The following is a 922,746-nucleotide window of genomic DNA, read 5'->3' on the forward strand; positions in this document are numbered from 1 at the left end:
GGAAAAAGATGACACGCTTTTAGCTTGGAAGGCCGCATATGACATCATTGCAAATATTTTTATCACGATTGAAGCAGAAATGATGGAGGTGAATGTAAAGCAACCAGGTGGATGGGCAGATGTGAAGCCGTTTGTGATAAAGAAAAAGGTACAGGAATCTCCAGCGCTGATCTCCTTTTACTTAGTACCAGAAGATGAATCAGAGCTGCCAATGTTTGAAGCAGGTCAATATATGACGGTTCAGGCAGATATGCCAGGTGAGGCTTATATGTGTAGCAGACAATACAGCTTATCAGATCCGCATCATCCATCTTATTACCGCATCACAGTGAAGCGCGATGGTCATGTGTCTACATTTTTGCATGATGAAATGGAAGAAGGAGACGTTCTTCAAGTGAGTATGCCGCAGGGAATGTTCTGCTTGCAAGAAGCCACAAAAGAGCCTGTTTATTTCATTAGTGCTGGTTCTGGAGTCACGCCAATGATCGGTTTATTGAAAACAGCAGCGCAAAACAGCCATCCATTTACAATGATTCATGCAGATCGATTAGAGGATGTCACCGCTTTTGAAAATGAATTTGAAAGCGTTCTAGCATCAGCTCCGCATGGCCGCATCATCTTATGTAATGAACAATTTGCGCAGTCTGGTAAGGGTGAGCTTGTTGAAAAGGCAGCTTCCCGCATTGACCGTCCATTCCTTCAATCAGTGGTTGGAGAAGGGAAAGGCCAATTTTATCTATGCGGTTCCCCGGTGTTTACACAGGAGATGATTCATATACTAAAAGAGCTGGGAATTCCAGAACAGAATATACATTTCGAGTCATTCGGCGGGCAATCCACGAAAGAAATGGAAGTCGTCTAAACGAATGGCGGAACATCATGTTTTTTTAGATGCGCTCATATAGTAGGGATAAGTCCGATGAGGAGGGATGGTTTCCTTGAGCGTATCAGAAAAACGTCTTTTACAAAGAGCCATTGATGAAATTACAGAAATTGCAGAAGGATTTGGTCTAGATTTTTATCCGATGAGGTATGAAATCTGTCCCGCGGAAATTATTTATACGTTCGGTGCATACGGAATGCCAACACGATTCAGCCACTGGAGCTTTGGTAAACAATTTCATAAAATGAAGCTTCATTATGATTTAGGATTAAGCAAAATTTATGAGCTAGTCATCAATTCAAATCCTTGCTACGCCTTTCTACTTGATAACAACACGCTTGTTCAAAATAAATTAATTGTGGCTCATGTACTGGCACACTGTGATTTCTTCAAAAATAATTGCCGTTTTCAAAACACAAAACGAGACATGGTAGAAAGCATGTCAGCAGCGGCAGAGCGGATCAAGGAATATGAGCATCTTCATGGAACAAAAGAAGTTGAATCCTTTTTAGACGCCGTATTGGCTCTTCAGGAGCATATTGATCCGTCTCTTGTTCGTTCAAAACTAAGCTGGAATATCGGCGATGAAGAAGAATATGAAGATGACCAACCAAAGCGTCAGACGCCGTATGATGATTTGTGGGGAATGGATGAGCCGAAAATACGTGAGAAAAAGAAAATCGCCAAGCCATTTCCGCCAAAGCCGGAAAAAGATATTTTACTTTTTATTGAGGCGCACTCCCGGGAGTTAGAGGCGTGGCAGCGCGACGTCCTCACGATGCTGAGGGAGGAAATGCTCTATTTTTGGCCGCAGCTAGAAACAAAGATTATGAATGAAGGCTGGGCATCGTATTGGCATCAGCGGATTATGCGAGAGCTTGATTTAGATTCAAGTGAATCGATCGAGTTTGCCAAATTAAATGCTGGCGTGGTGCAGCCGTCAAAAACAGGCATCAATCCTTACTATTTAGGTTTGAAGATTTTTGAAGATATCGAAGAGCGCTATGACAACCCATGTGAAGAATTAAAAAAAGCAGGGGTGACAGAAGGATCGGGCCGCAGCAAAATGTTTGAAGTAAGGGAGATTGAATCAGATATTTCCTTCATTCGAAATTACTTAACAAAAGACCTTGTGATGAGAGAAGATTTGTACTTGTTTCAAAAACAAGGGAGAGATTATAAAGTCATCGATAAAGAATGGAAGGCTGTTCGTGATCAGCTAGTCAGCATGAGGGTCAATGGCGGCTTTCCTTATTTGACCGTGATGGATGGCGACTATTTAAAAAACAATGAACTCTATATTAAACATTGGTATGAGGGCATTGAACTAGATCTGAAATACTTAGAAAAAGTACTCCCATATTTGTATCAGCTATGGGGAAGAAGTGTGCATATCGAATCCATTCTTGAAGGAAAAGAAGTCATGTTTTCGTATGATGGAAAAGGAGTCCACAGAAAATATCTCGCATAAAAAAACAAAAAAAGATGTCTCTTAGCAGACATCTTTTTTGCCAGTTTTATTGGTTTTTCAGCAGTTTGAAAATGTGTTTTGCTTGATCGGTGTTTTCCATCAGACCTTTTAGCTTTTGGCTTGTTGGGCCATACGCAAAGAATGGCACTTCATCGCCCGTATGACCTGATGTGGTCCAGCCTGTATGTGATCTCACGTTGATCACTTCTTCAATCGCATCATCAATTTTAAGAGCATCCTTTGTTTCAGCGGCCTTTTGAATGGAGGCCATTTCTTCTTTTGTGAAATCAAGATCGATATATTGTTTCAGCGCTGATTCAACAGGCATGCCACTGACGATTTTGTTTGCGATAAAATCAGGGGTCTTTTTCGCTGCTTTTACCGGTTTGTAATCCCAGCTGCCTGAGCCGTCTGCCCCAAAGGAAAGTCCGCCAGTTGAATGATCGGCAGTGGTGATGACTAACGTATTTTTATCCTTTTTTGCAAAACGAATCGCTTCTTCAAATGCTTTTTCAAAATCCTTCATTTCACTCATGGCACTCACAATATCATGATCATGTCCTGCCCAGTCAATTTGGCTGCCTTCCACCATAAGGAAAAATCCATTTTTGTTTTTAGACAGCTGTTTAATGGCTGAAGATGTCATGTCTTGCAGGGAAGGGGTCTTTTTATCACGATCAATCGCTTTATCAAGACCGCCATCAGCAAAAATGCCTAACACCTTTTGGTTTTTGTTTTTTTGTAAGGCATCTTTATTGGTGACATAATCATATCCGGCTTGTTTAAATTCCTTCGTTAAATCACGATCCTTTCGGACAAAATCGACGAGACCTCCGCCAAGCATGACATCGACTGTATGCTGTTTACCGATTTTTTCATCGAAGAAATCATCAGCGATGGCTGCTGTGTTTTTTCTCGATACATCGTGAGCCGCATACGCAGCAGGGGTGGCATTTGTTAATTCAGAGGTCACGACAAGTCCCGTAGATTTTCCCTTCCGTTTTGCTTCTTCTAGAACTGTTTTTAATTTTTTCCCGTTTTTATTGACACCGATCGCATTGTTGTAAGTCTTTTTACCAGTTGCCATAGCTGTACCAGCTGCGGCAGAATCAGTGATATTGCTTTTTGAGTCGTTAGGGTATGTTTTGTGCATGCCAGTGAGGTAAGGGTCAAACGCTGTTCGCTTTGAAAGGTCTCCGTTGTGCTTAAATGAACGGTAAGTTGAAAGATACGGTGTTCCCATGCCATCCCCGATCAGCACGATCACATTTTGCACGTCATTTTTTGGCTTCTTTTTAGCCTCTGCTTTGTCAGCTTGTCCAAATTCAATTCCTGAAAAAATGCCAATCGATAGCACAGATGCTGCCGCCACTGCAGCGATTTTCGTTTTCGAGCTTTTCAACACACTCATTCATTTTGCCTCCTCAATGTTTATGTATCGCTCTTACGTTTACAATGGTAGAGCAGAATTGTGGATTCCCATTTACAGGATCGTAAAGTTCCCTTTAAAATTGTAAAGGCCCACTTTACATAGAATGAGCCAAAAAGAGAAATGAATGTATCATTTATCCATGACAAGATGCGTTTATTTTGTCATGATTGTGTAATGAAAATGAAATATAAAGAACCCTAAAAAAAAATAAATTTTGCCGAATTAATAAGCATAATGTCGTAGGAAGTCAAGACTATTTCTTCTGGTATTTGATCCTTATAATAGTAAGTAGATAAAAATTCGGATCTCGATAGATACATACAGGAGGAACAAATGAAAAAACAATTGATCACAGCTGCAAGTGCAGTTTTACTTGGGACGACATTATTTGCCGGAGCTGCCTCAGCACAATCAGTAAAAGTTCAAAAAGGTGACTCTCTTTCTGTTCTAGCGAAAAAATACAAAACAAGCGTGAGCAAGATTAAATCAGACAATAAGCTGAAATCTAACACGATATTTGTTGGACAAACGTTAAAAGTAAATGGTACTGCCGCAAAAAAAATAACGAAAACATCAAAAACAACAACAAAAGTAAAAGCGGCGTCAGCCACAGCCACTCATAAAGTTGTGAAAGGTGATACATTATCTAAAATCGGCAAAAAGTACGGCATGACTGTAAAAGAGCTGAAATCGTTAAATAAACTCAAAACAAACCTGATCAAAATTGGGCAAAAGCTAAAGGTCAAAAAGACGTCTAAAAAAGTGAAAACAACACCTGTTAAAGAAAAAACAGTTTCTGCTTCTTCTTTAAACACGTCTAAGCTTGTTGCGGATGCTAAAGCGCACAATGGCACACCATATAGATGGGGTGGAACGACACCAAAGGGCTTTGATTGCAGCGGGTTTATGTGGTATATCATTAACAAACAAAAAAAGATTTCAAGACAAACAACTGAAGGTTTTTGGGGATCAATGAAAAGCGTATCAACTCCAAAGGTTGGCGATTTTGTGTTCTTTACAACATATAAATCGGGTCCATCTCACATGGGTGTCTACATTGGGAACAACAAGTTTATTCATGCTGCTTCCGATGGTGTGACGATCAGTGATATGAATTCAAGCTACTGGAAGCCGATTTACCTTGGAGCGAAAACTTTTGTAAACTAATTTATTTTAAGAGACTGCTGATGAAGCAGTCTCAGATTGTTGACAAAGTGCTAAAATGATCTTTATTTTAGCACTTTGTCTTCTTTTCAGCGTGATAGAAAACCTTTGCAGTCCTAGGAAGGACGAGTACTGGCGCGGAGCGAATTTGACATTCGTGAGCACCAGCACGCAGGACTGACAACGAATGCGAGGGTTTGTCTACACGCTGAGACTGCTGATGAAGCAGTCTTTTTTATTTGCGCTGTAGACTTAAGAACATAAATCGATATTCAAAAAAGCCCGTGCGACTTGGCATTAGTCAAGTAACTCGGGCTTTTCATTTTGAGAACGGCTTAAAAGCCTAATTGAAGATCGACATCGATCGATACGATGGCATAGACACAAAGAATGACAAAGATATTCAGAACGACACCAAGGAACCCAGGGCCCGTACGGCCTTTTTTAATGAACAGTTCAATAATGCCAAATGGAACTGCGGCCATTGCAAAAGGAAGCATCTGAAAAGAATAAAATGTCACATTACTGATAATGGCGAGGTTCAGCATGAGCAGAGATAATATCGCTGTACCGACAGAAATCCAGCCAAATACATTATGCTCTTTAAAAATTCTTACCAATTCCATAATTCCACCTCGCTCACTTTTGCCGTTTTAATGCGTTTTGTCTTCACGAATTTCTCGATTTCTTTCGAAGGACCTGTGATCACAGAGCCATAAATCGTGACACCATTTTGATTGATATAGCGTATGCGGTTTGACAGATCCAGTTCAGATCTGCCAGAGATCGTTTTTGCCCAGGTTGGGTGCTGATTGACATAAGTAAGGGCATCTTTAAATTGATCTACCTCTGTTTTTGATGTGTGCTGAAGCTCTTTTAAGAATTCAGAGTCTCTCCCAGGAAAGCCAATTGGCCGCTGATTCTCGCTTAATGAATCCTCTGTTTTAATCGCATTCCAGAGCACTTTCATATCATATTTTTTAGCAAAGGAATAAACGTCCTTTGGTGTATACGCTTTGTCATAGGAGACATACACTTCACTGACTGTTCCTTCAGGAAGCTTGTCTAAAGTAGTGAGTGTTTGTTTTTTTGATGCATCTGCCTGAGTAGAAGGATGGGTAAAGAAATCCTCCGTATCGCGTGCGCTGTCACCATAATATGAGATGGTAGGCTGCTTTAATTTATCGAAAAACATCTCGATTTGCTCACTGCCAATGGCTTCTGTTTTATTGCCAATTTGTTTTTGCAGCTTCAATTCGGTGTTCATTCCAAAAAGCTTGACTTGGCCTTTTAAATCCTTCATATCAATCGCCACGTTTGGTTTCGTCAAAGCGACTGTTACAGCGGCTGTTTCCATGAAGTGATTCCCTTTGCTCTCTGCTCCGCCAACGCCGTAGTATAGATAACTTCCTAATGTACAAAGCGGTAAAATAATAAGTGTAGAGATGACAGCAAGTACAGAAATACGTAAATAAGACTTTCTTTTTCCGTATTGCAAGATGGCTTTTTGCTTTTCAGGACTGATGGAAAAATCGGTCCAATCCGAGTCGTTCAGTTCCTGACTTAAGCGTTTTTCGTTTTCTTCAAGCTCTTCTTCAAACGCTATCATTTCTTCCTCGTTCATCTCACCATTATTATATTGTTCCCATCGCTTGTTAAACTCTTCATTCATCATTAACACCTCTGTTGTAAAGTGCTTTTAGGCGCTGCCTTGCACGAAATAAAACACTTTTAAAATTTGCTTCAGTAATATTCATGACCTTGGATGCTTCCTTGTAATTCAGTTCTTTTAAATAATACAATGTCAACGCTTCCTTGTAGTTATCTGGAAGCTGTTCCAAATACATGTTGAGGACTTCTTTTATTTCAACCTGTTCAGCAGGGCTTTGTACAGACGTTTGTAAAAGGCCGCCAATAAGATCATCCGATATGGTCACTTCTTTTTTATGTTTCCTGACATAATCAATAAAAGCATTTCGTGCCACCTGAAATAACCAAGGTTTCACTTTGCTATGGTCGTAGGAATGAATATGTATATAAGCACGCATAAAGGTTTCCTGCAATAAGTCTTCTGCCAAATGTTTGTCTTTTGTCATGGAGAGCAGAAACCTGTAAACATCGTTCATATACATTTGATAAATTTCATCGATCGTCACTGATTTTTCTCCCCTCTATGTTATACACGCATAAGAAAGGCATAAAGTTGCACGAAACTTCTCAATACCGTACAATACTCATTTCTTTCGCCGAATCAAAATCATTTCTCCTTATCATAGCGAAATTTGCGTCATTTATAAAGCATTTTCAATAGAACAAATCAGGAAAAAACCTTAAAAAACGACAAAATTGGACACAATTCCTCTTCTATTCTCTCCTAAAACCATAGACCTGAATACAGAAAGAACGATGATTTAGAAAGAAAAATGATGTGATGGTTTGGCTGTTTCATGAAAATTTTAGTACCAGGTAATAAAAAATTTGTTATAATAGAAACAAATCCTTCATTCTTCAAACAAAGGAAGTGCACTATGTATAAATTTTCAGGCTATACCATTAAAGTAGTATTTACTCTCCGAGGCGGAATCAAAGTATATCAAAAAGAGAATCTGCCAACGGATCGGGGATTTGTCATTGCATGTACACATGAGGGTTTTGTGGATGTTCTTGCATTAGGCGCAGGAATTCTTCCGTTTGAGATCCACTACATGGCGAAAAAAGAATTGTTTGCAAACAAATGGATCGGTGGATTTTTAAAGAAGATTCATGCCTTTCCAGTTGATCGAGAGAATCCTGGGCCAAGCAGTATTAAAACGCCCATTAAATTATTAAAAGAGGGAAAGATCGTCGGGATTTTTCCAAGCGGAACACGTACAACAGAGGATGTACCTTTAAAAAGAGGTGCGGTTACTATTGCACAGCTCGGTAAAGCGCCAATCGTTCCAGCAGCGTACAAAGGACCGTCCAATGCGAAAAGTCTTTTCAAAAAGGGGAAAATGCGCTTAATTATTGGTGAACCGATTGAGCAGTCAGAATTTGAGCATCTGCCGCCAAAAGAACGATTAGGTGCCATGACGGAAGTATTAAACACGAGAATTAAAGAACTTGAAGCTCAATTAATGGAAAAGGCATAAGAAAAACGACCGCTTGCTTTGGCAAGGGTCGTTTTTTTTCTTAAGAAGCGCCTTCTTCAGCGGCTTCTGCTAATTGTTCATTTAACTTTTTGACCTCGATATATACCACATGGTGTCCATCGACTTCATTAATGATAAATTCATAGCCTTGCTCACGAATGGTGTCATTTTTCTCAACTTCATATTTCTGAGTAAGGAACCAGCCGCCGATCGTATCGACTTCTTCGTTATCAAGCTGCGTACCTAAGAGCAGGTTGACTTGGTCCACTAGAACCTTTCCATCAAAGATGTAATGGTCTTCTCCAAGTTTACGCACTTCGTTGATTTCATCCATATCGAATTCATCACGAATTTCACCGACGATTTCTTCAAGGATGTCTTCTACAGTCACAAGACCAGCTGTACCGCCGTATTCATCTGATAAAATCGCCATGTGTACACGTTCACGCTGCATTTTGAGCAATAAATCATGTACAGGAACGGTTTCAATCACATGAATAATTGGATTGACAAACTTTTCGATCGTATCACTTGTAGAACACTCACCGCTAATGCATGCAGTAAGAACCTCTTTAATGTTCAGAACACCAATCATATTATCTTTATCGCCATCTTCAATTGGATAACGTGTATATTTCTCTACCTTGGTCACCTTCAGCATTTCCTCAATGGTAATATCATGAGGGAAGCTGACAACTTCGGTACGAGGAATCATAATTTCTTTCGCCAGACGGTCATCAAATTCAAAAATTTTATTTACATATTTGAATTCAGACTGGTTAATTTCGCCGCTTTTATAGCTCTCTGATAAAATAATCCGCAATTCTTCTTCAGAGTGCGCCATGTCATGCTCAGAAACTTGCTGAAGACCGAACGCTTTTGTTAACAAACGAGCAGATCCATTTAATACCCAGATAAACGGGAACATCACTTTGTAAAAAATCATGAGCGGTCTAGCAAAGAGAAGAGATACTTGCTCCGCCTTTTGAATGGCGAGTGTTTTTGGTGCAAGTTCTCCAACCACAACGTGTAAAAACGTCATAATACTAAACGCAATAATAAAAGTGACAATAGAACTAGCTGATTGAGGAATGGACAGCTCTACAAATAGTGGAGCAAGCATGTGCGCAATTGTTTCTTCCCCTAACCAACCAATACCAAGGGCGGTAATGGTAATACCGAGCTGACAGGCCGACAGATACTCATCAAGGTGAGTCGTGACATGCTTGACAGCAACTGCTGTTTTATTACCTTCTGCGATTAACTGATCAATTCTTGAGCTTCTTAAGCGAATGATCGCAAACTCTGATGCAACGAAAAATGCGGTTAAAGCTATAAGCAAAGCAACTATAAGTAAATTAACTATGTCCAATTAAGGCCTTCGTTCTGACTTTGAGAACGAAGGTAACACCTCCTGTTTAGTAAAAATTTTAACTTAACAGCAGTAAAAATGATTGGACAGCCGTCATCTTCTCAGGTGTAAGCTGCTCTTTTAATTTTTCACGTTGTTCTGGTTGAAGCTGCTTACAACGTACCAAAATGCGGTCCATATGCTCGTTCATCCGATCGATATCAGATGTTAAATGGACAAGTTCATCAGGATCTTCCTTTTGAGAAGGGAATTGTTCATCTAATCTGGATTTGATGTCAGAAAGAGCCAATCTCTGCTGTTTGCAAAGAACGATTAATTGTAATCGTTTTAAAGCATGTTCATCGTAATAACGATAATTTGAGCAAGATCTAACAGGCGCAAGCAACCCTAGATTTGTATAATAATCTACAGTACGTTTCGTCACCTGTGCAATCTGTGCTAGTTCACCAATACGATACTTTTTCTCAGCCCCATCTGAACATCTCCTCCTAACCGTCACGTTATAGTTTATGAAAATAGTTTAATATAATTCTAGCCTGAAATACAAGTTAATTGTTCATATTTCCTGCCGATATGAAGAGGAGAAAGGGATTTCTCAGTCTAAATTGTCCTGTCAAATTTAACATAGTGATACAGGAATTTTCAGATTATTTATGGTAAGATAAAATGAAGACCGTTTCATATATATGTAGAGAAGCGGATTTATACGTGAACCGGAGGTGGTTAAGTGGGGCCCTCAATATAGTCTTATTTAATCAGTTAACCGTTTTGCAAAACATAACATCATCAATCAGGAGGTGACTCCTTGTTCTTCTAAGAAAGAGCAAGGTTAAATGGACGATATTGTTAATCTGAGTATAGTCGGTGTTTTGATTGCTTTAACAGCTTTCTTTGTTGCATCTGAATTTGCCATAGTAAAGGCAAGAAGCTCAAGAATTGATCAGCTTGTTGCCGAAGGGTCTAAAAAGGCCATCGTGGCGAAAAAGGTGACATCAAGGCTGGATGAATATTTGTCAGCCTGTCAGCTCGGTATTACAGTGACATCCCTTGGTTTAGGGTGGATTGGTAAGCCAGCTGTAAAAGAACTTTTGGTTCGAGGTTTCGGTTTGACAAACATTCCTGATTCAGCAATCAGCCTGATCTCAGCAACACTTGCGTTCTCTATTATTACCTTTTTGCATGTAGTCGTCGGTGAGCTTGCACCAAAAACACTGGCGATTCAAAAGGCGGAAAAAATGACGCTCTGGCTGTCAGGCCCGCTGCATGCATTTTATATCCTAATGTTCCCTTTCATTTATGTGTTAAACGGGTCAGCCCGTGTTCTAACCAAAATGATGGGCATCGATATGGGGTCTGAAAAAGAACAATCCCATTCTGAAGAGGAATTAAAGATTTTATTATCTGAGAGCTTAAAAAATGGGGAAATCAACCCATCAGAATATAATTATATGAACAAAATTTTCGACTTTGATAATCGAATTGCCAGAGAAATCATGGTCCCGCGGAGAGAAATTTGTGCCATTCCAGAAGATATGCCGCTGGATGAAATCCTCTCCATCATGACGCAGGAGAAGTATACACGCTTTCCTGTGTTTTCAGGAGATAAAGACCATGTCATCGGCATGCTGAACAAAAAGCAGCTCTTTGCAGATCTTGTGTATCAAGGAGAAAAAGATCAACTGAAGATTCAAGATTATATATATCCAGTGATTGAAGTCATTGACACGATTCCTATTCAAGAGCTTCTTGTCAAGATGCAGCGCGATCGAATGCATATGGCGATTTTAACCGACGAATATGGCGGAACGTCTGGACTTGTCACAACAGAAGATATTTTAGAAGAGATTGTTGGCGATATTCGAGATGAATTCGATGAAGATGAGCAGCCGGTTATTCAAAAAAGAGCCGATCATCATTATGTTTTAGATGGCAAAGTCAGATTAGATGAAGTTCAAGATTTGATCGAAATGTCATATCATGATGAAGAAATTGATACAATAGGCGGGTTAATCTTAAATGAGAACATTGATATCCGAGAAGGACAATCCATTTATCTTGATGATATTCGGATGAAGGTCTTGGAGATGGATGGACGCTATGTGAAAAAGATCGACCTAAAGAAAGGCGTCACATCATCAGAAAAAGGAAATACACGCACAGGGCTTGATATAAAAGAGCCGCTGTTAGTAAATGAAATGACCTTGAGCGAAAAATAAGCTCAAGGTTTTTTTAGGTATTTAGTCTCTTCTTACGAATGCTCGTTCGGGTTATAATGAGAACAAACGTTCGATAGAGGGGGATGGATATGCTTTGGTATGAAACAGCCAGTATCACGGAGAAAAAAACCTCAATGAAACGAATTGAGTTTCATTTGAAGAATTTCAAAAATTACCAGGCAGCGATTTTAAATATCGAAAGACAGCTTGAAAAAAGAAATCCGCATCATTTGGATCACATGACACGGAAGAAGTTAGAAGAGCAAAAAAATCAGTATGAACTCATCGTTGCTTGTATTGAAACAGCACTAAAAGAGTTGGATGAGATAGAGAAGCAGCTCATCGATTACAAATACTTTCGTGATTGGCGGATGGCCAAGTGTGCGATGGAAATCGGCTACAGTGAGAAAACTCTCTTTTTAATGAAGCGCCAGCTTATGGATCAATTGCTCATTAGCTTAGCTGCGATCACCAATATTTAAAAAAGGTGTTGTCCTATTTGATAGAACGCAGTAAAGAGACAGAAAGACCCGATGATTGTCGTCACTAAGTAGACAGCAAGTTTTCCGATTTGCCGCTGCTGTAGCATGGTCGCAGACTCTACACTAAACGTAGAGAATGTTGTAAAGCCACCGAAAAAACCTGTTCCAATGATCACAAGCAGCGGATGATTAGCAGTCACGGCACCTGTCAGTATACCTAAACCGGCAGCACCTAATAAGTTGATGAGAATAATACTGTACGGGAAACGAGCATGAGACTTAGTTTTATGTATCGATTGGCTAATCAAAAAACGAAGGACGCTGCCAATCCCGCCGGCAATAGCTGTATATAAAACGATCATTTATCTGCCTCCTCTCTGCTGCTTATTTTGATGAAAGAGTCGTTGAGCTAGCATTAGTCCACATAAGGCAGCCGCTACTCCTGCAATGACTGAGAGCAGGATGTAGATCACACTTGAAGTGAATTGCCCGGTCTGTAATAAAAGAATCGTTTCTTTAGAAAAAGTGGACATTGTCGTAAAACCTCCGCAAAATCCTGTTCCGATCAAAGCGGCAAGATATTTTTTTCTCTTTTGGAACATAAAATATCCTGTTGAAAGACCAAGAAGCAGACTGCCTGTCACGTTTTCGATTAGCGTTGCATAGGGGAATGTTTGGCTGACGATCAATTGGCTTAGTTCATATCTGCAAAGTGTCCCAATCAGTCCACCAATAAATACGGCAAGATACGCTTTCATTTACATCATTTCTCCTTTAGAAAAAATAGCGGATGATCCGTCACCACACCATCAACGGGATATTTTTTAATCCGATCGGCTGTTTTTTGATCTTTCACAGTCCATATAAACACATCCATCCCGAATGTGTGGATGCGGTCTATCCACCATCTATTGATCATCGTTTTTTTCATATTAAGACAATTTGCAAACGAGCTGTATGCCGTTAACTTTCTTTTCGTCAGTTTAAATGCATTAGGCTTTATAATCAAAGCTGTTCGAAGAGAAGGGGCGAAAGCTTTGATTCTTTGCAGTGCATGATCGTCAAAAGATTGAATCATGATATGACGAGAATAGGCAAACCGATTGATGATGCGGGCAACTGCCTTTTCAATTCCTATCTGCCGTTTTGGGTGTTTGATCTCGATCAATATCCCGATCCGCTGGCTGTATCTTTCAAAAATTTCGTGTAATGTTGGAATTCGTTCATTTGTGTACTGTTGGTCAAACCAGCTTCCTGCGTCCAGTTTTTTCAACTGATCGAGTGTATAGCTTTTGACTAAGCCGTTCCCGTTCGTCGTTCGGTCAACTGTATCATCATGGATCACGACGACGTGCTGGTCCAATGTGAGCTGTACATCTAATTCAATATAATCTGCACCCTGCTGAACAGCTAAATCAAATGCAGCAATTGTATTTTCTGGGGCAGCGCTTGATGACCCTCTATGCGCAATAATATACACATGCTCCAGCTCCCTGACTTAAGTTCTGGTCTTATCATATCAAATGCTTTACCGTTTTTCCTTCTTTACTATATGGACGAAAGAAGAGCTGTATGTAATGGTGAATTGGATTGCTAAGAAAGTATGAGAATACAAATGTAAAAAGTTGCAGGAATATCCCAAGCCATGATTGAGTAAATCTGAAGTACATCAATTTTTTCTTCGATCAATTTTGTCCAAATCGTCAGCGTTCGCCAAAATATTAGTGCTTTCGTCATGTTGACTGAAAATTCTGATGTTTTATAATGATGAAAAGGAGGCGAGATGATTGGGTAAAGGGAGAATTAGAGTGGAAGAACGTATTAAGGTCGAAACGGATGCTGAAATGTTTAAAGCGACTCTCCTTGATCAGGCTCAGAAGAAAAAGTAGTTTGCTGCCCGTCGATATGTCTCTAGCCAAAATTTCATAATTGAACATCATGCCTCGGGACTGATCCCGAGGCTTTTTATTTAGAGGTCAGACATTTATGTGAGGACATAAACGAAGGTTATATTATAAACTAGAGAGGATTGTTTTAAAGGAGAGAGACAAACATGATTACACAAAAATGGATGGATACATATTTTACAGTAGATGTTGCGATCCAAATCGGTATTAGCCTTTGTATTTTATTGCTTTTTTTATTGCTTCGGAAAGTATTTACGAAGTACTTATTTCATCTTCTCTTTAGGCTGACCAATCGGTCTAAAACGGAGGTCATTAACCAAATTGTTGTGGCATTCGAAAAGCCAGCCAGACTGTTTTTTGTCGCACTTGGGTTATATTTTGCGTTAAGACAGGCACCATACTTTGAGCATCATATGGATGTCATCGTCAAATTATATAGATCCTCCATTATATTGATGCTGACATGGGGGCTTTGTAATCTAACAGCAGCTTCTTCTTTCTTATTTCAAAAAGTAAATTCGAAATTTGAATTAGAAATGGATGATATTTTAGCGCCGTTTTTATCAAAGGTGCTTCGTTTCATTATTATTGCACTAAGTATTAGTGTCATTGCACAGGAATTTAATTATGATGTAAATGGACTTGTGGCAGGTCTTGGTCTAGGGGGTCTAGCCTTTGCGCTTGCTGCACAGGATACGGTGGCGAACTTTTTTGGAGGGGTCGTCATCATTACAGAGAAGCCTTTTACAATGGGCGACTTTGTGGAGACACCAAGTGTTCTTGGGACTGTCGAGGACATTACATTTCGAAGTACAAAATTTAGAACACCTGCTGAAGCTGTCGTGACAGTTCCGAATTCTACACTTTCAAAGGAACCAATCACGAACTGGACGAGAATGAATAAACGCCAAATTACGTTTTCCGTACGTGTATCCTACAATACACCAAAGGAAAATCTGGACCATTGTATCAAACGTCTCAAACAAATGCTTTATGAGCATGATGGGGTGCACAAGGAGACAATCATGGTGAATCTCGATGTACTGGCAGACAGTTATTTGAATTTATTTTTTAACTTTTACACAAACACGACGGCATGGGCTGAAAACCTGAATATCAAACAGGACATTAACTACCGTATTATGGATATCTTCCATGAAGAAGGTGTAGAATTTGCCTTCCCTGGACAGACCATTTACATGAAACAAAAAGGTGAAAAACAGCCGAGTGAATAAAGGAGGAAGGATGCGTGGATCAAACAAAGGTGGCAGTGCTAAGAGAGAAATTAACGCAGGCTTCACATATAATGGTGCTTTCAGGTGCGGGGATGAGCACGGAATCAGGTATTCCCGATTTTAGATCAACGGGCGGCTTATGGACTGAAGACACCGCTCGCATGGAAGCGATGAGCCGCTCCTACTTTTTATCAAACCCTTATCAATTCTGGCCGAAATTCAAGGAATTGTTTCAGATGAAAATGAGCGGGGAGTACGAGCCGAATAGCGGGCATACCTTCTTAGCAAGCCTTGAAAAACAAGGAAAACTTGTAGAGATTTTTACCCAAAATATTGATGGCCTGCATAAAAAAGCAGGAAGCCAGCATGTATATGAACTTCACGGCTCCATTCAAACAGCTACTTGTCCATCATGCCAAGCGACATATGAATTGCCTTATTTATTACAAGAAGAAGTGCCTGTATGTCTAAAGGTTTCCTCAGACGGACGGACATGTGGGCAAGTGCTGAAAACAGATGTTGTCCTTTTTGGAGACAGGGTTAAACATTTTGATCAAGTAGAGAAATCACTTCAGGAAGCGGACCTTCTGCTCGTCATGGGAACCTCCCTAGAAGTAGCGCCAGCAAGGTATATTCCTGAAGATGCGGCTCAAAATCCTTCCATCTTCAAGGTGATGATGAATTTGAGTGAAACAGAATACGATCCACTGTTTGATCTTGTCTTTCATGAGCGAATTGGTGATCTCGTGAAAGCTTTATAAATCATCAAAAAACCCGCATCCAATAGGTGCGGGTTTTTCTTTATTGCTGCAGCGGCTCCATTGTTTCATCTAGGACTTCAAATGTATAGCCCTTTGCTTTTAGCTGTGTGAGCAAACTGTTTAAGTATTTTGCTGTCGCTGGCTGATCGTGCATTAAGATGATCTTTGGTTCCTTTGGATGTTTTGTCTCTAGCACTTGCAGCTGATTCAATACTTCTGGTACATATTTTGAGCTTTTATATTTCCAGTCAAGACTGTCAATTGTCCAATCCCAGTAGATAAAGCCTTTTTGTTTTAAACGTGCTTTTTGCTGATCGGTTAAATTTGGGGCGCTGCCATAAGGTGTTCTCACAAGGTGTGTATACTCTCCTGTGACAGAAGCCAAAATGCGCTGATCTTCCTTCATCTCATTGACGGGAGAATCACTTTTTTGATAAAAGCGTTTCACATCGTGTGTGATCCCATGAAGCCCTAACTGATGACCTTCTTGATGAAGTCTTTTCACAGCGGCCGGATGTTCCTTAATCTGCGGCCCAAGCATGAAGAATGTAGCCTTTACTTGATGCGCCTTGAGCACATCTAAAAGCTGGTTTGATGTCGCTGACGGACCATCATCAAAGGTTAAAAAGATCGTTTGATCCGTTACGTGTTTGTTTGGGTTGATCTTAAAATGTGCATCTAATGTTTTCGTAGAATCATCTTTTGCTTTCAGACTTGTGCTTGTGTCTCGGAATTGACTGCTCGCAGACATTTTAGCCGGCTGGTCTGCTGCCTGCATATTGGTTTTAGATATATCCCAAATAAAAAAGAGGATCAGTGACAGAATCACTAAACCAATCGCCTTTGAGAGCAGCATCGTGTTTGAAGGTGTCTGTTTTTTCGTAACCCGTTGCATTTCAATCGCTCCAATAAATCAAAAATTTGTGTCGAATCATGTAGTAGATTCTGTCTTTTTTCATTGTTTTTTGTCGTGTTCATATGGAGTAAGTATACAGGAAAAAAGAGCCTATGAATATAGAAGATGCTAAAAAATTGGAATCTTTTTGGTTATGAGTCTATGTTTGTTACAATAAAAAGTTGACCATTTACCATGATGTGAAATAATTCTGAATAATCATTGAAACGTACCTATTTATCCGCTAAGATAGCATCAGATTCAACCATTAATGCGAAGCGAAGGGGAGATTCCGTATGAAAGTATTGTATAATGACGATTTCATTGAAAAAAAGGATGCACATGTGGATATTGAAGACAGAGGCTATCAATTTGGTGACGGCGTCTATGAGGTCATCCGTGTATACAATGGGAATTTGTTTACATTAAAAGAGCATACAGAGCGTCTGTTCAAGAGTGCAAAAGAAATCGGCATTCATCTTCAAGGTGCAGTATCAGATATGGAAGAAAAGTTAAAACAGCTCGTCACCCATAACCAATTAACAGATGGCGGTGTGTATATTCAAGTCACGCGGGGCGTCGCACCTCGTAAACATCAATATGGCAATTCTCTCACTCCTCAAATCACAGCATATACGTTCCAGGTGAAAAAGCCTGTTCATGAGCAGACAGCTGGTGCAAAGGCTATATTATCTGAGGACCTTCGCTGGTTAAGATGTGATATTAAAAGCTTAAATCTTTTATATAATGTCATGGAAAAACAGAAAGCATCTGAAGCTGGTGCGTTTGAAGCCATTCTGATTAGAGACGGTTTTGTGACAGAGGGTACTTCCTCGAATGTATATGCCATCATTGATGGCGTGATTCGCACACATCCCGCAAACAATTTTATTCTAAACGGTATTACCCGTAGAAAGCTTCTTGAAGTATGTGATGAAGAGGGATGCAGCGTTGAAGAAACGCGTATAAGTAAAGAAGAGCTGCTGCGCGCGCAGGAAATCTTCATCAGCTCGACGACGGCTGAAGTCATTCCGATTGTTGAAATTGATGGTCAGCCAGTAGGGGAAGGCGTTCCAGGAGAGTTAACAAAGCGTGTACAGGAAGGCTTCCAGCAAAAAATTAAACAGGAAAGTGAAGCATCGATTTCTTCATAAATAAAAAGAGGCTGTAAACAAATGTTTACAGCCTTCTGTGATTCTTTTATTTTACAATAAGCACAGGTATATCTGATTTTGATGATAACTTTTCACTTACACTGCCAAAGAGCATTTTTTTCAATCTGCTTTGGTCACGTGCTCCCATGACGATGAGGTCTGCTGATATGTCTTCAGCATATTCGATAATCGCTTCCGCTGGTTCCCCCTCAACAATTTCAATCGCAGCTTCAAACTGCTCCTCATTTAAAAGCATTCTTGCTTCTGCAACGACCTCTTCTGTATGATCTTCAAAAATCAAGGGACTTTGTTGTTCATCATGAGGTACATACACAGGGGGTGTTTGAAGGTCTGCCATGCCGCCGCCGATATAAGCTCCGCCAGTCATTGGGCGCGGTGCATCAAACACCTGTCTGCTTGATTTGCCATCATGTGCATAGGCAACGGTCAGCTTGGCATTCAAGGTTTTGGCTAAAGCGATTGCCTTTTTTAATGCTTTCTTACTGTCTTCATGTCCATCAAACGCAACGACCATCCGATCAGCTTGAAACAATGTCCTCATTCCTTTCAAAAGGAGTCTTTACACTCATGGTATACCCGTTATCTGAAAAAGATACACATGAAGGCGGTGAACTTTTTGTTAGAAAATTTCATTTATTGAAAAATATTTATTGACAAAATGGTGACAGCCACTATAAGATAAAAAAAGATTCAAGAGCCAAAAGGAGGAAATGTCATGTGCAACATCATTGGAAGAATGAAATCAAACTGCATGAATGGGTTGATTCACGTGACAATTACACCTTCATTGGTCATTGAAAAGGGACTCGTATGTTCCAATTGATCGGATGAATCAAGGCGTATGTTGCGTATTTGTCAACATGCGCCTTTTTACATGACGAAAAGAGGCGTACCAGATTGCTGGTTGCCTCTTTTTTTGTTGTATTCATTTCGCATTTCGAAATAAAGGGATGGAGATCAACAAGTAAATGAAGAGGAGTGAAAGCATGTGAACATGCCAAAAACAAGACAAATGACAAAAACCAAAAAAACAATTCAAGGTGACAGCCAAGAAAATCTAGAAAGCGGCTAGCTTTAAAAGGAGAGACAAACATGTTTTCAGTATTTACGAAATTAGACTGGTTCTTCAAACAAGAGTGGAGGCGTTATACGATCGCCATTACGCTCCTGCTCATTGTGAATGTGCTTGAAATGCTGCCGCCAAGATATCTTGGGCAGGCAGTGGATGACATTCGTTCTGGTCAATTTACAACATCTAGTATGATGTTTTATGTAGCCATTTTTTTCTTGCTAGGTGTCGTCGTCTATACACTGACATATTTTTGGATGTATCAGTTATTTGGCGGCGCAAATGTCATGGAGCGTGTAATGCGCGGGAAACTCATGCGTCACTTACTTAAGATGACACCTACCTTTTATGAAAAGAAAAAAACAGGTAACTTAATGGCATTAGGTACAAACGATTTGAATGCTGTAGCTTTAACGACAGGTTTTGGCGTTCTGACATTGGTGGATTCCACTGCTTATATGCTGATGATCTTTTTTACGATGGGTCTGACGATTAGCTGGAAATTAACTTTAATGGCGATTATCCCTATGCCGCTGATGGCGCTTTTGATTGCGTATTATGGCAGCAAGATTCATGATCGCTTTACAGTTGCTCAAGATGCATTTGGTGATATGAACGACCGCGTGCTTGAATCAGTCGCAGGCGTCCGGGTCATCCGGTCTTTTGTACAGGAGAAACAAGACGTCGAACGCTTTCGTCAAATGACTGATGATGTATTTCAAAAAAATATGAGAGTGGCGGTCATTGATTCATTGTTTGAGCCGACAGTGAAATTACTTGTCGGTGTCAGCTACTTAATAGGAATTGGCTACGGAGCCTATCTTGTATTCCAAAGTGATTTAACCATTGGTGAGCTTGTCGCTTTTAACGTCTATCTTGGGATGATGATCTGGCCAATGTTTGCGATCGGCGAGTTGATTAATATTATGCAAAGAGGAAATGCGTCGTTAGACCGGTTGAATCATACACTCAGCTACAAGCCGGATGTCACAGACGCTTCTCAGCCAAAAACGTTACAAGAGCCTGGCGATATTCAGTTTGACCGCGTGACATTTAGGTATCCAACTTCCCCTAAAGATAATTTAATTGATGTGTCCTTTACGATTCGAAAGGGGCAGACGATCGGAATTACAGGCAAAACAGGAAGCGGTAAAACGACTATCGTAAAACAGCTTCTGCGCCAGTATCCAACAGGTGATGGTCAAATCCTGCTATCAGGAGTCCCAATCCAAGAGATCGAATTGGATCAGCTATTTCAATGGATCGGATACGTACCGCAGGATCATATTCTTTTTTCTAAAAGTGTAGAAGAGAATATGCGTTTTGGTCATCGAGACGCAAAACAAAATGAATTAGCACAAGCGATCAAAGATGCTTATTTTGAAAAAGATTTACGTCTTTTGCCTGAGGGTCTCGAAACCATGGTCGGAGAAAAAGGTGTGGCGCTGTCAGGTGGACAAAAGCAGCGAATTTCCATTGCACGCGCTTTATTAATAGATCCCGACATTTTAATACTGGATGACTCGCTTTCTGCGGTAGATGCAAAAACAGAAACCGCTATTTTAGAAAATTTAAGGCAAAATCGTCATGGAAAAACGACGTTTATTACGACTCATCGTCTATCAGCTGTTGAGCATGCAGATCTCATACTTGTCATGGAAGAAGGACGCATCGTCCAAAAGGGAACTCACGAAGAGCTTATTCAGCAAGATGGATGGTACAAAGAACAATTTCTGCGTCAGCAGCTGACAAACCAGCTGGAAGGAGGGGATGAGGCATGACAACAGGAAGAAGACTCCTTGCCTACGCACTCCTTTATAAGAAAGTACTGTCTGTTGCCTTGATCTTTCTCATCATTGCAGTAGGTGCTGAACTGACAGGACCATTTATTGGGAAGAAAATGATTGATGATCATATTTTAGGCGTAGAAAAGCCTTATGTCGAGGTCAATGAAAAAACAGACAAAACCGTTTATTACCAGGGAAATAACTATATACGAAGCGATCGATTAGACAGTGATATGGAATCCGGAAAACAAATCAATGTGGTGCAGGTCGGATTCGGTTACTATTTTGTGAATGAGCCGATTCGTTTTGATGGAAACCGAAAGATATCGGGAGATCAGCTTACCATTGAAAATGGAAACGAGCGCGAGACCTATCAAGTACAGCGTTTATCGAAAGAGGAAATTTTCTCTTTTTATGAGCCGGAAATCAGTGGTTTGGTGCAGCTTGTTCTATTTTATCTAGGGCTTCTCGTTATTGCGATTTTCTTTCAATATGCGCAGCATTATCTGTTACAGCGAATAGCCAACCGAATTATTCAAAAAATGAGGGTTGATGTATTTGAGCATATTCAAACACTGCCTATCCGGTATTTTGATAATTTACCTGCTGGAAAGGTCGTAGCGAGGATCACCAATGACACAGAAACCATTCGTGATTTATATGTGACAGTCCTCGCCAATTTCGTGACGAGTGCGATTTACATGATTGGGATTTATATTGCCATGTTTTTATTAAATGTGAAGCTGGCACTCATTTGTTTAGTGGCGGTACCGATTATTTTCCTATGGTCAATGACTTACAGAAAGTTTGCATCGGTGTACAACCACCGCATTCGTTCGATCATTAGTGACATCAATGCCAAGCTAAATGAAGCCATTCAAGGGATGACCATTATTCAAGCGTTTCGTCATGAAAAAGTGACGAAAGAGGAATTTGATGAGCTGAACAACAATCACTTTCGATATCAGCGAAAGATGCTCCATTTAAATTCACTTCTTTCGCATAACTTAGTTAACCTGCTTCGGAATTTAGCCTATGTGGCACTCATTTGGTATTTTGGCGGTGCGTCCTTAAGTGCGACGGGGATTGTGTCGATTGGTGTGCTCTATGCGTTTGTCGATTATTTAAATCGATTATTTCAGCCGATTACAGGCATTGTGAACCAATTCTCGAGATTGGAATTAGCACTGGTTTCCTCGGAAAGGGTTTTCCGATTATTGGATGAGCCAGGAACAACAGTGGAAGAACCCGTTCAGAAGGAAATGGAAGGACACGTTCAGTTCCAAGATGTCACCTTTGCTTATAATGAAGGGAAAAATGTATTAAAGAACATTACGTTCGAGGCCAAAAAAGGCCAGACGGTTGCACTTGTGGGGCATACTGGTTCTGGGAAAAGCTCGATCATGAACTTACTGCTGCGTTTTTATGACATTCAGCAAGGAGACATTCTCATTGATGGAGAAAGCATTTATCGCCAGTCCCGGCAAACGTTGCGGAAACAAATGGGCATTGTCCTTCAAGACCCGTATTTATTTTCCGGAACGATTGCATCCAATGTCAGCTTAGGAAATGAAGACATTAAAAGAGAAACGATTGAAGCATCATTAAAACAAGTAGGCGCAGTAGAGTTATTGAAGCATCTGCCAGAAGGATTTGATGAACCGGTCGTTGAAAAGGGAACTACTCTTTCCTCAGGGGAACGTCAGTTAATTTCATTTGCTCGTGCACTAGCGTACGATCCAGCGATCTTAATTTTAGATGAAGCCACCGCAAACATTGATACAGAAACAGAAGCGATCATTCAGCGAGCGCTTGATGTCGTCAAAGAAGGACGAACAACTTTTGTCATTGCTCACCGATTATCCACCATTAAGAAAGCCGATATGATTTTGGTTTTAGAAAAAGGGGAGATTGTCGAGCGGGGTAGTCATGATCAACTCATGCAGCAAGAAGGGCTATATGCGCAAATGTACGAACTGCAAAAAGGTGCTGTGGCAAACAGCTGATGAATTACAAAAAGAGCCTATTCATTATGAATGAGGCTCTTTTTATTTGCATAAAAAAGTCGAGAAATCGTTTTAGACCTCGATCTTTACTCGTTATGCGACATTAGTAAGCAATGCCGACGCGTTGATGTACAAATTCCTTCGAATTTAACTGCTGATATAAAAAGTGTGCGGTATCTTCAACTGAAATTTTCTTTCCATCTATAGGGAGAAAATCTTTCTCATAGCGATATGACCGTGTCACTTCTCCGTCTGGTAAATAGGTTGGACAAATAATGGTCCAATCTAAATCAGTCGATTGAAGGAGTTCAAACGCTTTGGCATGCTCCTTAGCTGCTCGGGAAGTGGTCCGCCTTGATTCATTTGTTTCAAAACGGTAAAGTTCCGGCTGCTGCCTTGCCTTTAAAATACCTGCTGTACCTATTGTAATAATTCTTGATGTATTTGATTGCTTCATGGCTTGTACGATATGTTCCATTGAAACAGATAATGTATCATCACCATCTGTCGATAGACAGCTCACAACAATATCTGCTCCTTTGATCGTCTCAAGCACATCTTCTCGATTTCTTGAATTGCCGGTGACTTGAAACATACCCGCAAGCATTTCTTCTCGGTTTGTCCGAATCAATGAACGAACTATGTAACGATCATCTACTTGAACGAAACGAAGAAATGCTTGTCCTACACGTCCATGAGCACCGAAAAGAGCTATTTTCATCTGTTCGATCCCTCCACTACATACTATAAGTGAAAAGAACCCAAAATGGTACAACTTTTATGTGATGCTTTTTTTATAAAGATGAAAGGACCGAATACTATGAGCATATTCACATAATAGAGAGATACCTACGAATTGTAGAAGTTCAAAGTTCATACCGGAAATAATGTCCATGAAGATCCGCTCCTTTCTACTCCATGATATGAGCTGGAAAGGAGATTGGTGAGGGGGAATAACAAAAAAAGAAGACACCTTAAGAGGTGCCTTCTATGATCCAGATATGAAATTAAGCTTTTGTTCCACCCATGTGTTGTTGAGCGTAAGACACAAGACGTTTTGTGATTTCTCCACCAACTGAACCGTTAGCACGAGCTGTAGTTTCTGCTCCAAGGTTAACGCCAAATTCAGAAGCGATTTCGTATTTCATTTGATCGATTGCTTGCTCTGCTCCAGGAACTAGTAATTGATTTGAACTATTAGAATTAGCCATGATGTGAATCTCCTTTTTGTATATGATTTTTTATGGTTGGGTTTGCTGGAATCGCACCAGCGAAATGATCAAGTCATTTGCCACTTGGCGAAACCCAATGCAGTAACTTCTTTGTACTAAGTATTATGGTGATTTCCGAAAAAAACATACGAGAAAAGTACATGGTAAATGTTGTTCAACATGCAAAAAAGCCATCACTCAATCATGAGTGATGGCACTGCATATATCTCTTTATTCAGCGGAACGAATGCGGAGCTCCGTATCCGAATCAAAGAAGTGGGCTTTGTTCATATCGATGGCAAGAGGTATAGATTGTCCGGCCTGAACATCGGTACGAGAATCAACACGTGCAATAAAAGACTGACCATCGAGAGAAGAGTAAAGCATCGTTTCTGCTCCCATTAATTCAGCAACTTCTACGTTGGCATCGATCTTTGTGCCCTCAGATGCTTCAATAAACACGGGTTCATCATGAAAATCTTCTGGTCTGATCCCGAGGATGATATCTTTTCCGATATAACCTTGGCTGCGTAATACCTTCATCTTTCCTTCTGGTACACGTATATGCGTTTTTCCAACTGCAATGGCACCGTCAGAGAGCTTTCCTGTAAAAAAATTCATCGCAGGAGAGCCAATGAATCCACCTACAAATACATTCTCTGGATTTTCATATACATCCTTCGGCGCTCCAACCTGCTGAATAAAGCCATCTTTCATTACAACAAGACGAGTAGCCATTGTCATAGCTTCAGTCTGGTCATGTGTGACATAGATAAATGTCGTTTGCAGACGCTGATGAAGCTTAGATATTTCAGCACGCATTTGAACGCGGAGTTTTGCATCTAAATTAGAAAGCGGCTCATCCAAAAGAAAGACCTTTGCATCACGCACAATTGCTCTCCCAAGTGCAACACGCTGTCTTTGACCTCCAGACAGTGCTTTTGGTTTCCTGTCTAAATATTGCTCAAGGCCTAATATTTTAGCGGCATTTCGAACCCGCTCATCAATTTCTGCTTTCGGGAACTTCCGTAGCTTTAATCCAAAAGCCATATTATCGTATACATTCATGTGAGGGTATAATGCATAGTTTTGGAAAACCATTGCGATATCCCGGTCTTTTGGTGCTACATCATTCATCCGTTTTCCGTCTAAAAGAAAATCCCCTTGTGAAATCTCTTCAAGTCCTGCAATCATGCGAAGGGTTGTTGATTTTCCGCACCCAGATGGACCAACAAATACAACAAATTCTTTATCTTCTATATGTAGATTAAAGTTGTCTACTGCTGTTACCTTGTTATCATACACTTTATAAATTTGATTGAGCATCATTTCAGCCATAGATGATAACCTCCCCATTTACTTATTGAAAGCGCTTTACTTGTAAATAAAGTGTATAAAATGGGGAAGCGTCTGTAAATGGACAACGTGCACAACATCTCATTTTCATTTTTGGGCAGGGTGCTCATGTCACTGAATGTGATGAAAGGTCGAGAAGATTCATCATAAAATAGACGGCAGATGCTTCTGGAAAATGTCGTATATCAATTCCTGTTCGCTCAATAAATTTATCAATTCGATATTGAAGGCTGTTTCTGTGAACATATAAAGCTTTTGCTGCCTTAGATGCATTTAAGTTACATTGCATATAAGTCATGAGGGTACGGTAAACGTCCCGATCAAGGACCGCCTCTTTAAAAGCATCTGAAATAGCATGAGAGAGGGCGGATTCATCATAACGTAAGAGTGAGGGTAGACATTGATAAATTGTGCAAATCCCTGACCTAGGCTTAGCTCGCTGCATATGGCCCAAGACAAGCTGCTGTTCTTTTAACAATTTCTTCTGTAAATGTTCATTTGGCAAATGGAGCTGTCCTTGTAAAAAGACTGAGTCTGTTAAAAAGTCACTTGTAATGGCTAGAGACAAATCATATAGCAGCTCTAATTGACTATTTTCTGATGTAGCGTTTGTTTGAATCAGCATCGCTGTATGAGCGCCTGTCCAAATGAAATGAGTTTGTTCGAGGCTGTGGACCACAGCCTCTTTTATTTGCTGCCTTTGTTCTGCTTGATGTGACATTTTAAAATAATATACACGGACGGGGTGCTGAACAGTTAGTGGTTTGTTATCAAAAAGATAGCTGTACCATTTTTGTTCATCCTCAGTCTGCTTTGTGTGAGAAAGATCAATTGGTGTAAGGAAAGTATTGAGAAGAAGTGTTTCTCTAGCTGTAAGCTTTGATTTGTCTACTCCAAATAATTCGCCTTCGTCTGTTTGATACCAAAGAATTTGATGATCATCTGTAGGGGAGCTGATGATATGCTCTCCGTAAACAAGCTTTAATTTTTCTAACATGGCGAAGCTCCTTAAACAGTTTAATCATAGACATGGAATAGCATTAATTCGTGGATTTCTTCTTTTAATGTTGGTTCGACTTCATGGGGCGGAAGCTGAGAGCCCCATTCAATATCACCTGTTTTGTGGTAGATGCCTTCGTAGTGCGCACCATTGTGAAAAAAGGATATTTTCCAGCCTGGCAATTGTGCTTTTTTAAAGAGAGGTTTCCATTGAAAATGAGAAATCATATCATCATTGCCTCCTTGCTTTTATTGATGAAACAATAAATAAACACGACAATACGGAAACAACCTTGAACTTGATTTTATTGTATCTCATCTGATGAAAAGAGCATAGGAAAAGCATAGATTTCATAGCACCCTCACTTTAAAACGAAAAACAGTCAGTAGACGTTTGTATGGTCTGTAGTTGTTGAGGTCGTTTGTGAAAGGTAAGATGCGTAATCCATGATTCTTTTGCCGATCAGCCTTTCTGAGTTTCGCAATGAGACATGCTGGAAAACCTCGCGGCCAGGGCGAGAATTGGCTTCAAACATCCAGATAGCTCCTGTCTGATCAATACCTAAATCAAAACCGATTTCACCAATATGACCGGACATTTTTTCATCAATTACCTGACTAAGCGTGATGGCCGTATAAGAAAGCTGCTCTAAGATTTTGAAACGCTTCTTCTTTTCTGGAAAAACATCATAAAGTGTTCTCACGGAGCCACCATGTGAATGGTGAGTCGTGACGGTGTGATTGCCAGAAATTTTTGCTGCTGCTGCTGTGACTGTCCAATGACCGTACTTATTTTTATTGGTATGGACTCTAAAATCCATTGGTTGATTGTCTATTTGAAGAAGTGCAATGCCTTGTTGAGCCATAAAGTCTTGAACTGCGTGATCTTTCCGGAGATTGGTCACGAAATCCTCTAATGAGTCATATGGAACAGCTCTTCCTTGATTTGAGCATACAATGATTCCATGAGCCTTCTTGTTTAATTGATAAATATCGTCGCCGTGACTGCCGTTTGACGGTTTTAAGTAAATGACCTGATGTAGATGGAGGAGTGTTTCTATTTTATTTAGAGCGTCCACCGGGTCCAATTGTATGGAATGTGGAAGAAAAGGACATGTTTTTTCATCTGTTAACAGTTGTTCATGAATATCCCATTTGTTAAAAAAATGAGGGTTGAACCAAGGAATATCATAGTCTTGAGTGAGTTTGCGTTTTGTTTCTTGAATGAATGCTGACTGAGCAGCCTTTCTACTTGGAAGACGGTCGTAAATGACTGAAGGCAGGGGCATCTGTTTTTTAACCCATGTTTGCTGTTGGTACAACAATCCTTCTACCATTCCTTTATCCCAATCAATAGAATGAGTACCAAAAAGATAGGCAAAACCGGCATGTTGTTTGAAAGAGCGCAGCAGTTTGATAAAAAAGTCTGATCTCGTTCCGAGTGGCTGCGTGCTTTGCTCAAAACCTGCGGTGAAAATACCAAGCAGTGGCCCTAAAAACAGGGTATGATCAATGGCGATCACATCAGCTTTTGATTGATAAGGAATTCGTAAATCTCTATATAGATCTTCTGATAATAAAATTTTCTTCGGATGTTGATGATAGGAAACGGTGAATTCATCTATTAAACGGGAACCTAAAGCAAGAGAATAGATCGCCTCCTGCTGTTTAAAACGGACGGGAAGATGAATTGTTTTTTCACTTGTGGGATGAGGAGCGATGATGCAGCGATTTTTGTTCATAAGATACCTCCTTCGGTTGAGACTTCATTGATTGGGCATGTGCAAGAATGGTACGAATCAAATAATTTTCCTTGTCAGGATAAGCTTTTAAAAAAGCGGATCGCCCTGGTTTTGATCTTATATTTGATATGAAAAGCCTGCCTTCACTTGTATGGAGTAAGTCTACAGCGAATTCAAAGCAATGGGAAAGGGTTTTATCTATATATGCTGGCAGAGATGCTTGAATGGATGCAATATCATCTAAAAGAAGTTCTTTGATGTGCGGCTGCAAGGTGTTTAGATAGTGATGAAAGCCTATCATGGCTGCTGATTTTTGTGTAATGCTTAAATGACTATTTTCTGTAGGTGATTTTGTGTGAATTCCTATGCGATTCCACTGGTTTTGTGAATCTTTCATCAGGAAAATCCTTATTTCATTGAATAAAAAGTCTTTTTCATCACTCGTTTGAAAAAATTGAAGGAAATATCGGCCTACATATTTTTTACACCAGCGCTCTATATCTGATGGACGCGAAAATGTGATGACTTGCTCGGGACTTAGCTGAACAGTGAAAGTGTTGTCTTTTAAGAAAATGAAGTAAGTAGATGCTGCATGGTGTTGAGAGAGCGGCTGCATTTTACAATAACCGTCTTTACTTAACATGCTGAGAAGGTCTGATGTCTTTTTTAATAATGAGCAGACAGGTAAATATGGCTGTAAAGCAGGGAGAAGGCGGAGCTGCTCGAATAGCATCATTTTATTTGAAATACCTGTATTCAAAAAATCTGTTTTCGGATACTTTTTCAGCCAATCCATGATTGGTTTTGCTTTTTTAGATTGTGCGTCATGCTTGTAAAGGCATCGATCGTAAATCAAGTCAGGAATCTCAAATTCTGCTGCGACGAATCCATGACCATTCGTATATGTTTGACCTTGTATCAAATTTGAAGCCGGCTTTAAATCAAGTGGTGTAAAACGGACAACCTTTAAACCATAAGCAGGGGCAGCTTTGGCTAGCCCACGTGTGAATGCCTCTTCATACTTCGGTGAAAGGGTCACAATACCTAATGTTGATGTCATTAAAAAACACCTTCTTTTCAACTTCTTTTTTTACCAGCAGAAAAACACTTTTTTATGATTTTACATAAAGATTGCGCTCCTTTATCATTACGACAGATCGATTGATCATATGTCTAGCAGCATGCTTCATTTGCTTGGGAACTTGACAACAACTATAATACGTATAGGTTAAAACAATAAACATCGGGTGTTATTTGAAAGGTTGATGACGACTTTGAATATATTCACAACGTTTATCTTTATGATTGTGATAGGCGCAGTCATTGGAGCAGCAACAAACCATCTTGCGATTAAAATGCTTTTTCGCCCTTATAAGCCGTATTACTTATTCGGGAAACAGCTTCCTTTTACACCAGGGCTCATTCCGAAAAGAAGAGACGAAGTAGCCAAGCAGGTTGGTGTCATGGTGATGGAGCATTTGCTCACGCCAGAAGGTATTCAAAAGCGATTTGAATCATCGGAGGCAAAGCAAGAAATCTTACATACAGTCCATCGATATATTGACAAAGGCGCTGAAATGGAGATAACAGTGCTATCTTTGCTTGAAAGCTTCGGCGTATCACAGGCTGACGTCAAAGCAGATGAATGGATCCATGAGTGGTCTGATCATAAGCTCAATTCACTACTTGAAAATTATAATGAGCAAACTTTATCTGAATTGCTTCCGCTAGATGTGGAAAACAAAATATCTTCAAAAATTCCAGATGCAGCAGATTATATTTTAAAGAGAGGGATTCATTATTTTGAAAGTGAGGAAGGAAAATCAAGACTCGGTAATATGATTGATGATTTCTTAAAAGAAAGAGGAATGCTCGGCAGTATGGTCCAAATGTTTCTAGGAAATTCAAGCTTAATTGATCGGGTACATCCTGAAATCATCAAATTTTTAAGAAACGCAGAGACAAAAAGGTTTTTATCAGATTTGCTTGTTCAAGAATGGGACAAGGTGAAGCAGTTCTCTCTACATGAGCTTGATGAAAGATGGAATGTGAAGGAACTTATGTTTAGCGTGAAAAACCAATTGCTTTCTCAGTTCTCAACAAAGCTGATATTAGACAAACCAGTTGGTGCATATGTCAGTGCTGTAGCGGATGATCTTAAAACACACGTTGCACCAGTACTGATTCAAAAGGGGATCAGTGCGGCATCAAATGTTTTAGAGGATCTGCTTGCAAAGCTGCAATTTGAAGACATCATTCGTGAACAAATTGAACTTTTCCCGCTAGAAAAAATGGAAGAGCTTGTCGTCAGTATTTCCAATAAGGAGCTCAAGATGATTACATTCTTAGGCGGTCTTTTAGGCGGATTGATCGGTGCAATCCAAGCAATCTTTGTCACGCTATTTTAAGACAGACTAGAGAAATTTTGATGAATTCATTGTATATATGTGAAACGAAAGCCATAGTTTGTTATAGTGGAGTGGTGTCCGCCGATCATATCGGTGATAACGGATAGAAAGGAGACATAACATGTCTGTAAATGTTTATGATGTTGCATATGACCTTGAAAAAGCACTGCGTCATAGCGAAGAATATTCAACTTTAAAAAATCTTTATGATGAGGTAAACGCGGATGAATCCTCTAAAAGAATGTTCGATAACTTCCGTGACATTCAAGTAAACCTTCAACAAAAACAAATGACTGGTCAAGAGATCACACAAGAAGAAGTGGAGCAAGCTCAAAAAACAGTGGCACTTGTTCAACAGCACGATAAAATCTCGCAGTTGATGGAAGCAGAACAACGTGTGAGTGTTCTCATCGGAGAATTAAATAAAGTGATCATGAAGCCTCTTGAAGAGCTTTATGGGAATCCAGAAGAAAATTAATGAAAAGGGCGATGATATTCGCCCTTTTTTTATTTCACATGTTCCCTGCCCAACTTTTCAAAAAAAGGTTGTCGAAGCTCATAAATTTTGCGATAATACTTATATTGAAAGTGCTTTCAAATGAGCGCTCTCATGGGACAATTGGGTGCGTTTCACTTGGGATTTATGGCGATTAGCCAAACGAGAGAGAAGCGCTTCTGGGAGAAACACAAAGCATAAGGGGATCTGATATAAGCAATGCTTTGGTGTGTGAATGATAAGGGGATCATGGGGAGCTTCATCACCTCATTGTGACGCATCCAAACCATACATAAAAAAAAGCCTAGGGGTAGGCTTTTTTTATTTGCAAAAGATTCATAACACACAGGGCTCTTTCAACTGCATGTTCTAAAGCACCAAGCTAGGGCATATCCTCATCGTAAGTACAGTCATCAAGAAGGGGGATGCCTCAGTGTCAAAAAAACTACTTGCACTCAATATAGATAGAACGTTACTTCGTTCCAATGGAAAAATCCATTCCGCTACAAAAGAAGCTGTGGAATACGTGAAGAAAAAAGGGGTTTACGTGACGCTTGTCACCAACCGGCATTTTCGTTCCGCACAAAAAATTGCCAAGGCGTTGAAGATTCCAACGTCAACCCTTGTAACGCATAGTGGTGCATTTATCGCGAATAAACTCGATGAGCCGCTTCATGTGAAGAAACTAACGGAAGAAAAAACATTTAATCTTGTACAAATTCTTGAAAGCTTTGATTGTAATGTTCGCTTGCTGCATGAAAAATTCTCGATTGGCAACCGGAAAAAAACGCAGTCACAGCTGATGGGAAAGACGTTGATTCATCCATCTGATCCAATTTTCTATCCCGTGCAATTTGTTGAATCGCTAAGTGATATGCTGATGGATGAACCGGTCAGTACACCAGTGATTGAAGTATATTCAACGGCAGAGCTGCAGCCTGAAATTCACCGAACCATTCAACAAGCTTTTCCATCTGTCGATCTTATTCGGATCAGTGATGAGAAAATGAATATTGTATGCAAAGGCGTATCGAAAGAAGTGGGGCTTTCTCTTTTGACCTCAGCATTAGATTTGACTTTAGAAGATACGGTGGTCATTGGGCAGGGAACAGATGACATCGCAATGCTTGAATTGGCTGGTTTAGGCGTTGCGATGGGAAATGCACCTCATTCTGTTAAGCGTAAAGCCGATTGGGTGACACGTTCGCACGATGAACAGGGAGTCGCTTATATGATCAAAGAATACTTTAGAATGCAGCAAAGAGAAGGATTCTTACATCAATTCGATATTAAACGATAATATAGGCGAAGGCCCTGTCAATCAAGAAATGGCAGGGCCTTCAACTGTTCCAGTCATTGCTTTTCCTACATAGATTTTGTAAAATGAAACAAGTTTGAAGATAAAGGTGATACGATGCGAATTTTAATTAAAGGGCTGTCAGATGAACGATTTCATCGCCCGCTTGTCAATATAGCCAATTTATTTGAAGAAGATAGTGAAGTGCTGTTTGATCCAGATGAATTGCATGATGGACTAGTCATGGAGTTTAGCTGGAAAGAAGAAAATGGCATAGTGGAGGCATCTGGTCACATCGCTGGATTAGACATCACTAGTCGTTTTTCGCGAGACGTCCCAGAGGGCTTGAATGACAAGGAGCGCTGGAAGCAAATCAAAAACACAGTGCTGTCTGTTTATTTACATCTGCTTCAGGAGCACACAGGAATGACGCAAAAGTGGGGTATTCTCACAGGGATACGTCCTACAAAATTACTTCATAAGATGCTGAGAGAAGGTATGACAAAGGAAGATGCGCATGCCGCGTTAAAGCGTGATTATTTGATTCATGATGAAAAAATCAATTTGATGCAGGAGATTGTTGATCGTCAGCTTCAAGCGATTCCTGACCTGTATGACCTTCAGCAGGAAGTAAGTATTTATATTGGTATTCCTTTCTGCCCAACAAAATGCGCTTATTGCACGTTTCCTGCTTATGCGATTAAAGGACAAGCTGGAAGAGTGGGAACGTTTTTGTTTGGTCTGCATTATGAGATGCAAAAAATTGGTACTTGGCTAAAAGAACATGGGATCAAAGTGACGACTGTTTATTTTGGCGGAGGTACGCCGACGAGTATCACTGCAGAAGAAATGGATTTGCTGTATGAAGAAATGTATCGCTCGTTCCCTGATGTGAAACATATACGGGAAGTGACTGTCGAAGCAGGACGTCCTGATACGATTTCGCCTGATAAGCTAGAGGTGCTAAACCGATATCATATTGACCGGATTAGTATCAATCCACAATCGTATGAGAATGAAACACTGAAAGCCATTGGCCGGCACCATAGTGTAGAAGAAACGATTGAAAAGTATCACTTATCAAGACAGTATGGCATGAATAATATTAATATGGACTTAATTATTGGTTTGCCGGGAGAAGGGCTAAAGGAATTCCAGCATTCCTTGCAACAGACTGAAGAACTTAAGCCTGAATCTTTAACTGTGCATACGCTCTCCTTTAAAAGAGCGTCTGAGATGACGCGCAATAAGGACAAATATCAAGTAGCTGACCGAGAAGAGATCACACGTATGATGGATGAAGCGGTCGCTTGGACGAAAGCACATGACTATCATCCTTATTATTTATATAGACAAAAAAACATCTTAGGAAACCTTGAAAATGTCGGGTATTCATTAGATGGACAGGAAAGTTTGTATAATATCATTATTATGGAAGAAGTGCAGACAATCATTGGGATTGGATGCGGTGCTGCTAGTAAGTTTATTGATCCACGTTCAGGAAAAATTACGCAATATGCCAATCCAAAAGATCCAAAATCATATAATGACCGTTATGAACACTATACTGAAGAGAAAATTCAGTTTCTTGAGTCATTATTTGTTCCTCATGTTTAAACACTGCGGTGACGCAGTGTTTTTTTCATTTGTAAAAGGGTATATAAGTGATAAAAAGTTAAAGCAGGTGTACATATGATTGATGTGATCGGAATTGGGATTGGGCCTGCCAATTTAGGTTTGGCGGCTTTGTTAGCGGAGTATGAAGATGTTTCATGCTGTTTTTTTGAACAGGAGACTGAATTTGCCTGGCATCCTGGTATGCTGATCAAAGGAACGGATTTACAAGTCTCCTTTTTAGCTGATCTTGTGACGATGGCGAATCCAAGGAGCAGATATACATTTTTAAATTATTTACATGAATCAAATAGACTTCACCGGTTCTATACATTTGAACAGTTTGACATTCCGCGAAGAGAATTCAATGAGTATTTGTCATGGGTCGCAGGTGAATTAGATAGCTGTCAATTTGGCATGAAGGTAGAGGAAGTGACGGACTGCCAAGGTGGTTATCTTGTGAAAGTCCGGCGATTGAAGGATGGATCGCTTTCTGAGTATCAGGCAAAGCATGTCGTGCTCGGAACAGGGAGCAAACCGATGATTCCTGTCGATGTGCCTGCTGCTGCACTGCCATATGTGACCCATAGCAGCCGGTATTTAGAACAACAGAAAGAACTTCATGAAGCTGAGGCGGTGACGGTCATTGGCTCTGGGCAGAGTGCAGCCGAAATCTTCTTAGACCTGCTTCAGCATCAGAAGAAAGGGCAACAGCTATCTTGGTTTACGCGATCTAGTGAATTTAGAGAGCTGGAGACGGCTGAGCTTGGTCAGGAGCTGTTTACACCAAAGTACGTTGAATATTTCCATTCGCTTCCTTATGAAGAACGAATGAACACATTACCTAGGCTGACTGGATTAAGAAATGGGATAGATGCATCGACACTCTCACGCATTTATCAGGAATTGTATCATCGGTCTGTTTCAGGCGAAGAGCCATCTGTGATTATTCAGCCAATGACCGAGCTTGAAGCCATACAGGTGGAGGAGAATCAGTCCCTGAAGCTACACCTAAAGCAGTGGCAGTTAAAGAAAAAAAAGAATATAACAGTAGATCGTGCCGTATTGGCTACAGGGTATACACCGAATATCCCGGCATGGTTTAGTGCGTATGAACCTTTAATTGAATGGGAAAGTGAAGAGCATTTTAAAGTGACAGAAGACTTCAGGCTTGTGTTCAAAGACAAGCGTCCGCATCATTTCTTTACATTCACGCACCTAGATCACTCTCATGGAACAGCGGCGACCAATTTAAAACTATCCACCTACCGCAACCAGAAAGTGATTCAAACCATTCGCGGGGTCAAAGAAGCGCCAGTTAAGCAAGAAACAGCCTTTCAGCAATTTGAATAAGAGATAAAAAGGGCCCCAAGCATAGGGCCCTTTTTCATTAGATTCGTTTCTTTTTTCACTTTTGGCTTTTCTGTTTGCCATTTGAACACTTTGTTCAGAATTTGATAAATTCGCTTAGATTCCTTCGTCACTAGTGGACCTAATATCGCAAGAATTAAGACGTACAATGCAGCAAATGGCTTTAAGGTAGCGGCAAGTCCGCCCGCAATACTCCCAGGAAGATCATTTTCTTTCATATTCATTTTATCCCTCCAAATATGTAGGTTGTGATTTTCATATCGTAATACGGATGAAATAAAATGAATCATTATGGATCATTTGATTGACACATAATGGGGATCGCACACTTTATTTTCAAAAAACGTAGATCAATCGATAACGCAGCTGATGGAGCAGGCTTTAGAGGGAAAACCTTTGAATCAGCCAGTGATAATCTGTCCTTTAATAGAATAGAAGAGGCATATTTTTTGAAAATAGAGGTGTTTTCACAGCGTGTATTTCTTCATCGGAGATGGATGGAGAAATAAGACTAGGTGTGCTCGTTTCTGCTTGTGTAGCAAAAACGACATTTGAAAAAGGAGAAAACATGACGATGAAACTAACCAATATGAATAGGGAACGCCTTATCAGCCATCCTCCCCCTTTCATCATCAATTTCTTTCCTCATTTACTATATAAAAATATATTTTTTGTTTCAACAATTATGCTTATTTTGGTATCAACTGATCTTGAAATTTTTTACGCAGAGGAAAAGGGATTATTCGGGTTGAAATGGAAGTAAGTTGTGTGTTTAAAAGAAAAGGGGGATGCATGATGACATATATCAATTGTCAGCTAGACGGGGATATTTTTGAAATCGTTTTCAACAGACCAGATGCTTACAATTCATTTCATGTGGACATGTTTGCTGAATTCAAAGAGGCATGTGATGCGGCGGAGGAAAGTAGTGCAAAAGTCGTTGTGATCAAGGGTGTGGGAAAAGGATTTTCAGCAGGCGGAGATATTGGCATGATGCTGAAGCAGGAAAATGAAGAAGATTTCCATCGTGTGATGGATCTGATCGAGGGGATTACGCTTTCTCTTGCCGGTATGAAAAAAGTGACGATTGCTCTTGTCCACGGGTCAGCGGCAGGCCTTGCTTTTAGCTTTGCTTTAAGCTGTGACTACTTGTTTATGCATCAAGATGCAAAGCTCGCAATGAATTTTAATGGAGTAGGCTTAATACCAGATGGCGGAGGACACTTTTCCCTTACAAAAAGAGTCAGTGAACAAACCGCGAAACAATTGATTTGGAGCGGACAAAAGCTTCCTGCTGAAGAAGCGCTAAAGCTGGGCCTTGCAGACGGCGTGTTTCAAGAGGAAGTCGATGCGTATCAAAAGGTATGTGTGAAGCCGTTTATGAACATGCCGCTTCAAGCATTTATCGAGACAAAGCTAATCTATTTCCAGCAGTCAGAATCACAGCTATTAGCCGTTCTTCAAAAGGAGAGGGCAGCACAGGCAAGGCTGAGGCAAAGCCATGATCATAAGGAAGGCATTCAGGCCTTTTTAGAAAAAAGACGACCTGTGTTCCAGAATGTATAAACGGATGTGATGCCGGCGAATGCCGGCTTTTTTAACGTTCAAATAAAAGTAGCTTGCCTGCATCATCAACGAGCCGATGAGAATGCTTCGTGTATTGCTGTTCGATTAAGCGATGGCGACCTAATTCCTTTGCCTTTTCATCACTATCCGTTGTGATTTTTTCATTTAATAAAGTCTCACCCGATGGGTCAAATACAGTTAAAAAGTATGTCTTCTCCATTCCTCATCTTCCTTTCCTCTACTTGTCTATGTAATTAAACAAGGAATAAGATAAAACCTCTTTTTTAGCCCTTAAAAATGTGTTTTTTAGAATGAGAGTGATAGAACGTGCATTCGCAAAAATGGCATGATAAAATATGGACAATGACAGTATCGGACAAGGAGATAGACGTTTGACTAAGCTCACCTTTATTCATGCCGCAGATTTACATTTAGACAGTCCATTTGCAGGAATGTCGAATATCCCTAGCTTACCCTTTAAGCGGCTCAAAGAAAGTACATTTCAAAGTGCGAAGAATATGTTTGATCTCGCCATTGCTCGAGCAGTAGACTTTGTGCTGCTGAGTGGAGATTTATTTGACGAATCCAACCGTAGCCTGAAAGCACAGCTGTTTTTAAGAAATCAGTTTCTAAGACTGCAAACTCAAGGGATTGAAGTCTTTATTATTTATGGTAATCATGATCATTTAGGCGGTGAATGGACACCGATTGAGTGGCCTGAGAATGTGCACGTTTTTTCAACCAGTACCCCAAATGAGCAATCCTACTATAGAGGAGATCAGCTTGTCGCAAGTATTTATGGATTTAGCTACAAGGAGCGTGCTGTCTATGAAAATATGACCTCACATTACGTCAAAACGACAGATGCTGCCTTTCACATTGCGATGCTTCACGGTACATTAGCTGGACAAGAAGGTCATGACGCGTATGCACCTTTTCAGCTTGAGCAGCTCGTTTCCCGAGATTTCGATTATTGGGCGCTTGGACATATACATAAGAGAGCCCTTCTGCATGAAGACCCGTTGGTTATTTACCCTGGTAACATGCAGGGCAGACATATAAAAGAAACAGGAGAGAAAGGCTGTTACGTTGTTCAACTCTCCGAGGATTCTGCGACAGCAGAATTTATGAGCTGTGCGGATGTGATGTTTGAGACACTTGCAATAGACATCACAGAGACGGTTCATATGACGGATCTTGTGATACTTGTGGATAACAAAATCAGTGAACTGAAAAAAGATGGCGTCCCTCATTTTGTAAAAATTGAATTGACGGGTGAGGCTCCTCCTTACTTTGAGCATACGCAGATTGAGTTGCTTGAGGAGCTCATGACCGTTCTTCATGAACAGGAGGAAGATGAAGATGTATTCGTTTGGGTGATCTCGATTGATTGCCGAACAAATGAGGATGTCGCCTATCCAGAAGATTCTTTTTTAAAGGAACTCACTGCTGAAATTTCACAGTTTGAGGCATATGAAGAGCTTCTATCACCGATCAAGCGTCACCCAACCTATAGAAAGTCAGGCAAAACTCTCACAAAAGAGGATGAAGTGGATATAAAAGAAGAAGCACAAAGGCTGCTGACAGAACAGCTAAAGCAATTATGAGAAAAGGAGAGGCACAATGAAAATACGTTCACTCCATATCGCCCATTTTGGGAAATTTTCAAATCGGACCTTTCACTTTTCTGATGACGGTTTTCAGCTAGTTTACGGCCTGAATGAATCGGGGAAAACGACATTGAAAACGTTTATTGAATCGATGTTATTTGGTTTTCCGAAAAACAAGATGTACAAGACGAAACAGGGTTCTTTTTATGGTGGTTCCCTCACTTGCCAAGATGACGAGTTAGGCGTTATTCACATTGAGAGAACATCCGACCGCGGTGGTCAAGCACAGGTGTTTTTACCGAATGGTGAAGTGAAAGACGAAGCTTTTCTACAGACACTTTTAAAGGGAACGGATCGCAGATTATATCAATCAATCTATTCATTTGATGTGTTCGGACTGCAAAATGTCCAAGCCTTAAATCAGGATCAGATAGGCGAATTTCTACTTTTCTCAAGTTTATTTGGCTCAGATGCAGCCACCAAGATGGATAGCAGGCTGCTAAAGCAGCAGGAGCAGCTGTTTAAACCAAATGGCCGCAAGCCTGAATTAAACCAGCAGCTTGATCATTTAAAAGAGCTGACAGGTCAGCTGAAACAAGCGAGATTGATAGAAGGTAGCTATACCGAAAAGAAACGGGAGCAATCTGAATTAACGGAGACGATCGAAAAGCTTCAAAATGAAATGAAGCAAGCAGGAGAACAGCTTCAGAAACTGACTGAATCCATTCAAGTGTATCCCATGATTGAGAAAAAAGTGGACTTGAAAAAGGAATTAGCCCGCTATCCAGACCGGGTCAAGCGTTTTAGAGCAGAAACAGAGCATGAGCTGGATAAACTAGAATCACATCTTCACCCGAAAAAGGCTCAATTGACTGCACTGAAACAGAAGTTAGAACATTTGCAAACCTCACTCGTACAAGTTCAACCGCTCTATGACAAGGATACCTTAATGGAGATGAAACGAGTTGTAGATGAAGCATCTAATGCTGAGCTTGTGAAAAAGCGCATAGCAGGGTGTCGAGCAAACCGTGATTCATTGAAACAAAAAATCGACGAAGCGGTAGCAAAGCTAAAGTGGGAGCGCCCGATAAAGCTCGAACAAATCGACGATTCGCTTGAATTTGAGTGGGAATTAAAGGAGACTGTCACTCAATACGTCCGTCTCATGGACAGAAAGGCGCAGTTAGATGAACGATTTGATCACGTAAGACATGAGCTGGACGAAGCAGAAGCCGCTTTAAAGGGATTAAAGGAACAGCAAGTGAGACTGCACGGAACAGAAGATGATGCGAAGGGGACAAGAACGAAAAAGAAACCGATTCATTCCCGGTCGTGGTTATTCCGAGGCTTGATCGCATTTGATGTGGTGTTTCTGTGTGTTCTATTCTTTTTAACAGAGTGGTGGATCACGCTCTTGTTTGCGGGATTTTCTGTTTTTCTCTTTTTTGTCATTTACTCATTCAGTCAAATGCGCCCTATGAAACAAAGAAGCGGCGAAGACGCCTTAGATTCCTTTCAAGTGCAGGCAGCTTCAGCTGAAACACTTATGAGGCAGAAGGAGCTGCTGTACGAAAGAATCATCCGGCAATATGAAGACTGGGAGCTAGAGCTAGAGCCTGTCCAGCAGCAAGTAGAGGAAAAGAAGAGACAGCTTGGCTTGTCGTCTGAGCTTTCTTTCCTAGTAGAGGCCTTCCATATTCTAAAACAATTAAAAATGAATACAGCGGCATATGAGGAGCTTCAGCGTGAAATAGATATGCTCTCCGATAAGCAATCAGTTTATGAGCGCAAGGTTTCAGCGTTAAGCAGTCTCCTTCAAAATAAGGAAGGAACTATTCAGGAGAATATTTCAGCCTTTCAAGAGATATTGAAAGATGAGGCGAAAAGAGAAAAAGAACGCCAGACATTACATGTATCCATTCAACATGCGATGCAGCAGCTCTCGACACTAGAAGGTGAAATTCAATATTACGAAAAACAAACTGACGAGCTTTTTCGTCAAGTAGAAGCAGAGTCCAAAGAAGATTACCAAGTGCTTTCTCATCTATCGAAAGAATACCGGAAACGGCTTTCTGAGCTGCAGCAGCTGAATCAAGAGCTTCATAGAAGCGGTTGTTTTGATGAGGAAGAATGGATTGTTCATAAAGGACTACCTCTCCTTGAGGAGGAGTATGCAGAAGCAAAGCAGCACCTTCATGACGTTCAATTGAATGCGGAGAATATGGAAAAGCGTTTAGCAGAACTAGCGGTGGAAATCCGGCAAATAGAAGCTTCTGGAACAGTGTCTGATTTGACTCATCAGCTTGCCGCAGAGCAGGAGCATGCGAAGCACCTTGCAAAAAAATGGGCGGCCATTCAGCTTGTCCGCTCCGTCATACGAGAAAAATTGAATGAGCATAAAGAAACAAGGCTGCCTGCATTGCTTCAAACAGCCTCTAGTTTTATTCAACCGTTAACAAATGATCGTTATGAAGCGATTTTATTTTCACCTGAAGATGACTTGCTCATGGTGAAAAGAATGGATGGACGAATATTCCGTCCTGAGGAGCTTTCACAGGCAACGTGTGAACAGATCTATCTGGCGATTCGTTTTGCGCTTGCTTTGTCTCATCAGCAAGATTGTCAGCTTCCGTTTATGATGGATGACAGCTTTGTTCATTTCGATCACGTTCGTCTAGGCAGAGTGCTGGAGATGATGGACGAGCTCACACGTTTTGAAACACAGCTGTTTTATTTCACCTGTCATGAGCATATGAAGCAAGCAGCAGAAGATGGACAGGTTACGAGTTTAGTTGTTGAATGATTGACAAATAATGACTTATGTTATACTTATATGAGCAGAAACATGGAAGGAGCTTTTATTGAATGGCTAAAGGGATCATGACCTATGATGTCGGCGAACAAGTTGACCTGCATTTATTAATTAAATCATCTACTAAAGGGATTGCGAGTAATGGCAAACCATTTTTAACGTTAATTCTTCAAGATCAAAGTGGAGATATTGAGGCGAAACTATGGGATGCGAAGCAGAATGATGAACAAACCTATGCCGCACAAACCATTGTGAAGGTAGTAGGCGATATTCATCATTATCGCGGGAGGAATCAGCTGAAACTTAGGAATATACGCCCTGTTGCTGAAAATGAGCAAATTCGAATCGATGATTTTCTCGAAACAGCTCCTATTCCAAAACATGATATGATGGATACGATTATGCAATATATCTTTGATATGAAAAACCCTAATATACAGCGTGTCACAAGACATTTGCTGAAAAAATATGGACAGGAATTCGCTGACTATCCAGCAGCGACAAAAAACCATCACGAATTTGTCTCTGGTCTTGCTTATCACGTGGTGTCTATGCTGCATTTGGCTAAATCAATTGTGGATCTATATCCATCACTAGATCGAGATCTTTTATATTCAGGCATCATTCTTCATGATTTAGGAAAAGTCAAAGAGCTTTCAGGCCCAGTCTCAACCACCTATACGGTGGAAGGCAATTTAATTGGTCATATTTCGATTATGGTGACAGAAATTGCGAAAGCTGCTGAAGAGCTTGGCATTGATTCAGAAGAAATTCTGATTCTACAGCACTTAGTACTAAGTCATCACGGCAAAGGAGAGTGGGGCAGCCCGAAACCACCAATGGTGAAGGAAGCCGAAATTCTCCACTATATTGATAATTTAGATGCGAAGATGAATATGATGGATCGTGCGCTTGAGCATGTGAAGCCAGGAGAATATACAGAACGTATTTTTGCGCTAGAGAATCGTTCATTTTATAAACCAACCTTTCACGAATAACCATGTCAAAACGTCCGCTTATGCGGGCGTTTTTTTCATAACTTGTCTTCTTCTCGCATAAGCATGTAACACAAAGGAAGAGAGCTGTTCTGAAAAAAAGGAGGCGATGAAAAAATGTTGTTTTTTCCATGGTGGGTGTATGCATGTATCATTGGCATTATTTTCTGTGCGTATAAATTAATGACAACGGCCAAAGAGGAGCAAGAGATTGATCAATCCTTTATTGAAAAGGAAGGAGAAATTTTTATCGAGCGAATGGAGCAAGAAAGAGAGCGCAGACGACAGGGGCAGCAAATGAAAAGATCCCAAGATACGGCGGCACAAGAAGATCACTCGATTGCTTAATCAGGTGATATAAAAATCCCTCTGCCCGATCACGGCAGAGGGGTTTTTTGTGATTATTGGTTTTGTTGTGGTTGTTGATTTTGTGCGGGTTGTTGAGACTTTTCTTTGAATGTGTTTTCAAGTTCTTTATCTTTTACTTTCACATCGGCATCTTTCACCAATTTGTTTAAGATCGTTTGGATTTCATTTGTGTCTGCTTGTTTTTGATTAAGTAGTTCTTTTTTCAAGTCTGCTTTCATGTCATCGTATTTACCGCGTTCTTCGGTCTTTTTAATGATATGGTAGCCGAATTGTGATTTCACTGGTTTGCTGATTTCATTCACTTTTAGTTTGAATGCAGCTTTACTGAAGTTCTCGTCCATTTGACCTTCTTTTGCGAACCAGCCTACATCGCCGCCTTGTGCAGCTGAAGCGGTATCAGTTGAATATTCAGACACAACAGCATCCCATTTTTCACCTTTATCTAATTTCTTTTCCACTTCGTCAGCTGTTTTCTTATCAGCTACTAAAATGTGGCTTGCGCGGATTTTCCCTTTTAGGTCATCGTAATACGCTTTTACTTCTTTATCAGTGATTTTGATGTTAGCTTTGGCAGCCTTTTGAGTCAGCAGCTCATATTTCACTTGATCTTTGATGTAATCTTTTCCGAATTCATCTTGAAGTTGTTTTAAACGATCTTCACCAAGTGTCTTTTTATATTCTTCCATTTTCTTATCAATTTCTTTATCAGATACTTTGTATTTGTCAGCAAGAACCTTTTGTTGAACAAGTAGATTTAAAGCATCTCCACCTGCTTGTTTCTTAAGAGTCGTATAAAGCTCTTCTTTTGTGACATCTCCTGATTTTGTTGTTGCGATGACATCTTTATCACCGCTACTGCATGCGCCAAGAGTTAAAACACTAACTGCTGTTACAGCTGCTAAAGCCATTTTTTTCATTCAAAAAACACTCCTAATCTTTCCAATTTATTTATCATTGCTTGTATCATAACATATTGTGACACGCTGTAAAAAGAAATGCAAATGGGAGGGCATTCGTCTAGTCAAAAATTTGCGCGCTACATACACATATAGTGATCACAAAAAGGAGGCTGAATTATATGGGAGCAGGATATTCTAATGGGTTTGCTTTATTGGTCGTGCTATTCATTTTGCTGATCATCGTTGGTGCAGCATATCTTTATTAATTAAATCGCTGTGACAGAAAGGAGCCGTCCTGCCATGCGTGCGGGCGGGCGGTTCTTTTTTCAAACGATGACAGGTGCCTAAACGTTTTCAATTTTATAGCATACACTGAGCTTAGAACAGAGGAAGAACTGGCAGGAGGTGTTTTTTACATGGGAGGAGAAGTCTTCGCTGGCGGTTTTGCACTAGTCGTCGTGTTATTCATCTTATTGATCATTATCGGTGCATCTTGGATTTGCTAATTAATGAATATACACAAAAAGCTGCCCTCAAACTGGCAGCTTTTGCTTTGATCTTAAATAGATATGGTAATTTCAACAAATGATGAGATCAGTAAGATCAGTATCGATACATTGATAAAGCGAAACACCTTATCTTGCCGTTCTTCAGGAATCTCTCTGACAAGGCATAATGTATTAGTAAGCCTGTTTATTGAATACACAATAAACGCGGCAAAGACGATGAAGTAAAATAAAACTATCGGAGATCCCCCCTCTCTATGCTATTCCCATACTACATTACCAAATTTTTTATGAAAAAGATAGAAGTTGGCTTTAAAAACCTCATGATGAGGATGTTTGGTCAACTAAAATATCAAACTCGTCTTGGGCTTGATCGATGATGCAGGATTTAGGTGCTTTGAGCAGTTTCCATGCAAATAAAAAGTCAGGCAAACAATAGCCTGCATGAATACTTGCGATGATGATAAAATAGTGTGCATACATTGGAAACGCCACACCTAACACAAAGTAAACCGGTGAAATCACACAAAATGGACTGAGAAGTGAATAAAGCATGATGTTCTTTGGTACACGCTGCCAGCAATTGCGTTTAAATAGCGTCATTTTTTTCTTGTTTTTCATCACTGGGATCAAGTGAACCACGCGGTGGACAAGCAATGTCACAAGTAAAAGCATCGCAAAAAGCGGTGCGTTGTGACTGCTTAGTCTCGTTTCAGGATGAGTCAGTTGAAAACATAAAAAAGCCGTAATGAAAAAAAGTATAGCAAGACTTATGGCTGAAATCAGCAGTCTTGTATAACCATAATCCTTTTCAAGATTAATGGTTTTCCAACAATTCATTTTTCATCCTTCCAATCTTAAAAAACTAATTGAATATCTCAAGATAATTTACTCTTCCTGAGGATAAAAATCAATGGTTTTCATGAAAAAAAATAAAATGTTGTGTTCACATGGAATAAAGAGAGGAAACTTTGGATTTTTCAAGAAAAAAAGACAGAAGAGGGAGGTTCGTCTCTTTCGTCAATGAGTAATTTCGGCTAGAATAGAAAGACTAAGAGAAAGAGGGAACGTACATGAGTATTGAGGAACGAATGAGCCAGCTCGAATATTATATGGAACTTTTGCTGATGGCGACCGATATGAGCCGTTATCCATATTATGCATTATTGATCAGGCAGCGGGTATCGAAAGAAGAGGCGCAGGAAATTGAGCGTATTTGTGCTGAGCTTTCAGAGGAAATGGACAAGCAAAAAGCACAAGGCTACGTCATGTTTGACGATATGCTTGCGCTTTTTGCAGGACAGTTAATTGAAAAGCTGGATGTGCATGAGACGATATTTGCATTGCGTGATCAAGGGCTGTTTCAGCCGTTAATGAATGAATTTATAAAGATCATTAAACAATTTGATTTGCTTTATTAGCCGCTTTTTCTGCTGCATCAGCTGAGTCTTCAAGTTCCTCAGACTTTTTCGTGACTTTTCCTCGCTCATTCAAAAAGTCCTTCTCAATGTTTGAAAACGATTTCTCAAAAATCTCCATGAAGTCCTCACCATAGATGTTTCGAATAATACTCATCATTTCTAAAATCTCAGGGAACTTTCCGTAAATGTCATGAAGCGGCTGTGCGCCTTTGACAATACCAGTTCTTGCCGGGTCATAATCTTCGAGTAGTTTATGGAATGTCTCTTCGCCTTTTGGCGTTAGCTCAATATACGTATTGCGTTTATCGTTTAACTTTTTAGAAAATTTTAAAAATCCTCGTTCCTCGAGTTTCTTGGAGAAGTTAAACGCGGTTGATACGTGCATGACGCCAAACTTTGCAATTTCTGATATTGAAGCTCCTTTTAATTGATACGCAATCCACAAAATATGATGTTCATTGATATTTAGGTTATACGGTTTGATCCACTGCTGCCAGTCCTTTTCAATGGATTTCCAAAGAGCTTTGCTCAATTGGGCCATTCTTTGACTGAATAAAAGTGCTTCTTTTACATCGAAAGGCTGTTCCGAATGATTCATCCATTTCACCTACTTCTCTTTTTCTTGTAATTCTATTATGCCAATAAAATAAAGATTAATAAAGCTGAAAATTCAAGAATTTTTAAAACTCATGAAAAACATTGACAAAATAACCTTTTTTCAACAAAAAAAGTGCGGGATACGCACCCCGCACACTTTTGTAAACGAATATTTTTTCTTGAGTATATTAGTTTTGTAAGGTTTTCTCCAGTTGCTTGAGCTTTTCCTCAATTTCCTGAATTTCCTTTTGCAAATCCTGCTGATGAGGCTTGATTTCTTCACGCCATTGCTGAATCGATGTTTGTAATTCAGTTCCGACTTCTTTAATGACCTCTGCGCTTTCTTTTGCTGTTTCAACAATTTGCTCTTTTAAAGCTTGTCCATCTCTTTTTAATCTTGTCAGCGTATCTTCGAATTTGTCATAGCCATCTTTCATCTTTCCGCGCACATCTCTGCCAGAAGAGGGAGTCGTCAGGAGCACTGCCGCACCTCCGAGGAGACCGCCTACAACTAATCCTGTTAATAAAGAACGTCCACTAGCCATTCAAATCACCTCTAGTCAAATTTTACACATTCGCATGTTCTCTCTGAGCTGACGATCAGCTTCATTGAACTTCCATACATAGCTTGCTTTATTTTAGCATACTTTTGAAGAAAAGGGAGGGGAGAAGGTTGTCTGTCTTTCTGTTCGTTTTTACGTGTATCGGTGTCGTTTTTACAGGTGGTTCTATTCATTATGCAAGACAGCTGGGGTATGCAGGGTCTTATCCACCAAAACATGTATTAAAGCAAAAAGCACTTGTGTGTGCGGCAGGTGCAGGAATTTCGCTCCTCATTTTGCTGCTGACCCTTTTTCTTTTATAAAAGCATGAAAAAAACCTCTTCATCTATTATGAAGAGGTTCGATTATTTGTTAAGCAACTTCTATCATTCTTGCACGTCTGAGAATGGACTGAGCAATTGGGAAGACAAATACCATGGCAATGGTATTAATCACGGCTGCTGGCAGGACGACGCCTACAAGAAGTGCCGGTAATGCAGCTGGCAGTCCAGTGATCAGTAATGCGGCAGAGAGGAAAATCACGCCGGATACGATGGTTCCAATCGCAGTTAATACAGCGGTCAGCACTACTTTGTTCTTTATCTTCATGCAAGATAAGAAAAGGGCTAAGAAGATAAAGGCTGTCACTGGTTTATCAATCATATTTGGAATTTGTCCGCCTGGGAAACCCGTTGTTAATGCAGAAATGGCGCCTGTTACGAGGGCAATAACCACTACATGCTGTACCTTTGGGAAAAGGATGATGCTTAAAAACATCATGACCAGCATCATATCAGGTTTCATTCCGAAAAAGATGGGCGGGAAAATCGTATGCAAAACAGCTCCCATTGCTGCAAGCAATGACATAATGACTAATTCTTTTGTTTTCATTTCTATGCTCTCCTCTGCTAAGCTCTTAGAACTCTCCAATAATATGGCTCATCATTTATTGCAAGAGTCATCACTTTATATTTCTCGTTATTATAACAAATTTATTTCTCTATAGAAAAGCTTTTTCACTCATTTTCTTGCTGGAACTTTTTCATAAAGTCCGCAAGCTTTTGGCAGTCTTCAATCGATACCGCATTGTAAATAGATGCTCTGCATCCACCGACAGAACGGTGGCCGGCAAGTCCAACCATTTGTTCCTGCTTTGCTTTCTCTACAAAGGAAGCAGTGAGCGCATCATCACGAAGGGTAAATGTGACATTCATATGCGACCGGCTGTCAGTGCGTGCGTGCCCTTTGTAAAAACCGCCGCTTTGATCAATTGTGTCGTAGAGAATGCCTGCTTTTTGTTCATTGCGTTTTTCCGCTGCTTCTACGCCGCCAGCCTGTTTAACATGCTCAAGGACAAGAGACAGCATATAAATCGCAAAAGTCGGTGGTGTGTGATAAAGAGAGCCAGCTTTTGCGTGTGTTGAATATTTTAATATTTTCGGTGTGCTGCTTTTCTCTTTTTCTAATAAACGTTTGCGCGCGATCACAATCGTGATACCAGAAGGCCCTAAGTTTTTTTGTGCCCCAGCATAAATGAGATCAAATTGAGAAACATCGATTTTTTTGCTGAGAATATCACTGGACATATCCGCAATGAGCGGTAATGATGTACCAGGGAACGTTTTCCACTGAGTGCCGAAGATCGTATTGTTTGATGTGATGTGTAAGTAAGCGCCATCTGTTAAACCGGAGGCATCTACTTCTGGAATATACGAGTAGTTGTCGTCTTCACTTGAAGCAAACACAGATGTTTCACCAAACCCTTTTGCTTCTGATAATGCTTTTTCTGACCAAGCGCCAGTTTGAATGAAATGAGCCGTTTCGCCTTCATGTAAGAAGTTCATAGGAATCATCGCAAATTGAAGGCTAGCTCCGCCCTGTAAAAAGAGGACTTCGTAATCTTCAGGAATGTCCATCAGTTCCACCAACAGTGCTTTTGCCTTATTGTGGACTTCTTCATATTCACCGCTGCGATGAGACAGCTCCATCACAGACATCCCAGTTTGTTTAAAATCAACAAGTTCTTCCTGTGCTTTTTCAAGCACTTCTAGCGGCAGTGCCGCCGGACCAGCATTAAAATTCGTCGTTCGCTTCATCACAATCTCTCCCTATTTCTCGCGTTAATGGATCAAAAGATAAAACCATCCTATCACAAATTTGAAGCAATTGGACAAAAAATTTGAATCGTTTTAAATATCTTACTATTAAGAAATGAAGGGGATAAAAAGGGGTGGAAATGAGAAAAACCTCATCTATTAAGATGAGGTAAGGCGCGTGTGGATGGCAGAAGAAATCTCTTTTAAATCCTCTGACGTGTATTGATCTTGATGTGATTTCCATACGGCACCAAAGCCATCGCCTTTGCCGTAGCGCGGAATGATATGCATATGGTAATGGAACACAGATTGTCCGGCTTTTTCGCCGTTGTTGTTTAAAAGGTTTAATCCAATGGGTTCAAATTCCTGTTTGATGGCTCTTGCAATTTTCGGAATCGCTTGGAAGTAGTGATTAGACACTTCTGGTGTCATTTCGTAGATGTTTTCTTTATGTATTTTTGGGATTACAAGGGTATGCCCTTTTGTTACTTGGCTAATATCTAGAAAAGCCAATACATGCTCGTCTTCATATACTTTTGCACATGGAATGTCTCCATCAATGATCTTGCAAAAAATACAATCGCTCACGTCATGTCACTCCTCATTCATTTTCCTTCATCGTATCACAAAAATGAGCAAAAAAGAAAACAGGACAAGCGAACTCCTTTGGTCGCTCATCCTGCTCCTGCAGAAGAAATGCTGATGCTTTCATTCGATATGCCTTTTGAATTCTCTATTTACTGAAATAAAGAATTCATATGCCTGCTATTTCTGCCGTAAACACCTCATTTGACGTTTTGGTTTGTCGTATACATATTGTATAGGACACAAAAATCAAGAATCAGTGAAGCAAAACAGAAGCTAAGGTTTTTAGATGAAAAACCAACTTGTCATGCGGTTCTTTGCCTTTAACAAACACCTCATTTACTTATTGGTCATCAAGTTCATTTCTTCTACATACATTATGATGACCAAGATGCCTATTTTTTATTCTTGACTTGTCTATAGGTAAACATTTCAAATTACCTTTCGTTTTTGTTACTATAAAGGAAAAACGAAAGAAAGGAACGAATTCATGTCCCTTCTCACTGTAAAAGATGTAACGGGTGGATATACGAAGAATCCCGTTCTAAAAAATATCTCATTTGAATTAGAAAGAAATCAAATCGTCGGTCTCATCGGCTTAAACGGGGCGGGGAAAAGCACAACCATTCGCCATATCATCGGACTCATGAAACCGCATAAAGGTGTTATTGAATTGAATGGACGAACCCTTCAAGATGATCAAGAGGCGTATCGTTCGCAATTTACGTTTATTCCAGAAACACCTGTATTATATGAAGAATTAACTTTAAAAGAGCATTTAGAGCTGACAGCGATGGCTTACGGACTGTCAAAGGAACAATTAGATGAGCGTCTGCCGTCATTGCTGAAAGAATTTCGAATGGAGAAACGTTTGAAGTGGTTCCCTGCTCATTTTTCAAAAGGAATGAAACAGAAGGTCATGATTATGTGTGCGTTTCTTGTTGAACCGGAACTGTATATCATCGATGAACCGTTCTTAGGGCTTGATCCTCTTGCGATTAATGCACTGCTTGAACGGATGAATGCTGCAAAGAAAAACGGCGCTAGTGTCCTGATGTCAACGCATATCTTGGCGACAGCTGAACGCTATTGTGATTCCTTTATTATTTTGCACGAAGGGGAAATTAGAGCGAAAGGAACACTGACAGAGCTGAGAGAACAGTTCAATATGAGAGATGCAACACTCGATGATCTTTATTTGGAATTAACAAAGGAAGAAAGCTATGAGTAAAACGACGCAAAGCATTTGGAAATCCCGGTTAGCGGAACACATACAAGATACAAGAAAATATTTAAAATACATGTTCAATGATCATCTTGTCATTGTGCTCATTTTTTTCCTTGCAGGCGGAGCGAGCTGGTATAGTAACTGGCTCAAACAAATTCCAGCTCATTTTCCTTCCTACTGGGTCATGGCAGTTGTTTTCTCATTGGTGCTGACAAGCTCTTACGTGCGGACGTTGATCAAAGAAGCAGATCTCGTGTTTTTGCTTCCTTTGGAAGGGAAGATAGAGCCTTATTTAAAACAAGCTTTTAACTTTAGCTTCATTTCTCAGCTGTTTCCTCTCATTGCCGTATCTATTGTTGCACTTCCGCTTTATTCGGCGGTGTCTTCAGGCGGCATCAAGATGTATGTGCTTATATTGGCGCAAATGATTTTGATTAAGGGTCTGAATACAGCGATTCAATGGAGAATGACGTATTTTCAAGGAAAACAGATGAGATGGCTTGATGCAGTCCTTCGTTTTCTATTGAATATGATTTTAATCTATACCGTTTTACAGGCATCTTATGCAATCGCAATCGTTTTTTATCTCATCTATGGTGTCTATCTCGTTTACTTAACCAATGCAGTCAAAAAGCAGCCTTTTCAATGGGAATTGCATATTTCTGACGAATTAAAACGAAAACAGCGTTTTTATCGTTTGGCCAATTTATTTACAGATGTGCCTCATTTAAAGAAACAGGTGAAAAGAAGAGCTTATATGGACTGGCTTTTACAGTTTGTTCCGTATGACCAGCGTAAAACTTTTTCTTATATGTATGTGAGGGCGTTTGTACGCTCAAATGACTATTTTGGTCTCGTTTTTAGATTAACGGCCGTGTTTGTCCTGATTATTTTGTATACAGGTGCAGCAGGCTGGGTGGGCGCGCTGCTTGTCTTGTTCACCGTGTTCATCACAGGTGTCCAGCTTGTGCCGTTAACGAAGCACTTTGCCCATCTTTCATTACAGGCACTTTATCCTGTTGCTCAGCAAGAAAAGGATCGGAGCTTTTTTGTTCTCGTCCGTAACGTGCTCATCATCCAATCGATATTGCTGAGCTGTTCAGTACTACCGGCAGGAGGATGGCAGGGAAGTGGACTTGCCCTTCTGATTTCACTGGCATTTGTGCTTGTCCTCTTCAAGCCTTACGTACTCAGTCGATTAAAAAAGATGCGATAAGCAGAGATATGTTTCTGACAGCGGGCGTATGATGACATCAAGGAGGGGACCGGATGAATGCAGCTGAACGGGAGTTATATGAAGAAGCCATTCTTTTTCAAACGCGTTTTTTAAGAAAACCTTCAAAGATCGAACGGTTTTCAAAAGGAGTTCAGCAGCAGGTGAACCGCCGAATCCCTGCCAGGTTTCATCAAGTCATCACAAGTGCGGTCAAAACAATGGTTGAATCCACCGTATCAGGATCTCACTTCACTTCATTTTCAGTCATTGATGAGCAATTATCCATCATTGAGCGAAATGAACTGGCAAAGGAGAAAGTGAAGTACTATCAAAAAGCAGCTACGATCGAAGGAATTGGAACAGGTGCAGGTGGTATTTTGCTCGGTATGGCAGACTTTCCGCTGTTGCTTAGCATCAAGATGAAATGTCTTTATGAACTGGCATGTATTTATGGCTTTGATTTGTCTCAAAAAGAGGAAAGACTCTTTTTGCTCTGTATATTTCAACTCGCCTTTTCTGGTAGTACACATCGTCAAAAAATGATGAGCATCATTGATGATTGGGAAACGAGCCGTGAGAAAATGGATTGGTACAGCTTTCAGCAGGAGTATCGAGATTACATTGACCTAGTGAAGCTGTTTCAATTAATGCCGATTGTCGGAGCCGCTGTTGGCGGTGTGGCAAATCATCATCTGACAGGACAGCTCGGAGATGTCGCTCGTCATGTGTTTCACTTACGGGTGTTGAAAGAAATGAAATAGAAAAGCCGCTGTTTGCCAGCGGCTTCAGCGTGTAGACAAACCCTCGCATTCGTTGTCAGGTCTGCGCGCTTGGTGCTCACGAATATTAAATTCGCTCCGCGCCAGTGCTCGCCCTTCCTAGACTGCAAAGGTTTTCTATCACACTGAAAAGAAGACAAAGGGCTAAAACCCTTTGTCTTTAATCTAGAGCCGCTGTTTGCCAGCGGCTTTTTTTATTCATCGTAGGAAAGGACAGCACGGGCGAGTACCTTTGCTGCGATAGGCATTGCTTTTTCGTTGATATCAAACTTCGGGTGGTGATGGGGATACGCGTCTTCGCTGTTTTCAGGCATAGCGCCTGTGTAAAAGAAGGTACCAGGGACATGCTGAAGGTAGTAAGCAAAATCTTCTCCGCCCATTTGGGTTTCCGCTTCTTTTACTTCTGTGACACCATCTGTTTGTTTTGCGATGTCAGCAATATATTCAGTTGGCTTTGGATGATTTTTGACAGCAGGATATCCTCTCACATATTCATATGTGTAGCCGGCATCATGCATGTCGCACACCCCTTTTACGACCTGTTCAATTTCTCGTTCGATGGTGTGTCGTGCACTTTCTTCAAAGGACCGTGCAGTACCAGTCAAAACTGCAGAATCTGCAATGACGTTAAAAGCATTCTCTGCTACAAAACCTCCAACAGATACAACAGCAGAATCAACTGGATTGACTTTACGGGCAACGACTTGCTGCAAGTTTGTGACGATTTGTGAACCGATAAGTACAGCATCTTTCGTTAAGTGAGGCTGGGCGCCGTGTCCGCCTTTCCCCTGAACTCGGATAGAGAAGCGGTCGGCAGCTGCCATAAAGTTTCCGCTTTTATAAAGAACCGTGCCACAAGGCTCTGGAGACCAAAGATGCGTCCCGAATATGACATCGACATCGTCTAAGCAGCCATCTTCGATCATTGGTTTTGCACCGCCTGGCGCATATTCTTCCGCATGCTGATGAATGAGGACGATTTTCCCTTTTAATTGATCACGGTGCTCATTCAAAATTTTCGCTAAGACAAGTAGTGTCGCTGTGTGTCCATCGTGCCCGCAGGCATGCATCACACCGGGCTTTGTCGATTTGTAAGGCACTTCCTTTTCATCATGGATAGGAAGTGCATCGAAATCAGCCCTGAGGGCAATCGTCGGCCCCGAAGAAGCTCCTTCGATAAAGGCGAGTACACCATGGCCGCCCACCTGTGTACGTGTTGGTATATGTAATCTGTCATAGTAGCTGGCGATGAAAGCGGCTGTTTCTTCTTCCTGGAAAGAAAGTTCAGGATTCATGTGGAGATGGCGTCTAATTTCAACCATTTCCTCATAATGTTCATCAAGACATTCATTGATGCTTTTTTGTAAAGTGGATATTGTCATTGATTTGAAAACCTCCTTCATGCTCTTTTACTGATTGTATGGTAATTGTTAGAATCTTTCAACAGAAGAGAATGTCGTATGCGCATCAAAAGGTCATTTTACATAAAAGTCGAAGGTGCTATGAAGCGGAGAAAGGGAGGAATTGTATTGGGGAGCTGTCCAAATTGTTCAAAAGCGTTTTCTTTCGTTGAAAAGTTTCATTTATCACATACGAAAATGATGATGTGTCCAAGCTGTCGGCATCAAATCAAAGAAACCTTTGTATCAAAAATGATTTTTTTCATGATCTGTTTGATTCCGCTATTGGTGATGCTCATTCAATTGAAAGGGGCTTCACCTATGCTGAAGTGGCCGATCTTATTAGGATGGATCCTATTGAATTTCTATGTACTTCAGCCGATCATTCATCGGTACGAGCTGACATCACGACGATAAAATGAAGAGCCCAGCGATTGGGCTTTTTTTCATAAAAAAAGGAAGTGCTGAAAGCAGCACTTCCTTAATTGTCTGTAACGGCATGATAGGATGTGAGATAAGCAGGACGAGAGAAGATGGAGCCAGTATCATCGTTTGGCTGAAAGAATGCTTCTGATTCTTGAAAGTCTTCAAATAAGTCCTCTGATTCCCAGAGTGTCATAATCAAATACACTTCTTCATCTTTTTTCGGTCTTAAAACACGAAGAGCCTGGAAGCCCCGCTGATGTTCTGAAATGTTCGTCTTCTTCTGAAAAGTAGATTCAAACAGTGCTCTGCTTTCAAGCTTCACAGGGATATGATTCAAGGTGACGAAGCCAGGTTGGACTAGCTCACCTTTCGCATAAATCACATCATAGGCATGAGGGGCTTTAAAAACAGTCTCGCCCTCCGTCTCATGGAAAAGAGCTGCTTGTTCTTTTCCGACCATATAAAGCAGATTTTCCTGATCGTGTTTCTTTGCGATTTTATGCAAGAAATCTGCTGTTCCATAGGTTATATAGACATTCATCTAAACCGCCTCCCGCTTGATAGTATAACAAAAGAATGATATATAATTCTTTGGTAGTCAATCCATAAAACATATTATGAAGCAATACATCCCATACTATCCGTATAAAGGAATGAGGTGACCTAATTTGAAGAAAAAGAAGATAATCATTCCATTAGTCATTGCAGGAAGTACAATCGTACTCTCATTTATTGGCTATCTGACCATTTTATTTTTAGGACATTATGTCATAGATGAAAAGAAGCTTGTATTTCACGCTTCATCCCAAATCATTGATCGGAATGGAAAAGAACTCACAAGTATGTATTCAGAAAACCGGGACCCTGTGTCAATAAAGGATGTACCTGATAAAGTAGCAAAAGCCTTTGTGTCTGTCGAGGACAAGCGGTTTTATGAGCATCATGGAATTGATGCGCAGTCAATTTCAAGGGCGGTTTATCGAGATATATTAGCAGGTGGAAAGGTAGAGGGCGGCAGTACAATTACTCAGCAGCTCGCAAAAAATATTTTTCTCACAAATGACAAAACCTTTCTGCGAAAAACAAAAGAAGTCATCATTGCAATTAATTTAGAAAGAGATTATTCAAAGGATAAGCTGCTCGAAATGTATTTGAATCAGCTTTACTTCGGTCATGGCGTCTACGGTATCCAAGCAGCAGCCAATTATTACTTTAGTAAAGATGTGAAAGATTTAACGGTCAGCGAAGGGGCTACACTCGCTGCGATGCCAAAGGCGCCGTCTACTTACTCGCCTGTTTTACACCCTGATAAAAATAAACAAAGACGGGACACGATTCTTAACTTAATGAATGAGCAAGGATATTTATCATCAACAGAAACAGTAGAAGCAAAAGGGAGAACACTAGGCATTCATTTAAAAAAGAAATCAGAAACGCCTTGGGTCGATAGCTATGTCGATCTTATCATTAAGGAAGCAGAATCAGAGTATGCCATTTCACATGAACAATTGCTTCAAGGTGGTTATACCATAACAGTTCCGATTGATATGAATCTGCAAAAGGTCACCTACGATGCGATGAAAAACAACCGTTATTTCCCGGGAAAAAGCGGTTCTCCTGAAAGCAGTGCCATCTTTATTGATAATGAGTCAGGCGGAGTAAAAGCAGCAATTGGAGGACGAGAATATCAAGCGAGGGGTTATAACAGGGTGACCGCTGTTAGACAGCCTGGATCTGTTTTCAAGCCAATCGCGGTATATGGACCTGCGCTGCAGGAGAAAAAATTCCGACCTTATTCCCTGCTTGAAGACGAAGAAAAAAGCTATGACGGTTATTCACCAAAGAATTACGATGGACAGTATGAAGGCAAGGTCACGATGGTGGAGGCCCTCATGAAAAGTAAGAATACAGCAGCGGTGTGGACATTAAGCCAGCTAGGTATTGATACTTCAAAAACATATCTCGAGAAAATGGGAATCGATATTTCGGATCAAGGACTTGCCATGGCGCTTGGCGGTTTAGAAAAAGGGGTTTCTCCACTTCAAATCGCAGGAGCTTTCCACACATTTGCAAACGAAGGCGTATATCAAAAGCCTTTCTTCATTCAGAAAATCACCAATGATGAAGGAGAAACGGTAGAGAAAAATCGTAGTAAGCCAGAACGAGTGTTTAGCGTGCAGAATGCTTGGAATATGACAAGAATGCTGCAGCAAGTCGTCAAAGGCGGAACAGCCCAGAGCGGTTCATATGCTGGAGATTTAGCAGGTAAAACTGGCACAACCACATATTCAGGTGTGAAGGGTGCAACAAAAGATGCTTGGTTTACCGGCTATACGCCAAGTACAACGGGTGCGATTTGGATGGGGTATGACAAAACCGATAACAGTCACTATTTAACTGGCGGAAGTCAATACCCAGTGCAGCTGTTTAAGGATATTTTAACGGCAGCCCAAATAACGAATGAAACGTTTAAAAAACCAGAGGGGATTAAAGAACTTCAAGCACCAATTCATTTAGAAGGACTTTCTGGATTTGAAGCCCGCTATGTGTTTAAAATCAAAGGATTGTTTACATTAGAGCTGTCTTGGGAGAAGCAAGAGGATAAACGCGTTGAATACCGTATTTATGAAAAGAGGAATGGAAACGAGACGCTGATCGATTCAGTGACAGGCGTAGGCAGCTACACAATGCCGTATGCCAATGTGTTTTCAGATGCGGAGTATAAGGTGGTTCCATATAATACCCAAACGCAAGAAGAAGGAGAAGGCAGTCCATATGTCAAGCCAGAGGCTTTTGGACGTTAATATTCGGCGATTTTTTGAACAATGAGCCGGTTTAGTATACCGTGCCTTGAAAAAGCGGTATAGTAAAAGCAGTGTTTGAGCCTTATACAAAGAGAGTGTAAGGCGAAAGGTGGAATGAAAGGTAATGGGAAAAACGAAGGCTTTTAATGACACGTTCTTAAAGGCGTGCAAAGGGGAAAAAACAGACCATGTACCAGTTTGGTATATGAGGCAGGCAGGACGCTCACAGCCTGAATATCGTGCCCTTAAAGAAAAGTACGGGCTATTTGAAATTACGCATCAGCCAGAGCTATGTGCTTATGTAACACGACTTCCTGTAGAACAATATGGTGTAGATGCCGCGATTTTATATAAAGATATTATGACCCCGCTTCCAGCTATTGGAGTGGACGTTGAAATTAAAAATGGCATTGGACCTGTCATTGATTCACCGATTCGGACAAAAGCAGATATCGAACGTCTTGGGGAACTTCATCCTGAAGAAGACCTGCCATATGTGCTTGACACCATTCAGCTTTTAACGAAGGAGCAGCTGAATGTACCGCTCATCGGTTTTGCTGGTGCACCATTTACGATGGCTAGCTATATGATTGAAGGCGGTCCATCTAAAAACTATCATAAAACAAAAGCGCTCATGTACAGTGAGCCTGAGACATGGATGCTGCTCATGAACAAATTAGCTGATATGACGATCACGTACATACGCGCGCAGGTAAAAGCAGGGGTCAGTGCGTTTCAAATCTTCGACTCATGGGTGGGCGCTTTAAATGCAGCGGATTACCGGACATTCATTAAACCTGTCATGCAGCGAATTTTCACAGAGTTGAAGAGTGAAAATGTACCAATGATCATGTACGGAGTTGGTGCAAGCCATCTTGTGAAAGATTGGCATGACCTGCCGCTAGACGTCGTTGGACTTGATTGGCGTATGAGTGTAGACGAAGCGCGAAAAGAAGGGCTCACAAAAACGTTACAAGGAAATCTTGATCCAACGATCTTACTTTCTCCTTGGGAAGTCATTGAAGAAAGAGCAAAAGACATATTAGATCAAGGGATGAAATCAGATCACTTCATCTTTAACCTAGGTCATGGGGTATTTCCAGATGTTTCACCAGATACGTTAAAGAAGCTGACCGATTTTATTCACGACTATTCAGCTACACATAAAAAATCATCCATCTAAACTATTTCAATTGATCTGAAGGAGTGTTGGTTGTGGAGAAAAAGAAAATGGGGCTTCTTGTCATGGCATATGGCACCCCATATAAAGAAGAAGACATTGAGCGTTATTATACACATATTCGTAGAGGCAGAAAGCCGGAGCCGGAAATGCTGCAAGATTTAAAGGATCGCTACAAGGCAATCGGCGGTATTTCTCCTTTATCAAAAATTACAGAGCAGCAGGCACATGGTTTGTGTGATCACTTGAATGACATTCAAGACGACATTGAATTTCATGTGTACATTGGCTTAAAACATATCGAGCCTTTCATAGAGGATGCAGTTGCTGACATGCACAAGGACGGCATGACAGAAGCTGTGAGTATCGTTTTAGCGCCGCATTTCTCTACCTTTAGTGTGAAATCATATAACAAACGTGCACAAGATGAGGCAGACAAGCTTGGCAATCTACAGATTACGTCTGTTGAAAGCTGGTACGATGAGCCGAAGTTTGTGGACTATTGGGTGAAGCAAGTGAAGGATACGTATGCATCCATGAGTCAAGAGGAAAGAGATTCCGCGGTACTTATTGTGTCTGCACACAGCCTTCCTGAAAAAATTATTGCAGCAGGAGATCCATATCCTGATCAGCTCGCACAATCTGCCAAAATGATTGCAGAAGGTGCGGGAATTGAACACTATGAAATTGGCTGGCAAAGTGAAGGCAATACGCCGGATCCATGGCTTGGACCAGACGTACAAGACTTAACGCGGGACTTATTTGAACAAAAAGGCTATCAAACATTCGTGTATGTGCCTGTTGGTTTTGTCGCTGATCATCTTGAAGTGTTATACGACAACGATTATGAATGTAAAGTCGTCACAGATGAAATTGGTGCAGCCTACTATCGTCCAGAAATGCCAAATGCGAAACCAGCATTTATTGATGCTCTGGCAACAGTCGTATTAAAGAAGCTTGACGAAAGCAAGTAATCATATAAAAGAAGGCGATCCTATGCATGACAATCAAAAACACCTTGTCATCATTGGCGGTGGCATCACTGGTTTAGCCGCCGCCTTCTATTTGGAAAAGGAAGTCGAAGAAAAAGGTCTTCCGATTCAAATATCACTTATTGAAGCGAGCCCTAGGCTAGGTGGAAAAATACAAACATTATATAAAGACGGCTACATCATTGAACGTGGACCTGATTCATTTTTAGAAAGAAAGGTCAGTGGGCCGCAGCTTGCAAAGGATGTCGGTCTGTCCGATCAGCTCGTCAATAATGAAACTGGGCAAGCGTATGTACTGGTCAATGAAAAGCTTCACCCGATGCCAAAAGGTGCTGTTATGGGCATTCCAACTCAAATCAGCCCATTTATTACAACTGGTCTTTTTTCAGTTGCGGGAAAAGCAAGAGCGGCGATGGATTTCGTGTTGCCAAAAAGCAAGCAGACCGAAGATCAGTCGCTTGGTGAATTTTTTAGAAGACGTGTGGGTGATGAGGTCGTTGAGAATTTAATTGAACCGCTTCTATCAGGCATTTATGCAGGGGATATTGACCGCCTGAGCTTAATGTCCACCTTCCCGCAATTTTATCAAACAGAACAGCAGCATCGCAGTTTGATTCTTGGGATGAAAAAATCACAGCAGCATGCGAAAGCGCAGCAGGTGACTGCGAAAAAACAAGGACAGTTCCAAACGATCAATCAAGGGTTGCAGTCGCTTGTGGAAGCAGTAGAAAGTAAGCTCAAGCTGACAAAGGTGTATAAAGGGACAAAAGTAAAACAGATTGAAAAAACGGATGGAGGCTATGGTGTGCAATTAGACAGCGGTCAAACGCTTTTTGCCGATTCAGCCATTGTCACGACGCCGCATCAATCGATTTATTCCATGTTTCCTAAAGAAGCAGGGCTAGAGTATTTGCATGACATGACCTCTACTTCTGTTGCAACAGTAGCACTCGGTTTTAAAGAAGAGGATGTTCATAATGAATATGACGGCACTGGTTTTGTTATCTCAAGAAACAGTGATTTCTCTATTACGGCCTGTACGTGGACAAACAAAAAGTGGCCGCATACCGCTCCGAAAGGAAAAACGCTATTGCGTGCGTATGTCGGAAAAGCTGGTGACGAATCGATTGTCGAGCAGTCAGACAGTCAAATCGTCAGCATCGTGCTAGAAGATTTAAAGAAAATCATGGATATTAAAGCAGATCCAGAATTGACGACAGTGACTCGCTGGAAGACAAGTATGCCGCAATATCACGTCGGTCATCAGAAAGCTATTTCGAACATGCGAGAAACGTTTAAGCAATCATATCCTGGTGTTTATATCACAGGTGCTGCTTTTGAAGGTGTTGGAATCCCTGATTGTATTGATCAAGGAAAAGCCGCCATCTCAGAGGCTTTATCGTACCTATTTTCATAAAAAAACAACTCCCTTTTCTGTCATGGAAAGGGAGTTTTTCATGTTCGAATCATTCAAAAAGAGTTGGGAATCATAAATGTGAACAAAGTTGTTGCATCTGGGGAAAAGGATATGGTATATTACTTTCTGTACTTAATGACCAAAACGTTCAAATAGTCATTTCGGGAGTGAGATCATGAGTGTTGATAGGAGACAAATGATTTTAGATGGTGCGACGAAAGCATTTACTCAATTCGGGTATAAAGCGACCACAATGGACCTTGTGGCAAAGCTTGCCAACGTCGGAAAAGGAACCATTTATACATTTTTCAAAAACAAAGAAGAGTTGTTTGATGAAATTTTCACATCCCTTTTACTAGAGATGAGGAAAATTGCGGATGAGGCAATTGATGAGAAGAATAGTTTCTCTGAAAACCTTCACTTAGCACTCTTTGCAATTTTAGAATTTCGAAAAAACCACCAGCTCACAATTAAGATTTTTCAGGAAAATGCAGAGCTTGGCACGTCAGCGGTCAAGGAAATGATCGAAAAAATGGAGCAGATGATCATTCGCTATATCAAAATGAAAGTGCAAGAAGCGATGGATAAAGGCGACATTAAGCCTTGTGATCCTGAATTGACTGCATTTGTGATGGTGAAACTATATATTGCACTGATTTTTGATTGGGAAAAGCGATACGAGCCTTTAACAAAAGAAGAGGTAGCCGAATCGCTGGAGCTTTATGTCTTAAAAGGACTATCTGCAACAACATAATTTTTTTGAGTTCAAATGACCAAATTTTATATTTAGTCATTCATCTATGGGAGGAAAACAGCAATGAATTTAATTCGGAATCAATGGAAGGACATTGTAACGAGCAAAAAACTACTGATCCCGATTTTAGCTGTCTTATTTATTCCGCTGATTTACAGTGGTGTATTTTTAAAAGCATACTGGGACCCTTATGGTACAGTTGATCAATTGCCTGTAGCGGTTGTCAACTTGGATGAAGGCAGTCATTATGACGGGAAAACCCTTCAAGTCGGCGATGATTTAGTAAAGGAATTAAAGAAAAACGATAATTTCAAATGGAACTTTGTCGATAGTCATGAAAAGGCTATAAAAGGATTAAATAACGAGGACTATTACCTCGTGGTGGAAATACCAAAGAATTTCTCGAAAAATGCAAGTACAGTGCTAGATAAACATCCGAAAAAATCGAATCTGAAATATTATACGAATCCAGGCGCCAACTATGCGGCGTCACAAATTGCGAATAATGCCATTATCAAATTAAAAGATTCGGTTTCAAAAGAAGTCACAAAAAATTACGCCGAGGTCATCTTTGATAACTTCAAAACGATTGCAAAAGGATTAGATCAAGCAAGCGATGGCGCGAAGAAAATTGATGACGGAACAAAAAGCGCAAAAGATGGCAGTACGAAATTAAAAGACAACTTAGCCAAATTGGCTGAAGGTACGTTAACCTATAGCGAAGGTGTTCATCAGTTCGCAGGGAAAATGGGTGAACTGAACACAGGCATACAGTCTCTAGACAGTGGGCTTGGTCAGCTCCTAACAGGCTATCAAACCATTGATCAGAAATTTGGAGAGCTTGGTACAGGAATTGATACATTAACCGAAGGATTAAACACAAGCCGAGAAGGACATCAGCAGCTCGCTTCTAAAATGCCGCAATTCACAGCAGGCATTGAGCAGCTAAACAACAAAGCCCAATCCTTTTCGGAAAAAATTGCAGCAGTAGAAAAAGTCTTGTCGTCACCAGAATTAGCGAATTTAGAGAAGATGGCGCCTAAACTCGATCAGGTGAAAGAAGACGCAAAAACGTTCAGTACAAAACTTGCTTCATTAAAAGAAGCACTATCAAATCGAGATGCTAAAGTAAAAAGCATTATCCAAAACAGCTCTATGACAGATGATGAGAAAAAGGCGGCAATGGATCAGCTGAACAGTCTGCCTAAAATCGAACTGCCTGATCTGTCTGGACTCGAACAAAGCTTAGCGGCCTTGCAGGAACTGCCTGATGCAAGTGAGGTTCAACAAGCAGTTGCATCTGCAAAAGCGCAGCTGCAGCAAATCAAACAGCTGCCAGAGAAAACAGAACAGCTGTACACATCTACAGTTGCGATACAAAATGCGATCGACCAAATGACGTCTGGTACGAATAAATTGTATCAAGGTGCACTGAAGCTTCAAACAGGTCAAGGCCAATTACAAGATGGCCTGCAAACAGCAAATGGAAAGCTTGATACAGCGAAAAGCGGTGCGGATAAGCTTGCGAATGGATCAAGCCAGCTGAGCGCAGCGTTAAATAAGCTGGAAAGTGGTTCAACAAATATCCAAAGCAATACATCTAAGCTTGCCGAAGGCTCAAAATCGCTTGATAAAGGATTGGGAGATTTAAAAAGCGGTACAGGTAAGCTGTCCAATAAATTGAAAAGCGCTGCAGATGATACAGGTGAAATTGATGCGGGGCAAGACAATTACAATATGATTGCTAGCCCAGTTAAAACAGAAAATGATACAGCGAAGAAGATTGATAATTATGGAACAGGGCTCACGCCTTATATTTTATCCATGGGACTCTTTGTTGGGGCTCTAATGCTCACCGTCGTATTCCCAATGAAAGACCCTGCTGGCCGCCCTAGAAATGCGTTTGAATGGTTTGTCAGCAAATATAGCGTGCTTCTACTTGTGGGTATCCTTCAAGCAGTCATTGCAAGTACGATGCTCATCTTTGGGCTTGGTCTTGAGGTGGAAAGCCTCTGGCGCTTCTATCTCTTTGCGATCGTCGTCAGTCTGACATTCTTAGCGATTATTCAGCTGCTAGCAACAACAATGGGGAACCCAGGACGCTTCATTGCCGTCATTATCTTAGTTCTTCAGCTCGCAGCAAGTGCTGGTACATTCCCGCTTGAGCTTGTGCCGAAGTTCTTCCAAGTCATTCATAGTCTGCTTCCAATGACGTATACAATCAATGGATTTAGAACGATCATTGCAAGCGGTGATGACAGCTATTTATGGCACCAAGCAGCGATTCTCGGTACAGTTGCGATCATCATGATGGCGGCAACAACTGCATACTTTGCTTGGAACGTAAGAAAAATGAAACAAGACGAAGCTTAATCAATGAATCCTTTCTCTTGATAGAGGAAGGATTTTTGATTTGAAATTAGACATCTTGAACCCGAAGCGATATATTTTAATGGAAGGAATTGCTTTCACACAAAGGAGGAAATGCCGAATGACTACTGAAGTAAACGAAACCGTTCAGCTAATTCAAAAGCTCGTATCGATCCCAAGTCCGTCAGGGAATACAGAAAAGGTGATCGGCTTTGTTGAACGCTTTTTACAAGATGTAAATATTGAGACAAAACGAAATCGTAAGGGCGGCTTAATTGCTACTATTAAAGGAACTGATGACAAGGAACACCGCATGCTGACAGCACATGTCGATACGCTCGGTGCAATGGTAAAGGAAATTAAATCAAATGGACGGCTTCGTCTTGCACTCATTGGAGGCTTTCAATATAACTCAATTGAAGGCGAATATTGTGAAATTGAAACAGCAACAGGTCATACATACACAGGTACTATTCTTATGCATCAAACGTCCGTTCATGTCTATGCGGATGCTGGAAAAGCAAAACGAAACCAAGAAAATATGGAGATTCGTCTCGATGAAAAGGTGAAAAATGCAGACGATGTCAAAGCACTTGGGATTCAAGTAGGGGACTTTATCTCATTTGATCCTAGAGTGGAAGTGACTTCATCAGGTTTTATTAAATCAAGACACCTTGATGACAAGGCAAGTGTAGCGCTTTTGCTACGACTCATCCACCGCATTCAAAAGGAAAATATCACACTGCCGCATACGACGCACTTCTTAATTTCCAATAATGAAGAGATTGGCTACGGCGGTAACTCCAATATTCCAGAAGAAACGGTGGAATATCTTGCTGTCGATATGGGAGCGATCGGCGATGGTCAATCAACAGATGAATACAGCGTGTCTATTTGTGTGAAGGACTCAAGCGGTCCTTATCATTATGGATTACGCAAGCATTTAGCTGCATTAGCAGAAGAGAACAACATAGATTACCGTTTAGATATTTACCCTTATTACGGCTCTGATGCATCAGCAGCGATTCGAGCAGGGCATGATATCATTCATGGACTGATTGGTCCAGGGATCGATTCCTCGCATGCTTTTGAACGAACGCATGAAGATTCCCTTGTCCATACAGCGAATCTTCTTTATCACTACGTGCAATCATCCTTAATCACAGTATAAAAAAAGAACCCCATTTATCGGGGTTCTTTTTCATTAGCTTGAAAGCTGTGTCGGTTCAGGTACATCTTGTCCAGTCATCACGCGATGTCCTTTTTCAGGGTCATATTGCCCTTCCCATTTAGACATCACAACAGCTGCAAGTGCATTTCCTGTTAAGTTAACAACTGTTCGCGCCATATCCATGATACGATCCACACCTGCAATAAATGCAAGACCTTCAGCAGGAACACCAATCGTTCCTAATGTGGCGAGTAATACAACAAAGGACGTACCAGGAACGGCAGCCATTCCTTTAGATGTCACCATCAGCACAAGAACAAGTGTGAGCTGCTGGACGATCGTGAGGTCAATGCCGTATACCTGTGCAAGGAAAAGCGCAGCAATCGCTTGATACAAGACGGAGCCGTCCAGGTTAAACGTATAACCGATTGGGATAACAAAAGAAACAATTCCCTTCGGACATCCAATGCGCTCCATTTTATCCATGACTCTTGGTAAAACTGTTTCAGAGCTTGATGTACTAAAGGCAAGAAGCATTTCGTCTTTCATGTAAGCAAGAAATCTGAAAATATTGACGCCAATCATCTTTCCAATAATTCCGAATACAACGATAAGGAAGAGAGCGAGCGCAAAATAAACAAGACCTACAAGCTTACCTAATGAAATAAGAGATTCAAGACCAAATTTTGATACAGTCACGCCAATGAGTGCGAAGACACCAAATGGTGCAGCTTTCATCACAACATTGACGACATGGAACATGGCGTGTGATACACCTTCAAAGAAGGCGAGCACTGGTTTGCCGCGTTCACCAATGGCAGAAACGCCAAGAGCAAATAGCACAGTGAAGAAAATAATCGCAAGCAAATCACCTTCCGCCAATGATTGGAAGAAGTTCGTTGGAACGATATGAAGGAACGTATCAGCAACTGATTTGCTGCTTTGCTCTTTTTCCGTTTCAACATACTGGCTAATATCTTGTTTTTCCGTATTTCCAAAGTCAACGCCTGCACCAGGTTGAACAAAGTTAGCAAGCACAAGACCAAGGATAATCGCAAATGTTGTGATAATTTCAAAATAAAGAATGGTTCTAAAACCAAGCTTCCCTACCTTTTTACCATCACCGGCACCTGCAACTCCTAAAATTAAGCTAGATACGACAATTGGTATAACAATCATCTTAATGAGTCTTAAGAAGAAGTCTCCAATTGGTTTTAAATAAGTCTCAACGCCTGGGTTACCGAAAAAGATTGCCCCAACAACGACACCGAGAATAAGACCGATTAGGATTTGTGTCGCTAATCCAAATTTTAATTTTTTCATAGATTTCCTCCCTAGCATATTCATTAAAGGAATATTCCCATCATATTAAGTTTTAATATATGAAATAAAGTATAACTAAAATTAAAGAGGTTCGTCCACGATTAGATTATATTAAGAAAATACAAAATTGTTTGAAAAAATGAACATTTAGAACCTCCTTTATTGATTCAAGTCAATAAAAAGTGCCTTCGGAACTAAAACTCATCAGATGAAAATACTAAAAAACCCTTTTAGGACAAGGGTTTTACCTTTTTACCTATTTTTCAGAAAAAATAAAAAGCACTTTTGACTCCAACTGACGACGGAGGAAAAAAGTGCTTTTTAATTCAATTTATTACCTTATTTAAGATAACTTACTTGTGAGCATTCCTCACATTCATTACCGTAACACTCGTGTTGTTCCATTAAATCATTTCCACATTTTGTGCATTTTTTTGAAGGCAAATTTCTAAAAAATTCTGTGATTTTTCCTAGCATTTGTCATCCTCCAATACGTTTTGTTGCTATTATTGTATTATAACAGATTAATAATTGTCAATCTGTTTTGTAACAATAGGCAAGAAGAATGCTTTTTTTATGAAAAATGGGTATATTGTAAGAAGGGGATTTTTAGAAAAGGAGGGAAAAATGACGATGAAATTAACTGTCATTGGATGCTACGGAGGATTCCCGGCCGCTGGTGAAGCGACGTCAGGGTATCTTTTTGAATCAGATGGCTTTCGTCTACTTGTAGACTGCGGAAGCGGTGTTCTTTCCAAACTGCAGCAATACATAGATATAGAAGAACTAGATGCTGTTCTCCTTTCTCATTATCACCACGATCATATTGCAGATATCGGACCACTCCAATATGCGAAGCTAGTGGGATATCATTTAGGAAAAAGCAGCGGTCCGCTTCCGATCTATGGACATACAGGTAATCAAGAAGCATTTGGGCGGCTTGCGGATGATGTACATACTAAGGCAAAGGCTTATCAGCCAGAAGAGGGTATTCAAATTGGTCCATTTCAAATTGATTTTTTGAAAACGGTTCATCCGGCAGAATGCTATGCGATGAGAATTCAGGCGGGGGATGCTGTGGTGGTGTATACAGCAGACTCAAGTTATCAGGAGGCATTTATCCCATTTAGCAAGGATGCAGATCTACTGATTGCTGAAAGCAATTTTTACGCTGGACAGGATGGATCGAGTGCAGGACATATGAATAGTACAGAGGTGGGCAAGCTTGCAAAGGAAGCAAATGTTGGAGAATTGATCATCACCCACCTGCCCCATTTTGGTCGTCATAAAGACCTAGTCAATGAAGCACAGGCGTTATATACTGGCAATATACAGCTTGCCCATTCAGGGCTTAGATGGAACAAGGAAGGAAGATAGAGATGCTGTTTATCGATAACGAACAACATTATGATCCAATGATTAATTTGGCAATTGAAGAATATTGCTTAAAATATTTAGACCCAGAAGAAACGTACTTGCTGTTCTATATTAACCAGCCGTCGATTATTATAGGAAAGAACCAAAATACAATAGAAGAAATCAACACGAAGTATGTGGAAGACAACGGCATCAAAGTTGTCCGCCGCCTGTCCGGTGGTGGCGCAGTTTACCATGACAAAGGAAACTTAAACTTCAGCTTTATCACAAAAGACGATGGGGACAGCTTCCATAATTTTAAAAAGTTTACGGAGCCAGTCATCCAAGCGCTTGAAAAGCTAGGCGTCAAAGCTGAATTAAGTGGCAGAAATGACATCATGGCAGAAGGTCGAAAAATTTCTGGAAATGCCCAGTTCGCAACACGAGGACGTATTTTCAGCCATGGCACGCTGCTATTTGATTCAGAAATTGAACATGTTGTTTCGGCTTTAAATGTGAAAAAAGAAAAGATTGAATCAAAAGGCATTAAATCCATTAGGAGCAGGGTTGCCAATATTAGTGAATTAATGGATCAAAAGATGACAACAGAAGAATTTAGAAAAATTCTGTTAAGCTACATTTTCGATACGAATGGGGATGTTCCTCAATATCAGTTGACTGAGCAGGATTGGGAAAAGATTCACGAGATTTCCCGGGATCGATATCAAAAATGGGAATGGAACTACGGCCGTTCACCGAAATTTAATTTACAGCATTCTAAAAGATTCTCAGCAGGCTCCATTGATCTTCGATTAGAAGTGAAAAAAGGGATGATCCAGGACTGCAAGATCTTTGGTGATTTCTTCGGTGTAGGGGATATTGCTGATATTGAAAAAAGACTCATTGGGCAACAATATGATCGCAAAACGATCAGCGACGTATTAGAAGATATGGACATGCGCCACTACTTCGGCAATGTATCAAAAGAGGATTTTCTTGATTTGATTTATTAAGAGGGACAAGCACGGCTAGAGATAGCGGTGCTTTTTTGATTGAAAGAATTGAAAGCGATTTACATTTGATCTTGTGGATTTTTTCGATTGTCTATTATAATAGAAAGGAGGAATGTTTGGCCATAAAATGAATGGTTATTCATTCATTGATGACATGTAAGGGGTGGGAGAATGGATTTGATCAAAAATCTAGAGCAGACGGCGATGACGAAAGGAGAAGATATCGCACTGATCTTTGAAGGAAATCAGTGGACCTATCGAGAGCTCATGACAAGTATCGAGCGCTTTGCAGATGGATTAGTGGGCGAAGGATTTCAAGCCGGGGATCATATCGCGCTTATTTTAGGAAATTCACCGCATTTTGTCATTTCTTTTTTTGGTGCTTTAAAAGCCGGGCTTGTCGTAGTACCAATCAATCCAACATACACGCCTAGTGAAATTGGCTATATGCTGATTACAGGTGATGTAAAAGGCATTGTTGCCCCTGAACAACTGCTACCAGTGTACGAGCAAGTGTATGAACAGCTTCCGTCTATTGAACGGGTGATTATTTGTGCAGAAAATGAATCTGCGTGCAGATCAAGTTTTAAGGAAGTATCAGATCAACTTGTCTTCTTTGGAAAGCTTGTGTCTGGTCATTCGAAAGAGAACGTGCATCCATCTATTCATCAGGACGATACGGCAGTTATTTTATTTACATCTGGCACGACAGGAAAACCAAAGGGTGCGATGCTGACTCATTTCAACCTGTATTCAAATGCCAGAGACGTTGCTGAGTACCTATCCATTGATGAAAAGGACAAGGTGATCGCCGCATTGCCGATGTTCCACGTATTTTGTTTAACGGTTTGTATGAATGCACCATTGATTCATGGCGCGACCATCTATGTCCTGCCGCATTTCAGCCCATCAGAGCTTTTGCGTATGATGGAAAAAGAGAAGCCAACGTTATTTGTTGGTGTTCCAACTATGTATAACTATTTGTACCGCCAGGAAGGGCATGAGAAAGCAATGTCCTCTGTGAGGATTTGTATATCAGGCGGTGCCTCAATGCCTGTTGCTTTACTTCACGGTTTTGAGAAAAAATTTGGTGTCACGGTGCTGGAGGGTTACGGATTATCAGAGGCTTCCCCAGTAACTGCATTCAATCCTCTTGATGGAAAAAGAAAACCCGGTTCAGTCGGGACCGACATTATGAATGTGAAGAATAAGATTGTGAATGAACTGGGAGAAGAAGTCGGTCCAAATGAAGTCGGAGAGCTCATAGCAAAAGGACCCAACATTATGAAAGGCTATTATCAAATGCCAGAAGATACTGAAGCTGCACTAAGAGACGGATGGCTGTACACCGGTGATTTAGCAAGAAGAGATGAAGAAGGATACATTTATATTGTCGATCGGAAAAAGGATATGATTCTTGTTGGCGGTTATAATGTGTATCCAAGAGAAGTAGAAGAAGTGCTTTATCAACATGAAGCTGTAGCAGAAGCCGTTGTCATCGGTGTGCCAGATCCGAACACCGGAGAGGCTGTCGTCTGTTACATTTCCCCCAAGAAACATGCTCACATCGATCAAGAAGACATCATCACACATTGTTCACGCTTTTTAGCGAAATATAAGCAGCCCCAAACGATCCATTTCATAGATGATATTCCAAAGAACACAACAGGTAAAATTTTAAGAAGAGCACTAAAGGAAAAGTATCAAGCAGAGGAAAGTAAATAAGAAAAGGGGGTCTCTTATGAAGAGACTCCCTTAGTGTGCTAAGGTTCTATCACGCTGATAAGAAGACAAAGGGATAAAATAAAATTTCAGCCCTTTAGAATGGCTTCTTTTAACTGTTTCTGAAAAGAATTAGACTGTTTTTGATTCAGCTCATAATAAGTCCCATCTACTAAAAAAACGACCTGTGAACGGTTTGTCCAAAGCTGAAAGGTGGTGCCGTTTGTTCGGCCGTACATCACCTTGGCGATATAATCTGGTTTCTTTAAATTTTTCTTGAGATGATTGCTTGTTTGTTTGCCTTTGTTTAATTCTTCTATTAAGTCTTCTGCTGTGTCCTTATCATCTATTTCATAAGAAGTGGACTCGTTTTCAGATGAAAGGAGCAATTTTTCAGCTCGATTCTCATCAAAGATTTCGCTCGTCCGGCTGAATACATAAAAGAAGGTAATAAGTAAAAGTCCAAAGATCACAACTCCTGCAAGGATTTTCTTCATTTCGATCCTCCAACTCTCTATTTTATATGTAGCATCTCCGATTTTCGAGTAGCATAATCATTTTTTTCGTGAAAGCTTTTTCAGATAGGGCATGCTATGATGGAGCCACATGAGACAGGTTCTAAACAAAATAATGGATGATTAGAATAGAGAGAGGGATGGAAAGGAGGCTGACATGTGCGAGTACGTAAATGGGTAGCTCTTGCAACGGTAGCATACATATTGTACGGTCTTTTTATTTATTCTTATTTGTTTCTATTTGGGGATGCAGCGGTTCCTGATAGTGTAAAAGGAACAAGTGCAGATCCGCATACCTTTATGACAAGCCATGAGCTTGTCATCAGCGAGAATTTCTCGAGATTACGTAACTTACTATTTTTCATGACAATTCCATTAGATTGGTATGTCTTTTTTCTTCTGCTCATTTCAGGGTTTTCACGAAAATTAGAAGAATGGAGCCTGGCAGCAGCTCGTTTCACATTTTTAAGTAAACTTGTATATGTGTTTGTGCTATCGCTTTTGACAATGCTGATCTCATTTCCCATTAAGTGGATTGGTTATCAGCTGTCTTTGCACTACGGAGTATCTGCTCAAAGTACGGCAAGCTGGTTGAAAGATCAAATTCTAGATTTCTGGATTCAATATCCGCTTCTTGCTCTATGTGCAATTGTATTCTTTTGGCTTATTCAAAAAAGAAGAAAGCGCTGGTGGCTGTATGCCTGGTGTTTGACAGTTCCATTCACGCTATTTCTCTTCTTTATACAGCCGGTCGTCATTGATCCGTTATATAACAATTTTTATCCACTAAAGGATCAAGCTCTTGAGAACAAGATCTTAACACTTGCAGACAAAGCTCATATCCCGGCAGGTCATGTATATGAGGTCAATATGTCTGAGAAAACGAACACGATGAATGCTTATGTCACAGGAATTGGTGAAAATAAGCGTATTGTGTTATGGGATACGACACTGCAAAAGCTGAAAGATCGCGAAATTTTATTTATCATGGCACATGAAATGGGACATTACGTCATGAAGCATGTCTATATAGGATTAGCAGGATATCTAGTACTGTCACTTGCGGGATTTTTTGCGATCGACCGTCTCTATTTTTATTTCTATCGTAAAGGAGCAGTTCTATTTCGGCTGAGGGAGCCGCGCGACATCGCTGCTCTTCCGATTCTTCTCATGATTGTATCGATGCTGTCATTTGCAGCATCACCTTTTACAAATGCAGTTTCAAGACATCAAGAACGTGCAGCTGATGAGTATGCGCTAAACCTGACAAAAGACGGAGAGGCAGGGGTGACGTCTTTTCAAAAGCTTGCAAAATCAGGGCTGTCTCAGGTGAATCCGCCACTTTTAGTGAAGGTCTTCCGCTACGGGCACCCAACTATGATGGAGAGAATCATGGAAATGGAAAAAGCAGCGGAAAAAGAGGAAACGTCGAGGAAGCAATAAATAAAAAAATCCGGCTGTATTAGCCGGATTTTATTTATTGTTTAGTTAGAAGCCGCTTGAACGTTGATTAACCCTTTTCCGTAATAGAAGGAGTTACCAAGCGGTGTTGCTGTGTTTTCTAAGCGCTGGCGAACCTGAGAAGTTGATAGATTCGGGTACTTAGAAAGGATAAGCGCTGCTGCTCCTGCTACATGAGGAGACGCCATAGACGTTCCAGTATAAGATGTGTATCCACTGCTTGGTACTGTACTTAAAATAGAAGTACCAGGTGCAGAAACATCTAATTCAGGACCTGCGCTAGAAGACGAATTTCTGACATTGTTGCTGTTTACATTGGCAACGGCAATGGTAGAATCATATTTTGCTGGATAGCCAACTGTACTAGTAGAACCAGTGGAACCTGAGTTACCTGCAGCCGCCACAACAACGACTCCGCGGTTATTCGCTGTATCAACGGCATTTTTAAGCGCTGTTGAACCATTTGGTCCGCCTAAGCTCATGTTGATGACATCCATATTATTGGCTACTGCCCATTCAATACCGCTAATGATCCAGCTATATTGTCCGTCGCCATAGCGGTCTAATACTTTAACAGCATATAGGGAAGCACTTGGAGCGACCCCAAGAACACCAATTGTGTTATCAAGGGCAGCAATGGTTCCGGCTACGTGAGTTCCATGTGATTGAAAGTCTTGGGTGGCATTTGGCTCTGAAGGGACGAAGCTGGCACCGCCTGCAACATTTAAGTCAGGGTGTGCAGCGTGGATGCCCGTATCAAGGACAGCTACTTTGACATTAGCCCCTTTATAACCTTGAGCGTGTACAGCTGGAGCTTTGATTTGAGGGATTCCATAAGGGACGGTTTGTGCATATGCTTCTGCTTTGTGGTCTTCTTCTACGTAAGCAATGCTAGGGTCATGTTCAAGTTTTTTTGCGGCTTGTTCGGACATCTTTACTTGTGCGGCATTAATGAGACGATATTGCTTTTCTAGTTTTCCACCATTTTGAGTGACGGCTTGTTTCTTAGAGCTGTTTGTAGTGGCAGAGGCTTTAAAGCCAACAATATAGCTCTTTTCACTATCTGACTTTGAGACCGTCTCGGCATTTGCCATGGAGCCTCCAAACCCTGCTGAAAACAGAAGAGGGACAGCCAATAAAACACTTGTCATCACATTTTTCTTTTTCACGCACAATCCACATCCCTTTTTTCTTATTTCAGAATAATCATCCGTAGTCTATAAGAATGATCCGTTTGACTATTCTGTATATTCAGTTTAAGGGAAGTAGGCAAATAAGAGTAGACCCGAATTTTTGTGAAAGTCCTAGCGAAAATTGGGGAATTAAGTCACTTGGAAATGATGGTAAAATATGTTTATACTACTATTTCAGCGGCTATCTATTAAAAAGGAAATGTGCTTTTTTTCTTATGATCCATTTTCGGAGAAATATTCGATACCCGAAAAGCCTTAAAATAGGTAGAAACGTCTAGCATCTATTTCGAATTTCGATATAAAAAAATACTATTTTATCATTGTTTTTGTCATTTAAAAAGAACCTGTTTACATAACAGGTTCTTTAAGTAGGAGAGGATTGAGTTAAATGGCTGACCACGTTGTAATCAAGCACCTTCCATTTACCATCTTTCCATTCCACATAATTTAAGCAAGCATTGACGAGCCTCGTGTTCTCAAGACCAAGATGTTCATCCGCTAAGGTGGTGAGTAAAGCATGGATGGCAGCGCCGTGTGCCACGATCAGGACTTGTTGATTCGGATAGGCTGCTCTAACTTTCTCAATGCCTTCTACCATTCGATCTTGAATCGCTTCAAGCGGCTCCATATTTGGATACTGTTTATCTGGAAAAAGCTTTTGGCGCTCCTCAAATGACATGCCTTCAGCATCGCCATAATCACGCTCAATGAAATCATCCATGATGACAAGAGGCGCATCTATATGTTTTAAAATCAAGTGTGCTGTTTCTTTTGCCCTTGTGAGTGGACTGGAAATGACAACATCCCAATGGGCATCCTTCAAATAAAGACCCGTTTGTTCAGCCTGCCATTTACCAGTATCATTTAAAGGGATATCTGTTCGTCCTTGAATTCGTTTCGCTGCATTCCAATCTGTTTCCCCGTGCCTGACTAGGCAAATTGTTGTCAATCAAATCCCGCCTTTTCTATCTTTTCTTCTATTATACTAAAGCAGAAGAAAAAAGACTGGATTAGCGATTTGTGAGACTTGTTAAGGATTCGACTGAGCTGGCAACTTGAGAAACCGTTTGTTTGACTTCCTTCAATTCGTTCAGGAAGGTTTGAAGGTCTATTTCAATTTTTCCATTTTGATTTTTGCTTAAGTTCATGCTGCTGACGATATCATCGAAGAGCGAATTGATTTGAGTCATTTTTTCTTTACTATCTGTCACGAGTAAATTCACGTCCCCAATGTGCTGAGACACAATGGAGATTTGTGAATTGGTATTGTTGACGAGTTCAGATACGGTTGAAACCGTTTTCTTTGTGTCCTCTGATAATTTACGAACCTCGTTTGCGACGACAGCAAAGCCTTTTCCGTGTTCGCCTGCTCGTGCAGATTCGATGGAAGCATTTAAAGATAACAAGTTCGTCTGCTCTGCAATGCCTGTGACAATCCCAAAGATTTGTTCAATCTGTTTGGCGATTTCTTCTAAACGCTTAATTTCTGTTTCAATCTTTGTCATGCTGCCATCAATTTGGTTCATTTGTGTTTGTTGAATCTCTAATTCTTTTTTACCGCCAATCGATTTTTCCTCGACCTGTGCTGAAATTTGTGTGCCAGCTTGCGACATGTCTGCCATCTCATCAGATTTTGATACAAGCTTGTCCACGGCATTTGTTGTGTTTGAGAAGAGAGAAGCAAGTGAATTTGATGTTTCTGTGATTTTTGTATGGAGCTCCTGCTGCTGCTGTTCTGCTTCATCACGAATTTTAGAATATTCATTTTGGAATGTATCAAGGACAAGCTGCTGCTCTAAATTTAAGATTTTTGTCGTCGCTTTGACTGCTGTCTGATATTCTTTGAAATCTTGGATATGCTGAGCAAATAAATCCATAATTGATAGCAGAAGGTCCTGGAATGCAGCCATATACCACTTAGGCTGGAGGCCAATCCGTAAATGAACTTGCGCAATTTTAATTCGTTTTGCCACATAGGCTTCATCAACCACACCTGCAAACATTTCACTAATATGAATGCGGAGTGTTTTTTTCAAACGGTCGACAGAACTATTATCTTGAATGATATGCATCAAGGAAGATTCGACTTCTAAATTTTTATAAAATTTATCAACGATACGTGCAATATCCTCCTGAACAATTGGATTGAGCTGTTTTAGAATAAATAGGTCATGCTGCGTCAGGTCTATCATTTTAATTTGTTTCGCGATATCCGTATTGTCCGAAAAGTTGATACGTTTTATCCCATCATCCTGCTGTGTGAAAAAAGCAGTGTTTTTTCTTTTCGTCTCTTTTTTAAATAACAATGTTTTTGTCCCCCTATAATCATCACAAATTATCAGACTTTATATTATCTATCGGATAATATTGGATTTTTTAAAGGGGATCAGTAAAATTTTACTGTTCTTTATAAGACCTTTTTAGTGGTTTCTTTGCTGGGCCTTCTACTACCTCTCCAGTAATGGAGAAACGTGAACCGTGACACGGGCAATCCCAAGTGCGGTCGCTATTATTCCAAGCGACTTCACAGCCTAGGTGAGTACACGTTGTATCGACAAGAAAGATATTCCCATCCTCTGATTTAAAGGCGCCGCATTTTTTATGCTCGTACGATACAATGCCGCCTTCACCTGGCTTTAAATCATCAATGGTTTGATCGGTTCGTTTTAATTTACCACTGATCAGCTTGGCAGCGACATTGCTGTTTTCTTTAACGAAATCTTTGACGAAAGAATCAGAAACAGGTCTTGATGGCGTAAAAATGGATTCGTATGGATTCGATTTTCCTTCAATCAAATCACCGATAAGAGTAGCTGCCGCGTGGCTTGTCGTCATGCCCCATTTTCTAAAACCGGTCGCAACGAAGATATTTTGATGGTGCTTGGTTAGGCGGCCAATGTAAGGGATTTGATCCATTGTGACCATATCGTGTGTCGACCAGCGATACAGCACCTCTTCAATTCCAAGGGTAGCGTCTCCAAACCTTTCTAGTCCTTCATAGTGAGCAGATTCATCCCCGCCTTGTCCAGTTTTATGACCTTCTCCTCCGATGAGAACGACTTCCTCACCATGCCATTCTGTCGTTCTTAAAGAATGAGCAGGCTGGTCGATCCCTAAGTACATTCCATCTGGGAGCGGCTTCGTTGTTTTGGCTGCTACCACATAAGATTGCTCTGGGTGAATGCGCGTGAAATAAAGTCCCTTTCCATCATAAAAAGGAAAGTGCGAACAGGATATGATATAGCGGCCTGTCAGGTGATGGTCGTCTTTTGTGACGACAGCAGGGCGGTTTCCTTCTTTTACGTCAACAGCAGTTGTCTGTTCATAAATACGTACACCACGCTCTAGGAGCTGGTCAATGAGTGCATTGAGATAATGAAGGGGATGGAACTGTGCCTGCTGCGTCATTGCTAGGGCAGCCTTGATGTCAGCATCAAAAGGAAGCGCTGTTTTCCATCCCCGATCAATCCCAAGCTGTTTGTAGGCATCTAATTCCTTTTTTAATTTTTTTACACCGCTTTCTTCCTTTGTATAAAGGTACGCATCTTTGACTTCTAGCTGACAATCGATGTCGTACTTTTGGACGCGAGCTTGAATTAGCTCTTTTGCTTTCTCATTTGCTTCTACATACAAACGGGCTTTGGGCATACCAATTTGCTGGATCAGCTCATGGTAGTAAACATCGTGCTGTGAGGTAATCTTAGCTGTCGTATGTCCGGTCGTACCTTGCAGCAGTTGATCAGCATCAATGATGATGACATCCAGCCCGCGTTCTGTCATTTCAAACGCGGTAGCGATACCGGTAATACCACCGCCAACAATGATGACATCTGCTGTGAGATCCTCATCTACTGTAGGAAAAGAATGCTTTTGACTATCCGCTATCCATAACGATTTTGCCTGTTCCAATCCTTTATGTTCTTGCTCCATACTGTCGCCTCCAGTTAGTGACTTGTTGTGTATAATTTTTCCACAATGAAGAAAATCATACATTTGAAAGGAAACTAGTCTGGCATACATAAAAAAATAGCCAACACATAAAAATAAACAAGATAAAAGGAAGGAGTGGTCAGACGTGTCAACAAAGCAGCCGAAGAAACCATTGCCGCCTCAGCATCAAAGTGAGCGTCCAGGTCTTGAATACAAAATGAATCCAAGGCCTGTTTTTGATCGAGAGATGCCGGATAAAAAATTAGCAGGGAAAACAGCCATTGTGACAGGTGGAGACAGCGGGATCGGAAGAGCAGTCTCGGTCTTATTTGCGAAGGAAGGCGCCAATGTCGCCATTGTTTACTTGAGTGAGCACCGCGATGCAGAGGAAACGAAGGACTATATTGAAAAGGGGGGAGGTCGCGTCATTTTAATTGCAGGTGATTTAGGAGATGAGTCGTTTTCAAATGAGGTCGTCAAAAAAACGAAGGATGCTTTCGGTTCCATTGATATTTTGGTGAACAATGCCGGGGAACAGCATCCGCAAAAAAGCATTGAACAGATTACCTCACATCAGCTTCTTCGAACATTTCAAACGAATATTTTTGCCATGTTTTACTTAACAAAAGCGGTACTTCCTCATTTAAAAAAAGGAAGCAGTATCATTAATACCACATCTGTCACAGCCTATAAAGGTCATGAAACCTTAATTGACTATTCATCTACAAAAGGGGCAGTCGTGACATTTACGAGATCATTATCTTTATCGCTCATTAAGCAAGGGATTAGAGTGAATGGGGTAGCCCCGGGACCCATTTGGACACCCCTCATTCCATCGACCTTTACGGAAAAGGAAGTCTCTGAATTTGGCGGAGATGTTCCAATGGAGCGTCCTGGTGAGCCAGTAGAGCTTGCGCCGAGCTATTTATTTTTAGCGAGCGAAGACTCCTCTTATATAAATGGACAAATCCTGCATGTCAATGGCGGAACCATTTTAAATGGATAAACAAAAAACTTGCGGTAAAGAGACGAGTTGCTGCCCTCTTTGCCGCAAGTAAAATCATCATGATTAATGTAAGCAGTGTTCTGCATATTGAGCTGACAGGTCGTTGAATCGTTTTTCATCACGCTGATCCAGTGCCTTATCAATCTCTTCTCTAAGGAAGGTTAAGCGCTGTTTATAAAGCGCCTCATCTAAAACCATTTGAATATAGATGTCTAAAATCGTCACGCCGTTTTCTTCGGTTTTTTGGGTGTTGCGGGACTTCATGAGCTCAGCATACGTTTTTTTCTCTTTCATAAAGAATCCCCCCGATGCCTTTTTTATAGTATATGGATTGGCGAAGAAAAAATCAACAAGAATTTATAATTTTTAGACAATTTATTTTTGAGCGAAATCGACACCTCTTGTCCAATCGACACGATGTGATATATCTTAAAAAAGGCTTTTCGATAGATCGAATGGACTAAATAATACGATAAAAAAATGATTTTTAATAAATTTTGAAAAAATCCTGTCGTTTCTTATATGTTGGTGATAGATTAATAGTATCTAAAATAACCAAAAATTAACACAGGAGGAAATGAAGTGTCAGGAATTAGTGAAACACCTTTAGATTCATACGTCATTAATCAAACAACAATGGCGATCCTTCCGGTTGAAGAAGGAAAAAGAGTATATTCAAAAGTCATAGAAAGAGAGACAAGCTTTTACGTTGAATTAAAACCTCTGCAAATTATTGAACGCAGCTGCCGATTCTTCGGCTCAAGCTATGCAGGCAGAAAAGCGGGAACATATGAAGTAACAGGAATATCCCACAAGCCTCCCATTGTGATTGACTCATCCAATCATCTGTATTTCTTCCCAACCTATTCATCCAACCGTCCTCAGTGCGGCTGGATCTCCCACAAATACATTCATACCTTCCAGGAATCATCCCTCGGAGACACGGTGGTCATCTTTACAAATGAGCAAACCGTCAAACTCGATGTCTCATATAAGTCATTTGAGAGTCAGGTGCACAGAACAGCGTATCTCCGAACGAAATTTCAAGATCGCCTTGATGGTGGTCTTCCTAAAAAACAAGAATTTATGCTGTATCCAAAGGAACAACAGCTCAACCTTGTATACGATTTTATATTAAGGGAGCTTCGGAACAGATATTAACTAAAACCAGCGGCAGCCCAGCCGCTGGACTCCTTATGTTTAGCATATCGTCTTACTTTCTCGAAGAAAAAAACATTGATAATTATATAACAAATTATATAATTTAAGTACAACGTATAAAATTTTATATAATGAGCGACAGAAAAGGGGATATGATGATGACTTATGATGAACTAGATACACCGGCGCTATTAATTGATAAACAGGTGATGATGGAGAATCTAGCTGCTATGCAGCAATATGCGGACCGTCAGCAAGTCAAACTGCGTCCTCATACGAAAACACATAAAACACCTAGTCTTGCGAAGGTGCAGGAGGAGATGGGCGCATCTGGCTTAACTGTAGCGAAAGTAGGGGAAGCAGAAGTGATGGCGGCGCATGGGCTAACAGATATCTTTATCGCCAATCAAATTGTAGGTGAGACAAAGCTGAAGCGAATTCGAAAGCTGGCAGAGTCGATACACATTTCATTTGGAATAGATTGTGTAGAGCATGTGCATCAAATTGAAGATGTCTTTCGTGGAGCAGAGAAAAAAGCGGAGGTTTTAATTGAGATAGAGGTTGGAGAAGAGAGGTCTGGTGTCATTGAAGAGAGTGATTTCCGTCAAATCTTGCAGGCGATAAAAACATGTGAGTTCGTTCATTTAAAAGGGATTTTTTCTCATGATGGTCATACATACAAGGCGGAAAGTAAAGCGCATTGTCAGACATTATATGAAGACGCTGTGAATCGAACGCTTCGATTTGCACAGATTGCAAAAGAATCAGGCATGCTGCTAGAGGTAGTGAGCATAGGATCAACACCACCGTTCTTATTTCAATTTGATATTCCAAAGGGAGTGACCGAAATCCGCCCAGGCACATACATCTTCATGGATGCCTCTCAGTCCAATGTGATCGGCACTTTTTCACATTGTGCAGCAGCCGTCCTGACGACAGTCATTAGTAAGCCAACAAATACTCGTGTCATTACAGATGTTGGAGCCAAAGGGCTCACGGCTCAAACCCGTACAAAAGGGCTGACGAAAACAAAGGGACTAGGCAAGGTAAAAGACTTTGATGATGTATTTGTTTCCAGTGTATTTGATGAGCATGCCATCATTTATCACGAAGGCTTCCGTCAGACTGTCCAGATCGGTGAGAAGGTGCAAATCATTCCAAATCATATTTGTCCCGCTGTCAATCTTCATGAAAAAGCCTATCTCATCCAAGATGGTGAAGTAGTCGAAGAGCTTGACATTGCTTGTAAAGGTAAACTTCAATAAATCAACAGGACAAGGCGACTTCGTTGGGGCATCATTATGATGACACGACAACATCCACCATGCACATGAATTTGTTGAAACCAAATCCATATATCCAGTCGTCTATTGAGTGTGTATCGGTAGACTGTCCACCAAATGACAGAGAAATGTGGATCCTTAGACGTATTTTCAAGCAATTATTCATAAATCACAGAAGTGACACGAGCCGTCTGTTACAATAAAAGAAATCATTTCTTGCAAAGTGTTCGTATGTGGTAAAGGCTCCTCCTATTTTGACCGATATGAACGAATGGGAATAAGAAATGGAGGCTCTGTATGAAAAAACAATCGCAATTGCTGCTGCTATTCACCTTGATAGTGACCTTACTAGCAGCCTGTCAGCAAGCAGGTCAATCGCCTTCAAAACAAGACACAAAAGAAGCTGCGTATGAACAATGGGTTCAGCGTTATATGGATGAGTTAAATGAAGCTTATGAAAACATGACCGACCAATTTATTTCAGATGGACAGGGAAAGATCCAAGTAAATAAAAAATTGAAAAAGGCGACGAAAGCCTTTGATCGTGTGATTCAAAAGGGGCTTGCTCATCAAGAAATTCCAGCCGCTTATCAAAAGGCAGATGAACAATTAAAGACAGGTCTTCATTCATTTGAAAAAGGAATTGGTCAGGTGGAGCAGCTATTAAAGCGCCCAGATCAAGAAAAGCTGTTTATTTCCGCTACTCATCATCTACAAGATGGATTGCAGAGGGCAGCTGCATTTATTGAAGAAGTCGGCCGCATTCAGCAATCAACGTAAAAAGCTTGGAAGGCGGACTTCCAGGCTTTTTTTACATATAAAGTATTTGCTTTAAGCGGCGCACACCTTCTTGAATCATGTTTTCGTCCGTACAGGCGAAGCCTAGCAGTAATCCCTTTCGATTGCTCTCAAAACAATAAGGACTTAATGGATAAATGCCAATGCCTGCTGCTTTTGCTGCCTCAATACTGCCTTTTTCGTCAAAGTCTGGCGCTCCTTCTAAAAAGACATGAAGACCCGTATCTGTTCCATAAATATGAAAGTGCTTGTCAAATTGTTGTGTTAAAAGGGCACCCATCATGGCAGCCTGTCTTTTTTTATATAGCTGTCTCATTCGCCTGACATATCGCGTGAATTCTCCTTCTCTGAAAAAAGAGGCGAGTGTGATCTGTTCCATAATGGGCAGCTGTCTTTGAATGAGTGATTGCAAGGAAGCGATTTCTTTTATGACCGCTTTGGAGCCGATAATGGCAGCAAGGCGGATGCCGGGTGCCAGCACTTTGGAGAAGCTTAAGATATAAATCACATGGTCGGGTGCATCTGAAAATAATGAAGGAAGCGGTCCGCCATGATAACGATAATCTCCATCAAAATCATCTTCCAGTATATAAGACTGATGACTGACAGCAAATTTTAGCAGTTGCTGCCTTCTGCTCACACTCATACATACACCGGTTGGACGCTGATGGGAGGGCGTCACCGCAATCAGCTTTGTTCTTCGTGGTAATGTATTCACCATAATTCCTTCGTCATCGACGGGCGCGGGATAAATGTTCATTTCACGATGCATAAAGGAAAGCCTTGCTCCAGGAAAGCCTGGATCTTCAACAGCTACTGTATCGCCTTTTTTAAGCAATACCTGTGAAATCAAATCAATGGCTTGCTGCGTGCCACCTGTTAACACGATTTGATCCTCCTCTACATCAATGCCGCGTTCTACAGATAAGTATTGGCGTATTTCTGAACGTACTTCCCATAGGCCATGCGGGGAGGAATAGCCCCAATCTTTCATCTCTAATCGCTGTAATGCTTTCATGAGCGAGCGTTTCCATATGTTTTGAAAATGTTCTTCGATAGCAGGTTCTTGATGACGAAAATCAATATCAAGCTTCTCATGGAATTGATTGGCCGACAGCCAGTGGTTCATTTGTTTCTCCGCCTCTTGAAAGTGTGGTCTTACCGGAAGAGGAAAAGGCTGCTCACCTTGATGGGGAGTAGAGGCTGCATAGTGGTCACTCGAAATGACCTTCGTACCGCCTCTTCTAGATGTGCTGACATATCCTCTTGCCAGCAGTTCATCATAAGCAAGCTGTATAGTTGATCTTGATACATTGAGCTCCTGTGCTAATACGCGTGTCGGTGTTAACTGATCATGAGGATGCAGTTTTTTGGAATGAATTTGTTGAATGATCCCAGTCACGATTTGCTGCCAGAGCGGTGTAGTACTTGAGCGGTCTAAATAAATATACATCGGACACCTTCTCTCATTGTCACATATAACATGATGATGACACGGAAATATGGAGTGGTCAATAGCATCATTTTTGGATATAGAAAGTAAGCCAAAAGGTGTGTACACTGTTCTCATATGCTTATGACTAGAGGAGAGAGTGAAATGATCCCCGCATCTAAAGAAGAAACAGAACACTTATCCATCATTCCATTTATATTCGTTTTATTTGGTCTTTTTATGATTACAACCGCAGTGAATTTGCAGGTGCCCCTTTATACGTTGTATGCCGAACAAGCAGGGTATGGAAAGGCGGCGACAGCCCTTGTATTTGCTGCATATGTCTTCGGACTGATTCCAGTCTTGCTTTTTCTTGGCGGAATTTCTGACCGGGCTGGACGCAAACCGGTTTTATTGGTCGCACTTAGTTTTTCGTTATGTGCTACCTTATTGATGATCGTACATCCTACCATACAGATGCTCTTTGCGGCCCGGCTGCTGCAAGGGGTGGGGCTTGGCCTGAGTGTTGGCACATGCACTGCTTATTTGATTGCTTTATATCCAGAAAAATCAAGCTGGATTCCAACTTTTATTGCGTTATGCAGTTCGGTTGGCTTTGGGGGCGGTGCTCTTTTTACGGCACTTCTTTCTTTTCAGTATGTGACGCTTGCGCCGCTTAGTTATTGGATTGTGATGGGCTTTTTAATCCTAACGATCGTGGGTGTCTTCTTTTTCGTTCCGCCTGTACAAGGAGATGCAGATAAACCGATGATGAACATGCCAACATTTCCAAAAGGAACAATGCCAGCGAATGCAGCGATTGCTGTCGCGTGGTCAGTGTGCGGCCTTGTGATTTCGGTTTTGCCAGCACAGCTTAAATTGAATGGATATGAATTATGGGTAGGACCGGCACTGTTTTTGATTAATATGGCAGGTGTCCTGATGCAGCCTTTTGTTCGCAAAATGAATAGCACAGCAGCGCTCCTTGCCGGATTTATCTGTCTTCCATGTGGATACGGTCTCTTGCTATTTGGAGCAAATAGTGGATCCATCATTCTTGTGCTTGCCGGAACGATGCTTGCGGGTACTGCCTGCTATGGATTTACTTATTTAGGCGGTCTTCAGCTTATTGTCGAGCGGGGAAAAAAGGAGGCAGCTAGAGCCGTTGCCGGGTTTTATTTGTTTGCCTATTTAGGTCTGGGTCTTCCAAGTGTTTTTGTCGGGCTCTTCGCTGATCTGTTCGGAACTCAGATGGTGTTAACTGTCTTTTTCTTGGTCGTTTTGGCAGCTTGTCTCATCCTTTTGATGTCAAGTGTCAGACAGAAACAAAAGTGAGGAGTCTTGCTTTCTCTTTTGCCTTCCATTCGTTTAAAATAAAGGCATGAGAGGGGAAGATGACATGAAAAAAGTGCAGCTGGACGGCGCGTCGTGCAGGTCGCAAGAAGAGCTTCATGACCAACTAAAAAAAGTTTTACACCTTCCTGACTATTACGGGAAAAATCTTGATGCTCTATGGGACTGTTTGACAGGAGAAGTAAATCTGCCAGTAGAGCTGACATGGGTGAATTTTGACACGAGCAAGGATGCTCTTGGCGAGTATGCAGAAAGCGTAAAGCAGTTATTTCAAGAAGCAGAAGAGGAATTGAAGGGACAATTTCAAGTGAGTATTCAATAACGATGAAAAAGCAGCCGACATTAGAGGCTGCTTTTTTCTGAATTTTCTCCTGCAATGATATGAATGTAGACAATGCTAACTATGCGAAATCATTTAAAAAGAACACTACCGGCAGATTAAAAGATTGAGTTATCTGAGTTTTAAAAGTTTTTCATTGTGGGTTCATAAAAATATGTTGCGTGCAGGAAACTTTCGTTAAAATATGTTATAGTGGAACCTACATTGATAGACTAAGATAGAGTGAGGGTTCGGAAAGGATGAAGGAGAAAACAAGATCAAAAAGAAGGCTGAGACCTTGGGTGAAAGTCGTGCTGTTTATCATGGCATTTGTCATGGTGATGGCAATATCTGTGACAGGATATGCCTACTATAAAATTTCAAAAGCGTCGAATAAGGCGCAAGTGTCATTAGAAAGAGGAGACACCTCGCAAAAGCGTGTGAAAGCTTTTGATCCAGGAAAGGACAGCTTCTCGGTCCTGCTGCTTGGAATTGACAGCCGTCCAGGTGAAACGGTAGACGAAGCAAGAAGTGATGCGGTCTTACTGGCGGCTGTGAACCGAACAGAGAAAACCATCAAGCTCCTCAGTATTCCTCGTGATTCTTATGTAGATATTCCGGGAAGAGGATATGATAAAATCGCCCACGCCCATGCGTTTGGGAGTGCAGATTTGTCAGTCAAAACGGTCGAAAACCTGTTGAACATTCCTGTAGACTATGTGATTTCAGGGAACTTTAAGGCGTTTCAAGACATTGTAGATGAGCTAAACGGAATTGACGTAACGATTGAAGATGAAGGTATCGCAAAACAAATGGAAAAGGATTCAAAAGGGAAAGTTCATGTGCAAACAGGAACACATACGTTAAATGGTGAAGAAGCATTAGCCTTTGTGAGAACAAGAAAGGCAGACAGTGACCTTATGCGCGGGAAGCGCCAAATGGAAGCACTTCAAGCCATCTTTGAAAAATCTAAATCCATTTCTTCGATCCCATCCTATGACAACATCATTGATACACTTGGTGACAATGTTTCAACCAATCTGTCCATGAAGCAGTTTATCGGTCTTTTCCCGTTATTGAGCTCATTGACATCAGTAGATACCATTCAGCTAAAGGGTCATGATTATCAGCCTGGGAATGTGTATTACTTTGAGTTAGATGGCGCTGGATTAGAAGAAGTGAGAACAGAGCTGAGAGAACAGCTTGAATTATCATAAATAAGAAGGAGCCTGCCGCTGTGGCAGGCTTTTTGCTTTGAATGGGGAAGCGCGACAATGAAGCCAATTCAATTCGCTTGATGAAGAAAATACCGAGTCAGTAGTTCCTCTACCCGGTGACGTATACGTGGATTAAAGTATTTATGTTTTTCTTCATAGCCATCCATGATAAATAGATACGTTGTAAATCCTTCATCGTGTTCGATTTGCTGTACCTTCATTTTTTCTTTACGTAAATGCTGCTTTAGTTCATAAAGTGCTTTCTGTGCTTCCTTTAAGGCGGAGGTCACAAGCTGAATGTATGGTTCATTTAGTTTAAATGTTTGATGTTGTTTTAAGTGAGTCAAATCACGATTGAGGATGGAGACGACCATTGGAAGAAAGATGGCCTGTTCCATCATCTGAAGCTGTATTCTTGATAGTCTCGTCATGTCCAAGCCTGCTTTCTTTCTTTATAGAACACATGTTCTTATTTATTATACCGAATGAGTCAAATAATCTCAAGGGGGGGGGATTCATTTGTATATTTTTATGTTTTCCATGTAAAATGAAAAGTAGACAAACCTTGAAGGAGTCAAACAAGTTGACATCATTTCTTTCCCTATTTACTCACGAAAATATCACATCATTTTTTGAGAGCTACAAAGCCTTTGGACCGATTGTGGCCATATTGCTCCCTTTAATAGAAGCATTTCTTCCGTTTTTACCACTCGTTGCGTTTGCTGTAGCGAATGCAAATGCATTCGGCCTTTGGGAAGGATTTTTATTGACCTGGATTGGCGCAAGTGCAGGGTCTATTCTTGTCTTTTTACTGATCAGAAAGTTTGGACAGATGAGAATGCTCAACTTTATCAGCAGGCATCCTTCCATTAAAAAATTGATGCTTTGGGTGGAGAAGCGGGGATTTGGTCCATTATTTATTTTACTTTGCTTTCCTTTCACACCCTCTGCTGCCGTCAATGTTGTAGCAGGTTTATCAAGAATTAGCTTTTGGCAATTCTCATTAGCTACTTTATCTGGTAAGTGTGTCATGCTTTTTATCATTAGTTTTATTGGTTATGACCTCTCTGCTTTAGTTAAGAATCCGTTAAGAAGTATTTTTGCGGTTCTAGTTATTGCAGTATTATGGTATGTTGGAAAGAGAGTAGAAAATAGGTTAAACATTCGAATGAGTAAACGTGAGGACAAAGGAGGCTCTTAATGAAAAAGAAGCCATTGCTATGGTTGATGATTATTACAGGCATCGTCTTATTGTTCCAAGTCAAGAATTTCATGTTTGTCACATATAAAGTAGAAGGGGTTAGTATGGACCCAACTTTTACAGATGGAACAGAATTATTAATCAATAAGTTCTCGCCAAAACTCACGAAAATTAGCCGGTTTGATTATGTATTATTTCACGGACCTAAAAATCAAATCTTGATCAAGCGGGTCATTGGACTCCCAGGAGAAACGATCAAGTATGAAGATGATCAGTTATTTGTCGATGGTGAAAAAAAGAAGGAACCTTATTTAAAAAAGCAGAAACAACATAAAATGGGGAACGTTCTGACAGGGGATTTTCAGCTGAAAGCCATCACAGGAGACGATAAAATCAAAAACAATCATTACTTTGTGGTCGGAGATAACCGAATACATAGCTTCGACAGCCGGCATTTTGGCACCATTTCAAAGGATCAAGTTGTCGGTGTTAAAAGAAATACCAGCGAATAAAAAAAGGCGCTCTGCACATGCAAAGCGTCTCTTTTTATTTTGCGGCTTTATAATCAGGCTGCCTTTTTGCCCATACGTGATGTAAGAAGCGGAAAAACGGTGGCAGCATTGCAATGACGAGAATAATTCTGACGACTTGTACAGCCACAACAAAGGTAGAATCCTCGTGCAGTGTGACTGCTGTTGTTGCCATCTCTGCAATACCGCCAGGCGAAAAAGCAAGAATGGCTGTAATGACAGAAATACCTGTGATCTCAGCGATGGCAATAGAGCTGAGGACAGTCGCAGCAATTAGCCCAGCTGAGCTGACGACAGCCACAATGAGAGTGTTTTTTAGCCCGACAAACATTTCTTTATTCATTTTTGAACCGATGGTTGCACCTAGAAATACTTGAGACGCAATGTTCGCTTGTGCCGGCCAATAAGGAATCAAATCATAACCTATGAGTGCGCCCGCACCAACTTGAAGAGCTGCGACGCCTAGCATGCTGCCGATCAGCCAAGGAGCAGGGAAATGAAGACGAACTGCTAGGCGTGACATGAGCCAGGCACCTAAAATAAGCGCAGCGGTCCAAGAGATGTTTGAAAGGGTGAAAACACCCGAAGAAAAAGCGCTCCCTTGCGTAACTACAGCCACATCCGCTTGGTTTTTTGTATTTAAATAAAACACTGTAAATGGGATAGTGAGTACAACCATTAATACACGTATCGTTTGCACGAGACTCACAACAGCTGTATTGGCTCCCACCTCTTGGGCAATGCCCGGCATAGCGGATAAACCGCCGGGGGCAGTTCCGACAAAGCTTGTCAGCATATCTGTTTTGCTCAGCTTCCATAAGACAAAGCCTGAGAGCATCGCCAGTAGAATAGAAAAGACGAGCATGAAACTCACAGGGAGCCAATTTTCAGCGAAAATGTGAAGGACCTTCATATTCATTTTCTGTCCGAGTTCGATTCCGAGAATGAATTGACCAAGGAGCAGCCATCTGCTGTGAATACGTAAGGTGCTAGTTCCTTTACGCTGAAACAGGGTGGGGCGGCGCATAGCAATAAAAGCTGCGGTGATTAATGTACCTACCATCCAGCCAATGGACATACCTGTTAAAGACAAAAGAAATCCACCTAAACCGCTTATCGCAATGAGAATGAGATCGGTTCGAAGGCTGTTTCCTTGTTTCATCACATGTAAACCTTCTTCCTATATGTTTGTTCAGTAAGTGAAATGTTGTTAACTTCACTATAATACAAAAGTCTCTATAAATAAAATACGAATTTTTTCACTATTTTCATAAGATTATCTTATCACTAAATGATTAGTACATTTTTATAAAGAAAGATATCATTTTTACCAAAAACAAAGTCTATATACAACGATTTTCCCCTATTTATGTTATCGGTTGACTATCATTTTCAATTACACTACAATGCTTAGTGTGAGGTGATAACATGAAAATTCCTTCTTTTAAATATAATGAAAAGGGATTGAATCGTTTTTTTGGTCCTTTAGAGGGAAGAATTATGGAGATCCTTTATGAAGGTGAGGATATGCCGATTAAAGAGGTCCAGCAAAAGCTGTCAGATGAGAAGCCGATTAATTTCAACACCGTGATGACTGTGCTTAACCGAAAAAGGAATTGTGGAGAAAAAAACAAAAGGGCGCTCATCTATTTATAATCCTATTTTAACAAAAGAAGAATTTCTAAATGAGCAAACAAAATGGATTACACAAGGATTGATGGATGATTTCGGTCCACTGGCAGTGAATCATATGGTGGATGCGATTGAAAGTGCTGATCCTGAATTACTCAAAGTACTAGAAGCACGGCTAGCATCTAAAAAAGAGGAGCAGCAAAATGAATAAAATGAAGTCGAGTCTGCTGTTTTCAGGCGGTATATTGATTGGTTTAGCCATTTTTTATCAGATGGGGTATTACGTGCTTTCAAGCTTTTTTGGCTGGAATCAAGCATATAACCTGATCCATGTATGCCAGTCTGTGCTCGAATTCTATGGATTCACTCCTTTAAAATACTTTCTGGATGCCTTAGTCCTCTACACATTGGGTTTTGCGATTTTTTATATGACGAAACAAATCAAAAAGTACATTCAATTCAAGCAAAATCTGATGCTTGCAGTCGATCACCAGTCGACCGAATCTTTATCTGAGAAATATGCTAATGACATCATCGTGTTTCATTGTCATGAACCGATTGCTTTTGCAATGGGGATGCTTCACCCAAAGGTTTATTTATCAACAGCTCTCATGGACATGCTGGATGAAGAAGAGATTGACGCTGTAGTTCATCACGAATTGCATCACAAATACAGCTATGATCCTTTAAAGGCTTTCATGTTCTCAATGCTCACAAAAGTCATTTGGTACATTCCAGTGTTAAAGCATATGAGACAAAGCTACTCTGTTTTTCGTGAAGTGATTGCAGATGACTATGCCATTCAGAAGACAGGCACTGAGCTTGGAGTAGGGCAGGCCCTTTTGAAACTGGTTAAAAAAAGAACCCAGTTTCAAAAACAAACAAAGTTTGCGGTGTCCTTTGGGGATCGGGCATTGAATTTAAGAATACAAAAAATCTTAAATCCAACTTACAATATTCCTTTTAATGTACCAATGATTCCAATCGTCACTTCAGCCATTCTGATGGTGATCTTGATGATTATGCTCAACCTTAATTACTAATTTTTTACTTATTAACATTACATTATGTAGTGTAAAAACAGGAGGAAATCACTATATGAAAACAAATCAAGAAATAGGAACACTTTTTGTACGCGTTATTTTAGGTATTATTTTCTTTTTACATGGGCTTCAGGCATATCAAGGAGGGCTGGGAGGCACAGCAGCATTCTTCGGACAAATCGGTGTACCTGAATTTATGGCATATATTGTAAAGACAATTGAGCTAGTCGGTGGTATTGCCTTGATTTTAGGTCTAGGAACACGTATTTTCGCAGCATTATTTGTACCAATTATGGCTGTAGCGATTATCACTGTTGGTTTTTCTAAAGGATTTGTTGGTGGCTATGAATTTGAACTTTCGCTGCTCGTCATGGCGCTTTATTTGACTCTTAGCGGCAGTAAGCTGTTGTCAATTGATGGGATACTCAAGCATCAGCAGCAAAGCAATGAAGCAAAATTTCATTAAAAGATCATGAAAAAACTCCTTCTGCTATTTTGGGCAGAGGAGTTTTTTAATGGTCAAATTCTCATTTTCTCGTTTGAAAATAAGGAAGGGATGTGAGGCTTTGCTACATTTAGCGCTTTCTTTAATAGATTGAATGAACGAAAAATCGATTTCATTTTTTGACGGAACATACGATCTCCTATTAAAATAGGACTATCTATGATACATGGTGCGTTAAAAGATATAAAAACCATACAGCATGCTGCTGCTCATCTTGAGCGATACGTTTCATTAGCTCTTTTGTTCCTTGATCCCGGACATAGTCTGATACGCTTAAGTAAAAATCGACCGTTTTTTGTTCATCTTTAAAGGCAAACATAAGTCCTTCTCTGAATTGGTCTGGACAAGGTTCTGTTACGCTTGGTTTGTGGTTTTTACCTGTTAAAGAATAATATAGCTTTGAAAATAGTTGATAGTGTCTGACTTCATCCTGGCGTATTTCTTGAATGATCTTTTTTGCTTCAGGATTTTTTGCCTTTTGGGCAAGTTTTTCGTAGCATTGGATCGCAGAATACTCACCATTAATCGCTTTCTCAAGGTCTGAAATGATCCTTGTGTTTTGGCGCATGTCATAAGGCGAGTAGTCATAGTAACCGTAATACATGATATTGCCAGCCTCCTTTTAGTTCATGATGGTTTATGATATGAAAAGAGTGAGGAAAGGTGCCTATGTCTTTTTTCAGAAAGGAGAATGGGAACGTGATCGGAAAATAGCTATTTACCTTTAATTTCGCTAGAATATGAGTACATAAGAAAGGTGTTGTGGAACGTGGAGATTCAGTTTTTAGCAGGCAGATCGGGGAGTGGAAAAACGACTGCAATCTTAGAGGAAATCAAAGAACAGCTTCGACTTGATCCGTTGGGTCCGCCAATCATTTTTTTAGTCCCGGATCAAATGACATTTTTAATGGAATATGAGCTTGCGAAAACGTCTGAAGCTGGTGGAATGATCAGAGCTAAAGTATTTAGTTTCACTCGTCTTGCTTGGTCGATTTTACAGCAGACTGGTGGAGCGAATCGGCAATTTGTGACAAGCACAGGAATTCAAATGCTTTTAAGAAAAGTGATTGAAGAGCAGAAAGACAAGTTTAAAGTATTCAAAAAAGCGAGTGATAAGCCGGGGTTTGTGGAGCAAATCGAAAAAACGATGGCTGAATTCAAAAGATACTGTATGCTGCCAGAGGATATTGAGAAGATTTCAGCGTCTAGCATGCATTCAGAGTATACAGAAGAAAGACGGGCAGCCGAAAAATTGCATGATCTCCATGTTCTTTATCAGCAGATGGAGCAGCATTTACAAGATGAATATGTGCACTCAGAAGACTATTTGACTCTTCTTTCCCAGCAAATTCCTTCAGCTGAAGAAATAAAAGGAGCACACATCTATATAGATGGTTTTTATCAATTTACACCGCAGCAGCTTCTTGTCATCGAACAGCTCTTGCTGTATGCAGCAAAAATAACTGCGGCTTTCACAGTAGATCGATCCTATCATGATAGGCAGCCAAATGAACTTGATTTATTTCGTATGACAGGTAAAACGTATTTCCAGCTCTATCAGCTTGCTAAAGAGTGCGGAGCTGACATTTCTGAAAATATTTTTGAAAGAAATCATCGGCACCTTTATACACCAGATCTTGCTTATTTAGAACACCAATATGAGCATCGGCCCGTTCAGCCATATCAGGAAAACACCCCTCATCTCACAGTGTCTAAAAGTGCAAATAAACGAGCTGAAATTGAGGGAGTAGCGAGAGATATCCTTGATTTAGTGAGAGAAAAAGGACTCAGACTGCGAGATATCTCGATTGTAGCACGGCATGTAGATGACTATAAAGATACGTTAAAAGAGGTTTTTCGAGATTACGATATTCCTTTTTTTATTGATGGAAATGAATCGATGCAGTATCATCCGCTCATTGAATTAATTCGTTCGAGCTTGGATGTCATAAAAGGAAATTGGCGGTATGAAGCGGTATTTCGCTGCGTGAAAACAGAGTTCTTATTTCCGCTTGAAATCACTAAGAACAAAGCGAGAGAGCAGGCAGATCAGCTTGAAAACTATTGCATTGCTTATGGTGTAAAAGGAGAGCGCTGGACAAACGGTTCCCGGTTTCATTACAGGCGTTTCCAATCATTAGATGAGGATTTCGGACAAACAGATCAAGAAATTGAAATGGAACAAATGCTAAATGACGTCAAAGAATGGATCGCGTCCCCGCTTTACCAGTTGCAGAAAAGGCTCAAAAAAGCGCAAAAGGTAAGGGACATGGTAGAGGCTGTCTATGTCTTTTTAGAAGAGATACAAGTACCAGATAAGCTTGAAAAAGCGAGGCTTGAGGCTGAAGAAGCAGGTCGATTAGCTGAAGCAATGCAGCACGGGCAAGTATGGGATGCGGTGATTCAATTAATGGATGAATTTGTTGACATGCTAGGTGACGAAGAGCTCTCATTTCCCTTATTCCAACAGATGATAGATACAGGGTTAGCTTCTCTAAAATTCGCTTTGATTCCGCCTTCACTCGACCAAGTATTTATTGGAAGTATGGATTTATCCAGAATGTATCAAGTGAAGTGTACGTTTATCATTGGTGTAAATGATGGCGTTATTCCCGCACGTCCCTCTGATGAGAGTGTATTGTCTGAGGATGACCGAGAATGGTTAAAACGAGCAGGAGCAGAGCTAGCAGAGACAGGAAAGGAACGGCTGCTAGATGAGCAATTTTTAATTTACCAAGCGTTATCAAGTCCATCCCATCATTTGTATCTATCCTATGCGGCTTCTGATGCAGAAGGACGTTCTCTATTGCCTTCGACACTCATCAAGTATTGCCAAGAGCTTATGCCAAATCATCAGCAGGCTCTTTATGTGTTAGATCCAGAACAGCTGGAAGACGATGAGCAATTAAAATTTGTAGCGAATGAGCATGTTTCGTTGTCGTATACCATCTCACAGCTGCAGCAATGGCTCAATCAATATCCCATCAGCGGTGTATGGTGGAGTGTCTATAACTACTTAATGACATCTCCTCATCGGGATGTATCAAAAAACATCATGTCAAGCTTGTTCTTTACAAATCGAGCGAAGCCATTAAAGCCTAATGTCACAAAAGAGCTTTACGGTGACCATATTCAGGGCAGTGTTTCAAGAATGGAGAAGTTCAATGCGTGTGCATTCTCTCACTTTGCTTCCCACGGTTTAAAACTAAAGGATCGACAATTTTACAAATTGGAAGCACCCGATATCGGCCAATTGTTTCACTCGGCTTTGAAGCATATTTCAGATACGCTAGTTGAACAAAAAAAGGATTGGAAAAACCTAACGAAGGAAGATTGTGTCACCTATTCAAGACATGCAATCGAACAGCTTGCTCCGCGTCTTCAAAAGGAAATTCTATTAAGCTCTAATCGGCATGCTTATATTAAAGAAAAGCTTCAGAAAATCTTGATTCGAGTCTCTTCTATATTAAGTGAACATGCCAAATTGAGTGGATTTTCTCCGGTAGGGCTTGAGTTAGGTTTTGGAGGTCAAGGGCCTTTGCCGCCGTTTACTTTTCAATTAAAGAATGGCTGCACGATGGAGCTTGTCGGAAGGATTGACAGGGTAGATAAGGCAGAAGGTTCAAAAGGGCTGCTTTTAAGAATCGTCGATTACAAATCCAGTGAGAAAGGTCTTGACCTAGCAGAAGTATACTATGGTCTTGCCTTGCAAATGCTCACATACTTAGACCTAACCATTACGTATTCGAAAGAGTGGCTCGGCGTAGAAGCAACGCCTGCTGGCATTTTATATTTCCATATTCATGATCCGCTCATTCAAGCACCGATTCCACTTGCAGAGGATGAAATTGAGCAGGAAATCTTCAAGAAATTTAAAATGAAGGGTTTATTGCTTGAAGATGTGGAAGCAGTAAAGCTAATGGATCAAACGCTTGATTCAGGTAGATCGCAAGTCATTCAAGCCGGTTTGAAAAAGGATGGGTCTTTCCGTTCTGATTCGGCAGTTTTAAGTGAAGATCATTTCCATATACTCACACAACACGTTCGGCGCACATTTGAAGAAGCAGGCGAAAGAATTACAAATGGAGAGGTCGCAATTAATCCATATAAATTAAAGGATCAAACACCTTGCCGCTTTTGTTCATTCAAGTCTATTTGCCAATTCGATGAATCAATAGAAGATAATGATTTTAGGGTGCTCACCTCTGAAAAGGATGATGTTGTGATAGAACGGATCAAAAAAGAAGGGGATCAGTATGCAAATACCAAAACCGAATAACAGTACGTGGACGGATGACCAGTGGGAAGCCATCGTTTCAGAAGGACAAGATATCTTGGTTGCGGCGGCGGCAGGGTCAGGTAAAACAGCTGTTTTGGTTGAACGCCTGATTCGAAAAATGACCCGGCCTGAACATCCAGTTGATGTGGATCGTCTGCTCGTTGTGACTTTCACAAATGCTTCTGCGGCAGAGATGAAGCATCGGATCACAGAAGCACTTGAAAAAGAATTAGCCAAAAACCCTGGGTCTCTTCATATGAGAAGGCAGCTGTCCCTCATGAATCGAGCCAATATTTCAACCTTGCACTCCTTTTGCTTGCAGGTTTTGCGCACCTTTTACTATGAAATTGATCTTGATCCAGGCTTTCGTTTGGCTGACCAAACAGAAGGAGAATTATTAGGAGATGAAGTGTTAGACGAACTGTTTGAGGATGAATATAAGGCTGGAAAGCCATCATTCTTTGAATTGGTTGATCGTTATACATCTGACCGTCACGACTTAGATTTGCAATGGCTCGTGAAGAGAATTTATGAGTTTTCGAGATCTCATCCTTCTCCGGAGCAATGGATGCGGGCATTTCTTTCACTTTATGATGTAGATGCTCAAACAAAAGTAGAAGAATTACCGTTTTATCCATATATCAAAGAAGATCTTTCTCTCGTTCTCCGGAGCTGCCAGGAGCTGCTTGAACGAGCTCTTTCGCTATCAAAAGAACCGGGCGGCCCAGCACCGAGAGCAGAGAATTTTATAGATGATTTAGAGCAAGTCAATGAATTAATCCGTCATCAAGATGATTTTGAGAAGCTTTATGAGCTTTTGCCGAACGTCAATTTTAAAAGGCTCAAAACGTGCAAAGGGGACGAATATGACCCTGCTCTCTTAGAAAAATCCACAGATGCACGTAATCAAGCAAAAAAACAATTAGAAAAACTAAAAGATGAATACTTCATGCGCAGTCCTGCCCAACATTTAAAAAGCTTAGCTGAAATGAAGCCAGTTGTGGAGACGCTTGTAGAGCTTGTGATCCAATTTGGTGAGCGTTTCGAAAGAGCGAAGCAGGAAAAGTCAATTGTCGACTTTTCGGATTTAGAGCACTATTGCTTACGCATTTTAGCGGAGCAGGATGCAGAAGGACATTTGATCGAAACAGAAGCTGCCAAATACTATCAACAGCAGTTTGAAGAAGTGCTCGTTGATGAATACCAGGATACAAACCTTGTACAAGAAACGATTTTAAAGCTTGTATCTAAGGGGAAACATTCTGCAGAGGGCAATCTGTTTATGGTTGGTGATGTAAAGCAGTCAATTTATCGTTTTAGGCTGGCAGAGCCTATGCTCTTTTTAAACAAATATAAACACTTTCAACCAGACGGCAAAGAAACAGGGAAGAGAATCGATTTAAATAAAAACTTCCGTAGCCGTTCAGATGTTTTAGATAGTACGAACTTTTTGTTCAAGCAGCTGATGGGGGAAACAGTGGGAGAAATTGAATATGATGAACAAGCTGAATTAAAGCTTGGAGCGAGTTATCCAGAAAGCAAAGATACAACGACAGAAATGCTTCTTGTCCACTTAGATCAGCAGGAAGCAGAAACCGGCGAAGAGCGAGAAGAGCTCGAGACCGTCCAATTTGAAGCGAGAATCATTGCTAAAAAAATAAAAGAATTAGTGGAGCAGCCATTTCAAGTGTACGATGCAAAGCAGCAAATGACCCGTAATTTGCAGTATCGTGACATTGTCATTTTGCTTCGGTCTATGCCTTGGGCTCCACAAATGATGGAGGAATTAAAGAAGCAGGGAATCCCTGTATATGCGAATCTTTCCTCTGGTTATTTTGAAGCAACAGAGGTGTCTGTCATTCTTTCATTGTTAAAAGTCATCGATAATCCATATCAGGATATCCCGCTTGCTGCTGTTTTAAGATCACCTATTGTTCATTTAGACGAAAATGAATTGGCTCTGATTCGAACGAGTGATAAAAAAGGCACGTATTATGATGCTGTAAAGGCATTCATGAGTGTGACGCATTCTGATCACCCTACATGCAAAAAACTAGAGCGATTTTTCCAATTACTGCGCAAGTGGCGTGATTTTTCTATCAATCATTCGGTGGCAGAATTAATTTGGGAAGTCTACCGTGATACGCAGTATCTTGATTATGTTGGCGGAATGCCTGGAGGTAAGCAGCGACAGGCAAATCTTCGTGCCCTTTATGACCGGGCTAAGCAATACGAAAAAGCTGCCTTTAGAGGGCTATTCCGATTCCTTCGTTTTATTGAAAGAATGCAGGAGCGTGGGGATGATCTTGGTGCAGCAAAAACGTTCAGTGAAACAGAGGACGTTGTGCGCATGATGACGATCCACAGCAGTAAAGGATTAGAATTTCCAGTCGTCTTTACCGCAGGGCTCGGCAGAAACTTTAATATGATGGACTTAAACCAGTCTTATTTACTTGATAAAGAACTAGGCTTTGGAAGCAAGTACATCCATCCTGAGCTGAGAATTAGTTATGCGACATTACCGCTTGTGGCGATGAAAAAAAAGATGAGAACAGAGTTGTTATCTGAAGAATTAAGGGTCCTATATGTAGCGCTCACAAGGGCTAAAGAAAAATTATTTCTAGTCGGCTCTGTCAAAAATCAGGTGAAAGCATTAAGCAAATGGCAAAATGCCGCAACCGGAGAAGAGTGGCTGCTCCCTGATTTTGAACGGTATCAATCGAAAACATACTTAGATTTCATTGGCCCTGCCCTTATCCGTCATCAAGCGATGTCATCTGTTTTAGAAGAAACAGGAGATATTGTTCTTTCGCATCCGTCTACATTCACTATCTCATTTACGCAAGCTTCTGATCTTTTAAAGGAAGATATGTCACTTGAAAAAAAGGAGCAAGACGAGATTGTACAAGCATTGATCGATGGTCTACCTGTTGAAGGATATGGTGATGCTGATGAGAAGGTGGCAGAGAGACTCTCATGGAAATATCCGTATCTAGCGGCCTCGCAAGTCGGCACAAAGCAGTCTGTTTCCGAGATAAAAAGAATGAAAGAAATACAGGATGAGTACAGTGTTCCTTCTTCTATTCGAAAAGCTCGTGCAACATTGTATGACCGGCCAGCTTTCATGAAGAAGAAAACACTCACTGCCGCAGAACAAGGCACCGCAATGCATACAGTGATGCAGCATATCCCGCTTCCTTCTGAGGAGCCCTATGATGAATCACGTATAGGACACCTGCTCGAATCCTTACAGCAGCGAGACTTGCTAACAGATGAGCAGATCCAGTCAATTAATCAAGAAGGAATTGCTGCTTTCTTCTCTACTTCAATTGGTCAAAAATTGCTAAAAGCGGACTGGGTGAAACGAGAGGTGTCATTTAGTTTGGTGTTACCTGTTAAAGAGGTATACAGTCATATTGATACTGAGGGAGAGCCTGTTCTGATTCAAGGAATGATTGACTGTTTATTTGAAACAGATGGAAAGCTATATTTACTAGATTATAAAACTGATAGAGTACAAGGCAGATATACAGTTGACGCTGCTGAACCGATCTTGAAAAAGCGTTATGAAACCCAAATAGCGTTATATGCAAAAGCTGTAGAGCGTTTGACAAACAGAACATTAGAGGAGAAAATTCTCTATTTCTTCGATGGGAATTTAGAAATCTCTTTATAAATGGTTCGGAATGAGAGGTGAATCACATGAGGATTCTGCATACAGCGGATTGGCATTTAGGGAAAACCCTTGAAGGTCGAAGCCGGCTTGATGAGCAAGCACAGTTTTTAGATGAACTGTATCAAATCGTGAAAGACGAACACATTGATGTCATTGTGATGGCCGGTGATGCCTTTGATACAGTGAATCCGCCTGCTAGAGCAGAGCAGCTTTTTTATGAAAGTCTATCTGCCTTATCTGATAAAGGAAAACGGCAGGTAGTGGTCATTTCAGGCAACCACGATAATCCGGATCGCTTATCAGCTGCATCTCCTTTAACAAATGATCAAGGGATTCATTTAATTGGATATCCGACAAATGACATCATCCGTGTCGATGTTCCTTCTGCGGATGAACGTTTATCCATTGCAGCACTCGCTTATCCGTCTGAGGCGAGACTAAATGAGGTGCTAGCTGAAACATTTGAAGAGAAATTGCTTCGTGATCATTACAATTTAAAGATTCAACAAGCGTTTCAACATTTAAGTACTCAATTTCAACCGGATACAGTCAATATGGCAACAAGCCACATTTATGTGGCAGGAGGAAGTCAAACAGATTCAGAAAGACCGATTGAAGTAGGCGGCGCCTATACCGTTGCGGCTGAAAGCCTGCCAGAAGCAGCTTGCTATGTTGCACTTGGTCATTTGCACAGGCCGCAAACGATCAAACGTGCCAAAACGATTGCTCGTTATTCTGGATCACCTCTTGCTTATAGCTTTTCTGAATCAGGCTACGCCAAATCAGTCACAATTGTAGAGGCAAAACCGAATGAAAAAGCGAGCTGGAAAGAAGTGTTTTTATCAAGCGGAAAACCACTTATGAAATGGAAGGCGACTGAGGGACTGAGTCAAGTGTACGAGTGGCTGGATGAAAAACGGGATCTTCAGGCGTGGATTGATCTAGAGATTCATTTAACAGACCAGCTCTCTATTGAAGAGATTCATCAGCTCCGAAAGCAGCATAACGGGTTTGTTCACATTCGTCCAAAGTTCAAAGAACTACAGCAAATAGAAGAGCAAAAGCAAGTGGAAAAACTCTCGATCGAAGAGAGGTTCGTGAAGTTTTATGAGCGCCAGACAGGTGGCGGTCTGCCTGATGAAAAAACAGTCAAACTGTTTTTAGAGCTAGCCAATGATATGCAAGAGGAGGAAGCGACTTGAAGCCGATTACGCTGACCATTAAAGGACTTCATAGCTTCAGAGAAGAACAAATAATTGACTTTAGCTCATTATGTGATGCGGGTGTGTTTGGCATATTTGGACCGACAGGAAGTGGAAAGTCTTCCATATTAGACGCCATGACACTGGCACTCTATGGCAAAGTGGAGCGTGCGTTAAATAATACACATGGTATTTTGAACCAAGCGGAAGAAAAGCTGTCGGTTTCCTTTACATTTGCTTTGCAAAAGGAACACCACATTTCTTATAAAGTTGAACGTGCTTTCAAACGAGCGGATGAAATGAAAGTCAGAACGACATTATGCCGCCTAATTGAAATCGGTGATACGCAGACAGTTCTCGCAGATAAAGCGAGTGAGGTGAATCGTAAAGTAGAAGAACTACTCGGATTAACCATTGATGACTTTACCCGTGCGGTTGTCTTACCTCAAGGGAAGTTTGCAGAATTTCTCTCCCTCAAAGGGGCAGACAGACGTCAAATGCTTCAGCGGTTGTTTAACTTGGAGAAATATGGAGATCAACTCGTCAAGCGATTGCGTGCAAAGGCTCAAAAGCATTATGGGCAAAAAAATGAACTGCTAGCTGAACTGAATGGTTTAGGAGAAGCTGGTCCAGAGGCGCTGGCAAAAGCAAAGGAAGCAGCTGAGCAGGCAAAGGCTATTTTTCATGAGAAAAAACAAGCGCGGGACGAAGCGTTCACTGCTTTTACAAAGGCGCAAGCGATCTGGCAGTATCAAAAGGAACAAGAAGCTTACGAGACTGAACAAAACAAGCTGAATTTACTGGCACCATCAATAGAAGAGAAAAAGACGAAGCTCCATATCGCAGAGCAGGCAGAGACGCTAAAGCCCTATGCGGATGCATTGACAAAGGCTGAAAAACAGCTTTCTCAAGCATCGAAAGAGAAAGAGGAAGCAGAAAAGCAGCTGCTGCATCAACGAACGATCTATGATCAAATGGCGCGGGAGTATGAGCAAGCCCGGCAAAAGAAAATAGAGACAGAGCCAGACCTTCTCCAAAAGAAAGAACAGCTGATTCAGCTAAAAGAAATTGAACGTAAAAAAGAGGCAGCTTTTCAGGAAAAGACGAGCATAGAGCGCCAAAAAAATGAAAAAGCGCAGCAGCTCCTCCAAAAGAAGAAAGAAGCGGAGAATCTCCAATCTCTATTAGAGCGTGCACTAACGAAACAAACACAGCTGAAGCATGAGCTGGAGCAGTTACAAGTATCAGTTAAAGAACGCAAAAGTGTACAGGATGCTTTACGTTTAAGTGAAAATGTTGAAAGAATAAACCTCAGCATTCAAAAGGAAAAGCAAAGGCTGGAGGAGCTCAACAAGCGAGCCTCACAGACATCAGAAGCATATGAAAAGCTTCAAAAGCAGCAAAACGACCATCATGAAAAAATAGACCAATCGTTTCAAGCAATTGAACACCTCTATTTTTATGTATGTGAACTCGAACGAGCTCTGACAGAATGGAGTCAAAAAGAACAACAACAGAAACTCGAAAAATTAAAGCAGCGTGATGCGGTAAGGGCGGCAGAATTAAGAAAAGAATTAGCGGCAGAGCTAGTAGAAGGTGAGCCATGTCCGGTTTGTGGCTCAATTCATCATGATCCAAAGGCTTTGGAATCCAAGGACCATGAAGAAACCGTGGCACAAGTCGATGAAGTCATTCAACGGATGGACAAAGAGCTCAAGCAGGCAGAAGAGTATGGGAGAGACATGTATGCCGCAAAGCAGCTCCTCGAAACGCATGCCAATCAATTAGTGAAACAATTCGCTTTCTTATCTCAGAAAGCCCATGGGGCGGAAGTCGCTGCAGCAGTAGAAAAAACGGTACAAAATCCGCAGTCTTTGCAGGGTCTGGTGCAAGAATGGAAAGGCATAAAACAGGATACTCAAGAAGTTGAACATAAACGAGCTCGTTTAATGGATGAAACGCATGATCAAGTAGCAGAGATGAGCAAGATAAAAGAGCAAATGACTTTTGAACAGCAGCGCATCGAAGAATTAGAGGTGCTGATCAAAGAGTTTGATGCTGAGCTTTCAGAGCAAACGACTCAATTTGAACAGACCTTCCCGCATCTTACATTGAATCAAGTACAAGAAATGCAAAAGCAAATCGATGAAAAGGACCAACAAGCGGAAGGCTATAAAGAACGTATTGAGAAAAGCATTACGTTTTTGGAAGAAAAACAGCTAGCAAAAGAGCAGCTGCAGACAGTGATATACAATGTCGAGAAAGAACTTGATAAACTAGCGCATCAGTTAGAAAGTCAGCAGCAGCTTATCCAACAATATGAAACAGATTTAGGCCGATATCCATTAAAAGCTGCCTCTATTTCTGATGAACTTATAGAGGTTGAACACACCCTTTCTCTTCTTAATGAGAAAGAGCAGCAATCGTACAAGCAATTGCAGTACGCGCAGCAGTTGTTTAGTGAAGCGCAAAGTCATTTTTCAAGCAGTGAGCGTCAGCTTCAAGAGGCGAACAGGCGAAAACAAGAAGCAGACGCAGCATGGGAAAAAGAAGCAGCATCTTCTCCTTTTCATATGCCGCAGGAAATTGAGTCTGTTTCAATGGAACAGCCAGTACGTCAATCGGTCAAACAGGAAATTGAGGAGTTTGAGGATAAAAGAAAGGAATGTGCCGCAAACTTAAAGCGAATTTCTGAATTACTGAAAGAAGAGTCACTGGATGAAAAGCAGTGGACGGACATTCAGCACAGAAAAGCTGCAGCTGAAAAAGCATTGGAAGAAGCGACAGCAATGAGTGGGTCCGCACATGAACACCTGCGTGTGATTGAAGAGAATCATCAGCGCTTTGCAAGTATTCACGAACGATTGGAAGCACTGCAGGAAGAAATTGATCGCCTTGATAAACTGCAAACTGTTTTTAAAGGGAATACGTTTGTTGAATTTTTAGCAGAAGAACAGCTGGAAAGTGTCAGTCGTGATGCATCCGCCCGCTTAGGTATGTTGACGAGACAAAGATATGCGATTGAGGTCGACTCAGAAGGCGGCTTTGTTATGCGTGATGATGCAAATGGAGGTGTCAGGCGTCCTGTGTCCAGCTTGTCCGGCGGGGAAACTTTCTTGACATCGCTGGCGCTGGCGCTTGCTCTTTCTGCACAAATTCAGCTGAGAGGTGAATTCCCGCTGCAATTCTTTTTCCTTGATGAAGGATTCGGTACGCTCGATCAAGACTTGCTTGATACGGTCATTACCGCATTAGAGAAGCTACAGTCTCACAATTTAGCAGTTGGTGTTATTAGCCACGTGGAAGAATTGAAAATGAGACTACCGAAGAAACTGATTGTCCATCCAGCAGATCCAAGCGGGAAAGGGACAACGGTCTCAATGGAATTAATGTAAATGTTGAGGTGATAACAGGGTGGCAAAGCAAACCATTGGATTATGTGAGCTGTGCGGAAGACAACATGTCCTGCTTACAGAACACCACTTAACACCAAGAGAAGAAGGTGGGGCATTTTTACCGACTGCCTTCCTGTGTATCCCCTGCCATAAACAAGTGCATGCTCTCTTTACAAACCAGGAGCTTGCCGCACGCTTGAATACACTTGATGCACTAAGGCAGGATGAAAAGCTTGCATCGTACATCAAATGGATTCGAAAACAGCCGGCAAGCAAGCTGGTTAAAACAAAAAAATCGAGACAACGCAGAAAAAAATAAGCATAAAAAGCGCTCCTCTCAATGAAATGCCTTTAGAGGAGCTGCTTTATGCATTGCCTACCATATTCTGATCATTTAAGTCAGGATCCACATAGTTGGTGGCGCTAATGCCATTATTTAATATCAAGAAATCTCCGGTATTCCCCGCTCCAGAGCCTAAAGCAGATTTTGATGAACTCTTAGGCGACAGATAGAATGAATCACCGACGTTTACGACGCCTCCAGAAATAGAGTTAATGTAAATGGGTCCGACAATTGCTGGCATAATCGACATCCTTTATTCGAAGTCATATCACCATCATATGCGTAGGTAGGTCCACTTGTGAGTTTGGCGGACTTTCGTCGTTGCTAAATAACTCTCGAATATGCTTCACTCTTGCAACGCCATTCATTCCACATGTAGAGCCAATTTGAAACACAGAAGAGGAAGACACCCCTTCTACATGTATTGAAGAAACTTTAATCACAGGCTTCTCGTGATAAAAAGCTGTTCTGACAGATCGTTCCGGCAGCATCAATGGAATCGGCTCAAAATATACTTCAAATTCTTTCGCATTTAAGTTTTCTGCTTCATAGCCATAAAACAAACTAAGCGTCCGTTGAACAGCTAACACCTTGACCTTCGGGCATAGCTCCTGTGTATCACCAATTTGAACGACACTCGAAATCCCGACAGAATTCACCTTCGAGAACTTCACTTGAGATGTGCGCTTAATCATTATCGAGGTGCCAGAGGAACAAACGGGCCAATGATCAAAGATTCTGGCGGTGTATCAAAAATGGAGGATAATTGTACATGATCTGTGTCCCCGATGATAAATAGGGAAGAGGACGAAACCCCAACTACTTTAATGCTTCCGGTCTCGATGTTGCGGTTGACGACTGTGAAATTCATCCGTTTTCCTCTCCTTTCGTTTCATTTGGAATATGGGCTAAGAAGTGCTCAATCGCTCGTTTAACATCATGCTTCACATATTCAGCAATTTGCTCTGAACGCTGCAGCGGAGTCATATCTTCCCGGTGCGGGAGCTGTCCTGCATAGTATTTGATTCTGCTGTCAATTTGTTTTCGGATGTCCTCAATGATGTGGTGTTTGTTGCTTTCATCCAGGGACCCTTCATATCGCTGTTCTAGCTCTTCAAGAAGTTCTGGCGCTTCTTCATTTAAGAATGCGTCGACAAGCTGGCGTGTTTGATTGAAAAATTGATCAGCCGTTTCTTGCTGCATCATTCCAATGCCCGGGGTTGTTGTTTGGCCCACTTCAAAGTTTTGAACACTGTTTGGATCAGATGGATTGAGGCCGATATTCAGCGTACCTTCCAGCCGCTCGATTTTCAGTTGATCAAATTGATAATCAATCCGTTCAATCGTCGTTGTCGGTTTATCCTTGATCATTTGCATTTCCTGCTGAAGTTCGTTAAGCCTTTTTTCAAGCATCATGATTTGTTGTGTTTGTTTTTGAATGATGCCATATACTTGTGAAGCGTTGCTTTGATAGTCATACATTGACATACACCTCCGGGGATTGCAGATGAACTTAAGTTGTTGGTGACTGAAGCGGTACAAAAGGTGCTGTGCTTGCGCCTTGGGATTCTTCAATTCCTTGTGTGCCTGCTGCGGCAGGTGCTGCTTCTACGTAGCTGCCCGTGTTATACAGATTAGAAAGAGCTTTAATTGAACCAGCGCTCCCAATTTGCAGCACAGAGGAGTTACTGACAGACTCTACACGCAAATAATTAATTTGTATCGCTTGATTAATATAGAAGTTCAACGGATTCTCACTCCTTACAAGTTACCAACAAGCGGTTGATCAATGACATCACTGTCGTACGTATTTGTCACACTTTTATAGTTGCTAATGCGCAATTGATCACCAGTGTTAAAACTGCCTGCGCCAGCAAACGTTTTAACCTGACTATTTGGAGAAATGGTGATGCAGTCTCCAACATGAACGACTCCGCTCGTTCCGACGGCATTTACTTTAAAGGCTCCAACAATAGCCGGCATAGCGGTGCACATCCTTTATAAAAATAAGGCACTTTGTTTTTGGGCGTTTCACCATAGCTTATGATGGGTCTTTTAATGTGTGATTGTCTTTTTGAAAGCTTTTGATGAGAGGAATGAGGTGTATGGTTTACCCTTGTTTAGAGCATTCATTCGAGGTGTATTTGATGCCTTTATTTAAGAGTGTGTCAAGCTCTTGACTGCACCTGATGGTTTCTTCGGCATTCATCCCGAATTTTTTTGCGGTCTCAATTAAATGTAATCTTTTTTGTTCAATTTCATAATTGATCATAACGGACGCCAACTCTCACATTTTTTATCAAATAGAAGGATATGGTTAGTATACCCTATTTTTCTATAAAAAAAGTTGTTTCGTCAATATGAGTAATAAAGTGACAAAATTCGAAAGCGTCCTTACGTGCCATCTCTCTCTTTTCTTATTTCATTCTGTAAATAACGTCGTCTTTTGTTGATATACTGCCGGATGACCTCTCGTTCTGATTGTAGGATGTCTTTTCGGTCTCTCGTATAAGGATCATCTCCAATTCGGTTCTCAATAGAAGCATGCCATTTCTCAATGATTGGACAAAGCCGGTCTTCTAAAAAATGTGTATCGAGTACATGCTGAAAAAGCGTGTAATAGGCTCTCTTAAACGAAGGGATATCTAGTAATCTAGCAGTTAAAGTATTAAAGCCGCTTACTGGAATATAATCAAAAGCCATTTCTTCTCCATGAATGTCACGGCCCCATGTCGCATCATAATCCCAAGGAAGTACTTGGAATCTGCCTTGTTCATTCACATAAAGAGCGTAGTTATGGACAAAGCCGTCAAAGTTTTGTGTGCACACGACACCAATGAGCCAGCGGAAATACTGGGTCACATCTAGGTATTGCTCAATCTTTTCTGCAAATATGTCATCTTTCGCTGTGTTGAGAAAATAAATAAATTCGCTCAGCTGCTGGTCATGTTCAGAAGTCCCCGTTTTTTTCTCGTACCCGAGGAGAAGGTGTTTTTTTGGCTTTTTATCAAACGAACTTAAAAGGGAGAAGTTGGCGTCGTCATCGACTGCATAATAAATGCCGCCTCCTGAAAGCTGCCTTTTCTGAAAAAAGTGCTCATCGACGGATTCTATTTTTAAATAAATGCCTTCTTTTCTTCCGTTTATAGTGAGAAACACATGAGACGCAGCCGGGCTTAGCACACCTATCTGCTCGAAGAAATAAAAGGACAGCCTGTTTCGGATAAACGAAGGGTCATTGTACTCCGCATTTAAATGAAAGATGGATTCGCCTTGTCTTTGCTTTGGCTTACGATATTCAATTTGATAGGACTTTTTTTTCAGCTTTCTAATGTGAGACCCGCGGTATGAAGCGTAAATATGTGATTTGATCTGGCCGGTTTTCAAAATGGCTTCAACAGGTTCGTCGTTCCATATGTCTTTTCTTAATTCAATCAGGTCCTTTGGATGAATCCAAATATCCATTTGCTTTAAAGGTTCTGTAGTCATGCGTTCATCATCCTCCTATGCTCTTCTTTACGATATGAAAATGAAGGAATGTCCTGTACCCGTTTGTTAGGTATTCATGGAGTTTTAAAAGAAAGGGGCATCCGCCAAGAACACTTGTCTACCCAGTCTCGTAATATAAAGCAGAGAAGATAAACAGCTTGATCTGTTTGTTTTGTCAAAGTATAGACTGGAAGGGGAATCGTTCGTGAGCACATTTGATCATTCACATATTGAACATGCAGTGGATTCACTTCGAAGTGAAGGACGTGATCATCACTTAGATCGTGAGCCAGAATCGAGACGATCGCATAAGTCAGCTCGTTCTCGTCATTCAAATCGCGGTCATTGGTTCTTTGGCGGTGGTGGACGCCGTAAATCATGTCGCAGTAAAAAAAGCTACAGAAGCTATCGCTCAAAGAAAAGCTATCGTTCAAAGAAAAGCATGAAGAGTAAAAAATCATGTAAAAGCAAAAAATCTTACAGAAGCAAAAAGAGCGAACCGAAAAAGTCACATCGCAGTAAACACAGATCCCATCATAAGAAAAGCTGCCGCAAGTCATGTCGCAGTAAACACAGATCCCATCATAAGAAGAGCTGCCGCAAGTCACATCGCAGCAAACACAGATCCCATCATAAGAAGAGCTGCCGCAAGTCACATCGCAGCAAACACAGATCCCATCATAAGAAAAGCTGCCGTAAGTCACATCGCAGCCATCGATCGAAACGTTCTCATCATCATAGACGCAGTCACTCTAGTCAAAGAGGTGGAAAGAAAAAGCATCATTCCCAAAATAGAGGAAATGTTGATCGCAAATGGGACCAAGGGAACATGTGGGAGTATCGCCGCTACCGCTAAACATCAGATCATCTTTTTTGAAACCCTTTTTAAAAGAGAGTATGATAAAAAAGGGTTTTTTTTATTTCATAGAGAAATAAAATGAGACATCATCACTTAGCGAAATGAAGATTGTGAGGGGAAGACATGAAGTTTTTTACAGGTGAGATACATAGCAGGATGTTTATTGGGGTGGTCATTGATGATGAATGGGTCATGGACGTCAAAAAGGCAGAAGTCAAATTATTTGAGCTTGAGACACTGCCAAACTCTTTAGCTGAATGTATTCATATGGGGGACAAGTTTGTTGAGCATGTCAAACAGCTCCTTGACTGGGCTGAGAAAAAAGAAGAGGATCGCGGTTCTTATGTATATCCGCTGTCGGACGTGAAACTCCATGCGCCGATTCCAAAGCCAGCTAAAAACATCATGTGTGTTGGAAAGAATTATCAAGATCATGTCATGGAGATGGGAAGTGCAGCGGATATTCCTAAAGATGTGATGATCTTTACAAAGGCACCTACTTCAGTCGTTGGACATGAAGCGGATATCCACCTTCATGAAGATGTGACGAGTGAACTGGATTATGAAGGGGAGCTTGCGATCGTGATGGGCAAATCAGGGAAGAATATTGCACCTGAAGAGGTCCGCGATTATCTATTTGGTTACACCATTTTAAATGACGTAACGGCAAGAGATTTACAGAAAAAACACAAACAATTTTTCATAGGTAAAAGCTTAGATACAACCTGCCCGATAGGACCTTATATTGTGCATAAGTCAATGATCGAGGATCATGGCGCGCTCCATGTGGAAACAAAGATAAATGGAGAGGTTCGTCAGTCTGCCAGTACGGAATTGATGATCTTCGCCATCGAGGATATTGTCTCCACTCTTTCAAAAGGGATGACACTAGAAGCGGGTGACATCATTGCAACGGGAACACCTTCTGGGGTTGGCAAAGGCTTTGAACCGCCTAAATTTTTAGTTTCAGGGGATCGAATCGACATCACCATTGAACCGATTGGGACGCTATCAAATCGCGTCAAATAAAGAGTGAGATGACACAGGATTGTCGCTTTGTGTTCGACTTATTTCGTGGTACGATGAGAAGGTAATTGTTCTGATAAAGGGGGAAATAACAGATGGGAACGCATTTACATATTACAGCATGGGTGCTAGGAATTATTTTATTCTTCGTGGCCTTTGCTCTAGCAGGTAAAAACGACAAAGGTGCTAAAATTGTGCACATGATTGTCAGACTATTGTACTTGATCATTATCGCCACAGGCGTAGAGCTGTATGTTCGCACAGGAATGAAGATTCCAGGTTTCGGTGGCGAGTATATCGGTAAAATGATTTTCGGTATCCTTGTGATCGGCTTCATGGAAATGGTTCTTGTACGCAAGAAAAAAGGAAAATCGGTGACTGGTGTATTGATTGGTTTTATCGTACTCGCGATTGTGACCATTCTTCTCGGTTTACGTCTGCCGATTGGTTTTCATATCTTTTAACATAAAAAGGACATTGCTTATACGAAGCAGTGTCCTTTTTATATGCCTTCAAATTGCGAAACTGACCGGTGACCGTCAGAAGTGGTCCATTCAAAACGAATTTGACCTGCGGCGGAGTCGTGGTGACATTGAAGGGCAAGTGATTGTGTATCTGTCGAAAACTGAAAGAAAGAAACTCGTTGAAAAGAATGAAAGGAAGAGAAAACACAATCGTAGACAGAAAAGCCAAGCTGCTCTACCTGTGCAATGATTTCATAAAAGACGTTTTCAGGAACGAACATCAGGAGGTCAAGCCATCCTTTGGCAAGTGATGCTGTATATTGAATCACTTCACCGCCTCGTACTTCTAACAGCTGTCCACTTTCATGAAGGATCATGGAGCCGAGCAGTTCCCCTTTTGTCCACCTGTCATTATCCTTCAAACAGATCATCGTGCTTTGAAGACTTTCTGGTAGCATGATTTCTCCTTCTTCATCTTCAATCAGACAATGCCCGTTTTCAATGAGTAAATACCCGCTACACCATCTTCGGCTGCAACGTTCAAGCTGCTTCATTCGTTTTTCCATTTGCAAAAGCTCCTTTCCTCTTTCTTTTCTTACCAAATCATGCTTGTCCTATACGCCAGAGAAAAAAAGGACAAATCAACTATCAAGGAGACGATGCATAAACTAAGAAAGGCTGAATGAGAACACTTGAGGAAAAACGGATGGGAGCTGATGATGATGTGTGGAATAACAGGCTGGGCAGACTTTAAAAAGCAGCTCATCCAACAGGATCATGTAATCAATCAAATGACAGATACATTATCTAAAAGAGGGCCAGACGATACAAATACGTGGAAAAGTGAGCACGTTCTATTTGGACATAAAAGGTTAGCGGTTGTAGATGTAGAAGGCGGAAAGCAGCCGATGACATATACACATCAAAACCATGCTTATACCGTTGTATACAATGGAGAGCTCTATAACACAGAGGATATAAGAAAAGAATTGTTAAAAAGAGGCCACCGCTTTCTTGGGCATTCTGATACAGAGGTACTTCTTCACGCCTACACAGAATGGAAGGAAGAGTGTGTGACCCATTTTAATGGTATTTTTGCATTTGTGATTTGGGATAGTGAGCGTGAATTATTATTTGCAGGGAGAGACCGGCTCGGCGTCAAGCCATTTTTCTATACAGAACGTCATCATTCCTTTTTATTTGGTTCAGAAATCAAAGCGCTTCTTGCTCACCCTGATATGAAAGCAAAAGTCGATCATGAGGGATTATCGGAGATCTTTGGCTTAGGACCGTCTAGAACACCAGGGCAAGGAGTGTTTAAAGGGGTAAAAGAGCTAAGACCTGCTCATGCCTTGACCTTTTCAAAAGGCGGACTGCGTGTGTGGAGATACTGGAATGTCGAAAGCAAGGCGCATACGGACTCACTTGATGACACCGCACAGCACGTCAAGGATCTCTTTACAGATGCCGTCACAAGGCAGCTCGTCTCTGATGTGCCTGTATGTACATTTTTATCGGGTGGCGTCGATTCGAGTGCCATTACTGCCATTGCCGCTAAGCACTTTGAGAAAATAGGGAAAGCACCGCTTCATACGTATTCTGTTGACTACGAAGGGAATGATCAATTCTTTGAAGCAAGTCAATTCCAGCCGAATGCGGACGGTCCATGGATTGACCGCATGACCAAGGCGTTTCAAACGAATCATCACAGCTGCATCATTGGACAACAGGAGCTGGCTGCTTATTTAAAGGAAGCGGTTGAGGTCCGAGACTTACCGGGTATGGCAGATATTGATTCTTCCTTGCTTTGGTTCTGTCGAGAAATTAAAAAGGACTTTGTTGTGGGTTTGTCAGGTGAATGTGCGGATGAAATTTTTGGAGGTTATCCTTGGTTCCATACCGCAAATGAAACGAATGGTTTTCCTTGGATGAGATCGACGGAAGCTAGAACGCAGCTCTTACAAGACTCGTGGCAAAAGAAGCTGTCACTAAAAGAATATGCACAAAGCAAATATGAAGAAACCGTGGCGGAAACGCCTCTTTTAGATGGAGAAACTGGAGTAGATAAAGCCCGGAGAGAACTTTTTTACTTAAATATGGTTTGGTTTATGACAACGCTGCTAGATCGAAAAGACCGAATGAGTATGGGGGCGAGTCTTGAGGTACGTGTGCCATTTGCGGACCATCGTCTTGTCGAATATGTGTGGAATATTCCTTGGGAAATGAAAATGCATGGAAATCGTGAAAAAGGGGTTTTAAGGAAAGCATTAGAGGGAATTTTACCGAATGAAGTGCTTTATCGCAAGAAGAGTCCTTATCCGAAAACACATCATCCAGCTTATACCCAGGCTGTGAAAGAGATGTTAACAGATTGCCTTGCGCAAAAAGATTCTGTTCTTCACGAATTTCTAGATCCGAATCAATTAAAGCAGCTCATTGAAACGGAAGGAGCTTCCTTTCAAGTCCCTTGGTATGGCCAGCTTATGAAGGGCCCGCAATTAATCGCTCATCTGGCGCAAATTCATCATTGGTTTGAGACGTATCGAATTGATATAGAAGCGTAATAAAGGGTCGGCTTTCTTACATTTGTTGAAGGGAAGCCGGCTTTTTTTGATACATAATATGAGGCGAATAGAGCACATCGAAAGTTGATCTAATCTTTCTAATTTGTATAATTAACTTAAAGTGAATTAATTTGGAGGAAAAAGGATAATGAAAATCATTGTGATCGGAGCAGGACCAGGGGGACTTGCGGCAGCTATGATGCTTCAAAGCAAAGGACATGATGTTCATGTTTACGAAAAACAGCCCTTTGTTGGCGGACGTAACTCTAAGTTTCAACTGGGTGATTTCACGTTTGATACGGGTCCTACCTTTCTCAGCATGATTCATATTGCAGAGGAGCTGTTCGCCTTTGCTGGTAAAAATCTGTATGACTATATTGATGTGATTGAGTTAAAAGAAATGTATAGATTGATTTTTCAAGACGATCAGCTAGATATGATACGAGATCGTGATGAAATGTATAGACGGTTAGAAGCCTTTGCACCTGGAGAGGGCGAAGGGTATAGACGATTTATGAACGATACGAAGCGCAAAATGGATCGGCTGACACCTATTTTACAAAGTAAAATGGATCGTTTTCATCATTATTTGCGTCCAAAGGTGCTCAAAGCACTTCCGCAGCTTTCATTGAATAAGAGTTTATATGATGTGCTGTCAGATTATTTCTCAAACGAATCAGTGAAATATGCCTTTACATTTCAATCAAAGTATTTAGGCATGTCACCGTGGGAGTGCCCTGGTGCTTTCTCCATTCTATCATTTATGGAGCATGACACAGGTGTGTTCCATCCGAAGGGCGGGGTCAATCAGCTGTCAGAAGCGATGGCAAAAGTGGCGATTGAAGCTGGAGCAACGATTCATCTGTCATCTGGCGTCGAAAAACTGCTGACAGAAGGCAGGGAAGTAAAAGGCATTCGCTTAGAATCTGGGGAAGAAATACAGGCAGATGAAGTTGTCGTAAATGGAGACTTTGCACATGTGATGACAAAACTTGTAGAGCCAGGACTTTTAAAGAAATATAGCGAGAAAAAATTAAAAAAGAAAAAATTCTCATGCTCCACCTTTATGCTTTATTTAGGATTAGATACCATGTATGAGGAGCCGCATCATACCATCGTTTTTTCTGATGATTATGCTCAATTCGTCAAAGGCATTACGAAAACATTTGAGCTGCCAGATGATCCATCTATTTATATTCAAAATGCTAGCGTCACAGATGACTCACTTGCGCCAAAAGGAAAGTCCGCCCTTTATGTGCTGGCACCCGTTGCCAACAATCAAAGCGATATTGACTGGGAAGCACATCAAGATGAATTCAGAGAACTTGTGCTGGATACACTGGAGCGAAAAACCGGTTTTAAGAATGTAAGGCAGCATATAGAAGTCGAGCGGATGATCACACCGAAGCAATGGGAGGAAGACCTTTACGTATACGAAGGAGCCACATTTAACCTTGGTCACCAGCTGACGCAGATGATGGTTCTTAGGCCGCACAATGAATTTGATGAATTGGATCATTGCTGGCTTGTAGGAGGAGGAACGCACCCAGGAAGCGGACTGCCGACCATTTTAGAATCAGCACGTATCACGACAAATGCGATTCTTTCAAAGGAGAAAAATACGCACAAAACATTGCCGCAAGAAGAAAAGGGGAGCGCCTCATGAAAAAACATATATTGATTGCAGGTGGCGGTATTGGTGGGATGATCTCAGCACTTTATTTAAAAAAAGCGGGACATGATGTCACGCTTGTCGAAAAAAACGAGCGACTTGGCGGAAGACTTGCTTTTGTACGTGAGAAAGGATATAAAGTAGATGAAGGTCCGACCATTGTCCTACTTCCAGATATGTTAAAAGGTATTTTACATGAGGTAGGAATTGACGAAGCATCTCTTGATCTTTTGCAGCTTGATCCGCTGTATACGATTCAATTTCAAGATGGAACCTCCTACACGAAGTACTCTGATGCACTTCGTCAGCTAGAGGAAATCAGACGTGTATTTCCAAAGGAAGATCAAGGATTTCTAAGGTTTATGGAAGAAATGACAGACCGGTTTCAAGAAGGACAGCAAGCCTTTCTAGAGAAATCATTTCATGAAAAGCGTACATTTTTTACAAAAGCAAACATGAAGATTTTAATGAAATTAAAGGCGTATCGCACGGTTCAAAGTGCCCTGAAAAAGTATTTCTCAGACGAACGCCTGCGAGATGCATATGCACTTCAAACCCTCTATGTCGGAGGAAATCCATATGAAGCATCTGCTATATATTCGCTTGTTTCATATAGTGAGCACGCACATGGAATCTACTATTTAAAAGGCGGCTATGCGAGTTTAGTAGATATATTGGAAGGGCAGCTCATGAAAATGGGTGTGCATGTGAGAAAAAATGTCGAAGTCACGGAGCTAGAGTTTGATGGGAAGCGCGTGGTTAAAGCAAAAGTCAGTGACGCCCATATAGCAGCTGATGCCTTTGTCATCAACGGAGATTATCCAGCTGCGTTAAAACAGCTTGGTTTAGACGAACAAGATCGGCGAAAATACGTGCCGTCCTCTGGCTGTGTAATGGTGTATCTCGGGTTAAACAAAATGTACCATGATGCGCCTGTGCATCAATTCTTTATGGGCGAACACTTTGATCAGCATATGAAAGAGGTTTTTCAAACGAAGACGATCCCTCAAGATCCGTCGTTTTATACATTTAATCCATCGATCATTGATCCATCTCTTGCCCCGGAAGGCTGTAGTGTTTTATATATGCTGATTCCCGTTCCCTCAGGAGATCATATCAACTGGGAAGAGGAGACAGATTTTGTAGAGCAAATGGTGGATCGTCTCGAGAAAAGAGGCTTTCCAAGATTGCGAGAATCGATTGTATGGAAAAAAGTCAGAACACCAAATGATTCTTTGCGAGAAGGATTGTTTGAAGGCGGCAGCTTTGGACTTGCGCCTAACTTATTTCAATCAGGTGTGTTCCGCCCGCAAGTGAAGGCAGCTGAGACGGGCAATCTTTATGCGGTAGGTGCTTCCATCCATCCTGGTGGCGGAGTGCCGATCGTGATGCAAAGTGCGAAGCTGATGGCGTCTGTGCTGTTAAAAGATTTGAATGACAGAAAGGAAGTGAAACTAAGTGGTTGATGTACAAACAGCATTGAAATTGTGTGAGGAGACCATTCAAACCCATTCCAACACGTTTTACCGTGCCTTTTCCATGCTGCCTAAAAAGAAACGACAGGCCGTCTGGGCTGTGTATTCCTTTTGCCGGAAAGCAGATGATATTGTAGATGAGTCACCCTCACCAAAAGAGGAGCTTGCCTCCTTTCGAGAGACGTTTGATCGATTTTTACAAGGTGAGGTAGATCGGAATGATCCGATGTGGGTGGCGCTAGCACATACATTTCAAGAGTTTCGTATGGATGAAGCACCGTTCCATGACTTGCTCCAAGGTCAGAAGATGGACTTAGAGCAGCATCGATATGAAACGTTAGATGAATTGCTTATTTATTCCTACCATGTTGCTAGTACCGTTGGACTTATGCTGCTTCCTATTATTGCACCGCGTAAAAAAGAACAGCTGAAAGAAGCAGCGATTTCATTAGGGATTGCCATGCAGCTGACCAATATTCTTCGTGACATTGGCGAGGATAAGGCTGAAAGAGACCGCATTTATTTGCCAAAGCAAGTCATGGATCAATTCGGATATACAGAGCAAGAATTGCAAGAAGGCATTATCAATCAAGCATTTCAGCACGTATGGGAGTACATTGCCTTTGAGGCAGAGGCATACTACGAGGAGTTTTTTGACCATCTTCATGAATTCCCGCTCTATTCACGTATACCAGTGAAAGCAGCTGCTCACTTTTATAAAGCCATTTTAGATAAAACAAGAGAAAATGAATACCGCGTGTTTACACAGCGATCATTTATTTCAAACCAAGAAAAAGAACTTATTTTAGAAGATATTACGTAAAAAAGGACTGCACCCGCAGTCCTTTTTATGTGGAAGAAAAGCGATGCTCTGTCCAAACTCTTGAACGCCACCGCCTATACATAAAGATGCCTCTTACCCATTCATCCACGATAAAAGAAATCCAAATCCCAATGAGGCCCATTTCAAGCTGAATGCCTAACAAGTAAGCGATCGGAAGCCCGATGCCCCACATTGAAATCATCGCCATATACACTGGAAACTTCGCGTCGCCAGCAGCCCGCAAGGAATTAATAATGACCATATTAAAAGAACGGCCCGGTTCCAAAATAATGGTCAAAAGGAGGAGGGTGGCGGCGGTTTGAATGATCTCGCTGTTGCTAGTAAAGAAAGCAAGCAAATGCGTCGATGATAAAGATAAAGCAGTGGAAGAAAGAAGGGAGATGCCAATGGCCCAGTATAAGCTTTTCATGCATCTGTGATAGGCAGCATCGAATTCCTTCGCCCCAATATGGCGCCCAATTAAAATTTGTGTCCCTTGGCTAATGGCTGCACCAAATAGCATAATGAACATCATGACATTTTGAGTATAAACCTTTGCAGCTAATGCCTGCGTCCCCATGAATGTAATAAACAGTGTAATGATCATTTGAGAGCCGTTATAAGAAAGCTGCTCTCCAGCAGAAGGAATGCCGATTTTCAGCAACTTTTTTAAATATGTCCGCTGGATGTGAAACATCTTCTTCAGTGAAAAGCGTAATCCAATTCGGCGCCGTACAATGAGGATCATGGCCATTAATCCGATCAATCGAGCGAGTGAGGTCGAAAAAGCGACCCCCATGACACCTAATACAGGGAAACCAAACGGACCAAAAATCACCAAATAGTTACCGGCAACGTTTAACAAGTTCATTCCGATAGTGACATACATCGTATCTCTTGTATATCCGTAGCTTTTTAAAATAGCACTATACGTCATAATGAGCGCTTGAATAAAAGAAAGCAGCCCGACAATTTGTAAAAATATAGTCGCATCCGGCATGAGCTCACTTGATAGGCCCATCAGGTGTAAAATGGGAACAGCTAATACAAACATGAGAAGACTAATGACAAAGCTAATCAGGAAATTGGTTCCTAGTGAGACATAGGCGACTTGAGTCGCTTCCTGCTTTCGGCTCGCTCCTAAAAGCTGCGCAATCACAATCGTCGTTCCAGTTGTAATGAAGCTGAACATGACAATCAATAAATTCAGGAGCTGATTGCTTACACCAACTGCTGCAACACTATTATCGGAATATTGGCTGAGCATGAGGGTATCCGCGCTTCCCATCAGCATATATAAAGAGATTTCAATAAAAATAGGCCAAGTTAATGCAAATAATGAAGGGTGGTTTTTCTTCCCCCTAGCTTGAATCTTTTGAATTGGTAGTGATTGAGGTTTCATCAATCAACCTCCTTTCGTATAAATCCGATTTATAGTGTACCTTGCATCGACTATAATAAGAAGAGATGAAACCGAAACTTATTGGAGAAATCCGACTTCATAAGGGGATGAATATGAATCGATTTATTACATTTACTGTACCGCCGTTCCCGGTTTATATCGCTTCAGGCAAAGGCGTATTTCATCAAGGAGAAAGACATATTTCTAGAACCTTCACCGTGTTTGATCTTCTTTATGTCACAAGAGGGCAGCTATGGATCACAGAGGACAGAAAGGCTCATCACGTAAAAGAAGGAGAATATATCATTCTCTCACCTGGCTTGTCGCATGGCGGACACCTGCCATGCGAAGAAGATACGCACTATGAGTGGCTGCATTTCTCAATTGATCCATATGAGCTGACGAATCGGCCGAGAGAACACTGGTTTGATATGAAACAAAATCAAGCCACCTTTGAAAAGCCGGCAACATATGAATTTAGCCTGCCCCGTAAAGGAAAAGTGAAAGGAAGAAATGTATTAGAAAAGCACCTTGCACAGATGCGGGCCCTAAATGATGACGCGTCTGAACTGCCGCTGAAAAAACAGCTTCAGTTTGAAGAACTGCTCATTCATTTACAAAAAGAAGCATTTCATATTCCAAGTGCAAAGGAGAATGTCGCCTCAGAAGTGGTTCATTATCTTGAGCGTCACTTTATGAAGAAACTGCAAATGGAGGAGCTTGCAGAGAAGCTGCACTATCACCCTGATTACATGACAAGGTGTATGCAGACGGTGTATGGACTCACGCCAAACCAATATATCAATCGTCTCAAGGTCGAAAAAGCCAAAAGCATGCTTGCCTCAACGAATGATAAAATCGCAGCGATTGCTGATCACGTAGGCATTGATGATCCTACTTATTTTTCTAAGCTGTTTCGGCAAAACGAAGGCATGACGCCTATCGAGTACCGTCATCTTGCAAAAAGAACGACAAAGTAAAGGAACGTGAACAGATGAAAAGGGAAAAACAAAAGCTTGTGAACATACGACCATTAAACGAAGCTGATTTAGAGTTGGTATGGCATTTAAGATTCAAAGCACCAGACCAGTCCTATCGAGAGTGGAACGCCCCATATTTTCATGAACACGAAATCCCGCTTGCTGCTTTTAAAAAACGATACTTACAGGATACATCCATTCCGCCAAAGCTATATGGTATTGAAATAGACGGCGAAATCAAAGGCACCGTGTCATATTATTGGGAGAATGAACGTACACGGTGGCTTGAATGCGGCATTCTCATTTATGATTCGCGCTTTTGGAGCGGTGGCGTTGGGACAAAGGCATTAAGTCTATGGACTGATAAGTTATTTACACACATTGATATTCCTCGAATTGGTCTTACTACATGGTCGGGAAATGAACGGATGATGCGGTGCGCAGAGAAATGCGGGTTTATCCTTGAGGGAAGACTGCGAAAGGTCCGTTACTACCAAGGAGAGTATTATGATTCGATGCGTTACGGGATGCTGAGAGAGGAATGGCAAAGCCTTCTGCAACATTCAACTGAATAATTCCTTTTCTTTTTAGTACAAAAGTAACGTATGATTGAATAAACTAAAAAAGAAGGGTGACGAATGAGTTGCGCTGGATTACCGGATGGTTTGTGTCGATTATAGTGGCCGTTTACCTATTTGTAGATGCGCCTAAACATGGGAAGAATAAATGGCTGTGGGCGATTTTAGGCCTTTTATTCGGGCTCTTTACATTTGGAATATACCTGATCAAAACAGGAAGAAAAGGATTGGGCTGGACGGTTCTGATCGTGTCCATTATCATTTATTCTATTTTCATTCTAGTCTATGTCTTTTACTTCTTATTGCTGATGATCGGATACTCAAACGCATAATAGAAAGCACACGTGTACATAAGGAGGAGTTTGAACGTGAGACTTACAGGGTTATTCGTTTCACTTGCTGTTTCCATTTATTTATGGTTTGATGCGCCAAAGCATGATAAAGACAAATGGCTGTGGGCCATTTTAGGTGTCTTATTTAGTACGATCGTTCTCGGTATTTATTTGATCAAGACAGAGAGGAAGGGACTTGGCTGGACCATTCTTATTTTAACGATTTTGTTTTACCTCATGCTGCTCGTCTCTGTTTTGATCGGTATCATTCTTTTTTATCAGGTGGGTCCTTCATGATGAAGGGCTTTTTTCTTTTACCTTTTGCGCTGGCACACCTGCAATAACAATTTTCTCCTCGTGAAAGGAACGGTTTACCACAGCATTTGCTCCGATGGAAATATGATCTGCAATATAGATATCCCCAAACAGCTTAGCACCTGGGCCAATCCATACATGATCCCCAATGGTTGGTACATCTTTTTCATGATGATTCTGACCAATATTCACCCCTTGATGAATATCACAAAATGCCCCAATTTTTGCATGTTTGTTCACAATTAAGAGACCCGTATGATTGATTCTAAGACCGGGACCGAAGACACCAATCGGAATATCAAAGCCAAGCTGCATGCCTTTCTTTTTATGTAAATAGCGATAGAACCATTTGCGAAGTTCAGCACCGCTATTAGAATAGTATTCATATTTTCGTAAAATCCTTTGATATTTCCATATATCATCCCCAAACCACTTAGGTCGTTTGCGCTTAATGGCTAATGCTTTCTTGTCCTGAGCTAAGTAGTGGTGGAGATCATGCTTTGTTAAAATCATCAGATCCCTCTCCATTCCCTTTTGTTTCAGAGAAATTATACCATTATAACCATTTATATCAATATAGAATGACGTTTCTTTTTTTCCTTTTCTACATCACTTTCATCCACTTTCCCATATAAAATAAGTGCTTTGTCATGAATAAAACAAAAGAACCAGGAAGAATGATTTGTAATTTTTTTCTACATTATTTCGTCTCACGCGTTTATTCTCCCTATAGCAGTAGAGGTTTGTCAAAATGACACGAAATTACTCGTTAAATAGAGAATATAGCATTCATATGCTTTTAGAATCATCTTTTTGAATACAATTGACTTTCATATCTCACATCCTCTAGGCTAGTAAATGAAAATGATAATCTTTATCAATTGGAGGAGTGTTTTATTATGTCCATCAAAACCGTTTCTAAAAATCAGCAATTTTTAGAGCAGCAAAGTCAAAGAGAATCGAATGCAAGGTCTTATCCGAGACGGTTCCCATTAGCCATGCAAAAAGCCGAGGGTATGATCGTGACAGATGCGGATGGCAGAGAGTTTTATGACTGCCTGGCAGGCGCAGGAACACTTGCACTTGGTCACAATCATCCAGTTGTTATAGATGCAATTGAACGTATGCTTCATGAAAAAAGACCGTTGCATACGCTGGACATAACCTCAGAAATTAAAGAAGAATTTGTGAATGAAATTTTTTCTCACTTGCCAGAAGAGTTTGCAAAAAGAGCCAAAATTCAATTTTGTGGACCAACTGGTGGTGACGCCATAGAAGCAGCAATTAAATTAGTCAAAACAGCGACAGGGAATCGAAGCATTCTATCTTTCCATGGTGCGTATCACGGTGCGACACATGCCACGATGTCATTAAGCGGGAATTTATCTCCAAAGGAAAGAGTACAAGGGTTAATACCTGATGTTCATTTTATGCCTTACCCATATGAATATCGCTGCCCATTTGGAATTGGTGGGAAGAATTCGCACCGCATTTCAAGTTCGTATATTGAGCGCGTATTAAATGATCCTGAAAGTGGTATTCTTCCGCCAGCAGGTATGATCTTTGAAGCAGTGCAGGGCGAGGGGGGCTCCATTCCAGCATCGATTGAATGGATGAAAGAAATGAGAAGAATCACAAAAGAAAAAGGGATCCCACTCATTATTGATGAGGTTCAATCAGGCATCGGCCGAACAGGGAAGATGTTTGCCTTTGAACATGCAGGAATTGTACCTGACGTTATTGTGCTGTCAAAAGCCATTGGTGGAAGCCTGCCGCTTTCAGTTGTGATTTATGATCAAGATTTAGATCAATGGAATCCAGGTGCACACATCGGGACATTTAGAGGGAATCAAATGGCGATGGCTGCTGGAACTGCTACGCTTAAATTTATCAAAGAAACCAACCTGCTTGATCATGTAGAACAGTTAGGAGATCGTATGCAGGCGCATCTAAAAGACATCCAAAAACAAGTCCCTGCTCTCGGTGATGTTCGAGGGAGAGGCTTAATGATTGGCGTTGAAGTAGTCAATCCAAATGAGAAACAGGATGTGGACGGAAGCTATCCAGCGAATCCAGAGCTGGCCAGTCTTATTCAAAAGAATTGCTTCGACAAAGGCTTAATTGTGGAGACAGGAGGCCGTTTCGGAAGTGTTATTCGATTCTTGCCACCACTCATTATGACAGAAGAACAGCTTGAAAAAGTCATCGCTATTTTTAAAGAGGCCGTGTACGATGCAATCAACTAAGGCTTCAGTGGATTCATTATTTATCAATCAAAGCCAGCTTGGAAGAGAGTCCTTCCAAGCGGCTCTTCATACATCTATCGACAGCTTACTGGATCAATGGCAAAAAGACACAGGACCATACAGTGGAATATTGCCTGGGAAATTAGCGGATAGTGTCGAATCGCTATTCCGATTTCAACCGTCTGGTGAATCCATTGAATCCGTCTTTCAAGATATAAAAGAACATCTTTTGCCGCATTTGATTGATGTATCGCATCCTAAATGCTTGGCACATCTGCATTGTCCACCGCTTATTCCTGCACTTGCCGCAGAGGTGATGGTAAGTTCCTTTAACCAATCAATGGATTCCTTTGATCAAAGCGGTATTGCTTCTTTGGTTGAGGAAGAAATTCTCAAGTGGCTATGTGCGAAGTTTTCTTATGGCAGCCTAGCAGATGGGACATTTACAAGCGGTGGAACCCAATCTAACTACATGGGGCTGCTTCTAGCGAGAGATGCCTTTTGTGAAAACACATGGCAGTGGAATGTTCAGCAGAAAGGCTTACCAAGTGAATCTCACCGCATGAGAATCCTTTGCTCGAAGAATGCTCACTTCACTGTGAAAAAATCTGCATCCCAGTTAGGTTTAGGAGAGCAGGCAGTCGTACTAGTCGAGACAGATGAGCATCATCGAATGGATCTCAATGATTTGAAAAAGAAGCTGGCTGAGTTGAAGGAGCAGAACTTGCTGCCTTTTGCGGTAGTAGCCACTTGCGGGACAACGGATTTTGGCAGTATTGACCCAGTTCGAGAGGTATATGACCTCGTCAAGCCATACGGTCTTTGGATTCACGCAGATGCTGCCTACGGCGGAGCACTTGTATTAAGCGAAACCTACCGTAAGAAGTTAGACGGTATTGAGCTTGCTGATTCAATCACGATTGACTTTCACAAACAATTTTATCAGCCGATATCCTGCGGGGCATTTTTGCTAAAGGATAAAAGACATTTTGGTTTGATCAATTATCATGCCGATTATCTTAATCCAAAGGAAGACGAGCTCGATGGTATTCTACATCTCGTCAATAAATCTGTCCAAACGACGCGCCGGTTTGATGCTCTGAAATTACTTCTTTCTCTTCGTTTAATTGGAGAAGAAGGCTTTGGAGAAATCATTGACCATACCATTCATTTTGCAAAGGATGTGGCCGCGCTTATTGAGAGAAATGATGACCTTGAAGTGATCAATCCTGAGCCAGAAATCAATGCAGTTGTGTTCCGATTTAAGGATGACGATCAAACAGATGACATCAATAAAATCATTCATCGGACATTATTCAAAACAGGAACTGCTGTCATTGCGAAAACAGTGGTGAATGACCGAACATGCTTAAAATTCACTTTGTTAAATCCGAGAACGACAATCACACATATTGAGGAAATCCTTTCTGACATCGTTGATATCGGGATCGCTCATATTCAATCCGGGAGGGTACTACGTTGAGTCAATATAAACAAATGGCTGAAAATGCAACCATGCAAAGCTTTTTAAACTGTTTTTTACGCGAAACAGGAATCGATCGATCTGCAAAAAAAGAGGTGAGAGCAGATGGCTCGCTTGTCTTCATCGCAAAACTAGCAAAACAAGATCTAGAGCTTGTGATTCCGATCCGATATGTTTCATCTGTTGGCCGCCATCTCTTTGATTTTCCGATTCGCTTTCGCCCGCAAGGCAGTGAACAAGAGGGCGCAATCGTCGATTACACGACACTTGTTGCTTTATGTTCAAAGGAGCTTCTCATTGAATATGGCCGTACAGATGCAGAGGATGAATTCATGCTTCGCATCATTTTAAGCTGCCGAAATATTGAACGGTTCTTAAAGGAGCGAGAAAGTGATCGAGCCGCTCTTTCTGAAGCCGATTTTGAGTATATCGAGGCTGAGCAGTCACTTCTCCTTGGTCATTTAACGCATCCTACCCCAAAAAGCAGACAAGGAATGACAGAGGAGGAGGAAGCGATCTATTCTCCTGAGCTGAAAGGGGCTTTCCAGCTTCATTACTTTAAAGCGCATCATTCGATTGTGCTTCAGGATTCGTCAATTACACAGTCTGCGGCAAGCCTCATGCTAGAGGAGCTCTTGCGCCAGGTACCAGCAGAAAAAGAGAGACTGAATACGTTAGTAGAAAACGGAGAATATGTGCTCATTCCGATTCACCCGCTTCAAGTGAAGGTGGTTATGGAGAAAGCGTTCGTGAACCGTTATATAGAGGAAGGGAAACTCACTTATTTAGGACCGATCGGTTCTGAATACACAGCGACCTCATCCTTCAGAACCGTCTATCAAAAGGATTCTGCTTACATGCTCAAATTCTCTGTTCCTGTGAAAATTACAAACTCCTTACGTGTCAATAAACAAAAGGAACTGGATCGCGGAGTAGAGATGTCGCGCATTTTAAAAACAGAATTAGGCGTTTCTCTATACGACAAATTCTCTGGATTCCGGGTCATTGAAGATCCTGCCTATTTATCTATTCAAGGAGAAGAGGCGGAATCTGGCTTTGAAGTAGTCATTCGTCAAAATCCATTTTTACATCGTGAAAAAGGGGCAAGCTTAATTGCTGGATTATGTCAGGATCATGCGTATGGTGGAAAATCGCGATTAGCAGGGATCATTCATGACCTTGCAGACGCAGAAGGCCGATCACCGGAGGCTGTGAGCCAAGATTGGTTTAAGCAATATTTAACCATTTCGTTAGAACCGATGCTCTGGCTGTTTGAAACGTATGGTCTTGCACTGGAAGCCCATCAGCAAAACGCTGTTGTGCAAATGAAGGGTGGTTACCCGAACACCTTCTATTATCGTGACAACCAAGGCTACTATTATAGTGAATCGAAAAAGGATAAACTCGCAAATCTTGTCCAAAACCTGAGCGTGAGAAGTGAAACGATTTGTGCAGATGAGGTAGCCGTTGAGAGACTGCGTTATTATTTCTTCTTTAATCATTTATTTGGTCTCATTAACGGCTTTGGTACAGAAGGTCTGGCGAAAGAAGAAGCCTTGCTCGCACTTGTGAGAGACACATTGCTCGCTCATGAGGAAACATACGGTGCATCTGAGCTGACAAACAGCCTTCTGCGCTCAAAAGAACTGCCTTCAAAAGCGAATTTGCTGACACGGTTTGAAGATATGGATGAACTGACAGGATCTCTGGAAACACAGTCTCGTTACACAGCTGTCTTGAATCCGCTCTTTTTACATAAGGAGGCGCTGATTGGATGAGGGATCGTATTAAGTTTATTCGCGCTGAATATGAAAGAGATGTCCGGCTTGTCCACAGGTGGATGCAAGAGGAGTATGTTCACCCATTTTGGCATTTGAATATTCCGTTCCCTGCTTTTGAAAAGCATTTTTATCAGGCGGTTCATGATCCGCATCAAACCCTTTATTTAGGCACAATTGATGGGACGCCAATGAGTTATTTTGAGGCATACAACGTCAAAGGTGATGTCATTGAATCTTACTATCAGCCTTCTCCGCATGATCAAGGAATCCATCTATTAATAGGGGAGCCGGATTATGTAGGAAAAGGTTTTGCGGCCCCGCTGCTTCAGGCCATGACAGCATTTCAATTTGAGCAGAATAAACGAACAGAAAAAGTTGTCGCTGAGCCGGATATTCGCAATGAAAAAATGATCCATGTATTTGAAAAATGCGGATTTGAACGTGTAAAACCAGTCAATTTACCCGATAAAACAGGTCTTTTAATGTTTTGTGATCGAGAACGATTCGAAAGGATGTATAACCATGACGCGGTTCAACAAGCAAAATGATGTAGTGGATGTAATAGGGATCGGCATTGGCCCGTTTAACTTAGGACTTGCCGCATTATCTGAAGAGGTAAATGAAATTGACGCTTTGTTTTTTGAAAGAAGTGAAGCCTTTCATTGGCACCCAGGGATGCTCATTGAGGGGACGACACTGCAAGTTCCCTTTTTAGCGGACCTTGTCAGTATGGCAGATGTGAAAAGTAAATATAGCTTTCTTAACTATTTACAGGAACAAAATCGTTTGTATTCATTTTACTTTCTAGAAGATTTTCATATCCCGCGCAAGGAATATAGTCATTATTGCCGCTGGGTCGCAGACCAGTTAGACTCTTGCCGATTTGGCATGAACGTCGAATCTGTCTCATTGATCGAGAAAGCAGGAGAAAAGCGATATGAAGTGCATGTGCGTCATGTGAAAGACCAAACGGTAGAGGTGTTTGAAAGTAAGCATCTCGTCTTAGGGATTGGTACACAGCCGGCGATACCAGCATCGCTCCAGCCAGCTTTAGGAGAGAAAGTTTTTCATTCTGCTGACTATTTAAAACGAAAGAAAGAAGGCTGTTTCAAAGGGAAATCTGTGACAGTGATCGGCTCTGGTCAAAGTGCGGCAGAAGTGTTCTATGATATTTTATCAGATGATGAGGCGAAGGATATTCACTGGTTCACACGCTCTAAAGGATTTTTCCCAATGGAATATTCAAACCTTGGTCTTGAATATTTCTCTCCAGATTATATTGATTTCTTTTATGAGCTTCCGCAAACAAAAAAGGATGCGTTGTTAAAGCAGCAAGATTTGCTGTATAAGGGCATCAGCTCTGCAATGATCCGTGATATTTATCATTTGCTTTATGAACGTTCTGCCTGCGGAGAGCAGTTGAACACAGTGCTTCAAGCAATGACGGAGGTCAACTTGATTGAGGAAACAGCTCGCGGCTTGTCCCTTTCATGCACGCAATGGGTCAAAGAGGACACCTTTACCCACGAGACAGATATTGTCGTACTGGCGACGGGCTATCAATCGGTACTGCCCCCGTTTATCAATCCAATTTCTCATCACATTCAATGGGACGATCAAGGACGGTTCCAAGTCGAACGTGAATATCGCTTAAAAACGAATACAATGGGTGAAAATGATATTTTTGTCCAAAATGCAGAGCTTCATACACATGGGGTTGGCGCTCCAGATTTAGGACTTGGCGCTTACCGAAACAGTGTGATTATCAATGAACTTGCTCGTCAAACCGTGTATCCACTTTATCAAAAGCACGTCTTCCAGACATTTGGTACACATAAGAACGTCAACACATTTGAAGAAATCAAAGGTTAAGGAGGATGAAGCGATGAGTGTACAAGATGAATTGAAAAAAGCGGTGAATCCGGCTGCTTGGAAAAAGGCAAACCAGCGAATGGTGGCAAAAATGCTGTCTGAATACATGTATGAGGATATGCTTCATCCCGTGCAGCTAGATCATAAGGATGGCATTGCTCAGTATGAATTAATCATTCACGAACATAAGAAATATCGCTATCTTGCAAAACCTCGTTTGTTTGATAGTTTTGATACAATTGCTGAATCAATCGAGTGCTGTCAAGACGGAAAATGGTCAAAGGATGTCAGTGCCATTGTGTTTTTACTAGACATTCAGCCGCTCATTCCAATGTCTTCTGACACAACAGGACACCTTATAAAAGAGCTTCATCACACCCTGTTAGCAGATGTACATTTGCTGTCGAAAAAAGCACTTCGTGCGGATGAACTGACAGATACTGATTATGCATGGATTGAAGGAGAAATGACAGGCCATCCTTGGATTGTGTATAACAAAGGACGCATTGGGTTCAGTTATGATGACTACCTAGCCTATGCACCTGAAAGGCAAGAAAGTGTGCAGCTGTCTTGGATTGCTGTTCACCGGGACCTTGCGACATTCCATGCAGTCGATCATGAAAACTATGAGCAGGTAATTGCCAAAGAGTTAGATGAAGTCACGATCCGTCAATTTCACCGCGTGCTAAAGGATGAAGGATTGATTGCAGCTGATTATTATTTGATGCCTGTTCATAAATGGCAGTGGACACATATGATTATTCAGCATTTCCCAGAAGATTTGGCGTTGCGCCGGATTGTGTATGTAGGAGAGGGACTGGATCAATATATCCCGCAGCAGTCGATCAGAACCTTTACGAACATCTCAAATAAAGGCAAGCATCATATTAAACTGCCAATGAGCATTTTAAATACACTCGTGTACCGAGGACTTCCGTCAGAACGGACAGTCATTGCCCCTCGCATTACAGCACATATTAAAGGGATCGCGGATCAAGATTCATTTTTATCTGATGTCTGCCGCGTGATATTACCTGGTGAGAATGCAAGTATTAATGTCGATCATCCTTACTATAGCAAACTGCCTGGTGCGCCGTATCAATATCTTGAAATGCTCGGTGTGATTTTTAGAGAAAGCATTTACTCGTACTTAGATGAAGGAGAGACCCCTGTTACACTTGCGGCACTCACCTATGAGGATCATGAAGGTGAGCCATATGTGAAACAGCTGATTGAAAAATCAGGTCTCTCAGCTAAAGAGTGGATGGCGAAATTTTTCCATGTGGTCATGCCGCCGCTGCTGCATTTTATGTATCAATACGGCACCGTCTTTTCACCGCACGGACAAAATACGATTCTTGTGTTAAAAGATCATCAGCCTCATCGTTTGGCGATCAAAGATTTCGTTGACGATGTGAACATTAGTGATCAGCCGCTGCCTGAATTGGCTTCTTTAGGAGACGATTTAAAAGAAGTACTGCGGAGTGAACCGCCGGAAGGCTTAGTGCAGTTTATCTTTACAGGATTGTTTATTTGTAACCTGCGTTACGTATCAAATGTGTTAGACAATCATCAGCTGTTAGATGAAGCGACACTTTGGCGCTTGCTTGCCGAAGAAATTCAGCAGTATCAAAAGCAATTCCCACAGCTGAAGGATCGTTTTGAACTATTTGATCTCTTCCAGCCGAAGCTGACAAAGCTGTGCTTAAATCGTAATCGAATGATTGATTATGGGTATGGAGATGGAGATGACCGCCCGCATGCATCAGAGCATGGAAAGGTCACAAATGCTCTCGCGCATGTGCTTTCGTCCGCCTGTGAGAAGTAATAGAAAAGCTGTAGACATCAAGTGTCTACAGCTCAGCGTGTAGACAAACCCTCGCATTCTTTGTCAGTCCTGTGCGCTGGTGCTCACGAATTGCAAATTCGCTCCGCGCCAGTGCTCGGCCTTCCTAGACTTCAAAGGTTTTCAATCACGCTGAAAAGAAGACAAAGGGCTAAAATAAAGATCATTTTAGCCCTTTGTCAACAATCTGAAGCTGTAGACATCAAGTGTCTACAGCTTTTTATATTTTACGAAAATGCTTGAGAGGCAAGGAAATAAAGAAGGGCGGGATCGTTCAGCTTTTCTTTTCCGCGAATCATCATAAAATGAGCTTTGTTTGTTTTCGTAAAACCTGCTTCAACAAGTGATTCATGGAGGCGCTCAGCTGTTTCCTCCTGCATATCTAAACGAATCGGACCCGAATAAGACGAAATGAGCGAACGAATCAGCGAGAGAGCTGTAAGTTCATCATTTGCTGTAAGCGGACCAATCATTAAATTGGCAGGTGTTTCAACGCCAAACGCAAAGCCAGTTGTGTCGTGATGTTCATTTTGTGCAATGATACGCCGTGCTGCTCGGTTCATCCGGTTTTTTATAAAGCTTGATCGATTTGTGCCTGCGCCTTTTTCATCTAGTGCTTCAATACACGGAAGGTGCGATTCATCGGCAGGAGACAGGTGGATGTCATCTGACACACGAAGCGCTTCTGGGTTTGGGTTTTGCGCTTTGTAAGTCGTAATGTAACCAGCCGTGTGAAACCCGATTTTTTCGTAAACTGGCCGCCCTTGGACAGTAGCGGTTAAAACGACAGGAATGCTTTGATCACATTGATCTAGCAGGGTGTCAATCATTTTCCTTGCAAGACCTAAGCCGCGATGTGTCTCAGATACAATGACAGCACCAATTGACGCCATTCGATCATATTGGAAAAGTCCTGCACATGAGATGACTTGTCCATCCGCTGTTGAAAAACCTGTGAAATATCCATTTGTTAAAAGAGATGTGAGCTCTTCCGCATTGTAATCAGGCCAGTCTACCTCTTGAGACAATGCGATAAGATCTGGTATGTCATCGAGTGTTAATGCTCGTTGAACAACGTTTGTCATGACGCGCAACTCCTTCTTAGCTGAATTCATCTATGTGTATCGTACCATAAGAAGGTATAGTGTAAAGTTTATCTAATTTTCCCAGCAAAAAAGAACCTCCAGTTTCGGAGGTTCTGCATTAATGAACATTAAAATATCGAGCTTCAGGATGAGAAACGACGATCGCTGAAACAGATGCTTCAGGTTCCATCATAAATCCTTCTGTTAGATGGATGCCGATTTTTTCAGGCTGAAGCAGCTTGAACAGCTTTTCTTGGTCTTCAAGATTTGGACAGGCGGGATAACCAAAGGAATAGCGCTGCCCTTGATATTTCGCTTGGAATCGTTTTTCCATTGTGAAATCGACTGGGTCAGGAAAGCCCCATTTGTCACGAATCACTTGGTGGGTTCTTTCGGCTAATCCTTCTGCAAGCTCAAGCGCAAGAGCTTGAACTGCATGCATTTTTAAATAATCTCCTTCTTGCTTAAAGTGCTGTGCGACTTCACGTATACGCGCTCCGGCTGTGACGGCAAATAAGGCAATATAATCTTTCTCCCTTTCACCGCTTCCCCGCACATAATCAGAAATGGAGCGGTACGGAAGCTTCTCCTGTCTTGGAAATTGGAATGTTTCAATGATACGGTCAGGCGCTTCGGGATCATAAATATGCAGATCATTTCCGTTTGAACTAGCAGGATAAAATTGATAAACAAATGCAGGGGCAAACCAGTTTTTCTCTCTGCCTTCGTTTAGAAGGTCTGTGACAAGCTGCTTTAATTCCAATGCTTTTGGATGCTGCTGCGCTAACAATGTTTTGACCTTTCCTTTTAACCCAAGGTGGTGGCCAATGAGCATTTGTTCATTTACATAAGGCATAATATGATGCAGGTCGATGTCCCTTACATAATGACGTGCCGTATTTTCTGGCGTGAAAATAGGTGCATCAGGGAGTGCCGCACGTTTTTCTAGTAATTCAATGACAGCTTGTGGCTGCTTTGTTTCTTTCTTTTTGAAAGGTGCCACAGGCTCTTCGTCGGGCTTAATTTGAAACTGAAGAGGATTTGCTTTTAACTCATTGGCTAAAGATAAGCCGTCCATCGCATCTTTTGCGTAAAGAACCGGTCCGTCATAATGAGGCGAAATCTTCATTTTCGTAAATTTCCGAGAAAGTGCAGCGCCACCGACCAAAATGGGCACGGAAATATTCGCCTTTTGTAAATCCTGAGCGGTGAGTACCATTTGCTGGGCTGACTTCACAAGCAATCCTGATAATCCAATCATATCTGGCTTTTCCTTTTGCACAGCTTCGATCAATGTTTGTGGTGTCACCTTGATCCCGAGATCGACCACTTGAAAGCCGTTATTACTCAAAATGATGTCGACAAGGTTTTTTCCAATATCATGGACATCTCCTTTTACAGTGGCAAGTAGAATCTTACCTTTTCCGTTTGCATGCTGCTTTTCCATATATTGCTCGAGATACGATACAGATGCCTTCATGACCTCTGCCGATTGAAGCACTTCCGCCACAATCAGTTCGTTTTGATTGAAAAGACGTCCAACCTCAGCCATTCCCTGCATTAACGGACCATTGATGATATGAAGTGGTGATTCAAATTGCTCTAGAGCAAGGGATAAATCATCGATAAGTCCTTCTTTTGTTCCTTCGACGACGTAGAGTGCTAGCCTTTCATCAAGTGATAAGGAGACCTTTGGTTTTTTCTCCGTTTTCTTTTTGCCTCGGTAAAATTGGGTGAATTCAGCAAGGGTTTGATCATTTGTTTCATAGAGCAGTGTTTCAGCCAGCTTAATTTCTTCCTTTGGAATGGAAGCGAAGCGTTCAAGCTTTTCTGTATTCACGATGGCGTAATCAAGTCCTGCTTGGACGCAGTGATACAAGTAGACGGCATTCAAAATTTCTCTCCCAAGAGGCGGGAGTCCAAAAGACACGTTGCTGATGCCTAAAATCGTCAAGCACTCAGGCAGGTTTTCCTTGATCATTTTGATGCCTTTGATCGTTTCTTCGGCAGCGCCAATATACTGCTCGTCTCCAGTGCCTACTGGAAAGACAAGTGGATCAAAAATGATGTCACTTGCGGGAATGCCATATTTCTTCGTTAATAGATCATGAGAGCGTACGGCAATCTCCAGCTTTCGTTCTGCTGTTACAGCCATCCCTGTTTCATCGATCGTGCCGACAACAAGTGCACCGCCGTATAGCTTCACAAGTGGAAGAATTTCTTCGAAGCGTTCTTCGCCATCCTCAAGGTTAATGGAATTGATGATGGCTTTCCCTTGGGAATATGTGAGCGCTTTTTCGATCACGTGTTTATCCGTTGAATCAATGACAAAAGGGGCTTTGACTTTTTTCATAGCCTCTTGTAAAAAGCCTTCCATGTCAGCCGCCTCCTCGCGATCTGGATCAGCGAGACACACATCAATCACGTGAGCGCCGTTTTTTACCTGTGCACGAGCAATTTCTGATGCTTCTTCAAACTTTTGTTCCGCAATGAGTCGTTTGAATTTGCGTGAACCAATCACGTTGGTTCGTTCTCCTACAAAAAGAGGGCGCATTGACTCCTCATATATCAGAGGCTCAATTCCTGAGACGGTATGCTGAGACGATTCATGCGCAATGTGACGCGGCTGAATCGTTCGTACTTCATCTGACAATGCCTGTATATGTGCAGGTGTTGTTCCGCAGCAGCCGCCAACAATATTTAACCAGCCTTCCTTGGCAAAGGCGGAAATTTTTTTAGCAAGTGAAGCAGGGGATTCATGATATTGACCTTCTTCATCTGGTAGACCAGCATTTGGATAGCAGCTAACCGCTGACTTGGCGATGGAGGAGAGCGTGCGGATATGGTCTGTCATGAATTCAGGACCCGTCGCACAGTTCAGGCCGACACTCATTGGTTTCATATGCTCAAGAGAGATATAAAAGGCTTCAATATCCTGACCAGCGAGGGTAGTGCCCATCGGTTCAATCGTACCCGATACCATTAGAGGCAACTCAATACCTGTCTGCTGGAAGGCTTCCTGAATGCCTTTGAAACCAGCTTTTACATTCAGCATGTCTTGACTTGTTTCTAAAAGAAGGGCATCACATTTGCCATCAATCAGGGCGCGGGCCTGCTCTTCATAGTTTCTGACGAGCTCATCGAAGGTTGTGCCGCCTGTCACAGATAATGTTTTCGTAGTGGGACCCATCGCACCTACAACAAATCGGGGCTGCTCCGGCGTGGAGAAACGGTCAGCTTCGTCCTTTGCCAGCTGGGCAGCCCGTATATTGAGTTCATAGGCAAGGTGGCCAAGCCCGTATTCGTCAAGGACGAGCTTTGTAGCCCCGAACGTATTCGTTTCAATGAGGTCGGCGCTTGCCTCAAGGTATTCTCTATGAATCGCGCGGATGATGTGAGGGGCTGTCACATTTAAATACTCGTTACAGCCCTCATACTCTTCTCCGCCAAAGTCTTCTGCTGTGAGATTGGCATTTTGAATCATGGTCCCCATTGCACCATCAAGGACGAGGATGCGTTTCTTAAGCTGTTCAGTGATAGTTGACATGGGTGTTTGACTCCTTTTCTTTCTGATGAATGTAGGTGGTTAGTTCTGCTGTTAAGTCTGATCGAAGGAAAGGGGTAATTAAATAAATGCCGTTAAACAATTCGCAGGCTGTATCTAATAAAGAGCGGGCAATCGCTAAGCCTTCTGCTCGCTGCTTCTCTTTATCCTCACCAGCCTTGGCCATAATGTCACGAATGGAATCAGATAATTTGATGCCTGGAATTTCATGATGAATAAACTCCGCATTTCGGCTGCTTGTTAACGGCATAACGCCAATATAAATCGGCTTATCTAAATGACGGCTCTCCTCATGAATTTTCACAAGCTGTTCCTCAGAATAAACAGGCTGTGAAATAAAATAATCAGCACCGTATTCGATTTTTTTCTCAAGACGTTTGACCGCTTTATCAATGTGACGAACATTTGGATTAAACGCGCCAGCTACTGAAAAATTGGTCTTTTTGCCAAGCGGCTTCCCTGAGAAAGAAAGGCCTTCGTTAAACTGCTTAATCAGCCGAATCAAATCAAAGGAGGTTAAATCATAAACCGACGTTGCACCTGGAAAATCTCCAATCTTAGAAGGGTCGCCTGTAATGGCTAAAATATCAGTTAAACCAAGGGTGTCGAGACCCATCAAATGGGACTGAAGCCCAATCAAATTACGATCACGGCACGTGATATGGACGAGTGAACGCATATCAAGCTGCTGTTTCAATAATGCCCCGCAAGCCACATTGCTAATGCGCGGGGTCGCAAGAGAATTATCGGCTAATGTCAAGGCATCAATGCCTGCATTCTTTAACTCATTTGCCGCGACGAGGAATTTTTCGAAGTTCAGCTTCTTCGGCGGATCAAGCTCTACAATAATCGTCCGTTTTTTCGTAGCGAGCTCATCAAGACCTGGTTCAGTCCGCTGATCTTGAATCGAAATGATTTCTTCTTTTAATACTTTCACTTCTTTTTCAGTGATCGGGGCTAAATCCTTGACCGCTTCAGCCATTGCGTGAATATGCTGAGGCGTTGTTCCGCAGCAGCCGCCGATAATACGTGCGCCTTGATTTCTAAATTCAAGTGCACTTTTTCGAAAATAATCGTTATCTGTATCATAGACGAGTCTGCCTTCTTCAAGAGAGGGAAGACTGCTGTTGGGATAGACTGATAAATGGGAATTTTCTAAAATTGGAACGCCTTCGAGTGCCTGAATCATATGATAAGGGCCAAGCCGGCAGTTGATGCCAACGACGTCTGCGCCAAGAGAGGACAATTCAGATAAACCATCCTTGAGCGGTGTTCCATCCTGCAACACACCTTGTTCATGCATGGAGACGTTCATGACAATCGGGAGAGTCGTTTCTTTTCGTGCAATTTGGAGAACGGCCTTCGCTTCTTCCATGTCATAATACGTTTCTAGCAATAATCCATCGGGCTGCTCATTTAATAGAATGTACAGCTGCTCTCTAAAGCTTCGTTTAATTTCTTCAATTGTATAGGCATTTTTGTTAAACGTTCGAATGCCGCCGATCGTTCCAAGGACATAAGCAGAGCCGGCGGCTGTTTTTGCGATTTGTACCGCCTTTGTATTGATGCGCTTTGTTTCTTCCTCTAAGCCGTAGCGGGATAGTTTAATATAATTTGCGCCGTACGTATTTGTTTGAATGATGTCCGCACCAGCCTGCACATATGCTTCGTGCACGCGCCTTACTTCATCTTCTTTCGATAAATTTAATTCTTCAAAGCAGCGGTCAATGCCGTAAGAGTATAAAAGTGTTCCCATTGCACCGTCAGCAATCAGTACGCGGTTTTGTAAGTCTTGTAATAGGCCCATTGGTTTCCTCCTTATTTTTATGTAACAAAAAAAGCCTTCTGATAAGAAGAAGACTTTTTGGCTGTATCGTAATTCTTCTTCTTATCTTCCAAGCAGTTGCTTGCTGGATTTAGCACCTTGGTCATAGAAAATATATTTCTACTACACCGGTTGCTGAGGCTTCACAGGGCCAGTCCCTCTGCCTCTCTTGATAAGAAAGCGATATGAACATGTCAATAAATTGAACTTCCATCCACTGTATCGAAAAAATCGGAAATAATCAATGGAAAATTTGAAATTTATCGAAAATTTATAAATTGAACGTCAATCGGTAAATCTGCCTTGCGCATAAGTGAAATAACCTCTTGTAAATCATCTTTATTTTTTCCTGTTACACGCACTTGGTCATCTTGAAACTGTGACTTCACTTTGATGCCGGATTGCTTAATGAGTGCATTGATCTTTTTGGCGTTGTCTTGATCAATTCCGCTGATCAGCTTCGCGCGCTGGCGTACGGTTCCGCCAAGGGCATGCTCGGTTTTTCCGTAGTCGATGTTTTTAGTTGGAACATTTCGTTTGATCAGCTTTGACACAAGTACATCTTTTAGCTGCTCCAGCTTAAAATCATCATCAGAGATGAGCACGAGCTCCTCTTTTTCAAGAGAAATATCACTTTTACTTCCTTTAAAATCATAACGGTTTTTAATTTCCTTCAGCGCTGCTTGAACGGCGTTTTGCACCTCAGGCAGTTCAACCTTTGATACAATGTCAAATGAGCTTTCTTTTGCCATAACACATGACCTCCATGGATAGATATTGCGTCTATTTTATCATGCAACGTGGAGAAGAAGAAACTTTATCAAAGAGATGAGTCAAAGAGTTCTGCCAGCAGCGGTATAAATCGCGTTCGGTTTGACCACTTTAGCTAACAGAACTAGAGATGTTCATGTGAGGAGAAGTATAGTAGAATAAAGTGAATCAAAAGATGAACGAACGCTCTTTTATGAGCAGATAGGAAGGAAGAGAACATGAGACCAGGTGAGCAACTGACCTTGCAAATAGAGAACGAGATGGAATACGGCTACTTTTTGACAGATGGTGAAGATTCGGTCCTCTTGCACCGCAGTGAAATGACAGAAGATATTGGTGACCAAGATGAAGTAGAGGTCTACTTATACGTAGATCATGAAGAAAGACTAGCTGCGACGATGAAAATACCGACAATCAATGCGCATACATATGGCTGGGTAGAAGTCGTAGACGTCCTAGAAGACATGGGCGCATTTGTGGATGTCGGGCTTTCAAAGGATGCACTTGTTGCAACAGAACATCTACCGCCTTTTGAGGAAGCATGGCCGAAAAAAGGAGACAAACTTTACTGTATGCTGAAAGTCACAAGCTACGGCAGAATGTTCGCAAAGCCAGCCACTGAAGATGTGATCAGTGAATTGTTTACAGAGGCACCTGAAACCTTAATGAACAAAGAAATCACTGGTACGATTTATCGCTTAATTGCGACAGGCTCGTTTATGCTGACAGATACAGGCGTGCGAGGGTTTATCCACCGCACGGAACGAAAGGAAGAACCAAGATTAGGATCGACCGTGACAGGACGCGTCATTGCAGTGAAAGAGGATGGGACCGTGAACGTTTCTCTGCTTCCTAGAAAACAGGAAGCGTTATCTGTCGATGCAGAAGAAATTTTAACCTATATGAGAACGAGAAATGGTGCCATGCCTTATGGAGACAAAAGTGATCCAGAAGACATCCGTGAACGATTCCAAATGAGCAAGGCAGCCTTTAAACGAGCATTAGGTCATTTGATGAAAAACGGCCTAGTCTACCAAAAAGAGGGCTGGACATATGAGAAAAAATGAGCAGCGTGAAAGAGAACCCTAACCTCATGGGTTTTCATATCACACTGAAATGAAGAAAAAGGGATAAAATCATCATGGTTTTATCCCTTTTTTTATATTTGTGATAAATAATGGGTTTTTTAGTGAAAAAAGTCATGAAAAAAGCTGAAAAACCTTCACTTAATCATTGAAACAACGCCTCTCAAATCCGATAAGAAAGGAGTAAGGATGACAAAAGGAGTGTGTGTTTGGATGAAAGTGAAAATTTCATTGCTTCTGTTGGTAGCCGTGCTTATGGTGCTCGCCGCATGCAGCAATCAACAAGGGGAACCACCAGCATCAAATGCGAAGCATATTGGCGTTATGCTCACAGATGATGGTCTTGGTGATCAATCATTTAACGATTCATCGTTTAAAGGATTAGAAAAAGCACGTGATGACCTAGGTATTGAATTTGATTATAGAGAAATTGCAGAAACCGATACATATGAAAAAGGACTGACCGAGCTTGTAAAAGCTGGCAATGATCTCGTCATCGGGGTAGGCTTTAGTATGCAAGAAGACTTAGAAAAAGTCGCAAAGAAATATCCGAAGAAGCACTTTTTGCTCATCGATGCCGTATCTGAGCTGAAAAATGTGACCTCCGTGACGTTTAAAGAAGAGCAAGGCAGCTATTTAGCGGGCGCACTTGCTGCAATGACAACGAAAAGTGATGTCATTGGATTTGTTGGCGGTGTCGATGCGGAGTTGATCCATCGTTTTGAAAAAGGGTTCCAAAAAGGCGCCAAATCAGTGAATCCGAACATCAAGATCTTATCCACCTATGCTAATACGTTTAGTGATGCGGACAAAGGCAGTAAAATAGCCAAAGGCATGATCAAAAAGAAAGCAGACGTTTTATATGCCGCAGCTGGCTATACAGGTGTCGGTGTATTAAAAGAAGCGCAAGCGCAGGGCAAATATGCCATTGGTGTAGATAGTGATCAGTACTACACCGCTGAAAAAGCGGTGATTTCGTCCATGGTAAAAAAAGTCGATGAAGTGGTCTATCAATTCAGCGAACAGCTTGTCAAGAGCAATCAAATCAAAAATGGGCATGTTATCTACGACTTAAACAATGACGGAATCGATATGGCAAGAATTCGGGTGCTCAAAGATGCTGAAACATTGACCAAAAAAGTAAATGAACTGAAGCAGCAATTGCTAAAAGATGAGGGGGACGCATCATGAGCTTGCGCATCAAAATTTTACTCAACTCACTCGTCTCACTTCTTTTAGCAGTTGGCGTCATCGCCTTTATCATTGTCAGTATGACAAAGATCCAATCATCAAATGAAACAGAAGTTCAAGCCTTATTAAATGTTCAAAAAACGAAGGCAAGCTTTGAAAGCGTCGAACAAACCATGACCAATTATTCAATGACTCTTTCTGATGAACAGCTAGAGGTTGTTCAAACCGGTATTTCTACAGCAAAAAAACAGCTGCAAACGTTAAACAAACACGCAGGAAATATAAATAAAGATGAATTAACAAGGTTAAATTCAAAATATGACACGTGGACTAAGGAAGCAAATAATGCCATTGGTGAAAAAAACGCATCGGATGCAAGACGGGTCGCTGCAAGAATTGATGGTGTTTTAAACGACATCCATACAATGAATAAAAGAGCAGAAGAAGCATATAAACAAAATCTAGAGAATACAGCGGATAATGTGCAATGGATCATCACAAGTGCACTCGTCGCAGCTCTCACACTGATTGTCATTGCTGTCTTTTTAAATATTGGATTAACAAGATCCATCGTGACACCGATTAAATCACTTTCCTACCGAGCGAAGCAGATCGCAGAAGGCAACCTTGCTGTCGAGCGAATGGACATTCAGCGTAAGGATGAAATCGGCGGCTTGAATGAATCCTTTAATCAAATGACAGATCAACTGATTAGTTTGATTAAAGAAATCAGTAATGTCTCAAGTCAAGTAGAGACATTCTCGATCCAATTAGATGATGAAAACAAAAAGCTGATGGAATCTGCAAATCAAGTATCTGTCTCGACAGACGAAATGGCAAATGGGTCACAGGCCATTTCAGAGGATCTCCAGCATGGCGTTAGCTTGATTGAAAAGATGGATCAGCATGGACGTAAAAATTCCGAACGTTCACAAACAGTCATCCAAAGTACAGGGGATGCGATAGAAGCAGTGGAAAGTGGAAAGCACACGTTAACAGAAACCAAAACGGCGATTGAAAAAAATACACATGCCACAAGGCAAATCGAGCAGTCGGCAGGAGAATTCACGCAATATGCTAGCGGGATCTCGGCTATGGCCAAAACAGTTTCTGACATTGCGGATCAGACAAACTTACTTTCGCTAAATGCAGCGATTGAAGCGGCAAGAGCAGGTGAGGCTGGAAAAGGCTTTGCCGTTGTAGCAGATGAAATTCGTAAGCTAGCCGACGAATCATCTAACGCTACAAGACAAATCTTTGATATGGTCAGTCATATTGAAAGAGGCATTCAATCCATTAGTCAAACTGTTAAAGAAGGAGTCAAGCTTTCACTTCAACAGCAGGATGCGATGGACAAAACCTCACACTCCTTTGAAGATATAGAAACAAAAGCGCAGCACATTAAACGAGAAATGGCGGTCTTAAATGACCAAATTGTTCAATCAACAGAGCTTGGCGGACAAGTACTCAACTCGATTGAAAATATTAGTGCGGTTGTAGAAGAAACAGCAGCTGGCAGTGAAGAAATTTCTGCCTCGGCCAATGAACAGCTGCAATCTTTCCATCAAATGAACAAACAGGTAGAAGAACTGATGAGTATGACGGCAAGGTTAAATGAAACCGTCCACCGTTTTAAACTTTCATAAGTCATAAGAAAAGCACCCTTCCCGTGATGTGTCAGGGAAGGGTGCTTTTTATGATGGTTTGCCTGTAAAGAAGATGGCAAGCGTACCTGGGCCTGAATGGGACCCAACAGCTGCGCCGACAATCTGAATATCAATTTCTTTTGGATGAAATTCGGCTTCAATCAATTGTCTCATGTCTTCTGCAAGTGCAGGATCATCACCATGACTAATGCCAACAGTTTGATTTGACCAATCCGTTCCACGTTCTTTCATCAATTCAATAATGCGTTTCAACAGCTTTTTACGTCCGCGGATTTTCTCAAGGGGGATGAGCTTTCCATCCTCGACGTGTAAAATGGGCTTAATACTCAATAAACCGCCAACAAATGCGGACGCTTTACTAATTCTTCCGCCTCTTGCTAAATACGATAAATCGTCTACAGTAAAAATATGTTGTAAAGATTCGCAAAAATGCTTTACAGACGTTTCAATTTCTTGTATTGTATTTCCGTCAATGGCAAGTGATTGAGCGTGTTTGACAGCAAGCCCATAGCCGAGTGAAGCACATTTAGAATCAATGATTCGTAAATCAAAATCAGGGTATTCTTCCTTCACTTCGTTTGCCATCATCACAGCGGTTTGATATGTACCAGAAAGCTCTGATGAAAAGGCAACATAGATTGCAGATGTATGGGTTTGTGCGAGAGAAACAAAGGCTTCTTTGATTCGGTTTGGTGAAGCTTGTGACGTTTTTGGGCTGGCACCTTGTCTCATCGCATCAAATACTTGTTTTGGTTCAATGGTGACCAAATCTTCAAATTCCTGCTCGCCAAGCAATACACGGAGCGGAATAACCGTCATGTTATGTTCATCATAATAAGAAAGAGGCAGATCAGCAGCACTGTCTGCTATGATATGAACAGTCATCAAAATCCCTTCTTTCTAAAAAAATCAGCCATATTTTACAACTTTTTAGCCTAACTATATCACAGAAATCAACTTTTCGTGTTCAAATTCTAAATTTTAGGGAAAACCATAGAGAGAATGGTAAGTGGAGGAATGACAATATGTTCATCGGAGAAGCAAAAAAACTCATTGTCGTCGTCATTGGTGCACTGCTCAATGCGATTGGACTGAATTTATTTTTAATCCCAGCTGATGTATACGCGAGTGGGTTTACAGGGGTAGCCCAGCTGTTATCCAGCTTAATGGATCAATATGCGCCATTTTATGTATCCACAGGGATTCTATTATTTATTTTAAATATTCCAGTCGGCATTTTAGGCTGGATGAAAGTGGGCCGTTCCTTTACGTTTTACAGCATCATCAGTGTGGCACTGACGACCATTTTCCTCGGCATCTTACCAGAAACGAGTGTTTCACATGATATTTTACTAAATGCTGTGTTTGGCGGCGTGATATCCGCAGTAGGGATTGGGATCACGCTCAAATTCGGGGCATCGACAGGCGGACTCGACATCATAGCCATGATCTTAGCGAAGTGGAAGGATAAACCAGTCGGTACGTATTTCTTCATTTTAAATGGTATCATCATTTTTACAGCAGGATTATTACAAGGTTGGGAGAAAGCATTATATACCCTTGTCACATTGTATGTGACCACAAGGGTCATTGATGCCATCCATACAAGACATGAGAAGCTGACCGCGATGATTGTGACGAAGAAGGCTGATGAAATCAAGGAAGCCATTTATGGAAAAATGGTCAGAGGTATTACGACTGTACCTGCAAAGGGAGCTTTTACCAATGAGCCAAAAGAAATGATGGTGATCGTCATTACAAGGTATGAGCTGTATGAACTTGAACAAATTATTAAAGAAGTCGATCCAAAAGCCTTTACAAATATTGTGCAAACAACTAATATTCTTGGATTTTTCAGACGAGATTAAAAGGTGGGTAGCGAATGAAAAAAGGGTTGGTGCTTCTTCTCGTTGTATTGATTTTAACCGCTTGTGGACAACAAAAAAAGGATGAACCAAACAAGGAGGTATCAGGTCAAATGGGAGAAAAAACGGTTGTACTCACAGTAGACCCCGTCCAGAAAGGTTCTTCGGTTCAATTTAACATGTCACTGAAAAATGAATCAGATCGAGATATTGAATTTACCTTTAACACAAGCCAGAAATTCGAACTCAGTGTGTATGATGAAAACGGAAATGAACAATACCGCTACTCAAAAGACCGTATGTTCACTCAGGCCATCCAATCATTTGTACTACAGAAAGGCGAAGCCTATGATTTTCAAGATACGTGGTCAAATGGTGTCAAGCCGGGAACGTATGAAGCGGTCGTCACATTTAAAGGAAAAGCAGAAGGGCTGAAGCAAATCACGGAAAAGAAAACGTTCCAAGTGAAATAAGTGCTTTCAGCGTGTAGACAAACCCTCGCATTCGTTGTCAGGTCTGCGCTCCGGTGCTCACGAATGTCAAATTCGCTCCGCTCCTCGCCCTTCCTAGGGCTGCAAAGGTTTTCATGTCACGCTGAAAAAAAGACAAAGGGCTAAAATAAAGATCATTTTAGCCCCTTGTCAACAATCTAAAAGCTGTCCAGTGATGGACAGCTTCTTTTATGTTAGAGATCATCTAGCAAGTCTTGGAAGGTATGCAGCTGGTTTCTTTCTGCATCTGTCGAATTGGCAAATGCAGATGATACGGCATTTTTGGCTCGTTTGACCGCCTGTTGACGCTCTAACCCAGATGGAAATGAAGAAGTAAGGGCTTCTTCAGTAAATGATTTGGCTTGATCAAAAAGTTCGTTTCTCACAATGAACCTCCAGAAGCATCAGTCTTCATGTTTTCTCTGCCAGACGCTTCTTCAAGCGTAGAACGATAAGGAAAACGTGCGTCATGCAGACTGATTGAATCTTTACCTTGTTGTATAAAGCGTTTCGATTTGCTTCTTTTACCCATTCGGAATCCGCCCCTTTACACAAGCTGACAGGACAACCTGTCTAAAGGTAGTATGCCCGCTTCCATCTGCTATGTATGAATGGAAAAATTAAAGCGAGAAGTAATTCGTTAGAAACTTTGCAATTCCATCTTGTTCGTTTGTATCAGTGACTTCATTTGAAACACGTTTCACGGCATCGATTCCGTTGCCCATAGCCACACCGCATCCAGCAAATTCAAGCATTTCTAAATCATTGTCTTCATCTCCGAATGCCACAATCCGCTCCTGTGGAACGCCGTAATAATCACTGATCTTTTGCAGTCCAACGGCCTTGTTCATGCCTGTTTTAATGATCTCAATCACGTGCCACGGGGCAGCCCATCGCCTATGATCAATCACTTCTGCATGAACATCTGATAAATAGCTTCGAATGGCTCCGACGTCCTCTTCTTTTGCGTGAATTAACACGCTCGTCACATTCTCTCCGAGGTTGTCCCGAAGGTCTCCAACAGTAACTTTATTTGCATTCATATTAAATATATCAATGAGCTTCTCATCATGATAATGGAAATACAAATCGTCTAACACTTCAGCAAGCACATTGTGTACTTTATACTCCTCACTAATGTCTACAAGCTGTTTAACGACTTGAAGATCAAGTGACGTATGAAATCTTCCCCATTTTTCATCAAGAGGATGATGGACAAACGCTCCATTAAAATTCACAATGGGTGAATCAAGCTGTAATTGCTGATAATAAGGAGAGCTGGAACGAAATGGCCGTCCGGTTGAAATACAGACATGATGCCCGCTGTCTTTCACTTTTTGAATGACGTCAAGTGTGTGTGTAGAGATGGTTTTATCATCTTTTAATAACGTGCCATCCAGGTCAAGTGCGATTAGATAAGGTTGAGTCTCCATAAAATCTCCTTTGATCTGTAAGTGATAGGAGGCAATTCTTGCGGCGCCTCTATCTATAGTGTATCTTTATCACATCTTTGTTGTCTACATGTTAAAATAAACAAAGACGGGAATGATAAAGGAGGATTCATAGGCTGTGATCACCATTGATGAGCAAATTGCGCGCGATATTCCATTTTTACATATCGTAAAAGCTGAAAATAAAAACAAACCGCTGCCGCTTGTATTTTTTATACACGGATTTACAAGTGCACGCGAGCACAACTTACACTTCGCCTTTCATTTGGCGGAAAAAGGCATGAGAGTGATTTTGCCTGACTGTGCTTATCATGGTGTAAGATCAGAAAACCTCAGCTTAGAGGAACTGGCGTCAAGGTTCTGGGAAATTGTCCTGAACGAAATACGTGAAATCGATATACTCAAAACATATTTTCAAGAAAAACAATTGATTGAAGCCGATCTGATCGGTGTTGCAGGTACTTCCATGGGCGGCATCACGACCTTTGGTGCACTCGCCAAGCATGATTGGATTAAAGCGGCAGTTAGCTTGATGGGCAGTCCGAAATATACGACATTCCTACAAGCACAAATCATGAACATGCGGAACAAAGGGTTGATGAAAGACATTACAGACGAAGAGGTTCATCAGCAATTAGACGCGCTGCGTCCTTATGATTTAACGCTGCAAACAGATCGATTAAACAAAAGACCGCTGTTATTCTGGCATGCAGAAAACGATCCAGTTGTCCCTTACCGGCATGCAAAAGCTCTTTATGACGAGTTAGCAGCAACCCAATATAAAGAAGATCCGCACCTGATTCGTTTTATTACAGATGGACAAGCTGGCCATAAGGTCTCAAGACAGGCAATGTTTGAAACGATTGACTGGTTTGTGACACATCTGAAAAGCACAAACGTTTAGTCAAAAGAAAAAGTACGTTATACTAATGGAAAAGGAGTGGATATCATGGATGAAGCATTGAAAGAAAATATTTTAGGCGCCCTAGAACAGGTGATTGACCCTGAGCTGAATGTCGACATCGTCAACCTTGGACTTGTCTATGATGTCGATCTTGATGAGAATGGAAAAGCGGATATCACGATGACCTTAACATCAATGGGGTGTCCCCTTGCACCAGTTATCGTGGATGAAGTGAAAAAAGCATTAAGTGATCTTCCAGAAGTGAAAGAAACAGAAGTTCACATCGTATGGAATCCGCCTTGGACACGAGACAAAATGTCAAGATACGCAAAAATCGCGCTCGGTATTCAATAAGCACAAATGAAAATGCCTGGTATGAGTTGAACTCATGCCAGGTTTTTTTATGAAAAAATAAGGTGGAGGAAGAGAATGGATTGATATAATGGGTGTAATATGACAGATCGGAGTACCTCATAATGAAACTAAAATGGTTATGGATTGTTCTTTTAATGGGATACGCTGCTGCATTTTTTACATCAATCACCATCCGCGAGGAGCAAGCACACAAAAAACAAGATCTTGAGGCGTTTACAGATGTCAGTCATCTCATGCCCATTAAAATAAAAAAAGTCGTTCAAGGTAAAGAAATAGATACTTTAAAAGAAGTAGTAGAAGAAGCGAAAGTAAAAAACCTGCCGATATCCATTGCCGGCAAACAGCATAGCATGGGCGGCCATACGTATTATGAAAATGGCATCGTGCTCGATATGACAGAATTCCGCCAAATTTTAGCATTTGATAAAAAAAAGAAAACCATCTGTGTCCAAAGCGGCGCTACATGGGATGATATACAAAGATATGTCAACCCATATGGTCTTGCAGTGAAGGTCATGCAATCACAGAATATCTTTACGATTGGCGGTTCCCTCAGTGCAAACGCACATGGACGTGACATTCGCTACGGATCACTCATTGACACCGTTCGTTCTTTCAGGCTGCTTAAGGCAGATGGGGAGATCGTTACAGTGAAGCCGGGCGATGATTTGTTTACTGCCGTGATTGGCGGATATGGTTTGTTCGGCGTCATTTTAGATGTTGAGCTTTCGTTAACGAGAGATGAATTATACAAAATGGAGACAACCTCTCTAGATTATCGCGAATACAGTGATTATTTTCAAAAACATGTCAAACAAAATAAACAAGTACGCATGCATCTTGCCAGAATTTCAACAGCGAAAACAAACTTTTTGAAAGAGATGTATGTGACGAATTATTCCCTCACTTCACAACAAGAGATCGAATCATATCAAGAGCTGAAAGAGGATCAACTCGTTATGCCACTAAAATTTATGCTCGGTCTTTCAAGAAGGTTTGATATGGGGAAAGATCTGCTATGGAATTTGCAAAAGAAGTATTTCAAAAGTCAAAATGATCAGCTGATCACAAGAAATAATGTGATGCGCTCAGATTCTGCTTTTTTAGACTATGAAAATGAGTCAGACACAGATGTACTGCAGGAATATTTCGTCCCAGTCGACCGCTTTCGTGCGTATATCGATGACATGAGAAGCTATTTACAACAGGAAGAATTGAATTTAATGAACATCACAATACGCTACGTACAAAAAAATGAAAAAGCGGATCTCTCATATGCGAAAGAAGATATGTTTGCCCTTGTTCTTTTAGTGAATTATGGTTTTAAGAAAGAAGAGAAGGCAGAAGCAGAGCGGATCATCCGGCAAATGACAGATATCACGCTACGGCACCATGGAAGCTATTACTTACCGTACATGCCTTATCAAACGAAGGTACAAATGAAACAGGCGTATCCTAAAACGGATGTGTTCTTCCAAAAGAAAAAGCAAGCAGATCCGGACGGCAGGTTTATCAATTACTTTTATGAAAGGTACAATACACAATGAATGCAAAAGCAATGAAATGGTTCGTCTACTCACAAAGTCTGCTGTTTTTCGCCAGCAGTTTGATTTTCCCTTTTTACATTCTTTTTATTAAAAATGTTGGATCAAGCTACTCTCAGTTTGGTCTTGCCTATGGCCTGTTTGGTTTAAGCGGAGCGTTTATTCATTTACTTTTAGGGAAACTGCCCGAAACCACCGATAGGCGGCTCTTTTTGATTATTCATTCGTTCGGTATGGCATTTCTTTTGCTGCTATTTCCGCATATAACAGAAGTCGCGCAAGTGTATATGATTCAGCTGGCACTTGGTGCACTAGGCGGCTTTCAAAAGCACGGGGAAAAACTCATCGTTACGGAACTGACAACAGAGAATAAAAGAATGAAGGAGGTCGGCCGCTATCATTTTTGGACAGCTCTTTTTTCATCGATAGCAATTATGCTTGGCGGCCTGTTTGCAGATTTCTTCACCGTTTACTTCATTTTTTATGCAAGCTCTATCATATATTTATGCAGTGCTCTCATGATCATCTTGATGAAATATGAAAGATAAATCCGCATATCTCACGTAGATATGTGGATTTTTTTATGAAAAAAAATGAAAAGAAATATTAAATATACAATTGAATTAATTTTTATACATGTTATAATGTTAAATAATTTCACAAAGATCAAGAGGGTGTATTGACGTTGAAAATAGGTATTATAGGTGCTACGGGATACGGTGGTGCGGAATTAGTTCGTATCTTCAAGCAACATCCACACGTGGATGAATGTATATTGTATTCATCGAGTGGTGATGGGCAATTATACAGTCAATCTTATCCGCATCTAACAACGATTACTGATCAAACATTAAAAGCCATTGATCCTGCTGCCATTGTGCGAGAAACAGATGCTGTGTTTTTAGCGACACCAGCAGGCGTATCAAGTGAACTCACACCGAAGCTCATGAACCAAGGAGTGCCTATCATTGATTTATCAGGTGATTTGCGCATTCAAGACGGTGCAACCTATGAAGCTTGGTATAAACGAAGGGCAGCTGATCAAGCATCTGTTCAACAAGCTGTGTACGGGTTATCTGAATTGAATCGTGAAACGATTGAGCAGGCTGAAGTTATTGCAAATCCAGGGTGCTTCCCTACCGCAGTTCTTCTCGGTTTAGCACCGCTGATGAAACAGAATCTAATCGATGAATCTATGATCATCATAGATGCAAAAACAGGAGTGTCCGGTGCAGGACGATCTGCCTCACTTGGAACGCATTTTTCAGAGCTAAACGACAACTTCAAAATTTATAAGGTAAATGAACATCAACATACACCTGAAATAGAGCAAATATTAAGAGAATGGAATCCGCACACGGCGAATATCACATTTTCAACGCACCTTGTCCCGATGACAAGGGGGATTATGGCGACGATGTATACCCAGCTGAAATCAGATATCACAAAAGAGGAATTGATGAAGCATATGAAAGGCTTTTATGAAGATTCCTATTTTGTCAGAGTGAGAGATCACGGGGTGTATCCGCAAACAAGGGAAGTATACGGCAGTAATTTCTGTGACATTGGCTTTCATTTAGATGAACGTACAGGCAGACTCACGATTGTGTCTGTGATCGACAATCTCATGAAGGGTGCAGCCGGCCAAGCGGTTCAAAACTTCAACATCATCAAAGGCTTAGATGAAGAGGCGGGCCTCACAATGACACCTCTCTATCCATAAGAACAGGGGAGACAACAAACATGATCGAATTGAATGAAAAAAGCATTGTTAAAATAGACGGTGACGTATCATCACCAAAAGGCTTTGAAGCAAAGGGGATTCATATTGGATTACGTTATTCAAAAAAAGACCTCGGACTGATCGTCAGTGAAGTGCCGGCAGCGAGTGCAGCGGTATACACACAAAGTCACTTTCAAGCTGCGCCTCTACAAGTCACTCAGAAAAGCTTAAAAAAGACAGGGCAATTAAAAGGGGTCATTGTCAATAGTGCTATCGCCAATGCATGTACCGGTGAGCAAGGTTTAAAGGACGCATACGAAATGCAGGCAGCCTGCGCAGATATGTTAGGGGTAGAACCTGATTACATTGCTGTTTCTTCTACTGGTGTCATTGGAGAGTGTCTGGATATGGATAAAATTAAAAAAGGCATCACTCAGCTGAAAGAAGCAAAAGCAGGAAATGGTCATTTTGAAGAGGCAATCTTAACGACAGATACAGTCATTAAAAACACAACATACACCCTGACGATAAACGGCAAAGAGATTCTCATTTCAGGTGCAGCGAAGGGCTCAGGTATGATTCATCCAAATATGGCAACAATGCTTGGCTTCGTGACAACGGATGCAAATGTCGAACAAGACGCTCTGCAAAATGCACTGCGTGATATTACCGATGTGACCTTTAATCAAATTACTGTCGACGGAGAAACATCGACAAACGATATGGTACTCGTGATGGCAAATGGCATGGCAGAAAATGATGTGCTAAATGAAGAGCATCCAGAATGGCCATTGTTCAAAGAAGGATTAAAGCTAGCTTGTGAGGATCTTGCCAAAGAGATTGCTAGAGACGGAGAAGGTGCAACGAAATTAATTGAAGCGCAAGTCGCTGGCGCTAAAAATCATTTAGAAGCCGGCATCATAGCGAAGAAAATCGTCGGTTCAAGTCTAGTGAAAACAGCCGTATACGGCACCGACGCCAACTGGGGGCGTATCATTGGAGCGATTGGCCATAGCGCAGCGTCCGTCACACCACAAGAGGTAGAAGTGTATTTAGGTGGACAATGTCTGTTTAAACATAATGAACCGCAGCCATTCTCAGAAGAGGAAGCAAAAGCGTATTTAGAGCAGGATGAGATCACGATTTTGATTCAAATGAATGAGGGGAATGGTCAGGCAGCGGCATGGGGCTGTGACCTTACCTATGATTATGTGAAAATTAACGCGAGCTATCGCACATAATGAAGGAGATAGACATGGATAAAACGATCGTATTCAAGTGTGGAGGCAGTGTCATTCGAGAACTTTCAGATACCTTTTACGAAAATGTCCGCTCACTTCAAGCTGCTGGGTTTAAGCTGGCTATCGTCCATGGCGGAGGCCCTGAAATCACTAGCATGCTGCAAAAATTAGAAGTGAAAACAGAATTTGTTGACGGGCAGCGCAAAACAACGAAGCCGGTATTAGAGGTAGCCGAAATGGTCCTCTCGGGAACGGTCAATAAATACTTTGTGTCAGAGCTCGCAAAGCATGATATCTCATCTGTCGGCGTGTCTGGGAAAGATGGTCAGATGCTTGTCGCTGATTTTCTTAATCAAGACGTGTACGGGTACGTTGGTGAAATCAAAGAAGTGCATCCAGAGATGGCAGAAGCATTAATGGAAAAACAATTTATTCCTGTGATTGCACCACTGTCTATGACAGAGGAATGCCAAACGTTAAACGTAAACGCTGATTTAGCAGCATCAGCTGTCGCAGGAGCGATGAAAGCTGATAAGCTCATGTTTGTTACAGATGTGGAAGGCATTTTAAAAAATGGCGAGCTATTAGATGTCGTCACCGAACAAGAAGCTCTCACGCTCATTGATGAAGGCATTATTTCCGGGGGAATGATTCCAAAAGTGCAATCCGCTTTGAGTGCTTTATCAAGAGATGTGGATGAAGTCATGATCGTCAATGGCAAAGGCAGTATCTTTACAGGGGAAACCTTTAAAGGAACAAGAATTGTGAAGGAAAAGGAGGCGGTCCTGTGAGTCATCTCTTTCAAACTTATGGACGGTGGAATGTTGAAATTAAAGAGGCAGCAGGTTCTTGGGCATTCGATACAAATGGGAAAAAATATTTAGACTTTATACAAGGCATTGCGGTCACAAATCTCGGTCATAATCACCCAAAGGTCAATCAAGCCATCAAGAAGCAGCTTGATCACGTCTGGCATGTATCGAATCTATTTGAAAATGGGCTGCAGGAAAAAGCAGCAGAAAAGCTGGCTGCAAACAGTTCAGGGGATCTCGTGTTTTTCTGTAATAGCGGAGCTGAGGCAAATGAAGGTGCAATCAAATTAGCGCGTAAAGCAACAGGGAAAACAAATATTGTGACTTTTTTGCACTCTTTTCATGGGCGCACGTATGCTGGTATGGCTGCTACAGGTCAAGATAAAATCAAAACGGGCTTTGGCCCTATGCTGGAAGGCTTTCATTATGTACCGTTTAATGACCCAGACGCTATTGCTGCATGTGAAGTCGATGATGTGGCAGCGGTGATGCTTGAGGTTGTGCAAGGAGAAGGTGGCGTAAATCCAGCGACAACAGAATTTCTAGAAGCTGTTCAAGCGTTTTGCCAAAAGCATGAAGCACTTCTGATCGTAGATGAGATTCAAACGGGTATTGGACGTACAGGAACAGCATTTGCATACGAACAGACGGGACTTGATCCTGATATTATCTCTTCTGCTAAAGGATTAGGAAATGGCTTCCCAGTCGGTGCAGTCATCGGGAAAAAGGCTTTAGGAGACGCATTCTCACCAGGTTCACATGGAACAACTTTTGGTGGCAATATGCTTGCCATGGCTGCTGTGAATGCAACACTCGATGTCATTTTCAAAGATGAGTTTCTGACAGAAGTCAAAGAAAAAGGCGCTTATCTGCTAGAAAAACTACAAGATCTGAAACAACTGAATATCGTAAAAGAAGTACGCGGAAAAGGATTGATGGCAGGGGTTGAATGTCATCAGCCAGTCGGAGATTATATCACAGCTCTGAGAGAACAGGGGTTGCTAGTACTTCCAGCTGGTCCGAATGTGATTCGGTTATTGCCTCCGCTGAATGTAGAAAAAGCAGAAATAGATCAAGCAATAGAAGCGATGACTCATGTTTTAGCAAATGAAACAGTGACGGTATAAATTTTTTTGCATCTAAACGCATAAAAATGCATCTATATTACTAATTATTCAATTTGGGGTGACACAAGCATGAAAGGTTATTTAAATTTAGAAGATGGAGCCTCTTTTGAAGGAGATCTGACAGGAGAAGCTGGCATGACAGGTGAAGTGGTTTTCTTTACAGGGATGACAGGTTACCAAGAGGTGCTCACAGACCCTTCCTATAAGGGACAAATCATTGTTTTCACATATCCACTCATCGGAAATTATGGCATTAATCATGAAGACTTTGAGAGCAAAAAACCACAAGTGAAAGCTGTCGTTGTGTATGAAGCAGCGGATCATTTCTCTCACCATCTTGCAGCGGTTAGCTTAAAAGATTATTTACAGAAGTGGAACATTCCGCTTCTGACTCATACCGATACACGTGCAGTCGTGCAAAACATCCGGGCAAATGGGACGATGAACGCTGTGATCAGTGTAGACGAAAACGAAACACCGCCGGCCATGAAACAAGACAATGTGATCGCACAGGTGACAGAGGATGAAATCTACACTCAAGGCAGCGGCGAGGAACATGTAGCGCTTATTGATTTTGGCTTTAAAAAATCAATAGCAGATTCGCTTGAAGCGCGCGGCTGTAAAGTAACCGTCATTCCGTACAAACAGCTGGAAAAGGTGTTTGAAATGAAGCCAGATGCGGTCCTGCTATCGAATGGACCTGGAGATCCCAAAACAATGAAGCCATATTTAAAAACCATTCATGACATCATGATGACCTTCCCGACACTTGGAATCTGCTTAGGTCATCAATTAATCGCTCTTGCACTTGGCGGGGATACGTATAAGCTTCCATTTGGCCACCGCGGGGCGAATCACCCTGTACAAGATACAGAATCCAAACGTGTTTTCATGACAAGTCAGAATCACAGCTATGTGGTGAATGAAAAAAGCATGAATGACAAAGAAGTGGACGTGAAATTCCTTCATGTTAATGATGGATCTGTCGAAGGATTCATTCATAAAGAGAAGCTCATTATGTCAGTTCAATTTCATCCAGAAGCACACCCAGGTCCTGCTGAAAGTGAATGGGTATTCGATGATTTTATTGAGAAAGTGAAACAAGCAAGGAGAGAAGTTGCACATGCCTAAAGATCAAAGCATACAAACCATTCTAGTCATCGGGTCTGGTCCAATCATCATTGGTCAGGCAGCTGAATTTGATTACTCAGGAACACAAGGATGTATGGCCCTAAAAGAAGAGGGCTACAAAGTGATTTTAGTGAATAACAATCCAGCAACCATTATGACAGACGAATCATTTGCTGATGAAATCTATTTTGAACCGCTTTCAGTTGATTCAGTGACAAGAATCATCGAAAAGGAAAAACCAGATGGTCTTTTAGCCAACCTTGGCGGACAGACCGCTTTAAACCTTGCTGTCGAGCTCGAAAAAGCCGGTGTGCTGAAAAAGCACGGGGTAACCCTGCTCGGAACGTCAGTTGAAACAATTGAAAACGGTGAAGATCGAGAGAAATTCCGTGCTCTCATGAAGCAGTTGAACGAACCTGTGCCAGATAGTGAAATTGTGGATAATGCAAAGGATGCCCTTCAATTTGCAAAAGAAGTAGGCTTCCCAGTCATTCTAAGACCAGCATACACACTTGGCGGTAAGGGCGGCGGAATTGCTTTAACAGAAGAAGCGTTTAAACCGCTCATTGAAGGAGCCCTTTTAGCGAGCCCGATTCATCAGTGTTTAGTTGAAAAAAGCATTGCGGGCTTTAAAGAAGTCGAATATGAGGTCATGAGAGACCGTCAAAATACGTGTATTACGGTTTGTAATATGGAAAATATCGATCCAGTTGGTGTGCATACAGGAGATTCGATTGTCGTTGCACCTTCGCAAACATTAACAGACCAGGATTATCAAATGCTTCGTTCAGCAAGCCTGAAAATCATTTCAGCACTCGATGTAGTCGGGGGATGCAACATCCAATTCGCCCTTGATCCACTCAGTAAAGAATACTTTGTCATTGAGGTGAATCCGCGGGTTAGTCGTTCATCTGCTCTTGCCTCAAAAGCAACGGGCTATCCGATTGCTAAAATGGCAGCAAAGCTTGCGGTAGGCTATACACTAGACGAACTGAAAAACCCGCTCACAGGCACAACTTATGCTAGTTTTGAGCCGGCACTCGATTATGTCGTCGTGAAATTCCCGCGCTGGCCGTTTGATAAATTTAAACAGGCAGATCGGCAATTAGGTACAAAAATGAAGGCGACTGGCGAAGTCATGGCGATTGACCGTAATTTAGAGTCAGCCATCCAAAAAGCGGTCGCCTCTCTTGAAATCAAAACAAAGGGTTTCCACCTGTCAGAATTGAAAGATCAATCGACTGAACAACTATTTGAGCTTGTCAAAACACCAGACGATCGACGTTTCTTTGCTGTCATGGAACTTCTTTCAAGACAGGAAACGGTTGAAGCGATCCATCAAGCGACGAAAATCGATCTATTCTTCTTACATGTATTCAACAATATGATCACGCTCGAACAGGAATTGAAGAACCATGAAGGAACGCTCTCCAAAGACATCTTGAAAAAGGTAAAGGAAAAGGGCTTCCTTGATGAAACGATTGCTCTTCTAACAGGCAATAGTGAAGAGGCTATTAGACAGCTTCGTCAAGAATATGGCATTACGGCTTCATTTAAGATTGTCGACACATGTGCAGCGGAATTTGATGCAAAAACGAACTACTTCTATTCCACATACTTTGGCAAAAGTGATGGAGAGCATCAAGAGAAAACAAAACAGCGTGCACTCATCATTGGCTCTGGTCCAATTCGAATTGGGCAAGGAGTCGAGTTTGACTATAGTGCGGTGCATGGCGTTCTTACCCTGCAAAAGCTTGGCTTTGAAACGATCATGATGAACAACAATCCAGAGACGGTCAGTACGGATTATGAAATCGCAGATCGTTTATATTTTGAGCCCATTACATTAGAGCACATCTTAAACGTTGTGGAAGCAGAGCAAATTGATTTCGTCATCGTTCAATTTGGCGGACAGACTGCCATCAATGTAGCAGAAGGCTTAGAAAAAGCGGGCATTACGTTGTTAGGTACATCCTTTGACACGCTAGATGCGCTGGAAGATCGTGATCTGTTCTATCAGCTTCTTGATGAACTGAACCTACCTCATGCAAAAGGAAATACAGCTCATTCAAAAGAAGAAGCGCTCACGCATGCTAACAGCATCGGTTACCCTGTGTTAATTCGCCCATCGTATGTCATTGGCGGAATGGGAATGATTGTTGTCCAGTCAGAAGCGCATTTGACGTCACTACTTGATCAGCCAGATCATTTGCCGTATCCAATTTTAATTGATGAGTATGTCACTGGAAAAGAAGTTGAAGTGGATCTGATTTCTGACGGAAAAACGACCTTCATCCCAACGATCGTGGAGCATATTGAGAAAGCAGGCGTCCATTCAGGTGACAGCTTTGCCATCTTACCAAGTGTCTCCATCAGCGAGGACATCAAACAGCAGGTGCATATTGCGTCCGAACAAATAGCGAAGAAATTAGCGTTTAAGGGCATTATGAATATCCAATTTGTGATCAAAGGGGATCAGGCGCTTGTACTAGAGGTGAATCCGCGGGCGAGCCGGACCGTTCCAGTTGTCAGCAAGGTGATGGGCATTGACATGATTCCACTTGCGACTCAATTACTAGCTGGTGCAACGCTTGAAGAACTGAACCCAGTAACGAAAAACAAAGGGGGAACAGCGGTCAAATTCCCAGTCTTCTCATCACATGCCATTCAAGATATTGACTTAAAGCTGACACCTGAAATGAAAGCGACAGGAGAAGGAATGTGTGTAGGCAAAAACGCCGAAAGCGCCTTGAAAAAAGTGTTTGCGTCGATCTGGCATCAGAAAGGTAGCCTCTTTATAAAAGGCAGTGAACAATTGGTAGATGAAGCAAAACATGCAGGCTTTGACGTCTGGACGGACAGCTTTGACACTTGGCTGCAAAACGAAGATAAATCCCTTCATATCCATTTAGGCGAAGATGAAGAGGCAAAAGAGCAACGCGTAAAAGCACTCACACACGGCGTCCAAGTTCTAACAGAATATGAAACAGTTCAAGCATTCCTGCAAGGAAAAAATGGAGATGTATCACCAGTATCGCTCCAAGAATTATACAAAAAGGAAGTGACGGCATGAGTCAAGTTGACGTGCAACCGACATTATACGGAAAAGACTTTTTATCATTAAAAGATTTCTCAATCAATGACATTGCTTATTTAATTGAAAAAGCGGAAGAAATGAAACAAAACCCATACCAAGATTTATTCAAAGGGAAAACGTTAGCGATGATCTTTGAAAAATCGTCAACTAGAACCCGCGTGTCGTTTGAAGCGGGAATGACGCAGCTTGGGGGACATGCGCTCTTCCTCAGCTCAAATGATTTGCAAATCGGCAGAGGAGAAACGATCAGTGATACAGCGCAGGTGCTGTCTGGCTATGTAGACGGCATTATGATTCGAACCTTTGAACATGAGAAGGTCGAGGAGCTGGCACAATACGCGTCCATTCCTGTCATCAATGGACTGACTGACTACTCCCATCCATGCCAGGCACTTGCTGATTTATTGACGATAAAAGAAGCAAAAGGAACATTAAAAGGAATCAAAGTCGCCTACATCGGTGACGGAAATAACGTAGCTCACTCCTTGATGGTTGGCTGTGCGCAGCTAGGCTGTGATATTGCAGTTGCATCACCAAAAGGCTATGAACCACTTCAAGAAGTAACAGACACAGCACGTGAGTTTGCAAAACAATCAGGCGCAGAAGTCATCGTTACGACAGACCCTGTCGCTGCTGTCCAAAATGCAGATGTCATTTATTCCGATGTGTTTACAAGCATGGGGCAGGAAGCAGAAACAGAGAAACGCCTTGCTGAATTTAAAGAATATCAAGTCAATGACGCACTAATGCGTCATGCAGCAAAGGATTATATTTTCCTTCATTGTCTCCCGGCACACCGCGGAGAAGAAGTGACAGCAGACATTATTGACGGACCGCACTCAAAAGTATTTCAGCAGGCAGAAAACCGCCTGCATGTTCAAAAAGCATTAATCAAAGAGCTCATGTATCAACAAACCAAATAAATGAAAAGCATCCCTGACTCGTAGGAGCAGGGACTTTTTGCATAAAGGATTGGAGAAGCAAGTCACGGGACATAATAACATCATCGAGAAAGGAGGATGGAAATGGGTCAGCAGCATCAGTTTAAATCAGGGAATAAAGCACCAAATAATGGTGTGTATGTCGAGATCGGTGAAACCGGCAGTATGGTGAAAGATCCTTTAAAGATTAAGCTTCAAGCAGGCGACGTCTTTCCGGATAACTCGAACCATAACCGTGTTTGGACCTATCAGAGAAAGCCATAAGCAATTGACTAAGAGTCGGCTGGAATAAGTCTTTAGAGGCATGTGTCATGCCTCTTTTTTCTTTATAATAAAAAACAATTAAGTTCAAATTTTCAAATAAATAGTATGAATAAAAGAGAATTTAAGGTAAAATATGTAAGTGAGATTAACTAGTTGAAAGGATTTGTGTGATGGAAAAGATGAATCTCAGTGAAAGTGTTTGGAATAAACGCTTCACCTCATTATTCATATCAAGACTCATTAAAAACACAGGAGAAAGTTTTGCTTTTACATCCGTCCTTTGGCTATTGATTTTGAGAGGGGATGGAGCGCTCGGTACAGGACTTCTCCTAGCAGTAACCGTACTTCCTTCATCTTTGCTAGCCCCAATACTAGGACCTCTTATGAAAAAGCACCATTTGTCTAAATGGATGTTCGCTTCAGACGTCGTTCGAGCAACCATTGTACTCATTATTCCGCTACTGCATTTTTCGCATCTATTGCCATTATGGTTATTGATCTCATTAATGGTTATTCAATCGGCAACAGGTGCAGCGTATAACCCAGCCTCGGTGGCGATTTTACCGCAGATTGTACCGAAGCATCTGATTCAAAAAGCAAATGCCATCCTGCAATCTTCTTTTGAAATTGTCGCACTTGCAGCAGTCATGGTCGCTGGTCTCTTAGTCAAATTAATCGGACCTGCAGATACCCTGCTCATCACCACTGCCTTATTCATCATATCCGGCCTGTTTATTATCGGTGTTAAATTAAAGAAAACCGCTGAAGACAAAGCAGCAGGTATAAAACAAGCAAAGAATACATATTTTTATAACTTAAAAAGAGGGTTTCTCGTCGTCAAAAATCATCACATTTTATTTGCACTGACGCTGTATTGTATTTTAATGAATGTCGCTGCAGCTCCGTGGCAGGCACTATCTGCTGTATACGTAGCAGAAGCATTGCAAAGCGATTCTATGGTGTATTCCATTTTAAGAGGTGTTGCTGCAGTCGGCGCGTTTATGATGGGCTTTGCTCTGGCGAAGATAAAAATTAAGAGATTTGGTTTGTTCTTTATTGTCGCTGGTATGATTGAAGGAGCTGCGTTCTTTATCACAGGGATGAGTACATGGCTGCCAGTCGTTCTACTAGCTTCCTTTATATTCGGTGCCGCCGTTAGTGCGATCAATGTACCGGAAATGGTCATTATTCAAACGTCTGTCGACCAAGATGATCAGCCGCAAGTATACGCGGTGATCAATGCTTCATCAAATGTTTTCCTCCCGTTTGCAGCTGTCGTATCAGGCGTTCTGGCAGAAAGATTTGGAGCGGGACCTGTCATTGCTGGCGGCGGGGTCCTTGAAATTTTATCAGGTATCGCGATCTTCCTGTTTACAGGGCTTGCGAAAAGCCATTTGACAGCAGACAAACAGAAGTCCGAAACCGTCGAGGTGTAATCAATAAAAAACCCCCTGTAGCTGCAGGGGGTTTTAGCGTACCGCTTTTCAAGCAAAAAGAAAAAGAGCTAAAATCAAGATCATTTTAGCTCTTTCTCGCATTCATCTCTTACGTATTAAGAGTGTTTTGTTGAACTTTCCGTTTCTTTCATTGGACTTACTTCAGCAAAGATGAATAAAATAACCGTAAACACCACTGCAAGAATAGAAGTCAAAGTAAAGTCATAAGCAGCGCCATTCATCGAAGCAACGATGTAACCAGCCATATGTGTCAGCAGAAAAGTCCAAATGAGGGTGATAATATAATGCATAATCCCACCGTCCTTTATGTAACAATCTATTAATTATCATACCATAGATACGAGTGAGGGGAAAAGACTGTTTTAGCCTTTATGTGACCATTTTTAGACCTTCTTCTATAAAAATAAAAAGAATTCTTCTGTCATTAGGGGATTTCCTTATTCCTACAAGAGTTGTTGTTCATATGATAGAAAGCAGAATCACTGAAAGGAGGCTGGCCATATGGGTGTAAGCGAACGGTTTTTCCAGCTTGGTTCCCAGTGGAACGTCATTCACCTTCCTCAAAAACCAAATGGCTTTGGCATTCTTATCCTCGGTGACCGAAATCACTTTGTGCAGGAAAATACATCATTCTGGCTTCAGCACTATGGAAGAAACCAGCTTTTAACTGCCTTAAAGGATGAAGGATATACATTGTTTAATAGTCATCTTCATGGGAATCACTGGGGATGCGAAGATGCTGTTTTTAGTACAAAGCAGCTCGTTCATCACACATTAAAACAAGAAATATTAAACCGGGAAATTCATGTGCTGGCAGAGGGGATGGGTGCACTCGTTGCTATGAGCCTTGCTGAAGAGATGCCAGAAGTGCTAAGATCCATTGCGATGGTGAATCCATGTCTGCATCTCTATGCACAACGGGAAAGAGAAAAGGAACACAAATTCTTTTATAAACAGCTAATCAAAGAATTAGCGAAGAGCTACGGCTGCTCTGAAAAGGAAGCGGAAACGTATCCGCTCCCAGCTTGCCCTGTTCATTCTGCTCATGTACCGATTCACATATGGCAAAGACTAAACGGTGCACCCTATGCATATGAACTGCATGCAAAGCCTTTTATTGATCAGCACATGAAGAATCCAGAGCATTGTCAGATCGATCTCACCTTGCATATGTTTGATCATCCGAGAAGAATCTTTCAATCCATTCACAAGTTTTATAAATCGCATGAAAGAGAATTGTGATGAATAGGATGATAACAGCCCTTCATGGAAAGGGCTCTTCTTTTTATTCGATAAGCTAAAAAAGGGGACATGGACATGGAGACAGGACTGATCATAGGGGCAGATGAATTTTTTGGCCTAGCGCTGTGTGAATATATGATGAAAGAGGGCATTCAAATGGATATCACATGCCCTCATGAGCAAACAGAAGAGCAAAAGAGGTTATTAGAAGAACGAATGATGTGGCTTGGCAGAAATGATCTTTTCCGTGTCATTGACCTTCAGGATGGGAAAGACACGTATGATCTGATCTTTATTCAATCAGAAGAACCAGATAAAAGACAGGAAGACTTGAAAGCGGCGCATGGCATGTACCAGGTTCTTTACGAAAAAAACGAAGACGAATCATCCAATCAGAAAGTGCCGGTTGTTATTCTTCCTCGTATGTTTGGACCATGGACACTTGATAAAGAAAGAACGAAGCGTGATGAGGCATTTTTTGTAGAAGATGTAGCAAGGGATTTGTTCAAGTGGGCATCAGGCTCTGAACAAAGACAGGAAATAACACATGAATTGAAGGTAGAAAGACAAACAGATGACAAACAAGCAGAAGAAATGATGGCAGAATGGAAAAGACAAAACTCAACATTTTTCGACAAAAAGCAAGAATGATCTTCCATCTTATCTTTTTTCAGTATAAAATAAACCTATATTTAACATACAGGTTCATGCCTGCATGTGGCAAAGGGAGTTGAACATGGCATGAAGTATCAGCGGCTTGTCATGATCTTTTCGTTCCTTCTCCTATTATCTGCCTGCTCACAGGCACCTTTAAAAGGACAGATTGAGAAGGTGGGTTTACTCGTCCCCGATACAATTAATGATCAAGTTTGGGGAACGAAAGGTTATAAAGGCTTATTAAATATTCAATCAACATTTGGTGTAGATGTTTATTATAAGGAAGGAATGGTCGACAAAGAGAAAATCGTTGATGCCATTGAAGAATTTCACAAAAAAGGAGTCAATTTGATTATTGGCCATGGCAGTGAATACAGCGAAATTTTCAACATCATTAGTGAAGATTATCCGAAAACACAATTTATCACGGTAAATGGAAACAAGCCTCAGGCGGATAATGTTGCGAATGTGACGTTTAAAGGTGAAGCGATGGGCTTTTTTGGAGGCATGACAGCAGCACATATGTCAAAATCAAAAAAGATTGGTATTCTTGCTACATATGATTGGCAAAGCGAAGTAGACGGCTTTATTAAAGGTGCAAAATATCAAGATGAACATGTACAAGTGCTTGCCGAGTTTGTTGAAAACTGGGATGATGCGGACAAAGCCGTGGAGCTCTATCAAAAATTGAAAAAACAGGGCGTAGATGTTGTATATCCAGCAGGTGATGGTTATAATATCCCTGTCATTGAACAAATCAAAGCCGATAATTTATCAGCGATCGGATATGTCACCGATCAATCCAACCTCGGCAGCCATACCGTCTTAACAAGCACAGTCCAGCATGTGGATAAAGCGTATAGTATTATTGCGAAGAAATTTAATGAAGGCAAGCTAAATGCACAAGGTGAGTACTCCTTTGACTTTAAAGAAGGAGTGATCGAAATGGGGAAATTTAGTTCCACCATTGACCGTGCTTTTTTGAAAGACATTGAAAGTGATATTGCGTCTTACAAAAAAACTGGCAAACTGCCAAATGAAAAGTGAGGATCAGGCGATGCAGCACGAAAAATCGATGGAGTTTTTACAAATTGCCATGAAGTATTTTCCGCAGGCAAAAGAAGAATTAGATAAAGCAGGTATTCAGCTTGAGCCCGAAGCTCTTCAGCCGCTTTTATCATTGTTTACATCTGTTATGCAAGAGGCATATGAGCTTGGAAAAGCAGATGCAGAATCAGAAAAAGCCACAGAATAGTGGCTTTTTTTTATGATAATTTTTTCTTGAAGGCACTAATCATAGGGCCAACATCTTTAAACACAGGCTTCAGCTCATCGATCGAGTTCATAATGTTCCCAATTTGGTTCATGACATGCATGTAGTCAATGGACTCTTCACTTGAAGTTGTCTCCACGCGTTCCTCCTTTGCTTCTTTCTTGCTTTTCTCCTTTTCAAGCGGCTGTCCAAACATCATAGCCGAAAAAATATCTTTTTGCGCCATATCAAATGCTCCTTTCTACTATTGGTATATCAATAATCTATGAAAAAAGTGAGAGGAAAGGTTAGACGTTTGTATTGCCAAGGAGAAAAAAATAAGTTAAAATTAGTACCAGATACTAATATAAGATCACAATATCACATGCTCGTATGAGTAAAAGGAGTCTTATTCAATGAATGCTGGAATTATTGGCCTTGGCCGCTATATACCTGAAAAAGTGTTAACAAATCTTGATTTAGAAAAAATGGTTGAAACTTCTGACGAATGGATTCGTACTAGAACAGGTATAGAAGAAAGAAGAATTGCTTCTGATGATGTCAATACATCACATATGGCGCTTGCTGCTGCAAAAAAAGCATTAGCTGACGCAAATGTAGCTGCAGAAGATATCGATATGATTCTTGTGGCGACAGTCACGCCAGATCAATCATTTCCGACAGTCGCTTGTATGATTCAAGAGCAGCTCGGTGCACATAAAGCATGTGCAATGGATATTAGCGCTGCGTGTGCTGGCTTTATGTATGGGCTTGTTACTGGAAAACAATTTATCGAATCAGGTACGTTCAAGCACGTGCTCGTCGTTGGCGTTGAAAAACTTTCTCGCATTACCGACTGGGATGACCGCAATACTGCTGTTCTGTTTGGAGATGGAGCAGGTGCTGCTGTGTTAGGAGAGGTCAGCGAAGGGAAAGGAATTCTCTCATTTGAGCTTGGAGCCGATGGAAGAGGCGGTAAGCACTTGTACTTAGATGAAAAAGATCATACAATCATGAATGGACGAGAAGTATTTAAATTTGCTGTAAGACAAATGGGCGAGTCAAGCGTAAACGTCATCGAAAAAGCTGGACTATCAAAAGAAGACGTTGACTTCTTGATCCCGCATCAAGCAAATATTCGCATTATGGAAGCAGCCCGCGAACGCCTAGAGCTGCCAGTTGAAAAAATGTCGAAGACAGTCCATAAATATGGAAACACATCAGCAGCATCCATTCCGATTTCACTATGTGAAGAAATCGAAGCCGGAAAAATTCATGACGGCGATGTGATTGTAATGGTAGGTTTTGGTGGCGGATTAACGTGGGGCGCAATCGCTATGCGATGGGGCCGATAAAAGAGTGAGGTGCACAAATTAATGGATAAAAAACGAGTAGTTGTTACAGGATTGGGTGCTTTGACACCTCTTGGCAACGATGTAGAATCAACATGGAAAAATGCTTTAGCAGGTGTATCAGGAGTTGGACCAATCACACGTGTCGACTCAAGTGAATATACAGCAAAAGTGGCTGCAGAATTAAAAGATTTTAACATTGAAGATTACATGGAGAAAAAAGAAGCACGAAAAATGGCACGCTTCACACAATATGCAGTCGTTGCTGCTCAAAAGGCGCTAGAAGATTCACGTCTTGAAATCACAGATGAAATCGCACCGCGTGTTGGTGTATGGGTTGGATCTGGTATTGGCGGACTTGAAACATTTGAAGAGCAGTTTGAAGTGTATTCAAATAAAGGGGCAAGACGCGTAAGCCCGTTCTTCGTTCCAATGATGATTCCAGATATGGCAACAGGCCAAATTTCAATTGCACTTGGCGCAAAAGGGGTTAACTCTTGTACTGTAACAGCATGTGCAACAGGAACAAACTCAATTGGTGATGCATTTAAAGTCATTCAGCGCGGAGATGCAGATGCGATGATCACAGGCGGAACAGAAGCGCCGTTAACAAAAATGTCGTTTGCTGGCTTCTGTGCGAACAAAGCTCTTTCGACAAATCCTGATCCAGAGACAGCAAGCCGTCCATTTGACAAAAACCGTGACGGATTTGTGATGGGTGAGGGTGCAGGGATTGTCGTTCTTGAAGAACTTGAGCATGCATTAAAACGTGGCGCGACGATTTATGCAGAAATTGTTGGATATGGATCAACTGGAGATGCGTATCATATTACAGCACCGGCTCCAAACGGAGAAGGCGGCGTACGCGCAATGAAAGAAGCGATTCGAGATGCTGGTTTGTCTGTGGAAGAAATTGATTATATCAATGCCCACGGAACAAGCACACCGTACAATGATAAATTTGAAACAATGGCGATTAAAGAAGTGTTCGGAGAGCATGCGAATCAGCTTGCGATCAGTTCGACAAAATCGATGACAGGTCACTTACTTGGCGCAGCAGGTGGAGTAGAAGCTATTTTCTCTGTGCTTGCGATTAAAGACAGCGTTATTCCTCCAACCATTAACCTTGTAACACCGGATGAAGAATGTGATCTTGATTATGTGGCAAATGAAGCACGTTCAAAAGAAGTACAAGTGGCTCTAAGTAACTCACTTGGCTTTGGCGGACATAATGCGACAATTATCTTTAAAAAATACGAAGCGTAATATTTCCTAAGAAGGCGGCGATCTATAATCAGATCGCCGCTTTTTTGCATATGATGAAAATGGAGGTGTTTAGCAGTATGGGTCTAGTCAATACACAATATCTCATTCATCAATCTTCATCATTTCAGGAGCTTGCGTCGCGTTTTGTTCCTTATTTTAAAGGGGCGGAGGAAAAAGAATGGTCCTCTATTCTCTCCCACCTGCAGCATCACGGCATGATTCGGTCTTTTCGATCATGCAAAGACATGATCGAAAAGCTCAAAGAAAAAGGGTACTTCCAGCTCGTCATGAAAGAATACCGGGCGCTGCAAAAGCAGTGGAAAGGCCCTGACATTCCAGTCTTTATTTTGCCAGTCAATGAGAGCAGTAGAGAAATTAGAGAGCAATTTTATTATCAATCCGGCATGGCATTTGACGACAAGGTCTTTTTGTTTTTGTCGCCAAATACCCCGAAAGAACGCATCGGTACATTGCTGACTCATGAATATCACCATGTATGCAGGTTACATTTTCTCACGAAAGAAGAAAAAGATTTTACATTCCTTGATACAATCATGATGGAAGGGCTTGCTGAATATGCTGTGTATCATAGATACGGAGAAAGCTATACAGCCAAATGGACCACTCTCTATGACGAAACGCAGCTTCAGCGTATGTATCAGAAATGGGTATCCAGTCATCTTGATCAAAAAGTGCAGGATGACGAAAGACTGATACAGAACCTCCTTTATGGAAAAGGGAACTACCCCAAAATGCTTGGTTACGCCACTGGGTTTTATATCGTGAAAAAGTATTTCAGCGAACACAGAATCAGCGATGAGTCTATGATTGCAGAGCCGTCCGAAACTTTTTTAAAGGCGATAGACTCATAAAGTGAATGATTCACATAAAAAGAGACATATTACAAATTTACTAAATTCTTCTTGATTTCGTCATAACAATGTAGTAATATACAAATATAAATTTTGATAATTCTTTTTATTCGAAAAAGATGAAATTTTTAGATTTTGTTCTATTGATTGATGGTGAAAGGGGCGAATACATGACCACGCTGCTTGAAGTGCAGAACTTAAAAACCTATTTTTTTAGAAAAAAAGAAGCGATACCTGCTGTAGATGGCGTTGATTTCAGTATCAACAAAGGAGAAACTGTCGCATTAGTCGGTGAGTCTGGATCTGGTAAAAGCATTACGTCCTTATCCATTATGGGCTTGATTAACGGCACTGGTGGAAAAATTATGGACGGTTCCATCAAGCTAGATGGCAAGGATCTCGTTACATATGGTGAAAAGGAATTATGCAGCATTCGTGGTAATGACGTATCGATGATCTTTCAGGAACCCATGACCTCACTTAATCCCGTCCTAACCATCGGGGAACAAATAACAGAAATCCTCATCTATCACAAAAAACTTTCAAAAAAAGAAGCGACGAAAAAAGCGATTGACCTGCTGAAGCTTGTTGGTTTTTCCAGACCGGAACAAATCATCAAAGATTACCCGCACCGTTTATCAGGCGGCATGCGGCAAAGAGTGATGATTGCCATTGCGCTAAGCTGTGATCCGAAGCTCCTCATTGCAGATGAACCGACAACTGCCCTAGATGTTACGATTCAAGCCCAGGTGCTCACATTGATGAAAGATTTATGCACGACATTTGGTACATCGATTCTCCTCATCACTCATGATCTAGGTGTCGTGTCTGAAGTGGCAGATCGAGTCATTGTCATGTACTGCGGACAGGTTGTTGAAAATGGGACCGTCGAAGAATTATTTGATCAGCCGCTGCATCCTTACACAGAAGGGCTGCTTGAATCGATTCCTGTCATTGACGGAGACATACAGCCGCTAACAGCAATAAAAGGGAATGTCCCTGCACCAGATCAGCTTCCAGCCGGCTGCCGCTTTGCTCCTAGATGCCCGCAAGTGAAGGAGCGCTGCCTAGGTGAACTGCCTAAGCTGAGGACTTTTGAAAATGGCAGAAGCGTCAGATGCTTCTTATATGAGGAGGCAGACCAAACATGACCCTTGCTCAAAATCAACCACATGCAACAGATCTAATAGAGAAAGAAACCATACTTGAACTGAAACAAATCAAAAAACATTTTCCGATTAAAGCAGGCGTCTTTCAGAAGAAAGTCGGTGCAGTCAAAGCTGTTGACGGCATAGATTTGAAGATTTATAAAGGTGAAACGTTAGGGATAGTGGGGGAATCAGGATGCGGTAAATCAACATTAGGCCGGACCATGATTCGTTTATATGAACCAACTGACGGTCAAATCCTTTTTAAAGGGCAAGATATCTCCCGTGTATCAGAATTAAAGCTAAGACAATCAACACGAAAAAACATCCAAATGGTTTTTCAAGATCCCTTTGCATCACTCAACCCTAGAAAAACACTTCGAAGCATCATCAAAGAACCCTACAAAACACACCACTTATATTCCTTAAAAGAAAGAAATGAAAAAGTAGAACAGCTTTTATCAAAGGTGGGTCTTCATCCAAGCTTTGCAAATCGCTATCCCCACGAATTTTCTGGCGGGCAGAGGCAGAGAATCGGCATCGCTCGTGCGCTTGCCATGAATCCCGAAATGATCATCGCAGATGAGCCGGTCTCAGCACTCGATGTATCCATTCAGGCGCAGGTGATTAACCTGATGGAGGAGCTTCAGGAGGAATTTGACCTGACCTATCTATTTATCTCTCACGACTTAAGTGTGGTCAGGCACATTAGTGATCGAGTCGGCGTGATGTATCTCGGCAAAATGATGGAGCTTGCTGATAAGCACAGCCTGTACGATGAACCGCTCCATCCATATACACAGGCATTGCTTTCTTCTGTCCCTGTTACCCGTAAAAAAGGTCAGATCAAAAGAGAACGGATCGTGCTTCAAGGCGATCTGCCAAGTCCTGCAAATCCGCCAAAAGGGTGCGTATTTCACACAAGATGCCCGCATGCGAAACAAATCTGTAAAGAAACAATACCAGCATTTCAAGAATTAAAACCAAACCACTTCGTTGCCTGTCACCTCTACGACACTTAATCGGCTTGCATGATTTCATCTTTGAGAGGGGGGATGAAGCGGCATCTGTCGTCATTTCTAAAAAAGGATAGGGGGAATTGTATATGAAAGGTAGAAATAGAAAATCCATATTGATTAGTTTACTGCTGATCTTCACGCTCATGCTTGCGGCTTGCTCTAGTGGAAATAAAACCTCTGGAGACAGTGAAAAGAAATCCACCGGTAAACCTGTACAGGGCGGAGATCTTGTTATCGGTTCTATTGCAGAACCAACATTATTTAATTCGTTGTATTCAACAGATGTGGCTAGCTCTGATATTGAAGAAAGAATCTACAGCTTTTTACTTCAAACTGATGGAAAGCTGAACCCTCAGCTATCACTCGCAGAAGATATTAAAGAATCTGATGACGGGAAGCAGTTTGATGTGACCATTAAAAAAGGCGTAAAGTTTCATGATGGAGAAGAATTGACAGCTGATGATGTTGTGTTTACATACAGCATTCCGATCAATAAGGACTACAACGGGGAGCGCGGATCAGGCTTTGAAGTATTAGATTCTGTTAAAAAGACAGGAGATTACTCAATCGAATTCAAGCTAAATAAAAAAGATCCTTATTTCTATAATGTCACACTAGGAAGCTATGGCATTTTGCCTAAGCATATTTTAGGTGATGTGCCTGTAAAGGATCTCGGTGAAAATGAATTTAACCGAAAAAAACCAATTGGTTCAGGTCCATTTAAATTTGCCGAGTGGAAAGAAGGCGACTACGTGAAATTAGAAGCCTTTGACGATTATTGGGATGGACGTCCATATCTTGATACCGTCACGATTAAAACCATTCCTGATCAGAACGCAGCAATTGCCCAGCTTTCAGCAGGTGATATTGATTTCTTTGCTGTACCGGGAGCAGAGCTGCAAACGGCTGAAAAAGTCAACAACATTAAAATTGAATCTGATCTAGGGCTCAATTATTCATACATTGGCTGGAACCAGAAAAATGATCTGTTTAAAAGTAAAAAGGTCCGTCAAGCGCTGACACATGCCATTGATCGTCAAACGATTGTTGATCAAGTGTTAGATGGAGACGGCAAAGTAGCCAACATTCCAGAAAGTCCGCTGTCATGGAACTATCCGAAGAATGAAAGTGTTCCAGTATTTGAGTTTGATCAAGAAAAAGCGAAAAAGATGCTGAAAGAAGAGGGTTGGGAGGATACAGATGGAGATGGCTATCTTGATAAGGACGGTAAAAAATTCTCCTTTGTCATAAAGACCAACCAAGGAAACAAAGTCCGTGAAGATATTGCTGTCGTTGTCCAGCAGCAGCTCAAAGAAATTGGTGTGGAAGCGAAGCCGCAAATTGTGGAATTCAGTGCACTCATTGAGCAGACGACACCGCCTAAGTGGGATTATGATGCGCTGCTGCTCGGCTGGAGCCTTGCCACATTCCCTGATCAATTCAGCATCTTCCACTCAAGCCAGTCAGAAAAAGGCTTGAATAACATCTGGTATAAAAATAAAGAGGTCGATAAGCTGTTAGTAGATGCCAAGAATTTAAGCGATCGAAAAGAATATTCAAAGGCATATGAAAAAATTTATGAATTGATCGCAGAAGATCAGCCATATACGTTCCTTTATTATGCCAACTCACATCGCGCGATGCCATCTAATCTCCAAGGCTACTCTTACCACCCGAAAGATGAGTATTACAAAATCGAGAAATGGTGGATTGAACAGTAGGCTGCTAGTGAAAAAGGGGAGGGTTCTCCCCTTTCAGCGTGAAGACACCAAAAAAGACAGAGGGCTAAAATAAAGACCATTTTAGCCCTTTTTCATCACAGTATGGCGATCCGATGAAAAAGGAGTTGTGCATATGGTTACATATATCATTAGAAGGACACTGCTTTCCATTCCCATCTTATTTGGGATTACCATTTTGTCCTTCGCCATTATGAAAGCAGCACCAGGCGATCCGATGTCACTTATGATGGACCCAACCATTAGTGCGGCAGACCGGGAAGCTTTTATTGATAAGTACGGCTTGAACGACCCTGAATATATGCAGTATATGAAATGGCTTGGCAATATGCTTCAAGGTGACTTTGGCACCTCTATTGTTAAAAAGGGAACGCCTGTGGCTGATTTGATTTTTGCCCGGCTGCCAAATACCCTCATCCTCATGATCTTTTCTACATTAGTTGCCCTGATCATCGCCATCCCATTCGGTGTTCTTTCAGCAAAACGTCCATATACAAAGCTAGACTATGGCATTACATTTACATCTTTTATCGGACTGGCTATTCCGAACTTTTGGTTTGGACTCATTCTAATAATGGTTTTATCTGTGAATTTAGGATGGTTCCCGACAGGCGGCGTCTCTACCTTAAACGCCGATTTTAATGTATTTGACCGGCTTCATCACATCATTTTACCAGCCTTTGTTTTAGCAACCGCTGATATGGCAGGGCTCACCCGGTACACAAGGTCGAGTATGCTTGATGTCATGAGGCAGGATTACATTCGAACCGCAAGAGCGAAAGGCTTTCGAGAAAACAAAGTCATTTTCAAGCACGGGTTAAGAAACGGTCTTATGCCTGTCATTACAATTTTTGGATTGATGATACCATCCTTTATTGGTGGTGCAGTCGTGGTGGAACAAATTTTCACTTGGCCAGGGCTTGGAAAGCTGTTCATTGATTCTGCCTTTTCGAGAGATTATCCGGTCATTATGGCGATGACTGTTATTTCCGCAGTGCTCGTGGTGGTTGGAAATTTAATTGCGGATATTCTCTATGCGATCGTTGATCCGCGTATTGAATATTAGAAGGGAGCTGAAGCACAATTGGCACAGCCTAATATGGGAACACCTCCTGTTGATCTCAAATTAAAGGAGGGTCTTCCGCCAAAGCCAGAGACGATGCTGCGTTTATTTTGCGAGAAATTTTTCAAAAATAAATTGGCGGTTGCCGGCTCCGTGATCTTATTGGTCATTATCTTTTCAGCCATTTTCGCTCCTGTGATTGCCCCTTACGCACCAGAGCAGCAAGATTTATTAAAACGGCTCCAGCCGCCAAGTGTTGAGCATTTGATGGGAACTGACAAGTTTGGCAGAGATATTTTCTCAAGGGTGCTTTATGGCGCGAGGGTGTCTTTGTTAGTCGGTTTCGTTTCGGTGGTCGGTGCGATTACCATTGGCACTGTGGTCGGAGCGGTAGCGGGGTATTTCAAAGGATTTGTTGATTCCTTGTTAATGAGATTTGTGGATGTCGTGTTGTCGATTCCCGACATTTTTCTCTTGATCACGCTCGTTACTATTTTCAAACCGGGCATTGATAAATTGATTTTAATCTTTGCTTTGACCGGATGGACCACAACCGCGAGACTGATCCGTAGTGAATTTTTATCACTGCGAACAAGAGAATTCGTACTCGCAGCAAGAACCATTGGAACGAAAAACCATGTCATCATCTTTTCGCATATTTTACCGAACTGTATCGGTCCTATTATTGTGTCAGCTACATTAAAAGTCGGTTCCGTCATTTTAGCCGAATCAACGCTGAGCTATCTAGGGTTTGGCATACAGCCGCCAACAGCGAGCTGGGGCAACATGCTGCAAGATGCACAAAACTTCTCGATTATGGTGCAAGCGTGGTGGTATCCGCTCTTCCCAGGTTTACTGATATTGCTGACCGTTTTATGCTTTAATTTCTTAGGAGATGGGCTGAGAGATGCGCTTGATCCTAAAAAGTTAAAGTAATGCCTCATTTTTATGACAAGATGAAAGGGACTCTGCGGCACCCTTTCTTTTCTTTATGTCATAAAGAAAAGCATGCCATCATTCACTCCGCTTGAAGTTTAATAAAGTTGGAATAATTTCTCTATCCCTTGCCCATACTGTGGACAACAGTTTTTATAAAGTGAGGGATTGGTTATGTTATTTCTTCATGACGTATGGGTGAATTGGTTTGAAGGGGAAGAAAATGGCTACAATGTGTGTCATTTTCATGAGTGGCGCAAGGAGGACAGTGTGGAGCTGTTAGATCAAGTACCTTTACTCAAGGTGCAGAGTCCTTTGTATGATTACATAGAGAATGATCTTTCAGAACTGCCGAAGACGCTGCTAGAATCTGTTTTTGAGAAATCATATATTCGAAAAAATCATGAACGGCGTAAATTAGAATATTGCTTTGTGGTGACAGACGGCATACGAATTATTGCTGTGGATACGATTGGGTATTCCATTCCTGTGAGGAAAAGCCGCTTAATCCCAAGGCAGGAGCAATTGGTGTATGAAATGGTGAAGGATGTGAAGGCTGAGGAATATGAATTCTCGCAGGACAGTCTTGAGTCGGCGAAGGAGTATCACATTTTGTCTTTGCCGCCGCAGCACATCAGCGGATTAACGAGAAAAGAAAGACAGCTGAAGCAGCTAATGTTTATGGCGCTTGATCAATTAAAAGGTCTTCAAAACAGGGCGGAGATTGCGTATTGGTATACGGAATGGAATCCGCGCATGTACAATCAAATCAAACGAATGTCATTCGAAGAGATTTGGAACATGCTTTACAATGAAACCATTGATGGATGGTCAGAGAATCATTTAGCATTTTGTGAAAAAATGATTAAGGGACAGCCGTTTTTTGAAAAGCTTTGGGAAATGGAAAACGAATCAAAGGTGAATTAGAAAAAGCTTGCAGCGTGATGTGCTGCAAGCTTTTTTATTTGCGCTTTCTACCTAGACCCATTGCATTCTCCATTTTTTTCAGCATTTTGTTTGCTGCGCGGTTTGCTTTTTCAGCACCTTCGTCAAGAATGCGGTCAAGCTCGTCTGACTCAATGAGTTCATAGTATCGATCTTGAATTGGTTTTAAAGCATCAACAACGACGTTCGCAAGATCTCCCTTAAACTCACCATACCCTTTGCCCTCATACTTTTGCTCAAGCTCTGCAATCGATATGTTACCTAATACAGAGTAAATCGTCAGCAAGTTGGCGATACCAGGCTTGTTTTCTTTGTCGTACTTAACGATGCCTTCTGAATCAGTGACAGCACTTTTGATTTTCTTTTCAAGCTGCTTTGGTTCATCTAATAAGGTAATGAAGGATTTTTGGTTCGGATCGGATTTGCTCATCTTTTTCACCGGATCTGCTAAAGACATAATCCGAGCGCCTTCTTTTGGAATCTTCACTTCAGGTACGGTGAAGATGTCATTGTATTTGCGGTTAAAACGTTCAGCAAGCGTTCTAGTCAATTCAAGATGCTGCTTTTGATCTTCTCCGACAGGGACTAAATCAGTACCATATAATAAGATATCGCCAGCCATTAATGGGGGATACGTTAATAGTCCTGAAACAACCGCTTCCTTACCAGCGGATTTGTCCTTAAATTGGGTCATTCTTTCTAATTCCCCAATATAAGCAACACATTGCAGCATCCATCCTGCCTGGGCGTGAGCAGGTACCTCTGATTGGATAAACAATGTCGCCTTTTCTGGATCAAGTCCAACTGCTAAATAAAGAGCTGCTAAGCTTCTAATATTTTGGCGAAGGGCTAGCCTGTCCTGACTCACCGTAATCGCATGCTGGTCGACTACACAAAAATAGCCGTGATAATCATGCTGCAAATCGACAAATTGCTTCATCGCTCCAATATAGTTCCCCAATGTGACCGAACCACTCGGCTGAATGCCTGAAAAAATTGTCTTCTTTGTCATACTAAAACCTCTTTTCTTCAATATAAAAAGGCCCACCCGTCACTTTTCAACAGAAAAGGGACGAATGAACCGTGGTACCACCCTTGTTATTTCACATGGAAATCACTCAAGACGTTGATATCGGAGACTGCTCCGTCTAAGCCTACTTACTTTCAAAAGTGTTCGGTTAGCTGCTCCAAAGCCCATTCCATACATGCCATTATCTGCTCGCACCGGCCGCAGACTCTCTGTAAATGGTGAATATATGTACTCTTCTTTTTCATCGCAACAGTATGTCTATCTATTATAAAGGATGACCATAAAAAAGTCACGAAGCCCTCATGTGACCTTCTCAGCATGTCGTTTGACACTTAAAATTTTAGATAAAATACCAATTATCTGTCAGAATTTTTTAAAAAAGGATGATTAATTATATGTATAAAACATTATTCCTGCTGAATTTGTTAAATTATTTTAATCAATTTCCGCTTTAATTTGTTGAAGTGATTGAGACTTTAGTTTATAAAAATCCCTCTTTATCCCCATTTACGTTTTTTAAAAATATATGAAATTGATATTGCGATAAATTATTCTATTCATTATAATTAATTTGTTCACACGTTTGTGCTAGGCTCTTTACATAGTGAAAATTCAGAAAAAACAAAAGAAATAGAAAGTAAGCTATTTAGGGACTTTTTTACGCTATTTCTTAAATCTGAATCTCATCTTCTATCGAGACCTTTGAACTAAAACATATTATAAGGGGGAATACAGTTGAAAAAGCGTTGGTCTGTAGTTACTTTAATGCTTATTTTCACACTTGTATTAAGCGCTTGTGGTTTCAGCGGAAACAAATCAGGCGACAGCACGAGCAGTTCTGGAGAGGCTAAAACAACACTAAATGTGAATATCTCCACTGAGCCTTTTTCTCTACATCCGGGATTGGCAAATGATTCAACTTCAGGAAGTGTCATCCGTCAGACTTTTGAGGGATTAACAAGAATTAACGCCGAAGGTAAGCCAGAAAATGCAATGGCTTCTGATATCAAAACAAGTGCTGATGGTAAAACATACACATTCACACTTCGTGATGCGAAATGGTCTAATGGTGACCCTGTCACAGCTAAAGATTTCGAATATGCTTGGAAATGGGCATTAGATCCTAAAAATGAATCTCAATATGCTTACCAGCTTTACTATATTAAAGGTGCTGAAGCAGCGAACAAAGGGAAAGCGAAAGTTGCTGATGTTGGTATTAAAGCAAAAGATGACAAAACGCTTGTAGTTGAGCTAGAGAACCCAACACCGTTCTTTACTGAACTAACTGCATTCTATACGTATATGCCAGTCAACAAAAAAGTGGCTGAAAAGAATAAAAACTGGTTCACAAATGCTGGTGAAAACTACGTATCTAACGGGCCATTTGTTCTTTCTCAATGGAAACATGGCGGTTCTATCACGCTTGAAAAGAACAATGAATACTGGGATAAAGATACTGTGAAATTGAAAAAGATTAACATGTCTATGATCAAAGACACAAACACTGAGCTTAGCATGTTCAAAAAAGGCGAGCTTGACTGGGCTGGTTCACCAACTGGAAGCCTTCCAACTGAGTCTTTAAAAACATTGAAAAAAGAAGGCGGTCTTAAAATCCAAACGATCGCTGGTATTTATAACTACAAATTCAACACAGAAGTAAAACCTTTAAACAATGCTAACATCCGTAAGGCCCTTGCATACTCAATCAACCGTCAAGCGATCGTTGACAAAATTACGCAAGGTGAACAAGTTCCAGCTATGGCAATCGTTCCACCAACAATGGAAGGATTCACTGATAACAAAACTGGCTACTTTAAAGATCACGATGTAGATACTGCTAAAAAACTTCTTGAAAAAGGTGCGAAAGAATTAGGTTATAAGTCTGTTTCTGATCTTCCAGCATTGAAACTTTCTTACAACACAGATGAAGGCCACCAAAAGATTGCACAAGCAATTCAAGAAATGTGGAAAAAAGATTTAGGTGTGAAAGTTGAACTTGATAACTCTGAGTGGAACGTATACATCGACAAAATCCACAGCGGAGATTACCAAATCGGACGTATGGGCTGGTTAGGTGACTTCAACGATCCAGTGAACTTCCTTGAGCTTTACAAAGATAAAGACGGTGGAAACAACGACACTGGATGGGAAAGCAAAGAGTACAAACAATTGTTGAATGATTCTGCGAAAGAAACAGATAAAACGAAGCGTGAAGAAATGCTGAAAAAAGCAGAAGAAATCATCATCAACGATATGCCTATAGCACCAATTTACTTCTACACTCAGCTTTGGGTACAAGATCCAAAACTTAAAGGTGTCGTCGTATCTGGACTAGGTGATGTTCAATACAAATGGGCACATTTCGAAAAGTAAGAGTTATAATGTAAGAGATCTACGGCAAGGATCTTAAGGTATATGGAGGATGTCTCTCCATATACCTTTCTTGCTGATTAGAGAAAATGTTGTAAAATCATGGAGGTGCAATTCCGTTGCTTAAATATATCGGTAAGCGATTAATATATATTTTAATCACACTGTTTGTTATTGTAACTGCAACTTTCTTTCTCATGCAGGCAGCACCGGGTGGTCCATTCTCTGGTGAGAAGAAACTTCCTGCTGAAATTGAAGCAAACCTAAACGAGCACTACGGGTTGGACAAGCCCTTATTTGTTCAATATGTAAGCTACTTAGGTTCAGTTGCAAAATTAGATTTTGGTCCCTCATTTAAATATAAAGGACAAACTGTAAATGACTTAATCAGTTCTGGATTCCCCGTTTCCTTTACCCTCGGAATTGAGGCAATTCTCCTCGCATTAGCATTTGGTGTATTGTTTGGGGTCCTTGCAGCGCTCTATCATAACAAGTGGCAAGACTATACGATTGCCATTTTAACGATCTTTGGAATTTCAGTTCCAAGTTTCATTTTAGCTGCGCTACTACAATATGTATTTGCATCTGAGGCAAGCGTTATAGCGATTTTCCCAGTTGCAGGATGGGAGTCTTGGGCCAGCACCGTACTACCTTCTATTGCACTTTCCTTCATGCCTATGGCATTTATCGCTAGACTTGCACGGTCAAGTATGCTTGAAGTGCTAAACAGTGACTACATTAGAACGGCTAGAGCGAAAGGATTAACGAAATCAGCTGTGACGATCAAACACGCGATTCGAAACGCATTGTTACCTGTCATTACTTACATGGGACCAATGGCTGCTTCAGTTTTAACAGGTAGTTTTGTCGTGGAGAAGATTTTCGGTATTCCTGGATTAGGCTCTCACTTTGTCACAAGTATTACAAACCGTGATTACACCGTCATCATGGGTGTCACAGTCTTCTACAGTATTATTCTATTAATCAGTATTCTAGTCGTTGACGTCCTTTACGGTATTATCGATCCTAGAATTAAACTGACGAAGGCGAAGAAAGGGGTCTAACACATGGAAGAGATGAGAAAAGATTTATTTGTTCCTGCGACAGCTGACGCAGCAGAATCCGAAAAAATTTCTAAACCTAGTCTATCTTTATGGAAGGATGCTATGCTTCGCTTCCGTGCAAATAAACTTGCGATGGTAGGACTTACAATTATTTTTATTGTTGTGATGCTGGCGATCTTCGTTCCGGTGTTTTCTAAATATGATTACTCTACGACAGATTTGCTTAATGCAGATCAGCCGCCTTCAAAAGAGCACTGGTTTGGTACAGATGATTTAGGACGTGACATGTTTGTCCGTACATGGGTCGGGGCAAGAATTTCGATCTTCATTGGTCTTGCTGCTGCGGTACTTGACGTGATCATCGGGATTATCTGGGGAAGTATTGCTGCATTCAAAGGCGGCCGTACAGATGAAGTGATGATGCGTATTGCTGACGTTTTATGGGCAATTCCAACACTACTAATGGTCATCTTAATGATGGTTGTTCTGCCAAAAGGATTATTAACGATTATCCTCGCCATGACAGTCGTAGGCTGGATAAACATGGCACGTATCGTTCGGGGACAGGTTTTACAATTGAAGAGTCAAGAGTACGTTCTTGCCGCACAAACATTAGGTGCGAAAACATCTAGACTTTTATTTAAACACTTGATTCCAAACTCAATGGGACCAATTCTTGTGACCATGACATTAACCATTCCTTCTGCTATTTTCACAGAGGCATTCTTAAGCTATCTAGGACTTGGTGTACCTCAGCCATTAGCGAGCTGGGGAACAATGGCGTCTGACGGAATTCCAGCCATGACGTACTACCCGTGGAGATTATGGTTCCCAGCCGCATTTATCTGTATTACAATGTTTGGTTTTAACGTGGTTGGAGACGGACTAAGAGACGCTTTAGATCCGAAGTTGCGTAAATAAGGAGTGATTAGGATGGAACGTGAACGTATTCTAGAGGTGAAAGACCTTGCAATCTCATTTAAAACATATGGTGGAGAGGTTCAAGCCATTCGTGGTGTGAACTTCCACTTAAATAAAGGCGAGACACTTGCTATTGTAGGTGAATCTGGCTCTGGTAAAAGTGTGACATCACAGGCCATCATGAGATTAATTCCGATGCCGCCGGGTTATTTCAAGCGCGGACAGATCCTGTTTGATGGGCAAGATATTGTCAAGAAAACTGAAAAACAAATGCAAAACATTCGAGGAAAAGACATCTCAATGATCTTCCAAGATCCGATGACTTCCTTGAACCCAACGATGAAGGTCGGGAAACAAATTACAGAAGTGCTGTTCAAGCACGAACAAATTTCAAAAGAAGCGGCTGAAAAAAGAGCCATTGAATTACTGGAGCTTGTTGGAATTGCAATGCCTGAAAAAAGAATCAAACAATACCCACACGAATTTAGTGGCGGGATGAGACAAAGGGTTGTTATTGCGATGGCACTCGCAGCAGATCCAAAGCTATTGATTGCCGATGAGCCGACAACAGCTCTAGATGTAACAATTCAGGCGCAAATTTTAGAATTAATGAAAGAAATTCAGCAAAAGGTTGAAACGTCAATTATCTTTATTACGCATGATCTAGGTGTTGTCGCCAACGTCGCTGATCGTGTAGCTGTTATGTATGCAGGTCAAATTGTGGAGACAGGAACTGTTGATGAAATTTTCTACAATCCACAACATCCGTATACATGGGGACTATTGGCATCAATGCCAAGCCTAGACACAGATGGCGGAGCTGAAGGAAAGCTGACTGCGATCCCAGGAACACCGCCAGATCTGACAAACCCGCCGAAAGGAGATGCATTTGCACTCCGAAGCGATTATGCAATGAAAATTGACTTTGAACAAGAACCGCCAATGTTCAAAGTATCAGATACGCATTATGTGAAATCATGGCTACTTCATCCAAATGCACCTAAAGTTGAACCGCCTGCTGCTGTAAAGGCGAGAATGCGTGAACTAGAAGGTAGCTACGAAAAACCTGTATTAGTAAAAGAGGGTGAATAGCATGGCAGAAAAATTGTTAGAAATCAAAAATTTAAAGCAGCATTTCCATACAGCAAGAGGAACCGTGAAAGCAGTTGACGGCGTTTCATTTGATATTTACAAAGGTGAAACACTAGGTCTTGTAGGTGAGTCTGGATGTGGTAAATCCACTACGGGCCGATCTATCATTAGACTTTATGATGCGACAGATGGCGAGGTTCTTTATAAAGGGGAAAATGTACACGGGAAGAAATCAAGACAAAAAATGCTTGAGTTCAACCGTCAAATGCAGATGATCTTCCAAGATCCATATGCCTCACTGAACCCTAGAATGACAGTCCTTGATATCATTGCAGAAGGCATTGACATTCATGGCCTTGCGAAAACAAAGCAAGCGCGTAAAGAGCGTGTGTACCAGTTGCTTGAAACCGTTGGATTGAACAAAGGGCATGCAAACAGATATCCGCATGAATTCTCTGGTGGTCAAAGGCAGCGTATCGGAATTGCCCGTGCATTAGCAGTTGAGCCAGATTTTATCATTGCCGATGAACCAATCTCTGCATTAGATGTGTCGATTCAAGCGCAGGTCGTTAACTTAATGAAAGAACTGCAAGAAGAAAAAGGCTTAACGTATTTATTCATTGCCCATGACCTGTCCATGGTAAAATACATCAGCGATCGAATTGGTGTGATGTATTTCGGGAAATTGGTAGAGCTGGCACCAGCGAATGAATTATACGAAAACCCGCTTCATCCATATACAAAATCATTACTATCTGCGATTCCGCTTCCAGATCCAGATTATGAGCGTAACCGCAAGCGAATCAAGTATGATCCTTCCGTTCACAAAGGAACAAACACTGATTTCCGTGAAGTGAAGCCAGGTCACTTTGTGAGCTGCACAGAGGAAGAATTCAAAGAGCTTCAGGCAAAACAATCATAAGAAGGAAGGAGCACTGCTAAGTCAGTGCTTCTTTTTTTTATTTTACAAAAAAACGAGATGATGGTAATTTCTAGTTAACAATAAGCGGGTTCTAGGAGGAAATCAGATGTCGATATGGAAGACATTTCGCTATTCATTCTTTCACTTTCTCATTGTATTCATGCTTTTTTCAACGTCTTTTTTGAGAAAGCCAAATGGAGGACAGTGGATGCTCATATTTATGGTGCTCATTGGCATTGCGTCTTTTTCCGTGGAATATATGCTTCACCGGAAATTAAGCAATCAGAAAGAGGAAGCACGTCGCAGGAAGTATTTTTATTTCATCATGTTTCAAACTGGGATGACACTCATCCTGTTTGTCTGTTTTCAATTACTCATGAATCGTTCGATGTAAAACTTTTTTCTGTTGTTTGAAAAAAAGTGAAACTAGAGGAGACTTTGCTGCGTCTTACTAGTACAGGCGTTTAAATAGCAGGAAATCGGGAATATCTAAGGAAGTGGTTCTTAACGATATCATAAGGAGCGGATCCATGAATTGGTATGAAAAGCTCAGTGAATACTTCCCGATAGAAGAAATGAAGTCAAAAGAGCATATGGAAGCTTTATTAAAGGAAAGAAGTGATGTTTATCATAAGGAGGAAGGACCTCATCATGTGATGATGTACGCCGAATTTGATAATTTCATCTTTATTGATTATTTATTTGTTTCCAGAGATGCAAGAGGTGAAGGCCTCGGATCAAAGCTCATTCATAAGCTGAAGAAAAAAAAGAAACCGATCTTGCTTGAGGTTGAGCCTGTAGTTGAAGATGATGCAGATACTGCAAAACGCCTAAAGTTTTACCAAAGAGAGCACTTCAAGCATGCAGAATCAATCGGTTATAAACGCAGGTCACTTGCAACAAATGAAGTGAACCGCATGGAAATCCTTTATTGGTCGCCTCTTACAGATAATGAGGAAGAAATGATGGAGGCTATGAGGAAGACCTATGAACGAATCCATACGTATAAAGACGAAGAATGGTATGGGCAGTCGTATGAGGATGTTGATGATGTATTGAAGGTCATTGAAAATAGAAAACAAAAAAATATTTTCGATCATCTCGACTAAATGAGAATGTTCAGACATCAAGCAACACCACAAAATGAATGAAATTGTCTAGTTTTTGTCACAAAAATTGCAAGAAAATCTGTTCACACTTACTTTTTTATAGTATAATCACTATAAAGATTACTTATTTAGAACAATTTTAATTTAAGAATACAGATCAATATTCATTCTACAAATTGAGGAGTGAAGATTTATGGTAACATTATACACATCACCAAGCTGTACATCATGTAGAAAAGCAAGAGCGTGGTTAGAAGAGCACAATATTCCGTATCAAGAGAGAAACATCTTTTCAGAGCCTCTTTCAATCGATGAAATCAAAGAAATTCTTCGAATGACTGAAGACGGTACAGATGAAATTATCTCAACACGTTCAAAAGTATTCCAAAAGCTAAATGTGAATGTTGAGACAATGCCTCTTCAACAATTGTATAAACTAATCAATGAGCATCCAGGTCTATTAAGACGACCAATTATATTGGATGAAAAAAGACTACAAGTTGGCTACAATGAAGATGAAATTAGACGTTTCCTTCCAAGAACGGTTCGTACATTCCAACTAAGAGAAGCTCAGCGACTTGCTAACTAATAGAAAAAACGAAAAGCTGCCGATCATTTGGCAGCTTTTTTTATTTGTTTTCAGCCGTTTGTTCGTAAAACAGGCTGGCTAAAATGACCATGACGACTGTTAAAAACGGAAGCATCAATTCAAGAGTCGCATGCTGAGCCATAAATTCATTCAATTTCACATCACGAACAATCATTTCACCGCCAGTAAAAGCCAAAAGAGCACTTCCTCCGTATAATAGATACGGAAATTTGGTGAAAGCGGCATGAATCAGCTTACTTCCCCAAATAATAATCGGTACTGAAATCATCAGGCCAAAAGCGGTCAGCAGCATGTTGCCTTTCGCCGCTCCTGCAACTGCAATCACATTATCAAGTGACATAAAGAGGTCGGCAATCACAATGGTCTGAACCGCACGCCAAAGGGAGCCGCTGCTTTTAATGCGAATCGATTCTTTCTTTTGTTCAATTAACAAATTGTATCCTATATAAAGGAGAAAAAGTCCGCCGATAAATTGCAAATAAGGGATGGTCAATAAATAAACTGCGGCACCTGTCATTGTTATTCTCATCAGCACTGCCAAAAGTGTGCCGATCCATATGGCTTTATTGCGTTTGTCATTTGACAAGCTACGGCTAGCCATCGCAATGATCAACGCATTATCTCCGCCTAAAATTAGATCGATGCCAATAATCATCAGTAAGGATATGATCCACTCTGTTTCCATCCATTTCACCTCATGTCTAATAGAGCTCGTACAACCAATATATGAAGACAATTCAAATATATGTTTCTGTAAGTTTTCTCTGCAAAAAATGCGTTTTTATTTCTTTTATTCATGTTTTATCATAAAATAGACAGTACGAAGCAATACCTCAATTCTTTAAAAGGTTAACATGTAGACGGAACGGGTAAAGTGTAGTAAAGTACTATTAATTGGGAGCTTGTATGTCCCTTCAACATCTTATATAGAAGGGAAGGTTGGCAAAATGGAAATTGAAAGAATTAATGAACATACAGTGAAATTTTATATTTCCTACGGTGATATTGAAGACCGCGGATTTGACCGTGAAGAGATTTGGTATAATCGTGAACGCAGTGAAGAGCTGTTTTGGGAAGTAATGGACGAAGTGCACGAAGAAGAAGAATTTGCAGTTGAGGGACCGCTTTGGATTCAAGTGCAGGCACTTGACAAAGGTCTTGAAATTGTCGTGACGAAAGCCCAACTTTCTAAAGATGGACAAAAGCTCGAATTGCCGATTCCAGAAGATAAAAAAGATCAAACAGATGAAGAAAGTCTAGACGCACTGCTTGATGATTTTCAAAAAGAAGAGCAGGATCAAGAAGACGATAATGAGAAGGACAAAAAACTTCAACTTCAATTTGTGTTGAAAATGGATGACTTTGAAGATTTGATTGCACTTTCTCAATTAAATATGCAGGATTTTACCACAAGTTTATATTCGTTTGAAAACCGTTATTATCTATATGTTGACTTCCACGAGGATTTGTCAGATGAGCAAGTGGAGAATAAGCTCAGCATTTTGCTTGAATATGCTCATGAATCAGTGGTCAGCATTTACAGACTGAAAGAATATGGTCAGCTGATTATCGAAGGTAATGCCCTTGAAACGATTCAACAGCACTTCTCGTAACCAACAAAAGTCGATTTCTATAGAGGAATCGGCTTTTTTATCTGAATGAATAGGTAAATAAAGAGATCGGCAAGGAGAAAATGAAATGAGAAATTTAGTCAAAGTTCTATTTTTTCTTATCATTACGATAGGTGCTTATTTAGTCATTCAATTAATTGCCGGTGATTTAGCGGTAAGTGTATTAAGTTCTGTCAGTGTTCTATTCACTTTATCGATTATCTTCATCGGGTTTGTCATATTCTTGGAGAACCGGAATCCATCTCAAACGATAACGTGGCTTGTCCTGCTTGGCAGCTTTCCGTTATTCGGCTTTTTGTTCTATATTTTCTTTGGACGCAATATCAAAAAGCGCCGGTTGTTTGAAAAGAAAGCCATCCTGGACGAACAGTTAATCCAGGAAGATGAACATATTCATAGAGAAGCGATTGAGAAAATGACGCATATGGGTGATCATCAGCAGCTCTTATTTAAGCTGGCCCACAGACTTGGACATACCCCTATTACGTATCGCACGTCCTCTAAAGTCCTGACGAATGGAGAAGAAACATTCTCTCATATTTTTGAAGAAATCAAAAAGGCGACACATCACATTCATTTAGAATATTATATTCTCCGCCACGATGACCTTGGACAAGAATTAAAAGATATTCTCATTGATAAAGCGAAAAATGGCGTGATTGTCCGCTTTTTATATGACGATGTAGGGAGTTTAAAGCTCTCTCGTCAATATATTGCTGACCTCGAAAAGGCTGGCGTTCAGATCGTTCCATTTTTACCAGTGAGGCTGCCTCTGTTAAATAATAAAATCAATTTCCGAAATCACCGAAAAATTGTCGTGATTGATGGAGAAGTTGGATTTGTTGGCGGGCTGAACATTGGAGACGAATATATGGGTAGAAGCAGACAATATGGATTTTGGCGTGACACCCATTTGATGATTAAGGGTGAAGCTGTTCGTGACCTGCAGCAGATTTTCATGCAGGATTGGTACTATATGACGAATGAAAGATGCGCAGGTGTGGACTACTTTAAAGATTTCAGCCACCTTGAAAGCACAACACAAGGCGTACAAATGATCGCTGGCGGACCTGATAAACAGTGGGAGGTCATTAAAAATCTCTTTTTCTCCATGATTATCTCTGCCAAAAAGTCTATTTGGATCGCTTCACCATATTTTGTGCCAGATGATGATATTTTGTCTGCACTGAAAATTGCTGCATTAAGCGGAGTAGACGTACGGATTATTGCACCGAAGAATCCAGATAAACGGATCGTCTTCCATGCGTCCCGTTCATACTTCCCGGAGCTTTTAGAAGCAGGGGCAAAGGTGTATGAATATGATCAAGGCTTTATGCATAGTAAATTTATCATTGTGGATAGTGAGCTGGCTTCGATAGGAACGGCCAACATGGATATGAGAAGCTTTCATTTGAATTTTGAAGTGAATGCCTTCCTCTATAAAACGAAAAGCACTGAGAAGCTCGTGAACGACTTCTTAGGTGATTTAGAGCAGTCGCACGAGATTGTCCCAGAAGAATTTGCAAAGAGACCGTTAAGGGTAAGGCTCTTTGAATCAACAGCAAGATTATTATCGCCATTACTATAAAGATTGTATTTTCCCCCTTTTTTATGAGGGGGTTTTTTCATTTTCCTCAGGAAAACAACAGTAAAATTATATTTTCACACAACAAAAGTTCATTTTACCTATTCGCTCTCTTATAGATGAAAAAGCTATAATACGGTCAACAAAGACTAAGGGGCGAGCTGAATGAATACAGCGATCATGGATAATGGAAAACTTATTCGAATTACACATCACTTATCTAAAAACAGGTTGGAGCATGTCAGGACGACGTGCAAATTTTACTGCCCTGAATGCAGGGAAGAAGTGCAATTAAAGCTTGGTGAACAACGTGTCTATCATTTTGCACATAAACAGCTCACTGCATGTCCACTAGCCTCAGGCGAAACGGCTTATCATCAGGCGGGAAAAGAAGCCATGATGAATTGGCTTCAGCGGCTTGGGCATAAACCGGTGCTTGAAAAGTATGTGTCAAAGGTTCATCAGCGTCCTGACGTGGCCGTCTCTATTGGAGGAACAAGCTATGCAATCGAATATCAATGTTCAAATATTTCACGGCAAGAGCTCCGTAAAAGGACAGCAGGACTCCGTCAAGCAGGGCACTTCCCTATATGGATCATAGGAGCAAATCGTTTAAAGCGAATATCTGCCCAGCTCTTTTCCTTCTCCTCCATTCATTGGGGAATGCTAAGGGAATCACAGAAAGGAAGTCTGATTTTTTATTGTCCGCTACAGAATCGATTCATCCATCTTGCTCAATTCCTTGTATTTCAACCAACAAAAATATGTGCCGCTATGACTGTCAGATCGCCAACAGCATACTGCAAACTTTCGGATATTCTATCGCCGCCCTCAAGCAAGCGTCAAGTCTACAAACAATGGCTAAAATGTATACAGCAATTTAGGCAGCGGCCTCCTCGCATTTTATCAAATGAAAGCAAACGGTTAAGGGACATTTTTTATGAGCATCATCAAACAGTTTTTCCTTTTCTGCCAACTGAATTATTTATCCCGCTGAAAGAAGCGTATATCTTCACAAGTCCCGTTTACGTCTGGCAGGGGTGTCTATATGATTGGATGATAAGAAAAAAAGGAAGCAGTCCAGTGACGATTCAACTGCTGATGAAAGAAATCAAGCGGGCTATCGAGATGAAAGAAGTAAAGCTTCGTTATGGCGATGTTTCAATAGAAGAAATAAAAGAGGTCATCACATCATATGTTCATGCGCTTGTCAGACAAGGGTTTTTGCGCATGACGAAAGAGGGTAATTATGAAGTAGCGTCAAAACAAATGCCGATACAAACAGTAGATGAAGCGTTCAAACGAGATGCTTTCTTATTTCATTAGCATGTTTCATGTCCACTTTGATCATGATAAGAAAAAGGTGGTGCTGCGATTGAATAGAAAGAAACGCTTTTTTCTCATTTTTTTAGTCTGTTTGGTATTTATTTCTGCATATGATTTGACAAATATAGTTCAAAACAAAGAAGATAAATACAACACCAATTTCTTTCACTTTCCGAAAGGTTGGTTCAACACAACTTATGCAAGGGGGATTCATATGACTTCACAAAGCAATAACAACCATTTACCGGACAGAAGCGAAGTAAAAGAAGAAAACAAATGGCGACTTGAAGATATTTTTGAAAGCGTCGATGCATGGAATAAGGAATTTGAAGCGGTCAAAAAAGAAATTCCTAAGCTCGCCCAATTTAAAGGCAAGCTCGCTCATTCTGCTGATGTACTGTATGAAGCCCTAACCTTTCAGGATCAGCTTTCTGAAAAGCTTGGTAAGCTTTATACATATGCGCACATGAAATACGATGAGGATACAACAAACTCATCATTTCAAGCGCTGAATGATAAAGCATCGAATTTATTTACACAGATTTCTAGTACCTCTGCTTATATTGTTCCAGAGATTTTGTCGATTCAAGAAGATAAATTGCAGCAGTTTATCTTGGAAAAAGAAGAATTAAAACTGTATTCTCATGCTCTTGAAGAAATTAATAAAGAACGTCCGCATATTCTAAGTGAGGAGCAAGAGGCCTTATTAGCTGAGGCATCTGAACCTCTCTCAACTTCATCTACTACTTTTAGTATGTTTAACAATGCTGATATTTCGTTCCCTTCTGTAAAGGATGAAGATGGGGAAGAAAAGAAAATTACCCACGGCAACTTTATTACATTTTTAAATAGTGATGACCGTGAAGTGAGAAAGAATGCCTTTAAAGCTGTGTATAAAACGTACGATCAGTATAAAAACACGCTTGCTTCGACACTAAGTGGCTCGATTAAAAAGGATAATTTTTATGCAAAAGTTCGAAATTATAAATCGGCAAGAGAATCAGCACTATCTCGAAACAGTATTCCAGAAGAAGTATATGACAATCTAATTGATACCGTTCATCAATATTTACCGTTACTACACCGCTATATTGAATTGCGTAAAAAGGTGTTAAAGCTTGATGAAGTGCACAATTATGACTTGTATACGCCACTTGTAAAAGATGCTGGAATGAAGCTAACCTACGATGAAGCAAAGGATTATATGCTAAAAGGGTTAGCACCATTAGGAGAAGAATATGTCTCTGTGTTAAAAGAGGGGCTCAATAATCGCTGGGTAGACGTTTATGAAAATAAAGGGAAACGTAGCGGTGCGTATTCATCTGGAAGCTATGGCACAAATCCATATATCCTCATGAACTGGCAAAATAATATTGATAATTTATTTACACTGGCTCATGAATTTGGGCACTCTGTCCACAGCTACTATACAAGAAAACACCAGCCATATCCGTATGGAAACTACAGCATCTTTGTAGCTGAAGTAGCTTCCACGACAAACGAGGCGTTACTTGGCGAATATTTGTTGAATCATCTAGATGATAAAAAGCAGCGTTTGTATGTGCTGAATCACTTGTTAGAAGGATTTAGAGGAACGGTATTCAGACAGACGATGTTTGCTGAGTTTGAGCATCTCATTCATGTGAAAGCACAAGAAGGAGAGGCTTTAACGCCAGAATTCATGACGAACCTTTATTACGACCTGAATAAGAAGTATTTTGGAGACGGCATGGTTGTGGATAAAGAAATCGGATTAGAATGGACGAGAATCCCTCACTTCTACTACAACTATTATGTCTATCAATATGCAACAGGCTATAGTGCTGCACAGGCATTAAGCAAGCAAATCTTAGAAGAAGGAAAACCTGCGGTGGAGCGCTACACAGACTTCCTTAAAGCAGGAAGCTCTGATTACCCAATTAATGTGCTGAAAAAAGCAGGTGTTGATATGGCTTCCAAAGAACCAATCGAAGCAGCATGTCAATTGTTCGAAGAAAAATTAAAAGAAATGGAAGAGCTCATCTCTAAAACGGGTGAGTAATGAAAAGGCTTCTGTCAGACGTGTGAGTGCAAACTCATCTTTTGACAGGAGTTTTTTTCACAAAAAAGACCTCTTCACATGTAGAGGCCGTTCATTATCATCAACCTTTAAATCCTTTAAAGGTCTTCCGGTGGTTCATTCGATAAAGTGTAAAAAGTATTGTAGCAAATAAGAGTGGCGATGTGAGATAAAGAGGAAGCATTTTCATTAAGCCTAATATGTTTAAAAAGAAACATAAGCCAATGGAAACAAGTCCAATGGTTGTGCTGCGCATGCAGATCCCTCCATTTTTTCGTTACTTTCACTATATGAAAGTGACAACCCTCTTATGTTTTGTGACAAAAATATGAACATATAGTATATCTGTTGTCATAAGTCGACAAAATTTGATATACTAAAGATGTGAAATTAATCACATACAAACATTACCCCTTTGTTTGACCGTGAAAAATTTCTCCCATCCCCTTTGTTGTCGTTAAGACATAGTGAAACCGCGCTTATCCCGGCGCGGTTTCTTCGTGGTTTAAAAAAGAACAAATGTTCCTTTTGAGGTAAAGAAAAAACATGGGTCAGCACCCATGTTCATTCTCACAGCGATAGACATTAAGATCTGAATGATGATCATCTTCTTTATAGCGCCAAAACATTTCTTGATGCACTTGTACACGTTCGACTTTTTTAGCGAAAGCCAGCTTTTTCATTTCTCGTTCAACTTCATCAAGTGTCAGGTCATAAACAACCGCAATCTCTTTAGCAGATGCAAATTGAAAGTAAGCAATAAACCATTCAATTGGAGGCCGTTCTGAAGGGGTTGGTTTTTCACCAATCATTTCAAAAAGGATTTCCTCGTATACATCATAAGAGTACGCACCTGAAATTTTTAATCCTTCATCTCCGTTTACTGTATTAAAAAAGGCAAAGGTCGGAAGCTCAGACACGTCCATTTCAGCGGCAATTTTCATATCACATTTTAGTGCTTTGACAGCACTTTGAGAATGAATATCGCGCTGGAATTCCTCGATGTCTAGTCCAGCGCTTTTTGCATTTTTTAGCAGTACATGTTCACTTGTTACATCTTGCTGATGGCAAAAAAGTGATTCTTGAATGAGACGCAGAAATTTCATTCCGCATTTTCTGCCTTGAAGTTCAGCCGCTTTTAATGCAAGCGAGGCGAGATACGGTGAAGTCACAATTTGTTCAGACAGCATTTGTTCTTTTTTGGTCTGAGTTTTGGTCGCAAATTTCCCCCATGCTTCGGTCAGTAAATGCTTCTTTCGTTTTCGATTCAATGCATTAATACTAGAGCTTGTCACCGTTCGTAAAGTGAAAAAACGACCGTACTTCATTTTTAATTTTTTAATGGATGGCTCTAATAACCAGCAGTCTGGACTTAGAGGGTCAATGAATACATAGATTTCAATCGGCTTTTGAGGATGTCCGTGACAGTGTGAGAAATATTGATCGTGCGTATTGCAGCTCAAGATCGTCCATCCTTTTCAGGTGTTTGATTGACCATATGACGAGCCGTTAAAGAAAGTCGCTCAAATAAAAAGTCACGAATATCGCCGGTTAATCCTACTTGATCCATCGCATCCTCCATGCATTCAAGCCATGCGTCAGCCCGCTCCTCAGTAATCGGAAAAGGGAGATGTCTCGCCCGTAGCATAGGGTGGCCATGCTCCTCTGTATAAAGCGAGGGTCCGCCTAAATATTGCGTTAAAAACTGTTTTTGTTTTCTTGCTGTTTCTTTTAAGTCATCCGGGAAAATAGGATGAAGCAAAGGATGACACTTTACATTTTCATAAAAAGTATCAACAAGTTGCGATAGAAGTTCCTCTCCAACCGCTTCGTAAGGTGCGTTAAACGATTGTACCATGTTGACTACTCCTTTTACTCGTAGTTAATAGGATGAAGCGCCCTATTGTGAATTCATTTATTTCAAAAGTGATATTCAGTTTTTTCTATTTTAATGTTTCTATTCTTGTACTTATTTTAACAACCTCATCTCAATTCCACAAACAAACCGCTTTGGTCTATTGGAAATAAGGGGAGAGTCGGGTTCCGTGATCAATTGACCATATCATAACACATTCAGTCAAAAAAGGGTGAAAAGCGACATACAAAAAACCGAAGAGGTTATTCTCTTCGGTTTAAGCGAAATATTGTGCTGTGATTTTCTTTACATAATTTTGTGTTTCTTTAAATGGTGGAATGCCGCCGTATTTATCAACATTTCCTGAGCCTGCATTATAAGCAGCTAAGGCGAGTGATACATTTCCATTATATTTCTGAAGCATTTGTTTGATATACTTCGTGCCGCCTTCGATGTTCTGAGCCGCATCAAAGGCATTATTCACGCCAAGTGATTTAGCTGTAGATGGCATAAGCTGCATAAGGCCAAGCGCGCCTGCATGGCTGACCGCATTCGTACGATAGCCAGATTCTTGCTTAATGACCGCATGAATTAGCTTTTCTGGAACACCATGTTTTTGAGCCATTTGTGACACAATTTGATTAATTTCCTTTGATGATGAGCCGCTTGAAACAGCCTTTTGAAGCGGCGGCGTGTAGCTGTTGTTTAAGACATTCCCAATACCATTTGCTGTATTCAATTGAGCGTCATTCGCATATGAAGGTTGAGCTTGAAGCTGCTCACCGCCAGCGATAGCAGATAAGTATGGGTTTGTACGCGCGTATTGCGTGTTCGGAGCCGTTGATGGGTCCGTTCCCATAAATGCAGAAATTGAAAGCGGCAGACGTGATAATTCTGATCCGCCTAAAAAATCTTGCAGCAGCGACTGAAATGAAGCTTGAGCATTCGATTCTTGGCCGCCCGGCATTTGCGTTTGTCCAGGGTCTGATTGTAACGTTTTAAGCGCTTGGAGCTGCATAAAGGATTGAAGTTGATTGACGTTCATCATGTTCCTCCTTCAAGGAATTCATCTATTCTGTGTTTTCATTTTCTCTTCATAAAAACGTACGACTTTGTTTTTCGTGTTTCGTACAGGGATTTGGAATTGTTGGAGCAATGCGGAGAATGCGGCTTGTCCGATTTCCAGGTCGCTCACTTCAAATTCAAGTTCATAGTCCTCTACTGTTAAATATCGGCTGTGATCCAAAACAATTAAGCCTTCTTTGATCATTTTTTCAGCTCTTGACGTTTCAAGTGAACCAAAATACACAATTTGATCCTTTTGAATGTTCAAATGATCTAGCCTGTCAGCCACTTCACCTTTTGGTAGCTGAAAATCGTCAAGGCTTGAAGGAGGAGCGATCGTTTGGTGGGTTTCGAGCAAGCCTATTTCGTGTGGTTCCTTTAACGTGAGAACCCACTGACCGTTTCTTTCTCTCATTCTTAATGCAGCGAATTGAGATTTTATATCAAATTGAGGTGTATCAAAGTAATGGTTGGTTTGCGTGTGAAAATCCGAATCCTTCAATTGAAAATGTTGTTTCAACTGTTCAAATTCTTCTTTCATTAACAATTGCTTTAGTTCTATTTCAATTTCCTGTGCCATTTTGACATCAACCTTTCATTTAGAGGAAATATGATTATTGTACATGAAGTATGTTCATCATGTAAAAGACTGTTTTTATCTATTATTTCTCTTTCCGCATGTGCCAAAATCAATGAATAATTACGTGAAAGGATCATTTATAAGAAGAAAATAGGTTTTTCTCAATAAGTTCGGTTTATCAATATTGAACTTGATATGATAAAATAAAGCTGTACTTTGTTGTAAAGGAGATCATGATGCAAAACCGAATTGAAATCGCAGAAGCAACTTTAAAAGAAGACAGGCTGATTTTGACGACCAAGTCAGAAGAGCAAATCCAAAAAGCAAAAGCATCAGGACAAATGCTTGTTGATTCTGATCACTTTGCGTTCGTTTACATACTTGAAAACGAGGAGTCCTTTTCATATCTTATCTTAGGGAAACATACATGGACTCCATTAAAAGAAGCAATGAATCTTGACATCCCTGTCTATTTGACAGCGGGAGGACATTCGTTAGAACTCATTCAGCTTCATCAAGAATTACATTATTTAATCGACAATATTAAAGACAATGCCAATTACGGAGATATGGAAGAGAAAGTGAAGAGCACATTCCTCTGAAATAATTAGGTATATGGAATTGGGGGAAGTTTCATGGACAAAAAACAATGGGATCAATTCCTCGCACCGTATAAACAAGCAGTCGAAGAATTAAAAGTGAAACTAAAAGGCATTCGAAAGCTGTATGAATTCGAGGATGACCATTCACCAGTAGAATTTGTTACAGGCCGAGTGAAACCTGTTGCCAGCATATTAGAAAAGGCAAAGCGTAAAAACATCCCAATGCATGAAATCGAAACGATGCAGGATATTGCTGGGCTTCGCATTATGTGCCAGTTTGTAGAAGACATACAAGTCGTGAAAAAAATGCTCCAGTCACGAAAAGACTTCGTGGTTGTTGATAAACGCGACTATATTGCAGAGCATAAAGAAAGCGGATACCGTTCGTACCACCTTGTTGTGTTATATCCGCTGCAAACGATTAATGGAGAGAAGCAGCTCCTCGTCGAAATCCAAATTCGTACACTTGCGATGAATTTTTGGGCGACCATTGAGCATTCTCTGAATTATAAATATAGCGGGAATATCCCGGAGAAAGTCAAGCTGCGCCTTCAAAGAGCTTCCGAGGCAGCATCTCTTCTTGATGATGAGATGTCTGAAATTAGAGGGGAAATTCAAGAAGCACAAGTGGCATTTTCCCGGAAAAAGAAAAACGATAGCTGAGCCTGTGCTTGATCAAATATGATGCTGCCCTCTCATAGCAGCAAGGTGGAAAAGGAGAAGAATTCATGAAATTTGCAGTTTCTTCGAAAGGGAATTCTGTATCTGACACACTCAAAAGTAAAATTCAGACCTACTTATTGGATTTCGGGATGGAACTCAATGAAGAGGAACCCGATCTTGTCATTACGGTTGGTGGAGACGGCACCCTTCTTTATGCGTTTCACCGTTATAGCGACCGTCTGAATGAAACAGCTTTTGTCGGTGTTCATACAGGTCATCTTGGTTTTTATGCTGACTGGGTGCCAAGTGAAATTGAAAAACTCGTTTTAGCTATTGCGAAAACCCCTTATCACATTGTGGAATATCCGATCTTAGAAGTCATTGTCAGATACAACGATGGCGGCAGAGAAGAGAAATATTTAGCCATGAATGAATGTACGATTAAAAGTATGGAAGGGACACTTGTGGCAGATGTTGAAATTAGGGGTCAGCTGTTTGAAACATTCAGAGGTGACGGTCTTTGTCTGTCTACGCCGTCTGGCAGTACAGCCTATAATAAAGCACTTGGGGGCGCCATTATTCATCCTTCCATTAGAGCCATTCAGCTGGCAGAAATGGCTTCAATCAACAACAGAGTGTTTCGAACGGTCGGTTCGCCGCTTATTTTACCAGACCACCATACTTGTGTCATTAAACCGAGGAATGATGTCGATTTTCAGGTAACCATTGATCATTTGACGCTGCTTCATAAGGACGTCAAATCCATTCAATGCCGGGTAGCAGACGAGAATGTCCGCTTTGCCCGATTTAGACCATTTCCGTTTTGGAAAAGGGTGCAAGATTCCTTTATCGGAAAAGGTGAATAAGAAAGAGGTCGTTCTCGCTGGAATACTTTACACTAAACAAAACCATGACAGCCAAAGAAGAAGGGCAGCTTTTAAAGGATTATTTAATAGATCTTGGTATTTCGAAAAGAATGCTGACAGATATTAAATTTGATGGCGGTGATCTTCTCATTAATGGGGAGCATGTGACTGTGAGATACAAGCTGCATAACGGAGACAGGCTTACCATTTTATTCCCAGAAGAAAAAGTGAGTGAAGGGCTAAAGCCTGCTCCGATTCCGCTTGATATTTTATTTGAGGATGATCACGTCCTTGTGCTGAATAAAAAGCCATATATCCCGTCCATTCCTTCTCGGGAGCACCCAGAGCACAGTATTGCGAATGGATTGCTGCATCATTATGCAGAGCAGTCTGTTCGGCTGACGGTTCATTTAGTGAACCGCCTTGATCGTGATACATCAGGCGTCATGCTTGTCGCCAAGCATCGCTTTGCCCACAGTCTTTTATCAAAAGCGCAGAAAAGTGGAGCGGTCAAACGAACATACAGGGCGTTTACACATGGCATGATCAGAGAAAAGCATGGAACCATTCGTGCAAAAATTGCCCGAAAAGGGGATAGTATCATTGAGCGAATGGTCAATGAGACTGGACAGGAAGCTGTGACGCATTTTACAGTGCGAGCGGTGGACGCTGAGTTGAACATGTCAGATGTGAGGCTAACACTTGAAACGGGGAGAACCCATCAAATTCGTGTTCATATGCAGTATCTTGGTTACCCGCTCATCGGAGATACGTTATATGGCGGAACGAATGAGCGAATGAACCGGCAGGCACTGCATAGTGAGACTCTTGTTTTTCCTCATCCGATGACTGGGGAGGAAATGACATTCTCGGCTCCGCTCCCTGAAGACATGAAATCATTGCTGCTTTAAATAGAGAAACCCGGCTACCTGCAAGCGCAGGACCGGGTTTTTTTATGATGTGAAATGCTGAAACCTTGAATCGTCATAAGGCATAGAGGAAGGAACAGAAACCGTTTCAAGCTCAGGATATTTAAGGGCAGACAGCCGGTGGCCAAATACACAGCCTGTATCAATGTTGACAGTTCTGCCAACGAATCGCGGTTCTTTCACTGGTGTATGTCCGTAGACAATCCATGGTTTTCCGCGATATTCCTTTGCCCAATCCTTCCGCACAGGTCGCCCATCCGGCCACGTTTCTCCTGTGACTGCGCCAAATAATAGATAGGATCGCATCTGTTTGTTCGGCTTTCTTCCAATGTCCTTTTCCTTCATCGCTGCGTGAGCAATCATCAGTTCATCAGGAATAAGTACATCGTAAAGCGGAGCCTTCTCAAATAGCTGCTTAAATTCATGTGACAATTTGGTTTGTTCATGAAGGGGCAGCTTTTTTATTTCGTTCACTGTGGTTTCAATGCCATGAAGTAATTTCACCGGATTTCCTTTTAAATAGCGATAAAGCTTAAAGCAATGGTTGCCAGGTACGTAGCGGATCGCGCCGTGTGCGTAGGCATGAATGACAAATCGCATGACATCTACTGACTGAGGTCCTCGATCTGTTAAATCACCGACAAGTGCTAGCGTTCTCTTATCAGGATGGACGGGTAATCCATGTTTGAATTCGTATCCTAGTTTGTGTATGAGGGCAAGCAGCTCTTCGTAGCAGCCGTGGATATCACCAATGATATCAAATTTCATAAGATTTCCTCCTGATTTTTCTCATCCATTCATCGGGGTTAAAGAAGTTTGAATTTTAGAACATATAACGAATGGCTTTCTTTTCATTTAGGCAATTGTTAGAATCAATGCTTTAACGTAAACCTTAAAAGATTAAACATCAATGTTAGGAGGCTTTAGCCAATGGAGCATACATCTGTTTCATCACTCGTTGTCGTTATTATTGTCGCCTTTTTCACCCCACTTTTATTGCACCGATTTAAGCTGACCATTCCGGTCGTTGTTGCTGAAATCATCATGGGGCTCATCATTGGAAAAAGCGGTCTTCAACTGGTAGTTGAACATGATGCATGGTTAGATACGTTATCCATGCTCGGTTTTATTTTTCTGATGTTTTTAAGTGGACTTGAAATAGATTTTTCTTCTTTCGAGTCAAAGAAGAAAGCACGAGAACTACCAAATGGTCTAAAAGAACCGAATACGTTTAAAGCAGCCACTATTGTTTTTCTTGGCGTATTTAGTATTTCTTTTATTCTGTCCTATGCGTTTGTCCTTGCAGGGTTTATCCAAAATGCCTTTTTAATGACGCTCATTATATCGACGATCTCATTAGGGGTAGTGGTTCCCACCTTAAAAGAGGAAAAATTGATGCAGACGAATATCGGTCAAATCATCTTGCTTGTCGCTGTCATTGCGGATTTGGTGACGATGATTTTACTTGCTGTATTTTCCTCCATTTATGGCGATGGTACAGGGAATATGTGGCTTCTGCTCTTATTATTTGCTGCGGGCATCCTTCTTTATTTATTTGGCCGCGTATTTAAGACAAAGTCAATTTTTCAGTCCATGTCAAAAGGGACCGTGCAAATTGGGACAAGGGCGATCTTTACTCTCATTATAGTCTTAGTTGCTTTATCTGAATCACTCGGTGCTGAAAATATTCTTGGGGCGTTTTTAGCGGGCGTACTTGTGTCCCTTCTTTCGCCGAATAAAGAGCTTGTCCAGCAGCTGGATTCATTTGGCTACGGATTTTTGATCCCCATCTTCTTTGTGATGGTCGGAGTGGATTTGAATATATGGGCACTGTTCAAGGACCCAAACATTATGATCATGATCCCGCTGCTATTTATTGCATTACTGATTAGTAAACTCATCCCGATTCTTTATTTGAAAAAATGGTATGACATGAAAAAAGTGATCGGCTCTGGCTTTTTATTAACATCGACATTATCACTCGTCATTGCAGCTGCGACGATCGGGGAGCGGCTCGGAGTCATTGATCATAAAATGTCCGGCGCGCTAATTTTAGTCGCGATACTCACGAGTATTTTAACGCCAGTTTGGTTTAAAGCACTGTTTAAAAAAGAACAAGCTGTGAGCCATAAAAAACGTGTGACCTTTATTGGTGCAAATCAGCTGACCTTACCTGTCACACTCGATTTACATCAGGATGAATATGATATTCGAATTTTGCATGTCTTTCAAGAAAATAAAGAAGCGATGCTCGCCGACACCATCTTTGAAGTCGAATCAATTGAAGAGTACGACGATGAGACGCTGCGAAAGGCAGGCGTTGGCCAGGAGGATGTCCTCGTCGTCGCAACAGGCAGTGAGACGAAAAATAAGGAAATTGCTTTATTTGCAAAGGAAGAAGGAGCAAAACAAGTCATTGCGAGTGTGAGCAAAGCTGAGGCAGAGCTAACATTGAAGGAAGCGGGCATTGATACGTTTTCTAATTTCCTATCATCTAAAACGGTGCTAAGAGCCTTGATTGAAGCACCGGATGCGATTCGATTATTAACAAATGAGGATACTTCCTTGTATCAAATTCAAATGAACAATCATCGCTACCACAATGTCATGCTGAGGGAATTTCCGTTTACCGGCGATTTGGTCTTTGTCCGTATTTTCAGAGGGATAGACAGCTTAGTACCACATGGAGATACGACGCTTAGAAGTGGTGACCGTGTGCTTGTGTCGGGCTCTCGTGAGTATGTAGCAGGACTTAGAGCCCAATTAGAGTGAGAATGAACCCTTGACCAATGAACAATTCCTGATTAAGATAGAAGTACAACATCATATATTTGATCCACTAGGGGAGTCCTTTAAAAGGGCTGAGATAAAAGTATCGACTTTTAGACCCTCATTACCTGAACAGGTTCATACCTGCGTAGGGAAGTGGTGCGGTTTTTGATTATGCTTTTTACAAATTCCAAGCCACTTTCCATACGGAAAGTGGCTTTTTTATATGGAAAAACAGGAGGAGAGAAACATGACATTTTCAACTGAATGTAAAGAAGCAGCAGCACCATGGTGGAATGGAAGCTTTACACACCCCTTTGTGAAAGGGATTGGCGATGGCACGCTGTCACTCGATCGTTTCACGTATTATGTGATGCAAGATTCATATTATTTAACTCATTTTGCAAAGGTGCAAGCATATGGAGCGGCAATTAGTGAGGACTTACATACGACGGGCAGAATGGCGTATCATGCGCAGGGAACGTATGAAGCAGAGCTGTCGCTGCATAGAAAGTTTACAGAGCTTTTAGAGATTTCAGATGAAGCCATCGAGAACTTTAAGCCTTCTCCCACTGCATATGCGTATACGTCTCATATGTACCGATCTGTGAAAAGCGGACGATTCGAAGAGATATTAGCTGCGTTATTGCCGTGCTACTGGCTTTATTATGAGGTGGGTGAAAAGCTGAAACAAACCACACCTGACCATCCGATTTATCAGGAATGGATTTTGACATATGGAGGGGATTGGTTTAAGGAACTTGTCTTTGAACAAGTCAACCGCTTTGATGAACTAGCCGAAAAAGCACCAGAACATGTACGGGCCAATATGAAAGAAAATTTTGTGATTTCAAGCTATTACGAATACCATTTCTGGGAGATGGCGTATCAAAAAGAAATGTGGCAAACAGCATGCTTAGATGGGGTTGGTGCAAATGGAACTCCACGCAGTGACAAATGATTCGCTTCCTGCGGGTGAGCTGATCAAACAAATAAAAAACATTGCACCTGAAGTGGATTTTATTCATATCCGGGAACGGTCTAAAACAGCAAGTGAGCTTGTTGATCTCGTGAAAGGTCTCCTTTTAGAAGGTGTACCGAAAGAGAAGCTCATCATCAACGACAGAGTAGACGTTGCACTGCTCACCAATATTCACCGGGTACATCTCCCGGGCCATAGCTTTTCGCCAAAAGAGCTGCGGCAAAAATTCCCTCATCTTCATGCGGGCGTCTCTGTTCATTCGATTGAAGAAGGGAAAGCAGCTGAGAAAAATGGAGCAGAGTATGTCATATTTGGGCACGTATATGACACCACTTGTAAACCAGGACTTCAGGCAAGAGGCGTACAGCTTGTGAAAGAACTGACATCTCTACTATCTATTCCAGTCGTGGCAATCGGTGGTGTGACACCTGACCGCATTCCAGAATTGAGACACGCGAATGTGAAAGGGATTGCTGTCATGTCTGGAATTTTTACTCATCATCAGCCGCGCAAGATGGCACAAGCATTTTCTAAACAAGTAAAGGAGCATCCTTATGAAGAAGCATTATGATGTGGCAATCATTGGTGGTGGAATCATAGGGATGTCCATTGCCTATCACCTTGCAAAAGCAGGAAAGCAGGTCGTCTTATTTGAGGCGAATGAGGTAGGGAAGCAAACGACAAGTGCGGCTGCTGGGATGCTTGGTGCACATGCTGAAGGAGAGGGTCATGAGGATATTTTTTTTCAAGTAGGCAGAGCAAGCCAGGCATTGTACGAAAAGTTAAAAGTCGATCTACAGCATGAATCTGGCATTGATATTCGAACATCAGCGGGCGGTATCATGAAGGTAGCCTTTACCGAAGAGGAGAAACAAGCACTTTGCCGGATGCAGCATTTGTCTTCATTTGAGTGGATGGACGCAGGCAGCGTAAAAAAATGCATGCCTCAAATGGCAGAGAATATCCTAGGAGCAGGTTTGATTAAAGAGGATGTTCATGTCGAACCTTATGCGGTATGCCGAGCATTTTGGCAGGCGGCGGTCAGGTACGGGGCAGAAGTGAAAGAGTGTACACCCGTGATCGAAGTGAAGCGGGAGAAAGAAGCGTTAGCAATTAGAACAACGATGGGAACATTCACATGTGATGAACTAACTGTAGCAAGTGGTGTATGGTCTGGCCATTTTTTTGAAGAGCTTGGATTATCTCATTCTCTTTATCCAGTAAAAGGGGAATGTGTGTCTGTATGGAATCATGGTCCAGCACTCCAACACACCATTTACCATGATCATTGTTACATCGTTCAACGAGATAGCGGCAAACTGATCGTTGGCGCAACGATGAAGCCAAACGAGTGGCAAACTGTTCCAACGCTTGGCGGTATCGAAGCTGTTATTCAAAAGGCGTCACAGCTGATGCCTTCGATCAAGGAGATGCCGATTGATCAGTGCTGGGCTGGCCTTCGTCCGGCGACAAGCGACCAGCATCCCTACATCGGAAGACATCCAGAAGATCGGCGTATTCTTTTTGCTGCTGGTCATTACAGAAATGGTATTTTACTTGCTCCGATTACTGGAAAGATCATTCGCGACCTGATATTAGGTGAACCGGTCAAAAAAGAATGGCTTCACGCATTTCGTATTGACCGAAAGGAGGCACTGTTTGTATGAAAATTCAATTGAATGGCAGAATCGTTGATTTCGATCAAGAGAATGGAACGATCTATGACCTGCTATCAGACTATCAGCTTGAAAATCGAGTAGTGATTGTGGAAAAGAACCAAGAAATTATTGATAAAGAAGCGTTTCAACAAGTGAAAATTCAACCTAATGACACGATCGAAATCGTTCACTTTGTAGGAGGAGGATGACAACATGCTGCATATTGGCGGAAAAACATTCACATCTAGATTATTACTTGGTACAGGGAAGTATCCATCATTTGAAGTTCAAAAAGAAGCCGTGAACGTATCAGAAGCAGAAATATTAACCTTTGCTGTGAGAAGAATGAACATTTTCGAAGCATCTCAGCCAAACTTTTTGGAGCAGCTTGATTTATCAAAATATACGCTGCTTCCGAATACAGCTGGTGCTAGTACAGCGGAAGAGGCAGTTCGTATTGCTCGATTAGCGAAGGCTTCTGGACTGTGTGACATGATCAAGGTAGAAGTCATTGGCTGCTCAAGGTCTCTTCTGCCAGATCCAGTCGAAACGTTAAAAGCATCCGAAATGCTACTCGAAGAAGGATTTATCGTGCTGCCATATACATCTGATGATGTGGTACTGGCAAGAAAATTAGAAGAGCTTGGTGTCCATGCCATCATGCCAGGTGCTTCGCCGATTGGTTCAGGGCAAGGCTTACTAAACCCTCTGAATCTCTCATTTATTATCGAGCAGGCAAAGGTACCGGTGATTATTGATGCTGGTGTAGGCTCTCCAAAGGATGCGGCTTATGCGATGGAGCTAGGGGCTGACGCTGTATTACTGAACACCGCTGTGTCAGGTGCAAAGGACCCTGTGAAAATGGCAAAAGCCATGAAGCTGGCGATTGAATCAGGAAGGCTAGGCTTCGAGGCGGGACGTATTCCTTTGAAAAACTACGGGACAGCAAGCAGTCCGCAGGAAGGAATGCTGGCATTTTGAGCACACGTTATTCACGCCAAGAGCTCTTTCAGCCAATTGGCACAGAGGGACAAAAGCGGTTAAATGACTCAAAGGCCGTCATTATTGGCGCAGGAGCGCTTGGAACAGCTAGTGCGGAAATGCTCGTTCGTGCTGGCGTTGGATCTGTCACCATTTTGGATCGAGATTATATTGAATGGAGTAACCTTCAGCGTCAGCTGCTTTACACAGAGCAAGATGTGCAGGATCGGCTGCCAAAGGCCGTGGCGGCTGAAAATAGACTCAAACAGATAAATAGTGACGTGCAGGTCAAAGGAATCGTCGTCGATGTGACCGCTGAACAGATTGATGAACTAGTCAGCGGCGCTTCAATTATTGTCGATGCAGCGGATAATTTTGAGGTGAGAATGATCGCTAATGATGCTGCTGTCAAACATCAAATTCCATTCCTTTATGGAGCTTGCGTTGCCAGCTATGGTATTCAATTTACTGTCATTCCTGGGGAAACACCGTGTTTACACTGCCTGCTTGAACATTTACCCGCACAAGGCATGACATGTGATACAGCCGGTATCATTAGTCCAGTTGTGCAGCAGGTCGCATCATATCAAGTGGCAGATGCCCTGAAGTGTTTAACAGGTCATCAAGTGACGCCAATTTTAAGATCCTTTGATTTATGGACCAATGAGCGGTCTGACATCCGATCAACCAGCTCTTTAAAGAAGAAGCAATGTCCAAGCTGCGGACTGAAGACATATCCTTTTCTCTCCTATGACAAGAGAGCGAAAGCAGATGTACTATGCGGCCGCAATACGGTCCAAATCCGCAGTGCAGCCGAAACCCCGCCGCCATTAAACGAAGTGGCTCTTCGGTTAAAGAAAGCAGGGATGGATGTCCTTGAAAATCCGTATTTGCTTTCCTGTCAAAAGGATGAATATAAGCTTGTCTTATTTAAAGACGGCAGAGCTCTTGTCCATGGCACAAATGATATGGCAAAAGCAAGAACCATTTATCATCAATGGATTGGCTAATGAGAGGTGTGATGAAATGACGATCAAAAAAGCATTCACAATTGCAGGTTCTGATTCTGGCGGCGGAGCAGGCATTCAAGCTGATTTAAAAACCTTTCAGGAGCTCGGTGTGTTCGGAATGTCTGCGATCACAGCGATTACAGCACAAAACACACTAGGTGTTCACGGAGTATATCCGCTTTCAAACGAGGCGTTAGAAAGTCAAATTGATGCAGTGGCAGAGGATTTACTGCCAGATGCCGTCAAAACAGGAATGCTGTGGAGCGCAGACATGATCAGGATAGTTGCTGATAAAACGGTTCAATATGACATGAAGCTCATTGTCGATCCAGTGATGATCGCAAAAGGAGGCGCTTCTTTATTAAATGAAGATGCGGTCTCAGCGTTGAAAACACACTTGCTGCCTGTCAGCTATGCCGTAACGCCGAATCTCCCTGAAGCAGAAGTACTGACAGGCATGCATATTCAGACAAAAGAGGATCGCTATCTAGCAGCGGAGCGTTTATATGAGCTTGGTACGAAACATGTCGTGATCAAAGGCGGTCACGGTCCATCTGGCGGGAAGATTACAGACCTATTGTATGATGGAAAAGGCTTTATAGAAGTCACAAACGAACACATTGATACCCCGCATACACATGGCACAGGCTGCACGTTTGCAGCGGCATTAACAGCTGAAATTGCGAAAGGATCCTCCATGAGGGAGGCTTTTGACACAGCAGAAATCTTTGTCCATGAAGCCATCAAGTTCCCTTTGAATATTGGGGCTGGACACGGACCTACCAACCATTTTGCTTATCAGCAAAACCGGCTCAAACGATGAGAGAATCGAACCGTCTTCATTTGCGAGGACGGTTTTTTGATGAAAAAGAAACTTTCTTTCTGCGGAAATTGTCATTCTCTCATGATCTGTGATAATATTATGATCAGGTACTAATACTATGTCTTGAAAAAATAGGAGGCTTTATTACATATGAACTTTTCTTTAGAAGGCCGTAATATCGTGGTAATGGGTGTTGCCAATAAACGAAGCATCGCTTGGGGAATTGCCCGCTCACTTCACGAAGCTGGAGCTCGTTTGATTTTTACTTATGTTGGAGATCGTCTTGCTGAATCTGTAAAAGAACTTGCAAGCACACTTGAGCGCGATGATTCAATCATTCTTCCATGTGACGTGACAAGTGACGAAGAAATCGAAAAATGTTTCGCTACAATTAAAGAAAAAGTACAAGTCATTCATGGCGTTGCGCATGCGATTGCATTTGCAAACAAGGAAGAGCTTGTCGGTGAATACTTAAACACGAACCGTGAAGGTTTCCTTTTGGCGCACAACATTAGTGCATACTCTTTAACAGCTGTAGCAAAAGCAGCACGTCCATTGATGACAGAAGGTGGAAGCATTGTCACGCTTACATACCTAGGCGGAGAGCGTGTGGTTTCTAACTACAACGTAATGGGTGTAGCAAAAGCAGCACTTGAAGCAAGTGTGAAATACTTAGCAGCTGATTTAGGCGCAGAAGGTATCCGTGTGAATAGTATTTCTGCTGGTCCAATTCGTACGCTGTCTGCAAAAGGCATCAGTGGTTTTAATACCATTCTGAAGGATATTGAAGAGCGTGCACCGCTTCGCCGTACAACGACTCCTGAAGAAGTTGGCGATACAGCTCTATTCTTATTCAGTGATCTATCACGCGGCATGACAGGTGAGAATCTGCATGTTGATTCTGGCTTCCATATCATTGCTCGCTAACCAATTAAATGATTTGCAGCATACCGAATAAGGGTATGCTGTTTTTTTATTTTTCTTCTGATTTGAGGCGTCCGCTCATATATATAAGGAATGAATCATTCGGGAGGGATTAGTATGTCAAATAAAGGTGATGAGAACCAGAAGCCACTTATGTATATTGTTCAGCCGAGCTATGATGAATCAATGCCGGCCATGCAAAATATTGTGAGAAAGCGAAAGAAATCAGAAAAACCACAAGAAAGTCCTAAGAGTGAAAAAGATGTGATCGAAGAAAGTATACACGAGGAACCCGTGGCTCAAGAAATCGAGAAGAAAAAAGAAGCCGAGCCGCCTGCGCGTCAGCAAGAGCAAAACATGATGAGAGAAGCAGAGCTTACCCAAGAAGAAGACATCACAAAAGAACCAGAGCTTACTCAAAAAAAAGACATCACAAAAGAACCAGAGCTTATACAAGAACGAAAACCTCAGCGAGAAGAGGAGAAGCCGCCAGAAGGCGTTTTTCATGAAACAAAAGAAGAACCTAGAAGAAAACGAGTGAAAAAGCCTTTAAGTCAGATGAGCATTGACGAAAAAGTCGATTTTCTCACAAGCCTGCCTCATAATATGCCAAGAGCCCTTTGCCTAATTGAAGCTGATGGTAAAACATATAGAGGGATTATCATGGATCGAAAAGAAGATACAGTGGTCATTCGAACAGCGGGCGGGGGAAATCCAGTTGAATTAGCAATAGATGAAATTTCCTCGATTCATCCGCTTGGCTTTTAACGAATAAAAAAAGTCCCATAGAGGGACTTTTTTTGTTAGCAGTTACGGTTGATGAGTCGTGGATTTAAGCACTCGATTGCGCAGAAGCAGTCAAGATCTACTTCAATGCAATACTTCGATTTTTCTAATCGGAACACATCACATACGGAATCTTTATCTGTAAAATCTAAAATATGACGGTCTTTGTCAAATGCGATAAGCAAGCTGAGTGTTGCGCAGTGATCACAGATATGTTCGACTCTGAAAAATGCAGTGCTGAAGCAAGGGCCTGCATCTACTTCTCCGACGTTTCCGAATGCGACGAATGGTTTTGATTTGGATGTAAAGAGAACAAACGGGACAGTGTCACCTAATGAATGAGATGAAGAAAGGAGATTACTGTAACAGCTAGTCGGGCATTCTTCTTCGACGGCATTTTGTAAGTCGTTAATGTTTTCAACAGCCTCTGCTACACAGCTCCATGAATGTTTGCGGCTCATATTCAACCCTCCTATACTAGGAATTTTGTTTGAGTGTTTGAGCACTGTCATCATCTACAAGCTATCTTTGCCGGCTGATACTTCTACTTTCAATCAATGCGGCAGCGGCAGCTCTTATGCTGACTGCTCCGCATGATTGACTGTCATTCGTAAGGAAGGGGATGCTTTGACTCATGACAAGTTAGATCAACGGCCGGTTGATTTAGCCGTGGTGATGATGCTTTTTATCTTTCGATGGCATGACTCTGTCGACAAGCTCTGGGTTTAAGCATTGGATTGCGCAGAAGCAGTTTAGATCAACCTCAATACAAAAGTCCGTTTTCTCTAAACCAAAGAAGTCAGGGTCACAAGGGTGACACACGCTTAGCGTATGTCCGTGTACATCAACAGGTCTTAATACAGATAACGTAGCACAGCAGTCGTGTAATTTTTCAACCCGGAAGAAAATGGATTCGAAGCATTGGCAATCGTCAACAAATCCTCCAATGTTTCCGAAAGTAGAGAACAATCCGCCCTTTTTATCGAAAAGTAAAAACGGAATCGTATCTTTTCCAGAAACGGTTGGGCTTAATAAATTACTGTAGCAGCTCGTAGGACATTTATCTTCTACGGCTTCCTGCTCTGCTAAAATCTTATCAACCGCATCGCATACACAGTTTTCATCATGTCGGCCATGGTGTTTTCCGCAGCTCATGGATTTCAGCTCCTTTAACAAGGTATTTGACTTTAGTCCTTAACAACATATGTATGCGCCCTCTAGTTGGTGTGGGTAAATGACCATTTATATTTGTTGTATTTTTATAAAAGGAAAAGCAGAGCTTTTCGCTCTGCTTTTGGACATTAGAGGATACCGATTGCAACGATTAGCGCAGCTAAAATTTGTACAAGCGCTTGAACTGAAACTGCTACATCTGCATCGACTGTTGTAACACTTACATCTCGAGAATTTTCAATGACAAGTTTTTGACGGTTTGCTTGTTTAGATGACGTTAACTGTACTAGATCTTGTGCGATTTCATCAGCTAAGTCATTGTCAGCAATCGAAATGTTAATAATTGCAACTAAGGCCAGCTGTATCGCTACTTGAATAGAAACTGCGATTTGAGCATCAACTGTAGAAACATTGATATCGCAAGAATCCCTAATAATGATGACTTCTTCTGAAATTTGCTTATTTTGCGAAAATTGCTCCGCTATTTGTAAAACGTTTTCGTCATCATCACAATGGTCATGACATACAGGCTTTCTATCGAAGTGATGGTGGTGTTCTTGATGTGTACAGTTGCGATCAAGTGCTACCCATGAATAAGGTTTTGATTCCATATTCTCTTCCTCCTCTCGTTTACTTTATTAAATGCGAAATATTGATTTTGGATTGAGGCAAATACCTTGATATAAGCACCCATTTTTATTCATTGTTGTTTTATTCAGTCTCCTTTCGCTGATGAATACGATGTCTCAATGTGTTTGTTCTTTTTCCACGCCTAGTTTTTGAATCAGTTGCTTCTGGTTGTTGAGCAACTTGAGTTTCTTCTTGACGTTTTTTTTCTTTCTGTGATTCAACAAAATCATTTGCCTTCTTTTGAAGGTCTTCAACTAATTTTAAAATATTTCTTTTTTGTTCATCATCTAAAGGGCGTCTATTTTCTGCTGTAATGTTGTACTTATTTAAAACATCACTGACAAGCAGGCTGGTTAAAGGGTCTACATTTGTATCAATATTGTAATCTTGTTTTTTATTATTTTCAGACAAGCTATTTCACCTCTTTCATACATGATGTTAGAAAAAGAAAGGGTCAAAGAATGCCGGCTTCAACTAAGAGTACATTCAATGTTTGAGTGAGAATTTGGACGGAGTTCATAATGGATGCATCAGTTAATGTAATCGTGATGTTATGGCAATTGATGATTTGAATCACAGTTTTCTTTTGGACTGTCACTTGTTGTGTGGCTAAAATCTGATCTGTGATATCTGCAGCCAATTCATCGTCTGGTACAAGAAGCTGGATTAAAAGAGTAATGATTGTCGTTACGGTCGCTTGAAGGGAGAGTGCGGCTGTTACATCTGTTTTATGAATTGTGACATTTTCGGAATCTTTGATCTCAATGAAATCATCATAATTGCTGATTAATTCGTTTAACAGTTGTGTGTATAATAAATCAGCACTTTCTTCAATAGACAATACTTTCACTCCTTTCTTATCTATACATTATTTAATGCAGCAGAGGCTCAAGGTGGAATCGGAAAGTGTGAAAAAGTACAACCCAATTTTATTTCTGCTCGATTCATCATGGCGGTCTTTCTTTTTGCATATATAAAGAAAGGACGCAAAAAAGAAGAAAGAAGGAGGTGGAGGCTCCTGAGCGGTGCTTTGTCATTTGTCGTGTTTGCCCTCGCATCCTTTAGACTGACGAGGCTCATTGTGTTTGATACCATTACTGCTCCTTTCCGCCGTTTATTTCATGAAGAACAAGAAGAGGTCAATGAACAAGGTGAAGTAGAGACATATATCATCATTAAAGGTAAAGGGCTGCGGTCTTGGGTAGGAGAGCTGTTAAGCTGTTATTGGTGTACTGGCATGTGGTGCACTGCTGCTTTACTTCTGATATACATATTATTTCCTGTCATTAGCATGTGGCTTAATTTACTATTAGCGATTGCCGCAGCAGCAGGCATTATTGAAGCGATCGTCTCAAAGCTGGTGAAATAAACAGGCATTCTGATCAGACACGCTTTTAAAAAATGCATATACTATCATGGAATAGGAAAGGAAGGGTTGCGATGAAACCAACTGAAACGCCGTCACATACGCTTCAAGGTTATCCAGCGCAGTCAAATCAACAATCTGTTTATACGAAGAAAATTAAAAAAGCAGGCTGCGGCTGTGGAAACAAAAAGAAACCTCAATAAAGGAAAAACAAAAGCCGGATTTATCCGGTTTTTTTGTTGCCCTTTTTTTGAGTGATGCATATGTAAGAGAGAAGGGGTGACCAGAATGGATGCATTCGAACAATTAATCGGTTCCTTGTTCACTAACCCCCATGATGGGAAAGAGCAAGCGCATGAAAAGGTTGAAATGGATCTAACGGATAAAGCGAAGGATCTTGAGGAGCATTTAAAAGCATTTGGCGTGAAAATGGATGCTTTTGCGAAAGAAACAGAAGCATTCATGATACGTCATGGAGAGGCAGATTACGTCTTTAAACAGCAGAAATAAAAATTCCGCACTTTTTTATGTGATCGTCCAAACCATTTGTTGTATTTTTCATATTTTGTAAGGGAGAAGAGGAGGTGCTTATATATGAGTTGTTACGGTTACGGTGGCGGTTCTTGCGGCGGCTACGGCGGAGGTTATGGCGGCGGATATGGATCAACATTTGTTCTTGTCGTTGTGCTTTTCATCCTTCTAATCATCGTTGGTGCTTCTTTCTTTAACTAAACAGTAAGAAGGTGAGGGAAGCAATAGGGGAGCCTTTTGCTTTCCTTTCTCTTTGGGCAAACAAGGCTTTAGGATAGGCACATATCTCGCCTATTATCATATAGTAAGGTGATTACTCCACAAAGAGGAGGCAAATGAATGGATAATAAATTCTTTAAAAGCGTTGAAAATAAAACGGGTGTGAATATGAACGATGTTTTTAAGCTTGCAGGTTCTTTGCAAAATGCCAACTTTAAAGATGAAGCAACGGTTCGAGGCGTCATTAAAAAAGTAGCGCAGCTTGCGAATAAACGTGTACCGAAAGAAATGGAAGACAAAATCGTTCAATCGATTACAAGTGGAAAAGAAAAGCTTGATTTCAATACCATCGCTAAAATGATGAACAACAAAAAATAAACAACAGGCTCTCCGCTTAGAGGGGGGCCTGTTGTTTTTCTGCGAATAATTCTCGGTTTTTCTTTAGAAGGGGATACAAAAAGCGCGAGCGATGAGCGGTTTTTCCTCGTCTAAATGATGGAACCGATAGATAAAGAGATTGTTCAGCTCTTGTCATAGCCACGTATAATAAACGGCGCTCTTCTTCCAAGGCTTCTTCTTCACCGTTTCTGAGTTCATCGAGTGAGAAATCATGAGGCAGTGCTCCGTCGACAACGCAAGTGATGTACACCGTTTGGAATTCCAGTCCCTTTGCACGGTGAATCGTCATGAGCTGAACACCTGGTTCGTCTGTTTTTTCCTTTTCGGCAGACTTCATATGTTCGGCGTGTGCGAGAAAGGCTTCAATCGTTTCAAAGCGTTTGGCGGCGGTTTTTACATCTCGTACATCATCAGCCCCTTTTTCAAGTACATTCGTATCATTCACTCGTTTTTTTAAGTAATCACCAAGTCCCATCTTTTGTTCAATAAACGCCACAGCGTCAGACGGCTTTAAATTTCGTAACGTGCGGAACAGAGGAACAATGGATTGCAGCTTTTTCTGTTGAAACGGCTGAATATCTGTTAGTTTTCCGAGTGCGTCGACCATTGAACAATCTTCCGTGATGGTCAGTGCCTTCATTGTGTTTAAGGTCTGCTGCTTTAAAAAGAAAACCGGAAGCAGCTGTTTCATAGCAGCCACATCATCAGCATCCTGACTTAAAGAGAGAAAGGCGAGAAGAACCCGAACAATTCGTCTGCTGTAGAAGGCTTTGACACCAGATTCCGTCTCATACGGAATCGCGGATTGATGCAGACGCTCATAAATCGCGCGGCCTCCCGTATTGGTGCGAAAGAGCACGCAGATATCACTAGGCTTTGCGCCGTTTTTGATTTTCTCCTGAATGTCTGCCACGATCATGGTCGCTTCCTCTTCCTCGTCATATGGATAAAAGAGCGTAGGTGGGATTGTCTCCGAACGGACGGCTTTTAACGTTTTCTCATAACGATGCTGATTTTTCTTAATAATGGCATCCGCACTTGCGACAATTGTATGATGCGACCGGTAATTGGCATGTAAGTGGACAATCTGAGCCGAAGGGTAGTCCCGTTTGAATTCAAGAATGAAAGCAGGGTTACTGCCCCTAAACGCATAAATGGCTTGATCATCATCACCGACACAAAATAGCTGCTCAGTTTCTCCAGCTAATAGCTGAATCAATTGATATTGAACTGGATTTATATCCTGAAATTCATCCACCAAAATATACTTGAACCGTTCTTGATATCGTTTCAGTAGTTCAGGCTGTTCTGTCAGCATGTGCAAGCAGGCAATGGCCATGTCATCAAAGTCAAATTGCTGATTGTCTTGTTTTTGCTGTTCATAAGATTGATAGATCGTCCACATGTGTTTTTCTTTTTCATCCTTCAAATCAGGAAGCTCGCCTGGTAAAAAAGCATTTTTCCAAAAGCCGATCGATTGCAGGACTTGATCGGTAGGGTAGTTTTTTTCATCTAGTCCTTCATTCATGATGGCTTTCCGAATGTACTGTTCCTTCTGCCAATCAAACTTGATCAGGTGCTGGCCGTTCCATTTGTTTGCGTCATCGTGAAGCAGCATTTTATAAAAAAGACTGTGGAAAGTGCCTGTCACCACTTGGCTTGCTTGTGATGGGTGAAGCTGATATTGCTTGCGCAGTCTTTCTTTCATTTCACTGCTGGCTTTTGTGGTGAAAGTCACGAGTAAGATATGGTGAGCAGGAATATGATGATGTGACATGAGATAAGCCGCTCTTGCTGTCAGGACTCTTGTTTTCCCGCTGCCAGCGCCAGCCAGCACTAGCATCGGACCGTCTTTATGTGTGACAGCTTGAAGCTGTGGTGTACTAAAGGTGATATGCGGAAAGAGATCGATGGTATGTGCTTGTTCATTCTCTTCTAAATGTATCGCATCACTAAATTGAATCGACTTTGGTTCCTGCCAGTCATATGATTCATTCGTTTGCGAGATGATTTGTTTACCTGTTGGAAAACGGAAGCCCCCAAGTTCTTTATAAGAAGCACTTTCCTTTTGTTCTGCGTGTTTTTTCTGATCTTCTTGTTCTTCTGCTTGTTCACACAGCTCTTGCTGAGACATATGTTTATGAATAAAGGCAGGTTCTTCATGTATATTTAATCTGAAAAAGACTGGTTGTCCGCAATATGGGCAGAATAAGTGCCCTTTTTTTCCCTCGTCATGGAGGAATTGATAATGTTCTCTCGAATACGTATGTAATGAGATTGTTCGATCATGTCGTCGTGCGCATTTCAAAGCTAGTCCTCCAATAGTTAATCAATCTTAAAAAGAAACACATCTAATCATATCAAATGAGACGTGTTTCAAACAGTCATAATTAGGGAATAGTAGAGTAGAAGAGAAGCAAAGGAGGCGTTCTTGATGGGATATATAGCCCCGATTCAGCCGGATCTGTATTTTCAATATATCAATCGTCCTGCTCCTCAGGATAAAGAAGACTACGCGAAAGTAACTAAGGTTACTCGCACCTTTCATGACAAGATATACAGAGAGCTGGAGAAAAAAGAGGACTTAGTGACAGAAGCGGAAACGAAAGTACAACAAAAAAAGCGGGAACGCTTTGTACGAGATATGTTTATGGAGGAAGGTAAAGGCGTTCATATTAATACGTATATATAAATGATTGCGCTTTCTTCCATTGACGAACGATGATAAAGAAAGAAAAGCCAGGGCATCATGAATGCTCTGGCTTTTTCTTTTGGTCAAACAGACAGTGTTTTTGTCATTTTGACATGTGCGATTCCTGCTTCTTCAAACGGTTCAGATACGGCTTTGTAGCCTTTCTTTTCGTAGAAAGGAAGAGCTTGGACTTGTGCGTGCATAACCGCTTCCTTCGCTCCATTCGCAATGGCTTCTGTTTCCAGCGCTTCTAATAGTTTGTGGCCAAGGCCGAAAGCGCGCGCCTCTTTTAACACACAAATTCGTTCTAGCTTTGCCTTTGGCCCTTCAATGATCCGCAATCTAGCGGCTGCCTGAGGCTTCATTTCATCGTTATAAATGACAAAATGAATGGCCTCGTCTTCTAGTTCATCTATTTCAATCTCTATTGGGACTTCTTGTTCTTTGACGAATACTTCTTTTCGAACGTAATATGCATCTTCTCGTTGTGTTTGTGCTGTTGCGATGACTGTTTTCAAGTGTACTTAACCCTCTTCTCCTAAAATAAATGTTTCATAGACGGTCCAAGATCCGTTCTCTAATTGATATAAAAGGTGGAAGCGATCCACTGTTTCTTCATGGTCAATCTTTCTCAGCTTTAATGTGCCAAGTACGTCTGAATGCTCATCATCTGATAGTTTTTGAGCCACTGTTACATGCGGAACAAAGGCATATTCAGGTGTACCTTCAAGTGGATCTGCGTACAATCTTTCATTGAGCGCCATGATTTCCTCGTTCGGTTCTACTTTCATATAAATGACGTTGTTTACAGGAGCGAATGAACTGAATTTTTTAATACGTAACGTAATAGGAGAAACATTTTTTGCATACTCTCTTAACGTTGAGACGACCTCAGCCGCTTCTAGATCCGTTAATTCAAAAGGTGTTCTAAGTGTTAAATGAGGCGGTATGAGTGCATAGTTCGGATCATAACGCTTCCGGTAAGAGTTCGCAATATCTTGCAATTTTTTTGATGGAAATATAACAACTCCGTATTTCATCTTGTTCCCTCCTGATTAAGAAAGTATTTATTATTGTTTATTATAACAAAATTCAGTTGATTAACGAATATGGGAGCATTCTTTTTAACGAAGGCGCAATGAGCGGCTGCCAAAACGTCCATTTATGATCCCCTTCGAATGTCTCAAATAAATAATCCGCACCTGACTGTTCAAGAAGTGCCTTTAAATCGTCGTTTGGCTGAATAAAATCAAGCACTTGGCCATCTGTCGTTTTCACAGCCGTTTCTTCCAGTCCAATTTGATGGATAATTGCATAATGAGAAAGGGCTGTCGACTGTTTAACAGCTTCTAAGACTGACTCATCAACGTAAGGTGACTGCAAAATGAGTCCGCCAAATAAAGAAGGATAATCAATCGCTGTCATAAGAGAAATTGTAGCACCTAGTGAATCACCAATAAACGTGCGACCTGAGCCAATTTGATAGGTTGGATAATGCGTATCAATATAAGGGACAAGTTCATTTGCTAAAAAGCGTTTATACGCTTCAAATTTTGTGCCGTCTGGATGATACGTATTCCGTCTTTCCGTGACATTTTCATAAGGAACACCAATGATAATGGAGCGTTCCATTTCTTTGTTTTGCATCAATTCTTCTGCCTGTCTGCCTATTTTGCCTAAGCGGAAATAATCATGACCATCCTGGGCAATGATGACATGATATGTATAAAGGGGGGAATAATTGACTGGCAAATAGATCAAAAGGGTCACATCCGCCCCAAGTTCTTTTGAATGTAATGTTTCTTCTTGAATAATGCCTGTTTTCTTCACCATAATCCATTCCTCCAGCTAACCGATTTCATCACAAAGTGAAACGTTTCCATTCATTGTAACATGAAAAATAGCGTTGTTCCTATATGCTAACATGCAATCAATTCAGTTAACACCGAATCTGTTATAAAATACAGAAAATTTCAATTAATTGTTCAGATTCCTCTTGAAAAATGAGATTTAATGCGTTACAGTATTAGGAATTAGAACAGACAGACAACACATTCTTATCGTGAGAGGTGGAGGGACTGGCCCTTTGAAACCTCAGCAACCGGTATGCATCACTTCATGTGATGTACCAAGGTGCTAAATCCAGCAAGCAGCTTTTTTGCTTGGAAGATAAGAGGAAGCGATTAAAACCCCTTCTTCTTATGAAGAAGGGGTTTTCTGTTTTGAAATCAGATTTTTACTTAGGATGGTGTCAAATGACAGAACATGTGGAAACGACATTAGCGCAAATTGGAAACCGCAGCGAAGAGGCGACTGGTACGGTCAGTCCCCCCGTTTATCTTTCAACAGCCTACAGACATAGAGGCATAGGGGAATCAACCGGATTTGATTACATTCGTACGAAAAACCCAACAAGACAGCTTGTAGAGGATGCGATTGCTTCACTCGAAAAAGGGACGGCCGGATTTGCCTTCAGTTCGGGAATGGCTGCGATCCAAACGATCATGGCGCTATTTGAAAGCGGTGATGAACTCATCGTCTCATCAGACCTATATGGCGGTACATACCGTTTGTTTGAAAACGAATGGAAAAAGTACGGCTTACGTTTTCTTTACGATGATTTTTCAGATGAAGACTGTTTACGCTCTAAAATCACGCCAAACACAAAAGCAGTCTTTATTGAAACGCCGACAAATCCACTTATGCAGGAAGCGGATATTCAAAAAATAGCGAAGATTGCAAAAGAACATGGCGCTTTGGTCATTGTCGATAACACCTTTTACACACCCGTTTTGCAAAAGCCGATTACGCTTGGAGCGGACATTGTCATCCATAGTGCAACCAAATATTTAGGTGGACACAATGACGTTCTTGCCGGGCTTGTGGTGACAAAAGGAGAGAAGCTCTCTGAAGACATGTTCCAGCATCAAAACGCAATTGGCGCCGTTTTATCTCCATTTGACTCATGGCTGTTAATGAGAGGGATGAAAACACTGGCTCTTAGAATGCGCCAGCACGAGGCAAATGCGAAGGAGCTAGCTGAGTTTCTAAAGAAACAGCCAGAAATTCAAGATGTCCTTTACCCAGGCAAGGGAGGAATGCTGTCATTCCGTGTAGCCGAAGAGGACTGGGTCAATCCATTTTTAAAGCAGCTGAAAACGATATGTTTTGCTGAAAGTCTTGGCGGAATCGAAAGCTTCATTACGTATCCTGCGACGCAAACGCACATGGATATTCCTGAGGAAATTCGCATTGCAAACGGTGTGTGTAACAAACTGCTCCGTTTCTCCGTTGGTATTGAGCACGTAGATGACCTGAAGGCAGACCTAAAGCAGGCACTATCACAAGTAAAAGAGGAGGTACATGCCAAATGACCACACATGATTGGACATTCGAAACCCAACTCGTTCATAATGCATTCAAAACAGACCGTTCAACAGGTGCAGTCAGTGTGCCGATTCAGCATGCGTCCACCTTTCATCAAAGCAGCTTTGATGATTTTGGTCAATATGATTACTCAAGGTCGGGGACTCCTACACGTCAAGCATTAGAGGATACGATTGCGGCGCTAGAAGGAGGAACTCGAGGGCTTGCTTTTGCATCAGGCATGGCAGCCATCTCAACCGCTTTTCTTCTATTATCAAAAGGAGATCACGTCCTTGTCACAAGAGATGTGTACGGTGGTACATTTCGGATGATCACCCAAGTTCTTTCGCGATTTGGCATTGAGCATACCTTTGTGGACATGACGGATTTGACTGAAATCAAAAGAGGCATTCAATCGAATACAAAAGTCATTTACATGGAAACGCCGTCAAACCCGACTCTAGGGATTACGGATATTGGGGGAGTCGTCCAGCTTGCCAAAGAACATGACTGTCTGACATTTTTAGATAATACATTTTTAACACCCGCTCTTCAGCGTCCGCTCGATCTTGGTGTTGACGTTGTCCTGCACAGCGCAACGAAATTTTTGAGCGGTCATAGTGATGTACTGTCAGGGTTAGCTGTAGTGAAAGACGAGAAACTGGGTGAGGAGCTTTATTCGCTGCAAAACTCCTTCGGTGCGGTCCTTGGCGTGCAGGATTGCTGGCTCGTATTAAGAGGGTTAAAAACCCTTCAGGTCAGATTAGAAAAAGCAAGCCAAACGGCATTTGAACTCTCTTCATTCCTCAAAGAGCATCCTGCGGTGAAAAAAGTATATTATCCAGGCTTAGATGACCATCCTGGTGCAGACATTCAGCGAAAGCAAGCAAGCGGAGCTGGAGCAGTTCTTTCATTTGAATTAGAAAACGAAGCAGCGGTCAAAGAATTAGTGGATGCTGTCACATTACCAGTATTCGCCGTCAGCCTAGGCGCCGTCGAATCCATTCTGTCATACCCGGCCAAAATGTCACATGCCGCTATGCCAAAAGAAGAAAGAGAAAAAAGAGGGATTACGGACGGTTTACTTCGATTAAGTGTAGGAGTAGAAAACGGAGAAGACCTCAAACGCGACTTCAAACAAGCACTCGATCAACTAAAGCCCGTTCTTGTCAACCAATCATAAAGGAGAGAAAAAAGCCGGCACAGCCGCCGGCTTTTTGACCTTTTTTCAATAAAACCATTGACGATGTATCATGATAGTTATATAATAGAGACTGTCAGTAACAGAAAGCCCAGAACTGATACATAACTTGATTCCGTAGCTCAGCTGGGAGAGCGCTACCTTGACAGGGTAGAGGTCGCTGGTTCGAGCCCAGTCGGAATCATCGTTGAAACCCTTGCCTAGCAAGGGTTTTTTGTTTTTTTTGACAACGAATATTCGTTCTGTTTCTTTTGATTGGGGACGAATGAGGGCCGAACTTTATCCACCAGATTGTTTCTCAGTATTTTTAGGATCAGAACGATTTAAGTGTTCTGCGTTGTTAAATTCTAATTTATATGTAGCATGACCATAAATATCTCATGTTGTTTTAGCACTAGCATATCCCGCTCTTTTCTGAATAGCATTAATGCTCTCACCAGCCTCAAGAAGCAATAAATGGGCTTTAAATTACGTCAGATTGAACGAGCATTGAAGAACAGTCTTGATGAACTTGATTATAATATAATCGAGAAAAAGTATCTCACGTCATGCCTGGTTAAAGATTTAGAGGTATGCCAAGAATTGGGGTTAAAGAAGGATTGATACTATAAATTAAAAAAGCAAGCTACATTTAATCTTTCCACAGCCCTTGGAATCATTTAGTTACTTGAAGAATAAAGGATCTAAGAAAGTAGGGGTCAATGTAAAATTAACCCCTCTTTTTGTAAGAATTTAGCGTTCTTTTTATGAGTCTCTTTAAGGGTTGATGGTGATGGACTTAGTTACAGGTGATTTATTAGAAATTACAGTTGCTGTGATTTTAACTTCTTTTGTTGATTTCTTTAATAAATTTAATTCTGATGAAAAACCTCCATCTTTATCAGTAGTAGATATTTGAGGTTCTAAAATACTTTCAGATGAACTTGATAAATTTACATTAACATGTTGTAAAGGAAGTGTATTGCATGATACTTTTCCTTTAACTTGAAAACACAAATCTTCCTTTTGGATAATTTCTAAAGTGATTTCAGGGCAGCTTGTTTTAACAATGAAATCTCCTTCTTTATAAACTCTTCTTCCGCATCCGCAGTTCCTAGCCATATTTACTCACATGCCTTTGCCAACTCTTTAATATTAGAAGTTTTGAACACACGTATCGCATGGGCCACCTGCATTTTTAAAGACAACATTGTCGACTAGGGCCTGACTACCTTCAGACGGATCACCAATATTTTGAAAAGTAATACATGCGGTAGTCGCTCCTGGTGGTGCACAAACTGTTAATGAATAATTTTGAAAGACACTTTGAGGTTGGTTAGATACCGCTATAATATGCGGAATACCCTCTGTAAATATTGGGTTAGTTGTCACTGTTCCTTCAGCAGTACCCGTATTAGTGATTAATGGTGGGCATGTTTGTGGTGGGAAGGAAACCGATGCAACTAATACACCTTGTGCTCGCACATCACCTGCAAACGTAAGAGTAAAGCAGCAGCCTTCTGAAACAGGAACAATTTGGTTGATAAAGCCAGGAGTTGCTACTGTCCCAACTGGTGGGTTAGGGTCTAAACCTAGAATACTAACCGATTGTATGGTCGGTGTTGTGGGACTTCCGACAAAACGACCACTATGAGCATCTGGGAAATCAACTACAGTAGCAGTAGCAGATGTCCATGATGCTGGTGGTTCCCCAGTATCTGATAAATCAAACCCAGGGTTAGTTAAAAGATTTGTACATGGACAGCAGGCTTCTCCGGTAGGACCAGTAGCTCCAGTAGCCCCCGTAGCGCCGGTAGGACCAGTAGCGCCAGTAGCACCAGAAGGACCGGTGGCGCCAGTAGCACCAGAAGGACCGGTAGGACCTGTGGCGCCAGTAGCACCAGAAGGGCCAGTAGGACCGGTAGCGCCAGTAGCACCAGAAGGGCCAGTAGGACCTGTGGCGCCAGTAGCACCAGAAGGGCCAGTAGGACCTGTGGCGCCAGTAGCACCAGAAGGGCCAGTAGGACCTGTGGCGCCAGTAGCACCAGGGGGGCCAGAAGGACCAGTAGCACCTCGTCTACCTGGTTTTCCTGCTGGTCCACGCCTTCCAGGAACACCAACTGTCTTTATACAACAACAAACATCTAACCATTCTCCACAACGACAACATCGCCTATTGCTCATTTGAACTCACTCCTAAAAAAAAATGTAATCAACACATCATATTAAATGAGGAGAATTATGTAAGGGCCGTTGCGGAAATGAAAAAAATTTAAATTTATACAAGGGAAAAACGATAAAATGGGGGATAAAAAGGGGACCTTTTTTCCTAAGTGGATCATCGTATGATAGAGACAAGCAAAACGAACGTGAATATTTTGTCCAGAAGGAAGAACCTGCCGGCGCTGATCATTGAGCATTTTAAGTGCCTTGATTGGTGTTCGCTTTTTTTATTGGGAGACGCGCTTTTCCCTTATCAATGGCGTATCTGGATACGGAACAAAGGTGATGAGGAATTTGGCCATAAGAGAGGGACATTCTGAGCTGGATAGCAGTTGGTCTGCGGCAGACGTATCAAGGACAGTTTTTCATTTTATGATGATGAACTGTACTTGGCATCCTCTCGGAGAGTAATCATCATTGCAAAATCTATTTAAGCGAATAGCGTAAGGTGGTGCTTATTCGGCAAGGAGAGTATGAACATGAAGATCAGAGATTCTTTATCCGTAGAATCATCGTTGAAACCCTTGCGTAACAAGGGTTTTTTGTTTTTAGGATAACGAATATTTGTTCTATTTCTTTTGATTGGGGACGAACTTTATCCGCCAGATTGTTCCTCAGTATTTTTAGGATCAAAACGATTAAAGTGTTCTGCAGTGTTAAATTCTAATTTGTTTGTAACATGACTATAAATATTTGAGGTTGTTTTAGCACTAGCATGTCCCGCTCTTTTTTGAATAGTATTCATGCTCTCATCACGAGTCGATATAAGGAGCGTGACCATTTTTGTATGGTTTAAATCATGGAATAGAATGTTTTTTAATGTTTGTTTTTTAGACCATTGAGCTACAATGGACAAAAAATTGTAAATGCGATCAAACGATTTCAGTTGATACATGGGCTAGTTGTAGATAGCATTTACGGGTCGGAAAATCGCTTTCGAAAAGCATTAAATAGGAACTTTTATGGTGAATACACATACATATGTACCCCCACCTGTTTGGGATGGGGTATCTGCATCAATACATTCAATATTTGTCTGGTGTAATTTAAATAAATAAAGTTCGTTTATCTTAATATTTAATAATGGTTCTTCCTAAATGTTGACCATTTTTAATGGCTTCAATTTTTTCAGGTAATGTATCGAGAGTAATCTCATTGACTAGGGTCGTTTGGGAGATATTCCATTCGTTTGCTATCTCGTTCCAAATGACTTTGCGTTTATTGATTGGTACATTTACAGAATCGATTCCTAGAAGGTTGATCCCTCTTAAAATAAAAGGTAACACAGTTGTTGTTAATTTAATTCCGCCTGCATTCCCGCACATGCTCATGCTTCCACCATAAGAAATTTGAGGAATGATCACAGAAGCCACATCTCCTCCTACGGTATCTAAGACGAAGTCAAATTTTTGCTTGTTTAATGGTTTTTTTAGCTCTCCTAACTCGTTTGCAAAAATGACATCAGTTGCTCCTAAAGATTTTGCTATATCAACTTGATTATCTTTACGCACTAAAGCAAAAATATGTTTGTACCCAATTTTAGATAATAATTGTATAGCAATGCTACCAACTCCACCAGTTGACCCCGTAACGAGTATATTAGGTTGATTTTTCGTACTCATACCATTTTCCTGTAAAGCCATAATAGAAAGAGCTGCGGTAAAGCCTGCTGTTCCAAAAATCATTGCTTCTTTTAAAGTCAAGTTATTTGGCAAAGGAACAATCCAATCTGCAGGTACTCTAGCATATTCAGAAAAACCTCCAGTGTGGCTCATGCCCATAGCGAAACCTGTTACAATAACTTGCTGACCCTCTACGAAACGATTGTCTGTTGTATGAACGATCGTTCCACTTAAATCGATTCCAGGAATCATTGGATAGTGACGAATAACACCTCCATTTTTTTGAACAGCCAGCATATCTTTATAATTGATTGAAGAATATGCTACTTTAATTAATACTTCTCCTTCAGATAAATCATTAACACTTACATTTTGAAGATCATAACTAACTTGATCATTTTTTTCTGTCACTAGTATCGCTTTAAATGAATCCATTGTTTATCTTCCTCTCTAAAAATATATTACAACAAAATATTTCTGGTGAAAAAGTATTTCAATTAAAAAACTACCATGATATTATAGGTAAAGTCAATGTGGGGGAGATAAAATGGAATTATCAGAGTGCATAAATTTTTTACTAAGTGTTAGTCAAAATAAAGTGTTTAAGTACTTTAGTAAGCTTTTAGAGGAATGTGATTTGACACCCGCTCAATATGGTGTGTTGAACTGTTTGTGGAGAGAGGGCCAGCTATCTCCTAAACAAATTGGAGAACTTGTATATTTAGAAGCCTCAACAATTTCTGGAATTTTAGATAAAATGCAAAAAGCTGACTTAATTGAACGCACAATAGATCCAAACAATCGAAGAAATATTTTAGTAGAGGCTACTCAAAAATCTTTAGTCATTAGAGATCAAGTTGAAGCAGCAACAATTGAGCTGAACAAGACAGCGCTTCAAAACTTGTCAAATGATGATAAGGTTGTACTAAAGAAAGCATTAAGTACAATTATAAATAATTTTCAATGATGTATTTTTATAAATAAGTTTCATATTAAACCGATAACTATCACAAGCTCCTTTACAGGAGCTTTTTTTTTGGCGCTTTGTAAATTCCTGGATGTGATAGTAAATATAAGATATAGGTGTTTTATGTGAATTAGGTAAGGGATGGACAAAATTCTTTCTTCACGTGTTGGTTTGAAAATACCGGAACCAATTTAACCGGCTTTGAAGGGTCATGAAGAATCCTGGATTTCGACATGGCTCACTTTGAAAACATCTAACGACCAAGTGTTCATTAATATACCTTTAAAGTGAATAGTTACGTCTGTTAAGGTTCAAGTCAGCAATTAAAGGTACTATACCGACAGGAGAAAGTTAATTCCAGCTGGAAATCGAGCTTTTTGTTCAAAGTCGGTATAATTGAGCAATAATAAAACCACTAGGTAAAAAACAGTAGGAGATGATATTGATGGAGAGTTTTCCGTCCATTCGGATGAGAAGAAATCGAAACAATGACTGGAGCCGCAGATTGGTCGCTGAAAATCGATTGTCTGCTGATGATTTCATTTGGCCAGTTTTTGTTCGGGAACAACCGGGAGAGGAAGAAATTGTTTCGCTGCCAGGGCAGTTGCGAGTCGGACTGGATCGACTTATTGAACACGTGGGACAGGCAGTAGAATTGGGAATTCCAGCAGTTGCGCTATTTCCTGTTATCGATCCAGAAAAAAAAGATGCAGATGGGAGTGAGGCGACAAATCCGGATAATTTGATTTGTCGGGCAGCCCGCGAGCTTAAGAGAGCATTCCCGGAACTCGGATTAATCGGTGATGTTGCATTAGATCCTTACACCACTCATGGGCAAGATGGAATTTTACGTAATGGATATGTCGTAAACGATGAAAGTGTAAGTAGATTATCCGAACAAGCCACCTTACTTGCGGAAGCTGGTTTTGATGTTGTAGCTCCATCCGACATGATGGATGGGCGTATAGGTGCTATACGGAGTGCTTTAGAGGAAAAGGAACTGGTCAATACAAGAATTCTATCGTATGCGGTGAAATATGCATCCGGCTTCTATGGTCCTTTCCGTCAAGCTCTGGGGAATGTATTGTCTGGGGATAAAAAAAGCTATCAAATGGATTCTGCCAATAGCGATGAAGCCCTTCGAGAGGTAGCGCTTGATTTGAATGAGGGCGCGGACATGGTCATGGTAAAACCAGGGCTGCCGTATTTAGATGTCATACATCGGGTGAAATCGGAATTTAAAGTTCCTACTTTTGCTTACCAGGTTAGTGGAGAATATTCAATGTTGATGGCAGCTATTCAGAATGGTTGGCTTGATGCAAATGTTGTAATTGAAGAATCATTAATGTCGTTCAAACGCGCTGGATGCGATGGTATTTTGACTTATTTTGCTTTAGATATGGCTCGGCGACTGAGAGATGGAGAATCTCAAAACATATAGGCAAAATGAAAACAGACCCTGCATGGTCTGTTTTTTTATGAGGACGATTTGAAGACCTTCAGAAAAAGTATAGATGAAAAAAATCCCTTTTCGTACCGATCACACATCTTTTAATAGTATCAGCAAATCCAGCTTAAGTTACTTACAAAATATTTAGAATTTTTTGCGAGAATCCTCCTAAATGTAATACGGACTTTAAATATTTTCATTTATAATTCTCTATTTGTCTATACTTTTCATATCGCTGTTGTATAAGCTCTTCCGAGGATAATGGTCTCAATTTTTTTAGAGATGATTCGATCACAGATTCAATCATTTTTGCCTGTGATTTTATATCATTTTGTGCTCCACCTTTAATTTCAGCAATGATTTCATCAATAATTCCTAAATGTTTTAAATCTTTTGCTGAAATTTTCATATGTTCAGCAGCTTCTGGAGCATACTTAGCATCCTTCCATAGGATAGATGCTGCTCCTTCTGGCGAAATTACCGAGTACCATGAATACTCTAACATATGGATATGGTTACCGACACTAATGCCAAGAGCTCCACCACTTGATGCCTCTCCAATTACAATACAAACAATTGGGACCTTAAGCGTAGCCATTTCCAAAAGATTTCGAGCTATCGCTTCAGAAATTCCACGTTCTTCAGATCCTTTCCCTGGATAGGCGCCTATTGTATCAATAAATGTAATAATAGGGCGATTAAATTTATCAGCTTGTTTCATAAGTCTTAACGCTTTTCTATATCCTTCTGGATGTGACATTCCAAAATTTCTTTCTATATTTTCCTTTGTACTTCTACCTCTTTGATGACCAATAACCGTAACGGGCATCTCTTTAAATTTTGCAATACCACCTATCATTGCTTTATCATCACCATATAATCGATCACCATGAAGTTCGAAAAAGTTTGTAAACAATAAAGGTATATAATCCAATGTCGTGGGCCGGTTACGTAGCCTTGCAATTTGAACTCGTTGAAAAGGTGTAAGATTAGAATAAATTTCATCTTGCATTTTATTTAAACGTTTTTCTAATAAATGAATTTCTGACGATAAATCTACATTATTTTCTTTCATCATTTTCTTTAATTCATCAAATTTCTCTTTTAGTTCAATGATAGGACGTTCAAAATCCAAACTCATTTTATCCTCCAAAGGTTATGATTTACCTCACTCTAATCAAAAGACTTAGAAATAGAATCAATAAATAATTCAAAACCATCCACAACTATTTTTTGTTCTGATTCTGATAAATTATTGAGGATACGTTGATAAAATGTAAGAGATTGTTCTCTTAAGCGATTAACAGTAATGTGACCCTTTTCTGTGAGGTGCAGAAAAAGTTCTCTTCTATTTTTTTCATTTACTTCACGATAAACAAGCCCCTTTTTTACTAACTTATCTACCAATCTACTTACAGTTGAAGTCTCTAATCTAAGTTTATTGGATAGTTGCCAAACAGTTAATTTTTCCACCTCTAGTTCCTCTAACGCCATCATTTGAGAAGTTGGTAGAGGTTTTTCAAATGGTCCATTCGGCAAATTTTGAGATTCAAAAACCCCAGTTAATATAATCATTTTCTTAATATCTGTTCTTAGTTTTAAGGCATCTTCTCTTTTCAAAAAGGTCATCCTCCTACAATTCATGTATTATACATGAATTGTATTATACATGAATATGATTTTTTCACAAGCTTAACGTAAGCCAATGTGACAACATGGACGAGGTATTTTTTCTTGTTAAATGTGTCTAATTTGTGAAATTAAAAATTTCCACAAACTAAAATATATGGAATTTCAGTCTATAGTAGGTAACATAATACTCATTGTTATGTCGGGTATCTAGTCTCGTAAAAGTGACAAGACTAATCATTTTGAATGAATAGAAGGAGGTTTCATGATTATTGCCATAACTGATGTTACATACGGTAGTAAAGTTAGAGAGCCAAAAGGTGCTCTGCGTTACTACTATACACATCCCTTAGAAATCGAAAATTCTAAGGAAGAGCTTCTCATCCAAATGGACTTTACAGATAAGCTCTATAAAAAAATTACACGGAGGTAATAGGAAATGAGAATTAACCACAATATCGCAGCACTTAACACATTAAACCGTTTATCAGCAAACAACGGTGCGAGCCAAAAGAACATGGAGAAACTTTCTTCTGGTCTTAAAATCAACCGTGCAGGAGATGACGCAGCAGGTCTAGCAATTTCTGAAAAAATGCGTGGACAAATCCGCGGATTAAAAATGGCGTCTAAAAACGCACAAGACGGTATCTCTCTTATTCAAACAGCTGAAGGTGCATTAACTGAAACTCATTCAATTCTTCAACGTGTACGTGAGCTAGTAGTTCAAGCGGGAAACACTGGTACACAGCAAGGAGAAGACTTAACTGCAATTAAAGATGAGATCACAGCGCTTGTTGAAGAGGTCGATGGTATTTCTAATCGTACTGAGTTTAACGAAAAAAAATTATTGAATGGTACGTTTAATGGAGTAGGTACACCTGGCACACCAGCAAATCCGCCGACAGATCCAGATGATCCAAGTACAGGTACACCTGCAGTCCCAGCAACTCCTGGTGATGCTTTAGTATTCCAAATTGGTGCAAATGCTACACAACAAATTAAAGTCAACATTCAAGATATGAGCGCTGCTGCTTTAGGCGTTACAGACGCAGATGGTGCAGTTGAGACAGGTAAGTCTGTTAAAGATATCGATGTATCTAAATTTGAAACAATTGCAGCTGATGACGATGGTGGATTTGATGATCAGTTAGCAATCGTTGATGGAGCTATTAAACAAGTTTCTGCACAACGTGCTAAACTTGGTGCAGTCCAAAACCGTCTAGAGCACACAATCAACAACCTTGGTGCTTCTTCTGAAAACTTAACGGCTGCTGAGTCTCGTATTCGTGACGTTGACATGGCGAAAGAAATGAGTGAGTTCACGAAGAACAACATTCTTTCTCAAGCGTCTCAAGCGATGCTTGCACAAGCGAATCAACAGCCACAAAACGTACTTCAATTATTACGTTAATAAATCAAAAGCCCCTATATAAAAGGGCTTTTTTTGTCAAATTTCAACCAATTATCCTAGTGATTATAACTCAATTATAAATAATAATCACTTTTATTTCCGCTTACATAAAGTATATAGACCACATGTCCGCAATCTCTTATAGTTTCACCCAATTTAGAAAAGATCCCCCGATCATGGGGAGGTCTTTTCTTTTTGTGTCTTTATCTTATTTTTCTTGTGGAGGGAAATAAATGTATTGTAATTCCTTACTTGTTTTTTTGAAAACTACATAAGAAAAGAAAATTATACAGTTTTCAAATCTATTAATGTTGACCCTGTATCATTAATACTAGAAACAGAACCAAACTTAGTTTATTTACATAGTATGGTCAAGAGGTGATCATACTTATGAAAAGATGTAGACATTGTGGAAAATCATGTACATCTCATTTCGGAAATAATTATAAAAAAGGAAGTTGGTACGGTTCTTATGAAAATTATGATTGGGAGTGTGATAGCTGCAAGAAATTAAGGAAAAATCCTTGCTGCGGCAAAAATCCTTGTGTTTGTGTAATTCAAGGTCCGCCAGGCGGGAGGGGAAGAAGAGGCCCAGCAGGAGCAACGGGAGCCACAGGAGTAGGGTTAACTGGTATTTTGGCATTTGATCCAGCGGTAGCACCTACGTATCCAGCAGGCCAAGTCGTGACATTCGATGGAAGTACGTATTTAGTGAATTCAGCGTCGCCTACAGGTACGCCAGGTACGTCACCAGATTATACATTGTTAGCTGCTGCTGGTGAAGCTGGAGCCACGGGAGCAACAGGCACAGGAGCGACTGGTGCAACCGGAGATACAGGTGCAACCGGAGATACAGGTGCTACAGGAGTTACAGGAGCCACGGGAGCCACCGGAGCCACCGGCGTAGGATTAACCGGCATTGTGGCATTTGATCCAGCAACATCTCCAACCTATCCAGTAGGTCAAGTGGTCATATTTGAAGGTGGAACCTATGTTGTAAATACAGCATCGCCAACAGGTACACCAGATACGTCGCCAGACTATACATTATTGGCAGCCGCAGGAGATACAGGAGCGACCGGTGCAACGGGCGTCACAGGAGATACAGGAGCGACCGGTGCAACGGGCGTCACAGGAGATACAGGAGCGACCGGTGCAACGGGCGTCACAGGAGATACAGGAGCGACCGGTGCAACGGGCGTCACAGGAGATACAGGAGCGACCGGTGCAACGGGCGTCACAGGAGATACAGGAGCGACCGGTGCAACGGGCGTCACAGGAGATACAGGAGCGACCGGAGCCACTGGTGTAACGGGAGATACAGGAGCGACCGGTGCAACGGGCGTCACAGGAGATACAGGAGCGACCGGAGCCACTGGTGTAACGGGAGATACAGGAGCGACCGGTGCAACGGGCGTCACAGGAGATACAGGAGCGACCGGTGCAACGGGCGTCACAGGAGTAACGGGAGATACAGGAGCGACCGGAGCCACTGGTGTAACGGGAGATACAGGAGCGACCGGTGCAACGGGCGTCACAGGAGATACAGGAGCGACCGGTGCAACGGGCGTCACAGGAGATACAGGAGCGACCGGAGCCACTGGTGTAACGGGAGATACAGGAGCGACCGGTGCAACGGGCGTCACAGGAGATACAGGAGCGACCGGTGCAACGGGCGTCACAGGAGTAACGGGAGATACAGGAGCGACCGGAGCCACTGGTGTAACGGGAGATACAGGAGCGACCGGTGCAACGGGCGTCACAGGAGATACAGGAGCGACCGGTGCAACGGGCGTCACAGGAGATACAGGAGCGACCGGAGCCACTGGTGTAACGGGAGATACAGGAGCGACCGGTGCAACGGGCGTCACAGGAGATACAGGAGCGACCGGTGCAACGGGCGTCACAGGAGTAACGGGAGATACAGGAGCGACCGGAGCCACTGGTGTAACGGGAGATACAGGAGCGACCGGTGCAACGGGCGTCACAGGAGATACAGGAGCGACCGGTGCAACGGGCGTCACAGGAGTAACGGGAGATACAGGAGCGACCGGAGCCACTGGTGTAACGGGAGATACAGGAGCGACCGGTGCAACGGGCGTCACAGGAGATACAGGAGCGACCGGTGCAACGGGCGTCACAGGAGTAACGGGAGATACAGGAGCGACCGGTGCAACGGGCGTCAGAGGAGCCACGGGAACGCGTATAGGAACAAGGGCTTCTGGCAATTTTGGTACCCAAACCGTTGCTAACGATGCTAATTTTTCATTTGTGAATGTGGTAGTAGCTGGTCTAACTTATACTGCTCCAGGCATTTTTACCATACAAGAAGATGGTATTTATGAAATAGTTGCAATTGTTTCCGCTGCTAGCGCTCAAGCTGGTCCTCTTGTGATTAATGTAAATGTCGATGGAAGTAATGTTGTTAATGGTGTAGTTAGGGGAACCACAGTTGGTCAACAAGTAACAGCTATCGGTCTAGCAAGACTTGTTCCAGGAACTGCAATTCAATTAACGAATAATAGCGGGCAGGCTATTACAACAGATTCTGGAAGAATAACGATTTTCAGACTCAGTTAGGTTTCTAAACCATTTCATTAAGCCGATCACAGTAGTAATGTATTAGTTGAGTATATTGGTATTAAGGTATTCTATTAATCAGGAGGAGCTATTAAGTGTGTTTTTAATCATGACAGCTCTAGATTCTAATAAATAGAACACCGTCTTCGTTTGATGTATATATTAGTACGATAATTGCATTATAATCCAAGTTAATTTGCCTTCACTATTGAGGGAATCTTAACTCTAGCCGCAAGTCGCACATATATATCAAACAGGAAATGAGGTTGTTGTAATTCTGGAATCATCAAATACTAGTTTTGATGATTCCGCAACGGGTTTTATGAGTGTCGATATATTCATCAAGTAATGACTTAATAGAGTCATCCCGTTCTAATTCATTCGACAAAGGAAATCGGTCCTTGTAGATTTGATATTTAGACTCGGGCAATGCTCCTAAAAGGTATATTAACTCAAAACGTATAGGCAAAATTAAAACAGGCCCTTCATGGTCTGTTTTTTTTATGGGGGCGAATTGGGGACCAACCCTTTCAGTTGTGTTCAGAATCGAGAGTGACTTTTGTATTTCTCAGTGCTGTTCATTATCCTGTTTTTCACAAACAGGGAGCTACATAATGCAGCTCCCTGGACACGTAATCATTCTTTCTTTTTTTTGTAGTCTTTTATTAAGCTCGAAACAGTTAAACCCATTACACCAAAAGCTACTACATAAAATAAAATATTTGTTACAGGTGTATCAATTTTTCCTAAAATCAACACAATAGCGATAATAGCGGCAGGTAAAGTAATTAACAGACTTTTTGATGCCTTATTTTCCTGTGTCACTAGCCGAGCACCTCCTTGAGGAATTACACGAACAAAGGTCGTTTGCAACAAACTAAAACAATTGATTTCTTCACTAAAAGTAAGATGGACATATATAGATGCTTTTTTATAAGTTTTACATTGGTAAAATAGTGAGAAGTATCTCAGTCATTCTTTCCAATATAGAGGAGGGGGAATCGTAGTTACCTTATACAAATGTATAAACAGCACTTCATAGAACTTGCCTTACTAGGGTGAATTAAAACATATATAATCCTTCTATTAAAGTTGTTGGTTTTAAAAAGTGAAAAACATGGTAAAATTAGATAAAAGTATAAGAAAAAGTGATTCTATGGAATATGTAATGATGTTAATCTTTTTATTAACACTTTTCTTTATTTTTACTGTTTTCCTAAAAACCCGTTACAGTTTTGGTGAAAAATACTTAGTCTTAAAATTTGGTTTATCTAAAACAGAAATACTAATTGATCAAATCGTTAGTATTAAAGAGTCGGACAAGTATGGAGTTGAAGATAATATTGATTATAGAATTGGTGCTCCATATGGTCAACCAGATAGAATCGTTATTGAAACTATGAATAAGCGTTTTCTAGTTTTTTTAAATGAAGGTCATCAATTTCTTCAAAAATATAAAAAAGCTAGTGCTAGAATATAAGATAAGTACCTTCTACAATAGAAGGTGCTTTTTTATTCGAGTTGCTGCAGGCTTTAACGTAGGCAAAGCTCATGGTAGACTTTGAATAGACAGAAACATGACATATCTCTTGAAAGGATGATTGTGGTGGTGAAAACAGATAAAGTCTCCTCCTGAATACAGTAAATCACATTCAGGAGGAGATAAAAATGTTTAAACAAATAGACGAAAATTATCCGCGAAAAGAGCACTTTCACCATTATATGACGTTAACCCGATGCTCATATAGCTTGGTGATCAATCTAGACATCACGACATTGCATGCAATATTAAAAGAAAAAAAGCTAAAAGTATATCCTGTGCAAATTTATTTGTTAGCAAGAGCTGTGCAAAAAATACCGGAGTTTCGGATGGATCAAGTGAACGATGAACTGGGTTACTGGGAGATTCTCCATCCTAGTTATACGATTCTAAATAAAGAAACAAAGACATTTTCAAGTATTTGGACGCCTTATGACGAAAACTTTGCTCAGTTTTATAAAAGCTGTGTAACCGACATTGAAACATTTAGCAAAAGCAGCAACCTATTTCCGAAACCTCATATGCCAGAAAACATGTTCAATATTTCAAGTCTACCGTGGATTGATTTTACTTCTTTTAACCTTAATGTATCTACAGACGAAACTTATTTACTGCCAATATTTACGTTAGGTCAATTTAAGGCGAAAGAAGAAAAAATCATCCTGCCCGTCGCCATACAAGTACATCATGCAGTTTGTGATGGCTATCATGCCGGTCAATATGTTGAATATTTGAGATGGCTTATTGAACATTGTGAAGAGTGGTTAAATGATTCATTGCAGATTACCTGAAGACAAAAGGTGTTCTCATGGAAATCTAGAAGATGAAGGCAGACTGCAATGAGTCTGCCTTTTTGTTTTGTAATGAGAATGAAAATGAGGTTTACTGAGGCTATATTTGTTCTTTTTGCGGTTTCTTTTCGGTGCTTTGTAAATTCTTGTATGTGATAATAAATGTCATATAAGGGAGTTCAGTGGAAGGGGAATAAGGGATGGAGAAAGTTCTTTCTTCACATGTAGGTGTGAAAATCAATGAATGGTATAAAATGATTCGGCAATTCAGTGTACCGGATGCAGAGATTTTGAAAGCTGAGGTAGAACAAGAAATTGAACGGATGGAAGAAGATCAGGATTTACTCATTTATTATCAATTGATGTGCTTTCGTCACCAGCTTATGCTTGATTATATCAAACCATCAGAAAAACGATCGCCTTCTGTTTCTGATTTGGTTGATAAAATTGAAAACTCAAATCATCAACTTTCTGGTATGCTGCAATACTATAATGCCTTTTTTAGAGGAATGCATGAATTTAGTAAGAAAGAATACATACAGGCTATCCAATATTATAAGATCGCTGAAAGACAGCTCGCACTGGTTGTCGATGATATTGAGCAAGCAGAGTTTCACTTCAAGGTGGCTGAGGCCTACTATATTATGAAGCAAACACATGTTTCTATGCATCACATCATAAAGGCACTAGATATTTATAAAGAACATGAACAGTATAGAGTTCGTCAAATTCAAAGTCTAATTGTCATAGCAGGAAATTATGATGATTTCATGAGATATGAAAAGTCGTTGCAACATTTAAAGACTGCTTATTCAATTGCTGTGGGCGCAAACGATCAACGTTTAGTAGCAAAAACATTATTAAATATTGGTAATACATATGATAGGCAATCAAAGTATACAGAGGCAATAAAGCATTATAAAGAAGTGTTAGATGTCATTTCTTCGGAAAAAAGTGACATAAAGCCAATCACCCTATTTAGTTTGTGTTGGTCGCTATACAAGTCTAATCAAACTGATGAAGCGGATCTGCTCGTTGAAGATGGACTTATATATTCCTCAAAGGTAAATGATTCGCTAAGTGTCTTGTTATTTAAAGCATTAAAAGCTATTTATATGGATACTGATGAACAAGCTTTGAAAGAAGTGTTTGATATTTTTGAAGAAAAGAAACTACATGTCTATGTGGAAGCATTTGCTCAAAGTGTCGGGTTATTTTATGAAAAAAAAGGGGACTTTGAAAAAGCTGCCGAATATTACAGAAAGGCTCTTAAGGCTCAAAATGATATTCAAAAAGGAGAGTGTCTGTATGATTATTAAAAAATTACTAATCATTTTATCCATTGTATTGTTAAGTGTTTCAACAGCAGAAACTTTAAAAATCATTGAAACAAAATCAATTCGGAATACAACAATGGAGGAACAAAAATCAAATCGAAACACGACTATGATTGATCGAAATACAACCACTGAAAACGTATAGACAAGATTAAAACAGACTTTAAGAGTCTGTTTTTTTATGAAGTAGAATGAGCAAATGAACAGTTGGTCAATGTTATACTTATCTCAATAGATACGAGGAGGCACCCACTTTGAAATCATTCTGGGAGAAAGAAGAAGAGAGTCCTTTTACGTTAAAAAAGATAGATGAGGAACAAATTCATGAAGCAGAGGGCACACTTGGAGTCATTTTACCTGATACGTACAAAAAGCTCATTTTAGAATGGAATGGCGGGTTTACAGTTCGTAATGCTTTTCCAACCGAACAGCCGAATTCATGGGCTGAGGATCATGTTCAATTTGACCATCTAAGAGGAATCGCCAAAGATGATGGCATCATGAATAGTCTTCAGTTAAGTGATGAATTGGATCTGCCTGAGGGACTTGTGATCATCAGCGGAGAAGAAGATACATGGATCGCCATGGATTATCGAGAAACGAAGGAACATCCTTCTATTCACTATTTCGATTTAGAGCTGGAAGTAGATTATAAGCTGGCAGATACTTTTGATGATTTTATTGAGCAGTTATATACAGCTGAAGATGCGATGGTCGAGGTAGTTCGGTTTGAGGAGGAAGCTTCGGATTTATATGTCAGTAAAGAAGAGCTTGAACACATATTTGAGAGGCAAGACCTTCGTCAGCAGAATCTCTTCAAAATGGCACATTATCCGATGGAAGAAACAGAAGAGATCGAATGGTTTTTCAATCGTATGAAACAATGCATCCAACAGATAAAAGATCAACATGTCTTGTATGAAACAGCGACAACGATTCACTCCATCCTTCTGTTAAACCCGGATATGCCAAGGAATGACCGTATCGATCAAGAGCTGCAAGAAATTGCTGAATTTCTAGAAAAGAGTGGAGAGCCTAATATCGCCTTTTTGGGAGAAGACATTCATCCAGTGGAAAAACGATAGTGAAAGAAGAAAAGCCCCTGTAAAGGGCTTTTTAAATGTATTTAAGACCTCTTTTTATTTAAAATTTTCATGATGAATAATGCTATATATGAAGCAATGAATGAGCCAAAAGTGTAAACAACTGCCCAGCCTAAGAAGGAGACATTAAAAAGTGTAAATGTCAGGATGAGTAAAATGATAAAGCTCACAACTGGCATGAAATAAACCTTTTGTACAATCAATGTGACGATAAAAGAGGCGATAATCATACTGACTGGAAGCAAGCCGAATGCGAATTCTAAATGAGTCATATCAATTCTCCCTTTAAATGTCTTAGCTACATTTGAGTTTAATAAATTATTAGACAAAAGAATCAATAACCATATCATAACATGAATAAATACAATTATTGCATTTTATGTAATTGGGTGGGGTATTTGATGATTTTAAATCCCTCTTTTTGTGACCTTATTGAAAGTCATATTTAAATAAAGTATAGTAACTTTATATTACAAAGAGGAGGATGGTTAAAGATGATGCATGCAGGAAGATTACGCCAGCAAACTTTGAACAATCAGTAATTTCATATGTTCAAAGGCTCTGTTTTCATCAAACGGAGTAAACGGGGGAGTCTGCACATTTTTAATGATCTTCAGCGGGAAAGTATGCAATTTCACTAGAAGACAGGCAGATCTGTCTTTTTTGTATGTTTTTATCATACAAAGAAAGGCATAAGTCTAGCTTTGTTTACTCTGACCACATAAAATAGCCTGTTTGTGGTTTTTTGTGATGATATTCTTGATGCCTATTGATCATGACTAAATGAGCAATTGGAGGAATGGATATGAATAGACTAGAATTAAAGCAGTTAGCCAATCATCACGGGTTAGAGATTTTAGAGAATACCATCAAAATCAATGAATCAGGTGTTGATTTCCGTGTTGCACATGTCGAAGGTTTACATGGTGATCAATGGATATTAAGAATGCCTCGCAGACCTGAATCAATGAAACATACCTTACAAGAAAAAAAGACATTAGATCACATTAGTAGGCATGTTCACTTTCAGGTTCCTAAGTGGTCTATCTTTACAGAAAGTCTGATTGCTTATAAACAATTAGAGGGTGTACCGGCGGCTAGTATTGATGTGGAACAGCAATCTTATGTGTGGAGTTTTGATCAAACGAATGTACCGCAAGCTTATTATGAATCATTAGGAAGCGTTTTAGCGAATGTACATTCCTTAGATCAACAGCCTTTTAAAACGCTCGGTGTGGAGATGCTCAGTGCTCATGAATTAAGAGCATCAATGAAACAGCGAATGGAACGTGTCAAATCGCAATACACCATTAACAGCGGTTTATGGGAGCGCTGGCAAGCATGGCTAGCAAAAGATTCTTTATGGCCGCCTTTCGTGGGCGTGAAGCATGGAGATTTACATCCTGGCCACATTCTGATTGATGAAAATCAATGTGTTACGGGTGTGATTGATTGGTCTGAAGTGGGGGTTGGTGATGTATCTGCAGACTTTTTGTCGCATCAACTTCTCTTTGGGAAAGAAGGATTAACAAAACTTATCCATGCGTATGAAAAAGCAGGCGGGAGAACTTGGCCAGGAATGGATGAACATATAATAGAACTTCTGACGACAAGTGCGATCACTGTGGCCGAGTACGCACAGAGATCAGGATTGAAAGATATGCATGAAACTGCAGCATACATGTTGGCAAACGAAAGCTAATCAATCAGGACGAATCCAAAAAAAGCCCCTAAAAAGGGCTTTTTTTAATCTAATTCATGAAAAAACTGTTTGAGTTGATCAATGAAAACGGATTTTGATTTTCCTTTTTTATAAATGAACTCGATATTGATATTGAAATTGATGGATGGATCGATTGAAATTTGTTTTAATGTTCCTTGTTCTACCTCATTTCTAACGCAATGATGAGGTAGAAACGATAGTCCCATTCCTTGAAGCACTAAATTTTTTGCGGTTTCCATATGATCAACCTCAATGGAAATGTTCGGTGTGATGCTGTTTTTTTGAAATAATCGGTGGAGCATCAACCAATCAAATGACCCATAGTCAAAGAAAATAAAAGGCTGTTCTTCTAGTTCTTTCATATTAATGTTGTCAAGGCTAGCGAGCGGGTGATGAGTTGGGACGAACAGCCCGATTGGATCACTGAAAATCGGGATTGATTCAATTTGAGGATGTGTTTCAGTCCTGACAATCCCAAAGTCTACTTGGTTGTTAATCACTTTTTGGACAACATCCTTTGAGTGTCCTGTTACGATTTTCACTTTCAGGTTTTCGTATTTTTCTTTTAGGGCGGGCAATATGTTAGGCAATAGATTATTGGAAATAGAGGATGCGCATCCAATCGTCAATTCATAAGGAATCATCGTTTGTTTGAGACTATGCTTTGCTTCTTGATAAGAATGGAGGATCTTTTTGGCATGCGGGTAAAACTGTTCACCTTTTTCCGTCAGAGATAGTTTATTTCTCTGTCTATCAAATAATTTCAGGTCTAATTCTTTTTCTAACGATTGAATACGTGCCGAAACAGAAGGCTGGGTTAAATACAGTGCTTCCGCAGCTTTATTGATACTGCCTAGCTGGCATACGTAAATAAACGCTTCTATATTCTCAATATTCATTTTATCCCCTTAAATTACGTACTTTTAATGTTTAGCTTTTCAAGCTCATATACTAATTTTACAGCTTCTTTCGCCAAAATGACAGTAGGGTCAATCACTTTCACCTCTTTAGTTGACCTTAAGACTAAGGGGATTTCTGTACAACCGGCAATGATGGCTTCTGCGCCTTGATTGATTAAAATCTCTGCAGCTAACGCCAATTCGCTTTCGCCTTCACTTAATTTTCCTGCTTTCACCGCATATATCCCATTCATCACGTTTTTCTGAAGATTTTCACTAGGAGTCATGACGTCAATCTTGTGATGAGCACAAGCCCTTTGATAGAGCTGGGTTTTTAATGTGCCATCAGTACATAGTAAGCCCACAGATGTATAGTGATGTTTGTTTAGATAATTTGCGGTTTCTAATGGCATATTCATGATAGGGATATGAGTGGAATGTCGTACGTTTTCTAAAAAGAAGTGAGCGGTATTGCATGCAATGAGAATAAAGTCCGCTCCTGCACGTTCTAATCTCTTAGCTGATGCAATCATATCATCTGTAGGATCTTCGCCTTTCCCAAATATGGCATTGGTTCTATCAGGGATTTGCGGATAATTATCAGCAATCACATGGATATGATCCTGATCTTTTATCGCTGGAGTATGAGAAATGATTTTTTTCATCAGATCAATCGTTGCTAAAGGACCCATCCCGCCCATAATTCCGATCGTTGTAGACATATACGCCACCACATTTCTTTTTTTTCTATTATAAAAAAAGAAAGCATGGTGAGCGTTATAGAAAAGTTCTATATGTATATAGAAGGTTGATCAAAAGCGTCTTTTAATGGCGCTTAGCGGCCCACTCCGATTGGACAATCGCATATTGATATTCATCGACCCAATGTCCCTTCGACATATAATTTTGCAGCAAATGTCCTTCGCGTCTCATTTCTAAACGTTCCAGCACGCGAATAGATTTTTCATTTCGCACATCTGTAAAGGCAATGATTTTATGTTTGTTTAGTGTCATAAAAATATATTCGAAAATTGCACTTAGAGCTTCGTGAATATAGCCTATTCCTTGGTATTCAGGCGCGAGTGTAAAACCTATTTCAACGATTCTAGGCTCACTGTCAAGTGTATGAATGGCACAATCCCCTATCAGCTGATTGGATTCAGATAAGGCAATCGCATATTGAAACCAAGACCCCGGTTGATTAGGTTTTTGTGTCATTTGATGTTGAACAAATGATTCAGCTTCTTCGTACGTATAGTTTTCCCAAGATTGAAATTTTGCAATAGAGGGATTTGCTCGGTACTGATAAAACGGTTCGATATCTTGCCTATCAAATTGGCGGATAACCACTCGGTTTGTCTTTGTGAATATGTTGTTTGCATTCTTCATGTCTTAACCTCACTTTTTAGTTAGTTCTTGATTTGAAAAAGTCGATCAGCCATTCAGATAGCTGCTGCTGTGCTTTGCTGACAAATCGATCTGCATAATAAATTAGTTCCAGGTGACGAACAGGTGCTGGCTCAGCAATAGGTATCGAAACAATATTTGGCCATGTGGCATGTTGTTGTAGCAATCCTCGCGGCTGAATGGTTGCACCGATGCCAGCTTCAACCAGCTGCAATAATGAAGATGCGGACCCAACGTCCATGACAGTGTCTAGTTCAACACCCTGTTCTTTACATACGTCATCTACTAAATCCCTACCTAGATATCCCTTCGGATACATGACCAAAGCATGCTGCGTCAGCTCTTCCAATGTCACTTCATTCTTTTGGGCTAGTTCACTTTCTGAATGAACAAATAATTCGTAGGGCTCACTTCCAAGCGGCATTTGAACGAGACGCTTATCCGCAGGCCCTCGCAGCCCGATGCCGAGATCCACTTTATGCGACAGAACTTCTTCACGAACGAAGATGGTTGAATATGCTTTCAAATTGGTTTTAGGATAAAGTGTTTTAAATTCTACAAAAAGCGGAACAAGCTGAAAGTCAAGATCGGAAGGGAGGACTGCAAGCCGAACGTTTCCCCGTTTTTCAGATAATAGTTCTTTCATCGCATTTTTTGCATCTCTTTCAGCTTGGAGCATTTTCATCCCATATTGATATAGCAGAGAACCCGCTTCGGTTGCGACGACTTTTTTGCCGATTCGATCAAAGAGCGGCATCCCAACTTCTGCTTCAAGCAGCCGAATCTGCTGGCTTAATGTAGGCTGTGATATCCCTAATTGCTCAGCAGCTTTTGTGAAATGTAAATGATCGAATACAGCCATGAAATATGTAATATGCCGAGTATCCATTTGTCATCCTTTCATTAATAATAGTTTTTTACTATCATCATAATACGAATTATTGTATTGATCAATGAATGCGGCGGATTTATACTCAAAGTAGCTTCAACAAGTAGAGAGAGGAAGAAGTGCATTGATGAAAAAAATATTTTATTTAGCCGCTTTATTTTTAGCTGCATTAAACTTGCGCCCAATCATTACGTCCGTGGCTTCTATGATGAGTATGATCCAATCAGAGCTTGGTGTGAACGCACTGACAGCCAGTCTTTTGACCACTTTGCCTGTCCTTTGTATGGGGGTGTTTGCACCCGTTGCGACGACACTCAGTCGGCGTTTTGGTTTAGAGAGAACGCTTTTTTTCTCGATTCTTCTCATCACAATCGCCACAGCGCTGCGGGGTACAAGCCAATCGGTCGCTATTCTGCTCATGACTGCATTTGCAGGAGGGGTAGGGATTAGCTTCGCGGGTCCTTTGTTGTCTAGTTTTATCAAAAAGTATTTCCCGAAAAATCCGGGGATTGTGAGTGTTTATTCTATTTCGATGACGATTGGGGCAGCACTTGCTTCCGGCTTCACCATTCCGATTTATCTAATGAGTCACCACCTTCCGTTTGCATTGTCTTGCTGGGCTATTCTAGGGGTGATCGCGCTTATTCTATGGGTAGGTATTGCTCGCAAAAATGAGCAGAGTGATCATGTAACCTTGCCGCTAAAATTGCCGCTGCGAAACAAAAAAGCCATTCAATTCACCTTGTTTTTTGGCTTTATGTCCAGTATGTTTTATTCTTTGACGGCATGGATTTCACCGATTGCTCTTAGCTTCGGAAACAGTCCGCAATATGCTGCCATGCTGCTGACCATATTTACACTCATTCAGATTCCGGTGGCACTACTCGTTCCAGCGGTCGTTACTCGATTAGGAAAACCGAAATTATTTCTCATCTTATGCAGTCTGTCTGAGTTGATTGGTCTCATCTTTCTTCTCCTGCCAATGCCGATCTTGCCAGCTGTCATTTTCCTAGGTATGGGTGCAGGTGGATTATTTCCTTTAGCACTTATGCTGCCCATTATTGAGACGCGTACACCGGAGGAAGCTGGTACATGGTCCGCCATGTCGCAGATGGGCGGGTATATCATGGGAGGATTCGGTCCGTTTTTCATTGGCCTTGTTTTCGATCTAAGCGGACATTTTTATGCTTCTATTGTGGCAATGCTTGTCATCGTCATGCTGATGATTGGCGTTCAGTTATCCATGAATCTCGGTAAAAAGCGTGAAGTAGGATCCAATTAACGATAAATTGACCGACGTTTTAATATGAGTGCTCAATTGAAATTGCCATAGCCTATTATTCTTAAATAAATAAGCTATGGCGATTATTTTGCTCAATTTTAGAAGCTACACCTGAACCAATTATCGTGCAAGATGTTTTTCAACTTTACGGGTGGCCATTTCTGCGGCCTCCATGATCATTTCACCTAATGTTGGGTGAGGATGAATCGTCATTGCTAAATCTTCGACTGTTGCACCAATTTCAATAGAGAGAGAAAGTTCTGATATAAGAGTAGAAGCTTCTGCACCTACGATTTGTGCTCCTAAAATAAGGCCAGATTCGGCATGGGCTACAATCTTCACAAATCCTTCTGATTCTTTTAATGCCAGTGCTCGACCATTAATAGAGAACATTGTTTTTCCAATGACAGTCGGAATGGATTGTTGCTTGCAATCTGTTTCGCTCAATCCGACACTCGCCAATTCTGGGCTGGAAAACACAACAAGTGGAATCGCTTTATAATCGATCATCGAAGGTTTCCCAGCGATTGCCTCTGCTGCCACCTTCGCTTCATAGGAAGCTTTATGAGCTAGAGCAGGACCTTTGGTGATATCACCAATCGCATATATGTGCGGGATGGATGTTCTGCATTGTTCATCAACTTCAATCAGTCCGTGAGGGGTAATGGACAACCCGATAGAATCAAGACCTAATGAACCATCAGTATTCGGTTTTCTTCCGACAGTAATCAGTGCATATTCCGCTTTCACCGTGTAGCTTTCTTTCTGTCGCTCGTAATGAAGATCAATTCCGCTCATATGCTGCTCAGCATTTTTGACATTTGCTCCTGTAATCACGGTGATGTGATCTTCTTTCAGTTGCCGAATAACAGGCGAGACAAGTTCACTTTCAAAGCCAGGCAATATTTGATTGCCTCCTTCTAAAATGGTGACTTCTGCTCCAAATCTTGCAAACATCTGTCCTAGTTCAACCCCAATATAACCACCCCCAACTACGACAAGGCTTTTTGGAATGTTAGGAAGAGATAGTGCTTCAGTGGAAGACAATATACGACCTCCGAAAGGGAGTGATCTCATTTCAATTGGACGGGAACCAGTTGCTAGTATTAGGTGTTTGAAATTGATTCGCTTTTCACCTTTTTCGGCATGTTGAATCATCGCTGTATGCTGATCGATCAAGCTTGCCTCTCCTTCCAGAATGGTAACTCCTGCTGACTTTAGCAAAAATTGAACGCCTCCAGCTTGTTTTTTCACAACAGCTTTTTTGAACGCTTGAGCTTCCTTGAAAGAGCCGCCTTCTTGAAAAACCCCCCATTGTGTGCGGAGTTTGAACCGCTCTGCTTCTGCTATTAGCGCTTTAGAAGGGATACAGCCTACATGGGTGCATACTCCACCTAATTGATCACGCTCTACAATCGCTGTTTTCATGCCGAGATGAGCTGAACGTAATGCCGCCACGTAGCCTCCCGGACCTGATCCGATTACTAAAGTATCTACTGTTTCTAAATGAATCATTTCTTGCACCTCCGTCTTAAAATATGATGACCATAATATATTATATCCATCATATTTTGATGAAGTCAATCCCATCTAAGTGAGGAAAAATGAATTTCAGTCAATTTGACACACGAAAATATGATGATTATAATATTTTGATAAATACACTTAGAAAGAGTTAAAGTGAAGGAGGGGAGTAAGAAAATGCCTTATCCGAAAGGTCATAAGTCAAAAGTGAGAGAGCAAATCATTGCAAGTGCTGCACGAGCATTTCGAACAAATGGCGTTCGTAATATCAGTTTGCCATTCATTATGAAAGGGGCAGGTCTAACTCATGGAGGGTTTTACGCTCATTTTAAGAACAAGGATCAGTTGGTAATAGAGGCTTTTCATTTTGCTATTACTGATACGATAAAGTTGCTGCAAAGTGTTGCAGATAAGAAAGCAGACCAGTCTCGAATTCAGACGATCATTGAATTCTATTTAAGTTCCGTTCACCGTGATCAGACGGAGGTAGGCTGTATACTGCCTGCACTAGCAGGGGAGATTTCTCAATTATCGCAAGAGGTACGGAAAGCCTATACGGATGAATTGAAACGGTTTATGATGTTTATAGCTGATGCAGAAAACATAGATCTCTCTAAGAGTTACGCACTAGTAAGCAGCATGATTGGTACAATTGCTCTTGCACGAGCGGTCAATGATTCGCAGTTCAGCGATCAATTGTTATTGGCAGGCAGAACACAGGCAAAGTATATTCTAAAAACATAGGAGATGTTGCGATGTTGATTAGAGAAGCAAGCATAGAAGATTATCCACAATTAAGAAAAATCTATTTAGAATCCCGCCGTCAGAGCTTTCACTGGCTTCATACTGAAGAAATCAATCTGCAAGACTTTGATCAGGATACACAGGAAGAGCAAATTTTCATAGCTGAGGAAAACAACAAAATCCTCGGATTCATCTCACTCTATGTACCAGATCGTTTTATTCACCTCTTGTTTGTACATCCCGAAGCTGCTGGTCAAGGAGCTGGCGACTTGCTTCTCAAACATGCTATAAAAGTGCTCGGAACACCGGTCACCCTCAAATGTGTCTCTGACAATCACAAGGCTTTGGCTTTTTATCAAAAAAGAGGCTGGAAGGCTGTTGTAGAAGAAGGTGAGCCAGGGGAGAGATACTGGGTGCTTGTTTATGATGGAACGTAAAGAGAGTCTTCATTTTTCGTATCCATTTTTATAGCTTTACTTTATTGAGCTATTGCTTTTTCGGTTGATAAGTGTTTGATTTTCATAGAGACTGTAAAACACAAAGCAATAGAATCATTCAATATCATGAGCTCCACTTCCTTTTTTGTACTTTTGCAAGATATGTTCCGAGAAAAATTTGCACAAAAAGAACTAGAGGTGAATCATATGACAAGTTATGAGTCAAAAGATGTTTTAAAGCAAGCAATCATGAAGACGTACAATCAATACGATGAAGAATTTGATATGATTCCAGAAGAAATGAAAGATGATCGAATAGAGGATGTGAGCCGAACTCCTGCAGAAAATTTGGCTTATCAAGTTGGTTGGACAACCCTGCTGCTTCAATGGGAGCAAGACGAAACTGAAGGAAAGGTTGTCCATACGCCAGCAGAAGGTTATAAATGGAACCAGCTTGGCGCGTTATATTCTCTTTTTAATGAGAAGTATGCTTGTCAATCACTAGTCGCATTAAGAGCTCAGCTCAAACAGAATGTGTTAACTATTTGTAATATGTTAGATCGTATGAGTGAGGAAGAAGTGTTTGAACCTCATCAACGAAAATGGGCGGATGGCGCTACAGCAAAGGCAGTTTGGCCAGTTTATAAATTTATTCATGTGAATACCGTAGCCCCTTTTAAAAATTTCCGTACTCAAATTCGTAAATGGAAACGATTAAAACAAGGATGACGTGGAGGATATACTAGATACATATATTTCGTAAGACCTGATATTTTCATCATATTTCAGAGAGTACAGAGGGATTGATTCGAGTTCAGTTATCCTCCTTCTCAAAATCTCAAAATTATGATCACTCACATGGCTTCTTTCAAGAAGCTTTTTTTATTCATTTGCGGTTTCTTTTCGATGCCGGATGATTTACAAAATGATAATATATGTCGTTATAGGGAAAAAGAGGAAGTGGTAAGGTCTGATGGAGAAAGTTCTTTCTTCTCACGTCGGCTTGAAAATCAATGAATGGTATTATCATATTCAACGATTTAACGTACCGGACGCCGAAGCATATAAAGAGGAAATCAAATCAATGCTTGATCATATGGAAGAAAATCAAGATTTATTATTGTATTTCTCACTCATGGAATTCAGACATAAATTAATGCTTGATTACTTGAATCCTTTAGAAAATGGGGAAGAGCGGGCGAACTTTAGGGAACTCGCAATGAAGATCAAAAGGGATCAAGAAAAATTAACAGGATTGCTCGAGTATTACTTTAATTTTTTCTACGGCATGTACGAATTTGAAAACTATGAATACCTAAATGCGATTACCTTCTATAAGCGGGCAGAAAAAAAGCTGTCTCTTGTCAGCGACGATATTGAACGTGCCGAGTTCAATTACAAGATGGCAGAAATCTATTACCACATGAAACAAACCCACATGTCGATGCACCATATCGCACAGGCGATAGAATGTTACCGAGAAAAAGATACATACACAGTCAGAGAAATTCAATGTTCTTTTGTCATTGGATTAAACTATATCGATATGGGCTGCCCCGAAAAAGCCATACCCCATTTTCAGCACGCACTACAAAAAGCCGCCGACAACTCAACAAAACGATTAAAAGGATCAGCACTTTATAATTTAGGATTGAGTTATTTTCATAACAATGATCTTTCAACCGCAATTAAATATTTTAATGAATCTATTCATTCGTTTAAAGAACAGGGATATGAGCACTTAAATAAAATTCTTGATCCGCTGGTCATGTTGACAAAATCATATTTTAAAAATGAGCAGAGTGATTTAGGTTTATATGCACTAAACTATGGAATAGAATTAGCTGAAAAATTAAAAGATGATATTTTTATCAATACTTTCGTTATGTTGAGATCACTTTATATTGATAACAATGTAAATCGCATAGCAGAGTCAATGGCTTATTTGGAATCAAAGTCTCTTTTTGCAAATCTTGAAGATTTAGCGAAAGATGCAGTGAAGCATTATAATAAAGCAGGAGATATAGCACGCTCAAACGAATTTTATTGAGAAGATTCTATATTTCCAACACCAAATTAAAAGGGGAGACTGTCTTTATGAAATTTAAGTCAGTAGCAACCGTATTAATAATTGTCAGTTTGTTATGTGCTTTTAGTTATGCTTCATCAAACGATATCCATAATGAAGCCCAGAGAGGACATACATCAAGTATTGGTTATTTTGCTTAAACTGATTGTAATAATTTCAATAGCAAAGCGGGGGTTATAATTGTAATACAAAAATATCCTTAAATAAGAAAAAGATGTTGACTAAGAATAATTTCCCACTTATAATCTATTTGAACCATAATTTGAGATAATAGGAGATGAAGAAAAAAATGAAAAAAATTCTTGCAGGAGTCTTAGCACTTAGCTTAATAGTTGGTATCGGTGGAATAGCACAAGCAAAGAACTATAATTTTTCAAGAGTTTTACCTAAGCTTCAAAACTGGGGAGATGTAGCGAAAGGTGTAAAAAGCACCAGTAAAAAAGCTAGCATTAACTTCTCTGTAATCGCAAAGGATTATAAGATAAATGTAGGTCATTGGAAAGGTGATACACAAGTTTCAGCAAAAGCATACGATCTTAAAAAAAATGACAGACGTTATTTTACTGTTGATTCTAGTGCGGAAAAAAAGACGATTAAAGCAGGAGCACAAACGTCTAATTGGACGATACATGGTGTGGAAGTTTCAGGAAAGTGGAATCCGGATTATAAATAATTTTAAAAACAATACGACGATATCGTCGTATTGTTTTTAATAATTAAGAGGGAGAAATCTATGTGTGAATTAAGGAAGCTTATAAAAAATAAGTTATTATATATTGTATTGTTTATATCAATTTGTATTGTTTTGGTAAATGCAATTATTGGCTCCATACAATATAATACGGAATACGATCTGTATAATCGATTATATAGTAAATTTCCAGATGCTCTTGCAATGATATCACCGCATCAATATTGGATGGGCCTATCAGATTCATTTTTTTCTTCATTTTTTTATTTCATATTTCCTTTACTTATAGGTTTACCAATTGTTGATTCCATCTTTAGAGAAAAGAGTTCTGGGAATGTAGAATATATCCTAACAAAAGAAAGTAGACTAAGATATTATAGTAGGAAATTTATATTTACATATTTTTCAGGGGTTATTTTGTTTGCATTCCCGTTACTTATAGGAATATTAATTTCTAATCTGGTTAATGGACAATGGGATTTTTCAGCATATACGGATGTGTATAAGAAAGTAATGAATGGAACGGCTTCCTTTGCTGATAATGTATTTGACGGACAGAAAAAAGAAATGTTCTCTGATTTACTAGCTAAATCTCCTTATCTATATATTTGCATATATTACTTAATAGCTGCATTATATGCAGGAATGTATGCTTGTTTTGGATTAGCGATTTCTTTGTTTTTAAAAAACAGATATATTGTGCTTCTTTCTCCTTTAATGCTCTATCTAGGATTCTGGCTTTTATGTAGTTTAATAGGAAAAGTATCTATCGATCCATTTAATTTCTTAGATCCAAGACAACCAGTACACAATCTATCATATTCTTCTTTTTATATTAATTTTATTATTGGAATGTTGACAATAGTGATCATTTATATATTAGGAGTGAAAAAAAATTCTGACACAATTTAAGTATGTTTTTATAGATTTAAAAAGGGATTTATTGAAGTTATTAATTTTTATGAGTGTGCTTCTTTTCATATTAAGTATATCTGTAACTCCAATATCCTCATACGGACTTGCGAAATTTTCTAATTTTATAGAAATACTTACTTTTTTTAGATATGATTTTATGTTTGGACCAATTTTTCTTTTCTTACTGGTAATGTCTAAATCATATCAATTGAACGCTTGGATAATTTTGAGAAGGTTTTCTTCTAGGAAAGAAATTATTTCTTTTAAAATTACAACAGTTATCGTCTATTCGTTTTTATATACTCTTTTAATAAGTACATGGGCAATTATTGTTACTAAGATGGCTAGTTATCTACACTTCAAAGGAATAAGTTACACAGCTTTGTTAAATTATATTCCTTCAGTAGAAAGCGACAATATCTTTAGTGGGGTTTTCTTTTTTATCATATTTTTTCTTATGACGCAATTAATTGGAGTGGTGTATGTTTTTTTTCAAGAGCTAATTAATAATAAGTCACTAGTTACTCTTTTTTGTATTTTTTTAATGATAATAGATAGAACACTAACGGGCTTTGTCTCATTTTATTTTGTGTATGGTTATAAACAAGCTCCTTTTCAATCTGTCTTAGAGCTTTCAGCCCTCATCTTTATATTTTTCTTATTAACAAGATGGGTGTCTACTTCATCGGACTTTGGGAGTCTCAATTAAATGAAAATACTAAAGCTTGAATATTTCAGACTGAAAAATACCATACTTAGAAGTTTAGTCATTGTACTAGTATTACATGCTATAAATACAATGATTTTCATCAAAAATATTAAGGGTTTGGAAAGCTCTAAAGACTTCTTCACTTTACTTTTTAGTTCTTCAAATGGAACTTTTATTAGTTGGATGTATTGGTTGTCATTTTCTGTAGGATATATTATTTTTCTTCAAATGCTTTGGAAAAATCCTTTATATATGTTTGAAATGCAAATGATTCTAAGGTTACGTCAGTGGAGAACTCTGTGGATAGCTAGATTTATTATTGGTTTATTATTTACCTTTTATTATGTGATAACTGCACTCAGCATTGCTATAATTTTATTTAGTTTTCTTCATGTAAGCATTCAATTTAATATGGGCTGGATTTTTATTTTTATCTATATCACTATAAATTTATTCTTGCATGGAACCATATGGTTAGTGTTGAAAAATCACTTAAATGTTGAAGTGGCTAACATTTGTGTGCTGGGTATGTTTTTTGCTGGTATTAAAATAGAAAATAAATATATTCCCTTATACTATGGTATGTATGAACATGTCCAAGGACAATCGCTTTTTATTCTTCTTGAACTTACAATCATTGCATGTCTCATGACATATGTTGTATATCATTCTAACAAAACCGATTATTTATAAAAGGAGCTTTATCATGTCTATAATTGAATTGAATGCAGTTACGAAAGTAATTAGAAAGCAAACTGTATTGGAAGATATTAATTTGTCATTAGCAAAAGGAAAAATCATTGGCTTTGTTGGTCATAATGGATCTGGAAAAACGATGCTTTTTCGAGTGATAGCTGGTTTGGTGAAACCAAGTGCTGGTGAGGTTATAGTATCTGATCAAATTTTGCATAAACAAATTTCGTTTCCTAAAAGTATTAGCGTGCTTTTAGAGAAACCCGCTTTTTTAGAACAATACAGTGGTTTTGATAATCTCAAGTTTCTTGCTGATATACAAAAGAGAATAGATGATCAACAAATTAGGCAGGTAATTGAAAGTGTTGGACTGAATCCTGATGATAAAAGAAGTGTTAAAACATATTCGTTAGGTATGAAACAAAAATTAGCAATTGCTCAAGCTATTATGGAAAAGCCAGACATTATCTTATTAGATGAACCGATGAATGGACTGGACGAAGATTCAGTGAAAAATGTATATCATTTGATTAAAGCAGAAAATGAAAGAGGTGCAACTGTTTTATTAACTTCTCACCATAAAAAAGATATAGAGGAACTATGTCATATTGTTTATAAAATGAATTCTGGAAAAATACAAACTACAGATTAATGTCTTTTATATAATAACCAATTTTAGAAAGAAAATCATAATTTATTCTCTCAGACTCTAGAGAAACCCCGCCTTTACTTTAAGTAAAAGTGGGGTTTTCCTTATTTTATAAAATAGATCAGTTCGCATATGATTAATAGAATCCTGTTAATCTGAGTTTTCTAGATTCATGGCAGCTAAGGTTAAGCCTCATCTTTTGAAAGTCTTTTCAATGCATGAAAGATTGTCAAACGTATACCCGTCTCTCTTTATGCATAGATATTTTTAGTCTTGCTAAATATGACGGTGATACTGTTTAGTGTTATTTTCACTGAGAATACAGCTGTTCAGTGTCTTATTATATGTTCCGATGAGTAAGATGTTGTTCTATTAGATTGTCGCCTATCTCAATGATAAATCTTCATAAAAAACAAGTGTGGAATTGAAAAAAAGATTGGAATCTTGCTAACGAGAAAATATGTATTTTCCAACATACATTGAAAATTCTTTTTAATATCCTGCTGTATTATATTTTAAAGGATGTTACCGTTGGATGTAAGGAATGATTGGCCAATCTTCCAATAAGAGTTGGAGGGGAATCATGAATTACAAAATTGAAATAGTAAGCAATATGAAGATGGTGTATATGAGGAATATAGGACCATATGCCAACAAAGAAAATGTAGAGATGATGAAGAGATTTAAACAATGGATCAATCAACATCAATTAAATGATGAATTAAAGGAATTTGGTATATATGGTGTTCCTCAAGATGATCCTGGTAAAATTCCACCAGAAAAATGCAGATACGACCTCATGTTGATGACAAATAGAGATTTCTCAAAAGATCAAATGGTTCAGACTGGACATGTTGAAGGGGGAAAGTATGCTGTGTTTACAGTGACACATACAATCGAAAAAGTGAATTTGTTTTGGAGCCAATTGCCTCAAATGATCCAAAACAATCAATTGAACATGCGTCAGGCATCTATTATGGAGAGATATAGAGAAGAAGAAGGCGTGTGTGAGTTCTTACTACCTATCTTTTAAACACTTGAACGAAATTCAATGAGAAAGCAGACCTTTATGGTCTGTTTTTCTTCCTATCAGATTTATATTCTTAAATCATCTTGCTTCAAATGCTATACTATGGCTAAACCATTCATGAAGGGTCATGATAGGAGGAGCATTGTGTGATATTCAACATAGGTATTGTCATTGCTTTTATGATTGCTATTTTAGGCTTTACTGTTTTCATAGATGTAGGAAATGGATTGGGACCGGCTCTCAGCATCATCGGAGGACTGGTCATTTTATTCATAGCCGGTAGATGTCAAAGACGAAAAGAACAGAATGATCCAAACATTTTATTTGACAAAATGATGATGCTTTTTCACGAAGATGGGTTTCAAGCACCTACCTATATCTTTTCAGAGCAAGTTGATAAGGGCTTTGCGATTGATGATGAGTTAAAGAAAATGCGTTTTATTGAACATCAGCCTGGCGGGTCAACTAGAAAAAATAGATTTGCAGTCACAGATATTTCCTTGAAAGATTTGAAACAAGTTGAGATGTTAGAAGATGGTGTGCCGATTGATGATGTAGCGGAGAGTGATGATAAAGAAGAGGTCTCGACGCTTGAATTAAGGTTCACAATGAATGACCAAGAATTACACGCGATGACAATCAACTTCCTGCAATTTGATGTGCCTGTTCGTAAGAGCAATGCTCAATATTTAACTGAACGGGAAAATTTGCAGGAGATTTATCATGATATTGATGCAATGATGAAATCTGCGGATGAAATTGAATATCATCGCTCATAGAGAAGAAATCACAGTTGATGTGGTTTCTTTTTTTATGTGCAACAAGACAAAGCAGGTCCAGTCATTGTAGTTGAATGTTTTTCTCAAAAATGAATAAAGATAGACTAGACGCAAAAGCGAACATGGAGATAGAAAGAACGCTCATGTGATGAGGAGGAAAAATAAATGAAAAAGCTATGCAGGGAAGTCTGGATCGAAGTTAATCTTGATGCGATTAAAAGAAATATCGAAGCCATTCAAGCGCATATTCCGAGGAAAAGTAAGATCATGGCTGTCGTGAAGGCGAATGCTTATGGCCACGGTTCAGTGGAGGTAGCCCGGCAGGCACTGGAAAGCGGTGCGACGGAGCTCGCAGTTGCTAGCTTGGAGGAAGGCATTGTGCTGCGAAGAGCAAAAATTGAAGCACCGATTTTGGTTCTTGGATTTACCCCGCTCGACTGTGTGAAAAGGGCTGCGGCCTGGAGAATTGATCTATCTGGCCTTCGTGAAGACTGGATTGTTGAAGCAAATGAGATCTTAGCGGAAGAAGAAAGTCAGCGCCGGCTTGGGATACATGTCAATGTCGACACAGGGATGGGGCGATTAGGTGTACGGACAAAGGAAGAGCTGTTAGGAGTGGTGGAGGCACTTGAAAAGAGTGAAAACCTTAGATGGGACGGGATTTTTACGCATTTTTCCACTGCAGATGAGCCTGACCCTGATTTTACGCAGCTGCAGCACAGCATTTTTATTGATTTTCTTCGGTTTTTGAAAAAACGAGGAATTAAGCTGCCGACCGTACATATGAACAATACAGCGGCTGCCATCGTGTTTCCTGAATTTAGCGCTGATATGATTCGTCTGGGTATCGGGCTATATGGACTGTATCCCTCGCAATACATTGAAAGCTTAGACGCTGTTCAGCTAGAGCCCGCTCTCAGTTTAAAAGCAAGGATTGCGTTCGTAAAGGAAATGGTGACAAAGCCAAGGACCGTCAGCTATGGGGCAACCTATGTGGCAAAGCCTGATGAAGTGATTGCGACCATACCGATCGGTTATGCAGATGGGTACTCACGTGCTTTATCAAATCGGGGATTTATGCTTTTCCGCGGAAAACGAATGCCGATTGCTGGCCGAGTCACGATGGATATGACGATGATCAGTTTAGGAGAAATGAAAGCAAAGCAAGGCGAGGAAGTCGTCATATACGGTCGTCAAAAAGGCGGAGAAATTTCTGTCGATGAAATTGCTGAAATGCTCAATACAATCAACTACGAAGTCATCGCTACTTTAAGCCGACGTGTGCCGAGGTTTTATCGTCGAGGCGGGAAGATTATTAAAATATCAACGCCGGTGATGTATGTGTGAGGATTTTATTATAAAAAGTTTATTTAAAAACCATTAAATTGTAAACTTTACAAATATTAGATCGATAAAAGGAGGGAATATAATGATGTGGAGGAAGAAAAATGAAAAAGAAATTTTTACTATTTATCATGGTACTTCTTTTAACAAGTACTCTTAGTCCATTTAAAGCAGATGCAGAAACAAAATCAACTGGATGGACAAAACGAGCTGATTTACCAGAAGAACGTATTAATGCCGGTGTAGGAGTGGTAGATGGAAAGATTTATTTATTTGGTGGCGCAAGTGAAAAAAATAAGTTAAATAATCAAACATTTATGTATGACCCTAAGAAAGATGTTTGGGAAGAAAAAACGAGCATGCTGACAAATAGAACAGGCGGTACATATGCTACAGTAGGTAAGAAAATATATCTAATAGGTGGAATAAACGAAGAAACAAAAACAGCTTATAACACGATTGATATATATGATACAGAACTTGATCAGTGGGCTGAAGAACCGATTCAAATTCCAAGAGACCCTGTATTTTCAACTTATGACAAAGGAACTTTGTACGCAGTTGCAGTGAAAGAGAATATATATATTGTATCTTCAAAAAACTCTTATAAGAATAATGTCTATCAATATAATACAGCCTCTGGTGAATGGAAGAGCTTGAACTCATCGGCTTTACCATCTCGAAATGGGAGAGCCATTTCTGCAATTGACGGCAAAATATATGTTGCAGGCGGCGAAAATTTGATTGGACATAGTAGAGAAAAATCTTTGTTCCAGTATGATATTTCAACAGATAAATGGAGTAAATTAAAAGATAGTGACTTAACTTCAACTGTATTTGAACCGGCCTACGAAGCAAATAATGGGGAATTCTTCGTTATTGGTGGACAACGGACTGGTGATCGTTCAAGTGAAATGTTGAATATCGTTCAAATTTTCAATCCGAAAGATGGTCAATTTAAAAATTCAGCGTATGATTTGCCAGAAGGTAGAGTATCAGCTGTGGCAGCAATTGTTGATGACCAATTGTATGTCATTGGCGGACGTGACTACTCGAATAGCATGAGAAACCTCTCTGTAAAAAGTGATTACAAATCAGTGATTTCTATTCCATTAAGCGAGTTGCAAATAACTGAAGATGAAGCAAAGCCAGATGATGGCACAACCGAAGAACCAAAAGATCAGGACGGAACAAAGCCAGGTGATGGCACAAACGAAGAACCGAAAGATCAGGACGGAACAAAGCCAGGTGATGGCACAAACGAAGAACCGAAAGATCAGGACGGAACAAAGCCAGGTGATGGCACAAACGAAGAACCAAAAGATCAGGACGGAACAAAGCCAGGTGAAGAAGTAACAAAAGGTATACTTTCAATTACCATGATAAACGGGTTGGAAAAGGATTATTTGCTTTCAATGAAAGAAATCAACGATTTTCTAAACTGGTATAAAGAGAGAAGTTTTGGAATTGGGATGAACTTCTATGAAATCAATGATGAACACAATAAAGGGCCTTTCACAAGTAAGAAAGATTACCTCGTCTACCAAAATATCTTAATGTTTGATATCAAACAATACTGATATTCATAGAATTTGTAGAGCTGCTGATGATAGATCAGCAGCTCTTGTTTTTATAGAATTGTCAAAGTTAGGATCAACGTCATGAAAAAATGCGATATTTTTTTAAAAATCTGCTAAACATCCTATAACCACGTCCGATAATAGAATTGTCAGGGTTGATAAGCCCTAGAATAAAGGACTTTTTTCAGACAAGGACGTCTGTCAGGTCCCACATACATGGAGGTAATAGGAAATGAGAATTAACCACAATATCGCAGCACTTAACACATTGAACCGTTTGTCTGCAAACAACGCTTCAAGCCAAAAGAACATGGAGAAACTTTCTTCTGGTCTTAAAATCAACCGTGCAGGAGATGACGCAGCAGGTCTTGCAATCTCTGAAAAAATGCGTGGACAAATCCGCGGATTAGAAATGGCAACTAAAAACGCACAAGACGGTATCTCACTTATCCAAATCGCTGAAGGTGCATTGACTGAAACTCACTCAATCCTTCAACGTGTACGTGAATTAGTGGTTCAAGCTGGAAACACTGGTACACAAGACGATACAGACCTTGGTGCAATTCAAGAAGAGATCAAGGCGCTTGTTGAAGAAATTGGCAATGGAGCAGACAAAAATGGTATTTCTGATCGTACAGAATTCAACGGTAAAAAATTACTTGATGGTTCTTTCAGTTCAACTGGAACAGATTCTTTAACTTTCCAAATTGGAGCTAACGGAGCTCAACAATTATCAGTTAACATTGAAGCAATGTCTGCTGACAAACTTGGTGCAACTCTACCCGATGGTACTTTAGTAGCGAACCAAGCTGTAAAAGATATTGATGTTACAAAATTTGCAGCAAACGCAGCTGATGTAGCTGATGTTGGTTTTGATGCACAATTAGGAATTGTTGATGGAGCAATCAAACAAGTATCTACTCAACGTTCTAAACTAGGTGCGGTCCAAAACCGTCTAGAGCACACAATCAACAACCTTGGTGCTTCTGGTGAAAACTTAACAGCTGCTGAGTCTCGTATCCGTGACGTTGACATGGCGAAAGAAATGAGTGAGTTCACAAAGAACAACATTCTTTCTCAAGCGTCTCAAGCAATGCTTGCACAAGCGAACCAACAGCCACAAAACGTACTTCAATTGCTACGTTAATGACAGGCCCCTTTATGGGGCTTTTTTTTATGCTTTTTTCTTCGCATTTTCTACAGTCTTATGATTCTTAAATCCCTCTGTTAAATCATGATAAATGACCTTTAATTTTGGCATACTCTAGCGAAACGATCATAGTGAATGAGACTTAATCCTTATTTATCCCTTTTTTGTTAAACATATTCCATTAAAGTTCGATAAATGGATTGTAAGGCTTACAAAAAAATTCTAATTGAGAACTTTTGGACATGGATGTCTAATTGGTTCAAACACATGGAGGTCATTTAATATGAGAATTAACCACAATATCGCAGCACTTAACACACTGAACCGTTTGTCTGCAAACAATGGAGCAGGACAAAAGAACATGGAGAAGCTTTCTTCTGGTCTTAAAATTAACCGTGCAGGAGATGATGCAGCAGGTCTAGCAATCTCTGAAAAAATGCGTGGTCAGATCCGCGGATTAGAAATGGCGACGAAAAATGCTCAAGACGGTATCTCTCTTATTCAAACAGCTGAGGGTGCATTGACTGAAACTCACTCAATCCTTCAACGTGTACGTGAACTAGTCGTTCAAGCTGGAAACACTGGTACACAAGATGAAACAGACCTTGGTGCAATTCAAGAGGAAATTGATGCACTAGTTCAGGAAATTGGGAACGGTACAGATAAGAACGGTATTTCTGACCGTACTGAATTCAACGGAAAGAAACTTCTTGATGGAACTTTTGCTGCTGAACCAGAAGACGGAGAACCGAAAAAACTTACTTTCCAAATTGGAGCTAACGGTGCGCAGCAATTGTCAGTTCATATTGAAGCAATGTCTGCTGATAAACTTGGAGTTGAGGATAAAACCGTTTCTACTATTAAAGTAACTGATTTCGCCGAAATTGCAGCAGATGAAGAAGGTGGATTTAACGATCAATTAGCAATCATTGATGGAGCGATCAAACAAGTTTCAGACCAGCGTTCTAAACTTGGTGCGGTCCAAAACCGCCTAGAGCACACAATCAACAACCTTGGTGCTTCTGCTGAAAACTTAACAGCTGCTGAGTCACGTATTCGTGACGTTGACATGGCGAAAGAAATGAGTGAGTTCACAAAGAACAACATTCTTTCTCAAGCATCTCAAGCAATGTTAGCTCAAGCAAACCAACAGCCGCAAAACGTACTTCAATTATTACGTTAATGAAAAAGCCCCTCTAAGGGGCTTTTTTTGTTTCAATCGAATGACAGCAAGTGCTGTAAACTAAAGTCAGGAACCGCTTCATGGAAAAAAGCTCGATTGTCTTCATCATTCTCTTGATCCCACTGACTCCACCATTCAGCAATTTCTCCAGAAGCGTCGGCTTGAATCATGTCATGCAGTTGTTCTAAGTTGATGATCTCTCTCGGTTCGGTTAAGAAAGAGTGCATCCGGTGATACGCTTCAAGACGTTCAGGCTGTTTTGTTACTATGGTGTATTGTACGTAGCGATTTAAAAATCCTTGTATGAACGTCAAATGGGGAATGGTTGTTTCTCCTTTTAATTTGACGCCTTCCCACGCCATATCAGCAATCGCACAAAGCCACCAGCCAAGTTCATTGGCATGCTGCATTTGTTGTAATGTGTCCTTTTCAAATGATAGCTGCTCCTTTTTTTGTGCTTGTTTGAGCATACGCTCAAGAGTTTGTGCTTCGAGTGCGGCCTTTGTCATTCCTTGCCCATGAATGGGATCTAATGTACACAAGGCATCGCCCATCACCAATAATCCACTCGGCCAATCGTGCATTTGTTCATAGTGATGTCTCACGCAAGAAGGGACTCTAAATCCTTTTGGATTTGTATAGGGCGTTAAATGGGTGATGGCTTCTGCTATCGCTGGATGGGTAAGGGCAGCGGTTTCTGCATCAAATTGATCAGCATCTGTTGTTGGATAATGTGAACCGCCAGCTGCAGAGAGAAGAACAGCCACTAAATCATGATCTACCCGTTCAAACAGCCCTGTTGGGATTTTTTGATGAGGCTGTCCAACTACGACCATTGATTGCAGGTTTGGTGCCTCTGGTAGTATCTGGTAGTATCTTGTGCTGTAGCCAAGAGAGACGCTTAACTCATCTGTCTGTGGCAAGCACAGCCCTGCGTCTTTCAGCCATTTTGGTAATTTAGACATTCTTCCAGACGTATCGATCACTAAGTCTGCTTTTATTTGATAAATATTTCCTGGCTTTATATGCCGATCTTTCACGATGAGTCCTACGACTCGATTCGTTCTTTCCTCAAACTGAAGCGAGATCGCTTCATGTTTTTCTAGAAAATGAACACGTTCCTCACTTAACATTCTTTGCATCAGCACCCACTCTAGCATGGCACGTCTTGTGACAGCTGTTTCTTCTGTATCGGTGAGCACTAATTCACCATCTTTTGTGATAAATCGAGATGTTTGATGCAATGTATTAAACCCGCCCATTGCCAGTAACTCTTTTGTATAACCAGGAAATAGACGTTCGAATATTTGCTTGCCAAGTGGAAGCATTCTATGTGGGTGAAAGGCTTGAGGAGTGCCGAGACGATTCTCGGGAGAATCTGGCAATTCGTCCTTTTCAATGATAAATACCTGATGATAAAACGTTGATAAAACCTTTGCAGCGAGCATTCCGGTGATACCGCCGCCAATGACGATCGCCTGCTCATATTTCATGGGTTGTGTCACAACATGCGCCTCCAATGAATAAGTAAAATGGTTACATGACCATTTCATCATATGTTGATTCGTTAATTATAGCAAATTTACGTTTGAATATAGAAAGGAAATGTCCTACTTTTTACTCGTAAATATGAAGAATTTCTTCAAACATCATCATTATTTTTAAGAAACAACTACTAATTTAAGAAGAACGACCGATAAACTTTATAAGGGGGTAGAGAAATTGGATATACTACAGAGCATTGTAACTGCAGCACCTTATATCATGCAGATTTTAAAAAATGAAGTGACGCTGGGTGTCACTGATCGAGAGAAATTTTTGCTTTATTTGCCATCGAAAGATCTTGATTTTCAAATTCGGGCTGGTGAATTCATTAAACCAGATGATCTGAATTTGAAAAAAGCGCTGAGAGGTGAGATATCAAATATATCTTTGCCTGAATCGGTGTATGGAACGCCATTAAATTCAATGTGTATGCCTATTTTAGATGAAAACCAACAAGCAATTGGTGCACTCGCTTTAGGTTTTCCCCTTAAAAATCAATTAGAGCTTGAAGCGTATATGGAGTCATTAAGTGACATCATTCAAAGTATTCAAGAAAAGGTGCATGTGGTAGCGGCGCATTCAGAGGAGCTTTCAGCGACGAGTGAGGAAATGACCTTACAAACGCAGCAAACACTTGAAAGCTCGAAAAAAACATCCGATATTACAAAAATGATTAAAGGGATTTCGAAACAAACGAGTTTGCTAGGATTGAATGCTTCAATTGAAGCAGCCAGAGCAGGAAAAGAGGGAGCTGGCTTTAGTGTTGTAGCAAATGAGGTTCAAAAGCTTTCAAGTGAAACCTCACGTGCAACAGAAAACATTGAAAACTCATTACAAGGGATTTCGTCCAATATACATACATTACTTGAGAGTATGGATCATATGAAAGGTTCATCATCAGAACAGGCTTTACTTGTCACAGAGTTTAGTGAAATTGTCGATCGATTGACGACGGTTAGTAAGGATATGAAGAAATTCATGCAAACCGTCATGTCAACGTAAAAAACGAATCCAAGAGGATTCGTTTTTTGTATGTCGTTATTTTCTCTTGTTCTGATCAAAGCGATAATCATACGTGTCGCCTTTCACCACATTTAAAAATTCATGTCCAATTTGAACAAGCTGTCCGTTTTTCCACTGGATGAGAGGGTCTTTATCAGGGTATTTCCAGTAAATCGTTTTCTTGCGGTGGCTCAGTTTGTTTTCAATTTCTGCTCTGACTGCGTTTTCCTTTAGCTTTCCTCCGCTATGCTGATAGGTGTTGATGATATACATTCCGTCAGGTGATGACATCGAGCGGATGAATGTTCCGTGAGACACGCCTTGAAGAGAGAAGCATTTCCAATAAATAATGCCAGCGAAGCTAAGGAGTAAGATGATCAGAGTGAGGGTGGTTTTCTTTTTTAACATGATTTCCTCCAGATGTAGATCACAATATTTCTAATTTATGAGAGAGAATACAAAAAGATTCATATAGTCCAAAAGTTCTATTCGTTTCAATTATCGGTCATTTTTTCTCAAAATTCAACAGAATGGCGTAAATGTAAGGAAGATTTAAGGAAGAATTCAAGTGGTATATTTGTTTCGAAACCTCTTTACAAAAGTATGAGGGATCAGTAGACTTATGCTCATATAAAGAAATGGAGCAGATGACATGAGGCAAATGATCGATACGTATCAAAGTTATGAAGAGCTTTCCGCTCATGAAAGAAAAGGGATTGATTATCAAATTCTTCACGAGCGGAAAGGTGACCAGCTTCTGGTTTTGTCGCCTCATGCCGGAGGAATTGAATCAGGCGTGAGTGAGCTCATTCATGAAATATCTAGTGACTATTCTATGTATTTATTTGAAGGCCTTAAAGTAAAAGGCAATCATGTTCTTCATATTACAAGCACACGCTTTGATGAGCCGCTTTGCCTTTCACAGGTGCATACCCATCATTATACGTTTGCACTTCATGGTTACGGAGAAACAGAGGTGCTTCAAACGTTAGTGGGGGGTACGGACAGAGAAAGAGCGGCAGAAACTGTGAAGCGTTTAACGCTAAATGGCTTTCACGCATTGCTGCTAGCCGAATCTGATCGTTTTTCTGGAACGCATCCTGATAATATCAATAACAAATGTTTGACAGGAAAAAGTGTACAACTTGAAATTAGTCAGGCGCAAAGAAGAGCATTCTTTCAAGACTTTAGGCGTCGATACCGGCGAGATACACAAACTGAACAATTTTATCGGTACACAAATGTACTCAAACAAGTATTAGCCCTTTATGAATAAACTTCTATCGTTTTTATGTCCGATTATTTACGTTTGATAAACGGCTTCTTTTTCTGCGACTCTTTCTGCTTTCATTAAATAAGACGTAAACTCCTGTTGAAAGCGAATACCTGCTTTTCGCTGTTCGAATAAGGCAACCCGTTTTTCAGCAAAAGCCCAAGTGACGTGAAACGTTTGAGCAATATGCAAAATGGCTTGCTGCCGAAGGGTTGGAAGCTTCATTTTCAGCAGCATAAAGGTTGGCACACAAAAGTGGTACATGAATTGTTTTGCCTGAAACTCCTGTAGTTCTCGAAAGAGTTTGTTCATTTTGAAATGATTGCCTGTATGCTTTAGCACATGACAAAGCTCGTGGGCAAAATCCTGCCACTGTTCTTCAGGTGATAGGGATCTGTTTAAGATAATACTGTAAAGACCTTGATGCTGGATCATCATGCTGCCAGTCTCTTCGTAATGGACCCATACACGAAATTCAGAAGCGATCCTTTGCAACTCTCTATAAGCAGGACCGCTTATTTGCAATTGATCATATAAACGCTTAATATCTTCTTCTAAATGGGTTAAAAAACCAGTCATTTGAAAACCTCCATACAAACGTATGTTCTATTTTTGGCGTAAAAGAAAAGTCCATAAAGGACTAAATAGCTAAATGAGCTATTACTTACTTTTTATATCGGCGTATTTTTAACAATTTTAACATAAAATCAAGGAAAAATGGAATTAATTCCTGTTTTTTTCTGTATTTTTGCACTTCTCACTAATAAAAAGAGTGAATTGAATTCAAATTTTACCATAGTTTTTCATGAAAACAAACAAGTATTGTCTTACGAACGCCACCGATTGATGAGAAAGATCAATTCAATCTAGCAAAAGGGAGTGCAGTAGATGGTACAAATTTATCAAGATTTTATTCCAGTTGGAAACGGGAACCGCCCAGGATATGCGATGACACCGGAGTATGTAACGGTGCATAACACAGCAAACACGTCAAAGGGAGCGGATGCGAAAAGTCATGCGGCCTATGTAAAAAGCCCAACGACTGAGGTGAGCTGGCACTTTACAGTGGATGATCATGAAATCTTTCAGCATCTGCCATTAAATGAAAATGGCTGGCATGCAGGGGATGGTCATGGGAATGGTAACCGGAAGTCGATCGGAATTGAAATTTGTGAGAATGTAGATGGGAATTTTCAGCAAGCGGTCAAACATGCACAATGGCTCATTCAAAAGCTGTTAAAAGAACATCACATTCCGCTAACAAACGTGGTCACACATCAGTACTGGTCTGGAAAAGCATGTCCACGCCAGCTTCTATCTACTTGGGATGAATTTAAAAAAGGGATTGGAACGGCAGAAGATCCGGAGACGGTCATCACGTATGTCGTGAAAAGCGGGGATACGTTAACGAGTATTGCGAAAGCTCATGGGGTCACAGTTCAGGATTTACAGAAGTGGAATGACATTAGCGATCCGAATAAGATTCAAATTGGACAGGTTCTCAAAATTTATCGTAACGATGCAAAGAGTTTGTATGAGCTGCCAAATGGGGTTTTAAAGGTGACTTCTCCATTGACAAAGGGAGAGCACGTACGCCTAGTCCAGCAGGCGCTTGCTGCTGTTTATTTTTATCCTGATAAAGCAGCTGCAAATAAAGGAATAGACGGAGTTTACGGAGAAAAAACGGCGAACGCCGTAGCGCGTTTTCAGCTGGTAAATGGTCTGACAAGTGATGGGGTATACGGACCTAAAACGAAGGAAAAGCTTCTGAAGCTGTTAAGTAAGTGAGTGTTTCTGTTTGTATGATTGGATGACTGCTTCACTTTGCTCATTTAATCGACGCAAATAAGGCGACGACTTATATTCAGCAAACTGAACATATCTCAATTGTTTGATTTTCTTTTTCATTTATTGGCACCTCAATCGTTGCAGCGTATAGATTATTGTATGCAAGTCTATGTGAAAATGGAAGCAGGACGCGGATTTTGTTCCGCGTCCTTTAGTGTAATCAAGCCCTTTTATTTTTATACTCACCCAAGAGCTGTTCGTTCTTTTTAAAAATACGCTCAGTATGGGGGCTTACCTTGTAATCCGCCATACTAATATGTTGCTTTTTCTTTAAAATCTTAAAAGGGTTTTTCTTGCGATTGTTGTTATCCCCTTGAAGTGCGTGGTCCATCTTCATCACCTTCCTCTTCGTCAGGCAAGATTAGATCATAAATTGTTGTAAGTGACGTCATTAATAAATAGTCGAACTCAGTGACAATGTCATCAGAGGTGAGCTTAATGACGAAGTGATCATCTGCTACAGAAAACGGGATGAGCACCAATTTGCCGAAATCATCGTAATAGACTTCCTGCCTGTCAAGCTTCGCCTGAATAAGAGCTCGCTGGTCAAGTGTCCGCAGCAGGTCATCTTTTTGTTCCTGCGTATCGTATGGACAAAGAACTGCTTGAATATTCATTTTGTCGGCAAAAGAATAAATGAGCCGTTCAATTCCCTCTATATATGCCTCTACACTTCCATAATATACATGAATCGGTTCATTTTTCAATAGGTATTGGTACGTTTTTAGCTTATTGAGGTAAGAATGAAGTAGATCGTTATTTTGTTCTAGGAGTTGATGGGTGTCGGTTTCCAGTTCGTGATTTCCGAGTTTTTTAATATAGGAGCTGAGAAAGATGAATGCATCGGTTAATGCAAAAAAAACGGCAATAATCAAGTAGTGCATCCAATCGGTGAAGATTGAAGAAGGGTCATTTGTCCAGTACACAACAGCACCAGCTACATAAATCCAATACCACGTTTTGCGAATGGCAAACATCTTTTCTTTTACTTTTTGTTCAAAGCGCCATACGGCAAATACATATACAGCAAGAGCACCTAGCAATAACCACACGGTCAATTGAAAAAATAATAGCATGTTCTTCTCTCCCATAGACAGATGGATACTTATTCATTTCTATGGATATGATTGGAAACCCTGCTTCATGAAAAAATGGCTTGCAGGAAAAGGGTGCAGACAAATAAAAAAAGACCTGTCTGACAGGTCTTTGATATTAGATAATCGCATTTAACACAAAGTATATAAGAGCCCCTAGAGTTCCCGAAATCGGTAATGTGATCACCCAAGTGACGAGCATGCGTTTTGCCGTACCCCAGTTTACTCCTTTTACTCTGTGTGCAGAACCTACACCTAGAATAGAAGATGAGATCACGTGAGTGGTACTAACAGGTAAGTGAATAAATGTCGCTCCGAAGATAATAGCTGCACCCGTTAAGTCAGCTGATACTCCGTTTACTGGACGAATTTTCATAATTTTACCGCCGACTGTTTTAATAATCTTCCAGCCGCCAATAGAAGTACCTAGTCCCATTGCAAGCGCACAAGAGAATTGTACCCAGAAAGGAATGTCGTCAGTTGTATGCAAATTACCTGCAATTAAAGCCATCGTAATAATTCCCATCGCTTTTTGCGCATCGTTTGTTCCGTGGGTATACGATTGCAGTGCAGCAGTTAAAATTTGAACACGTCGGAATTGTTTATTTGTTTTTGCGAGATTGTTGTTTCTGAATATAATTTTGATAATGGTATACACGATATATCCCAATACGAAAGCTAGGATAGGTGAAAGCAACAGTGCTTGAATGATTTTAATGAACCCCGAATAGTTTAAAGCGCCAAAACCAGCAGAGGCAATAACAGCTCCTGCAATTGATCCGATCAGTGCGTGCGAAGAACTACTCGGAATTCCGTAATACCAAGTAAGCAAGTTCCAAGTAATGGCCGCAATTAAAGCAGCCAAAATGACGACAGAACCGTTTTGAAGTGTGAAAGGATCTGCGATGTCTTTTGTAATGGACTTTGCCACACCTGTAAATGTCATTGCTCCTAAGAAGTTCATGAACGCTGCCATAATAATAGCATGTCTAGGCTTTAACGCCTTTGTTGAAACCGAAGTGGCAATGGCATTTGCTGTATCGTGGAATCCGTTGATGAAATCAAAAGCAAGTGCACAAATGACAATAAATATGGTAAGGATGAGTAATGTGTCCATGTTTAACTAACCCCGTTACGCATTCTTCATAATGATTGTTTCTAGATTGTTGGCAACACTTTGACAGGAATCAGCAATTTCTTCAAGTGTTTCGTAAATTTCTTTGTATTGAATGACCTTGATTGGATCCGTTTCTTTTCCAAACAAGTTCTTTAGTGATTTACGATAAAGATTGTCACAATTATGCTCGATCTCTTTGATTTTGATTGCGTGTGGTTGAATATCTTTTAAGCGATTTTCAGCCAGTAAATCGATTGTAATTAAAATTTCCTTTGCACATTCTCTGATGTAGTGGCTGAATTTGTCGATATGTTCGTCAGAGCTTGTCATTGAATAAATTTCCATTGTCGCTGAAAAATGCTCAATTCCATCTAAAACATCGTCGAGGCTATTCGTCAATTGAAGAATGTCTTCACGTTCAATCGGCGTAATAAAGGCTTTGTTCAGCTCTTTAATCATCGTATGAACATGATTATCACCTTTTGTCTCATATTCCTTCAATGTGTCAGAAAATTCTTTCAGAGTGGTTTGATTTGTTACTTTATAGCTAACAAAATACTCAGCAGTTTCATCTAAATTTTTAGCAATTTCCGTTAACAAGACGGAAAACTTGTCTTTTTTCCTTTTTAACATGTAAAAACCCTCCATTGTATAAATGAGACAATGCACACATCAAATAATTATATATTCTTTTGTCGAAAAAAAACAGGTGTAGTCGAAAATTTCTTCACTTTTTCTATTTGATCTTATTCTGACCTAAAGATGTGTTCTCAACACACCTTTTTCAGAAAGGAGAAAAGAAATGAAAAAAGCGGTCCATTCTTGGCGCCGCTTAAAGCTTAAGAAGCTGAATAAACTAGTTTAAATCGCTCGCAAACTAGGAGCATGTCTTCTTTAAATTCTAATCCGTACGGTTTGAGTGCTTCTGTGAAAAATGCTTGATGGGCTTTGTACCAATAGTTATAAGAAAGATCGCCTTCGCCTTCTGCTTGGGCAAATGATTCTGGAACCTCATTCATTGGCATGACATCTACATGTGTGATCTCTATGATGGCTTTTGGTTCGTCATGGCTGTCTAAAATGACCGCATATTGTCCTGCCTTTGGAAGCGGCTCCTGTTCCTTTTCGTAAAAAAGATGTCCAGAACATGTCGCTGTTTTTTTCCCTTGCAGAACAAGGTCAAGTAAATGATCTGGGTCTGCTCCAAATGCCCAAGCGGAAACAGATGCGTCAATTGGTGCGCTTTCTGATTTTTCTTTCCAATAAGTTTCCCAAAATAAGGTGCTCTGCTGATTCATCATTCTTCCCCCTTTGTGATGCGTTTATTATACCGCGAAATCAAAGACATGAAAGGATAGTGTCTTTATCCCTACTTAGTACATGTGTCATATGTTTTGAAAATCCGCTTTATATTTGGTGAATATAGGAAGATATAATGAAAAATTTAGAAATTTTAGAATAATCTATTGTATTCTGGTCAAGAAGTCGGTATGGTCAAAGTAAGAATATGGAAGGGGTGTTGTGTATGAAACGCATTTCTCTAACTATTTTGTCCATATGTCTGTTGGTTTTCTCGTTTTTTCTGCCTGTCAGTCAGGTCACTGCAAACGAAACTCATGGGAATAAAGTAGCTGTTGGGAAGGATGGCATGGTGGCTACTGCCCATCCACTCGCATCAGAAGTGGGTGCAGATGTATTAAAGAAAGGTGGAAACGCTGTTGACGCTGCTGTTGCCATCCAGTACGCACTGAATGTGACAGAGCCAATGATGTCTGGAATTGGTGGCGGAGGATTTATGATGGTTTATGATGGGAAGACAAAAGAAACATCCATCATCAATAGTCGAGAAAGAGCACCACAAGGCGCAACACCAGACATGTTTTTAACAGATGAGGGGAAAGTCATCCCGTTTGCTGAGCGATCCACACACGGTAATGCTGTTGGTGTTCCAGGGACTGTGAAAGGTCTTGAGGCGGCATTAGAAAAGTGGGGAACCCGCTCGATGAAGGAATTGATTAAGCCTTCCATTGAGCTTGCAGAGGATGGATTTGAAATCGATTCTGTTCTGGCAAAAGCCATTGATGATCATCAAGGAAAATTGAAAAAAACGGCCGCAGCGCCAATCTTTCTTCCAGATGATCAGCCGCTCAAAGAAGGAGACCTCCTAGTTCAGCCAGGTCTTGCAAAAACATTTAAGCTCATTGCGAAAAAAGGAAGCAAAGCATTTTATGAAGGAAAAGTAGCAAAGGCACTTGCAAATACAGTCCAGGATTTTGGCGGGACGATGACAACTGATGACATTGGTCGTTATGAGGTCGAGACTGACAAGCCTATCTGGGGAGACTATAAAGGATACCAGCTTGCAAGTATGCCTCCACCAAGCTCAGGCGGGGTATTTATGCTGCAAATTCTCAAAATACTTGACCACTTTAACCTATCTCGATATGACCCCAAATCATTTGAAAAATATCAGCTACTTGCTGAAACGATGCATCTCTCCTATGCTGACCGTGCTGCATATGCCGGCGACCCCGAGTTCGTAGATGTTCCACTAAAAGGACTATTAGACGATGATTACATTTCAGAAAGAGCCTCTCTTATTCAATTAGATCAAAAGAATCGTAACCCGAAAGAAGGGGATCCGTGGGCGTATGAGGATGAAAAAAATCCATCTCCTATTGTTCCGCAGCCTGAAGATAAAACCATTGGTGAGACCACACATTTTACTGTTGCCGATCAGTGGGGAAATGTTGTGTCATTCACGACAACCATTGAACAGTTATTTGGTACAGGGATTCTCGTCCCAGAATATGGTTTCTTCTTAAACAATGAACTAACAGATTTTGATGCAAGACCAGGCGGAGCAAATGAAGTTCAGCCGAATAAACGACCATTGTCTAGTATGACACCGACCATCATTTTTAAAGATAATGAGCCTGTCATGACAGTAGGTTCACCGGGAGGAACGACCATTATTGCTTCTGTTTCACAAACCATTTTGAATTTGCTTGAATATGAGATGGAGCTTCAGGATGCAGTTGAAGAACCAAGAATTTACACAAACAGCCCAACTTCTTATCGTTATGAAGTAGGTGTCCCTCTCGATGTGAGAACAAAGCTTAATGACATGGGACATCGTTTCGGCAATTCGCCTATTGATATAGGAAATGTCCAAGCGCTACTCATTGATCGAAAAGCAGGAACCTTTACTGGAGTGGCTGACTCCTCGAGAAACGGAACTGCCGTTGGCGTCAATTTAAAGCTATCTGCCCAATAAGAACATTTCCCGGGAAAAGAAGCGCCTCTTGAGGATGGCGTTTCTTTTTTATTTAAATAAATGAAACATAGCTGATCAGAGAGCGGAAGACGCTTCGCTATTTATGAAGTACAGGACTGTATGCATTTCGATGGCTAAGGGCCTTTTTTCCGTATGAATGATAATGTTGTTGCTGACATCAAAGAGCAAGTACTGAGTGATTAGAGAGAGGAAGTCACATTTAATAAGAAGTAGAGCAGAGTTGATGAAAGATGCAGAAGCCTGCATCTTTTTTTATAAAATTTTCCCTAGGAACATTGACTTATAATTTAGAATATTATAATATCTTTACAAAGGTAACAACATTGAACATTTTTCAGGATGAATATTTGTAAGCGCTTTATAAAAGGTTCTATTCCAAAATGTTCTTTCTTTTTGTTACATGTGTTCATATTTATACCAAATGAAAGGAGTGATTGTTTGAACAACTTGTTTGAGTTAGATGAACAGCTGATCAAGCTGCAGTACGATGCATCTTCAAGAGAGGAGGTGACCACATATTTAGCAGAGCGATTAGAAGCGGGAGGATATATTAAGTCGAGCTTTTTACCAGCGGTGCTTGAAAGAGAAAAAACATATCCTACGGGCCTTCCACTTGCGACCTTTGGGGTAGCAATTCCACATACAGATCCTGAGCATGTGAACAAACCGGCGATTAGTGTAGCCACTTTAAAGGAACCTGTTATCTTTCACAAGATGGGGAGCCCTGATGAAACTGTGCTAGCTAAAATTGTGTTCGTCCTAGCAATCTCTGAACCTAGTAAGCAGCTTGTGATGTTAGAGAAGCTCATGACACTTTTTAAAAAAGAAGAGGTGATGACGAAGCTGTCTGATATGACGTCGTATGAAGAAGCGGTTGCTGTGCTTCAGAAAGAATTAAACCAATAGCCTTTCACAAAATAATGTGAGCGCTTTATCTGAAAAATCCAGGAGGTGGATGTATGATCAAGCAAGCTGTCGATTTTATATTAGACCTTGGACCAACTATTATGCTCCCGATTATTATGACGCTTTTCGGTATGATTTTAAGGCAAGGCTTTAAGAAATCCTTCCGAGCCGGTATTACGATCGGAATTGGGTTTGTCGGTGTCAACCTTGTCATTAATTTGCTTGTGAGTGGCCTTGGGCCAGCAGCAAAAGCCATGGTTAATTCCCTTGGCCTAAAGCTCGATATTTTGGATGTTGGATGGCCGATTGGAGCGGCTATATCCTTCGGTACACCTGTTGCCCCTTTGATGATTCCTCTTGTGCTTTTGTTAAATGTCATCTTATTGTCCGTTAACTTTACAAAAACACTGAATGTAGATATTTGGAACTTCTGGCATTTGATTTTCGCAGCCTCTGTGACTTACTACGCTTATCATAATATGTTCTTGGCACTTGCTGTTGGTTTGATCGTCTCTGCTATCACGCTTAAATTAGCTGATTGGACGGCACCGACAATCGAACACCATTTTGGATTGAAAGGCGTATCGATGGCTCATGCTGAAACGGTCAACTTCGCACCGCTTATGTATGCGTCCAACCGTATCATTGACAAGATCCCTGGCTTAAACAAAATTCATGCTGATCCAGAAACATTGAAGAAACGTTTTGGTATTTTTGGCGAACCGCTTGTGATGGGTCTCATACTTGGTATCATTATTGGTCTTTTAGGCGGCTATGATGCGAAAGGCGTCATGACGCTTGGTATTCAAATGGCAGCAGTTCTTGTCCTAATGCCAAGAATGGTTGCGTTATTAATGGAAGGTCTTATTCCAATCTCTGAAGGCGCTCGTTCTTATATTCAAAAGCGCTTCCCTGGGAAAAATGTCTATATTGGTTTAGATACAGCGATTGTGATTGGTCATCCGGCGAATATGGCGGTAGCCCTTCTTATGGTGCCGATTACGATTCTACTTGCAGTCGTTCTCCCTTACAATGGCATGCTGCCGTTTGCTGACTTATCAGTTCTACCATTTACAGTTGTATGGGCAGTAGCAGCCGCTCGTGGAAACATTATTCGTGGTCTTATTAACAGTATTTTTACATTAATGATTGTCTTCTTTATCGCAACGAATCTCGCACCGCTTGCGACAACAATGGGGAAAGCAGTCGGGTTTGACTTCCCAGAAGGAGCCAATATGATTTCAGGTATTGACCTTGGTTCCCACGTCATTCCTTGGATCATGGTGAGACTTCTTGATCCGAGCAACCCGTACTTTATTGCAGCCATCATCTGTGCTCTGGCTTATGCGCTCCTATGGTACTGGGTGCGAAATGATATTAGAAAGCAGTATGCGAAAGAAATGGGCTTAGATCAGAAAGATCAATAAAAGAGCTGGAGGGATTCTTATGGCAAAGAAAATATTGGTTTCATGCGGAACAGCGGTTGCAACATCAACGGTTGTTGCCAAAAAGGTCGAAGAGACGTTAAAGGAAAAAGGATATGATGTCGTGGTGGAACAGTGCAAGGCATCTGAAGTCCCGCAAAAAGCGGAAGGCGCCGATTTAATCGTAACGACAACACCAGTGAGTGATACGAAAGGAACGCCTGTGATTCAAACATTATCCTTTTTAACTGGATTTGGCATTGAAGATGATATTGAAAAAATCATCGATCATATTAAGTAAACAATCATTCCATGGAGGAGCTTTGCTTTCCTGGCTCCTTCTATGTATCTGAAAGGAGGACGTCTCATGCAGCATCATGCTTATAGCCGAACGTCTGCAGTGTTGTCTATTTTTCTTCCAGCCGTACTCATCTGTCTGTTTTTTCTTTGGTCTCTTTATACGTTAATGTCAGCAGGGCCTGAACCGTTAGCTGTGTTAGGCGTTTATACGCTGCCTATCCTCATGCTTTCTAGCATCACTGGGCTGAACCAGCCGACAAACGTCATCATTAGTGAAGATAAACTCAAAATCGGAGCGTTTGGCAGATGGCACACATATGCGGTCTCTGATATTAAAGGAAAGCTTTTTATCAAGCCATACCCTCATATCGGAAAAGTCTATGTCAGGGTGGGCCCATCTCGCATATTCGGAGGACGTTACTGGATATCCAGTGAGATGAGTGAGTACAAGCAGCTTGTGCAAACGTTGCAGGATTTTGCGAAAGGTGATGAAAAGGAGGATGCAGCTACATGAAATCAGCTGTCTTTTATTCTTCAGAGGACATTCGGTATGAGGAGCGGAACCGGCCTGCGATTGGTGATGATGAAGTGCTATTAAGAATGCGTGCCTGCGGCTTATGCGGCACAGATATTTACAAAGCAACACATGAGACGGTACCTCCTGGAACGGTACTAGGGCACGAAATCGCAGGAGATGTTGTTGAAACCGGAAAAAATGTGACAAATATAAAAACGGGAGACAGGGTTTATGTTGCGCACCATGTACCTTGCTTCACCTGTGACTTTTGTCAAAAGGGATTTTATACAATGTGTCCGCAGTTTGCAGCCACTAATGTAGAGCCAGGCGGGTTTTCAGAGTATATCCGCGTCCCTGCATTACATGTCAAGCACACAATGGGCAAGCTCCCGAATGATGTCTCATATGAGCAAGGGGCGATGGTGGAGCCAGTCGCCTGCTGCCTGCACGGGTTTGAACGAGCACCTGTTCATCCAGGAGATTCTGTACTGATTCTTGGAGCGGGGCAAATTGGCTGCATTCAACTACAGCTTGCCAAACATTACTTAGCTGGGAAAGTGATGATAACGGATGTGAATGAGAACCGGCTGCTGCAAGCGAGAAATTTAGGTGCAGACGTCGCTTTTCATCCAGCCTCTGAGCCGGTGGAAGACCGGGTCATGAGAGAAACAAATGGAAAGGGAGCAGACCTCGTCATTATTTCTGTTGGGAGTAGTGCGCTTTTAAAAGAAGCGTTTCAAGCAGTAGCGAGAGGTGGAACGATTTTAGTGTTTGCTCATTTTCCAAAGGGAGACGTCTCCATTCCGGCTGATCGGTTTTTCCATGATGAAGTGAAAGTAGTTGGAGCCTATTCCTCACATCCTTATCACTACCTCGAAGCCCTTGAACTTCTAAGAGCAAAAGTGGTCAACACAGAAAAGATGGTGACGCATCGTTATCCGTTAAGTCAGCTCCTTCAGGCGATAGAATGCGCAAGTCACCCTGAAGGTGAGAGTGTCAAAATCATGATGTACCCAGATGAATGAGAACCTAGGAGATTGGAAGAGAAAGAGAAGTTCTTTAGAAAAGGGCTTTGCCTTTCTCTTTTTTTCTGATAAAAGATGAAAACGCTTAAAAATGAAAGAGAAATGCTTGACTTCAAAGATACTTAAACGTATGATTATTACAAATGTAACATATAAGAACAAATGTAAAGGGGAGAGAAGAAATGCAAAAACAAATCACTTTGCCTGAACAGATTAGTCATGAGAGATTAGCAGATTTATATAAACAAATGTGGTTAGTGAGATATTTTGATGAAAAGGTCGATCAATTCTTTGCCAAAGGACTTATCCATGGAACCACTCATTTATGTGTCGGACAGGAAGCGTCAGCTGTTGGATCAATTGCCGTATTAAAGGACGAAGATAAGATCGTCAGCACGCACCGTGGACATGGTCACTGTATTGCAAAAGGTGCAGAGGTCAATAAGATGATGGCAGAACTATTCGGACGTGAGACTGGCTATTGCAAAGGAAAAGGCGGCTCGATGCATATCGCTGATTTAGAAAAAGGGAACCTTGGCGCAAATGGAATCGTTGGCGGCGGTATCCCGCTGGCAACAGGTGCAGCGCTCACATCTAAAATGAAACAGGAAGGCTATGTCGTTCTTTGTTTCTTCGGAGATGGAGCGACAAATGAAGGCAGCTTTCACGAAGCGCTAAATCTTGCATCCATTTGGGATCTGCCTGTTGTATTCATTTGTGAAAACAATCAGTACGGCATGTCTGGCCCTGTAAAAGAAATGATCAACATTGAAGACATTTCAACAAGAGCAGAAAGCTACGGAATACCTGGGAAATCGATTGATGGAAATGACATGGTCGAGATTATGAACTCAGTAGATGAAGCAGTCAGCCGCGCAAGAGCTGGAGAAGGTCCATCACTTATTGAAATGAAAACGTATCGCTGGAAAGGTCACTCTAAGAGTGATGCGAAAAAATACCGTACACGTGAAGAAGAAACAGAGTGGAGACAAAAAGACGGAATCAAGCGCTTTAAGTCTCTCTTGATTGAACTGAATGTTTTGACAGAAGAGCAGGCAGCGGCCTTGCAGGAAGAAGCGAAGCAGGAAATTGAAGCGTCTGTAGAATTCGCTAAAAACAGTAAAGAACCGTCAATCGATACACTATTAGAGGATGTATACGCCTAATTAGGAGGGGAATCACGTGACAAAAACAACAGTGAGAGAGATTTCATATTTAGAAGCCGTTCGAGAGGCTATGAGTCAGGAAATGAGAGAGAACCAAGATGTATTCATTTTAGGTGAGGATATCGGCGTATATGGCGGTGCTTTTGGGGTCACGCGCGGCATGATTGAAGAGTTCGGTCCGGAGCGCGTACGCAATACACCAATCTCTGAGGCTGCCATCGCAGGAGGTGCAGTCGGAGCGGCTTTGACAGGTATGCGTCCGATTTTAGAGCTTCAATTCTCTGACTTTATTACAATCGCAATGGATCAGCTTGTAAACCAAGCAGCCAAAACACGATACATGTTTGGCGGAAAAGGAAAAGTACCACTCGTTGTGAGAACACCAGCAGGATCAGGAACGGGTGCCGCAGCGCAGCATTCACAAAGCTTAGAAGCGTGGATGGCTCATATTCCGGGATTAAAGGTAGTTCAGCCTTCAACAGCTTATGATGCCAAAGGACTTTTAAAAGCAGCAATGGATGATGACAACCCTGTCATTTTCTACGAGCACAAGCTTTTATATAAAACAATCGGCGAAGTGCCTGAAGAGCCTTATTCGATTCCTTTAGGGAAAGCTGATGTGAAAAGAAGCGGGAAAGACGTCACAATTGTAGCAACAGCGATTATGGTACACAAAGCATTAGAAGCGGCGAAGGAACTAGAAGCAGAGGGAATCGATGTTGAAATCATTGACCCAAGAACACTTGTCCCATTAGATGAAGAAACCATTATCGAATCTGTGAAGAAAACAGGTAAATGTATCGTGGTTCATGAGGCTGTCAAACGAGGCGGCTACGGTGGAGAGATTGCAAGTATGATAGCGGAAAGTGAAGCGTTTGACTATTTAGATGCGCCGATTAAACGACTTGGCGGCCTTGCAGTCCCAATACCATACAACCCGACGCTGGAAAAAGCGGTCATTCCACAAGTGCCAGATATTATTGAAGCAGCAAAAGAGCTTGTACGCTCTTAAATAAAGGGGAGAAGATCATGCCAAAAGAGATATTTATGCCGAAGCTAAGCAGTACGATGGAGATCGGAACCTTGCTTCAATGGTTGAAAGAAGAAGGAGATTCGGTTGAAATCGGTGAGCCTCTTTTTGAAATTATGACAGACAAGATTAACATCGAGGTGGAAGCCTATGATGACGGCATTTTTCTAAAGAAATACTACGAAGCTGATGATCAAATTCCAGTCAATGCTGTTATTGGATATATCGGAGAGGCAAATGAACAGGTGCCGAGCGAGCCGCCAGCACAGGCAGATGAGGATTCCTCAGAAAGCAGCGAATCGTCTTCACCAGACTCGTCTTCATCCAGTTCTACTGAAGCCCCAAAAACATCTGGTGAAAAAGTACGTGCCACGCCCGCAGCGAGAAAAACGGCAAAGGATCATCATGTGGCGATTCAAGAGGTATCTGGCACAGGGCCAAAAGGCAGAGTCCAAAAACGGGACGTCGAGGCAGTCGTTCATTCTAGTGAGAAAGACCAGCGCGTCTCACCACTTGCAGAAAAAGTCGCTGCTCGTGAAGGAATCGATTTAGCAGCAATTTCTGGATCTGGCGCTCACGGTAAGATCATGAAGAGTGACGTACAAGCAGCAACGCAAACAAAAGAGGCTTCGCCTGTGAAAACACAAAAATTAGCTGGCATGAGAAAAGTGATTGCTGATCGCATGTCACAAAGTGCCTTTACAGCACCGCACGTCACATTAACAAGTGAAATTGATATGACGAAAGCGAAAGAAGTGCGTCAGCAGTTACTTCCGGCGATTGAAAAAGAGACAGGCTACCGGCTGTCGTTCACAGAAATCATCATTCATGCGGTCAGCCATGTACTCACGCGCCACCCGCAGATCAATATGACATTTGAACAAAATGAGCTCCATTTCCATGAAGATGTACACATTGGTCTCGCTGTTGCAGTGAAAGACGGCTTGATGGTACCAGTCATTTCTCATGCGAATCAAAAAGGATTAAAACAACTGACAAAAGAAGCGAAAGAAATTGGCCGAAACGCACGTGATCAAAAACTACTTCCTGACCAGCTGAAAGGATCCACTTTTACGATTAGTAACTTAGGCATGTATGCCATTGATACCTTTACCCCGATCATTAATCAGCCAGAAGTGGCGATTTTAGGTGTAGGACGGATTCAAGATAAACCTGTTGCAGTAGATGGAGAAATTCAGGTGCGGCCAATGATGGGTGTCAGTTTATCGTTTGATCACCGAGTAGTAGATGGCGCTCCAGCGGCTGCCTTTTTAACAGACCTTAAAAAAGTGCTTGAACAACCATTTGAATTGCTAATGTAGGAGATGAATCGGATGACGAAAACGTATGATCTGACAGTCATTGGCGGAGGGCCTGGCGGGTATACTGCCGCCCTTCAAGCGGCTGAGCGCGGACGGAAGGTTGCTTTGATTGAGGAGGATTTTCTAGGCGGTACTTGTTTAAATCGAGGCTGTATCCCTTCAAAGACCTTGCTGAAACATGCAGAAGTCATTGAATCAATCGAGAAGGCGAAAAGCTGGGGAATCGAAACAGGTGACATGATTCTTTCCTTCGATAAAATGAGAAAGCGCAAAGATGACGTCATTGAAAAGCTCAGAGGTGGAATCGCCTTTTTATTAAAGCAAGGAAAGATTGATGTATATAACGGCAGAGGTACAGCGGTGACAAAGCATCGGATTGAGATTGAAAAACAAGATGGATCAGAATCGATTGAAACGAAAGAGTTAATCATTGCTACTGGATCTACACCAGCTATTCCGCCAATACCGGGGCTTAAAGATATTTCATTTGATACAAGTGATACAATCTTTGACATCCCAGATATTCCTGCTTCTGTCGTCATTATTGGCGGAGGCGTCATTGGTCTTGAGCTTGCTTGTATCTTCCAAAGTCTTCAATCAAAAGTCACCATTATTGAAGCGGCACCGTCCATTATCCCGCAAGAGGATGAAGAAGCATCTAAGCTGCTAGAAAGAGAACTCAAGAAAAAGGGCATCCATATCGCGAAGAAAACCACTGTGACAGAGGTGACGGAAAGCGAAGGAGTCAAAGCGGTTCATGCAACAGATGATAAAGGGGAGACGCACATCTTTACAGCGGAAAGACTGCTTGTCTGCGTTGGAAGAAGACCGAATGTATCAGCTGTTAACCAGCTTGATCTTCAGCATGATGGTCCGTTTATCAAGGTGAATGATCGGATGCAGACAAGTGCTGAAGGTGTATACGCAGTTGGGGATGTCGCCGGCGGTTATCAGCTGGCTCATGCGGCGATGGCAGAGGCTGCTGTTGCGGTCAGCAATATTTGCGGCGTGCCTGAAAAAATGAATGCTGATATTATGCCTAGATGTATTTATACATTACCAGAGGTGGCAAGTGTTGGTCTTACGGAGAAAGAGGCAAAAGCTAAAGGGCTCAGCGTACAAACTGAACGATTTGATTTAGCGGCAAGCGGTAAAGCGTTAGCGGCAGGTGTTCAAACAGGCTTTATTAAATTGGTGTACGATACAGCATATGGTGAAGTGATCGGTGCAACGATGGTTGGTCCGCATGTCACAGAAATGATTTCAGAAGCTTCTTCCTTTATGTATTTAGAAGGAACAGCAGAAGAGATGGCGAAAATGATTCATCCGCATCCGACCATCTCAGAAGGTTTTTATGAAGCAGCTCTTGATATCGTGAGTAAGCTGAGAAAATAAATGCCAAACAAGGGATAGGGAGGAGATGCATGTGCACGTCCAGCTTCATCAGAAAGCGGCACTTGTGACAGGTAGCACAGATGGATTTGGAGAAGCCATCTGCCTGGCTTTAGCCCAGGCAGGTGCACATGTTTTTTTACACACATTTCATGATGAATCAAAGGCTAGAACCATTTGTGAAGACATTCAAAAAATGGGTGGTCAGGCGAGTATCATCATGAATCCGCTTGAAACGCCTCGTGATGCCACGCGTATGCTGAGACAAGTGATCGATACGTGCGGAAAACTGGATATTTTGGTCAATCAAGCAGCACAAGGAACGGAAGCGGAGCTTGACGCCGCACACCCTAATGAGTGGATGGACGAAGTGGAAACCGCTGTGAATACTGTCTTTCTTTCCAGTCAAGCTGCCGTATGGCACATGGTTGACCAGAAAAAAGGCTGCATTATTAATATATCGTCATCAGGCAGTATCACAGGTGATGGCGGGATTTCACATGCGACATCGAATTCTATGCTGAATGCCATGACAAAAGGGCTGGCGCGAGAATTTAAAGACAAAGGGATTCGGGTGCTCGCTTTATTGCCGCCGCCTCTCCATTTGATTCCTAATGCAGAGCAAATCAAGGAGTCTGTGGCCCATATGACGGTCTTTTTAAGTACATCATATGGCGCATTTACTGATGGTGCAGCGATTATGCTTGACGGGGGTGAGAGTGCTGGCTAATGATCAAAAAACAGTTCTCATCGTTGGCGGTGCCCAAGGGATTGGAAAGGAAATTGCCGAGCGTTTTTTAAAAGAAGGTCACAGAGTGGCTGTGTCCGATATAGATGAACAAGGACTTTCGCTTTTAAAAAAACAGCACTCTGAGCTGCTGACATTTCAAGCTGACGTTTCATCGTGGGAAAGTGTTCAGCAGATGGTCTCAGCAGCTGAAAGGGAGCTAGGCGGCATTGCTCATCTTGTGTATTCAGCAGGGATGACAAAATCACTTCCTTTTTTAGAAGTCGATTTTTCACTTTGGAAAAAGACACTGGCTGTGAACTTGTATGGTCTTTACTATTGCATCAAAGCGTCAGCACCTTATATATGTGAGCGGCAAGAAGGAAGCATTGTCGTGATTGGATCAGGATCTGCTATAACTGGCTCAGGCGGTGGAATTCAGTATTACGCCTCAAAAGCAGGTGCTTTTGGCCTGATGCGCTCGCTTGTAAAGGAATTAGGGGCACACCATGTGCGTATCAATGTGATTGCACCCCGCGTGATTGAATCTCAAATGCTTGATACGCTCTATCCTACTGAGGTGGAGAAAAGGCAGCTACAATCGCTCATTCCTGTCGGGAGATTAGGAAGACCAGACGATATCGCAGGACTCACTTTATTTCTTACAAGTGACGAGGGAAGCTATTTACACGGACAAATTATTCTGTTAGACGGCGGGAGAACGTATCAGCCAAAATATACGGAGGGAAAAAGAGCGGAGAGGTAATCGCTCTTTTTGTCATTTTCATAACAATTGTGCCAATTAGAAACGAATGTTTGGTATACTGGGAATCATAGTATATTAAAAGGATGATGTCACATGCTGAATTGGGAAGAAAGACGACAGCTCGTCAAAGTTGCTCATCTTTATTATACAGACGGGTGGACGCAGCAGGAAATCGCAAAAAAGCTCAATGTCTCAAGACCAGTCATTTCAAAGCTCTTACAAAAAGCAAAAGATGTGGGAATTGTTGAGGTGTACATTAAAGACGAAAGTATTCATACGGTGGAACTGGAAAAGCAGCTAGAAACAACTTTTCAATTAACAGATGCTGTCGTTGTCCCAAGCGTCGGGACAATGTCTGAGATGGTGAAACGGGCAGTCGGTCAAGCAGGCGCCTATTATTTATCTAAAAACATGAAAGACGCGGAGAAAATCGGTATTTCATGGGGAACTACACTAGCTGCGCTTGTAAAGGAATACCCGTTCGAGCGAAGAAACGATGTGAAGGTCATTCCATTAGAGGGCGGAATGGGCAGGCAGGCAGTCGACATTCATGCCAATCAGCTGGCATATGAGCTGGCAAAGAAAATGAATGGCACGTGTTCCTATTTATATGCCCCGGCGATTTTAGAAACAGAAGAATTAAAAGAGCGGCTCATGGCAATGCAGGATATAGAAGCTGTGCTTGAAGAAGGTAAAAATGTAGATATTGCCCTCATCGGTATTGGCAACCCGCATAAAGGTTCAACGTTAAAAACAGTTGGTTACTTAAAAGAAGAAGATTTATCTGGTTTAAGGCAATCAGGGGCTGTTGGTGATATTGGCTTTCGTTTCTTTGACGGTCAAGGCAAACCTGTCCAAGATGAACTGAACCAAAAGGTCATTGGTTTATCACTGGAGCAGTTAAAGAGCGTCAAAACGGTCATCGCTGTTGTAGAAGGAACCCATAAGGCTGAAAGTATTTTAGGGGCTTTAAATGGCGGCTTTATTCAAGTACTGGTGACAGACGAACTAACGGCCGCAGCCATTTTAAAGGAAGCTTCCGTCCAATAAACGGCTAATACCCATCGAATTGTATAAAAAGAGCAACATCAAACGAGAAAGGAGCTGTGTATCTTGAAGAAAACCGAAATGGAAGCGAACCTACATTGTACTCGGTGCCAAGAAGAGACCCTCCACAGCATCGTTTATGTGAATGATCAGATGAAAAGCGTTGAGTGTACAGAGTGTCATCAGAAGATCAGTGTGAAAGTCGACATCATGAAGGAATTTTACAAAGAAGTATACGAAAAAATTGCGACAAAGCCAAAGCGGATGACGCAGGAATATAAGGCGAATTTGAATGGATTTATCTCAAGACTCCCAATCCGCGTGCTTAGTAAGCCATACCGGCTCATGAGATATTTAAACGAATCATACAAAGTGATTAAGCAATATAAAAAAAAGCAGAGCTGATTAGCGCTCTGCTTTTTTGTGTGTTTTTTTCATATAATAATAAATAGGCAGTCCAGCAATCCCGATCAGCATAGAGATGAGACAGCTTTTCCAGTCGGTGATCATGGTGCTGATTAAGACGAATAAAGAACCGATAATCGCAACGATTGGTGTGAGCGGATAAAGTGGTACGCTATAAGCACGCTCGATTCCTTTGTTTTGTTTTCTCAGTTTAAAGACTGCGAAAAAGGCCATGACATAAAAGATGTAGATCATGAAGATCGAAACCTCTGACAGCTTTTCTGGATTGCTGACGACCATAAACACAATGGCGATCAAAATTTGTACAAATACAGCAATCCACGGTGTTTTAAATGTAGGGTGAATACGTGAAATCGCGTTTGCGAAAGGAATTTGCTTTCGCTCTGCCATCGCGAAAATCACACGTGGGAATGAAAGAACCTTTCCGTTCAAACAGCCAAAGATACTAATGATGATGCCGATACTAATGACCTTACCGCCGATTGGTCCAAAGAGCATTGTCGCAGCAGTACTTGTCGCATTTTCTCCAAGCTGTACGATTTGATCTGCTGGTAACACGTGCAAAAGAGCGACATTAATAAAGAGATAGCAAGCCGTGACGATTAAAATCCCGCCTGCCATTGCACGAGGAAGCAGCTTCTCTGGGTTTTTCATCTCACCGCCAAGTGCTGCAAGCAATATCCAGCCGTCATAGGCAAACAACGTAGCCAAGATCGCTGCACCGAAGTTCATTTGAGCGATGCTATCGTTGACAGCCATAAAAATATTTTCGTTTCCTTTCCATAAGCCAAACACAATAATAGCGGCAATCGGGACAAGCTTTCCGATGGTGGTCAGCCCTTGAACAAAACCGCCGTATTTTGTTCCCATGATGTTAATGAAACATAAAAATAAAACAGTGATAATGCCAATTGTTGTCGACCATAAAGAAGATAGAGAAAATAAATTAGCTAACAATGAACCAAAATAAAGACCGAGCGCACCGATGATGGCAGGTCCGTAAATGATAATCTGCACCCAGCCGCATAAATAGCCCCAAAACTCACCATACACTTCTTCAAGGTAGGCATACAATCCGCCAGTCCGAGGGATTTGTGTACCAATTTCAGCAACAGTGAGTCCGCCTGCAAGGGTTAAAATGCCGCCTAGCAGCCAAGCGAATAATGCGATATCTGAGCTTCCTGAATAGGAAAGGACGTTGCCTGGCTTCATAAAGACGCCGGACCCGATAATAGTCCCGATGACAAGAGATAGGGCGAAAAATAAGCCGATGTCCTGTTTTAACGCTGGTTGTTCTTTGTTCATTACTCGCGACCTCCTGCATCACTTTCGTACGTTACTGTGACATGTATTTCGTTCATTGTAATACGATTTTAGGAAAACAAGAATTAAAAAAATTTTCTGATTTTCGTATTTGTATTTAAAAGTGTTCGTTTATTGGAGATATCAGGGTGAATGTTTCGTTAAAAACGAACAATAAAAGATTATTTTTGATTTAATGTTAATTTTATCGTTAGAAACCGAACATCTAGCCAAATGGTTGACTTTTCTTGAAAAATGACCTATTTTATTCATAAGGATATTATCTTGAATTCGAGATATTTAGAAATAGGAGTGAACATAATGAAAATCAATGGAATTCACCACGTATCTGCATTAACAGCCAATGCTCAAAAAAATGTTGATTTCTACCGCCAGATTCTTGGCTTAAAACTTGTAAAGAAAACGGTCAATCAGGATGACCCATCTATGTATCATTTATTTTATGGAGATGAGGTCGCTTCACCGGGAACGGAGCTCACATTCTTTGAAATTCCAATGCTCGCTCGTCGTTTGAAAGGAACAAACGCGATCACAAGCACAGGCCTTCTCGTTTCTTCTGAAGAAGCACTTTCATTTTGGGAAAAGCGTTTTGAAGAGACAGACGTACAGCAAGAAACGGCTTCCTTGAGAGGGGGCAGACCTGCCTTGCGCTTTCAAGATCCAGAAGGGCAGCAGCTATTTTTAACAGTAGAACCGAACGCACAAGAAGCAGGCTCACCGCCAGTGCATGATGATATTCCGGCAGAGTTTGCCATTAGAGGTTTGGGTCCAGTGGAATTAACTGTTGCAGAAGCGGACAAAACGATCCGTGTTTTAACAGACATCCTTGGCTTCACCGAAAGAGCGCGTGAACAATCAAATGATGGTGAGATCGTGACCATTTTTGAGTCAGGAAATGGCGGTGCTGGAACAGAAATTCATGTGATCGAAAAAACTGAAGGGCCTTCTGAGCGTTCCGGCAGAGGAAGTGTGCATCACGTAGCCTTTCGCGTGGAAGATGCAGAGGAACTGGAAAAATGGTATGACAAAATATCAAAAGCAGGCTTCACGAACTCTGGTGTTGTGGAACGTTTCTACTTTAAAGCCCTTTACTTTAGAGAACCGAATGGTATCTTATTTGAAATTTCAACAGACGGCCCTGGATTTACAGTCGACGAAGGAGTAGATGAGCTTGGCGATCAATTAGCCCTTCCGCCATTTCTAGAGCACAAACGAGCAGAAATAGAACAAAGATTAACGCCAATTCAGTCATCATAAAAAAGCAGCTCATGATGAGCTGCTCAGCGTATAGACAAACCCTCGCATTCTTTGTCAGATCTGCAAAGGTTTTCTATCACGCTGAAAAGAAAAAAGGGCTAAAATCATCTTGATTTTAGCCCTTTTACTTTTTGCATTAGGAACTTACCTGCTTAGATTCAGTTTGTGTTAATGTCACCTTCTTCGTTTCTTCTTTTCCGTTTCGAATGAGTGTGATGCTCACGGTGTCTCCAACTTTCGTATTCGTGTATAGTTCATGACGTAATTCACTTCCGGTTTTGATTTGTTTCCCATTGATGGCGGTAATGACATCCTCAGACTTTAAGCCGGCTTTGGCGGCAGGTGAGCCTGCGGCGATTTCTTTGACGTATACGCCTTGATCAAGCCGACTATTTTTGAGACCGAGTGTTTCTTTCTGATACACGTCCGGGACTTGTTCGAGATCCAGCATGCTGATGCCGATATATGGACGCTCAATCTTTCCTTTTGCGAGAAGCTGATCGGCGATTGGTTTGACATCATTGATTGGAAGCGCGAATCCAATGCCTTCAACACCTGTTTCAGAAATTTTCATACTCGTGATCCCCACAACCTTTCCATCTGTCGTAAGAAGCGGGCCGCCGCTGTTTCCTGGGTTAATAGCTGCATCTGTTTGAATGACATTAATGCTGCTTTCACCTGAGGATGTGTTCATCGAGACTGTTCGGTCGACACCGCTGACAATTCCTTGTGTCACGGTTCTTGATAGATCTTCACCAAGCGGGTTTCCGATCGCGATGACGGTTTCCCCAGCACGCAGCGAGGAGGAATCACCTAATGCCGCAACCTTCGTTACGTGACTGCTGCTAATTTCTACAACAGCTAGGTCAGTCAGCGGGTCAGCTCCAACCAGTTTACCTTTGACGGTTTTGCCATCGTGTAAGGATACTGTGAGTTTATTTGCCCCTTCAATGACGTGGTTATTTGTTAAGACATAGGCTTTACTGCCGGATTTTTTGAAAATCACTCCTGAGCCTGTACCTGTTTTTTCCTCTTGACTGCTTTTATTTTGCTGTGATTCATCAAAAGGCGTATTGAAATCGCCGAAGCTCGTGTCTGTTTGACTTTGCGCTTGGTAGTTTGTAATGCCGACAATGGCTGGTGATACATTTTCCACCATGCTGGAGATGCTGCTCGATGAATGTGATGTTTGGACGGCGGTTGTTTTTGACGAATTGGCACTTGTATCATTTGTCGATACCACTGCTGAATTATGTGCTGTGTTGTCTGATGCGTGCTGGGCATATGGCGAAAGGACGTACACACCTAACGCCAGCGTACCGCCTACAACACCGCTGACAAATGGCTTAAACCAGCCGTTTGGCTTCTTCTTTCGTTTTTGTGGCTGCTCCGTTGTTTGAAGTTCTTGAGAAGGTTGTTGTTCATTTTTGTGATGTGTCATTTAAATCACTCTCTTTCATCATTTTTTCATGTATGGGTTTAAGGGGTTTTACCTTTTGTTGTGGATACTGACTTGATCGTAAGAAAAAAGTGTGGGATAAAAATGAAAACATTGTGGGAAATTGTTAAAATAAGTAGTGAATCTAAGCAAAATAGAGGAGATTAAACTGTGAAGACAATTGGAATCATTGGATATGGAAGCATGGCTGATATGATGGTGCAAAAATGGCTGGAAAAAGAAGTGCTCGATGCCCCTCAAATCATGATCCACACAAGAAGTGAAACGGACCGCCTGCTTCAACTTAAAGACAAGCATCAAGAAATAAACATCTGCTCATTAGAGGAACTTTCTGCGTCATGTGATGTACTTTTTATCTGCGTGCCGCCGCTTGCTGTACTTGATGTACTCGATCAACTGTCTTCAGCAGCCAAATCGGTGCATATTGTGTCAGTAGCCGCGGCTGTGACGTTAGACAAGTTATCAAAGCATACGACTCAACCAATATCCAGATACATCCCAACGCTCACGTCAGCTGTTGGAACGGGCGTTTCCCTCGTTGCGCATGGTGAAACTGCTGGAGAGGAAGAAAAGGCGCGTTTGCACCGCCTGCTTTCAGCTTTTAGCATCGTACGTGAAGTTGAAGAAGACAAGTTCGATGCGGCGAGTAACTTGACGAGCTCATCTCCTGGTTTTATCGCTGCTCTTTTTGAAGAAATGGCGAGAGCTGCTGTGAGAAATAGTGAGCTTTCCTTAGAGGAAGCGTATGAATTTTTAACGTATGCCCTTTTAGGCACAGGTCAAGTCCTTGTAGAACGGGGCCTCACCTTTGCTGAAACCGTCGATAGAGTGGCGACAAAAGGGGGCATTACAGGAGAAGGCGCCGAGGTTATTCAAAAGCAGGCACCTCAGATGTTTGATGATCTATTTACACAAACGATGAAGAAATATGAACAGCTGAAATCACAGATTAACGAAGCAGACAAACACCACTAAAGACATAGTTAGTGGTGTTTTATTTGTTAAAAAAATCCTTTGTCATACAGTCTTTTGATCTATAATATCTGAGTCTAATTTCCTTATTTTCAGACATTGTATTGAAAAATCGATCAAGTAATCATATAATTTTTTAGAAAATTTAGAAAAATATACACAAATTTTAAGTTTAATTTAAGGGGGATGGGAATGAAGCTCTATGTATCTGTCGATATGGAGGGGATTACTGGTCTAGCTGATCATACATTTGTCGATGCCCGTCAGCACAATTATGAACGGGGCAGAAAGATCATGACGGGTGAAGTGAATGCCTGTGTGGAGGCACTTCTTCAGCATGGCGCAACCAATATTTTGGTCAATGACAGTCATTCTAAAATGAATAATTTGTTGATTGAAGAATTGCATGAAGAAGCATCTCTTATATCTGGTGACGTCAAGCCTTATTCAATGGTTCAAGGGTTAGATCAAACCTATGATGCTGCTGTTTTTTTAGGCTATCATGCGAGGGCGTCTATGAAAGGTGTGATGTCCCACAGTATGATTTTTGGTGTTAGACATTTTTACATAAATGATCATCCAATTGGTGAAATGGGCTTTAATGCGTATGTTGCAGGCTACTATGGTGTGCCGGTGATTCTTGTTTGCGGAGACGATCAAGCAGCTCTTGAAGCAGAGAAGCTGATGCCTGGTGTGAAAACAGTGGCAGTGAAAGAGACCATATCAAGATCTGCTGTGAAATGTCTCACTCCTGCCAAAGTCAACCAACAAATCTCACAGCAAGTGGAAGCCGCAATGAAACAGATTCATCACATCAAGCCGCTGACGCCTCCTGATCAGCCGCTGCTGAAGATTGAGTTTGCCAATTATGGACAAGCTGAATGGGCGAATTTAATGCCTGGTACTGCCATTATTGAAGGGACAACAACGGTGACGTATCAAGCAGAGAATATATTAGAAGCCTACCAAGCGATGCTTGTCATGACAGAGCTTGCCGCACGTACAACATTTTGTTAAGCGAGGGGGAGACGGCAGATGACCAGCTTTTTGCTCAAGCGTTTTATTGCGATGATTGCCACGATTTTAACGATTACGACGTTAACGTTTATTTTAATGAAGGTCATCCCAGGATCGCCCTTCAATGAAGAACGAAATACAAACGAAACCGTCCAGCGAAACCTCGAAAGCTACTATCACTTAGACGAACCACTGTATGTTCAATATGTCATCTATTTAAAATCCATCGTTACCTTTGATTTTGGTCCTTCCATTAAAAAGCCTTCTGAAAGTGTCAATGATCTATTGGCGAGAGGCTTCCCAGTCTCATTAGAACTTGGTCTTATCTCAATATTGATTGCTGTCATCTCCGGCATCCTGCTAGGGGTCATGGCTGCCCTCCGGCACAATGGCTTGATTGATTATATCGCCATGACCATTGCTGTTTTCGGTATATCCATTCCAAACTTTATCTTTGCTACCTTATTAATTCAGCAGCTTGCTGTGAATTTGAAGCTCTTTCCTACAGCGATGTGGACAAGTCCGATGCATATGGTGCTGCCAACCATTGCTCTTGCCGTTAGTCCGATGGCCATTATTGCCCGGTTAACAAGATCGAGCATGATTGAAGTGCTGTCTCAGGACTATATTCGCACTGCTAAAGCAAAAGGACTTTCTCCCTTTAAAATTGTGTTTAAACATGCACTTCGAAATGCGCTTTTGCCTGTTGTGACCATTCTTGGCACACTTGTCGCAAGCATTTTAACAGGAAGTTTTGTCATTGAAAAAATATTTGCGATTCCTGGCATGGGAAAATACTTTGTCGAGAGTATTAACAACCGTGATTATCCTGTCATCATGGGAACCACTGTTTTTTACAGCATCATTTTAATCACACTTCTTTTCATTGTCGATGTGGCGTATCGCCTGCTTGATCCAAGGATTCAGCTGCATCAGAAAGGAGGAAAGGCATGAGTATACATTTGCAGCAGGATCAACCGAATCCGCATCATGAAGTGCCGGACGAATGGTTTTCTCCGAGAGAGCAAAAGAAAACGGAGGCCCATGCCATTAAAAGACCCTCTCTTTCGTATTGGGCAGACACATGGAGGCGACTGAAGCAAAATAAGCTTGCGATGTTTAGTTTATCGGTATTGATTTTACTTTTTATCATGGCACTATTAGGCCCATTGCTTGCACCTAATAGCGTGACAGAGCAGCGTCTTTCGATGCAAAATCTGCCGCCATCCGCTGCTCACTGGTTCGGAACGGATGAGCTTGGACGAGATGTGTTCACGCGTACATGGTACGGGGCGCGTATTTCTTTATTTGTAGGCGTCATGGCAGCCCTGATTGATTTTGCCATCGGCGTGATCTATGGAGGCATTGCCGGTTATAAGGGCGGGAGATATGACCATGTCATGATGCGAATCGTCGAGGTGCTCTACGGTCTTCCTTATTTACTTGTTGTCATTTTATTGATGGTTCTGATGGGGCCAGGGCTCGTCACCATTATTGTAGCGCTCACTGTCACCGGATGGATTGGAATGGCAAGAATCGTGAGAGGTCAAGTTCTTCAGCTGAAAAGCCAGGAATATGTCCTTGCCTCAAAAACCTTTGGTGCAAAGAGCCTTCGTATCATTCGCCGCAACCTGCTGCCGAATACAATGGGGCCGATTATCGTTCAGATGACCTTAACTGTACCAACCGCGATATTTGCAGAAGCGTTCCTAAGCTTTCTTGGTTTAGGCATTCAAGCACCGTTTGCAAGCTGGGGCGTGATGGCAAATGATGCGCTGCCGACAGTGCTGTCAGATAACGGGCATTGGTGGCGTTTATTTTTCCCTGCGTTTTTTATTTCGCTCACGATGTTTTGCTTTAACAATTTAGGTGATGGCTTGCAAGATGCGCTTGATCCGAAGATGAAGAGGTGATGGCGCTTTGAAAAAAGTTCTACAAATCATCGATCTGCACGTCAGCTTTCGGACATATGGCGGCTCAGTTCGAGCGGTACGCGGGGTGAATGTGGATGTATATGAAAAAGAAACCCTTGCCATTGTAGGAGAGTCAGGCTGCGGGAAAAGTGTGACTTCACAAAGCATTATGAGGCTGCTGCCAGCTTACAGCGCTCATGTTGATCGGGGAGAAATCTGGTTTGAAGACCGAAATTTGCTGTCATTATCTGAAAAAGAAATGCGCGCCATACGAGGTGTCGATATTTCGATGATCTTCCAAGATCCAATGACCGCACTGAACCCAACCTTGACGATAGGGGATCAGCTCATGGAGGCGGCAAAGGAGCATCAAAAGCTGACGAAAAAAGAAGTGAAAGAAGCCGCCATTCGGATGCTTGATTTGGTCGGCATTCCGCAGCCGAAGGAAAGGTTAAAGCAATACCCTCACCAGTTCAGCGGGGGAATGAGGCAGCGGCTCATGATTGCCATGGCACTGATTTGCGAGCCCAAAGTGCTGATTGCTGATGAACCGACGACCGCACTGGATGTGACCATACAGGCACAAATATTAGAGCTGTTTAAAGAGATTCAGAGAAAAACAGGGGTCACCATTATTTTAATCACACATGATTTAGGGGTCGTCGCCCAAGTCGCAGACCGGGTAGCCGTCATGTACGGAGGGAAAATGGTGGAGGTCGGAACGAGGCGAGATATTTTTTACAGTCCGCAGCATCCCTATACAAAAGGACTTCTGCAATCCGTTCCAAGACTTGATATGAAAGATGAACTCATTCCAATTGAAGGAAGCCCGCCTGATTTATTTGCTCCGCCAAAGGGCTGTCCGTATACAGATCGCTGCCCGTCCGCCATGAAGGTGTGTGATCATATCATGCCGCACGAAACGCAGCGGTCACCTACCCACAAAGTGCATTGCTGGCTCCAAGATGAGCGAGCGAATCAAACCGTTTTATCTTCAACACAAAGGGGGAGTTTTTGATGAGAAAAAAGGGATGGATCATCAGTATATGTTTGTTCACGATCATGCTGCTCGCAGGATGTACAGCCAATGAGCAAGCAGGGAAAGGATCATCAAGCAATCAGGGTGAAAAGAAAATATTAACCTTAAATAACGAAAATGAACCGACGTCGTTTGATCCGCCGATTGGTTTTAATAATGTATCGTGGCAAGGACTCAATAACTTAATGGAGGGATTAACAAGACTGAATGAAAAGCACGAACCATCTCCTGCAATGGCGGAAAAATGGGAGATATCAGAGGATGGAAAAACGTACACGTTCCATTTAAGAGATGGCATCAAGTGGTCAAATGGTGATCCAGTGAAAGCGAGTGACTTTGAATATGCGTGGAAGCGGCTGCTTGATCCGAAAACAGGCTCATCTGCATCGTTCCTAGCCTACATGATTGAAGGCGGAGAGGCATTTAACAGCGGAAAAGGAAACAAAGAAGACGTGAAAGTCAGCGCTGTAAATGACAAAACGCTTAAGGTCACACTGGCATATCCGCAGAAATCGTTCTTAAATATGACCGCAAACCCTGCTTTTTTTCCTGTCAATGAACAGGTAGCTAAGAAGGACCCAAACTGGGCAAAAGACGCCAAAACCTTTGTCGGAAATGGACCGTTCAAGCTGACAGAGTGGAAGCATGATGAGAGCTTCACAATGGAAAAAAGTGAGACGTATTGGGACAAAAAAACAGTCAAGCTGGATCAAGTGAAGTGGCTGATGATCAGTGATCGAAACACAGACTATCAAATGTATCAATCAGGAGATTTAGATACTGCCTTTGTCCCAGCAGAGCAAAGTGAAAATCTGCTGAAAAATAAAGATGTACAAATTGAAGACCAGGCTGGATTGTTCTTTTATCGTCTGAATGTGAACATGGAACCTTTTCAAAATAAGAACATCCGCAAAGCTTTTCAAATGGCGATCAACCCGCAAGATATCGTGGATTATGTAACGAAAAATGAAGAGAAGCCAGCACGTGCCTTCGTCTCGCCAGGCATTCTTGATTCAAAGGGTGAGGATTTCAGAAAAGCTGGCGGTGATCTTTTGAAGAATGATAAGAGTGAAGCTGCGAAGTTATTAGAAAAAGGGCTGAAAGAAGAGAACTATTCAAAACTGCCAGCCGTCACATTGACATACAGTACAAAGCCTGAGAACAAGAAAAAAGCTGAAGCCATCCAGCAGCAGCTGAAAGAAGCGCTAGGTGTAGATGTGAAGCTTGCAAACATGGAAGCCAATGTGTTTGCAGAAGATCAAAAGGCGCTCAAATTCCAATTCTCACAAAGTTCATTTTTAGCAGACTATGCAGATCCGATCAATTTCCTAGAGAGCTTTCAAACAGGGAATGCGATGAACCGGACAGGATGGTCAAACGATACCTATGATCAGCTGATCAAAAAGGCGAGCCAGGAAGCAGACGAGCAAAAGAGAAATAACATTCTTCATGATGCAGAGGCACTTCTCATTGAAGAAGCACCGATCATTCCGATTCATTTTTATAACCAAGTTCATTTACAAAAAGAAGGCGTGAAGGGGATTGTCCGTCACCCTGTTGGGTATATCGATTTGAAATGGGCACAAGTAGATGGAGAGTAATATTAGGATCAAAAGACGCTTTTAGATAAAAGCGTCTCAGCGTGTAGACAAACCCTCGCATTCGTTGTCAGTCCTGCGCGCTGGTGCTCACGAATGACAAATTCGCTCCGCGCCAGTGCTCGTCCTTCCTAGACTGCAAAGGTTTTCTATCACGCTGAAAAGAAGACAAAGGGCTAAAATAAACATCATTTTAGCCCTTTGTCAACAATCTAAGACGCTTTTAGATAAAAGCGTCTGTTCCTTTATTCGTTCATGTTATGAAGCAGAAACCCATAGATTGAAAGAAACAAAGAGAAAGAGGGGATATGGCATGAGCCAGCTGCCAGTGGCACTTCAAACAGGGGATACGGTGGGGATTATTGCACCAGCAAGTCCGCCTGATGAGCTGAAATTAGCAAAAGGGATTGCCTTTTTAGAAAGCCTCGGGCTAAAGGTGAAAAAAGGGAAGTATTTGGGCCGCCGGTATGGATATTTAGCAGGTCATGATCATGAAAGAGTGGAGGATCTTCATCGTATGTTTCAAGATCCAGAAGTGAAGGCGGTTATTTGCGCTTGCGGAGGATACGGGACTGGAAGACTTGCGGAAGTCATTGACTATGACCTGATTCGCCGGAATCCAAAAATCTTTTGGGGCTATAGTGATATTACGTTTTTACATACGGCCATCCAGCAGCAGACGGGTCTTGTGACGTTTCATGGGCCAATGCTTTCCTCTGATGTGGGACTTGAGGAGGTCCATCCTTATACGAAAGATACCTTTTTACAGCTGTTCGCACCGAAAGCCTTTACGTATGCGCACCACTTGTCACCCCTTCATACTTTCTATCCGGGCACCGCTTCAGGTGAGATTGCAGGAGGAAATCTTGCCCTCATCGTGACAACACTTGGTACGCCTTTTGAAATCGATACGAAGGGAAAGCTTTTGTTCATTGAAGATATTGACGAAGAACCCTATAAAATCGATCGAATGATGCAGCACCTCACATCTGCTGGAAAATTGGATGATGCGGCTGGATTCATCATTGGAGATTTTCATCAATGTGAGCCAAAAAAGAAAGATCAGTCCCTCACATTGAATCAAGTATGGGACACCTATATTGTCCCGCAAAAGAAACCTGCACTTGGGGGCTTCCGGATCGGTCATTCTTCGCCAAACTTTGCCATTCCAATGGGCACGCAGGCTGCATTAGATGCGACAGGAAAAAAACTGCACATTTCTCCAGGCGTTGCAGCGAAAGAGGCGATCAAATGAAAATCGTTGATGTTCGTACATGTAGAATGAGTGTACCGCTAAAAAAGCCTTTCAAAACCGCTTTACGAACGGTGTATGACGCAGCATCTCTGATCGTTATCATCACATATGATCAAGGTGACGTCAGCTACGGAGAGGCAGTCCCGACAACAGTGATTACAGGTGAAACGCTGGAAAGCATCGACTATGCCATCTGCGAAGTGATCAGACCGAGTTTGCTTGGAGCTTCCTTGTCAGAATATGAACAAATTTTTTCTCATATGAACCGGGTGCTCGCTTGCAACACAAGCGCAAAGGCAGCGGTTGACATGGCCATTTATGATGGCTTAGCGAAGCAGGCAGGACTTCCGCTTTATCAATACCTTGGCGGATATCGCAGTCAGCTTGAAACCGATTATACGGTCAGTGTAAACCGTCCGCTTGAGATGGCGGAAGATGCGAAGCAATACGCAGCTGAAGGCTTTCAGACATTAAAGATCAAGGTAGGAAAAGATGATATAGATACGGATATTCAGCGTATCAAGCGAATTCGAGAAAAGATCGGGCCGGATATTCAGATTAGACTCGATGCGAACCAGGGCTGGACGTGGAAGGAAGCGGTCGTAGCCATTCGGAAAATGGAGCCACTGAATATCGAACTAGTCGAGCAACCAGTGCCAAAAGAAGATATCGAAGGCCTACGCCGTGTGACGGAGGCAACAGATACACTGATAATGGCAGACGAAAGTATTTTTAGTTTTCATGATGCGATCAAGGTGCTTGAAACGAGAAGCTGTGATTTAATCAATTTAAAATTAATGAAATCAGGCGGCATAAAAGAAGCCCTAAAAATCAATGCACTGGCAGAAGCATACGGCGTAAAGTGCATGATTGGCAGCATGATTGAGTCAAAACTTGGCATTACAGCAGCCGCTCATCTCGCCGCCAGCCAGCCAAATATCACCCGCTATGATTTTGATGCCCCGCTCATGCTAAAAGAGGACATGGTGGACGGAGGAATCGTGTACAAAGGAAAAGATATCTTTTTCCCGCCGCATCATGGGTTAGGCATTCAAGGAGTGAAAGGAGTCTCATGATGATATTTGAATCAAAGGTTGCAGTTGCGAACGTATGGACAGCGCCGCAGTCACCGAGAGAAATCGATCAAAAGGTACTTCAGAGCTCCTTCAAATTCAAAGAGTGGATTGACAAGCAAACATATGAAGAAAAACTGGCTTTATGTGAAGAAAATCTGATCCAGTCGCAAGTACTGCTCGGTGAACGAGTCATTGGCTTAGAAGAAACAGACGGCTGGATGAAAGTCGTTATTCCGCAGCAAGCCAGCCGGAAACACCCACAAGGCTATCCTGGCTATATACCTGCGAACCAACTAAAGCAAGTGACAGAAGGAAGTGCACCAACTATATCTCATATCGTTTGTCAGAAAAAAGCCATGCTCTATCGAAACGGGCAAGCGGACATGGAAATTAGTTTTTTAACAGAGCTCGCAGCTGTAGAAGAAACGAGTGATTGCTTTCGTGTTGTCACACCAGCAGGGACGAGAGAAATCAATAAAGCAGATGTGCAGCCAGTTTCATCCATTTTTTCTATGGCCGGCAAAGATGTTGTAGACAAGGGAAAACAATTTATTGGTCTTTCGTATTTATGGGGCGGCATGAGCAGCTTTGGCTATGACTGTTCGGGCTTTGCTTACAGCATGTATAAAGCGTGCGGATATCTTTTGCCGAGGGATGCAAGTGACCAAGCAGTGCAAGGAACACCGGTCGCATCAAGCCATTTAGAACAAGGCGACTTATTGTTTTTCGCCAATGACAACGGAAAGGGAGCAGTCCGCCATGTTGGGATCTACGCAGGTGACGGTATGATGCTTCATTCGCCTAAAACCGGCAGAGAAATTGAACTTCTTTCCCTTGTTGGCACTTCATATGAAAAAGAATGGGCAGGTGCAAGACGGTATTTGCCAAGCGAGAGGAGCAAAGGTCATGGCAGTTGAACCACTTTTACAAGTAAACAATCTCAAAAAACATTTTCATCTATCGAAAGGAAGAACGCTAAAAGCGCTAGACGGTGTCTCCTTTCAGCTGAAACAAGGCGAAACATTTGGCCTTGTTGGCGAGTCCGGCTGCGGGAAATCCACACTTGGAAAAGTGCTTATGCGCCTTTATGAACCGACAGATGGAGAAGCTTTGTATGAAGGGAAAAGCCTTCATCACCTTTCACAAAAAGAATCCTTTGATTTTAATCGGCAAATTCAAATGGTGTTTCAAGATCCGTATTCCTCCTTAAATCCGCGGCTATCTGTAAAAGATATTATGCTGGAGCCAATGGAGATTCATAACCTTTATGGGAGTCAAAAGAAAAGGGTTGCCCGGGTGAAAGAACTACTGGAAGCTGTTGGACTTAGCTATGACTTTGCCACGCGCTATCCTCATGAATTCAGCGGAGGGCAGAGGCAGAGAATCGGTATTGCAAGAGCACTCGCCTTAGCGCCGAAATTTATTGTGGCAGATGAACCAATTTCTGCACTAGATGTCTCCGTTCAAGCGCAGGTCGTGAATTTGCTGAAGAAACTGCAAAAGGAGGAAGGGCTGACATTTCTCTTTATTGCGCATGACTTGTCGATGGTCAAATATATTAGCGACCGAATCGGTGTCATGTATTTAGGTCATCTCGTCGAATTGACTAGCAGTGATACGTTATATCAAACACCGCTGCACCCCTATACACAAGCATTGCTGTCAGCGATCCCCATTCCAGATCCTGACGTGGAGGACAAGCGCAAAAGGTTCATTTTAAAGGGAGAAATTCCAAGTCCAGTGAACCCGCCAAGCGGCTGTGTATTTCGAACAAGGTGTCCTGCAGCGATGGATGTGTGTGCTGAAAAAAAGCCAACATTACAAGCAGTAGAAGAAGGGCATGATGTCGCCTGTCATTTATACGATCGGACATAAAAATAGGCAGAAAAAAAGCCAGCAAGTAGACAAACTGTTCTACACGCTGGCTTTTTTAGTGAACGAACGCCTAATCGGCAATGTGCAGCATCTAAAAGAGCCGCCAGATTTAATGATTTCTGAAAAATCCACTTCAATGACAGTGTAGCCGTGAGCGGTTAATGCAGCATTTGTTTCTTGATTGATGGGCAAACTGATCACTTTTTTCTGTCCAATGGATAAAACGTTTGGGCCGAGTGTGAATTGCTCTTGTTCGCTTATTTCAATTAGATGATAATGCATGTTGAGCAGGTGAAGATCCTCTTTTTTGAACGCTTCTGGATAAATCAATATCTCATCATGAGAGAGAATATTCATCACACAATCGAGATGCAAAATGTGAGCAGGAAGATGAATGGGAATGATGTCATGATCCGGCAGTTCTTTTTTAAGCTCATGAATAGCGGCTGGGTTTGTTCTTTTGCTCGTTCCGACAAATACGCGTCTTTGATCCACAAGCACATCGCCGCCTTCAATCGTTCCATTTGTCAGGGTAACAGTCTTCAACCCATTTCCCTGTGCCCACTCTTTTAACAATTGTTCTTCTCCTTGCCTAACTGGAGCGGCCATGCTTGAAACAAAGAGTGTATGTCCAATCGTAAACCCAATATCCCGGGTAAACACTTGTTCAGGAAAGCGGTCATTTGCAGGAAGCATAATGGGGCGTACTTGATGGTCTTTTAGGGTTTGGATCAATTGCTTATGCTGAGTAATGGCTTTCATTTGAGAAATATTTTCTCTTGCAAAATGTTTTTGGGTTTCGTTGATGATCTGTTTGATTTCCATATAGATGGGACTGCATAAAAGGACTTCTTGTAAATCGTCATATTCACTCATGCATTGCGGCATTTTGTGTATTTGTTCTGCTCTCATAGAATCCATCAAATGGCCTCCTTGTTTGTTCATAGTTCTATTATTCCTCGTTCTAGTCATAGTTGAAACATTTCCGAAAGAAAATCTCTCACAGGAGACTAAAGCAAAATGTTTAGACAAACCTAAAAGAATAGTGTTTAATAAAAGTCGTTCCGCATTCACGAAAACAGCAAGAAGGAGCTATGATGATGAGTGAAGAAAATTTTAAATACTGCAAGGAATCAAAAGTTGTCAAAACCAGCAGGGTATTCCCTCTCGATACGAATAATCACCAAACCTTATTTGGTGGAAAATTAATGAGTTATATAGATGACATTGCCTCCATCTCGGCAGCAAGGCACAGCCGATGTGAAACGGTCACGGCATCAATGGATTCAGTTGATTTTTTAGAGCCGATTGGACAAAAGGAGTCGGTATGTTTAGAGTCCTATGTCACATGGGTGGGTACGTCTTCTATGGAAGTGTTCGTCAAGGTCATCAAAGAAAACTTGATGTCTGGAGAGCGCAGACTCGCAGCGACTTCATTTCTTACCTTTGTGTCGTTAGATGACAATGGGAAGCCTAAGAAAGTCCCACAAGTCATGCCGGAAACAGAGGAAGAAATCATGCTGCATCAAACCGCAAAACAGCGGGCTGAAGAAAGAAAAAGCCGCCGAAAGCATAGCAAGGCACTGGCTGACGCACTTGGGACAGATAAACCATGGGCGTAAAAATCACCCTTTAAGCGGTGATTTTTTTCTAGAACGGTATCTTGCATGGCAAGATAGTGTGTGGTAAGATGATGCTATCTTGTGATGCAAGGTACTGGAATCGGAGGAACAAAGATGACAACATCCACACAAATGCTAAAAGGAATTTTAGAAGGCTGCCTGCTGTCGATTATTTCAGAGGGTGAGATTTATGGATATGAAATGACGAAGAAGCTCGCTCATTATGGATTTGATCAAATTAGTGAAGGCAGTATCTACCCGATTCTGCTGCGTATGCAAAAGGAACAGTTTGTGACCACTGTCACAAAAGCATCAGCAAGCGGGCCGAAAAGGAAATACTATACGCTCACACAAGCTGGAGAACAAGCGCTCACAGAGTTTATGACCCGCTGGAGTGAGCTTTCAAAAAATGTGAACTGTTTACTACAAAAAGGGAAGTGAGATTATGGTATCAAAAGAAACAAGACACATCTTACTAGAGCTGAAATTTTATCTCATATCAATGGGAAAAAATGAGGGCGAAATTGATGAGCTGATGGATGAGCTAACGACACATGCGGTTGAGGCTGAAAAAGATGGCAAAACAGGGGAGGCTGTGTTTGGCGGAGATCCGAGGGGCTATGCTGATGAACTCGCAAAAGAGCTGTCAGGAAACCATAAAGACTGGGTTCCTTTCGTCAGTGCCTTCTTAATTGGTTCACTCTTTTATATGATTTTATCAGATGCGATCAGTCAAAGCTTATCCTATTCTTGGTATGCGTTAATTGGCTATCCGCTCGTTTTAGTAGCCAATGTCATCATGATTATTGTGATGTTTAGAGCGTCTGCCTTTCAGACAGGCGGCCGGGCATTTCTTTATTTTTGGATCTTAGGAATCTTTCAACTGACTTCAATGGTCACAATCAAACTATTGGATCAAAAGCTCGGCACACCATTACTTGTGCTGACCTCAGGTCAAAGATTGGGCGTCATCCTGCTTATGCTGTTATGTATCATTGTCTTTAATGCAATCTTAAAGGCGAATGTCGTTTCATTGATACCGGTTATCTTCTTCGGACCGCAGCTCATATTCGAATGGCTTGGCTGGACATCACCAAGCGTGCTTCTCATGCAAAGTCTACTATCGGTTGTGATCGTAATAGGGCTTATGCTCATGGTCTTACGCCGGGCGAACAAGAAAAATGAAAACACGATGTAAAAAATAGAGCACATCCATCCGGTGTGCTTTTCTTTTTCTAAAAAAATGTAGAAATGGTAGCGTATTTTTCATTACAATGGGAAGAGGACAAAAATGAAAAGGGGTTCTATGCTTGGATATTTTATGGGGATATGTACTTGTTTTTGTATTGGCTGCTTTGCCTTTTTTTGAAGTGGTTGGTGTTGTTCCACTGGCCATCTTAGGTGGACTGCATCCTGTGACAACGGCTGTAATTGGATTCATCGGCAACTTTCTCACAGTCTTGCTCCTCATTGTTTTCGTAGACCGCTTCAAAGCATGGCGGTTGAGAAGAAAAGAGGACAAAAGTGATGAAAAAGGAGAAAAAAAGCAACTGCGAGCCAGAAAAATTTGGGAACGATATGGTCTCCCGGGATTAGCGCTTATTGGTCCTTTTATCATCGGCAGTCATCTAGCGGCATTTATGTGCATGAGCTTCGGGACGAAGAGAAAGCAAGTTGCGGTGTGGATGACAGTCAGTTTAATGATGTGGACGGCGCTGGCAGCTAGTTTAACCGGTGCGGGAATCCATTACTTTGCCCCAGATTCAAATGGATTGTTCGGTGATATTTTTAATCAGTAAGTGAGAGGGGGATCATAAATGAAACTTCAAACACGCACAGTGCTTGAAACAGAGCGCCTTAGACTGAGAACGATGAATGAACATGATGCACCATTTTTATATGACATGTTGTTCCAAGATGAAGAAGTAATGAAGTATTATCCTTCTTTGAAGGATGAGCAGCAGACGAAAGAGTGGATTGCATGGAATCAAAAGAATGACCGTATGTATCATACTTCTCTCTGGATCATTGAAGACAAAGAAACGAATGAACCACTTGGACAAAGCGGGATTGTTCTGCAAAACATTGAAGGACAAACAGAACTTGAAATCGGCTACATGCTAAAAAAAGCAGCGTGGGGAAATGGCTATGCTGCTGAAGCCGCAAAAGGCTGTCTCACCTATGGTTTTGAAGAAATGAAGGTCAGACGAATGGTGAGCTTAATCCGCCCAGACAATGAAGCATCGGTAAAGGTCGCTTTAAAAATGGGCATGAAAAAAGAAAAAACCATTTCAAAATGGGACCAAATCATTGATGTATACAGCATCACCCGCAACGAAGAAAACGGCTCGCTTACAAAATAAGCAGAGCCGTTTTTATTTTATATCCGCTGTTCTAGCTGAAGTAAATATTTCTTACGTTCAACCCCGCCGCCGTAGCCGCCAAGCTCACCACTTGTTTGAATGACGCGGTGGCATGGAATGATGATCGCCAATTGATTGGCACCATTTGCATTCCCTACCGCCCGGACCAAATGCGGATCGCCCAGCATCACAGCAAGATCTCGGTATGAACTTGTTTCGCCTGATGGAATGCGTGTGAGCAGGTCCCACACCTTCATTTGAAAAGGGGTGCCATGCATGGAAAGTGGTACGGTAAACTGCGTCAGTTTTTTCTCGAAATATAAGGTCAATTCCTTTACCAATTGTTGGTGGACGTTTGTTTCCCCAACTAAAATACGCGCATGATGCTTTTCTCTCATGTTCTCAATTTCCTTTTCTAGTCCCCGCCTGTCCATAAATTCCAGTAAATACACATGCGCGGCATCTGTCACGCTGATCATGCGTCCAATCGGTGTGGAAATAAAATTGGCATGGAGAATCTTAGTCTGCGCCTTTTTAGGGGGATTTCCCATGATTTTCGTAAAGGCATCATTGAAGGCACTCGAAGAATCATAGCCCAAGGCGACCTGCTGATCAATCACTTTTTTTCCATTCATAATTTCTTTAAAGGCAAGCCCCATTCGGCGTGATCTCGCATATTGAACAAAGGTCATGCCGTAGATTTCTTTGAATTTCCGTCGGGCCGTTGCAGAGTGAATCCCTAACTCGCGAAAGTCCTCTTCTTTCCAGCGTTTTTCAGGATGTGTTTCAACTGCTGAAACGAGTGTTTTGACTTCTTCTGGAATGCTGTTTGGATAGGTTAATGGAGTGCAGCGCTTGCACGGACGATACCCTGCTAACAGTGCTTCCTCTGCTGTAAAGAAAAACTCACAGTTCTCATATTTTGGTTTTCTAGCGGTACATGTGGCATGGCAGAAGATACCGGTCGTCTTAATGCCGGCGAAGAATGTGCCGTCATATTGCGGATTCTTGTCAACCAGTGCTTGATAAAATTCATGTTTCTGTACGTCGGTTATCATCATACGATCCACCTCTTGGTTTCATTATTTGGGCCGATACAACGGATGATCTATAAATGCAGCATCCTAAAGTTGAACGTTCATCACATCAATCTGAGTTCATTATACCAGCGATATGATCGTTCCTTTAACGTCTGAGCGTGTCTAACTTGGTCCTTCTTCCATATTTTTTCTGTTTTAGTTCATATACTTTAGTTGTTTCTGTTTCATTTCTTCATAAAATGTTTCAACTTCTTGTTCGTAAAGAACGGTCTCCATGTCCTTGTATTTACGCTTGATCGTCAATGTAATAAAAAATAAATGGATTGTCATATACGTTCATTTCCCTTCGGTTAGCAGCACGCAAATATCCCGCAGATCTTCTTTATCAGTTGATCTGTTTCTAACACTTAGTATACGCCGGTCCGAAACCATTTCTTTCGAAAAATGAACAAGTATATTTGAAGAGGGAGAGCAAACTGGTAGACCGGCATATCGGGGTGTGATAAGATTTTTAATACAGAATCTGCTCTAAGTCAGGTCTGTTTATCATGAATTGGTTTTCTAGGGTTCCGTGCGCTGGCGCAGTCTGGACCGAGAGAAAACACATAGGGTCTTAGAAGAGGCCATATGGACACGGAGGGATAAAAGCCCGGGAGATTTGATCAAACGATCGATTTCCAGGCTTTTTTTGTTGGTTGGAATCGTTCAGAAAGGAGAAGATCAGATGAAATGGGGAAATGTCTTTATTGCGGCCATCTTTGAAGTCGGCTGGGTGATGGGGCTGAAATATGCCCACTCGCTCATAGAATGGGGCGCAACCATCGTTTGTATTATCGTGAGCTTTTATTTACTCCTGAAAGCAACAAGTGTACTCCCAGTTGGCACACTTTATGCCGTTTTTACCGGGCTTGGGACAGCAGGAACCGTCGTCATAGGCATGGTGCTTGGTGAGCCGGTTCAGCTTGTCAAACTGCTTTTGATTGTCATGCTTTTGTGCGGTGTATTAGGACTGAAGCTGACAACAGGTGAAAAGAAGGGAGAGGCTGAATCATGAGCTGGCTTTTACTTATTGGAGCAGGCATCTTAGAAATGTTTTGTGTGACCATGATGAACCAATTCCAAAAAGACAAGCATGTCAAATGGATTTTATTCATTGCGGCTGGCTTTTCGATGTCCTTTCTGATGCTGTCTCTTGCGATGAACACGATTCCGATGGGAACGGCGTATGCCATTTGGACTGGAATCGGAGCTGCTGGAGGCGCCATCGTCGGTATGCTGTTTTACGGAGAATCGAAAGACGCAAAACGTATTTTCTTCATCGCACTGATTTTATCTGCGGCAGTAGGATTGAAAATCATTGAATAAGAAAAGGCTGGCAGATAGATGCCAGCCTTTTGTTACATCGAATGATGATTGGAATCGTTTTCATTTTTGCGGTAAAGCTGGCTAACAAGCAGAAAACACACACCAAATGTGAGAAAAGGAATGAGTCTTTCACCGGCTATAAAAAGAGAAATACCTGTGATCAGACAAATGATGCCGAGCCAAAAGCTCACTTTTCCAAACAAAGTCATACTTTTCATCTCCATCACTCCTTTTATGATAAAAGGTCTATTCACATTATATCACGATAGGTGCAGAATTGAATGAATATTCAATGAAAAATAGGGCTCTACATTGCTTTTTCTCTTTCCAGTCCAGTATAATATTTCATTAGAATGAAAACGTAAATGAGGTCATGATACATGAGAACTTTGATAACAGAGAAACTTGAATTACACAGACAAAAGCATGAGCAAAAAGGAAGATTACTTGTCAGCTGCCCGGATCAGCCTGGAATTGTATCAGCTGTCTCTTCCTTTTTATTTGAGCACGGAGCAAATATCATTGAATCCAGCCAATACACAACAGATCATGAAAGCGGCCGGTTCTTTTTAAGAATTGAATTTGATTGGAAAGACATCTCGGCAAATATGGATCAGCTGAAGCAGCAGTTTGAACCAATTGCAGCATCTTTTCAAATGACGTGGAGCATGTCGCGTGCAAGTGAGCTGAAAAAGCTGGCAATCTTTGTGTCAAAAGAGCTTCATTGTTTACATGAGCTGCTATGGGAATGGCAAAGCGGCAATTTGATGGCTGAAATTGCGGTCGTGATCAGCAATCATGAAACGGCAAAAGATACAGTAGAAGCGCTTGGAATTCCGTTCCATTTTGTGAAGGCGAACAAAGACATTCGCAAAGAAGCGGAAAAACAGCAGCTCACATTATTAGAAGAGTATGATATTGATGCCATTGTGCTTGCTAGATACATGCAAATTTTAACGCCTGGATTTATAGAACAACACCCGAACAAAATCATTAATATTCATCATTCCTTCCTGCCAGCGTTTATCGGTGCGAATCCATATAAGCGGGCATATGAGCGAGGAGTCAAATTAATTGGCGCAACCTCTCATTATGTGACCAATGATTTAGACGAAGGACCGATCATTGAACAGGATATTGAGCGTGTAGATCACCGGGATGATGCGGAAGCTTTAAAAAATATTGGCCGAACAATTGAGCGGAGTGTGCTTGCACGTGCCGTCAAATGGCATCTAGAAGATCGAATTATTGTGCATGAGAATAAAACGATTGTATTTAATTGACCGCTTGACTTTTCCTTAGCAATTGGTGATAATATAAAAAAATTAACGAGCGTTGAAAAGGAATAGTAAGCAGGAACTGATGCGTAAAGAGAGCAAATGACATGCTGAAACATTTGCCGCAGACAGCTGCTGAACCTGCCCTTTGAGCCTTAGAGGAAAAATCTAAGCGCGTGCCTGGCGTTACAGGAGTTGAGTGGAATAAGCTAGATGTATGCTTATTCAATGAAGGTGGTACCACGGAAAATCCCTTTTCGTCCTTTACATAAGGAGAAAAAGGGATTTTTTTGTGCCTAAAGGTATAGCGGAGGGAATCAATAATGAAAAAGCAAAGGATCGTCATCAAAATTGGCAGCAGTTCATTAACAGAGCAAAAAGGAGCCATTGATGAACAAAAAATGCAGGATCATGTGAAAGCGATAGCAAAGCTGAAAGAGGCTGGGCATGAAATTATTTTAATTTCATCAGGAGCCGTGGCAGCAGGGTTTGGCAGCTTAGGGTATCCATCAAGACCTGTGACCTTAAAGGGAAAACAGGCAGCAGCAGCCGTTGGTCAGGGCTTATTAATGCAGAAATATACAGAACTATTTTCACAGTTTCACATGACACCTGCACAAATGCTTTTAACCCGTAATGACTTTTCAGATCGAACAAGATATCGAAATGCTTACGCAACGATGATGGAGCTGCTAGAAAGAAAAATTTTACCGATCATTAATGAAAATGATTCTGTCTCCATTGAGGAGCTTACCTTTGGTGATAATGACATGCTGTCAGCTCTTGTCAGTGGATTAATTCATGCAGACCAATTGATCATCTTAACAGACATTAACGGTATTTATAATGCAAATCCAAATGAGCATCCTGAGGCGAAGCGTTTTGATGTACTAACACACATTTCAGAAGAATTGTTTTCATATGCGAAGAGCACAGGCTCAAAAGTGGGAACAGGCGGGATGAAATCAAAGCTGTCTGCTGCACAAACGGCACTTTCACTAGGCGTGAAAGTCTTCATTGGTACAGGTACTGGTGAGGATAAGCTGCTTCATATTCTAGCGGGTCAAGGAGACGGAACGTATATCGGAGAACAGGACTTATCAGCTGTTAACAACCGCCGTCAATGGATTCAATTCCATTCACCCGTTTCTGGGAAAATTATGATAGATGCAGGAGCGGAAGCGGCGATTTTGCATCATGGCAGAAGTCTTCTTCCAGCTGGCGTCATTGATGTCGCTGGTGACTTTTCTAAAGGAGAGGTCGTTGAAGTCGTCGGTCCGAATGGGCTAGTAGGTAAAGGACAAACCTTGTACGCATCCGATGAGCTTCTCAGTATTAAAGGAATGCGAAGTGATGAGCTTTCAAATGAGAAGCCTGAAGTCATACACAGAGATCACTGGGTACAGCATGTACAAAACTGAGGAGGGAATACGATGAATGAAGTTCTTGAAAAAGCAAAAAAAGCAAGTGTAGCCAAAGATCAGCTGCTCCTAAAAACGACGGAGCAAAAAAATGCAGCTTTACATGCCATCGCAACGGCACTTAAAGCATCTTCCGCTTATTTACTCGATGAGAATAAAAAGGATGTGCAGGCTGCAGAGGAAAAGCAGTTCACGCCTTCTGTTATTGACCGGATTAGACTCACGGAAGAGAGAATTGAAGCCATCGCAGACGCGACCCTTCAACTCATTCACCTAAAAGACCCAATTGGTGAAACATTAGAAACCATTCAAAAAGAAAACGGTCTGTACATCGAAAAGGTGCGTGTGCCTCTTGGAACGGTTGGAATGATTTATGAAGCAAGACCAAACGTGACTGTAGATGCTGCCACCCTTTGTTTGAAAACTGGGAATGCTGTTATTCTTCGCGGGAGCTCCTCTGCCATCCATAGTAATAAAGCGATTGTGAAGGTGATCCATGAAGCGCTTCACACAACGGATATTCCAGTAGACAGTGTGCAATTGATTGAAGATACAGGCCGTGAAACGGCGAAAACGCTGTTCACTTTAAATGAATTTCTGGATGTCCTTATTCCGCGCGGCGGGAAAAATTTAATTGATCTTGTTGTGAGAGAGTCTACCGTGCCAGTGCTTGAGACAGGTGCAGGGAACTGTCATATCTACATTGATGAAACAGCGAAAAACGAAATGGCTGAGCAGATTGTGCTGAATGCTAAAACCCAAAGGCCGTCTGTTTGCAACGCGATCGAGAGCATTGTTATTCATGAAACATGGGCAAAAACATATGGCGCTTCGTTATTTGAAGCCCTTCATGCAAATGGGGTAGAGATACGGGGCGATGAAGCTGTATGTGCTCTTGCGCCAAGTGCTTCATTAGCGACCACAGAGGACTATGAAACAGAGTTTTTAGCGCCGATTGTCAGTATTAAAATCGTAGCCAATATAGAAGAAGCGATTCAGCATATACAAACGTATAGCTCCAAGCACTCTGAAGCGGTCATTACGGAAAATGATCAAAATGCGTCACTTTTCTTAACAGCTGTCGACGCTGCCGCTGTCTATCATAATGCCTCTACTCGGTTCACAGATGGCTTTGAATTTGGCTACGGAGCAGAAATAGGGATTAGTACACAAAAACTGCATGCAAGAGGACCTATGGGTCTGCCTGCCTTAACCTCTGAAAAGTTTGTCATTCGCGGTCAAGGACAAATAAGAGAATAACGAATTCAAAAGAGAGTCTTGTGACAAAAGGGCTCTCTTTTTCCTTTCATTTTTGTATTTCTTCGGTCAAGTATGATAAAATATGGTAATGTTTTATATTTTGAGAAGATTGGAGAAGGCAACGTATGGCGAAAATCATTCCCTCTTCGGATATTGGAGTGAAAATCAACAAGTGGTATGAATTAATCCGCAGATTTGATTCAGAACAAGCAGAACAACTAAAGCAGGAAATTCGCACCTCTCTTGATTCAATGGAAGAAGATCAGAATTTGCTTCTCTATTTTTCTTTAATGGAATTCAGACATGAGGTCATGCTCGATTATTTAAAGCCATTAAAGGAAGGAAAGCTTCGCGCCAACTTTTCCGAGCTTTCGAAAGAAATAGATGAGCATCAAACACATGTCACAGGCATGCTTGAATACTACTATCATTTTTTCAGAGGCATGTATGAATTTGGCCGTAGGCAGTATATTGCTGCCATCTCGTCTTATCAAAAGGCAGAGCACAAGCTTTCTTTTGTGTCAGATGATATTGAACGTGCGGAATTTCATTTTAAAATGTCAGAAATATATTATCACATGAAACAAACACATATCTCGATGCATCATGCCAAACTGGCGCGAGATGTCTATATTCAACATGAGCTATATGCGCTTCGCACGATCCAATGCGAATTTATTGTGGCAGGTAATTATGATGATATGAGAAGACATGAAAAGGCATTACCACATCTCGAGAGAGCGCTTGCGAGATCAAGAGACTTTCAAAATGTGCGTTTTATTGCTTCCTCTTTGTTTAATATGGGCAACAGTTATTACCGAATGGGCGATCTTGACCGCGCACTCGAACTAATGAAAGAATCCATCTCGTTATTTGACCAAAATCAATCCGATCATCTTCGTCGATCCATAGACCCTCTTTATACAGCCGCTCAGATATTATACAAACAAGGCAAACACGAAGAAGCCTTACACTACAGAGAAGAATGTATGAAGCGAGCAGAAGCACTTCAAGATGACATTCATATTCAAAAGACGATATTTTTAGAAGCATTGTATTTAAAGCAAGATGCGGAGCATATTAAACGAATTTTTCATTTTTTAGAGTCTGCCTATGCATATCCAGATATAGAGGAGCTGGCATTAGACACCGCAAAGTATTATAATGAAATGGAAGATTATGAAAAATCTTCCATGTTCTACGGAGAAGCGGAACATGCTCGAATCTATATTCAGAGAGGGGATTGTTTATATGAATTTTAAAAAATGGGCAGTCGTCTGTACAAGCATCACCATCCTGGCGTTATGGCTGGCAGCAGCAAATGCCGACCCGGATAACAGAAATCATACGCTACAACAACCAAATGCGCAGCATGACATCATCTAAAAGCCCTTATTAAGGGCTTTTTTTACTGTGTACATAAAATAGAGGAGAAAGGAAATCTTAAAAAAAGAGTGTGTATTCGTTGACTCTTGAATTTTAATTGTGTACAATTCAATTGTAGAAAATATTATTGGAGAGAAAGAGGGTTATATACATGTCAGAAGTTTTATTTACTGCAACGGTATCAGCTGTAGGAGGAAGAGAAGGAAAGGTTATTTCAACTGATGGTGTGCTTGAGCATGATGTAGCAATGCCTGGAACACCAAGAGCGAAAAAAATTGAAAAAGCAACAAATCCAGAGCAATTATTTGCAGCAGGCTACTCTGCATGTTTTGATTCAGCCCTTCAAATGGTCGCAAGACAAGAGCGTATCCGTTTTGAAAGTGAAGTAACAGCACATGTGAGCTTAGTAAAAGACAGTTCAGATGGCGGCTTCAAACTAGGCGTTAAGCTAGAAGTAAAAGGAACTGGAATTGAGCAATCAGCATTAGATGAGCTTGTTCATAAAGCACACGGCGTATGCCCATATTCAAAAGCGACTCAAGGAAATATTGAAGTAGAATTAGTAGCTGTCGCACAATAATTGATATCATAAAAGGCTGAGGGAATGTTCCCTCAGCCTTTTGATTGTGTTAATTTTTGCAAAAGCTCATGCAAAGAGGCGCGCAGCGTTTTTAACTCTTCTTCCGATCTGCCTGTCCCAGACAGCATCTGAAATGGAATTGCAGTAGCCTTCTCTTTTAGTTGCTCGCCATATTCCGTTAAACGAATTTGCACAGAACGTTCATCCTCTTTCGAGCGCTCGCGGATGATGAGTCCGTTTTGCTCCATCCGTTTCAGCATAGGTGTGAGTGTACCGGAGTCTAAATATAAAAGCTCTCCCATCGTTTTCACATTTAATGTCCCATGCTCCCACAATAAAAGCAGTGCCAAATATTGCGGATACGTAATGTCTAACTCTTCTAATAACGGTTTATACTGCTTCGTCATCTCTCTTGAACTTGCATATAACAAGAAACAAAGCTGATTTTCCAGCTTCATATGCTCGAATTCATTTGTCATGTCAGTCACCAACTATTTTTTGTCATACTTATCATTGTATAAGATTTTCTTCTTTTTTAAAATAAATACAGCCCAAAAACGAAAAAATTCTTTAATGTGCGATAAATGTTTGAGAAATGGATAGAACGTGAAAGGAATAAATAGATAAAGGAGGAGATGAAGATGAAACCATTATTCACAGCAAAAGTAAAGGCACAACATGGAAGAGCTGGACATGTTCGTTCAGAAGATGGTGTGCTCGATCATAACATTGTCATGCCTAATGCAAAGAAAGACGGAGAAACTGGTACGAATCCAGAGCAATTATTTGCAGCGGGCTATGCAGCTTGTTTCGGAGGGGCACTTGAACAAGTAGCGAAAAAGCAAGGGGTCAACATTGAATCAGAAGTCGAGGGACATGTCAGTCTTTTAAAAGATGAAAGTGATGGCGGATTTAAGCTTGGTGTCAAGCTGATTGTATCTGCAAAAGGCCTTGACCATGACAAGGTGAAAGAGCTTGTTGAGGCTGCGCATGAATTCTGTCCATATTCAAAAGCAACAAGAGGAAACATCGAAGTAGAGCTTGAAGTGGCTGAATAAAAAAGGTTCTCTATTACGCTGAAAAAAAGAAACACCTGCTGATGAGCAGGTGTCTTTTTTAATATTCTTTCTTTTGTTCGTAGGTTTCCCATGCTTCAAATGGTGCAAGGGTTTTTTGAAGTGTCAGCTGATAAAATGGAATATTTCTTGATTCGTAATCTTTATTGATTTCTTCATAAATAAACGAGTCATCAAAACCAGAAACTGCTGCATCCTGATGTCCAGCAGCAAAATAGACCGCTTTTGGTCTAGCCCAGTAAATAGCACCAAGGCACATCGGACAAGGCTCACAGCTTGTATATAAAATACAATCTTCTAATTGGTATGTATTCAGCGTCTGGCACGCCTTTCGAATGGCTGTGACTTCAGCATGTGCGGTTGGATCATTTGTTGTTGTCACATTGTTGCTTCCCTCGGCAATAATCTGTCCATCCTTGACAATGACTGCTCCAAAAGGGCCGCCAGTACCACTATTGACTCCTTCTACTGCAAGATCAATTGCGCGTTGTAAAAAATCTTCGTGATTCATTGTCTTCCTCCCTTTGTTCGACTGACTTCTCTAGTATAAACGAATCATGCTAGAAAAGGAAACCTCCTAGTAGATGGTCAAGCAGGACAATTTACGCATAAAAATCCCCCGCCATGATAGCAGGGGAGAGGGTATCAATTATGCATGCTGCGCCAGCTTTTTACGAGCGACTTCAGCTGCCGTCACCATGTTTTTCAAAGCAGCAATGGTTTCAGGCTCTTGTCTCGTTTTTAGACCACAGTCAGGATTCACCCAGAAGCGATCTGCCGGGCATACGTTCAGTGCATCATCAATGATTTGACTCATTTCTTCGATAGATGGAACGCGCGGGCTATGGATGTCATATACACCAAGTCCAAGTCCTTTCAAATACGGGTGCTTCTCTAGGTAATCGAGGAATCCACCATGACTGCGTGAATGTTCAATAGTGATCACGTCGGCATCAAGGTCTTCAATCGTATCGACAATATCCTCGAAGTTACTGTAGCACATATGTGTATGAATTTGCGTTTCATTTTGAACAGATGATGTTGATAGACGGAATGACTCTGCTGCCCAGTTTAAATAGTCTGCCCAATCACTTTCTTTGAGCGGAAGACCTTCTCTTAGTGCAGGTTCATCCACTTGAATGACTTGAATCCCTGCTTCTTCTAACGCTTCTACCTCTTTACGTAATGCGAAAGCGATTTGGAAGGCAATGTCTTTTCGGGAGATATCTGTTCTTGGGAAAGACCAGTTTAAGATGGTGACAGGACCTGTCAGCATTCCTTTGACCTTTTTCTCCGTTAAGCTTTGTGCGTAAACCGTCTCTTTCACGGTCATTGGCGCTGTAAACTCGACATCTCCATAAATGATTGGCGGCTTCACGCAGCGTGAGCCGTAGGATTGTACCCAAGCAAATTTCGTAAAGGCAAATCCGGCTAGCTTTTCACCAAAGTATTCAACCATGTCTGTACGCTCGAATTCTCCATGTACGAGAACGTCCAGACCGATTTCCTCCTGAATATCAATCCATCTTTTTGTTTCTTTCTTAATAAATTCATCATATTCTGCATCTGTCCATTCATTTTTACGCCATTTTTGACGAGCACTTCGCACTTCAGCAGACTGCGGGAAGCTGCCAATGGTTGTTGTTGGCAAGAGCGGCAGTTCAAGAGATTCGTTTTGGATACGAAGGCGCTCTTCAAAGGCAACTGGACGTTTAAAGTCTTTCGATGAAAGATTGTTGCGTTCTGCTGTCAAATCCGCATTGGTTCCTTTTGCAAATTCTTTTAAAGTAAGAAGTGCTTGCTTGGCTTCATTGATGGCGGCTTCAATCGCCGCAGCTCCTTTTGTTAAGCCCTCTTTTAATGTTGTTAATTCAGCCAGCTTTTCAGTAGCATAAGAAAGTCCGTTTAATAGTTTTTCTTCAAGCTGTTCGCTTGGGTGTTTTGCAACTGGTACATGCAGCAAACTGCTTGATGGCTGCAGCCATACTTCCTTCGGCTGAGCGTCAGCAATGACCTCAGAAACGAATGACAATCTTTCACCAAGATCTGATCTCCAAATATTTCTTCCATCAATGACGCCTGCTGCTAAAATTTTATCTTTCGGGAAGCCGTGCTTTTTCACTTGATCAAGATTGCGTCCTTGATCATGGACAAAATCAAGACCGATGGCTTCAACAGGATATGTGACAAGCTCTTCATACGCATCTACTGAATCAAAGTAGGTTTGAAGAAGAATATTTAAGGCAGGTACGGCTTCTTTGATCGTTTGATAGATTTCTTTGACGGCTTTCACGTCTTCATATGAAGCTGTGACAAGTGCTGGCTCATCAATTTGTACCCATTTGACGCCAGCTTCTTCAAGTTCTTTTAAAACTTGAGTATAAAGCGGGACGAGACGCTGCTGAATCCCTTTTACTTCATTTGGTTCATAGCCTTTAGAAAGTGAGACAAATGTATAAAGACCAAGTACGACAGGTTTTGTTTCAACACCAAACGCCTTCTTCACCTTTTCGTAAGCTTCAAGCGGTTTGTTATGTGTGAGTTTGAATTCGGTGGTTTTTTCGTATTCTGGAACGATGTAGTGATAGTTTGTATTAAACCATTTTGTCATTTCACTTGAGACAGCATCTTTTGTTCCTCTTGCCATCGCGAAGTATGTATCTAGCGGGTCTTTTAAGCTGCGGAAGCGCTCTGGAATCCAATTGAACATGACAGCAGTATCGAGCACGTGATCGTAGAAGGTAAAATCTCCAGAAGGAACAACATCAATTTGTTGATCAATTTGCGTTTTAATGGCAGTTAAAAATTGTTCATCCAGTGTGCTTAAGAGGGTTTCACGGTCAGTTTGACCTTTCCAATAAGACTCAAGTGCTTTTTTCCATTCTCTGTTTAAACCAATTCTCGGAAAACCTAGATTACTTGTTTTAACAATTGTCAATTCCAATTCCTCCTCTAAATATAAAAAGACATTTACACTCATGGTGAAGATTGATGAGGGCAAATGTCTGGTTTAAAAAGACAAAATGTGTGTGCGAAATAAGGCGTGAGCAGAACTGACGCTTTTTTCCGACATCTCCTATCAACCGTAGGGGGTTTGATGTGATAGAGCGGCTGGTATCCTGGCTGGTGAATCTGCAAGCTTTTCATCCTTCCCGTCCTTATGACAGTGGATTCATAAGAAAAGCTCTCCTCACTCACAGTGGCGGGACCGCGCCGGATTTTCACCGGTCTTCCCAATTAAAATTCGACGTATGATCGAATTACCGACTCTCAAACTATGAATTTATTGTGTTCGATTATATAACGTCCATTTCATTTCGTCAAAGTAAATTTTGAATAATTTTAATTAAAAAAATCCTGAGAAAATTCTATCTATTCTCAGGACCTCTATTCAAGCTATAGAGATAAAAGATCTGCTTCCAATGTTTTTTCTAAAAGGACATCAGGCGCAGTTAAATATAAAAATCCATTTCCGACGAGGGCTTTAGATTGCTTCAGTGGAAGGGTTCTTCTGACAAGCTGAGCATAGACCTCAGGCTCTGTCAGCTTACGCTGGAACGCTTCTTCTTCGGCATTTTTAATAATGGCTAGTGCACCGCTCACGTGAGGGGCAGCCATTGAGGTGCCTGTGAGTCTGCCATATTTATGGTTAGGAAGAGTGGATAAAATGTCTTCTCCTGGAGCGACGAGGTCGATTTCTTTATTGGCGTTGGAGAATTCAGAGGATTCTCTTGCAAGGGAGACAGAGCCGACGGCAATGACTTCATTGTATGCTGCTGGGTAGGAGAACTCTTCCGTTCGCTCGTCCCCGTCCCCTTCATTTCCTGCTGCGCACACAACAAGTACACCGCTTTTCACCGCATTTTGAATGGCTTCCTGCAAGGCGGGCTCATTGCTTGGACCACCGAGAGACATAGAGATAATATCCACCTTCTGCTCAGCGGCATAGTTGATGCCATTAATGATCCATTCGTATTTCCCGCTGCCATTTTCACCGCCAAGAACTTTCACGATCAGCAGCTTGGCTTCAGGGGCAACCCCTAGAATTCCGCCATTTTGATCTGTTGCTGCAATCGTTCCTGCTACATGGGTACCATGCCCGTTGTAGTCTTTTACATTTTCAGCATCTCCATTGTCATCATCGGTAAAGTTCTTGCCTCCGATAATCTGATCTTTTAAGTCGGGATGCTCTGTGTCACAGCCTGTATCAAGGACAGCAATGGTTATGCCTTTTCCTTTGAAGCCACTTGACCAAAGTTCGGGTGCTTTAATCTCCTGAATACTTTCCGGCGTCTCTTTCGCTTCCATCACATTGGCTTTTACTTCATACGGAATTAAGCGAATTTCACCTTTCATAAGAAAGCCCTCCTTATTTTGTTTTCAAAGTAGATTCAGGCTGCGTAATGTTATTGTATAAAAGAAACTTTTGATCGGAAAGGGTCAATTGTAATAATTTTTCAAATAATCAATCTATTATCAAAAGTGCAGTTCTCCTCACATCTTGACGAAAGAACTCAGCTTTTGAGGAAAACTCTTGATATCATATGAAAAAGAAGGAAATGCTGCATAGTGAGCTTGCACCTGTATAGATGAAAATGGGTGAAAAGAACTAAAAAAGGCTTTCTGATTAAACAACGAAAATAAGTGATGGTTGAGAAGTGAGAAGAAGGAAGATTGAGCGGAGATATTTTTGTTCTAAAATAATTTTCACTCTAGTACCCGTTTGGTGAACAGTTAGGATAACCATAAGCTCATAATCAACTGTTCACCAATTGGACCGATTTTTCTTTTACCTGTATCCTTATAGCCTACTTGTGAGTACAGAGTCTGAGCAGGAATATTTTGATGATTTACAGCCAGTACGATCTCGTTACAGTTAGGGAATTCAGAGGTGACAAATTGATTTAATAAGAACATTGCTTGTTTAGCAAATCCTTTTCCTTGCTGAGTCTGATGAATAGATAATGAAGTTAACAACATAGCGTTTGGGTTATCTGAATAATCCTTAATACGATCTGTTGCATGTAATACAAAGAATCCAACCGGTTCATCTTCATTGAGTATGACAATTCTGTATTGCCCTTCGGTAAACTCAAAATATGCGCTTGGTAAAGCAGTAAATTTTGCTTGTTCTTCCTCTAGAACAAAAGACGATAAGCCTTCTATGTATACATCTGAAAAGTGCGTTAATTTCACATTGTTTTTGCTTTTCATAGAATGGTGTTCCTCCTTGTATTTTTTATAAATGAGTGCGATTTGCATATTCTATAGGTATGTTTATAAAAACGAATGAAATAGGATTACGTTCAGGTGCTTACAATATCAATAACTGTTAGGATGATAACCTCATTATAGAACAAATGTTCTTTTTTATCAATGTTCATATAAAAAATAACATGTGAAGTTTGTGACTGTTCCAAATGGGAAAGGCAACATATAATAATGGAAAGACAAGCTTGCCTTTCAGATAGGAGAGATAGAGATGAACAAAGGGAAGATACTCGTAGTCGAAGATGAAAAGAAAATTGCAAGGGTGCTGTCACTAGAGCTTGAATATGAAGGATATGAGGTGACAGTCAAAGAGACAGGAATGGATGGACTCCAGGCTCTTGAAGAGGAAAGCTTCGATTTGGTGCTGCTTGACGTCATGCTTCCAGAATTAAGCGGTCTTGAAGTGCTGAGAAGGGTTCGAAAGACAAATACAGCGACACCTATTATTTTGATAACAGCAAGAGGGAGTGTGCCTGATAAAGTAAGCGGCCTCGATCTTGGGGCGAATGATTATATTACAAAGCCTTTTGACATAGAAGAATTATTAGCGCGAATTCGTGCGCAGCTAAGGTTGAATATTCATGCGCAAGAAGAAAAGGAAACAGAGCTTAGCATAGCAGATTTGACCGTCAACGAGAAAACAAGAGACATACAAAGGGCCGGGCAAATGCTTGAGCTCACACCGAGAGAATTTGACCTGCTTGTCCACTTGCTGAAGCATCAGCAGCAAGTGCTTACAAGAGATCAGCTTTTAACAGCCGTTTGGGGCTTTGATTACTTCGGTGACACAAACGTAGTGGATGTCTATATTCGTTATTTAAGGAAAAAAGTCGATTACCCATTCGAAAAACAGCTGATTCACACAGTGAGAGGTGTGGGTTATGTGATGAAAGGATAAAGAATGAGATTAAAAAATAAAATTCAGCTTTATACATCGTTGTCCTTGTTTTTAATGGTGCTGCTATTTCATACAGCCATTTATTTTATTTTTTCGATGACCTTAACGCAAAAAGATATGTCCCGGCTGTCTGAGGTCGCTGAAAATATTGCCATTGCCTTAAAAAAATCAGAAGAAGAGGGTCTTCCATCCTCGGAGCTGCTGAAAGCGTACCTGCCCCAAAATGGTATGATCCGTGTCGTGACAGAAAAGGGTGAGTCAAAGTTGACTGTCACAAAGGAATCAACGTTTAGCTCACTGCCTTTTACATATGAAACTGGTCAGACAGCAGAAATAAAAGAATACAACAAGCATATGATTGCGTTCGCTGCGATTCCGGTCATTTGGACAAATGGAGAGATTGTGTCGCTTCAAGTATATGAAGAAATCGAAAATACGGAAGAGAATTTGGCGTTATTAAGAATGATTTTAATCGCTGCTGGCGTTTTAATTATAGTGCTTTCCTATTTTGCTGGCCACATTTTAACAAAACAAATCGTACGCCCTATTAGTAGAATGACGAGCACCATGAAGGCAAGTATGAAGGAGAAGGCGTTTAAGCGAATCAAACTAGCAGGGGATTCAAAGGATGAATTGTATCAAATGGGACAAACCTTTAATGAAATGTCAGAAATACTCGAGAAGCATTATGAGAAAGAGCAGCAATTCTTGCATGATGCCTCTCATGAATTGAAGACACCGATTACCGTCATTATGAGCTACAGCAATTTACTAAAGCGCTGGGGACAAACACGTCCAGAGGTTATAGAAGAATCCTCTCAAGCGATTCATGATGAAGCGAAAAAAATGAAAAGGCTGACAGATCAATTATTAACACTTGCGAAAAATGGTCAGCCGCTTTACTTGGACATGAGGCCAGTTGATCTTGGCCATTTATGCAAGCAGATATGCCATACACTTGAAGTCGCAACGAATCGAACCATTGAGCCTGATGTGCAAACAGATCAGCCGCTCGTCGCTGAGGGGGATGAAGAGAAAATCAAACAGCTTTTGACCATCTTGATTGATAATGCGGTCAAATATAGTACAGAGCCAGTTGATGTGACCTGCGGATGGAGAGGAGAGAAGCCGTTTATTTCAGTCGTTGACCATGGAATTGGCATAAAAGAAGAGAATCTTCCGAAAATCTTTGACCGCTTTTTCCGTGTGGATGAAGCAAGAAACAGTGAGACCGGCGGAACGGGTCTTGGTCTTTCAATTGCGAAGCAAATTGCAGAAGAGCATGGAGCTGAGCTGATGGTAGACAGCCGAATCGGCGAAGGGACAACCATGACCATTCTTTTCCCGAAATAAATGGGTCTTTTCTCATCAATTTCTCATTTCCTCCTTATAAAATAGGAAATAGGAAGGAGGCGCTGCATGTCTAGAAAAACGAAAATGGTGCTTGCGCTTGCAGGATGTCTCGTCGTTCTTGCAGCCTTTGCAATGCTCATGATTCAAACCATTGATCAAAAAATATTAAGTGAAGCAGAGATCAAAAAAATCATCGCAAAAGACTACAATGGAAACATTACAAATATTGATTTAATCAATCATAAACAGGACTATACCTTGACCCTGGAAAATTCAAATGGGATCTATCAAATCATTGCATCCTCCGCAAGCGGTCAAATGAAAGAAATCAAGCAGTTAAAAAGCTATCAAAAGCCAAATGAAAAAAATGCTGAGCTTCTGGCAGAAGAAGCGGCTGTTAAAAAAGTGAGCGGTACGGTCATTCAAAAGAAAGAAAAGTCCGATCGTTTTATCTTTACGATCCAATCAAAAAAAGAATTATATCAAGTCGATGTCGACAAGCAAACGTTTAAGGTGCTTGAAGCAGAAAAGAAAAACCCGACCTCTAAAGAAAAGAAAATGACAAAAATCACGGTCGAAGAAGCCATCCGAATTGCAGTAAAAGAAGTCGGAGGGACAGTGGATGATGCCGATCTTGAAACATTTAGCGGTATGCTCGTATTTGAGGTGGAGCTGGATTTGCCTGACGGGCGAGAGGCAGAGGTGCTTGTGAACGCATATACAGGAGATATAGAAGGAATTACGTACGAAAACTAATCCTTTTCTCATGATTTTCTCATGTTTCTTTCCTTCCTTTATCATCTTGTTTCTTTAAGATAAAGGAGAAATCAAATAGAGGAGGACATGAACATGATGAAAAAAGTACTAGTAATTACAGCATTAACAGGAACTCTTGTCGCAGGTGGTTTCACACTTCAAGCGCAAAATACAAATCAAACAGCACACGCGGAGCAAGTGGTGCAAAAGAAATCTTCGTTTGTCTCAAAGAAACAAGCAGAAAAAGCAGCCCTAAAAGTGGTGAAAGGGTATGTGGACGATGTGGATCTTGAGCGTAAAAAAGGAAAATGGGTGTACGAGGTCGAGATTAAAAAAGGCGGCTTTGAATATAAAGTATATGTCGATGCCAAAACAGGAAAAGCGTTGAATGATCCAGTCAAAGAAAAGAAACAAAATGTGAAAATCACTAAAAAGCAGGCTGAACAAATTGCCCTTGCAAAAGTAAAAGGAACAGTCACAGATTCTGATTTAGATAAAGAAAATGGTGTGTACTTATATGAAGTCGAAATCACCACACCAAACGGCGAGGAAGTTGATTTTGAGATTTCCGCTAAAACAGGCAAAATCCTGAAGCAAGAATGGGATGATTAATACGCCAGCAATCCTAAGATAAATTTGTATGCGGTCTGAACCGATGGTTCAGACCGTTATTTTTGCCTAATTGATTGTATACAAGTATAAATGAATATCAAACTGAATAGCGTACTTCCAAGTATCTGTACACCAAGCATGTTAATGCTTTCAGCGTGTAGACAAACCCTCGCATTCGGTGTCAGTCCTGCGTGCTGGTGCTCACGAATGTCAAATTCGCTCCGCTCCAGTACTCGTCCTTCCTAGACTTCAAAGGTTTTCTATCACGCTGAAAAGAAGACAAAGGGCTAAAATAAAGATCATTTTAGCCCTTTGTCAACAATCTGCAAGCATGTTAATGCTTTTTATATTGATTGCTTATCATTTCAGTTGTTCTTAAAAACGTCTCAATCTCTTGAATAGTATGACAATGGAGAGGTGATATTCTAATAGCCCCTTTCATTCCAAAGGAATCCAGCATCCTTTTAGAATAAATGCTTGTATTCAACCTTTCATATACGATCACACCGTGCTGTTCATATTGTCTTACTGCATCCTCATGGTTTGTTCCTTCTATCGATATGGCTACGATGAAATCTTTTTTTGATAAATCATGGTCATCAAGATGCACGGTAACTCCTTTGATTTCTCTTAGCCCTTTTACGTTGGGTGTCCCGTCTAGCATTATTTTTAATAAAGACCTTTCTTGTTTTCCGATAGCTTCCATACCTGCTGCGAATAACTGTCGTCTGGCATTCACTGTTGTAAAATGACCTCCAAGCCAGCACACATAATCAACAATTGCGCTAATAGCCGCATAATGAGCAGGTGCTGGAGTTCCTAGACCCCATTCAGTTTCTTTCTTTCCTTTTAACTTATGATGAGGGAGAAGAGCAGCTCTTTCCGATAAATAAGCAATCCCGCAGCCTCTAACACCAAAAAATTTATATGGGGCAAAATTTATCACATCCACAGGTGTTTTTTCAATATCAATTAAACCATGAGGTGCATGTTGAACGGCATCAACCATGATAAATAAGTTTGGTTTCTTTTTTCTTGCCTCTTGTACAATTTGTTCAATGTCTAAAATAGCACCAGAGATATTCGAAGCATAGATGACGCTTAGAAGAACAGTATCTTGATCGATTAATGCCAAGATGTCTTCTACGTTCACTCCACCTGTTAAAGGATTAGACTTGGCCACTCTCAGCTCTTTGTTTAATTTATTTGCATAAAAACTAGCTGCGTCATAGGCTGCTGGATGTTCTAAGGATGTTGTGACAATATTTGTTCCTTGAATATGTTCTGCAATGATACCCGTAGTTTGAAAGATAGCCTGTGATGCTGTCAGATATGTGGCGAAGCTTCCTTGTTTCACGTTAAAAATGGTTTGAAGATCAACAATCCCCTTTTTTTGGATATCAATCAAGTGTTTTGCAGCTTTATGATTTCTTTCAGAACAATCTGGGATGCCATCAATGATTGAAAATATATGATTTGCCTGTTTTAAACGAAGAGAGCCACCTGCATTGTCAAAAAAGAGTCGTTCCTTTTTTAGGATAGGATCCTCATCAATATATAAAAATTGTTCTCTTACTTTTTTTAATAAATCATTTGAAAAGTGCATGTTCAGTGTAGATTCGCTCATCATCATATCCCCCAATATTCATTTCTTATACTTAGTATTATACATTGTGTTATCAATCAATGGCTGTACCCTAATCAGAGAGAGCTTTTTTCTGTAAACAATCATTCATTTTTAGCTAAAGCGACGGTTATCAGCGCATTGCCAATGGTGACATTCGCCGCACCTTTATGAGTTCAGCTGTTTTGTACTAATCACTCCTTACACTTTCATGTGTAAGGTTTTTTCATTGGGACAAACTACGGGAAAGGAGGCGAGAGAATATGAAGAAAAAAGAAGAAGAGCAAACAATGGACCATGCGGAATATGTTCCGCATCCTGATGGAGAAGGATATGCTTTGTTTTTGCATGATTCCTTTCATCTCCTCTCCCAAGAGGATATGAATCAGCCAGAAGAGGAATAAAAGACATGAAAGGGCGATGGTCTACTTTGTCTATCGCTCTTTTTTTCAAAAGTAAGCGAATACATAAGGGAAATTGGCATCTTGCTTATTGACATCACTGCGCTTTTTCTGTAATCTCAGTGTGTCAACAATATGAGACTTCGTTAGGTGAGGCTCCTGTATGGAGATACGCTGCTGCCCAAAAATGTCCAAAGACGCCAATGGGTCAACAGAAATCATCGACATAAGGTGATTTTTAATGCAGCTGGATTTTTCCTATGCCATACAGTGCTAAAGCTCTACGATTGAAGGAGCAAGTGTTTATTTGTCATGCTTACAAAGCGCCTTCATTCGGTTGAAGGTGCTTTTTTATGAGAAAAGGAGGTGTGGGGATGGATCATCCCGATTCGAGACACATAGAGGATATGTCAAAAGATCAGATTGAGACATCAGATAGAGGAGATCCTGACCCCCGCACATTCTAAGGGATTCGGGTATCTCCTGACTTTGGGGAGGTAACAGCGATGATACAAAATATTACGTATGATGAACTCATTTTACGCATCATTATTTTACTAAGAGATGGAAAACGAAAAGAATTTAAAAACATCATGGAAGAACTTCAACCATATGATATGGCCTATTTATTTAAAGAGCTTCCAGAGAAACACCGCGGCCGCTTCCTCAGCTTTTTACCAGTCGATGACGTGACAGAAATGATGGGTGAGCTGGAGCGGGAATATCAAGAAATTGTTCTTGAAAAAGTAGGTAAAGACAAAGCGACCTTCGTCACAAACAAAATGGATAACGATGATCTAGCCAACTTGTTTGATGAGATGGAGGATGAGCTAAAGGATCAGCTTTTATCTAACATGGAAGCAGAGGAATCCAAGGCCGTCCAGCTTCTTATGAATTATCCTGCTGAGACAGCGGGACGGATCATGACCAACCGTTATGTTTGGATTCCTCAGCATTTTACAGTGCAGGATGCCGTTGTGAAGCTGAAAAGCTTTGCTGAAATTGCGGAATCAATCAACTATTTATATGTGATTAATGATCAAAAACAGCTTGTAGGCGTTCTCTCATACCGGGATCTCATTTTAGGTGAACCGGATGAAAAGGTACAGGATCTCATGTTTACAAGAGTCATTGCCGTTGGAGCCTTTCAAGATCAGGAGGAAATCGCAAAGCTGATTGAACGATATGATTTCCTTGCGATTCCTGTTGTGGAAGAGAACAATGTCCTAGTCGGAATTGTTACAGTCGATGATATCATTGATGTTGTGATTCAAGAGGCGGGCGAAGACTATGAAAAGTTTGCTGCCTCTGGTAAAGATATCACGTTCGACACGCCGGCATTTGTGGCGGCATACCGCCGTCTTCCGTGGCTCATTTTGCTCTTGTTCATTGGGCTGATTTCAGGCAGTATTTTAAATTATTTTGAAGGTACCCTTCAGCAAGTCGTTGCTTTAGCGTTCTTCATGCCGATGATTGCCGGGATGACAGGGAATACAGGGACACAGTCTCTTGCCGTCGTCATTAGAGGGCTTTCAAAAGAAGAATTAACGAAAAAAACCATCATGCGCCTTATTTTTAGAGAGCTGAGAACGAGTATTTACATTGGGATTGTCTGTTCCATTATTATTACAGTCGTCGCAATGGTGTGGCAGGGCAATATGATTTTAGGTTTTGTTGTCGGTTCCTCACTGCTTGCAACACTGATTATTGGGACAATGGCAGGTACGGTTGTACCGATTATTTTACACAGATTAAACGTGGACCCAGCCATTGCATCTGGGCCGCTAATCACAACATTGAATGATATTTTATCCTTACTGATCTATTTTGGAATTGCAACTGCATTCCTTCATACACTGATGTAGCAAGAAGACTGTAAAACGTGACGTTTTACAGTCTTTTTTGAATAAAGATTGCATATAGCGCTTCCATCCTTTACATTTTAAGGAGAAGGTGGGAGAGAAAAATGAAGAAGTTTTTATTCATTTTAATGTGCATTGTATTGCTAGGTGCATGTTCAAGGGAAGACGAGGGGAAAGACAGAAGACTAGTGGCTGCAGAGCATATGATTGAAGCGATTACCGAAGGAAATAAACAAAAAATAGAAAACATCTATGTTGAAGGTGCTGTCCCAAGCCCAAATGACATTCTAAAGCTGAAAAAAGAATGGGGCATAGAGACGCTTTCTTATGATGATTTTCAATTGGAAGAAGCCAGCATTCACGTCTTTCATGCGAATTACGAAGATGAAAAAACAGGGGAGAAAAAGGCACTGGCCATGCGGGTCATAGAAGATCCCGAAAAAGGCGGTGTACGGATTGACTTTGTAGGACTCGTTGAAGGAACTGACACTTCCTCTCAATGAAAGCTAAAATAATTTTATGTAAAAAGGATAGAAGAGCTGAAAGAATGTCGCTCTATCTATCCTCTTTTTTACCACAAATGACCCGATCACATATGAGTTATGCCCAATAATTCCATAAACCGTGAGAGGGCACTGGTCATGTACGAATCGCGGCGCCTTATAAACACAGTTGGCACGATTCTGTGTGGTTCCGGTAAAGGATGACAGGTAAATCTGCCTTGCACCCGAGATTCAACCATAGATTTTGGTAATACGGTAACCCCTAGCCCGTTTTCAACGCATTTAAGCACGCCCTCTAAAGTGCCATATTCCATTACCTTCATCGGAGCAAAGCCATTGCTCTCTAACCATCGTTGCCAACGCCCCAAATAGATGCAATGCGCAAATGACGAAAGCAATGGTTCATGTAAAATTGATTCTACCTGGAATTCCTCCTGGGAGTAGCTTGTAATGAGAACAAGTGATTCTTCCAATACCGGATATTCAATAATGTCGGGATGAAGAATGGGCCCATCAACCAATGCACCGTCTACCTTGTAGTTGAGAATAGCATGAACCTGATCTACAGTAGGTGCCATATACAAGCTCAATTCTACTTGTGAAAATGTCTTGTGATATGCTGCGAAAATGCTGGGCAATCTTGTCGAAGCGGTAGACTCTATAGATCCAATGTGCAAAGTACCTCGCGGAGTAGAGGAAAGCTTTACGGCCTCTATCGCTTCTTCAAAATCGTAGAGTAATTTGTTTGCATATGGCAACAGTTCTCGCCCTGCAGGCGTTAAGGATATCTTTTTGTGATATCGATAGAAAAGAGGAACACCTAATTCTTGTTCAAGACGCTGGATTCGTGCAGTGACATTGGACTGTACATAATTTAATTTCTCAGCAGCTTTTGTAACGCTTTGTTCAATAGCTACTGCTTTAAATATCTCCAAAGATGTAATATCCAAAACAATGCTCCTTTTTGTATCACAAATTGTGATGAACTATACATTATTTTTTGATTTTACGTGATCCAACAGAATAAGTAAACTTAATAATATAAGAGGTTGATGCTCATTGTGTCCCTTGATGTTTATCATGAGGAGGAGAATTTGCAAGGTAGGGAGTTCTAGCTTAAGAAAGATAAAAAAGACGTTTCCAAGTAAATGAGGAGGGAATCTATTGATTTCAAAGGTTAATATCCAAGAGAAATTTTCGCAAATAAATGATTATTGGAATCCTAGAATAAGTGGAGAGTTGAACGACTCATACATGAAAATGGTAAAAATTAAGGGTGAATTCATTTGGCATCACCATGATGACGAGGATGAAATGTTCTTTGTATGGAAAGGAAATCTAGTCATCCGTTTTAGGGATAGAGAAATAGCGCTTAATGAAGGTGAGTTTCTTGTGATTCCAAAAGGAATTGAACATCAGCCAATTGCTGAAGAAGAAGTTCATTTGCTCTTAATTGAACCAAAAACGACGTTAAACACGGGGAATGTGATCAATGAACGAACTGTTTCGATTCCTGAACGAATGGATAAACGCTAGATCGCCTGCACTTAACAATATACCTAAAACGCTATTTGATATAATGTTGTTTCTTAGAATGAAATGTTGTGGAACACCGCCTAAAAAAAGTAAATTTAAACGGATGTCCTTGCCTATATAGCTTATTTCACTGAGTATGATTTGGCATTGCCAAGGGCTTTGGTTTGATAACGGAGACAGCAAAAAAAGCTGTCTCTTTTTCATTAAGCCATGACCAAAAATCAAGTACGAACAAAGCCTAAAAGAGTCAGCTAAACTTTATTTGTTTATCGATTTTTGTACCGGAAGTGTGCGTTAATTTGACCTTCCAGCATTTTTTTCTTATATTGTCCGCTTTTTAATGCCTGTTCCTTTTTCTTCATGTCTTTCAAAATCTCCGCTGTTTGCACACCGTCTTCTCGTTTGTTGGCGATGTCCATTAATCGTTCTACATCAGAAAAAGAATATTTACGCGTGCCTCTTGTTGAGCGCTGGGGGTAGATGAGTCTGCGTTCCTCATAATATCGGATTTGCCTGACGGATAGCCCTGTTAATTCACTGACAATCCCGATTGAAATGACTTTTTTATCTTTATAAGATGCATCTTCCTGCGTCATATACTCACCCCTGCAAGTCTTTTCTTCATATTATACAGAATGACAACGAAAAAAACCTATCGTTTGTTAGAAAATATAACATAAAAACATAAAAATGAAAAAACGATGGAAGGAAAGTTGACAACATATGTGAAGTGATTGCTACGCTTGCATATAATGATGATGAGTTGAAATAGGAGGAGGAGCATATGATGGAGCAAACACGGATCATCTGTATGGCAAAAGAAATCATCGCATTAGATATGAAGAGGGATGAATTACTGGAGCGATTCATGCAGGCTGCAGGTCAGAATGCGCATGCTCTTCTAAGAGCTGTACAAAATGATTTGTATAAAAGGTCTTCATAAGCACCTGCTCCAGATCAATTGATAGGAGGGGATAATCGGTGCGGCGTATCCTAACAGAAGCTTTAGCAAAGGAAAGACATTATTATACGAAGCAGCTCTGTTCATTAGGAGTGTACAGTCCTAGTGCGGCCAAGAACATGACAATTAGTGACTTAAAAAAAGAGTATCACTTCTTTTTCAACAAAACAAAGCGTGATTTGTGAAAATCCCTTGAAATGTGCGCATGTCACATAAAGGGTTCTTTTTTTGTTTAATGTTATAGCAATATTGAATTTTGTAGAAATTTGACGAATACAGTGTAAAGAAACATAGAGTCTTTACAGATTATGTTAAACTGTGTCGTATCTTGATGGTTTGCTAAAAAACCTTTTTTTCGAGATGGTTGTGAAAAATAAGAAGGATTTTAAAAGTTTATATCGAAATCTTATACATAACACGAATGGAGTCACTTATGTGGTTGAAAGGGTTTTCAAAAACGTACTTCTATTTTTTACGAAAGGCTCCAACTGCACCGCAAGAAAGCCTTGAAGTTAAAAAAATATTATAAGAGGTAGATATGTGATGAGACTATCGTTTAATGAAGAAGAAGTAGAACGTTCAATGACACTTTACAAGGTATTTGCAAGAGCATTTAAAAGCGTTTCAGAACACAGCATTAGAGACAGCAAAGAGCATGGATTTAATCCAACTGAATTTGCGGTTCTTGAATTGCTGTATACAAGAGGTGCTCAAAAACTTCAGCAAATCGGCTCAAGACTCCTGCTTGTCAGCGGGAATGTGACGTACGTAATTGACAAATTAGAACGAAATGGTTTCATTGAAAGAGAGCAGGACCCAAAGGATAAAAGGTCGGTTTATGCCCATTTAACAGATAAAGGGCGCAGTTATCTTGATAAAATTTACCCGATTCATTCTCTCCGGATTGCGCGTGCCTTCTCAGGCCTCTCGCGAGAAGAACAAGAACAATTGATTAGTCTATTGAAAAAAGCAGGTATTCACAGTCAACATTTATTATTTAGATAGAACGAAAAGGTGCCATGATTGGCACCTTTTTTATGTGTCCAGCTGATGCGCTGGATAGGCAATGAATTTTTCGATATCGTTTGCTGGAAGGGGCTTTGCATAATAAAAGCCTTGCAAGTCGTCACATCCTTGCGCAGATAAAAGCTGCGCCTGCGCAAAGGTTTCAACACCTTCTGCTATGACCTCGAGAGATAGTTGATGTCCCATCGCGATAATGGCACCTGTAATCTGTTCAGATTTTGAATCATTTAAAATATCTTCGATGAAGGATTTGTCGATTTTTAGGCGATGAATGGGCAAATCCTTTAAATAGCTTAAGGAGCTATGCCCTGTACCAAAGTCATCAATACTAATGCGAACGCCCAGATGTTTCAGTGAGGTCAGTACCTGTTTTGATTGCTTGATATTGTCCATTGTCATACTTTCTGTGACTTCAAGCTCGAGCAGTGACGGTGTCATATCGTATTTTTTCAGTGTCAGCTTAATCAAATCAATTAAGTCTTCAGAATTGAATTGTTTTGCAGATAAATTGACAGCCACGGGAATTTTCAGCCCGTTGTCATACCACGTTTTAGCCTGCCTGCATGCGGTATCAATCACCCATCTGCCAATATCAATGATCAGTCCTGATTCCTCTGCCAGCTCAATAAAAGCCTCGGGTGATTTTAACGAACCATCTGGTGCTTTCATTCTTAGAAGAGCTTCTACGCCAGTCATCTGTCTTGTTTTCGCACTCACTTGCGGCTGGTAATGAAGCACAAACTGTTCTCTTTGAATGGCATCTCGTAACTCAAGCTCTCGGTTCAACCTATCTTCACTTGATCTTTCCATTGATTCGGTGAAAAACTCATAACGGCTTTGCTCATGTTTTTTGGATAAATACATCGCCATATCGGCTTTCCTCATTAACTCCATCCCATCTTTGCCATTTTGAGGTGAGATAGCGATTCCAATGCTGATAGAAGTAATGAGCTGATGATTCTGGATGAAAAAAGGACGCTCAAATTGCCGAATGATATTTTGAGAAAGTTGTTCAATTTTCTGTGTGTCATGCCCCATGTCAGGGAAGATCATTAAAAATTCATCCCCGCCTAGTCTGGCTATAAAGCCGTTGTCTGGTAAACATTGCGTCAGTCTGTTTGCAGCTGCTTTAAGAAGTAAGTCCCCTATGTTATGACCAAGTGCATCATTGATAATTTTAAAACGATTCAAATCAAGAAACAGAACAGCCGTCGATGTTCCTGTCTCTTCTTGAGCGGAGAGAACATCACTTAAATGGTTGATGGCGTGGCGCCGATTAGGAAGCTCGGTTAACGCATCATAATGTGCCATGACATGAATTTCTTTTTCTGCAATCCGCTGCTGCGTTAAATCTTTTAAGACAAGATAAATACTGTCAAGCGTATTGTTGACATGAACAGGTATGTAAGTGACATGATAATAATAAAAGCGATCTGCTGCTTTTAGTTCTGCTTCACGTGTGATGGCTTTTTTTGACTCGTAAATAAATTCTTCCCACATGTCAGTCGGCATGACGTATTGGCTGACATCATCACCAATCCAAGAATTGCACATTTTTAGAATTTGTTTACCTGAGTCGTTCGCAGAAAGCACCTTTCGATTGACCGATAACACGATAATGCCATCGATATTATGTTTGATGAGCGATTGGAACCGCTGTTCATTTTCCTTTAGCTTATCTGCCTGCTTCATGATTCGGTGATCTATATAGGCTCCAAAAATCATCAGTGTTTGGACAATCAGTGTCATTAAGCCGATGAAAATCGACAGACTGAATGGTGATAGTTCAAGAGAACCACCCCCAGGGGACTGTCCGTCTGAATGAAAAAACATAGTAGAAGCAGCCATACCGGTATAGTGCATGCCAGAAACAGCACCGCCCATCACGAGTGCACCAGCTATTTTTAACAGATGATCCTCCTGCTTTTTCCCGGATCGATGGAGCCGAAAAAAGAGATGAAGCGAAAAGAAAGACGCTATCGCAGCAATGAAAAACGAAAGAAAAAAGAGGACTGGATCATAGCTGATTGAGACATTGGCCATTGATTCCATTCCAAGATAATGCATGCTGCAAATAGCTGAGCCCATGGTGATTGAACTAATGAGCAGCCGCCTTGTGGAGAGCTGCTCTTGAATGCATATTGTGAATGCGATCAAGGACCCGACAAAAGATGCCAAAATCGATAAAATGAGCAAGGGTGTTTCATATGTGATACCAGCACGCACGTGAAGTGCCATCATGCTGATAAAATGCATCGACCATATCCCCATTCCCATGATCAAGGCACCAACGATCAGCCATACCTTTTTCTTTGCACCGCTTGACTGTGCCACTCGGCTGGCTAAATGAAGAGCTGAGTAGGAGGCGACAGCGGCGACTGCGATTGACAGAAAGACAAGCCATCCATTGTAGCTTCCTGTTAAATGGGTCATGTAAGAAAACCTCCAGTATCTTAAAACAGACGTATACCTAATATATCGGATCGAATGGCTTCTGTGTTCACTTTTCCTTCACATAAATACCACAATCAACTTTTTTTCACCTGTCTTTTATAGTAAAATCAAATTTAATGTAAAAAAACGACGAAAAGTGAATCGTTTCTTCGGTTTTATTCGTTTAATATATGTGCGATTCTAAAAGAGATAGAATCAGTTAAACGATTATGTGTGAAAGGGATTGATAAACATCGAAGATTTTATTATTTCTTTAGCTGATGCCTTTAAGAACTTGTCGTACTTTGGCATCTTCCTTGCATTATGTATTGAATTTGTTCCTGCTGAAGTGGTTCTGCCTCTTGCGGGTTACTGGGTCTCAGAAGGGGACATGGCCTTCATTGGTGTTGTGGCAGCCGGCTCTATTGGCGGCGTGGCTGGCCCTTTGACCTTGTACTGGTTAGGACGTTATGGCGGTAGACCCTTTTTAAATAAATATGGGAAGTACTTTTTTGTTAAACCGGAGTCGCTTGATAAATCGGATGCCTTCTTTGAAAAGCATGGTGGATTCGTCGCATTTAGCGGCCGGTTTATTCCAGGAGTCAGAACGCTTATTTCCATCCCGTGCGGTATTGCCAAGATGAATGTGTGGGTCTTTTGCCTGTACACGTTTTTAGCGATTACGCCTATTACATTTGTATATGTGTATCTTGGATTTGTGCTCGGGGAGAACTGGAAAGAGGTTGGCGCAATGTTAGATCCATATCTTCTGCCGATTGGGATCGGGATTGTGTTGTTGTTCGTGATGTATATATGGCTGAAACGTAGAAAAAGAAAAGCAGAAACGCCAACTGCCTAATTACTGGACCCGAGGTGAAAGTCCCCTGTTGACAATACAGTGTCTATTGATTAAAATATAAGTAATCTAAATATTCTTAAATCCCACCAAAGGGGAGTAGCGTCCGGTTTTTACCGGAAACAAAGTCGTCATTACATGGACTTAAGTTCCATCGGCTTTGTTGGCATGATTCTACATATCACATGTCTAGCAAGACCTTTGCCATTACAGGCAAAGGTCTTTTTTGCATTCATAAGCCTTTGACTGTTGTGGGACAATAGATAAAACAAGGAGGAATGATGATGGATGCAGCAATTATTTTAGAGTACGGGTGGGTTCTTCTCGTACTGATTGGATTAGAAGGAATTTTAGCCGCTGATAATGCGCTGGTCATGGCTGTAATGGTGAAACACCTTCCAGAAAAACAAAGGAAAAAAGCATTGTTTTACGGACTTGCGGGTGCGTTTGTCATGCGATTTGGTTCCCTGTTTCTTATTTCGTTTTTAGTAGATGTGTGGCAAGTTCAAGCCATTGGTGCAATTTATCTTCTTTATATTTCCATTCACCATATTTTAAAATCGCACGTATTTAAGAAAAAGGAATCAGACACAAACATGAAGCAAAGCGGCTTCTGGGCAACAGTCGTAAAAGTCGAGCTTGCTGATATTGCTTTTGCTGTCGATTCCATCTTAGCGGCGGTCGCATTAGCCGTAACTTTGCCGAAAACAAGTCTTCCGCAAATCGGTGGACTTGATGGCGGTCAATTTATTGTCATTCTATTAGGGGGAATCATCGGTCTTGTCATCATGCGATTTGCAGCAACTGTCTTTGTGAAACTTCTTAAAACAAGACCAAGCCTAGAAACAGCAGCTTTTGTTATTGTCGGATGGGTTGGTGTGAAGCTCACGCTTTATACACTGTCACATCCAGCCATTGGCGTCGTATCGTCTCATTTTATTCATTCAACATTATGGAAAGTGATTTTCTGGACAGTGCTTCTCGCAATTGCAGCATTTGGTTGGTTTTTATCAAATCCATCAAGAAAGGGTGGGCAAGAAAACAAGGAAAAACAAGAGATGCGCGCCTAGAAGAGTAGGGTTTTTGAAAGAAATATCATTTCATTTTCATAACACGTATATTACAAATAAGGGGGAGATACCCCCTTATTTCTTTGCATTTAGACGAAACACTGTAAAGTAGATGATGATATGCTTGTCATAATTGAGTAACAGGAATTGAATTCCTCATTTCTTCCTTTGCGCTTCCCTCATAAATTAGCTATCATAAATGAGTAATATAGGGAGAACTGAGGTGAAACCATTGCTTAGCCTTTTGTTTAAAAAAGGAAAGAAAAAGCAAACATTAGAGCAGTCGGCTATCAGTATTCAACAAGGTGATATCGAGCTGCAAAATGCATTAATAGAGCAATACAAACCATTTGTCGCTAAGACGGTTTCATCCGTTTGTAAACGATATATAGATGAAAAAGATGATGAATTCAGCATAGGCTTAATTGCCTTTAATGAAGCGATAGAAAAATACTCTGCCGAAAAAGGAAACTCACTCCTTGCTTTCGCAGAATTAATTATTAAAAGAAAAGTGATCGACTATATTCGAAAAGAAGCGAGAAATGCGCCAACGGTTCAAATGGACCTGCAAGAAAGTGAAAATGGCGAGTACTCTCAAAGCATGATTGAAGCAGAGCTGTCTGCAAACGAATATAGACGTTTAATTGAACAAGAACACAGAAGAGAAGAAATTGAACATTTTAAAGAACGATTGAAAGTATACGGTCTCACGTTTCAAGAGCTGCTTGAACATTCACCGAAGCATGCAGATGCAAGGCAAAATGCCATTAAAGTAGCTCACACACTCGTTGAACACGATGAGCTCAGAACCATTTTATTTCAGAAAAAACAATTGCCAGTCAAACAGCTTGAAAAGCTAGTGGAAGTCAGCCGGAAAACGATTGAGAGAAATAGAAAATATATCATTGCGATGGCGATCATTATGACGGGTGATTATGTGTATTTGAAAGATTACCTTAAAGGGGTGCTTAATTCATGAGAAGAGGCATTATAGTAGAGAAAAACAAAAAATATGTCACGCTGCTGACCCCTGATGGACAATTTCTGCGGACAAAATATGAACAGCAAGATTATAAAATCGGTCAAGAAGTGACATTTCCGAATGAATCACGTCTCGAAAGAAAAAAAGCCGGTTTTTTTGACTTGCTTCGTTTACGTCCATTAAATGCAGGAATCCTATCAATCGCAGCGATTATTGTCGTGATTTTTACTATGATGCCATCTTTCTCAAGTCAAAAAGCATATGCATATATGACGATTGACATTAATCCAAGCTTTGAACTGAAGCTTGATCACAATTATCAAGTGATCGGTGTCACACCACTGAATAAAGATGCGAAACAAGTACTGGCTAGTATGAAGGATTTAGAAAAAAACGACATGACCAAGGTTGTGCAGGAAATCATAGATGACTGTGACAAAAAAGGTTATGTGAACCACTCTAAGAGCATTTATATTTCAACGGTTTATGAAAACAAGCAGGACCATACATATAAAACCAACGTCAAAAGTAAAATTAACACCATCTCTGGTGAATATCAAAAGCGCGATTACAAGCTAGAAACTGTAGAAAGTGACCTGGAAACAAGAGAAAAAGCTCAAAAGGCAGGCATTTCAACAGGCACATATATCAGAAATCAAGAAATCCAAGACAAAGAACAAGAAGGCATTCAAAAGGATGAAGACGCAGCAGAGAGTGATGCTGTCAAAGAAGAAGAGCCTAAAAAAGATGATGAAGATCAAGCAGACAAAGACAAACAAGAAGACGTCAAGACAGACGATAGCGAAGAGATGAAGCCAGATCAAGAGGCTCCTGAAGCTGAAGACAAAGAGCAGAAGGATCAAGAGAGGGAAGAGCAAGGATCTATTCAAAAGCCTCACCAAACAAAACCTGATGATAAAAACAAAGACAATCAAATAAAGGAAGAAAAGGATCGTTCTATCGATAAAGAACAAAAAAAAAATCACTCAACGGAACCTGGTGACAAAAGGAATCCAAACGGCACATCACGTGGTGGTGCTGAAAAGCACGCAAAAAAAAACGACAGGGATCAGAAACAGCCGTCCGCTGAACGAAAAAAAGACCATATGAAGAAGCAAGGAAAAGGTGCACCGTCCCCGTATCGTGAGAACCGGTATGAGCACACATATGAACAATAAAAAAACGCCAGAATAGCTCCGGCGTATTTCACCATGTTTTTATTTAGATTGATTGCCCATTTGTGATTGAGCCTGTTGAACGAGTCGTTTTGTAATTTCACCGCCAACAGAACCATTTGCACGTGCGACTGTATCTGAACCGAGAGTCACGCCAAATTCTTGAGCGATCTCGTATTTAAATTGATCTAATGCTTGTTCTACTCCAGGAACAAGAAGCTGATTTCGATTTGCCATGTCCATATTCCTCCTTTCACCTCATCTTTGTTGCGCCTTCTTATTTTGAAAAAAACGGCGTACAATTATGCTGGCAATTGCTGCACAAAAAAACCGAGGTGACCTCATCACCTCGGTTTTCTTTTATCCTTATTTAGCCGCCTGTAGCGTATTAAACATCATTTCTTGCGCTGTACTTTGCAAGTGGGAAGTGAACACAGAGAAGACGGTAGAACTGATAATGCCTTTAATCAAATTCCATTGATTCTTCGTTAATTCTGTAAACTCTTCATGGAGCATGTCGGTCTGCTCCTCAGTCATTTCTCGTAAATTTGTTTCCTTTAACGGAAAATGTGTATGGTGATAAATAAAATCTAGGACGTGCGCATATGCTTCATAAAAACGGATTGGACTAATAATATCATCTGTTCGATCTGTGATCGTGTTAAATAAGGCAGATAAGATCATGCGAATGGCATCAAAGTCAAAAACTGATTTTAAATCCCTGACAATTAATAAAATAACGACCTGATCAATGGAGTACTTCTTGCCAAGCTCTGGATGACCAATCATATCTTTAATATCACGCTTGATCCAATTTTGAATCGCCGTCGATTTAAGAGACGTTAGCTCACACAAGTTGCCAAGCTCAACAATTTCATTTGTAGAAAGACCGTGCTCTGATTTTTGCTTCCGCCGTTCGAGCTTCTCAAAAAACGAAGGGATCTTTAACTCATCATATTCATGATCCTTATCGCCCTTTACAGATAGATTCAAAAGCTGAAGCGGAGTCAGATCTCCCTCTCCTTTTAGAGAATATAGAAGTCTCGTCATGTCAATTCTCGTTAATTTAAAAGTCACCATGTTCCACCTCATTTGTACGTCAAAAACGTGATTATTGATCTAATTCAACATCATAATCTCTTTTTGATGAAAATGCAAAATAAACTAAAATACAGAACGCGGCGTCACAATTTGTTCACTTTTCAGCTGTGGCAAAGTCGTAAATATTGAAGTGACGGGGCTTAAGCCGTTATGATAAACAGAAGGAATGATTCCTTTTTCCTTGCAATTTGAGACGTTTATTTTTATAATTTTATTAATAAGTTCAAATGAACTTAATATGACAGCGGAGGTTATGTATGGGTAAAAGAATATTTCTGTTTATATTAACGAACATTCTTGTTATCACTACGATTGGTATTGTACTGTCGGTTATTAGTGCAGCAACTGGTGTTGGTTCTTATATAGGAGCAGACGGTGGAATTAATTTGGTGGCACTGCTAGTATTCAGTGCAGTTGTTGGTTTTGTTGGCTCGTTCATGTCACTTGCGATGTCTCGCTGGATGGCAAAAATGATGATGGGTGTGCGTGTGTTAAACCCTGAAAAGGATTCATTAACATATGATGAGCAGCAGCTTGTTGACCGCGTGCACAGATTATCAAGAGCAGCAGGCCTTTCTAAAATGCCTGAGGTTGGTATTTATCAATCATCTGAAGTAAATGCTTTTGCGACAGGTCCTTCTAAGAGAAGATCACTTGTTGCCGTTTCAACTGGATTGCTTCATGAAATGGATGATGCAGCAGTTGAAGGTGTAATCGCTCATGAAGTTGCTCACGTTGCGAACGGTGATATGGTGACAATGACGCTGCTTCAAGGGATCGTCAACACGTTCGTTGTCTTCCTTTCAAGAATTGCGGCATGGATCGCAAGCCGCTTTGTTTCGCGTGAAGAGCTTGTTCCGATTGTTCATTTTATTGCAGTGATTGTTTTCCAAATCATTTTCTCTGTCCTAGGAAGCCTTGTCGTGTTTGCATATTCTAGACACCGTGAATTCCATGCAGACCGCGGCGGAGCTGATCTTGCCGGTAAAGATAAAATGGTTCATGCGCTTCGCTCACTTGAGGCGTATACGTCAAGAATCAAAGATGATGATCAAACAGCAGTTGCTACGCTTAAAATCAGTGGTAAACGAAAAGCTTCTCTTTTCTCAACACACCCTGATTTAAACGAAAGAATCAGAAGACTAGAAGCAAAATAAGAAAGACGAAAAGACATTCTGCAACAGGATGTCTTTTTCTTTTTGATGAAAAAGAAAATAAAGCATAAAATATCTTTAAAATCATGTCTCTTTTCATTAAAATGATAAAGTATTCGAAAAGATAGATAAAAGAAGGAATGACAATGAATCCTATCAAAAAGCTAATTGACCGGCTGTCAGCATTTCAGCTGATTGCCCTCTATTATTTTCTTGCTGTAACCGTATCACTTATTCTTCTCAGCCTCCCAGTGGCTCATCAAGAGGGAGTGAAATGGACATTTATTGATGCTTTATTTACGGCGGTGAGTGCGGTAAGTGTCACAGGACTCACTGTCGTTGATACCTCGCAAACATTTAGTGTGGCAGGTATGTGGATCCTTGCGTTTGTCCTGCAAATCGGAGGTATCGGCATTATGACGCTCGGTACCTTTGTGTGGATTGTCATGCGAAAAAGGATTGGGATTAAAGAAAGAAAGCTCATCATGGCAGATCAAAACCAGAGCAATTTATCAGGTATTGTGAAATTAATGAAGCAGGTCTTATATTTAATTTTGCTCATTGAGTTTTTAGGCGGTCTGATTTTAAGCATGTATTTTCTCAAATATTACGATGTGCAAGGAGCATTCTTGCATGGCTTCTTCTCAAGTATTAGTGCGACCACCAATGGGGGCTTCGATATTACAGGGAACTCGCTCATCCCTTACAAAGATGATTATTTTGTCCAATTTATTACGATGCTGCTGATCATCTTTGGAGCGATTGGCTTTCCTGTGCTCGTCGAAGTAAAGGATTATTTATTTAATCAGGACCGAAAGCACGCATCGTTTTCATTGTTTACAAAAATCACAACGATTACGTTTGGCGGTCTTGTCGTTGTTGGAGCGATTGGCATATATGCACTTGAAGCCGGGTTCAGCTTCCTAGGGAAAAGCTGGCACGAAATCTTGTTTTATTCTTTTTTCCAATCGACCGCAACAAGAAGTGGGGGTTTGACAACATTAGATATTACCCAGCTGACAGAACCGACCCTTTTATTTCTATGTATGCTTATGTTTATCGGGGCTTCCCCAAGCTCTGTGGGAGGCGGAATTCGAACAACTACGTTTGCTCTTAATTTACTCGCACTGTTTCATTTTGCTAGGGGAAATAAGTCCATTAAAATTTTCAAAAGAGAGCTTCATCAAGCGGATATTAACAAATCCTTGATGGTGACGATGATGGCCTTTATTTTGGTGTTTGGCGCTACGTTCCTGTTATCATTATCCGAGCATAATACACTTCTAGAAAATTTATTTGAAGTTTGCTCTGCATTCGGAACAACAGGGCTATCGCTAGGAATCACCTCGGACCTTACGGTGTTCGGTAAATGTATCATTATGGTCGTCATGTTTATTGGACGGATCGGCATTCCAAGCTTCTTATATTTAATTGGCCGAAGAGAAAGCGAAGCGAATTATCATTATCCGAAAGAGCGCGTCATCATCGGCTAAACAGCATTCCGAGCGAATGCTGTTTTTTTATTTCCATTATCTAACTGGCTAAATCACATGGGATGTTCGCAATCTATAGGTAAGAGGTGAACGAGACGTGCTGGATGTAATATGGAAAGCAATTGTCATGCTGCTAGTTGGTACCTTGCTGCTGAGAATAGCAGGGCCTAAATCCATTAGTCAATTAACTGTTCAACAAACAGTGATCATGATTTCAATCGGATCGATTATTATCCAACCCTTTATTGAGCACAATTTACTTGAAACGATTTATGCCGCCGCTACATTTATCATTGCACTCGTCATCATGGAAAAATTGTCTATCCAATCTGATTTCTTTGAAAAATTGGTTTCAGGGAAATCTGTGGTCATTTTGCAGGATGGAGAAATGCTTGATCACAAGCTGAAGAAAACGCGGCTCACAAGGGATGAATTCAAAATGCGCTTAAAGCAGCAAGGCATTACAGACATCAGCAGTCTCAAAAAAGCCACCCTAGAAGCCAATGGACAAATCGGCTATGAGTTAAAGCCAGAGGAAAAGCCGGTGACGGTCAAACAAATGAAGGAACTTCTAGACCAATTAAGAGAAGAACTAAATATGTCAAAAAAGGACTGATTTCAGATGAAAAGAAAAGCAGCGAAAAATGAAGCACTGACAAATAATATGACACCGACAGAAAGCATGGCACATGATCAAGGAAAAACGCAATTTGATGAACATTCAAGAGATCGTCAAGCAAACCGAAATTCTCATAAAGGGAAACAAGGGGGAGGATCTCGTGACTAAGAAGCATGTAAAAAGCAAGGACATGAAAGACCATAAAAAGCCAATGGACCCAGATATCTTAGAAGAGGAATTTGGCAGTGAGCTTGGAGATATCAACAGCAGCAAATGGATTGATACGCTTGTAAAGCCTAAGAAAGATGCTGAATGTCACAATGGACACATGAATGAAAAATAGAAAAAACGATCCGTGCGGGATCGTTTTTTATTTGCTATAACTGCCCTGCCTGCCGGTGATTGTACGCATGAGATTGGTCATTTTGAGCTCAATCACTGGCTGTGCAACGGTTTTAACAAAGGTGCTAGACAGGGTAAAGGTTAACAGAATGGTCAGCAGCAATAACATGACCACACTTGCTGCATTCAAGGCCCAGTCATCAAACCAAGTCGTTCTAAGCAGCTTAATGACAAAGCCATGTAATAAATACACATATAACGTTCTTGTGCCCCATTTTGTAAAGAAGAAACGGCGTGTTGGCACTAAAGCAAAGAAGCTGAATGTAGCGCCGAATGCAAGCAGATACCATGCCATTCGTTTCATTGCCGCAATCACTCCCTCATCACCAAGAGAAGCATATGACTGTGATCCAAATAAGAAGGAATAATCAAATTCATAGAAATAGCAAAACAAGAATACAGCCATTAATACAAGAAGTGCTGACAGCTTTCCTTTACTTGTACGGATGAATTCAAAATGCTGCTTTTTTAAATAGAAGCCAGCTAAAAACATCGGCAAAAAGACAAACGTACGCGATAAGCTCAGCGTATTGCTAATACTGTCCACGTAACCGACAAGTAACGCAATCGACAAACTGACGATCATCGCCCAGTGAAATGGCAGTTTAGAAAAAGGAATGAGCAGCAAATTCCAAAAGAATAAACTAATTAAAAACCATAAAGACCATTGCGGATCAATTGGATTTAAATTGGCCATGCTTTGATCCTGCAAGAGATAATAGTAAACGGAATAGATCACCTGAAAAATGAAATATGGGATGATCAGCTTAATAGCAACTTTTTTCATAAAACCTGGCTTTCTAAACCCTTTTGCAAAGAAGCCGGAAACCAAAATAAAGGCAGGCATATGAAAAGTATAAATAAATTTGTATAAATAAAGCATCCAATCATTATCATGAATGAATGATCGTAACAAATGACCAAAAACAACTAGAAAAATCAGAAGAAATTTCGCATTATCAAAATAACTATCTCGTGAAGATGCCATAACATCACCTTTCCTGCTCGATTTTAAACATAAATGTTCTAAGTGCACTGTTCCCGTATTTGCCCCATTTTAAAATACATTTTGGCTCATTTCGCTATTTGATGTGAAATTGTAGAACGGCTGTAAAAGAAGCGTAAGAAAAGAGAATCGAGGTTCGATCCTGTCATCCAAATGAAATAAATGAGACAGTCTTCGTGTAAAAAGTTATCTTTTTTTATGAGTCGAATGAAGGAACAATGAAAATATTGTAGAAATATTGTAGAGGAATGAGGCTGGAAAAGGAGTGTAAGAGAATGACTGAAACGCTCGATGGCGCAGAAGATATCAGAAAATTAGAAAAAGAGAACGAATATTTGCGAACAGAGTTGATGCAGCAAAAAATGCTGTTAAATAAGACGTTAGATGCCATTTTCATATTTGATCAACACCTCAACATCATCCAAGCCAATGAAGCAACATGCAGGCTTGTACAGACACCGAAAGAAGACCTCCTCAATAAATCCGTTCTAGATTTCCTTTACGGCATCCCGAAAGATAAAATTGAATGCTCACTCGATCTATTTTTTCGAAAAGGTACGTTAAAAAGAGAAATCTCCATTCAGCTGGAAAATGGTGAAACAAAATACATTGAATTTGTCGCAGAGCACGACACCATGAATCAGCAATATATTGTCGTCATGCGAGATATTTCCTCAAAGAAAATATTAGAACGAGAACGCTCCATGAATGAGCAGCTGTTCAAAGATTTGTTTGACCGAGCCATTGACGGGATGGTCATTTTTGATCAGGATGGCTGCATGATTGATGCGAATCATTCTTTTTGTCAGAGCTTTGAGCTGCAAAAGACTGATTTAACCGATCGCTATTTACATGAATTTGTCGACGAAGAAAATCTTCCATCCTTACAGCACCTTTTAACGTCACTTAAAGAAACAGGGAAAGCCAAGGGAGAACTTCCCGTTACCCTTCAATCTGGCCAGTACAAATTATTCGAGCTCACCATTACATCAAATGTGATGAGTGGTTTTTATATGTCGATCATGAGGGATATTACAGAAAAAAGGTTAATGGAAGAAAAGCTGTTAAAAAGTGAGGAACGCTTTAGAAAAATTTTTGAAAATGCAATGGATGCGATCATCATATGGGCGGATGATGGAGAGATTGTGAGAGCCAATGAATCAGCCTGCCGCATTTTTGAATTGCCTATGCATTCACTGATTGGCAAAAAACTCACAGACTTTCTCGTGAAATCTGATCAGAGATATAGACCGACTAGAAGACGATATATTCGGAATCACGAAATAAGGGAAGAGCTTTTGTTCAGAATGGCAAATGGTCAGTTTAAAGAGCTCGAGTTTACATCAAAGCATGCGGTATTAGAAGGACAGCACTTAACCATTTTACGTAATGTGAGTGATCGAAAAAGGATGGAGGAGGAGCTGCGCGAAAGTGAGCTCAAATTTCGTAAAGTATTTAATGGATCAATGGACGGCATTGTTCTGTTTGATAACCAATACCGCATTATCGAAGTCAATCCATCCGCAAGCGAGCTACTAGGATTGAAAAGTGATCATTTAACGGAAATGAACCTTTTCCATATCCTTGCGCCTTATCAAATTGAACATTTGGCACAGCCTGCCCAGGCGATGTCATTAGATGAAATGGACAATGAAGTGCCATTTGTGCTGAACCACCCAGATCAGCGGATATTGGAATTCTCTTTTAAACGCAACATCATTCATAATATGAATTTGGCGATCTTTAGAGATGTGACAGAGCGGAAGGAATTAGAAGAACGGGTGAGAAAATCAGATACCCTTCATGTGGTCGGAGAGCTTGCCGCTGGAATTGCGCATGAAATTAGAAACCCGATGACAGCATTAAAAGGCTTCATTCAGCTGCTAAAAGGAAATATAGAAGGGGAGTATTCGCTCTATTTCAATGTCATCACTTCAGAGCTGAAAAGAATTGAATCGATCATCACCGAATTTTTGATTTTAGCAAAGCCGCAAGCCATCGTATTTGAAGAAAAAAATGTGGTGCAAATTGTGAAAGACACGATGGATCTGTTGCACGCACAGGCGAATCTTGGCAACGTTCAAATGCATCTCAATGTGATTGATGAGATTCCGCTCATTTATTGTGAACAAAACCAATTAAAACAAGTCTTTATTAACATTTTAAAAAATGCAATTGAAGTCATGCCGAGAAAAGGAAATGTCTATGTGAGCATTCAGCGGAAGGGCGAAGAGCATATTGTCATTTCACTGCGGGATGAAGGGTGCGGAATGGCAGAGGACAAGCTGAGGCGTCTAGGGGAACCATTTTATACGACAAAAGAAAGAGGAACTGGACTTGGCTTAATGGTTAGTTATAAAATTATTGAAGAGCATCAAGGAACGATTGAGGTAGAAAGTGAGGAAGGGGTAGGAACCGTCTTCCATCTCACGCTGCCACTGAGGCAGAAGAAACAAGAAGGAGAGCATTAATGTGTATTATACCGTCTATCACGCACCAATTGGGGCACTATACATACTAGAAAAAGACGATGCCATCATCGAAGTGATGTTTGATGATGAGCCGTTTTTAGCAAAAAAGCAAGCATCCAATTTAAAAGAAGAAGAAACGTCTGTATTACAACAAGCAAAAAAACAGCTAGATGAATATTTCAAGGGTGAGCGCCAAGAATTCGATCTCCCGCTCAAGCAAAAGGGAACTTCGTTTCAAGAGCAAGTGTGGGAAGCACTTTCGACTATTCCGTATGGTGAATCAAAAAGTTATGCAGACATTGCAAAAGCGATTGGTAACCCAAAGGCTGTGAGAGCCATTGGACAAGCCAATAGACGCAATGCATTACCTATTTTTATTCCCTGTCACAGAGTGATTGGAAAAGACCGTTCTCTGACGGGCTATGCAGGAACGAAGACAGATATAAAAGCGATTCTGCTTGAATTAGAAGGTATCCCATTTGTTCAAAAATAAATCGATTGACCTGTTCCAAATGTTTTCCATGCGACATATCCTTTTATTAAGCTAAAAAAGTTGGTTGAGGGAAAAAGGAGGGCGCTAGGGAATGTTTTGGGACAAAAAGAATAAAATGTATGCCGTCACATCACTATGTGTCAAAATGAAGGTTTTGACAGAAGAACAGAAAAAAGAAATTTTAGCAAAAACGAATGAAATAAAAAAGCGCGGTGCTCTTAAATAAGAAGTACACGGCGCTTTTTTTATGATCAGAGTGAGATGCTTTCAGTGAACAGAGCATCAATCTCTTCTGTATAGTTCGACGTAATAATCCCTTTCTCTGTAATGATCCCTGAAATGAGATGGTGAGGAGTGACATCAAAGGCGGGATTGAATACCTGAACATCAGGTGGTGCAATTTGGACGCCGTTTAATTCCTTTACTTCCAGCGGGTCACGCTCTTCTATTGGAATATCTGCCCCGTTTTTGGTTGAGATATCAAAGGTAGAAAGCGGTGCAGCTATAAAAAACGGAATTTGAAAATGCTTGGCTAAAATGGCGAGACTTAACGTGCCAATCTTGTTCGCCGTATCTCCATTACGGGCAATGCGATCAGCTCCAACAATGACTGCAGAAATTTGTTTTTCTTTCATCGTATGGGCTGCCATGTTATCTGTAATGAGCGTCACATCTACGCCGCCTTGCATGAGTTCCCATGTTGTCAGCCTAGCCCCTTGGAGAACAGGGCGTGTTTCACAGGCATAAATGTGAAGGTCGAGATTTTTCTTTTTGGCTAAATAAAATGGAGCAAGGGCTGTTCCGTACCGGCTCGTGGCGATGGAGCCTGCATTGCAAATGGTCATAATCCGATCACCCGATTTAAAGAGCTGGAGTGCATTTTGACCGATTTGTCTGCATGTTTCTTCATCTTCAATTTGAATTTGAATGGCCTCATGGACAAGATCTGTTTTGGCTGCATTGACCGAAGCTGCACGATCAATGCGCTGCAACAATCGCTCTAATGCCCAGGCTAGATTCACAGCGGTTGGACGAGCACTGTTTAAATATTCTTTTATCTGAATGACTTCTTGTCTAAACACATCAATTTCTTCTGTCTCAATGTCTTGGGCACTGAGCGCCAGTCCAAAAGCTGCTGTAATGCCAATGGCAGGTGCTCCCCGCACTTTTAACGTGACAATGGCATCATACACGTCTTCTTTTGTATATAGATGCTCAAACACAGTTTCTGCCGGTAATTTTTGCTGATTCAAAATGTTAATATAGTTTTCTTCCCATTCGACAGAACGGGGGACTTCAAATTCTTTAGACAAAACCCGTCACTCCTTTACAGATTGCTGGAATAATGCGACGAGGTCAGACGCTGTTTCCACTGCATGATATTGTTTGATGAATGTTTTTCCGAGCGTAAGTGCTGCTTTTTTCTGCTGAATCCGTTTAGATGGTGATGGAATCGCATCGAGATCAGCGGCATGAGCAAGGCCAATCGTTCGGCGGACAAGTTCACAGCCCGCAAAGCCTGTCGCTTCTTTTAAAATACGGTCAAAGGTTGTTTCTAAAAAACTGTCTGATACACTAAACGCTTCAATGCTGTCTTCTTTCCAAGCTTTTGCGAACACTTCTTTGAAGGTTGCCCATACATTGACGACATGGTCAAAAAGGTGCTGCTGATCGTGTTCATTCTCACGAGACAAAGCATTTAGGAACAGGTTAGCGATAAAGTGACCGATATCGAATCCGAAGGGACCATAAAAAGCGAATTCTGGATCAATGATCTTTGTTTCCGTCTCACTTGCAAAAATACTGCCTGTATGAAGATCTCCATGAACAAGTGTTTCGGCAGATGTCAGGAAAATACGCTTCAATTCAGCTGCTTTTGCCTGCACTTCAAGATCTGCCCAAAGCGCTTCGGCAGCTTCTCTTAATTCTTCTTCGAAATCATTTGTGCCGCTATCAAAGAAAGGATCTGTGAAGACGAGCTTTTCGGTAATGTCACAAAGGTCCGGATTCGTAAATTGCTTCACAAATTGTTTTTTAATTTTAGGATTTGTGGCAAAGTCAGAAGTGTAAAAAAGTGTTTTTCCTAAAAATTCTCCGACATGATCGGATAAATGCGGATATTGTTTTCCGGCAATTAGCCCTTTTCTGACGATTTCGAGGTGTGATAGATCCTCCATTGCCGTCACAGCAAGAGCTGTATCTGAATAATAGACTGCTGGTACGAGGTGCGGTGTATACTCTGACTGCTTGATCAGGGCAGTACTTTCGATTCTCGCACGGTCTAATGTAAGCGGCCAGCTCTCTCCGACCACCTTGGCGTAGGGCAGTGCCTGCTTGATGATCAAACCTTTTTCTTGTTTATGATCAAAAATATGAAAGACGTAATTTAAATTCCCGTCCCCGATTTCCGTACATGTCAAATGACTACTTTCTTGGATCAAGCCAAGTCTAATTGCGAGTGCAACTGCCGAGCTTTCTGTTAATTCTTCATATGATGCCGTAAGTGTAACCAATTGCTTCCCCTCCAAATCATATAAAAAAGCCTCTTTCTCCTGAGAGAAAGAGGCTTGATGGCGTGTATGCTCAAAGCCTCTCTTATCTCTCAGCACATACGTCTGATGGAATTAGCACCGTGCCCTATAAGACAATTGTCTTGGCGCTTACTTGCTGCGCCCCACTTCACAGTGGTATTAACGGTCGGTTGCTGTTGGGGTCAAAAGGCCAAATCCCTCGCCCAACTCTCGATAAGAGAAATCAATATGTCATTGTCTCGTGTCTGTTTGCATTTCTTAATTCAAGATATTATCAGAGCTGCGCTTCACATGTCAATCCTTTTTCAAAATTGCTTTACAATTCGTAAAACAATCCATTACAGTATTTGTATTGCTACGTAACTTGAATAGAAGGTGAAGAAAAATGGAATTCCAGCAATCAGATGTATTGAAACAATTACCGACACAATTTTTTGCATCCCTTGTCCAAAAGGTCCAGAAAAAGGTGCAGGAAGGCGCAGATATTATTAATTTAGGGCAGGGAAATCCTGACCAGCCAACTCCCGCGCACATTGTAAAAGCCATGCAGGAAGCGGTATTAAAACCTGAAAATCATCAATACTCGTCATTCCGCGGAACAGCGAAATTAAAAAAGGCTGCCGCTGCCTTTTATGAAAGAGAATATGGTGTCACGCTTGATCCGATGACGGAAATTGCGATTTTATTTGGCGGGAAAGCAGGGCTTGTTGAGCTGCCGCAATGCCTGCTGAATCCGGGTGATACGCTCCTTGTTCCAGACCCAGGTTATCCTGATTATTGGTCAGGTGCTGTGCTTGCTGGAGCTCAGATGGTGACGATGCCGCTTCTTGAACAAAATGATTTTTTACCTGACTATGACAGGTTGCCTGAGGATGTTAAGGAAAAAGCAAAGTTGATGTATTTAAATTATCCCAACAATCCGACAGGTGCCACGGCAAGCCGTTCATTTTTTGAAGAAACCGTTACATTCGCAAAAGATCACAAGCTCTGTGTTGTCCATGATTTTGCCTATGGCGGCATTGGGTTTGATGGGGAAAAGCCAATCAGCTTTTTGCAAACAGATGGAGCGAAAGAGACAGGAATTGAAATATACACATTGTCTAAAACGTATAATATGGCCGGCTGGAGAGTAGGTTTTGCAGCAGGAAATCCGTCTGTTATTGAAGCGATTGAGCTATATCAGGATCACCTGTTTGTTTCACTGTTCAAAGCCACTCAAGATGCGGCAGCGGAAGCTTTGTTAAGCGACCAAACGTGCGTACAGGTGCAAAATGATCGATATGAGAATCGGCGAAATGTGTGGATTGCTGCCTGCAAGGAGATTGGCTGGGAGGTCACTGCACCAAAGGGGTCGTTTTTTGCTTGGCTAAAGGTGCCAGAAGGATATTCATCTGAATCTTTTGCTGGCGTATTATTAGAGAAAGCACATGTGGTTGTGGCGCCGGGGAATGGGTTTGGTACTCACGGTGAAGGATACGTGAGAGTAGGACTTTTAACAAATGAGGAGCGGTTAAAAGAAGCCGCTCGGCGAATCGATTCCTTGAATCTGTTTGAAAATAAGCCATTGACAACATGAATAAACGGTGCGATAATTCAGACAATATTTAAGAAAATTGAATATTCTTATCAAGAGTAGGCAGAGGGACTAGCCCAATGAAGCCCGGCAACCGACTTCCATGAAGCACGGTGCTAATTCTTGCAGCAAGCGCTGAGAGATAAGATTCGGATGAATGACACGAAACAACCTCTTTAAGGCGCTGATAAAGCACTTGGAGAGGTTTTTTTATTGACCATATGCATGACGCAATCGAAAGGGGATTCCTAGTGAGTGAATTACTGGCAACATACGTATTAACACATCGAGAGGATGAACAAGTAAACCGAAAAGCGGAGCAGATCGCGCTTGGTTTAACAGTTGGATCATGGACGGATTTGCCGCAGCTCAAAAAAGAGCAGCTTCAAAAGCATAAAGGCCGGGTGGAAAAGGTATCAGAAAAGTTTGCTCCAGCCGAAAATGGCCTATATCAATCTGAGGTGACCATTGCTTATCCTGAGGCTAACTTTTCAGCGGATATTCCGGCCGTTTTGACGACGATCTTTGGAAAGCTTTCACTAGATGGAAAAGTGAAGCTAATCGACATTCAATTCTCGGATCGATTGAAAAGAAGTCTGCCAGGACCGGTATTTGGAATTGGTGGCATACGAAAAAAAGTAGGCGTGTTTGATCGACCTTTGTTGATGAGTATTTTTAAAGGTGTCATTGGCCGTGATATGGCAGATTTAAAAGAACAGCTCCGTTTACAAGCATTAGGCGGCGTTGACTTTATCAAAGACGATGAAATTTTATTTGAGAGCCCACTAGCCCCTTTTGAAGAACGAATCAAAGAAGGAAAAAAGATATTAAAAGAAACATATGAAGAGACAGGGCACCGAACGCTATATGCCGTTAATTTAACAGGCAGAACCTTTGAACTAAAGGATCGAGCAAGAAAGGCAGCTGAGCTTGGAGCAGATGCACTCTTATTCAATGTTTTTGCCTACGGGTTAGATGTCATGCAAAGCTTAGCTGAGGATCCAGATATTCGATTGCCTATTATGGCCCATCCCGCAGTAAGCGGCGCTTTGACAACATCGCACGAATATGGATTCTCCCATTCACTTCTTTTAGGTAAATTAAATCGATATGCAGGCGCTGATTTGAGTCTTTTTCCCTCACCGTATGGGTCGGTCGCACTTCCGAAAAAAGATGCCTTTGGAATCTATGAAGCTTGTGTAAAAGAGGATTCGGTTCAAAAAACGTTCCCTGTTCCGTCAGCAGGCATTCATCCTGGAATGGTTCCAGTTTTGATGAAAGATTTTGGACTCGATCATGTGATAAATGCTGGTGGAGGAATTCACGGACATCCGCGTGGAGCCATCGGCGGAGGGAAAGCATTTCGATCGATCATTGATGCGGTGATACATGGAGAGTCGATCCAAGAGAAGGCAGCTTCTTGCCAAGACTTAAAAGCAGCACTTGAACTATGGGGAAGGGTAGCAGAATAAATGAAAAAACCAATTGTATGTTGTGATTTTGATGGAACCATTACGAAAAATGATAATATCATTCGCATCATGAAACACTTTGCACCAAGTGAATGGACGAAGCTGAAGGACGATGTTCTCACAAAGGAGATCACCATTCAAGAAGGCGTCGGGCAGATGTTTCAATTACTGACGAGTGATCAAAAAGAAGCCATTCAATCGTTTATTTTAGAAGATACAGAGATTCGAGAAGGATTCAAGCAATTTGTTGATCATGTGAAAAAGGCTGATATTCCCTTCTATGTGCTAAGCGGCGGGATGGACTTTTTTGTTTATCCCATACTCGAGGGCATTGTGGATCGAGACGATATTTATTGCAATCATGCGTCATTTGGGGAAGAGCATATTCAGATTGAATGGCCGCATGCCTGCGATTCGCAATGTCAAAATGGCTGCGGATGCTGCAAGCCGTCAATCATTCGAGAGCTGACCTGTGAGAATGACTTCATTATCATGATTGGAGATTCAGTCACCGATGTGGAGGCGGCAAAGCATGCGGATCTCACATTTGCGCGTGACTACTTGCTAAACGAATGTAAAGAGCTCGGGCTTGTTCATGAAGAGTATGAAACATTTATTGATCTTAAAGCACAATTTGATCAAATAAAGGAAGTGAAGGAATGGCAGACGCAAAGAGCAAGCGCTGGCAGGAGCTAGCAGACGTCAAACGTGAACTGGCACAAAGAGACTGGTTTTATGGAACAAGCGGCAATTTATCGATCAAGGTGTCGGATGATCCAATCACGTTTTTGGTGACGGCAAGCGGCAAAGATAAACGAAAAGAAACAGATGAAGACTTTGTTTTAGTAAATGCAGCAGGTAAGCCTGTTGATCCGAACGAACCGCTTAGACCATCAGCTGAAACATTGCTTCACAACTACGTGTATGAGCAGACGAATGCAGGCTGCTGTCTCCATGTTCATACAATCGATAATAATGTGATGTCTGAGCTGTATGGGGATAGGGGCGAGGTTCGTTTCAAAGGAAACGAAATCATCAAAGCGCTTGGTTACTGGGAAGAGGATGCAGAAGTGTCGTTACCGATTATTGAAAATCCAGCCCATATCCCGCATCTTGCAGCACAATTTGCAAAGCATCTCACTGAAGAGTCGGAATCAGGAGCTGTGCTCATTCGAAATCACGGCATCACAGTCTGGGGAAAAACAGCCTCTGAAGCAAAACGAGTATTAGAGGCGTATGAATTTTTGTTTAGCTACCACTTAAAATTAACGCTTTATCAAAAGCAGCTTGTCACATAAAAAGGAGGAAAAGCAAATGGCGACGATTTTGATTCATAACGAAGAGAACACATTACTTGAAAGCGAGCAAGAGGTGGCAGCCTATTTAGAAAACCAAGGGGTCATTTATGAGCATTGGGATATTGCAAAGCTGCCAAACCGATTATCAGAAAAGTATGATTTAACAGATGAGGAAAAGGAAGAGATTTTGACTGTTTTCCAAAAGGAAATCGAGAGTATATCTGAAAAACGAGGATACAAAGCGCAGGATGTGATTTCATTATCTGACGCCACACCAAACCTAGATGACCTGCTCCAAAATTTTCAGCGTGAGCATCACCATACAGATGACGAAGTACGCTTTATTGTAAGCGGACATGGAATCTTTGCCATTCAAGGTAAGGATGGCGTCTTTTTTGACGTGAGACTGAATCCAGGCGATTTAATTTCTGTTCCGCCACATATTCGTCACTATTTTACACTTCAAGAGGATCGAAAAGTGGTTGCCGTTCGCATATTTGTCACAACTGAGGGCTGGGTGCCAATTTACGAGGAAGAAAAGGTTTAATGACAAAAGCTGATCATTCCGCATGAGGCGGAAGATCAGCTTTTTTTTAGGGAAATAGACATAAAATGAGAAAGAAAATAGTTGATTTTGATCTTCTACATAGGATAAAATTCTGTTTAATCCATGTGTCAGTCCTGTCCAAATTTGAAGTTTACCCCCAAATATGATTGGGTAAGAGGTCTTTAGGCTGTAAAAAATTAAATAAAATTAGCATATTTAATTTAATTTACAAATAAAGTATAATTTTGGTGTCGGATCATTTTGAGCATAGACAGTCGAATTCATTGCGGGAGCTGAGATCATGAATATTTATGTAAGAAAAGAACAATTGCTAATGTCCATTGATGAGAAGAGAAAACAGATGGTAGAAGCTGCTCAAGCAGAAGGCTACACTGGTGAGACGACAATTAAATATAGTCAAGAACTGGACAACCTGATGAATGAGTATCAGCATCTCCTTTTTCATGAGAAACAATCTGCCCCCTCCTTTCATGATCTTGTATCTCAAATGAGTCTTCTATCTGTGAACCGTCCCTCTTATTGACATGAAAAAACCGGTCTTGCCTAAGCAAAACCGGCTGAATGTTTCAGCTATGCTGAGTGAGCAGAAGGAAGCATGATCATGACGGTTGTTCCTTTATTCACTTCGCTCTCGATATCAATTGTTCCGCCATACATCGAAATGATTCGTTTACACACAACAAGCCCAAGACCTGTCCCTTTTTCCTTCGACGTAATAAAAGGGAGGAAGATATGTTTTAACATTTCTTCTTGTATGCCTTCACCCGTATCTTTCACTTTAATAATGACATGTTCTTTTTCAGCCTCAATTAAAATCTTCAAATGACCGCCATTTGGCATCGCTTCTAACGAGTTCTTCGCTACATTTAATACGACTTGTTTAATGTGATCCTTTGTGCAATATACCCCAACATCTTGAATCGTATTAATTTGCAAATCAACCTCAACATTATAAAGGTTCGCCTCAGAGAAAACGATCGGCATGATCTCACTGACAATTTCTTTGACAGAGTTATTCTGCCATTTTTCTGCCGTTGGTTTCCCTAATACAAGAAACTCACTGACGATTTGATTGATTCGTTTAATTTCTTCTTCAATGACAGAAAAATAGAGCTGATCTTCTTCAGAGTGATACTTCTTTTGCAAAAGCTGTATAAATCCACTAATCCCTGTTAATGGGTTGCGAATTTCGTGTGCCGTACTTGCTGCGAGGGTTCCGATTAATTCAAGCTTTTGCGCTTCATTTTGGTGACGCTCCTGCTGGGTTTGACGCCTTAAAATGACATATTGAACAAGTGTGAATAAAATATTTAATAAAATAAAAGCACTGGATAAAGGGATCAGCATAACAGACAGCACTTCACCTGTAGAAGCGCGCTGCGGATAGACCTCTAGCTTCCAGCTGTTTTCATCTAAATATGTAGACACGGTGCTGCCATTTTCTGATGCTGGCTGTGGACCACTTGTAAACACGACATGTCCATTTTGATTCAGCATCTTAAAATGAAGATCAGGGTTCAATACATTCATAATATTTCTTAAATAATCAATTTGAATGGCGGCGACTAGCACATTGGTGACTTCTTCGTTTTCATCCAGCACAGGCACGCAAATGGAAAGAATCCGCTGTTTTGTAATTCGGCTAACATAGTTATCTGTGATCACCGTCTGCTTGGTCACTTGAATGCGCTTAAAGTAATCTCTGAATGATAGGTTGATTTTTTCCTTTAATGGTGTGGTGCTTACTGTTACATTTCCTTTTTTGTCTAGGAGATACAGACCTGAAAAACGAGGTTCTTGTTTATAGATTTTCTCTAGGATGTTTTTTACTTTTTTCGTCTCAAGAGGCTGGTCAAATCCCATGGCAAGTGAAGTTAATCTCGCTTCTGTTTCACTAATTAAATAATTCATTTGGTTTTTGTGAATATTTAACATAAGTGTAGCAGTTTGTTTGTTTTTTAAGTCGATTTTTTCCGTTTCTTTTTCATAGATAAAATAACTAATGATTAGGGTTGGAATCATGACCAAAATAAGGTACAGCCTGATCTTCTTCCAAAACCCTTTCAGTATACTCATCATTCATCGCTCCAACGTATTACCTAATAGACTTATTATAGCATTGAACCTATGTTTATTACGATGACTTGTGTGATTTTTAAAAAATTAGGTGATTCGTTCTGGTCTCATTTTCATGCTAAAGATAGATCAAGATGTTGACATTTTACTTATTGTTTATTAATGTCACATTAGTGGGTTGTATTTCATAAAGGATGATAAAAAATGGAAAATCATAATGTTGAAAAATCTTTGAAATTATTTATTGTATTATCACGTGCCTATCGCTCAATTAATCATCACATGAACAAACATATTGTGAAGCACGGGCTGAATCCGACTGAATTTGCAGTATTAGAATTGCTGTATCATAAAGGGGATCAGCCGCTTCAGCAAATCGGTGATAAGATTTTACTTGCAAGCGGCAGTATCACGTATGTGGTCGATAAATTGGAGAAGAAAGAACTCCTCAGTCGTAAGGCCTGTGCAGAAGACCGCAGGGTCACATTTGCGCATATTACCGAGCAGGGACGAGCTTTGCTTGATGATATCTTCCCAGATCATGCGAAAGAAATTCATGAGATGATCAGTGTCCTGAGCGAAGAAGAGAAGGATGCCTGCATTGACATGCTTAAACATGTGGGACTGCGTGCAAAACATTTATATGATCATAAAGAATAAATAAAAAAGGAAGCCGAGAGCTCCCTTTTTTATTTTGCTTTTTTCTCAATCGGTAAAATAAGTACTTCTACGCGTCGGTTTTTACTTCTGCCTTCTGCTGTGTCATTTGAAGCGATTGGCTTGAATTCACCGAAACCTTTTGTACTAAAGTTTTCTTGGTTTAAATTGCTGTTCTCAAGAAGAATACTTAAAAAGTTTACAGCACGTATGGCACTTAAATACCAGTTGGATTCAAATTCTGAATTTCTGATCGGAACATTATCAGTATGTCCGCTAATGACGATGTCACGAGCGGGGTTAATGACGAGTAGTTTTGAGATTTCCTTTGCTAACGGGACATCTTGAGGGCGAATAATCGCCCGGCCAGAATCAAAGAAGATACTGTCTTCTATCGTAATGAGCAAACCTTCGTCCGTGAGCTTTGTTTCGAGCTTAGCTCCAAGTTTCTTATTGGCAATGAAGGAATCCACTTGCTTTTTGACCTTTGTGAGAACGGCATGATCTCGAGCTTTCGCTTGAGCTTCTTCATCCTCTTCAGCTGCTTTTTTGGTCTGGTTGCTATTTTCAGTTTCTTCAGTGCTTTGCATGCTGGTTTGATCCATGACACCTGTACCGCCCGTAAAGACGACATTAAAAGACTTGGCCATCTGTTCATACTTTGCCGCATCAATCGAACTTGATGCAAAAAGCACAATGAAGAGAGCGAGTAGAAGCGTCAGAAGATCGGCATAAGGGATCAGCCAAGATTCATCTACATGGTCATCGTGATCATGTTTTTTACGTTTCCTAGCCATTTTGTTTTTCTCCTTCTTCAATGACAAGATTTGCACGTTCTTTCGCTGGTAAGTACATGAGAAGTTTTTGTTCAATCACTTTTGGAGATTGACCTTCAAGAACAGAAAGGATCCCTTCGATCATAATTAGACGAAGTTTTACTTCTTCCTTTGATTTACGCTTTAGCTTGTTGGCAAATGGATGCCATAACACATACCCAGTAAAAATCCCAAGCAGTGTGGCAACGAAGGCTGCACTGATTGCATGTCCAAGTGCTTCAATATCTCCCATGTTAGCAAGTGCAGCAATAAGTCCGACAACGGCGCCAAGTACACCAAGCGTCGGAGCGTATGTACCGGCTTGTGTAAAGATTAATGCGCCTGACTGATGTCTTTCAGACATGGCGTCAACTTCCTCTGTTAAGACGTCGCGAATAAATTCTGCACTTTGACCGTCAACCGCCATGCTTAAGCCGTTCTTAAGGAAATCGTCATCTACTTCCTCAATGCTAGCTTCTAATGCTAAAAGACCTTCACGACGCGCAATTTGTGCCCAGTTTGAAAAAAGAGGGATCATTTCTTGAATCGTTGGTAGCTTGTTGTCTTTGAAAATTTTGCCGAACAATTTTGGTGTTTTCTTAATTTCACTAGATGGGAATGCGATGACAACAGCTGCAATCGTCCCAACCACAATGATCAATATAGCCGCTGGGTTGATAAGAGCGGTTAGACTTACACCTTTCAGAACCATACCGACACTCAGTGCAATAAATGCTAAAATAATACCTATTAACGATGTTTTGTCCATTATCTCACCAAATCCTTTAACTATCTTTTTCTATAGTTAATATCGGTGTCTTCTAGAAGGGTTTTAGTCTGAATATCAAATTAAGGCAGTTTCTGTGAAGAATTTTTGACGAAAGCGCTTTCTATTACCTTAAAAAAGAAACTCCCTCTGATATAAAGGGAGTTTCTTTTTAATTTCTTTGAGCGGTTTCAATTAAAAGCAGCTCTTTTAATTTTTCCTCATACATGATTTTGACAAGATCATAGCTCCAATTCATCATGTGATCCACCTCTTTTTCTTTTATCTTAAAGGAATAGAGGCGGGGGAGCGTCGGCGTGCGGATGGAACTTAGACACCGCAACATGATGGAGTTATAGATCCTTCTTAAGATGTACTTATCCTTTTTTTACAACAATTTCGTTATCTTCAACTTCTACAGTAAATCCTGAAAGCTGTTCTTCTTCAAGCAATATTTCCGTCATTTGATCTTCAACATGCTCTTGAATGGTTCTTCGCAGTGGACGAGCACCAAATGCAGGATGGTATCCAAGTTCTGCAATTTTTTCTTTCGCTTCTTTTGTCACATGGACTGTTAAATTTTGCTCTTTTAATTGTTCTGATAGCTCATTGAGCAAAAGATCCACAATCTTCACTAAATCATCTCGATCTAATGAATCAAACTGAATGATGCTGTCAAAACGGTTCAAGAATTCTGGCTTGAAATAGGCGCTGAGTGAATCAATGAGTGATTGCTCCTCAATTGCTTCTTCCTGATCAGACTGGAAGCCGACTTTGACCGTTTTATCTGTGCTGCCTGCGTTACTTGTCATGATAATGACCGTATCTTTAAAGCTGACGGTTCTACCTTGGCTATCTGTTAATCGGCCATCTTCCATGATTTGAAGGAACATGTGCTGCACATCAGGGTGTGCTTTTTCGATTTCATCCAGCAAAATGATGCTGTATGGTTTTCTGCGTACTTTTTCCGTCAGTTGACCCGCTTCATCATGTCCAACATAACCAGGAGGAGAACCGATGAGCTTAGATACTGAGTGTTTCTCCATGTACTCACTCATATCTAAACGGATGATCGCATCTCTCGAACCAAATAATTCTTCAGCTAGTGTTTTTGATAATTCGGTTTTCCCGACACCTGTTGGTCCAACGAATAGGAAGGAGCCAGTTGGTCTATGTTTCGATTTTAAGCCGGCTCTGCTTCTCTTCACAGCTTTCGCTACCTTTTCAACCGCATGTTCCTGACCGATCACTCGTGCTTTTAAGCGGACGTCAATTTCTTTCATTTTGGTTTGTTCGTCTGCTTGCAGTTTGCCGACAGGGATGCCTGTTTTTTGTTCCACAATGGCTTGAATGTCTTCTGCTGTGACGACATGTTCTTTGTCATTTGTTTTGTTTTGAAGTCTAGCTTCAATGGCCTCTTCTTCATCTCGAAGCTTCGCTGCTTTTTCGTATTGTTCTTCTTTTAAAGCGGCTTGTTTTTCAGTAGCAATTTCTCTCAGACGATTTGTTAGTTCATCTTCACTTGCTGCATCAATGGAGAGGTTCGCTTTTGAACCTGCTTCATCCATTAAATCAATGGCTTTATCCGGTAGATGACGGTCTTGAATATACCGGGAAGATAATTGAACACACGCTTGAATGGCTTCGTCTGAATAGGTGACGCCATGGTAGCTTTCGTACTTATCTTGAATGCCTTTTAAAATTTCGATCGCTTCAGCTTGTGTTGGCTCATCTACAATGACGGGCTGGAAGCGTCGTTCAAGTGCGGCATCTTTTTCAATTTGACGATATTCTTTTAATGTCGTCGCACCTACTAGCTGGAGCTCGCCTCGTGCAAGAGCTGGTTTTAAGATGTTTCCAGCATCCATTGACCCTTCGGCAGATCCAGCGCCTACAAGAAGATGGATTTCATCTACAAATAAGATAATATTTTTACGGCTTTGCAGTTCTTTGATTAACTGCTTCATTCTTTCCTCAAATTGACCACGTATCCCTGTATTCGCTACAAGGGAGGAGACATCTAATAAATAGATTTGTTTGTTCTTTAATTTATTTGGTACATCGCCACTTGCAATTTTCAATGCAAGTCCTTCAGCGATCGCTGTTTTCCCAACACCTGGTTCACCAATGAGGACAGGATTGTTTTTATTTCTTCTATTTAAAATCTCAATGACTCTTGCGACTTCTTCATCACGGCCGATGACTGGATCAATTAAACCAGCATTTGCGCCATCTGTTAAATTGCGGCCAAGTTCATCAAGTAAGCCTTTTTGCTTTGGCTGCTCTACGTTTTGCGTATGTCCTGCTTGCTCTTGCCCAGAGAAGAATGAGCTTCCTCCGAACAATTGAGGTCCCATTTTCATTTTTGATTGCTCCATCAAAGAGGTGTAGCAGTCTTCACATAAAACCATTTGGCTCCGGGATGAATTCACTTGCATATTCAGGCGAATAGTTGCTTCATTTACTTGACAATGTTGACAACGCATTTGCCATGACCTCCTTATGATAAAAGTTTGACTTTATTTGACCAATGAATGTTAAAGAAAATGGTCTGTTGTTTGACCATCTTTGACTATAGTATACTCTGACCTATTTTGACTTTCAACTGTTTTGCTCAAAGGCGGGTGAAAATCCTTTTTTGCATTTAATCATGGTTTGTCCTTCTTTTCAAGGAACTTGTCTCATAGGATAAAAAAAGACAATCGAAAGTGATGGGTGCGGAGGGGTCACATGAAACGTTCAAATGAATCCGCTTTTCAGCTTGCCTTTGTATATGTAGGAACAGTGGTTGGAGCTGGGTTTGCGACAGGAAAAGAAATCGTAGAATTTTTTGTTCGTTTTGGCTGGATTGGATTATTCGGAATCTTGATTAGCGGCGCTGTTTTTACTGGACTTGGGGCAAAAATGATGCTCATTTCTAAACGAATTGAAGCAGAGTCTTATCAAGATATGAACGGTTTTCTATTTGGCGCAGCTGCAAGCAGGTATATTAATGTCGTCATGTTTTTTATTTTATTAGGCGTCACTTCAGTGATGATTTCTGGCGCAGGTGCTATATTTGAAGAGCAACTTGGCATATCGAAGGAATATGGGATCTTTTTGACGATCATTCTGAGCGTGATTGTGCTTTTGAAAGGATCAAAAGGATTATTTGGTGTCAATGTTCTCGTCGTCCCAATGCTTATTTTCTTTTCATTGATCGTGTTTCTTGATTCATTCGTTTTTAGCAGTAGTGAAAGTTATGTTCTTGCGCTGCAAATGGGTGCGGGAGAGTGGATTTTATCAGCTATCTCATATGGTGCTTTTAATTTGGCACTTTCTCAAGCAGTGTTAGTGCCCGTCGCAAATGAAATGACCTCTGAAGCGGTGATTAAAAAGGGAGCTGTGCTTGGGGGCGTCATGCTGACAATTATTTTATTTGTATGCTTTTTATCTCTTTCTTCATTAGATATGCTGGAGGCGTTTGATATTCCAATGGCTCAGGTCGTGTATCAAGTAGCAAATTCCATTCACCTCATTTATTTATTTGTGATCTTCGGCGAAGTCTTTACATCCGTCATAGGCAATTTATATGGACTTGAGAGACAAGTGAGGGCGTATATACGAATGAACAGTGTCTTGACAATATCCCTTATTCTCTTATGCTGCTATGTGATTAGTAAAATTGGTTACGGTACATTGATATCAACAGTTTATCCTATTTTTGGCTATGTGAGCATCTTTTTTATCCTCTTTCTTTTTCTAAAAAAAGTGCCTGCATCACATGATAAGTAAAGAAAGGATAGCCTGCATGGAAAATATGTGGTACACTATCCTCTGTGAAAATTGAACAAAAATCCGTGTAAACGGGAGAGGTTCTAGCAAAACCCTCTATAAAAAACTAAGGACTTGCCGTATCCTTGGATGTGGCATTTTTTATTTTTTATGGCTGGGACACCTCGTACACATGTAAAGGTGTCTTTTCTTTTGAGAAAAATAGGGGTTTTCATGAGCCTTTCAGATGCAGCTTTGTACGAGTGTATAGATCTGCAAAAGGAGGAGAACAGAAGATGAAAAATGAAAAAGCAGTCGTTGTCTTTAGCGGGGGACAAGACAGTACGACATGTTTATTATGGGCACTTCAACAATTCGAAGAGGTAGAAACCGTGACCTTTCATTATAATCAGCGTCATCAAGAAGAAATTGATGTCGCCAAAAGAATTGCTGACAAGTTAGGTGTGAAGAACCATCTATTAGATATGTCTCTTTTGAATCAGCTGGCACCAAATGCTTTAACAAGAGATGACATTGACATTGAGGAAAAAGAAGGAGAGCTGCCTTCCACATTTGTACCAGGAAGAAACTTAGTGTTCTTATCCTTCGCTTCTATTCTTGCGTATCAGATCGGTGCAAGACATATTATCACAGGTGTATGTGAAACAGACTTTAGCGGCTATCCAGATTGCCGTGACGAGTTTGTAAAGTCTTGTAATGTCACAGTGAATTTGGCGATGGAAAAACCATTTGTCATCCATACACCACTCATGTGGCTCAATAAAGCAGAAACATGGAAGCTAGCAGACGAGCTGAATGCATTAGATTTTGTGAAAAATGAAACGCTCACTTGCTATAATGGCATCATGTCTGATGGCTGCGGGGAATGTCCTGCGTGTAAGCTTCGGAAAAAGGGCTATGACACTTATATGGAAATGAAGGAGGCAAAATAAATGCTTTCTCAAATCTATCCACAAACGAATCATCCATACTCATTTGAATTGAACAAGGATATGCATATATCAGCTGCCCATTTCATCCCAAGAGAGGATGCAGGTGCTTGCAGCCGTGTACATGGTCACACGTACACCATCAATATAACCATTGCTGGAGATGACCTAGATGAATCGGGTTTCCTTGTCAATTTTAGTACACTGAAAAAACTTATTCATGGACAGTATGATCACACGCTACTCAATGATCATGAGGAATTCTCATCAACCGATCCATACGCGATGCCTACTACAGAGGTTGTGGCAAAGACAGTGCATGACAAAGTCGCAGCATATTTATCGACTTTAGCAAATAAACCAGTATGTGTTCAGGTCTTTGTTAGGGAGACACCAACAAGCTACTGCATTTACCGGCCGAAACGAGTTGAACACAATGGCTAAAGCAATTCCTGTATTAGAAATCTTTGGTCCGACCATTCAAGGAGAAGGGATGGTCATTGGACAAAAAACCATGTTTGTCAGAACGGCTGGCTGTGACTACTCTTGCAGCTGGTGTGATTCCGCCTTTACTTGGAATGGATCAGCAAAGCATGACATTCAGTGGCTTCACGCAGAGGACATTGTCAAGGAATTAAAAAGAATAGGTGGACAGGCTTTTTCTCATGTCACCATTTCAGGGGGAAACCCTGCGCTTTTAAAACAAATGGAATCACTTATTGATTTGCTACACGAAGAAGGAATTGATACAGCGCTTGAAACACAAGGGACAATGTATCAGGACTGGTTTTTGAAAATTGATGATTTAACGATTTCTCCGAAGCCGCCAAGCTCAAATATGAAAACAGATTTCACGAAACTCACGCGTATTATAGATGAGCTGAAAAACGGAAATAGATTGCAGCATGCAAGCCTGAAGGTCGTGATTTTTGACGATCATGATCTAGCCTATGCAAAGGATGTTCATGCGAAATATCCAGAGCTTCCTTTTTATTTGCAGGTAGGAAATGATGACACGACAACAGGTGATGATGCGTACTTATTGACGCACTTATTAAAGAAGTATGAAGCGCTTGTCGATCAAGTAGCGCAAGACCCAGACTTAAATCGCGTAAGAGTGCTGCCGCAGCTGCACACATTATTATGGGGCAATAAACGAGGCGTATAGAAAGGAAGAGACGACATGACGACAAGAAAACCAGAAGAATTAGAAGGTGTCACTTTACTAGGAAATCAAGGAACCAATTATTTGTTTGATTATGCACCACAAGTGCTTGAAACATTTCCAAATAAACATACAAATAGAGATTATTTTGTGAAATTCAACTGCCCAGAATTTACGTCACTTTGTCCGCAAACAGGTCAGCCGGATTTTGCGACAGTTTATATCAGCTATATCCCAAATGAAATCATGGTTGAAAGTAAATCATTAAAATTGTATTTGTTCAGCTTCCGTAACCACGGTGATTTTCATGAGGATTGTATGAATATTATTATGAATGATCTCATTGAATTGATGGACCCAAGATACATTGAAGTATGGGGCAAATTTACACCAAGAGGCGGTATTTCAATTGACCCGTACACGAACTACGGAAAACCTGGTACCAAATATGAAGAAATGGCTTCATATCGCATGATGAATCATGATATGTATCCTGAAACGATTGATAATCGCTAATAAAGGAAAAGACATGCCTAATGACATGTCTTTTTTTATGGGTTTGAATGGGATGAATTAGATTGAAGTGATAAAAAAAGAGAAGAGTCATGTCGCTCTCCTCATAAAAATGGGAATAGAACTTGCTAGGACGGCTGGGGGCTACCAGCTCGTAAAATTATTATACATGACAGAACGTATGTTTGTAAAGGGGAATTGTGTTTTTTGCTTATCTTATTTGCTTTAAGATAAAATAGAGGCAATGAACGACTAATGGAGGCGTTTGAGTTGGTAAACAAAGAAGAAAAGACAGAGAAGCTGCTGAGGGAGCTAAAAGAAGAACTTCAAATGCTCGAACATCAAAACAAAGAACGATATAAATGGAGTGCCTCTACATTGCTTGGAGTGATTGCACTTTTGATTGATAAAGGCGTTATCACCCCAGAGGAGGTTGACATGTACAAAACGAAAGCGGAAATGCAAACCTTTCATACGCAAAAAGACTGACACTAGTACAGGTAAAATAATAAGAAAAGGACATAACAAATTGATGAATCAATTTATGTTATGTCCTTATTTCTGCATCTATTTTTATGGTATTAAACAAGTTTATACATTAAAACATCGTCCCAGTATTCATGTTCACTTATTTTAAATTCTTTTATTTTACGACCTTCTTCTCTGAATCCCATCTTTTTGTACAAAGAAATGGCCTTTTGATTTGTAGAGAATACCGCTAAACTAACCTTTTCGATCGAAGGATTCATTTCTGCCCAATTTAATAACGCTGTTAGCAACATTTCCCCTACGCCTAAACCTCTAAAGCTCTTATGAACCATCAAACCAAATGAACCTGCGTGGGCAGTTCTTTTTCTATTTGATCCATTTTCAAATGCTATAAACCCAATGACTTTTCCGTCTTTTTGAGCAACTATGTACGTTTCGTTTTCGTTCTCTATTCTTTTTTGTATCCAAGCCTTGTGTTCTAAAAGGGTTTTTTTGTTTTCTTCAGGCGTTGTAAGTAAATAATCTGATTCAGCAATCACTGATGACTGTATGTCTAAAGTAGTTTCAGCGTCTTCCATATTCCCAAAACGCACAATGATATCATTTGAATTTTGCATTTTAGTTTCTCCTGTCTAGAGCTAATACTGCATCTCATCACTTTATAAAAATAGAAAGTTGTCTGAAATACTATTCACCTTTTCAACAAATAAATGAACAGCTTTGCTTCGTATTTACGTATGTATCGATAGTCTGAATTGAGGATTGCAAATTAATGTACGGAGTCTTTGATGATTTTATAGTTTTTATGATTAACGACTGTTAGTGAATCCAGTTCTAAATCTCTATAGTTGTCCATAATGGTGACATCCACAATGACAGAGTTTTCATTCACTTTTTCAACTACACCTGTTAAACCATTTCTAAATTCGATCACATTTCCAATTTTTGCAATCTTCAACCGATCCCTCTCCTTTAAAAACAGATTTCATTCCCTATTAAAAAGTATTTTGCAATATTTTCATACCAATGTAAAGGATAAAGACGTTTTTGTTTCGTTTTCGTTGTATGCTTTCCTAACGGATGATATATTTAATATTTGATGATGGCTGTAAAGGAGCGGTTTATTTGACGGAAGAACAAATGCTCACAATACTTGAATCGTTACGAAATGGGACAGAAAAGCAAGTGACCATTCAGAAAGATGATTTTTTAACGTTTCGTTCGATCTTGGTGAATCAAGATGATTTTAAGTATTTTCGCGGGATTGCGAAACATGGTGGAGATGTTATTTTTGAATATCTTACAGAAGCAAGAAGCTAAAGCTTTTTCTCATGAATGAGAGAAAGCTTTTTTATTTTAGTTCTTTTGTCACACTTCAAACGAGCTTGATACATCTGAAAAGAAAATGTAATAACCCATAATCAGGAGCATAAGGATGATTATAGGCGGAAAAGGGGTCTTTTTAAGCGCTAACAATTCCAGTTGATACGCAATTCAACTAGGACATGCCATTTAATGACGGAATTTGGTTAGGCATGCAAATCTTTGTGCGTGAAAATAGAAGGAGCTCTTGTTAGAGTGGACAAGTATCTTACCGCCTACTTTAATTAAAGGAGGAATGAGGCGAATGATGAAAATTCATACCGCTCTTTTTGTCATCCTTATGCTAATCGCAGCCATGAAGATGGACAACATACAAGAGCAGCAAGGCACATTAAGTCACGAACTTTCACAAGCACCTGTTAAGCATGAGCTTTCATATATAGATCAAGATGAACACGATCAAGTCATCCCAGCATTTTCAGAGGAGAAGCGTCAGCCGAAAGTCAAAATGCTAAGTACGTCTTCAGAAAAAATGTCTTCAAAACCGAAGCAAAAGAAAAGAGTAAAATCAGAAACGACGAACGAGGAAAGCGCCAAACGCTATTCTAATGAGGAAATGGAACTGCTCTCACGATTGGTACATGCTGAAGCGAAAGGTGAATCTTACGCAGGTAAAAAAGCTGTGGCAAGCGTCGTCTTAAACAGGGTGGAGCATCGCTCTTTTCCTGACAGTGTCAAAGGTGTTATTTATCAGCGAAATGCTTTCCAGCCAGTATCGAATGGAAGCATTCATGATAAAGCAGATCAAGATTCTGTTAAAGCTGTGAAGCAAGTAGTGAAAGAACATGACAGAACAACAAAGGCCATTTATTTTTATAATCCCAAAACGGCAACAGATAACTGGATTCGTTCTCGCAAAATTGTAGAACGTATCGGTCGTCACGTATTTGCTGTATAAAGAAATGAAGCGATCAATCAGATCGCTCTTTTTTTTGTCTTCATTTATCAAAATATTTTCAGGACTTGTCTCATAGAATGTGAAAAGAATTTGCTTTAGATAAAGGGGAGGCTACATGAATCGATTTGTAAAAGGGGTCATTCTGCTATCTGTCGCAGCTTTCATTGCGGAGTGTATAGAGTTTTTAGTCAATATGATTTTAGCGAGAGAGCTTGGAGAACATGGAATGGGTCTATATATGAGTATCCTTCCAATCATCATGCTGGTCCTCGTGATTGCCAGCTTAGAGCTGCCAGTCTCCATTTCTAAATTCATTGCAGAATCGCATGAGCGGCTCCATAAAAGTATGCTCCGCCATGCGTTTAAAATGACGCTTGTGGTGACATGTACAACAACGGGGATCGCTGCGATTGTCCTGCCGTTCATTCCAGTGTTTCAGTCGTATCATCCGCTCATGAAAGGGCTTGTGCTGTCTCTTATTCCAATTATTGCGTTTACCTCGATTGCACGCGGCTATTTTATGGGAAAGCAGCAAATGGGCAGGATCGCTCTTGCCAATATGCTGAAGAAAACGATCCAGCTCATCTGCTTGTTTTTGTTCTTCCATTGGTATTCGTTTGATATTGAAACAGCGGTACTCATTGCCATCGGTGTCATTGTCGCGAGTGATCTCGTCGTCTTTATTTATTTATACTCCCAATACGTCATGGCGAAAAATGCTGTCAATGTCAGGTCTGTTGAATTAAGAGGAATTGACGTGAGAAAGCGCCTATTAGCTGTCTCCATTCCGACAACGGGCATGCGGATTTTTCATGCGATCGCAAATGCCATAGAACCATTTTTAATCAAAGGAGCCCTTATTGCAGCAGGCATCTCTGGCACACTTGCTGTTGATCATTACGGCATGCTGGCTGGTGTCGCGATGTCGATCGGTTTTTTCCCTGCGTTTATCGCTCATTCCATCATGATTGTGATGATTCCGAGTGTATCTGAAGCCTATGCTTTAGGTCAGTATGCCCTTGTGAAAAAACGTGTCAGGCAGGCGATTTTCATTACATTTGGGTACGGGGTGCCGGCAGTGATGGTGATGTATTATTTTGCTTATCCGCTCACGCAGCTCTTTTTTGATTCACCGCAAGCTGCTGTCTATTTACAGCTGCTTTGGCCGTACTTTTTATGCCACCTGTTTGTGATGCCATTTCAAGCGTGCTTAATCGGTATGGGGCTCATTAAAGATGTGTTCCTACATAATATATGGGTGCATGTCGTCTCGTTTTCAATGGTGTATTTTCTCGGATCAATTGAAAGCTTAAATATGATGGGGGTTATATTAGGGATGAATACGGGCATGCTTCTGTTGACTGCACTGCATTATGCGACGATTTGTAAGGAGCTCGGCGTTTCCATGTTTCTTAGAGTGAAAAAAGCATGAATGTCCTCTTCGTCGAGCGGGCAAGCTATAAGAAAACTGGGAAGGAAGATCCTGATGAATCGTAAATATCTACCCGCCTGTCTTCTTATTATGACCTTGCTTCTATTACTCTTAGGCAGCGAGGCTGAAGCGAAAGAGCCCGTTATGGCGCCAAAGATAGAGGCTCCTGCATTAACTGGTGAAACGCAGATGATTCCGGCGAAAGGAAAAAAGACCATTTTGCATTTTTGGACAACATGGTGCCCGTCCTGCAAAATGGAGCTGCCTGTATTTGACCAGCTCGTGAAAGAAAATCAGAGTGATGTTGATATCTTAACGGTGAATTTACTAGGGGCAGAACAAAGTAAACATGCGGTTGCCCAATTTGTGAAAGACAGAAAGTTTACATTCCCGGTCATACTAGATGAGCGAGGGGAAATGATGAAGAAATACCAAATCATCACCATTCCAACCAGCTTTTTGATAAATGAAAAAGGGGAAATTGTGAAAAATCATGTAGGTCCACTGACGAAAAAACAAATCAAGGAGTGGACGGATTTTTAGAACGAAACATGATTTCAAGAACCAAGGATCATTCCTTTGGTTCTTTTTTTGTGTTCAATTGCTTTTTATCTGAATAAACTGTGCTCAGAAGAGATGAAAGGGTCTACATCAATAATGATAATTATTATCAAAAAGAAATTATAATAATTATTAATTGAAAATCGGTCAGAACCTGTTATAATGAATAACAGACCTATAAAGAGCTTGAAATAGCAGTAAATATAGATGAAAAAAGGAAACGGGCAACAATTGATGATGTGAAAATCATTATCAATTAGAGAGGAGAAAACAATCATGAATGAGAATACAGCACTTTATCAAACAACAAATCAAAAGGAATCGAAATGGTCCCTTCATCAATGGGCACAGCACGGAGAATTAATAGCAGCAGGTATCTCGGGGATTCTCATTTTGGTTGGATGGATGTTAAAGGATGAGAGCATGTGGAGTATTCCTTTATTTATCCTTGCGTTTATAATTGGAGGTTTTGCAAAGGCGAAGGAGGGAATTGAAGAAACCATTTCATCTAAAAGCTTGAATGTTGAACTTTTAATGATTTTCGCAGCTATAGGCTCAGCAATCATTGGATATTGGGCAGAGGGCGCGATCTTAATTTTTATTTTCTCACTTAGTGGTGCGCTTGAAACGTATACATCAAATAAAAGCAAGAAGGATTTAACAGCTTTAATGAGCATCGCACCAGATGAAGCGACTTTCATTGAAGAAAATGGTACGACCATTCAAGTCTCTGCTTCATCATTAACACCAGGTGACCGTATCATGATCAAAGCTGGGGAACGTATTGCAGCAGATGGTGTGATTTTAAGCGGAAGAACAAGTGTGGATGAATCTGCGCTTACGGGCGAGTCTGTGCCCCAGGAAAAAGGGCAAGGCGAAGATGTGTTTGCGGGAACAGTGAACTTAAATGGTTCCTTAACAGTAGAAGTGACCAAACATAATGAAGAAACGCTTTTCCATAAAATTATTAAACTTGTCGAATCGGCTCAAGAAAGTGTGTCACCAAGCCAGGCATTTATTGAAAAATTCGAAGGTGCGTATGTAAAAGGTGTACTGATCACCGTCGCGATTTTAATGGTTCTGCCTCATTTTGTACTAGGCTGGAGTATGAGTGAAACCTTCTACCGGGCCATGGTGTTTATGGTCGTAGCATCACCTTGTGCGCTTGTTGCATCCATTATGCCAGCTGCTTTATCACTGATCTCAAACGGCGCAAGAAACGGAATGCTTGTTAAAGGGAGCGTCTTTTTAGAAAAGCTAGGCACTAGCAGCATGATTGCTTTTGACAAAACGGGGACGATTACAAGCGGAAAGCCAGCTGTGGAGCAGGTGGTGATCGCTAAAGGACAAGAGGAAGCGGCCTTTTATCAGGCGCTTTATCAAATTGAAAGTCAATCAAACCATCCATTAGCGAAAGCGATCTCTGATATGGCACAAGAGCAACAAATAGAAAGATCAGCTCATGTCACCATTGAAGAAACCTCTGGTTTTGGTGTAAAGGCACAATTGAATGGAGAAACGTGGCGGATTGGGAAGAAAGACTTTGCTGGCAAGGCTTCAATGGACCGCGAGATTGAAGAAACAGGAGAGCATCTTTCTGAAAAAGGATACACAGTGGTGTATGTTCAAAAGGATCAAGAAGTCGTTGGGTGCCTTGGCCTTAAAGATCAAATTAGACCTGAAGCGAAAAAAATGATTCAAGAGCTGAATGATTTAGGCATCCAAACCGTCATGCTGACAGGAGATCAGCAAAAAACGGCTGAAGCCATTGCGCAGGAAGCCGGCATCCAAAAGGTTGTTGCTGGGTGCCTTCCAGATGAAAAGGTACATGAGGTCAATCAACTTAAAAAACACGGTAATTCCATCATCATGGTAGGAGACGGAATCAATGATGCACCGGCACTCGCCACAGCAGATGTGGGGGTTGCGATGGGCGGAGGCACAGACGTGGCTTTAGAAACAGCAGATCTGATCTTAATGAAAAATAATTTAAATAACTTAACGAAGATGATCCGTCTTTCAAGAAAGATGAACCGAATTATTAAGCAAAATATTATTTTCTCATTAACGGTGATTTGTTTGTTAATTTGTGCGAATTTCTTACAAGTGCTTGATTTGCCTTTTGGCGTCATCGGGCATGAAGGAAGTACGATTTTGGTCATTTTAAATGGACTGCGTCTGCTTCGTGCATCTTAAGCAAATCATCATAGCGCACTTGGCTTCTGCCAGTGCGCTTTTGTGCGAAATAAAGCAAAAACTGATACAATAGATCAGTAGTAAAACGTGTGAGGAGGATCACGATGAACCGAATGAAGAGCTTGTCTTCTTGGCTAAAGGAAAAAGACATTCAAGGTGCATTTATACATACAAAGGAAAATGTGTTTTATCTATCTGGATACTTCACAGAGCCGCATGAAAGAGTAATGGGGCTGTTTGTGTTTCAAGAGGCAGATCCATTTTTTATTTTGCCTAAAATGGAAGTCGAGCAGGCGAAAAATGCTGGGTGGTCAGGCGATATCATTGGTTATGAAGACCATGAGAATCCATTTGATTTCATTCAGTCAGCAGTAGAAAAACGCGGTGTAAGAGCAACTCGACTTGCAATTGAAAAAGAGTCGATTCCGCTTCAAAGAGCAGAACAGCTTCAAGCTGCCACTGGGGCAGAAACTTTTGTCCGGGCAGAAGAAGAGCTCAATCAGCTAAGGCTGATTAAAGATGAATCTGAAATTGCTACACTGAAAAAAGCAGCTCAATTGGCAGATGAAGGGGTAAAAATTGGGGTGAACGCCTTAAAAGAAGGAGTCACCGAAACAGAAGTGCTCGCTGTCATTGAATATGAGCTAAAGAAAAAAGGCATTCAAGGCATGTCCTTTTCGACGATGGTTCTCTTTGGCGAAAAATCAGGAGAGCCTCACGGAAATCCAGGACAGGCAGCCTTAAAAAAAGGCGACTTTGTGTTATTTGACCTTGGAGTCATTGTTGATGGGTACTGCTCAGACATTACAAGAACATTCATCTATCAGGAAGCTTCTGATCAGCAAAAGGACATCTATCAAACCGTCCTGAACGCAGAAATGGCAGCACTAGAAATGAGTAAGCCGGGTGTGAGAATTGGGGACCTGGACTTAAAAGCACGCGGGCTGATCACAGAAGCTGGATATGGGGACTATTTCCCTCACCGCCTTGGGCATGGTCTAGGGGTGTCTGTTCATGAGTTTCCTTCGATGAGCCAGGCAAATGATGATCTTCTCCAAGAAGGCATGGTGTATACGATCGAACCTGGGGTCTACGTCCCAGGAGTCGGCGGCGTCAGAATTGAAGATGATGTATTGATCACAGCAGACGGTCCAGTCACTTTAACCAATTATCCGAAAGAGCTGACGATCATCAAGTAATAAAAAAATCACGATGAACGTCCATGTCTTGGAAGTGTCATCGTGATTTTTTGTCACTCTTTTCGATCCTTATCAACAAAAAAATCATCAATTGATTCAAACGGTTTGATTTTATGTTCTTTTCCTAAAGGATGTAGTGCAAAACGAGCAGAAAACAAAACAGTCATACATAATATAATCCATATGATGAAACCCATCTTGAATTCCCCTTTCCATCCAGTGATTTGTTCAGCTCACATACATCTTAAAGTATGAAACGCTTACCATAGCAAGAGAAAGTAGGAGAAAAAATGGCAAACATAAGGGAGATTGCGAAAAGAGCGGGCGTATCTGTGACAACTGTATCACGTGTGTTGAATGATCATCCTTATGTCAAAGAGGAAAAACGAGAACGTGTTCTACATGCGATGAAAGAGCTCAAATATACGAGAAACATTCAAGCTGTCCATTTAGCAAAGGGCTATTCAAATATGCTTGGCATCGTTCTTCCGACGATTGAACACTCTTATTTCAGCAGTCTTGTCACAGGTATTGCAGAAAAAGCACAGGCGCGCGGTATGCATTTTGCTTTATTTCAAACGGGGTATGATCCATTAAAAGAAAAAGAAGCGTTAATGAGTTTAAAAGAACGTCGTGTGGATGGTTTAATATTTTGTTCAAATGCGTTAAGTGATGGGCATATTTTAAAGTGGCAGGAATCTGGGCCGATTATATTTTGTCATCCCACGCCGCATGATACATGCTCAACAGTGTCAATTGCACATGATCAAGCATTTAAGGAAGGCCTGCATCATTTGGCAGCATGCGGCCATCAACGAATTGCGATTGTTCTCGCCAGAACAGAAGGAGCGAATAGCGAGTCGCGCCTTCAGGCTTATCAAGACATGATGAAATCGCTCGGGCAGGCCATTGATGAAGAGTGGATCATTGAAGGGAAGCTATCACTTCTTGATGGGAAACGATTGTTTACAGAATGGAAGGAAATGAAAAATCGCCCTACGGCATTATTCATTACAAATGACGATGTCTCTGTAGGCTTTTTATTAGAGGCACAGCGTCATGACATAAAAGTAGGAGAATTTCCAGCCATACTGAGCTTTCAATATAACCAATTAAGTGAGGCTTTGGGGATTTCCAGCATTGATATTCCGCTGAAACGAATGGGTCAGGAAGCGTTTGACTTGTTCGATCGGGCCATAAAGGGAGAGGTGCCAGAGAAAAGAATGCTGCCATTCCGCCTGATCGAGCGATCAACCACCGTTTTCAAAAACAATCGTTGACGCACGTTTCATCTGTTTTGTACGATAAGAGGGATTGAATAAGAAGGAGTTGGGGATGTTCATGGAATCCTTCACCGTTGATAAAGCGTTAAATAATAATGTCATCATTGCAAGACACCCTTCTTTGGGCGAAGTAGTTCTGATTGGGAAAGGAATCGGCTTCGGGAAAAAATCGGGTGATGTTCTCGATCAAGATACATTTGAAAAAATGTTTGTCCTTAAAAATACAAAGGAACAAACAGAATATAAACAACTGCTTCACCACATTGATGAGAACATGATCGAGCTTGCCAATGACGTCATTTATCATATACGAGAAAAAATGGGACACCGTTTGAATGAGCATATTCATATTGCCCTGACTGACCATATTGCCTTTAGTTTTAAGCGGGTGCAGCAAGGATATGATATCACCAATCCCTTTATGCTTGAGACGAAGTCGTTGTATCCGAAAGAATACGAGGTCGCAAAGGAAGTCGTTGAGCTAATTAACGAGCGTCCTGATGTCGAAACCAAGCTGCCAGAAGGAGAGATTGGCTTTATTGCGCTCCATATTCACTCAGCTTTAACGAATCGGCCATTATCTGAGGTGAACCGTCATTCGCAGCTCATCACGCAAATGGTCCAAGTCATAGAAGATTCATTTCATATGAAAGTAGACAGAGAAAGTATTCATTATTTACGCTTATTGCGCCATATTACGTTTTCGATTGAGCGTATTAAACGGGAAGAATCTTTAGAGGAGCCAGAAAAATTGCTTCATCTATTGAAAAATGAATATCCTTTATGCTACAATACTGCTTGGAAAATGATCAAAATATTACAACATGCATTGAAAAAGCCTGTACAAGATGCAGAGGCTGTCTACCTAACCCTTCATCTGTACAGATTGACAAATAAAATTTCATAGTTTCCTTGAAACGTGTAACTGATTCGATCAGGCATGAGTGACTTAAGGTAAATACAGGATAAGATCCTGTTATTTGCGCAATCTTATATCACCATGCCTTTTTTTGTGTTTGAAAGTGAAATGTAAACGGTTAACTATGAAATGTATGTCAGGGAGCGTCCTGCTTGTATGTTGTAAGCGAAAATAAAAGGAGGTTCAACTAGTGTTTAAATCACTTTTTGGTGTGTTGCAAAAAATTGGACGAGCACTTATGCTTCCAGTTGCGATCCTTCCTGCTGCTGGTATTTTACTAGCACTTGGGAATGCGATGCAAAATCCGCAGCTGATCGATGTGGCTCAATTTTTAAGCAATGATACAATTCAGCTTGTTGCAAGCGTCATGGAAAATGCGGGGAACATTGTCTTCTCGAATCTTCCGCTCTTATTTGCTGTAGGGGTTGCCATCGGTCTTGCTAATGGAGACGGTGTGGCAGGGATTGCCGCAATTATCGGTTATCTTGTCATGAACGTAACGATGAGTGCCGTATTAATGGCCAACGGATCCATTCCATCCGATTCAATCAAATTGGCTAAGTTCTTTAAGGAAAGCCACCCAGCATATGTTAATATGCTCGGCATACCGACCTTATCTACCGGAGTTTTTGGCGGGATTATTGTCGGGGTATTAGCAGCTTATATGTTTAATAAATTTTACAAAATTGAGCTTCCGCAATATCTTGGCTTCTTTGCCGGTAAGCGTTTTGTTCCAATTGTTACATCTATTTCAGCACTTATTTTAGGGCTTTTGATGCTAGTCATTTGGCCGCCAATCCAAGGTGCACTGAACTCATTTTCAACAGGACTGCTTGCAGCGAATGAGCCGCTTGCTGCCTTTGTATTCGGTGTCATTGAACGCTCATTAATTCCGTTTGGTCTGCACCACATATTCTACGCGCCATTCTGGTATGAGTTCTTTAGCTATAAGAGCTTATCAGGAGATATTATCCGTGGTGATCAGCGTATCTTCATGGCTCAAATCAAAGATGGTGTTCAGCTGACAGCTGGTACATTCATGACAGGGAAATATCCGTTCATGATGTTTGGTCTCCCAGCAGCAGCACTTGCGATTTACCATGAAGCAAAACCAAAGAATAAAAAGCTTGTCGCAGGAATTATGGGATCAGCAGCCCTGACTTCTTTCCTAACAGGGATTACTGAACCGCTTGAATTCTCATTCTTGTTTGTTGCACCAGTGTTATTTGCAATCCACTGTGTATTTGCTGGATTATCCTTTATGATAATGGATATTCTAAACGTGAAAATCGGTATGACCTTCTCAGGAGGATTAATCGATTTCTTCTTATTCGGTATCTTGCCAAACAGAACCGCTTGGTGGCTTGTGATTCCAGTTGGTCTCGCACTTGCTGCTATTTATTACTTCGGATTTAGATTCGCCATTCGCAAATTTAATCTGAAAACGCCAGGCCGCGAGGATGAAGCAGCTGATGGTGCAGATAGTGCTAAGTCTGAAAAGGGTAATGACTTACCTTATGAAATTCTTGAAGCAATGGGTGACCAAGAAAACATTAAACACCTTGATGCTTGTATTACGCGTTTACGTGTCACTGTTAATGATCAGAAGAAAGTGGACAAGGACCGCTTGAAAAAGCTTGGTGCTTCAGGAGTTCTCGAAGTAGGGAACAACATCCAGGCCATCTTCGGTCCTCGCTCTGATAATTTAAAAACACAAATGCAGGACATCATTGCAGGCCGCACGCCTCGTCCAGCGAAAGATCCTTCTGCAAAAGAAGAAGTCAGCCAGCAGGTCGAAGAGGTCATTGCAAAACCGCTTCAAAACGAACTAGGTGAAGAAATCTTTGCATCACCAATTACAGGGGAGCTTCATCCGATTACAGATGTACCAGATCAAGTATTCTCAGGGAAAATGATGGGTGACGGTTTCGCCATCTTGCCAACAGATGGAACGGTGGTTTCACCGGTGAAAGGGAAGATCTTAAATGTATTCCCAACGAAACACGCAATTGGCCTACAATCTGACGGTGGACTTGAAATTTTGATCCACTTCGGTATTGATACGGTCAGCCTCAAAGGAGAAGGATTTGAAGCATTTGTACAAGAGGGAGATCAAGTAGAAATCGGTCAAAAACTCTTAGAGGTTGATATTGATAAAATTAAGTCTGAAGTACCATCTTTGATGACACCAATTGTATTTACCAACTTAAGTGAAGGACAATTTATTGACCTTCAAGAAGCCGGTGAAATCAAAGCTGGTCAAGAAAACATCATGAAAATTTCAAAATAATTTTCATAACTGCCGTTCTTGTTAGATGACAAGCTCGGCAGTATGATATAATATTGTGGATGTATTAATTGTATAAAAAGGAGATTGATAAAAATGGCTCAACAAACATTCAAAGTAACTGCAGATTCTGGAATTCACGCACGTCCTGCAACAGTACTTGTACAAACTGCTAGTAAATATGATGCTGATATCAACTTAGAATATAATGGTAAAACAGTGAACCTGAAATCTATTATGGGTGTAATGTCTCTAGGAATTGCGAAAGGTGCTACAATCACAATCTCTGCTTCTGGTTCTGATGAAAATGATGCACTTGCTGCGCTTAAAGACACAATGAAAAGTGAAGGCCTAGGCGAGTAATGCAACAACTGAAAGGAATCGGTGCTTCAGCAGGCGTTGCGATTGCAAAAGCATATCGTCTGGAAGAACCAGATTTAACAGTTCACCAAAAAGACATCAACGATCCAGAGACAGAAGTGAAGCGTTTTGAAGAAGCAATTCATGTTTCTAAACAAGAACTTGAAGCAATTAAAGAACATGCGCTAAAAGAGCTTGGCCAAGACAAAGCAGATATCTTTTCTGCACACCTTCTTGTGTTAAGTGATCCAGAGCTGCTAAACCCAGTAAAGGATAAAATCAACTCTGATAAAGTAAATGCTGAATTTGCTTTAAAAGAAACAGCGACAATGTTTGTTACGATGTTCGAAGCAATGGACAATGAATACATGAAGGAACGTGCAGCGGATATTCGCGACGTAACAAAACGTGTAATTGGACATTTGCTAGGCGTTGACATTCCGAATCCAAGCATGATTTCTGAAGAAGTGGTCATCATTGCTGAAGATTTAACTCCTTCTGATACTGCTCAACTAAACAGACAATTCGTCAAAGGGTTTGCGACAGATATCGGCGGTCGTACTTCTCACTCAGCGATTATGGCAAGATCAATGGAGATTCCAGCTGTTGTTGGAACAAAAGAAGCAACAAAAACGGTGAAAAATGGTGATCTGATCATTGTTGATGGTATTAGCGGAGACGTCATCATTCAGCCTTCTGAAGATGAAGTGAAAGCGTATCAAAAAAAGCATGAAGACTATTTAGCTAAAAAAGTGGAATGGGCGAAACTGGTTGACCAGCCAACGGTCACAAAAGACGGCGTTCACGTAGAGCTAGCTGCAAATATCGGAACACCTGAAGATGTAAAAGGTGTGCTTGAAAATGGCGGCGAAGCAGTCGGATTGTACCGTACAGAATTTTTATACATGGGCAGAGATCAGCTTCCTACAGAAGAAGAGCAGTTCGATGCGTATAAAACTGTTTTAGAGAAAATGGAAGGCAAAGCAGTGGTTGTCCGCACACTAGATATTGGTGGCGATAAAGAACTCCCTTACTTGCAGCTTCCAAAAGAAATGAACCCGTTTCTTGGCTTTAGAGCGATCCGCCTTTGCCTCGAAGAACAGGAGATTTTCAGAACACAACTACGCGCCTTACTTCGTGCAAGTACATATGGAAACTTGAAAATCATGTTCCCTATGATCGCGACGTTATCAGAATTTAGAGAAGCAAAAGCCATTTTACTTGAAGAAAAAGAAGCATTGGTTGCCGCTGGTACAGACGTGTCCGATTCCATTGAAATCGGTATAATGGTAGAAATTCCATCAACAGCTGTCATTGCAGACCAATTTGCAAAAGAAGTGGATTTCTTCAGTATTGGAACAAATGACTTAATTCAATACACAATGGCTGCTGATCGAATGAACGAACGAGTGTCTTATCTTTACCAGCCTTACAATCCAGCGATTTTACGTCTGATTACGCTTGTTATTGAAGCAGCGCATAAAGAAGGTAAATGGGTTGGCATGTGCGGAGAGATGGCAGGAGATGAAATCGCAATTCCTCTTCTTCTTGGATTAGGATTAGATGAATTCTCAATGAGTGCAACATCTATTCTTCCAGCAAGAACTCAGCTAAGCAAGCTTTCTAAGGAAGAAGCGGCATCATTTAAAGAGCATATTTTATCACTTAGCACGACAGAAGAAGTGGTTGATTTCGTGAAGAAAACGTTTCAACATAACTAAGTGAATTCAAACCAGACAGTAACCCTGTCTGGTTTTTTTGTCGAATTTTATCATATTGGGTCATATCCGTCAGAGAGAAGGGCATTCTATAAGAAAAATGGAGGTGACCAGATTGCCTTTCTCAGACTATAAACCGGGTGATCAAGTATATGTGATTTATCGAAATCCACATGCAGCAAACGTAGCACAAATTAAAGAAGCAGAAATTGTTTCACATCCATACAACGAAGAGGAGCTTGCCCTATTTTTACTTGAAACGTACCATCCCTTGGCTCCAGATGATGCGGTCTTTCCAACATATGAAGAAGCAGAAGCTCTTTATCAAGATTTGTTTGAATAAGGGAGATTTTAGAAAGGATAAAAGCCATCCTGCACGGTTAAAGTAACGGTATGAAAACCTATAAGGTAAGGATGTGCTAAATATGATCAAACCTTTTGTGCCCCAGCTTGTGTACATTGAACCACGGGCGTTAGAGTACCCGTTAGGACGAGAGCTGAAGGAAAAGTTCGAGGGGATGGGTATTGAAATAAGAGAAACGACTTCACATAACCAAGTAAGAAATATTCCGGGTAAAAATGACTTACAAAAGTATCGTAATGCGAAATCAACGCTTGTCATTGGTGTGAGGAAAACGTTGAAGTTTGATACGTCTAAACCATCTGCGGAGTATGCGATCCCATTTGCAACAGGCTGTATGGGTCATTGCCATTATTGTTATTTGCAAACAACAATGGGAAGTAAGCCATATATTCGAACATATGTGAATGTTGAAGAAATATTAGATCAGGCGGAGCAGTACATGAGTGAGCGTGCGCCAGATATCACAAGGTTCGAAGCTTCTTGTACGTCAGATATTGTAGGAATTGACCATTTGACACATACACTAAAGACAGCGATTGAATACTTTGGCCAGACTGATCTTGGTAAGCTTCGCTTTGTGACAAAATTTCATCATGTCGATCATTTACTTGATGCAAAACATAATGGCCGGACAAGATTCCGCTTTAGCATCAATGCGGATTATGTCATTAAATATTTCGAACCTGGAACATCACCGCTTGATCAGCGGATTGAAGCGGCTGTCAAGGTCGCAAAGGCAGGCTATCCTCTTGGCTTTATTATTGCCCCAATTTACATTCATGAAGGCTGGCAGGAAGGGTATAAAGTTCTTTTTGAAAAGCTAGATGCAGCCCTTCCTGAAGATGTGAGGCACGATATCACCTTTGAAATGATCCAGCATCGTTTTACAAAACCAGCGAAGCGTGTCATCCAAAAAAACTATCCGAAATCAAAATTAGAATTAGATGAAGAAAAAAGAAGATACAAGTGGGGTAGATATGGAATCGGGAAATATATCTACCAAAAAGATGAGGAACAAGAACTAAGACAGACGTTAGAATCATATATTGATCAGTACTTTCCGTCTGCAAAAATTGAATATTTTACTTGAAGCAAGCCTTTTTGGGCTTGTTTTTTCTATTTAAATTTTCTCACAACTATTGAATGCGGTATCAATGATGCCGATATATACAATGAGGTATGAAAGTAGGATATAGGGGTGTGAGGAGATGTTTAAGAAACTTCAAGTGAGAATAGCTGTTTTCATCTCAGTTATTTTAATTTTAACCGTTGTGGCAGTTCAAGTGGGTTCCAACATGGTATTAACACCACTGATTGAACGAGATGCAAAAACGACCGCCACAGCAACGGCAGAAAGCCTGAAAGACATTATTACAGAAAAGCTTGATAATTACGGCAATACAATTAACAAATTGGCAACAGGTAAAATAACTGAAGAATTTGCGCAAAAACAAACAAAGCAAACACTGGATTTTGAAAAAAGTGCAATAAAAAACTTGCAGGAACAGGATAAACTCATTTCGTTTGCTTATATTGGAACAACTGATGGCAAAATGCTCGGCTTCCCGGAGTTCGATCTTGGCCAAGGGTATGATCCATCTAAACAAGGCTGGTTTAAACAAGCAGTCGAAAAGCCTGATCAGGTTGTTTGGACAGATCCATATATTGATGAAGCAACGAAAAAAGTGATTGTCTCAGCCACGAAGGCGATTGTCAAAAATGGAAAGGTCATTGGAGTCGCTGGACTTGATTTGAAGCTCTCCTCCATTCAATCTTATATAAATGAACAAGAGATTCCTTATAAAGGGACCGCTTTCTTAGTTGATAACACAGGCACCATTTTGGCGCATCCAACACAGCAAGGAAAAAACATATCAAAGGTCGCCTCTGTGAAAAAAGCGCTTGACAACTCAGGTATTGATGACAGCAAAGAACTGACGGTCATATCTAAAATCAAAGAAGCCGATTGGACGGTTGGCGTGAGCTTTGAGAAAAAGAAACTGCTTTGGATTACAGAACAAATGAATCAGACAAGTATCATTATATCCGTCATTGCCATTATTCTTGCGATGATCCTTAGCTTCTTATTGGCAAGAAGCATTACAACGCCAATCAAGCGTCTAACAGGGCATGTGCGTAAAGTGTCAGAAGGCGATTTAACAAGTACGCTTGAAGTGAAGTCCAAAGATGAAATTGGTCTCCTCACGAAAAGCTTTAATCAAATGATAGAGGACATTAGGGAGTTAATTGAAAAAGTAAAAGGGGCTTCAGAGCAAGTTGTGACATCAACGGATGAAGTGACCCAAATTTCAAATGAAACCTTGCTGTCGAGCGAACAGATTGCAACGGCCATTCAAGAGGTGGCAACAGGGGCGTCTAAGCAGGCATCAGATGCAGAAACGATTAATGAGAAATCAGAGCATTTGTATGAGAAAGTGCGCCATATGGGTGAGCTTGCCTCACAAATGCAAACCAACTCAAAATCATCTGAAGATGCGAGCTATAAAGGGCTAGATGCACTTGGTGTGCTCGTCCAAAAATCAACAAAAGCGAGCGAAGAATCGAAAAAGGTGGAGCAAATGCTGCTAGACCTTGAGCATAAAACGAAAAATATTGAAAACGTGGTGACAGCGATTTCTCAAATTTCGGATCAAACGAATTTACTTGCACTGAATGCAAGCATTGAAGCAGCGAGAGCTGGAGAAAGCGGAAGAGGCTTTGCTGTTGTTGCAGAAGAAGTTAGAAAGCTTGCTGAACAATCTGCGCAATCAACAAAACACATTAGTGAAACCGTCAAACTCATTCAAGATGAATCGAAGAAGGCGGCTGAAGCGATGACAGTAGCAAGTAAGATGAATGAGGAACAAGGTGACGCCATTAATGCAACAGGCGAGGCGCTGAGCAGCATCACAATGGAAATGCAGGCACTTGTCGGATCAATCGACAGTATTCATTCACAGATCAATGAAATGACAGAAGAACAACAGAAGATGAGTGACTCCATTCAAAGTATTGCGGCAATTTCTGAAGAATCTGCAGCTTCAGCTGAGGAAGTGCATGCGTCTACAGATGAACAAGTTCAAGCGTTAGAAAGAACGAAAACTTCGACTGAACTGCTGAACGAATCAAGCCAGGCGCTCCATCAGGCGGTTGACCGATTTAAAGTGTAATCAAGCAGAAAGGAACCTTGCGACGTGAGCAAGGTTCTTTTTGTATGATAAAATAAAGCAGAGGAGGTGTTGACATGAATGTCAATTTATCTGGAAAAAAAGCATTGGTCGCTGCAAGCAGTCAAGGTATCGGAAAAGCGATTGCCTTTGCTCTAGCAAAAGAGGGAGCAGAAGTCATGCTTTCAGGAAGACATGAGCACACGCTGAAAGAAACGGTGAAAGAACTATCTCCGCTTGTAAAAGGAAAGCTGACTTATCAAGTATGTGATGTGTCTGACGCGCAGCAAATCAAGGCGTTAGTTCAAGCGGCAGCTGGTGATGAGAAGTGCTTAGACATTCTTGTGAACAATACAGGCGGTCCTAAAACAGGGACACTTGAAACCTTAACAGATGAAGACTGGATGGAATCATTTCAGCTTCATTTACTCAGTTATATTCGATTATTAAAAGAGGCCTTGCCTTATTTGAAAAAACGCGGTGCACGCGTGTTAAACATTGCGTCTATGTCAGTAAAAGAACCGATCCCAGGCTTGATGCTGTCAAATACGTTTAGACCGGCTATTGTCGGCTGGACAAAAACAGCCGCTCAGGAGCTTGCCAAGGATGAAATTTTGATCAATACGTTAGCCCCTGGGAAAATTGAAACAGACCGCGTCAAACAGCTCGACAAGCACCGCGCGCAGGCAGAGCACCAAACGGTTGAAGAAATCAAAGCACAGGCTGAACGTACGATTCCGCTTGGCCGTTATGGACAGCCAGAGGAATTTGCAGCATATGCAGCCTTTCTTTTATCTGAAGCCAATACATATATGACAGGTCAAACACTTATCATTGATGGTGGATTGACAAAGTCTCTTTAAGGAGGAACAAGTGATGACACAAATCAAAACAGTTGGTTTTATTGGAATTGGTGTAATGGGACGCAGTATGGCTGAACATTTAATGGATGCAGGTTATGAAGTTCTCGTTTATACAAGAACAAAAGCGAAAGCAGATGCACTCATTCAAAAAGGCGCATCATGGAAGCCGGAAGTGAAGGAAATTGCACAACATGCAGATGCTGTCATCACAATGGTAGGATATCCATCAGATGTAGAAGAAATCTATTTAGGTGAAGAGGGGCTTGTGGCACATGCTACGCCTGGTACTTATCTGATAGATATGACGACATCGAAGCCTCAGCTGGCAAAAGAAATTGAAGTGAAAGCGAAAGAAAAAGGGCTGTTTGCATTAGATGCACCAGTTTCTGGCGGAGACGTAGGTGCAAAAAATGCAACGCTTGCGATTATGATTGGCGGAGAAAAATCAGCCTATGAAGCGTGTTTGCCCTTATTTGAGAAAATGGGCGAAAACATTCAATATCAAGGACCTGCAGGAAGCGGCCAGCATACCAAAATGTGTAACCAAATTGCGATTGCAGCAGGCATGGTAGGTGTCGCAGAGGCTATGGCCTATGCCGAAAAATCAGGACTTGATCCAGAGCACGTGCTCAAAAGCATCACAACGGGTGCGGCAGGAAGCTGGTCCTTGTCAAACCTTGCACCAAGAATGTTGAAAGGTGATTTCGAGCCAGGGTTCTACGTGAAGCATTTTATTAAAGATATGGGCATTGCACTTGAAGAAGCAGAGCTGATGGGAGAAGAGATGCCTGGGCTCTCACTTGCGAAGTCACTTTATGAGAAGCTGCGTGAACAGGGCGAAGAAAATAGCGGCACACAAAGTATATATAAATTATGGGTGAAATAAAAAAGCCTGTCCTACTTCGGGACAGGCTTTTTAGATAACTTATTTTCCGATGAATTGCTGTGTCCAGTAGTTGCCAGATTTCACATAACCAACACCGATATGTGTATAGTTTTTGTTTAAGATATTGGCTCTATGACCTTCACTGTTCATCCAAGCAGTCACCACTTCTTGTGGAGATCTTTGACCTTGGGCAATGTTTTCACCCGCTGTTTTGTAAGTGATCCCGAATTTCTTCATTTGATCAAATGGAGATCCGTAAGTTGGGCTTGTATGAGAGAAATAGTTTTTATCTTTCATATCTTGAGATTTTGCACGAGCAGATTTGCTTAGCTTTGAATCAACAGAAAGTGCTTTTAATCCTTGCTTTGCACGCTCTTTGTTTGTAAGCTCAACGACTTCTTTTTCAAATGCATTCAAGCTGCTGTCTGCTTTTGCTGTCGTTGTGTCTTTTTGATCAGCTTTTGTATTGTTGTTTGTATTTTGTTTTGCTGGCGCACTTGGTTTAGAAGCAGTAGGTTTTTTCACTGATTCTTGTTTTTGTTCATTTTTTGCTTTGTTTACTTCTTTCACCACTTTTGTGCCAGTAACAGGTTGACCGCTTTTGATCAGCTTGTTTAAAAGAGCTTCGATCTCTTTTTGATTCGACTTGCTTAGCTTGTTTACATCTGAAGAGATATGTAATTTTGTAGCTAATGTATGAAGATCAATGGTTTGATGCTGTACATGTATTACTTGTTTCAGGTTAAGCTCCTTCGCATCAGCTGAATGTCCCCCAGTGAACGTGATGAGTGCAGCAGCCGTTAGCGCTGAAAAAAAGAATGATTTCTTCTTCATATTGTAACTCCTCCTAAAATCTTTGTTTTGTTTTCTCACAGAAAATCATAACATGGACTTTTTGTTATAAACGTACCAGCATCCTCCATTGACAATGCCTGTTTGTCATTTTTGTTAAAGTCACAAAAAAACCCGCCTCATATCAAAGGATAGGGAATTCTTCCATTTAATGAAAACGACATAAACATACCAATATTTTAAAGTGTTAGTATATTTTTTTGCATAATAGGGATTGACAGCTTTTTTTCACTTGTTTCGCTGTAACAACTATTACAAAAGTGTTACAATAATGAGTGGTAATTGTAAAAGATTGAAAGGATGAGAGGAGCTACATAAGTGGGAGAGAAACAGCATCAAGGTGGTGCCGAGCAGAAAAAATTCAAGCGCCGGAACGCCTGGAGGATTAATCTCTTTTTCTTCGCTGTCTTTAGTTTGTTTGCTGTGCTTGTGATCAAGCTTGGTGTGCTGCAAATCGTCAATGGTGAGGATTATAAAAAGCAGGCTAACCGAACAGAGGTCAAAACAGCATCATACCCTTCTCCGAGAGGAAAAATGTATGACGCGAGAGGAAGAGTCGTCGTTGATAATGAAAGTGTACCTGCCATCGTTTATACATCAGAAAGCGGTGTGAAAGCGAAGGATAAGATTAAGGTAGCAAGAAAACTTGCGACTTATATAAAAATGGATACTGATTTTTTGAGAGAGCGTGACATTCGAGATTTTTGGCTGGCAAGCCATCCGAAAGAAGCGGATAAGCTCATTTCAAAAGCAGAGCAAAAGAATCTTAAAGCAAAAGATGTCTATCCGCTTCAAGTAGAGCGCGTGCCTAAGAAAGAAGTTAAGGCGATCGAAAAAGATGCAGAGGAAAAAGCAGTTGCAGCGATCTATCGTCGATTTACAGGCGGATATGCCTTTGAGCCTCAAATCGTGAAAGCAATGGACCCCAATGAAGAGAAAAAAGGGGACGAAAAAGTTGCTTTACTCGATGAAACAAAAGAGTCAAAGCAGACATCATCTGTGAGTTTGACCTATGAAGAGATTTCACTTGTGTCAGAGCATCTTGATGAACTGCCTGGTGTGAATGTCATCAATGATTGGACAAGAAAATATCCGTATGAGAAGACCCTTTATAATGTACTTGGCGGTGTGACCACACCAGAGCAAGGGATTATAAAAGAGCGTGAAGATTACTATATGGCAAGAGGCTACTCACGTAATGACCGAGTAGGGAAGAGCTATTTAGAGTATCAATACGAGGATTTTCTGAACCCGGAGAAAGCGACTGTTCAATATACTCAGGTTGGCGGGAAGCTGCTCGATGAAATCAAGCGGACAGAGGGACGAAGAGGACTTGATCTTGCACTGACATTTGATATGGAGCTGCAAAAGGAAGTCGACAAGATCGTCGAATCAGAGCTTAGATCCGCTAGTGCGAGAAACTATATGATGGACCGTGCATTTGTCGTGATGATGGACCCTAACACTGGGGATGTTCTTGCGATGTCTGGCAAGAAAATGGACGGCAGAGACGTCACTGATTATGCCATCGGAACATTTACGACCCAGTACGAAATGGGCTCTGTTGTCAAAGGAGCTACTGTACTTGGCGGTTATCAGGACGGAATGTCGCACAACCAATCCTATATGGATACACCGCTCTATTTTGCAGGAAGTGGTGGAAAGCCGAAACAGTCATACAAAGTTCTTGGATGGGTCAATGATCTTCAGGCTCTCCAAAAAAGTTCCAACGTCTACATGTTCCAAGTAGCGATGAGAATGGCGGGCATCATTTATCAAAAGGATGGTCCGTTACCGGCAAGACCTGAGCACTTGCAAAAAATGAGAAACTACTATGCGCAATTTGGTCTTGGCGTGAAAACAGGGATCGATTTGCCGCAGGAATCAAGCGGGATGCAGACGCATCCGAAGACGGTCGGCGGACTTTTGCTCGATGAAGCAATTGGCCAGTATGACACGTATACACCGCTTCAAGTTGCCCAGTACATGTCAACGATCGCTAATGGAGGAAATCGCGTTCAGCCAAGAGTGGTGAAAAGCGTTCACCTTCCAACAAAGAAGGATGAAGTAGGCCCAGTCGTGAAAAAATATGAGCCGAAGGTATTGAACACGATTAACAACTCGAAAGCAGATATTGACCGCGTCAAAATGGGACTGAAAATGGTCACATCGACCGGCGGTACTGCCGCAGGCCGTTTTGGTCAGCATGATGTCTCAGGAAAAACAGGGACGGCCCAAACCTTTTACTACGGTGCCAACCGCAGCTGGTGGGGAAACCCCACTTACAATTTAACCTTTGGAGGATATTATCCATCGTCCAATCCAAAAGTAGCTTTTAGTGTCGTGACACCTTATGTCTCAGACAAAGATTCCGTCATTAAAACCATCCCAAGTAAAATTATTGATAAGTACGTTGAATTACAAAAGAAATACGAAAAGCAGTAAACAGCAGAGAGCACATCAAGAGAATGTGCTCTTTTTTGCTGAAAATATGGACGTTTCCCTCGATGACGGAAGGAAAATACGGGTTTTCTAGCGAATCTTTTTTATACATCAATCTAAGGACAACCCTAAAAAATGAAAAGGAGGGTCGGACGACGATGGAACAAAAAATGAAAGATTCGAATCAGCTTTATTCGAATATCGATTTACATGCCGTTCTTTCTTCTAATGGCCGCTTTCTCTACATTTCTTCTAACTGTAAGCAGCTTTTGCTTTATGAACAAAAGGATTTACTAGGGTGTTTTTTGAAAGACTTTGTTCATACCGAAGATCAATTTCTCGTCGAGAGTTATTTCTACAATCAGCACATGCTAGAGATTTCCCACTTTAGGCTGCTTAGAAGTGACCTAACAGCTGTATGGATTGAAGCTAGTATTGATTTTGTTGCTTGTGATGCGTTAGACAGTGAATTAAGTAGAGAAATGATCCTAAAAATGAGGGTGCTGGACGCTGAACCGCAAAAAGCAGCATTTCAAACAACATCAGAAGTGTCAGAACAGTCGTTAGGCAGTCTGCCGGCTTTCCAACATGTCAGTGAAGCTGAACAATTGATTGCCATGCTGCCAAATCCGTTATGTATTACGATTTTAGGGGAAATTGTTTATGCGAATGATGCGATGCTTCAATTAATGGGGGTAAGTACAAGAGATGACATGATCGGCAAAACTGCATTTGACTTTATTGCTGAGGAGTACCATGACATTGTGAGAAGCCGAATTACAAGGCTGCAACAAGGTCTTCCAGTCGGAATGATTGAACAGATATGGAAGCGGAAAGATGGAAGCAGCATCCATATCGAAGTGAAGTCATCACCAACGATCTATCAAAGTCAGCGGGCAGAGCTTTTGCTGTTAGTAGACATCTCATCCCGTAAGAAATTCCAAACCGTTCTGCAAAAAAGCCGGGAGCGTTATCAGCTGCTCATCCAAAACTCCATTGATACGATTGCGGTCATTCACGATCACAAATGGGTGTTTATGAATGAATCAGGCATTAAATTATTTGAAGCCGAGCATTACGATAAATTAATAGGAAAAGATATTTTCCATCAAATCCATTCCTGTGACCAGCAAAAAGTGAAAAAAAGCATATCACGTATTATTGAAAGAGCATCAGATTCTGAGATTGTCACGATGAGCTGTCATACGTTTAAACACAAACTGATTTATACAGAAATGGTGTGTATCCCAACTACATTTTTTGGAGAAACAGCCGTTCAAATTATTTTAAGAGATATATCCGAACGTAAGCAGACAGAAGAGCTCATGCTCCGGTCTGAAAAATTATCGATCGCAGGTCAATTGGCTGCGGGCATTGCACATGAGATCAGGAACCCATTGACTGCCATCAAAGGCTTTTTGCAGCTCATTAAACCGAAAACGAAAGATCGGGATCAATATTTCGAGATTGTTTTCTCTGAACTGAGCCGGATAGAAATTATCTTAAGCGAGCTGCTCATGCTGGCAAAACCGCAGCAAACGGCATCGATGCAGACACTTGATTTGAAAAAAATCATCAGCGAAGTCACGGCTTTATTAGAAACACAAGCGAACTTAAATGGCATTTTAATGAACACGAGTGAAATAGAAGAGGATCTCCTGATGAACGGGGATCAAAATCAGCTCAAGCAGGTGTTTATCAATTTAATCAAAAATGCCGTAGAATCCATGCCGGACGGAGGGAAGGTTGACATTACGGCCAAAGCAGAAAGAGATGGAATTCACGTCACCATTCGTGATGAAGGGGTTGGCATTCCTGAATCGGTCATGAAGCGAATAGGAGAGCCCTTTTTAACGACAAAGGAAAAAGGGACTGGACTTGGCCTTATGGTGACATTTAATATTTTAGAAAATCACAACGGGACGATCCGTGTGGATAGTCATCCCGAAAAGGGCACCGTATTTCACATCATGTTTCCTGCAAAATAAAAACAACGGCAGGAGAGCCGTTGTTTCAGTCTGTTAAATGAATAGAACGCTTTTCAAGAACGAATTGTTCTAGGCGGTCAAGTCCTTCTTTCAGTGTTTCAAGTGAATAAGCATAGGATAGACGCACATACCCCTCGCCGAGTGGAGAGAAAGCAGACCCTGGTACGACAGCAAGTCTTGTACTTTCTAACAGCTCCATACAAAAATCAAAGGAACTCATCCCAAACGATTCAATGGATGGAAAAATATAAAAAGCGCCAGAAGGCTTAATGACCGGAAGCCCCATAGAAATGAGCCGATCGTATACATAATCGAGCCTTTTCTTATATTGCTCTCTCATGATGAGTGCATCATCCACACCATTTGTCACAGCTTCAAGTGCCGCCTTTTGTGAGACAGCCGAGGCACAAGACACGTTATATTGATGTACTTTTAATACATGTTTAGCAATTGGAGCTGAAGCAAATAAAAAGCCAATTCTCCAACCAGTCATGCTATGAGACTTAGACAGTCCGTTAATCACAATGGTCTGTTCCTTTAAGAAAGAAGCGATTGAATGATGCGGCCGGTCAAATGTCAGCTCGCTATAGATTTCATCGGATAAAATAAAGATGTCTTTTCCTTCAAGGAGCTGGGCAATCTCTTTCAATTCTTCTTCTGAAAGCGTGACACCAGTTGGATTTGAAGGATAAGGAAGCACAACACACTTTGTTTTTTCCGTTAATGCATCCTCAATCAGCTTGGCATTTAATTTAAAGCCAGCATTCGTTGTGTCGATATGTACGGGCTTCCCCCCGCACATTCGAATGATCGGTTCATAGCCAGGGTAGACAGGTCCAGGTAAAATCACTTCATCACCCTCTGACAAAATGGTTCGAAACGCAGCATCAATCGCTTGACTTGCACCTGTCGTCACAATGATCTCTGACTCTGCATCATAATCAAGGTTGACTTTCTTCTTGATGTAGTGCTGGATTGCTTGTCTTAGCTCTAGGAAACCAGCATTATGAGTGTACGAAGTGAAATTCTCGTCAATGGCTGCTTTTGCAGCTGTTTTGACATGATGCGGCGTATAAAAATCGGGCTGGCCTATCGTCAAAGATACGACATCCTCATATGACGATACGAGATTTGAAAATGTTCGAATGCCTGAAATTTCAATATCCTTTACTCTTGGATTCAGCAAATGCTCCATTTCTCATCACCTTAAAAATTTATGTTTTTATCCTATTTTACCATTCACTGCATAAATGTCACCTGCGAAAGGCACTGGATATCATTATCTGTAGTCTATTCTCCTATTCATCACAGCATGAGTGATATATTGAAGAAAGAGCAACATTTATTATAGCGTAACCTCACGAGAAAATACAGGCTGCGATAACATGATTAGAAAACGGCAAAACGGTGTAAACTGAAAGAACGTGAGAATCAGGGTCATGGGAATTGCTTTCATAGACATACGATCTCCTAAAGGAGGACGATAAATGGAACAATCAGCGAAGACATCAAAAATAGCGTTTCTATCCGTGATGAGTAACACATTTGTTGTCATCTTAAAAATCATTGTAGGTCTGCTCACTGGATCTGTTGCGGTTTTATCAGAAGCCATTCATTCTTTTCTCGATTTAATGGCATCTTTTATTGCATTTATCTCTGTTCGTATTTCAAGAAAGCCAGCAGATTCTAAACATCCTTATGGACATGGAAAAGTCGAAAATATTTCTGGAACGATTGAGACCTTACTGATTTTCGTTGCGGGCATTTGGATCATCTACGAATGTGTTCACAAATTAATGCATCCAGAGCCAGTCAAGCTGCCTGTACTTGGCATTGTGGTGATGCTATTAGGCGCGATCATCAACTTTATCGTATCGAAGGTTGTGAACAAAGAGTCGGAAAGGGTCCATTCTGTCGCCATGAAATCGAATGCATTGCACCTGTTAACAGATGTGTATACGTCATTAGGGGTCGCATTCAGTTTATTGCTTGTCGCATTAACCGACTGGTATTTCTTAGATCCGATCATTGGAATGATACTTGCTCTCTTTATTATGCGTGAAGCATTTAAACTCATGAAAGAAGCCTTCCCGCCGCTCGTAGACGCCCGGCTAACGCCCGAGGAAGAACAATCGATCGAAGCAATCATTCAAGGATTCAGTCAAGAATTCATCGAATATCATGACTTTCGAACAAGACGATCCGGTGCAGAGGAATATATTGATTTTCATTTGATTGTAGATGGCAAGACAACGATAGAAGATGTTCATCAATTATGTGATCGAATTGAAGAGAAGATTCAGCAAGAATTTCCGCATGCACAAATCTTTATTCATGTAGAACCTGAAAGTGAAAGAAGCACGCAAACGTAAAAAGGCGATCAACCAACTTAGGTTGTATCGCCTTTTTTACGCTTCATCTATGAAATGAAATCAATATCCATAAGCAGTATCGTAATCTTCATACCAAGAGATATAAGCTGCGTCATCATTTGACAAACCATGCTTCATGTCTAAAAAATCAGCTTCGCAAATATCTTCAATCACAGTCATTTCATTGTTATTTAATAGTACGACAGTTCCCATCATGAACACCTTTCTTTAAAAAATCCTTGACTATTGTACCATGTGAAGAACGATTGTCAACAGCAGAATGGAAACAAGACGAAAATATCACAAAATGTTAAAAAATCAGGAGGTAAAAGAACTAGAAGTACCATGATTTTCACAAATTTTCAGTATTTATTCACATAAATCATTGAGGACGAACTGATCTAAAATATATGTAAAAGTGTAAAGGTACATTGATCTTGCGATATTCATAAGATATAATAACGAATGATTATAAGAAATTTATAGAAAACATACATAATAAAGGAGAAATAGGATGGAAACAAACATAACAGAACCACACATTCAAGAAAAGAAACATCCTGAGCTAGCAGGCGTAGGCTATCGTTTTCTTGCACACCTTTTGGATGGTATCATCATCGGCGTACCATATTCTTTTATCATGTTTATTTTGGCAACACTCTTTTTTGTCTCAAGTCCAGAGGCAGCATTGATGATGGATGACGACAGCTATTACTATTCAACAACTGTTATGACAGATGAGGAATGGGCAGTGATTATGGGACTTATCTTTTTCTATATAGGAGCGATCTTGGTCGGTATTGTGGTGACATGGCTTTATTACGCCATCATGGAATCATCAAAACTGCAAGGAACGCTTGGTAAGATGGCTCTTGGGATTAAAGTGACAAGAGTAACGGGCGAAAAAGTGACATTCGGCCGTGCAACAGGTCGCTTCTTTGCAAAAGGCTTTTTGTCTCCAATCTTATATATTGGCTACATCATTGCCTTTTTCACAGAGAAAAAACAAGCACTTCACGATTTAATTGCAAGTACCATTGTTGTGAAGAAATAATGAAAAAAAGCACCTCTGCTCAATCGTAAGAGGTGCTTTTTGTATAGATTGCTTGTATGGAAGAGGGACGTATGACATAAAATAGAATGATAGTGAAAAATCAGGCAGGGAAGGGAGACAAACGATTGAAAACAGGGAAAAAGACCATGCAGAAAAAAGGGGCAGGCTTCGGGCTGTTTTTGACAGCACCCATTTTGGCCTGGGCATTGTATGACTTTGCAAATACGATATTTTCATCGAATATGATCACCATTTTCTTCCCGTTCTACTTGCAGGAAACAATCGGAGACAGTGCGAGAATGGATCAGATCGCTAGTACATTTATTTCTTATGCAAACGCACTAGCCAGTTTTTTTCTCGTCATTTTCACACCATTATACGGAGTCCTGATCGATCGTACAGGAAAAAAGAAGCGCTATATCACAGTGTTTACTCTAATATGTATAGCTTGTACATTTTTGATGGGGATCTTTGCTGGGATTGATTTCTCAAGCGAATGGTTTGGGCTGCCTGTCTCTTTATTAGTAGTGGTCACCTTGTTTGTGATCGCAAAATTCTTCTATCACTCGAGCCTAGTGTTTTATGACACCATCCTGCCCGATCTTGGGACAAAGGATGAAATACCGCTTATTTCTGGATTTGGCATTGCCGTTGGTTATTTAGGGACACTTGTTGGTCTCACAGTTTATTTACTTGTTGGCAATGACCAATTTCATGAAGCATTTATTCCGACAGCACTATTATTCTTTCTCTTTTTCCTGCCATTTCTCTTTTTTGTAAAAGACCCTCATCCACTGCCGCAGCCAGAGAAAAAGGCGTCATTTTTCAGCGGATATAAAGAAATTATTCGCACGTTTAAAGAGATGAAACATTACAAGCCGGCTTTTATCTTTATGATTGCTTTCTTTTTTATGAATGATGCCTTACAGACAGCGATTGCGATGATGGCGGTGTACGCCAAAATCATCATTGGCTTTACCGCTGGACAATTTATTCTGCTTTATCTTGTGTCGACCATTTCAAGTATCATTGGCTCCTTTTTATTTGGATATATCACAAAAGCGATTGGGGCAAAGCGCTCGATTACAGTCGTGTATGTGATTTTGATCGTTGCCCTGATTCTGGCTGTCACAGCCACAACGGAATGGATCTTCTGGGTGGCTGGCAGTTTATTCGGTATTTCACTCGGCGCAAGCTGGGGGGCATCACGAATATTGATTATCGAGCTGACACCGAAGGAAAAGAGAGGACAGTTTTTTGGTCTCTTCGCATTCTCAGGGAAGGTGTCTTCCATTATTGGACCCATCATTTATGGGTCAGTCACTCTGCTGTTTGCAGAGCACGGAAACCTCGCAAGCCGCCTTGCGCTAGGGTCTTTACTTATTCTTGCAGCGATAGGACTTGTGATTCATCAATTCGTACGAGAGAAAGCGTAAAGAAACGTCAACTTTTTACCTATGCTGCCGATATAAAAAGTACAATCTTATATTGAAGAATAGAGGGATTTCCGTGGCTTTAAACAAACAAGAAATTTTACTTGACTCTGGTACCAATGAATTGGAAATTGTGAAGTTTGAAATTGGTTCAAATCAATTCGGCATTAACGTCATGAAAGTAAGAGAAATCATCCAGCCGGTTGAGGTGACGGCAGTACCGCACTCTCATCAAGATGTAGAAGGGATGATTAGTTTACGAGGCGAGATTTTACCAGTCATCAATCTATTTTCCTTTTTTAATGTCGAGTCAGATCAGTCAGAACAAGAGAAATATATTGTGACTGAATTCAACCAACGGAAATTTGTGTTCCATACAGGAACGGTATCACAAATTCACCGCGTCAGCTGGGAAGAGATTGAAAAGCCAACTGCACTCAATCAAGGGATGGAACGTCATTTGACCGGTATCATTAAGCTTGATGAGAAAATGGTTTTTCTTCCAGATTATGAGAAAATCATTTATGATATTGAATCCGCTTCTGGAGTAGAAACGTATCATATGTTTGACGGTGAGAAAGACGAGAGAAGAACAGGGAAGAAGCTTTATGTCGTTGAAGACTCTCCGCTTCTCATGCGTTTATTAACAAATGAATTAACCGAAGCAGGCTATAAAAACATTGTGACCTTTGAAGACGGGAAACAGGCATATGACCACGTCATGGACCTTGTTAGCAAAGGAATTACTGTGACAGAAGAAATTGATATGATTATTACAGATATTGAAATGCCTAAAATGGATGGTCACCGATTAACGAAACTGTTGAAGGAAAATCCTTTAACAAGTTCCATACCGATTCTTATCTTCTCTTCGTTAATCACTGAAGATTTGCGCCATAAAGGGGAAACAATTGGTGCAGATGATCAAATTAGTAAACCAGAAATTCATCAGCTGATTGAAAAAGTCGATCACTTTATTATCTAAAGGAAAAACCACTCGTCATGAGTGGTTTTTTGTTTAAAAATAACTTTCCCTGAGTCGTTTGAAGACGGGCTTTGTATAATGTGATTTTTGTTTTGTGGCGGTAGGTTTTTCTTTTAAACCGACATACGTTTGAAGCAGTTGCTTTGCTCGGTTTAATGACATATTCGCTTTCGGATTGCGATATGATTGATTTAAATTTCCTAAGTGTGGCAAAAATTCGAAGTCTTCTTTGGTTGGTGGCAGGTGAAAATAATAATCTCCAATTTCAATCAGCACGTCGGACTGTTGTTGACTATATTTGGGATTGTTAGAGAAATGTAGGCCCACTTTTTTTCCTTTACCTTCTTGCAATAGTTTTTGCAGCGCACGTTTTTTCAAAAGATAAAGAAACTTGGGATTTGGTGCGGTTTTAGCATGACGGTTAACAGTATAAATGGCTTTTGCGATGTTTTCTGCTGTAGGTTCTATGTCTTTAGTATGAGCATAATCGTCCATTTTTTCTCTCCTTTGTCTTTCGTCTTCCTGTGCTTAGTATAAATTATACGTTTTTATTAGTAAATTGCAAATAGACTTATTGTGAAAAGCGATAGGATTTCCATTGTTCTTATTTACAATAGCCATTCATGACGGTTCTAAAACGTGTTTGTATATAAAAATGACAGAATGGTGTGCAAAGACACTAGTATCTATCCATCATGATTTTTCTTCAATCTGTTTCAGTTACAAAGAATGCGGCGCTTTTAATTTTCTATATGCTAAAGGTGTCGTATTTTTTATTCTTTTAAACATACTAATAAAATAACTTGTGCTGTTGAAGCCGACTTTGTAAGCAATTTCTGTTATATTGAAGTCTGTTTCTTGAAGCAGGATGAGACTTTGTTGAACTCTATATTCATTCACATAATGTAGAGGTGTCTTCTTTAGAATATCTTTGAAGTATCTGCAGCATTCAGATCGGCTTAGCTGACCTGCTCGAGCGATATCTTGAAGAAGCACCTTTTCGTGATAATGCTGGTGAATCCAATTCAGCATAGGTTTCATCCGTTCATTTTTATCATGCTGCCGTGCATCATATTTTATTTGAAAGCCATTTTGTAATAAACATTTCCACATGGTGATGAGTTGAATGTTGAGTTCAAGCTCATAATATGCTGGAGTTTCATCAATTAATCGCTGAATGGTTTGAATACATTGATAGATATGATTTGGCCAGTGGTCTTTTCGGTTCAATAAAATATAAGGTGTCTGACTCGCATGCATATAAGGATGAACGAAAGTGGTAAATAATTCATTAGCTGTGATGAAATGTGGGGAAACGTTTAGACAAAGATATGTACAAGTTGTCCCATTCGCATCTTTTGCCATATGCAGGCAGCCACAATTGATGAATACGCCATCTCCTTCCTTCAAACATATCGTCTCTTCATTGATGTGAAATTCAGCTTCCCCCTCTAAAATAAAAACAAATTGGAATTCGTCATGCCAGTGAAGAGGGATGTGGCCGCTTCTATGATCACAAATTTTCGTATGATAAAGAGCGATAGACCAGGTCGTAGTAGAATGCTCCGTTAATTCTTTCAAATTGTAGTCAATAAGAAAATGATAGTTGTTCATGGTTCTCCTCAATATTCTTTTATTTTTATGTTCAATTGATATATCAATATGTAACAAAGTGAACTACTATCAACTATATTATCATGATTGTTTGAGAGTTGAGGAGAACGAAATGGATAGAAATAAGGGAATTTTGCTTGTTTTGATTGGTGCCATCTGTTGGGGAGTAGGAGGAACTGTTTCACAAAAATTGTTTCAGCAATATGGGATTTATGTCAATTGGCTTGTGACTGTCAGGCTGCTTATTTCAGGTGGACTGCTTTTATTTGTTCATTTCATGACAAAAGAACGAGCGCAACTAATTGGTGTGTGGAAAAAGAAGAGGACGGCTATGCAAGTCCTTATATTTGGAGTAATGGGCATGCTAGCTGTTCAATATACTTATATGGCATCCATTCAACTTGGGAATGCAGCTGTGGCGACGCTTCTGCAGTATACGGCCCCTGTTATGATTATCATGTATTTAGTACTTCGCCGCCAATCTACTTTTACCAAAAGAGATATGCTGACGGTGTCATTGGCGTTCATGGGCATGTTTCTCTTGTTGACGAATGGTTCTGTTTCAACATTAACCGTTCCATTTGTCGCAGTGGTTTGGGGAATACTGTCTGCTGTAGCGCTTTCGTTTTATACGCTATATCCAATTAATCTGTTAAAAGAATTTGATTCTCTAGTCGTTGTCGGCTGGGCGATGCTGATTGGGGGAGCCGCCCTTAGCTTAGTCCATCCGCCATGGAAGATAAATCTGTCACATTTACCTGTTGAAGCGTATGTATATTTATTGTTTGTTATCATATTTGGTACAATGATCGCTTTTTGGTTTTACATAGAAAGCTTGCAATATTTATCACCGAAAGAGTCAAGCTTAATTGGAAGTGTCGAGCCCCTTGCGGCAGTTGTCACGACTGTTTTTTGGTTAAAGGAGCCATTTGGTTTTTTTCAATGGGCTGGGACAGCTTGTATAGTATACATGATTTTATTCATGGCATTATATCAGCCGAAAAAATGAGAAGGAAGGGTGTTCAAAGAGAGATTTTCATTGCAAGAAGAATTGACTGGATGAAATATATATGAAGTGAACTATTACTTCGTGATAACTACCTATTTAAATAAATGGGTAGTTTCTCAATTTGTATTCATGTTGCGTCTGAAAATTTACCATATGCCAGACAACATGCCCGAACATATGGTTTAATCACATGGCCTATTTCTTATGACTTGAATAAGCGCAGTAGAAGCAACCATTAAAATCAGTTTCATTCGTCATTTGTTTAGCTTCATCAATGGCACTTTCGCCACTCATGTGCAGACCAATCAATTTACGGCTTGCAGCATCACCTAAAAATGCACAATCTTCTGTATGTACAACATATTGACCTTGATCATCTTTTGTATGAATAAAATAATAACTTTTTAGCATACCCCTCACCTCCAACCTGACTATCCTACTATAAAACTTCCAATGATGTAAAGATTTTTAATTAAAAATATTGCAATTTTATACATATTCCTTTTATTTCATACAAAGAAAAATATGTTATAAGATCAAAGTTAATGAGAACAGAAAGGACTGTTTAGATTGAAAGATATGTTAACTCCTTTATTGGTCGCATTTGTCGTTGGAGGCATTGTGTACGTGATAGATGATCGGTCGATTCATCCTTTGGTTCTATTTCTCATCCTATTTATTAGCATTTATGCAGTTGAAAGAATCATTCATTTTGCTTCCAATCATTTCGATGAGCAGAAAAAATAAGTGCCGTTTGTGTTTCAGTCATGCAAAAAGGACTTTCTATAGAAGAAAGTCCTTTTTGCTTCATTTATTGCGCTCCCTGACCTTTTAGTTCACGCTGCACGTCTAAGTCGTCAGCTTCTCTGCTAAACTTTGGCAGTGTAAAGAAGTAAAAAAGGAAAACGAGTAAAATAATAACGCCCATTCCGTAATAAATATAAGAAACGTTTGTAATGAGTTTTGGAAATAGTACCGCAATCAAACCTAATGTCATGGATTGAGCAAACATGGTAAGTGGGTCAACCCAGCCTGACACACGTCCCATCAGACGAGGGTGGACGATTCTCGGCAGCCAGCCGCCAATGACAATGTTGACTGGGCCAATACATGTACCAATGACAAACGATGTGACATAAAACAACCATAGTGTGTGGGTGGAACCAAGTACAAAAATCAGAATGCCTGCAACCAAAATTGGAAGTGACATGAGATATTGCATCTTTACTTTTTTAGCGAGAACAGAGCCCATTAAGCTGCCAACAAGTAGACCGGCACCGATCGCGATTGTAAAGAATGATGTATGCAGTTCAAAATGGTCCGGTGAAAGGCCATATTTCATTGTAAACATCGGAAGTACAGCAAATGCGCCATTGACTAGACCAAAAACAAAAAAGCCAAAAATTAAAGAAGCCAATAATTTATTTTTTATAATGTAAAGAATGCCTTCTTTAAAATCTTTTAGAGACGTTTTAATGGTCATGCCTCTCCAGCCTGCTTGTCCATTTGGCTGACGTGCTTCAATTGGAATGTTACATGTACGAATCAGGATGCCTGACACAATAAAACTGATCAAATCAATGGTAATGGCACCGTGAAGTCCAATTGTCTTATACATAATCGCACCGATTCCAACACCAAATACCATGAATAAACTAAACAGCATTTGATTTAAGCCAGCGGCTTTTGCATATTGATCTTTATTTAAAATCGCCTGAACGAGAGAGGCTTCAGCTGGATAGAAGAACTTCGTAATGGCACTTCGTATAAACAAGATCAAGAAAATAAGAGGTAGTGAATTGAAATAAATAACAATGAATAAAACAATCGTCAGCCCAGCTCGTATCCAATCGCAATTCTCTGCGACTTTTTTACGATCAAAACGATCTGCTACGACACCGACCATAAAAAAGACAAAGATCGTTGGAAGTGAATACATGAGCTCTGCTAATGTGGCGTAGGCGGGCTGATGACTAAAATGATCGAGCAAATAAAAGGCAAACGCCATATTGCCTACTGTTGTCCCCATTTGCGAAGCAAGTGCTGCAAAAAAGAGACGAACAAAATTTCTGTTTTTAAAAATATCCATAAATACGCTCCTTAACCTGAAGATCCCACTTTATATCATATAAAATTTTAAGCATTCATACAATTGATTTCTCCTACTGGCTAATGGTCACAGGTGTTCCATTTGGAACGATTGAAGCAAGTTCGATGACATTCTGATTATACATACGAATGCATCCTCTAGACACAGCTTTACCAATTGAAGACGGGTTATTCGTACCGTGGATGCCGTAATGAACTTTCGAGAGGCTTAGCCAATAGGCGCCAAAGGGACCTCCTGGGTTTGGCTGTCTGTTCACAATATAATAAGAACCTGTCGGTGTCATATTTAAAATTCTTCCTGTTGCAATCGGATAAGACCGAATCAGCTCTGATCCAGAAAACAAGACGAGACGTTTGCTTGAAATCGAAACAGAAATGCGGTAAGGGATCGTATTAGGATCGGGCAGACCAGGAATGATAATGACCTCATTTTGTAACGGCTCTCGGCCTTGCAGTGAAGGGTTTGCAGCCTTTAAAGCTTCTGTTGTTGTTCGAAAATCAAGCGCTATAGAAGCAAGCGTTTCTCCGCGTTTTACCGTATATCGCAGCACCAAAGGACACTCCTTTTGCTCAAATAAAAGAAGCCATGATGCCTGTCACTCAATCTATATATGGACGGAATCAGGCTAAGGAAGGTTTCTCCTAACATTTGTCATGAGAAAGATCTTTGATTATCTATATGCAAAAAGAAGCGGTTTGGCTTCTGTCTAAATGCGAGAAGAGAGGGTGAAAAAGGTTAATTCAGGTTTGGCTAAAAATCGAAGCGGCAGTCTTGTTGTCCCAAGTCCGCGGTTGACATAGATTCGGTGCTGATAACTTCCGTATAAACCTTCCACATATGTATGGCCAAAAGGTGCTGTGAGAATGGGTCCGTAGAAAGGAAGCTGCACCTGTCCGCCATGGGTATGTCCAGAAAGCTGCAAGTTAATGGGGGTTGTATCCAGCTCCAATGCTGCATCAGGCTCATGTACGAGCAGCAAGGTAAATAAATCAGATGATACTTCTCGCTTAATCAGGTCATAATCCGGCACACTCATCATCAGGTCATCCATTGTAGCAATCTGAATATGCGCCCCTTTTTTTTCTAATGGAAACACATCATTTTTACATATTGTAAAGCCGCATTCTTTCATCGTATTCTCATAAAGATCAATGCCAAATGGTCCGTAGTCATGATTACCGCATATCGCGAGCTTACCAAACGGGGCATGGAGCTCAGTCAAATAGGCTTTCGCTTTTTCATGCTCTTCAATTGATGCTTGAAAATCAACGAGATCACCTGTGAACACAATGAGGTCTGGAGACTCAGCGTTGATTTGCTGGACGACGGATTCTAATTCCTTCGCAGGAAATGTATCACTTAAATGAACATCACTAAATTGAGCAATTTTAAACTGGTCAAATGAAGCTGGAAGCTGAGCATCTCGAATGGTCATTGACACGGTATCGATCATGCGTGGTTCGATGTATCTGGCATATCCGTATCCACATGTTGTAGCTAAAAAACCGAGAATGCTCGCGCCAGCTGCTCCTTTTAAAAACTGTCTGCGAGAAAGTTGCTTCATATAAGACTCCTTTATAAATAAAATTAAGTATAGCATCATATTTAAAGAATCTCCCATATGGTGCATCTAGGGTCAATCATGATATGATAGAAAATAATGAATGAATAGTCATTCAAAACCACAGAGGGGGAGAACAAATGACGAAACAAACAGTGATTGTCACAGGGGGATCAAGCGGAATGGGGAAGGCGATGGCTGTCCATTTGGCACATGAAGGCTGGAATGTCGTGATTACTGGAAGAACAGAAGAAACGTTAGAAAAGGTAGCAAATGAAATAAAACAAAATGGCGGCTCGATCGCTTACTTCCAAATGGATGTACGAAACCCAGAGGATGCCGATCAAATGGTCAAGTTTGCGGTAGATACATTTGGAGATGTGGACGCTCTGATTAACAATGCTGCAGGAAACTTTTTAGTTCCAGCAGAAAAACTATCTCCTAACGGCTGGAAGGCTGTCATTGATATTGTATTAAATGGAACATTTTTTTGCAGTCATGCAGTGGGCAATTACTGGATTCGTCAAAAGAAAAGGGGAAGTATGGTCAATATGGTGGCGACCTATGCATGGGGTGCTGGTGTAGGTGTGGCGCATTCAGCGGCAGCAAAGGCCGGTGTTTTATCTCTCACTCGAACGCTTGCAGTGGAATGGGGTAAGCAATATCGAATTCGCGTTAATGCCATCGCGCCAGGTCCAATCGAGAGAACAGGCGGTGCGGATAAACTATGGGAGTCGGAAGAGGCAGCGCAAAGAACAGTAGATAGTGTTCCACTTGGCAGACTTGGTACACCAGAGGAAATTGCAAAGCTTGCAAGCTTTTTATTATCTGAACAAGCGTCTTATATAAATGGAGATTGTATCACAATGGATGGGGGGCAATGGCTCAACCAATCCCCATTTTGAATGACGATGTAAGACCTGCTTTTGATGTGTTATAATCACACAAAGAGAGAAGCAGGTGATGAAAATGGTCGATCCATTGGATATTTTAACGAATATTGAAGATGTTTTCCCGCACTATCAAGCGATATTCAGTGCGGAAGAGCAAAAAGTGATAGGCTATGAGGTTTTAGGAAGAATGAAGCTCGAGTCTGAAACAGTTAGCCTAGGCTCCTTCTTTACGGATTCATCTATTCCTGACGAATATAAAGTGGAAGTAGATCATAAAGTACTGACGCAAGCACTCGATCTTTTCACAACAGCAGATGATGATTTGCTCATTTTTATTAATCATGATGCCAATATCCTGATGCTTGATCATGGTGAAAGCTTTTTAGAACTCTTGAAGCAATATGAAGCAAGGGGCATTCAGCTTAATCGGTTTGTTATCGAATTTACAGAGCATACGTTTAGCGGCGATATTGAACAGCTTTACCATACGTTAACGTATTTTCGTACATATGGTATTAAAATCGCCATTTCGAATATCGGAAAAGAAAGCAGCAATCTTGACCGGATTGCCTTGCTCTCACCCGATCTATTAAAAATAGATTTACACGCATTAAGGGCATCGGCTCCTTCTCCTTCCTATGAATATGTCTTGTACAGCATTTCATTGCTTGCGAGAAAAATAGGGGCGGCTTTAATTTATGAAGACATTGAAGCAAATTTTCAGCTGCAATATGCTTGGAGAAATGGCGGCAGATACTTTCAAGGGTTCTATCTTCACGAGCCGGCGGCGGAATTAATTGACCGCAATAAACGAAAAGATCAGCTGAGGGAAGAATTCCAGCAATTTATTGCGCATGAGAAAAAGAAACTACAAACTGTCTACGAACATTCTGAAACATTTTATAAGCGAGTTCACCAAGCTGTCACGACCTTAAAAAAATCATGCACTACAAATGATGAACTCATCCAAAAGCTGGCATTAGAATTAACGGATTGCAGCTTTCGGATTTATATGTGTAATGAAGAAGGCTTTCAAATCACTGGAAATGTGTTTAAAAAAGAAAAAGAATGGTTGTTCCAGCCTGAATATATCGAGAAAAACTGGAGCTGGCGTCCTTATTTCCTAGCAAATATTCTCCAAATGAGAATGAGCGGGAAAGGATTTTTCAGTGATATTTACAGCGATTTAGAAACTGGTGAGAGGATACGTACGTTTTCTTACCCGTTAGAGGGAGATATGTATTTATTTATAGATCTTCCGTATGCCTATTTATATGAGCAAGATGGATTAATTTAAAAGCACAGAGTGAAGATTATATTAGCCATTTATTAACAATCTGAGTAGCCTTTTAGGCTGCTTTTTTTGATTGAAAAAAAGAAATAAAAAATGGTTGACAATGAAACTGATAATCATTATCATTTAGTTATGGAGAGAAGCTACTCTCTGTTCCCCAACCCCTCTATCAGATCAAGATCCAAAAAACTTGGCGCTACCCCCGCCAAGTTTTTTTTGTGCTTTTCATCTTTGCCTCATGCATAGGACAGCCCAATCCTTCCATACATCTTAAGTGATGACAGTTAGACGGTAGGAGGGAACGTCATGATCAAACGTGACAAGCGGCTGCTGATTGATTTGCCAAGACCAGATCACCCAGATGCAAATGGTGCTGCTGCTGTGCAAGAATTACTCGGCGGAAAATTCGGCGAAATGTCAACATTAAATAATTACATGTTTCAATCCTTTAACTTTCGAGGAAAACGAAAACTCAAACCGTTTTATGACCTCGTATCCAGCATTACGGCTGAAGAATTCGGTCATGTAGAACTTGTGACCACAGCTGTGAATCTTATGATTACAGGGACTACCCATGGCGGAGATCCAGATACGACACCGATGAAAGCGGCTGTCGATAAACGAAATACACAGCATTTTATTCAAACCGCTCAAACAGGCTATCCGTTTGATTCCATGGCAAAACCTTGGACCGGGGAGAATGTGTTCTCAAGCGGAAACCTGATTCTTGACCTCCTTCATAATTTCTTCCTAGAATGCGGAGCACGTACGCACAAAATGCGCGTATATGAAATGACAGATCATCCTACAGCAAGAGAGATGATCGGTTATTTACTCGTCAGGGGCGGAGTGCATGTTGTGGCATATGCAAAGGCGCTTGAGGTAGCCACAGGTGTAGATGTAGGAAAGATGCTGCCAATCCCAAACCTCGACAACAAATACTTTGATTCAGCGAGGAAATTTGAAGATCAAAATGTTCATACAAAGCTGTATACATTTAGTGATACGGATTACAAGGACATTAATAAGATTTGGAAAGGCAGTCATCCGATTGATGGAAAACCGCTCACAGTGATTGAGGGCACCCCGCAAGGAGCACCTGTGCCAGATTATAGAGAATTACCGGAAGAGTTTGCCCCAGGCATTTCCAAAGAGGATTTTGACGAAATTGCCAAACGTCTGATGAGGTCTGCGGGTTTATAAAAACATGGTGCATGAGATTAGAAAAAAGACTCAAACTAAAAAAACAGATTCTTTTTCTTTTTTTGAATTCAAGAGGAAAAATATCATCTGAGAACACTTTATGGTATGATGCTTTGTAGGACTTGTGTATAATCAATACGGGTTCATCTTGAGTTGTTTTTTTGAAAGGAGTCTTTTTTTAGAATGTCACAATTAATGGGTATCATTACAAGGCTGCAAAGTCTTCAAGAGACAGCAGAAGCTGCAAACGAACCGGCACAGCGTTATTTCGAAGTGAACGGTGAGAAAATCTGTAGTGTTAAGTATTTCGAAAAGAATCAAACGTTTGAATTGACTGTTTTTCAACAAGGGGATAAGCCAAATACTTTCCCATTTGACAACATTGATATGATTTCGATTGAGATTTTTGAGCTTTTACAATCCTAAGCTGAATCGTATGAAATGTTTTTTCTAAGGATTCCTTCGTTTATTTGCGGCAATATACATGTGTCATGATTGGCGCAGTGTACAAATGGAAGATGATCATTCAGCGCATATTTCGGATAAGAGACCATTAAAAAGGAGTTCCTTTCTGTGAGTGATTCTTTTTACTACAATCTTTCTGAAGATCATTTAGCGTTTTCTGATGTCGTCATGAGAATGAAAGACTTTATTCGAAAAGACCCTAGATCCGCCTATGTGTTATCAATTGGTACGGACTCTCAGGTCAATCAAAATGTCACAAGATTTATGACTGCAATTCATCTCCACCGGATTGGCAAAGGGGCTTGGGGCTGCCTCACGCAACAAGTGATCAGCAGACCTGTGCAAAGCCTTAGAGAAAAAATTTCATTAGAGACAGCGTTTAGCCAAAAGGTATGTGCAGACATCCTTGAGGGGCCTTTAACAGAACTGATGGATTTGCTTCTTCCGTTTGCTGAGGAAGGGGCAGACCTCCGTTTTGAAGCCCATCTGGATATTGGCAAAAAAGGAAGTACAAAAGATCTGATCCAGGAAATGACCGGAATGATCACAGCTATGGGAATTGAAGCTAAAATAAAACCCGACTCATACGCAGCATTTTGCTATGCCAATCGATACACAAAATAAATTCCGTCATTTTTCTCCAAACCTTGTCGAAACGTGCGGTTGACGATTCGATTCTAGTTCCTTATTCTAGCTGTATAGAGAGGAAGCAGACATTCAAAAGCCTGCTAATCAATATAAAAGCATATATGAAACAGGGGGCCTGATGTTGGATGAGCGTCATCGAAAATCGTTTTAATGAAGAAGAGAAAAAGCTATTATTAAACGTATTGCTGAATCAGGAATATGCTGTCGAATTACTAAGCAGTGAGATCAATGATATAGAATGTGGAACAAAAAATGTCGATGACAATACGTATAAGCAGTTGATCACATTGTATGACAGAGTAAGGTTTGAGAATTAATATTGATTGAACATTCTATTAGATACTCGGAAGCTGAGTATCTTTTTTATGCAGAAAAAATCTTTCGACAAATTTCGTTTTAGTTTATGCTTAATGGTAAAGGGGAATGTATGATTGATGATTGAGAGAAAAGGGGTCGAAGAAACATGATAGAGATAGAACCAACTCAATTGCTTGAGTCAACAGTAGCCGAGCATATGATTGATGCAGATAAAGTGGCACATGTTCAAATTGGAAATAACCTTGAGCATGCTCTATTGGTCCTTACAAAAACAGGATATACAGCCATCCCGGTATTAGATCCTTCTTATCACCTGCATGGGTTAATTGGAACGAATATGATCATGGATAAGATCTTTGGTTTAGAACGAATTGAATTCGAAAAGCTGGACCAACTGAAGGTAGAAGAGGTTATGCTTACTGATATCCCAAGGCTTAAAACGACGGATCCTGTGCTAAAAGGCGTTCACGCTGTAACGAATAATGGATTTGTTTGTGTCGTAAATGAGGAGCAAGTCTTTGAAGGAATATTTACACGACGTGTTGTATTAAAGCGCTTAAATGAAGTGATTCATGCCGCGAAAAAATGAGCTGAAACCCAGCTTATTTTTTTTGCCTTCATAAGCTATAATTTATATAATGACCATATGGAATAAGAAAAACTTATAGAGAGAAAGGGGACGCCCATGCAGCTTCAGGAGTTACATATGCTTGTTGTGCTAAGTGAAGAATTGAATATGAGAAAGGCTTCGGAGCGGCTCTTTGTCTCTCAGCCTGCTTTATCCCAAAGATTGCAGACGATTGAAAAAGAGTGGGGAACCAAAATTTTTTTTCGTTCTCAGAAAGGGCTCACCGTGACTTCGGCAGGTGAACAGATCATTCAATTTGCAAAAGAGGTGACGGTTGAGCAAGATCGAGTGAGAGAGAGAATCGATGAACTTGAAGGGGAAATTCACGGTACACTAAAGCTTGCGGTTGCATCCATTATTGGACAGCACTGGCTGCCGAAAGTGTTAAAGCGGTATGTCGAAAAGTACCCAAATGCGAAGGTATCACTTGTGACCGGCTGGAGTAGTGAAATGCTCAAAAGCTTATACGAGGACCACGTGCACATTGGGATCATTCGCGGAAACCCTGATTGGAAGGGAACAAAGGAATATTTGATGACAGATCATTTATATTTAGTCGATTCCGTTATCAAAGACGTGGACGAGTTAATCGAGACAGAACGCCCGTTTATTCAATTTAAAAGCGACAGCACGTATTATCAGGAAATCCAGCACTGGTGGCATCAAAAATTCAAAGTGTCTCCAAAGCAGACGATTCTAGTGGACCAGATTGAGACGTGTAAACAAATGGCCTACCACGGCATCGGCTACGCCATTTTGCCTTCGGTCACCTTATACGATCACGAAAAAAGTGTTCATAAAACACCGCTTGTTGACGTGAATGGAGAGCAAATCGGACGTGACACATGGCTGCTAGGCTATGAAGCTTCTTTTCAATTAAAACAAGTGCAAGCATTTGTCGGTGTGGTCAAAGAAATGCTTGAAAGTGATGCGGTGTAAGTACCTTCTTGGAAAAGAAAGGTGCTTTTTTTAGGTAAATAATCAGTTTGATTAAATTTACTTATTGTCGCATATCAAAGCAATAGATAGATGGAGCGAATCATAGAGGAGACTTCGATCTTATGAAAAACAATCAATTAATCAAAATGAACAAACCAGAATGGGGAGATCATTTGCGCGTGAGGTGGCGTGAACGTTTTGCTAGTCATCTTTCAATGAAAGAACAAAACGAGATATCAATAGATGATTTTTTATGGCATTTATGCAGTTTTGGAATGGTTACATGCCTTGAAAATGCTGAAGCGATAGACGCATTTCTTCAACAATCAAAGGATAAGTGTACTGTTTTTTATCAATTTGTTGACGAGGCGTATCTTTTCGAAAATGCCAGCTCTCTTTTAATCAATGATTTACCATATCAATCTAATCATATGGATTATAACGATATGTATGTGATGGATTGGAATGAAAAATGGACATTTGTGGTGACGCACGAAACGGATTATGGTCCATATTTTATTCAAATAGATGAAACGAACGAATGAGAAACCGATGATCTCTTCGATACGAAAAACCCGCCTTCCCATTGGAATGAGCGGGTTTTTCATTGGGTTATCGTATTGATTGGCCAAAGCTTTTTATGAAATCATTTGACAATGAAAATCATTATCATTTAAAGTGTACATATAATAATTGAAAATGATTATCATTTAGATGGGGTGACCGATAGATGAAAGCACTAATTACATTTGCGAGTATGTCTGGTAATACAGAAGATATGGCAGCGATCATAAAGCAAACACTAGAAGGAATAGGGATCGATACAGAGATGTTGGAATTTGATGATACAAGCGCAGAGGATCTTTCTTCATACGATTATGTGTTCATCGGTTCTTATACATGGGGTGATGGTGATTTACCTTATGAAGCTGAGGACTTTTATGAAGAGGTCTCCACGCTTGAACTAAGTGACATCAAAGCAGCTGTGTTCGGGTCTGGAGATTACAGCTACCCGAAGTTTTGTGAGGCTGTCCATACATTTCATGACATGCTCAAATCAACCGGTGCATCTGTATTTCCTGAAACATTGAAAATGGAGCTTGCGCCTGATACCGATGAGGATGTGGCGTGCTGTCAGGAATTTGCGACAAGCTTTTTAACGTGGGCGGCGCTATCTGAGAAACGAGTTGAAAACCATGTTTCATAAAGGAGCGACAGCTGTTGCTGCATCTAAAAACGGTGGATACTTTGTCGCTGTAAAACGTGAAGGTATTTTTCACTACAGTGTGGAGAGCGGGTGGCAGCAACTGTTTAAGCTCAAGCATAAAATTCATGCCATCAGCTATATTGGACCTTATTTATTCGGTGTTGGTGAAAATGGCACAGTGATTAGATCAGGAGATGAAGGCCATACATGGGCGCTATCATCATTTCCAACAAATGCAGTCGTTTGGTCTATTACAGGACGCAAAGATGGGTTTGTGTGTGCACATGGAAAACATAGTATTTATGTGTCAAATGATTTCGGGATTTCCTGGGAAATTATGAAGCCATTTGCTCATGTGAACCATCCGCCTGTCATTCGTTCCTTATGTGCTGCAGGTGATCATCTTTATATTGGAACTCAGATTCATGATGTTCATGGAGGAATATGGGTGTATGACTTGGAGAGTGAACAGGTTTTCCTCCTAAACAGAGAGGAGCACCGGATGACAGCTTCTATGCTGCTCTGTCAGGAGCATCTGCTTGTTTGCGCATTGGGATCAAAAAAAGGCAAAAAGGGATCTGTTCAAATTTTAGATTTACATACCAATATGCTGCATGATATTCAATCACAAGCCTTTGCTAGAGAGGAATCATTTTTGGATGTGTCAGAGGATAATGGCATTGTGTATGTGACGACTTCACAAGACGAACACGGGTTTTCTAAAGTGTATCAGCTTGATATTGAGCAAAAAGAGCTCAAATGGTTTGATACGATCAAAGGACACGGTTTTCGTGTAGCCAATCAAAATGAAAACTTTTTCTGTGCTGGTTTATATGAAAGCAAGTTTGTAAGACCATATGAGGAGCCGGCATTGATTCATTGATAAGGAGGAAGAAAAAGTGACAGAAAAGGTTTTACTCGTGTATGCCACGATGTCTGGGAATACAGAAGCGATGGCGGATCTAATTGAAAAAGGAATAACAGAAGCAGGAGCCGGCGTGGACCGTCATGAAGCGATGGATATTGATGCAGAGCTTCTCAATGATTACACGCACATTATGTTAGGTGCGTACACATGGGGAGATGGTGACCTTCCTGATGATTTTATTGATTTATATGAAGAAATGGAAGAGCTTGATTTAACGGGAAAAGCATTTGCTGTATTCGGTTCCGGGGATACATCTTATGAGCATTTTTGCGGAGCTGTTGACCTAATCGAAGAAAAAGTGAAGGAACTTGGCGGTGACATTGTCCTGCCATCCGTCAAGATCGAGCTAAATCCAGAAGGAGAAGAAGAAGAGAAATTGATTTCTTTTGGCAAACAATTTGTTCATCTTCACCAGCAGGAAGCGGGGTAATCAGTCCCGCTTGTTTTATTTTCCATTGAAGAGTCAACTCTTTCACTTGTCATTAAAACTCTCCTTTGGTACAGTAATGAAGTATAAATTAAGAGGAGGACATACATACATGAAACAAATGGACGCTAATGAAATTATTTCATTTATTCAAAATAGTACAAAATCAACACCTGTCAAAGTTTACATCAAAGGTGATTTAGAAGGTATTGAGTTTGGTGAACATGCAAAAACGTTCATCACAGGAAACACTGGAGTTGTTTTCGGTGAGTGGAGCGACATTCAAGAAGCGCTAGAAACGAACAAAGACAAAATTGAAGATGTTGTCGTGGAAAATGACCGCCGCAACTCTGCAATCCCGATGTTAGATTTAAAGAACATTAAAGCACGTATTGAGCCAGGTGCGATCATTCGTGACCAAGTTGAAATCGGTGATAATGCAGTCATCATGATGGGGGCTTCTATTAATATCGGCTCTGTGATCGGCGAAGGTACGATGATTGACATGAACGTGGTGCTTGGCGGCCGTGCGACAGTAGGTAAGAACTGTCATATCGGTGCTGGATCTGTTCTTGCAGGTGTCATTGAGCCACCATCTGCTAAACCAGTTGTCGTAGAAGATGATGTTGTCATCGGTGCGAACGCTGTAGTTCTAGAAGGTGTAACAATTGGTAAAGGTGCAGTCGTAGCTGCTGGTGCGATCGTTGTGAACGATGTAGAGCCTTACACAGTTGTAGCAGGTACACCTGCAAAGAAAATCAAAGACATTGATGAAAAAACAAAAGGTAAAACAGAAATTAAACAAGAACTGCGTCAGCTTTAATTCATACAATTCGCAGCTGAAGACATAGACGTGGATGATATATCCACGTCTTATTCGTATAGAGGAAAGGAAGCGAGTTCACTTGTTAAATCGTGAGCAATTGATATCCATTCGAAGAGATTTACATCAAATCCCTGAGCTTGGTTTTAAGGAATTCAAAACACAAGCGTACCTCATCAATCATCTTAGTGCTTATTCAAAAGATCGAGTTGAGATAGAAACATGGCGAACTGGACTTTTTGTCAAAGTAAAGGGAACAAATCCTGAGCGCGTATTTGCGTATCGTGCAGATATGGACGGTCTGTCAATTCCTGAGGACACAGGGTATCCATTTCAATCAGTACATGAAGGGAAGATGCATGCGTGTGGACATGACCTTCATATGACCATCGCACTTGGGATCATTGATCATTTCGTTCATGAGCCAATCAAAGAAGATCTATTATTTATGTTCCAACCGGCAGAAGAAGGTCCAGGCGGAGCTGAACCGATGCTTACAAGTGATGTGCTGAAAAAGTGGACGCCAGATTTTATTACAGCACTGCATATTGCACCTGAATATCCTGTCGGAACGATAGCCACAAAGCCAGGGCTGCTTTTTGCCAATACGAGTGAGCTTGTGATAGATCTTGAAGGAAAAGGCGGACACGCTGCTTACCCTCATTTAGCGAATGATATGGTTGTGGCAGCGAGCGCACTTGTAGGTCAGCTGCAATCGGTTATTTCTCGTAATGTCGATCCTCTTGATAGTGCGGTCATCACGATTGGCACGATTACCGGGGGAACGGCTCAAAATATCATTGCACAGCATGCAAAGCTTGATGGCACCATTCGTACACTTTCACCAGAATCTATGGAAAAAGTGAGAAAGCGAATTGAAGCACTAGCAAAAGGGATTGAAATTGGCTACGAATGCAAGGCAACCGTGCGATACCCTTCATCTTATTACGAAGTGGATAATTCAAAGGAACTGACAGAGGAATTTATGTCATATGTCGCCGGAGAAGGGCTTGCGAATGTGATTGAATGCAGAGAAGCCATGACAGGAGAAGATTTTGGCTACATGCTGAAAAAATACCCTGGATTCATGTTTTGGTTAGGGGTCGATTCAGAATATGGCCTGCATCATGCAAAACTTATGCCTGATGAAAAAGCGATAGAAACCGCAGTAAACGTTATGACGGCTTATTTCAAAAAGCAAGCAGGTGAATGAATAATCAAGCTACCTCCTGTACACCTTATGAACAGGAGGTGTTCTTGATTATGACAAGAATTGGTGTAGAACCATCTTTATCCGATGTAGAAGAACTACTGAAGCAAAAAGGGTATGACGTCGTACGTATTCAAAATGAACAGCAAATGGATCAGTGTGACTGCTATGTAGTCACAGGGCTAGATTCAAATGTTCTTGGCATTTCAGACACAACGACAAAGGCATCTGTGATTACCGCGTCTGGTATGACGGCTGATGAAATTTGTCAAGAAGTAGAACAGCGTGTTCAATAAAACAAACAAGAAAAAGAACCGGTAGATTATCATCCCGGTTCTTTTTGCTCTTTTTCTATATCGAGTACTTCTTTCATTTTTTTGCGCAAGATTCGTTCTACCCGCCATTGCTCCATTGTTTCGGTTTTTGCAATGATGCGCAGTACAAGGGAAGAGGATCCGAACGCCTCCACGCCGACAACTTGAGGGCCTTCGATAATTTGAGGAATGTCTTTTCGTACCTCATCACACGCAGCTTGAAGGGCTGTGATCATTTGATCCACATTCTCTTCTGGAGATAGCTCGATATCAACGAGTGCCTGCATAGTCCCTCTTGAATGATTGCTCACGTTCAATATGCTTCGATTTGGAATAAAATGAAGGGTGCCGTCAAAACTTCGAAGCTGCGTGGTTCTAAGTCCAATTTGTTCTACGATCCCTTCAAAGCCAGCAACTGTTATGTATTCTCCCACATCGAATTGTTTCTCTAATAATATAAAGAATCCTGTCACAATATCACTCACTAGTCCTTGAGCGCCAAAACCGATTGCAAGCCCCACAACGCCTGCGCCAGCTAGCAAAGCGGTCGGGTTATAATGAAATAAGTCGAGGATCATGACAACTAAAATAAAAATCAATATGTAGGCGAAAATATTTAGCGTGAGACTTTGCAGCGTCTGAGCTCTTGATAAAGAGACGTCATGCCTTTCAGAGAAAGTGGAATAGGCACGCTTAATCATCTTATTTCCGATGGCTCTGATGATAAAATAAATCACAAAAATAGCGATTAGTTTTAGCAAAATCATACTGCTATTGAGGATAATGGAAACCCAATCTACTTGTTCAAATGCTTTCATGATCTTCAAAACCTTTCTATGTATGCTCTAATAGAGAAGCTAATCATTTGTTCCCTTCTGCAAGACATGTTAAACTTTTGTTAAGTGAAGCAAGAGATTGTGACAAATCGTTAATTAAATTTATTATTAATTAATATTGACTAAAAACCGCTTAAGTATTATAATTGTAATTGTGAAGTTATTAACTAAATGAGAATTTCAACTTTTGATTCTCATTTTATATACAGCTTAGAAGTCTGTATAAAGATATTATTTTTGGAGGGATTTACATATGGCAGAGCGTTTTGTAGGAAAACAAGCTCCACGTTTTGAAATGGAAGCAGTACTTGCTAACAAGGAATTTGGTAAAGTAAGTTTAGAAGAAAACATGAAGAATGACAAATGGACAGTTCTTTTCTTCTATCCGATGGATTTCACATTTGTTTGCCCAACTGAAATTACAGCAATGAGCGATCGTTATGATGAGTTCGAAGATTTAGATGCTGAAATCATTGGTGTATCTACTGATACAATCCATACGCATCTTGCTTGGATCAACACAGACCGTAAAGACAATGGTCTAGGCGAATTGAAATATCCGCTAGCTGCTGACACAAACCACACAGTATCTAGAGAATACGGCGTTTTAATTGAAGAAGAAGGAATTGCACTTCGCGGTCTATTCATTATCAATCCTGAAGGCGAACTTCAATATCAAACAGTATTCCACAACAATATCGGTCGTGATGTAGATGAGACATTACGTGTTCTTCAAGCATTACAAACTGGTGGACTTTGCCCAGCGAACTGGAAGCCTGGTCAAAAAACACTTTAATTGATAGCTGAAGAAACAGGAGGGTCTAACTAATGTTAGACCTTTTTGTTTCGACACATACAATGGATGGAGGCGCTTCATAATGAAATTACGTCAACCAATGCCAGAACTAACTGGTGCAAAAGAATGGTTAAATGGAGAAGTAACAAAAGAAGATCTAATTGGTGACAAACCAACATTGATTCATTTCTGGTCAGTCAGCTGTCATCTTTGTAAAGAGGCAATGCCTCAAGTCAATCAATTCCGTGATGAATACAAGGATCAACTAAACGTGATAGCCGTTCATATGCCGCGATCAGAGGATGACCTAGATCTGGATAAGATCAAGGAAGTTGCGAAAGAGCATGAAATCACGCAGCCAATTTTTGTGGATAGTGATCATAAGTTAACAGAAGCCTTTGAAAATGAATATGTACCAGCATATTATGTATTTGATAAAACAGGTGCTCTGCGCCACTTCCAAGCTGGCGGAAGCGGAATGAAAATGCTTGAGAAACGTGTCAATCGAGTGCTTTCTGAGTCTGAAAAGGCTGCAGAATAGGCTTTCCCCCATAAATGGGGGTTTTTTCATGGACAAAAATAGACGACCTATTGCACGGAATGGACTTCGCCTTCCTAAGAAAAGAGAAATTGGGGGAGTTTATTAAAAAATATTCCTGAAACAAATAGGTCTAAAGACATATTTACATTTTTGTTTTGAAATGAAAATGTAAAGATTTTAACTTTTTACTATTCAGAACGTTTTTGCACAAAAGAAATTTCAGTTTGGTAAATAACGATGTAAATCAAGTAGTATAAGTGTTTATTCAAATTTTTTACAATATTTTAAGGTTTGTCAAAAGCCTTTAGTGGCAATGAAATGGATGCCGATTGTTCCTCTTTGGCAAAATTTTAGTTGAAAATACCTATCTGATAACAAACTGTAAAATGATAAAAAAATAGTTGATAAAATTAGTTTTCTAATCTAATATTTACTATAGAATATTTTTTATATGATGAGGGGGAAATCCATTGTTTAATGAGAGGGAAGCGTTACGATTACGATTGGAACAATTAAACGAAGCAGAAGTAAAGGTCATCCGTGAATATCAAATTGAGCGAGATACGATTTATGCAAAATTAAGAGAATTAGACCGTCATGGAACAGGTCTAGTGTCAGATACAAAAAAAGAAGTGCGTACAGAAAGAAAAACGGATTCACTGCCTGTATTAGCTGAACTGGCTGCACAAGAAATGAGAAGCTACCAGCCGCCTGCACAATCACAATCAAATGCTGTATCAACTTTAGGAACAGGACAGCTAAACGGTGCACCTGTAGGTATTCCTGAAGGATCTACAAGACGCAGAAGAGGCACAGCTCGCCCTGGTTCAAAGGCAGCTAAGCTTCGTGAAGCTGCGATTAAAACGTTAAAGCGTCATAATGCAGCGATTAAAAGCTCTGAACTTCAAAAAGAAATTGAAAAAGAGAGCGGTCTTGAAATTCCAAATATGACAACGTTTATGCAAAGCTTAATTAAAATGTATCCTGAAGTGAAAAAGCCATATCGCGGACAGTATATTTTAGAAGGCGATATTCAAACAGAAGACGAATAAATAAAAAAGAAACTGCTGACGAAAAAAGTCAGCAGTTTTTTTATTGCGAGAATTACTTTTTTTGATCAACAGTATAGACAATTTTTCGTTCCTTTGACAGGTGATCACGCTGTTTTTTAAAGCCATCAATCTTCACTGTCATGATATCTCCATTTTGCTGCACCGCATCGACTTGTGCTTGTAGTGTTTGAACTTGTTCATTCAACTTTTTCAAGATGGGTTCGATTTCTTCCGTTGTTTGCAGGAGGCTGTCTCGAGAGAATGGCTGTGAATTTGTTTGAGCTGACTGGTCAATATCAGCAAAATGAGATGCGATCCATTCCTCACTTTCGGCTAACTGCTTTTGATAGCTTGTGAGCGTTTCATAAAAAATCGCTTCCTTTGCTTTTTCAATTTGCAGTAATTTCTCTTGTGTTTCATAAAAACGCTCCTGCAGGTGTTTTACGCCTTCCTGTAATAGATTGAGCTCTGCGTTTTTATCACCTAATGTTTGCTGCAGTTTCTCAATCACAGCGGATAAAGTATTTCCTTTTTTCTCCTCTTTTGCAAGCCGTTTATCTTGATCTTGCACCCGTTCATTTAATTGTTGAGAGATTTCTTTATATTTGATGACTTTTAAATGCAGCCGGTGTTTTTCTTCCGTTTCTTTCCTTCTATGAAAGGTTTCTTTTTGGAGCATTTCATGAAGAAGGACTATTTTATGTAATAATTCAGATTTGCTGTAGGAAAGATCCTGTATTTTTGAGGCTGCATGATCTTGATCAATGGTCATTTCATCCAATTGTTGCTTTAATTGCGTGTAATCCTTTTTCATCTCGTGATATTCTTGAGTTAACTTCTTGTTTTTAGAATACGTATATGAGGACTGTAAATCAGAGATCATTTGTTGATATTTGGCTGTTTCCGCTTTTAAGTATAAATTCTCTTGAGATAGGTCATGGAATAGGGGAGAAGCATGGCGCCTGTTCATCGATAGACCCTCCTTATTCATGTTACCAATAAAGTATGCGAGATGAGAGTGATTAGAACAACCATATCAAAGGAGGGTGAGTGGATGGACATAGTCAATGTCATTTTAGCTGGAGGAGCATCCAGACGTTTTGGAGAGCCAAAGGCAAGTTATATGTATCAAGGAAAACCACTATATGAGCATGTGAAAAAGCAGCTTTTGAAAGGACAGATGGTCATCATCAGCCATCCATCACTTCTGACCTTTTTTAAAGAAAGAGGTGAACGAGATGTGTGGTTGGATGATGAACAGGTGCGCGGATGCGGGCCGCTTGCCGGCATTTATACAGCGATGCAAAAGCAAGAAGCAGCATGGTATTTAGTGACGGCATGTGACATGCCTTTCGTGCGGAGAGAGACCGCCGAAGCATTATCGTCCTATTGTAGCGAGCACGTAGATGCAATCATCCCGCTTGTTCAGGGCAGATTACAGCCTTTATTTGCACTTTATCACCGCCGCTGTCTGCCGTCCATTGATGCGTGTTTAAAAGAGAATCAATTAGCCATCAAAGAGTTAATTCAAAGGCTTAAGGTGCGTATCGTCTCAGAAGAGGAACTGAACGTAACACCAAATGAATTCCGAAATATCAATAAAAGAAGCGATTTACCTGAAAACGGTATGATATGATACATAAAAAATGGTGAGGAGAGAACAGCATTGAATGATCGATATTCAAGACAAATCTTGTTCCCTCCGGTTGGGGAAAAGGGTCAGCGTGCGCTTGCTGACAGTCATGTTCTAATTGTTGGAGCGGGTGCACTTGGAACGGCCTCTGCGGAAGGGCTTGTCCGGTCTGGGATCGGCACGTTGACGATTGTTGATCGTGATTATGTAGAATTTTCAAATTTACAGCGGCAGCAGCTGTATACAGAACATGACGCAAAGGCACATGTGCCAAAAGCAGCTGCGGCAAAAAAACGTCTCCTAGAGATCAATCATGAAGTGACCATACACGCCCTGATTGAAGATGCAGGGGTTGAGCTGTTAAGACCGTTATTTCACAGCGCAAATATTGTCATTGATGCGACGGATAATTTTGAGACGAGAATGGTCATGAATGATTTATCGCAGGAAACGAAGACGCCGTGGATATATGGTGCTTGTGTGAGCAGCCAGGGGATGTATATGACCATTTTGCCAGATAAAACGCCGTGTTTATCGTGTGTCTTTACAGAACTGCCTGTTGGCGGTTTGACGTGTGATACAGCGGGGATTATTTCTCCAGCAGTTCAGATGGTTTCTGCTTATCAGCAAACAGAGGCGCTAAAGTATTTAACAGGACATGAAGATCAAATCGAACGGAAATTTGTCACATTTGATCTTTGGCAGGCGACATCGTTTAAAATGGATTTGTCTCTTACTAAGCAGAAGGACTGTCCATCTTGCGGCAAAGATAGAACCTATCCTTATTTACACGATCAGCGTAAAAAAACGACGATTCTTTGCGGGCGGGATACAGTCCAAGTTGTATCTAAGGATCTAGCTAATCTATCATTTCAGCATGTGAAAGAGCGGCTGTCATCCATTTGTGAGGTAGAAGTGAATGACTTCTTAATCCATGTCCGCTATGAATCTTATCGTATCGTCTTTTTCAAAGGTGGACGTGCATTAATCCATGGGACAAATGATGAAAAAGCAGCCAATTCATTACTAGCAAAACTGCTAGGGATATAGGAGTGAAGTGTGATGGAAAGACGTCAGCCAATTCCAGTACAAGAAGCCATTCAAAAAGTCCATCAATATGAAAAGCATGGAGAAGCAGAATGGGTGCCTTTAAGAAATAGCCTTGAAAGGTTCATTGCAGAAGATATTTTGGCAGATCATGATGTGCCTGCATTTGATCGGTCCCCGTATGATGGTTTTGCACTTCGGGCAGAAGATACAAAAGAAGCGTCAAGCGAGCATCCGGTTGAATTTGAGGTCATTGATCATATTGGGGCAGGAGTGGTCTCAGCAAAAACCATCGGTCCCTTTCAAGCCATTCGTATCATGACAGGAGGAAAAATCCCGAATGGAGCAAATGTCGTCATCATGCTTGAGCTGACTAAAACCTTTGAAAAAGATGGGAAATCATACATGTCACTTAAAAGACTGCTGAAAAAAGGGGACAATATTTCTCGTCAAGGAGAAGAGGTACTTGAAGGGAATGTGATGCTCAAAAAAGGAACCAAAGTAACTCCGGGCGTTACGGCCTTATTGGCGACATTCGGATATGCGGTAGTTCCAGTTGTCAAAAAGCCAGTGATCGGCATCATCTCAACAGGTACAGAGCTTCTTCAAGTGAGTGATGCAATGGTGGACGGGAAGATTAGAAACAGTAACCTTAGCATGGTTTATGCCCAGATCCTTAAGGCTGGGGGAGAGCCGCTTGATTTAGGCGGTGTGTCCGATGATTTTGACAAAAGCTATCATGCAGTCAAAGCAGCCTTAAGCAAGGTAGACTTCTTAATTACAACAGGCGGAGTTTCAGTAGGTGATTTTGACTTTCTCCCCGCAATTTATGAAAAGCTGGGAGCTCAGGTGCTATTTAATAAAGTGGCCATGAGACCCGGCAGTGTAACGACGGTTGCTGCAATGCCAAATGGTCAACTGCTGTTTGGCCTGTCAGGAAATCCTGCTGCCTGTTTTGTTGGCTTTGAATTATTTGTGAAACCGATGGTCTATAAATGGTCTTTCAAGAAACAGCCGTTCCCCGATTTTGCTGAGGCGAAGCTGACACACGATTTCCCAAAAGCCAATCCGTTTACTCGATTTGTCAGAGCGGCACTTGAGTTCACGGGCAGTCAGCTCAGTGTGACCCCAACAGGTCTCGATATATCAAGTGCCGTGACCTCAATAGCAGAGGCTAACTGTTTCATCGTGCTGCCAGGTGGAACAAGAGGTTTTAAGGCTGGTGATCAGGTGCATGTTCTGCTGTTTCAGCACGAAGGCGAGGGTTCCCCATGCTGGATGACACATTAAGTATATTACAGGTGGTCGGTTATCAAAACAGCGGAAAAACGTCGTTGATTGAAAAGCTCTGTCAGCTGGCTGTACTTGATGAGCTGAAGCTAGGCTGTTTTAAACACCATGGACATGGCGGTAAACCAGATCGTCTTTTGAAAGAAAAAGACACCGATCGATATGTCGGGGCAGGTGCATTTGCCGCTGGCGTAGAAGGAGAGGGTGAATTTCACTTTTCAATGCAGCACATCACGTTAAAGCAATTGCTCAACATGTGTCAGTATCTTCCATTAGACGCGGTCTTGATAGAAGGGTATAAACAGGCGCCATACCGCAAAATCGTTTGTGTGAAGAATGAAGAGGAGCTCATTGATCTTTCAACACTTTCCAATATACAAGCAGCTATTTATTTTTCTCAAGAGTTTCAGTTAGCCAAAAATTACTCTTTTCCAGTGTTTTCAGCCTTTGAAAAGGATGCGAATACATTTTGTTATAACTTATTGAAGGGAGGTGGCTCTATTTGAGTGAACTTTTTAAAATAACAAAAGTGCCGATTGATGTGAATGAATTGATTCAGCATGTGACAAGGCGGAAGGCAGGGGCCATTACGACGTTTATCGGGACGGTCAGAGAGTGGACAAACGGTAAGAAAACGTTGCGTTTAACTTATGAAGCTTACATACCAATGGCTGAAAGTATGCTAAGTCAAATTGGACAAGAAATCAAAAAACGGTGGCCTGATACTGAAGCTGCCATTGTGCACCGGATCGGAACACTTGATATAACGGATATTGCTGTTGCGATAGCCGTTTCATCTCCTCATAGGAAGGCTGCATACGAAGCGAACGAATATGCCATTGAGCGAATTAAGGAAATCGTTCCGATTTGGAAAAAAGAATATTGGGAAGACGGGGAAGCCTGGATAGGTGATCAGCTTGAAACAGTTTCATATCCAGAGGGGAAACCTAGCGAGCTTCAACTTGCAAAGAAAGAAGGTGATCAGCTTGATTAGTGTATTATTGTTCGCCGGCCTTGCTGAGAAGGCCGGTAAACAACAAATCATCATTCAAAAAGATCAAACAACGGTTGATGAGATTAAATTAGAATTACAGGAGGTATATGGTGTTGATGCTGCACAAAATGTGATGGTTGCAGTCAACGAACGATATACGAGGGGAAACGCTGAAGTGTGTAGCGGGGACACTGTTGCATTCATTCCTCCTGTAAGCGGTGGATAATAGATATTAGAGGATTTGGTTATGGCCAGCGGCTGTAACCAATTTTTTATGTGTGAAAAGATTGTAGAGGTATTTGGGTGTGATCTTCGTAAATAAAACATCCCCTTCGTGCTTTAGAAATGTGAGGATCGAGCTGCTGAATCAGATCATACAATTCACTAATTCGTCTCACGTTGAAATCTGTCTGGGCTTGAAGCTGTTCTTTTAATTCTTTTGTGCTCACAATGCTACCCTTTTTCTCTTTAATAATATCTACACATCTGGCAGCGTAGTATATTTTGTCATTAGAGGGTCTGCTTTCTTTCATATCAAGTAATTTGAGCTCATGATAAATCAGTTCTCTTTCCTTTCGAAAGTATTGCCATGCTTCTTGTTCCTTTTCATAAAGTAAAATCAATTGCGTTTTCAATTTTTCTCTTAACATTCACTTGACTCCATTTCCACTATCATTTAACCTACCTCTATTTTACATTATATGAAAAAATAACTTTTGATCAAGTAAAATCATGATATTTTTAATTTTTTAATATGAAAGTATTGTTACTAAAGGCTCATTTGTTCTATAAAAGAAACCAATCGTAGTCCTATAAAGCCGGGATTTGTTGAAATTACTAGGATTATTTTAACAAAAAATTGTTGTGTCTCACGAAGACCATCCAAATTCAAAGGAAAAGGATATTTATTCCGAAAGACATGTGTTTTTTTGATAAAATGTTTTTAGGTCAGTAAAACCTCTATTTTTTGATATGAATATGGTCTGGTCATGGTGTCATTTGGAGGATGTCATTTATGATAATAGAATAATAGATCATTTTTTTCCGCAATGAAAATAAGAAAATCAAATCATCCATCACTTATTGGCAATCTTTTGATAAAATAGAAAGAATAAGAGAGAGCATGTGCGTTTGCATACTTGCATGACATAGAGAGGATGACATTTGATGAAAGAAAATATGCAAAAGCCTACGATCATTGGAGTGAGCACAAGGCCTTCGGAGCACCTGAAAAGAGTATGGGAAAATCCGGTGGTTTGGTGGCCTTTATCCTGCGTACTTTTTTTAACAGTGATTGTGACTTATTTGTCAGAGCTGGTGAATGAAGGAATGTGGGCAGATTTAAGCTTGCCGGTATCGGTCGTTTATGTGGTGACGCTAATTGGTCTACTTCTCGGGCTTGTGGTTAATGCTGCAATATATAAGTTCATCGTTTTTTTAGCAAAGGGTGATGCATCGTTTCAGCAGCTGTTTTCAGCGGTCCTGTTTATTACACCAGTTACGATCGTTGGTACGATTATTTCTCATCTGTCCATCATTCTGTTCCATGTGCCAAAAAACATCACAATCACCTCATTAAATGCACTCATTCAAACGTCTGGTCCATGGCATGCTGTGCTTGCCAATATTGATCTATTTGTGATCTGGAACCTTGTTTTAACAGGCTTTTTATTGATGAAAGTAGGCCATATATCGCCAAGAATCGCTTGGACCATTATAGGAGTCTTTTATCTCTTATCTATCATTTTTCAATATGTAGGAACTGCAATCACCATATCAGTAAGCTGGGGGTAGAATGTCTTTATGAGAAAGAAAATCATCATCGGATCCATTTTTATTATTGTTATCGGTCTATTTATTGGCTTTAACATTGCGAAAAATCAATCAAAGCCTGCTTCGACAGCAGCTATTAAAACAGTAAAACCTACGCAAAAAGAAATCACCACTACGGTCATGACGCCAGGGACACTTTCATTCTCTGAAGAGCAGTTCATTTATGCAGAAGAGGAAAAGGGACATTTGAAGGGGGTTTCTGTGAAAGAAGGAGAAAAGGTAAAGCCTGGAACGCCGCTTCTTACATATGAAAATAGGGAGCTGGAACTTGAAGAAGAGCAGCAAGCTCTTGCGGCTGAATCCAGTACGTTAAAACGCGAACAATTACAAAATAGATTGAGCGAATTAGATAAAAAACAAGGAGGCGACTCCGCTGCCAATCCTAAAACCGAGCGAGACCAGCTTGAACTAGAGCTGAAAGCGGCTGAATTAGAACAAAAACAAGCAGAGATCAGCCAAGAAAAAGTAAAAACACAAATAGAAGATTTAATCGTACATAGTAAAATTGCCGGTACAGTCATTTCCATTGAGCAAGAAGAAGGGGCAGGAAAGCCGGAAGAAAGGCAGCCGATCATTCATATTGGCAATGAGAAAAAAATGATTGTGCGAGGATTGATTTCTGAATATGACGCCATAAAAGTGAAAAAGAAACAAAAAGTAAAGATAACGTCTGATGTCATTCGCGGAAAGAGCTGGCAAGGGGTCGTGAAAAAAGTGGGGGTTGTACCTGCTCAGGCAGCATCCGAAACAACTGCAGGTGATCAAACGGTGCAATATCCAGTTGAAATCGAAATAAAAGGAAAAAAACCTGAAGCAAAACCTGGTTTTAAAATGATCATGGAAATTGAAACAGATAAGCGTCAAGCCCTAACGATTCCTGAATCAGCTGTAAAAAAAGAGGATGATGGACAATACGTTTATGTTGTCAAAAAGAATGTACTTAAAAAAGTAAAAGTAGAGCTAGGGGAAACGTCAGGTCATGATCTTGAAGTGACAAAAGGTGTCATAGCAGAGGATCAAATCATTTCTCATCCATCAGATGACATGTATGACGGAATGGAAGTGAATGCTGAATGATTCAGCTTTCAAACGTGACAAAAAGCTACGAGGTTGCCGAGGAATCATTTGATGTATTAAGTGAGGTCGATCTTGTCATCGAAAAAGGCGAGTATATGTCCATTATGGGCCCGTCCGGCTCTGGAAAATCGACGTTAATGAATATCATTGGCTGTTTAGACCGGCCAACTACAGGACAATATCATTTTCAAGGAAGAGAGCTGTCAGCAGCAAAGGATCAAGACCTCGCAGTGATTCGAAATCAATTCATTGGATTTGTCTTTCAGCAATTTCATCTGCTGCCGAGGTTAAATGCGAGGCGTAATGTTGAGCTTCCGATGATTTACGCTGGTATCAGTCAAAAGGAAAGAAAAGAACGTGCAGAGATGGCACTTGAAAAGGTTGGTTTGGCAGACCGAATGAAACATATGCCAAGTGAGTTGTCGGGAGGGCAAAAGCAAAGAGTGGCTATAGCCCGTGCAATTGTCAATAAGCCGCAGCTTATCTTAGCAGATGAACCGACAGGCGCTCTTGACTCAAAAACAAGCTTCTCAATCATGGAACAGTTTACTAAGCTGAATGAGGAAGGGACAACGATTGTGCTTGTCACCCATGAAGAAGAAATAGCTGCATATACAAATCGGACGGTCGTTGTAAGAGATGGCCGACTCGTTGAAGATAGATTGACACAAGGGGACGCTATGAATGAAACTCTTTGAAAATATCAAAATAGCGATGAATTCTGTTTTAGCTCATAAATTACGTTCTATTTTAACGATGCTTGGGATTATTATTGGTGTTGGATCAGTCATTGCGGTCGTGGCTATCGGTCAAGGCGGCGAGCAAATGCTAAAAGGGTCAATTTCGGGTCCAAACAATACAGTTGATATGACGTATACGCCGTCTGACGAAGAGTTAAATGCAAATCCCAACGCTTTATTCGATGCCACATTTACTGAGGAAGACATAAAAAGTATTAAGACAATCAATGGGGTGAATCAGGTTGCCTCTTCGACTGCGCAAGGAATGCAGCTGAGATTTCAAGATACAACAGTGGATGCGACAGTTAACGGTATAAATGAAGGGTATACGAATGTACATTCATTACAAATAGCAGAAGGGCAGAATTTAAGAGATATTGACTTTAAAAGCGGCAGAAGAGCCGCCCTCATCTCTGAAGGCTTACAAAAAGAATTATTTAATGGACAGAAGGCATTGGGCGAAATGATTTGGATGAACGGACAGCCGGTTGAAGTCATCGGTGTTTTAGCCAAACAAAAAGGGATGCTCTCATTCGATATGAATGAAATATATGTCCCTTTTGCAATGCTCACCTCCACATTTGGGATCAATGAATACGATAAGTTGTCAATTCAAGTCGCACATGCTGATCAAATGAAGGAAGTAGGAAAGAGTGCGGCTGCATTATTAAATGAAAATCATCATACAGAAGATGCTTATGAAATGATCAACATGGAAGAAATCGCAGAAGGCATTGGTCAAATCACGTCTGTTATGACCACAATCATTGGCTCAATAGCTGGAATTTCTTTACTTGTCGGCGGTATCGGCGTGATGAATATCATGCTTGTTTCTGTGACAGAGAGGACAAGGGAAATCGGTATTCGAAAAGCGATTGGAGCAACGAGGGCTCAAATACTCGTTCAATTTTTAATTGAGTCTGTCGTCTTAACCTTGATCGGCGGGTTGATGGGGATTGCACTAGGTATAGGCGGTGCCTCGTTAGTATCACTCATTGCCGGCTGGCCGTCCTTAGTATCTTGGCAAATCATCTGTGTAGGTGTGCTGTTTAGTATGTTTATTGGGATTGTTTTTGGGTTAATTCCTGCGAATAAAGCAGCAAGACTAGATCCGATTGATTCTCTTAGATATGAATAATTTCGAGAAGAACAAAAGTATACAAACAGTGTGAATTCCGCTGTAATCAAACATCAAAAGCTTTTATGCACATCGCATAAAAGCTTTTTTTAGTTCTATTGAATGAAATGAAAAATGATAGAAATGCTAAGATCATGACTTTCATCTTAATGTCACATATTTTTCAGTTTACAAATGGTACATATAAAGGTAAGATGACCATTGTGAAAGATTTTGATAGTTATTGAATGTATTTGATTGTTTTGTATTGATAATGTTGAAAAAAGCGATTACAATAAAGGTGCGCACAAAATGAATACGTTTTCAAAAGGGGGTGTTTTCATGTTAACACCGGAAAGACATCAACTCATTATCGACTGTTTAGAAGAAAATGATGTCATCAAAATACAGGACTTAACGATTATGACGGATGCGTCTGAATCTACTATTAGAAGAGATTTATCAGCCCTTGAAGAAAAAGGATTTCTTAAAAGAGTTCATGGGGGAGCAGCCAAGATATCAAGTATCCGTCTTGAACCAGATGTATTTGAGAAATCTGCCAAAAACCTTCAAGAAAAGTCATTGGTTGCAGAGGCAGCTGCTTCACTTTTAAAACAAGGCGATTGTATTTATTTAGACGCTGGTACGACCACACAGCAAATGATTGAATATATCGATCCAGAACAAGATATTGTTGTGGTGACAAACGGTGTTATGCACATTGAAGCACTCATGAGAAAAGGCATTTCTTTTTACCTGATAGGCGGATCAGTGAAACATCGAACAGGAGCCATGGTGGGAGCCGCAGCTTTGACGGCGATGGAAAATTACCGTTTTGACAAAAGCTTTGTTGGGACGAACGGCATTCATCCCGAGGCAGGGTTTACAACACCTGATCCAGAGGAAGCGCTCATGAAAAAAAGGGCCATGAAGCAGGCGAAAAAAACCTATATCTTAACAGATGCCTCTAAATTTGGCGAAATATCGTTTTCAACCTTTGCTAGTTTACAGGAAGCCACCATTATCACAAACGACGCAAAAGAGGATTCATTCGATAATTACCATGAAAAAACGGTTATAAAGGTAGTGAAAACATGATTTATACAGTTACTTTAAACCCATCAGTTGATTACATCGTACACGTGGAGGATTTCGCAGTCGGCGGTTTGAATCGTTCAACCTATGACAAAAAATATCCGGGCGGAAAAGGGATCAATGTCTCAAGGCTTTTAAAACGTCACGGTGTTGAATCAAAAGCGCTTGGATTTATAGGCGGATTTACAGGCAAATATATTCAAGACTTTTTACAAAACGAACAATTACAAACAGCCTTTCACGAGGTGTCAGAAGATACAAGAATCAATGTGAAGCTAAAAACAGGTGAAGAAACCGAAATCAACGGACTCGGCCCATCAATTACTGAAGCGCAATTTGAGTCGTTTCTGTCTCAATTTACCTCATTGATTGAAGGAGATGTCGTTGTGTTAGCTGGCAGCATTCCTTCTTCGTTGCCTCATAACACATATGAACGTATTGCTGAAGTGTGCGAAAAGCAAGGCGTTAGAGTTGTTCTTGATATTTCCGGGGAAGCCCTTAAAAAAGCAGCAGGCTTGAAACCGTTCTTAATGAAGCCAAACCATCATGAACTAGGTGAAATGTTTGAGACGAGCATCTCTACTGCAGAAGAAGCCATTCCTTATGGGAAGAAGCTGTTAGAACAAGGTGCTGAACATGTCATCGTATCCATGGCTGGAGATGGCGCTCTCTTATTCAGTAAGGAAGGGATTTATCAGTCCAATGTTCCAAAGGGTACGCTTGTTAATTCGGTTGGTGCAGGGGATTCAGTCGTTGCAGGATTTTTAGCCGGCGTTTCGAAAGGCCTTTCGATTGAAGAATCATTTAAGCTTGGCGTCACATCAGGCAGTGCTACAGCATTTTCTGAGGAGCTTGGGACAAAAGAACTTGTCGACACACTATTACCACAAGTAAAAGTCACACGCATTTAAAGGAGGAGTCATCATGAAAATAACAGAACTACTCACAAAGCAGACCATTAAGCTTCAATTAGACAGCCAGCAGAAAGAAGCAGTCATTGAAGAACTAGTCACTGTTTTAGATACAGCTGGCAAGTTAAATGATAAAGAGGGCTACAAAGAAGCAGTGATCAACCGTGAAAAACAGAGCTCTACTGGTATTGGTGAAGGAATTGCTATCCCTCACGCTAAAACAGCAAGTGTCAAAGAGCCTGCCATTGCATTTGGCCGCTCGGTAGCTGGTGTAGATTATGAATCACTGGACGCGCAGCCGAGTCATCTTGTCTTTATGATTGCAGCAACTGAAGGCGCAAACAACACGCACTTAGAAGCACTTTCTCGTTTATCAACACTTCTGATGCGTGAAGAAATCAGAAAGCAGCTTCTTGAAGCGGCTACTGAAGATGAAATCATCGATATCATCAATACGCATGATAAGGACGACGATGAAGAAGAAGAGGAAGTTCAAGAGGAGCCGGCTGCATCAGGTAAACCAGCTAAGATTTTAGCAGTAACAGCTTGCCCAACAGGTATTGCACATACATTTATGGCAGCAGATGCTTTGAAAGAAAAAGCGAAAGAAATGGGCGTTGACATTAAAGTTGAAACAAACGGCTCTGGCGGTATTAAACACGCTCTTACCGCAAAAGAAATCGAAGAAGCACCAGCCATCATTGTGGCAGCGGACAAGCAAGTTGAAATGGAACGCTTTAAAGGCAAACATGTCATTGAAGTACCTGTGACAGCAGGAATCCGTCGTCCGCAGGAATTGATTGAAAAAGCAGTCAATCAAGATGCGCCGATCTATAAAGTCTCTGGCGGCAGTTCTTCAAAAGACGAACATGAGTCATCTGGCAAAGGGAGAAGTGGTTTTTACAAGCACTTAATGAGCGGTGTAAGCAACATGCTTCCATTTGTTGTCGGAGGCGGTATCCTTGTTGCAATTTCATTCTTCTGGGGTATTAAATCAGCTGACCCTAATGACCCTTCATTTAATTCATTTGCAGCTGTTTTAAAAGGAATTGGTGGAGATAATGCACTTGCCTTAATCGTGGCTGTATTAGCCGGATTTATTGCGATGAGTATTGCAGATCGTCCAGGTTTTGCGCCAGGTATGGTCGGTGGATTTATGGCATCGGCAGCAGGTGCTGGATTCTTAGGCGGACTCATTGCCGGTTTCCTTGCTGGTTATGTCGTTGTGTTACTTAAAAAAGTATTCACATTCGTACCGCAGTCACTCGACGGAATTAAACCGGTTCTGCTCTATCCATTGTTCGGTATTTTCTTCACAGGTATCATTATGCATTACGTTGTTAACACACCAGTAAAAATGGTGATGGACGGATTAACTCATTGGCTTGAAACTTTAGGTACTGGAAACCTTGTCTTAATGGGCATTATTTTGGCAGGTATGATGGCGATTGATATGGGTGGGCCAATTAACAAAGCGGCTTACACATTTGGTCTTGCGATGATTGCTGCTGGAAACTATGCACCACACGCTGCCATTATGGCAGGCGGAATGGTACCACCATTAGGTATTGCACTTGCTACAACAATTTTTAGAAATAAATTCTCAAAACGTGACCGAGAAGCAGGGATTACATGCTACTTCATGGGAGCGGCCTTCATCACTGAAGGGGCGATCCCGTTTGCAGCGGCTGATCCTCTACGAGTGATTCCTTCAGCTGTCATTGGAGCAGCTGTGGCTGGCGGATTAACGGAATTCTTTAGAGTCACGCTTCCTGCACCGCACGGCGGACTATTCGTTTTCTGGGTAACAAATCATCCGATACTTTATATCATCAGCATCTTAATCGGTGCCGTTGTAACAGCGATTTTACTTGGTATTTTGAAAAAACCAGTGAAACTAGAAGCGTAAAGTAGAAGAGAAGCATCGTGAACAGCGGTGCTTCTTTTGTTTAATTATGAACAAATTAGGAAAAAATATCTAATTGAATGGTTGTCTTGTGAATTTTTAAATGACATGTGATAAAGTAAAGTTATTCAATTCACGTTTCAAGTCTTTTAGCAGAAAGTCTTAGGAGGAAGCAGTATTTTGAACGAAGAAAACAAACAAAACGAAAATGATATTCAATCTGATGCAAAGCAAGCCAAAACAGAGAAGAAAAGTTCACTGTTTGAATGGATCAAAGCTATTTTAATTGCACTTGCACTCGTCTTGCTCATCCGTACGTTTATATTTGAGCCGTATGTGGTGGAAGGAGAGTCAATGGAACCGACCCTTCATGATGGGGAAAAGCTGTTTGTCAACAAAACCATTAACTATCTAGGTGGTGTCAAACGAGGTGACATCGTGATTATTAATGGAAAAGATGGCCAGAAAATTCATTATGTAAAACGATTGATCGGTCTTCCGGGAGACACGATTGAAATGAAGGATGATACGCTTTACATTAATGGTAAAAAAGTAGATGAGACTTATTTAAAAGAGAACAAGGCACATGCGAAAGAGTATGAAGTGCATTTGACAGGTGATTTTGGTCCAGTGAAAGTACCGAAAAACGATTACTTTGTGATGGGGGACAACAGACTCAATTCCATGGACAGCAGAAATGGACTTGGACTCATTGAAAAGGATCGGGTTGTCGGGACATCAGAATTTGTTTTCTTCCCATTTGGCGACATTCGGCAAACAAAATAAAAGCACCCTTCTCAGGTGTGTGAGAAAAGTGCTTGAATGGGCGACCCTTAAAAGAAGGGTCGTTTTTAATTTGGCGTGAGCACTGTAACAATGAGCACAATGGCCAACACAGAAGCGAAGACAGACCCAGTAATGGCTAAAACGGACCGAAACAATCCGATCTTATGATTTTCTTTCCCTCGCTTTTGTAAAAAGCGTTTCGAAAAGATGTGTACCAGTGTGTAAATAAGCACAAGCCCAATATAAAGGCCAAAATCCCTCGCATTAAAGCCTGTTGCAGATAAATAAATACCCATAAAGAAAATCAATAAACAGTATTCCATCAGTGTAAGTAATCTCAAATCGCACGAACTCCTTCAATAAATCATTCCCACTTATTATACCATATTGGACAATTTGCCTTCGTTCTTAGTGAGAGACGTTTCTATCAAACGTTATTCATGTTATACTTCATAATGATGAATGAGTGATGGAGGATTAATAAATGATTGCAGTAAATAATGTTAGTTTGCGATTTGCTGATCGTAAACTATTTGAAGAAGTAAATATTAAATTCACTCCTGGCAACTGCTACGGTTTAATTGGTGCCAATGGAGCTGGTAAATCAACGTTTCTAAAGATTCTTTCAGGTGAAATTGAGGCTCAGACGGGCGATGTTCATATGAGCCCTGGTGAGCGTTTAGCGATTTTAAAACAGAACCACTTTGAATACGAAGAATTTGAAGTATTAAAAGTCGTCATGATGGGTCACAAGCGTTTATATGATGTGATGCAGGAGAAAGATGCGATCTATATGAAACCTGATTTCTCAGATGAAGACGGGATTCGTGCAGCAGAGCTTGAAGGTGAGTTCGCTGAGTTAAACGGCTGGGAAGCAGAAAGTGAAGCAGCGATCTTATTAAAAGGTCTTGGCATTCCAGAGAGCCTTCAATCGAAGAAAATGTCTGAGCTTGGTGGTTCTGAAAAGGTAAAAGTACTACTAGCCCAAGCGTTATTTGGCAAGCCTGACGTCCTTCTTCTGGATGAGCCAACGAACCACTTGGACTTACAAGCCATCCAGTGGCTAGAAGAGTTCCTTATTCATTTTGAAAATACCGTCATCGTCGTTTCGCATGACCGTCACTTCTTAAACAAAGTGTGTACACATATTGCGGACCTAGACTTCGGAAAAATTCAAGTATATGTCGGTAACTATGATTTCTGGTATGAGTCTAGCCAGCTAGCGCTGAAACTCAGCCAAGATGCAAATAAGAAAAAAGAAGAGCAAATTAAGCAGCTTCAAGAGTTCGTTGCCCGGTTCAGTGCGAACGCTTCTAAATCGAAGCAAGCGACGTCAAGAAAGAAATTGCTTGATAAAATCTCTTTAGACGATATTAAGCCCTCTTCACGTAAATATCCGTATGTTCATTTTGCGCCAGAGCGTGAAATCGGAAATGATGTCCTTCAAGTAGAAGGTCTATCGAAAACAATTGACGGTGTGAAAGTACTTGATAACGTCAGCTTTATCATGAATCGCGAGGATAAAATTGCGTTCCTAAGCCGTAATGAGCTTGCTGTGTCTACTTTATTTAAAATTCTTGCTGGTGAGATGGAGCCAGACAGCGGGACATATAAATGGGGCGTCACAACATCTCAAGCCTTTTTCCCGAAAGACAATAGTGAATACTTTGAAGGAAACGATGTCGATTTAGTGGATTGGCTTCGCCAATATTCTCCTAATGATCAAAGCGAAAGCTTCTTACGCGGATTCTTAGGACGTATGCTTTTCTCTGGGGAAGAAGTAAAGAAAAAAGCAAGCGTCTTATCAGGAGGAGAAAAGGTTCGTTGTATGTTATCGAAAATGATGCTGTCAGGAGCGAATGTACTGCTTCTGGATGAGCCGACGAACCACTTAGACCTAGAATCCATTACGGCGCTAAATAACGGTTTAATGAGCTTTAAAGGAGCGATGCTCTTCTCATCTCATGACCATCAGTTTGTTGAAACAGTGGCAAACCGTATTATCGAAGTGACGCCAAATGGCATCGTCGATAAACAAACAACATATGATGAGTTCTTATCAGATCAAGAGATTCAAAAGAGACTCGTTGAGCTTTATGCGTAAATAAGAAAAGACATCCAATTGTGGATGTCTTTTTTTTTCGATTAAATCGCCCAATTCCCATTACGGAAGATCGGTTCACGTTTTCCGTCTTTTGTAATACCGTCAATATTCATTTCCTTTGAACCAATCATGAAATCGACGTGTGTGATACTGTTGTTTACACCAGCTGCATCCAATTCTTCACGATTCATCTCTTTTCCGCCTTCGATATTGAACGCATATCCGCTGCCGATGGCAAGGTGGTTCGATGCGTTTTCATCATAAAGGGTATTGTAATAGAGAATATTCGAGTTTGAGATTGGTGAATCATCTGGTACAAGAGCAACCTCACCTAGATAATGAGAGCCTTCATCTGTTTCAACGAGCGAAGTTAAAATGTCTTCGCCTTCCTTCGCTTTCACATCGACAATTCGGCCATTTTCAAATGTTAAAGTAAACTCATCAATGATATTTCCTGCATAGCTGAGCGGTTTTGTGCTTGAGACAGTCCCATTTACACCGTCTTTTTTAGGTACAGTAAAGACTTCTTCTGTCGGCATGTTAGCCATGAAAGAGACGCCGCGCTCACTCACGCTGCCGGCACCTACCCAAATGTGCTGCTCAGGGAGCTCAATCGTTAAATCAGTGCCAGGAGCATCATAATGAAGCTTGTGGTAGTGGCGCTCATTTAGGATTTTGACCTTTTCATTTAGCAACTCATCGTGCTTTTTCCAAGCCTCCACAGGATCTGCTTGATCAGCGCGAGCGACTTTAAAGATTTGATCCCATAATAAAGCGACAGCTTCTTCATCTGTCTGGTCAGGGAAAATCTTTTTCGCCCAATCTTTTGATGCAGCGCCTACGACCGTCCAAGCCACTTTGTCTGATTGAACGTATTGGCGATATGTATGAAGGGCGGATCCAGCGGCTTTTTGCTGTGCAGCGATTTTTTTCGAATCAATGCCTCGCAGAAGGTCAGGGCTTTCTGACAAGATCGTGATAAAAGCGCCGCCGCGTTTTGCGATGGTTTCCATCATCTGTGCTTCCCATTCTGGGAATTGCTCAAACACATCCTGCGGTGCATGTTCATATTTTAAACGAGCAAGAACACCATCACTCCAGCGGATATGTACGTTTTTCGCCCCGTGCTCATACGCATGTTTCGCGACAAGACGAACAAGGTCTGCAGATTCAGTAGATGCAGATACGACGACTTCTTGTTCTTTTTGAACATTCACACCGACTTCAACGATGGTCTTCGCATATTGATCTAATTGTTTTTCAAATGTACTCATAAAAACCCTCCTTTAGTCATGTTCATCATATCAGATTTAAGACCGGAAAGGAAAATGGGGAGCACGCGAAAGGCCAAAATAAAAAAGCCGCTTTCATGCGGCTTTTTTAGCGGTTCAGTTGTTTCACAGGCTGTGCATTAGAAGGGGGCATATGTGAAAACGACAGGCTCATTCCTCCTAATATAATACCCGTTAAAATGACTGTGACAACGACCCGTTTACCTAAATCAAGCAACATGTTCTTCCTCCTTCACGTTTATCCATTCCTCACGATATGATCGAAATGATAAAAAAAGAAGTAGAACAAGAAGATTATTTTAATGTTTTTTGCAATTTATGAATGACTTCTAGTGAACGACCTGTTCCGATTGCGACAGACTCAAGTGGATTTGCTGCAATATGAACTGGAACGACAATCTCCTGTGAGAGCCATTCTTGAATCCCGTTTAACAAAGCGCCACCGCCGGTTAAGATCACGCCGCGGTCTACGATGTCACCACTAAGCTCTGGAGGGCTGTCCTCTAATGTGGCACGAATCGCCTCTAAAATATGAAGAAGTGACTCTCGCATGGCACCTTGAATTTCATGAGATTCAAGTGTGATCGTTTTTGGAAGACCTGTCACCAGATCACGTCCACGTACTTCTAATGACTCTGGCTCATGCTCAATGAGACAATAACCAATTTCCATTTTAACTTGCTCAGCTGTCCGCTCGCCGATTAATAGGTTATATTTCTTTCGGACAAACGTAATGATATCTTCATCCAGCTGATCTCCGCCAATTCGAATGGAATGACAAGAGACAACGCCGCCAAACGAAATGATGGCAACTTCCGTTGTTCCTCCGCCAATATCAACTACGACGTTTGCAACAGGCTCATCTACTGGGAGATCAGCGCCGATTGCGGCTGCAACAGGTTCTTCTATTAAATGCACGTGCTTTGCTCCGCAGTTTTTCACAGCATCACTGATGGCACGACGCTCAACAGCTGTTGAACCAGAAGGTGTACATACGACGACCGTTGGTTTTCTGAAGGTAAACCCGATATTTTTTCCTGCTTTTTTCATGATTTGTTTGAGTAAATCTGTTGTCATATCATAATCAGCGATGACACCGTCTTTCATCGGACGGATCGCCACAATTTTCCCAGGTGTTTTCCCAATCATTTCTTTTGCTTCTGTTCCGACGGCAAGTACAGTTTTTGTTTCTGTATCGACTGCCACGACGGATGGTTCATTTAAAATAATTCCCTTATTTTTACTATAAACCAATATGTTAGCTGTTCCTAAATCAATTCCAATTTCGGCATTTTGAAACATGTTTTCACCCAATCTCTATTTTTGCTGTTTTAAACAATTTTACATTTAAAAGTTCAGAGGGTTGAGGTCATTTGTGGGGGTTTGTGATGACCTTGAAATGAACTTGTAAAATTCAAGTATCATTTTGACAATCACAATAAATTTTCCCTTTGTTTTTTCTTTTATAAAAAAAATTTTTATAGAGGAGAAACCTTTTGAGAATCTCTTACGTCTACGATATATCAATTGGTGAAAAACAGATTGATCTTGAGCTAATGAAAGAAAGAGGGAACGAAATTGAAATCTATCGGAGTCGTAAGAAAAGTAGACGAACTAGGGCGTATTGTGATGCCAATCGAATTAAGAAGAGCACTTGATATTGCCATTAAAGACAGTATGGAATTTTTTATAGATGGGGAGAAAATCGTCTTGAAAAAATACAAGCCAGAGGGTGTTTGCCTCATGACTGGTGAGATTACATCAGAGAACCATGATTATGGAAATGGTCAAATTACATTAAGCGCTGAAGGCGCAGAACTACTCTTAAAAGAGCTACAAGAAGCTCTTCAGCAGTAATGAAAAAAGCCTGCTCTCTTCCTTTGTGCGGAGAACAGGCTTTTTTTCTGAAAAAGTTCCTTAAAAATGCCCCATCTCCCTCAAAAAATAAGTGGAAAATGGTACAATTGACAAAGAATCTCAGGGCGGCAGGTGGAATCATTTGAACAAAACATATCAAGTGCGGATCGTGTTATCTGTTCTTGCATTTATTTTAATATTAAGCTGGGATTTCTTTTATTATCTAGGCGGCTATCAAATTAATTGGCCGCTCGATCTAGCCTTTACAGTCCTTGTTCTAACAGGGATCTGGGTTGTCTCAGGCTATGTAGACCGCTTAAATCTATTTGTGTCAGACTTAAATACGAGAGAGAAAGAAGCACAGGAACTGACAGAGCGGCTGAATCGAATCACAGATAACTTGCAAGAAATCGTCTTTGAAACAAACGAAAAAGGTGAAATTATTTTTTTAAATCAAGCATGGACACAAATGACAGGCTATGACATTGATGAATGTCTAGGCACCATGTACAATCAGTACTTTGATCAAGAGGAACGCGTGGTGCAGCATTTGTTATCTGTGATCAAGGAGCATAAGGATGCGGGGCGGGTAGAACTGCAGCTTCTACATAAAGAGGGAAAGAAGGTATGGGGAGACGTTCATTACAAGCTCTATTTTGATGAGCATCACCAGTTTACCGGAGGAATTGGAACAGTAGCTGATATTACGAAACAAAAGCAGGCAAAGCTTGAGCTTGAAAGATCCAATCAGCAATTGCAAATGCAGGCGCAAAAGCTGGCCGTCGCTGGACAAATAGCCGCTGGAATCGCCCATGAAGTCAGAAATCCACTGACATCAGTAAATGGTTTTTTACAGCTGATGAAGACACAATATCCTGAAAGAACCGATTATTTTGACATTATCTTCTCTGAAATTAAACGGATTGATTTTGTTTTAAGTGAGTTGCTTGTATTGGCTAAGCCTCAAGCGGTCCATTTTCAAGAAGTCCAGCTTCATGAGCTTCTAGAACAAGTGATTACTTTATTAAAAACAAATGCCGTTCTTTCAAATATTGATCTCAAGCAGCCATTTAAAAGGCAGGATGCCGGTGCAATCCTAGCAGACGCTAACCAAATGAAGCAGCTGTTCATTAATTTAATCAAAAATGCGATTGAGGCAATGCCAGAAGGTGGCAGCATATACATATCTACAGAAAAAGTATTGAATGAATGGAAGATTACCATTCAAGATGAAGGAAAAGGGATGTCTGAAGAAGATATTCAAAAAATATATGACCCTTTCTTTTCCACGAAAAAAGAAGGGACAGGGCTTGGTCTGACCATCTGTGCGACAATTTTAAAAGATCATCACGGAAGAATGGACGTGTCTAGTGAGCTTGGAAAAGGCACAGCTTTTCATATTTATTTGCCTGTGTGTCAAAAAAGCAGACAGCAGCAAGTTGAGAGGACGTGAAGACATGACGGTGAAAGCTTTATTTGTATATGGGAAGCTATTGCAGCATGAAGAGCACCACGAAGCGTACATGAAGGAAAGTAGACTATTAGCTAAATCTGCTTGGATGAATGGAAGAATCTACGATACAGGTCAAGGATATCCAGCGTGTGTTCCCGCAGAAAAAGGCACTGTATACGGGGAATTGTACGAGGTGACCGCTGACACGTTGAATAAGATAGACGCACTAGAGGAAGAGTATGACAAGCAGGAAATCAATGTCATGACGGATCAAGGTCAGGTAGCAGCCATGACATACACTTTGCCAGAGCAGAAGGCATCAGCACTGAAAGAAATAAAGAGAGGGTGCTGGAAAGCTTATAAACTGTGGCATCAGAAGCCATCATCCTTCTATTATTTTGCCTATGGCTCCTGTATGGATGATGCTAGATTTAAGCTCGCAGAAGTCGATCATCACTTCAGACAAATCATCGGCGGTGGTGTACTAAACGGTTTTACTACGAGATTTACATTGGTGAGGCAAGATGGATCAAGAGCTGATATGGTAGAAGACGGCGGCGAAACAGAGGGTGTATTATATGAAGTTCCTTTTGATGCCATTCGTTATTTGTATAAACGAGAGGGAGTATATGAAGGCACATATCGTCCAGCTTTTGTCGATGTCAAAATAGGTGATCAAATTTATGAGGACTGTTTAACCTTTCTTGTGCTTCAAAAGAGCGAAGAAATCGCTCCGCCAGCTCATTATCGCAGTGAAATCGAAAAAGGAGCAGACCTTTACTTAAGTGAAGCGTTCCGTAAAAAAATTCGTTCCCATATGGATTCATTAATCAAACCGTAGTAAAATGCATGGTAAGTGAGATAAAAGGAGTCTGAACATGAAAAAGGAATATGCAGTCATTGGTCTTGGACGCTTTGGCGGAAGTATTTGCAAGGCGCTGAGCGAAGAAGGACTTGAAGTCATGGCGATGGATATGAATGAAGATCGAGTAAACGAGTACGCGAAAATTGCCTCACATGCGGTCATTGGTGATTCGACGGACGAAAACGTTTTAAAAAATCTTGGTATTCGCAATTTTGATCATGTCATCGTTGCAATCGGTGAAAATATTCAGGCAAGTATTTTAACAACGATTATGCTGAAAGAGCTTGGCGTCAAAATGGTCACCGTGAAAGCGCAAAATGACTACCATGAAAAGGTGCTCAACAAAATTGGAGCGGATCGCATCGTTCATCCAGAGCGAGATATGGGCAGACGGATTGCACATAAAATCATTTCAAATAACGTGCTTGATTACCTCGAGCTGTCAGATGAGTACAGCCTGATTGAGATTGTGGCAAACAGCAGGCTGGCGGGACATTCTCTTTTAGATCTTGATATACGGGCAAAATACGGCATCAACATTGTGGCCATTAAGCGCGGAAAAGAAGTCATTGTTTCCCCGCTGGCAGATGAAATGATTCAAAAAGAAGATATCCTCATTGTCATTGGGGCAGTAGCCGATATAGGACGCTTTGAAAAACGAGAAATGCAGAACGATTATTAAGCACTCCGATGACGGGGTGTTTTTTTACATGAATGTGTTCATGACAGGTGGACATTGAGACGGAAATTGACACTGAAAAGGGTTGCTTTGTTCATGTATAACCGCAAAAATGAATCATCTTATTTTTCGTGCAATTATCACTATTCAGAAATAAAAATCAGTGTTTTGATATGGTTGATTTTCTCTAAATGTCATTGACTGGACAAACAGATTCGTTTACGATAAGAAACATTATATTGTTTACTTGGAGGAGGCAGTGTCGTTGGATAAGGAGCTTTTCAGACATCAAATTGAGGTAGCAGCAAAGAGAAAAAAAGCAGCCCTCGTGATTAAACATGCGAAAGTCATGGATGTGTTTAACCAGGAATGGATAGACGCTGATGTCGCTGTTGAAAATGGACAAATAGTCGGGATAGGGGAGTACGAGGGAGAACAGGAGCTTGATGCAGCAGGTCAAATGCTTGTGCCTGGTTTTATTGATGGCCACGTTCATATCGAGTCTTCAATGGTTACCCCTGCTGAATTCTCCAAAGCTGTCGTTCCGCGCGGTGTGACAACTGTCGTAACAGATCCGCATGAAATCGCCAATGTGTCAGGTATAACAGGCATCCAATTTATGCTGGAAGAAGCGAGAAAAGCTGCCTTACATATTTATTTCATGCTGCCATCCTGTGTACCGGCAGTCAGTTTTGAACGATCAGGTGCTACATTAATAGCCAAAGATTTAAAGCCTCTTTATAAAGAAAAGGAAGTGCTTGGTCTTGCTGAGGTGATGGACTATGTCGGTGTGGAGCAGGCAGAAGAAGATATGCTTCAAAAGCTGCTTGATGCCCAAAACGAGAATAAACTGATTGATGGCCATTTAGCAGGCTTAACAGATCGTTTAATCAACGTCTACCGGACGGCCAATATCCAAACAGACCATGAGGTGACAACTGCACAGGAAGCCCTTGAGCGTGTGAAAAGGGGCATGTATGTGATGCTGAGAGAAGGATCTGTTGCCAAAAACGTGAAAAATGTTTTACCCGCTGTCAATGAAAAGAATGCGAGACGCTTTTTCTTTTGCACAGATGATAAACATTTGGATGATTTAATGGCACAGGGAAGTATTGATGAGCAAGTACGGATGTCCATAAAAGAAGGCTTAGATCCATTTTTAGCCTATCAAATGGGAAGCTTAAATGCCGCAGAGTGTTTTGGTCTTAAAACAAAGGGAGCCATTGCACCAGGCTATGATGCTGATTTTATGCTTGTCTCGGACTTTCATCATGTAGACATTACAAGCGTATTTATCGCAGGTGAATTGGTTGCACAGAACGGAGAGTACAAGCCGAGTGTCGAAAAGATCGCACCAAGCCCAGCATTATTACAATCTGTTCATGCAGTAGATGTTCAAGAGGAAGACATTGCACTACCTATCACGGGCGATCAACATATGAATGTGATCCGTATTATTCCGAATCAGCTTGAAACAAAGTTAGAACAAGTCTCTCCTTCAGAAATGAACGGACAATTTACAAGTGATACAGGCAGAGATGTATTGAAAATGGTGCTTGTTGAACGTCATCAAGGTTTATCTGAAATGGGCGTAGGGATTGTCAGCGGCTTCGGCATCAAACAGGGCGCGATTGCAACAACGGTTGCACATGATTCCCATAACTTAATTGCAGTTGGCACAAATGATGCTGATATCATCAAAGCGATTGAGGCGTTAAAAGAAGCAGGCGGCGGTTTGACTGTTGTTAAAGAAGGGCGTTCTCTTCATACGCTGCCATTACCGATCTCTGGTTTATTGTCAGATCAGCCGGCACATCTCGTCAATGAAAGCCTTCATACACTTCATGAAGCGCTTAAAGAAACAGGTTTTACCTTAGACTTTAATCCGTTTTTGACGCTGTCCTTCTTGGCACTGCCAGTCATTCCTGATGTGAAAATGACGACAAAGGGCTTGTTTGATGTCAGAAACTTTCAGCACCTCCCAATTCAATCATAAAAAGTGAGAAACCGCATGTTATATATGCGGATTTTTTCAATACTGATGAAAAAAAGAGGCACAGCCAGTCGGCTCGTGTCTCTTTTTGTGATTACACTTCCATAATAATCGGTAAGATCATTGGGCGGCGTCTTGTTTTTTCGTAAAGGAAAGGAGCAAGTGTGTCCGTAATTTCGTTCTTAATTTCCGACCACTGAGTTGTCTTACGTTCCATTACTTTTTCAAGATGCTTTGAAATGAGATCTTGTGCGTCGTTGATGAGGTCTCCAGATTCTCTCATGTAGACAAAGCCTCTTGAGATGAGATCAGGACCAGCAGAGATTTTGAATTCTTTCATGTCCATGCTGACGACCACAATGACAAGACCTTCTTCAGAAAGAATGCGGCGGTCTCTTAAGACGATATTCCCGATATCGCCAATTCCGCTTCCGTCGATATACACGTTACCTGATGGAATTTTGCCAGCGACACTCGCTTCGTCACCTTTTAGTGCAAGTACTTCACCGTTATCCATGATAAAGCAGTTTTCCTCAGGAATTCCGCAATCATTCGCAAGTTTAATATGCGTTTTTTGCATGCGGTATTCACCGTGAATCGGCATAAAGAATTTTGGTTTAATTAAACGGAGCATCAGCTTTTGTTCTTCTTGTCCACCATGACCAGATGTATGAATATTATTAAGTGAGCCATGAATAACCTCAGCGCCAGCACGGTACAGCTGGTTAATGGTGCGGCTTACGCTAATATTGTTACCTGGAATCGGTGAAGATGAGAAGACAACAGTGTCTCCAGGATTAATCGAAATCTGGCGGTGAGTGCCGTTTGCAATACGAGAAAGAGCAGCCATCGGCTCACCTTGGCTCCCAGTACAAAGAATAGTCACTTTGTTTGCTGGTAGACGGTTGATTTCATTATGTTCAATGAACGTGTTTTTTGGACATTTAATGTAGCCAAGGTCTTGTCCAATATCAATGGCAGACTCCATACTTCGTCCAAACACCGCAACTTTTCGGCCGTTGGCAACAGCGGACTCGATCACTTGCTGAAGTCTGTGAATGTTTGAAGCAAACGTAGCAAAGATAATACGTCCGTCGACTTTTCTAAAGATGTCATCAATGCTTTCGCCTACGCGTCTTTCAGACATCGTAAATTCTGGAATTTCACTGTTTGTACTATCGGATAAAAGACATAGAACGCCTTCTTTCCCGATTTCAGCCATTTTTGTTAAGTTGGCAGGTTCGCCAACAGGCGTAAAGTCAAACTTGAAATCACCTGTATGTACGATGTTACCAGGAGGTGTCTTCACGACAATTCCATAAGAATCTGGAATACTGTGTGTAGTTCTAAAGAAAGACACAGCTGTTTTTCTGAATTTAATGGTATCTTCTTCTTCATAAATGTGAAGTTTTGTTTGTCTCAAGAGACCGTGCTCTTCCAATTTATTACGAAGTAGGCCGATTGCGAGTTTGCCGCCGTAAACTGGAATATTCACTTGCTTGAGAAGGTAAGGGATACCGCCGATGTGGTCTTCATGTCCGTGAGTGATGAAAAGACCTTTGATTTTATCTTCGTTTTTAACTAAGTACGTATAGTCAGGGATGACGTAGTCAATTCCAAGAAGCTCATCTTCAGGGAACTTAATACCAGCATCAATTAAAATGATTTCATCTTGAAATTGAACGCCATACGTGTTTTTACCGATCTCGCCTAAACCGCCGAGCGCAAAAACTGCCGCCTGATCGTTTTTTACAAATTTCATTCCTCTCATAGCTCCAATACTTTAAAATTTTCACTTTCTCGTTCATAGTCTAAAAAAGCACCGTCTACAGGCTGAATGAATTCAATGTTGTAGCTATGTTTTTTCAACTTATCACGTACGTCTCTTTCAGAAACTGCTTCAACGTATAGTGAATCTGTGTGTTCTCTTACAGGTACCTCAGTAGTACTTGCCTGAAAAAATACCTTATATATCATCCAAATCTCTCCTTAAATACCGTATGTTACACTCGCTATTTCTATTATATTAAAAAAACGCGCATAAGAAAAGTCTCTGAGAAAAAAGGACCTTCAGCAAATGTGCGGAAGATCCTTTTAAGCGATCGATTTTTTACGAAGCATGTCCTTCCATTGTCTTCTAATTTTCTTGCGCAGACGACGAAGCATCGCAGGTCGCCTCCTTTCGAATTGAAGTTAGATTAGACCTTGTATTCCGTTCTCTCTTTATACTTGTATTATATGACGTTTCCATTGAATGTTACATGGTTATATGTGGGAAATGGGCGTTTTAATAGGAATTGGTTTCGAAAGCAGAAATCTTTCTGTATGATGAAAGGGAGTGGGTATACATAACAAGAGACAGGAGACGGGATATGAATAAAAAAGTCATCTTCTTTGATATCGACGGTACTTTATATGATCATGATAAAAAAATACCTGAATCAACGAAGAGAGCAGTTCGTTTATTAAAAGAAAAAGGCCATCATCTCTTCATTGCATCTGGGCGTTCGCCTTTTTTAATTAAGCCTATTTTAGAGGAATTAGGGCTTGACTCCTTTATTGCTTATAACGGTCAGTATGTCATGTATGAGGGAGAAGTCATTTACGGCAATCCGCTTAAACTGGAGCTAATGGAGCAAATTTATGAAACAGCGGATCATCATGATCATCCGCTTGTTTTCATGGGGGAAAAAACGATGAAGGCTTCTGTGCCAAATCACCCGTTTATCCATGAGGGGATTGGGACTTTAAAAACAGAGCATCCTGAACATGATTTATCTTACTTTAAAGAAAACGAGATTTTTCAAATGCTGTTATTCTGTAAGGCAGAAGAGGAAGTCCAATACGAGGCGTTCCGCGAAGAAATTGATCTTGTCAGATGGCACGAGCTGTCAACAGATGTCTTGCCAAAAGGCGGATCAAAGGCTGAAGGCATTAAACGAGTTATCGAAAGACTGCCTTACGAGCAAAAGGATACCGTTGCCTTTGGAGACGGTCTGAACGATCGAGAGATGATTTCGTTTGCTGGTACAGGCGTCGCCATGGGAAATGCTGTGAATGAACTAAAAGATTTGGCTGATTTTGTGACAAAGCCAGTAGATGAAGACGGCATATTCCATGCAGTGACTCATTTAGGCCTGATTGAAGAATAAAAAAAGAAGACCCTTAGGTTATTGGGTCTTCTTTTTATTTTATGATCTGCCGATCGCAACAGAGTTGTCAGGCTCAGCGAATGGCTGATCCTTTTGAATATGATCATAAAACATAATGCCGTTTAAATGGTCGATTTCATGCTGAAACACAATGGCCGGAAACCCTTTTAGGCGAATATCAATGTCTTCTCCTTCAAGCGTTGTACCCTTCACCCTGATCTTTTGATATCGAGGGACAAATCCAGGAATGGCTTCATCAACAGATAAGCAGCCTTCACCAGTCGTTAAATAAGCTCTTTTGACGGAATGACTGACAATGCGCGGGTTGAAAAGGGCATAGCTGTATTCCACTCCATCTTCATCCTCACAGTGAACAGCGATCATTCGTTTACTGACATTAATTTGCGGAGCCGCGAGTCCAACGCCGGGTCTGAGTCCATACTTTTCAGCCATGTCAGCATCCTGACTATTTTTAACGAATTCAATCATGTCAGCTAATTGCTGTTTTTCCTCTTCTGTCGGCGGGAGCTCGACCGCTTCAGCTGTTTGTCTTAAGACGGGATGTCCGTCCCGTACGATATCTTCCATGGTAATCACAAATCTTCACTCCTATTTCCTTTGTATGTAAAGTATATAAAATGATACACAACATATGCAATGAAATAAAGAAGACCGGTCCTATAAGACCGGTCAGAGGCTTAAACAGCCATTAGCAGCAGCCGCCACCGCCGCCTAAGAATGCTGCGCCAACGATGATTAATAGGATGAAAAGGACAACGATTAAAGCGAATGTCCGTCCCCCGCCGTATCCGCAGCCACTTCCATAACTTGGGTAACAACAACCACCGCCATATCCACCACCGTATCCATACCCGTAACCGCCGTATCCACCATACATACTTCCATGACTATAATTAGACATACTTTTGACCTCCTTTGGAAATACACTCGGCCTTTCATAAGTGAAGGCGAAGCGTGTAATATAAACTATGTATGAATGCACTATTTGTATAGTCATGCGCCTATCACTTGAAAAAAATCTTCTTCGGCTCATCAAAATGACCTCTTTCCTTGTCACAAACGCCTATAAAAATTATAGTGGTATGTGGAGATGTAAAGGGGGAACCTTGTGATGAAAGAAATAAGAAGAAGCATGAAAGCAGGTGCTGCTTTAGCGGGGATATGTACCCTTTTGCTGGCGGGATGCGGAGGTCAAAGTCCATTTCATGACATCCAGAATGCGATGACGAAAATGAGCGAAAAAGAGGCATCTTTTGAAAAAGAGCAAGGTACACTGCAAAGCTATGAGAAAAAAGAGCAGCAGCTCTATAAAAAAATGATTCAAACCACAAAGGATCACACTAAAACAGTGTCAAGCCTTTCTGATCAGGCGTTAGCATCTGCAGCGAAACGAGAAGAACATTTGAAAACAGAAAAAGACAGCATGGATGAATCGAAAAAAGAATTGAAAACGGTCAAGGAATCTGCGGGACGTATACAAGATACGAATTTAAAAGAAAAAGCAGATGAAACGGTCAAATCGCTTGAGAAAAGATATGCGTCGTATGACCAGCTTTACAAGGAATATCAAAAGGCGTTGAAACAAGATCAGCATTTATATCAATCTTTAAAGAAAAAGGACTTAGGATATAAAGAGCTAAAATCCAAGCTGAAGACTGTGAACCGTTCTTATAGCAAAGTCAGAAAAGAAGGTAAAAAGTTCAATCAATATACAAAGCAATTGAATGAGCATAAACAGGCTTTGTCTAAAGTGGCAGATCAAGAGTCCAAAAAGAGCTGAAAAAACAGCTCTTTTTTTATTTTTCGACAAAAACAAACATTTTCTATTGTAGTACAGTAGTACACACTATACTAGTACAGTTCGATGTGTTTGTTAAACAGATTGATACAGCTCACCATAAAAAGTAAAGCGAATACATTTATTTAAATAAAGCCGTTAAATCAATTGACGGACTATTTTTCTTGTTGTAAACTAGTCCTTGTTAACAGAAGTTGTATTAGTTATTTGTGAACTATCGTTAATACAGTTAGAAGAACTCAAAAACGAGCGATCATCTTATGTTTCGACAACGATCCTAGTGGCTATTAAATACAGGAGTCATATGTGTATTTTGGGTTATCCTATATCTGTATGTATAAATGGATTCACGACAAATTGACTGTTAAAAGAAAGGAAGAGGTGACTTTAGAATGGCTGCAAAAACAAAAAAAGCAATTGTTGATAGCAAAAAGCAATTTGATGCCATCAAAAAGCAGTTTGAAACGTTTCAAATTTTAAACGAAAAAGGCGAAGTCGTAAACGAAGCGGCAATGCCAGATCTCTCAGATGACCAATTAAAAGAATTAATGCGCCGTATGGTGTTTACACGAGTATTAGATCAACGTTCAATTTCATTGAACCGTCAAGGACGTCTTGGCTTCTATGCGCCAACAGCTGGACAAGAGGCTTCTCAGCTTGCAACTCACTTTGCACTTGAGAAAGAAGATTTCATTCTTCCAGGATATCGTGATGTACCACAATTAATCTGGCATGGCCTTCCATTAACAAAAGCGTTCTTGTTCTCTCGTGGACACTTTGTTGGTAACCAAATGCCTGAAGATCTGAATGCACTTTCACCACAAATCATTATCGGTGCACAAATCATTCAAGCTGCTGGTGTAGCTCTTGGTTTGAAAAAGCGCGGTAAAAATGCTGTTGCAATCACTTACACTGGTGATGGCGGAGCTTCACAAGGTGATTTCTACGAAGGTATTAACTTTGCAGGGGCTTACAAAGCGCCAGCGATTTTTGTTGTCCAAAACAACAGATATGCGATCTCTACTCCTGTTGAGAAGCAATCTGCTGCGCAAACAATTGCACAAAAAGCGGCTGCAGCTGGTATCGTAGGCGTACAAGTTGACGGTATGGATGCATTAGCTGTATATGCAGCAACTGCTGAAGCTCGTGAGCGTGCTGTAAATGGCGAAGGTCCAACATTAATCGAAACTCTTACATTCCGTTATGGCCCACATACAATGGCTGGTGACGATCCAACAAGATATCGTACAAAAGAAGATGAAAACGAGTGGGAGCAAAAAGATCCATTGGTACGCTACCGCAAATTCTTGGAAAACAAAGGCCTATGGTCTGAAGAAGAAGAGAATAAAGTCATCGAAGATGCAAAAGAACAAATCAAACAAGCGATCAAAGAAGCTGACGAACAGCCTAAGCAAAAAGTCACTGACTTGATTGAAAACATGTACGATGTGAAACCATTCAACTTAGTTGAACAGCTTGAAATTTACAAACAGAAGGAGTCGAAGTAAGCCATGGCGCAAATGACAATGATTCAAGCGATCACTGATGCGTTACGCACAGAACTGAAAAATGACGAAAACGTTCTCGTTTTCGGAGAAGACGTTGGTAAAAACGGCGGCGTATTCCGTGCGACTGAAGGATTGCAAAAAGAGTTTGGTGAGGATCGTGTATTCGATACACCACTTGCTGAATCTGGTATTGGCGGTCTTGCAATTGGCCTTGGACTACAAGAATTCCGCCCAGTAATGGAAATTCAATTCTTCGGATTCGTTTACGAAGTATTAGATTCTGTTTCTGGACAAATGGCTCGTATGCGTTACCGTTCTGGCGGACGCTGGCATTCTCCAGTGACAATCCGTTCTCCATTCGGCGGGGGAGTTCACACACCTGAGCTTCACGCTGATAGCTTAGAAGGTCTTATCGCACAACAGCCTGGTATCAAGGTGGTCATTCCTTCAACACCTTACGATGCAAAAGGACTATTAATTTCTGCAATCCGCGACAATGATCCGGTTGTATTCCTTGAGCATATGAAACTTTATCGCTCTTTCCGTCAGGAAGTTCCTGAAGAAGAGTACACAATTGAAATCGGTAAAGCTGACGTGAAACGTGAAGGTTCTGACCTTTCAATCATCACTTACGGTGCAATGGTTCACGAATCACTTAAAGCTGCTGAAGAACTTGAAAAAGAAGGCGTTTCTGCTGAAGTGATCGACCTTCGTACAGTAAGCCCGCTTGATATTGAAACAATCATCGCTTCTGTTGAAAAAACAGGTCGTGCGATCGTTGTTCAAGAAGCACAAAAACAAGCTGGTATTGCTGCAAACGTAGTAGCTGAAATCAATGACAGAGCAATCCTTAGCCTAGAAGCACCAGTACTTCGTGTAGCTGCACCTGATACTGTATTTGCTTTCTCTCAAGCTGAGACTGTATGGCTTCCAAACCATAAAGACGTGCTTGAAACAGCTAAGAAAGTTCTTGAATTTTAATTAAATGACTGAGGGGAAAAGAATTTATTTCTCTTCCCCTTTATCAATTACAAGACCGTGTAAACATACACAACAAGGGTTCAACAAAATCTAGGAGGCGAAAAACAGTGGCATTTGAATTTAAACTTCCGGACATCGGAGAAGGTATCCACGAAGGTGAGATCGTTAAGTGGTTTGTAAAACCAAACGACGAAATTAATGAAGATGACGTTTTAGCAGAGGTACAAAACGATAAAGCAGTTGTAGAAATTCCTTCACCTGTTAAAGGAAAAGTATTAGAATTAAAAGTTGAAGAGGGAACAGTTGCAACTGTAGGACAAACAATCATTACGTTTGATGCACCTGGTTACGAAAATCTTCAATTTAAAGGCAGCGAAGAAGAAGGCGAAGCAAAAACTGAAGCTCAAGTACAAGGTACTGCTGAAGCTGGTAACGAGCCTGAGAAGAAAGAAGTGGCACAAGAAGAAGCGGCAGCAGCAACTGGTGCAGGTGCACAAGAGCAAGTAGATGCTGATCCAAACAAACGCGTTATCGCTATGCCATCTGTACGTAAATATGCTCGCGAAAAAGGCATTGAAATTTACAAAGTTGCAGGTTCTGGTAAAAACGGACGTGTGTTAAAAGAAGATATCGACAGCTTCGTTAATGGTGGTTCTGCAGCTCAAGAAGCAGCACCTCAAGCAGCTGAAAGTGCGAAAGAAGAAGCAGCTCCTAAAGCGGCAGCAGCTCCAGTTCTTGAAGGGGAATTCCCAGAAACTCGCGAGAAAATGAGCGGAATCCGCAAAGCGATCGCGAAAGCAATGGTAAACTCTAAGCATACAGCTCCTCACGTAACATTAATGGATGAAGTTGATGTAACGAACCTTGTTGCACATCGTAAACAATTCAAACAAGTTGCAGCTGATCAAGGAATCAAGTTAACTTACTTGCCTTACGTTGTAAAAGCTCTTACTTCTGCTTTGAAAAAGTACCCAGTACTTAACACTTCTATCGATGATAAAACAGATGAAGTTGTTCAAAAGCATTACTACAACATCGGAATTGCAGCTGATACTGAAAAAGGCCTGCTCGTTCCAGTTGTGAAAAATGCAGATCGCAAAGCTATTTTTGAAGTGTCTAACGAAATCAACGAGCTTGCAACAAAAGCACGTGATGGTAAATTGGCTCCAGCTGAAATGAAAGGTGCATCTTGCACAATCACAAACATCGGTTCTGCTGGTGGACAATGGTTTACTCCAGTCATCAACCACCCAGAAGTAGCGATCCTTGGTATTGGCCGTATCGCTGAAAAAGCGGTTGTTCGTGATGGCGAAATCGTTGCAGCTCCAGTCTTAGCTCTTTCCCTAAGCTTTGACCACCGTATGATCGACGGAGCTACTGCGCAAAATGCCCTTAACCACATCAAGCGTTTATTGAATGATCCACAATTAATTTTAATGGAGGCGTAATGTCATGGTAGTAGGAGATTTCCCAATCGAAACAGATACTCTTGTCATCGGTGCAGGTCCTGGCGGATATGTAGCTGCTATTCGTGCTGCACAGCTTGGACAAAAAGTAACAATCGTTGAAAAAGGAACACTTGGCGGTGTATGTCTAAACGTTGGTTGTATTCCTTCAAAAGCATTAATCAATGCTGGCCATCGTTTCGAAAATGCTAAGCATTCTGAAGACATGGGTATCAAAGCTGAAAACGTAACAGTTGATTTCACAAAAGTTCAAGAGTGGAAAGCTTCTGTTGTAAACAAATTAACAGGTGGAGTTCAAGGTCTTCTTAAAGGAAATAAAGTAGACATCGTTAAAGGTGAAGCTTATTTCGTAGACAGTAACTCTGTACGTGTAATGGATGAAAATTCAGCACAGACTTACACTTTCAAAAATGCAATTCTTGCAACTGGATCTCGTCCAATTGAATTGCCTACTTTTAAATACACAGATCGCGTGATCAACTCAACTGGTGCTTTAGCGCTTAAAGAAGTACCTAAAAAGTTAGTTGTTATCGGTGGTGGATATATCGGTACTGAGCTTGGTACTGCTTATGCAAACTTTGGAACAGAAGTTGTCATCCTTGAAGGTGGAGACGAAATCCTTCCAGGTTTCGAAAAGCAAATGAGCTCATTGGTTAAACGTAACCTGAAGAAAAAAGGAAACGTTGAAATCCATACAAACGCTCTTGCAAAAGGCGTTGAAGAAAAATCTGATGGTGTCACTGTTACTTTCGAAGTAAAAGGTGAAGAAAAAACAGTTGATGCTGATTACGTACTTGTTACAGTTGGTCGTCGTCCAAACACAGATGAGCTTGGTCTTGAGCAAGTTGGTGTTGAATTGACTGACCGCGGAGTTGTCAAAACAGACAAACAATGCCGTACAAGCGTATCTAACATCTATGCAATTGGTGACATTGTTGATGGACCACCACTTGCACACAAAGCTTCTTACGAAGGTAAAATTGCAGCTGAAGCAATCGCTGGAGAGCCAGCTGAAATTGATTACCTTGGTATTCCTGCTGTTGTATTCTCTGAGCCAGAACTTGCAACTGTTGGATACACTGAAGCAGAAGCAAAAGAAGAAGGAATCGACATCGTTGCAGCGAAATTCCCATTCGCAGCAAACGGACGTGCACTTTCTCTTGACGCAACTGATGGCTTCATGAAGATGATCACTCGTAAAGAGGATGGTCTTGTGATTGGTGCACAAATCGCAGGTGTTGGCGCTTCTGATATGATTTCAGAGCTTAGCCTTGCAATCGAAGCTGGAGTGACTGCTGAAGATATCGCAATGACAATTCACGCTCACCCAACTTTAGGTGAAATTACAATGGAAACGGCTGAAGTAGCAATTGGAAGCCCAATCCATATCGTAAAATAATGAACCTATAAAAACCCTCTCCAACAAGGAGAGGGTTTTTTGAGTGCTGCATGAGAAAAACCCCTCATTTCATGAGGGGCTTTTTCATATGGATATATAAGTGCAAGGTGAAGCCATTAATTTGTATTCACGCGGTCTAAGGCGTGGCATAAAGGCGATAAAATATCCTCTTTGCTGCTGACATTTCCTTCAACCTTCACAATGACTTTTTCATTATTTACAAGTAAAATAGCCGGTAATTCGTCTACTTCATTTTTCCAGCCTTTACGATCTTCTTTCACAATCATCTTTGACATTTCCTTCGGGTATTCATTCTTTAAATCGAGGACTGCATCATAATAAGGACTTTCTTTATCGAGATTTTCTGCATCTGTAAAAAAGAGAATTCTTGGTTTTTGAATATGACTGACTTGGTCTGTCTGATTCGGTATGATATACGCAAATGAGCATGAACTAAGTACAAAGAGCATGGGGAATATAATGAGAAGTGTCCTCATAAAATTCAATCTATTCACCTCAAAATCCTTTGGGGTTGTCCCAACATTTTTAGGAGCTGGTTACCTGTTAGTCACTCTAGTGTATCATGTCCTTTTTGACAATTTTCGATTGTTACTCAATTGTTACAGAATTGATATGAAGCAAAATACAATTGAAACGTTCTCTCAATATGATGAGAAAATAGCATATATTCATAAAAAATAATTAAATGTGTCATACAATTAACCGTTGACAACTTAAATGTGACATCATATTATAGAAGTGTGAAATAAATTAAACGCTTTCAAATATTGAATGAAGAAAAGGGGAATGTACGTGGGTACAATTATTTGTCAAGATTGCAATGAGACCATTGATCAATTTGAAAATGAAAAAGTGACAACACTATACGGAACGTGTGGTCACTGTCATTGCTGTGATGAAGCCTCTGAATAAATAAAAAAGCATGCAGCTCCATTTGGGGCTGCATGTTTCTTTTTTATAAAATTGCTTTCTGCTCTTTAATCACGCGGATCATTTCTAGCGTTGAATCTTCTGGTCCTTGGACAGGGAGACCAATTTCAATGTTTTTAAAGATATAGGAGATATTTTCTTCTGTGATAATCTCTCCTGGTATAAAAATAGGTATGCCTGGCGGGTACACCATGACAAACTCTGCGATGATGCGGCCAGCTGCTTCTTTTAACGGAACCACTTCAGTTGTGGAGTAAAAGGCATCACGCGGCGTCATGGCAAGCGATGGAATCTCAGGCAGCAGTACTTCTGTTACCGGTTGTGTGCCGCTCTCACTTGTAGAGGTTGCGGCAATGTCTTTCATAGCCGTTATAAGCGTATCGATTGTTTCATCAGTATCACCAGGGGTCACAATACATAAAATGTTGTAAAGGTCAGAAAGCTCCACTTCAATCCGGTAGCTTTCTCTCAACCATTTTTCGACATCATGGCCATTGAGGCCAAGGTCTTTAATTGAAATAATTAATTTTGTTGGATCGTAATCATACGTAGAAGCTGAACTGAGTATTTCCTTGCCAATACACGTAATGCCATCAATTTGATTCAAACGGTTTCTCGCTGATTCAGCTAAACGGATGGCTTCATCTGCTAGCGCCTTTCCTTCAGTGGCTAATCGCTTTCGAGCGACATCAAGTGACGCCAAGAGCAAGTAAGAAGTAGACGTTGTTGTCAGCATGCTCAAAATCGATTGCACGCGATCTTTTGAGATAAGCCCTTCCTTCATATTTAAAATAGAGCTTTGGGTCAGGGAACCGCCGAGTTTGTGGACACTTGTTGCTGCCATGTCGGCACCTGCCTGCATGGCAGATAGCGGGAGCTTATCGTGAAAATGAATATGCACGCCGTGTGCTTCATCGACAAGGACAGGCACATGAAATGAATGGGCAATGTCTACAATCGATTTTAAGTCTGCTGAAACGCCAAAATACGTCGGATTAATCACAAGCAGACCTTTTGCATCTGGGTGCTCCGTGAGTGCCTTTTTCGCTGATTCTGGTGTAATGCCGTGAGAGATGCCAAGCTCTTTGTCTATTTCTGGATGAATAAAAACAGGAACTGCGCCAGAAAATACAATCGCGGACATAATCGATTTATGGACGTTACGCGGAACGATGATTTTATCCCCAGGTCCGCATACGGTCATCACCATTGTCATGATGGCGCCGCTTGTTCCTTGAATACAGAAAAACGTATGGTCAGCACCGAAGGCTTCAGCAGCTAAATCTTGTGCTTCTTTTATCATTCCTCGAGGTGAGTGTAAATCATCGAGAGGTTCTATATTAATGAGATCAATGCTTAGTGCATTGTCGCCAATGAATGCTCTAAATTCAGGGTCCATTCCGGCTCCTTTTTTATGGCCAGGAATGTGAAATTGAACTGGATTGGTTGCTGCGTGTTTTTTTAGTCCAGTGTATAAGGGTGTATCATGTTGTGACAATTGCTTTCCCACCTTCATCGAAATACCTGCTATTATTGTGCCAATAACGACAGATTTCATTGCATAAAACAAAAGAATTATATTATGAACTGATCGGAATGTAAAGCATAAAATCAATCGGTTTCTGATCGAACAGATGCTATAATAAAAGTTCAAATAAGAAATGAGTGTTAAAGTGAGGGACAAGTAAATGGAATATCAATATCCAATGGACGTCGACTGGACGACAGAGGAAAAGATTGCGGTTATTTCGTTTTTTCAAGCTGTTGAAAAAGCCTATGAAAAAGGAATAGCGAAGCAGGAGTTATTAGATACTTATAAACGCTTTAAAGAGATTGTGCCATCAAAAGCAGAAGAAAAGACGCATTGTGCAGCGTTTGAAAAGGAAAGCGGGTATTCTCCTTATCGTACAGTGAAAACGGCAAGAGAGGCAGTAGAGTCCGCCATTATACGTATGTAAGAAAAAACGAGCCTAGATGGGCTCGTTTTTTTATACAGATTGTTTTTGTGTAAAGCGGTATAGATAAGTCAACGTGCGGAAGGCATCTTCGATTTTTGATAAAAATTCTTCATTATTCATTTGAACGACTTCTTCTCTAGGCAACTGAATGCCGCAAAGGAGCTCGGCTTTTTTCACCGTTTGGACACGCTCAAACAGCGTTTTCAACTGTTCTGCATCGAGCTCGCTGTGACGCATGACATCTGGTTTCATATGATCTTTAGACCAAACAAAATCTTGTGGTATTTTCTTCTGAATGGTGTCTAGTTCTTTTTCAAATAGCTGACCATATTCGCCTTTCACAGGAGATTCATAAATAAGAGCAAACCATACAAAGACATGTGTTTTCCAAAGCCCAATTTGAAAATGAGGGAGTTTTTTATACCCACGCTTGCTGTTTGCAAAAGCAACCCACGTATCATTTGGCGGATTGACTGATCTTCTAGCATGCTTTGCGACGTGTACAAACATTTCGTCTCCTGTAATAGAAGAAAGAAGTGGTGCAAAGTGTTCACCAAGCGCCTCAAGCTTTGGACGGACTCTTTCTTTTAATACGACCATTCGTTCATCTAAACCGTCAACTGTAAATGTCTCAAAATCTTCATCTCTAAAACGCATTTCACTCATATTATGCCTCCTGTATTCTTTCGCTGATCATATTTTATCATAGCTTGGGTTAAGCTCAAAAAAAGATGCACCGTCGGATCAAAGATTGTAGAGGAAGAAGGGCAGCGTTTAAAAACAACGATTTTGTGGTACATAACAAATAGGTAAAAACACAATTTTCAGAATGTCGTTGCGGTTATGCGATCGCTTCATACGATATAAGCAAGAACCAATTCTCTTATCGATTGAATTTTTTATCAATGAAAACTGACAAGGAATGAATCATTCTCTGGAAGGGGCGTTGACCAAATGAAGCAAATCGTGAAGCAGGGGTATAGACAGGAGAAGAAGAATCGCATCGCTGTGTGGAGATTAGAGGTGGACTATGAGCTTTCTACGCTTCATGAAGCCATCGAGCAAAAAGATGACATCCAAATCGAACGCAGCAAACGAAAGCTTGAGCGCCTAAGAAAAGAATGGGAGCAGCTTAAAGGGTAAAACAAGGTGAGGTAAAAACGAACCAATTCATCGGTTCGTTTTTGTATGAAGCTGCTTTTTTCTTGCTTTTACGCACATAATATCAGTATGCTATTACAAATAGGTATTACATAGAAAAGAGGTTTACAGTCTGATGACAAACTGGGTGGAAATTGACCGTCTTGCAAAGCTTTGGGTAAAAGAAGCAGGAAGCCGTATTAAAGCATCCATGCAGGAAGGTCTATCAATTGAAACAAAATCAAATCCAAATGATCTTGTCACAAATATCGATAAAGAAACAGAACGTTTTTTCATTGAAAAGATACAATCGACATTTTCAGATCATCATATTTTAGGTGAAGAGGGACAAGGGGAAGAGGTGACCTCACTTGATGGGATCGTGTGGATCATTGATCCAATCGATGGCACAATGAACTTTGTCCATCAAAAACGCAACTTTGCCATTTCAATCGGGATATTTGAAAATGGCATAGGGAAAATCGGTCTCATATATGACGTCATTCATGACGAGCTTTACCATGCGGTCAAAGGAGAAGGGGCTTATATAAATGATACCCTGCTTCCGCCATTAAAAGATGTAGCGATTGAAAAAGCCATTGTCGGCATTAACCCGACCTGGGCGATCGAAAGCCCTTATTTTGATGCTAAACCGTTTGCCCGCCTTGTGCGTGATGTGAGAGGGACGAGAACGATTGGATCAGCTGCCCTTGAGCTCGCTTATATCGCAAGCGGCAGAAGTGACGCATACGTCACGTTAAGGCTTGCGCCGTGGGATTATGCAGCGGGCTGCGTACTGCTTGATGAAGTAGGGGCAGTCTACTCAAATATACACGGAGAACGCCTAACGTTTCTAGACAAAAACAGTATCGTCGCCGGAAATCGATCCGTTTGTGAAAAAATCTTGCACGATTACATAAAAGGCAGTGGAAATAAAAAATAAACCAAATCACTTCATGAGAATGAAGTGATTTGGTTTATTTGATGAAACTTTTTAATGAAGCACAACTGGCTATCGATATGAAAAAGCCAGATGATCATTCTTTATTGGCTGAAATAAAAAAACCCCCATCTGGGCGATCCAGATGGGGGTTTTCGAGCTTAGCTTAATTTTTCTTTAGCAATTTGAATTGCATCATAGACCGATTTTAATTGCTCTTGAGGAATTTTCTTCAGCATTTGGTTGAAAACAAGTAATTCAGTAGAGCTGAATCCAATACCTTTTGCGATTTTTGAATCAATGACAACATTACCTTTTTTGTCTAAAACAAGTGCATCACCAGCAAGATCAGCAATTCTGATCACTGATTTCAACAGCTTTTCAAATTTAGCTGCTTCTTCTTTTGTAAGACCAAGTTCAACAGCTTTCGCTGCATCAAAAACCAATTTTCCTTTTTCGTTTTTAGTGATGCTTTCACTGAAAACGATTGTCAGAACAGCTGCGCGATCTAAGAATTTCTCAGCAGTCGCCGCTTCTTCTTCAGTTAGTCCGAGCTCAACAGCTTTTTTCACATCAAATGTGTAGTTGTTGTCTTCCTCAACAAATGAGTTGATGAGAATGTTGATGACACGCTCGTTTTTCTCCAATAATTCTTTAATGACTTGCTGCTGCTCGAAAGGAATCCCTTTGAAAGTTGCAGCGCTTGCTTGCCCAGGAGCTACTGTTGTGAAAGTAAGAATAATAGCTAAAGCGAAAAATACAACAGAGCTGAGCGATTTGCTCAAAATCTTCTTCATGCTTCTTTTCTCTCCCTTTTCTGTTAAATTTTGTTGCAAGAACAGCATACCATGAGAAAGTTTGTGGAAGAATAGGAAAATTGTAACTTTGTGTTTGATTTTGGAGAACTATAAACGTTATTGTCGAAAAATGGAGAGGTTCAGATGGCTTACTTTTGCCAAGCCTAAATGATATGTTCTGTCTTTATACACGACCTTTCATAGGTGGTTGGTCTTGTTTTTACCCAAAATAAAAGCCTTCTACATATAGAATGTAAAAGGCTTTTGAGAAATTTTATGATTGCACGTTTAATTTTCTTTTTAATGTAAATCCTGTACCCATGAAAATCATGGCAAACACAATACTTAAACAAATACCCAGCACGTTTTTTTCTGCAAGAGTTACCCCAATAAACGCCATACTGACAACCGCAAGTAATGCACATAATAATAGAAGCCATTTGATTTGTTTCATTTGTCCCCATCCCTTTTTTTAGAGTTAATATAAGTTTACAGAAAAACGATCGGCATTTAAAGGGGATTGTGATATAATATGAAAGTTATCTAATTATTTTAGGAGATGAAAATGTGAAACTTCGAAAAGATCTTCGCAACATCGCAATTATTGCCCACGTTGACCATGGTAAAACGACGCTTGTTGACCAATTGCTCCATCAAGCTGGTACTTTCCGTGCGAATGAAAATATCGCTGAGAGAGCCATGGATTCAAATGATTTAGAGCGAGAGCGCGGTATTACGATTTTAGCTAAAAATACTGCGATCCATTATAAAGATACACGCATTAATATTTTAGATACACCAGGACACGCCGATTTCGGTGGTGAGGTTGAGCGTATCATGAAAATGGTAGATGGTGTACTTCTCGTTGTGGATGCTTATGAAGGCTGTATGCCTCAAACACGCTTTGTGCTGAAAAAAGCACTTGAGCAAAACTTAACACCAATCGTTGTTGTCAACAAAATTGACCGCGACTTTGCTCGTCCGGCTGAAGTAGTCGATGAAGTAATCGACTTGTTCATTGAATTGGATGCAACAGAAGAACAGCTTGAATTCCCAGTTGTCTATGCATCAGCAATCAATGGTACAGCAAGTAACGATGCGAGCAAGCAAGATGAAAACATGGAATCTTTGTTTGAAGCCATTGTTAACCATATCCCTTGCCCAGTTGATAACCATGAAGAGCCGCTTCAATTCCAAGTGGCACTACTTGATTACAATGATTATGTTGGAAGAATTGGGATCGGCCGTGTATTCAGAGGAACAATGCAAGTAGGACAGCAAGTAGCCTTAATGAAAGTTGACGGCAGTGTGAAACAATTCCGTGTGACGAAGATTTTTGGTTTCCAAGGGTTAAAACGAGTGGAAATCAACGAAGCGAAAGCAGGAGATCTTGTTGCTGTTTCTGGAATGGAAGACATCAACGTAGGTGAAACGGTTTGTCCGGTTGAACACCAAGAGGCTTTGCCAATCCTTCGTATTGATGAGCCGACACTTCAAATGACGTTTGTTGTTAACAACAGCCCATTTGCAGGCCGTGAAGGGAAATACGTAACATCACGTAAAATTGAAGAGCGCTTAGAGCAGCAGCTTCAAACAGACGTCAGTCTTCGTGTTGATCCAACTGCTTCACCTGATGCGTGGGTTGTATCTGGACGCGGAGAGCTTCACTTATCCATTCTTATTGAGAATATGAGACGTGAAGGATTTGAATTACAAGTATCGAAGCCAGAAGTTATTGTAAAAGAAGTTGACGGTGTTCGATGTGAGCCTGTTGAACGCGTTCAAATTGATGTACCAGAAGAGCACACTGGCTCTATCATGGAATCAATGGGCGCACGAAAAGGTGAAATGATTGACATGATCAATAATGGTAATGGTCAAGTTCGCCTGATCTTTACAGTGCCTTCACGTGGTTTAATCGGATATACAACTGAATTTCTTTCATTAACTCGTGGTTTTGGTATTTTGAACCATACGTTTGACAGCTACCAGCCAATGCAGTCTGGTCAAGTCGGCGGACGCCGTCAAGGAGTTCTTGTTTCAATGGAAACAGGTAAAGCGACTGCTTACGGAATCCAAGGCGTTGAAGAGCGTGGTGTGATCTTCGTTGAGCCGGGTGTTGAAGTATACCAAGGAATGATTGTTGGTGAGCATAACCGTGAGAACGATCTTGTTGTCAACGTAAGCCGTATGAAACAACAAACAAACGTGCGTTCAGCGACGAAAGATCAAACGGTGAGCATGAAAAAACCACGTATTATGTCACTTGAGGAATCTCTTGAGTACTTGAATGAGGACGAATACTGTGAGGTTACACCTGAATCAATTCGTTTAAGAAAGAAAATTTTAGATAAAAACGAACGTGAGAAATCAGCGAAGAAGAAAAAGCTAGCAGGATTATCTTAATTCCATGAAGAATTAAAGAGATAGAACCCTGAAAGATAAGGGGAGGGAATCTTTTTGAATGATCAGGAAGTAAGTGAAAATCTATCCTTTTTCGCGATGCTGTTTCGTGTCGATGAAAATCCGCAAACAGGGATGTGGCTCCTATATGGCACCATCCTTGTTTTAGCGATTATTGTTTTTAAGCTCGGCTTTGCTAGACGTTTACCGATTTTAAAAGCGCTCGTGATTTACTTGTTTTTGATTTTTGGCTGCACGTTTCTCACATTTCTAGGAATCTTCCTGCCAGTAGCGGAAGGCCTAGTTGTGGCAGCTGCCATTTTGATTATTTATAAAATACGGCTGCATCGTGCGAAAAAAGAAGGAACAGTGAATACGTAAAAAAAGACCTGAACATGTGTCAGGTCTTTTTTTATGTCTTTTGTTCTTTTTTTCCTTTTTTCTTCTTTTTCTCTTTCGTCGCAGGATCTTGATAAAGAGAGAATCTGCCAGTCTTGATGCGTGCTTCTGTCTTTACTTTAATACGTTCCTGACAGTCATCGCACATATATGTATGAATCGGTCGATTTCTTAACCGCTTAGCAACGAGTGTATCATCATCAATGGTTTCAAGCTTCTCACATATTGAGCACTTCACTCTCATCCTTTTCACCTCACTTATTGCATTTATTATAGCATGTTTTCCAGCTACTTAAAATCAGCGTATAAAACGGCTTATATCACAGGAGATATAAGCCGTTCTCTTTATTTCTTCTGATTCATATGATGGTTTGATTGATCGTTTTGATGTTCGTCTAACTGCTTTTGATCATTTTGTTTGAGCTGATCATTCGGCTCATTTGTCGGATCTGTTTCGTGGCGATCAATTTCATTTCTCGGCATCTCTGGCATCACGCGGCCGACAATGGCGGCTAGTTCATCCATAATCCCACTGACAGGACGGCCTGCTTGTATTTCTTTGCCCATTTCTTTTAACCGGCTGACTGTATCCGGATCAGCGACCACAACAGCATTCGCACCTTCTGGATCATTTTTCAGTGCTTTTGCAACTGAATATTTAATGTTTTCTACTTTGCTTCTATCTAAATCATCTTTTACATCAATACCAACAACAGCATAGCGGCCGATGACGATCGCCGTTGCATTATTGACATCTGCTACGTGCTCTGTCACTTTGACAAGATGCTGCGCAACATCTGTAGATGACCGGGCTTGATTGGTCTTTTTCTTCGTTGAGTCTGACACCCGTACTACGTGCTGGCGTCCATCTTGCTTGTCTAGTGCCTCTGGCTTTTCCTGCTGCTGACAAGCGCCCAACAGAATGATGGCTTGAATCATGAATAATGTCAAAAATAGTCGCATCTGTATTCCCTCCTTCACAAACTGCATGATTTATTTTATTGTTGAATTAACCTTCTAACTTTATTCATGAAAACATATATTTTAACAATCGTTTTGAGAAAGACAAGGATGAATGAAACCCCGATCAGGAGGCGAAGGACCTGAGTAAAATTTATGTATTAGACACAAATGTGTTATTACAGGATCCGAATTCAATCTTTTCATTTGAAGACAACGAGGTCGTCATACCAGCCGTTGTGTTAGAAGAAGTAGACTCAAAAAAGAGATATATGGACGAGGTTGGACAAAATGCTCGGCGTGTCTCACGCCTAATCGACGGTTTAAGATCGAAAGGGAAACTGCATGAAAAAATTACACTAGAGTCAAAAGGGACGCTACGCATTGAACTGAATCACCGCTCTTTTCATGAGCTTCAAGAAATTTTTATTGAAAAAACGAACGATAATCGAATTTTGGCAGTCGCGAAAAATTTAAGCTTAGAGGAAGAAACAAAGCCTCATGGCAGGCCTGTTATTTTGGTCAGCAAGGATGTGTTAGTGCGGGTAAAGGCGGATGCTATAGGGCTTCAAGCAGAAGACTTCTTAAGTGACCGTGTTTTGCAAAATGAGGACATCGATAATGGCTATCATGAGCTCTACATTCCGACTGAGCAATTGAATACATTTTATAAGCAAAATCAATTACCAATAAAAGAGGTCACAAGCGCACCATTCAACCCTCATCAATTTGTCATCATGAAGGGAAATGAAGGTGGTTCTGCTTTAGGAATGCTTGATCAAAAGGCAGAGCATGTAAAACGTCTCGTTTATGATCAAGAGCATATTTGGGGAATCCGTCCAAAGAATGTCCAGCAGACGATGGCACTCGAGCTGCTTTTGCGCCGTGACATTCCGCTCGTGACACTGATTGGAAAAGCGGGGACTGGTAAAACATTGCTTGCACTTGCTGCCGGATTAATGCAGACAGAGGACCTCGGTATGTTTAAAAAGTTGATCGTGGCGCGCTCCATCGTGCCTGTCGGGAAAGATATAGGATATTTGCCTGGAGAAAAGGAAGAAAAGCTCAGACCATGGATGCAGCCGATCTATGACAACCTAGAGTTTTTATTTAATACAAAAAAGCCGGGCGAGCTTGATGCGATTTTGGCGGGAATTGGATCTATTCAAGTCGAAGCATTGACGTATATTCGGGGAAGAAGTATACCTGATCAATTTATTATCATTGATGAGGCGCAGAATTTAACAAAGCACGAGGTGAAAACATTATTAACGCGAGTCGGAGAGGGAAGTAAAATTGTGCTCATGGGAGATCCAGAGCAGATTGATCACCCTTATTTAGACAGCTTAAATAATGGGCTTACGTATGTGATCGAGCGGTTCAAAGGGCAGCAAATATCTGGACATGTCAAGCTTGTCAAAGGAGAAAGGTCTGGACTTGCACAGCTTGCCGCTGATTTGCTATAGTCCAGACCCTCTGTTCTTATGTAATGATCAGCTCTTTGACACCTTTTATCGGCTGAGTGAGGTTGGACTGATCCGCGAAATAGACGTGGATGGGTCCTTCTTCTGTGATTGGCTTACCATGTTGGCTGAAATGAGCAATGCTTTCCATTGCCTGAGAAAGCGGCACAGCAATTGTACCTGTCTCTGTGACAAATTCGCATGTATCCGCATGTTCAAGCGGCTCAGCATTTTTTAGCATATCGCCAAGCTTCATCCCGAAGCTGCCTGTGACGAGTCTTTCCTTTTCGTACTTCTTCTCTGTTTTTAACGTGGGTGGAAGAGTTTGACCTTCTCTTATGACCCGCTCTTGGTCAAGCTCCTGATCTAGCTGCTTCTCTTCACTTGCTGCATTTTTTTCAAAGAATGAATCCATTAAAAATTTGCGGTCATCAAAAATCCATACACTTGGATCAATGGTGATCTTGTACTGTACGTTCCCCTTGATTTGAATGATACTCATGTTCAAGACAACCCCTTTCCAACATAAATTATAGAAGTTTTCTCCCGCTTTGTCACTTTCATAAACATGCTGCACCTTGTACACACTAATCATACATGAAAGATAGGGAGTGTATGAGCATGGCATGTCGCGACAATGAAGAGCTTCAGCGATTTGTAGAAGAAGCAAAAAAAGTGGCCAAAGATGGTCAAGTAGCATCCTATATTCCCGCTCTCGGCAAAGCGGATCAGACGGATTTATCTGTGGCAGTGTATCATGTGAGTAATACGTGCCACTCAGCTGGAGATGTAGATAAACGATTTACCCTTCAAAGCATTTCAAAAGTATTAGCACTGGCGCTTGTGCTCTCAGAAGAAGGGCCAAAAAAAGTCTTTCAATTTGTTGGACAAGAACCAACAGGTGACCCGTTTAATTCAATGATCAAACTGGAAACAGCGAGTCCGAATAAACCGCTGAATCCAATGATTAATGCAGGGGCGCTCGCAGTCACGAGTTTAATCAGAGGAGCGACTCCGCAAGATCAGCTGGGCCGGTTGCTCAGCTTCATTAGAGAGCTTGCAAATGACAAAAGCATTACATACTGTAAGGAAACAGCTGCCTCCGAATTTGAGACATCGATGATTAACCGGGCGATGTGCTATTATATGAAGCAATATCATATTATTAGAGGGAACGTAGAGGAAGTCATGGACGTCTATACGAAACAATGTGCCATCATGATGAACAGCTTGGATTTGGCGAAAATTGCTTGTGTTTTTTCATTAGACGGCAGACATCCAGAAACGGGGAAGCAAATTCTTTCAAAAGATGTCGCTAGAATTTGTAAAACCTTTATGGTGACGTGCGGCATGTACAATGCGAGCGGAGAATTTGCCATTAACATCGGAATTCCTGCAAAAAGCGGTGTCTCAGGCGGGATTATGGGAGCTGCACCATATGATTTTGGAATCGGTATCTTTGGTCCGGCTCTGGATGAAAAAGGGAATAGTATTGCTGGGATTAAGCTGCTTGAGCTGATGAGTGAAAAATACGAGATGAGTATCTTTTAATGAAGGAAGGCTTCTTTTTATTTTTACAAAGCGAACTGTACAAATCTGCTTGCAATTTTGGGCGTTTCGCTTTATGATAAATAGAAGAATTAGGTACTCGCCTGGGGAACGGAGGGATACTTTTGGCGTCAGAAATTTTAGTCGATCATCGGCAAAAAGCACTGGCTTTATTAAAATTGGATGCAGATAAAATTTTAAAATTGATCCAAGTGCAAATGGACAACTTAACGATGCCGCAATGTCCTCTTTATGAAGAGGTTTTAGATACTCAAATGTTCGGATTATCGAGAGAAATTGATTTTGCTGTCCGGCTTGGATTAGTTGATCAACATGAAGGTAAGAAACTACTCGATAAACTTGAGAGAGAGCTTTCCGCACTTCATGATGCGTTCACAAAAAAATAATGATTGAAAACTCAAACTTCCTTAACATAAGTTTGAGTTTTTTTGTCCTCTATTTTCTTTTCATTGTTTCATGTCAAACGGACTTGATTCTTTCATGAATGACGAACAATATAAAAGAGGTAAAACGAGATCAAACGGAGAAAATGTAGTAGAATAAAAACAGCTAAGAGGATATCAAGCAGTAGAAACAGACGTTAGGAAGAGGATTATATGTTAAAGAGAATGCTAAAATCGTATGACTACTCATTATTGTTCGCCATTATTTTAATTAGCGCATTCGGTTTGGTCATGGTGTATAGCTCAAGTATGATTACATCTGTGATTAGATACGATGCCGCGCCAGATAATTTTTTTAAGAAACAGCTTTTATTTATGATCGTTGGAGCCGTCATCCTGCTCTTTACAGCATTAGTTCCATATCAGCTGTTTTCAAATAAGAAATTTCAAATCGGTATGCTGCTGCTATCCGTTTTTTCCCTCATCTATGTGTACTTTGGCGGTCATATTGCAGGGAACGCAAGAAGCTGGATTAAAGTAGGCCCATTCAGTCTTCAGCCAGCGGAATTTGTGAAGATTGTCGTTATTATTTATCTTGCTGCTGTGTATGCAAAAAAGCAGCATTATATTGATCATATTTTACGAGGAGTCACACCTCCAATCGTGATTGTTTCAATCTTATGCGGATTTATCATTTTGCAGCCAGACTATGGGACAGCCTTTATCATTGGCATGATTGCTCTTGCGATGATTTTATGCTCAGGGTTTAGCGGGAAAACACTTGCGAAGCTGCTGGCGTTATTTAGTGCCGTGATGGTCATCGTAACCCCATTTATTATTCTGTTCTGGGATAAAATATTCACGCAAAATCGCCTCGGGCGTTTTGAGAGTTTCCAAGATCCCTTTAAAGATGCAGGAGATACTGGACATCAATTGATTAATTCCTATTACGCCATTGGATCAGGCGGCTTTTTTGGACTGGGTCTAGGAGAAAGCGTTCAAAAGTACGGGTATCTTCCAGAGCCGCACACAGATTTTATCATGGCAATCATTTCAGAAGAGCTTGGCTTTTTCGGCGTATTTTTTGTACTCGCTCTCCTTGGCTTCATCGTCGTGAAAGGTTTTTATATTGCAAGAAAGTGTGAAGATCCATTTGGAAGTTTGCTTGCAATAGGAATTTCCTCCATGATTGCGATCCAAACATGCATTAATTTAGGCGGTGTTTCAGGTCTGATTTCGATTACTGGGGTCACTCTTCCGTTTATTAGCTACGGGGGATCGTCCATCATTTTACTGAGCGGTTGTATGGGAATATTGCTGAATATCAGCATGTTTACTGAATATAAAGAGCGTTACAAAAAGAAAAAATCAATGAGCAAGCCATCAGTTCAAAAAAATGGATTGCAGAAAACTTTGAATCTTTAGAAAACAAAAGTGTACAGTTTTCATTTCTTCCTTTATTATAGAGTACATATAAAATTTTAAGGGATATGGAGGAGTGAGAAATGTCACAGAGAACAATTCAAAAGGTTCTAGTTGCAAACAGAGGGGAAATTGCTATCAGAGTCTTCAGGGCCTGTACGGAGCTCAATTTACGTACAGTAGCCATTTATTCCAAAGAAGACTCGGGCTCTTATCATCGCTATAAAGCCGATGAAGCATATCTAGTTGGAGAAGGGAAAAAGCCGATTGATGCCTACCTTGATATCGAGGGGATCATCGAAATTGCAAAACGAAATGACGTGGATGCGATTCATCCAGGATACGGATTTTTATCTGAAAACATTCATTTTGCAAGACGATGCGAAGAGGAAGGCATTCAATTTATCGGCCCAACTTCTCAACATTTAGATATGTTTGGAGATAAAGTAAAGGCAAGAGAAGAAGCGAAAAAAGCTGGAATTCCAGTCATTCCAGGAAGTGATGGACCAGTTGATTCGGCCGAAGAAGTCGAAAAATTCGGTGAAGAATACGGTTACCCGTTTATTATTAAAGCTTCACTAGGCGGCGGCGGCCGGGGTATGCGGATTGTCAGATCAAAAGAGGAGCTGAATGAAGGCTATGACCGTGCAAAGTCAGAGGCGAAAGCTGCTTTTGGAAATGACGAAGTATATGTTGAGAAACTGATTGAAAATCCGAAACATATTGAAGTGCAGGTGATTGGTGATAATCACGGCAATATCATTCATTTATATGAGCGTGACTGCTCTGTCCAAAGGCGTCATCAAAAAGTCATTGAAGTTGCGCCAAGTGTATCTCTTACAGATCAATTACGTGAGGACATCTGCGAAGCGGCTGTTAAGCTGGCTCGAAATGTGTCGTATATTAACGCTGGGACTGTAGAATTCCTAGTCACAAATGGTGAGTTTTATTTTATTGAAGTCAATCCTAGGGTACAGGTGGAACACACGATCACAGAAATGATCACAGGTGTCGATATCGTACAAACCCAAATTCTTGTCGCAAAGGGTCATGATCTCCATAGCAATGAAGTCGGAATACCAAAGCAAGAAGATATCTTCACACATGGTTTTGCCATTCAATCAAGGGTTACAACAGAAGATCCTTTAAATGATTTTATGCCAGACACAGGGAAAATTATGGCCTACCGTTCAGGCGGGGGATTTGGTGTACGACTTGATACAGGGAACAGCTTTCAAGGTGCAGTCATTACACCTTATTACGATTCACTATTGGTCAAGCTGTCCACATGGGCGCTCACATTTGACCAAGCGGCTGCTAAAATGGTTCGAAACTTACAGGAATTCAGGATTCGCGGAATTAAAACAAACATTCCGTTTCTTGAAAACGTGGCAAAGCATGAGAAGTTTCTAAAAGGGGAATACGATACGTCGTTTATCGATTCAACGCCAGAGCTATTTAATTTCCCTAAGCAAAAAGACCGTGGAACGAAGATGCTGACTTATATTGGTAACGTGACCATTAATGGATTCCCTGGTATTGCGGAGAAAAAGAAGCCTCATTTTGACAAGCCTGTTGTACCGAAGCTTCCTCTCAAGCAAGAGATGCCATCTGGGACTAAACAATTGTTAGATGCGCATGGACCTGAGGGCCTTGCCAATTGGGTGAAAGAACAAAAGAGCGTCCTTTTAACAGATACAACCTTTAGGGACGCGCATCAGTCTCTGCTTGCGACCCGCTTCAGAACTCATGATTTAAAGAAAGTAGCCCAGCCAACAGCAGGTTTATGGCCAGAGCTGTTTAGTATGGAAATGTGGGGCGGTGCTACATTTGATGTTGCGTACCGTTTCTTAAAAGAAGATCCTTGGCAGCGATTAAAAGAGCTTCGCCAAGAAGTGCCAAACACGTTGTTCCAAATGCTTTTAAGATCATCAAACGCTGTCGGATATACAAACTATGCGGATAATGTGATTAAAGCATTTGTAAAGGAATCTGCCGAGGCAGGCATTGACGTGTTCCGTATTTTCGATAGCTTAAACTGGGTCAAAGGCATGACACTTGCCATTGATTCTGTTCGTGAATCAGGCAAAGTGGCAGAGGCAGCCATTTGTTATACGGGGGACATTCTCGATCCATCTCGTCCGAAATATGATCTTAAGTACTATGTATCTCTTGCGAAAGAGCTTGAATCTGCCGGTGCACATATTTTAGGTATTAAAGATATGGCGGGATTATTAAAGCCGCAGGCAGCTTATGAGTTAGTCTCTGCTTTAAAAGATGAACTCACAATCCCTATCCATCTTCATACACATGACACGAGTGGAAATGGACTGTTCACCTATGCAAGGGCAATTGATGCAGGTGTTGATATTGTCGATGTGGCCGTCAGCTCTATGGCAGGACTCACATCGCAGCCAAGCGCAAGCTCACTGTACTATGCTTTAGATGGGCATGAAAGAAAGCCAGACATGAACGTCCAATCTGTCGAACACCTTTCTCAATATTGGGATTCTGTTAGAAAATACTACCGTGAATTCGAAAGCGGCATGAATTCACCTCATACAGAAATTTATGAGCATGAAATGCCTGGCGGACAGTATAGTAACTTGCAGCAGCAGGCGAAAGGTGTCGGACTTGGTGACCGCTGGAACGAAGTAAAAGAAATGTACAGACGTGTGAATGACATGTTTGGTGATATTGTGAAGGTGACACCTTCCTCTAAAGTAGTCGGAGACATGGCACTTTATATGGTGCAAAATGATTTAACAGAGGAAGATGTCTATGAAAAAGGAGCAACTTTAGACTTCCCTGATTCTGTTGTGGAGCTATTTAAAGGCTATTTAGGCCAGCCGCATGGCGGGTTCCCTGAAAAATTGCAAAAGCTGATTTTAAAAGGAGAAGAACCGCTCACTGTCAGACCTGGTGAAAAGCTGAAGCCAGTTGACTTTGAAGCTATTCAGCAGCAGTTCAAAGAATCTCATGACCTGACGCTGACAGAGCAAGATGCGATTGCGTATGCCTTATATCCGAAAGTCTTTTCTGAATTTGTCCAAACAGCAGAAAGCTATGGAGACATCTCTGTTCTTGACACACCAACGTTCTTCTACGGGATGAGGCTTGGTGAAGAGATTGAGGTAGAAATCGAAAAAGGAAAAACCCTCATTGTTAAACTCGTGTCAATTGGAGAACCGAATCCAGATGCCACAAGAGTTCTTTACTTTGAGCTAAATGGACAGCCGCGTGAAGTCGTGATTAAGGATGAAAGCATCAAATCATCCGTTCAAGAAAAAATGAAGGCGGACCGTTCAAATCCAAATCACATTGCCGCATCAATGCCAGGCACTGTCATCAAAGTGCTCGTGGAAAAAGGACAGAAAATCTCGCAAGGTGAGCATTTGATGATCAATGAAGCCATGAAAATGGAGACGACTGTACAAGCCCCATTCACTGCGGTCGTAGATGAAATACATGTGACACATGGAGAACCGATTCAAACCGGAGATCTGCTGATTGTTTTAAAGCCTGAATAATAAGTGAGACACATCCATCGTGATGTGTTTCAGCGTGTAGACAAACCCTCGCATTCTTTGTCAGGTCTGCGCTTCGGTGCTCACGAATGTCAAATTCGCTCCGCTCCGGTGCTCGCCCTTCCTAGACTGCAAAGGTTTTCTATCACGCTGAAAAGAAGACAAAGGGCTAAAATAAAAATCATTTTAGCCCTTTGTCTACAATCTGAGACACATCCATCGTGATGTGTCTTTTTTTGAGCGCATTAAAATGTGCAGCAGCCTGCGAGAGTGATTACACTATAGAGTGAGGTGAAGAAAGTTGGAAATTGTCGTGATTTGGTTTCGCCGAGATATGCGATTGGATGATCATATCGCCTTGTCAAAAGCGATCACTTATGCAAAAAAACACGAGTACAAATTGTTGGCTCTTTATCATCTAGATCCATTCTTTACTGAAATGGAAATGGATATAAATAACGAACATTTCTTTCAAAACTTGGCGCATTTCGTCAAGGAAGCGAGAGAATCTCAAGTGTATGTTCACCTTCTCCATGATGATGTCCTGCGCGCCTTTCAGCAGGTCATGGAAGTGTATGACATCAAAGCCGTCTTTTTTAATGAAGATGAGGTGGGGATCGGTCAAAGGCGTGACAAGCAAGTAACCGATTTTTTAGAAAAGAAGGGCATTCATGTGTCAACATGGCAAGATACACACCTTCACGGGGCGCGAGATATTTTAAAAGCAGATGGGTCACATTATCAAGTGTTTACTCCATACTATCAATCATGGCGTAAGCAAGAAAAGCAGCCTGTGATAAAAGTTGACAAATCATTTTTTAGCAGCGAGCATACGATTTGTGATGAGCCACTTTCGCAAAAAGGAAATGATAAACTGCGAGAATTGATAAAGGGCTGCTCAAGGAAGTTTGATCAAATCGGCTCAGACAAAGCGATGAACACGCTTCATCAATTTATCCAAAAAAGATTAACGCGTTACCATGAGAAACGAGATATTCCGTCTGTTTTTGGAACGAGCAAGCTGTCGCGGTTCTTAAAAACAGGCACTATTTCGATTCGAACAATCTTTCATGCGATATATGAAGAAGCACTCTATGAAGACGAGGGCAGAGAGACTTTTATCAAAGAGCTGGCATGGCGTGATTTTTATCATATGATTTATGCGCATTATCCTGAGATGAAAGAAAAAGAAATCAATTCGGCGTTTCAAGGAATGAAATGGAATGAAGATGAGACGCTGTTTGAAGCTTGGTGTAAAGGAGAAACAGGCTTTCCGCTCGTTGATGCAGGGATGAGACAGTTAAATGAGGAGGGCTGGATGCATAACCGCTTGCGGATGGTTACAGCTTCATTTTTAACAAAGGATTATTTGATTGATTGGAGAAAGGGCGAATCGTATTTTGCAAAAAAACTTGTGGATTATGATGAGGCGTCAAATATCGGAGGATTTCAGTGGGCAGCCTCCGTCGGAACAGATGCGGTGCCGTACTTCCGTATTTTCAACCCGACCACTCAGTCAAAGCGATTTGATCCGAGCGGGGAATTGATTAGAAAATATGTACCAGAGCTAGAGCGTGTCGATGAAAAATGGATTCATGAACCAAGTAAAATGCCGATTGATGAGCAATTGAAATCGGGTTGTGTGCTAGGTGATACATATCCGCTGCCGGCAGTTGACCACCAGGAAAGACGCAAAAAAGCCATTTCGCTATTTGAAGAAGCAAAACAACAATAAAACAAATCCCCCATTCCATATGGAAGGGGGATACAAATTCTTATTTGAATGGTTCTTTGCTTTCATATTTAAACCGTGCAATGAGTAGACAGAAGTAACAGAGTACTCCAAACAAACAGGAAATAAAGAATGAATGAGCCAGCGCATAACCTAGTGCGAGCTGAGAATACACAGACATCACACCTGAAATCGCTTGAAGTGTAATGAGAATGGCTGAAATGATCCATCCATAATACAGCTGCTTCTGTTCTTTATAATGTTTCATGGCATGGAACATCGCAACAAATATCCAGACGAATAAAAGAAGTGCTGCTGCTCGGTGAGACATTTGCACCCACTGATTAAAGTATGCTGGAAGTGCACCGTCTTTTGAACAAAACGGGAAAACAGAGCAAGCAAGGCTTGACTTAGTATGCCTCACATAAGCACCCGTGTACACCACGATATACGTATAGGTGATCAAACCATAAATATGAAACTGCATTTTTTTGCCGATATGAAGCGGCTTCACAAGCTTTGTTTCAGATCTGGTTGCCTCAAATACAAGAAGCGCAAGCAATAACACTGAAGCAAAAGAAATGAGTGAAATACCGAAGTGCAGTGCCATGACAAGTGCGTTGGAACCAAACACGACGGCAAGAGCCCCTAACAGCGCTTGTAGCAGTAAGAATATAATCGACATGATGACCAAAAATTTGGTTTCACGGAATACTGGACTAATCTTTTTCCAGCATAAGACCGCCAGTGCCAAGACAAGAATGGTTGAAACCCCTGTTGACATGCGGTGACTCCATTCGATGATGGAAGCAGGGTTCATTTCAGGGAAGAAACGACCGTGACAAAGGGGCCACTGCCTGCCGCAGCCAAGACCCGAACCGGTTTTCGTCACAAGCGCACCGCCAATCAAAACGATCAGCATCACAAACGTTGTGATCACGCTCAATAACCTTAAAGCAAATTTCATCAAATTATTTCACCTTCTCTAAAAAACTTCTGATCTAATTGAAAAACCTCACATGCTCTCAAGTTTAAGCCAAATGCGTGTTCTGTTGCAATTCATAATGACCAAAGTTCACAAAAAAATGATATGTTAGTTCACAAAGTTTACAGATTTAGAGTGCTTGATCTTTCTTTAACAGTCTGATAGAAATAGAGGAGAGAATATTTCATTTTGCACCGCCTTCTGAAACACAGATAAATCCTAATAAATTCACTAAAAGTTCACAAATAACTTCGAGATTGTCGTTTATTATTTAATAGGATGTTTTTTTACAGCTGTTTATCTTGTATGATAGAGTTGTAACGAATTTACGTTTCATTGTTTGTTTGAAGGTTTGGGCAAGGGAGGTTATACACATTGGCAAATTCCAAAACAGCCGCGGAAGCAGCTATTCATGGACAAATAGAAGAAACAACAGCTTGGAAAGATTTTCTTGCTCTGATTAAAATGGGCATCGTCAATTCCAACTTCATTACAACATTTACTGGAATGTGGCTTGCTTTTTATTTTACAGGGATGAGTTTCCTTGGGAATCTTGATATTGTGCTGTTAACAATGATTGGTTCTTCTCTTATTATTGCCGGTTCATGCGCCATTAATAATGCGTTTGACCGTGATATTGATATATTAATGGAAAGAACAAAAACAAGACCGACGGTTACAGGTAAGATTCAGCCGGGGCAAGCGTATGCATTTGGTATTTTGCTTGTTGTACTTGGACTCATTATGCTTCTGATGACAACTATCACATCAGCAGTGATTGGATTTATCGGAGTCTTTACTTATGCGGTTCTTTACACCATGTGGTCTAAACGCCATTACACCATTAATACCGTTATTGGAAGTGTATCTGGTGCGGTGCCGCCATTAATCGGCTGGACAGCTGTCACAGGTACAATCGACACAACGGCTTGGGTTTTGTTTATGATTATGTTCATTTGGCAAATCCCGCACTTCCTGTCACTTGCGATTAAGAAAACGGAAGATTACCGTAAGGCAGGTATTCCAATGCTGCCAGTCGTTTATGGCTTTGAAGTCACGAAGCGCCAAATCATCATTTGGACAGCATGTCTTCTCCCGCTTCCATTTTTCTTAGGTGGATTAGGATGGCCGATTGTAGCACTTGGCACATTGCTGAATATTGGATGGCTCGTCATTGGCCTTATGGGCTTTAAAATGAAAGACGTCATGAAGTGGTCAACGCTCATGTTCGTTTATTCATTAAACTACTTAACCATCTTTTTCGTCGCGATGATTATTATTACACTATTCTAGAGTGAAATACACTTTGATCACATCAAAACAAGGCTATATCTTATAACACAACATTTTCTAACAACTATGAAAGCCGCCTGATATTCAGTTCTATTTAGGCGGCTTTCTGTTTATACATAGATGGTATTTTGAGTAAAAACATCATTTTTTTATGAAAACAGGAAATGTAAGTGCTTTTATAAGAGGCGGGGGTTATGGATGGGTGAAAAGTGATTTTATAAATAAGAGGTAAAAAGCGAAAGGCAAAGGAGATCAAGCAAAAGGGGTTGGGACAAATTATGATAAGAAAATGGCGTGTTTATTCACTGTTTCTCTTATTGACGCTCGTTTTGGCGGGCTGTGGTGAACCATACTTATCAACACTCAAACCAGTTGGGGAAGTAGCAGATAAACAATTTTTCCTAACGGTACTGAGTACACTCATTATGGTTCTTGTCGTCATTGTTGTATCGATCATTTTCTTTTACGTCATCATTAAATTCAAACGTTCTAAAGTTGGAGAAGATACGATTCCAAAGCAGGTGGAAGGGAACCGTAACCTAGAAATTACGTGGACAGCGATTCCGATTCTTCTCCTCATTATTCTCGTTGTGCCTGTTGTGGCATACACGCTTGAGCTTGGGGATACAAGCGCTATGGATAAGAAAAAACGAGATCCTGAAAAGACACTTGTTGTCAATGTAAGAGCCAGTTTATATTGGTGGGAATTCGAATACCCTGATTATGGGATTGTCACGAGTCAGGAATTGATTGTACCGACAGATCAAAAGGTCTACTTCAAGCTGAAAGCATCTGATGTGAAACACTCTTTCTGGGTTCCATCGGCTGGCGGTAAAATTGATACAAACACGGACAATGAAAACAAGTTTTATTTAACCTTTGATTCAAAACGAACGAAAGATGCAGGAGAATATTTCTACGGGAAATGTGCGGAGCTTTGCGGTCCCTCGCATGCTTTAATGGACTTTAAAGTTAAAACGCTTTCTCAAGATGAGTTTTTAGGATGGACGAAAAAAATGGCTGATTACAAGAAGCCTACATCCACAAAAGATCTTGCCCTTGAAGGTGAAAAATTATTTAAAGAGAAAAACTGCTTGAGCTGTCACGCAGTAGAGCCTGGGGACGAACGGCCGGAAGCAGCAAGGACAGCACCAAACCTTGCAACCTTCGGAGAGCGAACGAAAGTAGCTGGAATTAAAGACATGAACAAAGAAAACGTGAAAGCATGGCTGAAAGATCCAGAGAGCTTTAAACCAGGAAATAAAATGACAGGGACGTACCCTAAATTAAATGACTCAGAAGCAGATGCACTTTATGAGTATTTAAAAGGACTTAAAATCGAGTAATTTCTAATAGGAATGTGTAAGAGGGTATGTAATCGATGTGAAGTTTTTGTTAAGAGCTCCCGAATATGTCTCTACAACCAAGAAGTAGCCATCTGTCAGACACAGTCTGTGTAAAGTTAAAACATCTATATGAAAAGGGGCAAATGGGAGATAAGAGGGGGATTTCATGGTGAGTACTATAGCTAAAAAGCGGGGGTTTGGCGCTGTCTTATGGGATTACTTGACGACGGTTGACCACAAAAAAATTGCCATACTATATTTAGTGGCAGGGGGATTTTTCTTTTTAATTGGCGGCCTGGAAGCGATGATAATCCGTATTCAGCTAGCCATCCCTGAAAATGATTTTGTAAGTGCAGGGTTTTACAATGAAGTCATGACGATGCATGGAACAACGATGATTTTCCTTGCAGCAATGCCGCTTTTATTTGCATTAATGAATGCGGTTGTACCTATTCAAATTGGTGCACGTGACGTAGCGTTTCCATTTGTGAATTCACTTGGTTTTTGGCTGTTCTTTTTCGGAGGAATTTTCTTAAATCTTGGATGGTTTATGGGCGGGGCACCTGATGCAGGCTGGACTGCATACGCTTCGCTCACGCTGAATTCAGAAGGACACGGCATGGATTTCTATATTTTAGGGTTGCAGATAGCGGGTATTGGTACGCTAATTGCCGGAATCAACTTTCTTGCAACGATTATTAATATGAGAACGCCTGGTATGACGTATATGAGAATGCCGCTCTTTACTTGGACGACATTTGTCGCCTCAGCACTGATTTTATTCGCATTCCCGCCGCTTACTGCAGGGCTTGCGATGCTGATGCTTGATAGAATGTTTGATACGAGCTTTTTTAATCCAGAGCTCGGCGGAAATACAATCATCTGGGAGCATTTGTTCTGGATTTTCGGACACCCAGAAGTTTATATCTTAATCCTGCCAGCATTCGGAATATTTTCTGAAATCATTCCAGTGTTTGCAAGAAAAAGGCTGTTTGGCTATTCGTCTATGGTGTTTGCGACTGTATTGATTGGTTTCCTTGGATTCATGGTGTGGGCGCATCACATGTTCACAACTGGACTTGGTCCGATTGCCAATGCCATCTTTGCTGTAGCCACAATGGCGATTGCGGTGCCGACAGGAATTAAAGTATTTAACTGGCTGCTCACCATATGGGGCGGTAATGTGAAGTTTACAACGCCAATGCTGTATTCCGTTGCCTTTATACCGTCGTTTTTACTTGGCGGGGTAACCGGAGTCATGCTTGCAGCAGCTGCAGCAGATTATCAGTTCCATGATACGTACTTTGTTGTGGCGCATTTCCACTACGTCATTATCGGCGGGGTTGTATTCGGTATTTTAGCTGGTGTGCATTACTGGTGGCCGAAGATGTTTGGAAAAATACTGAATGAGAAGCTTGGGAAAATTGGCTTTGTGCTGTTTTTCGTCGGTTTCCATTTAACCTTCTTTATCCAGCATTTTCTCGGTCTTTGGGGCATGCCGCGCCGAGTCTTTACATTCTTGCCGGGTCAGGGGCTAGACCTTGGGAACTTGGTCAGTACGATTGGGGCACTGTTCATGTTTGTAGCTGTTGTCATCATGCTGATTAATATCATCTGGACGACAGCAAAAGGGGAGCGTGTATCGGGCGATCCTTGGGGAGATGGAAGAACGCTTGAATGGGCAGTGTCTTCACCTCCGCCAGAATATAACTTTAAACAGCTTCCGCTTGTCAGAGGACTAGATCCATTATGGATTGAAAAAATGGATGGTAAAAAAGGAATGACAGCATCTGAACCGCTCGATGATATTCACATGCCGAATAATTCCATCTTACCTGTCATTATCTCATTCGGTCTATTTGTGTCAGCGTTTGGCTTCATGTATCGTCAAGAGCATAGCTGGGGGCTTCCAGTGATTCTCATTGGTCTTGGCATTACATTTGCGACCATGCTGGTTCGCTCTCTTAAAGACGATCATGGGTACCATATTCACAAAGAAGATTTGACCGATGACGATGATAAAGGGGTGAAAGCATAATGGAACCACAAAAAATGACAGCAGAAACTTTTCCGGCTTCTCCTGAGAAAGCCACGTTAGAAGGAAAGAATAAGTTCGTCGGGTTCTGGTTGTTTCTTGGGGGAGAAACCGTTCTGTTTGCATCGCTCTTTGCCACGTATTTGGCGCTGAAAAACTCTAATGCAGGCGGAGCAAAAACAACTGATATGTTTGATCTCACGCTTGTCTTTATTGCCACGATGCTTCTACTGACGAGCAGTTTAACGAGTGTGTATGCAATGTATCATATGAAAAACTTTGCCTTTAAAAAGATGCAGCTTTGGCTTGGTGTGACTGTGCTATTAGGTGCTTCATTTTTAGGGGTTGAGATTTATGAGTTCTATCATTATGTGCATGCGTATGATTTTACCATTACCAGCTCAGCTCTTGGTTCCTCCTTCTATACACTTGTTGGAACTCACGGGGCTCACGTCGCCTTTGGACTTTGCTGGATTACCGCTCTTATGATTCGAAATATGAGACGCGGACTCGATTTATACAATGCGCCGAAATATTATGTGGCAAGTCTGTATTGGCACTTCATTGATGTTGTGTGGGTCTTCATCTTTACCGTTGTATATTTAATGGGAATGGTGGGATAAGAATGGGAAATAAAAACACAAATCAGTCTAAAGTCGATCTTGTATACCGTAAAAAGAAAAATGCCGAAGAAATGAAGCATCAGCTCATTTCTTTCGGCTTGATGATTGGATTAACCTTTGTTGCCTTTTTAACAATCGCTTCTGAAGACGTAGGAAACTGGTTCGCAGTACCATTTATTTTACTGCTTGCCGTTATTCAGGTGGCTTTTCAGCTTTATTATTTTATGCACATGAACCAAAAAGGGCATGAAACACCCGCATTGTTTCTTTACTCAGGTGTGTTTGTCGCGTTTATTACCGTATTAGCCTTTTTGACCATTATTTGGTGGTAAGCCCGCTTTGCCCTTGAAGGAGGCGCAGCAATGGAGAACTTAGAAATATTCGGATTTCGGGCATTATGGAGCCCTTACTATTTGACTAGTATTGTCATAGCAGCTGCTCTTTATCTGCTTCTTGTGACAAAGGGGAAGTATCGTGCGACGGTAAAAGAGAAAACGCTGTTTCTGACCGGGCTTGTGCTGTTATACGCCGTAAAAGGAAGCCCAATTGATTTAATGGGGCATATTATGTTTAGTGCACATATGGCGCAAATGGCGGTGCTCTATTTAGTCATTCCGCCTCTCCTTATTACAGGATTACCTGCGGCCATTTGGGAGCGGATCATACAAACACCAGGCATTCAGCAGATGTTTCGTTTGTTTTCCAAGCCTTTAATTGCATTGCTCGGGTTTAACGGCTTGTTTTCGATGTACCATATTCCGCTTGTGTTTGACTTTGTGAAAACAGATCCGTTTTATCATGCGCTGATGACAGTGGTCATTTTTATCGCTGCCTTTTTCATGTGGTGGCCGCTCGTTCATAAAGTCCAAAGTCAGCCTCAGATTACAGGCATTTTAAAGCTTGGTTATATCATGGCAGACGGGATATTAATGACTCCTGCGTGTGCACTCATCATGTTTAGTGAGGCACCGATCTATGCAACCTATTCTGATGCTGGTGCTTGGATACAGGCGCTGCATCTATGCGTACCAAGTGATACGCTGGCAGGTCTTGCGCTCACAGGTCCTGAAATGTTCCATACCTTGCCGCTGCTAGAAGACCAGCAGCTAGGCGCGATTTTGATGAAGATTATTCAGGAGATTGTGTACGGCTCGATCCTTGCTGTTGTCTTCTTTGACTGGGCAAGAAAAGAAAGAGCGAAAGATGCCGTACCAGATGCCCTGATTCCGAAATATGAATGAAAAAAGCACAGCCGGATGGCTGTGCTTTCGTTTATGCTTCTGCAGTCATTGCTTCTAGTTTTTCTTTCAGCTGTTCAAGCGTTTTTTTGCTTGATTGGATGAGAGACTTAGGGAAATCTTCGCCTTCGCCGTATTCAACACCGTGCGGATAATAATGTTTTCCGAGTAAAGGTGTGAGAAGCTGTATGTGTGCTCTTTTTGAACCTATATCTCCTTCGGTGGCGTAGCCGGAAATGCGTAAATAAAAGGTTCCCTCTACCATGTTAAACTTTCTGTCGTACGTCACACGCTCATAATCCCATTGATCGGCTCGTACAAATCCTTCACTTTCCATGATGAAATCTAATTTATTTAAGTCAGCTGCTACCTTTTCAATCCCCGTACCTTCAAACTTCACCCAAAACCCCTCCTTATAAAAATTCCCTTTACTGACAATCATAGTATGAAAGCGTTAAACTTTCAACTGTGAAAGGTATGTTCTTTTATAACCTGGTTACAGTAATAAAGAAAATAACAGATGGAGGAATCAACGTGAAAACAAAAAAAATCAAAGATATTATGACAAAAAAAGTAGTGACATGTCAGCAAGATGACAATACGTATGAAGCGGCAGTCAAAATGAGAGAAGCAGACATTGGAGCCATTCCCGTGGTTAACGGAGATCAGCTCGTTGGTATCGTGACAGACCGTGACCTTGTACTCAGAGGCATTGCAGAAAAAAAGCCAAACTCACAGGAAGTAGGCTCGCTGATGACGAAGGAAGTACTGACAGCAGAAGAAGATGCAACGCTTGAAGAAATTGTCCGGCTGATGTCAGAGCACCAGCTTCGCCGCATTCCTGTTGTGAAGAACGGTGCATTAACAGGGATTGTCGCTCTTGGAGATTTATCCGTCGAAGATTTATCGAATGATCGCGCAGGAGATGCACTGACAGAAATCTCTCAGCAGGATCAAGATCATGGGCAAGGATTTCTTCATTAAGAGGGGCATATTTTAAATTCGTGTTAAATAGGCTGTATTGTCGTTGATAAATAGAGCGAGTTTTGTTTAAATGACAGTAGAAGGTACTTTTTGTACCTTGCCAATTTAACGGAGGTGTTTATTTGAAAACTGTGCTCAAAACACTCCTCATCCTCCTGATTATATCTGGAACGTACGTTCTGTTTATTCAATATGGATCTTCACCAGAAAAAGAAAACAGCAATGAACCGAAGGTGTCTAATGAAGAAACATCTAGCGATAAGCCGATCAACATCCCGAAAAAGGGGCTCATGTCCTTTATGGGGAAATCTTCAAACGAAGTGCTTAAACAGCTGGGAGAACCAGATCGCATTGATCCTTCCGCATATGATTATGACTGGTGGATATACAATCAATCGAAGAAGCACTATATTCAAGTAGGGGTAAAGGATAGTAAAGTGGTGACATTGTTTGCAACAGGAGACGGGCTCAATGTTGAACCGTTTAAAATCGGTCAAGCCACAAGTGAGGTATTTAAAAAAACACAAATTGCACCTTACATTCATGTAGAGGATGAACAAAATTCATACCGCTTTGAATTCTCAGAAGATGATATGAATACAAGACCTACCGTGAAAGTGGACGATGATGTATATGTTCAGCTTTACATGGATAAGTTTGAAAGCACCCTTTCAAGTATTAGGGCGTTTAACGCAGATACATTTGTGAAACAAAAGCCATACGAAGTCGTCTATCGTGGTCAATTGATAGAACCAGAGGCAATATCGGGTGAAAAATGGAAAGAGATCGAAGCTTCCAGTCAAAAACAAATTTTTGATATGACCAATATAATTCGTCATAAGTACAAACTGCCGATCTTAAAGTGGGATGATGAAACCTCTGAAGTGGCATTCATGCATAGTGAGGACATGAAAGAGAATCATTATTTCTCCCATGAATCTAAAAAATACGGTACGCTGAAAGACCGATTAGAAAGAGGCGAGGTGGCATTTCAGCTCGCAGGTGAAAACATTGCCTATAATTATGTAGATGGACCTGCAGCGGTAGAAGGCTGGCTCAATAGTGAAGGTCATAGGAAGGCGTTATTAAATAAAGATTACACACACCTTGGCGTCGGTGTGAAAGAAAAATACTACACCCAAAACTTCATTAAAAAAACATCTTAAACGAAAGCAGCTGCACCATCGCAGCTGTTTTTTTGATTGAAAAAGAGGCTCACCAAAATAACTGCTGATGTATATAGTATAGTAGGCATTTGTATGGGGGGTGAGGATATGACAAACAAGCAAAAACAAACATCCATTGATGAATTTAAACAATTCGTCAGACGCCATCCGAAGTTAATTCAAGAAGTGCAAACGCAAGAAAAAAGCTGGCAAAGTGTATACGAAAATTGGGTCATGTTTGGTGAAGAAGATGAGATGTGGTCTCCTTACCGGCAAACGCAATCTGGAGACGTGAAAGAAGAAAAAGACTCTAAGCCAAGTGAAGCGGGAAAAGCCGATTTTATGTCTAAAATGGTTTCTGCTGTGAAAAAAATGGACGCTGATCAAATGAATGAACAAATCAACAAAATGAGCCAGTCTATTTCCTCTTTACAAAGCTTACTCGGACAATTTTCATCAAATGGCTCAAAGAAAGGTTCATCTGGAGGCAGTCAGCACCCATTCTCCTTCAGGAAAGATTAAGTGAAAGGGGATGCTTTTGGTGCGGAAAGAAGTACTGGAGTTTGTCATGGCCGAAGAGGATCGAATCAAATTCATCAGACAGCGTCCTCTCTGGTACAGACAGCTGACTCGACATCCTGATAAGCTATCGTCCTTTGAATTAGATAAAATGAATTTTTACGAAAAAACCATTCCTCATCGTGTGAGTCAGTTGAGTAACAGTGTCCAAATGGCTGAAATGATGATTCAAATGTTCCAAGCAATGCGCAATCAAAATGGAGCCGGATGAGGCTTTTTTGAGTTGATTAAGATGTCTATTTCCTGAGCATCCTATAAAAGTAGATGAAAGGAGAATCAGATGATGAAATGGATGCTGTCAATATGCGCATTGCTTTTTCTTGTCACCGGGTGTCAAAGTCAACATGAAGAGAAGCAAGTCATAAAGCAAGATCCAGCTGTACATGTGATGCAGCAAGCCCAAAGCGAAATGAAGCAGCAAGGTTTTTTAAAATACAAAGTGCAGGGGTCTTCTGTTTATATAGAAAGTACACTGCAAGATTTTCATCTTGAGCCTACGCGACTAAAAAAGGATGAGAAGGCGGGATATTTTACAGTGTATGTAGACGGAAAACGTGCAGGCAATGAATATACTGCTGCATTTGTGGTCAAGCATCTCTCAAAAGGAAAGCATAAAATGACCGTTGTGCTCAATTCTCTTCATCCAGAATATAGGCAGAAAAGAGAGACATGGGATGTATTTGTGACGTAAAAGCATTTTCTGATCCATAGGTTTCGTGGTAAACTATGAATTGGAGGTGCATCATTTATGTATGCGACAATCGAATCTGTGGAGCTCCAAGAGGAAGCGAATCAATTGGCTGCCATGATTCTTCAGTCGGAGGAGGCTGAACATTACCGCAACTGCTTTAAGCGTCTCCAGCAAGACGAAGAAGCCCAACAAATTATTGCCCATTTTACAAAAGTAAAAGAGCAATATGAGGATGTGCAGCGGTTCGGCAAATACCATCCGGACTATAGAACGATCTCAAAGGAAATGCGTGAGGTCAAAAGAAAGATAGATCTTCACGATACAGTGGTTGATTTCAAAAAAGCAGAAACAGCGATTCAATCCATCTTAGATGAGATTAGTATTGAAATCGGTCAAGCTGTATCAGCATATATCAAAGTTCCAACAGGGAACCCATATTTTGATGGTCTATCATCATGCGGCGGTGGCTGTGGATCTGGTGGCAGCTGTGGCTGTAAAGTATCTTGACGAGACTTGAATGTCTCGTCTTTTACATAATGACTGAAAAGAATTGAAAAAGCGGCAGGTGAAAAGATGGAAACCAAACGTCAAGGGATGGTCGTTTGGCTGCATTCGTTAAAGCAGTCAAAGGCGCTAAGAAAATTTGGAAATGTTCACTATATTTCAAGGAAAATGAAATATGCAGTGATCTATTGTGATATGAATGATCTCGAGCGCCATATGGCTAAGCTCAGCTCATTGCCATTTGTGAAGCGTGTTGAGCCTTCATATAAACCTTTTATTAAATTAGAGTACGAATCCAAATTGGACAAAGCAAAAGAGTATGATTATAAAGTGGGCTTTTAAAGACACAAAAAAACCCCCGCGGCATCACCCGCGGGGTCCTTCTATTCTTAATGATTCATTAAGGAGAAGGCAAAGGGAGAGGAGAAACCGGAGGAAGAACTTATGGGGAAACGTAAGTCTTCTCCGCGGTTGGCAACAGCACCACATCAGATGCTGTTATAAGTAGTATGACCCCGCTTTCCTTGATCTATACATAGAAAATGAATGAAAGTCCGCGCATTGTCCCCTGCGGAGTGTTGTGGTAAGATAATGTTGGATTTTTTGTCATACACAATAACCAATAGAAGCAAGCAGAAAAAGTGGTGGGAAAATGAGAGTCATCTCTGGAACGAGAAAAGGCCGCACACTTAAAGCGGTACCAGGTCAATCAACAAGACCGACGACAGATAAAGTAAAAGAATCGATATTTAATATGATTGGCCCGTATTTTGATGGCGGATGGGCCCTTGATTTATTTGCGGGAAGCGGTGGTTTAGGGATTGAAGCGCTTTCTAGAGGATTCGATCATTGCATATTCGTTGATCGAGATATGAAGGCGATTCAAACGATAAAAGGAAATCTCAATCAATTGGAGCTGATTGATCAAAGTGAAGTGTTTCGAAACGAGGCAAAGCGTGCACTCGCAGCCGTTGTGAAACGAGAGGAATCCTTTCAAGCGATCTTTCTTGATCCGCCTTACAAAGATCAACAGCTGAAAGCACTTCTTGACATGATTGACGAGCATGCCTTATTAACAGATGACGGCGTAATCGTGTGTGAGCATGATAAGGACGTTATACTGCCAGAGGAAGCTGGACAGCTTTACATATCAAGACAGGAACTGTACGGGTTGACTGGTATTACGATCTATAGAAAGCGGGGAAATTAAAGCATGGGGAACATAGCCGTTTGTCCGGGTAGCTTCGATCCAGTCACATTGGGCCATTTGGATATCATCAAAAGAGGTGCAAAGATCTTTGATGAAGTGTATGTATGTGTACTAAATAACTCATCCAAGAAACCGTTATTTACCGTTGAAGAACGGTGTGAGCTCATTCGCGAAGCGACGAAGGATCTGCCAAATATCAAAGTCGAATCCTTTCACGGTCTGCTTGTTGATTATGCGAAACAAAAAGAAGCCAAAGTCATTTTACGCGGATTAAGAGCTGTGACAGACTTTGAATATGAAATGCAGGGCACATCAATGAATAAAGTGTTAAACGATGACATTGAAACGTTTTTCATGATGACCAACAATCAGTATTCCTTCTTAAGCTCAAGCATTGTCAAAGAAGTAGCGAAATATGATGGTTCAGTCAAAGACCTTGTGCCAAAAGAGGTAGAAGAAGCGCTGATAGAAAAATTTAAAGGATGAGTGCACTGTGCACTCATCCTTTTTTTAATTTCTGATAGTATAGCGCCGTATACAAGATCAAGCTGCATAGCGTGATCAAAGGGCCAGCTGTCACAAGCTGATTCCAAAGCACACTGCTGTACATGACGACCTGCTGGCTTGCTTCAAAGGCACCTGCTGGGAGAGCCATGTCAGATCGAGAGACATAAAGAGGCTTGAACAATAAGAAGGCAAAAACAGCTGCATAAATCCCGTGAAGCAAACGAGCGAAGAAAAACGGTTTAAAGCGTATATCTGTTGCCGCCAGAATGCCAGCGACCTGAGCTTGAACAGAAAACCCGCTGAATCCTAATATAAAGCTGACGACAATCGTTTTAGCAAGAAGGGTGACTTCCTGTGACCCTGTCAGCTGACTTCCTAATGTGATTTCAAATAAACCGGCAATCATCGCAAGATCTAATTCTGGCGGAAGGTGCATCGTTTGCAGCATATATCCGATCCCTATGGATAAGAGATCCGTCACATGAACAACTGACAGCATTTTGCTAAACACAGAAAATAAGATAATAAAGCCGCCAATCATAAAGAGTGTTTGGACTGATGACATGACCGCATCACTTAAAATTTGGCCGAGCGGTCTTTTCTCTGCGAGTCTTGCTGTATGAAGAGCGCTGAATGCCTCTTGAAACGGTGGGAATAAAATTTGCTTACGGCTTCTCAGATGTGCATCATGCCGTGCTTTATATCCTCGCATCGTCACCCCAACAGCGAGATTCCCTAAATAATGTGCGCAGGCCAAAACAATTCCTAAAGCTGGATGATGAAAAAAACCAACAGCCACCGCACCGAAAATAAACAATGGGTTCGATGAATTTGTAAAAGAAACGAGGCGCTCTGCTTCGATTTGTGTCAGTTGTCCTTCTTGCCTGAGTCTTGTGGTTAATTTCGCACCAGAAGGAAAGCCTGATGCCATTCCCATCGCTAGGACAAATCCGCCTACACCAGGCACTCGAAAGATGGGGCGCATAAATGGCTCTAATAATACCCCGACAAATCTGACAATCCCGAAACTAATTAATAGCTCGGACAAAATAAAAAAAGGAAGCAATGATGGAAATACAACCTCCCACCACATTGCAAGTCCATTTTTAGACGCTTGCAAAGAGGCTTGTGGATGTGTAATCACAGTGGCTGTTAAAAAGATAAAAAAAGCAGCGATGAACAGAGTGTTCCATTTTTTCATGGAGATTTCGCCCCTTGCCGTTATGATCTATTGGCGAGCTCGTGATCAAAAAAGAAAGAAACTAGCCGAGCCTGTCTTCTATTACTATACGAGCAGAAGGGGCATGTTTAGACCAATAGATTCGTATATATGTATAGAAAAGAGGAGGGTGGATTTTCATGAGGCGACCAGTCATCGGGCTTGCGTTAGGCTCTGGAGGTGCGAGGGGAATGGCACATATCGGAGTTTTATCTAGTCTTGAGAAACAAGGTATTCAGGTAGATATGATTGCTGGCAGCAGTATTGGCGCACTTGTTGGGAGCTTTTATGCGGCAGGACAGGACGTAGAAAAAATGAAAAAACTTGCACTTGTCTTCAGAAAAAAGTATTATGCTGACTATACACTGCCAAAAATCGGTCTTTTAAAAGGAAATCGAATTTTGCAGCTGATTCACACGTTTACATATGGGAAAAAATTCGAAGAATTAAAAATGCCCCTTGCAGTGGTTGCCTGTGACCTCGAGACAGGGGAGAAGGTCGTGTTTAAAAAAGGGTCTGTCTCACAAGCAGTCAGAGCAAGCATCAGCATTCCGGGCGTGTTTGTTCCTCATGAAATGGGCGGCAGACAGCTAGTGGATGGAGCGGTTGTGGACCGCATTCCTGTGTCTGTTTTAAAAGATATGGGCGCAGACCTCATCATCGCCTCTGATGTATCAAGAGTGAAAAAAACGGAAAAGGCGACGAGATTATCGGATGTGATTATGCAAAGTTTGGACATCCTTCAAAATGAATTGGTCCGTCATCAAACCATTCACGCTGATGTCATGATTCGGCCGAGGCTTGAAACATTTAGCTCGAGTGCGTTCGCGCAGGTGCAGGAGATGATTGAAGCAGGTGAGCTTGCCGCAGATCAACTAACAGGTACACTGAAAGATGTCATTGATAAATGGGAGTGTTAATCGAATGAAAAAATTAAATATTCGCTGGCTCAGCTTTTTTGTCGTTATCCTTGTATTATGTGGCTTAACCTTTGTCAAACTGCCATATTACGTGACAAAGCCGGGTGATGCAACCGAGATTGCTCCCCACATTCAAGTAGACGGCGGATATGGCGAGAAGGGCAGCTTCTCTCTTATGACAATTAAAGTAGGTCCAGCCAATCCGTATACGTATTTGCTTGCGAAAATGAATAAATATGATGAAATCGTCCCAGAAGAAAATATTAAAGCGGACGGGGAGTCGGATCAAGATTATATGAAACGGCAGCTTCAGCTGATGAAAAGCTCGCAAGAAAATGCCATGATTGCAGCATATACAAAAGCAGGTAAAAAAGTAGATTATACGTTTAACGGCGTATATGCAAGCTACGTGATGAAAGGAATGCCTGCTTACGGCAAAATTGAAGTGGGCGACCGAATTAAAAGCGTTGATGGCAAGACCTATGATTCTGCTGATAAAATGGTTTCGTATATCAGCAGCAAAAAAGCAGGTACATCTGTCCGTTTTGTCCTTGAACGAAATGGCAAAGACATGACGGAGAAAGTGACGTTAAAACCATTTAAAGAAGAGCCGAATCGAGTTGGAATTGGCGTATCATTATTTACAGACCGAAATGTGAAAGTCTCACCTTCTATTAAGGTGGATATTGAAAATATCGGCGGACCGTCAGCGGGTCTTATGATGTCACTTGAAATTTATAACCAGCTGACAAAAGAAGACGAAACACATGGCTATGCGATTGCAGGAACGGGAACGATTGACGCCGATGGAACGGTCGGTCCAATTGGTGGAATCGATCAAAAGGTCGTGGCGGCAGATAAAGCAGGAAAAGATATATTCTTTGCACCGAATGATAAAGGTGATCCAAATTCAGACTATAGAAATGCTGTCAAAACAGCGAAAGATATTAAAAGTGATATGAAAATTGTGCCTGTAGATACAATGCAAGATGCCCTGAACTATTTAAACAAATTAAAAGAGAAAGCATCTTAATCAAAAAAGAGCAGCCTTCATAAAGGCTGCTCTCAGCATGTAGACAAACCTTTGCATTCTTTGTCAGGACTGCAAAGGTTTTCTATTATGCTGAAAAGAAGACAAAGGCTAAAATAAAGATCATTTTAGCCCTGTGTCAACAATTTGGAGCAGCCTTCCGCAAGGCTGCTTTTTTTGCTAAGACTGGAAGAGACCAGTCTCTTCATCATATCGGATCGGTGAGGTTTTAAATTCCGCTTCCGTTAAGTTCGTTTGCATCGGCTCACTAACGGGCAGGCTGAAGACGCGGGATGCGCGAATATCAAGATTAAGTGCGGGATGTGAAAAGGCAGACAGCTTACTGACGAGCGGCACGTCCAATTCTTTTTTCACAAGAGATAAGTATTGCTGCCCTTTCTTTGACATACCAAGTAAACGAATATAAGGCGCTTTTTTCTCTTTCAGCAGCTCATGCATGGCACTCTTTTTCACCCTCATTAAGAGATGTGTGTTCATCCGTTGCAGCCTCGTCCACGTATAGCGTTTTGTTTTCACAAGTGATAGATATTCCTCGTAGGAGGACGCATGTGTAATCGCCTTTTGCATGCGGTGTTCGATGCCTTCTTCGATTTCATAGATGCCTTCTAGTTCTGCCGTATCCATTGTGTGAAAAACGTGTTTTAAGAAGCTAAAGTAGGCTTCTTGTGTATGTAGAAGACCATATGAAGAATGATAGTCATGTAATTGCTTGAGCGTAGCTTCTGGGAGATAAGGGGCGACTGTTTCAAATGTACCATGATCTTTTAACGCTTTTCGTATACTTGTTGCGCTTGCGATTTTCTGATTTTCAGGTAGTTCTTCATCATGATAACCAGATGAAATCCTTTGAGAGGTAAAGGGCTGCATGTGAGGGGATCTCTCCAAGATGGCTTTGACATAATGGAAACCTAAAATGTTATTGGGCAGAGACAGATCCAGTAAGTGCTTAGGATCAATCACCTCTTGAAACGCAGCAGCAGCTGCAGCTGGATAACTAAGGCCCTCTTTTACTTTTCCTTTTGTGAAAAGGTCAATTTCTTCTTTTTTCTCATGCCAAGCACGAGCTGTTCGCTCGAATGCTTTGATGTCACCATCCTCGCTGCCGAAAAAAAGGGAGCGGCATTTTAAAGCATCTAGAATCGCCACAGCACCGTTTGCAAAGGTTTCTGCCTTTTGCACTGCGTATATGTATGGAAGCTCACACACAATGTCTACACCGTTTTGCAGTGCCATTTTTGTCCGCGCCCATTTTGAGACGATGGCAGGCTCACCGCGCTGGAGGAAGGAACCGCTCATGACGGCAATGGCAACATCTGAGGAGGTATGTGTTTTCGCCTGACGAACATGATAGGCATGTCCATAATGAAATGGATTATACTCGACAACGACTCCTGTTGCTTTCAATAGATGTTCCGCCTTTCTTGCTATGGTTAAATGGTCTATGCTACAGTAGCATAAGAGAAAAATGAAGCCCATTTTTTTCAGTGTAGGCATTCCGAGAACTGATGTCAAACAACGCTCTGACATCACAAAGGACTGTAAAGAAAAAATATTGACAAATAACATGAGGAAAGCTATAATCATGTTTGTTGCTCTTAGAGGTGATACAATTGAAATGGACAGTTTATCAGTTACATCAAAAAGCTAAAAACAGCTTCGATTTTCATGAGACGGTTGACTTAAATGAACTTACTAGCCTTCATTCAGATATACGTCGCATTTCACCGGTAGAGGTGAAAGGGACTGGAGTGATCGAATCAAAGCAAGTCGCATTTGATTTAACCATCACAGGTGAAATGACATTGCCTTGTTCAAGAACGCTTGTTGATGTAAATTATCCATTTGCGATTTCAACGAAAGAACTATTTGTACTTCATAAGACAGACGACATAGAAGATGAAGACGTTTCTATTGTAGAAGACGATATCATCGACTTAACGCCTTTAGTCAAGGAAGAAATTCTTCTTGAAGTGCCGATGCAAATCTTTTGCGACCAAACGGACGTAAAAGGTGCTGCACCACAAGAAGGGAATGACTGGGCGGTCATTTCGGAAGATGCACATCAAAACCGAATTGATCCGCGTCTGGAAGGCTTGAAGAAGCTCTTAGAAGAAAATAATGAATCTTAACTTAACTCTTTAAGGAGGTGGGAATAATGGCTGTACCTTTTAGAAGAACTTCTAAAATGAAAAAAAGATTGCGTCGTACGCATTTCAAACTACAAGTACCTGGTATGGTAGCTTGCCCAGAATGCGGTGAAATGAAAATTTCTCATCGTGTCTGCAAATCTTGCGGAACATACAAAGGCAAAGACGTAAAAAGCAACTAATGCTTGATAAAAAAACGTGAGGGAATTCTTCCCTTGCGTTTTTTTATTTGTCTATTTTTTAGGATTCTCTCCTGCAAATAGTCTATCTACTCTAGTAGGCGCATATGATGTGGTATTCAGATTCAGGGGGGGATGATCAATTGACAATTACAAGGCAGGACGCATGGACACAGGATGAAGATTTACTTTTAGCAGAAGTTGTCTTAAGGCACATTCGAGACGGAGGAACGCAGCTTTCCGCATTTGAGGAAGTCGGGAAAGCATTGTCAAGAACAGCGGCAGCATGTGGTTTCAGGTGGAACTCATACGTTAGAAAACAATATCAGGCAGGCATAGAGCTGGCAAAAAAACAGCGGAAAGAATTGCGCAAAAAAATAGGTATTCATTCCTCTGGTTTACCACAGCATGCGTTAACCATAGAAGAGAAGACTACTTCAAATCAGGCTGAATTGACCCTTCGAGAAGTGATTCAGTTTTTAGAGCAGCTTGAAAAAGAACCTGATGGACCTACTCATTTACGCGAAGAACTGGCAGATGCACAGCATCAATTGAAGTCACTTATAGAAGAAAATGAACACTTAAAGCGGCAATTAAAAATGACAGAAGAAGATTACCGGGCACTCATAAGTATTGTTGAAAGAGTCAAACAGAATATCAGCTTAAAAGAATATGCTAAATAAAGAGACGCCCCTCACAAAGAAAGGAGGGGCGTTTTGTGATCAGGATTTAAGCGGATTCACCTGTATTTTTTTGAATATGTGCGGGCTCCCAGATGAGGGGATTTTCACCCTTATCGCGCTCCATATCATATTTGACTGCTTCAAAGCCCATTTTATCCCAAAAACCAGCAGATTTGACGCGCGGATTGGTCCGAATTGGCAATCCGAACGATTTAGCGAATTCAACAAGTGCTTCGCCGTACCCTTTGCGCTGATACCCAGGAAGCACTTCCAGCTTCCACAGCTCTAAATAATCATGGTTGTGGTTAAAATAAGTTGTCGTTGAGCCGTCCACTTGATAAAGGCTCATACGTGCCACTAGCTTATCTCCAAAATAAATCCCATAAAATGGAGAGTTGCTGTCATTTTCAATCATATTGCTTTCAAGGTCTTCGAGCATGGATAGCTCTTGTATGCCGTATTCCTTAAATTGTTTAAATTCCTCTAACGTTTTGTAATTAATTAGAAGTCGTTTTACTTGTGCCATATGATCTTCCCCCTTACACACATAATGTCGACAGTGATGTCATTGAAGGCGTTTTCATCCCACCCGCCTCAAAAAGTTTTTACACTTATTATTATAGTTTTTAAATTAAAAAAATTCAATCATAGCGCGCCATCTGCTTTTTGCATCACGACATGAACCTGTTAAAATAGTTGATATCATGAAGTAAACGAAAAAGGGATGTGCGGCAGTTGAATATTGGAATCATTGGCGGCGGTGCGATTGGTCTGCTTTGTGCTAGTTATTTATCACAGCATCATGACATCACAGTCTTTACAAGAAGAAACGAACAGGCAGAAGAGATTCGAGCAGTAGGCATTGAGCGAACAGTAAAAGGAGAAACATGCCAGGCGGCTGTTCATGCACAGACAGGAATAACAGGAGAATTTGATTTGCTCATCGTGACAGTGAAATATCATCATTTGCAAGATGTGCTTGGTGAACTATCGACATTACCTCCTCATCGTATCTTATTCTTACAGAACGGAATGGCTCACTTATTAGATTTGGAGAATTGGAAAACGGGACATTCATTATACATAGGTGTGGTAGAGCACGGAGCTATGAAGATGTCAGATCATGCAGTGAACCATACAGGTATCGGTGTCATTAAGTGGGGGGCATTTCAGCATGAAGAAGCAGCTGATATAAAAAAAGCATTGAATGAGACATCATCTCATTTTCAAATGATCTATACGGATGAATGGAAAAAGGTGCTGGAGGAAAAACTGCTTGTCAATGTCTGTATTAATCCGCTCACGGCTTTGCTGCATGTGAGAAACGGGGAATTGATCGCAAACCCTTCATATGAATACATGATGAAATGTGCATTTGAAGAAGCAGTTTCCATCTTGAGCTTACATGAAAAAGAGCGGCTCTGGTCTTATGTAGTCTCTGTTTGTGAGAAAACGGCTGAGAATCAGTCGTCTATGCTTCAAGATATAGTGAAAGGCCGCCAAACCGAAAGAAAAGCCATCCTTGGCTATCTTTTAAAAAAGGCTCAAGCTCACAGCGTTGCGGCGCCACATCTCACTTTCTTTGATCGAAGCTTGGAAGTATTGGAAAAAAAGCAAACAAAATCTTTTGAGTGAGCTCATTTACATGCTATACTTTTTTCGGGAAACTAACTATTTATTGAAGAAAGGAAGTTCTAAACATGCAATTGACTGAACTTTCCATCCGAAGTCAGAATTTATTCATACGTGATTATATAGAAGAAAAAAAAGAGATGACGACTTTTTTTGATTATGATATACATTCTGAGCACACATGGAAAAAGAGATACGACGATCTCATGGAAATGAGCTTCCCGCGCGAGGCTTTAGCGGATTATATGAGCGCGTACCACGCAAAGTTTGAATCGAAAGCGATGCGCCAGAACATTGAAAAGATCCGTGATGAACGGAGTGTCATGGTGGTCGGAGGACAGCAGGCTGGTCTATTAACAGGACCGCTTTATACCATACATAAAATCATATCCATCATTCAGTTTGCAAAAGAAAAAGAAACAGAGCTTGACGTCCCGGTGATTCCGGTCTTTTGGGTAGCCGGTGAGGATCATGACGTAGATGAAATTAATTTTGTGTACACATCTGGCGAAAAAGGGCCAGTGAAACAAAAGCTGTCATTACATAACGTCAAAAAAGCGGCTGCGAAAAGAATCCCGCTTGATCAAGAAAAAACCGAGACATGGCTCCGTGATGTGTTTTCAACGTATGAAGAATCTGCATACACCAATGACTTGTTTGATCAGCTTCTTCGATGTTTACGCAAATCACAAACGTTTACTGATTTTTTTGAATGGATTGTATGTGACCTCTTTGAAGAGGATGGACTGCTTTTATTTAATTCAGGTGACTTAGGTGTCAAACCACTCGAGCGTGCGTTATTCAAGCACATTGTCGAGACAAATGATGCAGTTACTGCTCGCTTAAATGAATCACAGGCTGCTATGAAACGAGCAGGATATCAGCCAATTATTGAAGCTGGTGACAATCAGGCGAATCTGTTTTACGAATATGATGAGGAACGTTTCCTGATTGAAAAAGAGAACGGCCGGTTTTCTATATCAGAAGTGGGGCTTACGTGGACGAAGGAAGAGCTTTTGCAGGAAGTGGAGGAGCACCCAGAACGGTTTAGCAACAATGTGGTGACGCGTCCCTTGATGCAGGAAACCCTTCTCCCGACACTTGCCTTTATGGCAGGACACGGTGAGGTTAACTATTGGGGAGAGCTGAAAGGAATCTTTGAGCAATTTAAATTAAAGATGGCACCTGTTCTTCCGAGACTGCATGTAACCCTTCTTGAAAGGCACATCGACAAGAAACTGCGAGTTAGAGAACTGTCGGTAGAAGAAGTGCTGACAAATGGAGTGAAAGAAAAGAAAGAAGCGCACTTTCAGCAAAGTCTTCCAGACAGCTTTGTTCAAGCGGTTCAACACGCCAAACGTGAATTAGCAAATGCTCATGACGTGATGAGACAAGAAGCACTGGAGATTGAACCAAACTTCGAGCAGCTGCTAGATAAAAATGCCAAATTTATTGAAGACCAGCTTCAATTTGTTTATCAAAAAGTGGCGCAGCGTGTGGAAGAGAAGGAAGGATATATCCTTCGGGACTTTGAACGGATTGAAAATAGTTTAAAACCACTAGATGCTCCGCAAGAAAGAATTTGGAATATCATGTACTTTTTAAACAAATATGGTCCAGAATTCTTCAAAACATTCAAAAATATGCCATTTTCATTTCAAAACAAGCAACAAATTGTCAAACTTTGAAATAAAGTTTTAATGAACCCTGACTAGTTCAGGGTTTTTTTTTATGTAGAAACAGTGTAGAATAAGTTTTGTGGAGAGAAGTGGTGGATAGTGGAGAGTATGGGTGAGAAAGTGGGGCTCTGATTATCATGTTCATGGGTGAATACCAACATACGATTGATACAAAAGGGCGCATGATCATCCCTGCTAAATTTAGAGACGGTCTCGGAGAACAGTTTGTGCTGACGAGAGGGCTTGATCAATGTTTATTTGGCTACCCTATGAGTGAGTGGAAACTAATCGAAGAGAAACTCAAAGCACTACCGCTAACGAAAAAAGATGCACGTGCGTTTACCCGGTTCTTCTTCTCTGGCGCAGTCGAATGCGATCTGGACAAGCAGGGGCGTATCAACATCGCATCAAACCTACTCCAATATGCAAAACTCGAAAAAGAATGTGTGGTCATCGGCGTTTCAAATCGAATTGAGTTGTGGAGTAAGTCGATCTGGGAACAATATACAGAAGAGCAAGAAGATTCTTTTGCTGAAATTGCTGAAAACATGATTGGATTTGATATATAATAATCCCTTGTGCAGCAAGCTTTCTACACATTCATTTCTATTTGAAAAAGGTGGGACCATAACATCATGTTTCAACATGAGACAGTATTATTAAAAGAAACAGTTGACGGTTTAAACGTAAAAGAAGACGGTACATATGTGGACTGCACGCTAGGCGGAGCAGGTCATAGCTCATATTTACTATCTCAATTATCAGAAAAAGGAACATTGATTGGATTTGACCAAGACGATGCTGCACTGGATCATGCACGAGAGAAGCTCGCGGATTCTAAAGCGAACATTCTTTTCATAAAAAGCAACTTCCGATATTTAAAAGAACGTCTGAATGAACAAGGTATTACAAGCGTAGACGGTGTGATTTTTGACCTTGGGGTATCATCTCCTCAGCTCGACACACCAGAGAGAGGCTTTAGTTATCACCATGATGCACCTCTTGACATGCGAATGGATCAATCAGCCGCATTGTCGGCAAAAAAAGTGGTAAATGAATGGCCATTTGAAGATCTAGTTCGGATTTTCTACAAATATGGGGAAGAAAAGTTCAGCAAGCAAATCGCACGCAAAATTGAAGAAGCAAGAAAAAAAGCGCCAATTGAAACAACGGGTGAGCTTGTCGACATTATCAAAGAAGGAATTCCGGCACCTGCAAGACGAACTGGCGGACATCCAGCGAAAAGAGTGTTTCAAGCGATCCGAATTGCCGTAAATGATGAATTGAAAGTATTTGAAGAAGCGCTAGAACAAGCAATAGAGTTACTCAATCCGAAGGGGAGAATTTCTGTCATTACATTCCATTCACTTGAAGACCGGATTTGTAAAAGTACATTTAGAGAAATGTCTTCTCTTCCAGAACTTCCGCACGGACTACCAGTGATTCCAGAAGGACTTGAACCAAAGCTGAAGCTGATCACGAGAAAACCGATCGTTGCATCAGAACAAGAGCTGGAACATAACAACCGTGCCCGTTCAGCGAAGCTCCGAATTGCAGAAAAAAAGTAAAACGACACCATAGATGATGATAAAAAGGAGGTTTCTTATGAGTAATTTGGCTTACCAAAGAGAAATGAAGCACCATCAAACAGAGCAGCAAGGCCAATCGGTTGTCATTAAAAGAAGAGGTTCTATCACACTTGGTGAAAAAATCTTACTTGTCATGTTTGTCATGGCTCTTATGTGCAGCTCGATTCTCATCATTTCTAAAGCTTTTGCTGTCTATCACGCCAATATCGAAGTGCAGAAGCTAGAACAGCAAGTATCTTTAGAATCGAAGAAGATCACTGAGCTACAAAAGGAAAAAGACTTGCTGAGTGAACCAGAAAGAATCATTGATGCCGCAAAAAAAGCAGGCTTAACTATTTCGAAAGATGTTAAGAAGGTCGATTAACATGGCGATGCCTAAAAAGAATAAAATGATGAACAGAGGCGCGGCAATTGCGAGTATTTGCTTCGCCCTGTTTTTCTTTATCATCCTAGCACGTTTTATCTATATTCAAATTACAGGAACGGTTGATGGACAAGTATTAGCTGCCAAGGCAAATGAACAATATCAATCGAAGAAAACACTTGAAGCAAAAAGAGGATCTATTTTAGACCGGAATGGAAATGTGATCGCTGAGGATACATCTGTGTATAAGCTCATTGCGGTCATGAGCAAGAAAATGACAGTGGACCCTAAGCATCCAATGCATGTCGTCGATAAAGAAAAGACGGCAAAAGAGCTCTCGAAAGTCATCGATATGAGTGAAAGCGAAATTTTAAAGCGTCTCAATACAAAAGATGCATTCCAAGTGGAGTTTGGTAAAGCGGGGAAGGATATTAGTTTTTCAACGAAGGAAAAAATTGAAAAGCTAAAGCTTCCAGGTGTTGCTTTTGAAAAAGACACGAAGCGATATTATCCTAACGGCATGTTTGCTTCTAACCTCATCGGTTATGCCAGATTAAATGAGGCGACAAAGGACATGTCAGGTGCAATGGGACTTGAGAAGGCACTGAACAAATTTTTAAAAGAAAAAGACGGCTATGTGACATATAACAGTGACAGAAGCGGATGGGCATTGCCGAATAGTAAAGAAGACATTGTCGCCCCGAAAGACGGGAAAAATGTCACGCTGACCATCGATCAGAAAATTCAAGCGTTTCTTGAAGAAAGTATGACGCAGGTTGCCAAAAAGTATAAGCCGAAGAAAATCATTGCCACAGTCGTTGATCCGAAAACTGGGAAGGTTCTCGCGATGGGGCAGCGGCCAAGCTTTAATTTAAATGAACTAGACATTACGAATTATAACAATGATGTGATTTCATATGCGTTTGAACCAGGTTCAACGATGAAGATCTTTACCCTCGCTGCGGCGATCCAAGAAGGGGTCTATCAAGGCAATGACAAATATCAATCTGGTACTTATAAAGTAGGCGGCGGCCTTGTGCGAGACCACAACAACGGAAATGGCTGGGGGAAAATTGACTTTCATCAAGGAGTTCTTCGCTCGTCAAATGTGGCCTTTGCAAAGCTGGCAAAAGAAAAACTAGGTTTCACACGATACGAACAATATTTGCAGAAGTTCCATTTCTATGACAAAACGGGGATTGACTTGCCGAACGAAGCGTCTAGTAAAATCAATTATAGATATGAATATGACAAAGCATCGACAGCTTATGGTCAAGCATCAGCCATCACACCGATTCAACAAATCGAAGCAGCCACTGCGATAGCAAACGGCGGAACAATGATGAAGCCATATGTCATTGACCATATTACAGACCCGAACACAAACAAAACGATTTTGCAGCACGAACCAACAGCGGCAGGAAAACCGATTTCATCTGATACAGCGAAGCAAGTTCGTGACATTTTAGGTGAGGTTGTTTCCTCGAAAATTGGAACAGGTCAGCCTTATCAAATCAAAGGCTTCGACGTTGCTGGAAAAACAGGAACTGGACAAATTGGCGGTGCCGGCGGTTACCTCCAAGGAAGAAACGATTATGTCTTTTCATTTATGGGAATGGCGCCAAAAGATGATCCGAAGCTACTTGTTTATGTGGCTGTCCAGCAGCCGCAGCTGTCTGAAACAGAAACGGGGTCAGCTCCGGTTTCTCAAATCTTTAACCCTGTCATGAAAAATAGTTTGCTATATTTAAATATTGCACCAACAAAAACAGACGATAAGAAATCAGGCGAACAAAAAGTGAAACAAGAAACGATGCCTTCATTCCTGGATTTAGAAGTGAAGCAGGCAGAAACAGAAGTCAAAAATAAACACTTAACACCTGTTGTCATCGGCGACGGTCTGTCCATTAAACGCCAGTGGCCGAGTGCGGGCTCTGAATTCTCTGAAAGCCAGAAAGTCTTCTTGAAAACAGCAGGGAAAACCATTAAGATGCCTGATATGACAGGCTGGTCCAGAAGAGAAGTCCTTCAATATGCTTCGATTGCCGGTGTGCATATAGAAACAAATGGACAAGGCTATGCTGTGAAACAAAGTGTCAAAAGTGGAGCGGAGATTTCAGACAAAGTCGTCACTGTGACATTTAAAAGCCCAAATTAACTGTAAACCTAGCAAATCACTTGCTAGGTTTTTTCTTTTGCTCCAGCAGAATATCACGGTGCGTTCTACAAAAGGACGGGCCTGCATATGATGAAAACAAGCCATATGTAAGGAGTGAACCGGGCGTGCGAGTGTCGAGTGTAACAGTGAGAAAACGATTGCTTTTCGTGCTGCTGTTTGGGGTGATCATTTTTTTCATCATAGATACTAGATTAGGATATGTGCAGTTTATTATGGGTGAGAAGCTGACAAGCTTAGCAAAAGATTCATGGAGCCGAAATCTCCCATTCGAACCAGAACGAGGAGATATTTTGGACCGGAATGGGGTAGAGCTTGCGACGAACAAAAGTGCTCCATCTATTTTGGTCGTCCCTCGGCAAATTAAAGATCCCGCAGAAACAAGCAAGAAATTGGCAGCTGTGCTGAATATGTCTGAAGAAAAAGCGTACAAGCACGTCACGAAAAAAACATCAATTGAACGAATTTCTCCTGAGGGCAGAAAGGTATCACATGAAAAAGCAAAAGAAGTAAGAGAGCTTGATTTAGAAGGCGTGTATGTAGCAGAAGACAGCATCAGACATTATCCGTTTGGCAGCTTTCTTTCACATGTACTCGGCTTTGCTGGAATCGATAATCAAGGCTTACTTGGACTTGAAGCCTACTATGACGATGACCTAAAAGGCGAAAAAGGGTCTGTGAAGTTTTATTCTGATGCAAAAGGGCAGAAAATGCCAGATGAAGCAGACGATTATACACCGCCTAAAGATGGTCTTGATATGAAATTAACAGTCGATGCAAAAGTACAAACCATCATAGAACGGGAATTAGACAACGCGCAGGCAAAGTATAATCCAGATGGTATGATTGCGATTGCGATGAATCCGAAAAATGGTGAAGTGCTAGGAATGTCAAGCAGACCAGATTTTGATCCAGCTGACTATCAATCAGTTGACTCAAAAGTGTTTAACCGAAATCTTCCGGTGTGGAGCACATATGAGCCGGGTTCGACATTTAAAATTATTACACTTGCAGCAGCATTAGAAGAGAAGAAAGTGAATTTAAAACGCGATTCATTTTTTGACAGCGGATCTGTGGCAGTTGATGGTGCAAGACTCAGGTGCTGGAAAAAAGGCGGGCACGGATCACAGTCATTCTTGGAAGTAGTTCAAAATTCCTGTAACCCCGGCTTTGTAGAGCTAGGAGACCGTCTTGGTAAAGAAAAATTATTTTCTTATATCAAAAATTTCGGATTTGGCCAAAAAACCGGAATTGACCTTCAAGGAGAAGGACGGGGCATTTTGTTCCCGCTTGATCGTGTAGGTCCTGTAGAGCAGGCGACCACCGCCTTTGGTCAAGGTGTATCTGTTACGCCAATTCAGCAAGTAGCTGCAGTAGCAGCTGCAGTAAATGGCGGTACACTTTACACGCCTTATATTGCAAAAGAATGGATAGATCCAATCACAAAAGAGGTTGTGAAAAAGCAATCACCGATTGCCAAAAAGAAAGTGATTTCAGCAGAGACATCTAAAGAAATCAGGTATGCACTTGAAAGTGTAGTCGCTCAAGGAACTGGCCGAAATGCATTTGTTGAAGGGTATCGGGTTGGCGGAAAAACAGGAACAGCACAGAAGGTAAAGGACGGAAAGTATATGGAGAATAACCACATTGTGTCGTTTATCGGATTTGCGCCTGCAGATGACCCAAGTATCGTAGTCTATGTAGCTGTGGATAACCCAAAAGGCACCATTCAATTTGGTGGTACCGTTGCCGCACCAATTGTTGGTCATATTATGCGGGATAGCCTGCCTGAGATGGGTGTGAAAAAAAGAAAAGGCCAAATTGAAAAGAAGTATCAGTGGCTGGACACAAAAACCATTGAAGTACCGAATCTTGTAGGAGGATCTGTTTCAGATCTTGAATCCCTCTTGATCAACCTAAAGATCGATGCCTCAGGAACTGGCAGTAAAGTAGTGAAGCAATCACCTGCTGCTGGGACAAAGGTCAAAGAAGGCTCCACGATCAGATTATACTTAAACGATGAATAATAAAGAATGAACAGAGGGTAGCCGCACTCATTTGGCTGCCTCTTTTTGTTGAAAGAGAAGGCGAGTTTGAAAAAAAGAGTCTAAAGTGTGTTTTTTCCAACAGAAACTTAAGGAATACGCTGGATGTATCCTTTTTTTTACGATAAAATATAGACTGTGTGTTTTTTTCACAAGACATGCACGTGAACGAATTTGAGAGGTTTGATATGAAAATGAAATTACAAGAACTGCTTACATACTTTAAAAGTGAAAACAACGAATTGATAAACGAAAATCCTGATATCACTTCCATTGAAATGGATTCAAGAGAGGTGAAAAAGGGAAGCCTTTTTGTCTGTATAAAAGGCTATACAGTAGATGGACACGATTATGCTGAAAAAGCGGTGAAAAGTGGGGCTACTGCCATTGTAGCAGAACACCCTCTTAACATAACAGAGGTACCAGTCATTATTGTGAAACACTCTCAAAGAGCACTTGCAAGAATAGCTGATGCGTTTTATGAACAGCCCACTCATAAGCTGAATCTCATCGGGATCACAGGCACAAACGGAAAAACCTCAACAACACATATGATCGAACAAATGATGAGAAAAGCCGAGAAGAAAACAGGCTTAATCGGTACGATGTATATGAAGGTGAATGATGACATTCTCGACGTGAAAAACACCACACCTGAAAGTGTCACACTTCAAAAAACGTTTAAACAGATGCTTGATCAAGATGTAGACACAGCCATCATGGAAGTATCATCACATGCCCTCCATCTTGGCAGGGTGCATGGATGTGATTATGATATTGCTGTTTTCACAAATCTTACGCAGGACCATCTTGACTACCACAACACAATGGAAGAATATAAACATGCGAAAAGCTTGCTGTTTTCTCAGCTCGGAAGTGCCTTTCATCACAATAAACCGAAGCATGCGATTTTAAATGCAGATGATGAGGCTTCGAGTTATTTTGAAAAAGTTACAGCTGCTGAAGTCATGACATATGCCCTAGAGCGAAAAGCAGATGTCATGGCAAAAAATATTCAAATCATGCCGAAGGGAACTCAATTTGATTTGGTCACTCCAATCGGCACCAAGAAAGTGACGGTTGCCCTCGTCGGAAAGTTCAATGTGTATAATATCCTCGCAGCTGTATCAGTTGGGATCGTATCTGGCTTAACATTTGAGACGATCGTGAGTGCGATTGAAGAGCTGGAAGGAGTCAAGGGCAGATTTGAACTTGTAAACTGCGATCAAGACTTCCCTGTCATCGTCGATTACGCACATACACCTGATAGTTTAGAAAATGTCCTCACAACATGTAAAGAATTAACAGAGGGCAAAATTTTCTGCGTGATTGGCTGCGGCGGCGACCGTGATAAAACAAAGCGTCCTCAAATGGCTCAAATCGCTGTGAAATATGCAGATGAACCTGTATTTACATCAGACAACCCAAGAAGCGAAGATCCTTCAGCCATTTTAAAAGATATGGAAAACGGGGTACCAGACGCATATTATCATAGCTTTGTGAATCGAAAACAAGCGATCTTCTTTGCCATTGCCAATGCGAAAAAAGGCGATACAGTCTTAATAGCCGGTAAAGGCCATGAGACCTATCAAATTATTGACGATCAAGTCTATGACTTTGATGATGCAAAGGTTGCTATTGACGCTATTTTAGATCTAAACAAATCTTAAAATGATGAAAAGAGTGTAATGAAATGAAGCATTTTGTACAAAAACAACATACGAAGAACGCGAATGAATACCATAATAATGAATGCAATTTTCTGATGGAAAACGGCTTTGGAAATTCGGAAGGAGTAAAGAACGATGCTTGAACAGGTGATATTGTTTACAATCATAATGGGATTTTTAATCAGTGTTCTTTTATCCCCGATTTTTATACCGTTTTTAAGAAGACTAAAATTTGGTCAAAGTATTAGAGAAGAGGGCCCGCAGTCCCACCAAAAGAAATCTGGGACGCCGACAATGGGCGGCATCATGATTATCTTTTCTATCACTATTACAACAATTGTGATGATCAACAAATTTTCTGAGATTAGTCCAGAAATGTTTTTACTGTTATTTGTCACACTTGGTTACGGCCTATTAGGATTTTTAGATGATTATATTAAAGTAGCGATGAAACGAAATCTTGGATTAACATCGAAACAGAAATTAATCGGTCAAATTGTGATCGCTGTGATCTTTTATGCAGTTTTCCATTATTATCAGTTTGCAACGACGATTCGCATTCCAGGAACAGACGTCAGCTTTGATTTAGGATGGGCTTACTTTATCCTTGTTGTTTTCATGCTTGTCGGAGGTTCTAATGCCGTAAACTTAACAGATGGACTGGATGGCCTCTTATCTGGAACCGCTGCTATTGCTTTCGGAGCATTTGCTATACTGGCTTGGAATCAATCCCAGTATGATGTAGCGATCTTTTCAGTAGCTGTTGCAGGAGCCGTTCTTGGCTTCCTTGTGTTTAACGCACATCCTGCAAAAGTATTTATGGGTGATACAGGTTCTCTAGCATTAGGCGGAGCCATTGTAGCAATTGCGATTTTAACGAAGCTTGAAATTTTACTTGTCATTATTGGTGGAGTATTTGTTGTTGAGACGTTATCCGTTATTCTTCAAGTCATCTCCTTTAAAACAACCGGCAAAAGAATCTTTAAGATGAGTCCGCTTCATCACCACTATGAGTTAGTTGGCTGGTCAGAGTGGAGAGTAGTTGTCACCTTCTGGACAGCTGGTTTATTACTTGCTGTTTTAGGAATTTACATCGAGGTGTGGTTATAATTGAATAAGATGCAAATGTTAAAAAACGAACATGTACTAGTATTAGGTCTTGCTAAAAGCGGATATGCGGCAGCTTCAATTCTTCATGAACATGGAGTAAATGTGACGGTAAATGATCAAAAACAGTTTGAAGAAAATGAACCTGCTCAGCTACTTTCTGAAAAGGGGATTGATGTCATTTGTGGCAGTCATCCTCTTCGTATATTCGAAGATAAAGACATTACAATTTTAATTAAAAATCCAGGCATTCCATATGAAAATGTGATGGTTCAAGAAGCGCTTCGCCGCCAAATTCCAGTTTGGACGGAAATAGAATTAGCGTATCATTTAACCTCATCTCCTTTTATTGGGATTACTGGATCGAATGGAAAAACCACTACCACGACATTGATTTATGAAATGCTGAAACAAGACAGCCAAAAAACATTAGTGGCGGGTAATATTGGAACAGTTGCCAGTGAAGTCGCTGCAAATGCAGCTGGCGATGAGTGGATCGTAACAGAACTCTCTTCTTTTCAGTTAATGGGAACAGTTGAATTTAGACCTAAAATCAGCTTAATATTAAATATTTTTGATGCACATTTAGATTATCACCACACTCGTGATGAATATGAAAAAGCAAAGCAGAAAGTATTCGCACATCAACAAGAAGATGACATCGCTGTAATTAACCTAGATGATCCTTCCGTTGTAAAACTAGCAGAAGGTTCAAAAGCAAAAAAAGTGTTTTTCTCAGTGAAAGAGCCAGTAGAACATGGTGCGTTTATTCAACATGGTGCAATTTACTACATGAATGAACATATCATTGATGTAAAGGATGTTGTCCTTCCTGGTGAGCATAATCAAGAAAACATTCTGGCAGCTATTTGTGTTGTAAAAAATGCAGGCTGCTCAAATGAAGCGATCACACGCGTACTCACCACATTTGGTGGGGTGAAGCATCGTCTGCAATTTGTAGATACAATTCAGAGTCGGAAATTTTATAACGATAGCAAGGCGACCAATATACTGGCAACAACTAAAGCATTGTCAGCCTTCGAACAACCGACTATTTTATTAGCAGGTGGACTTGATCGAGGCAATGAATTTGATGAGTTGAAACCTTTTATGAAACATGTAAAAGGAATTATCACATTTGGTGAGACTGCACCTAAGTTTGTGAAGCTTGGTGAAGAGCTTGGAATACATCACGTAAAACATGTCGATAATGTTGAACAAGCAGTACCTGCGGCGTTTAACATATCTGAAGAAGAAGACGTGATTTTATTATCTCCGGCTTGTGCAAGCTGGGATCAACATAAAACATTTGAAGAACGTGGAGACATGTTTGTAAACGCCGTGCATATGCTTAAATAAGGGCTTGTCTCTCATATGACTGACAGCCCAAATGAAATTATGCTTGGGGTGTCGGTCTCTTGACGAATAAGAAAACTTCTCCGGATTTTTTGCTTGTTGTCATTACGTTACTTTTATTGACGATTGGTTTAATTATGGTGTACAGCGCTAGTGCAGTGTGGGCATCGTATAAATTTGATGATTCGTTTTATTTTGCAAAAAGACAGCTTTTGTTTGCCGGAATCGGAGTTATCGCAATGTTTTTCATTATGCGAGTCGATTATTGGACGTGGCGGACTTGGTCAAAGATATTGATTGCTGTTTGTTTTCTCCTTTTGCTGCTTGTACTTATTCCTGGTATCGGTATGGAGAGAAATGGATCAAGAAGCTGGATCGGTGTCGGTGCGTTTAGTATTCAGCCCTCTGAATTTATGAAGCTTGCGATGATTGCGTTTCTTGCAAAATTCTTATCTGAAAAGCAAAAAAATATCACATCCTTTCGAAAAGGTTTTGCCCCAGCTTTAGGCATTGTATTTTCTGCATTTGCCATCATCATGCTTCAACCGGATCTGGGAACAGGAACGGTGATGGTTGGAACCTGTATTATTATGATATTTGTTTCAGGTGCGAGAATTGCTCACTTTATATTTCTCGGTCTTATAGGGCTCAGCGGGTTTGCTGCACTTGTCTTATCAGCACCCTACCGAATAAAACGAATTACATCTTATTTAAATCCTTGGGAAGATCCACTAGGCAGTGGGTTTCAAATTATTCAGTCCTTATACGCTGTTGGTCCAGGTGGTCTGTTCGGAATGGGACTTGGTCAAAGTAGACAAAAATTCTTCTATTTACCTGAGCCCCAAACGGACTTCATCTTTGCGATATTGTCTGAAGAGCTTGGCTTTATAGGGGGATCACTCATTTTACTCCTCTTTAGTGTTCTATTATGGAGAGGCATACGAATAGCACTTGGAGCCCCAGACTTATATGGGAGTTTCCTAGCAGTTGGTATTATTTCAATGGTTGCCATTCAAGTAATGATTAACATCGCAGTTGTCACTGGACTTATTCCTGTGACAGGTATCACGCTCCCATTCCTTAGTTATGGCGGCTCATCATTGACATTAATGCTGATGGCGATTGGCGTACTTTTGAATGTCAGCAGGTACGCAAGATATTAGCGTGCTGAAGCTAATGAAACCATGTTGACGTTTATTTTGCAAAAGTATAAAAAAATGATTTGAAGAGTGAAAATGACAGTTTTTGTTTCGAAAACGTTTATTTTGACTCTTCTTTACAGGTTTTAATGGAGCCCTGTTGTTTAAAACAGGGTTTATACTTTGTTCAGAGCAGAAAAAAATTGAGGGGAAATGGTATAATGCGTATAGTAATCAGTGGAGGCGGAACAGGCGGACATATTTATCCGGCCTTAGCCTTTATTAAAGAAGTGAAAAGACTGCATCCTGATGTGGAATTTTTATATATCGGTACTGAAAATGGACTTGAAAAGAAAATTGTAGAAAGAGAAAATATCCCTTTCAAGGCAATAGAAATTTCAGGTTTTAAACGAAAGCTTTCCTTTGATAACGTCAAAACGGTGATGAGATTTTTAAAAGGCGTTCAAAAAAGCAAATCTTACTTAAAAGAATTCAAGCCTGATGCGGTTATTGGAACAGGCGGTTATGTGTGTGGGCCTGTTGTTTATGCGGCTTCTAAGCTGAAGATCCCGACCATTATACACGAACAAAACAGCCTGCCTGGTATTACAAATAAGTTCCTAGCGAGATATGTTAATAGGGTAGCCATATGCTTTGATGAGGCAAAGGCACATTTTCCTTCTGAAAAGGTTGTATTTACGGGAAACCCTAGAGCCTCTGAAGTCGTCTCTATAAAAGAGGGGAAATCTCTTAAAGAATTCGGGCTCGATGAAAAGAAAAAAACGGTTCTTATTTTCGGCGGGAGTCGAGGTGCTGCTCCTATCAATAGAGCAGTGATCGAAATGCAAGATGATTTAAAGGCTAAAAACTACCAGCTTTTATATATCACAGGTGAGGTTCATTATGAAAAAGTGTTGAATGAACTAAAGGAAAAAGGTGCAGCACCTAATATGATCACCAAACCTTTCTTGCATCAAATGCCAGAGTACCTGAAATCGATCGATGTGATTGTTGCAAGAGCAGGAGCTACAACAATTGCTGAAGTAACGGCTCTTGGAATCCCAACCATTTTTATTCCGAGCCCATACGTGACGGCAAATCATCAGGAAATCAATGCAAGATCACTTGAAAAACATGATGCTGCGATTGTTTTAAGAGAATCAGAGCTTTCAGGGGATCGTTTGCTGCATGCCATTGATGAAATTGCTGGTAATGAAGAAAAACTCAACCAAATGAGCCGTTTAACGAAAGAACTCGGAGTACCAGATGCGGCTACACGTTTATATAATGTGTTAAAAGAAATTACAACTACATGATGGAATGATATTAGGTAAGGCGGAGGGTAATATGGAGAACTTGAAGAATGAATTATTAGAAGCGCAAGTTGGTAAAGTACTTGAAAATGAGCCGCTTGCAAATCATACAACAATGAAAATAGGCGGACCAGCAGATCTTTTGATCATCCCAAAAGATATCGATGCAGTGAAAACGATCATGGATCATGTGAAAAAACACCATACGAATTGGACGGTCATTGGAAGAGGATCTAATTTACTTGTCCTTGATAAGGGAATTCGAGGAGTTGTCCTAAAGTTAGGTGCTGGACTGGATCACCTAACTGTAAATGATGAAGAAATTACAGTCGGCGGCGGCTACTCTGTCGTAAGGCTCGCGACATCACTTAGTAAACAGGGGCTTTCAGGACTGGAATTCGCAGCTGGTATTCCGGGATCTATTGGAGGCGCTGTTTATATGAACGCAGGTGCACATGGATCTGATATCAGTAAGATTCTTGTGAAAGCCAGAATCTTATTTGAAGATGGAAGCATCGAGTGGCTCACAAATGAACAAATGAATTTTAGCTATCGAACGTCAGTCCTACAAAAGGAACGACCTGGCATTGTTTTAGAAGCTGTGTTTAAGCTCAAGCAGGATGACCGCGAAAAAATCACAAAGAAGATGCAGCAAAATAAAGATTATCGTAAAGAAACTCAGCCTTATAACCGGCCATGTGCTGGCAGTATTTTTCGAAATCCGCTGCCTGAATATGCAGGACAGCTTGTAGAAAAAGCGAATTTAAAAGGATACCAAATCGGCGGAGCTAGAATTTCTGATATGCACGGCAACTTTATTGTCAACGCTGGTGGAGCGACTGCTCAAGACGTGCTGGACTTAATTCAGTTCATCCAAAAGAAAATTAAAGAAGACTACAACGTAGAGATGCATACAGAAGTAGAAATTATCGGTGAAGAAAATTAACAGCTAGTTTTTATGAATGATGGCATCTGAGGAAAACAAACGGCATGAAAGAATGCCGTTTGTTTTCTCATCAAAATGATGACCCAAAGGTGTGGACAAGCAGCTTTGAATGAGGTGAAGAGTATATATGCGGCCTGATCATGAAAATGAAAAGATCGTCAATATAGAAGAGCGAATTCCTAAAATTAAAGAACAAAGGAAGCAAAAAGCGAATCGGAGACTGATCTCTTTTATACTACTGTTTTTTATCATGGTTTTAATTATTATTTATTTGCAGACACCTATCAGCAAAATTTCTTCTTTAACCATCACAGGTAACGAGCATGTCTCAACAAAACAGCTTGTTAAACTTTCACAAATTAAAGAAGGCGAAACAGAGTTTTGGAATTTAAATAAAGATTTAACAGCAGATCATATGAAACAAAATAAATTGATTAAAAGTGTCAGTATCAAAAAGCATTTCCCAAATAAAGTGAGTATTGCTGTCAAAGAATATGCAAATATTGCGTATCTTCAAAAAGGAAATCTATATTATGAGCTTCTTGAAAATGGGACCGCTTTACCAGAAGAAGTGACACCGAGTCATGCAGGACCTATTTTTGTCGATTGGGACAATAAGGAGAAGCTGAAGCAAACTGTTAAATCTTTAAATCAACTACCAGCCTCTATTCAGGAGCTCATCTCAGAAATATATTATGTGCCGACCAATTCAAACAAGTGGCTAGTTAAATTTTATATGAATGACGGAAACACTGTGATTGCATCAATTAAAACATTCGGTGATAAAATGAAAACCTATCCAGCCATTGTAAAAGAACTTTCATCATCTGAAAAAGGCACAATCCATATGGAAGTCGCTACGTATTTCGAAGCGTTTAAATCTAAGAAAAAGGAAGATGAGCGTTGAGAGGCAAAACAGTTATATTCTCGATTGTCATGCTTGTTCTTGGTTTTCTGATTTCTTTTTCATACCAATATACAAAGCAGCATCAGGCAGATGTCATTCGAACAGAGCAATGGAAAAAAGAATACTCTCTGAAAAGTCAGCTCACAACGCAAGAAAAGGCGAATCAGAAACTCGAAAAAGAATTATATAGTCTTCAATCAAAGGTACAAGCAACGGAGTCCAATTTGAAAAATGAAAAAGAGCAATATTTTAATGTGCTGGAAGATGTTGAGAAATATAGAATGTTTACAGGAGAGATCGGTGTAAAAGGAAAAGGGGTAAAAGTGTCTCTTGAAGATGCATCTTATATCCCGAGTGGACAAAATGTTAATAATTACATTGTGCATGAGAGCCACATTTTTCATGTGATAAACGAACTATTTATATCAGGGGCTTCTGCTGTATCTATTAATGGGCAAAGAATCACACACCAATCATACATACATTGTAACGGTCCAGTTGTCACAGTAGATGGTGTTCAGCATCCAGCACCATTTGTCATATCTGCTATTGGTGATCCAGCTGTGTTAATACCTGCTTTAAATATTGCAGGGGGAGTGGTCGATCAGCTGACAAGTGATCACATTTCAATGACGATCGAGAAAACGGATATTCGTATGAACCCTCTTTTAAGAAACAAAGATTAAAAGTGAAAAGGTGAGTGGTGTTGAGGAAAAAGAAGCCTTTACTTAGTTTAACAGCTTTAATGATCATATTTGGCATCATGGTCTCCATCCAATTTAATTCCTTACAAAAGCCCAAAGTTCGTGATACTCGTGATGTGTGGGAACTGAGAGAGGATTTATCTGCATCTAAAAGTAAGGAATTGGATTTGCTCAAAGAAATTGATAAATACGACGAGATGCTAAAAAAATATGGTCATCAAGGAGACCGATCAAAAGAAGCACAATTAACAAAAACATTAAAGGATTTAAAAGAAAAGGCTGGTTTTACAGAAGTGGAAGGGGAGGGGATTGAAATTGAAATATCTCAGCTTTTTTCCAAGGACCTTACCGGAGAAGAAGTGAAAAATATCCCACCTGATCTTCTGAAAAAGTTAATGAATGAAGCCAATATGTTTGGGGCAAAACATATTTCCATCAATGATCGCCGTGTCATTAATACAAGTGTCATTCGAGATATTAATGGCACGACAAAAATGGATGGCTACAGCCTAGATAGTGATGAAGTCACCATTAAAATAATTAGTGAGCAGGCTGACAAATTATACAGCCGTTTAAATGTATCAGATATTGGTGATTTGTTTGCTCAGGAAAACTTCAGCTTGAGTATGAGCCAGCCGAAGAAAAAAATCCACTTAAAAGCATATGACGGTGCAATTCAAGTAAACGAATTGAAGCCTCTTGACGATGTAAAGGAGGGAAAATCTTAATGTGGCTTCCTGTACTTGGCTTAATCATAGGAGTTGCGATCGGTTTCTTAACTAATTTTACGATACCGAATGAGTATTCTAATTATCTTTCCCTCGCTGTACTTGCTGCGCTTGATACATTGATTGGTGGAATCCGGGCACATCTGCAAGGGGCATACGATGAACTAGTGTTTGTATCAGGCTTCTTCTTTAATATTATACTGGCAATAAGTTTAGCTTTTCTGGGCGTCCATCTTGGTGTAGACTTGTACTTAGTCGGAATGTTTGCATTCGGCGTTAGATTGTTTCAAAATATAGCAGTTATTAGAAGAATTCTCCTAACAAAATGGACAATTTCTAGAGAAAAAAAGAAAAAAAGTGAGTCATAAAAAAGGATATACATATGATGTAACGAATATTTTCAGTAATCCTAATAAAAAATGTTGATTTTTTAAGTTTTGTTACACACTTGTAAAAACACATTCATTGTATTGTTGTTCAGCAAATAATAGAATAGAAAGTATTGATATGTGAGGAGGTGCCATAGAATGAACAACAATGAAATTTACGTCAGCCTTGACATCGGTACATCCAATATAAAAGTCATCGTCGGAGAAATGGCGGATGATTCGCTTAACATTATAGGTGTTGGAAATGTCCCTTCAGAGGGGTTAAAAAAAGGGTCGATTGTTGATATAGATGAGACAGTTCATTCTATTAGACAAGCATTTGAACAGGCTGAGAGAATGGTAGGTTTTCCTTTACAAAAGGCGATTGTCGGAATTAACGGAAACCACATTCATATTCAGAATACGAGCGGCGTAGTCGCAGTATCTAGTGAAAACAAAGAAATACATGCTGAAGATGTGAGACGTGTCTTAGATGCTGCACAAGTAGTATCTATTCCTCAAGAACATCTCGTCGTAGACGTGATTCCGAGACAATTTATCGTCGACGGAAGAGATGAGATCACAGATCCGAAAAAAATGCTTGGTGTTCGGCTAGAGGTGGAAGGATCGTTAATTACAGGTTCTAAAACGATTCTACATAACTGGCTCCGATGTGTAGAAAGAGCTGGAATTGAAATACTGGATATATGCTTGCAGCCACTCGCATCGGGCTCGGCAGCATTATCGAAAGATGAAAAAAATCTTGGGGTAGCTCTTGTCGATATTGGCGGCGGATCTACAACGATTTCCGTATTTGAAAACGGGCATCTCTATTCTACTCACAGTATCCCTTTGGGCGGAGAGAACATAACAAAAGATTTGTCTATAGGACTTAGAACTTCCACTGAAGAAGCTGAACGAATCAAAAAACAATTTGGGCATGCGTTTTATGATGAGGCATCGACTGAGGAGACATTTGAAGTTTCTGTGATCGGTACCGATCAAAAACAAACGTATACACAAATTGATGCGGCTAACATTATTGAAGCGCGGCTGGAAGAAATCCTGCTCTTTGTGGCAGAGGAATTAAGAAATATGGGTGTCCATGATTTGCCTGGTGGATTCGTTCTAACAGGTGGACAGGCAGCCATTCCAGGTATCCTTTCTCTTGCACAAACAGTCTTGCAAAACAATGTCAGGATTGCAAGTCCGAATTATATCGGGGTGAGAGAGCCTCAATATATGACAGGAGTGGGTCTGATCCATTTTGCTTATCGCAATGCAAAGATTCAGGGCAGACAAGTTGGATTCCAAATGCCAGATGAGGCGTTTCATGAAGTAGGCGCATCCATGGAGCCGGTTTCTTCTGCACCACAAGTGAAAGAAGCGCAGCCAAGACCGAAAGTAAAACAAAAAGCACAACAAGCACAACAAGAGACAAATAAAAAACCGGGCAAAATGAAAAAACTATTTAATATGTTCTGGGAATAGAATTAGATTTTCGACGGATTAGGAGGATTCAGCATGTTGGAGTTTGAAACAAATATAGACGGCCTAGCATCAATTAAAGTAATCGGAGTAGGTGGCGGCGGGAATAACGCTGTCAACCGAATGATTGAAAATGACGTACAAGGTGTCGATTTTATTGCAGTCAATACTGATGCACAGGCGTTAAATCTATCAAAAGCAGAAACTAAAATGCAAATCGGTGCTAAGCTGACAAGAGGGCTTGGAGCAGGTGCGAATCCTGAAGTCGGTAAAAAAGCTGCTGAGGAAAGCAAAGAGCAGATTGAAGAAGTATTAAAAGGCGCAGACATGGTCTTCGTTACAGCTGGTATGGGCGGTGGAACTGGTACGGGTGCTGCACCTGTCATTGCAAAAATCGCAAAAGATTCTGGTGCATTGACAGTTGGAGTTGTGACTCGTCCTTTCACATTTGAAGGAAGAAAGCGTCAGCTTCAAGCAGTTGAAGGAATTGCTTCTATGAAAGAAGCCGTTGACACATTAATCGTGATTCCAAACGATCGCTTGCTTGAAATTGTTGATAAAAACACGCCAATGCTGGAAGCATTCCGCGCGGCAGATAACGTGCTTAGACAAGGTGTTCAAGGGATTTCAGATTTAATTGCAACACCAGGTCTGATTAACCTTGACTTTGCTGACGTGAAAACCATCATGTCCAATAAAGGTTCAGCTCTTATGGGTATTGGTGTCGCAACAGGTGAAAACCGTGCTGCGGAAGCCGCGAAGAAAGCCATTTCCTCACCACTTCTAGAAACAGCAATCGATGGTGCTCAAGGTGTCATCATGAACATTACGGGTGGAACGAACCTAAGTCTTTATGAAGTGCAAGAAGCGGCGGATATTGTGGCTTCTGCATCTGACGAAGATGTAAACATGATTTTCGGGTCTGTCATCAATGATAACTTGAAGGATGAAATTGTGGTGACTGTGATCGCTACTGGATTTATTGAGCAAGAACCAGAAGTGACAAAATCACAAAGAAACCCATTAGGACAAGGATTAAAGCAAAATCAATCCATTCCTCAAAAACGTGAAGTAAAACGTGAGGAACATCAACAGCCATCATCTCAGCCAAGACAAAATACACAATCAAGTGATGATACGCTAGACATTCCAACGTTCTTACGCAACCGCAATAAACGCTAATCGAGTATAGCTTAACCCCTTCCATTGGAAGGGGTTTTTTTATGTCTCAACTTATAAGGGTTTCTAATCAAAAAGTCATAAATACGTGAAAGCTACTTCAATTTCCATATGTAATTTGACTTATGGTGTTTAAGAAAAAAGAATCATTTTTACTCCCTCTTACAAAAAACGACAAAATGATGAACTTTATTTGACTACATTAAATAGAACACCATGAATCTTGTCATGAACAACAGAAGGAAAGGAGTGGGACCTATACTCTGTTTGGACATTTGAGGAGGAGGGATTTGATTGAAATTGAAGTTTCGCAAGACCGCAGGCTATCGTTTGATGAGTCTTTTGGTGATTGGTACTTTAACGATGACAAGCTTTGGGACGGTTCAAGCAACATCGACTTCTACCTCATATCAGGAGGAAGCTGTCTCCTCTAAGACTACAAAAGCAAAGATCTCATCTAGATTAATGAAGCAGTTTCAGCAGGATGATCAGGTGACTTTTTTAATCAAAATGAAAGAGCAAACAAATACGCAAAATGTGGCGAAGGAAGCGGTGATCAAAGCCAAAAAACAGAAATTAACAGCGGCTAAAACGCAATACACAAAAAGATCAGCTGTCGTATCCGAATTAAGAGCAACGTCTGAAAAGACGCAGGAAGCGCTCCTTACGTATTTACAAAAGGAACAAAAGAAAAAGCAAGTGAAGGAGATTCATTCGTACTATATTGTGAATGGTTTAGCGGTGACGGGAACGAAAGAAGTCATGGAAAAGGTGGCTGCCTTCCCAGAAGTAGATCAAGTGTTGCCAAATGAAACCCGTCAAATTCACCGGCCGGTTGATTTGAAGACGAAGCAGAAAAAACAAATGAAAGCAGTAGGTGGAGTCGAGTGGAACATTTCTCAAGTTCATGCTCCAGAAGCGTGGGCTTTAGGTTATGACGGTACTGGTACAGTTGTGGCAAGTATTGATACAGGAGTGGAATGGGATCATCCTGCTTTAAAGGAAAAATACCGCGGATTTGATCCAGCACATCCGAATGAACCAACTCATGAATTCAATTGGTACGATGCTACGACAGGATCTGAAGCGCCATATGATGATTTAGAGCATGGTACACATGTAACGGGAACGATGGTTGGCTCTGAGCCAGATGGAAAGAATCAAATCGGAGTCGCACCGGGCGCAAAATGGATTGCGGTGAAAGCTTTCTCAGAAGATGGTGGGACAGATGCTGATCTGCTTGACGCAGGTGAGTGGATTTTAGCACCAAAAGATGAGGCCGGCAACCCGCATCCAGAAAAGGCACCAGATGTTGTCAATAATTCTTGGGGAGGTGGACCTGGCCTAGATGATTGGTATAAAGATGTCGTCAATACTTGGAGAGCGGCGGACATCTTCCCAGAGTTTTCAGCTGGCAATACCGATTTATTCAACCCTGGTGGTGAAGGATCTATTGCGAATCCTGCGAACTATCAAGAGGTCTTTGCAACGGGTGCTACGGATCAAGATAACAAATTGGGGTCTTTCTCGCTGCAAGGTCCGTCTCCATATGGTGGCATGAAACCAGACATTGCCGCCCCAGGGGTAAACATTCGTTCATCCATTCCTGGGAAAGGGTATGAGGATGGCTGGAATGGGACGTCGATGGCTGGTCCGCATGTTTCAGCTGTTGTGGCTCTTCTTCGCCAAGCACAGTCAGATCTTTCTGTTGAAGAGATTGAACAAATTCTGATTGATACAGCGAAGCCGTTAACTGATCAGCAATTCCCGGAATCCCCAAACAATGGCTATGGGGCAGGTTTAGTTGATGCAAGAGAGGCGATTACGGCATTAACAGATGGAATTGGCATGATTGAAGGACAGGTGACAAACGAAGATGTTCATTTAGATGATATGAAAATAACAGATCAAGCCTTGACTCAAAAAGATAAGGCGGTACACCCACATAAGAAGCCTGCGAACATAAAAGAATTGAAAAAGGAAAAAAATCTAGCTGGTCCGTCCATCAAAGCTCTTCCAATGAAAGCGGAAATTAGTGTTCTTGAAAGCGGCAAGTCAACGTACACAGATGAAGCGACAGGGAGATATCAGCTTCCTCACAGTGCAGGAAAATTCACAGTGAAAGCGGAAGCTTACGGATTTGAATCACGCACACAAACCGTCCATATTTCTTCAAATAAAACGGCAGAGGCGAATTTCGCCTTACAGCCACTAAAGAAACGAACGATATCTGGCACAATTGCCAACGAAACAACGGGTGAAAAGATAAAGGATGCCACGGTTTATCTTGTAGAGGATGCGAAAATTAAGCCGGTGAAAACAAATGAATCTGGCGAATTTTCTCTTGAGGCATTGAGCGGTGTCTATACCGTCAAAGTATTTGCCAAAGGATTTAAAGGATATTCTTTTACAGCAGATGTGACAGAAAAGCCAGTTGGAAAAAACATTCAGCTAGAGCCATTCATCGGCTTTGCTGGGGAAATTGGCTACGATGATGGAACAGCTGAAAATGCTAGAGCCTTCTATGATCCTGGCAATGGCTGGGCTGTGAAGTTTTCATTAGAAAAGGGGAAGAAACAAGCGCAACTCACAGGAGGGCTTTTCCGTTTCTGGTCATCAGAGTGGCCAGCTCCTGGAGGGAATGAATTTGCAGTTGAAGTGTATGACGCTTCTGGGAAGAACGGAGCTCCAGGGGAGAAAATGGCAGGACCTCTAAAAGCAAAAGCGCTGCGTAATGGGGAATGGACAAAAGTAGATTTAGAAGATCAAGCCATTACGGTGGATGGAGATTTCTATCTTGTCTATATTCAAACGAAAAAGAATACGGAATCTCCAGGGCTTGCAACTGATGAAGATGGACCAAATGCTGAAAGAAGCTGGCAGCTGACAAGCGGTGCATTTTCTCCTTCTCCAAAAGAAGAGGGAAATTATATGATTCGTGCGCTTGTTGACTATGAAGCAGATGTGCCAGAGATTATATCTCCAAAGGCAGGCGTCATTACGAACAAAGATGAACTGGAGATTGAAGGCAAAGCCTCTCCTGGGCTTGATGTAGCGATCTATCAAAACGACGAAGAGATTGCCAAAGTGAAAGCAGATCAGTCAGGCGCCTTCAAAGAAAAGGTCACAGTTTCAAGTGGAGAGCATGTATTCACGGCTGCAACTGTTACGGATAAAGGTGCAACAAAACGATCTACACCAGTAAAGGTAATCATTGATCAAACAGCGCCAGCGCTCACTATCGATACACCGAAAAAAGGGGAAAAGACGAATAAAGAATCGCTCACTGTAGAAGGAAAGGTCACAGATGATCATCTTGATCAAGTCACCGTAAATGGAAAAAAGGCAACCATAAAAGAAGGGAAGTATTCCGTAAGAATACTGCTTGAGAACGGGAAAAATATGATCAAAGTCACAGCGAAAGATGCAGCAGGAAACAAAACAACTAAAAAAATCAATATCGATGTCCAATACGAGGCACCTGAGATTTCTAAGCTGACTCCAGCAGAGAATGTCCATCTGGCATCAGGGGAGTCTGTTAAAATTTCATTTCACAGCAGAGAAAAGCTAGACGCAACGTTTGTCATTCACATGCCGCTGACAAATGCGAGATCAAAGCTTCAAAATACTACAGAGCTGCCGCTTCGCGAAGTATCGAGCGGAACGTATGAAGGTTACTGGACTGCTACTTCTACCGCCAAAGCAAAAGGTGCGGTCATTGAGGTGATTGTGCGAGATGATTATGGAAATGTCACAAGACAAAAAGCTTCAGGCACATTAAACATCAATGAAAAGTAACTTAAACTAAAGACACGACTTCTTGGAGCGTGTCTTTTTTCTTTCAACAATTGTTTGAAGGCTTGTCCAGAAGAATACTCTCTCTCATTCCTCGACAAAAACAATAACAATCCACCAAAAGTTCTCTATCATCCCCAACAAGAATTGACAGACTTCCATCTCATGACTGTTTTATACTGGTACAAACAAGTGCAAGTACTGCTTTTGATTCTTTGTTTCAGATGAAAGGAGCAGAAGGTGGTCATTTATTTAGATGTGATTTGGCTGTTAAACTTTTGTTTTGATCTATTGCTTCTCTTACTCACTGCATTTATTCTCAAACGACAAGTAAAAAAAAGGCGATATATGTTAGGAGCTCTCATTGGATCGAGCATTGTTCTCTTGCTCTTTACACCATTTGCAATGGTTGTGTCACACCCTTTAGGCAAACTACTTTTTTCTGTTTTCATCGTTCTTGCAACCTTTGGTTTTCAAAGATTTCGTTCCTTTTTTCAAAATCTGTTTGCTTTTTACTTTGTAACATTTTTGATGGGAGGAGGCATGATTGGGGTTCATTCATTTTTGCAAACCAATACAGTGATTCAAGATGGCCTGCTGATTTCACAAAATGATGGCTTTGGTGATCCGATTAGTTGGCTTTTTGTTTTAACTGGGTTTCCTGCGATTTGGCTGTTTTCAAAGAAAAGATTAGGCGAGGTGGGTACGAAAAAAAGACAGGTTGATGAACAAGTGCTTGTGGAAATACACATTCATGGAGAGACCATCCGTTTAAAGGGACTCGTCGATTCTGGCAACCAGCTGTATGATCCTATGACAAAAACACCTGTCATGATCGTCCAGGCCGACCAGCTAACGGCCATTTGCGGAGAGCCATTTATAGAGCTCATGAAACAGTCTCATCCTGTTGAAGTCATGCAAAAGATCGATGATCAATTTCCTCTTCTTGATCGATTAAGACTTGTTCCATATCGAGCGGTCGGTCATGATCACGGCTTTCTACTATGCCTAAAACCAGATACAGTCTTCATTTATTCAAAGACGCATATGATTCAGCCAGCTAAGTGTTTTGTTGGGTTGAGTCTCAGCGGTTTATCGGCAGATCAGGAATTTCAATCCATCATTCATCCAGATATGTTAGACGGGAAAATCATCCAGGGGGTGTCGTAGTTTTTGGTGATGTCTTTTATCTTACGAGGTCAACTTGACATTTAGAAGGGAGAAGAAGATGAAAAAATTAAAATTTAAACTCACTTACTACTGGTATAAACTCCTCATGAAGCTAGGTCTAAAGAGTGATGAAATTTATTATATTGGTGGAAGTGAAGCGCTCCCGCCTCCATTATCAAAGGATGAAGAGCAGGAGCTGCTTGTCAAATTACCAAAGGGTGATCAAACCGCAAGAGCGATTCTGATTGAAAGAAATTTGCGTTTAGTCGTTTACATCGCAAGAAAATTTGAAAACACAGGTATTAATATTGAGGATTTAATCAGTATCGGAACCATTGGTCTGATCAAAGCAGTCAATACATTTAACCCAGAAAAAAAGATCAAGCTTGCAACATATGCTTCGAGATGTATTGAAAATGAGATTTTGATGTACTTACGTCGAAATAATAAAATCCGGTCAGAAGTTTCGTTTGATGAGCCGCTCAACATTGATTGGGACGGAAATGAACTGCTTTTATCAGACGTACTTGGAACAGATGATGATATTATCACACGCGATATTGAAGCAAATGTAGATAAAAAATTGCTGAAAAAAGCGCTCGAGCAATTAAATGACCGCGAAAAGCAGATCATGGAACTAAGATTTGGCTTAATTGGTGGTGAGGAAAAAACCCAAAAAGATGTCGCTGACATGCTTGGGATTTCACAGTCTTATATTTCGAGGCTTGAAAAAAGAATTATTAAACGATTACAAAAAGAATTTAATAAAATGGTCTAAAAATTTTTTTAAAAAAGCTCTGTCCCTGCACTGTCAAAGGAAACAACCTTTTTTTTCATGATTCTCGTCATCGCTCGTGCATATTTTTCCATCCCAAGGAGATACTGAACTTTGTACAACAGCTCCTGTAGGGAGGGAAAAAAGTGTCCAGAAATAAAGTGGAAATCTGCGGAGTCGACACCTCCAAGTTGCCTGTTCTGAAAAACGACGAGATGAGAAAATTGTTCAGACAGCTGCAAGATGAGGGTGATGATACAGCAAGAGAAAAGCTAGTCAATGGCAATTTACGGTTGGTTTTAAGTGTGATTCAGCGTTTTAACAACAGAGGCGAATATGTCGACGATCTCTTCCAAGTAGGCTGTATCGGATTAATGAAATCAATTGATAATTTTGATTTAAGTCACAATGTCAGATTTTCAACTTATGCGGTTCCTATGATCATAGGAGAAATCCGTCGATACTTGCGTGATAACAACCCGATTCGGGTGTCTCGCTCGCTAAGAGATATTGCCTATAAGGCACTTCAGGTCCGTGAGAGGCTGATTAGTGAGACAAGCAAGGAGCCAACAGCAGAAGACATTGCCAAAGTGCTGGAAGTGCCTCATGAGGAAATTGTCTTTGCCCTAGATGCGATTCAAGATCCTGTATCTTTGTTTGAACCGATCTATAATGACGGAGGAGATCCGATTTATGTGATGGATCAAATTAGTGATGAACGGAACAAAGACACACAATGGGTGGAAGAATTGGCCTTAAAAGAGGGCATGCGTAGGTTGAACGACAGGGAAAAAATGATTCTTCGCAAACGCTTCTTCCAGGGCAAAACGCAAATGGAAGTTGCCGAAGAGATCGGGATTTCTCAAGCACAAGTCTCTAGGCTTGAAAAAGCAGCCATTAAACAAATGAATAAAAACATCTTTTAAAGCCGCCGCTTCATGTGCGGCTTTTTTCATTCTTGTGAGAGAACACGCCTCTAGTATTGACTCTGTTATTTTTTTCATTTAATCTGTTTTTAACAAATGTTATTTTAGATAGCATTTGTTAGGGAACACTTAAGCGGAAAGAAGGGTTATTATGACATTCCATGATGAAAGAAGGCTGCTCATTAAGGTTGCGCATATGTATTATGAAGAAGGCGCCACTCAATCTAACATCGCAGAAGCGGTTGGGGTTAGCCGTTCGCTCATATCGAAATATTTGGCAAAAGCACGTGAAGCAGGAATCGTGGAAATCATTATTCATGATGAAGTCAACCAACAGTATGGATCGTTAGAAAGAAAAATAGAACGCAAATATGGGCTGCGAGAAGTCGTCTGTGTGGAAACACTCAGCAAAGACACAACCAAAAGCCGAATCGGTGCCGCGGCGGCAAGCTTTTTATTAAAAGTGATGAAGGATGGACAAGTTATTGGGTTTTCCTCAGGGACAACGCTGCATGAAATGGCAAAAGCGCTTACCTCTGTTCAGCACTATCCATCCGCGACATTTGTTCCGCTTGTCGGAGGTGTGGGAAATGAAGATGTCGATATCCACGCCAACTATATTATTGCGAGATGCACAGAGGCACTCAAATCTAAATGTGAGTTTTTACATGTACCTGTCATGCTTGATACGAAAGAAGCGAAAGATGTCCTGATCCGGCAGCCGTCAATCAAAAAAGTGATTGAACTAGGAGAATCATCAAATATCGCGGTTGTCGGAATTGGTGGTGTTCCGCAGCATTCAACGATGGTGAAATCTTATATGACAAGCGGTGAAGAGGACATCCTTCAAGCAAAGGATGTAGCAGGTGACATTTGCTATAACTTTATTGATCATCAAGGGGAAGTATATCCCCACCCATGGAACGACCGGGTGATGGGCATAAGCCCCCAAAAGCTAAAAGAAATTCCACTTGTCATAGGTGTCGCTGGTGGCGAAGAAAAAATTGAAGCAATTCGGGCGGCATTAGCAGGTGGATTAATTCATGTATTAATTACCGATGAACGAACTGGAGATGCCTTATTAAAGTAACTACCTAATATCATTAGGTAGTTTTTTTGAGTCTTTAGACTCAAAAAGATTGAAAATTTTATCGATTTTAGCTTGACACAAAGTTGACACATCATATAAACTAAGTTCATAACAAATGATAAACAAAATAACAAATGTTACAATAAACAGATTTTTGTTAATTTTTATAACATTTGTTAAAAGTTTCAGATTATATTTCTAGCAATCTATTGAGAATCAAGAAAACCTGAAAGGATGATTTAGATGTCAATCTATCAACAATTGTTAGCTCGAGAACGCAGTGGAGATCCAATCAAAGTAGGGATTATTGGAGCAGGCCAAATGGGCTTTGGACTCATTTCACAAATTTCTAAAATTCCAGGCATGATTGTTGCTGGTGTTTGTGATATTCACCTTAGTGCAGCAGAGAAGGCAGCGAATTTTTACAAGCAGCATGCAAAGCCGCATCAAATGGTTGTCACAAATGATTACAGAGAAGTGATTCAATCAGATTCCGTAGAAGTTGTCGTAGATGCAACAGGTGTCCCAGAGGTCGGAGCAAACATTTCTTTGGAAGCGCTTAATTCAAAAAAACATCTCGTTCTTTTAAATGTAGAAGTTGATATTACCATCGGGTTGGTCATGCATAAGTTATTCACAAATGCAGGACTTGTTTACTCAGGATCAGCTGGAGACGAACCAGCAGCAACACTAGAATTATATGAATTTGCGAAAACAATGGGTCTTGAGGTACTCGTTGCTGGGAAAGGAAAGAACAACCCATTCTTCCCAGAAGCAAATCCAGATACGTGTCAAGCAGAAGCAGATAGTAAACATATGAGTTCACATATGCTGGCTGCATTCCAGGACGGAACAAAAACAATGGCGGAAATGAACTTATTAAGTAACGCGACAGGGCTTCTGCCAGATAAAGTCGGTATGCACGGAGTCGAAGCAAATTTAGAAAATGTAGCAGATAAATTGAATCAAAAACAGCAAGGCGGCGTGCTCGATAACTTCGGAGTCGTTGAATATGTAAATGGACTTGCACCAGGTGTATTTGTCATCGTGAAGAGTGACCTTGAGCCAGTAGATGAAGAGCTGCGCTACTTAAAAGTTGGAAAAGGCCCACACTACACACTTTACCGTCCTTTCCACTTAGCGAGTCTTGAAACACCTGTTACCATCGCAAAAGCGGTCTTACAGCATGATTCATCCATTCACCCAATTGGTGTACCAGTATCAGAAACAGTCGCTGTGGCAAAAAGAGATATTAAAGCTGGAGAATCACTTGACGGGATTGGCGGATACTCTGTAAGAGGTGTTCTTGAAACACATCAAGACATGAAAACGAACGGCCACATTCCAATTGGTTTAATTAGCGGAAAAGTCGTAGCGAAAAAAGACATCAAATTAGGACAATTCCTGACTCATGATGATGTAGAGCTTGATTCAAACACAACGGTCTGGAAGCTGCGATCATTACAAGATCATTTATTTCAATCATAAGGACGTGAAGCTGTGGAAAAATTAGCGATCGTACTTTGTATCATTCTCATTGTGCAGTACGGGTTATCTTTTATTCAAATCAAGTACTACCGCAAGAGCATGGATTCACTTATTGATGATTACAGAGGGAAGCAGGGCTATCACTTATTTTCAGGAATGGAGCGGCGCAAAGTTGGCCCTGGAGCCATTGCGCTCATCATTGTAGATGAATCGTATATCATTCAAAAATGCCATGTGCTTGGCGGTGTGTCGATCTTATCTAAATTTAAAGAAGTCCCTTCATATGAAGGAAAGCATGTAGGGGCTGTGTTAGACGAGCACCATATGATGAAGCAGACGTTGAAAAAACGTAAAAAGGGGCCAGCTGTCATGCACGCACTTTCCATGGCGGCTGAACAGGCACTTGTCTCGATTTCGAAAAAAAATATAACAAATGTGAACTAAAGAAAGGGGAGATGAAACATGGAATGGATTCAATGGTTTGGAGAGCACTTTATCGGAATGTTTGAAGCCGGCGGAAAGCAATTCATGGGTCTTGTTACAGGTATCGTTCCAACGCTTGTTGTGTTACTTACTTTCACTTATGCTGTCATGAAGTTTATTGGAGAAGAGCGAGTGAATAGAGCGATTCAGTTTGCTGCGAAATATACCATTTTGCGCTACACGTTAATGCCGATCTTATCCGTTCTTATTTTGACAAACCCGATGGCTTATACGTTTGGCCGCTTCTTACCCGAAAAACAAAAACCAGCATTCTATGATTCAGCTGTTTCATTTGTTCATCCGGTGACATCACTGTTTCCGTATGCCAACGCAGGAGAACTGTTTGTCTACTTAGGGATTGCGAACGGTATTAAAGAAGCAGGATACTCAATGTCAGAGCTTGCTGTACGGTACTTCTTAGTCGGGATCGTCGTCATTTTACTTCGCGGTATTATTACTGAATGGATTACAAAGTACTTAGCAGGAAAAATGAAAGCGAATTCACAATAGGGGAGGGTTAGACATGACAAACCACAAAGTATTTGTTGCAAAAGGTGCTGGAGGATGGGGACAAGGCTTGGAGCTTGAACCAACCGGTAAAAAAAGAAAGGTTGTTTCCATTACAGGGGGAGGCATTCACCCAGTTGCACGTAAAATTGCAGAAATGACAGGGACAGAAGCATGTGATGGCTTTAAAAACTCGATACCAGAAGATGAAATGATGTGTGTTGTCATTGATTGCGGAGGAACCGCACGAATCGGACTTTATCCAATGAAGCGCATTCCAACTGTAGACGTTTTGGCATCCTCTCCTTCTGGACCGCTTGCAAAACATATTACAGAGGATATCTTCGTATCAGGCGTTACAGAAAAAGATATTTCCTTTGCGGAAGCATCAAGTGGTGAGGCAAAAGTAGAAGGTCAGGAAAACAGTGAGCCGATTGACAAGGAGAATTTCAAAGAAACCTATTCAAAACTGAAAGAGGAAAATCTCGAGCGTCAGGAAAAAGGTAATTTCCTGATGAGGTTCTCAAGAGGAATTGGGAAAGTCACCGGTACGTTCTATCAGGCTGGTCGTGATTCCGTTGATATGCTTTTGAAAAACATTATTCCATTCATGGCATTTGTCAGTATGTTAATTGGAATTATCAATTATACAAAAATTGGTGACTTGATTGCCCATTTTCTATCACCACTGGCAGGATCTATTTGGGGACTCTTACTGCTCGTTGTGGTCTGTACATTGCCATTCCTATCACCTGTCTTAGGACCTGGTGCAGTCATTGCACAAGTGATCGGTGTTCTGATTGGTAGTCAAATTGCACTAGGAAATATTCCGCCTCAATTTGCACTTCCTGCACTATTTGCCATCAACGGTCAAGTAGGGTGTGATTTCATTCCAGTGGGTCTGTCACTTGGTGAAGCGAAGCCGGAAACGGTACAATATGGAGTACCAGCTGTTTTGTATAGCCGTCTCATTACAGGGGTTCTATCTGTTGTGATCGCATACGCTGCCAGCTTCGGTATGTATTAAACGTATTAAAGGAGGAATCGATATACATGGTCACACAATCTGTCGTAAAAGAAATCGGGATCTTAGTCCCGCAATTTAAAGAAGATAAGCTGATTGTTTTATTTGGACCCGCAGCGCCGCAGGAATTAAGAGATATGTCCGTCATTCATGAGTTCGAACATTTAGAAGAAGAGCCGTTGAAACTGGGCGGTACCATTCAAGTGGGCGATCAAACGTACACGATCACAGCACTCGGCAATAAAGCAAATGACAACTTTAAAGAACTCGGTCATATTTCGATCTACTTCCAAGAACCGTTTGATGATGTATTACCGGGAGCTGTCTTTGCATCCCCGCACACGTTTCCTGATATAAAAGAAGGCGTACGAATTGAAATTTCGTAGCTATGAAGAAAAGCTGTTCCGTAAAAGGAGCAGCTTTTTTATGTGAGGTTTACCAGAAAGAGCAATTGCGATATGCTGTAAACATTCATTATTTGTTTATTCGGAATTTTTAATCAGGGGGAAATGATGGTGTCACTTGAATTGAAGAATGTTTCTTTAAAACGAAATGGAAAATGGCTGCTTCAGTCTGTTGACTGGCATGTGAACAAAGAGGAGCACTGGGTGCTTTACGGTTTAAATGGTGCGGGGAAAACCGCTTTATTAAATATGCTCTGCTCATATTATTTCCCTACATCAGGTGAGATGACCGTGCTGGGACATATCTTTGGCAAGGAGGCTCTCGGCGAAAAGCTCAGGAAGAAAATTGGCCTCATTTCTGCGGGACTTGAAAAGAAACTGCACAGAGACGACAATGCATTTGAAATTGTTCTCAGCGGGGCATTTGCCTCTATCGGGCTTTATGAAACCCCGACAGATGAGATAAGGGAGAAAGCCATTGATCTATTAAAAGCATTTGGTTCGTTCAAATATGCAAACCGGACATATGAAACACTCTCACAAGGAGAAAAGCAGAAAGTCCTGATTGCGAGGGCTTTAATGAATGATCCCAAGCTCCTGATTTTAGATGAGCCTGTGACAGGTCTTGATTTTTTAGCAAGAGAACAGGTGCTAGAGACCATCTCATTCATTGCTTCAAAGCCTGATGCGCCTACTTTGCTTTACACGACCCATCATGCAGAAGAGATTTTGCCTGTTTTTCAGCACACCTTATTATTAAAAGATGGGACTGTTTTTGATCAAGGGAAAACAAAAGAAATGATGACAAGCGACTTACTTTCTTCCTTCTTTGAATGTCCGGTAGATGTGATGTGGAGAAATGGCCGTCCTCACTTAAGTAAATTGTAGATAAAAGAAACTATTGGTCTGCGTCCCTGCTTTTCCATCATACATATTATAGTAGAAAACGAAAGGCGGGGAAGGACAGATGATCAGTATTTCTGAATTCCAAATCAAGGATGTTGTCGATGTGTCCAGCGGAAAAAAACTAGGCACCATTGGGGACATTGATATTAATGTTACGAGTGGTAAAATACAAGCAATCATTATCGGCGGTACAGGTAAAATGATGGGATTTTTCGGAAAAGAAGAGGAAATGATTGTCCCGTGGCGAAATATAGTAAAAATTGGCGAAGATGTGATACTTGTCCGATTGCCTTCTTAAAATTCGTATAACTCCTCAATGAATCATTTAATGATCCTTAACATAAGCTCTCCATTCTCAGCAAACAATGTCTTTTTCGGGTAAAAAGATTACGTTTTCATATCAATTTGCAAAAAAACCTGTAGAAAGGGCACATTTGAGTGTAATATTTAATGAATCCCACTAACTGTCTACGCATGTCTTGTGGTAAAATAGGAGCGATATAAAGAGAGATGAATGAAAGGTGGGAGGGCAGCTTTGACACACAATTATGACCCCTTTCAGCAGAAATCACCTTATGCAATGATGATTCATGATTGGACGAACATGACATGTTCTGGTAAAGAGGTATTGGCCGGATTTACGACAAAAAATGGCGGCTTCAGCCTTTCTCCATATCAATCATTGAACACTGGACTCCATGTAGGAGATGATGCTTCTAGTGTCCAACTGAATCGTCAAGTCATAGCAGATGCTACTGCTGTGCCGCTCTCTGATTGGGTGTTTGCAGACCAAACACACGAGGACCGTATCAAGAAAGTCACCAAGGAGCAAAGAGGAAGAGGAAGTCTTCATTATCATGAGGCACTGCCTGGAACAGACGGCTTATATACGTCTGAACCGAACATCATGCTCGCTCTTTGTTTCGCCGATTGTGTTCCGCTTTATTTTCTAGCTCCGCAACATGGACTCATCGGAACAGCCCATGCCGGGTGGAAAGGAACCGTCAAGCAAATTGGTGCAAAAATGATAGATCTATGGGTCAATCAAGAAGGTGCTAAGACCGATCAAATACAAGTCGTCATTGGACCATCCATTGACAGCTGCTGCTACATAGTTGATGATGTGGTCTTGAATCAAGTGAAACAGCTTCCCTTTTTGACAGAGGATGTGTATTCCGAGATATCACAAGGACAATATAAATTAGACTTAAAAACATTAAACAAAAACGTATTGCTTCATGCAGGGATGAAAGAAGAAAACATACATGTCAGTTCGATGTGCACAAGCTGCAATGATCAGCTATTCTTCTCACACCGGCGTGATCAAGGAAAAACAGGACGTATGATGTCTTTTGTCGGGTTTAAGGAGGCATAAGAGCAATTGAATGTACGAGAGAATCTCAGACAAATAAATGAACAAATAAACGAAGCATGTAAAAGAGCCGGCCGGAACCCAGACGATATATCAGTCGTCGCTGTCACAAAATATGTCTCAATTGAACGAGCACAAGAAGCCAAAGAAGCAGGAATTTTGCATTTTGGTGAAAATCGTGACCAAGGGTTACTTGAAAAGCAAGCGGCTATAACCGATGAAAGCATTAGCTGGCACTTCATCGGCAGTTTACAAACACGAAAAGTAAAATCTGTCATTCAGAGCATTGACTACTTACATTCGCTCGACAGGATCTCTCTTGCGAATGAAATTGAAAAAAGAGCGGATCACACGGTTCGCTGTTTTGTACAGGTGAACACATCGCTGGAGGAGTCAAAACATGGCTTACAAAATGAAGATGTGATCCCATTTGTCAAGCAGCTCGCTGATTTCAAACACATTGAAATTGCTGGACTGATGACGATGGCTCCATTTACAGACGATCACACTGTGATACGAAACTGCTTTAAAACATTAAAAAACCTTCAAGAAGAAGTAAAACATCTTAACCAAGTAAATGCACCTTGTCAGCATTTATCGATGGGCATGTCAAATGATTTTGAAATCGCAATTGAAGAAGGTGCGACATTCGTTCGGATTGGCTCTTCACTTGTTGGAAATGAAACAGGAGGTGCGTGACATGAGCATAAAAAATAAGTTTAAAAGCTTTTTCACTCTCGACGATGAAGAGTATGAGTACGAATATATTGATGAAGAAAGAGAACCAGTCCAAGAAGAAAAAGGAACAAAGGACAAAGCGGCATTTCAAGAGCGTCCGCAGACAGGAAAACAAAATGTCGTCAGCTTGCAAAGCGTGCAGAAATCCTCTAAAGTGGTGTTAAGTGAGCCGCGTGTTTATGCAGAAGCGCAGGAGATTGCAGACCATATTAAAAACAGACGTGCAGTCGTCGTCAATTTGCAGCGCATTCAGCACGATCAAGCAAAGCGAATCATCGACTTCTTAAGCGGCACTGTATATGCAATCGGTGGAGATATCCAGCGTATTGGCTCGAATATATTCCTCTGTACACCTGATAATGTAGATGTATCTGGCACAATATCAGAACTTTTGACAGAGGAAGAACCTCAGAGGTGGTAAATCATAGTGATTCTAAATTTCATTTTTAGTATTTTAGGAACGGTATTAACGATTTACTCATTCGCGATTATTATTTACATCTTTATGTCATGGGTGCCATCTGCAAGAGAAACAGCAATTGGCCGTTTTTTGACAAATATTTGCGAACCGTATTTAGAACCATTTCGTAAAATTATTCCGCCAATCGGCATGATCGACATCTCGCCGATTGTGGCATTGCTTGTGATTCGCTTTGCTTCAGAATATGGATTGAGAGGTCTTTATCAAATGATTGCAGGAATCATGTAAACAGGCTGCCGGGCTTGGCACTGCCAGGCTCTTTTACATAAGAGAGGAACAAAATGAGCGATATCTATCAGCATTTTAGAAAAGACGAACAGCCATTTGTCGACCAAGTGTTAGGCTGGAAAAAAATCGCACTCGACCAGTATCGTTTGAAATTGACAGACTTTCTTGATCCGCGTGAGCAGTTTATTACCCAGTCCGTCATCCAGCATGCTGATGAGCTTGGGATCATGTTTTTTGGCGGGTATGAAGGAGCGGAGCGTAAAAGAGCTCTTATTTATCCTGAATATTTACAACCGGCTACTCAGGATGCTGAGCTGTCTTATTTTCAGGTGAACTATGCGAAAAAGTTTATTTCGTTAGAACACCCGAAGCTCCTTGGTTCACTGATTGGGACAGGCTTGAAGCGTCAAAAATTTGGAGATTTGTTATTTTCAGAGGAAGATGTGCAGTTTATTTGTACGAGTGATGTCGCCGATTTTGTTCGGGCGCAGCTGACGCATGTCGGTAGAGCCTCCGTTTCATTAGAGGAAATCACGCAGGCAGATTTAAAGCCGGTTAAGAGCAAGACTGACATCAAAGAAGATACGATTTCTTCACTGCGGCTTGATGCGGTATGTGCTGCAATCAGCCGTCAGTCTCGGCAAAAAGCACAGCTTTTGGTCAAAAATGGGCTTGTCAAAGTTAACTGGAAAGTCACTGAGGACCCTTCCTTTACAATCGGCGAAGGCGATCAGCTCTCTGTTAGGGGATTTGGCCGCTTTAGCCTCAAAACGATTGATGGGAAGACCAAAAAAGATAAATTTAAAGTAACATTTGAGCTTCTGACATAACGAACTTGAATCTGGAGGTGGCGAGGTTGCCATTAACACCTAATGATATTCATAATAAAACGTTCACAAAAAGCTTTCGCGGCTATGACGAAGATGAAGTAAACGAGTTTTTAAGCCAAGTACGTAAAGATTACGAAATCGTGCTTCGCAAAAAGAATGAACTCGAAGAAAAAGTAAACGAGCTTGACGAAAGATTAGGTCATTTTGCAACAATTGAAGAGACATTAAACAAATCAATTCTTGTGGCGCAGGAAGCAGCAGAAGACGTCAAACGTCATTCTGATAAAGAAGCGAAATTGATCATTCGTGAAGCGGAGAAAAATGCCGATCGTATTATTAACGAAGCGCTATCTAAATCAAGAAAGATTGCGATGGAAATCGAAGAGCTGAAGAAGCAGTCGAAGGTCTTTAGAACTCGCTTCCAAATGCTCATCGAAGCTCAGCTTGATCTTCTAAAAAATGACGATTGGGATCATTTACTGGAATATGAAGTTGACGCTGTCTTTGACGAAAAAGAATAAGCGCATCATCTTGACATGACGTGTACAAGTTGCATATAATACCATCATAAATTAACAAGAGATAAACGTTTGAAAGGGACACTCGCAGTTGTCATATGCGTAATAAAGCGAATCAGGGATGGTGGAAGCCTGACATTACGAGACGCTGCAATGAGATCACCCCTTTAGTTCCTTTTCTGAAATGACCAGTAAGAAAAGGCGTCTGATCACGTTACGATTTTAGAGTGGATAAGCGGCTGTGTCATAGCGCTTGTCTAAAAGGGTGGTACCGCGAGACAAGCCTTCTCGTCCCTTATGGGATGAGAGGGCTTTTTTTATTGTTTTTTAATCAGAATTTGCATATGGAGGAATGGGTATGAACTACAAAGACACCTTATTAATGCCGAAAACAGAATTCCCAATGAGAGGGAACTTGCCGAACAAAGAGCCTGAAATCCAAGAGGAGTGGGCAGAAAAAGACATCTATCAAATGGTTTTAGAGCGTACAAAAGGACGCCCGACCTTTATTTTGCATGATGGACCTCCATATGCGAATGGTGACATTCATATGGGGCACGCACTCAATAAAATCCTAAAAGATTTTATTGTCCGTTTTAAATCAATGAATGGATTCCATGCACCGTACGTACCGGGCTGGGATACACACGGCTTACCAATTGAAACAGCGCTCACTAAAAATAAAAAAGTCAAACGTAAAGAAATGTCGACAGCTGAATTCCGCAAACTATGCGAGGAGTATGCTTGGAAGCAAATCGAAGGTCAGCGCAATCAATTTAAGCGATTAGGCGTCAGAGCGGACTGGGACAATCCATATGTCACGTTAAAGCCTGAGTATGAAGCGCAACAAATTCTTGTCTTCGGTGAAATGGCGAAGAGAGGCTATATTTACAAAGGACTAAAACCTGTTAACTGGTCTCCTTCAAGTGAGTCAGCTCTTGCTGAAGCGGAAATTGAATATAAAGACAAACGTTCACCATCCATTTACGTTTCATTTAAAGTGAAAGATGGAAAAGGCGTACTTGAAAATGGCGAACAATTCATCATCTGGACAACAACACCTTGGACACTTCCTGCAAACCTTGGCATTTGTGTTCATCCAAACCTAGAGTACAGCGTTCTTCAAGTAGGTGCTGAGCGATATGTTGTCGCATCTGAGCTTGTTGAACAAGTGGCAAAAACGCTTGGCTTTGAAGAGTATGAAGTCGTGAAAACATTAAAAGGAAAAGAATTAGATAACGTCGTTGCAGAGCATCCGATCTATGGTAGAGATTCACTTGTGATGCTTGGTGACCACGTGACAACGGATGCAGGTACAGGCTGTGTTCATACAGCACCAGGTCACGGGGAAGATGACTTTATTGTCAGCATGAAGTACGGTCTTGACGTACTATGTCCAGTAGACGAAAAAGGTGTCATGACAGAAGAAGCGCCTGGTTTTGAAGGACTATTCTACGAAGATGCCAATAAAGCCATCACAGAACAGCTTGAAGCAAAAGGCGCGCTGAAAAAGCTCGACTTTATCACGCACTCTTACCCGCATGACTGGAGAACGAAAAAACCAACGATTTATCGTGCAACCGCTCAGTGGTTTGCATCGATTAAAGACTTTAGAGAAGCGCTACTAGACAATATTAAAGAAACGAAATGGGTGCCAGCATGGGGCGAGACACGCCTATTCAATATGGTGCGTGACAGAGGTGACTGGTGCATTTCAAGACAGCGTGTTTGGGGCGTTCCAATTCCGGTCTTTTATGCCGAAAATGGTGAGCCAATCATCACAGATGAAACAATACAGCACGTCTCTCAATTATTTAGAGAACATGGCTCGAATATTTGGTTTGAAAAAGAAGCGAAAGAGCTCTTGCCAGAAGGCTTTACACATCCAGGCAGCCCGAACGGAGAATTCACAAAAGAGCAGGACATCATGGATGTATGGTTTGATTCTGGTTCTTCTCACCAAGCTGTTTTAGAAGAAAGAGATGACCTTGTTCGTCCGGCAGACCTTTACCTTGAAGGCTCTGACCAATATCGCGGCTGGTTTAACTCTTCCTTATCAACAGCAGTTGCTGTCACTGGAAAAGCACCTTATAAAGGTGTTCTCAGCCACGGCTTTACGCTTGATAAAGAAGGACGCAAGATGAGTAAATCATTAGGCAATACGATTGACCCAACGAAGGTAGCGAAGCAACTTGGGGCGGAGATTCTGAGACTTTGGGTATCTTCTGTTAACTATCAAGCCGATCACCCGGTGTCTGATGATATCTTAAAACAAGTAGCGGAGGTCTATCGTAAAATCCGTAACACCTTCCGCTTCCTGCATGGTAACCTCTTTGACTTTGAGCCAGCAGTCCATGCAGTACCTGTAGAAGAGCTTCGTGAAGTGGATCAATATATCTTAATCAAATTAAACAAATTGATTGATAAAGTGAAAAAAGCATATGACGACTACGAATTTGCTGTCGTGTATCATGCGATTCACAATTTCTGTACGATTGAGTTAAGCTCTTTCTATCTCGATTTTGCAAAGGATGTCGTGTACATTGAGCATGCAGACCATCCGGACCGCCGCAGCATGCAGACGGTCTTCTACGAAACATTAATGGCATTAGTGAAGCTGACTGCACCAATTCTTCCGCATACAGCAGATGAATTATGGAGCCACTTAAGCTTTGTTGAAGAGCCAAGTGTTCAGTTAACAGATATGCCAGAAGGTGTGGCTGTTTCTCAAGCGGAAGCGACAGAAGCGAAGTTTGACCGCTTTATGGAAGTGCGTGACGATGTGCTAAAAGCGCTCGAAATTGCGCGTAACGAGAAAGTCATCGGACGTTCTCTTGAAGCAAGTGTGACCCTTTATGCGACAGAAGAAGTGAAAAACCTTCTTGCATCCATTAAAGAAGATGTGAAGCAGCTCTTTATCATCTCTGAATTAACGGTAGAAGATGAGCAAAATGCTGACACATCAGCACCTGAATACACTTCAGGAAGAATTTTGGTTCAAAAAGCAGAAGGAGAACTATGCGAACGTTCTCGTATTATTTCAAAAGATGTTGGTGCAAATCCGAAATACCCAACATTGTCACTTAAAAATGCTGAAATCGTGGAAAAATATTACCAGAATTAACAGTGTGATATGACCAACTGGCGCCCCGCCATATGCGGGGTGTTTTCTTTTTTGCGGAAATGACAGCGTTTAGAACGAAAGGAAAAATCTTATGGCTTTAAAGTGATCAGGCGGGGTAACAATATGATTATCACGACAGGGCAGGAGTTGAAATAGCGACATGAATGGCGATCTAGAGACGATTTACACGGAACTCCTTCAAATGAAAGAAGAGCTGCAAGCTAAACTGTTTGAATACGCATCATTTCGTTCACCCGCTGAGCATGTCTCAATGAGCGAGGTCCAAACGGCCACGCTTCTTTATCACATCAAAGAAGAGCTGCAAGATGTGTCTCTCGCTATTGCAAAAATTGAGCAAGGAACCTATGGTATATGTGAGGCGACAGGTGATGTCATTCCGCTTGAACAAATGAGTATTCTTCCTACCGCCCGCACGGCTGACGACTTTTTATATCATAAGCAATACGAGAAAAAAGCATTCACTCCTTATCCTCATGAATCAGATGATTCTCATTTTGAAGCCTTCCATATGTAGGGAGGTTTTTGTCTGTCAACTAAAGTTTCTTTACTCCTTCCTGTTTTCTTGATAAAATGCATAAAGATCAAAGTATGAAGATGGAGGAACGTGTGTGTTCTATTACATAATCGCATTCGTGATGATTTGTTTAGATCAATTAACAAAATGGCTCATTGTCAAAAATATGATGCCCGGAGATTCTTATCCAGTGATTGATGGTTTCTTTTATATCACGTCTCACCGAAATTCAGGCGCCGCATGGGGAATTCTCCAAGGACAAATGTGGTTTTTCTATGTGATCACACTCGTTGTTATTGCAGGAATTGTTTATTATTTGCAAAAGCATGGACAAAAGGACAAGCTGCTTGGAGTTGCGCTGGCCTTAATGCTTGGCGGAGCGATTGGGAATTTTATCGACCGCGTTTTCCGTCAGGAAGTGGTAGATTTTGCTCATTTCGTCTTTGGGAATTATCACTACCCAATCTTTAATATTGCAGATTCTTCTCTATGTGTAGGAGTTATTCTGCTCTTTATTCAAATGCTTTTAGATGGAAAGAAAACGAAGGAGTCAACTACATGAATCAAGTAAATATTGCCGTTTCAGAAGAACAAACGAGTGAACGGCTTGATAAATTTCTAAGCACGACAGAACCAGAATGGTCAAGAACCCAGGTCCAGCAGTGGGTAAAGGATGGGCTGATCGAAGTAAACGGGAAACAAGTGAAAGCCAATTACAAAGTACAAGCTGGAGATCAGATTAAAGTCGAGATTCCAGAACCAGAAGTACTAGATGTAGAAGCAGAACCAATGGATCTTGATATTTATTATGAGGATGCAGATGTGCTAGTGGTGAATAAACCACGAGGAATGGTCGTTCATCCAGCACCAGGTCACGTGTCAGGAACACTTGTAAATGGCCTGATGGCACATTGCACGGACTTATCAGGGATTAATGGTGTGATGCGTCCTGGAATTGTCCATCGTATTGATAAAGACACATCTGGGCTGTTAATGGTCGCAAAAAACGATATGGCGCATGAATCACTCGTCAATCAGCTTGTGGCTAAAACTGTCACAAGAAAATATACGGCCGTTGTCCATGGTATTATCCAGCATGATACAGGCACAATTGATGCCCCAATTGGCAGAGACAAAAAAGACCGCCAAAGCATGACGGTCACAAAAGAAAGTGCAAAACAAGCCGTCACTCACTTTGATGTGATTGAACGCTTTCAGGATTTCACGGTGGTGGAGTGCCGACTTGAGACAGGAAGAACACACCAGATTCGTGTTCATATGAAATATATCGGATATCCGCTTGCAGGAGATCCGAAATATGGACCGAGAAAGACAGTCGATTTCAATGGTCAGCTGCTGCATGCAGGTGTTTTAGGATTTGATCATCCTAGAACAGGAGAATATATCGAGTTCACAGCACCGATTCCTGCTGATATGCAAGCTTTTATCGATTCATTAAGAAATAACGATTGACAGGCCGTTCTTTTTTTGAAATAATAAACGAAGAAATGAAGATTCTTTAAAACAGTCCAGAGAGGCTGAGAAGGATAACGGATCAATTTGTGCACGTGTATGCACAAATGAACGCCCCTCTCTGCCCTTTGCAGAAGGGGCTTTTTATTTGTCAAAAAGAGGTGTAAAAGATGGAACAAAAAGCAGTCATTCTTGATGAACAAGCGATCAGACGAGCGCTTACCCGAATTGCACATGAAATGATTGAGCGCAACAAAGGGATGAAAGATGTCATCCTTGCGGGGATCAAGACTAGAGGTATTCATCTTGCAAAGCGCCTTGCAGAGCGCATCGAGCAAATTGAAGGAAATCCAGTCATAGTGGGTGAACTTGATATTACGCTATACCGTGATGACCTGACAAAAAAGACAGAGAACCAAGACCCGCTTGTGAAGGGTGCAGACATTCCAGCTGACATTAATGACAAAACACTGATTGTCGTTGACGATGTCCTGTTTACAGGCAGAACCGTCAGAGCAGCCATGGATGCCCTTGTGGATGTAGGAAGACCATCTTCCATTCAGCTTGCTGTTCTCGTCGACCGGGGACACCGGGAGCTACCGATTCGAGCGGATTATATCGGGAAGAACATTCCGACATCAAAAGCAGAGACAGTTATGGTTCAACTGAATGAAGTAGATCAAAACGACCTTGTCGCTATATATGAAAAATAACCTTTTTAAATGCATTCCAGAGAGTTTGCAAAGAGGGCAATAACAGAGATACCGAGCACGGCAAACATGACGTGTACGGTTTTTCTAGGCCTCTTTGCGCATACTCGCAAAGAGGCTTTTTTAATGAAAAAGGACACATCTAGGAGGAAAATCATGAGTCAGCAAAAAGCCAATTTAGGCATTCGAGATATCCCAAAACCGTTCACATGGCTGTCACTTAGCCTTCAGCATTTGTTTGCCATGTTTGGTGCAACCATTCTAGTACCAAAAATCATCGATATGAGTCCAGCGGTCGCGCTCATCTCAAGTGGTGTTGGAACCATAGTTTACTTAATCATCACAAGAGGCCAAATTCCAGCGTATCTTGGATCGTCCTTTGCCTTTATCGCCCCCATACTGAATGTCAAAGCAACAGGCGGCCCTGGAGCCGCCATGGTGGGTGCCTTCATGGCGGGTGTCGCTTATGCACTCATTGCACTATTTATTAAATGGCTCGGCACAGGCTGGCTGATGAAACTTCTACCGCCGGTCGTCGTAGGGCCGGTCATTATGGTCATCGGACTCGGACTCGCTGGAACAGCTGTCAACATGGCGATGTATGCTGATCCGAATGCAACCGAGCTTGTTTACAGCCTGAAGCACCTAATGGTCGCCGGCTTCACACTGGCTGTCACGATTATCAGCATGATTTTCCTAAGAGGATTCCTTAGCTTGATCCCAGTATTAATCGGCATTATCAGCGGCTATCTCTTTGCCTTATCACAAGGCATTGTGAACTTCCAGCCGGTCATTGATGCAAAATGGTTTGCTGTACCAGACTTCGTTGTACCATTTGTGGACTACACACCAGCTGTGACTTTAAGCATTCTCACCGTAATGGTGCCGGTTGCCTTTGTGACAATGTCTGAGCACATCGGCCACCAAGTGGTGTTAAGTAAAGTTGTAGGGCAAGATTTCATTAAAAAACCTGGTCTTCACCGCTCCATTTTAGGAGACAGTGCGGCGACAATTTTCGCTTCACTCATTGGCGGACCGCCGACAACAACGTATGGAGAGAATATCGGCGTCCTTGCCATCACAAGAGTGTTCAGTATCTTCGTCATCGGCGGAGCAGCAGTATTTGCAATCTGCTTCGGCTTTGTCGGAAAAATTTCAGCATTAATCAGTACAGTGCCGTCCGCGGTCATGGGAGGCGTTTCATTCCTGCTCTTTGGAATCATTGCCTCAAGCGGTCTGAGAATCCTGATTGATCATAAAGTGAATTTTGAAGAAAAGCGTAATCTCATTATCGCATCAGTCATCTTAGTCATCGGAATTGGCGGGGCATTCATTGAGGTGAAACAAATCAACCTCACACTATCTGGAATGGCACTTGCTGCCATCACGGGTGTCCTGTTAAACCTGATCCTGCCGCAGCAAAAAGCGGGTGATGACGAGTCAAATGAATCGAATACAGAAAACCTTTTAAAAGAAGTCCAGTGAGGCTGACAAGGGTTCTAAAATGAGCAGAATGCACGAACGTGCCGCTGCTTCTTTTGGAGAACCCTAAGCTGCCGAGGCTTAGGGTTTTTTTGAACCTGAAAGTGATGAAAAACTAGAGGGGGAAGAAAAAATGAATGATTTATCGACAATGAGCAGCTTGTCTAAAGAAGAGATTTTACAGCTGATTGAAGAAGCAACGGCTCTCAAAAAGGGGAAGCAAGAGCTTGGTTTAGCGGGAGAATTTGTAGCAAATCTCTTTTTTGAACCAAGCACAAGAACACGATTTAGCTTCGAAGTCGCCGAAAAGAAGCTGGGGATGAATGTACTAAGCTTAGATGCGGCAAGCACCTCTGTTCAAAAAGGCGAAACTCTTTACGATACGGTAAAAACGCTCGAATCCATCGGCGTGAAAGCTTGTGTGATCAGAGACAGCACCGATGAATATTACAACGAACTGATCGGGAAGGTTGGGATTCCCATCATCAATGCTGGAGATGGCTGCGGGCAGCACCCGACCCAATCACTGCTTGACCTAATGACCATCTATGAAGAGTTTGGCGGCTTTGAGGGCTTAACGATTTCGATTCATGGAGACATCAAGCACAGCAGGGTGGCAAGGTCGAATGCGGAAGTACTCTCAAGGCTCGGAGCGACAGTCCTTTTCTCAGGACCTGCTTCCTTCCAAGATGAGCAAAATCCTCACGGAACGTATGTCCAAGTAGACGAAGCCATTAGACAATCTGATGTGGTGATGCTGCTTAGAATCCAGCATGAACGGCACGCTAAAAAAATGGGTAATGAAGAATACTTATCGACTTATGGATTAACAGTAAACAGGGCAAACAACATGAAAGAACGAGCCATTATCATGCATCCAGCACCAGTAAACAGAGGTGTGGAGATAGATGATTCTTTAGTGGAATCAAAGCAGTCACGAATTTTCAAGCAAATGGAAAATGGCGTTTATGTCCGAATGGCGGTATTAAAAAGAGCTTTTCAAAATAGCAGACTACATCAAAAAGGGAGAGATTCTGTCTATGTCGTATCTCATTAAAAACGGTTTTATCTTAACAAGCACAGGTGAAAAAGTGCAGCAGGATATTAGGGTAGAAGGAGAAGTGATTCAAGCGATTGGTCACTTAGAAAGAGAAGACGGAGAAGAGGTCATTGATGCTAAAGGGCTATTTGTTTCACCAGGCTTAATTGATCTGCATGTACATTTAAGAGAGCCAGGCGGAGAGAAGAAGGAAACGATTGAAACAGGCTCTAAAGCAGCAGCAAGAGGCGGCTATACGACGATTGCAGCGATGCCGAATACACGCCCAGTTCCAGATACAAAAGAGCAAATGGAATGGCTCATGAATCGAATCGAAGAGACCTCTTCTGTCAGAGTACTGCCATACGCCTCCATCACAACTAGACAAATTGGGGAAGAGATGACAGACTTTGCAGCACTAAAAGAAGCAGGCGCCTTCGCTTTCACAGATGACGGGGTTGGCATCCAAACAGCAGGAATGATGTACGAAGCGATGAAAAAGGCAGCAAGTCTTGATCAAGCCATTGTCGCGCACTGTGAGGATAACTCGCTCATTTACGGAGGATGCGTTCATGAAGGAGAATTTTCAAAAGCGAATGAATTAAACGGAATACCGTCCATTTGTGAATCGGTGCATATTGCAAGAGATGTTCTTTTAGCAGAAGCAGCGAACTGTCATTATCATGTATGTCATATCAGTACGAAAGAATCTGTGCGAGTCGTTCGCGATGCAAAAAAAGCAGGCATCCGTGTGACGGCAGAGGTGTCACCGCATCACCTGCTCCTATGTGATGCAGACATCCCAGGGCTTGATACGAACTATAAAATGAACCCGCCTCTTAGAGGAAAAGAGGATCGCGAGGCACTAATCGAGGGACTGTTAGATGGAACGATTGATTTCATCGCAACAGACCATGCACCGCATACAGAAGAAGAAAAGAACGAAACGATGCAGCGCGCACCTTTTGGAATAGTCGGGCTTGAAACAGCGTTCCCGCTTCTTTACACGCGATTTGTCAAAACAGGCGAATGGACATTAAAAGAACTCGTTGATTATATGACGATCAAGCCAGCAGAAGCCTTCTCCCTTCCTTATGGAAAGCTGGAAGAAGGACAAACAGCTGATATTACACTCATTGATCTAAACAAAGAAATGGCAATCGATAAAAAGAGCTTCTTATCAAAAGGACAAAATACACCGTTTGACAAATTGACTGTATCAGGATGGCCGGTCATGACACTTGCATCTGGGAAAGTCGTGTATGAAGAGGGGAGACTAGTAAAATGAAGAGACGCTTAGTGCTAGAAAACGGAACAGTATTCGAAGGAACAGGCTTTGGCAGCTTAGAATCGTCAGTCGGAGAAGTCGTCTTTAATACAGGGATGACAGGTTATCAAGAAATTTTGTCTGATCCATCATACTGCGGACAAATTGTCACACTCACTTACCCGCTTATCGGCAACTATGGGATTAACCGTGATGATTTTGAATCGATCACACCATTTGTCAAAGGGCTGATTGTGAAGGAGCTTTGTGAAAAGCCCTCAAACTGGCGCTCTTCATACTCGCTTGATGAGTATTTGAAAATGAAAAACATTCCAGGGCTTAGCGGAATCGATACACGAAAGCTGACGAGAATGATTCGAAGTGCAGGCACATTAAGAGGGGCATTTGCAGGACCGGATGAAGAAGTAGAAGACGTGGTCCGCCGCCTTCAAACAATGCAGCAGCCAACAGATCAAGTGAGTCAAGTTTCTGTGAAAAATGCGTATCCAAGCCCAGGGAGAGGAAAAAGAATTGTCCTTGTCGATTTCGGCATGAAGCACGGCATTTTGCGCGAGCTCAATAAACGGGACTGTGATGTCATTGTGGTGCCGTATAATATCACGGCAGATGAAGTACTGCAGTTAAAGCCTGATGGAATCATGCTTTCAAACGGCCCTGGGGATCCTGTGGATGTACCAGAAGCAGTCGAGATGATTCAGCAATTGATTGGAAAAGTTCCACTCTTTGGCATTTGCCTTGGACATCAATTATTCGCGCTTGCATGCGGCGCAAGTACTGAAAAAATGAAATTCGGTCACAGAGGATCGAATCACCCAGTGAAAGAACTAGCAACCGGCAAGGTCACACTGACATCTCAAAACCACGGCTACACAGTTAGTGCCATTAACGAGGACGTGCTCGAAGTCACACACATCGCACTAAACGACAATACAATTGAAGGCTTAAAACATAAAGAAGCACCAGCATTCACTGTCCAGTACCACCCAGAAGCATCACCAGGTCCAGAAGATGCGAACTACTTATTCGACCAGTTCATGGACATGATTCATACAACTGAGAAAGAAGGGGAAGAAGTATGCCAAAACGCGTAGACATCAAAAAGATTTTAGTTATCGGTTCAGGTCCAATCATCATTGGTCAGGCAGCGGAGTTTGACTATGCAGGCACACAGGCTTGCTTAGCACTAAAAGAAGAAGGCTATGAAGTCGTTCTTGTGAATTCCAATCCAGCGACCATCATGACAGATACAGAAATGGCCGATAAGGTATACATCGAACCACTGACACCAGAATTCTTAACACGAATCATTCGAAAAGAACGTCCTGATGCGATCTTGCCAACACTTGGCGGACAAACTGGACTTAACCTTGCTGTTGAATTATCAGACCTTGGCGTATTAGCTGAATGTGGTGTTGAAGTATTAGGAACAAAACTTTCAGCTATTCAAAAAGCAGAGGACAGAGATCTATTCCGTAATTTGATGAATGAACTAAATGAGCCTGTACCAGAAAGTGAAATCATCCATAACCTAGAAGAAGCGATGGCGTTTACGAATCAAATCGGTTTCCCTGTCATTGTAAGACCAGCTTATACATTAGGCGGAACAGGCGGCGGAATTTGTACAAACGAGCAAGAGCTGAAGGAAATCGTCGAAAACGGTTTGAAGCTAAGCCCAGTCACACAATGCTTACTTGAAAAAAGTATTGCAGGCTTTAAAGAAATTGAATATGAAGTCATGCGTGATAGCGGTGATCATGCGATCGTTGTTTGTAACATGGAAAACTTTGATCCAGTCGGTATCCACACAGGAGACAGTATCGTTGTGGCGCCAAGCCAAACGTTAAGTGACCGTGAATATCAGCTGCTTCGCAATGTGTCGCTCAAGCTGATCCGGGCACTTGGGATTGAAGGCGGATGTAACGTACAGCTGGCAATTGATCCAGACAGCTTTCAATACTATATCATCGAAGTAAATCCGCGCGTGAGTCGCTCTTCTGCACTTGCGTCGAAAGCAACTGGTTATCCAATTGCCAAACTTGCAGCGAAAATTGCTGTCGGCTTAACGCTTGATGAAATGATGAACCCAGTCACAGGTAAAACCTATGCCGCCTTCGAACCGGCACTCGACTATATTGTGTCTAAAATTCCGCGCTGGCCGTTTGATAAATTCGAATCGGCCAACAGACGTCTTGGTACGCAAATGAAAGCAACGGGTGAAGTGATGGCGATCGGCCGTACATTAGAAGAGTCTCTTCTAAAGGCTGTTCGTTCACTTGAAGCGGATGTGCACCACATTGAATTAAAAGATGAAGCAGATATCACAAACGAAGTGCTTGAAAAGCGGATTATCAAGGCGGGAGACGAACGATTATTCTATATCGCTGAGGCACTTAGAAGAGGCTATACGGTTGAACAATTACATGAGTTCTCAAAAATTGATTACTTCTTCCTTCATAAACTGGAAGGCATCATCGCTTTTGAAAAGACATTAAAAGAAAACAAAGGCAATACAGACGTATTAAAAGAAGCGAAAGAAAAAGGCTTCTCAGACATCTATATTAGCCGCGAGTGGAATATGAATGAAGCGGATGTCTATACGCTAAGACAAGAAGCAAGCATCGTACCTGTTTACAAAATGGTAGATACTTGTGCGGCTGAATTTGAATCCGAGACGCCATATTTCTACAGCACATATGAAGATGAAAATGAATCAGAACGTACAGACAAGAAAAGCGTCATCGTATTAGGCTCAGGTCCTATCAGAATCGGTCAAGGAGTAGAATTTGATTATGCGACCGTTCATTCTGTGTGGGCAATTAAACAAGCAGGGTATGAAGCAATCATTATTAACAACAACCCTGAAACGGTCTCAACAGACTTTAGTATTTCGGACAAGCTCTACTTTGAACCACTCACTGTAGAAGATGTGATGCACATCATCGATCTAGAGCAACCTGAAGGAGTCGTTGTCCAGTTCGGCGGACAAACAGCGATCAACCTAGCAGATGAATTATCAAATAGAGGGGTGAAGATTCTCGGCACATCTCTTGAAGACCTAGACCGAGCCGAAAACAGGGACAAGTTTGAACAAACATTAGAAGCACTCGGCGTGCCGCAACCTAAAGGGAAAACAGCTACGTCTGTGCCGGAAGCTGTAGCGATTGCCAATCAGATCGGCTACCCAGTCCTTGTCCGCCCTTCCTATGTATTAGGCGGTCGTGCAATGGAAATCGTTTATCAAGAAGCCGAGCTTCTTCATTACATGGAGAATGCAGTGAAAGTCAATCCGCAGCACCCAGTCTTAATTGACAAGTATTTGACAGGAAAAGAAATCGAAGTAGATGCCGTGTCTGATGGCGAAACTGTCGTGATCCCTGGCATTATGGAACACATTGAAAGAGCTGGGGTTCACTCTGGTGACTCGATTGCGGTTTACCCGCCGCAAACATTGTCTGAAGAGATCAAAGCGAAGATCGCAGAATACACGATCAAGCTTGCAAAAGGGCTCAACATTATTGGGCTGCTAAACATTCAATTTGTTCTCTCAAAAGGTGAAGTGTTCGTACTTGAAGTGAATCCGCGTTCAAGCCGGACAGTTCCTTTCTTAAGTAAAATCACAGGCATCCCGATGGCAAACCTGGCGACAAAAGTCATTTTAGGAGAAAAACTCAAAAACTATGGCTACGAGGAAGGACTTCACACAGAACAAGAAGGGGTGTACGTCAAAGTTCCAGTCTTCTCTTTTGCAAAACTAAGAAGAGTCGATATTACACTCGGACCTGAAATGAAATCGACAGGTGAAGTCATGGGGAAAGATGTCACAATCGAAAAAGCTCTCTACAAAGGATTAATTGCATCAGGCATTCAAATTCCTAAAGACGGGACAGTTCTTCTGACAGTTGCTGACAAGGATAAAGAAGAAGGACTGGAGATTGCGAGAAGATTCCATTCAATCGGCTACCATATTTTAGCGACAGAAGGAACAGCGAATTACTTAAAACAAGCCTCCATCCCATCAAGTGTTGTCGGCAAAATAGGAGAAGAAGGCAAAAACCTTCTCGATGTCATACGAAACGGGGAAGCCCAATTTGTCATCAACACTCTGACAAAAGGAAAACAGCCGGCAAGAGACGGCTTTAGAATCAGACGTGAAGCTGTTGAAAATGGCGTAGCTTGCTTAACGTCGCTAGATACAGCAGAAGCGATTTTAAGAGTACTAGAAAGCATGACATTTAGAGCGGACGAAATGCCAGAAGTGAAAACGAATGCTGAGGTGACAGTAACGATATGAAAAAAGCATACTTGACGGTCGTCTCAAATCGAGAGATCGCTGATCATATTTACGAAATGACATTAAAAGGTGACCTTGTGGACTCCTTTCAAACGGCTGGACAATTTCTTCATATCAAGGTCAGCGAGTCCATGACACCGCTGCTGAGAAGACCGATCAGTATTGCCAATATTCATGCCGAGAAGCAAGAAGCAACCATCATCTATCGCGCAGAGGGAGAGGGCACAAAGCTTCTTTCCCAAAGGCGGGATGGGGAATCCATCGATGTCTTAGGGCCGCTTGGCAACGGGTACGATCCTTCAGTTGTTCAGCCAGGTCAGACAGCGTTACTAGTCGGTGGTGGAATTGGAGTACCGCCTTTATATGAGCTGTCCAAACGTTTAACGAAAAAAGGCGTCATCGTCAAGCATGTCCTTGGCTTTCAATCGAAAAAGGATGTATTTTACGAGGAGAAATTCCAAGCACTCGGAGATACATTTATCGCAACAGTTGATGGGACATACGGCGCAAAGGGCTTCGTGACAAGTGTCATTGAAGAGAATGATTTGAGCTTTGATGTCATGCTTTCCTGCGGGCCGACCCCTATGTTAAAAGCACTAAAAGACTCTTACCCCGATAAGCCTGTCTACATTTCAATGGAAGAACGAATGGGCTGCGGAATTGGTGCTTGCTTTGCATGTGTCTGTCATACCGATCAGCACGAAAAAGCTTACGTCAAAGTCTGTCTGGACGGACCTGTATTTAAAGCAGAGGAGGTGGCGTTGTCATGCTAAACGTTGAGTTACCAGGCTTATCTTTAAAGAATCCGATTATCCCTGCATCAGGCTGCTTTGGATTCGGGAGAGAATTTGCTTCATTATACGACTTATCCGTGCTTGGCGGTATCATGATCAAAGCCACAACCTTAGAACCGAGATTTGGCAACCCGACACCAAGGGTAGCAGAGACAGGTGCCGGGATGCTCAATGCCATCGGTCTTCAAAATCCTGGCCTAAAAGGCGTGCTGGAAAATGAATTGCCTTGGCTTGAGCAGTTTGATACGCCTATTATTGCAAACGTCGCTGGCTCACAGGTCGATGATTATGTTGAAGTAGCGAAGCAGATCAGCCAAGCAAAAAATGTCCATGCCCTTGAACTGAATATCTCGTGTCCGAATGTCAAAACTGGCGGAATTGCTTTTGGTACAGATCCTCACATGGCAGCAGCATTGACAAAAGCGGTGAAGGACGTGTCCTCCGTTCCTGTCTATGTCAAACTGTCTCCTAACGTAGCTAATATTGTGGAGATTGCTCAAGCGATTGAATATGCTGGAGCGGATGGACTCACGATGATTAACACGTTAATCGGTATGCGTTTAGATTTAAAAACAGGGAAACCGATTCTTGCCAATAAAACAGGCGGATTATCAGGCCCTGCGGTCAAACCTGTCGCTGTGCGCATGGTACATGAGGTCAGTCAAGCGGTTTCTATCCCGATTATCGGAATGGGCGGAGTGCAAAATGCTGAAGATGTACTTGAATTTTTACTAGCAGGTGCGAGTGCAGTAGCTGTTGGCACAGCCAATTTTGTGAACCCATTTATTTGCCCAGAAATCATTGAAGAACTGCCAAATGTATTAGAAGCCTACGGGTATTCATCTGTAGAGGAATGTATCGGAAGGAGCTGGAAACATGAAGCACTTGCCCATCATCGCGCTTGATTTTCCATCAGGGCAGGAGACGCTCGCCTTTTTAGAACCCTTTGAAGGGACACCATTATTTGTGAAGGTCGGCATGGAGCTGTTTTACCAAGAAGGACCTGCCATCCTTGACGCAATTAAAGAAAAAAACTGTCACATTTTCCTCGACCTCAAATTACATGACATTCCAACAACGGTGCAAAAAGCAATGAACCGGCTTGCCGCACTTGGCGTTGATCTAGTCAATGTACATGCTGCTGGCGGGAAACAGATGATGCAAGCTGCGTTAGAAGGGCTTGAAAACGGAACGCCTGCTGGGCAAAAACGTCCGGGCATTATTGCAGTGACTCAGCTGACGAGTACATCTGAAGACATGATGAGAAGCGAATTACTCATAGACCGTCCGCTGCAAGAGACTGTCATCCGGTACGGTCAATTGGCACATGAAAGTGGACTAGACGGTGTTGTTTGCTCTGTTCATGAATCCAAAGCTCTTCATGAGCACATCTCACCTGACTTCCTCACTGTTACGCCAGGGATTCGTTTACTAAATGATCAAACCGATGATCAAAAGCGTGTGGCAACCCCTGATTATGCAAAAGAGCAAGGTGTTTCACAAATTGTTGTCGGAAGGTCAATCACAAAAGCTGAAAAACCATTGGAAGCCTATCATCAAATTTTGAAAGAGTGGGAGTGACTGCCAGATGAAAACAAAAATTGCTAAACACCTATTACAAATCAAAGCGGTCTCATTGAAACCAGACGAACCGTTTACATGGGCAAGCGGTATCAAATCACCGATCTATTGTGACAACCGTCTCACCTTGTCCTATCCAGAAGTTAGACACGACATTGCTGAAGGTCTTAAAGAGTTGATTCTCACTCATTTTGAGGGAGCGAAGGTGATTGCTGGTACTGCAACAGCAGGCATCCCGCATGCGGCATTAGCAGCAGATCGTCTAAACGTCCCGATGTGTTATGTCAGAAGTAAGCCAAAAGCACATGGAAAAGGAAATCAAATTGAAGGTGCCGTATCAAAAGGCCAAAAGGTGGTCGTCGTAGAAGACCTGATTTCAACAGGAGGCAGTGTGCTTGAAGTGGTCGCTGCTCTTCAAGAAGCGGGCTGTGACGTACTAGGCGTTGCCGCGATCTTCACATACGGTCTGCCAAAAGCTGCGGCAGCATTCCAAGAAAAAAACATTCCATATGTCACCCTAACAGACTATGACACCCTGACAGACGTGGCACTTGAGCTGAAAGCGATTGAGCCTTCTGCTATGAATAAATTAAAACGCTGGAGACAAGATCCTTCCTCTGAATCTTGGATGGAAGAAATCGTCTAAATAGCTTCGTGTAGACAAACCCTCGCATTCTTTGTCAGGACTGCAAAGGTTTTCTGTCACGCTGAATACAATATGAAGCTGCGCATACCCGCACAGCTTTTTTATTTGGTTAAAAATAGTAAAATAGACTCAAATTTAAATAAAAACTAATCCTATCAATAAAGTCGGGTTGACTTTTGTTTGAATTGTGTTAATATTTAAGACAAATTAAAACACTTATCCAGAGAGGTGGAGGGACTGGCCCGATGAAGCCCGGCAACCTGCAATTTGCAAGGTGCTACTTCCTGCAAAATGATTCTATTTTGAAAGATAAGGAAATCGTGAGCTTCCTCATCTTTCTTTCGGAATGAAAGGAAGTTTTTTTATTTTAACGGTGAGGGGGAAGTGAAGCAAAAGCAGGATGAAGACTTAATTGAAGCCTATGCAGAAACTGATTGGGGATATGAATTCAGTTTAGTTACACTGATTGTTCAGGACGGTCAAGTGATCCAAGTGGAAGAAGACAGAAAAAATTCAGTTGACGTAGTGCGGAGAGTAGTGATACTCCGGAAGGGGAGAAACAATGTTAACTTATGAAAATTGGCAAGAGCCGTCCATTACATTTCAAGAAGATGATTTGTATAAAGGGGCCTTATCTGTGCTGAAATGGGCATACGGTCATTATGGTGATCAGCTCGTTTATGCATGCAGTTTTGGTATTGAAGGCATCGTCCTCATTGATTTGATTGCGAAAGTAAAAAAGGATGCAAGAATTGTCTTTTTAGATACAGGTCTGCATTTTAAGGAAACGTACGACACAATTGATGCGGTAAAGGAAAGATACCCGGGTTTAGATATTGTGCTGAAAACCCCTGAGCTGACGGTTGAGGAGCAAAACGAGCAGCATGGTGATCAACTATGGAAAACAGATCCTCAAAGCTGCTGTCATATGCGTAAGGTCATTCCTTTGCAAGAAGCGCTATCTGGCTATCCGGCATGGCTTTCTGGCTTAAGGAGGGAGCAGTCTCCTAAGCGAGCAGGGACGAACTTTTTAAATAAGGATGAAAAATTCAAATCAGTGAAAGTATGTCCGCTTATCCACTGGACGTGGAAGGACATATGGAGATATGCATCTAGAGAGGAACTTACTTATAATCCGCTACATGATCAGGGATATCCAAGTATCGGGTGTGCCCCGTGTACACAGCCAGCATTTACTGCCGAGGATCTGCGGTCTGGCAGATGGTCAGGCACAGCTAAGACTGAGTGCGGATTACATGAGTAAGGGAGCATAGTGTATGGAAATTGCCGCAATTTTATTTAGTTTATTTTTCGCTCTAAACATTGGCGCGAGTGGTGCAGCAGCTTCGATGGGCATCGCGTACGGATCAGGTGCGATTCGAAAGCCGATCTATGCACTCAGTGTATGTGCAGTTGGGATTTTAGCAGGTTCAGTTATTGGCGGTGGTGAGGTTGTCAAAACGATTAGCTCTGGAATTATGCCTGAATCCGTCATTACACTTGAAATTGTTTGTATTATTATTGGTTCTGCTGCATTATCACTCTTTATAGCGAATCTGATGGCCATCCCTTTATCAACGAGTGAGGTGACAGTAGGAGCTGTAGTTGGTGTCGCGGTCGCATATAAAGTATTGTATGTGAAATCCATTTTAGTCATTGTGGCATTTTGGGTTATCATTCCGCTTGTCGCCTTTCTTTTTACCTTTGTTGTAGTCAAAATCATCAGAATGTTCCCTAAACGTAAGCTGTCTAAAAAAGGAACAGTCATTTTATCCATTGTTTTAATCCTTAGTGGATTTTTAGAAGCATTTTCAGCAGGTATGAACAATGTGGCAAATGCAGTCGGTCCACTTGTTGCCGCGGGCGTTTTGTCAGTTGGGCAAGGAACACTTTATGGCGGAATCTTCGTCGCCATTGGAGCCCTCTTGCTTGGTAGAAGAGTACTGGAAACAAACGGAAAGAAAATTACCCGCTATCAAACGGGCGAAGGGATATTGCTTTCCGGTACCGGTGCTGGACTTGTCATCGTCAGCTCTATTTTTGGGCTGCCAGTTCCACTTACCCAAATCACCTCCTCGTCTATCATTGGACTTGGCATGGCAAAAGGCGGACCTAATATTTTTCATAAACATGTGGTGAAAAAAATGCTGAAAGTGTGGGTAGTATCACCCTTTTTATCACTTAGTCTATCGTATTTGCTGGTGAGTCTTTTCTTAAAAGGGGACTATTACTCTATCTTTATCATGATGAGTGTACTGCTTGCCTCACTTGGTGCGCTAAGTCTGATGAAGGCAGTCAAAAATGAAAGCAGCTCGATTCATGAACAGGGCGGCGGGATTTAACGACAAATCCGACTATTTACATCTAATAAATATGAACATTGAGAGGAAGATGAACAAATGAGTTTAACACCACATGGTGGCGTATTAATTAATCGAGTAAATGAAGAGTATGACCTCAGCACGGCTGCAAAGGAAATTGAACTAGATGCTATCTCTTTTGCAGACCTTGAACTCATAGCAATTGGCGGGTATAGTCCAATTGAAGGGTTTTTAACAAAAGCTGATTATGAAGCGGTTGTGAGCAGTATGCGGCTAGCAAGTGGTGTCGTTTGGTCTCTTCCTATTACACTGCCAGTGACAAAGGAAAAGGCAGCGGAAATCCATCGAGGCGAGATTGTGCGTCTATCGTATAATGGAACTGTATATGGCGTGATTGAAGTAGAGGATCAATACACACCAGATAAGGAAAAAGAAGCGGTAAATGTGTATAAAACTGATGACCGCAATCATCCAGGCGTGAAAAAATTATTTGAACGCGGTGATACGTACATTGGTGGTAAAATTACACTGACGAAACGAAGCGAAAAACCATTCCCTCAATTTACGTATGAGCCGGAAGAAACAAGACGTCATTTTAAAGAGAACGGCTGGAAAACGATTGTTGGTTTCCAAACGAGAAACCCTGTTCACCGTGCCCATGAATATATTCAAAAGACAGCACTTGAAACCGTCGATGGTTTGTTTTTAAATCCACTTGTCGGTGAAACAAAATCAGACGATATTCCGGCAGACGTGAGAATGAAAAGCTATCAAGTGTTATTGAACGGTTATTACCCAAAGGATCGCGTCTTTTTAGGTGTTTTTCCTGCGGCAATGCGTTATGCTGGACCAAAGGAAGCAATCTTTCACGCGCTTGTTCGTAAAAATTACGGCTGTACTCACTTTATTGTGGGAAGAGATCATGCAGGTGTTGGTGATTATTACGGCACATACGAGGCGCAGGAGTTATTTGAACAATTTACAAGCGAAGAAATTGGCATTACCCCGTTAAAATTTGAACATAGCTTCTACTGTAATACATGTGAAGCAATGGCAACACCAAAAACATGTCCTCACGATAAAAGCGAGCATATCATTCTTTCAGGTACAAAGGTTCGAACGATGCTGAGAAACGGAGAATTACCGCCAAGCACGTTCAGCCGAAAAGAAGTCATTGAAACATTAATCGAAGGATTAAAAACGACGGTATCTTAATGGGAGGGTATGACATGAGCAACGAACATATCGTGTGGCATGATTCATCTATTACAAAAAAAGAATATCAACAGAAAAACAATCATAAAAGCGGCATTATTTGGCTCACAGGTCTAAGTGGATCAGGTAAATCTACAATCGCAAATGCAGCGGCTAGAGAGCTGTTTGAACAAGGTTATCAAGTCACTGTTCTTGATGGCGATAATGTGCGGCATGGATTGAATAAAGATTTAGGGTTTTCAGATGATGACAGAAAAGAGAACATCCGACGTATCGGAGAAGTGGCGAAATTATTTGTTGAGCAAGGAACGATTGTCATCACGGCTTTTATTTCACCATTTCAAGAAGACCGCCGCATTGTCAGACAGTTAGTTGAAGCGGGAGAATTTCACGAAGTGTTTGTGAAATGTGATCTGAACGTATGCGAAGAGCGTGACCCAAAGGGGTTATATAAAAAAGCTAGAAATGGCGAAATTCCATTTTTTACCGGGATTGATTCGCCGTATGAAGAGCCAGCTGCACCTGAGCTTGTTCTAGATACAGGTGAATTATCGCGTGAAGAGTCCAAACAGCGTCTTGTTGATTATGTAAAGGGAAAAGCGAAATAATCGCCTGATGGCAGGGGGAGAAAAGCACGATGGGGAAAGTATACATTGTGGGGGCTGGACCTGGGGATCCAGACTTAATTACATTAAAAGCCCTTAAGGCAATACAGCAGGCAGATGTCATTTTATATGATCGTCTTGTCAATCAAGAAATACTCGCCCACGCCAAACCCGAGGCGGAATTAATCTATTGTGGCAAGCTCCCGAATCATCATACGATGAGACAGGAAGCCATCAATGAAGCCCTTGTGACCCATGCAAAGGAAGGGAATGTTGTCGTCCGTCTGAAAGGCGGCGACCCCTTTGTATTTGGCCGCGGCGGTGAAGAAATCGAATGCTTAGCTGAGCACGGAATTCCATATGAAGTTGTCCCGGGGATTACCTCTGGTATTGCAGCAGCTGCTTATGCAGGCATTCCTGTGACGCACCGTGAATTCAGCTCGAATGTTGCGTTTGTCACGGGTCACTATCAAAAGGATGAGCATTTTGAAGAAAAGTGGGAGGCACTGGCTACAGGGATTGATACCCTTGTGATTTACATGGGCGTCAAAAACGTAGAAAGAGTGCAGCAGCTTCTTATAAAAAATGGACGTGATCCAGAAACGCCAGCAGCGTTTATACACTGGGGAACCACGACAAGGCAAAAGACGACTTGCTGCACTGTGGCGACACTGTCTGAAACCGTTGAAAAAGAAGGCATCGAGCATCCAAGCTTAATAGTTGTTGGAGATGTCGTTCATTTTCACCAAAAGCTGAACTGGTTTGAACCTGCCCTTATTGAGAAATGAGATTGATAAAGACAAGACACGTACATTGATCGTGTCTTTTCGTCTGAATAATACAAGTGAGAGGGAGGAGCCGCATGAAACAAGCTGTACTTTATGTTGGGCATGGAAGCAGGGTAAAAGAAGCACAAGATAAAGCCATTTCTTTTATGAAAAGCTGTATGCCGTTAGTAGAAGCCGAAATACAAGAAATTTGTTTTTTAGAACTAACAGCCCCTTCTATAGAGGAAGGCTTTGAAGCCTGTGTGAAAAAAGGAGCTACACACATTGCGATCGTCCCGCTCCTCCTTTTAACTGCTATGCATGCTAAATCGGATATTCCAGTTGAGATTGAGAAACTTCAAAAACGATACCCGCAAGTGAAGGTCACATACGGGAAACCAATTGGGGTCAATCAAGAAGTGACAAAAGCAGTTGCTGCAAGAATTGAAGAAGCAGGATATCAAGGCGGGAAAGCACGGATTCTTTTAATTGGCCGCGGAAGCTCTGATCCAGATGTGAAGCGAGATGTGTTTGGCATTGCGGACGATGTCCGGCGCCTGCTTCCTTTTGCTGAGGTCTTGCCATGTTTTATTACAGCATGTGAGCCAAATTACCGAGATGTTCTTGCGAAATTAACAGCACATGATGATGCGCCTGTTTATCTCGTTCCTTACTTGTTGTTTACGGGTATTTTAATGAAAGAGATTGAAAGCGAAGCGGCTCAGGCGAGAGAGAGGCTGAAAGCTGTCCGGGTATGCCGGTATATTGGCTTTCATCCGCATGTAAAAGCAGCTTATATTGAACGCGTGCAAGAAACCATTTTAAACAAAGACGATGCGTTTCATTTCCAAGGAGAAAGCCATGCTTCCAGTCCATCTTGATTTAACCAATCAACAAGTGCTCATCGCCGGCGGTGGAAAAATAGCCGCAAGAAGGGCAGAGGTGCTATGCATAGAGCCTTGCCATATCACCATCGTGAGTCCTGATATTTCTAAAGAGATGGCACGTCTCATTGATACATACAACCTGAATTGGAAAGAAAAGAAAGTGGAAGCTCAAGATGTAGAGGATGCATTTTTCATTGTCGCTGCTACAAATGATCCGGTGGTAAATGAATGGATTGCACAAACAGCACGGCCTCACCAGCTTGTGAATTGTGTGAGCCAATCAGAGCTTGGCAATGTGATCGTGCCAAAGGTGGTCAAAGCAGGGAAAGTGACGATTTCAGTCTCTACAAGCGGTGCAAGCCCAGCCCGGACAAAACAGCTGGCTGCGGAAATTGAGACATTGCTTGAACAAGAGGATGTAGATGCACTTGATGCTCTCTATATCGAAAGAAAAAAACAACAAAGAAAAAGCCGATAAAATCTCTTGAAAGGATTTTATCGGCTTTTATTATTTTCGCAGCTTAAGAACCACATCTTCGTCAGGCGTGACAAATAATGTTTGCTGTTGATCATACGTCACAAATCCGGGCTTGGCTCCATTTGGTTTTTTCACATGCCGGATTTTCGTGTAATCGACAGGAACGGAGCTCGACTCCTTTGCCTTCGAGAAGTAGGCAGCGATTTGAGCCGCTTCAAGTAGCGTCTGTTCGTCAGGCGTTTGATGACGGATGACGACATGTGATCCAGGAATATCTTTCGTGTGCAGCCAAATATCGTCACGGGCAGCCGCCTTTGTGGTTAAATACTCGTTTTGTTTGTTGTTTTTTCCGACTAATATCGGAATCCCTTGAGACGATTCATACGTTTCAAGCTGAATGGCCGCCGTTTTTTTCTTTTTGGCGTTGCGCTTTTGTTTGGCGCGTAAATACTTCCCTTCAACAAGCTCTTCTCTCATTTCCTCTAAATCCTTCGGTGAGGCAGAGGACAGCTGCTGAATCAACTCATCAAAATAAGCAATCTCTTCATGCGTCCGCTCAATTTGCTCATTGACCGCTTCTACTGCATTTTTTGCCTTTTGATATTTTGTGAAATATGCTTGCGCATTTTCAGAAGGGGTTTTGTTTGTTTTGAGCGGTATCGTGATCTCTCCACCATCTTCATCGTAATAATTGATGACAGTCGCTTCTTTATCCCCTTTTTTGATGGCATATAAATTGGCTGTTAGCAATTCGCCATAGAGCTGGTATTTATGGGCATTTTGAGATTCTTCAAGGGTTCTGTTCAGTTTTTTGAGCTTGTTTTCATTTTTCTTTTTTTCATTTATGACAAACCGTTCAAGGTCAGACGCTTGTTGTTTCACTCTGTCTCTTTCAGCTTTGCCGAAATAAAAGCGGTCAAGCAGCTGGCTGAGAGAGTCGAATGTCTTCATCTCGCCTTGGACATGCTGTAGTTCTAATAAATAGAAATACTCCTTCCCATCTTTTCTTGTCAGCTGCGGGGTAAAGGAATGCATGCGAATCAGCTGGAACATGTCGAGTAGTGTATTTGGAATCGTTTCCTGATTGGCAAGACTAGCCCTGTGTACAGCTTCCTTTGCAAACAGCGGAGAAACCCCAGAGAATGTATCGACAATTTGCTTTGCGATCATTCCTTCTTGAAAGCGTAAATGCTTTAAAATATCGTCCTTCGTTACTGCAAACGGATTTAATTTTTGCTGCGCAGGCGGCAGAAGGTATTCGTGCCCAGGAAGCACTGTTCGATAGCTGTTTACAGATGGAGAAAGATGCTTCAAGCCATCGATGATCTGCTGCGTATCATCTTCGACAAGAATCAAATTACTATGCCTTCCCATGATTTCAATGTAGAGCTTTCGAGTCTGTTCGTCGCCAATTTCATTGCGGCTTCGTACATGAAGTACGATCACCCGGTCAAATCCAATTTGTTCAAAACGCTCAATAAATCCGCCCTCAAGATGCTTTCTAAGGAGCATACAAAACATTGGAGGTTCGCTTGGATTGTCATATTGCTGCTCTGTGAGCTGCACTCTAGCATAGCTCGGATGAGCGGATAAAAGGAGCTTATGATTCTTTCCGTTTGCCCGGATATGAAAAATCAGCTCGTGCTTATATGGCTGATGAATTTTTGAAATTCTTCCGCCAGTTAATGTCTCTTGCAATTCATTTGTCATACCATATGTAAAAATGCCGTCAAATGACATGTTGGATACACCCTCTTCTTTCACACAAATCTACTGAAAGAACCTTCCATTTCTCGTTCTTTAGGCAGTCTTATTATTATAGCATGATTTAGGACGAGTCTGAATAAACTGGCTTATAGAACACTGCATATGAGAGAGAACAAAAGAGGAGTGGACGAGGTCAAATGAATTGGCATGAACTGAACCAAACCGATTTATTAAAAACAATGAATACATCGATAGGTGACGGACTGTCAGAAAAAGATGTACAAAAACGGCTTGAAAAACACGGGTCAAACGAATTGCAGGAAGGGAAAAAGGCGTCAGCTCTGATCATTTTTTTAGCGCAATTTAAAGACTTTATGGTGTTAATCTTGCTTGCAGCAACGATCATTTCTGCTTTTCTAGGCGAATACATTGATGCAGTAGCCATTGTATTGATTGTTCTGATTAATGGAGTGCTCGGCTTTTATCAAGAACGCCGGGCGGAAAAATCCCTTCAAGCGTTAAAAGAATTATCAACCCCACATGTGTATGCAAGGAGGAATAATGAATGGATCAAGATCCCGTCTAAACATCTCGTGCCAGGGGATATTGTGAAATTTTCAAGCGGAGACCGGATTGGGGCAGATATTAGATTACTAGAAACAAAGAGCCTGGAAATCGAGGAGTCTGCTCTCACTGGAGAATCCATCCCAGCAGTCAAACACGCAAGTCCGCTTTCTAGCAATCATGTCTCGCTTGGAGATTTGACGAACATGGCCTTTATGGGGACGCTTGTCACTAGAGGAAGCGGCGTGGGCGTTGTCATTGGTACAGGAATGAATACAGCGATGGGGCAAATTGCCGGCATGCTGGATGCAGCAGGGAATATGGAAACACCACTGCAAAGACGTCTCGAACAGCTGGGGAAAATCCTCATTGTGGCTGCTTTATTTTTAACGGTGCTCGTTGTGGTTCTTGGCGTTGTGCAAGGACATGATTTGTATCATATGTTCCTGGCGGGAGTATCACTTGCGGTTGCTGCCATTCCTGAAGGCCTGCCGGCGATTGTCACCGTCGCACTTTCCTTAGGAGTGCAGCGGATGATCAAACAAAAATCGATTGTCAGAAAGCTCCCGGCGGTGGAGACTCTTGGCTGCGCGTCGATCATTTGCTCAGATAAAACAGGAACCATGACGCAAAATAAAATGACTGTGACCCATGTATGGGCAGAGGGCAAAACGTGGAATATTTCTGGTACGGGCTATGAGCCATCTGGTGATTTCACCTTGAACGGAGAACTTGTCCATGTAGACAAACATCCAAGCCTGCAAAAGGTGTTATTATATGGGGCGCTTTGTAATACATCGACCATCGTTGAAAAAGATGGCGAAATGAGGCTTGATGGTGATCCGACAGAGGGTGCACTTCTCACCGCAGCACGTAAAGCGGGTTTTACAGAGCAATTCATCGAAGCAGGATTTCACGTGGTAGAAGAGTTTCCTTTTGATTCAGAAAGAAAGATGATGTCAGTCGTCGTCGAAACGAATCAAAAAGAGCGGTACGTCATTGCAAAAGGTGCGCCGGATGTCCTGATGAACCGTTCAAGCCATATCATGCACGGCGGACGCACAGCTTCATTTTCAGCCACTCACAGGCAAGAAACAGAGGCTGCGATTCAAGGTTTAGCAAGACAGGCGCTGAGAACGATTGCCATTGCGTATAAAAAAGTTGGTCTGACCGAAACAATCACCACTGTCCAGCAGGCTGAAACTGATTTAACATTTATCGGACTAGAGGGCATGATCGACCCGCCTCGTCCTGAAGTGAGACGAGCGATTAAAGAGTGCAGGGATGCGGGCATAAAAACAGTCATGATTACAGGGGATCACGTGGAAACAGCCAAAGCGATCGCAAAAGACTTGAGCCTTTTACCAAAGCAAGGAAAGGTGCTCGACGGAAAAGCGCTGGATCAGCTGAGTGACAAAGAGCTTGAGCAAACGGCTGAAAATGTATACGTCTTTGCACGGGTATCACCGGAGCATAAGCTGAGAATTGTGAAGGCTTATCAAAAAAATGGACATATTGTAGCGATGACAGGTGACGGGGTCAATGATGCGCCTGCAATTAAGCAAGCAGATATCGGTATCTCCATGGGCATCACTGGAACAGACGTAGCCAAGGAAGCGTCCTCTCTTATTTTACTTGATGACAACTTTGCGACCATTAAATCGGCCATTAAAGAAGGCCGAAATATTTATGAAAACATTCGTAAGTTTGTTCGCTATTTGCTCGCATCAAATGTGGGAGAAATTTTGGTTATGCTGTTTGCGATGCTTCTAGCGCTTCCGCTTCCTCTCGTTCCTATTCAAATTTTATGGGTCAATCTCGTCACAGATGGTCTCCCGGCGATGGCGCTTGGTATGGATAAGCCAGAAGGCGATGTCATGAAAAGGAAGCCGAGGAATATGAAAGAGGGGATTTTTGCTAGAGGGCTCGGCTGGAAGGTTGTATCTAGAGGGTTCCTCATTGGACTTGCGACCCTTTTAGCATTTATGTTTGTGTATCACCGTGATCCAAACAACCTGCCATATGCACAGACTGTTGCATTTAGTACGCTTGTGTTGGCGCAACTCATTCATGTATTTGACTGCCGCAGTGAACGATCCATCTTTGAACGCAATCCATTCGGGAATCTCTACTTAATCGGTGCGGTTTTGTCATCACTTTTACTGATGTTTGTGGTCATTTATTATCCGCCGCTTCAGCCGATTTTCAAAACGGTGGCGATCGCACCAATTGATTGGCTGCTGATCATCGGTATGTCTGCACTGCCAACTTTTTTACTGGCAGGATCACTTTTGACAAGAAAAAAATAATTCGTTATGGTATAATTTTGAGGTAATAGTGTCTGCTATTACCTTTTTCATTTTATTAATATGAAAGAATTGGGTGTTTTGACATGATACGCAGTATGACGGGATTCGGCCAAGCGAGTAAAACGGATGGAGAACTGACAGTGTCAGTTGAGCTAAAATCGGTCAATCACCGTTTTAAAGAGGTTCATGCCCGTTTGCCGAGGCCGCTTTTATATTTCGAAGACACATTAAAAAAAATCATTCTTCGTCACGTGCAGCGCGGTAGAATTGAGCTGTTTGTTACGATTGAAGGCGGTAAACTAGCAAGCCGGTCCTTGCAGATCGACTGGCCGCTGCTTGATGAATACATGAAAGCCGCAAAAGATCTCGAGAAACGCTATCACATTTCAGGCATTCAGCATGCACATGACTTACTGGGGCTGGAGCATGCCGTTCAAGTAGAAGAATCGGCTAGCCGAAATGAGCAATTAGAGCAATTGCTGATGGAAGCTTGTGAAACGGCTGTCAAGGAGCTTTGCTTCATGAGAGAGCAGGAGGGAACATCACTTCAAAAAGACTGTGAGCTGAGGCTTTCTGAATTAGAGGCCTATACAGAAGAAATCAAAGTCTTTGCACCAGAGGTTGTGAGTCAGTATAAAGACAGGCTCAATCAGCGATTGCAAGAATGGATCGGAGAGGCGCTTGACGAAAGCAGATTGACAACAGAGGCTGCGATCTTTGCTGACCGCTGTGACATTACAGAAGAGATTACGAGATTGAAAAGTCACTTTCAGCAATTCCAGCAAATCTTGATGCAAGGCGGTGCTGCTGGCAGAAAACTTGATTTTCTAGTACAGGAGCTCAACCGTGAAGTGAACACCATTGGCTCAAAAGCGAACCATCATCATTTAACTAAGCTGGTGGTTGAAATGAAAAGTGCTATTGAAAAAATAAAAGAACAAGTGCAGAATATAGAATAGTCATTGTGTATGCTGTTTACAGTACGTCTCTTTCGGCGAGACTAGAGACGTTTATAATACAGGGGGACGTTAGAAGATGACCATAAAGTTGATCAATATCGGATTTGGAAACATCATTTCAGCGAATCGGATGATTTCGATCGTCAGTCCGGAATCAGCACCGATTAAACGAATGATACAAGACGCAAGAGATCGAGGCATGCTCATAGATGCTACATACGGAAGAAGAACCCGTGCTGTTGTCATTATGGACAGTGACCATGTCATCTTATCTGCCGTTCAGCCTGAGACTGTCGCGCAAAGACTTTCTGTAAAAGAAGAAATCATAGATGAAGGGCAGGGGTAATACGCCATTATGAAAGAAAGAGGACTTTTAATCGTTCTCTCTGGACCTTCGGGAGTTGGAAAAGGAACGGTCAGACAAGCCATTTTCTCCCAGGAAGATACGAAATTTGAATACTCAATTTCTGTGACAACACGTAAACCGCGTGAAGGTGAAAGAAATGGTGTCGATTATTTCTTTAAATCCAGGGAAGAATTTGAACATATGATTGAAAACAAAAAGCTGTTAGAATGGGCAGAGTATGTCGGGAATTACTACGGCACGCCTGTTGACTATGTAGAACAGACATTAAGCGAAGGAAAAGATGTTTTCCTTGAAATCGAAGTGCAAGGTGCACTTCAAGTAAGAGAAGCATTCCCAGAAGGTCTTTTTATTTTCCTTGCACCGCCTAGTCTTTCAGAACTTCAGAACCGCATCATTACACGTGGTACAGAGTCTGAGGAGCTCATTCGAAATCGAATGGCTGCTGCAAAAGAAGAGATTGAAATGATGGATGCTTACGACTATGTCGTGGAAAACGATGATGTCGAGCTTGCTTGTGAAAGAATCAAAGCGATCGTCCTTGCAGAACACCTGCGCAGAGACAGAGTCGCACCAAGATATAAAAAAATGCTGGGGGTAGAATAAACTATGTTAGATCCTTCAATTGACTCATTGATGAACAAACTTGATTCAAAATACACACTTGTGACAGTGTCTGCACGTCGTGCACGTGAAATGCAGATCCACCAAGATCAGCAAATCGAAAATACGAAATCTTACAAATTTGTAGGTAAAGCACTTGAAGAAATTGATGCCGGTCTTTTGACATTTGAAAAAGAGGATCAAGAATAACACATCGCTTCTGCTATGCAGATACGATACGTTCAAAAAAGTCAAAACTATGATTGGTTTTGACTTTTTTGAATTGTAGACGAATTTGTGAAAAAGGCCGTTAAGGGGGACAAACAAATGTTACAGTCAAAAAATATTTTGCTCGGCGTCAGCGGAGGAATCGCCGTATATAAAGCAGCTGCACTTACTAGTAAACTCGTACAAGCAGGCGCAAATGTAAGAGTGATTATGACAGAATCTGCCCGTGAGTTTGTGTCTCCGCTTACCTTCCAAGCTCTGTCTCGACATGAGGTGTATGTGGATACATTTAAAGAAAACAATCCAAAAGTCATTGCGCATATTGACGTAGCTGACTGGGCCGATCTCATCCTTGTTGCCCCTGCAACAGCACATACGATTGGTAAAATGGCGGCAGGGCTTGCAGATGATATGCTCACGACGACCTTACTTGCTTCAACTGCTCCTGTATGGATCGCACCAGCTATGAATGTGCATATGTATGATCACCCGGCTGTAAAGCGGAACATTCGCACATTATATGAGGACGGCTACCAGTTTATTGAACCGAGTGAAGGTTATTTAGCCTGTGGCTATATTGGAAAAGGGCGATTAGAGGAACCTGAAAAAATAGTTGAGCACATCCGTGCTTTTTTCGAAGAGCCAAAAAACTTACCGCTTTCAGGTAAAAAAGTCGTGGTGACAGCAGGTCCTACACGAGAAGTCATCGATCCTGTGCGTTTCTTTACAAATCGATCGTCTGGAAAAATGGGCTATGCGATTGCAGAGGCTGCGCAGCAAATGGGGGCTGATGTCACGCTTATTTCAGGACCTGTTTCTTTAACGGCACCTAATCATGTACATGTGGTGCACGTTGAATCGGCAGAGGACATGTATCAAGCCGCATTAGCTGTGTACGAGGAAGCGGACCTTGTCATTAAATCAGCAGCAGTCGCCGACTATACCCCTGTGACCTCATATCCTCATAAAATGAAAAAACAGGACGGCGCCTTAGAGATTGAATTCACCCGGACAAAAGATATTTTAAAAGAGCTGGGGAAAAGAAAAGAGCATCAAGTGCTTGTCGGTTTTGCAGCTGAAACGCAGGATGTAAAATATTATGCGAAAAAGAAAATCGAATCCAAGCATTTAGATATGATTGTGGCCAACAATGTCACAAAAGAAGGTGCAGGCTTTGGCACAGACACAAATGTAGCAGCAATCATCAAAGCAGATGGTACAACAACAGAACTGCCGATGATGAGCAAAAAAGACCTCGCTTTTGAAATCTTAAAGGAGGCAAAACAGCTGTTGCCAAAAGAGCGTGATCGCGCATGATTGCTGAAGTCATCGTAGATGTCACAACGAAAGCCATTGACCGGCCATTCGATTACCGTGTACCAGATCGATTCAAAGATCTCGTCAAAGCGGGAATGAGGGTGGTCGTTCCCTTTGGCCCTAGGAAGATTCAAGGGTTTGTGACAAAAGTCAAAGAAGAAACAGACGTAAAAACAGGAAGCATAAAGGACATTGTCGATTTATTTGATTTATCACCTGTTCTGACAGATGAGCTATTGGAGCTTTCCCACTGGCTGACGGAAAAAACATTGTCCTATCACATTACGGCACTTCAATCGATGCTGCCTGCAGCCATGAAGGCGAAGTATGAAAAAGAAATTCAAGTGCTGTCAGATGAAGAACTTCCGCAGTCATTGAAAGAGCTTTTCGGTCAGCGAGATAGCATTCTTTACGCTGACATCCCAGCCGAACAACTAAAACAGATTCAAAAGCATGTCCAAAAAGGTCATCTAGAGGTAAGGTATCACGTTTCCCAAAAATCTGGAAAGAAAAAAGTGCGCACGCTCCAATTAGCTGCATCAAAAGATAAGCTTGAAGAAAAACAGCAGCAGCTGAAAAAAAATGCGGTGAAACAAAAGGCTCTGCTCTCCTTTTTGCTTCAAGCGAGTGAGACGACCTTTTTAGCGAAAGACTTGCAGCAGCAAACAGGCGCGAGTTCTCAAACGCTTAAAACCTTTATTCAAGAAGGGCTGCTAACAGAAAGCTATGAAGAGGTCTACCGGGATCCTTATCGTGACCGGGCATTTACACCTTCTGCTTCACTTGACCTTATGCCAGAACAAGCAGAAGCGGCAAAACATATACATCAAGCAGTCAGTGATGACCGGCATGAAACCTTTCTGCTGCACGGGGTGACAGGAAGCGGTAAAACGGAAATATACTTGCAGACGATTGATCATGCCCTACAAAAAGGAAAAGAAGCGATCGTCCTCGTTCCAGAAATCTCGTTAACCCCTCAAATGGTTCAGCGGTTTAAAGAACGATTCGGTTCAAATGTGGCTGTACTTCATAGCGGATTATCGACAGGGGAAAAATATGATGAATGGCGGAAAATCCACCGCAAGGAAGTCAAACTTGTCGTGGGCGCGAGATCGGCTGTTTTCGCACCATTTGAAAATCTAGGCATGATTATCATAGATGAAGAGCATGAATCTTCTTATAAACAAGAGGAAATGCCTCGTTATCATGCCAAGGACGTCGCCATTGAACGAGCCAAAAGGCATCGATGCCCAGTTGTTTTAGGTAGTGCAACTCCTTCACTTGAAACCTACGCGCGTGCCAAAAAAGGCGTGTTTACATTGCTGACGCTCAAAAACCGAGTCAACCAGCAGCAGCTGCCGCACGTTTCGTTAATTGATATGAGAGAAGAATTGAGAAATGGCAACAGGTCCATGTTTTCAGAAGAATTAATGCTCAGATTAAAGGAAGTGCTTGAAAGAAAAGAACAAGCCGTCTTATTTCTGAATAAAAGGGGCTATTCATCCTTTGTGATGTGCCGTGATTGCGGATATGTGGAGCAATGTCCTCATTGCGAAATTTCTCTCACCTATCACCGCTATCAAAAACGGCTGAAATGCCATTATTGCGGTCACGAGGCACCGGTGCCAGCTGAATGTCCAGAATGCCATAGTGAGCATATTCGCTATTTTGGTACGGGTACGCAGCGTGTAGAAGAAGAACTGACAAAAGTACTGCCAGAGGCAAGAGTCATCCGAATGGATGTGGATACAACATCTCGTAAAGGTGCTCACGAAAAACTCCTCACATCTTTTGGCAATAAAGAAGCAGATATTTTGCTTGGGACGCAGATGATTGCAAAAGGGCTAGATTTCCCAGATGTCACACTTGTTGGTGTTCTAAGTGCGGATACGTCTCTTCATATCCCTGATTTCCGTTCAAGTGAAAAAACATTTCAGCTTCTCACGCAGGTCAGCGGCAGGGCAGGACGACATGAAAAAGCGGGCTCTGTGATCATTCAATCGTATACGCCTTCTCACTATAGTATTGAATTAACGAAGCAGCATGACTACGAAGCCTTTTATGAACAGGAGATGCTGCATCGCCGCCACCAGTCCTATCCGCCGTATTACTTTTTGGCAATGGTGACAGTATCACATGAGGAAGTGACGAAGGCAGCACATGTCACGGATCAAATTGTTCAGTTCCTAAAAATGAACTGTGCACCGAATACAAGAATTCTTGGTCCGGCTGCATCACCAATCGCTAAGATCAAAGATAGATATCGATATCAATGCGTGATAAAATACAAAAGGGAAAATGAACTGGCAAGTTTACTACGGAAAATACAAGATCATTATCAAAAGGAAATGGAACAAAAACAATTGATGATTTCAATAGATATGAATCCATATATGATGATGTAAAACGGAGGGCTTTAAGTGGCAGTAAAACCAATAGTCATGCATCCGGCAGAAGTACTTGAACAAAAGGCAGAGCCTGTCGATACGTTCGATAAAAAGCTCAAAAAACTGCTTGATGATATGTATGATACAATGCTTGAGCTAGATGGAGTCGGACTAGCAGCACCACAAATTGGCATTTCACAAAGAATTGCTGTTGTCGATATCGGAGAAGAACCTGGCAGAATTGATTTAGTGAATCCTGAGGTTCTTGAAATAAAAGGAAGTCAAACAGATATTGAAGGCTGCCTGAGCTTTCCATCTTTATACGGCACAGTAGAAAGACCGAGCTATGTGAAGGTAAAAGCCTTTGATAAGAAAGGCAAACCATTTACAATAGAAGCAGAAGGATTTTTAGCAAGAGCCTTATTGCACGAAATTGATCATTTAGACGGCATATTATTTACGTCGAAAATCATTCAAACCTATACAGAAAAAGAACTTGCGGAAATGGAAGGGTGAAGAAAATGGCACGTATTGTATTTATGGGAACCCCTGATTTCTCAGTACCTGTGCTGCAAACACTCATAACAGAAGGATACGAAGTTGTTGGGGTCGTCACGCAGCCAGATCGCCCGAAAGGCAGAAAACGAGTACTCACGCCGCCTCCTGTGAAAGTGGAAGCCTTAAAGCATGGCATTACGGTCTTGCAGCCTGAAAAGGTGCGCCTTGATGAAGAAATTGATAAAGTGCTTGCCTTAAAGCCGGATTTAATTGTCACGGCGGCATTTGGACAAATTTTGCCAAAACGATTACTAGATGAACCTCAGTTTGGCTGTATCAATGTACATGCCTCACTGCTGCCAGAACTAAGAGGGGGCGCGCCGATCCATTATGCGATCCTTCAAGGCAAAAAGAAAACAGGCGTCACAATCATGTACATGGTGGAACGACTTGATGCAGGGGACATGATCAGTAAAGTAGAAGTAGAAATTGACGAATTAGACAATGTCGGAACATTGCATGACAAATTAAGTGTTGCAGGCGCCGCACTATTGAAAGATACTGTGCCGAATGTTCTGAACGGATCTATTTCTCCAATTCCGCAAAATGAAGAAGCGGCAACGTACGCACCTAATATTAAGCGGGAGCAAGAAAGAATAGATTGGGCAAAAACTGGTGAAGAGCTTTACAACCAAGTTCGCGGCTTAAATCCGTGGCCAGTTGCCTATACTGAATGGAACGGGGCTCATCTAAAAGTATGGGAAGCGAAAAAAGTTCCACTCGAAGCGCAAGAAGAACCTGGGAAAGTGATTGAGCTTCAAAAAGAAGGTCCAGTCATTGGAACTGGGAATAAACAAGGTCTTTTATTAACAGGTGTACAGCCAGCTGGTAAGAAAAAGATGAGCGGCGAAGACTTCCTAAGAGGCGCAAATATCGAAATGGGACAGAAATTAGGGTTAATGAATGAAGAAAAGTAATGTGAGAGAATTAGCGCTGGACGCTTTAATCAAACTCGAACAAAATCAAGCTTACAGTAATTTACTTTTGCAGTCAGTCATGAAAGACAAAGACTTGGCAGATCAGGACAAACCGCTCTTAACAGAGCTTGTGTACGGTACACTGCAAAACAAGCTGGCATTAGATTATATGCTGGCACCATTTGTGAAAAAACCGCAAAAGGTGGCTCCGTGGGTCATGCAACTTTTGCGGATGTCCCTTTATCAAATGGTGTACCTTGAAAAGATTCCACATCGTGCAGCCATCCATGAAGCAGTTGAGCTAACGAAAAAGAGAGGGCACAAGGGTATATCTTCACTTGTGAACGGCGTTCTTCGATCCGTGCAAAGAGAAGGCGTTCCGGCTTTTGATGACATCAAAGATCCAGTCAAGCGGCTTTCGATTGAGACAAGCCACCCATTATGGCTCGTGCAGGAATGGGTTCAGTCGTACGGATTTGAAGCGGCAGAAAGCATGTGCCGCATTCATTTAGTACCGCCAAAGCAAACCCTTCGTGTCAATCGAATGAAAATCGGCCGCGCAGCACTGCAGCAAGAACTGCTGGATGCCGGAATTGAAACGGAGCTTGGCGACTTATCAGAAGATGCACTTAAGCTGATGAAAGGGTCCATCGTTTCAACCCCTTCTTTTCAAGAAGGCTATGTGACCATTCAAGATGAAAGCTCAATGCTTGTCGCAAGAGCACTAGACCCTCAGCCGGGAGAAGCTGTGCTTGACGCCTGTGCGGCTCCAGGCGGAAAATCAACACATATCGCAGAGCGTATGAACGACAAAGGACAAATTGTTTCACTTGATTTGCACGAACATAAAGTGAAACTCATCAAACAAGCAGCAAAACGTCTGAACCTTACTCAAATTGAGGCAAAAGCGCTTGATGCAAGGAAAGCAAAGGGCGATTACAGCGAAGCTTCATTTGACCGGATTCTGATTGATGCGCCGTGTTCTGGATTTGGCGTCATTAGACGAAAACCAGATATGAAATATACAAAGTCTAAAGAAGACTCAGCAAGGCTTGCTGCAATTCAGCAGGCAATCTTAAAAGAAACAGCTCCGCTTTTAAAGCCTGGCGGAACCCTTGTATATAGTACATGTACAATGGACCCAACAGAAAATCAACAAGTGATCCATGCGTTTTTACAAGAACACCAAGACTTCGAACCCGATCTATCTCTTAATGAACGGCTGCCTGAGCAGGTTGCTCCGTTTGTTCAAAACGGAAGTGTGCAAATTCTTCCTCATTATTTCGGAACAGATGGTTTCTTTATTTGCAGCATGAGAAAGAAGGGATAAAAAATGACAGAACAAAAAGTAAGAAAAGAACTGAAAACAGATATGCCGTCGATCTATTCATTTGAGCTTCACGAAATGAAAGAATGGTTAAAAGAACAAGACGAAAAACCTTTCCGCGCAGCGCAAATTTTTGAGTGGCTTTATGAGAAACGTGTGACATCCTTTGATGAAATGTCTAACCTCTCCAAAGATTTAAGAGAAAAATTAAAAGATCAATTTACAATCACAACATTAAAAACCGTGATCAAACAAACGTCTCAAGACGGAACGATCAAGTTTTTATTTGAACTGCATGATGGTTATACAATTGAAACAGTGCTTATGCGTCATGAATATGGAAACTCTGTCTGCGTGACAACACAGGTTGGCTGTAGAATCGGCTGTACATTCTGTGCATCTACACTTGGCGGTTTAAAACGAAACCTTGAAGCCGGAGAAATCGTTGCACAAGTATTGAAAGTACAGCAGGCACTTGACGAAACAGACGAGAGAGTCAGCTCTGTTGTCATCATGGGAATTGGCGAACCGTTTGATAACTTTGAAGAAATGCTTGCTTTCCTTAAAATCATCAACCATGATCATGGCTTAAATATTGGTGCACGCCATATTACGGTTTCGACAAGCGGAATCATTCCAAAGATCTATCAATTCGCTGATGAGCAAATGCAAATCAACTTTGCTGTGTCATTGCACGCACCGAACACAGAGATCAGAAGCCGCCTAATGCCGATCAATAAGGCATATAAGCTGCCAAAATTAATGGAAGCCATCGAATACTACATTCAAAAGACGGGTAGACGTGTCAGCTTTGAATACGGCCTGTTTGGCGGAGTAAATGACCAAGTTCACCATGCAGAAGAACTTGCAGACCTATTAAAAGGAATCAAGTGCCACGTGAATCTCATTCCGGTGAACTATGTACCAGAGAGAGATTATGTGAGAACACCTAGAGAACAAATCTTCCTATTTGAAAAAACGCTAAAAGAACGAGGCGTAAACGTAACGATTAGACGAGAGCAAGGCCATGACATTGATGCTGCTTGCGGTCAGCTAAGAGCGAAGGAGCGTCAGGAAGAGACGAGGTGACGAATGTTGATAAGGGCAGCCTTTCTTACTGATACAGGAAAAGTCCGTCAGCATAATGAAGATGATGCAGGTATTTTTGAAGCAAAAGAAGATTCACTTCTCGCTGTTGTAGCAGACGGCATGGGAGGTCATCTTGCTGGTGATGTCGCCAGCAAGATGGCAGTCTCTTCTTTAAAAGAATACTGGGAAGAAACATCTTCAATTCCAGAAAAGCCAGCCGATCAAGAAAGCTGGTTAATCTCAAAAATCAGTGACATTAATGACCAAGTTTATGAACATGCGCAAAACAATGAGGAGTGCCAAGGAATGGGGACGACTATTGTATGCGCGCTCGTTCATTTGCAAACGGTCACAATTGCGCATATTGGAGACAGCCGCTGCTACCTGCTAAGAGAAGGAGCGCTGACCCAATTAACAGAAGATCATTCACTCGTGAATGAGCTTGTGAAAACAGGTGAAATTTCAAAAGCGGATGCAGAATATCATCCAAGAAAAAATGTGCTCACGAAAGCATTAGGAACAGATAAACGTGTTCAAATTGATGCACGCACTTTTGAAGTGGACCCAGGAGATCAAATCCTGCTTTGCTCAGATGGTCTATCGAATAAAGTAGAAGAAGAGAATTTGACTCATATATTAACGCAAACGACCGCGCCAGAGGAAAAAGTAACAGAGTTAATACAAACAGCGAATGACAACGGCGGTGAAGATAACATTACAGCAGTACTGTTAGAAATCTCCTCCCAGCCAGAGGAGGGTGACAGCAAGTGTTGATCGGAAAAAGGATCAGCGGCCGTTATCAGATTCTTCGCGTCATAGGCGGAGGCGGAATGGCCAACGTCTATTTGGCGGAAGATATGATTTTAGATCGCGAAGTAGCGATTAAAATTTTGCGGTTTGACTTTGCGAGCGATGATGATTTTATTAGACGTTTCCGGCGGGAAGCGCAGTCAGCTGCAAGCTTAGATCATTCGAATATTGTCAGCATCTACGATGTTGGGGAAGAAGATGACATTTATTATATTGTCATGGAATATGTCGAAGGGATGACGCTGAAAGAATACATACACGCCAATGGCCCGCTTCATCCGAAAGAAGCCGTTCGCATCATGGAGCAAGTCGTTGCGGCGATGGAAGAAGCCCATGCGAAACAGCTCGTCCACCGAGACATTAAGCCTCACAATATATTAATAGACAATATGGGGAACATCAAAGTCACTGATTTTGGGATTGCCATGGCACTCAGCTCAGCGACCATTACCCATACAAATTCTGTCCTAGGCTCCGTGCACTACTTGTCTCCAGAACAAGCACGCGGGGGTCTTGCAACGAAAAAATCAGACATCTATTCACTTGGGATTGTGCTCTATGAACTCATCTCAGGACGCATGCCATTTGAAGGAGAATCGGCTGTCAGTGTTGCACTGAAGCATTTGCAATCAGAGCCACCATCTGTGAGAAGATGGAATCCTTCTGTTCCACAAAGCGTGGAAAACATCATTTTAAAGGCGATGGCCAAAGATCCATTTTATCGATATGAAGATGCATCTGAAATGCAAAAAGACTTAAAAACCGCTTTCGATCCAGCCAGATTAAAAGAAAAACGCTTTGTTATTGAAGAAGACCATGAAGCAACGAAAGCGATCCCAATCATTCAAGATCATCAAATCGATCAAGACAATGAAAAAACAGCCGTCCATCCGGCTCAAAAACCGAAGAAAAAAGAGAAACAAAAGCCGAAAAAGAAACGAAAAAAATGGCCATGGATTGTGGCATCCATCTTATTTATATTGACTGCTGCGTCAATTTTAGCCATCACTGTGTTTCCAGGGCTGCTTTTTCCAAAAGATGTGGAAGTCACAGATGTATCTGGCATGACGGTTGAAAAAGCAGAAGATACCTTAAAGAAAGCTGGGTTTACCGTCGCTTCGGAGTCAATAGAGATCGCTGATGAGAAAATTGAAAAAGGTCTCGTCGTCAAAACAGACCCGAAAATCGGCACAAAGGTCAAAGAAGGAACAGAGATTCAGCTTTACGAAAGTACTGGCAAGGAAAAGACCGAATTACCTGATGTTACAGGCGAAAAGGTCGATAAAGCAAAAGAAATATTAGAGAAAAAAGGATTTAAACAGGTCGTTGTGGAGGAAGTGAATGATAATGACACCGAGTCTGGGATTGTCATGGAACAGAGTCCTTCCGCGAATACTGAGCTTGTAGCAGCAGATGAAGAAGTCACGTTGACTGTCAGCATAGGTCCTGCCGATATTACATTACGTGATTTAACGACGTATAGTAAGCAAGCGGCATCGAATTATTTAGAGGATAACGGCTTAAAGCTCGATGAAAAAGAAGCGCATTCTGACGATGTGCCAAAAGGCGAGGTCATGAAGCAGGAACCAGGAGCAGGAACGGCTGTTAAACCAGGTGATACGGTCAAGATTACATTCTCTCTTGGACCGAAGGAAAAACCAGCTAAAACGGTAACTGAAAAGATTGAGATCCCTTATGAACCAGAAGCGGAAGGGCAGGAGATGAATGTCCAAATTTCCATTGATGATGCGGAGCATAGCATCTCTGATTCATACGAAAGCTTTAAAATCACTGCGCCGACTGAACGGACCATTAAATTTAAGATTGAACCAGGTCAAAAAGGATATTATCAAGTGACGGTTGATGATAAAGTCGTCAGCTCGAAAACGATCGAATACCCTGATGATGAATAAAGGAGGGACTTTATGCCTGAGGGCAAAATTATTAAAGCATTAAGCGGATTCTACTATGTGCTGGATGAGTCGCAAGAGAGTGGAAAAGTAGTTCAGTGCAGAGCGAGAGGCATCTTTCGAAAAAACAAAATTACACCTCTTGTTGGCGATTACGTCGTGTATCAAGCAGACAATGATAAAGAAGGCTACTTATTAGAAGTAAAAGAACGGACAAACGAACTTGTTCGTCCGCCTATTAGTAACGTTGATCAAGCGGTACTTGTTTTCTCAGCGGCAGAACCAGCCTTTAGCACCTCACTTTTAGACAGATTTTTAGTGCTTGTAGAAGCGAATCATATTGAGCCGATTATCTGCATCACAAAAATGGACTTATTGAAAACAGACGAAGAGCGTGAAACCATCAAGGCATATGCAGACGACTATCGGCAAATTGGTTATGAGGTTCATTTAACCTCTACGATTGAAGGAGATGGCATTGAGAAGCTGACCCCGCATTTTCACAATAAAATCACGGTATTTGCCGGTCAGTCTGGTGTAGGCAAGTCCTCCCTTTTAAATGCGATGAGTCCTGAATTGGCGCTGAAAACAGATGATATCTCATCCCATCTCGGACGAGGAAAGCATACGACAAGACATGTCGAACTCATTCGAACAGCAGACGGGCTCATTGCAGATACTCCGGGCTTTAGCTCGCTCGAATTTACTGGCATCGAAGCAGAAGATCTAGGTCTATACTTTTTAGATATTAGAGACCGGAGTGCAGATTGCAAATTTCGAGGCTGCCTGCATGTGAAAGAGCCTGGCTGTGCGATAAAAGATGCGGTCGAGCATGATCAAATCAAAGAATATCGCTATCAGCATTATTTAGAGTTTTTAACTGAAATCAAAGACAGAAAGCCGAGGTACTAAATCATGGTTTATATTGCCCCTTCCATTTTATCAGCAGATTTTGCCAATTTGGAGAAAGATATCCGTGATGTGGAACAAGGCGGTGCAGACTACATTCACATCGATGTCATGGACGGTCATTTTGTTCCGAATATGACATTTGGGCCAAATGTCGTTGAAGCGATCAGACCACATACGCGTCTTCCGCTTGATGTTCACTTAATGATTGAGCAGCCAGATCGGTATATTCCTGCATTCGCAAAAGCAGGCGCTGATATTATCTCTGTTCATGTGGAAGCTTGTCCGCACTTACACCGAACAATACAACATATGAAAGAACAAGGTGTAAAAGCAGGGGTCGTCTTGAATCCGCACACACCTGTTTCTCACATTGAGCATATATTAGAAGATGTGGACCTTGTGTTATTCATGACAGTGAACCCTGGTTTTGGGGGACAGGCATTTATTCCATCTGTCCTCACGAAGGTAAAAGAAGTAAAAGCACTGAGTGAACAAAAGGGCTTAACCGATTTACTAATAGAAATAGACGGCGGTGTCAATGTAGAGACTGCAAAGAGTTGCAAAGAAGCAGGCGCTAATTTACTAGTAGCGGGCTCTGCGGTATATGGTAAAGAAAACCGCGCAGCAGCGATCCAGGCAATTCGAGAAGCGTAAAGGAAGGAACCAAAGTCATTGTGATCTTTGGTTCTTTTTACATGGAGAGGAGCGTGTATCATGCACATACATATCGTAGCCGGCGGTCCTTTTGAATACATCCCGCCACTTGAACGTGAAGCATCACAGGAGGATGTTCTCTGGATTGGCGTAGACCGTGGAACCCTCTTCTTACTAGAGCACGGTATTACCCCTGCCAAAGCCTTTGGTGATTTTGACAGTGTGACAGAAAAAGAGCTTCGGGAGCTGAAAGAGAAATTGCCTGCTCTGAATGTATTTCAAGCTGAAAAGGATGAAACCGATTTAGAGCTTGCACTGAACTGGGCGCTAAGTCAGCACCCAGCACATATTTACATCTATGGTATTACAGGAGGAAGGGCGGATCATTTTCTAGGAAATATCCATCTTCTTTACAAAGGGATTCAGCACAAGCAGAATATCACCCTTGTAGACAAACAAAATATCATTCAAATGTTTGAACCTGGTACATACGAAATAAAAGAAGATCAGGATAAAAAATATGTATCGTTTTTACCCTTTGGAACACCGGTTGAAAAGCTGACGTTAAAAGGTTTCAAATATCCTCTGAAAAATTGTCATATTGAGCCTGGTTCCACACTATGTATTAGTAACGAACTCATCCACTCAAATGGTACTTTTTCTTTTCATGAAGGCATATTAATAATGGTAAGAAGCAAAGATTGACCAACCTATCAATGTGGATGGCTGATTAAGCTCAATTGTGCTGCAAGCGGTACTTTTAGGAGGGGGACAAAATGAAATTTTATACAATCAAACTGCCTAGATTTCTTGGCGGCATTGTCCGTGCGATGCTTGGTTCATTTAAGAAAGATTAATGAGTAATCTCCTTTATTTCCACATAAAAACGCCTGCTACAAGTTATTGTAGCAGGCGTTTACTCTTGCTTATACACGCTCAACTTTACCAGATTTCAAAGCTCGAGCTGATACATATACTCTTTTAGGCTTACCGTCCACTAGAATACGAACTTTTTGAAGGTTCGCGCCCCATGTACGTTTTGTAGAGTTCATTGCGTGAGAACGATTGTTCCCAGCTTTTGTTTTTCTGCCTGTAATAACGCATTTACGTGCCATTTGTTTCCCTCCTAACTGCGAAAACATCATCATATTCTTCATATACGTACTTAGAGATGCCTCAAGATACTTTAATAATTTACCACAGCTTCAAGGGGTTTGCAAGGATTGTTTACTCCTCTTTCAAGAAAAATACCTTGACATCTTGATAAAAAATCAAGGCTATAGTATAAGTAGGATTGGGTCGGATTGAATGATTTCTTTTAAAAAGAAGGGTCTTATAGTAAAATAGTGATAACTCAGGGCAATTTCTCAAAAAGGGGGAACCAATGTGTCCATTGAACTTAGAACGAAATACGGACAAATTGATATATCAAATGAAGTCATTGCAATGGTGGCAGGAGGCGCTGCGATCGATTGCTATGGTATTGTTGGGATGGCGTCCAAAAATCAAATCAAGGACGGCTTGACGGATATTCTCCGTAAAGAGAACTTCAGCCGGGGTGTTCTTGTGCGTCAAAAAGAAGACCGCATTCATATTGATATGTACATCATCGTCAGCTACGGTACAAAAATATCAGAAGTCGCACATAATGTTCAAACGAAAGTCAAATATACGATTTCTCACACAGTTGGACTTTCTGTTGATTCGGTCAACATTTATGTACAAGGAGTAAGAGTTACGAACCCGTAGTAAGGAGGAAATATATTGTCTATTAGAAATCTTGATGGCCGCTCATTTGCAAAAATGATTCTTGCAGGTGCTCACCATCTTTCTCAAAACGCACAAATTGTGGATGCGTTAAATGTTTTTCCAGTGCCAGACGGAGACACGGGGACAAATATGAATTTGTCAATGACTTCAGGGGCAAAAGCAGTTGAAGAAACAAATACCGATCATATTGGGAAGGTCGGCGTGGCCTTGTCAAAAGGGCTATTGATGGGCGCAAGAGGAAACTCAGGCGTCATCCTATCACAGCTCTTTAGAGGTTTCAGTAAAAATATAGAACAAAAAGAGACGATTGACGCCAAAGAATTTGCCCTTGCCTTGCAGGCCGGTGTTGATACAGCCTATAAAGCCGTGATGAAACCGATTGAAGGGACCATCTTAACGGTCGCAAAGGATGCAGCAAAGAAAGCGGTTGCTGTTTCAGCAACCGAAAATGACATTGACCGCGTTCTTGAGTTAACGATTGAGGAAGCGAGAGCATCACTTGATCGAACGCCAGATCTACTTCCTGTTTTAAAAGAAGTAGGCGTTGTCGATAGTGGAGGTAAGGGACTTCTCTGCGTATATGAAGGTTTCCTTGCTTCATTAAGAGGAGAGGACCTCCATCTGAAAGCGTCCTCTTTGCCAACGTTAAAAGAACTTGTCAGTGCAGAGCATCATAAAAGTGCACAAAGCCATATGAACACTGAAGATATTGAATTTGGTTATTGTACTGAATTTATGGTGAAATTTGAAGAAGAGAAACAGTCCTTTGATGAGAATGCCTTCAGAGAAGACTTAAGCGAATTCGGAGATTCACTTCTTGTGGTATCTGATGAAACGCTGGCGAAAGTTCATATTCATGCAGAGCAGCCTGGAGATGTCTTATCCTATGCACAGCGCTACGGCAGCCTGATCAATATGAAAATTGAAAACATGAGAGAGCAGCATAGCTCGATTGTGAACGAAGAAAAAGAACATGCGCCCGCTGCACCAAAGGCACCTGCTGCTGAAAAACAGCGCTTTGGAGTCGTCAGTGTCGCAATGGGAGAAGGAATTGCTGACTTGTTTAAAAGTATCGGAGCTTCCGTCGTCATTGAAGGCGGACAGACGATGAACCCAAGTACAGAAGACATTGTCACAGCAATTGAAAGCGTACATGCCGAAACCGTCTTTATCTTACCTAATAATTCTAATATTGTCATGGCAGCGAAACAGGCGGCAACTGTCTCGAGTCGTGAGGTTGTTGTCATTCCAACGAAGACCGTTCCTCAAGGAATGTCGGCACTTCTTTCTCTCAATGAAGCAGCTTCAAATGAAGACAACGAAGCGGCGATGCTAGAAGCGATTGACCACGTGAAAAGCGGCCAAATTACCTTTGCGGTGAGAGATACCCAAATTGATGGAATCGACATTGCCAAAGGAGATTATATGGGTCTCTTTAACGGAAAAATCACCTTAACTGCGAAAAATCAATTAGATGCAGCAAAAGAACTTTTGACCAAAATGGTGACAGAAGATGATGAGATTGTTACGATCATTAAAGGGGAAGATGCATCATCTGAAGAGATGGATGAGTTAGAAGCCTTTATTGAAGAAACATTTGAAGATATAGAAGTTGAAGTCCACGATGGAAAACAGCCGCTTTATTCATATATTTTGGCTGTCGAATAACGAAAGAAGGGCAAATAAAGCCCTTCTTCTTCTTTTGCAATTTTTTACTAACGATTCAACGGTGAAATGAGTTGCGGGAAACGATTGAATCCATTAGTCTAAAGAAAGAACCAAACCAATATGTGAGTGGTTATGAGAGGGGAAGACCTATGAAATTTAGAAGTGTGTTTGATATTATTGGACCCGTCATGATTGGTCCATCAAGTTCGCACACAGCGGGTGCGGCTCGAATAGGAAGAGTGGCTCGCAGCTTATTTGGAAGAGAACCGAAGCGAATTGTCGTTTCATTTTATGGCTCTTTTAAAGATACGTATAAAGGACATGGTACAGATGTCGCCATGATCGGCGGCGTTCTTGACTTTGATACATTTGATGAACGCATCAAAACAGCGATCGATATTGCAAAAAGCAAAGGGATCGACATTGAATTTAAAGAAGAAGATGCGGTACCAGCGCATCCGAATACAGCAAAAGTAGAGATATCAGATGCGAACGGAAGCCTTGAATTAATCGGGATTTCCATCGGCGGTGGTAAAATCGAAATTACTGAACTGAATGGCTTTGAGCTCAGACTTTCAGGAAATCATCCTGCCATTCTTGTGGTTCATAACGATCGCTACGGCACGATTGCGGCAGTCGCCAACGTGTTAGCGAAATTCGCCATCAACATCGGTCATATGGAAGTGGCGCGTAAAGATGTCGGGCAAGAGGCTCTGATGACCATCGAAGTGGATCAAAATATTGACCCAGCTGCCTTATCAGAACTTGAAACACTGCCAAACATTATTCAAGTCACACAAATTGCAGAGTAACAACAAGGAGGTTATGAATGATGTTTAAAAACGTCAAAGAACTCGTGCAGCTAACAGAAGAACGGAATACCTCCATTTCAGAAATCATGATTACGCAAGAAATGGAAGTAACAGGGAAATCACGTGAAGATATTTTCTCCCAGATGTACCGCAACCTAGAAGTGATGGAACAAGCCGTAGAAAACGGGCTAAAAGGTGTGAAATCATTATCCGGTTTAACAGGCGGAGATGCGGTCAAACTTCAAGCGTATATCGCATCAGGCAAAACATTGTCTGGTCATACGATATTAGATGCTGTTAGTAAGGCAGTGGCAACAAATGAAGTCAATGCCGCAATGGGGACGATCTGTGCAACGCCTACAGCAGGCTCAGCAGGTGTTGTGCCAGGTACGTTATTTGCAGTAAAACAAACATTAAAGCCAACAAAGGAACAAATGGTCAGATTCCTATTCACTTCTGGCGCATTTGGTTTTGTTGTGGCCAATAATGCGAGCATCTCTGGTGCAGCAGGCGGCTGTCAGGCTGAGGTAGGCTCAGCATCAGGGATGGCGGCAGCAGCCATTGTCGAAATGGCAGGCGGTACACCTCAGCAATCTGCTGAAGCAATGGCGATTACACTGAAAAATATGCTTGGACTTGTTTGTGACCCAGTAGCTGGACTTGTTGAGGTACCGTGCGTAAAACGAAACGCCATGGGTGCATCAAATGCGATGATCGCAGCAGATATGGCACTTGCCGGCATCACAAGCCGTATCCCATGTGATGAAGTCATTGATGCGATGTATAAAATCGGTCAAACCATGCCAACGGCACTTCGCGAAACAGCACAAGGCGGACTTGCTGCGACACCGACAGCAAGAGAGCTTGAAAAGAAGATTTTCGGAGGTGTGACCCCATCTCGTGATACAGAAACTGCAAGATAATGTCTCAGTCCTTAAGGGGATTGGAGAAGAAACCGAAAAAACACTCAATGAACTTGGAATTCACACAGTAGCCGATTTACTTGGCTACTTTCCTTATCGATATGACGACTATGAGCTTCGTAACTTAGAAGAAGTAAAGCATGACGAACGTGTCACAGTTGAAGGAAAAGTGCACAGTGAGCCCGTCCTCACCTATTATGGAAAAAAACGAAGCAGGCTGACATTCAGGCTGCTTGTCGGGCGTTTTCTCATCACAGCAATTTGCTTCAATCGTCCTTATTTAAAACGAAGCCTTGTGTTAGGTGATACGGTATCCGTCACTGGCAAATGGGATAAAAACCGTCAATCGATCATGGTGCAGGAATTTAAAAAAGGGACGCACGAGCAAGATGGCAGTATAGAGCCTGTTTATTCAGTAAAAGAAAATGTAACCGTGAAAATGATGAGGCGTTTTGTCAAACAAGCCTTGTCACTTTATGTAGATAAAGCTGAAGATCCACTGCCAAAGCAGCTTGTCTCTACCTATAAACTCATGTCCTATCAGGAAGCATTAAAAACCATTCACCTGCCAGAAACAAGAGACTCGCTCAAGCAAGCAAGACGCCGCTTTGTGTACGAGGAATTTCTTATTTTCCAGCTGAAGATGCAGGCCATCAGAAAGAAAGAACGAGAAAAAACATCGGGCATCCAGCATCCGTTTTCTAAAGACGCTGTTTTTGAGTTTGTTCACAGTCTGCCATTTCCGCTGACAAAGGCACAATCAAGAGTGCTTGATGAAATTATGTCTGATATGGCGTCCCCGTACCGGATGAACCGTCTGCTGCAAGGGGATGTAGGTTCAGGGAAAACTGCTGTTGCAGCTATTGCACTATATGCCGCTCATTTATCCGGCTATCAAGGTGCATTAATGGTTCCAACAGAGATTTTGGCAGAGCAGCATGCAGATTCCCTTTATCAGCTGTTTGAAAAATGGGGACTAAATATCGCTCTACTAACAAGCTCTGTGAAAGGAAAGCGCCGCAGAGAATTGCTAGAACGTCTAAAAGAGGGCGAGATTGATATATTAGTCGGAACGCATGCGCTCATCCAAGACGAAGTCGAATTTCAGCAGCTCGGTCTTGTGATCACAGATGAGCAGCACCGGTTTGGCGTCGAGCAAAGGAAAAAACTAAGAAGTAAAGGGCAGGACCCAGATGTCTTATTCATGACTGCCACACCTATTCCGCGCACACTTGCGATCACTGTTTTTGGAGAAATGGACGTTTCCGTCATTGATGAATTACCAGCCGGCAGAAAACAGATCGAAACGTATTGGGTCAAGCATGACATGCTTGATAGGATTCTTGCATTTGTAGATAAAGAGCTAAAAAAAGGAAGACAGGCATATATTATTTGTCCACTCATAGAAGAATCGGACAAGCTGGATGTCCAAAATGCGATTGATGTCCACAGCATGCTGACAGAGGCATACCGCGGTAAGTGGTCGATCGGCTTAATGCACGGGAAACTGGCGAGTGATGAAAAAGATCAGGTGATGAGAGACTTTACAGCAAATGAAGTACAAATCCTCGTTTCAACCACAGTCGTTGAAGTGGGTGTCAACGTGCCGAATGCGACCATCATGGTCATTTACGATGCAGACCGCTTCGGACTGTCTCAGCTTCATCAGCTCAGAGGCCGGGTTGGACGCGGAGAGCATCAATCATTTTGTGTTTTAATGGCGGATCCAAAATCGGAAACCGGGAAAGAGCGGATGAGGATTATGTCCGAAACAACCGACGGCTTTGAGCTGTCTGAAAAGGACTTAGAGCTAAGAGGACCCGGTGATTTCTTCGGTAAAAAACAAAGCGGAATGCCTGAATTTAAAGTAGCCGATATGGTTCATGACTACAGAGCACTGGAAACCGCTAGAAAAGATGCGGCAGAACTTGTGCAGTCAGATGCATTTTGGACAGATTCCGAATACAAAGAACTTCGGCAAACACTTGTAGACAGCGGGGTGCTGGGCGGAGATAAATTAAGCTGATCAAGCGCTGGAGGAATTTTCTTGTCTTTTTGAAACAAGGATTGATTTATCATCTATGAGATTATATACTACTATTAGTACCTAGTCATAAATGTACGGATGGTGTCTGCATATGAAACTAAATAAAAAAGAACGTCAAAAGCTTCTCCAGCAAACGATCAGCTCGACTCCGTTCATTACTGATGAAGAATTGGCAAGTAAATTCGGTGTAAGCATTCAAACGGTTCGTCTTGATCGTTTGGAACTGTCAATTCCTGAATTACGCGAAAGAATTAAGCATGTGGCCGAAAAGACATTAGAGGATGAAGTGAAGTCACTTCCGCTGGATGAAGTGATTGGAGAAATGATTGATGTAGAGCTTGATGACCAAGCCATTTCCATTTTAGAAGTGAGAAAAGAGCATGTATTTAGCCGAAACCAAATTGCCAGGGGACATCATCTCTTCGCCCAGGCAAATTCGCTTGCAGTAGCGGTCATTGACGATGAACTGGCTTTAACAGCAAAAGCGAATATTAAATTTACAAGGCAGGTTAAACAAGGCGAACGAGTTGTCTCAAAAGCCAAAGTAGCCTCGCATGATAAAGAAAAAGGCAGAACTGTAGTTGAAGTAAACAGCTATGTCGGTGAGGAAGTTGTCTTCTCAGGTGACTTCGTCATGTATCGCTCAAAACAAAAGTAAAAGGTGGCACGTAATATGAGAATTGCAGTCGATGCAATGGGGGGAGACCATGCCCCTAAAGCCATTATTGACGGTGTGCAAAAAAGCTTAACGGCATTTTCAGATATCGAGATTACACTTGTCGGCGATGAAAATAAAATCAAACCATACATAACAAATAACGAGCGCATCACGATTTTAGATGCAAAAGAAGTCATTGAACCGACAGATGAACCAGTGCGTGCAGTTAGACGTAAAAAGGATTCATCTATGGTGAAAATGGCGCAAGAAGTATCCGAAGGACGAGCAGATGCTTGTATTTCAGCAGGAAACACTGGCGCACTCATGACAGCAGGACTGTTTATCGTAGGAAGAATTGATGGCATCGATAGACCGGCACTTGCTCCAACACTGCCAACACTTGATGGCAGTGGGTTTTTATTACTAGATGTCGGCGCAAACGTTGATGCCAAACCAGAACACCTTGTGCAATATGCGATGATGGGTTCAATCTACGCAGAGCGTGTTTTTCCAAAGAGCAATCCGCGTGTAGGATTGTTAAATGTAGGAACAGAAGATAAAAAAGGCAACGATCTCACAAAAAAAACCTTTGAATTATTGAAAGCATCAAATTTGAATTTCGTAGGAAATGTGGAGTCTCGTGATTTACTAGAAGGTGTAGCTGATGTCGTTGTCACAGATGGTTTCACAGGAAATATCGCCCTGAAAACGATTGAAGGCACAGCTCTTTCTGTCTTTAAAATGCTGAAAGAAACATTAACATCCAGCTTCACAGCAAAAATAGCGGCTGGCATGATGAAGCCGAAATTGATGCAGATGAAGTCTAAAATGGATTACTCCGAATATGGCGGTGCCGCTTTATTTGGTTTAAAGGCACCTGTCATTAAAGCGCACGGTTCCTCTGATGAAAACGCCATTTTTCATGCCATTCGTCAGGCACGTGATATCGTAGAAAAAGACGTTTCAGCCATCATTCATCAAGAGGTCCAAAAAGAAACCACGAACGAGTCTTAATGGAGGTATAGCAGCATGACTAAAATTGCATTTTTATTCCCTGGCCAAGGCTCTCAAAAAATTGGCATGGGAAAAGATTTATTTGACCAAGAAGAAGTATCTAAAGCTGTATTTGAAGAAGCAGACAAGACCCTCGGTTTTGACTTATCTTCAATGATTTTTGAAGGAGATGCAGAAGAGCTGACGCTCACTTATAACGCGCAGCCAGCTCTTTTAACGACAAGTATCGCCATCTTAAAGAAATTTGAAGAGAGCGGAATCAAAGCAGATTACGCAGCAGGACATAGCCTTGGTGAATATACGGCCCTCGTTGCGGCAGGCGCACTTTCGTTTCAAGATGCTGTCTATGCAGTGAGAAAACGCGGCGAATTAATGAACGAAGCTGTTCCGGCAGGAGAAGGCGCTATGGCAGCGATCCTTGGCTTAGATCAAGCTGCGCTTTTAGAAGTGACAAAAGAAGTGACAGAGAGTGGTCATCTTGTAGAACTCGCTAACTTAAACTGTCCTGGTCAAATCGTGATCTCTGGTACAGCAAAAGGGGTCGAACTCGCTTCAGAGAAAGCGAAAGAAAAAGGCGCAAAACGTGCGATTGCCCTTGAAGTGAGTGGACCTTTCCATTCTGCCTTAATGAAACCAGCCGCTGAAAAATTCACAGATGTTCTGTCAAAGCTAAACATTACAGATGCCAAAACACCAGTGATCTCAAATGTCACAGCAGACATCGTTACATCTCGTGATGCTATTGAAACAAAGCTCATTGAACAATTGTATTCTCCTGTTCGATTTGAAGAAAGTGTAGAACGTCTGATTGATTTAGGCGTGACAACGTTTATTGAAATTGGCCCAGGCAAAGTGCTTTCAGGTCTTGTGAAAAAGGTCAATCGCCGCCTGACAACTATTTCAGTTTCAGATCAGGAAACAATTGAAGCAGCCATTGAAACATTGAAGGAGGATTCTTGATGCTTACAAATAAAACAGCCGTTGTAACAGGTGCATCACGCGGGATTGGCCGTTCTATTGCGATCGATTTAGCAAAGAATGGTGCAAATGTTGTCGTCAACTATTCTGGAAACGAAGCAAAAGCAAATGAAGTCGTAGACGAAATCAAAGCACTTGGCCAGCAGGCATTTGCCGTTAAAGCTGATGTTTCAAATGCTGAAGAAGTACAATCGCTCATGAAACAAGCGATTGACACATTTGGCTCAATTGACATTCTTGTCAATAATGCAGGGATCACAAAGGATAACCTGCTCATGAGAATGAAAGAAAATGAATGGGATGACGTCATTAACATAAACTTAAAAGGTGTCTTTAACTGTACAAAAGCCGTGACACGTCAAATGATGAAACAGCGCAGCGGAAGAATCATCAACTTGGCTTCAGTAGTTGGCGTATGTGGAAATCCTGGACAAGCAAACTATGTTGCAGCAAAAGCTGGTGTCATCGGATTAACGAAAACAACAGCAAAAGAGCTGGCAACTCGTCATATTACAGTCAATGCAGTAGCACCAGGCTTTATTTCTACAGATATGACAGACAAGCTTGATGAGAATGTACAAACTGAAATGCTTAAGCAGATCCCGCTTGCACGCTTTGGTGCACCTGAAGATATTAGCAACGTTGTTGTCTTTTTAGCTTCAGAAGGAGCAGGTTATATTACAGGCCAAACCATCCAAGTAGATGGCGGAATGGTCATGTCCTAAGAAATATCAAAATTTCATTAGGTTTTCTCTAGTTTTTTAAAAACGAATCAACTATAATACTTTGAGGGGAGGTGAAAGGCAATGGCAGACGTATTAGAGCGTGTATCAAAAATTATTGTAGACCGCCTTGGCGTTGATGAGGCTGACGTGAAAATGGAAGCTTCATTTAAAGAAGATTTAGGCGCTGATTCCCTTGATGTAGTTGAGCTAGTTATGGAACTTGAAGATGAGTTCGATATGGAAATTTCTGACGAAGATGCTGAAAAAATTGCAACAGTCGGTGACGCTGTGAACTACATAAATAGCCAGCAATAAGCGTAACAAAGTCCCGTCTGTTTTCATGACGGGACTTTCAAAATTTATGTTAGTTTCAACATATTCAGCTGATCAATTGTCAGCCTTTTTCAGATGCTAAGGAGCAATGTTTCCTTGCATGTAGAAAGAGAGACTCCATATAATCAGTATCCTTAAAGGCGATTAAGCCTACCTGGAGGTTGCTATGCCAAAACAATATAAAGACAAACAGAAACAGAGCAAAAAACTAGAGCAATTTAGAGAATTCCAGCAGCGTATTTCTGTACACTTTCAAAATGAAAAACTTCTATATCAAGCCTTTACGCATTCCTCTTATGTGAATGAACACCGGAAAAAGCCATACGAAGATAATGAAAGACTTGAATTTCTAGGAGATGCTGTTTTAGAATTGACCATCTCTCAATTCTTATTTGCGAAATACCCTGCGATGAGCGAGGGAGATTTAACAAAACTAAGAGCAGCGATCGTATGTGAACCGTCACTTGTGTCTCTGGCACATGAGCTGTCCTTCGGAGACCTTGTTCTTTTAGGAAAAGGCGAAGAAATGACAGGCGGGAGAAAACGCCCAGCGCTTTTAGCGGACGTATTCGAGGCGTTTATCGGGGCACTTTATTTAGATCAAGGGCTTGAGCCAGTGGAGCGATTCCTAGAAGCCTATGTTTATCCGAAAATTAATGATGGAGCGTTCTCGCATGTCATGGACTTTAAAAGCCAGCTGCAAGAATTCGTTCAGCGCGATGGAAAAGGTGTACTTGAATACCACATTCTGCATGAAAAAGGACCAGCACACAACCGGGAATTTGAAGCAAATGTCTCCCTTCGCGGAGAAGTGCTTGGAATTGGAAATGGCCGCAGTAAAAAAGAAGCAGAACAGCATGCTGCACAGGAAGCACTTGCTAAATTGCAGAAACATCATATGAACCAATAAAATCCCCCTCGTCATTCAGGGGGATTTCACTCTGTTTTCCATCATCTTTTTTCACTTCATATGGTAAGATAATAGTACTTTAAATACATAAGGAGGATCACTCTCATGTTCCTCAAACGTTTAGACGTGATAGGATTCAAATCTTTTGCACAGCGAGTGACCGTGGACTTTGTCAAAGGGGTCACCGCTGTTGTTGGACCAAACGGAAGCGGCAAAAGTAATATTACCGATGCCATCCGCTGGGTACTTGGAGAACAATCAGCGAAAAGCCTCCGCGGAGGAAAAATGGAAGACATCATTTTTGCAGGAAGCGACTCAAGAAAAAGAGTCAATCTAGCAGAAGTGACTTTAACGTTAGATAACGAAGATCACTTTTTACCGATCGATTTTCACGAAGTCAGTGTGACAAGAAGAGTCTATCGTTCAGGAGAAAGTGAATTTCTCATAAACAATCAATCTGTCCGCTTAAAAGATATTATTGAACTTTTCATGGATTCAGGTCTTGGAAAGGAAGCTTTTTCGATCATCAGCCAAGGAAAGGTAGAGGAAATTCTATCTAGTAAGGCAGAAGAGAGAAGAAGCATCTTTGAAGAAGCGGCTGGTGTTTTGAAATATAAAACAAGAAAGAAAAAAGCCGAGAATAAACTGTTTGAAACGCAGGACAACTTAAACCGAGTAGAAGATATTCTGCATGAACTAGAAGATCAAGTAGAACCATTAAGAATGCAGGCATCTATTGCAAAGGACTATTTGCAAAAAAAAGAAGAGCTTGAAAATGTCGAAATCGCCTTAACTGTCCATGACATCGAAGCACTTCATGAAAAATGGACAACACTTGGTGAAGCTGTCGAGCGGTTCAAACAAGATGAAATGAAGCAATCCACAGATATTCAAGCAAAAGAAGCTAAAATTGAAGAGTCAAGAGACCGCATTCAAGCACTTGACGAATCAATTAATGACCTGCAAGAAGTTCTTCTTTTCACAAGTGAGGAATTAGAAAAGCTTGAAGGTAAAAAAGAAGTACTAAAAGAACGGAAGAAAAATGCAGCCGCAAACCAAGGGCAGCTAGAAGAAACGCTCATTCGCTTAACTGAAAAGCAGGCGCAGCTAATCGAAAAGATTCAGCAGCAGAAAATCGCGCGGGACAGCCTTCAAAAAGAAGTGCAGCAGCTAAAAGATGAAGTGAAAACAAAGCAGCATCAACTGTCGCTTCATACTGAAGATGTGGAAGGTCAAATTGAACAGCTGAAAAGCGATTATTTTGATCTGCTCAATGAACAGGCTTCCATCCGCAACGAACGCAAATTATTAGAAGAACAGCAGCGCCAAGCGGCCATGCAGCTAGATCGGCTCACGCAAAACAACCAAAAACACATTGAAGAACGTGTGTCTGTCAAAGAGAAGAAAACAGAGGCTGAGCAGCAGCTTTCAGCCATAGAAGAAGACATTCTGGCTCAGGTCAAGCGTTTTAGAGAAGCGGAACAAAAGCTTGAGCAAATGAAACGTCAATACGAGAAAAAAGAAACGGCTCTTTACCAAGCCTATCAATATGTGCAGCAGGCAAAGTCAAAAAAAGAGATGCTAGAATCCATGCAGGAAGACTTCTCAGGCTTTTTCCAAGGAGTAAAAGAGGTCTTAAAGGCAAAAGAACGGTTAGGCGGTATTCACGGTGCCATTGCAGAGCTGATTCAAACAGATCAGCAGCATGAGACAGCGATTGAAATCGCGCTAGGCGCAGCAACGCAGCACGTCGTCACAGAAAACGAAGCCGCAGCGCGACAAGCAATTGCATACTTAAAGCAGCACTCCTTTGGACGAGCAACCTTCCTGCCAATGAATGTGATCAAAGAAAGAACCATTCAGCATAGAGACGTCCAAACAGCCGAGCAGCACGCTGCATTTATCGGTGTAGCAAGTCACCTTGTTTCCTTTGAAGAAAAGTATCAAAAGGTCATACAGAACTTGCTTGGAACGGTTCTGATCGTTAGAGACTTAAAAGGCGCCAATGAACTGGCAAAAATGCTTGGTCATCGTTATCGCATCGTGACCCTTGATGGAGATGTTGTGAACCCCGGCGGTTCAATGACTGGTGGCGGTGTAAAGAAAAAGAACAACTCCCTTCTTTCAAGAAACCGAGAGATCGAAACATTAACAAAGCAGCTTGTTAAAATGGAAGAAAAAACGACGATCCTTGAAAAGGAAACAAAAGAAACGAAGCAATTGATTGCAGCAAACGAAAGTCAATTAAACGAACTGCGTCAGCGGGGAGAAACGCTTCGAGAACAGCAGCAAGAGCTCAAAGGGAAGCTATACGAACTGCAAGTAGCAGAAAAAAATATTAATGCCCACCTTGAACTCTATGACCAAGAAAAAGAAGAATTGCAGCTGCGTTCTACTGAACTTACAGATAAGGACAAAAAGCAGGCAGCTCTTGAAGTTTCTATAGGGGAGAAATTGACCACCCTTGATCAAGAGATCAATACATTAACAAAGCGTAAGCAGACCCAAAGCTCAACGAAAGAAACCATTTCTGCCGAATTAACAGAGCTGAAAATCTCGCTTGCCAAAAAAGAGCAGTCCTTAGCGAATGAACAAGAAAAGCTTTCGAGCTTAATGGCCGAATTAGAAGAGGCTGAACAAACGCTGACGGAAACAAAAGAAGATCTGTCACTCTTAACAAGTGAAATGACATCTAGCTCAAGCGGAGCAGAACAGCTGGAAGAAGCGGCGAAAGAGAAGCTGGAAAATAAAAACAAAACAACCGCGCTCATTTCAGAGCGGCGCAAACAGCGTCTTGCTCTTTCTGAAACGTTAGAATTTGCTGAACGTGAACTGAAAGAACAAAAACGCCTTTACAAGCAGCTCACCACAAGCTTAAAAGATGAAGAAATTAAGCTTGGCCGTATGGAAGTTGAGCTCGACAACCTCATCGCTTATTTGAACGAAGAGTATGCTCTTTCGTTTGAAGGGGCAAAAGAGATGTATCATCTAACGTTATCGCCAGATGAAGCAAGAAAACGAGTGAAGCTGATCAAATTAGCCATTGAAGAGCTAGGAACAGTGAACTTAGGCAGCATTGATGAGTATGAACGAGTAAATGAACGCTACCTTTTCTTAACAGAACAGCGAAATGATCTGACAGAAGCGAAAAATACATTATTCCAAGTGATCGAAGAAATGGATCAAGAGATGACAAAGCGCTTCTCTGAAACATTCTCGCAAATTCGGGGGCATTTTGAATCAGTTTTCCAAGCATTATTTGGCGGCGGGAAAGCAGATCTTAAGCTGACAGATCCAAACGATTTACTAAACTCTGGCGTTGATATTGTCGCGCAGCCGCCAGGGAAAAAGCTGCAAAACTTAAGCCTTCTTTCAGGCGGTGAGAGAGCATTGACAGCGATCGCTTTACTATTCTCTATTTTAAAAGTCAGACCTGTTCCATTCTGCGTGTTAGATGAGGTAGAAGCGGCGCTTGATGAAGCCAATGTTTTCCGCTTTGCACAATATTTAAAAAAATACAGCGAAGAAACACAATTCATAGTCATTACGCACCGCAAAGGAACAATGGAAGAAGCAGATGTGCTCTACGGTGTTACGATGCAGGAGTCAGGTGTTTCTAAGCTTGTATCTGTCAAACTAGAAGAAACGAAAGAGCTTGTCCAGTAATTAAAGGAGGTTTTTGAACCAAATGAGCTTTTTTAAGAAATTAAAAGAAAAATTTACGCAGCAAACCGATTCAGTATCAGAAAAGTTTAAGGATGGACTTGAAAAAACGAGAAACTCCTTTCAAGGAAGAGTAAATGAACTCATTTCACGCTACCGTAAAGTTGATGAAGACTTTTTTGAAGAATTAGAAGAAGTTCTGATCGGCGCGGATGTCGGTTTCACAACGGTGATGGAACTGATTGATGAGCTGAAAAAAGAAGTGAAACTAAGAAACATTCAAGACCCAAGTGAAGTACAATCGGTCATCTCTGAAAAACTGGTTGAAATCTACAATAGCGGAGAGGAACAAATCTCTGCGCTGAATATTGAAGACGGGCGATTAAATATCATTTTATTTGTCGGTGTCAATGGCGTTGGGAAAACAACGACGATCGGCAAACTTGCAAATAAGCTGAAAAATGATGGGAAATCCGTCATTTTGGCAGCAGGTGATACATTCCGTGCCGGTGCGATAGAGCAGCTTGAAGTATGGGGAGAGCGTTCAGGTGTCCCTGTTGTCAAACAGACGGCTGGCTCTGACCCAGCAGCGGTGATCTATGATGCCGTTCAATCAGCAAAAGCGAAAAATGCGGATGTCCTTATCTGTGATACAGCAGGAAGACTACAAAACAAAGTCAACTTGATGAAAGAACTGGAGAAGGTCAAGAGAGTCATTGAACGCGAGGTTCCAGATGCACCGCATGAAGTGCTGCTCGCTCTTGATGCAACAACGGGTCAAAATGCGATGGCACAAGCGAAAGAATTTTCTAAAGCGACGAATGTGACAGGAATTGCTTTAACAAAGCTTGACGGCACTGCAAAAGGCGGGATTGTCCTTGCAATTCGAAATGAGCTAAACATCCCCGTGAAGCTCGTCGGTTTAGGTGAAAAGGTAGACGATCTGCAAGAATTCGATGCAGAATCGTATGTGTATGGATTATTCTCAGACGTGATTGATCAAGAGGACTAACAAAAATGCCGGCAAAAATTGCTGGCATTTTTATTTATACGCCGCTTCATGCAGTGACAAGATAAAAACTTGACACACAGTAAAGAACCGTGTAAACTTAGTTGATGTAAAGGGAATGAACTTAACAAAGGGGAGAGAGCCCATGACGCTTGAAAAAACAACGAGAATGAACTACTTGTTTGACTTCTATCAATCGTTGTTAACCGCAAAGCAAAAGAGCTACATGTCGCTTTACTACCTAGACGATTTTTCCCTCGGTGAAATTGCGGATGAATATGAAGTATCAAGACAGGCTGTTTATGATAATATTAAACGGACTGAAGCGATGCTTGAACAATATGAAGAAAAGCTGCTCTTGTTTAAGAAATTTAAAGAGCGTAAAGAACTTCTCAAAAAAATGAGTGAGCTCGTAGCAGATTCCGCTCAGATGGAAGAAGCAGAAGCTTTAATTGAATCGCTTGAGAAATTAGATTAGGAGGCGGCACAGTATGGCATTTGAAGGATTAGCCGACCGACTGCAGCAGACGATTTCAAAAATCCGCGGCAAAGGAAAAGTGTCAGAACAAGATGTAAAAGAAATGATGCGCGAGGTACGCCTTGCCCTTCTTGAAGCTGACGTCAATTTTAAAGTAGTCAAAGACTTTGTGAAAAAAGTAAGTGAGCGGGCAGTTGGACAAGAGGTCATGAAAAGCCTTACCCCTGGACAACAGGTCATTAAAGTTGTAAAAGAAGAACTCACTGAATTAATGGGCGGAGAAGAGAGTAAAATCGCTGTAGCGAAAAAATCTCCGACCGTCATTATGATGGTTGGTCTTCAAGGGGCAGGTAAAACCACCACAACTGGGAAGCTTGCCAATTTACTTCGCAAAAAACATAATCGCCAGCCGATGATGGTGGCTGCAGATATTTACAGACCAGCAGCGATCCAGCAGCTTCAAACGCTGGGGAAACAGCTTGATATGCCTGTGTTTTCATTAGGTGATCAAGTCAGTCCTGTCGAGATTGCCAAACAGGCAATTGAAAAAGCGAAAGAAGAACACCATGATTATGTCATTTTAGATACAGCAGGACGCCTTCATATTGATGAAGAATTGATGGATGAACTTCAGAAAGTAAAAGAAGTAGCGAGTCCAGAAGAAATTTTCCTTGTTGTTGACTCTATGACAGGTCAAGATGCTGTTAATGTAGCGAAAAGCTTTAATGAACAGCTTGGTTTAACAGGTGTCGTTCTAACGAAACTAGACGGGGATACACGAGGCGGTGCAGCACTTTCCATTCGAGCTGTCACCAATACGCCGATTAAATTCGCCGCGCTAGGTGAAAAGCTTGACGCGATTGAACCATTCCACCCAGAACGGATGGCTTCAAGAATTCTTGGCATGGGAGATGTGCTTACACTGATTGAAAAAGCACAGGCAAACGTGGACCAAGATAAAGCGAAAGAGCTTGAACAAAAAATGCGGACCATGAGCTTTACACTCGATGATTTCCTCGAGCAGCTTGGCCAAGTTCGTAACATGGGTCCACTTGATGAATTGATCCAAATGATGCCGGGAGCCGGTAAAATGAAAGGGCTCAAAAACGTCCAAGTAGACGAAAAGCAGCTCAATCACATCGAAGCGATCATAAAATCAATGACGACCGAGGAAAAAGAACAGCCAGAGGTCATCAATGCAAGCCGAAGAAAACGGATTGCAAAAGGAAGCGGAACATCTGTACAGGAAGTCAATCGCCTTTTAAAGCAATTTGACGAAATGAAAAAGATGATGAAGCAAATGACCAACATGTCCAAAGGAAAGAAAAAAGGCTTTAAATTACCATTTATGTAATTGGTTATACATGATAAAACCGTTGTTAAGAAAAAACACTTTACAAACCCTTTTATCATTGTTAATATACTATCTTGTTGAAATATTTTCGGAGGTGCTAGTAAAATGGCAGTAAAAATTCGTTTAAAACGTATGGGATCAAAAAGATCTCCTTTCTATCGTATTGTAGTAGCAGATTCTCGTTCACCACGTGACGGTCGTTTCATCGAAACAGTTGGAACATACAATCCAGTGTTATCACCAGCTGAGGTGAAAATCAACGAAGAATTAGCTCTTAAATGGCTTCAAAATGGTGCGAAACCATCTGATACAGTTCGCAACCTTTTCTCAAGCCAAGGAATTCTTGAAAAATTTCATAATGCGAAAAACAGCAAATAATGAATGAGCTGTCCTTGGAAGAATTGATTGTATCCATCGTCGAGCCACTTGTTGATTTCCCTGAAGATATTCACGTATCTTCATTAGAAAAAGATGAGCAAGTGATTTACACACTGTCTGTCAATGCTGAAGATACCGGAAAGGTGATCGGAAAGCAGGGACGTACAGCGAAAGCGATACGAACAGTCATGTTTGCAGCAAGTGCAGAGTCTTCTAAGAAAGTTCAACTTGAGATTGCTGACTAAAAAGGGAGAGGGCTTAGGACCTCCCCTTTTTTTACACGTTTAAATCTATTTTTCGTTATAATGTAGAGGACAAATGCCTTCGGATAGGGGGACAAAAAGGAAGATGCAGATCATTCAACATGTCACCGTCATGCAAGTATTAACTGAAAGCAGTAAGGACAAACTGTTAACGACTTTTTTGGAGAAAAAAGAAAGACTAGAACGTGAATGCAATCAACTATATTTTCAACTGAAAAAACATGAAAAAGAACCACATCAGCAAGAAGCCATCCCTCAATTCCAAAAAGCCATCGATAAACGGCAGGAGAAAATCCAGCAAATTGACTTTCAAGTAGAGCAGCTGCATATTTTGCCGCTTGGAAGTGAAATGAAAGAGACAGAAGTGGATGCGCTGGTTGAAGTGAACATAGGTGATAAATGGGATGACAAGATGCAAGACAATGTCATCGTCGTGAAAGACGGCACCATTGTGGAAATACGTCAGGGGTGATTGAGAACATGGTACAAGAATGGTTGAATGTTGGAAAGATTGTCAATACACACGGAGTGCGCGGAGAAGTACGCGTCGTGTCAAAGACAGATTTCCCAGAAGAACGTTACAAAAAAGGAAGCGTCCTCTATATTTTTAAGCAAGGTCAAGGGGAGCCGCTAAAAGTCACTGTCGCATCACATAGGCAACACAAACAGTTTGATTTGCTCACATTTGAAGAAATTAGCTCATTAAATGAAGCAGAGCTATTGAAAGAATCAATCTTAAAAGTAGAAAAAGAACATCTCGGCTCTTTAGATGAAGGAGAGTTTTATTTCCACCAAATCATTGGCTGTGAAGTATACGATGAAGAGGATCAGCTTGTCGGCCAAATCAAAGAGATTTTAACACCAGGGGCAAATGATGTCTGGGTGGTCGGAAGAAAAGGCAAAAAAGATGCCCTAATTCCTTATATCCCATCTGTCGTCAAAAAGATCGATATCGCATCCAAAACCATACACATTGAAGTGATGGAAGGACTCATTGACGAATGAAAATCGACTTCTTAACACTTTTTCCTGAAATGTTCGAAGGTGTGCTCCACTCATCGATCTTAAAAAAGGCACAGGAGAAAGAAGCTGTCTCATTCAATGTTGTCAATTTTAGAGAGTATTCAGATCATAAGCACAAAACAGTAGATGATTACCCATATGGCGGCGGTGCTGGTATGGTACTGAAAGCACAGCCCGTATTCGATGCGGTAGAAGATTTAACGAAGAAAGCAAGCAAGAAGCCCCGAATTATTCTTGTCTGTCCTCAAGGAGAAAGATATACACAAAAGAAGGCAGAGGAACTTGCAAAAGAAGAACACCTTATGTTCATTTGCGGCCATTATGAAGGCTACGATGAGCGCATCAGGGAGCATCTTGTCACAGATGAAATCTCAATCGGAGATTTCGTTCTCACAGGCGGAGAGCTGCCAGCGATGATGATTGCAGACAGTGTGGTCAGGCTTTTGCCTCATGTGCTTGGAAAAGAAGCGTCTCACATTGAAGATTCATTTAGTACAGGTTTGCTAGAGCATCCTCACTATACAAGGCCAGCCGATTATAAAGGACTAAAAGTGCCGGAAGTGCTCCTCTCTGGAAATCATGCCAAAATTGAAGAGTGGCGGCGCAAAGAATCCTTGAAGCGAACCTATACAAGAAGGCCAGATTTGATCGATTCATGCAAAACGTTAACAGATGAAGAAAAAAGATGGCTTTGGCAGCTTCATAATGACTAGATTGTATTGCACACTGCATAGAGGTATGGTATGATACTACTTGTGACTTGGACGGCTTGCCGATTCAAGTTTGAAAACGATGTTCCGCTGCAATGAAGAAAGAGGACATGAGCATCTGTTGGAAGGAGTTGAAAACGATGCAACATTTGATTGAAGAAATCACAAAAGAACAATTACGCACTGATCTTCCTGCGTTCCGTCCTGGTGACACTTTACGTGTACACGTTAAAGTTGTCGAGGGTACTCGTGAGCGTATCCAGATCTTTGAAGGTGTTGTAATTAAGCGTCGTGGTGGTGGAATCAGCGAAACTTTCACAGTTCGTAAGATTTCTTACGGTGTAGGCGTTGAGCGTACATTCCCTGTACACACACCAAAAATCGCTAACATCGAAGTTGTACGTCACGGTAAGGTACGTCGTGCGAAACTTTACTACCTACGTGAACTTCGCGGTAAAGCGGCTCGTATCAAAGAAATCAGACGATAATGATATCAAAGGAAAGAGCTTGTTACCTGTAACAGGCTCTTTTTTTGTACGATGTATAGAGATAATCGATAGAAGAGAAGGTGCACATATGACGATTCAATGGTTTCCAGGCCATATGGCAAAAGCAAGACGTGAAGTCACAGAAAAATTAAAGCTCATCGACATCGTATTTGAATTAACTGATGCTAGAATTCCGATGTCCTCTAGAAACCCAATGATCGAAGAAATCCTTCAGAATAAACCCAAAATCATGCTATTAAACAAAGCAGATAAAGCGGATCCTCGTGTGACAAAGGAGTGGCAGGCGCACTTTGAGCAGCAAGGCGTTCGGTCACTTGCTATTAACTCTGTCGATGGACAAGGGTTAAATCAGATCATCACAACTTCAAAAGAAATCTTAAAAGAAAAATTCGACCGCATGAAAGCAAAAGGTGTTAAACCACGTGCAATCCGGGCGCTGATTATCGGGATTCCCAACGTCGGGAAATCGACCTTAATCAATCGTTTAGCGAAAAAGAACATTGCCAAAACAGGAGACCGTCCTGGTATTACCACCTCACAGCAATGGGTGAAGGTAGGGAAAGAATTGGAACTGCTCGATACACCTGGAATCCTCTGGCCGAAGTTTGAAGATGAGAAAGTAGGACTTAGGCTAGCGGTAACTGGAGCGATCAAAGATTCTATCATCAACTTACAGGATGTCGCTGTATATGGACTTCGCTTTCTAGAAGAAAACTATCCAGAGAGATTAAAAAAACGCTATGACCTAACGGAGATCCCTGAAGATACGGCTGAGCTGTTTGATGCAATAGGTACAAAGCGCGGCTGTCTCATGAGCGGTGGATTGATTAATTACGACAAAACCACCGAAATCATTATTCGGGATATTCGAACAGAAAAATTTGGTCCCCTCACTTTTGAGAAGCCTGAAAGCTAAAAGACACGCAGCTCATGCGGGTCTTTATTTTTTGCGGAAAACTGCCGATATAAAGAAGGAGGCTGACGAAAAGCCTATGTACACAGTGAAACAAATAAAAGAACTGATAGAAAAGCATTCGCAAGACGAGTCATACATTCATGAGCTTGTAAAAGATGATAAGAGAAAAAGTGTCCAAAAACTGATAGAGAAGTGGCACAAAGAGAGAGAAAAGCAGCAGCAACTTCATGTAGCATGGAATGAGATGCTGCAATTTGAAAACAATGCTAAGGCGCAGGGATACACATGTATTGCTGGAATAGATGAAGCAGGAAGAGGACCGCTGGCAGGCCCCGTTGTAGCAGCAGCTGTCATATTAAAGGAAGATACAGTCCTGCTCGGTTTAAACGACTCAAAGCAATTATCTGAGAAAAAAAGATTGGCATATTATGACCTGATCCAAAAAGAAGCACTTGATATCGGTATCGGCATTGTTGATGCGGCTACGATTGATGAAATCAATATTTACGAGGCATCAAGACTGGCGATGGTGAGAGCGGTGGAGCAGTTAACTCATACACCTGATTATCTACTCATAGATGCCATGACGCTCCCACTTCCTATTCACCAGGAGAATATCATCAAAGGAGATGCAAAAAGTGCATCCATCGCAGCAGGTGCATGTATTGCAAAGGTGACAAGAGATCAGATGATGGAAGAATACGGGCGTAAGTACCCTGAGTATCAATTTGAAAAACATAAAGGGTACGGAACAAAAGAGCATTTGGCTGCCATTCAAACACATGGAGCTGCCCCAATCCATCGATTATCGTTTGCACCAGTGAAATCCGTTATCTCATAAATTTTTGACCTAAGGAGGCTGCCTGTGATGACAAGAGTTGAGGACATACATACAGCACTGAATAGCCGGTTAAGTGCGGCAGAATCTGTGCCATTAAACACCGAAGGAAAGGAAAATGTGCATCGGCTGATTCTCGGTAAAGTACTGAAAATGCTTGGAGATGATACAGCCCTTGTTCAAATAGGCTCAACAAAAATAAAAGCACAGCTAGCGGCTCAGCTTAAAGCAGACGCATTTTATTGGTTCCAATTTGAACAAGAGGGTGGAGACAGCCTCAATAAACTAAGGCCAGTCCAGCAATTTGATCAAGATCCTAAGACATTAAAGGATGCCGCTGCCAAACTATTAGAAGGTCTCTCTCTGAAAAGCGGACTTGAAAACATTCTAACAGCCACAGCTTTTTTAAAAGAAAAATCGGTTATCAACGAAACAGAGTTAAAAACGGCAGTGAAGTGGATCGAACAGCTTCAAGGAGCTGATGTGAAAAAAGGTCTCCAGGCACTTCTATTTGCTTTAAAGAAAGACTTGCCGATCCAGGAAGGAGTGCTTCAATCCATTTTAGCTGTGAAATCATCCTCTGCTCTTCATCAGGATATGACAGCGCTGCTAGAACGCTTAACACAGCTCCCGAAGCACTCAGACGCCACACAGGCGCTTACACAAGCCGTTCGATCAGTCATAGATGCTGAGACGTCTGTCCATGCAGAAAAGCTCTTATCGGTCCTTCTAGCAGCGAGAGAAGGGGCGACGAAGCAAGGAGGAAGTCTGCCTGTAACGCCTCAGCCCAATCTGACTCAACCAAAAGAAAATAGCCAAACTCCAATCGCTCAAGAGCGTCAGACGACCCAAGTTCTTCAATCTAACGTGCAGCAATCAATAAGCCCAAAAGAGCTGCAAATCCCGCCTCAGCAAATTGAGCGGATACTTACAAGTTTAATAAAACAAGGCGCAGATGGGCAGCAAGAGCCTAGCTTAAAACAGCTCACATCATTGCTGCAAGGGCTTCAGCAGGCTGGATCTCAGCCTGACGCAAAAGCATCTGTGCTTCAAAAAGAATTTCCGTTCCTGTCAAAAACAGAGGCAAAAGCATTGGCTCAGGTGGTGCAGCAGACGGAACCCGCATTAAGCAATAAAACCGATGTGCTCGATTTACTCATGACGATGAAAAAGGCAATAGGTGTACGTGACGAAATCGGTATGCTGAAACTACTCGAAAAAGGCAACCAGGATGTAAAAAATCAGGAGCTTCACCAATTAAAGCTCGTCTTAAATGATGTGAGACAGTCCGATTTACCAGAGCCCGTAAAAAAAGAAGTCGATCAATTGTTTCATAGATTGAACGGGCAGTTATTTGTGCAGCAAGAGAACCAAACCATCAGCCAAATGATGGTCTCTTATCCGCTCTTTTCAAAACATAGTGTTCAAGACTTAACCTTTATTCTAAAAGGACATAAGAAAAAAGATGGCTCTATTGATATTTCTCAGTGTCGCCTTATGTTTTACTTAAACATGGAAAACCTCGAAGAAACATTAATCGACTGTACGATTCAGCAAAAGGTCATGTCAATTACAGTTGAAACCGGTCATGAACTTCAAGGAACCATTAATCCAATGATTCCAGCAGTTCGGGAGAATTTAAATGCCTTGGGATACAGCCTTACGGGAATTACAGCAAAGAAGAGACAAGAGCCAGTAGATCCGTCTCACTTTCTAGATGAACACTTTCATAAAATCAGCGAGAAAGGGCTGGACTTACGAGTATGAAGGATTCAAAACCGCTTAGAAGGGCGGTCGCTCTACATTATGATGAAGAAAAACAAAAGGCGCCAAAAGTCGTTGCAACAGGGAGCGGCTATGTAGCAGACCATATTATTGAAGAAGCAAAAAAGTCGGGAGTTCCTATCCAAGAAGACCGTAATTTAGTCGAACTCATGCGCCACTTAACGCTGGATGAGGAGATCCCTGAAGCGTTATACGATACTGTAGCAGAAATATTTTCGTTTATCTATAGGTTAGATCAAAAAATGAAAAAATAAGGTAAAATAAGTGTTTTGAATGAAAAATTTATATTTTTAATAAAATAAAAGTTTGAATGTTTAGAAGGATTTTACGATTTTACATAGAACCCTAGACATTCTCTTTTTTATTCTTTAAAATGAAAGCGCAGTCTATTTTATAATTTTTGTTTCTACATATGTTGGGAGGATGGGAAATGAATATCCATGAGTACCAAGGAAAAGAAATCCTAAGAAAATATGGGGTTTCAGTTCCAAATGGTAAAGTAGCATTTACACCTGATGAAGCAGTGAAAGCATCAGAAGAGCTAGAAAGCTCTGTATATGTCGTAAAAGCACAGATTCATGCAGGCGGCCGTGGTAAAGCAGGCGGGGTAAAAATTGCAAAAACAAAAGATGAAGTGAAAGGGTTTGCAGAGGAATTGCTCGGCAAAACACTTGTCACACATCAAACTGGGCCTGAGGGGCGCGAAATAAAACGCTTACTTATTGAAGAAGGCTGCGATATTCAAAAGGAGTACTACGTTGGACTTGTTTTGGACAGAGCGACATCAAGAATTGTATTGATGGCTTCTGAAGAAGGCGGTACTGAAATTGAAGAAGTAGCAGAAAAAACGCCAGAAAAAATCGTCAAAGTGGTCATCGACCCAGCGATTGGATTGCAAGGCTATCAGGCGAGAGAAGTAGCGTTTAAAATTAATATTCCAACAAAATTAGTTGGCCAAGCTGTTAAGTTTATGACAAGTCTTTACAATGCGTTCGTTGAAAAAGATTGTTCAATTGCTGAGATTAATCCACTTGTTGTAACAGGCGATGGAAAAGTCATGGCACTTGATGCGAAATTAAACTTTGATAGCAATGCCTTATATAGACAAAAAGATATATTAGAATACCGTGACCTTGATGAAGAGGATCCAAAAGAAATTGAAGCATCTAAATATGATCTAAGCTACATTTCTCTAGATGGAAATATTGGCTGTATGGTCAATGGTGCAGGTCTTGCGATGTCTACAATGGATATCATCAAGCATTACGGCGGGGACCCTGCAAACTTCCTGGATGTTGGCGGCGGTGCAACAGCTGAAAAAGTAACGGAAGCATTTAAAATCATCTTATCTGATCAAAATGTAAAAGGGATTTTCGTGAACATTTTTGGCGGCATCATGAAATGTGATGTCATTGCAGAAGGTGTCGTTGAAGCGACGAAACAAGTCGGCTTAACATTACCACTCGTTGTACGTCTTGAAGGAACAAACGTTGAATTAGGGAAGAAAATCCTGAGCGATTCAGGCTTAAATATCACTTCTGCTGAGTCTATGGCTGACGGGGCAGAAAAGATTGTATCTTTAGTCAAGTAGAGCAGAAAGGCAGGGAACCTAAATGAGTGTATTTATTAATAAAAATACGAGAGTAATTGTTCAGGGGATTACCGGTTCAACCGCATTGTTCCATACAAAACAAATGATTGAGTACGGAACAAATATTGTTGGCGGTGTCACACCTGGAAAAGGTGGAACTGAAGTAGAAGGAGTTCCTGTATTTAATACAGTATCTGAAGCTGTTCAAACAACTGGAGCAAATGCTTCTGTTATCTATGTACCAGCACCATTTGCAGCAGATGCCATTTTAGAGGCTGTTGATGCAGAAGTCGATCTAGTCATTTGTATTACAGAACATATTCCAGTACTTGACATGGTCAAAGTAAAACGGTATATGGAAGGGAAAAAGACAAGACTTGTTGGCCCTAACTGCCCAGGTGTCATTACACCTGAAGAATGTAAGATTGGGATCATGCCAGGCTACATTCATAAAAAAGGTCATGTGGGGGTTGTTTCTCGTTCTGGAACGCTTACATATGAAGCGGTACATCAGCTTTCAGAAGCTGGCGTTGGTCAATCGACAGCTGTAGGAATCGGCGGAGACCCTGTCAATGGGACAAACTTTATTGATGTATTAAAAGCATTCAATGAAGACCCTGATACACATGCTGTCATTATGATCGGTGAAATTGGCGGTACGGCTGAAGAAGAAGCAGCTGAATGGGTAAAAGCAAATATGACAAAGCCAGTTGTTGGCTTTATTGGCGGTAAAACGGCGCCTCCAGGAAAACGCATGGGACATGCTGGTGCCATTATTTCTGGTGGTAAAGGAACAGCTGATGAAAAAGTAAAAACAATGCGTGAATGTGGAATTGAAGTGGCAGAGACACCATCTGTCATGGGAGAAACTTTGATTAAAGTACTAAAAGAGAAGAATCTCTTTGAAGCTTGTAAAACGCATTAATGACACAAGAAGACTTGTTCTTTGACAAGTCTTCTTCTTTCTATCTTAAACAGGAGGAATGGTATGTACAACGTGTCCGAAAGAATGATTTTTCACCGCTTAAAAGGCCTCATCTCACCCTCTTTGTTAACAAAATGGTGGAAAGTCGATCCTGAGCTATATATAAATGAAGAAACACATCATTTCAAACAGGATCGATCATTACAAACAATCGACTTTACCCGCTTAAAACAAGCCGAAGAAAAAGAATTCCCCATTTTTCAACACATCGTTCAAGCCTATTTAAAGCAAAACATTCACATGATTCCCATCACATCACCCTTATATCCCAGCACACTAAAACATATTTATGATCCTCCCCCTGTGTTATTCCTAAAAGGAAACATATCGTATTTAAATGAAGAAAAAAGTTTAGGTGTAGTAGGCACACGAGTTCCATCGTCTTATGGAGAAGCATGTGTGAAGAAAATTGTTGGTGATCTTGTAAAGGAAGAGTGGACGATTGTCAGTGGCTTAGCAAAAGGCATTGATGGACTTGCACATAAAGAGTGCATTAGGAATAAAGGGAAAACGATCGGTATTATAGCAGGCGGATTTCAGCACTTATACCCAAAAGAACATGTGCAAATGGCTGAATACATGGGCGAGCATCATTTGCTTTTATCCGAGCATCCGCCTTACGTCAAACCAGAAAAGTGGCATTTCCCCATGAGGAATCGTTTAATTAGTGCGCTCACAAGTGGAACCATCGTGATTCAGTGCAAAGAAAAGAGCGGTTCACTCATTACCGCGTATCAAGCACTTGAGCAAGGCAAAGAGGTATTTGCGGTTGCAGGATCAATCTTTGATCCTAATTCCACAGGTCCAGCCAGACTTATACAGCAGGGAGCAAAGCTTGTTCATTCAACGAAGGATATTTTAGAGGAATTCTCCTTCCGCAGCGTTCAATATACTGAACTCTCATAAAAATATCGTTTGACAAAAGACATAGGAATATTTAATAATAGTGAGGATTTAAGTTTACACTTTGTTTTTCGTGTTTATAATGATGTTCATCATAAAGAATTTTTCATGATTGCCTGTTAGATAGGTGCAATTAACATAAATATGAATTGTGAAATGTATAAAGAGAGAACACCTCTTAAGGGGGATTTTGAGTATGGCTGATTATTTAGTCATCGTTGAGTCGCCAGCCAAGGCGAAAACGATTGAGCGTTATTTAGGTAAAAAGTATAAAGTAAAGGCTTCAATGGGGCACATAAGAGATTTACCGAAAAGTCAGCTTGGTGTTGACACTGAGCATGACTTCGAACCGAGGTATATTACAATTCGCGGGAAAGGCCCCGTATTAAAAGAATTAAAAACAGCTGCGAAAAAAGTAAAGAAAGTCTATCTCGCAGCTGACCCCGATAGAGAGGGAGAAGCGATTGCTTGGCATTTAGCGCATAGTCTTGACCTTGACCTCTCTTCTGACTGCCGCGTTGTCTTTAACGAGATTACAAAAGATGCTATTAAAGATTCCTTTAAGCATCCACGCATGATCAATATGGATTTAGTTGATGCACAGCAGGCAAGACGGATCTTAGATCGTCTCGTTGGGTATAAAATTAGTCCGATTTTATGGAAGAAAGTGAAAAAGGGCTTAAGTGCTGGTCGTGTTCAATCAGTTGCACTCCGCCTGATTATTGATCGCGAGAATGAAATTAATGAATTTAAACCAGAAGAATACTGGACAATTGACGGTACATTCCTAAAAGGAAAAGAAAGCTTCGAAGCGAGCTTCTTTGGCGTCAATGGCAAAAAGCATCCACTGAAAACAAAAGAAGATGTAAAAGAAATCCTTTCGAAACTAAAAGGGAGCAAATTCTCTGTAGAGAAAGTGACGAAAAAAGAGCGTAAACGCAACCCAGCTGTTCCGTTTACAACATCTACTTTACAGCAGGAAGCTGCGAGAAAATTAAACTTCCGTGCGAAAAAGACGATGATGATTGCACAGCAATTATATGAAGGAATTGATCTTGGTAAAGAAGGTACAGTCGGACTCATTACATACATGAGAACGGACTCAACACGTATTTCCAATACGGCGATTGAAGAAGTATCTGCTTTCATTGATCAGACGTACGGTAAGAATTTCTTAAATACAACAAAACGAACCGCTAAAAAGAATGAAAATGCACAAGATGCTCACGAAGCCATCAGACCGACATCTACGCTAAGAAAACCAGCAGATGTCAAACATGTTTTAAGCCGAGATCAACTTCGTCTGTATAAATTGATTTGGGAACGATTCGTCGCAAGCCAAATGGCGCCGGCTGTTCTTGATACAATGAGTGTGGACCTTGATAATAACGGGCTTACATTCCGTGCTAACGGAAGCAAAGTGAAATTCCCTGGATTCATGAAGGTATATGTAGAAGGGAAAGACGACCAGCTAGAAGAAAAGGACAAAATGCTGCCTGATCTTAAAGAAGGTGATACGGTTCTTTCAAAAGATATCGAACCTGAACAGCACTTCACGCAGCCGCCTCCGCGCTACACTGAGGCAAGACTTGTCAAAACGCTTGAAGAGCTAGGTATAGGCCGTCCGTCTACGTATGCACCAACATTAGATACGATTCAAAAGCGCGGCTATGTCGCACTTGATAATAAACGGTTTATCCCAACAGAGCTTGGGGAAATTGTTCTCAACTTAATCATTGAATTCTTCCCTGAAATCATTAACGTGGAATTCACAGCGAAAATGGAAAAAGAACTTGATAGCGTTGAAGAAGGTACGATCGAATGGGTTCGTATTATCGACAGCTTCTATCAAGACTTTGCAAAACGGGTCGAAAAAGCGGAAGCAGAAATGCAAGAAGTTGAGATTGAGCCTGAATACGCCGGAGTTGACTGTGAAGAGTGTGGACATCCGATGGTATACAAAATGGGTCGATACGGTAAGTTCATGGCTTGCTCTAACTTTCCTGACTGCCGTAACACAAAACCAATTGTGAAAGATATTGGTGTGAAATGCCCGACATGTCATGAAGGAAACATTGTTGAACGAAAATCTAAGAAGCGCCGCATTTTTTATGGCTGTGATCGTTTTCCAGAGTGTGAATTCGTCTCTTGGGACAAACCGATTGAAAGAAAGTGTCCAAAATGCGAAAATATGCTTGTAGAGAAAAAGCTGAAAAAAGGCATGCAAGTTCAATGTGTGAACTGTGATTATAAAGAGGAACAACAAAAATAGCGGTGAGCAGCCTTGTTCACCTGCTTTTTTATGTCATCAAACAGAACTTACGAAATAGGAGAGTTGTACAATGAGTCAATTTGTAAATGTGATCGGAGCAGGTTTAGCTGGAAGTGAAGCGGCATGGCAAATTGCTAAACGCGGAATTAAAGTCAACTTGTATGAAATGAGACCTGTTAAACAAACGCCAGCTCACCACACAGATAAATTTGCAGAGCTTGTATGCAGCAATTCACTGCGTGCCAACGCTTTGACAAATGCGGTCGGTGTATTAAAGGAAGAAATGCGTCATTTAGATTCAGCGATTATCGCAGCTGCAGATGAAAGCTCAGTTCCTGCTGGCGGAGCGCTTGCAGTAGATCGTCATGAATTTGCAGCAAACGTTACTGATCGCGTAAAAAATCACCCGAATGTGACAGTTTTTCAAGAAGAAGTGCAAAGCATTCCAGAAGGTCCAACAATTATTGCGACAGGCCCACTTACATCTGAAGCACTTTCAAAAGAATTAAAATCGTTAACTGGTGAAGAATATCTGTACTTCTACGATGCAGCGGCTCCTATCCTAGAGAAAGATAGCATTGATATGGATAAGGTGTACTTGAAATCACGTTATGACAAAGGAGAAGCTGCTTATTTAAACTGTCCAATGACAGAAGAAGAATTCGATCGTTTTTACGACGCGCTTATTTCTGCTGAAACTGTGCCATTAAAAGAGTTCGAAAAAGAAATCTTCTTTGAAGGCTGTATGCCAATTGAAGTCATGGCGAAAAGAGGAAAGAAAACGATGTTGTTTGGTCCGATGAAGCCAGTAGGACTTGAAGATCCGAAAACAGGAAAAAGACCTTATGCTGTTGTTCAATTAAGACAAGATGATGCAGCAGGCACTTTATATAACATCGTCGGCTTCCAGACACATCTGAAGTGGGGCGACCAAAAGGAAGTATTCCGCTTGATTCCAGGTCTTGAAGAAGCAGAGATTGTTCGTTATGGCGTGATGCACCGCAATACATTCATTAACTCACCAAGTCTTTTAAAACCAACGTATCAGTTTAAAAATAGAGAAGATCTATTCTTTGCCGGACAAATGACAGGCGTTGAAGGCTATGTCGAGTCCGCAGCTTCCGGACTAGTGGCTGGAATTAACGCCGCTCGTTTTGTCAAAGGAGAAGAGCTTGTGACACTTCCGGAGGAAACAGCGATCGGCAGCATGGCTTATTACATCACATCGACAAACAAGAAAAGCTTCCAGCCAATGAATGCGAATTTTGGTTTGTTGAAAGATCTTGGTGTTCGCATTAAAAACAAACAAGAGCGTTATGCGGAGTACGCTAAGCGCGCAATCGAAACTATTCAAACTATTTCGAAATCTCTGTAGTAAATCATTGCACGGAAAGCAAGATATGTGATACCATTTAAAAGCCTTAAAGAGGTGTAAAAATGACGAATAAACAGCGTCTTGTCCACTTATTCATTGAATATCTACAAATTGAAAAAAACTATTCTGCTTTAACCATCTCAGGATATACAGAAGCGATTGAAGAGTTTGTCAGATTTATGAACGTTCAAGGAATAGACGGTTTTGAAGAGGTATCCTATCAAGATACGAGAATTTATTTAACAGAAGCTTATGAAAAAGGCCTGACAAGAAGAACGATTAGTAAGAAAGTCTCTGCGCTTCGCAGCTTTTATAAATTTCTATTAAGAGAACAGCTTGTGAAAGAAAATCCTTTTTTACTCGTTAGCTTACCAAAGCAGGATAAGCGAATTCCTTCATTTTTGTATGAAGAGGAACTGAAAGAGCTTTTTACAGTTTCTGATGTCAGCACACCGCTTGGGCAAAGAAACCAAGCGATTTTAGAACTTCTTTATGCAACAGGTATGAGGGTCAGTGAGTTATGTTCATTAAAAGAATCTGATCTTGATTTATCGATGGATACAGTGCTTGTTCATGGAAAAGGCAGCAAGCAGCGGTATGTTCCTTTTGGTTCATATGCTCATGAAGCGCTCATCACTTATTTAGAGGATGGAAGGCTAAAGCTGAAAGCGAAGGGGAATGATCGTGCTGATGCATATGTGTTTTTGAATCAGCGCGGGGCGCCTCTTACAGACAGAGGCGTTCGATTCATTCTCACTGAACTAATGAAAAAGGCGTCAGGCACATTACATATCCATCCTCACATGTTAAGGCACACCTTTGCCACACACCTCTTAAATGAGGGGGCAGATTTGAGAAGTGTTCAAGAACTTCTTGGTCATTCTAATTTATCATCAACTCAGGTGTACACGCATGTATCAAAAGATTCTTTAAGGAAAACGTACATGTCTCATCACCCAAGGGCTTTTAAACGATCCTAAAAGGAGGTTTTTTCATGTCATCATTTCATGCAACAACCATCTTTGCCGTTCAACATAAAGGAAAAAGTGCGATGGCTGGAGACGGTCAAGTCACTTTCGGGCAGGCTGTCGTGATGAAACACACAGCAAAAAAAGTGCGCCGTCTTTTCGGAGGCAAGGTGCTTGCAGGTTTTGCAGGTTCAGTAGCAGATGCATTTACACTCTTTGAAAAGTTTGAAACGAAGCTTGAAGAATATGGTGGTAACTTAAAGCGGGCAGCCGTAGAACTAGCAAAAGAATGGCGTAGTGACAAGATGCTTAGACAGCTTGAGGCCATGCTGATCGTTATGAACAAAGACAGCATCCTGCTTGTCTCTGGGACAGGAGAGGTCATCGAACCAGATGACGGTATTTTGGCCATCGGCTCAGGCGGCAATTATGCGCTTAGCGCCGGGAGAGCACTCAAAACACATGCAGGTGATCATCTCACAGCAAGAGATATTGCAAAGGCAGCTCTTGAAACCGCTGGAGAAATCTGTGTCTACACGAACGATCAAATCACTTTAGAAGAGCTTGAATAGAAAGGACATGAGACGTATGGAGAAAAAGCCGTTCACCCCAAGAGAGATAGTTGAAAAGCTTGATCAATACATTATTGGTCAGCTTGATGCGAAAAAAGCAGTGGCGGTGGCTTTAAGAAACCGTTACAGAAGAAGCCTTTTACATGATAAGCTAAAGGATGAAGTCGTTCCGAAAAACATTTTAATGATCGGCCCAACAGGTGTGGGGAAAACAGAGATTGCCCGCAGAATTGCAAAAATTTCTGGTGCGCCTTTTATTAAAGTGGAAGCGACGAAGTTTACTGAAGTTGGTTACGTCGGCCGTGATGTAGAATCGATGGTCAGAGATCTAGTTGAGACAGCGATCCGAATTGTCAAAGAAGAAAAGATGAAAGACGTTCAAGAAGAAGCAGAAAAACAAGCAAATAAACGTCTTGTTCATTTACTTGTTCCTGGCAAGAAAAAAAGCCAGTCTGTGAAAAATCCTTTTGAGATGCTGTTTGGTGGTTCTGATGAAGATGACCGTGATCGAGATCAATCAAGTGAAGAAGTTGAACTTGAATCGACAAGAAAGCGAATCGCTCATCAACTGGCTATGGGCGAACTTGAAGATCATTACGTCACGATCGAAGTCGAAGAGCAGCAGCCATCCATGTTTGATATGCTTCAGGGCTCCGGTATGGAGCAAATGGGCATGAACATGCAGGATGCGCTCGGCAATCTCATGCCTAAAAAGAAAAAACGCAGAAAGCTGACCGTCAGAGAAGCAAGAAAGGCGTTAACAGCTGAGGAAGCTTCAAAACTGATTGACATGGATGAAGTCAGTCAAGAAGCTGTCTATAAAGCAGAGCAGCAAGGAATTATTTTTATCGACGAAATCGATAAAATCGCTAAAAGCGGTGGTGCATCATCTGCAGATGTTTCTCGTGAAGGGGTTCAACGTGATATTTTACCGATTGTAGAAGGTTCAACTGTGATGACGAAATATGGGGCAGTGAAAACAGACCATGTGCTTTTTGTAGCAGCAGGTGCATTTCATATGGCAAAACCATCAGATTTGATTCCAGAGCTTCAAGGGCGCTTCCCAATTCGTGTAGAATTAGATAAATTAAGTATCGAAGACTTTGTGAAAATCTTAACGGAACCAGATAATGCATTATTAAAGCAATATAAAGCTTTACTTGAAACAGAAGGTATATCTCTTGAATTTTCTGACGATGCTATTCATAAGATTGCCGAAGTGGCTTATCATGTCAATCAGGAGACAGATAACATCGGTGCAAGAAGGCTTCATACCATACTTGAAAAGCTGCTTGAAGAGCTTTCATTTGAGGCGCCTGATATTACACTAGGGACAGTGACCATTACCCCTCAGTATGTAGAAGAGAAGCTAGGAAAGATTGCGAATAACAAAGACTTAAGTCAATTTATACTTTAACAAATGAATAAAGTAATCTAGGAGGATCATTAATATGGCGTTACTACAAAAAACAAGGATTATTAACTCAATGCTGCAAGATGCAGCGGGGAAACCAGTTAATTTTAAGGAAATGGCAGAAACGTTGAGAGATGTCATTGATTCAAACATTTTCGTATTAAGCAGAAGAGGGAAGCTTCTAGGCTACTCGATCAACCAGCAGATTGAAAATCCGCGTATGAAAAAAATGCTTGAAGACCGTCAGTTCCCTGAAGAATATACAAAGAGTCTATTTAACATCCCTGAAACATCTTCAAATCTTGACATTAACAGTGAGTATACAGCTTTCCCGATTGAGAACCGTGATTTATTTGAATCAGGTTTGACAACCATTGTTCCAATTATCGGAGGAGGAGATCGTTTAGGGACGTTAATCCTGTCTCGTTTGCAAGATACATTCAAAGATGATGATTTAATTCTTGCTGAATACGGTGCAACAGTTGTTGGAATGGAGATCCTTCGTGAGAAATCAGAGGAAATCGAAGAAGAAGCAAGAAGTAAAGCTGTTGTCCAAATGGCGATTAGTTCTCTTTCATATAGTGAGCTTGAAGCCATTGAGCACATCTTTGAAGAACTTGATGGCAACGAAGGGCTTCTAGTGGCAAGTAAAATTGCTGACCGTGTAGGAATCACTCGTTCAGTGATCGTGAACGCCTTACGTAAGTTAGAAAGTGCAGGCGTCATCGAATCTCGTTCTCTTGGAATGAAGGGAACGTATATCAAAGTGTTAAACAACAAATTTTTAATTGAACTTGAAAATTTAAAATCTCATTAATCAAAAACCCTTTTCAGCAGAAATACAAGCTGAAAAGGGTTTTTTTTTATAAAAAAAGAGGATTTGTCCGAAAAATGACACTCTTTTTTCCAAGAAAACCCTTACAATTCTTAGTTCTTTGAATCTAGGTCTTTATACCTATTCGTAAAATAGATATATATTACGAGTTTTTTTTACATATACATCATAGACTTTAATCCTATTATTTCTTACAATGAACATATGGTTTTACAAATCTCGACATGATTAAATGGAATGAAATACATATGATTGGAGGTATATGGTTTTGGATATATTTTCTGGAACGATAAGCAACCTTGAGAATGCCTTGGGCAGAGCGAATGTTAAGCAAAAAGTCATAAGCAATAATATCGCGAATATAGACACACCGAACTACAAGTCGAAAAACGTCGCATTTCATGATATGCTAAACGATGCGTCGATCAAGTTAGATGCTAAAAAAACATACCAAGGTCACATTGATTTTTCTAAAACAGGGTCTAATTATTCAGTTGTTTCGAGCAACCGTACTTCATATCAAGAAAACGGAAATAATGTCGATATTGATCAAGAGATGAGTGAACTCGCTAAAAACCAAATTCAGTATAATGCGTTGGTTGAAAGAATGAGTGGAAAATTCAATTCTCTTAAAACAGTTTTGACAGGAGGTAAGTGATGTCAATTTTTTCAGGCGTTAACGCTTCGGCCTCTGCATTAACAGCACAGAGGCTCAGAATGGACGTTGTATCCTCTAACCTTGCAAATATGGATACAACAAGAGCGAAACAGGTTGATGGCAACTGGGAGCCTTATAGACGTAAGCTCGTCACATTACAGCCGTCAGGTGAATCGTTTTCATCTATATTAAACTCAAACATGAATTCGAGCGGTAAATTAGGAAACGGCGTGAAAGCAACGAAGATTACAGAAGACGAAACTCCATTCAACCTTCAATATGATCCTACAAATCCCGATGCCAATGAAAATGGATATGTTCAAACACCTAATGTTGATCCATTAAAGGAAATGGTTGACCTCATCAGCAGCTCAAGGTCATATGAAGCAAACGTGACCGCGCTAAATGCGAATAAAAGCATGTTGATGAAAGCTTTAGAAATAGGAAAGTAAGGTGAAAAGAATTGGTTAACGCAATATCTCCTTTCCAGCTTCAAGCTGCTCAGCAAGCAAGTGAATTGACAAATGCATCGTCCGTTCATGCGGCTGCACCTAAAAGTCAAACGAATTTCTCTGATGTGCTGAAGAATTCCATTGAGGCATTAAATCAATCACAGCTTAAATCAGACCAGTATACAAATGCACTTGCACAAGGAAAAGATGTCAATCTCGATGAAGTCATGATTGCCTCGCAAAAAGCGAGTGTGACACTCACAGCTGCAACGGAGTTTCGAAATAAAGCGGTCGAAGCGTACCAAGAGATTATGAGAATGCAGATGTAGGAGGTGCTGACGGACAAAAAAAGACTGAATGGAATGACCGGGGGTTAAGATGAATCGTACTTTAATGCAATTAAGAACAAAAACAGTTGAGTTTTGGCGAAATCGATCAAAATTACAAAAAATACTTATGATTGGCGGCGTTGCTGCCCTAGCAATCATTATTACGGTTGTTAGCATCTTTGCTTCTTCTGAAAAAATGGTTCCATTGTTTAGAGATTTGTCTGAGGCAGAAGCTGGGCAAATCAAACAGGAACTAGATGGCAAAAACGTTAAATCGGAACTTGCGAATAATGGAACAACGATTCTCGTTCCAGAAAAGCAGGCCGACTCTTTAAAAGTAACACTCGCATCTGAGGGTCTCCCTAAGACAGGGAATATTGATTACTCCTTCTTTGCGAATAATTCCGGCTTCGGTTTAACAGATAATGAATTTGATGTTCTGAAAGTAGACGCAACTCAGACAGAACTATCCAATCTAATCAACACGATTGATGGGATCAAAGATTCAAAAGTTATGATTAACCTGCCAAAAGATTCCGTTTTTGTTGGAGAAGAGCAAAGTAATGCATCAGCATCCATTGTGCTGCAAGTTGAACGTGGCTACACGCTCGCGCCGCAGCAAGTAAAAGGCCTTTATCATCTTATTTCAAAAAGTGTACCGAATTTAAAGACAGAAAACATTGTCATTATGGACCAAGATTCCAACTACTACGATTTAAACAGCAGTTCCGATTCCTATGCAAGTGGAATGGATGCACAGCAGCAGAAAAAAGAAGAAATTGAAAAGAACCTTCAAAGAAAAATTCAACAGCTGCTCGGAACAATGATGGGTCAAGAAAAAGTCGCTGTATCGGTCACAACAGACATTGATTTTACTGAAGAGAAAAGAAAAGAAGACCTTGTAGAACCAGTTGATAAAGAAAACATGCAAGGCATCGCTGTCAGCGCTGAAAAGATTGCTGAAACTTATTCAGGAAATGGTGCAGCAGCTGGTGGAACCGCTGGAACAGGCGACGATGATGTCACAAACTATCAAGGCGCCGATGGAGCGAATGGTAGCGGAGATTACGAAAAGAGCGAAGATCGTATCAACTATGAAGTCAACCGCATTCATAAAGATATCAAAGAGAGCCCTTATAAAATTAGAGATGTTGGCATTCAAGCATTGGTCGAACCACCAACTGCAAACGATGTGAACTCTTTAACAGCTGAAAGACAAGATGATATTAAAAAGATTCTTTCAACGATCATTAGCACGTCAATTGATAAAGAATACACAAATGGTCAAGCGCTCACTCAAGCGGACTTAGATAACAAAATTGTTTTATCTGTATCAAAATTAGACGGTAAACAGCAAACTGCAGCAGAAAACCCATCAAACAATATTCCAATTTGGGTTTATATTGTAGGCGGTGTGCTACTACTTGCAATTATCGCTCTCATTATTCTTCTTGTGCGTAAACGCAGAAAAGAAGAGGAAGAAGAGTTTGAGTTTGATGAACATACACCAATTCATGTTCCTGATATCGACACTGAACCAGAAACAGAAGAAATGGTGAGGAAAAATCAGCTTGAAAAAATGGCAAAAGATAAACCAGAAGACTTTGCTAAATTGCTACGCAGCTGGCTGTCCGAGGATTAGGAGGAATACACATGTCGAGAAAAGATTCAAATCGACTAACAGGCAGACAAAAAGCAGCAATCCTAATGATTTCCTTAGGGCTAGAGGTGTCAGCATCTGTATACAAACATCTGTCTGAAGACGAAATAGAAAAATTAACATTGGAAATTTCCAATGTACGAAGTGTAGATACTGCTAAAAAAGATGAAATCATTGAAGAATTTCACAGCATCGCCATCGCGCAGGACTACATATCACAAGGCGGTCTTATGTACGCAAGACAAGTGCTTGAAAAAGCGCTTGGTGAGGACAAAGCGGATAGTATCTTAAACCGATTAACATCCTCACTTCAAGTGAAACCGTTTGATTTTGCTCGAAAGGCTGACCCAGAACAAATCTTAAACTTTATCCAGCATGAGCATCCACAAACCATTGCGCTCATCCTTTCCTACTTAGATCCAGTTCAAGCAGGGCAGATTTTATCTGAATTAGGTGAGGAAGTACAAACAGAGGTTGCGAGACGTATTGCTTTAATGGATCGCACATCTCCAGAGATCATCAATGAAGTGGAACGCATTCTTGAACAAAAACTTTCTTCAACCTTTACGCAAGACTATACGCAAACGGGCGGAGTCGAAGCGGTTGTAGAAGTACTAAATGGTGTAGACCGTGCGACCGAGAAGACCATTTTAGACACTCTTGAAATTCAAGATCCTGAGCTTGCTGATGAAATTAAGAAACGTATGTTTGTCTTTGAGGATATTGTCACTCTTGACAGCAGAGCGATTCAGCGCGTGATCAGAGATGTTGAAAATGATGACTTATTGCTTGCACTCAAAGTGGCAAGCGAAGAGGTCAAAGAAATTGTCTTCCGCAACATGTCACAGAGAATGGTCGAAACGTTCAAAGAAGAAATGGAGTTTATGGGACCTGTCCGGCTTAGAGATGTCGAGGAAGCACAAACCCGTATTGTCAGCATCGTAAGACGACTCGAGGAAGCTGGAGAAATCGTCATAGCTCGAGGCGGAGGAGACGATATCATTGTCTAGGATTATCAAACATGAAACATCTGTTATTCCTGAGCAAGGCCGGCAAACGATTCCTTTGCAGCAAGTGGAGTTCAAAAAAGAACATCATGAAGAAGAGCTTGTCAATGAAACAGAAGTGTCGCAGCTTGTACTAAGTGATGCTGAAGATCAAGCAAGCCGTATAGTAGAACAAGCAAATAGTGAGCTTGAAAAAACAATGGCTGAAATCAATCAGCGCCGCGCTGATTTTGAAGAAGAAAGAATGCAGCTTATTGAAGAAGCGAAACAAGCAGGTTACCAAGATGGCTTCCAAAAGGGTGAAGCAGATGCGATGAGTCAGTACCGATCAATTCTTGATCAAGCAAATGACATTGTCAGTCTTGCCAAGCAGGATTACGAAGAAAAAATTGAAAGCTCCGCAGAAAAAATTGTGGAACTGGCTTTTGAACTCGCCAAACGTGTTTGGTACTCGGCTGAGGACACGAAAGATCAATTTTTGGCTCTCGTGAAGCAGGTCATTTCTGAAGTGAAAGAATATGACGATATTTCCATCTATGTTGACCCTGAACATTACGATCATGTGATGGAGTATAAAGACGAATTAATCAGAATCCTTCAAAAGGATACACACCTTGCCATTTACTCGGATGAAAAAGCGCCAAAAGGGACTTGTTACGTAGAAACAAGCTTTGGAAAAGTGGAAGCGAGTGTTGATACACAAATGAATCAGTTGAAAGAAAAGCTACTAGAAGTCATTGATTCAGGTGATCACAAATGAACATCGATGTGTTAAAAGAAACGATTGAAACCGCAGATCCTTATAAACGATTTGGTAAAGTCAATCGAGTTGTTGGACTGATGATTGAATCTAAGGGGCCGGAAAGTTCTATCGGAGACGTGTGTCTCATTCATAAAAAGGGGCGTAAGCACGATCCAATAAAAGCAGAGGTCGTAGGGTTTAGAGATGAAAATATTCTGCTCATGCCTTATGTAGAAGCATCCAATATTTCACCAGGAAGTCTAGTTGAAGCGACAGGTGAGTCGCTGAAGGTCAAAGTTGGGACTGGGTTAATTGGCGAAGTTGTTGATGCCTTCGGTGAACCGCTGGACGGCAGTATGCTTCCAAAGGGACTTGCACCTGTTTCGACAGATCAGTCACCTCCAAACCCGATGGACAGGCCACCTATTCGTGAAAAAATGGGCGTTGGTGTCAGAGTGATCGACAGTCTGCTTACAGTCGGCACTGGTCAGCGGATCGGTATTTTTGCCGGAAGTGGTGTTGGAAAAAGTACCTTAATGGGGATGATTGCTAAGCAGACAGAAGCAGACCTCAATGTCATTGCCCTTGTTGGAGAGCGTGGCCGGGAAGTTCGTGAGTTTATTGAAAAGGATTTAGGTACCGAGGGACTAAAGCGATCGATTGTTGTCGTCGCAACTTCTGACCAGCCTGCACTGACGAGAATGAAGGCTGCTTATACAGCAACAGCTATTGCAGAATATTTTAGAGACAGAGGCAAAAACGTCATGTTCATGATGGACTCAGTTACACGGGTCGCTATGGCACAAAGGGAAATCGGTCTTGCAACTGGTGAACCGCCAACGACAAAAGGATATACGCCTTCGGTGTTCGCTATACTGCCAAAATTACTTGAACGAACTGGAACGAATCAGCTTGGTTCCATCACAGCGTTTTACACAGTGCTTGTTGATGGTGACGATATGAATGAGCCAATCGCTGATACAGTCAGGGGAATCTTAGATGGCCACATTGTACTTGATCGTGCTTTAGCCAACAAAGGACAATTTCCTGCTGTCAATATTCTGAAAAGTATCAGCCGTGTTATGAGCAATATCGCAAGTCATGATCACAAGGAGGCGGCCAACCGGTTCCGCCAGCTTTTATCCACTTATCAAAACGCTGAAGACCTCATTAACATTGGAGCATATAAAAAAGGCTCCTCGAAAGACATTGATGATGCCATGCAGGCTTATCCTCATCTGATTTCATTTTTGAAGCAGGATGTAGAAGAGGCTGTATCTATTGACGACAGTGTGAATGTATTGCTCGGTTTGATGAATAGAGAGGATTGACAAAAACATTGAGATATCAATACAAATTTCAAAAGCTCTTAGAACTGAAAGAAAGTGAAAAAGACAAGTCACTCGCAGCGTACCAACAATCCGTTTCGGCATTTGAGCAAGTCGCTGAAAAGCTCTATGAAAATATGAGTAAAAAAGAATTAATGGAAAAAAGCAAAGAAGAAAAGCTGAGAAGTGGTATGAGTGTTCAAGAAATGCGTCATTATCAGCAATTTGTGACCAATTTAGATAACACCATTCAGCATTATCAGCAGCTTGTGATCATGAAACGCCATCAAATGAATGAAAAACAATCTGATTTAACTGAAAAAAACATCGAGTTTAAAAAGTTTGAAAAAATGAAAGAAAAGCAGTATGAAAAGTTTTCCCTTGAACATAAGGCCATTGAAATGAAAGAAATGGATGATATCTCTATCAGCCAATTCATGTTTCAAGGACATTAGGAGTCGAGATGAATGCCTAAGAAGGAAAAAACGAAAGAATCAAGCGGCGGTAAATTTCAATGGATCTTGTTTATTGTCATCATCCCATTGATTGTGCTTGTGTTAGTGACTGGCACAATCCTTTATATGGCAGGTTTTGATCTAAAGAAACCGCTCCAAAACATTCCGGGCGTCAGTAGTTTGGTTGGTTCAGATGACACCTCAAAAACGTCATCTTCACATAATAATCAAAGCGATGCAGAATTGAAGGAACTGAAAAAGACCATTAAAGAGCAAAAGAATGAACTTGAAATTGCACAAAAAGACTTAAAAACAAGTGATGAAGAGATTAAAAGACTGAATCAAAAAATCAGTTCACTTGAAAAAACATCTGAAAATGATGCGAATGATAAGTCAGCGGATGACAGTTCATCAAATAGCAGCTCATCAAGCGATACATCAGGTAATAATGCATCAGGGACAACTTCTGATGGGGCAGCAGCCTCTAACCAGAAACCGAAAGGGAAGATTGCCAGTATCTATGAAAGCATGGACGCAGGGAAATCCGCCAAAATTTTATCAGAATTAAGTGATAAAGAGGCATTGAAGATTCTTGAAGAGCTGAGCAAAAATAAACTAACAGACATATTAGCAAAACTAACACCTCAGAAGGCAGCTACGTTTACGAAAGAGCTTTCTAAAAAAGAAAGTGGAAATGGGGGTGGACAATAAGTGAAGCTATTGGATATTGGAGCCTTACAGCAATCGTCTCAAGGTCTCTCGGGACCAAAGGGGAGCGGCGCGGCATCTGCAAGCGGGTTGTTTAAACAATTACTTAGCGGGGCAGGCGCACAAAGCGGCCTTGTGAATGCTGAGACAGCGGGTGCCACTCTTTCCATCAATGATGCGATGCAAATCATTGAAAAATGGATGCAATCGCCTGAAGAAGGCATCAACGGAGACCTTCTTAGCGCGCTTCAAACACTTCAAGGTCAAACGCTTGATTCGTCTGATCTCAAGTCACTAGAAGAGCTATTTCAAAAAATGGAATCATCCATTTACGGTGATCAAACGGATAAGTCAGCTTCTGAACATAGTGAGCAGCTCATACAAGTCCACTTTTTCATATATCAACTACTCAATCAACAGCCGCTCAGCTTTGATGCAAAGCTAGTGCAAGATATTGAAGCAAAGGGTCAAGACTTCATTCACTTTCTTTCAAAAAATGGAGTAGATGAGAAACTGATTCAGCAAGTAAAAGAGCAGTTTTTCTCGCAGGGTTCAGCACCAAAGCTGAATTCGATGTCTCAAAGTGAGCTGAAACACTTTAATCAGTTAATCGACCATATGATGGCAAATGCAAAAGGGTCAGACAAAGAGTTGAAGATTGCTTTAGGAGAGTTAAAAGAATTGGTCTCTCCAAGACAAGAATCTACTCTTGCTACTCCTGCAAAAGGGGCTAACTCTCTTGAATGGCTCATCAAAAAGGAAGTTGTCAAAGGACAAAGCACTGCTGCACCTGCTTCTGAAAAAACAATCACTCATACGCTGTTGCCAGGTCATAAGCAGTTTTTTCAACTGCAATCAGCAGCTCCTGTTCAGCAGACACAAACAACTGATGAAAAGCCGGGAACGGTTGATCAGCAAATTCTAAATACGTGGAAGCAAATGAAATTCACGCCATTTGGCAACTCAAGTGGGCGCTTTACAGTTCGGTTAAATCCAGAAAATCTCGGATTTATCACGATTCAGCTGACGAAGCAAAATGGTATGTATGCGAGTAAAATTACAGCTTCGACACAGGCAGCAAAAGAACTGCTAGAGCATCACCTTCCGCAGCTCAAGCAGGCGCTTCCGAATATGTCGGTTCAAGTGGACCGTTTCCATATACCGCTTCAATCAAATGAGCAGCCGTTATTTGGACAATTTAACGAAGAAAACAAGCAGCAACAGTCAAAAGGGCAGAATTTCCAAAAGCCTGATGAACAGGAAGCGGAATTCCAAGATGTACTGGATGCTCTTGTTGGGTCAGATGAAGAAGAGGAGGAAATCTAATGGCAACAGTTGATGCTACGAATAGAACAGTCGCACAAACAGACACTTCTTCAAAAGCAGAAAAGAAAACAGATACGCTCGGCAAAGATCAATTCTTGAAAATATTGCTGACACAGCTTCAAAACCAAGATCCGACAAACCCACTAGATGACCGTGAGTTTGTCACACAGCTTGCAACATTTTCATCTTTAGAACAGCAAACCAATATGAACGATTCTATCACCAAGCTGAATCAGCTCATGTCTACATTTGTTGCACACCAAGATCCGTTTACGACGTATGTAGGGTGGATCGGTAAAGAAGTATCGGGCAAATTGGATGATAAAGATATATCAGGCACTGTGAAATCTGTTAAAAACATAAACAATGAATACTTCCTATATTTAGAAGATGGAACGAAAATCAGCCCTTGGGATGTTACAGCAGTTGGAGAAAAAACGAAGTAATTCGAGGAGGAAAATAAATGTTACGCTCACTTTACTCAGGAATTAGTGGAATGAAAAACTTCCAAACAAAATTAGATGTTGTAGCCAATAACGTAGCCAACGTCAATACACACGGATACAAAAAAAGCCGTATCACTTTTAAAGATATGGTCAGCCAAACCATTTCAAGTTCTGGTGGACCGACGAACAACTCTGGTTCAATCAACTCAAAACAAGTTGGTTTAGGATCATCTTTATCTTCTATTGATAAAATCATGTCAGCAGGAGCTTCTCAAAATACGGATAGAGATTATGATTTCTACATCAATGGAGATGGATTTTTCCGTATTGAAAAACAAGGAGAAGTTCTTTATACCAGAGCAGGGAACTTTACTCGGGATTCAGAGGGAAGTTTAACCACTTCTGACGGAAATTACGTGCTTGGAATGAATGGACAAAAGATAACGATTCCAGATGGCATTTCAAGTGTAAGTGTTGGTCCAGATGGAACAATATCTGTTGTTGAAAACAACGTATCTAGAAATGTTGGACAGGTTTCACTCGTATCTTTCAGTAACGCAGCAGGATTAGACAAAGTTGGTGAGAACCTATACCGCCAAACGTTAAGCTCAGGTGCACCAAGTAATCCTATCGTTCCTGGTGAACAAGGAACGGGCATCATTCAAACAGGTCGACTTGAAATGTCAAATGTTGATTTAACAGACGAGTTTACCGAAATGATTATCGCGCAGCGTGGATTCCAATCGAATGCAAAGACGATCACAACATCTGATGAAATCCTGCAAGAGCTTGTGAATCTGAAACGATAGGAGGTAGGGGGAGCGGATGATCGCTTCTCTGCTTAATATGATCGAAGTGACAAGATTGAATGGCAAAGGATTTATGCTGAACGCTCTCCATATCGAGCAAATCGAAAGCTTTCCAGACACGACCATTACATTAGCCAATGGAAAGAAATTCGTTGTGAAAGAAAATGAAGAGCAGCTTCAAGAGAAAATCATTTCTTTCTACAGAAAAATCCAAGTCATTTCATTGAATCAAGGAATAGAGGAATTTGAATGAAGAAGAAATTAGTCGTAGTAATGCTAATCATGATTATTGCCATCGGCGGAATAGGAGCAGGCATCATTTTTCTTCTGAATGGTTCAGAAGAAGCAAAAGCTGAAAAAGAGCCAACAGCAGATGAAGTCGTAAAAGCTTCTGTTGAAATTCCTGAGATTATCACCAATTTAAAGTCTGAAGGAAATGCCGTCAAACTTGTATTGAATATTGAAACAGACTCTGAAAAAGCAAAAGAAGAGCTCGAGAAAAGAAGTTTTCAAGTGAAAGACGCCGTAATTGACATTTTATCAGACACGAATGCAGATGAACTTGATGGCAAAAAAGGCAGAGAACATTTTAAAACACTAGTTAAAAACAAAGTGAATAACTATTTGCAAGATGGCAAGGTGAAAGAAGTATATATAACCTCCTTTAATCTGCAATAGAGGCGATTAATTGACACGATGGAGGTGAAGAAATGTCAGGAGAAGTGCTTTCCCAGAATGAGATCGATGCATTATTATCCGCCATATCTACAGGCGAAATGGATGCAGAAGAGCTGAAAAAAGAAGAAACGACGAAAAAAGTAAAGGTGTATGATTTTAAACGTGCACTTCGCTTTTCGAAAGACCAGATTCGAAGTTTAACAAGGATTCACGATAACTTCGCTAGACTGCTCACCACACACTTTTCAGCTCAGCTAAGATCATATATTCAAATTACTGTCAGCTCGGTTGACCAAGTACCATACGAAGAATTTATTCGTTCGATTCCTAATATGACATTATTAAACTTATTTTATGTCAGCCCGCTTGAAGGAAGAATCATGCTTGAAGTGAACCCAACAATCGGCTATGCCATGATGGACAGGCTGATGGGCGGGATAGGCATTAGTCATAATAAGACAGAATCACTTACAGAAATCGAAACAAAGATTATCTCAAACATGTTTGAGGGAGCTTTGGAAAATTACAGAGAAGCGTGGCAGTCCATAACCGACATCGAGCCTGAAATGGCAGATTTCGAGGTAAATCCCCAGTTTGTTCAAATGGTGTCACCAAACGAAACAGTTGTCGTCATTTCTCTTAATACACAAATTGGTGAGGTAAGCGGGGTTATTAACCTATGTATTCCTCATGTTGTATTAGAGCCTATTATTCCAAAGCTGTCTGTACACTACTGGATGCAGTCTGAACGAAATGAACCAAAACAACAAGAAACAAAGGCTATTGAAAAACGGATTATGACGGCAAAGATACCGGTAGTCGCAGAGCTAGGGGAATCGGAAATGACGGTGGAAGAGTTTTTGAATTTGGAAATTGGTGATTGTATTGCCTTGGACAAACCAGTAAATGCGCCTCTTACTGTTATGGTCGGAAATAAACCGAAATTCTTGGGACAGGCCGGCCGCGTGAATCGGAAACAGGCGATTCAAATTCTAGATCACGACATAAGAGGTGAAGAAGATGGAGAATAACGGAAGTAAATTATCACAAGACGAAATCGATGCGCTCCTTAAAGGAGGCAGCAATGACGATATAGAGCCTGAAACAATCCTTTCTGCAATGGAGCAAGATGCCATTGGAGAAATCGGAAATATTTCATTCGGCAGTTCTGCTACAGCACTTTCAACCCTATTAAATCAAAAAGTGGAGATTACCACTCCAACTGTTACAGTGATTCAAAAAAGTATGCTGAATGAGGAATTTCCTCATCCGTATGTCGCGATTGAAGTGAATTATACGGAAGGCTTCAGCGCAAGTAACCTGCTTGTCGTCCAGCAAACAGATGCAGCAGTCATTGCGGACTTAATGATGGGCGGAGACGGGACAAATGCTGACCCTTCTTTAAGCGAGATTCACTTAAGTGCAGTGCAAGAAGCGATGAACCAAATGATGGGTTCTGCTGCGACATCCATGTCGACGGTCTTTAATAAAAAGATTGATATTTCTCCGCCTCGCGTCGAATTACTTGATGTGAAAGAAGGAGAAGGAACAGACCGGATCCCAGCTGCAGAAATGCTTGTCAAAGTGTCCTTCAGATTAAAAATAGGAGAGCTCATTGATTCAAATATTATGCAGCTTTATCCTATTACATTTGCGAAAGATTTAATCGCAGAATTAACAGACCCAGCGCAGGAGGAAGAGCCGGTTCAAGACACGCAAGTGAGCACACCTGAACCTCAGCAGGCAGCACCTCAAACGCAGTCTGCACCAGCGCAGCAAGCTGCTCCGCCGAAAAGACAGGCGAAGCCAAAGCCGGCAGCACCTGTAAATGTGGCACCAGTTGAATTTGAAGCGTTCAGTGAGCCTCAGCATACAACAAGCCAGCTTGGAAATCTTGATATGCTGATGGACATTCCGCTTTCCATTACGGTGGAACTTGGAAGAACTCAGCGAAGTGTCAAAGAAGTCCTTGAGCTTTCAGCAGGAAGTATCATTGAACTGGACAAACTTGCTGGTGAGCCAGTAGACATTCTAGTGAACAAACGAATCGTCGCCAAAGGGGAAGTCGTTGTCATTGATGAGAACTTTGGTGTTCGTGTGACTGATATTTTAAGTCAGTCAGAAAGACTTTCTAATTTAAAATAAACAAACATACAGGGAGAGAATAAGTAAATGGCTACTAAGGTATTAATCGTAGATGATGCAGCATTCATGAGAATGATGATAAAGGATATTCTTGTAAAAAACGGATTTGATGTAGTAGGAGAAGCAGAAAACGGCGCTCAAGCAGTTGAAAAATTTAAAGAAACATCTCCTGATCTTGTCACAATGGATATCACAATGCCAGAAATGGACGGGATCACAGCATTAAAAGAAATTAAACAAATCGATGCTTCTGCAAAAATCATCATGTGTTCTGCAATGGGGCAGCAGTCAATGGTTATTGACGCGATCCAAGCAGGTGCAAAAGACTTTATCGTGAAGCCGTTCCAGGCAGACCGTGTACTTGAAGCAATTAATAAAACGTTAGGCTAAAAAAGGGTGTAAGACTTGTTGAAAAAACGTTTGATATGTATAGCAATGATCAGTTTTATGCTTTTCTTAACGATACAGCCTGCCTCACTGTTTGCTGAAACGAAAGATCCTGAAAATGGCACAGTGAATGACTGGCTCAAAGAAGAGAAAGGCAGCAAAAAGGATACAGAAAAGACAACCACTGACAATCAAACGAATCCGGCAGAAGAAGTTCCCTCTTCTTCTGTCTCCATTATGGATTTTGTCAAAATGATTGGTGCTTTACTTTTTGTCATCCTGCTCATATATGGATTGGTGAGATTTGTTGGTAAGCAAAACCGCTTACTTAAACCATTTCGCTATGTTGAAAATATTGGCGGAACGACGGTTGGCCAAAACCGTTCAGTCCAGCTTATCAAAGTGGGCAAACGAGTATTAGTTGTCGGAGTAGCGGACTCAATCCAGCTGCTAAAAGAAATTGATGATGAACAAGAATGTGAAGCGATCGTGAAACAATATGAAGAAGCGATGGAAAGTAAAACAGATTTACCAAAAATCGTTCAAAAATTCACATCTCAGATAAAGAAACAGGATCAGCCAACCACTTCTTCTTTTTCAGCCAATTTGAAGGCGCAGCTAGCCGAATTGAAAAAGACCCAATCAGAAGTCAGAAAGAAAGGCCCGAAACAAAATGAATGAGTTTATCGATTTATTTAATTCCAGCGGTGCAGGGAATATTAGCACGTCTGTCCGTCTTCTTTTACTTTTAACCGTATTTTCGGTTGCACCAGGCATTCTCATTTTAATGACGTGTTTTACACGAATTGTGATTGTACTTTCATTCGTTAGAACGTCACTTGCAACCAACTCAATGCCGCCAAACCAAGTGCTTGTAGGGCTTGCATTGTTTCTCACATTTTTTATCATGGCACCTACGTTCTCAGAGATTAATAAAGAGGCACTCACGCCGCTTTTAAATGATGACATTACGCTCAATCAGGCATATGAAAAAGCCGAAGTGCCCATTAAAGAATTTATGAGTAAACATACGAGACAGAAGGATTTGGCTTTATTTCTTAGTTACGCAAAAATCGATACACCTGAATCGATAAAAGATATTCCGTTAACGGCGATGGTACCCGCTTTTGCGATTTCAGAATTAAAGACGGCATTTCAAATTGGTTTCATGATCTTTATTCCCTTTTTAATTATTGACATGGTGGTCGCAAGTGTTCTGATGTCAATGGGGATGATGATGCTTCCGCCGGTTATGATATCGCTCCCTTTTAAAATATTGTTATTTGTTTTAGTCGATGGATGGTATTTGATTGTTAAATCTTTGCTGCAAAGCTTTTAGAGTAGGTGCTTAAAACATGAGTTCAGAATTTGTCATTACGATGGCTGAAAGATCAGTGTATGTGGTATTGCTTGTCAGTGGGCCGCTTCTAGCGCTCGCTCTTATTGTGGGACTGATTGTCAGTGTGTTTCAGGCGACAACCCAAATTCAAGAACAGACGCTTGCGTTCATTCCTAAAATTGTTGCAGTTCTTATCGGGCTTGTTGTGTTTGGTCCATGGATGCTGTCAACCATTGTGTCCTTTACGACAGAGCTGTTCTCGAATTTAGATCGATTTGCAGGTTAACGAGCGATGTCAATCATAGAATTATTCCCTGCTTTTCTATTAGTTTTTATTCGGATCACCGCTTTTTTTGTGACAGTACCGCTTTTAGCGCATAGAACGATCCCAGCTGTACACAGAGTTGGATTCTCTCTGTTTTTAGCCGTGATTAGTTTTAGCACGATTAAGGAACCGCCAGCACTCGACATAGACGGTCTTTATATGATGCTTGCGGTGAAAGAAGCAATGGTCGGACTTCTGCTTGGTTTGATTGCATATATCATGGTGTCCGCTGTTCAAATTGCCGGCTCATTTATTGATTTTCAAATGGGCTTTGCGATCGCCAATGTGATTGATCCGCAAACAGGGGCGCAAACGCCGCTGATGGGGCAGTTTTTTTATACGGTCACATTGCTATTGATGCTGGCAACCAATGCACACCACCTGCTGCTTGATGGAATCTATTACAGCTTTCAATATATTGCAGTTGATCAGTACGCACTGAATTTCGGCAGTGAATCCTTTGCTTATTTTATTGCAAAGAGCTTCAACCAAATGTTCATCATTGCCTTTCAAATCTCAGCACCGGTCGTTGCCAGCTTGTTTTTGGTCGATTTGGCACTGGGCATTGTGGCACGAACAGTTCCGCAGATGAACGTTTTTGTTGTCGGACTTCCTATTAAAATGGGTGTGAGTTTTATTATGATCATCATCTGTATGGGCGTCATCTTCGGGGTTGTCCAAAATACATTTGATACGATTGTACTCACCATGAGGAATTTCTTAGCATTGGTCGGTGGTTCGTCATGATGACAAGACTTAGACTAGACTTGCAATTTTTCGCAGGCGAAAAAACAGAAAAAGCAACGCCGAAAAAGAGACAAGATTCACGTAAAAAAGGTCAGGTTGCCAAAAGTACCGACGTCAATACAGCCATCTCATTTCTATTAATCTTTTTATCATTCTTTTTTATTGGGCCTTTTATGAAAGAGCGTATTATTGCGCTCATTGAACGTTTTTATTCAACAACGATGCTAATGAAGGTTAGCACATCTAATATTCATCAACTATTTGTGCAATTGCTTCAGGAAACAGGAATCCTCCTCATGCCAATCCTTGGTGTTGGTATGCTGGCAGGGATCATCAGTAACTATTTGCAAGTTGGTTTTCTCTTTTCGACAGAAGTAATCAAACCAAAATTAGAAAAACTCGATCCAATCAAAGGGTTTAAACGGATATACAGTATTCGAGCCCTCGTAGAGCTATTAAAATCCATTTTGAAAATTGGTTTAATTGGTTTTGCGACATTTATTGCACTTTGGATGCACTTTGACGAAATCCTGAGGCTTCCTTTATTAACAGCAGAGGAAACCCTTCATTTCGTCGCAAATATGACCTTGATTATGGGGCTATATGCAGCAGGTGCTCTCATGATCTTAGCAGGGCTTGATTATATGTATCAGAAATTTGATTATGAAAAAAACTTACGGATGTCCAAACAAGACATCAAAGATGAGTATAAAAAATCAGAGGGTGACCCGCTCATAAAATCTAAGATTAAACAGCGCCAGCGGGAAATGGCCATGAGACGGATGATGCAGGAAGTCCCAAAAGCGGACGTCATCATTACAAACCCAACCCACTATGCAATTGCTTTGAAATATGACGAAGAAAAGATGGACGCGCCCTTTGTTGTGGCAAAGGGAACAGATATTTTAGCTTTGAAAATTAGAACGATTGCGAAAGAGCACGATATCATGACCGTAGAAAACCGGCCGCTCGCTCGGGCACTATATGATCAGGTCGACATCGACCAAGCGGTCCCAGAGGAATACTTTAAGGCGATCGCAGAAATTTTAGCTTACGTCTATAAAACGAAACAAAAGATTTTATGAATTTTTGGTTTTAAAAGGAGAGAACAGGCATGTCAGCAAGAGATTTATCTGTTATATTCAGTGTTATTTTAATTGTGGCGATGCTGGTCATACCGTTTCCGCCAATGCTATTAAGTATTTTAATCATTATTAATATTTCTCTTGCGCTTATCGTGCTTCTCACCACTATGAACATGCAAGAACCACTGGAATTTTCAATTTTTCCATCATTGCTTTTGCTCTTAACACTGTTTCGTTTAGGGCTTAACATCTCTACAACACGTTCTATTCTTTCAACAGGAGATGCTGGAAAGGTTGTAGAAACGTTTGGTTCATTTGTTGTTGGAGGAAATATCATCGTTGGTCTCGTTGTTTTCCTTATTCTGATCATCATTCAGTTTATTGTTATTACTAAAGGGGCTGAGCGTGTATCAGAGGTTGCGGCAAGATTTACACTTGATGCGATGCCAGGTAAACAAATGAGTATTGACGCTGATTTAAATGCAGGGATGCTGACAGAAAGTGAAGCAAGAAACCGCCGTGAAAAAGTAGCGAGGGAAGCAGACTTTTATGGAGCGATGGACGGTGCCAGTAAGTTCGTTAAAGGGGACGCCATCGCTGGTATTATCATCGTTATCATCAATATTATATTTGGAATTATTATTGGGATGCTTCAGCAAGGCATGTCGATTCAAGAATCAGCTTCCCACTTTACCCTGTTAACAGTAGGGGACGGAATTGTTTCTCAAATTCCGGCACTCCTCATTTCAACGGCGACAGGGATTGTTGTTACGAGAGCAGCTTCTAACGGAAACCTTGGATCAGACATTACAGGTCAGCTCTTTGCATTCCCAGCCATGCTTTATGTCACAGCAGGCACGATCTTCCTTCTTGGGCTGTTTACACCAATCGGCATACTTTTGACAGGACCGATCGCAGGTTTAATTGCACTTGGCGCATACATGATGTCGAAAAACAAACAAGACCAAGAAGAAATTGAAGAGGTACTGGAGGAACAGGCAGAGGTAGAAGAGATGAAAAGTCCAGAAAGCGTCATTCATCTTTTGCAAATGGATGCCATTGAATTTGAATTTGGCTACGGCTTGATTCCGCTAGCCGATGCAAATCAAGGCGGGGACCTGTTAGACCGAATTGTGATGATCCGAAGGCAGCTTGCCCTCGAACTAGGTCTTGTGATTCCAGTTGTCCGAATTCGAGACAACATTGCACTTAACCCAAATGAGTATCGACTTAAAATAAAAGGGAACGAAGTAGCAAAAGGAGAGCTGCTGCTTGATCATTACTTAGCGATGTCTCCAACGCCTGATGATGATCCGATTGAAGGGATTGAAACAATTGAGCCATCCTTTGGTCTTCCGGCTAAATGGATCTCAGAAGCAGAAAAAGATCAGGCTGAGATGCTTGGCTATACGGTTGTAGATCCTGCATCGGTTGTGTCTACTCACATCACAGAGAAAATTAGACAAAACACACACGAACTGCTCGGGCGCCAAGAAACGAAGCAATTAATCGATCATCTAAAAGAAAGTTATCCTGTCTTAGTGGATGAGGTGACGCCAAACCCACTAGCAGTTGGTGATATTCAAAAAGTGTTGGCAAAACTGCTGAAAGAAAAGGTTTCTATTCGAAATCTTGTCACCATTTTTGAGACGCTTGCAGACTACGGAAAATTAACGACGGATACAGATTTGTTAACAGAGTATGTCAGACAGGCGCTGGCAAGACAGATTACTGCACAATATGCGAGAGAAAATGAATCGCTCAAAGTCGTGACATGCTCAGGCCGAGTGGAAAAGGTGATTGCTGACAGCGTACAGCAGACAGAGCATGGCAACTACTTATCGTTAGATCCAGAATCCTCTGAAAGTGTGATTCAATCAGTGGCGAGAGAAATTGAACAGCTTTCGCTTCGTCAGGAAACGCCGGTTCTATTGTGCTCACCTCCTATAAGAATGTACGTCAAGCAGCTGTTAGAAAGATATTTCCCGGATTTACCGGTACTATCTTATAACGAACTAGAAGCAAATGTGGAAGTACAGAGCATCGGAGTGGTGGATATCTAATGAAAATGAAAAAAATCACAGCGAATTCAATGCAGGAGGCAACGATTCAAATTAGGCAGCAGCTTGGAAAGGATGCCGTCATTTTAAATTCCAAAACCGTTGTGAAACGAAAGCTGTTCGGTTTAAAGAAACAGCAAATGGTTGAAGTGATTGCAGTGCTGGATCAAGATTTTGAAGAAAGAGCGGGTAAAGGTGGACACCCTGCGCCTCCTCTTCCAGTATTTCCGAAAAAGGAGCAGATTCAACACCGGCCTGAAGAGCTGTCTCTTGCTCCTGAGGCAGTGAAACCAGTACCTTCTCAAGCTCAGTCTTTAGAATATGCGAGGAATGAGCGGCATGCTGGTATTCTGCCTGATCCTCTCATGGCAATCGATCAAAAACTGAAGGATCAAGGTCTTGATGATGTCATTCGAGACGAATGCCTCAAAGGTCTTTTAACGAAGGGTGCTGTCAAGGAAGATCAAATTCAAAAAGAACTTGAACAACAGCTGACAGATATGCTGCCGGCTCACACCTCTGATGAGCCGATGATTCGTTCAAAATACATTGTGCTGTTTGGTTCAACTGGAGCTGGTAAAACAACAACGATTGCAAAGCTCGCTGCCAAAACGGCCATTCAGAAGCAAAAGAAAATCGCTTTTATTACAACAGATACGTACCGAATTGCAGCGATCGAACAACTGAAAACATATGCGGAACTGCTCAATGCACCGCTTGAGGTTTGTTATTCGAGAGAGGATTTTGTAAAAGCTCAAGAGACGTTTAAAGAGTATGATCATATTTTCGTAGACACAGCGGGTCGTAACTTTAAAGAAGAAGCGTATATCAAAGAGCTGACAGACATCATTCCATTTAATGAAAGCATTCAAAGTTTCCTAGTGATGAGTGCGACCTCGAAGTATCAGGACATGAAAGCCATGGTTAAACGCTTTGAACACGTTCCAATCGATCAATTCATTTTTACAAAGGTAGATGAAACAGACACGATGGGAACCATCTTTCAAATCATTGCAGACTCTCAAATTGGACTTGGCTTTTTAACAAATGGTCAAAATGTTCCTGAGGATATTCTTGAGGGCTCTCCTCTTGAATTAACAAGGATGGTCTTACAATGATGAAGCCCGACCAAGCAGAAGGTTTAAGAAAGCTCGTTCAGCAGAATCAAACGATCGCACCAGCTCCTCTTGGTATAAGCGGACAGGCAAAAACCATTGCTGTCATGAGCGGTAAAGGTGGGATTGGAAAATCGAATTTGACGCTGAATATGGCACTGTCTATCGCAAATGCAGGGAAGCGAGTGTTAGTCATCGACCTTGATTTTGGTATGGGGAATATTGATATTTTACTAGGAAAAACTTCGACTAGCTCTATATTAGATGTTCTTGTCAGGAAGAAATCCTTCCAAGCAGCTATGACCCAAGGCACGAACAACCTTTATTACATTTCTGGTGGCAGCGGACTTGAACAGCTGTTTTCTTTAGATAAAGATCAATGGTCGTTCTTTCTAGAGGAAATGGAAAGAATGATGCACGACTTTGATTGTATCTTCTTTGATATGGGGGCTGGCTTGTCTAAAGATCAACTGCCTTTTGTTTTATCAGCAGGAGAAGTTGTGGTTGTGACAACGCCAGAACCAACATCAATCATGGATGCCTACAGCGCAATTAAACACTTAGCGATTCATCAGTTCGAACAATCTGTGCAAATCATTGTCAACCGGTGTAAAACCCCGTCAGAAGGGTCAGAAACCTACCGGAAATTAGCAGGAGTGGTCACATCATTTTTACACAGAAAACTAGTATTTGCTGGTGCTGTGCCGGATGATCCTGCGGTTCCAAAAGCGGTGGCTGAACAAATTCCATTTTATATGAAGCAGCCACATTCACGGCTGAGTAAAACGATCAAGATGCTGGCAGAGACACTTTATCAACAGCAGATAAGAGAGGCACAGAGAGAGCAGCATACGTTTATAGATAAGTTGTCCTCTTTTTTTAAAAGGAGGAAGGTGGACTCATGATTAGAGTGCTTGTAGTAGATGACTCGGCTTTTATGCGAAAGCTCATTAGTGATTTCCTAAGTGCCGAGCAAGAAATAGAAGTCGTCGGAACGGCGCGAAATGGGGAAGATGCCTTAAAACGGATCAAGGAACTGAATCCAGATGTCGTCACATTAGATGTGGAAATGCCTGTTTTAAATGGAACAGAAGCATTAAAACAAATTCTGGCTGAACACGACCTTGCCGTGATTATGGTGTCAAGCCAGACAAAGCAAGGGAAAGATTTAACCATCCATTGCTTAGAACTTGGTGCTTTTGACTTTGTGACAAAGCCTTCAGGAAGTATTTCGCTCGATTTACACAAAGTAAGAGGCCAAATTGTAGAGCGGGTGCTTGCGGCAGGGCTGTCAAGGAAACGCACTGAAGTACAGGTTTCTCCAAAGCCGGTGATGAAGCCGCCAATTCCAGTGGCTACACCTCGCCCGCAAGCCGTAAAAAGTGGCTCACTCCGAAAGATTATTTCAATCGGAACATCAACGGGAGGGCCAAGGGCACTTCAACGAGTTGTCACGAAGCTGCCCAAGGACATAGAAGCACCTATTTTGATTGTGCAGCATATGCCGGCAGGATTTACAGCATCACTTGCTACTAGGTTAGACCATTTATCTCAAATTTCGATTAAAGAAGCACAAGATGGAGACATCGCTAAAAATGGAGTGGCTTACATAGCGCCTGGTGGAATGAATATGTCACTTCATGAACAAGGGGCATCCTTAGTCATCAGGCTTTCTCCAGAGGACACGGAAAGCCGGCACAAACCTTCTGTTAACTATTTATTTGAATCCATCAGTCATATAAAGGGTTACGAGAAAATTGCTGTCATTATGACAGGCATGGGTAGTGACGGCACAGAAGGTGTCAAAAAAATGGTCGCAAGCGGTCATACAAAAGTCATTGCAGAAAAAGAAGAATCATGTGTTGTTTTCGGAATGCCTAAATCAGTCATTAAAGCAGGCCTTGCACATGAAACAAGGCATGTGGATGACATCGCACATGCAATTATAAGCTCCATGAAAAAAGAGAGGGCGTGAACACGTTGGATGTAAACCAATACTTAGATATCTTTTTAGATGAAAGCAGAGAACACTTACAAACTTGTAATGAAAAACTTCTTGATTTAGAAAAGAACCCAACCGACTTGCAGCTAGTGAATGATATATTCAGAGCGGCTCACACATTGAAAGGCATGAGTGCAACGATGGGCTACGCTGATATGGCTCAGCTAACACATCATTTAGAAAACATGTTTGATGCCATTCGAAATGAACAAATGATTGTCACACCTGAGTCAATGGACACAATGTTTGAAGCACTTGATCACCTTGAAGCAATGGTTCAATCAATTGCAGAAGGCGGAGATGGGAAACGCGATGTCACAGAGATTAGTAAAAAGCTAGATGTGACAGGAAGCCATGCTGAGGCAGCTCCTAGTGTTGAAACAGCGGCTGTATCAGCGGCTGCTGCTAATGACTTAGACTATAACGAATTTGAACGAACAGTGCTTGATGAAGCGAGGGAACAAGGCTTTAAATGCTATGAACTCAATGTAACATTAAGTGACGCATGCCTATTAAAAGCCGTTCGTGTCTATATGATCTTTGAAAGACTGAACGAAGCAGGCGAGGTCGTCAAAACAGTTCCAAATGCAGAACTTTTAGAATCAGAAGATTTCGAATCTGAATTCAGTATTTCTTATTTATCTAAACAACCGATGGACGAAGTGAAAAAAATCGTGATGACGATCTCAGAAGTTGAACAAGTTGAGATCTCAGAAGTTTCTGCATTTGAAGAAGCGAATCCAGCTGAAAAACAAGAAGCAAAACCTGAACAGAAAAAAGAAGAAGTCTCCGTGCCTGCTGCGAAAGCACCAGCAAACGATGCACCAAAAGCAAATGGCAATAACGGTTCAGCTGCAGGAGGCACAAAAACGATTCGTGTCAACATCGATCGTCTAGACTCTCTTATGAATCTATTTGAAGAACTGGTGATTGACAGAGGCCGTTTAGAACAGATTGCCAAAGAGCTTGAAAATAACGAACTCACTGATACGGTCGAAAGAATGACACGTATTTCAGGCGATCTGCAATCGATCATCCTGAACATGAGAATGGTACCTGTAGAAACGGTGTTTAACAGGTTCCCGCGTATGATCCGTCAATTGACGAAAGAGCTCAATAAAAAAATTGAACTGATCATTGAAGGTGCTGATACTGAGCTTGATCGAACAGTCATCGACGAGATTGGAGATCCGCTCCTACACTTACTTAGAAACAGTCTAGATCACGGAATTGAATCGCCAGAAGAACGTGTGAAAAAAGGCAAGCCAGAAAAAGGAACCGTTCTATTAAAGGCGTATCATAGCGGAAACCACGTCTTCATTGAAGTAGAAGATGATGGCGGCGGAATTAACCGTAAGAAAGTGCTTGAAAAAGCATTAGAGCGCGGGGTTATTACAGAAAGAGAAGCGGAAACCATTGAAGATCATCAAATTGATTCATTGATCTTTGCAGCAGGATTCTCTACAGCTGATGAGATATCTGACATCTCAGGCCGCGGTGTAGGTCTTGACGTCGTGAAAAACAAGCTGGAATCACTAGGCGGATCTGTAAGCATCAACTCAACAGAAGGACAGGGCTCACTATTCTCGATCCAGCTTCCGCTTACATTATCGATTATTTCTGTACTTCTTGTAAAACTGGAAGAGGAAACATTTGCGATTCCGATTTCTTCTATTATTGAAACGGCTGTCATTAAGAAAAGCGACATCCTTCAAACGCATGATCGCGAAGTAATTGATTTCCGCGGATTTATCGTACCGGTCGTGTACTTGAAGAAACAATTCCACGTACCAAATGCGAATGAATTAGAGGAAGAACTGCACATCATCGTTGTTCGTAAAGGAGATAAGCTGACAGCATTTGTGGTCGATTCATTTATTGGTCAGCAAGAGGTTGTATTGAAATCACTAGGAGATTACCTGCCAAACGTGTTTGCGATCTCAGGCGCAACAATCCTAGGCGACGGTCAAGTTGCACTCATCGTTGACTGTAATGCACTGATCAAGTAAAAAACAATAGAGGAGCGGTCTGAAATGAGTACAGATATCAAAACTGGCGAAAAGATGATTGTGTTTATCGTAAACAAAAAAGAATACGCCATTTCAGTATCAGAAGTAAAGTCCATTGAAAAATGGCAGCAGCCGACAAGAGTCCCTGGCGTTGCCCCTTATATATGCGGTGTTATTAATCTGCGCGGTGTCGTGACGCCTGTCATCGATCTTAGAGTGAGACTTGGATCAAGTGACAACGAAATTACAGATGAAACAAGAATGATTATTGTACAAGTTGGTGACATTGAAGTCGGCTGGATTGTTGATGAAGCGAATGATGTCATTACAGTCCATCAAGAAGAAGTAGAATCTTCTCCTGAGTCAGCTGAAAAAGAAGGACAATCATGGGTAACAGGTATCATTAAGCATGATCAGCGTCTATTTAATATCATTCACCCTGGTGCTGTCCTCGACAAGAGCGTTCAAGATGCACCTGTTCATTAAGGAGGATGTGAAATGAGCATTTTCAATGAAATAAAAGATGAACAGCTGGATGTATTAAGAGAGGTAGGGAATATTGGAGCAGGCCACGCCGCGTCTGCTCTTGCCAGCCTTTTGGATCGCAAAATAGATATGGCTGTTCCGTTTGTCAAGGTTCTCTCGTTTGAAGAATTAATGGATTTCTTTGGCGGTGCAGACCTCCCAGTTGCAAGCATTTTCCTGCGAATGGAAGGAGATTTATCTGGCTCTATCTTTTTCATAATGCCCTTTGAGCAAGCTGAGCAATTTGTAAGAGAGCTTGTACGAGATCCAGCATTTGATATTGATACCATTCACGAGCATGTGATGGGGACGTCAGCACTACACGAGCTGGGAAATATTTTAGCAGGCTCTTATTTATCAGCCCTTGCCGATTTAACAAAATTGCAGCTTCACCCAAGTGTTCCAGATGTTACGCTCGATATGTTCGGGGCTGTCATTAGCGAAGGGTTAATGCAATTCAGTCCTCTAGGTGATCAGGCAATTGTGATTGATACATCAATTTTTGATGATCAAAATAAGCAAGAGCTGAAAGGAAATATGTTTCTATTACCAGACTTTGAATCGTTTGAAAAACTATTCAAAGCATTAGGTAACCTTTAATGAACGTTCAGATTCCGGCAGTTGTAAAGGTTGGTATAGCGGATGTTCAGCTTGTGAAAACACCGGACCGCATTCGGACATCCGGACTTGGTTCTTGTGTAGGGCTTGTTCTGTTTGATCAAGAAAAAAAACTGGCAGGTCTTGTCCATGTCATGCTTCCAGACTCATCCCTTGCAAAAGGGGCAGTGGAGAACTTGGCTAAATATGCAGATACAGGTGTCAAGCATACAATTGATCTGCTCCTTAAAGAAGGAGCGCGCAAACATGCGCTAAAGGCAAAACTTGCTGGTGGCGCAGAAATGTTTAAGTTTAAGTCAACCAATGATCTGATGAGAATTGGACCTAGAAACGTATCAGCTGTTAAAGAACATCTGTCTCTTTATCGCATCCCGATCATTAGTGAGGATACGGGCGGGAACAATGGTCGTACGATTGAATTTGACCCGCTTACGACAGAGCTTGAGATCCGCACTGTGAAGCAAGGCATTATGAAGATATAACTAAGGAAGTATAGGGGGAGAAAGATGCAATCCTTAAATTACGAAGATCAGGCGCTATGGGCTAGATGGAAAGAGTGGAAGGACCCAGCTGCTGGAGATGATCTTATGCGCCGCTATATGCCGCTCGTCACATATCATGTTGGAAGAATTTCCATCGGTCTCCCGAAGTCAGTGCATAAAGAAGACTTGATCAGTCTAGGGATGCTCGGTTTATATGATGCCCTTGAAAAATTCGACCCCGGAAGAGATCTGAAGTTTGATACATATGCATCCTTCAGAATCCGCGGGGCCATCATCGACGGTCTTCGTAAAGAGGACTGGCTGCCTCGTACATCAAGAGAAAAAACAAAAAAAGTAGAAGCGGCTATTGAAAAGCTTGAACAACGCTATTTACGAAATGTGACGCCGACAGAAGTGGCAGAGGAACTTGGCATGAGTGAACAGGATGTTGTCACAACAATGAATGAAGGTTTCTTTGCAAATCTGCTTTCAATCGACGAGAAGCTGCATGATCAAGAAGACGGTGAAAACGTCCAAGTCATGATTCGCGACGAGAAAACTGTGACACCTGAAGAGAAGATGCTGAAAGATGAATTAATAGAACAGCTTGCTGAAAAAATGACCGAGCTATCTGAAAAAGAAAAGCTCGTGATCAGTCTTTTCTATAAAGAGGAACTGACGTTAACGGAAATCGGTCACGTGCTCAATTTATCGACCTCACGCATTTCGCAAATTCATTCAAAGGCATTGTTCAAGCTTAAGCATCTGCTTGATAAAGCCATTCAATCTTAAAGAGTTAGTGAGTGAAAAAATATGTTATGGCTGATTAGCTTCATGCTTCATGCTGCACTTATTTATTTTGTGATCATTTTATATACGAGAATGAATTCGCTGAAGGCAACTGAACAAAAGCAGCGAGAACTTCTAGAAGAAACGGAAAATACCCTGGCTGCATTTTTGATGGAAGTCAAAGAAGAGAATGACAAACTATCAAAAGTGGCAGCCGCTTCCCCTGATTTTTCTGCTGAAGAGCTGAAAACAGATTTTCAGACACCAAAGCAGCCACAAACACCAATTGAATCCCAGCAATCGGTAGAAAGTGAAGATCCAGTACCAGAGCACTTGTCGGCTCTCCTTAGCGAAGTCGAAGTGCAGGAAGAGAAGGTAAACGAACCCGTTCCATATCTTGAATCAGACGCTTCTGCGTCTTCTGAAAGTGAAGTAGAAGAAACATTCGAGGACCAAGTGAAGACCTTATATGACCAAGGGCATTCGCTAGAAGAAATAGCGAAAGAACTGAAAACGGGCAAGACAGAAATCGAGCTTTTATTAAAATTTAGCGGAAAGCTGTAAAGGATTCTTGATTGTCAGTCCATCATGTGTTATATTATTTCTTGGTGTTAAATACACACGCTTAATGATTCATATGAAGGTGCTGCCGTGGCGCAGTTTTATGTGAACATGACTTGAGCGGAGGAAAAAAAACCATTATATTAGGAGGCAACAACATGTCAGTTATTTCTATGAAACAATTGCTAGAAGCTGGTGTTCACTTCGGTCACCAAACGCGCCGCTGGAACCCAAAAATGAAGCGTTACATCTTTACAGAGCGTAACGGTATCTACATCATCGATCTTCAAAAAACGGTGAAAAAAGTAGAGGAAGCTTACAACTTCACGAAAAACCTTGCTGCTGACGGAGGAAAAATCCTTTTCGTTGGTACGAAAAAGCAAGCACAAGATTCAGTGAAAGAAGAAGCAATCCGTTCTGGTATGTTCTATGTGAACCAACGCTGGCTTGGTGGAACTTTAACAAACTTTGAAACAATCCAAAAACGTATCAAACGTTTAAAAGATATTGAAAAAATGCAAGAAAACGGTACATTCGATGTTCTTCCTAAGAAAGAAGTCGTTCAACTGAAAAAAGAATTAGAACGTCTTGAAAAATTCCTAGGCGGAATCAAAGACATGAAAGGTCTTCCGGATGCACTTTTCATTATCGACCCTCGTAAAGAGCGTATTGCAGTTGCAGAAGCTCGTAAATTGAATATCCCAATCATCGGTATCGTTGACACAAACTGTGATCCAGACGAAATTGATGTTGTGATCCCTGCAAACGATGATGCAATCCGTGCTGTAAAACTTCTAACTGCTAAAATGGCAGATGCGATTCTTGAGTCTAAACAAGGCGAAGAAGAAGCTGTTGTAGAAGAAACGACAGAAACTGAAACAACAACTGCGTAACCTATTCAAAAGGTGATAAGAGGGAAATGCCTTTTATCACCTTTTTTTCACCTAGTAATCCGTGTTTTAACATAGAAGGAGGAAATGTAAAATGGCTATTACTGCTCAATTAGTTAAAGAACTGCGTCAAAAAACTGGTGCAGGTATGATGGACTGTAAAAAAGCGTTAACAGAAACTGATGGTGACATCGACAAAGCAATCGATCTTCTAAGAGAAAAAGGAATTGCAAAAGCTGCGAAAAAAGCAGACCGTATTGCTGCAGAAGGATTAACTCTTATCAAAACTGACGGCAACACAGGCGTGATCCTAGAAGTGAACTCTGAGACTGATTTCGTTTCGAAAAACGAAGGGTTCCAATCACTTCTTAACGAACTTGCTGATCATTTGCTTGCTGCTAAACCTGCAACAATTGAAGAAGCTCATGCTTCTAAAATGGAAAACGGTTCAACAGTTGAAGAGCATATCACATCTGCGATTGCGAAAATCGGAGAGAAAATCACTCTACGTCGTTTCTCTGTTATCACGAAAGAAGATAACGCAGCATTCGGTTCTTACTTACACATGGGCGGACGCATCGGTGTGTTAGCTGTTCTTAACGGAACAACTGACGAAGAGCTTGCAAGAGACATCGCAATGCACGTTGCTGCTGTAAACCCTAAATACATTTCTCGTGACCAAGTGTCAGAAGAAGAAGCAAACCGTGAGCGCGAAGTATTAACGCAGCAAGCGCTTCAAGAAGGAAAACCTGAAAACATCGTAGCTAAAATGGTAGAAGGCCGTCTAAACAAATTCTTCGAAGAAATTTGCTTACTTGACCAAGCTTTCGTTAAAAACCCAGATGAAAAAGTGAAACAAGTAGTAGCTGCGAAAAACGCAAGCGTTCAAACTTATGTTCGCTATGAAGTGGGCGAAGGCATCGAGAAGCGTCAAGACAACTTTGCTGAAGAAGTGATGAGCCAAGTGAAAAAATAATGTTTGAAAAGCTCTCTGGGGCTTTTTTAGGGAGCACAAGCACTGTGTTCCCTATTTTTTAGAGGATATTGATTTACAAAAGGCAGTTTCTTACGCATAATAAGAGACGGTATAGTTTACACTTGGAGGTTATCATGAGCAAACCGAAATATAATCGCATTGTACTGAAGCTAAGTGGCGAAGCACTAGCAGGTGATGCTGGAAATGGAATTAACCCAACTGTCATTCATTCAATTGCAAAGCAAGTAAAAGAAATTGCAGAGCTAGATGTTGAGGTTGCAGTTGTTGTAGGCGGAGGAAACCTTTGGCGCGGTAAGACAGGTAGTGACTTAGGAATGGACCGTGCAACAGCAGACTACATGGGCATGTTGGCAACAGTGATGAATTCACTCGCGCTACAAGACAGCCTAGAAACGCTTGGCATTCAGTCTAGGGTACAAACCTCTATCGAAATGAGACAGGTTGCAGAACCATACATAAGAAGAAAAGCGATCCGTCATCTTGAGAAGAAACGTGTCGTAATTTTTGCTGCAGGTACTGGTAACCCTTATTTCTCTACAGATACAACGGCAGCACTTCGTGCAGCAGAAATTGAAGCAGATGTCATTTTAATGGCAAAAAATAATGTAGACGGTGTCTACAGTGCTGATCCTCGTACAGATGCGGATGCAGTAAAATATGACAAGCTTTCATATCTTGATGTGCTAAAAGAAGGGCTTGCAGTAATGGATTCTACTGCGTCCTCATTATGTATGGACAATGACATTCCATTAATCGTATTCTCTATTATGGAAGAAGGAAATATTAAACGTGCCGTAAATGGCGAATCAATTGGAACGATTGTGAGGGGGAAATAACGTGTCAAAAGAAGTATTGAACCAAACGAAAGAAAAAATGGAAAAAGCCGTTCAAGCATACGGACGTGAACTTGCAACTGTTCGTGCGGGCAGAGCAAATGCTTCATTGCTTGATAAAGTGACGGTTGATTATTACGGTGCACAAACACCACTTAACCAAATCGCGTCAATCACAGTGCCAGAAGCACGTATGCTGATTATCACACCTTATGATAAAACAGCTATCGGTGATATCGAAAAATCGATCCAAAAGTCTGATCTTGGCATCACGCCAACAAGTGACGGAAATGTGATCCGTATTGCGATTCCTGCACTAACAGAAGAAAGACGTAAAGAGCTTGTGAAAGTGGTAAGAAAATATTCAGAAGAAGCAAAAGTAGCTGTTCGTAATGTTCGTCGTGATGCAAACGATGAGTTGAAAAAGCTCGAGAAAAATGGTGAGATCACTGAAGATGAATTAAGATCATCAACAGAGGATGTTCAAAAATTGACAGATGAATATGTCGCTAAAATTGATGACGTGACGAAAGATAAAGAAAAAGAAATCATGGAAGTTTAAGAAAAAACTATGTACAATAGATAATAGTGAAAAGACCCTCTTCATGTTTACAGGGGGTTTTTTTGTTAATACTGTTGGTGACTATATTATTAGCGGAAACGCAACCTTTTTGGGTGATGGAGGAATCTCATGCTCAATATACTCAAAAATTGGAAGAATCAGCAAACTGCAGCTTCCAACTTAGAAAGTCTGACAAAAGAAGACATATTAAATGGAGAAATTCCTGAACATATCGCCATTATCATGGATGGGAACGGAAGATGGGCAAAAAAACGTGCTCTTCCGCGGGTAGCAGGACATCATGAAGGAATGAAAGTCGTCAAGCGCATGACAAAGCTTGCAAATGAGCTGAATGTCAAAGTGCTGACTTTGTATGCTTTCTCTACAGAAAATTGGAAGCGTCCAAAACTAGAAGTAGACTTTTTAATGAAACTTCCTGAAGAATTTTTAAACATCTACCTGCCCGAGCTCATCGAGGAAAATGTCCGTGTTCGCTTAACAGGTGATCCAGACGGCCTCCCGCAGCATACGAAAAGAGCGGTGGAGAACGCAGTAAAGAGTACGACGAATAACGACGGGCTCATTTTGAATTTTGCGCTCAACTATGGAGGGCGCACAGAAATCGTCTCCGCATGCAGACAAATTTCTGAAAAAGTCAAAGAAGGTAAGCTTCAAGCAGAAGACATCACAGAAGAGATGTTTTCAGCTTATTTAATGACAGAATCTCTTCAAGATCCGGATTTGCTTATTCGCACAAGTGGAGAAATTAGATTAAGCAACTTTATGCTTTGGCAAATTGCGTACAGCGAATTTGTCTTTACGGATGTGCTTTGGCCTGACTTTTCTGATGAGCATCTTATAGGCGCTATCGGAGAATACCAGCGCCGCGGCCGGAGGTTCGGTGGAATTTAGAGGGTGGTGCAGATGAAACAAAGAATTTTGACGGGTGTTTTGGCAGCTGCAGTCTTTTTACTTGCAGTTATATATGGACAGATGCCATTTACCCTGCTGATTTACTTAATGGGAAGTGTCGCTCTCTTTGAGCTTCTAAGAATGAAAAAGATATCGATTTTTAGCTTTCCTGGTATTGTCAGCTTAATATTGCTTTGGCTTTTAATGGGCGGAGAGAATAGCTTCTTCCCGAACGTAGACGCATCAAAAATGCAGATTGCTTTATTTGCAGTCTTAATTCTTTTAACTTATACAGTGTTGAGCAAAAACTCTTTCACATTCGATGAGGTTGCTTTTGTAATATTAGCGACATTATATATTGGTGTCAGTTTCTATTATTTTATTCAAATTAGAGGCTTATATGGCATGAGTGCGATCTTCTTCGCAGCAGTGATTATTTGGTCCACTGACTCAGGTGCCTATTTTATTGGGAAATCGATGGGAAAACGAAAGCTCTGGCCAGAGATCAGCCCAAACAAAACAGTAGAAGGATTTATCGGCGGAATCGTCACAGCGGTCGTGTTGTCATTTGTGTTTCAGGCGATTACAGGATTTTTGCCATCATATCTGCTCGTTATGTTTATTACGCTTTTGCTCAGTATCTTTGGACAGCTTGGCGACCTTGTGGAATCTGCTTTAAAGCGTCATTACCACGTGAAGGATTCAGGGACAATTCTCCCTGGACATGGCGGGATTTTGGACAGGTTTGACAGCTTTTTATTCGTTCTGCCGTTTTTATATTTATTGCTTGCAACGTTTGCCAGCTAACCTCATAGAAACTTATTGAACGAGAGAAGGAGTGGCAATTTGAGATATATTTCGCTATTAGGCGCAACAGGATCAATTGGAGAACAAACATTAGATGTGATGAGGCAGCACCCAGACAAATTTAAGCTAAAAGCCATGACGTTTGGCCGAAATGTAGACAAAGCCATACCAATCATTGAACAGTTTCAGCCTGAATTTGTCGGTTGCTTAAGTGAAGAGGCCTATCACACGCTAAAAGGTCATTCATTTGAATACGATGTCAAAATGGCTGCTGGTGATGAAGCCAACATCGAAGCAGCGACCTATGATGCAGTGGACGTTGTGGTCAATGCCCTTGTCGGAAGTGTCGGGCTTGTTCCAACATTAAAGGCCATTGAACAAAAAAAGACGATTGCACTCGCAAATAAGGAAACACTTGTGACAGCTGGTCATATAGTAAAAGAGTACGCGAAAAGATATGATGTACCTTTACTTCCTGTCGATAGTGAGCATTCCGCTATTTTTCAATGCCTGCAAGGTGAACAAGCTAAAAACATTGAACGCTTAATCGTGACAGCCTCAGGTGGTAGTTTCCGAGATAAAAAACGAACTGAACTTGAAGGTGTTACGGTTGAAGAAGCGCTGAACCACCCAAACTGGTCGATGGGAGCGAAAATTACCATTGATTCAGCGACGATGATGAATAAAGGGCTCGAGGTGATTGAGGCACATTGGTTGTTTGATATACCGTATGAACAAATTGATGTGCTGTTACATAAAGAGAGCATTATCCATTCGATGGTGGAATTTCACGACAAAAGCGTCATGGCTCAGTTAGGGACACCTGACATGAGAGTGCCCATTCAATATGCACTCACATACCCTGACAGGGCGCCATTACCAGAAGCAAAATCATTGAACCTTTGGGAGATTGGACAATTGAATTTCCAAAAAGCGGATTTTGACAGGTATCGCTGCTTACATTTTGCTTATGAATCAGGTAAAATAGGAGGGACAATGCCTGCTGTGCTCAATGCAGCAAATGAAATGGCAGTCGATGCATTTCTGAAAGGCAAAGTAACATTCCTGCAAATTGAAGAATTGATTGAAAAGGCACTAAACAGACATCATGTGATTTCAACGCCTAGTTTGCAAGATATCCATGAAGTGGACAAAGATACACGAGACTTTGTTCAATCAATCCTCACATAAGGTGGTATGTTCGTGAATACAGTGATTGCGTTTATTATTATTTTTGGAACGCTCGTTTTTTTCCACGAGCTTGGCCATTTAATTATGGCGCAGCGAGCGGGGATTTTATGCCGTGAGTTCGCAATTGGTTTTGGGCCGAAGATTTTCTCCTTTAAACGAAAAGAAACCGTTTATACCATTAGACTTCTCCCTATTGGCGGATTTGTTAAAATGGCAGGAGAGGACCCTGAAGTCATTGAAATTAAACCAGGTCATACAGTGGGGCTCTTATTCAATGAGCAAAATGAAGTAGAAAAAATCATTTTAAATGATAAAGAAAAATATCCTGATGCACTTGTCATCGAAGTTGAGCAGATTGATTTAGATCATGCCATGAGAATCTCAGGATATGAAGCTGGAAATGAAGATATTTTGACTGGCTACAATGTGAGTCAAACAAGCTTTTATATTGCAGATGGTGAAGAAATTCAAATCGCACCATACAATCGTCAATTTGGATCAAAAACGGTATGGCAGCGTATTAAAGCGATCGCAGCTGGACCGATTATGAACTTTATTTTGGCGTATGTGATTTTGGTTGCTTTAGGGTTTATTCAAGGGGTCACCATTGATGATCCTGTACTCGGCAAGCTGACGAAAGACGGCCGAGCGGCAGAAGCTGGACTCATGCAGGGAGACCACATCGTGTCCATTAACGGGGATAAAATGAATTCTTGGACAGACGTCGTTCAAACCGTTCAAAAGAACCCTGAGAAAAAAATGAATGTCGTCATTGACCGAGACGGCAAAGAAAGCACTGTGCAGGTTGTACCAGAAGCTGTGAAAGCAGACGGAAAAAACATTGGCCGTTTCGGATCTTATCCGCCAACGGAAAATGGATTTCTGAAGGTTATTTCATCCTCAGGAACGACTGTGATTTCAACAGCAGGTCTGATTTTAACGAACTTACAAAAGATTGTCACAGGGCAATTTTCACTAGATATGTTAGCAGGTCCTGTTGGGATCTATGACATGACAGGAGAAGTAGCTAAGCAAGGTGTGTTAACATTAATGCAGTTTGCGGCGTTCCTTAGTATTAACTTAGGTATCGTGAATTTATTGCCGATTCCTGCACTAGACGGAGGACGTTTACTATTCTTGTTTGTTGAAGCCATTCGCGGTAAACCAATTAATCGTGAGAAAGAAGCACTTGTTGTCTTTATCGGTGTTGCATTCCTCATGCTGTTAATGCTAGTGGTTACGTGGAATGACATCCAGCGATTATTTTTATAAAACCAATGTCTCTTGTTTCTCATTACGGGAAACAAGAGTTTTTGTGAGAAGTCCTATTTCATAAATGAGGTGTAACGACATGAGACAATCCCTGACTTTCATACCAACTCTTCGAGAGGTGCCAGCAGATGCTGAGGCAAAAAGTCACCAGCTCTTAGTAAGAGCTGGGTTCATTAGACAAAACACAAGCGGAATCTATCATTATCTGCCGCTTGCTCATAAAGTCATCCAGCATATTCAATCCATCGTTCGCAAGGAGATGGAAAAGGCGGGAGCAGCTGAGCTGTTAATGCCAGTGCTGCAGCAGGCAGAAATGTGGCAAGAGTCAGGAAGATGGTATACATACGGTCCAGAATTGATGCGTATGAAAGATCGTCATGGCCGTGAGTTTGCACTTGGCCCAACGCACGAAGAAGTGATTACATCACTTGTACGCAGCGAAGTGAAATCGTATAAGAAGCTTCCTTTAACTCTTTATCAAATTCAATCAAAATTCCGCGACGAACAGAGACCACGTTTTGGGCTACTACGCGGACGTGAATTTATTATGAAGGATGCGTACTCATTCCATTCTTCACCAGAAAGCCTTGATGACACTTACAACAAGATGTTTACAGCTTACTCCAATGTATTCTCAAAAGTAGGTCTTAATTTTAGACCAGTTATTGCAGATTCTGGTGCAATGGGAGGAAAAGATACACATGAGTTTATGGCACTGTCAGAAGTAGGAGAAGATACAATCGCATACTCTGATACATCTTCCTATGCTGCGAACATTGAAATGGCTGAAGCTGTTTATCGAGGAGAAGAAACAAATCCTGCGGACTTCAAAGAACTTGAAAAAGTCCATACACCGCAAGCAAAAACGATTCAAGACATCGCTGGATTTTTAGAAGTTGATCCTTCTCTTTTTATCAAGTCTGTTTTGTTTAAAGCAGATGATGCGTATGTTCTCATCCTGACGAGAGGCGACCATGAAGTAAATGATGTGAAAGTGAAAAACTTGGTAGGAGCACAGCTTGTAGAGCTTGCTACTCGCGAAGAAGTACTAGAAGTCATTGGAACAGAGCCTGGATTTGTTGGTCCAGTGAAGCTGGAAGCAGAAGTCGATATTTATGCAGACCTTGCGGTTAAAGGCATGACAAATGCTGTTGCAGGTGCAAACGAAGCGGATTATCACTTTGTCAATGTCAATCCTGCGCGTGATGTGTCAGTGAAAGAATTCACAGATCTCCGTTTGATCCAAGAAGGCGACGTTTCTCCAGATGGAGAAGGCACAATCCAGTTTGCTAAAGGGATTGAAGTAGGACAAGTCTTTAAACTAGGCACTCGTTATTCTGAGTCAATGGATGCGACGTACCTTGATGAGAATGGTCGAGCGCAGCCAATGATTATGGGCTGCTATGGTATCGGTATCTCTAGAACGCTTTCAGCGATTGTTGAACAGCATCACGATGAGAAAGGAATCATTTGGCCGGAAGCTGTTGCGCCATATGACCTTCATCTCCTTGCATTAAATATGAAAAACGATGCTCAAAAAGAGCTAGCTGAAACGTTATACGAGCGCTTAGAAGATGAGGGCTTTGACGTACTTTTCGATGACCGTCAGGAGCGAGCAGGCGTGAAATTTGCAGACAGTGATTTAATTGGGCTGCCAATTCGCATTAGCTGCGGAAAACGTTCAGAAGAAGGCATTGTTGAAGTGAAGTTTAGAAAATCAGGGGAATCACACGAAGTATCTGTTGATGAGCTGATTTCTTTTATACGCCAAGCATAAAAAACGAACAAAAAAATGAAGGTACCTCCTGTAGAAAAGAGGTACCTTTCTGATTGACAAAAGGAGGGTCCTGTCTTGGATGAACAATTACCGATCACACGGCGGCAATTTCATATATTACTCAATCAGATTCAAATGACAGATGATGACCTCAGTCGTTACTTTGAAGAAGGAGAAATCGTCAAATTGACGGTGCATAAGGCGGCGAAAACGTGGCATTTCCTTTTTAAATTTAAGGCGCTTTTGCCTTACAAGGTATATGCCATGTTTCTCAGCAGGCTGACAAATGCATTTTCTCATATTGCACAAGTCACTTGCACGATTGAAGTCAATGATTCGAGCATCTCTGAAGAGCTCGTTCAATCGTATTGGTCACATTGTGTGGAAGAGCTTCAAGGAATTTCTCCTCCAATTATCAGCTTGCTTCAGCAGCAAAAACCATCGCTGTCTGGACATAAAATCATCATCAAAACGAAAAGCGAAACAGAGGCTTTGGCCATCAAGAAGAAGTACAGTCCAATGCTCCAGGCTGCTTTTAAACAAGTAGGCTTTCCAGAATTGCAATTTGATACAGAAATTTTTGTATCAGATCAAGAGATTCAGAAGTTCAGAGAACAAAAGCTTGCTGAAGATCAAGAAAGAGCGATGCAAGCCCTCACTGAGATGGAGAAGAAGGAAAGTGAGGAGCAGGAAGAAGGTCCGTCTGGCCCACTCATGATTGGCTATCAAATTAAAGACAATGAAGAAATTCGTACGCTTGATAGTATTATGGATGAGGAAAGAAGAATCACCGTTCAGGGCTATGTATTCGATGCAGAAACGCGTGAGCTGAAAAGCGGCAGAACGCTTTGTATCTTTAAAATTACAGATTATACAAACAGTATTTTAATTAAAATGTTTGCAAGAGAAAAAGAAGATGCCCAGCTGATGAAATCATTGAAAAAAGGCATGTGGGTCAAAGCAAGAGGAAGCATTCAAAACGATACGTTTGTCAGAGACCTTGTCATGATTGCCAATGACGTCAATGAAATGAAACCTCAGCTGAAAGAGGATACGGCACCTGAGGGTGAAAAGCGTGTCGAGCTTCATTTGCATTCCCCAATGAGTCAAATGGATGCTGTTACTGGCATCGGCAAGTTGGTGGAACAAGCAAAAAAATGGGGACATGAAGCGATTGCTCTGACGGATCATGCGGTTGTACAATCCTTCCCAGATGCGTATGCAGCAAGTAAAAAGCATGACATCAAAATGATGTATGGTGTGGAAATCAACTTGGTTGACGACGGAGTACCTATTGCCTATAATCCAGAGCACCGTTTGTTAGAGGATGCAACGTATGTTGTATTTGACGTAGAGACAACTGGACTTTCAGCTGTGTATGACACGATTATTGAGCTGGCAGCAGTGAAAATAAAGGGCGGAGAAATCATTGACCGTTTTGAGGCATTTGCAAATCCTCATCACCCACTATCAGCGACAACGATCGAATTAACAGGTATCACGGATGATATGGTCAAAGATGCTCCAGATGTCGTCGATGTCGTACGGGATTTCAAAGAATGGATTGGACAAGATATCCTTGTTGCGCACAATGCAAGCTTTGATATGGGCTTTTTAAATACAGCATACAAACGCCTGTTAAAAACAGATAAAGCGTCAAACCCTGTGATTGATACACTGGAACTTGGCCGATTCCTTTACCCAGAATTTAAGAATCACCGGCTGAACACACTTTGTAAAAAGTTCGATATAGAACTGACGCAGCATCACCGGGCCATTTACGATGCAGAGGCGACAGGCTACCTCATGCTGAAAATGCTAAAAGATGCGGCTGAAAAGGATATTGCCTATCACGATCAATTGAATGAAAACATGGGTCAGTCTAATGCTTACCAGCGCTCACGTCCTTACCATGCCATTCTGATCGCACAAAATGAGACAGGGCTGAAAAATTTATTCAAGCTTGTTTCTCTTTCTCATATTCATTATTTCTACCGAGTGCCGCGCATTCCGCGCTCACAGCTTGAGAAATATCGAGAAGGTTTAATTATTGGGTCTGCCTGTGATAAGGGTGAAGTGTTTGAAGGGATGATGCAAAAATCACCTGATGAGGTGGAAGACATTGCAGCATTTTATGACTATTTAGAAGTTCATCCGCCAGAAGTGTATCAGCATCTGCTGCAGCTGGAGCTTGTTCGAGATGAACGTGCGTTAAAAGAAATCATCACAAACATTGTGAAGCTTGGCGAAAAGCTGAATAAACCAGTCGTAGCAACCGGAAATGTGCATTATCTGCATCAAGAAGACAAAATTTATCGTAAAATCTTAATTTCATCACAAGGTGGAGCAAATCCGCTGAATCGTCATGAACTGCCAAAAGTTCATTTTAGAACGACAGATGAAATGCTTGAAGCATTCTCCTTTCTAGGAGAGGAAAAAGCGAAAGAGATCGTCGTGACGAATACGAAAAAAGTCTCTGAGATGGTCGAAAGCATTAAACCAATCAAAGATGACCTATACACACCAAAAATTGAAGGTGCAGATGAAGAAGTACGGGAAATGAGCTATCAAATGGCGCGCAGCATCTATGGAGATGATTTGCCGAAAATCGTAGAAGACCGTATTGAGAAAGAATTAAAAAGCATTATCGGGCATGGATTCGCCGTTATTTACTTAATCTCTCATAAGCTTGTAAAGAAATCACTTGATGACGGATATCTTGTTGGTTCAAGGGGATCTGTCGGCTCATCTCTTGTTGCAACTTTAACAGAGATTACCGAAGTGAACCCGCTTGCGCCGCATTATGTATGTCCAAGCTGTAAGCATTCCGAGTTCTTTAACGACGGATCTGTTGGTTCAGGCTTTGACCTTCCTGACAAGGACTGCCCGGAATGTGGCACGCCGTACAAAAAAGATGGACATGATATTCCGTTTGAAACGTTCTTAGGTTTTAAAGGAGACAAAGTCCCTGATATCGACTTGAACTTCTCAGGTGAATATCAGCCGATTGCCCATAACTATACGAAAGAGCTGTTCGGTGAAGAGTATGTATACCGAGCAGGTACGATTGGTACTGTTGCAGAAAAAACAGCGTATGGTTACGTGAAAGGCTACGCTGGAGATCATAATCTTCATATGAGGGGCGCAGAAATCGACCGGCTTGTACAAGGCTGTACAGGGGTAAAACGGACAACGGGCCAGCATCCAGGCGGTATTATTGTAGTGCCGGATTATATGGACATTTACGATTTCTCACCTATTCAATTTCCAGCAGATGCGACAGGTTCTGATTGGAAAACGACGCATTTTGATTTCCACTCAATCCATGACAACTTGCTCAAACTTGATATACTAGGGCACGATGATCCTACGGTTATTCGTATGCTTCAGGATTTAAGCGGAATTGATCCAAAGACGATTCCAACAGATGATCCAGAAGTGATGAAAATTTTCCAAGGAACAGAGCCTCTTGGTGTAACAGAGGAGCAAATTGGCTGTAAAACAGGTACACTCGGTATTCCAGAGTTTGGGACAAGGTTTGTTCGGCAAATGCTTGAGGATACAAAACCAACAACCTTCTCAGAGCTCGTTCAGATCTCTGGATTATCACACGGGACGGATGTATGGCTCGGGAATGCGCAAGAGCTCATTCACAATAAAACGTGTGAACTAAGTGAAGTGATTGGGTGCCGTGACGATATTATGGTCTATCTCATCTATCAGGGCTTAGAGCCGTCACTTGCCTTTAAAATCATGGAGTCTGTTCGTAAAGGAAAAGGACTTCCCCCTGAATGGGAAGAAGAAATGAAGAATAATAATGTACCGAACTGGTATATTGATTCTTGTAAAAAGATCAAATACATGTTCCCTAAGGCCCACGCAGCTGCTTATGTATTAATGGCTGTACGGATTGCCTACTTTAAGGTGCATCATGCACTTTTATACTATGCGGCTTACTTTACCGTTCGTGCAGATGACTTTGATATTGAAACAATGACAAAAGGATCGAATGCGATTCGAGCGGTCATGGACGATATTAACTCAAAAGGTTTAGATGCTTCACCGAAAGAAAAGAACCTATTAACTGTACTAGAGCTTGCCCTTGAAATGTGTGAAAGAGGCTACCATTTCAAAAAAGTGGATCTCTATCGATCAAGTGCAACAGAGTTTATCATTGATGGAGATGGATTAATTCCGCCATTTAACTCAATCCCTGGACTCGGAACGAACGTTGCGTTAAATATTGTTCGCGCACGTCAAGATGGGGAATTCCTTTCAAAAGAGGATTTACAAAAACGCGGAAAAGTGTCGAAAACGATTCTAGAATATTTAGATCGTCAAGGCTGCTTAGAAGCACTTCCTGATCAAAACCAGCTTTCTTTGTTTTAATGCGATCAATGAAGAGCGCCCTTAAAGGGGCGTTTCTTTTTTATATATACAATAATATTATTATGTTAACTAATAAAGAATTTCCACCAAATGGAATCATTTTCTAATTCATTCATATACCTTGATTTAGCGTGATGTTTTAAAAGAAGAGATTGTATGTCATTCTTTCTACCCAAATAGAGCAAAAAAGAGAATTTCGCCGTCTGAAATGTTCTCAATCGACATATGATCATTCTGGGTACAGTCACAGAAAGAATCAAGAGAAAAAAACTTCGATGAGCGCAAAGCTGATTGCTGTTTACTATGCTTATTTTTGAAACATATTTGATTCTTTTCAAAGCTGTTCAAATCACGTTCTGAATCAAAGGAGGTGGCTTGTCTATTCATGTTTGACTAAATAGAAGGGGTGAGTCATACAGAAATGGCATCGTATAACTATGTAGAGGTTCTTCAAAAATCCTTGTTGTTTTATGAAGCGCAGCGGTCTGGAAAACTGCCTAAAAGCAGCCGTCTCAACTGGCGGGGAGATTCTGGACTAGAGGACGGGAAGGATGTAGGGCATGACTTAACTGGCGGCTGGTATGACGCAGGTGATCATGTGAAATTTGGACTTCCAATGGCGTACTCAGCAGCTGTGCTTGCATGGACAGTATATGAATACCGAGAAGCCTATGAAGAGGCAGAACTGCTTGATGACATCCTCGATCAAATCAGGTGGGCAACAGATTATTTTTTGAAAGCTCATACAGGTCCGAACGAGTTTTGGGCGCAGGTAGGTGATGGGAACGCTGATCATGCTTGGTGGGGACCGGCAGAAGTGATGTCGATGAGCCGGCCAGCTTTTAAAATTGATGAAAATTGTCCAGGAACAGAAGTGGCTGCACAAACTGCGGCAGCTTTAGCAGCGGGCTCTATCATTTTTAAAGAGACAGATGCCCCTTATGCAGCAAAGCTTCTGACGCATGCGAAACAGCTGTATGCATTTGCTGACAGGTATCGCGGCGAGTATACAGATTGTGTCACAAACGCTCAGCCGTTTTACAACTCATGGAGCGGCTATATTGATGAACTCATTTGGGGCGGAATCTGGCTGTTCTTGGCAACAAATGAAGAAACCTATTTAAATCAAGCATTAAAAGCAGTAGAGGAATGGCCGAAGGATTGGGATTATACGTTTACCATGTCTTGGGACAATACTTTTTTTGCTTCGCAAATCTTACTCGCCAGAATCACGAAAGAGAATCGATTTATAGAATCGACTGAGCGTAATCTTGATTACTGGACCACAGGTTTTGTTCAAAATGGAAAAGTCGAAAGAATCACTTATACGCCTGGTGGTTTGGCATGGCTTGATCAATGGGGCTCGCTTCGTTATACAGCAAATGCAGCATTTTTAGCCTTTGTTTACGCTGATTGGGTGTCAGATGAAGAAAAAAAGAATCGATACCAAACGTTTGCGATCAACCAAACTCACTATATGCTTGGTGATAATCCGCTTAATAGAAGCTATGTCGTTGGGTTTGGCCAGAACCCGCCGAAGCATCCACACCACCGAACTGCACACGGTTCATGGTCTAATCAACTGACAAATCCTTCGAATCATCGTCACACTCTTTTTGGGGCGCTCGTTGGCGGACCAAATGCACAGGATCAATATGACGATGACATCTCTGATTATGTATCAAACGAGGTGGCGACGGACTATAATGCCGCTTTTACAGGAAATATAGCCAAAATGGTGCAGCTGTTTGGAAAAGGGCAATCAAAGCTGCCAAATTTCCCGCCTAAAGAACAACCAGAGGATGAGTTTTTTGTAGAGGCAGCAGTGATGAATAACGATGCAACATCTACTCAAGTAAAGGCGGTTCTATACAACCGGTCCGGATGGCCGGCTAGACGTAGTCAAACGCTCTCCTTTAGATATTACGTCAATCTGAGTGAGGTCTTTGCAAAGGGATTCACTGAAAAAGATATTCAAGTGACAGCCGCCTACAATGAAGGCGCTTCCTTATCTCCGCTCAAGGTATATGACGCATCAGCTCACGTGTATTATGCAGAAATTGATTTTACAGGCGTAGCGATTTTTCCTGGAGGAGAATCAGAGCATAAGAAGGAAATACAATTTCGATTATCTGCACCAAATGGGTCGAATATATGGGATGCCTCAAATGATTATTCCTTTCAAGGCTTAACATCCAATATGCAAAAAACAACGAGAATTCCTGTTTTTGATGATGGTGCTTTAGTATTTGGTACACTTCCAGACAAATAAAAATCAAGATTTTTTGAAAGGGTGAAGGATTTGTCAAACAAAGAACGGTTTTTAACGCTTTATCATCAAATTAAAAGTGATGGGAATGGATATTTTTCATCAGAAGGAATTCCGTATCATTCAATTGAGACGCTTATTTGCGAAGCGCCTGATTATGGGCATATGACAACGTCAGAAGCGTATAGCTATTGGCTGTGGCTAGAGGTGTTGTACGGACATTACACAGGGGATTGGAGCAAATTAGAGGCAGCCTGGGACAATATGGAGAAGTACATCATCCCAGTAAATGAAGATGGAAATGATGAGCAGCCGCATATGAGCGCCTACAATCCTTCTAGCCCAGCCACATACGCAGCGGAAAAACCATATCCAGATCAATATCCTAGTCAGCTGAGCGGAGCTCGTCCTGCTGGTCAAGATCCGATTGATGGTGAATTGAAATCAACCTATGGAACGAATGAAACGTATTTAATGCACTGGCTGCTTGATGTCGATAACTGGTATAAATATGGGAACTTACTCAATCCATCACATACAGCCGCATATGTAAACACGTTCCAGCGCGGGCCGCAGGAATCTGTATGGGAGGCGATCCCACATCCATCACAAGATGATCAATCTTTTGGGAAGCCAAATGAAGGCTTTATGAGCTTGTTCACAAAAGAAAACCAAGCACCAGCTGCTCAGTGGCGCTATACCAATGCGACGGATGCTGATGCGCGTGCAATACAAGCGATGTATTGGGCAAAGGAACTCGGCTACAATAATTCAACCTATCTTGATAAAGCGAAAAAAATGGGTGATTTTCTCCGTTACGGTATGTACGATAAGTATTTTCAAACGATTGGAAGCGGCAAGCAAGGGAATCCGTACCCTGGAAACGGAAAGGGTGCCTGTCATTACTTAATGGCGTGGTATACCTCTTGGGGCGGAGGACTTGGCGACTATGCAAACTGGTCATGGCGTATCGGAGCGAGCCACTGCCACCAAGGGTATCAAAACCCTGTCGCCGCTTATGCTTTGTCCTCAGACAAAGGTGGTTTAAAGCCATCTTCCGCTACCGGTGCAAGCGATTGGGAAAAAACATTAAAAAGGCAGCTTGAATTTTATGTATGGCTTCAATCAAAAGAGGGAGCGATAGCAGGAGGCGCAACCAATAGCTGGAATGGAGACTATAGTGCATATCCGGCGGGAAGAAGTACTTTTTACGATATGGCATACGAGGATGCACCTGTTTACCATGATCCACCTTCTAATAACTGGTTCGGGATGCAGGCATGGCCGATGGAACGCGTAGCAGAGCTTTATTATATTTTTGTGAAAGATGGAGACAAAACTTCTGAAAATGTCCAAATGGCGAAATCTTGTATCACAAAATGGGTCGACTATGCATTAGATTACATTTTTATCGGCAGCCGTCCTGTGTCGGATGAAGAGGGGTATTTCTTAGATGACCAAGGACAAAGAATTCTAGGAGGAACAAATGCTGCTGTGGCTACAACGAGTGCACCTGGCGAGTTTTGGCTTCCTGGAAATATTGCATGGAGCGGACAGCCTGATACTTGGAATGGGTTCCAGTCTGCAACAGGAAATCCAAACTTAACAGCTGTCACAAAAGATCCAACTCAGGATACGGGCGTACTAGGGAGTCTCGTCAAGGCTTTAACATTCTTTGCTGCTGCTACTAAGCTAGAAACAGGGGATTATACAGCGCTTGGCGTAAAAGCGAAAGATGCAGCCGCACAGCTCCTTGAGGTGGCGTGGAATTACAATGATGGCGTGGGCATTGTGACAGAGGAAGACAGAGAGGACTATGACCGCTTCTTTAAAAAAGAAGTGTATTTCCCAAATGGTTGGAGCGGGACCTTTGGTCAAGGGAATCAGATTCCTGGATCAAGCACTATTCCTTCTGATCCGCAGCGAGGAGGTAATGGGGTCTATACGAGTTTTGCTGATCTTCGTCCAAACATTAAACAAGATCCAGCATGGTCTTCACTCGAGAGTAAATATCAGTCTTCATTTAATGAAGCAACAGGCAAATGGGAGAATGGGGCACCGGTTTTCACCTATCACCGTTTTTGGTCACAAGTGGATATGGCCACTGCCTACGCAGAATATCATCGTCTAATCAACTAGCAGGTGAAATTTAAGCTGCCGGTTTCTTTGAGCCGGCAGTTTGTTTAAGAAATATAAATACAGTGAAGATAAGGGTGTTTTTACATGGTCAAAGAAAGAAGTTTTCTTCATCAATCAATAAACAAGGGCGAAAATGAGCAGATCAATCTGATGTGGAAAAAAGAGGCGAATGATCGAATCTCAGAGCATAGACAAAGAGATCTTGAAATAAACGTCACAAATCACGATAAAAAGCCAATAGCAGGAATAGAGGTTGAGTTGAAGCAAATTAGGCATGAATTTGCATTTGGTTCAGCGATGAATGACCAAGTGTTATTTAATCAACAATATGCCGATTTTTTTGTGAAGCATTTTAATTGGGCTGTTTTTGAAAATGAGGCAAAATGGTATGCAAATGAGCCGGAAAGAGGGAGAATCACCTACGAAAAAGCAGATGCGATGCTGAATTTTGCAGATAAACATCAACTTCCAGTAAGGGGGCACGCTTTATTTTGGGAGGTAGAGGATGCCAATCCAAGCTGGCTGAGGTCACTACCGAATCACGAAGTGTATGAAGCCATGAAAAACCGGCTTGAGCATGCGGGCAATCACTTTAAAGGAAGATTCCGTCACTGGGATGTAAACAATGAAATGATGCATGGTTCATTTTTTAAAGACCGATTCGGGAAAAATATTTGGAAATGGATGTATGAAGAAACGAAAAAAATTGACCCTCAAGCACGATTGTTTGTGAATGATTATAATGTGATCTCATATGGTGAGCACCATGCTTATAAAGCACATATCAATGAACTTCGTCAGTTAGGCGCACCTATTGAGGCGATTGGTGTACAAGGACATTTTGAAGAACGGGTCGATCCAGCCGTTGTAAAAGAGAGGCTCGATGTGCTTGCTGAGCTTGGACTTCCTATATGGGTTACAGAGTACGACTCTGTTCACCCTGACGCTAATAGAAGAGCGGATAACCTAGAGGCTTTATATCGTGTCGCATTTAGTCATCCAGCCGTAAAAGGAGTGCTAATGTGGGGATTTTGGGCAGGTGCCCATTGGAGAGGTGAGCATGCGGCCATCGTGAATTACGATTGGTCTTTAAATGAAGCAGGTAGACGTTACGAAAAGCTTCTAAATGAGTGGACGACACAAAGAGTTGAAAAAACAGATGCTAATGGCAATGTGACATGTCGAGCATTTCACGGGACATATGAGATTCGAATCGGTAAAGAAAGTAAACTGTTGAAACAGCAGACAATTGAACTTGATTCAAATGAACAAACACCACTTCGGCTAGATGTGATCATACCTGAAGAAGGATAGATTGTGAGGAGAATGTAAATGAAAAAGTGGACTCAAAGAGTGTCCTTCTTCATACTTGTGGTCGCTATATGGGCCGGATGGTTTTCACTGACGATTAAAGCCGCCGCTTATGTACAGACGTCTGGCACACAATTTACGCTGAACAATCAACCATTTTACTTTGCTGGTACAAATAATTACTATTTCCATTACAAATCTAAAAAGATGGTAGATGCAGTGTTCGATGATATGAAAGCAATGAATTTAAAGGTCTTACGTATTTGGGGATTTCACGACGGAGCCCCTCAAGAAAACTCCGTTTTACAATCTAGTCCAGGGGTCTATGAAGAATCGGGTTTTCAAAAACTAGATTATGCGATTTATAAAGCGGGGCAGGAAGGAATAAAACTTGTCATCCCACTAGTGAACAATTGGGATGACTTTGGCGGGATGAATCAATACGTAAAGTGGTTCAATGCAGGATCACATGATGCCTTTTATACAGATCCTCGTATTCAACATGCTTACAAAAATTATGTGCGTTATGTTTTAGAAAGAACGAATACGTACACAGGTGTTCAATATAAGGACGATCCAGCTATTATGACTTGGGAACTAGCCAATGAGCCGCGTGTGCAGTCAGATCCAACGGGTAATATACTAGTCAAATGGGCAGATGAAATGAGTACATGGATCAAATCGCTGGATCGTCACCATCTTGTTGCAGTAGGAGATGAAGGGTTTTTTCGCATACCAGGCCATGAAGATTGGTTTTACAGAGGCGGAGAAGGCGTCGATTGGGACCGTTTGACAGCTCTCTCTAATATCGATTATGGAACCTACCATCTGTACCCAGATCATTGGAACAAGTCTGCTGCTTGGGGAGTGAAATGGATCGAAGACCATATCACCCGCGGGAAGACAATCGGAAAACCAGTTGTGTTAGAAGAGTTTGGCTATCAAAATCAATCAGCACGTCCTGACGTATACCAAAGCTGGCTGTCAGAAGTTGAGCGGCTCGGAGGGGCTGGTAGTCAATTTTGGATTTTAACAAGCATTCAAGACGATGATTCTCTCTATCCCGATTATGACGGTTTCCGCATCATAAAAGGGAGCAGGGAGGCAGCCCTTATCAGTGAACATGCGAAAAGAATGAACGAAAAGAACTGATGGCGAATGCTTGCTGAATAAGGAACTTCATTTGCTGTTTATATTGCTTAAACCAAGTTTTCAGAAAGGATCAAGTGACAGAAGGTATTTATGAGATTTCGTTCCCCATAAAAAAGGAGGTGGTTATTTTTATTTTTTATCTTAATTTGTAAAAAACATTTCCAATAACTTGACTAAATGGAAATTTAATTCTATACTCTGTAGTACAGAGTTCTTTGTGGAAGAGGAGTTTATTTATGCCGAATGAAAAATCGAATAATTCAGAAATATTAGAGAATTTATCTCATATCAAGACGATTACAAACTATAAAACAGAGTATTGTAAACAAACAAGTATTTATTTTATCATTTGGGGCCTTATTTGGATAATGGGGTATTCAATACCTTTACTTTTTGCTAATCCAATAACTATAGGTGTCTTTTGGCTTGTTTTAGGTATTGTGGGCTGGGTTATCACTTTAACTACATATTTTAAACAAAGGAAAATGATACCAATGCCCTTGTTTTTAAGAACTCAATTGCAATACACATGGCTTGGCCTTGGAATCATTTTAGGTATCTTTATTTTTTTAATATGTGTTGGTTTATTACCATATACAGTAGATAATTTACCCTTTTATATTGTTTTATTGGTATCCATAATGTATTTACTTTTAGGTATTGTTCTAGCTAAAGAGATTTTTATTATGGGGTTCTGGTTAAGTGTTTTAGGTGTAACTACATTTTTATTATTTCCTAGTTTAATGAACATTATTTTTGCTTTTATTGGTGGAGGAAGTTTGTTATTAACTGGTGTGATTTTAAAAAGAAAAGGACAAGGAAATGAGTAATGTCAATAGTTTAAATGATTTAATCCATCCAAAAGTCCGGTTAGGGATTATGAGTTTATTAATGATTTATGAAACATGTGATTTTACCTTCTTAAAAGGTTCTTTATCTGTAACAGACGGGAATTTGGGCTCGCATTTGAAAAAATTAGAAGAAGCTGGCTATGTGCTAATTACAAAGACCTTTGTGGATAAAAAACCAAAAACAATAGTTAGTATAACAGATTTAGGAGAGCACGCTTACAAAGAATATTTGAGTGTTATTGAAGCCATTTTAAAAAACAAATGAGATGAAAGGAAAGGGTGCCGAATGTTGAAAATAGAAAACGTCAGTAAAAAATACGGAGCTTCCCAAGCGTTAAGAAGTATTACATTAACGATTCCAGAAGGAGTTTGTTATGGATTAATAGGTCCAAATGGCTCTGGTAAATCAACCTTAATGAAAATTATATCTCATATAATTAAATCTTATGAAGGCAAAGTTGAGCATGTTGGTGAGTCTAAAAGTGCGCTAGGCTACATCCCCCAAGACATCAGCTTGGAGGAAAAATTAACAGCTAAAGTAAATATGGAGTTTTTTGGACAGATTTATGGTTTAAAAGGGAAGAAATTAGATGAAAGAGTAGAAAAAACACTAAAAGATGTAGGGTTGTGGGAAAGAGCAAATGATATAGTTGAACATTTTTCAGGAGGAATGAAACGCCGTTTGAATATTGGCTGCGCTCTCATGCACGCCCCTGAGTTAATTCTTTTAGATGAACCGACAGTGGGGGTAGATCCTCAATCAAGACGCTATATTTTTGACATAATCAACAAATTGAAGGAAGAGGGAAGAACTATTATCTATGTTAGTCATTATATGGAGGAAATAGAGAGTTTATGTGATTATGTGGCTTTCATTGATAAAGGAAAAATTGTTGAAGAAGGAAAAATAGGTGAACTTTTGAATCGTTATGCAGAAACATCTGTCTTTTTTGATTCTATGATTCCTAATAAAACATTAACTAGTCTCGGGTATGATTTTGTAACTTATCAAGGCGGTGTGTTAGTTAAAACAACAAAACCCTTAGAAACTTTAGAAGATTTGGCTAAACTGAGTAAAAAAGAATCATTGGTTCCCCAACAATTATCTTTGTACAGACCTAGACTCGAAGATGTATTTTTTCAATTAACAGGAACAGATTTACGTGATCAATTCCAATAAAAATGTCTTTATGAATGAAAACCACTCTCGTATTTTAATTCATATAACTTATAAGAGTGATTGACATAGTTAAGAGGCATACATCAAACGAACAGAATTACCTTGTGTGAACCTTCAATTTAAAATAATAAGTAGGTTAGTTAAGATTATTTGACTAATTATAATTAAATACATCTATAAATGGTAAAATAATTAAAAAATGTGATTATTTTAAAAGTGATATAAGAAAGCGAATTAAATTAATATAACGGGAGTGATTTTTATGTGGCCATTAGTCCGCATCGAATCCATAAAACAAGTGAAAGATCGATCTTTGTTGTTCTGGACCATTTTGTTGCCAGTTGCTTCAATTATTCTTTTAATAGAATTATTTACATCAGGTAGTTCACAAGCACAAAAAACATTAGTTGCTTCTCAATCGGTTACAGGAATGAGTGTGTTTTTTTCCACATTTGTTATTATTTCAATTGTAATTAGCTTTGTAAAAGATCGAGAGAAAGGAATTGTGGCAAGGCTGGCAAGTACTCCCTTACAGCCGCATAATTTTTTTCTTGGAAAGTGTGTTCCGTTCTTTGTCATCATTTTATTTCAAGTTTTGTTGTTAACCATTTTGGGTGTTTACTTATATGGTATTGAAATCACACAATACAGCTCGTATTTCTTAGTAGTTGTCCTATTATCAATGCAAGTCACTTCATGGGGAGTAGCCATCGCCGCATTTGCTAAAACTGAGAATACAGGTTTAGTGATGACGAACATGATTGCTTTAGGGACAGCGGTTGCTTGTGGTTTATGGACTCCATTTGATCAATTACCTAGTTATTTAAAAATAATTGGAATGCTCTTCCCACAGTATTGGGCACATCAAGGCTTAGTGCAATCAGTATCAACACTACCCGGGGGGGAGAATTTGATCTTAGTAACAGTAGTCCTTATAGGTTATACACTGTTAGGATTTATTCTTTCGTTGGTTGGTTATAAAAAATATATAAAGAGAGCCAGAGGCTAGGCTATAAAATTTCAGCTGAATGTTATGCACATAAACTAACTTAAATTTTAATGATTTATCTAAACTTCAATTAGTTTATTTCTAGAACGTTGACCGAAAAATCAATACTTGTAAGCCGTCTTTTTATATAAAAGGAGTGGGGCAATGTTAAGTGAAAAGTTAGAATTATATGTTGAAAGTTGTTTTCGGCCATATAAAAAAGACAAAACATATGAAGAAAAGAAAAAAGAATTATTAGAGATGCTTGGAAAAGTTAAATTAAAACTGGAGAATGCTGGAACAAAAGATGAAGAAGTTCAGGATATGCTTATTGAAAAGCTGAAATCAGGTGAAATAAGCATTGATGTCAATACATTAGATATTGATGATCATAACCGAGTAGAGCATGTGAAAAAAATATTTGTTAATGCTGATTTAGATTGGTTGACTTTTATAAATGTTAAGTATAAGTTGTGCGATTTTAAAGGGCTATCGATCGTACAAAAAGTGATGAACCATTCAGAATTTAATGGGTGTTATCTGAGAAAAATGAATGTTAGCAATTCTAAAATTTCCACATCAACTTTTGAAAAGAGTGATTTGACTCAATCTCATTTTGAACATTGTGAGATAACGAATTCATCTTTATATGGCTGTCATTTACCCAATGTTCGTATTGATGAATCAACTTTAATAAATGTTTCATTTGAAAATTGTTATTTTAAAAACATCTCTTTTGAGAATTCTAAATTAATAAATGTTAATTTCAAATCATGTACGTTTAAAAAATTAAATTTTATTGGAGTGACAATGGATAAAATGACCTATTATATCTTAGAAGGAGAAGGGGCTGATTTAAGCGGTGTGAAAGTAATCGATAGTTAATGTAGTAGGCTGTTGAGAAAAATCTCAATAGCCTTTTTTGTTTTATCCACTATCTCTAGATTACCCCATTAGTATCATGATCACCGTGTCTTTGGGTTGAAATTCAAATATATGTAAGAGAAATAGTTGTGTTGAGAATTTAAATTGAAGTACAAGAATTAGTTTAATTATAAGAGGGAGCTTTACAAAAGCGAGTTAAATGCAAGGTTTTCGTTAAGGAGTGTGGAAAATTTCTATTTTTCCAAATAAAAGATGACCACACACCTAACTAATCTGCTTCGCTAAGTGTGTGGGAGGTTTTTTCAATCATATATATTACGAAAAAACCTAAAGTTGATTAGAAAGTTGAAGAACTTGAGATGATTGTTGTGCAAGTGCAGCGCGCAGCCATTGGTTCAAATAAATGTTGACCTTCCCCATGTACCTTAGCAGACAAAGCAGTTGGAATTGTAATTTTAGTCATCTTTAAACCTCCTTAAATAAAATTTATCAACATAGATTATGTAGTTGATATATTACATATGATGGTTCATAAGTCTTTATTTGTCAATAATTAAGTGTGAAAGTTTTATATTTTCTGAAAAGTACATTGATAACACCAAAAAAGTGTGGTTTAATATGACCATGGAAAATAATACTATAATTAAAATTTTATGTATTTAAAGTCATTATATGGTCTAGATGTTATTTTTTAATTGAGGGGTGATGTTAATTTGGATCAATTATTTTGGGTATTTAGATATTAAGTTAAGTAAATGTATGAAAAAAGTCGAGGTTAACTATGTTATGAAGAACTCAAAAAGAAGATTACTATTTCTGTTAAAAGTTTAATCATTTTATCTAACTGAGAGATAAGAAAGAGAAAAGAGGGAAGTGCTGTTTATGAGTATTCATTATGTCGGTATTAGAGAACCAATAAAAGTCTATTTAGAGAAGATGAAAGTTGATTATGACGACTACCCTGTTCAAGTTATTGATTTGGGCGGAGCGGTCAATTATGACAAAGAATTTTTTATAAATAATACTGATTTTCAAACGGAAACAATTCTTTTATCTAATAGAAGGCATAATGTCGAGGATGAACTAGGTTCTCTTGAAAGTGAATTATTGAAAATTTATCAGAATAGTATACTTTATAGGACTTCACCGCTTGATATCAATATAGAACTTTATAGAGGATGGGCAGGTGCTACTGGAAAATTAATAACTGCATTTTCTCCCGAGGGAGTTAATTGGATTAATACAATTGATGTTATAAAGGCATGTTTGATCCCTAAAAAAGATGTTAGAAGTCGCGCTGGAAAAGCATATGATTTAACAGGGCCAGAGTTAGTAAGTATGAGTAGGCTTAAGGATATCTTTGAAAAGGATTTAGACATGAAAATTGAATTATATTGTAAAAGTAAAGAAGAGGTTATAACAATTTTATCCCAAAATAATATGCCTTTAGATGTATTAGAATGGTTAGTCGGATTTCAGGAATATTCTTCTTCAAAACAATTACAGCCATTTACGAAAACGCTAGAACAAATAATTGGTCATCCCCCAACAAGTGCACAATTATTTAAAAATACAAATTAGTTATTCTTAAAGGAGGAATAATGTATGTTTGTTAAAGAACAAGAAAGCACGAGATATAAATTAGCACCACACGTTACGCTGGGTAAATTAGAAGACAGTTTGATTGGTTTAAAAGCGCAAACTGTCACCAAAATTGAAGGTGAAGGAATTATTGAATTTATTCAAGAAATTTCTAATCATCTCACGAAAGATAATGGGGTTTCAATTAAAGAGCTAGAGGAGAATTTTGAAATTGAGAGTGATCAATTAAAACATGTCCTCGAATTTTTAGTTGCGAATGGAATATGTGTTAAGACTGATATGAACTTTGATTTGACTGCGCTTTTGTCTTATGAAAGAGCCGGTGGCCAAGTATTGGTTGAAGATATACTAGATCGTTTAAAAACAGGGATTGTTGAAGTGATTGCGCAGGATCACAATCCAGTTGCTGTAGAATTCATTCGTCATTTGCAAGAGGCAGGGCTACATGTAGTGCTTAAGGGAGAAATAACTAAGCAACCAAATATCAGGGTTGCTATTGGTAAATCTCATTTAGATCCGATTTTGGAAGAAATAAATGACCTAGCATTAGAAGACCATATACCTTGGTTAAGCATTGTGCCATATGATGGACAGACATCTTGGGTAGGTCCATTTTTCATACCACATCAATCAGCTTGTTTACATTGTTATAACCTTCGAAAATCAGCGAACTTTTCTGACGAAGTACTGCGTTCAGACTTAATGAAAATCAAACCTGTAAATCCTGAAAAGAAGCCGGTTTATCATATGCCGATTAATTTAGTTCAAATCGGGATTGCAAGTAATTTAATTCTAGAATGGCTCACTTTAAAAGATTACGCACCAAGTGCAACACCAGGTGGATTTACAACAATTAATTTAGATGATAAGGGAGTATCTGTTCATAATCATCGTGTTTATAGAGTACCAAGATGCCCTAAGTGTTCTCCAGCTGCAGATACCGGTTTTCCTCAAGTTTGGTTTCATGGTGAGGTGAAAAATTAATTATGGTTAATAAATGGACAACATTAGAAGAGTCATGGGAGATACTTGACCAATTGGCGGATCCTTATGTTGGGATAGTCCGTAGAGAGTATAGAAAACTCAGAGACGTTGATGATATATGGGGTCATTCATATGGAGCGCATGGTACAGACAGCAATATTTTATTTGGAGTACCATCTAATTCTTATAATGGGGGAGGGTCTGCTAATCCAGCAGCAGCCAGATTAGCAGCTATAGGTGAAACGGTAGAAAGATATAGTGCAGCTTATTTACCTTTAAACTCTGATGTAGTTTGTTTTGGAACACAAAAGGACTTAATCAATGAAAACAAATCAGTAATTGGCTTTGATAAGTGGGAAATGTATGCTGTCACCCAATATGAAGATCCGAATTTTCCTCATAATGTATGGAATGAAGATACAAAATTATGGTGGAGAAAAGGTCATATTGCTGAAAATAATGAAGAAGTTTGGACGCCTGCTCAATTAATTCATATTGCAAACTATACTGAGTGGCCAGGAGACCCAAATATTGGTCATGCAACTAGTAATGGACTAGCATGTGGTATTACATATCAAGAAGCGGCAATCTCAGGTTTATTTGAAACAATTGAAAGAGATGCATTTATGCTTACTTGGTACAATAAGTTAAGTTTACCGCAGATCGATATTAATACTTCACCTAGATTAAAACATTTCTATGAACGATATATTAAACCTACATCTCTTGATTTGCATTTAGTAGATATGACCGTTTTTTCTGGTGTACCTACTATTTTGGCAGTGATAAGAAATCCTCATACAGATTTAGCTCCATTTGCTATTGGCGCTGCCTCTGCTCATTCAATTGAAAGAGCATGTGAGAAAGCTGCAATAGAGGGAATGTATACAAGAACTTGGGTAAAAACAGAACAACGATTAGGGAATGCGCTAGTAGATGTAGATTATCATCGTGATATAAATAGTTTTGAAGATCATATTAAACTCTATGCTGGAACAGCTATTGTGAAAGAAGCTGATTTTTTAACTGCGAGTAAGAAATTAGTGGATGTTAATGATTATACACCGTTTGATGATGGTTCTCCAGATATCTTATGGACTAGTCTCGTCAGTCATTTATCAAAACAAGGATATCATGTAGCAACTTTTGATTTAACCAGTCCTGATATAAAAGATGCTGGTGCATATGTCGTAAAATCAATTATTCCTGGATATAAACCGATTGACGTTCTATATAGAGGTAGAATGTTGGGTGGAGAACGAATTTTAAAACATTCTTATCAATTAGGTTTAGTAGATAAACCTTTTAAATTAGAAGAACTGAATCCAATTCCGCATCCATTTCCTTAATATCGTAGAAAGGTGATTAAATATATGAATAGTATTGAAAGACATGCTACTAATTTGGCTGATGTTGTGTATGGAAACGAAGCATTACGGTTTGATGATCCTTCTGAAAATTGGTTTGAAGCAACAAAAATCTATAGAGGTTCAATGGCATGGGACGCACCTGGTGTTGCAGGACTGCTTCGATCTCAAACTTTGCAAAAGATTGCTACACATGCAAGTAAAAGATTTGATGACCTACCATTAATTTCACTACCTAAACCATTAAATACAAATATATCTTTAGACGATGTCATTAAGGGACGAAGAAGTGCAGATTATTTTAGCGGGGGGAGTGTTTCATTAGAACAACTCTCAACAGTTTTACAGAAGAGTTATGGATTGGTAGAGCGTAAAGAAGGACCTAGACGTCCTATACCATCTGGTGGTGCGCTCTATCCTCTAGATCTATATATTGTAGCCAATAAAGTGGATACTTTAGACAAAGGTGTTTATCATTTCGATCCGTATAGAAGAGGATTGACTAAAATGGGTGATTACTCCGAAAAAGAATTTGAGAAAATAATGTTACAAGAAGAATCAGTTCAAGATTTTGCATTTGCTATAGTCATTTCAGCTAATTTTTGGCGTTCTCGATTTAAGTATGGACATCGTTCTTATCGCTTTGTTTTTATGGAGGCAGGACATGTCATGCAAAATATGATCATGCTATCTACTGCACAGAAGATTAATAGTCGACCGTTCGGAGGGTTTATCGATGATGAGTTGATGGAATTGATCTGTGGATTTAATGGGGTAGATGATGCCCCAATTTATACATTGATTGCGGGTACTTAAATAAATGATTTCAATCATAGCAGCTTTAGGGATCCTCATTCACTTTTTGGGTCCCTTAAGTTCTAAAATGGTTGTCAAAATCATGAGAGATAAATCAACAGCCAATCGAAGGCTAACAACATATATCACACCTCAGAGGAGCTATGATGGACTCACCATTATCGGAGCTTCTATATGCTGTGGTGCGCTTTCTCAAGAACTCTTTGTTGAAGTCTCCAATAGTAAAAATGTATTTGGTATTTTATTTTTCTTTTTGTTAGGAGTACTTTTACCATCAGTGCTATGGAAAATAAAAAACAAAGTGATTGTATTTAAAGGTAGATATGCTGTCAATGTTGATTCAATCGTTTTTCTTCCATTGACTGCTCTATCAGAAGAAGTAATTTGGCGCTTTATTCTTCCGGCTTTATTAATGAATTTATGGGAATCTATTGCAATATCAATCTGTGTAAGTTCGATAGGATTTATATTGCTGCATATACCATTAGGCGGTGCTAAGTCAACTGCTTATATGTCTCTTTTTACATTAATTACAGTTATTTCATACTTTGCATTTGGGATTTTAGCAGCGATAGCATTTCATATTTCTCATAATTTGTTCATTCATTTTTTTCACCCTCTCAAAGTAAAGGAATTCAAAACGAAACCTCCCGTATTATCTGAAACTGACTGGTGAGGCTTTTATAAAGGTGGTAAACCCTGTGATGATACAAGAAAAAATCAAAGAGCTTGAAGTAAAAAGAGCTCTGGCTCAGTCATGGTTTTCGGATCCAGATAAAAGAAAAATAAGTTCAAATTATGATAATAGAGAAACACCATTTACTCGATTTCTATCAGCTGAAACTTTCACTTCTTATTATCAACTAACATTCAAAAAAACACCTGTCTCTATTTTAGATATAGGATGTGGACAAGGTCAGATGCTTGAGTATATATCTAAGCAATTACCTCTAGCTGATTTGACTGGGATTGATTCATCTGAAGAAGCCATACATTGTGCAAATAAATTAAATATAAAAGCCAATTTTATTTGTACAGATATAAAAAATTTTTCATCACATGCTAAAATTTATGATGTGATTTTAATACATCTGTGTTTTGGGCTATTTGAAAATCCGATCGAATTATTAGAACAGTTACTTCCTTATTTATCAAATGAATCTATGATTTATATTGTTGATTTAAATCGAGATAGTATAGAAAGTGGATTGAGTTCAGTTCAGAGCAAAGAAGAAGAACTGTATATATATGATCAATATCATGCCTCGTTGACATTATCTGAGTTTGAACAGTTACTCACCTATATTACCAAACCGAGAGAAGATATGATGTATAAGATTGGTACTTCTATAATTGGAGGATTTAGCCCATTTAGTATGGAATTTTTATCGTTAATAGGAAATGGAAATTTACAACAAACGTTAAGACAGGCTCCAGATCAATATAGCAGTTCAACGCAGAAAGTACCTGTACTTTTACATGCGTGGCTTATTAAAAATTCTGGCTAAATAACTCCATCTAAACATGGTCCTTTCTTTATGTGTAATGTTAAGGTTATCAGTACAGTATTCCGCCTACTCTCCCATGGAGTTCAATGTGAATTTTTTCTCAATTTTATTCGCTAGAAACAAGTTGGAAGGGTTTTCTTTGAAATGAGGGAGCAAAGGCAAAGCGATTAAAATGGAAGCCTGCTTATTTCTTTAACATTTACACTCTTTTCTTCTATATTAAATATCAACCATTCTGTTTAATACAAAATGCTTTTTCGACATAAAAATGATTTAGTGCAGATGGAGATCATCTTTCATAGGGAGTTCTGTTCTTCGCCCATAGTATACAGCTGCGATTATCACCAGCCCGTTCTGTTCATATTGGCATATATAATAAAGGAAGAGAGAGGTATGATTGGTTTAAAGTAAACGATTTACGAGTACCTGTTATAAGGAAGAACTTCATTTGCATAAAAAAATTGGATATGGTATAGTTTTTATGGAAATGCTAACGATTACCGAGACAAGAGTGGGGAAACCCGCTCTTTTGTATTGAACAGGCAATTTTTGTCTCGACATTATTCATCCGTTTTCTGCTCCCCCTGCTCACATAAAGCAGGGTTTTTATGCAGAATGATTGATAAGAGCGTTTATCGAAAGCACAAGGAGGAAGAGAATGAGCAAAAAAGTAGTGGATGTCGTAAGCGAAATGGTACAGCCAATTTTAGATGGCTTACAGCTTGAACTCGTTGATGTTGAATTTGTCAAAGAGGGTCAAAACTGGTTCCTTCGCGTGTTTATTGACTCTGATAAAGGCGTCGATATCGAAGAATGTGCCAAAGTGAGCGAAGCCTTGAGCGAAAAGCTTGATGAGGCAGATCCGATTAGCCAAAACTACTTTCTTGAAGTGTCCTCTCCTGGAGCGGAGCGCCCATTAAAGAAAAAAGCTGATTTTGAAAAAGCACTTGGAAAAAATGTTTTCATGAAAACATATGAACCAATTGATGGTGAAAAAGCATTTGAAGGTGAGCTTACAAGCTTTGATGGTGAGATTGCAACAGTGACAGTGAAGATCAAGACAAGAAAGAAAGAGATCAATATTCCATACGAAAAAATAGCTAACGCAAGATTAGCAGTTTCGTTCAATTAACCTTTTCATTGATATAAGGGGGAACCATAAAAATGAGTAGTGAGTTGTTAGATGCCCTGACTGTTCTCGAGAAAGAGAAGGGTATTAGTAAAGAAATTATTATTGAAGCGATAGAAGCTGCACTCATTTCTGCATATAAGCGTAACTTTAATCAAGCGCAAAATGTTCGTGTTGATTTAAACCGCGAAACGGGAACAATTCGCGTATTTGCAAGAAAAGATGTTGTAGATGAAGTGTATGATTCTCGCCTTGAAATCTCTGTAGATGATGCAGCCAATATGAACCCGAATTACATGGTAGGTGACGTCGTTGAAATTGAAGTCACGCCAAAAGATTTCGGACGCATTGCAGCTCAGACTGCGAAACAAGTGGTGACGCAGCGAGTGAGAGAAGCAGAGCGAGGTGTGATCTACACTGAGTTTATCGATCGCGAGGAAGACATTATGACGGGAATCGTTCAGCGAATTGACAGTAAATTCATTTACGTGTCACTTGGCAAAATCGAAGCCCTTCTTCCGGTCAACGAACAAATGCCAAATGAGGACTACAAACCACATGACCGTATTAAGGTGTTTATTACAAAAGTCGAAAAAACAACAAAAGGACCACAAATTTATGTGTCTAGAACACATCCAGGTCTTTTAAAGCGTTTATTTGAAATTGAAGTGCCAGAAATTTATGATGGTACTGTAGAGCTTAAATCGGTTGCTAGAGAAGCTGGGGACCGTTCTAAAATCTCTGTTCGTACGGATGATCCTGATGTTGACCCAGTTGGTTCTTGTGTTGGACCAAAAGGCCAGCGTGTACAAGCAATTGTCAACGAGCTAAAAGGCGAAAAAATTGACATTGTCCATTGGTCTAATGACCCGGTTGAATTTGTTGCCAATGCATTAAGTCCATCAAAAGTACTTGATGTTATTGTGAATGAAGAAGATAAGGCGACAACAGTCATTGTCCCTGATTATCAGCTGTCGTTAGCCATTGGTAAAAGAGGTCAAAATGCTCGTCTTGCAGCAAAGCTGACTAGCTGGAAAATTGACATTAAAAGCGAAACAGATGCAAGGGAACTCGGTATTTTCCCAAGAACTGAAGACTCTGAATCTCTTTTCTTAGAGGCTGAACCAGTAGCTGAGGAATCTGACGAATAAGAGGTGATGTAAAAGGTGAATAGCCGAAAAAAAATCCCGCTTAGAAAATGTGTCGTGACGGGAGAAATGAAACCAAAGAAAGAACTGATCCGTGTTGTTCGTTCTAAAGAAGGTGAAGTGTCTGTTGACGCAACCGGAAAAAAGAACGGACGCGGAGCTTACCTTTCTCTCGATAAAGAAACCATTCTTGCGGCAAAGAACAAACGCAGTTTACAGCAGCAATTTCAGACACAGATTGACGAACACATATTTGAAGAATTACTAGAACTAGCTGAAAAGGTGAAAAAACCAAATGACTGATTCTAAGTGGTATCCTTTGCTTGGTCTAGCAAATCGAGCTCGTAAAGTCGTGTCAGGAGAAGATCTTGTGATCAAAGAAGTTAGACATGCGCGTGCTAAGCTGGTTCTTCTTGCAGCAGATGCCTCACCGAACACAGAGAAAAAGGTATCTGACAAATGCAAATTTTATAATGTTCCGGTTAGAAAAATTGAAGACCGTTCCGTTCTCGGACGTTCTATTGGGAAAGAAGCTCGCGTAGTTGTCGCTGTCACTGACCAAGGCTTCGCTAAGAAGCTTATAAGCTTGCTCGATTAATTTATTTGGGGGTGAACGAATGGCTAAAGTGAGAGTATATGAATACGCAAAAGCCATAGATGTTTCAAGTAAAGATATTATAGCAGCGCTTAAGGATATGAATGTGGAAGTGAACAACCACATGGCGACGCTTGAAGACGACACTGTGAAAAAGCTAGACGCTATCTATAAAAAAGCCAAAGCAAAAGAGACAACTAACGAGAAACCCGCAGAACAAAAAAAACAATCATCTAACAAAAACAATGATAGAAAGAAGAATGACGTGCAGAATAATCAATTTAATAAAAACAAAAAAAACAACAACCAAAACAAAAACAAAAATAAACGCGGTGGGAATAACAAATCGCAGCATCAACAAGCTAGACCTGTGAAGCCTAAGAAAGAGCTTCCTGAAAAAATTGAATTTACAAATTCAATGACAGTCGGCCAGCTGGCTGAAGAGCTTGGAAAAGAAACAGCTGAAATTATCAAAAAGCTGATGATGCTTGGTGTAATGGCAACCATTAACCAAGAGCTGGATAAAGATACAGTTGAACTAATCGCTTCTGAATATGGCGTTCCAGTAGAGGAAGTCATTATTTTAGAAGAAACTGAACTTGAAAAGTATGAAGTGGAAGATAAAGAAGAAGATATGCAAGTACGCCCTCCAGTTGTGACGATCATGGGACACGTTGACCACGGGAAAACAACGCTTCTTGACAGCATTCGTAAGACGAAAGTCGTTGAAGGCGAAGCTGGTGGAATCACGCAGCATATCGGTGCATACCAAATTGAAGAAAACGGCAAGAAAATCACGTTCCTTGATACACCTGGACACGCAGCCTTTACAATGATGCGTGCACGTGGTGCCGAGGTAACGGATACAACCATTCTAGTCGTGGCAGCAGATGATGGTGTGATGCCGCAAACGGTAGAAGCTATTAACCATGCGAAAGCAGCAGAAGTGCCAATCATTGTTGCTGTCAACAAAATTGACAAACCAACAGCGAACCCTGACCGTGTGATGCAGGAATTAACGGAGCATGGTCTAGTACCAGAAGCTTGGGGCGGCGAAACGATCTTCGTTCCTCTATCTGCAAAAACAGGTGAAGGCATTGACGAATTGATCGAAATGATCCTTCTTGTCAGCGAAGTTGGAGAACTGAAAGCCAACCCAAATCGTGCGGCAAAAGGGACTGTTATCGAGGCTGAGCTTGATAAAGGAAGAGGGTCAGTTGCAACCCTTCTTGTTCAAACTGGTACGCTTCAAGTAGGTGACCCAATCGTTGTCGGAAATACATTTGGGCGCGTTCGTGCAATGGTCAATGACATCGGACGCCGCGTGAAAACAGCAGGACCATCTACACCTGTTGAAATCACTGGTTTAAACGATGTACCAAATGCAGGGGATCAGTTCCTCGTATTCAAAGATGAAAAAACAGCTCGTCAAGTAGGTGAGGCGCGTGCTTCGAAACAGCTTGATGAACAGCGTTCAGACAAAGCGAAATTATCTCTAGATGACCTATTTGAGCAAATCAAACAAGGTGAAGTGAAAGATATCAACTTGATCGTGAAAGCAGACGTACAAGGTTCTGCTGAAGCACTGACGGCCGCTCTTCAAAAAATTGAAGTAGAAGGCGTAAAAGTGAAAATCATCCATACGGGTGTTGGAGCGATTACAGAATCTGATATTATTTTAGCAAGTGCTTCTAATGCGATCGTGATCGGATTTAACGTACGTCCTGATGGAAACGCGAAGAGCACAGCTGAAACAGAAAACGTAGATATCCGCTTACACCGCATTATTTATAAAGTCATCGATGAAATTGAAGCGGCGATGAAAGGAATGCTTGACCCTGAATATGAAGAAAAAGTCATCGGTCAAGTTGAAGTTCGTCAAACGTTCAAAGTATCTAAAATCGGTACAATTGCTGGTGGTTATGTCACTGAAGGAACCATCACAAGAGATAGTGGTATCCGCTTAATTCGTGACGGCGTCGTTATTTTTGAAGGCGAAGTCGACGTATTAAAACGATTCAAAGATGACGTGAAAGAAGTTTCACAAGGTTATGAATGTGGTATTACCATTAAGAAATACAATGATATCCGTGAAGGCGATGTTCTGGAATCATTTGTTATGCAAGAAATCGAAAGAAAATGATCGGTTATACCGAATGTGAGTGCATCATTTATGATGCCTCCTCACTGAAGGAAAAACGTGCGGTTCTTCAGCGTATATTGACAAGAACGCGCCATAAATTCAATGTAACCATGGCTGAAATGGATTACCAGGACACATGGCAGCGTACATCAATTGGAATCGCCGTGATTTCCTCATCCCGGGTTCAAGTGGAAAAGGAATTGCAGCGTGTTTTAAGCTTTATTGATTCTTTTCCTGAAATTGAACGAACGATCACGAAAACTGAGTGGTTTTAATTAGAGGTGATATGATCATGAGTATGAGAGCAACCCGCGTGGGTGAGCAGATGAAAAAAGAATTAGGCGACATCCTAGGCAGAAAGCTAAAAGATCCAAGAATCGGCTTTTTGACTGTAACCGATGTCGAAGTAACCGGTGATTTGCAAATTGCGAAAGTTTACATTTCTGTTCTCGGTGACGAGAAGAAAAGAGAGGAAACCTTAAAAGGCCTTGCTAAGGCTAAAGGGTATATCCGCTCTGAAATTGGCAATCGAATTAGACTTCGCAAAACACCAGAACTGCACTTTGAATTCGATGAATCCGTGGATTACGGAAACAGAATTGAAAGCCTAATTGCTGAACTAAACACAAAAGATCACGAATAAGACGTTGAAATAAGGATAGGCGATGATCGTCTGTCCTTTTTCATCGTTTACGAAAGGAGAGAGCGCAGATGGTAAATGGTGTTCTTTTATTACATAAAGAAATAGGGATGACCTCTCACGACTGTGTGTTCAAAGTGAGAAAGCTCTTACATACAAAAAAAGTCGGACATACAGGCACCCTCGACCCCGAGGTATCAGGTGTTCTGCCCATTTGTATTGGAAGAGCAACGAAGATTGTCGAATACTTAACAGATAAATCGAAAACGTATGATGCAGAAATCACGATTGGATTTTCTACAACAACAGAAGACCAAACAGGTGAGATCGTAGAAGAAAAAAAGGTACAAAACCCCATCTCAGAAGAAGACATTGATGCTGTGCTGAAACAGTTTCAAGGAACCATTGAACAAATTCCTCCTATGTTTTCGGCTGTGAAAATTGGCGGAAAAAAACTCTACGAATATGCAAGAGAAGGCATTGAAATTGAGCGGCCGAGCCGCGAGATTACGATTCACCGTATCGAGCGGACAACACCTGCTTTATTTGAAAATGGAAAAGTATCATTTAGATTCACCGTTTTATGTTCAAAAGGAACGTATGTCAGAACCTTAGCAGTTGATATTGGAAAGAAACTAGGATTTCCAGCTCATATGTCACATCTCATTCGCACAGGATCAGGTGATTTTACACTAGATGAGTGCATCACCCTTGATGAGCTGCGAGATATAAGCGAAGAAGGCACAGTAGATGAGCACCTTGTCTCGATCGAGCGCGCGCTCAATCATTTGCCGAAATGGGAGATAAATGATACATTAGCAAGTAAAGTGGAAAACGGTGCAGTCCTGCCCATGCCTGATGAATTCGCTCATTTCGCAGAGGAAGATCGTGTCGCTGTCTTTGCTCCTTCAGGTCGGTGTATGGCGATATATATGAAGCATCCGACCAAACAGAATCTGATGAAGCCGGCGAAGATCTTATCTCAGGACAAGCAATCTTAAAGAAAAGGTGACCATCTCGTGAAGACTATACATATTTCACACCCACATACATTGAATCAAAAGGATCAAGACCCGTCTGTTATGGCTTTAGGGTATTTTGACGGTGTTCACCTCGGACATCAAAAAGTGATTGACGCAGCAAAAAGCATTGCGAGAAAAGAAGGATTGGCTTTAGCGGTCATGACCTTTCATCCGCACCCATCACATGTTTTGCAAAAAGCACGTGAACCCAAGGACTTAATTACACCGCTTGAGGATAAAATTGATTTCATCGAACAGCTGGGCGCTGACTATTTATACATTGTGCAGTTCAGCGAAAGCTTTGCAGCGCTATCTCCTCAAGAGTTTGTCGATCAATATTTAGATGAGCTGAATGTGAAGCACGCAGTAGCTGGTTTTGATTTTACGTTTGGCCGTTTTGGTGCAGGTACAATGGAAACCTTCGATGAGTACGGAAAAGGGCGTATTATGGCCACCATCGTTCCTAAGTTGTCCAATCAAGACCGAAAAGTCAGCTCAACACTCATACGCTCTGCATTGAAAAATGGGGATGTTGAATATGTGAGTGAGCTTTTAGGAAAACCGTATCAGCTGCGTGGTATTGTCATTCATGGTGATAAACGAGGACGGACGATCGGCTTTCCGACTGCGAATGTCGGTTTATCTGCTGAATATATCATTCCGCCAACAGGGGTTTATGCAGTAAGAGCAGAAGTGAAAGGCAAAGTGTATGACGGTGTTTGTAATGTTGGCTATAAACCAACCTTTTATGAAAAACGCCCTGATCAGCCTGCCATTGAAGTAAACCTCTTTGATTTTAACGAAGAAATATATGGTGAACCGATTAAATTACAGTGGTTCAAGCGCATTCGCAGTGAGCAAAAATTTAACGGAATCCAGGAGTTAACGGCTCAAATCAGTCAAGATAAAGAAGAAGCGATTCAGTTTTTTCAACATCAGAGAAAGCAAACAAAAAATTCATAGAAAAACAGCTCTACCATTTGCAAATTCAGCATATTTTTAGTATGATTATCCCTGTAGCTTTAAAACCACTTACTTGGCAGGCCGACTTCACCGACGGTTGCGAGGTAGATGGGGCTAACATGATTTGGAGGTGAAACAGGATGGCTATTACTCAAGAGCGTAAAACTCAATTAATTAGTGAGTTCAAAACACACGAATCTGATACTGGATCTCCAGAAGTTCAGATCGCTGTCCTAACAGAATCAATTAACAACTTGAACGAGCATTTACGTACTCATAAGAAAGATCACCACTCACGTCGCGGTCTTTTGAAAATGGTAGGTAGACGTCGTAATCTTCTTACGTATCTACGTAATAAAGACGTAACTCGTTACCGTGAGTTAATTAACAAACTAGGCTTACGTCGATAATCGTAAAAAGCGGGAGGATTCCCGCTTTTTTATCGTATAATCACTAATATTTTATGGTTAAAATGTTGAAAGAATGGCAAAAACCCTTCTACATACACCTTTCACATTGATATGTGAAAATCATTTTGTTCATAATAAGAATTAACTAAAATTTCAAGATAAGAGAGGAGTTTTTCTCAGAATGGGACAAGAGAAACATGTCTTCACCATAGACTGGGCTGGACGTCAACTGACAGTTGAAACTGGCCAGCTTGCAAAGCAAGCAAACGGAGCGGTCCTCGTACGCTACGGAGATACAGCTGTGCTTAGCTCAGCAACAGCTTCTAAAGAACCAAAACCACTTGATTTCTTCCCGCTCACTGTGAACTACGAAGAAAGATTATACGCAGTAGGTAAAATTCCTGGTGGCTTCATTAAAAGAGAAGGCCGTCCAAGTGAAAAAGCGATCCTTGCGAGCCGCTTAATTGATAGACCAATCCGTCCATTATTTGCTGATGGATTTAGAAACGAAGTACAAGTTATTAGTATCGTCATGAGCGTGGATCAAGATTGTTCATCTGAAATGGCTGCAATGTTTGGCTCATCTTTAGCATTATGTGTGTCTGACATTCCATTTGAGGGACCAATCGCCGGCGTTACAGTAGGACGAGTTGATGGAAAGTTTATCATCAATCCAAATGTAGAACAGCTTGAACAAAGTGACATCAACCTTGTAGTCGCTGGAACAAAAGATGCGATCAACATGGTCGAAGCTGGTGCTGATGAAGTACCAGAAGAAACAATGCTTGAAGCTATCATGTATGGTCACCAAGAGATCAAACGTTTAATCGAATTCCAAGAGGAAATTGTCAAAGCAGTTGGTAAAGCAAAAATCGATATTCCTCTATATGAAGTAGATCAAACGTTAGCAGACGAAGTAAAAGCACTTGCTGAAACAGACCTGCTGAAAGCGATTCAAGTACATGAGAAGCATGCACGTGAAGATGCAATCAGTGCAGTGAAAAAAGCTGTGGTTGAGAAATTTGAAGAAGAAGATCGCGACGAAGCGACAATTAAACAAGCGAAAGACGTATTAAACAAGCTTGTCAAAAATGAAGTTCGTCGTCTGATCACTGAAGAGAAAGTACGTCCAGATGGACGTGGTGTAGATCAAATCCGCCCACTTTCTTCAGAAGTAGGACTTCTACCAAGAACGCACGGTTCAGGTCTATTTACAAGAGGACAAACACAGGCGCTCAGTATTTGTACATTAGGTGCACTTGGCGATGTGCAAATTCTTGACGGTCTAGGCGTTGAAGAATCAAAACGCTTCATGCACCATTACAACTTCCCTCAATTCAGTGTTGGTGAGACAGGTCCAATGCGTGGCCCAGGCCGCCGTGAAATCGGACATGGAGCGCTAGGTGAACGGGCATTAGAACCAGTGATCCCATCTGAAAAAGATTTCCCTTATACGGTTCGCCTTGTGTCTGAGGTACTAGAATCAAACGGATCTACTTCACAAGCAAGTATTTGTGCAAGCACACTTGCGATGATGGATGCGGGTGTTCCAATTAAAGCACCAGTTGCAGGGATTGCAATGGGACTTGTGAAATCCGGTGAATACTACACAGTGCTGACAGACATTCAAGGAATGGAAGATGCACTTGGTGATATGGACTTTAAAGTTGCAGGTACATCAAAAGGTGTAACAGCACTTCAAATGGATATCAAAATCGATGGTCTATCAAAAGACATCTTGGAAGAAGCGCTCCAACAAGCGAAAAAAGGAAGAATGGAAATCTTAGATAGCATGCTGTCAACGATTCCTGCTTCTAGAGGAGAATTGTCTCGTTATGCACCAAAAATCTTAACGATGAAAATCAATCCTGATAAAATTCGCGATGTCATTGGGCCAAGCGGTAAACAAATCAATAAAATCATCGAAGATACCGGTGTGAAAATCGATATTGAACAAGATGGTACAATCTTTATTTCTTCTACAGAAGAAGACATGAACCAAAAAGCGAAGAAAATCATTGAAGATCTTGTGAGAGAAGTTGAAGTAGGACAACTTTACTTAGGTAAAGTAAAACGCATTGAAAAATTCGGTGCTTTCCTTGAAATCTTCAGCGGCAAAGATGGACTTGTTCATATTTCTGAGCTTGCGCTTGATCGTGTAGGCAAAGTAGAAGATGTCGTGAAGATTGGCGATGAATTACTTGTCAAAGTCACTGAAATCGATAAACAAGGCCGTGTGAACCTTTCTCGCAAAGCTGTTTTACGTGAAGAAAAGGAAAAAGAAGAAAAACAGTCTTAATGAAATATGTTAGAAGCCAGGTATCCGTACCAGGCTTCTTTCTTTTCTTGCGCTAACAATAGTTCTAGCTTGTTTCTCCCCATCATAATTTGTGGTAAAGGGGAGGGACAACCATTGAAAAAAACGTTACCATTCATTGTGTTTGTATTTTTACTGCTCGTGTCATATCAAACGATGAAGCAGCCGGCTGCTGTTACATATATTGAATCAATGAAAGAGCATGCTGAGGTTGCATCTGTTTCAAAAGATATTTTATATCAAGAGATTGAATCGAAGTCTTCTGACTATGAAGTGAAGGCGCAAAATGCTAAGATTGATAAAGTGTGGAAAAAGATGCCTGGTCTAAATGGACAGACGGTCAATATCGATGCCTCTTATGAAAAAATGAAAAAACAAGGGTCATTTGATGAAAAGCTGCTTGTTTTCAATGAAACAAAACCTTCTATTCATTTACATGAACTTGGTGCTGAACCCATTTACAAGGGACATCCAGATAAAAAAATGAATGCTTTCCTCATCAACGTGGCTTGGGGTGACGAGCATTTAATCAAGATGTTAAAGACACTAGAAAAGCATCAGGTCAAGGTGACCTTTTTCTTAGAGGGCAAATGGGTGAAAAAAAGCACGGATCTTGCTAAAAAGATCGTGGCAGATGGTCATGAAATTGGAAACCATTCATACAATCACCCAGATATGCGCACACTGACAAGAGAACGAGCATTAGAGCAGATTACCAAAACAAATCGTCAAATTGAAGAATCCCTTGGAAAAAAACCGAAGTGGTTCGCCCCTCCAAGCGGTAGCTTTAAAGAAGAAACAGTGAAGCTTGCCGCAGAAGAAGGAATGGAAACCATTATGTGGACGGTAGACACCATTGACTGGCAAAAACCGTCACCAAACATACTACAAAAACGGGTGCTTGGGAAAATTCACAATGGGGCGATGATATTAATGCATCCAACAGATTCGACGGCGAAAAGTCTTGACGCACTTATCACTCAAATCAAGGAAAGAGGATATGAATTAGGAACGGTTTCTGACCTCCTAAGTGAAAAAAGACATCCGTGATCCGATCTGTTTGTTGAATAGGAGGAGCAAAACTTGGTCAAAACTTATACATGCCAAAACGGAGTAAGAATTGTACTTGAAAACAATCCCACTGTAAGATCTGTCGCAATTGGCGTCTGGATTGGAACGGGTTCTAGACATGAGACACCAGAAATTAATGGGATATCACACTTTCTAGAGCATATGTTCTTTAAAGGGACAAAGACGAGATCTGCACGTGATATCGCAGAATCCTTTGACCGCATCGGTGGTCAAGTAAATGCCTTTACGTCAAAAGAATACACTTGCTACTATGCAAAGGTGCTTGATTCACATGCCGGCTACGCCCTCGATGTATTAAGCGACATGTTCTTCCACTCTGCTTTTGATGAAGAAGAGCTGAAAAAAGAAAAAAATGTTGTATATGAAGAAATCAAAATGTATGAGGATACACCTGATGATATCGTTCACGATCTGTTGAGCAAAGCGATTTATGGTGATCATTCTTTAGGGTTCCCGATTTTAGGAACAGAAGAAACACTTTCTACCTTTAACGGTGACTCTCTTAGAGCTTATATGGATGAATTCTACACGCCGGACCGCGTCGTTATCTCTGTTGCAGGGAATGTGGACGACACATTCATTAGTGAAGTTGAAAAGTTGTTCGGTTCGTATGAAACGAAAGGAAAAAAACAGCCGGTAGAAGCGCCGCAATTTCACTATGACAAGCTCACACGCAAAAAGGAAACAGAGCAAGCGCATCTATGCATGGGCTTTAATGGCCTTCCAGCTGGAGATAAAGGCATCTATGACTTAATCGTCTTAAATAATGTTCTTGGCGGAAGCATGAGCAGCCGCTTATTTCAGGATGTAAGAGAAGACAAAGGCCTCGCCTATTCCGTTTTCAGCTATCACAGTTCATTTGCAGATAACGGCATGCTGACGATTTATGGCGGGACTGGAGCGAAGCAGTTAAACCTGCTCTCTGAAACCATCTTACAAACGCTGGACGTCTTAAAGCGTGAGGGAATTACGCAAAAAGAGCTTGAAAACTCTAAGGAACAAATGAAAGGGAACCTAATGCTCAGTCTTGAAAGCACAAACAGTAAGATGAGCCGAAACGGTAAAAACGAACTGCTCCTTGGCAAACATCGTACACTTGATGAAATTATTGACGAAATCAACAAAGTCACATTAGACGGTGTGAATAACTTATCAAAACGAATCTTTACAGAGGATTATGCGCTCTCGCTTATTAGTCCTACGGGTGATCAGCCATCATAATGTAAACAACACGGCAGGCTTCTTAAGAGGTCTGCCGTTTATTGTATATCAAATAGAAAGGGGCACTGCTTACATGGAATTTGAAAAACTGAAACTCCTCTCTCCGCTTCTGACACAAGCCATTTCCTTTCAGCCGATGACATCTGGCTTTTCTGGAAACCGTACTTATCTCGTCACAACATCCTCATGTGAAAAGCTGGTGCTCAAGCTATCAAACCTCAAAACGTATTCCAATTTTAAAAGAAAAGCGTCAGTTCAGCAAAAGTTTAAAAATCGAGGGCTTCTATGTTCTGAAGTCATGGAGGTTGGAATGAATCCTGAACTTAACTGTACCTATCGTATTTTCTCTTTTATTGAAGGAGAGAACGCTAGAGCATCCATCCATCTGCTTACAAATGAAGAGCAGTATGAAATCGGAAGACGGGCAGGCAGAGAGCTGAATTTCATGCATACATGTTCCGCACCTTCTCATGTCGTGCCATGGGATGAGAGAGTCATGGCGAAATATGAGCGGTATGTACATGCCTATCAATCAAGTGGAGTGACCTTTACGAAAGAGCAATTCGTATTAGATTTTATCAAATCACATGCTGATGCGGTAAAGGCGAGACCTAATCAATTCCAGCACGATGATTTTCATTTGGGGAATATTATCATACAAGAAGGTGAGTATGCCGGCGTCATTGATTTTGATCAATCTGACTGGGGTGACCCGGTTTATGATTTTTATAAACTGTCCTTATTTAGCCGAGAAAATAGTATTCCGTTTTCAGCAGGGCAACTGGATTACTATGTAAGTACGAAGGCCACAGACGATTTTTGGCTTCTTTTTTCTATCTATACAGCAATGAGCTGCTTTTCTTCTATTGTTTGGACGCTTTCTTATGACACTGAACATGTAAAAGGTATGGTGAACCGAGTGGAGAGAATGCTGGCAGACCATGATCACTTTCATCAACTGAAACCAGCTTGGTATTCAAATTGGCATCATGCATAACTTGAAAAAGCGTGACGGTCTATTTCTTCTTGTGGCTGCATATATGATACGGAAGGGAAGTGATGCGATTTTGAGGCTAAGTGAGCTGTCAGGAAAAGAGATCGTCGATATCAAAAGAGCGGAGCGGCTTGGCGTGCTTGGACAAACCGACCTTGAAATCAATGAACAGGACGGTCAAATCACAGCACTCATCATACCTTCCGTGAAGTGGTTTGGCTTTCGAAAGCAAGGAAATGACATCCGCGTCCCGTGGAATCACATTCAAAAAATAGGATCAGATATGATCATTCTCGATGTGCCTGAAGCACTTCAGCCGCCCGGGGAAAAAGAGCATCCATCATAAATGGGTGCTCTTTTTCTTTTCTCTCTTCGATTTGTTCACAGGCTGAATCCTCTCCTCATATGCTAAAAGGGAGATTCAGAAAATATTACAGACTTTTTTAAATAAAGAAGGTGAACGGTCAGTATGTTGAGCGGTTTAACGGTTGCGGTGATCGGGGGAGATGCAAGGCAGCTTGAAATTATTCGCAAGCTGTCACAGCAGCATGCCAAAGTGTTTTTGGTTGGATTTGATCAGCTGGATCACGGATTTATTGGGGCTGAAAAGCTAAAAATGTCAGAACTTCCATTCGAACAGGTAGACAGTATGATCCTGCCAGTATCAGGGGCAACGGATGAAGGTGTTGTCGCGACAGTTTTCTCAAATGAACAGGTGTTACTAGAAGCAACTTATTTAGAAAGAACCCCTGCCCATTGTACCCTGTACTCAGGTATTTCTAATACGTACTTAGACAATCTGGCAAAGCAGGTGAACCGAAAACTTGTGAAGCTGTTTGAGCGAGATGATATTGCCATATATAACTCTATTCCAACAGTTGAAGGGATTATCATGATGGCCATTCAGCAAACGGATTATACGATTCATGGATCACGTGTCGCTGTTCTTGGACTCGGAAGAACAGGACTCACCATTGCCCGCACATTTCGGGCACTCGGTGCGGATGTAAAAGTAGGGGCAGCAGATACAGCGCATTTAGCGCGGGCATTTGAAATGGGACTCGATCCATTTTCAATGGACCGGTTAAAAGAAGAAGTAACAGATGTAGATATCATCATCAATACCATTCCAAGCCTTGTATTAGATTCATCTGTCATCGTCAGCATGACACCAAAGACACTCATTTTGGATATCGCCTCCCGCCCAGGAGGAACAGACTTTGACTTTGCACAAAAACACGGGGTGAAGGCGCTTCTTGCACCAGGACTCCCGGGGATTGTCGCACCAAAGACAGCAGGGCAAATCATTGCAAAAGTGCTTTCTGGGCTCTTATGTGAACTTGCAGAGGAAAAAAGGGGGATGGAATCATGACAACATTAAAAGGGAAAAGAATCGGCTTTGGCTTAACTGGTTCCCACTGTACGTACGAAGCTGTTTATCCGCAGATCGAAGCACTTGTAAAAGAAGGAGCAGAAGTGCGTCCAGTGGTGTCATATACGGTCCAGAACACGAATACAAGATTCGGAGATGGGGCGGACTGGATTGAGCGGATCGAGAAGCTGACTGGCTTTAAGGCGATTGACTCAATCGTGAAAGCAGAGCCGCTCGGACCTAAGCTGCCACTTGATTGTATGGTCATTGCTCCATTAACAGGGAACTCGATGGCGAAATTCGCAAATGCCATGACAGACAGCCCTGTTTTAATGGCTGCAAAAGCAACCATTCGAAATCATCGTCCTGTCGTTTTAGGAATTTCAACAAATGATGCGCTAGGCTTAAATGGTACAAATCTGATGAGGCTGATGTCGACAAAAAATATTTTCTTTATTCCATTTGGCCAGGATGATCCATTTAAAAAACCGACCTCCATGGTCGCGAACATGGATTTGCTTTCTCAAACAGTAGAAGAGGCACTTCAGCATAGACAAATTCAGCCAATTTTAATTGGACCAAGAGAATAATAGATTCACTAGAAAATCATGAAAGATTCAAAAAAGATGCTTCAAGCCTTGCTTTTCTATGGTAAAATAAAATGTAAAAAGTCATAGGATGGCCATCCGAAAGAAAAGAATCATGGATGGGTCGGAAGGAGTTTTACTGATGGGAAGAGGATTGCATGTAGCTGTAGTTGGAGCGACTGGAGCTGTCGGTCAACAAATGTTAAAAACACTAGCTGACAGAGATTTTGAAATGGATACACTGACTCTACTATCCTCAAAACGTTCTGCTGGAACAAAAGTGACATTCAGAGGTCAAGAGTATACTGTACAGGAAGCAACACCTGAAAGCTTTGAAGGAGTAAGTATTGCATTATTCAGTGCTGGAGGAAATGTTTCCAAGGCGCTAGCTCCTGAAGCAGTCAAACGAGGTGCGATTGTTGTAGACAACACAAGTGCTTTCCGTATGGACGAAAACATCCCTCTTGTCGTACCAGAGGTAAACGAAAAAGACTTGCATGACCATAAAGGAATCATTGCAAACCCTAACTGTTCAACGATTCAAATGGTAGCGGCATTAGAACCGCTTCGTCAGGCGTATGGCATGAAAAAAGTCATCGTGTCCACTTACCAAGCCGTATCAGGTGCAGGACATGAAGCCATTGACGAGCTATATAGCCAATCACAAGCCATTTTAAATAAAGAAGATGTGAAGCCGGAAGTCATGCCTTATCAAATTGCATTTAATGCGATTCCGCAAATTGATAAATTCCAAGACAATGGCTATACATTTGAAGAAATGAAAATGATCAACGAAACGAAAAAAATCATGCATATGCCAGAGCTGGAAGTAGCGGCAACATGTGTGAGACTTCCAATTGAAACAGGACATTCAGAATCTGTTTACGTCGAACTAGAATCAAACGACGCAACAGTTGAAGACGTCAAGTCCATTCTAAAAGATGCTCCAGGCATTACACTGCAAGATGATCCGTCTCAGCAAATTTATCCAATGCCTGCAGATGCTGTTGGGAAAAACGACGTATTTGTCGGCCGCATTCGGAAAGATTTGGACCGTCCAAACGGGTTCCATATGTGGATTGTATCTGATAACCTGCTAAAAGGCGCTGCATGGAACTCCGTTCAAATTGCAGAAAGCTTAAAAGCATTAAAATTAGTTTAACATTCAATGGATGATGAGGACGAACAGAAGAGAGTTAGGCATCTTTCGCCTGCTCTCTTCTGTTACGTCAGAATGAACTTGGAGTGAAAACAGTGAAAATAATTGTCCAAAAATTTGGCGGTACATCTGTCAAAGATGATCAAGGTAGAAAAAGGGCACTTGCACATATCTTATCGGCAAAAGAGAAAGGCTATAAGTCGGTTGTCGTCGTTTCCGCAATGGGACGAAAAGGCGATCCTTATGCGACAGATACGCTGCTTGGTCTGCTTTACGGCAGCGCGCAGCATATGACAAATCGAGAAAAAGACTTGCTCGTTTCCTGCGGAGAGAATATTTCAGCTGTTGTGTTTTCAAGCATGCTGAATGAAAACGGGCTAAAAGCTGTAGCGATGACAGGCGCACAGGCTGGCTTTGTGACAGATAAGGAACATACGAGTGCGAAAATTATTGATATGAAGTGCGAACGTCTCGAGGCGGCACTATCTGAACATGATGTTGTCGTTGTTGCTGGGTTCCAAGGAGCCGCGAAAAATGGAGACGTGACCACAATTGGACGAGGCGGCAGTGATACGTCCGCAGCTGCTTTAGGTGCCGCATTACAGGCAGATTTTATTGATATTTTTACAGATGTAGAAGGCGTCATGACGGCAGATCCCCGCATTGTTGAAAATGCAAAGCCGCTCAGAGTCGTGACATATACAGAAATTTGCAACCTTGCATATCAAGGAGCAAAAGTCATTCACCCGAGAGCTGTCGAAATTGCGATGCAAGCAAAAGTACCAATGAGGGTCCGTTCAACATACTCTGATGAAGAGGGCACACTCGTCACGTCACACTACTCAGATAAAATGAGCCATGATGTGTACGACCGCCTCATTACGGGTATTGCACATGTCAATGATGTGACGCAAATCAAAGTCCCGGCAAAAGAAGGGCAATACAGCGTCCAAACTGAGGTCTTTAAAGCAATGGCTAATGCACAAATCAGTGTTGATTTCTTCAATATTACACCGAGTGAGATTGTGTATACCGTGACAGGTGCAATGACTGAAAAGGCAACCTCGATCCTAAAAGATCTTGGTTATACGCCAATTGTCACAACAAATTGTGCGAAAGTATCAGCTGTTGGCGCAGGCATCATGGGTGTACCAGGTGTCACATCAAAAATTGTATCGGCTCTATCCGAGCAAAACATTCCGATTTTACAATCGGCTGACAGCCATACGACCATTTGGGTGCTAGTGAACGAAGAAAACATGAGAGCGGCTGTCAATGCCCTGCACGAAGTGTTTGAACTTTCAAGATAAATGTGATTGAATCATGATGAGGTGAAAAAAATGAATTTCGGAAATATCGCAACAGCTATGATTACACCTTTTGATAAAAAGGGCAACATTGATTTCCAAAAGCTATCAATTCTCATTGATTACTTGTTAAAAAACGGCAGTGACTCATTAGTCGTTGCAGGGACAACAGGCGAATCGCCAACTTTATCGACTGAGGAAAAAGTCGCTCTTTTTCAGCAATCGGTAAAATTAGCAAATGGTCGTTGTAAAATCATTGCAGGAACAGGCAGTAATAATACAAATGCGTCTATCAAACTAACGAAAAAAGCAGAAGAAGCGGGCGTTGATGCAGTGATGCTTGTCGTACCTTACTACAACAAGCCATCACAGGAAGGCATGTATGCACACTTTAAAGCCATTGCCGAGTCTACATCTCTTCCTGTCATGCTTTACAATGTACCAGGGAGAACGGCTGCGTCATTAGCCCCAGAAACAACCATTAAGCTTGCGCAAATACCTAACATTGTCGCAATCAAAGAAGCAAGTGGTGATCTTGATGCCATGACAAAAATCATTGCAGAGACACCAGAGGATTTCGATGTCTATTCAGGTGACGACAGCTTAACACTTCCAGCTGTATCTGTTGGTGCAAAAGGAGTAGTCTCTGTGGCGTCTCATATCGTAGGGCTTGATATGCAGCAAATGCTGAAAAGCTATGCTTCAGGTCAAACGGCCAATGCCGCATTGATCCATCAAAAGCTGCTTCCAATCATGAAACAGCTATTCTCAGCGCCAAATCCAACGCCTGTCAAAACAGCTCTTCAGCTGAAAGGACTAGATGTCGGATCGGTTCGTCTTCCGCTTCTACCTTTGTCAGAAGAAGAGAGACTGGATTTAAGTAGCGTCTTAAACAGCTGATCAAAACAAAAGATTTCGTAAGCGGTCATTCTCAGATGTCCCTGAGTATGACCGTTTTTTATACATAAACACTTTCTTAAAATGTGACTTCATCTTGTTTTCTAAAATTAGATTCAGTTATAATAGCATTAAGCGATGATGGACGGGCTTGAGACTAGGAGGATAAGAATTTTGAAAAAGAAAAATACAGAGAACGTAAGAATTATTGCACTTGGAGGCGTTGGAGAAATCGGGAAAAACTTATATGTCATTGAAATTGATTCGGACATATATGTGGTAGATGCAGGCTTGATGCATCCAGAAAACGAAATGCTAGGCATTGACGTTGTCATTCCTGATATCTCTTATTTAACAGAACGTGCTGATCGGGTGAAAGCAATTTTTCTTACCCACGGACATGATGAAGCAATCGGAGGCGTATTCCATTGCTTAAGCAAATTGTCTGTACCAGTTTACGGAACGAAGCTGACCCTTGCGTTACTTCGAGAAAAATTAAAACAGTATGGCTTCAATCAAAAAGCTGATTTGCGTGAGGTACATGCAAAATCAGTCATTACGTTTGAAACAACAAAGGTATCATTTTTTAGAACGAATCACAGCATCCCTGATTCAGTTGGGATCAGCTTCAAAACCTCTCTTGGTTCAATCGTATGCACAGGTGATTTTAAATTTGATCAAACCCCAGCGCTTAACCAAGCCTGTGACATCGGAGAGATTGCGAAAATTGGAAACAATGGCGTTTTAGCACTTCTTTCAGACAGTGCCAATGCTGAAAAACCAGGCTATACACCTTCTGAGGCGCTCGTCCAAGACGAAATCTCAAATGCGATGTACAATGCTGAAAATCGTGTCATTGTGGCTGTATCTTCATCTAACATTAACCGAGTGCAGCAGATCATTAATGCAACAAATCAAAATGGCCGTAAGCTTGCCGTAGCAGGAAAGAATATGATGACGACTCTTCAGCTGGCGATCAAACTTGGTTATGTCACAGCAGACGAAGAATTATTTGTACCAGTTCAAGAAGTGAAGAAAATGGCGAAAAACGATGTGGTCGTCCTGACAGCTGGAAGCCACGGAGAACCTCTTGCTGCGTTAACAAAAATGGCGAAACAAAATCACAAACAGCTTCATATTGAAAAAGATGACACGGTTGTGATTGCATCTACACCTCTTCCTGGACAAGAACTTACCTATTCAAAAACAGTGGATTTCCTTACAAGAAGCGGCGCACAAGTCATTTTTGCACAAAAACGTGTGCATGTTTCTGGACATGGCTGCCAAGAAGAGTTAAAGCTCATGCTGAACTTACTAAAACCGAAGTATTTAATTCCGGTGAATGGCGAATATCGTATGCAAAAAGCACATTCTCGTGTTGCTGAAGAAGTGGGAATGAAACGAAGTGACATTTTCTTGATTGATAAAGGGGATGTTGTGGAGTTTAGAGGACAGAACGTCAAGATTGGTGAAAAAGTTCACCAAGGCAATATTTTGATCGATGGTCTTGGCGTTGGTGATATCGGGAACATTGTGTTACGCGATAGACGCCTATTGTCTCAAGATGGTATCTTAATTGTCGTCATTACGCTCGATAAACAAAAGAAACAATTAATTTCTGGACCTGAAATCATCACAAGAGGATTTGTGTATGTCAGAGAATCTGAAGAGCTGATTGTGAAAGCGACAGAAATGGTCAAAGGGATTGTCAAAGAGCAAACGGAAAACTCAATTGTTGAATGGTCAACATTGAAACAATCCATGCGTGACGTACTCAATCAATTCCTATATGAAAAAACAAAACGTAAGCCGATGATCATTCCAATTATTATGGAAGTATAATGAGAAAGCCCAAGGAGCATAAGCTCTTTGGGCTTTTTTGATGTGGTGCGAGGAATGCGGATTGAATATGGCCTTCTTGTTCATAATAGGAGGAGAGTTTGAGGAAAGGATGGAGACAAATGGACGAAAAAAATGAACAGCAGCCTGAGCGAAAGCCAGAAGAAAAAGACAGCATTATGAGCAAAATACAGCAGCTTGGTGAAACAGCCATACCACAGCTGCCGCAAGATACAAATATCCATTGCCTCACCATTATTGGACAAATTGAAGGGCACATGCAGCTTCCACCACAAAATAAAACAACCAAATACGAGCATGTCATACCGCAAATCGTAGCAGTAGAGCAAAACCCAAAGATTGAAGGGCTTTTGATCATCTTAAATACAGTAGGCGGCGATGTTGAAGCGGGACTAGCGATTGCAGAAATGCTTGCGTCTTTATCAAAACCGACTGTATCGATTGTACTTGGCGGCGGCCACTCCATTGGTGTCCCGATTGCTGTATCGTGTGACTATTCCTATATTGCGGAAACAGCCACGATGACCATTCATCCTGTGCGTTTAACTGGTCTTGTGATCGGTGTCCCGCAAACCTTTGAATACTTAGATAAAATGCAGGAAAGAGTCATTAACTTTGTGACAAGCCACTCCAATATTACAGAAGAGAAGTTCAAAGAGCTCATGTTCTCAAAAGGCAATTTGACAAGAGACATTGGAACAAATGTTGTTGGTCATGAGGCGGCAGAATACGGACTCATGAATGAAGTAGGCGGTGTAGGACAAGCGATTAAAAAGTTGAACGAGCTGATTGGAGAAAGGGCATCTCAAAACGAGGGGCTGATCCAATGATTTTATACACACCTATGCCATATGAAGCCATTTACGCAGAGGAACAAGGAGACCGTAAACTTCAGCAGGTAAACATCCAAGGCGTGCCAGTTATGGTTGAAATGAAAGAGGATGAAGCAGAAATCGTTCAAGTCATGAGCACCAATCCAATGGACTTTTTGAATCAAGAGCTTGCACCAGGCAAGCGATTGAAGTTACAATTAGGCTCCAATCAAACCGACTCATATGAATGATTCTATGCTATAATAAAGGGAAAACTTACAACAAGATGCAGCCAAAACCAGGCTGCTTTCTTTCTGATCTTTCGGTAGGTTATATTTTCTTTCGTAGTAAGGTGATGAGTATGGCTAAAAAGAGAAAACGGAAAACGAGAAAAAAACAAAATAAACAGCTAAAACTGAAATATGAATTAAATGGGTTAGTCTGTATTGCCATAGCGATCATCGCCATTTTACAGCTAGGCGTCGTTGGACAAACCTTCGTACATTTATTCCGATTCTTTGCAGGTGAATGGTTCATTCTCTGCCTTATCGGATTATTTCTTTTTGGCGTGACCATCTTCTGGAAAAAACAAATCCCAGATATGTTGACAAGAAGAAAAGCAGGGCTATACTGCATCATTGCGAGTATCTTGCTTTTGTCTCATGTGAAGCTCTTTCAGCACCTTTCATCTGCGGGTGCGATAGGCTCTCAAAGTGTGATCAGAAATACATTTGAGCTTTTCTTGATGGACATGAAAGGTGAGACGGGGTCGCCTGATTTAGGAGGCGGCATGATCGGTGCCGTATTATTTGCTGCTTCTTATTTCTTATTTGCACAAGCAGGCTCTCAAATCATGGCAATCGTTCTGATGCTGATTGGAATTGTGCTGATTACAAATCGATCTCTTCAAGAAATGGTGAAAAAAGTGACGCTGCCTGTCTCGCAATTTATGGTGAAGCAGTGGAAAGCGTTTGTTGAAGATATGAAAGGAATCAGGCAGGCGAAAAAGAGCGCGCCCTCTCAGAAAACGGCCCAAAAGAAAAAACGGTCTCGTATTCAAGAAGAGGACGAAGATGATCAGATCATAATGGAAGAGGAAGCGCCAGTGCCTGACAATAGTCAGCCGATTATCTCAAGCTTTGCTGACAGAGATGACATTCTCACCCCGCTCGTTCAAAAAGAGCAGGCGGCAAAAGAGACTTCGCCTCTTCAAGAATCTGTACAAAGTACGCCGGCTCCATCAGATTCAGCTGATGAACCAAAAGAGGCGCCGCCGATGACGTTTACTGAACTTGAAAACAAAGATTACGAATTGCCGTCACTGGATATTTTGGCAGAGCCGCAGCACTCAGGGCAGCAAACAGACAAGAAAAATATATACGAAAATGCAAGAAAGCTTGAAAAAACGTTTCAAAGCTTTGGCGTCAAAGCAAAAGTCACACAGGTTCACTTAGGACCGGCTGTTACCAAATATGAGGTCTATCCAGATGTCGGCGTGAAGGTAAGTAAAATCGTCAATCTAAGTGATGACTTAGCCCTTGCTCTCGCAGCAAAAGATATTCGGATTGAGGCGCCGATTCCTGGTAAATCAGCCATCGGTATTGAGGTTCCGAATGCAGAAATTGCGATGGTTTCTTTAAAAGAGGTATTAGAATCGAAGCAAAATGACCGTCCAAATGCGAAGCTACTGATTGGACTCGGCCGCAATATTTCGGGTGAAGCCGTTCTGGCTGAAATGAACAAAATGCCGCATTTACTTGTAGCAGGTTCGACTGGAAGCGGAAAAAGTGTGTGTATCAATGGCATTATCACAAGTATTCTGATGAGAGCGAAACCTCATGAAGTGAAAATGATGATGATTGATCCGAAAATGGTTGAACTAAATGTGTATAATGGCATTCCGCATCTGCTCGCTCCCGTTGTAACGGACCCTAAGAAAGCCTCACAGGCACTTAAAAAAGTCGTCAGTGAAATGGAACGCCGCTATGAATTATTTTCTCATACGGGGACAAGAAATATTGAAGGGTACAATGATTACATTAAACGAATGAATCAATCAGAAGAGGCGAAACAGCCAGAACTTCCTTATATTGTTGTCATTGTAGACGAGCTTGCAGATTTAATGATGGTCGCTTCCTCTGATGTGGAAGATTCTATTACAAGACTTTCGCAAATGGCTCGTGCAGCCGGAATTCATTTAATTATTGCCACACAAAGACCTTCTGTCGATGTCATTACAGGTGTCATTAAAGCCAACATCCCATCTCGCATTGCCTTTAGCGTGTCCTCGCAAACCGATTCAAGGACGATCCTTGATATGGGGGGCGCAGAAAAACTGCTCGGCAGAGGGGATATGCTGTTTCTACCAGTTGGAGCAAACAAACCAGTTCGTGTGCAGGGCGCCTTTTTATCAGATGAAGAAGTAGAACATGTCGTTGATCATGTGATCACTCAGCAAAAAGCACAATATCAAGAAGAAATGATTCCAACTGAAGAAACGCAGGATCAGCTTACAGCTGTGGATGACGATTTATATGATGAAGCAGTGGAACTCATCATCGGCATGCAGACGGCTTCTGTCTCTATGCTTCAAAGAAGATTCCGCATCGGCTATACCCGGGCCGCCCGCCTGATTGACGCAATGGAAGAGCGAGGCGTTGTCGGTCCTTATGAAGGAAGTAAACCGAGAGAAGTCCTGCTTTCAAAAGAACAATATGACGAGCTCTCTTCATAAATCGAAGAGAGCTTTCTAAAAAAGAAGTGAACAATAGTATGATTATGTTAACTGGAAGTCAGACTATTTATTTATTTGCAAAAACATGATATAGTTATGTTCAACTTATCTCGGAATAGAGATTTCTCATCTTATCATTTGCATTGATTAGACGGAGGGAAAACATGTCGACCAAAACAGACAATCGCCATTTATATTTGAAAGTGATTGACCGTATTAAAGAAGATATACAATCAGGCGTATATGCCGAAAAAGAGAAACTACCTTCTGAATTTGAGCTCTCAAAGCTTTTAGGCGTGAGCAGAGCGACACTGCGTGAAGCCCTTCGTATATTAGAAGAAGAGAAATATTTAATTAGAAGGCATGGTGTGGGTACGTTCGTCAACACAAGACCACTCTTTTCAACAGGCATAGAACAGCTGGCAAGTGTCACGAAAATGATAGAGCAGGTCAATATGACGCCTGGTACCATCTTTTTATCGTCGCAAGAAGGGGAGCCAACAGAGAATGATGTGATTCGTTTTCAGTGTGATGAATCTGATGAGATTTTTTCAATGGAGCGCGTTCGAACGGCCGATGGACAGCCTGTGGTTTACTGTTTAGATAAAATTCCGGTCAAGCATCTTCCTGCATCTTTTACCCATGAAGAAGAGTCTCTTTTTGAGCTGTTTGGAAGAGAACCACACAGCGGGATTAAATATGCAGTTGCTGACATTGAACCAATTGGCTACCACGATCAGGTTTCACCGATACTAGAATGTGACCCTGAAACAGCATTATTATTACTGAAACAAATACACTATGATCAGGATGATCAGCCGGTCTTATACTCGCTAAATTATTTTCGAGCGGATAAATTCAGCTTTCATGTGATACGTAAACGATTTTAACGAGCAGTCGCTTTCATAAGCGGTTGCTTTTTGTTTGCCCATACATAATACCCGTAAAACTTGCCACACTAATACGTAACAGTATATAGAATTGGGTGAATGATGTTGGGCGAGAAAACAGTCAGTAAAAAGAATATTATTGCATTATCATCAGTGCCTTTAATCATGACACTTGGGAACTCGATGCTCATTCCCGTATTGCCACAGATAGAAAAGACACTTTCCATTACTTCCTTTCAAGTCTCCCTCATTATTACGGTATACTCCGTTGTCGCGATCTTATGTATTCCGATCGCCGGCTATTTATCAGATCGAATCGGGCGAAAAAAGGTACTCCTGCCGTGTCTGTTAATCGCAGGACTTGGCGGGGCTGTGGCAGCAGTTGCCTCAACGATCATGAAAGAACCGTACATGTGGATTCTATTTGGCAGGGTCCTTCAAGGTGTTGGCTCAGCCGGGGCAGCACCTGTCGTGATGCCGTTTATTGGAGATTTGTTTCATGATGATGAAGAAGTCAGTGCGGGACTAGGCGCCATTGAAACCTCTAACACAGCTGGAAAGGTATTGAGCCCGATTATTGGGGCGCTTTTGGCTTCATGGTTTTGGTTTGTGCCGTTTTGGTTTATTCCGTTCTTCTCAATCATCAGCTTTCTCATGGTACTGTTCATGGTAGAATCCGCGAAAAAAGAGGAGGACCCGCCTTCATTCAAAGAATTTTTAAAATCAACAAAGACCATATTTAAGCATGAAGGACGCTGGCTGTATGCCATTTTTGCAATTGGCGGTTTTATTATGTTTCTTCTTTTTGGTGTGCTTTTTTACTTATCTGATAACCTAGAGGCAGCTTATCAAATTAAGGGTGTCAAAAAAGGGCTCCTGCTTAGCATTCCGCTCCTTTTTCTATCCATCAGCTCATACGTTGCTGGGAAAACGATTGGAAAAGAAAAAGGGAAAATGAGAATCTTTTTAATCGTAGGCATGGCCTTGTTATCACTTTCCTATATGTTTTTATGGTGGAATCACAGCTTTTATGTATTGTTTATCTGCTTAAGCATTGGCGGTGTTGGCATCGGTATTGTCCTGCCTGCACTTGATGCCCTGATCACAGAAGGAATTGAAAAAGAGCAGTGCGGAACCATTACGTCGTTTTACAGCAGTATGCGTTTTATCGGTGTCGCTTTAGGACCTCCGATTTACGCTTATCTCATGGATAAAGGGGACTCCATCGTTTTTATTCTCTCGACCATTTGCAGTCTTATTTCTCTATTTCTGGTCCTCTTCTTCATCCAGCCAGATGAAGAGGATGAAAGTGAACAATTAAAAACGGTTTAATCTAGAAAAAGACGGTATTTTGCCATCTTTTTTCTTTTTTATAAATTGACATGTAAAATTTTGATAGTTAAACTAATGTATAGTAATATCTTTTAAATTATTCCAAGCGGGAGGTGTTCAAAAACATTCATTTTCTGTCCTTCTTTAGGCAGAAATTGAGTTCGCGTGGTGATGATGAATGTGTGTTTCTTCAACACGAAAAGACAATTGAATAGGTCATCCTGCCATTAGCACGTTGAAGGAGACGCAGTCAGCACTTCAGACACGCTCAAATATAGCAAATTGATTGATGAACTAGAAGGAGCTTGAAGCAGCTATGTTGCAAATAATTAAAGCAAGATGGATTGTATTAGTGGTGTGGATGATAACAGCTGTGATTCTGTTTATTACTGCGCCCAATTTAGAGGAATTAACAAGAGAAAAAGGGCAATTAAAGGTTCCGGAGGGGACACCAACAGCTGAGGCACTTCACTTATTGGATAAGCTCACAGATCAAAACGGGAAAAAAGATACGGGTGTTATTGTATTCTCCGAACAACATCTGTTCCCTAAGAAAGAGCAGGAATTAAAAAAGGCTTTATCTGCACTCATGACACATGCTTCAGACCTCCACATTGACGGAATTACTTCGTATTTTCATGTAGATCCGGACATTCAAAAACAACTTTTATCAAAGGATAAAAGTACACTTCTTGTTCCATTCAAATTCGACCACTACGAAACAAAAGCTGTGAAGATTAAAGAACGAATTGAGGAAGTTTTAAAGCCCTATCATGTCTCATATGAAATGACGGGACAAAAATTTGTGGATTCAGATGTCATTCAAAGCTCTCAACAAGGTCTGAAGAAAACTGAACTTATAACGATCATTTTTATTTTCTTTATTTTAATCATTGTTTTCAGATCGATTTTGGCACCTGTTGTTCCGCTCATTACGATCGGCATTTCTTATGCTGTCAGCCGTTGTATTGTGGCTTTTCTAGTAGAATATATGCAATTTCCTCTATCTAATTTTACTCAGATTTTTATGGTAGCGATTATGTTCGGTATAGGAACAGATTATTGTATTTTGCTTTTAAGCCGTTTTAAAGAAGAAATCGGTCAAGGTCGTGATGTCAAAGAGTCAATTATCATCACATATAAATGTGCAGGGAAAACGGTCCTTTTCAGTGGCTTAGCCGTGTTAGTCGGCTTCTCAAGCATTGGGTTTGCCAAATTTCAATTGTACCAATCAGCTGTTAGTGTTGCTGTAGGAGTTGGCATCCTGCTGATCGCCCTTGTCACCATCGTTCCCTTTTTTATGTCTGTTTTTGGAAAATCCCTTTTCTGGCCATCTAAAAGAGAAAACATTCGCCACCCGCAAAGTAAAATGTGGGAATGGGCTGGGCGTTTTTCATTTAAAAGGCCGCTGATCAGCCTAGGTTTAGTTGCACTCATTACGGTGCCTCCTATTCTGATGTACGACGGGACTCTTTCTTATAACAGCTTAAATGAGATTGGGACAAAGTATGAATCAGTGTCTGCATTTAATACGATATCAGAGCAATTTGGCTTTGGGGAAGCGCTGCCCCTGAATGTACTTGTTGAAAGTGACAATAAGTTAGATAACCAAGAAAAGATTGTCATGATTGAAAAACTGACCCGTAAATTAAATGACATTGACGAAGTAAAAACGGTCCGTAGTGTCACTCGGCCTGTTGGTGATGGGTTAAGTCAGCTTTACGTCACCTCTCAAGCAAAAGAGCTGGGCGGAGAACTAGGAAAAGGCCATGAAGGAATCGGGAAAATTTCAGATGGTTTGACCGAAACAAATCTTGCCCTTCTTAAACAAAAACCAAAAATTCAAGAATCCGCTAAAGGCATTGATCAGCTGATTGATGGAACAAAAGCGATCAAAAGCGGCATTGGAGAAGTAAGGGTGTCCCTGATCTCTTTAGAAGATGGGGTGAGGCGCAGTAAAGATGGCGTCGGAACCATTCGAAGTAAAATCAAAGAAGCAAAAAAGGAATTAGAGCAAGAATATCGAAGCAGTGAAGCGATGATTCAAGAACTTAAACGAATGGTGAGTACGCTTGAACGTCATGCGAAATCAAATCAGCAGCTGATAACCACCATTAAAAAAGTAAAAAGTTCGTATGAAAAAGTATCGTTTGAAGCACTTGAAAAACGGCTGCCAGAAGTAAAAGATATGGATGAATATAAAGAAATCAAGGAAGTATTCAAAAACACAAAAGGAATGCTTGATCAAGCAGGGGACCAAATGAATCTGTATGAAGAGAAAGCCTCTGTCTTTAAAGAAAAGATCAAGAAAGCAGATTCAGTGATTCAAAGCCTATCAATCAAGCAAAAAGAAGTAAAACGTCAAGTACAAGCGCTCATGGAAGGGCTCGATCAAGTTTATAACGGTCTTGAACAAACAAATGAGGGCCAAAAACAATTGATTAAAGAAATGCCTAAAATTGAAGATGGCGCAGACCAGCTGACAGACGGCCAAAAAGCCATCAAAAAAGGATTTAGTCAGCTTTCATCAAAACTCACATTGTTAACAGATGGTTTAGATGAAAGTATTGAAGGGCTTGAGCAGGTCAAAAGCGGCTTCACAGAGGCGGACGGCTATTTAAAGCAGCTTCAGAAAGCGCCAGATGAAGAAATAACAGGCTGGTTTATTCCAGAAGAAGTGCTGAAACGCCATGAATTTAAGCAAATCTTTCATACGTATATGTCTCCAGATCGTAAATTAACAACCTTTGAAGTTATTTTAAATGTGAATCCATACAGCAATGAAGCGATGAAAGGCGTTGCGAAAATTGAGGACACCCTTGATCAATATTTACCTGTCAGCGGGTTAAAGAATGCAAATTACGGTGTGTCTGGTATCTCAAGTTTAAATGTAGATTTAAAAGAAACATCTGACGGTGACTTTATTCGAACGGTCATTTTCATGTTAGTTGGCATCTTTATCATTTTAATTATATTATTACGGTCAATCGTCATGCCGATATACTTAACACTTTCACTCATTTTAACGTATTTTACATCCGTCGGTTTAACAGAATGGATCTTTAAAACATTTTTTGGCTACGACGGTCTCAGCTGGGCTGTCCCATTTTTCAGCTTTGTCATTCTTGTCACCCTTGGCATTGATTATTCGATCTTCTTAATGGATCGCTTTAATGAATGGAAGGGAGAGCATGTGCAAGCATCAATGATATCAGCGATGAGAAATATGGGTTCCGTCATTATTTCAGCAGTCGCGATATTAGCGGGGACCTTTGCCGCTATGCTGCCGTCCGGTGTATTATCACTTGTTGAAATTGCAACGGTCATACTCATTGGGCTTTTATTATATGCTTTTGTTGTATTACCGCTCTTCATCCCGGTCATGGTTCGTATTTTCGGTAAATGGAATTGGTGGCCTTTTAGAATGAAATAACGATCGGCGTCTCTGCTTATAGCAGAGGCGTTTTTATTTCCTATCCTTTCCTCTGATTGATATAATGTCTATTAAATGGCTGTTTTACGTATATATCAGCTATGTTCTAATACATAATAAATAGGATGAACAAAGGAGGTTTCTCATGACGTACTTACAAGAGAAGACACTAGACACACCTGGTCTTCATACTCATATTGTCAAAACAGAAAAATTTAAAACGGTCACAATCCTTTTTAAAATGCTTGCGCCTCTATCGAAAGATGACGTCACCATGCGTTCACTTTTCCCGCATGTGCTGTTAAGAGGAACAGAGAAAATGCCGAAAACAGGAGAATTGCGTGCTTATTTTGATGAGCTTTATGGTGCTACGGTTTCAGCAGACATGGCGAAAAAAGGGGAGAATCACATCATTACCTTCCGCCTGGAAATGGCGAATGAGAAATATTTAAAGGATCAAACCCCTTTACTAGAAAAAGGGATTGCCTTACTATCTGATCTACTATTCCATCCGTATGTTGAAAATGGAGCGTTTAGTCAATTATATGTAGATCAAGAAAAACGTACTTTAAAACAGCGAATTCAAGCAGTGTATGATGATAAAATGCGTTACTCGAACTTAAGGCTTGTGCAGGAAATGTGCAAAGGTGAACCGTATGCACTGCACGTCAATGGAGAAATGGAAGATATCGAAACGATCACAGCTCAATCGCTGTTTGAAGCATATAAGCATGCGCTTCAAACAAATCAGCTTGATCTTTATGTTGTGGGAGATGTAGACGAACAAGACATCAGCCGAATGGTCTCTCAATACTTCAAAACAAGTAATAGAGAACCGGTCAAACAACACGCTGAATCAGCAAGCACGCAAAGAGAAGCAAAAGAAGTCATCGACGAAGAAGACGTGAAGCAAGGCAAACTGAATATCGGCTTTCGCACGCATACGACGATTGCAGATGACGATTATCCGGCTTTGCATTTGTTTAATGGCATATTCGGCGGCTTCTCACACTCGAAGCTATTCATCAATGTTCGGGAAAAAGCAAGTCTTGCGTACTACGCTGTGTCTAGACTTGAGAGCTTTAAAGGCTTGATGATGGTCATGTCAGGGATTGAAGTCGGCAACTATCAGCAGGCAGTAGACATCATAAAAGAACAATTTGAAGCGATGCAAAAAGGTGATTTTTCAGATGAAGCGATTGACCAAACAAAAGCTGTCGTCAAAAATCAGCTGCTTGAAACGATCGATACATCTTATGGGACAGCGGAATACCTGTATCAGCATGCCGTTGTGCCAACAGGGGAAACGCTTGATTCCTTTTTAGAAGCACTTGACCGAGTGACAAAAGAGGACATCATCAAAGTGGGTCAGAAAATCGAATGGGATACGACCTATTTTCTTAAAGGAACGGAGGGTGCTTCATGACAGTGAAAACAATTCAATTCGACCAGCTGCAAGAAACGGTCTATCACGAAAAAATGGAGAGCGGACTTGACGTCTATGTGCTCCCAAAGCAAGGGTTTAACAAAACCTATGCGACCTTTACAACCAAATATGGCTCTGTCGATAACGAATTTGTGCCGCTTGGCAAAGAAGACATGATTCGAGTGCCTGACGGAATTGCCCATTTCTTAGAGCATAAACTGTTTGAAAAAGAAGACGGAGACGTATTTCATACATTTAGTAAACAAGGAGCATCCGCAAATGCTTTTACGACATTTACGAGAACAGCTTACTTATTCTCAAGCACCTCAAATGTCGAACAAAATCTTGAGACACTCATTGATTTTGTTCAGGAACCTTATTTTACTGAAAAAACGGTCGAAAAAGAAAAAGGCATCATTGGTCAAGAGATTAACATGTATGATGACAATCCGGACTGGCGTTTATTCTTCGGTCTGATTGAAAATCTATATCAAGAGCACCCCGTGAGAATTGATATAGCTGGAACAGTAGAAAGCATTGCTCCGATTACAAAAGATCATTTGTATGAATGCTATGAAACGTTCTATCACCCGAGCAATATGCTTCTATTTGTTGTCGGTCCCGTTGATCCGAAGCAAATATTAGATCAAGTTCGAGCAAATCAGGCGAAAAAGCCATTTACAGACCAGCCAGAGATCAAACGAAAAGAAATCAATGAGCCTGAAGGTGTGTACCGAAAAGAATACGAACTTCCAATGAACGTACAAGGCTCAAAATGTATGTTCGGTTTGAAAACAAAAAATCCTCATAAAAAAGGAAATGAGCTGCTAAAACATGAGCTCGGAATGAATCTCATTTTAGAGACACTGTTTGGTAAAAGCTCCTTACAATATGAACAAATGTATGAAAAAGGCTTAATTGATGAGACCTTCAGCTACGATTATACGGAAGAAGGCGGCTTTGGCTTCACGTCAGTTGGCGGAGACACAAATGATCCTGATCAACTGGCAAAAGTATTAAAAGAAACCCTTCTTCAAGCAAAGAACTTGATCTCAGAAGAGAAAATTGAGCTCGCGCGCAAGAAGAAAATCGGCAGCTTTTTAAAAGCCATGAACTCTCCTGAATACATTGCGAACCAATTCACTCGATATGCATTTTTAGATATGAGCTTATTTGATGTTGTGACCATGCTGGAACAGATCCAATTAACCGACATTCAGCAAATTTTAGAGGAAGAAATTGATGAAGAACGGATGTCCGTTTTCAAAGTCGTCCCGAAAACAAAATAAATAAAGAGAGACAAACTCAGATCAAATGAGTTTGTCTTTTTTGTGTTTAATGAATAAAAGCCTGTGATTTGTGAGGATTTTCATTGACAATCATTTTGTTCATTAGTTAAACTCTTTAATAGTTAAACACTTAAACTAAAAAAGGAGCAGCGTATGGAACAAAATAAAATTGCACAGCTCATTCAGAGATATGCAGACGTCTATCTCATGATGGAAAAAAAGGTATCAAGTATGATCACGGAAAAGCTTGATAAAGAGCTGACACTTGATCAGTATTACTCACTTCGATACATCAATTTACATCCTGGATGTACGTCAACTGACCTTGCAAATGTATGCAATGTGAATAAAAGTGCGGTAACCTCCATGACCAATCGTCTTTTTACAAAAAACTATATTGTCCGTGAGCACGATAAAGCCGATCGAAGAAATGTTCACCTTTACGTCACGCCAGAGGGCAAAGATGTGGTCAGCCGAATGGAAAAGCAGCTTCAGGATCTCGTTCGATCTTATTTTGAAAAGCTGGAAGAAAAAGAAATGGAATCATTTATTCAAACATATGAAAAGATCTATCAAGTAATCATCGAAGAGGAGGCACAAAGTACTAATGAGAGCAATCATAAAGGGTAGATGGCTGATCACGATTTTATGGATCGTATTAGCGGCAGTGTTACTCATCACCGCCCCTAATATGGCGCAATTAACAAAAGAAAAAGGGCAAATTTCAGTACCAGACGGCTATCCGTCCTCATATGCAAATCAGTTATTAAAGAAAATGTCTGAAAACGGTGATACAGAAAAATCAATTGTCATTGTCTTTCAAGAAAAGAACATCGTCAAAGAAAGAGAAACATCTTTAAAAAAGGCAATGGAGATTTTAGAAAAGGACCAAGAGCTACATGTCGAGGACATCACTTCTTATTTTGACGCCAATAAAGATATCAAAAAACAGATGCTCTCTAAAGATCGCACGACGCTCCTTGTTCCAGTTACATATGACTCAAACAAAATCAAAGCTTCCGATTTTAAAGAAAGAGTCAATGAAAAGCTGAAGAGCTTAAATCTAACATATGAAATGACAGGACAGCCGTTAATTGATGATGACGTGATCACAAGCTCGCAAGAAGGTCTGAAGAAAACAGAGTTCATTACGATTGGGTTTATTCTTATCGTTCTTGTCCTTGTCTTTAGATCAGCTGTGGCGCCTTTCGTTCCATTAGTCGCAGTAGCTTTGTCTTACTTGGTGAGTCAATCCATCGTGGCTTATTTAGTCAAATATCTCGACTTCCCGCTCTCGACCTTTACCCAAATTTTCATGGTCGCGATCATGTTTGGAATAGGAACGGACTACTGCATTCTACTTCTCAGCCGCTTTAAAGAAGAAATCGCACACGGTAAAGATAAAATTGAGGCAATTCTCATTACGTATAAAACAGCAGGAAAGACTGTTTTATTCAGCGGAATTGCTGTGCTCATCGGTTTTACATGTATTGGCCTGGCACAGTTTCAGCTCTATAAATCAGCTGTTGCAGTAGCAGTTGGTGTTGCTGTGCTCATTGTGGCGCTTCTCACGATTGTTCCGTTCTTTATGGCGGTTTTAGGAAAAGTGTTATTTTGGCCGATTAAAGGTGATATTGCGCATCCGCAGTCAAAAATGTGGGAAACAGCAGGACGCTTTTCATTTAAAAAACCACTTTTCAGTTTACTAATCGTAGGAGTCATTACGCTTCCTCCCATTCTCATGTATAAAGGAACGCTTTCTTATAATAGCTTAGATGAAATCGGTAATAAATATGAATCAGTCAATGCATTCAATACGATTTCCGACAAATTTGGGCCAGGAGAAGCTCTACCGGCAACGATTGTCGTGAAATCAGCTGATCTGTTAGACAACAATAAAGGGCTGATTGCTGTTGAAAAACTCAGCCGTGCAATTGAACAAACAGATGGCGTAAGTAAAGTGAGAAGTGCGACACGTCCTGTCGGTAAAGGGCTGAGTGATCTATACGTGAAATCACAAGCAAAAGAACTAAATACCGGACTTGATAAAAGTAATGAAGGCTTGAAAAAAATCCAAGATGCACTGACGACAATGAGTCAATCCATTGAGGATCAAACGCCGCAAATCAAATCATCTGGAAAAGGCATTAACAAATTGATTTCTGGTACAGAATCAGTGAAAACAGGCATTCAAAACATCGAAAAATCGTTAAGAGATTTACAAGGCGGAATCGATCAAAACAAAAACGGTGTTGCACAGATTAAAGAAAAAATTAAAGGTGCGAAAAAAGAATTAACGACTCAAGTCGCACAAGTAAATCAGCAAGTGTCGCTGTATAAAAGCATTTCCAAAGAATTAAAGGCAGCATTGGCGCAGGTGGATACGTCCTCCTCTGCCGCAGCGGATGTAAAAGCATTAATCACACAAGCAAATAAACAATTTAGTACACTTGAAAAACAAATTCCGCAAGTGAAAGAAAATCAATCGTATCAAGCCATCAAAGCTTCATATAATGAACTTTCTACGACCTTGCAAGAAGGCGCAAAACAGGCAGACAGCTATGCCAAACAAGCGAAAGAAGCTAGAAAACAGCTTGAAGCAGCGGATGCCTTTATCGCAAAAGCTAGAGAGCAGCAAAACGTTTTGACGAGTCAAATCGATGAACTCATTGCTGGCTTAGATGCAATTGAAACTGGATTGGATAAAACGTCTAAAGGTCAAGGGCAAATAGCTGATAATATGCCAAAGCTTGCAAATGGTGCCGGGCAAGTGATTGATGGTCAAAAACAAATGAAAGAAAAGATTGGCGGTTTTGGTGATGACCTGACCAAACTGACAGATGGGCTGAACAAAAGCGTCGATGGCTTAGAGAAAATTTCAAGCGGATTAATGGGTGCAGGTGACTACTTAGACGAACTGAAAAATGCACCAGATCAAGACATGGCCGGCTGGTTTATCCCAAAAGACGTGCTGAAAAACAAAGCATTCAAGCAAGTGTTTGATTCATACATGTCGGATGACCGCAAGATGACAAAGATTGATGTCATTTTAGAAAAAAATCCATATGGCAACGAAGCCATGTCGACGATCAAACAAGTAGAAGCTTCTGTCGAGCGGGCACTTCCTGAAACGAATTTAAAAGATGCATCATTTGGTGTTTCAGGTGTATCAAGTATGAATGCTGATTTAAAACAGCTGTCAGACCAAGATTTCAATAAGACGGTTCTTTACATGATGATCGGTATTTTCCTCATCCTTGTGATCCTGTTCCGTTCGCTTGTGATGCCGCTGTACTTGGTAGGTTCACTTATTTTGACTTACTTTACAGCTATCGGAATGACAGAATTTATTTTCACTCATTTCTTCGGATATCCGGGCATTAACTGGGCGGTTCCATTCTTTGGATTTGTCATATTAATGGCGCTCGGAGTCGATTATTCGATTTTCTTAATGGAGAGGTTCAATGAATACAAAACAAAAGACATTCAGTTTGCGATGACCGAATCAATGAAGAATATGGGCTCTGTCATTATGTCTGCTGCTGTTATTTTGGCAGGAACATTTGCAGCCATGCTTCCTTCAGGAGTGCTGTCTCTCCTGCAGATTGCAACACTTGTTCTCACAGGACTTTTGCTGTACGCACTCGTTGTGCTACCATTGTTCGTACCTGTGATGGTGAAATTGTTCGGATCAGCGAACTGGTTCCCATTTAAACGAAAAGAATAGATATTTCAAATAGAAAGTAGGAATCCATGTGATGAGTCGTTGGGCGCTGATAACAGGTGCCAGTGGCGGGATTGGGCAGGCTGCGGCAAAAAAGCTTGCCCAGGAAGGCTGCCATGTGATACTCCATTATCACAAAAATGAACAGACAGCCGTTCAGCTTGCCGCTGAGCTGGAAGAAACATGTCATATTCAGACGCATGTCGTTCAAGCGGATTTAGCTAAAACGGGCGGAGCAGATGAGCTCGTCAGCCGTCTGCCTGTATGTCCAGATATTCTTGTATTAAATAGCGGTAAGAGTCATGTCGGATTAGTGACAGATACAGAAAAAGACGTATTAGCCAGTATGGTGCAGCTTCATGTCACAAGTCCATATGAGGTCACCCAGCACCTATTGCCAGCCATGATTCAAAAAAAAGCAGGTCATATTGTTGCGGTAAGCTCAATATGGGGAGAAACAGGTGCATCGTGTGAAGTGCTGTATAGCATGGTAAAGGGGGCGCAAAATGCGTTTATTAAAGGTCTGGCAAAAGAGCTTGCCCCAAGTGGAATTAGAGCAAATGCTGTTTCGCCAGGTGCTGTCCATACAGACATGATGAAAAGCTTCACACAAGAAGATATTGACATGCTGGAGGAAGAAATCCCGCTTGGCCGGCTTGCATCACCTGAGGAGATTGCAGATGTCATTTGGTTTCTCGCCTCAAAGCAGTCAAGTTATATGACAGGTCAAATTTTATCCGTTAATGGAGGCTGGTACTGTTAAATAACGTGTATAATTCGTAACTCCATGACAAAAGCTATGGCTGTAATTCATCTTTTCGAATGGAGGAATCGACATGTCAGTACTTGAGAACTGGGACCATTGGAAAAACTTTTTAGGTGACCGCTTAAATCATGCGCAGGATAAAGGCTTAAAAGATGATACCATCAATAACCTTGCGTATGAAATTGGCGGATATTTAGCTAACGAAGTTGAAGCAAAGAACGAGCAAGAAAGAGTACTTGCTGACCTTTGGAGCGTTGCATCAGAAGATGAGCAGCGCGCAATTGCCAATATGATGGTCAAACTGGTTGAAAATAATAGCTCGCACTAAACAAAAAGAGGGGTCGTTTGTGCCTCTCTTTTTATTTTAACTGTTTCACAACATTGTGCTTTCTAAAAATGTGAAAATGCTTTATGATATAGGAAGGTAAAAATTTGCCACAATGAAGGGGGTAATATCATTTGGCAAAGCTCGAATGGTATTTTGAATATGAGATACAGGTAAACCGTCCCGGACTTTTAGGAGACATTTCATCTCTAATGGGGATGCTTTCAATTAATATTGTGACAATTAATGGTGTTGATGTATCAAGACGCGGAATGCTTCTGCGCTGTGACCATACAGATCAAATTAAGCGCCTTGAATCAATTTTAAATACAATGGAAACGATAAAAGTAACGAAATTAAGACAGCCAAAACTTCGTGACCGCTTAGCGGTTCGTCACGGCAGATATATTCAGCGTGATGCAGATGACAAAAAGACGTTCCGATTTGAAAGGGACGAGCTTGGTCTTCTTGTTGATTTTATGGCTGAGCTATTTAAAAAAGAAGGACATAAATTGATTGGGATTCGCGGGATGCCGCGTGTCGGAAAAACAGAATCAATTGTGGCTTCAAGTGTATGTGCCAGCAAGAGATGGCTTTTTGTATCGTCCACTCTTTTGAAACAGACGATCCGAAGCCAGCTGATTGCGGATGAATACAGCCCAGATAACGTCTTTATTATTGATGGAATTGTGTCGACGCGAAGAGGTTCTGAGAAGCACTTGCAGCTTTTAAGAGAAATTATGAGACTGCCGGCAACAAAAGTAGTTGAGCATCCAGACATCTTTATTCAAAATTCAGAATATACAATGGATGATTTCGACTATATCATTGAATTGCGTAATAGTGCAGACGAAGAGATTACATATGAGCACGCTGAAGAACCACAAGTGTTTGATCATTCTGGTTTTTCTGGCTTCGATTTTTAATATGGTAATGGTAGGTGTTTGTTTTGACTGAATTGGGAAAACGGCTCATTGAGGCCAGAGAGGAAAAAGGGATGTCGCTGGAGGATCTTCAGACGGTGACCAAAATCCAAAAGCGCTACTTGCTAGCAATCGAACAAGGAAACTATGATATTATTCCAGGTAAATTTTACGTCAGAGCATTTATTAAACAATATGCCGAAGCCGTTGGACTAAATCCTGAACAATTGTTCGAAGAATTTCGTAAAGATGTGCCGAGCACGTATAACGATGAAGTATCTGATAAATTATCAAATATTAAGCCGCAAAGAGAGCTGCCTAAGCCTGCCTCGAAGGTGCTTGAGTTGCTGCCGACCATTTTGATTATTGGAGGCGTCCTTGTGGTCATCGCGATCATTTATGTCATCGTGCAGGCGGTCAATCATGATAGCGGACAGAAGAACAACCAGACGGCTCCTCAGCAGTCAGAATCTAAGTATGAAGTATCTGAGGATTCATCTCTTGCCAAGGATCAAAAGAAAAAAGAAAAAGCTTCGTCAGATGATCAAGAAAAATCATCTAAAAAAGATGACTCATCAAAGGATTCATCCAAAGACGATGAAACGGTCTCTTTGAAGGCAGCGAATACAGAAGGCTCAACGACAACGTATGAAGTGTCAGGCGCAGATGAGATGGAGTTAACCATTTCTGCTACAAAAGCTTCTTGGCTGCGCGTCAGAGACGAATCTGGAAAAGTGCTGAAAATGGGTGAACTAAAAGATGGTGAATCGTTTAAAACAGACCTGTCTGAGCTCTCTCAGGTCGATATCCGTCTAGGCAATGCGACTGGAATTGATATTAAGGTGAATGACGAGACACTTAAGTACGAATTAGACCCTAAGAACACCATGACACAAAACATTGTGATTGTGAATAAAGGAAAGGAAAAGTCATCTTAAGCAAGTAGATGACTTTTCTTTTGTTCCTACTATTATATATACATAAAAAAATGGCTTATTGGAGGATTGAAATTCATGTTTAACTTACCGAATAAAATAACTCTTTCTAGGATCGCCTTGATCCCTGTTTTTATGATTATTATGCTTGCACCTTTAGATTGGGGCGTTGCACGTTTTGGTCACGTCAGCATCGAAGTGACGCATCTTGTTGGAGCAATCCTGTTTATTGTTGCTTCGACAACGGACTGGATTGATGGGTACTATGCGCGTAAACTGAACTTAGTGACGAATTTTGGTAAATTTTTAGATCCGCTTGCAGATAAATTGCTTGTTTCAGCTGCTTTAATTATACTTGTTCAGTACAACCTCACGCCGGCATGGATGGCGATTGTGATCATTAGCCGTGAATTTGCTGTAACTGGTCTAAGGCTTGTACTAGCCGGAGGCGGTGAAGTGGTAGCAGCTAATATGCTTGGAAAAGTGAAAACATGGGCGCAAATCATTGCGATTTCAGCTCTTCTATTGCATAACCTGCCGTTCGAACTTGTATCATTCCCGTTTGGTGACCTTGCGATGTGGGTAGCAGTGTTCTTCACTGTTGTGTCAGGCTGGGATTACTTTGTGAAAAACTGGGAAGCTTTAAAGAATGCTAACTAAAAAGGACGTGTACGCTTTGAAGTCAGAGAGAAAAGCAGAAATTATTGCAGTCGGTTCCGAACTTTTGCTAGGGCAAATTACGAATACGAATGCACAATTCATCAGCAAACAGCTGGCTGAAATTGGTGTGAATGTTTATTACCATACAGCAGTTGGTGACAATCCAGAGCGTTTAAAAAGGGCCATTCAAGTGGCGCAGGAAAGATCGAATTTTATTATCTTCTCAGGTGGTCTTGGACCAACGAAAGATGATTTAACAAAAGAAACCATCGCGAGTACGCTTGGAAAAGAGCTCGTGCTAAATGAAGAAGCATTTGAATCCATTCAAGAATACTTTCGAAAGACTGGACGAGACATGTCACCGAATAACCGGAAGCAGGCACTCGTCCTAGAAGGATCTGATGTGCTCGTGAACCGGTTTGGAATGGCTCCAGGTATGTTTATTCAAGAAAACGATACGTTTTATATGCTTCTTCCTGGTCCGCCAAGTGAACTGCATCCAATGTTTGAGAACGAGGCGAAGCCGCTGATATCTGAGAAACTGGATTTGAAGGAAAAAATCGTGTCTGTTGTTCTTCGCTTTTTCGGAATCGGTGAATCACAGCTTGAAACAGACCTAGAAGATTTAATTGATGCTCAAACCAACCCAACGATTGCACCTCTCGCATCTGACGGTGAAGTGACACTTAGGCTCACGGCTAAGCATAAGGATGAAAAAGAAACGGAGCGTCTGTTAAAAGAGACGGAAGCGAAAATTTTAGCGCGTGTAGGAGAGTACTTCTACGGGTATGGTGATACATCACTTGTCCGTGAAGCCTCCAAGGCCTTGCACGAACACGGGAAAACAGTGGCAGCGGCTGAGAGCCTGACAGGAGGAATGTTTTCTGAATGGCTGACAGACCTTGAAGGTGCATCGTCGATTTTAAGCGGCAGTATCGTTTGTTATACAAACCAAGTCAAACAGCAGGTGCTTGGCTGCCGTGAGGAAACATTGTCTTCTCATGGTGCTGTTAGCAAAGAGTGTGCTTTAGAGCTTGCTGAAGGTGCTAGAAAGCTTACGGGAAGTGATATTGGCATTAGCTTTACGGGTGTAGCAGGCCCTGATACCCACGAGGGACAGCCTGTCGGAAAAGTGTTCATCGGGCTATCTACGAAAGACCATACAGACGTGTTTGAATGGATGTTTACAGGAAGCCGGTCGGGCATTCGAAAGCGCGCTGTGAAATACGGACTGCATCACTTGCTCAATTTATTAAAAGAAAGTTAATTTTGTTTTTTGTTAGGTTTACTCCTTTATAAAAGAGTGTTTTTTCTAATAGAAATCACTCTTTTCTTAAAAATCTGCCAAGAAAAAATCGAATATGTGTTCGTTTTTTTCTTGGCAAATGACGTGAAACAAGGTATAGTATAGATAGTGGAATTGATAAAGGAGGAAACAATAGAATGAGTGATCGTCAAGCAGCCTTAGATATGGCTCTTAAACAAATAGAAAAACAGTTTGGTAAAGGCTCTATTATGAAACTAGGAGAGCGAACAGATACACGTATTTCAACAGTACCGAGTGGTTCGTTAGCACTTGATACTGCACTAGGAATAGGTGGATATCCTCGCGGTCGTATTATTGAAGTATATGGTCCAGAGAGTTCTGGTAAAACGACAGTAGCACTTCATGCCATTGCCGAGGTTCAGCAGCAGGGAGGACAAGCTGCATTTATTGATGCAGAGCATGCGCTCGATCCAGTTTATGCTCAAAAACTAGGTGTCAATATTGATGAGTTGTTACTTTCTCAGCCTGATACAGGAGAACAAGCACTTGAAATTGCAGAAGCTCTTGTCCGCAGTGGTGCAGTTGACATTGTTGTTATTGACTCAGTAGCTGCTCTTGTGCCAAAAGCAGAGATTGAAGGAGACATGGGTGATTCACACGTTGGTCTACAAGCACGCTTGATGTCCCAAGCACTTCGTAAACTATCTGGTGCCATTAATAAATCAAAAACCATTGCCATCTTTATTAACCAAATTCGTGAAAAAGTTGGGGTCATGTTCGGTAACCCTGAAACAACGCCAGGTGGACGTGCGCTGAAGTTCTATTCATCTGTTCGTTTAGAAGTGCGCCGTGCTGAACAGCTGAAGCAGGGCAATGACATTATGGGGAATAAAACGAGAATTAAAGTAGTGAAAAACAAAGTAGCACCGCCATTCCGTATTGCAGAAGTAGACATTATGTACGGTGAAGGAATTTCAAAAGAGGGCGAAATCATCGACCTTGGAAGCGAACTAGATATCGTACAAAAGAGCGGTGCTTGGTATTCTTACCAAGAGGAACGTCTTGGACAAGGCCGCGAAAATGCGAAACAGTTCCTTAAAGAAAACAAAGATATTCTTCTCATGATTCAAGAACAAATTAGAGAGCACTACGGTTTGGATACAAACGGAGTGAAAGCAGCTGAAGAAGAAGAAGGTCAAGAGGAATTGGAAATTTAAAGACTAAAAGACGCTGAAAAGCGTCTTTTTTTTACATTTACATGACAGCTAGCAGGTCAAAAGTTCTGTCTTTGCTTGAAATAACGACTTACGCCTCAGTCTGACTAGCTTGACAAGTATTTCCGACACAATTACAATGGAAATGTATCACTTGTTTTTCTTAACATGATTGATAACTAATTTAAACTTGACAAGGGCAGTGAGGATCTCATTCCCTGTGAAGGCCCTGTATGTTGAGACACAAAACAATGTACATGCCGACACTTTATTTGTAAAACCAAGTTCATAGCAAGAGGAGGTGAAAATATGTCGCCTACGATGTTTACGATCATCTCCATTTTGCTGAGCCTAATCTGTTTAGTTGTTGGCTACTTTGTTCGTAAAACCATTGCAGAAGCAAAAATATCCGGCGCAAGAAACATGGCCGAACAAATTGTTGAGGATGCAAAGCGTGATGCGGAAGCATTGAAGAAAGAAGCGCTCTTGGAAGCGAAAGATGAAATTCATTCCTTTCGTGTAGAGGCGGAGCAAGAAGTTCGTGAAAGACGTAATGAGCTTCAAAGACAAGAAAACCGTTTACTTCAAAAAGAGGAAAATCTTGATCGCAAAGATGAATCTTTAGATAAACGGGAGTCCCTGTTGGAGAAGAGAGATCATTCTCTGAATGAACGACAACAACATATTGAAGAGATGGAAAGCAAAGTGGATGATATGATTCGTTTGCAGAAAGCCGAGTTGGAACGTATTTCAAGTTTAACTCGAGATGAAGCGAAACAAATCATTCTGGATCAAGTTGAAAATGAGCTTTCCCACGACATTGCAGTCATGACGAAAGAATCTGAAAACCGAGCGAAAGAAGAGGCTGATAAAAAGGCGAAAAATATTCTTTCACTTGCGTTACAGCGTTGTGCAGCTGATCATGTAGCTGAAACGACGGTATCTGTAGTCAATCTTCCAAATGATGAGATGAAAGGTCGTATTATCGGACGTGAAGGACGAAATATCCGTACGTTAGAAACGTTAACAGGTATTGACTTGATCATAGATGATACACCTGAAGCTGTTATCCTATCGGGCTTTGATCCGATTAGACGTGAAACAGCGAGGATAGCTCTGGACAAGCTAGTCCAGGATGGCCGCATTCATCCTGCACGAATTGAAGAAATGGTGGAAAAATCACGCCGTGAAGTCGATGATTATATCCGTGAGATGGGTGAGCAAACGACATTCGAAGTCGGAGTTCACGGTCTGCATCCGGATCTCATCAAGATTCTCGGTCGCTTAAAATTCCGTACAAGTTATGGACAAAATGTCCTGAAGCATTCAATTGAGGTTGCACATCTTGCAGGTCTCATGGCTTCAGAGCTTGGAGAAGATGCAAAGCTTGCAAAACGAGCAGGTCTTCTGCATGACATTGGAAAAGCCATTGATCATGAAGTAGAAGGAAGCCACGTAGAAATTGGCGTTGAGCTTGCGACGAAATATAAAGAGCATCCTGTTGTCATCAACAGTATTGCCTCTCACCACGGTGACCAAGAACCGACATCTATTATCGCTGTTCTTGTTGCGGCAGCAGATGCATTATCTGCAGCACGCCCTGGTGCACGAAGTGAGACGCTTGAAAATTACATTCGGAGACTTGAGAAATTAGAAGATATCTCTGAATCTTATGAAGGTGTTGAAAAATCGTTTGCGATACAGGCTGGACGTGAAGTACGTATTATGGTGAAGCCGGATTCAATTAATGATCTTGAAGCTCACCGTCTAGCAAGGGATATTCGTAAGCGGATTGAGGACGAGCTCGATTACCCTGGTCACATTAAAGTGACGGTCATTCGAGAAACTCGCGCAGTAGAGTATGCAAAATAGAGCGGTGCGCTTAGCGCCGCTTTATTTTTTTGTGTAAATATGCAACACTGATAAGAAGTCAATTTATAAGAGAAAGGGTTCAAAGCGCATGAAAATATTATTTGTTGGAGATATTGTCGGTTCACCTGGACGAGACACACTGAAAGAATACTTGCCAAAGCTAAAGAAGAAATATCAGCCCCACTTTACCATTGTCAATGGAGAAAATGCTGCTCATGGAAAAGGGATCACTGAAAAAATCTATCATGAACTGCTGCAAGCAGGAGCTGACGTGCTTACAATGGGCAACCATACATGGGATAAAAGAGACATTTTTGATTTCATCGATGACGCAGCCAACATGGTTCGTCCGGCGAACTTCCCAGAAGGTACACCTGGTAAAGGTCTGACGTTTATCAAAAAACAAGGGAAAGAATTAGCCGTCATCAACCTGCAAGGACGTACTTTTTTACCCCCACTTGACTGCCCATTTCAAAAAGTAGACGAGTTAATTGCGGAAGCATCTAAACGTACACCGTTCATTTTTATTGATTTTCATGGTGAAGCCACAAGTGAAAAGCTAGCGATGGGCTGGTATACAGACGGTCGTGCATCATGTGTCGTTGGAACGCATACACATGTTCAAACAGCAGATAACCGCGTTTTGCCAAAAGGAACTGCGTATATTTCAGATGTGGGAATGACAGGACCTTATGATGGCATTTTAGGTGTTGATCGGGAGACGATTATTAAACGATTCAAAACGAGTCTTCCAGTCCGTTTTGAGATTGCGGAAGGACGCACGACATTAAGTGCAGTAATCGTAGAAATTGACGAACAGTCGAAAAAAGCTGTCAAAATTGATCGAATTTTGATAAATGATGACCATATTTTCTTTGAATAAATGTTCACATATTTATTTCAGAAAAATATTAATCAGAAAGAAGGAATATGCGCCCTCTATCGTGAATATAGTAAAAATGGTAGGTAGCCTGCTATTTTTGAAAAACATTTTGGGGATGGATTTTCAAAAAATAGCATCATCTAACAAAGATTGTTCTAATGAACCCTCACTTATCCATTGTAAATTTAAGGGGGAGCAGAAATGGAAATTTTAAAAGTTTCAGCAAAGTCAAATCCGAATTCAGTAGCAGGAGCATTAGCAGGCGTTTTACGTGAACGCGGTGCAGCGGAAATACAAGCAATCGGCGCTGGAGCGCTGAATCAGGCGGTCAAGGCTGTAGCCATAGCAAGGGGATTTGTTGCACCAAGTGGAGTGGATTTGATATGCATTCCAGCTTTTACTGACATTCTTATCGATGGAGAAGAAAGAACAGCCATCAAATTGATTGTTGAGCCACGATAATTCTAATTTTATTATTTTCAACCTGCTTACATCATGTAAGCAGGTTGTTTTTGTTTACCACTATACATTTCTTATATAACATATTCAGTTCATGAAATAGATAAAAATGACATATTAGAGCTTGCATTTTTTCACCATGATGATAAATTAAGATTAAGTTAAAAATACTTCATCAAAAATAAATATTTAAGTAGGTGAAATAATGGTTGAAGCTTTTTTGAAAAGAGGAAAGCTTGTTTTTATTTTATTTTTTATTGTTCTCATTGCTGGCGGCTATTTATTTACGCAGCTTCCTAAGCGAGAACTGCCAGAATTCCAAGCGAATATTGTCACAATTTCCACCGTGTTCCCAGGTGCGGATGCAAAACAGGTGGAAATTGATGTAACCAATAAGCTCGAATCAGCCATATCTGATATCAATGGTGTAGAGAAAACGAGCTCTGTTTCTGCTATTGGTTTTTCAAATATTGTGCTTGAAATTGATGATCAAGCCGACTTTCAAAAGGTGGCAAGTCAAATTAAGAACGAAACCACAAGTGCTGCATCGTCCTTTCCTGACGGAGTGATGGAGCCAGATGTAAAGGATGAGTTCGGCAACGTGCCCGTTGGTTCATACATGATTGTGTCCAGTAAGTCATCAGACTTAGCAAAAAGTCAGGAATCGCTGCGTGCGTTGAAGGAAAAGGTTGAGGACATCAAAGGGGTAGACAGTGTCGTCATCAAAGGATTCAATGACAAGCAAGCGGTATTAAACTTAGATTCAAGCAAACTGGAGGAAGAAGGGTTAAATGTAACGGATGTCACAAATGCCATCAATCAGGAGTTTGACACATCTCCACTAGGCGACATTCGGGCAGGCGGCGATAAGGTCAAGCTGTCCATCAATACCTACGACCGTTTGAATCAAGTGAAAAAGCTTGAGCTTTTCTCCAAAACGAACCGTGAACCGGTCACAATCAGTCAGCTTGGCAGCTTAAAAGAAGTAGAAAAAGAGAAAAGTGACATTGTGTCGTATAACGGAGAGCCTGCCTATTCATTTACAGTCAATATCAAACCAGGGCTTGATATCCCTAAAATGTATAACAAAGTAAGTGATGTTATTGAGAAAGAGAAAGAGCTTCCAAGTGATGTCGAGTGGGTAAACTACTATTCACAAAAAAGTGAAGTGGATGCCATTTTTAATGATTTGATAAAAGAAGCCATTGTTGCGGTCATCGCTGTTATTGTGGTCACCACACTTGGTCTGACCATTGGCGGTGCGTTCATCGTTTCACTTGCCATCCCATTATCAATCACAATCGGAACGATTCCGCTGCCATTTTTACAAGTGGACCTCAATCAGATATCGATTATCGGCTTTATCATTGCCCTAGGGATACTTGTCGATGATGCCATTGTCGTCAACGATAATATTTTAAGGCAGATGAAAAAATATGAAAGTCCGCTGAAAGGAACGATTGCAGGTGTCAAAGAAGTGGCAGGGTCTATTTTGACATCAACACTTGCGGTTGTGTTTGCTTTCTTGCCACTTGTTTTCCTATCAGGTGCAAACGGTTCATTTATACGAGCATTACCGTCTGTCCTCGTAACGACTGTACTTGCGTCTATGGTGATTTCTCTGACGCTAGTGCCAGTGTATCAATATACCGTGAACCGAAAAAGACAGAAAAAGAAAATTCAAAAGGAGCCAGGATTCCTAGGCAAACCGTTAAAAAAATTAGCTGATTTTTATGCAGACCGTGTGCTGACGAACATTGTGAAGCGTCCGCTGCTTATTGGCTTAAGTGGTTTGCTTGTTGCAACGCTTGCCTTTTTACTGATTTTCGTCACACCATTTGAATTTTTCCCTGCAGCGAATAAGAAAGAAGTGGTTGTCACTGTCACACTTCCAAGTGAAACAACATTAGACAAAACAAATGAAACATTAGAGAAAATAGAACAAGAGATGAAACAGCAGAAAGGCATTGAAGAGACGGCGATCTTTGCAGGCGGCGGTGTACCGAACCTGTTTAATGAAAGTATCTCAAATGCAAGTGATCATACTGGTCAGGTTGTCGTGAGAGTAGACAATGATCAGATGACGAGTAAACAATTGATCGATCGTATGACAGAGCCATTGCGTAAGAAATTTAAAGATGCTGATATCTTTATGAAAACCATTGTTCAAGGACCGCCAACTGGTGCACCTGTGACAGTAACCATTGCGGGTGACTCTTTTGCAAAGCTCATTGATGTCAAAGAAACGCTCACAAGTGAAATGAAAGAAAAAGGAGCGAGCTTGATCACTGACGATGTCAATCAGCCGGTAAAAACGATCTCCTTTGAACTAAACCGTGACCGAATGGCAGAGGATGGCCTCAGCGCTCAGCTTGTCAGCAGACAGCTCGGTCTTGTGACAGAAGGCATGCCATTAGGCAGCTTTAAACAAGGAACAAAAGATATCGATTTAGTGGTCAAACAGGATGTAGGTACACATCAAAATGGATTAAAGCTAAAAGAAATAAAAGTGCCTGTTAATTCAAATGAAGGCGGTATGCCTTCACTCGAGCCACTTAGCCGATATGTAAAAGAAAAAGAAACAGAGCAGTACGAAAGCATTCCACATGAAAATGGAATTCCGACCATTACGCTGAAGGCGTACCCTGGCACGTCAGAGTCGTTTAAAGGCGACATGAAAGAAGTCGTCGATCAAGTAGGAAAAACAGATGCAGCGAAGGATCTAGCTATTTCTCAAGGCGGAGAAAATGAAGATCAAACCAAGTTCTTTATTGAAATTAGTCTCTTATTTGGGGTTGTCTTGCTTCTCATTTATGTGACCATCGCTTTCCAGTTCAATTCATTGATGCTTCCACTATTAGTTCTAGGAACGGTTTACTTAGCGATATCTGGAGCTGTTATCGGACTATTTGTCACAAAAACGCCGTTCAGCTTTATGGCAACAATGGGAATTGTCTCATTAGCTGGTATCGTGGTCCGAAATGCGGTTGTCTTGTTCGAATTTATTGAGCAGCGGCGTAAGCAGGGATTCGATCAACAGACAGCTGTCATTGAAGCGGGAAGAGCAAGGATTAGGCCAATTTTACTAACAGCATTTACGGCACTTGTTGCCCTAATGCCTGTAGCATTAAGTAATGATCCGCTCTTTAAGCCGCTGGCAATCTGCATTGTATCGGGTGTCTTTTTCTCAACAATTTTGACACTATTAATTGTGCCAGCCTTATATATTGCCGTTTCAAAAAGACGGTGAATCAAAAAGTAAATCTCCTTTTCTATGGGGATTTGCTTTTTTTTTAGAAAAATATCCAAAAAAATATGTGGAGTGTTCATTTGTCTTTTTGCAGTAGACAATGGTATTTACGACGAAAATAAGACGTGTTAAAATCTCATTGGGAGAAGTTTTTTAACAAAGGGGTTGTACGTCATGTGTGGAACGATGAAAGCAATTGTTAAAAAAGAAAGCGCTTACGGAGCGGTGCTGATGGAGATGCCGATTCCAGAAATCAATGATCATGAAGTATTGATTCAGGTGAAAGCCACTTCGATATGCGGAACAGACGTGCATATTTACAATTGGGATGACTGGGCAAAGGGAAGAGTTAAAGCGCCCTACATTTTTGGACATGAATTTACAGGGGAAGTTGTCAAGACGGGGAAACAAGTCTCACGTGCAAAAGTAGGGGATTTTGTATCGGCAGAGACACATGTTGTATGTAATCAGTGCTCTATGTGTTTAACAGGTCAACAGCACTTGTGCAATGAAACGAAAATTTTAGGAGTAGACATTGACGGCTGTTTTGCTGAATATGTCAAAGTACCTGAACAAAATGTGTGGCACAATCCAGCTCAAATGCCAGTAGAGCTTGCGTCTATTCAAGAGCCGCTTGGCAATGCGGTTCATACAGTGCTGCACACACCTGTTTCAGGTAAGTCAGTGGCGATTTTTGGCTGCGGACCAATCGGTTTAATGGCGATCGCCGTCGCGAAAGCTTCCGGTGCTGTCCAAGTGTTTGCTGTCGATCAAAACGAATACAGGCTGAATCTTGCCCGGGAAATGGGAGCAGACCATATCGTGGATATTGGAAAAGATGATCCTGTTGAGGTGATTAAGCAGTTCACGCGGATGGAGGGGGCAGATGTGATATGCGAGATGTCAGGACATCCAGTTGCCATTAATCAAGCTCTCGAAGCTTGTGCAAATGGAGGGAAAATCAATATACTAAGCTTGCCAGAACGACCAGTGACAATTGACATTACGAATCAAATTGTTTTTAGGGGATTAACCGTGCAAGGGATCACGGGGAGAAAAATGTTTGAAACGTGGCGTCAAGTATCTGAGTTATTAAGAACAAATACCATCGATGTCAAGCCAGTTGTCACCCATACACTACCATTTGAACAGTTCGAAAAGGGATTTGAACTCATGAGAAATGGGATGTGCGGAAAGGTCGTACTGATGATGCCATCAAATCAAAGGGGGAAGAAAGGATGAAAGAATTCACGTATTTACAAGATGAACTGGAAACAATGAAGCAGCAAGGCACTCACCAAACATTGAAAGAGATTGACTCAAAACAATCATCCACTGTGACATTAAATGAACAACCTGTCATACAGCTCTCCTCAAATAACTACTTAGGCCTCACCTCACATCCAAGGCTGATGAAAGCGGCAAAAGAGGCCATTGATGAATTCGGTGCTGGTACGGGGTCGGTACGAACGATCGCTGGCACAATGACGATGCACGAACGTCTTGAAAAAAAGCTCGCTGCATTTAAAAAGACCGAGGCAGCCCTTGTATTCCAATCAGGCTTTACGACCAATCAAGGGGTCTTATCAAGTATCCTGACAAAAGATGATATTGTGATTTCAGATGAACTGAATCATGCCTCAATCATTGACGGCATTCGGTTAACAAAAGCAGATAAAAAAGTATATGGTCATTCCAATATGGAAGAGCTTGAGAAAATTTTAAAGAAATCTATGAATTACCGCGTTCGTCTCATCGTCACAGACGGTGTGTTCTCGATGGATGGAGATATTGCGCCACTTCCTGAGATTGTCAGGCTCGCAGAAGCATATGATGCATTTGTGATGGTAGACGATGCACATGCCTCGGGCGTGCTTGGTGAAAATGGCCGCGGGACAGTCAACCATTTTAAACTCGACGGCAGAGTGCATATTCAGGTTGGGACACTTAGTAAGGCTGTCGGAGTGCTCGGCGGCTATGTAGCGGGATCAGCCGTTTTGATTGATTATTTAAAGCATAAAGCAAGACCGTTTTTATTCAGCACCTCACATCCGCCAGCTGTGACTAGAGCGTGTGAAGAAGCGATTGAAGTGCTGTTAGACGAACCAGAGCGAATTAGCACGCTCTGGGAAAACGCCGCCTATTTCAAAGAAAAAGTCGTCAGCCTTGGATTTCAAGTTGCTCCGACAGAAACACCCATTATTCCAATTATGATTGGAGACGAAGCTCTTACGTTTCGCTTTTCAAAGGCTTTAATAGACCGAGGCGTGTTTGCCCAGGGCATCGCTTTCCCAACTGTAGCAAAAGGAAAAGCGAGAATTAGAGCCATCATCACAGCAGAGCACACAAAAGAAGAGCTTGACCGTGCACTGACGATCATCGAAGAAGAAGCAAAAAAACTGAACATACTTGATTGAGAGAGCGCAGGCTCTCTTTTTTTTGCACTATTCTTTCCATATTTCATCAAATCTACCGTTTGTTATGTATAATGTATGTAAAAAGATCTATTGAGGTAAGTGGTGAGACAAATGTTATTTAATAAAGAAAATTTTTATGAGCAATTTTTAGATTATAAGAACAAAGGGAGAACAGATAAGAATCACCCTTTTCACAACATGTTTAATAAAGAAATCCCAAACAACATTCGTTATGAATTAGAAAAACGTCATATGAGGAATTTGGATAGGATCGATATTAAAGCATCTACAGGAAATGGAAAAGTTGCAGAATCTATTTGGATAGCATTTCTAGATCAGCTATTAACAAAGAATCAAAAAACTAATAAAACAACAACACAAAAAGGATTATATATAGTTATTTTATTCGCTAATAACGGCAAAGACTTTTATTTATCGATTGGATTAGGTACTGAAAATTTATCTCTCAAAAAGATTAAATATGAAGCCGAAGTTTGGCGAGAACGACTAATACCACAATTGGAGAGTAGTCCTAATTTAAAAGGATTTGAAATAGGTGATTTTTACCTAGGAGAATCTGATAGGCCAATAAAGTACGCAGCAGGTTCATTGGTTTTTAAAAGGTATAATATCAATACATTTAATCAACAAAGATTTTTAAAGGATATATATAACTTGAATGAATTCTTTTACGATTTTATTTTCGAAATTTATTCGAGTCCTGATCTTTTTATAGACACAAAAATTAAAAAGAGTATAAAACGAAAAAGAATCATTCATAGAGATGTTTATAAACAATTAAGAGAAGAAAGAGCAAAGCAAAACGAAGAGACAGGTAGAATAGCAGAGAAATTTGTTTATCGTAAGGAAGTAGAGCAATTAAAAGCAGTGGGTCGGGAACAATTAGCGGAAGCTGTCGATTGGGTGGCTGAGACGGAAGATGGTCATGGATTTGATATCAAATCTTATTACCCCGATGGAAAAGAGAAGCTCATAGAAGTAAAAGGATCTAAACTGACTCACCAAGACTTTCCATTCTTCTTATCTGAACAAGAAAGAATGGTAGCAGAAGAGGAAAAAGAATCATATGTGATTACTTTAGTTGAGAGTGTCGGGACACAGCATATGAAGATTGTCAAAGAAATACAAAACCCTTTAGGTAAAGACGATCTACATCTGAAACCTACTCAATATTCATGCAAAATTCGTGTGGATTGAAAAGTGGTGGCACGTATGAATTTATTTTCAATTCATCACAAAATAGTCTATACTGTAGGGTGGAGCTTGGTTTGAAAGGAGTACAAATTCATGAATGAAGAGCAGAGAAAAGCGAGCGGACAAGTAAGTTCATCGGACAAAAAATCCGAGAAGGACTATAGCCAGTATTTTGAAGCTGTGTACATCCCGCCTTCCTTAAAAGATGCAAAAAAACGGGGTAAAGAAGAAGTCGAATACAATCAATTTCAAATTGACGAGCGTTTTCAAGGGTTAGGAAACGGGCGCAAGTTTTATATTCGCACATATGGCTGTCAAATGAATGAGCATGACACAGAAGTGATGGCTGGTATTTTTATGGCGCTTGGTTATGAACCGACAAACTCAACGGAAGATGCAAATGTCATCTTATTAAACACTTGTGCAATTCGTGAGAATGCGGAAAACAAAGTGTTCGGAGAGCTTGGTCATTTAAAAGCATTAAAGCGTGAAAAGCCAGATTTAATTTTAGGTGTCTGCGGATGTATGTCTCAAGAGGAATCTGTCGTCAAGCGTATTTTGAAGAAACATCCATTTGTTGATTTGATTTTCGGTACACACAACATTCACCGCCTGCCAGAGCTGTTATCTGAATGCTATCTTTCAAAAGAAATGGTCATTGAGGTTTGGTCAAAAGAAGGCGATGTCATTGAAAACCTTCCGAGAGCCCGCCAAGGAAAAATTAAGGGCTGGGTGAATATTATGTACGGTTGTGATAAATTCTGTACATACTGTATCGTCCCTTACACGCGCGGTAAGGAAAGAAGTCGCCGCCCTGACGAAATTATTCAAGAGGTCAGACGTTTAGCGGCAGAAGGATATAAGGAAATTACCCTTCTTGGTCAAAACGTAAATGCGTATGGAAAAGATTTTGAAGACATGGAATATGGTCTTGGACACTTGATGGATGAGCTACGTAAAATCGATATTCCGCGTATCCGTTTTACAACAAGCCACCCGCGTGACTTTGACGATCACTTAATTGAAGTGCTTGCTAAGGGTGGGAACCTTCTCGATCATATTCATTTGCCAGTTCAATCAGGCAGTTCTTCTGTCTTGAAGCTTATGGCGAGAAAATATGACCGTGAGCGTTACCTTGATCTTGTGCGCAAAATCAAAGAAGCGATGCCAAATGCTTCATTAACAACGGATATTATTGTTGGGTTCCCAAATGAGACAGATGAGCAGTTTGAAGAAACACTTTCCCTCTATCGCGAGGTTGAGTTTGACGCTGCTTATACGTTCATTTACTCTCCAAGAGAAGGAACACCAGCAGCGAAAATGCAAGACAACGTGCCAATGCATGTGAAAAAAGAACGTCTGCAGCGCCTGAATGCCCTCGTGAATGAAATTTCTGCGAAAAAAATGAAGGAATATGAAGGGCAGACTGTCGAAGTATTAGTAGAGGGTGAAAGTAAAAACAACCCTGAAATCCTAGCCGGATATACAAGTAAAAGCAAGCTTGTGAATTTTAAAGCACCAAAAGAAGCTATTGGCAACATCGTCAAAGTGAAAATCACACAAGCCAAAACTTGGTCTCTTGACGGAGAAATGGTTGGAGAAGCTATCGAGGTGAATTAAAATGACGCTTTATTCAAAAAAAGAGATTGTCGAGCGCGCAAGAGAGCTCGCTAAAATGATTTCTGAAACAGAAGAAGTTGATTTCTTCAAAAAAGCAGAAGCGCAAATCAATGAAAATACAAAAATTTCAACGATTATTAATCAAATTAAGGCGCTTCAAAAACAAGCTGTGAATTTAAAGCATTACGGCAAACATGAAGCCTTAAAGCAAGTCGAAGAAAAAATCGATGCCCTGCAAGAAGAACTGGATGAAATTCCAGTGATTCAAGAATTCAAAGAATCACAAGTGGAAGTCAATTCCCTGCTTCAGCTCGTAGCGCATACGATTTCTAATCAAGTAACAGATGAAATCATTCTTTCAACCGGCGGTGACCTCTTATTAGGAGAAACCGGTTCAAAAGTGAAAAACTCATCACCAAGTTGCTCCATTAAATGAGAAAACCCCGCAAATGCGGGGTTTTTTGTTTTGTTATCATCATTTTTTGAAAGAACAAAAATCACACTTCCCATTCTACTTCTTGTTTCGTCACCCCAAAATCTCTCACTCTCCAACTTTTCCAATTTTCAAGGCAAGTTTATGGGCGACCATGCATACACTGAAACAGAAATGAATTTAATTGAACATGAAGTTCAAAATCGTGACACACTAGACGAATGCCCAGCATAAGATAAAACGATCAAGAACAAGGAGGCATGCCGGAATGTCTGAATACAGAGAAATTATTACAAAAGCGGTGGTTGCAAAAGGGAGGAAATTCACCCAAAGCACTCACACCATTTCTCCATCGCAAAAACCAACCAGCATCCTAGGTGGTTGGATCATTAATCATAAGTATGATGCTGAAAAGGTCGGTAAAACTGTTGAGATTGAAGGAACCTTTGATATTAACGTATGGTATTCTTACGCTGATAACACAAAAACAGAAGTCGTCACAGAACGGGTGAAATATGTAGACATCATCAAACTAAGATATAAAGATAAAAATTTCCTTGATGATGAGCACGAAGTGATTGCAAAAGTGCTGCAGCAGCCGAATTGTCTAGAAGTGACCATTTCTCCAAACGGCAATAAAATTATCGTTCAGGCAGAGCGTGAATTCATTGCTGAAGTGGTAGGAGAAACAAAAATTGTTGTAGAGGTCAATTCAAGCTGGAAAGAAAAAGATGATCATGAGTGGGAAGAAGAGGTGGATGAGGAGTTAGAGGATATTCATCCAGAATTCCTAGCGGGTGATCCAGAAGAGTAATTGATGACTAGGGCGCATATCCCCCTAGTTTTTTTGTGTCCTATCTAGGAGAAAAAAGGTGATTTTTTATGCTATAATGAAAGATGGTATGAATTCGAATGTAATATAGTGAGGGATTAGAAATATGGCAAGTTATACGCCCATGATACAGCAATATTTAAAAATCAAGGCAGAGTATCAAGATGCCTTTTTATTTTTTCGCTTAGGCGATTTTTATGAAATGTTTTTTGATGACGCAAAAGAAGCGTCACAAGAATTAGAAATCACGCTAACAAGCAGAGATGGCGGGACCATACCAATGTGCGGTGTTCCTTATCATTCTGCTTCTGCATACATAGAACAATTGATTTCAAAAGGCTACAAGGTCGCGATTTGTGAGCAGGTGGAAGATCCTAAAACGGCAAAAGGTGTAGTCAAAAGAGAAGTCGTTCAACTCATTACACCAGGTACGGTGATGGATGGTAAAGCTTAAGTGAAAATGAAAACAACTTCATTGCCTCTGTGACAAAGTTTGAAAATGGATATGGACTTGCACTTTCCGATTTATCTACTGGTGAAAACATGGCGGCTTTCATTGATCGATTAGATGAAGTCGTGTCTGAAATTTATTCTGTCGGTGCAAAAGAAATTGTGGTGTCAAAGCAGCTGGATGAGGAAACAGTCAAGACCTTAAAGGATCGGTGCCAAGCGACCATTTCATACGAAGATAGTGATGAATTAATCGATGAAGCTGAGCGGCTCGTGTCCCGCCTGAGTGAGCAACTAAGATCGGCCTTTTTGACATTATATGCTTATTTAAGAAGAACGCAAAAAAGAAGCCTCGATCACCTTCAGCAAGTTCAAGTGTTTGAGCTCGAACAAACAATGAAAATTGATCTTTACTCAAAACGAAATCTTGAATTAACAGAGACGATCCGCTCAAAAAGCAAGAAGGGTTCTTTGTTATGGCTGTTAGATGAAACAAAAACAGCGATGGGTGGAAGGCTGCTCAAGCAATGGATCGACCGGCCGTTAATTCGTCTTTCGCACATTAAAGAACGCCAGGAAATGGTGCAAATTCTCATGGACCATCTCTTTGAACGAGAGGACCTGCGTGAACGGTTAAAGCAAGTATATGATCTCGAACGTTTAGCGGGCCGCGTCGCATTTGGCAACGTAAATGCCCGTGATCTCATTCAGTTAAAGGAATCCTTAAAACAAGTACCAGCCATTAAAGAGCTTGTGCACTCACTGCCAGAGGAAATGGCGAAATCAAGAGCGAATGATATTGATCCTTGTGATGATTTACTGGATTTATTAGAAGATGCGCTATATGAAAATCCGCCAATGACGCTAAAAGAAGGCAATTTGATTAAAGACGGCTACAATGCAAAATTAGATGAATACCGTGATGCCAGCCGAAATGGGAAGGACTGGATTGCACGGCTAGAACAGCAAGAAAGAGAATATACAGGTATTCGCTCTTTAAAAGTCGGGTTTAATAAAGTATTTGGTTATTATATTGAAGTGACACGAGCGAATACGCATTTGCTGGAGGAAGGGCGTTATGAAAGAAAACAAACGCTCGCCAATGCAGAGCGGTATATTACACCTGAATTGAAAGAAAAAGAAGCGCTGATTCTTGAGGCAGAATCAAATATTAGCGAACTGGAATATGAACTATTCGCAGCTCTCAGAGAACAAGTGAAAGTCTATATTCCGAGATTACAGCTGCTCGCAAAACAAATGAGTGAGCTGGACGCTCTCCAATGCTTTGCGACTGTCAGTGAAAAACGCCGTTATATCCGTCCAGAATTCTCAGAGGATGAGGTAGATGTCATAGATGGTCGTCACCCAGTCGTTGAAAAAGTGATGGATCACCAGGAGTATGTACCAAATGACTGCCATATGGGAAATGGCCGGCAAACCTTACTCATTACTGGGCCAAATATGTCAGGGAAAAGTACGTATATGAGACAAATGGCGCTTATCTCCATTCTTGCGCAAATTGGCTGCTTTGTGCCGGCATCGAAGGCGACTCTTCCGATCTTTGACCAAATCTTTACACGCATTGGGGCGGCAGATGATTTGATTTCTGGTCAGAGTACTTTTATGGTAGAGATGCTCGAAGCAAAAAATGCGATGGTGCATGCAACGAAAAACAGCTTGATTTTATTTGATGAAATTGGACGCGGGACAAGCACCTATGATGGAATGGCTCTTGCGCAGGCGATCATTGAATTTGTTCACGATCATATTGGTGCCAAAACGCTTTTTTCCACACATTATCACGAGCTGACAGTTCTTGAATCTCAATTAAGCGAGCTGAAAAATGTCCATGTACGTGCTGAAGAGCATGAGGGCACGGTCGTTTTCTTACATCAAATCAAAGAGGGTGCAGCTGATAAAAGCTATGGTATTCATGTAGCGCAGCTTGCTGAATTGCCTGATGCGATCATCGATAGGGCCCAGACCATTTTGACGGAGCTTGAGAGCGGATCACATGAAGTGACCCCGCACGTATCTGCAGCTCCAAAAACAGAAAAGGCAGAGGAAAAGCAACAGCTTTCTTTCTTTGAAGTAGAAGAAAAACCGCAAACCAAACCAGTTCTAAAACAGAAAGATCAAGCGGTGATCGAGGAATTAAAGTCATTCAATCTAATGGATATGACTCCGCTCGAAGCGATGACTAAGCTATATGAATTGCAAAAGAAATTATAATGTAAGGTGAGGTGAGCAAAATGGCAAAGATTATTCAGTTATCCGATGACCTATCCAATAAAATTGCTGCAGGTGAAGTAGTCGAGCGTCCAGCTTCTGTCGTAAAAGAGCTTATGGAAAATGCAATTGATGCAAGCAGTACAGTGATTGAAATCGATGTAGAAGAAGCAGGTCTTTCCTCTATTAGAATGATTGATAATGGTGTTGGAATCGATGCTGAAGATTGTAAGCTCGCCTTTCAGCGCCATGCAACGAGTAAAATCAAAGATGAAAATGACCTGTTCCGTGTCAGAACGCTCGGATTCAGGGGAGAGGCGCTGCCAAGTATCGCATCTGTCTCTCATCTAGAAATGAAAACAAGTACTGGTGAAGGAGCTGGAACGCACCTGGTGCTGCAAGGCGGAAAGATCATTTCAGAAAAAAAAACCTCTAGTCGCCGCGGTACCGAGATCGTCGTTACCAACTTATTTTACAATACACCGGCCCGCCTAAAATACATGAAAACCGTTCATACGGAGCTTGGCAATATATCAGATGTCGTCAATCGAATTGCGCTGGCTCACCCAGAAGTATCGATTCGCTTGCGTCATCAAGGAAAAGTCCTGCTTCAGACGAATGGAAACGGGGATGTGCGGCATGTGCTTGCGGCCATTTACGGAACAGCTGTTGCGAAAAAAATGGTGCCGCTTCACGTGCAATCACTTGATTTTGAAGTGAAAGGATATATCTCCTTGCCAGAAGTGACAAGGGCATCACGGAATTATATGTCTTCTGTTGTAAACGGCAGATATGTTAAGCATTTTCCGCTCGTGAAAGCGGTCCATGAAGGGTATCACACGCTGCTACCGATTGGCCGCCACCCGATTACATTTATAGAGATGAAGATGGACCCCATTTTAGTGGATGTGAACGTTCATCCTTCGAAGCTTGAAGTGAGACTTAGTAAAGAGCAGGAACTTCATGAGTTAATTAAGCAAGGAATTAAGGACGTATTTCAAAAGCAGCAGCTCATTCCAAGTGCTTCGGTGCCAAAGAAAGCACCAATGCCAGCGATCAAAAATGAGCAGCAATCCTTAACCTTTGATGCGAAAAAAGGAAACACAAGCGAGGCGGAAACGCCGCTATCCTATCAGCCGGAGCCGCTCGAATCGGTCTTATATGAGACAAGCCATACCGAAGCATACGGAATGCCTAATCAAGAGAAGACGGAACCATCATCACCAGTATTTTATGAAGAAGCCTCATCTGAGCGAGTTCAGTTAGAGGAATCCGCCGCTTCACTAGAATATGAAGAGTCAGAACTAAGAGAAGATGCTGCAGAAGCCATTTCAGAAAACGAACGCGTCCCTGTGATGTATCCCATCGGACAAATGCACGGCACATATATTTTGGCTCAAAATGAACGTGGGCTTTATATTATTGATCAGCATGCGGCCCAGGAGCGAATCAAGTATGAGTATTATCGTGAGAAGGTAGGAGAGATCAAACAGGAAGTGCAAGAAATGCTCGTCCCATTAACATTCCATTACTCGAAAAACGATATGCTGATTATTGAAGAGCATAAAGAGATACTAACGAAAGTGGGTGTCTTCTTAGAGCCTTTCGGTTCAGGAAGCTACATTGTACGGTCGCATCCGCAGTGGTTTCCAAAAGGAGAAGAGGCTGAACTGATCGAAGAGATTATTGAGCAAGTGCTGGATGAGAAGCGTGTAGATATCAAAAAATTAAGAGAAGAAGCGGCGATTATGATGAGCTGTAAAGGCTCAATCAAAGCAAATCGTCATTTGCGAAATGATGAAATCAAAGCCCTATTAGATGAACTCAGGCAGACAAAGGACCCTTTCACTTGTCCGCACGGCCGGCCGATTATCATTCATCACTCGACATATGAAATGGAGAAGATGTTTAAACGGGTCATGTGATCAAATAAAAAAAAACAAAGGGCTAAAAAAGCCCTTTGTCACAGTCTGAAGCGCTCATATTTGAGTGCTTTTTTATTTAGCAACCACACGGATCTGGTGGTGTGACCACAACTGGTCGTGTTTGAATATCGAGGGTGTCCTCTGCATAAAATTTAGAACCAATGCTAAGCGCACGGTTTTCTGCACGGAACGTATATGTACCTGCAGCAGGAAGTACTTTGTGTGAAAGTTGTAATTTAAATTGTGAAATTCCTAATAAATCGAGTCTAGCTGGAATGCGGACCGTTTTTCCACTGTTCAAAATGTAGCTGTCTTTTAGTGCTTTTCCATTGAAGATGTCTTTTGTTGTCGCTTGAAAGCCTGCAGGTAATGTGAACTCAATGGCACCGAGACTTAATACAGAATTTGGGCGGTATGTCAGCTCAATGTCAGAAAAAGACCATTCCTGCTTACTTGTACCTGTAATTTTCGCATAAAGTTCAGCTGGTCTGGCATTTGTTGATGCCTTGCCCTCCTGTGTGGCTCCTTCAGCGGATGCGGCAATCGGTACCGAGAGTGCCATGACCAATGTGAGCATCCCCATCATGATCATCGTCCATGTTTTTTTCATTTCTTCCTTCCCCCTTGTTGAATATAGGTAAATAATAGATAATTACACCCATTATTTACCTATAATGTTACCATATCCCTACATGGTATTAAATGGTATATTATACCCTTATTTTGTCATTTTGTTTAGTAATAACGGGGAAAATGCGCATTTGGTTGGTTCATTCCGTAACCAAAGCCTGGCATTTGCTGATTCGGCATCATCATATGCATATCTTGATATCCGTATGGATGATATGGCATCATTCCATATCCACCATAGTGGCCATGATGATGGTGATCCTTCATTGGAACATGCGAAAAGGGGTCATGCTGATTTGGAAAAGGCGGATAGGCTGAATGATGATGCGGATAATGTCCGCTGTACTTATCCTTTTTACCGGTATGATAATGGTTTGGCATATTCATATGATCATGCATGTTTGGCGCGACCACATGCTCATGATTGGCTGTATACACATTCTCAAACGTATGGTACGGATTTCCTTCGTGATGATAATTCATTTGGCTATTCATATTGTTCATTTGATATCTCATCCTTTATGTCAGGTTGCCATATCCTATGAGCATGATCCGTTTCATGAGCCTATCCATATGAAAAAAACCGGCTTTTCAGCCGGGAAAACAAAAAGCAGTTGAAAGCGTCAGGTGCTAATATGAGAAGCCATGTCTTCTTCTACGACGCTTCTTACAACTGCTGCAGACACTTTTAGGGTAATAATAGGGATCGTAGCTTCTAGAAGTATCCCAGAAATCGCTCTCAAACCAATCATCTTTTTTATGATGAAACTTTTTTTCTTTACATGGGTCCTCATGGCAATGATCGTCATGCTTTTTATAACAGTTTGAGTGGGAATGTTTGCACTTGCATTTGCACATTGTCATCCCTCCTAAATGTGACTCAATGCTAGTATATGCACGAATAAGACAAGGGGACTGGATGGTGGCGCATCTTTTGTAAAAAAAGGCTTTTTCTGAAAAATTCAAATGAAAAGAATTGACTAGTGCTAAAATAACATGATAAAATATAAATTTTTATCCGCCGATGAAATGTGTTATAATCAAATTGTGAATACTTTCGGAGGTGGCGGATTTGTTTCAAATAGGTGATAAAATTGTTTATCCTATGCATGGTGCCGGTGTGATTGAAGGAATGGAAGAAAAAGAGATTTTAGGTAAGACGGAAGAATATTTTCTGATTCAAATGCCGAATATGCAGATGATGATCCCAAGAGGCAGAATCAATCAACTAGGTATACGTCAGGTAGCAGATCAAGCAACGCTGAAAGTTGTGATGAACAATTTTGCAGAAGAAACAAACGACGACACGCTTACTTGGAAGCAAAGATATGATGAAAATATGAAAAAGCTAAAAACAGGTGCGATCGAAGATGGTGCAGACGTTGTCAAAGATCTGATGAGACGAAATCAGAAGAAAGCATTAAATTCAAGTGAAAAGAAGATGCTTGAAGATGCTCGAGGCATGTTAGTGAGTGAAATTTCTCTTGCACAAGGGCTTTCACAAGATGAAGTCCTTTCAGCTTTAGAGAATGAACTAAGAGTTTAATGATGGATATACAGTAATTGGCTGTAAACAGAAGGGTATCCCTTTTGTTTACGGCTTTTTTTGTTTGAAATCAGAAGAATATGTCCATTTTTGTAGGTGATTTTAACTAAAGCTAAAATAAGGTCATACGATGCAGTTTTTATTCAAGCAGCGAATGATTCAAAGAAGTCAGAAATACCTAGAGAGGCATAAAAAAACAGGTAAGTTCTCCTGATTCGTTTAAAAGAGCCGGACAACCTTTGAATTCTGTTAGCCATTGATAGTAAAATAATGCGATAAGATGACACCTTAGAGAATGAAAAGGAGCGGTGAAATGAAAAGGCTACTGATATGTGGATTCATCTTTCTGATCCTATGTGCTCTTTTAATGGTGAAATGCAGCCATTCTGTTCAAGAAAAAAAAGAGCAAAAGCAACATCAAGAAGAGATAGAAAAGTATCAAAAAGAGCGAAAAAAAGGGGATCGATACGACAGTTTTAAACAGCTTATTCGGCATGAAAGAAAAGGGTATGAAATAGAATTTCACGAAAAGGGCGGAAGTGATTTACTCGTCTTTTCTCCTCATGGAGGGGAAATTGAACCAGGAACAAGTGAAATTGTAGAAGCATTTCAAGAAAGATACTCGACGTATTTGTTTGAAGGAACGAAACAAGACAACAATCGTGATTTGCATATTACAAGCACCAAGTTTGATGAACCGATATTGGTCCAAATGATTAAAACGTATCCCTTCTCCATTTCCATCCACGGCTATAAAAGTGATAAAAAGCACACGCTAGTTGGCGGGACAAACGAAAAAATGAAAAGAGCAGTTGTACGAGAGTTAAAAGATCGAGGATTTTCTGCAGAAATGGTGCAAGAAGGCGAACGGCTTTCAGGAACAGATCCTAAAAATATTAATAATCGAAATGCAAGTGGTGAAAGCGTTCAGCTAGAAATTAGTACGGCGCAGAGAGAATCTTTTTTCGACCATTTTGATACGAGAAAAGGAAAGAAAAAAGCATTCAGACGTTATATCCGTGCTTTAAAAGAAGTATTAAGAGAATTTGACCCAACTTCGTAGTGAAATCGTTTTGATGGGTAAAAGTACTCCATTTAAACTTGGTAAAAAAGATAGAAATATGCGAAATGAACATAAATCATGCAATAAATTACAATTTGCCTTAAAAACATAAATTATGTAAAATAATAGTTATCAGTTTGATATGATAGAATGGGGCTGAAGTGGATGGCACATAAAATACCATCTTCCGAAGTAGGTGTAAAGATCAATCAATGGTACACGCATATTTGCAAATTTGAAGTCGAACAAGCAAACGATATGAAGCGCCTTGTTGAAGAAGAAATTCATGAGATGGAAGAGGATCAAGATTTGCTTCTATATTATTCTCTAATGGATTTTCGCCATCAACTGATGCTTCAGCATTTAACGCCAGTCCATGCAGGGAGTGAAACACTTCAAGCCGTGTCTTTTCCGAAAGAAATGGAAGATGGAGAAGATGAGATGACAGGCTTACTTGGCTATTACTTTCATTTTTTTCATGGAATGTATGCGTTTATCCAGCGCCGATACATCGAGGCCATTTCCTATTACAAGCATGCGGAACATCAACTGATCTTAGTGACAGATGAGATTGAAAAAGCGGAATTTTACTATAAAATCGCTGAAGTATACTATCATATGAAACAAACTTATTTCTCCATGCATTATGCTAAAAAGGCGAGAGACATTTATAAGAAACATCAGCTTTATGGAAAAAGAAGCATTCAATGTGATTTTGTCATGGCAGGTAATTGTATTGATGTGAGTCAGCACCAAAAAGCGCTTCCTTACTTAGAAAAAGCGTTAAAGGTTTGTGAAGCGATGGAGCGGAAAGAGTGCACATCTTATTTTAAAGCGATGGCTCTTAATAACTTAGGAGCTTGTCATTATAGTATGGGAACGTACCATACAGCGACAGTCTTTTTTGAACAAGCCATTTCCCTTTATCAAAAAGATCAAGCATCCACGATGATCAAATCATTATTTTCACTTGCTCTTACCTGGTTTAAACTCGGAGATATCGAGCGGGCGGGTGAGGCTATACGTAAAGGAATGAACGAGGCTTGTTTATTGGAAGATGAAATTTATCAGTTGAAATTTCAATTTTTACAGGCGCTTTATATAGAAAAAGACAGCTGTGAGCAATTAAGATCGGCACTATTTGGACTGCGAAGCAAAAAAATGTTTGCTGATTTAGAGGAATTAGCACTTGATGCGGCTAATTATTATAAGGAACGCGACATGTACAAGGAATCCTCCACTTTTTTTGAGATTGTGATCGAAGCGCGTACGCACATTCAAAAAGGAGATGAGATGTATGAGAACGAAGCATAACATGTCAGCTGATCAAGTAGATGAAAGACTTCACACGTAATAACAGACAAAAACAACACCCTTTACGAATCAACGTAAAGGGCTTTTTTATTTATTCTTTGATGGCTTTTTCTGCGTCAATGGCACCTGCCCCGTAAATCATCGGGTCATCCCCAGACCACTTGCTTGTATTTTCTTTTAACAGGGTTTTGACCTCATCGGGCGTTAAATCTTGTGAATGCTCTAATAGAAGAGCACAAATACCAGCGCAAATCGGTGTTGCCATAGATGTGCCAGATAACGTCGTGTAATCATCATCGACTCTGCTTGATTTGTCGAGTTTATCTAGAAAGGATCTTGGTGATCTGAGAGAGACGATGTTTACTCCTGGTGCAAGGATATCAGGCTTTGTCTCACTATAAACAGTAGGACCTCTGCTTGAAAATGGTGCCACGATATCATCGTTTGATTCTGGTGTATTCCGGTCATCAAAAGCGCCAACCGTAATCACTTTTTGACTGACGGCAGGGCTCGCAATCGTTTGACTGTTAGGACCAGAGTTTCCGGCTGCGACGCATACTACAATGCCTTGATCCCAAGCAGCATTGACAGCACGCACCATCGGATCGTCCTGTTCGTCATCATAACGCTGAGCATCTCCGCCTAGTGACATACTCATAATATGAATCGGATCATCAGGGTGATCTTCATTGAACTGGATGCACCATTCAACCCCTTCTATAATAGTAGAAAGCGATCCAGCCCCTTGTTTATTTAACACTTTTACGCCAATTAAATGAGCTTTTGGAGCAGGTCCTTTGTACAAGCCATCTGAGGCCGCTCCGTCTCCAGCTACATCTCCAGCGCAGTGAGTACCATGCCCGTTATCATCATAAGGCTTTGTTTTTTGCTTGACTAAGTCCACAAAATCGCGAATCCTTCCTTCTAAATCTTCATGCGGATAAATTCCTGTATCAATGACAGCGACCGTAATGCCTTCCCCTGTTAAGGCTGTACCGTTGCGGAAGACTTCATCCGCGTGACTGGCTTGTGTGGCCACATCCAGAAGTGCATGAACTTTCCGGTCTAAATAAATTTTACGAATATGCTCACCATTTGCTAACAGCTCCTCTAAAGCGGCCGGTGTTATGTCTGCAGCGCAGCAGTCGATATGTGAAAAGTGCCGTTTGATATTTGTTTTTCTACTTTTTTTCATGAGCTGTTTTGTGCTTTGAATCCCTGCTTCGACCGCGTCTTTCTTAAATTCAATAATTACACGAAGCTTCTTTCTCTTCTTTAATCTTCCTTCAAAGAAACGATGAAGAAAGCATGGCGTCCATTTAAAAGGTTTATAAAGGTGAAGGACGGTCTCTCTTAAAGGCTGATCTAGTTTACTAGCATGTGTCCTGACCATTTGCACCATAGAAAATCCAAACATGTGATGCCCTCCATTCTAGCTATCCATTCTTGTACACTCTTACGTTATGAGAATGAGAGCTGCTTTGTTCGGATTCTTGTCCCTTCTTTTCTTCATATTGGCGGCTTACTCATTTCTGATGAAAAAGAAAAGCGCTTACATTTTGTAAAATAATAGAAAAAGGTGGAAAACATGTAGAATCAGCCGATGATAGGTGGGAGAGTTCTTCTTAAAGAACCGGTGAAACAAACGATTTTGCAGAAAAAAGGAGGGGTTAGACAGGGTCAATGCTCATACAAATGTGACTTGTCACAGAGGAAAAAAATCAAATCCATATAAAAACAAGCCGAATTAAAGAAAACAGACTGGATAGAACTAGGTCATTTTAAACATAACTTCGTTTGTCTGTCATACTATTCTAACTCTGTTTTCAAAGACGAGAGGCGTTTCTGTGTATATAAATGCAATTATCTTATTTTTGAGGAATCTCATGATCTAGAGTGTTATGATCAAATTTGAAGAGAAAAAGTGGAAAAAATGAAAAGAAATGATGATTCAATATAAATCATAGAAACGGCTTAGAAATCTGTTAAAGGAGAACGGGAATGAAGAAGTTTTTTGCTTTGCTTCTCCTGCTTGCGATCGGATGGGGCGTTTATTATACAATGCAAGCACAGGAACATGATGAGCCATTGTCATCAGGTGGGGAAGACGAAAGCGGTTCAAATGATATTTATCGCAATTTTAAAGAACTGGAAGAAAACGAATCAACAAGCAGCTATCAAATTACAGCCAACCCAGTGCCTGGAAGCCGTCTTCTTGTGATGTCACCCCATGGCGGGAGAATTGAAGGCGGCGTGAGTGAGATCGTCCATTTTTTCGATAATGATTTCTCTACGTATTTGTTTGAAGGTTTAAGAGAGAATGCGTCAGAACTTCATGTGACAAGTACAAACTTTGATGAGCCAGTCGGCGTCGCGCAGGCAAAAGCACACGATTATATCTTAGCAGTGCATGGATACAAAGGTGAGGAAGGCATTGACCATACGCTCGTTGGCGGAACAGATTACGACCGTGCAGAAAAAATAGTGAATTCATTAGAGCGAAACGGATTTTCTGCTGAACTGGCTGTCGCACACGCAACCCTGAGCGGAACAAGCAATCATAATATTAATAATCTTACTAAAACAGGGCAAAGTGTACAGCTAGAGATTAGTAGAAGTCAGCGTGAAGCTTTATTTGACAGTTTTGACTTTCGGCGGCGGTCGAGTACAAAAAACGAGACGTTCTACCGGTATGTCAGGGCGATTCGGACAGTGCTGGATGAGGAATATACATAAAGATGGTGCACATGTTAAGACAAGTAGCGTGAATTCTTGTTACACTATAAAAAGTGATAACAAAAGGAGAGACGAATATGGCGCGTCATCATTTTCATCTTCAGGCGAGCTGGCCTGGCCTGCGTAACGATGTGGGTACAATCTCATGCGAACAGTTAAAAACGAAGATTTCAATTCCGAAAGAAATGGACGGTCCCGGCATCGGAACAAATCCAGATGAGATGCTCTTAGGTGCAGCGGCTACGTGTTATATTATTACACTTGCCGCTATGATGGAGCGGAGCCAATTAGAAAAAGAGGATCTCACAATGAGTTCTGAGGCTGTCGTAGATGTGACAAATGGTGTGTTTACATATGAAAAAATCATTCACCGGCCTGTCATCATCCTCAAAGCCTCTGCTTCTCCGCAAGATATTGAGCTTGCCCGCAAGCTCGCGCACAAAGCCGAAAGCTCATGTATGATCTCAAGAGCTGTTCAAGGAAATGTGGACATTTCCTTAGAAGAAACCATTCAAGTCGACGGGTAAAAACAAAAAGTCATTTTCTCTTAATGAAATGGAGAAAATGACTTTTTTTATGACGTCCATTCGGTTTGATCGATTTGTTCTTTGTTTTCTTCCTTTTGTTTTTTTGACAGGTTCAAGACAATCACGCCGCATATCACAAGTGCAAGACCAATGAAGCCTTTTATGTGAATGGTTTCGTTAAATAGCACGAACCCGATAAGAGCAGTAAGTGCTGTTCCAACACCAGACCATGTTGCATAAGCAGACGAAAGGTCAATCGTTTTAAGTGCCAGACTGAGGAAGGTAAAGGCACACCCAAATCCGATCAGGACCCCAATACTCGGCAGCAGTTGCGAAAAACCTTGTGAAAGCTTCAGCATCGTACTGCCAAAAACCTCTGTCAAAATAGCCCCTGTTAAATAGAGCATTCCTTTCATGATCTCTCACATCCTTTATGACATATTTAAAAGTACGACCCCTGAGACAAGCATCGCCATCCCAATGATTGCTCTTTGGTTCAAGGTTTCTTTGAAAAAAAGCACGCCAAAAATAGCCGTGAGGACTGTACCAACCCCAGACCATGTTGCATAAGACATGCTAAGCGGAATGATATTCAGTGTCAATGACAGCATATAAAAGGCAAGTGTATACCCAGCAACAACGACAGCGCTAGGCTTAAAGCGAGTAAAGCCATTTGAGAATTTTAACATCACGGCGCCAATGGCTTCTGAAAAAATAGCCACAGCTAGAAAAAGATATCCGAGGATCATGATTATCCCTCCTCTAATAGGTGTAAAATCCGATGAAGTAAAAGGGTTTTTTCCTCTCGGTTCAGCGGTTCAAGCTGAAACATTTCTGAAAACCATATTCCATCACATGAAAGGCGGATCAGCTGGCTCAATGCAGGGTCATTGATTTCCTCAGCTGCTTTCGCTTTGAACTCTGCATAAAAATCACGCCAAGGGTTCAATAACGCTTCATCAAATGACATGGTGGCCAGCATGCTTGTACATAACTGGGTCGTGTTTTGCATATCAAGATCATTTAATGTCGCCAAAATATATGCACGTACATAAGGAGCCTTTTCGTTTTTGTATGTTTCCTGATACGACTCAAGCTGCTGACGAAAGCAGACAACTGCGTGCTCATTCATTTTTTGGATGAGCTCTTCCTTGCTTGAAAAATGATAAAGCAGGCCGGCCTTGGTCATATGTGCATGCTCTGCTACCTTCTGAAGGGTAAGCTGACTTAATCCTTCTTTTAAAATCGTACGAGCAGCTGCCTCAAAAATTTGCTCTTTTTTGGTTTTAGACATAAAAAAAACACCTACTTTACTGAACGGTCGGTAAAGTAAATGTTAACCCATGAAAAACTAGTGTGTCAATCGATTCATTTTATGAAAGGTTGTTTTCACTTAAAAGTCATATCTAATAATAAGGGTATGGTCCATATGGCGGGTACGGAGGCGGATAAGGGTACCCATAGCCATAGCCTGGTGCAAGCAGGGACCCAGCAAGTAGTCCTCCAGCAAAACCACCTAAAAATGGAGGTCCAAAAAATCCAGGTCTCCCAAACCCAAATCCAGGTCTTCCAAACCCAGGGCCTCCAAATCCAAATCCAGGTCTTCCAAATCCAAAAGGTCTTCTCATGTCTTCTTGCATAAATGGCGGTGCATCAAAATAATTCATAAAAAAGGCTCCTCTCACATAAAATCACTGTAACTGACATCAGTGTATTCGATTGGCCTATATGTGTTTGGATGAACGCCTATTATAAGGAGGAATGTTAAAAATGGGCCTGTATCCATCTGATTGGGCAAAATGCCCGCCGCATGCTCATGCCTATAAAGCACGAACGGATGTAACAGAAGAGCATTATCATTTAATAGAAGGTATTTCTCAGCCTGTCAATGGGAGCAATACCGATCAGCATACTCATTACTATCGCGGGGTCACCTCTTTTGAGAGAGGGCATTTCCACAGATACTACGGCGTCACAGGGCCTGCGATACCGAGATTAGATGGTACGCACTATCACGAGATTGAGGAAGTCACGTTTTCAGCCTATAACGATTCTGTCCCCATTCCATACGGAGGAGTCGTCTATAGTCCGGACGAAGAGCGGCCGACGCATACGCACCGGTTAAAAGGAAAGACATATGAAGTGGTCGGAAATGAACCACTCGGCTGGTGATAGGCCCTATATAGGAGAGAAAGAGAAGTTATGCTATACTGTAGGCAGTTTGTAAAAGAGAGTGATGTTATGAAAAAAACGAAACAACCAGTGATTGTATTAGTAGGACCGACGGCTGTCGGCAAAACAAAACTGAGCATTCATATAGCCAAAGCATTTAATGGAGAAATTATCAGTGGTGATTCTATGCAGATTTATAAAGGAATGGACATTGGAACAGCTAAAATCACCCCTGAAGAAATGGATGGTGTCCCGCACCACTTAATTGATATTAAAGAGCCAGATGAATCTTTTTCTACAGCTGAATTTCAGCAACTAGTCCGTATGAAAATCAAAGAGATTGCCGCTAGAGGGAAAACACCCATGATTGTCGGCGGAACAGGTTTGTATATCCAATCTGTTTTATATGATTACACATTTACCGATGAGAAAAGTGACCCTGCTTTTAGAGAAGAAATGGCGCTGTTTGAACAGCAGCATGGCTCCCTTCAGCTGCACGAAAAGCTAAAAGCAGTAGACCCTGATGCTGCAAAAGTCATTCATCCGAATAATGTCCGCCGCGTGATCCGGGCGCTGGAAGTGATCCATACAACAGGTCAGAAAATGTCGGAGATGCAAAATGGTCATCAAGAAGTTCCTCTTTATGATACAGCCTTCATTGGGCTCAAAATGGATCGAGAGCTTTTGTACGAGCGCATTCACCAAAGAATTGATATGATGATAGATGAAGGCTTAATTGAGGAAGTGAGCGCACTTTATCAATCTGGCTTGAAGGATTGTCAATCGGTTCAAGCGATTGGTTATAAAGAGTTGTATGCGTATTTTCAAGGTGACTGCTCACTTGATGAAGCTATCCAGCAATTAAAGCAAAATTCCCGTAGATATGCGAAGCGTCAGTTCACGTGGTTCCGTAATAAAATGGATGTCACTTGGTTCGACATGACACCGCCTTGCCACTTTTCAGACAAAAAAGAGGAAATTTTCGCATATATAGCAGGAAAGCTTGGACTTAAAGCGAAACTGTAGTTATCAGAATCAAGGAGGACGAAACATGAAACCGATTAATATTCAGGACCAATTTTTGAATCAAATTCGTAAAGACAATACATTTGTTACAGTATTCTTACTGAATGGCTTTCAGCTTCGCGGTCAAGTGAAAGGCTTTGACAATTTCACGGTGCTGCTTGAAACAGAAGGGAAGCAGCAGCTTATTTATAAACACGCCATTTCTACATTTGCACCTCAAAAGAATGTAAATCTAGAATTAGAATAGGATATGTTCGACCTAATAGCCCCATGCATCTGCGAATAAACCGGCCGGAACCCGCTACGTTTTTTGTCAGTGCAGAGGGGCTATTTTGCATGCCATGAAACTTTTCTGCCTATTCTGCGTATAATCCCTTATTGGATATGAAGAAAGGTGAGGGAAGCGATATGGAAAATGCAGAGCTTGAATTAAGAAGGATTAGAGTGATCCTTCTATTGATTGGGATTGTTGTCTTATTTGGATCATGCGCCATTTCAAACATTGAATCAAGACAGGAAAGCTGGCATAACTATTCTAATCAAGATGATCATGGACATATAGATGGCCTATTACAATCAGCTGTTGCACTAAAAAATAATCACTTTGCTGTTGTGAAAGATGATGAAGTACATGTGTACCGGTTTGATGAAAAAGAGGGAGAACTCACCCTTATTAAAACAAAATACATAGATGAGTGGGACGAAGATTATGATGATGATGACGATTCTGTAGAAGAGTAAGCACGTAAATTTACAAATGAATGTGAAGTCGCTACACTATAATCATGCATCAGACATCTAGACAGAAAAGGATGAGTTCATGACACACAAAATTAAAATTAATCATTGGGAACAAACTTGTGAAGACGACTCCTGTTTTGAATATGGAACAAGCGTTTCTGTAAATGGGAAAGAATTAGTCAGAGAAGCTTCAATCGTCTCTGCGCTTGAAGCGGTGCTAAAAGAATTAGGTGTTGAAGTGGAAATTACAGAAGTGTCAGAAGATTTACAGTGCGATGCCTACAAAAAATAAAACAAAAAGTCTAGTCTACTAAGCGATTTTTTTTCGTGTTATGATAGATTTCGGTTTCAGTTGAATAGAGAGTAGAGCAGTCTATTTTTAGATCCTGTTCTGCTCTATTTATTTGAACGTACGAGTTCGGCTATGAATGTTCGGCCGGGTTGGTTGATTTTTTTCGTTTCGAACATCTATATGTTGTGTTTTGAAAAAACATAGTATACTATATATAGTGAATAACGAAATGATCAACAATACTAAAAACTAGGTCGTGATGGAATTGATTCAAATCGTATTTGATTCAAAAACAGGAAATGTTCAACGCTTTTTGGACAAGACCCCTTTTACAGACAAACGAAAATTGACTGGAGAAGAGTTTTTGGATACGCCGTTTATTCTCGTCACCTTTACGACAGGATTTGGACAAGTCCCTAGTACTACTCAATCCTTTTTAGAGAAAAATGCTCACCTTTTACTAGGTGTAGCGGTGAGTGGAAACAAAGTATGGGGAGATAATTTTGCCAAAAGCGCCGATACGATTTCTAAACAATATCAAGTTCCTATTTTGCACACCTTTGAACTAAGCGGAACAAAAAGGGATGTTGAATTGTTTACACAGGAGGTAGAAAGAATTGTCACAAAATCAGGTTCCAAAGTGGATACAATTAAATAACGAGATTATGATTCAAAAAGAAGGAAAGTTTCAGTTCGATAAGGACAAAGAAGCTGTACATAGTTATTTCGTAGATTATATTAATCAAAACACAGTCTTCTTTCACAACTTAGAAGAGAAGATTGATTACTTAATAGAAAACGACTACTATGAGGAAGAATTTTTAAGACAATACAGCATGGCAGATATTAAAGAGGTATTCGAAGCTGCATATGCGAAGAAATTTAGATTCCCATCATTCATGAGTGCGTTTAAGTTTTACAACGACTACGCACTGAAAACAAATGATAAAAAGAAAATCCTTGAACGCTATGAAGACCGCATTTCAGTTGTAGCGCTTTTCTTTGCGGGCGGAGATAAAGAAAAAGCCCTTGAGTTTGTAGAACTGATGATCAATCAGGAATACCAGCCAAGTACACCAACATTCTTAAACGCTGGACGTAAAAGACGCGGTGAGCTTGTGAGCTGCTTCTTGCTTGAAGTGAATGACTCATTAAACGATATTTCAAGAGCGATTGATATTTCAATGCAGCTTTCAAAATTAGGCGGCGGCGTCAGCTTGAACTTGTCAAAGCTTCGTGCAAAAGGCGAAGCAATTAAAGATGTTGAAAACGCGACAAAAGGTGTCGTCGGCGTGATGAAGCTTCTTGATAATGCATTCAGATATGCAGATCAAATGGGACAAAGACAAGGATCAGGTAGTGCCTACCTTAATATTTTCCACAGAGATATTAATGATTTCTTAGATACAAAAAAAATCTCTGCAGATGAAGATGTGCGTGTGAAAACATTGTCCATCGGTGTCGTCATCCCGGATAAATTTATCGAGCTTGCCAGAGAAGATAAAACAGCTTACACCTTCTATCCGCACACAGTCTATAAAGAATATGGACAGCATCTTGATGAGATGGACATGGAAGAAATGTATGATGAGCTTGTAGAAAACCCGAAAATCAAAAAAGAAAAAGTCAATCCGAGAAAGCTTCTTGAAAAATTGGCTGTTCTTCGCTCAGAATCTGGCTATCCATATATCATGTTCCAAGATAATGTGAATAGAGAGCATGCATTAAACCATATTTCACGAGTGAAATTCTCAAACCTTTGCTCAGAAGTGCTTCAAGCTTCAGAGGTCTCTTCTTACGCGGACTATGATCAAGAAGATGAAATTGGTCTTGATATTTCTTGTAACCTTGGTTCATTAAATATCATGAATGTCATGAAAAACAAATCGATCGAAAAAACGGTCAAACTAGCAACAGACTCACTCACGCTTGTATCTGAAACAACAGATATTCGCAATGCACCGGCTGTTCGAAAAGCGAACAAAGCGATGAAATCAATCGGACTTGGTGCGATGAACCTTCACGGGTATTTGGCTCAAAACCAAATGGCCTATGAAAGTGAAGAAGCAAGAGATTTCGCGAATACGTTCTTTATGATGGTGAACTACTATTCAATTAAACGTTCAAGTGAGCTTGCAAAAGAAAAAGGAGAAACATTCCATCGTTATGAAGGCTCTGGCTACGCAACGGGCGAGTACTTCAATAAATACGTGGAGAATGATTTCACACCAAAAACAGAAAAAGCAGCAGCATTATTTGAAGGCATGCACATTCCAACAAAAGAAGACTGGGCAGCACTCAAAGACTTTGTAGCGGAAAATGGCATGTACCATAGCTACCGCTTATGTATTGCACCAACAGGTTCCATTTCTTATGTGCAATCGGCAACAGCCTCTGTTATGCCAATTATGGAACGTATCGAAGAAAGAACATACGGCAACAGCAAAACGTATTACCCAATGCCAGGTCTTTCAGCGCAAAACTGGTTCTTCTATAAAGAAGCGTACGATATGGATATGTTTAAAGTGGTCGATATGATCGCAACGATTCAGCAGCACGTCGATCAAGGAATCAGCTTTACACTATTCCTGAAAGATACGATGACAACGCGTGACCTAAACCGCATCGATCTGTATGCACACCATAAAGGCATTAAGACACTTTATTATGCAAGAACGAAGGATACAGGGCAGGAAGGCTGTCTTTCTTGTGTTGTTTGATTAAAGGAGAGTTTAACGTGACAAAAATTTATGATGCAGCCAACTGGTCAAAACACGAAGATGATTTTACACAAATGTTTTACAACCAAAATGTGAAGCAGTTCTGGCTTCCTGAAGAGATTTCCTTAAACGGGGACCTCTTAACATGGAAATATCTAGGTGAAAAAGAGCGAGATACGTACATGAAGGTACTTGCTGGATTGACTTTACTTGATACAGAACAAGGAAATACAGGGATGCCGATTGTGGCTGAACATGTAGAAGGCCATCAGCGTAAAGCGGTATTAAACTTTATGGCCATGATGGAAAATGCGGTACATGCGAAATCATACTCAAATATCTTCATGACACTCGCACCAACTGAAACGATCAGTGAAGTGTTTGAATGGGTCAAAAAGAATAAATTCTTGCAAAAGAAAGCAGATATGATTGTCAGTTTATACCGTTCGATTCAAAAGGACGATCCGATTTCCCTCTTTAAAGCAATGGTTGCTTCTGTTTATTTAGAAAGCTTCCTATTTTACAGTGGTTTTTACTACCCGCTTTATTTCTATGGACAAGGAAAGCTCATGCAAAGTGGTGAAATCATCAACTTGATTTTGCGTGATGAAGCGATTCACGGTGTATATGTTGGATTATTAGCACAAGAAATTTACAACAAACAAACACCTGACGTGCAAAAAGAGCTATATGATTTCTCGATTGACCTCTTGAACGAGCTTTATGAAAATGAACTTCATTACACGGAAGATATATATGACCAAGTCAATTTATCGCATGATGTGAAAAAGTTCATTCGTTACAATGCCAATAAAGCGTTAATGAACCTTGGATTTGCCCCTTACTTTGAAGAAGAAGAGATCAATCCAATTGTATTGAACGGACTCAATACAAAAACAAAATCGCATGACTTCTTCTCAATGAAAGGGAACGGCTACAAAAAAGCAACGGTTGAGCCGTTAAAAGATGACGACTTCTTCTTTGGAGATGAATCATAAGTAAGGCGTAAAAGTCAAAACGCATCACTCGTTTTGGCTTTTTGCCATTTCATATAATGCGTTACATACTGGAGGTTACCGAACATGGGAAAAATGGATGAAATCATACTAGTTGCACCGCGCACACGCGTATTCCAAAACGAATCGCTTGCGTTTAATGGTGTGAATAGTGAAGAGAAAACAATCAACACCATTATGAAAGAAATCGAAGAGCACTTCAAGCAGATGCGCAGAGGCGATGCGGAAGAAAATCCTGACTTCAAGCAGCCGATTCCTTATGTCGTGATTAAGCGTGACGACGAAGTGTATGTATATGAAAGGCTTCAAGGCGGGGGAGAGACTCGATTGCATCATAAGTTATCTCTTGGCTTTGGTGGTCACATGAATTTCATCGAAGGCAAAAACTTTGCTGAAATTCTAAAAGAAAATACGGATCGTGAACTAGACGAGGAACTTTCTATTCAAGAAGAAGACAAACTTGAGATGAAAACCCTTGGTTTAATTAATGATGATGACAACAGTGTCGGCCGTGTGCACATTGGACTGTTATCGGCGCTTGAATTATCTCCAGGCGCTCATGTAGAAGTGAAAGAAACAGATCAAATCTCAGGAAAATGGATGAAAGCATCCGATTTGAAAAAGCCTGAATACTTCGATCGACTTGAAACGTGGTCTCAATTTGTCGTGAACATTTTAGCATAAAGGAATCAATCATAAACCGGCTCAGCAGCAGACTTGAGCCGGTTTATTTCGTTATAACAAGCTTCAGTTATTGGAAAACGAATGCGTCATGACCGGCCTGTTTCAATCTTGCGACGAGGTCATCCGCATTTTGCTTTGTACGAAAAGCCCCGGCTTGCACACGGAACATGCCGCCCTCTAATACAACGAAGGCGTCAAAGCCTTTGGATTTCAGCGTGGCTGCTAATTCATCTGCATTGGCTTTCACCTTGAAAGCTCCAGCCTGAACTTTATAAAGATTACTAGCTTTTTTTTTCAGCTGAAAGGCTTTCTCTAATCCAGTGGCATGAGCGCGAGCGATGCCTTGAAGGAAGGTTGCGTTGCGGAGCTTATTTGCATCAGCTGTCGTATCGATGAAACCATTCTCTGTTAAAATAGCGGGCATAGAAGTTTCTCGAAGAACGTGGAAGTTCGCTGTTTTCTTGCCGCGGTTGGCAAAATCCACCGAGCGAACAATTTCATCATGAAGGGCATTGCGATACGTGGTGGTTGGTGCTGAAACGCCAGGATACACATAGCTTTCAAAACCTGTGCCCCCGCCTGCATTAACATGAATAGACACGAAATAGTCAGCTCCCCAGCTGTTTGCCGCATTTGTACGCTGGGCCAAAGTAACGGATTGATCAATTGAACGACTTAAGCGGACGGAAACGTCATCATAATCACTAATCAACATATCTCTCAATAAAATCGCGATTTGCAGTGTGATATTTTTCTCCAAAAGTCCATTAGCAGCAGCTCCAGAATCTGTTCCTCCATGGCCAGGATCAATAAAAATTTTCACCATCTATTCATCACCTCGTCTTTATTTTATGAGAAAATAGAAAAATTGCCTGTACAAAATGCGGAAATCATTGAGACTCTTTTCTGCACAATTTGTGATGAGAAAGCTACATTTTTCTAAGAAAAAACAAATTGTTGGTTTGTCCGCCTAAATGGGATGAATACAATGGAAATAGCACATCATTTCCTGGGAAACCGCAGAAATCCCTACAATATTCGGAATCTCGGGTCATTTTGACAGCAAACTTGGGCTTAAGCGGGCGATTGTCACGATTACAGCTCCACCCGAATAGAATAAAGAGAGAAGAGCGAGAGGTGAATACGTTGGAGCGAGCTGTCACATATAAAAACAACGGCCAAATCAATATTATACTTAACGGACAAAAGCAAGTATTGGTTGATGCAGATTCAGAGGCAGAATACCTAGAAGCCTTGCAGAAAAATGAGGCAAAACACAGCATCTTACGGGAAATAGAGCGTGAAATGAACAGCCTTGTCGGTATGGATGAAATGAAACGAAACATAAAAGAGATTTATGCTTGGATCTTTGTCAATCAAAAAAGGCAGGAACAAGGGTTAAAGGTAGGTAAACAAGCGCTTCATATGATGTTCAAAGGGAATCCGGGCACAGGGAAAACAACGGTTGCAAGACTTGTCGGGAAGCTTTTCTTTGAAATGAATGTCCTCTCAAAAGGTCACTTAATTGAAGCGGAACGCGGAGATCTAGTCGGCGAGTACATCGGTCATACTGCTCAAAAAACAAGGGATTTAATTAAAAAATCACTAGGCGGCATTTTGTTCATCGACGAAGCCTATTCTCTTGCCCGCGGAGGCGAAAAGGATTTTGGGAAAGAAGCGATTGATACCCTAGTAAAACATATGGAGGACAAACAGCACGAATTCATTCTCATTCTTGCTGGCTACTCCAAGGAAATGGATCATTTTCTATCATTAAACCCCGGCCTGCAATCGAGATTTCCAATCAATATCAGCTTTCCTGATTATACCGTCGATCAGCTCATGGACATTGCCAAACGGATGATGGCTGACAGAGAATATATATTTACTCAAGAAGCTGAATGGAAGCTACGAGATTACTTAATGCACATTAAAAGCACCACGAGTCCTGCAAAATTCAGCAACGGCCGTTTTGTGCGAAACACGATTGAAAAGGCCATTCGAACCCAAGCGATGAGACTCCTGCTTGTGGATCATTATGACAAAAAAGATTTGCTCACGATTAAAAGTCACGATCTCCAAATGAAAAAGGATACGCCTACTTAAAATGGCGTATCCTTTTTATAAAGAGATACTAAAATAAACCATCCGAATAGTGGTATACGTGTGATGTGTTTGGTATGATGGTACTACTGAAAACTTAAGTACAGAAAGGAAACAACTGACGTTGAATGAACATGAAATGACAGAAAAAGCGATCCTTGTCGGCTGTCAATTGCCGCATGTCACGGATGAACGCTTTCAATACTCAATGGAAGAATTAGCTTCCTTAACCAAAACGGCTGGCGGTGAAGCTGTCAGCGTAATGACGCAGAAGAGAAATAGACAAGACAGCGCAACATATATCGGTAAAGGGAAAGTAGAAGAGCTTGAAGTGCTTTGCGAGGAATTCGAATGTGATGTCATTATTTTTAATGACGAACTGTCTCCAAGTCAACTAAAAGCTTTGGCAACTGCCTTAGATGTGAAAATTATCGATCGGACACAATTGATTTTAGACATCTTTGCAAAAAGAGCCCGGACAAGAGAGGGGAAGCTGCAAATAGAGCTTGCCCAGCTTCAGTATGCCTTGCCGAGACTAAGCGGACAAGGGATCAGTCTCTCAAGACAAGGCGGCGGAATTGGCGCAAGAGGTCCAGGTGAAACAAAACTTGAAACAGATAGACGCCATATTCGAAACCGTATTCACGAAATTAACGGGCAATTATCTACAGTCAAAGAACACCGTACAAGATACCGGGAACGCCGGAAGAAAAATGGTGTGTTCCAAATTGCCATTGTTGGGTATACGAATGCCGGAAAATCTACTTTGTTTAACCAATTAACAGATGCAGATAGTCATGAAGAGGATCTGCTATTTGCGACACTTGATCCAATGACACGTAAGATGACATTAGCATCTGGCTACAGTGTGCTGATTTCAGACACCGTTGGTTTTATCCAAGACCTCCCAACAACACTCATTGCGGCATTTCGTTCCACTCTTGAAGAAGTGAAGGAAGCCGATTATTTGCTTCATGTCATTGATTCTTCTAATGAGGATTACGAAGGTCACGAACGGACGGTTCATGAGTTATTAGAAGAACTAGAAGCAGACCGTATACCGATGCTGACGGTTTATAACAAAGAAGATCAAATCAGACCGGATTTCATCCCATCTTCAAAGCATCGTCATCTGTTAATCAGTGCGAGACGCGAAGAAGATGTGAAGCGGTTAAAAGCGGATATTAAGGCAGAACTGAAACAAAACTTTTTAAAGCCATATCATGTGAAGATTCCTGCGTATGAAGGAAAGCTCATCTCCGCATTAAAATCAGAAACGCTCGTGGAATCACTAGAATTTCAAAAAGAAGCAGAACTTTATGACATCACCGGGTTTAGCGGTGAGGAGCAGACCATATTAGGTCAAATCAAGAAGTATATGTTGTAAGAAAGGAATTAAATCAAGATGTTTCATACATTAAAACACGGCAGTATTTTAGAAAAAGTAGCAGCAGAAACAGAACAAGACATTTTACACATGCATCAGCAAATTGATCAAAAGAGCGAACAAAATGAGTGGCGGGTGCTTGAAAGCTACCGAAAGCATAGAGTCAGTGACTCTCACTTTAATCCAACAACTGGATATGGCTACGATGATATGGGAAGAGACACGTTAGAAAAAATTTATGCGGACGTCTTCGGGGGAGAAAGCGGCCTTGTGCGTCCGCAGATCATTTCCGGCACACATGCGATTTCCATTGCGTTATTTGGTGTGCTAAGACCTGGCGATGAATTGATCTATATGACGGGAAAACCATACGATACGCTAGAAGAAATTGTAGGGATTCGCGGCAAAGAAGGGACAGGCTCATTAAAAGACTTCCAGATTGATTACAAGGCCATTGATTTAAGGCAAGATGGATCCGTCGATTATGACAAAGTAAAAGAGTCGATCTCCTCTAAAACAAAAATGATCGGCATTCAGCGTTCAAAAGGCTATGCTTCAAGACCTTCCTTTACAATAGAAGAAATCGAGCAAATGATTTCATTTGTAAAAGAGATCAATGAAGAAATCATTGTGTTTGTGGACAACTGTTATGGTGAATTTACTGAATTACAAGAGCCATGTCATGTGGGAGCGGATCTTATGGCGGGTTCCCTTATTAAAAACCCAGGCGGCGGGCTTGCCAAAACAGGCGGCTACATCGTTGGAAAAGAAAAATGGGTAGAAGCTTGCTCTTATCGAATGACATCTCCGGGCATCGGCAGTGAAGCGGGTGCCTCGCTTTATGCGCTTCAGGAAATGTATCAAGGATTTTTCTTAGCACCGCATGTTGTGGCACAAAGCTTAAAAGGTGCAGTGTTCACGGCTCGTTTTCTTGAAAAGATCGGGTTCCAAACGAACCCAGCGTGGAATGCGAAAAGAACGGATTTAATTCAATCCGTCGAATTTGGCGATCCTAACAAAATGATTGCATTCTGTCAGGCGATTCAATACGCATCTCCGATCAACAGTCACGTCACACCGCATGCAAGCTATATGCCGGGATACGAGGATGATGTCATTATGGCAGCGGGCACCTTCGTCCAAGGAGCTAGTATCGAGTTATCAGCCGATGGACCGATCAGACCTCCTTATACAGCCTACGTTCAAGGCGGACTCACGTATGCCCATGTGAAAAATGCGATTTGCAGTGCTGTAGATGCCTTATTGGAACAAGGTTTTATCGACATACCTGCTCGATAAAAAATCCATGTTAATATTCCTAACATTTCGTTGACACATAATATAACATGACATATAATAAATTTAAGCAAAGAGGAGGAGACAGTTGAGATGAGTGATAACATTCGCCGCTCAATGCCTTTATTCCCAATTGGGATTGTCATGCAGCTAACAGAATTATCTGCAAGGCAAATTCGCTATTATGAGGAAAATGGTTTAGTATTTCCAGCAAGAAGTGATGGGAATCGCCGATTATTTTCTTTCCATGATGTTGATAAATTACTAGAAATTAAAAATCTCATCGAACAAGGTGTAAACATGGCAGGAATCAAAAAACTTTTTGCCAAAGCTGAGGCAGAACATCCAGCGTCTGATGCAAAGACCGAGGAGAAAACCACAGCCAAGCACAACTTGACAGATGATGAACTCAGGAAGCTACTGAAAAAGGAACTCATTCAGGCTGGACGTTTCCAACAAGGAACGACCTTTAGGCAGGGGGATATGTCAAGGTTCTTCCGTTAACCAATTAGCAAAAGCATTGCTATACAATTTTACCTTTTGTAGGGGAGGAGTTTTACGAAATGGCAAAATACACAAGAGAAGATATCGTAAAATTAGTAAATGAGGAAAATGTAAAGTACATCCGTCTGCAATTTACAGACATTCTCGGAACGATTAAAAATGTTGAAATTCCTGTGAGCCAGTTAGAAAAAGCTCTCGATAACAAATGTATGTTTGACGGTTCATCTATTGAAGGTTTCGTACGTATTGAGGAATCAGATATGTATCTATACCCAGATCTCAACACATTTGTTATATTCCCTTGGACAGCAGAAAAAGGTAAAGTTGCACGCTTTATTTGTGACATTTACAAGCCAGACGGGACGCCATTTGATGGAGACCCGCGTAACAACTTAAAGCGTGTCTTGAAGGAAATGGAAGACCTAGGATTTAGTGATTTCAACCTTGGACCTGAGCCAGAATTCTTCTTATTTAAATTAGATGAAAAAGGCGAGCCAACGCTTGAATTAAACGATAAAGGTGGATACTTTGACCTTGCACCAACAGATCTAGGCGAAAACTGCCGCCGTGATATCGTGCTTGAGCTTGAAGAAATGGGCTTTGAAATTGAAGCGTCTCACCATGAAGTAGCACCTGGACAGCATGAAATTGACTTCAAATATGCAGGCGCCATCCGTTCTTGTGATGACATTCAAACGTTCAAACTCGTTGTCAAAACGATCGCGAGAAAGCATGGTCTTCATGCGACATTCATGCCAAAACCATTGTTTGGTGTAAACGGATCTGGTATGCACTGTAACCTATCATTATTCAAAAATGGCAAAAACGCATTCTTTGATGAAAAAGCAGATTTACAATTAAGCGAGACGGCTAGACACTTTATCGCAGGTATCGTCAAGCATGCAACTAGCTTTACAGCGGTCACAAACCCAACGGTGAACTCTTACAAGCGTCTTGTACCTGGTTATGAAGCACCTTGCTACGTGGCATGGAGTGCACAAAACCGTAGCCCATTAATCCGTATCCCTGCATCACGCGGCATCAGCACACGTGTAGAAGTGCGCAGCGTAGACCCATCTGCAAACCCATACCTTGCACTAAGCGTATTACTTGCAGCAGGTCTTGACGGAATCAAAAACAAACTAGACGCACCAGCACCAATTGACAGAAACATCTATGTCATGGACAAAGAAGAGCGCCTTGAAAACGGCATCGCTGACCTTCCTGCAACACTTGCAGAAGCACTTGAGCTGCTGAAATCAAACGAAGTCATGGTCAACGCGCTAGGCGATCACTTATTCGAACACTTCATCGAATCAAAAGAAATCGAATGGGATATGTTCCGCACCCAAGTACACCCATGGGAACGCGATCAGTATATGTCTCAGTATTAATAATAAAAACCCCTTGGAGCCATTGGCTTCAAGGGGTTTTTAAAAAGGATTTGGTGGTCAAATTTATAGTGACCAGAATCAAAATGAAGATTGGCCACTTTTTGACCACCAAATTCAACAGAAAATTTCAAAAGCAAACATAACTTTTAGATCAAATAAATCGATATTCACTCCATGACTCTGAGTTCGGTAAATCAAAAGTTAAATAACTTAGTGAACAGATGCAAAATGAACAGCTTGTTTTAGATAAATTCCTAAAAGATCGTGAAAACTCTAAGCGTAAAGAAGCGCTGCAATATCAGCTTGAAAAAGTCGAAAAATCAATTAACGCAAAGTATGATGATCTTATTAATGCTGAGCATGGGTTCAAGGATTTAGAAGGAAAATTGATGAACGATAAGATTATCGATATCAATAAACAGCTTTCTGAATTCACTAAGTTTATCAATTCAAATATGGAGTCAATCGGCAAGTCTATCTCTAACAATTTTATTGATAAGCTTAAAGAGGCTTTAAATGCTCTCGGTGTTGTCGTTAAGGGTAATACTACTGGCCAAAAGATCCCTCGTTTCAAGACTGGTGGATCAGTTGGTAAAGTCCCAGCTCAAGGAGCATTAGCTGTAGTAGATGATGGAGAAATTGTCCTTAATAAACAAGGCTCAGTTAACATGCTTAAAGCTGTTGAGTTTACTTAGAGAAACAAAGATAGAAGATAAAAGCAATAGCAAAGAGCTACGAGTCAATACGAAGTATGTTTAACAATGTAGCTTCTTCAGTTGCTATCGCTAAACTTTCAGTTCCAGGATTTGAAGTGTCAGAGTCCAAGAATGTTACTAGCAATTATTCAGTGAATATGCACATCGATAAAATGGTCGCTGATGAAAAAAGGGCTAATAATGCTTTAGAAACTATTAGAAAAGGATTAAAGCAAATGAAAGGAAAGGTTTGAAAACCGAATCTATAAATTTTCAAGTGTAAATTTAAGGTGCGTAATTAAACTTATAAAACTAATTAAAGGCTTATGAGTTAATTACTATAACATTTAAATAATTTTGATGAATTTGCAATGATACCAGCCCATTCTAACTTATTTTTAATCTATATTCAATAGTTCATAACTGAATAGAATCAGTCTATGCTCATGGATCAAGGTGTTGTCTTTAGTGATGCCTAATTTAAGGGTGAGGCTGTCGTGGAATGCGCTAACAACGTTAAACTTGAAAGAGTAGTGACTCAGCCGATGCGATAAATGAGGATAGGATATCTCTGTGCTTCCCTATTTGCACATGTATCTGAAATTAACAGACGCAACTCAGTATCAAGAAATTGTAAACAAAATGGGAATTATGCCGATAATATAATAACTATTTAAAAGAAGAACATTATTTGGAGGGTGAGTAAGTGAGTTTATGGAATACTATTAAGAATATGATTTTTAAACAAGAAGCAAAAAGTACTGTGAACACTTTAGAAGAAATAGCTGATCCGCCCCTGAAAATTGATGAATATCCAAAGTATGTGAGTGAAACTTCATACTCAGTAAAGTATGAAGAGGAAGATGCATTTTTTGAATATATCACATTCAATGTTGCTGGAGTAAGCTATTATCAAAAAGAAATAAAAAAGGCCATTGCCCAAGAAAAAGACAATTATAATTTTGAAGAAAAATATAATGGAATGACCAATACTGAAATATTAGAATACACTTATGACGAGCCTATTTTCCTTCATCAGGATGAATTTTTTTCTGATTGTTATTTGCAACTTGAGGAGGACAACGAACATGATCCTCAAGCTATTGCAGTCTATGTTAATGATTTGAAAGTAGGGCATGTTCCACTTAAAGATTATAAAAAAGGCAAGGAATTTATATTCAGATATCTTAAAGATGGTATTTCCCATCCTGTTTCATCGAGATTGTATGGTGGGAAATATAAAATTAACCGTGATGATATAAAAGTTGATACTGGTGAATCCACTTACAAAATCGAGTGTCAAATAGTTATTAAGACGAATAAGCAGTAAGACAGATGGTTTTCAAATAAGATGATGTTTTTATGGATTATCAATAATATGTATATTGAACCATTAAAGGTATGCAACCAAAACCCTATTTACTTCATTTATTTACAAATGATAGCATAAAACCGAGGAGGGTTATTCTTAACAGCTGAAACAAAATATTGAATTACAAAAATATGCTTAATATTTGTTAGAAGTATAGCCACTAAATATTTAAAATTAGGAGTTATTATGAAAAATTTAAGCACTTCAAAAGGATTATTACTCTCAATGGTTGCTGGAGTTTCTTTTTTAACAGTCACACCTTTTGCAGAAGCAAATGCTGCTAAAGCTCTCGAAAAAGAACAGTCCTATTCTTATTCATCTGTAAAATCTTCTTTTGATCAATCAAAAGAGCCTACAATAGATGAGATTGCACAGTATTGGAATCTAAATGAAGAAGAAACAGTAAAATTCAAAAAAACTATACAAGAATTTCAAGAAAAGGAAAATGGGGAAGCCTCTGTACATGGTAAATTCACATCGGCTATAAAAGCAATAAAAGGTGCTTATGACCAATTACCGAAAAAACTTAAGGTAATGATAGGCGGTGTTACTGGGTTAGAAACGATTCTAATGACTCTAGAACATTATACAGGCGCTCTAGAACATGGTATCTATTTAGGCGCTCTTAAAGTTACTGGAAATGAAAATGCTGCGTGGTGGGTCGCTAAAACCATAATGCTGTTTGTTTTTTAAACTTAGCTAAAACATCCTAATGGTAAAATTCAAGGAGGTGCTTAATTAGATGACACAGGAAAATAAGGCATCTAAAAGTGTGTTAATTACTTTACCTATCGCTATTATAGCTGTTGTGTTGGTTTTAAGTAAAATTGATACACCTGTCACTAATGTTTTATTTTATATTGTAGCTTTTGGTGTTATGGGTTTAACTGTTTCAAGTTTAATAAAAGATCACAAAAAAAAGAAAAATTAATCACTTATGAGGGGGCTACGTTTATAGCTCCCTGTTTTTGATTTTTAATCTATTTCGGATATCTGTTTCTTGTAATAAACAGAAAGGGTAGATATGTTGATAACAAAAACACTTTCCTCGCCGACATTTAAATTTCAGGTATTGATGGGTATCGTATTAGTTACACTAATAGAATTATTAAACAATATCATTCTTTTATATTATCCGAAGGGGATTAAATAACGAGCACTCACAATAAAATTTTTGAGAAGGTTAAATTAGACTTAACTGCAAAACATATTGACGTAACAAAACCTGGATTTTATGATGATCCAAATTTTATAGAGAATGAGAAAGTAGACTCGAAATTTTTAGAGAATTATGCAAAGTTTGTTCTGTACAAAGAATACAAGGATGATTATAAAAATCATGCACAAAAGTTCTTTCATTTGTTGCAGAACTATTGTATGAAGAACTAAAAACTGACGGAAGGCAAAACGCTTGTGTAGATATGGCAGGAGTGCTATCGAAGCAGAAGGAGTATGGAACTATATAGTATTTGGAGCCTTGACAATAGATTTCCCTAAAAATAGCGGTTTATCTCAACTCCATTATTGGCCTGTTAGTTCTGGCTCCTTGCAAAAAACTGCAGCACATGCTTGGTGCGTAGTGCTTCCTTTTGGTGTAGTTGATTTAACCATAAAAAACAAGGTTTATCTAATAAACACAAAACATTAATCCCAGACTATGATCTATATTTAAAAAGAGAATGAGTGTTTCGGAAGAAAATGTTTTAAAGTTGTTTCTACGCCACCAACTTCAATACCACTTCTAAGCAATTCTTCATGTTTTAAGCATCAACTTGCTCTTCTTTTTTGTACTAAATCCACCTTTAGAAAGCTCTGTTACTTCCTGTGTTACAGGATCCATATTTATAATTCTGTACTGCCAGGCTGTTCCTCTTTTTATGCACTCTACATAAAACATAGCTTTTATAGAAACGTATTTTTGCATTTTGCGGGATACCGAAAACTTTTAAAATGACCACCTCGACTTTACATATGTTGTAAATATCGTGTTAAAATTATACAAAGGAAATGAGAGCAAGGGGGTAATGGGATGTCGGGTTTGATTTCCTCTGTAGATGTAGCAAACACTCTCAACAAATGGTATTTACATATTAAAAAGAGGGAAGTTTCACAAGCAGTAGAGTTGAGGGATGAGATTCAAGAGATGTTAGGCGAAATGGAAGAAAATCAAGATGTTTTACTCTATTTCAATATTCTTGATTATAGATTTAAGGTACTTATGGAAGATTTAGTGGGGCAGCCAACAATAACAGAAAGCGAAAGAGTCAAAACAGATGACATGCTAAGGTTTTACTTTTATCTTTTCAAAGGTATGTACGAGAGTGCAAGGAATAATTATTCAGAAGCTCTAGTCCTATTTAGAGTAGCTGAGAGACAATTGGACAAGGTACATGATGAAATTGAAAAGGCTGAGTTCCATTATAAAATTGGCACACTCTACTATTTCAATAAGGTCACGCTCCTTTCTCACCATCATCTACAAACAGCAAAAGATATCTATAAAGGTCATGAAGGTTACAGCATACAGACCATAAACTGTAATATGTTGTTGGCACTGAATTTGATTGATGATGGTAGACTAGAAAAAGCTGAAAAAATGCTTTTGGAGTGTGTTGATAGACTAATTGAGAAGGATGATAAGAGATTGTTAGCGTTGGCTTATTATGATTTAGGATTTCTCAAAATTCAGGATGACCACCATATAGAAGCCATTGAATATTTTAACAAAGCAATTTTCGCAGATGATCTAAAACAGTCAGCCCCTGTTTCATACTTACAATGTGCGTATGAATTTGCAAGATCAAGCTATAAATCAAATCAATTGGATCAGGCAATAAGTTGGGTTGCTGAGGGGAAATCCTTTTCTAAAGAACAGCAAAACACAAACTTTATTTTGAAATTCAATATCCTTGAGAAATGTTATACAACACCACGGGAAAGCTATGAGGATATCAAGAAAGGGCTATGTTTTTTGGAAGAAAGAAAAGCATATGTTGATATAGAGGCTCTAGCTCCTGATGTTGCATCCATTTATAAGAAGTTAAATCTTTATGAAGAAAGTAACTACTTCTTGGAATTGGCTTTAAAATCTTGTACGCTTATAGGAAAGGAGGTCATATGATCATGAAAAAAATAATGATGATGATTACTACTGCTTTGCTATTAGGTACAATTCTTGGAATGCCTGTTGGACAACAAACTCAAGCTGATGCTAAAAATGAGGTAGTGTTACTTTTCTCTAGAGGTGCAGGTTCATAAAAGCGATAGGGTTTTAATCCACCACTACGGAGGATAATTGGTTAAAAAACGATAAAGTGGATTAAAGTGTCAGACTCCTTATGGTATTCTAGTAAAAGAATATTCCATAAAAGGAGTCTTTTTTATATGAAAATATTAGATGCTCCATCTTTACTATCAGCTGTCGAACAGAGGTCAAAGGCCTATCATGAGCTTCAAGAAGAGATGAAACTTGTGAAAAAAGCATTAAAAGGTGTATCGGGATTAGGTGATGAGTTTACTGGAAAAGGTGCAGATAATATCAAAGCTTTTTATAATGATCTTGCACTATACGCAGACACTTATCTTGATTTTATCGATATGCAAAAGGCTTTTTTAGATGGAGTGAAAGGAAAGCTGGATGATGAATCATTAGGCGGGAGTACATTTATTGATGAGCACTTCCTTGATGCTCAATTGAAGCAAGGCATTCAGAACAATAAAGATATGGTCAAGGAACAAAAAGAAGCTCTTTCCACTATTTTTGACGATATCAGTGATTTAATTGAATTACACACATTTTCAAGTAAAGAGGTCAATGAACATTTAGACGATGCGAACAAAAAAAGAAAAGAGACAATTGATGCTTTACATAAAATAGATCATGAGCTAAAAACAGAATACGCAAAATCAGAAGCGATTGAGAATCACCTCAAAACTTTTTATGCAAAGATGATGGCTGCTACAGGAAAAGGAAAGAACGCTCAGCCCATGTATTATGATGCAAAAGCATTTCATGAGACAGATGTGTACAAGAATCATGATAAAATCGATGCACAGGTGAAAGCATATTTAAAAGTGAAAAAAGAAGAAAAAGAGAAACGAAGAATTAAAGAATTGAAAGAAAAGCTCAATGATCCTTCGTGTATATCAGAAGCGAAATACTTTGAGATTGTAGACGAAATTGGATATGAAAATCTTTCTTACGATCAAAAAATGTATTATAGCCAGCTTCTCCAAATCAAAGCGCAGGAAGAAGCATCAGAGGTATTCGTTGATAGTGTAAAAGGTGCTGCAGTTGGTCTATATGATGTGGCCAAAGATACAGTGACCGGAATATATGATCTTGTGACAGACCCTGGTGGTGCCGTAGAATCAGTCATTACGGCTGTTTCTCATCCAATTGAAACATCGAAAGCGATTGGAAAATCAATTTCAGACTCATTCCAAAAAGAAGTCATCGATGGTGATGCGTATTCTCGATCACACTGGTTCGCCTATGCGACTGGTTCACTAGCAGAAATCGTCTTTGGTTCTAAAGGGGCAGGAGCCATTACAAAAACGGGGACAACCGCGGCGAAAACAACAGTGAAGAAAGGGCTTGAACAAGGAGCAAAATCATTAGACAGAGTCTCTATTCCGAATCTATTGCCGTACTCACCAAAGTTTCAAATGGCTGGTGGACCGAAGCTTCCGTACAATGTATTTGACGGCGAAAATCTCAAAAATAAACTCCTCTCCATGGCAAAGCGTCTCGACAACAATTCAGGCTACGGAATCTCTAAGACAGGCAGACGATTACCAGCACCTAAATCACCACCGGCTGTTGTCAGTTACGGAGATCACTATGTGAGATGGAAACGTAAAAAAGTATTAAAACCAAATGTCGTTTATTCAACAAAGCAAGGCTACACCTACACAACCGATCACTACGGACGTATTGTCAAAGTTGAAGCAAGTGATTTAAAATACGGAGAGGTCAAAAGAAACCAATACGCCCAATCTAATTCAGGTAAGCCAGATCGATTACTGGATGATGATGGTGGTCATTTAATTGCCTCTATTTTTAAAGGGTCTGGGGATATTGATAATCTTGTGCCGATGAATTCACAGATTAATCGAAGCGGTGGGAAATGGTATCAATTGGAACAAGAGTGGTTGGCAGCTTTGAGGAAAGACCCACCTGAGACTGTGTCAGTTTCCTTAGAAAGTATAAGATATGAAGGAGATTCTATGCGGCCCTCTTTATTTAAAATTAAATATAAAATTGGTGATCGGAGAGTTAAAAAGGTAACGATTGAAAATAAGTCAGGAGGTTAATTAAAATGGAGATGGAACCATCGAATGAAGTTTATCAAGAAATTTTGAATACAATAAATGATATAATACCTGTTGATTGGGAGAATGTTTTGCTATATGCAGAAATTCTGAATGACTCTCGAGAAGTTTATTTTTTCTTTAATACAAACAAACAACAAAAATATATGTATTCTCATGATATTCCTGATATATTTGACGTCAGTGAAAATATATATGATGACTTATTAATTAATTTACAGGATTCTTTCAAAAAACTGAGAGATGAATTTAAAATCAACAATCAAGAAATTTGGACAAATTTAACACTAAAGATTAAGAATAGGAATCAATTTGTCATAGATTTTAATTATGATGATGTATTGAACTCCCATTACAATACCTATCAACGAATGGCTATTTGGGAATATGAAAATTTGGGAATTCTCCCTGAAAATGAGGAAGATAGAGAAGTTGTGTTGGAGTTTATTAATAACAAAGAAGAAAACAACTAACACATTGCCCTCCTATAATTTGGAGGGTTTTTTTAATACCAATATTTACATCGAACAAAAGTTCTTAAAGCTCATTGATAAAGAACATTCTGTTGCTGTTTAATCCTTCAAGAAGAATGATTAAATGCTTAGAAAAAAATGGACTGCGATGATGTTACCTGAGCATGTTGCACAACTTAACCATGATTTAGCAGAAACGAAAAAAATAGATAAACCAATTATAGATGAACGACAAACAGAAGAATTCGAATTAACAATTGCTTATGCAATAAATGTTAACAAGCCTTTGACTTTTCAATTTTTGATTAATGTATACAGCCAGCTGCTTCAAATCAAAGCGAGGAAGAAGCATCAGAGGTATTCGTTGACAGTGTAAAAGGTGCTGCAGTTGGTCTATATGATGTGGCCAAAGATACAGTAGTTGGCATTTACGATCTCGTAACAGATCCTGGTGGTGCCGTAGAATCAGTCATTACGGCTGTTTCTCATCCAATTGAAACATCGAAAGCGATTGGAAAATCGATTTCAGACTCATTCCAAAAAGAAGTCATAGATGGTGATGCGTATTCTCGTTCAGACTGGTTCGCCTATGCAACTGGTTCACTAGCAGAAATTGTCTTTGGTTCTAAAGGGACAGGAGCCATCACAAAAACGGGGCCAACGGCGGCCAAAACAACGGTGAAGAAAGGGCTTGAACAAGGAGCAAAATCAATAGACAGAGTCTCTATTCCGAATCTATTGCCGTACTCACCAAAGTTTCAAATGGCTGGTGGACCGAAGCTACCGTATAACGTTTTTGACGGGGAAAATCTTAAAAATAAACTCCTCTCCATGGCAAAGCGTCTCGACAACAATTCAGGCTACGGAATCTCTAAGACAGGTAGACGATTACCAGCACCCAAATCACCGCCAACCGTTGTCAGTTACGGAGATCACTATGTAAGGTGGAAACGTAAAAAAGTATTAAAACCAAATGTTGTTTATTCAACAAAGCAAGGGTACACCTACACAACCGATCACTACGGACGTATTGTCAAAGTTGAAGCAAGTGATTTAAAATACGGAGAGGTCAAAAGAAACCAATACGCCCAATCTAATTCAGGTAAGCCAGATCGATTACTGGATGATGATGGTGGGCATTTAATTGCGTCTATTTTTAAAGGTTCAGGTGATATTGATAACCTGCTTCCGATGAATTCACAGATTAATCGTAGTGGTGGGAAATGGTACACTATGGAGCAACGGTGGTTGAAAGCTTTAAATTCAAACCCACCTAAACAAGTAGCAGTGAGCATTGAACCTATCTATAAAGGAGATTCATTACGACGGTTAGTTTCTCTGTGGAGTATAAAATTGGAGAACGTTATTCTCAAGCATTTATTAAGAATCAACCTGGAGGTTAAAACTCAATGGAAGAATTAGAAATAAACTATAAAAAAATAGCAGAATCAATTAATGAATTAATACCATGTGATTGGGATAAAGTTTGGATGTATGCAGAAATACTTGATGATTCGGCTGAGATAGTGTTTTATTTTAATGAGCAAAATGAAAAAGAATATGTAAATGGACATCAAATTCCTCATAAATATAATGTAAGTAAGTCAACATACATCCACTTATTATACGAACTTAGTGAAATTTTTGAAGAGTTGAAAAAGACATATATACAAAATGATTTAGGTGCTTGGACAACAGCTACTCTCCAATTAGATGTTTCAGGGAAATTCACTATTGATTTTGGATACGAAGATGTTTATTCTTTAGGAATTGACAATGTACAAAGAATAGCAGTTTGGGAATATGAAAATTTCGGATTTTTACCCGACGATGAGGAAGATAAAGAAGCTGTATTAAATTATTTAAAAAATAAAGACAACAACTAACACGCATTACCCTCCTAATCAAGGAGGGTTTTTGTATGCCTGAATTTTATATATTTCATAATATAAATACCTCAATTCACTTATCTAAACCGATAAACCGTCACTTCACAATCACCCAGTACTTCTTCCATCATCTCTTCAACAATCGTCCAATCGCCGCCAGCCAATCCGCAGCCAATCCCGTATGGAATGGCGATGGACGTTTGGTTTTTCTCTTCAGGTGATTGTGTCACTGTATCCTTTAGGTGTTGAAAGCAGCTGCGTAAAGCATCGTAGTCGGTTTGCTTTCTTGTTCTTCCATACCCAGCTTGGGCAAATAAGTTGGCAATAGTTTTTCCGTCAGTTGTTTTGATGAGTTGAACGGAGCTTAACAAGTCATCTCCATGTTCTGTACATAATTGTTTATACTCTTTGTGCACATTGGGATATTTGCTTTTGATTTGTTTGGCTAATCCAGCACCCATGACCCCTTTACAGTTCACCTGGTGACAGATGATGTCTTCACTTGCCTCTAAAATGTTGCCATCCACTGTTTTGATCATATCGTGTAACCCCTTTTTAATAAAATAGAAACTTATGTTCTATTTTATCAGTTTTAATCAAATGATTTAATAGCAAAATGCTTTTTATGAGTTTCATTTATTGAAGACAGTTTACAACAACTTGATTGTCAAAGCTTGCTCATGTCATCTAAAATATGGAGAGACTAGAAAATACGAAATGATGCAAAGAGGAGTTATTTATGAATCCATTAGAAACGAATCGTTTAATTCTTAGACCGTTTTGCAATGAAGATGCGGCAGGGATGCTTGAGTATTTGTCTAATCCAAGAGTAAATTGTTTTCTCGCTGATCGAATTTCTTCATTAGAAGAAGCTTTGGCTATAGTGCAAAAGAGAAAAAAAGACCATTCATATGTAGCGGTTTGTTTGAAAGAAAGTGGGCAGATTATTGGTGAGTTGTTTCATTTAAAAGAGGAGCCTGATACGTATTCAATCGGCTGGAATTTCAATGAAGCATATGAAGGGAAGGGGTATGCACGAGAGAGTGCTGAAGCATTTTTGTCCTATTTATTTGTAGAAAAGGGAGCAAGGCGGCTTTATGCCTATGTAGAAGATGATAATGTCCGTTCGCAGGCATTATGTGAGCGTTTAGGCATGCGGAGAGAAGGCCTTTTTCTTGAGTTTATTTCATTTACTACATATGAGGATGGCACCCCTAAATATGAAAACACGTACCAATATGCTTTACTAAAAAAGGAATGGGAGCAGCGTCACTCTCTATAGAGCAGTAAGTAAATGATGTCAGTGACAGCAAAGTGACAAACATGTCATATGGTTCCATGGTTTGTTCGTTCAATCGATGGAAGAGTCATCTTATTTCAATTATCCTTGTCATAAATCGAGGAAAAAGGAATGAAATGAGATGCAGGGATATAATGAAGATTTATTTAGGTGGGTGAATCAGCTCAGTATCGATCATGGTTATTTGAATCCGATATTCATTGGACTAGCTGAATATACTGTGCTGTTAGCAGCGCTCACGTGTCTGTTCATATGGTTTCAAAATCGAAGTAGAACCAATAGGGGGATGGTTGTATCTGCCGGACTTACTTTCATATTGGCAGAGTTAATGGGGAAAATTGCAGGAATTTTTTATTCCAACCAGCAGCCCTTTGCCGAAATGAGTCATGTCAATCTTTTGATTCAAAAGGAAGTGAATAACTCTTTTCCGAGTGATCATACCATCTTTATTTTTTCTATATGTCTGATCTTTTGGCTTTTTCACAAACGCCATGTTTATTGGCTGATCATAGCGTGCGCTGTTGGTTTTTCAAGGATTTGGGTAGGTGTCCATTATCCATTTGATGTCTTAGCAGGTGCTGTCATAGCGAGTTTAACAGCGGTCGCTGTTGTCTATTTGCCGATATGCCAAAGGAGCGTGAATGCCATTTTGTCATGTTATGAGTGGCTTGAGCAGAAAATTGTAAGGAAGAGAACAAAATAACATGTTGCACCAAAATCCCCCCGATCTGTTTATTGATCAGATCGGGGTACTTTTTATTTTCGCCAAAACGTTGAACAATCCGCTTTGTCTTCGATATTAAATTCGATGATTTTCTTTAGGAGAGGATAATCAACTGGCAAGCTTTCCTTCATGCGAAACATCTTTTTTCCATGGTCGTAACCCGCTTGTACAATGTCAGCTGAAAAGTGATCAATTCCTTTTCCTTCTGGTGCGACTGAAATGTGATGTTTTGCCACGCTAAACCCAATAATAAATGTGCCATGGTCTGTGAACATGGGCTGATTCCAAGCAATTTTTGGCTCTAATTGAGGGAATGTGTCTAATATCCATTGTAAAATGTCTTGCGTGCGCTGCTTCAGCTCTGGATTACCAATATTGCCTACATATTCTTCAAACACATGCATGATGTTTTATCCTCCAATTTCATCGACCTCATAAGCCTCAGACGGGATTCGAACCCGCACTCCTTTCGTAAGCATAGGCTAGGGGGCAACACGCTTCCCTACGGAATTTCACCGACAGGAGTTTCACCTGTCTCAGCTCATTTGCTTTTCGGTGCTTCTGAAACCCTTGCCTTGCGACCCGCTAGCTACAATTTGTTTTACGGCGCTCTTCCCTTCTAGAGCTACTGAGGCGCGGAAGTTATTGATCATATTATATAAAGAAACTGGATAAATGAAAAGCTGCGCTGATAATAAGTTTACTGATCTTTAGACGAATCGCACAAAATAGTCATAGGCACATATGATAAAAGACCATATGGTTTGTGTTTGTATACAGCATTGAATTGGGCTGATGGAAAGTGACAAACCTGTTGATGAGTAAACTGAAAGAGATCAATATTCAAACAAAAAATGAAAAGCTTTACTCACAAATGTCCAATAAGTTCTCCTTTATTGCTCATCAGGAAAGATGCGGAATCTTTCTACTCATGGGTGTTCTTTGATAGAAGTGTCCAACAGGAATAACCGATCCTGCACAATTGTAACCGCTAACTCAATGTACGCCTCCAGTGCTTGTTGTCCTAGGCGGGACAGCGGTTTCTTTGCCTAATAATCAGAGTTTAGATGGTTTTACGGCAAGTGGTGGAAATACGATTTTTACAGTGCCAGTCTCGGGTCGCTATTTCATCACTTATCAAGTGAACACAAATGCAGCGCTGCTTGCTGGAACAAGGCTGGTTAACAGCGGATCTGCCATTCCTGGTTCTATATTAACACCCGCTTTATCGGCATCTACCTACAACGTATCACTCATTACAACACTTGCAGCAGGTAACCAAATTTCTCTCCAAATTTTCGGTTTAGTCGCAACAGTGGTGTTACTTGGGGGAGGTTCTGTTGGAGCGGCACTTACCATCATACGATTGGAATAAGTACAAAAAGCAAAAAGGGCTTTTTTCATTTCATCCCGAGATGATTGTTTATTTTAAAACCGAAAAAAGGCGGAATTTTTACGCAAACATCATTGATTAGAAAAAAGAAAAGCTTTTTCAAAGGAAACGGTTATTGAAGATTTAAGTGATTCATATTAAAATGATCTCGAATGGACTAATTAGCAATTGCTAATAGAAGTTCCATATTTAGTGAAATCATGTGATGCAGCTGAAGGTGATTGGGGGTGTAGAATGAGCAAGATTCCTGTTGCGGAATTGGCATCATTATTAAATGACTGGAACATGGAAATTAAAAAAGATCATGCAGATGAGGCAGAACGGCTATTTGCTAAAGCGAAACAAGCAGTAGAGGAAATTGATGATGCGGACATCCTTATGTACTATTCTCTTCTTGAGAAGAGGCATCACATTCTCATGTACAATTTAAGAGGTCAAAAGGGCAGTGTTTCAACGAAAAGTATGGAAGGTCTTCACGGGAAAAAAGAGGATGACTTATCTAACCGCCTTGCCTACTATTTTGATTTTTATGAAGGTGTGTATGAACAGCATCAAGGGAATTACGAGGTTGCATTGCAAATGTATCAAAGTGCTGAAAAGCTCTTAGATAAAATTCCAAGTGAGATCGAACGTGCTGATTTTGATTTTAAGGTGGCCTGGCTTTACTACCGGCTTAGTCATATCATGCTCTCATTAAGCTATATCAGGAGAGCCCTTCACGTTTATAAACGGCACAAGCATTATGAAAGAAGAACGGCACTTTCATATTCCCTCATAGCGGCGAATCAAACAGAGATCGGCCGGTATGAAGAGGCGCTTGAAAATTATCGTCTGGCGGAAGACGTTTTGACAAGCGAGCAGGATGATTTTATGCTGGCTCAGCTTCATCACAATGTGGCCATTTTATATTCATTTTGGAATAAACCGAAAGAATCAATACGTCATCTTGAAAAAGCATTGTCCCATCAAGAATATTACGAGTCGGATTTCTTTTTCCATTCTACGTATCTGATGAGCCGGGAACTCTGTGTGATTGGTGAAAAGCAGCGTGCAAGCCACTATATAGAGGCTGCGTATGCGAGAATAAAAGATGCTTCTCATGAAGTGTTTCAGCTGAAAATAGGCATCGTCCATGACCTTTACTTAACGAATGCACCACAAAGATTTCAACAAATTGATGAGAAATTAAGAAAGTTAGAAGAGAAGAATGAATATCATGAAGTAAAAGAGCTTTCACATTTTGCGGCTAAGTATTGTGAAAAGCAAGCACTTTATGAGCAGTCTGTTTTTTATTTGAACAAAAGTTTAGAAGCGGATTTACATATGAAAAGAATGGGGTTGATTTAAGATGAAAACAGGTTTAAAAGTATTATTCGTTGTAGGTTTAGCGATCGCTGCGTCAGTTCTGACTCAAAACGTTGCGGGTTCTTTCGAAGTAGCAGAAAAAATCATTGGTGGTTAATCCACCATTTATCTCTTGCCCTTGTTGATCATCGTCAGCAAGGGTTTTTTGTTTTTTAATAGGCTCTTCTTATTAAACGCTACAAGAACGTTTAATAAGAAGAATTCGCAACAAAGGGGGTGTGCAAATTTGTTACCTGCCTCATTATTCTAAATAAACATAGGGCAGAGCAACAAGTTAAAAAGGTCACCTTTCTTTGCTTAATTTAATTTTTTGCAGGACTTTTCATTCAAATTTTATCAGATTGGTCTATTGTACATAGAATTGAAAGAAAAAGTGTGAACACCGCTCCGTTTGTCATGCATATGATGAGATCAAGTGTATCTAGAAGGTAGGTGATTGTATGGATCCACGGGTGTATGGAGGATTTCACGGAGGCGGTTTTAGCGGAGGAGCAGTGGGCCCTCATATCGGCTTTGGCGGGTATTATGTGAGCCCAGGTGTGTACTCTGGTCTAGGCGGTTTCCCTGGATACGGAGGATTTGGGACATTTTCTGGATACCCGTACGGCTCCACGTTCATTATGGGGCGTCCTCCTGGTTTTTATGTAAGAAGTTATTAGTGGTTTCATTACAGAGATTGAAATAGCCAATCGAAAGATGGCTATTTCAATTGATGAAAGTGCTTGAATGCAGCAGTGATCACAATGACCCCTAGGATAGAGATAGGCAGCCAAATGATGATAAACGGATCGAATGCATCTGTGTATGCCGCTAATGCAGCACCTAGGCAGTAAAAGACAATAGAGCCTATTCGCATGAAACTGACAGGCTGAATGGGAGCTGTTCTTTTTTCCCGATGTGAAATGCGCTGAGCCAAATCCTCAAATAGGTTGGCGAGTGTATTCGTTAGAACCGTTGTGGAAATGCCAGCCACATTTAATTTGCGGGCGGCCGCTGTCTGCAGGCCCATGGCCATGCTTAAAAGGATAATGAGCATAAAATAAGCACCTTGTGTATAAGGGAAAATGGTCATGAGAGCAAATAGAAGCAGTATCAGGACTTCTATGATAAAGATACGTGTAACGGCTTTTGGCCAAAACGTTTTCTCATGATTTCCGCCTATCACAACAGCAAGTAAAACCCCTAAAACAAATCCACTCAGTGCGGTGATGGAATGAAGGGCAGTAAGCTGCAAGGAGCTTCCTGCTGCAATGCCAAGTAGCACAATATTACCTGTCATATTGGCTGTAAATACATGCCCTAAGCTCAAATAGCCAATCACATCCACAATACCTGCTGCAAGGCACAAGAAAATAAGTGCTATATTTCGAAATGAATGTGCGGTCAAAATGGTCATCCCTTTCTTACTCTCTAATGGTAAGTGTAACGCTTAATGACCGCGTATGTCCATCTTATGTGCCGGGATAATGTCCTCAAGCCGGTGCAAAACTTGTCTGAAAGTGTCATCATTTGCAAGGTGCCTCATGCGTCGGAATGGATCGCCTTTTTCCTTTAGACGCTCTATCACAGCTGGCATGGTAAACAAAGAAGGATGAAGTCCATCTTGATGAAGTTCGTCCCATTCAAGCGGTGTCGCTACAAGTCCAAGCTCATTTCCTCTTGGTGAATAGGGCGCAATGATTGTTTTTCCAGCATCGTGCTGAATATAGTCTAAATACAAGCGATTGCCGCGTTTTTTCTTAAGACGTTCCAGAGTAAATAGCTCAGGGGCTTGTTCACATAAAAATTGGCATATAAACGCGGTAAATGTTCTCGTTTCTTCGTATGTGAAGGCATTTTTCTTTAATGGAATATACACTTGTAGTCCTTTACCACCGCTTGTTTTAATAAAGGCTGTGAGAAAGAGGCCGTCTAAAAGCGTTTTGATTCGCTTGGCAGCTTCTATGGCTAGATGAAACTCGTTAACAGACGGCGGGTCTAAATCAAAGACGATTTCGACCGGCCGGTTCGTATCCCTTGTTTCAAAAGGAATATGAAATTCCATTGCAAGCTGGTTGCCAAGCCAAAGAAGCGTCTGAGGGTCATTACAGACCGTGTAAGCAATATCATCAGCTTGATCGGTCAACACATAATCTGGCGCATAATCAGGTGTCGACTTTTGATAAAAGAATTCATCCCCGGCGCCATGAGGAAACCGAATTAAAGTCAGCCGTCTTTCACGTAAAAAGGGCAAGAGATAGGGAGCTGCTTGTCTCAAATAAAGTAAGTAATCTGCCTTGTTCAGATGAAGAGCTGGCACAATCGGTTTTTCGGGATGAGTGATGTCAATCACAGCAGGGAGCGGATACAGCTGTTTGAGCATTTGCTGAAACGTACACGTCGCTGGATCAGTATCTAGTAAAAAGGAAGAAAAACGCGGCTCTCTTAAGGCGGATCCATCAAAGGAGATACAAGCAATGCTCGCGACGATAGAAGGTGGGATTTCATATCCTGATGCCCCTGCCTGCTTGCCTTTTGTTTGAAAGAGCGTACGAAGCGTTTGTTCTTCTTCTTTAGAAAATCCATGCTTGAATTGGACAACCTCAGTGAGTTGATGATCTTGATAAATACAGCCTTGAAAGTAGCCATTTTCTTTATCAAAATGAGTCACTATGACAGAGACATATCGCCAGTTTTTGACTTTCAACCATTCTTTTGACCGGGTATTGTCGTGCCATTTACTCGTTCCTTTTTTCGCAACGAGTCCTTCTGCTAAATACGTCGTCATCAGCTTTTTCATATTTTCAGGATTTGTGTCTGTATGAATGAGTTGAAGAAGGGAAGGGTGTTCAAGCTGTACAGATGGCGGAAGTTTTGCTGCTTGGAAAACTTGCTGTAACTGTTTTTTCCTTTCTATCAACGGTAAATCAATTAGAGATTGCCCTTTGCATCTTAATAGATCAAATGCGATCAAATGACATGGAAACCGCTCAGCCTGTTGCTTAATCGCCTCTTTGTTTTTCAGCCTGCCTCTTTGCTGAACCCTCGCAAAATCGCTTTGCTGTTCATCCAGTAAAAAGACCAATTCCCCGTCAAACGTCAGAGGTAAAAAAAGAGCAAACTGATCCCTTAATTTTTCGCACTGTTCAATCACCTCAGGAAACTGTTCATTTAATCGTTTTCCGGCTCTGCTTTCTAAATGAATCTCGTTTTGATCCCACGTCAGAATGACTCGAAAGCCGTCATATTTTAATTCATACACCCAGTCTGCACCGGTAGGAACATCATGTGCAGCCGTTAATCGCATAGGTTTCATTTGTGCATGTCACTTCCTCATATGATGTGTTCTTAGAGTGGGATGAAATTTTCATTCACATACATAAGTCTAACGAAAACATTGCATAGTAAGGAGAAAAGAACGGAGGCGACGCGATGCATACAGTTTGGAAAGGCGGCATTAGCTTTGGACTAGTCAATATTCCAGTGAAGCTGTTTACCGCTACAGAGAACAAAGATATTAAATTAAGACAGCTGCATAAAGAGTGTCACACGCCCATTAACTATAAAAAGGTTTGTGCCAACTGCGGTGAAGAGGTGGCACCAGAACAAATCGTCAAAGCGTACGAGTATGCGAAAAATAAATTCATTGAATTAGACGAGGAAGAGCTTGAAAAGCTGCGAAAAGAAAATGAAGAAAAAGCCGTTGAAATCATTGATTTTGTGAAGATAGAAGAGATTGATCCAATCTATTATGAAAGAAGTTACTTTTTATCACCAGATACCGGCGGAGCGAAGGCTTATTCATTATTAAGAAAAGCTTTAGAGGAATCGGGGAAAATTGGTGTCGCAAAGATTATGATCCGCTCAAAGGAGCAATTAGCAATCGTTAGATGCTATGAACATATTTTACTGATGGAAACCATTCATTTCCCTGATGAAATTAGACAGGTATCAGATGTACCGAATATCCCCCAAGAAGAAAACATTGTAAAAAAGGAGTTAGATACAGCGCTTCTTTTAATCGAGCAATTAACCACAACTTTCGATCCAGCTGCCTATCAGGATGAATACAGAGAACAGCTGATGAATTTAATTGGAGATAAAATATCTGGAGAACATACAGTTCAGCCAGAAACGACAGGCAAAAAAGATCCTGCATCCAATGTGACCGATTTAATGGCAGCTCTACAGGCTTCAATCGACCGATCAAAACCAGCCAAAGCGAAAAAGGCAGCACCTAAAAAAAGAAAAGCACCAGCGAAAAAAGAAAAGAATGCATAAAATAAGACCGCTTTTGAGCGGTCTTACTGCGGTTTTAACACATCCTGAATGTTCCCATCTTTTCTATGGATAACAACAGAAGTCCCTTTATTAGATGCAATCTCACTTGCCCGGTCGATGGCTTCTTGTTTCGTTTCTTTGACCTCACTTGCTCGTTTTGCTTTCTCTGTTTGAACCGCCCAGCCTTCTTCGTGTTTGACGACATGCTGCGCATGATCCAAAAGCTCTGGTCTTGCGGAGCTGCTGTCTTTAGATGGCGTGACAGAACCATGAGCTGAGACATTCTCGATCTCTTTCTCCGTTGCGTTCTTTTTCCATTCTTTCGCTTGACTGATTGCAATTGGGATGGCTCTACTTTCGTCATAGCCTTCCTGCATCATTTTGTTCGCAATCTCAAGCGCTTTTTTTCGAATGACGTTGTCTAATGATTTAAATGAAGCAGGATAATCATTCATCGTCCAAGGCATATAAAGCGCTCCTTTCTTTTATTTGAACAACTTCCCCCATATGTAATCGATCAAACATATCATTCTTCTCAAACCAATGAAGGGGATAAAATACATCGTTTTGCTGAGGCAGAATCTCATCAATTCCCGCAGAATAGAAGGTAGAAAAGGAGTGATTTTGATGATGATAAAAGGTTTGTATGAAGCCCATTTACCTGTGAGTGACTTAAAGACATCTATTGCGTTTTATGAAAAGTTGGAATTGACACTTGCTCACGCAAATGAACGAGTTGCTTTTTTATGGATTGAGAAAGGGAAGAGCTGGCTTGGCTTGTGGAAAGTAGATATCAATGACTTCCCATATCATCCCTCGACACGGCACGTTGCTTTTCAAATTACAACGTCTAGTATCGAACAAATCAAGGCTTGGCTGGTTGAAAAAGGCATCAGCATTCACCCAATGTTTGGCTTTTCAGAAGAGAAGCAGCCTTTAGTTCTCGATAATCCGCCGCAATTTCATGCAGCGATCTATTTTCTTGACCCAGATGGAAATCTGCTTGAATGCATTGCCCCGCTTGAGCTTGATACAGAAGAAGACTACGGTATCATGACATATGAGGACTGGGATCGAAAGAAAAATCCGTTTATTGATTGACAAAACCACTCATTGTAACTATATTGATTACAACGGTGGTGAAAGATTGTGAAACAAATTAGCAACAGGTATCCGATTGCTGTTCATATTTTGTCATTTATTGCAGGTGTTCAAAAAGAGTGTACAGGGAATTTTATTGCAGAAAGTGTGAATTCAAATCCAGCCATTGTTCGAAAAATGATGGCAATGCTCAAACGGGCAGGTCTCATTGAGATACGCCGCGGAGTAGGTGGTGCTTACTTAAAAAGGCCGGCAGAGGAAATCACGCTGTTAGATGTGTACCGTGCTGTCGATGTAAGCGAGGATGAAGAATTGTTTAACTTCCATCAGCCAGTCATCGCATGTCCGATTGGTCAAGCGATGGATACAAGACTGAGAAGTGAACTAAAAGAAGCTCAATCAGCGCTTGAGAATCACCTAAAGCAAGTGACAATTCAGCAATTATTGACAGAGGCGGAATAAAAAAGCTCATACATTGGAGCTTTTTTTACACTTTTGTTGTAACCATTTTGATTATAACGTATGCACATCACCGTGAATCACAAAATGAGGAGGTCAAACATTATGAAGTTATTAGTAACAGGCGCAACAGGACAGCTTGGATCGCTCGTCGTCCAGCATTTACTTAAAAAGGTACCAGCTGAACAAATTGCGGTGAGTGTTCGAGATCCGCAAAAAGCAGCACATTTAAAGGAAGCCGGGGTGGATGTACGCCGCGGAGACTTTACTCAGCCAGACACCCTTAAGGCAGCCTTTCAAGGCATTGACCGCCTTTTGATCATTTCAACTGCGGATGGTGACCGCGTGCAGCAGCATACGGCTGCCATCCAAGCGGCGAAAGCAGCCAGTGTATCCTTTATTGCTTATACAAGCGTTGTGAATGCAAGAGAGAGTCAGCTTGTCCTTGCACACGACCACGCAAAAACTGAAGAAGCCATTGTGGCCTCTGGCATTCCTCATGTGTTTCTAAGAAACAACTGGTATGTAGAAAATGAAAAAGATACGATACTAGCAGCCGTTAGCGGCGCACCATTTTTAAGTCCAATTGGTGATGGCAAGGTTGGCTGGGCAACAAGAAATGACTACGCAGAAGCGGCCGCAAATGCGTTAACACTTTCTAAACATGACAAGGAGATATATGAACTGTCAGGCCCTCTTCGGACACACACTGAACTTGCTCACATTGTCAGTGAGGTGAGCGGAAAAGAGATTAAAGTGGAGCAAATTGATGTCGACACATTTGGGGAATTTTTAGCTTCTAATGGTGTACCAAAAGAAGCTGTGCCATTTGTCAAAGCCATTCAAAGCGGAATTCGCGATGGTGCCTTAGCCGTTGAAAGCCATGATTTCGAAACCTTATTAGGACGGCCGTTAACACCTATCGACGAAAAAATTCGTGAAATGATTTCAAAATAAATTTTCTCAAACGTCCTATCAAAAGGGCGTTTTTTTCATTCAAGCTACACGAGCACTTCATTGAAATTGCAGGAAGTTGGGACTAAAATGGAATTTAGGCTTATTATTTGTTTATTCTTCCTGCTTAATCTAGCATAGGGAAGCTAATAATAAAGGTTAGATTTTCAATTAGTTCTTCTGAATAATGGACGTATATAATGGTTATTACTCTTTCTTAACATATGCAACCTTTTAAAATCTACATAAGCAGGATGTGACGAAATGTTACGAAAAGCCTCACTTTCTTATCTTATTGCAAGCATTATAACAATAATAGTCATTTTGATTGAAGTTGGTATCCGTTCAGCAGTTGTTTCTCCTTTTGTTCTACTTGATTCGAACAAAGATAACAATCCAAAAGTATTAATCTCCCATTCTCTTTATCAGGGTGATTTTTTATTAACCTATCAAGATGATGACTCCAAAGATCGTTCAGAAGCAGCCTTTCAATTGGGGGGAAAGCAAGTAAATTTCACGGAGATTTCATCTAGGAATAGAGTTAGCACGATTGAAACTAACAAATTAATGAAAGAAAAAGCAATGGTTTTTCTAAGAAGAGGTTTTGTACTTATTCATGATGATAAAATTAAGATGGAACAGGTATCGCAAAATCCTTTTTTCTCTAAATACAATCTAACGAATCTAACAGAAACTACTAAGGTCAAAACAGGTTTTAAGCATAATACCACATATATTATATTAATTACCTTAATAGGAATTCTTTTTCCATCTATGTTATTTTTATTTTTTAATCTTCATGAATCTATGAAAAACCTATTCACATTATTTATTCCCTTTGTTCTAGCCATTTTTCTTCCCTTGGGATTAAATTATTTTTTCTTAATGGGATATGCGCTATCAATAACAGGCTCTTATGTATTAAGCATCATTCTCTCTATACTTGTACCTAGTTTCCTGTCAGTCTTATTGACAGCTTATTCATTTGAGTATACTACAAAAGATACGCCTGAAGGTTTAGAAGAGAATGAAGGTGCGTCAGGAAATTCGTTTTTAATGAATGTTAGGGAGCAAGTCGTTTTGTTTGGTGCTGCCACATTATCCTTGTTATATTTCGGATCTTATTTATTACTTCCTTTGTCATTTCAAGCGAAGATCATGGATAACCTTTTTCTATTCTGTGGTTGGTACTTCGCCCTAATCATATTATTTATTATTGGTTACTCAATCATTCAAAAAATAATAAACAAATATGAAGTTTTAAATACAGAAGCATTCATGTATATTCGCAAGGATATTGAGTATAAGACAAACCAAAAGGTGAATATTTGGGTGAAAAAAGACTCAAAACAGGATGTGAATGCCTGGATATATTCATTTAAACTTCCATTTACAAGAAGAGTTGATGTGTATGTGACAGAAGGGTTGTTAGAAAAGTTTGATAAAGAGGAAATTCGTGCTATCTTATATCATGAAATGGGACATGCGAAGTTAAAACACGCACATTATACCATGTACCTAACTTTGATCGTAACATTACTTATGGGTATCAGTATGTACTATGCCAGACAGGTTATGCTTGCTAACGGGTGGTGGCAATATGTTCTTATTTTCCCAGTAGGAATAATCCTCATGATTTTCATTACGGAATGGCTGCCAAAGAAAATCAGCCGGTTATTTGAGATTCAGGCTGATAACTTTGCTGTTTTCCACCTTGGGAATAAAACACTGTATCTCAATACTTTGATTAAATTAAGCAGCCTTATTGAAGAAGAAGATGGAGATTATGGAAAAAAGTCTGAATGGCGTGAAAGTCATCCCTCTTTCGAAAAAAGAATTGAGAACATAAAGAAAAATTAGGCCATCTCACTCCTATCGACGAAAAAATTCGTGAAATGATTTCAAAATAAATTTTCTCAAACGTCCTATCAAAAGGGCGTTTTTTTTCATTCAAGCTACACGAGCCATAAGTCCGAATTTAGACAAATCACTTCGTTGAAATTTCAGAAATTTGGGGTTAAAATGAAAATAAGGCCTGTTATTTCGTCATCAGATGACCAAATTGATGAATCAAATTGCAGCAAAGAAGGGAAGTTCGCCGATGAAAGTCCATTTATTCGTTACTTGTTTAATTGACACCATGCAGCCAAATGTAGGAAAGGCCACAGTGGAAGTATTAGAAAGGCTCGGTGTAGAAGTGGAATTTCCAGAGGCACAAGTGTGCTGCGGGCAGCCAGCCTTTAACAGCGGCTATACAAAAGAAACCATTAAAGCAGCAAAAAACATGATCAAAGCCTTTGAATCAGCTGAATATGTCGTGACGCCGTCAGGTTCTTGTAAGGCGATGTTTTTAGAGTATCCTCATCTTTTAAAAGAAGACCCAGTGTGGTCAGCAAAAGCTAAGGCACTTGCTGAGAAAACATATGAATTAACCGAGTTTATTGTTGATATATTACATGTCACAGATGTCGGAGCGAGCCTGAAAGGAAACGCAACCTATCACACATCCTGTCATATGACGAGACTGCTGCGAATTAAGGAAGCCCCTTTCACACTGTTGTCAAATGTCAAAGATTTGACGATGACACCATTGCCGCGCGCCGAAAATTGCTGCGGATTTGGAGGAACCTTTTCAGTAAAAATGACTCCTATTTCTGAGCAAATGGTCGATGAGAAAGTCCAAAGCATAGAGGAGACACACGCTGAATACATCATTGGTGCTGACTGCGGCTGCCTGCTGAATATTGGCGGGAGGCTGAATCGTCTTGATAAGCCCATTCAAGTGATGCATATCGCAGAGGTATTAAATAGCCGCTGACTTTAAGAGGGGGAACGGCACATGAGTATGAAAATTGGAGAGAAGGCCTTTAAAGAACGAATCGGGGAAGGGTTAGAAGATAAAGTCATGAGAGGGGCTGTTTCCTCAGCACAGGAACGCCTGTATGAAAGGCGGCTAGCTGCGAGCGAAGAGCTTGGCAACTGGGAAAAGTGGCGTGAGCTTGGCGAGGAAATCCGCCAGCATACGCTGACGCATCTTGATGACTACTTATACCAATTAAGTGAAAGTGTTAGTGCACGCGGGGGACATGTCTTTTTTGCAAAAACAAAGGAAGAGGCATCGGCGTATATTCAACATGTGGCACAGAAAAAGGCGGCCCAAAAGATCGTTAAATCAAAATCAATGGTCACAGAAGAAATTGAAATGAATCAAGCCCTTGAAGAGATCGGCTGTGAGGTGGTGGAAAGCGATCTTGGCGAGTATATTCTGCAAGTAGATGATCATGAACCTCCTTCACATATTGTGGCACCTGCTCTTCATATGACGAAAGAACAAATACGAGAAGTCTTTCACGAAAAGCTCGGATATGAGATGTCAGAGACACCTGAAGATATGACGAGTTTTGTGAGAGCCATCTTACGTGAAAAGTTCCTCGAAGCAGATATTGGTGTCACCGGCTGTAATTTTGCTGTCGCCAATACAGGTTCCATTTGCCTTGTGACAAATGAAGGGAATGCGGATCTTGTCACGGCTATCCCGAAGACACATATCGCCGTTATGGGCATGGAACGGATTGTTCCAACGATGGAGGAGCTGGATGTCCTCGTTGGTCTTTTGTGCAGAAGTGCAGTCGGTCAGAAATTAACGAGTTACATTTCTGTCGTTGGACCAAAAGGAGAAGAAGAAGTGGATGGACCAGAAGAATTTCACTTGGTCATTGTGGACAATGGGCGGTCCAATATATTAGGTACTGCCTTTCAGCCTGTTCTCCAATGTATCAGGTGCGCAGCCTGCATCAATGTGTGCCCAGTTTACCGGCATGTGGGCGGACATTCATACGGATCGATTTATCCGGGGCCAATTGGTGCTGTTTTATCGCCGCTTCTTGGCGGCTATGATGACTACCAAGAGCTCCCCTTTGCATCCAGCCTTTGCGCGGCCTGCACAGATGCTTGTCCAGTAAAGATCCCGCTTCACGAGTTATTAATAAAACATCGTCAAGTCATCGTGGAAAAAGAGGGGAGAGCGTCTAAAGCTGAAATGATGGCGATGAAAATGTTCGGAATGGGCGCTTCGACTCCCGGGATGTATCAATTCGGAACAAAAGCAGCTCCTGTATTGATGAATCGTATGGCTTCAAACGGACAGATTTCAAAAGGAATAGGTCCTTTAAAGAATTGGACAGATATTCGTGACCTGCCAGCTCCAAGTAAAGAAAGATTCAGGGATTGGTTTAAAAAGAGACAGAAGGAGGAACAGTGGTGAAGGGAACCATTTCTCACCGAGAATCGTTTTTAGCTCATATCCGTAAGCAATTAGGGAAGGATTCCTCCTCGTCTGCATCTATTCAGCGTCCAGCTTGGAAGCATCAAGTTCAGTGGGAAACAAACGGACTTTTGTCTAAAGAAGAGCTAGTCGAGCAATTGAAGGTGCAATGTCAACGAATTCATACAAGAGTGGTCGAAACAACACCAGAGGAAGCGCCCTCTGTATTACGATCATTGATGACAGAGTATGGAGAGGGTTCTGTGATGACATCGGGCGATCATCGTTTTGAACAATATGGATTTTATCCGATGTTTGACAGCTTGCAGCACGAAGGATTCGCAGTCACCAGCTGGAATGCTGAGGCTTCAAGGGAAGAAAATATCAGGCTGGCAGAACAAGCGGCGTATTCGGTTGTATTCAGTGATTACACCTTAGCAGAATCAGGGACAGTCGTCCTTTCATCCCATCAGGGCCAAGGAAGAGCGCTCCATTTTTTACCGATGATGTATATCGTGTGTATCGAAAAAAGCACGGTGGTTCCGCGGATGATTCAAGCTGTTTCGGCTCTTAATCGCTCGGTAGAAGAGGGAGAGCAGGCGAAAGGTGCGATTCATTTCATATCAGGTCCGAGTAACTCTGCGGATATTGAGATGAATTTAGTGGTAGGTGTTCATGGTCCAGTTCGGGCCGTTTATCTATTGATAGATGATGAGTAGGGCTTTCGAGATGAAAAACTTTTTTCATGCAAAAAAAGCGTACATAAGTTTTAAAATCATCTTGCCTCTAGCGGATTGGACATAGTAAGATGACGACATACAAGATGAACTTCTCATCTACTGCTGATGTAAAGGAAGCTGCTTATGGACATGAAGTCAACTGCTCAAAAGAAATCAATTGCACTACCGCTTGTGATTTCAATTATTGCCATTTCGTTTTCTGCTATCATTGTGAAATGGTCAAATGCACCTGCTGCTATTTTAAGCATGTATCGAATGATCTTTGCCGCGATTTTTATGCTGCCGTTTATCCTGCCACGAAAAAAAGAATTTCTCTCGATTCAGCGAAGAGATTGGTTTTTCTTATGTATGTCAGGCTTCTTTTTAGGACTCCATTTTGTGTTGTGGTTTGGCTCACTGAAGCTGACGACTGTGGCAAGCTCTACTATTATCATCGCCCTTCAGCCGATGGTCTCCTTATTAGGCGGCTTTCTCTTTTTCCGTGAACGAACCACGCTGCCTGCACTCTTGACGATGTGTGCCGCAATTGTTGGTGCACTTATGATTGGGTGGGGAGACATAGGTCATAGCCAGGAAGCCATCCTAGGAGACATTTTATCCTTTTTAAGTGTGATCGCGGTTGTTTGTTATTTATTAATAGGTCAACAGGCTGTCAGAAAGATATCTCATTGGATTTATAGTTTTTGTGTGTTTGGTTTTGCCGGTCTTTTTTTAATTTTATTCAATTTGATTCAGCAAACGCCTTTTACAGGCTATCCGGGTAAAGAGTGGGGAATCTTTTTATTGCTTGCGATCATTCCCACCATGTCTCATGTCATTAATAATTGGCTTTTAACCTATGTCAATGCCACAACCATTTCAATGAGTATCCTTGGCGAACCTGTTGGGGCCACGATTCTTGCTGTATGGCTGCTTGGAGAGAAAGTCACGCTGCTCCAAATGTGTGGCGGTTTTCTTGTCCTTTTAGGCGTCTTTTTCTTTTTGATGCAGCAGCGGCAAGGGATTTTGATGAAACAAAAAAAATCCGGTTAAATTCCGGATTTTTACTCTTTTAAATCGTTTTTTTCAATCACTTTGTTCAATCTTTCCTCAACCTTCTTCAATTCCATTCGTTTTCTTCTGATCATTCGAAAAGCGATGACAATGATCGTCACGATAGCAGCAATGAATAGAAGAGAGAACACTTGAAATAGAAGATCACCAATATTAAATGCGATATTCTCCCCATTAGACATACGTAAAACCTCCCTTTCTATCTATATATTACCATAATTGATAAAAGATTGAGATTTATCCATCATTTATCTATAATAGGTAAAATATCACTTATTAAAGGAGAACCAATATGAGAACTTTAGTCCTTTTACGAGGTCTCCCAGGCGTAGGGAAATCAACTTGGATCAAAGCCCAAGGCTTAGAGCCTTACACATTATCAGCGGATCAGATTCGTCTTTTGACCCAGCCTCCGCAGTTATCTGTCAATGGGAAACCAGAAATTTCAAGCAAGCATGACCACAAAGTCTGGTCTTTATTATTTGAATTGCTTACAGCACGTATGGAACGCGGAGACTTTACTGTGATTGATGCCACGCATATTTCAAGCAAATCGATATCTCAATATAAATCGCTGGCCACATCGTATCGTTACAGGGTGTATGTCGTCGATTTCACGCAGGTGCCGCTTGAAACAGCTCTATTGCAAAATCGCTCACGGGAAGCTCACAAAGTTGTGCGGGAGTCTGTTTTATATCAAATGAATGAGCGGTTAAAAACAGAAAAGGTCCCATCATGGGTGACTGTCTTGCAGCCTGAGAAATATCCGCAAGTGATGACCTATCAGCCTCGATCCTTCGATCAATATGAGGCCATTCATGTTTTTGGAGATATTCACGGCTGTCATACCGCTCTGACCACCTATTTGCAAGGAGATATTAAAGAAAATGAACTTTATATCTTTGCAGGTGATTTGCTTGATAGAGGCATAGAAAACAAGGAAGTATTAGAATGGATGCTCGCACATAGAGAATGCCGGAATGTCATCGTGATTGAGGGAAATCATGATCAGCATTTATACCGGTTTGCACATGGTGAAAAAGTAAGAAGTAATATGTTTAACCGGCATACTGCACCTGAGATTGAAGCAGCAGACTTTGATTTAAAAGAAGTACGAAAGTTTGTCAGGACATTTCATCAGCTTACTTATTTTACGTACCATGGCAAGACATTTCTTGTTACCCACGGGGGGCTTGCTCATTTGCCAGAAGAGCTATTGCATGTCTCAACACAGCAGCTCATCCACGGTGTAGGTGAATATTCAGATGACATTGATCACTTGTTTGTTCAAAATACTGCTGGATTAGATGTCATTCAAATTCACGGGCATCGCAATTTATACAGGCTGCCTACTCAAGCAGCGGAAAGGTCTTATAATCTAGAAGGCCAGGTTGAATTCGGGGGACAGCTGAGGGTGTTGAAAATCACAGCTGACGGGATTGAGACTCATGAAATTGACAACCCAATCTATAGAGCTTCTGAGAAAAAACCATCAGCCGCTATTCAACCAGATATCTCACTAGATGACTTTTTAGCTCACTTAGATCAGCATGAGTATGTACAGGAATTAAAGCTTCCGCACCATATTTCATCTTTTAATTTTACGAAAAAAGCGTTTAGTGAACGGCAGTGGGATGATGTGAATGTGAAGGCAAGAGGTTTGTTTGTCAATATGGTGTCAAAGCAGATTGTTTCAAGAAGCTACAACAAATTTTTTAACATTGATGAGCGTCCGGAGACAAAAATGCATCATCTAGTAAACCACCTTCAATTTCCTGTCACCGTCTATGATAAAGCAAATGGATATTTAGGGACGGTTGGGTATAACGAAATGGAAGATGAATTGGTGTTTACGTCCAAATCGTATACATCTCATGTGAAACAAAATCAGCATGCTTCCTGGGTCGAGGAGTTATTCTATCAGACCTTCGGAGACGTGCAGGTCGACTACATCAAATCATACGTACGTGACCACAATGCATCTCTTGTGTTTGAAGTCATTTTGCCAGAGAAAGACCCACATATTATCACATATGATCATGATCAACTCATTTTGCTTGATATAGTGAAGCGTCAGCTAAGCTATGAAAAGGCACCATTTACTGAAGTGAAAAGAGTAAGCGAACAGCTTGGAATATCCAGCAAGCAGGAAGTGGCTGTGTTCCATGATTGGACGTCTTTTTATAAATGGTATCAGGCCGTTTCTCATGACGACTCGATCAAAGAAGAGGGATATGTCATTGAGGATGATCGCGGCTTGATGACCAAGCTCAAACTTCCTTATTATCAATTCTGGAAACAGATGCGCGCGATCAAACAACGCGTTGCAGAGAAGCGTTCCACGCAAAAATATATGAAGGCATTGCAAACAGCAGAGCAAGCTAGATTTTATACGTGGCTTCTTGAGCAAGATGCCCATGTTGTGAGAAATAGCTCCATTATCGAGCTGCGCTCACAATTTGAGCAAAGCGATGCTGCCCAGTTGAATAAGGATGGAATAAATGCATAGTCTAAAATGGAGTCTTTTCTAAGGAAAAGGCTTTTTTTGATGCAATTGAAAGGTGGACCCTGACATGCCTGACCACATTGAAGTCATTTTACGGACGATGTTTGCTTTTGCGATTTTATTTGGCGGAGCACGTCTTCTTGGAAAGCAAACCATTGCTCAAATGAATATTTTTGATTTTATAGCAGCCATCAGCTTAGGTTCAATTGCGGCGAGTCTCGCGTTTAATACAACGCTTCCATTTCATCACACGACGATTTCCTTTGTCACGCTTGTCATGATCATTTATGTGATTTCACTGATTGCTTTAAGGAGCCGGAAATTGAGAGGTTTTATGGCTGGTAAACCAACCCTTGTCATACAAAATGGCAAAATTCTTGAAGAGAATATGAAGGGAATGAGGTATACCCTTGATTATTTAAATCAGCAGCTGAGAGAAAAAGACATTTTTGATATTAGCGAAGTTGAATTTGCTATGATTGAAACAGATGGGCATATGTCAGTGAAAAAATATCCTTCATTTGAAAATGTCACTCGAAAGGATCTTCAATTGTATATGAAGGCAGAGGGCTACATGCCGATCGAAGTGATCATGGACGGAAAGCTCATTTTGAAAAACATTCAAGAAAATCAATTAACAGTGGAGTGGATAGATGAAGAGCTTAAGAAAAGGCAGCTCTCCTTAAAGGACATTGTATACGCAGTCCGTTCAAGTAATGGCAGCTTATATATTGATACATATGACGACCACATTCACTCTCCGATTGATCAAGAATGAAGTATAGTGCTGAGGTCACCCACGTGACACATATCTGTCAATTTTTCTAAGTCCTTTGGATGCTGTCTGACTAGGCATCATTTCTTAATTATTATTATTTTCAGAAAATGTGATGACGGAAAAAAATAAATGTGTTTAAGTGTATATAGAATAAATTAAAATATTAATATAATATGCAACATGCGGAATGAACGTTCATTCCTAAAGAGGAGGAGGGGATGAAGTGCCAGCAGTGACTGATAAACAAGAACAGATCATGAAGGCTTCACTAGACTTATTTATTGAACGGGGCTTTGATGGCACCACGATGCCGATGATTTCTAAAAGAGCAAACGTCGGAGCAGGAACCATTTACCGATATTTCGACAGCAAAGAGGCACTCGTCAATATTTTGTATCAGCGTAGCCTTTCTGCTTTTATCGAAAAAATGAACACAAACAGTCCAGATCCAAAGGCGAGTATTCGGGCGTACTTTAAGCATGTATTTTATTGCTTGGTTTTATTTACAAAGGAGAATCCAAGCGGGCTATATTTCTTAGAAATTGATAAGCGATCTCATTACTTAGACGAGACGAGCAAAGAGAAAATGCAGCATTTGTTACATGAGCTATTCCTTATCTTTGAAGAAGGGAAAAAGGATGGGATTCATCCAAATCTTTCAGGTAGAACCATTCTATCGATTGTATTTGGTGCCTTTGTACAGCTGCATAAACAAATTCTTGCAGAAGAAATAGAGCCAACGATTGAATTTCTAGAGGACATTGAACAATGTTTATGGCGCGCCATTAGCGTTGCTTCTTAATGATATAAAGGGAGTGGGCACATGCAACAAACATCAATCATTCCAAAACCAAAAACATACGGACCTTTTAAAAATATTCCCCATATAAAAAAGGGGGAGCTTTCTCAAACCTTTTGGAGGCTAGCAGATGAATTAGGACCGATCTTTCAGTTTGAATTTTCAAAAGCAACAAGTATTTTTGTTTCTAATCATGAACTTTTCCAAGAAATATGTGATGAGAGCCGTTTTGATAAATACATTGGGACTAGTCTCAATAAAGTAAGAGCATTTGCAGGGGATGGGTTATTTACGAGCTGGACAGAAGAACCGAACTGGAGAAAGGCTCACCACATCTTGATGCCGGCGTTTAGTCAGCAGGCCATGAAGGGCTATCATGAAATGATGCTCGATATTGCCACACAGCTTGTACAAAAATGGCAAAGAACAGGCCGTGATGAAGAAATTGAAGTAGCAGAGGATATGACAAAGCTTACTTTAGATACGATCGGACTTTGTGGTTTTGATTTCAGGTTTAACAGTTTTTATAAAGAAAATCAGCATCCATTCATCGAAAGTATGGTGAATGGTTTAAGCGAAGCGATGGATCAGGCGAGCCGGTTGCCGGTTGCAGATAAGCTAATGATCAAAAGAAGAAAAAAATTTGAAGAAAATGTCGATTTTATGAAGCAATTAGTAGATGACATTATTCAAGAACGGAAAAAACAAGATAAAACGGGCGATGATTTACTGTCCCTCATGCTGCATGCAAAGGACCCTGAAACAGGAGAGCGCCTGTCAGATGAAAATATTCGCTATCAAATTATTACCTTCTTAATAGCTGGGCACGAAACAACAAGCGGGCTACTATCCTTTGCGATTTATTTCTTATTAAAGAATCCTGAAAAATTAAAGAAAGCCGTCCAAGAAGCAGATGATGTACTGCAAGGCGGACTGCCAACATTTAAGCAGGTACAAAAACTAAATTACACTCGTATGGTTTTAAATGAATCTCTTCGCCTCTGGCCAACAGCGCCTACGTTCTCTCTTTATGCGAAAGAGGACACCGTCATCGGAGGGAAATATTCGATTGAAAAGAACCAAAGTGTCTCCGTGCTGCTACCTAAGTTACATCGCGATCAAGCGGTATGGGGAGAGGATGCGGAAGAATTTAAACCAGAGCGGTTTCTACACCCTGAAAAGATCCCGCAGCATGCCTACAAGCCTTTTGGGAATGGACAGCGTGCATGTATTGGCATGCAATTCGCTCTTCATGAAGCCACAATGGTACTGGCAATGGTCCTGCACAACCTGGAATTGATTGATCACACATCATATGAACTTGATTTAAAAGAATCTCTGACGATTAAGCCAAACGATTTTAAAATCAAAGTGCGGCCAAGGAAGCAGCAACTCTTTATGGTACCACCGAAAGAAGAGACGAAAAAAAGCACCACAACTGATGAGTCTAAAGTGAAGAGTCATGGTACACCACTGCTTGTTTTATATGGATCAAATCTTGGCACGGCGCAGCAAATCGCAAACGAATTGGCTGAAGAAGGAAAAGCAAAAGGGTTTGATGTGACCACTGCTCCGCTTGATGACTATACACGCCAATTACCAGATAAGGGTGCAGTCTTTATCGTGACCGCTTCATATAATGGACATCCGCCTGACCATGCGAAAAAATTTGTGGATTGGGTCACGCAGGAGAAAGAGCAGGATTTAACAAACGTGACGTTTGCTGTGTTTGGATGCGGAGATCGAAATTGGGCGAGTACGTACCAGCGTATTCCTCGTCTCATTGATGAAGCACTTGAAAGAAAAGGTGCGAAGCGTGCAGCTGATTTAGGAGAAGGTGATGCAGGCGGAGATATGGATGAGGATAAAGAAGCATTTCAGAAAACGGTCTTCAAGCAGCTCGCAAAAGAATTTCAGCTCACCTTCCAAGAGAAAGGGAAGGAAAACCCAAAACTATCAGTTGCTTATACAAATGAGCTAGTAGAACGTCCTGTGGCGAAAACATATGGTGCCTTTTCAGCTGTTGTACTGAAAAATGAAGAATTACAATCTGAAAAAAGTGAGCGGCAAACAAGACATATAGAGCTGCAATTGCCTGAAGGGAAAAAGTACAAAGAAGGGGATCATATCGGAATTGTTCCGAAAAATAGTGATGCACTCGTTCAGCGGGTGATCAATCGCTTCAATCTAGATCCTAAGCAGCACATCAAGCTTTATTCTGAGAAAAAAGCAAATCATTTACCTTTAGATCAGCCGATTCAAATGAGAGAATTACTTGCGTCGCATGTTGAGCTTCAAGAGCCTGCAACACGTACGCAGCTAAGAGAGCTCGCCGCATATACAGTTTGTCCGCCTCACCGCGTGGAGCTTGAGCAAATGGCTGGTGAAGCGTATCAAGAAGCTATTTTAAAGAAACGAGTAACCATGCTTGACTTACTAGATCAATATGAAGCATGTGAGCTGTCATTTGTGCACTTTTTAGCACTTTTACCAGGTTTGAAGCCGCGCTATTATTCTATTTCTAGCTCACCAAAGGTCGATGAAAAAAGAGTCAGTATCACAGTGGCGGTTGTGAAAGGGAAAGCGTGGAGCGGCCGCGGAGAATATGCCGGAGTCGCATCAAACTATTTATGTGGTCTGAAGGAAGGTGAAGAAGTCGCCTGCTTCCTCCACGAAGCGCAGGCAGGATTCCAGCTGCCGCCTTCATCTGAAGTACCGATGATCATGATCGGACCGGGTACAGGAATCGCTCCATTTAGAGGGTTTGTTCAGGCAAGAGAAGTATGGCAGAAGGAAGGCAAACCACTAGGCGAAGCTCACCTATATTTTGGCTGCCGTCACCCTCATGAAGATGATCTGTATTTTGAAGAAATGCAGCTTGCAGCGCAAAAAGGAGTTGTCCACATCCACCGGGCTTATTCTCGTCACAAAGAGCAAAAAGTATATGTTCAGCATTTGTTGAAAGAAGACGGCGGCATGTTAATCAAGTTACTTGACCAAGGTGCGTATCTTTACGTGTGCGGGGACGGAAAAGTCATGGCACCAGATGTAGAGGCTACACTGATCGACCTCTATCAACACGAGAAACAATGCTCGAAGGAAGCAGCTGAAAATTGGCTGACAACCCTTGCGAATAATAATAGATATGTAAAAGATGTATGGAGCTGACAAGAGGGAAGACCGCCAATTAGGCGGTTTTTTCTGTTTCATCAAGAGAGGTGAGATCGATAGAATGAAAGTTTGAAAGATACAAAACACCTAATTTGAAAATGAAATATTTTGTAAAAAATAAGAATATTCTCTCATTTACTCCAATATGGAACAATCGTATCATTTTTGATAAAGGACATAAAGGAGGAATATGATGAAAAAGGTGAAAATGTTACTCCCTTCTCTACTCGTTTTTGGTGCTTTAAGTGTGCCTAGTTTTGCCCATGCCGCATCGGATTCAGTATTAACATCTGATTATGACATGGTGACTTCTGATGGAAAGGTGATCTCTTCAAGTGATTTCCACAATGATACGAAATCCCCCTCATCCTTTGATAAAGTGGATGATCTATCTTCAACTGTTGGTGAAAAAGTAAAACCACTATCAAAATATGTAAAGGACTTTCAAACTAAAGTCGTCATTGGAGACGACGGTAGAACAAAAGTAGCAAACACAAGAGTAGCACCATATAATTCAATTGCTTATATTACATTTGGCGGCTCAAGCTGTACGGGGACACTCATTGCCCCTAACAAAATTTTGACAAACGGACACTGCGTGTACAATACAGCATCAAGAAGTTATAGTGCAAAAGGATCGGTGTATCCAGGGATGAATGATAGCACTGCGGTAAATGGGTCAGCGAATATGACAGAGTTCTATGTACCAAGCGGATATATCAATACAGGTGCGAGCCAATATGATTTTGCCGTGATCAAAACAGATACGAACATTGGCAATACAGTCGGTTACCGTTCCATCCGTCAGGTGACAAACTTAACTGGAACAACGATTAAAATTTCTGGATATCCAGGTGATAAAATGAGATCGACTGGCAAGGTGTCGCAGTGGGAGATGTCAGGTCCTGTGACAAGAGAAGATACGAATCTCGCATACTATACGATTGATACATTTAGCGGAAATTCAGGCTCAGCGATGCTAGATCAAAATCAGCAAATCGTTGGGGTTCATAACGCAGGGTATTCAAACGGAACGATTAATGGCGGTCCAAAAGCGACAGCTGCCTTTGTTGAATTTATCAACTATGCAAAAGCGCAATAAAAGCTAGAACATAAAGCTTGTTTCCTTCATAGGGGACAAGCTTTTTTATGTGGATACAAGTGTCTATCTGTCTATGCTTGAAAGATTCATTGAGTTCTAGCCTCTTCATTTTTTTCACATGTCATTCGTGAACAACTCATACATTAAAATGACACATTTCCTTTATGTCAAGATTCTACTTGAGAAAAATGAGGAGGTCACGCATTTTTGAAGATGAGAAGAGGCTGGATTACTGCTGTCGCCTTATGCTTTGTGATATGGATGGGCACGCTATTAGGTGGATTTGGGGAGGAACATGCGGCAAAAGGTGCCGATCGATATGATCATGTCATTCAATTTCCAAAGGAACGGTACCCTGAAACAGGCAGTCATATTCAAGAAGCCATTCGAAAAGGGCATTCAGATGTGTGTACGATAGACCGAAATGGAGCAGATGCCCGCAGGCAAGAATCATTAAAAGGCATTCCGACAAAACCTGGCTTTGACCGGGATGAGTGGCCGATGGCGGTTTGTCTTGAGGGAGGAAAAGGCGCAAGCGTTCAATATGTCAGTCCATCTGATAATAGGGGAGCAGGCTCATGGGTCGGGCACCAAATCAGCGGATTTCCTGATGGGAAAAGAATATTATTCATTGTGAAATAAATCTGAGGAAAAGGCACCCCTCAATCGGGTGCCTTTTTTTTATATGATCAGAGCGTATCCGAGCTGGCAGGGAAAAAAGATTCAGTGGTACAATCAATCTATAAGGTACAAAGACTGACAAGAAGAAAATGTGAAGGGACATTTGCTTATGGATAAGAACCGTGCATTATACGATTTTTTTATGCAGCATGCAGAGAAGTTGACTGAAACATGGTATGAATCAATTGAGGACGATGATCCAGAATCCATATACCGTTCAACAGATTCCAGCATCATATCAGAGCTAAAACGGCAAAATCAAGATTATTACCAGCATTTTATACGTGCTCTTATTGAAGACAAGACGTATTTACATACTGAGTTTAAAAAGTGGTCTGAAGACTTAGCCAGTGACCCAAAGCATTTAAACACACCATTAGATTATGTTGTGAGAGAATACATGTCCAATCAAAGAGTGGTCCTTCATTACTTAAAAGAATTTATTAAACAGCGTCAAGATGAAATTGATATTGACCGCATCTTTTATTGGTATGATTTAATTTCAGAGGCGTTTAATATTTCCATTCATATGTTCATCCAGCAATATGTGAAAAATACAACGAGGAAGCTCGTGGCACAAAGAGACATGATTTACGAGCTGAGCTCACCTGTCATTGTCTTAAAAAGTTATATTGCGTTATTGCCGTTAGTAGGTGATATTGATACAGCGAGAGCAAAGATTATTTTAGAAAATACGCTAAAACAGTGCTCACAAAAAGGTGTACAGCATTTATGTATTGATTTATCGGGCGTTGTCATTATTGATACAATGGTGGCTCATCAAATCTTTGATCTTGTCACATCACTTCGGTTAATTGGAGTAGAGACAACTATTTCAGGAATCAGACCAGAAATTGCCCAAACCGCTGTGCAGCTCGGGCTTCCTTTTAATGAATTTCGCACGGCATCATCACTTGCTCACGCCTTAGACCGCATGACTGAATTTACTTCAATATAAAAACCAGGCCGATTGAATGGCCTGGTTTTTTATTTAGATAACAGCGTCAATTTTTGTGACTTTCCAATCTTTTTGTCCTTTTTCGAACGTAACCGTTCTTTGTACTTTGCGTCCATCAAGTGTTGGGACAGTGAATTCATATGTGCGGACTGTTTGTTTTTTAGAGACAAGTTTAGGTGTCGCTTTATCCCAATTAAGCATATTGTCTCCGTCGCCGACTGGAACAGCCATTTTGCCTTTATGAACAATGAACTGGTAGTCTTTTAAACCTTGATTGATGGCTTCTTTTGTGAAAACTTGAGATAGGTAGCTGTTTAGTTTTTTCTTTGTATCAAATGTTTTAGAAAGATAGTTGTAAGTCATGTCTTTATAGCTAAATGATTTTAATTTGTAATCAGAATGTTCATTAATTTTGTAGCCTGACATCGCACTCCAAAAGTGTTCCCGTGCATCAAGGGCAATATGTAACGCTTCTTTATTTGTCAAAGTGGCTGGTTTTTTAGAAGCGGCCAATGTTGTAGATTGTAATGAGATCATAAGCATAATAGCAGTTAATAAAACGAATAATTTTTTCAAGGCGATTGCCTCCTTTTCTCAATGAAAACTTCTTATGTTACAAATGTTACAATAATTACAGTGATATTACAAGTATTAAATCTAAATGTTTTTTATTTCTTTTCTTTCTATATATATAACGTTTGAGGGTGGCAAAAAGTTTTCATTTTTTTATTTTTTCTTTATATCTACTATTTAACCGTTCTAAAGAAGAACAAAACGTTTTTTGGAAAAGTTTCTGTTTGGACGTTCAACACGCTTTTTCATTTATGACATATACTATCGTGATGAATGTCTAAGAAAGTGGTGTTGAATATGTATTATCCGTATGAAGGTATGTGGAATGGGTACTCATATGATAGGCAGATGCAAGGTTGGCCGTCGCTCCCTTCTCAAGTTGGAGGATTTCCAGGGTTTCCAATCGGAGGAGGAGGCACTGGGCCCGGATCTAGTGGATCAGCCCCGCCAGCCCCACCACAGCATATCGTTTCGCAATATCAGCAAGCATTATCACAGCCTCAAAGCATGCAGTCACTTATTTCAGGGCAAACAGGTGGAGGTCAGCAATCGGTTCAATTTGCGGCGGGATGTAATAGAAGGTGGACGATTGTGTTTATGAGAAACGGTCAAGTATTTTTAATGTATGTTCTATCTTCACAGCCTTTCGGGAGAACAACTGGCTTTATTTGGCCGAACTTTACATTTGGTTCCTTCCCAAGCTCGAGTATTCTTGCCTATTCTTGTTCATAAAAAAAAGCCGGTTCTCATCATTAACTGATGAAATACCGGCTTTTTTTAGTGAATATTTCTAAATACGCCAATCACTTTACCTAGTATACTTACATTCTGTAAAATAATCGGTTCCATAGATGGATTTTCTGGCTGTAATCTAAAGTGTGTATCTTCTTTATAGAAACGTTTCACTGTCGCTTCATCTTCCTCTGTCATGGCGACGACAATATCTCCATTGTTAGCAGTGCTTTGCTGACGCACAATGACATAGTCCTTGTCCAAAATTCCTGCGTCAATCATACTTTCTCCCATAATTTCAAGCATAAATACTTGTTCATCTGGTGCTGCAAAAGTCTCTGGAAGAGGGAAGTACTCTTCTACATTCTCAACAGCCGTAATAGGCAGGCCTGCTGTTACTTTTCCGATGACTGGTACGTTCATTACAGCACTCTTTGGAATATTCATTTCCTCTTCATCTAGTACTTCGATCGCTCTAGGTTTTGTCGGGTCTCTTCTAATTAAGCCCTTCGTTTCTAGTCTAGCTAAATGTCCATGAACCGTTGAACTGGATGCTAGACCGACAGCTTCTCCAATTTCACGAACGGATGGGGGATAGCCCTTGCTTTTTACTTCTTCTTTGATGAATGTCAGGATATCGAGTTGTCTTTTTGATAGCTTCGTCATCTTTTGCACCTCAAAACGTCAATTTTAAAGAAATTATAGCATGTTTTTCCTAACAGTACAAACATAGGTTCGAAAAAAACGTTTGACAGAAACGTTTGTTCGTATTTATAATAAGTGTCAGAAAGAACGAACACACATTCTATTAGGAGAGATGACATTATGAGGTTAAAAGAATCTATTATTTTTATTGGGGTATTCTCATTCATCGTTGGCATATTTCTCTCACTTATTGCAGTCACAAGCCATAATGATCCAAATCAGTATGTTAAAATAGAAGTTCAATCAGGGGATACTCTTTGGGGGTTAGCTGATCAAGTAAACGACAGCAAATCAATCGATAAAAATGCGTTTATTGACTGGGTCACTCAGCACAACGATCTTGCTTCAACAGAAATCCAGCCTGGTGACATCCTTGTCATACCAGTCAAAAAAGAGCATCCAGTCGTATATCAACTTGCAACAGTACAGTAGAAAGGTCGATTGAAGACATGAATGCAATCATCTATGCGAGAGTAAGCACTGTCAAAGAAGAGCAGGAAACCTCGCTGAAGAGACAAGAAGAAGAATTGCTAGCTTTAGCTGCTATGCACAAGATGAATGTGGTTAAAGTCATTAAAGAAAAAGCAAGCGGGTATGATCTAGATCGCGATGGTGTGTTTGATATGCTAGCTACACTAAAAGAAGAGTCAATTGATGCTGTTCTTATCCAGGATGAAACACGTCTCGGAAGAGGACAAGCAAAAATTGCGCTTCTTCATTGTCTTTTTAAAGAGAATGTAAAGGTGTACAGTACGTTTCATAGAGGCGAACTTGAGCTTTCAGAAGCAGATGAAATGGTGATTGAGATCGTAGGAGTCGTTGAAGAGTATCAACGAAAAATTCATAACCTGAAAATCAAGCGGGGAATGAGAAGAGCCGTTGAACGAGGGTATCAGCCCGAACTGAATTTAAAACAGCAGGATCATGCGCCTGGTCGTGAGCGTATTGAAGTGCCGATTTCAGAAATTGTTCGATTAAGAAAAAATAACATGACCTTCGCAGAAATCGCAGCAACTCTTCAGGCACTAGGTTTCGACATTTCAAAAGCAACGGTCCATAGAAGGTATCAAGAATATGAAAAAGGTCTGACCACCTAAAGCTTGATTTGTTGTCAAAATGATTGATATTTAGTAGTATGTAGAGAAAATGCTTTAAAGGAGTTAGTCATGATTTCTAAAAATCAGCTTGCAAGAATCAATGAGCTTTCAAAAAAGTCAAAAGAGACCGGTTTGTCAGACGCTGAAAAAACAGAACAAAAGCAATTAAGAGAAGAGTATTTAAAAGCTTTTCGTTCTTCTATGAAAAATACACTTAAAACCGTGAAAATCGTTGACCCTGAAGGAAACGATGTCACACCAGAAAAATTAAAAAGAGAAAGAGATCAAAACCTTCATTAAGTTTTCGGTTTCTTGAATTTTGAAAAGATGGGAAGGATATTCTCATCTTTTTTCATATTTGCATAACTTTTTAGGTGATCGATAAACTAAATGTGACAAAATCACTCTTTTTCAGCGTGAAATAGTTGTGAAAAAAGGACAGTAGATTTATGATAATGGTGTACACAAGATACGGAAGGGGATTTATATGGAAACGATTGAATTGAAATCTATTGCAACAATACGTACTCTCTCCATAGACGCAATTGAAAAAGCGAATTCCGGCCACCCTGGAATGCCGATGGGTGCTGCACCAATGGCATACGCTTTATGGACGAATCACTTAAACGTAAGTCCGCAAAACCCAAATTGGTTTAACAGAGACCGTTTTGTATTATCTGCGGGACATGGTTCTATGCTTCTATATAGCATGCTTCATTTAAGCGGATACAACTTGAGCATCGATGATCTAAAACAATTCCGCCAATGGGGTAGCAAAACACCTGGACATCCTGAATTTGGACATACAGAGGGCGTCGATGCTACAACAGGTCCTTTAGGACAGGGGATTGCCATGGCAGTTGGTATGGCACTTGCAGAAAGACATCTTGCGGAAACGTATAACAAAGACAACTTTAATGTTGTAGATCACTATACATACAGCATTTGCGGAGATGGAGACTTAATGGAGGGAATTTCCTCTGAAGCTGCTTCCCTTGCTGGTCATTTAGGCTTAGGCCGTTTAATTGTCCTTTATGATTCAAATGATATTTCTTTAGATGGCGACCTAGATCGTTCATTCTCTGAAAATGTGAAGAATCGTTTTGAAGCGATGAACTGGGAAGTTCTTTATGTGAAAGACGGCAACAACATTGAAGAAGTGACGGCTGCTATCAAAAAGGCAAAACAAAGCACAGACAGACCTACACTGATTGAAGTGAAAACAACAATCGGTTTCGGATCGCCAAACCGTGCAGGAACTTCTGGTGTGCATGGTGCACCACTTGGCAGCGACGAAGCCAAGCTGACGAAGGAAGCTTACTCTTGGACGTTTGAAGAAGATTTCCATGTACCTTCTGAAGTGTACGATCATTTCAAAGAAGCTGTAAAAGACGCTGGTCAGAAAAAAGAAGCAGCTTGGAATGAATTATTTGCGCAATATGAAAAAGAATACCCTGAGCTTGCAGCTCAATTGCAGCTTGCGATTGAAGGAAAGCTTCCTGAGAATTGGGATCAAGAGGTTCCTGTTTATGAAGCAGGTTCAAGTCTTGCCTCCCGCGCTTCTTCAGGCGAAGTATTAAATGGCATTGCGAAGCAAGTACCTTTCTTCATTGGCGGGTCTGCTGACCTTGCAGGTTCAAACAAAACAACGATTAAAAACACAGACGATTTTGGTAAAGATCATTATGCTGGTAAGAACATTTGGTTCGGCGTCAGAGAATTTGCAATGGGTGCCGCGTTAAACGGTATGGCGCTTCACGGCGGCCTTCGTGTATTCGGCGGAACGTTCTTTGTTTTCTCAGATTACTTAAGACCAGCGATTCGTCTTGCTGCCTTAATGGGACTTCCAGTTACTTATGTCTTTACTCATGACAGTATCGCTGTTGGTGAAGATGGTCCGACGCATGAACCGGTTGAACAGCTTGCTTCATTACGTGCGATGCCGAACCTTTCTGTCATTCGCCCTGCGGATGGAAACGAAACAGCTGCAGCGTGGAAACTTGCTGTATCTTCAACGGATAAACCGACAGCACTAGTTCTGACTCGTCAAAACCTTCCAACGATTGACCAAGCACCTGAGAAGGCGTATGAGGGAGTAGAAAAGGGTGGATACGTCGTCGTTGAAGCTGCTGATGCGCAGCCAGAAGCACTTCTACTCGCATCTGGATCTGAAGTCGGTTTAGCGATTGAAGCGCAAAAAGCACTTGAGAAAGAAGGAATCCGCGCGTCTGTTGTCAGTCTTCCTGCATGGGATCGTTTCGATCAGCAGTCAGACGAATACAAAGAATCAGTCCTTCCTACAGCAGTGCGGGCTCGTATTGCGATTGAAATGGGGGCTTCACTTGGCTGGGAGCGTTACACTGGTCTTGATGGTGACGTAATTGCCATTGATAAATTTGGCGCTTCTGCACCTGGTGAAACCATTATTGAGAAATACGGCTTTACGGTCAGCAATGTCGTCAGCCGTGTGAAAGCGAAGCTGAACAAATAACGAAGTCTCCAAGCATCATGCTTTTTTTCATCTGTTTGCAGAGCATTTTCATCCGCTCTGCAAACTTTTTTCTTTTTTCTTGTTTTTTTGACAAAACTAGTTTCTTCTTGCTTCATATATAGACAATTCTTTCTTTCACATTTTTGTATAATACAAGCAATATACGAGATTGACGAAATGTGAAAGGAAGGGATAGACATGGAACGCCATTATTATATTTATTGGATTGAGGATGAATTTGCGCATCATTATTTTGGCAGAGAATCAATTTTGTTTCATTTGTTTGAGTCGTTACACTGGACGAACCGCACGGAAGATGAATTGGTGATGCTTGTGAAACAAGTGGATTACGTGACGAAACGAATCCCTGCTTTTCATATGCATCAGCGATTAATGAACAACTTAACGAACGTTCACTATACACAAATTGGCTCGATATACAGCGCTTCCTTACCTGATGGAAAAGGAACGGCTGCATTTATCATAAAAGATCGTTATATCCAAATGTCTGCCACCGGTAGTTATGAAGCAGAAGCAGTGTTTTTTGAAGTGCTGAGAAAAATTAGTCCTTGCTTCCTTGCGATGGACTTCGGTTCAAAGAAGCACGGGTGGCTCAATCCGGTAAAAGTGAGGAATTTTGTTTAAAAAAATAAAATTGAACGTGAAATGTTGTATAATAGCCTTTTGTTTAGTACACTTTATACGAGACAACATGAAGGAGGAAGAATTATGGATTTATGGGTTGTCATCCTTGTAGGCGTTGTTGCACTGCTTGCAGGAGTTGCACTCGGATTCTTTATTGCTCGTAAGTATATGATGAGCTACTTGAAAAAGAATCCACCAATTAATGAACAAATGCTTCGAATGATGATGATGCAAATGGGCATGAAACCGTCCCAGAAGAAAATCAATCAAATGATGAAAGCCATGAACAACCAAGCGAAATAATACGTACGATATTATGATCATAGATGGAACATGGTTATAAAGAATGGACAAGCGTTGTCCTTTCTTTATTGAATTCACCTTCATCAGACGCTTTAAAACCACTGTACTTGCCTAAATGAAGCAGGGAAGGTGGTTTTTATTTTGGCGTCAGCTTCCTGTAAAAAAACAAAAACCCCTGTTATCAGAGGTTTTTGTTTCGTTTATGGTCACACATATCAACTGTTCTAAAAATCGTGCAGCATGATAAATATCATGAGATATGATTAGTTGGCTGAGTTTGAGTGTAAGTGTCGTTGATATTGTAAGAGGAGATGATCTAGCTGCTGGCTATGTTCGATGGTCACTGTTGATGTCATCCCATTGTGCATCACAACTTTCATCAGCTCTTCTCTTTTTTCTTCGATTTGAGTTAATAATGATGTTTTTACCAAAGTCATGTTCCTTTCATGCAAATCTTGATAAAAAGAATCGATTCTATTATATCCATTTTCAGGTTTATTTTCAAATTTAAAGGATTCGTTATCTCGATGTCAAATTAAATTATATAAGGTTTTAAGAGAATAGACCATCTTTATTGAGAGGATGTAAAAAAAATGAAATGATTTTGTCATCTCTTATTGTATATTGTAAGAAGGGGGTGTTCTTTTGACAGATTTGAATTACTTTTTAGCTTTCGGAGCAGGATTCCTTTCTTTTATCTCACCGTGCTGTCTGCCGCTTTATCCAGCGTTTTTATCTTATATTACGGGCGTTAGTATGGATGAAGTGAAATCTGAGAAGGTGATGCTGAGAAGAAGAAGTCTGCTTCATACCTTATTCTTTTTAATTGGTTTCTCTATTATCTTTATTGCGATAGGCTTTGGGACATCGTTTGTTGGGAAGTTTTTTGATGATTACCATCAAGCGATTCGCCAGGTTGGAGCTATCCTCATTATTTTCTTTGGTTTTATGACGCTTGGTGTATTTCAGCCTTCTTTCCTCATGGGCGAAAAGAGAATGCAGTTCAAAAACCGACCTGCTGGTTTTTTTGGATCGATTCTCATTGGAATGGGCTTTGCCGCTGGTTGGACACCTTGTACAGGACCTATTTTATCTGCTGTTATCGCACTGGCGAGTAACAATCCTGAGTCGGCTGTGCCTTATATGATGGCGTATGTATTTGGATTTGGCGTTCCATTTTTTGTCCTCTCCTTTTTCATTACGAAAATGGCGTGGATCAGAAAGCGTCAGCAGCTCATCATGAAAATTGGCGGGATCATTATGATTGTGGTAGGGATATTGCTGTTCTTTGATCTTCTCACATGGATTATCATCATGTTCTCATCCTTGTTTGGCGGATTTACAGGCTTTTGAAATCGTTTTCTACAGTCGCGGCGAATGGTTTTTTTTCGTCAATTGGAGTATATTATACATAGGCTGACCTTAAAGAATAAAGGAATGATTTGATATGATGGTCTTAATCTCTTCTATAATTGCAATATGTATGGCGGTAGCCGTCATGTTTATTCGCATTAAGTCATCTGCGAAACCGGCAACCGCGAAAAAAATTATATTACCTCCTATTTTTATGAGCACTGGTGCACTGATGTTTTTTGTTCCAATGTTTCAGGTAACTGGGGCTGAATTTCTTGAAGCGATCACAGTGGGGATGTTTTTCTCCATCTTTTTAATCAAAACATCGAAGTTTGAAATTAGAGGGAACGAGATTTACTTAAAGCGGTCAAAAGCATTTGTATTTATTCTCATTGGACTTCTTGTTCTTCGTATCGGGATGAAGACGATCCTGAGTTCTTCTATTGATTATGGCTCTCTAAGCGGAATGTTTTGGATACTTGCCTTTGGCATGATTGTACCTTGGCGCGTTGCCATGTATTTGTCGTTTAGAAAGCTGTCTAAGCAATTAGATCCGCAGCAGGTTCAAATGAATTAAACCCAGATTGTTGACAATGGGCTAAAATGATCTTTATTTTAGCCCTTTGTCTTCTTTCTTTTCAGTGTGATAGAAAACCTTTGAAGTCTAGGAAGGGTGAGCACCAGCGCACAGGACTGACAAAGAATGCGAGGGGTTTTCTACACGCTGAACCTCCTTTTTATAAAGGAGGTTATTTTAATAATGCTTCATATGGCGTATGATCGATGTTTTTTTCTTGAAGGCGCTTCAATAAAAACTTATGATCACGCTTTGGTGTAGCGATAATATAGCCGCGAATGATTAAGTCTAAATTAATGCTCGCAGCTTGTTCTTTTAAAGCCAGTTCGCCAATTTTTCCTGCAATTTTTTCTTTGGCGACATCTCTAAACAGCTCTGGAACAGGTAATACAAGCTCATTTAAAAGCTGTTTGTCTTCTTCCCGCCATAGGTGGAGGCTCCTTTGAATATATTCATCCTGCCAATCAAGCTCTGATTTCCCATCTTCCTTCGGCAATCGTTTTAAAAATTTGCGAAACATAAAAAAGCCACCGATTGCGAGTAATCCGATCATCACCGTACCCCAAAATAAAATGAACCACAAAAACCAGCCGCTTAACATGTTCTCACTCCTTATACCCCTCGTCTCTCTATCTTATTTTACATGAAGCGATGATAGAAGAAAATAACAAAAATGTATGTCTCTCATCTCTATGAACGCCTTTTTTCATTCATAACTGCCCATTTACTAGAAAGACCCAAACCATCTAGTAGAAAAAGAATACCTTATCATATAGCGACTCTACTATTTGGCCATGGTGGTTCGCAAAAGGTATTGACTTGACACGAACGGAAGAGAGCCCACCAAATGAAGGTGGGCTCTTAATGTTTGAAGTGCGGGATTTGAAAGGAAAATGCCTCGCGTGGATGGTCGGAACTTTTTTTAATTCTTATCGAAATGATTCGGTTTTCGTATTCTGTTTCAATCTCTTTGTCGTTCAAATAAAAAGGGAGCATGACACTTTTTTCAATTGGCTGTTCGCCTTCAACATTTTGCTTTTGTACCGTGCAACAGAGAGTCAGCTCATGTCCAGCGAAGGTCAGCTTTACATCGGTGATCGATAGGGTGGAGACATCAATCTCAATAATATAATCACGGCTTGTTTCATAAAGGTCAATTGGGAGGTGTTCATCATACCAGGCAAATGGATCATCCATTAAAACATTGAGCCAATCATCTATTTCTAGAAAATCAGAGGAATTCGATTGCTTTTCATTCTCCATAGACACTCCTCCATCACATCTCATAATAAATGATATGTTGAGAACTGAAATGTGTGAAAGACCTAAAACATCCCGTTTTGCCACGGGATGAGAGGAGAATGTTTACATATCGTGATGAGAATTGTGCTTTTGTCTTGTATGGTTGCGGTTTTTTACTTTTTTACTGCCTGATAATGGCTCAGGCTGTCCGCCCTGATGCTCCTTAGGCGAGTTTTGACGGATGTCTTTTCCTGTGTTTTTATTCGTCATGATGCTTGCTCCTTTCCTATTGGTTTTTTTTACGTTTTTTATTGTTTTGTCTTTGTTCTTCTGTTAAAACGAGTTGGTCATTTTCAATATAGCCTGCACCATTACCTTGGCTTTTGGCTGCATTCATGCCGTCAATCACATGATTTGCTTTACGTTTTGTCATGTTCTATCACCTCAATTGTAGTATGAACCTGCCCCGCTTCGTTTATGAAGAGTAATCATTTCCTAGTGATAAGATAAACTTATTGAATTTAATAAAAGCATTGTTATTTACTTATGTATGAATTTGTTTTAAGATGAAATTGTGAGAAAATTGTGGTGAAATACGACGATTTTTCTGAGAATTGAAATTGATCTTGATCATCAAAAGGGGGATTTTGGATATGTCGAAACAGCAGCAAGTCGCTAAACAAGACGCTTTTCAATCTAGAAAAACGTTTTCGACAAATGGGAAAACGTATCACTATTATTCGTTAGAAGCACTAGAGAAACAAGGAATCGGAAATGTTTCTAAGCTGCCTTATTCCATTAAGGTACTTTTAGAATCAGTGCTTCGCCAAGTAGACGGTAGAGTGATCAAAAAGGAACACGTTGAAAACTTGGCAAAATGGGGAACTGCCGAGGTAAAAGAAATTGATGTTCCATTTAAACCTTCTCGTGTTATTTTACAAGACTTCACGGGTGTACCAGCCGTCGTTGACCTTGCTTCATTAAGAAAAGCAATGGCAGATGTAGGTGGGGATCCGGATAAAATCAACCCTGAAATTCCAGTTGACCTTGTTATTGATCACTCAGTACAAGTTGATAAAGCTGGAACTGAAGATGCATTAAATATTAACATGGATTTAGAATTCGAACGTAACGCAGAGCGTTATAACTTCCTTAGCTGGGCAAAGAAAGCGTTTAATAACTATCAAGCTGTTCCGCCTGCAACAGGGATTGTTCACCAAGTAAACTTAGAGTACCTTGCAAGTGTTGTTCATGCGATTGAAGAAGATGGCGAGATCATCACTTACCCAGATACATTGGTTGGTACTGACTCTCATACAACCATGATCAACGGGATCGGCGTACTTGGATGGGGCGTTGGCGGTATTGAAGCGGAAGCTGGTATGCTCGGTCAGCCTTCATACTTCCCAGTACCAGAAGTCATTGGTGCTAAATTAGTTGGAGAGCTTCCAAACGGAACGACTGCAACTGACCTTGCATTAAAAGTGACACAAGTTCTGCGTGAAAAAGGCGTGGTCAACAAGTTCGTTGAGTTCTTCGGACCAGGTGTTGCACAGCTGCCGTTAGCAGATCGTGCAACGATTGCGAATATGGCGCCTGAATACGGGGCTACTTGCGGATTCTTCCCAGTAGATGAGGAAGCTCTTGCTTACCTTCGCCTTACTGGACGTGATGAAGAGCAAATTAATATCGTTGAAGAATATTCTCGCGCAAATGGCTTATTCTATACGCCAGATGTAGAGGACCCAATTTTTACGGATGTTGTGGAAATTGATCTTTCTAAAATTGAATCAAACTTATCTGGTCCAAAGCGTCCACAAGATTTGATTCCACTTTCAGAAATGAAAGAGACGTTCCATCAGCACATCGAAAGCCCAGCCGGTAACCAAGGGTTTGGATTAGAAAAATCAGAGCTGGATAAACAAATTGAATTTGATCTAGCAAATGGTGAAAAAGCTGTGATGAAGACAGGTGCGATTGCGATTGCAGCGATTACGAGCTGTACGAATACATCAAACCCTTACGTCTTAATCGGAGCAGGTCTTGTTGCGAAGAAAGCAAGTGAGCTTGGCATGAAGGTGCCAAACTACGTGAAAACGTCACTAGCGCCAGGTTCTAAGGTTGTGACAGGATACCTCGTGAACTCAGGACTTCTTCCATACTTAAGAGACCTTGGATTTAACATCGTTGGGTATGGCTGTACAACATGTATCGGTAACTCAGGACCGCTTGCGCAAGAAATTGAGGATGCTGTCTCTGAAAATGATCTGCTGATCACTTCTGTTTTATCAGGTAACCGTAACTTTGAAGGACGTATCCATCCGCTTGTAAAAGGAAACTACCTCGCATCTCCACCATTAGTTGTGGCATATGCACTTGCTGGTACGGTCAATATCGATTTAACAAAAGACCCTATCGGTGTGGATAAAAACGGTGAGAACGTTTATTTCAATGACATTTGGCCATCAATGGACGAAATCAACAGTGTCGTGAAAAGCACAGTCACACCTGAACTCTTCCGTTCAGAGTATGAAACTGTATTTGACAGCAATGACCGCTGGAATGAAATTAAAACGACAGATGATGCTTTGTATAAATGGGATGAAAATTCCACATACATTGATAACCCGCCATTCTTTGAAAACTTATCAGTTGAGCCTGGTAAAGTTGAACCGCTTAAAGGCTTGCGCGTCGTTGCCAAGTTCGGTGACTCTGTGACAACTGACCATATTTCTCCTGCTGGAGCGATTGGTAAAGACACACCTGCGGGTAAATACTTGCAAGAAAGAGGCGTATCTCCTAGAGACTTTAACTCATATGGATCTCGCCGTGGTAACCACCATGTCATGATGAGAGGTACTTTTGCAAACATCCGTATTAAGAACCAAATCGCACCAGGAACAGAAGGCGGATATACAACGTACTGGCCAACTGGTGAAGTGACATCCATTTATGATGCATGCATGCGTTATAAAGAGGATGGCACAGGTCTTGCGATCTTAGCAGGTAAAGACTACGGAATGGGTTCTTCCCGTGACTGGGCTGCCAAAGGAACAAACCTTCTTGGAATTAAATTCGTTCTAGCTGAAAGCTTTGAGCGTATCCACAGAAGTAACCTTGTCTTCATGGGTGTACTTCCTTTACAGTTTAAAGACGGAGAAAGTGCAGAAACTTATGGACTAACAGGAACAGAAACATTTGAAGTTGAAGTTGATGAAACAGTTCGTCCACGTGATCTTGTCACTGTGAAAGCAATTGATACAGATGGCAATGAGAAAACATTTGAAGTGGTTGTTCGCTTTGACAGTGAAGTCGAAATTGACTACTATCGTCATGGTGGTATCCTTCAAATGGTACTTCGTGAAAAATTGGCAAGCAACTAATACTCATACAGCAAAGAAGAGAAGGCGCTTAGACAGCTTTCTCTTCTTTTTTAAAATAGTGGAGGATCAATCATGTGGAAAAAAGGAATAGCAAGCGCTGTTTTACTTGTGTTGATTGGTTTACTTGTGTGGAATTTACTTGAACCAAAAGAGCCCGCAATCGGTCTTGAAAAAGGGGATCAAGCCCCTGATTTTGAACTTAAAACCCTTGATGGTCAAACGGCCTCGTTATCTGATTACAAAGGGAAAAAGGTGCTCGTCAATTTTTGGGCGACATGGTGTAAGCCATGTAGGACAGAAATGCCAGATCTAGACGCGGTTAGAAGCGAATATGATCAGGTCGAAGTACTTGCTGTGAATTTGACGACCACAGAAAAAAGTGTAGATCATGTTGCAGCATTTGCAGATGAATTAAAGCTGAGCTTTCCTATTTTATTAGATCAAAAAGGCATTCAAGCACGATATCAGGTGCTTTCATACCCCACGACATACATATTAGATGAAAAAGGACGCATCATGTCTGTGAAGCATCAAATGCTGACAAAAAAAGAAATTGAGCAAGAGCTGGATCTATAATGATTCAGCTTTTTTGCTTATTTTCTAAATGTTTTGGCGAAAATGAAATACAAACATTGGAGGTGAGTACAATGAGAAGAAGAAAACGACGTACATTTGAAGAGCTTGTACTTGAAAATAAAAAAGAATTATTAAGCAATGAGGAATTTTTAAACCAGCTTGAAGAAAAGTTGGAAGAGCGATTTAGACAGAAATAAGTTATGAATTATCCTTTTTCGTTCATCCTAAAGAAGAGGGAGGGATGAATGATGGGTAGAGAGCATGATAAACAAGCGCAGTTTACACCAGACCATTTAGGGACAAAACCTGTAGCATACAAACGCAATAAAGGTAAAAAGATGCATAATAAATCAAATGAACAGCCTGATGTGATCCAGACGAAGGGCGAATAAGGAGGGAATCAAGATGAATGGAAAGTCATATCAATCCAATCCAGATGATCGTTCTGATAATGTTGAAAAGCTGCAAGATATGATTGAAAACACCCTTGACAATATCGATGAATCTGAAGCAGCGATGGCCCTTTCGACAGATCAAGAAAAACAGATGATTAAGCAAAAAAATGAAAACCGAAAAATGAGCATAGATGCCATGCGTTCTGAAATCAAGGACGAAGAGGCAGCAAGAAAAAATGGCTATACTGAATAAACCAGGGATCCCTGGTTTATTTTATTGCCTCCTTTTAGAAGAACCATTTCGATTGTGGTAAAATGGCAGAGAACTTAGGTTTTGATAGGAGAGCGATGAAAACGTGTATGTATCTAAAAAAGAAATAGAAGTCCGTTATGCAGAAACAGATCAAATGGGCATTGTGTATCATGCCAATTATTTAATCTGGATGGAAGTCGGCAGAACAGCACTGATTAAAGAATTAGGATTTTCCTATGCGCAGCTAGAAGCAGACGGCGCTCTTGCACCCGTTATAGATTTGCAGGTGAAATATAAAAAACCACTCCTGTACGGTGAAACAGCGACCGTTCATACTTGGATTGAAGAATACAATGGACTCAAAACGGTGTATGGCTACGAAATTCAAAAGCCTGATGGACAAACAGCGATTACAGGGACAACCTCGCATATTTGTGTAGACAAAGACACCTTTAGACCTATTCAATTTAGAAAAGCATTTCCTGCCTGGCACAAAGTATATGAACAGTCGAAGAAGCAGGTTTAACTTATGGCGTTTGGTCTTAAAAGAAGCGATCTAAATGCGTGGAAATCAGCTGTTCAGCAGGGAAAAATGGCCTTTTTAACTCATTATTGGCTTGATGACCGTTTCCCGCATGCTAATACCGTCACTAAAGCAGCCTGTCAGGATATGAAGCAGTTAATTGAATGGGGAGAAAAGCATGGACTTAAAAAAGAATGGATTCATGACCGCGCAGGGTTTCCTCACTTTGACTTGATCGGTGAACCACAAAAAAGAATCCTGCAAAAGGAGCGGGCTTTAGGAAACATTCAGGAGTATGGGTTATATATTGAAGGATAAAACAAAAAAGATACCCGAGGGATGAGGTATCTTTTTTGTTTATTCATAATGGAATTCTGGTTCTTTTACAGACTCGTTATAATCAATATGCAGATCATGGTTGTCAAAATACCAAATATCACTTTCTTCTACAAAGAAAGTAATACCTTCTATTTCAGCGGTTGCGCCGGCATTTTGAGGTTCATCTTTTGCGACGCCGAGAGAAAAGCCTTTTTGTACATTACTGCACCCGCCATATCTCACAAAAAAGCGAACTTGATCACCTTTTTCTAAATCTAATTCATCCTTGTACCAATTAAGTGCATCTTCTTTTATCGTTAATTTCAATGTGATCGCCCCTTTTTGAAGTCATGCTGTTTTTTAAAATGCAGGATGCAAAAAACAGCTTTTCTTTACTTTTACCACAGAATGAAACTTATGAAACGGCTAGAGCCATTTGATTTTCGGTTCAGTTTTGTTGAGGATTCGTTTGAGGTTGGCGATGTGTCTGTAGATCACAAAACCAGCAAGAACGGCAACAACAATGATTAAGAATACGTCTTTGGTGAATATGCTGTAAATGAATGTATAGATGCCGGTCAGCATAGATGATAATGAAACATATTTACTAATGTATAAAAATAAGAAAAAAGCAGCGATCATCGTGATAAATAAGAATGGGGCATAAAATAATAACACGCCGCCAGATGTAGCGACTGCTTTTCCCCCTTTAAATTTTGCAAAGATAGGAAAGCTGTGACCGATAACAGCAGCAACCCCTACTAATAAGGGATGAATGTCCAGTTGCATGAAAAACGGTAAAGCAGAAGCGAGAGTCCCCTTTAAAATATCAGCAGAAATAACGATAGACCCTGCTTTTACGCCAAGCGTACGAAATGCATTCGTCGCACCTAGGTTGCCGCTGCCATGTTCACGGATATCAATCCCCTTTGCAGCTTTCCCGACAATGAGACCGGATGGAATACTGCCGAGAAGATAAGCCAAAATAAACATCAAAGCAATTAACATCTGCATAACTCCTTTATATTCTCCCTCTTGTCTTACATTTTAACATGATCTTATGAAAAACATGGGGATCTTTTTTTGAAAAAATCAAAAGCAGATGGATTCAGCTTTGTTTTTAAGCAGAAGTTCGCTAAAATAGAGGAAAAGGGGTGTTTGGATGAATCATCCTTCGAAACAAGAAATTGGCCGCATATTAAAAAGCAGTAAACGAATTGCTGTTGTTGGTTTATCAGATCAACCGCACCGAACGTCATATATGGTGTCTAAAGCGATGCAGGATGCCGGTTATGAGATCATTCCGGTGAATCCAACGATCGATGAAGCACTTGGTGTGAAAGCAGTCGCTTCACTAAAAGATATCAAAGAGCCTGTTGATATCGTGAATGTTTTTAGACGTTCAGAGTTTTTGCCCGAGGTAGCAGAAGAATTTCTTGAAATAGACGCACCTGTTTTTTGGGCGCAGCAAGGCATTTATCACGAAGAAGCGAAAAGGCTGATTGAGGAAAATGGCAAGGTCGCCATCATGGATTTATGTATCAAGGTGGCTCATGCAATGACAAAAACTCATTAAATCGTCAAAAATCCTTGGTTTTCAAGGATTTTTGCTTTTTTGTTACAGAAATATATTTGCGATTCTAGAAGAAAGCGATAAAATAAGGCGACAGGGACATATCGGTGATCTTGCATAACAAGAAAAAGAGCGATAAGATAAAAATAGAACATTTGTTCCGTTTTGTAAAAATCATCATATGATTGCATTTGGCTTATCAAACAGTCTTGTTTATAATGGACTTCTAGTTCTCATTGCAGAATGTAGAACTTTCTCATAGCCGTGCAAAGGAGCATGTTTTGTTGAACCATACATGCATGGTGATGATGCAGCTTATTAAAGTGGACAGTAATGAGCAGCATGATCATCATTAAATCTAGAGAGATCATTTGATGGTTTGCCGGTTATGTTTGTTAGTGAAAGGGGATTAAGCATTTGGTTAAAAAGCAGCAAGTAGATTATAACGATGATTCTATTCAGGTGCTAGAGGGACTTGAAGCGGTCCGTAAACGTCCAGGGATGTATATTGGGTCAACGGATTCACGCGGTCTTCATCACCTTGTCTATGAGATTGTAGACAACTCTGTCGATGAAGTACTCGCTGGCCATGGAGATCATATCGTTGTCAAAATACATAAAGATAATAGCATTTCCGTCCAGGATAAAGGACGCGGGATGCCTACTGGTATGCATAAGCTTGGAAAACCGACACCTGAGATCATTTTAACAGTCCTTCACGCAGGCGGAAAATTTGGTCAAGGCGGATATAAAACAAGTGGTGGGCTTCACGGAGTTGGGGCATCTGTTGTAAACGCGCTGTCAGAGTGGCTTACTGTCACAATTGAACGTGATGGCTTTATTTATCATCAGCGCTTTGAAAACGGCGGAAAGCCTGCCACATCACTTGAAAAAGTCGGAAAAACGAAAAAAACCGGGACATTGATTCATTTTAAACCAGATCGATCTATGTTCAGCGTTACAACCTATAATTTCGATACGTTATCAGAACGTTTAAGAGAATCTGCCTTTTTATTAAAAGGATTAAAAATAGAGCTGATTGATGAACGACATGATGTACAAGAAACCTTTTATTATGAGACGGGCATTGAAGCCTTCGTTGCTTATTTAAATGAAGAAAAAGATGTTCTGAGTGAAGTGGTCTCATTTGAAGGAGAGCATCAATCCATCGAAGTAGACTTTGCATTTCAATTCAATGACGGCTACTCGGAAAATATTCTTTCTTTCGTCAATAACGTGAGAACAAAAGATGGCGGTACGCATGAGTCTGGTGCCAAAACGGCGATGACAAGAGCCTTTAATGAATATGCGCGCAAAGTAGCCCTTTTAAAAGAAAAAGACAAAAATTTAGAGGGCACTGATATTCGCGAAGGGCTGTCAGCTATTATTTCTGTCAGAATTCCTGAAGAACTGCTTCAATTTGAAGGCCAGACAAAAGGAAAGCTTGGGACAAGTGAGGCTCGCTCAGCTGTTGATGCTGTTATTTCTGAAAAGCTGGCTTATTTCCTTGAAGAAAACCGTGAAACAGCGACTCTTCTTGTGAGAAAAGCGATTAAAGCGCAGCAGGCAAGAGAAGCTGCTAGAAGAGCACGTGAAGAAGCAAGGAGCGGCAAGAAACGGAAAAAGTCCGAAGCAACACTGAGCGGAAAATTAACACCTGCTCAATCTAGAAACCCCGCAAGAAACGAATTGTACCTTGTAGAGGGCGACTCAGCGGGCGGGTCAGCAAAACAAGGACGTGACCGTAAATTCCAAGCGGTGCTGCCGCTTCGTGGAAAGGTCATTAACACAGAAAAAGCGAAACTTGCTGATATTTTCAAAAATGAAGAAATCAACACCATTATTCATGCGATCGGTGGAGGCGTCGGTGTCGATTTTAATGTAGAAGACATCAATTATGACAAAATCGTAATCATGACAGATGCTGATACAGATGGAGCGCATATTCAAGTGCTTCTGCTCACATTCTTCTACCGCTATATGAAGCCGCTGATTGAGCATGGCAAAGTGTTTATTGCACTACCGCCTTTATATAAAGTCAGCAAAGGCTCAGGAAAAAAAGAAGTTATTGAGTACGCATGGTCTGATGAAGAAATGGATGACGTACTGAAGAAAGTTGGAAAAGGGTACACGATTCAGCGCTATAAAGGTTTAGGTGAAATGAACGCCGACCAGCTATGGGAAACGACAATGAATCCAGAATCGAGAACACTTGTCAGGGTTAAAATCGACGATGCTGCACGTGTGGAACGCCGCGTCACGACATTGATGGGTGACAAAGTAGAACCACGTCGTAAATGGATTGAAAAGAATGTCGCCTTTGGACTTGATGAGGAAAGCAACATTCTTGAAAATGAAAACTTGTCGCTAGCTGAGGAGGTTTAAACATGGCACAACAAGAACGATTTCATGATTTACCATTAGAAGAAGTAATCGGAGACCGGTTTGGTCGCTATAGTAAATATATTATCCAAGACCGCGCGCTTCCAGATGCGCGAGATGGACTAAAGCCTGTACAACGAAGAATTTTATATGCGATGTACGCAGAAGGCAACACGCAAGATAAAAACTTCCGTAAAGCCGCGAAAACAGTAGGTAACGTGATTGGTAACTATCATCCACACGGTGACTCATCTGTTTATGAAGCGATGGTGAGAATGAGTCAGGATTGGAAAGTACGGAATGTGCTCATTGAGATGCATGGAAATAACGGGAGTATCGATGGTGATCCGCCTGCTGCCATGCGTTATACGGAAGCAAGGCTATCTGCGATTGCTTCAGAGCTATTAAAGGACTTAGACAAGGAAACGGTCGAGTTTGTCGCAAACTTTGATGATACAAGCAAGGAACCCGTTGTTTTACCAGCAATGTTTCCAAACCTTCTCGTGAATGGATCAACAGGGATTTCTGCTGGTTATGCCACTGATATCCCGCCGCATCATCTAGGAGAAGTGATTGATGGTGTCATTAAACGAATCGAACAGCCGCATTGTACGGTTGAGGACTTAATGACGGTCATCAAAGGTCCAGATTTCCCAACAGGCGGTATCATTCAAGGGGTAGACGGCATTAAGAAGGCTTATGAAACAGGCAAAGGAAAGATTATGATTCGCGGAAAAGCGGAGATTGAAACCATCCGCGGCGGGCGCCAGCAAATCGTGATCACAGAGATTCCTTATGAAGTGAATAAAGCCAACCTTGTCAAAAAGATGGACGAGTTCCGAATTGAAAGAAAAGTGGAAGGAATTTCAGAGGTTCGAGACGAGACTGACCGGACTGGGCTTCGAATCGTAGTTGAGCTGAAAAAAGAAGCAGATGCAAATGGTGTTTTGAATTTCTTATATAAAAACTCAGATCTGCAAATCCCGTATAACTTTAATATGGTGGCGATACATAATCGTAGACCAACCTTAATGACGCTGACAACTATACTTGATGCATATATTGCTCATCAAAAAGAAGTGGTGACGAATCGCTCAGCATATGAGCTTCGAAAAGCGAAGGAACGCCACCATATTGTAGACGGATTAATTAAGGCGCTATCCATCTTAGATGAAGTCATTGCCACAATCCGCTCTTCTAATGATAAGCGAGATGCGAAAAACAACTTGATGGATAAATATGACTTTACAGAAGCGCAATCAGAAGCGATTGTTTCCCTCCAGTTATATCGTTTAACGAATACGGATATTACGCAATTAAGAGACGAAGCAAGTGAGCTTGATGTGCGTATAGCAGAACTTGAAGACATTTTAGGTAACGAGAAAAAGCTGCTAAAGGTCATTACAAACAGTTTGAAAAAGCTCAAAAAGACATATGCTGATGAGAGACGATCTGTCATTGAGGAAAAAATCGAAGAAATTAAGATTAACCTAGAAGTGATGATTGCCTCAGAGGATGTTTACGTCACGGTGACGAAGGATGGGTACATCAAACGGACAAGCCAGCGCTCCTATGCTGCATCTAACGGTAAGGACTTTGGCATGAAGGATACAGACCGCCTGATTCATCAGTTTGAAATGAATACAACGGATGTCCTCCTATTGTTCACGAATAAAGGGAGCTACATTTATTGTCCTGTGCATCAGCTGCCAGACATACGATGGAAAGACATGGGGCAGCATATCACGAATATCATTTCAATTGATCGTGATGAATCCATCCAAAAAGCCATTCCAATTAAAGAATTTGATGAAACATCGTATCTGCTGTTCTTTACAAAAGGCGGAATGGTGAAGAAAACAGAGCTTCTGCAATATAAAGCGCAGCGCTATTCGAAACCGCTTGTCGCCTTGAACCTAAAAGGGAACGATGAACTCGTGGATGTCCATGTGACAACAGGACAGCAGGAATTGTTTATTGCGACGAAAAATGGCTACGGATTGTGGTTTGATGAAGAAGAAGTAAGTGTTGTTGGTCCGAGAGCGGCTGGTGTCAAAGGAATCAACTTGAAGGACGGGGACGAAGTAGTCTCTGGCCAGATCATTGATCCGAAAAACGATGTCCTTGTGCTGACGACACAAAGAGGGGCTGTGAAGCGAATGAACCTCTCTGAATTTGATAAAACATCTAGAGCCAAACGCGGAGTTCTGATGCTAAGAGAATTAAAGAAAAACCCGCATCGTATTGTGGCTGTCATTGCTGCATCACTGCACGACACACTTGAAATGGATACAGAGAAGGGTGCAACGATTCCGCTTGATATCTCTACTCTCAGAGCGAATGACCGTTATAGCAATGGATCATTTATTGTAGATGAGGAAGAGCAGGGAGAAGTAACGCATGTCCTTGTCACACCTCAACCTGCACCAGATGACAATAAATAAGCAAACGAAAACCCCCTGGATAAACAGGGGGTTTCTTTTATATACGGGTCATTTAGCTCTCGTGGCTGCCAAACATGTTTGTAATGGCGTGCACTACTTCAATTCCTTGGTAGACGAAAAGAGAAAGTGAAGTGACAGAGAATAGACCTAGAATGAATACTCTTAAGAAAAATAACATCGTGTAAAACCTCCCAATTTTTGTTTTGTTTTAGATGGTTGGGTTAAACACGAGATAGTCGGAAATAAGAAGATTGATAGAACACTGCAAGTAAATGCTTCTTTTTCCGGTCATATTGATCAGTATGAGTGATGCGTGCAAATCCAGCTGTCATACTGCCAATCATCAGCAGTACTGTAAATGCGGCAAATACTGCGCTCACATGTTTTTGTTTCTTTTCATCGCCCATTGTCTGAGCGATTTTCATCTCATGTGATTCTTGATCGGCAACCACCTTTGCATGATGGTATACCTGAACGGAATGAGGCATTGAGAACAAATGAAAACTTGCAAGTGCTATGAATAAGACAGCTAATTTTAGCAGCATATTTTTTTTCATTTATCTCACCCCTTCCTGTTTATTTTCATGATCTTATCACGTTTTCTGTTATTTGAAAAGTCTTATTTTTTTACTTTCCCTCTTTAAAAAAGCGATAAACATCAGGACATTTATAGGACTGTTTCACTTCATGAAAGGTTTCAATTTTATTTTTTAAATTTAAAAAAGTGCCATGATCGAGGATCAGACACTTTTAGTGAACTTGTGATGTACGCGGTTTTGCGACAGCTTTTGTAAAGATTCCTGCAATACATATGGCGAATAACACAAAAATAAAGGCATGAAGCAGTCCTACTTGATTGGCAAGCAGCCCTAATATAGGCGGCCCAGAAAGAGAGGCGGTGTAACCTGATAAGGTCACAATGCTGACGCGTTTGACGGCGTAGCGGCTATCATCACCAGCTGCCGAAATGGTTAGCGGGAAGCCTAAAGAAGCGCCAAGTCCCCATAAAAAGATGGATATCATACACACTACGAGTGAAATTTTTAAAATGACTAACAAGAGTCCGGCAGCTGCTGAAAAAATAGCGACTCTTAGCAATAACACCCTGCCAAATCGATCAATTAAACGTCCGCTGATCAGTCGTCCACTAATCATCCCGCACAAAAATAAAGCATAGATGACGGTACTCATGGAATGTGAAACCTGGTACCCATCTACCATCGCAAGGGGAATCCAATCATTTGCAGAGCCTTCTACAAATGCAAGACATAAGGCGATCATCGCAAGAGATATCGTCCGTTTGTTCAGCCATGCCGCATGAGAACCATCAGTTGTATCTGTTTGCTTCTCAAGCTGATCCTTTCCTGTCCCGTGCGGAATAAACCGTGTACAAATCAAAATGCTGAGAAAGAAAAGAATGGCAATGATCAGAAGGTGAATCAACACAGATACCCCTAGATGGATAAAGAGAATGCCAGCACCTGCACCGATTAACGTGCCAATGCTGAAGGAAGCGTGCAAAATAGGCAGGATGGTTTTCCTGATGCTGTACTCAATTTCTGTCCCTTCTAAGTTCATGGCCACATTGCACATGCCTGAGCCCGCTCCAAAAAGAAAAAGACCGGCTGTGACAACAAGGGTAGAAGAGAGCGTTGAACCAATAGCGAGAGTCGTGAATCCAGTGAACATCAAAAAAGCGCTGATCACAATGGCCACTCGTCCGCCTTTTTTTCGAACGAATATATTGGAAAGGACAAGTCCAACAATAGAACCAACAGATAAGCCAAGTAAAATAAGTCCCATTGTCCCTGTATTCGCTTGTAATAAATCTCTAACTTCTGGTGTCCGTGAAAACCATGTAGAGATGGAAATACCAGACATCGTGAAAATGATGATGATTGCTTTATACCATTTTAATTCCATCTAATCCCTCACATTTAATGATATATATTACAGAACAAATCTACTCGATTATAAATGAGACTTCCTGATTCGTAAATAACATGAGAAAAGGTCATGCTGAAATTTTAGTAACAAGAAATGGCGCCTTCACAATTCTTCTGGTGAGAAGTAAAATAAAGACAAAGGAGGCGGATTTTGTGCAGTCATATCGAATCGGTGTATTGAAAGGTGATGGAATTGGACCAGAAATTGTACAAGCAAGTATGTGCATCTTAGAGGCAGCGCTGTCACAGTTTCATGAGTCATTTGTGGAATTTGTAGAATGTCCAATCGGTTTTGAAGCCATCCATTCTCTTCACCAAGATCCTGTGCCGACATCTACTAAAGACGAATTGAAAAAATGCCATGGATGGATTTTAGGGCCTCATGATTCTGCTTCATACCCAGACATATTTAAAGAGAGGAGAAATCCAAGCGGAGAGCTCCGTCATACGTTTGATCTATTTGCGAACATTCGTCCATCTCAATCGTTACCAGGGGTACAAAGCCTTGTACGAGACGTCGATCTCGTTATTTTTCGAGAAAATACAGAAGGCTTCTATCCAGATCGGAACATGTATCATGGGGTAGGAGAGTGGATGATTACACCAGATGTCGCTATATCTACAGGTGTATTTACAAAAAAAGCGATAACACGTATTGCTCATGCAGCCTTTCAAAGTGCGATGAAGCGCAGGCAAAAGGTTACTATTGTTCATAAGGCAAATGTTATCAAATTAGGGTCTGGCTTGTTTTTGCGAACATGCCAAGAGGTAGCAAAAGCGTATCCGCAAGTGGCGGTAGAGGATGTACATATCGATGCAATGGCGGCTCACTTAGTGAGGCGTGCAAGTGATTTTGATGTCATTGTGACAGAGAATATGTTTGGTGATATTTTATCTGATTTAACAGGTGAGCTAGTCGGAAGTTTAGGAATAGCGCCTTCATTAAATTGTAACGAAGACCAAGCCATGGCACAGGCGGCACATGGATCAGCACCGGATATCGCTGGGCAGAATATCGCCAACCCAATTGGCATGATTCTTTCTACAGTGATGCTTTGTGACTGGTTACATGCGAAATATCATGATGAAAGGTTAAAAAAGACGGCAGCTCTTATCGAACGTACACTTCATAAGATCATGAAAATGAACATTAAAACGAAAGATTTAGGAGGAAACGAGACGACGACCCAATTCACAGAGGCATTCCTTCAAACCATGAATCTATATAAATAGAAGGGAGGGTCAACAAGAAAAGATGATCCACGGAGAATCTTTTCTATCTAATGATCAAACGCTGATGACAGATCGGAAAAAAAACAATCCATTTTAAAGGAATTGTTGGGCGCTTGCAGTGACATTGAATGTTGGATTTTGATTTTTTCTTTTTTGTCTCAATAAGATAAGTATACTTAGTGTTGAGACATCGAAAATTCATTCATGCTTTAACTTCCTAGAATATATATTATGTAAACTAATAAAAAGAAATGAATAAATATCAAAAACCTCTACTACCTCTTCAATAAATCAAATCGGTCATAAAGGTTTTTGAATCAAAGTGCATTTAATGAGCTGTCATCGGATCAGTTGACGTAACCTAACAGCAACGGTCTTACAAACATCTGGCATTAAGTAACTATCAGAATCCGAAAGATCCAGCAATGGAGGGTTATTTTGATTTAATCCCTGCACCACAAAGAGGTATGACAATGGTTTCTTCTGGTTTCTTTTGATATTTCATGTAGCCAGCTAAATTGACTGCAGATGTCATTTCGACATAAAATCCTTTCTCACTTAGTTTAGAACGTGCATTCAGAATTTCATCTTCTTCAATATCAATAAACGTACCATTAGTATCTAGTACAGCTTCTAAAATTTGTTTGGAGCGTGCTGGAGCAGCAATGGCGATCCCTTCTGCTAAGGTCCCTTTATTCGTCACAGGTGATGCTGATTTTTCTTCATTTTGATAAGCTTTCACAAGGGGTGCACAGTTTTTCGCTTGTACGGCAACGATTTTCGGTATGTTATGAATGAGACCATTTTCAAATAACTCTTTAAAGCCATAATATGCACCGAGGAGGAGAGTACCGTTTCCAACCGGAATGATTAAAGCATCAGGTGCTCCTTTTAGTTGCTCATAGATTTCATAGGCGTATGTTTTTGTGCCTTCAAAAAAATAAGGGTTATAAACATGACTTGCATAAAAAACGCTTTCATTGCCTACTGCCTTTTGTGCCGCAGCTGCAATGTCCTCTCGCGTCCCGTGAATTTCTTTAATCGTTGCTCCATGTGCTTTTATTTGAGCGACCTTTTTAGGTGAAGTGTCATCGCTTAGATAAATGTCACAGGCAATACCACAACGTGCTGCATAAGCTGCAATCGCTGTTCCTGCATTCCCACTACTATCAGCAATCACTTTTGATACCCCGAGTTCCTTAGCCTTTGTCATTAGAACTACGGCTCCTCGGTCTTTAAAGGATAATGTCGGCATCATATAATCAACTTTTACATAAGTGTTTGGCTCATTAGGATCTAGAACGATTAAAGGGGATTGACCCTCCCCCATTGTGACAGTTTCCCAAGTCTTAGAAGCTTTTGAAAATGGCATGGTTTCAACATAACGCCATAATGAATTTGGATAGTGATCCCAAGCTGCGACGTCTATTTTCGGGGTATCTTTCACTAGATTTAATACTCCACCACAATCACATTTCCATAGAGTTGGTGTCATCTCATATTTTTTCCCGCAATGGTTACAAATCAATTGATTCATCAATCATCAACCCCTTCAAATATTTTTTTATACGAAATATAATTTTTTATATAGAGTAGACAAAAAAAGATCTTAAATATATGCAATGGCATCAATTTCAATTTTGAAACCAAAATGTAATTCATTCGTTGGTACAATAGTACGTGCTGGTTTATGTTCACCGAAAAAATCAGTATAAACAGCATCAACTTTGTCCCATAAGTGAATATCCGAAATGTATAATGTCATGCGCAAAATCTTCTCTTTGTTACTTCCAGCAGCCTCTACAATCATCTCTACATTCTTAAGCGCTTGTAATGTCTCTTCTTCAATGGGGGGGCCGAACTCTTTTTCTCTCGTTTCGGGATTGATGGCAAATTGTCCTGAAACATAGACCGTGTTTTGATGAATGGTTGCGAATGCATAGTGTCCGTTTGATTTTAGATTTCCTACCTTGAGTATGCTTTCCATTTTGACTCTCCTTACCTCGATTTATTTTTGATTTCATCCAAATAGCTATAGACGGTTACTTTGGAAATGCCTAACATAGATGCGACCTTCTCAACAGATCCTTTCATTAAAAAAATGCCCTTTTCATCCATGAATTTAATTAGTTCAATTTTTTCATGACGTTTCATGACTGGATGAACACTGTTTTGAATGATTTGTTGAATCAATTGATCTACTATTTCTTCCACATTTTCAAGATCATCATTTGATGTTGTTTCTTTCTCTGGAGCTTCCACTTGTGTAGAAAGAAAAGTATCCATAAATTGCTGCATTTGATTCAGGGCTTCAACATCAAAGTTGATACAGAAAGCACCAATCACTTTTTGCTTTGAATCACGTATTAATGAAGTCGAAGAACGAATCGTACGCTTATCTTCTGTAACAAATGTATAGCCAGCCAGATAATCTTCTTTAAAATCTTCTGATTGTAATACAGTCTTTACTAGATGATCAAATGATTGGCCGATTTGTCTTCCTGTCACATGGTTATTTACTGTAAACATGACAGATGCTTGAGGGTTCGTTAAATCATGAATAACCACTTCACAATTTGGTCCAAACATTTTTGCTGTAGATTTTGCTAAAGGAATATAACTCTCTAATAAATTTTTAATATGTTCCATGCCTAAGCACCTCATTTTTTTATTCCACTAGATTATATAATTTTTTATATATAAAAACAATATATAGATTTATTTATATATCATGATGCTCACAAGATCATAAATGTGAAAATCACCATATAAAAAAAGCAGCCATTGACTGCTTTTTGCTTGTGCTCCTTTCTAATTGATTTCTTTCTGGATTCCATACAAAATGACGTCAATTCCCCATCGGAACCGTTCCATTGATACGGTATCACCTGCAAACATTTCTTCTTTTACACTATGAATGAAAGGAAAACGCGTTTTGTCTGCATCATGAAATGTTTTTTTAATGTCTGAAATCTGCGAAGAGTCATGTTTCTTCCAAGAGACCTTTTCGTAAGCTACCGAAGATACGTATAACAGCAATAGGTCTACTCCCCATGCAGCGGATGTAGATTTGATCCCGCCTTCATTTAATGCAGCGAGAATACGTTCGGTCAACTGAAGAAAGTTCGTTCCTTGTGGAATGGTGGAAAGAGAAATTTCAGCGAGACCAGGTTTTTCGAATAGCAGTAGGAAATAAGTATGCAATATGTCAAATAACTGTTCTTTCCATGTGCCATTCTCTGAATCTGGGTAAACCATTTGGCCGAGACCATAATCCAATACGTAAGCACTGAGTCCTTGGAAATTGTTCACGTAGACATACAAGGATGCAGGTCCCGTATCCAATGCTTTAGCCACCTTACGCATACTCATGCCCTCTATTCCTTGCTCCTTAAGAAGCTCATAGGCCGTTTTCACAATCAGCTCACGGCTTAAGGGTTCTTTAGCCGGCCGAGACCGGCGACTTATAATACGACGATTTGAATTGTTCATACTCTCTTTATAACATGTCAAAGTAAAATAGTAAATTAAGCATCAATCACCGTTTTCTTGAAAAGAATTCATCATATCTGCAAGCTTGACCGCAGCGTCTTTTGAAAAACACAGTTTTAAACTATTCTCCGATTCATGTGCCTTTTCCGATGAATATTCGTACATCATGTCTTCGTATTCCTCAATGGCCTTTTCAATATCATGAGGATGTCGGACAATAGCAAGTGCTAGCTCCCTTGCATCAAACATCGCCATGTTTACACCCTCGCCTGCGAATGGTGACATGACATGAGCTGCATCACCGATAAGCGTTACTCCTTTATGACGGTTCCATTTAAAACCGGTAGGAAGCGTATAAATCCGTCTTGGAATGATGGCATCTTCTGCATAACGAATATACTTTTTCAGCTGATCATCCCAATCACTAAATAACTCTAATAATTGTTCTTTTGCTTCTTTTGCTTGATGAAACGGTATACCACAAGTCTCGATCCAGCTGCGTTCTACCATAAGGCTTGCATACACTTTGATTCGTCCATCTCCGTTTAACTGCCCAATTATCCCTTTGTGATCTGCTAAAGCAAACATCTTACCACGTTTATTAAATTCAGCTAAATCAGGGTGGTTCGCCTCTACGCTTAGGACATTCAATTCCAGCATCGTGAGCCCAGAGTATTCAATCTCAATATCTGTTAACAGAGGACGCACACGAGAAAATGCACCATCAGCCCCAATCAAAAGGTCAACTGTCTCGACAACCCCGTTTTCAAAATGAAGCTCCGTCATGCCGTTTTCTAATGAAACGCATCTTTCTAGTTTATATCCATATTTGATGTTTGCAGCATCAATTTGATCTAACAGCAGTTCGCACAACACACCACGATCAATTTCTGGACGAGTGCCTTTTTGATCTGATTCCGTTTCTTCATCTAAATAAATTCTTCCTGATTTATCAAGTAATCTGAAATCTTCTCCTTCATAACGGGCGTTCTTTTGAAATTTCTCATAAACTCCTGCTTCTTTTAATGCTTTTTGGCCTGTTTCTTCGTGAATATCCAGTGACCCCCCTCTTTCAAGACTCATGTCATACATCTCCCGTTCATAGATGGTTGTTTGTATACCGTAATTTTGCAGAATTAAGGCGAGTGTTAGCCCCCCAGGTCCCCCTCCAATAATAGCGATTTGCTTTTGGTCCTTAGATAATGCCGTCATCGTATGCATCTCCTCTTCCTTTATGGAAATCGTTTAAAACTACCTCTTATTTATATTATAACGAACATTGTTCGTAAAGAACAGTGTTCGTTTAAAATCGTTTGTTTCATGATTGTGTTTTAATGAAAAGAAACCAATCACCTGCTATCATATGTTACACTCCATCTAGGAATGTTAAAGGATGTCGAATCATAGCAATGATTCTTGGATCAGTAGGCTTCCATTGTTCTAACTCTAAGTGTAAGAGGTGTTTCTATGAATAAATTATTGGCAATGTTGATATTAGGATTGGGCTTTAGTGGTGCCGCGCTCATTCTTTCTGTCCCTTTGTTATTCAAATCCAAATTAGAACAATCTGGGCTGATGTTTGTTGCTGGATCAGCAGGCGCTTTCGCAGTTTTTGCTGTCTCATGCCTAGTTCTTCAAAAACGATTCAATCGCTAAAAAACCTAAACACAATCCACCATTAGAACAATGGAGATTTGTTTAGGTTATTGCGACTTCTTGATATGAATTTAAAGAATGTGGTATAAGCTGACCCCAATACTGAGAGCGAATAAAACAAGTGCAGGGATTGCTTTTTTAAAGGGATCTTTGGCCAATACGATCAGAGTAAATGCTGCTGCCAGCATCGTGCCTCCTAACAATAAGCCTGATAATAATGCTAATGTTGGCATCCATATGCCGGCTAGCATTCCAGCAGCGCCTATTAACTCAAGAGCCCCCGTTAAAATATTGAAAAATGCGGGTAAACCAAATCGTTTGAACTCTTCTGCCATTTTCCCTGATATGATTTTCGTTCCTGTGAGGAAAAAGAAAACGGCCAATACAATTTGTAGAATAAGAATGAAAATAGTGATCACATCTTTCTAAGTTATTTGACCAAAAGGTGAAATTTATATGTCATAGCATATATCGTACAAAAATAGAGGTTGTTCCTACCTTACAGATTTATCAAGATGAATAGTGTGAATGAAATAATTTGTTTAAAAGTAATTTTAATTGTTGAATCTCTTCATCGCTTAATTGATTTGTCACAGTTCGATGTGCATCCATGACGACAGGAAGAATCGCCTTTTTGATCTCGTCCCCTTTTTCTGTTAAAAACAGGTGATGTGAGCGCCGGTCTTGTTCATTATAGATTTTTTTGACAAGCCCTTTTCGTTCCATTGACTGGATCATTCTTACGACAGTGGTTTGATTTTTATCAATGCCTTCTGCCAATTCCTTTTGAGTCGAGCCTTTTTCACGGCTAAGAATACTAATAATGCTCCACTGTTCTGGTGTAACTCCGTACGGTTTTAACCTATTTGTAAAATAATTCGTCATTTTCACATCAGTGCGATGAACGAGAAAACCTATTAAATCATGTAACTTCATGTAAACACCCTCTAACAACTTTATATGCTATAGCATTTATATTAGTGGAGTGGTTAAACATTGTCAAATTGTCTACCTGTTATGCTTAAAATCAATTCCTGACATGATATACGGCAATGCTGATTTGATAAATTTTTCTGAAGAAATGTGCGAACTATTCTTTCTCCACTCAACAGAAGCTCCGTGAATTCCCCAACTTAAAAAAACAGCCGTGACCTTCAACACTTGTTTTTCGACATTTGTATATTGATTCACTAACAATTGATAAAAAATAATTTCAAGCTGTTCTCGAACAATCGGAGCAAGTTCAGTTTCATATTCTACTTGGCAGCGGTTATGCAGAGATTGTTGAAAACTGGCTAGCGCTTTAAAGATATTCATCATTGTATCTTCATCTAGTTTACTATTATTAAAATTGATACTTTCTAAATTAATCGACAATACTTCTGAGAGTGTTTTATCCAATAAATCGTATTTATCCTCAAAATGATAATAAAACGTCGCTCGGTTAATCATGGCTTCTGCTGTCACATCTTTCACCGTAATATCCTTAAATTCCTTTTTCGATGAAAGCTTGATGAAAGACTCCATGATTAATTTGCGCGTTCTTAATACGCGCGGATCTGTCTTTGTCTGCGTCATCTTCTTCCTCCTTCTTTTTAAACAAATGCTTGAATCTGTTGGATAAACAACAAATTGAAGAAATTATTGGTGTTGATCTCACTCATTCTGTCTTAAGATTCAATTGTAAAGCAAATGATTGATTCAAACAACTTATAGAAAATGAAGTTTTCTTCAAAATCGAGGAGGAAAAATCATGATGAAAATGAGGTTGTATCTTGGTCTACTGCCTCAAAAACCATTAGAAATTAATGAACATAGATAATGAAACAGAAAAGAGGAAATCAACTTGAAAAACAATGACATGTTTTGTGATTTAGAAACTGGTGTATGCGGTGTAGGTGAAGAAGAAGATATCCAGGTCATTGACTTTCACCAACCTAAAAAATCCATTACGCTCTACTATGTAACAGATCCGATTTGTTCTCATTGCTGGGCAATTGAACCTGTCCTGCGTCGTTTTAAAGAGCAATATGGACATTATTTTCATTTCCAGACTGTGCTTGGTGGACTGCTAGAGAAATGGCATGACGGTCCAATTGATCCCGCAAACGGAATTTATAAGCCTGCTGATGTCGCGGGTCACTGGAGAGAAGTCGGAGAACATTCTCGCATGCCAATTGATGGGTCCTTAATGATTGACAATCCTGTTCAATCCTCCTACCCGTCCTCTCGCGTGTTCAAAGTGATTCAAAAACATCACGGTGATGAACGAGCCTATACGTTTTTACGCCGTGCAAGAGAAGCACTATTTGCATTCAATCAAAATATATCTGATATTACGGTTTTGATTGATATCGTCAACAACCTTGGACTGAACGGAGATGTTATTTTACATGAAGCGGAGCTCCCTAGCGGACAAGACTTATTAAATCAAGATTTTGCTCTTGTTCGAGACCTCGGTGCAAGAGGGTTTCCGACCATCATCTTCGTCAACGAAGAAAATAAAGGAGTTAAAATCACGGGTGGTCGACCGTTAGACGTCTATGTTGATGGATTAAAGCAAGCTTTAAACACTGTAGAGATTCAACCGAAGAAGCTCCCAGCTGTTTCTGCCTTGCTCGAAAAAGAAAAACTACTATTCTCTAAAGAGATTGAAGTAATGTACGATATTGACCAATCGGATGTGCGGTCATTTATGGAGAAAGAACTTTCACAAAAACCGTTTCAAATGAAAGAAGTTCTAGGGGAACAGTATTTCACAACTTCAACATAAGGAGAATGACGATGGCTTACGTATTACAAGTAGATTTTAAGATGAATGGCCCTTTTGGGGATGAAATGGCAAAAGAGTTTTCTGATTTAGCGAGAAGTATTAATCAAGAGGACGGGTTCATCTGGAAGATATGGACGGAGAATTCTGAGGAAAATGAGGCTGGCGGGATTTATTTATTCGAAACAAAAGAAGCAGCTGAAACATATCTCGATATGCATTCTAAAAGAATCACTAGCTTTGGCATAACAGACATCAACGCGAAAATCTTTGACATTAACTCTGAGCTGACTCATATCACAAAAGGCCCATTAAAAACGCATAAAGATTGACAAACGAAAAAAAGAGCAGTTGTTGGCTGCTCTTTTTGCTTATGAATTAAATAAGATATTCAACTTTAAGGCTGCTATCAGCAGCTTCCCCTATCTCACTTGTTGCTGGTTTTCTTGATTAAGTCTACACCTTCATATGACAGGCTTTCTACACGTACAGCCTTTTGCAGGATGTAATGATCAAAAAAGGTCTTCGTATAGTCCGTCACAAGATTTCGCATCTCTAATACATCCCTTGTGCCTCTAATTTCCTCATCTACACCGGTAAACACGATGTCACAGTAATCTAAATGTGCAGCACCATCAACAGAGAAATAATAGGTTTCCATGCTGTTGTTAGCACCAATGATCGCATTCATATAATAATTCGGTTCAGAAAACAGGAGCAAAAAGGGTTTATTGAGGTCGCTGTCGAGAAGGCCGAATGCACCACTATCTAAGCCAACCCCGCAGACAAACCGGTCGTCATCCCGGCAAACAATAGCCGCTGTAGGCCCGCCATAAGAATGCCCGGCGATACCCATGCCCGTGTCGAGTAGCAGTCTGTCATGAAAGATAGACTTCCATTCTCCAGAGTCTAGTCTGTGAAGATAATCAGCTACGTACCTTACATCTTCTGCCTGTCGTTCACTATATCTTGTTAACTCGTTAATGATTGGCAAGGTAAGGATGTTATGGCACATCTCAATAGCCGTTTTATCGTCAGGGCGCATTTTCATCTTACTAGCCAGCGCCATCATCTCTGGATCTTCAGAAAACGCCATAATGACATCCGAAAAACCCTTTGAGACATTCACCAGCTTCCCATCTTTCCGTTTATACATGGTGCTATCCTGATGACCGATACTGACGACAACATACCCTTGGCTTGCCATGTCTGTACAGATGGCTGTCCCCCATTCTGGTGAACCACCCCCGCCGCAAACATAGAATACCACTGGATAGCGCTTTTCCTTCCCGGAAAGAGCAAGATCGTCATAACAATGAGTCTTGATATCGGTAGAGAAGAAGTTTATTTCCTTCAAATATTCAGTGACAAGTGGCTGCTCATGAAGCATCTCGTAGACTTCAGGAAACATGTACGTTGATGCAGTCTTCCCTTCGCTGCTATCGGACGGATAGTACACAAACGCGGTCAATTCTCTTTTTGAGTGATCTGATGCCGTATACTCAAAATCCATCTGGGTGCGTCCGGCAGTATAGCCGCCAATTGGTTCTGGGAATATGTCATACCTTTTCATATTTTGATGCCCCCTTCATCATAAAAATAGATATCCGCTCTTTGCTTGGTGAGTATCGTTTTGTGATATAATCTTGAGTCAAAGACAAGCGCTAAGAGAAATGGAATGAACTTGCTGAATGGAATTCATGAGAGAAGGTAAATGATGACCCTGCTCTTTCTGACGATGAACGGAAAATACTAGCGCGTAGTCTGCGAAAGCTTGAGCATATGGAACAATATATTTTTAACACGGCGCATATGAAGAAAATACATGGGGCTACTTTTGTTGAGCGATTTTTCTGTCATCTTGAATGCAGTAAGGATCACACTTGATGTTTTCTGCATCCATCCTCCTACTGTATATCTATGGGGCACATCAGCTTCGAGTATATTTGAGCGGTATGAGTTCTTCGATTTTCACCTTGACCAGCTCCCCAGCCATCTCGATGATGACAAAACATGCTGGTCCGAAGTCTGAAATGAGCTCTCGGCAGATGCCGCAAGGGCTTACTACTCTAATTTTTCTATCTTCTTCATCTGAATAGGGATGTCTCACTGCCACAATTGTATCAAAATCCTTATGTCCATTCGATAAAGCACTGCCAATCGCAATGGCTTCTGCACAAACAGTTACCCGTCCGATATAGGCTTCTATATGGACAGCCGACATTATTTCTCCTGTTTTCATGCGGATCGCTGCCCCTACATGGTGTTTATCATCTTCATAAAGACTGATAATCTTCTTTTTTGCTTCGTCTATTAATTCAAGATCTTCTTGGGATAAATCAAAAGTTTCCAACGTGTTCTCCTTCCCCTTCCATGCTCGTATCTATTATACCAAACATTAGGTAATGAACTGTTTGCCCGAAGATGAGTGGAAACAAAAATAAAGATTATGTTTGCAGGCATAAGCTTCTTTATGCTTTTTTATAGCGTTGAATCATAAATTGAATGATTTTTGTGATGAGAGAGGTACACATGCATAGAAAAGTCATAGCGACGACCCAATACATATTCGACATATCGAACCCCGTATAGGCAAAGATAAAAACGGTTGAAGCTGCAAATGTGATCACTAGAACGACGTAGACCCGCTTAAAGATGAAATAGCCGACAATCCCCCATATCAAAGATAACAAAGGCAATGTAAACAAGATCAGAGCCATAGGTTGAAGAAAGGAAACAATCATCATTCACTCTCCTTTACTAGCCGTCATTTATTTAAATCCAATGAAGAAGCGAACAATCATTATATTAATGGGAAATACGCTCGTTGTAAACAAAAATTGGAATTTAAAGAAGTTTAATCTGTAGTGAGTTGACATTCTGGATGTATTTCAAGTTGAATTGAAAAAGGCTGCTTTCATGAAAGCAGCCCATTCACTAAACTTTCGACTATTTCAATCAAATCATTATACATTTCTTAACGATTGATCACCTGAATGATCTTCTCCTGAGCATCTTGTGCCTCAGGGATTGGCATGACAACAAATACATGAAGCATTTCAGGATAAACAAAGGTTTTGATGTCAATTCCTTGTTCTGTTAGTTTTTCATCGAGCTTTATGGCATCTGGATATAACATATCATGTGTTCCAATGAAATGAGTAATCTTCGCAAGTCCTTTGAATTCACCGTAAATGGGACTGATCAATGGGTCAGTTACATGTTGATCAGCTGTCCAAATCTTTGCAATGGCTTCCATTCCTTCATAACCTAGAATCGGGTCCTTTTTTGCATATTCAAACATGAGAGGATTGCTTAAGCTCATGTCAACACATGCAGATAATAAAATAATATCCTTCGGCTGCGGCAGATCCTCCTTCTTTAAAAGGTGCGCCAGACCAAGTGAGATATTTCCGCCAGCTGAATCTCCCATGATCGTCAATTGATTGGCACTTCCGGCAGTTTTCAGAAGGTCTTTATATAGGTTAAGTATTTTCGGATACGTATCCTGGTAGCTATAATGAGGCACTTTTGGGTAAATAGGAGCGACTACTTTCGCACCTAGTGATTGCGCCATTTTATCCATGAACCACCAATGGACATTCAAAGGCTGATTTGTCCACGCGCCTCCATGTAGATACAGAATGACTTTTTGGTTTTGTGATGCTTGTTCATTCAATGTGAAAACTTGCATGCCGTCGAATGTCTGCTCTTGTACCTCACTCATTAACTTCACATCATCTCCAATGGCATAAGGTTGCGTATTTTCCATTCCTTTTTGCTCAAGAAATTTTTTTTTGTGCTCGATACTAGAAAAACTCTCTTTATTACTTTGCGAAGCGAATAATGTTTCAAATTGAATACTTTCTTCAGAACGTTCACCATGATAAATTTCTACACTCATTTTTTTCTCTCCTTTCACTCAATATGATGATTGATCATCCTGATTTGGTACACGAAATGATTCCAGGTAGACTTGTACTTTTTTTTCAGGAGTTTTTAATAAGTTAGATAAAAGGTCTTGAATGAGACGAAGGCTTTTGATTTTCCTTTCAATTTCTTCATGTTTAAGATGGACAATTTTTCTTAGCGTATCAAGGTCTATGTCTTGACTTAGCATGTCCATAATTTCAGCTATTTCCTTTAATGAATAACCCAATGTTTTCGCATCTTTGATCAATTGAATCTTCACAACATAGTCTTCTGTATAGAATCTGTAACCGTTTGAACGTCGTCTTGGAGCAGGCAATATGTTGTGCTCTTCATAGTAACGAATTGCGGCAGGACTTATTCCTGTTTTTTTGGCAAGTTCTCCTCTAGTCATCAACTCCATCGTTACTCCTTTGTCATTATTTTGTCTTACTATATGTACATTATAAAGGTTGAACTATACTTCAAGGTCAAGGTGAAACATTTATTGGCTTGCTATGACATGATTTGGGTTTCTTTTCGGTAAACAAATAAAACACCATCGCACCCGGCAAATAAAGGCGGGCGCAATGATGTTTTCATCATTCAATCTGGATTATGATAAATCTTCTCCATTTGTTGCAATCACATTTTTGTACCAGTAGAAGGAATCTTTTCTGTAACGATTTAATGAACCATTCCCTCTATCGTCTTGATCTACATAGATCAAACCATAGCGTTTACTCATTTGAGAAGTTCCGCAGCTAATTAAGTCGATGCATCCCCAAGGCGTATACCCCATTAAATCGACACCTTCTTTGACTGCTTCTTTCATCTGTTCAATATGTTTTTTCAAATAATCAATTCGATAATCATCGTGTATTTTTCTGTCTTGTGTCAATGTATCTCTTGCGCCAAGTCCATTTTCACAAACAAACAAAGGCTTTTGGTATCTGTCATACAGTTTGATTAATGAATTAACTAGAATCATTTTACGGTTTAACATTTTTAAGGTTGCTGTAAGGTTCGGATTAATACAAGTTAAGGTTGAGGTTGTACAATGGGTTTGTAAGGAATTGAGGGATGAGTCAAATGGTCCCCTCTTCTAAATCAATCATAGAGGTGAAAAGGTTTGAGAGAAAATAAAATTTTGTCTTCATTATGTTACTTCAGTATCTTTTTTGCACCGTTTCTGTTTCCGATTATCGTCTATTTCTTAGGAAAGGACGAAGTGAAAGAGCATGCGAAAAAATCACTCTGGACACATATTATTCCTTATTTGATTTTCGGAATTGGTATTGCCGGTTCAGGTTTACTTGGCATGAACGATATCAGTCATGCTGGTCCGTTCTTAATTGCAACGTATGCTGCGACATTCCTAGTCGCGATCTACTTCTTCATTTGGAACATTGTGAAAGGCATTAAAGTGTTTTCAGAATAATAGTTGAAAAAAACGGTTCTGTGATTGAGCAGAACCGTTTTTTTGTATGTCCGTTCATGCGGGTAATTGGATATCAATCGTTGTTCCTTCCCCTATCATACTTTGTATCGTAATATCCCCGCCGTGTTTTTGGATGATATCTTTTGCAATCGCCATTCCAAGACCAGAGCCTGCATGTGTCCCTCCTGTATTTGTCCCTCTATAGTAGCGGTCAAACACTTTTTCTAGCTCTGCCTCTTCGATTCCTTTGCCGTTGTCTTGAATCGTAATGTGGGTGTTTTCTTTTTGTTCAAGCTGTACAATGATGTTCACATCAGCATCATTGTGAACAAGGGCATTTAAAATGAGATTGGTGACCGCTCTTCGTATGAGGATCGTATCAATATTCAGCATAAGCTTGTCTACATTCGTTTGCAGCTCAATGGTCTGATCTGCATATCTCGAATCGTTGAGGATATCAATTAACGTTTCACGCAGCAACGGTACAATGTTCACCAGCTCTTTATGCAGCATCACGTCGTTATTTTTCAGCCTTGTGGTTAAGTTGAGATCCTCCATGACATCTTTGATGTACAGTGATTTATTCTCTATGATGCTGGCATAATGTTTGATGTCTTGATCTGAAAGAGGATAATTTGGATCTTTCATGATTTCTGCATAGCCTTGAATGGAGGATAATGGTGTTTTAATATCATGAGAAATATGGCTGATCCACTCTTCCCGCATTTGCTCTAATTTGTCTTTTTCTTTTTGGCTTGAAGCGAGCTGTTCTGATAAGTGATTGACATTATAGAAGACATCTTTATATATCCCCTTAGTTGGCAGCTTCGTCGTATAATCTCCGTTTGCGAGCCGCTGGATGCCATAAATGGCACGGCCAAGCGGTTTGATGAGCTGCCGGCTGAATAAGTATCCAATGACTAAGGCAATGATGGCATCAATCGATAATAAAATCATCGTCCCGATATTGAATTGCGATATTAAGTCTTTCGTATTGAACGAAAATAAATATTTTCCGATGGAAGGGTCCTTAAATCCGATAAAGTAGCTGTATTCCTTACCCTTTCCATTTTTCCCCCCAGCATAGATAGTCGACATCAATTGCTTATCTTTATATTTATGTAAGTTTACGATTTCTATAGGTGTGTATTTGCTCTTTAAGCCTTTAGGTGCTTGTGCATGATAAACATCTTGTCCATTTTCGTCTAATATTTGAATCCATGCATTTTGTTGTTTTAAGGCTTGCTGTCCTTCTTTGCTCACAGTGATATCTTGATTGGACAAGGTGATGTATTGTTCAAATGTTCTTGTGAAGGTTTCCGGCGTATTTTCTTCGTTTTGCTGGCTGCTTGCTTGTAGTACAAGCCAAATCATGAATCCAAATAAGTTAATAAAGACCGTGATAATGGTCACGATAATGACAGAGACCATATATCTGCCTGTTAATCGCCATTTCATCTTTACGCATCCTTTACAACAAATTTATAGCCAAGCCCTTTAACCGTCACGAGAAATTCTGGTGTAGATGGGGAATTTTCTATTTTCTCCCGAAGTCTTCGTATATGAACCATCACCGTATTATCAGAACCGAAGAAATCCTCTCCCCAAACCGTTTGATAAAGCGTTTCTTTACTGATCACGCGATTCGGATGCTGCAAGAAATAGGTCATCAGCATAAGTTCTTTCGGAGTGAGCTCAATCGCCGCTCCGTTTTTCGTCAGTTCAGCTTGCTGCTCGTTTAACTCAAATGGGCCTTTTTTAATCACGGGCTCCGCTTGAGAAGGCTGTAAGTATGATGACCGTCTTAGCTGGGCTTTTACCCGGTAGGCGACTTCCTTTGGGCTGAACGGTTTTGTAATGTAATCATCGCCACCAATGGCAAGTCCTACAATTTTGTCTGATTCCTCTCCCTTTGCTGATAAAAAGATAATTGGAACATGCGAGACGTCTCTGATTTGTTTGCAAATATCGTAGCCTTCACCGTCTGGTAGCATAATATCCAGTATGACGAGATCGGGTTGTTCTTGATTGAATTGTGAGAGCCCATCACGGGCAGTTGAAGCTGTTATCACCCGGTCAATGCCTTCTCTTGTTAATACTGTATGGATTAATTCCAAAATTTCTTTTTCGTCATCTATAATCAATACTTTGCTTTGAAGCTTTGGCATTTATAATCACTCTCCTGAAGTCATTGTTATTATTATACCCAAAGTGTAGACGTCGTGAAAAATCAACTTTCTATTGACACAAAAAAGCCAATTTTCTTTTTTAATGAGAAAATTGGCTTTTGGTGTTTTTTTAGCGTTTGACCACAAATGTTGTCACACTTTGAGCAGGGAGATGTGCCCAAAATTGATTTCCTGATATGTTTAAGTCAGTTCCAGGCTGGAGGTTACTGTTGCTGCTCGTGATCCATCTTGACGCTTGGGAAGCAGTTCCGTTTTGCATGACAAAGTGTTGATTGACTCCTGTATTGTTTTTGTTAATCGCGACAATGACGACCTGATTGTTTCCTTTATAGGCTGAGACGAAAACATTCGGTTCAGGGCTTTTCGTTGCATCAATTCTGACGTACCCTGGACGCACAAACTTGGAGAAATGCGCCATGTTGTATCCACGCTTGCTAATCATTCCATCTTCTTTCATAGGACCGTATGATCTCCGGATGTACCACCACACATACGCCTGAAAGTCCCCTTCCACCATTGAATGGTGAATATGCTCTGATACCCCTAATGCCTCAGGCCAGCGGTCCGCTGAATTGTTATCACTATTCGGGTAGTAGACCTCTGTCATCCACAGCTCTTTCCCCCCTCCTTTTTGTTTGAAAAGAGGATACGGAAGCTGGCTGATTTGGGTTCCGTACAGATGGGCACCGAGAATGTCCATATTTCTAAGCGCCTGCGGATCGTTTAAGATAGGATCTGAGATATTCTTAAGGTATTGAAAGGATTCTGGTGCAATCACACGTGCATTAATGGAGCCGGCATTTTCTCTCATGAATCGCAGGATTTCCTGAGGTGTCCACCATGTCCATTCATGTGCATAATCAGGCTCGTTTTGTACGGAAATGGCATAGAGATTGACGCCATTATTTTTCATGTATGTCACAAAATCATTCAAATGCTGAGCATATGCGGCGTATTGATTGTATCTCAGCCGCTTTGCAGACGCACCATTACGGTTGAAAGTCTCTACCATATGGCTTGGAGGATTCCAAGGCGAAGCGATCACCAAAGCGCCATGCTCTATCGCTCTTTTGGCGGTGGCGACTTCTCTGTGCCAATTATTTCTGTTCTCGTCTACATAAATCCGTAAAATGGAGAATCCTAACTGATTCTGTCCATTGCCAAAGGCGGTATCCCTTTGAGGGCCGGTCAAATCACCAATCCAGGCCGGGTGGTTCATTCCGCCAAAGCCGCGAATCACTTGTCTTTCCGCATTGACATTAATATTCGCATCACTTGCCGCTGACACCTCAGTTACGCTGGGTCCTATGAACATGACAGACAACATAGTGAAGCAGACCAATAAAGTGCAAATTGGTTTTTTGATTATGGACATCAAATTTTCCCACTCTCCCATCAACCATTAATCGATGCCGTAGCATCAGATTTTGTTTACCTTTGAGTAAACTGCCAGGAATCAAATTGGAATAGGTTGGCACCATTTCCTTTGAAGACAAAAAATACGTTGTGTACTCCCGTTGCCCCGTTTACTGCCGCTTCTATTTCTCGCCAGTTTCCGCCTGTGGAAGGGACATTGAGTGTTCCGGCAATTCTACCGTCTGGACTGCCGAGACGTACTTCAATTTGTCCGCCTGAAGCGGCTGCTACATTGGCTTTAAAGGTTCTGGCACCTCTCGATCCGAAATCGACATTACTGACAGCCACCCAATCGCCGTTTTGAATGTTTGTGACGTGCTGGTTATTGGCTGGCCCACCAGGTGCTGAGGAGGCCTCTGTTAAAATGCGCCCATTCCAAGCGAATGTTTCAGCTTCTACCCGTTGATAAGGATTTAAGTTGGAAAGCTGTTTAACGCCTTCAAAATTGGCTGCGACCTCTCGAAGGGAGCCGTCAGCATTATGCACAAGCTTATTAATGTGGGGAGATCTGTAGCCTTTCCCTGCTCCGTATAAGGCAGAGCTCACCGTTTGTGTGTGATACACGACATACCACTCGTTTTTAAAATTAAACACAGCATGATGGTTGTTACCGCCGCCACCGAAAAATGCACCCGGATTTTTCAAGAAGTGTCCTTTATACGTAAAGGGACCCATAGGACTTGAGCTCGTCATATAGCCGATCTCGCCTGGTGGTTTATCTGCTGGGTGAGAGCCGCCAAAATTGATGCAATAGGAATAGTAATAGGTACCGTTATACTTATGCATCCCTGAATCTTCAAACATAAAAGGAGCATCAATGGTTGATGCACTGCCGACCACACTTGTCATGTCAGGCCCTAGCTTCAGAACTCTTGCTGTTTTAGGATTGGCCCATTGTCCCTGCGTTGGATTTGAACCGCCTGGAACGCCTCCACCAGCATATAGATAACCGGTCCCGTCATCATCTACAAATACGGCTGGATCAAACAGCCATACAACACCTGACATCCCTGGTGTATTTGGCGTGACGAGCGCTTTTCCGATAGGATCTTTCCAGGGACCAATCGGGCTGTCCGCTGTCAGGACGCCAATCCCTCCACCGCTGTTAGCAAAATAAAGGAAAAATTTATCCTTCCCATTGATCTTCTTCACCGCAGCGGCTGGAGCCCAAGATGCGCCTGCCCATTTGGCAATCCCTTTCCCGCCATTGGCCCCATTGGCACCTGCTACTGGAATCGCTCCGTGATCTGTCCAGTTCACCATATCCGCCGAAGAGATGACAAAAACCCTATTCAAGTTTGCAAAAGAATTGTCCTTAATCGTTCCATTGCTGTGATACTCATAGTCATCGCTCGACATATAAATGTACACTCTTCCGTTATAGGTGAGCGCAAACGGATCCGCCCCCAGGTGATGGTCTATGAGCGGATTTGCATTTCCTACTCGTTTTGCAATGGGGGTACTTGCTGCACTCGCATCATATACAGGTATACAGCTTAGTACCAAAGCAAGAATCAATAAACCTAAACCGCACTTCATCCTCTTTCTCATCGTGTCATTTTCCTCCTGTTTTCATCTTCCTAATCTTGGGGTTTACGCCCAATTTCAAATTATGTTGATAGATGCTGATGAAGAATGAATACAAAGGATGATTTCTTGAAGGAATCGTTGCTAAAACAACTATGTAAACCCTTACTTTTTGACTAGGAGACAACAAAAAAATGCAGTTCTCCTTTTGGAACTGCATTTTCTTAGCTTATTCATGATGTTGATCACATATAACGAGCGGTCACCATTTTCTTTCTTGTGTAAAACTCCACTCCGTCTGTTCCATTGGCATGCAAATCCCCGTAGAAAGAATCCTTCCAGCCGGAAAACGGGAAAAATGCCATTGGTGCGGGAACACCGATATTGACGCCGAGCATCCCTGCGTCGATGTTTTCGCGAAATTCTCTGATGCTTGATGCACTGTCTGTGTACAGGCAGGCACCGTTCGCAAATTTTGATTGATTGGACAGGTCGATTGCTTCTGTTAGTGAAGAGACACGAACAATGGATAAGACTGGGGCGAAAATCTCGTCCTGCCAAATTTTCATTTGATTTGTCACATGGTCAAAGATCGTTGGTCCAACGAAATACCCTTTTCCATTTGTTTCGTGATCTTTCCTGCCATCACGAATGAGACTTGCGCCTTCTTCAATCCCTGACTGGATGTATTGAAGCGTTCGTTCTTTATGTTCCTTTCGAATGACTGGACCAAGAAAGACCTCTTCATTTATTCCATTTCCAATGACGAGCTCGTTCGATTCATCAACTAATTTTTGAATGAGCTCATCTGCCACTTCTTCTTCCACTGCGACAACGGCCGCAGCCATGCAGCGCTCTCCTGCTGATCCAAAGGCAGCACCAATGATTTGTTTCGTTGCCGCGTCTAAATCTGCATCTTTGAGAACAATGGAGTGATTTTTTGCTCCTGCAAGTGCTTGGACACGTTTGCCATGCTCTGTGCCTTTTTTATAGACGTATTCTGCGACTGGCTGAGAGCCGACAAATGAAATGGCTTTGACCTTTTGGTGTTCAAGCAGACCATTGACGACATCGTGAGCCCCATTGACAATGTTGAGAACCCCTTTTGGAAGACCTGCTTCTTCGAATAGCTCGGCTAATCGCGCGGCAAGAATCGGCGTGCGCTCTGAAGGTTTTAAAACAAACGTATTTCCGCACGCAATGGCAAGCGGGAACATCCAGCAAGGGACCATCATCGGAAAGTTAAATGGTGTAATCCCCCCGATGACGCCTATTGGATAGCGGTACATGCCGGATTCGAGTCCAGATGCGATATCTGGTAATTGTTTTCCCATCATTAAGGTTGGTGCACCAGCGGCAAATTCGACACATTCAATCCCGCGCTGCACTTCTCCTTTTGCTTCTGTTATGCTTTTTCCGTTTTCAATCGTGACGAGTTCAGCCAGCTCATCCCATTTTTCAACGAGTAACTGCTGATATTTAAATAAAATGCGGGCACGGCGGGGAACGGGGGTTTTCGACCAAGTGGTAAATGCTTGTTGTGCTGCCTGTACCGCACGTTCGACATCTTTTTTTGTTGAAAGCGGCACTTCTGCGATGATCTCGCCAGTTGCTGGGTTATATACTGCCTCTGTTTGACTAGTTTCTGCCTCAATCCATTGTCCGCCAATATAATTTTTCAACATTTGTACATCTGTTTTGGTCATGTTCCCTCTCTCCTTTTTATGAAAAAATGTCATGCTTATAGGATGTGTTTGGTTGTCATTGTCTCATCTAATGGGCGCCCATCTGTATACACTCTTTGTCAAATATTATTGTCGTTTTGGTTTACGTTGTGATAAAAGCTTGCTCTAACGTGTGAAAGGTTGTCGCCCATTCATTTGTTTGTGAGAAATGATTCCGGAATGTGATTCATTCATGATGTATTTTTGATTAACTGTTGGTTAACTTTAGAAAAATCATAATATTAAAAACGCTTTCAGTCAATCCTCTTTTTGCAGCATAAAAAAACCTGATGCGCGTAGCATCAGGTAGAGGCTGGTTTATTTCTGTAAGTTGGTTGATGCGGCATATTGATTCGGTTCTGCAAAATGCGGAAGCATCTCACCATGTGCTTCAATGAGTTCATCGCATAATTTGATGATGTCATCAATCGATAGTTCAGCGCTTGTGTGTGGATCAAGTAATGCCGCTTGATAAATGTGCTCTTTTTTGCCGCTGATTGCTGCTTCGATTGTCATGAGCTGTGAGTTGATATTGGTCCGGTTCAGTCCAGCCAATTGTTCAGGGATCTCTCCGACATAGCATGGCATGATACCGCTCCGATCTGCAACACACGGCACTTCGACACACGCTTTTTCAGGCAGGTTGTGAATGAGGCCTCCTGTGTTCAACACATTCCCAGCAAATTTAAAGGGAACGTTCGTTTCGATCGCTTCAATGATACGAGAACCATATTCTTTTGAGCGAGTATGTGTGATCTGTGTATTGCCCACAAGGTCATGCTTCATGGTATTCCAGTTGTTGATTTGTTCCTCGCAGCGTCTCGGGTATTCATCAAGCGGAATGTTAAATTGACCGATCAGTTCTGGATAGCGTGATTTAATGAAATAAGGATGATATTCGGCATTATGTTCTGAGGATTCTGTGACATAGTAGCCGAATTTATCCATCAGCTCAAAACGTACCATATCATGATGCCGCGCTTGCTGCTTTTCTTTCGCTCTTCTTTTGATTTCTGGGTACAAGTCTTTTCCGTCCCGTTTCACTTCTAATAACCATGCCATATGATTAATGCCGGCAATTTTTTCTTCAATGCCTTCATGATCCATTTCAAGTGATTCAAATAGATCCTTTGTACACACCTGCACACTATGACAAAGACCCACCGTTTGAACCTGTGTATAGCGCAGCATCGCACCTGTCAGTGTGGCCATTGGATTTGTGTAATTTAACAATAAAGCATTTGGGCAAACCTCTTCCATCTCCCTTGCAAAATCAAGCATCACAGGAATTGTTCGAAGGAAGCGGAAGATGCCGCCGATGCCAACCGTATCCGCAATCGTTTGTCTTAACCCATAGTTTTTCGGAATCTCAAAATCAATCACCGTGCTTGGCCGGTAGCCTCCAACCTGGATGGCATTGATCACATATTTCGCATCCTTTAAGGCTTCTTTTCGGTTGTGATAGGACTTAATGGCCACATGTGCACCGTAGTTCTCTTTTAAATGGCGGAGCATCGTTTCGGATTCTTTCAGCCGGTTGTGGTCGATATCATATAAAGCGAATTCAAAACCGGTTAGTGCAGGGACGAACAAACAATCTCCTAATATATTTTTAGCAAACACGGTACTCCCTGCACCGATAAATGTAATTTTAGACATAGACGACTCTCCTTTTCGCATCCATATTGAACTATCCTTTGACAGAGCCTTGTGAAAGCCCTGCGATAAAATATTTTTGCAACAGTAAAAACATCGTCACCATCGGCAGCATTGCAATGAGCGCAGCAGCACCAACGAGCTGAAGCTGATGTTGATTTTGACCAAAAAAATGGGATAAGGCGACTGTGAGTGTGTGCATCTCTTTATCTTGCAAAAAGAAGATGGCAAATTGATAGTCGTTCCAAATATACACACAGGCAATGATTAAAACAGAAGCGGTAATGGGTTTCAGAAGCGGAAAAACGACGGTGAAAAAAACTCTAAGTGTCCCAGCTCCATCAATACGGGCTGCTTCTTCAAGCTCCTTTGGAATGGTTGACCGGATAAAGCCTGCGTATAAGAAAATCGTTAGCGGCAAAAAAAGCAGCGACATTATTTAAAATAGCGATTTGATAGGTGTTCATCATCCCAATTTGAACGACCAATTTATAGAGCGGGACAAGGGCTGTGAGTGGTGGAATGACCATAATGGCGATGAATAAAACATAAACTGCTTTATTTAGCTTTGTGCTTCTTCTTGCGAGCGGATAGGCTGCAAGAGAGCCAAGAAAGATGAGGCATACAGCAGAGCTGAACGTAATGATCACGGTATTCAAAAAGGATTGGCCAAGCTGAGCCTCTGTCCATGCCGTGCGAAAGTTTTCAAGATGAAGCGCTTTTGGAAACAGCCATTTTGAACTGAAATCTCCTATCCCCTTTAATGATGTCGTTACCAAGATATAAAATGGAATGAGATGAAGCAATGTCACCAAAAGGGCGAGGAAGGTGTACCATCTCTTCTTACGTTTAAAGGCATTTTCCATCACACCTCGGTCTCCTTTCGTTTGAAATACATCAGCGCTGCGATACTAATGACAAGGATGATGACCGCCATGAAGACCCCTTGAGTTGCTGCATAGCCTGCATCCTGACGTTTGAAATACAGATCATACATAAAGGTCGACATCGATTGTGAGGAATCTCCCGGTCCGCCGCCAGTGAGCGCCACAATGACATCAAAGAGCTTGAGCCCGCCAATGACATTTAGCACAACATTAATGGTGATAGACGGTATAAGGAGAGGCAATGTAATTCGCCTAAATTGCTGGAGGCTGGATGCACCGTCTAATTGTGCCGCTTCATAATAATCCTTAGGAATACTTTGCAGTCCTGCTAAATAAATGATCATCGCAATCCCAACGAATTGATAGGTGTTGACGAGCACAATGATCCAAGTGTTTAATTGCGGATTGCCAAGCGCATTCAATTGATCAAATCCAAAAAGCGTCACCACATCGTTTAAGGCACCGCCTTGGTAAGCAAACACGAAATACCAAATATAGCCCATCGCAATCGGACTAATCATGACAGGTAAATAGATGACTGTTCTTGTGATCGCTCTCATCTTTAAGCTTTGATTTAATAAAAGAGCATATCCAAGTCCGATGATATTTTGTAAGATGGTGCTACCGATTCCGTATAGAAGTGTATTTTTAACAACAAGCCATGTCGTTGGGTCCTGAACCAGACGCTTATATTGATCAAGCCCAATCCATTCATAAGTTTGTGAGAATCCATTCCAATTCGTAAAAGATAGCTGAATGCCGTTCAAAAAAGGATAAATGATAAAGGTACTGACAATGAGAACAGCTGGCAAGTACATCCACCAAAGGGATGAATTCTGGCTTTTTTTCATTTTCTGCTTTGGTAAAGAGGTGAATGCGGCTGGCTGCTGTGCTTTTGTGATGTCATTCATTGGATTCACTCCTGTTTCAGCATGAGCCTGCTATTGTTTTTTCAGACGCTTATATTCCTCTTCCATCTTCTTCGATAACTGTTCTGGTGTGATGGAGCCTGCTAATAATTCTTGACCCGTCGTTGCCATGACAGCCCACATGCCGCTTGGTAAGTATTTTCGATCGAAGTAAGGTTCAATCTTAACCTTTTCGTATTGATCGTAAAACGTAGAGTAATCGTTTTTCGCTTTTACTTGCTTTAAGGCTGCTTCAGAGGAGGTGCCTTCTGCGATCTTTTTCGCATTTTCAGGCTTTGTGAGAAAATCGATGAATTGTTTTGCTTCTTTTAAATGTTTGGAGTCTTTCCAGGCAGCGACCGTAAACCGTTCTCCTCCAATCCAGCTTTGCTTATCTCCTTCATGAATAGATGGAACTGGCATCGTGCCGACTTTGATCGATGGATTGAGTTTAGACGCTTCAGGTCCTAAAGAACCTCCGACAAAGGTGAAGGCTATCTTGTTTTGTGCCATTAGTTCAGGTGCTTGAGTGAGTTTTGCTGTGAGGACATCTTTGTTTAAAAGGTCTTGATCCTTCAGTTCCTTCATGAACTGTGCAAGCGGTGTATAGAGAGACCAATCAAATGATCCGTTTTCAAGGTCTTTTCCGTATCGATGGTTTGGACTGGTGATCAATAAAGGTGTGGCGAGTTCATCAAAGACTTGGGCGATATTTGAGTTGTCTCCTCCTGGTATCCAGAGCGGCACAACCTCTCCTTTGCTCTTTTCCTTCACTGTCAGCAAAGCGGATTTTAGCTCATCAAGTGTTCTAGGGATTTCAATGTCATAGTCCTTTAATAGATTGGCATTAAAGCTAAGCCCGTCTTTTGCTTGATTCAGCGGATACGCGTATACTTTTCCATCTTGGTCCTTTAAAATTTGATCGAGTGAAGGATCAAGCTGTTTCACCCAATCCATTTCTTTTAGATCAGCGACATACTCGCTGTAGCGCAGTTTGGCCCAGCCGTGTGTGTCAAACAGATCCGGCATATCATTTGCTCCCATTTTGACACGGATCGTATCTTCATAGCTGTTGCCTGGGAAGTTGGCATCGATTCGAAGATGTGGATGCTCTTTTTCAAACTCACGAATCACTTCTTCAAACGCTTTTCTTTCCCCGCTGTTGCTCATCGTCGAAAAGAGAGTTAGGGTGACCTTTCCGTTTGCTTCGGACGTTCCGCTATTGCTACAAGCAGACAAAAGAATGGTCAAGATAAAGGCCGCAGTGAGTAGCATGATTTTTTTATTCATGGTTTCCTCCTTTTAATCACTGAAAATTCAGACGATAATCGGTAGAATTCATGCAGTTGCGGAAACAAAAGAAGTCCATTATACTGGAATTCTATTCTTTTCAAAGAGATAAGAGAGCATACCGGTAGGCTGCCTTGTTCTTCGCATGATCTGGCCATCATGCGAAGCAGCTTGCTTTCTGCTTTTTTGTCTCTTTTTTTGTTTGCTGAAATCGTGGGTTCACCCCCTTTCATGGATGAGGCATGTGCTGCCTCTTTCGATGAGTTTTGTTGGCACGACGACTTTTAGAGGAAGCTTTCTGCCGTTTATTCTCTCAAGCAAAAGCTTCAAACTGACTTCCCCCATTTCTTCTGTATATACTTTGACGGTTGTAAGCGGCGGGCTTGAAAATGAAGCCGCTTCAATGTCATTAAACCCAACGATGGATACATTTGAAGGTACGCGTAGACCGGCTTCGTTGAGCGCGCGCATTGCACCGATCGCCATTGAATCACTTCCGATAAAAAAGGCTTGTGGCAGGTTTCCTTTTTTAATGGCCTGCTGCATGAGCGTATAGCCTTCTTGCATGGAGTATTCCCCGATATGGATGTCATCCAGATGAAGACCACCTGCTTCTTGCATTCTTTTCATAAACGTCGTTTGTCTTTCGTCCTCAATCACAGCATTCCCTTCGAAATAATGCTCTCGCTCCTTTCCGCCAAGATAGCCTAGATGTGTATAGCCAAGCGATTGCAGATGGCGAATCGCTCGATCTGCCGCTCTGACAAAATCGACATGTACACAATCATATAAATCCTCATCTGCATAATGATTGATAAAAACAATGTGTTCCATTCGATTTGTCATTTTTTCCACCGTATCAGGGCTAATTCGTCCAATGACGATCAAACCGTCAATATCCTTTAGCATCGCCCCTTTATCCATGCTTCTCAGGCGAAAGGTATGGAGGGTGGAGAGCCCTTGTTTGGCATATTCTTTTTCAATTCCTTTTCGAATCGATGAAAAAAAGGGGTCATTTAATTCTTCGTCAATGGATTGAGCGACAACGATACCGATGACTGGGGATTCAGATGGGCTTTTTTCCTCTGCTTGATCGGCTTTTCTTGCTCTCACTGGGGTATAGTTTAACTTCTTTGCAATGTCGAGGATGTTTTGTCTTGTTGCGTGCGAAACGGCAAGGGTTTGATCGCCATTTAACACACGGGATACAGTAGAAACGGACACTTTTGCATCATGAGCAATATCTTTGAGTGTGGTCATAGGCAAACTCCTCTTGGTTTTTGACTAAATATTTACTAAAGATATTTGAAGGATAACATGTTGATAAAGCGCTTTCAAGTGTGAATTTGTGATTTTTTATTTTGTTTTTGAGTATGTTTTGTTTAGATGTGAGATTTTAGTAAAGTTGCGTAAAAAAGAGGATGGGTTTCATCCTCTTTTACTAACATGATTCAATTGAGGCTGTTTCTTTTGAAAACAATTGCTTCATTGTCTCCCAAGCTGTATCAAGTTGATGGTGAAGTCCAAATAAACCTGAGTTGCCGATAATATAGATCTCGTTTCCAGCCTCAGCAAGCAGCCGGAACGTGCTCTCATTACAGGAGCCGTCTACTTCAATTGAAAACGAGTAGCCTCCCTTCTCTTTTACATCTTTCACCTGTTTCATTTTCTGAAGCATTTCTTTAATAAAAGGCTGACCTGCAAAGCCTGGATCAATCGTCATGATCGTCACCCGGTCTATTAAATGTAGATAGGAATCTAACGCTGCAATTGGTGTGGCGGGGTTTAAGACAAAGCCGACCTCGCAGTTTCTTTGATGGATATGCCGAATAATTCTAAAAACGTCTCTTTGCACGACCTCTGGGTGTAAGCAGATCATGCTTGCGCCTGCATCAATGCAGGCATCGATTAAAAATTCTTGGGGGTATTCTGCCATAAGATGCACATCAATTGGTCTATCTGTCAGTTTTCGGAGCTGTTCTATGAAAAAGGGTGATAAGGTGATATTTTTCACGTAATGACCATCCATGACGTCGACATGATATCGATCTGCTCTTGTGTTGAGAATATGAATATGTTCGCGGAAATGCGTTAAATCCATGCACATCAGTGAAGGTGAAAAAATGGCTGTCATTCCCAGATTCCTCCTTTTTACAGTTGAAATAAAAGCTTGATCAATCCAATCAAGATTCCGATGATACCAAAGTCTGTATCTCCAAAAGTTGTCCCTTCAAAACCAAGGGTTCCTAACACAGGTAATAAACAAGCAGGTAAAAAAGAAAGAAGCAACCCATTCGCAAATGCCCCAGCGACAGCCCCTCTCACGCCTCCTGTTGCATTGCCATACACTCCTGCTGTAGCGCCGCAAAAAAAGTGCGGGACAAGACCAGGAACAATGACAGTTAAACCAAACAAAGGTAAAAGAAAAATGGATACGATGCCTCCTGCAAAGCTGCATAAAAAACCGATAATGACTGCATTTGGAGCAAATGGAAAAACGGTTGGTGCGTCAAGTGCCGGTTTTGCCCCTTTCACAAAACGATCGGCAATCCCTTTGAAAGCAGGCACGATTTCACCGATTGCCATCCGCACCCCGGCTAAAATAATGTACACACCAGCAGCAAAGGTTATAGCCTGAATGAGAATGAAGACAGCGAAGTTCGTGCCCCCACTCATTTGTTCTATAAAGGGAATCCCAGCAAATGGTGCAATCGCAAAGAACAGCAAAGCCATCGTGATTGAAATGGCCACAGATGTATCTCGTAGAAAGCCGAGTGATTTAGGCACTTGAATGGTTTCTGTAGATCTCTCCGGACGACCGATCCATTTCCCGATCATTCCCGCTGTAAAATAACCGAAAGTACTGAAGTGTCCAAGCGCGAGATCATCGCTTCCAGTGACTTTCCTTGTGAATGGCTGAAGAATAGCGGGTGCAATGACCATAGCTGTCCCTAATATAATCGAACCGGTGGTGACAAGAAACGCTCCTTGCATTCCAGCTGTCGAGAGAACGACTGCGAGCATTGCAGCCATATACAAGGTATGGTGTCCTGTTAAAAAGACGTATTTAAAGGGCGTGAATTTTGCCAATAATAAATTGACCAGCATGCCAAAAATCATTATGAGAGCCGTCTGTGTCCCGAATTCCTTTTGAGCAATGGCCGCCATGGCATCTGTATTTGGGACAACCCCTTGAATGTGAAATGCTGCTTCAAACATTTTTCGAAAAACTCCAAGTGAATCAGATACGACTGTGGCGCCCGCTCCTAATATTAAAAAACCCATCGTTGTTTTCAAGGTGCCTGACACGGTATCTGCGGCTGATTTTTTCTGCAAAAGTAAACCGGCCAGTGCAAACAACCCGATGAGAATGGCTGGTGTGCCCAATATATCGTTCATGATCAGTTCTATCATGATGTGAATCCCCCTTTTTCGTGGCTTAAATGTGTTTACGAAGGACGTCTTTAATGGCTTCCTGGTCTAACAAGTTATTTAACCCAGCGATCTTTCTTGTGCCGTCATCCAGCTGATCGATAATGTCTGTTGCTCCGATATATAGATCAGCCAGTTCATTTTTACTTGTGCTGAGATCGGTATGGTCCACTTCAGCTACAAGTCCTAACTCTTCTAATGCTTTTTTGACATTCATTTCTACGATAAAGCTGCTTCCTAATCCGTTTCCGCACACAACAAGAATTTTTTTCATTCTCTTTTTCCTCCTTTATCGTTGTGAAAATTGATCAATTAGTTTTTGCACCGATGCTAATTCATTTGCTTCAACCAGTTGTTCCCTCCGTTTTTCATCACTTAACAGCATGGTCAGTTGTTTGAGTGCTTTCAAGTGGGTCATACTGTCAATGGCTGCTAGCACGATGATGAGACGAACCTGTTTTTTTCATCCTTAGAGAAAAAGACGGGCCGTTCGAATGACATGAGTGACATGCTTAATTCGTTCACGCCGTCCTCTGGTCTAGCATGTGGAATGGCTACTTGTGGTGCAATCACAATATAAGGTCCATTTTGATCAACGGACTGAATCATGGCCTCCACATAACCTTTCTGAATGGCATTTTGATCGAGTAAAGGCTGCGCTGCTTTTGTGATGGCCTCTTGCCACGTTTCTGCTGTTTGTTGGAGTTGAATGGTTTTTTCTGTTAATAAATCGTTTAACACTGGTTTCCACCCTTTCTGATGGGATACATATGCGGGATGAAGTAGCTCTTTAAGATCACGAAGCAGTGCTTTTTCATTTTGTACGATGGTGTGCTGTTGAATGATCTTGAATAAAACGTTCACATTTTTCTCATCAAACCTGGTTACTTCACCTTCTCCATATTGAAGTAAGGTTTTTTTCTCATAGGCAGTAAGGATGGGATGAACGAGATGAACGGGCTTTCCTTTAAACGAAATAGGTGTTGTTGACACAACAAAGTCGACATCAATGGATGACATTTCTTCATATGATCGCTTTGATAATAGATCACGAACTTCGATGTAACCGATTAATTCGATAAGCTGTGTTTTTAGCATATGACTTGTGCCAATTCCTTCGCCGCAAACAATGTATACAGAACGCCGCACAATTGGCGAAATTCCTTCTCTTCTCATCCAACCACCAAAATGCATCGCCACGTAAGCAATTTCATGATCACTTATCTTTGAGCAGGTCGCCTTTTCTAAATGGCATACGACCTTTTGAGTGATGTCAAACACTTCTGGCTGTGTTTTTTTAATAGATTCTGTTAATTCATTGCTGATATCAATGTGATAGATGAGTCTGTAATAGGCTGGGATGAGATGCATGGTTAAGTTTTGCTCCAAGGCTTCGTACTCTTGAAAGGAGATACAAGCATACCGCTGAAAATCAAAAATCATTTGTCTGGCAATGGTGCGAATGAGATGCTCTTCTGGCTTTTGACTTGATGGAAGCTTTTGTTTCTTTGCGCTGAGCCATAGAGTGCTAAGAAAATAGATTTCATCATCATGAACTTGAAGGCCAGTTTCTCTTTGAATTCGTGCCATGAAACGAATAGCCGCCAAGCATTCATCTGTTTCCTGCAATGTACGCTTTTCTTCGTTTGAAAGGTGTACAGCACGTCCTAGCTTCACCCGCTTAAAGTAGAAAAAGAGATCCAAAGACAGCTGATCCAGCATGTCATCTGCAAACTCGAGCTTAAGCTCTTGTTCTGACTGCTGGAGGAGATGCTTTAACTTGTTATATGAAATAGGCCCCTTTAACCAAAAAGATGGAAACGTTTTTTCGTTTTTTATCATGGTGCGAATGGAATGAATATAAGGTTTCAGCGCCAATCGAATCGCTCTTTCTTTTCCTGAAATCAAATAGCCACAGGCTGCCTGATAGTGAAGCGTGAGCTGCTGCTTTGAAAGTGCTTCTTTTAGCTGTTTCATATCTTCAAGCAATGTATTTCTGCTCACTTTGGTGAGCTTCATCAAATCATCTATTTTTAGATATTTCTCATTGCATGCAATGGATAAGAGCAGGATCGCCCTTCTTTCCTTTACACATGGTTCATAATCGTGACCGACAAGAATGGTGTCAGCTTTTTGAATAATGACTTCTTTTTCATGTGTGTGTAAGTAGTAGCCAAGTTGATCTTTTCGCTGAACGCCACTAAGCTCATGAGTTTTCAGCCAGCTATTCATTCGTTTGATTTCAGAGTAGACGGTTCGAGTAGAGACATTCAGTCGATTCTGTAAATCTTCAATTGATAGATAAGAGGTTGTGTGAAGCAGCATCGATAATAAAGTCGTGCCCCTTTTGGTTAAGTGCAGTTCGAATTCCTCCCTTCTTCCCTTCTTCCCTTTGGTTATAAGTCTAATCAACTCACATGCATCAAAGAAGCCCAAATGTCTTCAGCAAATGCTGTGCAGCTTTTTGGATGTTCTTTTGCTATAAGAAAAAGCACACCCGCTTGAATGTGCTTTTAGACTTGTATAAAAAGGCTAAATTTATCCTTTGGTCTTCTTTTATGTAATAGAAAACCTTTGTAATGAGGTTAGGTTGTGAAAAATTTTGAGTACCTTTTATTACTTCATTTTCACTTCTTCTTTTCATTTTCTCTATTATTTTATTAAGCCACTGTAGCGGGTTTAATGAGATCTCTGGAAAATAGATTTCTACATTATTAACGATAAAGCATTCTTTTTCCTGTAAATTTAAAGTACTATTCAAAAATCCTGACAATCCTTTATAGTAGACAGCAGACATTCTTCGCTAGCTAAATGAATAAACTCATTTAACGCTTCTTCTTGTGAATGAATATCCTGATGAAATGTCCCACCTAAAAAATCTTCTAACTCCTCTAAATAACTGTAGCTCTCATTCATTGAATCATCTCTACAATGTATTATAATTAAAATCACCAATTATATTAGACAAGTGAAACCTTGATTCCATTAGTGGTGATGGTTATTCTATTTATTGTTAACTCAGTTGCCACAATAGAAACTCGACTTTTTCTATTAATTCGCCTTTTTGATTCGTTTCAAATGATGTGACTGGATTTTCCCAATTAAAGTCTTCTACTACATCCAAACCATAAACCCCTTCCGGATCAGCTTCCGGATACCATCCAACATCTAGCAGTATATTTTTCTTACTATTCTTGATTTGCAATAAATCTTCTGTGAAATTTAGCCATTTATCATGTTCATCTTTATTGAGTAATGCCGGATCTAACTCTGTTAAAGAATTGTAACTAATTTCCCAGCCTGAAGGTATTCTAAGTGGCTGAAGTTTATATTTAGGAAGTTCTTTCTCAATTTTCATTTTAAATACTTACGCTCCTTATGATCTTGGTTTAGCTATTTTTAAATACTCTTGTAATCGATTACCTGCTATTGGATGACCATGAAAAACTCCACTTGAAGTTAGTTCCGCTCTAACCCAAGACGTTTCGACTCCTAAATCAAAACCAACTGGACGACCAGTATTATAAATAAAATATACTGCACCTTTCTCGTTTTCTACAATGAACCCTTTTTTTAATGCTTCTTTCTCAATAACTTTATTTTTTATATTAGGCAAATACTGTGCCTGCTTTCGTCCTGTTTCGCTAAATAGCTTAGCTTGTTCAGTTGTTTTTGCTTTTAAATGTTTAAAACCATGTTCTGTAAAGGTAGCATTGTTGATTTGAGTTCTAAAGTCTTTTCTACTGTAGTAGTGATTATGAACTATTTTGTCGTGTCTCTTCGAGATGTTTGGAGTTAGTCCCATCTTCCCATGAAACCCTTTCGTCCCAAACGGCAAAAGCATTCCCAGCGCCGCATTCATACTCGCTTCCTGCTGTTCTTTCGAGATCTTATTTCCAAACATGTCTCGACAGTAATGTTTAATCTTTGAATATTTCTGGTATTTTCTCTCTCCAAATTAACAACAGTTCTATGAACTCCTTCGTTTCAATTTTATTTTCAAAGGGTTCTTCAATCCTATAATGATGTTCAACTACTGTCTCATCTTTTTTGATATTTACACTGGTAGCATTCAATGTAATTTCAAAGTTTTCGTATACTCCATCTATCACATTTTGAATATATCCTATATACTCATCCACTTCTTCTTCTGTTGAAATATCTTGTATAAAATCTGAGAAAATACTTATTTCTTCTGGTAGTATAATTGCTAAATCTCCAAATTTGTCTTCCTTAAATTCATATGAATATCTCATATAAGCTAATCACCTTCATATTATTTTTTATATAATGGATACGCTGTAGCTATTGATCCATCTTTTTTCAGATACATCTCTATTTTAATTCCTGATGATGTTACACCTTTAAATTTATTAGGACCTATCTGTTGTTTATTTTGGTAAGCTTCATCAATAGCTTTTAACACATCAACGCGGTTCCATTCCTTAGGAAAGAAACTTGATTTAGCTACTTTTTCAACTCCATCAATTTCAACTTTAGCTCTATAAATACCGTGTTTATCTGGTAGACTTTCACTTCCTGGAATAACCTTTCCACCCTGCATACTTTCATGGTGATAACCAACTGCTTTTCCTCTTTTGTTAATTTCACCATGATAAATGTGTTTCATTGTATGGGTATTATATTTTTCAGCATCCTTAACCCCCATCTTCCCATGAAACCCTTTCGCTCCAAACGGCAAAAGCATTCCCAGCGCCGCATTCATACTCGCTTCCTGCTGTTCTTTCGAGACCTTATTCCCAAACATGTCTCTACCTGTAATTGCTTCACTGAAACCGTTGGTGGCGGTGAGGCCATATAAGCCTTTTTGAGATGTTTTTAAGGCGTCAAAAGACTTTTGCGATGTCTTGTAAATGTCGACTGCTCTGACTGCGGCTGATGTGGCTTGGGTGGTTTTATAAACAGCTTTCCCGCCTTTGAAAATGCGTCCTGTCCATCCGACGATTGGGATATAACCCGCTGCTGCCATGCCGCCTGCGGCGACGCGCTGACCTGCGGTGAGCTCTTCACCTGTGATCGGGTCAACACCTGTTGCGGCACGTTTTGCATCGTTCACACCTGTCAATTCATTGACGATATTTCCGCCATAATCGAGTGCTTTTTCATACCAAGGGCGGTTGGCGAGGGCTTCTTGTTCTTTTGCGATCTCACGGGCTTCTTCTTGTTCTTTTTTGATTTTGAGATATTCAGATGTTTGCTTCTCAATATCGCTTTTTGCCTTGTAGATTTCGCTATTTTGATACGCTTTCTTGTCAAAATTCATCGGAGAAATTGCTTTTCCGTCATTTGTAGCATTGATCATTTCAGCGTACAATGCCATTGTAGCTTGCTGCTCCGTTTCTGACAAAGCATATTCATCTTTTAAATTTTGATCAAGCTCTCTTAGGTCTTTCACTGTCTTTTTTCGCTCGTCTTCCGTATCTGCAATTTTTTCATCAAAGGTTTGACTATCAAATACTTCTAGAGAAATGAGGTCGTCGATGTCTTGAAAAATCGTTTTAAGCGCCTTTTTTTGATCCTTCACAATGCTTTTGGCATTTTTGATGCCCATATGTACAGCGTTGTCTAAAAAGTGTTCTTCTACAAAGGTGTCGCCGCCAAAGTTTGTATCATCTAGTGTCCCAGAAACACCTTCATGAAAGGCTTTTTGCTTATCAATGAAGCTGATAAACATATCTACATTTCCAGCCAGTTCTTTATAAAAGCTTTTAATGTTATCGGCACCTTTTCCAGTGAAATCATCACCGAGGTTAGCCACGCCTTGAAGTGCCTTTTTTAAATCTACCATTTGTTCACGGAGTTCCTGGTAGTGTTTTGCCCTTGCATCCATGGCAATTGTTAGTGCTTTTGCATCAAGTATCTTCCCCAGAAGAATTCACTCCTTCCTATTCATTGACAAGGTCAATTTTACCAACACAAAGTTTGTCATTAAATAGGAATAAAGATACAAAAAAGTACTTAATATGTAATGAACCGTGTTTTATTAGAACGCTTTAGCTCCGCTATCGTCAGTAATCATTAAGACGCGATTTTTAAATCATTGTAAACAAGGTTATAGAGCAATTCCATGGTAAGAAGAGACCACTAATTGAGCCAATTATAATCCTCGCTACCTTATTTGAACAGCTCATAGAAAAATCACACCCGCAACAGTGTGCTCTCTTACAACTTAGACTTAAGCAATTCCAGCTCTTGGTCCATAATATCTGCTGCTTCGGTAATAAATTGAATGATTAAGTCTAATTCTTCTCGTTTGTATTCGTTTGTAAGCTGTTTTGTTGATGCCGATAAGGATTGGAAGAGTTCTTTTACTTGTGATTTCCCTGCCGTTAATGGAACGATGATGACTCTTCGTTTGTCCTTTGGGTCCTTTTCTCTTTTGACGTAGCCTGCTTTTTCAAGGCGGTCAATCAGAGCTGTGACCGCACCTGAGCTAAGACCTGTTTTTTCACTTAATTCTCCTGCTGTGAGCGGCCCGAGTTCGTTTAATAAATCGGCTGATTTGAGGTCTGTTGGGAAAAGACCAAGCGATTGTGCGGCCGCTTGGTGGAATAAAACCGTTCGTGTGGCGAGGCGCCTCATTGTATGGATGATCAGGTCTGCTCTGTCTTCTGCGTCGTTCTTTATTGACAACTTGTTCTCCTCCCTTTAAAATCAATTTATCTTGATCATCAAGATAAATGTTCTCTTCCTTTATATTTAAGTTGATCATAGCAAAAATAAGGAGAGAACGTAAGCAGGAGGTAAATGAATGAATCATGTGGATAAAGGCAAGGCATCCACTCGCTTAGTTGTCATCGGTTTGCTGTTAGGAATTTTTATGGCGGCGATGGACAATACCATTGTTGCAACAGCAATGGGAAGCATCGTAGCAGATTTGGGCAGTTTTGATAAATTTGCTTGGGTGACGGCTTCTTATATGGTGGCAGTAATGGCTGGAATGCCGATTTACGGAAAGCTTTCTGATATGTATGGTCGAAAGCGTTTTTTTCTGTTTGGACTTATTTTCTTTTTAATTGGATCTGCGCTGTGCGGTATCGCACAAACGATGGATCAGCTCATCATTTACCGAGCCATTCAAGGGCTTGGAGGCGGTGCCCTTCTTCCGATCGCGTTTACGATCATCTTTGATATCTTCCCGCCTGAAAAACGCGGGAAAATGTCCGGTATGTTTGGTGCAGTGTTTGGTTTATCGAGTGTACTAGGACCACTATTAGGAGCTATTATCACAGATTCAATCGGCTGGCATTGGGTTTTCTATATTAACGTGCCAATTGGTATTGTTAGTGTGTTCTTGATCGCCAGATACTATCATGAATCCCTAGAACATCGCAAGCAGAAAATTGACTGGTCAGGTGCTATTACACTTGTCGTGGCGGTTGTCAGCTTGATGTTCGCTCTTGAGCTTGGCGGTAAATCCTATGCGTGGGATTCAGTGCAAATCCTCACACTTTTTGCCGTGTTTGTTGTGTTTGGTACCATCTTCTTTATTGTTGAGCGTAAAGCGGAGGAACCGATTATTTCATTTTGGATGTTTAAAAATCGTTTATTTGCGACATCTCAAATTTTGGCGTTTTTATATGGCGGAACATTTATTATTCTTGCCGTCTTCATTCCTATTTTCGTCCAGGCGGTGTACGGTGAATCAGCGACAAGTGCAGGATTCATTTTAACACCGATGATGATAGGGTCTGTCATTGGCAGTATGATTGGCGGAACGATGCAGACGAAAGTGCCTTTCAGACGTCTTATGGCGATCTCTGTCATTTCATTTTTCGCGGGGATGCTGCTGCTTGCCAATATGTCACCAGATACAGCTAGACTGTGGCTCACAATCTTTATGATGATATCAGGCTTTGGTGTCGGCTTCAGCTTCTCCCTTCTGCCGTCAGCTTCAATGAATGATCTTGCCCCTCGTTACCGAGGCAGTGCAAACTCGACCAATTCATTTATGAGATCACTTGGGATGACACTTGGTGTCACGATTTTTGGGACGATTCAAACCAATGTCCTATCGAATCGCTTAGCAGATGCCTTTAGCGGAATGAAAGGAGCCCCTTCTCAAATAGGCGATCCACAGGCCATTTTCCAAGAAGGTGCCCGTTCACAAATTCCGCCTGATATTTTAAATAAAGTCATCGATGCGATGTCACAAAGTATCACGTACGTATTTTTGATTGCGTTATTTCCTATTGCCCTTGCAGCGATTACGGTCCTGTTTATGGGAAATGCACGGGTACGCACATCAAATGAAATGAAAGAAAGCGAATAATGTGAAAAAGCAGAGCTTAAGCGGCTCTGCTTTTTTGTTTCACTGATATAGAGGATGGGCTTTGCCCTCACTGCCAACGATCCGTATTTTCGATGTGACCATATCTTTTGCTGCTTGTTTTGCTTTTTGTAAATACATACGTGGATCTAAGCTTTCCGGTTCGTTTGAGAAATGATCACGGATGGCTTCAGAGTACGCATTTTTTAATTCAGTTGAGACATTGACCTTTGCCATACCAAGTGCCACACATCGTCTGACGTCTTCATCTGGTACAGCGGAACCGCCGTGCAGTACAAGGGGAACATCGACCAGTGATGCAATTTGTTCAATGCGGTCAAAGTCAATATCCGGAACCCCTTTATAAATGCCATGTGCGGTACCAATTGCAGGTGCTAAAGTAGGTACCCCAGTTTCTTCTACAAATTGACGGCATTCTGATGGAATGGCTTTTTCAGCATCCTTTTCATCGACGACGATATCATCTTCGACGCCGCCTACCTTGCCTAATTCTGCTTCAACGTTCACCCCTACTTTTAATGCGAGGTCCACCACTTCTTTTGTGCGGCGAACATTTTCTTCATATGAATGCATCGATGCATCGATCATGACGGATGTATATCCCGCCCTGATACAGGTGAGAATCACATCAAAATCCGTACAGTGATCGAGGTGCAGACCGATTGGGATTTGATATTGATCAGCCGCCGCTTTGACTGTATCTGCAATCGCTTTTGCTCCAAGAGATTGAACGGTTCCAACCGTTGTTTGCAAAATGACAGGTGACTTTAATTCTGCGGCCGTTTCGAGCACCCAATAAATACTGTCAAAGGAATGTACATTGAATGCAACGATTCCGTATTTTTCTTTTTTCGCAGTCTCAAGCATCGGTGTTGTGGATAGTAAAGGCATGATCAAACATCCTCTCTCGTTAAAATATCTGTTTCTAATACAGTTAGCATCTCTTCATTTGTTCTTGTTTCCAGTAGCTTTTGTCGTTTCGCTTCATCCATTAATCCTCGTGAAAGGGCAGAAAGAGCCTTTAGATGAGTGGTCCCTGCTTCACTTTTGGGGATCAGTAAGGATAAGAAGAAAAAGCAAGGCTTCCCATCAAAAGCGTCCCATTCAATGCCTGTTTCCGTGCGGACGATCACGAGTGCTGGTTTTGTGATGGCGTCTGTTTGTGTATGCGGAATCGCAAATCCATCTTGAAATCCAGTTGTACTCAGTGCTTCTCTTTCAGCTAAGCCTTTTTTAACATCCTCTGGTGATGTACAAATACCTGCTTTGTAGGCAATGTCAGCAATGGCTGCGAAAACGCCAGCCTGTGACGACGCGGTTTCATGAAGATTCATATAAATATGTTCCATCATTTCTCTTCCTCCCTATTAAACTGCGGGTTTGTCTATTTTTTTACGATAAAGTCCGTATAGAATGGCACCTACAAGTGATCCGATCAGTATGGATAGTACCCACTGGAATGCACCTGTGACGACTGGAAGGACAAGGAACCCGCCATGCGGAGCTGGAACCTGTACGCCAAAGAGATACGTCAAGATAGCAGAGATGGCGGAGCCAAACATGATAATTGGCAGGACAACGATCGGGTTTTTAGCCGCAAATGGGATGGCCCCTTCTGTTATATGTGTCGCTCCTAGAATATAGTTGATGGCCCCTGCATTTCGTTCCTGCGGTGTGAAATGTTTTCGGAAAATCGTTGTAGCAATCGCAATGATAAGCGGTGGTGTGATACATGCTGCTGACACACCTGCCATGAAGTAAAGGTTACCTTCTGCAAGTAAAGCCGTTCCTGTGACATAGGCTGCTTTGTTAAAAGGTCCTCCCATATCAAATCCACACATCGCTCCAACAATTAAACCTAAGAGCAGCGGATTCGTGGATTGAACAGCTGAGAGAAAATCCATTAATGAATTATTTAGCCCCGTGATTGGAACTAATAGTGGTGTCATCACAGCCCCAATTAAGAAAATACCGATAACAGGATAGATGAAGATTGATTTTAATCCGTCAAGTGATGCAGGTAATTTTTGAAGCAGGAATTGAAGGAGTACGATGATATACCCTGCTGCAAAACCTGCGATAATACCACCTAAGAATCCAGCGCCTCCATCGTTTGCAAGCAGGCCGCCGATAAATCCGACAACCATCCCTGGTCGTCTGGCGATTGAATCAGCGATAAATGCTGCTAAAATAGGCACCATTAAGCTAAAGCCGAGTCCACCAATGCTTTTCAAATAGGCTGCAAACGGATGATACGTTTCATGCTGAGGATCAGCTGAGTAAATACCGAATAGAAAAGATAAAGCAATTAAGACCCCGCCTCCAACAACAAATGGAAGCATGTGTGATACACCGTTCATTAAATGTTTGTAGATGGTGTGTATCCACTTATTCGCCGACTTTTGTTGAGCTGGTGAAGAAGAAGCAGATGTTTTTTCTGTTCCAGTAGCTCTTCCTTTCACTTGATGAACGGGAGCTTCTCCATTGATAATGCCTTGGATCAGTTCATTTGGCGTGCGGATACCTTTCGCTACAGGCACTTCAATCAGTGGTTTGCCGTGAAAACGATCTGTATTTACATCTTTGTCAGCTGCGACAATGACCCCATCGGCCTCCAGAATGTCTTGATCGGTTAAAGCGTTTTCAATCCCTACTTGACCATGCGTTTCGACTTTGATGTCGACCCCTAGTTGCTCAGCAGCTATTTTTAATGCCTCAGCTGCCATAAATGTGTGTGCAATGCCTGTTGGACAGCCAGTTGCAGCGACAATTTTTTTGCGGCTCATGTCTATTCCCCCTTATATCTTGTCAATGTGTACTTGATCAATTAATGAATGAATGTCATGTAAATCACTTAAGCCTTTAGAAAATGCAGTAGATGCCCCTGTTGCAATGCCGTAACGTAAGCACTCTTCAGGTGAATGTCCTTCAAGCTGTTTACTAAGAAAGGCTGCGAGCATCGCATCTCCAGAGCAAGCTGTATTTACTACAGTGCCTGTCGGTGCGTTTCCTTTTAAGACGGCGTCTTTTGTAATGAACAAAGCCCCTTCTCCCCCGCGGGAAATAAGCACTTGCTCTGCACCCATCTCAATGAGCTTTTCTCCTGATTGAATGAGTTCTTTTTCTGACATAGGCTGTGTTTTGCCGAAAAAAGCAGCGATTTCTTCTTCATTCGGTTTTAATAAATACGGCTTGTATTGAAGCGTCTCAAGAACTGCTGCGGAGCTTGTGTCTAAAATAAACTTGACGTTGTGCTGATGACAAATAGCTGCTACTTCTGAAAAAATGCTGGCTGGTATGCCCTTTGGCAGGCTGCCTGACATGATCAGGATGTCCCCCTGCGGAATGGCCGCTATTTTTTCACGAAAGGCGTGAAGTGCTTTTTCTTCAATCGCAGGTCCTTGGTTCACGAGCTTGTATTCTTCTGTCGTATTAATAAAAACATTAATGCGTGTAATTCCTTCAACTGAGATAAAATCGGTTTGAATGGAAAGGTCCTTTAAGGATTGTTCAATATAAGAGCCTGAAAACCCAGCAATAAATCCTAATGCAGTGCTGGTGAATCCATATTTCTTTAGCATAATGGAGACATTGACTCCCTTGCCGTTCGGCTGATAATCTTCATCTTCCGTGCGGTTGACTGCATTTGCCTTCATTTCTTTTAATGCAATATATAGGTCAATAGCAGGATTTAAGGTGCAGGTATAAATCAATTGGTTTCACCTTCTTTCTTTTCTCTAAAGAAAGTATCTCATACGCAGGAGTGAAAATGTTTTCAGATTGTGTAAAGGTTTTCATGATAAAAAGCCTTCTAGATCAAAGTCTCGAAGGCTTCTTTATCGGTTATTTCATTCGAATCACGTAGGCATCTAGTAAAATGCGGGCAATGACATGAAGAGACAGGCGCGATCTGACCTCATAATCTGGGAAGAAAGATTGTTCGCCTTTATATCCGACTAGAGTCATATCTGATATTTTGCTTAATGTAGAATCTATTCTTGTGGTGACGGTAATGGTCGTGACTTGCTTCATGCTAAGGTTTTGACACGCTTCAACGAGCTCCGCTGTTTCGCCATTTAATGAAACAAAGATCGCAAGTTCGTTTTTACTGATGTCTCTCGATTTCAGCCGAATGATATTCGGATCGTCATGTACTTCGCATGTTTTTCCGATGAGCTGTAATTTGATGGTCATTTCTTTGGCAATCATCTCTGAGAAGCCTCTGCCGAAAATATAAATTTTGTCCGCATTATGTATTTTTTGAACGGCATCTTCAATTTGCCCAATACTTTGCAGCTGGATCGTCTTTAAAACCTCTTCTTCATTTTTCCGAATCGCTAGTTTAATGTCTTCATCAATGTTTTTGAGCTGATCACTTGCATCGGTCATTTTCTTTTCTTGTTTCAATCGATATTTAAAGGATGTATAGCCGTTGTAGCCAATTTTTTTCATCAGTCTGACAATTGTGGCTGTCGACACATTCGCTCTTTCACTCAATGTGACGATGGATAAGGTGGAGATATCCTCTAAATGCTGGTGAATATAATGGAGTAAATAACGTTCTGTTTCACTTAGCGTTTGATACACTTCGCTTGGAATGTTAAATAGTGGTTCATTCAATTCGATTCCCCCTTACTCATTTCATACTATAATTAAATGCCCAATAAAAACAAGATGATTCTTTTGTCATGTATTTTGTTAGAGAGCCAAAATGAGTGAAATTTCATTTTTGACATACACTAAGGAAAAGTTGTGTCTGTGTGAAAGGAGCTGATCATGATGCTTCATCTTTTGTTTTATTTCATCCTTCTTTATGTCGTCTATGTATTTTTGACCGCATTTGTCTTGTTTTATTTACCGGTTCGAAAAACATGCAAAGAACATTGCATTTATAAAGCCTCTTCTATCTCAGGAGACGATCAGGGGACAAATCAAGTGATGCTTCTTGACGACGGGTTTGAATCTGGTCAGGTGAGGCTCCAAATGATTCGTGAGGCAAAGAAGGTGATCCGCCTCAGTTACTATTCCATTCAAAAGGGAAAAACAGCCGAATGGATACTAGGTGCTTTAATTGAAGCAGCTGATCGAGGTGTGAAAGTGCAGCTGTTGTTAGATGGCATCTGTCACAGTTTGCGCGGGCCGCTAAAGCATTTGCGCTATGCGGTAGCAAATCATCCGAACATGTCGATTCGTTTTTATGAGCCCTTTCGTTTGTTCAAGCCATGGACATGGCATAATCGGCTACACGATAAGCTGCTACTAGCAGATGGCCGAGTGGCTGTGATGGGCGGAAGAAATATCGGTGATAAATACTTTGCAGACCAGCCGCCGAAAGACTTTGCTTTTGACCGTGATGTGCTGCTCTATAACCCCAAAAAGGGAAAAGTATTAGATGAAATGGAGCAATATTTCGTTTATCTATGGAATCATGATTTTACAAAAAGAACAAAAGATGTGTTCTCTAAGCCAAAAGCGAAAAAAGGGCTAAAACTAAGAAAACAGCTGCTCAGATCCTATCAAGAAGCCATGCGCACGAAAGAACCTTTTGTGATGTCGTCCTTTAACTGGGCAGCAGATACCACTTCTGTGAAACAGATTGCCTTTTTCACAAATCCTGTGGAACGCTTTAATAAGCGACCACTTGTGCTGAAAAAACTGAACGATCTTGCGCACCGGGCAAAGCGTTCTGTGCTCATACAGACGCCTTATGTCATCCCAACGCGCCCAATGAAAGCCGGACTCACTCCCTTACCTAGTGATATCCAGACGACCGTGGTGACGAATTCACTTACGGCGACGCCAAATCCATTAGCCTTTGCCGGGTATTTAAGCACAAAAAAGGAGCTGATGAAAACAGGCGTTCATTTGTATGAATATGAAGGCCCGTATTCCATTCATGCGAAATCAATGGTGATTGATGATTACTTGAGTATTATTGGGACATATAACTTAGATGCGAGGTCTAGTTTTTTAAACACAGAGTCAATTTTGGTCATTGACAGTGCCCCGTTTGCGTTATCACTTACACAGGCAATTGAACGAAAAATCGCCTACAGTTATCTCGTAGCTAAAGATCGAACAGTCCTTCATGCGAGCGCTTATGGACAGAAAAAAAAGCCTTTGATGAAAAGGCTCCTTTTAAATGGATTATCCGCGATAACGGTTTTATGGCGGCGATTGATATAAAGTAGGGCAGCTACTCTTGTGGCAGCCCTTTTTCTTGCGATTGATCTGTTTCTGCCGACTCCAATTTGGTCAATTTAAACACCAAGATCCCAGCTACAATCACAATAACACCTAATAGTTTTGTCAAAGAGAATTCTACTTTTTCTAACCCAAGCCAGCCAAGCGAATCAAACAAAAGCGCGCAGCCGAGCTGTGACGTGAGGACAATCGAGATGCCATAAGTCGGTCCAAGACGTTTGATACTTTGAACAAGACAAATGACCACACCTACCCCAATGGCCCCGCTGATCCAGTACCATGCTTCCATATGTCTTAATCGAAACATGCCAGTCCCCTCTAGTAAGAGCCCCATCAGGAGTGAAGCAATAAAGCCCATTCCAAGAACGAGGGTTGTCGTTGACCAAGAGCCTGTGTGCTCGTTGACCTTACTGTTAAAAATGGTTTGTAAGCTGACGAGTGCGCCAGCCGTGATGGCTAATACTATTCCTATGATCATATATAAATCCCTTCATTTCCTCTATTCATAAATGTTGTGCTCGGCTATTTCTAGGAGCCCTTTGCGATCACAAATCGTAATCTTTCCTCTCTGCCTTTCTATCAGCCCTTTTTCACAGAATTGCTGAATGACTCGGTTAATATGACGGTAGCTTGTACCGATTAAGCTTGCCGCATCAGTGAGACGAAGGGCGCTCGCGCTGTCGTCATCTGTGACAACAGACAATAAGTAGCTTGCAAGCCTGACCTCCACAGGATATAACAGGTGGAAACTCAAATCGTTTGATTTTGTATAAAATTTGTTTGTGATCCCTTTTAGCAGAAAGGTTAGCATGCGCGGGTCATCCTTCGCATGGCGCATGAGCGCTTGATGAGAAACCCTTAACATATGTACTTCTGTGACCGCTTCGACTGTATTGACCATGTCCGTCTGCTGAACGTATTCGATATCTCCAATCGCTTCAAGGGGATGTTTAAAGCTAAGAATAAAGGTTTTCCCTTCCTTTGTGGTCGTGAAAATCTTTAATTTTCCTTTCACTAACAAGTACAGGTACTCCCTCTTATCCCCTTTTGAACAAACGAGCTCCCCTTGCTCATAGCGCCACAAACTTACGTGTGATATGAGCTTTTGATGAAAGACACTTTCTAATTGATGTGCCTTCATATATGAGGCAAAAAGAGATTCATCTTGAAGCTCCTCCATCTGACGCCCTCCTTTATAGTTTTAAAATGATCACACCTGTGACCATCAATAAAATTCCTGCGTAATGTGGCCATTTCATTTTCTTTTTCTGAACACCAAACCATCCTTTTGCATCGATTGCAAAGGTAAAAGCAAGCTGTGCAATGAGTAAAGCTGCGATAGTGAGTGTCACACCGATTATTTGAATCGCAGTGACTTCATTAAAAATAATAATCGCTGCAAATGCGCCGCCTATTAAATAAAGTGGCTGCACCTTTCGATATTCTCTGAAGTGTCCATCTCGTACGATGAGTAAAATGACGAGCGAGATGATAAAGCCGGTCAGCTGCGTGATGGTGGCTGCCTGCCATGTGCCGATATCCTGGCTAATTCTTGCATTGGCTACGCCTTGTAGTGTAATACAAGCGCCTCCTAATAAAGCGAAAATAACACCTTTCATTCGTTCAAAAGCTCCTTCTTTTTTCAGTCTAGTTCCATTAAATGATACATGCCTGCCGGTTGAAAAGGACATATGTCCCACTTTGCGTATTATATCAGAAACTTTTTCTTTTGCAGTTTGTTCGTTTTAGATTTTTCACAGTGGGTACAGTTTTATATCAGCTGAAAACAGAATATTGAATGAATCACATACAAAAAGGAGACATGTCAGAATGAGAAATCAAGAGAAACATTTTATTAACGGAGAATGGATTGCATCAACAGGAAACGAAACGACGGAGGTCATCAACCCTGCGACAGAGGAAGTCATTGGCACCATTAGCTTAGGAACAAAAGAAGATTTAGATAAGGCTGTGAAAGCAGCTCGTGCCGCCTTCCCTTCTTTCTCCAAAACATCTCGAAATGACCGAGTGAAAATGCTGGAAAACATTGTGCGCGGCTACGAAAAACGCAAAGATGAACTTGTAGAAGTGATGACACAAGAGCTCGGTGCACCGCTAAAAGTATCCGAAGAAGTTCATTACAAAATGGGCTATGAACATTTTTCTAAAGCAGCGGAAGCACTTAAATCTTATACATTTACAGAGGACCGCGGCGGACATACCATTATAAAAGAAGCGATTGGCGTCAGCGGATTGATTACACCGTGGAACTTCCCAACGAATCAGACATCTCTTAAAATCGCAGGTGCCATTGCGGCAGGCTCACCAGTTGTCTTAAAGCCAGCGGAAATTACACCATTTGCTGCGATGATTCTTGCAGAAATTATTGATGAAGCTGGTGTACCGAAAGGAGTCTTCAACTTAGTAAACGGAACGGGTGACGTGATTGGTGACGGCATTAGCTCACATCCTGATATTGACTTTGTTTCATTTACTGGATCAGGTGCTGTTGGCTCTAAAATTATGGAAAACGCGGCGGACAACGTGAAGAAAGTGGCTCTTGAGCTTGGCGGGAAATCCCCTCTTATCGTCTTAGATGATGCAGATGTGGATGTAGCAGCAGAAACCGCTGTTCATCATATTGCGATGAATACAGGTCAAGTGTGTTCTGCAGCTACGCGTGTGCTTATTCCAGAATCAATGAAAGACAAGTTTGAAAAAGCGCTGCTGAACGCCCTGCCGAAGTTTACAGTGGGTGATCCGAGAGAAGATCATGCTACAGGCCCGCTTGTATCTAAAAAGCAATGGGATACCGTGCAATCTTATATTGAAAAAGGAATCGAAGAAGGTGCTACCCTTCTTGCAGGGGGAACTGGAAAGCCGGACGGAATCGATAAAGGATATTTCGCCAAGCATACCATTTTCACCAATGTGAAAAATGACATGACCATTGCACAAGAAGAAATTTTTGGACCGGTCATGAGTGTCATCACGTATCAGGACCTGGATCATGCCCTTGAGATCGCCAATGATACAGTGTATGGCCTTGCTGGGTATGTTGTTGGAAAAGATGAAAAAACATTAAAATATGTCGCTGAACATATTCGTGCTGGCCAAATCACCATTAACAATGCCGAAACAGATTACTTTGCCCCATTTGGCGGCTTCAAGCAATCAGGTATCGGAAGAGAATGGGGAGACTTCGGCATCGAGGAATATTTAGAAGTGAAAGCTGTGATGGGACTTCCAACGGCATAATTTTTTGAGGAGGGAGAAAAACTCTAGGGTTTTTCTCCCCTTTTTATTTAATCAATAAGAACCCATTTCGAATTTTAAGAACTGCTTACTACTCTCTTATTTTTTCTTATCCATAATGATTTTGTATTTTTCGACGGTTGCTTTTGGAGGAAACGATTCTTGTAACTCATCAAACCAAATCTCAATCGTTTGTCCCTGTGACAGCTCTTTAGAATCTACTTTCGTTAAATCGATAATGATGAGGTCATCTTTATACTTATCAATAAGTAGATGAGTATTCAACGAATCATCGCTTTTTAGAGGCGTTTTATTGTTTATAAGAAGTAAACTCGTCTCCTCTTTACATAGCAGTATGCCTTTTTTTGAAAAAGGTGCTGTTGTTTTATTCTGATTGTATGAATCCTTTATATTTCCCTTCGGAGAATTGCACGCTACTAATAAAATGAGAAAAATCAAGATGACAAGCCGAAAACATTTTATTTTTTAAAACTTTAGCTGTATCAAATTTCATTCACCCCTTTTCAATTCTTTGCGATCGCTTCTTCATGCTAGCATTCTTAGAACAAAACGACCCATTTTTCTTAAGATGCTTTATACAGTTAAACCGATTTACCCTCAAGTTCATTTACCTTGTAAAGGTATTAGAAATGTTAATCATGACAATCAATATTATATATTTTACTTAATGGCAAACTTTCGGTAAAGTTCAAATTGAACCTATATATATAATTCCTATCGAATTAATCTATGTTTATATTCCTTGTGAGGTGGATATCGTTGCAACTTCATGTATTGAACAGTCCGTTTAGTCAGCAGCAGGCAGACTTGCTTAATCAGCTGCTTCCGACTTTAACAGATCAACAAAAAATTTGGCTTACCGGTTATTTATCAGCACAGGCAGCTCTAACCGGATCAGAAACAGCTACTCTAGCCCCTTCTCCTTCTGCCGCAGTACCTGCGCAGCACGTCAGTAAAGATGTTACCGTCATTTATGGCTCACAAACAGGTAATTCTGAAGGATTAGCGAAAAAGACAGCGCAGCATCTTGAGGAGAAAGGTTTTCAAGTGACGCTCTCTTCTATGTCAGATTTTAAACCAAATAATCTGAAAAAAATACACAATTTACTGATGATCGTCAGCACACATGGCGAGGGAGATCCGCCTGATAATGCCCTTTCTTTCCATGAATATGTCCACGGCAGACGTGCGCCAAAGCTTGATCATTTAAGCTTTTCTGTTTTATCGCTAGGCGACAGCTCCTACGAATTCTTCTGTCAGACTGGAAAAGAATTTGATGAGCGCTTCAAAGAGCTTGGCGGAACGCGCCTGACAGATCGAGTGGATTGTGACCTTGATTATGATGAGCCGTTTTCGGAATGGCTTCAAGGGGTGACATCGTCACTTAGCGAAGGTGAAGCCGCAGCCTTCCCGCAAGAATCAGCAGGAGAGAGCAACCAAACAGCAGCTACTGAATACTCAAGAACGAATCCTTTTTATGCGGAAGTTCTTGAAAATATCAATCTAAATGGTCGCGGCTCTAACAAAGAGACCCGCCATTTGGAGCTTTCACTAGAAGGATCAGGACTTGTGTATGAACCGGGTGACAGCCTTGGAATTTATCCAACAAATGATCCTGCGCTTGTTGATGAACTGATCACAACATGTGGATGGAATGCAGACGAAGCCGTAACTGTTCATAAAAACGGTGACACTCTTCCTTTAAAAGAAGCACTTACCTCACATTTTGAGATTACAGTATTAACAAAACCCCTTCTTCAAAAGTTGGCGGACTTGACGAAAAATGAAGCTCTCCATGCCCTTTTAGAAGAAGGAAATGAAGAAAAGTTAAAAGCGTATTTAGCAGGAAGAGATTTAGTCGATGCTGCGCGCGACTTCGGTCCTTTTGAAGGAACAGCCGCAGACTTTACTGCGATTTTAAGAAAAATTCCTGCCCGCCTTTATTCGATTGCAAGCAGCCTGAAAGCGAATGAAGAAGAGGTTCATTTGACGATCGGTGCTGTGAGATATGATGCGCACGGGAGAGAACGTCAAGGTGTCTGCTCCATTCTATGTGCAGAGCGCTTAGAGCCAGGTGATACGCTGCCTGTTTATATTCAGCACAATCAAAACTTTAAGCTTCCTGAAAACCCTGATGCACCGATCATTATGGTGGGGCCAGGTACAGGTATCGCCCCTTTCCGTTCGTTTATGCAGGAACGAGAAGAAATCGGTGCAAGCGGAAAATCGTGGTTATTCTTCGGCGATCAGCACTTTGTGACGGACTTCTTATATCAAACCGAATGGCAAAAGTGGTTAAAAGATGGCGTCTTAACGAAAATGGATGTGGCCTTTTCTAGAGATTCAGAGGAAAAAGTATATGTTCAGCATCAAATGAAGAAGCAAAGTAAAGAATTATTCGAATGGCTGGAGCAAGGTGCCTATGTATATGTTTGCGGAGATGAAAAGCATATGGCGCATGATGTTCATCATACGCTTCTATCGATTATCCAAGAAGAAGGAGCGATGAGCAAAGAGAAAGCAGAAAGCTATCTAGCTAACTTGCAGCAGCAAAAACGCTATCAGCGCGACGTATATTAATGGACTTGATGCTTGAAAGAAAGGAGCTTTTACTTACATGGTGAAGACAGCATTAACAGCGCCGGATGGACCTCCGAGCGACGTAGAAGAAATCAAAGAAAAAAGTGATTATTTACGGGGTACGTTAAAAGAAGTAATGCTTGATCCGATTTCAGCGGGAATTCCTGATGATGACAATCGCCTGATGAAGCATCACGGCAGCTATTTACAGGATGATCGAGACCTCAGAAATGAACGGCAGAAACAAAAACTTGAGCCAGCCTATCAATTTATGCTGCGCGTACGCCTGCCTGGAGGAATCGCCACATCTAAGCAGTGGCTAGTGATGGATGAGCTTGCTCACACATACGGAAACGGTACGTTAAAGCTGACTACTCGTGAAACTTTTCAGCTTCACGGTATTTTAAAATGGAACATGAAAAAAACCATACAAGACATTCATTCTACTATGCTTGATACAATTGCTGCTTGCGGCGACGTGAACCGGAATGTCATGTGTACATCAAACCCCTATCAATCAGAAGTGCACCATGATGTCTACGAGCTGGCGAAAAAATTAAGTGATGACCTGCTCCCGCAAACAAGGGCGTATCACGAAATTTGGCTTGATGAGGAAAAGGTTGCGGCAACGCCAGATACGGAAGTTGAACCGATGTATGGCCCGCTTTATTTACCAAGGAAATTCAAAATTGGTGTGGCGGTCCCTCCTGCTAATGATATTGATGTCTTTTCGCAGGATTTAGGCTTCATTGCGATCATCGAAAATGAGCAATTGATCGGCTTTAATGTCGCAATTGGCGGCGGAATGGGCATGACTCATGGTGATACAGCCACCTATCCTCAGCTTGCAAAAGTGATTGGCTTTTGTACACCGGAACAAGTTGTAGAGATTGCGAAACAAGTGATTACCATTCAGCGTGACTATGGAAACCGTTCGGTGCGAAAAAATGCCCGTTTTAAATATACAGTGGACCGCCTTGGTCTTGAGAATGTAAAAGAAGAGCTGGAACGCCGCCTCGGGTTTGCCCTTTTAGACGCAAGAGGTTATCACTTTGATCATAATGGGGACCGCTATGGCTGGGTAAAAGGCATCAATGGCAGATGGCATTATACGATGTTTGTAGAAGGCGGACGCATCATAGATTATGATGATTATCCGCTGATGACAGGTATTCGTGAAATCGCAAAGATTCATTCAGGTGACTTCCGCTTAACAGCGAATCAAAATTTGATCATTGGAAATGTCACTTCTCATAAAAAGAAACAAATCGAGCAGCTCATTCAGGAGTTCGGCTTATCAGATGGTCAGCAGCACTCTGCACTCCGCCGCAGTTCAATGGCCTGTGTTTCTCTTCCAACATGCGGCTTAGCGATGGCAGAAGCAGAACGCTACCTCCCACGCTTGATTGACAAAATTGAAGAGATTGTCGAAGAAAACGGCTTAAGTGATAAAGAAATCACGATTCGTATGACTGGTTGTCCAAATGGATGTGCCCGTCATGCGCTAGGTGAAATTGGCTTTATCGGCAAATCACCTGGCAAATACAACATGTATCTTGGCGCTGCGTTTGATGGCAGCAGATTAAGTAAGCTGTACCGTGAAAATGTTGGTGAGGAAGAGATTTTAAACGAGCTTGGCTCTCTTCTCCCCCGCTATGCAAAAGAACGAGAAGACCAAGAACATTTCGGTGATTTTGTCGTTCGGGCAGGGATTGTCAAAGAAACAACAGATGGCACGAATTTTCATGTGCAATAGAAAAAGACAGGACACTCTCCTGTCTTTTTTCAGTGTGATAGAAAATCTTTGCAGCCCTAGGAAGAACGAGTACCGGCACGCAGACCTGAACACCGATGCAAGGGCTTGTTTACATGCTGTTCTGTTTCCGTTTCAAGTACTCGCAAATGCTTTTGTACACATGAGGATTGTCTAAAGAAGAAAGATCTGGTGAAGGCTGCTGTTCATAAGCTCCTTTTAATAAACGCCGGACGATTTTTCCGTTTCTTGTTTTCGGTAAAGCTGAAATAAGATGAATTTCCTTTGGCGTGAGCGCTTTTCCTGCATATGAACCAACATGAGTTTTGAGCTCTTGAATCAGTTTTGTTTCGTCACAAGACTGCGGGCTGGTCACGATGAAGCACACGAGTGCCTCCCCCTTCACCTCATCCTTTACCCCAATCACTGCTGCCTCGTGTACAGCTGGGTGTCCGACAAGAATGGATTCAATTTCTGCTGGACCGACTCGTTTTCCTGCTGTATTAATGACATCATCTGATCTGCCAGTGATATGAAACGTGCCATCCTCTGATTGCACCACCCAATCCCCATGTGTCCATACCCCATCAAATCGTTTGAAATACGTATCTTCATAACGCTTAGGATCTTTCCAAAACCCACATGTCATGCCAACCCATGGCTTTTTCACAACGAGCTCTCCTACTTCATTTATGACGCTCTGACCTGCTTCATTATATACATCAGCTGCCATTCCTAAAATCGCCGCATTAAAAAGGACTGGCTTAATTGGGCGAAGCAGCGTACTTCCTACAATTCCGCCTGAGACTTCTGTTCCTCCCGAATAGTTTAGAATTGGAATATGCTTATGACCGATTTTGTCAAAAAGCCATTGCCATGGTGCTTCATTCCACGGCTCACCTGTAGAAATGATGGCTTTGACATGCGGCAACTTTATACCTGCAAGATTTTGCTGCATCGCAGATCGAACAAACGTAGGAGAAAGCCCAAAGTGGGTGACCTTTTGCTCGTGAATGAATGACCAGAGGTGCTGTTCATCTGGATAATCGGGTGCGCCGTCATATAAAACAATCGCAGCTCCATTGATCAAGCCCCCAAAGACGAGAAATGGCCCCATCATCCAGCCCATGTCTGTGAGCCAAAACAAGCGGTCTCCTTTTGCAACGTCCATACAAAGACCGGCATCAAAAGCTGCTTTTACAGGGAATCCTGCGTGTGTATGGACTGCTCCTTTTGGCGTACCAGTCGTTCCAGAAGTGTATAAGATCATGAGAGGCTCTTCATTTGAGAGATAGGTCGTTTCACTTATCGGGTCTTCTTTTAACAAATCGTTTAACCTAATATCTCCTTCATATTCAGTGTCAGAGGAAGTGTGTACAATGACGGTTTTGACGGTCGTGGTTTTGCCTATGGCTTCTGCTGCACATTCCCGCATATTGATCTTCTTCCCGCGGCGCGTCATGCCTGAGCCTGTGACGACAATGGCTGCACTTGACGCACGAATACGTACGGCAAGAGGCTCGCTTCCATACCCGGAGAAGACGGGGCTAAAGATAACGCCAATTTTCGCAAAGGCTAGCATGACAGCGACCGTTTCAGGAAGCATCGGCATATAAATGACTGCCACATCTCCTTTTTGAAGCCCATTCTTCAAAAAGCCAGCAGCGAGGCGATTCACCTTTTCCTGAAGATCGAGATACGTCCATTTCCTCTCTTCGCCCATCTCGTTTTTCCAAATCACGGCTGGCTGATGCTGCGCATCTTCGTTCTCTGCCCATTTGTCCACGGCCGTTTCGGTTATGTTGAGTTGACCGCCTTTATACCAGTTCGGCCACATGAGTGAATCTTGACCTAATGCGGCTTCGTACGGCATCTTCCACTTGATACCGACCGCCTTTTCGGCTTCTCTCCAAAACCAATCGGTACGCTCGACACTAGCTTTGTAGAATGCATCATAAGTAGAAAAACCAAGTGAGTACATCCATTTGTAAAGACGTGTCTGTTTGATCATTTGCTCTTCCGGTATCCATGCTGGTTTCAGGTTCATCATGAGGGTGCCCCCTTTAGACCGGATAAACCGGATGTTTTCGTCTTGTAAATGTCATCTCTTTTGAGGAATAGGCTTGGAAGCGATGACAAAGCTCATCTCGCAAGTGGTCGAACGGGATGACGCCGTCGACAATCATTTCAGAAGCAAGCTCATATATATTCATATCTTCTTGATATTCCTTGCGTTTCTCATGGATAAATGCAGCTCTCTCTTCAGCAGGCAATTCAGCAATCTTATTTGCATAGACAGCATTTACAGCCGCTTCTGGTCCCATGACAGCAATTTGTGCCGATGGAAGAGCGAGACAGCAGTCTGGTTCAAACGCTGGTCCTGCCATTGCATATAGACCTGCACCGTATGCTTTACGCACAATGACTGATATTTTCGGAACGGTTGCCTCTGACATAGCGGAGATCATTTTCGCCCCGTGTCTGATAATACCAGCTTGTTCCACTTTTGTTCCGATCATAAATCCCGGTATATCCGCAAGGAAAAGGAGCGGGATATGAAAGGCGTCACATAGCTGAATAAACTTAGCGGCTTTATCAGCTGAGTCATGGAACAGCACCCCGCCTTTTACCCTCGGCTGGTTAGCAATAAGACCGACAGGCTGCCCGTTCATTCGGCCAAAGCCTGTGATCAGCTCTGCGGCAAACAGTTTTTTAATTTCAAAAAATGATCCTTCATCAATGAGTAAATCAATGAGCTGATACATATCAAAAGGGGTATTTTGCCCTTTAGGAATAAGGCCTTGGATGGTCATCTCAGATGCTTTAGGTGCTTTTGCGGCTGCCGGTTTTGGTTTCTCTGTATAGTTGGCAGGCATGTAGGTTAAATAGTCGCGAGCGATTTGAATTGCTTCTTCCTCGGTTTTGGCTAAAATATCACCACATCCGGATATGCTACAGTGCATGTTTGCCCCGCCCATTTCTTCAAGTGTTACTTTTTCTCCAATCACCATTTCGGCCATTCTCGGAGAGCCTAAATACATCGAGGCATTCCCTTCGACCATCACAACGATGTCACAAAAAGCAGGAATGTAAGCACCTCCTGCCGCAGAAGGACCAAATAGTAAACAAACTTGCGGGATACGTCCAGACAGCTTCACCTGGTTATAAAAAATGCGTCCCGCTCCCCTTCTGCCTGGAAACATTGCAATTTGATCGGTGATTCTTGCACCCGCAGAGTCGACTAAATACAGCATCGGGCAGTTGAGCTTTTCCGCTGTTTCTTGGATTCTAATGATTTTTTCTACCGTTTTGACGCCCCATGATCCAGCTTTGACAGTAGAATCATTTGCCATAACGCATACGGTTTGCCCATTCATCTGCCCTGTCCCTGTGACAACACCATCTGCTGGTAAATGCTCATCTTTACACTCGGCAAACATCGCATCCTCAATGAACGAATCCTGATCTAATAGCAACTGGAGCCGGTCACGGACGAACAATTTTCCTTTTTCTTTGTTTTTTTGATGGTATCGTTCGGCTCCTCCTTTGACAATTCGCTGTTTTTTCACTTCATATTCTTCGATCATGCCCAGTCCCCTTTCTTGCTAGTTGCCTCTGTATTGAGGCGTTCGTTTTTCTTGGAAAGCTTGAAGGCCCTCCATTCGATCTTCTGTATCAATGAGCCGTACATAGGCTTCGTATTCCTTCATCAAACCTGTACGCAGATCGTGATCAAGACTCATTTGAATCGCTCGTTTCGCTTCTTTTAGAGCAATTGGGCCGTTTTTGGCGATTTGTTTTGCGAGAGAAATGGCGTCATTCATAAGGGAATCTCCTAAAGAGAGGTGCTCAATTAGTCCAATTTGAATGGCTTCTTCAGCTTGTAATGAAGCACCTGTGAAAATCAGTTCTTTTGCTTTACCGAGTCCGACGACACGCGGAAGCCGCTGCGTCCCTCCTGCCCCTGGTATGATAGCTAGTCCTGTTTCTGGCAGACCGAGTCTTGCTCCGGCTCGTGCGATGCGAATATCACAAGCTAGCGCGAGCTCAAGTCCTCCGCCAAGTGCGATTCCGTTCATGACGGCAATGACAGGTACAGGAAGGGATTCAATTTCTGTAAAGGTTTGCTGAATTGACAGAACTGCCGCTTTTGCTTCTTCTTCTGTCATCAATCGTCGCTCTTTTAAATCAGCACCTGCGCAAAAAACGTTAGAACCAGCTCCTGTCATGAGCAGGCAGCGGATGCTTTCATCATGTTTGATTTCTTGAATGAGTTGATTGATCTCCTCAAGCATCGCAGCAGATAGGGAATTTGCTTGTTCTGGTCTGTTTAAGGTCATGATCCCAATCTGTTCATCTTGTATCGTAAAATTGACCAATGATGTCATGTCACATTCATCCTTTATGAAGTAGTATGAGAGTGAAAAGCACGTAAACAATGACTAGGCAGGGTTCGATTTACTTTTGTTTCGATCCATTCTGCCGCTTTTATCAATGCTGGAAAATCGATATTGGTTTCGATTCCTAGTTTTTGAAGCATATGCACGACATCTTCTGTCGCGACATTTCCGCTAGAGCCAGGCGCATATGGACAGCCGCCTAGCCCGCCGCTAGAGGCGTCAAATGTGGTGATTCCCGCTTTTAATGCCGTATAAATATTGGCAAGACCCATCCCTTTCGTATCATGAAAATGAAGAGCGATTTTATCAGCAGGAAAACGTTCAAGTAAAATGTCTAAGCGCCTTTCTACTTGAAGCGGATGGGCTTCTCCAATGGTGTCGCCGAGTGATATTTCATCAATGCCATAAGAAAGCAGCATATCCGTTAACCGCAATACTTGATCCATTGGCACTTGATGTTCATAAGGGCAGCCAAACACGGTGGAAATATATGCGCGTGTGTGTTTTCCGGCTGCTTTTAAATCAGCTGTCATTTGTTTGATGACAGGAAGTGTTTCGTGGATGGATTGATTCATATTCTTTTTGTTATGCGTTTCACTCGAAGAGATAAACATAGCGCCTGTGTCAAGATTTGCTTCAAAAAAGTGAGCTAAGCCTTTTTCGTTAGGAATGAGTGCTGCATAGGTGATATCGCCTTTTTTGTGTAAGGATTGGGCTAATTCTTTGGCATCTTTTAAGGCTGGGACCCATTTAGGATGAACAAATGAGGTGACTTCAATATAAGGGAGCCGGGCTGCTGTGAGCAGTTCAATCCATCTTTGCTTCTCACTTGTGTCCAGCCAAGTGGATTCATTTTGCAATCCGTCCCGCGGGCCGACCTCCCTAATAAGTACACGTTTTGGTAATGCCATCTCGCTCCCTCCTATTCTGTCAGCTCTAAAAGAACCTCCCCTTCATCGACAAATTCTCCCTCTGCTTTATACACTTTGCTGATGACACCTGCCTCTTCTGCCACTATTGGAATCTCCATTTTCATTGATTCCAAGATAGCGACCTCCTGCCCTTTTTGCACTTCATCGCCTTGTTTCACAAGAAGCTTCCATAAGTTTCCCGCCATTTGTATCGTGACCGTTTTCATGAACGGTTCCCCTCCCTTTTTTTCATGAGAAAATCGGTTGTGATGCTGCCACGTAAGAAAGCAGATGATCCAGCCATTTCCCTCAAAAGCGGTAAGTTGGTTTTGATCCCTTCTATTTCATATGCTTGTAACGCAACGTTTAATCGTTCTATTGCAAGTTTTCGTGTATCACCGTAAACGACCATCTTCGCAATCATTGGATCGTAATATGGGGTAATGACGCTCCCGCTTGTCACACTTGATTCATGGCGTATATAGGGAGCTTCTGGTATAGATAGCCGAGTGATTGTTCCTGGTGACGGATAAAAGGTGACGGGGTCCTCCGCATAGATTCTGACCTCGATGGCATGCCCGATTTGATGAATGTCCTCCTGATTGAAGGAAAGCGGCTCTGATGCAGCGATTTTCAGTTGCTCCTCGACAAGATCAATACCTGTAATTTCTTCTGTGACAGGGTGCTCTACTTGTAATCTCGTGTTCATCTCTAGAAAGTAAAATTGTTGATTTTGATCGACTAAACATTCAATTGTCCCTGCATTTTCATAGCCGATGGCTTTGGCTGCTTTCACCGCCACCCGTCCCATCTCTTGTCTTACGGATTCATCGAGACAGGCAGCTGGTGCTTCTTCGATGATTTTCTGGTGTCTTCTCTGGAGTGAACAGTCGCGCTCAAATAAGTGAACCCCGTGGCCGAATGAATCAAAGAGGACCTGGATTTCAATGTGCCGCGCGTCTTCAATGACCTTTTCCATATAAAGCGTCCCGTCGTTAAAAAAACTTTGCGCTCTTTTTTGATTTCCCTCGAAAGCTTTACGCAGCTCCTCATCATTTCGGACAAGCTGCATTCCGATACCTCCGCCTCCGCTGGATGCCTTGAGCATGATCGGATAACCGAGTGACTGCGCTTTACTGATTCCTTCTTCTGCGTCATGGAGAGGTGCTGAAACGCCAGGTACAATGGGGATTCCCGTATGATCCATCGTTTTTCTCGCTTCAATTTTATTCCCCATGCGCTGAATGACCTGTGCAGATGGACCAATAAAAGCGATTCCTTCGCTGCGGCACCGTTCAGCAAAGGCGGCATTTTCTGATAAAAGGCCATACCCAGGGTGGATGGCGTCTGTATTTGTCTGCTTGGCTACCTCAATGATCACTTCCATGTTTAAATAGCTTTCAGATACTTTTGCACCTCCAATCAGATAGGCGCTGTCTGCTTCTTGTACATGAAGCGCATGCTGATCTGCCTCTGAATAAACAGCCACGGTGTTGATCCCGAGCCTTTTACAAGTCCGAATAATTCGACGAGCAATTTCGCCTCGATTGGCGATCAATACTTTTTTGAACATCGCTGCCCTCACTCCTTTATTAGATCAAGCGCCTGTTTTTTCAGACGAAATTTTTGAATCTTCCCTGAGGCGGTCATCGGATACTCGTCTGTGATGAAAAAATATTTCGGAATTTTGTAGCGTGCCATTTGTGACTGACAGTAGCTGGTTAATGTCTCAATCGTCACCGCGTGACCTTGTTTGAGCCGAATGAATGCGGCGGCTTCTTCTCCGTAAGTCTCGTCAGGAATACCGACGACCTGTGCATCAAGAATGGCTGGATGCGTGTAAAGAACGTCTTCAATCTCTTTTGGATAAACATTTTCCCCGCCTCTAATGATCATATCTTTCAGCCGTCCTGTGATTATCACATAGCCATCCTCATCCATCTCCGCTAAATCTCCTGTATGAAGCCACCCGTCCTCATCAATGACTTCATTTGTGGCTTCTTCATTTTTATAGTAGCCTTTCATCACGTGATAGCCTCTCGTGCACAGCTCGCCTTGTTCTCCTCTTGGTACTTCATATGGGGTACCTGGGGCGGTGATTTTCACTTCGATGTGAGGAAGCGCCCGGCCGACTGTTTGAACCCGCCTTTCAAATGAATCATCCGTTCTTGTTTGGGTAATGACAGGTGAGCTTTCAGTCTGGCCGTAGGCAATCGTGAGCTCCTTCAGACCCATTTGTTCAATGACGGCTTTCATCACATGGGATGGGCATAGAGATCCTGCCATAATGCCGGTGCGTAATGTAGACAGATTGTACTTGTGGAAATTCGGATGATCAAGCTCTGCAATGAACATTGTCGGGACGCCGTGAAGAACCGTGCACTTCTCTTTTTCCACTGTTTGAAGGACGCGCTCTGGGTGGAAAGATTCAATTGGAATGATCGTGCCACCTTTTGCGAGACAAGCAAGTACGCCAAGAACAGACCCAAAGCAATGAAAAAACGGCACGGGGATACACATGCGGTCTTCACGGGTGAGCTTCATGCAATCTGCGATTTGACTGGCATTGCAGACGATGTTTGTATGGCTGAGCATGACGCCTTTTGGGTAGCCGGTAGTCCCTGACGTATATTGCATATTAATGACGTCATCAGGCGTCAGCTCCTCCATTCGTTTCTCCCATTCATCATCCTCCGTTCTTTTGGTAGCAGCTTGAATACTGTCCCAGCTGCGCATGCCCTTTGGCGTGCGCTCGCCAATATAGACGACACTTTTTAAATATGGAAATGCTGTTGAAGTGATCTCGCCCTGATGAGCTGTTTGGAGCTCTGGGATGAGGTCTTCAAGCATTCTGACATAAGATGTCTCTTTAAACCCGTCTACGATAAACAGCATGCTGCTATCAGAGTGCTTTAGTAAGTAAGCGAGTTCTTGTGATTGAAAGTTCGTATTCACGGTGACAAGAACGGCTCCAATAGAAGCGCAGGCGAATTGCAGCATGAGCCATTCAGGTACATTGGGTGCCATAATGGCGATATGATCTCCTTTTTGAACGCCTAATGCCATAAGACCTTTCCCTGTTTCCTTGACCTCTTTAAAAAACGCTTCGTATGAATAACGTAATGAACGTTCTGGATACACAATGGCTTCATGTGCTGGGTGCTGCTCCTTTTTCTCTTTTAATAGGGAGCCAATCGTTTGTGGATGAATCGACATCATGAATTTCCTCCCCCACCAATAGTAAGCGTTTTCATAACAGAATTAAGCTAACAATTGTCTTGCGATGACTAAACGCTGAATTTCAGAGGTGCCTTCTCCAATTTCCATGAGCTTGGCATCTCTCACAAGCCGTTCTACCCCGCACTCTTTCATATAGCCTGTTCCTCCGTGAATTTGGACAGCATCAAGACTTGCTTTTGTCGCCATTTCTGAAGCGAAAAGTTTGGCATAGGCAGCTTCTTTTGTAAATGGCTTGCCATGATCTTTCAGCCAGGCGGCTTTCCACACCATTTGTCTAGCGAGTTCTATTTGCATCGCCATATCTGCCAGCTTAAACTGAATGGCTTGAAAGGAAGAAAGAGTCTGCCCAAATTGCTTTCTTTCCTTTGCATAGGAGAGAGAAGCATCTAGTGCAGCTTGTGCGATCCCAACAGATAAGGCAGCAATCGAAATTCGCCCCCCGTCTAAAGTGTATAAAAATTGCTTGAAGCCTTTGTTTGGATCTCCTAATATATGATGAGCTGGTACACGTACGTTGTCTAAAATGATTTCAGCCGTATCTGAACCGCGCACCCCCATTTTGTCGTATGGATTTGTAATGGTCAGCCCTTTTTGCCCTTTTTCTACAATGAAGGCGGAAATGATCGGGCGGCCGTGCTCATCGTGATCCGATACGGCGGTAACGATAATGGTTCTGGCAAAATTGGCGTTTGTGATCCAGCATTTCTCCCCGCTAATCACATATTCTTGTCCGTCTTTGACCGCTTTTGTTTTTGTCCCTTTAGCATCTGATCCTGCATTTGGCTCCGTTAATCCGAAGGAACCGAGTGCTGTTCCAGAGGCCAGCGGGACGAGGTGATCCATTTTTTGTTCCTCTGTACCGAAGTAATACAGCGGGCTTGCGCCTAAGGAAACGGCCGCGGCATAGCTAAGACCTGTACTGGCACACTGTTTTCCGATTTCTTCTACAGCGAGCGCATATGAGATTGTATCTCCACCTGAGCCTCCGTATTTCTCTGGAAAAGGAATACCCATCAAGCCGAGCTCCCCCATTTTTTGAAAAGTTTGGGCTGGGAATACAGCCTGTTCATCAATGGTTTGAGCGAGTGGTGCAATTTCTTCCTTGGCGAATTCTTTGACCATCTGCCGAATCATTTGCTGTTCTTTCGTTAATTCAAAATCCATCGTGTTTCCCCCTTTGGCTCTTTTCTATCATATTTATTAATCAAGTGGCTGCTTCATGCCAAGCTTGGCTGAATTCAGAAAATTAAAACAAAAATAATAGAAAAAAGCATGAACGAAGAAAATCCTCATTCATGCTTTTTCGTTATCTCACTCTTTTTGTAGAAGGTTTGCTTTCGTGATGAAGACGATTGAGAGCCGTTACTTTGTAAGTAACACTCTTATTCTGGTGAACTGAAAGATCTTTGACGGATGTCAGCGTACCAGTTTCTTTTCTAACAGTTTGAAGCAACTCATATGTTCCTTTCGTCGTCAATCGATAGACTGCATAATAGGATGCGGTAGATTGCGGATCATTTTTGATCTGTAAAGCTGCACCATCTGCTGTTTTTTTAATAGATTGAATGATTGGTTTTTTTGGCGCTTTCTGATGAAGCCAAGGCATTTCTGGAATGAGAGCCGGTTTACGGTACGCATCTTCTATCAATCGATTTTTGACATTCAAAGGGTTACGGTTGATATCCTTTAGGCTAAAGTGCATGCTTCCCTGTACGAGAGGTGACTGTCTGTTTAGCTGGATCTGCCGAAAGTATTCTTCTGGATCTGACCAAGCGGGATCACTGTTTTGATTAATTTTATACGTCGCCTGACCAATGTACAGGTGAACAGGCTCTCCCTTCACTTCATTTGACCACCATTTCGTGAGCACGTCATAGGCGGCTGCCTGAAAACCGATGCTCCAGTAAATTTGCGGGGTGACATAGTCGATATCATGCTGTTGAATCCACTCTCTTGTATCAGCATACAAATCATCGTAATTGGTCATCCCTGCTGTGGTATTTGAACCAGACGGATCATCCTTTATGTTGCGCCATACTCCAAATGGGCTAATACCAAATTTCACATACGGCTTTACTTTCTTCACGGTGTCGTTGATTTGCTTGACCAATTGGTTCACATTATCTCTTCGCCAATCTTCTATATGCGTAAATGCCTTTTTTCCATATGTTTCATACGTTTCTTGATCTGGGAACGGCACACCGGCTATTTTATTCGGGTAAAAATAATCATCCATATGCACTGCATCAATATCGTAGTTTTTCACGACTTCTTCTATACCGCCGACAATGAACTCCTGAGCTTTTGGAATGCCTGGATTGAAATAAAGCTGATTTCCGTATGCAATGGTCCAATCAGGATGTTTTTTTGCCGGGTGATCGGCTGATAAACGGCTGAGATCGGTATGATTCATTGTGATGCGATACGGGTTAAACCAAGCGTGAAATTCGAGCCCGCGTTTATGAGCTTCTTCGATCATGAATTCAAGCGGGTCATACCCGGGATCTTTCCCTTGCGTGCCGGTTAAATATTCGGACCACGGCCCGTATGCCGAAGGGTAAAAGGCATCTGCTGTCGGTTTAATTTGCATGATCACGGCATTCATATTCATCGCTTTGATCTCATCTAACAAATGAATAAACTCTTCTTTTTGCTCTTTGACAGGCAGCCCTTTCTTTGAAGGCCAATCTAAATTATAAACCGATGCGATCCATACTGCGCGCATCTCTCTTGTGCTTTCAAGCTTCCCTTTTGGGATTGGACGAGCTAGACTGCTAGAAGGAATCAATAAGAATACAAACATTAAAATTAGTGTTAGACACGTCATACAGATCTTTTTCACCATTTTTTTCATCACCTCATCATCAGTTTATTCCGCTTTTTGAGATCGAATGCCAGCAGATGGTGTCAGCAGGATGTTTTTCATTTCCTTGAGCTGGGCTTCAGGGATGTCACAAGCCTCGATTAAATACCGCTGTGCACTCCCGTATGTCTCCATCATTTCGTTTAGCACATCTCCCAGATAATCTTGCTGCACACCGAGAAGCGGCTGAATTTGCTCTTTTGATACCCGATATAAACTCATCATCCGGACAAATCGCTGCTGCCTTCTGACAAGCATTTTCACCCCTTCGTTAGAGCGCATGTATTCACTTAAAACGGCAGACATCGGTACACCTGCTGCTAATTGAATGAGGGCAGATAAAAAGCCTGTCCGGTCCTTACCGCTTGTGCAGTGAAGCATCAGCGGGTAATTGCTTTTATCTGAAAGCAGTGTGAACAGTTGCTGAATTTCTTCTTTACGCTCTGTGAGCATGCTTTGATATAAATCCTTCATAATCGGTGTGAAAGTGAAAGATTTCCCTTCTGCTACCAGCATACGAAACATGGTCCATTTACTTGGCATCTTACTGTCAGGATGCATGGGAATATGGACGATTTTGTTATGTTCCTTGATCTTTGGCGGATGTGATTTGCGTTCTGAGGCTGTACGAAGATCACAAACGGTTTGAATCCCAAGGGTCGAAAACGTCTCGATATCTTGTTTCGTCAGACGGGACAAATCTGCGGATCGATAAATCATCCCCTCCCTGATCACCATTTCATCTGTTGTGTGAAGTCCCCCTACTTCTCTAAAATTCGCAAGCTTTGAAAATGGGTTGTTTGATTGATTCATAGAAGTGAAAGTCCTTTCCGTTACGTTCTTTTCTCTATCATACGCTTTTATCGAGATGGGGAAAAGAGAAGCCATTTGGTATAATGGAAAAAGCACATTCAGTTGGATTGGAGATATGTAGCATGATCAAAACAAAACGGATTCAGCAAATCAAAGAGTATGTGTTTGACCGAGAATCTGCCTCACTAGATGAGCTTGTGGCGCATTTTGGCGTTTCAAAAAACACGATACGCCGAGATGTACAAGCATTGGTCGAGTCCGGCGTGCTCAAAAAAGTATATGGCGGAGTGGCTGTGAATCATTCAACATTAGTAGTATATCAGGAGCGAAAGACCCGTCAGCTGAATAAAAAGCAATTGATTGGTCAAACGGCTGCTGCTTTTGTGGAGAATGGGGATATGATTTTTGTTGATTCTGGAACGACAACACTTGAGATGCTTCCCTATTTGACTGAGAAACAGGTGACTGTTGTGACCAATAATGTAGATTTTATTACACAGGCGATGCCTTATGAGAATTTCACTATCTTTTCCACCGGCGGGATGCTTGAGAGAAAAACGAATTCATTCGTTGGCTATCAAAGTGTAGAGCGTTTGAAAGCTTACAATGTCAATAAAGCCTTTATCGCATCAACTGGTTTATCCATTGATCACGGCGTCACGAATTCGTCCCCGCTTGAAACGGATATTAAAAAGACGGTTGTTGAAAAAAGTGCCAAAACGTTTTTATTAGTGGATGATAGTAAATTTAATCATTACGCTTTGACCACATTTTGTCATTTGCAAGATCTTGATGTCGTCGTGACGAATAAACAGCCAAATGAAGATTATCTTCAATATGGAAAAGAGCATGATGTACGGTTTGTCACGCCTTCATCAAAATAGATGGATCACAAAACAACGGCTCAGGAATTTGAGCCGTTGTTTGATTCATTCATTTCAAGCTGCATGATCAGGCGGAATAAAAAGCGGTATACGGCTGAGATGACTTCAATGAAGGGCATATCTTCATGGATGTCCTCAAGCTCAAGAAGCTGTAAATTCACATCAAACAAGCCGTCTTGCCCATTAAATTGAAGCTGCGCACCATTTAATGAAGCCAGCATGTCCTTTAGAATGCCTGTGTCTTTTTTAGGACGTTTGAAACCGAATAACACGGTATACGTTTGAAATACTTCGTCCCATTCAATGGCTAATCCATCGACTCTCACCACATCAAACCACTTTGATTCGATATAAATGAATTCTTTTTGATGTTGTTTTACATATGTAAGCGGTGTGTTTAGAAATGAGGCGCCCTCTGATTGAATCATGTCCTCGGATTCTTTGTTTACACGCTCTATATATACATCGCTAAAGCGTGCCTCTTCCTTTATTCTTGCACCCTCTAAAGGCCAATTGTGGCGCGCCGCTTCGTCATATTCAAAGTCTGTCAGCGCTTGTTCTTCTTTCAATAAATCTTGTAAGCGATTTTGTAGCGACATGGCTATGTCTCCTTTCTTCTCCTTCATGTGCGTGTATTATTTTAGCATAACTCATGAAAAGAAAGATATGGCTCAGCATATGATGGTATGATAGTGTCAAAAGAAACATCTCGGAGGGGTACGTTTTGCTCACAATGACACTGGCAGAAAAAATCGTAGACGAGGTCAAAAAGGTGCTGACTGAGGAAATCATCATTACACAAACAAACGGCACCATCATAGCGGCAACAGATCCAGCGCGCATTGGTCAATTTCATGAAGGGGCATATTTGACATCCTTTGAAGGACAAAAACGAATTCTCACAAAGGATGATGAGCAACGAATGAAAGGGGTCAAAGCTGGCATCAATCTGCCTATTTATTTTAAGCAAGAGGTCATTGGTGTGATTGGGATGACAGGAAATCCCGTCCATGTCTCTCCATTTGGCGAAATATTAAGAAAAATGACCGAATTGCTTATTCAAGAACATGAATTTTTTCTAGAAACGGAAACCGATGAACGGCAGCTTGAAGCGTTTGTGTTCGACTGGCTTCATCTGCCAGAGACAGCCATCGATCTCACTGAAAAAGCAGCGCGGCTTCAGCTTGATATCAATAAGCAGCGTGCGGTCGTCCTCATTGATTGTCACGATGAATCGTTTATGAAGCAGGATCAATACAAAAAAGTGAAGGAAATGCTGCATCTCACCAATCAGGAAATGATCGTCCGCTGGGGACATGCCCGCTTTTTGCTCATGCTGCAAACCTCGGCAAATGATCGTGATACTTTGCGGCAGCGTCTTTTTCACATCCATGCTGCGCTCACCGCACGTCCTAAGTCAAAGGTTTTGATAGGTGCGGGAAAACCTGCAGCTGGACAGATGATGAAGCAATCATTTCATCAAGCCTTTCGTGCTTTAAAAATGGCGAATGCAGATACACCGATTGTGTTTGATGAAGATTTAACACTTGAACTTTTTATAGAAGAAGTGAGTCAGGAAACAAAAGAAGTGTTCCTTGATCGAACGATTGTCCCGCTTCTCCCCTACCCTGAACTAGTGAAAACATTGCGTGTACTCATGACGTCAGATTGCTCATTAAAATATACTGCGGAAGCGATGCACGTACATATCAATACACTGCATTACAGGCTAAAACGTATCCAAGATTTAACGACACTTGATCCGAAACGCATGCAGGATGCGATGCTCTTTTATTTAGCCTTGATGCTATTAGATCATCATCCAAATAAACGAGGCGAGAAGCCCGATATTTTGTAGAATCGTCCATAGGCATGAGGCGATTCTTTTTTTATACTGAAAGAAACGGTATGTCTAATCAGTAGGAGTGAATATACATGTTGAATTCTGAATTTTCAAGTCAATTAAAAGAGATTGTCGGGGCGTCTTATGTACAGGGCAGCAAGGCAGACCGGCTTGCTTATTCTTATGATGCAACGCCTAATTTTCAGCATATGCCAGATGTCATCGTAAGCCCGCACACGGCTGAGGAAATCCAGCAAATTGTTCGGCTCTGCGCCTCATATAAGGTGCCGATTGTGCCAAGAGGATCCGGTACGAACCTTTGTGCAGGCACCTGTCCTACACAAGGCGGACTTGTGATGTTGTTTACAAGAATGAACCAATTCATCGAAATTGACGAAGAAAACCTGACTGCAACGGTCCAGCCTGGTTTGATCACACAGGAACTCATTCACCAAGTAGAGGCAAGAGGCCTTTTCTATCCACCAGACCCAAGCTCGATGAAAATTTCGACGTTAGGCGGCAATATTAATGAAAATTCAGGTGGGCTCCGGGGGTTAAAATATGGTGTGACGAGAGATTATGTACTTGGACTTGAAGTGGTTCTGCCAAATGGTGACATCATCAAAACGGGCGGCAAGCTCGCAAAGGACGTGGCCGGGTATGATATGACCCGTTTATTTGTTGGATCAGAAGGAACGCTCGGAATTGTCACTGAAGCCACGCTAAAGCTTTTGCCGCTTCCAGAAACAAAACAAACGATGCTTTGTTTATATGAAAGCCTTGAGGAAGCAGCTGCATCAGTTTCGGCGATTATTGCAGAGCGTATCATCCCCGCCACGTTAGAATTTATGGATCAGCCGACACTAGAAGTCGTCGAAGACTTTGCCAAAATCGGCCTGCCGACTGACGTTCAAGCGGTGCTATTAATCGAACAGGACGGCAATCCTGAGGCTGTTTCCCGTGATATGCAAAGCATTGCAAAGGTTTGTCAGCAGCACGGTGCAAAAGAAGTGAATATCGCACACTCTGAAGAAGAAGCAAGTGCCCTTTTAACAGCGAGGCGAGCCGCTTTATCTGCCCTCGCCCGTTTAAGCCCTACGACCATTTTAGAAGATGCCACAGTGCCCCGTTCTGAAATTGCGAACATGGTGCGCGCGATCGAAGACATTGCGAGAGAGTACGACGTGAAAATCTGTACATTTGGTCATGCAGGTGACGGAAATCTGCATCCTACTTGTGCAACTGATGCAAGAAATGAAGAAGAAATGAAGCGGGTTGAAGAAGCCTTTCAGGCCATTTTTGAAAAAGCAGTCTCCCTTGGCGGCACCATTACGGGTGAGCATGGTGTGGGTCTAATGAAAGCCCCCTATTTGGAGCTAAAGGTCAAAAAAGAAGGAATCGCTGCAATGAAAGCGATCAAACAAGCGCTAGATCCAGCAAATATCATGAATCCTGATAAGGTGTTTGGAAAAGCGGCAAGGAAGCGAGTGGTGGTCTCATGAATTCCTCTAAACAAACAAAGATTCAGCAAACATTTCAACAGCAAATGGATGAAAAGGAGCTGCTCAATTGCATGCGCTGCGGCTTCTGCCTCCCTTCCTGCCCTACTTATATCGAATCCGGTCAACAAGAAACGCACTCTCCCCGAGGCCGAATTGCTTTAATGAAGGCTGTAAGAGACGGCGTGATTGAGCCTGATGAAGATGTCGAACATTCATTGAACCTTTGTCTTGGCTGCCGTGCATGTGAACCGGTCTGCCCCTCAGGCGTCAAATATGGACGTTTACTTGAGGATGCAAGAGACATCATTCAGCAGCACAAAAAACAATCCCTTCCTGTCAAATTTGTGAGACGTGTTGTGTTTAAAGGACTCTTTCCTTCCGAAAGCCGGATGCGTCAAGCGGCTAGACTACTGCGATTTTATCAAACCTCTGGTCTGCAAACGGCCGCCCGCAAGTCTGGCATGCTAAAGGTACTTCCGCCGCATTTACAGCTGATGGAAGAGGCCCTTCCAAAGGTGCCGCGACAACAAAAAAGCCGTGCGTTAGAATACAAAGCCATTGGCACAGCAAGAAAACGTGTCGCCTTTTTTACTGGCTGCTTAATGGACACCGTTTTTTCCAGCACAAACGAAGCGACCATCCAGCTTTTGCAGCTGGCCGGCTGTGACGTTGTCGTCCCTCCTGTTCAGACGTGCTGCGGTGCACTTCATGGTCATAGTGGAGAAAAAGAGCAAGCGAAAGAGCTAGCAAGGCGGAATATTGAAGCATTTGAGGAGGTTGAGGCAGATGCCATTGTCATGAATGCGGGCGGATGTGGTGCCTTTTTAAGTGATTATGATTATTTACTAAAGGATGATCCGTCTTTTCAAAAGCGAGGTGAAGCCTTCTCACAGAAAATCACGGATATATCAGACATTCTCGTGGAGCTGGAATTTCACGGCCGTACGCCGCTTGCTTTGCCAGAGCAAGTCATCACCTATCAAGATTCCTGTCATTTGCGGAACGGAATGGGTGTACAGCAAGCGCCAAGGGTGCTCATGAAGGCAATTCAAGGGGTATCATTTAAAGAAATGAAGGATGCCGACCGCTGCTGCGGATCCGCCGGAATTTATAATATCTTGCAGCCACAAATGTCGATGCAAATTTTAGATCATAAAATGACAGAAGCTAGTCAAACAGCTGCGACTGCTATTGTCACGTCCAATCCAGGCTGCCAGCTGCAAATGGCAGCAGGTATCAAACGTTCAGGACAATCGAACAGCATGCGTGCTGTTCATCTCGTAGATTTTTTATTAGAAGCGGTTCAATATGGAAAAGAAGCGTCCAGCACATCAAGCTGAACGCTTTTTTTCATGCATATCTTCCGGCAATTGGTTGGATAATAGAGGAAAATTGCGGAAGGAGATGGTTCAAGTGCTGAAGAAAAACAAACAACATCAAAAGGACCCAAATTCAGTATTTGAGGCATTGTCACGTTCCTCTGATTTTACAAACGAGTTGTCACGAAGTGAAGGGTTTCTTTATCGAATTTCTTTTTTTCGTTCTTTAATTAATGGGCATCTACTCCATGAACAAATTTTGCCCTGCATGAAAGAATTACATCTCACCCCTACTCTTGAGGAGCTGAAAGAACGAATTCCCATTGAACAGTCCGTCATCACGACCGATCTTCAGGAAGTGGAAAAAGCGCTTCATTTAGGTAACTTGGCCATTCGGCTCGAAACGGATTGGGGCAAAGCGCTTCTGATCCCGATTGAAGAAAAGAAAGGCAGACAAGTAGGTCCGCCCGAGATAGAATTTGGCATTATTAGTGCACAGGAAGCATTTGTGGAGGTTTTGGATACCAATTTAAATTTGGTCAGACGGCGGCTGCCGACACCGAACCTGAAAGTGTCAGAAAAGACGGTTGGCACGCTTTCGCAAACAAAAGTAGCGGTGTTATATATTGAAGAGATTGCTAATCCGACAAACATTGAAACCGTTCTCCAGCGTATTGAAGACATTGATTTTGATCAAATTTTAGATGCAAATTACCTTGCACAGATGCTTTATGATGTGTCCAATACGATCTTTCCGTTGTTTTTAAATACAGAAAGACCCGACCGCGTCTCTTCAGGTTTATCAGAAGGGAAAATTGCCATATTAGTGGATGGCTCGCCTCATGTCTTGCTTGCCCCGACGATTTTACTTGAGTATTTTTCCACTATGGAAGACTACAATATGTCGTGGATTGCGGCTTCTTGCTTTAGGCTGTTACGCATATTTGCTGTGATATTTTCCATTTTTGCGACACCTTTATATGTAGCCGTTTTAACGTTTCATTATGAGCTAATTCCAAAAGACTTATTAGAAACCATTGTGGCCTCCCGCTATCTGGTTCCATTTCCTCCAATCATTGAGGCGCTATTTTTAGAGATTTCGATTGAATTACTAAGAGAAGCGGGTTCGAGGCTTCCGGCTAAAGTCGGTCAGACGCTCGGGATTGTTGGAGGGATTGTCATTGGACAGGCTGCTGTGGCAGCAGGATTAACAAGTAATATTTTACTCATTATTGTTGCCCTTTCTGCTCTTGCCTCATTTGTCACCCCTATTTACAAAATGGGCAGTGCCATTCGGCTGCTGAGATTTCCCTTTCTACTTGCGGCACAGGTGTGGGGTGCATTAGGTATTGCAGTGATGGGATCATTCCTTCTCACCCATTTAATGAAATTAACGTCTATTGGACGTCCGTATCTAGAGCCTATTTTTCCGCTGCGCCTGACAGATCTAAAGGGCAGTTTAATTCGTCCTCAGCTTCGTTTTTTGAATAAAAGACCGGAAAATTTACGCCCGCAAAATGAAACCATCCATCGGCAAAAGCCTAAGCAAGGCCGTAAGGGGAAAAATGATTTTTATGAATAAGGAAGTGAAAGCATGAGTTCTTCTTCTGTAAAAGAGAAATTTCAAGTTTCCCCTTTTTTTGTGTTTTTTCTCGTTAATGCTAATCAAGTTGGTGTTGGCATTTTAAACTTTCAAACAAACCTTGTTCGTTCTATGAATAATGATGGATGGATCGCCATTCTGATTTCTGGCTTCAGTGTCAATGTCATGATCTTTCTTATGTACATGATGTTTAAAAAGGCCCCTTCGGATGAATTTGGTGATATCACGCAATATGTATTTGGCAAGTGGGTTGGGCAATTATTCAACATTCTCTATATCTTATATTTTGCTTCTTTGTCGTTGACCGTTCTCGTCCATTATATGGATGTGATCCATGTATGGCTGTTTAAAGAAATTCCTGGTCTATTGTTTGCGTCTGTACTTCTGCTGCTCGTGTATTACATTCATACCGGCGGGTTTAGAACGATTGCTGGATGGGCATTTTTTAGTATTGTACTGACGTATTGGATGACGTTTATTTGTTTTTATGCCATGAAATATAGTCACATTCGTTTCATGTTCCCGATGTTTGATCATACATTTTCGCAGCTGTTGATGGGAGTCAAAGATGCTTCATTATCCATGTTTGGTTTTGGCACACTGCTTGTCTATTATCCCTTTATTAAACATGCGCAGACGTCTCAAAAATTTGCTCACATGGGGGCATTATTTACGACATGCTTAAATTTACTCGTCTTTCTCGTCTCCATTGCGTATTACTCAAGTGCTCAGCTTAAATTAACAAAATGGCCGACGTTAACGTTAACAAGCATTGTGAAGCTCCCGTTTATCCAGCGCTTTGAATTTATCGAAGTGTCTCTTTGGCTGCTTTTAATCATTCCGAATATCGCGATTCCACTGTGGGCCGCGAGCCGAATGGCAAAACAAGTGCTTCATACAAGCCAGCGCGTCACGTTCATCGCGCTCAGCATCCTCATTCTGGTCATGTTTTCATTTTTTACGGGGGCGACTTCTTTTGAAACCTTTAACCAATGGGTGGAATATAGCGGATACTTTCTTGTATATGGCTTGATTGTCTGTATGGTTATTGGACTGATGTTGAAAAAAAGGTGGGTGAAAAAACGAGCATGAAACATTATATACTCACGGGTCTCATGTTGTTTAGTCTCTTCTTAACTAGCTGTGCACAGCCTCGCCTTTTAGATGAATTAAATATCTCTCAGGCGGCAGGATTTGATTTAATCGAAGATGGAGAAATGAAGGGCTTCTTTGTCTTCCCTGTCTTTAAAAGTGAGGAGCAAGGAAGTTATCAAATATTAAGCGCAAGGTCAAATACCATTAGTAATATTCAGTTTCTCGTATCAGAAAAATCACCTTTTCCAGTCGTCATGGGTCAGGTGCTCGTTATTTTAGTGAGTGAAAAATTAGCAAAGGAAGTCGGCATGATCGATTTAATGAATTACATTTATCGTGATCCTATCATTGGTTCACGCCAAGTGTTTGCGATTGTAGGCGGAGAAGTTGAAGACTTATTATATACAAAAATGAATCAAACGAACTTAAATATAGGTGTGTATCTCTCTGATCTGTTGTCCCAAAATATGCGAAATGGCAATCAACCTGTCACTAATCAGCATATTTTCATGAATCAGATGCTGGCAAAAGGAGTCGATGCTTACCTGCCTTACATCAAGAAAACGAGCAACGCCATTAAAGTCACAGGAGTTGCTCTGTTTGATCAGGAAAAAATGGTCGGTCATATCCCTGGAGAAGACACGTTCACATTTAAAGCGATGATTGAAAATCATAAAAATGGTATCTACGAGTTTCAATTGGCTGATCAAGCAAAGACCCATGTCGTCATTGAAAATATCAAATCACATGTGTCCTACCAGATCAAACCAACGAATAACCTAACAAAAAAGCCTCATATCACGATTGATATCAAGCTGAAGGGTGAATTAAAAGAGTTCATGAAATCCAAAAAAATTGATAAACCGAATATATTGGACCAAGTCGAAAAAGAAGTAGAAAAACATGTCGTTCAGCAAGGACAAGACCTTGTTCAGTCCTTTAAAAAGCAACATATTGATCCGCTTGGGCTAGGCTTAAGGTATCGATCAAAAGACAAAGCCATGACACCAGAAAAATGGCAGGAAATCTATCCTGATGCGGATGTACTAGTTAAATGCCATATGAAAATTGTACAAACTGGTGTCAGTCAATAAAGGAGTTGGAAATTATTCGAAAATATCTTCTTTATTGTTCAATATGGTAGACACGTTCGTTTTGACTCTTGGAACGCCATCTTTTTGAAGATAGTCATTTAAAGTGTTCTCTACTTCACTTTTATCTGTGTGAAGGATCTTAGGTGAACATTGTTCCACAAGGACCGGTCTATTCCCTTTAGCACAGTGTGTCATTGTTTCAAGGGCAATTAAACTGAAAGGTCTTCCTTTGTCTAGCCATGTTTTCATTCTATCCCAGGTTGGACAGCTTAAGGCTGCCAGCCTTCCCCAATGAACGTGAAAATGAGTGCAAGTGACCTCCATCCAATTTAATACTTTGTTAGAGTGGAAACGGTACAGACAGATAAAAGCAGCTGTCGGTAATTCTTTTTCACTGATCGATTTCAATTTTTCTATTACATGTTGTAAACCTTCATCTTCTGGCAAACTGCTGGCCGCTGCCCATGAAAGTGGATAAAGAAATTCTTCGTCAGCCTGATTCACCAGCTCCCTTACCCACCCAGCGGCAGATGTACCTAAAACATCAGCCACAATTTCTAACATGCGTGATTTCACTTCGATATGCTGAGTCTCATCAAACCGGCTTTGAACAGAGTCTAAGGTCCTTTGCTGATCATGCTGTTTCAGCGCATCAATGACATCATCCTCAAGAAACCACCTAGTAATTGAGAAGTTTATTAAAGACGCCAAATCTTGCCGCACGTCTTGTAATGTGGGGGCTTTATCTTCTTTGGTGACGATGACATCATCCTCTGATTGGAAAGCCTGTCCATCCTCTCCATAAAAGTCATCATGCAATAAAAATTGTTTAGGAGAATGGAGAACGGCTAAGTTATACCATTCAATCGGTCGTAAAGAATTGTTGAGTAGTCTCTTGTGACACGGCTGACATAATTGATAAGGTTGTTTCGGTTCATCAGTATCTTCTACCACATCCATTGCGTTTTTTTGACAGGCTTCACATAAGACGACTTTTTCCACTCCATTCACTTCCTTTGAATCTAATCTTCGTCCTTTACATCTATATCTTCAGGAATCGGTTCATTTAAAATCTCTTGGACGAGCTCTTTGTATTGTTCAAGCTGCTTCATATGCGTTTGAAACTGTCCTTGATAAATGAGATATGATTCTCCGTCAAATACAAAGCGGATCTTTTTTTGCTGAATTAATTTCTCAATATACGCCTCTGATACTTCTAAGTATTCAGCTGTTTCTTCGATTGTTAAATACATGTTTATGCACCACCCGTTCGTTTCATCTAACAAATTATATCATGATCTGTTGAAAAAAACGGAAGCCGCCTGTTCATATTTTCTTTCCTGATATCATGATAACAAGTGTTCAGCAAGTAGATCGTCTAGGTGCGAGCAAATATGGTATGATAAAGTTTGCTTGATGGGCGTTTTTCGGTTTGACCTTCAGAGAGGTAAGCGGAAAGCAGACTCATGAGAAAAGTAAAACAAGCATAGGCTTTTAAAAGGATGCTTGAAGAAAATTCGTATTTAAAGGCAGAGTGAAATGAATGGGAACCTTGTTTAATGAAATTTTAACTTGGCTGACAAGCCTTGGTTATGTAGGTGTAGCACTAGGTCTGATGATTGAAATCATTCCGAGTGAAATTGTTCTTGCTTATGGCGGATATATGGTGTCGACAGGAACAATCGGTTTTGTTGGAGCTGTTATCGCTGGCGTCATCGGAGGTACGCTCGCACAGTGTTTTATATACTGGATCGGTCTTTATGGCGGAAGACCTTTTTTAACAAAGTACGGAAAATACTTATTCATCCATGAGCATCATATCGCCACTGCAGAGCGCTGGTTTGATCGATATGGTACCGGTGTAGTGTTTACAGCACGCTTTATTCCTGTTGTGCGCCATGCCATCTCCATTCCAGCGGGTATTGCCAAAATGCCTTTTTTGAAATTTGTTCTCTTGACGGGATTAGCTGCCATCCCTTGGTCTATCTTGTTTATTTATCTTGGCATGCAGCTCGGGACAAAATGGGATCACATTCAAAGTGTTGCTCACGCTTATACAACCCCTATTATGGCCATTGCGATCGGCCTGATCGTTCTCTATTTCGTCTTTAAAAAAATTCGTACGAACCGAAAAAGGACAATCTAATGAAAAACGCCTGACACTGATCTAGTGAAAGGCGTTTTTTCTATGAGTGTAAGGATTGTTTTTTCATATATTGGGATAATTCCATAATCATTGCACCCATTCTCTCAAGTGACGGGGCAAGAAGCCGGTCAATTCCCTCTTCTTTTAAAGCTTCAGCTGTGACTTTTCCAACAGCTACTGCCAGTACGTGATGCTCAAATAGCGCTTGGAGTTCTTCTTTTCTTTCCCATTTTGCCGCTAGTGTGAAAAAGGCGTGCACCTGAACAGCGGTTGTAAAACAGACGGCGTGGACTTTTCCATCTTTCATTTCTTGAAGTAATGTTTCTGCAGCTTCTGGTTCAGGTGGTGTGTGCTGATAAGGTAAAAGCTGCAATACATCTGCCCCTTTGTCATGTAAAAACTTCATGAGAGCCGGAGCGTTTTCTCCGTGCAGCTGCACCATGACACGTTTGTCTTGAAACTCTTTGCCTTCAAGCTTTGAGATTAGGTCACGCACCGTTCCATCTTCATCAGACACGTCTGGCTGAATTCCGCGTTTTTTGAGTGCAGCATAGGTTTTGTATCCTCTTGAAGCAATCTGGGCATTTGATAGAATGTGCATAAATGCTTCCCCTAAATGAAGCTCTTCTGCACTCTCAATTAATGTATCAGTCCCGATACCCGTTGTTAAAATCACCCAATCGGCGCCTTTTTTCACAAAGGTTTCAATGCCTGGCTTTAACTCCTCTTTGGCTAAAAATACGGTTCCTTGAAGAGAACGAATAACGGCTTGTCCCCCTTGTTTTTCGACAAGTGTACGCATTTCTTCTGTTTTTCTCGTTCCACAAATGGCAATCGTTTTTCCAGCTAAGCCTTTACTCAATTTTATCCCTCTTTTTCTATCACATTTGATATGTATTAAATATAGATTTATTTGGAAGACGTTGCAAGTGTCTACTAAAAAAGAGCTTGACGTTTCGGTGGAATTCGAGTATCTTTTGTAAGTGCAAATTGTAGGAGGTCATTATGGAAAAACAGAATGTTCAAGCTTATCGATTATCAATTGCAGACCCAACACCACTTGGTTTGTTTGGTTTAGCAATGGTGACGCTCGTTGCGTCCTCACAAAAACTAGGAATTACAGATGGCACTTCCCTTATTTTACCTTGGGCTATCTTCCTTGGAGGCATCGCGCAGCTGATCGCGTCCATACAAGATTCAAAGCACCACAATATTTTTGGAGCCACTGCCTTTGGCGCATTCGGTCTTTTTTGGATGGGCGTTGGAACGACTTGGCTCATTCAAGCGGGCGTTTTTGGGAAAACGCTTGCGGGAGCAGCAGATCCAAAACAACTAGGTTTTGCGTTTATCGGGTATTTAATTTTCAGCTTGTTTATGACGATTGGTGCAATGGAAACACATAAAGTATTATTTTTGATTTTCGTCTTTATTGATTTCTTATTCCTTGGTCTTTCCCTAAGCTCATTTGGTGTGATGTACGACGTGACTCATACCATTGCCGGCATTGCAGAATTGATCATTTCCCTACTTTCATTTTATGGTTCAGCAGCAGTTGTGCTCAATACTCATTTTGGCCGTACTGTACTGCCAATTGGACAACCATTTCGTATTTTTACAAAAGCATAAGTAAAAAAAGAACTGCTTTGTGCAGTTCTTTTTTATGTTTATTTTTCTTGTGCTTCTTGGAAGATCTCGCCGATGATTTCATATGAACGCATTCTTTCTTGATGGTCAAACATATCCGAATTAATCATCACTTCGTCTGCTTGAGTGGCTTCAATAAAGGCTTCCAATTCTTTTTTCACCTTTTCTTTATCCCCGATCATTGTCGAACTTAATTGTTCATCCACCATCGCTTTTTCATATGGACTCCAAAGGCCGTCCATACTGTCGACAGGCGCTTTGAGTTTTCCTGGAGTATTTCGAATGAGACTCAAAAACCGCTGATAATGAGAGGTTGCCAAATATTCAGCTCGCTCTGTTTGATCTGCAGCAAAAGCTGTCACCCCCACCATGGCATAAGGCTCTTTTAACACATCAGAAGGTCTAAATGACTGTCTATACAACTCTAAAGCAGGAATTGTATTTTTAGGTGAAAAATGTGCGGCAAAGGCAAATGGCAATCCAAGTTCTCCTGCAAGTCTTGCGCTAAAACCGCTTGAACCAAGCAGCCAAATCGGGATGTTTAGACCCTCTCCCGGAACGGCTCTTACATGTTTTTTGACTTGTCCGGTTGGTTTAAAATATTGCCGAAGTTCTTCTAGCTGCTCAGGGAAATCTTCTCCATTATGAAGATTACGTCTAAGCGCCCTTGCCGTTAACTGATCTGTCCCTGGTGCTCTGCCAAGACCTAAATCAATTCTCCCCGGATATAATGTCTCAAGTGTCCCAAATTGTTCAGCAATGACAAGTGAAGAGTGGTTTGGCAGCATAATTCCGCCAGATCCTACTCGAATTTTTTCGGTTCCGCCAGCAATATACCCAATTAAAACGGACGTTGCAGAACTCGCAACACCTTCCATATTATGGTGTTCTGCCAGCCAGTATCTATGATAACCCCACTTCTCCGCCTTTTTTGCTAAATCCATACTATGTTCAAAAGATTCCTTAATGGTGCCGCCTTCTGTTACAGAGGATAAATTTAAAACGGAATAAGCTGTGCGCTGTAAAACTGATTGACTCATAAATGATGTCCCCATTTCTGTCAAAAATCATACTAGTCCCATACTTTCAACACCATAACATAAAATCATCAAACATTTAAATGATTTGATTCGATGATTTTCGAAATGATGATTTTCTAGGTTTTACTTCCAATTTAAAAATTTGCTCATAGAATGAAATATCAATTTTAGGAGATGGGCAATTTGTACAATCAATTCGATCACAAATGTCCCTTTTGCGGTAAATATCATGAACAGCCTCATTACAAAAGATCACGTCATGACCGTCCTCAAAGAAGAGACTGTCCATTTATCAAACAAGAACTTTTGAAACAAAATAGACCTCAAGGAAATCCTCTCTGTCACAGTGCAAAAGGAGAAAAACAATCAAAACCAATTCAAAGGGTTAGACGAAGAGGTCCCGCTGGGCCTATAGGACCCACCGGACCTGCTGGCGCTACTGGGGCAACCGGTGCCACTGGTCTAACCGGAGATACTGGTCCTACTGGACCTACAGGTGTAACTGGAGATACCGGTCCTACTGGAGCCACTGGTGTAACTGGAGATACTGGCCCTACTGGACCAACAGGTGTAACCGGAGATACCGGTCCTACTGGAGTTACTGGTGATACCGGTTCTACTGGACCAACAGGTGTAACCGGAGATACCGGTCCTACTGGAGCTACCGGCCCTACTGGAGCCACTGGTGCGACCGGTGATACTGGTCCAACTGGACCTACAGGTGTAACTGGAGATACCGGTCCAACGGGAGCTACTGGTGCAGGGTTAACAGGTATTGAAGCGTTTGATCCGGTAATCAGCCCTACTTACCAAGTAGGGCAAGTAGTGACCTTTAATGGCAGTACGTATGTAGTAAATACTGCACCACCGACAGGTACACCAGATACTTCCCTAGACTACACATTACTGGCTGCAGCAGGATCAACTGGAGATACCGGTCCAACGGGAGTTACTGGTGCAACCGGAGATACCGGCCCAACTGGAGTTACTGGTCCAACGGGAGTTACTGGTGCTACTGGTGCTACTGGTGCCACTGGAGATACCGGTCCTACTGGACCAACAGGTGTAACCGGAGATACCGGTCCTACTGGAGTTACTGGTGCTACTGGTGATACTGGTCCAACGGGAGTTACTGGTGCGACTGGTGATACCGGTCCTACTGGAGCTACTGGAGCAACTGGTGCAACCGGAGATACCGGCCCAACTGGAGTTACTGGTGATACTGGAGTTACTGGTGCTACTGGTGATACTGGTGATACTGGTCCAACGGGAGTTACTGGTGCGACTGGTGATACCGGGCCTACTGGAGCTACTGGAGCAACTGGTGCAACCGGAGATACCGGCCCAACGGGAGTTACTGGTGCAACCGGAGATACCGGTCCAACGGGAGTTACTGGTGCAACCGGAGATACCGGCCCAACTGGAGTTACTGGTGCTACTGGAGTTACTGGTGCGACTGGAGATACCGGTCCTACTGGAGCCACTGGTGCTACCGGGGCTACCGGTCCTACTGGAGTTACTGGTGCCACTGGTGATACTGGTCCAACTGGAGCCACTGGTGTAACCGGAGATACCGGTCCTACTGGAGTTACTGGTGCCACTGGTGATACTGGTCCAACTGGACCAACAGGTGTAACCGGAGATACCGGCCCTACTGGAGTTACTGGTGCAACCGGAGATACCGGTCCTACTGGAGCCACTGGTGCAACCGGAGATACTGGTCCTACTGGAGATACCGGCCCTACTGGAGCAACTGGTGCTACCGGAGCAACCGGAGATACCGGTCCTACTGGAGTTACTGGTGCGACTGGAGATACCGGTCCTACTGGACCAACAGGTGTAACCGGAGATACCGGTCCTACTGGACCAACAGGTGTAACCGGAGATACCGGTCCTACTGGAGTTACTGGTGCCACTGGTGATACTGGTCCAACGGGAGTTACTGGTGCGACCGGAGATACCGGTCCTACTGGAGATACCGGCCCTACTGGAGCCACTGGTGCGACCGGAGATACCGGCCCAACTGGAGTTACTGGTGCTACTGGAGTTACTGGTCCTACTGGAGTTACTGGTGCTACTGGAGTTACTGGTCCAACGGGAGTTACTGGTGCTACTGGTGCTACTGGTGCCACTGGAGATACCGGTCCTACTGGACCAACAGGTGTAACCGGAGATACCGGTCCTACTGGAGTTACTGGTGCTACTGGTGATACTGGTCCAACGGGAGTTACTGGTGCGACTGGTGATACCGGTCCTACTGGAGCTACTGGAGCAACTGGTGCAACCGGAGATACCGGCCCAACTGGAGTTACTGGTGATACTGGAGTTACTGGTGCTACTGGTGATACTGGTGATACTGGTCCAACGGGAGTTACTGGTGCGACTGGTGATACCGGGCCTACTGGAGCTACTGGAGCAACTGGTGCAACCGGAGATACCGGCCCAACGGGAGTTACTGGTGCAACCGGAGATACCGGTCCAACGGGAGTTACTGGTGCAACCGGAGATACCGGCCCAACTGGAGTTACTGGTGCTACTGGAGTTACTGGTGCGACTGGAGATACCGGTCCTACTGGAGCCACTGGTGCTACCGGGGCTACCGGTCCTACTGGAGTTACTGGTGCCACTGGTGATACTGGTCCAACTGGAGCCACTGGTGTAACCGGAGATACCGGTCCTACTGGAGTTACTGGTGCCACTGGTGATACTGGTCCAACTGGACCAACAGGTGTAACCGGAGATACCGGCCCTACTGGAGTTACTGGTGCAACCGGAGATACCGGTCCTACTGGAGCCACTGGTGCAACCGGAGATACTGGTCCTACTGGAGATACCGGCCCTACTGGAGCAACTGGTGCTACCGGAGCAACCGGAGATACCGGTCCTACTGGAGTTACTGGTGCGACTGGAGATACCGGTCCTACTGGACCAACAGGTGTAACCGGAGATACCGGTCCTACTGGACCAACAGGTGCAACCGGAGATACCGGTCCAACGGGAGTTACTGGTGCAACCGGAGATACCGGCCCAACTGGAGTTACTGGTGCTACTGGAGTTACTGGTGCGACTGGAGATACCGGTCCTACTGGAGATACCGGCCCTACTGGAGCCACTGGTGCGACCGGGGCTACCGGTCCTACTGGAGTTACTGGTGCCACTGGTGATACTGGTCCAACTGGAGCCACTGGTGTAACCGGAGATACCGGTCCTACTGGAGTTACTGGTGCCACTGGTGATACTGGTCCAACTGGACCAACAGGTGTAACCGGAGATACCGGCCCTACTGGAGTTACTGGTGCAACCGGAGATACCGGTCCTACTGGAGCCACTGGTGCAACCGGAGATACTGGTCCTACTGGAGATACCGGCCCTACTGGAGCAACTGGTCCTACTGGAGTTACTGGTGATACTGGTGATACTGGTCCAACGGGAGTTACTGGTGCGACTGGTGATACCGGGCCTACTGGAGCTACTGGAGCAACTGGTGCAACCGGAGATACCGGCCCAACGGGAGTTACTGGTGCAACCGGAGATACCGGTCCAACGGGAGTTACTGGTGCAACCGGAGATACCGGCCCAACTGGAGTTACTGGTGCGACCGGAGATACTGGTCCAACCGGAGTTACTGGTGCTACTGGACCAACAGGTGTAACCGGAGATACCGGTCCAACGGGAGCCACTGGTGCGACCGGAGTTACTGGTCCTACTGGACCTACAGGTGTAACTGGAGATACCGGTCCTACTGGAGTTACTGGTGCCACTGGTGATACTGGTCCAACGGGAGTTACTGGTGCGACCGGAGCTACCGGTCCTACTGGAGCTACCGGTCCAACGGGAGCCACTGGTGCGACCGGAGATACTGGTCCAACTGGACCTACAGGTGTAACTGGAGATACCGGTCCAACGGGAGCTACTGGTGCAGGGTTAACAGGTATTGAAGCGTTTGATCCGGTAATCAGCCCTACTTACCAAGTAGGGCAAGTAGTGACCTTTAATGGCAGTACGTATGTAGTAAATACTGCACCACCGACAGGTACACCAGATACTTCCCCAGACTACACATTACTGGCTGCAGCAGGATCAACTGGCTCAACTGGAGATACCGGCCCTACTGGACCAACAGGTGTAAACGGAGATACCGGCCCTACTGGACCAACAGGTGTAACCGGAGATACTGGCCCTACTGGTGCCACTGGGGCAACCGGAGATACTGGACCTACTGGAGCCACAGGTATCACTGGTTCAACTGGACCTACTGGAACAGGTGGTTTTACGGATACAGCTCTTTATGCTGCTAATAGTTCTGGTCCTACCATTGTTACTGTAGCCGGGGGAACCAATATTCCTTTACCAAACTTTCAAAACATTACTGGTTTTACAGCAAACGGCACAAATACTGTTTTTACCGTTCTACAAACTGGTAAATATTATATTACGTATCAAGTCAATACCACTACAGCACTTTTGATTAACACACGTTTGCTTTTAAATGGAGCAACTACTATTTCTGGTTCTGTCCAATCACCTGTTATCTCTACTTCATTTATTAACAATACTGTCATTGTTAATTTAACAGCTGGTAATACCATTTCACTGCAGTTTTTTGGGGCGGTTGTCACAGCTATATTAGTTGGCGGTGGTGGTGCTGCAGGAGCAACCTTGACCATTATACGGCTCAGCTAAACAAAAAAAGAAAGGCTTTTTCAGCCTTTCTTTTTTATGTCTTCTACGACATTTATACATTGTTCAATATCATCAGATTGTAAGAGGTGAAAAATAGATTGGATGACGGTAAACTCTAAATTCCACCATTCTAATAACTGAAGTTTTTCGATTATTTCAGATGAAAATCGGTATTTCATGAGCTGCTGCGGATTTCCTGCGGCAATCGCATATGGGGGCACATCTTTTGTGATGACACTATTTGCACCAATCACTGCTCCGTTCCCTATACATACTCCTGACATGATTGTTGCTCCATAACCAATCCAGACATCGTGTCCTATGTGGACATCTCCTTTTGACTTTGGATGTCCTTTAATGTGAGAAGCTTCCTTGAAAATTTGATTAAACGGATACGTTGTGGCCCAATCTGTACGGTGTTCACCGCCAAGGAAAATTTTGACTTCGTTTGCGATGGAACAAAACTTTCCAATGTTTAATGTTGTTCCTTCTCCCCACGTCAGCACTTGGAAATCTGGTCCGGCATAAGAAAAATCACCGATATTGTACGCGCTCAGTTCACTTCTTTGATTCAAATACATAGAAGATCAGACCTCCTGAAAAGTGATAGATCTTCGTATGTATATGCTGCTTCACACTTTTACATTATGACTGCACTAGCGCTACAATCTGTTTTTTCTTCCATACGAGCTGATAGTAGCCATATTGAAGGAGTAAGTTCACAAAGAAAGCCGCAGGATAGCCAATCCAGATGCCCTTGATGCCAAGGGTTGTGTAGTGCGATAGCACATAAGCGACTGGTACTTCTACAAGCCAAATGGAACAAATACTAAAGATCGTTGGCCATAGCACTGTTCCGCTTGCTCTCATCGTGGCTGCAACAATTTGGGCTGTTCCAAAAATAAGATAGCTCCATAATGTAATGACAACTAAGCTATAGGCAATGTCAATCGTCTTAGAATCTGTTAAAAAGATAGATAAAATCTGCGGTGCGAAGAGATAAACAATGATAATAATGAATCCGCCTATGGCAAAATTGAGCCCTAGCCCGATTTTTATCACATCTTTCAATCGGTTGATATTCCCTGCGCCGATGAATTGTGCTGCAAAGATCGAGACCGCAATGCCAAGACTCACCGCCGGCATCTGCACATAGCTCACAACTTGATTAACAACACCATAGGCAGCAGTCGCCTGTGATCCATAATCATTGACAAAGGAAATAACAGCAATTTCTGATAAAGAAATAAGGATCATATTAATGCTCGATGGAATGCTGAGCTTTAATAATGTTTTTAGTAGATCCCCTTTCATCAATAAATGCTTTCTAACCGATGCATCGATGCGAAGCGGGTGTTTTGTTTTATATAAGTAGATATGTAGAATAATAAACGTCACAATGGTTGAAATCACAGAAGCATACGCAGCACCGTATAAACCAAATGCCGGCAGTCCCAGCCAGCCAAATAATAAAATCGGCAGCATCAAAATATTCGTTGCCGTACTAATCATTAAGAAATAAAAAGGCGTTTTTGAATCCCCTGTCCCTCGCAGGAAAGTCGTGTAAACAAAATAAAGAAATAAGATCGGCATTGAGATGAATAGAATTCTGGCATAAGCCGCACTTTCCTCCACGATATTCGCAGGTGTTCCCATGAGATTTAAGATATCTGTTGCAAAAAAACCTCCAATGATTGCTAAAGAAAGTCCGATCAAAAAAGTGAATGAAAGCGTTGTGCCAATAATTTCTTTTAATCTTTGTTCATTTTTTGCTCCATACGCTTGTCCAATAAGGATTGAACTTCCCGATCCAATTCCGATGGAAAAAGAAACGAGTAAAAAGAAAAGCGGAAAGAATGCAGAAATGGCAGCTACTGCATCCTCTCCAATCCATCTGCCGACAAGGACAATGGATACAAGCTGTCCGATTGATTGCAAAATATTGCTAAGCAAAAGCGGGACGAGAAAAATGGACATGGTTTTTACTAAAGATTGATTGTTATCTAACGTCATGATGGTTCTCCTTCTCTATCTAAAGATTCTCAGCTAAAATGCTGACAATGTGGTCTTCTATCTCTTTCCCTTTTTCGTCATCAACAAGATGATTTAATAAAATGGAAAAAGCGAGCGTCTTTCCGCTCTTCGTGTCAATATATCCAGAAAGTGTACTGACCGTAGTTAATGAACCTGTTTTTGCACGTACTTTTTCTAGTGTAGCTGGTTCTTTCAACCTGTTTCTTAACGTCCCTCCCACCATTCGGTCACTTGCTCCTGCTAACGGAAGCGCATGTTCATAGGTCTTAAACCATTTTTCCTTTTGAATGTTTGTTAAAAATAACGTGAACTGGTTGGCAGAAACAAGGTTAATAGGTGAGATGCCTGACCCATCTCGCAGCACTGCAAGAGATGGATCGATGCCGAATGCAGGAAGCCGTTCATTCATCACATCCAGTCCATCTTCAAAGCTCCCTTTGCTTTTCACTTGTTTTCCAAGTTCCTTCAGCAACATTTCTGCATGGGTATTGTTGCTGAGTTTCATCATGGGAACAAGGAGCTCTGATAAAGGCATCGATGAATGGGTGGCAATTTTCTTGGCTTTTTTAGGAACTTGTTTTATTTTAAGCGGTCCTTTTACGTGAATCCCTTCCGCCTTTAACGCTCGTTTCATTAAATCTAACGCATAAGAGGATGGCTCCCATAATGCTACCCATTGTCTAGATGCACTCGCTTTCACCGGAATGGCGCCAGTTAAAGTGATTTTGTTGGTGCCGTGAGAGCGCTTAAAAGAAATCTTCTTTTTCCCTTCTTTTGGCACGGTTTTTACTTGATTGATGACTTGAGGGACAGAAGTCTTCGGAATCATGTCATAGGTTGCTTTTTGCCCAGCTTTTTTGCCTGGCTTTACTTCGAGAATCACGGTTCCTGCATCAAAATCTTGATTCGGTGAAGCCGTGAGAGCAGAGATTTGTGCACCGTAATATTGATCCTCATCACTCCAAGGTAAATCAATCGAATATCTTGTGTCATCATACCATGTATCGTCTGCCGCAAGCTGTCCGCGAATTGTATGTATTCCGGTCTTTTTCACTTGTTTGGCAAGTGCTACAAAATCCTCTTCTAATAAAGTCGGATCCCCGGTACCGTGTAGATACAGGTTGCCATGTAACGTTTTCTTTTGAATAGAACCATCTATCCAGATGTCTGTCGGGAATGTGTGTGTTTCTCCTAGTATATCAAGGGCGATGGCTGATGTGAGCAGTTTCATATTAGAAGCAGGAGTAAGACGAATATCGGCTTGATGTTCATAAAGAAGAGAGGAGTCAGAAGTATCGCGGACGCTGATGCCAGAGATCGCGCCCTCTAAACCAGGTGCTGTTCGTATAAATTCATCTAAAGCTGTCACCCACGGCAGTGAGTCGTCACGAGCTGTAAGTTGATCATCTTTTGCTGAAAAAGGGAGAAATAAAATCGACAGGATACATATGTGTAAAAACAAGATCTGTGAAAAACGCTTCACGCAATCCCTCCTTTTTAGTCGCAGCCAATTTTAGAAGAATATGTTCATTATACACAAAAGAACGTTTGTTCTCAAAGGTTTTTTAAACAGAAAAGTCAGCTTTCTTTGACGAAAACTGACAAGCTCTTTACCTTTTTTCTGGATTCCAGCCATCGGTTCCGCTAAGAACAGCTTGCACTGTGATTTGACTTGCTTCGTTTTTCGATAAAATACTGGACCATTTTACGCGATTTGCTGCGTTGCTTCCTGCTCCTGTCGATCCATATTCTTTATATCTTGCTGTTCTTTCGTTATCACGGTTATCCCAGTTATGCCATCCATCTACCTTTATATGATCATCCATTTTTGTATAGAGGAATGTCACAGCAGAATGAGGCCGCCACGGACGTCCTAAATAAACTGATTGAGCAGCAGCCGTTCCCTTTTTGAGCGTAGAATCGATGAATACATATCCATACTTTTGCGCTTCTGTTGTGGATGCTGCAGTAATATACCCATTTCCAAGACTTTTTATTTCAGCTCTTTTAAACACGGCTGTGGCTGATCCAAAAATAAAATCGACCGTGCCTTCGATATAGCAGTTTTCATAATATTGCCGGCCTGTACCTGTTGCATAAAGCGTATCTTGATAGCCTAAGACCCGTATTTGTTTGAACGCAGCCCGGTCGCCGGACACGTATAGTGCAACCGCCTGACCAGCATGTCTGCCTGCCGTATTTTGAAAGGTGATATTTTCTGCGTAAAAGTCGTTCGCACGAATCATTGTGCTTGAGCTATTTGTTGTGCTGCCAGTACTTGCATTTGTATCATGATACGTCAGAATCGTCTTGTATTGGTCTTCCCCGATAAAGGACACGTAAGGTTTATTTTGCGGAAGTAGGATTTTTTCTTTATACACACCATTTTTAATATAGATCGTGACGCGCTGTTGATTGTTCACTGGAATCGCATCAATGGCAGATTGAACGGTTCGAAACGAGCCATTTCCCTTTTGATCGACCACAAGGACGCGATTTGTTTGATTCTGATGTCCGGCTGCTTGAAGTGAAGCTTGGTTCAATAGTAATAAAGACAAGACGACTACAAGCCATACCTTTCCATACTTCATCGTACATCTCCTCCTCTTTGTGAACGTTTTCAATCAAACATTCTTTTTGATCCTATTCATGACACGCACAAAAAAACACCCACTTATAGATGTTATGGATGTTTTTTAGACTTTTCATATTTCATTGCATAAATCCCTTCATTTTCAATCCATTCACAAAATAGAACGTCTCGATAAGAAGAAATGTGCTGCTTTTTTAATTGCTCACTCAGCCATGTTTCATCGAAACCAGCTTCTTGTAAATCTTTTTTTAAAATTTCGCCATCAATAATAAACGTTCTAGGCAATTTGACTTCTTTTCCCTTCACGTTCACATCTTCTGCGGTGGCTGTTGCGTATTTCATTTTCGGAAGAACGCTCACCGAGCCGTCTGTTTCCAAAATGGCATATTCAATTTCATTCAAAGCAAAATGACCCTTCGCGCGAATCAGTGTCTGCAGCTGATTGAGATCAAGCATATTTTTCTTTAAACGTTTGTAGTGAATCTTCCCTTGATCAATGACAAGTGTCGGTCTTCCTTCTAAAAAGGCTCGAATACCTTTAAAGCGCTGTGAAAACCATTCAACTGTATAGATGAGAACGCCCCATACCGCAACAGCAAACAAAATGTGCTGAATCTTGACTTCTGGGTCAAAAATGGCGTTTCCGACCATTTCGCCTAAAATCAGTGCAGAAATAAAATCAAACGGCGTGATTTGTGCAAATTGTGTTTTCCCTAATAATTTTGTTATAGAAAATAAGGCAAAAAATCCGATAAACAGTTCAATCAAAATACTAAGAAACGGCACAAAAATTCCTTCCTTTCTTGCTGCATTTACATACAGCATATACATGAAAGGAAGGATCTAAACCGTTTACAAAGTAAAACGTCGTCTACCTCAAGCAATGAGTCATATACTTTGACGCATCCATGATCTGGTGCTTGAATGTCACCTCATGAAAGATGGATTTTCAAATCAGCTCACTGCCTAGAGCGGAAAAAAGTGATAGTAAATCAAAATATCTGATTCATAAAAAGCCATGACCACTGGGACTGACCCCCGTTTTTGAGACAGGGATCAAAACACCTTTATACAGCCAATTGCCGATAGTTTATCGGTGATTGGTTGTTTAGTTTCGTTTGAATACGAATGTTGTTATAATAATAAATGTATTCTTTGACAGTGCGTTCTACGATGCTGGTCGTAGTGCGGTCAATCCTGTTAAGATAGAACGTTTCAGACTTTAGTGAGGAATGAAACGATTCGATGGAGGCATTATCAGCGGGCGTCCCTTTACGGGACATGCTCATGGTAATGCCTTTTATATGAACAGCTTTCTGATACTCGTAAGATGTATACACAGAACCTTGATCGCTATGTAACACGCAATTCTCAGGCAGTGCTGGGAGCTGATTAAGTGTGTTTAAGATAAAGTCTGTGTCCTGCTTATCACCAATTGTAAAAGCAATCACTTCTCCATTATATAAATCAAATATACTGGAAAGGTACAATTGTTTCTGTCCATAAGGCAAATACGTGATGTCCGTTACTAGTTTTTCAAGAGGGCGATCAGACTGAAAGTTCCGATCCAGTATATTACCGGCCACGGCATAGGGCTGCCCATTCTTCTTACGCTTTTTCATTTTAACCCGGCATTGCCACTGGTTTTTCTGCATGATACGTTGAACAGTTTTATGGTTAATACGCATTCTCCTTTTTAGTATGGCTGTGATTTTTCGATAACCATATCGATATTTGTGCTTTCGGCACAACGTGCCGACCTGTTTCTCTAGTTGTCTTTTAGAATGATTCTGAGTCAGATCCTTTTTCCATCTATAATACGAAGTACGTAAGATGCCTAAATGGACACAGATGTCCTGTACCGTCATCGTTTTGCACAATTCTTCTACCAGTTTGATTGACGTTTCCTTATCAACTTCCTTTCCAATTCGTTGTATTTTTTTAAAACTTCATTCTGTTGACTCAAATAGCGATTTTCTGCCTGCAGTCTCTCTAATTCGGAAGAGTACTCGGGACCCTTTCCATAGGTATATTGTTTTCCAACAGGCTGTTCGAACCGGTGTGTATCCCCAGCTTTATGCCATCTCACCCATGTCTGAACCTGCGTCTTATTCTTGATATTCAATTTCTGCATGATCTCTTTCATAGGTACGCCTGCCAATCTCATTTCTACAGCCTTCTGTTTGACTTCAACCGGATAACTCACTCTTGTCCCCATAGAAAAAACACCTCCATGTTTTATTTCGGATCACAACGATCCATTTTCAAACTTGAAGGTGTTTTTTATTTGTCTCATCTTATGGGGTCAGTTCCACTCTTCGGTCATGGCTTTTCTTTATATGTGTAAACACCCTTTGTTTGACCTATTTTGGCAGAACCGAACTCCCCATTAAATAACGGTCTACCTCGTGCGCCACTTGTCTTCCTTCATTAATTGCCCAGACAATCAAGCTTTGCCCGCGTCTTGCATCTCCCGCTGCAAATACGCCTTCTACATTTGTTGTATACTCCCCATACGTTGCGTCAATGCGATTGTTTTTGCTGTCCACGCCAAAGTGTTTCACGAGTGGCTGTTCAGTTCCCTCAAAACCAATTGCAATAAAGACTAGCTGAGCCGGCCATACCTTTTCTGTCCCTGGAATCTCATGAAATTCAAACTTCCCTTGTTCGTTTTTCACCTTTTCCATTTGAATCGTATGAAGCTCTTTTAATTTTCCATTTTTGTCTGCCACAATTTTTGTGGTTTGAATGGAATATTGACGCGGATCTTCCCCGAATTTTGCTTGTGCTTCTTCATAAGCATAATCGAGTGAGAAGACGTAAGGCTGTTCAGGCCACATGTTATCCCCTACACGTGTATCCGGAAGCTTCGGATGCTTCCCGAACTGAACAACACTTTTTGCTTTTTGGCGAAGTGCAGTTGCAACGCAATCTGCACCTGTATCTCCCCCGCCAATGACAATCACGTCTTTTCCTTTTGCATCAATGAAGTTTTTGTCTTTAAATCCTGAATCCAGCATGCTTTTTGTTGCGAGGGTCAAATAATCCATCGCTAGGTGAATCCCTTTAGCTTCCCGGCCTTCAATCAACAGGTCACGCTGCTTTTGTGCACCTGTACAAAGGATGACCGCATCAAACTGCTCTTTCAGTTCATCGGCAGTGACATCGACGCCAATTTCTGTGTTCGTTACAAAATCAATGCCTTCTTGTCTCAACAGTTTGACTCTTCGTTCCACTACTTCTTTGTCCAGCTTCATGTTTGGAATGCCGTATGTCAGCAGTCCGCCAAGGCGATCAGACCGTTCGAACACTGTGACGGCGTGGCCTGCTTGGTTTAATTGATCAGCACTTGCAAGTCCTGCTGGTCCTGAGCCGACAATGGCAATCTTCTTGCCTGTACGGCTTGAAGGAATTCTCGGTGTGATCCATCCATTTTCAAAGCCTTTATCAATGATAGTGCGTTCGATATTTTTAATCGAAACAGCTGGATCATTGATGGCGACTGTACATGACCCTTCGCAAGGCGCTGGACACACTCTCCCAGTAAATTCAGGGAAATTATTTGTTTTTTGCAGTCTTTCGAGCGCTTCTTTCCATCTGCCTCGATACACAAGGTCGTTCCATTCTGGAATTAAATTGTAGATCGGGCAGCCTGACACGCCGCCTTTGATCTCCATCCCAATTTGACAAAACGGTGTGCCGCAATCCATACATCTAGCGCCCTGCTTCTTCAATACGTCATCTGTATAAGGAGCTGAATATTCTTTCCAGTCATTTTGACGAGTGAGAGGGTCACGTTCATTTAGCTTTTCTCTTTTATAATCCATAAAACCTGTTGCTTTGCCCATTGTCCTCTCCCCTTTCTTAATGAGCGAGGGCTGCTTTTTGCCCGTTTGCCGTTTCTTGATTTTTCGGTTTCGTGTTTGCTTCAAAGGCATACATGACCGCTTCCTCATGACTAAGGCCCGCTTGTTTTTGTTCTTCAATGCTTTGAAGCATCATTTTGTAATTTCTCGGAATGACCTTGATGAATTGATCCTTTTCTTGCGCCCAGTTTTCTAAAAGTGCCGAAGCTTTTGCGCTGTTTGTATAGTGAAGGTGCTCTTGAATCAGCTGTTTCACTTCTTGCTCTTCATCGTGATCTGTGAGTTTTTCAAACATGATCATTTCCATGTTGCACATTCTTTTGAACTGTTTCGCATCGGATGTATGGACATAAGCTACGCCGCCAGACATTCCTGCGCCGAAGTTCTTTCCGACGTCTCCTAAAATGACGACACGTCCGCCAGTCATGTATTCACAGCCGTGATCACCGATTCCTTCAACAACCACCTGCACGCCTGAATTACGAACGGCAAAGCGCTCACCTGCACGCCCGTTAATATAGGCTTTTCCACTTGTCGCTCCGTAGAATGCGACGTTTCCAACAATGACATTTTCATGTCCATTTTGTACAAAGTGATCAGATGTTTTGACCGCAATTTTGCCTCCTGAGAGTCCTTTGCCGATATAGTCATTTGAATCACCTGTTAAATAGAGAGACATGCCCTTTGGCACAAATGCGCCGAAGCTTTGTCCTGCGGAACCAGTGAACCTTAGTGTGATCGTATCCTCTGGCAAGCCTTCTTCCCCGTAGCGTTTAGACACTTCACTTCCAGTAATGGTTCCGGCCACACGATTGATATTGCGAATATTCAATGATAGATCAACCGGTGTTTGATGATTCAACGCTTCCTGTACATAAGGGAGGATTTCATTCATATCCAGTGATTCATCAATTTTATGATTTTGCGGTGTTCTGAATGTACGAGCTCCTTCTGGCTGATAAAGCAGTGTTTCAAGGTCTAGCTGGCCTGCTTTCCAGTGAGCTTTTGCTCGTTCGCTAACTCCTAGAACATCCGTGCGTCCAATTAATTCATCCATTGATGTAAAGCCGAGCTCCGCTAAGATTTCTCTTACTTCCTCTGCAATAAACATCATGAAATTCACAATATGGTCAGGGTTCCCCATGAATTTTTTACGAAGCTCTGGATTCTGTGTAGCGACGCCGACTGGGCAAGTATCTAAATGACATGCTCTCATCATCACGCAGCCCAATACGACAAGTGGAGCTGTCGCAAAGCCATATTCTTCTGCTCCTAATATCGCAGCCATGACAACGTCGCGACCAGTCATTAACTTTCCGTCCGTTTCAAGAACGACTCTCTCGCGAAGGCCGTTTAACACAAGGGTTTGATGCGCCTCTGCCAAACCGAGCTCCCAAGGAAGTCCTGTGTGTTTAATACTCGTTTTCGGCGAAGCTCCTGTGCCGCCATCGTATCCACTGATCACAATGACATCCGCCGTTCCTTTTGCAACACCTGCTGCAATCGTACCAACGCCTGCTTTAGACACAAGCTTGACGCTGATGCGGGCATCACGGTTCGCGTTTTTCAAATCATGGATCAGCTGCGCTAAATCCTCGATGGAATAAATATCATGATGCGGCGGTGGTGAAATCAATCCGACGCCTGGTGTAGATCCGCGTACATCGGCGACCCAAGGGTATACTTTATTTCCTGGCAGCTGTCCGCCTTCTCCAGGCTTTGCCCCTTGTGCCATTTTAATTTGCAGTTCATCTGCATTGACCAAATAATGACTCTTTACGCCAAAGCGGCCAGAAGCAATTTGTTTAATCGCACTTCTGCGATCATCGCCGCGTTTATCAACTGTAAAGCGTGCAGGATCTTCTCCGCCTTCTCCGCTGTTACTTTTACCGCCAATTCGGTTCATGGCAATCGCAAGTGCTTCGTGCGCTTCTTTACTTAAAGACCCAAATGACATGGCGCCTGTCTTGAATCGGCGCACGATGGATTCAGCAGATTCAACGTCTTCCAAACGAACTGGTTTTTGTTTTGGCTGGAAAGCAAATAAATTTCGAAGGAAGCCGATTCTTTCTTCGTCCGCTGCCTTTGTATATTGCTTAAATAGATCGTAATCTTCATTGCGACATGCCCACTGAAGCGTATGGATCGTTTTTGGATTAAAGGCATGGTGCTCACCATTTTTTCTCCACTGGAAGTCACTTCCTGATTCGAGTGTTTGGTCAGTCGCTGCCTGATACCCTGCTTCATGACGAAGTTTTGCTTCATGTGCAATGGTCTCAAGGTCAATCCCGCCAAGCTGAGAAGCTGTTCCCGTGAAATACGCCTGAATGACGTCTTCACTAATACCAACGGCTTCAAAGATTTGGGCTCCTCTATAGCTTTGCACAGTGGAGATTCCCACTTTAGACATGACTTTGACGACACCTTCGGTTACGCTTTTACCAAACTTTGTGACTGCTTCATCAAAGCTGAAAGAGATCGCTTCTTCTGCAATCAGCTGTTTGTACGTTTCATACACAAGATAAGGATGGATCGCATCTGCTCCGTAGCCAATCAGTGCGGCAAAATGATGAACCTCTCTGACTTCTCCAGATTCAACGATCAGACTCACCTTTGTCCGTAAGCCTTGACGCACAAGATGCTGATGCAGTGCACTTAGCGCTAGAAGTGGTGGAATCGGCACTTTTTCTTCCGTCATTTCACGATCGGAAAGAATTAATAAAGATACACCTTCGCGGATCGCTTTTTCCGCCTCTTCAAACATCGCATCCAGCCCGCGCTTTAAATCATCGGTAAAAAGAGTATGAATCGTTTTACTTTTAAAGGCATTATGAACAATTGTTCTCAAACCGTTAAACTGCCCGCTTGTTAAGACGGGTGTATACAGTTTAATTCGTCGGCATGAATATTCATTCGGATGTAAAATATCTCCTTCAGCACCTAACCACGTCATCGTAGATGTCACAAGCTGCTCACGAATGGCGTCAATCGGCGGGTTCGTCACTTGTGCAAACAGCTGCTTGAAGTAAGAAAACAGAGACTGCGCACGATCTGATAACACAGCAAGCGGAGTGTCGCTTCCCATTGAACCGATTGGGTCCTTGCCTTCTTCTAGTAAAGGAATTAAATACTTTTGAATGTCCTCGTACGTATAATGGAAGGCACGCTGGCGCGTCAATAAATCATCCATTATACTAGAATTTTCTGAATTTTCTTCCGAGCGATTGACGTGCACCATTTCTTCATCAAGCCATTTTTGATAAGGAAGTTCATTCGCAATCGTCGATTTCACTTCTTCGTCAGAAATAATTCGCCCTTCTTCTAAATCAATTAAAAGCATTTTACCTGGCTCAAGACGATCTTTATACTTCACATCCTCTTCATTTGTGTCGATCACCCCGACCTCAGAAGAGAAAATGATATGATCATCATTTGTGACATAGTATCTTGCCGGTCTTAATCCGTTTCGGTCTAAGATGGCTCCGATTTGTTTACCATCAGTAAAGGAAATAGCTGTTGGCCCATCCCACGGCTCCATAAGAGAACTATGGTATTCATAAAATGCCCGTTTTTCTTTCGACATGTGCGTGTTTTCAGTCCATGGCTCTGGAATCAGCATCATGGCTGTATGAGCAGGTGTTCGGCCTGCAAGCACAAAGAATTCAAAGGCATTGTCTAGAATGGATGAATCACTTCCGTCTGCATTCAGCACTGGCAAAATCTTGTCTAAATCGTCTCCGAAAGCTTCAGATACGAATTGTTGTTCTCTTGCTCTCATCCAATTGATGTTTCCTCTTAATGTGTTGATTTCACCGTTGTGAATCAAATAGCGGTTTGGATGGGCTCTTTCCCATGTAGGAAATGTATTTGTACTAAATCGTGAATGAACAAGTGAAAATGCAGAAACAAATGTTTCATCCTGAAGATCAAGATAAAAAGCATCGACTTGATCTGATGTTAAAAGCCCCTTGTATACAATGGTTTGACTCGACAGGCTGACAAAGTAAAATTGTTTTTCCTCTGCTGTCCCCCAGTTCTCAGCCTGTTTACGAATGACATATAATTTTCTTTCAAATGACAAACGATCTGTGATCTTGTCATTTGCCCCGATAAAGACTTGCCTCACAACCGGACAGCTCTTCGCTGCGACAGTACCAATTTTCCCTGCATCAATAGGAACTGTTCTCCAGCCAATTAATGTTTGACCTTCTTGTTTAATGAACCCGTTGATTTTTTGCTCGATGGCTTGGCGCGTTTTCTCGTCATCCTCTTTTGAAAAGAAGACCATTCCTACCCCGTAACGGCCCTTTTCAGGAAGTGCAAAGTCTTTGCAGCTTTTTCTAAAGAAAGCGTCTGGTAGTTGTACCATTAAGCCGGCACCATCACCTGTATACGGATCACTGCCTTGCCCGCCGCGGTGATCAAGCTGGCACAGCATTTGTAATCCCTTTTTGACGATGCTGTGTGTCGCTTCCCCTTTTAAATGAGCGTACAGTCCGATCCCACATGCATCATGTTCAAATTCAGGACGGTAGAGACCTTGTGGTTGTGGTAGTTGATTATAAGTCATCGTTTCTCTCCCCCGTTTAAAAGATCCGTTTTTTCACAGTAATAAAATCTCACAAACTCTGTAACTTATTTTAAGTTTTCAAATTAATATAAACAATATATAATTTAGATGAAAACAATCTCTTTTTGAGATAGATGGGTGTGAAGTGTAAAAATGGAGCTTCGTCAGTTGCGTTATTTTGTAGAAGTCGCAGACCGTGAACACGTGTCAGAAGCGGCTGAAAACTTACATGTTGCCCAATCTGCGATCAGCCGGCAGATTGCGAATTTAGAAGAAGAACTTGGAGTGGCCTTATTCGAACGAGAAGGACGAAATATCAAATTAACGAAGATCGGCAGACAATTTTTAGATCATGTCAGAACGGCACTAAAAGCCATTGATTATGCGAAAGAGCAAATTGATGAATATTTAGATCCGCACAAAGGAACCGTCAATATCGGCTTTCCTACTAGCCTAGCAAGCCAAGTGCTACCTTCTGTTATTTCCGCCTTTAAGCAGGAATACCCAGAGGTCGATTTTTTACTTCGTCAAGGATCCTATAAATTTCTCATTGAAGCTGTAAAAAATCGAGATATTGATCTCGCCTTTTTAGGACCTGTACCGACAAACGATCCTCAAATAGAAGGACATATTTTGTTTTCAGAAAGCATTTATGCCTTGCTGCCTGTCAGTCACCCCTTTAGCGGACAAAGGAGTATTCATTTAAGTGATTTAAGAAAAGATCATTTCGTGTTATTTCCAGAAGGTTATGTGCTGAGACAAATTGCGGTTGATGCTTGTAAGCAGGCAGGCTATGAGCCAACCATTTCATCAGAAGGAGAAGATTTAGACGCTATTAAAGGTCTCGTATCAGCGGGTATGGGCGTTACCTTATTACCCGAAAGTGCCTTTTATGAAACCACACCGCGCTTTACAGCGAAGATTCCGATCGATTTTCCGCAAGTGAGAAGAACTGTTGGAATTATTGCTTCTAAATCACGAGAAATGTCACCTTCTGCTCATGATTTTTATGTGTTCGTGAAGGATTTCTTTTCTAAAATTGAACAATATAAATAATTCATTAAAACAAGACATTTCATTTGTGGAAATAATCCCTCTTTGTATATGATGGGTTACAGAACAACACACTATATGGAAGAAAGGTATTCGTATGAAATCAATTTTATCGTTTTTAAAGCCGTATCGGCTATCCGTTGTGTCCATTGTGATCCTCACCTTTTTAAGCAGTATGCTCCAGCTGTATTTACCGACGCTTACGGCAGATATCGTCGATGTCGGGATCGTCCAAGGAGATATTGCTTACATATGGAAGGTTGGCGGCTGGATGGTGGCTTGTTCTTTACTTGCCATCTTACTCACGATCTGGAAGTCTTACTTGTCATCAAAGACTGCACTTGGCTTCGGGCGTGATATGAGAAGACAGCTGTTTGTGCATGTCGAACAATTTTCACTAGAAGAATTTCAAAGGATCGGGACGTCTTCCTTTATTACAAGATCAACAAATGATGTGAAACAAGTCCAAGATGTCACGATCATGATCTTACAAATGATGACGAGAGCACCACTCATGCTTGTGGGCGGAATTATTTTGGCTGTATCCCGAGATGCTGTCCTGTCTCTCATCTTTCTAGCTGCTCTCCCCCTTCTTGGCGGATTTATCTACTTGGTGTCGAGAAAAGCCATTCCTTTATTCGGTCAGCTTCAGAAAAAAACAGATCGGCTGAATTTAATTATGCGAGAATCTCTTTCAGGCATCCGGGTCATTCGTGCTTTTAACCGTGTAGATGATGAAAAGGAGCGTTTTCAAGAAGCCAACACATCCTACAAGGATACTGGTCTGAGAGTCAACCGTTTAATGGCTTACTTGTTTCCATTTATGCTCATCATCATGAACTTCACAAATATCGGCATTGTCTGGCTAGGTGCAAACCGAATTGATGCCGGAGAGATGGAAGTAGGGAATCTTATTGCCTTTATCCAATATGCGATGATGATTTTAATGGCACTGATTATGCTGTCGATGAGTTTTATTATGGTCCCAAGAGCACAAGCATCAGCTAAACGGATGAATGAAGTGTTAAACATGGAACCGAAAATTCAAGACAATAAAGGAACGGTTACTGACCTGCACGCGCCCGCACAATCCATTCGCTTTGAGGATGTGTCATTTTATTACTCAAATGCTGAAAAGCCGGCAGTTCAAAACATTTCGTTTGAAGCCAAAACTGGCGAAACGACAGCTATTATCGGAAGTACAGGTTCAGGGAAAACCACTCTTCTCCAGCTAATGACGCGCTTCTACGAAGCAACTGAAGGCCGGATTACACTAGATGGTGTAGACATTAGAAAGCTGCCTCAGGAGAAACTAAGAGGCCAGATGGGCTACGTTTCTCAAAAAGCAGTTTTATTTAGTGGAACCATTGCCGATAATGTACGCTTCGGCAGGCAGAATGCAAGCGATGAAGATGTCTGGCAGGCGCTGCGCACGGCGCAGGCAGAAGAATTTGTTTTGCAAAAAGATGGCGGAATCAATGCGGAAATTGACCAGGGCGGATCGAATCTATCTGGCGGTCAAAAGCAGCGTCTTTCTATTGCAAGAGCGCTAGTGAGAAAGCCGTCATTCTATCTGTTTGACGATAGTTTCTCAGCACTTGATTACAAAACAGATGCGAAGCTTCGGGCATCATTAGAAGCTGAAAAAGCGCATGCAGCCCTCATCATTGTGGCGCAAAGAATCAGCACAGTGAAGCATAGTGATAAAATCATCGTACTAGATGATGGGAAAATCGCAGGTATCGGAACACATGAACAATTACTGAAGGACAACCTTGTCTATCAAGAGATTGTTGCATCACAGGAAGGTCAGGAGGTGGAGCGAGGATGAGTAAAAAAATGTCTTCCGGCATGGGCCATAAAGGCGGCCACCCTAGAGGACCTGTCGCAAAACCAAAGGAATTTAAGAAAACACTGCTTCGTTTGATTGGCTATTTAAAACCAAGAAAGATTCAATTGATCATTGTCTTCATTGCAGCAGTCGGTTCAACCGTCTTTAACGTCATTAGTCCAAAGCTGCTAGGGGATGCCACCTCTTCCCTGTTTGACAGCTTTACACAAGGAACAGCTGTACAATTCGATGTCATTTCACGAATCTTATTGCTGCTTGTCGTGCTATACGTCGTTGCTGCTCTCTTTTCATTCGTTCAGCAATATGTCATGGCGGGTGTCTCCCAACAGACCATTGCTGAATTACGGCAAGAAGCAAATGACAAGCTCACACGTCTCCCCCTTCGGTATTTTGATAAAACAACCCACGGGGACACGCTGAGCCGTGTAATGAATGATATCGATAATATTAATACTTCGCTTCAGCAGGCACTCACCCAAGTGATTACATCTGTCATTACGGTCATTGGGATTGTCGTCATGATGCTATTGATTAGTCCGCTGTTGACCTTGCTTGTTTGTTTAACACTGCCGCTCAGCCTGTTTGCGATTCGCGGCATTACGTCATTTTCTCAAAAGCATTTTAAAGCGCAGCAAAAAGAGCTGGGGATGATCAATGGACATATTAATGAAATGTTCACAGGGCATCAAACGGTTCGTGCGTATGGCTACGAAAAGAAAGCGATCGATACATTTGATCAATTAAACGAACAGCTGTATGAATCATCGAGGAAAGCGCAGTTCATATCCGGTTTAATGATGCCATTGATGACGTTTATCGGGAACCTTGGCTATGTAGCAGTCAGTGTAGCCGGCGGTATTCTTGTGATTAACGGGAATATTCGTGTCGGAGATGTGCAGGCGTTTATCCAATACACGCAGCAAATGTCTCAACCGCTCGTGCAAGCATCAAGCGTCGCCAACTTGGTTCAATCAGCGATTGCTTCTGCTGAAAGGGTGTTTGAAATCCTGGATGAGAAAGAAGAAAGTCCCGAGGAAGATGCAGCAATTGATCTTGAATCACTTTCAGGTGATGTGAGCTTTGAACAAGTTCAATTCGGATATGAAAAAGACCATCCAATTATTAAAGATTTGACTTTAGATGTCAAAGAAGGTCAAACGGTTGCGATTGTCGGGCCAACAGGCGCTGGAAAAACAACCATCATCAATCTTTTAATGCGTTTCTATGAATTAGATCAAGGCTCGATCCGTATCGGCGGCGTCAAAACAACTGATCTCAGCCGTCAGCAAGTACGCGACTTATTTGCAATGGTTCTTCAGGATACGTGGCTTTTTGAAGGGACGATTCATGATAATATTGCCTATGGCAGGCAGAACGTCTCAAAAGAGGATGTCATCAAAGCCGCCAAACATGCTTATGCTGATGACTTCATCCGCACGCTTCCAGACGGATATGACACACTCTTAACAGAAGATGCCGGCAATCTATCCCAAGGTCAGCGCCAGCTGTTAACCATCGCCCGTGCGATTTTATCTGATCCAAAAATCTTAATATTAGATGAAGCGACGAGCAGTGTGGATACACGGACAGAGATGCACATTCAAAAAGCGATGAATGAATTGATGAAAGGCAGAACGAGCTTCGTCATTGCACACAGACTGTCGACGATTAAAGATGCCGACGTTATTCTAGTCATGAAAGATGGCACCATCATTGAAAAAGGAACGCACAGCGAACTCTTAAAACAAAATGGCTTCTATGCAGACTTATATATGAGCCAATTTACGGAGAATCAAGTGGGTTAAATATAAAAAAGGATAGACACGCATCCATGCGGTCTATCCTTTTTTGTTAATCAGCTCGTTTTTTCACTTTTACACTGAGTTTCGTTATATACTCTGCTTCATCTTTAGACATGAGTGAATGAAGCAAATACTCCTCAAATACATCTCCATCTAGCATCATGTCCTCTTTTTCAATTTCATCTAACAAGCGCGAATAAGCAGAATCAATCTCCTCGTATGATCCTTGATCATACATCACCGCATAAAGGCCGGCAGGTTTTTTAACTGCTTCCGGCGCTTCCATTCGGCAAAACAGCTGATCTGACTGATGATAGTGACGCTGAAGGAACTGCTCCTTTTTTAAGACAGCCCCATTTGCCGCAGCCCCTTTTATGCCAATTTCCTTTAGAAAATGTCCAACAATACGAGATATTTCTTCTACGGATGTATTCATGTCAATCGGGTTCGGTGCACTTAATACAACTGGTTCTTCTGGCAGCTCTTGAAACAAGACCTCCCCCATTTTGACAGATGATAGTTCCTGCGTCGTCTCCATGACCCGCATAAGAAAAGACTGGATATCTTGAAGTTTTTCAATCTCTTGTTTGACCTTTTCTATTTGTTCAGCTGCTAGGCTTTGGAGCCTTTCTCGGGAAGGCTCAGTGAAATATTGTTTTAACTCTTTTATCGGAAATTGCACAGCTCGAAGGGATTGAATCGCTATAAAATGATCAAATTGCTCAAGTGTATAGTATCGGTACCCATTTTCATGAACACCAGCTGGCTTAAATAAATCAATTTTATCGTAATAAAACAAGGTGTCTTTCTTTACATCAAATAGCTTGGCAAATTCTCCAGTAAAAAATGTTTTTTGCACATCATTTATCATAACTAAGGCTCCCCTCTTGACTATGGAGTTACTCCACCCTTTATGATAACATGCAGAACACCACTACGCTTGGAAAGGATAAAAACATGAACAACATCACTCAACATGAAGTGGCATTAGAACTTGCAAAAAAAGAGGACTTCCCTTTTATGAAAAATGAGCTACAGAAAGCTTTTACAGCTGGTGTGATTGACGCATTTGGCGATGCGCATTATGGACCGACTCCTCCAGGTGAAGTGATTGATGAATCTTTTCATTCGAATGAACACATCGTTTACCATATTATGCTAAATGGCGAAAAAGCAGGCGGCGTTGTCATTAAAATCAACCAAGAGACCCACCACAACTCAGTTGACTTATTATACATCTCTTCATCCTCACACGGAAAAGGCATTGGTCAGGCAGCATGGAAAGCCATCGAGGCGCAATATCCAGAAACGATTGTTTGGGAGGTTGTGACCCCGTATTTTGAAAAACGCAACATTCATTTCTATGTCAATAAGTGCGGCTTTCAAATTGTGGAATTTTATCATATGAAACATCCAGATCCGAACGCACCTCATGCAGCTGATCAAGAAACTAAGCCTTCAGCACCTGAAGAATTTGAATTTTTTAAATTTGAGAAAGTGATGAAGAAAACCTGCTCTAGCTAATAAATATCAGCATCAAAAAACACTACCCCATGAAAAAAGGTAGTGTTTTTTGAATCTCATCTAGCTTCTAATCTGACCGTCACCCGACAGAAGCAGCTTCGTTGTCGTGAGTACTGGAAGTCCCATCGGACCTCTTGCATGCAGTTTTTGAGTAGAAATGCCAATTTCAGCCCCATATCCAAGTGCACCGCCGTCTGTAAAACGGGTAGATGCGTTATGATAAACCGCCGCCGCATCGACTTCGTTTAAAAACTTAAGTGCCTGCTCTTCATCCTCTGTCACGATGGCTTCTGAATGTTTTGTACCGTACTCTTCAATATGGTGGATCGCTTCCTCGATTGAATCGACTACCTTTACGGCAAGATCAAGACTTAAATACTCATCTGTCCAGTCCACTTCCTCAGCAGGAATGGCGTTTGAAAAATGAGACAGTGCTTCCTCGTCGCCATGTACGGTGACATGGTGCTCTAGCAGAGCTTCATTCAACGATGCCGCATTTTCTTTCAGCCAATCGCGATGGATGATTAGCGTCTCAAGTGCATTACATACAGCCGGACGATTCGTTTTTGCATTGATGACAATCTCAATGGCTTTTTTCACATTGGCTGTTTGATCAATAAAGACATGACAGTTTCCTGTTCCTGTTTCAAGGACAGGAATGGTAGATTGTTCAACCACGGTTTTGATTAAAGAAGCTCCGCCTCGCGGAATTAAGACATCAATCCATTCTTTTAGATGAAGCATCGCTTGAACCGATGAACGGTCTGTTTGTTCTATCAATTGCACCGCATCACGCGGAATCTTTGTTTGATCTAATGCTTCATGAATAACACTTACAATGGCTTTGTTGGAAGAAATAGCGGAGGAACCGCCTTTTAAAATCACTGCGTTGCCTGCCTTAAGGGCAAGCCCTGCTGCATCGACAGTGACGTTCGGTCTCGCTTCATAGATCATCCCGATCACGCCGAGCGGTACTCTTCGGCTTTTCACATGCAAGCCGTTCTCAAGAGTCCATTCATCCAATATTTCTCCAACAGGATCTGTTAATCTCGTCACAAGCCGCAAGCTTTCGGCAAACTCATGAATTCTTTCTTCATTTAACATTAAACGATCCAAGAGTGCCTCTGAAAATCCCTTTTCCTTCTCGGCATCTATATCCTTTTGATTCTCTTGCAAGATGAACGTGCTATTTTGTTCTAACGCTTCTGCTAGTTTCAGCAGTGCCTCGTTTTTATCCTCTGTATGAAGTAAACCTAGTTTTTTTGAAACGCACTTTGCTTTTTTCGCTTTTTCTTTGACCGATGTGACAACTTCAGCTGTCAGTGTCATGGAATTCCTCCCTTTTGGTTAGCAAACTGGTATCGATAAATCTAAATGACAAACAAATGCTTCAAGATCGACGACATGCACTACTTCATCCTGCAAGAAGTCACGCTTTTGGATGAGTTCATCTGACGAATAATTCACAATGCCCAATCCGATTTCTCTTTCATCTTGATCTAATATACGGACGACATCCCTTTTTTTAAACGAACCCTTCACATTGACAATGCCATCGGAATCGAGGCTCCTCTCACGGTGCATGAGGAGTTCCTGTGTTTTCTCACGAATGACGATCTCGCCTTTTGGTCCAGAATGAAAGGCAATCCACTGCTTCTTGTAATTCAGCGGTGCTAAATTTTCATCAGCAGTAAAATAAGTGCCGTCCTCTGTTCCATTAATGGCTTTGTCTAAAATGTGAGGCGTATCCGCTTTTCCTAAAAAGCCATTGATACCAGCGGCCATTGAAATTTTAAACGCATCGAGCTTTGATTTCATTCCGCCTGTGCCCACACTGCTGCCTGCATCTCCAGCCGCTGCTTCTATGTCTTCTGTGATGTCTGTGACTTCAAGAATTCGCTTCGCATTTGGGTTTTTATGCGGGTTATCTTCATACAAGCCATCAATATCAGATAAAATGGCAAGGAAATCCGCATCAATGAGTCCAGCTACTTTTGCAGACAATGTATCGTTATCTCCGAACTTCAAGCGGTTAATCGTCACTGTATCATTTTCATTGATAATCGGAATGATGCCTCGATCTAATAACACATTCATCGTGTTGCGCACATTTTGATAGCGCGTTTCATCTGAAAAATCACTTCTTGTGATTAAAAGCTGTGAGGCAATATAACCGTGTGATAAAAATAACGTAGAATATGATTCCATTAAAAGGCCTTGCCCAATTGAGGCAGATGCCTGTTTTTCCGGCAGTGTTTTCGGTCTATCGATAAATCCTAGTTTTCGGTAACCAGCTGCAACCGCACCAGATGAAACCAAAATGACTTCGTGTCCTTCATCTTTGAGTTTTACAATTTGATTGACGAGGTTTTCTAGTTTTTTTAAACTAATCTCCCCTTGAAAGCTAGTAAGTGAGCTGCTTCCGATTTTTACAACAATTCGTTTTCTCTCTTTATCTGCGTACACCTTATCACTCCTGTACCTGAGCTCTATTTATTATATAGATACTTTTTGTTTTTGCTGTTTGCTGATCTCTTTTGATCGATTGGTAGCATGTTTGACGGCCTGCTTGATTGCTTCTCCTCCGCCAAAATCATCTAATGCATTCAGTCCTGCAGCTGTTGTTCCATTTGGTGACGTAATTTTCTCTCTCAGAGTAGAAGGGTTTTCCTCTGTTTCTTGCAGCATTTTCGCAGCACCGAGAAGTGTCTGCGCGCCAATTTGGCGAGACAATTCCTTAGATAAACCTGCTTCTTCTCCTGCTTCTTCGATTCTTTCCATTAAGAAATAAAAATAGGCTGGTCCGCTTCCGGCAATTCCAGTGAAAATATCCATTTGCTCTTCCTGAATGGTATACACTTCGCCCATTTCAGATAAAAGAGCCTGACTCATGCTGATATGGTCGTCTTTCACATAACGTCCAGCACATAAAGCTGTCGCTGAAGCCCCGATCGTACTTGACGTATTCGGCATGACCCTCATCACGGGCTGCCCTTCATGCAGCATATCTTCAATATACGATTGCTTCACGCCTGCAAGGACAGACAAGATCAGCTGGTCTCTCTGAATATGAGGTTTTAACGATTCAAGTGCTGTTTCAGCATCCTTTGGCTTCATGGCCAGGATCAACATATCCATTTCTTCAAAAGGAAAAGAATCCATTGTGGCTGTTTGTATTCCGTAACGTGTCGTTAGTTCATTCAATCGAAGTTGATTTTGTCTGTTTGTTGCGTAAATTTGGCCTAGCGGCATTTGTCCTGATCGTACAATCCCTGCAATCATTCCTTCCGCCATAGAACCTGCTCCAATGAAAGCAACTTTCTTTTGATCAATGATATTGATCCTCTCCCTTGTTCGCTTTTTGTTCGTGTTTTTCGCACGTAAGTTATCGTAACATGATGAGAAATAGTGTCAAGAAAGAGCCAGCGCTTTTCAAAAGTCCCGAATACGCGTTCAACCGCTTGCTGTATGTATACTGATTGCGCTTTTGTAAAACAACAATTTAGATCTAAAGAACTATATGCATTTGCATCATAGTACCCTTTCGTTCGACTGAATTCCCCATTTTATTTTTGGTTTCGGTGACTTCAATTCTATTTTATAGAAAGCGCTATCATTTCTAATCGATTTCTATTTTCCTATATGACGAATGTGCTTGAATCTTCCGATTAGACTATTGACATATTTTAGAAAACATGTCCGTTGAAATGATATTTTACGGGTGATACCGTGAAAGGGAAACTAAGTGAAAAAGGAGCGTTCATAATGAAAGTGAAAGAAAACTATATCAATGTCATTCCAATGAAAGAAATCCGTTCGACCGATGACCTTCTTTTCCCGTTCCCTATTTACAATGAGCTACGTGCGCAGAGTGATATTAGATATGATGAAACAAGAAAGTGCTGGGATCTCTTTCGATATGCGGATATCCAGTCTGTTCTGAAGCAGCCCAAAGTGTTCTCATCACAGCGAGGAAGAAGCACAACGAAAACGAGTATTTTAACGATGGACCCGCCAAAACATACAAAAATGAGAGCACTCGTGAATAAAGCATTCACACCAAAAGCGATCAAACAATTAGAAGATAACATTAGAGACCTGACACATGACCTGCTGCAACAAGTCAAGGAACAGCGTACGTTTGATATCGTCCAAGATCTAGCAGCTCCCCTGCCTGTCATGATCATTGCTGAGCTTCTCGGCGCAGAGGTAAAGGATAGAGCGTTCATTAAGAAACATTCTGATGCCCTAGTAGCAGGTGCAAAGGATGAATCAAAAGAAGCCATTCAAGCAGTAGTCGATATGCAGAAACGCGCAGAGGAAGAGCTGTCCGCTTATTTTGCTCACTTGATCCAAAAACGAAAAGAATCCCCTGCTGATGACCTGATCTCACTTCTTATTCAAGCAGAAATCGATGGTGAGCGTTTAACCGAGAATGAACTGCTTGGCTTTTGTATTCTATTACTTGTTGCTGGTAATGAGACAACGACCAATTTGATTACAAATGCAGTAAGACTGCTAACAGAGCAGCCGCATATCGCTGAAGCAGTACGGCAAGACCCCTCTCTTATTCCTCAATTGACCGAGGAAACGTTACGCTATTACCCGCCTGTTCAAGCCATTGGGCGAATCGCGGCCGAGGATGTTGAGATTGCAGGCTCAAAAATTAAAAAAGGAGACTATCTCATTAGCTGGGTCGCTTCTGCAAATCGCGATGAACAGAAATTTGACGATCCAGAAACGTTCCGTCTTGACCGGAAATCAAACCCGCATATGAGCTTTGGCTTTGGCATTCATTTTTGTCTCGGTGCACCGCTTGCCCGCCTTGAGAGCAACATTGCACTTGAGATTTTACTCCAGACGTTTCAAGACATCACCTGTGCGGCAGATCAGCTAAAACCCATTCAAAGCACATTTGTTTTTGGGGTAAAAGAATTTCCTGTACAGGTCACCCGTTTTTAAAAGTCCCTTTTGAGGGGCTTTTTTTCATTTTCTTCAATTCATTATCTCTTTCTTACCTTCCACCTCCGAACATGCTAAAATAAAGTCCATATAAAGTGATAACGGATTTCAGAAAAGGAGCCAAAAATTCATGACCGATTATACAGCAATGAAAGACGGAATATTCAAATCAGTTTGTTCGTTAGATTGCCCGGATCAGTGCGGTCTTTTGATACATAAAGAAAATGGAAAGATCGTAAAAGTGCAGGGAGATCCAGACCACCCCGTCACCCAAGGCAACATATGCAACAAGGTGCGGAATGTCACAGCCCGTTTATATGATGAAAAGCGACTGACCACTCCTTTGAAGCGTGTTGGCCGCAAAGGCGATGGACAATTTGCTCCGATTACGTGGGAAGAAGCCATTGAAACCATTCGGCAAAAATGGACAAAACTGATTGAAGAAAAAGGTCCAGAAAGTATTCTGCCTTACAGCTTTTATGGGAATATGGGCAATCTGAATGCAGAAGGCATGGACCGCCGCTTTTTCTATCGTCTTGGTTCAAGTCAATTAGACCGGACCATCTGTCAGTCAGCAGGAACGACTGGCTATAAATATACAATGGGTGCAAGCATTGGGACAGATCCAGAAGAGACCATTCATACGAAACTATTCATCTTTTGGGGGATCAATGCCGTGTCGACCAATATGCACCAAATCACCCTCGCACAAAAAGCGCGAAAGCAAGGAGCAAAGATTGTCGTGATTGATGTACACAAGAACCAAACCGGACGGATGGCAGATTGGTTCATTCCGCTTCGACCTGGTACTGACAGTGCCCTTGCCCTTGGCATCATGCATGTTCTTTTTAAAGAAGGACTAACAGATGAAGCCTTTTTAGAATCTTATACAACCGGTCATAAGGAGCTGCGTGAGCATGTGAAGCAGTATGATCCAGACACTGTTGAGGGCATCACGGGGGTTTCTAAAGAGGACATCCTTACACTTGCAAGAATGTACGCTGAAACATCGCCATCTCTCATTCGCATTGGCAATGGTTTGCAGCACCATGATAATGGCGGAATGAGTATTCGAACCATTTCCTGCCTCCCTGCCCTGACTGGTCAGTGGCTCTACAAGGGCGGCGGTGCGATGAAATCAAACTCTTCTTTTCTCAGCTATAATGAAACAGCTCTTCAGCGGCCAGATTTATTAAAGGAACGCACGCCAAGATCATTTAATATGAATCAGCTAGGCAGTGTGCTGACGAATGCAGCGCCTTCCATTGATTCACTCTTTGTCTACTCGTGCAACCCAGCTGTTGTGACGCCTGAAGCGAATAAAGTAAGAGAAGGTTTGCTGAGAGATGACTTATTTACAGTCGTTCACGACCTATTTCTAACAGAGACAGCTAAGTATGCAGACATTGTCCTGCCGGCCACATCCGCCTTTGAAAATGAGGATTTCTATACATCATACTGGCACCATTATATTCAAATTCAAGAGCCAGTGATTGAACGCTATGGAGAAAGCAAATCCAATACAGAAGTGTTTCGCTTGTTAGCCCATGCGATGGGCTTTGAAGATGAAGCCTTCCGCGAGACAGATGCGGAACTCATGGAACAAGCCCTTCATCATCCAGAAAATCCGCATTATGAGGACATTTCATACGAGGCATTAAAAGAAAAGAAATGGATCAAAGCAAAACGAGGACCTTTCCAAGACTTAAAGCTCTCTACCCCGAGCGGCAAAATTGAGCTTTATTCTGAACAAATGAAAAAAGACGGATATCCGGCGCTTCCTACCTACGTGCCCCTTTATCAGGAAAGCGAATATCCACTTACCTTTATACCGGGACCGAATCATAATTTTCTTAACTCAACCTTCTCACTTCATGAAAAGCATCAAAAGCTTGAGAAGTTTCCTAAGCTTCACATGAATGAACAAGATGCAAAGGCAAGAAAAATTGAAGATGGTGACATGGTACGTGTGCTCAATGACCGAGGAGAATGCGAGCTTGTCGTGTCAGTCGGTCACAATGTATTACCTGGTGTTGTGGTCAGCCAAGGATTATGGGCAGATCAAAAAGGCAAAAAACAGCTAGTTAACGGGCTAACACCTGATCGGCTGGCAGATATGGGCGGCGGTGCGACGTTCTTTTCGGGCAGAGTGGAAGTTGAAAAATGATCATAGACAGAAGAAAAGCCAGCAAAAAACTGCTGGCTTTTTAATGCTTTCTATTGACCAATAAACAACTGGTTGGTCGTTACATTCGCACTTCCGTTGCTTTGATAGCCTTCTACAGTAAATGCCGTTTCATACATTTTGCCCATTGGCATCCCTAAGCTTTCCCATTTTTTGAAATGTGCACTGACAGATACCGTTCCACTCGTACGTTTCGATTGACGTACACTCCAATATTGCTTGAAGGTCGCAATTCCAATAATGGAAGGCTGATTGACACGGGTCGTTTCATAAATGTCATACGTGCCCCCATCTGCATAAAATGATCCTTTATACGCTCCTGTTGGGCGATAGGTGCCCCATGAATCAACAATGTAGTATTCTGCTAATGGAGATTGTGTCCAGCCATAGACACATAAGTAGGAATTCCCACCTGGGTTAAAGTTTGCGTTGTAATTGATAGAGATGTTACCAAGCTGATGATGAGTTTTAGTGGAATCAAACTTCTTTCCTTTTCTAAATAAAGCATTATTAATATTGTTCCAGCCTGCACTAAATGCCCCGCCGTTATTAAGTGTCATCGAGGTGTTTCCATGATCCTTCCATAATTCGTAATCATACCCGCTATGTGTACCTACTTCATTATTATAAATCGTTTTCGCATAAGCTGGTACAGCAGTCAGTGTCAACACAAACCCAATACACATCACAAACAACAGCCTCAATCTTTTCAAATTCATTTTCCATCCCTCTCCTTTTTTCATTAAAATTGTTCTGCCTTCTCTAAGATGAAGCGAGCTCATCACCTCCTTTCATGTCACCCTTTTTGCTAGACGGAACGGTATTGTTCTAACCCGGCATGGATGTCTCTTGTTTGTGTATAGATCTTTTGATACAGATGAAATAGATCAGCATATATACTTGCATGTTGCTGCTCTGGCTCATAGACAGCAGCTTGATGAATAAACTGATCTGCACATGTCTCAAGCGATGGATACCAGCCGCAACCAACGGCGGCCAGCATAGCTGCACCTAAAGCAGGCCCTTGTTCATTGTCTAACTGGATGACCTCAGCCTGAAAAATGTCTGCTTGCATTTGAAGCCATGTCCGGCTTCTTGCACCGCCCCCAATGGACACAATAGAATCTATGTATTTTCCTGCTTGCCGGAATAAGGCAATAGATTCATTTAACGAGAAGGTAATCCCTTCTAGCACAGCCCTGACGACATGCGCCCTTTCATGTCGGCTGTCTAAACCAATCAAGCTTCCACGAATGGTAGAATCCGCATGAGGTGTTCTCTCCCCTACTAAATATGGCGTGAAGAGCAATCCATTCGCTCCTGGCGCGACATCAACTGCACCCTCTAAAAGTGATTGGAACGATTCCTCTGGAGCCAGTAAATGTTTTATCCAGTTAAGGCTATATCCTGCTGAAAGGGTCACACCCATTGTGTAGTAAGCGTCTTTTTTTGCATGATGGAACAAATGCAGGTTTCCTTGAAGCTCTCTTTCATGATCCTCTTCGTAAGAGAGAATGACGCCAGATGTGCCAATACTGCATAACGTGCGGCCAGAGGATAAAATACCAGCACCAATTGCTCCGCAAGCATTGTCTGCCCCGCCAGCAAAGACTTTTGCACCCTCTTCGATCCCCGTCTCACGTGCAATGTGCGGAAATAGTGTACCAACCTCTTCCTCTGATGAGATCAGCGGCGGACAAATATGAGGAGGAATATCAAATGCCTGACAAATTTCTTCACTCCACGCTTGCTCTCCAATATTTAATAACAAGGTGCCAGCCGCATCAGAATAATCGATATGAACAGAACCTGTTAATCGAAATCTGACATAATCTTTTGGGAGTAAAAACATGTCGATTTGTTGATCAATTTCTGGTTCATGCTCCTTTACCCATAATAATTTTGGCAGTGTGAATCCTTCAAGCGCTTGATTTTTCGTGATCTGTTGGAGCCGTTCCTCCAGTTTTTTTGTAATATGTGTACATTGCGCTGTCGTTCGTGTATCATTCCATAAAATTGCAGGGCGGAGCACCTCGCGGGATTCATTTAAAAGAACCAGACCATGCATCTGTCCAGAGAAGCTGATGCCCTCTACTTTCTTTGAAAGGACAGGCTGCCTTGCCATCAGTTCTTTCATCGCAGCCACTGTTTGCTCAACCCATTCCTCTGGGTTCTGTTCACAATATCCAGGTTTATCTTGAATGAGGCGGTAAGGCTTAGTGGCCTCGCCGCACACCTTTCCATTCTCATCGACTAATATGGCTTTGACTCCGCTCGTTCCAAGATCAATTCCCATCACATACTTCATGTCTTCACTCCTTCAAAACAGGTCCGCTTCTTCAATCAATCTTCTAACAAGTATTGATTTAACCGGGCTTTCAACTGTTCCTCTCTTCCCGATTCGTTACTGATTAAAGGGTGCTTGAGCGCATACTCTTCTAATGTATGAAAGTTTGCCTTTCCTTCTGAAATGTCACGGCCAATCCCTTCAGAAAAACTGCGATATCGGTGCTTGATCACATCTTCAAACACACGATCTTCTATGAGTCTATGAGCCACCCGCAATCCTTTTGCGAATGCATCCATGCCCGCAATATGGGCATACAAAATATCTTCAAGCTCAAAAGAAGCTCTTCTCACTTTTGCATCAAAATTGAGACCGCCAGTTCCTAGTCCGCCATTTTGCAGAATTTCATACATGGCAAGAGTTGTGGCATATAAATCGGTTGGAAATTCATCCGTGTCCCAGCCAAGCAGCGTATTCCCTTGGTTCGCATCCACAGAACCGAGCAATCCATGTATTCTTGAGACGCGTAATTCATGCTCAAACGTATGACCAGCAAGCGTCGCATGATTGGCCTCGATGTTCAATTTAAAATGTGAATCTAGTCCGTATTGCTTTAAAAAGGCAATAGATGTCGCTGCATCTGCATCGTATTGATGAGTGGTTGGCTCCTTTGGCTTAGGCTCAATTAAAAATTGGCCAGTGTACCCAATTTCCTTTGCATAATCAACAGCCATATGCAAAAATGACGCCATGTGATCAAGCTCTCTTTTCATATCTGTATTCAGCAGAGTATCGTACCCTTCTCGTCCTCCCCAGAAAACGTAATTTTCTGCGCCAAGTTCTTTAGCTGTTTCGATGCCTTTTTTCACCTGTGCGGCTGCATAGGCAAAGACATCTGCATGACAAGATGTTGCTGCGCCGTGTACAAATCTAGGATGCTTGAACATATTGGCTGTATTCCACAGCAGCTTGACTCCGCTATCTCGCATGTATTCTTTCATTCTTTCTAAAATGATGTCTAATTGCTGATTCGTCTCTTGAAGCGTATCTCCCTCCGGTGCAATGTCACGGTCATGGAAGGAAAAATACGGAACATCCAATAGATCAAACAGTTGAAAGGCTACTTCCAATCTAGCTTTTGCTAAATCCATTCCGCTATAGGAGTCCCAGGCTCTCTGCATCGTACCAGTTCCAAACATGTCTGTTCCATCAGCAGTCAATGTATGCCAATAAGCGACTGAGAAGCGCAGGTGATCTTTCATTGTTTTTCCGCCAATCATTTCACTTGGATTATAGTGTTTAAAAGCGAGTGGATTTTTTGATTGTTTTCCTTCAAATTGTATTTTTCCGATTCCTTCTAAACTGTGTAACGTTTTCATATTTGAGTTGGCCATCTTTTATTCCTCCTATGAATATACTTTGTAAGTTGATTCAACAAACTAATGTTCAATTGATGATCAATCCACTTTGAATTTTCCATATTTTTTAGTTTTTTAGAAATATTTTCGTTATAATAAAGTTAAAATCATCCTTCTTACAGATTACATGCGTAGAAAAGCAGCTTTTTTCTTCACTTAATCTAAAGACGAAACAAATGGAGTGGATAACATGGATATCGCTGATCAGAACTTTGTGAAAAAAATAAATCAAAAGCTATTATTAAAAGAAATTCTCCAGCATGCGCCAATTTCTAGAGCTAAATTATCTGAACGCACTGGGTTAAATAAATCGACTGTTTCCTCTCAAGTGAGTACATTAATGAAAGAGCAACTCGTCTATGAGATCGGTCAAGGTGAGTCTAGCGGCGGGAGAAGACCGGTTTTACTGATGTTTAATAAACGTGCTGGCTGCTCCATCGGGATTGATGTCGGCGTTGATTATGTCAATGGCATTTTAACCGACCTTGAAGGGTCCATCCTTCAAGAAGAACAGATCAAGCTCCCATCAAGCGCTCCTGATGTGACCATACGCATATTAACTGAATTAATACAGCAGTTGAAGGCCCAAATCCCCTCTTCCCCATATGGGCTCATAGGTATTGGCCTATGTATACCCGGGCTAGTGGATGCCGATCAACAAATCGTGTTTACGCCGCATTCTAAATGGAAAAATGTTGACATGAAAACAACGCTCCAAGACGCATTCCAAGTACCCGTCTTCATTGAAAATGAAGCAAATGCCGGTGCATATGGTGAAAAAATCTTTGGTGCCGCTAAACATTATGATCATTTGATCTATGCCAGCATCGGCACCGGCATTGGAATCGGGATCATTATCAATCATCATTTATACAGAGGTGCATATGGCTTTTCTGGTGAAATGGGACATATGACCATCGACTTTAATGGACCAACATGCAGCTGCGGAAACCGTGGTTGCTGGGAGCTGTATGCATCTGAGAAAGCCTTGTTTCAGTCCCTTCAAACAAATGATCAGCCCATCTCTCATCAAGAATTGGAAAAGCTGGCGACGTTAAATGACATGAAAACCCTCAATGCCCTGCGCAACTTTGGCTTTTACCTTGGGGTTGGTCTCACAAACGTCCTCCATACCTTTAACCCGCAAGCGATTATTTTACGAAACAAGGTGATTGAAGCGCATCCAACGGTTCTACGTGTGATTCAAGAGGAGGTCTCCTCCAGGATGGATACTCAATTCAGTTCACATGTCGAGCTGCTTCCATCGTCATTAGGACACAACGCACCGGTATTAGGGATGACATCTCTCGTCATTGAAGCTTTTCTGCAAGATGCCACCCTCTCACCATGACAGATTCATAAATAAAAAAGACAGCTCTTACCGTGTTGTCTTTTTTATTTATCTGTTTCCTCATAACGGAAATAGTTGAAATCAGCAGGAAGACGCTCGCCACTTGTATCCTGGCACTGCATGCCGACAAATGCCCCTGTAAAAAATCCTCCTCCTCGAATGAAGTCATCAGATAGGTGGCTAGATTCAAATATCACATCAATTTCCTTCCAGTCTTTTTGATCAAATGAATAAGAATAGGTATATGTTTCTTTCTGAACGGTCACTTTTAAATACACATAGGTGACCTCCTCTGGAATGACGATTTTTTGTGCCAATGGCTGAGAAAAGGAAAGGTTTTGACAGGCAGATAATTCAAGAATTCGGCCAAGTTCCTCGTCATATGTCACCTGAAGCGCTGTCCAATTTTCCGTATTGTAATAATTCACAAGACCAGCGCCTTGCTGAAAATTCTCTGGATAGAACAACACAGCTGTCTCTGCTTCAAAATAAAAGCTTTGCCAGCGCCTTGCAACAAAGGCTTGAGTAAACTTAGATGTTAGAGATTCGTGACCATATAACCTTAAATGCTGAGGTTTTTCCGTTAATGAACCGATCTGTTCAGTAAAAGGAATTCTTAATGTTTGAAAGTGTCTATTTAACGTTGATTCTTTAAACTCATCGACTGTATGGTAGGTAGGAGCAAAAACCTTTTCGTTGATCGCTGGCGCTTCAACCTCCAGCGCTCCTTCTTTTCCGCCCACAACATACGGCCAGCCATCCTTCCATTCAAGCTTTTGAATCGCTGTTTCTCTTCCTAAAGGACACCACCCTCTTTGCTGAAAAATAGATTCCTTGCTTGATTGAATAGGGCGGCCAGTGAGATGAGCGAGATACCACTCATTTGTGTGCGTTTGAACAATGGAAGCATGACCGCATTTTTGAAGCGGATGTTCAGGTGAGTGAAAAGCACTTAAAATTGGGTTATCAGGATGAACCTCATAAGGCCCTTCAATCTGCCGGGAACGGGCAATTGTTGCCGCATGCTCGTATCTGGTGCCTCCTTCTGCTGTTAATAAATAATAGTAATCACCAATGTGATAAAGATGCGGTGCTTCTGTCAGTTTAATCGGTGTGCCTTTAAAAATGACCTTCCGCTGGCCAATGAGTTTCTTTTCCGTCACGCTATATTCCTGCAGGGCAATACCTGCAAAGGAATGGTGCTTTTCCCTATGATCCCACAGCATATTTAAGACGTATTTCTTCCCGCTTTGGTCATGAAATAAAGAGGGATCAAAGCCAGAGCTATTAAGCTTCACTGGCTCACTCCAATCACCATCAACTTCACTTGCCGTCACCAAATAATTATGACCATCTTTAAATGGACCATCCACTACTTTGATATCTGAATAAATAAGCCAAAACTGACCATCTGCGTAGCTTAGGCACGGTGCCCATACTCCGCCAGAATCAGGATTCCCTTTCATGTCCAGCTGCGACGTTTTTTGCAAAGGACGCGCGGCAAGCCGCCAATGCACAAGATCCTTCGAATGATAAATTTGTACCCCTGGAAACCATTCAAATGTAGAGACCGCCATGTAATAATCTTCTCCTACACGGCAAATACTTGGATCCGGGTTAAATCCTTTGAGTACTGGATTGGTGATTTTCATTCAACTTCCTCCTCTTTCACGACCTACATTTTAAAATCATCCATATGATCGATATATACTTGATCCCTATTCTCAAGCTCCCTCACGACTTTTTGGTGTTCTTCTTCATCTAGATTATAAAAATTAATATCAATCATCGCTAAAATCAGTAAGCATACAGGAATCACTGTTACCGTGATTAAAATGCCAAGCAATGCTTCTGGCGTCTGCACTTGGTTTGCAACATAGCCAAATCGATCGAGTACAAGCCCCGGAACAATCCCGCCTAATGCCATCCCAAATTTAAAGAAAAATCCAATGACTGCGTAGATCAGTCCGCCCATCCTTTTTCCAGTTTTATATTCGCCGTATTCAACAGTCTCAGGAATGAGCGCCCACATGTAAGCACCCGCTGTAATACTCCCCGCAGCAGCAACAAGCCTGAAAATCAGTATTAAAGTGATTTGACTCGGCGGTATCACAAGTAAGGCAAGAAGACCTACTATATTCAGCGATAAAGAATAATTCAGCAGCTTTTTCTTTCCTAACAGCTTGTGCAGCTTCGGAATAAACGGCAGCACCATTAAAGCTGGCAGACTGCCAATGAGTCCGTACCATTTCACTAAATCTTCTCTGCCAAGGTTATACGTCACATAATAGATCCCAACAGAGTTGCTGATCGAGTTCACACCAAAAATAATAATAAAGAAAATGCTTAATACAACAAGCGGGCGATTCACTCGTAATTGGACAAAGATATCACTGAATTTAATCTTTTCCTCTGGCTTTTGAAGCGTGACACGTTCATTCGTGCTTTTAAAACAGAAAATCAGTAATGCGCCACCAAGAACGCCGAGAAAAGCCATCGTCATCTGCCAGCCAAGTGCTGTATTTCCTGTCGTATCACTTAAAAAGGTCGCAAGAAAAGGAACAAAAAAAGCAACAACTAGACCACCTAGATTGGCAAACACCATACGAACGGACGTAATACTGACAACCTCTTGGTTATTTCTTGTCATTGCGGAAGTTAAAGCACCATAAGGAACGTTGATGAATGTGTATGTAAGCGATAAACCAACATACGTGATATAGGCATAAATGAGTTTACCCATTTCGGAAAAATCAGGTGTTGTAAAGCAAAGAATGGCAAGTACGACAAAAGGAAACGCACCGAATAACAAATAAGGTCTGAATCTACCAAAACGGCTGTTCGTCCGGTCTACCAATGCACCAATAAATGGATCTGCAAGCGCATCGATGGCGCGAACAACCAAAAACATCGTCCCTGCTGCTGCCGCTGATAAACCGTACACATCTGTATAGAAAAATAATAGATACGTAGAAACAGTTGCGTAAATCAAATTACATGCGAAATCCCCTGAAGCATATCCCACTTTTTCAGACATACGAATCTTCTTTAAATTCTCACTAACCATGAGCTTTCTCCCTTCTTCACTTAGCCTCTTCTAACGAACAGATGACGGAGGGCAGCAGCAATCAATACAGGGAATATAAAGCGCTTTCAATTTGTTATAAAAATGTAGCTGAACATCTCTTCCTTTCAGCTTAGCCCAAATGCGCAGCAAAACAGTCGAATGACAGAATCATCTCCTTCAATATAGGGATCAATACTTGAAATTCATCTTAGTTTATTGACCAAACAAACTAAGATGAATTCATTTTATAAAATCTGATCTGACTTTTCAATATATTTTGAAAAAATAATCCAAATAATCGATTTCTTGTCATTCATCTTGTGAAATGATAAGAAAATCTGAAAGAATTCATTTAAAGGTTGCATTCAAGCTCATCCCATGCTATATTAATCAAGCGATGAGCTGAATTGTGTAAGTCGGGTAACATGTCTCTTTGAGACACACACGAATGTGGCGTGTGGTTATTCCGCCTCAATACGCAAAAGACATCTTCTTCGGAAGATGTCTTTTTTCTTACCCTATTTCAGATTGTTGACAAAGGGCTAAAATGATCTTGATTTTAGCCCTTTGTCTACTTTTTCAGCGTGATAGAAAACCTTTGCAATCTAGGAAGGACGAGTACTGGCGCGGAGCGAATTTGACATTCGTGAGCACCAGCACGCAGGACTGACACCGAATGCGAGGGTTTGTCTACACGCTGAGACATCTTCTTAGGAAGATGTCTTTTTTCTTACCCTATTTTTGTTCCATTCTCAACCGGTTCATCTGTCGCTAACAACACCACGTCTTCTTTTGACGGCATGCCTCCTAAGACAAGCACTTCTGATTTGAACCCTGCAATTCTTCTTGGCGGGAAATTAACGACCGCTACGATTTGTTTGCCGGTAAGATTTTCCGCTGTATAACGCTTTGTCAGCTGAGCACTAGATTGCTTCACACCAATTTCTTCACCAAAATCAATCTTGAGCTTCAACGCAGGCACTCTTGCCTCTGCAAAAAATTCTGCTTCTATGATCGTCCCAACGCGAATATCTAACGCCAAAAACTGTTCAATATCTGCCATCTGACTCTCTCCTCTTCATAAAAGGTAACGTAATCTATTGATTATTCATTGTAGCACATTCATTTTGTCATAGAGGAGGTTCAAAAAGCCTATACAGCGTTAAAATCACCTTTATAGTTTACATAATAAATTTATTGTCGTGTATTAAATGTTTGCATCCTGAAAATGAATTCAGTAAAATGGCAAATAATCCTACTGCTTCCTCCCGAATATATTGGGGAGGGTTCACACTTGTTTACATTATCGGATATGTGGACGTTTTGCTGGTCGTTTTTTGTCATTCTTCCTATCGTTGCCATCCTGCATCAGCTTGGCCATATTGTGGTCGCGTGGATGTTTGGAGCAAAGGTTTCCTTTGCGCTTGGCAGAGGGAAAAAAGTGTTGAAAGTAGGCGTCGTTGAAATTAGACGAATCTATTTTCTAGATGCATTTTGCCACTATGAAGAAATGAGGAAAAACAACCGATTGTCGCACATTCTTGTCTACTTAGGCGGTTCATTATGCAACCTGCTCAGTGTTCTCATACTGAACACAATGATCGCCAATGATTTCCTGCCAGAGCACCAATTTTTCTATCAATTTGCTTACTTCTCAGTCTACTATGTATTTTTTGCACTACTGCCAGTCCAGTATGCAGATCATCATCCGAGTGATGGGCAAGCGATTGTGAACATCATTCGGCACGGTGAACCATGCGACATCATTGACTAACATGATGACTTTCACTGTCAATATGATAATGAATCGTTAAAAAAGGAATACCGAACAGCTTCATTTGATGTACCGCTGTGAGACTTTGATCTGTCTCCGGCTTCATATGAAAGCTTTCTTCCATTGGCAGTTTCATGGTGATAAAAGGCGTATGCAAATACAACCCTTCGTCACCGGTACTGCCTTTTGGACATGCGCTTTTTAATAGAAAATCTTCTTTCTCATTAAAAGGCTTTAAAATAGCTGTCAGCTGAGAATACGGAAGTGGCAGCGCAATATTCATATAACCCGCAGCTGCATCGTAATTAAGAGCATAAAGAGCAAAAAAGACTTGCTCTCCTTTTACATTGTGACGTATCCAAGCCCGAACATTTTCCCTTTCTTCCTTCGGATGTTGAAATCTAGTCAGACGTCCCTTCATCTCATATGGATGACGAGATAACCCCAAATATAGCTGACCTATTTTCTTAAACACTGGCTGAAGTAAAAAAACAAACGGCCTTACCCACCAATGAAAGTTGACGGCTGCTTTTAATGTAAAAGCCATAGGGTCTTCATAAAATCTGCGAATCACAGGTGAGACCCTATCAGCTGAAAATGTCGTTCCATTTAATTCATCAAGCGAATCGACTAAACCCAGCTTCTCATGGTTATGCACGCTTTCCTCTTGAAAAGAGATCAGTTGAAACCGGCCATACACTTTCGAAATCGGGAAGTTCTTCTGCTTTAATTGATCCTTCGGCCCTTCAATCAGCCAGCCAATCAAACCCGGCAAAATCACAAAAAAAGCATTGATACTGCCATGAAACCAAATCATCTGATCCATGCTGATGTAGGTCACACGCATCAGCATACCAGCGGAATAAAGAAGTGATAACACGATCGTCCCCATTAAAACTAAGCTAGAAAACACAACAAGACCTTTTGCCAAAGTTGACCGAAATCTTGTTTTCATACAAAGGATGCCATATATGTAGAGGGTCATCACATAAAGAATGACGCTGAACGTATCAAATAGACGGGAAAAGCTAATCCCAACAGCAATCATCACAGGCGACAGCAAAATCACCCAGCCTGCCGCTTTGTATAAAGCTGTCTCTTTTGTTCGCTGCCTTCCTAAAAATCCATAAAAAAGCGGGATAAAAAAAGCCGAGTAATGAAAATGAATAGCGGTCAAAAGAACAATGATCGGCGAAAATGTCATCACCTGTATATCTGCTGTGTACAGCCAAAACCACAGACCGCCTAAAGCGAGATACAACCATGCGCCATCAATCATCAGCTCATGAAGTGGAAATATTCCTCTTTTCAGCAAACGAGAAAAGCCAAATAACGCCAATAAGATTGTATATAAAAGCCATCCCGATGCAAACCAAGCGGAATGATAGATAAAAGCAGTGGTTGCACAAAGAGCCGCTAGTGGAAAGGCTTTCATTAAAAAGCCGATCAGCCTCTCTGGCTTGTGTTTCTTCCCTTCTTTCTCAAAAAAGTGTAAGGCAGAGGGAACAAAAAATAGAATTGCCATGAGAACAAAAAATTCTGCTACCCGGCCTGTCATGAAACGGGTGGCGATAAAACAAGACATGAAGATCAGACTGGATATCAAATGCCACTTATTCATCATGAGACACCCTTTCTGTAAAACGGCCTTTATATGTAAAAAGAGTACCAAACAGGCGATTTTTCACGTGGACATCAATGGTATATTCACCTGCATGTTCATCGTAGCCTTCCGTTACATCTGACACACCATAAAGCCATGAAGGCAGCGGCCATTCCCTGCCGAATATCAAAAACTTCTGCCGGCCGGATTGGATGTGTAAGAAACCATGCTTTGTTACTGTAAAATGAAGCTCTGACACAAGAAGTCTAGGTTTTCCAAAGTAGTCTAGTACTGTATGACTCTTCTGATCAATGATCATATCAGCATCAAAGTGCCGCTCCTTCTTTGGGAAATAAAACGTTCGATACCAGTGCATCCCTTCCTCCCCCTTATTTGTCACAAAGGGCTCGTTGACTATTTGGAAAGGAATGTTTTTCCCTCTCTCGGGGAAAAAACAACGAAACAGTGGACCCATTCTGAAGATCAACCGAATGAGTCTTGACCCACCGCCTATTTCCTCCATCGTACCATCAGCAGAAAACGCGCGGTTGTATCTCTCTTTTAGCTTTGGATGCAGCTTATCGTAATCCTTTACTTGATGACGATGAACGACCATGTCTACCTCCCCTTTTTCGTTTGATGGAAAATACATCTACACAATCTTTTAGATTGATCATACCTGCAATCGACAAAATGAAAAATGCACTCATCACAAGCGGCTCATGAAGCGTCGTTTGCGGGGATAGGACCCCTATACAAAGCATGATGAGAAGAAACATACTTTGAAAAATGAATAGATATTTCTTTGATAGCTTGGGAATTAGCCATGATACGCCTAAAAGCGCATAAAACAATCGGAAACTCGTGCTATGATCAAAAGCCGAATGTGAAAAAGGAATGACCGCTTGGCATAGCCAGACGATGGCGAACAGCAAACAAATCCCGTAATGAGCAAGTGTTCTCTCTAGCAGCAAACGGGGATGCGTTCCCTTTTCAAGCCACGTCTTTAATGCCCCAAAACTAAAGGCTGTCATAAACCCGATCATTGGGCGAAAAAGAATCCGGTCTGCCCATGTCCATCCTTTTCCTTCTTTCGTTTTGTAATCAAATTGAGTTTGAAACACAATGTGGTCGCTTGTTTTCATATACTTCCAGTAGCCGCTGCCTTCTTTGATAAAAGACAATGGGTGTGACGATTTGAAATGAAGTGAGGATGCCCGCTCATTCCGTTCATCCATCATTCTTGTTCGATAAGCTCCTGTCCCTGTGACACTTAAACCAAACCCTAGATGCTTTTCATACAAAAAGGATTGGGGCTGTTCATTTTGAGGTTCATTTAATGAAATGGTTGAAAAGCGCAAATCCCATTGTTCATGAAGCTTTGGATTTTGCGTATATTCCCATACTTTCTCTATCGGTGCATGAATGGTTGTTTCCACATAAACAGGCTTTCTTTTCATCTGCCTCTACTCCTCTATGTGAATTATTTCACATAACAAGCATACCATGTTTCACAAAACTGTCAAATGTTTATTCTTTTTTTGTCAAAAAATTGGTTCAAGATGGTCGCCTCTTTAACATATCGGTTCACTACCAAAAAAAGACCTGTCAATGAGACAGATCTTCTTTTTGCAACACACCTGAGATATA

Annotated in this window: 922 protein-coding genes, 1 tRNA gene, 12 pseudogenes, 11 riboswitches and 3 other annotated features (2 of these 949 running past the window's edge); of the genes and pseudogenes, 662 read left to right on the forward strand and 273 right to left on the reverse strand. The window is 41.2% G+C overall.

The window, feature by feature from the left end; translation table 11 throughout:
* A protein-coding gene (locus CKW02_RS04835) for a globin domain-containing protein (RefSeq protein WP_003212404.1) crosses the window boundary here: on the forward strand, nucleotides 1–862 show its 3' portion. 338 nt of this gene lie to the left of the window's left edge; only the last 862 of its 1,200 coding nucleotides appear in the window; the start codon falls outside the window, past its left edge; it ends in the stop codon at nucleotides 860–862.
* A 67-nt stretch (nucleotides 863–929) separates the two neighbouring features.
* Complete coding sequence (locus CKW02_RS04840) at nucleotides 930–2,354, forward strand: SpoVR family protein (protein ID WP_372706115.1); 1,425 nt, start codon at nucleotides 930–932, stop codon at nucleotides 2,352–2,354.
* Between the two features lie 46 nt (nucleotides 2,355–2,400).
* Here CKW02_RS04840 and CKW02_RS04845 read toward each other — a convergent pair whose 3' ends face one another.
* Nucleotides 2,401–3,765: an alkaline phosphatase gene (locus tag CKW02_RS04845; RefSeq protein WP_003212169.1), complete on the reverse strand. Its 1,365-nt coding sequence runs from the start codon at nucleotides 3,763–3,765 to the stop codon at nucleotides 2,401–2,403.
* A gap of 354 nt (nucleotides 3,766–4,119) precedes the next feature.
* Here CKW02_RS04845 and CKW02_RS04850 point away from each other — a divergent pair, with 354 nt between their 5' ends.
* Entirely contained in the window at nucleotides 4,120–4,953 is an 834-nt protein-coding gene (locus tag CKW02_RS04850; RefSeq protein ID WP_065098947.1) for a C40 family peptidase, read from the forward strand.
* 332 nt (nucleotides 4,954–5,285) lie between these two features.
* Here CKW02_RS04850 and CKW02_RS04855 read toward each other — a convergent pair whose 3' ends face one another.
* From CKW02_RS04855 to CKW02_RS04865, 3 genes are read right to left on the reverse strand one after another with little or no spacing between them, the layout of a single operon-like run.
* Nucleotides 5,286–5,576 (reverse strand): hypothetical protein, encoded by a 291-nt coding sequence (locus CKW02_RS04855; protein ID WP_003212420.1) that lies wholly within the window; start codon nucleotides 5,574–5,576, stop codon nucleotides 5,286–5,288.
* Nucleotides 5,564–6,622, reverse strand: a complete 1,059-nt coding sequence (locus CKW02_RS04860; RefSeq protein ID WP_003212471.1) for an anti-sigma factor — start codon at nucleotides 6,620–6,622, stop codon at nucleotides 5,564–5,566. Before CKW02_RS04860 ends, CKW02_RS04855 begins: the two co-directional genes overlap by 13 nt.
* Complete coding sequence (locus CKW02_RS04865; protein WP_003211938.1) at nucleotides 6,615–7,106, reverse strand: sigma-70 family RNA polymerase sigma factor; 492 nt, start codon at nucleotides 7,104–7,106, stop codon at nucleotides 6,615–6,617. The genes CKW02_RS04860 and CKW02_RS04865 overlap by 8 nt, the downstream gene beginning before the upstream one ends.
* 372 nt (nucleotides 7,107–7,478) lie before the next feature.
* On the opposite strand from CKW02_RS04865, the gene CKW02_RS04870 reads away from it, so the two are divergent.
* Nucleotides 7,479–8,081, forward strand: a complete 603-nt coding sequence (locus CKW02_RS04870; RefSeq protein WP_003212102.1) for a lysophospholipid acyltransferase family protein — start codon at nucleotides 7,479–7,481, stop codon at nucleotides 8,079–8,081.
* 40 nt (nucleotides 8,082–8,121) lie between these two features.
* Here the strand turns inward: CKW02_RS04870 and CKW02_RS04875 are convergent, their stop codons facing one another.
* Together CKW02_RS04875 and CKW02_RS04880 are read right to left on the reverse strand one after the other, a co-directional pair.
* A complete protein-coding gene (locus CKW02_RS04875; protein ID WP_034620023.1) occupies nucleotides 8,122–9,453 on the reverse strand; it encodes a hemolysin family protein in 1,332 nt (443 codons plus the stop codon).
* A gap of 58 nt (nucleotides 9,454–9,511) precedes the next feature.
* Nucleotides 9,512–9,952 (reverse strand): MerR family transcriptional regulator, encoded by a 441-nt coding sequence (locus CKW02_RS04880; RefSeq protein WP_034620022.1) that lies wholly within the window; start codon nucleotides 9,950–9,952, stop codon nucleotides 9,512–9,514.
* 334 nt (nucleotides 9,953–10,286) lie between these two features.
* Here CKW02_RS04880 and CKW02_RS04885 point away from each other — a divergent pair, with 334 nt between their 5' ends.
* On the forward strand, nucleotides 10,287–11,669 hold the full coding sequence (locus CKW02_RS04885) for a hemolysin family protein (protein WP_003210868.1): 1,383 nt from the start codon (nucleotides 10,287–10,289) through the stop codon (nucleotides 11,667–11,669).
* Between the two features lie 89 nt (nucleotides 11,670–11,758).
* Nucleotides 11,759–12,151: a hypothetical protein gene (locus CKW02_RS04890; RefSeq protein WP_003211103.1), complete on the forward strand. Its 393-nt coding sequence runs from the start codon at nucleotides 11,759–11,761 to the stop codon at nucleotides 12,149–12,151.
* On the opposite strand, the gene crcB (CKW02_RS04895) is transcribed toward CKW02_RS04890, so the two are convergent.
* From crcB (CKW02_RS04895) to CKW02_RS04905, 3 genes are read right to left on the reverse strand one after another with little or no spacing between them, the layout of a single operon-like run.
* On the reverse strand, nucleotides 12,148–12,513 hold the full coding sequence (crcB, locus tag CKW02_RS04895; RefSeq protein ID WP_003211864.1) for a fluoride efflux transporter CrcB: 366 nt from the start codon (nucleotides 12,511–12,513) through the stop codon (nucleotides 12,148–12,150). The two genes, CKW02_RS04890 and crcB (CKW02_RS04895), sit on opposite strands and share 4 nt — an antisense overlap.
* Nucleotides 12,514–12,909, reverse strand: a complete 396-nt coding sequence (crcB, locus tag CKW02_RS04900; protein WP_003210967.1) for a fluoride efflux transporter CrcB — start codon at nucleotides 12,907–12,909, stop codon at nucleotides 12,514–12,516.
* A 5-nt stretch (nucleotides 12,910–12,914) separates the two neighbouring features.
* Nucleotides 12,915–13,631: a glycerophosphodiester phosphodiesterase gene (locus CKW02_RS04905; RefSeq protein WP_003212355.1), complete on the reverse strand. Its 717-nt coding sequence runs from the start codon at nucleotides 13,629–13,631 to the stop codon at nucleotides 12,915–12,917.
* 307 nt (nucleotides 13,632–13,938) lie between these two features.
* Here CKW02_RS04905 and CKW02_RS04910 point away from each other — a divergent pair, with 307 nt between their 5' ends.
* The 3 genes from CKW02_RS04910 (at nucleotide 13,939) to CKW02_RS04920 (ending at nucleotide 16,054) form a co-directional block, all read left to right on the forward strand.
* On the forward strand, nucleotides 13,939–14,040 hold the full coding sequence (locus CKW02_RS04910; RefSeq protein ID WP_008359843.1) for a YhdX family protein: 102 nt from the start codon (nucleotides 13,939–13,941) through the stop codon (nucleotides 14,038–14,040).
* Between the two features lie 164 nt (nucleotides 14,041–14,204).
* Nucleotides 14,205–15,293 (forward strand): mechanosensitive ion channel family protein, encoded by a 1,089-nt coding sequence (locus CKW02_RS04915; protein WP_003211899.1) that lies wholly within the window; start codon nucleotides 14,205–14,207, stop codon nucleotides 15,291–15,293.
* A gap of 29 nt (nucleotides 15,294–15,322) precedes the next feature.
* Nucleotides 15,323–16,054, forward strand: coding sequence for an NAD-dependent protein deacylase (locus CKW02_RS04920; RefSeq protein ID WP_034620062.1), 732 nt, complete (start codon nucleotides 15,323–15,325; stop codon nucleotides 16,052–16,054).
* A gap of 40 nt (nucleotides 16,055–16,094) precedes the next feature.
* Here the strand turns inward: CKW02_RS04920 and CKW02_RS04925 are convergent, their stop codons facing one another.
* A complete protein-coding gene (locus tag CKW02_RS04925) occupies nucleotides 16,095–16,949 on the reverse strand; it encodes a polysaccharide deacetylase family protein (RefSeq protein WP_003211425.1) in 855 nt (284 codons plus the stop codon).
* 296 nt (nucleotides 16,950–17,245) lie between these two features.
* Here CKW02_RS04925 and dat point away from each other — a divergent pair, with 296 nt between their 5' ends.
* Nucleotides 17,246–18,103: a D-amino-acid transaminase gene (gene dat, locus CKW02_RS04930; RefSeq protein ID WP_003211699.1), complete on the forward strand. Its 858-nt coding sequence runs from the start codon at nucleotides 17,246–17,248 to the stop codon at nucleotides 18,101–18,103.
* Nucleotides 18,104–18,149: 46 nt separating this feature from the next.
* Here dat and CKW02_RS04935 read toward each other — a convergent pair whose 3' ends face one another.
* Entirely contained in the window at nucleotides 18,150–18,656 is a 507-nt protein-coding gene (locus CKW02_RS04935) for a universal stress protein (protein ID WP_003210990.1), read from the reverse strand.
* 560 nt (nucleotides 18,657–19,216) lie between these two features.
* On the opposite strand from CKW02_RS04935, the gene CKW02_RS04940 reads away from it, so the two are divergent.
* Together CKW02_RS04940 and CKW02_RS04945 are read left to right on the forward strand one after the other, a co-directional pair.
* Nucleotides 19,217–20,974: a multidrug ABC transporter ATP-binding protein BmrC gene (locus tag CKW02_RS04940; protein WP_003212352.1), complete on the forward strand. Its 1,758-nt coding sequence runs from the start codon at nucleotides 19,217–19,219 to the stop codon at nucleotides 20,972–20,974.
* On the forward strand, nucleotides 20,971–22,986 hold the full coding sequence (locus CKW02_RS04945) for an ABC transporter ATP-binding protein (RefSeq protein WP_003210773.1): 2,016 nt from the start codon (nucleotides 20,971–20,973) through the stop codon (nucleotides 22,984–22,986). The genes CKW02_RS04940 and CKW02_RS04945 overlap by 4 nt, the downstream gene beginning before the upstream one ends.
* Before the next feature lie 103 nt (nucleotides 22,987–23,089).
* Here CKW02_RS04945 and CKW02_RS04950 read toward each other — a convergent pair whose 3' ends face one another.
* The 7 genes from CKW02_RS04950 to CKW02_RS04980 all read right to left on the reverse strand — a co-directional run bounded on the left by CKW02_RS04950 (nucleotide 23,090) and on the right by CKW02_RS04980 (nucleotide 29,354).
* Nucleotides 23,090–23,707, reverse strand: a complete 618-nt coding sequence (locus CKW02_RS04950) for an NAD(P)-dependent oxidoreductase (protein WP_003212493.1) — start codon at nucleotides 23,705–23,707, stop codon at nucleotides 23,090–23,092.
* 286 nt (nucleotides 23,708–23,993) lie between these two features.
* Nucleotides 23,994–24,197, reverse strand: a complete 204-nt coding sequence (locus CKW02_RS04955; RefSeq protein ID WP_003210761.1) for an alpha/beta-type small acid-soluble spore protein — start codon at nucleotides 24,195–24,197, stop codon at nucleotides 23,994–23,996.
* Nucleotides 24,198–24,428: 231 nt separating this feature from the next.
* Nucleotides 24,429–25,535 (reverse strand): ABC transporter ATP-binding protein, encoded by a 1,107-nt coding sequence (locus CKW02_RS04960; protein ID WP_003212351.1) that lies wholly within the window; start codon nucleotides 25,533–25,535, stop codon nucleotides 24,429–24,431.
* A 124-nt stretch (nucleotides 25,536–25,659) separates the two neighbouring features.
* Entirely contained in the window at nucleotides 25,660–26,550 is an 891-nt protein-coding gene (locus CKW02_RS04965; protein WP_003212106.1) for a helix-turn-helix domain-containing protein, read from the reverse strand.
* 20 nt (nucleotides 26,551–26,570) lie between these two features.
* A complete protein-coding gene (locus CKW02_RS04970; protein WP_003211787.1) occupies nucleotides 26,571–26,780 on the reverse strand; it encodes a YheE family protein in 210 nt (69 codons plus the stop codon).
* Between the two features lie 155 nt (nucleotides 26,781–26,935).
* Nucleotides 26,936–28,294 carry a YheC/YheD family endospore coat-associated protein gene (locus CKW02_RS04975; protein ID WP_003211669.1) on the reverse strand — a complete coding sequence of 453 codons (1,359 nt, stop codon included), beginning with the start codon at nucleotides 28,292–28,294 and terminating at the stop codon, nucleotides 26,936–26,938.
* Nucleotides 28,251–29,354: a YheC/YheD family protein gene (locus CKW02_RS04980; RefSeq protein ID WP_003211484.1), complete on the reverse strand. Its 1,104-nt coding sequence runs from the start codon at nucleotides 29,352–29,354 to the stop codon at nucleotides 28,251–28,253. Before CKW02_RS04980 ends, CKW02_RS04975 begins: the two co-directional genes overlap by 44 nt.
* Before the next feature lie 214 nt (nucleotides 29,355–29,568).
* On the opposite strand from CKW02_RS04980, the gene CKW02_RS04985 reads away from it, so the two are divergent.
* The 5 genes from CKW02_RS04985 (at nucleotide 29,569) to CKW02_RS05005 (ending at nucleotide 35,462) form a co-directional block, all read left to right on the forward strand.
* Entirely contained in the window at nucleotides 29,569–30,702 is a 1,134-nt protein-coding gene (locus tag CKW02_RS04985; protein ID WP_034620021.1) for a DUF445 domain-containing protein, read from the forward strand.
* Between the two features lie 121 nt (nucleotides 30,703–30,823).
* The gene (locus CKW02_RS04990) at nucleotides 30,824–31,180 is read left to right on the forward strand and encodes a YlbF/YmcA family competence regulator (RefSeq protein ID WP_003211109.1); all 357 of its coding nucleotides are present in this window, start codon (nucleotides 30,824–30,826) and stop codon (nucleotides 31,178–31,180) included.
* Nucleotides 31,181–31,631: 451 nt separating this feature from the next.
* The gene (locus CKW02_RS04995; protein WP_003212373.1) at nucleotides 31,632–32,498 is read left to right on the forward strand and encodes a Cof-type HAD-IIB family hydrolase; all 867 of its coding nucleotides are present in this window, start codon (nucleotides 31,632–31,634) and stop codon (nucleotides 32,496–32,498) included.
* A gap of 114 nt (nucleotides 32,499–32,612) precedes the next feature.
* On the forward strand, nucleotides 32,613–34,112 hold the full coding sequence (locus tag CKW02_RS05000; RefSeq protein WP_003212230.1) for a coproporphyrinogen III oxidase: 1,500 nt from the start codon (nucleotides 32,613–32,615) through the stop codon (nucleotides 34,110–34,112).
* 75 nt (nucleotides 34,113–34,187) lie between these two features.
* Complete coding sequence (locus tag CKW02_RS05005; RefSeq protein WP_003212405.1) at nucleotides 34,188–35,462, forward strand: lysine N(6)-hydroxylase/L-ornithine N(5)-oxygenase family protein; 1,275 nt, start codon at nucleotides 34,188–34,190, stop codon at nucleotides 35,460–35,462.
* Here the strand turns inward: CKW02_RS05005 and CKW02_RS05010 are convergent.
* Nucleotides 35,447–35,671 (reverse strand): annotated as a pseudogene (locus tag CKW02_RS05010) (hypothetical protein); the annotation flags it as partial. The gene CKW02_RS05005 and the pseudogene CKW02_RS05010 overlap by 16 nt on opposite strands.
* A 601-nt stretch (nucleotides 35,672–36,272) precedes the next feature.
* On the opposite strand from CKW02_RS05010, the gene CKW02_RS05025 reads away from it, so the two are divergent.
* The gene (locus CKW02_RS05025; protein WP_003211240.1) at nucleotides 36,273–37,046 is read left to right on the forward strand and encodes an enoyl-CoA hydratase; all 774 of its coding nucleotides are present in this window, start codon (nucleotides 36,273–36,275) and stop codon (nucleotides 37,044–37,046) included.
* A gap of 31 nt (nucleotides 37,047–37,077) precedes the next feature.
* Here the strand turns inward: CKW02_RS05025 and CKW02_RS05030 are convergent, their stop codons facing one another.
* Nucleotides 37,078–37,266, reverse strand: coding sequence for a YhzD family protein (locus CKW02_RS05030; protein WP_003210963.1), 189 nt, complete (start codon nucleotides 37,264–37,266; stop codon nucleotides 37,078–37,080).
* Nucleotides 37,267–37,438: 172 nt separating this feature from the next.
* Here CKW02_RS05030 and CKW02_RS05035 point away from each other — a divergent pair, with 172 nt between their 5' ends.
* The 4 genes from CKW02_RS05035 (at nucleotide 37,439) to CKW02_RS05050 (ending at nucleotide 42,811) form a co-directional block, all read left to right on the forward strand.
* Nucleotides 37,439–38,653: a metallophosphoesterase family protein gene (locus CKW02_RS05035; protein WP_003212506.1), complete on the forward strand. Its 1,215-nt coding sequence runs from the start codon at nucleotides 37,439–37,441 to the stop codon at nucleotides 38,651–38,653.
* A 16-nt stretch (nucleotides 38,654–38,669) separates the two neighbouring features.
* Nucleotides 38,670–41,459 carry an ATP-binding protein gene (locus CKW02_RS05040; protein WP_003210774.1) on the forward strand — a complete coding sequence of 930 codons (2,790 nt, stop codon included), beginning with the start codon at nucleotides 38,670–38,672 and terminating at the stop codon, nucleotides 41,457–41,459.
* Between the two features lie 62 nt (nucleotides 41,460–41,521).
* The gene (gene yhaM / locus CKW02_RS05045) at nucleotides 41,522–42,466 is read left to right on the forward strand and encodes a 3'-5' exoribonuclease YhaM (protein WP_003211952.1); all 945 of its coding nucleotides are present in this window, start codon (nucleotides 41,522–41,524) and stop codon (nucleotides 42,464–42,466) included.
* 114 nt (nucleotides 42,467–42,580) lie between these two features.
* Nucleotides 42,581–42,811: a sporulation YhaL family protein gene (locus CKW02_RS05050; RefSeq protein WP_003211592.1), complete on the forward strand. Its 231-nt coding sequence runs from the start codon at nucleotides 42,581–42,583 to the stop codon at nucleotides 42,809–42,811.
* Between the two features lie 53 nt (nucleotides 42,812–42,864).
* On the opposite strand, the gene CKW02_RS05055 is transcribed toward CKW02_RS05050, so the two are convergent.
* On the reverse strand, nucleotides 42,865–43,749 hold the full coding sequence (locus CKW02_RS05055; RefSeq protein ID WP_003211354.1) for a peptidylprolyl isomerase: 885 nt from the start codon (nucleotides 43,747–43,749) through the stop codon (nucleotides 42,865–42,867).
* Nucleotides 43,750–43,910: 161 nt separating this feature from the next.
* Between CKW02_RS05055 and CKW02_RS05060 the strand changes: the two genes are divergently transcribed.
* Complete coding sequence (locus CKW02_RS05060) at nucleotides 43,911–43,997, forward strand: YjcZ family sporulation protein (RefSeq protein WP_008361129.1); 87 nt, start codon at nucleotides 43,911–43,913, stop codon at nucleotides 43,995–43,997.
* Nucleotides 43,998–44,147: 150 nt separating this feature from the next.
* Nucleotides 44,148–44,237, forward strand: a complete 90-nt coding sequence (locus CKW02_RS05065; protein WP_017360317.1) for a YjcZ family sporulation protein — start codon at nucleotides 44,148–44,150, stop codon at nucleotides 44,235–44,237.
* 53 nt (nucleotides 44,238–44,290) lie between these two features.
* On the opposite strand, the gene CKW02_RS20430 is transcribed toward CKW02_RS05065, so the two are convergent.
* The gene (locus CKW02_RS20430; RefSeq protein WP_072368131.1) at nucleotides 44,291–44,476 is read right to left on the reverse strand and encodes a hypothetical protein; all 186 of its coding nucleotides are present in this window, start codon (nucleotides 44,474–44,476) and stop codon (nucleotides 44,291–44,293) included.
* A gap of 82 nt (nucleotides 44,477–44,558) precedes the next feature.
* Nucleotides 44,559–45,077 (reverse strand): DUF3267 domain-containing protein, encoded by a 519-nt coding sequence (locus CKW02_RS05075; RefSeq protein ID WP_003210901.1) that lies wholly within the window; start codon nucleotides 45,075–45,077, stop codon nucleotides 44,559–44,561.
* A gap of 233 nt (nucleotides 45,078–45,310) precedes the next feature.
* Here CKW02_RS05075 and CKW02_RS05080 point away from each other — a divergent pair, with 233 nt between their 5' ends.
* A complete protein-coding gene (locus CKW02_RS05080; protein WP_003211697.1) occupies nucleotides 45,311–45,658 on the forward strand; it encodes a YhaI family protein in 348 nt (115 codons plus the stop codon).
* Here the strand turns inward: CKW02_RS05080 and CKW02_RS05085 are convergent.
* Together CKW02_RS05085 and CKW02_RS05090 are read right to left on the reverse strand one after the other, a co-directional pair.
* Nucleotides 45,633–46,256: an HTH-type transcriptional regulator Hpr gene (locus tag CKW02_RS05085; protein WP_095117777.1), complete on the reverse strand. Its 624-nt coding sequence runs from the start codon at nucleotides 46,254–46,256 to the stop codon at nucleotides 45,633–45,635. The genes CKW02_RS05080 and CKW02_RS05085 overlap by 26 nt on opposite strands.
* 187 nt (nucleotides 46,257–46,443) lie before the next feature.
* A complete protein-coding gene (locus CKW02_RS05090; RefSeq protein WP_003211935.1) occupies nucleotides 46,444–46,800 on the reverse strand; it encodes a YtxH domain-containing protein in 357 nt (118 codons plus the stop codon).
* Nucleotides 46,801–46,928: 128 nt separating this feature from the next.
* Here CKW02_RS05090 and CKW02_RS05095 point away from each other — a divergent pair, with 128 nt between their 5' ends.
* Nucleotides 46,929–47,120, forward strand: a complete 192-nt coding sequence (locus CKW02_RS05095; RefSeq protein WP_003211362.1) for a membrane protein YhzF — start codon at nucleotides 46,929–46,931, stop codon at nucleotides 47,118–47,120.
* 49 nt (nucleotides 47,121–47,169) lie between these two features.
* Here CKW02_RS05095 and CKW02_RS05100 read toward each other — a convergent pair whose 3' ends face one another.
* The 3 genes from CKW02_RS05100 to CKW02_RS05110 form a co-directional block, all read right to left on the reverse strand.
* The gene (locus CKW02_RS05100) at nucleotides 47,170–47,688 is read right to left on the reverse strand and encodes a tryptophan transporter (protein ID WP_003212065.1); all 519 of its coding nucleotides are present in this window, start codon (nucleotides 47,686–47,688) and stop codon (nucleotides 47,170–47,172) included.
* Nucleotides 47,689–47,813: 125 nt separating this feature from the next.
* Nucleotides 47,814–48,893, reverse strand: a complete 1,080-nt coding sequence (gene serC, locus CKW02_RS05105) for a 3-phosphoserine/phosphohydroxythreonine transaminase (RefSeq protein WP_003210828.1) — start codon at nucleotides 48,891–48,893, stop codon at nucleotides 47,814–47,816.
* 159 nt (nucleotides 48,894–49,052) lie between these two features.
* Nucleotides 49,053–49,481: an HIT family protein gene (locus CKW02_RS05110; RefSeq protein WP_003212458.1), complete on the reverse strand. Its 429-nt coding sequence runs from the start codon at nucleotides 49,479–49,481 to the stop codon at nucleotides 49,053–49,055.
* 487 nt (nucleotides 49,482–49,968) lie between these two features.
* Here CKW02_RS05110 and CKW02_RS05115 point away from each other — a divergent pair, with 487 nt between their 5' ends.
* The 3 genes from CKW02_RS05115 to CKW02_RS05125 are packed head-to-tail and all read left to right on the forward strand — an operon-like array spanning nucleotide 49,969 to nucleotide 52,683.
* On the forward strand, nucleotides 49,969–50,709 hold the full coding sequence (locus tag CKW02_RS05115; RefSeq protein WP_003212171.1) for an ABC transporter ATP-binding protein: 741 nt from the start codon (nucleotides 49,969–49,971) through the stop codon (nucleotides 50,707–50,709).
* Entirely contained in the window at nucleotides 50,702–51,922 is a 1,221-nt protein-coding gene (locus CKW02_RS05120; protein ID WP_003211703.1) for an ABC transporter permease, read from the forward strand. Before CKW02_RS05115 ends, CKW02_RS05120 begins: the two co-directional genes overlap by 8 nt.
* Nucleotides 51,923–51,975: 53 nt before the next feature.
* Nucleotides 51,976–52,683, forward strand: coding sequence for an EcsC family protein (locus CKW02_RS05125; protein WP_095117778.1), 708 nt, complete (start codon nucleotides 51,976–51,978; stop codon nucleotides 52,681–52,683).
* Nucleotides 52,684–52,895: 212 nt separating this feature from the next.
* Here the strand turns inward: CKW02_RS05125 and CKW02_RS05130 are convergent, their stop codons facing one another.
* Together CKW02_RS05130 and CKW02_RS05140 are read right to left on the reverse strand one after the other, a co-directional pair.
* On the reverse strand, nucleotides 52,896–54,083 hold the full coding sequence (locus CKW02_RS05130; RefSeq protein ID WP_003212031.1) for a M20 family metallopeptidase: 1,188 nt from the start codon (nucleotides 54,081–54,083) through the stop codon (nucleotides 52,896–52,898).
* 499 nt (nucleotides 54,084–54,582) lie between these two features.
* Entirely contained in the window at nucleotides 54,583–55,068 is a 486-nt protein-coding gene (locus tag CKW02_RS05140; RefSeq protein WP_003211655.1) for an antibiotic biosynthesis monooxygenase family protein, read from the reverse strand.
* Nucleotides 55,069–55,195: 127 nt separating this feature from the next.
* Here CKW02_RS05140 and CKW02_RS05145 point away from each other — a divergent pair, with 127 nt between their 5' ends.
* The 7 genes from CKW02_RS05145 to CKW02_RS05175 all read left to right on the forward strand — a co-directional run bounded on the left by CKW02_RS05145 (nucleotide 55,196) and on the right by CKW02_RS05175 (nucleotide 65,215).
* The gene (locus CKW02_RS05145; RefSeq protein WP_003211131.1) at nucleotides 55,196–57,331 is read left to right on the forward strand and encodes a transglycosylase domain-containing protein; all 2,136 of its coding nucleotides are present in this window, start codon (nucleotides 55,196–55,198) and stop codon (nucleotides 57,329–57,331) included.
* Nucleotides 57,332–57,455: 124 nt separating this feature from the next.
* Nucleotides 57,456–58,514, forward strand: coding sequence for a uroporphyrinogen decarboxylase (gene hemE, locus CKW02_RS05150; protein ID WP_003211982.1), 1,059 nt, complete (start codon nucleotides 57,456–57,458; stop codon nucleotides 58,512–58,514).
* A gap of 32 nt (nucleotides 58,515–58,546) precedes the next feature.
* Entirely contained in the window at nucleotides 58,547–59,485 is a 939-nt protein-coding gene (hemH, locus tag CKW02_RS05155) for a ferrochelatase (protein ID WP_003211288.1), read from the forward strand.
* Between the two features lie 22 nt (nucleotides 59,486–59,507).
* Nucleotides 59,508–60,920, forward strand: coding sequence for a protoporphyrinogen oxidase (gene hemY, locus CKW02_RS05160; protein ID WP_003212385.1), 1,413 nt, complete (start codon nucleotides 59,508–59,510; stop codon nucleotides 60,918–60,920).
* A gap of 175 nt (nucleotides 60,921–61,095) precedes the next feature.
* Nucleotides 61,096–61,674, forward strand: coding sequence for a TetR/AcrR family transcriptional regulator (locus CKW02_RS05165; RefSeq protein ID WP_034620016.1), 579 nt, complete (start codon nucleotides 61,096–61,098; stop codon nucleotides 61,672–61,674).
* A gap of 63 nt (nucleotides 61,675–61,737) precedes the next feature.
* Complete coding sequence (locus CKW02_RS05170) at nucleotides 61,738–64,047, forward strand: YhgE/Pip domain-containing protein (RefSeq protein WP_003210783.1); 2,310 nt, start codon at nucleotides 61,738–61,740, stop codon at nucleotides 64,045–64,047.
* A 118-nt stretch (nucleotides 64,048–64,165) separates the two neighbouring features.
* Nucleotides 64,166–65,215, forward strand: a complete 1,050-nt coding sequence (locus CKW02_RS05175) for a M42 family metallopeptidase (protein WP_003212389.1) — start codon at nucleotides 64,166–64,168, stop codon at nucleotides 65,213–65,215.
* A gap of 33 nt (nucleotides 65,216–65,248) precedes the next feature.
* Here the strand turns inward: CKW02_RS05175 and CKW02_RS05180 are convergent, their stop codons facing one another.
* Nucleotides 65,249–66,538: a glutamate/proton symporter GltT gene (locus CKW02_RS05180; RefSeq protein ID WP_003211494.1), complete on the reverse strand. Its 1,290-nt coding sequence runs from the start codon at nucleotides 66,536–66,538 to the stop codon at nucleotides 65,249–65,251.
* Nucleotides 66,539–66,877: 339 nt separating this feature from the next.
* Nucleotides 66,878–67,015 (reverse strand): protein YhfH, encoded by a 138-nt coding sequence (gene yhfH, locus CKW02_RS05185; RefSeq protein WP_008359029.1) that lies wholly within the window; start codon nucleotides 67,013–67,015, stop codon nucleotides 66,878–66,880.
* A 156-nt stretch (nucleotides 67,016–67,171) separates the two neighbouring features.
* Here yhfH and CKW02_RS05190 point away from each other — a divergent pair, with 156 nt between their 5' ends.
* From CKW02_RS05190 to CKW02_RS05200, 3 genes are all read left to right on the forward strand, one after another.
* The gene (locus tag CKW02_RS05190) at nucleotides 67,172–67,915 is read left to right on the forward strand and encodes an MBL fold metallo-hydrolase (protein WP_034620060.1); all 744 of its coding nucleotides are present in this window, start codon (nucleotides 67,172–67,174) and stop codon (nucleotides 67,913–67,915) included.
* Nucleotides 67,916–67,917: 2 nt separating this feature from the next.
* Nucleotides 67,918–68,907, forward strand: coding sequence for a lipoate--protein ligase (locus CKW02_RS05195; protein ID WP_003211503.1), 990 nt, complete (start codon nucleotides 67,918–67,920; stop codon nucleotides 68,905–68,907).
* 171 nt (nucleotides 68,908–69,078) lie between these two features.
* Complete coding sequence (locus CKW02_RS05200) at nucleotides 69,079–70,632, forward strand: fatty acid--CoA ligase family protein (protein ID WP_034620014.1); 1,554 nt, start codon at nucleotides 69,079–69,081, stop codon at nucleotides 70,630–70,632.
* 86 nt (nucleotides 70,633–70,718) lie between these two features.
* Here CKW02_RS05200 and CKW02_RS05205 read toward each other — a convergent pair whose 3' ends face one another.
* The gene (locus CKW02_RS05205) at nucleotides 70,719–71,126 is read right to left on the reverse strand and encodes a YhfM domain-containing protein (protein WP_003211259.1); all 408 of its coding nucleotides are present in this window, start codon (nucleotides 71,124–71,126) and stop codon (nucleotides 70,719–70,721) included.
* A 177-nt stretch (nucleotides 71,127–71,303) separates the two neighbouring features.
* Here CKW02_RS05205 and CKW02_RS05210 point away from each other — a divergent pair, with 177 nt between their 5' ends.
* On the forward strand, nucleotides 71,304–72,587 hold the full coding sequence (locus CKW02_RS05210) for a M48 family metallopeptidase (RefSeq protein WP_003210954.1): 1,284 nt from the start codon (nucleotides 71,304–71,306) through the stop codon (nucleotides 72,585–72,587).
* Between the two features lie 41 nt (nucleotides 72,588–72,628).
* Here CKW02_RS05210 and CKW02_RS05215 read toward each other — a convergent pair whose 3' ends face one another.
* From CKW02_RS05215 to CKW02_RS05230, 5 genes and pseudogenes are all read right to left on the reverse strand, one after another.
* Nucleotides 72,629–73,774, reverse strand: coding sequence for a serine alkaline protease SapB (locus CKW02_RS05215; protein WP_034620013.1), 1,146 nt, complete (start codon nucleotides 73,772–73,774; stop codon nucleotides 72,629–72,631).
* A 388-nt stretch (nucleotides 73,775–74,162) separates the two neighbouring features.
* Complete coding sequence (locus tag CKW02_RS05220; RefSeq protein WP_003212274.1) at nucleotides 74,163–74,747, reverse strand: histidine phosphatase family protein; 585 nt, start codon at nucleotides 74,745–74,747, stop codon at nucleotides 74,163–74,165.
* 61 nt (nucleotides 74,748–74,808) lie between these two features.
* Complete coding sequence (locus CKW02_RS20675) at nucleotides 74,809–75,420, reverse strand: methyl-accepting chemotaxis protein (RefSeq protein WP_404841025.1); 612 nt, start codon at nucleotides 75,418–75,420, stop codon at nucleotides 74,809–74,811.
* 144 nt (nucleotides 75,421–75,564) lie between these two features.
* Nucleotides 75,565–76,104: pseudogene (locus tag CKW02_RS20680) on the reverse strand (protoglobin family protein); the annotation flags it as partial.
* A 91-nt stretch (nucleotides 76,105–76,195) separates the two neighbouring features.
* Nucleotides 76,196–77,728, reverse strand: a complete 1,533-nt coding sequence (locus tag CKW02_RS05230) for an FAD-dependent oxidoreductase (protein WP_003211807.1) — start codon at nucleotides 77,726–77,728, stop codon at nucleotides 76,196–76,198.
* Nucleotides 77,729–77,873: 145 nt separating this feature from the next.
* On the opposite strand from CKW02_RS05230, the gene CKW02_RS05235 reads away from it, so the two are divergent.
* Nucleotides 77,874–78,734 (forward strand): SDR family oxidoreductase, encoded by an 861-nt coding sequence (locus CKW02_RS05235; protein WP_003211351.1) that lies wholly within the window; start codon nucleotides 77,874–77,876, stop codon nucleotides 78,732–78,734.
* Nucleotides 78,735–78,797: 63 nt separating this feature from the next.
* On the opposite strand, the gene CKW02_RS05240 is transcribed toward CKW02_RS05235, so the two are convergent.
* A complete protein-coding gene (locus tag CKW02_RS05240) occupies nucleotides 78,798–79,028 on the reverse strand; it encodes an IDEAL domain-containing protein (RefSeq protein ID WP_003210924.1) in 231 nt (76 codons plus the stop codon).
* A 288-nt stretch (nucleotides 79,029–79,316) separates the two neighbouring features.
* Here CKW02_RS05240 and CKW02_RS05245 point away from each other — a divergent pair, with 288 nt between their 5' ends.
* The 3 genes from CKW02_RS05245 (at nucleotide 79,317) to CKW02_RS05255 (ending at nucleotide 81,958) form a co-directional block, all read left to right on the forward strand.
* On the forward strand, nucleotides 79,317–79,895 hold the full coding sequence (locus CKW02_RS05245) for a competence protein ComK (protein ID WP_003212419.1): 579 nt from the start codon (nucleotides 79,317–79,319) through the stop codon (nucleotides 79,893–79,895).
* Between the two features lie 158 nt (nucleotides 79,896–80,053).
* Nucleotides 80,054–81,160, forward strand: coding sequence for a D-TA family PLP-dependent enzyme (locus CKW02_RS05250; protein WP_034620012.1), 1,107 nt, complete (start codon nucleotides 80,054–80,056; stop codon nucleotides 81,158–81,160).
* Between the two features lie 315 nt (nucleotides 81,161–81,475).
* Nucleotides 81,476–81,958, forward strand: coding sequence for a hypothetical protein (locus tag CKW02_RS05255; RefSeq protein WP_003211388.1), 483 nt, complete (start codon nucleotides 81,476–81,478; stop codon nucleotides 81,956–81,958).
* A 31-nt stretch (nucleotides 81,959–81,989) separates the two neighbouring features.
* On the opposite strand, the gene pdxR is transcribed toward CKW02_RS05255, so the two are convergent.
* Nucleotides 81,990–83,429: a MocR-like pyridoxine biosynthesis transcription factor PdxR gene (gene pdxR, locus CKW02_RS05260; protein WP_003211622.1), complete on the reverse strand. Its 1,440-nt coding sequence runs from the start codon at nucleotides 83,427–83,429 to the stop codon at nucleotides 81,990–81,992.
* Nucleotides 83,430–83,573: 144 nt separating this feature from the next.
* Between pdxR and CKW02_RS05265 the strand changes: the two genes are divergently transcribed.
* From CKW02_RS05265 to CKW02_RS05275, 3 genes are all read left to right on the forward strand, one after another.
* Nucleotides 83,574–84,743: an MFS transporter gene (locus CKW02_RS05265; RefSeq protein ID WP_003212067.1), complete on the forward strand. Its 1,170-nt coding sequence runs from the start codon at nucleotides 83,574–83,576 to the stop codon at nucleotides 84,741–84,743.
* Nucleotides 84,744–84,807: 64 nt separating this feature from the next.
* Entirely contained in the window at nucleotides 84,808–85,083 is a 276-nt protein-coding gene (locus CKW02_RS05270) for a barstar family protein (protein ID WP_003212313.1), read from the forward strand.
* Nucleotides 85,084–85,340: 257 nt separating this feature from the next.
* Nucleotides 85,341–86,297: an LCP family protein gene (locus tag CKW02_RS05275; protein ID WP_003212446.1), complete on the forward strand. Its 957-nt coding sequence runs from the start codon at nucleotides 85,341–85,343 to the stop codon at nucleotides 86,295–86,297.
* A gap of 68 nt (nucleotides 86,298–86,365) precedes the next feature.
* On the opposite strand, the gene CKW02_RS05280 is transcribed toward CKW02_RS05275, so the two are convergent.
* A complete protein-coding gene (locus tag CKW02_RS05280) occupies nucleotides 86,366–86,728 on the reverse strand; it encodes a YhjD family protein (protein ID WP_003210969.1) in 363 nt (120 codons plus the stop codon).
* Between the two features lie 116 nt (nucleotides 86,729–86,844).
* Here CKW02_RS05280 and CKW02_RS05285 point away from each other — a divergent pair, with 116 nt between their 5' ends.
* Nucleotides 86,845–87,498 (forward strand): TVP38/TMEM64 family protein, encoded by a 654-nt coding sequence (locus CKW02_RS05285; protein WP_050782661.1) that lies wholly within the window; start codon nucleotides 86,845–86,847, stop codon nucleotides 87,496–87,498.
* Nucleotides 87,498–88,010 carry a signal peptidase I gene (gene lepB, locus CKW02_RS05290; protein WP_003212294.1) on the forward strand — a complete coding sequence of 171 codons (513 nt, stop codon included), beginning with the start codon at nucleotides 87,498–87,500 and terminating at the stop codon, nucleotides 88,008–88,010. Before CKW02_RS05285 ends, lepB (CKW02_RS05290) begins: the two co-directional genes overlap by 1 nt.
* A gap of 34 nt (nucleotides 88,011–88,044) precedes the next feature.
* On the opposite strand, the gene CKW02_RS05295 is transcribed toward lepB (CKW02_RS05290), so the two are convergent.
* Nucleotides 88,045–89,190 carry an AbrB family transcriptional regulator gene (locus CKW02_RS05295; protein WP_003211629.1) on the reverse strand — a complete coding sequence of 382 codons (1,146 nt, stop codon included), beginning with the start codon at nucleotides 89,188–89,190 and terminating at the stop codon, nucleotides 88,045–88,047.
* 266 nt (nucleotides 89,191–89,456) lie between these two features.
* Here CKW02_RS05295 and CKW02_RS05300 point away from each other — a divergent pair.
* From CKW02_RS05300 to CKW02_RS05310, 3 genes and pseudogenes are all read left to right on the forward strand, one after another.
* A pseudogene (locus tag CKW02_RS05300) lies at nucleotides 89,457–89,871 on the forward strand (BlaI/MecI/CopY family transcriptional regulator).
* Complete coding sequence (locus tag CKW02_RS05305) at nucleotides 89,864–90,703, forward strand: M56 family metallopeptidase (protein WP_003212081.1); 840 nt, start codon at nucleotides 89,864–89,866, stop codon at nucleotides 90,701–90,703. Before CKW02_RS05300 ends, CKW02_RS05305 begins: the two are co-directional and overlap by 8 nt.
* 55 nt (nucleotides 90,704–90,758) lie before the next feature.
* Entirely contained in the window at nucleotides 90,759–91,169 is a 411-nt protein-coding gene (locus CKW02_RS05310; protein ID WP_003211332.1) for a DoxX family protein, read from the forward strand.
* A 196-nt stretch (nucleotides 91,170–91,365) separates the two neighbouring features.
* On the opposite strand, the gene CKW02_RS05315 is transcribed toward CKW02_RS05310, so the two are convergent.
* On the reverse strand, nucleotides 91,366–91,812 hold the full coding sequence (locus CKW02_RS05315) for a ferritin-like domain-containing protein (protein WP_003211961.1): 447 nt from the start codon (nucleotides 91,810–91,812) through the stop codon (nucleotides 91,366–91,368).
* A 165-nt stretch (nucleotides 91,813–91,977) separates the two neighbouring features.
* Between CKW02_RS05315 and addB the strand changes: the two genes are divergently transcribed.
* The 5 genes from addB to CKW02_RS05340 are packed head-to-tail and all read left to right on the forward strand — an operon-like array spanning nucleotide 91,978 to nucleotide 104,079.
* A complete protein-coding gene (gene addB, locus CKW02_RS05320; protein WP_003210760.1) occupies nucleotides 91,978–95,487 on the forward strand; it encodes a helicase-exonuclease AddAB subunit AddB in 3,510 nt (1,169 codons plus the stop codon).
* Complete coding sequence (gene addA, locus CKW02_RS05325) at nucleotides 95,465–99,163, forward strand: helicase-exonuclease AddAB subunit AddA (RefSeq protein ID WP_003212309.1); 3,699 nt, start codon at nucleotides 95,465–95,467, stop codon at nucleotides 99,161–99,163. The genes addB and addA overlap by 23 nt, the downstream gene beginning before the upstream one ends.
* Before the next feature lie 26 nt (nucleotides 99,164–99,189).
* A complete protein-coding gene (sbcD, locus tag CKW02_RS05330; RefSeq protein WP_003210926.1) occupies nucleotides 99,190–100,365 on the forward strand; it encodes an exonuclease subunit SbcD in 1,176 nt (391 codons plus the stop codon).
* Entirely contained in the window at nucleotides 100,362–103,760 is a 3,399-nt protein-coding gene (locus CKW02_RS05335; RefSeq protein ID WP_003211722.1) for an AAA family ATPase, read from the forward strand. Before sbcD ends, CKW02_RS05335 begins: the two co-directional genes overlap by 4 nt.
* A 19-nt stretch (nucleotides 103,761–103,779) precedes the next feature.
* Nucleotides 103,780–104,079 carry an HNH nuclease-like protein HlpB gene (locus CKW02_RS05340; RefSeq protein ID WP_003212100.1) on the forward strand — a complete coding sequence of 100 codons (300 nt, stop codon included), beginning with the start codon at nucleotides 103,780–103,782 and terminating at the stop codon, nucleotides 104,077–104,079.
* 46 nt (nucleotides 104,080–104,125) lie between these two features.
* Here CKW02_RS05340 and CKW02_RS05345 read toward each other — a convergent pair whose 3' ends face one another.
* The 8 genes from CKW02_RS05345 to CKW02_RS05380 form a co-directional block, all read right to left on the reverse strand.
* Entirely contained in the window at nucleotides 104,126–104,344 is a 219-nt protein-coding gene (locus CKW02_RS05345) for a spore germination protein (RefSeq protein WP_003211468.1), read from the reverse strand.
* 22 nt (nucleotides 104,345–104,366) lie between these two features.
* The gene (locus CKW02_RS05350; protein ID WP_003212401.1) at nucleotides 104,367–104,798 is read right to left on the reverse strand and encodes a spore germination protein GerPE; all 432 of its coding nucleotides are present in this window, start codon (nucleotides 104,796–104,798) and stop codon (nucleotides 104,367–104,369) included.
* Entirely contained in the window at nucleotides 104,798–104,974 is a 177-nt protein-coding gene (locus tag CKW02_RS05355) for a germination protein GerPD (RefSeq protein WP_003210893.1), read from the reverse strand. Before CKW02_RS05355 ends, CKW02_RS05350 begins: the two co-directional genes overlap by 1 nt.
* A complete protein-coding gene (locus CKW02_RS05360) occupies nucleotides 104,971–105,585 on the reverse strand; it encodes a spore germination protein GerPC (RefSeq protein WP_003211179.1) in 615 nt (204 codons plus the stop codon). The genes CKW02_RS05355 and CKW02_RS05360 overlap by 4 nt, the downstream gene beginning before the upstream one ends.
* 31 nt (nucleotides 105,586–105,616) lie before the next feature.
* Complete coding sequence (locus tag CKW02_RS05365) at nucleotides 105,617–105,850, reverse strand: spore germination protein GerPB (protein ID WP_003210877.1); 234 nt, start codon at nucleotides 105,848–105,850, stop codon at nucleotides 105,617–105,619.
* Nucleotides 105,851–105,864: 14 nt separating this feature from the next.
* Nucleotides 105,865–106,086 carry a spore germination protein gene (locus CKW02_RS05370; protein WP_003211745.1) on the reverse strand — a complete coding sequence of 74 codons (222 nt, stop codon included), beginning with the start codon at nucleotides 106,084–106,086 and terminating at the stop codon, nucleotides 105,865–105,867.
* Nucleotides 106,087–106,213: 127 nt separating this feature from the next.
* Nucleotides 106,214–106,375, reverse strand: a complete 162-nt coding sequence (locus CKW02_RS05375) for an aspartyl-phosphate phosphatase Spo0E family protein (RefSeq protein WP_003211466.1) — start codon at nucleotides 106,373–106,375, stop codon at nucleotides 106,214–106,216.
* A 122-nt stretch (nucleotides 106,376–106,497) separates the two neighbouring features.
* Complete coding sequence (locus CKW02_RS05380) at nucleotides 106,498–107,592, reverse strand: CotH kinase family protein (protein ID WP_003211155.1); 1,095 nt, start codon at nucleotides 107,590–107,592, stop codon at nucleotides 106,498–106,500.
* A gap of 205 nt (nucleotides 107,593–107,797) precedes the next feature.
* Between CKW02_RS05380 and cotG the strand changes: the two genes are divergently transcribed.
* The 3 genes from cotG to CKW02_RS05395 all read left to right on the forward strand — a co-directional run bounded on the left by cotG (nucleotide 107,798) and on the right by CKW02_RS05395 (nucleotide 109,941).
* Nucleotides 107,798–108,448: a CotG/ExsB N-terminal domain-containing protein gene (cotG, locus tag CKW02_RS20685; protein WP_003212521.1), complete on the forward strand. Its 651-nt coding sequence runs from the start codon at nucleotides 107,798–107,800 to the stop codon at nucleotides 108,446–108,448.
* Nucleotides 108,449–108,574: 126 nt separating this feature from the next.
* Nucleotides 108,575–109,480 (forward strand): fumarylacetoacetate hydrolase family protein, encoded by a 906-nt coding sequence (locus CKW02_RS05390; RefSeq protein ID WP_003211777.1) that lies wholly within the window; start codon nucleotides 108,575–108,577, stop codon nucleotides 109,478–109,480.
* 92 nt (nucleotides 109,481–109,572) lie between these two features.
* Nucleotides 109,573–109,941, forward strand: coding sequence for a YisL family protein (locus CKW02_RS05395; protein ID WP_003212021.1), 369 nt, complete (start codon nucleotides 109,573–109,575; stop codon nucleotides 109,939–109,941).
* A gap of 38 nt (nucleotides 109,942–109,979) precedes the next feature.
* On the opposite strand, the gene CKW02_RS05400 is transcribed toward CKW02_RS05395, so the two are convergent.
* Complete coding sequence (locus CKW02_RS05400; protein ID WP_034620010.1) at nucleotides 109,980–110,507, reverse strand: DUF2777 family protein; 528 nt, start codon at nucleotides 110,505–110,507, stop codon at nucleotides 109,980–109,982.
* A 156-nt stretch (nucleotides 110,508–110,663) separates the two neighbouring features.
* Between CKW02_RS05400 and asnB the strand changes: the two genes are divergently transcribed.
* The 4 genes from asnB to CKW02_RS05420 all read left to right on the forward strand — a co-directional run bounded on the left by asnB (nucleotide 110,664) and on the right by CKW02_RS05420 (nucleotide 116,475).
* Entirely contained in the window at nucleotides 110,664–112,505 is a 1,842-nt protein-coding gene (gene asnB / locus CKW02_RS05405) for an asparagine synthase (glutamine-hydrolyzing) (protein WP_034620009.1), read from the forward strand.
* Between the two features lie 148 nt (nucleotides 112,506–112,653).
* On the forward strand, nucleotides 112,654–114,171 hold the full coding sequence (locus CKW02_RS05410) for a phytoene desaturase family protein (RefSeq protein ID WP_003210886.1): 1,518 nt from the start codon (nucleotides 112,654–112,656) through the stop codon (nucleotides 114,169–114,171).
* A complete protein-coding gene (locus CKW02_RS05415; RefSeq protein ID WP_003212148.1) occupies nucleotides 114,168–115,643 on the forward strand; it encodes a phytoene desaturase family protein in 1,476 nt (491 codons plus the stop codon). The genes CKW02_RS05410 and CKW02_RS05415 overlap by 4 nt, the downstream gene beginning before the upstream one ends.
* On the forward strand, nucleotides 115,636–116,475 hold the full coding sequence (locus CKW02_RS05420) for a phytoene/squalene synthase family protein (protein ID WP_003212442.1): 840 nt from the start codon (nucleotides 115,636–115,638) through the stop codon (nucleotides 116,473–116,475). The genes CKW02_RS05415 and CKW02_RS05420 overlap by 8 nt, the downstream gene beginning before the upstream one ends.
* 25 nt (nucleotides 116,476–116,500) lie before the next feature.
* Here the strand turns inward: CKW02_RS05420 and CKW02_RS05425 are convergent, their stop codons facing one another.
* Nucleotides 116,501–117,877: an MATE family efflux transporter gene (locus tag CKW02_RS05425; RefSeq protein ID WP_003211140.1), complete on the reverse strand. Its 1,377-nt coding sequence runs from the start codon at nucleotides 117,875–117,877 to the stop codon at nucleotides 116,501–116,503.
* Between the two features lie 113 nt (nucleotides 117,878–117,990).
* Between CKW02_RS05425 and CKW02_RS05430 the strand changes: the two genes are divergently transcribed.
* From CKW02_RS05430 to CKW02_RS05445, 4 genes are all read left to right on the forward strand, one after another.
* Nucleotides 117,991–118,857, forward strand: a complete 867-nt coding sequence (locus CKW02_RS05430; protein WP_003210875.1) for an AraC family transcriptional regulator — start codon at nucleotides 117,991–117,993, stop codon at nucleotides 118,855–118,857.
* A gap of 14 nt (nucleotides 118,858–118,871) precedes the next feature.
* Nucleotides 118,872–119,432: a GNAT family N-acetyltransferase gene (locus tag CKW02_RS05435; RefSeq protein ID WP_003211119.1), complete on the forward strand. Its 561-nt coding sequence runs from the start codon at nucleotides 118,872–118,874 to the stop codon at nucleotides 119,430–119,432.
* Between the two features lie 68 nt (nucleotides 119,433–119,500).
* Entirely contained in the window at nucleotides 119,501–119,767 is a 267-nt protein-coding gene (locus CKW02_RS05440) for a hypothetical protein (protein ID WP_003212235.1), read from the forward strand.
* A gap of 36 nt (nucleotides 119,768–119,803) precedes the next feature.
* The gene (locus CKW02_RS05445; protein WP_003211954.1) at nucleotides 119,804–120,064 is read left to right on the forward strand and encodes a hypothetical protein; all 261 of its coding nucleotides are present in this window, start codon (nucleotides 119,804–119,806) and stop codon (nucleotides 120,062–120,064) included.
* Here the strand turns inward: CKW02_RS05445 and CKW02_RS05450 are convergent.
* On the reverse strand, nucleotides 120,059–120,595 hold the full coding sequence (locus CKW02_RS05450) for a serine O-acetyltransferase (RefSeq protein WP_034620007.1): 537 nt from the start codon (nucleotides 120,593–120,595) through the stop codon (nucleotides 120,059–120,061). The two genes, CKW02_RS05445 and CKW02_RS05450, sit on opposite strands and share 6 nt — an antisense overlap.
* 386 nt (nucleotides 120,596–120,981) lie before the next feature.
* On the opposite strand from CKW02_RS05450, the gene CKW02_RS05455 reads away from it, so the two are divergent.
* The 6 genes from CKW02_RS05455 to CKW02_RS05480 are packed head-to-tail and all read left to right on the forward strand — an operon-like array spanning nucleotide 120,982 to nucleotide 129,292.
* Entirely contained in the window at nucleotides 120,982–122,328 is a 1,347-nt protein-coding gene (locus CKW02_RS05455) for an aspartate aminotransferase family protein (RefSeq protein WP_003212062.1), read from the forward strand.
* Entirely contained in the window at nucleotides 122,315–123,811 is a 1,497-nt protein-coding gene (locus CKW02_RS05460) for a pyridoxal phosphate-dependent decarboxylase family protein (RefSeq protein WP_003211452.1), read from the forward strand. Before CKW02_RS05455 ends, CKW02_RS05460 begins: the two co-directional genes overlap by 14 nt.
* Nucleotides 123,808–125,589 (forward strand): IucA/IucC family protein, encoded by a 1,782-nt coding sequence (locus CKW02_RS05465; protein WP_003210765.1) that lies wholly within the window; start codon nucleotides 123,808–123,810, stop codon nucleotides 125,587–125,589. The genes CKW02_RS05460 and CKW02_RS05465 overlap by 4 nt, the downstream gene beginning before the upstream one ends.
* On the forward strand, nucleotides 125,586–126,140 hold the full coding sequence (locus tag CKW02_RS05470; RefSeq protein ID WP_095117780.1) for a GNAT family N-acetyltransferase: 555 nt from the start codon (nucleotides 125,586–125,588) through the stop codon (nucleotides 126,138–126,140). The genes CKW02_RS05465 and CKW02_RS05470 overlap by 4 nt, the downstream gene beginning before the upstream one ends.
* Nucleotides 126,115–127,464: a lysine N(6)-hydroxylase/L-ornithine N(5)-oxygenase family protein gene (locus tag CKW02_RS05475; RefSeq protein WP_003211191.1), complete on the forward strand. Its 1,350-nt coding sequence runs from the start codon at nucleotides 126,115–126,117 to the stop codon at nucleotides 127,462–127,464. The genes CKW02_RS05470 and CKW02_RS05475 overlap by 26 nt, the downstream gene beginning before the upstream one ends.
* A gap of 13 nt (nucleotides 127,465–127,477) precedes the next feature.
* The gene (locus CKW02_RS05480) at nucleotides 127,478–129,292 is read left to right on the forward strand and encodes an IucA/IucC family protein (RefSeq protein ID WP_003211231.1); all 1,815 of its coding nucleotides are present in this window, start codon (nucleotides 127,478–127,480) and stop codon (nucleotides 129,290–129,292) included.
* A 245-nt stretch (nucleotides 129,293–129,537) separates the two neighbouring features.
* Here the strand turns inward: CKW02_RS05480 and CKW02_RS05490 are convergent, their stop codons facing one another.
* From CKW02_RS05490 to CKW02_RS05505, 4 genes are all read right to left on the reverse strand, one after another.
* Entirely contained in the window at nucleotides 129,538–130,395 is an 858-nt protein-coding gene (locus CKW02_RS05490; protein ID WP_003210882.1) for a GNAT family N-acetyltransferase, read from the reverse strand.
* A 118-nt stretch (nucleotides 130,396–130,513) separates the two neighbouring features.
* Nucleotides 130,514–133,942 (reverse strand): methionine synthase, encoded by a 3,429-nt coding sequence (gene metH / locus CKW02_RS05495; protein WP_003211310.1) that lies wholly within the window; start codon nucleotides 133,940–133,942, stop codon nucleotides 130,514–130,516.
* Entirely contained in the window at nucleotides 133,926–135,767 is a 1,842-nt protein-coding gene (locus CKW02_RS05500) for a bifunctional homocysteine S-methyltransferase/methylenetetrahydrofolate reductase (protein WP_003211896.1), read from the reverse strand. Before CKW02_RS05500 ends, metH begins: the two co-directional genes overlap by 17 nt.
* A gap of 78 nt (nucleotides 135,768–135,845) precedes the next feature.
* Nucleotides 135,846–135,964, reverse strand: a riboswitch (SAM riboswitch).
* Nucleotides 135,965–136,045: 81 nt separating this feature from the next.
* Nucleotides 136,046–136,537, reverse strand: a complete 492-nt coding sequence (locus CKW02_RS05505; protein ID WP_003211707.1) for a YajQ family cyclic di-GMP-binding protein — start codon at nucleotides 136,535–136,537, stop codon at nucleotides 136,046–136,048.
* Between the two features lie 237 nt (nucleotides 136,538–136,774).
* On the opposite strand from CKW02_RS05505, the gene CKW02_RS05510 reads away from it, so the two are divergent.
* From CKW02_RS05510 to CKW02_RS05520, 3 genes are all read left to right on the forward strand, one after another.
* Nucleotides 136,775–137,623, forward strand: coding sequence for a CvfB family protein (locus tag CKW02_RS05510; protein ID WP_003212403.1), 849 nt, complete (start codon nucleotides 136,775–136,777; stop codon nucleotides 137,621–137,623).
* 231 nt (nucleotides 137,624–137,854) lie between these two features.
* Nucleotides 137,855–138,832, forward strand: coding sequence for a BMP family lipoprotein (locus CKW02_RS05515; protein ID WP_034620059.1), 978 nt, complete (start codon nucleotides 137,855–137,857; stop codon nucleotides 138,830–138,832).
* Nucleotides 138,829–140,478 carry a methyl-accepting chemotaxis protein gene (locus CKW02_RS05520; RefSeq protein WP_003211094.1) on the forward strand — a complete coding sequence of 550 codons (1,650 nt, stop codon included), beginning with the start codon at nucleotides 138,829–138,831 and terminating at the stop codon, nucleotides 140,476–140,478. The genes CKW02_RS05515 and CKW02_RS05520 overlap by 4 nt, the downstream gene beginning before the upstream one ends.
* A 48-nt stretch (nucleotides 140,479–140,526) precedes the next feature.
* Here the strand turns inward: CKW02_RS05520 and CKW02_RS05525 are convergent, their stop codons facing one another.
* Nucleotides 140,527–141,384: a DegV family protein gene (locus CKW02_RS05525; protein WP_003211090.1), complete on the reverse strand. Its 858-nt coding sequence runs from the start codon at nucleotides 141,382–141,384 to the stop codon at nucleotides 140,527–140,529.
* A gap of 140 nt (nucleotides 141,385–141,524) precedes the next feature.
* Between CKW02_RS05525 and CKW02_RS05530 the strand changes: the two genes are divergently transcribed.
* On the forward strand, nucleotides 141,525–142,367 hold the full coding sequence (locus CKW02_RS05530; RefSeq protein WP_003211320.1) for a YitT family protein: 843 nt from the start codon (nucleotides 141,525–141,527) through the stop codon (nucleotides 142,365–142,367).
* Nucleotides 142,368–142,381: 14 nt separating this feature from the next.
* The gene (locus CKW02_RS05535; RefSeq protein ID WP_003211396.1) at nucleotides 142,382–142,837 is read left to right on the forward strand and encodes a BsuPI-related putative proteinase inhibitor; all 456 of its coding nucleotides are present in this window, start codon (nucleotides 142,382–142,384) and stop codon (nucleotides 142,835–142,837) included.
* Between the two features lie 212 nt (nucleotides 142,838–143,049).
* On the opposite strand, the gene CKW02_RS05540 is transcribed toward CKW02_RS05535, so the two are convergent.
* From CKW02_RS05540 to CKW02_RS05550, 3 genes are all read right to left on the reverse strand, one after another.
* Nucleotides 143,050–143,241: a DUF3813 domain-containing protein gene (locus CKW02_RS05540; protein ID WP_003211719.1), complete on the reverse strand. Its 192-nt coding sequence runs from the start codon at nucleotides 143,239–143,241 to the stop codon at nucleotides 143,050–143,052.
* Nucleotides 143,238–143,387 (reverse strand): hypothetical protein, encoded by a 150-nt coding sequence (locus tag CKW02_RS05545; RefSeq protein WP_003211909.1) that lies wholly within the window; start codon nucleotides 143,385–143,387, stop codon nucleotides 143,238–143,240. Before CKW02_RS05545 ends, CKW02_RS05540 begins: the two co-directional genes overlap by 4 nt.
* A gap of 88 nt (nucleotides 143,388–143,475) precedes the next feature.
* Entirely contained in the window at nucleotides 143,476–144,288 is an 813-nt protein-coding gene (locus CKW02_RS05550) for a Cof-type HAD-IIB family hydrolase (RefSeq protein WP_003211732.1), read from the reverse strand.
* 136 nt (nucleotides 144,289–144,424) lie between these two features.
* Here CKW02_RS05550 and CKW02_RS05555 point away from each other — a divergent pair, with 136 nt between their 5' ends.
* The 13 genes from CKW02_RS05555 to CKW02_RS05615 all read left to right on the forward strand — a co-directional run bounded on the left by CKW02_RS05555 (nucleotide 144,425) and on the right by CKW02_RS05615 (nucleotide 158,901).
* Entirely contained in the window at nucleotides 144,425–145,210 is a 786-nt protein-coding gene (locus CKW02_RS05555; protein ID WP_003211340.1) for a prolyl oligopeptidase family serine peptidase, read from the forward strand.
* Between the two features lie 45 nt (nucleotides 145,211–145,255).
* Entirely contained in the window at nucleotides 145,256–145,564 is a 309-nt protein-coding gene (locus CKW02_RS05560) for a metal-sulfur cluster assembly factor (RefSeq protein WP_003211530.1), read from the forward strand.
* Between the two features lie 122 nt (nucleotides 145,565–145,686).
* Nucleotides 145,687–147,132 carry an FAD-binding oxidoreductase gene (locus CKW02_RS05565; protein ID WP_003210873.1) on the forward strand — a complete coding sequence of 482 codons (1,446 nt, stop codon included), beginning with the start codon at nucleotides 145,687–145,689 and terminating at the stop codon, nucleotides 147,130–147,132.
* Nucleotides 147,129–147,677 carry an MFS transporter gene (locus CKW02_RS05570; RefSeq protein WP_003211053.1) on the forward strand — a complete coding sequence of 183 codons (549 nt, stop codon included), beginning with the start codon at nucleotides 147,129–147,131 and terminating at the stop codon, nucleotides 147,675–147,677. The genes CKW02_RS05565 and CKW02_RS05570 overlap by 4 nt, the downstream gene beginning before the upstream one ends.
* A 137-nt stretch (nucleotides 147,678–147,814) precedes the next feature.
* Complete coding sequence (gene argC, locus CKW02_RS05575; RefSeq protein WP_034620058.1) at nucleotides 147,815–148,852, forward strand: N-acetyl-gamma-glutamyl-phosphate reductase; 1,038 nt, start codon at nucleotides 147,815–147,817, stop codon at nucleotides 148,850–148,852.
* A gap of 20 nt (nucleotides 148,853–148,872) precedes the next feature.
* A complete protein-coding gene (argJ, locus tag CKW02_RS05580; protein ID WP_003211940.1) occupies nucleotides 148,873–150,093 on the forward strand; it encodes a bifunctional ornithine acetyltransferase/N-acetylglutamate synthase in 1,221 nt (406 codons plus the stop codon).
* A gap of 14 nt (nucleotides 150,094–150,107) precedes the next feature.
* The gene (argB, locus tag CKW02_RS05585; RefSeq protein ID WP_003212449.1) at nucleotides 150,108–150,884 is read left to right on the forward strand and encodes an acetylglutamate kinase; all 777 of its coding nucleotides are present in this window, start codon (nucleotides 150,108–150,110) and stop codon (nucleotides 150,882–150,884) included.
* Nucleotides 150,881–152,032, forward strand: coding sequence for an acetylornithine transaminase (locus CKW02_RS05590; RefSeq protein WP_003211045.1), 1,152 nt, complete (start codon nucleotides 150,881–150,883; stop codon nucleotides 152,030–152,032). Before argB ends, CKW02_RS05590 begins: the two co-directional genes overlap by 4 nt.
* Before the next feature lie 69 nt (nucleotides 152,033–152,101).
* A complete protein-coding gene (locus CKW02_RS05595) occupies nucleotides 152,102–153,163 on the forward strand; it encodes a carbamoyl phosphate synthase small subunit (protein ID WP_003211597.1) in 1,062 nt (353 codons plus the stop codon).
* Nucleotides 153,156–156,236: a carbamoyl-phosphate synthase (glutamine-hydrolyzing) large subunit gene (locus CKW02_RS05600; protein ID WP_003211243.1), complete on the forward strand. Its 3,081-nt coding sequence runs from the start codon at nucleotides 153,156–153,158 to the stop codon at nucleotides 156,234–156,236. Before CKW02_RS05595 ends, CKW02_RS05600 begins: the two co-directional genes overlap by 8 nt.
* Nucleotides 156,233–157,183: an ornithine carbamoyltransferase gene (gene argF / locus CKW02_RS05605; protein ID WP_003211887.1), complete on the forward strand. Its 951-nt coding sequence runs from the start codon at nucleotides 156,233–156,235 to the stop codon at nucleotides 157,181–157,183. The genes CKW02_RS05600 and argF overlap by 4 nt, the downstream gene beginning before the upstream one ends.
* 102 nt (nucleotides 157,184–157,285) lie before the next feature.
* Entirely contained in the window at nucleotides 157,286–157,465 is a 180-nt protein-coding gene (locus CKW02_RS05610; RefSeq protein WP_003211282.1) for a YjzC family protein, read from the forward strand.
* A 170-nt stretch (nucleotides 157,466–157,635) separates the two neighbouring features.
* The gene (locus CKW02_RS05615; protein WP_003212461.1) at nucleotides 157,636–158,901 is read left to right on the forward strand and encodes an MFS transporter; all 1,266 of its coding nucleotides are present in this window, start codon (nucleotides 157,636–157,638) and stop codon (nucleotides 158,899–158,901) included.
* 116 nt (nucleotides 158,902–159,017) lie between these two features.
* Here CKW02_RS05615 and CKW02_RS05620 read toward each other — a convergent pair whose 3' ends face one another.
* Nucleotides 159,018–159,212: a YjzD family protein gene (locus tag CKW02_RS05620; RefSeq protein ID WP_003211779.1), complete on the reverse strand. Its 195-nt coding sequence runs from the start codon at nucleotides 159,210–159,212 to the stop codon at nucleotides 159,018–159,020.
* A gap of 211 nt (nucleotides 159,213–159,423) precedes the next feature.
* Here CKW02_RS05620 and CKW02_RS05625 point away from each other — a divergent pair, with 211 nt between their 5' ends.
* From CKW02_RS05625 to CKW02_RS05640, 4 genes are all read left to right on the forward strand, one after another.
* Complete coding sequence (locus CKW02_RS05625; protein ID WP_003211061.1) at nucleotides 159,424–160,164, forward strand: hypothetical protein; 741 nt, start codon at nucleotides 159,424–159,426, stop codon at nucleotides 160,162–160,164.
* A 75-nt stretch (nucleotides 160,165–160,239) separates the two neighbouring features.
* A complete protein-coding gene (locus tag CKW02_RS05630; protein ID WP_003212131.1) occupies nucleotides 160,240–160,815 on the forward strand; it encodes a hypothetical protein in 576 nt (191 codons plus the stop codon).
* Between the two features lie 90 nt (nucleotides 160,816–160,905).
* A complete protein-coding gene (locus CKW02_RS05635) occupies nucleotides 160,906–161,868 on the forward strand; it encodes a BMP family ABC transporter substrate-binding protein (protein WP_003211430.1) in 963 nt (320 codons plus the stop codon).
* Nucleotides 161,869–161,878: 10 nt separating this feature from the next.
* Nucleotides 161,879–162,076 (forward strand): ComZ family protein, encoded by a 198-nt coding sequence (locus CKW02_RS05640; protein WP_003211983.1) that lies wholly within the window; start codon nucleotides 161,879–161,881, stop codon nucleotides 162,074–162,076.
* Between the two features lie 10 nt (nucleotides 162,077–162,086).
* Here CKW02_RS05640 and CKW02_RS05645 read toward each other — a convergent pair whose 3' ends face one another.
* Complete coding sequence (locus CKW02_RS05645; protein ID WP_003211181.1) at nucleotides 162,087–162,320, reverse strand: hypothetical protein; 234 nt, start codon at nucleotides 162,318–162,320, stop codon at nucleotides 162,087–162,089.
* A gap of 169 nt (nucleotides 162,321–162,489) precedes the next feature.
* Between CKW02_RS05645 and CKW02_RS05650 the strand changes: the two genes are divergently transcribed.
* From CKW02_RS05650 to CKW02_RS05690, 9 genes are all read left to right on the forward strand, one after another.
* A complete protein-coding gene (locus tag CKW02_RS05650; RefSeq protein WP_003212296.1) occupies nucleotides 162,490–163,428 on the forward strand; it encodes a beta-ketoacyl-ACP synthase III in 939 nt (312 codons plus the stop codon).
* 21 nt (nucleotides 163,429–163,449) lie between these two features.
* A complete protein-coding gene (gene fabF / locus CKW02_RS05655) occupies nucleotides 163,450–164,691 on the forward strand; it encodes a beta-ketoacyl-ACP synthase II (protein WP_003211631.1) in 1,242 nt (413 codons plus the stop codon).
* A 77-nt stretch (nucleotides 164,692–164,768) separates the two neighbouring features.
* Nucleotides 164,769–165,563, forward strand: a complete 795-nt coding sequence (locus CKW02_RS05660; RefSeq protein WP_003210981.1) for a DUF2268 domain-containing putative Zn-dependent protease — start codon at nucleotides 164,769–164,771, stop codon at nucleotides 165,561–165,563.
* Between the two features lie 170 nt (nucleotides 165,564–165,733).
* Nucleotides 165,734–166,714 carry an ABC transporter ATP-binding protein gene (locus CKW02_RS05665; protein ID WP_034620002.1) on the forward strand — a complete coding sequence of 327 codons (981 nt, stop codon included), beginning with the start codon at nucleotides 165,734–165,736 and terminating at the stop codon, nucleotides 166,712–166,714.
* Nucleotides 166,711–167,733 (forward strand): ABC transporter ATP-binding protein, encoded by a 1,023-nt coding sequence (locus CKW02_RS05670; protein WP_003211839.1) that lies wholly within the window; start codon nucleotides 166,711–166,713, stop codon nucleotides 167,731–167,733. The genes CKW02_RS05665 and CKW02_RS05670 overlap by 4 nt, the downstream gene beginning before the upstream one ends.
* 83 nt (nucleotides 167,734–167,816) lie before the next feature.
* Nucleotides 167,817–169,451, forward strand: coding sequence for a peptide-binding protein (locus CKW02_RS05675; RefSeq protein ID WP_003212520.1), 1,635 nt, complete (start codon nucleotides 167,817–167,819; stop codon nucleotides 169,449–169,451).
* 133 nt (nucleotides 169,452–169,584) lie between these two features.
* Nucleotides 169,585–170,535: an ABC transporter permease gene (locus tag CKW02_RS05680; RefSeq protein ID WP_003212329.1), complete on the forward strand. Its 951-nt coding sequence runs from the start codon at nucleotides 169,585–169,587 to the stop codon at nucleotides 170,533–170,535.
* A 33-nt stretch (nucleotides 170,536–170,568) separates the two neighbouring features.
* Entirely contained in the window at nucleotides 170,569–171,468 is a 900-nt protein-coding gene (gene opp4C / locus CKW02_RS05685; protein WP_003212337.1) for an oligopeptide ABC transporter permease, read from the forward strand.
* Nucleotides 171,469–171,642: 174 nt separating this feature from the next.
* Entirely contained in the window at nucleotides 171,643–172,395 is a 753-nt protein-coding gene (locus tag CKW02_RS05690; RefSeq protein WP_003212191.1) for a YjbA family protein, read from the forward strand.
* A 34-nt stretch (nucleotides 172,396–172,429) separates the two neighbouring features.
* On the opposite strand, the gene trpS is transcribed toward CKW02_RS05690, so the two are convergent.
* Nucleotides 172,430–173,425 (reverse strand): tryptophan--tRNA ligase, encoded by a 996-nt coding sequence (gene trpS, locus CKW02_RS05695; RefSeq protein ID WP_003212181.1) that lies wholly within the window; start codon nucleotides 173,423–173,425, stop codon nucleotides 172,430–172,432.
* Nucleotides 173,426–173,478: 53 nt separating this feature from the next.
* Nucleotides 173,479–173,697, reverse strand: a binding site (T-box leader).
* A gap of 481 nt (nucleotides 173,698–174,178) precedes the next feature.
* Here trpS and CKW02_RS05700 point away from each other — a divergent pair.
* The 8 genes from CKW02_RS05700 (at nucleotide 174,179) to spxA (ending at nucleotide 181,510) form a co-directional block, all read left to right on the forward strand.
* Complete coding sequence (locus tag CKW02_RS05700) at nucleotides 174,179–175,816, forward strand: peptide ABC transporter substrate-binding protein (RefSeq protein WP_003211080.1); 1,638 nt, start codon at nucleotides 174,179–174,181, stop codon at nucleotides 175,814–175,816.
* A gap of 116 nt (nucleotides 175,817–175,932) precedes the next feature.
* Nucleotides 175,933–176,877 (forward strand): ABC transporter permease, encoded by a 945-nt coding sequence (locus tag CKW02_RS05705; protein ID WP_044139932.1) that lies wholly within the window; start codon nucleotides 175,933–175,935, stop codon nucleotides 176,875–176,877.
* A gap of 3 nt (nucleotides 176,878–176,880) precedes the next feature.
* Nucleotides 176,881–177,798 carry an ABC transporter permease gene (locus CKW02_RS05710; RefSeq protein WP_003211545.1) on the forward strand — a complete coding sequence of 306 codons (918 nt, stop codon included), beginning with the start codon at nucleotides 176,881–176,883 and terminating at the stop codon, nucleotides 177,796–177,798.
* 12 nt (nucleotides 177,799–177,810) lie between these two features.
* Nucleotides 177,811–178,890 (forward strand): ABC transporter ATP-binding protein, encoded by a 1,080-nt coding sequence (locus tag CKW02_RS05715; RefSeq protein WP_003211577.1) that lies wholly within the window; start codon nucleotides 177,811–177,813, stop codon nucleotides 178,888–178,890.
* A gap of 1 nt (nucleotide 178,891) precedes the next feature.
* A complete protein-coding gene (locus CKW02_RS05720; protein WP_003211358.1) occupies nucleotides 178,892–179,812 on the forward strand; it encodes an ABC transporter ATP-binding protein in 921 nt (306 codons plus the stop codon).
* Between the two features lie 106 nt (nucleotides 179,813–179,918).
* Nucleotides 179,919–180,206 carry a hypothetical protein gene (locus tag CKW02_RS05725; RefSeq protein ID WP_003211706.1) on the forward strand — a complete coding sequence of 96 codons (288 nt, stop codon included), beginning with the start codon at nucleotides 179,919–179,921 and terminating at the stop codon, nucleotides 180,204–180,206.
* Nucleotides 180,207–180,342: 136 nt separating this feature from the next.
* Entirely contained in the window at nucleotides 180,343–180,921 is a 579-nt protein-coding gene (locus CKW02_RS05730) for a GNAT family N-acetyltransferase (RefSeq protein WP_003211910.1), read from the forward strand.
* Nucleotides 180,922–181,114: 193 nt separating this feature from the next.
* Nucleotides 181,115–181,510, forward strand: coding sequence for a transcriptional regulator SpxA (gene spxA, locus CKW02_RS05735; protein WP_003211421.1), 396 nt, complete (start codon nucleotides 181,115–181,117; stop codon nucleotides 181,508–181,510).
* 40 nt (nucleotides 181,511–181,550) lie between these two features.
* On the opposite strand, the gene CKW02_RS05740 is transcribed toward spxA, so the two are convergent.
* Entirely contained in the window at nucleotides 181,551–182,216 is a 666-nt protein-coding gene (locus CKW02_RS05740; RefSeq protein WP_003211565.1) for a TerC family protein, read from the reverse strand.
* A 175-nt stretch (nucleotides 182,217–182,391) separates the two neighbouring features.
* Between CKW02_RS05740 and CKW02_RS20690 the strand changes: the two are divergent.
* The 5 genes and pseudogenes from CKW02_RS20690 to pepF form a co-directional block, all read left to right on the forward strand.
* Nucleotides 182,392–182,512, forward strand: a pseudogene (locus CKW02_RS20690) (hypothetical protein); the annotation flags it as partial.
* Nucleotides 182,479–183,144, forward strand: a complete 666-nt coding sequence (mecA, locus tag CKW02_RS05745) for an adaptor protein MecA (RefSeq protein WP_034619997.1) — start codon at nucleotides 182,479–182,481, stop codon at nucleotides 183,142–183,144. The pseudogene CKW02_RS20690 and the gene mecA, both read left to right, overlap by 34 nt.
* Nucleotides 183,145–183,229: 85 nt before the next feature.
* The gene (cls, locus tag CKW02_RS05750; RefSeq protein WP_003212118.1) at nucleotides 183,230–184,750 is read left to right on the forward strand and encodes a cardiolipin synthase; all 1,521 of its coding nucleotides are present in this window, start codon (nucleotides 183,230–183,232) and stop codon (nucleotides 184,748–184,750) included.
* 162 nt (nucleotides 184,751–184,912) lie between these two features.
* Nucleotides 184,913–186,073 carry a competence protein CoiA family protein gene (locus tag CKW02_RS05755; RefSeq protein WP_003211856.1) on the forward strand — a complete coding sequence of 387 codons (1,161 nt, stop codon included), beginning with the start codon at nucleotides 184,913–184,915 and terminating at the stop codon, nucleotides 186,071–186,073.
* A 214-nt stretch (nucleotides 186,074–186,287) separates the two neighbouring features.
* Nucleotides 186,288–188,114: an oligoendopeptidase F gene (pepF, locus tag CKW02_RS05760; RefSeq protein ID WP_003212054.1), complete on the forward strand. Its 1,827-nt coding sequence runs from the start codon at nucleotides 186,288–186,290 to the stop codon at nucleotides 188,112–188,114.
* 100 nt (nucleotides 188,115–188,214) lie between these two features.
* Here pepF and CKW02_RS20435 read toward each other — a convergent pair whose 3' ends face one another.
* The 5 genes from CKW02_RS20435 to CKW02_RS05785 form a co-directional block, all read right to left on the reverse strand.
* The gene (locus CKW02_RS20435) at nucleotides 188,215–188,388 is read right to left on the reverse strand and encodes a hypothetical protein (protein WP_003211988.1); all 174 of its coding nucleotides are present in this window, start codon (nucleotides 188,386–188,388) and stop codon (nucleotides 188,215–188,217) included.
* A gap of 295 nt (nucleotides 188,389–188,683) precedes the next feature.
* Nucleotides 188,684–189,595, reverse strand: a complete 912-nt coding sequence (locus CKW02_RS05770; protein ID WP_003211313.1) for a ClpXP adapter SpxH family protein — start codon at nucleotides 189,593–189,595, stop codon at nucleotides 188,684–188,686.
* The gene (locus tag CKW02_RS05775) at nucleotides 189,592–189,990 is read right to left on the reverse strand and encodes a globin domain-containing protein (protein WP_003211417.1); all 399 of its coding nucleotides are present in this window, start codon (nucleotides 189,988–189,990) and stop codon (nucleotides 189,592–189,594) included. Before CKW02_RS05775 ends, CKW02_RS05770 begins: the two co-directional genes overlap by 4 nt.
* Nucleotides 189,991–190,264: 274 nt before the next feature.
* The gene (locus CKW02_RS05780) at nucleotides 190,265–191,032 is read right to left on the reverse strand and encodes a lytic transglycosylase domain-containing protein (protein WP_003212377.1); all 768 of its coding nucleotides are present in this window, start codon (nucleotides 191,030–191,032) and stop codon (nucleotides 190,265–190,267) included.
* Nucleotides 191,033–191,053: 21 nt separating this feature from the next.
* On the reverse strand, nucleotides 191,054–191,632 hold the full coding sequence (locus CKW02_RS05785) for a CYTH domain-containing protein (RefSeq protein ID WP_003212158.1): 579 nt from the start codon (nucleotides 191,630–191,632) through the stop codon (nucleotides 191,054–191,056).
* 236 nt (nucleotides 191,633–191,868) lie between these two features.
* Here CKW02_RS05785 and CKW02_RS05790 point away from each other — a divergent pair, with 236 nt between their 5' ends.
* The 4 genes from CKW02_RS05790 (at nucleotide 191,869) to CKW02_RS05805 (ending at nucleotide 194,674) form a co-directional block, all read left to right on the forward strand.
* The gene (locus tag CKW02_RS05790; protein ID WP_003210805.1) at nucleotides 191,869–192,234 is read left to right on the forward strand and encodes a UPF0738 family protein; all 366 of its coding nucleotides are present in this window, start codon (nucleotides 191,869–191,871) and stop codon (nucleotides 192,232–192,234) included.
* 33 nt (nucleotides 192,235–192,267) lie between these two features.
* Complete coding sequence (locus CKW02_RS05795) at nucleotides 192,268–192,897, forward strand: GTP diphosphokinase (RefSeq protein ID WP_003211990.1); 630 nt, start codon at nucleotides 192,268–192,270, stop codon at nucleotides 192,895–192,897.
* Nucleotides 192,898–192,962: 65 nt separating this feature from the next.
* Entirely contained in the window at nucleotides 192,963–193,763 is an 801-nt protein-coding gene (locus CKW02_RS05800) for an NAD kinase (RefSeq protein ID WP_003211364.1), read from the forward strand.
* Nucleotides 193,764–193,807: 44 nt separating this feature from the next.
* Nucleotides 193,808–194,674: an RluA family pseudouridine synthase gene (locus tag CKW02_RS05805; protein WP_003212497.1), complete on the forward strand. Its 867-nt coding sequence runs from the start codon at nucleotides 193,808–193,810 to the stop codon at nucleotides 194,672–194,674.
* 42 nt (nucleotides 194,675–194,716) lie between these two features.
* On the opposite strand, the gene prpE is transcribed toward CKW02_RS05805, so the two are convergent.
* On the reverse strand, nucleotides 194,717–195,460 hold the full coding sequence (gene prpE, locus CKW02_RS05810; RefSeq protein WP_003211819.1) for a bis(5'-nucleosyl)-tetraphosphatase PrpE: 744 nt from the start codon (nucleotides 195,458–195,460) through the stop codon (nucleotides 194,717–194,719).
* A gap of 162 nt (nucleotides 195,461–195,622) precedes the next feature.
* On the opposite strand from prpE, the gene CKW02_RS05815 reads away from it, so the two are divergent.
* The 10 genes from CKW02_RS05815 to CKW02_RS05860 all read left to right on the forward strand — a co-directional run bounded on the left by CKW02_RS05815 (nucleotide 195,623) and on the right by CKW02_RS05860 (nucleotide 204,607).
* Nucleotides 195,623–197,464, forward strand: coding sequence for a monovalent cation:proton antiporter family protein (locus CKW02_RS05815; RefSeq protein ID WP_003210775.1), 1,842 nt, complete (start codon nucleotides 195,623–195,625; stop codon nucleotides 197,462–197,464).
* Between the two features lie 59 nt (nucleotides 197,465–197,523).
* Nucleotides 197,524–197,633, forward strand: a riboswitch (TPP riboswitch).
* Between the two features lie 78 nt (nucleotides 197,634–197,711).
* A complete protein-coding gene (gene tenA, locus CKW02_RS05820; RefSeq protein ID WP_003211004.1) occupies nucleotides 197,712–198,422 on the forward strand; it encodes a thiaminase II in 711 nt (236 codons plus the stop codon).
* A complete protein-coding gene (tenI, locus tag CKW02_RS05825) occupies nucleotides 198,397–199,014 on the forward strand; it encodes a thiazole tautomerase TenI (RefSeq protein WP_003211366.1) in 618 nt (205 codons plus the stop codon). The genes tenA and tenI overlap by 26 nt, the downstream gene beginning before the upstream one ends.
* Complete coding sequence (gene thiO, locus CKW02_RS05830; RefSeq protein WP_003211712.1) at nucleotides 198,998–200,110, forward strand: glycine oxidase ThiO; 1,113 nt, start codon at nucleotides 198,998–199,000, stop codon at nucleotides 200,108–200,110. The genes tenI and thiO overlap by 17 nt, the downstream gene beginning before the upstream one ends.
* A complete protein-coding gene (gene thiS / locus CKW02_RS05835) occupies nucleotides 200,107–200,310 on the forward strand; it encodes a sulfur carrier protein ThiS (protein ID WP_003210896.1) in 204 nt (67 codons plus the stop codon). The genes thiO and thiS overlap by 4 nt, the downstream gene beginning before the upstream one ends.
* 4 nt (nucleotides 200,311–200,314) lie before the next feature.
* Nucleotides 200,315–201,082, forward strand: a complete 768-nt coding sequence (locus CKW02_RS05840) for a thiazole synthase (RefSeq protein ID WP_003212218.1) — start codon at nucleotides 200,315–200,317, stop codon at nucleotides 201,080–201,082.
* Nucleotides 201,079–202,092, forward strand: coding sequence for a thiazole biosynthesis adenylyltransferase ThiF (locus CKW02_RS05845; protein ID WP_003211254.1), 1,014 nt, complete (start codon nucleotides 201,079–201,081; stop codon nucleotides 202,090–202,092). Before CKW02_RS05840 ends, CKW02_RS05845 begins: the two co-directional genes overlap by 4 nt.
* A gap of 16 nt (nucleotides 202,093–202,108) precedes the next feature.
* Nucleotides 202,109–202,915 (forward strand): bifunctional hydroxymethylpyrimidine kinase/phosphomethylpyrimidine kinase, encoded by an 807-nt coding sequence (gene thiD, locus CKW02_RS05850; RefSeq protein WP_003211519.1) that lies wholly within the window; start codon nucleotides 202,109–202,111, stop codon nucleotides 202,913–202,915.
* A gap of 150 nt (nucleotides 202,916–203,065) precedes the next feature.
* Complete coding sequence (gene fabI, locus CKW02_RS05855; protein ID WP_003211867.1) at nucleotides 203,066–203,842, forward strand: enoyl-ACP reductase FabI; 777 nt, start codon at nucleotides 203,066–203,068, stop codon at nucleotides 203,840–203,842.
* A 114-nt stretch (nucleotides 203,843–203,956) separates the two neighbouring features.
* Nucleotides 203,957–204,607: a CotO family spore coat protein gene (locus CKW02_RS05860; protein ID WP_003211290.1), complete on the forward strand. Its 651-nt coding sequence runs from the start codon at nucleotides 203,957–203,959 to the stop codon at nucleotides 204,605–204,607.
* 35 nt (nucleotides 204,608–204,642) lie between these two features.
* Here CKW02_RS05860 and CKW02_RS05865 read toward each other — a convergent pair whose 3' ends face one another.
* The 5 genes from CKW02_RS05865 to CKW02_RS05885 form a co-directional block, all read right to left on the reverse strand.
* The gene (locus tag CKW02_RS05865; RefSeq protein WP_003212499.1) at nucleotides 204,643–205,086 is read right to left on the reverse strand and encodes a CotY/CotZ family spore coat protein; all 444 of its coding nucleotides are present in this window, start codon (nucleotides 205,084–205,086) and stop codon (nucleotides 204,643–204,645) included.
* Nucleotides 205,087–205,288: 202 nt separating this feature from the next.
* A complete protein-coding gene (locus CKW02_RS05870) occupies nucleotides 205,289–205,780 on the reverse strand; it encodes a CotY/CotZ family spore coat protein (protein WP_003211658.1) in 492 nt (163 codons plus the stop codon).
* Nucleotides 205,781–205,926: 146 nt separating this feature from the next.
* Complete coding sequence (locus CKW02_RS05875; RefSeq protein ID WP_003212213.1) at nucleotides 205,927–206,409, reverse strand: spore coat protein; 483 nt, start codon at nucleotides 206,407–206,409, stop codon at nucleotides 205,927–205,929.
* Nucleotides 206,410–206,509: 100 nt separating this feature from the next.
* Nucleotides 206,510–206,839, reverse strand: coding sequence for a hypothetical protein (locus CKW02_RS05880; RefSeq protein WP_034619991.1), 330 nt, complete (start codon nucleotides 206,837–206,839; stop codon nucleotides 206,510–206,512).
* A 43-nt stretch (nucleotides 206,840–206,882) separates the two neighbouring features.
* A complete protein-coding gene (locus CKW02_RS05885; protein ID WP_226805033.1) occupies nucleotides 206,883–207,278 on the reverse strand; it encodes a spore coat protein in 396 nt (131 codons plus the stop codon).
* A 168-nt stretch (nucleotides 207,279–207,446) separates the two neighbouring features.
* Here CKW02_RS05885 and CKW02_RS05890 point away from each other — a divergent pair, with 168 nt between their 5' ends.
* From CKW02_RS05890 to spoVIF, 5 genes are all read left to right on the forward strand, one after another.
* Nucleotides 207,447–207,797: a DUF1360 domain-containing protein gene (locus CKW02_RS05890; RefSeq protein ID WP_034620057.1), complete on the forward strand. Its 351-nt coding sequence runs from the start codon at nucleotides 207,447–207,449 to the stop codon at nucleotides 207,795–207,797.
* Nucleotides 207,798–207,868: 71 nt separating this feature from the next.
* Entirely contained in the window at nucleotides 207,869–207,997 is a 129-nt protein-coding gene (locus CKW02_RS20565) for a hypothetical protein (protein ID WP_003211271.1), read from the forward strand.
* Between the two features lie 85 nt (nucleotides 207,998–208,082).
* Nucleotides 208,083–208,304: a hypothetical protein gene (locus CKW02_RS05895; RefSeq protein ID WP_003211789.1), complete on the forward strand. Its 222-nt coding sequence runs from the start codon at nucleotides 208,083–208,085 to the stop codon at nucleotides 208,302–208,304.
* Nucleotides 208,305–208,388: 84 nt separating this feature from the next.
* A complete protein-coding gene (locus CKW02_RS05900) occupies nucleotides 208,389–208,526 on the forward strand; it encodes a YjcZ family sporulation protein (protein WP_003212017.1) in 138 nt (45 codons plus the stop codon).
* Between the two features lie 138 nt (nucleotides 208,527–208,664).
* On the forward strand, nucleotides 208,665–208,922 hold the full coding sequence (gene spoVIF / locus CKW02_RS05905) for a sporulation-specific transcription regulator SpoVIF (protein WP_003212292.1): 258 nt from the start codon (nucleotides 208,665–208,667) through the stop codon (nucleotides 208,920–208,922).
* A gap of 16 nt (nucleotides 208,923–208,938) precedes the next feature.
* On the opposite strand, the gene CKW02_RS05910 is transcribed toward spoVIF, so the two are convergent.
* A complete protein-coding gene (locus tag CKW02_RS05910; RefSeq protein ID WP_003212356.1) occupies nucleotides 208,939–211,251 on the reverse strand; it encodes a UvrD-helicase domain-containing protein in 2,313 nt (770 codons plus the stop codon).
* A gap of 126 nt (nucleotides 211,252–211,377) precedes the next feature.
* Between CKW02_RS05910 and CKW02_RS05915 the strand changes: the two genes are divergently transcribed.
* The gene (locus tag CKW02_RS05915) at nucleotides 211,378–211,635 is read left to right on the forward strand and encodes a hypothetical protein (RefSeq protein WP_003210759.1); all 258 of its coding nucleotides are present in this window, start codon (nucleotides 211,378–211,380) and stop codon (nucleotides 211,633–211,635) included.
* A gap of 83 nt (nucleotides 211,636–211,718) precedes the next feature.
* Here CKW02_RS05915 and CKW02_RS05920 read toward each other — a convergent pair whose 3' ends face one another.
* Genes CKW02_RS05920 through CKW02_RS05930 form a run of 3 tightly spaced genes read right to left on the reverse strand, consistent with a single transcriptional unit; the run spans nucleotide 211,719 to nucleotide 213,468 of the window.
* A complete protein-coding gene (locus tag CKW02_RS05920; protein ID WP_003211517.1) occupies nucleotides 211,719–212,153 on the reverse strand; it encodes a GNAT family N-acetyltransferase in 435 nt (144 codons plus the stop codon).
* Between the two features lie 6 nt (nucleotides 212,154–212,159).
* Nucleotides 212,160–212,675, reverse strand: a complete 516-nt coding sequence (locus tag CKW02_RS05925) for a YjcG family protein (RefSeq protein ID WP_003210845.1) — start codon at nucleotides 212,673–212,675, stop codon at nucleotides 212,160–212,162.
* A 52-nt stretch (nucleotides 212,676–212,727) separates the two neighbouring features.
* On the reverse strand, nucleotides 212,728–213,468 hold the full coding sequence (locus CKW02_RS05930) for an alpha/beta hydrolase (RefSeq protein WP_003211044.1): 741 nt from the start codon (nucleotides 213,466–213,468) through the stop codon (nucleotides 212,728–212,730).
* Between the two features lie 221 nt (nucleotides 213,469–213,689).
* Nucleotides 213,690–213,811: riboswitch (SAM riboswitch) on the forward strand.
* A gap of 79 nt (nucleotides 213,812–213,890) precedes the next feature.
* Between CKW02_RS05930 and CKW02_RS05935 the strand changes: the two genes are divergently transcribed.
* From CKW02_RS05935 to CKW02_RS05945, 3 genes are all read left to right on the forward strand, one after another.
* The gene (locus tag CKW02_RS05935; RefSeq protein ID WP_034619989.1) at nucleotides 213,891–215,009 is read left to right on the forward strand and encodes a methionine biosynthesis PLP-dependent protein; all 1,119 of its coding nucleotides are present in this window, start codon (nucleotides 213,891–213,893) and stop codon (nucleotides 215,007–215,009) included.
* Entirely contained in the window at nucleotides 215,006–216,184 is a 1,179-nt protein-coding gene (gene metC / locus CKW02_RS05940) for a cystathionine beta-lyase (protein ID WP_003212455.1), read from the forward strand. The genes CKW02_RS05935 and metC overlap by 4 nt, the downstream gene beginning before the upstream one ends.
* A gap of 129 nt (nucleotides 216,185–216,313) precedes the next feature.
* Nucleotides 216,314–216,386: transfer RNA gene (locus CKW02_RS05945), tRNA-Val, on the forward strand.
* 572 nt (nucleotides 216,387–216,958) lie between these two features.
* On the opposite strand, the gene CKW02_RS20115 is transcribed toward CKW02_RS05945, so the two are convergent.
* The 4 genes from CKW02_RS20115 to CKW02_RS05960 form a co-directional block, all read right to left on the reverse strand.
* Nucleotides 216,959–217,303 (reverse strand): hypothetical protein, encoded by a 345-nt coding sequence (locus CKW02_RS20115; protein WP_155114457.1) that lies wholly within the window; start codon nucleotides 217,301–217,303, stop codon nucleotides 216,959–216,961.
* 33 nt (nucleotides 217,304–217,336) lie between these two features.
* Nucleotides 217,337–218,365, reverse strand: coding sequence for a collagen-like domain-containing protein (locus CKW02_RS20440; protein ID WP_003211209.1), 1,029 nt, complete (start codon nucleotides 218,363–218,365; stop codon nucleotides 217,337–217,339).
* Nucleotides 218,366–218,999: 634 nt separating this feature from the next.
* On the reverse strand, nucleotides 219,000–219,149 hold the full coding sequence (locus CKW02_RS20120; RefSeq protein WP_155114456.1) for a hypothetical protein: 150 nt from the start codon (nucleotides 219,147–219,149) through the stop codon (nucleotides 219,000–219,002).
* Between the two features lie 325 nt (nucleotides 219,150–219,474).
* A complete protein-coding gene (locus CKW02_RS05960; RefSeq protein ID WP_003211609.1) occupies nucleotides 219,475–220,461 on the reverse strand; it encodes a YhdH/YhfP family quinone oxidoreductase in 987 nt (328 codons plus the stop codon).
* 112 nt (nucleotides 220,462–220,573) lie between these two features.
* On the opposite strand from CKW02_RS05960, the gene CKW02_RS05965 reads away from it, so the two are divergent.
* On the forward strand, nucleotides 220,574–220,993 hold the full coding sequence (locus tag CKW02_RS05965; protein WP_003212015.1) for a MarR family winged helix-turn-helix transcriptional regulator: 420 nt from the start codon (nucleotides 220,574–220,576) through the stop codon (nucleotides 220,991–220,993).
* A 445-nt stretch (nucleotides 220,994–221,438) separates the two neighbouring features.
* Complete coding sequence (hemB, locus tag CKW02_RS05970) at nucleotides 221,439–222,434, forward strand: porphobilinogen synthase (RefSeq protein ID WP_003212301.1); 996 nt, start codon at nucleotides 221,439–221,441, stop codon at nucleotides 222,432–222,434.
* Nucleotides 222,435–222,639: 205 nt separating this feature from the next.
* Here hemB and CKW02_RS05975 read toward each other — a convergent pair whose 3' ends face one another.
* The gene (locus CKW02_RS05975) at nucleotides 222,640–223,584 is read right to left on the reverse strand and encodes an acetyl-CoA carboxylase carboxyltransferase subunit alpha (protein ID WP_003211522.1); all 945 of its coding nucleotides are present in this window, start codon (nucleotides 223,582–223,584) and stop codon (nucleotides 222,640–222,642) included.
* Between the two features lie 32 nt (nucleotides 223,585–223,616).
* A complete protein-coding gene (locus CKW02_RS05980; protein WP_003211713.1) occupies nucleotides 223,617–224,063 on the reverse strand; it encodes a MarR family winged helix-turn-helix transcriptional regulator in 447 nt (148 codons plus the stop codon).
* A gap of 274 nt (nucleotides 224,064–224,337) precedes the next feature.
* Between CKW02_RS05980 and CKW02_RS20245 the strand changes: the two genes are divergently transcribed.
* The 3 genes from CKW02_RS20245 (at nucleotide 224,338) to CKW02_RS05990 (ending at nucleotide 228,063) form a co-directional block, all read left to right on the forward strand.
* A complete protein-coding gene (locus tag CKW02_RS20245) occupies nucleotides 224,338–224,505 on the forward strand; it encodes a hypothetical protein (RefSeq protein WP_169901753.1) in 168 nt (55 codons plus the stop codon).
* Nucleotides 224,506–224,511: 6 nt separating this feature from the next.
* Nucleotides 224,512–225,483: a flagellin Hag gene (hag, locus tag CKW02_RS05985; RefSeq protein ID WP_095117783.1), complete on the forward strand. Its 972-nt coding sequence runs from the start codon at nucleotides 224,512–224,514 to the stop codon at nucleotides 225,481–225,483.
* 390 nt (nucleotides 225,484–225,873) lie between these two features.
* Complete coding sequence (locus CKW02_RS05990) at nucleotides 225,874–228,063, forward strand: beta strand repeat-containing protein (RefSeq protein WP_231953222.1); 2,190 nt, start codon at nucleotides 225,874–225,876, stop codon at nucleotides 228,061–228,063.
* A gap of 636 nt (nucleotides 228,064–228,699) precedes the next feature.
* Here CKW02_RS05990 and CKW02_RS05995 read toward each other — a convergent pair.
* Entirely contained in the window at nucleotides 228,700–228,888 is a 189-nt protein-coding gene (locus tag CKW02_RS05995; RefSeq protein WP_003212145.1) for a hypothetical protein, read from the reverse strand.
* Between the two features lie 51 nt (nucleotides 228,889–228,939).
* Between CKW02_RS05995 and CKW02_RS20650 the strand changes: the two are divergent.
* From CKW02_RS20650 to CKW02_RS06020, 6 genes and pseudogenes are all read left to right on the forward strand, one after another.
* Nucleotides 228,940–229,058 (forward strand): annotated as a pseudogene (locus tag CKW02_RS20650) (DNA polymerase); the annotation flags it as partial.
* A gap of 161 nt (nucleotides 229,059–229,219) precedes the next feature.
* Nucleotides 229,220–229,543, forward strand: a complete 324-nt coding sequence (locus CKW02_RS06000; protein WP_034620055.1) for a SunI/YnzG family protein — start codon at nucleotides 229,220–229,222, stop codon at nucleotides 229,541–229,543.
* Between the two features lie 188 nt (nucleotides 229,544–229,731).
* Nucleotides 229,732–230,394: a type A chloramphenicol O-acetyltransferase gene (catA, locus tag CKW02_RS06005; protein WP_003210797.1), complete on the forward strand. Its 663-nt coding sequence runs from the start codon at nucleotides 229,732–229,734 to the stop codon at nucleotides 230,392–230,394.
* Nucleotides 230,395–230,594: 200 nt separating this feature from the next.
* Nucleotides 230,595–231,713 (forward strand): response regulator aspartate phosphatase, encoded by a 1,119-nt coding sequence (locus tag CKW02_RS06010; RefSeq protein ID WP_003211375.1) that lies wholly within the window; start codon nucleotides 230,595–230,597, stop codon nucleotides 231,711–231,713.
* Entirely contained in the window at nucleotides 231,703–231,876 is a 174-nt protein-coding gene (locus CKW02_RS06015; RefSeq protein WP_003212043.1) for a hypothetical protein, read from the forward strand. Before CKW02_RS06010 ends, CKW02_RS06015 begins: the two co-directional genes overlap by 11 nt.
* A 109-nt stretch (nucleotides 231,877–231,985) precedes the next feature.
* Complete coding sequence (locus CKW02_RS06020; protein ID WP_003212071.1) at nucleotides 231,986–232,816, forward strand: SMI1/KNR4 family protein; 831 nt, start codon at nucleotides 231,986–231,988, stop codon at nucleotides 232,814–232,816.
* A 41-nt stretch (nucleotides 232,817–232,857) separates the two neighbouring features.
* Here the strand turns inward: CKW02_RS06020 and CKW02_RS06025 are convergent, their stop codons facing one another.
* Nucleotides 232,858–233,106 (reverse strand): DUF2651 family protein, encoded by a 249-nt coding sequence (locus tag CKW02_RS06025; protein WP_003211793.1) that lies wholly within the window; start codon nucleotides 233,104–233,106, stop codon nucleotides 232,858–232,860.
* Between the two features lie 533 nt (nucleotides 233,107–233,639).
* Between CKW02_RS06025 and CKW02_RS06030 the strand changes: the two genes are divergently transcribed.
* Nucleotides 233,640–234,536 carry a macrolide 2'-phosphotransferase gene (locus CKW02_RS06030; protein ID WP_003211377.1) on the forward strand — a complete coding sequence of 299 codons (897 nt, stop codon included), beginning with the start codon at nucleotides 233,640–233,642 and terminating at the stop codon, nucleotides 234,534–234,536.
* 44 nt (nucleotides 234,537–234,580) lie between these two features.
* On the opposite strand, the gene CKW02_RS06035 is transcribed toward CKW02_RS06030, so the two are convergent.
* The 4 genes from CKW02_RS06035 to CKW02_RS06050 form a co-directional block, all read right to left on the reverse strand.
* Nucleotides 234,581–235,456: a LysR family transcriptional regulator gene (locus CKW02_RS06035; RefSeq protein ID WP_003211978.1), complete on the reverse strand. Its 876-nt coding sequence runs from the start codon at nucleotides 235,454–235,456 to the stop codon at nucleotides 234,581–234,583.
* A 14-nt stretch (nucleotides 235,457–235,470) separates the two neighbouring features.
* Entirely contained in the window at nucleotides 235,471–236,178 is a 708-nt protein-coding gene (gene cuyB / locus CKW02_RS06040) for a cysteate racemase (RefSeq protein WP_003211547.1), read from the reverse strand.
* Between the two features lie 103 nt (nucleotides 236,179–236,281).
* Nucleotides 236,282–236,845: a GNAT family N-acetyltransferase gene (locus CKW02_RS06045; RefSeq protein ID WP_003211367.1), complete on the reverse strand. Its 564-nt coding sequence runs from the start codon at nucleotides 236,843–236,845 to the stop codon at nucleotides 236,282–236,284.
* Nucleotides 236,846–236,861: 16 nt separating this feature from the next.
* Complete coding sequence (locus CKW02_RS06050; RefSeq protein WP_003212527.1) at nucleotides 236,862–237,752, reverse strand: LysR family transcriptional regulator; 891 nt, start codon at nucleotides 237,750–237,752, stop codon at nucleotides 236,862–236,864.
* Nucleotides 237,753–237,879: 127 nt separating this feature from the next.
* Here CKW02_RS06050 and CKW02_RS06055 point away from each other — a divergent pair, with 127 nt between their 5' ends.
* Nucleotides 237,880–239,034: an MFS transporter gene (locus CKW02_RS06055; protein WP_003212229.1), complete on the forward strand. Its 1,155-nt coding sequence runs from the start codon at nucleotides 237,880–237,882 to the stop codon at nucleotides 239,032–239,034.
* Nucleotides 239,035–239,154: 120 nt separating this feature from the next.
* Here CKW02_RS06055 and lpdA (CKW02_RS06060) read toward each other — a convergent pair whose 3' ends face one another.
* Nucleotides 239,155–240,549, reverse strand: coding sequence for a dihydrolipoyl dehydrogenase (gene lpdA, locus CKW02_RS06060; protein ID WP_003210987.1), 1,395 nt, complete (start codon nucleotides 240,547–240,549; stop codon nucleotides 239,155–239,157).
* A gap of 186 nt (nucleotides 240,550–240,735) precedes the next feature.
* Between lpdA (CKW02_RS06060) and CKW02_RS06065 the strand changes: the two genes are divergently transcribed.
* The 14 genes and pseudogenes from CKW02_RS06065 to hag (CKW02_RS06135) all read left to right on the forward strand — a co-directional run bounded on the left by CKW02_RS06065 (nucleotide 240,736) and on the right by hag (CKW02_RS06135) (nucleotide 254,551).
* Nucleotides 240,736–241,302 (forward strand): TetR/AcrR family transcriptional regulator, encoded by a 567-nt coding sequence (locus CKW02_RS06065; protein WP_003210799.1) that lies wholly within the window; start codon nucleotides 240,736–240,738, stop codon nucleotides 241,300–241,302.
* Nucleotides 241,303–241,313: 11 nt separating this feature from the next.
* The gene (locus tag CKW02_RS06070) at nucleotides 241,314–241,739 is read left to right on the forward strand and encodes a GNAT family N-acetyltransferase (RefSeq protein ID WP_003212002.1); all 426 of its coding nucleotides are present in this window, start codon (nucleotides 241,314–241,316) and stop codon (nucleotides 241,737–241,739) included.
* 207 nt (nucleotides 241,740–241,946) lie between these two features.
* A complete protein-coding gene (locus tag CKW02_RS06075) occupies nucleotides 241,947–242,468 on the forward strand; it encodes a ClbS/DfsB family four-helix bundle protein (RefSeq protein ID WP_003211335.1) in 522 nt (173 codons plus the stop codon).
* 244 nt (nucleotides 242,469–242,712) lie between these two features.
* Nucleotides 242,713–243,847: pseudogene (locus CKW02_RS06080) on the forward strand (response regulator aspartate phosphatase).
* Between the two features lie 270 nt (nucleotides 243,848–244,117).
* Nucleotides 244,118–244,501, forward strand: coding sequence for a hypothetical protein (locus tag CKW02_RS06085; protein ID WP_034619986.1), 384 nt, complete (start codon nucleotides 244,118–244,120; stop codon nucleotides 244,499–244,501).
* 60 nt (nucleotides 244,502–244,561) lie between these two features.
* Nucleotides 244,562–245,431, forward strand: a complete 870-nt coding sequence (locus CKW02_RS06090) for an ABC transporter permease (protein WP_003212047.1) — start codon at nucleotides 244,562–244,564, stop codon at nucleotides 245,429–245,431.
* Nucleotides 245,432–246,143: 712 nt separating this feature from the next.
* On the forward strand, nucleotides 246,144–246,836 hold the full coding sequence (locus CKW02_RS06100) for a hypothetical protein (RefSeq protein ID WP_003212437.1): 693 nt from the start codon (nucleotides 246,144–246,146) through the stop codon (nucleotides 246,834–246,836).
* Between the two features lie 13 nt (nucleotides 246,837–246,849).
* Complete coding sequence (locus tag CKW02_RS06105; protein WP_003212193.1) at nucleotides 246,850–247,488, forward strand: ABC transporter ATP-binding protein; 639 nt, start codon at nucleotides 246,850–246,852, stop codon at nucleotides 247,486–247,488.
* Between the two features lie 580 nt (nucleotides 247,489–248,068).
* A complete protein-coding gene (locus tag CKW02_RS06110) occupies nucleotides 248,069–248,518 on the forward strand; it encodes an AraC family transcriptional regulator (protein WP_003211184.1) in 450 nt (149 codons plus the stop codon).
* Between the two features lie 143 nt (nucleotides 248,519–248,661).
* A complete protein-coding gene (locus CKW02_RS06115) occupies nucleotides 248,662–249,294 on the forward strand; it encodes a hypothetical protein (RefSeq protein ID WP_003210965.1) in 633 nt (210 codons plus the stop codon).
* A gap of 165 nt (nucleotides 249,295–249,459) precedes the next feature.
* Nucleotides 249,460–250,641, forward strand: coding sequence for an alanine racemase (gene alr, locus CKW02_RS06120; protein WP_003211809.1), 1,182 nt, complete (start codon nucleotides 249,460–249,462; stop codon nucleotides 250,639–250,641).
* A gap of 101 nt (nucleotides 250,642–250,742) precedes the next feature.
* Nucleotides 250,743–252,218: a Kelch repeat-containing protein gene (locus tag CKW02_RS06125; protein WP_003212036.1), complete on the forward strand. Its 1,476-nt coding sequence runs from the start codon at nucleotides 250,743–250,745 to the stop codon at nucleotides 252,216–252,218.
* 232 nt (nucleotides 252,219–252,450) lie between these two features.
* Complete coding sequence (hag, locus tag CKW02_RS06130; protein ID WP_003211799.1) at nucleotides 252,451–253,365, forward strand: flagellin Hag; 915 nt, start codon at nucleotides 252,451–252,453, stop codon at nucleotides 253,363–253,365.
* Nucleotides 253,366–253,651: 286 nt separating this feature from the next.
* Nucleotides 253,652–254,551: a flagellin Hag gene (gene hag, locus CKW02_RS06135; protein WP_003211802.1), complete on the forward strand. Its 900-nt coding sequence runs from the start codon at nucleotides 253,652–253,654 to the stop codon at nucleotides 254,549–254,551.
* Nucleotides 254,552–254,583: 32 nt separating this feature from the next.
* Here the strand turns inward: hag (CKW02_RS06135) and CKW02_RS06140 are convergent, their stop codons facing one another.
* Complete coding sequence (locus tag CKW02_RS06140; RefSeq protein ID WP_003212317.1) at nucleotides 254,584–256,056, reverse strand: FAD-dependent oxidoreductase; 1,473 nt, start codon at nucleotides 256,054–256,056, stop codon at nucleotides 254,584–254,586.
* A 217-nt stretch (nucleotides 256,057–256,273) separates the two neighbouring features.
* Between CKW02_RS06140 and CKW02_RS06145 the strand changes: the two genes are divergently transcribed.
* Entirely contained in the window at nucleotides 256,274–257,098 is an 825-nt protein-coding gene (locus CKW02_RS06145; protein WP_003210860.1) for a methyl-accepting chemotaxis protein, read from the forward strand.
* A gap of 36 nt (nucleotides 257,099–257,134) precedes the next feature.
* Here the strand turns inward: CKW02_RS06145 and CKW02_RS06150 are convergent, their stop codons facing one another.
* Nucleotides 257,135–257,506 carry a DUF5412 domain-containing protein gene (locus CKW02_RS06150; protein ID WP_003212231.1) on the reverse strand — a complete coding sequence of 124 codons (372 nt, stop codon included), beginning with the start codon at nucleotides 257,504–257,506 and terminating at the stop codon, nucleotides 257,135–257,137.
* A gap of 244 nt (nucleotides 257,507–257,750) precedes the next feature.
* Between CKW02_RS06150 and CKW02_RS06155 the strand changes: the two genes are divergently transcribed.
* The gene (locus CKW02_RS06155) at nucleotides 257,751–258,374 is read left to right on the forward strand and encodes a poly-gamma-glutamate hydrolase family protein (RefSeq protein WP_003210818.1); all 624 of its coding nucleotides are present in this window, start codon (nucleotides 257,751–257,753) and stop codon (nucleotides 258,372–258,374) included.
* Nucleotides 258,375–258,401: 27 nt separating this feature from the next.
* Here the strand turns inward: CKW02_RS06155 and CKW02_RS06160 are convergent, their stop codons facing one another.
* Nucleotides 258,402–258,950: an ImmA/IrrE family metallo-endopeptidase gene (locus CKW02_RS06160; RefSeq protein ID WP_003212529.1), complete on the reverse strand. Its 549-nt coding sequence runs from the start codon at nucleotides 258,948–258,950 to the stop codon at nucleotides 258,402–258,404.
* A gap of 309 nt (nucleotides 258,951–259,259) precedes the next feature.
* Between CKW02_RS06160 and CKW02_RS06165 the strand changes: the two genes are divergently transcribed.
* Complete coding sequence (locus tag CKW02_RS06165; protein ID WP_003211687.1) at nucleotides 259,260–260,159, forward strand: N-acetylmuramoyl-L-alanine amidase; 900 nt, start codon at nucleotides 259,260–259,262, stop codon at nucleotides 260,157–260,159.
* Here the strand turns inward: CKW02_RS06165 and CKW02_RS20570 are convergent.
* From CKW02_RS20570 to CKW02_RS06190, 6 genes are all read right to left on the reverse strand, one after another.
* Entirely contained in the window at nucleotides 260,148–260,279 is a 132-nt protein-coding gene (locus tag CKW02_RS20570; protein ID WP_003211956.1) for a hypothetical protein, read from the reverse strand. The two genes, CKW02_RS06165 and CKW02_RS20570, sit on opposite strands and share 12 nt — an antisense overlap.
* 100 nt (nucleotides 260,280–260,379) lie before the next feature.
* Complete coding sequence (locus CKW02_RS06170; RefSeq protein WP_034620052.1) at nucleotides 260,380–260,550, reverse strand: type II toxin-antitoxin system SpoIISB family antitoxin; 171 nt, start codon at nucleotides 260,548–260,550, stop codon at nucleotides 260,380–260,382.
* The gene (locus CKW02_RS06175) at nucleotides 260,525–261,295 is read right to left on the reverse strand and encodes a type II toxin-antitoxin system SpoIISA family toxin (RefSeq protein ID WP_003211137.1); all 771 of its coding nucleotides are present in this window, start codon (nucleotides 261,293–261,295) and stop codon (nucleotides 260,525–260,527) included. The genes CKW02_RS06170 and CKW02_RS06175 overlap by 26 nt, the downstream gene beginning before the upstream one ends.
* A gap of 136 nt (nucleotides 261,296–261,431) precedes the next feature.
* Nucleotides 261,432–262,430, reverse strand: coding sequence for an inorganic phosphate transporter (locus tag CKW02_RS06180; protein WP_003210927.1), 999 nt, complete (start codon nucleotides 262,428–262,430; stop codon nucleotides 261,432–261,434).
* Between the two features lie 15 nt (nucleotides 262,431–262,445).
* Entirely contained in the window at nucleotides 262,446–263,063 is a 618-nt protein-coding gene (locus tag CKW02_RS06185) for a DUF47 domain-containing protein (protein WP_003212390.1), read from the reverse strand.
* 206 nt (nucleotides 263,064–263,269) lie between these two features.
* Nucleotides 263,270–263,728, reverse strand: coding sequence for an ASCH domain-containing protein (locus CKW02_RS06190; RefSeq protein ID WP_034619982.1), 459 nt, complete (start codon nucleotides 263,726–263,728; stop codon nucleotides 263,270–263,272).
* A 227-nt stretch (nucleotides 263,729–263,955) separates the two neighbouring features.
* Between CKW02_RS06190 and ggt the strand changes: the two genes are divergently transcribed.
* From ggt to CKW02_RS06260, 14 genes are all read left to right on the forward strand, one after another.
* Nucleotides 263,956–265,707: a gamma-glutamyltransferase gene (gene ggt / locus CKW02_RS06195; RefSeq protein WP_003212165.1), complete on the forward strand. Its 1,752-nt coding sequence runs from the start codon at nucleotides 263,956–263,958 to the stop codon at nucleotides 265,705–265,707.
* A 459-nt stretch (nucleotides 265,708–266,166) separates the two neighbouring features.
* Complete coding sequence (locus tag CKW02_RS06200; protein ID WP_003211764.1) at nucleotides 266,167–266,634, forward strand: PTS sugar transporter subunit IIA; 468 nt, start codon at nucleotides 266,167–266,169, stop codon at nucleotides 266,632–266,634.
* Nucleotides 266,635–266,687: 53 nt separating this feature from the next.
* A complete protein-coding gene (locus CKW02_RS06205) occupies nucleotides 266,688–268,061 on the forward strand; it encodes a PTS galactitol transporter subunit IIC (protein ID WP_003210771.1) in 1,374 nt (457 codons plus the stop codon).
* A gap of 19 nt (nucleotides 268,062–268,080) precedes the next feature.
* A complete protein-coding gene (locus CKW02_RS06210) occupies nucleotides 268,081–268,359 on the forward strand; it encodes a PTS sugar transporter subunit IIB (RefSeq protein WP_003212259.1) in 279 nt (92 codons plus the stop codon).
* Between the two features lie 66 nt (nucleotides 268,360–268,425).
* On the forward strand, nucleotides 268,426–268,872 hold the full coding sequence (locus CKW02_RS06215) for a hypothetical protein (protein ID WP_003211419.1): 447 nt from the start codon (nucleotides 268,426–268,428) through the stop codon (nucleotides 268,870–268,872).
* On the forward strand, nucleotides 268,869–269,900 hold the full coding sequence (locus CKW02_RS06220) for an alcohol dehydrogenase catalytic domain-containing protein (RefSeq protein ID WP_003211557.1): 1,032 nt from the start codon (nucleotides 268,869–268,871) through the stop codon (nucleotides 269,898–269,900). Before CKW02_RS06215 ends, CKW02_RS06220 begins: the two co-directional genes overlap by 4 nt.
* A gap of 182 nt (nucleotides 269,901–270,082) precedes the next feature.
* Nucleotides 270,083–271,066: a pyruvate dehydrogenase (acetyl-transferring) E1 component subunit alpha gene (gene pdhA, locus CKW02_RS06225; protein ID WP_003211858.1), complete on the forward strand. Its 984-nt coding sequence runs from the start codon at nucleotides 270,083–270,085 to the stop codon at nucleotides 271,064–271,066.
* A 31-nt stretch (nucleotides 271,067–271,097) separates the two neighbouring features.
* Nucleotides 271,098–272,078 (forward strand): alpha-ketoacid dehydrogenase subunit beta, encoded by a 981-nt coding sequence (locus CKW02_RS06230; RefSeq protein ID WP_034620051.1) that lies wholly within the window; start codon nucleotides 271,098–271,100, stop codon nucleotides 272,076–272,078.
* Nucleotides 272,079–272,095: 17 nt separating this feature from the next.
* Nucleotides 272,096–273,418 carry a dihydrolipoamide acetyltransferase family protein gene (locus CKW02_RS06235; RefSeq protein ID WP_003211757.1) on the forward strand — a complete coding sequence of 441 codons (1,323 nt, stop codon included), beginning with the start codon at nucleotides 272,096–272,098 and terminating at the stop codon, nucleotides 273,416–273,418.
* Nucleotides 273,419–273,430: 12 nt separating this feature from the next.
* The gene (gene lpdA, locus CKW02_RS06240; protein WP_003211944.1) at nucleotides 273,431–274,813 is read left to right on the forward strand and encodes a dihydrolipoyl dehydrogenase; all 1,383 of its coding nucleotides are present in this window, start codon (nucleotides 273,431–273,433) and stop codon (nucleotides 274,811–274,813) included.
* A 25-nt stretch (nucleotides 274,814–274,838) separates the two neighbouring features.
* Complete coding sequence (locus tag CKW02_RS06245; RefSeq protein WP_213019662.1) at nucleotides 274,839–275,540, forward strand: SDR family NAD(P)-dependent oxidoreductase; 702 nt, start codon at nucleotides 274,839–274,841, stop codon at nucleotides 275,538–275,540.
* Nucleotides 275,497–276,303 (forward strand): SDR family NAD(P)-dependent oxidoreductase, encoded by an 807-nt coding sequence (locus CKW02_RS06250; protein ID WP_034619980.1) that lies wholly within the window; start codon nucleotides 275,497–275,499, stop codon nucleotides 276,301–276,303. The genes CKW02_RS06245 and CKW02_RS06250 overlap by 44 nt, the downstream gene beginning before the upstream one ends.
* Before the next feature lie 93 nt (nucleotides 276,304–276,396).
* On the forward strand, nucleotides 276,397–277,353 hold the full coding sequence (locus tag CKW02_RS06255; RefSeq protein WP_003211594.1) for a sugar-binding transcriptional regulator: 957 nt from the start codon (nucleotides 276,397–276,399) through the stop codon (nucleotides 277,351–277,353).
* A gap of 63 nt (nucleotides 277,354–277,416) precedes the next feature.
* Nucleotides 277,417–277,755 carry a bh protein gene (locus tag CKW02_RS06260; RefSeq protein WP_034619978.1) on the forward strand — a complete coding sequence of 113 codons (339 nt, stop codon included), beginning with the start codon at nucleotides 277,417–277,419 and terminating at the stop codon, nucleotides 277,753–277,755.
* Here CKW02_RS06260 and CKW02_RS06265 read toward each other — a convergent pair whose 3' ends face one another.
* Nucleotides 277,756–279,081: an APC family permease gene (locus tag CKW02_RS06265; protein WP_003211129.1), complete on the reverse strand. Its 1,326-nt coding sequence runs from the start codon at nucleotides 279,079–279,081 to the stop codon at nucleotides 277,756–277,758. It lies immediately after the preceding gene.
* A gap of 318 nt (nucleotides 279,082–279,399) precedes the next feature.
* Between CKW02_RS06265 and CKW02_RS06270 the strand changes: the two genes are divergently transcribed.
* Entirely contained in the window at nucleotides 279,400–280,356 is a 957-nt protein-coding gene (locus tag CKW02_RS06270; protein WP_003212217.1) for a ring-cleaving dioxygenase, read from the forward strand.
* A 136-nt stretch (nucleotides 280,357–280,492) separates the two neighbouring features.
* Here the strand turns inward: CKW02_RS06270 and CKW02_RS06275 are convergent, their stop codons facing one another.
* Nucleotides 280,493–281,797, reverse strand: a complete 1,305-nt coding sequence (locus tag CKW02_RS06275; RefSeq protein WP_003210810.1) for a trypsin-like peptidase domain-containing protein — start codon at nucleotides 281,795–281,797, stop codon at nucleotides 280,493–280,495.
* A 168-nt stretch (nucleotides 281,798–281,965) separates the two neighbouring features.
* On the opposite strand from CKW02_RS06275, the gene proG reads away from it, so the two are divergent.
* From proG to CKW02_RS06330, 10 genes are all read left to right on the forward strand, one after another.
* Complete coding sequence (proG, locus tag CKW02_RS06280) at nucleotides 281,966–282,790, forward strand: pyrroline-5-carboxylate reductase ProG (RefSeq protein ID WP_003212150.1); 825 nt, start codon at nucleotides 281,966–281,968, stop codon at nucleotides 282,788–282,790.
* Between the two features lie 189 nt (nucleotides 282,791–282,979).
* Entirely contained in the window at nucleotides 282,980–283,804 is an 825-nt protein-coding gene (locus CKW02_RS06285) for a M55 family metallopeptidase (RefSeq protein ID WP_003211925.1), read from the forward strand.
* Nucleotides 283,805–283,822: 18 nt separating this feature from the next.
* On the forward strand, nucleotides 283,823–284,758 hold the full coding sequence (locus CKW02_RS06290) for an ABC transporter permease (RefSeq protein WP_003211100.1): 936 nt from the start codon (nucleotides 283,823–283,825) through the stop codon (nucleotides 284,756–284,758).
* Nucleotides 284,755–285,717 (forward strand): ABC transporter permease, encoded by a 963-nt coding sequence (locus CKW02_RS06295; RefSeq protein ID WP_003211386.1) that lies wholly within the window; start codon nucleotides 284,755–284,757, stop codon nucleotides 285,715–285,717. The genes CKW02_RS06290 and CKW02_RS06295 overlap by 4 nt, the downstream gene beginning before the upstream one ends.
* A gap of 7 nt (nucleotides 285,718–285,724) precedes the next feature.
* A complete protein-coding gene (locus tag CKW02_RS06300) occupies nucleotides 285,725–286,735 on the forward strand; it encodes an ABC transporter ATP-binding protein (RefSeq protein ID WP_003211032.1) in 1,011 nt (336 codons plus the stop codon).
* A complete protein-coding gene (locus CKW02_RS06305; RefSeq protein ID WP_003210932.1) occupies nucleotides 286,735–288,357 on the forward strand; it encodes a peptide ABC transporter substrate-binding protein in 1,623 nt (540 codons plus the stop codon). Before CKW02_RS06300 ends, CKW02_RS06305 begins: the two co-directional genes overlap by 1 nt.
* Before the next feature lie 310 nt (nucleotides 288,358–288,667).
* The gene (locus tag CKW02_RS06315; protein WP_034619974.1) at nucleotides 288,668–289,609 is read left to right on the forward strand and encodes a S66 peptidase family protein; all 942 of its coding nucleotides are present in this window, start codon (nucleotides 288,668–288,670) and stop codon (nucleotides 289,607–289,609) included.
* On the forward strand, nucleotides 289,606–290,685 hold the full coding sequence (locus CKW02_RS06320; protein ID WP_003211964.1) for a dipeptide epimerase: 1,080 nt from the start codon (nucleotides 289,606–289,608) through the stop codon (nucleotides 290,683–290,685). Before CKW02_RS06315 ends, CKW02_RS06320 begins: the two co-directional genes overlap by 4 nt.
* Entirely contained in the window at nucleotides 290,685–291,602 is a 918-nt protein-coding gene (locus CKW02_RS06325) for a C40 family peptidase (RefSeq protein WP_003211811.1), read from the forward strand. The genes CKW02_RS06320 and CKW02_RS06325 overlap by 1 nt, the downstream gene beginning before the upstream one ends.
* Nucleotides 291,592–292,560, forward strand: a complete 969-nt coding sequence (locus CKW02_RS06330) for an ABC transporter ATP-binding protein (protein ID WP_003211497.1) — start codon at nucleotides 291,592–291,594, stop codon at nucleotides 292,558–292,560. The genes CKW02_RS06325 and CKW02_RS06330 overlap by 11 nt, the downstream gene beginning before the upstream one ends.
* A gap of 39 nt (nucleotides 292,561–292,599) precedes the next feature.
* Here CKW02_RS06330 and CKW02_RS06335 read toward each other — a convergent pair whose 3' ends face one another.
* Nucleotides 292,600–293,481, reverse strand: coding sequence for a dimethylarginine dimethylaminohydrolase family protein (locus CKW02_RS06335; protein WP_003210878.1), 882 nt, complete (start codon nucleotides 293,479–293,481; stop codon nucleotides 292,600–292,602).
* A 179-nt stretch (nucleotides 293,482–293,660) separates the two neighbouring features.
* Between CKW02_RS06335 and CKW02_RS06340 the strand changes: the two genes are divergently transcribed.
* The 5 genes from CKW02_RS06340 to CKW02_RS06360 all read left to right on the forward strand — a co-directional run bounded on the left by CKW02_RS06340 (nucleotide 293,661) and on the right by CKW02_RS06360 (nucleotide 296,545).
* Nucleotides 293,661–294,182, forward strand: a complete 522-nt coding sequence (locus CKW02_RS06340; RefSeq protein ID WP_034619972.1) for an acyl-CoA thioesterase — start codon at nucleotides 293,661–293,663, stop codon at nucleotides 294,180–294,182.
* A gap of 114 nt (nucleotides 294,183–294,296) precedes the next feature.
* Nucleotides 294,297–294,623, forward strand: a complete 327-nt coding sequence (locus CKW02_RS06345; RefSeq protein WP_003211220.1) for a PadR family transcriptional regulator — start codon at nucleotides 294,297–294,299, stop codon at nucleotides 294,621–294,623.
* Between the two features lie 4 nt (nucleotides 294,624–294,627).
* The gene (locus CKW02_RS06350; protein WP_003211870.1) at nucleotides 294,628–295,380 is read left to right on the forward strand and encodes an HAAS domain-containing protein; all 753 of its coding nucleotides are present in this window, start codon (nucleotides 294,628–294,630) and stop codon (nucleotides 295,378–295,380) included.
* A gap of 112 nt (nucleotides 295,381–295,492) precedes the next feature.
* Nucleotides 295,493–295,981, forward strand: a complete 489-nt coding sequence (locus CKW02_RS06355) for a small multi-drug export protein (RefSeq protein ID WP_003211008.1) — start codon at nucleotides 295,493–295,495, stop codon at nucleotides 295,979–295,981.
* Nucleotides 295,982–295,999: 18 nt separating this feature from the next.
* Nucleotides 296,000–296,545, forward strand: a complete 546-nt coding sequence (locus CKW02_RS06360; RefSeq protein ID WP_003210777.1) for a GNAT family N-acetyltransferase — start codon at nucleotides 296,000–296,002, stop codon at nucleotides 296,543–296,545.
* A 17-nt stretch (nucleotides 296,546–296,562) separates the two neighbouring features.
* On the opposite strand, the gene CKW02_RS06365 is transcribed toward CKW02_RS06360, so the two are convergent.
* Nucleotides 296,563–297,606 (reverse strand): bifunctional transcriptional activator/DNA repair enzyme AdaA, encoded by a 1,044-nt coding sequence (locus CKW02_RS06365; RefSeq protein WP_003212344.1) that lies wholly within the window; start codon nucleotides 297,604–297,606, stop codon nucleotides 296,563–296,565.
* 174 nt (nucleotides 297,607–297,780) lie between these two features.
* Entirely contained in the window at nucleotides 297,781–297,915 is a 135-nt protein-coding gene (locus tag CKW02_RS06370; protein WP_003212325.1) for a YrzI family small protein, read from the reverse strand.
* A 220-nt stretch (nucleotides 297,916–298,135) separates the two neighbouring features.
* A riboswitch (guanidine-I (ykkC/yxkD leader) is annotated at nucleotides 298,136–298,243 on the forward strand.
* Between the two features lie 66 nt (nucleotides 298,244–298,309).
* Here CKW02_RS06370 and CKW02_RS06375 point away from each other — a divergent pair.
* Complete coding sequence (locus CKW02_RS06375; protein WP_003211810.1) at nucleotides 298,310–298,639, forward strand: DMT family transporter; 330 nt, start codon at nucleotides 298,310–298,312, stop codon at nucleotides 298,637–298,639.
* Complete coding sequence (locus CKW02_RS06380) at nucleotides 298,636–298,950, forward strand: DMT family transporter (protein WP_003212530.1); 315 nt, start codon at nucleotides 298,636–298,638, stop codon at nucleotides 298,948–298,950. Before CKW02_RS06375 ends, CKW02_RS06380 begins: the two co-directional genes overlap by 4 nt.
* Before the next feature lie 32 nt (nucleotides 298,951–298,982).
* On the opposite strand, the gene CKW02_RS06385 is transcribed toward CKW02_RS06380, so the two are convergent.
* A complete protein-coding gene (locus tag CKW02_RS06385; RefSeq protein ID WP_003211372.1) occupies nucleotides 298,983–299,168 on the reverse strand; it encodes a hypothetical protein in 186 nt (61 codons plus the stop codon).
* A gap of 162 nt (nucleotides 299,169–299,330) precedes the next feature.
* Here CKW02_RS06385 and purU point away from each other — a divergent pair, with 162 nt between their 5' ends.
* The 6 genes from purU (at nucleotide 299,331) to CKW02_RS06415 (ending at nucleotide 304,874) form a co-directional block, all read left to right on the forward strand.
* On the forward strand, nucleotides 299,331–300,233 hold the full coding sequence (gene purU, locus CKW02_RS06390) for a formyltetrahydrofolate deformylase (RefSeq protein WP_003212058.1): 903 nt from the start codon (nucleotides 299,331–299,333) through the stop codon (nucleotides 300,231–300,233).
* Nucleotides 300,234–300,276: 43 nt separating this feature from the next.
* Nucleotides 300,277–300,495 (forward strand) — a binding site (T-box leader).
* Between the two features lie 55 nt (nucleotides 300,496–300,550).
* Nucleotides 300,551–301,648 (forward strand): glutamate 5-kinase, encoded by a 1,098-nt coding sequence (proB, locus tag CKW02_RS06395; RefSeq protein ID WP_003211523.1) that lies wholly within the window; start codon nucleotides 300,551–300,553, stop codon nucleotides 301,646–301,648.
* 12 nt (nucleotides 301,649–301,660) lie between these two features.
* Nucleotides 301,661–302,908: a glutamate-5-semialdehyde dehydrogenase gene (locus CKW02_RS06400; RefSeq protein WP_003210789.1), complete on the forward strand. Its 1,248-nt coding sequence runs from the start codon at nucleotides 301,661–301,663 to the stop codon at nucleotides 302,906–302,908.
* 125 nt (nucleotides 302,909–303,033) lie between these two features.
* Nucleotides 303,034–304,170, forward strand: coding sequence for a Rap family tetratricopeptide repeat protein (locus CKW02_RS06405; protein ID WP_003212073.1), 1,137 nt, complete (start codon nucleotides 303,034–303,036; stop codon nucleotides 304,168–304,170).
* A complete protein-coding gene (locus CKW02_RS06410; protein ID WP_003211284.1) occupies nucleotides 304,160–304,294 on the forward strand; it encodes a hypothetical protein in 135 nt (44 codons plus the stop codon). Before CKW02_RS06405 ends, CKW02_RS06410 begins: the two co-directional genes overlap by 11 nt.
* 151 nt (nucleotides 304,295–304,445) lie before the next feature.
* Nucleotides 304,446–304,874, forward strand: coding sequence for an organic hydroperoxide resistance protein (locus CKW02_RS06415; RefSeq protein ID WP_003211843.1), 429 nt, complete (start codon nucleotides 304,446–304,448; stop codon nucleotides 304,872–304,874).
* A 32-nt stretch (nucleotides 304,875–304,906) separates the two neighbouring features.
* Here the strand turns inward: CKW02_RS06415 and CKW02_RS06420 are convergent, their stop codons facing one another.
* Nucleotides 304,907–305,353, reverse strand: a complete 447-nt coding sequence (locus CKW02_RS06420) for a MarR family winged helix-turn-helix transcriptional regulator (protein ID WP_003212097.1) — start codon at nucleotides 305,351–305,353, stop codon at nucleotides 304,907–304,909.
* 162 nt (nucleotides 305,354–305,515) lie between these two features.
* On the opposite strand from CKW02_RS06420, the gene CKW02_RS06425 reads away from it, so the two are divergent.
* Complete coding sequence (locus CKW02_RS06425; protein ID WP_003212261.1) at nucleotides 305,516–305,932, forward strand: organic hydroperoxide resistance protein OhrB; 417 nt, start codon at nucleotides 305,516–305,518, stop codon at nucleotides 305,930–305,932.
* Nucleotides 305,933–305,990: 58 nt separating this feature from the next.
* On the opposite strand, the gene CKW02_RS06430 is transcribed toward CKW02_RS06425, so the two are convergent.
* The 4 genes from CKW02_RS06430 to CKW02_RS06445 all read right to left on the reverse strand — a co-directional run bounded on the left by CKW02_RS06430 (nucleotide 305,991) and on the right by CKW02_RS06445 (nucleotide 311,164).
* On the reverse strand, nucleotides 305,991–306,461 hold the full coding sequence (locus CKW02_RS06430) for a guanine deaminase (RefSeq protein ID WP_003212370.1): 471 nt from the start codon (nucleotides 306,459–306,461) through the stop codon (nucleotides 305,991–305,993).
* A gap of 138 nt (nucleotides 306,462–306,599) precedes the next feature.
* Nucleotides 306,600–308,888: a 5-methyltetrahydropteroyltriglutamate--homocysteine S-methyltransferase gene (metE, locus tag CKW02_RS06435; RefSeq protein WP_003211581.1), complete on the reverse strand. Its 2,289-nt coding sequence runs from the start codon at nucleotides 308,886–308,888 to the stop codon at nucleotides 306,600–306,602.
* 154 nt (nucleotides 308,889–309,042) lie between these two features.
* Nucleotides 309,043–309,234, reverse strand: a riboswitch (cobalamin riboswitch).
* A gap of 112 nt (nucleotides 309,235–309,346) precedes the next feature.
* Complete coding sequence (locus CKW02_RS06440) at nucleotides 309,347–310,306, reverse strand: S8 family peptidase (protein WP_003210884.1); 960 nt, start codon at nucleotides 310,304–310,306, stop codon at nucleotides 309,347–309,349.
* A 378-nt stretch (nucleotides 310,307–310,684) separates the two neighbouring features.
* Nucleotides 310,685–311,164, reverse strand: a complete 480-nt coding sequence (locus tag CKW02_RS06445; RefSeq protein WP_003212396.1) for a GNAT family N-acetyltransferase — start codon at nucleotides 311,162–311,164, stop codon at nucleotides 310,685–310,687.
* Between the two features lie 268 nt (nucleotides 311,165–311,432).
* On the opposite strand from CKW02_RS06445, the gene CKW02_RS06450 reads away from it, so the two are divergent.
* From CKW02_RS06450 to CKW02_RS06465, 4 genes are all read left to right on the forward strand, one after another.
* Nucleotides 311,433–312,119: a response regulator transcription factor gene (locus CKW02_RS06450; RefSeq protein WP_003211113.1), complete on the forward strand. Its 687-nt coding sequence runs from the start codon at nucleotides 311,433–311,435 to the stop codon at nucleotides 312,117–312,119.
* Nucleotides 312,120–312,122: 3 nt separating this feature from the next.
* Entirely contained in the window at nucleotides 312,123–313,472 is a 1,350-nt protein-coding gene (locus CKW02_RS06455) for a sensor histidine kinase (protein WP_003211428.1), read from the forward strand.
* Between the two features lie 66 nt (nucleotides 313,473–313,538).
* Nucleotides 313,539–314,228 (forward strand): PepSY domain-containing protein, encoded by a 690-nt coding sequence (locus tag CKW02_RS06460; RefSeq protein WP_003211196.1) that lies wholly within the window; start codon nucleotides 313,539–313,541, stop codon nucleotides 314,226–314,228.
* A gap of 93 nt (nucleotides 314,229–314,321) precedes the next feature.
* Nucleotides 314,322–314,840, forward strand: coding sequence for a PepSY domain-containing protein (locus tag CKW02_RS06465; protein WP_003211816.1), 519 nt, complete (start codon nucleotides 314,322–314,324; stop codon nucleotides 314,838–314,840).
* A 334-nt stretch (nucleotides 314,841–315,174) separates the two neighbouring features.
* Here CKW02_RS06465 and CKW02_RS06475 read toward each other — a convergent pair whose 3' ends face one another.
* Nucleotides 315,175–316,467 carry an aminotransferase class V-fold PLP-dependent enzyme gene (locus tag CKW02_RS06475; RefSeq protein ID WP_034619967.1) on the reverse strand — a complete coding sequence of 431 codons (1,293 nt, stop codon included), beginning with the start codon at nucleotides 316,465–316,467 and terminating at the stop codon, nucleotides 315,175–315,177.
* Nucleotides 316,468–316,727: 260 nt separating this feature from the next.
* Here CKW02_RS06475 and CKW02_RS20250 point away from each other — a divergent pair, with 260 nt between their 5' ends.
* The 3 genes from CKW02_RS20250 to CKW02_RS06490 all read left to right on the forward strand — a co-directional run bounded on the left by CKW02_RS20250 (nucleotide 316,728) and on the right by CKW02_RS06490 (nucleotide 319,230).
* On the forward strand, nucleotides 316,728–316,868 hold the full coding sequence (locus CKW02_RS20250; RefSeq protein WP_003212346.1) for a hypothetical protein: 141 nt from the start codon (nucleotides 316,728–316,730) through the stop codon (nucleotides 316,866–316,868).
* 132 nt (nucleotides 316,869–317,000) lie between these two features.
* A riboswitch (M-box (ykoK) riboswitch) is annotated at nucleotides 317,001–317,164 on the forward strand.
* A gap of 207 nt (nucleotides 317,165–317,371) precedes the next feature.
* Complete coding sequence (gene mgtE, locus CKW02_RS06485; protein ID WP_003212108.1) at nucleotides 317,372–318,730, forward strand: magnesium transporter; 1,359 nt, start codon at nucleotides 317,372–317,374, stop codon at nucleotides 318,728–318,730.
* Between the two features lie 101 nt (nucleotides 318,731–318,831).
* Complete coding sequence (locus CKW02_RS06490; protein WP_003211828.1) at nucleotides 318,832–319,230, forward strand: hypothetical protein; 399 nt, start codon at nucleotides 318,832–318,834, stop codon at nucleotides 319,228–319,230.
* Nucleotides 319,231–319,316: 86 nt separating this feature from the next.
* On the opposite strand, the gene CKW02_RS06495 is transcribed toward CKW02_RS06490, so the two are convergent.
* Nucleotides 319,317–320,180, reverse strand: a complete 864-nt coding sequence (locus tag CKW02_RS06495) for a LysR family transcriptional regulator (RefSeq protein ID WP_003211886.1) — start codon at nucleotides 320,178–320,180, stop codon at nucleotides 319,317–319,319.
* A 214-nt stretch (nucleotides 320,181–320,394) separates the two neighbouring features.
* Here CKW02_RS06495 and CKW02_RS06500 point away from each other — a divergent pair, with 214 nt between their 5' ends.
* A complete protein-coding gene (locus CKW02_RS06500; RefSeq protein WP_003211130.1) occupies nucleotides 320,395–320,766 on the forward strand; it encodes a cupin domain-containing protein in 372 nt (123 codons plus the stop codon).
* A 266-nt stretch (nucleotides 320,767–321,032) separates the two neighbouring features.
* Here the strand turns inward: CKW02_RS06500 and CKW02_RS06505 are convergent, their stop codons facing one another.
* Complete coding sequence (locus tag CKW02_RS06505) at nucleotides 321,033–321,362, reverse strand: MerR family transcriptional regulator (protein ID WP_003211516.1); 330 nt, start codon at nucleotides 321,360–321,362, stop codon at nucleotides 321,033–321,035.
* A gap of 188 nt (nucleotides 321,363–321,550) precedes the next feature.
* Between CKW02_RS06505 and CKW02_RS06510 the strand changes: the two genes are divergently transcribed.
* From CKW02_RS06510 to CKW02_RS06520, 3 genes are all read left to right on the forward strand, one after another.
* Nucleotides 321,551–321,709, forward strand: a complete 159-nt coding sequence (locus tag CKW02_RS06510) for a hypothetical protein (protein ID WP_003212375.1) — start codon at nucleotides 321,551–321,553, stop codon at nucleotides 321,707–321,709.
* Nucleotides 321,710–321,747: 38 nt separating this feature from the next.
* Nucleotides 321,748–321,912: a hypothetical protein gene (locus tag CKW02_RS06515; protein ID WP_003210757.1), complete on the forward strand. Its 165-nt coding sequence runs from the start codon at nucleotides 321,748–321,750 to the stop codon at nucleotides 321,910–321,912.
* Between the two features lie 355 nt (nucleotides 321,913–322,267).
* The gene (locus CKW02_RS06520) at nucleotides 322,268–322,732 is read left to right on the forward strand and encodes a MarR family winged helix-turn-helix transcriptional regulator (RefSeq protein WP_088004396.1); all 465 of its coding nucleotides are present in this window, start codon (nucleotides 322,268–322,270) and stop codon (nucleotides 322,730–322,732) included.
* Between the two features lie 30 nt (nucleotides 322,733–322,762).
* On the opposite strand, the gene CKW02_RS06525 is transcribed toward CKW02_RS06520, so the two are convergent.
* On the reverse strand, nucleotides 322,763–325,186 hold the full coding sequence (locus tag CKW02_RS06525; protein WP_003212319.1) for a bifunctional diguanylate cyclase/phosphodiesterase: 2,424 nt from the start codon (nucleotides 325,184–325,186) through the stop codon (nucleotides 322,763–322,765).
* A gap of 244 nt (nucleotides 325,187–325,430) precedes the next feature.
* Here CKW02_RS06525 and CKW02_RS06530 point away from each other — a divergent pair, with 244 nt between their 5' ends.
* The 4 genes from CKW02_RS06530 (at nucleotide 325,431) to CKW02_RS06545 (ending at nucleotide 329,272) form a co-directional block, all read left to right on the forward strand.
* A complete protein-coding gene (locus CKW02_RS06530; protein ID WP_003210834.1) occupies nucleotides 325,431–326,045 on the forward strand; it encodes a DedA family protein in 615 nt (204 codons plus the stop codon).
* Between the two features lie 79 nt (nucleotides 326,046–326,124).
* Nucleotides 326,125–326,296, forward strand: a riboswitch (yybP-ykoY riboswitch).
* A 30-nt stretch (nucleotides 326,297–326,326) separates the two neighbouring features.
* Nucleotides 326,327–327,112: a TerC family protein gene (locus CKW02_RS06535; protein WP_034619964.1), complete on the forward strand. Its 786-nt coding sequence runs from the start codon at nucleotides 326,327–326,329 to the stop codon at nucleotides 327,110–327,112.
* 223 nt (nucleotides 327,113–327,335) lie between these two features.
* The gene (gene sigI / locus CKW02_RS06540; protein WP_003210952.1) at nucleotides 327,336–328,091 is read left to right on the forward strand and encodes an RNA polymerase sigma factor SigI; all 756 of its coding nucleotides are present in this window, start codon (nucleotides 327,336–327,338) and stop codon (nucleotides 328,089–328,091) included.
* The gene (locus tag CKW02_RS06545; RefSeq protein WP_003212335.1) at nucleotides 328,088–329,272 is read left to right on the forward strand and encodes an anti-sigma factor domain-containing protein; all 1,185 of its coding nucleotides are present in this window, start codon (nucleotides 328,088–328,090) and stop codon (nucleotides 329,270–329,272) included. The genes sigI and CKW02_RS06545 overlap by 4 nt, the downstream gene beginning before the upstream one ends.
* A 39-nt stretch (nucleotides 329,273–329,311) precedes the next feature.
* On the opposite strand, the gene CKW02_RS06550 is transcribed toward CKW02_RS06545, so the two are convergent.
* Together CKW02_RS06550 and CKW02_RS06555 are read right to left on the reverse strand one after the other, a co-directional pair.
* Nucleotides 329,312–329,506, reverse strand: a complete 195-nt coding sequence (locus tag CKW02_RS06550) for an alpha/beta-type small acid-soluble spore protein (protein ID WP_003211343.1) — start codon at nucleotides 329,504–329,506, stop codon at nucleotides 329,312–329,314.
* A 129-nt stretch (nucleotides 329,507–329,635) separates the two neighbouring features.
* Nucleotides 329,636–330,349, reverse strand: coding sequence for a DUF1836 domain-containing protein (locus CKW02_RS06555; RefSeq protein ID WP_003211160.1), 714 nt, complete (start codon nucleotides 330,347–330,349; stop codon nucleotides 329,636–329,638).
* Nucleotides 330,350–330,627: 278 nt separating this feature from the next.
* Between CKW02_RS06555 and htpX the strand changes: the two genes are divergently transcribed.
* From htpX to CKW02_RS06580, 5 genes are all read left to right on the forward strand, one after another.
* Nucleotides 330,628–331,527: a protease HtpX gene (gene htpX, locus CKW02_RS06560; protein WP_003212518.1), complete on the forward strand. Its 900-nt coding sequence runs from the start codon at nucleotides 330,628–330,630 to the stop codon at nucleotides 331,525–331,527.
* A 143-nt stretch (nucleotides 331,528–331,670) separates the two neighbouring features.
* On the forward strand, nucleotides 331,671–333,017 hold the full coding sequence (locus CKW02_RS06565; RefSeq protein ID WP_003211513.1) for a TrkH family potassium uptake protein: 1,347 nt from the start codon (nucleotides 331,671–331,673) through the stop codon (nucleotides 333,015–333,017).
* 97 nt (nucleotides 333,018–333,114) lie between these two features.
* On the forward strand, nucleotides 333,115–333,633 hold the full coding sequence (locus CKW02_RS06570; protein WP_003211987.1) for a DUF421 domain-containing protein: 519 nt from the start codon (nucleotides 333,115–333,117) through the stop codon (nucleotides 333,631–333,633).
* Between the two features lie 6 nt (nucleotides 333,634–333,639).
* A complete protein-coding gene (locus CKW02_RS20255) occupies nucleotides 333,640–333,804 on the forward strand; it encodes a hypothetical protein (RefSeq protein WP_095117787.1) in 165 nt (54 codons plus the stop codon).
* Nucleotides 333,797–333,979, forward strand: coding sequence for a hypothetical protein (locus tag CKW02_RS06580; protein WP_003211111.1), 183 nt, complete (start codon nucleotides 333,797–333,799; stop codon nucleotides 333,977–333,979). The genes CKW02_RS20255 and CKW02_RS06580 overlap by 8 nt, the downstream gene beginning before the upstream one ends.
* Nucleotides 333,980–334,006: 27 nt before the next feature.
* On the opposite strand, the gene CKW02_RS06585 is transcribed toward CKW02_RS06580, so the two are convergent.
* Nucleotides 334,007–335,026, reverse strand: coding sequence for an acyltransferase family protein (locus tag CKW02_RS06585; RefSeq protein WP_003212122.1), 1,020 nt, complete (start codon nucleotides 335,024–335,026; stop codon nucleotides 334,007–334,009).
* Nucleotides 335,027–335,319: 293 nt separating this feature from the next.
* Here CKW02_RS06585 and CKW02_RS06590 point away from each other — a divergent pair, with 293 nt between their 5' ends.
* From CKW02_RS06590 to CKW02_RS20575, 3 genes are all read left to right on the forward strand, one after another.
* The gene (locus CKW02_RS06590; protein WP_003212003.1) at nucleotides 335,320–337,515 is read left to right on the forward strand and encodes a PAS domain-containing sensor histidine kinase; all 2,196 of its coding nucleotides are present in this window, start codon (nucleotides 335,320–335,322) and stop codon (nucleotides 337,513–337,515) included.
* Nucleotide 337,516: 1 nt separating this feature from the next.
* A complete protein-coding gene (locus tag CKW02_RS06595; protein WP_003211835.1) occupies nucleotides 337,517–338,008 on the forward strand; it encodes a methylated-DNA--[protein]-cysteine S-methyltransferase in 492 nt (163 codons plus the stop codon).
* Nucleotides 338,009–338,099: 91 nt separating this feature from the next.
* Nucleotides 338,100–338,234, forward strand: a complete 135-nt coding sequence (locus CKW02_RS20575) for a hypothetical protein (RefSeq protein WP_003211599.1) — start codon at nucleotides 338,100–338,102, stop codon at nucleotides 338,232–338,234.
* A 25-nt stretch (nucleotides 338,235–338,259) separates the two neighbouring features.
* Here the strand turns inward: CKW02_RS20575 and mtnA are convergent, their stop codons facing one another.
* Nucleotides 338,260–339,321, reverse strand: coding sequence for an S-methyl-5-thioribose-1-phosphate isomerase (gene mtnA / locus CKW02_RS06600; protein ID WP_003212483.1), 1,062 nt, complete (start codon nucleotides 339,319–339,321; stop codon nucleotides 338,260–338,262).
* A 6-nt stretch (nucleotides 339,322–339,327) separates the two neighbouring features.
* Nucleotides 339,328–340,521, reverse strand: coding sequence for an S-methyl-5-thioribose kinase (mtnK, locus tag CKW02_RS06605; protein WP_034619956.1), 1,194 nt, complete (start codon nucleotides 340,519–340,521; stop codon nucleotides 339,328–339,330).
* A gap of 79 nt (nucleotides 340,522–340,600) precedes the next feature.
* A riboswitch (SAM riboswitch) is annotated at nucleotides 340,601–340,759 on the reverse strand.
* 165 nt (nucleotides 340,760–340,924) lie between these two features.
* Here mtnK and CKW02_RS06610 point away from each other — a divergent pair.
* The 6 genes from CKW02_RS06610 (at nucleotide 340,925) to CKW02_RS06635 (ending at nucleotide 345,973) form a co-directional block, all read left to right on the forward strand.
* Nucleotides 340,925–342,115 (forward strand): pyridoxal phosphate-dependent aminotransferase, encoded by a 1,191-nt coding sequence (locus CKW02_RS06610; protein WP_003211162.1) that lies wholly within the window; start codon nucleotides 340,925–340,927, stop codon nucleotides 342,113–342,115.
* A gap of 44 nt (nucleotides 342,116–342,159) precedes the next feature.
* Nucleotides 342,160–342,261, forward strand: a riboswitch (SAM riboswitch).
* 102 nt (nucleotides 342,262–342,363) lie between these two features.
* Nucleotides 342,364–343,584: a 2,3-diketo-5-methylthiopentyl-1-phosphate enolase gene (gene mtnW / locus CKW02_RS06615; RefSeq protein ID WP_003211569.1), complete on the forward strand. Its 1,221-nt coding sequence runs from the start codon at nucleotides 342,364–342,366 to the stop codon at nucleotides 343,582–343,584.
* Entirely contained in the window at nucleotides 343,585–344,280 is a 696-nt protein-coding gene (locus CKW02_RS06620) for a 2-hydroxy-3-keto-5-methylthiopentenyl-1-phosphate phosphatase (RefSeq protein WP_003211553.1), read from the forward strand. It abuts the gene before it with no gap.
* Nucleotides 344,244–344,882: a methylthioribulose 1-phosphate dehydratase gene (locus CKW02_RS06625; RefSeq protein ID WP_003210888.1), complete on the forward strand. Its 639-nt coding sequence runs from the start codon at nucleotides 344,244–344,246 to the stop codon at nucleotides 344,880–344,882. Before CKW02_RS06620 ends, CKW02_RS06625 begins: the two co-directional genes overlap by 37 nt.
* 16 nt (nucleotides 344,883–344,898) lie before the next feature.
* Nucleotides 344,899–345,429 (forward strand): 1,2-dihydroxy-3-keto-5-methylthiopentene dioxygenase, encoded by a 531-nt coding sequence (locus tag CKW02_RS06630; RefSeq protein ID WP_003210925.1) that lies wholly within the window; start codon nucleotides 344,899–344,901, stop codon nucleotides 345,427–345,429.
* A gap of 301 nt (nucleotides 345,430–345,730) precedes the next feature.
* Entirely contained in the window at nucleotides 345,731–345,973 is a 243-nt protein-coding gene (locus CKW02_RS06635; protein ID WP_003211198.1) for an aspartyl-phosphate phosphatase Spo0E family protein, read from the forward strand.
* A gap of 47 nt (nucleotides 345,974–346,020) precedes the next feature.
* Here the strand turns inward: CKW02_RS06635 and CKW02_RS06640 are convergent, their stop codons facing one another.
* Complete coding sequence (locus CKW02_RS06640) at nucleotides 346,021–347,526, reverse strand: sporulation kinase KinD (protein ID WP_034619953.1); 1,506 nt, start codon at nucleotides 347,524–347,526, stop codon at nucleotides 346,021–346,023.
* A 204-nt stretch (nucleotides 347,527–347,730) separates the two neighbouring features.
* Between CKW02_RS06640 and CKW02_RS06645 the strand changes: the two genes are divergently transcribed.
* Nucleotides 347,731–348,186, forward strand: a complete 456-nt coding sequence (locus CKW02_RS06645) for a MarR family transcriptional regulator MhqR (RefSeq protein WP_003211701.1) — start codon at nucleotides 347,731–347,733, stop codon at nucleotides 348,184–348,186.
* A 29-nt stretch (nucleotides 348,187–348,215) separates the two neighbouring features.
* Here the strand turns inward: CKW02_RS06645 and motB are convergent, their stop codons facing one another.
* From motB to CKW02_RS06660, 3 genes are all read right to left on the reverse strand, one after another.
* A complete protein-coding gene (gene motB / locus CKW02_RS06650) occupies nucleotides 348,216–348,980 on the reverse strand; it encodes a flagellar motor protein MotB (RefSeq protein ID WP_003211671.1) in 765 nt (254 codons plus the stop codon).
* A complete protein-coding gene (motA, locus tag CKW02_RS06655) occupies nucleotides 348,973–349,767 on the reverse strand; it encodes a flagellar motor stator protein MotA (RefSeq protein WP_003212085.1) in 795 nt (264 codons plus the stop codon). The genes motB and motA overlap by 8 nt, the downstream gene beginning before the upstream one ends.
* A gap of 374 nt (nucleotides 349,768–350,141) precedes the next feature.
* The gene (locus CKW02_RS06660; protein ID WP_034619951.1) at nucleotides 350,142–352,250 is read right to left on the reverse strand and encodes an ATP-dependent Clp protease ATP-binding subunit; all 2,109 of its coding nucleotides are present in this window, start codon (nucleotides 352,248–352,250) and stop codon (nucleotides 350,142–350,144) included.
* Between the two features lie 244 nt (nucleotides 352,251–352,494).
* Between CKW02_RS06660 and CKW02_RS06665 the strand changes: the two genes are divergently transcribed.
* The 6 genes from CKW02_RS06665 to CKW02_RS06695 all read left to right on the forward strand — a co-directional run bounded on the left by CKW02_RS06665 (nucleotide 352,495) and on the right by CKW02_RS06695 (nucleotide 356,634).
* Nucleotides 352,495–353,538: a YkvI family membrane protein gene (locus CKW02_RS06665; RefSeq protein WP_003211932.1), complete on the forward strand. Its 1,044-nt coding sequence runs from the start codon at nucleotides 352,495–352,497 to the stop codon at nucleotides 353,536–353,538.
* 71 nt (nucleotides 353,539–353,609) lie between these two features.
* A riboswitch (PreQ1 riboswitch) is annotated at nucleotides 353,610–353,654 on the forward strand.
* A gap of 159 nt (nucleotides 353,655–353,813) precedes the next feature.
* Entirely contained in the window at nucleotides 353,814–354,470 is a 657-nt protein-coding gene (gene queC, locus CKW02_RS06670) for a 7-cyano-7-deazaguanine synthase QueC (protein WP_003211973.1), read from the forward strand.
* Nucleotides 354,471–354,911 carry a 6-carboxytetrahydropterin synthase QueD gene (gene queD / locus CKW02_RS06675; RefSeq protein ID WP_003211826.1) on the forward strand — a complete coding sequence of 147 codons (441 nt, stop codon included), beginning with the start codon at nucleotides 354,471–354,473 and terminating at the stop codon, nucleotides 354,909–354,911.
* A complete protein-coding gene (gene queE, locus CKW02_RS06680; protein WP_003211500.1) occupies nucleotides 354,904–355,635 on the forward strand; it encodes a 7-carboxy-7-deazaguanine synthase QueE in 732 nt (243 codons plus the stop codon). The genes queD and queE overlap by 8 nt, the downstream gene beginning before the upstream one ends.
* Nucleotides 355,636–355,650: 15 nt before the next feature.
* Nucleotides 355,651–356,148: a preQ(1) synthase gene (gene queF / locus CKW02_RS06685; protein ID WP_003211403.1), complete on the forward strand. Its 498-nt coding sequence runs from the start codon at nucleotides 355,651–355,653 to the stop codon at nucleotides 356,146–356,148.
* A gap of 267 nt (nucleotides 356,149–356,415) precedes the next feature.
* A complete protein-coding gene (locus CKW02_RS06695) occupies nucleotides 356,416–356,634 on the forward strand; it encodes a hypothetical protein (protein WP_003211069.1) in 219 nt (72 codons plus the stop codon).
* A gap of 92 nt (nucleotides 356,635–356,726) precedes the next feature.
* On the opposite strand, the gene CKW02_RS06700 is transcribed toward CKW02_RS06695, so the two are convergent.
* Both CKW02_RS06700 and CKW02_RS06705 read right to left on the reverse strand, forming a co-directional pair.
* Nucleotides 356,727–357,251, reverse strand: coding sequence for a GNAT family N-acetyltransferase (locus CKW02_RS06700; RefSeq protein ID WP_003211151.1), 525 nt, complete (start codon nucleotides 357,249–357,251; stop codon nucleotides 356,727–356,729).
* A 152-nt stretch (nucleotides 357,252–357,403) separates the two neighbouring features.
* Entirely contained in the window at nucleotides 357,404–357,592 is a 189-nt protein-coding gene (locus CKW02_RS06705) for a YkvS family protein (RefSeq protein ID WP_003211747.1), read from the reverse strand.
* A gap of 167 nt (nucleotides 357,593–357,759) precedes the next feature.
* Here CKW02_RS06705 and CKW02_RS06710 point away from each other — a divergent pair, with 167 nt between their 5' ends.
* The 6 genes from CKW02_RS06710 to CKW02_RS06735 all read left to right on the forward strand — a co-directional run bounded on the left by CKW02_RS06710 (nucleotide 357,760) and on the right by CKW02_RS06735 (nucleotide 364,303).
* Complete coding sequence (locus CKW02_RS06710) at nucleotides 357,760–357,954, forward strand: hypothetical protein (RefSeq protein WP_003212409.1); 195 nt, start codon at nucleotides 357,760–357,762, stop codon at nucleotides 357,952–357,954.
* Nucleotides 357,955–358,261: 307 nt separating this feature from the next.
* Nucleotides 358,262–358,915 carry a cell wall hydrolase gene (locus CKW02_RS06715; protein WP_003211234.1) on the forward strand — a complete coding sequence of 218 codons (654 nt, stop codon included), beginning with the start codon at nucleotides 358,262–358,264 and terminating at the stop codon, nucleotides 358,913–358,915.
* Nucleotides 358,916–359,030: 115 nt separating this feature from the next.
* Nucleotides 359,031–360,347: a polysaccharide biosynthesis protein gene (locus CKW02_RS06720; RefSeq protein ID WP_003211804.1), complete on the forward strand. Its 1,317-nt coding sequence runs from the start codon at nucleotides 359,031–359,033 to the stop codon at nucleotides 360,345–360,347.
* 54 nt (nucleotides 360,348–360,401) lie between these two features.
* Complete coding sequence (stoA, locus tag CKW02_RS06725; RefSeq protein WP_003212387.1) at nucleotides 360,402–360,890, forward strand: endospore biogenesis thiol-disulfide oxidoreductase StoA; 489 nt, start codon at nucleotides 360,402–360,404, stop codon at nucleotides 360,888–360,890.
* Between the two features lie 294 nt (nucleotides 360,891–361,184).
* Complete coding sequence (locus CKW02_RS06730) at nucleotides 361,185–363,104, forward strand: heavy metal translocating P-type ATPase (RefSeq protein WP_003212105.1); 1,920 nt, start codon at nucleotides 361,185–361,187, stop codon at nucleotides 363,102–363,104.
* Between the two features lie 104 nt (nucleotides 363,105–363,208).
* On the forward strand, nucleotides 363,209–364,303 hold the full coding sequence (locus CKW02_RS06735; protein ID WP_003211922.1) for a M24 family metallopeptidase: 1,095 nt from the start codon (nucleotides 363,209–363,211) through the stop codon (nucleotides 364,301–364,303).
* A 53-nt stretch (nucleotides 364,304–364,356) separates the two neighbouring features.
* Here the strand turns inward: CKW02_RS06735 and CKW02_RS20260 are convergent, their stop codons facing one another.
* Nucleotides 364,357–364,500: a hypothetical protein gene (locus CKW02_RS20260; protein ID WP_003211556.1), complete on the reverse strand. Its 144-nt coding sequence runs from the start codon at nucleotides 364,498–364,500 to the stop codon at nucleotides 364,357–364,359.
* A 93-nt stretch (nucleotides 364,501–364,593) separates the two neighbouring features.
* Here CKW02_RS20260 and CKW02_RS06740 point away from each other — a divergent pair, with 93 nt between their 5' ends.
* From CKW02_RS06740 to CKW02_RS06785, 10 genes are all read left to right on the forward strand, one after another.
* A complete protein-coding gene (locus tag CKW02_RS06740) occupies nucleotides 364,594–365,583 on the forward strand; it encodes a LacI family DNA-binding transcriptional regulator (RefSeq protein ID WP_003212069.1) in 990 nt (329 codons plus the stop codon).
* A gap of 55 nt (nucleotides 365,584–365,638) precedes the next feature.
* Nucleotides 365,639–366,493, forward strand: coding sequence for a glucose PTS transporter transcription antiterminator GlcT (gene glcT, locus CKW02_RS06745; protein WP_003212366.1), 855 nt, complete (start codon nucleotides 365,639–365,641; stop codon nucleotides 366,491–366,493).
* A 202-nt stretch (nucleotides 366,494–366,695) separates the two neighbouring features.
* The gene (gene ptsG, locus CKW02_RS06750) at nucleotides 366,696–368,795 is read left to right on the forward strand and encodes a glucose-specific PTS transporter subunit IIBC (RefSeq protein ID WP_003210849.1); all 2,100 of its coding nucleotides are present in this window, start codon (nucleotides 366,696–366,698) and stop codon (nucleotides 368,793–368,795) included.
* A 93-nt stretch (nucleotides 368,796–368,888) separates the two neighbouring features.
* A complete protein-coding gene (locus tag CKW02_RS06755) occupies nucleotides 368,889–369,155 on the forward strand; it encodes a phosphocarrier protein HPr (protein ID WP_003211078.1) in 267 nt (88 codons plus the stop codon).
* Nucleotides 369,155–370,873 carry a phosphoenolpyruvate--protein phosphotransferase gene (gene ptsP, locus CKW02_RS06760; RefSeq protein ID WP_003211258.1) on the forward strand — a complete coding sequence of 573 codons (1,719 nt, stop codon included), beginning with the start codon at nucleotides 369,155–369,157 and terminating at the stop codon, nucleotides 370,871–370,873. The genes CKW02_RS06755 and ptsP overlap by 1 nt, the downstream gene beginning before the upstream one ends.
* 97 nt (nucleotides 370,874–370,970) lie before the next feature.
* On the forward strand, nucleotides 370,971–371,213 hold the full coding sequence (locus CKW02_RS06765; RefSeq protein ID WP_044331928.1) for a transcriptional regulator SplA domain-containing protein: 243 nt from the start codon (nucleotides 370,971–370,973) through the stop codon (nucleotides 371,211–371,213).
* Between the two features lie 82 nt (nucleotides 371,214–371,295).
* On the forward strand, nucleotides 371,296–372,324 hold the full coding sequence (splB, locus tag CKW02_RS06770) for a spore photoproduct lyase (RefSeq protein WP_003210815.1): 1,029 nt from the start codon (nucleotides 371,296–371,298) through the stop codon (nucleotides 372,322–372,324).
* A 118-nt stretch (nucleotides 372,325–372,442) separates the two neighbouring features.
* Nucleotides 372,443–374,404, forward strand: coding sequence for a methyl-accepting chemotaxis protein (locus CKW02_RS06775; RefSeq protein ID WP_003212395.1), 1,962 nt, complete (start codon nucleotides 372,443–372,445; stop codon nucleotides 374,402–374,404).
* Between the two features lie 74 nt (nucleotides 374,405–374,478).
* On the forward strand, nucleotides 374,479–375,264 hold the full coding sequence (locus CKW02_RS06780; RefSeq protein WP_003212246.1) for an SDR family oxidoreductase: 786 nt from the start codon (nucleotides 374,479–374,481) through the stop codon (nucleotides 375,262–375,264).
* Nucleotides 375,265–375,277: 13 nt separating this feature from the next.
* Nucleotides 375,278–376,150 (forward strand): NAD(P)-dependent oxidoreductase, encoded by an 873-nt coding sequence (locus tag CKW02_RS06785; protein ID WP_003211880.1) that lies wholly within the window; start codon nucleotides 375,278–375,280, stop codon nucleotides 376,148–376,150.
* Nucleotides 376,151–376,189: 39 nt separating this feature from the next.
* Here CKW02_RS06785 and CKW02_RS06790 read toward each other — a convergent pair whose 3' ends face one another.
* Nucleotides 376,190–376,984: a CAP domain-containing protein gene (locus CKW02_RS06790; protein ID WP_003212087.1), complete on the reverse strand. Its 795-nt coding sequence runs from the start codon at nucleotides 376,982–376,984 to the stop codon at nucleotides 376,190–376,192.
* Nucleotides 376,985–377,320: 336 nt separating this feature from the next.
* Here CKW02_RS06790 and CKW02_RS06795 point away from each other — a divergent pair, with 336 nt between their 5' ends.
* Together CKW02_RS06795 and CKW02_RS06800 are read left to right on the forward strand one after the other, a co-directional pair.
* Nucleotides 377,321–379,447, forward strand: coding sequence for a peptidoglycan D,D-transpeptidase FtsI family protein (locus CKW02_RS06795; protein ID WP_003211242.1), 2,127 nt, complete (start codon nucleotides 377,321–377,323; stop codon nucleotides 379,445–379,447).
* A 155-nt stretch (nucleotides 379,448–379,602) separates the two neighbouring features.
* Nucleotides 379,603–381,432 carry a PAS domain-containing sensor histidine kinase gene (locus CKW02_RS06800; RefSeq protein WP_003211539.1) on the forward strand — a complete coding sequence of 610 codons (1,830 nt, stop codon included), beginning with the start codon at nucleotides 379,603–379,605 and terminating at the stop codon, nucleotides 381,430–381,432.
* Nucleotides 381,433–381,457: 25 nt separating this feature from the next.
* On the opposite strand, the gene CKW02_RS06805 is transcribed toward CKW02_RS06800, so the two are convergent.
* Entirely contained in the window at nucleotides 381,458–382,627 is a 1,170-nt protein-coding gene (locus CKW02_RS06805; protein ID WP_003210942.1) for an aminotransferase A, read from the reverse strand.
* Nucleotides 382,628–382,919: 292 nt separating this feature from the next.
* On the opposite strand from CKW02_RS06805, the gene CKW02_RS06810 reads away from it, so the two are divergent.
* Nucleotides 382,920–383,804, forward strand: a complete 885-nt coding sequence (locus tag CKW02_RS06810) for a cation diffusion facilitator family transporter (RefSeq protein WP_003212107.1) — start codon at nucleotides 382,920–382,922, stop codon at nucleotides 383,802–383,804.
* A gap of 60 nt (nucleotides 383,805–383,864) precedes the next feature.
* Here the strand turns inward: CKW02_RS06810 and CKW02_RS20265 are convergent, their stop codons facing one another.
* Nucleotides 383,865–384,017, reverse strand: a complete 153-nt coding sequence (locus tag CKW02_RS20265) for a hypothetical protein (RefSeq protein ID WP_003212049.1) — start codon at nucleotides 384,015–384,017, stop codon at nucleotides 383,865–383,867.
* A 301-nt stretch (nucleotides 384,018–384,318) separates the two neighbouring features.
* Between CKW02_RS20265 and CKW02_RS06815 the strand changes: the two genes are divergently transcribed.
* From CKW02_RS06815 to CKW02_RS06825, 3 genes are all read left to right on the forward strand, one after another.
* Nucleotides 384,319–384,858 (forward strand): RDD family protein, encoded by a 540-nt coding sequence (locus CKW02_RS06815; protein WP_003211813.1) that lies wholly within the window; start codon nucleotides 384,319–384,321, stop codon nucleotides 384,856–384,858.
* A 125-nt stretch (nucleotides 384,859–384,983) separates the two neighbouring features.
* Nucleotides 384,984–386,294 carry an MFS transporter gene (locus CKW02_RS06820; protein WP_034620047.1) on the forward strand — a complete coding sequence of 437 codons (1,311 nt, stop codon included), beginning with the start codon at nucleotides 384,984–384,986 and terminating at the stop codon, nucleotides 386,292–386,294.
* 73 nt (nucleotides 386,295–386,367) lie between these two features.
* Nucleotides 386,368–387,276 (forward strand): chemotaxis protein, encoded by a 909-nt coding sequence (locus tag CKW02_RS06825; protein WP_003212225.1) that lies wholly within the window; start codon nucleotides 386,368–386,370, stop codon nucleotides 387,274–387,276.
* Between the two features lie 33 nt (nucleotides 387,277–387,309).
* Here CKW02_RS06825 and CKW02_RS06830 read toward each other — a convergent pair whose 3' ends face one another.
* Nucleotides 387,310–387,771, reverse strand: coding sequence for a YkyB family protein (locus CKW02_RS06830; RefSeq protein WP_095117788.1), 462 nt, complete (start codon nucleotides 387,769–387,771; stop codon nucleotides 387,310–387,312).
* A 225-nt stretch (nucleotides 387,772–387,996) separates the two neighbouring features.
* Nucleotides 387,997–388,890, reverse strand: a complete 894-nt coding sequence (locus tag CKW02_RS06835) for an AraC family transcriptional regulator (protein ID WP_003210930.1) — start codon at nucleotides 388,888–388,890, stop codon at nucleotides 387,997–387,999.
* Nucleotides 388,891–389,002: 112 nt separating this feature from the next.
* Between CKW02_RS06835 and CKW02_RS06840 the strand changes: the two genes are divergently transcribed.
* The gene (locus tag CKW02_RS06840) at nucleotides 389,003–389,899 is read left to right on the forward strand and encodes a DMT family transporter (RefSeq protein WP_003211579.1); all 897 of its coding nucleotides are present in this window, start codon (nucleotides 389,003–389,005) and stop codon (nucleotides 389,897–389,899) included.
* Nucleotides 389,900–390,094: 195 nt separating this feature from the next.
* Here the strand turns inward: CKW02_RS06840 and CKW02_RS06845 are convergent, their stop codons facing one another.
* Entirely contained in the window at nucleotides 390,095–390,310 is a 216-nt protein-coding gene (locus CKW02_RS06845; RefSeq protein ID WP_003211341.1) for a hypothetical protein, read from the reverse strand.
* A 159-nt stretch (nucleotides 390,311–390,469) separates the two neighbouring features.
* On the opposite strand from CKW02_RS06845, the gene CKW02_RS20270 reads away from it, so the two are divergent.
* On the forward strand, nucleotides 390,470–390,646 hold the full coding sequence (locus CKW02_RS20270) for a hypothetical protein (RefSeq protein WP_003211106.1): 177 nt from the start codon (nucleotides 390,470–390,472) through the stop codon (nucleotides 390,644–390,646).
* Nucleotides 390,647–390,710: 64 nt separating this feature from the next.
* Here CKW02_RS20270 and CKW02_RS06850 read toward each other — a convergent pair whose 3' ends face one another.
* The 3 genes from CKW02_RS06850 to CKW02_RS06860 all read right to left on the reverse strand — a co-directional run bounded on the left by CKW02_RS06850 (nucleotide 390,711) and on the right by CKW02_RS06860 (nucleotide 393,573).
* On the reverse strand, nucleotides 390,711–391,988 hold the full coding sequence (locus CKW02_RS06850; RefSeq protein WP_003211422.1) for an MFS transporter: 1,278 nt from the start codon (nucleotides 391,986–391,988) through the stop codon (nucleotides 390,711–390,713).
* Between the two features lie 73 nt (nucleotides 391,989–392,061).
* Entirely contained in the window at nucleotides 392,062–392,559 is a 498-nt protein-coding gene (locus CKW02_RS06855) for a L,D-transpeptidase family protein (RefSeq protein ID WP_034619946.1), read from the reverse strand.
* Between the two features lie 156 nt (nucleotides 392,560–392,715).
* Complete coding sequence (locus tag CKW02_RS06860; RefSeq protein WP_003211963.1) at nucleotides 392,716–393,573, reverse strand: metallophosphoesterase; 858 nt, start codon at nucleotides 393,571–393,573, stop codon at nucleotides 392,716–392,718.
* A 137-nt stretch (nucleotides 393,574–393,710) separates the two neighbouring features.
* On the opposite strand from CKW02_RS06860, the gene fadH reads away from it, so the two are divergent.
* The 15 genes from fadH (at nucleotide 393,711) to CKW02_RS06935 (ending at nucleotide 404,849) form a co-directional block, all read left to right on the forward strand.
* Complete coding sequence (fadH, locus tag CKW02_RS06865; RefSeq protein WP_003211125.1) at nucleotides 393,711–394,475, forward strand: 2,4-dienoyl-CoA reductase; 765 nt, start codon at nucleotides 393,711–393,713, stop codon at nucleotides 394,473–394,475.
* A 64-nt stretch (nucleotides 394,476–394,539) separates the two neighbouring features.
* The gene (locus CKW02_RS06870; protein ID WP_003211532.1) at nucleotides 394,540–395,760 is read left to right on the forward strand and encodes an EAL domain-containing protein; all 1,221 of its coding nucleotides are present in this window, start codon (nucleotides 394,540–394,542) and stop codon (nucleotides 395,758–395,760) included.
* 303 nt (nucleotides 395,761–396,063) lie between these two features.
* Nucleotides 396,064–396,960 carry a manganese catalase family protein gene (locus CKW02_RS06875; protein WP_003210823.1) on the forward strand — a complete coding sequence of 299 codons (897 nt, stop codon included), beginning with the start codon at nucleotides 396,064–396,066 and terminating at the stop codon, nucleotides 396,958–396,960.
* A 183-nt stretch (nucleotides 396,961–397,143) separates the two neighbouring features.
* Entirely contained in the window at nucleotides 397,144–397,386 is a 243-nt protein-coding gene (locus CKW02_RS06880) for a YkuJ family protein (RefSeq protein WP_003212254.1), read from the forward strand.
* Between the two features lie 147 nt (nucleotides 397,387–397,533).
* The gene (locus tag CKW02_RS06885) at nucleotides 397,534–398,049 is read left to right on the forward strand and encodes a ribonuclease H-like YkuK family protein (protein WP_003212504.1); all 516 of its coding nucleotides are present in this window, start codon (nucleotides 397,534–397,536) and stop codon (nucleotides 398,047–398,049) included.
* Nucleotides 398,050–398,198: 149 nt separating this feature from the next.
* Nucleotides 398,199–398,390 (forward strand): antirepressor AbbA, encoded by a 192-nt coding sequence (gene abbA, locus CKW02_RS06890; RefSeq protein WP_003210802.1) that lies wholly within the window; start codon nucleotides 398,199–398,201, stop codon nucleotides 398,388–398,390.
* Between the two features lie 146 nt (nucleotides 398,391–398,536).
* Nucleotides 398,537–398,980: a cyclic-di-AMP-binding protein CbpB gene (gene cbpB / locus CKW02_RS06895; RefSeq protein ID WP_003210874.1), complete on the forward strand. Its 444-nt coding sequence runs from the start codon at nucleotides 398,537–398,539 to the stop codon at nucleotides 398,978–398,980.
* Nucleotides 398,981–399,076: 96 nt separating this feature from the next.
* Entirely contained in the window at nucleotides 399,077–399,958 is an 882-nt protein-coding gene (locus CKW02_RS06900) for a transcriptional regulator CcpC (RefSeq protein ID WP_003211236.1), read from the forward strand.
* A gap of 122 nt (nucleotides 399,959–400,080) precedes the next feature.
* The gene (locus CKW02_RS06905) at nucleotides 400,081–400,503 is read left to right on the forward strand and encodes a DUF4275 family protein (protein ID WP_003210910.1); all 423 of its coding nucleotides are present in this window, start codon (nucleotides 400,081–400,083) and stop codon (nucleotides 400,501–400,503) included.
* A gap of 185 nt (nucleotides 400,504–400,688) precedes the next feature.
* Nucleotides 400,689–401,165 (forward strand): flavodoxin, encoded by a 477-nt coding sequence (locus tag CKW02_RS06910; RefSeq protein WP_003212484.1) that lies wholly within the window; start codon nucleotides 400,689–400,691, stop codon nucleotides 401,163–401,165.
* Nucleotides 401,155–402,048: a WD40/YVTN/BNR-like repeat-containing protein gene (locus CKW02_RS06915; protein ID WP_095117790.1), complete on the forward strand. Its 894-nt coding sequence runs from the start codon at nucleotides 401,155–401,157 to the stop codon at nucleotides 402,046–402,048. The genes CKW02_RS06910 and CKW02_RS06915 overlap by 11 nt, the downstream gene beginning before the upstream one ends.
* 16 nt (nucleotides 402,049–402,064) lie before the next feature.
* A complete protein-coding gene (locus CKW02_RS06920; protein WP_003210879.1) occupies nucleotides 402,065–402,523 on the forward strand; it encodes a flavodoxin in 459 nt (152 codons plus the stop codon).
* 109 nt (nucleotides 402,524–402,632) lie between these two features.
* Nucleotides 402,633–403,343: a 2,3,4,5-tetrahydropyridine-2,6-dicarboxylate N-acetyltransferase gene (gene dapD / locus CKW02_RS06925; RefSeq protein ID WP_003212204.1), complete on the forward strand. Its 711-nt coding sequence runs from the start codon at nucleotides 402,633–402,635 to the stop codon at nucleotides 403,341–403,343.
* Nucleotides 403,344–403,377: 34 nt separating this feature from the next.
* The gene (locus CKW02_RS06930) at nucleotides 403,378–404,556 is read left to right on the forward strand and encodes an N-acetyldiaminopimelate deacetylase (RefSeq protein WP_050782659.1); all 1,179 of its coding nucleotides are present in this window, start codon (nucleotides 403,378–403,380) and stop codon (nucleotides 404,554–404,556) included.
* Nucleotides 404,557–404,606: 50 nt separating this feature from the next.
* Nucleotides 404,607–404,849 (forward strand): YkuS family protein, encoded by a 243-nt coding sequence (locus tag CKW02_RS06935; protein WP_003211408.1) that lies wholly within the window; start codon nucleotides 404,607–404,609, stop codon nucleotides 404,847–404,849.
* A gap of 29 nt (nucleotides 404,850–404,878) precedes the next feature.
* On the opposite strand, the gene CKW02_RS06940 is transcribed toward CKW02_RS06935, so the two are convergent.
* A complete protein-coding gene (locus CKW02_RS06940; RefSeq protein ID WP_003211570.1) occupies nucleotides 404,879–405,685 on the reverse strand; it encodes a mechanosensitive ion channel family protein in 807 nt (268 codons plus the stop codon).
* A 271-nt stretch (nucleotides 405,686–405,956) separates the two neighbouring features.
* On the opposite strand from CKW02_RS06940, the gene ahpA reads away from it, so the two are divergent.
* From ahpA to rok, 3 genes are all read left to right on the forward strand, one after another.
* Nucleotides 405,957–406,499, forward strand: coding sequence for a biofilm-specific peroxidase AhpA (ahpA, locus tag CKW02_RS06945; RefSeq protein WP_003211758.1), 543 nt, complete (start codon nucleotides 405,957–405,959; stop codon nucleotides 406,497–406,499).
* Between the two features lie 82 nt (nucleotides 406,500–406,581).
* Nucleotides 406,582–407,040, forward strand: coding sequence for a TlpA family protein disulfide reductase (locus CKW02_RS06950; protein WP_003211884.1), 459 nt, complete (start codon nucleotides 406,582–406,584; stop codon nucleotides 407,038–407,040).
* A gap of 470 nt (nucleotides 407,041–407,510) precedes the next feature.
* Nucleotides 407,511–408,092, forward strand: coding sequence for a transcriptional regulator Rok (gene rok, locus CKW02_RS06955; protein ID WP_003210851.1), 582 nt, complete (start codon nucleotides 407,511–407,513; stop codon nucleotides 408,090–408,092).
* A 52-nt stretch (nucleotides 408,093–408,144) separates the two neighbouring features.
* On the opposite strand, the gene CKW02_RS06960 is transcribed toward rok, so the two are convergent.
* Nucleotides 408,145–409,062 (reverse strand): coiled-coil domain-containing protein, encoded by a 918-nt coding sequence (locus CKW02_RS06960; RefSeq protein WP_003210894.1) that lies wholly within the window; start codon nucleotides 409,060–409,062, stop codon nucleotides 408,145–408,147.
* A gap of 84 nt (nucleotides 409,063–409,146) precedes the next feature.
* Between CKW02_RS06960 and CKW02_RS06965 the strand changes: the two genes are divergently transcribed.
* From CKW02_RS06965 to moaD, 6 genes are read left to right on the forward strand one after another with little or no spacing between them, the layout of a single operon-like run.
* Nucleotides 409,147–409,728 (forward strand): molybdenum cofactor guanylyltransferase, encoded by a 582-nt coding sequence (locus tag CKW02_RS06965; protein ID WP_003210960.1) that lies wholly within the window; start codon nucleotides 409,147–409,149, stop codon nucleotides 409,726–409,728.
* Between the two features lie 30 nt (nucleotides 409,729–409,758).
* Complete coding sequence (locus CKW02_RS06970; RefSeq protein ID WP_003211141.1) at nucleotides 409,759–410,775, forward strand: thiazole biosynthesis adenylyltransferase ThiF; 1,017 nt, start codon at nucleotides 409,759–409,761, stop codon at nucleotides 410,773–410,775.
* A gap of 9 nt (nucleotides 410,776–410,784) precedes the next feature.
* Nucleotides 410,785–412,062: a molybdopterin molybdotransferase MoeA gene (locus tag CKW02_RS06975; RefSeq protein WP_034619942.1), complete on the forward strand. Its 1,278-nt coding sequence runs from the start codon at nucleotides 410,785–410,787 to the stop codon at nucleotides 412,060–412,062.
* Complete coding sequence (gene mobB, locus CKW02_RS06980) at nucleotides 412,044–412,568, forward strand: molybdopterin-guanine dinucleotide biosynthesis protein B (RefSeq protein WP_003211651.1); 525 nt, start codon at nucleotides 412,044–412,046, stop codon at nucleotides 412,566–412,568. The genes CKW02_RS06975 and mobB overlap by 19 nt, the downstream gene beginning before the upstream one ends.
* Entirely contained in the window at nucleotides 412,565–413,056 is a 492-nt protein-coding gene (locus CKW02_RS06985; RefSeq protein ID WP_003211104.1) for a molybdenum cofactor biosynthesis protein MoaE, read from the forward strand. Before mobB ends, CKW02_RS06985 begins: the two co-directional genes overlap by 4 nt.
* Complete coding sequence (gene moaD, locus CKW02_RS06990; RefSeq protein WP_003210852.1) at nucleotides 413,049–413,282, forward strand: molybdopterin converting factor subunit 1; 234 nt, start codon at nucleotides 413,049–413,051, stop codon at nucleotides 413,280–413,282. Before CKW02_RS06985 ends, moaD begins: the two co-directional genes overlap by 8 nt.
* A gap of 46 nt (nucleotides 413,283–413,328) precedes the next feature.
* Here the strand turns inward: moaD and CKW02_RS06995 are convergent, their stop codons facing one another.
* Nucleotides 413,329–413,706 carry a Rok-like winged helix domain-containing protein gene (locus CKW02_RS06995; RefSeq protein ID WP_003211488.1) on the reverse strand — a complete coding sequence of 126 codons (378 nt, stop codon included), beginning with the start codon at nucleotides 413,704–413,706 and terminating at the stop codon, nucleotides 413,329–413,331.
* A 517-nt stretch (nucleotides 413,707–414,223) separates the two neighbouring features.
* On the opposite strand from CKW02_RS06995, the gene yknW reads away from it, so the two are divergent.
* The 8 genes from yknW to lepB (CKW02_RS07035) all read left to right on the forward strand — a co-directional run bounded on the left by yknW (nucleotide 414,224) and on the right by lepB (CKW02_RS07035) (nucleotide 422,521).
* Nucleotides 414,224–414,850: a YknW family membrane protein gene (yknW, locus tag CKW02_RS07000; protein ID WP_003211611.1), complete on the forward strand. Its 627-nt coding sequence runs from the start codon at nucleotides 414,224–414,226 to the stop codon at nucleotides 414,848–414,850.
* A gap of 9 nt (nucleotides 414,851–414,859) precedes the next feature.
* The gene (locus CKW02_RS07005; RefSeq protein WP_003210779.1) at nucleotides 414,860–415,966 is read left to right on the forward strand and encodes an efflux RND transporter periplasmic adaptor subunit; all 1,107 of its coding nucleotides are present in this window, start codon (nucleotides 414,860–414,862) and stop codon (nucleotides 415,964–415,966) included.
* Nucleotides 415,963–416,664: an ABC transporter ATP-binding protein gene (locus CKW02_RS07010; protein WP_003212013.1), complete on the forward strand. Its 702-nt coding sequence runs from the start codon at nucleotides 415,963–415,965 to the stop codon at nucleotides 416,662–416,664. The genes CKW02_RS07005 and CKW02_RS07010 overlap by 4 nt, the downstream gene beginning before the upstream one ends.
* Nucleotides 416,651–417,844 (forward strand): ABC transporter permease, encoded by a 1,194-nt coding sequence (locus CKW02_RS07015; RefSeq protein ID WP_003211414.1) that lies wholly within the window; start codon nucleotides 416,651–416,653, stop codon nucleotides 417,842–417,844. Before CKW02_RS07010 ends, CKW02_RS07015 begins: the two co-directional genes overlap by 14 nt.
* Nucleotides 417,845–418,165: 321 nt before the next feature.
* Nucleotides 418,166–418,921: a DeoR/GlpR family DNA-binding transcription regulator gene (locus CKW02_RS07020; RefSeq protein WP_003211999.1), complete on the forward strand. Its 756-nt coding sequence runs from the start codon at nucleotides 418,166–418,168 to the stop codon at nucleotides 418,919–418,921.
* Nucleotides 418,918–419,829 (forward strand): 1-phosphofructokinase, encoded by a 912-nt coding sequence (pfkB, locus tag CKW02_RS07025; protein ID WP_003211041.1) that lies wholly within the window; start codon nucleotides 418,918–418,920, stop codon nucleotides 419,827–419,829. The genes CKW02_RS07020 and pfkB (CKW02_RS07025) overlap by 4 nt, the downstream gene beginning before the upstream one ends.
* Before the next feature lie 13 nt (nucleotides 419,830–419,842).
* The gene (locus tag CKW02_RS07030; RefSeq protein WP_003212523.1) at nucleotides 419,843–421,738 is read left to right on the forward strand and encodes a PTS fructose transporter subunit IIABC; all 1,896 of its coding nucleotides are present in this window, start codon (nucleotides 419,843–419,845) and stop codon (nucleotides 421,736–421,738) included.
* Nucleotides 421,739–421,948: 210 nt separating this feature from the next.
* A complete protein-coding gene (lepB, locus tag CKW02_RS07035) occupies nucleotides 421,949–422,521 on the forward strand; it encodes a signal peptidase I (RefSeq protein WP_034620046.1) in 573 nt (190 codons plus the stop codon).
* A 65-nt stretch (nucleotides 422,522–422,586) separates the two neighbouring features.
* Here the strand turns inward: lepB (CKW02_RS07035) and CKW02_RS07040 are convergent, their stop codons facing one another.
* Nucleotides 422,587–422,862, reverse strand: coding sequence for a hypothetical protein (locus tag CKW02_RS07040; protein WP_034619939.1), 276 nt, complete (start codon nucleotides 422,860–422,862; stop codon nucleotides 422,587–422,589).
* 143 nt (nucleotides 422,863–423,005) lie between these two features.
* Here CKW02_RS07040 and CKW02_RS07045 point away from each other — a divergent pair, with 143 nt between their 5' ends.
* Nucleotides 423,006–424,625 carry an ABC-F family ATP-binding cassette domain-containing protein gene (locus tag CKW02_RS07045; RefSeq protein ID WP_003212114.1) on the forward strand — a complete coding sequence of 540 codons (1,620 nt, stop codon included), beginning with the start codon at nucleotides 423,006–423,008 and terminating at the stop codon, nucleotides 424,623–424,625.
* A 41-nt stretch (nucleotides 424,626–424,666) separates the two neighbouring features.
* On the opposite strand, the gene CKW02_RS07050 is transcribed toward CKW02_RS07045, so the two are convergent.
* The 3 genes from CKW02_RS07050 to mreBH all read right to left on the reverse strand — a co-directional run bounded on the left by CKW02_RS07050 (nucleotide 424,667) and on the right by mreBH (nucleotide 427,219).
* Entirely contained in the window at nucleotides 424,667–425,899 is a 1,233-nt protein-coding gene (locus tag CKW02_RS07050; protein ID WP_003211185.1) for an aminopeptidase, read from the reverse strand.
* Nucleotides 425,900–426,005: 106 nt separating this feature from the next.
* Nucleotides 426,006–426,137 (reverse strand): protein YkpC, encoded by a 132-nt coding sequence (locus CKW02_RS20275; RefSeq protein WP_003210922.1) that lies wholly within the window; start codon nucleotides 426,135–426,137, stop codon nucleotides 426,006–426,008.
* Between the two features lie 74 nt (nucleotides 426,138–426,211).
* On the reverse strand, nucleotides 426,212–427,219 hold the full coding sequence (mreBH, locus tag CKW02_RS07060; protein WP_003211642.1) for a rod-share determining protein MreBH: 1,008 nt from the start codon (nucleotides 427,217–427,219) through the stop codon (nucleotides 426,212–426,214).
* Nucleotides 427,220–427,495: 276 nt separating this feature from the next.
* On the opposite strand from mreBH, the gene CKW02_RS07065 reads away from it, so the two are divergent.
* The 5 genes from CKW02_RS07065 to ade all read left to right on the forward strand — a co-directional run bounded on the left by CKW02_RS07065 (nucleotide 427,496) and on the right by ade (nucleotide 432,767).
* Entirely contained in the window at nucleotides 427,496–427,774 is a 279-nt protein-coding gene (locus CKW02_RS07065; RefSeq protein ID WP_003211634.1) for a transcriptional regulator AbhA, read from the forward strand.
* Nucleotides 427,775–427,916: 142 nt separating this feature from the next.
* Nucleotides 427,917–429,227 carry an ATP-binding protein gene (locus CKW02_RS07070; protein WP_003211426.1) on the forward strand — a complete coding sequence of 437 codons (1,311 nt, stop codon included), beginning with the start codon at nucleotides 427,917–427,919 and terminating at the stop codon, nucleotides 429,225–429,227.
* 4 nt (nucleotides 429,228–429,231) lie between these two features.
* Entirely contained in the window at nucleotides 429,232–430,068 is an 837-nt protein-coding gene (locus CKW02_RS07075; RefSeq protein ID WP_003212083.1) for a gamma-glutamylcyclotransferase family protein, read from the forward strand.
* A 37-nt stretch (nucleotides 430,069–430,105) separates the two neighbouring features.
* Nucleotides 430,106–430,774: a potassium channel family protein gene (locus CKW02_RS07080; protein ID WP_003211815.1), complete on the forward strand. Its 669-nt coding sequence runs from the start codon at nucleotides 430,106–430,108 to the stop codon at nucleotides 430,772–430,774.
* 262 nt (nucleotides 430,775–431,036) lie between these two features.
* A complete protein-coding gene (gene ade, locus CKW02_RS07085; RefSeq protein WP_003210985.1) occupies nucleotides 431,037–432,767 on the forward strand; it encodes an adenine deaminase in 1,731 nt (576 codons plus the stop codon).
* Between the two features lie 91 nt (nucleotides 432,768–432,858).
* Here the strand turns inward: ade and rnjA are convergent, their stop codons facing one another.
* Both rnjA and CKW02_RS07095 read right to left on the reverse strand, forming a co-directional pair.
* The gene (gene rnjA, locus CKW02_RS07090) at nucleotides 432,859–434,526 is read right to left on the reverse strand and encodes a ribonuclease J1 (protein WP_003212511.1); all 1,668 of its coding nucleotides are present in this window, start codon (nucleotides 434,524–434,526) and stop codon (nucleotides 432,859–432,861) included.
* Between the two features lie 5 nt (nucleotides 434,527–434,531).
* Nucleotides 434,532–434,741, reverse strand: coding sequence for a DNA-dependent RNA polymerase subunit epsilon (locus tag CKW02_RS07095; protein ID WP_003211882.1), 210 nt, complete (start codon nucleotides 434,739–434,741; stop codon nucleotides 434,532–434,534).
* Nucleotides 434,742–435,136: 395 nt separating this feature from the next.
* Between CKW02_RS07095 and CKW02_RS07100 the strand changes: the two genes are divergently transcribed.
* Nucleotides 435,137–435,916, forward strand: a complete 780-nt coding sequence (locus tag CKW02_RS07100; RefSeq protein WP_003211252.1) for a Cof-type HAD-IIB family hydrolase — start codon at nucleotides 435,137–435,139, stop codon at nucleotides 435,914–435,916.
* Between the two features lie 39 nt (nucleotides 435,917–435,955).
* On the opposite strand, the gene def (CKW02_RS07105) is transcribed toward CKW02_RS07100, so the two are convergent.
* Nucleotides 435,956–436,513, reverse strand: a complete 558-nt coding sequence (gene def, locus CKW02_RS07105) for a peptide deformylase (protein WP_003210923.1) — start codon at nucleotides 436,511–436,513, stop codon at nucleotides 435,956–435,958.
* 112 nt (nucleotides 436,514–436,625) lie between these two features.
* Nucleotides 436,626–436,814 carry a YjcZ family sporulation protein gene (locus tag CKW02_RS07110; protein ID WP_034620045.1) on the reverse strand — a complete coding sequence of 63 codons (189 nt, stop codon included), beginning with the start codon at nucleotides 436,812–436,814 and terminating at the stop codon, nucleotides 436,626–436,628.
* Between the two features lie 234 nt (nucleotides 436,815–437,048).
* Between CKW02_RS07110 and CKW02_RS07115 the strand changes: the two genes are divergently transcribed.
* The 5 genes from CKW02_RS07115 to lpdA (CKW02_RS07135) all read left to right on the forward strand — a co-directional run bounded on the left by CKW02_RS07115 (nucleotide 437,049) and on the right by lpdA (CKW02_RS07135) (nucleotide 443,089).
* On the forward strand, nucleotides 437,049–437,717 hold the full coding sequence (locus CKW02_RS07115; protein ID WP_003212388.1) for a YkyA family protein: 669 nt from the start codon (nucleotides 437,049–437,051) through the stop codon (nucleotides 437,715–437,717).
* 410 nt (nucleotides 437,718–438,127) lie between these two features.
* On the forward strand, nucleotides 438,128–439,243 hold the full coding sequence (gene pdhA / locus CKW02_RS07120; protein ID WP_003211678.1) for a pyruvate dehydrogenase (acetyl-transferring) E1 component subunit alpha: 1,116 nt from the start codon (nucleotides 438,128–438,130) through the stop codon (nucleotides 439,241–439,243).
* Nucleotides 439,244–439,246: 3 nt separating this feature from the next.
* Entirely contained in the window at nucleotides 439,247–440,224 is a 978-nt protein-coding gene (pdhB, locus tag CKW02_RS07125) for a pyruvate dehydrogenase complex E1 component subunit beta (RefSeq protein WP_003211433.1), read from the forward strand.
* A gap of 107 nt (nucleotides 440,225–440,331) precedes the next feature.
* On the forward strand, nucleotides 440,332–441,672 hold the full coding sequence (locus CKW02_RS07130; RefSeq protein ID WP_003211261.1) for a dihydrolipoamide acetyltransferase family protein: 1,341 nt from the start codon (nucleotides 440,332–440,334) through the stop codon (nucleotides 441,670–441,672).
* Nucleotides 441,673–441,676: 4 nt separating this feature from the next.
* Nucleotides 441,677–443,089: a dihydrolipoyl dehydrogenase gene (gene lpdA, locus CKW02_RS07135; protein ID WP_003211097.1), complete on the forward strand. Its 1,413-nt coding sequence runs from the start codon at nucleotides 441,677–441,679 to the stop codon at nucleotides 443,087–443,089.
* Nucleotides 443,090–443,205: 116 nt separating this feature from the next.
* Here lpdA (CKW02_RS07135) and CKW02_RS07140 read toward each other — a convergent pair whose 3' ends face one another.
* Nucleotides 443,206–443,586 (reverse strand): hypothetical protein, encoded by a 381-nt coding sequence (locus tag CKW02_RS07140; RefSeq protein ID WP_223250645.1) that lies wholly within the window; start codon nucleotides 443,584–443,586, stop codon nucleotides 443,206–443,208.
* 316 nt (nucleotides 443,587–443,902) lie between these two features.
* Between CKW02_RS07140 and CKW02_RS07150 the strand changes: the two genes are divergently transcribed.
* The gene (locus CKW02_RS07150; RefSeq protein ID WP_003212464.1) at nucleotides 443,903–444,022 is read left to right on the forward strand and encodes a GapA-binding peptide SR1P; all 120 of its coding nucleotides are present in this window, start codon (nucleotides 443,903–443,905) and stop codon (nucleotides 444,020–444,022) included.
* A 43-nt stretch (nucleotides 444,023–444,065) separates the two neighbouring features.
* On the opposite strand, the gene CKW02_RS07155 is transcribed toward CKW02_RS07150, so the two are convergent.
* Nucleotides 444,066–445,538: an aminotransferase class I/II-fold pyridoxal phosphate-dependent enzyme gene (locus CKW02_RS07155; protein ID WP_095117937.1), complete on the reverse strand. Its 1,473-nt coding sequence runs from the start codon at nucleotides 445,536–445,538 to the stop codon at nucleotides 444,066–444,068.
* A 190-nt stretch (nucleotides 445,539–445,728) separates the two neighbouring features.
* Between CKW02_RS07155 and CKW02_RS07160 the strand changes: the two genes are divergently transcribed.
* Entirely contained in the window at nucleotides 445,729–445,998 is a 270-nt protein-coding gene (locus CKW02_RS07160) for a UPF0223 family protein (RefSeq protein ID WP_003211927.1), read from the forward strand.
* A gap of 30 nt (nucleotides 445,999–446,028) precedes the next feature.
* Here CKW02_RS07160 and CKW02_RS07165 read toward each other — a convergent pair whose 3' ends face one another.
* A complete protein-coding gene (locus CKW02_RS07165; protein WP_003211740.1) occupies nucleotides 446,029–446,664 on the reverse strand; it encodes a DUF1054 domain-containing protein in 636 nt (211 codons plus the stop codon).
* 288 nt (nucleotides 446,665–446,952) lie between these two features.
* Between CKW02_RS07165 and CKW02_RS07170 the strand changes: the two genes are divergently transcribed.
* Together CKW02_RS07170 and CKW02_RS07175 are read left to right on the forward strand one after the other, a co-directional pair.
* Complete coding sequence (locus CKW02_RS07170; protein WP_003211901.1) at nucleotides 446,953–447,141, forward strand: hypothetical protein; 189 nt, start codon at nucleotides 446,953–446,955, stop codon at nucleotides 447,139–447,141.
* Nucleotides 447,142–447,274: 133 nt separating this feature from the next.
* A complete protein-coding gene (locus tag CKW02_RS07175) occupies nucleotides 447,275–448,081 on the forward strand; it encodes an inositol monophosphatase family protein (RefSeq protein WP_003211644.1) in 807 nt (268 codons plus the stop codon).
* A 158-nt stretch (nucleotides 448,082–448,239) separates the two neighbouring features.
* Here the strand turns inward: CKW02_RS07175 and CKW02_RS07180 are convergent, their stop codons facing one another.
* Both CKW02_RS07180 and CKW02_RS07185 read right to left on the reverse strand, forming a co-directional pair.
* Nucleotides 448,240–448,875, reverse strand: a complete 636-nt coding sequence (locus tag CKW02_RS07180; RefSeq protein WP_044142020.1) for a hypothetical protein — start codon at nucleotides 448,873–448,875, stop codon at nucleotides 448,240–448,242.
* A gap of 274 nt (nucleotides 448,876–449,149) precedes the next feature.
* A complete protein-coding gene (locus tag CKW02_RS07185) occupies nucleotides 449,150–449,329 on the reverse strand; it encodes a DUF5325 family protein (protein ID WP_003211596.1) in 180 nt (59 codons plus the stop codon).
* Between the two features lie 113 nt (nucleotides 449,330–449,442).
* On the opposite strand from CKW02_RS07185, the gene typA reads away from it, so the two are divergent.
* Both typA and CKW02_RS07195 read left to right on the forward strand, forming a co-directional pair.
* Nucleotides 449,443–451,281, forward strand: coding sequence for a translational GTPase TypA (gene typA, locus CKW02_RS07190; protein WP_003212439.1), 1,839 nt, complete (start codon nucleotides 449,443–449,445; stop codon nucleotides 451,279–451,281).
* Nucleotides 451,282–451,377: 96 nt separating this feature from the next.
* Nucleotides 451,378–451,659 (forward strand): YlaH-like family protein, encoded by a 282-nt coding sequence (locus tag CKW02_RS07195; RefSeq protein WP_044334035.1) that lies wholly within the window; start codon nucleotides 451,378–451,380, stop codon nucleotides 451,657–451,659.
* A 31-nt stretch (nucleotides 451,660–451,690) separates the two neighbouring features.
* On the opposite strand, the gene CKW02_RS07200 is transcribed toward CKW02_RS07195, so the two are convergent.
* Complete coding sequence (locus CKW02_RS07200) at nucleotides 451,691–451,921, reverse strand: YlaI family protein (RefSeq protein ID WP_003210787.1); 231 nt, start codon at nucleotides 451,919–451,921, stop codon at nucleotides 451,691–451,693.
* Between the two features lie 101 nt (nucleotides 451,922–452,022).
* On the reverse strand, nucleotides 452,023–452,640 hold the full coding sequence (locus CKW02_RS07205) for a YhcN/YlaJ family sporulation lipoprotein (protein ID WP_003211067.1): 618 nt from the start codon (nucleotides 452,638–452,640) through the stop codon (nucleotides 452,023–452,025).
* Between the two features lie 140 nt (nucleotides 452,641–452,780).
* Here CKW02_RS07205 and CKW02_RS07210 point away from each other — a divergent pair, with 140 nt between their 5' ends.
* Nucleotides 452,781–454,103, forward strand: coding sequence for a PhoH family protein (locus CKW02_RS07210; protein ID WP_034619937.1), 1,323 nt, complete (start codon nucleotides 452,781–452,783; stop codon nucleotides 454,101–454,103).
* Nucleotides 454,104–454,119: 16 nt separating this feature from the next.
* On the opposite strand, the gene CKW02_RS07215 is transcribed toward CKW02_RS07210, so the two are convergent.
* Nucleotides 454,120–454,602, reverse strand: coding sequence for a hypothetical protein (locus tag CKW02_RS07215; protein WP_050945113.1), 483 nt, complete (start codon nucleotides 454,600–454,602; stop codon nucleotides 454,120–454,122).
* A 119-nt stretch (nucleotides 454,603–454,721) separates the two neighbouring features.
* Between CKW02_RS07215 and glsA the strand changes: the two genes are divergently transcribed.
* The 5 genes from glsA (at nucleotide 454,722) to CKW02_RS07245 (ending at nucleotide 462,736) form a co-directional block, all read left to right on the forward strand.
* Complete coding sequence (gene glsA / locus CKW02_RS07220; RefSeq protein ID WP_003211229.1) at nucleotides 454,722–455,651, forward strand: glutaminase A; 930 nt, start codon at nucleotides 454,722–454,724, stop codon at nucleotides 455,649–455,651.
* A 122-nt stretch (nucleotides 455,652–455,773) separates the two neighbouring features.
* Nucleotides 455,774–456,055 carry an Fpa/YlaN family protein gene (locus CKW02_RS07225; RefSeq protein ID WP_003212509.1) on the forward strand — a complete coding sequence of 94 codons (282 nt, stop codon included), beginning with the start codon at nucleotides 455,774–455,776 and terminating at the stop codon, nucleotides 456,053–456,055.
* A gap of 210 nt (nucleotides 456,056–456,265) precedes the next feature.
* Nucleotides 456,266–457,477: an FtsW/RodA/SpoVE family cell cycle protein gene (locus CKW02_RS07230; RefSeq protein ID WP_003212175.1), complete on the forward strand. Its 1,212-nt coding sequence runs from the start codon at nucleotides 456,266–456,268 to the stop codon at nucleotides 457,475–457,477.
* 80 nt (nucleotides 457,478–457,557) lie between these two features.
* Entirely contained in the window at nucleotides 457,558–461,004 is a 3,447-nt protein-coding gene (gene pyc / locus CKW02_RS07235) for a pyruvate carboxylase (protein ID WP_095117792.1), read from the forward strand.
* A gap of 298 nt (nucleotides 461,005–461,302) precedes the next feature.
* A complete protein-coding gene (locus CKW02_RS07245; RefSeq protein ID WP_003211011.1) occupies nucleotides 461,303–462,736 on the forward strand; it encodes a cryptochrome/photolyase family protein in 1,434 nt (477 codons plus the stop codon).
* 40 nt (nucleotides 462,737–462,776) lie between these two features.
* Here the strand turns inward: CKW02_RS07245 and CKW02_RS07250 are convergent, their stop codons facing one another.
* Nucleotides 462,777–463,700 carry a COX15/CtaA family protein gene (locus tag CKW02_RS07250; protein ID WP_003210766.1) on the reverse strand — a complete coding sequence of 308 codons (924 nt, stop codon included), beginning with the start codon at nucleotides 463,698–463,700 and terminating at the stop codon, nucleotides 462,777–462,779.
* 393 nt (nucleotides 463,701–464,093) lie between these two features.
* Between CKW02_RS07250 and cyoE the strand changes: the two genes are divergently transcribed.
* From cyoE to ctaG, 6 genes are all read left to right on the forward strand, one after another.
* Nucleotides 464,094–465,011 (forward strand): heme o synthase, encoded by a 918-nt coding sequence (cyoE, locus tag CKW02_RS07255; RefSeq protein WP_003211774.1) that lies wholly within the window; start codon nucleotides 464,094–464,096, stop codon nucleotides 465,009–465,011.
* Between the two features lie 278 nt (nucleotides 465,012–465,289).
* Nucleotides 465,290–466,357, forward strand: a complete 1,068-nt coding sequence (gene coxB / locus CKW02_RS07260; RefSeq protein ID WP_003212202.1) for a cytochrome c oxidase subunit II — start codon at nucleotides 465,290–465,292, stop codon at nucleotides 466,355–466,357.
* A 166-nt stretch (nucleotides 466,358–466,523) separates the two neighbouring features.
* Nucleotides 466,524–468,395: a cytochrome c oxidase subunit I gene (gene ctaD, locus CKW02_RS07265; RefSeq protein WP_050945109.1), complete on the forward strand. Its 1,872-nt coding sequence runs from the start codon at nucleotides 466,524–466,526 to the stop codon at nucleotides 468,393–468,395.
* The gene (gene ctaE / locus CKW02_RS07270; RefSeq protein ID WP_003210862.1) at nucleotides 468,395–469,015 is read left to right on the forward strand and encodes a cytochrome c oxidase subunit III; all 621 of its coding nucleotides are present in this window, start codon (nucleotides 468,395–468,397) and stop codon (nucleotides 469,013–469,015) included. The genes ctaD and ctaE overlap by 1 nt, the downstream gene beginning before the upstream one ends.
* A 2-nt stretch (nucleotides 469,016–469,017) precedes the next feature.
* Nucleotides 469,018–469,347 (forward strand): cytochrome c oxidase subunit IVB, encoded by a 330-nt coding sequence (gene ctaF, locus CKW02_RS07275; protein ID WP_003211520.1) that lies wholly within the window; start codon nucleotides 469,018–469,020, stop codon nucleotides 469,345–469,347.
* 30 nt (nucleotides 469,348–469,377) lie between these two features.
* Entirely contained in the window at nucleotides 469,378–470,256 is an 879-nt protein-coding gene (ctaG, locus tag CKW02_RS07280) for a cytochrome c oxidase assembly factor CtaG (protein ID WP_003211132.1), read from the forward strand.
* 31 nt (nucleotides 470,257–470,287) lie between these two features.
* Here ctaG and CKW02_RS07285 read toward each other — a convergent pair whose 3' ends face one another.
* A complete protein-coding gene (locus CKW02_RS07285; RefSeq protein WP_003212299.1) occupies nucleotides 470,288–470,653 on the reverse strand; it encodes a YugN family protein in 366 nt (121 codons plus the stop codon).
* A 161-nt stretch (nucleotides 470,654–470,814) separates the two neighbouring features.
* Here CKW02_RS07285 and CKW02_RS07290 point away from each other — a divergent pair, with 161 nt between their 5' ends.
* From CKW02_RS07290 to coaD, 9 genes are all read left to right on the forward strand, one after another.
* On the forward strand, nucleotides 470,815–471,237 hold the full coding sequence (locus CKW02_RS07290; protein ID WP_034620044.1) for a CBS domain-containing protein: 423 nt from the start codon (nucleotides 470,815–470,817) through the stop codon (nucleotides 471,235–471,237).
* A 122-nt stretch (nucleotides 471,238–471,359) separates the two neighbouring features.
* The gene (locus tag CKW02_RS07295) at nucleotides 471,360–472,403 is read left to right on the forward strand and encodes a CAP domain-containing protein (protein ID WP_003212349.1); all 1,044 of its coding nucleotides are present in this window, start codon (nucleotides 471,360–471,362) and stop codon (nucleotides 472,401–472,403) included.
* Between the two features lie 108 nt (nucleotides 472,404–472,511).
* On the forward strand, nucleotides 472,512–472,925 hold the full coding sequence (locus tag CKW02_RS07300; protein WP_003212038.1) for a YlbD family protein: 414 nt from the start codon (nucleotides 472,512–472,514) through the stop codon (nucleotides 472,923–472,925).
* A gap of 19 nt (nucleotides 472,926–472,944) precedes the next feature.
* Nucleotides 472,945–473,193, forward strand: coding sequence for a YlbE-like family protein (locus CKW02_RS07305; RefSeq protein WP_034619936.1), 249 nt, complete (start codon nucleotides 472,945–472,947; stop codon nucleotides 473,191–473,193).
* A gap of 72 nt (nucleotides 473,194–473,265) precedes the next feature.
* The gene (locus CKW02_RS07310; RefSeq protein ID WP_034619934.1) at nucleotides 473,266–473,673 is read left to right on the forward strand and encodes a hypothetical protein; all 408 of its coding nucleotides are present in this window, start codon (nucleotides 473,266–473,268) and stop codon (nucleotides 473,671–473,673) included.
* A gap of 57 nt (nucleotides 473,674–473,730) precedes the next feature.
* Entirely contained in the window at nucleotides 473,731–474,180 is a 450-nt protein-coding gene (gene ricF, locus CKW02_RS07315; protein ID WP_003211139.1) for a regulatory iron-sulfur-containing complex subunit RicF, read from the forward strand.
* A 66-nt stretch (nucleotides 474,181–474,246) separates the two neighbouring features.
* Nucleotides 474,247–474,519, forward strand: a complete 273-nt coding sequence (locus CKW02_RS07320) for a YlbG family protein (RefSeq protein WP_003212137.1) — start codon at nucleotides 474,247–474,249, stop codon at nucleotides 474,517–474,519.
* A gap of 310 nt (nucleotides 474,520–474,829) precedes the next feature.
* Entirely contained in the window at nucleotides 474,830–475,387 is a 558-nt protein-coding gene (gene rsmD, locus CKW02_RS07325) for a 16S rRNA (guanine(966)-N(2))-methyltransferase RsmD (protein ID WP_003211265.1), read from the forward strand.
* Between the two features lie 3 nt (nucleotides 475,388–475,390).
* Nucleotides 475,391–475,873 (forward strand): pantetheine-phosphate adenylyltransferase, encoded by a 483-nt coding sequence (coaD, locus tag CKW02_RS07330; protein WP_003211876.1) that lies wholly within the window; start codon nucleotides 475,391–475,393, stop codon nucleotides 475,871–475,873.
* Nucleotides 475,874–475,886: 13 nt separating this feature from the next.
* Here the strand turns inward: coaD and ylbJ are convergent, their stop codons facing one another.
* Nucleotides 475,887–477,095 carry a sporulation integral membrane protein YlbJ gene (gene ylbJ, locus CKW02_RS07335; protein ID WP_003211685.1) on the reverse strand — a complete coding sequence of 403 codons (1,209 nt, stop codon included), beginning with the start codon at nucleotides 477,093–477,095 and terminating at the stop codon, nucleotides 475,887–475,889.
* Nucleotides 477,096–477,253: 158 nt separating this feature from the next.
* Between ylbJ and CKW02_RS07340 the strand changes: the two genes are divergently transcribed.
* Both CKW02_RS07340 and CKW02_RS07345 read left to right on the forward strand, forming a co-directional pair.
* Nucleotides 477,254–478,033: a patatin-like phospholipase family protein gene (locus CKW02_RS07340; protein WP_034619932.1), complete on the forward strand. Its 780-nt coding sequence runs from the start codon at nucleotides 477,254–477,256 to the stop codon at nucleotides 478,031–478,033.
* Nucleotides 478,034–478,037: 4 nt separating this feature from the next.
* Nucleotides 478,038–479,066 carry a SepM family pheromone-processing serine protease gene (locus CKW02_RS07345; protein WP_050945105.1) on the forward strand — a complete coding sequence of 343 codons (1,029 nt, stop codon included), beginning with the start codon at nucleotides 478,038–478,040 and terminating at the stop codon, nucleotides 479,064–479,066.
* A 177-nt stretch (nucleotides 479,067–479,243) separates the two neighbouring features.
* Here CKW02_RS07345 and CKW02_RS07350 read toward each other — a convergent pair whose 3' ends face one another.
* Nucleotides 479,244–480,488 (reverse strand): nucleotidyltransferase, encoded by a 1,245-nt coding sequence (locus CKW02_RS07350; protein ID WP_034620043.1) that lies wholly within the window; start codon nucleotides 480,486–480,488, stop codon nucleotides 479,244–479,246.
* 206 nt (nucleotides 480,489–480,694) lie between these two features.
* Here CKW02_RS07350 and CKW02_RS07355 point away from each other — a divergent pair, with 206 nt between their 5' ends.
* The 3 genes from CKW02_RS07355 (at nucleotide 480,695) to gerR (ending at nucleotide 482,093) form a co-directional block, all read left to right on the forward strand.
* Complete coding sequence (locus tag CKW02_RS07355; protein WP_003210956.1) at nucleotides 480,695–481,213, forward strand: YceD family protein; 519 nt, start codon at nucleotides 480,695–480,697, stop codon at nucleotides 481,211–481,213.
* A 26-nt stretch (nucleotides 481,214–481,239) separates the two neighbouring features.
* Complete coding sequence (gene rpmF, locus CKW02_RS07360; RefSeq protein WP_008354700.1) at nucleotides 481,240–481,413, forward strand: 50S ribosomal protein L32; 174 nt, start codon at nucleotides 481,240–481,242, stop codon at nucleotides 481,411–481,413.
* A gap of 140 nt (nucleotides 481,414–481,553) precedes the next feature.
* Entirely contained in the window at nucleotides 481,554–482,093 is a 540-nt protein-coding gene (gene gerR / locus CKW02_RS07365) for a sporulation-specific transcriptional regulator GerR (RefSeq protein WP_003211601.1), read from the forward strand.
* A gap of 46 nt (nucleotides 482,094–482,139) precedes the next feature.
* Here gerR and CKW02_RS07370 read toward each other — a convergent pair whose 3' ends face one another.
* On the reverse strand, nucleotides 482,140–482,619 hold the full coding sequence (locus tag CKW02_RS07370) for an N-acetyltransferase (RefSeq protein ID WP_003211702.1): 480 nt from the start codon (nucleotides 482,617–482,619) through the stop codon (nucleotides 482,140–482,142).
* 209 nt (nucleotides 482,620–482,828) lie between these two features.
* On the opposite strand from CKW02_RS07370, the gene CKW02_RS07375 reads away from it, so the two are divergent.
* The 59 genes from CKW02_RS07375 (at nucleotide 482,829) to CKW02_RS07670 (ending at nucleotide 544,454) form a co-directional block, all read left to right on the forward strand.
* Complete coding sequence (locus tag CKW02_RS07375) at nucleotides 482,829–483,728, forward strand: 2-dehydropantoate 2-reductase (RefSeq protein ID WP_003212350.1); 900 nt, start codon at nucleotides 482,829–482,831, stop codon at nucleotides 483,726–483,728.
* Nucleotides 483,729–483,793: 65 nt separating this feature from the next.
* Nucleotides 483,794–485,413, forward strand: a complete 1,620-nt coding sequence (gene bshC / locus CKW02_RS07380) for a bacillithiol biosynthesis cysteine-adding enzyme BshC (RefSeq protein ID WP_003211662.1) — start codon at nucleotides 483,794–483,796, stop codon at nucleotides 485,411–485,413.
* Between the two features lie 128 nt (nucleotides 485,414–485,541).
* Nucleotides 485,542–485,973 (forward strand): division/cell wall cluster transcriptional repressor MraZ, encoded by a 432-nt coding sequence (gene mraZ / locus CKW02_RS07385; protein WP_003211163.1) that lies wholly within the window; start codon nucleotides 485,542–485,544, stop codon nucleotides 485,971–485,973.
* Between the two features lie 66 nt (nucleotides 485,974–486,039).
* Nucleotides 486,040–486,972 (forward strand): 16S rRNA (cytosine(1402)-N(4))-methyltransferase RsmH, encoded by a 933-nt coding sequence (gene rsmH / locus CKW02_RS07390; RefSeq protein ID WP_003210993.1) that lies wholly within the window; start codon nucleotides 486,040–486,042, stop codon nucleotides 486,970–486,972.
* 37 nt (nucleotides 486,973–487,009) lie between these two features.
* A complete protein-coding gene (gene ftsL, locus CKW02_RS07395) occupies nucleotides 487,010–487,357 on the forward strand; it encodes a cell division protein FtsL (protein ID WP_003211017.1) in 348 nt (115 codons plus the stop codon).
* 7 nt (nucleotides 487,358–487,364) lie between these two features.
* The gene (locus CKW02_RS07400; RefSeq protein ID WP_034620042.1) at nucleotides 487,365–489,515 is read left to right on the forward strand and encodes a penicillin-binding protein; all 2,151 of its coding nucleotides are present in this window, start codon (nucleotides 487,365–487,367) and stop codon (nucleotides 489,513–489,515) included.
* 125 nt (nucleotides 489,516–489,640) lie between these two features.
* Nucleotides 489,641–491,560 (forward strand): stage V sporulation protein D, encoded by a 1,920-nt coding sequence (locus CKW02_RS07410; RefSeq protein ID WP_034619930.1) that lies wholly within the window; start codon nucleotides 489,641–489,643, stop codon nucleotides 491,558–491,560.
* Nucleotides 491,561–491,772: 212 nt separating this feature from the next.
* On the forward strand, nucleotides 491,773–493,248 hold the full coding sequence (locus CKW02_RS07415; protein ID WP_034620041.1) for a UDP-N-acetylmuramoyl-L-alanyl-D-glutamate--2,6-diaminopimelate ligase: 1,476 nt from the start codon (nucleotides 491,773–491,775) through the stop codon (nucleotides 493,246–493,248).
* A gap of 135 nt (nucleotides 493,249–493,383) precedes the next feature.
* Nucleotides 493,384–494,358: a phospho-N-acetylmuramoyl-pentapeptide-transferase gene (mraY, locus tag CKW02_RS07420; protein WP_003211854.1), complete on the forward strand. Its 975-nt coding sequence runs from the start codon at nucleotides 493,384–493,386 to the stop codon at nucleotides 494,356–494,358.
* A 9-nt stretch (nucleotides 494,359–494,367) separates the two neighbouring features.
* The gene (murD, locus tag CKW02_RS07425) at nucleotides 494,368–495,714 is read left to right on the forward strand and encodes a UDP-N-acetylmuramoyl-L-alanine--D-glutamate ligase (protein ID WP_372706113.1); all 1,347 of its coding nucleotides are present in this window, start codon (nucleotides 494,368–494,370) and stop codon (nucleotides 495,712–495,714) included.
* Between the two features lie 59 nt (nucleotides 495,715–495,773).
* Nucleotides 495,774–496,874, forward strand: a complete 1,101-nt coding sequence (gene spoVE, locus CKW02_RS07430; RefSeq protein ID WP_003212197.1) for a stage V sporulation protein E — start codon at nucleotides 495,774–495,776, stop codon at nucleotides 496,872–496,874.
* 197 nt (nucleotides 496,875–497,071) lie between these two features.
* Nucleotides 497,072–498,166, forward strand: a complete 1,095-nt coding sequence (murG, locus tag CKW02_RS07435) for an undecaprenyldiphospho-muramoylpentapeptide beta-N-acetylglucosaminyltransferase (RefSeq protein WP_003212323.1) — start codon at nucleotides 497,072–497,074, stop codon at nucleotides 498,164–498,166.
* A 31-nt stretch (nucleotides 498,167–498,197) separates the two neighbouring features.
* Entirely contained in the window at nucleotides 498,198–499,109 is a 912-nt protein-coding gene (gene murB / locus CKW02_RS07440; protein WP_003212095.1) for a UDP-N-acetylmuramate dehydrogenase, read from the forward strand.
* A gap of 127 nt (nucleotides 499,110–499,236) precedes the next feature.
* Nucleotides 499,237–500,016 carry a cell division protein FtsQ/DivIB gene (locus tag CKW02_RS07445; RefSeq protein ID WP_003211861.1) on the forward strand — a complete coding sequence of 260 codons (780 nt, stop codon included), beginning with the start codon at nucleotides 499,237–499,239 and terminating at the stop codon, nucleotides 500,014–500,016.
* Nucleotides 500,013–500,702, forward strand: coding sequence for a DUF881 domain-containing protein (locus CKW02_RS07450; protein ID WP_003211621.1), 690 nt, complete (start codon nucleotides 500,013–500,015; stop codon nucleotides 500,700–500,702). Before CKW02_RS07445 ends, CKW02_RS07450 begins: the two co-directional genes overlap by 4 nt.
* A gap of 20 nt (nucleotides 500,703–500,722) precedes the next feature.
* On the forward strand, nucleotides 500,723–501,448 hold the full coding sequence (locus CKW02_RS07455; RefSeq protein WP_003211224.1) for a DUF881 domain-containing protein: 726 nt from the start codon (nucleotides 500,723–500,725) through the stop codon (nucleotides 501,446–501,448).
* Nucleotides 501,448–501,816 (forward strand): small basic family protein, encoded by a 369-nt coding sequence (locus CKW02_RS07460; RefSeq protein WP_003210988.1) that lies wholly within the window; start codon nucleotides 501,448–501,450, stop codon nucleotides 501,814–501,816. The genes CKW02_RS07455 and CKW02_RS07460 overlap by 1 nt, the downstream gene beginning before the upstream one ends.
* 159 nt (nucleotides 501,817–501,975) lie before the next feature.
* Nucleotides 501,976–503,307, forward strand: a complete 1,332-nt coding sequence (gene ftsA, locus CKW02_RS07465; RefSeq protein ID WP_003210781.1) for a cell division protein FtsA — start codon at nucleotides 501,976–501,978, stop codon at nucleotides 503,305–503,307.
* Nucleotides 503,308–503,340: 33 nt separating this feature from the next.
* Nucleotides 503,341–504,486 carry a cell division protein FtsZ gene (gene ftsZ, locus CKW02_RS07470; RefSeq protein ID WP_003211613.1) on the forward strand — a complete coding sequence of 382 codons (1,146 nt, stop codon included), beginning with the start codon at nucleotides 503,341–503,343 and terminating at the stop codon, nucleotides 504,484–504,486.
* 291 nt (nucleotides 504,487–504,777) lie between these two features.
* Complete coding sequence (locus tag CKW02_RS07475; RefSeq protein WP_095117793.1) at nucleotides 504,778–508,281, forward strand: S8 family peptidase; 3,504 nt, start codon at nucleotides 504,778–504,780, stop codon at nucleotides 508,279–508,281.
* Nucleotides 508,282–508,518: 237 nt separating this feature from the next.
* Nucleotides 508,519–509,448 (forward strand): sigma-E processing peptidase SpoIIGA, encoded by a 930-nt coding sequence (spoIIGA, locus tag CKW02_RS07480; protein WP_003211533.1) that lies wholly within the window; start codon nucleotides 508,519–508,521, stop codon nucleotides 509,446–509,448.
* Nucleotides 509,449–509,506: 58 nt separating this feature from the next.
* A complete protein-coding gene (gene sigE / locus CKW02_RS07485) occupies nucleotides 509,507–510,226 on the forward strand; it encodes an RNA polymerase sporulation sigma factor SigE (protein WP_003211142.1) in 720 nt (239 codons plus the stop codon).
* A 143-nt stretch (nucleotides 510,227–510,369) separates the two neighbouring features.
* Nucleotides 510,370–511,149, forward strand: a complete 780-nt coding sequence (gene sigG, locus CKW02_RS07490) for an RNA polymerase sporulation sigma factor SigG (protein ID WP_003211879.1) — start codon at nucleotides 510,370–510,372, stop codon at nucleotides 511,147–511,149.
* Between the two features lie 151 nt (nucleotides 511,150–511,300).
* The gene (locus CKW02_RS07495; protein ID WP_003211684.1) at nucleotides 511,301–512,239 is read left to right on the forward strand and encodes a sugar-binding transcriptional regulator; all 939 of its coding nucleotides are present in this window, start codon (nucleotides 511,301–511,303) and stop codon (nucleotides 512,237–512,239) included.
* 243 nt (nucleotides 512,240–512,482) lie between these two features.
* Nucleotides 512,483–513,727, forward strand: coding sequence for an NAD(P)H-dependent oxidoreductase (locus tag CKW02_RS07500; RefSeq protein ID WP_003212501.1), 1,245 nt, complete (start codon nucleotides 512,483–512,485; stop codon nucleotides 513,725–513,727).
* A gap of 12 nt (nucleotides 513,728–513,739) precedes the next feature.
* Nucleotides 513,740–514,171 carry a transcriptional regulator GutM gene (locus CKW02_RS07505; RefSeq protein ID WP_003212289.1) on the forward strand — a complete coding sequence of 144 codons (432 nt, stop codon included), beginning with the start codon at nucleotides 513,740–513,742 and terminating at the stop codon, nucleotides 514,169–514,171.
* An 18-nt stretch (nucleotides 514,172–514,189) separates the two neighbouring features.
* The gene (gene srlA, locus CKW02_RS07510) at nucleotides 514,190–514,720 is read left to right on the forward strand and encodes a PTS glucitol/sorbitol transporter subunit IIC (RefSeq protein ID WP_003210918.1); all 531 of its coding nucleotides are present in this window, start codon (nucleotides 514,190–514,192) and stop codon (nucleotides 514,718–514,720) included.
* Between the two features lie 13 nt (nucleotides 514,721–514,733).
* A complete protein-coding gene (gene srlE, locus CKW02_RS07515; protein ID WP_003211391.1) occupies nucleotides 514,734–515,744 on the forward strand; it encodes a PTS glucitol/sorbitol transporter subunit IIB in 1,011 nt (336 codons plus the stop codon).
* 26 nt (nucleotides 515,745–515,770) lie between these two features.
* Nucleotides 515,771–516,127 carry a PTS glucitol/sorbitol transporter subunit IIA gene (locus CKW02_RS07520; protein WP_007499733.1) on the forward strand — a complete coding sequence of 119 codons (357 nt, stop codon included), beginning with the start codon at nucleotides 515,771–515,773 and terminating at the stop codon, nucleotides 516,125–516,127.
* Nucleotides 516,128–516,256: 129 nt separating this feature from the next.
* Nucleotides 516,257–517,033, forward strand: coding sequence for an ABC transporter ATP-binding protein (locus CKW02_RS07525; protein ID WP_034620040.1), 777 nt, complete (start codon nucleotides 516,257–516,259; stop codon nucleotides 517,031–517,033).
* A 79-nt stretch (nucleotides 517,034–517,112) separates the two neighbouring features.
* Entirely contained in the window at nucleotides 517,113–517,349 is a 237-nt protein-coding gene (locus tag CKW02_RS07530) for a YlmC/YmxH family sporulation protein (protein ID WP_003212475.1), read from the forward strand.
* Nucleotides 517,350–517,634: 285 nt separating this feature from the next.
* On the forward strand, nucleotides 517,635–518,426 hold the full coding sequence (pgeF, locus tag CKW02_RS07535; RefSeq protein ID WP_050782664.1) for a peptidoglycan editing factor PgeF: 792 nt from the start codon (nucleotides 517,635–517,637) through the stop codon (nucleotides 518,424–518,426).
* Nucleotides 518,427–518,432: 6 nt separating this feature from the next.
* On the forward strand, nucleotides 518,433–519,122 hold the full coding sequence (locus CKW02_RS07540) for a YggS family pyridoxal phosphate-dependent enzyme (RefSeq protein WP_003212023.1): 690 nt from the start codon (nucleotides 518,433–518,435) through the stop codon (nucleotides 519,120–519,122).
* A 1-nt stretch (nucleotide 519,123) separates the two neighbouring features.
* Nucleotides 519,124–519,582: a cell division protein SepF gene (gene sepF / locus CKW02_RS07545; protein WP_003212271.1), complete on the forward strand. Its 459-nt coding sequence runs from the start codon at nucleotides 519,124–519,126 to the stop codon at nucleotides 519,580–519,582.
* A 6-nt stretch (nucleotides 519,583–519,588) separates the two neighbouring features.
* On the forward strand, nucleotides 519,589–519,870 hold the full coding sequence (locus CKW02_RS07550; protein ID WP_003211035.1) for a YggT family protein: 282 nt from the start codon (nucleotides 519,589–519,591) through the stop codon (nucleotides 519,868–519,870).
* Nucleotides 519,871–519,923: 53 nt separating this feature from the next.
* Nucleotides 519,924–520,700 (forward strand): YlmH family RNA-binding protein, encoded by a 777-nt coding sequence (locus CKW02_RS07555; protein ID WP_003211216.1) that lies wholly within the window; start codon nucleotides 519,924–519,926, stop codon nucleotides 520,698–520,700.
* Nucleotides 520,701–520,726: 26 nt separating this feature from the next.
* Nucleotides 520,727–521,221, forward strand: coding sequence for a DivIVA domain-containing protein (locus CKW02_RS07560; protein ID WP_003211323.1), 495 nt, complete (start codon nucleotides 520,727–520,729; stop codon nucleotides 521,219–521,221).
* Nucleotides 521,222–521,280: 59 nt separating this feature from the next.
* Nucleotides 521,281–521,517, forward strand: a binding site (T-box leader).
* 59 nt (nucleotides 521,518–521,576) lie between these two features.
* Nucleotides 521,577–524,342, forward strand: a complete 2,766-nt coding sequence (ileS, locus tag CKW02_RS07565; RefSeq protein ID WP_003211438.1) for an isoleucine--tRNA ligase — start codon at nucleotides 521,577–521,579, stop codon at nucleotides 524,340–524,342.
* A gap of 160 nt (nucleotides 524,343–524,502) precedes the next feature.
* A complete protein-coding gene (locus tag CKW02_RS07570; RefSeq protein ID WP_003210858.1) occupies nucleotides 524,503–524,877 on the forward strand; it encodes a TraR/DksA family transcriptional regulator in 375 nt (124 codons plus the stop codon).
* 94 nt (nucleotides 524,878–524,971) lie between these two features.
* On the forward strand, nucleotides 524,972–525,439 hold the full coding sequence (lspA, locus tag CKW02_RS07575; RefSeq protein WP_003212011.1) for a signal peptidase II: 468 nt from the start codon (nucleotides 524,972–524,974) through the stop codon (nucleotides 525,437–525,439).
* Nucleotides 525,436–526,350 (forward strand): RluA family pseudouridine synthase, encoded by a 915-nt coding sequence (locus CKW02_RS07580; RefSeq protein ID WP_003212422.1) that lies wholly within the window; start codon nucleotides 525,436–525,438, stop codon nucleotides 526,348–526,350. The genes lspA and CKW02_RS07580 overlap by 4 nt, the downstream gene beginning before the upstream one ends.
* Nucleotides 526,351–526,520: 170 nt before the next feature.
* Entirely contained in the window at nucleotides 526,521–527,063 is a 543-nt protein-coding gene (gene pyrR / locus CKW02_RS07585; protein ID WP_003211705.1) for a bifunctional pyr operon transcriptional regulator/uracil phosphoribosyltransferase PyrR, read from the forward strand.
* Between the two features lie 153 nt (nucleotides 527,064–527,216).
* Complete coding sequence (locus tag CKW02_RS07590) at nucleotides 527,217–528,545, forward strand: solute carrier family 23 protein (protein WP_003210791.1); 1,329 nt, start codon at nucleotides 527,217–527,219, stop codon at nucleotides 528,543–528,545.
* Nucleotides 528,546–528,675: 130 nt separating this feature from the next.
* Nucleotides 528,676–529,599 (forward strand): aspartate carbamoyltransferase catalytic subunit, encoded by a 924-nt coding sequence (locus CKW02_RS07595; RefSeq protein WP_034620039.1) that lies wholly within the window; start codon nucleotides 528,676–528,678, stop codon nucleotides 529,597–529,599.
* Entirely contained in the window at nucleotides 529,583–530,869 is a 1,287-nt protein-coding gene (locus CKW02_RS07600; protein ID WP_003211286.1) for a dihydroorotase, read from the forward strand. The genes CKW02_RS07595 and CKW02_RS07600 overlap by 17 nt, the downstream gene beginning before the upstream one ends.
* Complete coding sequence (locus CKW02_RS07605; RefSeq protein WP_003211459.1) at nucleotides 530,866–531,960, forward strand: carbamoyl phosphate synthase small subunit; 1,095 nt, start codon at nucleotides 530,866–530,868, stop codon at nucleotides 531,958–531,960. The genes CKW02_RS07600 and CKW02_RS07605 overlap by 4 nt, the downstream gene beginning before the upstream one ends.
* Nucleotides 531,945–535,160 carry a carbamoyl-phosphate synthase (glutamine-hydrolyzing) large subunit gene (carB, locus tag CKW02_RS07610; protein WP_003211222.1) on the forward strand — a complete coding sequence of 1,072 codons (3,216 nt, stop codon included), beginning with the start codon at nucleotides 531,945–531,947 and terminating at the stop codon, nucleotides 535,158–535,160. The genes CKW02_RS07605 and carB overlap by 16 nt, the downstream gene beginning before the upstream one ends.
* Complete coding sequence (locus CKW02_RS07615; RefSeq protein WP_003211895.1) at nucleotides 535,157–535,933, forward strand: dihydroorotate dehydrogenase electron transfer subunit; 777 nt, start codon at nucleotides 535,157–535,159, stop codon at nucleotides 535,931–535,933. Before carB ends, CKW02_RS07615 begins: the two co-directional genes overlap by 4 nt.
* Nucleotides 535,927–536,859 (forward strand): dihydroorotate dehydrogenase, encoded by a 933-nt coding sequence (locus CKW02_RS07620; protein WP_003211769.1) that lies wholly within the window; start codon nucleotides 535,927–535,929, stop codon nucleotides 536,857–536,859. Before CKW02_RS07615 ends, CKW02_RS07620 begins: the two co-directional genes overlap by 7 nt.
* A complete protein-coding gene (gene pyrF / locus CKW02_RS07625) occupies nucleotides 536,831–537,535 on the forward strand; it encodes an orotidine-5'-phosphate decarboxylase (RefSeq protein ID WP_003212383.1) in 705 nt (234 codons plus the stop codon). The genes CKW02_RS07620 and pyrF overlap by 29 nt, the downstream gene beginning before the upstream one ends.
* A gap of 7 nt (nucleotides 537,536–537,542) precedes the next feature.
* Nucleotides 537,543–538,181 carry an orotate phosphoribosyltransferase gene (pyrE, locus tag CKW02_RS07630; protein WP_003212208.1) on the forward strand — a complete coding sequence of 213 codons (639 nt, stop codon included), beginning with the start codon at nucleotides 537,543–537,545 and terminating at the stop codon, nucleotides 538,179–538,181.
* Between the two features lie 213 nt (nucleotides 538,182–538,394).
* A riboswitch (SAM riboswitch) is annotated at nucleotides 538,395–538,497 on the forward strand.
* Between the two features lie 68 nt (nucleotides 538,498–538,565).
* Entirely contained in the window at nucleotides 538,566–538,757 is a 192-nt protein-coding gene (locus CKW02_RS07635; RefSeq protein WP_003211143.1) for a DUF2292 domain-containing protein, read from the forward strand.
* Nucleotides 538,744–539,445 carry a phosphoadenylyl-sulfate reductase gene (locus CKW02_RS07640; RefSeq protein WP_003211029.1) on the forward strand — a complete coding sequence of 234 codons (702 nt, stop codon included), beginning with the start codon at nucleotides 538,744–538,746 and terminating at the stop codon, nucleotides 539,443–539,445. Before CKW02_RS07635 ends, CKW02_RS07640 begins: the two co-directional genes overlap by 14 nt.
* 13 nt (nucleotides 539,446–539,458) lie before the next feature.
* The gene (locus CKW02_RS07645; RefSeq protein WP_003211192.1) at nucleotides 539,459–540,523 is read left to right on the forward strand and encodes a sulfate permease; all 1,065 of its coding nucleotides are present in this window, start codon (nucleotides 539,459–539,461) and stop codon (nucleotides 540,521–540,523) included.
* A gap of 57 nt (nucleotides 540,524–540,580) precedes the next feature.
* Nucleotides 540,581–541,717 (forward strand): sulfate adenylyltransferase, encoded by a 1,137-nt coding sequence (gene sat / locus CKW02_RS07650; RefSeq protein WP_003212347.1) that lies wholly within the window; start codon nucleotides 540,581–540,583, stop codon nucleotides 541,715–541,717.
* Nucleotides 541,718–541,731: 14 nt separating this feature from the next.
* The gene (cysC, locus tag CKW02_RS07655) at nucleotides 541,732–542,325 is read left to right on the forward strand and encodes an adenylyl-sulfate kinase (RefSeq protein WP_003212173.1); all 594 of its coding nucleotides are present in this window, start codon (nucleotides 541,732–541,734) and stop codon (nucleotides 542,323–542,325) included.
* A gap of 29 nt (nucleotides 542,326–542,354) precedes the next feature.
* Nucleotides 542,355–543,110: a uroporphyrinogen-III C-methyltransferase gene (cobA, locus tag CKW02_RS07660; RefSeq protein WP_050945074.1), complete on the forward strand. Its 756-nt coding sequence runs from the start codon at nucleotides 542,355–542,357 to the stop codon at nucleotides 543,108–543,110.
* Nucleotides 543,111–543,184: 74 nt separating this feature from the next.
* A complete protein-coding gene (locus CKW02_RS07665) occupies nucleotides 543,185–543,970 on the forward strand; it encodes a sirohydrochlorin chelatase (RefSeq protein WP_003212505.1) in 786 nt (261 codons plus the stop codon).
* Entirely contained in the window at nucleotides 543,951–544,454 is a 504-nt protein-coding gene (locus tag CKW02_RS07670) for a precorrin-2 dehydrogenase/sirohydrochlorin ferrochelatase family protein (protein ID WP_003211818.1), read from the forward strand. Before CKW02_RS07665 ends, CKW02_RS07670 begins: the two co-directional genes overlap by 20 nt.
* Nucleotides 544,455–544,484: 30 nt before the next feature.
* Here CKW02_RS07670 and CKW02_RS07675 read toward each other — a convergent pair whose 3' ends face one another.
* Nucleotides 544,485–546,194, reverse strand: coding sequence for an Rqc2 family fibronectin-binding protein (locus CKW02_RS07675; RefSeq protein ID WP_003212091.1), 1,710 nt, complete (start codon nucleotides 546,192–546,194; stop codon nucleotides 544,485–544,487).
* A 164-nt stretch (nucleotides 546,195–546,358) separates the two neighbouring features.
* Between CKW02_RS07675 and CKW02_RS07680 the strand changes: the two genes are divergently transcribed.
* From CKW02_RS07680 to spoVM, 17 genes are all read left to right on the forward strand, one after another.
* On the forward strand, nucleotides 546,359–549,034 hold the full coding sequence (locus tag CKW02_RS07680) for a calcium-translocating P-type ATPase, SERCA-type (RefSeq protein WP_003211329.1): 2,676 nt from the start codon (nucleotides 546,359–546,361) through the stop codon (nucleotides 549,032–549,034).
* An 83-nt stretch (nucleotides 549,035–549,117) separates the two neighbouring features.
* Nucleotides 549,118–549,993, forward strand: coding sequence for a YicC/YloC family endoribonuclease (locus CKW02_RS07685; protein ID WP_003211878.1), 876 nt, complete (start codon nucleotides 549,118–549,120; stop codon nucleotides 549,991–549,993).
* Between the two features lie 76 nt (nucleotides 549,994–550,069).
* Nucleotides 550,070–550,339, forward strand: a complete 270-nt coding sequence (remA, locus tag CKW02_RS07690) for an extracellular matrix/biofilm regulator RemA (RefSeq protein ID WP_008344898.1) — start codon at nucleotides 550,070–550,072, stop codon at nucleotides 550,337–550,339.
* Between the two features lie 9 nt (nucleotides 550,340–550,348).
* A complete protein-coding gene (gmk, locus tag CKW02_RS07695; protein ID WP_003212381.1) occupies nucleotides 550,349–550,963 on the forward strand; it encodes a guanylate kinase in 615 nt (204 codons plus the stop codon).
* A 3-nt stretch (nucleotides 550,964–550,966) separates the two neighbouring features.
* Nucleotides 550,967–551,170 (forward strand): DNA-directed RNA polymerase subunit omega, encoded by a 204-nt coding sequence (gene rpoZ / locus CKW02_RS07700; protein ID WP_003211647.1) that lies wholly within the window; start codon nucleotides 550,967–550,969, stop codon nucleotides 551,168–551,170.
* Nucleotides 551,171–551,287: 117 nt separating this feature from the next.
* A complete protein-coding gene (gene coaBC, locus CKW02_RS07705; protein ID WP_003211524.1) occupies nucleotides 551,288–552,505 on the forward strand; it encodes a bifunctional phosphopantothenoylcysteine decarboxylase/phosphopantothenate--cysteine ligase CoaBC in 1,218 nt (405 codons plus the stop codon).
* Nucleotides 552,502–554,910 (forward strand): primosomal protein N', encoded by a 2,409-nt coding sequence (gene priA, locus CKW02_RS07710; RefSeq protein ID WP_003211189.1) that lies wholly within the window; start codon nucleotides 552,502–552,504, stop codon nucleotides 554,908–554,910. Before coaBC ends, priA begins: the two co-directional genes overlap by 4 nt.
* A gap of 15 nt (nucleotides 554,911–554,925) precedes the next feature.
* Nucleotides 554,926–555,408: a peptide deformylase gene (def, locus tag CKW02_RS07715; RefSeq protein ID WP_003211767.1), complete on the forward strand. Its 483-nt coding sequence runs from the start codon at nucleotides 554,926–554,928 to the stop codon at nucleotides 555,406–555,408.
* A 5-nt stretch (nucleotides 555,409–555,413) separates the two neighbouring features.
* The gene (gene fmt / locus CKW02_RS07720; RefSeq protein ID WP_003211567.1) at nucleotides 555,414–556,367 is read left to right on the forward strand and encodes a methionyl-tRNA formyltransferase; all 954 of its coding nucleotides are present in this window, start codon (nucleotides 555,414–555,416) and stop codon (nucleotides 556,365–556,367) included.
* Entirely contained in the window at nucleotides 556,354–557,697 is a 1,344-nt protein-coding gene (rsmB, locus tag CKW02_RS07725; protein WP_034619920.1) for a 16S rRNA (cytosine(967)-C(5))-methyltransferase RsmB, read from the forward strand. Before fmt ends, rsmB begins: the two co-directional genes overlap by 14 nt.
* A 3-nt stretch (nucleotides 557,698–557,700) precedes the next feature.
* A complete protein-coding gene (gene rlmN, locus CKW02_RS07730) occupies nucleotides 557,701–558,783 on the forward strand; it encodes a dual-specificity RNA methyltransferase RlmN (RefSeq protein WP_003212089.1) in 1,083 nt (360 codons plus the stop codon).
* A gap of 3 nt (nucleotides 558,784–558,786) precedes the next feature.
* The gene (locus CKW02_RS07735; protein ID WP_034619918.1) at nucleotides 558,787–559,557 is read left to right on the forward strand and encodes a Stp1/IreP family PP2C-type Ser/Thr phosphatase; all 771 of its coding nucleotides are present in this window, start codon (nucleotides 558,787–558,789) and stop codon (nucleotides 559,555–559,557) included.
* Nucleotides 559,551–561,506 carry a Stk1 family PASTA domain-containing Ser/Thr kinase gene (gene pknB / locus CKW02_RS07740; protein ID WP_003212486.1) on the forward strand — a complete coding sequence of 652 codons (1,956 nt, stop codon included), beginning with the start codon at nucleotides 559,551–559,553 and terminating at the stop codon, nucleotides 561,504–561,506. Before CKW02_RS07735 ends, pknB begins: the two co-directional genes overlap by 7 nt.
* 12 nt (nucleotides 561,507–561,518) lie before the next feature.
* Nucleotides 561,519–562,415, forward strand: coding sequence for a ribosome small subunit-dependent GTPase A (gene rsgA / locus CKW02_RS07745; protein ID WP_003211246.1), 897 nt, complete (start codon nucleotides 561,519–561,521; stop codon nucleotides 562,413–562,415).
* Nucleotides 562,416–562,418: 3 nt separating this feature from the next.
* Complete coding sequence (gene rpe / locus CKW02_RS07750; protein WP_003211101.1) at nucleotides 562,419–563,069, forward strand: ribulose-phosphate 3-epimerase; 651 nt, start codon at nucleotides 562,419–562,421, stop codon at nucleotides 563,067–563,069.
* 60 nt (nucleotides 563,070–563,129) lie between these two features.
* Nucleotides 563,130–563,774: a thiamine diphosphokinase gene (locus tag CKW02_RS07755; protein ID WP_003210934.1), complete on the forward strand. Its 645-nt coding sequence runs from the start codon at nucleotides 563,130–563,132 to the stop codon at nucleotides 563,772–563,774.
* Nucleotides 563,775–563,845: 71 nt separating this feature from the next.
* Nucleotides 563,846–563,926, forward strand: a complete 81-nt coding sequence (gene spoVM, locus CKW02_RS07760; RefSeq protein WP_008354550.1) for a stage V sporulation protein SpoVM — start codon at nucleotides 563,846–563,848, stop codon at nucleotides 563,924–563,926.
* A 69-nt stretch (nucleotides 563,927–563,995) separates the two neighbouring features.
* Here the strand turns inward: spoVM and rpmB are convergent, their stop codons facing one another.
* Nucleotides 563,996–564,184, reverse strand: coding sequence for a 50S ribosomal protein L28 (rpmB, locus tag CKW02_RS07765; protein ID WP_003212514.1), 189 nt, complete (start codon nucleotides 564,182–564,184; stop codon nucleotides 563,996–563,998).
* Nucleotides 564,185–564,455: 271 nt separating this feature from the next.
* On the opposite strand from rpmB, the gene CKW02_RS07770 reads away from it, so the two are divergent.
* The 85 genes from CKW02_RS07770 to CKW02_RS08190 all read left to right on the forward strand — a co-directional run bounded on the left by CKW02_RS07770 (nucleotide 564,456) and on the right by CKW02_RS08190 (nucleotide 649,940).
* A complete protein-coding gene (locus CKW02_RS07770) occupies nucleotides 564,456–564,818 on the forward strand; it encodes an Asp23/Gls24 family envelope stress response protein (protein ID WP_003211680.1) in 363 nt (120 codons plus the stop codon).
* 15 nt (nucleotides 564,819–564,833) lie between these two features.
* Nucleotides 564,834–566,507, forward strand: coding sequence for a DAK2 domain-containing protein (locus tag CKW02_RS07775; RefSeq protein ID WP_003212056.1), 1,674 nt, complete (start codon nucleotides 564,834–564,836; stop codon nucleotides 566,505–566,507).
* 149 nt (nucleotides 566,508–566,656) lie between these two features.
* Entirely contained in the window at nucleotides 566,657–567,319 is a 663-nt protein-coding gene (gene sdaAB, locus CKW02_RS07780; protein ID WP_003212160.1) for an L-serine ammonia-lyase, iron-sulfur-dependent subunit beta, read from the forward strand.
* Between the two features lie 20 nt (nucleotides 567,320–567,339).
* Entirely contained in the window at nucleotides 567,340–568,242 is a 903-nt protein-coding gene (gene sdaAA / locus CKW02_RS07785) for an L-serine ammonia-lyase, iron-sulfur-dependent, subunit alpha (RefSeq protein WP_034620038.1), read from the forward strand.
* Complete coding sequence (gene recG / locus CKW02_RS07790; protein WP_003212407.1) at nucleotides 568,220–570,268, forward strand: ATP-dependent DNA helicase RecG; 2,049 nt, start codon at nucleotides 568,220–568,222, stop codon at nucleotides 570,266–570,268. The genes sdaAA and recG overlap by 23 nt, the downstream gene beginning before the upstream one ends.
* A gap of 112 nt (nucleotides 570,269–570,380) precedes the next feature.
* A complete protein-coding gene (gene fapR / locus CKW02_RS07795; protein ID WP_003210820.1) occupies nucleotides 570,381–570,947 on the forward strand; it encodes a transcription factor FapR in 567 nt (188 codons plus the stop codon).
* A 15-nt stretch (nucleotides 570,948–570,962) separates the two neighbouring features.
* Nucleotides 570,963–571,961 (forward strand): phosphate acyltransferase PlsX, encoded by a 999-nt coding sequence (gene plsX, locus CKW02_RS07800; protein ID WP_003211133.1) that lies wholly within the window; start codon nucleotides 570,963–570,965, stop codon nucleotides 571,959–571,961.
* Between the two features lie 15 nt (nucleotides 571,962–571,976).
* Nucleotides 571,977–572,921 carry an ACP S-malonyltransferase gene (gene fabD, locus CKW02_RS07805; RefSeq protein WP_003211326.1) on the forward strand — a complete coding sequence of 315 codons (945 nt, stop codon included), beginning with the start codon at nucleotides 571,977–571,979 and terminating at the stop codon, nucleotides 572,919–572,921.
* Nucleotides 572,921–573,664 carry a 3-oxoacyl-[acyl-carrier-protein] reductase gene (gene fabG, locus CKW02_RS07810; RefSeq protein WP_050945057.1) on the forward strand — a complete coding sequence of 248 codons (744 nt, stop codon included), beginning with the start codon at nucleotides 572,921–572,923 and terminating at the stop codon, nucleotides 573,662–573,664. The genes fabD and fabG overlap by 1 nt, the downstream gene beginning before the upstream one ends.
* 81 nt (nucleotides 573,665–573,745) lie before the next feature.
* On the forward strand, nucleotides 573,746–573,979 hold the full coding sequence (gene acpP, locus CKW02_RS07815) for an acyl carrier protein (RefSeq protein WP_003212028.1): 234 nt from the start codon (nucleotides 573,746–573,748) through the stop codon (nucleotides 573,977–573,979).
* 184 nt (nucleotides 573,980–574,163) lie between these two features.
* Entirely contained in the window at nucleotides 574,164–574,907 is a 744-nt protein-coding gene (gene rnc / locus CKW02_RS07820) for a ribonuclease III (RefSeq protein WP_003211549.1), read from the forward strand.
* A 105-nt stretch (nucleotides 574,908–575,012) separates the two neighbouring features.
* A complete protein-coding gene (gene smc, locus CKW02_RS07825) occupies nucleotides 575,013–578,573 on the forward strand; it encodes a chromosome segregation protein SMC (RefSeq protein WP_003211380.1) in 3,561 nt (1,186 codons plus the stop codon).
* A gap of 22 nt (nucleotides 578,574–578,595) precedes the next feature.
* Nucleotides 578,596–579,582 (forward strand): signal recognition particle-docking protein FtsY, encoded by a 987-nt coding sequence (ftsY, locus tag CKW02_RS07830; RefSeq protein WP_003211188.1) that lies wholly within the window; start codon nucleotides 578,596–578,598, stop codon nucleotides 579,580–579,582.
* A 142-nt stretch (nucleotides 579,583–579,724) separates the two neighbouring features.
* Nucleotides 579,725–580,057 carry a putative DNA-binding protein gene (locus tag CKW02_RS07835; RefSeq protein WP_003210763.1) on the forward strand — a complete coding sequence of 111 codons (333 nt, stop codon included), beginning with the start codon at nucleotides 579,725–579,727 and terminating at the stop codon, nucleotides 580,055–580,057.
* Between the two features lie 13 nt (nucleotides 580,058–580,070).
* Nucleotides 580,071–581,411, forward strand: coding sequence for a signal recognition particle protein (gene ffh, locus CKW02_RS07840; protein WP_003211019.1), 1,341 nt, complete (start codon nucleotides 580,071–580,073; stop codon nucleotides 581,409–581,411).
* A 105-nt stretch (nucleotides 581,412–581,516) separates the two neighbouring features.
* A complete protein-coding gene (gene rpsP, locus CKW02_RS07845) occupies nucleotides 581,517–581,789 on the forward strand; it encodes a 30S ribosomal protein S16 (RefSeq protein WP_003212139.1) in 273 nt (90 codons plus the stop codon).
* Complete coding sequence (locus tag CKW02_RS07850; protein WP_012009937.1) at nucleotides 581,789–582,034, forward strand: KH domain-containing protein; 246 nt, start codon at nucleotides 581,789–581,791, stop codon at nucleotides 582,032–582,034. The genes rpsP and CKW02_RS07850 overlap by 1 nt, the downstream gene beginning before the upstream one ends.
* Before the next feature lie 103 nt (nucleotides 582,035–582,137).
* On the forward strand, nucleotides 582,138–582,524 hold the full coding sequence (locus tag CKW02_RS07855) for a YlqD family protein (RefSeq protein ID WP_003211186.1): 387 nt from the start codon (nucleotides 582,138–582,140) through the stop codon (nucleotides 582,522–582,524).
* Between the two features lie 8 nt (nucleotides 582,525–582,532).
* Nucleotides 582,533–583,057, forward strand: a complete 525-nt coding sequence (rimM, locus tag CKW02_RS07860; protein WP_003210936.1) for a ribosome maturation factor RimM — start codon at nucleotides 582,533–582,535, stop codon at nucleotides 583,055–583,057.
* Nucleotides 583,054–583,788 (forward strand): tRNA (guanosine(37)-N1)-methyltransferase TrmD, encoded by a 735-nt coding sequence (gene trmD, locus CKW02_RS07865; protein WP_003211682.1) that lies wholly within the window; start codon nucleotides 583,054–583,056, stop codon nucleotides 583,786–583,788. The genes rimM and trmD overlap by 4 nt, the downstream gene beginning before the upstream one ends.
* A gap of 137 nt (nucleotides 583,789–583,925) precedes the next feature.
* Entirely contained in the window at nucleotides 583,926–584,273 is a 348-nt protein-coding gene (gene rplS, locus CKW02_RS07870) for a 50S ribosomal protein L19 (protein WP_003212364.1), read from the forward strand.
* An 88-nt stretch (nucleotides 584,274–584,361) separates the two neighbouring features.
* Nucleotides 584,362–585,210, forward strand: a complete 849-nt coding sequence (ylqF, locus tag CKW02_RS07875; protein ID WP_050945052.1) for a ribosome biogenesis GTPase YlqF — start codon at nucleotides 584,362–584,364, stop codon at nucleotides 585,208–585,210.
* Nucleotides 585,211–585,286: 76 nt separating this feature from the next.
* Nucleotides 585,287–586,051: a ribonuclease HII gene (locus tag CKW02_RS07880; RefSeq protein ID WP_003210902.1), complete on the forward strand. Its 765-nt coding sequence runs from the start codon at nucleotides 585,287–585,289 to the stop codon at nucleotides 586,049–586,051.
* A gap of 27 nt (nucleotides 586,052–586,078) precedes the next feature.
* Nucleotides 586,079–587,815 carry a hypothetical protein gene (locus tag CKW02_RS07885; protein WP_003212009.1) on the forward strand — a complete coding sequence of 579 codons (1,737 nt, stop codon included), beginning with the start codon at nucleotides 586,079–586,081 and terminating at the stop codon, nucleotides 587,813–587,815.
* Nucleotides 587,812–588,087, forward strand: coding sequence for a FlhB-like flagellar biosynthesis protein (locus tag CKW02_RS07890; protein WP_003211418.1), 276 nt, complete (start codon nucleotides 587,812–587,814; stop codon nucleotides 588,085–588,087). Before CKW02_RS07885 ends, CKW02_RS07890 begins: the two co-directional genes overlap by 4 nt.
* 176 nt (nucleotides 588,088–588,263) lie before the next feature.
* Nucleotides 588,264–589,424 (forward strand): ADP-forming succinate--CoA ligase subunit beta, encoded by a 1,161-nt coding sequence (gene sucC, locus CKW02_RS07895; protein WP_003211841.1) that lies wholly within the window; start codon nucleotides 588,264–588,266, stop codon nucleotides 589,422–589,424.
* Between the two features lie 22 nt (nucleotides 589,425–589,446).
* Nucleotides 589,447–590,349, forward strand: a complete 903-nt coding sequence (gene sucD, locus CKW02_RS07900) for a succinate--CoA ligase subunit alpha (protein ID WP_003212080.1) — start codon at nucleotides 589,447–589,449, stop codon at nucleotides 590,347–590,349.
* 63 nt (nucleotides 590,350–590,412) lie between these two features.
* Entirely contained in the window at nucleotides 590,413–591,315 is a 903-nt protein-coding gene (dprA, locus tag CKW02_RS07905) for a DNA-processing protein DprA (RefSeq protein ID WP_003211145.1), read from the forward strand.
* 193 nt (nucleotides 591,316–591,508) lie between these two features.
* Nucleotides 591,509–593,584 (forward strand): type I DNA topoisomerase, encoded by a 2,076-nt coding sequence (topA, locus tag CKW02_RS07910; protein WP_003212237.1) that lies wholly within the window; start codon nucleotides 591,509–591,511, stop codon nucleotides 593,582–593,584.
* A gap of 70 nt (nucleotides 593,585–593,654) precedes the next feature.
* Nucleotides 593,655–594,959, forward strand: a complete 1,305-nt coding sequence (trmFO, locus tag CKW02_RS07915; protein ID WP_003212444.1) for an FADH(2)-oxidizing methylenetetrahydrofolate--tRNA-(uracil(54)-C(5))-methyltransferase TrmFO — start codon at nucleotides 593,655–593,657, stop codon at nucleotides 594,957–594,959.
* Nucleotides 594,960–595,021: 62 nt separating this feature from the next.
* Entirely contained in the window at nucleotides 595,022–595,939 is a 918-nt protein-coding gene (gene xerC / locus CKW02_RS07920) for a tyrosine recombinase XerC (protein WP_003211704.1), read from the forward strand.
* Between the two features lie 14 nt (nucleotides 595,940–595,953).
* Entirely contained in the window at nucleotides 595,954–596,499 is a 546-nt protein-coding gene (gene hslV / locus CKW02_RS07925) for an ATP-dependent protease subunit HslV (protein ID WP_003211247.1), read from the forward strand.
* Nucleotides 596,500–596,515: 16 nt separating this feature from the next.
* A complete protein-coding gene (hslU, locus tag CKW02_RS07930; protein WP_003211907.1) occupies nucleotides 596,516–597,916 on the forward strand; it encodes an ATP-dependent protease ATPase subunit HslU in 1,401 nt (466 codons plus the stop codon).
* 34 nt (nucleotides 597,917–597,950) lie between these two features.
* Nucleotides 597,951–598,730: a GTP-sensing pleiotropic transcriptional regulator CodY gene (gene codY, locus CKW02_RS07935; protein WP_003210838.1), complete on the forward strand. Its 780-nt coding sequence runs from the start codon at nucleotides 597,951–597,953 to the stop codon at nucleotides 598,728–598,730.
* A 286-nt stretch (nucleotides 598,731–599,016) separates the two neighbouring features.
* Nucleotides 599,017–599,406 (forward strand): flagellar basal body rod protein FlgB, encoded by a 390-nt coding sequence (gene flgB, locus CKW02_RS07940; RefSeq protein ID WP_012009952.1) that lies wholly within the window; start codon nucleotides 599,017–599,019, stop codon nucleotides 599,404–599,406.
* On the forward strand, nucleotides 599,406–599,858 hold the full coding sequence (gene flgC / locus CKW02_RS07945) for a flagellar basal body rod protein FlgC (protein WP_003212391.1): 453 nt from the start codon (nucleotides 599,406–599,408) through the stop codon (nucleotides 599,856–599,858). The genes flgB and flgC overlap by 1 nt, the downstream gene beginning before the upstream one ends.
* Nucleotides 599,859–599,869: 11 nt before the next feature.
* Nucleotides 599,870–600,187, forward strand: a complete 318-nt coding sequence (gene fliE / locus CKW02_RS07950) for a flagellar hook-basal body complex protein FliE (protein WP_003212183.1) — start codon at nucleotides 599,870–599,872, stop codon at nucleotides 600,185–600,187.
* A gap of 49 nt (nucleotides 600,188–600,236) precedes the next feature.
* The gene (fliF, locus tag CKW02_RS07955; protein WP_034619909.1) at nucleotides 600,237–601,829 is read left to right on the forward strand and encodes a flagellar basal-body MS-ring/collar protein FliF; all 1,593 of its coding nucleotides are present in this window, start codon (nucleotides 600,237–600,239) and stop codon (nucleotides 601,827–601,829) included.
* Nucleotides 601,830–601,840: 11 nt separating this feature from the next.
* Complete coding sequence (gene fliG / locus CKW02_RS07960) at nucleotides 601,841–602,857, forward strand: flagellar motor switch protein FliG (protein ID WP_003210883.1); 1,017 nt, start codon at nucleotides 601,841–601,843, stop codon at nucleotides 602,855–602,857.
* Nucleotides 602,850–603,614 carry a flagellar assembly protein FliH gene (gene fliH, locus CKW02_RS07965; RefSeq protein ID WP_003212485.1) on the forward strand — a complete coding sequence of 255 codons (765 nt, stop codon included), beginning with the start codon at nucleotides 602,850–602,852 and terminating at the stop codon, nucleotides 603,612–603,614. The genes fliG and fliH overlap by 8 nt, the downstream gene beginning before the upstream one ends.
* Nucleotides 603,611–604,927 carry a flagellar protein export ATPase FliI gene (gene fliI, locus CKW02_RS07970; protein WP_003212478.1) on the forward strand — a complete coding sequence of 439 codons (1,317 nt, stop codon included), beginning with the start codon at nucleotides 603,611–603,613 and terminating at the stop codon, nucleotides 604,925–604,927. The genes fliH and fliI overlap by 4 nt, the downstream gene beginning before the upstream one ends.
* Nucleotides 604,928–604,935: 8 nt before the next feature.
* Nucleotides 604,936–605,379, forward strand: coding sequence for a flagellar export protein FliJ (gene fliJ, locus CKW02_RS07975; RefSeq protein ID WP_034620036.1), 444 nt, complete (start codon nucleotides 604,936–604,938; stop codon nucleotides 605,377–605,379).
* A 12-nt stretch (nucleotides 605,380–605,391) separates the two neighbouring features.
* Entirely contained in the window at nucleotides 605,392–606,090 is a 699-nt protein-coding gene (locus CKW02_RS07980; protein ID WP_003212362.1) for a MotE family protein, read from the forward strand.
* On the forward strand, nucleotides 606,091–607,413 hold the full coding sequence (locus tag CKW02_RS07985) for a flagellar hook-length control protein FliK (RefSeq protein ID WP_003210821.1): 1,323 nt from the start codon (nucleotides 606,091–606,093) through the stop codon (nucleotides 607,411–607,413). It abuts the gene before it with no gap.
* On the forward strand, nucleotides 607,413–607,859 hold the full coding sequence (gene flgD, locus CKW02_RS07990) for a flagellar hook assembly protein FlgD (protein ID WP_003211424.1): 447 nt from the start codon (nucleotides 607,413–607,415) through the stop codon (nucleotides 607,857–607,859). Before CKW02_RS07985 ends, flgD begins: the two co-directional genes overlap by 1 nt.
* A 17-nt stretch (nucleotides 607,860–607,876) precedes the next feature.
* Entirely contained in the window at nucleotides 607,877–608,668 is a 792-nt protein-coding gene (flgG, locus tag CKW02_RS07995) for a flagellar basal body rod protein FlgG (protein WP_003211619.1), read from the forward strand.
* 37 nt (nucleotides 608,669–608,705) lie between these two features.
* Nucleotides 608,706–608,921 (forward strand): swarming motility protein SwrD, encoded by a 216-nt coding sequence (swrD, locus tag CKW02_RS08000; RefSeq protein ID WP_034620035.1) that lies wholly within the window; start codon nucleotides 608,706–608,708, stop codon nucleotides 608,919–608,921.
* A complete protein-coding gene (gene fliL, locus CKW02_RS08005) occupies nucleotides 608,918–609,346 on the forward strand; it encodes a flagellar basal body-associated protein FliL (RefSeq protein WP_003212424.1) in 429 nt (142 codons plus the stop codon). The genes swrD and fliL overlap by 4 nt, the downstream gene beginning before the upstream one ends.
* A 32-nt stretch (nucleotides 609,347–609,378) precedes the next feature.
* Nucleotides 609,379–610,377, forward strand: a complete 999-nt coding sequence (fliM, locus tag CKW02_RS08010; RefSeq protein ID WP_003212239.1) for a flagellar motor switch protein FliM — start codon at nucleotides 609,379–609,381, stop codon at nucleotides 610,375–610,377.
* Nucleotides 610,367–611,491, forward strand: a complete 1,125-nt coding sequence (fliY, locus tag CKW02_RS08015) for a flagellar motor switch phosphatase FliY (RefSeq protein WP_003212315.1) — start codon at nucleotides 610,367–610,369, stop codon at nucleotides 611,489–611,491. The genes fliM and fliY overlap by 11 nt, the downstream gene beginning before the upstream one ends.
* 27 nt (nucleotides 611,492–611,518) lie before the next feature.
* On the forward strand, nucleotides 611,519–611,881 hold the full coding sequence (locus tag CKW02_RS08020) for a chemotaxis protein CheY (RefSeq protein ID WP_003212360.1): 363 nt from the start codon (nucleotides 611,519–611,521) through the stop codon (nucleotides 611,879–611,881).
* Nucleotides 611,882–611,899: 18 nt separating this feature from the next.
* Nucleotides 611,900–612,559: a flagella biosynthesis regulatory protein FliZ gene (gene fliZ, locus CKW02_RS08025; protein ID WP_034619906.1), complete on the forward strand. Its 660-nt coding sequence runs from the start codon at nucleotides 611,900–611,902 to the stop codon at nucleotides 612,557–612,559.
* Complete coding sequence (gene fliP, locus CKW02_RS08030; protein ID WP_003211147.1) at nucleotides 612,552–613,217, forward strand: flagellar type III secretion system pore protein FliP; 666 nt, start codon at nucleotides 612,552–612,554, stop codon at nucleotides 613,215–613,217. The genes fliZ and fliP overlap by 8 nt, the downstream gene beginning before the upstream one ends.
* 16 nt (nucleotides 613,218–613,233) lie before the next feature.
* Complete coding sequence (gene fliQ, locus CKW02_RS08035; protein WP_003211206.1) at nucleotides 613,234–613,503, forward strand: flagellar biosynthesis protein FliQ; 270 nt, start codon at nucleotides 613,234–613,236, stop codon at nucleotides 613,501–613,503.
* A gap of 6 nt (nucleotides 613,504–613,509) precedes the next feature.
* On the forward strand, nucleotides 613,510–614,289 hold the full coding sequence (gene fliR, locus CKW02_RS08040) for a flagellar biosynthetic protein FliR (RefSeq protein ID WP_012009967.1): 780 nt from the start codon (nucleotides 613,510–613,512) through the stop codon (nucleotides 614,287–614,289).
* Nucleotides 614,286–615,374, forward strand: coding sequence for a flagellar biosynthesis protein FlhB (gene flhB, locus CKW02_RS08045; protein ID WP_003211738.1), 1,089 nt, complete (start codon nucleotides 614,286–614,288; stop codon nucleotides 615,372–615,374). Before fliR ends, flhB begins: the two co-directional genes overlap by 4 nt.
* 29 nt (nucleotides 615,375–615,403) lie before the next feature.
* On the forward strand, nucleotides 615,404–617,437 hold the full coding sequence (flhA, locus tag CKW02_RS08050) for a flagellar biosynthesis protein FlhA (RefSeq protein ID WP_003212241.1): 2,034 nt from the start codon (nucleotides 615,404–615,406) through the stop codon (nucleotides 617,435–617,437).
* Entirely contained in the window at nucleotides 617,437–618,552 is a 1,116-nt protein-coding gene (flhF, locus tag CKW02_RS08055; RefSeq protein ID WP_003212473.1) for a flagellar biosynthesis GTPase FlhF, read from the forward strand. Before flhA ends, flhF begins: the two co-directional genes overlap by 1 nt.
* Nucleotides 618,549–619,454: a MinD/ParA family protein gene (locus CKW02_RS08060; RefSeq protein WP_003212070.1), complete on the forward strand. Its 906-nt coding sequence runs from the start codon at nucleotides 618,549–618,551 to the stop codon at nucleotides 619,452–619,454. Before flhF ends, CKW02_RS08060 begins: the two co-directional genes overlap by 4 nt.
* Complete coding sequence (locus tag CKW02_RS08065) at nucleotides 619,451–620,524, forward strand: protein-glutamate methylesterase/protein-glutamine glutaminase (RefSeq protein WP_003210900.1); 1,074 nt, start codon at nucleotides 619,451–619,453, stop codon at nucleotides 620,522–620,524. Before CKW02_RS08060 ends, CKW02_RS08065 begins: the two co-directional genes overlap by 4 nt.
* A gap of 5 nt (nucleotides 620,525–620,529) precedes the next feature.
* Entirely contained in the window at nucleotides 620,530–622,560 is a 2,031-nt protein-coding gene (locus CKW02_RS08070; protein ID WP_003212481.1) for a chemotaxis protein CheA, read from the forward strand.
* A 24-nt stretch (nucleotides 622,561–622,584) separates the two neighbouring features.
* On the forward strand, nucleotides 622,585–623,046 hold the full coding sequence (locus tag CKW02_RS08075; RefSeq protein WP_003211606.1) for a chemotaxis protein CheW: 462 nt from the start codon (nucleotides 622,585–622,587) through the stop codon (nucleotides 623,044–623,046).
* A gap of 12 nt (nucleotides 623,047–623,058) precedes the next feature.
* Nucleotides 623,059–623,685, forward strand: coding sequence for a chemotaxis protein CheC (locus tag CKW02_RS08080; RefSeq protein ID WP_003211405.1), 627 nt, complete (start codon nucleotides 623,059–623,061; stop codon nucleotides 623,683–623,685).
* Nucleotides 623,685–624,185, forward strand: a complete 501-nt coding sequence (locus tag CKW02_RS08085; protein ID WP_003212153.1) for a chemotaxis protein CheD — start codon at nucleotides 623,685–623,687, stop codon at nucleotides 624,183–624,185. The genes CKW02_RS08080 and CKW02_RS08085 overlap by 1 nt, the downstream gene beginning before the upstream one ends.
* A 24-nt stretch (nucleotides 624,186–624,209) precedes the next feature.
* A complete protein-coding gene (locus CKW02_RS08090; protein WP_012009976.1) occupies nucleotides 624,210–624,977 on the forward strand; it encodes a FliA/WhiG family RNA polymerase sigma factor in 768 nt (255 codons plus the stop codon).
* Nucleotides 624,978–624,998: 21 nt separating this feature from the next.
* Complete coding sequence (locus tag CKW02_RS08095; protein ID WP_003210856.1) at nucleotides 624,999–625,538, forward strand: hypothetical protein; 540 nt, start codon at nucleotides 624,999–625,001, stop codon at nucleotides 625,536–625,538.
* Nucleotides 625,539–625,693: 155 nt separating this feature from the next.
* Complete coding sequence (rpsB, locus tag CKW02_RS08100) at nucleotides 625,694–626,428, forward strand: 30S ribosomal protein S2 (RefSeq protein WP_003212093.1); 735 nt, start codon at nucleotides 625,694–625,696, stop codon at nucleotides 626,426–626,428.
* Nucleotides 626,429–626,519: 91 nt separating this feature from the next.
* Nucleotides 626,520–627,401 carry a translation elongation factor Ts gene (gene tsf, locus CKW02_RS08105; RefSeq protein WP_003211584.1) on the forward strand — a complete coding sequence of 294 codons (882 nt, stop codon included), beginning with the start codon at nucleotides 626,520–626,522 and terminating at the stop codon, nucleotides 627,399–627,401.
* A gap of 134 nt (nucleotides 627,402–627,535) precedes the next feature.
* Entirely contained in the window at nucleotides 627,536–628,258 is a 723-nt protein-coding gene (gene pyrH, locus CKW02_RS08110; protein WP_003210919.1) for a UMP kinase, read from the forward strand.
* Nucleotide 628,259: 1 nt separating this feature from the next.
* Complete coding sequence (gene frr, locus CKW02_RS08115; protein WP_003212469.1) at nucleotides 628,260–628,817, forward strand: ribosome recycling factor; 558 nt, start codon at nucleotides 628,260–628,262, stop codon at nucleotides 628,815–628,817.
* A gap of 129 nt (nucleotides 628,818–628,946) precedes the next feature.
* Entirely contained in the window at nucleotides 628,947–629,729 is a 783-nt protein-coding gene (locus tag CKW02_RS08120; protein WP_003212321.1) for an undecaprenyl pyrophosphate synthase, read from the forward strand.
* Between the two features lie 12 nt (nucleotides 629,730–629,741).
* The gene (locus CKW02_RS08125; protein WP_003211667.1) at nucleotides 629,742–630,536 is read left to right on the forward strand and encodes a phosphatidate cytidylyltransferase; all 795 of its coding nucleotides are present in this window, start codon (nucleotides 629,742–629,744) and stop codon (nucleotides 630,534–630,536) included.
* A 39-nt stretch (nucleotides 630,537–630,575) separates the two neighbouring features.
* Nucleotides 630,576–631,727 (forward strand): 1-deoxy-D-xylulose-5-phosphate reductoisomerase, encoded by a 1,152-nt coding sequence (dxr, locus tag CKW02_RS08130; protein ID WP_003211521.1) that lies wholly within the window; start codon nucleotides 630,576–630,578, stop codon nucleotides 631,725–631,727.
* A gap of 6 nt (nucleotides 631,728–631,733) precedes the next feature.
* Complete coding sequence (gene rseP, locus CKW02_RS08135) at nucleotides 631,734–632,999, forward strand: RIP metalloprotease RseP (protein WP_095117795.1); 1,266 nt, start codon at nucleotides 631,734–631,736, stop codon at nucleotides 632,997–632,999.
* 79 nt (nucleotides 633,000–633,078) lie between these two features.
* The gene (locus CKW02_RS08140) at nucleotides 633,079–634,776 is read left to right on the forward strand and encodes a proline--tRNA ligase (protein WP_003211324.1); all 1,698 of its coding nucleotides are present in this window, start codon (nucleotides 633,079–633,081) and stop codon (nucleotides 634,774–634,776) included.
* A 135-nt stretch (nucleotides 634,777–634,911) separates the two neighbouring features.
* Nucleotides 634,912–639,165 (forward strand): PolC-type DNA polymerase III, encoded by a 4,254-nt coding sequence (locus tag CKW02_RS08145; protein WP_231953230.1) that lies wholly within the window; start codon nucleotides 634,912–634,914, stop codon nucleotides 639,163–639,165.
* 421 nt (nucleotides 639,166–639,586) lie between these two features.
* Nucleotides 639,587–641,437 carry a glycoside hydrolase family 9 protein gene (locus CKW02_RS08150; protein ID WP_034619902.1) on the forward strand — a complete coding sequence of 617 codons (1,851 nt, stop codon included), beginning with the start codon at nucleotides 639,587–639,589 and terminating at the stop codon, nucleotides 641,435–641,437.
* Nucleotides 641,438–641,467: 30 nt separating this feature from the next.
* Complete coding sequence (locus tag CKW02_RS08155; RefSeq protein WP_003210908.1) at nucleotides 641,468–643,573, forward strand: glycoside hydrolase family 48 protein; 2,106 nt, start codon at nucleotides 641,468–641,470, stop codon at nucleotides 643,571–643,573.
* 84 nt (nucleotides 643,574–643,657) lie between these two features.
* Nucleotides 643,658–644,887 (forward strand): endo-1,4-beta-xylanase, encoded by a 1,230-nt coding sequence (locus CKW02_RS08160; protein WP_003211457.1) that lies wholly within the window; start codon nucleotides 643,658–643,660, stop codon nucleotides 644,885–644,887.
* 18 nt (nucleotides 644,888–644,905) lie between these two features.
* Entirely contained in the window at nucleotides 644,906–646,036 is a 1,131-nt protein-coding gene (locus CKW02_RS08165) for a glycoside hydrolase 5 family protein (RefSeq protein ID WP_003211289.1), read from the forward strand.
* A 236-nt stretch (nucleotides 646,037–646,272) separates the two neighbouring features.
* The gene (locus CKW02_RS08170; protein ID WP_003211448.1) at nucleotides 646,273–646,866 is read left to right on the forward strand and encodes a hypothetical protein; all 594 of its coding nucleotides are present in this window, start codon (nucleotides 646,273–646,275) and stop codon (nucleotides 646,864–646,866) included.
* A complete protein-coding gene (locus CKW02_RS08175; protein WP_034619900.1) occupies nucleotides 646,859–647,152 on the forward strand; it encodes a winged helix-turn-helix domain-containing protein in 294 nt (97 codons plus the stop codon). The genes CKW02_RS08170 and CKW02_RS08175 overlap by 8 nt, the downstream gene beginning before the upstream one ends.
* A gap of 21 nt (nucleotides 647,153–647,173) precedes the next feature.
* Nucleotides 647,174–648,067 carry an ABC transporter ATP-binding protein gene (locus CKW02_RS08180; RefSeq protein ID WP_003211121.1) on the forward strand — a complete coding sequence of 298 codons (894 nt, stop codon included), beginning with the start codon at nucleotides 647,174–647,176 and terminating at the stop codon, nucleotides 648,065–648,067.
* Between the two features lie 262 nt (nucleotides 648,068–648,329).
* On the forward strand, nucleotides 648,330–649,076 hold the full coding sequence (locus tag CKW02_RS08185) for an ABC transporter permease (RefSeq protein ID WP_003212220.1): 747 nt from the start codon (nucleotides 648,330–648,332) through the stop codon (nucleotides 649,074–649,076).
* Nucleotides 649,077–649,220: 144 nt separating this feature from the next.
* Nucleotides 649,221–649,940, forward strand: coding sequence for a pentapeptide repeat-containing protein (locus CKW02_RS08190; protein WP_003212115.1), 720 nt, complete (start codon nucleotides 649,221–649,223; stop codon nucleotides 649,938–649,940).
* A 337-nt stretch (nucleotides 649,941–650,277) separates the two neighbouring features.
* Here CKW02_RS08190 and CKW02_RS08195 read toward each other — a convergent pair whose 3' ends face one another.
* Nucleotides 650,278–650,403, reverse strand: coding sequence for a plantazolicin family TOMM peptide (locus CKW02_RS08195; RefSeq protein WP_003212531.1), 126 nt, complete (start codon nucleotides 650,401–650,403; stop codon nucleotides 650,278–650,280).
* Between the two features lie 419 nt (nucleotides 650,404–650,822).
* On the opposite strand from CKW02_RS08195, the gene CKW02_RS08200 reads away from it, so the two are divergent.
* The 56 genes and pseudogenes from CKW02_RS08200 (at nucleotide 650,823) to mutL (ending at nucleotide 716,388) form a co-directional block, all read left to right on the forward strand.
* Nucleotides 650,823–651,521 (forward strand): Rossmann-fold NAD(P)-binding domain-containing protein, encoded by a 699-nt coding sequence (locus CKW02_RS08200; RefSeq protein WP_003211085.1) that lies wholly within the window; start codon nucleotides 650,823–650,825, stop codon nucleotides 651,519–651,521.
* Nucleotides 651,522–651,545: 24 nt separating this feature from the next.
* Nucleotides 651,546–652,526, forward strand: coding sequence for a TOMM precursor leader peptide-binding protein (locus tag CKW02_RS08205; RefSeq protein ID WP_003210769.1), 981 nt, complete (start codon nucleotides 651,546–651,548; stop codon nucleotides 652,524–652,526).
* A 2-nt stretch (nucleotides 652,527–652,528) separates the two neighbouring features.
* Nucleotides 652,529–653,875 (forward strand): YcaO-like family protein, encoded by a 1,347-nt coding sequence (locus CKW02_RS08210; RefSeq protein ID WP_003211025.1) that lies wholly within the window; start codon nucleotides 652,529–652,531, stop codon nucleotides 653,873–653,875.
* Nucleotides 653,876–653,899: 24 nt separating this feature from the next.
* Nucleotides 653,900–654,709 (forward strand): SagB/ThcOx family dehydrogenase, encoded by an 810-nt coding sequence (locus CKW02_RS08215; protein ID WP_003211436.1) that lies wholly within the window; start codon nucleotides 653,900–653,902, stop codon nucleotides 654,707–654,709.
* A gap of 82 nt (nucleotides 654,710–654,791) precedes the next feature.
* Nucleotides 654,792–655,385 (forward strand): CPBP family intramembrane glutamic endopeptidase, encoded by a 594-nt coding sequence (locus tag CKW02_RS08220; protein ID WP_157733344.1) that lies wholly within the window; start codon nucleotides 654,792–654,794, stop codon nucleotides 655,383–655,385.
* Nucleotides 655,386–655,413: 28 nt separating this feature from the next.
* Complete coding sequence (locus CKW02_RS08225) at nucleotides 655,414–656,217, forward strand: class I SAM-dependent methyltransferase (protein WP_003211105.1); 804 nt, start codon at nucleotides 655,414–655,416, stop codon at nucleotides 656,215–656,217.
* A 658-nt stretch (nucleotides 656,218–656,875) separates the two neighbouring features.
* Nucleotides 656,876–657,349, forward strand: coding sequence for a ribosome maturation factor RimP (gene rimP / locus CKW02_RS08230; RefSeq protein WP_003211398.1), 474 nt, complete (start codon nucleotides 656,876–656,878; stop codon nucleotides 657,347–657,349).
* Nucleotides 657,350–657,381: 32 nt separating this feature from the next.
* The gene (nusA, locus tag CKW02_RS08235) at nucleotides 657,382–658,497 is read left to right on the forward strand and encodes a transcription termination factor NusA (protein ID WP_003211013.1); all 1,116 of its coding nucleotides are present in this window, start codon (nucleotides 657,382–657,384) and stop codon (nucleotides 658,495–658,497) included.
* 15 nt (nucleotides 658,498–658,512) lie between these two features.
* Complete coding sequence (gene rnpM, locus CKW02_RS08240) at nucleotides 658,513–658,797, forward strand: RNase P modulator RnpM (RefSeq protein WP_003210758.1); 285 nt, start codon at nucleotides 658,513–658,515, stop codon at nucleotides 658,795–658,797.
* Nucleotides 658,790–659,092 carry a YlxQ family RNA-binding protein gene (locus tag CKW02_RS08245; RefSeq protein ID WP_034619894.1) on the forward strand — a complete coding sequence of 101 codons (303 nt, stop codon included), beginning with the start codon at nucleotides 658,790–658,792 and terminating at the stop codon, nucleotides 659,090–659,092. The genes rnpM and CKW02_RS08245 overlap by 8 nt, the downstream gene beginning before the upstream one ends.
* Nucleotides 659,093–659,111: 19 nt before the next feature.
* Nucleotides 659,112–661,232 (forward strand): translation initiation factor IF-2, encoded by a 2,121-nt coding sequence (gene infB, locus CKW02_RS08250; RefSeq protein ID WP_003212253.1) that lies wholly within the window; start codon nucleotides 659,112–659,114, stop codon nucleotides 661,230–661,232.
* Nucleotides 661,229–661,507, forward strand: a complete 279-nt coding sequence (locus tag CKW02_RS08255; protein WP_012009994.1) for a DUF503 domain-containing protein — start codon at nucleotides 661,229–661,231, stop codon at nucleotides 661,505–661,507. Before infB ends, CKW02_RS08255 begins: the two co-directional genes overlap by 4 nt.
* A gap of 17 nt (nucleotides 661,508–661,524) precedes the next feature.
* Nucleotides 661,525–661,875 (forward strand): 30S ribosome-binding factor RbfA, encoded by a 351-nt coding sequence (gene rbfA, locus CKW02_RS08260; protein WP_003210803.1) that lies wholly within the window; start codon nucleotides 661,525–661,527, stop codon nucleotides 661,873–661,875.
* A 68-nt stretch (nucleotides 661,876–661,943) separates the two neighbouring features.
* A complete protein-coding gene (truB, locus tag CKW02_RS08265) occupies nucleotides 661,944–662,873 on the forward strand; it encodes a tRNA pseudouridine(55) synthase TruB (protein WP_003211771.1) in 930 nt (309 codons plus the stop codon).
* 18 nt (nucleotides 662,874–662,891) lie between these two features.
* Nucleotides 662,892–663,857: a bifunctional riboflavin kinase/FAD synthetase gene (ribF, locus tag CKW02_RS08270; RefSeq protein ID WP_003211327.1), complete on the forward strand. Its 966-nt coding sequence runs from the start codon at nucleotides 662,892–662,894 to the stop codon at nucleotides 663,855–663,857.
* 140 nt (nucleotides 663,858–663,997) lie between these two features.
* Nucleotides 663,998–664,267 carry a 30S ribosomal protein S15 gene (gene rpsO, locus CKW02_RS08275; protein ID WP_012009997.1) on the forward strand — a complete coding sequence of 90 codons (270 nt, stop codon included), beginning with the start codon at nucleotides 663,998–664,000 and terminating at the stop codon, nucleotides 664,265–664,267.
* Between the two features lie 181 nt (nucleotides 664,268–664,448).
* The gene (gene pnp, locus CKW02_RS08280; RefSeq protein WP_003211098.1) at nucleotides 664,449–666,566 is read left to right on the forward strand and encodes a polyribonucleotide nucleotidyltransferase; all 2,118 of its coding nucleotides are present in this window, start codon (nucleotides 664,449–664,451) and stop codon (nucleotides 666,564–666,566) included.
* Nucleotides 666,567–666,680: 114 nt separating this feature from the next.
* Nucleotides 666,681–667,634: a polysaccharide deacetylase family protein gene (locus CKW02_RS08285; RefSeq protein ID WP_003211177.1), complete on the forward strand. Its 954-nt coding sequence runs from the start codon at nucleotides 666,681–666,683 to the stop codon at nucleotides 667,632–667,634.
* A 33-nt stretch (nucleotides 667,635–667,667) separates the two neighbouring features.
* Nucleotides 667,668–668,897 carry a M16 family metallopeptidase gene (locus CKW02_RS08290; RefSeq protein WP_003212188.1) on the forward strand — a complete coding sequence of 410 codons (1,230 nt, stop codon included), beginning with the start codon at nucleotides 667,668–667,670 and terminating at the stop codon, nucleotides 668,895–668,897.
* Between the two features lie 73 nt (nucleotides 668,898–668,970).
* Nucleotides 668,971–669,894, forward strand: coding sequence for an aminoglycoside phosphotransferase family protein (locus tag CKW02_RS08295; RefSeq protein ID WP_003212392.1), 924 nt, complete (start codon nucleotides 668,971–668,973; stop codon nucleotides 669,892–669,894).
* Between the two features lie 70 nt (nucleotides 669,895–669,964).
* The gene (locus CKW02_RS08300; RefSeq protein ID WP_012010001.1) at nucleotides 669,965–670,237 is read left to right on the forward strand and encodes a YlmC/YmxH family sporulation protein; all 273 of its coding nucleotides are present in this window, start codon (nucleotides 669,965–669,967) and stop codon (nucleotides 670,235–670,237) included.
* A 123-nt stretch (nucleotides 670,238–670,360) separates the two neighbouring features.
* Nucleotides 670,361–671,263: a dipicolinic acid synthetase subunit A gene (gene dpaA / locus CKW02_RS08305; RefSeq protein ID WP_003212195.1), complete on the forward strand. Its 903-nt coding sequence runs from the start codon at nucleotides 670,361–670,363 to the stop codon at nucleotides 671,261–671,263.
* Complete coding sequence (dpaB, locus tag CKW02_RS08310) at nucleotides 671,260–671,853, forward strand: dipicolinate synthase subunit B (RefSeq protein WP_003211976.1); 594 nt, start codon at nucleotides 671,260–671,262, stop codon at nucleotides 671,851–671,853. Before dpaA ends, dpaB begins: the two co-directional genes overlap by 4 nt.
* Before the next feature lie 139 nt (nucleotides 671,854–671,992).
* Entirely contained in the window at nucleotides 671,993–673,012 is a 1,020-nt protein-coding gene (gene asd, locus CKW02_RS08315) for an aspartate-semialdehyde dehydrogenase (protein WP_003211715.1), read from the forward strand.
* 92 nt (nucleotides 673,013–673,104) lie between these two features.
* Nucleotides 673,105–674,319 carry an aspartate kinase gene (dapG, locus tag CKW02_RS08320; RefSeq protein ID WP_012010005.1) on the forward strand — a complete coding sequence of 405 codons (1,215 nt, stop codon included), beginning with the start codon at nucleotides 673,105–673,107 and terminating at the stop codon, nucleotides 674,317–674,319.
* 30 nt (nucleotides 674,320–674,349) lie between these two features.
* On the forward strand, nucleotides 674,350–675,216 hold the full coding sequence (gene dapA / locus CKW02_RS08325; RefSeq protein WP_003211660.1) for a 4-hydroxy-tetrahydrodipicolinate synthase: 867 nt from the start codon (nucleotides 674,350–674,352) through the stop codon (nucleotides 675,214–675,216).
* Between the two features lie 171 nt (nucleotides 675,217–675,387).
* Nucleotides 675,388–677,055, forward strand: coding sequence for a ribonuclease J2 (gene rnjB, locus CKW02_RS08330; protein ID WP_003212233.1), 1,668 nt, complete (start codon nucleotides 675,388–675,390; stop codon nucleotides 677,053–677,055).
* A gap of 119 nt (nucleotides 677,056–677,174) precedes the next feature.
* Nucleotides 677,175–677,903, forward strand: coding sequence for a ClpP family protease (locus CKW02_RS08335; protein ID WP_003212436.1), 729 nt, complete (start codon nucleotides 677,175–677,177; stop codon nucleotides 677,901–677,903).
* Nucleotides 677,900–678,136, forward strand: a complete 237-nt coding sequence (locus tag CKW02_RS08340; protein WP_003211099.1) for a YlzJ-like family protein — start codon at nucleotides 677,900–677,902, stop codon at nucleotides 678,134–678,136. Before CKW02_RS08335 ends, CKW02_RS08340 begins: the two co-directional genes overlap by 4 nt.
* A gap of 110 nt (nucleotides 678,137–678,246) precedes the next feature.
* Nucleotides 678,247–680,619, forward strand: a complete 2,373-nt coding sequence (locus tag CKW02_RS08345; RefSeq protein WP_003210839.1) for an FtsK/SpoIIIE family DNA translocase — start codon at nucleotides 678,247–678,249, stop codon at nucleotides 680,617–680,619.
* Nucleotides 680,620–680,783: 164 nt separating this feature from the next.
* A complete protein-coding gene (locus tag CKW02_RS08350) occupies nucleotides 680,784–681,509 on the forward strand; it encodes a GntR family transcriptional regulator (protein WP_003211791.1) in 726 nt (241 codons plus the stop codon).
* A 102-nt stretch (nucleotides 681,510–681,611) separates the two neighbouring features.
* Nucleotides 681,612–682,841: a bacillibactin exporter BcbE gene (locus CKW02_RS08355; protein WP_003211615.1), complete on the forward strand. Its 1,230-nt coding sequence runs from the start codon at nucleotides 681,612–681,614 to the stop codon at nucleotides 682,839–682,841.
* Between the two features lie 316 nt (nucleotides 682,842–683,157).
* The gene (locus CKW02_RS08360) at nucleotides 683,158–686,274 is read left to right on the forward strand and encodes an MMPL family transporter (RefSeq protein ID WP_003212358.1); all 3,117 of its coding nucleotides are present in this window, start codon (nucleotides 683,158–683,160) and stop codon (nucleotides 686,272–686,274) included.
* A 145-nt stretch (nucleotides 686,275–686,419) separates the two neighbouring features.
* On the forward strand, nucleotides 686,420–687,700 hold the full coding sequence (yfmF, locus tag CKW02_RS08365) for an EF-P 5-aminopentanol modification-associated protein YfmF (RefSeq protein ID WP_003212075.1): 1,281 nt from the start codon (nucleotides 686,420–686,422) through the stop codon (nucleotides 687,698–687,700).
* A complete protein-coding gene (gene yfmH / locus CKW02_RS08370; protein ID WP_003211037.1) occupies nucleotides 687,697–688,989 on the forward strand; it encodes an EF-P 5-aminopentanol modification-associated protein YfmH in 1,293 nt (430 codons plus the stop codon). Before yfmF ends, yfmH begins: the two co-directional genes overlap by 4 nt.
* 153 nt (nucleotides 688,990–689,142) lie before the next feature.
* On the forward strand, nucleotides 689,143–689,619 hold the full coding sequence (locus CKW02_RS08375) for a MarR family winged helix-turn-helix transcriptional regulator (RefSeq protein ID WP_003212512.1): 477 nt from the start codon (nucleotides 689,143–689,145) through the stop codon (nucleotides 689,617–689,619).
* Nucleotides 689,597–692,716, forward strand: coding sequence for an MMPL family transporter (locus CKW02_RS08380; RefSeq protein ID WP_003211918.1), 3,120 nt, complete (start codon nucleotides 689,597–689,599; stop codon nucleotides 692,714–692,716). The genes CKW02_RS08375 and CKW02_RS08380 overlap by 23 nt, the downstream gene beginning before the upstream one ends.
* A gap of 31 nt (nucleotides 692,717–692,747) precedes the next feature.
* A complete protein-coding gene (gene ymfI, locus CKW02_RS08385; protein ID WP_003212491.1) occupies nucleotides 692,748–693,476 on the forward strand; it encodes an elongation factor P 5-aminopentanone reductase in 729 nt (242 codons plus the stop codon).
* Nucleotides 693,477–693,549: 73 nt separating this feature from the next.
* Nucleotides 693,550–693,807, forward strand: a complete 258-nt coding sequence (locus CKW02_RS08390) for a DUF3243 domain-containing protein (protein ID WP_003211590.1) — start codon at nucleotides 693,550–693,552, stop codon at nucleotides 693,805–693,807.
* Between the two features lie 131 nt (nucleotides 693,808–693,938).
* Nucleotides 693,939–694,730, forward strand: a complete 792-nt coding sequence (locus tag CKW02_RS08395; protein WP_003211480.1) for a DUF3388 domain-containing protein — start codon at nucleotides 693,939–693,941, stop codon at nucleotides 694,728–694,730.
* A gap of 23 nt (nucleotides 694,731–694,753) precedes the next feature.
* On the forward strand, nucleotides 694,754–695,665 hold the full coding sequence (locus CKW02_RS08400) for a helix-turn-helix domain-containing protein (RefSeq protein WP_003212257.1): 912 nt from the start codon (nucleotides 694,754–694,756) through the stop codon (nucleotides 695,663–695,665).
* A gap of 75 nt (nucleotides 695,666–695,740) precedes the next feature.
* Complete coding sequence (gene pgsA / locus CKW02_RS08405) at nucleotides 695,741–696,322, forward strand: CDP-diacylglycerol--glycerol-3-phosphate 3-phosphatidyltransferase (RefSeq protein ID WP_003211136.1); 582 nt, start codon at nucleotides 695,741–695,743, stop codon at nucleotides 696,320–696,322.
* 16 nt (nucleotides 696,323–696,338) lie between these two features.
* A complete protein-coding gene (locus CKW02_RS08410) occupies nucleotides 696,339–697,589 on the forward strand; it encodes a competence/damage-inducible protein A (protein WP_034620034.1) in 1,251 nt (416 codons plus the stop codon).
* Between the two features lie 176 nt (nucleotides 697,590–697,765).
* Nucleotides 697,766–698,806, forward strand: coding sequence for a recombinase RecA (recA, locus tag CKW02_RS08415; protein WP_003211102.1), 1,041 nt, complete (start codon nucleotides 697,766–697,768; stop codon nucleotides 698,804–698,806).
* A 306-nt stretch (nucleotides 698,807–699,112) separates the two neighbouring features.
* Nucleotides 699,113–700,675 (forward strand): ribonuclease Y, encoded by a 1,563-nt coding sequence (gene rny, locus CKW02_RS08420; RefSeq protein ID WP_003211958.1) that lies wholly within the window; start codon nucleotides 699,113–699,115, stop codon nucleotides 700,673–700,675.
* 88 nt (nucleotides 700,676–700,763) lie between these two features.
* Entirely contained in the window at nucleotides 700,764–701,558 is a 795-nt protein-coding gene (locus CKW02_RS08425) for a TIGR00282 family metallophosphoesterase (RefSeq protein WP_003212177.1), read from the forward strand.
* A gap of 201 nt (nucleotides 701,559–701,759) precedes the next feature.
* A complete protein-coding gene (gene spoVS, locus CKW02_RS08435; protein WP_003211281.1) occupies nucleotides 701,760–702,020 on the forward strand; it encodes a stage V sporulation protein SpoVS in 261 nt (86 codons plus the stop codon).
* Between the two features lie 202 nt (nucleotides 702,021–702,222).
* Nucleotides 702,223–705,267, forward strand: a complete 3,045-nt coding sequence (locus CKW02_RS08440) for an efflux RND transporter permease subunit (protein WP_003211082.1) — start codon at nucleotides 702,223–702,225, stop codon at nucleotides 705,265–705,267.
* Between the two features lie 174 nt (nucleotides 705,268–705,441).
* A complete protein-coding gene (tdh, locus tag CKW02_RS08445; protein ID WP_003211765.1) occupies nucleotides 705,442–706,509 on the forward strand; it encodes an L-threonine 3-dehydrogenase in 1,068 nt (355 codons plus the stop codon).
* A complete protein-coding gene (locus CKW02_RS08450; protein WP_003211273.1) occupies nucleotides 706,506–707,684 on the forward strand; it encodes a glycine C-acetyltransferase in 1,179 nt (392 codons plus the stop codon). Before tdh ends, CKW02_RS08450 begins: the two co-directional genes overlap by 4 nt.
* 111 nt (nucleotides 707,685–707,795) lie before the next feature.
* Complete coding sequence (locus CKW02_RS08455; RefSeq protein WP_003211508.1) at nucleotides 707,796–708,902, forward strand: MrcB family domain-containing protein; 1,107 nt, start codon at nucleotides 707,796–707,798, stop codon at nucleotides 708,900–708,902.
* Between the two features lie 90 nt (nucleotides 708,903–708,992).
* Nucleotides 708,993–710,519 (forward strand): tRNA (N6-isopentenyl adenosine(37)-C2)-methylthiotransferase MiaB, encoded by a 1,527-nt coding sequence (gene miaB, locus CKW02_RS08460; RefSeq protein ID WP_003212034.1) that lies wholly within the window; start codon nucleotides 708,993–708,995, stop codon nucleotides 710,517–710,519.
* Nucleotide 710,520: 1 nt separating this feature from the next.
* Entirely contained in the window at nucleotides 710,521–710,955 is a 435-nt protein-coding gene (ricA, locus tag CKW02_RS08465) for a regulatory iron-sulfur-containing complex subunit RicA (RefSeq protein WP_003211238.1), read from the forward strand.
* A gap of 265 nt (nucleotides 710,956–711,220) precedes the next feature.
* The gene (gene cotE / locus CKW02_RS08470) at nucleotides 711,221–711,766 is read left to right on the forward strand and encodes an outer spore coat protein CotE (protein WP_003212450.1); all 546 of its coding nucleotides are present in this window, start codon (nucleotides 711,221–711,223) and stop codon (nucleotides 711,764–711,766) included.
* 124 nt (nucleotides 711,767–711,890) lie between these two features.
* Nucleotides 711,891–714,466: pseudogene (gene mutS, locus CKW02_RS08475) on the forward strand (DNA mismatch repair protein MutS).
* 20 nt (nucleotides 714,467–714,486) lie between these two features.
* Nucleotides 714,487–716,388, forward strand: coding sequence for a DNA mismatch repair endonuclease MutL (mutL, locus tag CKW02_RS08480; protein WP_003210950.1), 1,902 nt, complete (start codon nucleotides 714,487–714,489; stop codon nucleotides 716,386–716,388).
* Between the two features lie 76 nt (nucleotides 716,389–716,464).
* Here mutL and bslA read toward each other — a convergent pair whose 3' ends face one another.
* A complete protein-coding gene (gene bslA, locus CKW02_RS08485; RefSeq protein ID WP_003211006.1) occupies nucleotides 716,465–716,998 on the reverse strand; it encodes a biofilm surface layer hydrophobin BslA in 534 nt (177 codons plus the stop codon).
* A gap of 125 nt (nucleotides 716,999–717,123) precedes the next feature.
* Nucleotides 717,124–717,522, reverse strand: a complete 399-nt coding sequence (locus CKW02_RS08490) for a hypothetical protein (protein WP_003211318.1) — start codon at nucleotides 717,520–717,522, stop codon at nucleotides 717,124–717,126.
* Between the two features lie 568 nt (nucleotides 717,523–718,090).
* Here CKW02_RS08490 and CKW02_RS08500 point away from each other — a divergent pair.
* The 3 genes from CKW02_RS08500 to CKW02_RS08510 all read left to right on the forward strand — a co-directional run bounded on the left by CKW02_RS08500 (nucleotide 718,091) and on the right by CKW02_RS08510 (nucleotide 720,941).
* Nucleotides 718,091–718,564, forward strand: a complete 474-nt coding sequence (locus tag CKW02_RS08500) for a CarD family transcriptional regulator (protein ID WP_044141851.1) — start codon at nucleotides 718,091–718,093, stop codon at nucleotides 718,562–718,564.
* Between the two features lie 313 nt (nucleotides 718,565–718,877).
* Nucleotides 718,878–719,627 (forward strand): poly-gamma-glutamate hydrolase family protein, encoded by a 750-nt coding sequence (locus tag CKW02_RS08505; protein WP_003211071.1) that lies wholly within the window; start codon nucleotides 718,878–718,880, stop codon nucleotides 719,625–719,627.
* Between the two features lie 165 nt (nucleotides 719,628–719,792).
* The gene (locus CKW02_RS08510; RefSeq protein ID WP_003211287.1) at nucleotides 719,793–720,941 is read left to right on the forward strand and encodes a Rap family tetratricopeptide repeat protein; all 1,149 of its coding nucleotides are present in this window, start codon (nucleotides 719,793–719,795) and stop codon (nucleotides 720,939–720,941) included.
* A 91-nt stretch (nucleotides 720,942–721,032) separates the two neighbouring features.
* Here the strand turns inward: CKW02_RS08510 and CKW02_RS08515 are convergent, their stop codons facing one another.
* Entirely contained in the window at nucleotides 721,033–722,358 is a 1,326-nt protein-coding gene (locus CKW02_RS08515; RefSeq protein ID WP_003212402.1) for a S8 family peptidase, read from the reverse strand.
* A gap of 584 nt (nucleotides 722,359–722,942) precedes the next feature.
* Between CKW02_RS08515 and CKW02_RS08520 the strand changes: the two genes are divergently transcribed.
* Entirely contained in the window at nucleotides 722,943–723,677 is a 735-nt protein-coding gene (locus CKW02_RS08520) for a poly-gamma-glutamate hydrolase family protein (protein ID WP_003211920.1), read from the forward strand.
* A gap of 77 nt (nucleotides 723,678–723,754) precedes the next feature.
* Nucleotides 723,755–724,204, forward strand: coding sequence for an OsmC family protein (locus CKW02_RS08525; RefSeq protein WP_003211845.1), 450 nt, complete (start codon nucleotides 723,755–723,757; stop codon nucleotides 724,202–724,204).
* 47 nt (nucleotides 724,205–724,251) lie between these two features.
* Here the strand turns inward: CKW02_RS08525 and erbB are convergent, their stop codons facing one another.
* The 4 genes from erbB to CKW02_RS08545 form a co-directional block, all read right to left on the reverse strand.
* Nucleotides 724,252–724,620 (reverse strand): SMR family multidrug efflux transporter EbrB, encoded by a 369-nt coding sequence (gene erbB, locus CKW02_RS08530; protein WP_003211537.1) that lies wholly within the window; start codon nucleotides 724,618–724,620, stop codon nucleotides 724,252–724,254.
* A 15-nt stretch (nucleotides 724,621–724,635) separates the two neighbouring features.
* Nucleotides 724,636–724,953, reverse strand: a complete 318-nt coding sequence (gene erbA, locus CKW02_RS08535) for an SMR family multidrug efflux transporter EbrA (RefSeq protein ID WP_003211368.1) — start codon at nucleotides 724,951–724,953, stop codon at nucleotides 724,636–724,638.
* A 2-nt stretch (nucleotides 724,954–724,955) separates the two neighbouring features.
* Entirely contained in the window at nucleotides 724,956–725,498 is a 543-nt protein-coding gene (locus CKW02_RS08540; protein WP_003212303.1) for a TetR/AcrR family transcriptional regulator, read from the reverse strand.
* Nucleotides 725,499–725,610: 112 nt separating this feature from the next.
* The gene (locus CKW02_RS08545) at nucleotides 725,611–725,871 is read right to left on the reverse strand and encodes a hypothetical protein (RefSeq protein ID WP_003212477.1); all 261 of its coding nucleotides are present in this window, start codon (nucleotides 725,869–725,871) and stop codon (nucleotides 725,611–725,613) included.
* A 103-nt stretch (nucleotides 725,872–725,974) separates the two neighbouring features.
* On the opposite strand from CKW02_RS08545, the gene CKW02_RS08550 reads away from it, so the two are divergent.
* The 9 genes from CKW02_RS08550 (at nucleotide 725,975) to CKW02_RS08590 (ending at nucleotide 732,855) form a co-directional block, all read left to right on the forward strand.
* Entirely contained in the window at nucleotides 725,975–726,376 is a 402-nt protein-coding gene (locus CKW02_RS08550) for a YmaF family protein (protein WP_003211728.1), read from the forward strand.
* A 69-nt stretch (nucleotides 726,377–726,445) separates the two neighbouring features.
* The gene (gene miaA / locus CKW02_RS08555) at nucleotides 726,446–727,402 is read left to right on the forward strand and encodes a tRNA (adenosine(37)-N6)-dimethylallyltransferase MiaA (RefSeq protein WP_003211526.1); all 957 of its coding nucleotides are present in this window, start codon (nucleotides 726,446–726,448) and stop codon (nucleotides 727,400–727,402) included.
* 25 nt (nucleotides 727,403–727,427) lie between these two features.
* Entirely contained in the window at nucleotides 727,428–727,649 is a 222-nt protein-coding gene (hfq, locus tag CKW02_RS08560) for an RNA chaperone Hfq (protein ID WP_003211269.1), read from the forward strand.
* 161 nt (nucleotides 727,650–727,810) lie between these two features.
* A complete protein-coding gene (locus tag CKW02_RS08565) occupies nucleotides 727,811–728,143 on the forward strand; it encodes a YmzC family protein (protein ID WP_003211073.1) in 333 nt (110 codons plus the stop codon).
* A 79-nt stretch (nucleotides 728,144–728,222) separates the two neighbouring features.
* Complete coding sequence (locus CKW02_RS08570) at nucleotides 728,223–728,435, forward strand: hypothetical protein (RefSeq protein ID WP_003212415.1); 213 nt, start codon at nucleotides 728,223–728,225, stop codon at nucleotides 728,433–728,435.
* 265 nt (nucleotides 728,436–728,700) lie between these two features.
* Nucleotides 728,701–729,093, forward strand: coding sequence for a class Ib ribonucleoside-diphosphate reductase assembly flavoprotein NrdI (gene nrdI / locus CKW02_RS08575; RefSeq protein ID WP_008360380.1), 393 nt, complete (start codon nucleotides 728,701–728,703; stop codon nucleotides 729,091–729,093).
* Nucleotides 729,053–731,155, forward strand: coding sequence for a class 1b ribonucleoside-diphosphate reductase subunit alpha (gene nrdE, locus CKW02_RS08580; RefSeq protein WP_003212060.1), 2,103 nt, complete (start codon nucleotides 729,053–729,055; stop codon nucleotides 731,153–731,155). Before nrdI ends, nrdE begins: the two co-directional genes overlap by 41 nt.
* Before the next feature lie 17 nt (nucleotides 731,156–731,172).
* Complete coding sequence (gene nrdF / locus CKW02_RS08585) at nucleotides 731,173–732,153, forward strand: class 1b ribonucleoside-diphosphate reductase subunit beta (protein ID WP_003212452.1); 981 nt, start codon at nucleotides 731,173–731,175, stop codon at nucleotides 732,151–732,153.
* Between the two features lie 84 nt (nucleotides 732,154–732,237).
* A complete protein-coding gene (locus CKW02_RS08590) occupies nucleotides 732,238–732,855 on the forward strand; it encodes a hypothetical protein (protein WP_003211636.1) in 618 nt (205 codons plus the stop codon).
* 67 nt (nucleotides 732,856–732,922) lie between these two features.
* Here CKW02_RS08590 and CKW02_RS08595 read toward each other — a convergent pair whose 3' ends face one another.
* The gene (locus CKW02_RS08595) at nucleotides 732,923–733,681 is read right to left on the reverse strand and encodes an N-acetylmuramoyl-L-alanine amidase (RefSeq protein WP_003211781.1); all 759 of its coding nucleotides are present in this window, start codon (nucleotides 733,679–733,681) and stop codon (nucleotides 732,923–732,925) included.
* 320 nt (nucleotides 733,682–734,001) lie between these two features.
* Between CKW02_RS08595 and spoVK the strand changes: the two genes are divergently transcribed.
* The 17 genes from spoVK to CKW02_RS08675 all read left to right on the forward strand — a co-directional run bounded on the left by spoVK (nucleotide 734,002) and on the right by CKW02_RS08675 (nucleotide 749,299).
* Nucleotides 734,002–734,961: a stage V sporulation protein K gene (gene spoVK / locus CKW02_RS08600; protein WP_095117798.1), complete on the forward strand. Its 960-nt coding sequence runs from the start codon at nucleotides 734,002–734,004 to the stop codon at nucleotides 734,959–734,961.
* Between the two features lie 121 nt (nucleotides 734,962–735,082).
* Nucleotides 735,083–736,345, forward strand: a complete 1,263-nt coding sequence (hflX, locus tag CKW02_RS08605) for a GTPase HflX (protein ID WP_003212285.1) — start codon at nucleotides 735,083–735,085, stop codon at nucleotides 736,343–736,345.
* 18 nt (nucleotides 736,346–736,363) lie between these two features.
* A complete protein-coding gene (locus CKW02_RS08610; RefSeq protein ID WP_003211518.1) occupies nucleotides 736,364–737,644 on the forward strand; it encodes a methionine gamma-lyase family protein in 1,281 nt (426 codons plus the stop codon).
* A gap of 90 nt (nucleotides 737,645–737,734) precedes the next feature.
* Nucleotides 737,735–738,145, forward strand: coding sequence for a MerR family transcriptional regulator (locus CKW02_RS08615; RefSeq protein ID WP_003211674.1), 411 nt, complete (start codon nucleotides 737,735–737,737; stop codon nucleotides 738,143–738,145).
* Nucleotides 738,146–738,204: 59 nt separating this feature from the next.
* Entirely contained in the window at nucleotides 738,205–739,539 is a 1,335-nt protein-coding gene (gene glnA, locus CKW02_RS08620; protein ID WP_003211015.1) for a type I glutamate--ammonia ligase, read from the forward strand.
* A 221-nt stretch (nucleotides 739,540–739,760) separates the two neighbouring features.
* Nucleotides 739,761–740,234: a hypothetical protein gene (locus tag CKW02_RS20445; protein ID WP_034619886.1), complete on the forward strand. Its 474-nt coding sequence runs from the start codon at nucleotides 739,761–739,763 to the stop codon at nucleotides 740,232–740,234.
* A gap of 56 nt (nucleotides 740,235–740,290) precedes the next feature.
* On the forward strand, nucleotides 740,291–740,488 hold the full coding sequence (locus CKW02_RS20450) for a hypothetical protein (protein ID WP_034619884.1): 198 nt from the start codon (nucleotides 740,291–740,293) through the stop codon (nucleotides 740,486–740,488).
* Nucleotides 740,489–740,940: 452 nt separating this feature from the next.
* Nucleotides 740,941–741,564, forward strand: a complete 624-nt coding sequence (locus CKW02_RS08630) for a hypothetical protein (protein WP_231953223.1) — start codon at nucleotides 740,941–740,943, stop codon at nucleotides 741,562–741,564.
* A gap of 228 nt (nucleotides 741,565–741,792) precedes the next feature.
* Nucleotides 741,793–742,299 (forward strand): hypothetical protein, encoded by a 507-nt coding sequence (locus tag CKW02_RS08635; protein WP_003211709.1) that lies wholly within the window; start codon nucleotides 741,793–741,795, stop codon nucleotides 742,297–742,299.
* Nucleotides 742,300–742,348: 49 nt separating this feature from the next.
* Nucleotides 742,349–742,537: a hypothetical protein gene (locus CKW02_RS08640; protein WP_003211444.1), complete on the forward strand. Its 189-nt coding sequence runs from the start codon at nucleotides 742,349–742,351 to the stop codon at nucleotides 742,535–742,537.
* Between the two features lie 1,098 nt (nucleotides 742,538–743,635).
* Nucleotides 743,636–744,727: a Rap family tetratricopeptide repeat protein gene (locus tag CKW02_RS08650; protein WP_003211717.1), complete on the forward strand. Its 1,092-nt coding sequence runs from the start codon at nucleotides 743,636–743,638 to the stop codon at nucleotides 744,725–744,727.
* Between the two features lie 2 nt (nucleotides 744,728–744,729).
* On the forward strand, nucleotides 744,730–744,864 hold the full coding sequence (locus tag CKW02_RS20580) for a hypothetical protein (RefSeq protein WP_257736826.1): 135 nt from the start codon (nucleotides 744,730–744,732) through the stop codon (nucleotides 744,862–744,864).
* A 126-nt stretch (nucleotides 744,865–744,990) separates the two neighbouring features.
* A complete protein-coding gene (locus tag CKW02_RS08655) occupies nucleotides 744,991–746,922 on the forward strand; it encodes a T7SS effector LXG polymorphic toxin (RefSeq protein WP_095117800.1) in 1,932 nt (643 codons plus the stop codon).
* Nucleotides 746,923–746,927: 5 nt separating this feature from the next.
* Entirely contained in the window at nucleotides 746,928–747,413 is a 486-nt protein-coding gene (locus CKW02_RS08660; RefSeq protein ID WP_003212304.1) for an antitoxin YezG family protein, read from the forward strand.
* 124 nt (nucleotides 747,414–747,537) lie between these two features.
* Nucleotides 747,538–747,789, forward strand: coding sequence for a YolD-like family protein (locus tag CKW02_RS08665; RefSeq protein WP_003211253.1), 252 nt, complete (start codon nucleotides 747,538–747,540; stop codon nucleotides 747,787–747,789).
* Nucleotides 747,790–747,815: 26 nt separating this feature from the next.
* Entirely contained in the window at nucleotides 747,816–748,835 is a 1,020-nt protein-coding gene (locus CKW02_RS08670) for a DNA/RNA non-specific endonuclease (protein ID WP_231953224.1), read from the forward strand.
* On the forward strand, nucleotides 748,823–749,299 hold the full coding sequence (locus tag CKW02_RS08675; protein WP_003211853.1) for an immunity protein YezG family protein: 477 nt from the start codon (nucleotides 748,823–748,825) through the stop codon (nucleotides 749,297–749,299). The genes CKW02_RS08670 and CKW02_RS08675 overlap by 13 nt, the downstream gene beginning before the upstream one ends.
* Before the next feature lie 80 nt (nucleotides 749,300–749,379).
* Here the strand turns inward: CKW02_RS08675 and CKW02_RS08680 are convergent, their stop codons facing one another.
* Nucleotides 749,380–749,841, reverse strand: a complete 462-nt coding sequence (locus tag CKW02_RS08680; RefSeq protein ID WP_003211559.1) for a macro domain-containing protein — start codon at nucleotides 749,839–749,841, stop codon at nucleotides 749,380–749,382.
* A 200-nt stretch (nucleotides 749,842–750,041) separates the two neighbouring features.
* Here CKW02_RS08680 and CKW02_RS08685 point away from each other — a divergent pair, with 200 nt between their 5' ends.
* Nucleotides 750,042–750,584: a GNAT family N-acetyltransferase gene (locus CKW02_RS08685; RefSeq protein ID WP_003212109.1), complete on the forward strand. Its 543-nt coding sequence runs from the start codon at nucleotides 750,042–750,044 to the stop codon at nucleotides 750,582–750,584.
* A gap of 139 nt (nucleotides 750,585–750,723) precedes the next feature.
* Entirely contained in the window at nucleotides 750,724–751,305 is a 582-nt protein-coding gene (locus CKW02_RS08690; RefSeq protein WP_003211959.1) for an undecaprenyl-diphosphatase, read from the forward strand.
* 53 nt (nucleotides 751,306–751,358) lie between these two features.
* Here the strand turns inward: CKW02_RS08690 and CKW02_RS08695 are convergent, their stop codons facing one another.
* The gene (locus tag CKW02_RS08695) at nucleotides 751,359–751,730 is read right to left on the reverse strand and encodes an iron chaperone (protein ID WP_003212353.1); all 372 of its coding nucleotides are present in this window, start codon (nucleotides 751,728–751,730) and stop codon (nucleotides 751,359–751,361) included.
* 641 nt (nucleotides 751,731–752,371) lie between these two features.
* Between CKW02_RS08695 and CKW02_RS08700 the strand changes: the two genes are divergently transcribed.
* The 3 genes from CKW02_RS08700 to CKW02_RS08710 all read left to right on the forward strand — a co-directional run bounded on the left by CKW02_RS08700 (nucleotide 752,372) and on the right by CKW02_RS08710 (nucleotide 754,743).
* Nucleotides 752,372–752,701: a BclA C-terminal domain-containing protein gene (locus tag CKW02_RS08700; protein WP_308218267.1), complete on the forward strand. Its 330-nt coding sequence runs from the start codon at nucleotides 752,372–752,374 to the stop codon at nucleotides 752,699–752,701.
* 252 nt (nucleotides 752,702–752,953) lie between these two features.
* Nucleotides 752,954–754,066 (forward strand): response regulator aspartate phosphatase, encoded by a 1,113-nt coding sequence (locus CKW02_RS08705; RefSeq protein ID WP_003211476.1) that lies wholly within the window; start codon nucleotides 752,954–752,956, stop codon nucleotides 754,064–754,066.
* A 458-nt stretch (nucleotides 754,067–754,524) separates the two neighbouring features.
* Nucleotides 754,525–754,743 (forward strand): hypothetical protein, encoded by a 219-nt coding sequence (locus tag CKW02_RS08710; protein ID WP_003212476.1) that lies wholly within the window; start codon nucleotides 754,525–754,527, stop codon nucleotides 754,741–754,743.
* A 41-nt stretch (nucleotides 754,744–754,784) separates the two neighbouring features.
* Here the strand turns inward: CKW02_RS08710 and CKW02_RS08715 are convergent, their stop codons facing one another.
* Both CKW02_RS08715 and CKW02_RS08720 read right to left on the reverse strand, forming a co-directional pair.
* On the reverse strand, nucleotides 754,785–755,480 hold the full coding sequence (locus tag CKW02_RS08715; RefSeq protein WP_003212221.1) for a YoaK family protein: 696 nt from the start codon (nucleotides 755,478–755,480) through the stop codon (nucleotides 754,785–754,787).
* Nucleotides 755,481–755,513: 33 nt separating this feature from the next.
* Nucleotides 755,514–757,379, reverse strand: coding sequence for a DNA ligase D (locus tag CKW02_RS08720; RefSeq protein WP_003212104.1), 1,866 nt, complete (start codon nucleotides 757,377–757,379; stop codon nucleotides 755,514–755,516).
* A gap of 116 nt (nucleotides 757,380–757,495) precedes the next feature.
* Here CKW02_RS08720 and ku point away from each other — a divergent pair, with 116 nt between their 5' ends.
* Entirely contained in the window at nucleotides 757,496–758,344 is an 849-nt protein-coding gene (ku, locus tag CKW02_RS08725; RefSeq protein ID WP_003211891.1) for a non-homologous end joining protein Ku, read from the forward strand.
* A gap of 23 nt (nucleotides 758,345–758,367) precedes the next feature.
* On the opposite strand, the gene CKW02_RS08730 is transcribed toward ku, so the two are convergent.
* Nucleotides 758,368–758,811, reverse strand: a complete 444-nt coding sequence (locus CKW02_RS08730; RefSeq protein ID WP_003212041.1) for a DUF2188 domain-containing protein — start codon at nucleotides 758,809–758,811, stop codon at nucleotides 758,368–758,370.
* Nucleotides 758,812–758,971: 160 nt separating this feature from the next.
* Between CKW02_RS08730 and CKW02_RS08735 the strand changes: the two genes are divergently transcribed.
* The 8 genes from CKW02_RS08735 (at nucleotide 758,972) to CKW02_RS08770 (ending at nucleotide 766,894) form a co-directional block, all read left to right on the forward strand.
* Nucleotides 758,972–759,445, forward strand: coding sequence for a VOC family protein (locus CKW02_RS08735; RefSeq protein ID WP_050782658.1), 474 nt, complete (start codon nucleotides 758,972–758,974; stop codon nucleotides 759,443–759,445).
* A gap of 48 nt (nucleotides 759,446–759,493) precedes the next feature.
* Nucleotides 759,494–759,907 carry an Rrf2 family transcriptional regulator gene (locus CKW02_RS08740; protein ID WP_003210897.1) on the forward strand — a complete coding sequence of 138 codons (414 nt, stop codon included), beginning with the start codon at nucleotides 759,494–759,496 and terminating at the stop codon, nucleotides 759,905–759,907.
* Between the two features lie 102 nt (nucleotides 759,908–760,009).
* Nucleotides 760,010–760,861: an SDR family oxidoreductase gene (locus CKW02_RS08745; protein WP_003212029.1), complete on the forward strand. Its 852-nt coding sequence runs from the start codon at nucleotides 760,010–760,012 to the stop codon at nucleotides 760,859–760,861.
* A gap of 261 nt (nucleotides 760,862–761,122) precedes the next feature.
* Nucleotides 761,123–762,718: a M48 family metallopeptidase gene (locus CKW02_RS08750; protein ID WP_003211849.1), complete on the forward strand. Its 1,596-nt coding sequence runs from the start codon at nucleotides 761,123–761,125 to the stop codon at nucleotides 762,716–762,718.
* A gap of 241 nt (nucleotides 762,719–762,959) precedes the next feature.
* A complete protein-coding gene (locus tag CKW02_RS08755) occupies nucleotides 762,960–763,676 on the forward strand; it encodes a (Fe-S)-binding protein (RefSeq protein WP_003211416.1) in 717 nt (238 codons plus the stop codon).
* Between the two features lie 21 nt (nucleotides 763,677–763,697).
* Nucleotides 763,698–765,122: a LutB/LldF family L-lactate oxidation iron-sulfur protein gene (locus tag CKW02_RS08760; RefSeq protein ID WP_003210898.1), complete on the forward strand. Its 1,425-nt coding sequence runs from the start codon at nucleotides 763,698–763,700 to the stop codon at nucleotides 765,120–765,122.
* Entirely contained in the window at nucleotides 765,119–765,841 is a 723-nt protein-coding gene (locus tag CKW02_RS08765; protein ID WP_034619877.1) for a LutC/YkgG family protein, read from the forward strand. The genes CKW02_RS08760 and CKW02_RS08765 overlap by 4 nt, the downstream gene beginning before the upstream one ends.
* A 144-nt stretch (nucleotides 765,842–765,985) precedes the next feature.
* Nucleotides 765,986–766,894 carry a DMT family transporter gene (locus CKW02_RS08770; protein WP_003212227.1) on the forward strand — a complete coding sequence of 303 codons (909 nt, stop codon included), beginning with the start codon at nucleotides 765,986–765,988 and terminating at the stop codon, nucleotides 766,892–766,894.
* Nucleotides 766,895–766,905: 11 nt separating this feature from the next.
* On the opposite strand, the gene CKW02_RS08775 is transcribed toward CKW02_RS08770, so the two are convergent.
* Nucleotides 766,906–767,097, reverse strand: a complete 192-nt coding sequence (locus CKW02_RS08775) for a TIGR00366 family protein (protein ID WP_003212466.1) — start codon at nucleotides 767,095–767,097, stop codon at nucleotides 766,906–766,908.
* 110 nt (nucleotides 767,098–767,207) lie between these two features.
* On the opposite strand from CKW02_RS08775, the gene CKW02_RS08780 reads away from it, so the two are divergent.
* The 7 genes from CKW02_RS08780 (at nucleotide 767,208) to CKW02_RS08810 (ending at nucleotide 776,910) form a co-directional block, all read left to right on the forward strand.
* Nucleotides 767,208–769,424: an RNA ligase gene (locus tag CKW02_RS08780; RefSeq protein WP_003210920.1), complete on the forward strand. Its 2,217-nt coding sequence runs from the start codon at nucleotides 767,208–767,210 to the stop codon at nucleotides 769,422–769,424.
* Between the two features lie 64 nt (nucleotides 769,425–769,488).
* The gene (locus tag CKW02_RS08785; RefSeq protein ID WP_003210832.1) at nucleotides 769,489–770,199 is read left to right on the forward strand and encodes a DUF421 domain-containing protein; all 711 of its coding nucleotides are present in this window, start codon (nucleotides 769,489–769,491) and stop codon (nucleotides 770,197–770,199) included.
* Nucleotides 770,200–770,455: 256 nt separating this feature from the next.
* On the forward strand, nucleotides 770,456–771,001 hold the full coding sequence (locus tag CKW02_RS08790) for a TetR/AcrR family transcriptional regulator (protein ID WP_372706123.1): 546 nt from the start codon (nucleotides 770,456–770,458) through the stop codon (nucleotides 770,999–771,001).
* A 21-nt stretch (nucleotides 771,002–771,022) separates the two neighbouring features.
* Nucleotides 771,023–774,166, forward strand: coding sequence for a bifunctional cytochrome P450/NADPH--P450 reductase (locus tag CKW02_RS08795; protein ID WP_003211586.1), 3,144 nt, complete (start codon nucleotides 771,023–771,025; stop codon nucleotides 774,164–774,166).
* Between the two features lie 196 nt (nucleotides 774,167–774,362).
* Nucleotides 774,363–775,271: a trypsin-like serine peptidase gene (locus CKW02_RS08800; RefSeq protein ID WP_003212025.1), complete on the forward strand. Its 909-nt coding sequence runs from the start codon at nucleotides 774,363–774,365 to the stop codon at nucleotides 775,269–775,271.
* 261 nt (nucleotides 775,272–775,532) lie between these two features.
* Nucleotides 775,533–775,913: a NucA/NucB deoxyribonuclease domain-containing protein gene (locus CKW02_RS08805; RefSeq protein WP_223251255.1), complete on the forward strand. Its 381-nt coding sequence runs from the start codon at nucleotides 775,533–775,535 to the stop codon at nucleotides 775,911–775,913.
* A gap of 148 nt (nucleotides 775,914–776,061) precedes the next feature.
* Nucleotides 776,062–776,910, forward strand: coding sequence for an STAS domain-containing protein (locus tag CKW02_RS08810; protein WP_003211492.1), 849 nt, complete (start codon nucleotides 776,062–776,064; stop codon nucleotides 776,908–776,910).
* Nucleotides 776,911–776,943: 33 nt separating this feature from the next.
* Here CKW02_RS08810 and CKW02_RS08815 read toward each other — a convergent pair whose 3' ends face one another.
* Nucleotides 776,944–777,486, reverse strand: coding sequence for a DL-endopeptidase inhibitor IseA (locus CKW02_RS08815; protein ID WP_003211360.1), 543 nt, complete (start codon nucleotides 777,484–777,486; stop codon nucleotides 776,944–776,946).
* 294 nt (nucleotides 777,487–777,780) lie between these two features.
* Between CKW02_RS08815 and CKW02_RS08820 the strand changes: the two genes are divergently transcribed.
* Complete coding sequence (locus tag CKW02_RS08820) at nucleotides 777,781–778,215, forward strand: hypothetical protein (RefSeq protein ID WP_003212431.1); 435 nt, start codon at nucleotides 777,781–777,783, stop codon at nucleotides 778,213–778,215.
* 45 nt (nucleotides 778,216–778,260) lie between these two features.
* Here the strand turns inward: CKW02_RS08820 and lexA are convergent, their stop codons facing one another.
* Nucleotides 778,261–778,881 carry a transcriptional repressor LexA gene (gene lexA, locus CKW02_RS08825; protein WP_003212311.1) on the reverse strand — a complete coding sequence of 207 codons (621 nt, stop codon included), beginning with the start codon at nucleotides 778,879–778,881 and terminating at the stop codon, nucleotides 778,261–778,263.
* 159 nt (nucleotides 778,882–779,040) lie between these two features.
* On the opposite strand from lexA, the gene yneA reads away from it, so the two are divergent.
* The 6 genes from yneA to CKW02_RS08855 all read left to right on the forward strand — a co-directional run bounded on the left by yneA (nucleotide 779,041) and on the right by CKW02_RS08855 (nucleotide 783,456).
* On the forward strand, nucleotides 779,041–779,352 hold the full coding sequence (gene yneA, locus CKW02_RS08830) for a cell division suppressor protein YneA (protein ID WP_003211955.1): 312 nt from the start codon (nucleotides 779,041–779,043) through the stop codon (nucleotides 779,350–779,352).
* Nucleotides 779,353–779,369: 17 nt separating this feature from the next.
* Entirely contained in the window at nucleotides 779,370–780,017 is a 648-nt protein-coding gene (locus CKW02_RS08835) for a YneB family resolvase-like protein (RefSeq protein ID WP_003211322.1), read from the forward strand.
* A gap of 69 nt (nucleotides 780,018–780,086) precedes the next feature.
* Entirely contained in the window at nucleotides 780,087–780,317 is a 231-nt protein-coding gene (locus tag CKW02_RS08840) for a DUF896 domain-containing protein (RefSeq protein ID WP_003211509.1), read from the forward strand.
* Between the two features lie 187 nt (nucleotides 780,318–780,504).
* Nucleotides 780,505–782,508: a transketolase gene (tkt, locus tag CKW02_RS08845; RefSeq protein WP_003211423.1), complete on the forward strand. Its 2,004-nt coding sequence runs from the start codon at nucleotides 780,505–780,507 to the stop codon at nucleotides 782,506–782,508.
* A gap of 198 nt (nucleotides 782,509–782,706) precedes the next feature.
* Entirely contained in the window at nucleotides 782,707–783,153 is a 447-nt protein-coding gene (gene sirA, locus CKW02_RS08850; RefSeq protein WP_003212113.1) for a sporulation inhibitor of replication protein SirA, read from the forward strand.
* Between the two features lie 84 nt (nucleotides 783,154–783,237).
* Nucleotides 783,238–783,456 (forward strand): YneF family protein, encoded by a 219-nt coding sequence (locus CKW02_RS08855; protein ID WP_003212379.1) that lies wholly within the window; start codon nucleotides 783,238–783,240, stop codon nucleotides 783,454–783,456.
* A 263-nt stretch (nucleotides 783,457–783,719) separates the two neighbouring features.
* Here CKW02_RS08855 and CKW02_RS08860 read toward each other — a convergent pair whose 3' ends face one another.
* Nucleotides 783,720–783,893, reverse strand: coding sequence for an aspartyl-phosphate phosphatase Spo0E family protein (locus tag CKW02_RS08860; RefSeq protein ID WP_371475009.1), 174 nt, complete (start codon nucleotides 783,891–783,893; stop codon nucleotides 783,720–783,722).
* 208 nt (nucleotides 783,894–784,101) lie between these two features.
* On the opposite strand from CKW02_RS08860, the gene CKW02_RS08865 reads away from it, so the two are divergent.
* On the forward strand, nucleotides 784,102–784,809 hold the full coding sequence (locus CKW02_RS08865) for a cytochrome c biogenesis CcdA family protein (protein ID WP_003211967.1): 708 nt from the start codon (nucleotides 784,102–784,104) through the stop codon (nucleotides 784,807–784,809).
* Nucleotides 784,810–784,903: 94 nt separating this feature from the next.
* Nucleotides 784,904–785,386: a CcdC family protein gene (locus CKW02_RS08870; RefSeq protein ID WP_034619875.1), complete on the forward strand. Its 483-nt coding sequence runs from the start codon at nucleotides 784,904–784,906 to the stop codon at nucleotides 785,384–785,386.
* Between the two features lie 172 nt (nucleotides 785,387–785,558).
* Here CKW02_RS08870 and CKW02_RS08875 read toward each other — a convergent pair whose 3' ends face one another.
* The 4 genes from CKW02_RS08875 to sspO all read right to left on the reverse strand — a co-directional run bounded on the left by CKW02_RS08875 (nucleotide 785,559) and on the right by sspO (nucleotide 787,061).
* Nucleotides 785,559–785,987, reverse strand: a complete 429-nt coding sequence (locus CKW02_RS08875; RefSeq protein ID WP_003211039.1) for a DUF2621 domain-containing protein — start codon at nucleotides 785,985–785,987, stop codon at nucleotides 785,559–785,561.
* A 260-nt stretch (nucleotides 785,988–786,247) separates the two neighbouring features.
* Nucleotides 786,248–786,649: an Hsp20/alpha crystallin family protein gene (locus tag CKW02_RS08880; RefSeq protein WP_003211633.1), complete on the reverse strand. Its 402-nt coding sequence runs from the start codon at nucleotides 786,647–786,649 to the stop codon at nucleotides 786,248–786,250.
* A 102-nt stretch (nucleotides 786,650–786,751) separates the two neighbouring features.
* Complete coding sequence (locus CKW02_RS08885) at nucleotides 786,752–786,898, reverse strand: small acid-soluble spore protein P (protein ID WP_003211331.1); 147 nt, start codon at nucleotides 786,896–786,898, stop codon at nucleotides 786,752–786,754.
* 16 nt (nucleotides 786,899–786,914) lie between these two features.
* Entirely contained in the window at nucleotides 786,915–787,061 is a 147-nt protein-coding gene (gene sspO, locus CKW02_RS08890; RefSeq protein WP_003210995.1) for a small acid-soluble spore protein SspO, read from the reverse strand.
* Between the two features lie 220 nt (nucleotides 787,062–787,281).
* On the opposite strand from sspO, the gene acnA reads away from it, so the two are divergent.
* The 7 genes from acnA to CKW02_RS08925 all read left to right on the forward strand — a co-directional run bounded on the left by acnA (nucleotide 787,282) and on the right by CKW02_RS08925 (nucleotide 792,076).
* Nucleotides 787,282–790,011 carry an aconitate hydratase AcnA gene (acnA, locus tag CKW02_RS08895; protein WP_003212077.1) on the forward strand — a complete coding sequence of 910 codons (2,730 nt, stop codon included), beginning with the start codon at nucleotides 787,282–787,284 and terminating at the stop codon, nucleotides 790,009–790,011.
* Between the two features lie 72 nt (nucleotides 790,012–790,083).
* Nucleotides 790,084–790,587, forward strand: a complete 504-nt coding sequence (locus tag CKW02_RS08900) for a TlpA family protein disulfide reductase (protein WP_003211762.1) — start codon at nucleotides 790,084–790,086, stop codon at nucleotides 790,585–790,587.
* A gap of 71 nt (nucleotides 790,588–790,658) precedes the next feature.
* Nucleotides 790,659–790,784 (forward strand): FbpB family small basic protein, encoded by a 126-nt coding sequence (locus CKW02_RS08905; protein ID WP_003211002.1) that lies wholly within the window; start codon nucleotides 790,659–790,661, stop codon nucleotides 790,782–790,784.
* Between the two features lie 51 nt (nucleotides 790,785–790,835).
* Nucleotides 790,836–790,979 (forward strand): acid-soluble spore protein N, encoded by a 144-nt coding sequence (locus CKW02_RS08910; RefSeq protein WP_008357830.1) that lies wholly within the window; start codon nucleotides 790,836–790,838, stop codon nucleotides 790,977–790,979.
* A 13-nt stretch (nucleotides 790,980–790,992) separates the two neighbouring features.
* Nucleotides 790,993–791,235, forward strand: coding sequence for a small acid-soluble spore protein Tlp (tlp, locus tag CKW02_RS08915; RefSeq protein WP_003211760.1), 243 nt, complete (start codon nucleotides 790,993–790,995; stop codon nucleotides 791,233–791,235).
* Nucleotides 791,236–791,338: 103 nt separating this feature from the next.
* On the forward strand, nucleotides 791,339–791,761 hold the full coding sequence (locus CKW02_RS08920) for an acyl-CoA thioesterase (RefSeq protein WP_003211985.1): 423 nt from the start codon (nucleotides 791,339–791,341) through the stop codon (nucleotides 791,759–791,761).
* 3 nt (nucleotides 791,762–791,764) lie between these two features.
* The gene (locus tag CKW02_RS08925; protein WP_003211646.1) at nucleotides 791,765–792,076 is read left to right on the forward strand and encodes a hypothetical protein; all 312 of its coding nucleotides are present in this window, start codon (nucleotides 791,765–791,767) and stop codon (nucleotides 792,074–792,076) included.
* A gap of 39 nt (nucleotides 792,077–792,115) precedes the next feature.
* Here CKW02_RS08925 and CKW02_RS08930 read toward each other — a convergent pair whose 3' ends face one another.
* On the reverse strand, nucleotides 792,116–792,403 hold the full coding sequence (locus CKW02_RS08930; RefSeq protein ID WP_003210876.1) for a HesB/YadR/YfhF family protein: 288 nt from the start codon (nucleotides 792,401–792,403) through the stop codon (nucleotides 792,116–792,118).
* Between the two features lie 99 nt (nucleotides 792,404–792,502).
* Nucleotides 792,503–793,084, reverse strand: coding sequence for a glycerol-3-phosphate 1-O-acyltransferase PlsY (plsY, locus tag CKW02_RS08935; protein ID WP_003212462.1), 582 nt, complete (start codon nucleotides 793,082–793,084; stop codon nucleotides 792,503–792,505).
* Between the two features lie 154 nt (nucleotides 793,085–793,238).
* Here plsY and CKW02_RS08940 point away from each other — a divergent pair, with 154 nt between their 5' ends.
* The 3 genes from CKW02_RS08940 (at nucleotide 793,239) to parC (ending at nucleotide 798,475) form a co-directional block, all read left to right on the forward strand.
* Complete coding sequence (locus CKW02_RS08940) at nucleotides 793,239–793,652, forward strand: CoA-binding protein (protein ID WP_003211692.1); 414 nt, start codon at nucleotides 793,239–793,241, stop codon at nucleotides 793,650–793,652.
* 414 nt (nucleotides 793,653–794,066) lie between these two features.
* The gene (gene parE / locus CKW02_RS08950) at nucleotides 794,067–796,034 is read left to right on the forward strand and encodes a DNA topoisomerase IV subunit B (RefSeq protein WP_095117801.1); all 1,968 of its coding nucleotides are present in this window, start codon (nucleotides 794,067–794,069) and stop codon (nucleotides 796,032–796,034) included.
* Between the two features lie 2 nt (nucleotides 796,035–796,036).
* Nucleotides 796,037–798,475 (forward strand): DNA topoisomerase IV subunit A, encoded by a 2,439-nt coding sequence (parC, locus tag CKW02_RS08955; RefSeq protein ID WP_003212124.1) that lies wholly within the window; start codon nucleotides 796,037–796,039, stop codon nucleotides 798,473–798,475.
* Nucleotides 798,476–798,527: 52 nt separating this feature from the next.
* Here the strand turns inward: parC and CKW02_RS20585 are convergent, their stop codons facing one another.
* The 3 genes from CKW02_RS20585 to CKW02_RS08965 all read right to left on the reverse strand — a co-directional run bounded on the left by CKW02_RS20585 (nucleotide 798,528) and on the right by CKW02_RS08965 (nucleotide 800,398).
* Nucleotides 798,528–798,653, reverse strand: coding sequence for a hypothetical protein (locus CKW02_RS20585; protein WP_003210976.1), 126 nt, complete (start codon nucleotides 798,651–798,653; stop codon nucleotides 798,528–798,530).
* Nucleotides 798,654–798,696: 43 nt separating this feature from the next.
* Nucleotides 798,697–799,032: a hypothetical protein gene (locus CKW02_RS08960; RefSeq protein ID WP_003210975.1), complete on the reverse strand. Its 336-nt coding sequence runs from the start codon at nucleotides 799,030–799,032 to the stop codon at nucleotides 798,697–798,699.
* Nucleotides 799,033–799,225: 193 nt separating this feature from the next.
* Nucleotides 799,226–800,398 carry an MFS transporter gene (locus CKW02_RS08965; protein WP_003211173.1) on the reverse strand — a complete coding sequence of 391 codons (1,173 nt, stop codon included), beginning with the start codon at nucleotides 800,396–800,398 and terminating at the stop codon, nucleotides 799,226–799,228.
* A 176-nt stretch (nucleotides 800,399–800,574) separates the two neighbouring features.
* Between CKW02_RS08965 and CKW02_RS08970 the strand changes: the two genes are divergently transcribed.
* On the forward strand, nucleotides 800,575–801,654 hold the full coding sequence (locus tag CKW02_RS08970; protein ID WP_003210864.1) for an isocitrate/isopropylmalate dehydrogenase family protein: 1,080 nt from the start codon (nucleotides 800,575–800,577) through the stop codon (nucleotides 801,652–801,654).
* A 433-nt stretch (nucleotides 801,655–802,087) separates the two neighbouring features.
* On the opposite strand, the gene CKW02_RS08975 is transcribed toward CKW02_RS08970, so the two are convergent.
* From CKW02_RS08975 to CKW02_RS08995, 5 genes are all read right to left on the reverse strand, one after another.
* Entirely contained in the window at nucleotides 802,088–803,191 is a 1,104-nt protein-coding gene (locus CKW02_RS08975; protein ID WP_003211442.1) for a threonine synthase, read from the reverse strand.
* A 72-nt stretch (nucleotides 803,192–803,263) separates the two neighbouring features.
* Nucleotides 803,264–803,641: a RidA family protein gene (locus tag CKW02_RS08980; protein WP_003212275.1), complete on the reverse strand. Its 378-nt coding sequence runs from the start codon at nucleotides 803,639–803,641 to the stop codon at nucleotides 803,264–803,266.
* Between the two features lie 11 nt (nucleotides 803,642–803,652).
* Nucleotides 803,653–804,303 (reverse strand): helix-turn-helix transcriptional regulator, encoded by a 651-nt coding sequence (locus CKW02_RS08985; RefSeq protein WP_003211123.1) that lies wholly within the window; start codon nucleotides 804,301–804,303, stop codon nucleotides 803,653–803,655.
* A 162-nt stretch (nucleotides 804,304–804,465) separates the two neighbouring features.
* Nucleotides 804,466–805,146 carry a TetR/AcrR family transcriptional regulator gene (locus tag CKW02_RS08990; protein WP_034619866.1) on the reverse strand — a complete coding sequence of 227 codons (681 nt, stop codon included), beginning with the start codon at nucleotides 805,144–805,146 and terminating at the stop codon, nucleotides 804,466–804,468.
* Between the two features lie 42 nt (nucleotides 805,147–805,188).
* Complete coding sequence (locus CKW02_RS08995; RefSeq protein ID WP_003212490.1) at nucleotides 805,189–806,358, reverse strand: FAD-dependent oxidoreductase; 1,170 nt, start codon at nucleotides 806,356–806,358, stop codon at nucleotides 805,189–805,191.
* Nucleotides 806,359–806,613: 255 nt separating this feature from the next.
* Between CKW02_RS08995 and CKW02_RS09000 the strand changes: the two genes are divergently transcribed.
* Nucleotides 806,614–806,802, forward strand: coding sequence for a hypothetical protein (locus CKW02_RS09000; RefSeq protein ID WP_003212116.1), 189 nt, complete (start codon nucleotides 806,614–806,616; stop codon nucleotides 806,800–806,802).
* A 71-nt stretch (nucleotides 806,803–806,873) separates the two neighbouring features.
* Here CKW02_RS09000 and CKW02_RS09005 read toward each other — a convergent pair whose 3' ends face one another.
* From CKW02_RS09005 to CKW02_RS09015, 3 genes are all read right to left on the reverse strand, one after another.
* Nucleotides 806,874–807,221, reverse strand: a complete 348-nt coding sequence (locus tag CKW02_RS09005; protein ID WP_034619864.1) for a DoxX family protein — start codon at nucleotides 807,219–807,221, stop codon at nucleotides 806,874–806,876.
* A 91-nt stretch (nucleotides 807,222–807,312) separates the two neighbouring features.
* Nucleotides 807,313–807,738, reverse strand: coding sequence for a MarR family winged helix-turn-helix transcriptional regulator (locus CKW02_RS09010; RefSeq protein ID WP_003211572.1), 426 nt, complete (start codon nucleotides 807,736–807,738; stop codon nucleotides 807,313–807,315).
* A 72-nt stretch (nucleotides 807,739–807,810) separates the two neighbouring features.
* Nucleotides 807,811–808,380 carry a TetR/AcrR family transcriptional regulator gene (locus CKW02_RS09015; protein WP_003211446.1) on the reverse strand — a complete coding sequence of 190 codons (570 nt, stop codon included), beginning with the start codon at nucleotides 808,378–808,380 and terminating at the stop codon, nucleotides 807,811–807,813.
* Nucleotides 808,381–808,648: 268 nt separating this feature from the next.
* Here CKW02_RS09015 and CKW02_RS09020 point away from each other — a divergent pair, with 268 nt between their 5' ends.
* Together CKW02_RS09020 and CKW02_RS09025 are read left to right on the forward strand one after the other, a co-directional pair.
* Nucleotides 808,649–809,575 carry a DsbA family protein gene (locus CKW02_RS09020; protein ID WP_003211311.1) on the forward strand — a complete coding sequence of 309 codons (927 nt, stop codon included), beginning with the start codon at nucleotides 808,649–808,651 and terminating at the stop codon, nucleotides 809,573–809,575.
* A gap of 11 nt (nucleotides 809,576–809,586) precedes the next feature.
* Nucleotides 809,587–809,904, forward strand: a complete 318-nt coding sequence (locus tag CKW02_RS09025) for a monooxygenase (RefSeq protein WP_003210842.1) — start codon at nucleotides 809,587–809,589, stop codon at nucleotides 809,902–809,904.
* 95 nt (nucleotides 809,905–809,999) lie between these two features.
* Here CKW02_RS09025 and CKW02_RS09030 read toward each other — a convergent pair whose 3' ends face one another.
* From CKW02_RS09030 to CKW02_RS09060, 6 genes and pseudogenes are all read right to left on the reverse strand, one after another.
* Nucleotides 810,000–811,145: an alpha/beta hydrolase gene (locus CKW02_RS09030; protein WP_003212500.1), complete on the reverse strand. Its 1,146-nt coding sequence runs from the start codon at nucleotides 811,143–811,145 to the stop codon at nucleotides 810,000–810,002.
* 357 nt (nucleotides 811,146–811,502) lie between these two features.
* On the reverse strand, nucleotides 811,503–811,925 hold the full coding sequence (locus CKW02_RS09040) for a cytidine deaminase (RefSeq protein ID WP_003211471.1): 423 nt from the start codon (nucleotides 811,923–811,925) through the stop codon (nucleotides 811,503–811,505).
* 118 nt (nucleotides 811,926–812,043) lie between these two features.
* Nucleotides 812,044–812,316, reverse strand: coding sequence for a DUF2651 family protein (locus CKW02_RS09045; protein ID WP_034619863.1), 273 nt, complete (start codon nucleotides 812,314–812,316; stop codon nucleotides 812,044–812,046).
* A 233-nt stretch (nucleotides 812,317–812,549) separates the two neighbouring features.
* Complete coding sequence (locus tag CKW02_RS09050; RefSeq protein ID WP_003212306.1) at nucleotides 812,550–813,476, reverse strand: alpha/beta hydrolase fold domain-containing protein; 927 nt, start codon at nucleotides 813,474–813,476, stop codon at nucleotides 812,550–812,552.
* 18 nt (nucleotides 813,477–813,494) lie between these two features.
* Entirely contained in the window at nucleotides 813,495–813,905 is a 411-nt protein-coding gene (locus CKW02_RS09055; protein ID WP_003212406.1) for a MerR family transcriptional regulator, read from the reverse strand.
* Between the two features lie 192 nt (nucleotides 813,906–814,097).
* Nucleotides 814,098–814,457, reverse strand: a pseudogene (locus CKW02_RS09060) (family 1 glycosylhydrolase); the annotation flags it as partial.
* Between the two features lie 156 nt (nucleotides 814,458–814,613).
* Here CKW02_RS09060 and CKW02_RS09065 point away from each other — a divergent pair.
* Nucleotides 814,614–814,922, forward strand: coding sequence for a magnetosome magnetite crystal formation protein family (locus CKW02_RS09065; protein WP_003211034.1), 309 nt, complete (start codon nucleotides 814,614–814,616; stop codon nucleotides 814,920–814,922).
* A gap of 54 nt (nucleotides 814,923–814,976) precedes the next feature.
* Here the strand turns inward: CKW02_RS09065 and CKW02_RS09070 are convergent, their stop codons facing one another.
* From CKW02_RS09070 to CKW02_RS09170, 21 genes and pseudogenes are all read right to left on the reverse strand, one after another.
* A complete protein-coding gene (locus CKW02_RS09070; RefSeq protein WP_003211393.1) occupies nucleotides 814,977–816,380 on the reverse strand; it encodes a sensor histidine kinase in 1,404 nt (467 codons plus the stop codon).
* Nucleotides 816,381–816,382: 2 nt separating this feature from the next.
* Complete coding sequence (locus CKW02_RS09075) at nucleotides 816,383–817,090, reverse strand: response regulator transcription factor (protein WP_003211676.1); 708 nt, start codon at nucleotides 817,088–817,090, stop codon at nucleotides 816,383–816,385.
* Nucleotides 817,091–817,220: 130 nt separating this feature from the next.
* Nucleotides 817,221–818,489 carry a glucuronoarabinoxylan endo-1,4-beta-xylanase XynC gene (gene xynC, locus CKW02_RS09080; protein WP_034619861.1) on the reverse strand — a complete coding sequence of 423 codons (1,269 nt, stop codon included), beginning with the start codon at nucleotides 818,487–818,489 and terminating at the stop codon, nucleotides 817,221–817,223.
* A gap of 53 nt (nucleotides 818,490–818,542) precedes the next feature.
* Nucleotides 818,543–820,078 carry a glycoside hydrolase family 43 protein gene (locus tag CKW02_RS09085; protein ID WP_003212282.1) on the reverse strand — a complete coding sequence of 512 codons (1,536 nt, stop codon included), beginning with the start codon at nucleotides 820,076–820,078 and terminating at the stop codon, nucleotides 818,543–818,545.
* Nucleotides 820,079–820,299: 221 nt separating this feature from the next.
* Nucleotides 820,300–821,760: a CoA-acylating methylmalonate-semialdehyde dehydrogenase gene (locus CKW02_RS09090; RefSeq protein ID WP_003211356.1), complete on the reverse strand. Its 1,461-nt coding sequence runs from the start codon at nucleotides 821,758–821,760 to the stop codon at nucleotides 820,300–820,302.
* Nucleotides 821,761–822,096: 336 nt separating this feature from the next.
* Nucleotides 822,097–823,437, reverse strand: a complete 1,341-nt coding sequence (melA, locus tag CKW02_RS09095; RefSeq protein ID WP_003212141.1) for an alpha-glucosidase/alpha-galactosidase — start codon at nucleotides 823,435–823,437, stop codon at nucleotides 822,097–822,099.
* Between the two features lie 31 nt (nucleotides 823,438–823,468).
* Nucleotides 823,469–824,300: pseudogene (locus tag CKW02_RS09100) on the reverse strand (carbohydrate ABC transporter permease).
* Nucleotides 824,300–825,232: a carbohydrate ABC transporter permease gene (locus CKW02_RS09105; RefSeq protein ID WP_095117803.1), complete on the reverse strand. Its 933-nt coding sequence runs from the start codon at nucleotides 825,230–825,232 to the stop codon at nucleotides 824,300–824,302. Before CKW02_RS09105 ends, CKW02_RS09100 begins: the two are co-directional and overlap by 1 nt.
* A gap of 30 nt (nucleotides 825,233–825,262) precedes the next feature.
* Nucleotides 825,263–826,519 carry an ABC transporter substrate-binding protein gene (locus CKW02_RS09110; protein WP_003211543.1) on the reverse strand — a complete coding sequence of 419 codons (1,257 nt, stop codon included), beginning with the start codon at nucleotides 826,517–826,519 and terminating at the stop codon, nucleotides 825,263–825,265.
* Nucleotides 826,520–826,738: 219 nt separating this feature from the next.
* The gene (locus tag CKW02_RS09120) at nucleotides 826,739–827,779 is read right to left on the reverse strand and encodes a LacI family DNA-binding transcriptional regulator (protein ID WP_003210944.1); all 1,041 of its coding nucleotides are present in this window, start codon (nucleotides 827,777–827,779) and stop codon (nucleotides 826,739–826,741) included.
* Between the two features lie 181 nt (nucleotides 827,780–827,960).
* Nucleotides 827,961–828,653 carry a D-allulose 6-phosphate 3-epimerase gene (gene alsE / locus CKW02_RS09125; protein ID WP_003211478.1) on the reverse strand — a complete coding sequence of 231 codons (693 nt, stop codon included), beginning with the start codon at nucleotides 828,651–828,653 and terminating at the stop codon, nucleotides 827,961–827,963.
* Between the two features lie 17 nt (nucleotides 828,654–828,670).
* Complete coding sequence (locus CKW02_RS09130; RefSeq protein ID WP_065097404.1) at nucleotides 828,671–829,933, reverse strand: PTS ascorbate transporter subunit IIC; 1,263 nt, start codon at nucleotides 829,931–829,933, stop codon at nucleotides 828,671–828,673.
* A 25-nt stretch (nucleotides 829,934–829,958) separates the two neighbouring features.
* Nucleotides 829,959–830,225, reverse strand: a complete 267-nt coding sequence (locus CKW02_RS09135; RefSeq protein WP_003212211.1) for a PTS sugar transporter subunit IIB — start codon at nucleotides 830,223–830,225, stop codon at nucleotides 829,959–829,961.
* Between the two features lie 15 nt (nucleotides 830,226–830,240).
* The gene (locus tag CKW02_RS20590; protein WP_257736869.1) at nucleotides 830,241–830,390 is read right to left on the reverse strand and encodes a PTS sugar transporter subunit IIA; all 150 of its coding nucleotides are present in this window, start codon (nucleotides 830,388–830,390) and stop codon (nucleotides 830,241–830,243) included.
* Entirely contained in the window at nucleotides 830,384–832,363 is a 1,980-nt protein-coding gene (locus CKW02_RS09140) for a BglG family transcription antiterminator (RefSeq protein WP_257736870.1), read from the reverse strand. Before CKW02_RS09140 ends, CKW02_RS20590 begins: the two co-directional genes overlap by 7 nt.
* 226 nt (nucleotides 832,364–832,589) lie before the next feature.
* Nucleotides 832,590–832,867 (reverse strand): annotated as a pseudogene (locus CKW02_RS20455) (contact-dependent growth inhibition system immunity protein); the annotation flags it as partial.
* Between the two features lie 97 nt (nucleotides 832,868–832,964).
* Nucleotides 832,965–833,309, reverse strand: a complete 345-nt coding sequence (locus CKW02_RS09150; RefSeq protein WP_003212179.1) for a hypothetical protein — start codon at nucleotides 833,307–833,309, stop codon at nucleotides 832,965–832,967.
* An 18-nt stretch (nucleotides 833,310–833,327) separates the two neighbouring features.
* Nucleotides 833,328–833,861, reverse strand: a pseudogene (locus CKW02_RS09155) (hypothetical protein); the annotation flags it as partial.
* Nucleotides 833,862–833,871: 10 nt separating this feature from the next.
* Nucleotides 833,872–834,207: a hypothetical protein gene (locus tag CKW02_RS09160; RefSeq protein ID WP_003211795.1), complete on the reverse strand. Its 336-nt coding sequence runs from the start codon at nucleotides 834,205–834,207 to the stop codon at nucleotides 833,872–833,874.
* Between the two features lie 20 nt (nucleotides 834,208–834,227).
* Nucleotides 834,228–835,841: a T7SS effector LXG polymorphic toxin gene (locus CKW02_RS09165; protein ID WP_269457877.1), complete on the reverse strand. Its 1,614-nt coding sequence runs from the start codon at nucleotides 835,839–835,841 to the stop codon at nucleotides 834,228–834,230.
* Between the two features lie 293 nt (nucleotides 835,842–836,134).
* The gene (locus tag CKW02_RS09170; RefSeq protein ID WP_050782663.1) at nucleotides 836,135–836,554 is read right to left on the reverse strand and encodes a MarR family winged helix-turn-helix transcriptional regulator; all 420 of its coding nucleotides are present in this window, start codon (nucleotides 836,552–836,554) and stop codon (nucleotides 836,135–836,137) included.
* A 169-nt stretch (nucleotides 836,555–836,723) separates the two neighbouring features.
* Between CKW02_RS09170 and CKW02_RS09175 the strand changes: the two are divergent.
* Nucleotides 836,724–838,290 (forward strand): annotated as a pseudogene (locus CKW02_RS09175) (MDR family MFS transporter).
* Here the strand turns inward: CKW02_RS09175 and CKW02_RS09180 are convergent.
* From CKW02_RS09180 to CKW02_RS09200, 5 genes are all read right to left on the reverse strand, one after another.
* Nucleotides 838,284–839,153 (reverse strand): class II fructose-bisphosphate aldolase, encoded by an 870-nt coding sequence (locus CKW02_RS09180; protein WP_003210866.1) that lies wholly within the window; start codon nucleotides 839,151–839,153, stop codon nucleotides 838,284–838,286. The pseudogene CKW02_RS09175 and the gene CKW02_RS09180 overlap by 7 nt on opposite strands.
* A gap of 2 nt (nucleotides 839,154–839,155) precedes the next feature.
* Nucleotides 839,156–839,614, reverse strand: coding sequence for a PTS sugar transporter subunit IIA (locus tag CKW02_RS09185; protein WP_003211874.1), 459 nt, complete (start codon nucleotides 839,612–839,614; stop codon nucleotides 839,156–839,158).
* A 15-nt stretch (nucleotides 839,615–839,629) separates the two neighbouring features.
* Nucleotides 839,630–841,048: a PTS fructose transporter subunit IIC gene (locus CKW02_RS09190; RefSeq protein ID WP_003211208.1), complete on the reverse strand. Its 1,419-nt coding sequence runs from the start codon at nucleotides 841,046–841,048 to the stop codon at nucleotides 839,630–839,632.
* Between the two features lie 12 nt (nucleotides 841,049–841,060).
* Nucleotides 841,061–841,975 carry a 1-phosphofructokinase gene (gene pfkB, locus CKW02_RS09195; protein ID WP_003211047.1) on the reverse strand — a complete coding sequence of 305 codons (915 nt, stop codon included), beginning with the start codon at nucleotides 841,973–841,975 and terminating at the stop codon, nucleotides 841,061–841,063.
* 130 nt (nucleotides 841,976–842,105) lie between these two features.
* The gene (locus tag CKW02_RS09200; RefSeq protein WP_003211946.1) at nucleotides 842,106–842,882 is read right to left on the reverse strand and encodes a MurR/RpiR family transcriptional regulator; all 777 of its coding nucleotides are present in this window, start codon (nucleotides 842,880–842,882) and stop codon (nucleotides 842,106–842,108) included.
* A gap of 159 nt (nucleotides 842,883–843,041) precedes the next feature.
* Between CKW02_RS09200 and CKW02_RS09205 the strand changes: the two genes are divergently transcribed.
* Nucleotides 843,042–844,448, forward strand: coding sequence for a phospholipase D-like domain-containing protein (locus CKW02_RS09205; RefSeq protein WP_034619855.1), 1,407 nt, complete (start codon nucleotides 843,042–843,044; stop codon nucleotides 844,446–844,448).
* Between the two features lie 10 nt (nucleotides 844,449–844,458).
* On the opposite strand, the gene CKW02_RS09210 is transcribed toward CKW02_RS09205, so the two are convergent.
* Genes CKW02_RS09210 through CKW02_RS09220 form a run of 3 tightly spaced genes read right to left on the reverse strand, consistent with a single transcriptional unit; the run spans nucleotide 844,459 to nucleotide 846,085 of the window.
* Nucleotides 844,459–844,944 (reverse strand): DMT family transporter, encoded by a 486-nt coding sequence (locus CKW02_RS09210; protein WP_003211624.1) that lies wholly within the window; start codon nucleotides 844,942–844,944, stop codon nucleotides 844,459–844,461.
* A 21-nt stretch (nucleotides 844,945–844,965) separates the two neighbouring features.
* Nucleotides 844,966–845,646, reverse strand: coding sequence for a Crp/Fnr family transcriptional regulator (locus CKW02_RS09215; RefSeq protein WP_003211382.1), 681 nt, complete (start codon nucleotides 845,644–845,646; stop codon nucleotides 844,966–844,968).
* Nucleotides 845,647–845,659: 13 nt separating this feature from the next.
* On the reverse strand, nucleotides 845,660–846,085 hold the full coding sequence (locus CKW02_RS09220) for a DMT family transporter (protein WP_012010174.1): 426 nt from the start codon (nucleotides 846,083–846,085) through the stop codon (nucleotides 845,660–845,662).
* A gap of 211 nt (nucleotides 846,086–846,296) precedes the next feature.
* Between CKW02_RS09220 and CKW02_RS09225 the strand changes: the two genes are divergently transcribed.
* Complete coding sequence (locus CKW02_RS09225; protein WP_003211183.1) at nucleotides 846,297–847,724, forward strand: aldehyde dehydrogenase family protein; 1,428 nt, start codon at nucleotides 846,297–846,299, stop codon at nucleotides 847,722–847,724.
* Between the two features lie 96 nt (nucleotides 847,725–847,820).
* Here the strand turns inward: CKW02_RS09225 and CKW02_RS09230 are convergent, their stop codons facing one another.
* The gene (locus tag CKW02_RS09230; RefSeq protein ID WP_157733345.1) at nucleotides 847,821–848,180 is read right to left on the reverse strand and encodes a DUF3221 domain-containing protein; all 360 of its coding nucleotides are present in this window, start codon (nucleotides 848,178–848,180) and stop codon (nucleotides 847,821–847,823) included.
* A 321-nt stretch (nucleotides 848,181–848,501) separates the two neighbouring features.
* Here CKW02_RS09230 and CKW02_RS09235 point away from each other — a divergent pair, with 321 nt between their 5' ends.
* Together CKW02_RS09235 and cysI are read left to right on the forward strand one after the other, a co-directional pair.
* Nucleotides 848,502–850,322, forward strand: coding sequence for an assimilatory sulfite reductase (NADPH) flavoprotein subunit (locus tag CKW02_RS09235; RefSeq protein WP_003211588.1), 1,821 nt, complete (start codon nucleotides 848,502–848,504; stop codon nucleotides 850,320–850,322).
* A gap of 37 nt (nucleotides 850,323–850,359) precedes the next feature.
* Nucleotides 850,360–852,078, forward strand: coding sequence for an assimilatory sulfite reductase (NADPH) hemoprotein subunit (gene cysI / locus CKW02_RS09240; protein ID WP_003211384.1), 1,719 nt, complete (start codon nucleotides 850,360–850,362; stop codon nucleotides 852,076–852,078).
* 109 nt (nucleotides 852,079–852,187) lie between these two features.
* Here the strand turns inward: cysI and CKW02_RS09245 are convergent, their stop codons facing one another.
* The 10 genes from CKW02_RS09245 to CKW02_RS09290 all read right to left on the reverse strand — a co-directional run bounded on the left by CKW02_RS09245 (nucleotide 852,188) and on the right by CKW02_RS09290 (nucleotide 864,302).
* Nucleotides 852,188–854,125, reverse strand: coding sequence for an AMP-binding protein (locus CKW02_RS09245; RefSeq protein ID WP_003211454.1), 1,938 nt, complete (start codon nucleotides 854,123–854,125; stop codon nucleotides 852,188–852,190).
* A gap of 13 nt (nucleotides 854,126–854,138) precedes the next feature.
* Nucleotides 854,139–855,662: an acyl-CoA carboxylase subunit beta gene (locus CKW02_RS09250; RefSeq protein WP_003211285.1), complete on the reverse strand. Its 1,524-nt coding sequence runs from the start codon at nucleotides 855,660–855,662 to the stop codon at nucleotides 854,139–854,141.
* Between the two features lie 18 nt (nucleotides 855,663–855,680).
* Nucleotides 855,681–856,463: an enoyl-CoA hydratase gene (locus CKW02_RS09255; RefSeq protein WP_003211087.1), complete on the reverse strand. Its 783-nt coding sequence runs from the start codon at nucleotides 856,461–856,463 to the stop codon at nucleotides 855,681–855,683.
* 14 nt (nucleotides 856,464–856,477) lie between these two features.
* Entirely contained in the window at nucleotides 856,478–857,386 is a 909-nt protein-coding gene (locus tag CKW02_RS09260) for a hydroxymethylglutaryl-CoA lyase (RefSeq protein WP_003210822.1), read from the reverse strand.
* Between the two features lie 11 nt (nucleotides 857,387–857,397).
* Nucleotides 857,398–857,613, reverse strand: a complete 216-nt coding sequence (locus CKW02_RS09265) for an acetyl-CoA carboxylase biotin carboxyl carrier protein subunit (protein WP_034322699.1) — start codon at nucleotides 857,611–857,613, stop codon at nucleotides 857,398–857,400.
* Nucleotides 857,610–858,959, reverse strand: coding sequence for an acetyl-CoA carboxylase biotin carboxylase subunit (locus CKW02_RS09270; protein WP_003212143.1), 1,350 nt, complete (start codon nucleotides 858,957–858,959; stop codon nucleotides 857,610–857,612). The genes CKW02_RS09265 and CKW02_RS09270 overlap by 4 nt, the downstream gene beginning before the upstream one ends.
* 8 nt (nucleotides 858,960–858,967) lie before the next feature.
* Entirely contained in the window at nucleotides 858,968–860,605 is a 1,638-nt protein-coding gene (locus CKW02_RS09275; RefSeq protein WP_003211923.1) for an AMP-binding protein, read from the reverse strand.
* A gap of 42 nt (nucleotides 860,606–860,647) precedes the next feature.
* Nucleotides 860,648–861,790 (reverse strand): acyl-CoA dehydrogenase family protein, encoded by a 1,143-nt coding sequence (locus CKW02_RS09280; protein WP_003211257.1) that lies wholly within the window; start codon nucleotides 861,788–861,790, stop codon nucleotides 860,648–860,650.
* A 142-nt stretch (nucleotides 861,791–861,932) separates the two neighbouring features.
* Entirely contained in the window at nucleotides 861,933–863,471 is a 1,539-nt protein-coding gene (locus CKW02_RS09285) for a glycoside hydrolase family 10-like protein (protein WP_034619853.1), read from the reverse strand.
* Between the two features lie 24 nt (nucleotides 863,472–863,495).
* Nucleotides 863,496–864,302, reverse strand: a complete 807-nt coding sequence (locus CKW02_RS09290) for a tyrosine-protein phosphatase (RefSeq protein WP_003211486.1) — start codon at nucleotides 864,300–864,302, stop codon at nucleotides 863,496–863,498.
* A 122-nt stretch (nucleotides 864,303–864,424) separates the two neighbouring features.
* On the opposite strand from CKW02_RS09290, the gene CKW02_RS09295 reads away from it, so the two are divergent.
* On the forward strand, nucleotides 864,425–865,186 hold the full coding sequence (locus CKW02_RS09295; protein WP_003211096.1) for a DeoR/GlpR family DNA-binding transcription regulator: 762 nt from the start codon (nucleotides 864,425–864,427) through the stop codon (nucleotides 865,184–865,186).
* A 20-nt stretch (nucleotides 865,187–865,206) separates the two neighbouring features.
* On the opposite strand, the gene CKW02_RS09300 is transcribed toward CKW02_RS09295, so the two are convergent.
* Nucleotides 865,207–865,785: a hypothetical protein gene (locus CKW02_RS09300; protein ID WP_003210826.1), complete on the reverse strand. Its 579-nt coding sequence runs from the start codon at nucleotides 865,783–865,785 to the stop codon at nucleotides 865,207–865,209.
* A 125-nt stretch (nucleotides 865,786–865,910) separates the two neighbouring features.
* Between CKW02_RS09300 and CKW02_RS09305 the strand changes: the two genes are divergently transcribed.
* From CKW02_RS09305 to CKW02_RS09330, 6 genes are all read left to right on the forward strand, one after another.
* On the forward strand, nucleotides 865,911–867,044 hold the full coding sequence (locus CKW02_RS09305; protein WP_003210762.1) for a CdaR family transcriptional regulator: 1,134 nt from the start codon (nucleotides 865,911–865,913) through the stop codon (nucleotides 867,042–867,044).
* 77 nt (nucleotides 867,045–867,121) lie between these two features.
* On the forward strand, nucleotides 867,122–868,531 hold the full coding sequence (glcD, locus tag CKW02_RS09310; protein ID WP_003211525.1) for a glycolate oxidase subunit GlcD: 1,410 nt from the start codon (nucleotides 867,122–867,124) through the stop codon (nucleotides 868,529–868,531).
* On the forward strand, nucleotides 868,528–869,871 hold the full coding sequence (locus tag CKW02_RS09315) for a (Fe-S)-binding protein (protein ID WP_003212223.1): 1,344 nt from the start codon (nucleotides 868,528–868,530) through the stop codon (nucleotides 869,869–869,871). Before glcD ends, CKW02_RS09315 begins: the two co-directional genes overlap by 4 nt.
* Nucleotides 869,872–869,944: 73 nt before the next feature.
* Nucleotides 869,945–871,432, forward strand: coding sequence for a spore germination protein (locus CKW02_RS09320; protein WP_095117940.1), 1,488 nt, complete (start codon nucleotides 869,945–869,947; stop codon nucleotides 871,430–871,432).
* Between the two features lie 12 nt (nucleotides 871,433–871,444).
* Entirely contained in the window at nucleotides 871,445–872,545 is a 1,101-nt protein-coding gene (locus tag CKW02_RS09325) for a GerAB/ArcD/ProY family transporter (protein ID WP_003212426.1), read from the forward strand.
* Nucleotides 872,542–873,642 carry a Ger(x)C family spore germination protein gene (locus CKW02_RS09330; RefSeq protein WP_003212267.1) on the forward strand — a complete coding sequence of 367 codons (1,101 nt, stop codon included), beginning with the start codon at nucleotides 872,542–872,544 and terminating at the stop codon, nucleotides 873,640–873,642. Before CKW02_RS09325 ends, CKW02_RS09330 begins: the two co-directional genes overlap by 4 nt.
* A 12-nt stretch (nucleotides 873,643–873,654) precedes the next feature.
* On the opposite strand, the gene CKW02_RS09335 is transcribed toward CKW02_RS09330, so the two are convergent.
* Nucleotides 873,655–874,644 carry a hypothetical protein gene (locus CKW02_RS09335; protein ID WP_034619848.1) on the reverse strand — a complete coding sequence of 330 codons (990 nt, stop codon included), beginning with the start codon at nucleotides 874,642–874,644 and terminating at the stop codon, nucleotides 873,655–873,657.
* A gap of 20 nt (nucleotides 874,645–874,664) precedes the next feature.
* Complete coding sequence (locus CKW02_RS09340; protein WP_003212354.1) at nucleotides 874,665–874,895, reverse strand: excisionase family DNA-binding protein; 231 nt, start codon at nucleotides 874,893–874,895, stop codon at nucleotides 874,665–874,667.
* Nucleotides 874,896–875,185: 290 nt separating this feature from the next.
* On the opposite strand from CKW02_RS09340, the gene uptA reads away from it, so the two are divergent.
* The gene (gene uptA, locus CKW02_RS09345; RefSeq protein WP_003211157.1) at nucleotides 875,186–875,788 is read left to right on the forward strand and encodes an undecaprenyl phosphate transporter UptA; all 603 of its coding nucleotides are present in this window, start codon (nucleotides 875,186–875,188) and stop codon (nucleotides 875,786–875,788) included.
* Nucleotides 875,789–875,828: 40 nt separating this feature from the next.
* Here the strand turns inward: uptA and CKW02_RS09350 are convergent, their stop codons facing one another.
* The gene (locus CKW02_RS09350; RefSeq protein ID WP_003210881.1) at nucleotides 875,829–876,650 is read right to left on the reverse strand and encodes a uroporphyrinogen-III synthase; all 822 of its coding nucleotides are present in this window, start codon (nucleotides 876,648–876,650) and stop codon (nucleotides 875,829–875,831) included.
* A gap of 143 nt (nucleotides 876,651–876,793) precedes the next feature.
* Here CKW02_RS09350 and CKW02_RS09355 point away from each other — a divergent pair, with 143 nt between their 5' ends.
* Nucleotides 876,794–877,414 (forward strand): acetate uptake transporter, encoded by a 621-nt coding sequence (locus CKW02_RS09355; RefSeq protein ID WP_044141318.1) that lies wholly within the window; start codon nucleotides 876,794–876,796, stop codon nucleotides 877,412–877,414.
* Nucleotides 877,415–877,452: 38 nt separating this feature from the next.
* Here the strand turns inward: CKW02_RS09355 and CKW02_RS09360 are convergent, their stop codons facing one another.
* Entirely contained in the window at nucleotides 877,453–878,472 is a 1,020-nt protein-coding gene (locus tag CKW02_RS09360; protein ID WP_095117805.1) for an LLM class flavin-dependent oxidoreductase, read from the reverse strand.
* Between the two features lie 174 nt (nucleotides 878,473–878,646).
* Here CKW02_RS09360 and CKW02_RS09365 point away from each other — a divergent pair, with 174 nt between their 5' ends.
* The gene (locus CKW02_RS09365) at nucleotides 878,647–883,155 is read left to right on the forward strand and encodes a beta strand repeat-containing protein (RefSeq protein WP_095117807.1); all 4,509 of its coding nucleotides are present in this window, start codon (nucleotides 878,647–878,649) and stop codon (nucleotides 883,153–883,155) included.
* A gap of 20 nt (nucleotides 883,156–883,175) precedes the next feature.
* Here CKW02_RS09365 and CKW02_RS09370 read toward each other — a convergent pair whose 3' ends face one another.
* The 8 genes from CKW02_RS09370 to gltB all read right to left on the reverse strand — a co-directional run bounded on the left by CKW02_RS09370 (nucleotide 883,176) and on the right by gltB (nucleotide 896,218).
* Entirely contained in the window at nucleotides 883,176–883,736 is a 561-nt protein-coding gene (locus CKW02_RS09370; protein ID WP_003215580.1) for a CatB-related O-acetyltransferase, read from the reverse strand.
* Nucleotides 883,737–883,800: 64 nt separating this feature from the next.
* Entirely contained in the window at nucleotides 883,801–885,168 is a 1,368-nt protein-coding gene (locus tag CKW02_RS09375) for an MATE family efflux transporter (RefSeq protein WP_003215779.1), read from the reverse strand.
* A 19-nt stretch (nucleotides 885,169–885,187) separates the two neighbouring features.
* Nucleotides 885,188–886,672 carry a D-alanyl-D-alanine carboxypeptidase/D-alanyl-D-alanine endopeptidase gene (gene dacB / locus CKW02_RS09380; protein WP_095117808.1) on the reverse strand — a complete coding sequence of 495 codons (1,485 nt, stop codon included), beginning with the start codon at nucleotides 886,670–886,672 and terminating at the stop codon, nucleotides 885,188–885,190.
* A 127-nt stretch (nucleotides 886,673–886,799) separates the two neighbouring features.
* Nucleotides 886,800–887,780: a pectinesterase family protein gene (locus CKW02_RS09385; RefSeq protein WP_003216121.1), complete on the reverse strand. Its 981-nt coding sequence runs from the start codon at nucleotides 887,778–887,780 to the stop codon at nucleotides 886,800–886,802.
* Between the two features lie 92 nt (nucleotides 887,781–887,872).
* Nucleotides 887,873–888,607: a DUF421 domain-containing protein gene (locus tag CKW02_RS09390; RefSeq protein WP_372706112.1), complete on the reverse strand. Its 735-nt coding sequence runs from the start codon at nucleotides 888,605–888,607 to the stop codon at nucleotides 887,873–887,875.
* A 242-nt stretch (nucleotides 888,608–888,849) separates the two neighbouring features.
* A protein-coding gene (locus CKW02_RS09395; protein WP_095117810.1) for an IS3 family transposase occupies nucleotides 888,850–890,000 on the reverse strand; the annotation gives its coding sequence in 2 pieces (ribosomal slippage) (nucleotides 888,850–889,718 and nucleotides 889,718–890,000; 1,152 coding nt in all).
* A 145-nt stretch (nucleotides 890,001–890,145) separates the two neighbouring features.
* Entirely contained in the window at nucleotides 890,146–891,630 is a 1,485-nt protein-coding gene (gene gltD / locus CKW02_RS09400; RefSeq protein WP_003215491.1) for a glutamate synthase small subunit, read from the reverse strand.
* 16 nt (nucleotides 891,631–891,646) lie between these two features.
* Entirely contained in the window at nucleotides 891,647–896,218 is a 4,572-nt protein-coding gene (gene gltB, locus CKW02_RS09405; protein WP_003215955.1) for a glutamate synthase large subunit, read from the reverse strand.
* Between the two features lie 153 nt (nucleotides 896,219–896,371).
* Between gltB and CKW02_RS09410 the strand changes: the two genes are divergently transcribed.
* The 3 genes from CKW02_RS09410 (at nucleotide 896,372) to CKW02_RS09420 (ending at nucleotide 900,928) form a co-directional block, all read left to right on the forward strand.
* Complete coding sequence (locus CKW02_RS09410) at nucleotides 896,372–897,274, forward strand: glutamate biosynthesis transcriptional regulator GltC (protein ID WP_003215832.1); 903 nt, start codon at nucleotides 896,372–896,374, stop codon at nucleotides 897,272–897,274.
* Nucleotides 897,275–897,368: 94 nt separating this feature from the next.
* On the forward strand, nucleotides 897,369–899,102 hold the full coding sequence (locus tag CKW02_RS09415) for an ABC transporter ATP-binding protein (protein ID WP_003215709.1): 1,734 nt from the start codon (nucleotides 897,369–897,371) through the stop codon (nucleotides 899,100–899,102).
* Nucleotides 899,099–900,928: an ABC transporter ATP-binding protein gene (locus tag CKW02_RS09420; RefSeq protein WP_003215599.1), complete on the forward strand. Its 1,830-nt coding sequence runs from the start codon at nucleotides 899,099–899,101 to the stop codon at nucleotides 900,926–900,928. The genes CKW02_RS09415 and CKW02_RS09420 overlap by 4 nt, the downstream gene beginning before the upstream one ends.
* 46 nt (nucleotides 900,929–900,974) lie before the next feature.
* Here the strand turns inward: CKW02_RS09420 and CKW02_RS09425 are convergent, their stop codons facing one another.
* Nucleotides 900,975–901,796 carry a MerR family transcriptional regulator gene (locus tag CKW02_RS09425; RefSeq protein ID WP_003216074.1) on the reverse strand — a complete coding sequence of 274 codons (822 nt, stop codon included), beginning with the start codon at nucleotides 901,794–901,796 and terminating at the stop codon, nucleotides 900,975–900,977.
* An 86-nt stretch (nucleotides 901,797–901,882) separates the two neighbouring features.
* On the opposite strand from CKW02_RS09425, the gene CKW02_RS09430 reads away from it, so the two are divergent.
* Nucleotides 901,883–902,449 (forward strand): GNAT family N-acetyltransferase, encoded by a 567-nt coding sequence (locus tag CKW02_RS09430; RefSeq protein WP_003215646.1) that lies wholly within the window; start codon nucleotides 901,883–901,885, stop codon nucleotides 902,447–902,449.
* Nucleotides 902,450–902,509: 60 nt separating this feature from the next.
* Here the strand turns inward: CKW02_RS09430 and CKW02_RS09435 are convergent, their stop codons facing one another.
* The 3 genes from CKW02_RS09435 to proC are packed head-to-tail and all read right to left on the reverse strand — an operon-like array spanning nucleotide 902,510 to nucleotide 905,743.
* On the reverse strand, nucleotides 902,510–903,778 hold the full coding sequence (locus CKW02_RS09435; RefSeq protein ID WP_003215514.1) for a glutamate-5-semialdehyde dehydrogenase: 1,269 nt from the start codon (nucleotides 903,776–903,778) through the stop codon (nucleotides 902,510–902,512).
* Between the two features lie 18 nt (nucleotides 903,779–903,796).
* Nucleotides 903,797–904,915 carry a glutamate 5-kinase gene (gene proB, locus CKW02_RS09440; protein ID WP_003216061.1) on the reverse strand — a complete coding sequence of 373 codons (1,119 nt, stop codon included), beginning with the start codon at nucleotides 904,913–904,915 and terminating at the stop codon, nucleotides 903,797–903,799.
* Nucleotides 904,916–904,945: 30 nt separating this feature from the next.
* Complete coding sequence (gene proC / locus CKW02_RS09445) at nucleotides 904,946–905,743, reverse strand: pyrroline-5-carboxylate reductase (RefSeq protein ID WP_003215651.1); 798 nt, start codon at nucleotides 905,741–905,743, stop codon at nucleotides 904,946–904,948.
* A 471-nt stretch (nucleotides 905,744–906,214) separates the two neighbouring features.
* Here proC and CKW02_RS09450 point away from each other — a divergent pair, with 471 nt between their 5' ends.
* Together CKW02_RS09450 and CKW02_RS09455 are read left to right on the forward strand one after the other, a co-directional pair.
* Nucleotides 906,215–907,411 (forward strand): cytochrome P450, encoded by a 1,197-nt coding sequence (locus CKW02_RS09450; protein WP_003215542.1) that lies wholly within the window; start codon nucleotides 906,215–906,217, stop codon nucleotides 907,409–907,411.
* A 130-nt stretch (nucleotides 907,412–907,541) separates the two neighbouring features.
* Nucleotides 907,542–909,578, forward strand: a complete 2,037-nt coding sequence (locus CKW02_RS09455) for a molybdopterin oxidoreductase family protein (RefSeq protein WP_003216043.1) — start codon at nucleotides 907,542–907,544, stop codon at nucleotides 909,576–909,578.
* 50 nt (nucleotides 909,579–909,628) lie between these two features.
* Here the strand turns inward: CKW02_RS09455 and CKW02_RS09460 are convergent, their stop codons facing one another.
* The 3 genes from CKW02_RS09460 to xylA all read right to left on the reverse strand — a co-directional run bounded on the left by CKW02_RS09460 (nucleotide 909,629) and on the right by xylA (nucleotide 913,277).
* Nucleotides 909,629–910,315, reverse strand: a complete 687-nt coding sequence (locus tag CKW02_RS09460; protein ID WP_034620516.1) for a glycoside hydrolase family 11 protein — start codon at nucleotides 910,313–910,315, stop codon at nucleotides 909,629–909,631.
* Nucleotides 910,316–910,404: 89 nt separating this feature from the next.
* Complete coding sequence (gene xylB / locus CKW02_RS09465) at nucleotides 910,405–911,904, reverse strand: xylulokinase (protein ID WP_003215791.1); 1,500 nt, start codon at nucleotides 911,902–911,904, stop codon at nucleotides 910,405–910,407.
* A gap of 35 nt (nucleotides 911,905–911,939) precedes the next feature.
* Nucleotides 911,940–913,277, reverse strand: a complete 1,338-nt coding sequence (gene xylA, locus CKW02_RS09470; protein WP_003215675.1) for a xylose isomerase — start codon at nucleotides 913,275–913,277, stop codon at nucleotides 911,940–911,942.
* Between the two features lie 214 nt (nucleotides 913,278–913,491).
* On the opposite strand from xylA, the gene xylR reads away from it, so the two are divergent.
* Nucleotides 913,492–914,652, forward strand: coding sequence for a transcriptional repressor XylR (gene xylR, locus CKW02_RS09475; RefSeq protein ID WP_003216054.1), 1,161 nt, complete (start codon nucleotides 913,492–913,494; stop codon nucleotides 914,650–914,652).
* Between the two features lie 44 nt (nucleotides 914,653–914,696).
* Here xylR and CKW02_RS09480 read toward each other — a convergent pair whose 3' ends face one another.
* From CKW02_RS09480 to csaA, 3 genes are all read right to left on the reverse strand, one after another.
* Nucleotides 914,697–916,304 (reverse strand): glycoside hydrolase family 43 protein, encoded by a 1,608-nt coding sequence (locus tag CKW02_RS09480; protein ID WP_003216047.1) that lies wholly within the window; start codon nucleotides 916,302–916,304, stop codon nucleotides 914,697–914,699.
* Between the two features lie 23 nt (nucleotides 916,305–916,327).
* The gene (locus CKW02_RS09485) at nucleotides 916,328–917,719 is read right to left on the reverse strand and encodes an MFS transporter (RefSeq protein WP_003215869.1); all 1,392 of its coding nucleotides are present in this window, start codon (nucleotides 917,717–917,719) and stop codon (nucleotides 916,328–916,330) included.
* A 730-nt stretch (nucleotides 917,720–918,449) separates the two neighbouring features.
* Complete coding sequence (csaA, locus tag CKW02_RS09495) at nucleotides 918,450–918,782, reverse strand: chaperone CsaA (protein WP_003215734.1); 333 nt, start codon at nucleotides 918,780–918,782, stop codon at nucleotides 918,450–918,452.
* 231 nt (nucleotides 918,783–919,013) lie between these two features.
* Here csaA and CKW02_RS09500 point away from each other — a divergent pair, with 231 nt between their 5' ends.
* On the forward strand, nucleotides 919,014–919,493 hold the full coding sequence (locus tag CKW02_RS09500; RefSeq protein ID WP_003216048.1) for a site-2 protease family protein: 480 nt from the start codon (nucleotides 919,014–919,016) through the stop codon (nucleotides 919,491–919,493).
* Here the strand turns inward: CKW02_RS09500 and CKW02_RS09505 are convergent.
* The 4 genes from CKW02_RS09505 to CKW02_RS09520 form a co-directional block, all read right to left on the reverse strand.
* Entirely contained in the window at nucleotides 919,483–921,114 is a 1,632-nt protein-coding gene (locus CKW02_RS09505) for a YndJ family protein (protein ID WP_034620478.1), read from the reverse strand. The genes CKW02_RS09500 and CKW02_RS09505 overlap by 11 nt on opposite strands.
* On the reverse strand, nucleotides 921,107–921,712 hold the full coding sequence (locus CKW02_RS09510; RefSeq protein ID WP_003215719.1) for a DUF4166 domain-containing protein: 606 nt from the start codon (nucleotides 921,710–921,712) through the stop codon (nucleotides 921,107–921,109). The genes CKW02_RS09505 and CKW02_RS09510 overlap by 8 nt, the downstream gene beginning before the upstream one ends.
* A complete protein-coding gene (locus CKW02_RS09515) occupies nucleotides 921,675–922,556 on the reverse strand; it encodes a hypothetical protein (RefSeq protein ID WP_003215842.1) in 882 nt (293 codons plus the stop codon). Before CKW02_RS09515 ends, CKW02_RS09510 begins: the two co-directional genes overlap by 38 nt.
* Before the next feature lie 148 nt (nucleotides 922,557–922,704).
* Nucleotides 922,705–922,746: the final stretch of a TetR/AcrR family transcriptional regulator gene (locus CKW02_RS09520; protein WP_003216130.1), read on the reverse strand. It continues 531 nt past the right edge of the window; 42 of the gene's 573 nt are visible here — the last part of the coding sequence; its start codon lies off the right edge, out of view; it ends in the stop codon at nucleotides 922,705–922,707.

It is taken from the genome of Bacillus pumilus, assembly GCF_900186955.1.
In the GTDB taxonomy this organism is placed as follows: domain Bacteria; phylum Bacillota; class Bacilli; order Bacillales; family Bacillaceae; genus Bacillus; species Bacillus pumilus.

Coding starts and splice junctions, on each gene's coding strand:
- CKW02_RS04840 (WP_372706115.1), top strand. CDS start 930: ATGGTTTCCTTGAGCGTATCAGAAAAACGTCTTTTACAAAGAGCCATT.
- CKW02_RS04845 (WP_003212169.1), bottom strand. CDS start 3,765: ATGAGTGTGTTGAAAAGCTCGAAAACGAAAATCGCTGCAGTGGCGGCA.
- CKW02_RS04850 (WP_065098947.1), top strand. CDS start 4,120: ATGAAAAAACAATTGATCACAGCTGCAAGTGCAGTTTTACTTGGGACG.
- CKW02_RS04855 (WP_003212420.1), bottom strand. CDS start 5,576: ATGGAATTGGTAAGAATTTTTAAAGAGCATAATGTATTTGGCTGGATT.
- CKW02_RS04860 (WP_003212471.1), bottom strand. CDS start 6,622: ATGAATGAAGAGTTTAACAAGCGATGGGAACAATATAATAATGGTGAG.
- CKW02_RS04870 (WP_003212102.1), top strand. CDS start 7,479: ATGTATAAATTTTCAGGCTATACCATTAAAGTAGTATTTACTCTCCGA.
- CKW02_RS04885 (WP_003210868.1), top strand. CDS start 10,287: ATGGACGATATTGTTAATCTGAGTATAGTCGGTGTTTTGATTGCTTTA.
- CKW02_RS04890 (WP_003211103.1), top strand. CDS start 11,759: ATGCTTTGGTATGAAACAGCCAGTATCACGGAGAAAAAAACCTCAATG.
- crcB (WP_003211864.1), bottom strand. CDS start 12,513: ATGATCGTTTTATATACAGCTATTGCCGGCGGGATTGGCAGCGTCCTT.
- crcB (WP_003210967.1), bottom strand. CDS start 12,909: ATGAAAGCGTATCTTGCCGTATTTATTGGTGGACTGATTGGGACACTT.
- CKW02_RS04915 (WP_003211899.1), top strand. CDS start 14,205: ATGATTACACAAAAATGGATGGATACATATTTTACAGTAGATGTTGCG.
- CKW02_RS04925 (WP_003211425.1), bottom strand. CDS start 16,949: ATGCAACGGGTTACGAAAAAACAGACACCTTCAAACACGATGCTGCTC.
- dat (WP_003211699.1), top strand. CDS start 17,246: ATGAAAGTATTGTATAATGACGATTTCATTGAAAAAAAGGATGCACAT.
- CKW02_RS04940 (WP_003212352.1), top strand. CDS start 19,217: ATGTTTTCAGTATTTACGAAATTAGACTGGTTCTTCAAACAAGAGTGG.
- CKW02_RS04945 (WP_003210773.1), top strand. CDS start 20,971: ATGACAACAGGAAGAAGACTCCTTGCCTACGCACTCCTTTATAAGAAA.
- CKW02_RS04950 (WP_003212493.1), bottom strand. CDS start 23,707: ATGAAAATAGCTCTTTTCGGTGCTCATGGACGTGTAGGACAAGCATTT.
- CKW02_RS04955 (WP_003210761.1), bottom strand. CDS start 24,197: ATGGCTAATTCTAATAGTTCAAATCAATTACTAGTTCCTGGAGCAGAG.
- CKW02_RS04960 (WP_003212351.1), bottom strand. CDS start 25,535: ATGGCTGAAATGATGCTCAATCAAATTTATAAAGTGTATGATAACAAG.
- CKW02_RS04965 (WP_003212106.1), bottom strand. CDS start 26,550: ATGTTAGAAAAATTAAAGCTTGTTTACGGAGAGCATATCATCAGCTCC.
- CKW02_RS04970 (WP_003211787.1), bottom strand. CDS start 26,780: ATGATTTCTCATTTTCAATGGAAACCTCTCTTTAAAAAAGCACAATTG.
- CKW02_RS04975 (WP_003211669.1), bottom strand. CDS start 28,294: ATGAACAAAAATCGCTGCATCATCGCTCCTCATCCCACAAGTGAAAAA.
- CKW02_RS04980 (WP_003211484.1), bottom strand. CDS start 29,354: ATGACATCAACATTAGGTATTGTGACCCTTTCACCGAAGTATGAAGAG.
- CKW02_RS04990 (WP_003211109.1), top strand. CDS start 30,824: ATGTCTGTAAATGTTTATGATGTTGCATATGACCTTGAAAAAGCACTG.
- CKW02_RS05000 (WP_003212230.1), top strand. CDS start 32,613: ATGCGAATTTTAATTAAAGGGCTGTCAGATGAACGATTTCATCGCCCG.
- CKW02_RS05005 (WP_003212405.1), top strand. CDS start 34,188: ATGATTGATGTGATCGGAATTGGGATTGGGCCTGCCAATTTAGGTTTG.
- CKW02_RS05025 (WP_003211240.1), top strand. CDS start 36,273: ATGATGACATATATCAATTGTCAGCTAGACGGGGATATTTTTGAAATC.
- CKW02_RS05030 (WP_003210963.1), bottom strand. CDS start 37,266: ATGGAGAAGACATACTTTTTAACTGTATTTGACCCATCGGGTGAGACT.
- CKW02_RS05040 (WP_003210774.1), top strand. CDS start 38,670: ATGAAAATACGTTCACTCCATATCGCCCATTTTGGGAAATTTTCAAAT.
- yhaM (WP_003211952.1), top strand. CDS start 41,522: ATGGCTAAAGGGATCATGACCTATGATGTCGGCGAACAAGTTGACCTG.
- CKW02_RS05050 (WP_003211592.1), top strand. CDS start 42,581: ATGTTGTTTTTTCCATGGTGGGTGTATGCATGTATCATTGGCATTATT.
- CKW02_RS05055 (WP_003211354.1), bottom strand. CDS start 43,749: ATGAAAAAAATGGCTTTAGCAGCTGTAACAGCAGTTAGTGTTTTAACT.
- CKW02_RS05060 (WP_008361129.1), top strand. CDS start 43,911: ATGGGAGCAGGATATTCTAATGGGTTTGCTTTATTGGTCGTGCTATTC.
- CKW02_RS05065 (WP_017360317.1), top strand. CDS start 44,148: ATGGGAGGAGAAGTCTTCGCTGGCGGTTTTGCACTAGTCGTCGTGTTA.
- CKW02_RS05075 (WP_003210901.1), bottom strand. CDS start 45,077: ATGAATTGTTGGAAAACCATTAATCTTGAAAAGGATTATGGTTATACA.
- CKW02_RS05080 (WP_003211697.1), top strand. CDS start 45,311: ATGAGTATTGAGGAACGAATGAGCCAGCTCGAATATTATATGGAACTT.
- CKW02_RS05085 (WP_095117777.1), bottom strand. CDS start 46,256: ATGAATCATTCGGAACAGCCTTTCGATGTAAAAGAAGCACTTTTATTC.
- CKW02_RS05090 (WP_003211935.1), bottom strand. CDS start 46,800: ATGGCTAGTGGACGTTCTTTATTAACAGGATTAGTTGTAGGCGGTCTC.
- CKW02_RS05100 (WP_003212065.1), bottom strand. CDS start 47,688: ATGAAAACAAAAGAATTAGTCATTATGTCATTGCTTGCAGCAATGGGA.
- serC (WP_003210828.1), bottom strand. CDS start 48,893: ATGAAGCGAACGACGAATTTTAATGCTGGTCCGGCGGCACTGCCGCTA.
- CKW02_RS05115 (WP_003212171.1), top strand. CDS start 49,969: ATGTCCCTTCTCACTGTAAAAGATGTAACGGGTGGATATACGAAGAAT.
- CKW02_RS05120 (WP_003211703.1), top strand. CDS start 50,702: ATGAGTAAAACGACGCAAAGCATTTGGAAATCCCGGTTAGCGGAACAC.
- CKW02_RS05125 (WP_095117778.1), top strand. CDS start 51,976: ATGAATGCAGCTGAACGGGAGTTATATGAAGAAGCCATTCTTTTTCAA.
- CKW02_RS05130 (WP_003212031.1), bottom strand. CDS start 54,083: ATGACAATATCCACTTTACAAAAAAGCATCAATGAATGTCTTGATGAA.
- CKW02_RS05140 (WP_003211655.1), bottom strand. CDS start 55,068: ATGAATGTCTATATAACCTATGGAACAGCAGATTTCTTGCATAAAATC.
- hemE (WP_003211982.1), top strand. CDS start 57,456: ATGGGAAAAACGAAGGCTTTTAATGACACGTTCTTAAAGGCGTGCAAA.
- hemY (WP_003212385.1), top strand. CDS start 59,508: ATGCATGACAATCAAAAACACCTTGTCATCATTGGCGGTGGCATCACT.
- CKW02_RS05165 (WP_034620016.1), top strand. CDS start 61,096: ATGAGTGTTGATAGGAGACAAATGATTTTAGATGGTGCGACGAAAGCA.
- CKW02_RS05170 (WP_003210783.1), top strand. CDS start 61,738: ATGAATTTAATTCGGAATCAATGGAAGGACATTGTAACGAGCAAAAAA.
- CKW02_RS05175 (WP_003212389.1), top strand. CDS start 64,166: ATGACTACTGAAGTAAACGAAACCGTTCAGCTAATTCAAAAGCTCGTA.
- CKW02_RS05180 (WP_003211494.1), bottom strand. CDS start 66,538: ATGAAAAAATTAAAATTTGGATTAGCGACACAAATCCTAATCGGTCTT.
- yhfH (WP_008359029.1), bottom strand. CDS start 67,015: ATGCTAGGAAAAATCACAGAATTTTTTAGAAATTTGCCTTCAAAAAAA.
- CKW02_RS05190 (WP_034620060.1), top strand. CDS start 67,172: ATGAAATTAACTGTCATTGGATGCTACGGAGGATTCCCGGCCGCTGGT.
- CKW02_RS05195 (WP_003211503.1), top strand. CDS start 67,918: ATGCTGTTTATCGATAACGAACAACATTATGATCCAATGATTAATTTG.
- CKW02_RS05200 (WP_034620014.1), top strand. CDS start 69,079: ATGGATTTGATCAAAAATCTAGAGCAGACGGCGATGACGAAAGGAGAA.
- CKW02_RS05205 (WP_003211259.1), bottom strand. CDS start 71,126: ATGAAGAAAATCCTTGCAGGAGTTGTGATCTTTGGACTTTTACTTATT.
- CKW02_RS20675 (WP_404841025.1), bottom strand. CDS start 75,420: ATGGCAGACATGTCGCAAGCTGGCACACAAATTTCAGCACAGGTCGAG.
- CKW02_RS05230 (WP_003211807.1), bottom strand. CDS start 77,728: ATGGAGCAAGAACATAAAGGATTGGAACAGGCAAAATCGTTATGGATA.
- CKW02_RS05240 (WP_003210924.1), bottom strand. CDS start 79,028: ATGAAAGAGAAAAAAACGTATGCTGAGCTCATGAAGTCCCGCAACACC.
- CKW02_RS05250 (WP_034620012.1), top strand. CDS start 80,054: ATGACTTATGATGAACTAGATACACCGGCGCTATTAATTGATAAACAG.
- CKW02_RS05255 (WP_003211388.1), top strand. CDS start 81,476: ATGAAAAAACAATCGCAATTGCTGCTGCTATTCACCTTGATAGTGACC.
- pdxR (WP_003211622.1), bottom strand. CDS start 83,429: ATGTATATTTATTTAGACCGCTCAAGTACTACACCGCTCTGGCAGCAA.
- CKW02_RS05265 (WP_003212067.1), top strand. CDS start 83,574: ATGATCCCCGCATCTAAAGAAGAAACAGAACACTTATCCATCATTCCA.
- CKW02_RS05270 (WP_003212313.1), top strand. CDS start 84,808: ATGAAAAAAGTGCAGCTGGACGGCGCGTCGTGCAGGTCGCAAGAAGAG.
- CKW02_RS05275 (WP_003212446.1), top strand. CDS start 85,341: ATGAAGGAGAAAACAAGATCAAAAAGAAGGCTGAGACCTTGGGTGAAA.
- CKW02_RS05280 (WP_003210969.1), bottom strand. CDS start 86,728: ATGACGAGACTATCAAGAATACAGCTTCAGATGATGGAACAGGCCATC.
- CKW02_RS05285 (WP_050782661.1), top strand. CDS start 86,845: ATGAAAAGTAGACAAACCTTGAAGGAGTCAAACAAGTTGACATCATTT.
- lepB (WP_003212294.1), top strand. CDS start 87,498: ATGAAAAAGAAGCCATTGCTATGGTTGATGATTATTACAGGCATCGTC.
- CKW02_RS05295 (WP_003211629.1), bottom strand. CDS start 89,190: ATGAAACAAGGAAACAGCCTTCGAACCGATCTCATTCTCATTGCGATA.
- CKW02_RS05305 (WP_003212081.1), top strand. CDS start 89,864: ATGAATAAAATGAAGTCGAGTCTGCTGTTTTCAGGCGGTATATTGATT.
- CKW02_RS05310 (WP_003211332.1), top strand. CDS start 90,759: ATGAAAACAAATCAAGAAATAGGAACACTTTTTGTACGCGTTATTTTA.
- CKW02_RS05315 (WP_003211961.1), bottom strand. CDS start 91,812: ATGTATTACGGTTACTATGACTACTCGCCTTATGACATGCGCCAAAAC.
- addA (WP_003212309.1), top strand. CDS start 95,465: ATGCAAATACCAAAACCGAATAACAGTACGTGGACGGATGACCAGTGG.
- sbcD (WP_003210926.1), top strand. CDS start 99,190: ATGAGGATTCTGCATACAGCGGATTGGCATTTAGGGAAAACCCTTGAA.
- CKW02_RS05345 (WP_003211468.1), bottom strand. CDS start 104,344: ATGCCAGCAATTGTCGGACCCATTTACATTAACTCTATTTCTGGAGGC.
- CKW02_RS05350 (WP_003212401.1), bottom strand. CDS start 104,798: ATGATTAAGCGCACATCTCAAGTGAAGTTCTCGAAGGTGAATTCTGTC.
- CKW02_RS05355 (WP_003210893.1), bottom strand. CDS start 104,974: ATGAATTTCACAGTCGTCAACCGCAACATCGAGACCGGAAGCATTAAA.
- CKW02_RS05360 (WP_003211179.1), bottom strand. CDS start 105,585: ATGTATGACTATCAAAGCAACGCTTCACAAGTATATGGCATCATTCAA.
- CKW02_RS05370 (WP_003211745.1), bottom strand. CDS start 106,086: ATGCCGGCTATTGTTGGAGCCTTTAAAGTAAATGCCGTCGGAACGAGC.
- CKW02_RS05375 (WP_003211466.1), bottom strand. CDS start 106,375: ATGATCAATTATGAAATTGAACAAAAAAGATTACATTTAATTGAGACC.
- CKW02_RS05380 (WP_003211155.1), bottom strand. CDS start 107,592: ATGACTACAGAACCTTTAAAGCAAATGGATATTTGGATTCATCCAAAG.
- CKW02_RS05390 (WP_003211777.1), top strand. CDS start 108,575: ATGAAGTTTTTTACAGGTGAGATACATAGCAGGATGTTTATTGGGGTG.
- CKW02_RS05395 (WP_003212021.1), top strand. CDS start 109,573: ATGGGAACGCATTTACATATTACAGCATGGGTGCTAGGAATTATTTTA.
- CKW02_RS05400 (WP_034620010.1), bottom strand. CDS start 110,507: ATGGAAAAACGAATGAAGCAGCTTGAACGTTGCAGCCGAAGATGGTGT.
- asnB (WP_034620009.1), top strand. CDS start 110,664: ATGTGTGGAATAACAGGCTGGGCAGACTTTAAAAAGCAGCTCATCCAA.
- CKW02_RS05410 (WP_003210886.1), top strand. CDS start 112,654: ATGAAAATCATTGTGATCGGAGCAGGACCAGGGGGACTTGCGGCAGCT.
- CKW02_RS05415 (WP_003212148.1), top strand. CDS start 114,168: ATGAAAAAACATATATTGATTGCAGGTGGCGGTATTGGTGGGATGATC.
- CKW02_RS05425 (WP_003211140.1), bottom strand. CDS start 117,877: ATGAAACCTCAATCACTACCAATTCAAAAGATTCAAGCTAGGGGGAAG.
- CKW02_RS05430 (WP_003210875.1), top strand. CDS start 117,991: ATGAATCGATTTATTACATTTACTGTACCGCCGTTCCCGGTTTATATC.
- CKW02_RS05435 (WP_003211119.1), top strand. CDS start 118,872: ATGAAAAGGGAAAAACAAAAGCTTGTGAACATACGACCATTAAACGAA.
- CKW02_RS05450 (WP_034620007.1), bottom strand. CDS start 120,595: ATGATTTTAACAAAGCATGATCTCCACCACTACTTAGCTCAGGACAAG.
- CKW02_RS05455 (WP_003212062.1), top strand. CDS start 120,982: ATGTCCATCAAAACCGTTTCTAAAAATCAGCAATTTTTAGAGCAGCAA.
- CKW02_RS05460 (WP_003211452.1), top strand. CDS start 122,315: ATGCAATCAACTAAGGCTTCAGTGGATTCATTATTTATCAATCAAAGC.
- CKW02_RS05470 (WP_095117780.1), top strand. CDS start 125,586: ATGAGGGATCGTATTAAGTTTATTCGCGCTGAATATGAAAGAGATGTC.
- CKW02_RS05475 (WP_003211191.1), top strand. CDS start 126,115: ATGACGCGGTTCAACAAGCAAAATGATGTAGTGGATGTAATAGGGATC.
- CKW02_RS05480 (WP_003211231.1), top strand. CDS start 127,478: ATGAGTGTACAAGATGAATTGAAAAAAGCGGTGAATCCGGCTGCTTGG.
- CKW02_RS05490 (WP_003210882.1), bottom strand. CDS start 130,395: ATGACAAACGTTGTTCAACGAGCATTAACACTCGATGACATACCAGAT.
- metH (WP_003211310.1), bottom strand. CDS start 133,942: ATGTCAACTATCACTGAACAGCTTAAGAAACGCATCCTCGTCCTTGAT.
- CKW02_RS05500 (WP_003211896.1), bottom strand. CDS start 135,767: ATGGGCCTATTACAAGACTTACAAAACCGCGTACTGATTGCTGACGGT.
- CKW02_RS05505 (WP_003211707.1), bottom strand. CDS start 136,537: ATGGCAAAAGAAAGCTCATTTGACATTGTATCAAAGGTTGAACTGCCT.
- CKW02_RS05510 (WP_003212403.1), top strand. CDS start 136,775: ATGAGACCAGGTGAGCAACTGACCTTGCAAATAGAGAACGAGATGGAA.
- CKW02_RS05515 (WP_034620059.1), top strand. CDS start 137,855: ATGAAAGTGAAAATTTCATTGCTTCTGTTGGTAGCCGTGCTTATGGTG.
- CKW02_RS05520 (WP_003211094.1), top strand. CDS start 138,829: ATGAGCTTGCGCATCAAAATTTTACTCAACTCACTCGTCTCACTTCTT.
- CKW02_RS05525 (WP_003211090.1), bottom strand. CDS start 141,384: ATGACTGTTCATATCATAGCAGACAGTGCTGCTGATCTGCCTCTTTCT.
- CKW02_RS05530 (WP_003211320.1), top strand. CDS start 141,525: ATGTTCATCGGAGAAGCAAAAAAACTCATTGTCGTCGTCATTGGTGCA.
- CKW02_RS05535 (WP_003211396.1), top strand. CDS start 142,382: ATGAAAAAAGGGTTGGTGCTTCTTCTCGTTGTATTGATTTTAACCGCT.
- CKW02_RS05545 (WP_003211909.1), bottom strand. CDS start 143,387: ATGGGTAAAAGAAGCAAATCGAAACGCTTTATACAACAAGGTAAAGAT.
- CKW02_RS05550 (WP_003211732.1), bottom strand. CDS start 144,288: ATGGAGACTCAACCTTATCTAATCGCACTTGACCTGGATGGCACGTTA.
- CKW02_RS05560 (WP_003211530.1), top strand. CDS start 145,256: ATGGATGAAGCATTGAAAGAAAATATTTTAGGCGCCCTAGAACAGGTG.
- CKW02_RS05565 (WP_003210873.1), top strand. CDS start 145,687: ATGAAACTAAAATGGTTATGGATTGTTCTTTTAATGGGATACGCTGCT.
- CKW02_RS05570 (WP_003211053.1), top strand. CDS start 147,129: ATGAATGCAAAAGCAATGAAATGGTTCGTCTACTCACAAAGTCTGCTG.
- argJ (WP_003211940.1), top strand. CDS start 148,873: ATGATCGAATTGAATGAAAAAAGCATTGTTAAAATAGACGGTGACGTA.
- argB (WP_003212449.1), top strand. CDS start 150,108: ATGGATAAAACGATCGTATTCAAGTGTGGAGGCAGTGTCATTCGAGAA.
- CKW02_RS05595 (WP_003211597.1), top strand. CDS start 152,102: ATGAAAGGTTATTTAAATTTAGAAGATGGAGCCTCTTTTGAAGGAGAT.
- CKW02_RS05600 (WP_003211243.1), top strand. CDS start 153,156: ATGCCTAAAGATCAAAGCATACAAACCATTCTAGTCATCGGGTCTGGT.
- argF (WP_003211887.1), top strand. CDS start 156,233: ATGAGTCAAGTTGACGTGCAACCGACATTATACGGAAAAGACTTTTTA.
- CKW02_RS05610 (WP_003211282.1), top strand. CDS start 157,286: ATGGGTCAGCAGCATCAGTTTAAATCAGGGAATAAAGCACCAAATAAT.
- CKW02_RS05615 (WP_003212461.1), top strand. CDS start 157,636: ATGGAAAAGATGAATCTCAGTGAAAGTGTTTGGAATAAACGCTTCACC.
- CKW02_RS05620 (WP_003211779.1), bottom strand. CDS start 159,212: ATGCATTATATTATCACCCTCATTTGGACTTTTCTGCTGACACATATG.
- CKW02_RS05625 (WP_003211061.1), top strand. CDS start 159,424: ATGGGTGTAAGCGAACGGTTTTTCCAGCTTGGTTCCCAGTGGAACGTC.
- CKW02_RS05630 (WP_003212131.1), top strand. CDS start 160,240: ATGGAGACAGGACTGATCATAGGGGCAGATGAATTTTTTGGCCTAGCG.
- CKW02_RS05635 (WP_003211430.1), top strand. CDS start 160,906: ATGAAGTATCAGCGGCTTGTCATGATCTTTTCGTTCCTTCTCCTATTA.
- CKW02_RS05640 (WP_003211983.1), top strand. CDS start 161,879: ATGCAGCACGAAAAATCGATGGAGTTTTTACAAATTGCCATGAAGTAT.
- CKW02_RS05645 (WP_003211181.1), bottom strand. CDS start 162,320: ATGGCGCAAAAAGATATTTTTTCGGCTATGATGTTTGGACAGCCGCTT.
- CKW02_RS05650 (WP_003212296.1), top strand. CDS start 162,490: ATGAATGCTGGAATTATTGGCCTTGGCCGCTATATACCTGAAAAAGTG.
- fabF (WP_003211631.1), top strand. CDS start 163,450: ATGGATAAAAAACGAGTAGTTGTTACAGGATTGGGTGCTTTGACACCT.
- CKW02_RS05660 (WP_003210981.1), top strand. CDS start 164,769: ATGGGTCTAGTCAATACACAATATCTCATTCATCAATCTTCATCATTT.
- CKW02_RS05665 (WP_034620002.1), top strand. CDS start 165,734: ATGACCACGCTGCTTGAAGTGCAGAACTTAAAAACCTATTTTTTTAGA.
- CKW02_RS05670 (WP_003211839.1), top strand. CDS start 166,711: ATGACCCTTGCTCAAAATCAACCACATGCAACAGATCTAATAGAGAAA.
- CKW02_RS05675 (WP_003212520.1), top strand. CDS start 167,817: ATGAAAGGTAGAAATAGAAAATCCATATTGATTAGTTTACTGCTGATC.
- CKW02_RS05680 (WP_003212329.1), top strand. CDS start 169,585: ATGGTTACATATATCATTAGAAGGACACTGCTTTCCATTCCCATCTTA.
- opp4C (WP_003212337.1), top strand. CDS start 170,569: ATGGGAACACCTCCTGTTGATCTCAAATTAAAGGAGGGTCTTCCGCCA.
- CKW02_RS05690 (WP_003212191.1), top strand. CDS start 171,643: ATGTTATTTCTTCATGACGTATGGGTGAATTGGTTTGAAGGGGAAGAA.
- trpS (WP_003212181.1), bottom strand. CDS start 173,425: ATGACAAAGAAGACAATTTTTTCAGGCATTCAGCCGAGTGGTTCGGTC.
- CKW02_RS05710 (WP_003211545.1), top strand. CDS start 176,881: ATGGAAGAGATGAGAAAAGATTTATTTGTTCCTGCGACAGCTGACGCA.
- CKW02_RS05715 (WP_003211577.1), top strand. CDS start 177,811: ATGGAACGTGAACGTATTCTAGAGGTGAAAGACCTTGCAATCTCATTT.
- CKW02_RS05720 (WP_003211358.1), top strand. CDS start 178,892: ATGGCAGAAAAATTGTTAGAAATCAAAAATTTAAAGCAGCATTTCCAT.
- CKW02_RS05725 (WP_003211706.1), top strand. CDS start 179,919: ATGTCGATATGGAAGACATTTCGCTATTCATTCTTTCACTTTCTCATT.
- CKW02_RS05730 (WP_003211910.1), top strand. CDS start 180,343: ATGAATTGGTATGAAAAGCTCAGTGAATACTTCCCGATAGAAGAAATG.
- spxA (WP_003211421.1), top strand. CDS start 181,115: ATGGTAACATTATACACATCACCAAGCTGTACATCATGTAGAAAAGCA.
- CKW02_RS05740 (WP_003211565.1), bottom strand. CDS start 182,216: ATGGAAACAGAGTGGATCATATCCTTACTGATGATTATTGGCATCGAT.
- mecA (WP_034619997.1), top strand. CDS start 182,479: ATGGAAATTGAAAGAATTAATGAACATACAGTGAAATTTTATATTTCC.
- cls (WP_003212118.1), top strand. CDS start 183,230: ATGAGAAATTTAGTCAAAGTTCTATTTTTTCTTATCATTACGATAGGT.
- CKW02_RS05755 (WP_003211856.1), top strand. CDS start 184,913: ATGAATACAGCGATCATGGATAATGGAAAACTTATTCGAATTACACAT.
- pepF (WP_003212054.1), top strand. CDS start 186,288: ATGACTTCACAAAGCAATAACAACCATTTACCGGACAGAAGCGAAGTA.
- CKW02_RS20435 (WP_003211988.1), bottom strand. CDS start 188,388: ATGCGCAGCACAACCATTGGACTTGTTTCCATTGGCTTATGTTTCTTT.
- CKW02_RS05775 (WP_003211417.1), bottom strand. CDS start 189,990: ATGGTACAATCGTTTAACGCACCTTACGAAGCGGTTGGAGAGGAACTT.
- CKW02_RS05780 (WP_003212377.1), bottom strand. CDS start 191,032: ATGAACGTCAATCAACTTCAATCCTTTATGCAGCTCCAAGCGCTTAAA.
- CKW02_RS05785 (WP_003212158.1), bottom strand. CDS start 191,632: ATGGCACAGGAAATTGAAATAGAACTAAAGCAATTGTTAATGAAAGAA.
- CKW02_RS05790 (WP_003210805.1), top strand. CDS start 191,869: ATGCAAAACCGAATTGAAATCGCAGAAGCAACTTTAAAAGAAGACAGG.
- CKW02_RS05795 (WP_003211990.1), top strand. CDS start 192,268: ATGGACAAAAAACAATGGGATCAATTCCTCGCACCGTATAAACAAGCA.
- CKW02_RS05800 (WP_003211364.1), top strand. CDS start 192,963: ATGAAATTTGCAGTTTCTTCGAAAGGGAATTCTGTATCTGACACACTC.
- CKW02_RS05805 (WP_003212497.1), top strand. CDS start 193,808: ATGACAGCCAAAGAAGAAGGGCAGCTTTTAAAGGATTATTTAATAGAT.
- prpE (WP_003211819.1), bottom strand. CDS start 195,460: ATGAAATTTGATATCATTGGTGATATCCACGGCTGCTACGAAGAGCTG.
- CKW02_RS05815 (WP_003210775.1), top strand. CDS start 195,623: ATGGAGCATACATCTGTTTCATCACTCGTTGTCGTTATTATTGTCGCC.
- tenA (WP_003211004.1), top strand. CDS start 197,712: ATGACATTTTCAACTGAATGTAAAGAAGCAGCAGCACCATGGTGGAAT.
- tenI (WP_003211366.1), top strand. CDS start 198,397: ATGGAACTCCACGCAGTGACAAATGATTCGCTTCCTGCGGGTGAGCTG.
- thiO (WP_003211712.1), top strand. CDS start 198,998: ATGAAGAAGCATTATGATGTGGCAATCATTGGTGGTGGAATCATAGGG.
- thiS (WP_003210896.1), top strand. CDS start 200,107: ATGAAAATTCAATTGAATGGCAGAATCGTTGATTTCGATCAAGAGAAT.
- CKW02_RS05840 (WP_003212218.1), top strand. CDS start 200,315: ATGCTGCATATTGGCGGAAAAACATTCACATCTAGATTATTACTTGGT.
- thiD (WP_003211519.1), top strand. CDS start 202,109: ATGACGATCAAAAAAGCATTCACAATTGCAGGTTCTGATTCTGGCGGC.
- fabI (WP_003211867.1), top strand. CDS start 203,066: ATGAACTTTTCTTTAGAAGGCCGTAATATCGTGGTAATGGGTGTTGCC.
- CKW02_RS05860 (WP_003211290.1), top strand. CDS start 203,957: ATGTCAAATAAAGGTGATGAGAACCAGAAGCCACTTATGTATATTGTT.
- CKW02_RS05865 (WP_003212499.1), bottom strand. CDS start 205,086: ATGAGCCGCAAACATTCATGGAGCTGTGTAGCAGAGGCTGTTGAAAAC.
- CKW02_RS05870 (WP_003211658.1), bottom strand. CDS start 205,780: ATGAGCTGCGGAAAACACCATGGCCGACATGATGAAAACTGTGTATGC.
- CKW02_RS05875 (WP_003212213.1), bottom strand. CDS start 206,409: ATGGAATCAAAACCTTATTCATGGGTAGCACTTGATCGCAACTGTACA.
- CKW02_RS20565 (WP_003211271.1), top strand. CDS start 207,869: ATGAAACCAACTGAAACGCCGTCACATACGCTTCAAGGTTATCCAGCG.
- CKW02_RS05895 (WP_003211789.1), top strand. CDS start 208,083: ATGGATGCATTCGAACAATTAATCGGTTCCTTGTTCACTAACCCCCAT.
- CKW02_RS05900 (WP_003212017.1), top strand. CDS start 208,389: ATGAGTTGTTACGGTTACGGTGGCGGTTCTTGCGGCGGCTACGGCGGA.
- spoVIF (WP_003212292.1), top strand. CDS start 208,665: ATGGATAATAAATTCTTTAAAAGCGTTGAAAATAAAACGGGTGTGAAT.
- CKW02_RS05915 (WP_003210759.1), top strand. CDS start 211,378: ATGGGATATATAGCCCCGATTCAGCCGGATCTGTATTTTCAATATATC.
- CKW02_RS05925 (WP_003210845.1), bottom strand. CDS start 212,675: ATGAAATACGGAGTTGTTATATTTCCATCAAAAAAATTGCAAGATATT.
- CKW02_RS05930 (WP_003211044.1), bottom strand. CDS start 213,468: ATGGTGAAGAAAACAGGCATTATTCAAGAAGAAACATTACATTCAAAA.
- CKW02_RS05935 (WP_034619989.1), top strand. CDS start 213,891: ATGACAGAACATGTGGAAACGACATTAGCGCAAATTGGAAACCGCAGC.
- metC (WP_003212455.1), top strand. CDS start 215,006: ATGACCACACATGATTGGACATTCGAAACCCAACTCGTTCATAATGCA.
- CKW02_RS20115 (WP_155114457.1), bottom strand. CDS start 217,303: ATGGCTAGGAACTGCGGATGCGGAAGAAGAGTTTATAAAGAAGGAGAT.
- CKW02_RS20440 (WP_003211209.1), bottom strand. CDS start 218,365: ATGAGCAATAGGCGATGTTGTCGTTGTGGAGAATGGTTAGATGTTTGT.
- CKW02_RS20120 (WP_155114456.1), bottom strand. CDS start 219,149: ATGAATACTATTCAAAAAAGAGCGGGACATGCTAGTGCTAAAACAACC.
- CKW02_RS05960 (WP_003211609.1), bottom strand. CDS start 220,461: ATGGATTCATTTAAAGCGATACTAGTGACAGAAAAAAATGATCAAGTT.
- CKW02_RS05965 (WP_003212015.1), top strand. CDS start 220,574: ATGGAATTATCAGAGTGCATAAATTTTTTACTAAGTGTTAGTCAAAAT.
- hemB (WP_003212301.1), top strand. CDS start 221,439: ATGGAGAGTTTTCCGTCCATTCGGATGAGAAGAAATCGAAACAATGAC.
- CKW02_RS05975 (WP_003211522.1), bottom strand. CDS start 223,584: ATGAGTTTGGATTTTGAACGTCCTATCATTGAACTAAAAGAGAAATTT.
- CKW02_RS20245 (WP_169901753.1), top strand. CDS start 224,338: ATGATTATTGCCATAACTGATGTTACATACGGTAGTAAAGTTAGAGAG.
- hag (WP_095117783.1), top strand. CDS start 224,512: ATGAGAATTAACCACAATATCGCAGCACTTAACACATTAAACCGTTTA.
- CKW02_RS05990 (WP_231953222.1), top strand. CDS start 225,874: ATGAAAAGATGTAGACATTGTGGAAAATCATGTACATCTCATTTCGGA.
- CKW02_RS06000 (WP_034620055.1), top strand. CDS start 229,220: ATGGAATATGTAATGATGTTAATCTTTTTATTAACACTTTTCTTTATT.
- catA (WP_003210797.1), top strand. CDS start 229,732: ATGTTTAAACAAATAGACGAAAATTATCCGCGAAAAGAGCACTTTCAC.
- CKW02_RS06010 (WP_003211375.1), top strand. CDS start 230,595: ATGGAGAAAGTTCTTTCTTCACATGTAGGTGTGAAAATCAATGAATGG.
- CKW02_RS06015 (WP_003212043.1), top strand. CDS start 231,703: ATGATTATTAAAAAATTACTAATCATTTTATCCATTGTATTGTTAAGT.
- CKW02_RS06025 (WP_003211793.1), bottom strand. CDS start 233,106: ATGACTCATTTAGAATTCGCATTCGGCTTGCTTCCAGTCAGTATGATT.
- CKW02_RS06030 (WP_003211377.1), top strand. CDS start 233,640: ATGAATAGACTAGAATTAAAGCAGTTAGCCAATCATCACGGGTTAGAG.
- CKW02_RS06035 (WP_003211978.1), bottom strand. CDS start 235,456: ATGAATATTGAGAATATAGAAGCGTTTATTTACGTATGCCAGCTAGGC.
- cuyB (WP_003211547.1), bottom strand. CDS start 236,178: ATGTCTACAACGATCGGAATTATGGGCGGGATGGGTCCTTTAGCAACG.
- CKW02_RS06045 (WP_003211367.1), bottom strand. CDS start 236,845: ATGAAGAATGCAAACAACATATTCACAAAGACAAACCGAGTGGTTATC.
- CKW02_RS06050 (WP_003212527.1), bottom strand. CDS start 237,752: ATGGATACTCGGCATATTACATATTTCATGGCTGTATTCGATCATTTA.
- CKW02_RS06055 (WP_003212229.1), top strand. CDS start 237,880: ATGAAAAAAATATTTTATTTAGCCGCTTTATTTTTAGCTGCATTAAAC.
- lpdA (WP_003210987.1), bottom strand. CDS start 240,549: ATGATTCATTTAGAAACAGTAGATACTTTAGTAATCGGATCAGGTCCG.
- CKW02_RS06065 (WP_003210799.1), top strand. CDS start 240,736: ATGCCTTATCCGAAAGGTCATAAGTCAAAAGTGAGAGAGCAAATCATT.
- CKW02_RS06070 (WP_003212002.1), top strand. CDS start 241,314: ATGTTGATTAGAGAAGCAAGCATAGAAGATTATCCACAATTAAGAAAA.
- CKW02_RS06075 (WP_003211335.1), top strand. CDS start 241,947: ATGACAAGTTATGAGTCAAAAGATGTTTTAAAGCAAGCAATCATGAAG.
- CKW02_RS06085 (WP_034619986.1), top strand. CDS start 244,118: ATGAAAAAAATTCTTGCAGGAGTCTTAGCACTTAGCTTAATAGTTGGT.
- CKW02_RS06090 (WP_003212047.1), top strand. CDS start 244,562: ATGTGTGAATTAAGGAAGCTTATAAAAAATAAGTTATTATATATTGTA.
- CKW02_RS06100 (WP_003212437.1), top strand. CDS start 246,144: ATGAAAATACTAAAGCTTGAATATTTCAGACTGAAAAATACCATACTT.
- CKW02_RS06105 (WP_003212193.1), top strand. CDS start 246,850: ATGTCTATAATTGAATTGAATGCAGTTACGAAAGTAATTAGAAAGCAA.
- CKW02_RS06110 (WP_003211184.1), top strand. CDS start 248,069: ATGAATTACAAAATTGAAATAGTAAGCAATATGAAGATGGTGTATATG.
- alr (WP_003211809.1), top strand. CDS start 249,460: ATGAAAAAGCTATGCAGGGAAGTCTGGATCGAAGTTAATCTTGATGCG.
- CKW02_RS06125 (WP_003212036.1), top strand. CDS start 250,743: ATGAAAAAGAAATTTTTACTATTTATCATGGTACTTCTTTTAACAAGT.
- hag (WP_003211799.1), top strand. CDS start 252,451: ATGAGAATTAACCACAATATCGCAGCACTTAACACATTGAACCGTTTG.
- hag (WP_003211802.1), top strand. CDS start 253,652: ATGAGAATTAACCACAATATCGCAGCACTTAACACACTGAACCGTTTG.
- CKW02_RS06150 (WP_003212231.1), bottom strand. CDS start 257,506: ATGTTAAAAAAGAAAACCACCCTCACTCTGATCATCTTACTCCTTAGC.
- CKW02_RS06155 (WP_003210818.1), top strand. CDS start 257,751: ATGAGGCAAATGATCGATACGTATCAAAGTTATGAAGAGCTTTCCGCT.
- CKW02_RS06160 (WP_003212529.1), bottom strand. CDS start 258,950: ATGACTGGTTTTTTAACCCATTTAGAAGAAGATATTAAGCGTTTATAT.
- CKW02_RS06165 (WP_003211687.1), top strand. CDS start 259,260: ATGGTACAAATTTATCAAGATTTTATTCCAGTTGGAAACGGGAACCGC.
- CKW02_RS20570 (WP_003211956.1), bottom strand. CDS start 260,279: ATGAAAAAGAAAATCAAACAATTGAGATATGTTCAGTTTGCTGAATAT.
- CKW02_RS06170 (WP_034620052.1), bottom strand. CDS start 260,550: ATGGACCACGCACTTCAAGGGGATAACAACAATCGCAAGAAAAACCCT.
- CKW02_RS06175 (WP_003211137.1), bottom strand. CDS start 261,295: ATGCTATTATTTTTTCAATTGACCGTGTGGTTATTGCTAGGTGCTCTT.
- CKW02_RS06180 (WP_003210927.1), bottom strand. CDS start 262,430: ATGGACACATTACTCATCCTTACCATATTTATTGTCATTTGTGCACTT.
- CKW02_RS06185 (WP_003212390.1), bottom strand. CDS start 263,063: ATGTTAAAAAGGAAAAAAGACAAGTTTTCCGTCTTGTTAACGGAAATT.
- CKW02_RS06190 (WP_034619982.1), bottom strand. CDS start 263,728: ATGAATCAGCAGAGCACCTTATTTTGGGAAACTTATTGGAAAGAAAAA.
- ggt (WP_003212165.1), top strand. CDS start 263,956: ATGAAACGCATTTCTCTAACTATTTTGTCCATATGTCTGTTGGTTTTC.
- CKW02_RS06205 (WP_003210771.1), top strand. CDS start 266,688: ATGATCAAGCAAGCTGTCGATTTTATATTAGACCTTGGACCAACTATT.
- CKW02_RS06210 (WP_003212259.1), top strand. CDS start 268,081: ATGGCAAAGAAAATATTGGTTTCATGCGGAACAGCGGTTGCAACATCA.
- CKW02_RS06215 (WP_003211419.1), top strand. CDS start 268,426: ATGCAGCATCATGCTTATAGCCGAACGTCTGCAGTGTTGTCTATTTTT.
- CKW02_RS06220 (WP_003211557.1), top strand. CDS start 268,869: ATGAAATCAGCTGTCTTTTATTCTTCAGAGGACATTCGGTATGAGGAG.
- pdhA (WP_003211858.1), top strand. CDS start 270,083: ATGCAAAAACAAATCACTTTGCCTGAACAGATTAGTCATGAGAGATTA.
- CKW02_RS06235 (WP_003211757.1), top strand. CDS start 272,096: ATGCCAAAAGAGATATTTATGCCGAAGCTAAGCAGTACGATGGAGATC.
- lpdA (WP_003211944.1), top strand. CDS start 273,431: ATGACGAAAACGTATGATCTGACAGTCATTGGCGGAGGGCCTGGCGGG.
- CKW02_RS06245 (WP_213019662.1), top strand. CDS start 274,839: ATGCATGTGCACGTCCAGCTTCATCAGAAAGCGGCACTTGTGACAGGT.
- CKW02_RS06250 (WP_034619980.1), top strand. CDS start 275,497: ATGGTGCAGCGATTATGCTTGACGGGGGTGAGAGTGCTGGCTAATGAT.
- CKW02_RS06255 (WP_003211594.1), top strand. CDS start 276,397: ATGCTGAATTGGGAAGAAAGACGACAGCTCGTCAAAGTTGCTCATCTT.
- CKW02_RS06265 (WP_003211129.1), bottom strand. CDS start 279,081: ATGAACAAAGAACAACCAGCGTTAAAACAGGACATCGGCTTATTTTTC.
- CKW02_RS06270 (WP_003212217.1), top strand. CDS start 279,400: ATGAAAATCAATGGAATTCACCACGTATCTGCATTAACAGCCAATGCT.
- CKW02_RS06275 (WP_003210810.1), bottom strand. CDS start 281,797: ATGACACATCACAAAAATGAACAACAACCTTCTCAAGAACTTCAAACA.
- CKW02_RS06285 (WP_003211925.1), top strand. CDS start 282,980: ATGAAGCTCTATGTATCTGTCGATATGGAGGGGATTACTGGTCTAGCT.
- CKW02_RS06290 (WP_003211100.1), top strand. CDS start 283,823: ATGACCAGCTTTTTGCTCAAGCGTTTTATTGCGATGATTGCCACGATT.
- CKW02_RS06295 (WP_003211386.1), top strand. CDS start 284,755: ATGAGTATACATTTGCAGCAGGATCAACCGAATCCGCATCATGAAGTG.
- CKW02_RS06305 (WP_003210932.1), top strand. CDS start 286,735: ATGAGAAAAAAGGGATGGATCATCAGTATATGTTTGTTCACGATCATG.
- CKW02_RS06315 (WP_034619974.1), top strand. CDS start 288,668: ATGAGCCAGCTGCCAGTGGCACTTCAAACAGGGGATACGGTGGGGATT.
- CKW02_RS06320 (WP_003211964.1), top strand. CDS start 289,606: ATGAAAATCGTTGATGTTCGTACATGTAGAATGAGTGTACCGCTAAAA.
- CKW02_RS06325 (WP_003211811.1), top strand. CDS start 290,685: ATGATATTTGAATCAAAGGTTGCAGTTGCGAACGTATGGACAGCGCCG.
- CKW02_RS06330 (WP_003211497.1), top strand. CDS start 291,592: ATGGCAGTTGAACCACTTTTACAAGTAAACAATCTCAAAAAACATTTT.
- CKW02_RS06335 (WP_003210878.1), bottom strand. CDS start 293,481: ATGGATTCTATGAGAGCAGAACAAATACACAAAATGCCGCAATGCATG.
- CKW02_RS06340 (WP_034619972.1), top strand. CDS start 293,661: ATGAGTGAAGAAAATTTTAAATACTGCAAGGAATCAAAAGTTGTCAAA.
- CKW02_RS06345 (WP_003211220.1), top strand. CDS start 294,297: ATGACAACATCCACACAAATGCTAAAAGGAATTTTAGAAGGCTGCCTG.
- CKW02_RS06350 (WP_003211870.1), top strand. CDS start 294,628: ATGGTATCAAAAGAAACAAGACACATCTTACTAGAGCTGAAATTTTAT.
- CKW02_RS06360 (WP_003210777.1), top strand. CDS start 296,000: ATGAAACTTCAAACACGCACAGTGCTTGAAACAGAGCGCCTTAGACTG.
- CKW02_RS06365 (WP_003212344.1), bottom strand. CDS start 297,606: ATGATGATAACCGACGTACAGAAACATGAATTTTATCAAGCACTGGTT.
- CKW02_RS06370 (WP_003212325.1), bottom strand. CDS start 297,915: ATGACAATCCATTTATTTTTTATTACATTGACGATCAAGCGTAAATAC.
- CKW02_RS06375 (WP_003211810.1), top strand. CDS start 298,310: ATGAAATGGGGAAATGTCTTTATTGCGGCCATCTTTGAAGTCGGCTGG.
- CKW02_RS06380 (WP_003212530.1), top strand. CDS start 298,636: ATGAGCTGGCTTTTACTTATTGGAGCAGGCATCTTAGAAATGTTTTGT.
- CKW02_RS06385 (WP_003211372.1), bottom strand. CDS start 299,168: ATGAAAAGTATGACTTTGTTTGGAAAAGTGAGCTTTTGGCTCGGCATC.
- purU (WP_003212058.1), top strand. CDS start 299,331: ATGAGAACTTTGATAACAGAGAAACTTGAATTACACAGACAAAAGCAT.
- proB (WP_003211523.1), top strand. CDS start 300,551: ATGAAAAAGCAAAGGATCGTCATCAAAATTGGCAGCAGTTCATTAACA.
- CKW02_RS06400 (WP_003210789.1), top strand. CDS start 301,661: ATGAATGAAGTTCTTGAAAAAGCAAAAAAAGCAAGTGTAGCCAAAGAT.
- CKW02_RS06405 (WP_003212073.1), top strand. CDS start 303,034: ATGGCGAAAATCATTCCCTCTTCGGATATTGGAGTGAAAATCAACAAG.
- CKW02_RS06410 (WP_003211284.1), top strand. CDS start 304,160: ATGAATTTTAAAAAATGGGCAGTCGTCTGTACAAGCATCACCATCCTG.
- CKW02_RS06415 (WP_003211843.1), top strand. CDS start 304,446: ATGTCAGAAGTTTTATTTACTGCAACGGTATCAGCTGTAGGAGGAAGA.
- CKW02_RS06420 (WP_003212097.1), bottom strand. CDS start 305,353: ATGACAAATGAATTCGAGCATATGAAGCTGGAAAATCAGCTTTGTTTC.
- CKW02_RS06425 (WP_003212261.1), top strand. CDS start 305,516: ATGAAACCATTATTCACAGCAAAAGTAAAGGCACAACATGGAAGAGCT.
- CKW02_RS06430 (WP_003212370.1), bottom strand. CDS start 306,461: ATGAATCACGAAGATTTTTTACAACGCGCAATTGATCTTGCAGTAGAA.
- CKW02_RS06440 (WP_003210884.1), bottom strand. CDS start 310,306: ATGAAAGGTGAAATTCGCTTAATTCCGTATGAAGTAAAAGCCAATGTG.
- CKW02_RS06445 (WP_003212396.1), bottom strand. CDS start 311,164: ATGAAAAGCAAAAACAATGTGAAATTAACGCACTTTTCAGATGTATAC.
- CKW02_RS06450 (WP_003211113.1), top strand. CDS start 311,433: ATGAACAAAGGGAAGATACTCGTAGTCGAAGATGAAAAGAAAATTGCA.
- CKW02_RS06455 (WP_003211428.1), top strand. CDS start 312,123: ATGAGATTAAAAAATAAAATTCAGCTTTATACATCGTTGTCCTTGTTT.
- CKW02_RS06460 (WP_003211196.1), top strand. CDS start 313,539: ATGTCTAGAAAAACGAAAATGGTGCTTGCGCTTGCAGGATGTCTCGTC.
- CKW02_RS06465 (WP_003211816.1), top strand. CDS start 314,322: ATGATGAAAAAAGTACTAGTAATTACAGCATTAACAGGAACTCTTGTC.
- CKW02_RS06475 (WP_034619967.1), bottom strand. CDS start 316,467: ATGAGCGAATCTACACTGAACATGCACTTTTCAAATGATTTATTAAAA.
- CKW02_RS20250 (WP_003212346.1), top strand. CDS start 316,728: ATGAAGAAAAAAGAAGAAGAGCAAACAATGGACCATGCGGAATATGTT.
- mgtE (WP_003212108.1), top strand. CDS start 317,372: ATGATACAAAATATTACGTATGATGAACTCATTTTACGCATCATTATT.
- CKW02_RS06490 (WP_003211828.1), top strand. CDS start 318,832: ATGAAGAAGTTTTTATTCATTTTAATGTGCATTGTATTGCTAGGTGCA.
- CKW02_RS06505 (WP_003211516.1), bottom strand. CDS start 321,362: ATGACGCAGGAAGATGCATCTTATAAAGATAAAAAAGTCATTTCAATC.
- CKW02_RS06510 (WP_003212375.1), top strand. CDS start 321,551: ATGATGGAGCAAACACGGATCATCTGTATGGCAAAAGAAATCATCGCA.
- CKW02_RS06525 (WP_003212319.1), bottom strand. CDS start 325,186: ATGACCCATTTAACAGGAAGCTACAATGGATGGCTTGTCTTTCTGTCA.
- CKW02_RS06535 (WP_034619964.1), top strand. CDS start 326,327: ATGGATGCAGCAATTATTTTAGAGTACGGGTGGGTTCTTCTCGTACTG.
- CKW02_RS06545 (WP_003212335.1), top strand. CDS start 328,088: ATGAGAAGAGGCATTATAGTAGAGAAAAACAAAAAATATGTCACGCTG.
- CKW02_RS06550 (WP_003211343.1), bottom strand. CDS start 329,506: ATGGCAAATCGAAATCAGCTTCTTGTTCCTGGAGTAGAACAAGCATTA.
- CKW02_RS06555 (WP_003211160.1), bottom strand. CDS start 330,349: ATGGTGACTTTTAAATTAACGAGAATTGACATGACGAGACTTCTATAT.
- htpX (WP_003212518.1), top strand. CDS start 330,628: ATGGGTAAAAGAATATTTCTGTTTATATTAACGAACATTCTTGTTATC.
- CKW02_RS06565 (WP_003211513.1), top strand. CDS start 331,671: ATGAATCCTATCAAAAAGCTAATTGACCGGCTGTCAGCATTTCAGCTG.
- CKW02_RS20255 (WP_095117787.1), top strand. CDS start 333,640: ATGAAAAGAAAAGCAGCGAAAAATGAAGCACTGACAAATAATATGACA.
- CKW02_RS06585 (WP_003212122.1), bottom strand. CDS start 335,026: ATGGCATCTTCACGAGATAGTTATTTTGATAATGCGAAATTTCTTCTG.
- CKW02_RS06590 (WP_003212003.1), top strand. CDS start 335,320: ATGACTGAAACGCTCGATGGCGCAGAAGATATCAGAAAATTAGAAAAA.
- CKW02_RS20575 (WP_003211599.1), top strand. CDS start 338,100: ATGTTTTGGGACAAAAAGAATAAAATGTATGCCGTCACATCACTATGT.
- CKW02_RS06610 (WP_003211162.1), top strand. CDS start 340,925: ATGGAATTCCAGCAATCAGATGTATTGAAACAATTACCGACACAATTT.
- CKW02_RS06620 (WP_003211553.1), top strand. CDS start 343,585: ATGAAAAAACCAATTGTATGTTGTGATTTTGATGGAACCATTACGAAA.
- CKW02_RS06625 (WP_003210888.1), top strand. CDS start 344,244: ATGGCAGACGCAAAGAGCAAGCGCTGGCAGGAGCTAGCAGACGTCAAA.
- CKW02_RS06630 (WP_003210925.1), top strand. CDS start 344,899: ATGGCGACGATTTTGATTCATAACGAAGAGAACACATTACTTGAAAGC.
- CKW02_RS06635 (WP_003211198.1), top strand. CDS start 345,731: ATGAATATTTATGTAAGAAAAGAACAATTGCTAATGTCCATTGATGAG.
- CKW02_RS06640 (WP_034619953.1), bottom strand. CDS start 347,526: ATGAGTATACTGAAAGGGTTTTGGAAGAAGATCAGGCTGTACCTTATT.
- CKW02_RS06645 (WP_003211701.1), top strand. CDS start 347,731: ATGGAAAATCATAATGTTGAAAAATCTTTGAAATTATTTATTGTATTA.
- motB (WP_003211671.1), bottom strand. CDS start 348,980: ATGGCTAGGAAACGTAAAAAACATGATCACGATGACCATGTAGATGAA.
- motA (WP_003212085.1), bottom strand. CDS start 349,767: ATGGACAAAACATCGTTAATAGGTATTATTTTAGCATTTATTGCACTG.
- CKW02_RS06660 (WP_034619951.1), bottom strand. CDS start 352,250: ATGCGTTGTCAACATTGTCAAGTAAATGAAGCAACTATTCGCCTGAAT.
- CKW02_RS06665 (WP_003211932.1), top strand. CDS start 352,495: ATGAAACGTTCAAATGAATCCGCTTTTCAGCTTGCCTTTGTATATGTA.
- queC (WP_003211973.1), top strand. CDS start 353,814: ATGAAAAATGAAAAAGCAGTCGTTGTCTTTAGCGGGGGACAAGACAGT.
- queD (WP_003211826.1), top strand. CDS start 354,471: ATGCTTTCTCAAATCTATCCACAAACGAATCATCCATACTCATTTGAA.
- queE (WP_003211500.1), top strand. CDS start 354,904: ATGGCTAAAGCAATTCCTGTATTAGAAATCTTTGGTCCGACCATTCAA.
- queF (WP_003211403.1), top strand. CDS start 355,651: ATGACGACAAGAAAACCAGAAGAATTAGAAGGTGTCACTTTACTAGGA.
- CKW02_RS06700 (WP_003211151.1), bottom strand. CDS start 357,251: ATGCAAAATTCAAATGATATCATTGTGCGTTTTGGGAATATGGAAGAC.
- CKW02_RS06715 (WP_003211234.1), top strand. CDS start 358,262: ATGATGAAAATTCATACCGCTCTTTTTGTCATCCTTATGCTAATCGCA.
- CKW02_RS06720 (WP_003211804.1), top strand. CDS start 359,031: ATGAATCGATTTGTAAAAGGGGTCATTCTGCTATCTGTCGCAGCTTTC.
- stoA (WP_003212387.1), top strand. CDS start 360,402: ATGAATCGTAAATATCTACCCGCCTGTCTTCTTATTATGACCTTGCTT.
- CKW02_RS06730 (WP_003212105.1), top strand. CDS start 361,185: ATGAATGAGAATACAGCACTTTATCAAACAACAAATCAAAAGGAATCG.
- CKW02_RS06735 (WP_003211922.1), top strand. CDS start 363,209: ATGAACCGAATGAAGAGCTTGTCTTCTTGGCTAAAGGAAAAAGACATT.
- CKW02_RS20260 (WP_003211556.1), bottom strand. CDS start 364,500: ATGGGTTTCATCATATGGATTATATTATGTATGACTGTTTTGTTTTCT.
- CKW02_RS06740 (WP_003212069.1), top strand. CDS start 364,594: ATGGCAAACATAAGGGAGATTGCGAAAAGAGCGGGCGTATCTGTGACA.
- glcT (WP_003212366.1), top strand. CDS start 365,639: ATGTTCATGGAATCCTTCACCGTTGATAAAGCGTTAAATAATAATGTC.
- CKW02_RS06755 (WP_003211078.1), top strand. CDS start 368,889: ATGGCTCAACAAACATTCAAAGTAACTGCAGATTCTGGAATTCACGCA.
- ptsP (WP_003211258.1), top strand. CDS start 369,155: ATGCAACAACTGAAAGGAATCGGTGCTTCAGCAGGCGTTGCGATTGCA.
- CKW02_RS06765 (WP_044331928.1), top strand. CDS start 370,971: ATGGAGGTGACCAGATTGCCTTTCTCAGACTATAAACCGGGTGATCAA.
- splB (WP_003210815.1), top strand. CDS start 371,296: ATGATCAAACCTTTTGTGCCCCAGCTTGTGTACATTGAACCACGGGCG.
- CKW02_RS06775 (WP_003212395.1), top strand. CDS start 372,443: ATGTTTAAGAAACTTCAAGTGAGAATAGCTGTTTTCATCTCAGTTATT.
- CKW02_RS06780 (WP_003212246.1), top strand. CDS start 374,479: ATGAATGTCAATTTATCTGGAAAAAAAGCATTGGTCGCTGCAAGCAGT.
- CKW02_RS06785 (WP_003211880.1), top strand. CDS start 375,278: ATGACACAAATCAAAACAGTTGGTTTTATTGGAATTGGTGTAATGGGA.
- CKW02_RS06790 (WP_003212087.1), bottom strand. CDS start 376,984: ATGAAGAAGAAATCATTCTTTTTTTCAGCGCTAACGGCTGCTGCACTC.
- CKW02_RS06800 (WP_003211539.1), top strand. CDS start 379,603: ATGGAACAAAAAATGAAAGATTCGAATCAGCTTTATTCGAATATCGAT.
- CKW02_RS06805 (WP_003210942.1), bottom strand. CDS start 382,627: ATGGAGCATTTGCTGAATCCAAGAGTAAAGGATATTGAAATTTCAGGC.
- CKW02_RS06810 (WP_003212107.1), top strand. CDS start 382,920: ATGGAACAATCAGCGAAGACATCAAAAATAGCGTTTCTATCCGTGATG.
- CKW02_RS20265 (WP_003212049.1), bottom strand. CDS start 384,017: ATGGGAACTGTCGTACTATTAAATAACAATGAAATGACTGTGATTGAA.
- CKW02_RS06815 (WP_003211813.1), top strand. CDS start 384,319: ATGGAAACAAACATAACAGAACCACACATTCAAGAAAAGAAACATCCT.
- CKW02_RS06830 (WP_095117788.1), bottom strand. CDS start 387,771: ATGGACGATTATGCTCATACTAAAGACATAGAACCTACAGCAGAAAAC.
- CKW02_RS06835 (WP_003210930.1), bottom strand. CDS start 388,890: ATGAACAACTATCATTTTCTTATTGACTACAATTTGAAAGAATTAACG.
- CKW02_RS06840 (WP_003211579.1), top strand. CDS start 389,003: ATGGATAGAAATAAGGGAATTTTGCTTGTTTTGATTGGTGCCATCTGT.
- CKW02_RS06845 (WP_003211341.1), bottom strand. CDS start 390,310: ATGCTAAAAAGTTATTATTTTATTCATACAAAAGATGATCAAGGTCAA.
- CKW02_RS06850 (WP_003211422.1), bottom strand. CDS start 391,988: ATGGATATTTTTAAAAACAGAAATTTTGTTCGTCTCTTTTTTGCAGCA.
- CKW02_RS06860 (WP_003211963.1), bottom strand. CDS start 393,573: ATGAAGCAACTTTCTCGCAGACAGTTTTTAAAAGGAGCAGCTGGCGCG.
- fadH (WP_003211125.1), top strand. CDS start 393,711: ATGACGAAACAAACAGTGATTGTCACAGGGGGATCAAGCGGAATGGGG.
- CKW02_RS06870 (WP_003211532.1), top strand. CDS start 394,540: ATGGTCGATCCATTGGATATTTTAACGAATATTGAAGATGTTTTCCCG.
- CKW02_RS06875 (WP_003210823.1), top strand. CDS start 396,064: ATGATCAAACGTGACAAGCGGCTGCTGATTGATTTGCCAAGACCAGAT.
- CKW02_RS06880 (WP_003212254.1), top strand. CDS start 397,144: ATGTCACAATTAATGGGTATCATTACAAGGCTGCAAAGTCTTCAAGAG.
- abbA (WP_003210802.1), top strand. CDS start 398,199: ATGAGCGTCATCGAAAATCGTTTTAATGAAGAAGAGAAAAAGCTATTA.
- cbpB (WP_003210874.1), top strand. CDS start 398,537: ATGATAGAGATAGAACCAACTCAATTGCTTGAGTCAACAGTAGCCGAG.
- CKW02_RS06900 (WP_003211236.1), top strand. CDS start 399,077: ATGCAGCTTCAGGAGTTACATATGCTTGTTGTGCTAAGTGAAGAATTG.
- CKW02_RS06905 (WP_003210910.1), top strand. CDS start 400,081: ATGAAAAACAATCAATTAATCAAAATGAACAAACCAGAATGGGGAGAT.
- CKW02_RS06910 (WP_003212484.1), top strand. CDS start 400,689: ATGAAAGCACTAATTACATTTGCGAGTATGTCTGGTAATACAGAAGAT.
- CKW02_RS06915 (WP_095117790.1), top strand. CDS start 401,155: ATGTTTCATAAAGGAGCGACAGCTGTTGCTGCATCTAAAAACGGTGGA.
- dapD (WP_003212204.1), top strand. CDS start 402,633: ATGAAACAAATGGACGCTAATGAAATTATTTCATTTATTCAAAATAGT.
- CKW02_RS06930 (WP_050782659.1), top strand. CDS start 403,378: ATGATATATCCACGTCTTATTCGTATAGAGGAAAGGAAGCGAGTTCAC.
- CKW02_RS06935 (WP_003211408.1), top strand. CDS start 404,607: ATGACAAGAATTGGTGTAGAACCATCTTTATCCGATGTAGAAGAACTA.
- CKW02_RS06940 (WP_003211570.1), bottom strand. CDS start 405,685: ATGAAAGCATTTGAACAAGTAGATTGGGTTTCCATTATCCTCAATAGC.
- ahpA (WP_003211758.1), top strand. CDS start 405,957: ATGGCAGAGCGTTTTGTAGGAAAACAAGCTCCACGTTTTGAAATGGAA.
- CKW02_RS06950 (WP_003211884.1), top strand. CDS start 406,582: ATGAAATTACGTCAACCAATGCCAGAACTAACTGGTGCAAAAGAATGG.
- CKW02_RS06960 (WP_003210894.1), bottom strand. CDS start 409,062: ATGAACAGGCGCCATGCTTCTCCCCTATTCCATGACCTATCTCAAGAG.
- CKW02_RS06965 (WP_003210960.1), top strand. CDS start 409,147: ATGGACATAGTCAATGTCATTTTAGCTGGAGGAGCATCCAGACGTTTT.
- mobB (WP_003211651.1), top strand. CDS start 412,044: ATGCTGGATGACACATTAAGTATATTACAGGTGGTCGGTTATCAAAAC.
- CKW02_RS06995 (WP_003211488.1), bottom strand. CDS start 413,706: ATGTTAAGAGAAAAATTGAAAACGCAATTGATTTTACTTTATGAAAAG.
- yknW (WP_003211611.1), top strand. CDS start 414,224: ATGAAAGAAAATATGCAAAAGCCTACGATCATTGGAGTGAGCACAAGG.
- CKW02_RS07005 (WP_003210779.1), top strand. CDS start 414,860: ATGAGAAAGAAAATCATCATCGGATCCATTTTTATTATTGTTATCGGT.
- CKW02_RS07010 (WP_003212013.1), top strand. CDS start 415,963: ATGATTCAGCTTTCAAACGTGACAAAAAGCTACGAGGTTGCCGAGGAA.
- CKW02_RS07015 (WP_003211414.1), top strand. CDS start 416,651: ATGAAACTCTTTGAAAATATCAAAATAGCGATGAATTCTGTTTTAGCT.
- CKW02_RS07020 (WP_003211999.1), top strand. CDS start 418,166: ATGTTAACACCGGAAAGACATCAACTCATTATCGACTGTTTAGAAGAA.
- pfkB (WP_003211041.1), top strand. CDS start 418,918: ATGATTTATACAGTTACTTTAAACCCATCAGTTGATTACATCGTACAC.
- CKW02_RS07030 (WP_003212523.1), top strand. CDS start 419,843: ATGAAAATAACAGAACTACTCACAAAGCAGACCATTAAGCTTCAATTA.
- CKW02_RS07045 (WP_003212114.1), top strand. CDS start 423,006: ATGATTGCAGTAAATAATGTTAGTTTGCGATTTGCTGATCGTAAACTA.
- CKW02_RS07050 (WP_003211185.1), bottom strand. CDS start 425,899: ATGAGTACATTTGAAAAACAATTAGATCAATATGCGAAGACCATCGTT.
- CKW02_RS20275 (WP_003210922.1), bottom strand. CDS start 426,137: ATGTTGCTTGATTTAGGTAAACGGGTCGTTGTCACAGTCATTTTAACG.
- mreBH (WP_003211642.1), bottom strand. CDS start 427,219: ATGTTTCAAAATGCCGAAATTGGAATTGATTTAGGAACAGCTAACATA.
- CKW02_RS07075 (WP_003212083.1), top strand. CDS start 429,232: ATGACGGTGAAAGCTTTATTTGTATATGGGAAGCTATTGCAGCATGAA.
- CKW02_RS07080 (WP_003211815.1), top strand. CDS start 430,106: ATGAAAAAGGAATATGCAGTCATTGGTCTTGGACGCTTTGGCGGAAGT.
- rnjA (WP_003212511.1), bottom strand. CDS start 434,526: ATGAAATTTGTAAAAAACGATCAGGCGGCAGTTTTTGCGCTCGGCGGT.
- CKW02_RS07095 (WP_003211882.1), bottom strand. CDS start 434,741: ATGATATATAAGGTATTTTTTCAGGCAAGTACTACTGAGGTACCTGTA.
- CKW02_RS07100 (WP_003211252.1), top strand. CDS start 435,137: ATGAATAAAAAAGTCATCTTCTTTGATATCGACGGTACTTTATATGAT.
- CKW02_RS07110 (WP_034620045.1), bottom strand. CDS start 436,814: ATGTATGGTGGATACGGCGGTTACGGGTATGGATACGGTGGTGGATAT.
- CKW02_RS07115 (WP_003212388.1), top strand. CDS start 437,049: ATGAAAGAAATAAGAAGAAGCATGAAAGCAGGTGCTGCTTTAGCGGGG.
- pdhA (WP_003211678.1), top strand. CDS start 438,128: ATGGCTGCAAAAACAAAAAAAGCAATTGTTGATAGCAAAAAGCAATTT.
- pdhB (WP_003211433.1), top strand. CDS start 439,247: ATGGCGCAAATGACAATGATTCAAGCGATCACTGATGCGTTACGCACA.
- lpdA (WP_003211097.1), top strand. CDS start 441,677: ATGGTAGTAGGAGATTTCCCAATCGAAACAGATACTCTTGTCATCGGT.
- CKW02_RS07140 (WP_223250645.1), bottom strand. CDS start 443,586: ATGAGGACACTTCTCATTATATTCCCCATGCTCTTTGTACTTAGTTCA.
- CKW02_RS07160 (WP_003211927.1), top strand. CDS start 445,729: ATGGAATATCAATATCCAATGGACGTCGACTGGACGACAGAGGAAAAG.
- CKW02_RS07165 (WP_003211740.1), bottom strand. CDS start 446,664: ATGAGTGAAATGCGTTTTAGAGATGAAGATTTTGAGACATTTACAGTT.
- CKW02_RS07170 (WP_003211901.1), top strand. CDS start 446,953: ATGAAGCAAATCGTGAAGCAGGGGTATAGACAGGAGAAGAAGAATCGC.
- CKW02_RS07175 (WP_003211644.1), top strand. CDS start 447,275: ATGACAAACTGGGTGGAAATTGACCGTCTTGCAAAGCTTTGGGTAAAA.
- CKW02_RS07180 (WP_044142020.1), bottom strand. CDS start 448,875: ATGAAGAAGATTTTGAGCAAATCGCTCAGCTCTGTTGTATTTTTCGCT.
- CKW02_RS07185 (WP_003211596.1), bottom strand. CDS start 449,329: ATGAAACAAATCAAATGGCTTCTATTATTATGTGCATTACTTGCGGTT.
- CKW02_RS07195 (WP_044334035.1), top strand. CDS start 451,378: ATGCTGTTTCGTGTCGATGAAAATCCGCAAACAGGGATGTGGCTCCTA.
- CKW02_RS07200 (WP_003210787.1), bottom strand. CDS start 451,921: ATGAGAGTGAAGTGCTCAATATGTGAGAAGCTTGAAACCATTGATGAT.
- CKW02_RS07205 (WP_003211067.1), bottom strand. CDS start 452,640: ATGCGACTATTTTTGACATTATTCATGATTCAAGCCATCATTCTGTTG.
- CKW02_RS07215 (WP_050945113.1), bottom strand. CDS start 454,602: ATGAGTATCATTCAAATCAAGGGGAACGTACAGTACAAGATCACCATT.
- glsA (WP_003211229.1), top strand. CDS start 454,722: ATGGCATGTCGCGACAATGAAGAGCTTCAGCGATTTGTAGAAGAAGCA.
- CKW02_RS07230 (WP_003212175.1), top strand. CDS start 456,266: ATGTTAAAGAGAATGCTAAAATCGTATGACTACTCATTATTGTTCGCC.
- pyc (WP_095117792.1), top strand. CDS start 457,558: ATGTCACAGAGAACAATTCAAAAGGTTCTAGTTGCAAACAGAGGGGAA.
- CKW02_RS07250 (WP_003210766.1), bottom strand. CDS start 463,700: ATGAAATTTGCTTTAAGGTTATTGAGCGTGATCACAACGTTTGTGATG.
- coxB (WP_003212202.1), top strand. CDS start 465,290: ATGATAAGAAAATGGCGTGTTTATTCACTGTTTCTCTTATTGACGCTC.
- ctaD (WP_050945109.1), top strand. CDS start 466,524: ATGGTGAGTACTATAGCTAAAAAGCGGGGGTTTGGCGCTGTCTTATGG.
- ctaE (WP_003210862.1), top strand. CDS start 468,395: ATGGAACCACAAAAAATGACAGCAGAAACTTTTCCGGCTTCTCCTGAG.
- ctaF (WP_003211520.1), top strand. CDS start 469,018: ATGGGAAATAAAAACACAAATCAGTCTAAAGTCGATCTTGTATACCGT.
- ctaG (WP_003211132.1), top strand. CDS start 469,378: ATGGAGAACTTAGAAATATTCGGATTTCGGGCATTATGGAGCCCTTAC.
- CKW02_RS07290 (WP_034620044.1), top strand. CDS start 470,815: ATGACAAAAAAAGTAGTGACATGTCAGCAAGATGACAATACGTATGAA.
- CKW02_RS07300 (WP_003212038.1), top strand. CDS start 472,512: ATGACAAACAAGCAAAAACAAACATCCATTGATGAATTTAAACAATTC.
- CKW02_RS07310 (WP_034619934.1), top strand. CDS start 473,266: ATGAAATGGATGCTGTCAATATGCGCATTGCTTTTTCTTGTCACCGGG.
- ricF (WP_003211139.1), top strand. CDS start 473,731: ATGTATGCGACAATCGAATCTGTGGAGCTCCAAGAGGAAGCGAATCAA.
- CKW02_RS07320 (WP_003212137.1), top strand. CDS start 474,247: ATGGAAACCAAACGTCAAGGGATGGTCGTTTGGCTGCATTCGTTAAAG.
- rsmD (WP_003211265.1), top strand. CDS start 474,830: ATGAGAGTCATCTCTGGAACGAGAAAAGGCCGCACACTTAAAGCGGTA.
- coaD (WP_003211876.1), top strand. CDS start 475,391: ATGGGGAACATAGCCGTTTGTCCGGGTAGCTTCGATCCAGTCACATTG.
- ylbJ (WP_003211685.1), bottom strand. CDS start 477,095: ATGAAAAAATGGAACACTCTGTTCATCGCTGCTTTTTTTATCTTTTTA.
- CKW02_RS07340 (WP_034619932.1), top strand. CDS start 477,254: ATGAGGCGACCAGTCATCGGGCTTGCGTTAGGCTCTGGAGGTGCGAGG.
- CKW02_RS07345 (WP_050945105.1), top strand. CDS start 478,038: ATGAAAAAATTAAATATTCGCTGGCTCAGCTTTTTTGTCGTTATCCTT.
- rpmF (WP_008354700.1), top strand. CDS start 481,240: ATGGCTGTACCTTTTAGAAGAACTTCTAAAATGAAAAAAAGATTGCGT.
- CKW02_RS07370 (WP_003211702.1), bottom strand. CDS start 482,619: ATGGCACAAGTAAAACGACTTCTAATTAATTACAAAACGTTAGAGGAA.
- bshC (WP_003211662.1), top strand. CDS start 483,794: ATGCAATTGACTGAACTTTCCATCCGAAGTCAGAATTTATTCATACGT.
- mraZ (WP_003211163.1), top strand. CDS start 485,542: ATGTTCATGGGTGAATACCAACATACGATTGATACAAAAGGGCGCATG.
- rsmH (WP_003210993.1), top strand. CDS start 486,040: ATGTTTCAACATGAGACAGTATTATTAAAAGAAACAGTTGACGGTTTA.
- ftsL (WP_003211017.1), top strand. CDS start 487,010: ATGAGTAATTTGGCTTACCAAAGAGAAATGAAGCACCATCAAACAGAG.
- CKW02_RS07400 (WP_034620042.1), top strand. CDS start 487,365: ATGCCTAAAAAGAATAAAATGATGAACAGAGGCGCGGCAATTGCGAGT.
- CKW02_RS07415 (WP_034620041.1), top strand. CDS start 491,773: ATGAAATTACAAGAACTGCTTACATACTTTAAAAGTGAAAACAACGAA.
- mraY (WP_003211854.1), top strand. CDS start 493,384: ATGCTTGAACAGGTGATATTGTTTACAATCATAATGGGATTTTTAATC.
- murD (WP_372706113.1), top strand. CDS start 494,368: ATGCAAATGTTAAAAAACGAACATGTACTAGTATTAGGTCTTGCTAAA.
- murG (WP_003212323.1), top strand. CDS start 497,072: ATGCGTATAGTAATCAGTGGAGGCGGAACAGGCGGACATATTTATCCG.
- murB (WP_003212095.1), top strand. CDS start 498,198: ATGGAGAACTTGAAGAATGAATTATTAGAAGCGCAAGTTGGTAAAGTA.
- CKW02_RS07445 (WP_003211861.1), top strand. CDS start 499,237: ATGCGGCCTGATCATGAAAATGAAAAGATCGTCAATATAGAAGAGCGA.
- CKW02_RS07460 (WP_003210988.1), top strand. CDS start 501,448: ATGTGGCTTCCTGTACTTGGCTTAATCATAGGAGTTGCGATCGGTTTC.
- ftsA (WP_003210781.1), top strand. CDS start 501,976: ATGAACAACAATGAAATTTACGTCAGCCTTGACATCGGTACATCCAAT.
- ftsZ (WP_003211613.1), top strand. CDS start 503,341: ATGTTGGAGTTTGAAACAAATATAGACGGCCTAGCATCAATTAAAGTA.
- sigE (WP_003211142.1), top strand. CDS start 509,507: ATGAAAAAATTAAAATTTAAACTCACTTACTACTGGTATAAACTCCTC.
- CKW02_RS07495 (WP_003211684.1), top strand. CDS start 511,301: ATGACATTCCATGATGAAAGAAGGCTGCTCATTAAGGTTGCGCATATG.
- CKW02_RS07500 (WP_003212501.1), top strand. CDS start 512,483: ATGTCAATCTATCAACAATTGTTAGCTCGAGAACGCAGTGGAGATCCA.
- srlA (WP_003210918.1), top strand. CDS start 514,190: ATGGAATGGATTCAATGGTTTGGAGAGCACTTTATCGGAATGTTTGAA.
- srlE (WP_003211391.1), top strand. CDS start 514,734: ATGACAAACCACAAAGTATTTGTTGCAAAAGGTGCTGGAGGATGGGGA.
- CKW02_RS07520 (WP_007499733.1), top strand. CDS start 515,771: ATGGTCACACAATCTGTCGTAAAAGAAATCGGGATCTTAGTCCCGCAA.
- CKW02_RS07530 (WP_003212475.1), top strand. CDS start 517,113: ATGATCAGTATTTCTGAATTCCAAATCAAGGATGTTGTCGATGTGTCC.
- pgeF (WP_050782664.1), top strand. CDS start 517,635: ATGATTCATGATTGGACGAACATGACATGTTCTGGTAAAGAGGTATTG.
- sepF (WP_003212271.1), top strand. CDS start 519,124: ATGAGCATAAAAAATAAGTTTAAAAGCTTTTTCACTCTCGACGATGAA.
- CKW02_RS07555 (WP_003211216.1), top strand. CDS start 519,924: ATGAGCGATATCTATCAGCATTTTAGAAAAGACGAACAGCCATTTGTC.
- ileS (WP_003211438.1), top strand. CDS start 521,577: ATGAACTACAAAGACACCTTATTAATGCCGAAAACAGAATTCCCAATG.
- CKW02_RS07570 (WP_003210858.1), top strand. CDS start 524,503: ATGAATGGCGATCTAGAGACGATTTACACGGAACTCCTTCAAATGAAA.
- CKW02_RS07580 (WP_003212422.1), top strand. CDS start 525,436: ATGAATCAAGTAAATATTGCCGTTTCAGAAGAACAAACGAGTGAACGG.
- pyrR (WP_003211705.1), top strand. CDS start 526,521: ATGGAACAAAAAGCAGTCATTCTTGATGAACAAGCGATCAGACGAGCG.
- CKW02_RS07590 (WP_003210791.1), top strand. CDS start 527,217: ATGAGTCAGCAAAAAGCCAATTTAGGCATTCGAGATATCCCAAAACCG.
- CKW02_RS07595 (WP_034620039.1), top strand. CDS start 528,676: ATGAATGATTTATCGACAATGAGCAGCTTGTCTAAAGAAGAGATTTTA.
- CKW02_RS07600 (WP_003211286.1), top strand. CDS start 529,583: ATGTCGTATCTCATTAAAAACGGTTTTATCTTAACAAGCACAGGTGAA.
- CKW02_RS07605 (WP_003211459.1), top strand. CDS start 530,866: ATGAAGAGACGCTTAGTGCTAGAAAACGGAACAGTATTCGAAGGAACA.
- carB (WP_003211222.1), top strand. CDS start 531,945: ATGCCAAAACGCGTAGACATCAAAAAGATTTTAGTTATCGGTTCAGGT.
- CKW02_RS07615 (WP_003211895.1), top strand. CDS start 535,157: ATGAAAAAAGCATACTTGACGGTCGTCTCAAATCGAGAGATCGCTGAT.
- CKW02_RS07620 (WP_003211769.1), top strand. CDS start 535,927: ATGCTAAACGTTGAGTTACCAGGCTTATCTTTAAAGAATCCGATTATC.
- pyrF (WP_003212383.1), top strand. CDS start 536,831: ATGAAGCACTTGCCCATCATCGCGCTTGATTTTCCATCAGGGCAGGAG.
- pyrE (WP_003212208.1), top strand. CDS start 537,543: ATGAAAACAAAAATTGCTAAACACCTATTACAAATCAAAGCGGTCTCA.
- CKW02_RS07640 (WP_003211029.1), top strand. CDS start 538,744: ATGTTAACTTATGAAAATTGGCAAGAGCCGTCCATTACATTTCAAGAA.
- CKW02_RS07645 (WP_003211192.1), top strand. CDS start 539,459: ATGGAAATTGCCGCAATTTTATTTAGTTTATTTTTCGCTCTAAACATT.
- sat (WP_003212347.1), top strand. CDS start 540,581: ATGAGTTTAACACCACATGGTGGCGTATTAATTAATCGAGTAAATGAA.
- cysC (WP_003212173.1), top strand. CDS start 541,732: ATGAGCAACGAACATATCGTGTGGCATGATTCATCTATTACAAAAAAA.
- cobA (WP_050945074.1), top strand. CDS start 542,355: ATGGGGAAAGTATACATTGTGGGGGCTGGACCTGGGGATCCAGACTTA.
- CKW02_RS07665 (WP_003212505.1), top strand. CDS start 543,185: ATGAAACAAGCTGTACTTTATGTTGGGCATGGAAGCAGGGTAAAAGAA.
- CKW02_RS07670 (WP_003211818.1), top strand. CDS start 543,951: ATGCTTCCAGTCCATCTTGATTTAACCAATCAACAAGTGCTCATCGCC.
- CKW02_RS07675 (WP_003212091.1), bottom strand. CDS start 546,194: ATGTCATTTGACGGCATTTTTACATATGGTATGACAAATGAATTGCAA.
- CKW02_RS07680 (WP_003211329.1), top strand. CDS start 546,359: ATGAATTGGCATGAACTGAACCAAACCGATTTATTAAAAACAATGAAT.
- CKW02_RS07685 (WP_003211878.1), top strand. CDS start 549,118: ATGATACGCAGTATGACGGGATTCGGCCAAGCGAGTAAAACGGATGGA.
- remA (WP_008344898.1), top strand. CDS start 550,070: ATGACCATAAAGTTGATCAATATCGGATTTGGAAACATCATTTCAGCG.
- gmk (WP_003212381.1), top strand. CDS start 550,349: ATGAAAGAAAGAGGACTTTTAATCGTTCTCTCTGGACCTTCGGGAGTT.
- rpoZ (WP_003211647.1), top strand. CDS start 550,967: ATGTTAGATCCTTCAATTGACTCATTGATGAACAAACTTGATTCAAAA.
- coaBC (WP_003211524.1), top strand. CDS start 551,288: ATGTTACAGTCAAAAAATATTTTGCTCGGCGTCAGCGGAGGAATCGCC.
- priA (WP_003211189.1), top strand. CDS start 552,502: ATGATTGCTGAAGTCATCGTAGATGTCACAACGAAAGCCATTGACCGG.
- fmt (WP_003211567.1), top strand. CDS start 555,414: ATGGCACGTATTGTATTTATGGGAACCCCTGATTTCTCAGTACCTGTG.
- rsmB (WP_034619920.1), top strand. CDS start 556,354: ATGAAGAAAAGTAATGTGAGAGAATTAGCGCTGGACGCTTTAATCAAA.
- rlmN (WP_003212089.1), top strand. CDS start 557,701: ATGACAGAACAAAAAGTAAGAAAAGAACTGAAAACAGATATGCCGTCG.
- CKW02_RS07735 (WP_034619918.1), top strand. CDS start 558,787: ATGTTGATAAGGGCAGCCTTTCTTACTGATACAGGAAAAGTCCGTCAG.
- rsgA (WP_003211246.1), top strand. CDS start 561,519: ATGCCTGAGGGCAAAATTATTAAAGCATTAAGCGGATTCTACTATGTG.
- rpe (WP_003211101.1), top strand. CDS start 562,419: ATGGTTTATATTGCCCCTTCCATTTTATCAGCAGATTTTGCCAATTTG.
- CKW02_RS07755 (WP_003210934.1), top strand. CDS start 563,130: ATGCACATACATATCGTAGCCGGCGGTCCTTTTGAATACATCCCGCCA.
- spoVM (WP_008354550.1), top strand. CDS start 563,846: ATGAAATTTTATACAATCAAACTGCCTAGATTTCTTGGCGGCATTGTC.
- rpmB (WP_003212514.1), bottom strand. CDS start 564,184: ATGGCACGTAAATGCGTTATTACAGGCAGAAAAACAAAAGCTGGGAAC.
- sdaAB (WP_003212160.1), top strand. CDS start 566,657: ATGAAATTTAGAAGTGTGTTTGATATTATTGGACCCGTCATGATTGGT.
- sdaAA (WP_034620038.1), top strand. CDS start 567,340: ATGTTTAAAAACGTCAAAGAACTCGTGCAGCTAACAGAAGAACGGAAT.
- fapR (WP_003210820.1), top strand. CDS start 570,381: ATGAAACTAAATAAAAAAGAACGTCAAAAGCTTCTCCAGCAAACGATC.
- plsX (WP_003211133.1), top strand. CDS start 570,963: ATGAGAATTGCAGTCGATGCAATGGGGGGAGACCATGCCCCTAAAGCC.
- fabD (WP_003211326.1), top strand. CDS start 571,977: ATGACTAAAATTGCATTTTTATTCCCTGGCCAAGGCTCTCAAAAAATT.
- fabG (WP_050945057.1), top strand. CDS start 572,921: ATGCTTACAAATAAAACAGCCGTTGTAACAGGTGCATCACGCGGGATT.
- acpP (WP_003212028.1), top strand. CDS start 573,746: ATGGCAGACGTATTAGAGCGTGTATCAAAAATTATTGTAGACCGCCTT.
- rnc (WP_003211549.1), top strand. CDS start 574,164: ATGCCAAAACAATATAAAGACAAACAGAAACAGAGCAAAAAACTAGAG.
- smc (WP_003211380.1), top strand. CDS start 575,013: ATGTTCCTCAAACGTTTAGACGTGATAGGATTCAAATCTTTTGCACAG.
- ftsY (WP_003211188.1), top strand. CDS start 578,596: ATGAGCTTTTTTAAGAAATTAAAAGAAAAATTTACGCAGCAAACCGAT.
- CKW02_RS07835 (WP_003210763.1), top strand. CDS start 579,725: ATGACGCTTGAAAAAACAACGAGAATGAACTACTTGTTTGACTTCTAT.
- ffh (WP_003211019.1), top strand. CDS start 580,071: ATGGCATTTGAAGGATTAGCCGACCGACTGCAGCAGACGATTTCAAAA.
- rpsP (WP_003212139.1), top strand. CDS start 581,517: ATGGCAGTAAAAATTCGTTTAAAACGTATGGGATCAAAAAGATCTCCT.
- CKW02_RS07850 (WP_012009937.1), top strand. CDS start 581,789: ATGAATGAGCTGTCCTTGGAAGAATTGATTGTATCCATCGTCGAGCCA.
- CKW02_RS07855 (WP_003211186.1), top strand. CDS start 582,138: ATGCAGATCATTCAACATGTCACCGTCATGCAAGTATTAACTGAAAGC.
- rimM (WP_003210936.1), top strand. CDS start 582,533: ATGGTACAAGAATGGTTGAATGTTGGAAAGATTGTCAATACACACGGA.
- trmD (WP_003211682.1), top strand. CDS start 583,054: ATGAAAATCGACTTCTTAACACTTTTTCCTGAAATGTTCGAAGGTGTG.
- rplS (WP_003212364.1), top strand. CDS start 583,926: ATGCAACATTTGATTGAAGAAATCACAAAAGAACAATTACGCACTGAT.
- ylqF (WP_050945052.1), top strand. CDS start 584,362: ATGACGATTCAATGGTTTCCAGGCCATATGGCAAAAGCAAGACGTGAA.
- CKW02_RS07880 (WP_003210902.1), top strand. CDS start 585,287: ATGTACACAGTGAAACAAATAAAAGAACTGATAGAAAAGCATTCGCAA.
- CKW02_RS07885 (WP_003212009.1), top strand. CDS start 586,079: ATGACAAGAGTTGAGGACATACATACAGCACTGAATAGCCGGTTAAGT.
- CKW02_RS07890 (WP_003211418.1), top strand. CDS start 587,812: ATGAAGGATTCAAAACCGCTTAGAAGGGCGGTCGCTCTACATTATGAT.
- sucC (WP_003211841.1), top strand. CDS start 588,264: ATGAATATCCATGAGTACCAAGGAAAAGAAATCCTAAGAAAATATGGG.
- sucD (WP_003212080.1), top strand. CDS start 589,447: ATGAGTGTATTTATTAATAAAAATACGAGAGTAATTGTTCAGGGGATT.
- dprA (WP_003211145.1), top strand. CDS start 590,413: ATGTACAACGTGTCCGAAAGAATGATTTTTCACCGCTTAAAAGGCCTC.
- topA (WP_003212237.1), top strand. CDS start 591,509: ATGGCTGATTATTTAGTCATCGTTGAGTCGCCAGCCAAGGCGAAAACG.
- trmFO (WP_003212444.1), top strand. CDS start 593,655: ATGAGTCAATTTGTAAATGTGATCGGAGCAGGTTTAGCTGGAAGTGAA.
- xerC (WP_003211704.1), top strand. CDS start 595,022: ATGACGAATAAACAGCGTCTTGTCCACTTATTCATTGAATATCTACAA.
- hslV (WP_003211247.1), top strand. CDS start 595,954: ATGTCATCATTTCATGCAACAACCATCTTTGCCGTTCAACATAAAGGA.
- hslU (WP_003211907.1), top strand. CDS start 596,516: ATGGAGAAAAAGCCGTTCACCCCAAGAGAGATAGTTGAAAAGCTTGAT.
- codY (WP_003210838.1), top strand. CDS start 597,951: ATGGCGTTACTACAAAAAACAAGGATTATTAACTCAATGCTGCAAGAT.
- flgC (WP_003212391.1), top strand. CDS start 599,406: ATGTCAATTTTTTCAGGCGTTAACGCTTCGGCCTCTGCATTAACAGCA.
- fliF (WP_034619909.1), top strand. CDS start 600,237: ATGAATCGTACTTTAATGCAATTAAGAACAAAAACAGTTGAGTTTTGG.
- fliG (WP_003210883.1), top strand. CDS start 601,841: ATGTCGAGAAAAGATTCAAATCGACTAACAGGCAGACAAAAAGCAGCA.
- fliI (WP_003212478.1), top strand. CDS start 603,611: ATGAACATCGATGTGTTAAAAGAAACGATTGAAACCGCAGATCCTTAT.
- CKW02_RS07980 (WP_003212362.1), top strand. CDS start 605,392: ATGCCTAAGAAGGAAAAAACGAAAGAATCAAGCGGCGGTAAATTTCAA.
- flgD (WP_003211424.1), top strand. CDS start 607,413: ATGGCAACAGTTGATGCTACGAATAGAACAGTCGCACAAACAGACACT.
- flgG (WP_003211619.1), top strand. CDS start 607,877: ATGTTACGCTCACTTTACTCAGGAATTAGTGGAATGAAAAACTTCCAA.
- swrD (WP_034620035.1), top strand. CDS start 608,706: ATGATCGAAGTGACAAGATTGAATGGCAAAGGATTTATGCTGAACGCT.
- fliL (WP_003212424.1), top strand. CDS start 608,918: ATGAAGAAGAAATTAGTCGTAGTAATGCTAATCATGATTATTGCCATC.
- fliM (WP_003212239.1), top strand. CDS start 609,379: ATGTCAGGAGAAGTGCTTTCCCAGAATGAGATCGATGCATTATTATCC.
- fliY (WP_003212315.1), top strand. CDS start 610,367: ATGGAGAATAACGGAAGTAAATTATCACAAGACGAAATCGATGCGCTC.
- CKW02_RS08020 (WP_003212360.1), top strand. CDS start 611,519: ATGGCTACTAAGGTATTAATCGTAGATGATGCAGCATTCATGAGAATG.
- fliP (WP_003211147.1), top strand. CDS start 612,552: ATGAATGAGTTTATCGATTTATTTAATTCCAGCGGTGCAGGGAATATT.
- fliQ (WP_003211206.1), top strand. CDS start 613,234: ATGAGTTCAGAATTTGTCATTACGATGGCTGAAAGATCAGTGTATGTG.
- fliR (WP_012009967.1), top strand. CDS start 613,510: ATGTCAATCATAGAATTATTCCCTGCTTTTCTATTAGTTTTTATTCGG.
- flhB (WP_003211738.1), top strand. CDS start 614,286: ATGATGACAAGACTTAGACTAGACTTGCAATTTTTCGCAGGCGAAAAA.
- flhA (WP_003212241.1), top strand. CDS start 615,404: ATGTCAGCAAGAGATTTATCTGTTATATTCAGTGTTATTTTAATTGTG.
- flhF (WP_003212473.1), top strand. CDS start 617,437: ATGAAAATGAAAAAAATCACAGCGAATTCAATGCAGGAGGCAACGATT.
- CKW02_RS08060 (WP_003212070.1), top strand. CDS start 618,549: ATGATGAAGCCCGACCAAGCAGAAGGTTTAAGAAAGCTCGTTCAGCAG.
- CKW02_RS08065 (WP_003210900.1), top strand. CDS start 619,451: ATGATTAGAGTGCTTGTAGTAGATGACTCGGCTTTTATGCGAAAGCTC.
- CKW02_RS08075 (WP_003211606.1), top strand. CDS start 622,585: ATGAGTACAGATATCAAAACTGGCGAAAAGATGATTGTGTTTATCGTA.
- CKW02_RS08080 (WP_003211405.1), top strand. CDS start 623,059: ATGAGCATTTTCAATGAAATAAAAGATGAACAGCTGGATGTATTAAGA.
- CKW02_RS08085 (WP_003212153.1), top strand. CDS start 623,685: ATGAACGTTCAGATTCCGGCAGTTGTAAAGGTTGGTATAGCGGATGTT.
- CKW02_RS08090 (WP_012009976.1), top strand. CDS start 624,210: ATGCAATCCTTAAATTACGAAGATCAGGCGCTATGGGCTAGATGGAAA.
- CKW02_RS08095 (WP_003210856.1), top strand. CDS start 624,999: ATGTTATGGCTGATTAGCTTCATGCTTCATGCTGCACTTATTTATTTT.
- rpsB (WP_003212093.1), top strand. CDS start 625,694: ATGTCAGTTATTTCTATGAAACAATTGCTAGAAGCTGGTGTTCACTTC.
- tsf (WP_003211584.1), top strand. CDS start 626,520: ATGGCTATTACTGCTCAATTAGTTAAAGAACTGCGTCAAAAAACTGGT.
- pyrH (WP_003210919.1), top strand. CDS start 627,536: ATGAGCAAACCGAAATATAATCGCATTGTACTGAAGCTAAGTGGCGAA.
- CKW02_RS08120 (WP_003212321.1), top strand. CDS start 628,947: ATGCTCAATATACTCAAAAATTGGAAGAATCAGCAAACTGCAGCTTCC.
- CKW02_RS08125 (WP_003211667.1), top strand. CDS start 629,742: ATGAAACAAAGAATTTTGACGGGTGTTTTGGCAGCTGCAGTCTTTTTA.
- rseP (WP_095117795.1), top strand. CDS start 631,734: ATGTTCGTGAATACAGTGATTGCGTTTATTATTATTTTTGGAACGCTC.
- CKW02_RS08140 (WP_003211324.1), top strand. CDS start 633,079: ATGAGACAATCCCTGACTTTCATACCAACTCTTCGAGAGGTGCCAGCA.
- CKW02_RS08145 (WP_231953230.1), top strand. CDS start 634,912: ATGACAGATGATGACCTCAGTCGTTACTTTGAAGAAGGAGAAATCGTC.
- CKW02_RS08150 (WP_034619902.1), top strand. CDS start 639,587: ATGGCATCGTATAACTATGTAGAGGTTCTTCAAAAATCCTTGTTGTTT.
- CKW02_RS08160 (WP_003211457.1), top strand. CDS start 643,658: ATGGTCAAAGAAAGAAGTTTTCTTCATCAATCAATAAACAAGGGCGAA.
- CKW02_RS08165 (WP_003211289.1), top strand. CDS start 644,906: ATGAAAAAGTGGACTCAAAGAGTGTCCTTCTTCATACTTGTGGTCGCT.
- CKW02_RS08170 (WP_003211448.1), top strand. CDS start 646,273: ATGCCGAATGAAAAATCGAATAATTCAGAAATATTAGAGAATTTATCT.
- CKW02_RS08175 (WP_034619900.1), top strand. CDS start 646,859: ATGAGTAATGTCAATAGTTTAAATGATTTAATCCATCCAAAAGTCCGG.
- CKW02_RS08180 (WP_003211121.1), top strand. CDS start 647,174: ATGTTGAAAATAGAAAACGTCAGTAAAAAATACGGAGCTTCCCAAGCG.
- CKW02_RS08185 (WP_003212220.1), top strand. CDS start 648,330: ATGTGGCCATTAGTCCGCATCGAATCCATAAAACAAGTGAAAGATCGA.
- CKW02_RS08190 (WP_003212115.1), top strand. CDS start 649,221: ATGTTAAGTGAAAAGTTAGAATTATATGTTGAAAGTTGTTTTCGGCCA.
- CKW02_RS08195 (WP_003212531.1), bottom strand. CDS start 650,403: ATGACTAAAATTACAATTCCAACTGCTTTGTCTGCTAAGGTACATGGG.
- CKW02_RS08200 (WP_003211085.1), top strand. CDS start 650,823: ATGAGTATTCATTATGTCGGTATTAGAGAACCAATAAAAGTCTATTTA.
- CKW02_RS08205 (WP_003210769.1), top strand. CDS start 651,546: ATGTTTGTTAAAGAACAAGAAAGCACGAGATATAAATTAGCACCACAC.
- CKW02_RS08210 (WP_003211025.1), top strand. CDS start 652,529: ATGGTTAATAAATGGACAACATTAGAAGAGTCATGGGAGATACTTGAC.
- CKW02_RS08215 (WP_003211436.1), top strand. CDS start 653,900: ATGAATAGTATTGAAAGACATGCTACTAATTTGGCTGATGTTGTGTAT.
- CKW02_RS08220 (WP_157733344.1), top strand. CDS start 654,792: ATGAGAGATAAATCAACAGCCAATCGAAGGCTAACAACATATATCACA.
- CKW02_RS08225 (WP_003211105.1), top strand. CDS start 655,414: ATGATACAAGAAAAAATCAAAGAGCTTGAAGTAAAAAGAGCTCTGGCT.
- rimP (WP_003211398.1), top strand. CDS start 656,876: ATGAGCAAAAAAGTAGTGGATGTCGTAAGCGAAATGGTACAGCCAATT.
- nusA (WP_003211013.1), top strand. CDS start 657,382: ATGAGTAGTGAGTTGTTAGATGCCCTGACTGTTCTCGAGAAAGAGAAG.
- CKW02_RS08245 (WP_034619894.1), top strand. CDS start 658,790: ATGACTGATTCTAAGTGGTATCCTTTGCTTGGTCTAGCAAATCGAGCT.
- infB (WP_003212253.1), top strand. CDS start 659,112: ATGGCTAAAGTGAGAGTATATGAATACGCAAAAGCCATAGATGTTTCA.
- CKW02_RS08255 (WP_012009994.1), top strand. CDS start 661,229: ATGATCGGTTATACCGAATGTGAGTGCATCATTTATGATGCCTCCTCA.
- rbfA (WP_003210803.1), top strand. CDS start 661,525: ATGAGTATGAGAGCAACCCGCGTGGGTGAGCAGATGAAAAAAGAATTA.
- truB (WP_003211771.1), top strand. CDS start 661,944: ATGGTAAATGGTGTTCTTTTATTACATAAAGAAATAGGGATGACCTCT.
- rpsO (WP_012009997.1), top strand. CDS start 663,998: ATGGCTATTACTCAAGAGCGTAAAACTCAATTAATTAGTGAGTTCAAA.
- pnp (WP_003211098.1), top strand. CDS start 664,449: ATGGGACAAGAGAAACATGTCTTCACCATAGACTGGGCTGGACGTCAA.
- CKW02_RS08295 (WP_003212392.1), top strand. CDS start 668,971: ATGGAATTTGAAAAACTGAAACTCCTCTCTCCGCTTCTGACACAAGCC.
- dpaA (WP_003212195.1), top strand. CDS start 670,361: ATGTTGAGCGGTTTAACGGTTGCGGTGATCGGGGGAGATGCAAGGCAG.
- dpaB (WP_003211976.1), top strand. CDS start 671,260: ATGACAACATTAAAAGGGAAAAGAATCGGCTTTGGCTTAACTGGTTCC.
- asd (WP_003211715.1), top strand. CDS start 671,993: ATGGGAAGAGGATTGCATGTAGCTGTAGTTGGAGCGACTGGAGCTGTC.
- dapA (WP_003211660.1), top strand. CDS start 674,350: ATGAATTTCGGAAATATCGCAACAGCTATGATTACACCTTTTGATAAA.
- CKW02_RS08335 (WP_003212436.1), top strand. CDS start 677,175: ATGGACGAAAAAAATGAACAGCAGCCTGAGCGAAAGCCAGAAGAAAAA.
- CKW02_RS08340 (WP_003211099.1), top strand. CDS start 677,900: ATGATTTTATACACACCTATGCCATATGAAGCCATTTACGCAGAGGAA.
- CKW02_RS08345 (WP_003210839.1), top strand. CDS start 678,247: ATGGCTAAAAAGAGAAAACGGAAAACGAGAAAAAAACAAAATAAACAG.
- CKW02_RS08350 (WP_003211791.1), top strand. CDS start 680,784: ATGTCGACCAAAACAGACAATCGCCATTTATATTTGAAAGTGATTGAC.
- CKW02_RS08355 (WP_003211615.1), top strand. CDS start 681,612: ATGTTGGGCGAGAAAACAGTCAGTAAAAAGAATATTATTGCATTATCA.
- CKW02_RS08360 (WP_003212358.1), top strand. CDS start 683,158: ATGTTGCAAATAATTAAAGCAAGATGGATTGTATTAGTGGTGTGGATG.
- yfmF (WP_003212075.1), top strand. CDS start 686,420: ATGACGTACTTACAAGAGAAGACACTAGACACACCTGGTCTTCATACT.
- yfmH (WP_003211037.1), top strand. CDS start 687,697: ATGACAGTGAAAACAATTCAATTCGACCAGCTGCAAGAAACGGTCTAT.
- CKW02_RS08375 (WP_003212512.1), top strand. CDS start 689,143: ATGGAACAAAATAAAATTGCACAGCTCATTCAGAGATATGCAGACGTC.
- CKW02_RS08380 (WP_003211918.1), top strand. CDS start 689,597: ATGAGAGCAATCATAAAGGGTAGATGGCTGATCACGATTTTATGGATC.
- ymfI (WP_003212491.1), top strand. CDS start 692,748: ATGAGTCGTTGGGCGCTGATAACAGGTGCCAGTGGCGGGATTGGGCAG.
- CKW02_RS08390 (WP_003211590.1), top strand. CDS start 693,550: ATGTCAGTACTTGAGAACTGGGACCATTGGAAAAACTTTTTAGGTGAC.
- pgsA (WP_003211136.1), top strand. CDS start 695,741: ATGTTTAACTTACCGAATAAAATAACTCTTTCTAGGATCGCCTTGATC.
- recA (WP_003211102.1), top strand. CDS start 697,766: ATGAGTGATCGTCAAGCAGCCTTAGATATGGCTCTTAAACAAATAGAA.
- rny (WP_003211958.1), top strand. CDS start 699,113: ATGTCGCCTACGATGTTTACGATCATCTCCATTTTGCTGAGCCTAATC.
- CKW02_RS08425 (WP_003212177.1), top strand. CDS start 700,764: ATGAAAATATTATTTGTTGGAGATATTGTCGGTTCACCTGGACGAGAC.
- spoVS (WP_003211281.1), top strand. CDS start 701,760: ATGGAAATTTTAAAAGTTTCAGCAAAGTCAAATCCGAATTCAGTAGCA.
- CKW02_RS08440 (WP_003211082.1), top strand. CDS start 702,223: ATGGTTGAAGCTTTTTTGAAAAGAGGAAAGCTTGTTTTTATTTTATTT.
- tdh (WP_003211765.1), top strand. CDS start 705,442: ATGTGTGGAACGATGAAAGCAATTGTTAAAAAAGAAAGCGCTTACGGA.
- CKW02_RS08450 (WP_003211273.1), top strand. CDS start 706,506: ATGAAAGAATTCACGTATTTACAAGATGAACTGGAAACAATGAAGCAG.
- CKW02_RS08455 (WP_003211508.1), top strand. CDS start 707,796: ATGTTATTTAATAAAGAAAATTTTTATGAGCAATTTTTAGATTATAAG.
- miaB (WP_003212034.1), top strand. CDS start 708,993: ATGAATGAAGAGCAGAGAAAAGCGAGCGGACAAGTAAGTTCATCGGAC.
- ricA (WP_003211238.1), top strand. CDS start 710,521: ATGACGCTTTATTCAAAAAAAGAGATTGTCGAGCGCGCAAGAGAGCTC.
- cotE (WP_003212450.1), top strand. CDS start 711,221: ATGTCTGAATACAGAGAAATTATTACAAAAGCGGTGGTTGCAAAAGGG.
- mutL (WP_003210950.1), top strand. CDS start 714,487: ATGGCAAAGATTATTCAGTTATCCGATGACCTATCCAATAAAATTGCT.
- bslA (WP_003211006.1), bottom strand. CDS start 716,998: ATGAAAAAAACATGGACGATGATCATGATGGGGATGCTCACATTGGTC.
- CKW02_RS08490 (WP_003211318.1), bottom strand. CDS start 717,522: ATGAACAATATGAATAGCCAAATGAATTATCATCACGAAGGAAATCCG.
- CKW02_RS08505 (WP_003211071.1), top strand. CDS start 718,878: ATGAAAAGGCTACTGATATGTGGATTCATCTTTCTGATCCTATGTGCT.
- CKW02_RS08510 (WP_003211287.1), top strand. CDS start 719,793: ATGGCACATAAAATACCATCTTCCGAAGTAGGTGTAAAGATCAATCAA.
- CKW02_RS08515 (WP_003212402.1), bottom strand. CDS start 722,358: ATGTTTGGATTTTCTATGGTGCAAATGGTCAGGACACATGCTAGTAAA.
- CKW02_RS08520 (WP_003211920.1), top strand. CDS start 722,943: ATGAAGAAGTTTTTTGCTTTGCTTCTCCTGCTTGCGATCGGATGGGGC.
- CKW02_RS08525 (WP_003211845.1), top strand. CDS start 723,755: ATGGCGCGTCATCATTTTCATCTTCAGGCGAGCTGGCCTGGCCTGCGT.
- erbB (WP_003211537.1), bottom strand. CDS start 724,620: ATGAAAGGAATGCTCTATTTAACAGGGGCTATTTTGACAGAGGTTTTT.
- erbA (WP_003211368.1), bottom strand. CDS start 724,953: ATGATCCTCGGATATCTTTTTCTAGCTGTGGCTATTTTTTCAGAAGCC.
- CKW02_RS08540 (WP_003212303.1), bottom strand. CDS start 725,498: ATGTCTAAAACCAAAAAAGAGCAAATTTTTGAGGCAGCTGCTCGTACG.
- CKW02_RS08545 (WP_003212477.1), bottom strand. CDS start 725,871: ATGAATTATTTTGATGCACCGCCATTTATGCAAGAAGACATGAGAAGA.
- CKW02_RS08550 (WP_003211728.1), top strand. CDS start 725,975: ATGGGCCTGTATCCATCTGATTGGGCAAAATGCCCGCCGCATGCTCAT.
- miaA (WP_003211526.1), top strand. CDS start 726,446: ATGAAAAAAACGAAACAACCAGTGATTGTATTAGTAGGACCGACGGCT.
- hfq (WP_003211269.1), top strand. CDS start 727,428: ATGAAACCGATTAATATTCAGGACCAATTTTTGAATCAAATTCGTAAA.
- CKW02_RS08565 (WP_003211073.1), top strand. CDS start 727,811: ATGGAAAATGCAGAGCTTGAATTAAGAAGGATTAGAGTGATCCTTCTA.
- CKW02_RS08570 (WP_003212415.1), top strand. CDS start 728,223: ATGACACACAAAATTAAAATTAATCATTGGGAACAAACTTGTGAAGAC.
- CKW02_RS08590 (WP_003211636.1), top strand. CDS start 732,238: ATGGGAAAAATGGATGAAATCATACTAGTTGCACCGCGCACACGCGTA.
- CKW02_RS08595 (WP_003211781.1), bottom strand. CDS start 733,681: ATGGTGAAAATTTTTATTGATCCTGGCCATGGAGGAACAGATTCTGGA.
- CKW02_RS08610 (WP_003211518.1), top strand. CDS start 736,364: ATGTTTCATACATTAAAACACGGCAGTATTTTAGAAAAAGTAGCAGCA.
- CKW02_RS08615 (WP_003211674.1), top strand. CDS start 737,735: ATGAGTGATAACATTCGCCGCTCAATGCCTTTATTCCCAATTGGGATT.
- glnA (WP_003211015.1), top strand. CDS start 738,205: ATGGCAAAATACACAAGAGAAGATATCGTAAAATTAGTAAATGAGGAA.
- CKW02_RS20445 (WP_034619886.1), top strand. CDS start 739,761: ATGCAAAATGAACAGCTTGTTTTAGATAAATTCCTAAAAGATCGTGAA.
- CKW02_RS20450 (WP_034619884.1), top strand. CDS start 740,291: ATGTTTAACAATGTAGCTTCTTCAGTTGCTATCGCTAAACTTTCAGTT.
- CKW02_RS08635 (WP_003211709.1), top strand. CDS start 741,793: ATGAAAAATTTAAGCACTTCAAAAGGATTATTACTCTCAATGGTTGCT.
- CKW02_RS08640 (WP_003211444.1), top strand. CDS start 742,349: ATGACACAGGAAAATAAGGCATCTAAAAGTGTGTTAATTACTTTACCT.
- CKW02_RS08650 (WP_003211717.1), top strand. CDS start 743,636: ATGTCGGGTTTGATTTCCTCTGTAGATGTAGCAAACACTCTCAACAAA.
- CKW02_RS20580 (WP_257736826.1), top strand. CDS start 744,730: ATGAAAAAAATAATGATGATGATTACTACTGCTTTGCTATTAGGTACA.
- CKW02_RS08655 (WP_095117800.1), top strand. CDS start 744,991: ATGAAAATATTAGATGCTCCATCTTTACTATCAGCTGTCGAACAGAGG.
- CKW02_RS08660 (WP_003212304.1), top strand. CDS start 746,928: ATGGAGATGGAACCATCGAATGAAGTTTATCAAGAAATTTTGAATACA.
- CKW02_RS08665 (WP_003211253.1), top strand. CDS start 747,538: ATGCTTAGAAAAAAATGGACTGCGATGATGTTACCTGAGCATGTTGCA.
- CKW02_RS08675 (WP_003211853.1), top strand. CDS start 748,823: ATGGAAGAATTAGAAATAAACTATAAAAAAATAGCAGAATCAATTAAT.
- CKW02_RS08680 (WP_003211559.1), bottom strand. CDS start 749,841: ATGATCAAAACAGTGGATGGCAACATTTTAGAGGCAAGTGAAGACATC.
- CKW02_RS08685 (WP_003212109.1), top strand. CDS start 750,042: ATGAATCCATTAGAAACGAATCGTTTAATTCTTAGACCGTTTTGCAAT.
- CKW02_RS08690 (WP_003211959.1), top strand. CDS start 750,724: ATGCAGGGATATAATGAAGATTTATTTAGGTGGGTGAATCAGCTCAGT.
- CKW02_RS08695 (WP_003212353.1), bottom strand. CDS start 751,730: ATGCATGTGTTTGAAGAATATGTAGGCAATATTGGTAATCCAGAGCTG.
- CKW02_RS08705 (WP_003211476.1), top strand. CDS start 752,954: ATGAGCAAGATTCCTGTTGCGGAATTGGCATCATTATTAAATGACTGG.
- CKW02_RS08710 (WP_003212476.1), top strand. CDS start 754,525: ATGGATCCACGGGTGTATGGAGGATTTCACGGAGGCGGTTTTAGCGGA.
- CKW02_RS08715 (WP_003212221.1), bottom strand. CDS start 755,480: ATGACCATTTTGACCGCACATTCATTTCGAAATATAGCACTTATTTTC.
- CKW02_RS08720 (WP_003212104.1), bottom strand. CDS start 757,379: ATGAAACCTATGCGATTAACGGCTGCACATGATGTTCCTACCGGTGCA.
- ku (WP_003211891.1), top strand. CDS start 757,496: ATGCATACAGTTTGGAAAGGCGGCATTAGCTTTGGACTAGTCAATATT.
- CKW02_RS08730 (WP_003212041.1), bottom strand. CDS start 758,811: ATGCCTTGGACGATGAATGATTATCCTGCTTCATTTAAATCATTAGAC.
- CKW02_RS08735 (WP_050782658.1), top strand. CDS start 758,972: ATGATGATAAAAGGTTTGTATGAAGCCCATTTACCTGTGAGTGACTTA.
- CKW02_RS08745 (WP_003212029.1), top strand. CDS start 760,010: ATGAAGTTATTAGTAACAGGCGCAACAGGACAGCTTGGATCGCTCGTC.
- CKW02_RS08750 (WP_003211849.1), top strand. CDS start 761,123: ATGTTACGAAAAGCCTCACTTTCTTATCTTATTGCAAGCATTATAACA.
- CKW02_RS08755 (WP_003211416.1), top strand. CDS start 762,960: ATGAAAGTCCATTTATTCGTTACTTGTTTAATTGACACCATGCAGCCA.
- CKW02_RS08760 (WP_003210898.1), top strand. CDS start 763,698: ATGAGTATGAAAATTGGAGAGAAGGCCTTTAAAGAACGAATCGGGGAA.
- CKW02_RS08770 (WP_003212227.1), top strand. CDS start 765,986: ATGGACATGAAGTCAACTGCTCAAAAGAAATCAATTGCACTACCGCTT.
- CKW02_RS08775 (WP_003212466.1), bottom strand. CDS start 767,097: ATGTCTAATGGGGAGAATATCGCATTTAATATTGGTGATCTTCTATTT.
- CKW02_RS08780 (WP_003210920.1), top strand. CDS start 767,208: ATGAGAACTTTAGTCCTTTTACGAGGTCTCCCAGGCGTAGGGAAATCA.
- CKW02_RS08785 (WP_003210832.1), top strand. CDS start 769,489: ATGCCTGACCACATTGAAGTCATTTTACGGACGATGTTTGCTTTTGCG.
- CKW02_RS08790 (WP_372706123.1), top strand. CDS start 770,456: ATGAAGGCTTCACTAGACTTATTTATTGAACGGGGCTTTGATGGCACC.
- CKW02_RS08795 (WP_003211586.1), top strand. CDS start 771,023: ATGCAACAAACATCAATCATTCCAAAACCAAAAACATACGGACCTTTT.
- CKW02_RS08800 (WP_003212025.1), top strand. CDS start 774,363: ATGAAAAAGGTGAAAATGTTACTCCCTTCTCTACTCGTTTTTGGTGCT.
- CKW02_RS08805 (WP_223251255.1), top strand. CDS start 775,533: ATGGGCACGCTATTAGGTGGATTTGGGGAGGAACATGCGGCAAAAGGT.
- CKW02_RS08810 (WP_003211492.1), top strand. CDS start 776,062: ATGGATAAGAACCGTGCATTATACGATTTTTTTATGCAGCATGCAGAG.
- CKW02_RS08820 (WP_003212431.1), top strand. CDS start 777,781: ATGTATTATCCGTATGAAGGTATGTGGAATGGGTACTCATATGATAGG.
- lexA (WP_003212311.1), bottom strand. CDS start 778,881: ATGACGAAGCTATCAAAAAGACAACTCGATATCCTGACATTCATCAAA.
- yneA (WP_003211955.1), top strand. CDS start 779,041: ATGAGGTTAAAAGAATCTATTATTTTTATTGGGGTATTCTCATTCATC.
- CKW02_RS08835 (WP_003211322.1), top strand. CDS start 779,370: ATGAATGCAATCATCTATGCGAGAGTAAGCACTGTCAAAGAAGAGCAG.
- CKW02_RS08840 (WP_003211509.1), top strand. CDS start 780,087: ATGATTTCTAAAAATCAGCTTGCAAGAATCAATGAGCTTTCAAAAAAG.
- tkt (WP_003211423.1), top strand. CDS start 780,505: ATGGAAACGATTGAATTGAAATCTATTGCAACAATACGTACTCTCTCC.
- sirA (WP_003212113.1), top strand. CDS start 782,707: ATGGAACGCCATTATTATATTTATTGGATTGAGGATGAATTTGCGCAT.
- CKW02_RS08855 (WP_003212379.1), top strand. CDS start 783,238: ATGGATTTATGGGTTGTCATCCTTGTAGGCGTTGTTGCACTGCTTGCA.
- CKW02_RS08860 (WP_371475009.1), bottom strand. CDS start 783,893: ATGACTTTGGTAAAAACATCATTATTAACTCAAATCGAAGAAAAAAGA.
- CKW02_RS08870 (WP_034619875.1), top strand. CDS start 784,904: ATGATGGTCTTAATCTCTTCTATAATTGCAATATGTATGGCGGTAGCC.
- CKW02_RS08875 (WP_003211039.1), bottom strand. CDS start 785,987: ATGTTAAGCGGCTGGTTTTTGTGGTTCATTTTATTTTGGGGTACGGTG.
- CKW02_RS08880 (WP_003211633.1), bottom strand. CDS start 786,649: ATGGAGAATGAAAAGCAATCGAATTCCTCTGATTTTCTAGAAATAGAT.
- CKW02_RS08885 (WP_003211331.1), bottom strand. CDS start 786,898: ATGACGAATAAAAACACAGGAAAAGACATCCGTCAAAACTCGCCTAAG.
- sspO (WP_003210995.1), bottom strand. CDS start 787,061: ATGACAAAACGTAAAGCAAATCATGTGATTGACGGCATGAATGCAGCC.
- acnA (WP_003212077.1), top strand. CDS start 787,282: ATGTCGAAACAGCAGCAAGTCGCTAAACAAGACGCTTTTCAATCTAGA.
- CKW02_RS08900 (WP_003211762.1), top strand. CDS start 790,084: ATGTGGAAAAAAGGAATAGCAAGCGCTGTTTTACTTGTGTTGATTGGT.
- CKW02_RS08905 (WP_003211002.1), top strand. CDS start 790,659: ATGAGAAGAAGAAAACGACGTACATTTGAAGAGCTTGTACTTGAAAAT.
- CKW02_RS08910 (WP_008357830.1), top strand. CDS start 790,836: ATGGGTAGAGAGCATGATAAACAAGCGCAGTTTACACCAGACCATTTA.
- tlp (WP_003211760.1), top strand. CDS start 790,993: ATGAATGGAAAGTCATATCAATCCAATCCAGATGATCGTTCTGATAAT.
- CKW02_RS08925 (WP_003211646.1), top strand. CDS start 791,765: ATGGCGTTTGGTCTTAAAAGAAGCGATCTAAATGCGTGGAAATCAGCT.
- plsY (WP_003212462.1), bottom strand. CDS start 793,084: ATGTTAATTGCTTTGATGTTTATTTTGGCTTATCTTCTCGGCAGTATT.
- CKW02_RS08940 (WP_003211692.1), top strand. CDS start 793,239: ATGAATCATCCTTCGAAACAAGAAATTGGCCGCATATTAAAAAGCAGT.
- parC (WP_003212124.1), top strand. CDS start 796,037: ATGGCACAACAAGAACGATTTCATGATTTACCATTAGAAGAAGTAATC.
- CKW02_RS20585 (WP_003210976.1), bottom strand. CDS start 798,653: ATGTTATTTTTCTTAAGAGTATTCATTCTAGGTCTATTCTCTGTCACT.
- CKW02_RS08960 (WP_003210975.1), bottom strand. CDS start 799,032: ATGAAAAAAAATATGCTGCTAAAATTAGCTGTCTTATTCATAGCACTT.
- CKW02_RS08965 (WP_003211173.1), bottom strand. CDS start 800,398: ATGGAATTAAAATGGTATAAAGCAATCATCATCATTTTCACGATGTCT.
- CKW02_RS08975 (WP_003211442.1), bottom strand. CDS start 803,191: ATGAATCAATTGATTTGTAACCATTGCGGGAAAAAATATGAGATGACA.
- CKW02_RS08980 (WP_003212275.1), bottom strand. CDS start 803,641: ATGGAAAGCATACTCAAGGTAGGAAATCTAAAATCAAACGGACACTAT.
- CKW02_RS08985 (WP_003211123.1), bottom strand. CDS start 804,303: ATGGAACATATTAAAAATTTATTAGAGAGTTATATTCCTTTAGCAAAA.
- CKW02_RS08990 (WP_034619866.1), bottom strand. CDS start 805,146: ATGAACAATTCAAATCGTCGTATTATAAGTCGCCGGTCTCGGCCGGCT.
- CKW02_RS08995 (WP_003212490.1), bottom strand. CDS start 806,358: ATGACGGCATTATCTAAGGACCAAAAGCAAATCGCTATTATTGGAGGG.
- CKW02_RS09000 (WP_003212116.1), top strand. CDS start 806,614: ATGAATAAATTATTGGCAATGTTGATATTAGGATTGGGCTTTAGTGGT.
- CKW02_RS09010 (WP_003211572.1), bottom strand. CDS start 807,738: ATGAAGTTACATGATTTAATAGGTTTTCTCGTTCATCGCACTGATGTG.
- CKW02_RS09015 (WP_003211446.1), bottom strand. CDS start 808,380: ATGACGCAGACAAAGACAGATCCGCGCGTATTAAGAACGCGCAAATTA.
- CKW02_RS09025 (WP_003210842.1), top strand. CDS start 809,587: ATGGCTTACGTATTACAAGTAGATTTTAAGATGAATGGCCCTTTTGGG.
- CKW02_RS09030 (WP_003212500.1), bottom strand. CDS start 811,145: ATGAAAAGGTATGACATATTCCCAGAACCAATTGGCGGCTATACTGCC.
- CKW02_RS09045 (WP_034619863.1), bottom strand. CDS start 812,316: ATGATTGTTTCCTTTCTTCAACCTATGGCTCTGATCTTGTTTACATTG.
- CKW02_RS09050 (WP_003212306.1), bottom strand. CDS start 813,476: ATGAGTGTAGAAATTTATCATGGTGAACGTTCTGAAGAAAGTATTCAA.
- CKW02_RS09055 (WP_003212406.1), bottom strand. CDS start 813,905: ATGGAGTTGATGACTAGAGGAGAACTTGCCAAAAAAACAGGAATAAGT.
- CKW02_RS09070 (WP_003211393.1), bottom strand. CDS start 816,380: ATGAAATGGCGATTAACAGGCAGATATATGGTCTCTGTCATTATCGTG.
- CKW02_RS09075 (WP_003211676.1), bottom strand. CDS start 817,090: ATGCCAAAGCTTCAAAGCAAAGTATTGATTATAGATGACGAAAAAGAA.
- CKW02_RS09085 (WP_003212282.1), bottom strand. CDS start 820,078: ATGAGAAAGAGGATGAAGTGCGGTTTAGGTTTATTGATTCTTGCTTTG.
- CKW02_RS09090 (WP_003211356.1), bottom strand. CDS start 821,760: ATGACCAAAACAGATGTACAAATGTTGAAAAATTATATTGGCGGACAA.
- melA (WP_003212141.1), bottom strand. CDS start 823,437: ATGTCTAAAATTACATTTATCGGTGCAGGGAGTACCGTGTTTGCTAAA.
- CKW02_RS09105 (WP_095117803.1), bottom strand. CDS start 825,232: ATGAATGACATCACAAAAGCACAGCAGCCAGCCGCATTCACCTCTTTA.
- CKW02_RS09110 (WP_003211543.1), bottom strand. CDS start 826,519: ATGAATAAAAAAATCATGCTACTCACTGCGGCCTTTATCTTGACCATT.
- CKW02_RS09120 (WP_003210944.1), bottom strand. CDS start 827,779: ATGACCACACTCAAAGATATTGCTCATGATGCAAAAGTGTCCGTTTCT.
- alsE (WP_003211478.1), bottom strand. CDS start 828,653: ATGACAGCCATTTTTTCACCTTCACTGATGTGCATGGATTTAACGCAT.
- CKW02_RS09130 (WP_065097404.1), bottom strand. CDS start 829,933: ATGATAGAACTGATCATGAACGATATATTGGGCACACCAGCCATTCTC.
- CKW02_RS09135 (WP_003212211.1), bottom strand. CDS start 830,225: ATGAAAAAAATTCTTGTTGTGTGCGGAAACGGATTAGGAAGCAGCTTT.
- CKW02_RS09150 (WP_003212179.1), bottom strand. CDS start 833,309: ATGAAAATTGAGAAAGAACTTCCTAAATATAAACTTCAGCCACTTAGA.
- CKW02_RS09160 (WP_003211795.1), bottom strand. CDS start 834,207: ATGAGATATTCATATGAATTTAAGGAAGACAAATTTGGAGATTTAGCA.
- CKW02_RS09170 (WP_050782663.1), bottom strand. CDS start 836,554: ATGAGGCGCCTCGCCACACGAACGGTTTTATTCCACCAAGCGGCCGCA.
- CKW02_RS09180 (WP_003210866.1), bottom strand. CDS start 839,153: ATGCCTTTACTATCCACAACACCGATGCTTGAGACTGCGAAAAAAGAA.
- CKW02_RS09185 (WP_003211874.1), bottom strand. CDS start 839,614: ATGATGGAACATATTTATATGAATCTTCATGAAACCGCGTCGTCACAG.
- CKW02_RS09190 (WP_003211208.1), bottom strand. CDS start 841,048: ATGAGCCGCAAAAAAATTGTCGCTGCAACTGGCTGTCCAACAGGCATT.
- CKW02_RS09205 (WP_034619855.1), top strand. CDS start 843,042: ATGCTTCATCTTTTGTTTTATTTCATCCTTCTTTATGTCGTCTATGTA.
- CKW02_RS09210 (WP_003211624.1), bottom strand. CDS start 844,944: ATGATCATAGGAATAGTATTAGCCATCACGGCTGGCGCACTCGTCAGC.
- CKW02_RS09215 (WP_003211382.1), bottom strand. CDS start 845,646: ATGGAGGAGCTTCAAGATGAATCTCTTTTTGCCTCATATATGAAGGCA.
- CKW02_RS09220 (WP_012010174.1), bottom strand. CDS start 846,085: ATGAAAGGTGTTATTTTCGCTTTATTAGGAGGCGCTTGTATTACACTA.
- CKW02_RS09225 (WP_003211183.1), top strand. CDS start 846,297: ATGAGAAATCAAGAGAAACATTTTATTAACGGAGAATGGATTGCATCA.
- cysI (WP_003211384.1), top strand. CDS start 850,360: ATGGTGAAGACAGCATTAACAGCGCCGGATGGACCTCCGAGCGACGTA.
- CKW02_RS09245 (WP_003211454.1), bottom strand. CDS start 854,125: ATGATGAACCTGAAACCAGCATGGATACCGGAAGAGCAAATGATCAAA.
- CKW02_RS09250 (WP_003211285.1), bottom strand. CDS start 855,662: ATGATCGAAGAATATGAAGTGAAAAAACAGCGAATTGTCAAAGGAGGA.
- CKW02_RS09255 (WP_003211087.1), bottom strand. CDS start 856,463: ATGACATCATTGGTCAATTTTACGATACAAGATGAACAGATTGGGATC.
- CKW02_RS09260 (WP_003210822.1), bottom strand. CDS start 857,386: ATGGCATTACCAAAACGTGTACTTATTAGGGAGGTCGGCCCGCGGGAC.
- CKW02_RS09265 (WP_034322699.1), bottom strand. CDS start 857,613: ATGAAAACGGTCACGATACAAATGGCGGGAAACTTATGGAAGCTTCTT.
- CKW02_RS09270 (WP_003212143.1), bottom strand. CDS start 858,959: ATGTTCAAAAAAGTATTGATCGCCAATCGAGGCGAAATTGCTCGTCGA.
- CKW02_RS09275 (WP_003211923.1), bottom strand. CDS start 860,605: ATGATGTCGATTCATCCACAAACGATTGGCTCCCTATTAAAAGAGAAA.
- CKW02_RS09280 (WP_003211257.1), bottom strand. CDS start 861,790: ATGGATTTTGAATTAACGAAAGAACAGCAAATGATTCGGCAGATGGTC.
- CKW02_RS09285 (WP_034619853.1), bottom strand. CDS start 863,471: ATGGTGAAAAAGATCTGTATGACGTGTCTAACACTAATTTTAATGTTT.
- CKW02_RS09290 (WP_003211486.1), bottom strand. CDS start 864,302: ATGAATCAATCAAACAACCCATTTTCAAAGCTTGCGAATTTTAGAGAA.
- CKW02_RS09295 (WP_003211096.1), top strand. CDS start 864,425: ATGATCAAAACAAAACGGATTCAGCAAATCAAAGAGTATGTGTTTGAC.
- CKW02_RS09300 (WP_003210826.1), bottom strand. CDS start 865,785: ATGTCGCTACAAAATCGCTTACAAGATTTATTGAAAGAAGAACAAGCG.
- glcD (WP_003211525.1), top strand. CDS start 867,122: ATGTTGAATTCTGAATTTTCAAGTCAATTAAAAGAGATTGTCGGGGCG.
- CKW02_RS09315 (WP_003212223.1), top strand. CDS start 868,528: ATGAATTCCTCTAAACAAACAAAGATTCAGCAAACATTTCAACAGCAA.
- CKW02_RS09325 (WP_003212426.1), top strand. CDS start 871,445: ATGAGTTCTTCTTCTGTAAAAGAGAAATTTCAAGTTTCCCCTTTTTTT.
- CKW02_RS09330 (WP_003212267.1), top strand. CDS start 872,542: ATGAAACATTATATACTCACGGGTCTCATGTTGTTTAGTCTCTTCTTA.
- CKW02_RS09340 (WP_003212354.1), bottom strand. CDS start 874,895: ATGTATTTAACAATCGAAGAAACAGCTGAATACTTAGAAGTATCAGAG.
- uptA (WP_003211157.1), top strand. CDS start 875,186: ATGGGAACCTTGTTTAATGAAATTTTAACTTGGCTGACAAGCCTTGGT.
- CKW02_RS09355 (WP_044141318.1), top strand. CDS start 876,794: ATGGAAAAACAGAATGTTCAAGCTTATCGATTATCAATTGCAGACCCA.
- CKW02_RS09360 (WP_095117805.1), bottom strand. CDS start 878,472: ATGAGTCAATCAGTTTTACAGCGCACAGCTTATTCCGTTTTAAATTTA.
- CKW02_RS09365 (WP_095117807.1), top strand. CDS start 878,647: ATGGGCAATTTGTACAATCAATTCGATCACAAATGTCCCTTTTGCGGT.
- CKW02_RS09370 (WP_003215580.1), bottom strand. CDS start 883,736: ATGTATTTGAATCAAAGAAGTGAACTGAGCGCGTACAATATCGGTGAT.
- CKW02_RS09375 (WP_003215779.1), bottom strand. CDS start 885,168: ATGACGTTAGATAACAATCAATCTTTAGTAAAAACCATGTCCATTTTT.
- CKW02_RS09385 (WP_003216121.1), bottom strand. CDS start 887,780: ATGAAGTATGGAAAGGTATGGCTTGTAGTCGTCTTGTCTTTATTACTA.
- CKW02_RS09390 (WP_372706112.1), bottom strand. CDS start 888,607: ATGCTGTATGTAAATGCAGCAAGAAAGGAAGGAATTTTTGTGCCGTTT.
- gltD (WP_003215491.1), bottom strand. CDS start 891,630: ATGGGCAAAGCAACAGGTTTTATGGATTATAAAAGAGAAAAGCTAAAT.
- gltB (WP_003215955.1), bottom strand. CDS start 896,218: ATGACTTATAATCAACTACCACAACCACAAGGTCTCTACCGTCCTGAA.
- CKW02_RS09410 (WP_003215832.1), top strand. CDS start 896,372: ATGGAGCTTCGTCAGTTGCGTTATTTTGTAGAAGTCGCAGACCGTGAA.
- CKW02_RS09415 (WP_003215709.1), top strand. CDS start 897,369: ATGAAATCAATTTTATCGTTTTTAAAGCCGTATCGGCTATCCGTTGTG.
- CKW02_RS09420 (WP_003215599.1), top strand. CDS start 899,099: ATGAGTAAAAAAATGTCTTCCGGCATGGGCCATAAAGGCGGCCACCCT.
- CKW02_RS09425 (WP_003216074.1), bottom strand. CDS start 901,796: ATGATAAATGATGTGCAAAAAACATTTTTTACTGGAGAATTTGCCAAG.
- CKW02_RS09430 (WP_003215646.1), top strand. CDS start 901,883: ATGAACAACATCACTCAACATGAAGTGGCATTAGAACTTGCAAAAAAA.
- CKW02_RS09435 (WP_003215514.1), bottom strand. CDS start 903,778: ATGACACTGACAGCTGAAGTTGTCACATCGGTCAAAGAAAAAGCGAAA.
- proC (WP_003215651.1), bottom strand. CDS start 905,743: ATGGCGGAAGGAATGATTGCAGGGATTGTACGATCAGGACAAATGCCG.
- CKW02_RS09450 (WP_003215542.1), top strand. CDS start 906,215: ATGAAAGTGAAAGAAAACTATATCAATGTCATTCCAATGAAAGAAATC.
- CKW02_RS09455 (WP_003216043.1), top strand. CDS start 907,542: ATGACCGATTATACAGCAATGAAAGACGGAATATTCAAATCAGTTTGT.
- CKW02_RS09460 (WP_034620516.1), bottom strand. CDS start 910,315: ATGAATTTGAAAAGATTGAGGCTGTTGTTTGTGATGTGTATTGGGTTT.
- xylB (WP_003215791.1), bottom strand. CDS start 911,904: ATGAAGTATGTGATGGGAATTGATCTTGGAACGAGCGGAGTCAAAGCC.
- xylA (WP_003215675.1), bottom strand. CDS start 913,277: ATGGCCAACTCAAATATGAAAACGTTACACAGTTTAGAAGGAATCGGA.
- xylR (WP_003216054.1), top strand. CDS start 913,492: ATGGATATCGCTGATCAGAACTTTGTGAAAAAAATAAATCAAAAGCTA.
- CKW02_RS09480 (WP_003216047.1), bottom strand. CDS start 916,304: ATGAAAATCACCAATCCAGTACTCAAAGGATTTAACCCGGATCCAAGT.
- CKW02_RS09485 (WP_003215869.1), bottom strand. CDS start 917,719: ATGGTTAGTGAGAATTTAAAGAAGATTCGTATGTCTGAAAAAGTGGGA.
- csaA (WP_003215734.1), bottom strand. CDS start 918,782: ATGGCAGATATTGAACAGTTTTTGGCGTTAGATATTCGCGTTGGGACG.
- CKW02_RS09505 (WP_034620478.1), bottom strand. CDS start 921,114: ATGAATAAGTGGCATTTGATATCCAGTCTGATCTTCATGTCTTGTTTT.
- CKW02_RS09510 (WP_003215719.1), bottom strand. CDS start 921,712: ATGGTCGTTCATCGTCATCAAGTAAAGGATTACGATAAGCTGCATCCA.
- CKW02_RS09515 (WP_003215842.1), bottom strand. CDS start 922,556: ATGAAAAGAAAGCCTGTTTATGTGGAAACAACCATTCATGCACCGATA.